The organism is Bacillus swezeyi, from assembly GCF_030908325.1.
Lineage (GTDB): Bacteria > Bacillota > Bacilli > Bacillales > Bacillaceae > Bacillus > Bacillus swezeyi.
Genome location: NZ_CP133085.1, coordinates 1,947,683 through 2,870,428 on the forward strand (window position 1 = coordinate 1,947,683; position 922,746 = coordinate 2,870,428).

Annotated in this window: 845 protein-coding genes, 1 tRNA gene, 2 other RNA genes, 37 pseudogenes, 3 riboswitches and 1 other annotated feature (2 of these 889 only partly in view); of the genes and pseudogenes, 330 read left to right on the forward strand and 555 right to left on the reverse strand. The window is 43.9% G+C overall.

Features of this window, described 5'->3' with window-relative positions:
* The 68 genes from flhF to mutL form a co-directional block, all read left to right on the forward strand.
* Positions 1–20: the 3' portion of a flagellar biosynthesis GTPase FlhF gene (gene flhF / locus RBH91_RS09710; RefSeq protein ID WP_076760533.1), read on the forward strand. The gene continues 1,090 nt to the left of window position 1, outside the view; only the last 20 of its 1,110 coding nucleotides appear in the window; its start codon lies off the left edge, out of view; its stop codon occupies positions 18–20.
* 2 nt (positions 21–22) lie between these two features.
* Positions 23–907: a MinD/ParA family protein gene (locus tag RBH91_RS09715; RefSeq protein WP_307894390.1), complete on the forward strand. Its 885-nt coding sequence runs from the start codon at positions 23–25 to the stop codon at positions 905–907.
* A complete protein-coding gene (locus tag RBH91_RS09720; RefSeq protein WP_307894391.1) occupies positions 904–1,974 on the forward strand; it encodes a protein-glutamate methylesterase/protein-glutamine glutaminase in 1,071 nt (356 codons plus the stop codon). Before RBH91_RS09715 ends, RBH91_RS09720 begins: the two co-directional genes overlap by 4 nt.
* 5 nt (positions 1,975–1,979) lie before the next feature.
* Positions 1,980–4,004 carry a chemotaxis protein CheW gene (locus tag RBH91_RS09725; RefSeq protein WP_307894392.1) on the forward strand — a complete coding sequence of 675 codons (2,025 nt, stop codon included), beginning with the start codon at positions 1,980–1,982 and terminating at the stop codon, positions 4,002–4,004.
* Positions 4,005–4,027: 23 nt separating this feature from the next.
* A complete protein-coding gene (locus RBH91_RS09730) occupies positions 4,028–4,504 on the forward strand; it encodes a chemotaxis protein CheW (protein ID WP_076760537.1) in 477 nt (158 codons plus the stop codon).
* An 11-nt stretch (positions 4,505–4,515) separates the two neighbouring features.
* Positions 4,516–5,145, forward strand: a complete 630-nt coding sequence (locus tag RBH91_RS09735) for a chemotaxis protein CheC (RefSeq protein WP_076760538.1) — start codon at positions 4,516–4,518, stop codon at positions 5,143–5,145.
* On the forward strand, positions 5,142–5,648 hold the full coding sequence (locus tag RBH91_RS09740; RefSeq protein ID WP_076760539.1) for a chemotaxis protein CheD: 507 nt from the start codon (positions 5,142–5,144) through the stop codon (positions 5,646–5,648). The genes RBH91_RS09735 and RBH91_RS09740 overlap by 4 nt, the downstream gene beginning before the upstream one ends.
* Positions 5,649–5,670: 22 nt before the next feature.
* On the forward strand, positions 5,671–6,435 hold the full coding sequence (locus tag RBH91_RS09745) for a FliA/WhiG family RNA polymerase sigma factor (protein WP_076760540.1): 765 nt from the start codon (positions 5,671–5,673) through the stop codon (positions 6,433–6,435).
* Between the two features lie 103 nt (positions 6,436–6,538).
* Positions 6,539–7,063: a DUF6115 domain-containing protein gene (locus RBH91_RS09750; protein WP_307894395.1), complete on the forward strand. Its 525-nt coding sequence runs from the start codon at positions 6,539–6,541 to the stop codon at positions 7,061–7,063.
* A gap of 151 nt (positions 7,064–7,214) precedes the next feature.
* Positions 7,215–7,955, forward strand: a complete 741-nt coding sequence (rpsB, locus tag RBH91_RS09755; RefSeq protein ID WP_076760542.1) for a 30S ribosomal protein S2 — start codon at positions 7,215–7,217, stop codon at positions 7,953–7,955.
* A 100-nt stretch (positions 7,956–8,055) separates the two neighbouring features.
* Positions 8,056–8,937, forward strand: a complete 882-nt coding sequence (gene tsf / locus RBH91_RS09760; protein WP_076760543.1) for a translation elongation factor Ts — start codon at positions 8,056–8,058, stop codon at positions 8,935–8,937.
* Between the two features lie 146 nt (positions 8,938–9,083).
* A complete protein-coding gene (gene pyrH / locus RBH91_RS09765; protein WP_307894397.1) occupies positions 9,084–9,806 on the forward strand; it encodes a UMP kinase in 723 nt (240 codons plus the stop codon).
* 16 nt (positions 9,807–9,822) lie between these two features.
* Complete coding sequence (gene frr / locus RBH91_RS09770; RefSeq protein WP_404802504.1) at positions 9,823–10,365, forward strand: ribosome recycling factor; 543 nt, start codon at positions 9,823–9,825, stop codon at positions 10,363–10,365.
* A 129-nt stretch (positions 10,366–10,494) separates the two neighbouring features.
* Complete coding sequence (locus tag RBH91_RS09775; RefSeq protein WP_307894399.1) at positions 10,495–11,277, forward strand: undecaprenyl pyrophosphate synthase; 783 nt, start codon at positions 10,495–10,497, stop codon at positions 11,275–11,277.
* 12 nt (positions 11,278–11,289) lie between these two features.
* On the forward strand, positions 11,290–12,093 hold the full coding sequence (locus RBH91_RS09780) for a phosphatidate cytidylyltransferase (protein WP_307894400.1): 804 nt from the start codon (positions 11,290–11,292) through the stop codon (positions 12,091–12,093).
* A 46-nt stretch (positions 12,094–12,139) separates the two neighbouring features.
* Positions 12,140–13,291 carry a 1-deoxy-D-xylulose-5-phosphate reductoisomerase gene (gene dxr, locus RBH91_RS09785; protein ID WP_307894401.1) on the forward strand — a complete coding sequence of 384 codons (1,152 nt, stop codon included), beginning with the start codon at positions 12,140–12,142 and terminating at the stop codon, positions 13,289–13,291.
* A 6-nt stretch (positions 13,292–13,297) separates the two neighbouring features.
* Positions 13,298–14,563 (forward strand): RIP metalloprotease RseP, encoded by a 1,266-nt coding sequence (rseP, locus tag RBH91_RS09790; protein ID WP_094777304.1) that lies wholly within the window; start codon positions 13,298–13,300, stop codon positions 14,561–14,563.
* 108 nt (positions 14,564–14,671) lie between these two features.
* Entirely contained in the window at positions 14,672–16,390 is a 1,719-nt protein-coding gene (locus RBH91_RS09795; RefSeq protein WP_307894402.1) for a proline--tRNA ligase, read from the forward strand.
* A gap of 88 nt (positions 16,391–16,478) precedes the next feature.
* Entirely contained in the window at positions 16,479–20,795 is a 4,317-nt protein-coding gene (locus tag RBH91_RS09800) for a PolC-type DNA polymerase III (protein WP_076760551.1), read from the forward strand.
* Between the two features lie 555 nt (positions 20,796–21,350).
* Positions 21,351–23,252 (forward strand): glycoside hydrolase family 9 protein, encoded by a 1,902-nt coding sequence (locus RBH91_RS09805; RefSeq protein ID WP_404802505.1) that lies wholly within the window; start codon positions 21,351–21,353, stop codon positions 23,250–23,252.
* 73 nt (positions 23,253–23,325) lie between these two features.
* Positions 23,326–25,440, forward strand: coding sequence for a glycoside hydrolase family 48 protein (locus tag RBH91_RS09810; protein ID WP_307894404.1), 2,115 nt, complete (start codon positions 23,326–23,328; stop codon positions 25,438–25,440).
* Between the two features lie 194 nt (positions 25,441–25,634).
* Positions 25,635–27,317, forward strand: coding sequence for a cellulase family glycosylhydrolase (locus RBH91_RS09815; protein WP_307894405.1), 1,683 nt, complete (start codon positions 25,635–25,637; stop codon positions 27,315–27,317).
* A gap of 123 nt (positions 27,318–27,440) precedes the next feature.
* Positions 27,441–28,610, forward strand: a complete 1,170-nt coding sequence (locus RBH91_RS09820; RefSeq protein WP_404802506.1) for a glycoside hydrolase 5 family protein — start codon at positions 27,441–27,443, stop codon at positions 28,608–28,610.
* Positions 28,611–28,802: 192 nt separating this feature from the next.
* A complete protein-coding gene (gene rimP, locus RBH91_RS09825) occupies positions 28,803–29,276 on the forward strand; it encodes a ribosome maturation factor RimP (protein WP_307894407.1) in 474 nt (157 codons plus the stop codon).
* 31 nt (positions 29,277–29,307) lie between these two features.
* Positions 29,308–30,429 carry a transcription termination factor NusA gene (gene nusA / locus RBH91_RS09830; protein ID WP_076760556.1) on the forward strand — a complete coding sequence of 374 codons (1,122 nt, stop codon included), beginning with the start codon at positions 29,308–29,310 and terminating at the stop codon, positions 30,427–30,429.
* A 13-nt stretch (positions 30,430–30,442) separates the two neighbouring features.
* Complete coding sequence (rnpM, locus tag RBH91_RS09835) at positions 30,443–30,718, forward strand: RNase P modulator RnpM (RefSeq protein WP_076760557.1); 276 nt, start codon at positions 30,443–30,445, stop codon at positions 30,716–30,718.
* Positions 30,719–31,021, forward strand: a complete 303-nt coding sequence (locus RBH91_RS09840) for a YlxQ family RNA-binding protein (protein WP_307894409.1) — start codon at positions 30,719–30,721, stop codon at positions 31,019–31,021.
* A gap of 19 nt (positions 31,022–31,040) precedes the next feature.
* Positions 31,041–33,221, forward strand: coding sequence for a translation initiation factor IF-2 (gene infB, locus RBH91_RS09845; protein WP_076760559.1), 2,181 nt, complete (start codon positions 31,041–31,043; stop codon positions 33,219–33,221).
* Positions 33,218–33,496 (forward strand): DUF503 domain-containing protein, encoded by a 279-nt coding sequence (locus tag RBH91_RS09850; RefSeq protein WP_076760560.1) that lies wholly within the window; start codon positions 33,218–33,220, stop codon positions 33,494–33,496. The genes infB and RBH91_RS09850 overlap by 4 nt, the downstream gene beginning before the upstream one ends.
* An 18-nt stretch (positions 33,497–33,514) precedes the next feature.
* Positions 33,515–33,865 carry a 30S ribosome-binding factor RbfA gene (gene rbfA / locus RBH91_RS09855; RefSeq protein ID WP_076760561.1) on the forward strand — a complete coding sequence of 117 codons (351 nt, stop codon included), beginning with the start codon at positions 33,515–33,517 and terminating at the stop codon, positions 33,863–33,865.
* A gap of 71 nt (positions 33,866–33,936) precedes the next feature.
* A complete protein-coding gene (gene truB, locus RBH91_RS09860; RefSeq protein ID WP_307894411.1) occupies positions 33,937–34,866 on the forward strand; it encodes a tRNA pseudouridine(55) synthase TruB in 930 nt (309 codons plus the stop codon).
* A gap of 16 nt (positions 34,867–34,882) precedes the next feature.
* Complete coding sequence (gene ribF / locus RBH91_RS09865; RefSeq protein ID WP_307894412.1) at positions 34,883–35,857, forward strand: bifunctional riboflavin kinase/FAD synthetase; 975 nt, start codon at positions 34,883–34,885, stop codon at positions 35,855–35,857.
* A gap of 164 nt (positions 35,858–36,021) precedes the next feature.
* On the forward strand, positions 36,022–36,291 hold the full coding sequence (gene rpsO, locus RBH91_RS09870) for a 30S ribosomal protein S15 (protein WP_003220957.1): 270 nt from the start codon (positions 36,022–36,024) through the stop codon (positions 36,289–36,291).
* A gap of 200 nt (positions 36,292–36,491) precedes the next feature.
* On the forward strand, positions 36,492–38,609 hold the full coding sequence (gene pnp / locus RBH91_RS09875; RefSeq protein WP_307894413.1) for a polyribonucleotide nucleotidyltransferase: 2,118 nt from the start codon (positions 36,492–36,494) through the stop codon (positions 38,607–38,609).
* Between the two features lie 140 nt (positions 38,610–38,749).
* Positions 38,750–39,712, forward strand: coding sequence for a polysaccharide deacetylase family protein (locus RBH91_RS09880; protein WP_307894414.1), 963 nt, complete (start codon positions 38,750–38,752; stop codon positions 39,710–39,712).
* 36 nt (positions 39,713–39,748) lie between these two features.
* Complete coding sequence (locus tag RBH91_RS09885) at positions 39,749–40,978, forward strand: M16 family metallopeptidase (protein ID WP_307894416.1); 1,230 nt, start codon at positions 39,749–39,751, stop codon at positions 40,976–40,978.
* Between the two features lie 79 nt (positions 40,979–41,057).
* Entirely contained in the window at positions 41,058–41,318 is a 261-nt protein-coding gene (locus tag RBH91_RS09890; RefSeq protein WP_148955571.1) for a YlmC/YmxH family sporulation protein, read from the forward strand.
* Positions 41,319–41,495: 177 nt separating this feature from the next.
* Positions 41,496–42,395: a dipicolinic acid synthetase subunit A gene (dpaA, locus tag RBH91_RS09895; protein WP_307894417.1), complete on the forward strand. Its 900-nt coding sequence runs from the start codon at positions 41,496–41,498 to the stop codon at positions 42,393–42,395.
* Positions 42,392–42,985: a dipicolinate synthase subunit B gene (gene dpaB, locus RBH91_RS09900; protein ID WP_094777305.1), complete on the forward strand. Its 594-nt coding sequence runs from the start codon at positions 42,392–42,394 to the stop codon at positions 42,983–42,985. Before dpaA ends, dpaB begins: the two co-directional genes overlap by 4 nt.
* A gap of 125 nt (positions 42,986–43,110) precedes the next feature.
* Positions 43,111–44,151, forward strand: coding sequence for an aspartate-semialdehyde dehydrogenase (gene asd, locus RBH91_RS09905; RefSeq protein WP_076760570.1), 1,041 nt, complete (start codon positions 43,111–43,113; stop codon positions 44,149–44,151).
* 100 nt (positions 44,152–44,251) lie between these two features.
* Complete coding sequence (dapG, locus tag RBH91_RS09910) at positions 44,252–45,466, forward strand: aspartate kinase (protein WP_307894418.1); 1,215 nt, start codon at positions 44,252–44,254, stop codon at positions 45,464–45,466.
* 30 nt (positions 45,467–45,496) lie between these two features.
* Positions 45,497–46,366 (forward strand): 4-hydroxy-tetrahydrodipicolinate synthase, encoded by an 870-nt coding sequence (dapA, locus tag RBH91_RS09915; RefSeq protein ID WP_307894419.1) that lies wholly within the window; start codon positions 45,497–45,499, stop codon positions 46,364–46,366.
* A 147-nt stretch (positions 46,367–46,513) separates the two neighbouring features.
* On the forward strand, positions 46,514–48,178 hold the full coding sequence (gene rnjB / locus RBH91_RS09920; protein ID WP_307894420.1) for a ribonuclease J2: 1,665 nt from the start codon (positions 46,514–46,516) through the stop codon (positions 48,176–48,178).
* 257 nt (positions 48,179–48,435) lie between these two features.
* Complete coding sequence (locus tag RBH91_RS09925) at positions 48,436–49,182, forward strand: ClpP family protease (RefSeq protein ID WP_076760574.1); 747 nt, start codon at positions 48,436–48,438, stop codon at positions 49,180–49,182.
* On the forward strand, positions 49,179–49,394 hold the full coding sequence (locus tag RBH91_RS09930; RefSeq protein ID WP_076760575.1) for a YlzJ-like family protein: 216 nt from the start codon (positions 49,179–49,181) through the stop codon (positions 49,392–49,394). Before RBH91_RS09925 ends, RBH91_RS09930 begins: the two co-directional genes overlap by 4 nt.
* 120 nt (positions 49,395–49,514) lie before the next feature.
* Positions 49,515–51,854 carry a DNA translocase FtsK gene (locus RBH91_RS09935; protein WP_307894421.1) on the forward strand — a complete coding sequence of 780 codons (2,340 nt, stop codon included), beginning with the start codon at positions 49,515–49,517 and terminating at the stop codon, positions 51,852–51,854.
* Between the two features lie 143 nt (positions 51,855–51,997).
* A complete protein-coding gene (locus tag RBH91_RS09940) occupies positions 51,998–52,726 on the forward strand; it encodes a GntR family transcriptional regulator (RefSeq protein WP_076760577.1) in 729 nt (242 codons plus the stop codon).
* 107 nt (positions 52,727–52,833) lie between these two features.
* Positions 52,834–54,057, forward strand: a complete 1,224-nt coding sequence (locus RBH91_RS09945; RefSeq protein WP_307894422.1) for a bacillibactin exporter BcbE — start codon at positions 52,834–52,836, stop codon at positions 54,055–54,057.
* Between the two features lie 142 nt (positions 54,058–54,199).
* Positions 54,200–55,480 (forward strand): EF-P 5-aminopentanol modification-associated protein YfmF, encoded by a 1,281-nt coding sequence (gene yfmF, locus RBH91_RS09950; protein ID WP_307894423.1) that lies wholly within the window; start codon positions 54,200–54,202, stop codon positions 55,478–55,480.
* Positions 55,477–56,763, forward strand: a complete 1,287-nt coding sequence (gene yfmH / locus RBH91_RS09955; protein ID WP_307894424.1) for an EF-P 5-aminopentanol modification-associated protein YfmH — start codon at positions 55,477–55,479, stop codon at positions 56,761–56,763. Before yfmF ends, yfmH begins: the two co-directional genes overlap by 4 nt.
* A 71-nt stretch (positions 56,764–56,834) precedes the next feature.
* The gene (gene ymfI / locus RBH91_RS09960) at positions 56,835–57,566 is read left to right on the forward strand and encodes an elongation factor P 5-aminopentanone reductase (protein WP_307894425.1); all 732 of its coding nucleotides are present in this window, start codon (positions 56,835–56,837) and stop codon (positions 57,564–57,566) included.
* Between the two features lie 70 nt (positions 57,567–57,636).
* Entirely contained in the window at positions 57,637–57,894 is a 258-nt protein-coding gene (locus RBH91_RS09965; RefSeq protein WP_076760582.1) for a DUF3243 domain-containing protein, read from the forward strand.
* Positions 57,895–58,162: 268 nt separating this feature from the next.
* On the forward strand, positions 58,163–58,954 hold the full coding sequence (locus RBH91_RS09970; RefSeq protein WP_076760583.1) for a YmfK family protein: 792 nt from the start codon (positions 58,163–58,165) through the stop codon (positions 58,952–58,954).
* A 17-nt stretch (positions 58,955–58,971) separates the two neighbouring features.
* Positions 58,972–59,877 (forward strand): helix-turn-helix domain-containing protein, encoded by a 906-nt coding sequence (locus RBH91_RS09975; protein ID WP_307894426.1) that lies wholly within the window; start codon positions 58,972–58,974, stop codon positions 59,875–59,877.
* Positions 59,878–59,938: 61 nt separating this feature from the next.
* A complete protein-coding gene (gene pgsA, locus RBH91_RS09980; RefSeq protein WP_307894427.1) occupies positions 59,939–60,520 on the forward strand; it encodes a CDP-diacylglycerol--glycerol-3-phosphate 3-phosphatidyltransferase in 582 nt (193 codons plus the stop codon).
* Between the two features lie 21 nt (positions 60,521–60,541).
* Positions 60,542–61,792, forward strand: a complete 1,251-nt coding sequence (locus tag RBH91_RS09985; protein ID WP_307894428.1) for a competence/damage-inducible protein A — start codon at positions 60,542–60,544, stop codon at positions 61,790–61,792.
* A 170-nt stretch (positions 61,793–61,962) separates the two neighbouring features.
* Positions 61,963–63,006 (forward strand): recombinase RecA, encoded by a 1,044-nt coding sequence (recA, locus tag RBH91_RS09990; RefSeq protein ID WP_076760587.1) that lies wholly within the window; start codon positions 61,963–61,965, stop codon positions 63,004–63,006.
* 359 nt (positions 63,007–63,365) lie between these two features.
* Positions 63,366–64,925 (forward strand): ribonuclease Y, encoded by a 1,560-nt coding sequence (gene rny / locus RBH91_RS09995; RefSeq protein ID WP_076760588.1) that lies wholly within the window; start codon positions 63,366–63,368, stop codon positions 64,923–64,925.
* Positions 64,926–65,011: 86 nt separating this feature from the next.
* Positions 65,012–65,809 (forward strand): TIGR00282 family metallophosphoesterase, encoded by a 798-nt coding sequence (locus RBH91_RS10000; protein ID WP_307894429.1) that lies wholly within the window; start codon positions 65,012–65,014, stop codon positions 65,807–65,809.
* 201 nt (positions 65,810–66,010) lie between these two features.
* Positions 66,011–66,271, forward strand: coding sequence for a stage V sporulation protein SpoVS (gene spoVS / locus RBH91_RS10005; RefSeq protein ID WP_003181955.1), 261 nt, complete (start codon positions 66,011–66,013; stop codon positions 66,269–66,271).
* Positions 66,272–66,378: 107 nt separating this feature from the next.
* Positions 66,379–67,299 carry a dipeptidase gene (locus tag RBH91_RS10010; protein ID WP_307894430.1) on the forward strand — a complete coding sequence of 307 codons (921 nt, stop codon included), beginning with the start codon at positions 66,379–66,381 and terminating at the stop codon, positions 67,297–67,299.
* 118 nt (positions 67,300–67,417) lie between these two features.
* Positions 67,418–68,467: an L-threonine 3-dehydrogenase gene (tdh, locus tag RBH91_RS10015; RefSeq protein WP_307894431.1), complete on the forward strand. Its 1,050-nt coding sequence runs from the start codon at positions 67,418–67,420 to the stop codon at positions 68,465–68,467.
* A 15-nt stretch (positions 68,468–68,482) separates the two neighbouring features.
* Entirely contained in the window at positions 68,483–69,658 is a 1,176-nt protein-coding gene (locus tag RBH91_RS10020; protein WP_307894432.1) for a glycine C-acetyltransferase, read from the forward strand.
* Between the two features lie 142 nt (positions 69,659–69,800).
* A complete protein-coding gene (gene miaB, locus RBH91_RS10025) occupies positions 69,801–71,330 on the forward strand; it encodes a tRNA (N6-isopentenyl adenosine(37)-C2)-methylthiotransferase MiaB (RefSeq protein WP_076760593.1) in 1,530 nt (509 codons plus the stop codon).
* A 1-nt stretch (position 71,331) separates the two neighbouring features.
* Complete coding sequence (locus tag RBH91_RS10030) at positions 71,332–71,763, forward strand: regulatory iron-sulfur-containing complex subunit RicA (RefSeq protein ID WP_076760594.1); 432 nt, start codon at positions 71,332–71,334, stop codon at positions 71,761–71,763.
* 238 nt (positions 71,764–72,001) lie between these two features.
* Positions 72,002–72,550, forward strand: a complete 549-nt coding sequence (gene cotE, locus RBH91_RS10035) for an outer spore coat protein CotE (RefSeq protein WP_076760595.1) — start codon at positions 72,002–72,004, stop codon at positions 72,548–72,550.
* A gap of 108 nt (positions 72,551–72,658) precedes the next feature.
* The gene (gene mutS, locus RBH91_RS10040; RefSeq protein WP_076760596.1) at positions 72,659–75,268 is read left to right on the forward strand and encodes a DNA mismatch repair protein MutS; all 2,610 of its coding nucleotides are present in this window, start codon (positions 72,659–72,661) and stop codon (positions 75,266–75,268) included.
* Positions 75,269–75,284: 16 nt separating this feature from the next.
* Positions 75,285–77,171 carry a DNA mismatch repair endonuclease MutL gene (gene mutL / locus RBH91_RS10045; RefSeq protein WP_307894433.1) on the forward strand — a complete coding sequence of 629 codons (1,887 nt, stop codon included), beginning with the start codon at positions 75,285–75,287 and terminating at the stop codon, positions 77,169–77,171.
* A gap of 77 nt (positions 77,172–77,248) precedes the next feature.
* On the opposite strand, the gene RBH91_RS10050 is transcribed toward mutL, so the two are convergent.
* Positions 77,249–77,677 carry a tyrosine-type recombinase/integrase gene (locus RBH91_RS10050; protein WP_307894434.1) on the reverse strand — a complete coding sequence of 143 codons (429 nt, stop codon included), beginning with the start codon at positions 77,675–77,677 and terminating at the stop codon, positions 77,249–77,251.
* Between the two features lie 53 nt (positions 77,678–77,730).
* On the opposite strand from RBH91_RS10050, the pseudogene RBH91_RS10055 reads away from it, so the two are divergent.
* Positions 77,731–78,073, forward strand: a pseudogene (locus tag RBH91_RS10055) (hypothetical protein); the annotation flags it as partial.
* 64 nt (positions 78,074–78,137) lie between these two features.
* On the opposite strand, the gene RBH91_RS10060 reads toward RBH91_RS10055, so the two are convergent.
* The 4 genes and pseudogenes from RBH91_RS10060 to RBH91_RS22665 form a co-directional block, all read right to left on the reverse strand.
* Positions 78,138–78,404: an LCI fold-containing protein gene (locus RBH91_RS10060; RefSeq protein WP_307894435.1), complete on the reverse strand. Its 267-nt coding sequence runs from the start codon at positions 78,402–78,404 to the stop codon at positions 78,138–78,140.
* 751 nt (positions 78,405–79,155) lie between these two features.
* Positions 79,156–79,560, reverse strand: coding sequence for a VOC family protein (locus RBH91_RS10065; protein WP_307894436.1), 405 nt, complete (start codon positions 79,558–79,560; stop codon positions 79,156–79,158).
* A 283-nt stretch (positions 79,561–79,843) separates the two neighbouring features.
* Positions 79,844–80,788 carry a helix-turn-helix transcriptional regulator gene (locus RBH91_RS10070; RefSeq protein WP_307894437.1) on the reverse strand — a complete coding sequence of 315 codons (945 nt, stop codon included), beginning with the start codon at positions 80,786–80,788 and terminating at the stop codon, positions 79,844–79,846.
* A 1,137-nt stretch (positions 80,789–81,925) separates the two neighbouring features.
* A pseudogene (locus RBH91_RS22665) lies at positions 81,926–82,069 on the reverse strand (site-specific integrase); the annotation flags it as partial.
* Positions 82,070–82,196: 127 nt separating this feature from the next.
* Here RBH91_RS22665 and RBH91_RS10075 point away from each other — a divergent pair.
* From RBH91_RS10075 to RBH91_RS10130, 12 genes are all read left to right on the forward strand, one after another.
* Positions 82,197–82,862: a flagellar brake protein gene (locus RBH91_RS10075; RefSeq protein ID WP_307894438.1), complete on the forward strand. Its 666-nt coding sequence runs from the start codon at positions 82,197–82,199 to the stop codon at positions 82,860–82,862.
* A 1,196-nt stretch (positions 82,863–84,058) separates the two neighbouring features.
* Positions 84,059–84,451 carry a YwqH-like family protein gene (locus tag RBH91_RS10080; RefSeq protein ID WP_307894439.1) on the forward strand — a complete coding sequence of 131 codons (393 nt, stop codon included), beginning with the start codon at positions 84,059–84,061 and terminating at the stop codon, positions 84,449–84,451.
* A 7-nt stretch (positions 84,452–84,458) separates the two neighbouring features.
* Complete coding sequence (locus RBH91_RS10085; protein WP_307894440.1) at positions 84,459–84,737, forward strand: YwqI/YxiC family protein; 279 nt, start codon at positions 84,459–84,461, stop codon at positions 84,735–84,737.
* 11 nt (positions 84,738–84,748) lie between these two features.
* Entirely contained in the window at positions 84,749–86,623 is a 1,875-nt protein-coding gene (locus RBH91_RS10090; RefSeq protein WP_307894441.1) for a T7SS effector LXG polymorphic toxin, read from the forward strand.
* Positions 86,624–86,638: 15 nt separating this feature from the next.
* The gene (locus RBH91_RS10095; protein WP_307894442.1) at positions 86,639–87,094 is read left to right on the forward strand and encodes a YrhA family protein; all 456 of its coding nucleotides are present in this window, start codon (positions 86,639–86,641) and stop codon (positions 87,092–87,094) included.
* A gap of 681 nt (positions 87,095–87,775) precedes the next feature.
* Positions 87,776–89,125 carry an amidohydrolase family protein gene (locus tag RBH91_RS10100; RefSeq protein ID WP_307894443.1) on the forward strand — a complete coding sequence of 450 codons (1,350 nt, stop codon included), beginning with the start codon at positions 87,776–87,778 and terminating at the stop codon, positions 89,123–89,125.
* 813 nt (positions 89,126–89,938) lie between these two features.
* On the forward strand, positions 89,939–90,616 hold the full coding sequence (locus RBH91_RS10105) for a YoaK family protein (RefSeq protein WP_307894444.1): 678 nt from the start codon (positions 89,939–89,941) through the stop codon (positions 90,614–90,616).
* Between the two features lie 146 nt (positions 90,617–90,762).
* Positions 90,763–92,232, forward strand: a complete 1,470-nt coding sequence (locus tag RBH91_RS10110) for a potassium/proton antiporter (RefSeq protein ID WP_307894445.1) — start codon at positions 90,763–90,765, stop codon at positions 92,230–92,232.
* A 474-nt stretch (positions 92,233–92,706) separates the two neighbouring features.
* Positions 92,707–93,567, forward strand: a complete 861-nt coding sequence (locus RBH91_RS10115; RefSeq protein WP_307894446.1) for an alpha/beta fold hydrolase — start codon at positions 92,707–92,709, stop codon at positions 93,565–93,567.
* 101 nt (positions 93,568–93,668) lie between these two features.
* Positions 93,669–93,905, forward strand: coding sequence for a hypothetical protein (locus RBH91_RS10120; protein ID WP_307894447.1), 237 nt, complete (start codon positions 93,669–93,671; stop codon positions 93,903–93,905).
* A 311-nt stretch (positions 93,906–94,216) separates the two neighbouring features.
* Positions 94,217–95,464, forward strand: coding sequence for a DUF418 domain-containing protein (locus RBH91_RS10125; RefSeq protein ID WP_307894448.1), 1,248 nt, complete (start codon positions 94,217–94,219; stop codon positions 95,462–95,464).
* Positions 95,465–95,588: 124 nt separating this feature from the next.
* Complete coding sequence (locus RBH91_RS10130; RefSeq protein ID WP_307894449.1) at positions 95,589–95,900, forward strand: YbjQ family protein; 312 nt, start codon at positions 95,589–95,591, stop codon at positions 95,898–95,900.
* 68 nt (positions 95,901–95,968) lie between these two features.
* Here the strand turns inward: RBH91_RS10130 and RBH91_RS10135 are convergent, their stop codons facing one another.
* Positions 95,969–96,619: a TVP38/TMEM64 family protein gene (locus RBH91_RS10135; protein ID WP_076760612.1), complete on the reverse strand. Its 651-nt coding sequence runs from the start codon at positions 96,617–96,619 to the stop codon at positions 95,969–95,971.
* 38 nt (positions 96,620–96,657) lie between these two features.
* Positions 96,658–97,674: a serine hydrolase domain-containing protein gene (locus RBH91_RS10140; RefSeq protein ID WP_307894450.1), complete on the reverse strand. Its 1,017-nt coding sequence runs from the start codon at positions 97,672–97,674 to the stop codon at positions 96,658–96,660.
* A 472-nt stretch (positions 97,675–98,146) separates the two neighbouring features.
* Between RBH91_RS10140 and RBH91_RS10145 the strand changes: the two genes are divergently transcribed.
* The gene (locus RBH91_RS10145) at positions 98,147–99,340 is read left to right on the forward strand and encodes a macrolide family glycosyltransferase (RefSeq protein WP_307894451.1); all 1,194 of its coding nucleotides are present in this window, start codon (positions 98,147–98,149) and stop codon (positions 99,338–99,340) included.
* A 161-nt stretch (positions 99,341–99,501) separates the two neighbouring features.
* Positions 99,502–101,082: an APC family permease gene (locus RBH91_RS10150; protein WP_307894452.1), complete on the forward strand. Its 1,581-nt coding sequence runs from the start codon at positions 99,502–99,504 to the stop codon at positions 101,080–101,082.
* A gap of 212 nt (positions 101,083–101,294) precedes the next feature.
* On the opposite strand, the gene RBH91_RS10155 is transcribed toward RBH91_RS10150, so the two are convergent.
* The 3 genes from RBH91_RS10155 to RBH91_RS10165 all read right to left on the reverse strand — a co-directional run bounded on the left by RBH91_RS10155 (position 101,295) and on the right by RBH91_RS10165 (position 103,158).
* Positions 101,295–101,594, reverse strand: coding sequence for a spore coat protein (locus RBH91_RS10155; protein ID WP_307894453.1), 300 nt, complete (start codon positions 101,592–101,594; stop codon positions 101,295–101,297).
* Entirely contained in the window at positions 101,591–101,791 is a 201-nt protein-coding gene (locus RBH91_RS10160; RefSeq protein WP_148955527.1) for a hypothetical protein, read from the reverse strand. Before RBH91_RS10160 ends, RBH91_RS10155 begins: the two co-directional genes overlap by 4 nt.
* A gap of 107 nt (positions 101,792–101,898) precedes the next feature.
* Complete coding sequence (locus RBH91_RS10165; protein ID WP_307894454.1) at positions 101,899–103,158, reverse strand: glycosyl hydrolase family 18 protein; 1,260 nt, start codon at positions 103,156–103,158, stop codon at positions 101,899–101,901.
* 182 nt (positions 103,159–103,340) lie between these two features.
* Here RBH91_RS10165 and RBH91_RS10170 point away from each other — a divergent pair.
* Positions 103,341–103,520 (forward strand): annotated as a pseudogene (locus RBH91_RS10170) (TetR/AcrR family transcriptional regulator); the annotation flags it as partial.
* A gap of 67 nt (positions 103,521–103,587) precedes the next feature.
* Here RBH91_RS10170 and RBH91_RS10175 read toward each other — a convergent pair.
* Positions 103,588–103,902 (reverse strand): hypothetical protein, encoded by a 315-nt coding sequence (locus tag RBH91_RS10175; RefSeq protein WP_076760620.1) that lies wholly within the window; start codon positions 103,900–103,902, stop codon positions 103,588–103,590.
* A 164-nt stretch (positions 103,903–104,066) separates the two neighbouring features.
* On the opposite strand from RBH91_RS10175, the gene RBH91_RS10180 reads away from it, so the two are divergent.
* The gene (locus RBH91_RS10180; RefSeq protein ID WP_307894455.1) at positions 104,067–104,525 is read left to right on the forward strand and encodes an OsmC family protein; all 459 of its coding nucleotides are present in this window, start codon (positions 104,067–104,069) and stop codon (positions 104,523–104,525) included.
* 40 nt (positions 104,526–104,565) lie between these two features.
* Here the strand turns inward: RBH91_RS10180 and erbB are convergent, their stop codons facing one another.
* The 4 genes from erbB to RBH91_RS10200 all read right to left on the reverse strand — a co-directional run bounded on the left by erbB (position 104,566) and on the right by RBH91_RS10200 (position 106,138).
* Positions 104,566–104,925: an SMR family multidrug efflux transporter EbrB gene (erbB, locus tag RBH91_RS10185; RefSeq protein WP_076760622.1), complete on the reverse strand. Its 360-nt coding sequence runs from the start codon at positions 104,923–104,925 to the stop codon at positions 104,566–104,568.
* A 13-nt stretch (positions 104,926–104,938) separates the two neighbouring features.
* Positions 104,939–105,256, reverse strand: a complete 318-nt coding sequence (erbA, locus tag RBH91_RS10190; RefSeq protein ID WP_076760623.1) for an SMR family multidrug efflux transporter EbrA — start codon at positions 105,254–105,256, stop codon at positions 104,939–104,941.
* A complete protein-coding gene (locus RBH91_RS10195) occupies positions 105,253–105,795 on the reverse strand; it encodes a TetR/AcrR family transcriptional regulator (RefSeq protein WP_076760624.1) in 543 nt (180 codons plus the stop codon). Before RBH91_RS10195 ends, erbA begins: the two co-directional genes overlap by 4 nt.
* 112 nt (positions 105,796–105,907) lie before the next feature.
* Positions 105,908–106,138 (reverse strand): inner spore coat protein YmaG, encoded by a 231-nt coding sequence (locus RBH91_RS10200; RefSeq protein WP_076760625.1) that lies wholly within the window; start codon positions 106,136–106,138, stop codon positions 105,908–105,910.
* Positions 106,139–106,257: 119 nt separating this feature from the next.
* Between RBH91_RS10200 and RBH91_RS10205 the strand changes: the two genes are divergently transcribed.
* The 8 genes from RBH91_RS10205 to RBH91_RS10240 all read left to right on the forward strand — a co-directional run bounded on the left by RBH91_RS10205 (position 106,258) and on the right by RBH91_RS10240 (position 112,944).
* Positions 106,258–106,659 carry a YmaF family protein gene (locus tag RBH91_RS10205; protein WP_076760626.1) on the forward strand — a complete coding sequence of 134 codons (402 nt, stop codon included), beginning with the start codon at positions 106,258–106,260 and terminating at the stop codon, positions 106,657–106,659.
* A 102-nt stretch (positions 106,660–106,761) separates the two neighbouring features.
* Positions 106,762–107,706 (forward strand): tRNA (adenosine(37)-N6)-dimethylallyltransferase MiaA, encoded by a 945-nt coding sequence (gene miaA, locus RBH91_RS10210; RefSeq protein ID WP_307894456.1) that lies wholly within the window; start codon positions 106,762–106,764, stop codon positions 107,704–107,706.
* A 41-nt stretch (positions 107,707–107,747) separates the two neighbouring features.
* Positions 107,748–107,969, forward strand: coding sequence for an RNA chaperone Hfq (gene hfq, locus RBH91_RS10215; protein WP_003182047.1), 222 nt, complete (start codon positions 107,748–107,750; stop codon positions 107,967–107,969).
* A gap of 308 nt (positions 107,970–108,277) precedes the next feature.
* Positions 108,278–108,490 (forward strand): hypothetical protein, encoded by a 213-nt coding sequence (locus RBH91_RS10220; RefSeq protein WP_076760628.1) that lies wholly within the window; start codon positions 108,278–108,280, stop codon positions 108,488–108,490.
* Between the two features lie 251 nt (positions 108,491–108,741).
* Positions 108,742–109,137 carry a class Ib ribonucleoside-diphosphate reductase assembly flavoprotein NrdI gene (gene nrdI, locus RBH91_RS10225; protein ID WP_076760929.1) on the forward strand — a complete coding sequence of 132 codons (396 nt, stop codon included), beginning with the start codon at positions 108,742–108,744 and terminating at the stop codon, positions 109,135–109,137.
* Entirely contained in the window at positions 109,094–111,196 is a 2,103-nt protein-coding gene (gene nrdE / locus RBH91_RS10230; protein WP_307894457.1) for a class 1b ribonucleoside-diphosphate reductase subunit alpha, read from the forward strand. The genes nrdI and nrdE overlap by 44 nt, the downstream gene beginning before the upstream one ends.
* Positions 111,197–111,216: 20 nt before the next feature.
* Positions 111,217–112,194 (forward strand): class 1b ribonucleoside-diphosphate reductase subunit beta, encoded by a 978-nt coding sequence (nrdF, locus tag RBH91_RS10235; protein ID WP_307894708.1) that lies wholly within the window; start codon positions 111,217–111,219, stop codon positions 112,192–112,194.
* A 132-nt stretch (positions 112,195–112,326) separates the two neighbouring features.
* Positions 112,327–112,944 (forward strand): hypothetical protein, encoded by a 618-nt coding sequence (locus RBH91_RS10240; protein ID WP_307894458.1) that lies wholly within the window; start codon positions 112,327–112,329, stop codon positions 112,942–112,944.
* Between the two features lie 45 nt (positions 112,945–112,989).
* On the opposite strand, the gene RBH91_RS10245 is transcribed toward RBH91_RS10240, so the two are convergent.
* Positions 112,990–113,790 (reverse strand): MBL fold metallo-hydrolase, encoded by an 801-nt coding sequence (locus tag RBH91_RS10245; protein ID WP_307894459.1) that lies wholly within the window; start codon positions 113,788–113,790, stop codon positions 112,990–112,992.
* 330 nt (positions 113,791–114,120) lie between these two features.
* Between RBH91_RS10245 and sufU the strand changes: the two genes are divergently transcribed.
* The 4 genes from sufU to RBH91_RS10265 all read left to right on the forward strand — a co-directional run bounded on the left by sufU (position 114,121) and on the right by RBH91_RS10265 (position 116,871).
* Positions 114,121–114,567: a Fe-S cluster assembly sulfur transfer protein SufU gene (gene sufU / locus RBH91_RS10250; protein ID WP_307894460.1), complete on the forward strand. Its 447-nt coding sequence runs from the start codon at positions 114,121–114,123 to the stop codon at positions 114,565–114,567.
* Positions 114,568–114,729: 162 nt separating this feature from the next.
* Positions 114,730–115,158: a Fur family transcriptional regulator gene (locus tag RBH91_RS10255; protein WP_076760633.1), complete on the forward strand. Its 429-nt coding sequence runs from the start codon at positions 114,730–114,732 to the stop codon at positions 115,156–115,158.
* 72 nt (positions 115,159–115,230) lie between these two features.
* Positions 115,231–115,896, forward strand: coding sequence for a GntR family transcriptional regulator (locus RBH91_RS10260; RefSeq protein ID WP_307894461.1), 666 nt, complete (start codon positions 115,231–115,233; stop codon positions 115,894–115,896).
* A 6-nt stretch (positions 115,897–115,902) separates the two neighbouring features.
* Entirely contained in the window at positions 115,903–116,871 is a 969-nt protein-coding gene (locus tag RBH91_RS10265) for a DMT family transporter (protein ID WP_307894462.1), read from the forward strand.
* A gap of 51 nt (positions 116,872–116,922) precedes the next feature.
* On the opposite strand, the gene RBH91_RS10270 is transcribed toward RBH91_RS10265, so the two are convergent.
* The gene (locus RBH91_RS10270) at positions 116,923–117,684 is read right to left on the reverse strand and encodes an N-acetylmuramoyl-L-alanine amidase (RefSeq protein WP_307894463.1); all 762 of its coding nucleotides are present in this window, start codon (positions 117,682–117,684) and stop codon (positions 116,923–116,925) included.
* A 150-nt stretch (positions 117,685–117,834) separates the two neighbouring features.
* Here RBH91_RS10270 and ssrS point away from each other — a divergent pair.
* The 7 genes from ssrS to glnA all read left to right on the forward strand — a co-directional run bounded on the left by ssrS (position 117,835) and on the right by glnA (position 124,373).
* Positions 117,835–118,018, forward strand: a non-coding RNA gene (gene ssrS / locus RBH91_RS10275) — 6S RNA.
* A 213-nt stretch (positions 118,019–118,231) separates the two neighbouring features.
* Positions 118,232–118,666: a DUF2243 domain-containing protein gene (locus tag RBH91_RS10280; RefSeq protein ID WP_076760637.1), complete on the forward strand. Its 435-nt coding sequence runs from the start codon at positions 118,232–118,234 to the stop codon at positions 118,664–118,666.
* 192 nt (positions 118,667–118,858) lie between these two features.
* A complete protein-coding gene (gene spoVK / locus RBH91_RS10285) occupies positions 118,859–119,824 on the forward strand; it encodes a stage V sporulation protein K (RefSeq protein WP_307894709.1) in 966 nt (321 codons plus the stop codon).
* Positions 119,825–119,924: 100 nt separating this feature from the next.
* The gene (gene hflX / locus RBH91_RS10290) at positions 119,925–121,187 is read left to right on the forward strand and encodes a GTPase HflX (protein ID WP_307894464.1); all 1,263 of its coding nucleotides are present in this window, start codon (positions 119,925–119,927) and stop codon (positions 121,185–121,187) included.
* Positions 121,188–121,206: 19 nt separating this feature from the next.
* Positions 121,207–122,472, forward strand: coding sequence for a methionine gamma-lyase family protein (locus tag RBH91_RS10295; protein WP_307894465.1), 1,266 nt, complete (start codon positions 121,207–121,209; stop codon positions 122,470–122,472).
* 102 nt (positions 122,473–122,574) lie between these two features.
* On the forward strand, positions 122,575–122,982 hold the full coding sequence (locus RBH91_RS10300) for a MerR family transcriptional regulator (protein ID WP_076760641.1): 408 nt from the start codon (positions 122,575–122,577) through the stop codon (positions 122,980–122,982).
* A gap of 56 nt (positions 122,983–123,038) precedes the next feature.
* Complete coding sequence (glnA, locus tag RBH91_RS10305) at positions 123,039–124,373, forward strand: type I glutamate--ammonia ligase (protein WP_307894466.1); 1,335 nt, start codon at positions 123,039–123,041, stop codon at positions 124,371–124,373.
* Between the two features lie 116 nt (positions 124,374–124,489).
* Here the strand turns inward: glnA and RBH91_RS10310 are convergent.
* Positions 124,490–124,843: pseudogene (locus RBH91_RS10310) on the reverse strand (tyrosine-type recombinase/integrase); the annotation flags it as partial.
* A gap of 328 nt (positions 124,844–125,171) precedes the next feature.
* On the opposite strand from RBH91_RS10310, the gene RBH91_RS10315 reads away from it, so the two are divergent.
* The 5 genes from RBH91_RS10315 (at position 125,172) to RBH91_RS10335 (ending at position 128,048) form a co-directional block, all read left to right on the forward strand.
* Complete coding sequence (locus RBH91_RS10315; protein WP_307894468.1) at positions 125,172–126,266, forward strand: response regulator aspartate phosphatase; 1,095 nt, start codon at positions 125,172–125,174, stop codon at positions 126,264–126,266.
* Positions 126,267–126,404 (forward strand): hypothetical protein, encoded by a 138-nt coding sequence (locus RBH91_RS10320; RefSeq protein WP_164470273.1) that lies wholly within the window; start codon positions 126,267–126,269, stop codon positions 126,402–126,404.
* A 223-nt stretch (positions 126,405–126,627) separates the two neighbouring features.
* Positions 126,628–126,909 carry a hypothetical protein gene (locus RBH91_RS10325; RefSeq protein WP_307894469.1) on the forward strand — a complete coding sequence of 94 codons (282 nt, stop codon included), beginning with the start codon at positions 126,628–126,630 and terminating at the stop codon, positions 126,907–126,909.
* A gap of 7 nt (positions 126,910–126,916) precedes the next feature.
* Positions 126,917–127,486 carry a pre-toxin TG domain-containing protein gene (locus tag RBH91_RS10330; RefSeq protein WP_307894470.1) on the forward strand — a complete coding sequence of 190 codons (570 nt, stop codon included), beginning with the start codon at positions 126,917–126,919 and terminating at the stop codon, positions 127,484–127,486.
* Between the two features lie 16 nt (positions 127,487–127,502).
* Positions 127,503–128,048: a hypothetical protein gene (locus RBH91_RS10335; RefSeq protein ID WP_307894471.1), complete on the forward strand. Its 546-nt coding sequence runs from the start codon at positions 127,503–127,505 to the stop codon at positions 128,046–128,048.
* Between the two features lie 120 nt (positions 128,049–128,168).
* Here the strand turns inward: RBH91_RS10335 and RBH91_RS10340 are convergent, their stop codons facing one another.
* The 5 genes and pseudogenes from RBH91_RS10340 to RBH91_RS22775 form a co-directional block, all read right to left on the reverse strand.
* Positions 128,169–128,423 carry a phage holin gene (locus tag RBH91_RS10340; protein ID WP_307894472.1) on the reverse strand — a complete coding sequence of 85 codons (255 nt, stop codon included), beginning with the start codon at positions 128,421–128,423 and terminating at the stop codon, positions 128,169–128,171.
* A gap of 19 nt (positions 128,424–128,442) precedes the next feature.
* Positions 128,443–128,829: a hypothetical protein gene (locus RBH91_RS10345; protein ID WP_307894473.1), complete on the reverse strand. Its 387-nt coding sequence runs from the start codon at positions 128,827–128,829 to the stop codon at positions 128,443–128,445.
* Between the two features lie 128 nt (positions 128,830–128,957).
* Positions 128,958–129,850: pseudogene (locus RBH91_RS22765) on the reverse strand (peptidoglycan-binding domain-containing protein).
* Between the two features lie 33 nt (positions 129,851–129,883).
* A pseudogene (locus RBH91_RS22770) lies at positions 129,884–130,021 on the reverse strand (N-acetylmuramoyl-L-alanine amidase family protein); the annotation flags it as partial.
* Positions 130,015–130,278, reverse strand: a complete 264-nt coding sequence (locus RBH91_RS22775; RefSeq protein ID WP_449727722.1) for an N-acetylmuramoyl-L-alanine amidase — start codon at positions 130,276–130,278, stop codon at positions 130,015–130,017. The pseudogene RBH91_RS22770 and the gene RBH91_RS22775, both read right to left, overlap by 7 nt.
* A 644-nt stretch (positions 130,279–130,922) precedes the next feature.
* On the opposite strand from RBH91_RS22775, the gene RBH91_RS10360 reads away from it, so the two are divergent.
* The 3 genes from RBH91_RS10360 (at position 130,923) to RBH91_RS10370 (ending at position 132,361) form a co-directional block, all read left to right on the forward strand.
* Positions 130,923–131,189, forward strand: coding sequence for a hypothetical protein (locus RBH91_RS10360; protein WP_307894474.1), 267 nt, complete (start codon positions 130,923–130,925; stop codon positions 131,187–131,189).
* Positions 131,190–131,461: 272 nt separating this feature from the next.
* Positions 131,462–132,073 (forward strand): hypothetical protein, encoded by a 612-nt coding sequence (locus RBH91_RS10365; protein WP_307894475.1) that lies wholly within the window; start codon positions 131,462–131,464, stop codon positions 132,071–132,073.
* Positions 132,074–132,088: 15 nt separating this feature from the next.
* Positions 132,089–132,361, forward strand: coding sequence for a DUF3986 family protein (locus tag RBH91_RS10370; protein WP_307894476.1), 273 nt, complete (start codon positions 132,089–132,091; stop codon positions 132,359–132,361).
* 485 nt (positions 132,362–132,846) lie between these two features.
* Here the strand turns inward: RBH91_RS10370 and RBH91_RS10375 are convergent, their stop codons facing one another.
* The gene (locus RBH91_RS10375; RefSeq protein WP_307894841.1) at positions 132,847–133,212 is read right to left on the reverse strand and encodes a hypothetical protein; all 366 of its coding nucleotides are present in this window, start codon (positions 133,210–133,212) and stop codon (positions 132,847–132,849) included.
* A 17-nt stretch (positions 133,213–133,229) separates the two neighbouring features.
* Positions 133,230–133,727, reverse strand: a pseudogene (locus RBH91_RS10380) (ribonuclease YeeF family protein); the annotation flags it as partial.
* Positions 133,728–134,210: 483 nt separating this feature from the next.
* Between RBH91_RS10380 and RBH91_RS10385 the strand changes: the two are divergent.
* Positions 134,211–134,936: an NPP1 family protein gene (locus RBH91_RS10385; protein WP_307894478.1), complete on the forward strand. Its 726-nt coding sequence runs from the start codon at positions 134,211–134,213 to the stop codon at positions 134,934–134,936.
* A gap of 168 nt (positions 134,937–135,104) precedes the next feature.
* Here RBH91_RS10385 and RBH91_RS10390 read toward each other — a convergent pair whose 3' ends face one another.
* From RBH91_RS10390 to RBH91_RS10400, 3 genes are all read right to left on the reverse strand, one after another.
* Positions 135,105–135,398 (reverse strand): RNA polymerase alpha subunit C-terminal domain-containing protein, encoded by a 294-nt coding sequence (locus RBH91_RS10390; protein WP_307892571.1) that lies wholly within the window; start codon positions 135,396–135,398, stop codon positions 135,105–135,107.
* A 156-nt stretch (positions 135,399–135,554) separates the two neighbouring features.
* Entirely contained in the window at positions 135,555–135,923 is a 369-nt protein-coding gene (locus RBH91_RS10395; protein WP_307892570.1) for a YolD-like family protein, read from the reverse strand.
* A gap of 94 nt (positions 135,924–136,017) precedes the next feature.
* The gene (locus RBH91_RS10400) at positions 136,018–136,638 is read right to left on the reverse strand and encodes a hypothetical protein (RefSeq protein ID WP_307894479.1); all 621 of its coding nucleotides are present in this window, start codon (positions 136,636–136,638) and stop codon (positions 136,018–136,020) included.
* A 661-nt stretch (positions 136,639–137,299) separates the two neighbouring features.
* Between RBH91_RS10400 and RBH91_RS10405 the strand changes: the two are divergent.
* Positions 137,300–137,590, forward strand: a pseudogene (locus RBH91_RS10405) (hypothetical protein); the annotation flags it as partial.
* A 69-nt stretch (positions 137,591–137,659) separates the two neighbouring features.
* Here RBH91_RS10405 and RBH91_RS10410 read toward each other — a convergent pair.
* A complete protein-coding gene (locus RBH91_RS10410) occupies positions 137,660–138,040 on the reverse strand; it encodes a hypothetical protein (RefSeq protein ID WP_307894480.1) in 381 nt (126 codons plus the stop codon).
* Between the two features lie 104 nt (positions 138,041–138,144).
* Between RBH91_RS10410 and RBH91_RS10415 the strand changes: the two genes are divergently transcribed.
* Both RBH91_RS10415 and RBH91_RS10420 read left to right on the forward strand, forming a co-directional pair.
* Positions 138,145–139,089, forward strand: a complete 945-nt coding sequence (locus RBH91_RS10415; RefSeq protein WP_307894481.1) for a FadR/GntR family transcriptional regulator — start codon at positions 138,145–138,147, stop codon at positions 139,087–139,089.
* A 9-nt stretch (positions 139,090–139,098) separates the two neighbouring features.
* Positions 139,099–140,352 carry a CynX/NimT family MFS transporter gene (locus RBH91_RS10420; protein ID WP_307894482.1) on the forward strand — a complete coding sequence of 418 codons (1,254 nt, stop codon included), beginning with the start codon at positions 139,099–139,101 and terminating at the stop codon, positions 140,350–140,352.
* 439 nt (positions 140,353–140,791) lie between these two features.
* Here RBH91_RS10420 and RBH91_RS10425 read toward each other — a convergent pair whose 3' ends face one another.
* From RBH91_RS10425 to RBH91_RS10440, 4 genes and pseudogenes are all read right to left on the reverse strand, one after another.
* Positions 140,792–141,310, reverse strand: coding sequence for an SDR family oxidoreductase (locus tag RBH91_RS10425; protein ID WP_307894483.1), 519 nt, complete (start codon positions 141,308–141,310; stop codon positions 140,792–140,794).
* A 315-nt stretch (positions 141,311–141,625) separates the two neighbouring features.
* Positions 141,626–141,898 (reverse strand): annotated as a pseudogene (locus RBH91_RS10430) (tyrosine-type recombinase/integrase); the annotation flags it as partial.
* Positions 141,898–142,173, reverse strand: coding sequence for a tyrosine-type recombinase/integrase (locus tag RBH91_RS10435; protein WP_307894485.1), 276 nt, complete (start codon positions 142,171–142,173; stop codon positions 141,898–141,900). The pseudogene RBH91_RS10430 and the gene RBH91_RS10435, both read right to left, overlap by 1 nt.
* A 658-nt stretch (positions 142,174–142,831) precedes the next feature.
* Entirely contained in the window at positions 142,832–143,614 is a 783-nt protein-coding gene (locus RBH91_RS10440) for a (S)-acetoin forming diacetyl reductase (protein WP_307894486.1), read from the reverse strand.
* A gap of 335 nt (positions 143,615–143,949) precedes the next feature.
* On the opposite strand from RBH91_RS10440, the gene RBH91_RS10445 reads away from it, so the two are divergent.
* Together RBH91_RS10445 and RBH91_RS10450 are read left to right on the forward strand one after the other, a co-directional pair.
* A complete protein-coding gene (locus tag RBH91_RS10445) occupies positions 143,950–144,270 on the forward strand; it encodes a Tn3 family transposase (protein WP_404802485.1) in 321 nt (106 codons plus the stop codon).
* Between the two features lie 3 nt (positions 144,271–144,273).
* Positions 144,274–144,540: pseudogene (locus RBH91_RS10450) on the forward strand (transposase); the annotation flags it as partial.
* Between the two features lie 74 nt (positions 144,541–144,614).
* Here the strand turns inward: RBH91_RS10450 and RBH91_RS10455 are convergent.
* Complete coding sequence (locus tag RBH91_RS10455; protein ID WP_307894488.1) at positions 144,615–144,980, reverse strand: hypothetical protein; 366 nt, start codon at positions 144,978–144,980, stop codon at positions 144,615–144,617.
* Between the two features lie 1,191 nt (positions 144,981–146,171).
* Between RBH91_RS10455 and RBH91_RS10460 the strand changes: the two genes are divergently transcribed.
* The 20 genes and pseudogenes from RBH91_RS10460 (at position 146,172) to RBH91_RS10550 (ending at position 161,584) form a co-directional block, all read left to right on the forward strand.
* Positions 146,172–146,657, forward strand: a complete 486-nt coding sequence (locus RBH91_RS10460; protein ID WP_307894489.1) for a hypothetical protein — start codon at positions 146,172–146,174, stop codon at positions 146,655–146,657.
* Positions 146,658–146,750: 93 nt separating this feature from the next.
* Entirely contained in the window at positions 146,751–147,470 is a 720-nt protein-coding gene (locus tag RBH91_RS10465; protein WP_307894490.1) for a DUF6060 domain-containing protein, read from the forward strand.
* 317 nt (positions 147,471–147,787) lie between these two features.
* Positions 147,788–148,339, forward strand: a pseudogene (locus RBH91_RS10470) (SMI1/KNR4 family protein).
* 247 nt (positions 148,340–148,586) lie between these two features.
* A complete protein-coding gene (locus tag RBH91_RS10475) occupies positions 148,587–149,555 on the forward strand; it encodes an alpha/beta hydrolase family protein (RefSeq protein ID WP_307894491.1) in 969 nt (322 codons plus the stop codon).
* A 470-nt stretch (positions 149,556–150,025) separates the two neighbouring features.
* Positions 150,026–150,685, forward strand: coding sequence for a hypothetical protein (locus RBH91_RS10480; RefSeq protein WP_307894492.1), 660 nt, complete (start codon positions 150,026–150,028; stop codon positions 150,683–150,685).
* Between the two features lie 342 nt (positions 150,686–151,027).
* Positions 151,028–151,618 (forward strand): annotated as a pseudogene (locus RBH91_RS22670) (T7SS effector LXG polymorphic toxin); the annotation flags it as partial.
* Between the two features lie 861 nt (positions 151,619–152,479).
* A pseudogene (locus RBH91_RS22675) lies at positions 152,480–152,905 on the forward strand (T7SS effector LXG polymorphic toxin); the annotation flags it as partial.
* Position 152,906: 1 nt separating this feature from the next.
* Positions 152,907–153,341 (forward strand): SMI1/KNR4 family protein, encoded by a 435-nt coding sequence (locus tag RBH91_RS10490; RefSeq protein ID WP_307894494.1) that lies wholly within the window; start codon positions 152,907–152,909, stop codon positions 153,339–153,341.
* Positions 153,342–153,632: 291 nt separating this feature from the next.
* Positions 153,633–153,869: a hypothetical protein gene (locus RBH91_RS10495; RefSeq protein WP_307894495.1), complete on the forward strand. Its 237-nt coding sequence runs from the start codon at positions 153,633–153,635 to the stop codon at positions 153,867–153,869.
* A gap of 8 nt (positions 153,870–153,877) precedes the next feature.
* On the forward strand, positions 153,878–154,267 hold the full coding sequence (locus tag RBH91_RS10500; protein ID WP_307894496.1) for an immunity 22 family protein: 390 nt from the start codon (positions 153,878–153,880) through the stop codon (positions 154,265–154,267).
* A 171-nt stretch (positions 154,268–154,438) separates the two neighbouring features.
* The gene (locus RBH91_RS10505) at positions 154,439–154,861 is read left to right on the forward strand and encodes an SMI1/KNR4 family protein (RefSeq protein ID WP_307894497.1); all 423 of its coding nucleotides are present in this window, start codon (positions 154,439–154,441) and stop codon (positions 154,859–154,861) included.
* An 11-nt stretch (positions 154,862–154,872) separates the two neighbouring features.
* A pseudogene (locus RBH91_RS10510) lies at positions 154,873–155,282 on the forward strand (SMI1/KNR4 family protein).
* On the forward strand, positions 155,272–155,439 hold the full coding sequence (locus RBH91_RS10515) for an HNH endonuclease (protein WP_239693640.1): 168 nt from the start codon (positions 155,272–155,274) through the stop codon (positions 155,437–155,439). Before RBH91_RS10510 ends, RBH91_RS10515 begins: the two are co-directional and overlap by 11 nt.
* Position 155,440: 1 nt before the next feature.
* A complete protein-coding gene (locus tag RBH91_RS10520; RefSeq protein ID WP_307894498.1) occupies positions 155,441–155,908 on the forward strand; it encodes an SMI1/KNR4 family protein in 468 nt (155 codons plus the stop codon).
* A 446-nt stretch (positions 155,909–156,354) separates the two neighbouring features.
* Complete coding sequence (locus tag RBH91_RS10525) at positions 156,355–156,555, forward strand: hypothetical protein (RefSeq protein WP_307894499.1); 201 nt, start codon at positions 156,355–156,357, stop codon at positions 156,553–156,555.
* A 129-nt stretch (positions 156,556–156,684) separates the two neighbouring features.
* Positions 156,685–157,941: an MFS transporter gene (locus tag RBH91_RS10530; protein WP_307894500.1), complete on the forward strand. Its 1,257-nt coding sequence runs from the start codon at positions 156,685–156,687 to the stop codon at positions 157,939–157,941.
* A gap of 168 nt (positions 157,942–158,109) precedes the next feature.
* Entirely contained in the window at positions 158,110–159,240 is a 1,131-nt protein-coding gene (locus tag RBH91_RS10535; RefSeq protein ID WP_307894502.1) for a response regulator aspartate phosphatase, read from the forward strand.
* Between the two features lie 1,123 nt (positions 159,241–160,363).
* Positions 160,364–160,615: a LacI family transcriptional regulator gene (locus RBH91_RS10540; protein ID WP_148957869.1), complete on the forward strand. Its 252-nt coding sequence runs from the start codon at positions 160,364–160,366 to the stop codon at positions 160,613–160,615.
* Positions 160,616–160,968: 353 nt separating this feature from the next.
* Positions 160,969–161,141: pseudogene (locus RBH91_RS10545) on the forward strand (SAR2788 family putative toxin); the annotation flags it as partial.
* The gene (locus tag RBH91_RS10550) at positions 161,117–161,584 is read left to right on the forward strand and encodes a DUF7878 domain-containing protein (protein ID WP_307894503.1); all 468 of its coding nucleotides are present in this window, start codon (positions 161,117–161,119) and stop codon (positions 161,582–161,584) included. The pseudogene RBH91_RS10545 and the gene RBH91_RS10550, both read left to right, overlap by 25 nt.
* A 451-nt stretch (positions 161,585–162,035) precedes the next feature.
* On the opposite strand, the gene RBH91_RS10555 is transcribed toward RBH91_RS10550, so the two are convergent.
* The gene (locus tag RBH91_RS10555; protein WP_307894504.1) at positions 162,036–162,620 is read right to left on the reverse strand and encodes a TetR/AcrR family transcriptional regulator; all 585 of its coding nucleotides are present in this window, start codon (positions 162,618–162,620) and stop codon (positions 162,036–162,038) included.
* Positions 162,621–162,846: 226 nt separating this feature from the next.
* On the opposite strand from RBH91_RS10555, the gene RBH91_RS10560 reads away from it, so the two are divergent.
* From RBH91_RS10560 to RBH91_RS10575, 4 genes are all read left to right on the forward strand, one after another.
* On the forward strand, positions 162,847–163,446 hold the full coding sequence (locus RBH91_RS10560; protein ID WP_076760658.1) for an HD domain-containing protein: 600 nt from the start codon (positions 162,847–162,849) through the stop codon (positions 163,444–163,446).
* Positions 163,447–164,008: 562 nt separating this feature from the next.
* Positions 164,009–164,101: a hypothetical protein gene (locus tag RBH91_RS10565; RefSeq protein WP_307894710.1), complete on the forward strand. Its 93-nt coding sequence runs from the start codon at positions 164,009–164,011 to the stop codon at positions 164,099–164,101.
* Positions 164,102–164,190: 89 nt separating this feature from the next.
* Complete coding sequence (locus RBH91_RS10570; RefSeq protein WP_307894507.1) at positions 164,191–164,550, forward strand: hypothetical protein; 360 nt, start codon at positions 164,191–164,193, stop codon at positions 164,548–164,550.
* Positions 164,551–164,584: 34 nt separating this feature from the next.
* Entirely contained in the window at positions 164,585–164,737 is a 153-nt protein-coding gene (locus RBH91_RS10575; protein ID WP_307894508.1) for a hypothetical protein, read from the forward strand.
* Between the two features lie 388 nt (positions 164,738–165,125).
* Here the strand turns inward: RBH91_RS10575 and RBH91_RS10580 are convergent, their stop codons facing one another.
* Positions 165,126–165,485 carry a YxeA family protein gene (locus RBH91_RS10580; protein WP_307894509.1) on the reverse strand — a complete coding sequence of 120 codons (360 nt, stop codon included), beginning with the start codon at positions 165,483–165,485 and terminating at the stop codon, positions 165,126–165,128.
* A gap of 953 nt (positions 165,486–166,438) precedes the next feature.
* Here RBH91_RS10580 and RBH91_RS10585 point away from each other — a divergent pair.
* On the forward strand, positions 166,439–167,785 hold the full coding sequence (locus tag RBH91_RS10585) for an FAD-dependent oxidoreductase (protein ID WP_307894510.1): 1,347 nt from the start codon (positions 166,439–166,441) through the stop codon (positions 167,783–167,785).
* Between the two features lie 113 nt (positions 167,786–167,898).
* Here RBH91_RS10585 and alr read toward each other — a convergent pair whose 3' ends face one another.
* Positions 167,899–169,080, reverse strand: coding sequence for an alanine racemase (alr, locus tag RBH91_RS10590; RefSeq protein WP_307894511.1), 1,182 nt, complete (start codon positions 169,078–169,080; stop codon positions 167,899–167,901).
* Positions 169,081–169,834: 754 nt separating this feature from the next.
* Here alr and RBH91_RS10595 point away from each other — a divergent pair.
* Positions 169,835–170,245 (forward strand): DUF4275 family protein, encoded by a 411-nt coding sequence (locus RBH91_RS10595; protein WP_076760662.1) that lies wholly within the window; start codon positions 169,835–169,837, stop codon positions 170,243–170,245.
* 246 nt (positions 170,246–170,491) lie between these two features.
* On the opposite strand, the gene RBH91_RS10600 is transcribed toward RBH91_RS10595, so the two are convergent.
* On the reverse strand, positions 170,492–171,148 hold the full coding sequence (locus RBH91_RS10600; protein ID WP_307894512.1) for an NAD(P)H-binding protein: 657 nt from the start codon (positions 171,146–171,148) through the stop codon (positions 170,492–170,494).
* Positions 171,149–171,578: 430 nt separating this feature from the next.
* Between RBH91_RS10600 and RBH91_RS22780 the strand changes: the two are divergent.
* From RBH91_RS22780 to RBH91_RS10625, 3 genes and pseudogenes are all read left to right on the forward strand, one after another.
* Positions 171,579–172,440: pseudogene (locus RBH91_RS22780) on the forward strand (transposase); the annotation flags it as partial.
* A 229-nt stretch (positions 172,441–172,669) separates the two neighbouring features.
* Positions 172,670–172,996 (forward strand): DUF4306 domain-containing protein, encoded by a 327-nt coding sequence (locus tag RBH91_RS10620; RefSeq protein ID WP_307894515.1) that lies wholly within the window; start codon positions 172,670–172,672, stop codon positions 172,994–172,996.
* A 529-nt stretch (positions 172,997–173,525) separates the two neighbouring features.
* Positions 173,526–174,122 (forward strand): class I SAM-dependent methyltransferase, encoded by a 597-nt coding sequence (locus RBH91_RS10625; RefSeq protein WP_307894516.1) that lies wholly within the window; start codon positions 173,526–173,528, stop codon positions 174,120–174,122.
* Positions 174,123–174,825: 703 nt separating this feature from the next.
* Here RBH91_RS10625 and RBH91_RS10630 read toward each other — a convergent pair.
* Entirely contained in the window at positions 174,826–174,999 is a 174-nt protein-coding gene (locus RBH91_RS10630; RefSeq protein WP_307894517.1) for a hypothetical protein, read from the reverse strand.
* A 231-nt stretch (positions 175,000–175,230) separates the two neighbouring features.
* On the opposite strand from RBH91_RS10630, the gene RBH91_RS10635 reads away from it, so the two are divergent.
* Complete coding sequence (locus RBH91_RS10635) at positions 175,231–175,788, forward strand: GNAT family N-acetyltransferase (protein ID WP_076760670.1); 558 nt, start codon at positions 175,231–175,233, stop codon at positions 175,786–175,788.
* Between the two features lie 298 nt (positions 175,789–176,086).
* Here RBH91_RS10635 and RBH91_RS10640 read toward each other — a convergent pair whose 3' ends face one another.
* Positions 176,087–177,118, reverse strand: coding sequence for a YdcF family protein (locus RBH91_RS10640; protein ID WP_307894518.1), 1,032 nt, complete (start codon positions 177,116–177,118; stop codon positions 176,087–176,089).
* A gap of 393 nt (positions 177,119–177,511) precedes the next feature.
* Here RBH91_RS10640 and RBH91_RS10645 point away from each other — a divergent pair, with 393 nt between their 5' ends.
* The 3 genes from RBH91_RS10645 (at position 177,512) to RBH91_RS10655 (ending at position 180,074) form a co-directional block, all read left to right on the forward strand.
* Positions 177,512–177,655, forward strand: coding sequence for a hypothetical protein (locus RBH91_RS10645; RefSeq protein ID WP_307894519.1), 144 nt, complete (start codon positions 177,512–177,514; stop codon positions 177,653–177,655).
* Positions 177,656–177,774: 119 nt separating this feature from the next.
* Positions 177,775–178,212 carry a GNAT family N-acetyltransferase gene (locus RBH91_RS10650; protein ID WP_076760673.1) on the forward strand — a complete coding sequence of 146 codons (438 nt, stop codon included), beginning with the start codon at positions 177,775–177,777 and terminating at the stop codon, positions 178,210–178,212.
* Between the two features lie 425 nt (positions 178,213–178,637).
* The gene (locus RBH91_RS10655; protein ID WP_404802507.1) at positions 178,638–180,074 is read left to right on the forward strand and encodes a flavin monoamine oxidase family protein; all 1,437 of its coding nucleotides are present in this window, start codon (positions 178,638–178,640) and stop codon (positions 180,072–180,074) included.
* 226 nt (positions 180,075–180,300) lie between these two features.
* Here RBH91_RS10655 and RBH91_RS10660 read toward each other — a convergent pair whose 3' ends face one another.
* From RBH91_RS10660 to RBH91_RS10670, 3 genes are read right to left on the reverse strand one after another with little or no spacing between them, the layout of a single operon-like run.
* A complete protein-coding gene (locus RBH91_RS10660; protein ID WP_307894521.1) occupies positions 180,301–180,507 on the reverse strand; it encodes a hypothetical protein in 207 nt (68 codons plus the stop codon).
* Positions 180,508–180,518: 11 nt separating this feature from the next.
* The gene (locus tag RBH91_RS10665) at positions 180,519–180,965 is read right to left on the reverse strand and encodes a YrvL family regulatory protein (RefSeq protein ID WP_076760676.1); all 447 of its coding nucleotides are present in this window, start codon (positions 180,963–180,965) and stop codon (positions 180,519–180,521) included.
* Complete coding sequence (locus RBH91_RS10670; RefSeq protein WP_307894523.1) at positions 180,965–181,342, reverse strand: YoqO family protein; 378 nt, start codon at positions 181,340–181,342, stop codon at positions 180,965–180,967. Before RBH91_RS10670 ends, RBH91_RS10665 begins: the two co-directional genes overlap by 1 nt.
* 297 nt (positions 181,343–181,639) lie before the next feature.
* On the opposite strand from RBH91_RS10670, the gene RBH91_RS10675 reads away from it, so the two are divergent.
* From RBH91_RS10675 to speG, 4 genes are all read left to right on the forward strand, one after another.
* Positions 181,640–182,224 carry a TetR/AcrR family transcriptional regulator gene (locus RBH91_RS10675; RefSeq protein ID WP_076760678.1) on the forward strand — a complete coding sequence of 195 codons (585 nt, stop codon included), beginning with the start codon at positions 181,640–181,642 and terminating at the stop codon, positions 182,222–182,224.
* A gap of 80 nt (positions 182,225–182,304) precedes the next feature.
* Positions 182,305–182,640: a DMT family transporter gene (locus tag RBH91_RS10680; protein ID WP_076760679.1), complete on the forward strand. Its 336-nt coding sequence runs from the start codon at positions 182,305–182,307 to the stop codon at positions 182,638–182,640.
* The gene (locus RBH91_RS10685) at positions 182,640–182,954 is read left to right on the forward strand and encodes a DMT family transporter (protein WP_076760680.1); all 315 of its coding nucleotides are present in this window, start codon (positions 182,640–182,642) and stop codon (positions 182,952–182,954) included. The genes RBH91_RS10680 and RBH91_RS10685 overlap by 1 nt, the downstream gene beginning before the upstream one ends.
* A gap of 29 nt (positions 182,955–182,983) precedes the next feature.
* The gene (gene speG, locus RBH91_RS10690) at positions 182,984–183,529 is read left to right on the forward strand and encodes a spermidine N1-acetyltransferase (RefSeq protein ID WP_307894525.1); all 546 of its coding nucleotides are present in this window, start codon (positions 182,984–182,986) and stop codon (positions 183,527–183,529) included.
* 17 nt (positions 183,530–183,546) lie between these two features.
* On the opposite strand, the gene RBH91_RS10695 is transcribed toward speG, so the two are convergent.
* A complete protein-coding gene (locus tag RBH91_RS10695) occupies positions 183,547–183,882 on the reverse strand; it encodes a YxeA family protein (protein WP_307894712.1) in 336 nt (111 codons plus the stop codon).
* 208 nt (positions 183,883–184,090) lie between these two features.
* On the opposite strand from RBH91_RS10695, the gene RBH91_RS10700 reads away from it, so the two are divergent.
* Positions 184,091–184,507 carry a hypothetical protein gene (locus RBH91_RS10700; protein ID WP_404802508.1) on the forward strand — a complete coding sequence of 139 codons (417 nt, stop codon included), beginning with the start codon at positions 184,091–184,093 and terminating at the stop codon, positions 184,505–184,507.
* A gap of 138 nt (positions 184,508–184,645) precedes the next feature.
* Here the strand turns inward: RBH91_RS10700 and RBH91_RS10705 are convergent, their stop codons facing one another.
* Positions 184,646–184,831, reverse strand: coding sequence for a DUF4177 domain-containing protein (locus RBH91_RS10705; protein WP_076760683.1), 186 nt, complete (start codon positions 184,829–184,831; stop codon positions 184,646–184,648).
* Between the two features lie 161 nt (positions 184,832–184,992).
* Here RBH91_RS10705 and resA (RBH91_RS10710) point away from each other — a divergent pair, with 161 nt between their 5' ends.
* The 6 genes from resA (RBH91_RS10710) (at position 184,993) to RBH91_RS10735 (ending at position 189,234) form a co-directional block, all read left to right on the forward strand.
* Positions 184,993–185,532 carry a thiol-disulfide oxidoreductase ResA gene (gene resA, locus RBH91_RS10710; RefSeq protein ID WP_307894527.1) on the forward strand — a complete coding sequence of 180 codons (540 nt, stop codon included), beginning with the start codon at positions 184,993–184,995 and terminating at the stop codon, positions 185,530–185,532.
* Between the two features lie 147 nt (positions 185,533–185,679).
* Positions 185,680–186,543 (forward strand): manganese catalase, encoded by an 864-nt coding sequence (locus RBH91_RS10715; protein ID WP_307894528.1) that lies wholly within the window; start codon positions 185,680–185,682, stop codon positions 186,541–186,543.
* An 86-nt stretch (positions 186,544–186,629) separates the two neighbouring features.
* Positions 186,630–187,430 carry a DUF2935 domain-containing protein gene (locus RBH91_RS10720; protein WP_076760686.1) on the forward strand — a complete coding sequence of 267 codons (801 nt, stop codon included), beginning with the start codon at positions 186,630–186,632 and terminating at the stop codon, positions 187,428–187,430.
* A gap of 185 nt (positions 187,431–187,615) precedes the next feature.
* A complete protein-coding gene (locus RBH91_RS10725) occupies positions 187,616–187,768 on the forward strand; it encodes a hypothetical protein (RefSeq protein ID WP_239693644.1) in 153 nt (50 codons plus the stop codon).
* A 224-nt stretch (positions 187,769–187,992) separates the two neighbouring features.
* Entirely contained in the window at positions 187,993–188,295 is a 303-nt protein-coding gene (locus RBH91_RS10730; RefSeq protein WP_307894529.1) for a hypothetical protein, read from the forward strand.
* A gap of 333 nt (positions 188,296–188,628) precedes the next feature.
* Positions 188,629–189,234 carry a TetR/AcrR family transcriptional regulator gene (locus RBH91_RS10735; protein ID WP_307894530.1) on the forward strand — a complete coding sequence of 202 codons (606 nt, stop codon included), beginning with the start codon at positions 188,629–188,631 and terminating at the stop codon, positions 189,232–189,234.
* A gap of 247 nt (positions 189,235–189,481) precedes the next feature.
* On the opposite strand, the gene RBH91_RS10740 is transcribed toward RBH91_RS10735, so the two are convergent.
* Complete coding sequence (locus RBH91_RS10740; protein ID WP_083696924.1) at positions 189,482–190,018, reverse strand: AAA family ATPase; 537 nt, start codon at positions 190,016–190,018, stop codon at positions 189,482–189,484.
* A gap of 219 nt (positions 190,019–190,237) precedes the next feature.
* Here RBH91_RS10740 and RBH91_RS10745 point away from each other — a divergent pair, with 219 nt between their 5' ends.
* The 9 genes and pseudogenes from RBH91_RS10745 (at position 190,238) to RBH91_RS10785 (ending at position 199,099) form a co-directional block, all read left to right on the forward strand.
* Positions 190,238–190,378: a DUF8570 family protein gene (locus RBH91_RS10745; protein ID WP_164470222.1), complete on the forward strand. Its 141-nt coding sequence runs from the start codon at positions 190,238–190,240 to the stop codon at positions 190,376–190,378.
* Positions 190,371–191,204 carry a prohibitin family protein gene (locus RBH91_RS10750; protein WP_076760690.1) on the forward strand — a complete coding sequence of 278 codons (834 nt, stop codon included), beginning with the start codon at positions 190,371–190,373 and terminating at the stop codon, positions 191,202–191,204. Before RBH91_RS10745 ends, RBH91_RS10750 begins: the two co-directional genes overlap by 8 nt.
* A gap of 89 nt (positions 191,205–191,293) precedes the next feature.
* Positions 191,294–192,052 (forward strand): hypothetical protein, encoded by a 759-nt coding sequence (locus RBH91_RS10755; protein WP_307894532.1) that lies wholly within the window; start codon positions 191,294–191,296, stop codon positions 192,050–192,052.
* A 76-nt stretch (positions 192,053–192,128) separates the two neighbouring features.
* Positions 192,129–192,968 (forward strand): thymidylate synthase, encoded by an 840-nt coding sequence (locus RBH91_RS10760; RefSeq protein ID WP_307894534.1) that lies wholly within the window; start codon positions 192,129–192,131, stop codon positions 192,966–192,968.
* 47 nt (positions 192,969–193,015) lie between these two features.
* Positions 193,016–193,708 carry a hypothetical protein gene (locus tag RBH91_RS10765; RefSeq protein ID WP_307894713.1) on the forward strand — a complete coding sequence of 231 codons (693 nt, stop codon included), beginning with the start codon at positions 193,016–193,018 and terminating at the stop codon, positions 193,706–193,708.
* A gap of 201 nt (positions 193,709–193,909) precedes the next feature.
* A complete protein-coding gene (locus RBH91_RS10770) occupies positions 193,910–196,354 on the forward strand; it encodes a peptidase G2 autoproteolytic cleavage domain-containing protein (protein WP_307894535.1) in 2,445 nt (814 codons plus the stop codon).
* A gap of 94 nt (positions 196,355–196,448) precedes the next feature.
* Positions 196,449–197,264: a class D beta-lactamase gene (gene blaOXA / locus RBH91_RS10775; RefSeq protein ID WP_307894536.1), complete on the forward strand. Its 816-nt coding sequence runs from the start codon at positions 196,449–196,451 to the stop codon at positions 197,262–197,264.
* A 121-nt stretch (positions 197,265–197,385) separates the two neighbouring features.
* Complete coding sequence (locus RBH91_RS10780) at positions 197,386–197,814, forward strand: NucA/NucB deoxyribonuclease domain-containing protein (protein WP_307894537.1); 429 nt, start codon at positions 197,386–197,388, stop codon at positions 197,812–197,814.
* Positions 197,815–198,070: 256 nt separating this feature from the next.
* Positions 198,071–199,099: pseudogene (locus tag RBH91_RS10785) on the forward strand (IS1595 family transposase).
* 364 nt (positions 199,100–199,463) lie between these two features.
* Here RBH91_RS10785 and lexA read toward each other — a convergent pair.
* Positions 199,464–200,087, reverse strand: coding sequence for a transcriptional repressor LexA (lexA, locus tag RBH91_RS10790; RefSeq protein ID WP_307894538.1), 624 nt, complete (start codon positions 200,085–200,087; stop codon positions 199,464–199,466).
* Between the two features lie 156 nt (positions 200,088–200,243).
* Here lexA and yneA point away from each other — a divergent pair, with 156 nt between their 5' ends.
* From yneA to RBH91_RS10820, 6 genes are all read left to right on the forward strand, one after another.
* Positions 200,244–200,555, forward strand: coding sequence for a cell division suppressor protein YneA (gene yneA / locus RBH91_RS10795; RefSeq protein ID WP_076760697.1), 312 nt, complete (start codon positions 200,244–200,246; stop codon positions 200,553–200,555).
* A gap of 19 nt (positions 200,556–200,574) precedes the next feature.
* Positions 200,575–201,249, forward strand: coding sequence for a YneB family resolvase-like protein (locus tag RBH91_RS10800; protein ID WP_307894539.1), 675 nt, complete (start codon positions 200,575–200,577; stop codon positions 201,247–201,249).
* Positions 201,250–201,284: 35 nt separating this feature from the next.
* Positions 201,285–201,515, forward strand: a complete 231-nt coding sequence (locus RBH91_RS10805; RefSeq protein WP_076760699.1) for a DUF896 domain-containing protein — start codon at positions 201,285–201,287, stop codon at positions 201,513–201,515.
* A gap of 172 nt (positions 201,516–201,687) precedes the next feature.
* Positions 201,688–203,691 carry a transketolase gene (gene tkt, locus RBH91_RS10810; protein WP_307894540.1) on the forward strand — a complete coding sequence of 668 codons (2,004 nt, stop codon included), beginning with the start codon at positions 201,688–201,690 and terminating at the stop codon, positions 203,689–203,691.
* Positions 203,692–203,859: 168 nt separating this feature from the next.
* Positions 203,860–204,300: a sporulation inhibitor of replication protein SirA gene (gene sirA / locus RBH91_RS10815; RefSeq protein ID WP_076763966.1), complete on the forward strand. Its 441-nt coding sequence runs from the start codon at positions 203,860–203,862 to the stop codon at positions 204,298–204,300.
* Between the two features lie 84 nt (positions 204,301–204,384).
* Positions 204,385–204,603 (forward strand): YneF family protein, encoded by a 219-nt coding sequence (locus tag RBH91_RS10820; protein ID WP_003182236.1) that lies wholly within the window; start codon positions 204,385–204,387, stop codon positions 204,601–204,603.
* Between the two features lie 82 nt (positions 204,604–204,685).
* On the opposite strand, the gene RBH91_RS10825 is transcribed toward RBH91_RS10820, so the two are convergent.
* Positions 204,686–204,850: an aspartyl-phosphate phosphatase Spo0E family protein gene (locus RBH91_RS10825; RefSeq protein ID WP_275667377.1), complete on the reverse strand. Its 165-nt coding sequence runs from the start codon at positions 204,848–204,850 to the stop codon at positions 204,686–204,688.
* Positions 204,851–205,093: 243 nt separating this feature from the next.
* On the opposite strand from RBH91_RS10825, the gene RBH91_RS10830 reads away from it, so the two are divergent.
* From RBH91_RS10830 to RBH91_RS10840, 3 genes are all read left to right on the forward strand, one after another.
* Complete coding sequence (locus tag RBH91_RS10830; protein WP_076764228.1) at positions 205,094–205,801, forward strand: cytochrome c biogenesis protein CcdA; 708 nt, start codon at positions 205,094–205,096, stop codon at positions 205,799–205,801.
* Positions 205,802–205,884: 83 nt separating this feature from the next.
* Positions 205,885–206,250, forward strand: coding sequence for a response regulator (locus RBH91_RS10835; RefSeq protein WP_076764226.1), 366 nt, complete (start codon positions 205,885–205,887; stop codon positions 206,248–206,250).
* Positions 206,251–206,326: 76 nt separating this feature from the next.
* A complete protein-coding gene (locus tag RBH91_RS10840; RefSeq protein ID WP_094777381.1) occupies positions 206,327–206,821 on the forward strand; it encodes a CcdC family protein in 495 nt (164 codons plus the stop codon).
* A 32-nt stretch (positions 206,822–206,853) separates the two neighbouring features.
* Here RBH91_RS10840 and RBH91_RS10845 read toward each other — a convergent pair whose 3' ends face one another.
* The 4 genes from RBH91_RS10845 to sspO form a co-directional block, all read right to left on the reverse strand.
* Positions 206,854–207,282 (reverse strand): DUF2621 family protein, encoded by a 429-nt coding sequence (locus RBH91_RS10845; RefSeq protein ID WP_307894541.1) that lies wholly within the window; start codon positions 207,280–207,282, stop codon positions 206,854–206,856.
* 242 nt (positions 207,283–207,524) lie between these two features.
* On the reverse strand, positions 207,525–207,896 hold the full coding sequence (locus RBH91_RS10850) for an Hsp20/alpha crystallin family protein (protein WP_307894542.1): 372 nt from the start codon (positions 207,894–207,896) through the stop codon (positions 207,525–207,527).
* Positions 207,897–208,075: 179 nt separating this feature from the next.
* Positions 208,076–208,222 (reverse strand): small acid-soluble spore protein P, encoded by a 147-nt coding sequence (locus tag RBH91_RS10855; RefSeq protein ID WP_006637035.1) that lies wholly within the window; start codon positions 208,220–208,222, stop codon positions 208,076–208,078.
* A 34-nt stretch (positions 208,223–208,256) separates the two neighbouring features.
* Positions 208,257–208,403, reverse strand: coding sequence for a small acid-soluble spore protein SspO (sspO, locus tag RBH91_RS10860; protein ID WP_020451603.1), 147 nt, complete (start codon positions 208,401–208,403; stop codon positions 208,257–208,259).
* A 233-nt stretch (positions 208,404–208,636) separates the two neighbouring features.
* On the opposite strand from sspO, the gene acnA reads away from it, so the two are divergent.
* The 7 genes from acnA (at position 208,637) to RBH91_RS10895 (ending at position 213,461) form a co-directional block, all read left to right on the forward strand.
* On the forward strand, positions 208,637–211,363 hold the full coding sequence (gene acnA, locus RBH91_RS10865) for an aconitate hydratase AcnA (RefSeq protein WP_307894543.1): 2,727 nt from the start codon (positions 208,637–208,639) through the stop codon (positions 211,361–211,363).
* A 76-nt stretch (positions 211,364–211,439) separates the two neighbouring features.
* Complete coding sequence (locus tag RBH91_RS10870; RefSeq protein ID WP_307894545.1) at positions 211,440–211,946, forward strand: redoxin domain-containing protein; 507 nt, start codon at positions 211,440–211,442, stop codon at positions 211,944–211,946.
* A gap of 70 nt (positions 211,947–212,016) precedes the next feature.
* Complete coding sequence (locus tag RBH91_RS10875; RefSeq protein ID WP_076764129.1) at positions 212,017–212,142, forward strand: FbpB family small basic protein; 126 nt, start codon at positions 212,017–212,019, stop codon at positions 212,140–212,142.
* Between the two features lie 69 nt (positions 212,143–212,211).
* Positions 212,212–212,355 carry an acid-soluble spore protein N gene (locus RBH91_RS10880; protein ID WP_006637039.1) on the forward strand — a complete coding sequence of 48 codons (144 nt, stop codon included), beginning with the start codon at positions 212,212–212,214 and terminating at the stop codon, positions 212,353–212,355.
* Positions 212,356–212,379: 24 nt separating this feature from the next.
* Entirely contained in the window at positions 212,380–212,619 is a 240-nt protein-coding gene (gene tlp / locus RBH91_RS10885; RefSeq protein ID WP_076764127.1) for a small acid-soluble spore protein Tlp, read from the forward strand.
* Between the two features lie 116 nt (positions 212,620–212,735).
* The gene (locus RBH91_RS10890; protein ID WP_076764125.1) at positions 212,736–213,152 is read left to right on the forward strand and encodes a YbgC/FadM family acyl-CoA thioesterase; all 417 of its coding nucleotides are present in this window, start codon (positions 212,736–212,738) and stop codon (positions 213,150–213,152) included.
* Positions 213,153–213,461 (forward strand): hypothetical protein, encoded by a 309-nt coding sequence (locus tag RBH91_RS10895; RefSeq protein WP_076764123.1) that lies wholly within the window; start codon positions 213,153–213,155, stop codon positions 213,459–213,461.
* Positions 213,462–213,514: 53 nt separating this feature from the next.
* Here the strand turns inward: RBH91_RS10895 and RBH91_RS10900 are convergent, their stop codons facing one another.
* Together RBH91_RS10900 and plsY are read right to left on the reverse strand one after the other, a co-directional pair.
* Entirely contained in the window at positions 213,515–213,802 is a 288-nt protein-coding gene (locus RBH91_RS10900) for a HesB/YadR/YfhF family protein (RefSeq protein ID WP_076764121.1), read from the reverse strand.
* A 120-nt stretch (positions 213,803–213,922) separates the two neighbouring features.
* Positions 213,923–214,516 carry a glycerol-3-phosphate 1-O-acyltransferase PlsY gene (plsY, locus tag RBH91_RS10905; RefSeq protein WP_076764118.1) on the reverse strand — a complete coding sequence of 198 codons (594 nt, stop codon included), beginning with the start codon at positions 214,514–214,516 and terminating at the stop codon, positions 213,923–213,925.
* A gap of 178 nt (positions 214,517–214,694) precedes the next feature.
* Between plsY and RBH91_RS10910 the strand changes: the two genes are divergently transcribed.
* The 3 genes from RBH91_RS10910 to parC all read left to right on the forward strand — a co-directional run bounded on the left by RBH91_RS10910 (position 214,695) and on the right by parC (position 219,824).
* Positions 214,695–215,108: a CoA-binding protein gene (locus RBH91_RS10910; RefSeq protein ID WP_076764116.1), complete on the forward strand. Its 414-nt coding sequence runs from the start codon at positions 214,695–214,697 to the stop codon at positions 215,106–215,108.
* Between the two features lie 320 nt (positions 215,109–215,428).
* Positions 215,429–217,396 (forward strand): DNA topoisomerase IV subunit B, encoded by a 1,968-nt coding sequence (gene parE, locus RBH91_RS10915; protein ID WP_307894547.1) that lies wholly within the window; start codon positions 215,429–215,431, stop codon positions 217,394–217,396.
* A gap of 4 nt (positions 217,397–217,400) precedes the next feature.
* Positions 217,401–219,824 carry a DNA topoisomerase IV subunit A gene (gene parC, locus RBH91_RS10920; RefSeq protein ID WP_307894548.1) on the forward strand — a complete coding sequence of 808 codons (2,424 nt, stop codon included), beginning with the start codon at positions 217,401–217,403 and terminating at the stop codon, positions 219,822–219,824.
* Between the two features lie 44 nt (positions 219,825–219,868).
* On the opposite strand, the gene RBH91_RS10925 is transcribed toward parC, so the two are convergent.
* Together RBH91_RS10925 and RBH91_RS10930 are read right to left on the reverse strand one after the other, a co-directional pair.
* A complete protein-coding gene (locus RBH91_RS10925; protein ID WP_263315928.1) occupies positions 219,869–219,994 on the reverse strand; it encodes a hypothetical protein in 126 nt (41 codons plus the stop codon).
* 28 nt (positions 219,995–220,022) lie between these two features.
* Positions 220,023–220,367, reverse strand: a complete 345-nt coding sequence (locus tag RBH91_RS10930; protein WP_307894550.1) for a hypothetical protein — start codon at positions 220,365–220,367, stop codon at positions 220,023–220,025.
* Between the two features lie 322 nt (positions 220,368–220,689).
* Between RBH91_RS10930 and RBH91_RS10935 the strand changes: the two genes are divergently transcribed.
* The gene (locus tag RBH91_RS10935; RefSeq protein WP_307894552.1) at positions 220,690–222,102 is read left to right on the forward strand and encodes an alanine/glycine:cation symporter family protein; all 1,413 of its coding nucleotides are present in this window, start codon (positions 220,690–220,692) and stop codon (positions 222,100–222,102) included.
* Between the two features lie 38 nt (positions 222,103–222,140).
* Here RBH91_RS10935 and RBH91_RS10940 read toward each other — a convergent pair whose 3' ends face one another.
* The 9 genes from RBH91_RS10940 to RBH91_RS10980 all read right to left on the reverse strand — a co-directional run bounded on the left by RBH91_RS10940 (position 222,141) and on the right by RBH91_RS10980 (position 232,404).
* Positions 222,141–222,482, reverse strand: a complete 342-nt coding sequence (locus RBH91_RS10940; RefSeq protein WP_307894553.1) for a transporter — start codon at positions 222,480–222,482, stop codon at positions 222,141–222,143.
* Positions 222,483–222,592: 110 nt separating this feature from the next.
* Complete coding sequence (gene narI, locus RBH91_RS10945; RefSeq protein ID WP_076760953.1) at positions 222,593–223,279, reverse strand: respiratory nitrate reductase subunit gamma; 687 nt, start codon at positions 223,277–223,279, stop codon at positions 222,593–222,595.
* Complete coding sequence (gene narJ, locus RBH91_RS10950; protein ID WP_076760954.1) at positions 223,276–223,818, reverse strand: nitrate reductase molybdenum cofactor assembly chaperone; 543 nt, start codon at positions 223,816–223,818, stop codon at positions 223,276–223,278. Before narJ (RBH91_RS10950) ends, narI (RBH91_RS10945) begins: the two co-directional genes overlap by 4 nt.
* A 16-nt stretch (positions 223,819–223,834) precedes the next feature.
* On the reverse strand, positions 223,835–225,304 hold the full coding sequence (narH, locus tag RBH91_RS10955) for a nitrate reductase subunit beta (RefSeq protein WP_076760955.1): 1,470 nt from the start codon (positions 225,302–225,304) through the stop codon (positions 223,835–223,837).
* Positions 225,294–228,980, reverse strand: a complete 3,687-nt coding sequence (locus tag RBH91_RS10960) for a nitrate reductase subunit alpha (RefSeq protein ID WP_307894556.1) — start codon at positions 228,978–228,980, stop codon at positions 225,294–225,296. The genes narH (RBH91_RS10955) and RBH91_RS10960 overlap by 11 nt, the downstream gene beginning before the upstream one ends.
* A 171-nt stretch (positions 228,981–229,151) precedes the next feature.
* A complete protein-coding gene (locus RBH91_RS10965) occupies positions 229,152–230,393 on the reverse strand; it encodes a DUF438 domain-containing protein (RefSeq protein WP_307894557.1) in 1,242 nt (413 codons plus the stop codon).
* A complete protein-coding gene (locus RBH91_RS10970; protein WP_076760958.1) occupies positions 230,390–230,632 on the reverse strand; it encodes a DUF1858 domain-containing protein in 243 nt (80 codons plus the stop codon). Before RBH91_RS10970 ends, RBH91_RS10965 begins: the two co-directional genes overlap by 4 nt.
* A 91-nt stretch (positions 230,633–230,723) precedes the next feature.
* Positions 230,724–231,827 (reverse strand): TIGR04053 family radical SAM/SPASM domain-containing protein, encoded by a 1,104-nt coding sequence (locus tag RBH91_RS10975; protein ID WP_076760959.1) that lies wholly within the window; start codon positions 231,825–231,827, stop codon positions 230,724–230,726.
* A 109-nt stretch (positions 231,828–231,936) separates the two neighbouring features.
* Positions 231,937–232,404 carry a cyclic nucleotide-binding domain-containing protein gene (locus RBH91_RS10980; RefSeq protein WP_307894559.1) on the reverse strand — a complete coding sequence of 156 codons (468 nt, stop codon included), beginning with the start codon at positions 232,402–232,404 and terminating at the stop codon, positions 231,937–231,939.
* A gap of 149 nt (positions 232,405–232,553) precedes the next feature.
* Between RBH91_RS10980 and RBH91_RS10985 the strand changes: the two genes are divergently transcribed.
* Complete coding sequence (locus tag RBH91_RS10985; protein ID WP_076760961.1) at positions 232,554–233,276, forward strand: YwiC-like family protein; 723 nt, start codon at positions 232,554–232,556, stop codon at positions 233,274–233,276.
* A 33-nt stretch (positions 233,277–233,309) separates the two neighbouring features.
* On the opposite strand, the gene RBH91_RS10990 is transcribed toward RBH91_RS10985, so the two are convergent.
* Both RBH91_RS10990 and RBH91_RS10995 read right to left on the reverse strand, forming a co-directional pair.
* Positions 233,310–234,023 carry a fumarate/nitrate reduction transcriptional regulator Fnr gene (locus tag RBH91_RS10990; RefSeq protein ID WP_076760962.1) on the reverse strand — a complete coding sequence of 238 codons (714 nt, stop codon included), beginning with the start codon at positions 234,021–234,023 and terminating at the stop codon, positions 233,310–233,312.
* A 145-nt stretch (positions 234,024–234,168) separates the two neighbouring features.
* Complete coding sequence (locus RBH91_RS10995) at positions 234,169–235,353, reverse strand: nitrate/nitrite transporter (protein ID WP_307894560.1); 1,185 nt, start codon at positions 235,351–235,353, stop codon at positions 234,169–234,171.
* Between the two features lie 219 nt (positions 235,354–235,572).
* Here RBH91_RS10995 and RBH91_RS11000 point away from each other — a divergent pair, with 219 nt between their 5' ends.
* The 5 genes from RBH91_RS11000 (at position 235,573) to RBH91_RS11020 (ending at position 240,606) form a co-directional block, all read left to right on the forward strand.
* Positions 235,573–235,812: a DUF2164 domain-containing protein gene (locus RBH91_RS11000; RefSeq protein ID WP_307894562.1), complete on the forward strand. Its 240-nt coding sequence runs from the start codon at positions 235,573–235,575 to the stop codon at positions 235,810–235,812.
* A gap of 52 nt (positions 235,813–235,864) precedes the next feature.
* A complete protein-coding gene (locus RBH91_RS11005; RefSeq protein ID WP_307894564.1) occupies positions 235,865–236,533 on the forward strand; it encodes a Crp/Fnr family transcriptional regulator in 669 nt (222 codons plus the stop codon).
* A gap of 159 nt (positions 236,534–236,692) precedes the next feature.
* Positions 236,693–239,047 (forward strand): nitric-oxide reductase large subunit, encoded by a 2,355-nt coding sequence (locus RBH91_RS11010; protein ID WP_307894716.1) that lies wholly within the window; start codon positions 236,693–236,695, stop codon positions 239,045–239,047.
* A gap of 90 nt (positions 239,048–239,137) precedes the next feature.
* Positions 239,138–239,278, forward strand: a complete 141-nt coding sequence (locus RBH91_RS11015) for a hypothetical protein (protein ID WP_307894566.1) — start codon at positions 239,138–239,140, stop codon at positions 239,276–239,278.
* 242 nt (positions 239,279–239,520) lie between these two features.
* On the forward strand, positions 239,521–240,606 hold the full coding sequence (locus tag RBH91_RS11020) for a GerAB/ArcD/ProY family transporter (protein ID WP_307894568.1): 1,086 nt from the start codon (positions 239,521–239,523) through the stop codon (positions 240,604–240,606).
* A 259-nt stretch (positions 240,607–240,865) separates the two neighbouring features.
* Here RBH91_RS11020 and ric read toward each other — a convergent pair whose 3' ends face one another.
* Positions 240,866–241,579, reverse strand: a complete 714-nt coding sequence (ric, locus tag RBH91_RS11025; protein WP_307894569.1) for an iron-sulfur cluster repair di-iron protein — start codon at positions 241,577–241,579, stop codon at positions 240,866–240,868.
* A gap of 165 nt (positions 241,580–241,744) precedes the next feature.
* Between ric and RBH91_RS11030 the strand changes: the two genes are divergently transcribed.
* The 4 genes from RBH91_RS11030 (at position 241,745) to RBH91_RS11045 (ending at position 244,992) form a co-directional block, all read left to right on the forward strand.
* A complete protein-coding gene (locus RBH91_RS11030; protein WP_076760969.1) occupies positions 241,745–242,116 on the forward strand; it encodes a DUF1360 domain-containing protein in 372 nt (123 codons plus the stop codon).
* A 440-nt stretch (positions 242,117–242,556) separates the two neighbouring features.
* On the forward strand, positions 242,557–244,098 hold the full coding sequence (locus RBH91_RS11035; protein ID WP_307894717.1) for a cellulase family glycosylhydrolase: 1,542 nt from the start codon (positions 242,557–242,559) through the stop codon (positions 244,096–244,098).
* A 107-nt stretch (positions 244,099–244,205) separates the two neighbouring features.
* Entirely contained in the window at positions 244,206–244,463 is a 258-nt protein-coding gene (locus RBH91_RS11040) for a YnfE family protein (RefSeq protein ID WP_076760970.1), read from the forward strand.
* A 22-nt stretch (positions 244,464–244,485) separates the two neighbouring features.
* Positions 244,486–244,992: a GNAT family N-acetyltransferase gene (locus RBH91_RS11045; protein WP_307894571.1), complete on the forward strand. Its 507-nt coding sequence runs from the start codon at positions 244,486–244,488 to the stop codon at positions 244,990–244,992.
* Between the two features lie 846 nt (positions 244,993–245,838).
* Here RBH91_RS11045 and RBH91_RS11050 read toward each other — a convergent pair.
* The 12 genes from RBH91_RS11050 to fabD form a co-directional block, all read right to left on the reverse strand.
* A complete protein-coding gene (locus tag RBH91_RS11050; RefSeq protein WP_307894572.1) occupies positions 245,839–247,602 on the reverse strand; it encodes an ATP-dependent helicase in 1,764 nt (587 codons plus the stop codon).
* Positions 247,592–249,475: an ATP-dependent nuclease gene (locus RBH91_RS11055; protein ID WP_229147427.1), complete on the reverse strand. Its 1,884-nt coding sequence runs from the start codon at positions 249,473–249,475 to the stop codon at positions 247,592–247,594. The genes RBH91_RS11050 and RBH91_RS11055 overlap by 11 nt, the downstream gene beginning before the upstream one ends.
* A gap of 27 nt (positions 249,476–249,502) precedes the next feature.
* Entirely contained in the window at positions 249,503–250,780 is a 1,278-nt protein-coding gene (locus tag RBH91_RS11060; protein ID WP_307894575.1) for a hypothetical protein, read from the reverse strand.
* A 12-nt stretch (positions 250,781–250,792) separates the two neighbouring features.
* Entirely contained in the window at positions 250,793–251,137 is a 345-nt protein-coding gene (locus RBH91_RS11065; RefSeq protein ID WP_229147424.1) for a helix-turn-helix domain-containing protein, read from the reverse strand.
* The gene (locus tag RBH91_RS11070) at positions 251,130–252,272 is read right to left on the reverse strand and encodes a tyrosine-type recombinase/integrase (protein ID WP_229147423.1); all 1,143 of its coding nucleotides are present in this window, start codon (positions 252,270–252,272) and stop codon (positions 251,130–251,132) included. The genes RBH91_RS11065 and RBH91_RS11070 overlap by 8 nt, the downstream gene beginning before the upstream one ends.
* 354 nt (positions 252,273–252,626) lie before the next feature.
* Positions 252,627–253,184, reverse strand: coding sequence for a TetR/AcrR family transcriptional regulator (locus RBH91_RS11075; RefSeq protein ID WP_307894576.1), 558 nt, complete (start codon positions 253,182–253,184; stop codon positions 252,627–252,629).
* Positions 253,185–253,204: 20 nt separating this feature from the next.
* Positions 253,205–254,338 carry an MFS transporter gene (locus tag RBH91_RS11080; RefSeq protein WP_307894578.1) on the reverse strand — a complete coding sequence of 378 codons (1,134 nt, stop codon included), beginning with the start codon at positions 254,336–254,338 and terminating at the stop codon, positions 253,205–253,207.
* A gap of 526 nt (positions 254,339–254,864) precedes the next feature.
* Entirely contained in the window at positions 254,865–257,471 is a 2,607-nt protein-coding gene (gene ppsA, locus RBH91_RS11085; protein WP_307894580.1) for a phosphoenolpyruvate synthase, read from the reverse strand.
* A gap of 260 nt (positions 257,472–257,731) precedes the next feature.
* Entirely contained in the window at positions 257,732–265,543 is a 7,812-nt protein-coding gene (locus RBH91_RS11090) for a non-ribosomal peptide synthetase (RefSeq protein WP_307894581.1), read from the reverse strand.
* Between the two features lie 97 nt (positions 265,544–265,640).
* The gene (locus tag RBH91_RS11095; RefSeq protein WP_307894583.1) at positions 265,641–281,744 is read right to left on the reverse strand and encodes a non-ribosomal peptide synthase/polyketide synthase; all 16,104 of its coding nucleotides are present in this window, start codon (positions 281,742–281,744) and stop codon (positions 265,641–265,643) included.
* Positions 281,745–281,801: 57 nt separating this feature from the next.
* Positions 281,802–293,735 carry a non-ribosomal peptide synthetase/type I polyketide synthase gene (locus tag RBH91_RS11100; protein WP_307894584.1) on the reverse strand — a complete coding sequence of 3,978 codons (11,934 nt, stop codon included), beginning with the start codon at positions 293,733–293,735 and terminating at the stop codon, positions 281,802–281,804.
* Positions 293,736–293,760: 25 nt separating this feature from the next.
* A complete protein-coding gene (gene fabD / locus RBH91_RS11105; protein WP_307894585.1) occupies positions 293,761–294,963 on the reverse strand; it encodes an ACP S-malonyltransferase in 1,203 nt (400 codons plus the stop codon).
* Positions 294,964–295,718: 755 nt separating this feature from the next.
* Between fabD and RBH91_RS11110 the strand changes: the two genes are divergently transcribed.
* Positions 295,719–296,138: a hemerythrin domain-containing protein gene (locus RBH91_RS11110; RefSeq protein WP_076760981.1), complete on the forward strand. Its 420-nt coding sequence runs from the start codon at positions 295,719–295,721 to the stop codon at positions 296,136–296,138.
* Between the two features lie 84 nt (positions 296,139–296,222).
* Here RBH91_RS11110 and narI (RBH91_RS11115) read toward each other — a convergent pair whose 3' ends face one another.
* From narI (RBH91_RS11115) to RBH91_RS11205, 19 genes are all read right to left on the reverse strand, one after another.
* Positions 296,223–296,948 carry a respiratory nitrate reductase subunit gamma gene (narI, locus tag RBH91_RS11115; protein ID WP_076760982.1) on the reverse strand — a complete coding sequence of 242 codons (726 nt, stop codon included), beginning with the start codon at positions 296,946–296,948 and terminating at the stop codon, positions 296,223–296,225.
* Positions 296,949–296,968: 20 nt separating this feature from the next.
* A complete protein-coding gene (narJ, locus tag RBH91_RS11120; protein WP_083696954.1) occupies positions 296,969–297,532 on the reverse strand; it encodes a nitrate reductase molybdenum cofactor assembly chaperone in 564 nt (187 codons plus the stop codon).
* On the reverse strand, positions 297,504–299,054 hold the full coding sequence (narH, locus tag RBH91_RS11125; protein WP_307894587.1) for a nitrate reductase subunit beta: 1,551 nt from the start codon (positions 299,052–299,054) through the stop codon (positions 297,504–297,506). The genes narJ (RBH91_RS11120) and narH (RBH91_RS11125) overlap by 29 nt, the downstream gene beginning before the upstream one ends.
* Positions 299,044–302,727 carry a nitrate reductase subunit alpha gene (locus tag RBH91_RS11130; RefSeq protein ID WP_076760984.1) on the reverse strand — a complete coding sequence of 1,228 codons (3,684 nt, stop codon included), beginning with the start codon at positions 302,725–302,727 and terminating at the stop codon, positions 299,044–299,046. The genes narH (RBH91_RS11125) and RBH91_RS11130 overlap by 11 nt, the downstream gene beginning before the upstream one ends.
* A 75-nt stretch (positions 302,728–302,802) precedes the next feature.
* Entirely contained in the window at positions 302,803–304,299 is a 1,497-nt protein-coding gene (locus tag RBH91_RS11135) for a nitrate/nitrite transporter (RefSeq protein WP_307894590.1), read from the reverse strand.
* Positions 304,300–305,022: 723 nt separating this feature from the next.
* Complete coding sequence (locus RBH91_RS11140) at positions 305,023–306,081, reverse strand: mannan endo-1,4-beta-mannosidase (protein ID WP_404802509.1); 1,059 nt, start codon at positions 306,079–306,081, stop codon at positions 305,023–305,025.
* Positions 306,082–306,626: 545 nt separating this feature from the next.
* On the reverse strand, positions 306,627–307,085 hold the full coding sequence (locus RBH91_RS11145) for an AraC family transcriptional regulator (protein ID WP_307894592.1): 459 nt from the start codon (positions 307,083–307,085) through the stop codon (positions 306,627–306,629).
* Positions 307,086–307,381: 296 nt separating this feature from the next.
* The gene (locus tag RBH91_RS11150) at positions 307,382–308,440 is read right to left on the reverse strand and encodes an enoyl-CoA hydratase/isomerase family protein (RefSeq protein WP_307894593.1); all 1,059 of its coding nucleotides are present in this window, start codon (positions 308,438–308,440) and stop codon (positions 307,382–307,384) included.
* Between the two features lie 15 nt (positions 308,441–308,455).
* A complete protein-coding gene (locus tag RBH91_RS11155; protein WP_307894594.1) occupies positions 308,456–309,241 on the reverse strand; it encodes an enoyl-CoA hydratase-related protein in 786 nt (261 codons plus the stop codon).
* 101 nt (positions 309,242–309,342) lie between these two features.
* Positions 309,343–310,797, reverse strand: a complete 1,455-nt coding sequence (locus RBH91_RS11160) for a CoA-acylating methylmalonate-semialdehyde dehydrogenase (protein ID WP_307894595.1) — start codon at positions 310,795–310,797, stop codon at positions 309,343–309,345.
* Between the two features lie 21 nt (positions 310,798–310,818).
* A complete protein-coding gene (locus RBH91_RS11165; protein WP_307894596.1) occupies positions 310,819–311,703 on the reverse strand; it encodes an NAD(P)-dependent oxidoreductase in 885 nt (294 codons plus the stop codon).
* A gap of 15 nt (positions 311,704–311,718) precedes the next feature.
* Positions 311,719–313,434, reverse strand: coding sequence for an acyl-CoA dehydrogenase FadE (locus RBH91_RS11170; RefSeq protein ID WP_307894598.1), 1,716 nt, complete (start codon positions 313,432–313,434; stop codon positions 311,719–311,721).
* Positions 313,435–314,752: 1,318 nt separating this feature from the next.
* On the reverse strand, positions 314,753–315,700 hold the full coding sequence (manA, locus tag RBH91_RS11175; RefSeq protein ID WP_307894600.1) for a mannose-6-phosphate isomerase, class I: 948 nt from the start codon (positions 315,698–315,700) through the stop codon (positions 314,753–314,755).
* A 14-nt stretch (positions 315,701–315,714) separates the two neighbouring features.
* The gene (locus RBH91_RS11180) at positions 315,715–317,655 is read right to left on the reverse strand and encodes a fructose-specific PTS transporter subunit EIIC (RefSeq protein WP_307894602.1); all 1,941 of its coding nucleotides are present in this window, start codon (positions 317,653–317,655) and stop codon (positions 315,715–315,717) included.
* Between the two features lie 149 nt (positions 317,656–317,804).
* Positions 317,805–319,757, reverse strand: coding sequence for a mannose transport/utilization transcriptional regulator ManR (locus tag RBH91_RS11185; protein WP_307891623.1), 1,953 nt, complete (start codon positions 319,755–319,757; stop codon positions 317,805–317,807).
* A gap of 450 nt (positions 319,758–320,207) precedes the next feature.
* Positions 320,208–320,414: a hypothetical protein gene (locus tag RBH91_RS11190; RefSeq protein ID WP_307891624.1), complete on the reverse strand. Its 207-nt coding sequence runs from the start codon at positions 320,412–320,414 to the stop codon at positions 320,208–320,210.
* Between the two features lie 331 nt (positions 320,415–320,745).
* On the reverse strand, positions 320,746–321,402 hold the full coding sequence (locus RBH91_RS11195; protein ID WP_307891625.1) for an ABC-2 transporter permease: 657 nt from the start codon (positions 321,400–321,402) through the stop codon (positions 320,746–320,748).
* Positions 321,386–322,255, reverse strand: coding sequence for an ABC transporter ATP-binding protein (locus RBH91_RS11200; protein ID WP_307894719.1), 870 nt, complete (start codon positions 322,253–322,255; stop codon positions 321,386–321,388). The genes RBH91_RS11195 and RBH91_RS11200 overlap by 17 nt, the downstream gene beginning before the upstream one ends.
* An 11-nt stretch (positions 322,256–322,266) precedes the next feature.
* Positions 322,267–322,641 carry a GntR family transcriptional regulator gene (locus tag RBH91_RS11205; protein WP_076797471.1) on the reverse strand — a complete coding sequence of 125 codons (375 nt, stop codon included), beginning with the start codon at positions 322,639–322,641 and terminating at the stop codon, positions 322,267–322,269.
* Between the two features lie 186 nt (positions 322,642–322,827).
* On the opposite strand from RBH91_RS11205, the gene RBH91_RS11210 reads away from it, so the two are divergent.
* Positions 322,828–322,962: a hypothetical protein gene (locus RBH91_RS11210; RefSeq protein WP_307891626.1), complete on the forward strand. Its 135-nt coding sequence runs from the start codon at positions 322,828–322,830 to the stop codon at positions 322,960–322,962.
* Positions 322,910–323,122 carry a ferritin-like domain-containing protein gene (locus RBH91_RS22680; RefSeq protein ID WP_404802510.1) on the forward strand — a complete coding sequence of 71 codons (213 nt, stop codon included), beginning with the start codon at positions 322,910–322,912 and terminating at the stop codon, positions 323,120–323,122. Before RBH91_RS11210 ends, RBH91_RS22680 begins: the two co-directional genes overlap by 53 nt.
* A 111-nt stretch (positions 323,123–323,233) precedes the next feature.
* Here RBH91_RS22680 and RBH91_RS11215 read toward each other — a convergent pair whose 3' ends face one another.
* Entirely contained in the window at positions 323,234–324,214 is a 981-nt protein-coding gene (locus tag RBH91_RS11215) for an amidohydrolase family protein (RefSeq protein WP_307891627.1), read from the reverse strand.
* A gap of 204 nt (positions 324,215–324,418) precedes the next feature.
* On the opposite strand from RBH91_RS11215, the gene RBH91_RS11220 reads away from it, so the two are divergent.
* Positions 324,419–325,036, forward strand: a complete 618-nt coding sequence (locus RBH91_RS11220) for a TetR/AcrR family transcriptional regulator (protein WP_307891628.1) — start codon at positions 324,419–324,421, stop codon at positions 325,034–325,036.
* Between the two features lie 426 nt (positions 325,037–325,462).
* On the opposite strand, the pseudogene RBH91_RS11225 reads toward RBH91_RS11220, so the two are convergent.
* Positions 325,463–325,732 (reverse strand): annotated as a pseudogene (locus RBH91_RS11225) (DsrE/DsrF/DrsH-like family protein); the annotation flags it as partial.
* Between the two features lie 101 nt (positions 325,733–325,833).
* On the opposite strand from RBH91_RS11225, the gene RBH91_RS11230 reads away from it, so the two are divergent.
* The gene (locus RBH91_RS11230) at positions 325,834–326,559 is read left to right on the forward strand and encodes an endonuclease/exonuclease/phosphatase family protein (protein WP_307891629.1); all 726 of its coding nucleotides are present in this window, start codon (positions 325,834–325,836) and stop codon (positions 326,557–326,559) included.
* Between the two features lie 22 nt (positions 326,560–326,581).
* Here the strand turns inward: RBH91_RS11230 and RBH91_RS11235 are convergent, their stop codons facing one another.
* From RBH91_RS11235 to dacB, 7 genes are all read right to left on the reverse strand, one after another.
* Positions 326,582–327,439 carry a RhaT/GlcU family sugar-proton symporter gene (locus RBH91_RS11235; protein ID WP_307891630.1) on the reverse strand — a complete coding sequence of 286 codons (858 nt, stop codon included), beginning with the start codon at positions 327,437–327,439 and terminating at the stop codon, positions 326,582–326,584.
* Positions 327,440–327,593: 154 nt separating this feature from the next.
* Entirely contained in the window at positions 327,594–328,802 is a 1,209-nt protein-coding gene (locus tag RBH91_RS11240) for a glycoside hydrolase family 10-like protein (RefSeq protein ID WP_307891631.1), read from the reverse strand.
* Positions 328,803–328,898: 96 nt separating this feature from the next.
* The gene (locus tag RBH91_RS11245) at positions 328,899–330,101 is read right to left on the reverse strand and encodes a DHH family phosphoesterase (RefSeq protein ID WP_307891632.1); all 1,203 of its coding nucleotides are present in this window, start codon (positions 330,099–330,101) and stop codon (positions 328,899–328,901) included.
* 193 nt (positions 330,102–330,294) lie between these two features.
* Positions 330,295–331,029, reverse strand: coding sequence for a pyruvate formate-lyase-activating protein (gene pflA, locus RBH91_RS11250; RefSeq protein WP_307891633.1), 735 nt, complete (start codon positions 331,027–331,029; stop codon positions 330,295–330,297).
* 57 nt (positions 331,030–331,086) lie between these two features.
* Positions 331,087–333,312 carry a formate C-acetyltransferase gene (gene pflB / locus RBH91_RS11255; protein ID WP_307891634.1) on the reverse strand — a complete coding sequence of 742 codons (2,226 nt, stop codon included), beginning with the start codon at positions 333,310–333,312 and terminating at the stop codon, positions 331,087–331,089.
* A 302-nt stretch (positions 333,313–333,614) separates the two neighbouring features.
* Positions 333,615–335,111 carry a glycosyltransferase gene (locus RBH91_RS11260; RefSeq protein ID WP_307891635.1) on the reverse strand — a complete coding sequence of 499 codons (1,497 nt, stop codon included), beginning with the start codon at positions 335,109–335,111 and terminating at the stop codon, positions 333,615–333,617.
* Positions 335,112–335,254: 143 nt separating this feature from the next.
* The gene (gene dacB, locus RBH91_RS11265; RefSeq protein ID WP_307891636.1) at positions 335,255–336,739 is read right to left on the reverse strand and encodes a D-alanyl-D-alanine carboxypeptidase/D-alanyl-D-alanine endopeptidase; all 1,485 of its coding nucleotides are present in this window, start codon (positions 336,737–336,739) and stop codon (positions 335,255–335,257) included.
* 465 nt (positions 336,740–337,204) lie between these two features.
* Here dacB and RBH91_RS11270 point away from each other — a divergent pair, with 465 nt between their 5' ends.
* Positions 337,205–338,071, forward strand: coding sequence for an AraC family transcriptional regulator (locus tag RBH91_RS11270; protein ID WP_307891637.1), 867 nt, complete (start codon positions 337,205–337,207; stop codon positions 338,069–338,071).
* Between the two features lie 403 nt (positions 338,072–338,474).
* Here the strand turns inward: RBH91_RS11270 and RBH91_RS11275 are convergent, their stop codons facing one another.
* From RBH91_RS11275 to RBH91_RS11285, 3 genes are all read right to left on the reverse strand, one after another.
* On the reverse strand, positions 338,475–339,653 hold the full coding sequence (locus RBH91_RS11275) for an NAD(P)/FAD-dependent oxidoreductase (RefSeq protein WP_076764245.1): 1,179 nt from the start codon (positions 339,651–339,653) through the stop codon (positions 338,475–338,477).
* A 43-nt stretch (positions 339,654–339,696) separates the two neighbouring features.
* Complete coding sequence (locus RBH91_RS11280; protein WP_307891638.1) at positions 339,697–340,119, reverse strand: DUF1641 domain-containing protein; 423 nt, start codon at positions 340,117–340,119, stop codon at positions 339,697–339,699.
* Between the two features lie 402 nt (positions 340,120–340,521).
* Positions 340,522–340,752 (reverse strand): excisionase family DNA-binding protein, encoded by a 231-nt coding sequence (locus RBH91_RS11285; protein ID WP_076763859.1) that lies wholly within the window; start codon positions 340,750–340,752, stop codon positions 340,522–340,524.
* Between the two features lie 96 nt (positions 340,753–340,848).
* Between RBH91_RS11285 and RBH91_RS11290 the strand changes: the two genes are divergently transcribed.
* Positions 340,849–341,076, forward strand: a complete 228-nt coding sequence (locus tag RBH91_RS11290) for a hypothetical protein (RefSeq protein WP_307891639.1) — start codon at positions 340,849–340,851, stop codon at positions 341,074–341,076.
* Between the two features lie 72 nt (positions 341,077–341,148).
* Here the strand turns inward: RBH91_RS11290 and RBH91_RS11295 are convergent, their stop codons facing one another.
* From RBH91_RS11295 to RBH91_RS11400, 22 genes and pseudogenes are all read right to left on the reverse strand, one after another.
* Complete coding sequence (locus RBH91_RS11295) at positions 341,149–343,098, reverse strand: AMP-binding protein (protein WP_307891640.1); 1,950 nt, start codon at positions 343,096–343,098, stop codon at positions 341,149–341,151.
* A 29-nt stretch (positions 343,099–343,127) separates the two neighbouring features.
* Positions 343,128–344,657 (reverse strand): acyl-CoA carboxylase subunit beta, encoded by a 1,530-nt coding sequence (locus tag RBH91_RS11300; protein ID WP_307891641.1) that lies wholly within the window; start codon positions 344,655–344,657, stop codon positions 343,128–343,130.
* Between the two features lie 21 nt (positions 344,658–344,678).
* Positions 344,679–345,461 carry an enoyl-CoA hydratase gene (locus RBH91_RS11305; RefSeq protein WP_307891642.1) on the reverse strand — a complete coding sequence of 261 codons (783 nt, stop codon included), beginning with the start codon at positions 345,459–345,461 and terminating at the stop codon, positions 344,679–344,681.
* Positions 345,462–345,477: 16 nt separating this feature from the next.
* Positions 345,478–346,389 (reverse strand): hydroxymethylglutaryl-CoA lyase, encoded by a 912-nt coding sequence (locus RBH91_RS11310; protein ID WP_307891643.1) that lies wholly within the window; start codon positions 346,387–346,389, stop codon positions 345,478–345,480.
* A gap of 17 nt (positions 346,390–346,406) precedes the next feature.
* Positions 346,407–346,619 carry an acetyl-CoA carboxylase biotin carboxyl carrier protein subunit gene (locus RBH91_RS11315; protein WP_076764198.1) on the reverse strand — a complete coding sequence of 71 codons (213 nt, stop codon included), beginning with the start codon at positions 346,617–346,619 and terminating at the stop codon, positions 346,407–346,409.
* A gap of 17 nt (positions 346,620–346,636) precedes the next feature.
* Entirely contained in the window at positions 346,637–347,977 is a 1,341-nt protein-coding gene (locus RBH91_RS11320) for an acetyl-CoA carboxylase biotin carboxylase subunit (RefSeq protein ID WP_307891644.1), read from the reverse strand.
* A 42-nt stretch (positions 347,978–348,019) separates the two neighbouring features.
* On the reverse strand, positions 348,020–349,639 hold the full coding sequence (locus RBH91_RS11325) for an AMP-binding protein (RefSeq protein ID WP_404802511.1): 1,620 nt from the start codon (positions 349,637–349,639) through the stop codon (positions 348,020–348,022).
* A 146-nt stretch (positions 349,640–349,785) separates the two neighbouring features.
* Positions 349,786–349,890: pseudogene (locus RBH91_RS11330) on the reverse strand (biotin carboxylase N-terminal domain-containing protein); the annotation flags it as partial.
* A 222-nt stretch (positions 349,891–350,112) separates the two neighbouring features.
* Positions 350,113–353,919: a non-ribosomal peptide synthetase gene (locus RBH91_RS11335; protein WP_307891646.1), complete on the reverse strand. Its 3,807-nt coding sequence runs from the start codon at positions 353,917–353,919 to the stop codon at positions 350,113–350,115.
* 17 nt (positions 353,920–353,936) lie between these two features.
* A complete protein-coding gene (locus RBH91_RS11340; RefSeq protein ID WP_307891647.1) occupies positions 353,937–364,730 on the reverse strand; it encodes a non-ribosomal peptide synthetase in 10,794 nt (3,597 codons plus the stop codon).
* 22 nt (positions 364,731–364,752) lie between these two features.
* Positions 364,753–372,393, reverse strand: coding sequence for a non-ribosomal peptide synthetase (locus tag RBH91_RS11345; RefSeq protein ID WP_307891648.1), 7,641 nt, complete (start codon positions 372,391–372,393; stop codon positions 364,753–364,755).
* Between the two features lie 16 nt (positions 372,394–372,409).
* The gene (locus tag RBH91_RS11350) at positions 372,410–380,110 is read right to left on the reverse strand and encodes a non-ribosomal peptide synthetase (protein ID WP_307891649.1); all 7,701 of its coding nucleotides are present in this window, start codon (positions 380,108–380,110) and stop codon (positions 372,410–372,412) included.
* Positions 380,111–380,136: 26 nt separating this feature from the next.
* Positions 380,137–387,798 (reverse strand): non-ribosomal peptide synthetase, encoded by a 7,662-nt coding sequence (locus RBH91_RS11355; RefSeq protein WP_307891650.1) that lies wholly within the window; start codon positions 387,796–387,798, stop codon positions 380,137–380,139.
* Positions 387,799–388,306: 508 nt separating this feature from the next.
* Complete coding sequence (locus tag RBH91_RS11360) at positions 388,307–389,461, reverse strand: acyl-CoA dehydrogenase family protein (protein WP_307891651.1); 1,155 nt, start codon at positions 389,459–389,461, stop codon at positions 388,307–388,309.
* 255 nt (positions 389,462–389,716) lie between these two features.
* Positions 389,717–390,985 carry a glutamate-5-semialdehyde dehydrogenase gene (locus RBH91_RS11365; protein ID WP_307891652.1) on the reverse strand — a complete coding sequence of 423 codons (1,269 nt, stop codon included), beginning with the start codon at positions 390,983–390,985 and terminating at the stop codon, positions 389,717–389,719.
* Between the two features lie 27 nt (positions 390,986–391,012).
* Positions 391,013–392,134 (reverse strand): glutamate 5-kinase, encoded by a 1,122-nt coding sequence (gene proB / locus RBH91_RS11370; RefSeq protein ID WP_307891653.1) that lies wholly within the window; start codon positions 392,132–392,134, stop codon positions 391,013–391,015.
* Positions 392,135–392,173: 39 nt separating this feature from the next.
* The gene (gene proC / locus RBH91_RS11375) at positions 392,174–393,025 is read right to left on the reverse strand and encodes a pyrroline-5-carboxylate reductase (RefSeq protein ID WP_307891654.1); all 852 of its coding nucleotides are present in this window, start codon (positions 393,023–393,025) and stop codon (positions 392,174–392,176) included.
* Positions 393,026–393,378: 353 nt separating this feature from the next.
* Positions 393,379–394,056 carry a DUF421 domain-containing protein gene (locus tag RBH91_RS11380; RefSeq protein WP_307891655.1) on the reverse strand — a complete coding sequence of 226 codons (678 nt, stop codon included), beginning with the start codon at positions 394,054–394,056 and terminating at the stop codon, positions 393,379–393,381.
* A gap of 132 nt (positions 394,057–394,188) precedes the next feature.
* Positions 394,189–394,782, reverse strand: coding sequence for an adenylyl-sulfate kinase (gene cysC / locus RBH91_RS11385; RefSeq protein WP_307891656.1), 594 nt, complete (start codon positions 394,780–394,782; stop codon positions 394,189–394,191).
* Positions 394,779–395,942, reverse strand: coding sequence for a sulfate adenylyltransferase (gene sat / locus RBH91_RS11390; protein WP_307891657.1), 1,164 nt, complete (start codon positions 395,940–395,942; stop codon positions 394,779–394,781). Before sat ends, cysC begins: the two co-directional genes overlap by 4 nt.
* Positions 395,905–397,044 (reverse strand): sulfate permease, encoded by a 1,140-nt coding sequence (locus RBH91_RS11395; protein ID WP_307891658.1) that lies wholly within the window; start codon positions 397,042–397,044, stop codon positions 395,905–395,907. The genes sat and RBH91_RS11395 overlap by 38 nt, the downstream gene beginning before the upstream one ends.
* A gap of 14 nt (positions 397,045–397,058) precedes the next feature.
* Positions 397,059–397,769, reverse strand: coding sequence for a phosphoadenylyl-sulfate reductase (locus RBH91_RS11400; protein ID WP_307891659.1), 711 nt, complete (start codon positions 397,767–397,769; stop codon positions 397,059–397,061).
* A gap of 914 nt (positions 397,770–398,683) precedes the next feature.
* On the opposite strand from RBH91_RS11400, the gene RBH91_RS11405 reads away from it, so the two are divergent.
* Positions 398,684–399,448, forward strand: coding sequence for a phosphosulfolactate synthase (locus RBH91_RS11405; protein WP_076758376.1), 765 nt, complete (start codon positions 398,684–398,686; stop codon positions 399,446–399,448).
* 17 nt (positions 399,449–399,465) lie between these two features.
* Here the strand turns inward: RBH91_RS11405 and RBH91_RS11410 are convergent, their stop codons facing one another.
* From RBH91_RS11410 to gltB, 8 genes and pseudogenes are all read right to left on the reverse strand, one after another.
* Complete coding sequence (locus RBH91_RS11410) at positions 399,466–400,089, reverse strand: YitT family protein (RefSeq protein WP_307891660.1); 624 nt, start codon at positions 400,087–400,089, stop codon at positions 399,466–399,468.
* A gap of 84 nt (positions 400,090–400,173) precedes the next feature.
* Positions 400,174–401,280, reverse strand: a complete 1,107-nt coding sequence (locus tag RBH91_RS11415) for a mandelate racemase/muconate lactonizing enzyme family protein (protein ID WP_307891661.1) — start codon at positions 401,278–401,280, stop codon at positions 400,174–400,176.
* A 13-nt stretch (positions 401,281–401,293) separates the two neighbouring features.
* On the reverse strand, positions 401,294–402,547 hold the full coding sequence (locus RBH91_RS11420; RefSeq protein ID WP_404802439.1) for an MFS transporter: 1,254 nt from the start codon (positions 402,545–402,547) through the stop codon (positions 401,294–401,296).
* 92 nt (positions 402,548–402,639) lie between these two features.
* Positions 402,640–403,656: a glycosyltransferase family 2 protein gene (locus tag RBH91_RS11425; protein WP_307891663.1), complete on the reverse strand. Its 1,017-nt coding sequence runs from the start codon at positions 403,654–403,656 to the stop codon at positions 402,640–402,642.
* A 24-nt stretch (positions 403,657–403,680) separates the two neighbouring features.
* A complete protein-coding gene (locus tag RBH91_RS11430) occupies positions 403,681–405,381 on the reverse strand; it encodes a DUF6044 family protein (RefSeq protein ID WP_307891664.1) in 1,701 nt (566 codons plus the stop codon).
* Positions 405,382–405,580: 199 nt separating this feature from the next.
* Positions 405,581–405,661: pseudogene (locus RBH91_RS22690) on the reverse strand (hypothetical protein); the annotation flags it as partial.
* A 365-nt stretch (positions 405,662–406,026) separates the two neighbouring features.
* Positions 406,027–407,508 (reverse strand): glutamate synthase small subunit, encoded by a 1,482-nt coding sequence (gene gltD / locus RBH91_RS11435; protein WP_307891665.1) that lies wholly within the window; start codon positions 407,506–407,508, stop codon positions 406,027–406,029.
* A gap of 16 nt (positions 407,509–407,524) precedes the next feature.
* The gene (gene gltB / locus RBH91_RS11440; protein WP_307891666.1) at positions 407,525–412,084 is read right to left on the reverse strand and encodes a glutamate synthase large subunit; all 4,560 of its coding nucleotides are present in this window, start codon (positions 412,082–412,084) and stop codon (positions 407,525–407,527) included.
* A 147-nt stretch (positions 412,085–412,231) separates the two neighbouring features.
* On the opposite strand from gltB, the gene RBH91_RS11445 reads away from it, so the two are divergent.
* Together RBH91_RS11445 and RBH91_RS11450 are read left to right on the forward strand one after the other, a co-directional pair.
* The gene (locus RBH91_RS11445; protein ID WP_076758391.1) at positions 412,232–413,134 is read left to right on the forward strand and encodes a glutamate biosynthesis transcriptional regulator GltC; all 903 of its coding nucleotides are present in this window, start codon (positions 412,232–412,234) and stop codon (positions 413,132–413,134) included.
* A gap of 240 nt (positions 413,135–413,374) precedes the next feature.
* A complete protein-coding gene (locus RBH91_RS11450) occupies positions 413,375–415,006 on the forward strand; it encodes a PhoX family protein (RefSeq protein WP_307891667.1) in 1,632 nt (543 codons plus the stop codon).
* A gap of 79 nt (positions 415,007–415,085) precedes the next feature.
* Here the strand turns inward: RBH91_RS11450 and RBH91_RS11455 are convergent, their stop codons facing one another.
* Positions 415,086–417,011, reverse strand: a complete 1,926-nt coding sequence (locus RBH91_RS11455; protein ID WP_307891668.1) for an electron transport protein — start codon at positions 417,009–417,011, stop codon at positions 415,086–415,088.
* 157 nt (positions 417,012–417,168) lie between these two features.
* Here RBH91_RS11455 and RBH91_RS11460 point away from each other — a divergent pair, with 157 nt between their 5' ends.
* The 4 genes from RBH91_RS11460 (at position 417,169) to RBH91_RS11475 (ending at position 422,905) form a co-directional block, all read left to right on the forward strand.
* Positions 417,169–418,740: an alkaline phosphatase family protein gene (locus tag RBH91_RS11460; RefSeq protein WP_307891669.1), complete on the forward strand. Its 1,572-nt coding sequence runs from the start codon at positions 417,169–417,171 to the stop codon at positions 418,738–418,740.
* Between the two features lie 141 nt (positions 418,741–418,881).
* Positions 418,882–419,358 (forward strand): MarR family winged helix-turn-helix transcriptional regulator, encoded by a 477-nt coding sequence (locus RBH91_RS11465; protein ID WP_307891670.1) that lies wholly within the window; start codon positions 418,882–418,884, stop codon positions 419,356–419,358.
* Positions 419,355–421,082, forward strand: a complete 1,728-nt coding sequence (locus RBH91_RS11470; RefSeq protein ID WP_307891671.1) for an ABC transporter ATP-binding protein — start codon at positions 419,355–419,357, stop codon at positions 421,080–421,082. Before RBH91_RS11465 ends, RBH91_RS11470 begins: the two co-directional genes overlap by 4 nt.
* Positions 421,079–422,905 carry an ABC transporter ATP-binding protein gene (locus RBH91_RS11475; protein WP_307891672.1) on the forward strand — a complete coding sequence of 609 codons (1,827 nt, stop codon included), beginning with the start codon at positions 421,079–421,081 and terminating at the stop codon, positions 422,903–422,905. Before RBH91_RS11470 ends, RBH91_RS11475 begins: the two co-directional genes overlap by 4 nt.
* Before the next feature lie 54 nt (positions 422,906–422,959).
* Here the strand turns inward: RBH91_RS11475 and RBH91_RS11480 are convergent, their stop codons facing one another.
* Positions 422,960–424,525, reverse strand: a complete 1,566-nt coding sequence (locus RBH91_RS11480; protein WP_307891673.1) for an alkaline phosphatase D family protein — start codon at positions 424,523–424,525, stop codon at positions 422,960–422,962.
* 385 nt (positions 424,526–424,910) lie between these two features.
* Between RBH91_RS11480 and RBH91_RS11485 the strand changes: the two genes are divergently transcribed.
* On the forward strand, positions 424,911–426,104 hold the full coding sequence (locus tag RBH91_RS11485; protein WP_307894720.1) for a cytochrome P450: 1,194 nt from the start codon (positions 424,911–424,913) through the stop codon (positions 426,102–426,104).
* A 43-nt stretch (positions 426,105–426,147) separates the two neighbouring features.
* Here the strand turns inward: RBH91_RS11485 and RBH91_RS11490 are convergent, their stop codons facing one another.
* Positions 426,148–426,864, reverse strand: coding sequence for a 3-ketoacyl-ACP reductase (locus RBH91_RS11490; protein ID WP_307891674.1), 717 nt, complete (start codon positions 426,862–426,864; stop codon positions 426,148–426,150).
* A gap of 631 nt (positions 426,865–427,495) precedes the next feature.
* On the opposite strand from RBH91_RS11490, the gene RBH91_RS11495 reads away from it, so the two are divergent.
* Positions 427,496–428,926: an MDR family MFS transporter gene (locus RBH91_RS11495; protein WP_307891675.1), complete on the forward strand. Its 1,431-nt coding sequence runs from the start codon at positions 427,496–427,498 to the stop codon at positions 428,924–428,926.
* A gap of 353 nt (positions 428,927–429,279) precedes the next feature.
* Positions 429,280–431,319 carry a molybdopterin-containing oxidoreductase family protein gene (locus RBH91_RS11500; protein ID WP_307891676.1) on the forward strand — a complete coding sequence of 680 codons (2,040 nt, stop codon included), beginning with the start codon at positions 429,280–429,282 and terminating at the stop codon, positions 431,317–431,319.
* Between the two features lie 56 nt (positions 431,320–431,375).
* Here the strand turns inward: RBH91_RS11500 and RBH91_RS11505 are convergent, their stop codons facing one another.
* Positions 431,376–431,855, reverse strand: a complete 480-nt coding sequence (locus RBH91_RS11505; RefSeq protein ID WP_307891677.1) for a MarR family winged helix-turn-helix transcriptional regulator — start codon at positions 431,853–431,855, stop codon at positions 431,376–431,378.
* 201 nt (positions 431,856–432,056) lie between these two features.
* Between RBH91_RS11505 and RBH91_RS11510 the strand changes: the two genes are divergently transcribed.
* Positions 432,057–433,499 carry an MDR family MFS transporter gene (locus RBH91_RS11510; RefSeq protein WP_307894721.1) on the forward strand — a complete coding sequence of 481 codons (1,443 nt, stop codon included), beginning with the start codon at positions 432,057–432,059 and terminating at the stop codon, positions 433,497–433,499.
* An 11-nt stretch (positions 433,500–433,510) separates the two neighbouring features.
* On the opposite strand, the gene RBH91_RS11515 is transcribed toward RBH91_RS11510, so the two are convergent.
* The 9 genes from RBH91_RS11515 to RBH91_RS11555 all read right to left on the reverse strand — a co-directional run bounded on the left by RBH91_RS11515 (position 433,511) and on the right by RBH91_RS11555 (position 445,090).
* Positions 433,511–434,608 (reverse strand): spore germination protein, encoded by a 1,098-nt coding sequence (locus tag RBH91_RS11515; RefSeq protein WP_307891678.1) that lies wholly within the window; start codon positions 434,606–434,608, stop codon positions 433,511–433,513.
* Between the two features lie 39 nt (positions 434,609–434,647).
* Positions 434,648–435,850: a Ger(x)C family spore germination protein gene (locus RBH91_RS11520; protein ID WP_307891679.1), complete on the reverse strand. Its 1,203-nt coding sequence runs from the start codon at positions 435,848–435,850 to the stop codon at positions 434,648–434,650.
* Positions 435,834–436,937: a spore germination protein gene (locus tag RBH91_RS11525; RefSeq protein ID WP_307891680.1), complete on the reverse strand. Its 1,104-nt coding sequence runs from the start codon at positions 436,935–436,937 to the stop codon at positions 435,834–435,836. Before RBH91_RS11525 ends, RBH91_RS11520 begins: the two co-directional genes overlap by 17 nt.
* A 52-nt stretch (positions 436,938–436,989) precedes the next feature.
* Positions 436,990–438,093 (reverse strand): spore germination protein, encoded by a 1,104-nt coding sequence (locus tag RBH91_RS11530; protein WP_307891681.1) that lies wholly within the window; start codon positions 438,091–438,093, stop codon positions 436,990–436,992.
* 22 nt (positions 438,094–438,115) lie between these two features.
* A complete protein-coding gene (locus RBH91_RS11535; protein ID WP_307891682.1) occupies positions 438,116–439,684 on the reverse strand; it encodes a spore germination protein in 1,569 nt (522 codons plus the stop codon).
* A gap of 284 nt (positions 439,685–439,968) precedes the next feature.
* A complete protein-coding gene (gene abc-f, locus RBH91_RS11540) occupies positions 439,969–441,678 on the reverse strand; it encodes a ribosomal protection-like ABC-F family protein (RefSeq protein WP_307894722.1) in 1,710 nt (569 codons plus the stop codon).
* Positions 441,679–442,001: 323 nt separating this feature from the next.
* On the reverse strand, positions 442,002–443,201 hold the full coding sequence (locus RBH91_RS11545) for a Ger(x)C family spore germination protein (protein ID WP_307891683.1): 1,200 nt from the start codon (positions 443,199–443,201) through the stop codon (positions 442,002–442,004).
* Positions 443,202–443,235: 34 nt separating this feature from the next.
* Entirely contained in the window at positions 443,236–443,469 is a 234-nt protein-coding gene (locus RBH91_RS11550; protein WP_307891684.1) for a hypothetical protein, read from the reverse strand.
* Between the two features lie 43 nt (positions 443,470–443,512).
* Positions 443,513–445,090 (reverse strand): spore germination protein, encoded by a 1,578-nt coding sequence (locus RBH91_RS11555; RefSeq protein WP_307891685.1) that lies wholly within the window; start codon positions 445,088–445,090, stop codon positions 443,513–443,515.
* A gap of 156 nt (positions 445,091–445,246) precedes the next feature.
* On the opposite strand from RBH91_RS11555, the gene RBH91_RS11560 reads away from it, so the two are divergent.
* The 3 genes and pseudogenes from RBH91_RS11560 (at position 445,247) to tlpB (ending at position 449,532) form a co-directional block, all read left to right on the forward strand.
* Positions 445,247–446,347, forward strand: a complete 1,101-nt coding sequence (locus RBH91_RS11560; protein WP_307891686.1) for a GerAB/ArcD/ProY family transporter — start codon at positions 445,247–445,249, stop codon at positions 446,345–446,347.
* A 228-nt stretch (positions 446,348–446,575) separates the two neighbouring features.
* A pseudogene (locus RBH91_RS11565) lies at positions 446,576–447,406 on the forward strand (GerAB/ArcD/ProY family transporter).
* Positions 447,407–447,546: 140 nt separating this feature from the next.
* Complete coding sequence (gene tlpB, locus RBH91_RS22785; RefSeq protein WP_307891687.1) at positions 447,547–449,532, forward strand: methyl-accepting chemotaxis protein; 1,986 nt, start codon at positions 447,547–447,549, stop codon at positions 449,530–449,532.
* 187 nt (positions 449,533–449,719) lie between these two features.
* On the opposite strand, the gene csaA is transcribed toward tlpB, so the two are convergent.
* A complete protein-coding gene (gene csaA, locus RBH91_RS11575; RefSeq protein WP_076758441.1) occupies positions 449,720–450,052 on the reverse strand; it encodes a chaperone CsaA in 333 nt (110 codons plus the stop codon).
* 263 nt (positions 450,053–450,315) lie between these two features.
* Between csaA and RBH91_RS11580 the strand changes: the two genes are divergently transcribed.
* Positions 450,316–451,644 carry a serine protease AprX gene (locus tag RBH91_RS11580; RefSeq protein WP_307891688.1) on the forward strand — a complete coding sequence of 443 codons (1,329 nt, stop codon included), beginning with the start codon at positions 450,316–450,318 and terminating at the stop codon, positions 451,642–451,644.
* A gap of 73 nt (positions 451,645–451,717) precedes the next feature.
* On the opposite strand, the gene RBH91_RS11585 is transcribed toward RBH91_RS11580, so the two are convergent.
* From RBH91_RS11585 to RBH91_RS11595, 3 genes are all read right to left on the reverse strand, one after another.
* The gene (locus tag RBH91_RS11585) at positions 451,718–452,119 is read right to left on the reverse strand and encodes a DUF5367 family protein (protein ID WP_076758446.1); all 402 of its coding nucleotides are present in this window, start codon (positions 452,117–452,119) and stop codon (positions 451,718–451,720) included.
* A gap of 12 nt (positions 452,120–452,131) precedes the next feature.
* Complete coding sequence (locus RBH91_RS11590; RefSeq protein ID WP_307891689.1) at positions 452,132–452,737, reverse strand: TetR/AcrR family transcriptional regulator; 606 nt, start codon at positions 452,735–452,737, stop codon at positions 452,132–452,134.
* Positions 452,738–452,888: 151 nt separating this feature from the next.
* The gene (locus tag RBH91_RS11595) at positions 452,889–453,380 is read right to left on the reverse strand and encodes a MarR family transcriptional regulator (RefSeq protein WP_307891690.1); all 492 of its coding nucleotides are present in this window, start codon (positions 453,378–453,380) and stop codon (positions 452,889–452,891) included.
* Positions 453,381–453,530: 150 nt separating this feature from the next.
* Between RBH91_RS11595 and yqeK the strand changes: the two genes are divergently transcribed.
* A complete protein-coding gene (gene yqeK, locus RBH91_RS11600) occupies positions 453,531–454,148 on the forward strand; it encodes a bis(5'-nucleosyl)-tetraphosphatase (symmetrical) YqeK (RefSeq protein ID WP_307891691.1) in 618 nt (205 codons plus the stop codon).
* A gap of 138 nt (positions 454,149–454,286) precedes the next feature.
* On the opposite strand, the gene RBH91_RS11605 is transcribed toward yqeK, so the two are convergent.
* The 7 genes from RBH91_RS11605 to RBH91_RS11635 form a co-directional block, all read right to left on the reverse strand.
* The gene (locus RBH91_RS11605) at positions 454,287–454,772 is read right to left on the reverse strand and encodes a DinB family protein (protein ID WP_307891692.1); all 486 of its coding nucleotides are present in this window, start codon (positions 454,770–454,772) and stop codon (positions 454,287–454,289) included.
* A 58-nt stretch (positions 454,773–454,830) separates the two neighbouring features.
* Positions 454,831–456,450: a YndJ family protein gene (locus tag RBH91_RS11610; RefSeq protein ID WP_307891693.1), complete on the reverse strand. Its 1,620-nt coding sequence runs from the start codon at positions 456,448–456,450 to the stop codon at positions 454,831–454,833.
* Positions 456,443–457,063, reverse strand: coding sequence for a DUF4166 domain-containing protein (locus RBH91_RS11615; protein ID WP_307894723.1), 621 nt, complete (start codon positions 457,061–457,063; stop codon positions 456,443–456,445). Before RBH91_RS11615 ends, RBH91_RS11610 begins: the two co-directional genes overlap by 8 nt.
* Complete coding sequence (locus RBH91_RS11620) at positions 457,060–457,965, reverse strand: DoxX-like family protein (protein ID WP_307891694.1); 906 nt, start codon at positions 457,963–457,965, stop codon at positions 457,060–457,062. The genes RBH91_RS11615 and RBH91_RS11620 overlap by 4 nt, the downstream gene beginning before the upstream one ends.
* A 595-nt stretch (positions 457,966–458,560) precedes the next feature.
* The gene (locus tag RBH91_RS11625) at positions 458,561–459,031 is read right to left on the reverse strand and encodes a GyrI-like domain-containing protein (RefSeq protein WP_307891695.1); all 471 of its coding nucleotides are present in this window, start codon (positions 459,029–459,031) and stop codon (positions 458,561–458,563) included.
* On the reverse strand, positions 459,028–459,300 hold the full coding sequence (locus RBH91_RS11630; protein WP_307891696.1) for a zinc ribbon domain-containing protein: 273 nt from the start codon (positions 459,298–459,300) through the stop codon (positions 459,028–459,030). Before RBH91_RS11630 ends, RBH91_RS11625 begins: the two co-directional genes overlap by 4 nt.
* Before the next feature lie 53 nt (positions 459,301–459,353).
* A complete protein-coding gene (locus RBH91_RS11635) occupies positions 459,354–460,289 on the reverse strand; it encodes a helix-turn-helix transcriptional regulator (protein ID WP_307891697.1) in 936 nt (311 codons plus the stop codon).
* A gap of 270 nt (positions 460,290–460,559) precedes the next feature.
* On the opposite strand from RBH91_RS11635, the gene RBH91_RS11640 reads away from it, so the two are divergent.
* On the forward strand, positions 460,560–460,973 hold the full coding sequence (locus tag RBH91_RS11640; protein WP_239693602.1) for a CcdC protein domain-containing protein: 414 nt from the start codon (positions 460,560–460,562) through the stop codon (positions 460,971–460,973).
* Positions 460,974–461,010: 37 nt separating this feature from the next.
* On the opposite strand, the gene czrA is transcribed toward RBH91_RS11640, so the two are convergent.
* From czrA to RBH91_RS11655, 3 genes are all read right to left on the reverse strand, one after another.
* Positions 461,011–461,343, reverse strand: coding sequence for a Zn(II)-responsive metalloregulatory transcriptional repressor CzrA (czrA, locus tag RBH91_RS11645; protein WP_307891698.1), 333 nt, complete (start codon positions 461,341–461,343; stop codon positions 461,011–461,013).
* Between the two features lie 91 nt (positions 461,344–461,434).
* Entirely contained in the window at positions 461,435–462,259 is an 825-nt protein-coding gene (locus RBH91_RS11650; protein WP_307891699.1) for an MBL fold metallo-hydrolase, read from the reverse strand.
* 309 nt (positions 462,260–462,568) lie between these two features.
* Positions 462,569–462,829, reverse strand: coding sequence for a YnfE family protein (locus RBH91_RS11655; protein ID WP_307891700.1), 261 nt, complete (start codon positions 462,827–462,829; stop codon positions 462,569–462,571).
* Positions 462,830–462,982: 153 nt separating this feature from the next.
* On the opposite strand from RBH91_RS11655, the gene RBH91_RS11660 reads away from it, so the two are divergent.
* Both RBH91_RS11660 and RBH91_RS11665 read left to right on the forward strand, forming a co-directional pair.
* Positions 462,983–464,329: an APC family permease gene (locus RBH91_RS11660; protein WP_307891701.1), complete on the forward strand. Its 1,347-nt coding sequence runs from the start codon at positions 462,983–462,985 to the stop codon at positions 464,327–464,329.
* Positions 464,330–464,416: 87 nt separating this feature from the next.
* A complete protein-coding gene (locus RBH91_RS11665) occupies positions 464,417–465,067 on the forward strand; it encodes a lysozyme family protein (RefSeq protein WP_076758473.1) in 651 nt (216 codons plus the stop codon).
* A gap of 118 nt (positions 465,068–465,185) precedes the next feature.
* On the opposite strand, the gene RBH91_RS11670 is transcribed toward RBH91_RS11665, so the two are convergent.
* From RBH91_RS11670 to RBH91_RS11695, 6 genes are all read right to left on the reverse strand, one after another.
* Positions 465,186–466,172, reverse strand: coding sequence for a polysaccharide biosynthesis protein (locus tag RBH91_RS11670; RefSeq protein ID WP_307891702.1), 987 nt, complete (start codon positions 466,170–466,172; stop codon positions 465,186–465,188).
* Between the two features lie 41 nt (positions 466,173–466,213).
* The gene (locus tag RBH91_RS11675) at positions 466,214–466,852 is read right to left on the reverse strand and encodes a DUF1796 family putative cysteine peptidase (protein ID WP_307891703.1); all 639 of its coding nucleotides are present in this window, start codon (positions 466,850–466,852) and stop codon (positions 466,214–466,216) included.
* Between the two features lie 224 nt (positions 466,853–467,076).
* Positions 467,077–467,583 (reverse strand): hypothetical protein, encoded by a 507-nt coding sequence (locus tag RBH91_RS11680; protein WP_307891704.1) that lies wholly within the window; start codon positions 467,581–467,583, stop codon positions 467,077–467,079.
* A gap of 13 nt (positions 467,584–467,596) precedes the next feature.
* Entirely contained in the window at positions 467,597–468,802 is a 1,206-nt protein-coding gene (locus tag RBH91_RS11685; protein WP_307891705.1) for a glycosyltransferase family 4 protein, read from the reverse strand.
* A 178-nt stretch (positions 468,803–468,980) separates the two neighbouring features.
* Complete coding sequence (locus RBH91_RS11690) at positions 468,981–469,514, reverse strand: DUF420 domain-containing protein (protein WP_076758485.1); 534 nt, start codon at positions 469,512–469,514, stop codon at positions 468,981–468,983.
* A gap of 153 nt (positions 469,515–469,667) precedes the next feature.
* Positions 469,668–470,648 (reverse strand): hypothetical protein, encoded by a 981-nt coding sequence (locus RBH91_RS11695; protein ID WP_076758487.1) that lies wholly within the window; start codon positions 470,646–470,648, stop codon positions 469,668–469,670.
* Positions 470,649–470,880: 232 nt separating this feature from the next.
* On the opposite strand from RBH91_RS11695, the gene RBH91_RS11700 reads away from it, so the two are divergent.
* Together RBH91_RS11700 and RBH91_RS11705 are read left to right on the forward strand one after the other, a co-directional pair.
* Entirely contained in the window at positions 470,881–471,390 is a 510-nt protein-coding gene (locus RBH91_RS11700; RefSeq protein ID WP_076758489.1) for a GNAT family protein, read from the forward strand.
* A gap of 57 nt (positions 471,391–471,447) precedes the next feature.
* Positions 471,448–472,345 (forward strand): annotated as a pseudogene (locus RBH91_RS11705) (S66 family peptidase).
* A gap of 32 nt (positions 472,346–472,377) precedes the next feature.
* Here the strand turns inward: RBH91_RS11705 and RBH91_RS11710 are convergent.
* The 4 genes from RBH91_RS11710 to RBH91_RS11725 all read right to left on the reverse strand — a co-directional run bounded on the left by RBH91_RS11710 (position 472,378) and on the right by RBH91_RS11725 (position 477,568).
* Positions 472,378–473,967 carry a solute:sodium symporter family transporter gene (locus RBH91_RS11710; RefSeq protein WP_307891706.1) on the reverse strand — a complete coding sequence of 530 codons (1,590 nt, stop codon included), beginning with the start codon at positions 473,965–473,967 and terminating at the stop codon, positions 472,378–472,380.
* A gap of 150 nt (positions 473,968–474,117) precedes the next feature.
* Positions 474,118–474,912, reverse strand: a complete 795-nt coding sequence (locus tag RBH91_RS11715; RefSeq protein WP_307891707.1) for a LysM peptidoglycan-binding and 3D domain-containing protein — start codon at positions 474,910–474,912, stop codon at positions 474,118–474,120.
* Positions 474,913–475,160: 248 nt separating this feature from the next.
* Positions 475,161–476,942, reverse strand: coding sequence for a DNA helicase RecQ (recQ, locus tag RBH91_RS11720; RefSeq protein ID WP_307891708.1), 1,782 nt, complete (start codon positions 476,940–476,942; stop codon positions 475,161–475,163).
* Between the two features lie 116 nt (positions 476,943–477,058).
* Positions 477,059–477,568 carry a hypothetical protein gene (locus RBH91_RS11725; protein ID WP_307891709.1) on the reverse strand — a complete coding sequence of 170 codons (510 nt, stop codon included), beginning with the start codon at positions 477,566–477,568 and terminating at the stop codon, positions 477,059–477,061.
* 277 nt (positions 477,569–477,845) lie between these two features.
* On the opposite strand from RBH91_RS11725, the gene RBH91_RS11730 reads away from it, so the two are divergent.
* Positions 477,846–478,091, forward strand: a complete 246-nt coding sequence (locus RBH91_RS11730) for a hypothetical protein (protein WP_307891710.1) — start codon at positions 477,846–477,848, stop codon at positions 478,089–478,091.
* A 135-nt stretch (positions 478,092–478,226) separates the two neighbouring features.
* On the opposite strand, the gene RBH91_RS11735 is transcribed toward RBH91_RS11730, so the two are convergent.
* Positions 478,227–478,373: a hypothetical protein gene (locus tag RBH91_RS11735; RefSeq protein WP_307891711.1), complete on the reverse strand. Its 147-nt coding sequence runs from the start codon at positions 478,371–478,373 to the stop codon at positions 478,227–478,229.
* A 115-nt stretch (positions 478,374–478,488) separates the two neighbouring features.
* Between RBH91_RS11735 and RBH91_RS11740 the strand changes: the two genes are divergently transcribed.
* Together RBH91_RS11740 and RBH91_RS11745 are read left to right on the forward strand one after the other, a co-directional pair.
* On the forward strand, positions 478,489–478,671 hold the full coding sequence (locus RBH91_RS11740; RefSeq protein WP_404802440.1) for a YjfB family protein: 183 nt from the start codon (positions 478,489–478,491) through the stop codon (positions 478,669–478,671).
* Positions 478,672–478,780: 109 nt separating this feature from the next.
* Positions 478,781–478,854, forward strand: a tRNA-Arg gene (locus RBH91_RS11745).
* Between the two features lie 845 nt (positions 478,855–479,699).
* Here the strand turns inward: RBH91_RS11745 and RBH91_RS11750 are convergent.
* Positions 479,700–479,894, reverse strand: coding sequence for a hypothetical protein (locus tag RBH91_RS11750; RefSeq protein ID WP_307891712.1), 195 nt, complete (start codon positions 479,892–479,894; stop codon positions 479,700–479,702).
* 65 nt (positions 479,895–479,959) lie between these two features.
* Between RBH91_RS11750 and RBH91_RS11755 the strand changes: the two genes are divergently transcribed.
* Entirely contained in the window at positions 479,960–480,223 is a 264-nt protein-coding gene (locus tag RBH91_RS11755) for a hypothetical protein (protein WP_307891713.1), read from the forward strand.
* A gap of 68 nt (positions 480,224–480,291) precedes the next feature.
* Here RBH91_RS11755 and RBH91_RS11760 read toward each other — a convergent pair.
* From RBH91_RS11760 to RBH91_RS11770, 3 genes and pseudogenes are all read right to left on the reverse strand, one after another.
* Positions 480,292–480,405, reverse strand: a pseudogene (locus tag RBH91_RS11760) (peptidoglycan-binding domain-containing protein); the annotation flags it as partial.
* A 128-nt stretch (positions 480,406–480,533) separates the two neighbouring features.
* On the reverse strand, positions 480,534–480,980 hold the full coding sequence (locus tag RBH91_RS11765) for an SMI1/KNR4 family protein (protein WP_307891714.1): 447 nt from the start codon (positions 480,978–480,980) through the stop codon (positions 480,534–480,536).
* A gap of 17 nt (positions 480,981–480,997) precedes the next feature.
* A complete protein-coding gene (locus tag RBH91_RS11770; RefSeq protein WP_307891715.1) occupies positions 480,998–481,486 on the reverse strand; it encodes an HNH endonuclease in 489 nt (162 codons plus the stop codon).
* A gap of 330 nt (positions 481,487–481,816) precedes the next feature.
* Between RBH91_RS11770 and RBH91_RS11775 the strand changes: the two genes are divergently transcribed.
* A complete protein-coding gene (locus RBH91_RS11775; RefSeq protein WP_307891716.1) occupies positions 481,817–482,110 on the forward strand; it encodes a YozQ family protein in 294 nt (97 codons plus the stop codon).
* 182 nt (positions 482,111–482,292) lie between these two features.
* Positions 482,293–482,521 (forward strand): annotated as a pseudogene (gene tnpA / locus RBH91_RS11780) (IS200/IS605 family transposase); the annotation flags it as partial.
* Positions 482,522–482,772: 251 nt separating this feature from the next.
* On the opposite strand, the gene RBH91_RS11785 reads toward tnpA, so the two are convergent.
* On the reverse strand, positions 482,773–483,156 hold the full coding sequence (locus tag RBH91_RS11785; protein WP_076797488.1) for an ArpU family phage packaging/lysis transcriptional regulator: 384 nt from the start codon (positions 483,154–483,156) through the stop codon (positions 482,773–482,775).
* Positions 483,157–483,908: 752 nt separating this feature from the next.
* On the opposite strand from RBH91_RS11785, the gene RBH91_RS11790 reads away from it, so the two are divergent.
* On the forward strand, positions 483,909–484,178 hold the full coding sequence (locus RBH91_RS11790; RefSeq protein ID WP_307891717.1) for a hypothetical protein: 270 nt from the start codon (positions 483,909–483,911) through the stop codon (positions 484,176–484,178).
* A 170-nt stretch (positions 484,179–484,348) separates the two neighbouring features.
* On the opposite strand, the gene RBH91_RS11795 is transcribed toward RBH91_RS11790, so the two are convergent.
* The 5 genes and pseudogenes from RBH91_RS11795 to RBH91_RS11810 form a co-directional block, all read right to left on the reverse strand.
* Entirely contained in the window at positions 484,349–484,576 is a 228-nt protein-coding gene (locus RBH91_RS11795; protein ID WP_307891718.1) for a hypothetical protein, read from the reverse strand.
* A 442-nt stretch (positions 484,577–485,018) separates the two neighbouring features.
* Positions 485,019–485,093: pseudogene (locus RBH91_RS22705) on the reverse strand (XtrA/YqaO family protein); the annotation flags it as partial.
* Between the two features lie 296 nt (positions 485,094–485,389).
* Entirely contained in the window at positions 485,390–485,521 is a 132-nt protein-coding gene (locus RBH91_RS11800; protein WP_307891719.1) for a hypothetical protein, read from the reverse strand.
* 217 nt (positions 485,522–485,738) lie between these two features.
* Positions 485,739–485,996 (reverse strand): immunity 22 family protein, encoded by a 258-nt coding sequence (locus tag RBH91_RS11805; RefSeq protein WP_307894724.1) that lies wholly within the window; start codon positions 485,994–485,996, stop codon positions 485,739–485,741.
* Positions 485,989–486,123: an immunity 22 family protein gene (locus tag RBH91_RS11810; protein WP_275667418.1), complete on the reverse strand. Its 135-nt coding sequence runs from the start codon at positions 486,121–486,123 to the stop codon at positions 485,989–485,991. Before RBH91_RS11810 ends, RBH91_RS11805 begins: the two co-directional genes overlap by 8 nt.
* 316 nt (positions 486,124–486,439) lie before the next feature.
* Here RBH91_RS11810 and RBH91_RS11815 point away from each other — a divergent pair, with 316 nt between their 5' ends.
* Positions 486,440–487,066: a hypothetical protein gene (locus RBH91_RS11815; protein WP_307891721.1), complete on the forward strand. Its 627-nt coding sequence runs from the start codon at positions 486,440–486,442 to the stop codon at positions 487,064–487,066.
* Positions 487,067–487,168: 102 nt separating this feature from the next.
* On the opposite strand, the gene RBH91_RS11820 is transcribed toward RBH91_RS11815, so the two are convergent.
* The gene (locus RBH91_RS11820; RefSeq protein ID WP_307891722.1) at positions 487,169–487,582 is read right to left on the reverse strand and encodes a hypothetical protein; all 414 of its coding nucleotides are present in this window, start codon (positions 487,580–487,582) and stop codon (positions 487,169–487,171) included.
* Positions 487,583–488,081: 499 nt separating this feature from the next.
* Here RBH91_RS11820 and RBH91_RS11825 point away from each other — a divergent pair, with 499 nt between their 5' ends.
* On the forward strand, positions 488,082–488,198 hold the full coding sequence (locus RBH91_RS11825; RefSeq protein WP_307891723.1) for a YjcZ family sporulation protein: 117 nt from the start codon (positions 488,082–488,084) through the stop codon (positions 488,196–488,198).
* A gap of 395 nt (positions 488,199–488,593) precedes the next feature.
* Here the strand turns inward: RBH91_RS11825 and RBH91_RS11830 are convergent, their stop codons facing one another.
* Positions 488,594–488,872 (reverse strand): hypothetical protein, encoded by a 279-nt coding sequence (locus tag RBH91_RS11830; RefSeq protein ID WP_307891724.1) that lies wholly within the window; start codon positions 488,870–488,872, stop codon positions 488,594–488,596.
* Positions 488,873–489,068: 196 nt separating this feature from the next.
* On the opposite strand from RBH91_RS11830, the gene RBH91_RS11835 reads away from it, so the two are divergent.
* Complete coding sequence (locus RBH91_RS11835; protein ID WP_307891725.1) at positions 489,069–489,743, forward strand: DUF421 domain-containing protein; 675 nt, start codon at positions 489,069–489,071, stop codon at positions 489,741–489,743.
* Between the two features lie 6 nt (positions 489,744–489,749).
* On the opposite strand, the gene RBH91_RS11840 is transcribed toward RBH91_RS11835, so the two are convergent.
* The 8 genes from RBH91_RS11840 to RBH91_RS11875 all read right to left on the reverse strand — a co-directional run bounded on the left by RBH91_RS11840 (position 489,750) and on the right by RBH91_RS11875 (position 494,467).
* A complete protein-coding gene (locus tag RBH91_RS11840) occupies positions 489,750–490,610 on the reverse strand; it encodes a DUF421 domain-containing protein (RefSeq protein ID WP_307891726.1) in 861 nt (286 codons plus the stop codon).
* 34 nt (positions 490,611–490,644) lie between these two features.
* Positions 490,645–490,851, reverse strand: coding sequence for a DUF1657 domain-containing protein (locus RBH91_RS11845; protein WP_076764157.1), 207 nt, complete (start codon positions 490,849–490,851; stop codon positions 490,645–490,647).
* A gap of 13 nt (positions 490,852–490,864) precedes the next feature.
* Entirely contained in the window at positions 490,865–491,215 is a 351-nt protein-coding gene (gene spoVAE / locus RBH91_RS11850; protein WP_307891727.1) for a stage V sporulation protein AE, read from the reverse strand.
* The gene (spoVAD, locus tag RBH91_RS11855) at positions 491,212–492,228 is read right to left on the reverse strand and encodes a stage V sporulation protein AD (protein ID WP_307891728.1); all 1,017 of its coding nucleotides are present in this window, start codon (positions 492,226–492,228) and stop codon (positions 491,212–491,214) included. The genes spoVAE (RBH91_RS11850) and spoVAD (RBH91_RS11855) overlap by 4 nt, the downstream gene beginning before the upstream one ends.
* Positions 492,228–492,707, reverse strand: a complete 480-nt coding sequence (spoVAC, locus tag RBH91_RS11860; RefSeq protein WP_307891729.1) for a stage V sporulation protein AC — start codon at positions 492,705–492,707, stop codon at positions 492,228–492,230. The genes spoVAD (RBH91_RS11855) and spoVAC (RBH91_RS11860) overlap by 1 nt, the downstream gene beginning before the upstream one ends.
* A gap of 11 nt (positions 492,708–492,718) precedes the next feature.
* Complete coding sequence (locus tag RBH91_RS11865) at positions 492,719–493,192, reverse strand: YhcN/YlaJ family sporulation lipoprotein (protein WP_307891730.1); 474 nt, start codon at positions 493,190–493,192, stop codon at positions 492,719–492,721.
* Between the two features lie 61 nt (positions 493,193–493,253).
* Positions 493,254–493,460 (reverse strand): DUF1657 domain-containing protein, encoded by a 207-nt coding sequence (locus tag RBH91_RS11870; protein ID WP_148957680.1) that lies wholly within the window; start codon positions 493,458–493,460, stop codon positions 493,254–493,256.
* Positions 493,461–494,044: 584 nt separating this feature from the next.
* Positions 494,045–494,467, reverse strand: a complete 423-nt coding sequence (locus tag RBH91_RS11875; RefSeq protein ID WP_307891731.1) for a hypothetical protein — start codon at positions 494,465–494,467, stop codon at positions 494,045–494,047.
* A 216-nt stretch (positions 494,468–494,683) separates the two neighbouring features.
* Here RBH91_RS11875 and RBH91_RS11880 point away from each other — a divergent pair, with 216 nt between their 5' ends.
* Positions 494,684–494,785, forward strand: a complete 102-nt coding sequence (locus tag RBH91_RS11880) for a YjcZ family sporulation protein (RefSeq protein WP_307891732.1) — start codon at positions 494,684–494,686, stop codon at positions 494,783–494,785.
* A gap of 344 nt (positions 494,786–495,129) precedes the next feature.
* Here RBH91_RS11880 and RBH91_RS11885 read toward each other — a convergent pair whose 3' ends face one another.
* On the reverse strand, positions 495,130–495,912 hold the full coding sequence (locus RBH91_RS11885) for an alpha/beta fold hydrolase (protein ID WP_307891733.1): 783 nt from the start codon (positions 495,910–495,912) through the stop codon (positions 495,130–495,132).
* 264 nt (positions 495,913–496,176) lie between these two features.
* A complete protein-coding gene (locus RBH91_RS11890) occupies positions 496,177–496,401 on the reverse strand; it encodes a CotD family spore coat protein (RefSeq protein WP_076764141.1) in 225 nt (74 codons plus the stop codon).
* A 183-nt stretch (positions 496,402–496,584) separates the two neighbouring features.
* On the opposite strand from RBH91_RS11890, the gene RBH91_RS11895 reads away from it, so the two are divergent.
* Positions 496,585–497,208 carry a LysE family translocator gene (locus RBH91_RS11895; protein ID WP_307891734.1) on the forward strand — a complete coding sequence of 208 codons (624 nt, stop codon included), beginning with the start codon at positions 496,585–496,587 and terminating at the stop codon, positions 497,206–497,208.
* 53 nt (positions 497,209–497,261) lie between these two features.
* Here RBH91_RS11895 and RBH91_RS11900 read toward each other — a convergent pair.
* Positions 497,262–497,559: pseudogene (locus RBH91_RS11900) on the reverse strand (stress response protein YvgO); the annotation flags it as partial.
* 634 nt (positions 497,560–498,193) lie between these two features.
* Here RBH91_RS11900 and RBH91_RS11905 point away from each other — a divergent pair.
* The gene (locus RBH91_RS11905) at positions 498,194–498,379 is read left to right on the forward strand and encodes a type Z 30S ribosomal protein S14 (RefSeq protein WP_026587450.1); all 186 of its coding nucleotides are present in this window, start codon (positions 498,194–498,196) and stop codon (positions 498,377–498,379) included.
* Positions 498,380–498,697: 318 nt separating this feature from the next.
* Here RBH91_RS11905 and RBH91_RS11910 read toward each other — a convergent pair whose 3' ends face one another.
* A complete protein-coding gene (locus RBH91_RS11910) occupies positions 498,698–501,364 on the reverse strand; it encodes a phosphoenolpyruvate synthase (RefSeq protein ID WP_307891735.1) in 2,667 nt (888 codons plus the stop codon).
* On the reverse strand, positions 501,361–502,563 hold the full coding sequence (locus tag RBH91_RS11915) for a YhgE/Pip domain-containing protein (protein WP_307891736.1): 1,203 nt from the start codon (positions 502,561–502,563) through the stop codon (positions 501,361–501,363). The genes RBH91_RS11910 and RBH91_RS11915 overlap by 4 nt, the downstream gene beginning before the upstream one ends.
* 180 nt (positions 502,564–502,743) lie before the next feature.
* Here RBH91_RS11915 and RBH91_RS11920 point away from each other — a divergent pair, with 180 nt between their 5' ends.
* The 3 genes from RBH91_RS11920 to RBH91_RS11930 all read left to right on the forward strand — a co-directional run bounded on the left by RBH91_RS11920 (position 502,744) and on the right by RBH91_RS11930 (position 504,045).
* On the forward strand, positions 502,744–503,346 hold the full coding sequence (locus tag RBH91_RS11920) for a TetR/AcrR family transcriptional regulator (protein ID WP_307891737.1): 603 nt from the start codon (positions 502,744–502,746) through the stop codon (positions 503,344–503,346).
* A 93-nt stretch (positions 503,347–503,439) separates the two neighbouring features.
* The gene (locus RBH91_RS11925) at positions 503,440–503,565 is read left to right on the forward strand and encodes a biofilm-forming protein (protein WP_076763713.1); all 126 of its coding nucleotides are present in this window, start codon (positions 503,440–503,442) and stop codon (positions 503,563–503,565) included.
* A 24-nt stretch (positions 503,566–503,589) separates the two neighbouring features.
* Complete coding sequence (locus tag RBH91_RS11930; protein ID WP_076763711.1) at positions 503,590–504,045, forward strand: YndM family protein; 456 nt, start codon at positions 503,590–503,592, stop codon at positions 504,043–504,045.
* 87 nt (positions 504,046–504,132) lie between these two features.
* Here the strand turns inward: RBH91_RS11930 and RBH91_RS11935 are convergent, their stop codons facing one another.
* Entirely contained in the window at positions 504,133–504,315 is a 183-nt protein-coding gene (locus tag RBH91_RS11935) for a hypothetical protein (RefSeq protein ID WP_307891738.1), read from the reverse strand.
* 114 nt (positions 504,316–504,429) lie between these two features.
* On the opposite strand from RBH91_RS11935, the gene RBH91_RS11940 reads away from it, so the two are divergent.
* Positions 504,430–504,948 carry a DinB family protein gene (locus RBH91_RS11940; protein ID WP_307891739.1) on the forward strand — a complete coding sequence of 173 codons (519 nt, stop codon included), beginning with the start codon at positions 504,430–504,432 and terminating at the stop codon, positions 504,946–504,948.
* Positions 504,949–504,990: 42 nt separating this feature from the next.
* On the opposite strand, the gene RBH91_RS11945 is transcribed toward RBH91_RS11940, so the two are convergent.
* From RBH91_RS11945 to RBH91_RS11965, 5 genes are all read right to left on the reverse strand, one after another.
* Positions 504,991–505,617 (reverse strand): FMN-dependent NADH-azoreductase, encoded by a 627-nt coding sequence (locus RBH91_RS11945; protein WP_076763707.1) that lies wholly within the window; start codon positions 505,615–505,617, stop codon positions 504,991–504,993.
* Positions 505,618–505,754: 137 nt separating this feature from the next.
* On the reverse strand, positions 505,755–506,243 hold the full coding sequence (locus RBH91_RS11950; protein WP_307891740.1) for a TraR/DksA C4-type zinc finger protein: 489 nt from the start codon (positions 506,241–506,243) through the stop codon (positions 505,755–505,757).
* Between the two features lie 112 nt (positions 506,244–506,355).
* Positions 506,356–506,700 (reverse strand): PH domain-containing protein, encoded by a 345-nt coding sequence (locus RBH91_RS11955; protein ID WP_307891741.1) that lies wholly within the window; start codon positions 506,698–506,700, stop codon positions 506,356–506,358.
* Between the two features lie 297 nt (positions 506,701–506,997).
* Positions 506,998–507,147, reverse strand: coding sequence for a YozQ family protein (locus tag RBH91_RS11960; RefSeq protein ID WP_307891742.1), 150 nt, complete (start codon positions 507,145–507,147; stop codon positions 506,998–507,000).
* 45 nt (positions 507,148–507,192) lie between these two features.
* A complete protein-coding gene (locus RBH91_RS11965) occupies positions 507,193–507,405 on the reverse strand; it encodes a DUF6501 family protein (protein ID WP_076763694.1) in 213 nt (70 codons plus the stop codon).
* Positions 507,406–507,678: 273 nt separating this feature from the next.
* Between RBH91_RS11965 and RBH91_RS11970 the strand changes: the two genes are divergently transcribed.
* Positions 507,679–509,166: an aldehyde dehydrogenase family protein gene (locus RBH91_RS11970; protein WP_307891743.1), complete on the forward strand. Its 1,488-nt coding sequence runs from the start codon at positions 507,679–507,681 to the stop codon at positions 509,164–509,166.
* Between the two features lie 350 nt (positions 509,167–509,516).
* Here the strand turns inward: RBH91_RS11970 and RBH91_RS11975 are convergent, their stop codons facing one another.
* The 4 genes from RBH91_RS11975 to RBH91_RS11990 all read right to left on the reverse strand — a co-directional run bounded on the left by RBH91_RS11975 (position 509,517) and on the right by RBH91_RS11990 (position 512,474).
* On the reverse strand, positions 509,517–510,050 hold the full coding sequence (locus RBH91_RS11975) for a GNAT family N-acetyltransferase (RefSeq protein WP_307891744.1): 534 nt from the start codon (positions 510,048–510,050) through the stop codon (positions 509,517–509,519).
* A 17-nt stretch (positions 510,051–510,067) separates the two neighbouring features.
* A complete protein-coding gene (locus RBH91_RS11980) occupies positions 510,068–510,478 on the reverse strand; it encodes a cytidine deaminase (RefSeq protein ID WP_307891745.1) in 411 nt (136 codons plus the stop codon).
* A gap of 125 nt (positions 510,479–510,603) precedes the next feature.
* Entirely contained in the window at positions 510,604–511,077 is a 474-nt protein-coding gene (locus tag RBH91_RS11985) for a FixH family protein (RefSeq protein ID WP_307891746.1), read from the reverse strand.
* 14 nt (positions 511,078–511,091) lie between these two features.
* Positions 511,092–512,474 carry a PepSY-associated TM helix domain-containing protein gene (locus RBH91_RS11990; RefSeq protein ID WP_307891747.1) on the reverse strand — a complete coding sequence of 461 codons (1,383 nt, stop codon included), beginning with the start codon at positions 512,472–512,474 and terminating at the stop codon, positions 511,092–511,094.
* Positions 512,475–512,691: 217 nt separating this feature from the next.
* Here RBH91_RS11990 and RBH91_RS11995 point away from each other — a divergent pair, with 217 nt between their 5' ends.
* Positions 512,692–514,578 (forward strand): terpene cyclase/mutase family protein, encoded by a 1,887-nt coding sequence (locus RBH91_RS11995; protein WP_307891748.1) that lies wholly within the window; start codon positions 512,692–512,694, stop codon positions 514,576–514,578.
* Complete coding sequence (locus tag RBH91_RS12000) at positions 514,575–515,414, forward strand: superoxide dismutase (protein WP_307891749.1); 840 nt, start codon at positions 514,575–514,577, stop codon at positions 515,412–515,414. Before RBH91_RS11995 ends, RBH91_RS12000 begins: the two co-directional genes overlap by 4 nt.
* A 72-nt stretch (positions 515,415–515,486) precedes the next feature.
* Here the strand turns inward: RBH91_RS12000 and RBH91_RS12005 are convergent, their stop codons facing one another.
* Both RBH91_RS12005 and RBH91_RS12010 read right to left on the reverse strand, forming a co-directional pair.
* Entirely contained in the window at positions 515,487–516,017 is a 531-nt protein-coding gene (locus tag RBH91_RS12005; protein WP_307891750.1) for a dihydrofolate reductase family protein, read from the reverse strand.
* A gap of 205 nt (positions 516,018–516,222) precedes the next feature.
* Complete coding sequence (locus RBH91_RS12010; protein ID WP_307891751.1) at positions 516,223–517,569, reverse strand: sodium-dependent transporter; 1,347 nt, start codon at positions 517,567–517,569, stop codon at positions 516,223–516,225.
* A gap of 215 nt (positions 517,570–517,784) precedes the next feature.
* Here RBH91_RS12010 and RBH91_RS12015 point away from each other — a divergent pair, with 215 nt between their 5' ends.
* Entirely contained in the window at positions 517,785–518,765 is a 981-nt protein-coding gene (locus RBH91_RS12015) for a bile acid:sodium symporter family protein (RefSeq protein WP_076764212.1), read from the forward strand.
* A 28-nt stretch (positions 518,766–518,793) separates the two neighbouring features.
* Here the strand turns inward: RBH91_RS12015 and odhB are convergent, their stop codons facing one another.
* The 6 genes from odhB to RBH91_RS12045 all read right to left on the reverse strand — a co-directional run bounded on the left by odhB (position 518,794) and on the right by RBH91_RS12045 (position 528,257).
* Positions 518,794–520,056, reverse strand: a complete 1,263-nt coding sequence (gene odhB / locus RBH91_RS12020; RefSeq protein ID WP_307891752.1) for a 2-oxoglutarate dehydrogenase complex dihydrolipoyllysine-residue succinyltransferase — start codon at positions 520,054–520,056, stop codon at positions 518,794–518,796.
* Between the two features lie 14 nt (positions 520,057–520,070).
* Positions 520,071–522,905 carry a 2-oxoglutarate dehydrogenase E1 component gene (gene sucA, locus RBH91_RS12025; protein WP_076764208.1) on the reverse strand — a complete coding sequence of 945 codons (2,835 nt, stop codon included), beginning with the start codon at positions 522,903–522,905 and terminating at the stop codon, positions 520,071–520,073.
* A gap of 414 nt (positions 522,906–523,319) precedes the next feature.
* Positions 523,320–525,233 (reverse strand): vWA domain-containing protein, encoded by a 1,914-nt coding sequence (locus RBH91_RS12030; protein WP_307891753.1) that lies wholly within the window; start codon positions 525,231–525,233, stop codon positions 523,320–523,322.
* A gap of 10 nt (positions 525,234–525,243) precedes the next feature.
* Positions 525,244–526,134, reverse strand: a complete 891-nt coding sequence (locus RBH91_RS12035) for an ATP-binding protein (RefSeq protein WP_307891754.1) — start codon at positions 526,132–526,134, stop codon at positions 525,244–525,246.
* A 104-nt stretch (positions 526,135–526,238) separates the two neighbouring features.
* Complete coding sequence (locus RBH91_RS12040; protein ID WP_307891755.1) at positions 526,239–526,832, reverse strand: superoxide dismutase family protein; 594 nt, start codon at positions 526,830–526,832, stop codon at positions 526,239–526,241.
* A gap of 120 nt (positions 526,833–526,952) precedes the next feature.
* Positions 526,953–528,257: a C40 family peptidase gene (locus tag RBH91_RS12045; protein ID WP_307891756.1), complete on the reverse strand. Its 1,305-nt coding sequence runs from the start codon at positions 528,255–528,257 to the stop codon at positions 526,953–526,955.
* Positions 528,258–529,375: 1,118 nt separating this feature from the next.
* On the opposite strand from RBH91_RS12045, the gene RBH91_RS12050 reads away from it, so the two are divergent.
* Entirely contained in the window at positions 529,376–530,734 is a 1,359-nt protein-coding gene (locus tag RBH91_RS12050) for an MATE family efflux transporter (RefSeq protein ID WP_307891757.1), read from the forward strand.
* A gap of 251 nt (positions 530,735–530,985) precedes the next feature.
* On the opposite strand, the gene bshB2 is transcribed toward RBH91_RS12050, so the two are convergent.
* The 4 genes from bshB2 to rarD form a co-directional block, all read right to left on the reverse strand.
* Complete coding sequence (gene bshB2, locus RBH91_RS12055; protein ID WP_148957647.1) at positions 530,986–531,651, reverse strand: bacillithiol biosynthesis deacetylase BshB2; 666 nt, start codon at positions 531,649–531,651, stop codon at positions 530,986–530,988.
* A 16-nt stretch (positions 531,652–531,667) separates the two neighbouring features.
* A complete protein-coding gene (locus RBH91_RS12060) occupies positions 531,668–532,018 on the reverse strand; it encodes a YojF family protein (RefSeq protein WP_076763901.1) in 351 nt (116 codons plus the stop codon).
* Between the two features lies 1 nt (position 532,019).
* Positions 532,020–532,295 carry a hypothetical protein gene (locus tag RBH91_RS12065; RefSeq protein ID WP_307891758.1) on the reverse strand — a complete coding sequence of 92 codons (276 nt, stop codon included), beginning with the start codon at positions 532,293–532,295 and terminating at the stop codon, positions 532,020–532,022.
* A gap of 74 nt (positions 532,296–532,369) precedes the next feature.
* Positions 532,370–533,302 (reverse strand): EamA family transporter RarD, encoded by a 933-nt coding sequence (gene rarD / locus RBH91_RS12070; RefSeq protein WP_307891759.1) that lies wholly within the window; start codon positions 533,300–533,302, stop codon positions 532,370–532,372.
* A gap of 80 nt (positions 533,303–533,382) precedes the next feature.
* On the opposite strand from rarD, the gene RBH91_RS12075 reads away from it, so the two are divergent.
* Both RBH91_RS12075 and RBH91_RS12080 read left to right on the forward strand, forming a co-directional pair.
* Complete coding sequence (locus RBH91_RS12075) at positions 533,383–533,835, forward strand: Hsp20/alpha crystallin family protein (protein WP_076763905.1); 453 nt, start codon at positions 533,383–533,385, stop codon at positions 533,833–533,835.
* A gap of 256 nt (positions 533,836–534,091) precedes the next feature.
* The gene (locus RBH91_RS12080; protein WP_076763907.1) at positions 534,092–534,790 is read left to right on the forward strand and encodes an expansin ExlX; all 699 of its coding nucleotides are present in this window, start codon (positions 534,092–534,094) and stop codon (positions 534,788–534,790) included.
* 121 nt (positions 534,791–534,911) lie between these two features.
* Here the strand turns inward: RBH91_RS12080 and RBH91_RS12085 are convergent, their stop codons facing one another.
* The 3 genes from RBH91_RS12085 to RBH91_RS12095 form a co-directional block, all read right to left on the reverse strand.
* The gene (locus RBH91_RS12085) at positions 534,912–535,205 is read right to left on the reverse strand and encodes a hypothetical protein (protein ID WP_307891760.1); all 294 of its coding nucleotides are present in this window, start codon (positions 535,203–535,205) and stop codon (positions 534,912–534,914) included.
* 65 nt (positions 535,206–535,270) lie between these two features.
* Positions 535,271–536,014, reverse strand: a complete 744-nt coding sequence (locus tag RBH91_RS12090; protein ID WP_307891761.1) for an SDR family oxidoreductase — start codon at positions 536,012–536,014, stop codon at positions 535,271–535,273.
* A 5-nt stretch (positions 536,015–536,019) separates the two neighbouring features.
* Positions 536,020–536,343, reverse strand: coding sequence for a transcriptional regulator YodB (locus RBH91_RS12095; protein ID WP_307891762.1), 324 nt, complete (start codon positions 536,341–536,343; stop codon positions 536,020–536,022).
* Positions 536,344–536,477: 134 nt separating this feature from the next.
* On the opposite strand from RBH91_RS12095, the gene RBH91_RS12100 reads away from it, so the two are divergent.
* Positions 536,478–537,098, forward strand: a complete 621-nt coding sequence (locus RBH91_RS12100; RefSeq protein WP_076763914.1) for a nitroreductase family protein — start codon at positions 536,478–536,480, stop codon at positions 537,096–537,098.
* A 45-nt stretch (positions 537,099–537,143) separates the two neighbouring features.
* On the opposite strand, the gene RBH91_RS12105 is transcribed toward RBH91_RS12100, so the two are convergent.
* Together RBH91_RS12105 and RBH91_RS12110 are read right to left on the reverse strand one after the other, a co-directional pair.
* Positions 537,144–537,749 (reverse strand): alpha/beta hydrolase, encoded by a 606-nt coding sequence (locus RBH91_RS12105; protein ID WP_076763916.1) that lies wholly within the window; start codon positions 537,747–537,749, stop codon positions 537,144–537,146.
* A 6-nt stretch (positions 537,750–537,755) separates the two neighbouring features.
* Positions 537,756–538,676, reverse strand: a complete 921-nt coding sequence (locus RBH91_RS12110; protein ID WP_307891763.1) for a ring-cleaving dioxygenase — start codon at positions 538,674–538,676, stop codon at positions 537,756–537,758.
* A 162-nt stretch (positions 538,677–538,838) separates the two neighbouring features.
* Here RBH91_RS12110 and RBH91_RS12115 point away from each other — a divergent pair, with 162 nt between their 5' ends.
* Together RBH91_RS12115 and RBH91_RS12120 are read left to right on the forward strand one after the other, a co-directional pair.
* Positions 538,839–539,063, forward strand: coding sequence for a DUF3311 domain-containing protein (locus RBH91_RS12115; RefSeq protein WP_404802441.1), 225 nt, complete (start codon positions 538,839–538,841; stop codon positions 539,061–539,063).
* On the forward strand, positions 539,063–540,544 hold the full coding sequence (locus tag RBH91_RS12120; protein ID WP_307894725.1) for a sodium:solute symporter family protein: 1,482 nt from the start codon (positions 539,063–539,065) through the stop codon (positions 540,542–540,544). Before RBH91_RS12115 ends, RBH91_RS12120 begins: the two co-directional genes overlap by 1 nt.
* A gap of 49 nt (positions 540,545–540,593) precedes the next feature.
* Here the strand turns inward: RBH91_RS12120 and RBH91_RS12125 are convergent, their stop codons facing one another.
* Complete coding sequence (locus RBH91_RS12125) at positions 540,594–541,991, reverse strand: S41 family peptidase (protein ID WP_307891764.1); 1,398 nt, start codon at positions 541,989–541,991, stop codon at positions 540,594–540,596.
* A gap of 158 nt (positions 541,992–542,149) precedes the next feature.
* Here RBH91_RS12125 and RBH91_RS12130 point away from each other — a divergent pair, with 158 nt between their 5' ends.
* Both RBH91_RS12130 and RBH91_RS12135 read left to right on the forward strand, forming a co-directional pair.
* Positions 542,150–542,860, forward strand: coding sequence for a class I SAM-dependent methyltransferase (locus tag RBH91_RS12130; protein ID WP_307891765.1), 711 nt, complete (start codon positions 542,150–542,152; stop codon positions 542,858–542,860).
* A 92-nt stretch (positions 542,861–542,952) separates the two neighbouring features.
* Positions 542,953–543,213, forward strand: a complete 261-nt coding sequence (locus RBH91_RS12135; protein ID WP_076763926.1) for a hypothetical protein — start codon at positions 542,953–542,955, stop codon at positions 543,211–543,213.
* Between the two features lie 176 nt (positions 543,214–543,389).
* Here the strand turns inward: RBH91_RS12135 and RBH91_RS12140 are convergent, their stop codons facing one another.
* The gene (locus tag RBH91_RS12140; protein WP_076763960.1) at positions 543,390–544,205 is read right to left on the reverse strand and encodes a M15 family metallopeptidase; all 816 of its coding nucleotides are present in this window, start codon (positions 544,203–544,205) and stop codon (positions 543,390–543,392) included.
* A gap of 45 nt (positions 544,206–544,250) precedes the next feature.
* On the reverse strand, positions 544,251–544,949 hold the full coding sequence (gene deoD, locus RBH91_RS12145) for a purine-nucleoside phosphorylase (RefSeq protein WP_307891766.1): 699 nt from the start codon (positions 544,947–544,949) through the stop codon (positions 544,251–544,253).
* Between the two features lie 193 nt (positions 544,950–545,142).
* On the opposite strand from deoD, the gene RBH91_RS12150 reads away from it, so the two are divergent.
* The 3 genes from RBH91_RS12150 to RBH91_RS12160 all read left to right on the forward strand — a co-directional run bounded on the left by RBH91_RS12150 (position 545,143) and on the right by RBH91_RS12160 (position 547,229).
* The gene (locus RBH91_RS12150; protein WP_307891767.1) at positions 545,143–546,144 is read left to right on the forward strand and encodes a permease; all 1,002 of its coding nucleotides are present in this window, start codon (positions 545,143–545,145) and stop codon (positions 546,142–546,144) included.
* Positions 546,145–546,160: 16 nt separating this feature from the next.
* A complete protein-coding gene (locus RBH91_RS12155; protein WP_307891768.1) occupies positions 546,161–547,030 on the forward strand; it encodes a TIGR03943 family putative permease subunit in 870 nt (289 codons plus the stop codon).
* Positions 547,031–547,097: 67 nt separating this feature from the next.
* Complete coding sequence (locus tag RBH91_RS12160; RefSeq protein ID WP_094777372.1) at positions 547,098–547,229, forward strand: hypothetical protein; 132 nt, start codon at positions 547,098–547,100, stop codon at positions 547,227–547,229.
* 35 nt (positions 547,230–547,264) lie between these two features.
* Here RBH91_RS12160 and RBH91_RS12165 read toward each other — a convergent pair whose 3' ends face one another.
* The 3 genes from RBH91_RS12165 to RBH91_RS12175 all read right to left on the reverse strand — a co-directional run bounded on the left by RBH91_RS12165 (position 547,265) and on the right by RBH91_RS12175 (position 548,533).
* Positions 547,265–547,576 carry a YodL domain-containing protein gene (locus RBH91_RS12165; RefSeq protein ID WP_187444673.1) on the reverse strand — a complete coding sequence of 104 codons (312 nt, stop codon included), beginning with the start codon at positions 547,574–547,576 and terminating at the stop codon, positions 547,265–547,267.
* Between the two features lie 63 nt (positions 547,577–547,639).
* The gene (locus RBH91_RS12170; protein WP_076763937.1) at positions 547,640–548,251 is read right to left on the reverse strand and encodes a phosphatase PAP2 family protein; all 612 of its coding nucleotides are present in this window, start codon (positions 548,249–548,251) and stop codon (positions 547,640–547,642) included.
* Between the two features lie 111 nt (positions 548,252–548,362).
* Entirely contained in the window at positions 548,363–548,533 is a 171-nt protein-coding gene (locus RBH91_RS12175; RefSeq protein WP_076763939.1) for a YozD family protein, read from the reverse strand.
* A 121-nt stretch (positions 548,534–548,654) separates the two neighbouring features.
* Here RBH91_RS12175 and RBH91_RS12180 point away from each other — a divergent pair, with 121 nt between their 5' ends.
* Positions 548,655–548,789: a hypothetical protein gene (locus RBH91_RS12180; RefSeq protein WP_094777373.1), complete on the forward strand. Its 135-nt coding sequence runs from the start codon at positions 548,655–548,657 to the stop codon at positions 548,787–548,789.
* Here RBH91_RS12180 and RBH91_RS12185 read toward each other — a convergent pair.
* The 4 genes and pseudogenes from RBH91_RS12185 to RBH91_RS12200 form a co-directional block, all read right to left on the reverse strand.
* Positions 548,782–549,462 (reverse strand): germination protein YodN, encoded by a 681-nt coding sequence (locus RBH91_RS12185; RefSeq protein ID WP_076763941.1) that lies wholly within the window; start codon positions 549,460–549,462, stop codon positions 548,782–548,784. The two genes, RBH91_RS12180 and RBH91_RS12185, sit on opposite strands and share 8 nt — an antisense overlap.
* A 170-nt stretch (positions 549,463–549,632) precedes the next feature.
* Positions 549,633–549,854, reverse strand: coding sequence for a YozE family protein (locus RBH91_RS12190; protein ID WP_076763962.1), 222 nt, complete (start codon positions 549,852–549,854; stop codon positions 549,633–549,635).
* Between the two features lie 103 nt (positions 549,855–549,957).
* On the reverse strand, positions 549,958–550,239 hold the full coding sequence (locus RBH91_RS12195; protein WP_307891769.1) for a YokU family protein: 282 nt from the start codon (positions 550,237–550,239) through the stop codon (positions 549,958–549,960).
* Positions 550,236–550,667: pseudogene (locus RBH91_RS12200) on the reverse strand (lysine 2,3-aminomutase); the annotation flags it as partial. The gene RBH91_RS12195 and the pseudogene RBH91_RS12200, both read right to left, overlap by 4 nt.
* Before the next feature lie 205 nt (positions 550,668–550,872).
* Here RBH91_RS12200 and RBH91_RS12205 point away from each other — a divergent pair.
* Positions 550,873–551,385: a DUF3231 family protein gene (locus tag RBH91_RS12205; RefSeq protein WP_307894726.1), complete on the forward strand. Its 513-nt coding sequence runs from the start codon at positions 550,873–550,875 to the stop codon at positions 551,383–551,385.
* Between the two features lie 181 nt (positions 551,386–551,566).
* Here the strand turns inward: RBH91_RS12205 and RBH91_RS12210 are convergent.
* The 6 genes and pseudogenes from RBH91_RS12210 to RBH91_RS12235 form a co-directional block, all read right to left on the reverse strand.
* Positions 551,567–552,153, reverse strand: a pseudogene (locus RBH91_RS12210) (hypothetical protein).
* Positions 552,154–552,164: 11 nt separating this feature from the next.
* Positions 552,165–552,743: pseudogene (locus RBH91_RS12215) on the reverse strand (thymidylate synthase).
* Between the two features lie 46 nt (positions 552,744–552,789).
* Positions 552,790–552,921 (reverse strand): hypothetical protein, encoded by a 132-nt coding sequence (locus RBH91_RS12220; protein WP_307891770.1) that lies wholly within the window; start codon positions 552,919–552,921, stop codon positions 552,790–552,792.
* A 587-nt stretch (positions 552,922–553,508) separates the two neighbouring features.
* A complete protein-coding gene (locus RBH91_RS12225) occupies positions 553,509–553,943 on the reverse strand; it encodes a dUTP diphosphatase (protein WP_307891771.1) in 435 nt (144 codons plus the stop codon).
* A gap of 34 nt (positions 553,944–553,977) precedes the next feature.
* Positions 553,978–554,163, reverse strand: a pseudogene (locus RBH91_RS12230) (AAA family ATPase); the annotation flags it as partial.
* Between the two features lie 54 nt (positions 554,164–554,217).
* Positions 554,218–554,910, reverse strand: a pseudogene (locus RBH91_RS12235) (hypothetical protein); the annotation flags it as partial.
* Positions 554,911–554,933: 23 nt separating this feature from the next.
* Between RBH91_RS12235 and RBH91_RS12240 the strand changes: the two are divergent.
* The 3 genes and pseudogenes from RBH91_RS12240 (at position 554,934) to RBH91_RS12250 (ending at position 556,929) form a co-directional block, all read left to right on the forward strand.
* Positions 554,934–555,608 carry a S8 family serine peptidase gene (locus tag RBH91_RS12240; RefSeq protein ID WP_307891772.1) on the forward strand — a complete coding sequence of 225 codons (675 nt, stop codon included), beginning with the start codon at positions 554,934–554,936 and terminating at the stop codon, positions 555,606–555,608.
* Positions 555,609–555,640: 32 nt separating this feature from the next.
* Positions 555,641–556,539, forward strand: a pseudogene (locus RBH91_RS12245) (SAR2788 family putative toxin).
* A 27-nt stretch (positions 556,540–556,566) separates the two neighbouring features.
* A complete protein-coding gene (locus tag RBH91_RS12250; RefSeq protein ID WP_307891773.1) occupies positions 556,567–556,929 on the forward strand; it encodes a hypothetical protein in 363 nt (120 codons plus the stop codon).
* Between the two features lie 782 nt (positions 556,930–557,711).
* Here RBH91_RS12250 and RBH91_RS12255 read toward each other — a convergent pair.
* The 8 genes from RBH91_RS12255 to RBH91_RS12290 form a co-directional block, all read right to left on the reverse strand.
* The gene (locus RBH91_RS12255; protein WP_307891774.1) at positions 557,712–558,845 is read right to left on the reverse strand and encodes a response regulator aspartate phosphatase; all 1,134 of its coding nucleotides are present in this window, start codon (positions 558,843–558,845) and stop codon (positions 557,712–557,714) included.
* Between the two features lie 85 nt (positions 558,846–558,930).
* Complete coding sequence (locus RBH91_RS12260; protein WP_307891775.1) at positions 558,931–560,184, reverse strand: MFS transporter; 1,254 nt, start codon at positions 560,182–560,184, stop codon at positions 558,931–558,933.
* Between the two features lie 103 nt (positions 560,185–560,287).
* On the reverse strand, positions 560,288–560,593 hold the full coding sequence (locus tag RBH91_RS12265; protein WP_307891776.1) for a hypothetical protein: 306 nt from the start codon (positions 560,591–560,593) through the stop codon (positions 560,288–560,290).
* Positions 560,594–560,738: 145 nt separating this feature from the next.
* Complete coding sequence (locus RBH91_RS12270) at positions 560,739–561,248, reverse strand: Rok-like winged helix domain-containing protein (protein WP_307891777.1); 510 nt, start codon at positions 561,246–561,248, stop codon at positions 560,739–560,741.
* Between the two features lie 163 nt (positions 561,249–561,411).
* Complete coding sequence (locus RBH91_RS12275) at positions 561,412–561,861, reverse strand: SMI1/KNR4 family protein (protein WP_307891778.1); 450 nt, start codon at positions 561,859–561,861, stop codon at positions 561,412–561,414.
* Between the two features lie 119 nt (positions 561,862–561,980).
* Positions 561,981–562,436: a DUF4274 domain-containing protein gene (locus RBH91_RS12280; RefSeq protein ID WP_307894727.1), complete on the reverse strand. Its 456-nt coding sequence runs from the start codon at positions 562,434–562,436 to the stop codon at positions 561,981–561,983.
* Positions 562,437–562,532: 96 nt separating this feature from the next.
* Positions 562,533–562,868 (reverse strand): tRNA-Val4, encoded by a 336-nt coding sequence (locus RBH91_RS12285; RefSeq protein ID WP_307891779.1) that lies wholly within the window; start codon positions 562,866–562,868, stop codon positions 562,533–562,535.
* Positions 562,869–562,891: 23 nt separating this feature from the next.
* Complete coding sequence (locus RBH91_RS12290) at positions 562,892–563,119, reverse strand: EndoU domain-containing protein (RefSeq protein WP_307891780.1); 228 nt, start codon at positions 563,117–563,119, stop codon at positions 562,892–562,894.
* Positions 563,120–563,331: 212 nt separating this feature from the next.
* Between RBH91_RS12290 and RBH91_RS12295 the strand changes: the two genes are divergently transcribed.
* Entirely contained in the window at positions 563,332–563,796 is a 465-nt protein-coding gene (locus RBH91_RS12295; protein ID WP_307891781.1) for a hypothetical protein, read from the forward strand.
* Between the two features lie 104 nt (positions 563,797–563,900).
* On the opposite strand, the gene RBH91_RS12300 is transcribed toward RBH91_RS12295, so the two are convergent.
* Positions 563,901–564,335, reverse strand: a complete 435-nt coding sequence (locus RBH91_RS12300; RefSeq protein ID WP_307894728.1) for an SMI1/KNR4 family protein — start codon at positions 564,333–564,335, stop codon at positions 563,901–563,903.
* 187 nt (positions 564,336–564,522) lie between these two features.
* A pseudogene (locus tag RBH91_RS12305) lies at positions 564,523–564,774 on the reverse strand (SunI/YnzG family protein).
* Positions 564,775–565,071: 297 nt separating this feature from the next.
* On the opposite strand from RBH91_RS12305, the gene RBH91_RS12310 reads away from it, so the two are divergent.
* The gene (locus RBH91_RS12310) at positions 565,072–565,323 is read left to right on the forward strand and encodes a hypothetical protein (RefSeq protein ID WP_307891782.1); all 252 of its coding nucleotides are present in this window, start codon (positions 565,072–565,074) and stop codon (positions 565,321–565,323) included.
* 567 nt (positions 565,324–565,890) lie between these two features.
* On the opposite strand, the gene RBH91_RS12315 is transcribed toward RBH91_RS12310, so the two are convergent.
* The 14 genes and pseudogenes from RBH91_RS12315 to msrA form a co-directional block, all read right to left on the reverse strand.
* Positions 565,891–567,459, reverse strand: coding sequence for a recombinase family protein (locus RBH91_RS12315; RefSeq protein WP_307891783.1), 1,569 nt, complete (start codon positions 567,457–567,459; stop codon positions 565,891–565,893).
* A gap of 61 nt (positions 567,460–567,520) precedes the next feature.
* Positions 567,521–568,525: pseudogene (kamA, locus tag RBH91_RS12320) on the reverse strand (lysine 2,3-aminomutase); the annotation flags it as partial.
* Positions 568,526–568,616: 91 nt separating this feature from the next.
* The gene (gene ablB / locus RBH91_RS12325; RefSeq protein ID WP_307891784.1) at positions 568,617–569,456 is read right to left on the reverse strand and encodes a putative beta-lysine N-acetyltransferase; all 840 of its coding nucleotides are present in this window, start codon (positions 569,454–569,456) and stop codon (positions 568,617–568,619) included.
* 28 nt (positions 569,457–569,484) lie between these two features.
* Positions 569,485–570,753: a peptidase gene (locus RBH91_RS12330; RefSeq protein WP_307891785.1), complete on the reverse strand. Its 1,269-nt coding sequence runs from the start codon at positions 570,751–570,753 to the stop codon at positions 569,485–569,487.
* A 13-nt stretch (positions 570,754–570,766) separates the two neighbouring features.
* Complete coding sequence (locus RBH91_RS12335) at positions 570,767–571,420, reverse strand: 3-oxoacid CoA-transferase subunit B (protein WP_307894730.1); 654 nt, start codon at positions 571,418–571,420, stop codon at positions 570,767–570,769.
* The gene (locus RBH91_RS12340) at positions 571,405–572,094 is read right to left on the reverse strand and encodes a CoA transferase subunit A (RefSeq protein WP_307891786.1); all 690 of its coding nucleotides are present in this window, start codon (positions 572,092–572,094) and stop codon (positions 571,405–571,407) included. Before RBH91_RS12340 ends, RBH91_RS12335 begins: the two co-directional genes overlap by 16 nt.
* The gene (locus RBH91_RS12345; protein WP_307891787.1) at positions 572,078–573,436 is read right to left on the reverse strand and encodes an aspartate aminotransferase family protein; all 1,359 of its coding nucleotides are present in this window, start codon (positions 573,434–573,436) and stop codon (positions 572,078–572,080) included. The genes RBH91_RS12340 and RBH91_RS12345 overlap by 17 nt, the downstream gene beginning before the upstream one ends.
* Positions 573,437–574,005: 569 nt before the next feature.
* Entirely contained in the window at positions 574,006–574,200 is a 195-nt protein-coding gene (locus RBH91_RS12350) for a hypothetical protein (protein ID WP_307891788.1), read from the reverse strand.
* Entirely contained in the window at positions 574,200–574,769 is a 570-nt protein-coding gene (locus RBH91_RS12355; protein WP_307894732.1) for an MFS transporter, read from the reverse strand. Before RBH91_RS12355 ends, RBH91_RS12350 begins: the two co-directional genes overlap by 1 nt.
* Positions 574,766–575,062 (reverse strand): MFS transporter, encoded by a 297-nt coding sequence (locus tag RBH91_RS12360; protein WP_307891789.1) that lies wholly within the window; start codon positions 575,060–575,062, stop codon positions 574,766–574,768. The genes RBH91_RS12355 and RBH91_RS12360 overlap by 4 nt, the downstream gene beginning before the upstream one ends.
* 186 nt (positions 575,063–575,248) lie before the next feature.
* Positions 575,249–575,377 carry a YjcZ family sporulation protein gene (locus RBH91_RS12365; RefSeq protein WP_076762863.1) on the reverse strand — a complete coding sequence of 43 codons (129 nt, stop codon included), beginning with the start codon at positions 575,375–575,377 and terminating at the stop codon, positions 575,249–575,251.
* Between the two features lie 81 nt (positions 575,378–575,458).
* Positions 575,459–576,229: a GNAT family N-acetyltransferase gene (locus tag RBH91_RS12370; protein WP_307891790.1), complete on the reverse strand. Its 771-nt coding sequence runs from the start codon at positions 576,227–576,229 to the stop codon at positions 575,459–575,461.
* 123 nt (positions 576,230–576,352) lie between these two features.
* Positions 576,353–576,805 (reverse strand): peptide-methionine (R)-S-oxide reductase MsrB, encoded by a 453-nt coding sequence (gene msrB / locus RBH91_RS12375; RefSeq protein WP_076762868.1) that lies wholly within the window; start codon positions 576,803–576,805, stop codon positions 576,353–576,355.
* Positions 576,802–577,338: a peptide-methionine (S)-S-oxide reductase MsrA gene (gene msrA / locus RBH91_RS12380; RefSeq protein WP_307891791.1), complete on the reverse strand. Its 537-nt coding sequence runs from the start codon at positions 577,336–577,338 to the stop codon at positions 576,802–576,804. Before msrA ends, msrB begins: the two co-directional genes overlap by 4 nt.
* Before the next feature lie 368 nt (positions 577,339–577,706).
* On the opposite strand from msrA, the gene RBH91_RS12385 reads away from it, so the two are divergent.
* Together RBH91_RS12385 and RBH91_RS12390 are read left to right on the forward strand one after the other, a co-directional pair.
* On the forward strand, positions 577,707–578,141 hold the full coding sequence (locus RBH91_RS12385) for a MarR family transcriptional regulator (protein ID WP_307891792.1): 435 nt from the start codon (positions 577,707–577,709) through the stop codon (positions 578,139–578,141).
* A gap of 71 nt (positions 578,142–578,212) precedes the next feature.
* The gene (locus tag RBH91_RS12390) at positions 578,213–578,461 is read left to right on the forward strand and encodes a DNA alkylation repair protein (protein ID WP_076762936.1); all 249 of its coding nucleotides are present in this window, start codon (positions 578,213–578,215) and stop codon (positions 578,459–578,461) included.
* A 12-nt stretch (positions 578,462–578,473) separates the two neighbouring features.
* On the opposite strand, the pseudogene RBH91_RS12395 reads toward RBH91_RS12390, so the two are convergent.
* Positions 578,474–579,819 (reverse strand): annotated as a pseudogene (locus RBH91_RS12395) (MATE family efflux transporter).
* A gap of 100 nt (positions 579,820–579,919) precedes the next feature.
* Between RBH91_RS12395 and RBH91_RS12400 the strand changes: the two are divergent.
* Positions 579,920–580,600, forward strand: coding sequence for a DUF4397 domain-containing protein (locus RBH91_RS12400; RefSeq protein WP_307891793.1), 681 nt, complete (start codon positions 579,920–579,922; stop codon positions 580,598–580,600).
* Between the two features lie 38 nt (positions 580,601–580,638).
* Here the strand turns inward: RBH91_RS12400 and ypmT are convergent, their stop codons facing one another.
* The 7 genes from ypmT to ilvA form a co-directional block, all read right to left on the reverse strand.
* The gene (ypmT, locus tag RBH91_RS12405; RefSeq protein ID WP_076762883.1) at positions 580,639–580,839 is read right to left on the reverse strand and encodes a protein YpmT; all 201 of its coding nucleotides are present in this window, start codon (positions 580,837–580,839) and stop codon (positions 580,639–580,641) included.
* Between the two features lie 74 nt (positions 580,840–580,913).
* Positions 580,914–581,489 (reverse strand): YpmS family protein, encoded by a 576-nt coding sequence (locus tag RBH91_RS12410; RefSeq protein WP_307891794.1) that lies wholly within the window; start codon positions 581,487–581,489, stop codon positions 580,914–580,916.
* 9 nt (positions 581,490–581,498) lie between these two features.
* Positions 581,499–582,251, reverse strand: coding sequence for an SGNH/GDSL hydrolase family protein (locus RBH91_RS12415; protein WP_307891795.1), 753 nt, complete (start codon positions 582,249–582,251; stop codon positions 581,499–581,501).
* Positions 582,252–582,392: 141 nt separating this feature from the next.
* The gene (locus RBH91_RS12420; RefSeq protein WP_076762890.1) at positions 582,393–582,974 is read right to left on the reverse strand and encodes an SCO family protein; all 582 of its coding nucleotides are present in this window, start codon (positions 582,972–582,974) and stop codon (positions 582,393–582,395) included.
* 18 nt (positions 582,975–582,992) lie between these two features.
* On the reverse strand, positions 582,993–583,835 hold the full coding sequence (locus RBH91_RS12425) for a DegV family protein (protein ID WP_307891796.1): 843 nt from the start codon (positions 583,833–583,835) through the stop codon (positions 582,993–582,995).
* Positions 583,836–583,979: 144 nt separating this feature from the next.
* Entirely contained in the window at positions 583,980–584,231 is a 252-nt protein-coding gene (locus RBH91_RS12430; protein ID WP_307891797.1) for a YpmP family protein, read from the reverse strand.
* A 90-nt stretch (positions 584,232–584,321) separates the two neighbouring features.
* Positions 584,322–585,590 (reverse strand): threonine ammonia-lyase IlvA, encoded by a 1,269-nt coding sequence (ilvA, locus tag RBH91_RS12435; RefSeq protein ID WP_148957610.1) that lies wholly within the window; start codon positions 585,588–585,590, stop codon positions 584,322–584,324.
* A gap of 235 nt (positions 585,591–585,825) precedes the next feature.
* Between ilvA and RBH91_RS12440 the strand changes: the two genes are divergently transcribed.
* The gene (locus RBH91_RS12440; protein ID WP_307891798.1) at positions 585,826–586,827 is read left to right on the forward strand and encodes a sigma 54-interacting transcriptional regulator; all 1,002 of its coding nucleotides are present in this window, start codon (positions 585,826–585,828) and stop codon (positions 586,825–586,827) included.
* Positions 586,828–586,842: 15 nt separating this feature from the next.
* A complete protein-coding gene (trhA, locus tag RBH91_RS12445) occupies positions 586,843–587,466 on the forward strand; it encodes a PAQR family membrane homeostasis protein TrhA (protein WP_076762902.1) in 624 nt (207 codons plus the stop codon).
* Between the two features lie 61 nt (positions 587,467–587,527).
* Here the strand turns inward: trhA and RBH91_RS12450 are convergent, their stop codons facing one another.
* The 11 genes from RBH91_RS12450 to RBH91_RS12500 form a co-directional block, all read right to left on the reverse strand.
* A complete protein-coding gene (locus tag RBH91_RS12450) occupies positions 587,528–588,151 on the reverse strand; it encodes a 1-acyl-sn-glycerol-3-phosphate acyltransferase (RefSeq protein ID WP_307891799.1) in 624 nt (207 codons plus the stop codon).
* A 15-nt stretch (positions 588,152–588,166) separates the two neighbouring features.
* A complete protein-coding gene (locus tag RBH91_RS12455; RefSeq protein WP_307891800.1) occupies positions 588,167–588,655 on the reverse strand; it encodes a dihydrofolate reductase in 489 nt (162 codons plus the stop codon).
* Between the two features lie 367 nt (positions 588,656–589,022).
* Positions 589,023–589,565 carry a phosphatidylglycerophosphatase A family protein gene (locus RBH91_RS12460; protein ID WP_307891801.1) on the reverse strand — a complete coding sequence of 181 codons (543 nt, stop codon included), beginning with the start codon at positions 589,563–589,565 and terminating at the stop codon, positions 589,023–589,025.
* Between the two features lie 16 nt (positions 589,566–589,581).
* The gene (locus tag RBH91_RS12465) at positions 589,582–590,184 is read right to left on the reverse strand and encodes a YpjP family protein (RefSeq protein ID WP_307891802.1); all 603 of its coding nucleotides are present in this window, start codon (positions 590,182–590,184) and stop codon (positions 589,582–589,584) included.
* Between the two features lie 256 nt (positions 590,185–590,440).
* Positions 590,441–591,238 carry a class I SAM-dependent methyltransferase gene (locus RBH91_RS12470; RefSeq protein WP_307891803.1) on the reverse strand — a complete coding sequence of 266 codons (798 nt, stop codon included), beginning with the start codon at positions 591,236–591,238 and terminating at the stop codon, positions 590,441–590,443.
* A gap of 37 nt (positions 591,239–591,275) precedes the next feature.
* Positions 591,276–591,710, reverse strand: coding sequence for a BrxA/BrxB family bacilliredoxin (locus RBH91_RS12475; RefSeq protein WP_076762918.1), 435 nt, complete (start codon positions 591,708–591,710; stop codon positions 591,276–591,278).
* 87 nt (positions 591,711–591,797) lie between these two features.
* Positions 591,798–593,474: a dihydroxy-acid dehydratase gene (gene ilvD / locus RBH91_RS12480; protein WP_076762920.1), complete on the reverse strand. Its 1,677-nt coding sequence runs from the start codon at positions 593,472–593,474 to the stop codon at positions 591,798–591,800.
* A gap of 368 nt (positions 593,475–593,842) precedes the next feature.
* On the reverse strand, positions 593,843–594,982 hold the full coding sequence (locus tag RBH91_RS12485; RefSeq protein ID WP_307891804.1) for a conserved virulence factor C family protein: 1,140 nt from the start codon (positions 594,980–594,982) through the stop codon (positions 593,843–593,845).
* 59 nt (positions 594,983–595,041) lie between these two features.
* A complete protein-coding gene (locus RBH91_RS12490) occupies positions 595,042–595,683 on the reverse strand; it encodes an HD domain-containing protein (RefSeq protein ID WP_307894733.1) in 642 nt (213 codons plus the stop codon).
* Complete coding sequence (locus RBH91_RS12495) at positions 595,680–596,159, reverse strand: glutathione peroxidase (RefSeq protein ID WP_307891805.1); 480 nt, start codon at positions 596,157–596,159, stop codon at positions 595,680–595,682. Before RBH91_RS12495 ends, RBH91_RS12490 begins: the two co-directional genes overlap by 4 nt.
* A 14-nt stretch (positions 596,160–596,173) precedes the next feature.
* Positions 596,174–597,853 (reverse strand): formate--tetrahydrofolate ligase, encoded by a 1,680-nt coding sequence (locus RBH91_RS12500; RefSeq protein WP_307891806.1) that lies wholly within the window; start codon positions 597,851–597,853, stop codon positions 596,174–596,176.
* A 150-nt stretch (positions 597,854–598,003) separates the two neighbouring features.
* Here RBH91_RS12500 and metA point away from each other — a divergent pair, with 150 nt between their 5' ends.
* Positions 598,004–598,912, forward strand: coding sequence for a homoserine O-acetyltransferase MetA (gene metA, locus RBH91_RS12505; RefSeq protein ID WP_076762932.1), 909 nt, complete (start codon positions 598,004–598,006; stop codon positions 598,910–598,912).
* Between the two features lie 293 nt (positions 598,913–599,205).
* Complete coding sequence (locus tag RBH91_RS12510; RefSeq protein WP_307891807.1) at positions 599,206–600,357, forward strand: diglucosyl diacylglycerol synthase; 1,152 nt, start codon at positions 599,206–599,208, stop codon at positions 600,355–600,357.
* 53 nt (positions 600,358–600,410) lie between these two features.
* Here the strand turns inward: RBH91_RS12510 and RBH91_RS12515 are convergent, their stop codons facing one another.
* Entirely contained in the window at positions 600,411–601,100 is a 690-nt protein-coding gene (locus RBH91_RS12515; RefSeq protein ID WP_076764054.1) for an AIM24 family protein, read from the reverse strand.
* 286 nt (positions 601,101–601,386) lie between these two features.
* Between RBH91_RS12515 and cspD the strand changes: the two genes are divergently transcribed.
* The gene (gene cspD, locus RBH91_RS12520) at positions 601,387–601,587 is read left to right on the forward strand and encodes a cold-shock protein CspD (protein WP_076764051.1); all 201 of its coding nucleotides are present in this window, start codon (positions 601,387–601,389) and stop codon (positions 601,585–601,587) included.
* A 55-nt stretch (positions 601,588–601,642) separates the two neighbouring features.
* Here cspD and RBH91_RS12525 read toward each other — a convergent pair whose 3' ends face one another.
* Positions 601,643–601,825 (reverse strand): hypothetical protein, encoded by a 183-nt coding sequence (locus RBH91_RS12525; protein WP_003182837.1) that lies wholly within the window; start codon positions 601,823–601,825, stop codon positions 601,643–601,645.
* Positions 601,826–601,984: 159 nt separating this feature from the next.
* Here RBH91_RS12525 and RBH91_RS12530 point away from each other — a divergent pair, with 159 nt between their 5' ends.
* On the forward strand, positions 601,985–602,251 hold the full coding sequence (locus RBH91_RS12530; protein ID WP_076764049.1) for a DUF2564 family protein: 267 nt from the start codon (positions 601,985–601,987) through the stop codon (positions 602,249–602,251).
* 36 nt (positions 602,252–602,287) lie between these two features.
* On the opposite strand, the gene RBH91_RS12535 is transcribed toward RBH91_RS12530, so the two are convergent.
* The gene (locus tag RBH91_RS12535) at positions 602,288–602,473 is read right to left on the reverse strand and encodes a zinc-finger domain-containing protein (protein ID WP_307891808.1); all 186 of its coding nucleotides are present in this window, start codon (positions 602,471–602,473) and stop codon (positions 602,288–602,290) included.
* A pseudogene (locus tag RBH91_RS12540) lies at positions 602,466–603,147 on the reverse strand (reverse transcriptase-like protein). Before RBH91_RS12540 ends, RBH91_RS12535 begins: the two are co-directional and overlap by 8 nt.
* A gap of 75 nt (positions 603,148–603,222) precedes the next feature.
* On the opposite strand from RBH91_RS12540, the gene RBH91_RS12545 reads away from it, so the two are divergent.
* The 3 genes from RBH91_RS12545 to sspL are packed head-to-tail and all read left to right on the forward strand — an operon-like array spanning position 603,223 to position 604,492.
* Positions 603,223–603,924 carry a queuosine precursor transporter gene (locus RBH91_RS12545; RefSeq protein WP_307891809.1) on the forward strand — a complete coding sequence of 234 codons (702 nt, stop codon included), beginning with the start codon at positions 603,223–603,225 and terminating at the stop codon, positions 603,922–603,924.
* Positions 603,914–604,312, forward strand: coding sequence for a reverse transcriptase-like protein (locus tag RBH91_RS12550; protein ID WP_307891810.1), 399 nt, complete (start codon positions 603,914–603,916; stop codon positions 604,310–604,312). Before RBH91_RS12545 ends, RBH91_RS12550 begins: the two co-directional genes overlap by 11 nt.
* A 42-nt stretch (positions 604,313–604,354) precedes the next feature.
* On the forward strand, positions 604,355–604,492 hold the full coding sequence (gene sspL / locus RBH91_RS12555; protein WP_006636336.1) for a small, acid-soluble spore protein L: 138 nt from the start codon (positions 604,355–604,357) through the stop codon (positions 604,490–604,492).
* 12 nt (positions 604,493–604,504) lie between these two features.
* Here sspL and RBH91_RS12560 read toward each other — a convergent pair whose 3' ends face one another.
* The 13 genes from RBH91_RS12560 to RBH91_RS12620 all read right to left on the reverse strand — a co-directional run bounded on the left by RBH91_RS12560 (position 604,505) and on the right by RBH91_RS12620 (position 618,270).
* Positions 604,505–605,392 carry a 5'-3' exonuclease gene (locus RBH91_RS12560; RefSeq protein ID WP_307891811.1) on the reverse strand — a complete coding sequence of 296 codons (888 nt, stop codon included), beginning with the start codon at positions 605,390–605,392 and terminating at the stop codon, positions 604,505–604,507.
* Positions 605,393–605,485: 93 nt separating this feature from the next.
* Positions 605,486–605,635, reverse strand: coding sequence for a hypothetical protein (locus tag RBH91_RS12565; RefSeq protein ID WP_094777376.1), 150 nt, complete (start codon positions 605,633–605,635; stop codon positions 605,486–605,488).
* A 78-nt stretch (positions 605,636–605,713) separates the two neighbouring features.
* Complete coding sequence (locus tag RBH91_RS12570; protein ID WP_307891812.1) at positions 605,714–605,983, reverse strand: YpbS family protein; 270 nt, start codon at positions 605,981–605,983, stop codon at positions 605,714–605,716.
* A gap of 62 nt (positions 605,984–606,045) precedes the next feature.
* On the reverse strand, positions 606,046–609,615 hold the full coding sequence (locus RBH91_RS12575; protein WP_307891813.1) for a dynamin GTPase: 3,570 nt from the start codon (positions 609,613–609,615) through the stop codon (positions 606,046–606,048).
* A 143-nt stretch (positions 609,616–609,758) separates the two neighbouring features.
* Positions 609,759–609,848, reverse strand: coding sequence for a Fur-regulated basic protein FbpC (gene fbpC, locus RBH91_RS12580; protein WP_076764032.1), 90 nt, complete (start codon positions 609,846–609,848; stop codon positions 609,759–609,761).
* A 65-nt stretch (positions 609,849–609,913) separates the two neighbouring features.
* Positions 609,914–610,417: an isoprenylcysteine carboxyl methyltransferase family protein gene (locus tag RBH91_RS12585; protein ID WP_307891814.1), complete on the reverse strand. Its 504-nt coding sequence runs from the start codon at positions 610,415–610,417 to the stop codon at positions 609,914–609,916.
* Between the two features lies 1 nt (position 610,418).
* The gene (locus tag RBH91_RS12590; RefSeq protein WP_307891815.1) at positions 610,419–611,522 is read right to left on the reverse strand and encodes a type III polyketide synthase; all 1,104 of its coding nucleotides are present in this window, start codon (positions 611,520–611,522) and stop codon (positions 610,419–610,421) included.
* 40 nt (positions 611,523–611,562) lie between these two features.
* Positions 611,563–612,114 (reverse strand): GNAT family N-acetyltransferase, encoded by a 552-nt coding sequence (locus RBH91_RS12595; protein WP_307891816.1) that lies wholly within the window; start codon positions 612,112–612,114, stop codon positions 611,563–611,565.
* A gap of 88 nt (positions 612,115–612,202) precedes the next feature.
* Positions 612,203–613,519 (reverse strand): nucleobase:cation symporter-2 family protein, encoded by a 1,317-nt coding sequence (locus RBH91_RS12600; RefSeq protein ID WP_307891817.1) that lies wholly within the window; start codon positions 613,517–613,519, stop codon positions 612,203–612,205.
* Complete coding sequence (gene xpt / locus RBH91_RS12605) at positions 613,516–614,100, reverse strand: xanthine phosphoribosyltransferase (protein WP_307891818.1); 585 nt, start codon at positions 614,098–614,100, stop codon at positions 613,516–613,518. Before xpt ends, RBH91_RS12600 begins: the two co-directional genes overlap by 4 nt.
* 120 nt (positions 614,101–614,220) lie before the next feature.
* A riboswitch (purine riboswitch) is annotated at positions 614,221–614,320 on the reverse strand.
* A gap of 139 nt (positions 614,321–614,459) precedes the next feature.
* Positions 614,460–615,962, reverse strand: a complete 1,503-nt coding sequence (locus RBH91_RS12610) for a carboxypeptidase M32 (RefSeq protein ID WP_307891819.1) — start codon at positions 615,960–615,962, stop codon at positions 614,460–614,462.
* A gap of 113 nt (positions 615,963–616,075) precedes the next feature.
* Positions 616,076–617,989 (reverse strand): ATP-dependent DNA helicase, encoded by a 1,914-nt coding sequence (locus tag RBH91_RS12615; RefSeq protein WP_307891820.1) that lies wholly within the window; start codon positions 617,987–617,989, stop codon positions 616,076–616,078.
* A 104-nt stretch (positions 617,990–618,093) separates the two neighbouring features.
* On the reverse strand, positions 618,094–618,270 hold the full coding sequence (locus tag RBH91_RS12620) for a hypothetical protein (protein WP_307891821.1): 177 nt from the start codon (positions 618,268–618,270) through the stop codon (positions 618,094–618,096).
* Between the two features lie 176 nt (positions 618,271–618,446).
* Between RBH91_RS12620 and RBH91_RS12625 the strand changes: the two genes are divergently transcribed.
* Both RBH91_RS12625 and RBH91_RS12630 read left to right on the forward strand, forming a co-directional pair.
* Positions 618,447–618,752 carry a hypothetical protein gene (locus RBH91_RS12625; RefSeq protein WP_307891822.1) on the forward strand — a complete coding sequence of 102 codons (306 nt, stop codon included), beginning with the start codon at positions 618,447–618,449 and terminating at the stop codon, positions 618,750–618,752.
* A 157-nt stretch (positions 618,753–618,909) separates the two neighbouring features.
* Positions 618,910–619,308: a hypothetical protein gene (locus RBH91_RS12630; protein WP_307891823.1), complete on the forward strand. Its 399-nt coding sequence runs from the start codon at positions 618,910–618,912 to the stop codon at positions 619,306–619,308.
* A gap of 132 nt (positions 619,309–619,440) precedes the next feature.
* Here RBH91_RS12630 and RBH91_RS12635 read toward each other — a convergent pair whose 3' ends face one another.
* The 8 genes from RBH91_RS12635 to RBH91_RS12670 all read right to left on the reverse strand — a co-directional run bounded on the left by RBH91_RS12635 (position 619,441) and on the right by RBH91_RS12670 (position 626,910).
* Positions 619,441–620,598 carry a THUMP domain-containing class I SAM-dependent RNA methyltransferase gene (locus RBH91_RS12635; protein ID WP_307891824.1) on the reverse strand — a complete coding sequence of 386 codons (1,158 nt, stop codon included), beginning with the start codon at positions 620,596–620,598 and terminating at the stop codon, positions 619,441–619,443.
* A 98-nt stretch (positions 620,599–620,696) separates the two neighbouring features.
* Positions 620,697–621,084, reverse strand: an RNA gene (gene rnpB, locus RBH91_RS12640) — RNase P RNA component class B.
* A gap of 52 nt (positions 621,085–621,136) precedes the next feature.
* Complete coding sequence (gene gpsB, locus RBH91_RS12645; protein WP_076763994.1) at positions 621,137–621,433, reverse strand: cell division regulator GpsB; 297 nt, start codon at positions 621,431–621,433, stop codon at positions 621,137–621,139.
* 80 nt (positions 621,434–621,513) lie between these two features.
* Positions 621,514–622,065, reverse strand: coding sequence for an SLOG family protein (locus RBH91_RS12650; RefSeq protein ID WP_076763992.1), 552 nt, complete (start codon positions 622,063–622,065; stop codon positions 621,514–621,516).
* Between the two features lie 117 nt (positions 622,066–622,182).
* Positions 622,183–622,458, reverse strand: a complete 276-nt coding sequence (locus RBH91_RS12655) for a CotD family spore coat protein (protein WP_076763991.1) — start codon at positions 622,456–622,458, stop codon at positions 622,183–622,185.
* Positions 622,459–622,694: 236 nt separating this feature from the next.
* Positions 622,695–624,020, reverse strand: a complete 1,326-nt coding sequence (locus RBH91_RS12660) for a ribonuclease H-like domain-containing protein (RefSeq protein ID WP_307891825.1) — start codon at positions 624,018–624,020, stop codon at positions 622,695–622,697.
* Positions 624,021–624,027: 7 nt separating this feature from the next.
* On the reverse strand, positions 624,028–626,271 hold the full coding sequence (locus RBH91_RS12665; protein ID WP_076763998.1) for a DEAD/DEAH box helicase: 2,244 nt from the start codon (positions 626,269–626,271) through the stop codon (positions 624,028–624,030).
* Between the two features lie 132 nt (positions 626,272–626,403).
* Positions 626,404–626,910, reverse strand: coding sequence for a PTS sugar transporter subunit IIA (locus RBH91_RS12670; protein WP_076763986.1), 507 nt, complete (start codon positions 626,908–626,910; stop codon positions 626,404–626,406).
* Positions 626,911–627,086: 176 nt separating this feature from the next.
* Here RBH91_RS12670 and RBH91_RS12675 point away from each other — a divergent pair, with 176 nt between their 5' ends.
* A complete protein-coding gene (locus RBH91_RS12675) occupies positions 627,087–627,503 on the forward strand; it encodes an Hsp20/alpha crystallin family protein (protein WP_307891826.1) in 417 nt (138 codons plus the stop codon).
* 23 nt (positions 627,504–627,526) lie between these two features.
* On the opposite strand, the gene RBH91_RS12680 is transcribed toward RBH91_RS12675, so the two are convergent.
* Positions 627,527–627,958, reverse strand: coding sequence for a YppG family protein (locus tag RBH91_RS12680; protein WP_307891827.1), 432 nt, complete (start codon positions 627,956–627,958; stop codon positions 627,527–627,529).
* Positions 627,959–628,139: 181 nt separating this feature from the next.
* On the opposite strand from RBH91_RS12680, the gene RBH91_RS12685 reads away from it, so the two are divergent.
* Positions 628,140–628,340, forward strand: a complete 201-nt coding sequence (locus RBH91_RS12685) for a YppF family protein (RefSeq protein ID WP_076758974.1) — start codon at positions 628,140–628,142, stop codon at positions 628,338–628,340.
* Between the two features lie 28 nt (positions 628,341–628,368).
* Here the strand turns inward: RBH91_RS12685 and RBH91_RS12690 are convergent, their stop codons facing one another.
* Both RBH91_RS12690 and RBH91_RS12695 read right to left on the reverse strand, forming a co-directional pair.
* Entirely contained in the window at positions 628,369–628,743 is a 375-nt protein-coding gene (locus RBH91_RS12690) for a YppE family protein (RefSeq protein ID WP_076758972.1), read from the reverse strand.
* A gap of 54 nt (positions 628,744–628,797) precedes the next feature.
* Positions 628,798–629,025, reverse strand: a complete 228-nt coding sequence (locus RBH91_RS12695; RefSeq protein ID WP_307891828.1) for a DUF5446 family protein — start codon at positions 629,023–629,025, stop codon at positions 628,798–628,800.
* 201 nt (positions 629,026–629,226) lie between these two features.
* Between RBH91_RS12695 and sspM the strand changes: the two genes are divergently transcribed.
* Entirely contained in the window at positions 629,227–629,331 is a 105-nt protein-coding gene (sspM, locus tag RBH91_RS12700) for an acid-soluble spore protein SspM (protein WP_076758967.1), read from the forward strand.
* 32 nt (positions 629,332–629,363) lie between these two features.
* Here the strand turns inward: sspM and RBH91_RS12705 are convergent, their stop codons facing one another.
* Entirely contained in the window at positions 629,364–630,323 is a 960-nt protein-coding gene (locus RBH91_RS12705; RefSeq protein WP_404802442.1) for a DUF2515 domain-containing protein, read from the reverse strand.
* A gap of 51 nt (positions 630,324–630,374) precedes the next feature.
* Here RBH91_RS12705 and recU point away from each other — a divergent pair, with 51 nt between their 5' ends.
* Positions 630,375–630,974, forward strand: a complete 600-nt coding sequence (recU, locus tag RBH91_RS12710; protein WP_076758965.1) for a Holliday junction resolvase RecU — start codon at positions 630,375–630,377, stop codon at positions 630,972–630,974.
* Between the two features lie 58 nt (positions 630,975–631,032).
* Complete coding sequence (locus RBH91_RS12715) at positions 631,033–633,687, forward strand: PBP1A family penicillin-binding protein (protein WP_307891829.1); 2,655 nt, start codon at positions 631,033–631,035, stop codon at positions 633,685–633,687.
* 20 nt (positions 633,688–633,707) lie between these two features.
* Here the strand turns inward: RBH91_RS12715 and RBH91_RS12720 are convergent, their stop codons facing one another.
* From RBH91_RS12720 to RBH91_RS12805, 18 genes are all read right to left on the reverse strand, one after another.
* On the reverse strand, positions 633,708–634,211 hold the full coding sequence (locus RBH91_RS12720) for a YpoC family protein (protein ID WP_307891830.1): 504 nt from the start codon (positions 634,209–634,211) through the stop codon (positions 633,708–633,710).
* Positions 634,208–634,870 carry an endonuclease III gene (gene nth / locus RBH91_RS12725; RefSeq protein ID WP_307891831.1) on the reverse strand — a complete coding sequence of 221 codons (663 nt, stop codon included), beginning with the start codon at positions 634,868–634,870 and terminating at the stop codon, positions 634,208–634,210. Before nth ends, RBH91_RS12720 begins: the two co-directional genes overlap by 4 nt.
* Positions 634,871–634,887: 17 nt before the next feature.
* Positions 634,888–635,583 (reverse strand): DnaD domain-containing protein, encoded by a 696-nt coding sequence (locus RBH91_RS12730; RefSeq protein ID WP_307891832.1) that lies wholly within the window; start codon positions 635,581–635,583, stop codon positions 634,888–634,890.
* A 76-nt stretch (positions 635,584–635,659) separates the two neighbouring features.
* Positions 635,660–636,952, reverse strand: coding sequence for an asparagine--tRNA ligase (gene asnS, locus RBH91_RS12735; protein WP_307891833.1), 1,293 nt, complete (start codon positions 636,950–636,952; stop codon positions 635,660–635,662).
* A 163-nt stretch (positions 636,953–637,115) separates the two neighbouring features.
* Entirely contained in the window at positions 637,116–638,300 is a 1,185-nt protein-coding gene (locus RBH91_RS12740) for a pyridoxal phosphate-dependent aminotransferase (RefSeq protein ID WP_307891834.1), read from the reverse strand.
* Positions 638,301–638,322: 22 nt separating this feature from the next.
* Positions 638,323–638,808, reverse strand: coding sequence for a cell wall elongation/penicillin-binding protein regulator TseB (gene tseB, locus RBH91_RS12745; RefSeq protein ID WP_307891835.1), 486 nt, complete (start codon positions 638,806–638,808; stop codon positions 638,323–638,325).
* Positions 638,809–638,817: 9 nt separating this feature from the next.
* Positions 638,818–638,988, reverse strand: coding sequence for a YpmA family protein (locus RBH91_RS12750; RefSeq protein ID WP_076758946.1), 171 nt, complete (start codon positions 638,986–638,988; stop codon positions 638,818–638,820).
* Between the two features lie 140 nt (positions 638,989–639,128).
* A complete protein-coding gene (gene dinG, locus RBH91_RS12755) occupies positions 639,129–641,936 on the reverse strand; it encodes an ATP-dependent DNA helicase DinG (protein ID WP_307891836.1) in 2,808 nt (935 codons plus the stop codon).
* A gap of 143 nt (positions 641,937–642,079) precedes the next feature.
* Positions 642,080–642,463 carry an aspartate 1-decarboxylase gene (panD, locus tag RBH91_RS12760; RefSeq protein WP_076758941.1) on the reverse strand — a complete coding sequence of 128 codons (384 nt, stop codon included), beginning with the start codon at positions 642,461–642,463 and terminating at the stop codon, positions 642,080–642,082.
* A complete protein-coding gene (gene panC / locus RBH91_RS12765) occupies positions 642,463–643,329 on the reverse strand; it encodes a pantoate--beta-alanine ligase (RefSeq protein WP_307891837.1) in 867 nt (288 codons plus the stop codon). The genes panD and panC overlap by 1 nt, the downstream gene beginning before the upstream one ends.
* A gap of 2 nt (positions 643,330–643,331) precedes the next feature.
* The gene (gene panB / locus RBH91_RS12770) at positions 643,332–644,165 is read right to left on the reverse strand and encodes a 3-methyl-2-oxobutanoate hydroxymethyltransferase (protein ID WP_307891838.1); all 834 of its coding nucleotides are present in this window, start codon (positions 644,163–644,165) and stop codon (positions 643,332–643,334) included.
* A 256-nt stretch (positions 644,166–644,421) separates the two neighbouring features.
* Positions 644,422–645,405 (reverse strand): biotin--[acetyl-CoA-carboxylase] ligase, encoded by a 984-nt coding sequence (locus RBH91_RS12775; RefSeq protein WP_307891839.1) that lies wholly within the window; start codon positions 645,403–645,405, stop codon positions 644,422–644,424.
* Positions 645,390–646,583 carry a CCA tRNA nucleotidyltransferase gene (locus RBH91_RS12780; RefSeq protein WP_307891840.1) on the reverse strand — a complete coding sequence of 398 codons (1,194 nt, stop codon included), beginning with the start codon at positions 646,581–646,583 and terminating at the stop codon, positions 645,390–645,392. The genes RBH91_RS12775 and RBH91_RS12780 overlap by 16 nt, the downstream gene beginning before the upstream one ends.
* A complete protein-coding gene (gene bshA / locus RBH91_RS12785) occupies positions 646,543–647,721 on the reverse strand; it encodes an N-acetyl-alpha-D-glucosaminyl L-malate synthase BshA (RefSeq protein ID WP_307891841.1) in 1,179 nt (392 codons plus the stop codon). The genes RBH91_RS12780 and bshA overlap by 41 nt, the downstream gene beginning before the upstream one ends.
* Positions 647,721–648,422 carry a bacillithiol biosynthesis deacetylase BshB1 gene (gene bshB1, locus RBH91_RS12790; RefSeq protein ID WP_404802513.1) on the reverse strand — a complete coding sequence of 234 codons (702 nt, stop codon included), beginning with the start codon at positions 648,420–648,422 and terminating at the stop codon, positions 647,721–647,723. The genes bshA and bshB1 overlap by 1 nt, the downstream gene beginning before the upstream one ends.
* Positions 648,415–648,828, reverse strand: a complete 414-nt coding sequence (mgsA, locus tag RBH91_RS12795) for a methylglyoxal synthase (RefSeq protein WP_307891842.1) — start codon at positions 648,826–648,828, stop codon at positions 648,415–648,417. Before mgsA ends, bshB1 begins: the two co-directional genes overlap by 8 nt.
* Before the next feature lie 22 nt (positions 648,829–648,850).
* Positions 648,851–649,654, reverse strand: a complete 804-nt coding sequence (gene dapB / locus RBH91_RS12800; RefSeq protein WP_307891843.1) for a 4-hydroxy-tetrahydrodipicolinate reductase — start codon at positions 649,652–649,654, stop codon at positions 648,851–648,853.
* Between the two features lie 11 nt (positions 649,655–649,665).
* Positions 649,666–650,004 carry a nucleotide pyrophosphohydrolase gene (locus RBH91_RS12805; RefSeq protein ID WP_076758919.1) on the reverse strand — a complete coding sequence of 113 codons (339 nt, stop codon included), beginning with the start codon at positions 650,002–650,004 and terminating at the stop codon, positions 649,666–649,668.
* A gap of 136 nt (positions 650,005–650,140) precedes the next feature.
* Here RBH91_RS12805 and RBH91_RS12810 point away from each other — a divergent pair, with 136 nt between their 5' ends.
* Complete coding sequence (locus RBH91_RS12810; RefSeq protein ID WP_076758917.1) at positions 650,141–651,013, forward strand: YitT family protein; 873 nt, start codon at positions 650,141–650,143, stop codon at positions 651,011–651,013.
* A 40-nt stretch (positions 651,014–651,053) separates the two neighbouring features.
* On the opposite strand, the gene ypjB is transcribed toward RBH91_RS12810, so the two are convergent.
* The 36 genes from ypjB to RBH91_RS12990 form a co-directional block, all read right to left on the reverse strand.
* Positions 651,054–651,854 (reverse strand): sporulation protein YpjB, encoded by an 801-nt coding sequence (ypjB, locus tag RBH91_RS12815; RefSeq protein ID WP_307891844.1) that lies wholly within the window; start codon positions 651,852–651,854, stop codon positions 651,054–651,056.
* A gap of 76 nt (positions 651,855–651,930) precedes the next feature.
* Positions 651,931–652,479: a lipoprotein heptaprenylglyceryl N-acetyltransferase LhaT gene (locus RBH91_RS12820; RefSeq protein WP_162274718.1), complete on the reverse strand. Its 549-nt coding sequence runs from the start codon at positions 652,477–652,479 to the stop codon at positions 651,931–651,933.
* A 266-nt stretch (positions 652,480–652,745) separates the two neighbouring features.
* Positions 652,746–653,513: a menaquinol-cytochrome c reductase cytochrome b/c subunit gene (locus RBH91_RS12825; protein ID WP_076758912.1), complete on the reverse strand. Its 768-nt coding sequence runs from the start codon at positions 653,511–653,513 to the stop codon at positions 652,746–652,748.
* A 31-nt stretch (positions 653,514–653,544) separates the two neighbouring features.
* Complete coding sequence (gene qcrB / locus RBH91_RS12830; RefSeq protein ID WP_006636390.1) at positions 653,545–654,219, reverse strand: menaquinol-cytochrome c reductase cytochrome b subunit; 675 nt, start codon at positions 654,217–654,219, stop codon at positions 653,545–653,547.
* A 2-nt stretch (positions 654,220–654,221) separates the two neighbouring features.
* Entirely contained in the window at positions 654,222–654,728 is a 507-nt protein-coding gene (locus RBH91_RS12835) for a QcrA and Rieske domain-containing protein (RefSeq protein ID WP_076758910.1), read from the reverse strand.
* Positions 654,729–654,874: 146 nt separating this feature from the next.
* The gene (locus RBH91_RS12840) at positions 654,875–655,321 is read right to left on the reverse strand and encodes a YpiF family protein (RefSeq protein WP_076758908.1); all 447 of its coding nucleotides are present in this window, start codon (positions 655,319–655,321) and stop codon (positions 654,875–654,877) included.
* Between the two features lie 81 nt (positions 655,322–655,402).
* Positions 655,403–655,942 (reverse strand): ReoY family proteolytic degradation factor, encoded by a 540-nt coding sequence (locus tag RBH91_RS12845; protein ID WP_026587605.1) that lies wholly within the window; start codon positions 655,940–655,942, stop codon positions 655,403–655,405.
* Positions 655,943–656,010: 68 nt separating this feature from the next.
* Complete coding sequence (locus RBH91_RS12850; protein ID WP_307891845.1) at positions 656,011–657,285, reverse strand: tetratricopeptide repeat protein; 1,275 nt, start codon at positions 657,283–657,285, stop codon at positions 656,011–656,013.
* 238 nt (positions 657,286–657,523) lie between these two features.
* On the reverse strand, positions 657,524–658,810 hold the full coding sequence (gene aroA / locus RBH91_RS12855) for a 3-phosphoshikimate 1-carboxyvinyltransferase (protein ID WP_307891846.1): 1,287 nt from the start codon (positions 658,808–658,810) through the stop codon (positions 657,524–657,526).
* A gap of 10 nt (positions 658,811–658,820) precedes the next feature.
* A complete protein-coding gene (locus tag RBH91_RS12860) occupies positions 658,821–659,936 on the reverse strand; it encodes a prephenate dehydrogenase (RefSeq protein ID WP_307891847.1) in 1,116 nt (371 codons plus the stop codon).
* 49 nt (positions 659,937–659,985) lie between these two features.
* The gene (gene hisC / locus RBH91_RS12865) at positions 659,986–661,068 is read right to left on the reverse strand and encodes a histidinol-phosphate transaminase (RefSeq protein WP_076759003.1); all 1,083 of its coding nucleotides are present in this window, start codon (positions 661,066–661,068) and stop codon (positions 659,986–659,988) included.
* 12 nt (positions 661,069–661,080) lie between these two features.
* Positions 661,081–661,884, reverse strand: a complete 804-nt coding sequence (gene trpA, locus RBH91_RS12870; protein WP_307891848.1) for a tryptophan synthase subunit alpha — start codon at positions 661,882–661,884, stop codon at positions 661,081–661,083.
* Positions 661,853–663,079 (reverse strand): tryptophan synthase subunit beta, encoded by a 1,227-nt coding sequence (gene trpB, locus RBH91_RS12875; RefSeq protein ID WP_150194288.1) that lies wholly within the window; start codon positions 663,077–663,079, stop codon positions 661,853–661,855. Before trpB ends, trpA begins: the two co-directional genes overlap by 32 nt.
* Positions 663,060–663,716 (reverse strand): phosphoribosylanthranilate isomerase, encoded by a 657-nt coding sequence (locus RBH91_RS12880; RefSeq protein WP_076758890.1) that lies wholly within the window; start codon positions 663,714–663,716, stop codon positions 663,060–663,062. The genes trpB and RBH91_RS12880 overlap by 20 nt, the downstream gene beginning before the upstream one ends.
* Positions 663,709–664,473, reverse strand: coding sequence for an indole-3-glycerol phosphate synthase TrpC (gene trpC, locus RBH91_RS12885; RefSeq protein ID WP_076758888.1), 765 nt, complete (start codon positions 664,471–664,473; stop codon positions 663,709–663,711). Before trpC ends, RBH91_RS12880 begins: the two co-directional genes overlap by 8 nt.
* A complete protein-coding gene (trpD, locus tag RBH91_RS12890) occupies positions 664,466–665,482 on the reverse strand; it encodes an anthranilate phosphoribosyltransferase (RefSeq protein ID WP_307891849.1) in 1,017 nt (338 codons plus the stop codon). The genes trpC and trpD overlap by 8 nt, the downstream gene beginning before the upstream one ends.
* Positions 665,454–667,001: an anthranilate synthase component I gene (trpE, locus tag RBH91_RS12895; RefSeq protein WP_307891850.1), complete on the reverse strand. Its 1,548-nt coding sequence runs from the start codon at positions 666,999–667,001 to the stop codon at positions 665,454–665,456. Before trpE ends, trpD begins: the two co-directional genes overlap by 29 nt.
* A gap of 253 nt (positions 667,002–667,254) precedes the next feature.
* Positions 667,255–667,638, reverse strand: coding sequence for a chorismate mutase (gene aroH / locus RBH91_RS12900; protein WP_076758878.1), 384 nt, complete (start codon positions 667,636–667,638; stop codon positions 667,255–667,257).
* Complete coding sequence (gene aroB / locus RBH91_RS12905) at positions 667,635–668,723, reverse strand: 3-dehydroquinate synthase (protein WP_307891851.1); 1,089 nt, start codon at positions 668,721–668,723, stop codon at positions 667,635–667,637. The genes aroH and aroB overlap by 4 nt, the downstream gene beginning before the upstream one ends.
* Positions 668,723–669,895: a chorismate synthase gene (gene aroC, locus RBH91_RS12910; protein WP_307891853.1), complete on the reverse strand. Its 1,173-nt coding sequence runs from the start codon at positions 669,893–669,895 to the stop codon at positions 668,723–668,725. Before aroC ends, aroB begins: the two co-directional genes overlap by 1 nt.
* A gap of 71 nt (positions 669,896–669,966) precedes the next feature.
* Positions 669,967–670,734: a CheR family methyltransferase gene (locus RBH91_RS12915; protein WP_307891854.1), complete on the reverse strand. Its 768-nt coding sequence runs from the start codon at positions 670,732–670,734 to the stop codon at positions 669,967–669,969.
* A gap of 152 nt (positions 670,735–670,886) precedes the next feature.
* Positions 670,887–671,333: a nucleoside-diphosphate kinase gene (ndk, locus tag RBH91_RS12920; protein ID WP_307891855.1), complete on the reverse strand. Its 447-nt coding sequence runs from the start codon at positions 671,331–671,333 to the stop codon at positions 670,887–670,889.
* Positions 671,334–671,451: 118 nt separating this feature from the next.
* On the reverse strand, positions 671,452–672,414 hold the full coding sequence (hepT, locus tag RBH91_RS12925) for a heptaprenyl diphosphate synthase component II (RefSeq protein ID WP_307891856.1): 963 nt from the start codon (positions 672,412–672,414) through the stop codon (positions 671,452–671,454).
* A gap of 29 nt (positions 672,415–672,443) precedes the next feature.
* Positions 672,444–673,145: a demethylmenaquinone methyltransferase gene (locus tag RBH91_RS12930; RefSeq protein WP_307891857.1), complete on the reverse strand. Its 702-nt coding sequence runs from the start codon at positions 673,143–673,145 to the stop codon at positions 672,444–672,446.
* A gap of 5 nt (positions 673,146–673,150) precedes the next feature.
* Complete coding sequence (locus RBH91_RS12935; protein WP_307891858.1) at positions 673,151–673,927, reverse strand: heptaprenyl diphosphate synthase component 1; 777 nt, start codon at positions 673,925–673,927, stop codon at positions 673,151–673,153.
* 140 nt (positions 673,928–674,067) lie between these two features.
* Complete coding sequence (gene mtrB, locus RBH91_RS12940; protein WP_076758850.1) at positions 674,068–674,298, reverse strand: trp RNA-binding attenuation protein MtrB; 231 nt, start codon at positions 674,296–674,298, stop codon at positions 674,068–674,070.
* 23 nt (positions 674,299–674,321) lie between these two features.
* Positions 674,322–674,894 carry a GTP cyclohydrolase I FolE gene (gene folE, locus RBH91_RS12945; protein ID WP_307891859.1) on the reverse strand — a complete coding sequence of 191 codons (573 nt, stop codon included), beginning with the start codon at positions 674,892–674,894 and terminating at the stop codon, positions 674,322–674,324.
* 205 nt (positions 674,895–675,099) lie between these two features.
* Positions 675,100–675,378 (reverse strand): non-specific DNA-binding protein Hbs, encoded by a 279-nt coding sequence (gene hbs, locus RBH91_RS12950; RefSeq protein ID WP_003183006.1) that lies wholly within the window; start codon positions 675,376–675,378, stop codon positions 675,100–675,102.
* A gap of 425 nt (positions 675,379–675,803) precedes the next feature.
* Positions 675,804–677,282 (reverse strand): stage IV sporulation protein A, encoded by a 1,479-nt coding sequence (spoIVA, locus tag RBH91_RS12955; RefSeq protein WP_076758843.1) that lies wholly within the window; start codon positions 677,280–677,282, stop codon positions 675,804–675,806.
* A 191-nt stretch (positions 677,283–677,473) separates the two neighbouring features.
* Positions 677,474–678,190, reverse strand: a complete 717-nt coding sequence (locus tag RBH91_RS12960) for an LptM family lipoprotein (RefSeq protein WP_307891860.1) — start codon at positions 678,188–678,190, stop codon at positions 677,474–677,476.
* A 22-nt stretch (positions 678,191–678,212) separates the two neighbouring features.
* A complete protein-coding gene (locus RBH91_RS12965; RefSeq protein ID WP_076758838.1) occupies positions 678,213–678,416 on the reverse strand; it encodes a DUF2768 domain-containing protein in 204 nt (67 codons plus the stop codon).
* A 326-nt stretch (positions 678,417–678,742) separates the two neighbouring features.
* On the reverse strand, positions 678,743–679,780 hold the full coding sequence (locus RBH91_RS12970; protein ID WP_076758836.1) for an NAD(P)H-dependent glycerol-3-phosphate dehydrogenase: 1,038 nt from the start codon (positions 679,778–679,780) through the stop codon (positions 678,743–678,745).
* Positions 679,781–679,794: 14 nt separating this feature from the next.
* Positions 679,795–681,105, reverse strand: a complete 1,311-nt coding sequence (gene der / locus RBH91_RS12975) for a ribosome biogenesis GTPase Der (RefSeq protein ID WP_076759000.1) — start codon at positions 681,103–681,105, stop codon at positions 679,795–679,797.
* Positions 681,106–681,270: 165 nt separating this feature from the next.
* Complete coding sequence (locus RBH91_RS12980; protein ID WP_076758834.1) at positions 681,271–681,465, reverse strand: capping complex subunit for YIEGIA; 195 nt, start codon at positions 681,463–681,465, stop codon at positions 681,271–681,273.
* Positions 681,458–682,363, reverse strand: a complete 906-nt coding sequence (locus RBH91_RS12985; RefSeq protein ID WP_307891861.1) for a YIEGIA family protein — start codon at positions 682,361–682,363, stop codon at positions 681,458–681,460. Before RBH91_RS12985 ends, RBH91_RS12980 begins: the two co-directional genes overlap by 8 nt.
* Positions 682,360–682,962, reverse strand: a complete 603-nt coding sequence (locus RBH91_RS12990) for a YphA family membrane protein (RefSeq protein WP_076758827.1) — start codon at positions 682,960–682,962, stop codon at positions 682,360–682,362. The genes RBH91_RS12985 and RBH91_RS12990 overlap by 4 nt, the downstream gene beginning before the upstream one ends.
* A 72-nt stretch (positions 682,963–683,034) precedes the next feature.
* Here RBH91_RS12990 and RBH91_RS12995 point away from each other — a divergent pair, with 72 nt between their 5' ends.
* Entirely contained in the window at positions 683,035–683,166 is a 132-nt protein-coding gene (locus tag RBH91_RS12995; protein WP_076758823.1) for a YpzI family protein, read from the forward strand.
* A 30-nt stretch (positions 683,167–683,196) separates the two neighbouring features.
* On the opposite strand, the gene fni is transcribed toward RBH91_RS12995, so the two are convergent.
* The 17 genes from fni to RBH91_RS13080 all read right to left on the reverse strand — a co-directional run bounded on the left by fni (position 683,197) and on the right by RBH91_RS13080 (position 699,539).
* The gene (gene fni / locus RBH91_RS13000; protein WP_307891862.1) at positions 683,197–684,246 is read right to left on the reverse strand and encodes a type 2 isopentenyl-diphosphate Delta-isomerase; all 1,050 of its coding nucleotides are present in this window, start codon (positions 684,244–684,246) and stop codon (positions 683,197–683,199) included.
* 13 nt (positions 684,247–684,259) lie between these two features.
* Positions 684,260–685,408: a 30S ribosomal protein S1 gene (gene rpsA, locus RBH91_RS13005; protein ID WP_307891863.1), complete on the reverse strand. Its 1,149-nt coding sequence runs from the start codon at positions 685,406–685,408 to the stop codon at positions 684,260–684,262.
* 217 nt (positions 685,409–685,625) lie between these two features.
* Positions 685,626–686,306, reverse strand: coding sequence for a (d)CMP kinase (gene cmk / locus RBH91_RS13010; RefSeq protein ID WP_307891864.1), 681 nt, complete (start codon positions 686,304–686,306; stop codon positions 685,626–685,628).
* A gap of 79 nt (positions 686,307–686,385) precedes the next feature.
* The gene (locus RBH91_RS13015; RefSeq protein ID WP_307891865.1) at positions 686,386–686,562 is read right to left on the reverse strand and encodes a YpfB family protein; all 177 of its coding nucleotides are present in this window, start codon (positions 686,560–686,562) and stop codon (positions 686,386–686,388) included.
* Positions 686,563–686,723: 161 nt separating this feature from the next.
* On the reverse strand, positions 686,724–688,076 hold the full coding sequence (gene ypeB / locus RBH91_RS13020) for a germination protein YpeB (RefSeq protein ID WP_307891866.1): 1,353 nt from the start codon (positions 688,074–688,076) through the stop codon (positions 686,724–686,726).
* A 16-nt stretch (positions 688,077–688,092) separates the two neighbouring features.
* Positions 688,093–689,031, reverse strand: coding sequence for a spore cortex-lytic enzyme (gene sleB / locus RBH91_RS13025; protein ID WP_076758812.1), 939 nt, complete (start codon positions 689,029–689,031; stop codon positions 688,093–688,095).
* A gap of 155 nt (positions 689,032–689,186) precedes the next feature.
* A complete protein-coding gene (gene prsW, locus RBH91_RS13030) occupies positions 689,187–689,855 on the reverse strand; it encodes a glutamic-type intramembrane protease PrsW (protein WP_076758809.1) in 669 nt (222 codons plus the stop codon).
* 84 nt (positions 689,856–689,939) lie between these two features.
* On the reverse strand, positions 689,940–690,908 hold the full coding sequence (locus tag RBH91_RS13035; RefSeq protein WP_307891867.1) for an asparaginase: 969 nt from the start codon (positions 690,906–690,908) through the stop codon (positions 689,940–689,942).
* A gap of 109 nt (positions 690,909–691,017) precedes the next feature.
* Positions 691,018–691,983, reverse strand: a complete 966-nt coding sequence (locus tag RBH91_RS13040; RefSeq protein ID WP_307891868.1) for a YpdA family putative bacillithiol disulfide reductase — start codon at positions 691,981–691,983, stop codon at positions 691,018–691,020.
* Between the two features lie 88 nt (positions 691,984–692,071).
* Positions 692,072–693,346 (reverse strand): Glu/Leu/Phe/Val family dehydrogenase, encoded by a 1,275-nt coding sequence (locus RBH91_RS13045; RefSeq protein WP_307891869.1) that lies wholly within the window; start codon positions 693,344–693,346, stop codon positions 692,072–692,074.
* A gap of 194 nt (positions 693,347–693,540) precedes the next feature.
* Positions 693,541–694,125 (reverse strand): genetic competence negative regulator, encoded by a 585-nt coding sequence (locus RBH91_RS13050; RefSeq protein ID WP_076758798.1) that lies wholly within the window; start codon positions 694,123–694,125, stop codon positions 693,541–693,543.
* A gap of 154 nt (positions 694,126–694,279) precedes the next feature.
* The gene (locus RBH91_RS13055; RefSeq protein ID WP_307894738.1) at positions 694,280–695,056 is read right to left on the reverse strand and encodes a metallophosphoesterase; all 777 of its coding nucleotides are present in this window, start codon (positions 695,054–695,056) and stop codon (positions 694,280–694,282) included.
* 85 nt (positions 695,057–695,141) lie between these two features.
* Positions 695,142–695,585, reverse strand: coding sequence for a YpbF family protein (locus RBH91_RS13060; RefSeq protein WP_076758795.1), 444 nt, complete (start codon positions 695,583–695,585; stop codon positions 695,142–695,144).
* Positions 695,586–695,653: 68 nt separating this feature from the next.
* Positions 695,654–696,412, reverse strand: a complete 759-nt coding sequence (locus RBH91_RS13065; protein WP_307891870.1) for a LysM peptidoglycan-binding domain-containing protein — start codon at positions 696,410–696,412, stop codon at positions 695,654–695,656.
* Positions 696,348–696,998 carry a CPBP family intramembrane glutamic endopeptidase gene (locus RBH91_RS13070; RefSeq protein ID WP_307891871.1) on the reverse strand — a complete coding sequence of 217 codons (651 nt, stop codon included), beginning with the start codon at positions 696,996–696,998 and terminating at the stop codon, positions 696,348–696,350. Before RBH91_RS13070 ends, RBH91_RS13065 begins: the two co-directional genes overlap by 65 nt.
* Complete coding sequence (locus tag RBH91_RS13075; RefSeq protein ID WP_307891872.1) at positions 696,992–698,488, reverse strand: RecQ family ATP-dependent DNA helicase; 1,497 nt, start codon at positions 698,486–698,488, stop codon at positions 696,992–696,994. Before RBH91_RS13075 ends, RBH91_RS13070 begins: the two co-directional genes overlap by 7 nt.
* Positions 698,481–699,539: a YpbB family protein gene (locus RBH91_RS13080; protein WP_307891873.1), complete on the reverse strand. Its 1,059-nt coding sequence runs from the start codon at positions 699,537–699,539 to the stop codon at positions 698,481–698,483. Before RBH91_RS13080 ends, RBH91_RS13075 begins: the two co-directional genes overlap by 8 nt.
* Positions 699,540–699,805: 266 nt before the next feature.
* On the opposite strand from RBH91_RS13080, the gene RBH91_RS13085 reads away from it, so the two are divergent.
* A complete protein-coding gene (locus tag RBH91_RS13085; RefSeq protein ID WP_003183064.1) occupies positions 699,806–700,054 on the forward strand; it encodes a ferredoxin in 249 nt (82 codons plus the stop codon).
* An 82-nt stretch (positions 700,055–700,136) separates the two neighbouring features.
* Here the strand turns inward: RBH91_RS13085 and RBH91_RS13090 are convergent, their stop codons facing one another.
* Complete coding sequence (locus RBH91_RS13090) at positions 700,137–700,721, reverse strand: ECF transporter S component (protein WP_076758781.1); 585 nt, start codon at positions 700,719–700,721, stop codon at positions 700,137–700,139.
* A gap of 153 nt (positions 700,722–700,874) precedes the next feature.
* A riboswitch (FMN riboswitch) is annotated at positions 700,875–701,009 on the reverse strand.
* Between the two features lie 252 nt (positions 701,010–701,261).
* Here RBH91_RS13090 and serA point away from each other — a divergent pair.
* Positions 701,262–702,839, forward strand: coding sequence for a phosphoglycerate dehydrogenase (serA, locus tag RBH91_RS13095; RefSeq protein WP_307891874.1), 1,578 nt, complete (start codon positions 701,262–701,264; stop codon positions 702,837–702,839).
* Positions 702,840–702,888: 49 nt separating this feature from the next.
* Here the strand turns inward: serA and RBH91_RS13100 are convergent, their stop codons facing one another.
* From RBH91_RS13100 to RBH91_RS13195, 20 genes are all read right to left on the reverse strand, one after another.
* Positions 702,889–703,725 (reverse strand): M23 family metallopeptidase, encoded by an 837-nt coding sequence (locus tag RBH91_RS13100; protein WP_307891875.1) that lies wholly within the window; start codon positions 703,723–703,725, stop codon positions 702,889–702,891.
* A 125-nt stretch (positions 703,726–703,850) separates the two neighbouring features.
* Complete coding sequence (locus RBH91_RS13105) at positions 703,851–704,972, reverse strand: RsiX protein (RefSeq protein WP_307891876.1); 1,122 nt, start codon at positions 704,970–704,972, stop codon at positions 703,851–703,853.
* On the reverse strand, positions 704,908–705,492 hold the full coding sequence (gene sigX, locus RBH91_RS13110) for an RNA polymerase sigma factor SigX (RefSeq protein WP_076758772.1): 585 nt from the start codon (positions 705,490–705,492) through the stop codon (positions 704,908–704,910). Before sigX ends, RBH91_RS13105 begins: the two co-directional genes overlap by 65 nt.
* Before the next feature lie 305 nt (positions 705,493–705,797).
* Positions 705,798–706,715 (reverse strand): LCP family glycopolymer transferase, encoded by a 918-nt coding sequence (locus tag RBH91_RS13115; RefSeq protein ID WP_404802514.1) that lies wholly within the window; start codon positions 706,713–706,715, stop codon positions 705,798–705,800.
* Positions 706,716–706,774: 59 nt separating this feature from the next.
* On the reverse strand, positions 706,775–707,605 hold the full coding sequence (locus RBH91_RS13120) for a polysaccharide deacetylase family protein (RefSeq protein WP_076758769.1): 831 nt from the start codon (positions 707,603–707,605) through the stop codon (positions 706,775–706,777).
* Between the two features lie 341 nt (positions 707,606–707,946).
* A complete protein-coding gene (locus RBH91_RS13125) occupies positions 707,947–709,080 on the reverse strand; it encodes a WD40 repeat domain-containing protein (RefSeq protein ID WP_307891877.1) in 1,134 nt (377 codons plus the stop codon).
* Positions 709,077–710,528: a HAMP domain-containing sensor histidine kinase gene (locus RBH91_RS13130; protein ID WP_307891878.1), complete on the reverse strand. Its 1,452-nt coding sequence runs from the start codon at positions 710,526–710,528 to the stop codon at positions 709,077–709,079. Before RBH91_RS13130 ends, RBH91_RS13125 begins: the two co-directional genes overlap by 4 nt.
* Positions 710,529–710,531: 3 nt before the next feature.
* Positions 710,532–711,233, reverse strand: coding sequence for a winged helix-turn-helix domain-containing protein (locus RBH91_RS13135; protein ID WP_307891879.1), 702 nt, complete (start codon positions 711,231–711,233; stop codon positions 710,532–710,534).
* Between the two features lie 612 nt (positions 711,234–711,845).
* Positions 711,846–713,627, reverse strand: a complete 1,782-nt coding sequence (locus RBH91_RS13140) for an ATP-binding protein (RefSeq protein ID WP_307891880.1) — start codon at positions 713,625–713,627, stop codon at positions 711,846–711,848.
* Positions 713,624–714,346, reverse strand: coding sequence for a response regulator transcription factor (locus tag RBH91_RS13145; RefSeq protein ID WP_076758757.1), 723 nt, complete (start codon positions 714,344–714,346; stop codon positions 713,624–713,626). Before RBH91_RS13145 ends, RBH91_RS13140 begins: the two co-directional genes overlap by 4 nt.
* Before the next feature lie 144 nt (positions 714,347–714,490).
* On the reverse strand, positions 714,491–715,666 hold the full coding sequence (gene ccsB / locus RBH91_RS13150) for a c-type cytochrome biogenesis protein CcsB (protein ID WP_076758754.1): 1,176 nt from the start codon (positions 715,664–715,666) through the stop codon (positions 714,491–714,493).
* 24 nt (positions 715,667–715,690) lie between these two features.
* Positions 715,691–717,319 carry a cytochrome c biogenesis protein ResB gene (resB, locus tag RBH91_RS13155; RefSeq protein ID WP_307891881.1) on the reverse strand — a complete coding sequence of 543 codons (1,629 nt, stop codon included), beginning with the start codon at positions 717,317–717,319 and terminating at the stop codon, positions 715,691–715,693.
* The gene (resA, locus tag RBH91_RS13160; protein WP_076758749.1) at positions 717,319–717,852 is read right to left on the reverse strand and encodes a thiol-disulfide oxidoreductase ResA; all 534 of its coding nucleotides are present in this window, start codon (positions 717,850–717,852) and stop codon (positions 717,319–717,321) included. The genes resB and resA (RBH91_RS13160) overlap by 1 nt, the downstream gene beginning before the upstream one ends.
* Before the next feature lie 88 nt (positions 717,853–717,940).
* The gene (gene rluB / locus RBH91_RS13165; RefSeq protein ID WP_076758746.1) at positions 717,941–718,675 is read right to left on the reverse strand and encodes a 23S rRNA pseudouridine(2605) synthase RluB; all 735 of its coding nucleotides are present in this window, start codon (positions 718,673–718,675) and stop codon (positions 717,941–717,943) included.
* A gap of 155 nt (positions 718,676–718,830) precedes the next feature.
* Positions 718,831–719,367, reverse strand: a complete 537-nt coding sequence (locus RBH91_RS13170) for a spore maturation protein (RefSeq protein WP_076758742.1) — start codon at positions 719,365–719,367, stop codon at positions 718,831–718,833.
* A 4-nt stretch (positions 719,368–719,371) separates the two neighbouring features.
* A complete protein-coding gene (locus RBH91_RS13175) occupies positions 719,372–719,959 on the reverse strand; it encodes a nucleoside recognition domain-containing protein (RefSeq protein WP_076758739.1) in 588 nt (195 codons plus the stop codon).
* Complete coding sequence (locus tag RBH91_RS13180; protein ID WP_307891882.1) at positions 719,947–721,098, reverse strand: D-alanyl-D-alanine carboxypeptidase family protein; 1,152 nt, start codon at positions 721,096–721,098, stop codon at positions 719,947–719,949. Before RBH91_RS13180 ends, RBH91_RS13175 begins: the two co-directional genes overlap by 13 nt.
* Before the next feature lie 132 nt (positions 721,099–721,230).
* Entirely contained in the window at positions 721,231–721,719 is a 489-nt protein-coding gene (locus RBH91_RS13185; protein WP_076758732.1) for a YpuI family protein, read from the reverse strand.
* A gap of 114 nt (positions 721,720–721,833) precedes the next feature.
* Positions 721,834–722,427 (reverse strand): SMC-Scp complex subunit ScpB, encoded by a 594-nt coding sequence (gene scpB / locus RBH91_RS13190; RefSeq protein WP_076758729.1) that lies wholly within the window; start codon positions 722,425–722,427, stop codon positions 721,834–721,836.
* Positions 722,417–723,175 carry a segregation/condensation protein A gene (locus RBH91_RS13195; protein WP_094777277.1) on the reverse strand — a complete coding sequence of 253 codons (759 nt, stop codon included), beginning with the start codon at positions 723,173–723,175 and terminating at the stop codon, positions 722,417–722,419. The genes scpB and RBH91_RS13195 overlap by 11 nt, the downstream gene beginning before the upstream one ends.
* A 181-nt stretch (positions 723,176–723,356) precedes the next feature.
* On the opposite strand from RBH91_RS13195, the gene RBH91_RS13200 reads away from it, so the two are divergent.
* Both RBH91_RS13200 and RBH91_RS13205 read left to right on the forward strand, forming a co-directional pair.
* On the forward strand, positions 723,357–723,452 hold the full coding sequence (locus RBH91_RS13200) for a YjcZ family sporulation protein (RefSeq protein ID WP_076758722.1): 96 nt from the start codon (positions 723,357–723,359) through the stop codon (positions 723,450–723,452).
* A 156-nt stretch (positions 723,453–723,608) separates the two neighbouring features.
* Positions 723,609–724,133: a DUF309 domain-containing protein gene (locus tag RBH91_RS13205; protein ID WP_307891883.1), complete on the forward strand. Its 525-nt coding sequence runs from the start codon at positions 723,609–723,611 to the stop codon at positions 724,131–724,133.
* A gap of 13 nt (positions 724,134–724,146) precedes the next feature.
* On the opposite strand, the gene RBH91_RS13210 is transcribed toward RBH91_RS13205, so the two are convergent.
* The 12 genes from RBH91_RS13210 to RBH91_RS13265 all read right to left on the reverse strand — a co-directional run bounded on the left by RBH91_RS13210 (position 724,147) and on the right by RBH91_RS13265 (position 732,784).
* The gene (locus RBH91_RS13210; protein ID WP_076758714.1) at positions 724,147–724,521 is read right to left on the reverse strand and encodes a GNAT family N-acetyltransferase; all 375 of its coding nucleotides are present in this window, start codon (positions 724,519–724,521) and stop codon (positions 724,147–724,149) included.
* A 102-nt stretch (positions 724,522–724,623) separates the two neighbouring features.
* Positions 724,624–725,088 carry a 6,7-dimethyl-8-ribityllumazine synthase gene (ribH, locus tag RBH91_RS13215; protein ID WP_076758988.1) on the reverse strand — a complete coding sequence of 155 codons (465 nt, stop codon included), beginning with the start codon at positions 725,086–725,088 and terminating at the stop codon, positions 724,624–724,626.
* 34 nt (positions 725,089–725,122) lie between these two features.
* Positions 725,123–726,319 carry a bifunctional 3,4-dihydroxy-2-butanone-4-phosphate synthase/GTP cyclohydrolase II gene (locus RBH91_RS13220; protein ID WP_076758710.1) on the reverse strand — a complete coding sequence of 399 codons (1,197 nt, stop codon included), beginning with the start codon at positions 726,317–726,319 and terminating at the stop codon, positions 725,123–725,125.
* Between the two features lie 21 nt (positions 726,320–726,340).
* On the reverse strand, positions 726,341–726,988 hold the full coding sequence (gene ribE / locus RBH91_RS13225; RefSeq protein ID WP_307891884.1) for a riboflavin synthase: 648 nt from the start codon (positions 726,986–726,988) through the stop codon (positions 726,341–726,343).
* 11 nt (positions 726,989–726,999) lie between these two features.
* The gene (gene ribD / locus RBH91_RS13230; protein ID WP_307891885.1) at positions 727,000–728,088 is read right to left on the reverse strand and encodes a bifunctional diaminohydroxyphosphoribosylaminopyrimidine deaminase/5-amino-6-(5-phosphoribosylamino)uracil reductase RibD; all 1,089 of its coding nucleotides are present in this window, start codon (positions 728,086–728,088) and stop codon (positions 727,000–727,002) included.
* A 120-nt stretch (positions 728,089–728,208) separates the two neighbouring features.
* Positions 728,209–728,358, reverse strand: a riboswitch (FMN riboswitch).
* A gap of 101 nt (positions 728,359–728,459) precedes the next feature.
* A complete protein-coding gene (locus tag RBH91_RS13235; protein ID WP_076758701.1) occupies positions 728,460–728,804 on the reverse strand; it encodes a hypothetical protein in 345 nt (114 codons plus the stop codon).
* Positions 728,805–729,391: 587 nt separating this feature from the next.
* Entirely contained in the window at positions 729,392–729,766 is a 375-nt protein-coding gene (locus tag RBH91_RS13240; RefSeq protein WP_307891886.1) for a hypothetical protein, read from the reverse strand.
* A 10-nt stretch (positions 729,767–729,776) separates the two neighbouring features.
* A complete protein-coding gene (locus RBH91_RS13245) occupies positions 729,777–729,971 on the reverse strand; it encodes a helix-turn-helix transcriptional regulator (protein ID WP_076758695.1) in 195 nt (64 codons plus the stop codon).
* A 156-nt stretch (positions 729,972–730,127) separates the two neighbouring features.
* Positions 730,128–730,565, reverse strand: coding sequence for an Hsp20/alpha crystallin family protein (locus tag RBH91_RS13250; RefSeq protein WP_307891887.1), 438 nt, complete (start codon positions 730,563–730,565; stop codon positions 730,128–730,130).
* A gap of 231 nt (positions 730,566–730,796) precedes the next feature.
* Positions 730,797–731,009: a hypothetical protein gene (locus RBH91_RS13255; RefSeq protein WP_307891888.1), complete on the reverse strand. Its 213-nt coding sequence runs from the start codon at positions 731,007–731,009 to the stop codon at positions 730,797–730,799.
* Positions 730,999–732,129 carry a response regulator aspartate phosphatase gene (locus tag RBH91_RS13260; protein WP_307891889.1) on the reverse strand — a complete coding sequence of 377 codons (1,131 nt, stop codon included), beginning with the start codon at positions 732,127–732,129 and terminating at the stop codon, positions 730,999–731,001. The genes RBH91_RS13255 and RBH91_RS13260 overlap by 11 nt, the downstream gene beginning before the upstream one ends.
* A gap of 217 nt (positions 732,130–732,346) precedes the next feature.
* Positions 732,347–732,784: a peptidylprolyl isomerase gene (locus tag RBH91_RS13265; protein ID WP_307891890.1), complete on the reverse strand. Its 438-nt coding sequence runs from the start codon at positions 732,782–732,784 to the stop codon at positions 732,347–732,349.
* A gap of 594 nt (positions 732,785–733,378) precedes the next feature.
* Between RBH91_RS13265 and RBH91_RS13270 the strand changes: the two genes are divergently transcribed.
* Positions 733,379–734,275: a DUF1002 domain-containing protein gene (locus RBH91_RS13270; protein ID WP_307891891.1), complete on the forward strand. Its 897-nt coding sequence runs from the start codon at positions 733,379–733,381 to the stop codon at positions 734,273–734,275.
* A gap of 2 nt (positions 734,276–734,277) precedes the next feature.
* Here RBH91_RS13270 and RBH91_RS13275 read toward each other — a convergent pair whose 3' ends face one another.
* A complete protein-coding gene (locus RBH91_RS13275) occupies positions 734,278–735,132 on the reverse strand; it encodes a poly-gamma-glutamate hydrolase family protein (RefSeq protein ID WP_307891892.1) in 855 nt (284 codons plus the stop codon).
* A 225-nt stretch (positions 735,133–735,357) separates the two neighbouring features.
* The gene (lysA, locus tag RBH91_RS13280; protein WP_307891893.1) at positions 735,358–736,680 is read right to left on the reverse strand and encodes a diaminopimelate decarboxylase; all 1,323 of its coding nucleotides are present in this window, start codon (positions 736,678–736,680) and stop codon (positions 735,358–735,360) included.
* A gap of 393 nt (positions 736,681–737,073) precedes the next feature.
* On the opposite strand from lysA, the gene RBH91_RS13285 reads away from it, so the two are divergent.
* Positions 737,074–737,385 (forward strand): hypothetical protein, encoded by a 312-nt coding sequence (locus tag RBH91_RS13285; RefSeq protein ID WP_076758674.1) that lies wholly within the window; start codon positions 737,074–737,076, stop codon positions 737,383–737,385.
* A 47-nt stretch (positions 737,386–737,432) separates the two neighbouring features.
* Here the strand turns inward: RBH91_RS13285 and RBH91_RS13290 are convergent, their stop codons facing one another.
* The 19 genes from RBH91_RS13290 to RBH91_RS13380 form a co-directional block, all read right to left on the reverse strand.
* A complete protein-coding gene (locus RBH91_RS13290) occupies positions 737,433–738,920 on the reverse strand; it encodes a spore germination protein (RefSeq protein ID WP_076758672.1) in 1,488 nt (495 codons plus the stop codon).
* Positions 738,874–739,482: a stage V sporulation protein SpoVABEA gene (locus RBH91_RS13295; RefSeq protein WP_307891894.1), complete on the reverse strand. Its 609-nt coding sequence runs from the start codon at positions 739,480–739,482 to the stop codon at positions 738,874–738,876. Before RBH91_RS13295 ends, RBH91_RS13290 begins: the two co-directional genes overlap by 47 nt.
* Positions 739,483–739,488: 6 nt before the next feature.
* Complete coding sequence (gene spoVAE, locus RBH91_RS13300) at positions 739,489–739,839, reverse strand: stage V sporulation protein AE (protein WP_307891895.1); 351 nt, start codon at positions 739,837–739,839, stop codon at positions 739,489–739,491.
* 1 nt (position 739,840) lies between these two features.
* Positions 739,841–740,860, reverse strand: coding sequence for a stage V sporulation protein AD (spoVAD, locus tag RBH91_RS13305; RefSeq protein WP_307891896.1), 1,020 nt, complete (start codon positions 740,858–740,860; stop codon positions 739,841–739,843).
* Positions 740,861–740,872: 12 nt separating this feature from the next.
* Positions 740,873–741,322: a stage V sporulation protein AC gene (spoVAC, locus tag RBH91_RS13310; RefSeq protein ID WP_076758660.1), complete on the reverse strand. Its 450-nt coding sequence runs from the start codon at positions 741,320–741,322 to the stop codon at positions 740,873–740,875.
* Between the two features lie 13 nt (positions 741,323–741,335).
* Positions 741,336–741,761, reverse strand: coding sequence for a stage V sporulation protein AB (locus tag RBH91_RS13315; RefSeq protein WP_076758657.1), 426 nt, complete (start codon positions 741,759–741,761; stop codon positions 741,336–741,338).
* Positions 741,751–742,371, reverse strand: coding sequence for a stage V sporulation protein AA (locus RBH91_RS13320; RefSeq protein ID WP_148957461.1), 621 nt, complete (start codon positions 742,369–742,371; stop codon positions 741,751–741,753). The genes RBH91_RS13315 and RBH91_RS13320 overlap by 11 nt, the downstream gene beginning before the upstream one ends.
* 176 nt (positions 742,372–742,547) lie before the next feature.
* Positions 742,548–743,315: an RNA polymerase sporulation sigma factor SigF gene (sigF, locus tag RBH91_RS13325; RefSeq protein ID WP_076758652.1), complete on the reverse strand. Its 768-nt coding sequence runs from the start codon at positions 743,313–743,315 to the stop codon at positions 742,548–742,550.
* Between the two features lie 12 nt (positions 743,316–743,327).
* Positions 743,328–743,768, reverse strand: coding sequence for an anti-sigma F factor (gene spoIIAB / locus RBH91_RS13330; protein ID WP_076758650.1), 441 nt, complete (start codon positions 743,766–743,768; stop codon positions 743,328–743,330).
* Positions 743,765–744,118: an anti-sigma F factor antagonist gene (gene spoIIAA / locus RBH91_RS13335; protein WP_076758647.1), complete on the reverse strand. Its 354-nt coding sequence runs from the start codon at positions 744,116–744,118 to the stop codon at positions 743,765–743,767. The genes spoIIAB and spoIIAA overlap by 4 nt, the downstream gene beginning before the upstream one ends.
* 93 nt (positions 744,119–744,211) lie before the next feature.
* Positions 744,212–745,384, reverse strand: a complete 1,173-nt coding sequence (locus tag RBH91_RS13340; protein WP_307891897.1) for a D-alanyl-D-alanine carboxypeptidase family protein — start codon at positions 745,382–745,384, stop codon at positions 744,212–744,214.
* 156 nt (positions 745,385–745,540) lie between these two features.
* Complete coding sequence (locus tag RBH91_RS13345) at positions 745,541–746,347, reverse strand: purine-nucleoside phosphorylase (protein WP_307894740.1); 807 nt, start codon at positions 746,345–746,347, stop codon at positions 745,541–745,543.
* Positions 746,348–746,367: 20 nt separating this feature from the next.
* Complete coding sequence (gene deoB / locus RBH91_RS13350) at positions 746,368–747,552, reverse strand: phosphopentomutase (RefSeq protein ID WP_076758640.1); 1,185 nt, start codon at positions 747,550–747,552, stop codon at positions 746,368–746,370.
* Between the two features lie 208 nt (positions 747,553–747,760).
* Positions 747,761–748,651 (reverse strand): site-specific tyrosine recombinase XerD, encoded by an 891-nt coding sequence (gene xerD / locus RBH91_RS13355; protein WP_307891898.1) that lies wholly within the window; start codon positions 748,649–748,651, stop codon positions 747,761–747,763.
* A 6-nt stretch (positions 748,652–748,657) separates the two neighbouring features.
* Positions 748,658–748,885, reverse strand: a complete 228-nt coding sequence (locus RBH91_RS13360) for a YqzK family protein (RefSeq protein ID WP_223831562.1) — start codon at positions 748,883–748,885, stop codon at positions 748,658–748,660.
* Between the two features lie 121 nt (positions 748,886–749,006).
* Complete coding sequence (gene fur, locus RBH91_RS13365; protein ID WP_076758635.1) at positions 749,007–749,456, reverse strand: ferric iron uptake transcriptional regulator; 450 nt, start codon at positions 749,454–749,456, stop codon at positions 749,007–749,009.
* Between the two features lie 118 nt (positions 749,457–749,574).
* A complete protein-coding gene (gene spoIIM / locus RBH91_RS13370) occupies positions 749,575–750,231 on the reverse strand; it encodes a stage II sporulation protein M (protein WP_076758631.1) in 657 nt (218 codons plus the stop codon).
* Between the two features lie 115 nt (positions 750,232–750,346).
* A complete protein-coding gene (locus RBH91_RS13375; protein WP_307894741.1) occupies positions 750,347–751,678 on the reverse strand; it encodes a PTS sugar transporter subunit IIC in 1,332 nt (443 codons plus the stop codon).
* Positions 751,679–751,706: 28 nt separating this feature from the next.
* Complete coding sequence (locus RBH91_RS13380) at positions 751,707–752,006, reverse strand: PTS sugar transporter subunit IIB (RefSeq protein ID WP_076758628.1); 300 nt, start codon at positions 752,004–752,006, stop codon at positions 751,707–751,709.
* A 276-nt stretch (positions 752,007–752,282) separates the two neighbouring features.
* On the opposite strand from RBH91_RS13380, the gene RBH91_RS22710 reads away from it, so the two are divergent.
* The 4 genes from RBH91_RS22710 to RBH91_RS13395 all read left to right on the forward strand — a co-directional run bounded on the left by RBH91_RS22710 (position 752,283) and on the right by RBH91_RS13395 (position 754,163).
* Entirely contained in the window at positions 752,283–752,546 is a 264-nt protein-coding gene (locus tag RBH91_RS22710; RefSeq protein WP_404802515.1) for a cytosine permease, read from the forward strand.
* Positions 752,512–752,694: a hypothetical protein gene (locus tag RBH91_RS22715; protein ID WP_404802443.1), complete on the forward strand. Its 183-nt coding sequence runs from the start codon at positions 752,512–752,514 to the stop codon at positions 752,692–752,694. Before RBH91_RS22710 ends, RBH91_RS22715 begins: the two co-directional genes overlap by 35 nt.
* A gap of 345 nt (positions 752,695–753,039) precedes the next feature.
* Positions 753,040–753,576, forward strand: a complete 537-nt coding sequence (locus RBH91_RS13390; protein WP_404802444.1) for a GNAT family N-acetyltransferase — start codon at positions 753,040–753,042, stop codon at positions 753,574–753,576.
* Between the two features lie 149 nt (positions 753,577–753,725).
* Positions 753,726–754,163 (forward strand): GNAT family N-acetyltransferase, encoded by a 438-nt coding sequence (locus tag RBH91_RS13395; protein ID WP_307891900.1) that lies wholly within the window; start codon positions 753,726–753,728, stop codon positions 754,161–754,163.
* An 18-nt stretch (positions 754,164–754,181) separates the two neighbouring features.
* Here RBH91_RS13395 and RBH91_RS13400 read toward each other — a convergent pair whose 3' ends face one another.
* From RBH91_RS13400 to RBH91_RS13415, 4 genes are all read right to left on the reverse strand, one after another.
* Positions 754,182–754,988 (reverse strand): TylF/MycF family methyltransferase, encoded by an 807-nt coding sequence (locus RBH91_RS13400; RefSeq protein ID WP_307891901.1) that lies wholly within the window; start codon positions 754,986–754,988, stop codon positions 754,182–754,184.
* A gap of 129 nt (positions 754,989–755,117) precedes the next feature.
* Positions 755,118–755,561: a GNAT family N-acetyltransferase gene (locus RBH91_RS13405; RefSeq protein ID WP_307891903.1), complete on the reverse strand. Its 444-nt coding sequence runs from the start codon at positions 755,559–755,561 to the stop codon at positions 755,118–755,120.
* Between the two features lie 19 nt (positions 755,562–755,580).
* Positions 755,581–756,744 (reverse strand): TIGR00375 family protein, encoded by a 1,164-nt coding sequence (locus RBH91_RS13410; RefSeq protein ID WP_307891904.1) that lies wholly within the window; start codon positions 756,742–756,744, stop codon positions 755,581–755,583.
* Positions 756,741–757,298 (reverse strand): NUDIX domain-containing protein, encoded by a 558-nt coding sequence (locus RBH91_RS13415; protein WP_307894743.1) that lies wholly within the window; start codon positions 757,296–757,298, stop codon positions 756,741–756,743. Before RBH91_RS13415 ends, RBH91_RS13410 begins: the two co-directional genes overlap by 4 nt.
* 77 nt (positions 757,299–757,375) lie before the next feature.
* Between RBH91_RS13415 and mciZ the strand changes: the two genes are divergently transcribed.
* The 4 genes from mciZ (at position 757,376) to RBH91_RS13435 (ending at position 759,643) form a co-directional block, all read left to right on the forward strand.
* Positions 757,376–757,498, forward strand: a complete 123-nt coding sequence (mciZ, locus tag RBH91_RS13420; protein ID WP_076758611.1) for a Z-ring formation inhibitor MciZ — start codon at positions 757,376–757,378, stop codon at positions 757,496–757,498.
* A gap of 114 nt (positions 757,499–757,612) precedes the next feature.
* Positions 757,613–758,245 (forward strand): TetR/AcrR family transcriptional regulator, encoded by a 633-nt coding sequence (locus RBH91_RS13425; RefSeq protein WP_307894744.1) that lies wholly within the window; start codon positions 757,613–757,615, stop codon positions 758,243–758,245.
* A 6-nt stretch (positions 758,246–758,251) separates the two neighbouring features.
* Positions 758,252–758,602: a DoxX family protein gene (locus RBH91_RS13430; RefSeq protein WP_307891905.1), complete on the forward strand. Its 351-nt coding sequence runs from the start codon at positions 758,252–758,254 to the stop codon at positions 758,600–758,602.
* Positions 758,603–758,722: 120 nt separating this feature from the next.
* The gene (locus tag RBH91_RS13435; protein ID WP_076758603.1) at positions 758,723–759,643 is read left to right on the forward strand and encodes an aldo/keto reductase; all 921 of its coding nucleotides are present in this window, start codon (positions 758,723–758,725) and stop codon (positions 759,641–759,643) included.
* 38 nt (positions 759,644–759,681) lie between these two features.
* On the opposite strand, the gene RBH91_RS13440 is transcribed toward RBH91_RS13435, so the two are convergent.
* The gene (locus RBH91_RS13440) at positions 759,682–759,912 is read right to left on the reverse strand and encodes a YqkE family protein (protein WP_076758600.1); all 231 of its coding nucleotides are present in this window, start codon (positions 759,910–759,912) and stop codon (positions 759,682–759,684) included.
* Positions 759,913–760,065: 153 nt separating this feature from the next.
* Between RBH91_RS13440 and RBH91_RS13445 the strand changes: the two genes are divergently transcribed.
* Positions 760,066–760,995: an alpha/beta hydrolase gene (locus RBH91_RS13445; protein WP_307891906.1), complete on the forward strand. Its 930-nt coding sequence runs from the start codon at positions 760,066–760,068 to the stop codon at positions 760,993–760,995.
* A 19-nt stretch (positions 760,996–761,014) separates the two neighbouring features.
* On the opposite strand, the gene RBH91_RS13450 is transcribed toward RBH91_RS13445, so the two are convergent.
* Positions 761,015–761,254, reverse strand: a complete 240-nt coding sequence (locus tag RBH91_RS13450; RefSeq protein WP_076758596.1) for a YqkC family protein — start codon at positions 761,252–761,254, stop codon at positions 761,015–761,017.
* A 13-nt stretch (positions 761,255–761,267) separates the two neighbouring features.
* On the reverse strand, positions 761,268–761,591 hold the full coding sequence (locus RBH91_RS13455; protein ID WP_307891907.1) for an iron-sulfur cluster biosynthesis family protein: 324 nt from the start codon (positions 761,589–761,591) through the stop codon (positions 761,268–761,270).
* A 112-nt stretch (positions 761,592–761,703) separates the two neighbouring features.
* On the opposite strand from RBH91_RS13455, the gene RBH91_RS13460 reads away from it, so the two are divergent.
* Complete coding sequence (locus tag RBH91_RS13460; protein WP_076758589.1) at positions 761,704–761,901, forward strand: CDGSH iron-sulfur domain-containing protein; 198 nt, start codon at positions 761,704–761,706, stop codon at positions 761,899–761,901.
* Between the two features lie 364 nt (positions 761,902–762,265).
* Here RBH91_RS13460 and RBH91_RS13465 read toward each other — a convergent pair whose 3' ends face one another.
* The 4 genes from RBH91_RS13465 to bla all read right to left on the reverse strand — a co-directional run bounded on the left by RBH91_RS13465 (position 762,266) and on the right by bla (position 764,568).
* Positions 762,266–762,721, reverse strand: coding sequence for a GNAT family N-acetyltransferase (locus tag RBH91_RS13465; protein ID WP_307891908.1), 456 nt, complete (start codon positions 762,719–762,721; stop codon positions 762,266–762,268).
* The gene (locus tag RBH91_RS13470; protein WP_307891909.1) at positions 762,718–763,092 is read right to left on the reverse strand and encodes an antibiotic biosynthesis monooxygenase family protein; all 375 of its coding nucleotides are present in this window, start codon (positions 763,090–763,092) and stop codon (positions 762,718–762,720) included. Before RBH91_RS13470 ends, RBH91_RS13465 begins: the two co-directional genes overlap by 4 nt.
* An 11-nt stretch (positions 763,093–763,103) precedes the next feature.
* Complete coding sequence (locus RBH91_RS13475; protein WP_307891910.1) at positions 763,104–763,574, reverse strand: GNAT family N-acetyltransferase; 471 nt, start codon at positions 763,572–763,574, stop codon at positions 763,104–763,106.
* Positions 763,575–763,653: 79 nt separating this feature from the next.
* On the reverse strand, positions 763,654–764,568 hold the full coding sequence (gene bla, locus RBH91_RS13480) for a class A beta-lactamase (RefSeq protein WP_307891911.1): 915 nt from the start codon (positions 764,566–764,568) through the stop codon (positions 763,654–763,656).
* Between the two features lie 400 nt (positions 764,569–764,968).
* On the opposite strand from bla, the gene RBH91_RS13485 reads away from it, so the two are divergent.
* Positions 764,969–765,601, forward strand: a complete 633-nt coding sequence (locus RBH91_RS13485) for an esterase/lipase family protein (protein ID WP_076758581.1) — start codon at positions 764,969–764,971, stop codon at positions 765,599–765,601.
* A gap of 170 nt (positions 765,602–765,771) precedes the next feature.
* Here RBH91_RS13485 and RBH91_RS13490 read toward each other — a convergent pair whose 3' ends face one another.
* Positions 765,772–765,984 carry a hypothetical protein gene (locus RBH91_RS13490; protein WP_076758579.1) on the reverse strand — a complete coding sequence of 71 codons (213 nt, stop codon included), beginning with the start codon at positions 765,982–765,984 and terminating at the stop codon, positions 765,772–765,774.
* 938 nt (positions 765,985–766,922) lie between these two features.
* Here RBH91_RS13490 and nikA point away from each other — a divergent pair.
* The 6 genes from nikA to RBH91_RS13520 are packed head-to-tail and all read left to right on the forward strand — an operon-like array spanning position 766,923 to position 773,205.
* Complete coding sequence (nikA, locus tag RBH91_RS13495; RefSeq protein ID WP_307891912.1) at positions 766,923–768,464, forward strand: nickel ABC transporter substrate-binding protein; 1,542 nt, start codon at positions 766,923–766,925, stop codon at positions 768,462–768,464.
* A complete protein-coding gene (gene nikB / locus RBH91_RS13500) occupies positions 768,461–769,402 on the forward strand; it encodes a nickel ABC transporter permease (protein WP_307891913.1) in 942 nt (313 codons plus the stop codon). The genes nikA and nikB overlap by 4 nt, the downstream gene beginning before the upstream one ends.
* Positions 769,399–770,235 (forward strand): nickel transporter permease, encoded by an 837-nt coding sequence (nikC, locus tag RBH91_RS13505; RefSeq protein WP_404802445.1) that lies wholly within the window; start codon positions 769,399–769,401, stop codon positions 770,233–770,235. The genes nikB and nikC overlap by 4 nt, the downstream gene beginning before the upstream one ends.
* A gap of 1 nt (position 770,236) precedes the next feature.
* Positions 770,237–771,076, forward strand: coding sequence for an ATP-binding cassette domain-containing protein (locus RBH91_RS13510; protein WP_076758569.1), 840 nt, complete (start codon positions 770,237–770,239; stop codon positions 771,074–771,076).
* A complete protein-coding gene (locus RBH91_RS13515; RefSeq protein WP_076758567.1) occupies positions 771,073–771,858 on the forward strand; it encodes an ABC transporter ATP-binding protein in 786 nt (261 codons plus the stop codon). Before RBH91_RS13510 ends, RBH91_RS13515 begins: the two co-directional genes overlap by 4 nt.
* A gap of 12 nt (positions 771,859–771,870) precedes the next feature.
* Positions 771,871–773,205, forward strand: a complete 1,335-nt coding sequence (locus RBH91_RS13520) for an MATE family efflux transporter (protein ID WP_307891914.1) — start codon at positions 771,871–771,873, stop codon at positions 773,203–773,205.
* 33 nt (positions 773,206–773,238) lie between these two features.
* On the opposite strand, the gene RBH91_RS13525 is transcribed toward RBH91_RS13520, so the two are convergent.
* From RBH91_RS13525 to RBH91_RS13540, 4 genes are all read right to left on the reverse strand, one after another.
* Positions 773,239–773,901, reverse strand: a complete 663-nt coding sequence (locus RBH91_RS13525; protein ID WP_307891915.1) for a FusB/FusC family EF-G-binding protein — start codon at positions 773,899–773,901, stop codon at positions 773,239–773,241.
* Positions 773,902–774,106: 205 nt separating this feature from the next.
* Positions 774,107–774,445 carry a YolD-like family protein gene (locus tag RBH91_RS13530; RefSeq protein ID WP_076758563.1) on the reverse strand — a complete coding sequence of 113 codons (339 nt, stop codon included), beginning with the start codon at positions 774,443–774,445 and terminating at the stop codon, positions 774,107–774,109.
* A gap of 16 nt (positions 774,446–774,461) precedes the next feature.
* A complete protein-coding gene (locus RBH91_RS13535; protein WP_083696931.1) occupies positions 774,462–775,724 on the reverse strand; it encodes a Y-family DNA polymerase in 1,263 nt (420 codons plus the stop codon).
* A gap of 249 nt (positions 775,725–775,973) precedes the next feature.
* On the reverse strand, positions 775,974–776,420 hold the full coding sequence (locus tag RBH91_RS13540; RefSeq protein ID WP_076758978.1) for a DUF6376 family protein: 447 nt from the start codon (positions 776,418–776,420) through the stop codon (positions 775,974–775,976).
* Positions 776,421–777,147: 727 nt separating this feature from the next.
* Here RBH91_RS13540 and RBH91_RS13545 point away from each other — a divergent pair.
* Positions 777,148–777,357, forward strand: a complete 210-nt coding sequence (locus RBH91_RS13545) for a YqzH family protein (protein WP_076758555.1) — start codon at positions 777,148–777,150, stop codon at positions 777,355–777,357.
* 143 nt (positions 777,358–777,500) lie between these two features.
* Positions 777,501–778,742 (forward strand): MDR family MFS transporter, encoded by a 1,242-nt coding sequence (locus RBH91_RS13550; protein WP_307891916.1) that lies wholly within the window; start codon positions 777,501–777,503, stop codon positions 778,740–778,742.
* Between the two features lie 46 nt (positions 778,743–778,788).
* Here the strand turns inward: RBH91_RS13550 and RBH91_RS13555 are convergent, their stop codons facing one another.
* From RBH91_RS13555 to RBH91_RS13570, 4 genes are all read right to left on the reverse strand, one after another.
* Positions 778,789–779,190, reverse strand: coding sequence for a VOC family protein (locus tag RBH91_RS13555; RefSeq protein ID WP_307894746.1), 402 nt, complete (start codon positions 779,188–779,190; stop codon positions 778,789–778,791).
* 35 nt (positions 779,191–779,225) lie between these two features.
* Entirely contained in the window at positions 779,226–780,185 is a 960-nt protein-coding gene (gene coaA / locus RBH91_RS13560; RefSeq protein WP_307891917.1) for a type I pantothenate kinase, read from the reverse strand.
* Between the two features lie 140 nt (positions 780,186–780,325).
* Entirely contained in the window at positions 780,326–780,856 is a 531-nt protein-coding gene (locus RBH91_RS13565) for a GrpB family protein (protein WP_076758543.1), read from the reverse strand.
* Positions 780,857–781,161: 305 nt separating this feature from the next.
* Entirely contained in the window at positions 781,162–782,421 is a 1,260-nt protein-coding gene (locus RBH91_RS13570) for an MFS transporter (protein ID WP_307891918.1), read from the reverse strand.
* Between the two features lie 415 nt (positions 782,422–782,836).
* Between RBH91_RS13570 and RBH91_RS13575 the strand changes: the two genes are divergently transcribed.
* Both RBH91_RS13575 and RBH91_RS13580 read left to right on the forward strand, forming a co-directional pair.
* The gene (locus RBH91_RS13575; protein ID WP_307891919.1) at positions 782,837–783,940 is read left to right on the forward strand and encodes a response regulator aspartate phosphatase; all 1,104 of its coding nucleotides are present in this window, start codon (positions 782,837–782,839) and stop codon (positions 783,938–783,940) included.
* Positions 783,937–784,062, forward strand: coding sequence for a hypothetical protein (locus tag RBH91_RS13580; RefSeq protein WP_275667265.1), 126 nt, complete (start codon positions 783,937–783,939; stop codon positions 784,060–784,062). The genes RBH91_RS13575 and RBH91_RS13580 overlap by 4 nt, the downstream gene beginning before the upstream one ends.
* A 192-nt stretch (positions 784,063–784,254) precedes the next feature.
* On the opposite strand, the gene RBH91_RS13585 is transcribed toward RBH91_RS13580, so the two are convergent.
* From RBH91_RS13585 to RBH91_RS13595, 3 genes are all read right to left on the reverse strand, one after another.
* Entirely contained in the window at positions 784,255–785,220 is a 966-nt protein-coding gene (locus RBH91_RS13585; protein WP_307891920.1) for an ABC transporter permease, read from the reverse strand.
* A complete protein-coding gene (locus RBH91_RS13590; RefSeq protein WP_076758531.1) occupies positions 785,198–785,860 on the reverse strand; it encodes an ATP-binding cassette domain-containing protein in 663 nt (220 codons plus the stop codon). Before RBH91_RS13590 ends, RBH91_RS13585 begins: the two co-directional genes overlap by 23 nt.
* 115 nt (positions 785,861–785,975) lie before the next feature.
* Positions 785,976–786,464 (reverse strand): hypothetical protein, encoded by a 489-nt coding sequence (locus tag RBH91_RS13595; RefSeq protein ID WP_076758529.1) that lies wholly within the window; start codon positions 786,462–786,464, stop codon positions 785,976–785,978.
* Between the two features lie 345 nt (positions 786,465–786,809).
* On the opposite strand from RBH91_RS13595, the pseudogene RBH91_RS13600 reads away from it, so the two are divergent.
* A pseudogene (locus RBH91_RS13600) lies at positions 786,810–787,249 on the forward strand (SMI1/KNR4 family protein); the annotation flags it as partial.
* Positions 787,250–787,326: 77 nt separating this feature from the next.
* On the opposite strand, the gene RBH91_RS13605 reads toward RBH91_RS13600, so the two are convergent.
* The 14 genes from RBH91_RS13605 to RBH91_RS13670 form a co-directional block, all read right to left on the reverse strand.
* Positions 787,327–787,938 (reverse strand): undecaprenyl-diphosphatase, encoded by a 612-nt coding sequence (locus tag RBH91_RS13605; protein ID WP_307891921.1) that lies wholly within the window; start codon positions 787,936–787,938, stop codon positions 787,327–787,329.
* 179 nt (positions 787,939–788,117) lie between these two features.
* Positions 788,118–788,852, reverse strand: coding sequence for an ABC transporter permease (locus tag RBH91_RS13610; RefSeq protein ID WP_307891922.1), 735 nt, complete (start codon positions 788,850–788,852; stop codon positions 788,118–788,120).
* Positions 788,845–789,765 (reverse strand): bacitracin resistance ABC transporter ATP-binding subunit BcrA, encoded by a 921-nt coding sequence (gene bcrA / locus RBH91_RS13615; RefSeq protein WP_125921371.1) that lies wholly within the window; start codon positions 789,763–789,765, stop codon positions 788,845–788,847. The genes RBH91_RS13610 and bcrA overlap by 8 nt, the downstream gene beginning before the upstream one ends.
* A 77-nt stretch (positions 789,766–789,842) precedes the next feature.
* Positions 789,843–790,871 (reverse strand): sensor histidine kinase, encoded by a 1,029-nt coding sequence (locus RBH91_RS13620; RefSeq protein WP_076758522.1) that lies wholly within the window; start codon positions 790,869–790,871, stop codon positions 789,843–789,845.
* Positions 790,861–791,574 carry a response regulator transcription factor gene (locus tag RBH91_RS13625; protein ID WP_307891923.1) on the reverse strand — a complete coding sequence of 238 codons (714 nt, stop codon included), beginning with the start codon at positions 791,572–791,574 and terminating at the stop codon, positions 790,861–790,863. The genes RBH91_RS13620 and RBH91_RS13625 overlap by 11 nt, the downstream gene beginning before the upstream one ends.
* A gap of 196 nt (positions 791,575–791,770) precedes the next feature.
* Positions 791,771–810,889 carry a non-ribosomal peptide synthetase gene (locus RBH91_RS13630; protein WP_307891924.1) on the reverse strand — a complete coding sequence of 6,373 codons (19,119 nt, stop codon included), beginning with the start codon at positions 810,887–810,889 and terminating at the stop codon, positions 791,771–791,773.
* A 157-nt stretch (positions 810,890–811,046) separates the two neighbouring features.
* A complete protein-coding gene (locus RBH91_RS13635) occupies positions 811,047–818,873 on the reverse strand; it encodes a non-ribosomal peptide synthetase (protein WP_307891925.1) in 7,827 nt (2,608 codons plus the stop codon).
* A 196-nt stretch (positions 818,874–819,069) separates the two neighbouring features.
* Positions 819,070–834,849 carry a non-ribosomal peptide synthetase gene (locus tag RBH91_RS13640; RefSeq protein WP_307891926.1) on the reverse strand — a complete coding sequence of 5,260 codons (15,780 nt, stop codon included), beginning with the start codon at positions 834,847–834,849 and terminating at the stop codon, positions 819,070–819,072.
* Between the two features lie 353 nt (positions 834,850–835,202).
* Entirely contained in the window at positions 835,203–835,919 is a 717-nt protein-coding gene (locus tag RBH91_RS13645) for a thioesterase II family protein (RefSeq protein ID WP_307891927.1), read from the reverse strand.
* 68 nt (positions 835,920–835,987) lie between these two features.
* Positions 835,988–837,253, reverse strand: a complete 1,266-nt coding sequence (locus tag RBH91_RS13650; RefSeq protein ID WP_307891928.1) for an MFS transporter — start codon at positions 837,251–837,253, stop codon at positions 835,988–835,990.
* A 509-nt stretch (positions 837,254–837,762) separates the two neighbouring features.
* Positions 837,763–838,281 carry a DUF3189 family protein gene (locus tag RBH91_RS13655; RefSeq protein WP_307894747.1) on the reverse strand — a complete coding sequence of 173 codons (519 nt, stop codon included), beginning with the start codon at positions 838,279–838,281 and terminating at the stop codon, positions 837,763–837,765.
* A gap of 55 nt (positions 838,282–838,336) precedes the next feature.
* The gene (locus RBH91_RS13660) at positions 838,337–839,062 is read right to left on the reverse strand and encodes a poly-gamma-glutamate hydrolase family protein (RefSeq protein WP_307891929.1); all 726 of its coding nucleotides are present in this window, start codon (positions 839,060–839,062) and stop codon (positions 838,337–838,339) included.
* Between the two features lie 483 nt (positions 839,063–839,545).
* Positions 839,546–840,328 carry an SDR family NAD(P)-dependent oxidoreductase gene (locus tag RBH91_RS13665; protein ID WP_307891930.1) on the reverse strand — a complete coding sequence of 261 codons (783 nt, stop codon included), beginning with the start codon at positions 840,326–840,328 and terminating at the stop codon, positions 839,546–839,548.
* A gap of 9 nt (positions 840,329–840,337) precedes the next feature.
* Entirely contained in the window at positions 840,338–841,291 is a 954-nt protein-coding gene (locus RBH91_RS13670; RefSeq protein WP_307894749.1) for an MBL fold metallo-hydrolase, read from the reverse strand.
* Positions 841,292–841,439: 148 nt separating this feature from the next.
* Positions 841,440–841,642 (forward strand) — a binding site (T-box leader).
* 42 nt (positions 841,643–841,684) lie between these two features.
* Between RBH91_RS13670 and proC (RBH91_RS13675) the strand changes: the two genes are divergently transcribed.
* Positions 841,685–842,506, forward strand: coding sequence for a pyrroline-5-carboxylate reductase (proC, locus tag RBH91_RS13675; RefSeq protein ID WP_307891931.1), 822 nt, complete (start codon positions 841,685–841,687; stop codon positions 842,504–842,506).
* Positions 842,507–842,577: 71 nt separating this feature from the next.
* Here the strand turns inward: proC (RBH91_RS13675) and RBH91_RS13680 are convergent, their stop codons facing one another.
* A complete protein-coding gene (locus RBH91_RS13680) occupies positions 842,578–844,185 on the reverse strand; it encodes a M20/M25/M40 family metallo-hydrolase (RefSeq protein ID WP_307891932.1) in 1,608 nt (535 codons plus the stop codon).
* A 128-nt stretch (positions 844,186–844,313) separates the two neighbouring features.
* Between RBH91_RS13680 and namA the strand changes: the two genes are divergently transcribed.
* Both namA and RBH91_RS13690 read left to right on the forward strand, forming a co-directional pair.
* Positions 844,314–845,384, forward strand: a complete 1,071-nt coding sequence (namA, locus tag RBH91_RS13685; RefSeq protein ID WP_307894750.1) for an NADPH dehydrogenase NamA — start codon at positions 844,314–844,316, stop codon at positions 845,382–845,384.
* A gap of 124 nt (positions 845,385–845,508) precedes the next feature.
* Positions 845,509–846,276: an alpha/beta fold hydrolase gene (locus tag RBH91_RS13690; RefSeq protein WP_307891933.1), complete on the forward strand. Its 768-nt coding sequence runs from the start codon at positions 845,509–845,511 to the stop codon at positions 846,274–846,276.
* A 41-nt stretch (positions 846,277–846,317) separates the two neighbouring features.
* Here the strand turns inward: RBH91_RS13690 and rpmG are convergent, their stop codons facing one another.
* Together rpmG and rnz are read right to left on the reverse strand one after the other, a co-directional pair.
* On the reverse strand, positions 846,318–846,467 hold the full coding sequence (gene rpmG / locus RBH91_RS13695) for a 50S ribosomal protein L33 (RefSeq protein ID WP_046132377.1): 150 nt from the start codon (positions 846,465–846,467) through the stop codon (positions 846,318–846,320).
* 117 nt (positions 846,468–846,584) lie between these two features.
* Entirely contained in the window at positions 846,585–847,508 is a 924-nt protein-coding gene (gene rnz / locus RBH91_RS13700; protein WP_307891934.1) for a ribonuclease Z, read from the reverse strand.
* Between the two features lie 247 nt (positions 847,509–847,755).
* Between rnz and zwf the strand changes: the two genes are divergently transcribed.
* Complete coding sequence (zwf, locus tag RBH91_RS13705) at positions 847,756–849,219, forward strand: glucose-6-phosphate dehydrogenase (protein WP_076761949.1); 1,464 nt, start codon at positions 847,756–847,758, stop codon at positions 849,217–849,219.
* 46 nt (positions 849,220–849,265) lie between these two features.
* Here the strand turns inward: zwf and RBH91_RS13710 are convergent, their stop codons facing one another.
* From RBH91_RS13710 to brnQ, 9 genes are all read right to left on the reverse strand, one after another.
* Positions 849,266–851,248 (reverse strand): TRAP transporter permease, encoded by a 1,983-nt coding sequence (locus tag RBH91_RS13710; RefSeq protein WP_307891935.1) that lies wholly within the window; start codon positions 851,246–851,248, stop codon positions 849,266–849,268.
* Positions 851,241–851,759, reverse strand: a complete 519-nt coding sequence (locus RBH91_RS13715) for a DUF1850 domain-containing protein (protein WP_307891936.1) — start codon at positions 851,757–851,759, stop codon at positions 851,241–851,243. Before RBH91_RS13715 ends, RBH91_RS13710 begins: the two co-directional genes overlap by 8 nt.
* Positions 851,760–851,860: 101 nt before the next feature.
* Complete coding sequence (locus tag RBH91_RS13720) at positions 851,861–852,850, reverse strand: TAXI family TRAP transporter solute-binding subunit (protein WP_307891937.1); 990 nt, start codon at positions 852,848–852,850, stop codon at positions 851,861–851,863.
* Positions 852,851–853,519: 669 nt separating this feature from the next.
* The gene (locus RBH91_RS13725) at positions 853,520–854,497 is read right to left on the reverse strand and encodes an ornithine cyclodeaminase family protein (RefSeq protein WP_307891938.1); all 978 of its coding nucleotides are present in this window, start codon (positions 854,495–854,497) and stop codon (positions 853,520–853,522) included.
* Between the two features lie 119 nt (positions 854,498–854,616).
* Positions 854,617–855,798 (reverse strand): NAD(P)/FAD-dependent oxidoreductase, encoded by a 1,182-nt coding sequence (locus RBH91_RS13730; RefSeq protein WP_307891939.1) that lies wholly within the window; start codon positions 855,796–855,798, stop codon positions 854,617–854,619.
* A gap of 23 nt (positions 855,799–855,821) precedes the next feature.
* Complete coding sequence (locus RBH91_RS13735; RefSeq protein WP_307891940.1) at positions 855,822–857,042, reverse strand: NAD(P)/FAD-dependent oxidoreductase; 1,221 nt, start codon at positions 857,040–857,042, stop codon at positions 855,822–855,824.
* Positions 857,035–857,376 carry a (2Fe-2S)-binding protein gene (locus tag RBH91_RS13740; protein WP_076761774.1) on the reverse strand — a complete coding sequence of 114 codons (342 nt, stop codon included), beginning with the start codon at positions 857,374–857,376 and terminating at the stop codon, positions 857,035–857,037. The genes RBH91_RS13735 and RBH91_RS13740 overlap by 8 nt, the downstream gene beginning before the upstream one ends.
* The gene (locus RBH91_RS13745) at positions 857,373–857,627 is read right to left on the reverse strand and encodes a (2Fe-2S)-binding protein (protein ID WP_307894751.1); all 255 of its coding nucleotides are present in this window, start codon (positions 857,625–857,627) and stop codon (positions 857,373–857,375) included. The genes RBH91_RS13740 and RBH91_RS13745 overlap by 4 nt, the downstream gene beginning before the upstream one ends.
* A 98-nt stretch (positions 857,628–857,725) precedes the next feature.
* On the reverse strand, positions 857,726–859,081 hold the full coding sequence (brnQ, locus tag RBH91_RS13750) for a branched-chain amino acid transport system II carrier protein (RefSeq protein WP_307891941.1): 1,356 nt from the start codon (positions 859,079–859,081) through the stop codon (positions 857,726–857,728).
* Positions 859,082–859,752: 671 nt separating this feature from the next.
* On the opposite strand from brnQ, the gene RBH91_RS13755 reads away from it, so the two are divergent.
* Positions 859,753–860,301, forward strand: coding sequence for a helix-turn-helix domain-containing protein (locus tag RBH91_RS13755; protein WP_307891942.1), 549 nt, complete (start codon positions 859,753–859,755; stop codon positions 860,299–860,301).
* 146 nt (positions 860,302–860,447) lie between these two features.
* On the opposite strand, the gene RBH91_RS13760 is transcribed toward RBH91_RS13755, so the two are convergent.
* From RBH91_RS13760 to RBH91_RS13800, 9 genes are all read right to left on the reverse strand, one after another.
* On the reverse strand, positions 860,448–861,161 hold the full coding sequence (locus RBH91_RS13760) for a GntR family transcriptional regulator (RefSeq protein WP_076761777.1): 714 nt from the start codon (positions 861,159–861,161) through the stop codon (positions 860,448–860,450).
* Positions 861,162–861,305: 144 nt separating this feature from the next.
* Complete coding sequence (locus RBH91_RS13765; protein WP_307891943.1) at positions 861,306–862,721, reverse strand: glycoside hydrolase family 1 protein; 1,416 nt, start codon at positions 862,719–862,721, stop codon at positions 861,306–861,308.
* 15 nt (positions 862,722–862,736) lie between these two features.
* Positions 862,737–864,053: a PTS cellobiose transporter subunit IIC gene (gene celB, locus RBH91_RS13770; RefSeq protein ID WP_076761779.1), complete on the reverse strand. Its 1,317-nt coding sequence runs from the start codon at positions 864,051–864,053 to the stop codon at positions 862,737–862,739.
* A gap of 37 nt (positions 864,054–864,090) precedes the next feature.
* Positions 864,091–864,423, reverse strand: coding sequence for a PTS sugar transporter subunit IIA (locus RBH91_RS13775; protein ID WP_076761951.1), 333 nt, complete (start codon positions 864,421–864,423; stop codon positions 864,091–864,093).
* 5 nt (positions 864,424–864,428) lie between these two features.
* Positions 864,429–864,737 carry a PTS sugar transporter subunit IIB gene (locus tag RBH91_RS13780; protein ID WP_076761952.1) on the reverse strand — a complete coding sequence of 103 codons (309 nt, stop codon included), beginning with the start codon at positions 864,735–864,737 and terminating at the stop codon, positions 864,429–864,431.
* 151 nt (positions 864,738–864,888) lie between these two features.
* Entirely contained in the window at positions 864,889–866,550 is a 1,662-nt protein-coding gene (locus RBH91_RS13785; protein WP_307891944.1) for an alkaline phosphatase, read from the reverse strand.
* A 142-nt stretch (positions 866,551–866,692) separates the two neighbouring features.
* Positions 866,693–867,478, reverse strand: coding sequence for a glucose 1-dehydrogenase (locus RBH91_RS13790; RefSeq protein ID WP_307891945.1), 786 nt, complete (start codon positions 867,476–867,478; stop codon positions 866,693–866,695).
* Between the two features lie 174 nt (positions 867,479–867,652).
* Positions 867,653–869,062, reverse strand: a complete 1,410-nt coding sequence (gndA, locus tag RBH91_RS13795) for an NADP-dependent phosphogluconate dehydrogenase (protein WP_076761782.1) — start codon at positions 869,060–869,062, stop codon at positions 867,653–867,655.
* 86 nt (positions 869,063–869,148) lie between these two features.
* Positions 869,149–870,405: a DNA polymerase IV gene (locus RBH91_RS13800; RefSeq protein WP_307891946.1), complete on the reverse strand. Its 1,257-nt coding sequence runs from the start codon at positions 870,403–870,405 to the stop codon at positions 869,149–869,151.
* A 78-nt stretch (positions 870,406–870,483) separates the two neighbouring features.
* Between RBH91_RS13800 and RBH91_RS13805 the strand changes: the two genes are divergently transcribed.
* Positions 870,484–870,771 (forward strand): hypothetical protein, encoded by a 288-nt coding sequence (locus RBH91_RS13805; protein ID WP_307891947.1) that lies wholly within the window; start codon positions 870,484–870,486, stop codon positions 870,769–870,771.
* Positions 870,772–870,862: 91 nt separating this feature from the next.
* Complete coding sequence (locus RBH91_RS13810; RefSeq protein ID WP_307894752.1) at positions 870,863–871,654, forward strand: membrane protein insertase YidC; 792 nt, start codon at positions 870,863–870,865, stop codon at positions 871,652–871,654.
* Positions 871,655–871,694: 40 nt separating this feature from the next.
* On the opposite strand, the gene RBH91_RS13815 is transcribed toward RBH91_RS13810, so the two are convergent.
* From RBH91_RS13815 to RBH91_RS13825, 3 genes are read right to left on the reverse strand one after another with little or no spacing between them, the layout of a single operon-like run.
* Positions 871,695–872,159 (reverse strand): chemotaxis protein CheW, encoded by a 465-nt coding sequence (locus tag RBH91_RS13815; protein WP_307891948.1) that lies wholly within the window; start codon positions 872,157–872,159, stop codon positions 871,695–871,697.
* 15 nt (positions 872,160–872,174) lie between these two features.
* Positions 872,175–873,293 carry a tripeptidase T gene (locus RBH91_RS13820; protein ID WP_307891949.1) on the reverse strand — a complete coding sequence of 373 codons (1,119 nt, stop codon included), beginning with the start codon at positions 873,291–873,293 and terminating at the stop codon, positions 872,175–872,177.
* Positions 873,294–873,311: 18 nt separating this feature from the next.
* Entirely contained in the window at positions 873,312–874,841 is a 1,530-nt protein-coding gene (locus tag RBH91_RS13825; RefSeq protein WP_307891950.1) for an acyl-CoA carboxylase subunit beta, read from the reverse strand.
* A gap of 94 nt (positions 874,842–874,935) precedes the next feature.
* Between RBH91_RS13825 and prli42 the strand changes: the two genes are divergently transcribed.
* Entirely contained in the window at positions 874,936–875,037 is a 102-nt protein-coding gene (prli42, locus tag RBH91_RS13830) for a stressosome-associated protein Prli42 (RefSeq protein WP_239693691.1), read from the forward strand.
* Between the two features lie 33 nt (positions 875,038–875,070).
* Here the strand turns inward: prli42 and RBH91_RS13835 are convergent, their stop codons facing one another.
* From RBH91_RS13835 to RBH91_RS13860, 6 genes are all read right to left on the reverse strand, one after another.
* Complete coding sequence (locus RBH91_RS13835; RefSeq protein WP_307891951.1) at positions 875,071–875,598, reverse strand: L,D-transpeptidase; 528 nt, start codon at positions 875,596–875,598, stop codon at positions 875,071–875,073.
* Positions 875,599–875,649: 51 nt separating this feature from the next.
* On the reverse strand, positions 875,650–876,609 hold the full coding sequence (locus RBH91_RS13840; protein WP_307891952.1) for an aromatic acid exporter family protein: 960 nt from the start codon (positions 876,607–876,609) through the stop codon (positions 875,650–875,652).
* A 74-nt stretch (positions 876,610–876,683) separates the two neighbouring features.
* Positions 876,684–877,406: an arginine ABC transporter ATP-binding protein ArtM gene (locus tag RBH91_RS13845; protein ID WP_076761791.1), complete on the reverse strand. Its 723-nt coding sequence runs from the start codon at positions 877,404–877,406 to the stop codon at positions 876,684–876,686.
* The gene (locus RBH91_RS13850) at positions 877,399–878,061 is read right to left on the reverse strand and encodes an arginine ABC transporter permease ArtQ (RefSeq protein ID WP_076761792.1); all 663 of its coding nucleotides are present in this window, start codon (positions 878,059–878,061) and stop codon (positions 877,399–877,401) included. The genes RBH91_RS13845 and RBH91_RS13850 overlap by 8 nt, the downstream gene beginning before the upstream one ends.
* Positions 878,062–878,151: 90 nt before the next feature.
* Positions 878,152–878,916: an arginine ABC transporter substrate-binding protein ArtP gene (locus tag RBH91_RS13855; protein WP_307891953.1), complete on the reverse strand. Its 765-nt coding sequence runs from the start codon at positions 878,914–878,916 to the stop codon at positions 878,152–878,154.
* Positions 878,917–879,153: 237 nt separating this feature from the next.
* Positions 879,154–879,591: a BrxA/BrxB family bacilliredoxin gene (locus tag RBH91_RS13860; protein WP_307891954.1), complete on the reverse strand. Its 438-nt coding sequence runs from the start codon at positions 879,589–879,591 to the stop codon at positions 879,154–879,156.
* A gap of 185 nt (positions 879,592–879,776) precedes the next feature.
* On the opposite strand from RBH91_RS13860, the gene RBH91_RS13865 reads away from it, so the two are divergent.
* Complete coding sequence (locus tag RBH91_RS13865; RefSeq protein ID WP_307891955.1) at positions 879,777–880,679, forward strand: YegS/Rv2252/BmrU family lipid kinase; 903 nt, start codon at positions 879,777–879,779, stop codon at positions 880,677–880,679.
* Between the two features lie 27 nt (positions 880,680–880,706).
* On the opposite strand, the gene RBH91_RS13870 is transcribed toward RBH91_RS13865, so the two are convergent.
* The 8 genes from RBH91_RS13870 to RBH91_RS13905 form a co-directional block, all read right to left on the reverse strand.
* Positions 880,707–881,978, reverse strand: a complete 1,272-nt coding sequence (locus RBH91_RS13870; RefSeq protein WP_307891956.1) for a dihydrolipoamide acetyltransferase family protein — start codon at positions 881,976–881,978, stop codon at positions 880,707–880,709.
* 21 nt (positions 881,979–881,999) lie between these two features.
* Entirely contained in the window at positions 882,000–882,983 is a 984-nt protein-coding gene (locus RBH91_RS13875) for an alpha-ketoacid dehydrogenase subunit beta (RefSeq protein ID WP_307891957.1), read from the reverse strand.
* Between the two features lie 12 nt (positions 882,984–882,995).
* Complete coding sequence (locus tag RBH91_RS13880; protein ID WP_307891958.1) at positions 882,996–883,988, reverse strand: thiamine pyrophosphate-dependent dehydrogenase E1 component subunit alpha; 993 nt, start codon at positions 883,986–883,988, stop codon at positions 882,996–882,998.
* Positions 883,989–884,010: 22 nt separating this feature from the next.
* Positions 884,011–885,432, reverse strand: a complete 1,422-nt coding sequence (gene lpdA, locus RBH91_RS13885) for a dihydrolipoyl dehydrogenase (protein WP_307891959.1) — start codon at positions 885,430–885,432, stop codon at positions 884,011–884,013.
* A gap of 13 nt (positions 885,433–885,445) precedes the next feature.
* A complete protein-coding gene (gene buk, locus RBH91_RS13890; protein ID WP_307891960.1) occupies positions 885,446–886,528 on the reverse strand; it encodes a butyrate kinase in 1,083 nt (360 codons plus the stop codon).
* A 36-nt stretch (positions 886,529–886,564) separates the two neighbouring features.
* Positions 886,565–887,659: a branched-chain amino acid dehydrogenase gene (gene bcd, locus RBH91_RS13895; RefSeq protein WP_307891961.1), complete on the reverse strand. Its 1,095-nt coding sequence runs from the start codon at positions 887,657–887,659 to the stop codon at positions 886,565–886,567.
* A gap of 3 nt (positions 887,660–887,662) precedes the next feature.
* The gene (gene yqiS / locus RBH91_RS13900) at positions 887,663–888,574 is read right to left on the reverse strand and encodes a phosphate butyryltransferase (protein WP_307891962.1); all 912 of its coding nucleotides are present in this window, start codon (positions 888,572–888,574) and stop codon (positions 887,663–887,665) included.
* 126 nt (positions 888,575–888,700) lie between these two features.
* Positions 888,701–890,767: a sigma-54 interaction domain-containing protein gene (locus RBH91_RS13905; RefSeq protein ID WP_076761954.1), complete on the reverse strand. Its 2,067-nt coding sequence runs from the start codon at positions 890,765–890,767 to the stop codon at positions 888,701–888,703.
* A 153-nt stretch (positions 890,768–890,920) separates the two neighbouring features.
* Here RBH91_RS13905 and RBH91_RS13910 point away from each other — a divergent pair, with 153 nt between their 5' ends.
* On the forward strand, positions 890,921–891,175 hold the full coding sequence (locus RBH91_RS13910) for a DUF2627 domain-containing protein (protein WP_076761802.1): 255 nt from the start codon (positions 890,921–890,923) through the stop codon (positions 891,173–891,175).
* Positions 891,176–891,220: 45 nt separating this feature from the next.
* Here RBH91_RS13910 and RBH91_RS13915 read toward each other — a convergent pair whose 3' ends face one another.
* The 4 genes from RBH91_RS13915 to RBH91_RS13930 all read right to left on the reverse strand — a co-directional run bounded on the left by RBH91_RS13915 (position 891,221) and on the right by RBH91_RS13930 (position 894,512).
* Entirely contained in the window at positions 891,221–891,949 is a 729-nt protein-coding gene (locus RBH91_RS13915; RefSeq protein ID WP_307891963.1) for a glycerophosphodiester phosphodiesterase, read from the reverse strand.
* A 144-nt stretch (positions 891,950–892,093) separates the two neighbouring features.
* Positions 892,094–892,714: an N-acetylmuramoyl-L-alanine amidase family protein gene (locus RBH91_RS13920; RefSeq protein ID WP_307891964.1), complete on the reverse strand. Its 621-nt coding sequence runs from the start codon at positions 892,712–892,714 to the stop codon at positions 892,094–892,096.
* Positions 892,715–892,749: 35 nt separating this feature from the next.
* Positions 892,750–893,052, reverse strand: coding sequence for a hypothetical protein (locus RBH91_RS13925; protein ID WP_307894753.1), 303 nt, complete (start codon positions 893,050–893,052; stop codon positions 892,750–892,752).
* Positions 893,053–893,498: 446 nt separating this feature from the next.
* A complete protein-coding gene (locus RBH91_RS13930; protein ID WP_307891965.1) occupies positions 893,499–894,512 on the reverse strand; it encodes a S66 family peptidase in 1,014 nt (337 codons plus the stop codon).
* Between the two features lie 201 nt (positions 894,513–894,713).
* On the opposite strand from RBH91_RS13930, the gene RBH91_RS13935 reads away from it, so the two are divergent.
* A complete protein-coding gene (locus tag RBH91_RS13935) occupies positions 894,714–894,983 on the forward strand; it encodes an LCI fold-containing protein (RefSeq protein WP_307891966.1) in 270 nt (89 codons plus the stop codon).
* A gap of 100 nt (positions 894,984–895,083) precedes the next feature.
* Here the strand turns inward: RBH91_RS13935 and RBH91_RS13940 are convergent, their stop codons facing one another.
* The 31 genes from RBH91_RS13940 to RBH91_RS14090 form a co-directional block, all read right to left on the reverse strand.
* On the reverse strand, positions 895,084–895,482 hold the full coding sequence (locus tag RBH91_RS13940) for a tyrosine-type recombinase/integrase (RefSeq protein WP_307891967.1): 399 nt from the start codon (positions 895,480–895,482) through the stop codon (positions 895,084–895,086).
* Between the two features lie 29 nt (positions 895,483–895,511).
* Complete coding sequence (locus RBH91_RS13945; RefSeq protein ID WP_307891968.1) at positions 895,512–895,748, reverse strand: hypothetical protein; 237 nt, start codon at positions 895,746–895,748, stop codon at positions 895,512–895,514.
* A gap of 531 nt (positions 895,749–896,279) precedes the next feature.
* Complete coding sequence (locus RBH91_RS13950; protein ID WP_307891969.1) at positions 896,280–896,714, reverse strand: tyrosine-type recombinase/integrase; 435 nt, start codon at positions 896,712–896,714, stop codon at positions 896,280–896,282.
* 83 nt (positions 896,715–896,797) lie between these two features.
* Positions 896,798–897,100 carry a phage integrase SAM-like domain-containing protein gene (locus RBH91_RS13955; protein ID WP_307891970.1) on the reverse strand — a complete coding sequence of 101 codons (303 nt, stop codon included), beginning with the start codon at positions 897,098–897,100 and terminating at the stop codon, positions 896,798–896,800.
* 541 nt (positions 897,101–897,641) lie between these two features.
* Positions 897,642–898,442 carry a sporulation transcription factor Spo0A gene (spo0A, locus tag RBH91_RS13960; RefSeq protein ID WP_307891971.1) on the reverse strand — a complete coding sequence of 267 codons (801 nt, stop codon included), beginning with the start codon at positions 898,440–898,442 and terminating at the stop codon, positions 897,642–897,644.
* A gap of 291 nt (positions 898,443–898,733) precedes the next feature.
* Positions 898,734–900,017, reverse strand: a complete 1,284-nt coding sequence (gene spoIVB, locus RBH91_RS13965) for a SpoIVB peptidase (RefSeq protein WP_239693694.1) — start codon at positions 900,015–900,017, stop codon at positions 898,734–898,736.
* Between the two features lie 180 nt (positions 900,018–900,197).
* The gene (recN, locus tag RBH91_RS13970) at positions 900,198–901,928 is read right to left on the reverse strand and encodes a DNA repair protein RecN (RefSeq protein ID WP_307891972.1); all 1,731 of its coding nucleotides are present in this window, start codon (positions 901,926–901,928) and stop codon (positions 900,198–900,200) included.
* 32 nt (positions 901,929–901,960) lie between these two features.
* The gene (gene ahrC / locus RBH91_RS13975) at positions 901,961–902,410 is read right to left on the reverse strand and encodes a transcriptional regulator AhrC/ArgR (RefSeq protein ID WP_076761811.1); all 450 of its coding nucleotides are present in this window, start codon (positions 902,408–902,410) and stop codon (positions 901,961–901,963) included.
* Between the two features lie 106 nt (positions 902,411–902,516).
* Complete coding sequence (locus RBH91_RS13980; protein ID WP_307891973.1) at positions 902,517–903,362, reverse strand: TlyA family RNA methyltransferase; 846 nt, start codon at positions 903,360–903,362, stop codon at positions 902,517–902,519.
* Positions 903,359–905,260: a 1-deoxy-D-xylulose-5-phosphate synthase gene (gene dxs, locus RBH91_RS13985; RefSeq protein ID WP_076761956.1), complete on the reverse strand. Its 1,902-nt coding sequence runs from the start codon at positions 905,258–905,260 to the stop codon at positions 903,359–903,361. Before dxs ends, RBH91_RS13980 begins: the two co-directional genes overlap by 4 nt.
* Before the next feature lie 264 nt (positions 905,261–905,524).
* Positions 905,525–906,415: a polyprenyl synthetase family protein gene (locus RBH91_RS13990; protein ID WP_307891974.1), complete on the reverse strand. Its 891-nt coding sequence runs from the start codon at positions 906,413–906,415 to the stop codon at positions 905,525–905,527.
* Positions 906,405–906,665, reverse strand: coding sequence for an exodeoxyribonuclease VII small subunit (locus RBH91_RS13995; protein ID WP_076761814.1), 261 nt, complete (start codon positions 906,663–906,665; stop codon positions 906,405–906,407). The genes RBH91_RS13990 and RBH91_RS13995 overlap by 11 nt, the downstream gene beginning before the upstream one ends.
* Positions 906,658–908,007, reverse strand: a complete 1,350-nt coding sequence (gene xseA / locus RBH91_RS14000) for an exodeoxyribonuclease VII large subunit (RefSeq protein WP_307891975.1) — start codon at positions 908,005–908,007, stop codon at positions 906,658–906,660. The genes RBH91_RS13995 and xseA overlap by 8 nt, the downstream gene beginning before the upstream one ends.
* A 78-nt stretch (positions 908,008–908,085) precedes the next feature.
* Positions 908,086–908,934 (reverse strand): bifunctional methylenetetrahydrofolate dehydrogenase/methenyltetrahydrofolate cyclohydrolase FolD, encoded by an 849-nt coding sequence (gene folD, locus RBH91_RS14005; RefSeq protein ID WP_307891976.1) that lies wholly within the window; start codon positions 908,932–908,934, stop codon positions 908,086–908,088.
* Between the two features lie 16 nt (positions 908,935–908,950).
* Positions 908,951–909,340 (reverse strand): transcription antitermination factor NusB, encoded by a 390-nt coding sequence (gene nusB / locus RBH91_RS14010; protein WP_076761817.1) that lies wholly within the window; start codon positions 909,338–909,340, stop codon positions 908,951–908,953.
* A 284-nt stretch (positions 909,341–909,624) separates the two neighbouring features.
* Positions 909,625–910,008: an Asp23/Gls24 family envelope stress response protein gene (locus RBH91_RS14015; RefSeq protein ID WP_076761957.1), complete on the reverse strand. Its 384-nt coding sequence runs from the start codon at positions 910,006–910,008 to the stop codon at positions 909,625–909,627.
* 47 nt (positions 910,009–910,055) lie between these two features.
* Positions 910,056–911,408: an acetyl-CoA carboxylase biotin carboxylase subunit gene (gene accC / locus RBH91_RS14020; RefSeq protein WP_307891977.1), complete on the reverse strand. Its 1,353-nt coding sequence runs from the start codon at positions 911,406–911,408 to the stop codon at positions 910,056–910,058.
* An 11-nt stretch (positions 911,409–911,419) separates the two neighbouring features.
* Positions 911,420–911,905 carry an acetyl-CoA carboxylase biotin carboxyl carrier protein gene (gene accB / locus RBH91_RS14025; protein WP_307891978.1) on the reverse strand — a complete coding sequence of 162 codons (486 nt, stop codon included), beginning with the start codon at positions 911,903–911,905 and terminating at the stop codon, positions 911,420–911,422.
* Between the two features lie 176 nt (positions 911,906–912,081).
* Positions 912,082–912,732: a SpoIIIAH-like family protein gene (locus RBH91_RS14030; RefSeq protein WP_307894754.1), complete on the reverse strand. Its 651-nt coding sequence runs from the start codon at positions 912,730–912,732 to the stop codon at positions 912,082–912,084.
* A 4-nt stretch (positions 912,733–912,736) separates the two neighbouring features.
* On the reverse strand, positions 912,737–913,423 hold the full coding sequence (gene spoIIIAG, locus RBH91_RS14035; protein ID WP_076761820.1) for a stage III sporulation protein AG: 687 nt from the start codon (positions 913,421–913,423) through the stop codon (positions 912,737–912,739).
* Complete coding sequence (spoIIIAF, locus tag RBH91_RS14040; protein WP_148957350.1) at positions 913,416–914,045, reverse strand: stage III sporulation protein AF; 630 nt, start codon at positions 914,043–914,045, stop codon at positions 913,416–913,418. The genes spoIIIAG and spoIIIAF overlap by 8 nt, the downstream gene beginning before the upstream one ends.
* Positions 914,046–914,058: 13 nt before the next feature.
* Positions 914,059–915,270 (reverse strand): stage III sporulation protein AE, encoded by a 1,212-nt coding sequence (gene spoIIIAE / locus RBH91_RS14045; RefSeq protein WP_307891979.1) that lies wholly within the window; start codon positions 915,268–915,270, stop codon positions 914,059–914,061.
* Positions 915,271–915,293: 23 nt separating this feature from the next.
* Positions 915,294–915,689 carry a stage III sporulation protein AD gene (spoIIIAD, locus tag RBH91_RS14050; RefSeq protein WP_254926369.1) on the reverse strand — a complete coding sequence of 132 codons (396 nt, stop codon included), beginning with the start codon at positions 915,687–915,689 and terminating at the stop codon, positions 915,294–915,296.
* A gap of 12 nt (positions 915,690–915,701) precedes the next feature.
* Positions 915,702–915,908, reverse strand: a complete 207-nt coding sequence (gene spoIIIAC, locus RBH91_RS14055; RefSeq protein ID WP_003183409.1) for a stage III sporulation protein AC — start codon at positions 915,906–915,908, stop codon at positions 915,702–915,704.
* A gap of 22 nt (positions 915,909–915,930) precedes the next feature.
* The gene (gene spoIIIAB / locus RBH91_RS14060; RefSeq protein WP_076761823.1) at positions 915,931–916,446 is read right to left on the reverse strand and encodes a stage III sporulation protein SpoIIIAB; all 516 of its coding nucleotides are present in this window, start codon (positions 916,444–916,446) and stop codon (positions 915,931–915,933) included.
* Positions 916,440–917,363, reverse strand: a complete 924-nt coding sequence (spoIIIAA, locus tag RBH91_RS14065; protein ID WP_307891980.1) for a stage III sporulation protein AA — start codon at positions 917,361–917,363, stop codon at positions 916,440–916,442. The genes spoIIIAB and spoIIIAA overlap by 7 nt, the downstream gene beginning before the upstream one ends.
* 93 nt (positions 917,364–917,456) lie before the next feature.
* Complete coding sequence (locus RBH91_RS14070; protein WP_307894755.1) at positions 917,457–917,738, reverse strand: YqhV family protein; 282 nt, start codon at positions 917,736–917,738, stop codon at positions 917,457–917,459.
* Between the two features lie 161 nt (positions 917,739–917,899).
* Positions 917,900–918,457 (reverse strand): elongation factor P, encoded by a 558-nt coding sequence (efp, locus tag RBH91_RS14075; protein WP_076761825.1) that lies wholly within the window; start codon positions 918,455–918,457, stop codon positions 917,900–917,902.
* A gap of 30 nt (positions 918,458–918,487) precedes the next feature.
* Positions 918,488–919,549 carry a M24 family metallopeptidase gene (locus RBH91_RS14080; RefSeq protein ID WP_307891981.1) on the reverse strand — a complete coding sequence of 354 codons (1,062 nt, stop codon included), beginning with the start codon at positions 919,547–919,549 and terminating at the stop codon, positions 918,488–918,490.
* A gap of 14 nt (positions 919,550–919,563) precedes the next feature.
* Positions 919,564–919,998, reverse strand: a complete 435-nt coding sequence (aroQ, locus tag RBH91_RS14085) for a type II 3-dehydroquinate dehydratase (protein WP_076761827.1) — start codon at positions 919,996–919,998, stop codon at positions 919,564–919,566.
* Between the two features lie 92 nt (positions 919,999–920,090).
* Positions 920,091–920,627: a YqhR family membrane protein gene (locus RBH91_RS14090; RefSeq protein WP_076761828.1), complete on the reverse strand. Its 537-nt coding sequence runs from the start codon at positions 920,625–920,627 to the stop codon at positions 920,091–920,093.
* A gap of 251 nt (positions 920,628–920,878) precedes the next feature.
* Here RBH91_RS14090 and RBH91_RS14095 point away from each other — a divergent pair, with 251 nt between their 5' ends.
* Positions 920,879–921,832, forward strand: a complete 954-nt coding sequence (locus RBH91_RS14095) for a DUF1385 domain-containing protein (RefSeq protein ID WP_307891982.1) — start codon at positions 920,879–920,881, stop codon at positions 921,830–921,832.
* 40 nt (positions 921,833–921,872) lie between these two features.
* Positions 921,873–922,259, forward strand: a complete 387-nt coding sequence (locus RBH91_RS14100; protein WP_307891983.1) for an SA1362 family protein — start codon at positions 921,873–921,875, stop codon at positions 922,257–922,259.
* On the opposite strand, the gene RBH91_RS14105 is transcribed toward RBH91_RS14100, so the two are convergent.
* A protein-coding gene (locus RBH91_RS14105) for a patatin-like phospholipase family protein (protein ID WP_307891984.1) crosses the window boundary here: on the reverse strand, positions 922,256–922,746 show its 3' portion. Its footprint extends 385 nt past the window's final position; 491 of the gene's 876 nt are visible here — the last part of the coding sequence; its start codon lies off the right edge, out of view; the stop codon is at positions 922,256–922,258. The two genes, RBH91_RS14100 and RBH91_RS14105, sit on opposite strands and share 4 nt — an antisense overlap.

A 922,746-nucleotide genomic window follows, 5' to 3' on the forward strand; every position in this document is an offset into this window, starting at 1 on the left:
GACTGCTTACGGGGTGTTGAACATGGATCAGGCAGAAAGCTTACGAAAACGAATGGAGCTTCGGCTTACCGAACCGCCCGCCGTCTACCAAAAAAAAGCGAAAACGCTGGCGGTGATAAGCGGCAAGGGCGGTGTCGGAAAATCCAACCTGTCGCTGAATACGGCTCTTGCGCTTTCAAAAAAAGGGAAAAACGTACTTTTGATCGATCTTGATGTCGGAATGGGTAATATTGACATTCTGATCGGCCGTCAGACGCTCCATACCATGGTGGATGTGCTGAATCAAAAATTGCCTTTTGACCGCGCTGTGTCAACAGGTCCGGAAGGCATTCAATATATCTCCGGAGGGACGGGGCTGAACGCGATGTTCGAATTGAACAGAGAGAACTGGTCGTTTTTTCTCAAAGAACTGGCATCTGTTCTGGGGAACTTTGATTATGTACTGTTTGACATGGGAGCAGGGCTGTCAAAAAATCAGCTGCCTTTCGCCCTTTCAGCGGATGAAATCCTGGTTGTCACCACTCCGGAACCGACATCGATTATGGATGCTTACAGTGCGATTAAGCATTTAGCTTTGACCGGACAGAAGCTGAAGATCAAGGTCATTGTCAACCGCTGCACAAACCAAAAAGACGGAATATCCGCCTTTATGCGCCTTTCCGGCACGGTAAACGCTTTTTTGCAGCAAAAGCTGGCATATGCAGGGCCGGTTCCTGAAGACCCTTTAGTATCAAAAGCTGTTGTTGAACAGCAGCCGTTTCTCCTTAAGTATCCGCGCTCAAAACTGAGCAGGGCGGTTTACCTTTTGGCAGATTCACTGCTTGAAGACGGCAGGGCACACAGCGATGAAAATCGATCGTTTATCGATAAATTATCTTCATTTTTGAGGAGGGGCAATACATTATGATTCGTGTTCTTGTCGTTGACGACTCTGCTTTTATGAGAAAAATGATCACCAAGTTTTTAACCTCCAATCATGAGATTGCTGTAGCAGGAACGGCGAGAAACGGAGAGGAAGCGCTCCAAAAAATCAAGGAACTCCGTCCGGATGTGGTCACATTAGACATGGAAATGCCTGTGATGAACGGAAAAGAAACATTAAAAAGGATCATGGCCACAGATCCTCTTCCCGTGGTCATGGTTTCGAGCCTGACGCAGCAGGGAGCGGAGATCACCATTGAGTGTCTGGAGCACGGAGCGGTTGATTTTGTCGCGAAGCCTTCAGGTTCCATTTCCATCGACCTGTACAAAGTAAGGGACATCATGATTGAAAAGGTTTTGACAGCCGGACGGGCGAAAGTGAAGGCCCGTCCTGCACCGGAGCCAAAGCCTGCATCAGATAAAAAACCAGTTTTGATGAGCGGCAGCCGGCCCGTCCGTTCGCCAGCTGCAAAACAGCTTGTTTGCATCGGTACATCAACAGGGGGACCGAGAGCGCTGCAAAGAGTGCTCCCTAAGCTTCCCAAAACCCTAAAGGCGCCTGTTTTTGTTGTTCAGCATATGCCCGCAGGGTTTACGGCCTCATTGGCAAACAGGCTGAACCACCTCTCAGAAGTAACCGTGAAGGAGGCTGAAAACGGTGAGAGAGCTCGGGACGGCTGGGTCTATATTGCACCCGGAGGAAAAAACATGGCAGTGCATCTTGAGCAGGGCGAACTGGTGATTTCACTCGATGACCGCGACACAGCCAGCCGCCATAAACCATCTGTCGACTACTTGTTCAGCTCGCTCGCATCTCTCAGAGATTTTGAAAAAATCGCCGTCATTATGACAGGAATGGGAAGCGACGGGACTGAAGGCGTCAAAGGCCTTTTAACACATGCGGGCGGCAAGGTTATCGCCGAATCTGCCGAATCATCCGTCGTATTCGGGATGCCCAAGGCGGTCATAAACACCGGACTTGCAAATGAGATCAGACATGTTGATGAGATTGCTGCAGCTATTATGACGTATATGAAAAAAGAAAGGGCGTGACTCATATGGATATGAATCAATATTTAGACGTCTTTATTGAAGAAAGTAAAGAACATTTGCAAACCTGTAATGAAAAATTGCTCGAACTCGAAAAAAATCCAACAGATCTTCAGCTTGTCCATGATATTTTCAGAGCGGCTCACACCTTAAAAGGCATGAGCGCAACAATGGGCTATGAAGATATGGCTCATTTAACACACACCCTTGAAAATGTGCTGGATGCCATCCGCAATGAGGAGATGACGATTACTCCCGAATGGATGGATATCATGTTTGAAGCGCTTGATGACCTGGAAGCGATCGTCCTTTCGATCATTGAGGGAGGCGACGGCAAGCGGGATGTCTCCGAAGTCTGCGCCAAGCTCGATGTAACCGGTGCAAGCAAAGAAACTGCAGCAGCAGAAACAGCTGAAGCATCTTCGGAAACGAAATGGTCGTATGACGAATTCCAAAGAACGGTCATTGCCGAAGCGGAGGAGCAAGGCTTTAAATGCTATGAAATTTCCGTTTCTCTTAAAGAGGACTGCCTATTAAAAGGCGTTCGGGTCTACATGGTTTTCGAACAGCTGAACGATATCGGCGAGGTCGTCAAAACCATCCCGGACACGGAAGTGCTTGAGGCGGAGGATTTTGATTCGGAGTTTGTCATTTGCTTTTTAAGCAAACTTACGGAAGAGGAGATTTTCAATAAAATAAACAGCGTTTCTGAAATCGAGAAAATAAATGTAACTGAGCTGAAAAACGACTTTTCAGCGGCGGCCGAACCAGAAAAGCCGGCCCCTGAAAAAGAAGCAGCTCCAACAGAAAAGGAGAAAAAGCCGGAAAAACCGGCAAAGCAGGCGAATGGCAAAAATGAAGCTGCAAAACCGGCAGCAGGCGGAGGAACGAAAACGATCCGCGTCAACATCGACCGCCTCGATTCTCTCATGAACCTCTTTGAAGAGCTTGTCATTGACAGGGGACGTTTGGAACAAATTGCCAAAGAACTTGAGCACAGTGAATTAACGGAAACCGTCGAGCGAATGACAAGGATTTCCGGAGATTTGCAATCGATCATCCTGAATATGAGAATGGTGCCGGTTGAGACTGTCTTCAACCGCTTCCCGCGCATGGTCCGCCAGCTGACGAAGGAATTAAATAAAAAGATTGAACTTTCCATATTCGGAGCGGATACAGAACTTGACAGGACGGTCATCGACGAAATCGGCGATCCGCTCGTCCATCTATTAAGAAACAGCCTTGACCACGGTGTTGAAGCACCTGAAATCAGGGTTAAAAACGGAAAGCCTGAAACAGGTCAAGTCCGCCTGAAAGCATATCACAGCGGAAACCATGTCTTTATCGAGGTTGAGGATGACGGAGCGGGGATCAACCGCAAAAAAGTGCTCGAAAAAGCGCTCGAACGAAACGTCATTACTGAACGGGATGCGGAAACAATTGAAGATCATGAGATCGATGCGCTGATTTTTGCACCGGGATTTTCAACCGCTGATCAAATTTCAGATATTTCCGGGCGCGGCGTCGGCTTGGATGTTGTCAAAAGCAAGCTCGAATCATTGGGCGGATCTGTCAGCATTAAATCAAGCGAAGGTGAAGGATCGCTCTTTTCGATCCAGCTGCCGCTGACACTTTCGATCATTTCCGTGCTTTTAGTCAAACTTGAAAAAGAAACATTCGCGATCCCGATTTCTTCTATTATAGAAACGGCTGTCGTTGAAAAGAAAGATATCCTACAGACACATGACCGCGAAGTGATTGATTTCAGGGGCCATATCGTACCGGTTGTTTACCTGAAAGAACAGTTTAAAGTTGAGGATTCTTCAGATGACCTTGACCAGCTTCATGTCATCGTCGTGAAAAAAGGAGACAAGCTGACTGCATTTGTCGTCGATTCCTTTATCGGACAGCAGGAAGTCGTATTAAAATCATTAGGTGATTATTTAACAAATGTCTTTGCCATTTCTGGAGCGACGATTTTGGGAGACGGACAAGTTGCGCTGATCATTGATTGCAACGCCCTTATTAAATAGAAAGCGAAAGGAGAGCGATCCTCTTGACCATACAGACAACCACCGGTGAAAAAATGATCGTATTCAAAGTGAATCATAAAGAGTATGCCATATCTGTTTCAGAAGTCATGTCCATTGAAAAATGGCAGCATCCTACAAGGGTGCCCGGAGTCGAACCATATATCTGCGGCGTCATTAATTTAAGAGGTGTTGTCACACCTGTCATCGATTTGAGAAAGCGGATTGAGGCGCCGGGAGACACAATTACGGATGAAACAAGAATCATCATCATCACCCATCAGGACATTGAAGTCGGCTGGGTGGTAGATGAGGCGAACGACGTCATTACCGTCGAAGAAGAGGAGATTGAATCAGCTCCTGAAACGGTTGGGAAAGACGGCAGACAATGGATTAAAGGCATTGTAAAACAGGGCTCCAGACTACTCAACCTGATCGACTCTGAAGCTGTTTTAAATAGGAAGTCAAGCCTTGTTGCAGCTTCCGAAAGTGCTAAGAAATAAGGAGCCTCGAGATGAGCATTTTTAACGGAATTAAAGAAGAGCATCTTGATATTTTAAGGGAAGTCGGCAATATAGGAGCGGGCCACTCCGCTTCTGCCTTGGCAAATTTGCTGAACAGAAAAATCGAAATGGAAGTGCCGTTTGTCAAGCTCATGTCGTTTGATGAGCTCGTCAACCTTTTCGGCGGTGCAGACCTTCCCGTCGCCAGCATCTTTCTGCGCATGGAAGGGGATTTTCCGGGCTCGATGTTTGTTATTATGCCTTTTTCAGAGGCTGAACAATTGATCAGAGAGCTTGTCTGCAACCCCGAATTTGAAATCGAAAGCATGACCCCTGACGATATAGGGGCCTCCGCCCTGCACGAGCTGGGGAATATAATGGCTGGCTCATATTTGACCGCGTTAGCTGATTTGACAAACCGGCAAATGTACCCGAGCGTCCCGGAACTGACGCTCGATATGTTTGGAGCTGTCATCAGCGAGGGGCTGATCGAGCTCAGCCAAGTCGGAGACCAGGTCATCGTCATTGACAACTCGATTTTTGATGAAGAGCACAACCGGAAGGTAAAAGCGCATTTATTCCTTTTGCCCGACTACGATTCTTTTGAAAAGCTCTTCCATTCATTGGGTGCAGCCCTATGAAAATCATAGAAAAAGAGACATCTGTTGTCAGAGTCGGCATTGCCGATGTAAAAATAGTCCGTACTCCCGATCGAATCCGAACATCAGGACTCGGTTCTTGCGTTGGGCTTGTGCTTTATGATCTGGAAGCAAAAACGGCAGGGCTCGTCCATGTCATGCTTCCCGATTCTTCCCTTTCAAAGACGCCGGATATCAATCTGGCAAAATACGCAGACACCGCTGTGGCGGCAACGGTCAACATGCTGCTTGAAGCAGGCTGCCGAAAATTCGCCTTGAAAGCGAAAATGGCCGGGGGAGCCGAAATGTTTAAGTTTAAGATGACAAATGATTTGATGAAAGTCGGGCCAAGAAATGTGCTTGCGATTAAAAAACATCTATCTCTCTTGAATATTCCGATTGTAAGCGAGGATACAGGCGGAAACAGCGGAAGGACCATCGAGTTTGATCCGCAATCAGCTGAGCTTGTCATCCGGACAGTTAAACAAGGTGTAACGACGATTTAATATGCAATTTAGGGGGATAAAGATGCAATCCTTGAACTATGAAGATCAGATGCTTTGGTCGCGATGGAAAGAATGGAAAGATCCTCAGGCTGGCGATGATTTAATCCGCCGCTATATGCCGCTTGTCACATATCATGTCGGCCGGATAGCCGTCGGCTTGCCCAAGTCCGTTCACAAAGATGATTTGGTAAGCCTCGGCATGCTGGGTTTGTACGATGCCCTTGAAAAATTTGATCCGGGAAGGGATTTGAAGTTTGATACATACGCTTCATTCAGAATCAGAGGCGCTATTATCGACGGCCTTCGAAAAGAAGATTGGCTTCCGAGAACCTCCCGGGAAAAAACAAAAAAAGTCGAAGCTGCGATTGAAAAGCTTGAACAGCGCTATTTAAGAAATGTATCGCCGAGCGAAATCGCAGAGGAATTGGGAATGACGGAGCAAGACGTCGTGACGACAATTAATGAAGGTTTTTTTGCAAACCTCCTTTCAATTGATGAAAAGCTTCACGACCATGAAGACGGTGAGAATGTCCAAGTGATGATAAGGGATGACAAAACGACCACACCTGAAGAAAAAATGCTCAAAGACGAGCTGATTTCCCAGCTTGCCGAAAAAATAAACGAGCTTTCCGAAAAAGAACAGCTTGTTATCAGCTTATTTTATAAAGAAGAGCTGACGCTGACGGAAATCGGCCAGGTTCTGAACTTATCGACCTCGCGCATTTCCCAGATTCACTCCAAGGCGCTTTTTAAATTGAAGCATCTTCTTGATAAAGTGGTACAATAATATGTAAGCTGCTGGCTTTTCGCCGGCAGCATTTTTTAGGCTGTTTTCAGGGAACATCTTTTGAAAAGACATTTTAAAAATTCATGGTTAGCGAGTGAAAAATATGTCAACAATATTATGGCTTGTGAGCTTTACGCTCCACGGTATACTGATCTATTTTGTCATCATTCTGAATGCGAGGCTCAGCGCTTTTAAGGCCGCAGAGAAAGAGCAAAAACAGCTTCTGGAAGAAACCGAGAATACATTGACCGCTTTTCTGATGGAGCTGAAAGACGAAAATGAAAAACTCGTCAGGGAGTTTCAGCAGGATGCCGAACGCGAGCCTCAAAAAGAAAAACATCAGACCCATCAGTCGGAGACTCCTGCCGAATCCGGCTCCGTCTTCCCTAAAACGGAAGAAACCGCCGGCCTGCCACTTCATATTGAATCGATGATCGATGAAGTTGAAAGAAAAGAGGATGAGCTGCATCAGCAGGAACATGAAGACTCCGCCTCGTTTGAAGAAAAAGCTTCGGCTTTATATGAAGAGGGCCTTTCTCCTGAAGACATTGCAAGACAATTAAAAACCGGCAAAACAGAGGTTGAGCTTTTCTTAAAATTTCGCGGAAAGATGAAAAACGATTCTTGATTGTCGGGAAAGCTTATGGTATATTAATTCTTGGTGTTAATTACACACGCTTAACGATTTATGCAAGCGGTGCTGTGCGAGGCTCGTGCAGTCCTGCATAAAAATGACCTAAGCGGAGGAAAAAAACCATTATATTAGGAGGAAATAACACATGTCAGTCATTTCTATGAAGCAATTGCTTGAAGCTGGTGTTCACTTCGGCCACCAAACACGCCGCTGGAACCCAAAAATGAAACGTTACATCTTCACAGAGCGTAACGGAATCTACATCATCGATCTTCAAAAAACAGTCAAAAAAGTTGAGGAAGCCTACAACTTTACAAAAAATCTTGCAGCTGACGGAGGGAAAATCCTTTTCGTCGGTACGAAAAAGCAAGCTCAAGACTCTGTTAGAGAAGAAGCGGAACGTTCTGGAATGTACTTTGTCAACCAACGCTGGCTTGGCGGTACATTAACAAACTTTGAAACAATTCAAAAGCGTATCAAACGCCTTAAAGATATCGAAAAAATGCAAGAAAACGGCACATTTGACGTACTTCCTAAAAAAGAAGTCGTTCAATTGAAAAAAGAATTAGAGCGTCTTGAAAAATTCCTAGGCGGAATCAAAGACATGAAAGAGCTTCCTGATGCACTGTTCATCATCGATCCTCGTAAAGAGCGCATCGCTGTTGCAGAAGCGCGCAAGCTGAACATTCCGATCATCGGAATCGTTGACACAAACTGTGATCCGGATGAAATCGACGTTGTTATCCCTGCGAACGATGACGCGATCCGCGCTGTTAAATTGCTTACTTCTAAAATGGCAGATGCAATTCTGGAAGCAAAACAAGGTGAAGAAACAGCTGAAACAGAAGAAAAAGAAGCAGAAACAACTGAAACAACAACTGCTTAACCTGATCAAAAGGTGATAAGGGGGAACTGCCTTTTATCACCTTTTTTTTCACCAGATAAAAACTTACATATTTTGTTTGGATTATAAGGAGGAAATCAAAATGGCAATTAGTGCACAAATGGTAAAAGAGCTTCGCCAAAAAACCGGTGCGGGCATGATGGACTGCAAGAAAGCGTTAACTGAAACTGACGGAAACATGGAAAAAGCAATCGAGCTTCTAAGAGAAAAAGGCATTGCAAAAGCTGCTAAAAAAGCTGACCGCATCGCTGCTGAAGGATTGACTTTAATTAAAACTGACGGCAACGCAGGCGTCATTTTAGAAGTGAACTCTGAAACGGACTTCGTTGCGAAAAACGAAGGGTTTAAAGAGCTTTTAAACGACTTGGCTGAACATATTCTTGCCGAAAGACCGGAAAGCGTTGAAGCCGCTCTTGAACAAAAAATGGCAAACGGTTCAACTGTTGAAGAATATATCACTAGCGCTGTTGCTAAAATCGGAGAAAAAATCACGCTTCGCCGCTTCGCAGTCTTGACAAAAGGCGATGACGCTGCATTTGGCTCATACCTGCATATGGGCGGGCGCATCGGCGTACTTACTGTGCTAAACGGTACAACTGATGAAGAAACAGCAAGAGACATCGCAATGCACGTTGCAGCTGTCAACCCTCGCTTCATTTCCCGTGACCAAGTGTCTGAGGAAGAAGCGAACCGTGAGCGCGAAATTCTGACTCAGCAGGCGCTTCAAGAAGGAAAGCCTGAAAACATCGTGGCTAAAATGGTTGAAGGCCGTCTGAACAAATATTTCGAAGAAATCTGCCTGCTTGATCAAGCATTCGTTAAAAACCCGGATGAAAAAGTGAAGCAAGTCGTTGCTGCGAAAAACGCAACAGTTGAAACATTTATCCGCTACGAAGTTGGAGAAGGAATCGAAAAACGCCAAGAAAACTTTGCTGAAGAAGTTATGAACCAAGTGAAAAAATAAGATTGAAAAGCCGCTTGCTGAAAACACGGCAGGATCTTTTCAAGGAAAATAGGGGACACAATTTGTGTCCCTATTTTTAAAACAGTTTACAAACCTTTTTTTCTCTTGCATAATAAATAACGGCAAGCATGCACTTGGAGGTTATTATGGAAAAACCAAAGTATGATCGTATCGTATTAAAGCTTAGCGGAGAAGCGCTTGCGGGCGAACAGGGCAACGGCATCAACCCGACCGTGATCCAGTCCATCGCCAAGCAGGTGAAAGAAATTGCCGAGCTTGATGTTGAAGTGGCAGTTGTCGTCGGAGGCGGCAACCTGTGGCGCGGAAAGACAGGCAGTGATCTCGGAATGGACCGCGCGACAGCGGACTACATGGGAATGCTTGCAACGGTCATGAATTCCCTTGCCCTTCAGGACAGCCTTGAAACACTCGGAATTCAGTCAAGAGTTCAGACATCGATTGAAATGCGGCAGGTCGCTGAGCCATACATAAGAAGAAAAGCGATTCGCCACCTTGAAAAAAAGCGCGTCGTCATCTTCGCTGCCGGTACAGGCAATCCATATTTCTCAACGGACACGACAGCAGCGCTCAGAGCGGCTGAAATTGAGGCCGATGTCATCTTAATGGCCAAAAATAATGTCGACGGTGTATACAATGCCGATCCTAGAACGGACGAAAATGCCGTAAAATATGAAAAATTGTCTTATCTCGACGTATTAAAAGACGGTTTGGCCGTCATGGACTCAACCGCTTCATCTCTATGCATGGATAACGACATCCCGCTGATCGTCTTTTCCATCATGGAAGAAGGAAACATTAAAAGAGCCGTTATCGGCGAACCAATCGGAACAATTGTAAGGGGGAAATAACGTGTCAAATCAAGTGATGAATGAAACAAAAGAACGGATGGAAAAAGCCGCATCCGCGTATCAGCGCGAATTGGCCACCGTCCGTGCAGGACGTGCGAATCCATCGCTCTTGGATAAAGTAACAGTTGAATACTACGGAGCGCAGACGCCATTGAATCAGCTTACGTCCATCAACGTACCTGAAGCGCGCATGCTCGTCATCACACCCTATGATAAAACAGCACTCGGAGACATCGAAAAAGCGATTCAAAAAGCCGATTTAGGCGTCACTCCGACAAACGACGGAAGCATTATCCGGATTACCATTCCTCCATTAACAGAGGAGCGGAGAAAAGAGCTTGTCAAGCTTGTGAAAAAATACTCTGAAGAAGCTAAAGTAGCTGTCCGTAACATCCGCCGCGATGCAAACGACGACCTGAAAAAATTAGAGAAAAATGGTGAAATGACTGAGGATGAATTGCGCTCTTCAACGGAAGACGTGCAAAAGCTGACAGATGAATATGTGTCAAAAATTGATGAGATCACAAAAGATAAAGAGAAAGAAATCATGGAAGTTTAATGAAAAACTCTGTACAATAGATAATAGTGAAAAGACCCTCTCATGTTTACAGGGGGTTTTTTTGTTAATACTGTTGTTATCTAGCGGGATATAACAGGAAAGCAACCTTTTGGGTGATGGAGGAATCTCATGCTCAATATACTCAAAAATTGGAAGAATCAGCATTCAGCGGCTTCCAACATGGAAAGTTACACAAAAGAAAATATTTTAAAGGGAAAAATTCCTGAACATATCGCCATTATCATGGATGGAAACGGCCGTTGGGCAAAAAAACGTGCGATGCCCCGCATTGCGGGTCATCATGAAGGTATGAAGGTGGTCAGAGCGACAACAAAGCTTGCAAATGAACTGGGTGTCAAAGCATTGACTTTGTACGCTTTCTCTACCGAAAATTGGAAACGGCCAAAGCTTGAGGTTGATTTTCTGATGAAGCTGCCTGAAGAGTTTCTCAACACGTATCTGCCTGAACTGATTGAAGAGAATGTTCAGGTGCGCATTACCGGTGATAAGGAAGGCCTGCCTTCCCACACGATCCGTGCGGTTGAAAAAGCCATCCGCGATACGGAAAACAATGACGGACTTATTCTTAATTTTGCATTGAACTATGGGGGACGTGCAGAAATCGCCAGAGCTGCAAAGAAAATTGCCGAAGAAGCAAAAAATGGCGCATTAAATATTGAAGAGATCGATGAAAAGCTTTTTTCTGATTATTTAATGACAGAAACTTTGCAGGACCCCGATTTGCTGATTCGAACAAGCGGTGAGATCAGACTGAGCAATTTTATGCTTTGGCAGCTTGCCTACAGTGAATTTTTATTTACTGATGTATTATGGCCTGATTTTAAAGAGGTTCATTTTCTTCAGGCCATCGGAGAATATCAGCGTCGCGGGAGAAGGTTTGGCGGAATTTAGAGGATGGTGCAGATGAAACAGAGAATATTGACGGGTGTTATAGCGGCAGCGATTTTTTTACCGCTCGTAATTTTAGGCGAGCTGCCGTTCACCGTACTAGTCTATGCAATGGGCATACTCGCTCTTTTTGAACTTTTAAGAATGAAAGGCATGAAGCTTTTAAGCGTTCCGGGCGTCATAAGCCTCTTGCTTTTAGGGATTTTGCTATATCCGAACCAGCTTGGCGAAGCCGTGAATCTGGGCATTTCCAAAGGAGAGACCGTGTTTTTGGCAGTTCTTCTCCTTTTGGCCTTTACGGTACTCAGCAAAAACTCATTTTCTTTTGATGAGGCGGCGTTTGTTACGTTGGCTGCAATCTATATCGGATTTGGCTTTTATTATTTTATCGAAATCAGAAACATCGGCCTCAGCTATGTCTTTTTTGCCATCGGGGTCGTCTGGTCGACGGATTCCGGCGCTTATTTTATCGGGAAGGCATTTGGAAAACGAAAGCTCTGGCCTGAAATCAGCCCCAACAAAACAGTCGAAGGTTTTTGGGGCGGGATTTTGACAGCGGTCATTTTTTCGGCCATCTATCAGGCCGCCACAGATTTTCCGCACGCCTATCTGTTTGTACTGCTGATTACCGTGCTGCTGTCGATCGTCGGACAGATCGGCGATTTGGCGGAATCAGCGTTTAAGCGGCATTACCAAGTGAAGGACTCGGGCCGGATCCTCCCCGGGCACGGCGGGATGCTGGACCGCTTTGACAGCTTTTTATTTGTCATGCCAGTTTTATACTTCTTGCTTGTTCTTTTTCAGCCGTTCGGGCTATGATATAGAAGTGTACTGATAGCTAGAAAGAAACAGAGGTGCGGCAATATTGAAGAACATATGTCTATTGGGAGCGACAGGCTCCATCGGAGAACAGACGCTTGAAGTGATCAAAGCGCATGGCGATCAATTTCGGCTCACAGCCATGACATTCGGCAAAAATGCGGAAAAAGCGGCTGAAATCATTGAAACATTTAAACCGCAGTATGTAGCCGTCGGAGATGAGCATACATATGAAACATTCAAACAGTATTCTTTTTCCCATTCATTCCAAACGGGAATAGGGGAGGAAGCTTTAATCGAGGCGGCCGTTATCCCCGAAGCGGATATCGTCGTCAACGCTCTTGTCGGAAGCGTCGGCCTTCTTCCGACGCTAAAGGCGATCGAGCATAAAAAAACGATTGCACTCGCAAATAAGGAAACTCTCGTAACAGCCGGTCATATAGTGAAAGAACACGCGAAAAAATATCATGTTCCAATACTGCCTGTCGACAGTGAACATTCTGCGATTTTTCAAGCTCTTCAAGGAGAAAATCCGAAACATATCAAACGGCTGATCGTGACGGCTTCCGGCGGCAGCTTCAGGGACAGAACGAGAAAAGAGCTTGAAGGCGTGACAGTGGAGGAGGCTCTCAATCACCCGAATTGGTCGATGGGTGCAAAAATTACGATCGATTCGGCTACAATGATGAATAAAGGGCTTGAGGTTATTGAAGCGCATTGGCTTTTTGATCTGCCTTACGATCAGATTGATGTGCTGCTCCACAAAGAAAGCATCATCCATTCGATGGTTGAATTCCATGACAGAAGCGTCATCGCCCAGCTTGGCACCCCTGATATGAGAGTGCCGATCCAATATGCGCTGAGCTATCCTGACCGCCTGCCGTTTGAGGAGGCAAAGTCCCTCGACCTCTGGGAAATCGGCCAGCTGAATTTTGCCCAAGCTGATTTTGAAAGGTTCCGCTGCTTACAATTCGCTTATGAATCAGGTAAAATAGGCGGTACAATGCCGACTGTTTTAAATGCGGCCAATGAAGAAGCCGTTGCGGCATTTTTGGCAGGCAAGATTACTTTTCTCGGAATCGAAGACATCATCGAAAAAGCTTTGGAACGTCATCAGGTCATTTTAAAGCCAAGCCTTCAGGAGATCCGTGAAGTGGACAAAGAGGCCAGAAAGTTTGTCCAAACATTACTCACATAAGGTGGTATGTTCGTGAATACTGTGATAGCGTTTATTCTTATTTTTGGAACGCTCGTTTTTTTCCATGAGCTGGGACATTTGATCCTTGCTCAAAGAGCTGGAATACTGTGCCGGGAGTTTGCCATCGGCTTCGGTCCGAAAATCTTTTCATTCAAGAAAAATGAGACCGTTTATACCATCAGACTGCTGCCGATCGGCGGCTTTGTCAGAATGGCTGGGGAAGATCCCGAAATGATTGAAGTCAAGCCCGGTTATACGGTTGGACTTTTATTTAACAAAGAAAACAAAGTCGAAAAGATCATTTTGAACCAAAAAGAAAAATATCCTGATGCATTGGTCATTGAAGTCGAACAGGCTGATTTGGAGCATCAGATGAGAATCACGGGCTATGAGCAAGGCAATGAAGATCATCTTGCTTCATTTTCTGTCAGTGAGACTTCCTTTTTCATTGTAGACGGTGAAGAAGTGCAGATTGCCCCTTACAACCGCCAATTTCATTCAAAAACGGTTTGGCAGCGCATTAAAGCGATTGCGGCAGGCCCGCTCATGAACTTCATATTAGCTTATGTGATACTCGTCCTTTTGGGGTTGATTCAAGGCGTACCGTCAGACGAGCCTGTACTCGGCAAACTGATTGACAACGGACGGGCCGTTGAAGCCGGGCTTCAAGAAGGCGACCGCATTCAGAACATCAACGGAGAGAAGACGAATTCATGGACGGATATTGTCAACACGGTCCGGGCAAACCCCGAAAAGGAATTGAAGGTCGTCCTGATGCGCGACAATGTCAAACTGACGAAATATGTGACCCCGGAAGCGGTTAAATCGGGAGACGAGACCATCGGCCGCTTCGGCGCTTACAATCCCGTGCAGAAAGGCATTTTCACATCGATTTCTTACGGTGCGACCGAAACTGTGACCGTGGCGCAAAATATCTTTACCAACCTCGGTAAACTTGTAACGGGACAATTTTCAATTGACATGCTGGCAGGTCCTGTCGGAATATATGATATGACAGATCAAGTGGCGAAAACAGGCGTCATCAACCTGCTGAAGCTGGCAGCATTTTTAAGCATCAACCTCGGAATTGTCAACCTTTTGCCAATTCCTGCTTTGGACGGCGGAAGACTTTTGTTTCTGTTTATTGAAGCGATCCGCGGAAAGCCGATCAACCGCGAAAAAGAAGCGTTTGTCGTCTTTATCGGCGTGGCATTTTTGATGCTCTTGATGCTTGTCGTCACTTGGAACGATATCCAGCGCTTATTCTTATAATATCCATTGCCTTTTTAAAGAGCAGTCAAGCCTTTTAAAAGGCTCTTTTTTAGGGAAGCCACTCCCGACTGAAAAAGTAACCAACTGAATAAATGAGGTGCGAACGAAATGAGACAGAGCAGGACGCTAATTCCTACGCTCCGGGAAGTGCCGGCTGATGCGGAAGCAAAAAGCCATCAGCTTCTTCTCAGAGCAGGGTTTATCAGACAAAATACGAGCGGCGTATACAGTTATATGCCTCTTGCCAATAAAGTCATCCAAAAGATCCAGGGCATTGTCCGTCAAGAAATGGAAAACATAAATGCTGTTGAAATGATGATGCCGGCACTGCAGCAGGCGGAAACATGGCAGGAATCAGGAAGATGGTATACGTACGGTCCTGAATTGATGAGGCTGAAAGACCGCCACGGCCGTGAATTTGCACTCGGCGCCACACACGAAGAGGTCATGACGAGCATTGTGAGAGACGAAGTGAAATCGTATAAACGGCTTCCGCTGACCCTCTATCAGATTCAATCCAAATTCCGCGATGAGAAGCGCCCCCGCTTCGGATTGCTGAGAGGCCGCGAATTTATCATGAAAGATGCGTATTCGTTCCATGCTTCTGCCGAAAGCCTTGATGAGACATACAAAGACATGTATCAGGCCTATACGAATGTATTTACGCGCTGCGGCTTGAATTTCAGACCGGTTATCGCAGATTCCGGCGCGATGGGCGGAAAAGACACCCATGAATTCATGGCGCTGGCTGATATCGGTGAAGATACGATTGCTTATTCTGACCAGTCTTCATACGCCGCCAATATCGAAATGGCTGAAATAGCGGAAACGGTTGAGGCGCAAAATGCGGAAATGGAAGAATTGCAGGAAGTTCACACACCTTCCGTGAAGACGATAGAAGAGCTGGCCGCATTCTTAAGCGTCTCTCCGTCAAACTGCATTAAATCTATCCTGCTCAAGGCAGACGGCCGGTTTGTGCTCGTTTTGACAAGAGGGGATCATGAAGTCAACGATATTAAAGTGAAAAATCTGCTTCATGCGGAAACGATTGAGTTCGCAAACCCTGAAGAAGTGGCGGAGATCACCGGTACAGAACCGGGATTTGTCGGACCGGTCGGCTTGAACACTGAAATCGAAATATACGCTGATTTTGCCGTGAAGGCGATGGCAAATGCCGTGGCAGGAGCGAATAAAACCGATCACCATTATCAAAATGTCAATGTCAGCCGTGATGCCGACCATGTGACTTACGCTGATCTCCGCTTAATTCAGGAGGGAGACCCGTCGCCTGACGGCAAAGGAACGATTCGTTTTGCAAAAGGGATCGAAGTCGGGCAGGTCTTTAAGCTCGGCACCCGCTATTCAGAGGCGATGGATGCGACTTATCTGGATGAAAACGGACGCGCCAAACCGATGCTGATGGGCTGCTACGGAATCGGAATTTCACGGACCCTTTCAGCCATCGTCGAACAGCATCATGATGATAAAGGCTTGATTTGGCCGCTGGCCGTAAGTCCGTATGATCTTCACATTCTGGCGCTCAACATGAAAAACGATGCACAAGTTCAGCTTGCGGAAAAACTGTATGAAGATTTTCAAGCGAAAGGCTTTGATGTTTTATTTGATGACCGTGCTGAGCGGGCCGGCGTTAAATTTGCCGACTCTGACTTAATCGGGCTGCCGATTCGCATTACAGTCGGAAAAAGAGCTGATGAAGGAGTAGTGGAAGTGAAAATCCGCCAAAACGGTGAATCCTTTGAAATCGCTTGTGACGAGCTGTTTGGCTTTATCGAAGAGCAAGTCAAGAGCTTATCTTCTCACTCATAAACATGTTAAACTAGGGTAAAGGAAGGTACCTCGGAAGTTCCCTCTGAGGTACCTTCAATTATGATTTTCTTTTAGGGAGGAATCTGTCTTGGAAGACCAGCTTTCTGTCAACAGAAGACAGTTTCAAATTCTTCTGCAGCAGCTGAATTTAACGGAAGATACATTGATCCGCCATCTTGAAGGCGGACAAATCATGAAGCTGACCGTTCATAAGCACAAGAAGACATGGCATTTTCACTTTAGATTAAAAGCAGTGCTGCCTTATCAGATCTTCGAGCGGTTTCACCTTCAGCTGACACGCACCTTTTCCCATATCGCACAAGTCACCTGCTCAATTGAAGCTGAGGACCAATCGGTGGACGAACAGCTTGTCCAAGACTACTGGACGCGCTGTATTCAAGAATTGGACGGCATTTCTCCGCCGATTTTAACGCTATTGAATGAGCAAAAACCAAAGCTTGCAGGAAACAAAATACTGCTGAAAACGAAAACAGATACAGAAGCTTCCGCTTTAAAGAAAAAATACGGCTCATTCATTCAGTCAAGCTATCGGACATTCGGTTTTCCAGAGTTTCAGCTTGATACTGAAATTTTTGTCTCAGATCAAGAGATTCAGAAATTCAGAGAGCAAAAACAGGCTGAAGATCAGGAAAGAGCTCTCCAGGCTTTGATCGAAATGGAGAAGCAGGATAAAGAAGCTCAAGATGATGAAACACCGTCAGGCCCGCTTCAGATCGGCTATCAGATTAAAGACTCGGAGGAAATCAGAACGCTTGACAGCATCATGGATGAAGAGCGGAGAATCACGGTTCAAGGCTATGTGTTCGATGCTGAAACAAGGGAGCTGAAAAGCGGCAGAACGCTTTGCATCTTTAAAATTACCGATTATACAAACAGCATTCTCATCAAAATGTTTGCCAGAGAAAAAGAAGATGCGACCTTGATGAAATCCTTGAAAAAAGGCATGTGGGTGAAAGCGAGAGGAAGCATCCAGAACGATACGTTCGTCCGTGATTTAGTGATGATTGCCAATGATGTCAATGAAATAAAAGCGAAAACGCGTGAGGATACAGCTCCGGATGAAGAAAAACGCATCGAGCTCCACCTTCATTCGCCGATGAGTCAGATGGACGCCGTTTCAGGCATTGGCAAGCTTGTCGAACAGGCAAAAAAATGGGGGCACCCTGCTATCGCTCTCACAGACCATGCTGTCGTACAGTCGTTTCCAGATGCTTATGCGGCAAGCAAAAAGCATGGTGTGAAAATGCTCTACGGACTTGAGGCCAACCTTGTCGATGACGGCGTGCCAATCGCCTACAATCCCGTACACCGCCTTCTGGAAGAGGAAACCTATGTCGTATTTGACGTCGAAACGACGGGCCTGTCGGCTGTCTACGATACGATCATCGAATTGGCCGCGGTAAAAGTAAAAGGCGGGGAAATCATTGAGCGATTTGAACGGTTTGCGAATCCGCACCGCCCTTTATCAGCTACGATTATTGAGCTGACGGGAATTACGGATGACATGCTGAAAGATGCGCCTGAAGTTGAAGAGGTCATCAGAGATTTTAAGGAATGGATCGGGGATCACACGCTTGTTGCGCACAATGCAAGCTTTGACATAGGATTCATCAATGTGGCCTATAAGCGGCTGCTGAAAACGGAAAAAGTGCAGAACCCTGTCATTGACACTCTCGAACTGGGGCGTTTTCTCTATCCGGAGTTTAAAAACCACAGGCTGAATACGCTCTGTAAAAAGTTCGATATTGATCTCACACAGCACCACAGGGCGATATATGATACTGAAGCGACGGGCTATCTTCTCGTGAAAATGCTGAAAGACGCGGCTGAAAAAAATATTCTGTATCATGACCAGCTCAATGAAAATATGGGGCAGTCCAATGCTTATCAGCGTTCAAGACCTTATCACGCGACCCTTCTGGCAGTAAACGAAACAGGGCTGAAAAACCTTTTTAAACTCGTCTCACTGTCACACATCCATTATTTCTACAGGGTGCCGAGAATTCCGAGATCACAGCTTGAAAAGCACAGGGAAGGCATTTTAATTGGTTCGGCGTGTGACAAGGGCGAAGTATTTGAAGGCATGATGCAAAAATCGCCGGAAGAAGTAGAAGAGATCGCTTCATTTTATGACTACTTTGAAGTGATGCCGCCGGAGGTCTACCGCCATCTGCTCCAGCTTGAACTGGTCAGGGATGAAAAAGCGCTGAAAGAAATCATCACAAATATAACAAAGCTTGGCGACAAACTGGATATACCTGTTGTGGCAACGGGAAATGTCCACTATTTGAATCCCGAGGATAAGATCTACAGGAAGATCTTGATTGCTTCGCAAGGCGGCGCAAATCCGCTCAACAGACACGAGCTGCCGAATGTTCACTTCCGCACAACAAATGAGATGCTTGATGCCTTTTCATTTTTGGGCGAGGAAAAAGCGAAAGAAATTGTTGTCGCCAACACCCGGAAGATCAGCGGGCAGATCGAAGAAATCAAACCGATCAAAGATGATCTTTATACACCGAAAATCGACGGAGCGGACGAAGAAATCCGCCGCATGAGTTATGAGAAAGCGAGAAGCATCTATGGCGACGACCTTCCCGAAATTGTGGAAGAGCGGATTGAAAAAGAGCTGAAAAGCATTATCGGCCACGGATTTGCCGTTATTTACCTGATCTCTCATAAACTCGTAAAACGGTCTCTCGATGATGGCTATCTCGTCGGATCAAGGGGATCTGTCGGTTCTTCACTGGTCGCAACATTGACGGAAATTACCGAGGTCAATCCGCTGGCACCGCACTATGTCTGCCCGGATTGCCGCCATTCAGAGTTTTTCAACGATGGTTCTGTCGGATCAGGGTTTGACCTTCCTGATAAAGACTGTCCGAAATGCGGAGCCGCCTATAAAAAAGACGGCCACGATATTCCGTTTGAAACGTTCCTCGGCTTTAAAGGGGACAAGGTTCCGGATATCGACTTGAACTTCTCGGGAGAATACCAGCCGCACGCCCATAACTATACGAAAGTATTATTCGGGGAAGATAACGTCTACCGTGCGGGAACGATCGGCACGGTTGCTGAAAAGACGGCCTACGGATATGTTAAAGGATATGCAAACGACAACAACTTGCATATGCGCGGTGCGGAAATCGACCGCCTCGTACAGGGCTGCACAGGCGTCAAGCGGACGACGGGCCAGCACCCGGGCGGAATTATCGTTGTTCCCGATTACATGGATATTTATGACTTTTCACCGATTCAGTTCCCGGCAGATGCCACAGGTTCGGAATGGAAAACGACACACTTTGATTTCCACTCCATTCATGACAACCTGCTGAAGCTGGATATCCTCGGACACGATGATCCGACGGTGATCCGCATGCTCCAGGATTTAAGCGGAATTGATCCAAAAACGATTCCGACGGACGATCCAGAGGTGATGAAAATATTTCAGGGAACGGAGTCTTTAGGCGTGACTGAAGAACAGATCGGCTGTAAAACAGGAACGCTTGGCATCCCTGAATTCGGAACCCGTTTTGTCAGGCAGATGCTTGAGGATACAAAACCGACGACATTTTCCGAGCTCGTTCAGATTTCCGGTCTCTCACACGGGACGGACGTCTGGCTCGGCAACGCACAAGAGCTGATTCACAATAAAATTTGCGAGCTGAGCGAAGTCATCGGCTGCCGTGACGATATTATGGTGTACTTAATCTATCAGGGGCTTGAGCCTTCCCTCGCCTTTAAGATCATGGAATTCGTCAGAAAAGGAAAGGGATTAACACCTGAGTGGGAAGAAGAAATGAAAAATAACAATGTTCCGGACTGGTATATTGATTCTTGTAAAAAGATCAAGTACATGTTCCCGAAAGCCCACGCCACGGCATATGTGCTGATGGCCGTCCGGATCGCCTACTTCAAAGTCCATCATCCTTTGCTTTATTACGCAGCCTACTTTACAGTGCGTGCGGATGATTTTGACATTGATACGATGATCAAAGGCTCCACCGCGATCAAAGCCGTCATGGATGACATCAACAGCAAAGGGCTTGACGCTTCTCCGAAAGAGAAGAGTTTGCTCACCGTACTTGAATTGGCGCTTGAAATGTGTGAAAGAGGCTTCTCTTTGCAAAAAGTCGATCTTTACCGTTCGAGTGCATCTGAATTCATCATTGACGGAAACAGCCTGATTCCTCCTTTTAATTCTATCCCGGGCCTTGGGACAAACGCCGCCTTGAATATTGTCAATGCAAGGAAAGAAGGCGAATTTCTTTCAAAAGAGGATTTACAAAAAAGAGGAAAGGTTTCAAAAACGATTATGGAATATCTGGATCGTCACGGCTGTTTAGAGTCGCTTCCAGATCAAAACCAGCTTTCTTTATTCTAAATTCTAAAGACTGCCGACTGTTTTCGGCAGTCTCTTTTTATACTGAATAAAGGCTGAAGATCATCTAACGGATAACGAAGGCGGATGTCACATCCGCCATAAAGGGCTGTCAGATCCATTGACAATTAATATACAGTAATGTTAATATTTTCAAAGTAATGTCAGATCGATAAGCAGAGCCCGCTGTTATATCTCACAAGTTAGTTTCTTGCATGAACAAACTAAGTCTTCAATCGTACAGCCTGCAAAGGTTTACCTCTTCTTAAACCTAAAAATTTATATTGAGCGGCTGTCAATCCTCAAAAATAAACCATTTCATTTATTCAAAATCAACTACTCTATTTTCTCTAAAAGCTGTTTTAAAGTTACATTCAGGCCATATCTCCATTTAACGGCAGACACCATGCGTTTTTCACTAAAAGGGGGTGAGTGTGATGTAAACAGTTGGCTGTTTCATGAGGAAAACATCGGTGAGGAGGAAGGAGTCAGTTGAAACAGAACGCTTATTTAAAAATGAAAACGTTTTTCTTCGGATTACTGCTTGTGTTTGGCATGATGATGCCGGCTGCTGACAGATCCGGTGCGGTATATGCGGAAGGGAACCCGCAAAATTATGCCGAACTGCTGCAAAAATCGATTTTATTCTATGAGGCACAGCGCTCTGGAAAGCTTTCGGAAAATAGTCGGCTGAATTGGAGAGGAGACTCGGCTCTTGAGGATGGAAAAGATGTCGGTCATGATTTGACAGGAGGATGGTATGATGCCGGAGACCATGTGAAGTTTGGCCTGCCAATGGCTTATTCTGCGGCTGTCCTATCCTGGTCTGTCTATGAATACCGTGATGCATATGAAGAGGCAGGACAGCTTGATGCGATATTAAACAATATAAAATGGGCAACAGACTATTTTATGAAGGCGCATACAGCCCCTAACGAATTATGGGGCCAGGTCGGCAATGGAGCACAAGATCATGCCTGGTGGGGACCGGCTGAAGTGATGCCGATGAAGCGGCCGGCCTATAAGATTGATGCAAGCTGCCCGGGTTCAGACCTGGCCGGCAGTACAGCTGCAGCGCTTGCTTCAGCATCGATCATCTTCAAGCCGACAGATTCCTCTTATTCAACTAAACTATTATCACATGCCAAAGAGCTGTACGATTTTGCCGACCGCTACCGCGGCAAATATTCAGACTGCATTACCGACGCACAGCAATACTATAATTCGTGGAGCGGATATCAAGATGAACTGACATGGGGAGCCGTCTGGCTGTATTTGGCAACTGATGAACAAAAATATTTGGATAAAGCGCTGGTCTCGGTCTCTGACTGGGGTGCACCCTCAAGCTGGCCTTACCGCTGGACGCTTTCATGGGATGACGTCACATACGGGGCACAGCTGTTATTGGCACGTCTGACGAATGATTCCCGTTTTACCGCATCTGTCGAACGCAACCTTGACTATTGGTCGACAGGTTACAGCCAAAATGGAAGCACAGAGCGAATCACTTATACGCCGGGCGGGCTGGCCTGGCTGGAGCAGTGGGGAGCGCTGCGCTATGCTTCAAATGCCGCTTTTCTCGCATTTGTTTATTCCGATTGGGTAAAAGATGCCGATAAAGCAAACAGGTATCGGGATTTTGCGGTTCAGCAAATCAACTATATGCTCGGAGATAACCCTCATAACCGCAGCTTTGTTGTCGGATACGGAACCAATCCGCCGAAGCACCCGCATCACCGTACAGCACATGGTTCGTGGGCAGATCAAATGAATGTGCCTGAACACCATCGCCATACCCTTTACGGCGCATTAGTAGGCGGACCGGGAAGAGATGATTCGTACCGGGATGAAATATCTGATTATGTGTCAAACGAAGTTGCGATCGATTACAATGCCGCATTTACCGGTAATATAGCGAAAATGTTCCAGCTGTATGGCGCTGGACAAACGCCTCTTCCTCATTTTCCGGAAAAGGAAACACCTGAAGATGAGTTTTTTGCAGAGGCATCCATCAACAGTTCGGGAGACAGCTATTCAGAAATCAGGGTGCAGCTCAATAACCGGTCAGGGTGGCCGGCAAGGAAAACCGATAAACTGTCTTTCCGTTATTACGTTGACTTGACCGAAGCGGCGAAGGCCGGATATTCTCCCGAACATATAAAGGTCGAAATCGGAGGATACAACGAAGGGGCTACAGTGTCCCAGCTGAAGCCTCACCATAGCGGCAAACATGTTTATTATACGGAAATCAGCTTCAGCGGGGTAATGATTTATCCCGGCGGTCAATCGGCCCATAAAAAAGAAGTTCAGTTCCGCATGTCGGCCCCGACTGGAACAACCTTTTGGAATCCGGAAAATGACTACTCTTATCAGGGGCTTTCACATTCGCTTGCGAAAACCCGATATATGCCTGTTTATGATGAAGGACGGCTTGTTTTCGGAAAAGAACCCGACTCATAAAAGCCGGTCATTACATGCCCGGCGTTCCAAACATTGAAACGGAAGCTCTCAGCTTCAAAAGGGAGGACATATCGTGGACAATCAAACACGCTTTATGCAATTGTATGAACAAATAAAAAGTCCGAAAAACGGTTATTTTTCACCTGAAGGTATTCCTTATCACGCTGTTGAAACGCTTATATGTGAAGCGCCTGACTATGGTCATATGACGACATCAGAAGCATACAGCTATTGGCTGTGGCTTGAAGCGATGTATGGCCGCTACACGCAAGACTGGTCAAGGCTTGAAGCCGCTTGGGACAATATGGAGAAATATATCATCCCGGTCAATGAAGGCGATGGAAAAGAAGAACAGCCGACGATGAGCTACTACAACCCCTCAAGTCCTGCCACATATGCCGCCGAACATCCCTACCCAGACCTTTATCCTTCAGCGCTGACCGGACAATACCCAGCCGGAAACGATCCGCTTGACGGAGAGCTTAGATCCGCTTACGGAAGCAATGAAACGTATTTAATGCACTGGCTGCTGGATGTTGACAACTGGTATGAATTCGGAAATCTGCTGAATCCACCGCATACAGCCGTTTATGTCAACACTTATCAGCGCGGTGAACAGGAGTCGGTTTGGGAAACGGTTCCGCACCCGTCTCAGGATAATCAGACATTCGGAAAACCGAATGAAGGATTTATGAGTCTGTTTACAAAAGAAAATCAGGCCCCTGCACCGCAATGGCGCTATACGAACGCGACAGACGCCGATGCCCGCGCCGTTCAGGCGATGTACTGGGCCAAACAATGGGGCTACAGCAATACAAAGTATTTAGATAAAGCCAAAAAGATGGGGGATTTTCTCCGCTACGGCATGTATGATAAATACTTTCAAGAAATTGGAAGCGCTGCCGACGGCTCTCCTTCCCGCGGTTCTGGAAAGAATGCCTGTCATTATTTAATGGCTTGGTACACCGCTTGGGGGGGCGGACTGGGGCAGTATGCGAACTGGGCGTGGCGGATCGGCGCGAGCCATGTGCATCAAGGCTATCAGAACCCTGTTGCCTCGTATGCGCTGTCTTCGGCTGAAGGGGGGCTGATTCCAAATTCACCTTCAGCGCGCAGCGATTGGGAAACGACGCTGAAAAGGCAGCTTGAACTCTACACATGGCTGCTTTCTTCAGAAGGGGCGGTTGCAGGAGGCGCCACAAACAGCTGGAACGGCAACTACAGTGCATACCCGCAGAATATCAGCACGTTTTACGGCATGGCATACACCGAAGCGCCTGTATATCATGATCCGCCTTCTAACAATTGGTTCGGAATGCAAGTCTGGCAGATAGAAAGGGTGGCGGAACTGTATTATATTTTTGCGCAGAAAGGCGACAAATCGTCAGAAAACTTTAAAATGGCAAAACACGTAATTGAAAAATGGGTCGCATATTCAATGGATTATGTATTTGTCAACGAACGGCCGATGTCTGATGAAGAAGGCTACTATTTAAACGAAGCAGGAGAACGCGTCCTTGGCGGCAAAAACCCGCAGATTGCCACACAATCTGACCCGGGCGAATTCTGGGTTCCTGCGAACCTTGAATGGAACGGCCAGCCTGATCCGTGGAAGGGCTTTGATTCATTTACAGGAAATCCGGATCTGCGTGTCACGACTAAGAACCCGTCTCAGGATGTCGGCGTTCTCGGCAGCTATATCAAAACGCTCGTCTTCTTTGCAGCCGGAACAAAAGCTGAAACCGCAAGCTTTACTGATCTCGGAAACCAAGCTAAAGACCTGGCAAAAGAACTGCTTGATACGGCGTGGAATAAAAATGACGGAATCGGAATCGCAGCAGAAGAAGAACATGAAGATTATATCCGCTACTTTACGAAGGAGATCTACTTTCCGAATGGCTGGAGCGGAAGAAATGGCCAGGGCAACACCATTCCGGGGCCGAATACTGTGCCGTCTGATCCGGCAAAAGGCGGAAACGGCGTCTATATCAGTCATACGGATCTACGTCCGAAAATAAAAAACGATCCAATGTGGGCTTATTTAGAAAATAAATACCAAACCTCATGGAATCCGAATACGGGCAAATGGGAAAATGGCCTGCCAACTTTTGTTTATCACCGTTTCTGGTCTCAGGTTGATATGGCGACAGCTTATGCTGAATATGACCGTTTAATCGGAGATGCTTAATAAAAGAATGTTGGAGATATAAGAGAATGAACCAGGTCTTTGGCTTCAGAAAGCGTCAATAGAACTTGTAGGGCGGCGTTTTAGGCAGGGCGCCTGAAATCAGCCGCCTTTATGATGAAATCAGCAACAGACAGCTGCGGAGAAAAATGTAAACGTTTTCCGTGCGTGAATCCTCTAAAAAGGAGATTGAAAGATTGAGAAAAAAGCGCTTAACCTTATGTGTAAAATCGATCATTCTATTATTTTTGATCATGGGAACGGCCTTTTCAGCCGCAGTTCCGAACGCTTTTGGAACAAGCGGGGAAGTGAAGGCAAACAAGCAGGGCCTCAGTTCGCCGGCAGACCTTTTGGAAAACATGAGTCCGGGATGGAACCTTGGCAACACGCTTGACGCCGTCCCGACAGAAGGCTCTTGGAACAATCCGCCGGTCAAAGAGCATACGTTTGATGATATTCGAGATGCGGGATTTAGAAGCGTCCGCATTCCTGTGACATGGGATTCGCACATCGGCAGCGCTCCCGATTATACGATTGACCCCGCTTGGATGAACCGGGTGGAAGAAGTGACGGACTGGGCATTAGAAAGAAATTTTTACGTCGTATTAAATATTCATCACGATTCGTGGCTTTGGATCAGCCGCATGGGAAACAGCCAGCAGGAGACTTTAGATAAACTGGGGAAAGTCTGGGGGCAGATTGCCGAGCGTTTTCAACATAAAAGTGAGCGACTGCTGTTTGAAATTGTCAATGAACCGACTGGAATGAGCGCCTATCAATTGAACCTGCTTAACAGGGAGATGTTGAACATCATCCGTTCGACCGGCGGCAAAAATGATCGGCGGCTCGTGATTGTCGGCGGACTTGAAGATAACAAAGATGAATTGCTCAATTCGTTTGAGCCGCCTGATGATGACCGGATCGTTCTCACCTATCACTACTATTCGCCGTGGGACTATGTGTCAAACTGGTGGGGCCGGACGACTTGGGGGGCAGCAAAAGAAATCGCAGAGATGGAACAGGACATCAGGCCGGTCTATGAGACCTTTGTAAACAAAGGATACCCGGTCATCATCGGTGAGTACGGCACCCTCGGCGCCAATGAAAATCATTCAAAGCGGCTGTATCATGATACGGTTGTCCGTCTCGCCCATAAATATCAAATGATCCCGATGTGGTGGGACAACGGGAATGACCAGTTTGACCGGATGGCGAGAAAATGGCGCGATCCTGTCGTAAAAGACATGGTCATTCAGGCAGGGCGCGGCGTCCCCAACGCGATCATCCAACCGGCGGATCTTTTTATAAAGAAGGGGCAAAGCATTGGCGATCAGACGACAGACATTCAGCAGAACGGAAATACGCTGACCGGCATCTACCGGCAATCTGAGCAGCTGCAGGAAGGAAGCGACTATACGGTTACTGATGACGGAAAAACAGTCAAGATCAAAGCATCCTTTCTGAAAAAGCTGATTGCCGGGTCGGAACAGCCGGGTACAAAAGCACAGCTCACTTTTACGTTTGATAAAGGTGCAAACCAGGTCATGGATGTCATTCTTTATGATGCGCCAAAGCTTGAAAAAAGCGAATTTACAATCAGTCAATCGGCAGTGGACGGCGATCTCAAAATCCCGGCGTCATTAAACGGAACGAAGCTGGCTACGGTTAAAGGAGTCGTCGACTCTACGGGAAGGCCGGTTCTTGAAGACGTATGGTCATGGACGCCGTATTTAAACTATGACGAAGATTTTTACGAAAAAGACGGAGATCTGTATTTGAGAGAGCGTGTTTTAAAGTATTTGAAAAGCGATTCCACTTTCACTTTTGAAATGTGGCCGAAAGGCGTCGAGGCAGTCGTGAAAGTAAAAGTAACGCCTTGAATTTGAGGCTCTACATTTGCCTGGACAAAGGACGGCGGCTCATATTTTGAATGCCGCCGTCCTCTAATATTTTCTTGAAGAAAGCGGGGAAAAGCGATGAGAAAAGGTTTTTTGAAATGGCTGATGCTGTTTTTGCTGGCGCTCTCCGCCATTCAGTCCGGATACTCCCGGCAGATTCTTGCTGCATCTCCTTTTGTTGAGAAATCTGGAACGAGATTCGTTTTAAACGGAAAAGACTTTTATTTTGCCGGGACCAATAACTATTATTTTCATTATAAATCTAAAAAAATGGTTGATGATGTGTTTGCAGATATGAAAGCGATGAATTTGAAAGTGATTCGCATCTGGGGATTTCTCGACGGCCAGCCGCAGGAAAACACCGTGATGCAGCCAAGACCGGGCGAATATGATGAATCAGGCTTTTCAAAGCTTGACTACGCCATTTATAAGGCGGGGCAAACAGGAATCAAACTTGTCATCCCCTTTGTGAACAACTGGGATGATTTTGGCGGAATGAATCAGTATGTCAGATGGTTTCAGGCGGATGGACATGACACATTTTACACACATCCGGGCATTAAGCAGGCATATAAAGACTATGTGTCCTATATGCTGAATCGGGTCAACACTTATACAGGCGTCAAGTATAAAGACGATCCTGCGATCATGGCATGGGAGCTCGCCAACGAGCCGAGGGTGCAGTCAGACAGGAGCGGAAATACGCTCGTTCAATGGGCTGACGAGATGAGTGCGTTTATCAAATCCATTGACAAAAACCATCTTGTCGCAGTTGGAGATGAAGGGTTTTATCATATAGAAGGACATCCCGACTGGCAGTATGGCGGGGGAGAAGGCGTTGATTGGAAAAGGCTTGCCGCGCTTCCCCACATTGACTACGGCACATACCACCTTTATCCAGACCATTGGGGCAAAACCGCTGAATGGGGGAATCAGTGGATCAAAGACCATATTAACGATGGAAAAGAAATCGGCAAACCCGTTGTTTTAGAGGAGTACGGCTACCAGGATCAAACAAGGCGGAATGACGTCTACAGAACATGGCTTGATCTCATTGAAAAGCAAGGCGGGGCGGGAAGCCAATTTTGGATTTTGACCGGCATTCAGGATGACGGCACTCTCTACCCGGATTATGACGGCTTTCGAATCGTTTATCCAAGTTCTGCCGCTTCCGTCATTTCCGAACACGCCAAACGGATGAACGAAAAAACGGGCACGTCCCATCAGCAGTGCGCAGGCAAAAGCCTAACTGAACACTGTCATGATTTGCATTAAAAAAATGGTTATGGTATAGTTTTATTGGAAATGCTAACGATAGCCGAGGCGAAGAGTGGGGAAACCCGCTCTTTTGTATTGAACAGGCAATTTTGTCTCGACATGTTCATCGTTTTTTCTATAATCCCTGCTTATGAAGCAGGGTTTTTACGAGAGAGCTGATGAATTGGAGCCTGCACAAGGAGGAAAAGAATGAGTACCAAAGTGATCGATACCGCTAGCGAAATGGTCCAGCCTATACTAGACAATCTTCAGCTTGAACTCGTTGACATCGAATTTGTCAAGGAAGGTCCAAACTGGTTCCTTCGCGTGTTTATTGATTCTGAAGACGGCGTTGACATCGAAGAATGTGCCAAGGTTAGCGAAGCTCTTAGTGAAAAGCTTGACGAGGCTGATCCAATCAAGCAAAATTACTTTCTTGAAGTATCATCTCCCGGAGCTGAACGGCCTTTAAAGAAAGAAGCCGATTTCATGAAAGCGCTCGGAAAAAACGTATATATTAAAACGTATGAACCTATTGAAGGCAATAAAGAGTTTGAAGGTAAGCTTTCTGCATTTGACGGTGAAATCGCGGAGATTACAGTCACGATCAAAACACGGCAGAAAAAAATCAATATTCCATATGAAAAAATAGCCAAAGCAAGGCTGGCTGTTACGTTCAATTAATTTTTGACTGTTTAAGGGGGAAACCATAAACATGAGTAGTGAGTTGTTAGATGCCCTGACTGTTCTTGAAAAAGAAAAGGGAATCAGTAAGGACATTATTATTGAAGCGATTGAAGCTGCGCTCATCTCCGCCTACAAGCGGAACTTTAACCAGGCGCAGAACGTCAGGGTAGACTTGAATCGCGACACAGGTTCAATCCGCGTTTTCGCCCGCAAAGACGTCGTGGATGAAGTCTATGATCCGCGGCTGGAAATCTCGATTGAAGACGCGAGAAGCATCAACCCGAACTATATTGTCGGAGATGTCGTGGAAATAGAAGTGACACCGAAGGACTTCGGACGCATCGCCGCCCAAACAGCCAAGCAGGTGGTCACTCAGCGCGTCCGTGAAGCGGAGCGCGGCGTCATCTATTCAGAATTTATCGACCGTGAAGAAGATATCATGACAGGTATCGTCCAGCGGATCGACAGTAAGTTCATCTATGTATCTTTGGGCAAAATCGAGGCGCTTCTGCCGGCCTCAGAACAAATGCCAAATGAAGTCTACAAACCTCATGACCGAATCAAAGTGTTTATCACAAAAGTGGAAAAAACCACGAAGGGTCCGCAGATTTATGTTTCAAGAACTCATCCAGGCTTATTAAAACGGCTCTTTGAAATCGAAGTCCCTGAAATTTACGATGGAACGGTCGAGCTTAAATCTGTGGCGAGAGAAGCGGGAGACCGCTCCAAAATTTCCGTCCGGACAGATGATCAAGATATCGATCCGGTCGGTGCCTGTGTCGGACCTAAGGGCCAGCGCGTCCAAGCGATCGTCAATGAACTGAAAGGCGAGAAAATCGACATTGTTCATTGGTCAAACGATCCGGTGGAATTTGTCGCCAATGCGTTAAGCCCGTCTAAAGTGCTTGATGTCATCGTCAATGAGGAAGACAAGGCGACAACGGTCGTCGTTCCTGATTACCAGCTTTCACTGGCGATCGGCAAAAGGGGTCAAAATGCCCGCCTAGCGGCAAAGCTGACAAGCTGGAAAATCGATATTAAAAGCGAAACAGATGCAAGAGAACTTGGTATTTATCCAAGGGAGCTTGAAGAAGAGCCTGAAGAGCTTTTCCTGGAAAGTGAAACTCCAGAATCGGATGAAGATGAATAAGAGGTGACCTTTGGTGAAAAGCCGAAAGAAGATCCCGCTTAGAAAGTGCGTCGTAACAGGGGAAATGAAGCCTAAAAAGGAGCTTATCCGCGTCGTCCGTTCGAAAGAAGGGGAAGTTTCCGTAGACCCGACTGGCAAAAAGAACGGCCGGGGAGCTTACCTTACGCTTGAGAAAGACGTCATTTTAACTGCAAAAAAGAAAAACAGCTTAGCAAATCAGCTTCAAGCACAAATTGATGATCAGATTTTTGATGAATTGCTGGAACTGGCGGAAAAGGAGAACAGATAAATGTCGGAGTTAGAATGGTTTTCCTTGCTGGGTCTGGCGAATCGAGCTCGAAAGGTCGTGTCCGGAGAAGACCTGGTTGTGAAAGAAATCAGGCATTCACGCGCAAAGCTTGTTTTGCTTGCAGACGACGCTTCGGCTAACACGGAGAAAAAAGTAACAGACAAATGCAAACACTACGATGTGCCTGTCAGAAAAATCGCAGATCGTACGCTGCTGGGCCGTTCAATCGGCAAAGACTCCCGTGTGGTTGTCGCCGTAACTGATCAAGGTTTTGCGAATACGTTGCTCCGAAAGCTCGATTAATTTTTTTGGGGGTGAACGAATGGCTAAAATGAGAGTTTATGAATATGCAAAAGCCATAAATGTTTCAAGTAAGGATATTATAGCGGCACTAAAAGGTATGAATATTGAAGTCAATAACCATATGGCGATGATTGAAGAAAATGCAATCAGACAGCTTGACCAAAAATTCAAAAAAGGCGGCCAGCCTGCAGCAAATAAGCAGGCCGGAAACAAAAGGAACGCCGATCAAAGCGGCCAAAAACAGCCGCAGCAAGAAGCCGCAAAACAGAATGCCGGAACTAAACCAAACAAAAATCGAGATGGAAAGAAGAATAACGTGCAGAATACTCAATTTAACAATAAAAACAAAAAGAAAAACAACAACAACAAAAACAACAACAAAAAGAACAAGCGCAATAAAAACCATCAGTCTCCGCAGGAGAAACAGTTCAAGCCGAAAAAAGAGCTGCCTGAAAAAATTGAATTTACGAATTCGATGTCGGTCGGCGCTCTTGCTGAAGAGCTCGGAAAAGAGCCGTCAGAAATCATTAAAAAACTGATGCTGCTCGGCGTCATGGCGACGATCAACCAGGATCTTGACAAAGATACGGTAGAACTGATCGCTTCAGAATACGGTGTTGAAGTGGAAGAAGTGATCGTCCATGAAGAGACCGAATTTGAAAAATACGAAGAGCCGGATCAAGAGGAAAATCTTGAAATCCGCCCTCCTGTCGTTACGATCATGGGCCACGTAGACCATGGGAAAACAACGCTTCTCGACAGCATCAGAAAAACGAAAGTTGTTGAAGGTGAAGCGGGAGGCATCACACAGCACATCGGCGCTTATCAAATTGAAGAAAACGGGAAGAAAATTACATTCCTCGATACACCGGGGCACGCTGCATTTACAACAATGCGCGCCCGCGGAGCGGAAGTTACCGATATTACGATTCTCGTTGTAGCGGCAGATGACGGAGTTATGCCTCAAACTGTTGAAGCGATTAACCATGCTAAAGCGGCTGAGGTGCCGATTATCGTCGCCGTCAACAAAATCGACAAACCGGCGGCCAATCCGGACCGCGTCATGCAAGAACTGACAGAGCACGGCCTTGTTCCTGAAGCATGGGGGGGCGAGACGATTTTCGTTCCGCTTTCAGCACTTTCAGGAGAAGGAATCGACGGACTCATTGAAATGATCCTGCTTGTCAGTGAAGTCGAGGAGCTCAAAGCGAATTCAAACCGCAGAGCGAAAGGAACGGTCATCGAAGCCGAGCTTGATAAAGGAAAAGGTTCTGTGGCGACATTGCTCGTTCAAAACGGAACGCTGCAGGTCGGTGATCCGATCGTTGTTGGAAATACATTCGGCCGCGTGCGCGCGATGGTCAACGATCTCGGCAGACGCGTGAAATCAGCTGGCCCGTCAACTCCTGTAGAAATTACAGGGCTAAACGAAGTTCCGAATGCAGGGGACCAGTTCCTTGTGTTCAAAGATGAAAAAACAGCCCGTTCAGTCGGAGAAGCGCGCGCTTCGAAACAGCTCGAAGAACAGCGCAGCGATAAAGCGAAGCTCAGCCTTGACGATTTATTTGAACAGATCAAACAAGGCGATGTCAAAGACATTAATCTCGTTGTCAAAGCCGATGTTCAAGGCTCTGCTGAAGCCCTTGCCGCAGCATTGCAAAAAATCGAAGTCGAAGGCGTCAGAGTAAAAATCATTCATACAGGCGTAGGTGCGATTACCGAATCAGATATTATTTTAGCTTCTGCATCAAATGCAATTGTCATCGGGTTTAATGTCAGACCTGACGGAAATGCTAAGAGTACCGCCGAAGCCGAAAATGTGGATATCCGCCTTCACCGTATCATTTATAAAGTCATCGATGAGATTGAAGCGGCCATGAAAGGCATGCTTGATCCCGAGTATGAAGAAAAAGTAATCGGGATGGTTGAAGTCCGTCAAACATTCAAAGTCTCCAAAATCGGTACGATTGCCGGAGGCTATGTGACGGAAGGAACGATCACGCGTGACAGCGGAATCCGCTTAATTCGCGACGGCGTCGTCATCTTTGAAGGAGAAGTTGATGTTCTCAAACGCTTTAAAGACGATGTAAAAGAAGTTTCACAAGGGTATGAATGTGGTATCACCATTAAGAAATACAATGATATACGTGAAGGCGACATGATTGAAGCGTATGTTATGCAAGAAATTGAAAGAAAGTGATCGGTTTCGTTGAATGCGAGTGCATCATATATGATGCATCATCACTCAAGGAAAAACGGGCGGTGCTGAAGCGGATCATCACAAGAGTCCGCGCGAAGTTTAACGTTTCTGTTTCAGAAATTGACTACCAGGATACTTGGCAGCACACAAGCTTCGGAATCGCCGCCGTTTCTTCCTCTCGCGTTCAAACGGAAAAAGAGCTGCAGCGGGTTCTAGCCTTTATCGACTCTTTTCCGGAAATTGAACGGACGATCACGAGAACAGAGTGGTTTTAACGTAGAGGTGGTATGATCATGACGATGAGAGCTACCCGTGTGGGGGAGCAGATGAAAAAAGAACTTGGCGACATTATCGGAAGAAAGCTGAAAGATCCGAGAATCGGATTTTTAACAGTAACAGATGTCAGAGTCTCAGGTGACCTGCAAATTGCCAAAGTGTATATTTCCGTTCTTGGCGATGAAAAGAAAAGGGAAGAGACACTGCATGGCTTGGCAAAAGCGAAGGGCTTCATTCGTTCTGAATTGGGGAATAGAATCAGGCTTCGCAAAACACCTGAAATCCAGTTTGAATTCGATGAATCCATCGATTACGGAAACCGTATCGAAACATTGATTCACGAGCTGAATTCAAACAAAGAAGAATAAGAAGCTAATCTAGGATAGGCGGTCGACTGCCTGTCCTTTTTAGCTGACATCAGAAAGGGGCGAAAAACGGCATGTACAACGGAGTCCTGCTTTTACATAAACCGGTCGGCATGACATCCCATGACTGTGTCATGAAGATCCGCAAACTGTTAAAAACAAAAAAAGTCGGTCATACAGGGACACTGGACCCTGAAGTGTCAGGTGTTCTTCCCATCTGTATCGGGAGGGCAACCAAAATTGTCGAGTACCTGACTGAAAAATCAAAAACATATGATGCCGAGATTACCCTCGGCTTTTCAACGACGACAGAGGATCAGACGGGAGAGATCACGGAAAAGACACCTGTCGGCACACCGCCTGATGAAAAGACCGTTGAGAGCGTCCTCAAAAGTCTTGAAGGAACGATCGAACAAGTCCCGCCGATGTATTCTGCAGTTAAGGTCAACGGAAAAAAACTGTATGAGTACGCAAGAGCGGGAATCGAGGTTGAAAGACCTAAGCGGATCATCACCATCCATCATATTGAACTGGCCTCAGCGATCAGCCGCGAACATGATACAGCCCGCTTCCGGTTTCGCGTGACGTGTTCAAAAGGAACCTATGTCAGGACATTGGCGGTCACGATAGGGCAAAAGCTCGGGCTTCCCGCCCATATGTCCCACTTGATCAGAACGGCATCAGGCCCATTCTCGCTTGATGAATGTCTGACCTTTGAACAGATTAAAGAATGTATTGAAAACGGCACATTGTCTGAACAGCTCGTTGCAGTAGAGCGTGCGCTTGATCATTTGCCGAAATGGATAATTAGTGATACATTAGCTAAGAAAGTGGAAAATGGAGCTGTGCTGGAAACACCTGAGAGCTTTTCTGACTTGACAAGCGATGACCGTCTTGCAGTCTTGACAGAAGCGGGCCGGTGTACAGCCATCTATTATCCGCATCCGACAAAACCCGGCCTGTTGAAGCCGGCAAAAGTACTTGTGCAAAAAAGCGAACAATAAGAAAAGGTGACCGTTCTTGAAGACGATACATATTTCCCACCCCCACGATCTGAAGCGTGAGGATTTTCCAAAATCAGTTATGGCATTAGGCTATTTTGACGGTGTTCACCTGGGACATCAGCAAGTGATTCTTACGGCCAAAAACACGGCGGGCAGAGAAGGCGTCAAAACGTCTGTGATGACCTTTCATCCTCATCCCTCAGCCGTTCTGAAAAAAGGCCGGGAGCCGAAAGACTTAATTACGCCTTTGAGCGAAAAAGTAAATATCATCGAAGAGTTAGGAGCCGATTTTTTATACATCGTGGAATTCAGCCCTGAATTTGCTTCCCTCGCACCGGAGGACTTTATCGATCAGTATATACTCGGGTTCAATGTATCCCATGTCGTCGCAGGCTTTGATTTTACCTTCGGGAAATTTGGAAAAGGCACAATGGGAAACTTCCAGGAGTATGCAAAAGGCCGTGTCAAAAGCACGGCTGTCGAAAAATATTCAGATCAGGATCAAAAGGTCAGCTCCACAAGGATCCGCTCCGTTCTCGGAGCCGGCGATGTCGAATATGCTGCTGAATTGCTCGGCAGACCGTACTATGTGAAAGGCGTTGTCATCCACGGTGATAAAAGAGGGCGTACGATCGGATTCCCGACGGCCAACATCGGCCTTTCAGGTACATACATTGTGCCGCCTACAGGCGTGTACGCCGTCAAAGCGGAAATAGCCGGATCATCATTCAATGGCGTCTGCAATGTCGGATACAAGCCGACTTTTTACGAAAAACGCCCCGGCCAGCCTTCAATTGAAGTGAACTTATTTGATTTTAATCGAGAAATATACGGAAGCGAAATGAAGATCGAATGGTATAAACGGCTGCGAAGCGAGAAAAAATTCGGGAGTGTCGATGAGCTGGTTGAACAGATCTCAAAAGACAAAGCAGAAGCGATCCGCTTTTTTAAAGAGCGGAAGGCTGCTGAATATTTCAAAAATATGTATTGAAAAGCAAATACTCGTCAACAATGAAGAGTGAATAATAAATAGTTGCATAAAGGCTGTCTTTCTAGTATCATATTGTCTGTAGCTTTAAAACCGCTCACTTGGCAAATCGAATCACCGGCGTTTGCTAGGTAACCGGGGCTAATATTATATGGAGGTGAAACAGGATGGCAATTACTCAAGAGCGTAAAAACCAACTCATCAATGAGTTCAAAACACACGAATCTGACACGGGATCACCGGAAGTTCAGATCGCTATCCTAACAGATTCAATCAACAATCTGAACGAGCATTTACGCACTCACAAGAAAGACCATCACTCACGTCGCGGTCTTCTTAAAATGGTAGGTAAACGTCGTAATCTTCTTACGTATCTTCGTAACAAAGACGTAACTCGTTACCGTGAGTTGATCAACAAACTTGGATTACGTCGATAATCGTAAAAAGCGGGAGGATTCCCGCTTTTTTATCGTATAAGAACGAATATCCGGCAATTCCAAAATACGTTGTTCATATAAATGATCATAAATGACATGATTCAATCTTTACATAGCACTTTGCCATTGATATGTTCAATTCATTTCGTTCATAATAGGAGTAACCTAAAAACTATCCGAAGAGAGGAGTTCATATAAGAATGGGACAAGAGAAACACGTCTTTTCCATAGATTGGGCCGGACGAAAGCTGACTGTTGAAACCGGCCAGCTTGCCAAACAAGCAAACGGAGCCGTTATGGTGCGTTATGGAGATACTGCGGTACTCAGCACAGCCACGGCTTCAAAAGAACCTAAAACCGTTGATTTCTTCCCTTTAACCGTGAACTATGAAGAAAGGCTTTACGCCGTCGGCAAAATTCCGGGCGGATTTATTAAAAGAGAGGGGAGACCAAGCGAAAAAGCGATTCTCGCCAGCCGTTTAATCGATCGGCCGATTCGCCCGCTGTTCGCAGACGGTTTCCGAAATGAAGTTCAAGTTGTCAGCATTGTCATGAGTGTTGATCAGGATTGTTCGTCAGAAATGGCGGCGATGTTCGGTTCATCCCTTGCACTTTGCGTGTCAGACATTCCGTTTGAAGGACCGATTGCCGGTGTGACAGTCGGCCGGGTTGACAACGAATTTATCATCAATCCGACGCTTGAGCAGCTCGAAAAAAGCGATATCCATTTAGTCGTAGCCGGAACGAAGGACGCCATCAACATGGTGGAAGCGGGCGCAGAGGAAGTTCCCGAACAGATCATGCTTGAAGCCATCATGTTCGGACATGAAGAAATTAAGCGTTTAATCGCCTTCCAGGAAGAAATCGTCGCGGCTGTCGGAAAAGAAAAATCAGAAATCACCTTGTATGAGATCGATTCCGAGCTGAAAGACAAAGTGAAGGCAATGGCTGAAAGCGATCTTTTAAAAGCCATTCAGGTTCACGAAAAGCATGCGCGCGAAGACGCGATCAGCGAAGTGAAAAAAGCAGTCTTGGCCAAATTTGAGGAAGAAGAGCATGATGAAGACACACTGAAACAAGTAAAGGACATTTTGTCACAGCTTGTTAAAAACGAAGTGCGCCGCCTGATCACCGAAGACAAGGTACGCCCTGACGGCCGTGGTGTCGATGTGATCAGACCGCTTTCTTCAGAAGTCGGACTGCTTCCGAGAACGCACGGATCAGGACTCTTTACAAGGGGACAGACTCAGGCGCTCAGCATCTGTACGCTCGGTGCGCTCGGTGATGTTCAGATTCTGGACGGTCTCGGCGTTGAAGAATCAAAACGCTTTATGCACCACTACAACTTTCCGCAGTTCAGCGTCGGGGAAACAGGACCGATGCGCGGACCGGGACGCCGCGAAATCGGGCACGGTGCACTGGGAGAACGTGCGCTTGAACCGATTATCCCGTCTGAAAAAGACTTCCCGTACACAGTTCGGCTTGTCTCTGAAGTACTTGAGTCAAACGGTTCGACTTCCCAAGCGAGCATTTGTGCAAGCACGCTTGCCATGATGGATGCCGGGGTGCCGATTAAAGCGCCGGTTGCCGGAATTGCAATGGGCCTTGTCAAATCAGGCAAAAACTATACGGTCCTGACGGATATTCAGGGAATGGAAGATGCCCTTGGAGACATGGACTTTAAAGTAGCGGGAACTGCAAAAGGCGTAACCGCCCTGCAAATGGATATTAAAATTGCCGGCTTGTCAAGAGAAATTTTGGAAGAAGCCCTTCAGCAGGCGAAAAAAGGCAGAATGGAGATCCTTGACAGCATGATGAGCACATTGGCTGAATCAAGAAAAGAGCTGTCTCCGTATGCTCCGAAAATCTTGACAATGGCGATTAATCCGGATAAAATCCGCGATGTCATCGGGCCGAGCGGAAAACAAATTAATAAGATCATTGAAGACACAGGCGTTAAAATCGACATCGAACAAGACGGCACGATCTTTATTTCTTCCACTGATGAAAGCATGAACCAAAAAGCGAAGAAAATCATTGAAGACCTTGTCAGAGAAGTTGAAGTCGGACAGCTTTACTTAGGTAAAGTCAAACGGATTGAAAAATTCGGCGCTTTCGTTGAACTGTTCAGCGGAAAAGACGGTTTAGTCCATATTTCAGAGCTTGCGCTTGAACGTGTCGGCAAAGTTGAAGATGTCGTCAAGATAGGCGACGAACTCCTTGTAAAAGTAACGGAAATCGATAAACAGGGACGCGTCAACTTATCTAGAAAAGCTGTCTTGCGCGAACAGAAGGAAAAAGAAGAACAAAATTCGTAGTCTGTCTTTCTTCTGTCATAGTCATCAAAACAACAAAGAAGCCTGGGTGACCTGGCTTCTTTGTTTTAAGGCCTAAAAACGGATCGGTTCTATCTTGTCCTTTTCGCACATATTTTTGTGGGGAAGGGAGGAGAGGGCAATTGAAAAGAACGATTGTTCGGTTTGCTGCTTTTATCTTTCTTATGGTGATGTCTTATCAGATGATGAAACATCCATACTCACCAAATTACATAGATGCGATGAGAAAAGACGCGGTCACTGTTGCCGCCCAAAAGGACGATCTATACCAGGAGCTGCTGCAAAAAGCGCCTGAATACGAAGTGAAAGCGCAAAACGCAAAAATCGATAAGATTTGGAAAGCGATGCCAGGCTATAATGGTGTAAAAGTGAACATCGAAAAATCATACAAAAAAATGAAACGGGCCGGCGCATTTCATGAAAAGCTTCTTGTCTACGACCAAGTCAGACCTGAAGTCCATTTATCGTCCCTGAAGCCCGAACCGGTCTACCGCGGGCATCCTGATAAACCGATGGTATCGTTTCTCATCAATGTCGCCTGGGGAAATGAATATTTGGAAAAAATGCTTCCCGTTTTTAAAAAACATCATGTGAAAGCTACTTTCTTTCTGGAAGGCAAATGGGTGAAGAATCATCCGGACTTGGCGAAATCCGTCTTAAGCGGCGGGCATGAAATCGGAAACCATTCATACAATCATCCGGATATGAGCAAACTGACGAGAGAACGAATCTCAGAGCAGCTAAGGATGACAAATGAGCAAATTAAAGACACCCTCGGGATAAAACCGAAGTGGTTTGCACCCCCGAGCGGCAGTTTTCGCAAAGAGGTCGTCGATCAGGCCCATTCAATGGGAATGGGAACGGTGATGTGGACAGTTGATACGATCGATTGGCAGAAACCGCATCCGGCCGTCTTGCAGCAGCGGGTATTAAGCAAAGTACATAACGGCGCCATGATATTAATGCATCCGACAGATCCAACTGCCGAAAGCCTTGATGTTTTAATTCAAAACCTGCATGAAAAAGGCTATCGAATCGGAACTGTCTCACAGCTTCTCAATGAAGAAAGGCTTGTTGAAGAATAGGATGTGCGGCCCGTTCTTTGAATAGGAGGAACAGATTTGATTAAACGGTATACTTGTCAAAATGGGGTAAGAATCGTATTCGAAAACAATCCTACAGTCCGGTCGGTGGCTATCGGAGTTTGGATTGGAACGGGATCAAGACATGAAACACCGGAGATTAACGGCATTTCGCATTTTCTGGAGCATATGTTTTTCAAAGGCACAAAAACGCGCACGGCCAGAGATATCGCGGAGTCTTTTGACAGAATAGGCGGTCAGGTCAATGCGTTTACCTCAAAGGAGTATACGTGCTATTATGCCAAAGTTCTTGATGAGCATGCGGACTATGCTTTGGAAGTGCTCTCAGACATGTTCTTTCATTCAACATTTGACGAGGAAGAATTGAAAAAAGAAAAAAACGTCGTCTATGAAGAGATTAAAATGTATGAGGACACACCTGATGACATCGTCCACGATCTGCTCAGCAAAGCATCATACGGAAGCCATTCCCTCGGCTATCCGATTCTCGGCACGGAAGAAACGCTTGCTGAATTTGACGGTGATGCCTTAAGAAAATATATGGACGAATATTACACGCCGGACCGCGTCGTCATTTCGATTGCCGGCAATGTTCCTGAGTGCTTTATTCAGGAAGCTGAAAAGCATTTCGGCTCCTATGAAGCAAAAGGAAAAAGAACGGGAATGTCAAAACCTGATTTTCATCATGAAAAAATGACGCGCAAAAAAGAAACCGAACAAGCCCACCTCTGCCTCGGCTTCGATGGATTGGAGGCCGGGCACCCTGACATTTATGACTTGATCGTGCTCAATAATATTTTGGGAGGAAGCATGAGCAGCCGGCTCTTCCAAGATGTCCGTGAAGATAAAGGACTCGCTTATTCCGTGTTCAGCTATCACAGTTCATTTGAAGACAGCGGTATGATGACGATATATGCGGGAACCGGCGCCGGCCAGCTTCAGGTTCTTTCAGAAACGATTCACGAAACGCTTCGCGTGTTAAAAAGAGAAGGTATCACACCGAAAGAACTTGAAAACAGCAAAGAGCAGATGAAAGGCAGCTTAATGCTCAGCCTTGAAAGCACAAACAGCAAAATGAGCCGAAACGGGAAAAACGAGCTGCTGCTTGGAAAACACCGGACGCTGGATGAGATTATCGAAAAATTGAACGGCGTGAATCTCGAGCGGGTCAACAGCCTTGCAAACCGGATTTTTACGGACGATTATTCTTCGGCTTTGATCAGTCCGACGGGGGAACTTCCAAAATAAACATGAAAACATGCTTGTCTTTTTAGGCAGGCATGTTTTTTGCTGTTCGTACATACATCATACAAAAGGGGGTTTTTTCATGAGGCTGAGCGAACTTTCGGGAAAAGAAATCGTAGATATCAAGCGGGCTGAGCGCCTTGGCGTGCTGGGGCAGACAGATCTCGAGATCAACGAACAAGACGGGCAGATTACGGCCCTCATCATCCCTTCGGTTAAATGGTTCGGTCTTGGCAGAAAACAGGGAAATGATATCAGGGTGCCCTGGACGCAGATTCAAAAAATCGGATCGGACATGATCATTCTCGATGTTCCTGAAGACAGCGGAATAAAAGACGAATAAGCCGGCGGCAGCCGGTTTTTTTATATTCTTGGATTCCCCGCCCGCCTCAAGAGCGGGCTTTTTGATTTTTCCTTCTGATAAATTTTATTTCAATTCACCGCTATTTCCTTTTTGTCATATGATGAAATTAGCTTATGGAATTAGATCCTTGTCAAAAAGAAGGTGAATGTTAGAGCCATGTTAACCGGATTGACGATTGCAATCATCGGCGGTGATGCGAGGCAGCTTGAAATCATCCGCAAGCTGACGGAACAGGACGCGAACGTTTTTTTGGTCGGTTTTGATCAGCTTGACCACGGATTTACCGGAGCTACAAAATTAAAGTTACATGAACTGGACTTTGGAACAGTAGACAGCTTGATTCTGCCTGTATCAGGCACATCCGCAGAAGGTGCGGTTGCGACTGTTTTCTCCAATGAAGAAGTGAAGTTAAAACAGGAGCATTTGGAAAAAACCCAGCCTCACTGCACCATCTATACAGGGATTTCAAATCAATATTTAGACGGAATGGCAAAAGGGGCAAACCGCCGGCTTATCAAGCTTTTTGAAAGAGACGATATTGCGATTTACAACTCGATACCTACAGTTGAAGGGGCCATCATGATGGCCATACAGCATACTGATTATACGATTCACGGCTCAAATGTCATGGTTCTCGGGCTCGGGCGGACAGGAATGAGCATCAGCCGGACTTTTTCGGCTCTCGGAGCGCGTGTTAAAGTCGGCGCCCGCGATTCCGCCCACCTCGCCAGAATTATGGAAATGGGCCTCACTCCTTTCCATACAAACGAACTTGGAGAACATGTTGAAGATACTGATATTTGCATCAATACCATTCCAAGCCTCATTCTCGATAAAAACGTCCTCTCACGAATGACACCCAGAACCCTGATTCTTGATTTAGCGACCCGTCCAGGAGGGACTGATTTTGACTTTGCCGAGAAACAGGGCATTAAAGCGCTGCTCGCTCCAGGACTTCCCGGCATTGTCGCGCCTAAAACGGCAGGTCAGATCATCGCCAATGTTTTGTGTAACCTTCTGTCACAATCAACAACCGACCGAAAGGGGCTGTCATAATGTCGATCAAAGGGAAAAGAATCGGATTTGGCCTTACAGGCTCACATTGCACGTATGATGCCGTATTTCCGCAAATTGAAGAGCTTGTAAGTAAAGGGGCGGAAGTCAGACCGATCGTGACGCATACTGTAAAATCGACGGACACACGCTTTGGAGAAGGGGCAGAGTGGGTGAAGAAAATTGAAGAGCTGACAGGTTTTGAAGTGATTGATTCCATTCCGAAAGCGGAGCCTCTCGGGCCGAAAACACCGCTTGACTGTATGGTGATTGCGCCTTTGACGGGAAACTCAATGAGCAAGCTTGCGAACGCGATGACGGACTCTCCGGTTCTCATGGCGGCCAAGGCGACGATTCGAAACTCCCGGCCGGTCGTCCTGGGCATATCAACAAATGATGCGCTCGGTCTTAACGGTGTCAACCTGATGAGACTGATGACGACAAAAAACATCTTCTTCATTCCGTTCGGTCAGGATGACCCTTATCAAAAGCCGAATTCACTCGTCGCCAAAATGGACCTTTTGCTGCCGGCGGTCGAAGAAGCGCTTTCCTATAAACAAATCCAGCCCGTTCTGATAAACAATGATCAATAAATCTTTCTAAAAATAAAGATGTAACAAAAAATATCAATCACCCGGCTCACTTCTATGTTAAAATAAAATGTAAAATGCATAGTCAACCAATCGTCACGACGATTAAGGTGGAAGGAGTTTTACAATTGGGCAGAGGATTACATGTAGCAGTAGTTGGTGCGACAGGCGCTGTAGGACAGCAAATGTTAAAAACACTAGAAGACAGAAATTTTGAACTGGATAAACTGACTTTATTATCCTCAAAGCGTTCAGCAGGTACGAAGCTTACATTTAAAGGTAAAGAGTATACTGTGCAGGAAGCTCGTCCAGAAAGCTTTGAAGGCGTAAACATCGCGCTGTTCAGCGCTGGAGGCAGCGTTTCACAGGCGCTTGCTCATGAAGCTGTCAAACGCGGTGCGATCGTCATTGACAATACGAGCGCATTTCGGATGGATCAAAACACTCCGCTCGTCGTTCCTGAGGTCAATGAGGGAGATTTGCATCAGCATAACGGCATTATTGCAAACCCGAACTGTTCAACCATTCAAATGGTTGTTGCGCTTGAGCCGATCCGCAAGGCTTTCGGTTTAAATAAAATCATCGTGTCGACCTACCAAGCGGTATCAGGAGCCGGAAATGAAGCTGTTGAAGAGCTCTACGGCCAAACGGAAGCCATTTTAAACGACAAGCCGTTCGAGCCTGAGATCATGCCGGTGAAGAGCGATGAAAAACACTATCAAATCGCATTTAACGCTGTTCCTCAAATTGATAAATTCCAGGATAACGGGTTTACGTTTGAGGAAATGAAAATGATAAATGAAACAAAAAAAATCATGCACATGCCTGAACTTCAAGTATCAGCGACATGTGTCAGACTGCCGATTGCAACAGGGCATTCAGAGTCCGTCTACATTGAAACAGACCGTGACGATGTAACTGCAGAAGACATACAAAACCTGTTAAAAGAAGCTCCTGGCGTCATCCTGCAAGATGATCCGGCCGAACAGGTATATCCGATGCCTGCCGATGCAGTAGGGAAAAAAGATGTGTTTGTCGGACGGGTGCGCAAAGATCTCGACCGTCCGAACGGCTTTCATCTTTGGATTGTTTCCGATAACCTGCTGAAAGGGGCGGCATGGAATTCCGTTCAAATCGCAGAAAGCTTAAAAGCTTTAAACTTAGTTTAAATATGTTAAGATTTCTAACGGGAGATGTGAGAAGAGAGTAAGGCTTAAAATCAGCCTGCTCTCTTCTATTACGTCCGAAATGAACTTGGAGTGAAATAAATTGAAAATCATCGTTCAAAAATTTGGCGGAACGTCTGTAAAAGATGACCGCGGCCGACAACTGGCCTTAAGTCACATTCAAGAAGCGGTCAATGAAGGGTACAAAGCGGTTGTTGTCGTATCAGCCATGGGCCGCAAGGGAGACCCTTACGCAACCGATTCATTGCTTGATCTGCTTTACGGCGGACAGGATGCGATCACTGAACGGGAGCAGGATTTGCTGCTGTCATGCGGTGAAACGATTTCTTCAGTTGTATTTGCAAGCATGCTTTTGGAAAATGGAATGAAAGCTACGGCTTTGACGGGCGCACAGGCCGGCTTTTTAACAGATAACCAGCATACGAACGCAAAAATTCTTGAAATGAAACCGGAACGTCTTGTCAGCATGCTGGCCGAACATGATGCGGTTGTCGTCGCCGGTTTTCAAGGCGCCACGGCTAAAGGGGACATCACAACGATCGGCAGGGGCGGAAGCGACACATCGGCCGCTGCCCTTGGAGCCGCGTTGGACGCAGAATTTATAGATATTTTCACAGATGTAGAAGGCGTCATGACCGCAGATCCGAGAATCGTTGAAAAAGCAAAGCCGCTGCCCGTGATCACCTATACGGAAATCTGCAATTTAGCCTATCAAGGTGCAAAGGTAATCCATCCGAGAGCGGTGGAGATTGCCATGCAGGCGAAGGTGCCGATTCGGGTTCGGTCAACATATTCAAAGGAAACCGGAACGCTTGTGACAAGTCACCACACTTCAAAGGCCGGAAGCGACGTGTTTGAGCGGCTCATCACAGGGATTGCCCATGTAAAAGACGTGACCCAGTTTAAAGTTCCGGCAAAAGAAGGACAATACAATGTACAGACCGAAGTGTTTAAAGCGATGGCCAATGCCGGCATCAGCGTTGATTTCTTTAATATTACCCCAAGTGAAATTGTATACACGGTCTCCGGAAACATGACAGACCGTGCGCTCGGGATACTGAAAGAATTGGGGTATGAACCCGCCATAACGAGAAATTGTGCGAAGGTGTCAGCCGTCGGTGCGGGCATTATGGGCGTACCGGGTGTCACCTCTAAAATCGTTACCGCCCTATCGGAAAAAGGCATTCCGATTCTTCAGTCGGCAGACAGCCATACGACGATTTGGGTGCTTGTTCACGAGGAAAATATGGCGACGGCCGTAAACGCGCTGCATGAAGTGTTTGAACTATCAAAATAAATGTGATTGAATCATGATGAGGTGAAAAAAATGAATTTCGGAAATATTGCAACTGCAATGGTTACACCCTTTGACAAAAATGAAAATATCGATTTTCATAAATTGTCAAAGCTGATTGATTATTTGTTGAACAATGGAACGGATTCCCTCGTTGTTGCCGGAACAACCGGGGAATCGCCGACACTGTCAGAAGAAGAAAAAATAGCGCTCATTCAATACTCCGTCAAGGAAGCGGCCGGCCGTGCGCCAATTATCGCCGGCACAGGAAGCAACAACACGAAGGCGTCGATCAAACTGACAAAAAAAGCTGAAGAAGCCGGAGCAGACGCCGTGATGCTCGTGACGCCGTATTATAACAAGCCTTCTCAAGAAGGGATGTACTGCCACTTCAGAGCGATTGCAGAAGAAACATCGCTGCCGGTCATGCTTTATAACGTGCCTGGCAGGACGGCGGCTTCGCTTGCTCCTGAAACGACGATACGTCTGGCGGAAATTCCTAACATCGTTGCGATTAAAGAAGCGAGCGGCGATCTCGACGCCATCACGAAAATCGTTGCTGAAACACCTGATGATTTTGCCGTGTATTCAGGCGATGACAGCCTCACCCTGCCTGCTTTGTCTGTCGGAGGCAGAGGAATCGTTTCCGTTGCATCACACATCATCGGTCCGGAAATGCAGGAGATGATCAAACATTATATCGACGGGAATACGGCACAAGCAGCCTTGATCCATCAGAAGCTTCTCCCGCTGATGAAAGGCCTTTTCGCAGCTCCGAATCCGTCTCCTTTAAAGACGGCTCTTCAGCTGAAGGGTCTTGACGTCGGATCTGTCCGACTCCCTTTGATTCCGCTAAATGAAGATGAACGACTCCGTTTAAGCAGCCTGATCAACGGCTTGTAAAAACCAATACGGACGAAAACGGTCATTCTCTTTTGGAGGGGATGGCCGTTTGTTATATACATAATGGTTCTTGTTTTCTAAAATTAGATTCAGGTATAATAGGGACAAGTGATGATGGACGGGTACTTAGATTAGGAGGATTACAATTTGAAAAAAAATACAGAAAATATTAGAATCATCGCCTTAGGAGGCGTCGGGGAGATCGGAAAAAACCTTTATGTCATTGAAATCGACTCTGACATATTCGTGGTTGATGCCGGACTCATGCATCCAGAAAATGAAATGTTGGGAATCGATGTCGTTATCCCTGACATTTCCTATTTAATCGAACGATCTGACCGCGTAAAGGCGATCTTTCTGACACACGGACATGAAGAAAACATCGGAGGCGTTTTTTACTGCCTGAACAAACTATCCGTGCCTGTTTACGGAACAAAACTGACGCTTGCCCTTTTAAAAGAAACGCTGAAGCAGTACGGTTCAAATAAAAAAGTTGATTTAAGAGAGATCCATTCCAAGTCCGTTATTACATTTGAGTCAACAAAAGTGTCATTTTTCAGAACAAACCACAGCATCCCTGATTCCGTCGGTGTCAGCTTTAAAACTTCCCTTGGATCCATCGTTAGCACAGGCGATTTCAAATTTGACCAAACACCAGTTTTAAACCAGACGAGCGACATCGGCGAAATCGCCAAAATCGGCAACAGCGGTGTACTTTGTCTGCTTTCTGACAGCGCCAACGCTGAAAAGCCGGGCTATACGCCGTCAGAAGCCGTTGTGGGCGGTGAAATTTCCGATGTGATGTATAACGCGGAAAACCGTGTGATCGTTGCTGCATTCGCTTCAAACTTTAACCGGATTCAGCAGGTGATTGATGCCGCTCTTCAAAACGGCAGAAAACTTGCGGTTTCAGGAAAAAATATCTCCGCCATCCTGCAGCTCGCCATTAAGCTTGGCTATGTAACGGCAGACGAGGATATGTTCATCCCTGTCCAGGAAGTCAAAAAGCACCCGAAAAAAGAAGTTGCCATTTTGACCGGGGACAATCATGGAGAGCCGCTGGCTGCTTTGACAAGAATCGCAAAACAAGGGCATAAGCAGATTGATATTGAAGAAGGGGATACCGTTTTGATCGCATCCTCTCCAGTACCGGGCCAGGAATTGGTGTATTCCAAAGCCGTCGATCTTTTGACAAGAGCGGGTGCCCACGTTGTATTCGCACAAAAACGCGTCCATGTTTCAGGGCACGGCTGCCAGGAGGAGCTGAAGCTGATGCTGAATCTTCTGAAGCCGAAGTATTTAATTCCTGTAAACGGCGAATACAGAATGCAAAAAGCGCATTCCAAGCTTGCTGAAGAAATCGGAATGAAGCGGAGCGACATTTTTCTTGTTGAAAAAGGCGATGTCGTTGAGTTTCGCGGCCAAAACGTCAAAATCGGTGATAAGGTGCAGTCAGGCAACATTCTGATTGACGGGCTCGGTGTGGGCGATATCGGCAACATCGTACTCAGAGATCGGCGTCTCCTTTCCCAGGACGGAATCTTAATCGTTGTCATTACCCTTGATAAAAAGAAAAAATATCTTGTATCAGGACCCGAAATTATCACGAGAGGTTTTGTCTATGTCAGGGAATCTGAACAGCTGATCGTTGAAGCGACAGAGCGTGTCAGAGATATCGTCAAAGAAAGCACAGAAAACGCAGTCGTCGAATGGTCCGCCTTAAAACAAACCATGCGCGACGCCTTGAATCAATTCTTATATGAAAAAACAAAACGAAAACCAATGATCATCCCAATCATCATGGAAGTATAAAGAAAAACCAAGAGGATCCCTCTTGGTTTTTTACCTTAAAGCCCAGCTTGGCTTGAAAACGCTTGAAGTCTAGGAACGGCGAGCATCGGAGCGGAGCGTATGACTGATACGTGAGCACCGAAGCGCAGCCGTGACGACGAATGCAAGCGTTTGTCAACAAGCTGAAACCAAGAGGATCCCTCTTGGTTTTTTTATATTGTATGAAAAAAACACCATTGTCCATAATACAAAAGAAACTCGAGAAAGAGGTGAGCCAGATGGATTCAAACCGGATACAAAACGGGGACGGACAAGGAGGGCAGCCGGACAAGCAGGACGGTAAAGACAATCTTGTCAACAAAATTCAGCAGCTTGGCCAAACGACGCTTCCCCAAATGGGGCAGGACTCAAACATTCACTGTCTGACCATCATCGGGCAAATTGAAGGGCATGTACAGCTTCCGCCCCAAAATAAAACGACAAAGTACGAACACGTGATTCCGCAGATTGTCGCAGTAGAACAAAATCCTAAAATCGAAGGGCTGCTCATTATATTGAATACAGTGGGCGGCGATGTTGAAGCAGGACTGGCGATAGCTGAAATGCTGGCGTCGCTGTCAAAACCGACGGTTTCAATCGTGCTCGGAGGCGGCCATTCAATCGGTGTTCCAATTGCCGTTTCCTGTGACCACAGCTATATCGCCGAAACCGCGACAATGACGATTCATCCGGTTAGACTGACAGGGCTTGTTATCGGTGTGCCGCAAACATTTGAATACCTTGACAAAATGCAGGAAAGAGTTATTAACTTCGTGACAAGCCATTCAAACATTTCGGAAGACAAATTTAAAGAGCTGATGTTTTCAAAAGGGAATCTGACCCGTGACATCGGAACGAATGTCGTCGGAAAGGATGCGGTCAAGGATGGTTTAATCGATGAGACGGGCGGAGTCGGCCAAGCGATCAATAAGCTCAATGAATTGATTGAACAGAACCGCGGCGGTGAAGAAAGGATGATTCAATGATTCTGTATACGACCATGCCGCAGGAAATCGTTTTCGCCGGGCAGTCAGAAGGAACGAACTTGAGACAAATCGATGTAAACGGCGTCCCGCTCCTGGTTGAAATGAATGGAGAAGAAGCCAGAGTGGTTCAGGTTCTCAGCACAAATCCAATGGATTTCTTAAAACAGGAGACAGCCCCAGGGCAGACGCTGAAACTGACATTTTATAAATAGCTGAAGTGTCACAAGGATAAATATGCTATAATAGGGGAATCCAGAGGAAAAATTGCAGCCGGAAGCAGGCTGCTTTCTCTTTGTTTTTATATTTTTTATTATGCAGTAAGGTGATGGAACATGGCAAAAAGAAAAAGAAAATCGAAAAAGAAACAAAAACAGGTCAAACGGATTAATCTTAAATTTGAATTGTACGGTTTAATTTGTATCGCCATATCGATCATTGCAGTTTTACAGCTTGGTGTTGCAGGTCAAACGTTCATTTACATGTTCCGTTTTTTTGCAGGAGAATGGTTTATCCTGTGTCTGCTAGCTCTCTTTTTAACTGGTGTATCGCTGTTTTGGAAGAAAAAAACGCCCAGCTTTCTGACGAGAAGAAAAGCGGGGCTTTATTGCATCATTGCAAGCATTCTGCTCCTGTCTCATGTTCAGCTGTTTCAGCACTTGGCAGACAGGGGAATGATCCAGTCTCCTAGCGTGATACAAAATACGTGGGAGCTGTTTATGATGGACTTGAAAGGCAAGACGGACTCGCCTGATCTTGGCGGCGGAATGATTGGAGCGGTGCTGTTTGCGGCATCATATTTCCTGTTCGCCTCTGCCGGATCTAAAATTATTGCCATTTTTCTGATTCTGATCGGCCTCCTGCTGATCACTGACCGTTCGCTTCAGGAGACGCTGATTAAATGGACGGCTCCGGTTGCGTCTTTCATCAAAGATCAATGGCATGCGTTTCTTGCCGATCTCAAGCAATTGAAAAACAATACGCCAAAAAAGAAATCAGGAAAAAAACGCAAAACGCAGCGGAAACCCACCGCTGCTGAAGACCCTGTACAGGAGCCGGAACCCGATCAGGAACCGGATCCGGTTATTCAATCCGAACCGATAATCTCAAGTTTTTCCGACCGTGACGAAACATCTGATGTACAAGCTTATGAAACGCCAGAGCCGGCTGAAACAGCTCCCGAACCCGAAGTGGATGGGGACCTGCAAACTGCTCCGGAAATTACGTTTACAGAGCTTGAAAATAAGGACTATCAGCTCCCATCCATCAATTTATTAGATGATCCGAAGCATACGGGACAGCAGACCGACAAAAAAAATATTTATGATAATGCGAGAAAGCTTGAGAGAACATTCCAAAGCTTCGGGGTCAAGGCGAAAGTGACCCAGGTCCACCTCGGTCCGGCAGTGACGAAATATGAAGTCTATCCTGATGTAGGCGTCAAAGTGAGCAAGATTGTCAATTTGAGCGATGACTTGGCGCTGGCCCTTGCTGCCAAGGATATCCGCATCGAGGCGCCGATACCCGGGAAATCGGCGATCGGCATCGAAGTGCCGAATGCAGAGGTTGCGATGGTTTCCCTGAAAGAAGTGCTCGAATCCAAGCTGAATGACCGGCCAGATGCAAAGCTGATGATTGGACTTGGCCGGAATATTTCCGGAGAAGCGGTTTTGGCTGAATTAAACAAAATGCCCCATCTTCTTGTCGCAGGTGCGACGGGAAGCGGAAAAAGCGTCTGTGTCAACGGTATTATCACAAGTGTTTTAATGAGGGCAAAACCGCATGAAGTCAAAATGATGATGATCGATCCAAAAATGGTCGAACTGAACGTTTATAACGGGATTCCTCATTTGCTTGCTCCTGTTGTGACTGATCCGAAAAAGGCGTCACAGGCCTTAAAAAAAGTCGTCAATGAAATGGAGCGTCGCTATGAATTGTTTTCACACACGGGGACGAGAAATATCGAAGGGTATAATGATTACATTAAACGGATGAATGCATCAGAAGAAGCAAAGCAGCCCGAGCTTCCGTATATTATCGTGATTGTGGACGAGCTTGCCGATTTAATGATGGTCGCTTCTTCAGATGTTGAAGATTCGATCACAAGGCTATCGCAAATGGCCCGTGCAGCCGGAATCCATCTGATCATCGCAACGCAGCGCCCGTCAGTCGATGTCATCACTGGTGTGATCAAAGCCAATATTCCTTCAAGGATTGCTTTCAGTGTATCTTCACAGACAGATTCCAGAACCATTCTCGATATGGGAGGCGCTGAAAAGCTTCTTGGAAGAGGGGACATGCTGTTTCTGCCTGTCGGAGCCAACAAGCCGCTCCGCGTTCAAGGAGCCTTTTTATCAGATGAAGAGGTTGAAAAAGTCGTTGACCATGTCATTACTCAGCAAAAGGCCCAGTATCAAGAGGAAATGATTCCTGAGGAAACGACGGAAACGCTCAGTGAAGTGACAGATGATCTTTACGATGAAGCGGTCGGACTTGTCGTCAACATGCAGACGGCTTCCGTTTCCATGCTGCAAAGAAGGTTCCGCATCGGCTACACGCGGGCGGCCCGGCTGATCGATGCGATGGAAGAACGGGGCGTCGTCGGTCCTTATGAAGGATCAAAGCCCCGCGAAGTTCTGATGTCAAAAGAACAATATGAAGAGCTCTCTTCTTAAGAGAAGAGAGCTCAGTTTCCTATAAAAATATTATGTAAACTGTTCGTGTGAAAAAGCGTCTATTTATTTATTTGACAAAACATGATATAGTTATCCTCAATTAAAGGTAATTTGAATCTGATCTGGTCAGACGGAGGGAGAACATGTCGATAAAAGCTGACAATCAACGTTTATGTCTTAAAGTGATTGATCGGATAAAAGATGATATACAAAACGGAGTCTATCGTGAAAATGAGCAGCTCCCCTCTGAATTCGAGCTGTCAAAAATGATGGGCGTCAGCAGAACGGCTTTGCGGGAAGCGCTCAGCATATTGCAAGAAGAAAATGTCATCGTCAGAAGGCATGGCGTCGGAACTTTTGTAAACCCAAAGCCTTTATTCCTGTCAGGTATTGAGCAGCTGAACAGCGTCACGAAAATGATTGAACAGGCAAGCATGACCCCGGGAACCATTTTTATGTCTTCACAGGTGACCCATCCGACTGAAGACGACATGCTCCGCTTTCAGCTTACAGAAGACAGTGAAATCTTCCTGCTGGAGCGGGTGAGAACGGCAAATGGGACACCTGTTGTCTATTGCCTTGATAAAATACCGATGGCGATTCTGCCCAAAGGGTTTTCACATGAGCAGGAATCGATGTTTGGATGGCTGGAGAATAAGTCAGGTGCGGTCATCAGCTATGCGGTTGCAGACATCGTGCCAATCGGCTATCATGATACGGTCTCTCAAATTCTTGAGTGTGATCCGGAGACCGCTCTCTTGCTATTAAAGCAGATCCATTATGATCAAAATGACAGGCCAGTATTATATTCATTAAACTATTTTCGGGCTGATAAATTCAGGTTTCATGTCGTCAGAAAACGTTTTGAATAAAGGCGGGCGCTCAGAACGAGCGGCTGTTTTTTTGCATGTCATACATAAATACACCCACACTAAGCCACAATAATGGATGGAAATATGAATGAATTGGGTGAAAAAAGTTGAGCAGAAAAAAAGGCGTTAAAAGCATTATCGCGCTGTCTTCGGTCCCGCTTGTCATGACGCTTGGCAACTCGATGCTGATTCCCGTTTTGCCGGTGATTGAAAAAACATTAAACATTTCTTCCTTTCAAGTTTCTTTGATCATTACGGTTTACTCGGTTGTTGCGATTATATGCATTCCGATTACCGGCTATATGTCCGACCAGTTTGGAAGAAAAAAGGTCATGCTTCCATGTTTGGTGATTGCCGGAGCCGGAGGCGCTCTCGCAGGCTTTGCCTCATCTTTTTTCAAAGAGCCGTATGCCATGATTTTAGCGGGACGGGTTCTTCAAGGCATCGGTTCAGCGGGGGCTGCTCCGATCGTCATGCCGTTTATAGGGGATCTGTTTCAAAACGATGAAGAGATCAGTGCAGGTCTCGGAGACATTGAGACGGCAAATACTGCCGGAAAAGTATTAAGCCCAATCTTAGGGGCTTTTTTAGCATCATGGGTTTGGTTCATGCCGTTCTGGTTTATTCCGATTGTGTCTCTGGCCAGCTTTTTTCTCGTGTTGTTTTTTGTGCCGAAGCCGAAGGAGAAAAGTGATGAGAAGAGATCGTTCAAAGATTTTACGAAAAATGTGAGAAAGGTATTTAAAAGGGAAGGACGCTGGCTGGTGTCCATCTTTATGATCGGCGGCATTATTATGTTTCTTTTATTCGGGGTGCTGTTTTACCTGTCAGATAACCTGGAGAAAGAGTACCAGATTGAAGGGATTGTAAAAGGGGCGCTGCTCAGCATTCCGCTGCTTTTTCTATCCGTTAGTTCATACCTCGCCGGCAAGCTGATCGGCAACAATAAAATCAGAATGAAAATTTGTGTGCTCATCGGGATGATCCTGCTTGCTTTGTCTTTCGGAGGATTATGGTGGAACCACAGCTTCTATCCATTATTTTTGTTTATGAGTATCGGCGGCATCGGAATCGGGATATCCCTTCCTTCACTTGATGCTCTGATTACAGAGGGAATCGAAAAAGAAGAACGCGGAACGATATCGTCATTTTACAACAGCATGCGGTTTATCGGAGTAGCCCTCGGCCCGCCGGTCTTTGCCTACATGATGACTAATGCGGGCTGGCTGATTTTCATCGTGTCGCTTCTGTGCAGTTTGGCCGCTTTGGCGCTTGTATTGTTTAATATTGATCCAAAGGAAAATGATCATGAAACGGTAAAGACGGTGTGAATCTGCACCGTTCTTTTTTTCACAAGGGTTTTAGTTTCCTTAAATCCCCTCCAGTTGATATAATTACAACCAAACAGCTCAGAAGCATATGCTTCAATCGGGTCATAATACATAATATAAACAAGGACGAAGGAGGTTCTTTATGACATATCTTAATGAAATAAAAGGAGAACATCGCGGGATAACGAGCCATATCGTGAAAACGGAAAAGTTCAAAACCGTTTCCATTATTTTTAAAATGCTTGCCCCTTTAACAAAAGCAGATGTGACAAACAGGTCTCTTTTTCCGCATGTGCTTTTGCGCGGCACAAGCACGCACCCCAAAACGGCTGAGCTTAGAACGTACCTTGATGAGCTCTATGGCACTTCTGTATCCACAGATCTCTCTAAAAAAGGGGAGCAGCATATCATTTCGTTCCGGCTGGATATCGCCAATGAAAAATACTTAAAAGATCAGACTCCGCTTTTGGAAAAAGGACTTGAGCTTCTTTCTGAGATTATTTTTTCGCCGGCGCTTGAAGAAGGGGCATTTCAGCCGTTGTATGTTTCTCAGGAAAAACGAACTTTAAAGCAAAGAATTCAAGCTGTATACAATGATAAAATGCGATATTCCAATCTGAGGCTCATTCAAGAAATGTGCAAAGATGAGCCCTACGCCCTCCATGTGAACGGTGAGCTTGAGGATGTGGAAGACATCACACCTCAGAGCCTGTACGAAGCTTACACAAAAGCGATCAATGAAGATCAGCTGGATATTTACGTCGTAGGCGATGTTGATGAACAACAGGTGGAAGCATACATTTCCAGCTATTTCAACACGAAAGAGCGGGAGGCCGGGCCGGCTCCCCAGATTCAGCGCAATTACAGCCCCGAACCTCAAGAAGTCGTTGAAGATTCAGATGTCAAGCAAGGCAAACTGAACATGGGCTTTCGGACAAATACGCATTTCACAGATGAGGATTATCCGGCTTTACAGCTTTTCAACGGACTATTCGGCGGCTTTTCCCACTCAAAGCTGTTCATCAATGTCAGGGAAAAAGCAAGCCTTGCCTATTACGCTGCATCCAGGATCGAAAGCTTCAAAGGGCTTTTAATGGTCATGTCGGGTATTGAAGTCGGCAATTATCAAAAGGCGGTCGACATTATCAAGGAGCAGTTTCAGGAGATGAAAAAAGGCAGCTTTACGGAAGAGGCGATCAGTCAGACGAAAGCGGTCATTAAGAACCAGATTCTTGAAACCATTGATACACCATACGGCTTGATCGAATTCATTTATCAGCAGGCTGCCGCCCAAACCGAATTTTCTTTGGAAGAGTGGCTTCAGCGCATTGACGATGTCACTAGAGAAGACATTATTGAAGTTGGAAAGAAAATCGAATTGGATACAACGTACTTTCTGAAAGGGACGGAGGGAGCATCTTGACGAAAACGATCGAATTTGAACAGCTGAAGGAAACGCTATATTATGAAAAAATGCCCGGCGGGCTCGATGTTTATGTCCTTCCGAAAGAAGGATTCAACAAGACATATGCCGTATTTACGACAAAATACGGATCTATTGACAATCAGTTTGTCCCGCTCGGAAAAGAAGAAATGGTCCGCGTGCCTGACGGTATCGCCCACTTTCTGGAGCATAAGCTGTTTGAAAAAGAAGACGGGGATGTCTTTCAGCATTTCAGCAGACAGGGGGCTTCGGCCAACGCCTTTACCTCCTTCACAAGAACGGCGTATCTTTTTTCAAGCACATCAAAAGTAGAAGAAAATCTTGAAACGCTCGTCAATTTTGTGCAGGACCCTTATTTTACAGAAAAGACGGTTGAGAAAGAAAAAGGCATCATCGGACAGGAAATCAATATGTACGACGACAACCCTGATTGGCGCCTTTTCTTCGGCTTGATTGAAAACATGTACAAAGAGCATCCCGTCCGGATTGATATCGCAGGGACGATTGAAAGCATTTCACATATTACAAAGGATCTTTTGTATGAATGCTATGAAACGTTTTATCACCCAAGCAATATGCTGCTGTTTGTCGTCGGACCGGTAGACCCGGAAGCGATGATCAGCCAGGTGCGCAAAAATCAGGAGAAAAAGCCGTATACGGATCAGCCTGAAATCGTCCGCAAAGAGGTAGAGGAGCCTGCCGCTGTATACCGAAAAGAACAGGAAATCAAAATGAATGTTCAAAGCTCGAAATGCCTGGTCGGCTTAAAAAGCGTCAACCCTAAAAATACAGGAAACGATATGCTAAAACATGAACTGACCATGAACATTATTCTCGAGTGTCTGTTTGGCAAAAGCTCCGCCGATTATGAAAAAATTTATGAAAAAGGCTACATTGACGAGACATTCAGCTATGATTACACAGAAGAACACGGCTTTGGCTTCGCATCTGTCGGAGGTGACACGCCTGAACCCGATCAGCTTGCCGAGGAACTGAAGCAGGTGCTCTTTAAGGCAAAAGAGACGATCACAGCTGAAAAATTGAATTTGGCGAGAAAGAAAAAAATCGGCACGTTTTTAAAATCGATGAACTCACCTGAATACATTGCCAATCAATTCACGCGATACGCATTTTTGGAGACGAGTCTGTTCGATATTGTCACCGTTCTTGAGTCCATTACACTTGAAGACGTTCACAGGGCCATTGAAGAAGAAATTGAAGAAGACAGGATCACCGTCTGCAAAGTCGTTCCAAAATCATAAAAAAAACAAGAAGTTCAGCGTGGGCAGAATCCATGCTGAACCTTTCTTTTTTGCGAAAAAGGGTGGGAAATATGTCAAAACTGGCTCTTGTAACCGGCGCAAGCGGCGGAATCGGTCAAAGCATAAGTGAAAAGCTTGCGCAAAGCGGCTTCGATTTGCTCCTTCATTACAATGCAAACAAAAAAGAGGCCGTTTCCTTAGGCGGCAGGCTGGCTGATACATACGGCATTCAAACGGAAATCATTCACAGCGATCTGTCCGGCCCGGACGGTGTTGAGACCGTCTCCGCCTCCATTGGCGGGCGGGCGCTTGACGCCATCGTGCTAAACAGCGGACAAAGCTTTCACGGTCTTATAACCGATATGCCAGACACTGCTGTTCAAGAAATGGTTCAGCTTCACGTATCAAGCCCGTTTCTGTTAACGAGAAACCTGCTTCCGGCCATGCTTCGGAAAAAATCGGGCGCAATCGTCGCCATTAGCTCGATTTGGGGCGAAACCGGTGCATCGTGCGAGGTTTTATACAGCATGACAAAAGGAGCGCAAAACCTGTTTGTCAAAGCCCTTGCAAAAGAGCTTGCACCAAGCGGCATCAGAGTAAACGCCGTTTCCCCGGGAGCGGTCAAAACGAAGATGATGGGGGCGTTCTCAAAAGAGGAGGAGGAGATGATCACAGAAGACATTCCGATGGGCAGGCTCGCAAAAGCCGAAGAGGTCGCTGACGCCGTCGAGTTCTTGCTTTCAGAAAAAGCCTCATATATCACAGGCCAGATATTATCTGTAAATGGCGGCTGGCATTGTTAAAAAAATGTATAGTTAATGATCCCTCCGAGAATAATAAAACTGTAACTTTAAGAGATTGGAGGGGCCTGATATGTCCGTACTGGATAATTGGGATCAATGGAAAAACTTTTTGGGCGACCGCCTCAACTACGCCCATGAAAGAGGAATGTCAAACGAAACCATCTCAGATCTTGCATATGAGATCGGTGATTATTTAGCCGGTGAGGTAGATTCAAAAAACCATCAGGAAAGAGTGCTCGCTGATCTTTGGAGCGTTGCTTCAGAAGAAGAGCAGCACGCCATTGCGAACGTGATGGTCAAGCTTGTTGAAAACAACAGCTCACATTAAGGAGAGAGTGGTTCACTCTCTCTTTTTTGTAGGTTTTATGCCTCGGTATTTGCCATCATTTGATACAAGATGCGCACTTCGGGCGTTTTCTTTTCAGGCAGAAAGGGTAAAAAGGATTCAGTACACGATGCAGCCCGTTTTTTCCCGAATTTGGGAAACGGACGTTTTTCTTATTTAATCACAACATTCTGCTTTCTAATTAAGGCAAAATGCTTTATGATAAAGGAAGGTAAATTTTTGCCACGATGATGGATAGGGAGGTTATCATTTGGCAAAGCTCGAATGGTACTTAGAATATGAAATCCAAGTCAACCGTCCCGGACTTCTGGGAGATATATCCTCTTTGCTGGGGATGCTTTCAATCAATATTGTCACAATTAACGGGGTTGATACTTCAAGAAGAGGCCTTTTGTTAAAATGCCGTCATATAGATCAGATTAAACGCCTGGAATCCATTTTAAACACGATGGAAACGATAAAAGTTACGAAGCTGAGAGAGCCGAAATTAAGAGACCGTCTCGCTGTCAGACACGGCCGCTATATTCAGCGGGATGCAGATGACAAAAAAACGTTCCGTTTTGAACGCTCCGAGCTCGGCCTGCTTGTCGATTTTATGGCCGAACTGTTTAAAAAAGACGGACATAAGCTGATCGGAATCCGTGGAATGCCCCGCGTCGGCAAGACGGAATCAATCGTCGCTTCAAGCGTATGTGCAAGCAAAAGATGGCTTTTTGTGTCTTCGACGCTTTTGAAACAAACGATCAGAAGCCAGCTGATTGCCGACGAATACAGCCCGGAGAATGTTTTTATTTTGGACGGCATCGTATCGACAAGAAGAGGATCTGAGCGCCATTTGCAGCTCGTCAGTGAAATTATGCGGCTGCCCGCGACCAAAGTTGTCGAGCATCCGGATATTTTTGTGCAAAATACGGAATATACGATGGATGATTTTGATTACATTATCGAATTGCGTAACAGCCCTGATGAGGTTATTACATATGAACATGCCGAGGAACCGCAAATGTTTGACCATTCTGGTTTTTCCGGTTTTGATTTTTAAAATGGAAGGTGTTTGTTGTGACTGAACTAGGAAATCGGCTGAAAGAAGCCAGAGAGGAAAAAGGGATGTCATTGGACGATCTTCAGGCGGCTACGAAAATTCAAAAAAGATACTTAACAGCCCTTGAAGAAGGAAACTATGACATTATTCCGGGAAAGTTTTATGTGAGAGCTTTTATTAAACAGTACGCGGAAGCTGTCGGACTGAACTCAGAGCTCTTATTTGAAGAATTTAAAAAAGATATCCCCAATTCCTACAATGATGAGGTTTCTGATAAACTTTCTTCAATCAAGCCGCAGAGGGAGCTTCCCAAGTCAGCGTCAAAAGCGCTCGAACTTCTGCCCACCTTGCTTGTCGTAGCCGGCGTCATTGTCGTGGTTGCGATCATTTACGTCATTATTCAAGCCGTAAACGGCGGAGGGAATCAGCAGTCGGCCGAGCAGCCTAAAACAGAAGAGTCGCAAAGCAAGTATGACGTCTCAAAGGATTCACCGCTGACAAAGGAAAATCAGAAAGATGCGAATGCTGATAAAAACAGCGGCGCTGATGACAAAGAAAAAGATGATCAGCAGTCTGATGAGAAGGAAAAGCTGAGCATTAAAGCCGTCAGCAGTGAAGGCACCTCCACAACCTATGAAATTTCAGGAGCCGACAAGCTTGAGCTTGAGGTGAAAGCATCGGCAGACTCTTGGGTGAGGGTGAGGGATGAGAAAGGGAGTTCTCTTAAAGAAGGCATGATGAAAAAAGGAGAAACCTTTCAAAAGAATATAACCGAGCAAGAACAGATTGACTTGCGGATTGGCTATGCGCCCGGTGTGGAAATTAAAATCAACGGAGAAGCTCTTTCCTATGAACTAGATCCTAAGAATGTGATGACACAAAACATAACGATTCAAAATAAAAAGGAGGAAAAGTCATCTTAAATGCCAGATGACTTTTTCTTGCGTTCATCATTCGTAAAACGATACATATGGAGGAACCTTTATGTTTAACTTACCAAATAAAATCACGCTTTCAAGAATTGCATTAATTCCTATTTTCATGATCATCATGCTTGTTCCATTTCAATGGGGATCCTTATCTTTTGGAAGCGAGTCGATTCCAGTCGCCCATTTAATCGGCGCTCTTTTGTTCATCTTTGCTTCTGTTACCGATTGGGTTGACGGCTATTACGCGAGAAAGCTGAACCTTGTGACGAACTTTGGAAAGTTCCTTGACCCGCTTGCCGACAAGCTGCTCGTATCATCGGCATTGATTATTTTGGTTCATTACCATCTTGCACCGGCATGGATGGCGATTGTCATTATCAGCCGTGAATTTGCCGTGACAGGGCTTCGTCTCGTATTGGCAGGGACAGGGGAAGTCGTGGCAGCGAACATGCTTGGAAAAGTGAAAACATGGGCTCAGATCATTGCCATCTCAGCTCTCTTGCTTCACAACCTTCCATTCGAGCTTGTCTCGTTCCCATTCGGCTCACTTGCTTTATGGGTGGCTGTCTTTTTCACCGTCGTATCAGGCTGGGATTATTTCGCTAAAAACTGGGATGCTTTAAAAACATCGAACTAAACGCGTGAGGAAGTGGAAAGAATGAAATTGGAAAGAAAAGCGGAAATTATCGCTGTCGGATCAGAGCTGCTGCTCGGACAAATCGCCAATACGAATGCGCAGTTTATCAGCAAACAATTGGCCGAAATCGGAATGAACGTCTTTTATCATACAGCGGTCGGAGACAACCCCGAACGTCTCAAACAAGTGATTCAAACCGCACAGAAAAGGTCTGATTTCATCATCTTTTCAGGAGGGCTCGGACCGACGAAAGACGATTTGACCAAAGAAACAATCGCCGAGGTTGTCGGGCGTCCCCTTGAGCTTGATGCGGATGCTTTTCAATCGATCGAGGATTATTTCAAAAAAACAAACCGCACGATGTCGCCGAACAATCGTAAACAGGCGCTGATCCTTGAAGGATCGGATGTCCTGCCAAACCGGTTCGGCATGGCTCCGGGCATGTTCCTGGAACATGAATCGCGTTTCTATATGCTTCTTCCCGGGCCGCCGAAAGAGCTTGAACCGATGTTTGAAAATGAAGCGAAGCCGCTGATTCTAGAAAAGCTCGGCTCAAAGGAAAAGATCGTGTCAAGGGTGCTGCGGTTTTTTGGCATCGGAGAATCCCAGCTTGAAACGGATTTGGAAGACCTTATTGATGCGCAGACGAATCCGACGATCGCTCCTTTGGCGGCAGATGGGGAAGTCACCCTCAGGCTGACGGCCAAGCACGCTGATCCGGATGAAACAAGCCGTCTGCTGAAAGAAACGGAAGACCGCATTTTGGAGCGCGTCGGAGAGTACTTTTACGGATATGATGATACATCGCTTGTGGAAGAGCTTGCGAAGGCATGCACCCGAAAAGGGATCACCCTGTCTGCTGCGGAAAGTTTTACAGGGGGCCTTTTCTCAAGCTGGCTGACAGAAATCAGCGGGGCTTCCCAATATTTTAAAGGCGGCGCTGTCTGCTATACGAACGAATTGAAGGTTTCAGCCGCCGGTGTCTCCGAAGATACGCTGAACCGCTTTGGCGCAGTCAGCGGGCAATGCGCAAAAGAGCTTGCCAAAGGCATCAGAGACAAAACGGGAAGCGACATCGGCATCAGCTTTACGGGAGTCGCGGGGCCGAATACCCAGGAAGGCCACCCGGCCGGAAAAGTATTAATCGGCATCTCTGTAAAGGGCAGAGATGAAGAGTCGTTTGAATTCATGTTCGCCGGATCCAGATCCGGCATCCGGAAGAGGTCCGCCAAATACGGCTGCCATCTGCTGCTGAAAATACTAGAAAAATAAGCGATAACAGCTTTTTCGGAAGATCTTCCTTTTAAAAAAGAACCTTCCGCTTGCAGGAATCATTTTTTATCTTTCAAAAAAATCGAATATGCGTTCGCTTTTTTCTTGGCAAATTCGCGCAAACAAGGTATAGTAGATATAGCGGAAGTGATAAAGGAGGAAAAAATAGAATGAGTGATCGTCAGGCAGCCTTAGATATGGCGCTTAAACAAATAGAAAAACAGTTTGGTAAAGGTTCGATTATGAAGCTCGGCGAACAAACTGAAACAAGAATTTCAACCGTTCCGAGCGGTTCTTTAGCGCTCGATACAGCCCTTGGAGTGGGCGGATATCCGCGCGGCCGGATTATTGAAGTATACGGACCGGAAAGTTCCGGTAAAACGACGGTGGCGCTTCATGCGATTGCCGAAGTTCAGCAGCAGGGAGGACAGGCGGCATTCATAGATGCCGAACATGCGCTTGATCCGGTTTACGCCCAAAAGCTCGGCGTCAACATTGACGAGCTGCTGCTGTCACAGCCTGACACAGGAGAACAGGCGCTTGAAATTGCGGAAGCCCTTGTCAGAAGCGGAGCAGTGGATATCGTTGTCATCGACTCGGTAGCGGCCCTTGTCCCGAAAGCGGAAATCGAAGGAGACATGGGAGACTCCCATGTCGGCTTGCAGGCCAGACTGATGTCCCAGGCGCTTCGGAAGCTTTCCGGAGCGATCAATAAATCGAAGACCATCGCGATTTTCATTAACCAAATTCGTGAAAAAGTCGGGGTCATGTTTGGCAATCCGGAGACGACTCCAGGCGGAAGAGCGCTGAAATTCTACTCTTCTGTGCGCCTTGAAGTGCGCCGTGCCGAACAGCTGAAACAAGGCAATGAGGTCATGGGGAACAAGACGAGAATTAAAGTCGTGAAAAACAAAGTGGCGCCTCCTTTCCGGACAGCTGAAGTGGACATTATGTACGGTGAAGGGATTTCAAAAGAAGGAGAAATCATTGACCTTGGAACAGAGCTTGACATCGTGCAAAAAAGCGGATCATGGTACTCTTATCAGGAGGAACGTCTTGGGCAGGGCCGTGAAAACGCAAAGCAGTTTCTAAAAGAAAACAAAGATATCCTGTTGATGATTCAAGAGCAAATCCGGGAGCACTACGGTTTGGATACGGGCGGCAGTCCCGCTTCTCAACCGGAAGAAGAAGCCCAGGAAGAACTCGAATTTTAATCACAAACATCTATAAGGCTGCTGACCCCGGGTCGGCAGCCTTTCGCTTTCTTTTGCCGATCCTCAGCAAGCAAGCCCCGCTTCACAATCCTAAAGGAATCCCAAGTGAATAGGTTTGAAAAAAGCGAATATCTTGTAAACGTTAAGACAGCAAGCTTGACAAGTATTTCCCACACAATTACAATGAAATTGTATCACTTGTTTTTCTTAACATGATTGATAAACATTTAAACTTGACAAGGGCAGTGAAGCTTCTTCATTCCCTGTGAAGGTTCTGTATGTTGAGAAGAAAGTACAATGTACATGCCGACACTTACTTTTAGCAAGAAACAAGTTCATAGCAAGAGGAGGTGAAAGTTATGAGTCCTTTAGCAATTCTCATCTCCATTTTGCTGAGCCTATTCTGTTTAGTTGTTGGCTACTATGTTCGTAAAATCATTGCCGAAGCAAAAATTTCAGGTGCGCGTCATGCAGCCGAACAAATTCTTGGAGACGCGAAGCGGGATGCTGAAGCGTTGAAAAAAGAAGCCCTTCTTGAAGCAAAAGACGAGATTCACACGCTTCGGATAGAAGCTGAACAAGAAGTTCGTGAAAGACGAAATGAGCTTCAAAAACAAGAAAACCGTTTACTTCAAAAGGAAGAGAACCTTGACCGAAAAGATGAATCATTAGATAAACGGGAAGCGATGTTGGAGAAGAAAGATCATTCTCTGAATGAACGACAACAACATATTGAAGAGATGGAAAGCAAAGTGGATGAAATGATTCGTATGCAGCAGTCAGAATTGGAGCGTATTTCAAGTCTGACTCGTGATGAAGCGAAGCAAATCATTCTGGAACGAGTTGAAAATGAGCTTTCCCATGACATCGCGATCATGATGAAAGAAACTGAAAATCGTGCGAAAGAAGAGGCTGATAAAAAAGCAAAAAATATTCTTTCACTGGCTTTACAGCGCTGTGCCGCTGATCATGTGGCCGAGACAACGGTTTCAGTTGTCAATCTTCCAAATGATGAGATGAAAGGCCGTATTATCGGACGTGAAGGACGAAATATCCGTACGCTGGAAACATTGACGGGGATCGATCTTATCATTGATGATACGCCGGAAGCTGTTATCCTTTCAGGATTTGACCCGATCAGGCGCGAGACAGCCAGGATCGCTCTTGATAAACTCGTTCAGGATGGCCGTATTCATCCTGCCAGAATCGAAGAAATGGTTGAGAAATCCCGACGTGAAGTGGATGATTATATTCGCGAAATGGGTGAACAGACGACGTTTGAAGTTGGAGTCCACGGTCTCCATCCCGATTTAATCAAAATTCTCGGCCGTTTGAAGTTCAGAACAAGCTATGGACAGAATGTGCTTAAACATTCAATGGAAGTGGCGTTTCTGACAGGTCTTATGGCTTCAGAACTCGGAGAAGACGTTACACTTGCCAAAAGAGCAGGACTTCTTCATGATATCGGGAAAGCGATCGACCATGAGGTGGAGGGAAGCCATGTTGAGATCGGCGTGGAGCTGGCCACCAAGTATAAAGAGCACCCAGTCGTCATCAACAGTATCGCATCACACCACGGAGATCAGGAACCGACTTCCATCATCGCGGTGCTTGTAGCCGCAGCTGATGCATTGTCAGCCGCAAGACCTGGCGCTAGAAGCGAAACTCTCGAGAACTATATTCGCAGGCTCGAGAAATTGGAAGAAATCTCTGAATCGTACGAAGGTGTTGAAAAGTCATTTGCGATACAGGCCGGACGAGAAGTGCGGATCATGGTCAAACCAGACTCAATCAACGATCTTGAAGCCCATCGTTTGGCGCGGGATATTCGAAAACGAATTGAGGACGAGCTTGACTACCCTGGACATATTAAAGTAACCGTGATCAGGGAAACGAGAGCCGTTGAATACGCAAAATAAAGTGATGCGAATGCATCACTTTATTTTTTTGTTTCCTTGTGTAACACTATTAGAGAATCCTATTTTAAAAAAGAAAGGGTCAAATTATGCGAATTTTATTTATTGGAGATATCGTCGGTTCACCCGGCAGAGAGATGATCAAAAATTACTTGCCGAAACTGAAGCTGAAATATAAACCGCATGCCGTCATCGTTAACGGAGAAAACGCCGCGCATGGAAAGGGCATCACCGAAAAAATATATCATGAGCTCATTCAAGCGGGAGCCGATGTTCTCACAATGGGAAACCACACATGGGATAAAAGGGAAATTTTTGATTTTATTGATGAAGCCCCTCAAATGATCAGACCCGCCAATTTTCCTGAAGGCACCCCCGGTAAAGGTATTACATACATAAAAACGAACGGCAGCAAAGAGCTGGCTGTGATCAATCTGCAGGGAAGGACATTTCTTCCTCCGATCGACTGCCCGTTCCGAAAAGCGGATGAATTGATTGAAGAGGCGTCTAAAAGAACGCCGTTTATCTTTATCGATTTCCACGCTGAAGCGACGAGTGAAAAGCAGGCGATCGGCTGGTATACGGACGGACGGGTTTCAGCCGTTGTTGGGACGCATACACATGTACAGACAGCGGACAACCGCGTGCTCCCCAAAGGTACCGCATATATCACTGATGTCGGCATGACAGGCCCATATGACGGAGTTCTCGGGGTCAATCGAGAGACGATTATCAAACGGTTCAAAACTAGTCTGCCTGTCCGCTTTGAGATTGCAGAAGGCCGGACAACCTTAAGCGGAGTCGTTATTGACATTGATGACCAAAGCAAAAAGGCCGTAAAAATTGAGCGGATATTAATCAATGACGACCACATGTTTTTTGAATAACTGAACAGAAAATCATTTTAGAAAAATATTAAAAAGAAAGCAGGAATATCCCGGTCTTTTAGTGAATATAGTAAAAATGGAAGGTACCCTGCTATTTTTGAAAAGCAATTAAAAGGGGATGGCTTTGAAAATAGCAACATCTAATAATGATTGTTCTAATGAACACTCACTTATCCATTGTAAACTTAAGGGGGAGCAGGAATGGAAATATTAAAGGTTTCAGCAAAATCAAATCCAAACTCGGTCGCAGGTGCGCTCGCAGGAGTCTTGAGAGAACGAGGTGCTGCAGAAATTCAAGCAATCGGAGCCGGAGCTTTGAATCAAGCTGTTAAAGCGGTCGCGATTGCCAGAGGGTTTGTAGCGCCAAGCGGAGTTGATCTGATTTGCATTCCGGCGTTTACGGACATCCAAATTGACGGTGAAGAACGAACAGCGATTAAATTGATTGTAGAACCTCGCTGATAGAAAAAGAACATCATATTTAGCATGCTTCAACCTGCTTACTTCATGTAAGCAGGTTGTTTTTGGTTTGTTTGGCTTTGAAAACATGCAGCTGGGAGAGGATGAACTTGAATATTTTTGATGCCCATTCCGACCTGCTTTTCAAGCTCTGGAAAAATCCAAAGCTTGATGAATATCATGATCCTTCATTACAAACACCGCTCAAAGCGCTTTTAAACGGTAAGGCGAAAGTGCAGTGTCTGGCGATTTTTCTGCCCGATTCCGTTCCTGCCAATATGCGCCTTGAAATGGCGCTTGTTCAAATCCAGTTGTTTCAAGAAAAAATTTCCAAATATGAACGGATTAAACGGATCACAAGCAAAACAGACATCGATTCGTTAAAGAGTGATGAAACAGGCATTATTTTAACGATGGAAGGCTGTGAGCCGATTTCAAAAAACCTAAGGCTGTTTGATGTCTTTTTTCAGCTGGGAGTCAGAAGCTTCGGCCTGACATGGAACTGGGCGAACGCGTTTGCTGACGGCGCTTTAGAAAAAAGGAATGCCGGCCTGACGTCTTGGGGGAAAAAATTAATCCGAATCGCCAACAAAAACCGGGCTTGGACAGATGTCTCCCATTTGTCGGAAAACAGCTTTTGGGATGTGATTGCGGCTGCGAAGTATCCGATCGCTTCCCATTCGAATGCATACAGCCTTTGTCCCCATCCAAGGAATTTAAAGGATGATCAAATCAAAGCGCTCATTGACAAAGACGGTGTCATCGGCCTGACATTTGTTCCTGAATTTGTGAAACACGGGGGAACGCCGAGGATTAAAGATATACTCTCACATATTGATCATGTCTGTTCTTTAGGCGGTGAACGGCATATCGGCTTCGGGTCGGATTTTGACGGCATCGACCGGGTGATTCCGGATCTGGAATCCCACAAGGATTATGAGAACCTGATCGAAGCATTGGAACGCTCGTTTACATCAAGACAAGTGAAACGATTTCTCTTTGAAAATTTCGTCAGCCGAATCCCTTTTTAAAAAATATCCGTTATTTTTCAGAGGGCGCTCAAATGTCCTTTTCATACGGACAGTGGTATTTACCGAGATGTGAAATCGTGCTACAATCCTTTTGTAAAGCGATTTCTTGAAAAGGGGGATGTTCGTCGTGAACGGAAATATGAAAGCGCTTATCAAGAAGCCGGGGGAGCCTGGCGCCAGCTGTGAGCTCGTTCCGATTCCGAAAATCGATCAACATGAAGTGCTTATCAAGGTCAAAGCGGCATCGATTTGCGGAACCGATGTTCATATTTATAATTGGGATGAATGGGCGAAAAACAGAGTAAAACCGCCCTATGTTTTTGGCCACGAATTTTCCGGTGAAGTCGCTCTAGTCGGGGAGAATGTCACTTCAGTAAAAGTGGGAGAGTATGTATCAGCCGAAACGCATATCGTCTGCGGCAAGTGCGTGCCCTGTCTGACGGGAAAAGAACATGTTTGCAGAAATACTCAGATTCTCGGCGTTGATATAGAAGGCTGTTTCGCCGAGTATGTCAAGGTTCCGGCGGAAAACATTTGGAAAAATCCGCTTGGCATGCCTGAGGATCTTGCTTCCATCCAAGAACCGCTCGGAAATGCCGTTCATACAGTGCTGACGGGTATTACGGCAGGAGTGAAAGTGGCCGTTGTCGGCTGCGGGCCGATTGGACTGATGGCTGTGGCGGTGGCAAAAGCATCCGGCGCTTCTCAAGTGATCGCGATCGATAAAAACGAGTACAGACTTGACTTGGCTGTACAAATGGGTGCGACCGAAACCATCTCCATTGCAAAAGAAGATCCGCTTAAAAATGTAAGCGCTTTAACGAACGGAGAGGGTGTCGATCTGGTTTGTGAGATGTCCGGCCATCCGACAGCCATCCGGCAAAGCTTAAAAATGGCGGCAAACGGGGGAAGGGTTCATATTTTAAGTTTGCCGGAGCATCCCGTATGCATCGACATGACGAATGACATTGTCTTTAAAGGACTTACGGTTCAAGGAATTACCGGCCGGAAGATGTTTGAAACATGGAGACAGGTCAGTGAACTGCTGCACGCCGGTACAATTCAGATCAAACCTGTCATCACCCATCATTTTTCACTTGAAGAATATGAAAAAGGCTTTGAGCTGATGAAGGAAGGGCAGTGCGGAAAAGTTATATTGATACCTTAGAAAGGAGAGATTAATATGAAGGAATTTACTTTTTTAGCTTCAGAGCTTGAAACAATGAAAGAAAACGGCACATTTCAAGAGCTGCCGATTATAGAATCGCTTCAAGGATCAACTGTCAAAATGAAAGGAAAAGATATCATTCAGCTTTCTTCCAATAATTATTTGGGACTGACCTCACACCCGCGGCTTCAAAAAGCGGCAAGAGACGCGGTGGAGCAATATGGGGCGGGAACCGGTTCGGTCCGCACCATCGCCGGGACTTTCACAATGCATGCCGAACTTGAGAAAAAGCTCGCCTCATTCAAAAAAACGGAAGCGGCGCTCGTATTTCAGTCCGGCTTTACAGCAAATCAGGGCATTCTTTCAAGCATTCTCACAAAAGATGACATCGTGATATCTGATGAATTAAACCACGCCTCCATCATAGACGGGATCAGGCTTACCAAAGCGGGCAGAAAAGTATATGAACATGCGAATATGGAAGACTTAGAAAAGATTTTGAAAAAGTCGATGAATTATAGAACACGGCTTATCGTTACAGACGGTGTGTTTTCGATGGATGGCGACATCGCGCCGCTTCCTGACATTGTCCGGCTTGCAGAGCAGTATGATGCATTTGTCATGGTCGACGATGCGCACGCTTCCGGCGTTCTCGGCGAAAACGGGCGCGGAACGGTTCATCATTTCGGTCTGGATGGAAAGGTACACATTCAAGTCGGCACCCTCAGCAAAGCGATCGGCGTCTTAGGAGGATATGCCGCAGGATCAAAAGTGCTGATCGACTATTTAAAACATAAAGGCCGTCCGTTTCTGTTCAGCACCTCTCATCCGCCGGCCGTTACCGCAGCTTGCATTGAAGCGCTCAATGTGCTGATGGAGGAACCTTCATTCATCAAAAAGCTTTGGGATAATTCGGCCTATTTCAAAAAAGGGCTTGAAAACATCGGGCTTCCGCTGATCAAGAGCGAGACGCCGATCACACCGATTTTAATCGGTGATGAAGCGGAGACATGCCGCTTTTCCCATATGCTTTTTGAGCTGGGCGTATTTGCACAGGCCATTGTATTTCCGACAGTTCCGAAAGGAAGAGCAAGAATCAGAACCATGATGACCGCACAGCATACGAAAGAAGAGCTTGACAAAGCGCTTGAGATCATCGAAACCGGTGCTCGCAAAGCGGGTCTTCTTTAAGATGAAGGTTTTCTTTTTAAACAGAGCAAATTACCATTGATAATCATTTTCATTTAGTGTACAATAATGGGTTCTCGGTTGTGCTGACAGCTAAGAACCTTTATACTGAAGAGTGGAGCTTTGTTTGAAAGGAGAAAAAAACATGAATGAAAAACAGCGAACTGAAAGCGGACAGGTCAATCCATCGGACAAAAAATCCGAGAAGGATTACAGCAAGTACTTTGAAGCTGTTTATGTTCCGCCTTCATTAAAGGATGCAAAAAAACGCGGCAAAGAAGCCGTTAAATACCATAGCGATTTTAAAATATCTGAGCAGTACAAAGGCATTGGAGAGGGGCGGAAGTTTTATATCCGCACATACGGATGCCAGATGAATGAGCATGATACAGAAGTCATGGCCGGCATTTTCATGACGCTCGGCTATGAGCCGACCGATTCGACAGAAGACGCCAACGTCATTCTGTTAAACACATGCGCTATTCGTGAAAATGCGGAAAACAAAGTGTTCGGTGAAATCGGCCATTTAAAGGCTTTGAAAAAAGATAATCCAGATTTGATCCTCGGTGTCTGCGGTTGTATGTCCCAGGAAGAATCAGTCGTCAACCGGATTTTAAAGAAACATCCGTTCATCGATTTGATTTTCGGTACACACAATATCCACCGTCTCCCGGAACTCTTGTCAGAAGCCTATCTGTCAAAAGAAATGGTCATCGAAGTATGGTCCAAAGAAGGAGACGTCATTGAAAACCTGCCGAAAGTCCGCCACGGCAAAATTAAAGGCTGGGTAAACATCATGTACGGCTGTGACAAGTTCTGCACGTACTGCATCGTGCCGTACACAAGAGGAAAAGAACGCAGCAGACGGCCGGAGGAAATCATTCAGGAAGTCAGAAGACTTGCGGCTGAAGGCTATAAAGAAATCACGCTTCTCGGGCAGAACGTCAATGCCTACGGTAAAGACTTTGATGACATGGAATACGGTCTCGGCCACCTGATGGATGAACTCCACAAAATCGATATTCCGCGAATCCGCTTTACAACAAGCCATCCGCGCGACTTTGACGACCATCTGATCGAGGTGCTTGCAAAAGGCGGCAACCTGCTGGATCACATCCATCTGCCTGTTCAGTCTGGAAGCTCTGAAGTACTGAAGCTGATGGCGCGCAAATATGACCGTGAACGCTACCTCGAGCTTGTCGGCAAAATTAAAAAAGCGATGCCAAACGCTTCTTTAACAACAGACATCATCGTCGGCTTCCCTAATGAAACGGATGAACAATTTGAAGAAACGCTTTCTTTATACAGGGAAGTTGAATTCGACAGCGCCTATACGTTCATCTACTCGCCTCGTGAAGGAACGCCTGCAGCAAAAATGAAAGACAATGTTCCGATGAGGGTGAAAAAAGAACGTCTTCAGCGTTTGAATGAAGTTGTCAACGAAATTTCTGCCAAGAAAATGAAGGAATACGAGGGGCAGGTTGTCGAAGTATTAGTAGAGGGTGAAAGTAAAAACAATCCTGATATTCTTGCCGGCTACACACGGAAAAACAAGCTTGTGAACTTCAAAGGACCAAAAGAAGCGATCGGTCAGCTTGTCAACGTGAAAATCCATCAGGCGAAAACGTGGTCGCTTGACGGAGAAATGGTAGGAGAAGCAATCGAGGTGAAATAAGATGACTCTTTACACGAAAAAAGATATTGTTACAAAAGCGCGCGAGCTTGCCAAAATGATTGCAGAAACAGAAGAAGTCGACTTCTTCAAAAAGGCTGAGGCGCAGATTAATGAAAATGCCAAGATTACGAGCATCATTAATCAGATCAAAGCTCTGCAAAAGCAAGCCGTCAACTTTAAACATTATGAAAAGCATGAAGCGCTGAAACAGACGGAAGCGAAAATCGATGCCCTTCAGGCAGAGCTTGACGAGATTCCGATCATCCAGGAGTTCAGAGACTCCCAAATGGAAGTCAACGATCTTCTCCAGCTTGTCGCCCATACAATATCAAACAAAGTCACAAATGAGATCATAACATCGACCGGGGGAGACCTGCTGACAGGCGAGACCGGTTCAAAACTCAAAAATTCATCACCGAGCTGTTCATTATAATTCGGCGCCTTTCTAGGCGCCGTTTTTTTATTTAAATGTCCGCCGCTCGACGGCTTATTTAAAAGATTCGGCGTTCGGTCTGTCTTTTCTTTAATGATTTAAGTCAAGTTTATCCGCTCATCTGCATACACTTAAACAGATTCATTAAATGGGAATTTATTTTGATTTCTCCAGGAACGCACATTAGACGAATGCCCAGCATAAGATAATACGAGGAAAAACAAGGAGGCATGACCGAATGTCTGAATACAGGGAAATTATTACAAAAGCGGTAGTCGCGAAAGGCCGGAAATTCACCCAGTGCACCCATACAATCTCCCCTTCGCAAAAGCCAACCAGTATTTTGGGCGGTTGGATTATCAATCATAAGTATGATGCCGAAAAAGTCGGCAAAACGGTTGAAATTGAAGGGACATATGATATTAATGTTTGGTACTCCTATGCCGACAACACAAAAACCGAGGTTGTGACAGAACGGGTCTCTTATGTTGATGTCATTAAGCTCCGCTACCGCGACAAAAATTACTTAGATGATGAACATGAAGTGATTGCGAAGGTGCTTCAGCAGCCGAACTGCCTGGAAGTGACCATTTCTCCCAACGGAAACAAAGTGGTGGTTCAAGCCGAAAGGGAATTTTTATCAGAAGTGGTCGGCGAAACGAAAATCGTCGTCGAGGTCAATTCCGAATGGACAGAAAGCGATGATGAAGAAGCATGGGAAGAAGAGCTGGACGAAGAACTGGAAGACATCAATCCTGAGTTTTTGGTCGGAGATCCAGAAGAGTAAAAGGAAGCTAGGGAAACACCGCCCTAGTTTCTTTTTTTTAGCGGAAATCTTTATGGTATAATGAATGATGGAATCAATAGAAACGTTATGACATAGTGAGGGATTAATATGGCTGGCTACACGCCAATGATACAGCAATATTTAAAGATTAAGGCAGAGTATCAGGATGCCTTTTTATTTTTTCGTCTAGGAGATTTTTATGAGATGTTTTTTGAAGATGCGAAAAAAGCATCTCAGGAGCTGGAAATCACGTTAACTAGCAGAGACGGCGGATCGAGCGAAAGAATCCCCATGTGCGGGGTTCCCTATCATTCGTGCGCTTCTTATATTGAACAGTTGATCAAAAAAGGCTATAAAGTAGCGATCTGTGAACAGGTGGAAGATCCTAAATCAGCCAAAGGAGTTGTCAAAAGGGAAGTCGTTCAGCTGATCACACCCGGCACCGTCATGGACGGAAAGGGCATTCATGAAAATGAAAATAACTTTATCGCCTCTGTCAGCGGTTTTCAGCATACATACGGACTCGCCTTTTCAGATTTAACGACGGGCGAAAATTTAGTGACGACAATCGAAAGGCTGGATGATGTCGTTTCTGAGATTTATTCAGTCGGTGCGCGTGAAATCGTCGTCAGCCGAAATCTGAGCGAGAAGGACATCACAATTTTAAAAGAGCGGTGCGGAGCGACGATCTCCTTCGAAGACGAACAAGCAGATGAGAGGCCTGACATTGTAAAAGACCTGCCGTCTCAAGAGCTTGTTGATACGTTTTTAAAGCTTTACACCTATTTACAACGCACCCAGAAAAGAAACCTTGACCACCTTCAGCATGTGCAGCCTTATGAATTGGAAGAAGCGATGAAAATCGACCTGTACTCCAAGCGCAATCTTGAACTGACTGAAACAATCCGTTCCAAAAATAAAAAAGGCTCGCTTCTCTGGCTCTTGGATGAAACCAAAACGGCAATGGGCGGACGCCTGTTAAAACAATGGATTGACAGACCACTGATCAGGAAAGGCCAGATCAAAGAGCGCCAGGAAATCGTTGAAACGCTGATTGCCCATTTGTTTGAACGCGAAGATTTGCGCGAGCGGCTGAAGGAAGTGTACGATCTTGAGCGGCTTGCCGGCCGGGTCGCCTACGGCAACGTGAATGCGAGGGATTTGATCCAGCTGAAGGAGTCGTTGAAACAAGTCCCGGCAATTAAACAGCTTGTCACTTCTCTCAATCACCCGAAAGCGAAAGAGCGCGCTGCAAGAATCGACCCTTGCGGCGATCTGCTAAAGCTTTTAGAAGACGCGCTCTATGAGAATCCGCCGCTTTCTTTAAAAGAAGGAAACTTAATAAAAGACGGCTATCATGCGAAACTTGATGAATACAGGGATGCAAGCAAGAACGGAAAAGACTGGATTGCAAGGCTTGAAAAGCAGGAGCGGGAATACACCGGCATCCGCTCTTTAAAAGTCGGCTTCAATAAAGTTTTCGGCTACTATATTGAAGTGACGAAAGCGAACATCCACCTGCTTGAAGAAGGCCGATATGAAAGAAAGCAGACTTTAACGAATGCTGAACGCTATATCACACCTGAACTCAAAGAAAAAGAAACTTTGATTCTTGAAGCGGAAGACAATATAAGCGAGCTGGAATACGAGCTGTTCTCAGAACTGCGCGATCAGGTGAAGCAATATATCCCTCGTCTGCAGCAGCTGGCGAAAATGATGAGTGAGCTTGATGTTCTGCAATGCTTTGCAACCATCAGCGAAAATCGCCATTACGTGAAGCCGGAGTTTTCTGATGACATTGTTCAAGTTGTCGACGGGCGGCATCCGGTCGTTGAAAAAGTAATGGACAGCCAGTCATATGTGCCGAACAGCTGTGAAATGGGCGGCGGAAGACAGATGCTGTTGATCACAGGGCCGAATATGTCCGGTAAAAGTACGTATATGAGACAGATGGCGCTGCTCTCGATTTTGGCGCAAATCGGCTGTTTTGTTCCAGCTCAAAAAGCGGTTCTGCCAATCTTTGATCAGATTTTTACGAGAATCGGCGCCGCCGATGATCTGATATCAGGCCAAAGCACCTTTATGGTGGAAATGCTTGAAGCCAAAAATGCGATCGTCCATGCGACCAAAAACAGCTTGATTTTATTTGATGAGATCGGCCGCGGCACATCCACATACGACGGAATGGCGCTTGCACAGGCGATCATCGAATACGTTCATAACCATATCGGCGCAAAAACGCTGTTCTCCACCCACTATCATGAACTGACAGCGCTTGAAGAAAAGCTCGCCGACTTGAAAAATGTCCACGTCCGTGCAGAAGAATACGAAGGAAAAGTCGTTTTCCTCCATCAAATCAAAGAAGGGGCCGCAGACAAAAGCTATGGGATACATGTCGCCCAGCTTGCTGAACTTCCGGACGGTTTAATCAGCCGGGCGAAAACGATTTTGAAAGAGCTTGAAGCTGGTGCAAAGGAATCGGCTGTTTCAACAGCTCCGGAAGCTGTAAAAGAGACTCCTGAGGAAATCCCGGCGCCGCCGGCCAAGGAGACCGCCCAGCTGTCTTTCTTTGAAACGGACAAGCCTAAGGAAAAGCAAGTGAAGCTGTCTAAGAAAGAACAGGGCGTTTTGGAGGAATTTAAAACTATGAACCTGTTGGATATGACGCCATTACAAGTCATGAATGAATTGTACAAGCTGCAAAAGAAACTAAGATAAAGAGAGGTGACCCAACTTGGCAAGAATTATCCAGCTTCCCGATGATTTATCAAATAAAATCGCGGCGGGTGAAGTTGTGGAAAGACCGGCATCGGTCGTTAAAGAACTTGTCGAGAATGCGATCGATGCAAACAGCTCGGTCATTGAAATCGATGTCGAAGAGGCCGGACTTTCTTCCATTAAAGTTCTTGATGATGGCGAAGGGATGGATGCGGAGGACTGCAAAACGGCTTTTTTGCGCCATGCGACAAGCAAAATCAAAGATGAAAACGATCTGTTCCGCGTCAGAACGCTCGGATTCCGCGGAGAAGCTTTGCCAAGTATCGCATCTGTCTCACATTTAACCATTAAAACAAGCACCGGAGAAGGAGCGGGAACCCATCTGACGCTTCAGGGAGGAAGAATCATTTCCGAGCAAAAATCGTCCAGCCGGAGAGGAACGGAAATGACGGTATCGAATTTGTTTTTCAATACGCCGGCGCGGCTGAAGTATATGAAAACGATCCATACCGAGCTCGGCAACATCACAGATGTGGTCAACAGAATCGCCTTGGCCCATCCGGAAGTATCGATCAGGCTGCGCCACCAAGGGAAAACCTTGCTGCAGACAAACGGGAACGGGGATGTCCGCCATGTGCTGGCAGCGATTTATGGAACGGCGGTTGCGAGAAAAATGCTTCCGCTTCACGCCAGTTCCCTTGATTTTGAAGTGAAGGGCTATATCGCGCTCCCTGAAATCACCCGGGCGTCGCGAAATTACATGTCATCTGTCGTCAACGGCAGATACATTAAAAATTTCCCGCTCGTTAAAGCGATTCACGAGGGCTACCACACACTGCTTCCGATCGGCCGCCATCCGATCACTTTTATTGAAATCAATATGGATCCGCTCCTTGTCGACGTCAATGTGCATCCGTCCAAGCTTGAGGTCAGGCTGAGCAAAGAGACCGAGCTCCACGAATTGATTCGCGATGCGATCAAAGACGTATTCAAAAAGCAACAGCTCATCCCGAGCGCGCAAATTCCGAAAAAGACGGCGCCACCGCTTGTGAAGCCCGAGCAGCAAAAATTGAATTTCGACAATACACCTGTGCCGAAGGTTGAGACTGAAACAGAGCCAAAACAAGCGCCTTCTTTTTCAGCGATGAAACTAAGTTCGGTTGTAAAGGAAGCGCCGCTCCCGCCGGAGGAAGAGAAGGAAGCCCCTCTGCGAGACGTACAGCCCGAAGCGCCGGCTGTGGAAGAGCAGATGCTGGATGAGCAGGAGGAAGCGCCTCCGCAAAACGAGCCGGAGCTGAACGAAGAAGCGGTGCCAAAAGAAAGGGTGCCGATCATGTATCCGATCGGCCAGATGCACGGCACCTACATTCTCGCGCAAAATGAAAACGGACTGTATATCATTGACCAGCACGCCGCACAGGAGCGGATTAAATATGAATACTTCCGCGAAAAAGTCGGTGAAGTCGAACCGAATGTTCAGGATCTTCTTGTTCCACTGACATTCCATTATTCAAAAAATGAAGCGATGATCATCGAAGATCACTTGGAAGACCTGGCCAAGGTCGGCGTTTTTCTCGAGGCTTTCGGCGCGGGCAGCTATATCGTCCGTTGCCATCCGACATGGTTTCCAAAGGGCGAGGAAATGATGATCATTGAAGACATCATCCAGCAAGTCCTTGATAACCGAAACATCGACATCAAAAAACTGCGCGAAGAGGCGGCGATCATGATGAGCTGCAAGGGATCAATCAAAGCCAACCACCACCTGCGCGACGACGAAATCAGCGCCCTGCTCGACGAACTGCGCCGGACGGCCGACCCCTTCACATGCCCGCACGGCCGCCCGATTATTATTCATTATTCGACGTATGAGATGGAGAAGATGTTTAAGCGGGTGATGTAATTTCTAATCGCTCATAACCCTTGATACATCAACGGTTATGAGCGATTAGTATGTTTTTTGACCACATTATGACCACATTAATTATCAAATTGGTCTGTTCTAAGTGCTTTTGAATAATTTTCTGCAGAGGATTTTTGTAAGTTCTTTGTTACGTGACTGTACTTATCTAGAGTTATAGAGGTATTTGCATGGCCTAACCGTTCAGATACAACTTTTGAATTTTCTCCAATTTCAAGCATTATTGTTGCATGGGTATGTAGTAAATCATGAAATCGTATCCGTTTAACACCAGCAGGTTTAATGTCATATAAAAATTGTTTGTGAATTGTATATGGATTTACCAGTTCACCGCCAAACGCGGAAATTACAAAGTGATTTCCTGTAAGGTTCATTCCTACTTTTAAGAGCTGTTCTTGCTTCTTGATTTTGTACGCTTTTAATTCTTCAATATCTTCTTTGGTGATGGCTATGTTTCTATTTCCGCTTTTCGTTTTAGTAGATTGCAACACAAATCCTTGACCAGAAATATAATACAGAGAATTGCGTACATATATTCTATCATACAGCGCGTATATTCACTGACGACACCTTATTACTATTCAGGAGCGAAAACGGTTGACTGGCGGGCTGAAAAGAAAGGATCAGGAAGACTTTATTATACGGCAGGCGTCTACAAAAACCGCTCGGGCGGCGGCTTGACTGATACAAACCTTGTGCAGCGGGGATACTTCAACCATTCAACGCCATTGAAGTCTTTCAGCGTCAGCGAGATACGCAAGCGCACCGGAAAAGGGACTTATGTCATCCAGTTTGACTGTTACACAAATTCAGCTAAAAACAAATACATCGGCACTTTCGAATCTAAAAAGTTTTATATTAAACGACCTGTGACGGGAAGGTGAGGTAATATGGATAACCTAACGATAAAAAAGCTGTCGAGATAATCTCGACAGCAAATTTTAAAATTTAATCCACGGATTTATAGTGACCAATCCAAATATTTCTATTATAGTCGTACTCTCTGTATTTGAAAATGTATTTAACACCATTTAACGTAAAGGATTCTGCAAAAATTCCAGTTTTACTTTCAAACTGTTTCCAAGTTTGAATCGTAAAATCTTCAGTAGAAGAACTTTGAGGATTCGGATTTGGACTAGCCGCGAAAGCTGGAGCTGCAGAAACAAGTAAAGCAAGTGATAAAGCTGAACCAGTTAATACTTTTTTCAATTTCATTTTAAACACCCCTTTTTTAGATTTAATACACTTAATGAATTCTGCATTTGTAAGAAAAAACCTTGTAAAAAAATGTTAATTATTTGTGAACACTTAAGTAAACGAACGTAACCTTTGAATACGTCCAAGACGGAGAGCCTGCGGACACTGATCTTTTGCACACGGATGTTGTGCAGCTGATTGGTGGCCGCTTTTTTATTGGCCAGAATGGGAGACGCACCTTTCCCTTATCAAGTGTGTACCCGGACGTATCGAATGATGATGAAGGTCGTCAGCTTCACAGGAGGAGCGGCTGGAGTCTATGCAGGATTGTGCGCGATAGTCACGGGGAACGCAAACGGTGAGATCCCGTTTGCAAAGGAAGTCATTTTTACATGGCTCCCTATAATCTTTGCGTCCTCCTGGAGATTTGCCGGAGCCATTTTTATATCAAAAAAGCGAATAGCGCAAGGTGGTGTTTATTCGGTAAGGAGAAATGAGTATGAAATTAAGAGATTTTTTGTCTGTAAATGATAAAAAGAAACTTCATTTATGGTGCAAAAACGAAAGCTAAACTTGAAGCATTATTGAAGTGATAAAAGGGCCCCATCTATTGTGAGAGGGGCCTTTTTTGTTCAAAGCTTCTTAGTGGTTTGTCTAACGATGAAAGATGTTATCACCAGACAAATGTTATAGGTACGTTTGCTAAAATTCCATATATTTTACATACTGTTAGAGTACCCCGAATTGAGGCCTCATTCAAACGTTTCTCTCAACCCCTTCGGCTAAACCGTTTGATAGCCGCCTCGGTTACTGGCTCGAAGAGGTTAATTAGGTTTCCGTCGGGATCACGGAATAACATAGCACGGTTCCCCCACGGCATCGTGGTCGGTTCCTTTACCCACTCGTCTACAAACGGTTTCAAGCGCTCGTATTCGGCATCGATATTATAGACGCGAAACTCAATAATGACGGAGTGATTGTCGGCCGCCACTGCAGAACCAGTACCGAACAGTGGCACCGTCTGCGAGTGGCCGATCGCAAGAGTACACGATGGTACAACAAGTTCGGCAAAGACAGGCGCAGGGTGTTCAGCCGAAACACCCAAGACTTTTTCATAGAATTTGACAAGACGATCCACGTCTTCAGTAATGATACGAACAGAAGCAAAATTCACAAATACCATCCTTCCTATAATAAATGATACAATATCTCATCCTATCAATTTGGGTCAGAACACTCGAAGCTCCCTAAAAGGTCCGATTAATTAGAAACTGAACCATTTGGTCCTCGACCACGCTTGATGCCTGGCTGTTTTTCAATTAATCCAAATGAAATAAATTAATTCACCTCAATGTTAATTGTCAGTGTCCTCCTACTGATGCAAGATTTGCATTTATCTCTCACCCCTTTATGTTTACTTACTCCGATTATAAAATGACGCTACTGACACCAGTATGTCAGTAGCGTTTTAAGATTTTTTGGGCTTCTTCACGAATCCGATTCTGGAATGATTTAGGCTCCAAAACAATCGCATCAGCTCCCCAACCAAGGACCCATTGCAAAACTTCGTCCAAGTGACGAACACGTAAGACCACATGAAATCCATCTTGATGATCTTCCATATCCTCTATGTAATGATAGTTTGATTCCTTCACCTTATCAGCGATTTCATGGTTGAACCGAATTCGGACAAGTAGGTGTCGATCATCCAGTGGGGTATACTTACTTAGTTTAAAATGCATCGGTAATTCGAATCGTTCCCTCAAATCTATCAATTCTGTCATTCGGGACAAGCGGAAATGACGAATTTCTTGACGCAGATCACACTGGGCTACAAGCATCCATGATCCTTCAACTAGCACCAACCCATAGGGAGCAACAGTACGAACACTATACCGTTTCCCCTCCGAATCTGCATATTTTTTCAAATAATGAAAGCCGATCTTTCTCTCTTCTAATATCGCTCGACGGATCTTTTCTAGATATTCTTTTTCTTTTAACTGATGATCTTTATCAGAATTGAGCAAACGCATAACCTTGCGTACACGAGATGTTTCAATGAGTACACTCTCCGGTAGAATGGCCTCTATTTTGTAGCGGGCATCTTGAGCATTGACACGATAATCATCATCAAATTGTTGTTCGATAAAGTCCATTCCAATCAGCAAACTCACTGCTTCTTGAACCGTGAAACTAATTGGGGGTAGGAAATAGCCTTCCATTAAGGAATATCCTGTCCCAGGTGCCCCTATTATCGGTACACCTACTTCACACAGTGCTTGGATGTCGCGGTAGATCGTTCGTACGCTAGTTTCAAATTGGGTCGCTAAATCTCCGGCCCGTATAACGTCTTTACGTTGTAACTCGAGCACGATGGCTAACAAACGGTCTGTTTTATTCATTAAGTTCGCCCCCTTAAATGTTTATTGTAAAATTAACATAACATAACTTAACGGAGAAGATGGTTTAGTGAATCTAGAGTTTTTAGTCGTTGAAGTGTATTTACATCTATGTGGGAATCACTTTCAAGATGCTCTTCCAAGGTAAGGAAGAGGTCATTGGTCGAGTTTATTTGGAAACCTTAAACATAATTGATGAAACGATGTAGCAAAATGGAATGTTGTTGGCGAATTGTTGTCCAACTCCGCCAACAATCATCATTTTCAATCAGAAGTCATCAGATGTACTATTAAATAGCCCTTGAGATAAAAGGAATGGTCAGAATCGAAAAAACTTGTTCAGAAGGCATCATCTACTCTGACAGTGTAGCGCTGACAACATACTTAAACGTGACCACCAAAATGACCACAAATTTTTCAAAACACGTTGAAAAAACATGAACATAACAAGAAACGGCGTTTATAAAAAATCTTATGTGGTTCAAAAATTGAATGGAAACGATTGTTAACGAAATGCCGTTTTTAAACGGGTGATGTAATTTTCAACCGCTCATAATCCCTTATATATCAACGATTAAATTTTCTCCAATTTCAAACATTATTGTTGCATGGGTATGTCGTAAATCATGAAATCGTATCCATTTAACACCAGCCAATTTAATGTCATATAAAAATTGTTTGTGAATTGTATTTGGGTTTACTGGTTCACCGCCAAATGCAGAAATTGCAAAGTGATTTCCTGTAAGGTTCATTCCTACTTTTAAGAGCTGTTCTTGATTTTGTACGCTTTTAATTCTTCAATATCTTCTTTGGTGATGGCTATGTTTCTATTTCCGCTTTTCGTTTTAGTAGATTGCAAGACAAGTCCTTGACCAGATATATAATACAGAGAATTCACGTACATATATCCTTTTGTCTGGAAAATCAATGTCTTGCCACTTTAACCCCAAAATTTCACCTCGTCCCATACCGGTATAGAGTGCTAAATAGTAAAGCATAAAAATGTGGTCCTTTTGCTGCCTCATTCTGCTTAGAAACGTATTACATTCTTCAATTGACCAAGTCTCCACATTTTTTTAGTACGCCTTGGCGCTTTAACATGATCCATAAAGTTATTTTTTATATACTTCCATTCCACAGCTACCCTAGATGATGTTTGAGGATAGAGTGTATATATTGAATGTACTCTGGTGTCAATCCTTCACTTAAAAGATCATTATAATATTTTGTTATGAGGTGGGGAGTAAGGCTTTTGAGTTTCATATGTCCAAACCTTTTTATTAACCGTTTATTGACTACTTAAATTTTAAGATAAAAGAAAAGACTCTCAATGTCACCCCCTTTCTTTTCTTTAATTTATGTGTCATAGTACCGATATAATGATTAAGTAGAATTGAAAGAGTGATGCCCATTGTTATCCTTAGGAGATATCATAACAATAGAGTTCGAAAACGAAAATCAAGAAAATATCATTGCGAAAAGCAAAGTGTCATCCATTGAAGAAAATGTTTTAAGAGTACATTATCCTGTTGATGTAGAAACGGGAAGAACTGTTATTATTCCAACAAATACAATTGTCACGATTCACTTCGTGAATAAGCAACAAGTCCTATATAAATTTACTAGTGTAATACAAGGACGAGAGATCCATCGCTATATACCTATATTAAATGTGTATTTACCTGAAGAAGATCAAATGACAAAAATTCAAAGGCGGCAATTTTTTAGAGTAAATACAACGATTCCTGTCACTGTTCGTCCATATGGATCTGGCTCAATGTATAAAACATATACAACAAATATCAGTGCTGGAGGCGCTGCATTAATCATTGAAGAGACGCAAAAACACAAACCAGAAGAGGATTTGAATTTAAGTATCTCTCTACCAAATGAGGGGCATGATGAAACTGTGATTGACGTTCATGCTCAAGTCAAACGCACTTACCTTGATCGTAGAACAAACAAACAGATCATGACAGTTGAATTTATCAGGATGAATGAGCATGATAAACAAACACTTATACAATATTGCATAAAATGCCAATTGATAGAAAGAAGAAAACTTAAATCTGAATAAAAATATAACTAGTTTTTAGATGGCATAGCTTACAGTGTGTAGGTAGACGGTAATAAAATCGTCAAGATAGAGTAGTTAACCCTCCAAAAGTTGAGGAAGACAGTGATCTGCCCCGGCCCCCCTTAATTTAAGGGGGGATTTTTCTTCTCCACCATATGCAGTTATATGGAAGACTGTAGGCGAATTGTTGTCCAACTCTGCCAACAATCATCATTTTCATTCAGAAGTCATCAGATGTACAATCCAATAGCCATTGAAATAAAAGGGGGGATCAGAATTGAATATACAATATATTTGTTCAGAAGGCATTATCTACACTGGCAGTGTAGAGCTTTATTGACCACAATTTAAGCGTGACCACCAAAATGACCACAAATTTTTCAAAACATCTTGAAAAAACTTGAAAATAAGAAGAGATGATGTTTGTACAAACTTAAGAATTGTTTAGCTATCGAAAGGAAACGAATGTTCACGAAATGCTGTTTTTAAACGGGTGATGTAATGATCAACCGCTCATAATCCCTGATACATCAACGGTTATGAGCGGTTAATACGTTTTTTGACCACATTAAATTCTAAGTGCTTTTGAATTTCCAGCATTATTGTTGCCTGGGTATGTCGTAGACTTAAATGTTGGAACGACTCCTCATCTGTTTTACTAACATGCTTTTTGATTAAATGATCGCCTTTTTTCCTTTTAAATAGATGCTAAAAGAAGTACCTGAAGCTAAAGAACAAACTGCATCTCAAGCGATCGACTCTGCGGAGTATGTTAGCTCCAGAATGTTGTACACTTTAGGTCTTATAAAGCATTCATGCACTTGGAAAGAAACACGAAAGCATCAAAAAAGCATGTAAGATAACAGGTCACTGGTAAAAAATAAGAGTGCAGGTGAAAACTGCACTCTTATTTTTTGATTAGTTTTAAACCTTCAAGTTCTTTGAGGGCTTACTTTTTACACCAAAACCATCCTCATTTAAAAAAGGCAGCGGCATAAAGACTGAAAATTGTGATCGATTTCCTTTTTTGGAATTTTGAAAAGGCTATCATTTTGAAATGGGTTTTTTGACCTGATCAATAAGATTCATTTTCATGGATCATCAGGATTTATTCACCAATTCCTTTCCGTATAGTGGTAAACTCTATACTGGCTATTACTTTTGTCATGCATTTTTCGGGAAGCGAGGTGTTGAAAATGATCGGTTCTATCCTGGGAGAAACGCTGGCTTTGGATATCATGAAAGTCGATTTATCGATGAAAAAAGAATTTTTGGCAGAGTTGAAAGCTTGCCGCACAGCACTGAAAAACGACAAAACAGAGTTCTCTGATTCCAAAAAAATGATCACAGAACCCGAGCTTGCGTCTCACACATGGCAAGGCAGCCTTGCCGAATCATTTGAACGTATTAGAAAGGATATGAAGGCATCCTTTCATGATATTAAAGGCAAGCAGCTTTCAGACGTTCTGGAAAAAATCGATGAACGAATCAAAGCGTTAAACGGAGAGATTCACTCACTCGGACAAGAAATCCACTCACTAGAGAAAAAGATTGAAAGAGAGAAAAAAGAAACTCGGAACAAGGAGTAAATGAAAAATGGGTCAAGAAATTAAAGTAAAGACCGGTGAAGTCAAAGAAGCAGTTTCTAAATTGAAGCATTCAAGCGATTCAATGAAAGCGTCGGTTCCGACGGATGTCAAAGGTCAGAATCATTTAGATACGGCGAAAAAGATAGAGGAATTAAATCAGTCGATCAATAAGATCGCTGCATCTTATGCCTCTGCTTTTTCAAAACAAATCGCCCAAACTGAATCAGCCGTTGAAGCAATCAAGGATACCGACAAACAGCTGGCTTCATCGATGAAAACAAAATAGAGGAGAATGCCATGAAAACTCTGGATGTTCACGCATTGCACCAAGCAATTGATCAAACGCTGGAACAATTAAAACATCAATCAGACGAAATTGCCAAAGTCAAAAAAGCTGTTGAGGGCATCACATCACTTGATGATGCCTTAAAAGGAAAAGGCGGTGACGCCATTCGTGCTTTCTATGAAGAATGCCACACCCCGTTTTTGCGGTTCTATGAATCTTTCATCGAGGAATACCAGTCAGCTTTAAAAAAAATGAAAAATGCACTGAACTCCCTTGAACCCAATCACAACGGATATATTTCGCAAGCCTTTCTCGAACACGATCTGGAACAAGGCTTAAACGCAGCTGATCGGACCACGAAGCATTTGGTCTCAAAAGCCAACGCAACGATCGCTAAAGTCGGTCATATTGTCGATTTGCCTGATTTGAATGACAACGATTTTCACGAGCAGAATCAGAAAGCCTTAAAGGAAATCAATCAGACAATTGAAAAGTTGCACGCTTTTGACCGCGAACAGACCAACGCTCTCAAAACCGCTGAAAGTGACCTTGAGACCATGCAAAGATACATAACCAGGCTTGAAAAAATGTATACAGGCCCTAAAATTGAAATCGCCGGCTATCAAAAAGGCTCGATTTTAAAGCCGGATGAGATGGATGCTTTGCGCGGGAATCAAGAGACAGCGATGGGCGTCATGTTGGATAAGCTTGATAAGAGATCAAAGCTCGAAAAAGAGATTAGCGAAGTTAGTGAACATGATGTTAAAATGTACAAGTTAAAGAAGAAACTCGATAAGACAATTGACAATGGTGAATATATTAAAATTGCTGATGAGATCGGATATGACAATCTGACAACTGAACAGAAAGTAATTTACAATCTGTCTAAATTTAATAAAATGGGTACTGATATTCAAGACGGCATTGTTGGCGGTGCAATGGATCTTGGAAAGGATTTTATTGAGGGCGGATTACAGCTGGGTTGGAATGTTGGATGGACAATCGACCATTTACATAAAGACCCGAAAGTCGTTTTAGACACAGTTCTTGGATACGATTATAAAGGCGCCTTTCAAAGTATGGTTGATACCTTAGTTGAACAGTGGGATGAAAAAGTAGTAAATGGGGACGCGTATTCAAGGGCGCACTATTTCACTTACTTGATTGGTAGTCTTTGGGGCTTGAAAGACGGACCTTCTTCAGCTTCAACGGGATCGAAAGACCTTGTCAAGGCTGGGAAAACCGCGGTTAGCAAGGTGAAGAAAGCCGATAAGTCCGTAAAACAATTTGTAAAGCCGCCTACTAATCGATACACTCCCGCATTGGAAGGGATTCTTCAGGATGCGCCGAATTCTATTAATGTGAAGAATACGCCGCCTATATTAAAAGAATTGGCCGAGGATAAAAAGAAAAGTGTGCTTTATAAATCGATCGATAAGAATGGCGATTTTGTTGGTTTATTAAAAGGAGAAAAGGTCCATCTGAAAAATGTAAAACTTAAAGAAATAAGCTACACTAAAAGAGATCCTGCAGAGACTAAAAAACTTAGAAATACCTTTAATAGCTCAGTGAAAAAGCAATTCTTAAAAGGTTTGGTTAATGATCCTCAAAAATTGAAACAACTTAAGAACGCTGGTTTGTCTGATTCAGATATAGCCAGAATGAAGGATGGATTAAATCCAAAAGGTTGGCAAGTGCATCATAAGCTTCCATTAGATGATGGAGGTACAAATTCAATGGATAACTTAATTTTAATGAGAAACGATCCTTACCATAAAGCAATTACTAATGAACAAAATGCTTTAACAAGAGGATTAGCACCTGGGCAGACTAAGAAAATAGATTGGCCAATACCGAATGGGGAAATCTATCCTACTGAAAAATAAAAGGAGGGAAACTTAATGTGGAAAGCACATATAGAAGAGATCCGGAAAATAGAGAGAAAATATGGCGATGATCTCAATAAACCAGTCTCTATTGATGTCATAAAAGAACTGGAACAAAGTGTTCAAGAAAAATTTGATGGTACAGTGCTACCTGAGGAATATAAACAGTTCCTCAAAACTGTCAATGGACTTGATTTTAATGGGTTGGTGATTTATGGGGTAGACAGTTCTATAAGAGAAGATGAAGTAGATGAAGAAATACATGGATTTATAGAGACAAATGAAATTTGGCATGAGAATGATTGGCAAAAAAAATATCTTTTCTTCGGAGATTCAGATGTCTCATTGTACTGTCTAGACACTACCGAAGGGAAATATTTAGAATTAGATAAGCCTTCAGGAACCATAATGAGCGAATACGAAAATTTTAATTCAATGTTAGAAGAGGCATTAAGTACAAGTCTTTCCTAAGCAAATTCATGCCTTCTTCCACGTTAAGAATTTAATTAGCGTATTCTCCATGCCTTAAGAAGAAATTTTATTTAGCACTTAATCTCTGATTGAGTGCTATTTTTGTGTTCAAATCCGAGAAAAATCTGAAAAAAAAGGAGGATAAAACGGGGGACTTTTTATATGCCATTTTATCATAATATAAAGACAAGAAAAACGAACATGAATACCTAAGTCCAAGACGGAGAGCCTGCGGACGCTGATCTTTTGCACACTGATGTTGTGCAGCTGATTGGTGGCCGCTTTTTTAATTAAAACTGGAGACGCGCATCTCTCGTGTACCCGGATGTATCGAATGATGATGTTTGCCGTCAGCTTCACAGAAGGATCGGCTGGAGTCTATGCAGTATTGCGTACGATAGTCACGGGGAACGCGAGCGGTGAGCCCCTGCTTGCACGGAAAAGCAATTCCTCCCAGGATGAAGCCTGAATGTGTCATGCTCAATCGGTCAGCCGATCATGATCTTTCACAACCATCATATCGACCCTTTATGGCTGGCCCGCTTAGTTCAGAATGAATTACTCGTGAGCTTATTTATATGATTGCTATCTATTTTATTTTAAAATGGTATATAAGTGGTAAAACTTGCTGGATTTGAGAATACTGTGCACTGTTTTGTCACTTAAGAAAGGAGAATCGCCATGCGAAAAACACTTTTTCGAAATGCAACGATACTTACCCTTGATCCGAAGCTTAAACATATCGAAAAAGGAGACATGCTGATTGAGGGTTCAACGATTTTGGATGTTGCCGGGTCTATTGAAGCTTCAGACGCAGAAGTTGTTGATGCCTCTGATATGGTGATCATGCCGGGGCTTGTTGATACGCATCGTCATGTATGGGAGTCCGTCATTCGAGGAGTCGGTGCGGACTGGTCGCTGCAAACCTATTTGAACCGGATTTACTATGGGAATTATGGTGCGATGCGCAGGCCTGAGGATGATTGGATTGCAAACTATTTAGGAGCGCTTGAGGCGCTGGATGCAGGCGTGACCACCTTGCTGGACTGGACGATGATCGAATCTCCTGATCATACCGATCAGCTGATTTCCGGTCTCCAACAAGCAGGGATTCGCGCAGTATTTGCCTTTGGAACATCAGGCGATGCCGCCTATTGGGACAGAGAAAGCACCCTTTCCAATATGGATGAAGCGAAAAGGGTGAAAAAAGCTTACTTTCAGTCAAAAGACCAGCTTCTGACGATGGGGCTTGCGATTCGCGGTCCTGAGTTTTCATCATGGGATACGTCGGTCTTTGAAATCAAGACAGCCCGGGAACTCGATGCCTTATGCAGCATGCATATTGCGTTTGGCAATTGGGGGGCGAAAGACCGTTCAATTGAAAAACTGCATCAAGCCGGGCTGCTCGGTCCCGATTTGAATATGGTGCATGTCAATGCCATTAGTGAAGAGGAAATGAAGATGCTGGCGGCGCATGGAAGCTCGATTTCTGTTACACCGGAAATTGAGATGATGATGGGGCATGGCTACCCTGTCACAGGACTTGCCCTCGAACACGGGGTGCGTCCTACGCTTGGTGTGGATGTTGTCACATCAACGGGGGGAGATCTATTTGCGCAAATGAAATTTGCCCTTCAGGCAGAACGGGCAAAACAAAATGAAGCACTTCTCAAAGAAGGCGTCATGCCGGGTCCTGAATTGGGTATATTCGCCGAACAAATCCTCGAAGCGGCTACGATTGACGGCGCGCGTGCTTTAATGCTGGATGACAAAATCGGTTCGCTTTCGCCTGGCAAAGAAGCTGATTTTATCATGGTGAAAACCGACAGTCTCAATTTGCTTCCTTTTTCTGATCCGGTAGGGGCTATCGTTCAGTGCACTCATCCCGGTAATGTAGACTCCGTATATGTTGCGGGAAAAGCGCTGAAGCAGAATGGCAAATTGGTTGATGTGGATCTTGATGATGTGAGGAAAAGAGCAGTCGAGGCAAGAGATCATATCTTATCCCGCTCAACAGAAGCCGCTTTTTAAACATAATGAATCAGCTCATTTTCTCTTTGTGATTTTAAGTCAAGAAATGTTCAACAGTTTGACTTCAAGCTTTCAGCTTGAAGGTTTTTTATGTAAAGGGAGGAAACATCGTTCAAAAGACATCATGATGTGCACTCTGTCAACAAGTCCCGGATGGCCCGGATGATTTTTGATTTTCGCTTAGAGGAAGTCAGCTGGTGCCATATAATTGAATAATCAAGCTTTTAAAAATATAAATGGCATCTTCTATATGCAGGAGTATTGCGGCATGAGAATTTATAGCTGCAATCTACAATCCACCTATAAAAATGCCGGCTACGAGTCTTATACAAAACAGATATAGAGCAGGAGCCACCTTTCGAATGTTGTCCTATCATCACCACTCTCTAAAGAGGTGAGCCGCTTTGCATAAAAATATTTACCATACACTTTCAATCACCGAGCGTGTTTTTTCTTTCCTAAACAAAATGAAAAGAGATTCCGAAAAACCCCATTTCAAGGGCAAGCTTCATTATAAAAAGTTTTAAAGTTTATGATACAATAAAGTGGAGAATGCAAAGGGTAGGATGAGAAAAATGGATGTGAAAAGATATAAGATCCGTTTTTACATTCTGCTTGAACCTGAAGTGCCCCGCCATTTAAAACCTTTACATACCAACGTATTCGTTTGATCTCATTTTAATTTGATTGATACATGAGACGGAAAAGGGTGATACATCAAGATCGCAAGCTGGTTTCCGCTCCCCCGATGACATACTGGATGGAATCTATGGAATCCCCAGGACAGAATAGCAAGAAAGGATTTGAATCACATTGAAAGCGGCTCAATATCGAAACACCATGATTTTGCTTCTATGTCTGACAGCTGGCATTGTCGATGTGATTGGATACTTAAGTATCGGTCACGTATTTACCGCTAATATGACCGGGAACATCGTCCTTTTAGGATTAGCCATCGGCAACTCTCTCCAAAAGACAGTCATGTATTCACTGACCGCATTGCTTGGGTTTATCATTGGCGTGATCATTGCATCGGCAATTTTCGCAAAACAGGAAAAATCCTTCTGGCCTTCCGGCGTCACGGTCACACTTGTGGTTGAGGCATTCGTTTTACTGCTTTTTGCATGTCTGTCTCTGTTTCGAGGTTCAGCACACTTTCTGATCATCCTGCTCAGCATTGCGATGGGTCTTCAGACAACTGCCGCCAGAAAGCTCGATATAGCAGGTATTTCCACGACCGTTTTAACAGGTACGCTCGCCACCTTTTTTGAAGATGTCACAAAACGGACCCTCAGCATAAACACCAAAAAAATCCTTCATACAGATGCGTTGCTCCGCGCCTTAACGATTGTATTATACTGCCTCGGCGCCGTGATTGCCGCGATTGCCGAACCGGTATGTCCATTCGCTGTGATTTGGCTTCCGATCGTGATGATCATCGGAATCATCGTTTTTGCCATCACCCGCTTTCATGGCAAAAACGCAAGTTGAAACGAATCCAAAACGATGAAAGCTAAACGCATCCGCGCCATGGTTGAAATGACGTTTTAAAGAAACGGATTCACGGGTAAAAGAACAAGTGAGGTTTTTTTGCCAAACAAAGCATATCGACACGGTTATTCTTGGGAGGAGGATATATGGAACATATTAATATGGAACATTTTATTTTGCTTACGGCATTATTGCTCATAATAGGTGTATTGACAACGAAGTTTTCTACGCGGTTAGGGGTGCCTGCCCTTGTGCTGTTCTTGCTTGTCGGGATGATCATGGGGAGTGACGGGCTCGGGATCATTTATTTTAATAATCCTGAGCTGGCACAGCTAATTGGAATTATTGCTTTGGTTATCATCCTTTTTGAAGGGGGACTGCAAACGAAATGGTCACCGGTTAAAGCTGTGGCAGCTCCTTCATTATCGCTCGCAACAGTTGGCGTGTTGCTGACTACAATCGTGATTGCTGTTGCCGCGAAGCTGATCTTTAATGTGTCTTGGATGGAAGGTTTTTTATTTGGAGCCATTGTCGGTTCCACAGATGCTGCGGCTATATTTGCCGTATTAAAGGGCCAGAACATCCGCGACAGGCTTAGCGCTACACTTGAAGCAGAGTCAGGTACGAACGACCCGATGGCAATGTTTTTAACCTTATCGTTTATTGAATTGATAACGGCCAAAAACTCAAGCATTTTTGTGCTGATCGGTTCGTTTTTTTGGCAGATGGGAATCGGACTATTGCTGGGATTTCTACTAGGCCGTTTTGCCAGCTTTGCTATCAATAAAATCAATTTAGATTCGAGCGGTCTTTATCCGATCTTTACGCTTGCATTCGCGCTCCTTACATACAGCCTTACAGATTTAATCGGGGCGAGCGGCCTGCTTGCTGTATATATTGCAGCGCTTGTCATTGGGAATAAAGATTTAACATACCGCCATTCCATTTTCAGATTTAATGAAGGCTTCGCATGGATGATGCAGATTCTGATGTTCATCATCCTCGGTTTATTGGTGTTCCCCGCCCAATTTTTATCCTTCGGCATCATTTTCAAAGGGTTCTTGCTTTCTCTTATCTTAATTTTCCTTGCCCGGCCTGTCGCTGTATTTCTTTCGACGATTAAAATGGGGTTTCATTTGAAGGAAAAGATCTTTTTATCCTGGGCAGGATTAAAAGGGGCGGTCCCAATCGTACTTGCTACGTTTCCGATGACGATGGGACTTGAAAACAGCCAATTGTTCTTCAATGTCGTGTTCTTTGTCGTGTTGACATCCGCTTTAATCCAAGGTTCAACCATTTCGTTCGTAGCCGAAACATTAGGTTTGAATGGTCCGAAGAAAGTAGAAGCCCCTCATTCTTTAGAACTCGTTTCCATCGGAAAGGCAAATGCCGAGATCATCGAGTTTGAAGTTGATGATACAACCGTCATCAGAGGGCAGAAACTGAAAGAAATCAGCTTTCCGAAAGACGCCTTGATTAGTGCGATCATCCGGAACGGCGACCTGGTCACACCGCATGGAGAAACGACAATTAAATCAGGAGACATTCTTTATATTCTCGTAAAAAAGAAAAGAAAAAGAGAATTGAAAAAATATTTGAATAGGGAATTTGGGTAATCTGCTGGAACACTTCAAGCCAGGCTTGCTCAGCACATCACTTACACCTTTTAGAGACCAATTAAGGTTACTGAATCAGTATTCTTAATTGGTCTTTTGTAATGAATGGAAAACCGGACAGGAATAATGGTCGATCTCTACGTTGTGCTACCAATTTGGAAAAAGGTTTTAGGCGAAAAATAGAGGAATTGATAGATGCTTTGAGTGGCTGCACCTATTTTGTTTGTCGTCTAGATGAAAAGAAAAACAGTTTTAAGATATCATGTATGCATCCTAAGGCCGCCGCCTGTTCAATATGTTGTTCTGGATCGATGGGGAAGGCAAAGCTTCATTTGAAGAAAAAATAAAGACATCCTGTATGTTTGGCAGTCGGGACGGACAGCCCAGCCGCTTTTTGGCTGACATTTCTTTAAAATTGAAACATATTAAGGTGAAAAACGTATATCATGAAAGCTTCTTGAGAGGAGAAAAGTCATGGAGAGAAAAATCGGTATCTTTGAAATGGACGGAATGACAATTGAGTATTCGCTGATAGGTGAAGGCAAGCCTATCCTTGTGATGCACGGGGGGCACTCAAATTGTCACGAAGAGTTTGGCTATCAAAGCCTTTATGAAAACGGCTTTTCCATCATCACTCCGACTCGTGCAGGCTATGGCCGGACATCCAAAGAAATCGGGGCTGAATTGGAGCTTGCCTGTTATTATTATATGAAACTGCTTGATGAACTAAAAGTGGAAAAGGTTCATGTGCTTGCCATGTCTGCCGGCGGCCCCAGCGGAATTTATTTTGCAGCAAAATATCCTGACAGAGTGGAATCTTTGATTTTACAAAGTGCTGTCACAAAAGAGTGGCTGACACCGAAAGATATTGAATATAAAGTCGGAAACATCATGTTTCGTCCGCCTGTTGAAAAGGCGGTATGGAAATTGATTTCTGCGCTGAACAACAGATTTCCGCAGTGGATTTTTAAGAAAATGATATCGTCCTTCACGACGCTTTCAGTCGATCAGGCCATGCTGAAAATAAATGAGGGGGATATTGAAGAAATGAGAAAAATGAATAACAGACAGCGTTCAGGCCGCGGGTTTCTGATCGATTTAAAAAACATTGACGAAATATCGATCCGTCACTTAGGCATGATTTCTTGTCCGGTGTTAATCATGTATTGTCAGCATGACCGCCTTGTTCCGAACGAACATGCTTACCATGCACAAGAACATATCCCTTCATCAGAGCTGTATGAGGCGGATGCATGGGGCCATTTAATATGGCTTGGAAAAGAAGCTGATACAGTTTCTCGCAAGGTCATAAGCTTTTTACAGCGGTCATCATGAATAATGATGACAAAAAGGTATTAGTTAATGGTGTATATGATATGGAACTTGATAAATCATAGCGTTGTGTGATTTGCAGGATAAACCAGAAGCGTTATATTATGATGATGAGAATCGGCCGGCCCACAGCAAAATGGACAGAGAGTGACGATGATGAAATTCGTGAACGATTTGTCTGTGCTGCTGATAACTTCACAATTCGGCTTTCAGAGATTACTGGTTTAGCAGTGATAAAAGTTCATCACTTGAAGTTCTTCCGGGACATCCATTATAAATGGAAACCCCAGACGGCTTCAGATGAAGATTGGTTTCTTTGGCAAATAGATCAGGCGTGTTAACTCCTCCGGCTCGCAAGAAAAGCGGGGGATCATGGACCGGAGGAAACGGATTTCATTCGCCTTACTTTTGAAAAAATAAGATTTGTCTTGTTGTGCGGCTGATTGATTCAGCGGCACTTTTTTTATGGTTCAAATGCATCGGCAGTTCGGTTTCTCTATGAATCGTTGGCCCGGCTGCACCCACATCTAAGGCTTTCAATGAATATCGTACAAGACTTGCAAATATGATGAATGAGAAGTCCTCCCTGGCTTGCGGCACTTAAGGGGAGCTTATTTGATGAAATCAACACCAATAGGAGGTACAGACACGAGTGAATAACCAATCGTTGATAGCGCCGGTATCCCAGGGAGAAAGAGTACGTGAGCTTGATATCATACGCGGTTTTGCTTTGTTCGGCATCCTGCTGGCAAATATGGCTTATTTTGCAGCACCTTCTGTCTATATGGTCATGACGAAAACGGAGTGGTGGCCGGAACTGTGGCATCAAACGGCTGAAGTGCTGATTCTGTTCTTTGCTTCCGGTAAATTTTTTACAATGTTTTCTTTCTTATTCGGTCTAGGGTTCATCATTTTTTTGCAGAGGGTCGAGCAAAAAACCAGCCGGCCGCGTACAATATTTTTTAGAAGGCTTGTCATCTTGTTTGGGATCGGTCTGATTCACGCATTCGGCCTTTGGTATGGAGATATTTTAATTGTCTATTCGGTGATAGGCGTTTTGCTGTTTTTATTCAGCAGAAGAAAAGCTAAAACGGTGCTGAAATGGGCTTATCTTGTATTATTGATTCCCGTGGCAGCGGTTCTGTTTTTCGTTCTGGTCCTCTCGGCTCAAGGAGGCGCAGCCGTTTCTGGAGCGGAAAGCGCTGCATTTGCAGAAGAAAGAATAAGCGGATCGCTGGCTGCATACGGATCAGGCACCTTTACTGAGATTATGGGGCAGCGGGCTGCTGATTATTCCCTTATGCTGACCAATTATGCATTCATGGTTCCGATCATTTTAAGCATGTTTTTGTTTGGGGTGTATATCGCGAAAACCGGCCGCTTTCAGCAGATTTCAGCCCAGCTTCCTTTTTACAAAAAAATTTGGCTGATCACCTTGGCGATTGGTTTGCCATTTAATATCCTCGCTGTGTACAGCTATGTTCAGCTGGATTCCGTCGGATCGGGATTGTGGATGGCATACTATGCCGGCATGGCGGTAGGGGGGGCGGCGCTCTGCTTTTTTTATATGACGTCAATCATTCTGCTGTGTCAAAAAAAGGTCTGGAACCGAATCTTGTCTCCTTTGCAGGCAGTTGGAAGACTTGCATTAAGCAACTACTTGATTCAGTCTGTCGTTTGTACGACGATTTTTTACAATTACGGTTTCGGCTTATACGGCAAACTCGGCCCGCTTTTTTGGGTCATCATCACACTTGTGCTCTTTGCGCTGCAAATATGGGGGAGCGGCCTTTGGCTTAAAACATTTCAATTCGGACCTGCCGAATGGCTGTGGCGCAGTTTGACATATGGAAGGCGCCAGCCGCTTGTGAAACGTGCAAATAAAAATCAGGCGCCTTGATCAAAATAACGGCAAGAAAAACTTAACATTTATACAAAATGGCCGATATCATGGATAGATTGAATGCCGCTTAAGCGGCGATGTGGTATGATAGCCGGTAAGATGATGAATTGGAGGATATTTTATGCTCATCGTAACAACAGATGCAATTGCAAATCAAAACATTGCAGAGGTAAAAGGAATCGTCACAAGCAGTATCGTTCAGTCGCGGAACATCGGAAAGGATATCCTTTCTGGACTGAAGTCGGTCATTGGCGGAGAATTGAAAAATTATACGCAAATGCTTGAAGACTCGAAAAAAGCCGTCAAGGAACGCTTGGTGGAGCAAGCGGAAGCGCAAGGAGCAAACGCTATCGTCGGATTGAGATTTGAACTTGCTGCAGGACAGGGCACGTCAGAATTAATCGGCTATGGGACGGCTGTCTTAATCGATTAGCGGCTCTTCGTTTTTTGGAACATGAGTAGATACGGCGGCAGCCTGTGCAACGCGGCCGCCTTTACATGTTAAGGCATTTTCTCCTGATGGCTTGTTTCCTTATGTTTACTGATCAGATGAGGGTATTTTCTATAGATCATCAATACAATGATCAGCATGTATACTCCATAGATGCCGAAAGATATCAGCTTATTTTGGCTGAAATTGGCGCCGGCGATCGATATGACGAGAACATTCGGGATTTTTCCGAGCGTTGAAGCCGTAAAAAAGACCGCCCATCTGACTTTGCTTAAACCGCAGACGATGTTCATGACAACGGAAGGAACGACTGGTATCAGCCTGCCTAAAAGCACGGCAGTGAAGGCATTCCGGTTAAAATAAGCTTCATATTCATGTATTCTCGGGTATTTCGTTAATTTCATCCTCGCCCAATCTCTAAATCCATAACGGGCAAGGAAAAACAGCAGCATCGTGCCGAGCATTGACCCTGACAATGTAATCAATACACCGTTTATGATTCCGAATAAGGCTCCGTTCAGACCGGCGATAATCGCAAATGGAACGATCGGAAAAAACACGCAGGCCGCCACAAAGAGTACGCTGAACAAAACAGAATAGATGCCTCCCGCTTTGATCAAGTCAAGCCAGGAATCTTTATGGGTCAATCCAATTGCCATGATGGCGATGACCGCGATCATACTGAACAGCTTTTTCATCATACCGCATCCGCTGCCTTTCTATACATTAATTTCTGAATCTATATTTGTAACAAAGCCTGCTCTAAATAAGCCAAGATCTCGTCTGTTTTTGACAGATTGCAGTTGCTGAGCATGATGAGGACCTTCTTCTGATCCATGTATCGGTTGATAGAGCTGAAGAACCCGTGAATTTCCCCATCATGCCATATTTTATACTTGTTTTCTTTATTAATAAACCATCCATATCCTATCGAATTATTTTGAATGAGCGCCGGAGAAGGGCCTTCCGTTGGAAAAGCAGGCTTCTTCACACAGCTGTAAAGGGCTTCTTTCAGCGCGCTTTTTGTGACCAGTTTCTCAGTGTAAAGCGCCCTGTCCCATAAATACAAGTCCTCGACAGTCGAGTAGAGGCCGCTTTCTCCATAGCCGTATACGTTGGGCGCCTTGATCATTTCCCGATTAAGGCTTAAATATCCAACGGTTGGAGAAATATCTGACGGAGAAGTGAAAAAACCGGAGTTTTTCATCCCTAAAGGTTCAAATATCAACTTTTGAATGGTGTTCGCATAAGAATCATTCATGACCGTTTCAATGATTTTGGCAAGCAGTATGTATCCAGAATTGCTGTAATTAAATCTTTGGCCTGGATTAAATTCGAGCGGCCTATCGATAAAACGGGAGATAAATTGATCCAGCGGCGCTAGTTCCAATTCAATATCGAGCAATTCTTCCTCTAAAAAATCCGGAATTCCCGAAGTATGGCTTAATAAGTGTTTAATGGTGATCCTGTCTCCGTTTGGATAGTTGTTTAAATAGTTTTGAATGGGATCGGCTGTATTGAGCAGCCCTTTTTCGTGCAGCTGCATGATCGCAATTGCTGTAAACTGCTTTGTCAAGGAAGCGATCTGATACCGCGAAGCCGGTTCATTTTTGTGTTTTTCTTTATAATTGGCGTATCCATATCCTTTGGATAAAATTATTCCATTACGGTCTGCCAGCAGGATGCTGCCGTGGAAATGATTTTTGGATGCCTGTTCCATTAAGTAAGTATCGAGATGTTCATCTGTATGTACCAATAAAACCAGTCCTCTCATATCTAGTATTGTTGGATGGAATCGCAAACGATATGTTGTGAAAGGAATATCGACAAAATAACATTATAAAAATTTTCTTATGTTTACCATCATTTACAGTATAATTTAAACTAAATTTAAAATAAGACAAATTTATGACATCGGATAGGTCACTAGTTTTCCGGTGTCTTTTTTTATAGAAAACTATTGAAATATAAGTCTGCTGTATTGAAATGAGGACAAAAGTCAAGGTGCATCTTAAAGTTAGGGCAAAAGATCTGAGAGTTGTCATGAAGAAAAGGACTATATTAGTATTTTTCAATTTTAGTTTAATTTTAAAAGCTTTTTCCTTTATTATCTATAATATGTTCATTAATATGTATGGAAGGGATTACGTAAAAAAGGAGGCCATGTCAAACCGGCAACTCACATGCTTCGAAAATTCCCTGAAAAAATAATGGGAGGTTTTTAAAAAATGGAACAAAAACATATCGCTATCTTGAATATCCCGGCTCACGGACATATCAACCCCACGCTTGCTTTAACGGCGAATCTCGTCAATCGCGGTTACAGGGTGACATACCCGGTAACAGATGAATTTGTTAAGGCGATTGAAGAAACGGGTGCAGAGCCGCTCCGCTACCGCTCAACATTAAATATGGATCCCCGCCAAATCAGAGAACTCATGAAAAATAAAAAAGACATGTCACAAGCTCCGATGATGTTTATGAAAGAGGTTCAAGAAGTGATGCCGCAGTTTGAAGAGATGTATGAGAATGACAAGCCCGATCTCATCATTTTTGACTTTATGGCGATGACGGGCAAAATGTTGGCGGAAAAGCTTGGAATAAAAGCGGTTCGGCTGTGCTCGACATATGCGCAAAACGATCATTTCCAATTCAGCGATTTTTCTAAAGAAGACTTTCAGGTAGAACTGACGTCTGAACAAGAGGCCGCTTTGAAAAATGCGAATCTTCCGTCGTTTAGCTTTGAAGACGCATTTAAGCCGGCAAAACTGAACATCGTCTTTATGCCGCGTGCTTTTCAACCCTATGGCGATACGTTTGATGAACGGTTCTCTTTTGTCGGACCTTCTCTTGCTAAACGCAAATTTCAAGAAAAAGACACAGAGCTGCTGAACGACAACGGTCGTCCTGTTATGCTGATTTCGTTGGGGACGGCATTCAATGCCTGGCCAGAGTTTTATCAGATGTGCATTGAGGCGTTTCGCGGTACAAAATGGCAAGTCGTGATGGCGGTCGGCACCACGATTGATCCTGATAGCTTTGAAGACATACCTGAAAATTTTTCAATTCATCAGCACGTTCCACAGCTTGAAATCCTTGAAAAAGCCCAGCTGTTTATCACCCACGGGGGAATGAACAGTACAATGGAAGGTTTGAATGCAGGTGTTCCTCTGGTTGCCGTTCCGCAAATGCCTGAACAGGAAATCACTGCGCGCCGCGTTGAAGAGCTTGGATTAGGAACGCATCTTGAAACTGAAGAAACAACTGTTGCTTCGCTACGGGAAGCCGTTTGCCAAGTAGATGGCGATTTGGAAGTGATCAAACGGGTAAAAGACATGCAGAAGAACATAAAAGATGCCGGAGGCGCAGAAAGAGCCGCCGATGAAATTGAGGCGTTTTTAGCGCTGGCTGCTGTAAAGTGAATGTTGTAAGAGGCTTTAGCCCGGGGAACTGTCAAAGTTCTTCGGGTTTTTTATATTGGGAGACAAAGGGAGCTAATAAGTATACAGTATCGCGTTTTGAGCATACTACCTTCTATTCATAGGTGAATTTTTAAGAACGCAGGTGACTAGGAGGAAGTACAATGGAAAAACAGGGGAATTTCAAAAAAACGATTTCACTGCTGGATCTGATCTTGATCGGGATGGGTGCGATATTCGGGTCCGCCTGGCTTTTTGCCGTCAGCAATGTCGCTTCAAAAGCAGGCCCCGCCGGAAGCTTTTCATGGATCATCGGAGGCGTGATTATTCTTTTAATCGGACTCGTTTATGCTGAACTCGGCGCTGCTCTGCCCCGTACGGGAGGGATTATTCGCTATCCGGTCTATACGCATGGCCATCTTGTCGGCTACTTAATTTCTTTTATTACGATCGTTGCGTATACGAGTTTGATTTCAATTGAAGTCACGGCGGTCCGGCAATATGTGGCCTATTGGTTTCCCGGTTTGACGATCGAAGGGTCTGAATCACCGACGATCATCGGCTGGCTTTTGCAGTTTGCTTTATTGTGTCTGTTCTTTTTGCTGAATTATTGGAGTGTGAAAGCATTTGCCAAATCCAATTTGATTATTTCCGTTTTTAAATATGTTGTTCCGTTGACCATCATCGTTGTCCTCATGTTTCATTTTAAGGCGGCGAATTTTGCAGTGGGGGAGTTTTCGCCGTTTGGCTTTGCCGGTGTTCAGGCATCCATATCAACGGGAGGGGTGATGTTCGCATATCTTGGGCTTCACCCGATTGTTTCGGTTGCCGGAGAAGTTAAAAATCCGCAGCGGAACATCCCGATTGCCTTGATGATTTGCATCATCGTTTCAGCTTGTATTTATACGATTCTGCAAGTCGTGTTTATCGGGGCGATTCCGACAAATATGCTTGAGGATGGCTGGCGGGCGATTGGAAGGGAATTTTCTCTGCCGTTTAAAGATATCGCCGTTTTGCTTGGTATGGGCTGGCTTGCAGCTTTGGTTGTGCTGGACGCGATTTTGTCTCCGGGCGGGAACGGAAATATCTTCATGAATACGACTTCCCGTTTGGTTTATGCATGGGCGCGGAACGGCACTTTGTTTCATGTATTTACAAAGGTGAATAAGCCGACTGGCATTCCCCGCCCGTCTTTATGGCTGTCATTTGCGCTCTCCGTTTTCTGGACGCTTCCTTTTCCGTCTTGGGATGCGCTCGTCAATGTGTGTTCGGTTGCCTTGATACTTTCGTATGCGATTGCTCCTGTATCAGCAGCGGCTTTAAATCTCAATGCCAAACATTTAAAAAAACCGCTGCGCATTAAAGGAATGGCGGTTATTGCGCCGATTTCATTCGTTTTTGCCTCATACATTGTCTACTGGTCGGGCTGGAATACGGTGTCATGGCTGCTCGGATCACAGCTGGTGATGTTTGCGATTTACTGGGCCTGTAAAAAATTTGTTCCGACGGACGATGTTCCGTTCGCTCAGCAGCTTAAATCAAGCTGGTGGCTCGTCGGCTACTACATCATGCTTTTGATTTTGTCTTACCTCGGGTCTTTCGGAAACGGGTTGGGCCTGTTAGGGACACCGTTTGATCTGATAGTGATCGCCGCGGGCTCAATCGGTATATTTTATTGGGCGAAATATACGGCCTTGCCAAAAGCCGCTATCGATTATGATGAGAAAAAAGAAGAAACGGTTTAATGGAGAAAGAACCTGCTGTTTACAGGTTCTTTAGGCTGTCGGGAAAATCTCGGCAGCCGTTTTTACATTTTAAGTACACTCATATAGAATGAATCAGAAATACAATACCCGGAGCTTGTGAAATAGAAAAGGTGAGGGCTTTTCTGACAGATGTCAGTACCCTCACTTTCTCTGGAGAATCTGCTGTAAAATAGGTTCCTTCATGCGTTTTTTTAAATTTGAGGCAAATCTTTAGCCGTTTCTGCAGTTTGTGTATCCAAATGAAGCTGTTCGGCCAAATTGTCCGGATGATAGTAGCCTTTGGATATCATGTAATTCGTGATTTGCTCATGTGTATCAATCGCATCATTTAAATACTGTTTCAGTGTTTCCCGCACTTCAGGGGAAGAGGTTTCTGTAATGGCTGTGGCGATGTTTTTAACACCTGTTTTCGCCGTAATCAAAAAATCGGTGGCGATGACCTGTTCAGTCATTGCGCCCATTCCCGTCATGTTTTGGATCAATTCATTCATATTGTTTCACTCCTCATTGACAAAAGCCCCTGTAAATGCTCAATCTGGTGTTTCGTTTGCGAGGCATCCCGCTCCAATATATCCCGAAGCTCCTGATCCTTCACCAGTCCGGTCATGGTTGAAGACTTCGTCAGACAAAGGTTTTTAAACATCAGAAGCTCATGGAGCTCCAGTGTCTCATGGATTGCATTGTTCATAAGTAAACATTCCTTTCAAACATTTTTTGTTGTTCGTGATTTATTATCAATATATCTTTTCAGATTATCCGTTTTATCATTTTGTAATTCATTACATTTTTAATGGGTTAGACTTTTCTGACGCGAAAGAATTTGGTCAACAGCCATGTTCCTTGGGGAAAACTCAAGGTTAGCTGCCATACACCTCCGCCGTCAAGGTCATACTCGCGCATAAGCAGCAGTTTTTTTCCAATGCTTCGCGCGTCTTCAAACCATACGATATGCCTTTTGCCTTGTTCATCTGTATATTTAAAAAATGGGGATTCATATTGTTTTTCGTATTGAATGGGGGCCTGGTGTTTCATGGCGAGCTGAACAGCATCCTGGTTTGCAATTCCCGGGTAGACGGTCCCGGGCTCGTAAGGAAGCGTCCAGTTATAACCGTAAAGCGGGAAACCAAGAATGATCTTTTGCTTTGGGACTTGGCCGAGGGCAAATTGAATGGTTTGCCGCACTTCATTGATCGGTGCAACAGGCCCCGGCTCGCTTGTCCCGTGGTGCCAATCATAGGCCATGATAAATATCAGATCACTGGCCGAACCGATTCCGCCGTAATCATAACCTTTTAGCCAGGCGATATTTTCGTTTGTTTTTGGCGGGACGGCAACCGTTAATACATAACCGGACGGCTGAAGGCGCTCTTTCAGCTGCCGCAGAAAACCCGAAAATAAATCTCTGTCTTCTTCCATAATCTGTTCGAAATCAATATTGACACCTGCGTACCCTTTTCTTGAAATCGTGAGGAAAATATTTTCTATCAGATTTTTTCTGGCGTCAGGCTGATTTAACACTTGGTGCGCCAGAGAGGGGCTAAAGCCTGTTTCTGTTAAATTGGTGACAGTCATGAGAGGCGGGACCCGGCGCCTCCATGCCGTTTGTACTCCCGTCAGATCATTGAGCTCGCTTAACGATCCATCGCTTGAAAAGTGATATTCAAAAAATGCCAAATAGGTGGCATAGGGAGCAAAATCATTGATCAGTTCCTGATCCAACTGAGGATTTCTCAATGTGTAATAACCTAAAGCAGTAATCGGTTTTTTCGGCAGTTCAGGAATGGTCATTTTCATACCGGGTCTCATATTGCCAGGTGTTATGGCCGGGTTTGCCCTTTGCAGGCTTTCTGCGGATACAAATGCCTGACGGGCAATGGAATAAAAACTGTCTCCAGGTTGAACGGTGTATGTATACAGCGGAATGAGAAGAGCCTGTCCGGAGACAATATTCGTTTCGACCAACCCATTCGCCATTCGGATCTGATCAATCGAAATCCCAAACTTGGCACCGATGACAAACAATGAATCTCCAGGCTGAACCGTATAAATAAACAACTGTCACACTTCCTTTATTCCTCTGATTTTGACCGTGGGATCTTACGCTATGTCTATGTCTGGCGCGGAAAGATCATGCTCTGATTTTTCTGAAGTAGGGGCGTCGGCCGGTCCCTTGAGAGAAACGGGGAATTTTTCTTGACTGTTTTGTCTTCTTCATCTTAATGGAAGTGATGTGCGAATTGGGAAGGAGCAAAGAATTTGATGCCGCCCTTGCCCTGCGCAAGGCGATGGAGGTATTTGGACAGTATGGCTATGAAGGAGCGGCGCTTTAGGATTCACTCAGTCATTTGGGCATAGCACATCAGAGCCTGTATAATACGTTTGGTACAAAGCGGGACTTATTTTTAGTGGCCCTTAAAGGTTGCGGTTTTCATGCTTGGACTGAACGGTCGTTTCTTCTTTTTTGACCGTTCAGTCTCGAATTTTTCAATAAAACTTTTCATTGATCTCCCAAGATTCAACTGTACAGTAAGCCGTGTGAGGATCCATTCCCATCCCCATTAAATATGCCATCGCTGCCACTTCTTCCATTGCATGGTGGTAGGAAGTCGCTTGCGCTTCATTTAGCCCATAATGAACAAAGGGTGCGACTGTGCATAGTGTGACCGGTTTAAGGTGAGGAAATAATGGACATTTGATGTGATGTGCTAAAGCTTCGGACTGCGGATATTGCGGAAATTGTACGTTCGGTTGAGGCTGGGGCGCGGGCCCCATCATATGCATATTTTCTTTGTTTTCCATCACTTTCGTCCTTTCTCGCTAGGATTCGTTGTATCGTATGCTCCGCTAATGTCCTGCGTGTTAGACGCGTGTCACGATTTAGGATATTCACCAAGCAAATAAAAGGACATGAAGGCGCAGCATTAGTAGACTAAAAGAGAAATCAAAGAAGGAGTGTGTTTAAGATGGCCAAACATCATTTTTATTTACAGGCCGACTGGCCTGGAAACAGAAACGGAGTCGGAAGGATTGAGAGCGGAAATTTAAAAACCGACATATCCATACCGAAGGAAATGGACGGCCCGGGGGCAGGAACAAATCCGGATGAGATGCTGCTTGGCGCGGCTGCGACATGCTATATCATCACACTTGCTGCCATGATGGAAAGAAGCGGGCTTGAAAAAGAAGAGCTGACGATGGAATCTGAAGCTGTTGTCGATGTGACAGGGGGCGTATTTACATATGAAAAAATCATTCACAGACCCCTGATCCGCCTGCAAAAAGACGCTTCCGAAAAAGAGGTTCAACTTGCTGAAAAACTGGCTGGAAAAGCGGAGTCATCATGTATGATCTCAAGGGCTGTTCAAGGAAATGTGGCCATTGAACTTAAGCCTGAGATTATCACTGGAAAGACGATGCGGTAACCATCCTCAAACGGTCATTCCCGTGACCGTTTGATCGGCCTTACATTTCGATGCTGAGGCTGGGCTCTGTATCCGCTGAGTCAGCATGCTTTGAATTGAGCAAAAAGACGCCGCCTATGATCAGGATAAGTCCAAACAACGTTTTCATGCTGAATGGTTCATTGAACATAAAATATCCGATAGCCGCCGTCAAGGCAGTCCCTGTTCCGGCCCATGTCGCATAGGCTGAAGACAAGGACATCGTTTTTAAAGAAAAGCTCAGGAACGTAAAAGACGCCGCAAAGCCTGCCACGACTCCAGCTGCGGGGCCAGGAGCGCTGAAACCTTCTGAAAGCTTCAGCATCGTACTTCCGAATACTTCTGAAAGAATGGCTGCCGCCAAAAATATAATGCCTTTCATGGGAATCTCCTCCTTATGTCAGATTGATCAGGACAACACCTGAAACAAGACAGATGATGCCGGCGATCGCCCGTCGGCTCAGTTTTTCTTTAAACCACATGACGCCGATGATGGCCGTTAATACAGTGCCCGCTCCGCTCCATGTCGCATATGAGAGGCTGAGCGGAATGAATTTCAATGTCAAAGACATCATGTAGAAGGCGAGGCCGTAGCCCATCACAACGAGAATTCCCGGCTGCCAGCGTGCAAATCCGTCAGACGCTTTCAGCATGGCTGCCGCTGCCGCTTCTGACAGGATGGCAATAAGAAGAAAAATGTAGCCTGCCATCATATAAAATCCTCCTCTATCAATTTCATGACATGATTCAAAAGGAGAGCTTTCTCTTCATGATCCAGCGGTTCCAATTGAAACATTTCTGAAAACCAGATGCCGTCGCATGCCAGCCTGATCAGATGAGCCAAGGCCGGATTGGACAGCTCTTTTAGAGCTCTTTTTTTGAACTCCGCATAAAATTCCCGCCATGGTTTAAGAAGCCCTTCATCATAAGCTGCCGTAGCAAGGACGCTTGTACATAGCTGAATCGTATTTTTCATTCTGAAATCGTCAAGCGTAGCCAACATAAACGATTTTACGTATGCTCCCCGGCATGGCCCCAGTTTCGCCTGGTATTGCTGAAGGAGAGAACGGAAGCTGGAAATGGCATTTTGATTCATTTCCCTGATCAGTTCTTCTTTGCTTGAAAAATGATAAAGAAGACCGGCTTTCGTCATGTTCGCTTCTTTTGCGACCGAATTTAGAGTCAGGTGTTTAAGACCTTTTTCCGTAATCGTTTTAGAGGCCGCTTCAAAAATTTCATCTTTTTTAGACATAAAAAAAACCCCCGCTTTACTAACCGGTTGGTAAAGTCCATCATAAGTGATCCTAAAGTTCTAAGTCAAGAAAAAAGTTATGTAAAAAGGCCCCTTGAAGAGCCTTTATTTATTAGTAGTACGGATAGTAAGGATACGGCGGATAAGGGTATGCCGCCGGACTGAGCAGCGCTCCCGCTGTAAGGCCGCCGAGAAATCCTCCAAAAAACGGGCCTGGTCCGAAAAACGGGCGTCCGAAAGGTCCGCCAAAGAAAGGTCTGCCAAAAGGCCCCCCGAAGAAAGGTCTGCCGATGATTCGCTGATCTTCCCCGCCATATATATGATTGTGGCTGAAATGATTCATAAAAAAACCCCTCCATTAATAAAATGAAACCTGACTAACACCAATGTATTCTGCCCAGCTGATTTTGCTTGGGCAGACGGCCCGCTTTTAAAAGCCGCCCTTGAAAGGAGGGAGCAGACATGCCGCTGTATCAGTCGGATTGGGCAAAAGCGCCCGCTCATGCGCATGCGTACAGGGCGAGAACAACCACAGCCAATGGCCATTACCATTTGATTGAAGGATTTTCACAGCCCGCGAATGGGAGCAATACAGATCAGCACGTTCATTTTTATTCCGGAATCACTTCATTTGATAACGGCCATTACCACAGATACTACGGGATTACCGGCCCCGCGATTCCGCGGGCTGACGGGGCTCACTACCATGAGATCGAAGGCGCCACTTATTTGGCGTACTCAGCCGCCCCCCCGATCAGATACGGAGGGGTTGTTTATGTAAGCGACGGCTTCAAGGAAAGGCACAGACATTCATATAAAGGAATCACAAGAGAGATCGTCGGAAATGAGCCGCTCGGCTGGTGAGGGAATGTTTACCATTCTATAAAAACGGGTAAAATGAAATGGATGTTTTTGATCGTGAAAATGGTATAATGGGAGGAGCTTGTTTAAAGAGAGTGATTATCAGTGAATAAAAAAAAGCCGCCGGTCATCGTCTTGATCGGACCGACCGCTGTCGGAAAAACACAATTAAGCATTATGCTGGCCGCGAGTTTGAACGCTGAAATTATCAGCGGCGATTCGATGCAGATCTATAAAAGAATGGATATCGGCACAGCCAAAATCAAAGACGAGGAAATGAATGGAATACCGCATCATCTTCTTGATATAAAAGAGCCGACGGAGTCTTTCTCTGTCGCTGAATATCAGGAGATTGTAAGAGGGAAAATGGCCGAAATTGAAAGCCGCGGAAAGCTTCCGATGATCGTCGGAGGAACCGGACTTTATATCCAGTCCGTCCTTTATGACTACTCCTTTACAGAGGAAGCGGGCGACCCCGGATTTCGGACGGAGATGGAGGCGCTGTCTTTGAAGAAGGGCTCTGATTATATCCATGGCCTTCTGAAAGAACGCGATCCCGAAGCGGCAAAATCCATCCACCCAAACAATATGCGCAGAGTCATCAGGGCGCTCGAAATTTTACATACGACCGGAAAAACCATGTCTGATCATATGGAAATACAGCAAAAAGAACTTTTGTACAACACGGCCCTTGTCGGTTTGACGATGGATCGCGATGTGCTGTATGACAGAATTAACAAGCGTGTGGACCACATGATGGATGAGGGGCTTTTGGAAGAAGTGAAACAGCTCTATGATGAAAAAGTAAGAAACTGCCAGTCTGTTCAGGCGATCGGATATAAAGAGCTTTATGCGTATCTTGAAGGCAAGGCATCGCTGCCAGAGGCAGTCGAGACGCTCAAGCGAAACTCAAGGCGCTACGCCAAACGGCAGCTGACATGGTTCAGGAATAAAATGGATGTCGCCTGGTTTGATATGACGCCCCCTGTCAAAATCGAGCAGAAAAAACAGGAAATTTTCAGTTGTATAGCAGGAAAGCTCGAACTTTAATCGAAACAATATGATATAGAGAAACAAGGAGGACCAGAATTATGAAATCGATAAATATTCAAGATCAGTTTTTGAATCAGATTCGTAAAGAAAATACATTTGTCACGGTCTTTTTACTTAATGGATTTCAGCTGCGCGGTCAAGTAAAAGGATTTGACAACTTCACAGTATTGATTGAATCGGAAGGAAAGCAGCAGCTTATATACAAACATGCCATTTCGACATTCGCCCCGCAAAAAAACGTTCAGCTCGAACTCGAATAGCGATTCACAGACGAAAGACCATGCCTTGCATGGTCTTTTTTAGATTGCCTGACAAAATCCTAAAACGGTTTAAAGTTTTGGGATTTTTGGTATTTTCAAGGTGACCTTAAAAGCATTGCAGTCGTTGTCGAGCCTGCCGAGTCGGTGTTAATAACGGCGGCTAACTGCTCAGACGTCCTGTCTGAACGCCGCCGTCATCACGATCTGTGAAATCCCGATGCTTTCAAATTTACAAAGCGGCAACTAACCGCTAAACTAAGTATTGTTTACTTCAAATCAGTTTTAAAATGCAAAGGAATGAGTGAGCGATGAAACCTAAAATTGTCATTAACCACTGGGAAGAAACCTGTGAAGATGAGTCGTGCTTTGAATACGGCACAAGTATTCTCGTTAACGGAAAAGAACTTGTCAGAGAAGCGTCAATCCTGACCGCCGTTCAATCCGTCCTTAAGGAACTCGGCATTGAAGCCGATATTAAAGAAGTATGTGAGAACAAGTGTTGCGACACTTACAAAAAATAAGCGAAAAAGTCTAGTCTACTAACACAATTTTTTTCATGTTATGATAGATTTCGGTTTAATGAGTAGGGTGAGCGAACGGCTCTCATTCTACTCATATTTCTTTGGCATTTAGGCCCCCTAACTGAAACAAATTGTGAACTTTCTCAACTTGCGTATCAATATATTGTGTTTTTTTGAATGATGGTATACTATATATTGTGAAAGGGTCGAGTTGAGAGACTCGGGAACAATTTTAATAGGTCGTGATAATGATGATTCAGATCGTATTTGATTCAAAAACGGGAAACGTTCAGCGCTTTGTGGAGAAAACGCCTTTTCGAAATAAACGGAAGGTCAGCACAGAGGAATATCTAGACGAACCGTTTGTTTTAATCACGTACACGACAGGTTTTGGGGAAGTTCCGAAAACAACTGAGATGTTTCTTGAGAAAAACGCCCACCTTTTAATAGGAGTGGCGGCAAGCGGAAACAAGGTTTGGGGAGATAATTATGCGAAGAGCGCAGAAAAAATATCGAAACAGTATCAAGTTCCGATTCTCCGCAAATTCGAGCTTAGCGGGACGGCCAAAGATGTTGAACTGTTTACTCAGGAGGTAGAAAGAGTTGTCACAAAATCAGGTGCCAAAATGGATCCAGTTAAACAATGAGATCATGATTCAAAAAGACGGGAAATTCCAGTTTGATAAAGATAAAGAAGCTGTACATAGTTATTTTGTAGACTATATCAACCAAAATACGGTTTTTTTCCATGATCTGAAAGAAAAAATCGATTACTTAATAAAGAATGACTACTATGAAGAAGAGTTTTTAAGCCTCTACACCTTTGCAGAAATCAAGGAAGTCTTCAAAGAGGCTTATGCAAAAAAATTCAGATTCCCGTCTTTTATGAGCGCTTTTAAGTTTTACAATGACTACGCGCTCAAAACAAACGACAAGAAAAAAATTCTTGAGCGCTATGAAGACCGGATCTCTATCGTTGCTTTATTTTTTGCAAACGGAGATAAGGAGAAGGCGAAGGAATTTGTCAGAATGATGATCAACCAGGAATATCAGCCGAGCACGCCAACTTTCTTAAATGCCGGACGCAAGCGCCGGGGCGAACTGGTCAGCTGCTTCCTGCTGGAAGTCAATGATTCCTTAAACGATATCTCCAGAGCGGTTGACATTTCGATGCAGCTTTCCAAGCTGGGCGGCGGCGTGTCGCTGAACCTGTCAAAACTGCGTGCGAAGGGCGAAGCGATCAAAGACGTCGAAAATGCCACAAAAGGCGTCGTCGGCGTGATGAAACTTCTAGACAACGCGTTCCGCTATGCTGATCAGATGGGGCAGAGACAAGGCTCCGGAGCAGCCTATTTAAACATTTTTCACCGCGATATCAATGATTTTCTTGATACAAAGAAAATATCTGCTGATGAGGATGTCAGGGTGAAAACCTTGTCAATCGGGGTTGTGATTCCCGACAAATTCATCGAGCTTGCGAGAGAGGATAAAGCGGCTTATGTATTCTATCCTCACACCGTTTATAAAGCGTACGGCGAGCATTTGGATGAAATGGACATGAACGAGATGTACGACCGTCTGGTGGAAGACCCAAGGGTCAAGAAAGAAAAAGTAAGCCCGCGGAAAATGCTTGAAAAGCTTGCGGTATTAAGATCTGAATCCGGGTACCCGTACATCATGTTCCAGGACAACGTCAATAAAGCCCATGCGCTTAATCATGTTTCAAAGGTCAAATTTTCAAACCTTTGTTCGGAAGTTCTTCAGGCTTCCCAAGCATCATCGTATACCGACTACGGCGAGGAAGATGAAATCGGGCTGGATATCTCCTGCAACCTGGGTTCTTTGAATATCCTGAATGTGATGAAAAACAAATCGCTGGAGCAGACGGTGAAGCTTGCGACAGACTCGCTGACGCACGTATCGGAAACAACAAACATCACGAACGCGCCGGCTGTCAGAAAGGCAAACAAAGCGATGAAGTCAATCGGTCTCGGAGCGATGAACCTTCACGGATATTTGGCGCAAAACAATATCGCTTATGAAAGCGAAGAAGCAAGAGACTTCGCGAACACTTTCTTTATGATGATGAACTTCTACTCCATTGAACGGTCGGCAGAGATCGCCAAACAAAAAGGGGAGACGTTCCATCAGTTTGAAGGTTCAGCTTATGCGACAGGAGAATACTTTGAAAAGTATGTTACAAAAGATTTTTCGCCTCAATCCGAAAAGGTTGCAGCACTTTTTGAAGGCATGCACATCCCGACAACAGAAGACTGGCAGCGATTGAAAGAGTTTGTCGCAGAGCACGGGCTGTACCACAGCTACAGACTGTGCATCGCACCGACAGGATCTATTTCATATGTGCAGTCAAGCACCGCATCGGTGATGCCGATTATGGAGCGGATTGAAGAAAGAACATACGGCAATTCGAAAACATACTATCCAATGCCTGGTCTGGCGCCAAGCAACTGGTTCTTCTACAAAGAAGCGTATGATATGGACATGTTTAGAGTCGTCGATATGATCGCAACGATCCAGCAGCATGTTGACCAAGGCATAAGCTTTACATTGTTCCTGAAAGATACAATGACGACACGCGATCTGAACCGGATCGATCTTTATGCCCACCATAAAGGGATTAAAACACTTTACTATGCAAGAACGAAGGATACAGGGCAAGAAGGCTGCCTTTCTTGTGTCGTTTGATTAAAGGAGAGTATGCGAAAGTGACGAAAATATATGATGCAGCAAACTGGTCAAAGCATGAAGATGATTTTACCCAGATGTTTTACAATCAAAATGTAAAGCAGTTTTGGCTTCCGGAGGAAATCGCCTTGAACGGCGATCTCCTCACATGGAAGTACTTGGGCAAAAATGAACAGGACACATACATGAAAGTGCTCGCAGGGCTGACCCTTCTTGATACAGAACAGGGCAACACCGGAATGCCGCTCGTTGCAGAGCATATTGAAGGCCATCAGCGCAAAGCGGTGCTGAACTTCATGGCGATGATGGAAAATGCGGTTCACGCCAAATCCTATTCAAACATTTTCATGACGCTGGCCCCGACAGAGACGATCAATGAGGTCTTTGAATGGGTCAAACAAAATAAATACTTGCAAAAGAAAGCTCGAATCATCGTTGGGCTCTATGAAAAAATCCGCCGGGGCGACAAAATATCGCTGTTTAAAGCGATGGTCGCGTCCGTTTACTTGGAAAGCTTCCTGTTTTACAGCGGTTTTTACTATCCGCTTTATTTTTACGGACAGGGAAAGCTCATGCAGAGCGGTGAAATCATCAACCTGATCCTGCGGGACGAAGCGATCCACGGCGTCTATGTCGGTCTGCTCGCTCAGGAAATATACAACCAGCAGACACCGGAGATGAAAGAGGAGCTCTATTCGTTTGCAATTGATCTATTGAAAGAGCTTTATGAAAACGAGCTTGAGTACACAGAAGATTTGTATGATCAAGTCGGCCTTTCACACGATGTGAAAAAGTTCATTCGCTACAATGCAAACAAAGCGCTGATGAATCTCGGCTTTGAAGCATATTTCGAAGAAGAAGAGATCAACCCGATCGTATTGAACGGGTTAAATACGAAAACGAAATCGCACGACTTCTTCTCCATGAAAGGAAACGGCTATAAAAAAGCAACCGTTGAACCGTTAAAAGACGACGATTTTTATTTTGACGAAAAGTAAGGCGGTGTCGGGGCATCCTAAGCGCGCCCCAAGCCGCCGGCCTTTCGGCGGAAACAAAAGGATAGAAAAATAGGCACGGCAAAATGAGAGCAGAACAGATCTGCTCTTTTATCTTGAGGAGGAAACGAAACGATGGGAAAAATGGATGAAATGATTCTCGTGGCGCCGCGGGAAGACGTATTTGCAAATGAAACGCTGACCTTTCAAGGCGTCAATAGCGACCAAGAATCGATTCAGAAGATCATGACACATATTGAGCGCCATTTCAGCGAAATGAGAAGAGGCGACGCTGAAGAGAACCCTTCTTTTAAACAGCCGATCCCTTATGTTGTCATTAAAAGAGATGATGAAATATTCGTTTATGAACGGCTTGCAGGCGGCGGGGAAGCGCGGCTTCACAACAAGCTTTCACTCGGCTTCGGCGGACATATGAACTTTGCGGAAGGCCTTGGCTTTTCCGATATGCTGAAATTGAATACAGACCGGGAGCTTGATGAAGAACTTTTGATCGAGGAATCGGATAAAGAAAAAATGGTGACACTCGGGCTGATTAACGATGACGAAAACAACGTCGGCAAAGTACATATCGGCATTCTCTCCGCACTTGAACTGAAGCCGGGCGCACATGTTGAAGTGAAAGAAAAGGATCAAATTGCCGGCCGCTGGATGAAAGCGTCTGACCTTAAAGAGAAAAGCGTCTATGACAGACTTGAATCATGGTCACAGTTTGTCGTTGATATTGTAGTTTAATTGAAAATGGGGGATAACCCCGGCAGACAAAGAAAACTCGCTGATTCAGCGAGTTTTCTTTTCATATTGCACCGGCCGCCATTGAAAAGCCGAATTCGGCTTTTCAATGATGCCGAAGCCGGGATAGGGAAAATGACAGGCATGAAGAAGAACACCTTCTTCATAAGCCCGCTGAGTCAGCTGTTTCCTCGTTTTTTCTCCATGCGCGGGATCGTTCTCCAGTGACACCCGCACCTCCGGATTGGAAATGCTTTCTGGGATATGAAATACATCATTGACGATCAGACAGACGCCGTCTTTTGTCTGCATTTCAACCGTCAGATGGCCCGGTGTGTGACCGGGTGTATGGATGAGTCTCAGCCCTGGCAATAGTTCAGTGTCCTCTGTAAGAAGCTTGAAAAGCGGCTGAATGGCGGACAACATTTGCAATTGTTTGGAACCCGGGGTTTGTTTTGCGTACTGCCACTCTTTTTCGCTCATGAGATGAACCGCGTTTGGGAAAGCGGGTTTTTCGTTTTTCATGAGGCCTCCCATATGGTCTAAATGGCTGTGCGACACAATGACATAGTCTATCAATTCAGGCCGGATTCCCGCTTGCTTTAGGTGTTGAATCAAATGGCCTGATTCTTGTCCGCCTGTTTCTCCAAATCCCGCGTCAATTAAAATTCGTTTGCCGTCTGTCTCCAAGCAGACGAAGTTCAGAGCTGCTTCAAACTGTTCAGGGTAGCGCTCTTTTTCCCGGGGGCTTGCCCCCGCCAGAAAAAAAGACTTTTCAACCGGGAATACTCCATCAGATAAAACCGTGATATGAAAAGAATCAAGCTGAATATGGCATGGCTGCTTCACCTGCTATTCCTCCTTGTTATATGCTTTGCTGACGTGCTGAACAATCCCCTTTGATAAATAGTCCGGTGCTGCTTCCAATCTGGAATGCCGCTTTTAAGCTAAGTTCGTTTAGTCTCGTTTTGAACGGGTCCAGCGAAACAGATAAGCGCCGTGCATTTATTTCTTCCTGAACGCAGACCGGATTCATCAAATGGATGGCTTCATGATTTGCACCAAGCTCCTCAATCGGTTATTATTAAATCGTAATAATTACGATTTATAATGGAATTATAAACAAATCCGCTTTTCTTTTCAATCAAAAGTTAGAGCGGGAGGAAAGGAGTATCAATCATGCTCATGCTGAAGGATCTATATCGATCCGTGATCATGGACCATTCAAAATACAGGCGGAATTTTCGACAAATCGATCAAACTTCTGCTTCGTCTGTTCATTATAAAAATCCGACATGCGGTGATGTGATCACGTTGTTTATTGATATAAGGGACGGGAAGATAAAGGATGCAGCTTTCATCGGAGAAGGCTGCAGCATCAGCATGGCTTCTTCATCGATCATGACTGAACTGTTAAAAGGTAAAACCGTAAAAGAGGCCGATGACATGCGCAAAGCGATGGAAGACATGATCAGAAAAGGGGAAGAACCGGAGGAGGACCTTTTAGGAGATGCGATTTCCCTTATCGGAGTTCATCCGCTCAGGGCGCGACATAACTGCGCTCTCATGCCGTGGCAGGCTTTCGATCGAATAAGAGAAAGGACAAGTAATGGAACGAAAGACTAGAACGGGGTTCTGTATTTTTTCGGATCCAGAAGGAGGAGAATGTGATCGTTGGACAGAACGATATGTGTATGAGCCTAGCAACCAAATACATCAAAAAAACATCAACACAAAGATCTTCCGTTCAGGCCGCCCAGGTATGAGGAATTCAAAGGAGTATAGTCTGTGGTGAAACAAGAAGCGTTGAAACAGCTGAAACGAAAAGGAATTCGGGTTACACCCCAGCGGCTGGCCATCTATCATGTTTTCTTGGCGAACAGGAATCATCCGACCGCAGCTGACATCTATCAGTCATTAAAAGCGGAATTTCCGGCCGCCAGCGCGGCAACCGTATATAATACGGTCCGCTATTTTAAACAAGAAGGCCTCATAAAAGAAATGGGATTTCATGAGCCGGCCCGCTTTGACTTAGCTGAAGATGAGCATGACCATGTCATATGTGAATCTTGCGGAAAAATCGTCGATTTTTATGATCCGTACATACATCAAGTAAAGGAGTTTGTCTCGCAAATGACAGGGTTTAAAGTGACACATCATCGCTTGGAGTTATATGGCATCTGCAAGGATTGTCTAGAGAGAAAGAAAAACAAGTAAGCAGGAGGTTTGGCTGAAAGCTGGATCTCTTTTTTTATTGATTGAAAAACCAAAATGCGATATATTGGTTTTATGATGAAAAAAAACATTAAACCAATTAAACGGATCTCGTTTCGCGAAGAAGTGTACCAGACGCTTAAACGCGCGATCGTCCATTTGGAATTGCAGCCTGGCCAGCGCCTTCATGATCAGGAGCTTGCAGAGCAGTTCGGCATCAGCCGCACACCGGTCAGAGAGGCGCTTAAACGGCTTGAGGATGAAGGGCTTGTCGAAGCAGTTCCGGGGTCGGCGACGCGCGTAGCACCGCTTAATCCGGAGGAGGCCAAGCATGCATTTCCCGTGACGGCGGCTTTGCATGCTTTGGCGGTTCGGATTTCAATCCCCTTCATAACAGAGACGAACATAAAAGAATTGGAGAACCACAATAAAAGTTTGGAAAATGCGCTTGAAAAGGGGGACATTATCGAGGCAATTGAATCAGATGAGGCATTTCACCGCGTGTTTTTAAACGCTTCCAAAAATCCGGAAATCATTCGCGCATTGGAAAGAATCGCCTCAAAGATTTACCGGCTTGAAATGTCTCAGTTTTCTTCCATTAGCAGCAGCCAATCAGTTGAACAGCACGTGAGAATCATCGAAGCGTGCAAGCAGGGAAACGCTGAAACGGCAGCCAGGCTTGCAGAGGAAAACTGGCTGAGCCTTGGAGAACGATTGGCCGGACATCAGGAAAAGGAGTGAGGTAAAGTGAGGCCGATTATTTTGGGCATTTGCGCCGCTTTCTTTTTTGCCTTTACATTCGTTCTCAACAGGGCGATGGAGCTTGAGGGAGGAAGCTGGATCTGGAGCGCTTCTCTTCGGTTCATTCTAATGGTGCCGCTCCTCATGATCATCGTTTGGGCCAGAGGAAATGTAGGGCAGGTCTTTCGGGAGATCAAAAAAGCGCCGCTCGACTGGCTGAAATGGAGCATCATCGGGTTCGGCTTTTTTTATGCCCCGCTGTGTTTCGCTGCAGCTTACGGTCCGGGCTGGTTGATAGCGGGAACATGGCAAGTGACGATCATATCAGGCTCCCTTTTGGCCCCGTTTTTTTATGAAACGGTACAAACAAAAGCCGGGCCTGTACATATAAGAGGGAAAATTCCTTACAAGGGACTGCTGATGTCTCTCATTATTTTAGCGGGAGTTGTGCTGATGCAGGCGGAACATGCGGCACAGCTTTCTTTACATGAGATGGTGCTGTGTGTTGTCCCAGTACTCTTCGCTTCATTTGCATATCCGCTTGGAAACCGACAAATGATGGAGATTTGCAAAGGGCGTCTGGATGCTTATCAGCGGGTATTAGGGATGACGCTGGCAAGCCTTCCGTTTTGGCTGATCCTCTCGCTGTACGGGCTTGCGACAGCGGGCCCGCCAAGCGGCGGGCAAGTGCTTCAATCCGGCTTAGTGGCTGTTTTTTCGGGAATCTGCGCCACCATTCTATTTTTTGCCGCAACAGATCTTGTCAAAGGGGATATGCGCAGGTTAGCGGCAGTCGAAGCGACACAATCATTTGAAGTCCTATTTGCCGCAGCGGGAGAAATCGCCATCCTTTCAAGCCCGCTGCCCGGCGCCATATCCTGGGCCGGAATCACCCTTGTCGTGATCGGGATGATGCTGAACAGCTATGTATCGAATAAAAAAACGACGTTCAAAAGTGAAGGCGTAAAAGCATAAAAAAAGCCTGCAATCTCATGGAAAGGTTGCAGGCTTTTCGGATGATTGTCCTTAATCCTGATAAATAAAAGCATCAAATCCCGCATTTTTTGCTTGCTGAGCAAGAGCTTCAGCATTCGCTTTAGAGGAAAAAGCGCCGATTTGTACTTTATAAAGGCTGTCTCTGTACATGACGATGGCGTCAAAACCTTTGGTAATCGCCTGGGCGGCAAGAGAATCGGCATGCGCCTTCTCTGCAAAAGCGCCAATCTGGACTTTATAAAGAACTGCCGCTTTTTTTGAAAGGTTCAATGCCCTCGCGATGCCATTTGCATGGCCTCTGACGATTGATTGTATAAAAGTGGACGATTTCAGTTTATTGGCATCGCTTGTATTGTCTACAAAACCATTTTCAGTGAGCAGCGCCGGCATCACCGTCTCGCGCAGCACATGAAAATTGGCGGTTTTTTTTCCGCGGTCCCTGAAATCGACGACTTTTAAAATCTCTTCATGAATGACATTCCGGTAGGTGCTGGTAGGAGCACCGACACCTGAATAAATATAGTCTTCATACCCTGTTCCGCCTCCGGCATTCACGTGAATCGAAAGATAAAAATCAGCACCCCAGCTGTTTGCGGCGTTCGTCCTTTGCGTCAGGCTGACGGTCTGGTCGCTTGTCCTGCTCAACTGCACAGAAACATTTTGATATTCATCAAGCAAAATGTTTCTTAGCGCCAAGGCGATTTGCAATGTTAGATGCTTTTCTTGCAAACCATTGCCGGATGCACCAGGATCTGTGCCGCCATGACCAGGATCGATGAAAATTTTAACCACAAGACATCACCTCAATAAACAGTCTATGAAAAGCCTGTACGTAAGGGTTGTACGCTTGTCACTGGATGACAGAATTTTGTCAATATTCAGCTTTTTATTGACCCTCGTCAATCAATGGTTGCTTTTTTTCTTTATTTATACTATAATTTAAATACGCTGCATTGTACGTAATGATAATTAAGTTTTAACCTTTAAGCTGTAATAGGGAGTTTTATATCGAATCTGGAATGCCAAGCCTTCTTCGAAAGGACGGCAGGAAAGTTTCTGCAGACACCCACTTTGAGGAGTGTGGTTTAAAACTTTCTTACTTGCATACGGCAATTGCAGCCCCTAAGTCATTTTGATAAAAATGGCTTTTTTTATTTGCTGAAAATTAATTGATTATAATAATATTATGTAAACTATACATCTGTCCCATCATTTTGATGGGCTTTTTTATAAGATGAAAAAAGAGGTAAATAACCGCAGGGAAAGAAATGTAAATATGTGGTTTTTTTCATTGTGCAACAGGGTACAAAACATATAAACAATTTAAAGGAGGATATGTATGAAAAACAGCAAACACTTCTGGGGGCCATTTCTGTTTGGCGCCGGAATCATCGCCATGATCGACGGCATCGTTTTTCATCAAGTGCTTCAATGGCACAGCGTATACATGAATACGGACCGCCCCCATCAAATCGTGAGCGATGGACTTTTCCATCTGTTTTCCCTCGTCATCCTTTTCATCGGGGGAATCTTGCTGTGGAACAGGGGAGAGCTTAATAATCTCCGTCCGCAGCATATATTCTGGGGAGCCTTTTTGCTTGGAGCGGGCTGGTTTAATTTTGCGGAAGGCATCATCAACCATCATCTTCTCCAAATTCATCACGTCAACCCGGTCAGCCCGAACCGGCTCTTCTTTGACCTCGCTTATGATGCATCAGGACTCTTGATGATTTTGATCGGATGGCTGATCTATCGGAAAGGCAAACAAAATTAAAGAAAAAAATTGGTTTGTCCGCACAGCTTACCTGAATACAATAAGAAATAAAGTATTTCTCGGGAAAGCGCAGATTTCAACAAGACCAGCCCCGATCTTGTCAGAAAACATCGGAATGTGTATATCGCCTGGGCGGCTGTCACGGCGCAGCGCTCTATGAATAGGATATAAAGAGAGAATGGTGAGGTGAGTGTGTTGGAGAGGGCTGTTACTTATAAGAACAACGGACAAATCAATATCATATTGAACGGCCAGAAGCAGGTTCTGGCCAATTCTGAGGCGGAAGCTGAATATCAAGCGGCACTGCAGAAAAATGAAGCCAAACACAGCATCCTGAAAGAAATTGAAAGGGAAATGAACACGCTTGTCGGCATGGAGGAGATGAAGCGCAATATAAAAGAAATATATGCTTGGATTTTCGTCAATAAAAAGCGGGAAGAGCAAGGTCTTAAAGCCGGAAAACAAGCGCTTCACATGATGTTTAAAGGAAATCCCGGAACCGGAAAAACGACCGTCGCAAGGCTGATCGGCAGGCTTTTCTACGAAATGAATGTTCTTTCAAAAGGCCATTTGATCGAAGCGGAGCGGGCCGATCTTGTCGGTGAATACATCGGACACACGGCTCAGAAAACGAGGGATTTAATCAAAAAAGCGATGGGCGGCATTCTGTTCATTGATGAGGCATACTCCCTTGCAAGAGGGGGAGAGAAAGATTTCGGGAAAGAAGCAATTGACACACTAGTCAAACATATGGAAGATAAGAGGAATGAATTTATCCTCATTCTTGCCGGCTATTCACGGGAAATGGATCATTTTCTTTCATTAAATCCGGGTCTCCAATCCAGGTTTCCGATCAGCATTGATTTCCCTGATTATTCCGTCAGCCAGCTGATGGATATTGCCAAACGAATGATGGCTGAGAGAGAATATCAATTCAGCTCTGAGGCGGAATGGAAGCTGAAAGACCATCTGATGGCGGTCAAAAGCACGGTTAGCCCGGCAAAATTCAGCAACGGCCGCTTCGTCCGCAACTTGATCGAAAAATCAATACGGACTCAGGCCATGAGGCTGTTGATGGGAGACTGCTATTTGAAGAATGATTTGATGACCATTAAAAGCCAGGATCTTGACATAAAAGAAGACGCGCCGCACGTATGATGGCGCGTCTTTTTTATTTTCATTGATTTCTGGCAACCTATCCCTTCGTTTGTTATGATAGTACTGCTTGTTGACTTTGTTTAGAAAGGAACATGATCATTTGAATGAACAGGAAGTCATAAAAGAAAAAGCTATACTAGTCGGATGCCAGCTGCCGCATGTTTCTGATGAGCGTTTTTCATACTCGATGGAAGAGCTCGCCGCTTTAACGAAAACGGCTGAGGGAACGGTTGTTTCCACAGTGACACAGAAGCGGAATCGCGCGGATGCTGCTACATATATCGGAAAAGGAAAAGTGGATGAACTGGCAGTGCTCTGTGAAGAACTGTCGCCTGATGTATTGATTTTCAATGACGAATTGTCGCCGAGCCAGCTTAAAGCGCTTGTCACATATCTTGACGTCAAAATCATAGACAGAACGCAGCTGATCCTCGACATTTTTGCCAAACGGGCGAGGACAAGGGAAGGAAAGCTGCAAATTGAGCTCGCCCAGCTGCAATATGCGCTCCCGCGGTTAAGCGGACAGGGGATCAACTTGTCAAGACAAGGAGGCGGAATCGGAACGAGAGGCCCCGGAGAGACAAAGCTTGAAACCGACCGGCGCCACATTAGAAACCGGATTCATGAAATCAATGTGCAGCTTTCGACCGTTATCCGCCATAGAAGCAGATACAGAGAAAGAAGGAAGAAAAACGGCGTTCTGCAAATCGCCCTTGTCGGCTATACAAATGCCGGAAAATCCACATGGTTCAATCGACTGACAGATGCAGACAGTTTTGAAGAAAACCTGCTGTTTGCCACACTTGACCCGATGACCCGCAAAATGACGCTGCCGAGCGGCTACAGTGTGTTGTTATCAGATACGGTCGGATTCATTCAGGATCTGCCGACAACGTTGATTGCCGCTTTTAGATCGACTTTGGAAGAAGTGAAAGAAGCTGATCTGATCCTTCATATGATCGACTCTTCGCATGAAGACTATGAAGGACACGAAGCGACGGTCAAGCGCCTTCTCGGAGAGCTGGAAGCCGATGATATTCCGGTTATAACGGTTTACAATAAGAGAGACCAAAAAAGGCCCGACTTCATCCCTTCATCGGGAAGGGGCCATATGATGACGAGCGCCAAAATAGACGGAGACCTGCCTTTGTTTAAGCAGGCCGTTGAAGAATATATTAAAAAAGAGCTGCTCGTCCCGTATAACGTGATGATTCCAGCTTCAGAGGGCAGACTTTTATCCAGAATCAAGTCTGAAACGATGGCGAACAGCACCGCTTTTCACGAAGACCGTGAAGTATATGAAGTGGAAGGATACATTCTGCCTGAACAGAACATATTGGGAGAACTGAAGAAGTTTATGTAAGAAAGGACACTTGCAGAAAATGTTTGAGACATTAAAACATGGAGATTTATTAAAGAAAGCAGCATTGGAGTCAGAAAATGAAATCGCGGACTTCCATCGAAACATCGATGAAATCAGTGAACGAAATGAATGGAGGGTGCTTGAAAGCTACAGAAAGCATAAAGTATCAGACACTCATTTTACACCTTCGACAGGCTATGGCTACGATGACATCGGCCGGGATACGCTCGAGGCGATTTATGCCGATGTCTTCGGAGGGGAAGCCGGGCTTGTCAGACCGCAGATCATCTCAGGTACACATGCGATTTCAATCGCTTTATTCGGTGTTCTCCGTCCAGGCGACGAACTTCTCTATATCACGGGAAAGCCGTACGACACACTCGAAGAAATCGTCGGTGTCAGAGGAGAAGAAAACGCCGGCTCTTTGAAGGATTTCAATATCGGGTACAGCGATGTCGAGCTGACTGAAGAAGGAACAGTTGACTATGACCGGGTTGCGGCTTCTATCACGCCGCGGACAAAGGTGGTCGGGATCCAGCGCTCGAAGGGGTATGCCAACCGTCCTTCTTTTACAATAGATGAGATTGAGAAAATGATTCGATTTGTCAAGGACATCAATGAAAACATCATTGTTTTCGTAGACAACTGCTACGGAGAATTTGTAGAAGAGCGCGAGCCTTGCCATGTCGGCGCCGACCTGATGGCGGGGTCGCTCATTAAAAACCCTGGCGGCGGACTGGCAAAAACGGGCGGCTATATCGTCGGAAAGGAAGAATGGGTAAAAGCCTGCTCCTATCGAATGACATCTCCGGGAATCGGCAGGGAAGCCGGGGCGTCGCTCTACTCGCTGCAAGAGATGTATCAAGGCTTTTTTCTGGCGCCGCATGTCGTCTCCCAAGCGTTAAAAGGAGCTGTGTTTACCGCTCGATTTCTTGAAAAGCTGGGATTTCGCTCAAACCCTTCATGGGACAGCAAACGAACCGATTTGATTCAGTCTGTCGAATTTACCAGCTCAGAGCAGATGATCTCCTTTTGCCAAGCGATTCAGTACGCTTCACCGGTGAATGCCCATGTTACGCCTTACCCAAGCTATATGCCGGGCTATGAAGACGATGTCATTATGGCTGCCGGTACATTTGTGCAGGGTGCGAGCATTGAATTATCCGCTGACGGCCCTATAAGGCCGCCCTATGTGGCCTATGTCCAAGGCGGACTGACCTATGCCCATGTCAAAAATGCGATATGCAGTGCAGCAGATGCGCTGATGAAGCAGCAATTAATATAAAAAACAAACGAATAAATTTGATGTAAAGAATCCTAACATCGTGTTGACACATTTTATAACATCACATATAATAAATTTATATAAGAAAAGGAGGAAATTGAGATGAGTGATAACATTCGCCGCTCAATGCCCTTATTCCCAATAGGAATCGTCATGCAGCTGACCGAGTTATCAGCAAGGCAAATCCGGTATTATGAGGAAAATGGACTGGTATTTCCTGCAAGAAGCGAAGGGAACAGACGTTTATTTTCATTCCATGATGTAGATAAGCTGCTTGAGATTAAAGATTTAATCGAACAAGGCGTAAACATGGCGGGAATCAAACAAATTTTCGCCAAATCCGAACACGAACAAAAAGATGAGAAACAAGACAAGCCGAAAAAGGCGGAGAAACACAACTTGTCAGATGAAGAACTGAGAAAACTGTTGAAAAACGAGCTTATTCAAGCAGGCCGTTTCCAAAGAGGGACAACATTCCGCCAGGGAGACATGTCCAGGTTTTTTCATTAATTTGTTAGCAACTGCATTGCTATATACATTTACCTTTTAGAGGAGGAGTTTTACGAATGGCAAAGTATACAAGAGACGACATTTTTAAATTAGTAAACGAGGAGAATGTAAAATATATTCGCCTTCAGTTTACAGACATTCTTGGAACGATTAAAAACGTTGAAATTCCTGTAAGCCAGTTGGAAAAAGCACTTGATAATAAAGTCATGTTTGACGGCTCTTCAATCGAAGGCTTCGTCCGCATTGAAGAATCAGATATGTACTTATACCCTGACTTAGATACATTTGTCATTTTCCCATGGACAGCCGAAAAAGGTAAAGTAGCCCGTTTCATCTGTGACATCTATAATCCGGACGGCACGCCGTTTGAAGGTGATCCGCGCAATAACTTGAAACGCATCTTAAAAGAAATGGAAGACATGGGCTTCTCCGATTTCAATCTTGGACCTGAACCTGAATTCTTCCTGTTCAAGCTTGATGAAAAAGGCGAGCCGACGCTTGAACTGAACGACAAAGGCGGATACTTCGATTTAGCTCCGACAGACCTTGGCGAAAACTGCCGCCGCGACATCGTTCTTGAACTGGAAGAAATGGGATTTGAAATTGAAGCGTCTCACCATGAAGTAGCTCCTGGCCAGCACGAAATCGACTTTAAATATGCCGGCGCCATCCGCGCTTGCGATGACATCCAGACATTTAAGCTCGTTGTCAAAACAATCGCGCGCAAACACGGTCTGCACGCGACATTCATGCCAAAACCGTTGTTCGGCGTCAACGGCTCAGGTATGCACTGCAATCTATCACTCTTTCAAAACGGCGTCAACGCCTTCTTTGACAAAGACGCTGATCTTCAGCTGAGTGAAACAGCGAAGCATTTTATCGCAGGCATCGTGAAACACGCAACAAGCTTTACAGCCGTGACGAACCCGACGGTAAACTCTTACAAACGTCTTGTCCCAGGCTATGAAGCACCTTGCTATGTTGCATGGAGCGCGCAAAACAGAAGCCCGTTAATCCGCATCCCTGCTTCCCGCGGCATCAGCACACGCGTAGAAGTAAGAAGCGTTGACCCTTCTGCAAACCCGTACCTTGCACTAAGCGTACTGCTTGCAGCTGGCCTTGACGGCATCAAAAACAAATTGGAAGCACCGGCTCCAATCGACCGCAACATCTATGTCATGAGCAAAGAAGAGCGCCTCGAAAACGGAATCGTCGATCTTCCGGCAACTCTTGCAGACGCATTGGAAGAATTCGAATCAAACGAAGTCATGGTCAAAGCCCTCGGCGGCCACCTCTTCGAACACTTCATCGAAGCAAAAGAAATCGAATGGGATATGTTCCGCACACAAGTCCACCCTTGGGAGCGCGAGCAGTATATGTCTCAGTATTAAGTTAAGAAACGTTGATTTAACGGGATTTTAGAAAAAAATTTGGTGGTCAAATCGAATGGTGACACCTTAATTGATAGGATTGACCACTTTTTGACCACCAAAATTCATAAAAAAATTTAAGTCATGATTGACTTTAAATAACTCTCATAACTGTCCACTGATGTGTTTTCGAGTTTCTCTGAAATGTGAGAATAAACATCAGACGTGATGGTTATATTTTTATGTCCAAGTCTTTCTTGGATAAACTTCATACTTGCACCTGATTCTAATAATAAAACAGTATGTGTATGCCGTAATCCATGAACAGGTATTCTCTCCAAACCTGCCTTGTCTAAAATTCGATTCAATGCATTGAAGAGGGTAGACTTAGGTAAGGGCTCTCCTTTTTCTCTACAGAAAACCAAGTCAAGATCATGTTCGTAAATCTCATTAAATACTATTTTATTATCATTAATCCACTTCATATGTGACGACATGTTTGTTGAGTATCCTTATTATATAAGAACTAAAGAAGGAGGAATTAAAGAGGGGAGTTCGAGGTATTGGACAGCTGCTTTAAAACTTCATATGAAAAGAAAGCTGGAAGAATTATGATAAAGAGTTGATCCTAATCAAAGTATCGGTTGGAAATTCATTTGTTGTTACGATAGAGAGGGAAGATCGGGGCTTTTTAACCCAACTTTCTTGAAAACACTTAAAAAAGTAAGATATACATGGGAATTCCTTTGCAAAAATTAGTAACATTCTGTAAAATATTATCATAGTGTTAGAGGCAAGTATTGTATTAGGAGGGAAGTTATGAAAAAGATAGCCTCAGTGGATGTTGCCAACCTTATAAATACATGGTATGTCCACATTAAAAAAAGAGATGTTTCTAAAGCTATAGAGCTTAGAGACAGGATAATGAGTCTTTTTGGTAGTATGGAAGAAGATCAAGATGTTTTGCTTTATTTTAATCTGCTGGACTATAGGTTTAGAGTTTTAATGGAAGATATAGCAGGAGAGCCTAAACTTCCTCCCAACGCTGAAGACAAGGCTAAAACTGATGGAATGTTAAGGTATTATTATTTCCTGTTTAAAGGAATGTATGAGAGTGCAAAGAATAACTACTCTAAAGCACTTACACTTTTTAGAGTTGCTGAGAGACAATTAGACAATGTGGAGGATGAGATTGAGAAGGCTGAATTTCATTATAAGCTTGGGAACCTCTACTACTTTACTAAAACAACCCTACTCTCTTTTCATCACCTCTCAATAGCTAAAAGCATCTATCAAGCATACGCAGACTATAAGACACAATCCCTTAATTGTACTGTGCTGTTGGCTCTGAACTACATAGATGATGGCAGGCTTTTAAGGGCAGAGACTATGCTAAAAGGCTGTGCAGAAAGACTTATTAAAGTGGGTGACAACCATTTATTAGCCGCGGTTTATTATGATCTAGGTTTTTTGAAAATCCAAGAGGATAAACATGAGGAAGCTCTTGAGTATTTTAACCTGTCCTTTGAAACCAATGATCTGAAAAGAAATGCACCTATCATGTACATGCAATGCATTTATGAGTCAGCCAGATCAACATATAAGATAGGGGAAGTGGACAAAGCAATAAAGTGGGTACAGCTGGGCTTTGAATTTTCACAAAAAACAAATAATATAAACTTTGCCCTTAAATTTTCAGTTCTCAATATATGCTATACTGCCCCCCTTGAAGGTATAGAACAAGTCAAAGACTTTATTAACAGGCTAGAGGAAAGAGAGGCTTATGTAGACATTGAGGCGCTTGCTGAGGATGTAGCAAAGGTCTACAGTTCCTTAAATAATTACAAATATTCCACATACTTCTTGGAAAAAGCCATAAAATCAAGTAAACTTACAGGTAAGGAGGTTCTTTAAATGAAAAAACTTATTGTAACTGCTTTCATTACTGCGTCGCTAGGGCTTGTTTTGTCTAGTACTACAAACTTCATTTTAGAAACTGCTCAAGCAGATAGCACAGCTACTTTACTTGCTTCAAGAGGGGCAGGCTCCTAAACAATTTTTTAAAAGAACACAGAGGGGCTTATACAGTCTCTCTGTAGTCCTCTGTGTCTGTATTCACTTCTACAAGTATCCAATTTGCCTCCAGGGACTTCAATCTTCTTCACCTTACTTTGGAGTAGGTACCCCATCTTTCTCGTCCTCAGAAACAAGTAGAACCCCTCCTTGGACTTCCTTAGCCACTGCCTTAGATATCATGATAGAAACAACGAATGAAATGACAAAAGAGGTTAACGATGCAACCGCTAATGCGAACCAAATGATTAGGGGCATTAACCAGGCCAATAAGGGTATGGAGCAATTAAATAAGTCAACTGACAAACTTAATAAAGCTATTAAAAAAACCAATAGAGCTTTTGATAATTATGATAAAAAATCAAATAAAGTTAAAAATAAAAAGATTACAAAGAAGCAAGCAAAGAAAATAAAAAAGCAAAAAGAACAGTTAAAAGAGCCCAAAACAAAGTTGATAATGCTAAAAAAATTTAAAGAAGAATGAGAAGACTTTGAATGAGGGAGCTCTTGGTTTATCAATTTTACTTGATTTAACCCCAGTGGTATCTAATATAAAAGGTGGGGCGGAGTTTGTTTTTGGAGAAGACCTAGTTACTCATGAACGCCTCTCTGGTTACGAAAGAACACTTGCTGGAATAAGTGTGCTTACATCAGGAACTTTCAAGCTTGCAGGTAAGGCAATGGGCATGTCTTCAAAAACTGCTAAGACTGCAAAAATTGTTGAGGATGGTGCTAAAAGCGGAAAAGCAGGTTTTGATGTAGCTTCCTTTGAAAAAAAGATAGCTAAAATGAATTTAAATGAAAAAATTCCATTGGTTAGAACGACTGCTGCTGATTTTGCTAAGCAAAGAAATTGGAAAAAGGATTCGAAATTAACTAAAATTAATAAAAGAGATGTGTATTTGGATTCGAAAACAGGCAAATATTATGCAGTAGATACCCAACATGGTAGATTTGAAGTTGTTAATAAAAGAGGAAAGCATCAAGGAGAAGTGGACTTTAACTTAAACGAAACTAAACCAGCTGACAAATCGGGACGTCATGATTTAAAAATGAAATAAGGAAGTGAAAATTAGAATGAATGATCTAGTTAACGAAACTATAGATAAATACTACAGAAACAAGAACGAATCAGATTATCTTACTAAATGCCGCGATCAGTTTTTAATACCAGAAGTAATAAAGAAATTTTCCGACAATAATAATATGATAATCACAAATGTAAATTTTGGTGAAATATGGCCGTCGTCAAAATTAATATTTGAGTATGAAGACTACATAAAAGGAGAATTTGAAGTTACTTATAGTACCACTTTAATGCTATCTAAGCTTGCTCCTTTATTTTATCTTCAGCACGAATTTCAAGTTGAAAACAGAGATGCGAATAGAACTGTCCCAACTCTTGAGGGTTTTGATACTCAACCTTATAATACTAAACAACAAGAATTTGAAGATTGTGTGAAAGAATATTTTTCAAAGAAAGAGTTCATTGAATTATCCTATTCGGAGATGAACGAAGTTGTATGCGGGCTGGATTTTAAAAAAGATGTCACGTTTTTTGGATCACAAGTTACAGTGGAGAATGCATTGTTTTTTGATCTACTAGAAATTTGTCCAGACTAAAATACAGCTAACTTGTGTTATTCGAGATAAATAAGTAAAAGTTAAAGGTGAATAAAATAGAGTAATGAAAGAGGGGGGATCCCCCTCTTTCATATAGATAGGCTCCATCAAAGTGGAGGATTATTTTTGTGGTTTCTCATATTCCATCGCATGATCGCTGTCAGAAATGCCTTTATTAGTTGGGTCAACAACAACTCCCACTGCAACTAAAAGTGTTAGCAGAGCATTAAATTTTTCCGTCAATTCATTCCCGAAAACTGTCAGATCATATCCAAAAGCAGCAGCGATTGATTGAACAAACAATAGAGTTGCTGAGAAAAGTGCTACCAAGAATGTTTTCTTTTTAAGTCTTACTTTCCAGTTAATTTTAGTCATTTATATCAGTCTCCTTTTCTTATTTAAGTCCAAAATGTATGAGTAACCATGCGCCGACTAACGTTGCAATCACGGTCGGTAAAACTTTGTACATCAAATCTTTACCGAACTGACCTGGGTCAATTTTTCGATTGGAATCTGATTGTTCAAGAATGCCTACTCGATTATCAAGTTTTTCATAAGATTTGCTTAAATTTTTTAGGCTGTTATTCATTTCAGTTAGTGTCACAAACTGTTCCCGTGATTGTTTTTGAGCATCTTTATTGATTTCAATTTGTTGTTCCATAAGAGTTGTCAATCGACTCATGTCTTCAGTTTTTGCTTCTAAATTTGAAATTCTTCCTTGATGATTTTTTGTTTTTTCTTCTAGAGCACTTATTCTTGTATTTACATCTTGTTCAGCCACAATTCAAACCGTCCTTTAACGTTATTGAAGGAGGTGTACGTAATTCACGTTAATCACCTCCAAAAAGAAATGGATATTCATTGACCAATTAAAACCAATGAATATCCATAAAGATATTAAAAAATCAGTTAGACTCTTGAGCCAAACTGACCTGAAATATATCCACGTTTACCCTTGTAGATAACTTCCCAATAGCCTTTTGAGTTATTTTTTCCTTTAACTGATCCAGAAATGTCAATCTTACTGCCAAGTTTAACTGTACCGATATTCTTAGAGTTATTACGGTCAGGCTTGTCCATTACAATTGCAGCATTTGACACGCCAACAATTTTAATTTTCCCTACAGATTTAATTGAAGAAGAGCCAGAGCTGGATTTTGATGCTGTTGATTTAGAAGGGGAGGAGGAGGTCTTTACTTTGCCTGAAACTTCAACGTATTTATCAGATGCAGTGATGTAATAAGTTGCTCCTTTAGAGTTTTTAACTTTGTATTGATAAGCACTTCCCACTTTTACTTTTTCAACGACAGTAGGGAAGCCAATGCCTTTGTTTACAGTACCAACGACATCTTTATCTTCCCAAGAAGGCTTAGAATAGAAACGAAGTCCGTTTACTTTTATTTAAGAGACCCGCTGGCAGCAGAAGAGGAAGATGAGGAATTTTTCTTGCTTAGAGCTGCATTGATTTTAGCACGAGTATCCTTGCCTACAATTCCATCAACAGAGATTCCTTGATCTTTTTGGAATGCTTTAACTGCAGCTACAGTTTCATCGCCGAAGTGACTGTCTGCACAATACTTAGCTAACTTATATCCAAGTTTGAGTAGGTTGTTTTGAAGTTCTTTTACTTCTGTACCTTTATCTCCTTTTTTTAGAAGGGAAGATGAGGAAGAGCCCTGACTTGAAGAAGCAGTGGAGTTTGAAACAGTTTTATTACCGAGTAACCCGTCAACTTTTTTACAAAACGCAGCAAGCTTGCTGGAGTCACTTACCCAAGGAGCAGGGCAGTTTTTATTCGTCACATCATAATGACGAACGATTTTGCCAGTAGACAATTTGAATCTTTTGCACAGGTCAGCAACCAATTCAGCAGCATTCTGAACTGTTTCATCATGAATTGTACCGTTTTTCTCTACACACATTTCAACACTAATCGCTTTTTGATTGGCATTAGGCTTAAGGAAGCTTACCATCGATTTCTGTCATGTGCATGATAGGCCATTTCATTTTCTGGGATAATGTATTGTGCTTCATTACGGTCTACAAAATAATGAGCAGACGCATATCGTTTATCAGCAATACAAGTGCCGTTAAAATAATCTCGTTCATTCAGCGCCGGTGCACCCGGTGTTGCCGTCCAATGCATCACAATTCCTTTTACCCCAGAAAGTTTAATTCCTGGACGAGTGTATTGATTGACTTTTACAAAATTCTTCACAACTTTAACCAAATTAAATCACTCCTAATTATTTTTTGAGCACAAACAAGAGAGACTGGTTAATTGCCAATCTCTCTTGTTCTCACTTTTGCTCTTGTTTTCTCTGTTTTTCTGTTATGTAATTGAAATAAAATCTAAGTTTTATTTAGAACACAATCACCTCCTTTAAGTTTTGCTCTTTAATTTTGCAACTTCATTCTCTAAAGTTTTTAATTTCTCAAAGAGTTCAGTTGCAGTAAGAATTACTTTTCCATCTGTAATCGCAACGGTATGTATGTCTTCCCACTTGTTAACTCCCCTTCAGGATCGCTTGAACAGCAAGAAAAAGAAGTGTTGATTTACTTTGTCGACAATCCTGTTCCTAGAGATGGAATTGACTATGATGAGCTAAAGCGAGTAGATGAATTTAAAAAGAAATATACCGGACTATACAGTTCTTATGACAAGTATAAAGTTATTGATCATCTACATAAGAAAGTAATTGATTATAAAAGAAACAATCTAGAAAGTGCCTTTCCTCAAAGGGAATCAACAAAGAAAAAGATCGAAAAAGTCAACCTTAAAAATCTAATTCATTCTGGCAGTCTAACTGTAATGAATTTTTGTTGCTCGGTTACATATTGGAGACAGGGAATCGCTCTTTTGGAGTTAGGTGGATGGCGAATGATACGAAGAACATGATTTTAAAATGGGAGGATCAAAGATCTTTAGGTAAGAGTAATTTAATAGATAATTATGAATCTTTTTTAGAAAATTTTCTAGATAGAGGTTTAATTGAGCCGAAAGATTATACGGAATATGGTAATGTAAAGTTATATAAAATGCCTTTGCCAATATTTGATGAACTTCGCAATTTAGCCCCTATTGTTAAACAAGAAATATATAATGTTGTAAATTCACATTATTTAGAGTTGCCTTTTTAGGCAGTTTTTAAGGTAACACCATTTGAAGAGAGTGGATGCCACTCTCTTTATTGAGCAGGAGGGAAGGAGAAGAGATGGTCGTATTAATTAACTTTTTCCCTTCTAATCTTAATCTTGTTCTAGTAAGCTTTTTAAATTGTTTTTTAAACGACCATATCACAATAGCATTTCAAGGTGATTATCGACAACTAATTATAGTGAAATCACACTATTGATTTCCATACCATATATTCATATAATTGGAATGTAACCAATTTCTTAGGAGGTTAGATATGGCGAAAAAGTCTATTAAAACTATTGTTTCATTGTTGATCTTTGTGTTGTTTATGAATGTGTTGAGTCCATTATCTCAAGCAGTTGAAGGTGGAAAAGAGGATAGAGGCGTTAATTTGAATTCAACCTTCAATACATTGAATGAAATTGTCTCAAAAAACTTTGGCACAATTTCATCCCTCAATAAAAAAGATATTCAAAGTTTGAATAATGAAGAGTTTGAAAAAGAATTTGATTTTTTAATAGAAGACCCAGTATTTCAGCAACTAGAACAAACATTAGCTAAACAAGAAGTTAAGGAAGCAGAGATAAAACCGATGTGGATACCAATAGTTGCTGCTGCCTTAAGGGTCTTAATTAGCAAAGTTGGCAGATCTGGAATGAAAAAAGGTTGGGCGATTGCGAGGCCATATGTCCAAAAAGCTTTGAAAGCGCCTAGTAAATATAAGATCGATGGCCCCGGTGGTGGTGGAAGAATTATTCAGGTTCGTTTAAAATCTAGTGGAAAACCAATTTTCAGATTAGATTATTATCCAGTTAAGACAGGAGGCCCTTATAAACTTCATTACCACGTGCCGCCTAACATGAAAAAACATCATATCATTTTCTAAAGGGAGGGTTTCCTAATGAATTATGATGAAACGCAACATCTACATATTAGTTACAACAAAAAGGGATTAGATCTTGAAGCAGTAGGATTAAAGCGACTAGATGTTGATGTTTGGGACGTTTATTTTAACTTTCAGGATCATACCATAAATGAGCCAACTATGAGGTTTTCAAAAATCGATCCATTCGGTTGTAAGATATTTTCAATAACAAGTAAAGATTTAAGTGAAGATGAGGCTTCCCAACACTTCGAACTTTGGATTAAACATGAGTTAAATAAAGCTCTCTAATTTCTAGCTCCCTCACTGAAAAAGCGGGGGAGTTTTATAGTACATGCAGATTGTTTAGAAAGAATAAACACAGCACAATTTTCTTTCTCAGGAATGTTTATCTTGAGCAGAAGGAAAGGGTGTCGATTAAACTACACCCTTAAATGTAAGGTGGTATTCTTACCTACAAACTGAATTTCTCCTTTACTGCACCTTTTCAACTTTTAATACCGTCATTTTAAATGAAAGTATTCTTTGCATCTTCACCTACAAGAAATCGATTATCAGGAAGGGGAGAGGCTCGTCAATTCGCCTGCATTGCCTCAATAAAACTCTTCCTAAACATTTTCTCTTTTCTTTCAAGTTCATCACAATCTTCACCACATTGGTTTATGAGAGTCGATTCAGCGAAAAACCATTCCTCAAGAACGTCCTCAAATATTTCTAAGACTTTGTTTTAATTCATGGGTTTTTCACCTTCAATTTCAAAATAAAAAAGACATCCATCAGGACGCCTTTTCTTTCTCTTTTTCAGCTTTTGTTTGTTCAAGCAGCGATTTGAAATAGGTGGCGGTTGTTACTCTATTTTTGTCAAGCGACAATGCTTTCATCAGACCAACAATAAATATAAGTATTAGAAGACCATAAATTATATTGACAGTTCGGGATGCTATATCTTTGAAATCATTAAGATCAATACCAAGAGTAGATCCAATACTTAATTTTAAAGCTTCAAGCATTAAGTTTGCGATCAATACAAGGAAGACGCCGATTTTTGAATTATCAAAGTTTGTTTCAAGTCTAGTCATTCGTGCGATTCCTGAAGATAAATCATAATGACTCAGCTGTTTAATCACTTGATATTTTGCCATTGAATCAGAATAGCTGTGTCCATCATCAGGGACTTTTCAAGGGTAGTGCTGATTTCCTTTAATGCTTTCTGATTCTGTTCATGAAAATCGCTGTCATTCAAATCCGGTAAATCAACGATATGGCTGACTTTTGCGATCGTGGCGTTGGCCTTAGAAACCAAATGTTCCGTTGTGCGATCGGCTGCATTTAAGCCATTCTCCAGTTCGTGTTCGAGAAAGGACTGTGAAATAAATCCGTTATGGTTTGGTTCCAGGGAATTCAGCGCACTTTTCATTTTCTTCAGCGTGGAACTGTATTCTTCTATGAAAGTGTCATAGAACCGCAAAAAAGGGGTGTGGCATTCCTCGTAAAAGGCGCGGATCGCGTCGCCCCCTTTTCCCTTTAAAGCATCATCAAGAGATGTGATACCGTCAACGGCCTTTTTGACTTTGGCGAATTCATCTGATTGCTTTTTTAATTGTTCCAGCGTTTGGTCAATTGCATTGTGCAGCGCCTGAACATCCAGAGTCTTCATGGCATTCTCCTCTAATCCTTTTGGTTACAATCAGTATAGAGTTTACCACTTTACGGAAAGGGATTGGTGAATAAATCCTGTTCATCCATGAAAATAAATTATAAGATTTATGAAAAAATACCTTTAAGCAAAGAAAAAGAGGAAGACCGTTAAAAGAACGACAATTAATCGAATCGGCTGAAGCGGTGATCAATGAGTTCCAACTGATGCACATGATGTCTGCTGATTGCATTTACGGGCAAAAACGAAAGCCCAGCTGAAAAAGCTACTATAATGACAAAAAGCTCGGTTCTTAACGGATGGGATTTTTTGCATATTTGTGAAACGTTTTAGAGTGAATGTTATTTACCTAAATGAGAGCCATGAGAAAAATTCAAATAATACTTTTGTAGCTAAATATTAAAATTTTGTAAAATTATGTTGAATTTACCTCGAATTCGTGTTAAATAATAAATGTCAATATTATTAAAAGGAGCTGGAATAATGAACAAATTTTTCTTGGTTCTGTTTTTATCTGTATTCACTTCTATCAGCATTGTTTCAACAGCAAATGCAGCTGTACTCGATCATGACAAAGTTGTCGGCTTTAGAGAGGTTACGCCTACCACTGTTACTCAAAAAGCGGCGAAACGTTTTCAGCCGTATTTAAAGGTTGCCAGCGGATGTGTGCCCTTTCCTGCAGTAGACGCGCAGGGCAACACGAGCGGGGGATTAGAGCCTACCGGAGCGCCGGAAGGTCACTGCAGCAAAAGCATCGGACAAGTATATTCGCGATCTGCGTGGTATAACGGGGTATGGGCCATTATGTATGCTTGGTATTTCCCAAAAGATTCACCTATAGCCTTAAAAGCATTTGGTCACCGCCATGACTGGGAAGGAATCGTCGTATGGATTGACAATCCGGCAAATCCAAATCCGAAGGTTCTGTCAATCGCCTATTCTCAACACGGAAAATTTCAAAAAACAGCTCCAAACAGTCATATCATGGATGGCGATCATCCTAAGATCAGATATGATGCTCCTCAATCACCGATCAATCACAGCTTATACGTTGACAGCGCAAAAGGCGGAATGCAGCCTTTAATCGGCTGGGATGATTTAACTCCTGCCGCAAGGAATGCATTAAATACAACATATTTCGGTAAAGCAAACGTTCCTTTTAATGATGCGAATTACAACAATAATTTGAAGAAAGCTTTGTTTAGATAAAATTTCAATATTTTTAGAGATTAAAAGCCCTTCCATTTGAGAGAAGGGCCTTTTTTCATTTCCACACCGACAACATCCTCAAATTTAATGAGATTAGTGTCTCCTTTTGAATCCACGATATGGAGAACGTTGCGGATCTGATTTATGTAATGAATTTGTTTTTAGTGTTTAATTTTTAAATGATAACCCATTTTCCTTTAAAGCAGCTCTTAATTTAGGCAAAGACGCTGGTCCCATACCGTGAATTTTCAAAAACTCTTTTTCGCTATAGTTTGATAGCTGTTGCAAGGAAGTTATTCCATTGTGTTCTAATGCTCGTCTTGCTGGTGCCGAGAGTAATGAAAGAAATCCTTTGTCAGGTTTGCGTTCTTGCTCACAAATCGGGCAGGTAGGACAATTACTACTTTTATAATACTGGTGTCCTTTGTCGCAAGTCCTTAAATTTTTTTTTGAAGTTGTCATTTTTACATATCTCCCTTTCTCGAGTATTATTTTCAACCCTTTCTACACTATACATGTTGTATTTCCTCTTTTTAAGTCCTGCCCGTTTGTTGAATAAACCATTTTCGTGGGCATAAATTTATATGGACGCTGCTTGACAGTGACGGCTTCGAACCTTTATTTCATTTCTACACCAACAACATCCTCAAATTTAATGAGGTTTGTGTCTCCTTTTGAATCTACAACATGAAACAGCTTGCGTAGTTGATTTATATAATGGATATGGCCCTCTATTTGAACGATCTCCCCGGTTTCCGGTCCGTTAAGCATTGGCAGCGGCTTAAATACAGAGAATTGGGCTGGATTATTAAGTTCCATTGCTTCACTTATGATCATTTCCATTTCTTCGATCTGGGACATGTCAAGAACCGGCCTTTTCACTTTGTTCTGGTTGCTTTCTAATTCGCGGAGCAGGCCGACATGCTCCGGCAGCATCATGGCCGTCCATTTGATTGATCCCCGATCTTTCAAGTTGTCATCTTTCATGGTGTTCATCTCCTTGAGATGATTACAAGGGAACATTTGTTCTATTCTCAACAAGAAAAATAATCCTTCAAAAAAACTTCTTTAAGAGAAGGGCTTATTTCGGTTCGATTTTTATTATTATTGCCGTTTCTGGAATTTTAGCTAGATGAACAGAGTAATTCCCACCATCTACATCAAGCATATCCTGATCACTTTCTAAAAGATCATTTAAATGTCCAATATCAATTCCTAGAGTTTGAAAAACCGCAAATGTATAAAATAGGGTCATATCGGATGCCATATTATCTGAACCAAAAGTGGATAAATTGAAGCCGTTTAGATTTCGATCGTTGTCATACCATGCTTCCAAAATAAAAATTCCACCGGAGTCATCAGTTTCATTTATTAGCTCTCTTGTGTAGGCTGTACCGTCTTTGACTTCAGCAAGTTTAAACTCACCAATGTCTTCAATATTAATCCGTTTAAGGATAGGAGCTTTCATCTCTTCATCGTTTTCAAAGTCTTGCGCTACTTTATTGTATGCCTGAACAAATTCTTCAAGGCTGAAATTAAATGCTATCTGGGTATTCTCAACGTCATTTTTCTCAATTTTATTATCGTCACTCTCAGCGTCATTTGTCTCTTTTTCTTCTGAAGCGGTGTTTTCACTGCTGCACGCCGTGGATAGAGTGAAGAATAAAAGAAAAATGGATAATAAAAAAATAAACTTTTTCATAAAAAATGATCCCCCTCTTGTTTAAAACGAACATTTACATTTTAAAACAAGTGAGGGGGATGTTGCTATGGAATTTTAATATCACTGTTGCTTACAGTACAAGTTTTAAATTCCTTGACCAAAATTTGACCAAAAAATATTGAGGTTCATACAGAATTTACTTCAGATTTAAAATAATAAAGCACCGAAAAAGTCTTTGTTTATAAGGATTTTCAGTGCTATACATAGTCTATTTCAATTCGAAATTATGTTCCGCACACAAGTTCACCCTTGGGAGCGCGAGCAGTATATGTCTCAGTATTAATCTATCGATCCCTTGGCACCAGTGGTGTCAGGGGGTTTTTATTTTTGTAGAGTATTTTTAATAGATTAGGATAAAATATTAGTCACCCACAAAACGCCCACGTAAATTACTTCATTATCGTGAAGATATACTTTTCATATCCATTCATTAAATCCAGATCTTTTATTGACATTTTAGTAAACACGGGGACGAACTTTACATTAAATATCCTGAGCTTAAGAAATTTGTTGTTACATAAAAACAGTTCTCAATGTTTAAAAGGTTTACTCAGAGCAGGATTATAAAGTCAAACAGACATCATCAAATACTTTATAGGCATAGATTCAAGAAATGAATCCAAGATAGACGACTGGCTCAGACCGGTCCTGCTTTAAAAATGAACTGATCCGCGCCTCAAAATATCCCTTCACTCTTATTGTGGAAGATCTGAAGGGATCAAAAAATATTGAACGGGAAATACCGCACACAGTATAAGCCGCAGTCGTTGCTTGGCAGCTTAAAAACGTTTGAAGTCCGTTACAATTTTCAACCATATTTATAAGCCCGAGCGCCAACGGATACTATACCTTTCATCATTTTCATTACATGATTCGGGAGCTTTTAAAGGGGGGCTTATGTGAAATAATTAACCAGCGAACAACGACTTAATTGGCTGAGAAAGAGTGATCGGCAGGAGTAGAGAAAAAATTAAACCATCCCTAAAAAATGGTTTAGTATTTAACTTTTAAATCTTTCAAGAGTAGCGGACACAAAGCTCTTTACAGAAGATATCTTTTTCTGTCTTTCTTGTTGATGAATTTTTTCATCGAGTATTAATTCGATTGCAAGTTCCAACTTAGGAAATAGTTCAAGACATTCTTTTTCAGTTAGCTCATGTATACCTTTACTTAAAATTGCATATAGCTTTCTATTTTCAATAAGGTAGTCCGGCAAATAATCTTTAAGTAGTTTGATTTTATGATCCATTTTTGACCCTTCAAAGGTGCTGTTATTCCATTTAGGATCTTGTGATGCTGCTTCTTGTCTGGTTTTTTCAATTAATTTTTCAAAGATTCTACGAGGATAGACAAATGAACCAGCGCCGATGTGTCCTTCCATTATCGATATTTAGACTAAATAAATAAAGAATAGCCAAAGAAAAAATAAATCCAAATGTGACTGAAAAAAAGTATGCTTTTCATACGCAAATAAGAAATTATTATGTGAATCAAGAATTTCAAGAGTTTGTAGCCTTTGATATTGATTTTGAAGATGTAGACATTGCCCTGCGTATAGCTGGTCTGTTAGGAAAACATGCTATGAACTTTACTATAACTAATTTCCTTTTCCCTGACACCCAAAAGATAGATTATATTCAATTTATGGTCTTTAAAATTAATGACCCATTTACACCCCTGTTCCGCTATGTTAATATATCCAATATGCCAATCATCCTACAAATTTATGGAGGGACGAAAATGATCCGAAAAACAAATCGCAAGTCGCTTGTAGAGCAGGTTGTTGAACAGATAGAGCAATTAATTGAGCAGAGGCACTGGACGGTAGGGGAAAAACTTCCGCCGGAAATGGAGCTGATGGAAGAATTTGATGTCAGCCGCAATACATTAAGAGAAGCAATCCGAGCTTTAGTACACGCCGGCTTATTAGAGACAAAACAAGGAAGCGGAACGATCGTACGCTCGACAAGTGCCCTTGACGCCGCACTGAAGCGTCATGTCAAAAAATCCACGATGTTGGAAACACTAGAAGTACGTTTAGCTTTGGAAAAACAAGCGGCTCAGATGGCTTCCGAACGCAGAACAGAAACAGATTTAAAACAACTGGAAGCATGTATCCGCAGCTGTAAAGATGCCTCAGCAAATAATGAATTAGACCAATTTATTTCTTCCGATATTCAATTCCATAAAACCGTTGTGCAGGCCTCCAGTAATCAGCTGCTGATTGATTTATATGAACATATGACAGAGATATTGTATTCTTTTGTTCATGATTTCATGACTATGGAACCTCCCTTTCAGTTTGAACAAGAGTTTCATCTCGAACTATTTGAAGCAATCCAGAAGCAGGATAAAGAATCTGCGGCAGCGCATGTTGAGAATGATATGGAAGTATTAAAGGAAAATATAATTAAGATAATGGAGGAATAGAGGAATAGTATGGATAAACAAACAGGAGCATTAACAGACAAAAACAGTACAAAAGCCGGCTGGTTATTACTTATCGGCGTCATTTTAGTTGGATCGAACTTAAGAGTACCTATAACATCAGTCGGAGCGCTTATTTCTTTTATCCGTGATGATCTTGGTATCAGCAATGCTGTCGCCGGGTTGGTAACGACATTACCTTTGCTTGCATTTGCTTTGCTTTCCCCGTTTGCACCGAAAATAGCAAACCGGATCGGAATGGAATGGACCATTGCACTATCATTAGCATTACTTATCACCGGCATTATAATACGATCACTCACAGGAATCGTTTTCCTATTTACAGGAACACTTTTCGTCGGACTGGCTATTGCCGTTGGCAACGTCTTAATCCCGGGAATTATCAAAATGAGTTTTCCCTTGAAAATAGGTATCATGACCGGTGTATATGCTGTTTTCATGAATATATTCGGTGCTTTAGGATCCGGCCTGAGTGTTCCGATTGCTTCTGTCGGCAATATGGGTTGGCAGGGTGCGCTGGGTATCTGGGGATTGCTCGCAGTCATCTCATTGCTAGCCTGGATTCCGCAGTTGCGCAAACAGCGTGATGAATCACCTAAAGCAGATGTGGAAAAAAACAAGAAAACCAATTTATGGCGTTCACCGATTGCTTGGAATGTGACCTTATTTATGGGGGGACAGTCTCTTGCTTTTTATACATTGATTGCCTGGATGCCGGACATTCTGCGCTCTATCGGTTATAACGCAAATACTGCCGGATGGATGGTTTTCCTGATGCAAGTTGCATTGATTCCCACTACTTTTGTTATTCCGGTTATCGCCGAAAAACTGAAAAATCAGAGCGGCTTAGCTATTGGAACTGCCGCATTATTTATTATCGGGTTTGCAGGCTTGCTGCATGGAAGTATGATGCTTGTCCCGCTATGGGCAATCTTGCTTGGAATTGCCGGCGGAAGTGGCTTTAGTCTCTCCATGATGTTCTTTACAATCAGAACCAGAGACGGGAAAGAAGCAGCTGAACTCTCAGGCATGGCACAATCATTTGGCTACCTTTTAGCTGCTGTTGGTCCTGTGCTTGTCGGTACCTTGCATGACATAAGCAATGGATGGGCAATTCCTATCATATTCTTAATTATCATTTCTGTTATCATTCTGATATCAGGTATCGTATCAGGCAAGGAAGGTACGGTATCAGATCAATCTAAAAAACAAATTAAAAAAGAGCCAGTAGAGCTAATTCATTGAAATGCAAGAAGGTACAATCCTTATGAATAGGTCTGTACCTAGGAATAGGGGGGGAGGTTTTGCATTTGGTTTATCCATGATTTTTTTTTTTGGTTGCGTACAGAGAATGCTGGGAAGGAGTCTGGGATGGCTCAATTCGTAGGGTACCTACATGCACATTGAGGTGACAAGTGATTCAAAAGTCATGTCTTAACGGGGGATTCCGTATGAATGAATTTATGAAAATGTTTTATGTATAAAAAAGAAGATTCAAAAATGTGGTGGCAAGACACATATCCTCTGATGTTCCTGTATGTATCTTGCCCCATCCCTGATTCTTTATTGCTTATTTCTATCATTCTTGATGACGACTTCTTCAACTAAAATGTTTTTTCTCGGTTTGATATTTTCCAAGATAATATCCGCAACATCGTCTGGCTCCATAAATGTTTCTTCTGTACTAGCTCCCCCCCCATAATTCAGTTTTCATATTCCCCATGTAAGCTCCGAATACCTTAACAGCCGTAGGTTCAAGTTCTAGCGCTAAGCTTTCAGTAAATCCTCTTACACCAAATTTACTTGCGCTATAAACCGATTCTGTAACTTTTCCTCTTTTTCCTGAAAGGGAGATAATGTTGACGATATAACCTTGATTTCTCTTTTTCATGTCATCTAATACTTCTTGTGTACAAAAGATTGTGCCTTTTAAGTTAATATCAATCATTTGATGAATAGATTCTTCACTTAAATTTTCCGTCACATCAAAGGTTCCCACTCCTGCATTATTGATTAATACATCAATTGTTCCCATTTCTTTCTTAATTAATTGCATAACTTTCGCTACATCCTTTTTAGATGAAATATCTACTTCATAAATAGAATAATTATTTGTTAATGCTTCGGCTGTTCGAATAAGTTTTGTCTGAGTGCGTCCGAGCAAACATACATGATAACCTAAATTAGAATACTTTTTTTCCAAAGACGCTCCTAATCCACTTCCAGCCCCATGTAATAACAACATTCATATCCATGTAAATTCCTCCTTTTTTTAATATAAGATTGACCCCTTGGTGAACAAATAAGGATTATTTCAAATACAATTTAAAATGACATATATAAATATTACGTTACTGCTTGAAAATCCCTTTAATAGAAAGCAAAAAAAAAATTAGTAATTGATATTGATTGAGATTTTAAAATAGGAAGAAGGGAAACGAGTTTGTGCTTTTTCTTTTTTCACGACAACGAGCATGCAATCTCCTAAAAAAACAATGAGAGGATACCTACATTAAAACCTAAATTTCAAGAAACTCTGATATCTAATGAAATCGCGTTTGCTGATTTTGTATAATTTCTTTCCATTCAGAGAATTATGTACCCACCAAAAGAATTGTCGTAGGGAGGAGGCATACTGTCTTCTTGTCTTTTTGCGGAATGAGTGAGCATCCAAAAACTCCTCTGTTAAATTCCTATGCTCTTCATCAACTTGAGACCACATTTCATCTGTAACTTCAGGCAGTTTCTTAGCTCGCGGCCGCATCATATTCTGCTTTATTTCTTTCGCCATTAATCCTCGTAATCTTTGATTCTATTTTGGTCGAGCTTCTTACTGATATGGGAATAAACATCAGCTGTTACCACCATACTTTTATGACCTAAGCGCTTCTGGATATATTTCATGTCTGCGCCTGACTCCAAGAGCAAGACAGCGTGTGTATGACGCAATGCGCTCTCGATATCTGCCCGTTTTAAAATGCGATTAAAAGCATTGTTGGGCAAGATATCTCCGTCAACTCGACAAAAGACTAAATTCAAATCATGTTTATAACCGTCCTGTAGCATTTGTTTATTTTCAAACTGCCACTTTTTATGTTTTTGTAAAGCAGAAGAAAGGGAAGGACCGATTGAAATTCTTTGTTTTGAGAGAGCTTTGTGAGGAAACCTATGGCCAATAGCTGATTACACCACTAGATACATTTATAAGAAGACTTTAAACATAAATTGTGTCAAGATTCTATATGGTTTATGCTTGAAGCACATTTTAATAATCCATAAATGCTTTTGTCATTAGTTCATTGCTATATGTCACTGGGAATTGCCTTATTGAAGGCAAATTAATTAACCCAATAACTTTATAAGTTGAGGATTTTTTGAGACTTATAAAACAAAAACCCCCTAAAATTGAACTGCACCCCAATTGTTAGACACCATCTAGGGGTATCACCAGTAAAACGCGGATTTACAACGATAAGGAGTCTGGATATAAAAAATAGCCGATTTTCACCACGTTAGAGTATAAAATATCGTGTGCCATAGAGAGAATTGTACAAAAAAGAAAGAGGTTGTCTCAAAAGAAGAATTTGCAACCTCTTTACGTATAGATTTCATTCTTTAAACTTTATGATTTATAAATCTAGAAGGACGATTAGAAAGAAAATCTTGTTTAGAAGGGTTTTTGAAAACTTTCGATCAATCTTTTTTTCAGCAGCTTATTTTAAACTTAATTAAATACCATTCCACCATCGATGATAAGAGCTTGACCAGTCATATAATCTGAATCTGGTCCTGCAAGGTAGGAAACGCATGCTGCTACATCTTCTGGCTCGGATAAGCGTTTTAATGCAATATTTTTAGAGAATTGCTCCATTCCCCATTCAAATGGCTTGCCTGCTTCATCAGCGGTTTGCTGTGCAATATCCATCATCATAGGAGTTTTTACGATACCCGGACAAAAGGCGTTTACAGTAATACCTAATTCAGCTAGATCTTTTGCTGCAGTTTGGGTAATACCACGAACAGCGAACTTTGTTCCACCGTAAACTGCTAAGCCTGGATTACCGACTTGACCGGCTTGAGAAGAAGCATTAATTATTTTTCCACCGTGCCCAAGTTCTTTGAAGGCTTTTACGGCTGCTTGTATTCCCCAATAAGTACCGCCGACGTTAACATCATAAACTTTTCGATAATCTTCATAAGTAATACTTTCAATAGGGGTGGTTGGCCCAAGACCTGCATTATTTATAACCACATCAAGTCCACCAAGACTTTTTACTGTTTCATCGACAGCTTTAAAAACATCATCACGATCAGCAACATTTACTTTAACCGCAATTGCTTTACCATTAGATTGGTTAATTTCCTCAGCAACTTTTTTTGCAGTTTCTTCATTATAATCAGCAACTGCAACAGCGAATCCATCTTCTGCTAAGCGGCTACAGATTGCTTTACCAATTCCTTGTCCACCGCCAGTAACAAAGGCAATTTTTCCAGATACTTTACTCATATGAACATCTTCTTTCTATATGTAATTGGTATTTATTTGGTACAGTAAATATTATACTATGTATTTGTAAATTTGAAATAAAGTCGCGATGTTTGTAAAAAAGATGTGATATTTAAAGTAAAAGTTGCGATATTTTGAAGAAAGTTTAACCATTATAGAAGGGGTACAGGCAGCAAAAACGGAAAAATTGTACGTTAAGGCTATCAACATTGATATAAAAGGAATGTTCCACTAACGTTCTCTCGTTTATGATAATGTCACATTTAAACTAAATCCAGGTTAAATAATAGAACCAAAAGGCGTTCAAAAAACAAAGTATCAGCTACACCCCACGTATGGCACATTCTATTCGAGAGGGTAAGCTTGGCTTCTATACTCGGCAGAACAAGCCTTGCCATGGCACTCAGAGAGATGGGATGAATAGAAAAGTCGATCTTCATCCTAGACTATATCTCAAGCGAGTCGATGCGCGCCGCCGTATTCAAAGTGTTTTAAACAAAGAAAAAGCAATGAATGCTCTGGCACGAGCCATTTTCTTCAGGAAACATGGAGAACTAAGAGAACGTGCTTTACAGGATCAATTACAGCTTAAGGCAAAATTAAAAGGCATGAGCCCGGTACAATACGGATTCATGCCAGAACTGCCTAAGAAATAATCTGTCTACGACTACGGCAGTGCCCTCCGTAAAATGATGTACACGACAAATGCGGTTGAAAGCGTCAATTCAAGTTTCCGTAAGGTAACAAAAAAGGGCGCATTCCCTAATGAAAACGCACTCCTTAAACTCCTGTATTTACGTGTTTGTGAGCTTCAAGACAAGTGGAATGGTGGACATATCCGTGACTGGTCGTTGGTTCTAAATCAGCTGATGGTCAACGAAAAACTCACCAAACGCATTCAGAAATACAGTCTCTATTTGCCTTAATCATCTTCTGGAAATAAGAAGGTATCCCCAAAAAAGATGGAGAGTTTCTGAAATACTCTATTTAGTTAGATAAGTTATTCATTGGAAAGATCGTCAATCGCTTGAACAGCTAGTTCCAATGCTTTAATTCTTTTTTCTAAAAGCGTTCGTTGAGGACTACCTGTTTTTAACTTAGCATAAGTGTTCTCAATTGATGGGAATAAACCAGTAAGAACATTGCGAGCTTCTGCTAAATCTTCGTGGGTGTAATGATGGGGGCTTTGATTCCAAACGCTTTCTAGCATGGCTAAGCCAATGTAAAGAGCTTTGAGTCGTTTCTTTAATAAGGTAGTATTTGCGCCTTTCTGAGTCATCTGAGCCAAGGCATTTTCGGATTTACTGATTGTCGATTGGAAGGATTTTATTGATTCGAATTTATCTACATTTGATACGTTTTCCATGTTAGTGCTGTCCTCTCTGAATTATTTTGTTTGATACTTGATAAAATCATTAAGAACCTGATTTCACTCGCTCTTTAACCCCTAACCATAGTCAGAGAGTATTAGCAGAGGAATTTTATGGACAAGCAATTTCAATCATGAATAACATTTTACGTTACTTAGAAGGATTGACCAAGTTTTTATCCGCTATCAAAAAGACGATAGTTTCCTTCCAAAAGAATCACTAGTGCACACCTAGGATTAGCATTCTTCTTTCTATCAACACAGGCGTGCTGGGTCTGGCGTCATAATCCTATCTCTAATTTTGGACTACCAAACTTTATTTGACAATCCCGCCCCTTCTTAGAAGAACGGTTATTTTATATAAATTCAACGTCTGTAACATCTTCAAATTTAATAAGGTTCGCGTCTCATTTTGAACTCACGACATGGAAAAGCTTGCGCCGCTGGTTTATGTATTGGATATGCCCAACAATTTGAATGATCCTCTCCGGTTTCTTGCCCATTCAAAAAAGCAACGGCTTGCACACTGAAATCAATTTTATGGCCAAAATTTGACCGAAAAATATTGAGAAATATATAGAATTTATTTCAGCTTTAAAATAACAAAGCGCTGAAAAAGCATTTGTTTATAAGGTTTTTCAGTGCTGTACATAGTCTATTTCAATTCGAAATTTGTTCCGTACACAAGTCAACCCATGGGACCGCGCGACCAGTATATGTCTCAGTTTTAAGCTCTCAACCCTTTGGCACCAGTGGCGTCAGGGGGTTTTGTTTTTTGTGGGTATTTTTAATATTTTAAGACAAAACAATAATCACCGACAAAAAATCATTCGAAGTTCAATAAACGGATGTCGGTGAAGATCTCTTTCTTGATTGATTCGATTTATTTTCGGGTACAGAGTCGAGTCCTATCGGTCTATTAAAAAAACTCCATCTTGGAGAGATTTCAGAATTATTACACAGAAATTAAAAATGAATTGGAACACTGCGGTGGAATATAAAGAAATAACAGGCAGGAAATATGATAAGCCCGCTGTCAGTGTGGGTTTAGGTATGACCATCGCCCAATAAGGGTGTTTTTATTAACCACACTCGGTCTCCTAAAAAGATTCTGATCGAAAAAAGGAGCTTAAAAATGTTTAGCGAATAATATAATGGTTATAAACCAAAGGATAATGGAGGTGCCGTATGAAGCAATTAAAGGTCTTATTTTTTTCACTTCTCCTGCTCACGGGATGTTCGATGGCTAAAGAAAACAATAAGGAAGACAAATGGTTTAATAGTGAACAGGAGGCTATTGAGGATGGTATTAAGTATGAAAACATAACTAAAAATGATATTTTAGACAAAATTAATTTGAATGGTGAAAAAGTAATTGTTTTTCGTTTCTCTGAATCGGACGGAAAAGGGATTTGTATCGCTTACATCAATCATAAAAATAACAAATATCAATGGTATCGAGACTTAAATTATGTGATTTTGAAATCGGATAATCCCAACATTGGCAATTTAAACGCCTCTACAGAATTCAAAACTCCTAAGGGTGAAAGCTACAAGTTATACATAGGGGTTGCTGATAAATCGAATTTTAAATTAAAAACTGATATAGGGCATAAAGTCACGCCGAACATCGATGAAAAAACGGGCATGTATTATTATATAATGTCGGAATAGTCGAAATTCGGTTTTCTTGTCGAGGAAAAAAGATAGACACCCCTCCTTTTCGCTGTTAATATGGATTTAAAAGGAAAAGAAGGATACTTTTGAATGAATTTTTTTGTGAAAGGTCTGATAGCTTCTAGCACATTTGTATTGGGACTAGCTTTCTCTATTCCGGCTTTTGCAGAAGAGGTTAAGGAACCAGAGCGTTTTTATGACAAGGAATTTGATTCTGAAATCACTGCCTACAAAAACACTGAACATGGCCTTGTTCCTCTTTCAGAAGAAGAATATAAAGGCTTTACTGAAGTGAAAATAGAAGAACTAGGATATCCAGATCTAGCAACAACTCTTAATTCTTTGGCAGCATCCTCTAATGATTTTACTACACAAGACTATCGAGAATATTGGAAATATTCCGAATCTAAAGTTACTACATATACAGGTAATCCCATTCAAGTTACTTCAACAATTAACTGTAATACAAAAGGAGGGTGCAGTATTTCCAAAATTGTGTCATCAACAGTATCAGCTTCCTTTAGCGTAGACACCCAAGCTGAAAAAAATGCAATTAAAGCCGGGGTCTCTTATACGTGGGTGAGCAGTGCCTCTGATTCAAGTAGGTATACATACAACCTACAAAAAGGTGAAGCTGGTTATATTGCATTTAAACCTAGTAAAAGAAAGTCCTCTGGAAAACTTAAAAGATACTCTAACTGGGACGGATATTTATTTAGCAAATCAGCTTACTGCAGAAATCCTATAAAATTGAAAAACGGAGAAGCAAAGGGAGTTTACACGTTCGTTTTCACAAAAAGAGCTAAATAAAGCAGGCCTCTGACCTGTTTTATTTGATTGTTTAATTTTTAATGACGAGATACAGACCAGCAGGCATAACTTTTTCCACTATTCATCAAGTGTGAAAACAACAACGACTAAAACAATTATTGTTACAGTATAGGAAATTCTTTGACGGTCAACATTAATAGTCCGCTTAAAGCTCCAAACTCATAAGTCCTTTCATTGAAAAAAATCAAGTCTTTCCCAAGAGATAGAATCTTAGTTTTTTCATAATGAACCCCCTTGTTCAGAACATCGTAAGGTTGTCACATCTTAGCGAAGCGGCTATTAGTGAGGTGATGCCTTTGACTACTTTTGTAGACAAAACTGTAAATGGCTTGAAGAGTCTTTTAGATCACAATGGAACAATTAAATTGTTTGGTTCAGGAGGAGATATCACCGAATCTCAAGTTATCTTTCCTGATTACGGAGCATCGGAGGATGAAATTCAAAATTTTGAATCCAAACACTGCATATCTTTCGCTGTGGATTGCAAAAAATTTTTGATGCAACATAATGGTGCTCGAATTTTTGACATTGTTTCTGATGGAGAAAATATAGGCGGGTGATTGCAACTTTTCAGTATTGAGGAGATTGAAGAAGAATTAGGATATGAGGAATTGTTTGAAAACGTAAACGGTATCCCGATAGGTTATCTGTTGGAAGAATGCCATTTAATGATTGACAGGGATAAGCTTAATAAAGGAGATCCCAATTACCTCTTTTTATTTGAAGATGGACTAGACTATAAACCGCTGAACCTGAATTTCGAGATATTTTTTAATCGTTATATTATGTGTCAAGGCGAAGCATTTTGGGAATGGAGCTATCGGACAGCAGAGAATTATTATAGATAAGATGATGAAGACAGTCAGTACTTGACTGTCTTTTTAGGTTGGTTGACCTGTGATTATTGATTCGTTTTCAAGGATGAACGGATTTATCCACCAATCCATTTTCGTGAAGTGATAAAATAACAACTGATGATGAAGGTTTGATGAATGAAGGTCTATGATTCTAAAACTTTAAATGAACATAAGAGGTTTATTATGTGAAATAGACTGATTTCACACCACAACTTATTGTAATCCAGGAGGGCATAAGGTGTTTTTTTCAAAAATCATAGATCGTTTGGCTTTATATGATTTACATAGAAAGAAAAGTAAGGGTCAACATTTTTCTACTTTTTCATTGGGTACAATTGCTAGAGATGAATTCTATAAATCAAATGTAGCGGATGTCTCAATTATTCTGAATAAATCAAGAAAAAATAATATGGTTGGAACATTCAGCTATGAATCCTTAATTCCATCCGGGGATCTCGTCAATGATACTTTAAAAGGGGAGGTTTTTTTAAACAAAAATGATATAGATAAACCCAATGTTATCTTTGTACACGGCTGGCGCATGGATTCATACGATCGAATAAAAAATATATTTCATCACCGCATAATGAATGATTTAGGATGGAACATGTACTACTATTCTCTTCCCTATCATTTTGAAAGAGAGCCGGAACATTCACTTTATAGTGGAGAATTGATGATAAGTGCGAATATTGATCGTACAGTTGAATCGACGAGACAAGCTATTGTAGATTTACGAGCATTCATTCACTGGATAAAAGCAAATAAAACAGGCCCTGTTATCTTAGTGGGTGTAAGTTTAGGCGGGTGGATTACTAATCTAATGGCTACCCTTGAATCTCAAATTGATGTAGTGGTATCAATATTTTATGCCAATCGCCTTTCTTATTCGATATGGAACACAGTTCCGGGTAAATTCATAAGGGAAGAACTAGAACAACATGGTGTGACTTATGAAGATTTAATAAGATATTGGGAAATCACAGATCCTAGCCAAGCCATGCCGAAAGTGAACAAAGATAACATTCTGCTCATTTCTGCTAAACATGATCAATATATTCACATAGAAGATGCTGATTGTTTGTGGGAAAGGTGGGGGAAACCAAAAAGATATCTCTACAATTGCGGCCATGCGGGGATTGTTCTTTGTCGCAAAAAGCTAGCATTAGACACGCTTTCTTTTATCCAAGAAAAATTAAAAAGGTAAAATAAGAAGTTTATACCCACTGCGTTACTTTGGTTGATGAGTTCTATTCTTTTTCTCACAAACCCAGATGATAGAAAAAACTAGATGCAGGAATAGAAGTTCATTGGAACCATGTGAAAATTTATCTTACAAAAACTGATGTAAAGGATATTTAAAGGTCAGCTTAGACTCTTAAGCCAAACTGATCTGAGATGTAACCACGTTTACCTTTGTAGATAACTTCCCTAGCTTTACCAAAGCTCTGAATTGCAAAGTCACGAAGTTATATACTCGGATACTTAATCCATGTTAATATCGTGTTTTTTAACTCCACAGCATTGACTAGTATAAAAGGAGAGTAATAAGGAAAAACTCTAGAAGCTGAAATTAAGGCTTATGTCGGGCTCAAGGATACACTCTTTTTACGGTTTTTGCTGCTTGACATGAAATACCAGTATGATATGTTGTGGTAGAATGAAAGGAATGATTGAATGAAAAAACTAGCAAAGGTTTTTTATTGTAATGTTGCTCTGCTATTTTTCGTTCTATTGCTCGCAGGGTGTACAGGCGGTACGAGCCAAGAATCAAAAACAGCCCCTGCCGAGAATGACTCCGCTTCAGAATCTCAAAAAGTAACGAACGAGACACAAGAAAGCAACCGAACAGACGAAAAGAAAGATGAATCGGTGTCCACAACGGGATCAGAAGAAACAAAAAACGAGGAGTCAAATCATCCATCTGAAAGCGAAGAAGATGATACATTGTCTGGATATTCTTCTGAGGAAATCGAATACGCTAGAGTTTGGTTGCAACTTGGACCAAATCAAGAGATAGATGAATTGAATGTTCGACAGATTTCGGCTGGCGAACCAATCAATCCTAATGATGACACCAGTGCTAGCTATCCAGAAGATGTTATCCAGTTAGCAGGTTCTCGATTAGTAGATGGATCAGTAACTTATAGTAGTAATGGGGATGGCACGATTAATGTATACAATGTTCCTTTACGTTGGGATAGTTCTCCTGATGTAGACAAAAACTTCATGCATGAATACACAGAAGGCATTATTAAAAAAACAGAGCTAGTTCACGTTGACCCCGGCAATGATAAAGAAATCATAAAGTTCATTGATATAATGAATATTCATTAATCAGAAATCGCTATTCAATGATTGAATTTCAGACAACATCATTCCGAATCGTCGTGAAATACCTCCTAAATATCACCTGATTTAATAGTATATGTAGTAGTTTGACGGGTCGAATTATTTTCCAGTATCACTTTTGAGCTATCGGACAGCAGAGAATGACTATAGATAGGATGATGAAGACAGTCAGTATTTGACTGTCTTTTGCTTTTCTATTGAAATTTAGGTTGATTGACCTATGATTATTGATTCATTTTCATGGGTGATCAGGATTTATTCACCAAATCATTTCCGTACAGTGCTAAACTCATTTACAGAGTTAAGACTTTGGAAAGGGTTGTATCCATGAAGATATATGAAGCAAAAACACTAATATCATCAATGGAAGCTCGATCAGATGAATATAAGAAAACGAGAGAACAGTTTGTTAATCTGAAAAAAGCTTTTCAAGGGATGGCAGACTTGGGGAATGATTTTCAGGGAGAAGGCGCTGACAACATCAAGAACTTTTATAAAGAACATGCCAGGAATGTTGATGAGTGGCTTGATATGATTGATATGCAGATTGCGTTCTTAGATAGCATTGCAGCAGCGTTAGAAGAAGCCGATCTATCAGGCAGCACATTCGTCGATACTTCTTTTTTGGAAAACGAATTAGAGATTGCTTATAAAAAGTCTAATGCAGTGGTGGCCGAACAAAAGCAAGCACTGAAAACGATCTTAGAGGACATTAAAGATATCGTTGCATTAGAAGTTTTTTCAACTGCCGACTTCAAACAGCATATCAGCGATTCAAAAGTAAAGCGGGAAAACACGGTTGACAAAGTGAATGAAATGGATTTTAAATTAAAAAAAGAATACGAGAAATCCGAAGAGAATCAGGACTACATCGAAGCAAGAAGCAAGGCGCTGATAGATGCAACAGGAAAAGGGAAGAACGCTACACCGGTTCATTTCAATGCAAAAGCATATTATGATACTAAAGTGTTCAAGCAAAGAGATAAAATACATAAGAAGACGCAAGAATATCTTACAATAAAAAAAGAAGAAGCTGAACAGCATAGGGTTAAAGAGTTGAAAGAAAAGCTCGCAAAGGTGTCTGATCCTGATGAATATCTTGAAATTGCAAAAGAAATAGGATATGAGAATTTAACTCCAGATCAGAAACAATATGTACTGCAGCTCGAGCAGTTCAAGCAGCAAGAGGATATTGTAAAAGGAATAGGCGTGGGGCTGAAAGACGTTGCAGTCGATACTGCTACAGGCATTTGGGACACAGTAACCCACCCTATAGAAACACTTGAGGGCATTGGTCATACCATTATGCATCCTGTAGACACATTCAATGTGATGAAAAAAGGGATCGAAGAGTCTTATGAGCGAGATGTGGTTAATGGCGATTCCTACAGCAGAAGCAGATGGTTTACATATGCTATCGGGATGGTCGGCACATCGATAGTAGGCACAAAAGGTGCAGATAAAGTAAGCAAAGTATCAAAAGCTGGGAAAGTCGGACAGGCAACAGCCAAAGCGAATAAAGCTTCTAAAAAAGTAGCGGGCAAAACAGTTAAAGCATCGAAAGAAGCTGTGGAAAAAAGCGTTGCATCTTTCAAGAAATCGATGCAAAGGGTCGCTTCAAAAATAAAAGGAATTCAAATACATAACCCTTTTGAGCCGCAAGTTCAGTTGGCTGGTGGGGGAAAAGTTCCTTATCATGCTATTGATGGTGAAAATTTTAAAAAGACGCTTATTCAGCGTATTGAGAAAGTTTTCGGGGATGAGAAAGGTGCTATATTTGATTCTGACTTAATAAAAAAATATATTAGAGATATAGAAGGACGTACAGGGAGAGAGTTACCTAAAAATCAAATCGAAAAGTTGAAGGAGGCATTGAGAAATAAGAGGTACCAAAAATTAACTCCTTCTGAAACCAGAAAACATCGACGAACATTCAACAAAGTTAAAGATAAATTGATTGAGGAGTGGGAGAGAAAAACCGGTCAGAAATGGCCGACGTACTCAAAAGACGTAATTTCGGAGAAGACAGGAGAGCCAGTTAGAAGAAAAGGTGATAAGTATGATGCACACCATATAATTGAAAACAGCTTTCGTGGAGAACATGAGTGGTGGAATATACATCCTGCTAAATTTCCAAATGAACATCAATCTGGTATCCATGGTACAGGATCACCTGCGAATAAATTATTTAAAGGGGGTAAATAAAATGAAATACGATTTTATTAAAGATTATCAAGAAAATCAATTTTATCCGGTAAGTGAGGATGAAATTCAAGATCTAGAAGAAATATTGGGATTAAAGTTGCCTTTTGAATTACGGAAGTTTCTATTGGAAGTTGGGTATGGTTTTCTAAAAAGATCAGAATATAATATCAATCGGATCATGGGGCCATCTTCAATACGAGACGCAAGATTGAAAACTAATGATTTTGAATTTTATCCTGACATCGAAGTATACGAGGATCTTGAAGAAGATAAATTAATATTTTTTGAGGCGAATGAAAGTGCGCTATTATTAATTGAATTAAGCGAAGAGCAAAATAATCCAATTTATTATGATGATATAAAGATAGCAGATTCATTGGAAGAATTTCTAATTAAAATTATGGATGACGACAAATATTATATTGACTTAGCCTAACGAAAAAAGCAGAGAATAAACTTTTGATAGCTATTATCTTTTTATGGTTTCCGTGGAACAAACCTTTTTAAAAATAGTGGATTAAATTTCTTTCTTTTTAGAGTTACCTTGATCGGCATCGCCTTTCAAGGTTTTTTGTTTGAATCCGAGAAAAATCCGACAAAAAGGGGGATAAAAAAATGTGGGCAGACCCAAAATTAAGAGAATCAATAAAAGACAGGTTACGTCCCCCTGGAGGATTGCATGAGTGGCACTTAGTTTCTCGTACGGATACTTTTAAATACTGGGGGCGTGACAGCAGAACAAATCAAAGAAATGCGAACCTTGATTAGTGAAACAAAATTTGTAAATCCAACTGGAAAACATGGTGGTAAAGGATCAACAAAAGCACATAACGAGCTCTTACAAATAATTGATATATCTAAAGACTACAACATGTTTAAAAGGCGATTGCAAAACTGGGCTGATTATCGTTTTGAGGGTGGCTCTGATGCATTGCCTGATGGATTAAAACCAACAAGGAGGTAGTTTGTTTTATGCAAAAAGAAGAATTTGTATCACTTTGGGTAGGTAATATCAATTCCCCAGATGAACTAGATAAGATTCTTAAAACTTCTTATACTGAAGATGGTGATTTCATTCCTTCAATATTTGCTCGTAGCTTTGATATTGAAAGGTACGACGATGCTGTTCGTGAAGCAGATTTTTATGAAGAGCCTAGTAACTCATTAAGTCGACTATTAGAAGGTTTCTCCTACGATGATGTGATTATCCCAGAATTCATATCAATGTACGGAGGAGACGTTTTGACTAAAAATTACAACGCAGTTGTTCTCTTATATAATTTCAGCTATGAAGGTACCAAGAAGATGATATCCATTAGTGATACCGAGTTTGAATTTTTAGGTTCAGTTAAATATATGTAACAAAAGCATATCTAAGCTTTAGTCGGCTTTACCTTTCAGTTTTTCACAATAACCATAAAAAAAGAAGTGGGCACAAGAAATCGAAAAGGGAAGAAACGTTGAGGTTCAAATAAAGCCCGTTTATAAAGGAGATTCACAAAGGCTGACAAGCTTATTGAGGTGATGGTAGTTATGAATGAGAAAATCTCAAAGATGATAAATGATTATATAGAAAAAGGCGATTTTGTCGGAGCAGTAGCCGATGAAGATATCACAAAGGCTGAAAACAAATTAGGATGCAAATTTCCACAAGAATATAAAGAATTTATTAAATCTTATGGTTCTGGAGGTATATGTGGGGTTGAAGTTTTAGGTGTGGAAGGAAATGATTATGCTTCAGTGGTTGATGCTACAGAAAGATTTAGAAAATTTGGTTTACCTGAGAAATACTTAGTTATTGAAAATGTAGATGAATTTGTCTACTGCCTAAATACAGAAGCAGATCATAGTGTCATAAGGTGGGACGACATGAGCAAAAATGAAATTAAAAGATATTCAAGTTTTGATGAATATTTACTAGATAGCTTCCAAGAAGCAATAGACAATTGGGAGTAGACATATGTAAAATGAATTATTCAAAGGTGGAAAAATTCATAAAAGAAAATGCCGGAGAAAAAGATTTCACAGGTGGAATTGACGAAGAGAAAATTTCAAAAATAGAACAGAACCTTCAAGTTTCTCTTCCTGAGAGTTATAAGTGGTTTTTAAGAAAAATGGTTCAGGTGGTTCTTTTGGAATCGAAATATTAGGTCAAGGACTTGTATCTCCTGAAGTCGTAGAGTTTACAAAAGACTATAGGGAACTCTATGATTTACCAAATCATATTGTCGTTATCGTCGATGTGGATGTATTCGCCTATTGTCTAGATATACAAAAAATGGATAGTGGAGAAAGTCCTGTAGTTACATGGGTTTATCAAAGTGGTTATGATCATCAAAAGGCTTCAAAAGGTATACGAAAAGATTATGGAGGTTAAAGGATTCCGTACTAAGACAGAAGCAAAAGATTGGTTAAAGGAGAAAGGATTGACACCTCATCATTTAGATGATGTTACAATTCAACTTGTACCAACCGATCTTCATGGTAATATCCCACACATCGGTTCTGCATCCGATCTAAGAGGAGGTCATTAAAATGAACTTTAAAAGTATTGAGCAAAAAATGAGTCAATTTAAAATTAAGTCATATGTTCAAAAAGTACATGATGAAAATGAAGTAGAGGAAATTGAAAAGTCCTTAAGTATTGATTTATCAGGTGATTATAAAGAATTCCTCTTAAAATATGGTGAGTGCATGATCATGGAAGATGATCTAGTCTTTCCGGTATTAGAAGACACTCCACTTACTGATGAAGGCCACTTACCATTAGGTTTTTTTTACGGGCTAGAGAAAAACAGATACGATATTAGGAACGTTAGAGATATTTATTTTGATCAGATGCCTGAATGGGTTCTTCCTATTGCTGATGCTGAAGGAGGCGATCAAATTTGTATAGCAGTGAAAGGGGAGAAAAAAGGGAAAATATATTTTTGGGATCATGAACTTAGAGACAGACAACAAGACCTTTTCTTAATTGCCGGTTCTTTTAATGATTTTATTTAAAGTCTGTTTGTTAAAGAGACACCAAAAAAGGATGAAAATAATGGGATTATTTCAATTGAACTTGATGAAGATTTATTAAATGATTAAGGGTGAAAATAGATAATAGTGAAGTCTTACCAAATAATTGTACCTTTGCCCAGTTATACTTTGGGATAACCAAGATGGAATAGTCGAACTTGTAGCTGATAATTTTCTTGAGTGAAGAGCTTGAGGGGACTAAAGAATAATTATAACAACCTCATCCTTTTATGGGTGGGGTTTTTCTTTAGGAAATTGTGAGAGAGGCTTTTTTATTTGGAAACTGTTTTGTTGATATATAATAAGCGGGAACGTATATTCGATTTTAAGGTGATGGGAAGATGAAACCTGTTATTTCAGACGAACTGACAAATGCTATCCACGAAAAAATCATTATTGATCTTTGTATTTAAGCAATAGAGACAAGGATGAAGAAAGTTGAATCAGATAAAAGCACAGAGCTTGTTGAATATTATGAGGCTAAGTTAAAGAAGGTTTTTTCATTAAGAAAACAACTCAAAGACTATTTGAAACAGGAAAACACAAAAATTCAAGAAGTTGTCGTATATGTGATGAAATGCTGCTTTAAAACTTCATATCAAGCCGGAAGGATTGTGAGTAAGAGTTGATCCCTTGCTTACCTTAATATTTCTTAAACTATTCCTTTTCAACATTGACCCAGAAACCAAAAATAGGATATGCTGATTAAATAGAGATTGTAAAAATGAGGGATTTTTGCAAGGGGGGTTTTTTGGGAAATGAATAGTGATACCACTGTGTGGCAAAGAAACTTCACCTTTCTTTTTGGCTCTAAGATGGTGAAGGTAACCGCGGATACTTTAGCATTTAACACTATTCTGTGGTTTTTAATCTTGGACGGCAAAGGAGCTATTGGTACTGCTTTTTTGATTGCTGTAACCTTCCTGCCCCAAGCGATTTTGGGACCTATCATCACTCCACTAATGAAAAAAAACACGTTGAAATTCTGGATGTTTTTTTCCGATATCACTAGAGCTTCAATAATGTTAATCATTCCAATATGTTATTTTAACGGATTTTCTCCATTATGGTTCATTATTTCATTAATGCTGATTCATTCTGCTACAGGAGCTTCTTATGATCCTGCTTCTGTTTCGTTAATTCCGAAAATTATGAAAGAGGATTTTATTCAAAAGGCGAATGCAACTATACAGTCTTCAGGTCAAGCAGTAAAGCTGGGAGCAGTGACACTTTGTGGTGTAATGATTGTTACGATTGGTGCAGCTCCTACAATGCTATTCATACTGCCACTCTATATCGCGTCAGCCATTTTGCTCCTATTCATCAAATATAGAACTAATGAGGATAACATAAATAAAACAACCAAATCACGAGAACCTTATTTAAAGAAGCTAAAAAGAGGATTTATGCTTGTAAGGCATCATCATATTTTATTTCCTTTGGCTATTTTCTGCGTATTTTTAAATTTAGGATCTGCACCATGGGAAGCACTGGCGGCAGTCTATATAGCGGAGGATTTAAATCAGGGGGCTATTATACATTCCATCGTAAGATTATTAACAACTTCCGGTGCATTTTTGATGGGCTTTATTTTAACTAGAGTCAGAGTGAATCGTTATGGGTTATTGTTTGTTGCTGCTGGAATTATAGAAGGAACAGCCTTTTTCATTACGGGTATGAATTCACTTTTATTATTAGTGTTTGTTGCTGCCTTTGTGCTAGGAGCGACGATTAGTGCAATAAACGTCCCAGAGCATACAATAATTCAAACATCCGTTGATGATGAGGATCAACCCCAAGTATATGCTGTTATCAGCATGATTTCGTATGTGATGATTCCTCTAGGTGCTTTAATAGCTGGGTATGCTGCTACTGTTTATGGGGCAGGTAAAGTAATTGCTTTTGGAGGGGTAGTCGAAATACTCGCAGGAGTCGGTGTATTCACTTTTACAAAACTTTGTAAGTCTCAGCGGTCAGACTTGTCGAAGGCAAAAGAAGAAAGTTTAAAATTGTAAACTTCATTGATTCTTAATATTCCGACAATGTGGTACAAAGAAGTATATTTTATTATTTGTTAGAATTTTCAGACTTTAAAGAAGGCAAATGCAGATTGTTCTTATAAAGAAATAAAATAGCAAAGATGACATATTTAATGACCTTTGCTTATGAGAGGGGTTTGAAAAGTGTCTACTGAAAGTGTCATTCCTTATGATCTGGTAGCTACAAAAATGAATTATTGGTATAACTGTATAAAGAATAATAGGAGAACTGCGGCTGAAAAGGCAAAAGCTGAAGTTGAGCAAGAAATAAAAATAATGGAAGAAAATCAAGATGTTCTTGTATATTTTTCGTTATTAGAGTTCCGTCATCAGCTTATGTTGGAAGAACTTTATCCAAATGCTGGTGCAAAAATCGTTAAGCAATATGAAAAGTTGAAGGAAACACGAGGGAATCAAGACCTCAATGGAATGCTTGAATATTATTATCATTTTTTTATGGGGATGTACTACTTCAGACAAAAAGAACTTGTATTCTCATTGAATTGTTACAGAAAGGCTGAACTAGAGATAGAATCAATCGAAGGTGAAGAAGCAGAGAGGGCTGAATTTTATTTTAAAATGGCTGAAGTTTATTATCACATGAAACAGACATACTTCTCGATGAATTATGCTAAACGTGCTTATGCCATATATCGAAATCAACCCACATATGGCAACAGGCGTGTACATTGTCAGCTTGTTATCACAGGTAATTGGCTGGACAACATGCAAACTGCAAAGGCATTGAAACACGCTAATCAAGCGTTAGAGGATGCTGAGAAATTTGGGGAAAGTTATTTGATAAGAAAAGCGCTTTTTAACATCGGCCTATGTTATACTCATCTTGAAGAACTTGATAAAGCATCCAAATTTTATTTGAAAGCACTTAATGTAACGGAACCAAAAAACTCTAATTTTGAAGCGAAGACATTATGTGTTTTAGCATTTGTGAAAGCAAAGACAAACGATTTAACATCATCAAGAGTTTTTTATGAAAAATCATTGGGAATTGCCAAGAAAAACAATATAAGAGACATTTTTGAAACACTGAAGATCATTAAGGGAATATATCTAAAATATGATTTGGAAATTGTAAGGGACGCTTTTGAGTTCTTCGAGGAAAAAAAGATGTATCCCGATATGGAGTGGTATGGAATTTCTATTGGTGACTCGCTGAGTCAAAGAGAGGAAATCTTGGCCGCTAATGAATTTTATCGTAAGGCAATTGAGGCACGGAAACAAATTCAAAGGGGAGAGATTCTAGATGAAAACTAAACTTTTAATTTGTGGAGTTTTATTGTTGGGGCTTACAGGAGTGGCTGGTGTTTCTTTTTCATATCAGGAAAATGACAACTATAATGTTGCTATAAGAGCTGAAACTTGATAAACAATGCCTTTTATAAAGCATTGCCATCTAAAAATATAAAAAGTATTACGCTTGATTTATAGACTTATCTCTTTGGTACGAATACTAAAGAGTTAGTCTATTTTTTATTCTGAGACAGAGAAAATGCATGACAATCTTTCTTGAATTTATCTAAAACATCGCCAGCAACGAAGACTCAATTGACCAAAAGTATACTGTTGATTATAGTTAGATGAATTCATTCAAGCTCAGCCACTTGGATAATGATGATATCACTGCTGAGGATATAAATAGCAGCGTTGAAAAAGCAAATAACCTCAATCCGTATTAATGGTTTTATATGTTCAGATAGATGGGGAGTCCCACCCTTGGGAATAAACTTTCAAGAGTTTATTGACACATATATGGGGTTTACAGCAGTGGGGACGCCACTACATCGTCTGAAAAAACAACAAAGAGTAAGGTTGAGTACAGCAGGATTGAGCAGAACGACCAAATTGGAGGTTAAGCATTGCTGAACTTTGATCCCGAAAAATTCAGGAAATTCCTTCATTCTGTGTCAAACCATCAAACCTAAAGGATACAAAAAAATTATGACTTGAATCATGAGTATCAAGAATTTGCAGCCTTTGATATTGATTTTGAAAATGTGGATATTGCTCTGCGTATCGCTGGATTGTTAGGGAAACATGCCTTTTGATATAACCAGTTTCCTTTTCCCTGACACAAAAAAGATAGATTATTTTCAATTCATGGTTGTTGAAATTAATGATCCACAACTTTTAACATTCTTAGATGCACTATAGATAGTAAACCCACTGAAAAGTGGGTTTTTTTTGCGCTTCGGTTAAGGAAGAGAAGCTGATCAAAAAAAGAGAACACTCATTATTAATATAATGTAAATATATGTATTATTTTTGAATTATTTTTCATTTCTACATGAATTGACAATTTTTTCATTCTTGATGTGTTAAGATCAAGGTGTCTATTAAATGGACAAGCAGGAAAACAAAATGAAAAGGGGATGTGTTTATGTTTAAAAGCAAATTCAAAAAAGTGATGGGAGCGGTTGCAGTTGCTGGGGCTTTGTTAGTATCTGGATCACCGGCAAGTGCGGCACCGGATTTAACTCCGATTCGAGACAAATATCCAGATGCATATCAATTCCAATGGAATGGCGACAATACTGTAACTGTTTTCTTTAGAGACAGTGAAGGTAAATCTTATCACAGAACATATACATGTGTAACAGTTCTCGACGGAACTTGTTACGTATATAAGTAATTAAATCGTAATTCTTAAATTCTGTCTCAATCGGTTTCTTTTGAGACAGAATTTTTTCATGTCTTCATAAGTACACTTTTCCATTTTTTCTTCACGCATCCATTTCATTTCTTTAAGCGGCTGTTCCGAGATTGAGAGGGGAAGACGCTCCCGGGCCAATTAATTTTTCCTTTGTGCTCTTCTACTTCCATTCAGCACCTTTTCCTGTTCTATTGAAACAGCAGCTGAGCCAGGGCTTACCTCGTGAGCTCGATTTCTTGGTGTTATTCCATTAAGGTAAAGGCATGGCATAGTACAATAAAAGGTTTTTCCACAATTAGCATATGATGGAGTACGCATAAAAGTAAGGTGAAAAGTGGATGAAAGAAGCTTTACAATCAAAAAGTATTTCTTTTAGTATAAATAATAACAAAAAATTATCGTTTGTAATCACGGCCAATCTTAGAAAAAAATCGGAACAAAAGGTGAAATAAAAATAGTAATAGGATGGGACGGTAAGATATGGACGGCGTATCCAATAAAGTAGAATTTCATTATCAGTTTACTTCCGATGAATCAGATATCCCAAAGAAAATGAGAAAAGACCCTTCAGTAGCGCTGAAAGTTGAAGGAGAATTTGAAATCGAAATAAATGGGAACACATATTTCAAAGAAAATCTCGCCCTATTAGAATTTTATGTTTCTTTGAATGAGTGGAATAAAAAAATTAAGAAAAAAAACAAAGTTACAGAGTATAGATATTACACCATGGAGTATGAGGAGGAGGAGCCCATTATTTCATTGATACCATTTGATAATAAGGCTCGACTAACGACCATTTGGGAAACTCAACAATTATATAATGTATTTGACCTTCATTACATCATTGAACAAATGAGGATCTTGAAGGAAAAATTAAAACGGGACATCGAACTCCATTATAAGATTTCAGTGCAACATTTCATTGGTCAGATCCCACTAAGAAAATAATAAATTTTCAAAGAATCTCTAGTTTTACTTCTAGGGGTTCTTTTACGAGCCAATATGCGAAAGGTCTGTGGGGTATTTAATATGTAAAGAAGCAGTGTATTGGGAATAAAATACGAATTTTAATAAAACGAATTAAAAGAATCAATTGAATGTTGATAAATGTTGTGCTGTTATTAATATATATTAAAAGGAGAAACGTGGTGGAAGAATGGGAGCTGAAAAGATGATTAAAAAATAAGTGTGAAGAAGAGCGGGGACGGGAAAAAGAGCTTGCTTAAATGGCTGAATAATTCATCAGGGTTTCATCATTTTATTTGGGAAGGAAGTAACTCTCATCCTCACTTGGGGTAGTGAAAGGGGAAAGAGCATAAAATGGGTGTTTGATCATTTAACAAATCACCCATACTTAATTTTATTCAAATTAAAACAAACATCAAAACCCTCTGTGAATTTATAAAATAAGTAAATAACGTAGTACCTGATGCTTACTGTAAGAAACGTACTTATTATCTCTTTCTAGTTTACTAATCATAATACTCCCCTCAAAAGTTGCAACAATAAAGGAAGCCGCTATCTTTGTATCAATGTCAGGATTTAACTCTCTGTTTTGAATACCTTCTTCTATAATCTCTTCAACCATGTTCAGAAATGTATGGAAAACTATAAGCGCTTTTTTCCTTAAACGTGGATTCGTATCATCACTGTCTACAGCAGTATTTAGTAATGGACATCCCCCTTTTACTGGTGGATTATTGACCACATCTTCATATACATCAAACAAAGAACTAATTTTTTCTAATGCTGTATTAGCATGAAGGATCGCTTCAGAAAAGTGTTTAGATACAGAATCAATGGCGTAATCAAATGCCTCTAAAGCAATCTCATCTTTACTTTTAAAATTGCGGTAAATTCCACCCTTTTGTAGACCTGTGGCCGCCATAATGTCATTCATTGAACAGCCGGCATACCCCTTTTGATTAAACAATTCTGCAGATTTTAGGACAATGTGTTTCCGAGTTTGCTCACCTTTTCGCATAATATCCTCCATTATTGTTGTTGAAAAATTGTAACATGTTTTAGTAGTACACTAACATATAATGAGTTACCTTAAAAGAGACCGAATGGTCTTTTTTAAGAAAAAAAGACACTAATAAGGAGGTGTTGTGAAAATTCTATTTGATTAGCATGTAACATCTTTATTATGTCATTAAACCCGTTATGAAATCAATCTGAAGAAAATTAATTAAACAAGGAGAAAAAATATGTATAACATTATTATTCCTGATAGTAAGGTAGCAAAAGAAGCAACTCAATTAGTTTACGAGATTTCTCCGGAATTTCTTTATAATCATTGTTTACGAACTTATGCTTTTGGTGATGCGTTGGGAAAAAAATATGGATTCAAATATGATCAGGAGTTATTCTATCTCGCTTCTGTCTTACATGATATTGGTCTTACAGAGCAAGTTTGTTGTAAACATTCATTTGAATATGAAGGTGCTGATCATGCCGAGAAGTTCCTTCGCTCTCACAGTTTTTCACAAGACAAAATTGATGTGGTACGCGAAGCGATTATTCTGCATACATCAGAAATTGCTGAAGAAAAACAACCAGAAATTGCTTTAGTTCATTTCGGAGCAGGAATGGATGTAATTGGGTTGCGTATAGAAGATATTTCGGAGGAAACCTTTAATTTCATAATTGAAACCTATCCTCGATTAGGTTTCAAAAAATCTATGATTGAACTCATTAAATATGATTCTAATCTTAAAAATGCTCAGCAACAACCAAATAATTTGAGTTCTTCTATGCTTCGTATGGGTTTTGTAGATTGGGTTATGAATGCTCCTTTTAAAGAATAGAGAAAAAGCAGCCCCAGATATACAAGATATTCTGGGGTTCTTAAACTCTTATAATATTCCATTGTTGTACCGGAGCTTCGCAAGATTCAAAAGAACTTGCGTGGGCTGCGTTATTGTTGCTTTCGTAAAAAACGAAATGTTCAAGAGCAAGCGTTACTTACAGCAGCTTGCCAGAACATGAAAGAAGATTATTACACCTAGCTAATATAAGCTAGATATAAGAGAGTCTTTTTCATATTTTAGTTTCAAGATTAAGCATGGTGATTCCTTCAGATTTCAGCATCGCTATAAAACCCTGAAAGGCTTCCAGAGCAGGAGACTGTTCCTGTGAACAATGTGAATTCTATTCGGAATATAAGACTGCAGATGTGCAGCAAAATTGCATAAAGATGAACTCCGAGATACGGAGAAATGTAAACTTTTTCAATCGAGAGGGGGATTTCCAACATTTACTGACGCCGCGGCACATTACTTCACAACAAAAGGAGAAGGTTATTTGAAGCATAATAAAACATTTGTACTCAGCGACATACATGGTGAATATGAAAAGTTTGAGGAGTTAATGAAGCATTGGAATTCGGAAACGATGAACCTTGCTATACTTGGGGATATGATTGATCGAGGTGAGAATTCATTAAAGGGGTTCAAAAGATAATGCAGTTTAAGAAGAAATATCAAGACCAGGTTTGTGTCCTAAAAGGCAACCATGAAGACATGCTTTTGTATTCTTAGAAGCGAAAGACTATGAAACAGGAGATTGGTATTTTAACAACGGTGCCAAACGGCTTCGTGGATGATGAATTTGGTGATGTTTTATTTGTTCATATGGGGATAATTTCACTATTGGATGACTGGAAGAGGTCATCTAGGAATGATTTTATCTGGCATAGGGGTTCGTGGAATCATAAAAACAACACAGATAAAACAATTGTTTTTGGCCATACCATTACACAACTTCTTCATGAAGATAGGAGAAATGATATTTGGATCAGTAAGTGTGGAACCTATATTGATATTGATGGCGGAGCAGTTTTTGGTGGACAGTTGAATGCAATAGTCATGAATGGCAAGGGGGAGATCCTCGAAAAGCTTAAGGCAGCATAAATAAGCTAATTAAAAATAAAAGGGAGATGTAAGGATGTCAGTAGAGCAACTATGCGGCGGACAATGTACAGAAGAAACAATAGGCTTGGTTAGAAAACAATTACTTCAGCAACAAAGTGTCTTACTCACTCAAAGAGCAAACATTGAGGCTGAAACGACTTACAGACAGATTACAATTAGCCAATGACAAACTTGAAAAGGTTAAATGTGAATTAGCAAAGGTTCAGTGTGAACTTGATTGTTTGAGAAAGCATTGTAAGAAGAGGAGTTCTAGATAAAAAGGTATGTTCAGTGTATACGATAGGATCTGAGAGAAATAACATGGATAATAAAATAAGACAGATTCAGTGCGTTTAGAAATTTTAATACCTTTAAGAATTTATATTCTGGCTACGATTAGATTTTTTTGGGAAAACACATTCCAATAAGAGAAAAAATAAAGTTAACCCCAATGATAATGAATGAGACATTAATCACCCGCAAAAATCCGTTCACTGTTAAATCAACAGATGACGATGGCATCTTATTTTCACCAAAGAAGCCCCTAAAACTTTCGCATTTTAGGGGAGAAACGATTAATTTATATTGTTTAATTTCTCTAGAATATTCTTATCTAGTTGCTGCTCGCTTACTTTTTCTTTGCTTGATATGATCTCCCTTCTATTTTCCCAATGAATAATATAATATTGACCGATCTGCATTTTGTCTTGAGAAGAGAGTTTTAGCTTTCTGGGTTTCCCTTTTTGATCATAACCTGTCACATCATAGTTATAATTAATATCTGTATATCCATCACTTGCTTTTTCTGTAACTACTTTGGGGTCTTTTGTTATTTTGACATAATAGTCTTCCGTTGAATAATATCCGGCGTATAAAAAGTAGCCGCCACCCAAAATAATCAATCCTATAATTAAAATTCCCAAAAACCATTTCATCAATTATCACCTCGAATAAATAATACTTAGAATTGTTCAATTGAACTATTGATTCACCTTACATTTACATTACACTTTTGTAAGTATTAAAAATAATTAGTTGGTCTAAGTGAGACTAAAACAATGGCGGTAAGTCTAATACTGTTTTAATCTGCTGCAGCTTATATGGCAAAAGCCACGCAAATGAAGCATATACTCAAGAAGCAGAAGAATTTATTTTAGACTCATCGGGCTGAAGAGAGCTACTGATCCCTTGCTTTTCTTACTACTTACAAAAATGGAGAAAAAAGAATATCCAGTACACCCACTAGTAAGCTTAACCGCCCACAAAACTTGATCACCTCAGCGTTTTCTTTCGAATTTTTTTGTTGAACAATGGTTTCATCCGACCTATGATCGTGAAAACATGGAAAATTTAAAAGTGGGAGAGGGAAATGGGTACTGAATCCCTCAATTTCTTTTTAAACCATGATAAAATAACAAACATCAGTTCTTTTTGTCGTTAAATAAAAGTTAGTGAGAAAGGGGAAATAACGAGGTTTTGTTTTACATATTTTTGATATTTTATATAATTGCAGTGTTGTTTCTTAATTCTGTATACGGTTTAAGTAATGTAATATTGACTGTTTTATATACGATATTTGTTGGTGTTCTAGTGATTCATCGTATTATTAAACGAAATAAAAAGTAAAAGAACTCCCTACTGAAAAATGGGGAAGTGTAGTTCTGTAATTCGGTTGGAGAGGCATGTTGATCTTGAAGGTTATTTACAAAGAGTGAACGAAGGACGTGATTGAGGAAGTCTTTTAGAGAATTGTTTTGCTGAAATAGCTCTTTTAGGACATATGAGTTTCATTTTTAGATCAGTTCAAAAAATAAGAGCGTCCCTTAAAAAGGGCAACACAGTAAATGCTTCAATCATGCCTATACAAAATAAAAATGGAGGGAGTCATATGCGGGAAAAAGCTGTAGTCATTGGTGGTGGGATTGCCGGTAAATTAGCTGCTAAAGCGCTGTCTCATTTTTTTCAGCAAGTCACCATTGTAGAAGCGGATCAAGAATATAAAGAAAAAGTTCCTAGAAAAAGAGTTCCTCAGAGTGACCACCCTCACGTTTTATTGAAAAGAGGAGAAGAAGCGATTGAGATGTTGTTTCCGGAGATCGTGTCTCAATTAATAGAGGATGGCAGCATCGTCACTAATTTTACAAAAGATCTGAAGTGGCACCATTTTGGTTATTGGAAAAAACGGTTTTCTGGAGAGTTTACCATGGTACAGCAAAGCCGGCCTATGCTTGAATGGCATTTGCAAAGACGGGTTGAGGAAGTTCCTCATATTACGACTCGATATGAAACAAAAACAGAACAGCTGTTAGTAAGCAAGCATGATCATACCGTTCGAGGAGTCCGGATTCGTTCCTTGAAGACGGGTCTTACAGAGGAACTGGATGCCAGTTTTGTAGTTGATGCCAGCGGTTCTGCCTCTAAGAGTATAGATTGGCTGCAAGCACTTGATGTAAAAGTGAAGGAAGAAAAAGTGAAGATTCAATTGTTTTATGCAACACGTCTTTACTCTCTTAAAAAACAAGAATATCCCGAATGGCAAAACCTCCTTATATCACCGAGCTTTCCCGATAACCCTTACGGTGCCTATATTCAAACTCTTGAAGAAAACCGATTTTCTGTCACGTTCAGCGGTTATGCTAATGCACATGCACCGCAAACAGATGAGGCGTTTATCTCATACGCAAAAAAACTTCCTGTTCCTGATGTTCTTCAGTTTCTTGAGGGAGCAGAGCCTCTTTCCGATATTAAAATACATCGAGTTCCTTATCAATTGCGGCGCCGTTTTGATCAAGCGAAAAACATTCCGGAAGGTTTCATAATCATTGGTGATGCTCATTGCCGTTTTGATCCTCTTTTCGGACAGGGCATTTCGGTTGCAGCAGTGCAAGCTTTAGAGCTGCAATCTTCCCTTTTTCAAACGAAGAGGACTGACAAGGGATTTGGTGAAAGATTTCATAAGAAGATTTCTAGGGTTATCGACGTTCCTTGGGAAATGGCAACAACCGAGGCTCTTCGTCATCCCGATATTAAAGGGGAACGAACTTTTGTTCAGCCATACAAGCAGTGGTACTGCAAAAGGGTATATGAACTTTCAGCTTCTGATCCGGAAATATATATCCGATTAGTCAGAGTGATGAATCTTATCCGAGGCCCACTCCATCTGTTTCATCCAAAAGTATTATTTCCGATTATCACCAATAAGCGGCAAAAGGATGGAACGATGATGGATATCTAAATACTTCAGTAAAAGAATCCATTTTGAAAAAAGATTGATCAAAATGGATTTTTTCTCTCCGTATTGATCACATCACTTAGTATTCTTTAATCGAAAAGGTCAGAAATAAAAATCTACACGTATAATACCGGAGCCGACACCTTCAAAATCTCGCCGTCTCTTATAAATACACGCGGGACGCGGCGGCTTATTGTAGATACAACTTCATAGTTAATCGTATCAAGCATTTCGGCAACTTCATCAACAGAAATCTCAGCTCCTTTTTGCCGTCCGTAAATCACGACTTCATCTCCCTGTTTACCTTTACCCTCTCCTAAACTAACCATTATCATATCCATTGTCACCCTTCCCGCCACAGGCACCCGTTTTCCGCGATGAAGAACAAACCCGCGATTGGACAGTTCACGGGAATAACCGTCAGCATAGCCGACCGGGAGTGTAGCAATGACTTCCTCGGGGTCCGCGATGTATGTTGCACCATAACTGATAGTCCGGGGTTCTGTCCGCATGGTTTTCACATAAGCTATACGCGCTTTTAAACTTAATGCAGGTGCAAGCTTAACGAGATTTAGCTGCTTTATATATGCTGAAGGATATAATCCATACATACCTATACCTAAACGAATCATATCAGCGCTAAATTCCGGGAAAGCGATAGCTGCAGCCGTGTTATTCATATGCACGGTGGGAAGTTCAATGCCTTGATCTTTTAGAAAGCGAAGAAAGCTGATAAACTTATCGTGCTGCAGTCTGGTTAGTGTAGTATCCGGTTCATCAGCTGTTGAGAAATGTGTAAAGATTCCTTCCCATCTAAGGAATTTGCTTGCCGTTAGTGCTTTTACTATTTCTAAAAGCTTTTCTTTTGTCCGTACACCTAACCGTCCCATACCAGTATCTACATTAATATGGATAGCCAACCGGTTAGTCTCCGCTTCTTTTTCCAATATCTCGTTCGCTTCTTGAATCCAATCAACCTGAAATGCTGATAACGTTATTTTCCAAGCTGCTGACTCTTTCACACATCTAAGGGGTGTAAAGCCAAGCACAAGGATAGGTGCTGTAATCCCCGCTTTTCGTAAAACGATTCCTTCCTCCACGCTGGCAACAGCGAGCTCACTCGCCCCATGTTCCAGTGCATGGCGTGCCACTTCTACAGACCCGTGACCATAAGCGTTCGCTTTTACGACAGCCATAATTTTACTCTTGTTTGGAATATGGTGGCGGATCGCTCGTAAATTTTTTTTGATGGCATCAAGATCGACTTCTACCCAAACTTCTCGGCAAAGCTTTTTCATCAACGCTTCCTTCCTTCTTATAGAATAGTATCAACCGGATTGAGCCGTTCGATAAATTCCCTCACATCAATGGTTGGGTGCTTTCCATCTCATTTTTATTCAACTTTAACTGAAATCATTCAACAGTAAACCTCAGTTCTTTCGTTTAAGTTCATTTTTTCACAATCTGCACCGACATTCTTTGCACTAAATGACTCAATTCAAAGAGGCACTTACTCAAGAAGTGCGCCCTTAGCAGAATAGGTTATATTTTTATGTCCGAGTATTTCTTGAATCAATTTCATGCTTTGCTCGAGATTCTAAAAGAACAGCATGTGTGCCACGGAAACCATGAACAGGCATTCTGTCCAAACCGGCTTTATCTAATATTCTGTTCAAAGGATTGTAGGCAATGGCTCTCCTTTTTTTCTACAGAAAACCAAATATAGATCTTTTTATTAGAGTTTTTGACCTTTAAGGAGCTCTTTAGCTCATGAGTTCTTTCATAAACTAGAAGGGGTATACATCGTAAACATCAGACTCAACATGCTTTTGATCAGTTTTGATTAACGTATGCTTAGTGCTGCTATTTGATTGTTGGATGGCTTTAAAGCTTCTGGCGAGATCTTTATCAGTCGCCATGTAGCTGTCCTCTTGAGTAAGCTCTTCAACTTTTCAAGGAGAAAATACGATGAAATCGTTGCATTTTAATCTATAATGAAAGAACAAGTTGCCTTAGTTAAGGAAAAGGGTAGTTCAAGGAGAATAGACTGATATGAACTTTAGAAAAGAATTGAAGGTTATAGAAATCCCTAAATGGGGAGGGTATTTGCGCAAATCGTGGGAAAATATATTCGCAAATCACTTATCAAAAGAAGATAAAGAGAAGATTAATTTAGACCATTTTTTATGGCATTTATGTAGTTGGGATGCTGTAAATTGCGTTATTGAAGGAGAAGCTATAAAACTTTTCAATCAACACAAAAAGAGAAAATGTACGATTTTTTATCAGTATATAGATGAAGCATATTTGGTGGAAAACGCTAAAAATTTAAGGATTCAAGATTTGCCGTACGACCCTTTACATATGTTTTATGGCGATATTTATGTAATGGATTGGGAACAAAAATGGACATTTATTATGACTCATGAAGAAAAATGCGGACCTTATTTTATTAGTCATTAATATTACTTGGGAACGATCTTACTTATTTATCACTTGAAACAAAACTCGCCTTTATAAGAATAGCAAATTTTGAAACTCAAATACAATTCTAATTAAAAAACGAATGAGGATAAATATCATATTGAAGGTTGGAAAGATATTTAACCATATGGGTCTTTTAGGTGCGGGATTGGCCGGAAGCATATTATTTGTTGCTGGTTCCGACCAATAATTCTTTCCTTATTAATGCGCGTACGTAGCAGCGGTCTAACGCCGACGAATGTTAGCTTTGACGGCGTCTCTGATCGGGGTGGATCCGGTATTGAGTTCGAGAATCTGCTGGCCGATGCGGGGTTCGTGAAGCAACTCGGCGAGAGTTTCAGCGACATCGGCGCGAGCTATCTGGTCGTGGAACTCGGCTGGCCCGAGTGAAACGGTGCCAGTTCCGGGATCGTCGACAAGCAATGACGGACGAAGAATTAGCCAATCTAGATCGCTACGACTAAGCGCGATGTCTGCTTTCTTCTTCACAGCAAAGTAATACTCGACCTCGTCGCCGAGGTTACGCTCCCGCCAAGACTCTGGGAGTACCGAAACAAGCGCGAAACGGTTGATTCCTGCTCGGCGAGCCGCCTCGATCGCTTTCGTGACGCCGTCGCCATCGATCGCCTTTGTGACCTCCATCTTGCCGCCGTTGGACCCTGCGCTGAACACGATGGCGTCAACGTTGCCGAAGGCCGCCGCTAGCTCTTCCACGGACATGGTGGCGAGATCCCCGACTACTGCATTGACGCCTCGTGCTGCAAGGTCTGCCCGCTGTTCATCCCGGCGCACGAGCCCGTGAACGGTATCTCCATTGGAGACGAGCTTCTGCGCAAGCAGACCGCCGATGTTGCCCGTGATCCCAATGATGAATACATCCATCTTGAAAGCTCCGCTCGTTTCCGCACGTTGAGGCGATTGCAAGCTTCCCCGCCCCGGATGCGCCTGTCGTAAGCCTCCAACATCTCGATCGCCACCAACATTCCGTATAAACGACCCTCTAGATGCCAGGCGCAAAAAGGTTCCCAAGTGCCCGTAAGCCGGCCTCTCACCGGGACACCCGAACCTCGCCGCGTGTGCCACATTGCGGCGCATGAATCCGGACCGACCGGATTCCCGTAAGACCCGCCCGCGAAAATGCCCGGTGAAGTCGGCCATTTCCTCCAACGTCTTGAAAAAAATATTCCTTTTCTTCTTCACCTTCAAAGACTCCTTTACCGCATTGCGGTTTGATTTGCATTTACTATTCCAAAAGAAGCCTCTCCTTAGCAAAATGGAAGTGTCGAGCAACCATCTAAAAGGAGGGCTTCTTTTGTACATTCAATATACCATGGACCAACTCTGTCTGCCAATGGATTTGGAAGAAGATATTCCAGAAAAATACTTTTTTCGTGTTGTGAACGAGGCCGTGAATCGGATCGACGACCAGATTTTTGCAGCTGCCTACAAAGGCGGGGGCCGCAACAGCTACAACCCCAAAATGCTTACGAATCGGAGCGAATGAAAGGCGTGTTGGAAACGATTTTCACGATGGTTCTGCAATTTCTGGTAGAAGAGAAGTACGTCCAGCTTGAGCATTACTTTCTCGACGGCACCAAGATCGAAGCAAATGCGAACCGCTACACGTTTGTTTGGGGAAAGCTGTAGTCCAGTACAAAGCCAAGCTGCAAGAAAAAGTACATACCCTGTTTGAGGCGATTGAGGAAACCGAAAGGCAAGAGAATGGGGAACAAGGCGGGCGGGATCTCACAGAACTGGGCGAAACAGCGGGTACGAGTTCTTCGCAAGGACCTCCTCCCCGCCTGCAAAGGTATGAGTCCCAACTGGAACCGAAAGCTTGTATTTTACAAAAAGAGTAGGACCAAGACCGAAAGCGGTTATGAGGTTACCAAACGGCATTACCAGAGTGAAAGTTGTAAGGTGATGCCCGCTCAAAGCTTCGTGCACGAGAGCAGCCGGAAACCGTAAAATTCAGGTTAGTCTGCCGTACCTGAAATATAAGGCAAAAGCTGTCCAGTGAAGAAGGGTACCTCTTGAGTGTCCAGCGGATGTACGAGCCTGTATTTGGACAAATCAAAAACAACAGGGGGTTCCGGCGCTTCCTGCTTCGATGCTTACAAAAAGTAAGTTTAGAGGTCGGGTGGCTTTCACTTGCCCACAATCTGACGAAAAAGCATAAAATGGGCGAAAAAGTAACCGGACCGGGCAAGAATGAGTACTTTGCCCGGTCCGTTTTTTTGATTTTTGATTCCGCAGACCGTCCTTTTTCTACAAAAAAGCTACTTATGGGACAGTCTCTTTCAGCTAGCCACAGAAAGAAACCAAATTAACTCCGTTTACGTCTGTTTATTTCAGCGGAGTCAACCAATTAAGAATAACTTATGATTTTTTTGGAGGTTTTCTATGAAAAGCATTCTTTTAACCGCCCAATTGGGCATTTCTGTAATTGGTTTTATGTTTTTGGTGCTTGTTAATTGGTATCAAGGGAGTGAACTGGTATCTGATATTTTCGAATGGAAATATACAGCTAAATTTTCGGAATTTTTCAATGGTGGTGAACTTATTACAAGTTCAGATCAAATATCTCAACTCGACTTCTTTATATACTCTGCAAAACATCATCCATTAACTACTGGATTAATGTTTGCTGCATTTCTTTATGTACTTCTATCATTCTTTTTTCTTTTTCAATCGTTTAAAAAAGATAAGGTGCAAAGAGATCAGATATAAAAAAACAAGAAAGCAGTGCTAGCAGCAGTCATATCGTAATGAAAGAAATTTGCTAGCAAAGGAAACTGCTCTTTTTCCTTTTCCTCTATAAATCCGAAGAACAATGAACCAAATGTACATTTTGATAAGAAAGTTTAAAAAGCTATTACGAAAAAAATCTTTCAGCATCTTTTCCTGTTAAACTGGGCTTTAAATCTCAGCGTAAAAATGATGGACGACATCGCAAGCCTACTCTGCACCATAGCCTAATTGATTGTCGAGAATGAACGGACGAAGGTAGGCATTGATTCTTTGTTCAAGAGCTGACTCAGTTCCAGGCGCCATCATTTGATTGTTTTTCACACAATGCGCCTGTATTATAGAGGATAAAGGCAGCCTTTAGATTGCCGAGTGTTTTGATATGCATGAAAAAAAGAAGTGGGTATATATTTACCTGAGTACAGCTTTATTCTAATTAAGGAAACTTGCTGATGTTGGATGATAAGAGCTCTTAAGTGAAAGAATTTAGTATCAAAGGAGAATAAGGGTCATGAATTTTTGGAATAACCGTTTTCAAGGTGAGGATTATGTATATGGAACTGAACCGAATATATTTTTATCAGATTCTCAGAAAAAACTTCAATTATCAGGCAGCGCTTTAGCAATTGCAGAAGGTGAAGGACGTAATGCAGTTTTTTTGGCGGAACAAGGAATGAACGTAACTTCATGGGATTATGCGGAATCCGGCTTGAGAAAAACGAAAAAGCTTGCTGAAGCCCGAGATGTAGTAGTTAAAACTGAACTTACTGATTTAAATGAAGCGTCATGGAAAAAAGATCAGTGGGACGAGGTTGTATGTATTTTTGGACATTTCCCAAAAGAATTACGCCAAAAAACACTTCTGGGAATTAAAGAGGCAGTAAAACCAGGTGGATTTTTTGTTACAGAGGTATATTCAATTCATCAAATTCCCTATAAAAGTGGTGGGCCGCAAGATTCGGAACTTTTATATACTCCGGAAGAGTTTTTACAAACGTACTCAGATTGGCGGATTGTTCACTTTTTCATGGGCGAAGTAGTTCGTCATGAAGGGGATTTCCATAATGGCTTGTCTCATGTCATTCAATTTATAGGACAAAAACGATAAATATTAATGCAAAAATCAAAAAGCAACACACAAAAAATTAGGGGCTTTGAATACGTATGCTTTCTAAGGAGATGCATGGAGGGTCTTTGGAATTAAACTCTAAAGTATTCTCCTTCGCTCAGAACGGATAGGCGTAATAGGGAATGATGATGTTTTCGGTTCGGATTTACTGAATGGTTCTTTTATGTAAATCATAAGAAATACCCCTGCCTTTAAAACTAAGTAAGTTCATCGTTTTCCCTATTGTGGAAAAACTTCAGTTATATATCCGAATTTTGGTGATTATATGATGTAACTATATCATCCTTATAAAGGAAATATAATATACCAGGCAGGGCTTTATTTTATTTCGACTCCAACAACAAGATATTTAAATTTGATAAGGTTGGTGTCTCCTTTTGAAAATACGACACGAATAATCGCTTTCTCAAAATCAATTAGATTTTTGTTTTTTAAACGCTCTTACAATCGCATATACAATACCGATTATAATTAAAGTAGAAACTATTGCAGGTCCTAAGGGCATTTCATAACCTCCCGCACGAAAAATTCCCTTTTTAGGTATTATTTTAAAACATTTAACACAAATGTAAACCCGTTTATCACCTTTATTTCAATTTTCCATCCATCATTCCTCCAAGCCTACTTTTTCTATGAAGATATTTCTTTCCTCCCATCCGTTCATAAAAAACCAAGCCCGGATTTATTTCTTGCCTTTAAAATATTTGGCAATAGCAGAATAATCCACCATCAACATTTTCATCAATAACAGTGCTTTTGCCTGATGTAAAGCCTGCGATGGAGGGGAGTACCCGCAATTGATGAGATAAAAGCCAACACCTTCCTTGAGTCGATCGGTAATAGGTAAGGAGTTCATTTATTGCGGCTGTCTCTCCTGCGAATCCCCGCCATCTAGATTGGATTCAAACCCAATCTTCAAGCTGAAGCTAGGGATTACCTTGTATAACAGTAGAGGTCGATCCCGGCGTGCATAGCTCAGGATCGAACTAATTTTTGCAGGAAGGTCTCACTTTTCATGTGAAAGTATGTAAAATAAAGATAAAAAATATAAAGCTGGCCGCCTGAGGTTAGCTAAGGAGTGCTTTGTGTGTATAACATTGAGATCAGAAGACCGCGAATTGATGACAATGAAGAGCTGTATCAGTTTTTTTGTACAGTCATCAAGGATACATTTGCCAGAGAAGGATTAGCTCATCTGTTTCATGATATAGAAAATGAAATCGAAAGTAAGAAACAATACTTGAAAGATGACTTTGACAGCAATGGAAAGAGCCGGTATTTTTTGATCGCTTCAGATAAAAAGTGTCATAAGATGATCGGTACGATTGAATATGGTCCAGCTAGTGAGCTGATTCAGATTTGCACTGATGGAGAATTGAAAGATTTGTATGAGGTAGGGACAGTTTTTGTACATCCAGATTATCAAAGACGTGGATTAGGTACGTTGCTGTTAAACGTAATGTTTCTTACCTTTCTGAATAGGGGAATTAAAGAGTTTTGTTTGGATAGCGGATATAACAGTGCACAGAAGATATGGAAAAAGAAATTTGGAGAGCCCGATTATTTGTTGAAGGATTACTGGGGAAAGGGGCAAGATCATATGATTTGGAGGAGATGTACGGATGATATGCCCATCATCCTTTAATATAGCTTCGCAAGATATTTCCAAATGAGATAGTTTTCATTTGATAAAAATATCGCTTTTCTTTTGCAATCTCATAAAACGCTGAAGCTGTAGCAAGATCGTAATCTTCAAGCTATATTGTGATGTACTGAAAATAATCTGCTAAGTAAAGGACACCTTTTCTGTTAGAGATGTCCTTTGACCCGTTTGAAATCGTTTTGGCGTTAAAAAGATATTTGAAACATCTTTACATCCTTGTTGGGGGCGGCTGTAAAGGCATGCATACAATTCAAAATTCACAGGTGCATTTTTAAAAGTTTTAATCGATAAAAAATTGAAATGCGGTCAGAAGTATAGAAAATCCTAAAATCGTTCCGACGACAATGCTATGACGTTTGCGATTCATCACAATAATGGCGATATATTCCCGGATCATTGCATTCGGCCAATAATAAAAAGCGGTTTTAGAACCGATCCCCTGGCTCTTTAAACCTGCTCGTTTTGCATATAGGCTGGCACGGAACAGATGGAAATTGTTTGTTGTGAAGATGCTGTTGTATTTGCCGTCTGTTATTGAATCCATCAGTTGTTTTGAGAAAAGCATATTTTGATATGTATTTACAGAACGGTCTTCTTTCAAAGTGTGTTTCTGGGGTATCCCTTTTTTCAAAGCATATATTTGCATGGCTTCAGCTTCAGAAAGGTTTTCATCAGGTCCTTGTCCTCCAGAGAAAATCATTTTCGGAGGAGGAGCAACAGCTGCTTGTTTCCAATAAAAATCGATAGCCTTATTAATCCTGCTTGCTAAGAGCGGGGGGACTGTATCGTTAATTAATCCGCTCCCGAGAACGATGATGAAATCCTGATTACGTTTTGGTCTGTTAAATTGATAGAGAAAATAAGCGGTTAAGAAATTTGTTAAATGAAAAAAGAAATAGACCACAATAAGTGATGATCCTGCGAACATTGGCTGGAAATTTGGTGATAAAAAACGAGCGGGATCAATCATTGAGAATAGGAAAAACAATATGAGGCATATCCCGGAAATTAAAGTTAAACAATTAGACAATCGTTGTCCTTCTCTTTTGATAAGAATTCTCGCATTAAGAAATAATCCGATACATAAAGCAAATAAACCGAACGTTAATATAAAGAAAAAGATCAGCAGCGGTATAATGACGAACAGTTTGAAAAAACCGATTTCAGCGATGAATGCTAGATAATAGGAAAAAACAAGGAATGAACAAAAAAACATGTTGAATAAAAAACCATTGATGATCCTTCTTTGATCTGTTATATAGAAGGCCAGAAAAATCGCTAGAAAAATAAAGGTTATAACACCGTAAACCATGTCCTAAACACCTCCAGATGAATCACTCTGCTTATTATAATATAAAAGACGAGAAAATCCTTGCCGTTTTATTTTAGACGAACTGTATTTTAGATATTCAGGATTTATCCTCACAGCAGTTATTTGTGTTGCTGCCTCGTATATGCCGTCCTGCATTATTCATTGCGGGGGCGATGTTAGCCTACTGACAAGCGGGAATGAACAAAAAAAAGACGGTGTCTTTTTTTATATGAAGTAACTTTTTAACCCGTATGTTCTACTATTCGTAATGGAAAGCGAGAGGGATTATGAAAAGCAATCAATTTCTCAGGAGGCTGTTTGTTATCCTTGCTGTTTTACTCTTAATGAGTGTGATTTTTGTTATCGTATTGATGTCAGGAAGCAAAGTGAAGTATGAAGGTAGTGGGAATAGCGGCCTTTGGTGTTTCTTCAATTGGGCCCAATTATTTTTTGAATTTATATTGGGAAGGCAGCAAAGAAGATGAGAATAGTTCATTTGGTCAGGCCAATGATTTGGAGCACTTTCAGATCGAATGAAAGGGATATATTGTAGAACCAGTCTTGTACAGAAAGAACCGCACTGAGTTTCATACACCTCTTGTAAACAGATTCTGCCTTTTGCAGAAGGAAAACAAAAAAATAGTGGAGGCTTGATCATGGAATTTAAACTTTTTGACGAAAGTGACCTGTTAAAATGCGCTGAAACATTTATTGATGTCTTCAATAAGGAGCCTTGGAACGATGAGTGGACATTAGAAAAAGCCAAACAGTATTTGTTTCATTTTTATCAAACACCAGGATTTAAAGGGATTTTGGCAGCAGAAGGCGAAGCGATTATCGGATTTATTTTTGGTATTCACAGAGTATGGTGGAGAGGAGATGAATTTTTCATTCATGAAATGTGCGTAATGGCAGACTGCCAGAAAAAAGGGGTTGGAAAAGCACTGTTACATTATTTGATAGAAGAGATGAAAGAAAGTGATATAACCAATATTTCACTTCTGACTGATAGGGGAATACCTGCTGAAGAATTTTATAAGAAAAACGGGTTTGAAGAAATTGAAAGGCTCGTGTTCTTAAGTCGAGCGATTTGAGATTTGACGCCGACATTTAAAGTCTCGAAATAAAAGGGGATTTCATGCTGCTGGTAATAATATTGTTATCTAAGGTGATTGAAGGGTTCTATTGTGACCATGACAGCTAGTTATTGTTGTTCTTTTTATAATTTACGAGCGTTTTTTGGGTCCAGAGTGTGAATCGCTGATCGGTTTAAGTTGGAGTCATATCATGAAAATAGACATACAAAAAATATAGTGGACAGAAATGATGTATAGAACATCCTTTCTGAGAAAGCAGCCGCATCACCTTGCGTCCGGGATCTGCAAAGTGAAAAGCCCCTAATAAAGAGAGATATTGGAAACCTGCTAAAAATTCATTTAATCGTGATAGGCACCCTTTTCACTGAATATAATGCAAAAAATCGAAAAAGAGGGTGCCTGATAAAGTGAATTCTCAATTAATGAATAACGATATGGTGGGGATCATTAGAAACGGCCTTGCCGCATCACAGCATCCGAAACATATTATTGTGGTTGGCGCTGGGTTGGCAGGGCTTGTTGCAGCATCTTTATTAAAGGATGCCGGGCACAAAGTGACGATTCTGGAAGCGAATGACAGAGTGGGGGGACGCGTTTACACGTTGCGGTCCCCCTTTAGCGACGGGTTGTATTTCAACGCCGGACCGATGCGGATTCCAGATATCCACACTTTAACTATGGAATATATAAAAAAATTTAAGCTGCCTACAAATATATTTATCAATCGAACGCCGATGGACATCATTTACGCTAATGGCGTGAAAACGCGCCTTCATGTTTTTGAAGAAAATCCGGGTATTTTAAGATATCCTGTTGCTCCACATGAGCAGGGGAAAACGGCTGAAGAGCTGATGTTTTCCGTTTTGCAGCCCATCCTCGATTTTATCGACCAAAATCCGGAGAGAAATTGGCGCATTGTTGAAAAACAGTACAGGAAGCATTCGTTAGGTTCCTTCTTAAACTCTTATTTTTCAAGCGGCGCCATCGATATGATCGGTGTACTGCTGGATATGGAAGCGTATATGGGGATGTCCCTTATTGAAGTATTGCGAGAATCGATATTTTTTACATCGCCGGCTCGTTTCTACGAGATAACAGGCGGGATGGACCGGCTGCCGCACGCATTTCTTCCGCAACTAAAAGAAAACATTCTGTTGCACCTAAAAATGGTGAAGATTTCTCAATATCAAAACAGTGTAACGATCCATTGCATTCATCAACAGTCAGGAGAGCATATAGGGCTGACAGGTGACCTTGCGATCGTGACCGTCCCTTTTACAGCCTTGCGATTTGTGAAAGTTGAACCGTACGATTCATTTTCTTACTATAAATGGAGGGCGATCCGCGAACTCAACTATATAGCCGCAACAAAAATCGCTATTGAGTTTAAGAGCCGATTTTGGGAAAATGCAGGACAGCGCGGCGGCAAATCCATCACTGATCTGCCCATTAGATTTTCGTATTACCCGAGCCGCGGCATTGGATCGAGTGGACATGCCGTCGTTTTAGCGAGCTATACGTGGGCGGATGAGGCGCTGACATGGGACAGTCTGTCTGAAGGAGAGCGCCTCAGATATACGTTAAGCAATTTATCAGAAATCTACGGAAATATCGTGTATGCTGAATTTGTGTCCGGCGCTTCTTTCAGCTGGAGCCAGAACCCTTTTTCTGCCGGGGGTTTTACAGCTTTTGAACCAGGGCAGGAATTAGAGCTGTATCCTTATATTCCTGTTCCGGAGGGAAGAATACATTTCGGCGGAGAGCATACCTCACTCACTCATGCGTGGATGGAAGGAGCGATTGAATCTGGAATACGAACGGCGTATGAAGTGAATAATGTAACGAAATCATTACACTAGAGCTGTGGATGATAAACTTTGATGTACTTGATGATTTACAAAGCGGCAGCCGGTATCGCAGTGTTCTTGTTTTATCTGATTGACGATCTGTCATATACAGGGTATGCGGTTTGAATCATGCGTTTCTACATGAGGAGTATTGCTGCGGCTGCGGTTTATTGATTTTGGGATTCCATCATATTGTTGCTTGGAAAAAAGTAAACGTATCCAAATGGAGGGGGTGTGATTATTTTTTTGGGTGGTTACCGAATGGGTTAGAGCTTGAAAAAGTACCGATAAGCATGCAGACAAGCATGTAAATAATAAACCCTTGCATCGCTCCAAAAAATCCGTCAAATGTGCCGCCTGCTGTTATGAAAAGTACGGCAATGGATATATCAGCTGTGACAGCATATTTTTCTTTCGTTTTTATAGCATCTTTTAACTTGCTCATATTTTGCACCTCTAACTGAAGCTTTTTTTCTCATCAAACACCACTTCAATGACAGCGATTAAGGCTGCGGCAATGAAAAGGACATTTGAAGGGATGAAAACACTGTCCATGAACTGATCGACAATGTGGAATGTGACCAGGTTCATTGCAAAGTCGATCATAAACTTTAAAGATCGATATGTGGTTTTGTCCTCAACCGTTAGAGCGGCCATGGCGATTAAGATTTTTCCAATGAACTCAAAAACCCCTCCGATGATAAAACAAAGCACGATGAAAAGCAATATCGATGTATGCGATTCATACGAAACGCCAAACAGCTTAAAAAATCCCGCTACACCAAAGAAAATGAGTAAAGCAAAAATTGCTAAAGCCGCAAAAAGAATGATAGCGATCCCTATTATTGCGCCTAATTTTGACTTTAAATCCAGCTTTCTAAAGGGCAGATATTTCTTGCTCATCAGCCGCACGCCTCTTCACTGTCATGCTTTTTCTCCAACCGCTTCATCAAACATGTCATTACGCGCCCACCGGTATAAATAGCGATGCCGACCGTGAAAATGCCGATCAGCAAAGTGATCCCCCTATTTACATCCATATCAAAAATATAGTGCTTGGCGATCAACATGAGGCAGAATAAAGCTGCAACCAGGACTGAGTAGACAATGACCAAAGTGGCCAAAGATTTTTTCGTATACTCTCTCAGCTCATCAAGATGGCAAATGCCAGCACAAACAAACATACAAATCGAAGCGCTGTTTTCCAGTAAATCATTATCAGCAATTGCTTGAACAAAAAAACAGACAAAAATCCCAGTGAGACCTATTGTTTTATTCAATCTGACCACCCGTCTAATATTCTTTTTTGCCATTGGCTAGCTCGAGTTTTTCCTTTTGAAAAATAATGCAGAGACGGAACCAATGATTTCATGTACATTCAACTCCATTTATGTCAGGGCGTATTATTACAAGTATAAAAGAGGATGATTTTCAATGACAGCAAACACGTATGATTTTAAAGAAATTTTAAACGGACTCGAAACATTTCATCATCATTGAAGCGATATGGTTGACATGATACACTTCATCCGCTAAAATGACTGATAGTCATTCATTTTTTAGAGGAGGTCTTCTATTTGCCAAAACAAACATCAGGGAAATATGAAAAAATATTGCATGCGGCCATCGAAGTCATTTCTGAAAAAGGGTTGGATAAGGCCTCCATTTCGGATATCGTGAAAAGAGCCGGGACTGCCCAGGGGACTTTCTATTTATATTTCTCATCAAAAAATGCGCTGATTCCGGCGATAGCGGAGAACCTTCTGACACATACGCTGGATCAAATCAAAAGCAAAATCGAAGGATACGAGCCTTTCTGGACAGTCATGGACATTTTAATTGATGAGACATTCAACATTACAAACCTTCATAAAGACATTATCGTACTTTGTTATTCAGGGCTTGCCATCGACCATTCATTGGAAAAATGGGAAGCCATCTATCAGCCGTATTATTCATGGCTTGAGACAATCATCGAAAAAGCCGCAGAAAACGGCGAAGTTATTCGGGATATAAATGTAAGATGGACGGCCAGAACGATCATCAATTTTGTTGAAAATACAGCTGAGCGGTATTATATCGGAGCTGAAAAAGATGAAGACATCGAAGTGTTCAAGAAGGAAATATTCACATTCTTAAAAAGAAGCTTAGGCGCAAGGTAAAAAATGACGGGCAGAAGCCGTTCATTTTTTATTTCTCTAAAAATGACTGACATTCATTCATATTTGAAAGGGTGCTGCATATGAATTGGCTCTTTGTTTTGATTGCAGGATTTTTGGAAGTGGTTTGGGCCACGGCGCTTAAAGGCGCAGAGACATTGTTAGACTGGACGGTCATCTTTATATTGATTGCCGTCAGCTTCATTTTACTCATTCGTTCATACCGGAAAATTCCGATGGCGTCAGCTTACACTGTATTTGTCGGTATCGGAACCGTCGGCACTTATGTTACCGGAATGGTTTTGGGGGAACCCTTTTCAGGAGGGCAAATTTTCTTTTTAACCTTGCTGTTAGCCGGAATTATTGGCATGAAGCTTTTCACAAAAGAACACGATACACAGTCAAGAGGTGAACATTGATGGCATGGTTTTTGCTTGTTGTTTCAGGAATTGAAGAAATGATCGCCGCCATCGCGATGAAATATGTAGACGGCACGAAAAAGAAATGGCCGATCATTGTAATGGTTGTTGGATTTGCTTTGTCATTTTACTGCCTTTCAAAAGCAATGCAGGTTCTCTCCGCCGGAGTCGCTTATGCAGTCTGGACCGGGATAGGGATCATCGGCATTACGGCCGTCAGCTTTTTTTGGTTTAAAGAACGGTTACAACTTCCGCAGCTGCTGTCGCTTTTATTGATCATTGTCGGGGTCGTCGGCCTGCGGCTTACATCTTAATATTTTGATTTACATTGGAGGATGTTTACATGTCTAATCAGCTGAAATTACGTCCGTTGGAAAGAGAAGATTTGCCATTTGTCCACCGTCTCAACAACGATGCGAAAATCATGTCTTATTGGTTTGAGGAGCCTTACGAAACGTTTGTGGAATTGCAGGATTTATTTGATAAACATATTCATGATCAAAGTGAACGTCGATTTATTGTGGAGAAAGAGACAGAGATGATCGGATTGGTTGAGTTGGTCGAAATTGATTATATTCACCGCAGAGCGGAGTTTCAAATCATTATTGATCCGGAGCATCAAGGCAATGGCTATTCATCCGTCGCGACTTATTTGGCAATGAACTATGCGTTTTCTGTATTAAATTTGCACAAACTGTATTTAATCGTGGATGAACAAAACAAAAAGGCCATGCACCTTTATAAAAAATCCGGTTTTTTCATCGAGAGCGAGCTCCAGGATGAGTTTTTCGTCGACGGTTTTTACCATAACGCCATCAGAATGTGCATTTTTCAGAAGAAGTTTTTAAAAATGAAACAATCGCAAGGGGGTATGGATGTGAAAGAATAGAGATGGCAAGGCCATCTCTAGTTTTTTACACCTAACTTGTCTTTCGCATTCTTCGGAATGTCGTCTTTCTCTACCTCTTCCCAAGACTTCACGCCTTTTTTATTTGAATAATATACACGTAAAAATGCATCTTTTCGAAGGTTTTTGTCCGCAGTAAATTCCATTGTTTTTTCATGGCCATCCTCGTCAAAACCGGCTAGCTTATAATTGAACATTTTATATTCTTTGCCGTCATCAGTTTTTGAAACATCTTCTTTCCCATCAGATGTAATTTGAACATAATATTGATCTGCTCCGAGCCGGTTCAGGTTGCATCCTGATAACACTGCTGCAAATGCGATATGCCGTTTCATATTCTTCACCTCATTTATTTGTTCTTTCACGATTGTAAGCCTCTTTCTTCAAAGAAAAAATTGAATCATATGACAAGAACATTACACTTTTGTAAGGTTAGCTGGCGGACATCGCGGTAACATTGAATGACAAATAATAATTTCCTTTTTATTGAAGTGGGTTTATAATGTGGAAAAAGGAGGGATCTTGATGAAGAAAATGATGGTGATGCTGACGTTTGTCCTTTTGGCAGCCTGGAATTTGAATGCCCAGCACACGCTGGCAAAAATCACAAAAGACGAAACAAAAGTGAGCTTTACAATGACTGAGGATAACAAAGGGTTTTTTATGGCGGACGGTACAAACAGCAAGTACTATCCAACATGGCCATACTACAAATTTACGATATTTGATGCGGAAGGCTGTACACTCAACATCAAACTGCAGAGGATCACTTTATCCGGAAATGCGATAACGTTAAGTGAAAAAGAGTTCACGGGAAATCATTTGAATTTAAGTGCGGCAGGTAAAGTAAGCGGAACACCATACCGAAATCATTATTTAGACATCACAAAGGTATCCGGCTGCGGTGACGTTGTCATCAAAGGCTTTTACGGCTTTGAGCATGAAGTGCCGGACGATTAAAATGACTTCTGCTAGAGTCCTTTTTTTCAAGGCTATTCATTTCGTTTGAAGCGATGTTAAGATCTTCATAAAATCGATAAGGAAACGAAACCGTCAAAGGGGCAGAGCCCCTCTTTTTTAGTGTGTTTTGAGAAATGATCAGGCATCTCTTTCAAATATCAGCTCAAAATAAGCCGCTGTCCCATATCCGGAAGTCCCTGGTGCGAAAATTTGAACGAATTTCCATCCTTCTTGGGCGTAATCATGGATGATTTGCTGATAATCTTCTTTTGGTTTTTTATTGAACGAGCTTAATTCTACTTTTACAAATTGATATTCTTTCATTTCAAAATCCCTCCTTTTCATGTTTATACGGTGAAAATACGAATAGGTTTCTTTTGGATGGAGCAGGCCTTGAGATCATTACTGAAAAAGAAGGGGTGAATACCAGAGTGAACTAAGTATATGTGTGTATTTCTTAAGTACTTACATAAGGGAGAAAACAAATGAAAAAACAGCACAGGCTATTGTTTAGTGCCATTATTCTACTCATTTTATGCTCTGCCGCCTGTTACGCTCTTTATCAGCATGTCGCAAAAGAGGCGGAACAGAAGGGAGGGGCAGTGCTTCGCCAGCCAGCTGCAAATTTTAGGCTGCCGGCAGTAAACGGTGGTGAAATAGAGCTGAAAAACCTTCAAGGAAAGGCTGTTCTTGTGAACTTTTGGGGGTCTTTCTGCGAACCTTGCAAAAGGGAAATGCCTGCCATTCAAAAAGCCTATGACCGTTATAAAGAAGCCGGTTTTGAAGTGGTTGCTGTCAATGTTCAGGAATCAAAGGCTGCGGTCAAACATTTTTTGGATCATCACGGTTTGTCCTTTCCGGCGGCATTGGATCAAACGGCTGAAGTCTACCGCTCATGGGAGATTTTCTATTTGCCTGCTTCTATATTTATTAATCCGGACGGTGTTATCGAGCGTATGTATGTTGGAGAAATGTCAGCCCGGCAGCTGGATCAATGGATAAACGAGCTGTTGAAAAACACTTGAGAGGGGAATTGCCTGCGTCCTTTTGAAATAGCAGCCGCTTTTTAACTGCCTCTTTTCCGGACCGGATTCATTTCAAATTCAAGTATAGACAAACACCTATTTCTCTTTTCTGTCATAAGGTAGCTCTGGAAAGGAGGAGCGGTACAGATGTTTTTTCATATTAAAGAATTGCAGTATCATGCAAAACCCGAAAAGCCTGATGCCTTATTTGCGAAAAAGCTGCAGGAAATACTAGGGGGGCAGTTTGGAGAAATCTCAGTTGCCTTGCAATATCTTTTTCAAGGCTGGAATGTCCGGGGAAATGGCAAGTACAAGGATTTGCTAATGGATACAGGGGCGGAGGAACTGGCCCATATTGAAATGCTGGCGACGATGATTGCGCGCTTGTTGGACGGAGCGCCTGTAGGCGATCTTGAAAAAGCGGCAAAAGATCCAGTTATCGGTGCCATTCTTGGAGGGATGAATCCGCAGCATGCGATTGTATCAGGGCTCGGAGCTATGCCGGCAGACAGTGTTGGGAACCGCTGGACCGCTGATTATATTATTGCTAGCGGCAATTTGCTCGCCGACTTTCGGGCAAATTTAAACGCTGAATCACAAGGACGCCTCCAGGCTGTTAGGCTCTACGAAACAACAACAGACCGCGGCGTCAAGGATATGCTGTCCTGGCTGATTGCGAGAGATACGATGCATCAAAATCAATGGATTGCGGCCATCAAGGAGCTGGAGGCAAAAGAAAATGTCGTCGTTCCAAGCACCTTCCCGAGGCGTCTCGAAAAAAGAGAAGTGTCCCACGTCTTATTTAATTTCTCGAGAGGAAATGAGAGCGCCGCCGGCAGATGGGCACATGGAACGAGCATGGATGGAGAAGGTGTGTTTCAATATGTTGAACAGCCGCAGCCGCTCGCAAAAAAGCCGATACTACAACCAGCCCCTTCTTATATACATGATACACCGCCTTCGGTCATTAAAAATCATGGGGCTGAAGCGCCGCCTCCACATCTGTATTGACAAATTGCCTGCATCCCCTTAGGTCATAATTCGGATCAAAGGAGAATAGCTATATTGAAGAATGGCTTTTTAAAGGGGGCGCGAGATTGAAAACATATAAGGAAACGGCGGTCTTTGAACATAAGTTTTGGCTTCAGGTCATGGGGGATCACGCCCGTTTTATTTTGGATTCTTTAGCTGAAAAAGAAAAGGAAGATATTCAGCAGGCGAAACGGTTTAAACAAACATTTGATGTATTGCTTAAAAAAGTGAATACTTCGGCTGATTTGTATTCCTTGACTCTGGAAGCAGAAGACTATGTCCTTCAGTTTAGGAAATTCAAACTGTCTATCATTAAAAGGCATTTAACAGGAGATATTAAAATTCATCTTTCCCCGACTTTCATCAATCATATGGTAAATGAGCTTGAAGAATATCTGCTGATCATGAAATATCTGAAAAAGCGGGAAGCACCGCCCGTTTTTCATGAGCTTCACCATCATATGCTATGGCTGATGGATGCGGCCGGACATGCCGGAGCGATCGCCGATGAACTTGATGCGGTTGAAAAGCGGCTGAAAGAAAAGAGCCAAGGGTTTGTAAAACATTTTGAGCAGTTTTATATAAAATCCGTGGAATTAACCGGCTACCTGAGAGCCAATGTGGAATCCTTTCCGGCTCTCAGAAAAATGAACAAAGATGTGAAGCTTGAAATAGAATTATTCAGAACATTTTTAAATGAAGTAGAAGAATTAGAATTGACAGAGCAGATGCTCGGGACATTTTCAGCGCTCATGGCCGACCATATGATGAGGGAAGAATGCTATTATTTAATGAAAATCGCAGAATCGACAAATGCGCAAAAACCTGCGTGTGATCCAGCAAAACCAAGACTTCAGGAAAAGTAAAACCATCGGTTTTGCTTTATTTTTTTGCGCGGAAACAGGGCATCTAACAATTCATACATCTGATGATACAGCCTGATATATGTTAAGATGGCAAATAGCATCATTTTTTTGTTGTTATATTCAGAATACATAAACAGTCCCGTCCGCGTTCTTTTTTTGACTTCAGAAAGAACGGAGGATTTTGATTGAAGATCAGGAAAATCAAAATATCAGATGGAGAAAACGTTCTCAAGCTGTGTCAAAGATTAGATCAAGAATCCGAGTTCATGATGTATGAACCGGGAGAACGCCAAATAGAACAGGTTGTCAGCCAGCTCGTCTCAGATCTTTGTATGTGAGCGGAACGGGAGATGAATCGGATATATAACGGCGATCAGAGGACAAGCTAATAGAACACGGCATCGTGCCCATATTGTAATAGGCATTCTTCAAGCGTATACAGGACAGGGAATAGGTATCCGCCTCTTTATCGAAGGGAGAAAGCATTCGATGATGGTGAATGGAACATATGTTGATGAGTATTTCATGGCCGAATTCATATAAAAGGGAATGGAGGTTTCTTATGAAGGACGAGCACCGCAATATCATGTCCGCTGTCAGCTATTATAAAACCGAGCGTACCATTGATGGCAATCAGCAGCATTATACGAAAAAACAGTATGATATTTACTTATATGAAGACAAAATTTTAACAGGGAACCGCCATTTTTCTTTGGAGCATGTCAATGATGTATCATACAGGCCTATTTCGGATGCTGGTTTGCTTTACCTTCATACAAATCAAGGGGTATTTGCATTTGAAGTGGATGTTGATCCGGCGCATTTTATCAAATCTTATAAAAAACTGAAAAATTCAATTAAATAAATTACAATATATATGCAGTTTTTAGCAGTAAATGCTAGAATGAATGTTGGGATTTTTGCGGAAGGGTGTACGCGTGCCGTCAGAAAGTACTTTTAAGCAGAAATTTACATACCGTTTGGCCTTGTTGAATTCATTATAGTTACCAGGCTTATGTCACTTGGCGCTGTTTGCTTTTCACTGCTATGCTTGAAAAGAGCGCCCATTCAGTCTGTTGGTGCAGGTTTTAAGTGCCTTTTCCAATTTTCTTTAAAAATAATAGTCCTTGGCGTTTACAGATTTTCTAAATCCATACCGATTCATTTTCAATTAGAGAAGAGAGGACAGGACAGCTTAATGAAAAAGAACACACAGAATACGATTCAAAAAATCGTAGATGCCGGATATCATCTGTTTGCTCAAAATGGATATTCGGCAACATCTGTAGATGAGATCATGAAAGAAGCCGGATACTCCAAAGCTACATTTTATTTATATTTCAAATCTAAGGAGACGCTGTTTCTACATATTATGAATGAGCAGATGGAAGAGCGGTTTCAAACCAGTATGAGATGTTTTCAGAAAAAGAATTTGAGGGGACTGCTGACAGGAATTGAACACTTGATTCAAACGACAAATAAGGAGCATTCGACAGCTTTGTTTTTGGAATTTATGGCAAACAGCCACAGATACCCTGAAATTCAGAGGAAAATGTCTTTGTTATATGAACGGTGGAGAGAGTTTTTTGTCGTTTTGATTGAGCAGCTTCAGGATGAAGGGATCGTTCAAAACCAGCTTCATCCAAGAGTGATGGCAACAACATTGATTTCGATTTTTAACGGCTATAACAACCAACATTATGCAGACCCCTCGATTAATAAACAGGAACAGCTCCAATCCATCATTTTTTTGCTCAACCCAAAAATATATTCCCAAATTAAACAAAAAATAATGAATATATAGCAGGATGCTAAAATAGCTGCCGGCTCGGCCGGCGGCTTCAGGGTGTCGCTAAACCCTCACATTTGTTGTCAGGCCTGCTGGGTCCGTGCTCACGAATAAGAAAGGAACGGCTGCTACAGCTCTGCCGCCTTGTCTGAACGCCGCATTCTGTGAAAGTCAGCTCTGTGTCCGTCCTTCCTGAACTGCAATGTTCTGAATCACGCTTTAAAAAGCATGGCAAAATCCGCCGGAATACAGCTCATTCTGCCTATGCGAGGCGTGCCTCCGACTCTGCCCTTTTTATAATTTCAGCCGCTGTTTCTTCTGGGGTCAAATCAGATGAATCGATCCAAAGTCCTGATTTTGGATTTTCATTTTTCAGGATGTTATAAAGAGGTTCGATTTCCCAATTGGAATAGCCTGTTTTGTTTCGCAGCTTTTCTCTCTCCATAATAGCTTTGACATTCGGGTTTAGCGTAATAAAGTAAAGAGGCTTTGCTGCAAAGCTTTCAAGAAAGGAATGAACCGCTTTTCCCAAATAGATGTCCTGTAAAACGACGGCGAACCCTTCTTTGTAATACATTTCTGCAACTTTTGCCGCGATAGTGTAGCGAAGCTTCAACTGTTCTGCCGCACCTTGCGGATCATCTGGTGACATGTCAATGCTTCCTTTCACAATCATCTTTCGAAATAGATCTCCCCGGACATGAACACTTTGTTCAAATTGTTCGGACAGCAATTGAGCAATCGTCGATTTTCCCGAGGCCATGATCCCGGTGACAATATAAATTCCCTTATTTAACATCTTCATCACTCCCGCCCAGAATAAAGAGCCTCCTGAAACCATATAAGTTGATGATGAAACATTTTAATGTTCTTCTCTCAGCTGCGGTCAAATTCCTTCTGAATCATCACAGCTCTTATAAAAAAAATGAAACTTTAAGTTCATATGAACGTAAACATAAGTGGAATGATTTTAAAGTCATACGAATTAATCAACAGCAGGTAAAAGGGGTGAACAAAAGTGAAAGTCATGATCGGCTCCATCATACTTCTTTTTATTATCGGGTTTGGAGTATGGCTTATGTTAAGCCCGCTTTTTAAAAAAGTCGGGAGCGGAGCAAGCAAAATCAAGAAAACGCTGGAGGATGACCGAGATGAATGAAAAACAAACCAAAAAGAACAAAAACAAAGCATTACTTGGCGGAATTATTGTCGCCGCCGCTTTAATTGTGGCGGGATTTACGGCTTCCCTTTTCATAGAGAAAATCCCGAACGGCTATGTCGGGGTCGTCTATTCCCCAAATGGCGGTGTGAAATCAGAAACGCTTGATCAGGGATGGCACTTTGTCGGACTGTTTGACAAAGTCACAAAATATCCGGTTCGGATGCAGACTGTAAACAATCAGGATATTCAAGTGGCAACCTCAGACGGAAAAAACATTTCGATGGATATTGCCTATAACTATGTCGTACAGCCTGATAAAGTCGTAGAATTGTTTAATAAATTCGGAGCGGTCGATATTGGATCGATAGAAAACAGCTATCTGAAAACGAGATTATGGGATGCTGCAAGAAAGTCAATTTCAAAATACTCCGTGATTGATACCTACGGAGAAAAGTCATCCGATGCGGCCGCAGAAGTGCAAAAAACATTTGCCGATGATATGAAGAGGCTCGGGTTTGTGATTGATGACTTAACCCTTGGGGTTCCAAAGCCGGATAAAGCAACACAAGAAGCGATTGACGCGCGCGTGAAGTCTTCGCAAGAGCTCGAAAGAACGCAGACAGAGCTTAAGATCGCCGAAGCGGAAGCGAAAAAGAAAAAAATTGAAGCTGAAGGTATCGCCGAGTACAATGAAATTATTAAAAAATCAATGTCAGATGAAATGATTCAATATCAGTGGATCCAAAAATGGGACGGAAAAATGCCGAAAGCCACGGGCTCCAATTCGTTAATTCAGCTGCCGAAAGATGACGCCGGCAAATAAAGCGTAAAAAACCCCTTATTTTTAAGGGGTTTTTTAAAGCTGATATAAAATAAAGAATAGTGAGGAACACATTCAGAAAGGGGGAATAAATGGTGTTGGCTCCAAATGACATCCTTGCTACATGGAGAAAGTTCGACCGATTTCCTATGGAAACGCTGACGAAGGCGTGGTTTTATCATCAGGCGGGTGATCGGAAACAGCGGGATTTATCTCTAATGAAAGAGCACCACCAGCAATACGGCATTTCCGGCAATTGTTTTGATCTGGCGATTTGGCTGCTTGATGAATTGAAAAATGACGGAGTAAAAGCGTATCCGATCGGCCATCATCTCAAAACAGACAGGGCGCATGCTGCGGTGATCGCATTGGATGAGAAGGGGCGGCGCTTTTTATGTGATTTAGGTGACCAATGGCTGAATCCGATCTTGATAGATTTCGAGTCTGAAGATTTTACAGATGAAAAGTTAAGCGGTTTTTTTCCCGCCGCACAAGTTCAAATCAAATCAGCAGCATACCGCATTAAAGTCATTTATCACAGGCCGAATGGAAAAAGCTCGAAACAAGTCTATGATCCGGAACCTGTAGACATGAAGCTTTTTTTAGAAGCGGCGGAATATTCGCAGAATACATTCAAACCGGAGCCTTTGTTAGAATGCAGAATCCCATATCAAGATGAAACTGCACACTGGGAATTCAGCGGCTGGAACAGTCGGCTGAGCACAAGCAGCGGTTTATTTCAGGAAGCAAAGCCGAATTCAATCGAAGGGTGGGCGGAAAAAATCCATCAAATGACCGGCTTCGACAAGAATGTTTTGATCAGCGCATTAGATGTATATCATTCCGCTTGAAGAAATATCTTCTCGTTTCTATTGAAAAAAACTCATTTTATACATATCATTTGGAAAGAGGATAGGAGAGGATAACATGAGCCACTATGATCAACAATACAACGAAATCATTCAAAAAATCATTGAATCCGGGATTTCTGATGAAGAATATCAAGTGCGGACGAGATGGGATTCAGACGGCACACCTGCTCACACATTGAGCATCATGAGTCAAAACATGCGTTTTGATAATTCCGAGGTGCCGATTTTGACCACCAAAAAAGTAGCCTGGAAGACAGCTATAAAAGAGCTGTTGTGGATTTGGCAGCTGAAGTCCAATGATGTACAAACCCTTAACGATATGGGCGTGCATATTTGGGATCAATGGAGACTGGAAGATGGCACGATCGGTTCAGCATACGGCTATCAATTAGGAAAGAAAAACAGAACGGTCAACGGCCAAAAAGTCGACCAGGTGGATTATTTGCTCCACCAATTAAAGCATAACCCGTCATCCCGCAGGCATTTGACAATGCTGTGGAATCCCGATGATTTGGATGACATGGCGCTGACGCCATGCGTATATGAGACGCAGTGGTATGTCAAAGAAGGAAAACTGTCTCTGGAAGTAAGGGCAAGAAGCAATGATATGGCATTGGGCAACCCGTTCAATGTGTTTCAATATAATGTCCTCCAGCGCATGATTGCCCAAGTTCTTGGTTATGAGCTTGGCGAATATATCTTCAATATCGGCGACTGCCATATATACACGCGCCACATCGACAATTTAAACATTCAGATGAAACGGGAGCAGTATGCGGCTCCAAAGCTTTGGATCAACCCGGATATTAAAGATTTTTACGACTTTACGATCGATGATTTTAAACTCGTTGATTATAAACACGGGGACAAGCTGGCATTTGAAGTGGCAGTGTGATGATAACAGGCGGGGGAACCGCCTGTTTTTTCATAAATGAAGGAGGAATCGAATTGGCGAAAAGGCTGGCTTGTCTTCATGCCCATCACTCGAATATTGGATATGCAGAACGTGTGTTTTCTCAATATAATATAGAGCTTGTCCACTTTGTCGATCCAGGTTTGCTGCATCAATTAACGGCAGATCAAACCTTCAATGCTGCACAAAAAGCAAGAGAGCAAATCGAATGGATGGCATCATGCCGTGCAGACGCAATTTTGATCACTTGCACAAATTATATTGCGGTTTTACAGGAGGCGGAATTTTCCATTCTCGTGCCGGTTATAAACATTGATGAACCGTTCTTTGAACAAATCTGCCAAACCGAGAAGCGGCAATTGATGCTTTTTTCTAATCCCGCAACTGTTGCAGGGACAATGGAACGTCTGAATGAATACGCGCGTCAGCGGAAAAAATCCCCGGATGTGGAGTGTATAATTCTTGAACATACTTTCGATCTCATCATGCGTGGATATAAAGAAATGTACGATGCTGAGATCGAGAAACATATAAAGCAAATCGCAAATAACGAAAACAGGCTGCTCTCCGTTGCTCAGTTATCCATGGTTGATGCCGCTAAAGCGGCGGAAAATTCATCATCTGAGATGATCATCAATCCGCTCGATCCGCTAAAACATCATGTGGCAGGTTTACTGAAATTAGAGAGACGGCAGGGGATCGCAGAAAATGAAAAGCTATAATAGCCGCTTTTAAAGGATGGGGGATCGAAAAAACTGATCATCCGTCCTTTTTTTACATGTTTTAGAGGGATTACAGGCATTCACATCCAATTTATAACATAGAAGTAAACTGGATGGTTTGCCCGCTTTATTTTCGAGATGCAGACAAGCCTTCCCGTCCACACTTCAGCGCTCACATTAAAAGAAAGAGGTGTACTTAGAATGGTTCATTCACAAAAACCTTCTGATGTGTCTCTAAATCCCGAATTGAGGTCCCGTGCCAAAGCTGATTTTTTAAAGCATCACAACCGTTTGACGGAAATTGAACATCTGAAAGCAAGGATGCAAAATCTCATTCAGCATGTCGAAACCTCTCAAAGCGTTGAGGTGACAGATGCAAGGGTGACGGCCGAAGGAGAGGCGACTGCACTGTTGAAAGAGCGGCTTGACAAGGAATATCATAAACTGCTTGGCAAAATCACCCGCGAAGTTAATGTTGAAGATTTCGGGGCTGTTCCTGATGGAAGGGATAATACGGAAGCTTTCCGCAATGCAATCGGGAATGGACGAGTTAGAGTGAACATTCCGGCGGGCGAATATCTTGTTCAAGGAATCAAGCTCCCGTCTTGGACATATCTTGTCGGACAAGGCAAAGGTGTCACAATCATTAAACTTCATGAGGACACCCCGGCACATGAATGGGTCATCACGAATGATGATTATGAAAATGGAAACCGTAATATTTTTGTCCAGGGGATGACTTTAGACTGGAATCCGGACAGACAATGCGGAGTGAGAAACCCTGGAGGACAGTTTTCCAGCTGCTTAACGTTTGCAAAAGTCGAATTTGGCTGGATTAAAGATATTGAAGCCGTCAATGCAGGTCTTCACGGAATTGATATCACATCTCCGACATATGATCATTTGCCTGATACGGACTGGACAAAGGACGGCTCCAAGTATATCTGGATCGATAACTGTGTCACATATGGCGCGGGCGATGACGGCATAACTACGCATTACAGCGAATACATCTTTATTTCAAACTGCCATTCTGGAGACCCGCGCGGCACAGAGCACGCCGAAGGCATGTCCAACTCCAACGGTATCGAGATTGATGATGGGTCAAAGCATGTCTGGCTTTTAAATAACGTGACAAGCGGAAACATTCGCGGGGTGGAGGTGAAAGCCCACGAAATGTGGCCGGCTTCCCAAAACGTCCATATTATCGGCCACATATCCTACCGGGATGTCCGCGCTTTTGACCTCCGGCATATCGGCCACCACCAGGCATCAGATCCGGAAAGCACCACAGCATACGATGTAACGCTCATTGATTGTACAGCGGTTGAGCCTGTCTTCAATTCCCTGTATGAGAATGTTACTCCGAGAGCGCTCGTTGTTTCAGCCTATAAGAATATTTATGTAAGCGGATTCACGGCGATCGGAAATCCGGATTACGACTATGGCGGCTATCCTGTTGTGGCATTGCAGTACCGAAGTCAAAACATTACGATCAATGGGATTAAGATTCGCGGATTTAAAAAGGCCGGTGTCGATATTAATTTATCGGGAGGGGCAAATAAAACCGATCATGTCAAAATATCAAACTTTGATTTTTACCATTCCGCTCCTATAGGAATATCGATCGGAGGCGGACTCTATTACGTCAATATTATGAACGGAACAATGATAACAGAAGGCGGGACGGCAGGCATCCAATCGCCGAACAGTCAGGCCGTCATCATCGGGGTTCTGGCGGAGGGGTACAGTGCTGCTGCATCCATTAAAGGTCAAACCTATCAGCAGATGCCCGTCAGTTTAAAGGGCGGCGCCCAGATTGCAACCACCTCCGGTTTTGCCTTTAATCAAACAAGCGCCGTCATTGCCGGAACCGGAGATATTACGGCAAAAGGTGAAAGAAATGCGGTCATCGGAGCTTCGGGCGGTTCAAGCACAGAGGGCTCCCGTGCATTTATCACAGCTTCAAACAATTCCCATATTACAGGCAACAGTGTTTCCAGAACGATTCTGTCCTCTGAAAGCATTACACTGGAAGAGCCGTACACAGTGGCTGGAGGTCACCAGTCAATCAAATGGCTTCTTGACTCCCGCTATGGAAATGGAGCATTTGCGGGGGCAATAACCTCTTCATTAACCGGCTATGGAGAATATTTTGAAAGTGAAAGCGGGCAGTTGATCGATACAGGCACAATCGTCGCCCTAAAAGGAGAAAAAATGGCCCCCGCACAAAGCGGAGATGATTTGCTTGGGGTTGTATCGGAAACAGCCGCTTTTGTTTCGGGGGCATCTAGCTTCACCTGGCAGAGCCGCTATTTGACAAACGAGTTTGGCGGATTGATTTATGAGGAAGTAACCGATATCGAAACAGGAGAGCTGATTCGCCTGCCGAAACAAAATCCAGACTATAACAAGGCTTTGGAAGACGGATACCTTTCACGTGATGCCAGAGATGAATGGCATGTAGTCGGGCTTTTGGGCAGGCATTATGTACGTATTGACGGCACAGTGCGTCAAGGAGATTATTTAGGAGCGCTTAACGGCATAGGGACAAAAGCAGCCGAAGGTTCTTGGAAGGTGATCAAAATAACCGCTCCTTACACTCCTGAAAAAGGATACGGAATCGCTCTCGCCTTAATCAAATAACGTGCGGCATAAAGATGGTCAGAAGAAAAAATATCCATTTTGAAGTGCTCATCCATAAAATGAAGATGTATGACAAAATCAAAGGAGTGATCGAATGAAAAAGCTGATGTACATGTTTTCCGCATTGCTTCTGACCGGAGCCATTTTTACTGTTAAAGCCGATGCCAAAAAAACCGCATCCCGTTCTTCCGATGAACAGCTCAACATGAAACAGCTAAAGGTCAAAGAATATTTTAATGGATATGACGGAACGTTTATTTTGCGAAACATCAAAAACGGTCAAACCTTTGTCTATAACAAAGAAAGGGCTTATAAAAGGCTGACGCCTGAATCCACTTTCAAAGTGGCAAATGCGCTGATCGGATTGCAGACGGGGGCAGTCAGAGACGAATATGATGTCAAGCGCTGGGACGGCATTGTAAGGGAGTTTGATTCTTGGAACCGTGATCATACCCTGGGATCGGGGATGCGCGAATCCGTCATTTGGTATTATCAGGCGATGGCCAGAGACATCGGCAGGGAGCACATGGAAGATTGGCTTCGAAAGATTTCTTACGGAAACCAGGATATAAGCGGCGGAATCGATCAGTTTTGGCTCGACAGCACGCTGAAAATTTCTCCGCTGGAACAGGCGGATTTTATGGAAAAGCTTTATGAAGAATCGCTTCCATTTAACAAGTCCGTGATGAAAACGGTAAAGCGGATGATGATTCAAGAAGAAACAGACAGCTACATACTTTACGGCAAAACAGGCACAAGGCTGTCCGATATGAAGCTGGGCTGGTTTACAGGGGTCATTAAAAACGGCGGCAGAACTTATGTATTCGCCACAAACATAAATGGCATAGGTTCAAATGCAAAAGCCATTACGCACAGCATATTAAAGAAATACCGATTAATAGACGAATAAAAATGTTGAGATGAAATGTCGATCTTTTACACAATCTAAACGTCTTTTACACAAAAAAACCGAAAAGCGTAAACAATCCTCCCTTAACCTGGTGATAAAACCAGGTTAAGGGAGTTTTTTTATGTTGAAGAGATGGACGATTCGATTACTGCTTATTGCGGCTGTGCTGCCAGGGCTTTCTGGAGGTGCTGCATCGTCAACGCAGCATGCAAAAGGAGCTGCAAGATATGATGATGTTTTGTATTTCCCGAAATCACGCTATCCTCAAACAGGGGCGCATATCAGCGATGCCATTAAAGCCGGTCATTCCGATGTCTGTACAATCGAAAGAGAAGGAGCGGATAAGCGGCGCCAGGAGTCTTTAAAAGGGATTCCGACGAAACCGGGATATGATCGTGATGAATGGCCGATGGCGATGTGTGAGGAAGGAGGAAAGGGGGCATCAGTGAGATATGTCGCTTCAACAGATAACCGGGGGGCAGGCTCCTGGGTCGGCAGCAGGCTGAGCGGATATGCCGATGGAACAAAAATTTTGTTTATTGTTCAGTGAAAGCAAAAAAAATGTATTGCTTTAATTTTTTTTCCCTTAGGAAACTTTTTTGTTGACAGTAACTGTAAAGTTAGAGATAATAAGTGTGTAAGCATATTATGAATTCCTCTTTTTCAGGTTCGCCACCCAAACAATGGGCATGGTCTCGAACCTGATTTTTTTGATCAATGCTATGTTAATCAACTATGTTGTTTTTTGATAAAAACAAACAAATATTCTATATTATGATAAAAGACATCTGTTTGGAGGGATTATAATGACGTTAAGAGAACTGATTGAAGAAATTAAAAAGTTAAATTCAGCAGAACAACACCGCTTAAAAGAATTCTTTATCAATTCTCTATCATCCTTTTCAAACAGTGGACCTGTTTTTCAAGAAGTAACAGAACGGAAAAATAAAAATGGCTATAATTGTGTACGTTGCTCTTCTAAGCAAGTTGTGCGTTTCGGTAAGTATAAAGTGAAAATGGGACTAAAAGAAGTTGAACGCCAACGATACCTTGTAAAAATTGCAAAAAGACATTTACTGATGTAATGTCTACTACGCTATACCGTACTCATAAGCCAGATAGATGGTTAGACTTCATTAAATGTATGTTAGAAGGTTATTCTCTTCGAAAATCAGCAGACCTTATTGGTAATGTTCATTATGTCACTCTATTTTATTGGAGACACAAAGTATTGTCTGCTATTAAACAAATGGACTTTGATACATTTTCAGGGATTGTAGAGATGGATAAAACATATTTCCTTTACTCTGAAAAAGGTAAAAGAAACATAGAAGGACGCAAACCTCGTAAGCGTGGAGGTTCATCTAAGTTTCGTGGTATTAGCCACGAACAAGTTTGTGTTTTAATCGCAAGAGACTGCCAAAAAGCCGCTTATTCCGGGGTGCTTGGAAAAGGCCGGATTGTCAAATCTCAATTAGATAAGGCTATTGGCTCTAAATTAACTTTTGACAACACGCTTTGCGCTGGAGGGTTTTTTCTGCCTATGCCAAAAGCAAAGGATTAGAACATTATCGGTTTAAATCGGATAGAACGGAGCGTGTCAAGGGTCTTTATCACATCCAAAATGTTAATAATTACCACAGTCGTTTAGAAGGTTGGATACAACGATTTAATGGTGTGGCAACAAAATACCTTGACCATTATTTGAGTTGGTTTCAATTCTTAGATATTGTTAGTCATCGAAATGATAATGCATCTACTACTAAATGCTTGTAGATTGTTGTTTAATTCCGATTAATAAAACTTATTATTCTTTGAGAACGTATGAATTATAAAATAACAAGCGAGAAAAGAGATGGTACCACTTTGGATAAAAAAAATATAATATTTCACCTTATAGGAGCGTTGGTTTGTTTTATGTTGTTTGTTTTAGGGATGATATTCTCAGACCAATTCCCTCTAATGATTTTAATAGGGATATTAGGGTTTTCTGGATTTTCTTACTTAATATTCAGGATATTTATGAATATAAAAACAGGAACAAATCACAATAGTTGAACATAATTAGTTAAATGTTGTAGTTATAGCAGGGTTTTTCATAAAAATCCTGCTATATATTTAAAATCAACATTATTAGTTAACATAGCTTTGATCAAAAAAAGCCGCCGGTTTCCCGGCGGTTCTGAGTAAGCCCCATGATTAATGAACGGTTCGGAAAACGCCGATCACCTTGCCGAGAATGATCACATTCTGCAGGATAATGGGCTCCATCGTCGGATTTTCCGGCTGGAGGCGGATATGGGTCTCTTCTTTGAAAAACCGCTTGACTGTCGCTTCGTCATCTTCGGTCATGGCCACGACGATATCTCCATTGATTGCGGTACTCTGCTGCTTTACAATTACATAATCTTTATCCAGTATCCCTGCATCAATCATGCTTTCCCCCATAATCTCGAGCATGAAAACATGTTCATCCGGCGGAGCCAGGCGGTCAGGGAGCGGAAAGTACTCCTCGATATTTTCGACGGCAGTAATCGGCATCCCGGCCGTTACCTTTCCAATGACGGGAACGTTGACAACCTGGTTTTTCGGAATGTGAATCTCTTCTTCGGTATCCAGGATTTCGATCGCTCTCGGCTTCGTCGGGTCTCTTCTGATCAGCCCCTTTGTCTCAAGTCTTGCCAAGTGGCCGTGTACGGTAGAACTTGATGCCAGGCCGACCGCTTCGCCGATTTCCCTGACGGAAGGCGGGTAGCCTTTGCGCTTCACTTCTTCTTTAATGAAACGCAATATATCAAGTTGTCTTTTTGATAGCTTCGTCATGATCTGCACCTCAAAACGTCGATTTTAGGTAGATTATAGCATGTTTTTCCTCGAAGTACAAACATAGGTTCGAAAAAAACAATTGACAGAAACATTTGTTCGTATGTATACTGAAAGCACAAAAAGCGAACAAATATTCTGTTTGGGGTGATAGATTTGAATAGGGAATCATTGATTTTCGTCAGTCTGTTTACTGCTGTGATCAGCTTCTGTGTTCTGTTTTTGTCTTTTGCCGGAAAGATGGAGGAAAGCAAGCAATATGTTAAAATAGAAGTTCAAGAAGGAGATACTTTATGGGAGATTGCCGACCACATCGAGGGCGGCAAGTCCGCTGACAAGCAAAAATTCATTGAGTGGGTTGCCGACAAAAACGATCTGCCGACATCTGTCATCAAACCCGGCGATGTTCTGATTCTGCCGGTAACAAAGCAGCATTCTGACCGATATCAGCTTGCAGAAGTAGAGTAAGAAGGATGAGGGGATTTCCATGAACGCGATTATATACACCAGGGTGAGCACGACGAAGGAGCAGCAGGAAACCTCCTTAAAACGGCAGGAAGAGGAGCTTGCATCACTTGCAGCCGAACACGGCATGACCGTTGTAAAAGTCATTTCCGAACAGGCGAGCGGATATGAAATGGACCGGGACGGTGTATTCGATTTGCTTGATGAAATAAAAAGATCAGAAGTGGATGCTGTATTGATCCAGGATGATACAAGGCTTGGAAGAGGAAACGCCAAAATAGCCCTCCTTCACTGCTTATATAAAGAAGGGGTTCGAATTTATACACTCGCACACAGGGGACAGCTGGAACTTTCCGAGGCCGACTCAATGGTTTTGGAAATCGTCGGCATCGTGGAAGAATACCAGCGGAAAATACATAATCTTAAGATTAAAAGAGGGATGAAGAAAGCGGTCGAAAACGGCTACCGCCCGGAAAGGAATCTAAAAAACCAACATGAAGGAAACGGGAGGGAGCGGATTGAAGCCCCGCTTTCAGAAATCATTCGGCTCAGGGAAAACAAGCTGACGTTTGCAGAGATTGCAGCCGTTTTAAGGGGCTTTGGCTACAGCATATCGAAAGCTACCGTACACCGCCGCTATCAGGAGTATAAGAGCAGCCAGCCGGATTCATTTGTTGTCAAACGAGAGCGAATTTAGTAGTATGAATGATAAACAAATCAAAGGAGCATATTATGATTTCCAAAGAAAAAATAGCCAGAATCAATGAGCTTGCGAAAAAATCAAAAACCGGCTCTTTGACGGAGGAAGAAAAAGCAGAACAGCAGAAGCTGCGCCAGGAATATTTGAATGGTGTCCGCGCATCTATGAAAAACACGCTGAAAAATGTGACAATCGTAGATCCGGAAGGCAATGATGTGACGCCGGAAAAGCTCAAAAAGGAAAAAAACCGCCGCCTTCATTAATTTTAGGGAATACGTCAATATCGTATTCCCTTTTTGTGTATAATATTGAAATAAAAGGAGCATAACGAGATCAACCACCATTTTTCAGACGCTTTCTGAGCTGAAATGGTTGTGAAAACTGATGGGTAGATTTATGATAAGAAAGTAGAGTACATACAGGAAGGGGATAAAAATGAAAACGATTGAATTAAAATCTGTCGCAACGATACGGACACTATCCATAGACGCCATTGAAAAGGCAAAATCCGGCCACCCAGGCATGCCGATGGGGGCTGCTCCGATGGCTTATTCGCTTTGGACAAAAATGATGAATGTAAACCCTGAAAACCCAAGCTGGTTTAACAGAGACCGATTTGTGTTATCTGCCGGACATGGTTCAATGCTGCTGTACAGCATGCTTCATTTAAGCGGGTATGATGTATCGATGGAAGATCTAAAGAATTTCCGCCAATGGGGCAGCAAAACACCAGGTCATCCTGAATTCGGACATACTCCTGGCGTTGATGCGACGACAGGCCCGCTCGGTCAAGGAATCGGAATGGCTGTCGGAATGGCGCTTGCAGAACGCCATCTTGCAGAAACTTACAATCGCAGCGAATATCGTGTCGTTGACCATTATACATACAGTATTTGCGGTGACGGGGATTTAATGGAAGGAATCTCATCGGAAGCGGCTTCACTTGCAGGCCACCTAAACCTCGGCCGTTTAATCGTGCTTTATGATTCCAATGATATTTCCCTTGACGGAGATTTAGACCGCTCTTTCTCTGAAAACGTGAAGCAGCGCTTTGAAGCAATGAACTGGGAAGTGCTCTATGTAGAAGACGGGAATAACATCACTGAAATTACAGCAGCGCTTGAAAAAGCGAAGCAGAATGAAAACCAGCCGACATTAATTGAAGTGAAAACAACGATCGGTTTCGGATCTCCAAACCGTGCGGGAACTTCAGGCGTTCACGGCGCTCCTCTCGGTGCAGAAGAGGCTGAGCTGACAAAAGAAGCGTATGAGTGGACATATGAAGAAGATTTCCATGTTCCTTCTGAAGTATACGATCACTTCAACGAAACGGTGAAAGAGGCTGGCAAGCGCAAGGAACAGGAATGGAATGAACTGTTCTCCGCATACAAAAAAGCTCACCCGGAGCTTGCAGAACAACTTGAATTGGGCATCAAAGGAGAGCTTCCTGCTGACTGGGAAAAGGAAATTCCTGTTTATGAGAAAGGAAGCAGCCTGGCTTCACGCGCATCTTCCGGAGAAGTGCTGAACGGAATCGCGAAACAAGTGCCGTTTTTCTTTGGCGGCTCTGCCGATCTGGCTGGTTCCAATAAGACGGCGATCAAAAACGGCGGCGATTTTTCAGCAAAAGACTATGCCGGCAGAAACATCTGGTTCGGCGTCCGCGAATTTGCCATGGGTGCAGCTTTAAACGGAATGGCTCTTCATGGCGGTCTCCGGGTGTTTGCCGGAACATTCTTCGTCTTTTCAGACTATTTGAGACCTGCGATTCGTCTTGCCGCTTTAATGGGGCTTCCGGTCACATATGTATTTACACATGACAGCATCGCAGTGGGAGAAGACGGTCCGACGCATGAACCGATTGAACAGCTTGCATCTCTCCGCGCCCTTCCAAATCTGTCTGTCATGAGACCTGCTGACGGAAACGAAACAGCTGCGGCATGGAAGCTTGCACTTCAATCAGACAACCAGCCGACTGCGCTTGTCCTTACTCGTCAAAACTTGCCGACGATCGACCAGTCTGCCGAAACGGCATATGAAGGTGTTGAAAAAGGAGCTTATGTCGTGTCTAAGAGTCAAAATGAAAAGCCAGCTGCCATTCTGCTTGCAAGCGGCTCAGAGGTCGGACTTGCGATTGACGCACAAAGCGAACTGCTGAAAGAAGGCATTGATGTATCAGTTGTCAGCGTGCCGTCTTGGGACCGCTTTGAGAAGCAGTCAGCTGAGTATAAAAACGCTGTCCTTCCTTCTGATGTGACGAAACGTCTTGCAATTGAAATGGGATCGCCGCTCGGATGGGACAGATATACAGGTACTGAAGGCGATATTCTCGCCATTGACCAATTCGGCGCATCCGCTCCTGGGGAAACGATTTTGAAGGAATACGGCTTCACTCCAGCGAATGTTGCAGACCGCGTGAAAAAGCTTTTAAATCAATAATGACATCGCATGGGAAAGAGAATGATCTCCGAATCATTCTCTTTTCTTTTGTTTCGACAAAATTAGTCGCTTCTTTTATCATCATCAGACAATTATTTCTAATCTCCTTTTGTATAATAGAAAGCATATATTCATCAGAATCGCAATACTAAGGGGGATTAGACAGTGATGGAACGCCATTATTATACGTATCTGATAGAAGAGGAATTTGCCAGTCACTATTTTGGAAGAGAATCTGTCATGTACAAGCTTTTTTATGATTACCATTGGACAAGCCCCGAAAATAAACAATCTCAATTAGCTGCCAGACAAATCGAATATATTACAAAGCCGATACCGGTTTCCCATATACATAAGAGGCTGAAAATGAACCTGAGCCGGGAAGATTATACACAGGTTGACTGTATTTACAGATTGCTCGTTCCAAAGGGGAGCGCTTCGTTCATTATGAAAGATCGCTATATTGAAATTTTAGCTAACGGCCAATTTGATGCAGAAACCGTTTTCTTTGAAGTGTTGCGGAAAGTGAGTCCGTGTTTTCTAGCAATGGACTTTAGCATGGAACGATACGGCTGGCTGAATCCTGTGAAAGAAAGAAATTTTGTATAAAAAAAAGAATTTGGACTGTAAATGTTGTATAATAGCATTTGGTTTAGTAAACTTTATACGAGACAACATGAAGGAGGAAATTACATGGATTTATGGGTTGTCATCCTAGTGGGCGTTTTAGCATTGCTCGCAGGTGTTGCACTCGGATTTTTTATTGCTCGTAAATATATGATGAACTATTTGAAAAAGAATCCGCCAATTAATGAACAAATGCTGCGCATGATGATGATGCAGATGGGTATGAAACCATCCCAAAAGAAAATCAATCAAATGATGAAAGCCATGGAAAATCAAACGAAATAATACGAATGCGATTATGACATAGAAGGAACATGGTTATAAAATAAAAAACCCATTTTTCTGGGTTTTTTATTTTGATCTATGATTATTGTGTGTTGCTGCCGAGAGATCGTTTTTGGTATTCCAAGAGAAGGATATCTAGCTGCTGGCTGTGCTGTATAGTAATATGGGAAGTCATGCCGTTTGTCATGACGATTTTCAGCAGCTCTTTTCTTTTTTCCTCAATTTCATGAAGCAGGTTTTCTTTCATCACAGGAATTGATCCTTTCTTCTGTAAAAATCATCTTTTTGTTGCCTACTAAATGCTATTATATCCATATATAGGTTTCTTTTCAATTCTGAAGGTGATAAGGGTAAATGGCCAAAATTGATTATATAGAGAAATTCGGGAAATGAACATGTTTTTTGGTGATATGTAAGGAAATTGAAATGTCATTGTCATAACCAATGATTTTATTTCATATCATTCCAAGAAATAGAAGGGAGAAAGAGAATGACAGATATTAATTATGTTCTGGCTTTCGGCGCCGGATTTTTATCTTTTATTTCGCCTTGCTGTCTTCCGCTGTATCCTGCTTTTTTATCCTATATTACAGGTGTCAGTATGAGTGAGATCAATTCGGACAGACTTCTTTTTCAAAAAAGAAGCCTGATCCATACGGTTTTTTTCCTGATCGGCTTTTCGATCATCTTTGTCGCCCTGGGCTACAGCACATCTCTTGTCGGTTCTTTTTTTAAGGATTACCATCATCTCATCAGACAGCTCGGAGCGATTTTCATTATCTTTTTCGGATTTGTCACATTGGGTGTCTTTAAACCTGAATTTTTAATGAAGGAAAGGCGGCTGCAATTAAAAAACAGACCGGGCGGTTTGCTGGGATCTGTCGGCATCGGGATGGCATTTGCAGCCGGCTGGACGCCCTGCACCGGACCGATTTTGGCGGCCGTTATTGCGCTGGCGGGAACCAATCCAATGTCGGCTGTGCCGTATATGCTGCTGTATGCGCTCGGTTTCAGCCTGCCGTTTCTGCTGCTGTCTTTCTTCATTTCAAAGATGAAATGGCTCCGGAAGCATCAGCTGCTGATGATGAAAATCGGCGGCATTGCCATGATTTTGGTCGGGATCCTCTTGTTCTTTGACTGGATGACGAAAATCATTATTGTTCTGTCAGGGCTGTTTGGCGATTTCAAAGGTTTTTAGAATCTTTTATCGGCTCTGCTTCATTTTTTGTTAAAATAGAACTTATTCACAGCTAAATTGAAATTGTGGTGTTGGAGGGGAGTATGACAAGGGTTTTAATTGTTGATGATGCAAAATTTATGAGAGATAAAATAAGAGAAATACTTGAAACGGAAAATGTTGATGTTGCAGGGGAAGCTGAAAATGGCGAAGAAGCTGTTTTCTTGTACCAAAAACTGAAACCGGACTTAGTGATCATGGATATTACAATGCCTGTGAAAAACGGGATTGAAGCGCTAAAGGAAATGATCCATATTGATCCTAAAGTAAAAGTGATCATGTGCACGGCCATGCGCCAAAAGCGGATCGTCGTTGAGGCGATCGAAGCCGGAGCCAAGGACTTTATCGTTAAGCCTTTTGAGGAAGCAAAGGTGATTGAAGCTATTCGGCTCGTACTCGGAAACGCATAAGCAGGCAAACTTTGCGATTGGTTTTTTTTCTCGTTTTGGCGTATAGTAACAAGTAGAGAATTTGAAGAATAAAGGGATGATACGTATGATGATTGTGGTTTCATCTATACTAGCCGTCGTGATGGCCGTCATTGTCATGGCTGTCAGAATCAAGTCATCTGAAAAACCGGCTACGGCCAAAAAAATAATATTGCCTCCGATCTTTATGAGCACAGGGGCTTTAATGTTTTTATTTCCAATGTTCCGTGTGACCGGAGCTGAATTTTTAGAAGCCATAACAGTAGGCATGATCTTTTCAATTTTCTTGATTAAAACATCTAAATTTGAAATTAAAGATGATAAAATTTACATTAAACGGTCAAAATCTTTTGTGTTTATTTTAATCGCTCTTCTCATCATTCGAATCGTCATGAAAAGCATATTAAGCACAACGATTGACTATGGGGCTTTAAGCGGAATGTTTTGGATTCTGGCTTTTGGGATGATTGTTCCTTGGCGAATCGCCATGTATTTATCCTTCAGAAAGCTTTCACATCAGCTTGAAGCATCAAATCACATCCAGTTGAATTAAAACAAAACCTTTCCATGATGCGGAAAGGTTTTTTATTTAAAGAGCTCCTGATATGGAGTGTGATCAATATTTTTTTGTCTTAAGCGCTTGAGCAGAAATTTGTGATCTTTTTTCGGCGTGGCCATAATATAGCCTTTGACAATAAGATCTTGATTGATTGCACGGGCTTTTTCTTGTAAAGCCAGCTCACCGATCTTTCCTGCGATTTTTGCTTTGGCTATATCGCGAAACAGCTCGGGCACGGGAGAAACAAGCTCTTCAAGCAATTCTTTTTCTTCCTCTTTCCATAAATGCCTTGTTTGTTCAATATAATAGTCCTGCCAGTCAAGTTCTGACTTTCCATCTTCCTTAGGAAGGCGCTTCAAAAATTTGCGAAACATGAAAAATCCGCCGATTGATAAGAGGACGATCATTGTGATGATCCAAGCGAGCATCAGCCATAAAAACCATCCTTCCAGCATCTCTCATCACTCCTTTGTCTACAGACTATTGTACATGAAGCCGTTTTAGAAGAACATAGAAAAAATAATATAAACAATTGCGGCAAACATCTAGTCAAAAGAGATGCTAGAACATAATCTATCGTATAGCAATTCTCTATTCGGCCATGGAGAATTGCTAGGGGATATTTGACGAACGAACGGAAAAAGACCCGGGCAGGAGCTTATGTCATAAGCTTTTGTCCGGGTTTCTCTCTTTAACATTATAAAAAAGGAATACTGAAAGAAACAGAAGCTTCATCTTTGTTCGCTTCCTTGTTTATTTTAACCGAAAGAATTTTATTTTGGCATTCGGTTTCGATTTGTTTATCATTCAGAAAAAAAGGAAGCACCATCGTTTTTTCATAAAGCTGTTCATCGGTTTTGACTTCAAGCTTAAAATCATGACCCGAAAATGTCATGTGAAGATGCTGGGCGTTCAAATGGTTTAAATCTGCTTCAATTATATAATCGGTACTCGTCTCGTACAGATCAATCGGTACTGTTTCGTCATACAGGGCAAAAGGATCATCAAAAAGCAGCTTCATCCATTCCTCGTCAAATTCCGGGGAATCGAACCGTTTGGCATTTGTCATTGAAGCATTCCTCCATACCTAGCCTTACCAATAAGCTATGCACGGTTTTGAATACGTGTGAAGGGATTTCCTTTTGGCGGCGTTCAAATGATCGGCAGGAGGTGAGGGCGAGCTGTTGAAAGAGCCCGCTAATCCGTCATAATATAACCTGCGTCAAGGCTGACGCAGGCGTATAACAGCTACATATCGTGATGTGAGTTGTGTTTTTGTCTTGTATGGTTTCGATTTTTCACTTTTTTGCTCCCGCTCAGCGGTTCAGGCTGACCCGGCTGAGCTCCCTTCGGCGCGTTTTTGCGCATATCTTTGCCATCGTTTTTGTTTGTCAATGTTTGCGCCCTCCTTAGCAGCTCATTTAAGGATTTACTGATTCGTTTTGCGTTTTTTGTTGTTTTGGCGTTCCGCTTCAGTTAGAATGTGCTGGTCATCTTCGATATAACCTGCTCCATTTCCTTGGCGTTTGGCATTGTTCATTCCGTTGATCACATGATTTGCTTTTCGTTTTGCCAATGCTATCACCTCAGACTGTAGTATATCCCTTGTCAGCGCTTCGTATAAAAAAATGTATTTCCAGTAAAATAAACTTTTTTGCATACATAAGCCATGCTTATTGAATTTAATAAAAACATTGATATTTACTTATGTTTAAAATTGTTTTAAGATTAAATTGTGAGAAAATTGTGGTGAAATATGCCGATTTTTCTGGCATATGATCTTGATCTTTAAAGGGGGATTTTGGAGAAATGGCGAAACAGCAACAAGTCGCAAAAAAAGACGCTTTTCAATCTAGAAAATCGTTTACTGTACAAGGTAAAACATACAGCTATTATTCTTTAAAAGCATTAGAGGATCAAGGGATTGGAAAAGTGTCTAAACTGCCTTATTCCATTAAAGTCCTGCTGGAATCCGTGCTTCGTCAAGTAGACGGAAGAGTCATTACAGAGGAGCATGTTAAAAATTTAGCAAAATGGGGCACTGCTGAATTAGAAGACCTTGATGTTCCTTTTAAACCTTCCCGTGTTATTTTGCAGGATTTCACCGGTGTTCCTGCCGTTGTAGATCTTGCTTCGTTAAGAAAAGCGATGGATTCAGTCGGCGGAGATCCTGATAAAATTAATCCTGAAATTCCGGTTGACCTTGTCATCGACCACTCTGTACAGGTTGATAAAGCCGGAACTGAAGATGCATTGACCATTAATATGGATCTTGAATTTGAAAGAAACGCAGAGCGTTATAAATTTTTAAGCTGGGCAAAGAAAGCGTTTAATAACTACCAGGCTGTTCCTCCTGCTACGGGAATTGTTCACCAGGTTAACCTTGAGTATTTGGCAAATGTCGTTCATGCTGTCGAAGAGGACGGCGAAATCGTCACATATCCGGATACACTCGTCGGAACAGATTCTCATACAACGATGATCAACGGCATCGGTGTTCTCGGATGGGGTGTCGGAGGAATTGAAGCTGAAGCAGGAATGCTTGGACAGCCTTCTTATTTCCCTGTACCTGAAGTCATCGGCGCTAAGCTCGTCGGAAAGCTGCCAAACGGAACAACAGCGACAGACCTTGCGCTGAAAGTGACGCAGGTGCTTCGTGAAAAAGGCGTTGTCGGCAAATTTGTTGAATTCTTTGGACCGGGTGTAGCCGAGCTTCCGCTTGCCGACAGGGCGACAATTGCCAACATGGCTCCGGAGTACGGCGCGACTTGCGGATTCTTCCCGGTAGATGGAGAAGCATTGGAATACATGCGCCTAACAGGCCGTGATGAAGAGCAAATCGCAGTTGTGGAAGAATATTGCCGCCAAAACGGATTGTTCTACACACCTGATCAGCAAGACCCTGTATTTACCGACGTCGTTGAAATTGACTTGTCGGCAGTTGAAGCGAATCTTTCAGGTCCGAAGCGTCCTCAGGATTTAATTCCGCTGACTGATATGAAAGAAACGTTCCACAAGCATTTGGCCAGCCCTGCCGGAAACCAGGGATTTGGCGCGGATGCGGCTGAAGCCGACAAAGAAATCAAGTTTACACTTGAAAACGGTGAAGAAGCCGTCATGAAAACGGGTGCGATTGCCATTGCGGCGATTACAAGCTGTACGAATACGTCAAATCCGTATGTCCTGATCGGAGCCGGCCTTGTCGCCAAAAAAGCAGTGGAATTAGGCTTAAAAGTGCCAAATTACGTGAAAACATCCCTTGCACCGGGTTCTAAAGTCGTAACGGGCTACTTGGTCAATTCAGGTCTGCTTCCATACATGCGCGATCTTGGATTTAACATCGTTGGGTACGGCTGTACAACTTGTATCGGAAACTCCGGCCCGCTCGCTCCGGAAATCGAAAAAGCGGTCGCGGAAAACGATCTGCTGATTACGTCTGTCCTTTCCGGAAACCGCAACTTTGAAGGCCGGATTCACCCGCTTGTCAAAGGAAATTACCTGGCGTCTCCGCCGCTTGTCGTCGCGTATGCATTGGCAGGTACGGTTGACATTGATTTGAAAAATGAACCGATCGGTGTCGATAAAGACGGACAAAACGTTTACTTCAGCGATATTTGGCCGACGATGGACGAAATCAACTCTGTCGTGAAGCAAACTGTAACACCTGAGCTGTTCAGAAAAGAATATGAACGCGTATTTGATGACAATGAACGCTGGAATGCGATTGAAACAACAGATGAAGCCCTTTATAAATGGGATGAAGAGTCTACTTACATCCAAAACCCGCCATTCTTTGAGAACTTGTCAGTTGAGCCTGGTACGGTTGAACCGTTGAAAGGCTTGCGCGTTGTCGGCAAATTCGGAGATTCTGTCACAACAGACCATATTTCTCCGGCGGGAGCGATCGGCAAAGATACACCGGCCGGAAAATATCTGCAGGAAAAAGGCGTTTCACCTAGAGACTTCAACTCATATGGTTCAAGACGCGGAAACCATGAAGTGATGATGAGAGGAACCTTCGCCAATATCAGAATCAAAAACCAGATCGCGCCTGGTACAGAAGGCGGATATACCACTTACTGGCCGACCGGAGAGGTCATGTCCATTTATGATGCCTGCATGAAGTACAAGGAAGAAGGCACAGGTCTGATCGTCGTTGCAGGAAAAGATTACGGAATGGGATCTTCACGCGACTGGGCGGCCAAAGGAACAAACCTGCTCGGCATTAAAACAGTCATCGCCGAAAGCTTTGAAAGAATCCACAGAAGCAACCTTGTCTTAATGGGCGTTCTTCCGCTGCAATTTAAAGAAGGAGAAAACGCTGAAACGCTCGGATTGACTGGAAAAGAAACGATTGAAGTGGACGTTAATGAAACGGTTCGCCCTCGCGATCTTGTTCAAGTAAGAGCGATTGCTGAAGACGGTACGGTGAAATCATTTGAAGCTGTTGTTCGGTTTGACAGTGAAGTGGAAATTGATTATTACCGCCACGGCGGAATCCTGCAAATGGTGCTCCGCAATAAAATGAAACAGTAGCCGGATGAGGAAGAGAGAGCAGCTTAGAGCTTTCTCTTCTTTTTGTCAGCATAATTCCTGAATGTGGAGGATGTCGATGATGAAAAAAATGCTGGCTGCAGCCTTCCTGCTTTTCCTGGTCGGTGTTGCGGTCTGGAATTTTGCAGTGCAAAAGGAAGCTGAAATCGGTATTGAAAAAGGGGACAAAGCGCCGGATTTTACGCTTTCATCACTAAAAAGCGGAAAAGACGTCTCATTGTCCGACTTTAAAGGCAGGAAAGTGCTGCTGAATTTTTGGGCGACATGGTGCAAACCTTGCCAAATCGAAATGCCTGCGATGGAAGAGCTTCAAAACGAACATCAAGATATCACCGTTTTAGCCGTTAATTTCACCTCATCTGAGAAAAATCAGCAGGCGGTGGAAACATTCGCCGAAAGGCATGGCCTAACTTTTCCAATCGTTCTCGATCAAGAAGGCATTAATGCAAAGTATGAAATTTTTTCTTATCCGACGACATATGTGATTGATGAAAACGGCATCATTGAAGACATCGTTTTAGGAACCATGACCAAAAAAGATATGGAAGAAAAGCTGGGATTGTAAAAAATCCCGGCTTTTTGCTTATATTGTCCAAAAAATGGCGAAAATGAAAACAAGCTGGAGGTGATTCGAAATGAAAAAAGCAAAACGGCGTACATTTGAAGAACTGGTCTCAGAAAATAAGAAAGAACTTTTGACCAATCAGGAGTTCCTTGATCAGCTTGAGGATAAGCTTGAAGAGAAATTTAAACTGAAGTGACTTTTGAAAAAATCGATTCATGTTTACGCCTCTTTTTGAGAATCCTAATTCTTAAAAGGAGGGATGGACATGCCGAGAGAGCATGACAAACAAGCGAAATTTGCCCCGAGCCATCTTGGGACTAAGCCGGTTGAATATAAGCGGAACAAAGGCAAAAAAATGCATGATAAATCAGGAGAAACACCGATTATTATGCAGACAAAAGGCGAATAATATTTGAAAAGGAGGCAGATTCAGTTGACAGAAAAGCAGCAGCATCATCCGGATGACAGGTCTGACAACGTTGAAAAGCTTCAGGATATGGTTCAGAATACAATCGAAAACATCGAGGAATCTGAAGAACAGCTGTCATTTGCAAGCGATGCAGAACAGCAGCAAATCCGGGAAAAAAATGAACACCGGAATGAAAGCATTGAAGCAATGCGCAGTGAAATTCATGACGAGGCAGAAGCAAGAAAAAGAGGATATGATCAATAAACCAGGGCAACCTGGTTTTTTTGCATCGTCTTTCCTCCTGAAGCTCCCTGCCGTGTTTTTGCCTAGGGCTTGTGCTAAAATGGAATATACATTTTGTAAAAGGGAGTAGAGGGAATTTGTACGTTTCAAAAAAAGAAATAGAAGTTCGCTACGCTGAAACAGATCAAATGGGTGTTGTCTATCATGCAAATTACCTGATTTGGATGGAGGTAGGCCGAACGGCTTTAATTAAAGAGCTCGGTTTTTCCTACGCTGAAATGGAAAAAGACGGTGTGCTTTCGCCTGTGGTAGATGTCAATGTCCGCTACGTCAAACCGCTGCGCTATGGAGAAACAGCGATGGTACATACATGGATCGAAGATTACAATGGATTTAAAACAGTCTACGGTTATGAAATCTTAAATTCCGCCGGAGAAACGGCTGTAAAAGGTACAACCTCCCATATTTGCGTTGACCAGGACAGCTTTAAACCGCTTCAATTTCGGAAGCTTTATCCAAAGTGGCATCAGGCGTATGAAGAGGCCAAAAAGTAAATGGCCTTTGGAATTAACAGGAAAGAGTTGGAGGAATGGAAACAGGCCGTTTTAAACGGGGACATTGCATTTCTCACGCACTATTGGATCGATGACAGGTTTCCGGATGCCCGAACCGTGACAAAAGCAGGCTGTCAAAACATTGAAAAGCTTGCAGCTTGGGGAAAAAAGCATGGTTTAAAAGAAGAATGGATTCATAAAAGAAGCAAGTTTCCCCATTTTGATTTAATGGGGAAAAAGCAAGTCGAGATTTTAAAAGAAGAAAAGGTCTTTAGTCATATCAAACGGTTTCGGCTTGAACAGAAATAAAGACATGAAATCAGGCAAAAAAAAGAACGCTTTGGCCGCGTTCTTTTTTTATTTTACTGATATTCAAAAGCCGGTTCTTCAGATGATTCATTGTAAGTGACACGCAAATCATGGCCATCAAAATACCAAATATCGCTTTCTTCGACAAAAAACGTGATGCCGTCTGCTTCTGCACTCGCCCCGATTTGCTGAGGCTCATCTTTTGAAACGCCAAGGGAGAAGCCTTTTTGAACATTGCTGCATCCGCCATAACGGACAAAGAAGCGAACCTGATCTCCTTTTTTCAAATCAAGCTCATCTTTGTACCAATTAAGCGCCTCTTCATTAATTTTCAAATTCACGAGCAAGCACTCTCCTTTATCATTCATTTCACATATGCTGCTTTCTATCATAGTATATAATGATTTGGGCGATTCATGAAAATATAATGTTCCGGGTTCAGGACATCTGCGTGTGAGTTTTTAGTTTTTGCCTGACATCCATTTTATTTTAGGTTCGGTTTTATTGATAATTCGCTTAATGTTCGTTCTGTGTCTGTATACGACAAACGCCGTCAGAACGACAACGACTGCCACCAAAAAGATGTCTTTTGTGAACAGGCTGTAAATCGTTGTATACAGGCCGGTTAAAATGGAAGAAAGCGATACATACTTTGTGATATACAGAAACAGAAAAAACACTGCGATCATCGTGACAAACAATAGAGGCTGATAGCACAATAATATGCCTCCAGAGGTAGCGACAGCTTTTCCGCCTTTAAATTTTGCAAAAACAGGGAACATGTGCCCGACGACTGCGGCCACACCGGCCAATAGCGGGTGAACGCCGATGTGCAGAATAATGGGCAGAAAGGCGGCAAGCGTCCCTTTTAAAATATCGGCAGCAATGACGATTGAGCCCGCCTTTACGCCAAGTATCCGGAATGCGTTGGTGGCACCCAGATTGCCGCTGCCGTGTTCTCTGATATCGATTCCTTTGGCTGCCTTTCCGACAATTAAGCCAGACGGAATGCTGCCGAGTAGATAGGCTAAAATAAATAATAAAGCAATTAACATTTCATTTCTCCTTTTTGAATGATCCCCTCTCTTTATTTTAACATGAGAGGAACTTTTCATGAGGGCTTTTGTTTTTATGTACCGTATATATCATACAAGATAATGCGCTGCAATCATATTAAAATTTTGATTCTCACGTCTGTTTTCATGTAAACTGAACATAAAAGGAGTGAGCGGCATGGAAAATCCATCTAAACAGGAAATCAAAAACATACTTGAGAACAGCAAACGAATAGCGGTGGTCGGCCTTTCCGACAATCCTGAGAGAACGTCTTATATGGTATCAAAGGCGATGCAGGAGGCAGGATATGAAATCATCCCGGTCAATCCGACGATCGATGAAGTGCTCGGAGTAAAGGCTGTGGCTTCATTAAAGGATATTGAGGGGCATGTCGATATTGTCAATGTGTTTAGAAGATCTGAGCATCTTTTGGATGTGGCAAAGGAATTTTTAGATATAGACGCTGACGTATTTTGGGCGCAGCAGGGGCTCGTCAATGAGGATGCTTATCAGCTTCTGCATGAAAAGGGCTTTACAGTGGTGATGGATTTGTGCATAAAAGTGGCCCATGCATTAACCAAATCGGCATAAAAAAGACAAAAATCCTTGAAAAAACAAGGGTTTTTGTCTTTTTTATGCGAGAATATGTTTGCGATTTATTGTGAAACAGATACAATAAGTCATGGACAGTTTTTTTAAGAATGATTTTCCAAATACATTTAGACAATCTTGTGTTGTATCGATTCATTCGTGTAAAATAACGTCTGTGCTTAAATCGGTACGGATTTTACTATTTTCTGACAATGCTTGATGAGATCTAAAGAAAAGAAGCGGATACACTTTGATTTACATGTCAGAGTGTGTATTATTCTTTATAAGCAATGTTTGATTTTTGAAAGGGGTTTATGCATTTGGTTAAAAAACAGCAGGTTGACTATAATGATGATTCCATACAGGTGCTCGAAGGCCTTGAAGCGGTCAGAAAACGCCCTGGCATGTACATCGGCTCAACAGACAGCCGCGGCTTGCACCATCTCGTTTATGAAATCGTCGATAATTCCGTCGATGAAGTCCTGGCGGGCCATGGAGATCACATTATAGTAAAAATACATAAAGATAACAGCATATCGGTGCAAGACAGAGGCCGGGGAATGCCTACAGGAATGCATAAGCTCGGCAAACCGACTCCTGAAATTATTTTGACTGTCCTCCACGCGGGAGGTAAGTTCGGCCAAGGCGGCTATAAAACGAGCGGAGGCCTTCATGGAGTCGGAGCATCCGTTGTCAACGCCTTGTCTGAATGGCTGACGGTCACGATCGAACGGGATGGCAATGTCTACAAGCAGCGTTTTGAAAACGGCGGTAAACCGGTGACATCCCTTGATAAAATCGGAACGACAAAAAAAACCGGCACCCTGATTCATTTCAAGCCGGATCGAAAGATGTTCAGCACGACGACCTATAACTTTGAAACGCTTTCAGAACGACTGAGAGAATCAGCCTTTTTATTAAAAGGATTAAAAATTGAATTGATTGACGAACGCCATCAAACGAAAGAAACGTTTTACTATGAAAATGGGATCGAAGCTTTCGTCGCTTATTTGAATGAAGAAAAAGACGCCTTTTGTGAAGTGGTTTCATTTGAAGGCGAACACAACGGGATCGAAGTTGATTTCGCGTTTCAATTTAATGACGGCTACTCTGAAAACATTCTGTCCTTCGTCAACAATGTCAGAACGAAAGACGGGGGGACTCATGAGTCCGGCGCCAAAACGGCGATGACGAGAGCATTCAATGAGTATGCGAGAAAAGTTGCCCTTTTAAAAGAAAAGGACAAAAACTTAGAGGGCACTGATATCAGGGAAGGGCTGTCAGCGATTGTATCTGTGCGCATCCCGGAAGAGCTTCTGCAGTTTGAAGGACAGACAAAAGGCAAGCTCGGAACAAGCGAAGCTAGATCAGCAGTTGACGCCATCGTCTCTGAGAAGCTCGCTTATTTCCTTGAAGAAAACAGGGAAACCGCGACACTGCTCGTTAAAAAGGCAATCAAAGCTTCACAGGCAAGGGAAGCCGCCCGAAAAGCGAGAGAAGAAGCGAGAAGCGGAAAAAAGAGAAAGAAATCGGAAGCGACTCTAAGCGGCAAACTGACGCCGGCACAGTCGAGAAACCCGGCCAAAAACGAATTGTACCTAGTTGAGGGGGATTCTGCCGGCGGTTCGGCGAAACAGGGAAGGGACCGGAAATTCCAGGCCGTCCTGCCGCTCCGCGGAAAGGTCATCAATACAGAAAAAGCGAAACTTGCCGACATCTTTAAAAATGAAGAAATCAACACGATCATTCATGCGATCGGCGGAGGGGTCGGCGTTGATTTTGACATCGAAGACATCAACTATGACAAAGTGATCATCATGACGGATGCCGATACAGACGGCGCCCATATCCAAGTGCTTCTGCTGACCTTTTTCTACCGCTACATGAAGCCGCTGATCGAGCACGGAAAAGTGTTTATCGCACTTCCGCCGCTTTATAAAGTGAGCAAAGGATCAGGCAAAAAAGAAATCATCGAATATGCATGGTCTGATGAAGAAATGGACGATGTTTTGAAAAAAGTCGGAAAAGGATATACGATACAGCGCTATAAAGGTCTCGGAGAAATGAACGCGGATCAGCTTTGGGAAACGACAATGAATCCGGAATCAAGGACGCTCGTCAGGGTTAAAATTGATGATGCGGCCCGCGTCGAACGGCGTGTCACGACATTAATGGGAGACAAAGTTGAACCGCGAAGAAAATGGATTGAGAAAAATGTCGCTTTCGGGCTTGATGAAGAAAGCAACATTTTAGAAAACGAGAACCTATCGGTCGCTGAGGAGGTTTAAATAAATGGCACAGCCAGAGATTTATCATGATTTACCATTGGAAGACGTGATCGGCGACCGTTTCGGCCGATACAGCAAATACATCATTCAGGAACGGGCGCTTCCCGATGCACGGGACGGGCTGAAGCCGGTGCAGAGGCGGATTTTATACGCGATGCATGCGGAAGGAAACACACATGATAAAAACTTCCGCAAAGCCGCAAAAACGGTCGGTAATGTGATCGGGAACTATCACCCGCACGGGGACAGTTCGGTCTACGAGGCGATGGTGAGGATGAGCCAAGACTGGAAGGTCCGCAACGTCTTGATCGAAATGCACGGAAACAACGGCAGCATTGACGGCGATCCGCCGGCCGCGATGCGTTATACGGAAGCGAGACTCGCACCGATCGCTTCAGAGCTTTTGCGCGATATCGATAAAGAGACGGTTGAGTTTGTTCCGAACTTTGATGATACAAGCAAGGAACCGGTCGTCCTACCAGCGATGTTTCCGAATCTGCTTGTAAACGGATCGACGGGGATTTCTGCCGGATATGCGACAGATATCCCGCCGCACCATCTAGGAGAAGTCATCGACGCCGTCATCAAGCGGATCGATTCGCCGAACTGCAGTGTTGATGATCTCATGGAGCTGATGAAAGGCCCCGATTTTCCAACGGGAGGCATCATCCAGGGGAAAGAAGGCATTAAAAAAGCCTATGAAACCGGAAAAGGAAAAATCATCATCAGAGGTAAAGCCGAGACTGAAACGATCAGAGGCGGCCGCCAGCAAATTGTCATCACTGAAATTCCGTTTGAGGTCAACAAAGCAAATTTGGTCAAAAAAATGGATGAATACAGGATTGAACGCAAAGTTGAAGGGATTGCCGAAGTTCGCGATGAGACGGACCGCACAGGTCTCAGAATCGTGATTGAACTCAAAAAAGAAGCAGATGCGCAAGGCATTTTGAATTTCTTATATAAAAACACCGATCTGCAAATTCCGTATAATTTTAATATGGTGGCGATTCATAACAGAAGACCGATGCTGATGAACCTCACCTCTATTTTAGATGCCTATATCGGGCATCAGAAAGAAGTAATCACCAATCGTTCTCAGTATGAGCTGAAAAAAGCGAAGGAAAGACACCATATTGTAGAAGGATTAATAAAGGCGCTGTCCATCCTGGATGAAGTCATTTCAACGATCCGCTCTTCAAACGATAAGCGGGACGCCAAAAATAACCTGATCGACAAATTTGCATTCACAGAACCGCAGGCTGAAGCGATTGTTTCATTGCAGCTGTACAGATTGACAAACACTGATATTACGGCTTTGCAGGAAGAGGCAAAAGAGCTTGATCGAAAAATACAAGAGCTTGAAGCGATCCTGTCCAATGATCAGAAGCTTTTGAAGGTCATCAAGGACAACCTGAAAAAGCTCAAAAAAACCTATGCAGGCCAGAGGCGGTCTGTGATCGAAGCGAAAATCGAGGAAATCAAAATCAATCTTGAAGTCATGGTGGCTTCAGAAGATGTTTATGTAACCGTCACAAAAGACGGCTATATCAAACGAACAAGCCAGAGGTCATTCGCTGCTTCAAACGGTCAGGACTTCGGCATGAAGGATACAGACCGTTTGCTCTGCCAATTGGAGATGAATACGACAGACGTGTTGCTGCTGTTTACGAATAAAGGAAGCTATGTGTATTGTCCTGTCCACCAGCTGCCGGATATCAGATGGAAAGATCTGGGACAGCATGTTACGAACATCATTTCGATTGACAGTGACGAGTCCATTATAAAAGCGATTCCTGTCAAGGAATTTACAGAGTCCGAATATCTTCTGTTTTTCACGAAGAACGGAATGGCGAAAAGATCCCAGCTTCTTCAGTATAAAGCACAGCGCTATTCAAAAGCTTTAGTCGCGCTCAATTTAAAAGGCGATGATGAAGTGGTCGATGTACATGTCACAGACGGAACAAAAGACATTTTTATCGCAACACATTCTGGCTATGGCCTATGGTTCTCTGAGGAAGAAGTCAGCGTCGTCGGAGCCAGGGCGGCCGGTGTTAAAGGCGTGAATTTAAAAGACGGCGATTTTGTCGCCTCAGGCCAGATTTTAGAAGAATCAGATGTGATCGTCCTTGTCACGCAGCGAGGATCTGTAAAACGAATGAACCGTACGGAATTTGAAAAAACATCAAGGGCAAAACGAGGCGTTCTGATGCTGAGGGAGCTGAAGAAAAAACCTCACCGCATCGCCGGGCTGCTTGCCTGCTCATACCATGCGCAAATCATGATCCAGACTGAAAAAGGCATCACAGAAGAGATGCTCATCAAGAAGATCAAACTGCATGACCGATACAGCAACGGCTCATTTATTATTGATGAAGATGAAGCCGGAGAAGTAACGGATGTATGGCTTTTGAAAAATGATCAAGAGTAAAAAAACACCCGCCTTTCGAAAATGAAAAGGCGGGTGTTTTTTATTCAGCTGTCCTGGCGATTAAAAAGATCACTAATCGCATGCATGACTTCAATTCCTTGAAAAACAAACAAATTCAACGCTGTCAATGAAAAGAGCCCGATAATCACCATTCTTATGATATATAACATGCCTAAAAACCTCCCGTTTTTAATATGGTTATGGTTTTAAAACATGCGCTTTATCGAAATAAGAAGAGTGATAGAAAACAGCGAGCATAAATGCCTTCAGATGCTCTTTCCGCCGGTTCAGGATGTAAACTTGAGCAGAAGCGGCAGCTAAGATTAAGAGCAGAATGAATTCAGCTCTTAAACCGAGTGAATTCCATAAAGATTTAGCCTTTTCATCACCATGTTTGCCGACTGTCAGCTCATGAAGTTCATCACCTGAAACAGCGGCTTTTTGTATATGATGATTCGCCGGCATCTGGGGCATTGAGAACGAATGAAGGCTCGCAATGACTAAAAAGAACATAGACAATTGCAGTAACAATGTCTTTTTCATTAGATCTCATCCCCTTAATGTCTCATCATCTTAGCATATTTTATTATATAATAAAAGATGATTTTTCTGTGACAGTTTTATAATATTTATTGACAAATCTCTTATTTTTTCTCCGACTCTCTCATGAAAACGCTTTTTTGTGTATGATGACAGCGAAATCTTTGTTATAATGTGAAATGGGACTAAAGTAGTGAGGGCGTCAGAAGGCGATAAGAAGAAAAAACAGAAAATTCTATCTTGTTTTGCTTGTGTCATTATTATGATATAATCCTATCATGTTAGGAAACTTAACATTAAAATCAGTTTGTTTCAGGAGGGTGCTATGGAAGAAATTTTAAGCGAAATCATCAACGTCCCGAGCGGTTTTATTTGGACTTATTTAGTCTATATATTAATAGGCATAGGACTGTACTTTACTTTTAAATTGAGATTTGTCCAATTTCGTTATTTTATTGAGATGTTTAGAATCGTCGGTCAAAAGGAAGAGAAAGGTAAAGGCGTATCGTCTTTGCAGGCTTTCTTTATTTCCGCTGCTTCACGGGTAGGAACGGGAAACCTGACCGGTGTGGCGCTGGCCGTTGCAACCGGAGGACCCGGAGCGGTCTTTTGGATGTGGGTCGTTGCTCTTGTCGGGATGGCCTCAAGCTTTGTCGAGAGTACATTGGCTCAAGTCTACAAAGTAAAGGACGGCGACCATTTTCGCGGCGGCCCGGCTTATTACATGGAAAAAGCGCTTGGCGCCAGATGGATGGGTATCATCTTTGCCGTTTTAATTACGATTACATTCGGTTTGATCTTTAATGCGGTACAAGCCAATACGATTGTCGGTTCTATGCAGGGGGCTTTCAATCTTGATCAAACAACAGTAGGAATCGTTTTAGCGGTATTAACCGGATTTATCATTTTCGGCGGCTTAAGACGGATCGTGACGGTAACGCAATTAATCGTTCCCGTCATGGCAATCATTTATCTTGCTCTTGCTCTATATGTCGTATTGACGAATATTTCGCAGCTGCCGGCTGTTTTTTCAATGATTGTTAAAGATGCGTTTGGCATTGAGCAGATCGCAGGGGGTACATTGGGATCGCTCATTATTATCGGTGCGAAGCGCGGTTTGTTTTCAAATGAAGCCGGAATGGGAAGCGCGCCGAACGCAGCGGCGACGGCGAATGTGTCTCACCCGGCCAAACAGGGCTTTATACAGACGCTCGGCGTATTCTTTGACACGATGGTGATCTGCAGTGCGACAGCCTTTATGATCCTTTTGTTCAATTTAACACCAGGAAAAGAGCTTGACGGCATTCAGATTACACAAGCAGCTATGCAGCATCATGTCGGAAACTGGGCGCCTGGATTTGTCGCTGTGGCGATTTTCCTGTTCGCTTTCAGCTCAATCGTCGGAAACTACTATTATGGTGAAACCAATATTGAATTTATTAAAAAAAGCAAAACGGCGCTTGCTGTTTATCGGACAGCCGTTGTCGCAATGGTGATTTTCGGATCTGTATCCGGTTTTCAGCTCGTATGGGACATGGCCGATTTGTTCATGGGAGTAATGGCGATTATTAACCTGATTGCGATTCTGCTCCTTTCAGGAATCGCCGCGAAAGTGCTGAAAGATTATGCGGTTCAGCGCAAAGAAGGGAAGAACCCGGTCTTTAAGGCAAGCTCCATTCAAGGTCTGAAAAATACAGAGGCTTGGGGAGATGAAAAGGAAACATTGCAGTCGAAATAAAGCATAGAAAAAGGCGTCCTTTTGATGACGCCTTTTTTTTATTGACAGCTGAAAGAAGTGATTTCGTTCAAGTCAATGCCGAAGTAGACCCAGCGGTACTGGCGCGGCCTCCAGCGGTAGCCTGCAATTGAACGGCGCCCGACAAAAACCGGATAGAACCAGAAACGCCTGCCATTCCTTAACCGGATGTACGTATATTTAAACAAACATCTTCTGATTCCTCCCGGGTCAACCGCATAAATCGAAACGCCGTCATCTTGAGGAAACTGGCTTGGGGGAGGAGGCAAGATCTGCTGCTGTCCTCCCGCTCCAGGAGGCGGTCCGGGCGGGAACTGCTGGCGATACGGATCATATATACCAAAATAATCGTATGGATACAATAAAAACGCTCCTTTCTGATCGTTTGCTTTATCGTATGATTTGCGGAGAAGATGGTAGCTTGCCTATAGAGAAAAAAATCCCTAAAGCCAAGACAGCTTTAGGGAGAAGATTAAATGCTTTTGCGGGGCGCCCGCTTCCGATAAATGACATAGCTTCTTGTCAAATATTTGAGCGGCATGCTGAAGACATGGACAAGCCGTGTAAACGGCCAGACGATGAATATCACATAGCCCATGACGATGTGAACTTTAAACCAGAGGGGCACGCTCGCCATAAGGGAAGCATCCGGTTTGAACAGGAAGATGTTGCGGAACCACGGTCCGATCGTTGTCCGGTAGTCGAATCCCTTTGAATCGATGTTTAAAAAAGTGGCTGCAAGACCCGTTATCATCATGAACAATAAGGCCGCTAACGTGACAAGGTCGCTGACAGAGCTCGTTTTTCGGATTCGTTTATCTGCTACTCTCCGGTAAGCGAGAATGATGAGTCCTGTCAGTGAGGCAATCCCCGCAGGAAGACCGAAGCCTATGGCGACTTTATGATAGACATGCTCTGAGACGCCGATTGCCTGATAAAAGCTTTCCGGTATTAAAATCCCCATCACGTGTCCGCCGATGACAAAAAAGATTCCCCAATGAAAGAGGCTGCTGCCAAGCGCCAGTTTCTTCTTTTCGAGCATTTCGCTTGATTTGGCTGTCCAGCCAAACTGATCATGGTGATAGCGGTAAATATGCCCCCCGATAAAAATCGTGATGACGATGTAGGGGAGAATCACCCATAGGATTTGTTCGCTCATGGCTGTACAGTCCTTTCAACACCGATTTCTTCCAATCCAATGAATAATCCGTCCAATACCCTTGTGTAAATGCTATTATTTTCAAGAAGCTGTAATTTCAGCTCCTCCAGATTCGCTCTATATTTCTGAAAAACAGCCGCTGCCTGTTCATGGTCAGCCACTGCCGCGAATTCGAGCATGAGCGGCAGGTAATCGGGAAGCTCCTTGTCTGTCGGCTCAAAACCCGATTGCTGATAAAGGTCTTTCAGCTGCAATAATTCGATTCCGCGCTCCCGCTGTTCACCGGAGTTGAAGTAGGTGACATATAGATTCGTTTTTTTGCCGAAATCAAACGTGTATACATATGTTTCTATCAATTCTTCCGGAGAATAGGCAGCCGAGTCTTTCATAAATGCGAGCAAATGCTCCTTCAATGGCTGATGCTGAATGTGACTGATGATGTCTTGCCATTCAGAAAATTCTCCTCTCCAATCTTCATCAGGATAGGAGAGGAGGTAGGAAAGAGCGGCGAAAACGGCTTGTTTATCTGTTGCATCCATTGTGCTTCACTCCAGTTTATAGGTTTTGACAAGAGCCGGGTCCTCCGGCAAATGATAACCCGCAGCTTCCTTGTTCCATATATAAATCTGCTACTTCTTCGCGATGGGCGTTTGGAATAACGAAGCGGTCATCATATTTTGCGATCGCCAGCAGACGGTACATGTCTTCAATCTGCTTCTCGGTTAAGCCTGTATTTGCAATGAGATCAGGGTCCACCGATTTATTCGTCTGGTTTGCCCTCATATACATGCGCATCACAGACATTTTCTTTAATGTGGTTTTAATATGGTGTGTATCTCCTGCTGTCAGCAGATTCGCCAAATATTCAATCGGAATCCGCATTTGATCAATGGCAGGGAAGATATCTTCCGCAGATTGAGCCGTTCCTTTTCCTTCAAACATGTTCATAATCGGGCTGAGCGGCGGAATATACCATACCATCGGCAAAGTCCGGTATTCCGGATGAAGGGGCAGGGCGATCTTCCAATCGATGATCATTTTGTAGATCGGTGATTTTTGCGCTGCTTCAATCCACTCTGCCGGAATGCCTTGCGCTTTGGCTTCTTCTGCGACAAGGGGATCATTTGGATCAAGGAAAATCTCCAGCTGTGAGTGATACAAATCTTTTTCATTTTCCACTGATGCCGCTTCCTCCACTTTATCGGCATCATAAAGCATGACACCGAGATAGCGGATTCGGCCGACACATGTCTCAGAACAGATTGTCGGCAGCCCGGCCTCTAAACGAGGGAAGCATAATGTGCATTTTTCCGCTTTATTTGTCTGCCAATTGAAATACACTTTTTTATAGGGACAGGATGAAACACAGTGTCTCCATGAGCGGCATGCATTCTGGTCAACCAGTACGATCCCGTCTTCTTCGCGTTTATACATTGCTCCTGATGGACAGGAAGAGACACATGACGGATTGATGCAGTGTTCACAGATACGCGGAAGGTACATCATAAAAACGTCTTCGAATTCGGTCTTAATCGATTCTTCCATTTTTTTGACGTTCGGATCTTCAAGTCCTGTAATATGCCCCCCGGCAAGGTCGTCTTCCCAGTTCGGGCCCCATTCAAGGTTCATGAAGTCTCCCGTAATGGAAGACTTCGGCCTTGCAACAGGCTGGTGCTTTTTCTCAGGGCTGTTTGTCAGCGTTTCATAATCATAGTTCCAAGGTTCATAATAGTCATCTATCGTCGGCTGATAGGGGTTGTAAAATAGATTCATGAGCCGGGTTGCTTTGGCGCCTGATTTCAGCTGCAGCTTGCCTTTTTTAAGCTCCCAGCCGCCTCTGTATTTATCTTGGTCCTCCCATTGTTTAGGGTAGCCGATGCCCGGTTTTGTTTCGACATTGTTAAAGTACATATATTCTGCACCGGCCCGATTTGTCCAAGTGTTTTTGCATGTGACGCTGCAAGTGTGGCAGCCGATGCATTTGTCAAGGTTCATCACCATCCCGATCTGCGCTTTAATCTTCAAGCCAATCGACCTCCTTCAATTTTCTGATCACGACATTGAGGTCGCGCTGATTTCCTGTCGGCCCGTAATAGTTGAAGCCGTAGCTGAGCTGTCCATAGCCGCCGATCATTTGCGTCGGTTTGACATGGATGCGGGTCGGGCTGTTATGAGTGCCGCCGCGGTTGTTTGTCAGCTTTGTGCCGGGAACGTTGATATGCCGGTCCTGGGCATGGTGCATAAATGCCATTCCTTGCGGGATCCGGTGTGATACGACGGCCCTTGCGACAACGACACCGTTTCGGTTGAAGCATTCAATCCAGTCGTTATCTTTAATGTCGGTTTCCTCTGCATCGTCTTTGTTCATCCAGACTGTCGGCCCGCCTCTGAAAAGGGTGAGCATCGGCAGGGAATCAAAGTACATGCTGTGCACCGACCATTTATTATGCGGTGTTAAATAGTTCAAGACGATTTCTTTTCCTTCTTGCTCAGGACGTTTATTCGAGAAAGGGCGGTGAATCAGAATCGGTTTGAATGTCGCCATATTTTCGCCGAATTCGGTCATCATTTCATGGTCGAGATAATAAGACTGCCGGCCTGTCAGTGTTCTCCACGGAATCAGCTTTTCAACATTTGTCGTAAATGGAGAATAGCGTCTGCCGCCTTTTTCGGAACCGCTGAAAGCAGGGGAGGTGATCACAGTTTTCGGCTGGGCCGATATTTGTTCAAATGTGAAATGTTCCTCTTCACGTTCTTCAGCTAAGTCTTTCAATTCAAGGTTCGTGATTTTCTCAAGTGATTCCCACGCTTTGACCGCTACTTTACCATTTGAAGTAGAAGAGAGGCTCAAGACCGCTTCCGCCGCCTGTTTTGCATCGTTGATGACAGGGCAGCCTTTTGCAATCGTGTCTTCTGTTACGACTCCGAGCGTTTTTTTAAGGGCGTTGTATTCCGCTTCAACGGACCAGTTCATTCCTTTTGTGCCAAAAGGCTGTTTGACTACATTTGGCCCGAGAGCTGTCATCTTATTGAAAACTTGCTTGTAATCTCGTTCAACAACATGGATCTGCGGCATTGTTTTGCCCGGAATGGCAGGACAGTCGCCTTTGCTCCAATCTTTGATTTTCCCCAAAGGCTGTGCCAGTTCCTGAGGCGTATCATGAAGCAGGGGAGTGGCAACCGCTTCTTTTATCGGTTCCATGTCAACTTCTTCAGCCAAATTGGAAACCGCTTTTGCCAATGCTTTAAAGATGTCCCAATCAGATTTAGACTCCCATGGCGCAGATATCGCCGGGTTAAACGGATGGATGAACGGATGCATATCCGTGCTGCTGAGATCGTGTTTTTCATACCAGGTTGCCGCAGGCAGCACAATGTCGGAGTACAGTGCGGTACCGGCCATCCGGAAATCAAGATTGATCAATAAGTCGAGTTTTCCTTCCGGCGCTTTGTCGCGCCATTTGATTTCTTCCGGACGGATGCTGTCATCGTCTTCATTCATCAGCCCGTTCGTTGTGCCGAGCAAATGCTTTAGAAAATATTCGTGGCCTTTTCCCGAGCTTGAGATCAAGTTGGCTCTCCAGACAAACAGATTTCTCGGGAAGTTCTTTTCATTGTCAGGATCTTCAATCGCAAATTGAAGCTTTTTCTCCTCCAGCTGTTTCGCGATGTAAGTCCCGACTTCTTTGACGTTCTCGGCGCCTGCCTGTTCCGCTTCTTTGTACAGGTCAATTCCGTTTTTTTCGAAAGTCGGATAGGAAGGAAGCCAGCCGAGTCTCGCCGCCAATACATTATAATCAGCATGGTGCTTGTAGCGGGACGTTTCCGCGATTGGAGAAGCGAGTCCGCTGATCTCCTGGTCCTCGTAGCGCCACTGGTCGGTGGCGAAATAGAAGAATGAAGTTCCGTTTTGCAATTTGGCCGGTCCGCCCCAGTCTTTGGCCGTGGCGATCGTCTGCCATCCTTCGGCCGGGCGGAGCTTTTCCTGGCCGACATAGTGAGCCCAGCCGCCTCCATTAACGCCTTGTGCGCCGACGAGAAGAACGAGATTCAATACAGCCCGGTAAATGGTGTCGGAATTAAACCAATGGTTAATACCGGCGCCGACGATGATCATTGAGCGTCCATCTGTATCAATCGCATTTTGCGCAAACTCTCTCGCTATTTTGATGACCATCTCGCGCTTGATTCCTGTAATCGGTTCCTGCCAAGCCGGTGTAAACGGTACAGGGTCCTCAAAGGATTTGGCGGCCTGTCCGCCGATTCCGCGGTTGACGCCATAGTTGGCGAGAATCATGTCAAATACGGTTGAAACGAAAACTTCTTCGCCGTTCAGCTCGATTTTTTTAATCGGAAGGGGCCTTTCAAGCACTTTGTTCCCATCATGTGAGAAATAAGGAATTTTGACCGTGCCGATCATATCTTCATTGCCCAGCATGGAAAGACGAGGCGAGATCGGCTTTTCTGTTTCTTCATCGATCATGCGCAAATTCCATTTTCCTTTGCCGTCCCAGCGGGAGCCCATGGTCCCTTGCGGTATCGCAAAGCCATCTGTGTCTTCATCCCAGACGGCCGGTTTCCACTCATCATGTTCTGTAGTGCGGCCGATATCTTTTGCATGCAGAAAACGGCCGGTGGTGAATTGTCCGCCTTCTTGCTTCAATGTCACCAAAAACGGGAAATCTGTGTATTGTTTTGCATAATCAAAAAAGCGCTCTGTCTTTTGATTGACATAAAATTCTTGAAGAATGACATGGCCCATGGCCATCGCAAGTGCGCCGTCCGTTCCTTGTCTGATGCTCAGCCAGTCATCAGAGAACTTGGAGGATTCAGCAAAATCAGGGCTGATCGAAATAACCTTTGCCCCTTTATAACGGGCTTCCGCCAAAAAGTGGGCATCAGGCGTTCTTGTCAGCGGCACATTTGAACCCCATGTCATAATGTAGCCGGAATTGTACCAGTCACTGCTTTCCGGAACATCAGTTTGATCTCCCCAAATTTGCGGTGATGCAGGAGGAAGATCGGCATACCAGTCATAGAAGCTGAGCATCGGCCCGCCGATCAGCGACATAAAGCGAGAGCCTGCCGCATGGCTGAGCATTGACATAGCAGGAATCGGCGAGAAGCCGACATTGCGGTCAGGTCCGTATTTTGTGACGGTATACAGAAGGGAGGCGGAGATCAGTTTTAATACTTCGCTCCATTCAGCACGGACAAAACCGCCTTTTCCGCGCGCCTGTTTATAGGCTTTTGCTTTTTCAGGATTTTCGACAATCGATTTCCAAGCTTCCAAAGGGTTTTTGCTTGTCTTTAGCGCCTCGCGCCACATTTGGATCAGCACGCCGCGGACATATGGATATTTGACACGGAGCGGGCTGTAAATATACCAGGAAAAGCTGGCTCCGCGCGGACAGCCGCGGGGCTCAAAGTCAGGCATATCAGGACCTGTTGAAGGGTAGTCAAGGCGCTGTCCTTCCCAAGTGACGATCCCGTTTTTGACGTAGATATTCCAGCTGCAAGACCCGGTACAGTTCACCCCGTGAGTTGAACGGATCACTTTATCATGCTGCCATCTATTTCTGTATACGTTTTCCCAATCACGGTCTTCATAAGTGGTTTGGCTGTGTTGGTTAGAATGATGTTCAATAGGAGAGAAATAGTTTAATCTCCTGAAAATCGGACTCGTGTTCTTTTTTTTCATTGCTGTTTCACTCCTTTTGTCAATGCTGCTACCCTCACTATATACGGAGGAGAAACAGGACCTTGTTAACTTTGTCACAATCTCGGCTTATTTCACTAATTTGTCACATTTTCGGGGAAGCGGATAAAAAAACAGCCTGCTCTTTTAAAAGAAAGCAGGCTGCCGCTCGTTTCATTCACTGGAATTTAAAATCCTTTTTTCCCCGGCAATCTCCTGGATCGGGGCGATATTCTGGGTGAATTCCAATGTGCCGATGTAATGGCTGTCTTCATCGCGCACAGCAAAGTAGCGGATGAAAACATATTTATCTTTGAACTTGATCCAAAAATCCTCGACATCTTTTTTACCCGATTTAAAATCCTCGAGAAGTTTGTTGACGATATGAACGCTTGCCGGCGGATGGCAGTTTTGGACGGTGCGGCCGATCACGGCTTTTGTTCTCGCGAAAATCCGTTCTTTGCCGTGGGAGAAGTAGCGCACAACATCGTTTTCATCAATGAAGGTGATGTCAACGGGAAGATGATTCAACATTTGTTCAAGCTGTGATACAGATAGAATTCCGGTAGGGAGCTTGATATATCCGTGAGCCGTCTCTTCATTTGTTTTGAGATGAAGGCGTTCCGGTTGCCAGACGGCTTCAGGCGCTGTCAGGCAATATCCGATTTCATCGCTTTCAGCTGCTATTTTCAGCCATTCATCTTCAGTCAATGTGCGGAGGGCCATCGGCAGGAGAATATTCTCTTCCTTGTAGATCATCTCTGTGCCTTCCTTAATGATAAAGCCGAGCTCGCGAATGACTTCATCTTTTTTGTCAGGTGTGTAATCTTCTAATAAACGCTTGACTTCTTTGATGCTTTTGCGGATAAAATCGTCAACTGCCCACATCACCTGGCTGGGCCCTGTGATTCCGTACTTTTCCAAGTAGGGAAAGAGGAGATTCTCTTTTCTGCTGTAATGCTTGTCAACATCTGCAAGCAAATTTAAATCTCCGATCAGCTTAAGAATGTTTTCTGTATCGTCTTCCTTTACAAAGCGATCGAGATGAAGCTGAATTTTAAAGTTTAAAAGGAGATCAATCTCTTTATTTTCTTTTATGAACGTATGAACCGGGTGGCCGGGCTGCTGATCAGCTTCAGTTCGGTGAATGTCTTCAATCGAACCTTTGAAGACGGATGCATGAACAGTGCAAAGCTTTTGGATTTCTTCAGGTGTGATGCCCTCTTCCTGCATTAAAGCTTGTTCCAATTGGGCGATTTCCTCGGCATTGACAGAACCAAAACCTTGTTTGAAGCGCTTTTTTACCTCATCGAGAGATTTTCCTTTATGGAGGTCGATGATGATCTCTTTCAGCTGCTGTTTTCGTTCGTTTGACATGTCTTGATGTACTTCCCGGTTGTTGATGAATTCGCTCATTGTTTGTCTCCTTTCCAAACGGGGTCAAATCCGTGCTTTTTTAATATGTCTAACACAAGCGTCAATTCAATTTGCTTCATCCTCGCGCCTTTTGGTATTGTCATGATGCGCCCGGCTGTTTCAAGCATGCCGGGCTTTGTAATGTTTTCAAAGCCGATGTCCTTCATCAAGGTTTTTAATTCAGGATGCAATGTGCAAAGTTCGTAAACAGAATCGTTCAAATCTAGTTTTTTATTCAGAAGGGATCACATCCTTTGAAATTGATGATCATTCTCATGTTTAACAATACGACAGGTGCGGTCGGAAAATTGTGATACAGATCACAATGCTCTAGCGCAAAGCTTTCGGAATATAGATGCAGCTTGGATCGCTGGCCAAATAATCGCCTGTCAGAGCATAGGCCCGTGAGCGTGATCCCCCGCAGACATGGCGGAATTCGCAGACACCGCATTTTCCTTTGAATCCGTCCGGGTTTCGCAAATCCTTGAAAATCGGCGACTCACGGTAAATTTCTGCCAGTGGCTGATCACGGATGTTTCCTACTTTAACAGGCAGCAGCCCGCTTGGATACACATCACCGATGTGGGAGATAAACATAAATCCATTTCCGTCATTGACGCCTTTCGGTGCGCGGCCCAATCCGCCGATCGCATCAATTTTGCCTTTTTGTAAAGCGTGCTCATAGCGGATTTGCATGTGGGGTTCTTTCGTTTCCCGCATTTTTTGCTGGATGACGACCCGTCTATAGTGCTGGGCTGCAGTTGTTTTGATATCAAAGGGCGCCTCTTTGGCTAAGCGGCTGAGCCAAAGAAATGTTTTTTCATGATCTACAGGGGAAATCATGTCGTCTCGTTTGGCGCGGCCGGTCGGAACGAGGAAAAACACACTCCACAGCACACAATTTAATTGTTCAATCAGCTTGGCCATTTCATCCAAATAATCGATATTGTAAGTTGAGATGACGGTGTTGATCTGCAGGGGCAAATTGAACTCATGGATATATCGAATCGCTTTCATCGTTAAATCAAAAGAGCCGTCTGTTCCTCTAAAATGATCATGGATCTCGCGGTTCGGTCCGTCTAAGCTGAAAGCCCAGCGCGATAAGCCGATATCTTTGGCGGTTTTGATGGCTTCCTTCGTCACATTCGGGGTTGCACTCGGCGTCATTGATACCCGAACGCCTTTTTGGACGGCATACTCAATGATTTCGAACACGTCTTCTCTCATTAATGGATCGCCTCCGGTCAGCACCAAGAGGGGGTTGTTCATTGAATAAATTTGATCGATTAAAGCTTTCCCTTCTTTAAGCGAGAGCTCCCGCGGGTCTCGAGTGTTTTGAGCTGATGCCCGGCAGTGAAGGCATTTCAGTTCACACGCCCTTGTCAGTTCCCAAATGACGATAAATGGAGCTTCCTGAAAATCACACTGTATCATGTTTGATCTGTCCTTTCCTTAAGCAATTATGTGTATCATATCGGAAATGAAGATGAAAAAAAGTTAAGTAGATCACATTTGAAATGGGGGAGAAGGGAAGGGACCCTTCTCAATCTTCGTTTTCTGAGGAGGAATGGAGATAACGTAAAAATAGCTGATAGGAAAAATATAAATTTTGCTGGAGAAGAATGAGAAAATTCAACTGCAATTGCTCATTGTAGGTCATCATTTTTTTAAATATGTTAAATGGAATTTCAAGAACGGCTGTTTCTGCGGCAGTTTTTACTGAAATAAACGGAGATAAAAACGGTTCTCCCTTTTGGTCAATGGGAAAAACATCGCCTTTTTCCCATTCGGCGATGGTGCGTGATTCTTCTGGAAGCCTTCTATCTGTAAAATGCACTTCACCTTTCAAAACAAAATAAACGGCTTGTGAATGAAGAAACGACCGAGGAGGGTGCGATGAGACGATATCAATCACCTTTCCGTTTTTCAGCAGCTTTTTAATGATGGGAAGGGGCACCCCAAGAAACATCGGAAGATTTTTCAGAAATAATAAATAGTCAAACCGATTCATAGAACTTCCTCCTTCTTATATGTTAGCTCCAGTATAGAGTGATAGGCTATAAATGGCAGTGATAAAATTCACATCTCGCTATGCAAAATGTCACTTGGTAATCGAGATAAAATTTTTATAATGTAATAGAAAAGAAGGGAGGATGTGTGATGAAAGTGTTGATACCGAAACAGCACGGCGCTTGGGCGATGCTTGTGATTCCTTTTCTGCTCGGTATGGTCGGCGGGGGAGCGCATTTGCGGCATATTCCGCTGTTTGTCGGCTGGCTGTTTCTTTACCTTGCGGCTTTTCCTTTGACGATGATCGCGAAAAAGAAAAATATCGCATATTATCAAAAATGGGCAGTGGCCTACAGCATTCCGGCCGTCTCCTTGTTGCTTGCCTCCGTTCTGATGGAGCCCGGGCTCGTGTTGCTCGGATTGTCGCTGTTTCCGATGTTTCTCATCAATCTTTATTATGCAAGGAAAAATAACGACAGGGCGCTGTTGAATGATATCGCGGCGATCATCGTGTTCAGTGCGGGCGGGCTTGCCAGCTATTGGACAGGGGCCGGAACGCTGGACGGCTGGGCATGGTTCGTTTTTACTCAATCCATCCTGTTTTTCGTCGGCAGCGCCTTTTATGTGAAATCGATGATCCGTGAAAAGAAAAATAAGCGGTTTAAATGGTATTCATGGGGCTATCATGTGATTTTGCCGTTTTTATCAGTGGTGTTTGGGGCCGGATGGGCGGTTCTCGGTTTTATTCCGAGCAGCATCAGGGCGCTGCTTTTATACGGGAGGAAACTGTCGGTGAAGAAAATAGGCATCCTTGAATTGGTGAATGCCTGTGTCTTTATGGCGGTGGTCAGCGTGTTTTTGCTTACAATATAAAAACAAGGACAATGTTCACTGTCCTTGTTTGTTTTAGTCAATGTTGCATATGATGACCGGACAATTTTCACAGTCAATCTCCCGTTTTAAATAGCTGAGCTGATGGATCACGATTTTTCCGGAATCCTCAATCGAAATCACACCGTTTTTCCGGAGATCGCTCAGCATGCGGTTGATGCTCTCTCTTGCGGCAGCACAAAATTTCGCCAGATCCTGATTGGTCAGAACAATATTAATAAGTATCCCGTCGCTTCGCGCAACGCCGTAGCTGTTTGCAAGGCGGATCAGGGTGGAGTAGAGCGCCCCCTTTTTCCCATTGAGAAGAAGGTCGCGGATTTTTGATTGGATCTTTCGTAAATGAGTGCTTATCCATTTCATGAATTCAAAGGTTAAGGCTCCATTTTGAATCAGTTCTTTTTCGAGTTTTTCTTTATTGATAACTAACACTTCGCCATCTGAGAGGACTTTAGCGCTCAGCATATATTTCGCTTCATCAGAAAAAAGCGTCAGCTCTCCGACAATATCATTTTTTTTGCACATTCTAAGCGTCAGTTCTTTTCCATCCGACGTTAATTTTCCGATTTGGACGAGTCCTGACTGAATGAGATAAAGTTCCTCTGCATCCATACCTTCTTGAAATAGGTAAGTATCCTGCCGGATTTTTCTTTTGGTGCTGATCGATTCCAACAAATGATGCAGATCGACTGAGAGCAGATCTGTGTCAGATTTTCGAACAGGCATATTCATTGAGCGTCACCCCTTTTGCAGTTCTATTGTAACGTTAAATAAGCCTGAGTGATCTTTCAAAAATAACAATCTTGTGAACGAATGACAAAAGACCTAAAAATAACCTGAGATCATTGATCTCAGGTCATTTTGCTGCTGGACGGTTTTATAAATTGCGGGCATTTGTTTTCGATGCTGTTTTGCTCATTTCCTGAAAATACATCCAGACGACAATGACAAAGCTGGCAAGCGCTGCTTCCGAAAGCGCCATAAACCCAATCGCATAATGGCCTGTCGTCTGATAAACGCTTGATAAGATCAGAGGCGGGAAGAAACCGCCTAAACCGCCCATTGCTGAAACGATCCCATTGACAATGCCAGCCTGTTTTGAGAAATAAAGCGGCACAAGCTTAAAGACGACACCATTTCCGATTCCGGCGCATACGGCAACCGTCAAAACGCCGAATCCGTAAAGAGTGAGGCTTGGAGAAAAGGCCAATAAAATGCCTGATAATGTGCACCCCGCAAATACATACATTAAGAGCTTCAGCGGATTGAACTTATCCGCGAGCCAGCCGCCGACAGGTCTGAGAAATGTGGCAACAGCGATGAAGCCGGCGGTTCTGAGCCCTGAATCAACGGGATCGAGCCCGAAGTGATTCACAAGAAAGTTCGGAAGATAGACTGTGAAAGCTACAAAAGAGCCGAATGTGATAAAGTAAAATAAACTTAAAAACCATAGTTTTTGATTTTGATAGACGGCTTTGATTTGATCTTTTACAGAAATTGCAACCCTTGTTTCTTTCTTATCTCCAAATAAAAAGTTCAGCAAAAAAAATACGGCGACTAAGATCAGATACATCCGGACCGTATTCGCCCATCCTGCGGTTTTGGCGATCACGGGAGCGGCAAAAGTGGTAATCGCCGTTCCGATGTTTCCGGCTCCATAAATACCATTGACAAAACCATGTTTTTCTTTAGGGTAATACTTTGGCAGTGATGTCACCCCGATGGAAAAGACCGCTCCGCTGATCCCGAGGAAAAATCCGCCGACGACTAAATCGGATAATGAATCAGCCGTGCTGATCCAAAAAATCGGGAACAGGAGTAACAAAAAACTGATCATAAACGTCATTCTTGCCCCAAATTTGTTCGTATAGTACCCAAGCGGAATCCGAAGCAGTGATCCAAGGATGACCGGGATAGCAGTAACAAGGGAAATCTCACTTTCGGTCAGGGAGATATCCTGCTTAATATGAGGCATTAAAGATGAAACCAGCACCCAAACCATAAATCCTGCCACTAAACTGAATGATTGTAGTGGTAATTGCATTTTTTGACGATTTACCATTACGGCTTTGCTCCTTTCAAAGGGAAAAATAAAATGATCAATCAGCACGTTTATCTTACAAAAAGTCTTTTAAAAACATTGTGAACAACATCACACGGTAATCGGGCTGATTCATGTTTAATAGCGGTAATGTAAAGAAAATGTTAGACCCATAAAAAAATATATCGTCCATTTATGAGCATTTTCGTTTATCATAAAAATAAAAAGGGAGTGCGTTTCGTGCTTTTACAGCTGACACAGGAAGAAAAACAGGCCGTCATGAGCGAGATCAAACGCTTTTATCTTGAAGAGAGGGGAGAAGAGGTCGGAGATATTGCGGCGATTCAGACGTTTGAATTTATAAAGGAAAAGCTCGGCCCTTACTTTTACAATCAGGCGCTAAAAGACAGCCGCAAGGTGGTAGAAGAAAAAGCGGCAGCTATTGAAGAGGAGCTTTTTGCCCTTGAAAGGCGTCTTTGACAGGCTGGCCGCCTAAAAAACAGTCTTTTTGCCGAAGGGATTGAAGGTTTAGATGGAATTTCTGAAACAGTTTCTGATTTTCAGCAGCTTGAATGATGAAGAGTTTAAACAAATTGAAGAGATCGCGATAAAGCGGAGATACCAGCCCAGAATGTTTGTGTTTATGGAAGGGGAAGAGCGGGAGGCTGTATTTTTCATCAAATCCGGGCTTGTGAAGGCGTATAAGATTGATGAAGACGGCAATGAACAAGTCATTTCTCTTCTGCAAAGCGGAGACATGTTTCCGCATGTCGGCTTTTTTGACGGCTCCCCATACCCGGCAACAGCTGAAGCGGTTCAGGAAACCGAATTAATCGTCATCCGCGTTGACGACTTTAATGAACTGCTCATGACATATCCGGAAATGACGATTAAAGTGATGAAAATCATGGGAAAAAAAATCCTTGATCTGCAAGAGCGTATTCAAGGGTTTATTTCAAAAGACGTCCAGCACCGGCTGACCCACGCTTTAAGGAAACTGGCGGCTGAACACGGGGTTCAAAAAGGAACAGGCGTCTATATTAACCTTCCCATTACCAATCAGGACTTTGCGAATATGGTCGGAACGTCAAGGGAAACGATCAACCGCACGCTAAATGAAATGAAAAAGAAAAAACTGCTTACAGCCGACAGGAGCGGTATTTTAATCCATGATGCGGATTGGCTGAACGGCTGCAATTGAGCGCCTTCCGCCAGTATATCAGGCTTTCCATTGAAAGAGGGGAGCCTGATTTTTTTATTGAATTCACAAATCTGCCATCTTTAAAGTGATCTGGTTCACAACTGCTGTACTGCATATCCAGTATCTTAGGACATGCAAATAAGAAAGGAGTGAACCATGATGGAAGTTCAAAGGGAGACGGTACCAGAGAAGAAGACGACAAAGAATGGCTTCTTGAAATCTGTTCTTGTCTTTACGCTGATTGCAAGTTTTTCGGTGCTGTTATTAGGGGGCTATTGGATTTTTAAGGGACTTGCGCCAAGACCGCTTGAAGTGTCAGATCCAAACGGCGAAGTGCTGATGACAAAATCGTCAATCAAGGGCGGACAGGCAGTCTTTCAAAAATATGCCTTAATGGATTACGGGACTATTTTGGGCCACGGATCTTACATGGGGCCTGATTATACAGCAGAAGCGCTGAAAGTCTATACAGAGGGGATGCAGAGCTTTAAAGCGGACAAGCAGTATGGCGAAAGCTTTAATAACCTTTCGGAAGAAAAGCAAAATGTGATCCGGAATCAAGTGATTCGCGAAATGAGAAAAAACCGTTATGATAAAGGGTCGGACAAACTGCAACTGACACAGGCCCAGGTATATGGCTTACATCAAGTCCGCGCCCATTACCGCGAAGTGTTTACAAAGGGAGACGGATGGGGGCTTGAACCGGGGCTGATCAAGGAAAGCCATATGCCTGACCATAACAGGGCATGGGTCACGAACGAGGACCAGATCACACAGGTTTCTGACTTCATCTTTTGGACGGCATGGCTGTCCAGCACGTTAAGACCTGGGGATGACATTACCTATACAAACAACTGGCCGTATGATGAAGAGGCCGGCAATACAATGTCATTTGCCGCGGTTTGGTGGAGCGGCGCCAGCGTCACGATTCTCATTTTGTTTGTCGGCATTATATTATTCGTGTTTTACCGCTACAAGCTGGGAATGAAGGAGGCTTATGAAGACGGGAAGTTTCCGGTATTTAATTTGGAGAAGCAGCCGCTGACGGCGTCTCAAGTTAAAACGGGAAAATATTTCGCCGTTGTTTCGCTGCTGTTCTTTGTTCAGGCCATGCTCGGGGCTCTGCTCGCCCACTATTATATCGAACCCGACAGCTTTTTTGGAATCGATTGGATCAGGGACCTGCTTCCTTTTAGCATTGCAAAAGGATACCACCTGCAGCTTGCGATCTTTTGGATTGCGACGTCATGGCTCGGCATGGGAATTTTTGCGGCGCCGCTCGTCGGAGGCAGGGAGCCGAAAAAACAAGGCTTGTTCGTCGATATTCTCTTCTGGGCGCTGATCTTTCTTGTCGGAGGCTCGATCGCCGGCGAATGGCTCGGTGCAAAAGGATATTTAGGGAACAATTGGTTTTTATTCGGTCATCAAGGAATGGAATATATTGAACTCGGCCGCTTCTGGCAGATCATTCTTGCGCTGGGTATGCTGATTTGGCTGTTTATCGTATTCAGGGGCATTAAACGCGGCCTCAAAAAAGAAACCGATAAAGGCGGTTTAATTCATTTGCTGTTTTATTCATCCATCGCCATTCCGCTGTTTTACGGAGCCGCCTTTATGTTCAACCCTGGTACAAGCATCACGATGTCCGATTTTTGGCGGTGGTGGATCATCCACTTATGGGTGGAGGGGATCTTTGAAGTGTTTGCCGTCGTTGTTATCGGCTTTTTATTGGTGCAAATGAATTTAGTGACGAAAAAATCGACCGTCAGAGCGCTCTATTTTCAGCTGATATTGCTTTTGGGAAGCGGTGTGATCGGAATCGGCCACCATTACTATTATAATGGATCATCTGAAATATGGATCGGGCTCGGTTCGGTTTTCTCCTGTCTTGAAGTTATTCCGCTAACCCTGCTTGTGCTGGAAGCATATGAACAATACAAGATGATGAGGGATGGGGGACATTACTTCCCATATAAATCAACATTTTGGTTTTTGATTTCAACGGCCATTTGGAATCTTGTCGGTGCAGGCGTATTGGGCTTTTTAATCAACTTGCCTGCTGTCAGCTATTTTGAGCACGGCCAGTTTTTAACGCCTGCCCATGGCCACGGAGCGATGATGGGGGTTTACGGCATGTTCGCCATTGCCGTATGGCTGTACACATTGCGCAATATCGTCAAGCCTCGCGCTTGGAATGACAAATTGCTGAAAATAGCATGCTGGACGCTGAATATCGGCTTGTTTGGAATGGTCTTTATCAACTTGCTTCCAGTCGGTTTTCTTCAATTGAAAAAAGCGTTTGAAGAGGGCTATTGGAGCTCAAGGGCGCCTGAATTTTTGCAGCAGGATGTGGTCCAGTCGCTGCTTACATGGCGGGCTGTTCCCGATACCATCTTTTTAGTTGGCATTGTGCTGCTGTTGATTTTCAGCATCAAGGCATTGTTCCATCTCCGCAAACCGACGCATAAAGAAGGAGAAGCGCTGCCTGTCAAAGATATTGCTTTAGACGATTAGATGAAAAAGGACAGGGGATTTAGAAAGTCCTCTGTCTTTATAGTGGTGGAAGAAAAGGCAGCGGCGACTATGACATGACATAAGGATGAAGTGACGTTTCTGAAGCAATTTATGATTTTCAGCGAGCTGAATGATGATGAGTTCAAACAACGCGTCTATCAGCCGAGAATGTTTGTATTTATGGAAGGAGAAGAACGTGAACCCGCATTTTTTATTAAATTCGGCCGTTAAGTATTTAAGGATAGATGAAAACTGATTACCCGGCAGCGAGTGAAGCTGGAAACCGGGTTATTCGTGCCCTCCTTTGCTGATTTTGATCATGTCCCCTCGGTATTCATATTCAAAAAAAGGCTTAATAAAAACGGAAATCTATGTTGCGTTTTTTTCACTTAGGGTAGTAATGTTTATTAATTAATTGATTAGCTAATACTATTAGGTGAATAGGGAAGGGATTTACTGGATGAGGTGTAAGGATGCTTGAAAATGGTATGATATCAGCAAGGCAATTTCAGATATTTGTTTTCATATTTACCATAGGCAGTTCTGTCCTTTACATTCCTGCGTCACTTGCTGCTGAAGCGAAACAGGATGCTTGGATTGCTTCAGGATTTGGATTAGGAATTGGTTTATTGATTGTTAAGCTTGTTACTTCGGTTGCAAAGCTTTATCCTGACTTGAATTTTGCTCAATATATCGAAGTTATTTTAGGAAAATGGGCAGGGACGATAGTTAATTTAGCATTTTTCTTTAATTTTTTCATGGTTTCTGCCTTTGTTCTTCGGGATGTGGGTGACTTCTTATTAACGGTTATTATGCCAGAAACCCCTTTACAATCTATCTTAATAATTTTTATTCTTGTTGTGATCATGGGGGTTCGTTTAGGATTGGAGACGTTGGCCCGTTCAGCCGAGATATTTTATCCATTGTTAATCATTTTGATGTTATTGCTGTTGATCGCACTTATTCCTCAATTTCAATTTTCAAATATACAACCTCTTTTTGAGAGCAGACTAAAAACCATCACTCTCGCAAGTTTTCCATTTATCGCCGTTCCTTTTTTTCAGTTTTCTGTTTTTCTTATGATTATGCCTTATGTTCATAAGAAGAAAGAGGTAGAAAAAAATTTCTTTTCAGGGACAATTAAAGCAGGAATGTTATTAATTCTATTTACAGCTGTTTCAATATTGGTTCTTGGTGTAGATATGACAGCTAGGCAATTTTTTCCGACGTATACTCTTTCAAGAAAAATTAATATAGGAGATTTTCTGCAGCGCCTTGAACCGATAATGGCGGGTATTTGGTTCATTTCCATATTCATTAAATTAGCGATTTGCTACTATGCGTCTGCTTTATCCCTGGCTCATACTTTGAAGCTAAAGGATTATAGGGTCTTGACTTTCCCTTTAGGGATGATATTGGTTGTTCTCTCCATAATTATTTACCCAAATATTGTATACACCGGTGAGTTTATTAAATGGATGTTTTTTTATTTTGGAACGATGGGTTTAGTAGTTCCGATTTTAGTATTAGGAGTATCGAAATTAAAAAGTCATAAATAAACGTAAAAAAGCATTTGAAGACGGGGAGTTCAAGAGGCACGCGAATTTTTGCAGCAGGATGCGGTGTGAACGCTGCTTACTTGGAGGGCTTTTACGAATACGGTCTTTTTAGCCGGTATGGTGATCCTGATGATTTTCAGCATTAAGAGCTATTCCAATCTCCGCAAACTGACGTATCAAGAAGGAGAAAAAGACATTTGCTTTAGCCGATTAAATAAAAAAGGACAGGGGATTTTGAAAATCCTCTGTCCTTTTTGCTTTACCGATTTGCTTCCGCTTCCAGGCGCGGAAACAAAATATTATTTTCTAAATGAATGTGCTGAAAAAGGTCTGTTTCCAATTCATCGAGTTTTAAGTAAGTCAGTGTATACGTCGTGCAAGCTCCTTCTGGAAGGGCATAATCATTCGTCACTTTTCTCAGTTCCTTCAATATGTTGCCGCAAGCTTCATGCTCTTGTTCCAGCACGTCGATCGCTTGGACGGCTTCGGTTAAGCTGGCTTCTGAATTTGTCTGTTCATAAGCGGCGATCTTCGGAAAAATCTGTTCTTCCTCTTGGATCAAATGGTGCTCCAATTCCGCTTTCAGCTGGTGAAACAATTGATGAACCTGGCCAAGCTCCGGATGATGGATGCCATGAACACGGTACACTTTTGTGACAAAGCCGGACAGTTCAGGCAGCACGTCATACAGATAGGCATGATGTGTCTGGATGACGTAGTCAATCAGCCGAGAATAGGGGGCTTCGTTCCAGTTCGTTTCTTTTTCATTTAACGCTTTTGTTTCTTGGTATAGTGTGTTGATTTTCGATAAAATTTCTTCTTCATTTAATTTTTGTTCTTCTATAGCTTCACCAATCGGGCGGTTCCCGCCGCAGCAAAAATCGATACGGTATTCCTTGAGAAGCTGGCTTGCTCTAGGAAAACGTGTCACAATATCACCGGTTTTTGTGCTTTGATCAAATACTGTATCCATCCAAAAAACCTCCTGATGTTCATATTGATGTTATGGGTTAAATGTAACGCGTTTGCGGGCGGCGAATCGTGATCTACATCACATTTAGAAAAAATCGCACGAAAAGCAATAAGTCAGCGAGAATCGGGAATACCTAACAATAACTTTTGTATTTGGAGGCCCAAGATGGAGGACATATCCTGGCTTACGTTTGCTATGCTGATTCTCGCCAGCTATCGGCTGACTCATTTAATTGTCTTTGATAAAATCACGGAGTTTATCCGGAAACCATTCATGAAGAAAAAGAAAACCATTGATGAACAAGGTCATGTGGACACGAAAAAAGTGCCGAAATCAAACTTCGGCTATTTGTTGAATTGCTATTGGTGCGCCGGTATTTGGTGTGCCATCATTATCGGACTCGGGTATTTATTCATTCCAGACGCCAGCATTCCGGTTATTTTGATTTTGTCGATAGCGGGAGCACAGGCGATCCTTGAAACGTTTGTTGGTGTCGGTACAAAGCTCGTCGGTTTTTTATCTGATTTGAAAAAATAAACCATTCCTTTTCTTTAAGAAAAGCGGGTGGTTTTATTTTTTTGAACAAAGCGACACAAATAACCGGGTGAATCGTGGCGAATTTGCGAACTTTTTCTAGCGCATTTTTCCTAAAGCATCTTTTTTCATAAGAGGTATCTGCATAATATTTTAATTATTTCGATTCTTAAAATTGTAAATTCAAAGAAAATAAATGCATAAAGTCCTGGATCATCGTCTTTCATCAATGGCTGTCATTAGCATTCCGGCCACCCAATACATACGAAAAGAGGAAATAGATAGATTTTTAAAGGCGCTAAAAACAAGAAATATGGTTGATAGACAATTATTTAAGAGTTTCTTTACAATCGGTTCGTGTGAAAAGCGAGAAAGAGGTGAGAAACAACCGGTAAAAAAAGTATATTTCAAAATATCATAATGGAGGAAAAAGAATGTCATCTATTAAACGTACAGTTTCTGTCTTGATCACATGTTTCATGACGGCGGCTCTTGTTATCGGCGGCGCATTCGTGCCAGCGGCATCAGCAGCTTCGAAAACACCTGTCTCAGCAAACGGACAGCTTAAGCTAAAAGGAACACAGCTTGTCAATCAAAACGGAAACGCGATTCAGCTGAAAGGCATCAGTTCCCACGGTTTGCAGTGGTTTGGCGATTACGTCAATAAAGACAGTCTAAAATGGCTGAGAGACGACTGGGGTATCAATGTTTTCCGCGCGGCAATGTATACGGGTGAGGGCGGCTATGTTGATAATCCGTCTGTAAAAAATAAAGTCAAAGAAGCAGTTGAAGCGGCAAAAGAGCTCGGAATATATGTGATCATTGACTGGCATATTTTAAGCGACGGCAATCCGAACCAAAACAAAGCCAAGGCAAAAGAATTTTTTAAGGAAATGTCAAATTTATACGGAAACACGCCGAACGTCATTTATGAAATCGCCAATGAACCGAACGGCGATGTGAACTGGAACCGTGATATCAAACCTTACGCGGAAGAAGTGTTGTCAGTCATCCGCAAGAATGACCCGGATAACATCGTGATCGTCGGCACCGGTACTTGGAGCCAGGATGTCAATGATGCAGCCAACAATCAGCTGAAGGACGACAATGTCATGTACGCGCTCCATTTTTATGCAGGTACACACGGCCAGTTTTTAAGGGACAAAGCAAATGACGCACTCAGCAAAGGAGCGCCGATTTTCGTTACTGAATGGGGAACAAGCGATGCTTCCGGAAACGGCGGGGTATTCCTTGATCAGTCCCGCGAATGGCTAAAATTTTTGGACAGCAAGAAGATCAGCTGGGTGAACTGGAACCTCTCGGATAAACAGGAGTCATCAGCCTCTTTAAATCCGGGCGCATCTAAAACGGGAGGCTGGTCACAATCAGATTTATCCGAATCCGGAAAGTTTGTAAGGGAGAATATCCGCGGCTCCAAAAACTCATCTGGAGACAACAATTCTGATTCGGATTCAAAAGATTCTGATCAGAAAAATCCAGGCAAAGATAAGTCCGATCAAGACAACAGCACCCAGAAAAAAGCAATAGCCGTACAATACAGAGCAGGTGACGGCAATGTAAACGGCAACCAAATCCGTCCGCAGCTCAATATTAAAAACAACAGCAACAAAACCGTATCACTAAACAAATTGACCGTCCGCTACTGGTATAAAGCAAACAACAAAGGACAAAACTTCGATTGTGACTATGCGCAGATCGGATGCAGCAGCTTAACACACAAATTCGTGAAATTAAATAAATCCGTAAAAGGCGCGAACACTTATCTTGAACTCGGCTTTAAAAATGGAACGCTGTCTCCAGGGTCAAGCACCGGGGAAATCCAGATTCGCCTGCACAACGATGACTGGAGCAATTACGCGCAAAGCGGCGATTATTCCTTTTTAAATTCAAACACGTTTAAAGATACGAAAAAGATCACATTGTATGAAAACGGAAAACTGATTTGGGGAACAGAACCCAAATAGTTCTCTGTCATTTTGACGGACACCAAGATTGGTGTCCGTTTTCATGATATACTATAATGACAGAGAGAGGAAGATTTTTGAAATGTATTGAAAAGGGGGGTGAATACATGGATGGAATTGTGAAACAGTATATGATGCTGGTCAAAGAAAACAGCGATATGATCAATGGCCCTGACTACCCGGGGAAACAGCGCGACATTCAGAAGCAAAAAGAAACAATCAAATCATACGCCCAAAAGCTGCAGCAAGGCTTTTCTACTGATGATGACTACGATGAGTTTGCGGACGCCGTGATTAAATGTGCATACGGAGATATAACAATGGAGGAATTAGAAACGGTTTATCATGAACTAACCTCGCGATAAGCTTCCTCAGGAGAGGAGAAATATGAAACAAATCATTTTGAGTACGGAACGGCTCATTCTGCGAAAAATGACGCGCGGTGATGCCGAAAACTTGCTGGAGATCTTTTCAGACCCGAAAGCAATGGAATACTACCCGTCAACAAAAGATAAACAACAGACATTCGCATGGATCGACTGGACTTTAGAAAACTATGAAAAGCACGAAGTCGGCCTTTGGGTTGCAGAAGATAAACAAACAGGCGAGTTTTTAGGCCAATGCGGAATCATTCCCCAGGAAGTAGAAGGATCAAGTGAAATGGAAATCGGCTATTTGTTTAAAAGGCGCGTCTGGGGCAACGGCTATGCAACCGAAGCAGCCGCGGCATGCAAACGCTACGGATTTGAAGAATTGCGGCATGCAAAGCTCATTTCTTTAATAGACGTAAATAACACGCCTTCCAGGAAAGTCGCTGAACGAATCGGCATGACGCTGGAAAAGAACATCTATAAGTGGGGAAAAGAAATTGATGTGTATGCGGTTCATCAATAAATGTTGAAAGGGATTTCAATTGAGGCAGCACTGTATACTTGCTGGCCATAACAAAGGCCGCATGTATGCTGATGATCTGGAGCACTCTAACTGTGCACTTGTCTGGGCAGAACAGGAAATTTTTTATCTAATAGGCGATCCTCAGTGCCATTTTGCTGCATGGACACAGGTTGTTGAGGAAGATTTGAAAATGTTTTTCCCGAAACCATTTTTACATTTGAAACTGAGCTTTACAGCAAATTATCGCAGCCAGTGTCATCCTCTGATGCAAAAATGAAGCGTATGGCGTTAGATATGCTGTCAGAGACAAGAGATGACGATATAATGAACAGTTGACAGAAGAAAACAAATATATGAAACAAGCCCTTAGATGAATGGAATTATTTTCTGCTTAGCATGCGGCTATTCATTATCTGGCAGGCCTGAGCAGTCATTAGAGATTTGAAGCAAGGCTGGTATGACACTCTGATATATACACTGCACAGTAGACTTGGTGAATCTGCGAAAGACGGAGAAAGGAAAGAGTTTGAAAAACGCTTGAGATTAAGTCGTTCCAGATAAAAGAAAGCAGGATTAAATTCTGTGGCCAAAAATACACGATGATTAAATGGAATCTTAATATTTTTTTATTTTGTCTCAATACCTAAGTATACTTTAATTTTTGAGACAAGAAAATTCTGTTGTGATCTTGAGGCGTTGTTTTTCAGCAATCTTTTTCAACTTCCGAGAATATATATTATGTAAACTAAAAAAGCCCAAGTTTAAGTTTTGGTTGTATTGAAAATCACTATTACTTGGGCTGTTTTGTTGTTTAAGGTTTAGAAAAAGCTCTAAACCTTAAACCTATTATATAAACTGAACATTATCAAATCTTTCAAATTCAGTTTCTTTTAAGTTTGGAGACCATATACATAGTAGCTTTCTTGCTCGAGTGAATGCTACATAGCCTACTCTTGCTTCTTCAGACGTATTATTATGGTTCAGCCATTCTTTTATTTGTTTTGTTGTTTCGGCTATTACCAATACACATTCAGCTTCCATACCTTTTGCTGAGTGAATACTATAAATGTTTTCTTGATGCTTTGAAAGTTCATGTTCATTCACAATATCATTTATTAAATCGCTAATTTTTATTTTTGAGACCGTTCTTTTCTGGCCATTCCAGTCATAATCTAACATTTTTAACTTTCTTCCTATTCTCAATTTAAATACTTCAATAGATTGGTTGAGTAAAAATGTTTTTAGAGTTTCAAATAAATTATTAGGATTTAAATTCTCTATCTCAGGATTAGTTAAAAAATGCAAAACAAAAACATGTAATTTTTTCCACATAAAAGCATCATACTTAATTTCAGATAAGCTTACATATGCTGGATGTGAATTAAACATAAGGTAGCTTAAACTTTCCGAAATATGATCCATAGCTTTATTTAAGTCATGTCTTTTTTTATAAGCTATGGCTATCAACAAATTCTTAAGGATTAAGTAGCGTCTATAATGATTTTTCTTTAATTTTTCTAAAAATGAATTCCCTTCTATATTATTTTTGTCTTGGACTATCTGTTTAATTTCCTTTAAATTTTTGTTATATCTAGTAAGTATTAAATAAGGCTTGTACTGTTGATTAGTTGTAATTTTCAGCCTTTCCTGTTGAAACATACGAATTGCTCCGTCAAAATCCTTAATGTCTTTAAAAAAGACAACTGCCTTATCTGTTGAAGTATAGGTGTTAAAAACATTTTGAATAAGATCTGATTTTAAATTTGAAAACTCAACTATATTGCGTGTACTGCGGAAATTATTTAATAAGTCGTATTTCTTGAATTTTTTATTGTTCTTATTCGAATTGAATATTTTGGGTTCTGCCCCAGTAAAACTAAAAATCGATTGATTATAATCACCTACACAAAAAAATGAAGTGGATTCTAATGATTCAAATATTTTCTCTTGAAAATAAGTAACATCTTGATATTCATCGATTAACATATTTGGGAAGCGAGAGCTAAACGCTTTCTTTATATGCTCAAATTCATTTAAAATTTTGTAAGATAGATAAATGACATCTTGTTGGTCAATTAACCCTTTCTCATGCAAAATACTTTTCCATTTCGAAGCATTTTGAGCAGATACTCTACTTCTATAGCAGCACGGCTTTCCATTTTCATCATAACCTAGACTCTCAAAATTTCGGAAATCACCTTCTGATAATTTAAATGGAGATCTATTTAAAATACTCGCTATTTCGTTTTTTAAGCCTCTTGCGAAACCATTAGTAGTTACTCTAAAAGGTTGGTTAGTTCGATTGATTAAGTGAGAGTAGGGCTTTATTAAGTTTTCATGCAAAAAAGAATGTATGGTGCCAATAAATAACTCTTTTGGTTGTATATAATTTTCTTTTTGTAGCCTTGTGATAATCTCATCTTTTGCTACATTTGTATAAGTGATGCATGCGATACCACTATGAGAGTGTCTACGATTTTCAATTATATATTTTAATCTTTCGACCAGTAACGTTGTTTTTCCACTTCCGGGTCCTGCTTGCACAATTATGGAGGTATCTAAAGCGCTTTGTGCAATTTTTTTTCTGTAGGTATCGTTATCAATTATCATCAGTTTCGTCCTCCTTCATGAGAAATTCAAATGCACTCTCAATATAAGAAGGGATATTTAAGTGTTTTCCATTATTTAATTCATCAAGAATATACTGAGCAAATTGCCCCTTCTCTTTGGAGATAATATCATAAGCAACTTTAGCAAATTCTTTAAGGTTTAAATTTGTTATTTGAGCACGTTCTTCACTTGTCCCTATTTGATATTGTTCAATCAAATCAAGAAAAAATTGTTTATTATCTTCCAAAATTAAATCATACTCAAATGTTTTAAGGTTGTAAGAAATATATACATTTTTGTTTTCCGTAAAGTCCTCTTTTAATTTTTCCGTTCTAGAACATAATGTTCTTTCTTTTTCACTTGAAGGATAAACACTTATTTTAATCGTTTTTCCGTCCTTATCCTTAACTTCCTCGCCTTTATCATTTGTTAATGGGACTGCCTCAGGATCACTATCTGTTAAGACAGCGCATTTCATATTAAGACCGTTAGTATTAAATAATTGCAAAAAAGGACGAAAGGTCACGCCGTCTACAGATATAACAGAGATACCTTCACTCTCTAGTGTATTCTCCCACTCTAAATTATCAGCCTTTTCACTATAAATCATAGAGAAAAACTTTGGTATTAACAATCTTTCTGCAATTCCTTCGACTAATAAAACCTTTTTACCGAAGAAAATATCAGATTTAGTAGCATCTAACCAACGTTTCAAGTGCAGTTTGTATTCTTTTTCCTTTTTGATATTTGTATCAAATAGTGTACCTACACGCTTGGATAAATTACGTCCAGAAGATTTATAAAATACGACTAAACTGTCTAAGTCCGCATGTGAACTTACATGGGTAGAGTGTGTGGTCATAAATACCTGACCAACAACCTCTTGTTCAAAAAAATACTTAGATAAAAATTTTTGTAAATGTGTATGGAGATGAGCTTCTGGTTCTTCTACAATTAATATAGGAAATTGATAGTCGTAACTTTTGTTTAATTCTTTTATATTAGAGAATTTAGTTAGAAGTAAACTTATGTATAACAAATTATTATAGCCTAATCCATTAATATTAACCGAGTGTGGATTTTCTCCAATTGATCCTATTAGTACTTTTAAGTCTTTAAGTAGTGAATTATAATCATTTTCCCCCATCAATATTTTAATTTCTTGTCTAGTAGTGCCGGTCAATCTTTCTAGGTAATTATTGATACTTTTTTGTATTTTTTGAATTCCTTTGCCCTTAATAATTACTTCATTGAGATCTTCTAATTTTTTAGAGATTTGCGATGCTTCTTTTTCGGAGATGTCAGATTTCTTCAATATTTGTTGTAACTGACCGGAAGATTTTTTTAATTCCAGTGTGGCATCTCTAAGAGCCCCAACATATTCAATTCCAAATTTAGATAGCATATTAAAATCAAAAGCATCTGCAGTTTCTATCTCACCACCGTAAATAACCCATTCGTATTCTTCCAAGGGGAGTCTAAGTTGATTAACCGATTTAGCTTGTTGAGGTGGATTTTCTGAGATATTTGCTTTTGGTCTATATTTATAAGTGAGTTTTGCTTCACCTGGGTTCCTTGTTAACCATTTACTTGTTACACTAAGTTCGTTTTCTGACTCAATTCCTTGTAAGATAACTTCTATTTTTATTTCTGGCCATCTCTTCTCAATAATTAAGCCACTCCAAAAATCCTCTTGCTGAAGTATCCTTTTTGATAATGAGTAATTCCGATTAAAAATCAGATTTATGCACTCTAAAAAATTTGATTTTCCAACATTATTCTCCCCTATTATTATGGAAAGACCTTTGTTTAAATCGACTGTAAAATCGCTGAAATTCCTGAAATTTTCAATGTGAACTTTAGATATATACATGATTATCCTCCAATTAAATATATTTAATCAATTATTGATCTCGTCATTTATCATTATTTTGTGTGATGCAAATTTTAGGTAAGGTCTTGTTCCTTCATAAGATAGCCCTAACCCTTCAAGAATTTTGACATTTCCTGTTTGAGCGATATTAATTAATCTAGTTGCTCTAAGTGCTCTAGTGCTGATGTTATAGGAATGAAGTTTGCTTAAAATAAATGCAGAGCTAACGGGTTTATTTAATTTGTATGAGCGCCTTGTTACAAATAGATAATCACAGTTGGCCCCTTTAATAGAGTATTCTCTCCATTCTAAGTATCGGTTTAGAACTGTAGTGATTTTAACAGGAATTTCAATTTGAATAGAACGATTGGAAAAATTAATTTGGTTTGAACTTAAATCTTCTAATTTTATTCTGGAGATTTCTAAAGGTGAACATGCATAAACTAATGCTAATAAACCAATAGAAGCTTCTAAGGGGTCGCAATCAGGATGTAACCACTGTGAAATCAATTTCTTTTGATCTTCAGTCGTTAATGCCTCAGATGTCTGGTGGAAGTAATTTATATTTAAGTTATTCATAGGGTTGAAGAATACTTTTTTATTGTCGTATGCCCACTTAAAAAAAGAATCTAATTCTCGGGAGCGTGTATAAACGGTTTTTTGCGAATTTTTCTGTTTGAGGTAAGTTAAATATTCAATAGTATGGGTTCGTTGAATTTGGATAAGGCTTGAAACATCTATTTCATGAATAAATACAAAAAAATACTTTAAGTTAAAACATATTTGATATCTTGTCCAATATTTTAATTTCCTTTTCTCTTTTAAGAAGTATAAGTAATCGCGTGTGATGTTTTTAAATTTTGCAGGGATTTCTTCAACTGTTTTTAAAATTAGAGTCTCGTTCCACTCGTCTTTTAATTGAAACTCTTCTTTTAAGAATTCTATAAGGTGGTATATTGCTGTTCTCTTGGCTGCGGATAAAGGCTGTCTATAAATATCAAGTTCCACGAGGTCGCTTAATTTCCAGGTATTTTTTAGTTTTAGCGGATTTTCTTCATCTTTCAAACAACTTTGAATCGATTGTATTCTAGTCGCTATTTCACGCTTTTGGTAACCATAAACTGAATCTAGGTATAACATGAACTTATACAGGAAAGAATGTTGTGGATTTGTAGAGGCTGCGAACCTTTCTTTGAAAAGGCTGTATTTCTTTATCATTAGTTTGTCTGTTTCGCAGGTTCTGCAAAGTCTACCATAGCGTTTTAAACTTTTTCCACAAATAATGCAATTTAAGCACTTACTCATCCATTTCTCCTCCTAAAAATCCTCTTCTGGATATAGATTATTTTTGGATGTTTCATCTGTTTTTGACTTTCTAGCATAAGGTCTGATAGCACCAGAACTTCCTCCTGCAACTTGTTCATCTTGTTTGCTTTGTTGATTTGGTTTGTATTCAATTAAATCCCAAGGATTACAGTCTAATGCTTCGCATAAAGCATCTAGCGTTTGAAAGCGTATAGCTTTAGGTTTTTGCTTTATTAACTGCATGGCTGCAGTATGTGAAATTATTATTCCTGCTTTTTTTTCTAGAGCATTCAAAAGCTCTTGACCTGTCCATATACCTTTCTCTGCCATGACTTGTCTTAGGTGCCATTTAATCATTGTTGATATCTCCTATTATTTTATTGAAATTCCCATTAGTAACTTCATCAAGCTGTTCTTTCAGAAATTCTTTGCTTGGTTTTAAATAACGTTGTGTAGTTCCTAGAAGCGAGTGTCCAAGTATGTGCCTAATGGCTTCTATCTTAGTCGGATTTTCCTCGTAAAAATGTGTTGCAAATGCTCTTCTAAAATCATGACAAGTAAAGTGAGGGATAAATACTTTTTCTTGTTCACATTTTTGTAGAGCTTCAATAAGTCTATTTTTGATGGTAGTCGTACTAATGCGTTTTCCATGTTCGGATAAAAAGAGAGCTTTCTCTTTTTCTGCATTTAAGAAATGGGGTCTTACTTGTTTTAAATAAATCGAAAGAACACTTTCAAGACTATATAAAGAACCCGGTACCCACCTCTCTCTTTTGCCAGAACCGTTAGAGCCCTTTCCGTAGCGAACATGTATAGTTCCTCTTTCAAAACTAATGTCTTTAATATCAAGCATCATTAGTTCGCTTAATCGAAGTCCAGTGTGGTACATCAATCGAAACATTGCATAATCTCTATTAATAACAAGAGGTTTGACAGAATTGGATGCACTATTTCGTAAAGTTTTAAAAAAATTACGCATGTTATCTTTGGAGGGAATTGAAGTTTTCACTGCTATATCATCGGTTACATGTTTTTGAACAAACCACTTGTCTACAGGATGTATGAGTTTAACATTATACTTAATGTCAGCTCTTTCAAGTGGTTTTCCAGCTTGTAGTTCAAGAGAATTTTGTGGAATCTCTGGATGATCGATAAAGAAGTTGTAGAAATTAGTAATGTTATTAAGATAACCTCTTCTTGTAGAGTGAGAAAGACCAGCATCAATTAAGCCACTATGATAGTCATTTACATCCGTAATTGTTATTTCCCAGCAAGGTTTTCCGACTATATCAAAGAACCTTCTAAGTACACTTAACGAACCTTTAATCGTTGTTGGAGAGTGGTTTCTGAGCTTCTTTGAAATTAAGTAATGTTCAATAATTCTTTTATGGTCTCCTATCACCTCTGAATAGTCTATTATATTTTTATTCTCTGAATTTTGAGGTCGGCTAGAAGTAGAACTAATAAGTTTAAACGAGCTACTTTTACTCATAATAGCTTTTCCTCCATAATCAAACTTTTAATTGGATTATACAATCAAAAGTTTGATTATGCAATTGAATGCTGTTTCTTTCCGACAAAAAAAGACTTATGTCGATAAAATGACATGAGCCCCTTCCAGCAGAAAAAGAGCAAGAAAAAAGGAGTGCTCTTAGCACCCCATGTACATATAATTCTGTCAATCATACATCAAGTACATATAATTGTGTCGTTACACACCTTGTCAACCTATATGATTCCGGCAGCCCCTTATGTCTTATGTTGTGAAATCCCAAAGCATTTTTTAATTTTAATCTGTCTGACTTTCAACCTTGAATTCCAGCTCTCTAAATTAAGTCAGATAAACCTATAACAGTCCGCACCAAAAAATATCAAATGATAGTTCTAACGACCGTTCAAATGATTGTTTATTTTCGTAAACCAGTTGAATGTTAAGCCCGTCAAAAAGAGTAATAAAGCCTATCGTACACTTCTCAGGTGGACAGTTCATACCCGATTCCTTAAAAACAAGCGCAATCCGTTCTTTTAAAGTATGCAGATATAAAAGATATTGGGCTGAAATAAAATCACTTACTTCAGCAGGCGCCTTAAAGGACATCGCCTGCAAAAAAGCTACATTTGGCAATGCATGAAAACGGACCTGGGTTTCTTTTAAAAAGTCATATATTTGATTCTTAGCAGGCATATGTTTTCGAGAATCGAAAAATTCATTGATAAATGAAATTTCCTCTTCTACAATCTCGGGGTATATTTCCATCAGCAACTCTTTTTTTGATGAAAAATGATAAGCGAGAGATTGTTTTCTGATTCCCAATTCTTTTGCAATATGCGACATTTTGACTCCTTCAAAGCCCAATTCATTAAATTGGCGAACCGCTGTACGTTTTATATTCTCTCTGGTCAATATACTGTCCTCCCCCATTTTCAGGCTGTTTTTCTCTGCAAGCAGATATATAAAATATATAATAAAACAAACAGCAGGTACATGAAAATGGCAGTAATATAGATCTCCCGATAGGAATAAACCGTCGCAACCAAACCTAATAACAACGAGCCTCCGCCAATCCCCATGTCGAAGAAGTTAAAGAATGTTCCCATTGCATCCTCATGTTCATGCTCTTCCACAAGATTTATACACCATGTTTGGATGGCGGGAAATATTGAACCGAACCCAAACCCGTAGCATATAGCCGCTGTAAAAAACATTGCACTTGTTTGTGCGAAATATAATATTGACAGTCCTGCTATTGAAAATAACGAGGCAGGAATAAGGATGGCAGCCACTCCGTATCGGTCAAATACCCTGCCAGAAATAAGCCGTATAAAAAAACTGGCTCCTGCAATCAAAAAGAAAAACATTCCGACACTATGAAACCCCTTTTCAATTGCATAGAGCGAAAAAAAAGACATAATTCCAGATGCAGCAATACCAACGAATAAAATAAGAATTGAAGGAAACAGTACACGTTTTTCCAATACTTTCAACTTTACAGTTCCCTTTCCGCCAGTGCCTGCTGTTTCCGGCTGTCTGCGCACGAAAACAGCCATAAGTGCCGCCAGCAAAAGAACGGACATTCCGCCTAAAAAAAGCCTTTGAAAATCATAAAGCTCCAGAGCCGCGATACCGATCATAGGTCCAACGGAAACAGCAATTGTCTCACCTACTCCAAAATATCCAATTCCTTCACCCCTGCGCTCTTTAGGAACAATTTCGGCTGCAATTGTCGCAAAATAGGTAGTCGCCAATCCAAACCCGGCACCATGTATTAATCGAATGAGTAATAAAACGCTGACATCAGACGCCAGGTAATATGCGCCTGTTGAGAAAGCGCTGATTACAATTCCAAAAATGAGCAAATATTTTTTATTGAACCGTAAAGCCAATGCCCCTGCAAAAGGACGAACAGCAATTGCAGAGATCATAAAAATACCTGTAACAAGCCCGACTTGTTTTGCCCCTCCTCCAATAGCAGTTACAAACAAAGGCAAAGTCGGCAATAACATTTCAAATACCATAAACAAGAAAGCATTTGAGAACGTCACAAAAACAAATGACAATCACCACATTTTTGCAGTATGTATTTTTTCTACATTCAATTCCATTTGGCTACCTCTCGATGTTTTTATTTTCTTCTCACGCATTCACTTTAACTGACACCGGTCAGTTTGTAAACACAATTTTATAAGAATTTAAGCTAATATGAAGCGGAAATTAAAAAATAGCACTTGGTTAAACTGACTGTTGACAGATTGAAGTTAAATAATTCAAAGCTTGTTTTCTATACGAAAAAAAGAGACAAAATGGGAAGCCCGCTTTGACTCTTTTTTTATCGATTCTGAATTGATATCCGCGCTTGAATTATGATTCAATATCATTGTATTTTGTGGTTTTTCAGCTGCTCAACTTTCAAATAACTCATTCTTTTCAATTGTCTCTGCTAGTGTGAATTCCTTTTTAATGTTACCAACTGCATGATGTTCGTTGACTATCGTCTTTCGTTTGTTGAATAAGGCTATTGATGATTTCAACGTACTTTAGTGTTGCTCAGGCTCTCGTTTTCCTTTATGTGCAATAGACAAGCAATTACAATATTTCGATATACCCTTCTGTTCCATGCACGCGAATTCGTTGCCCATCTTTTATCAGTTGGGTAGCATTCTCCACTCCGACAACTGCCGGTAAGCCATATTCGCGTGCGATAACTGCTCCATGGGTCATCAGTCCGCCAACTTCGGTGACCAGGCCTTTTATGGATACAAACAATGGCGTCCAGCTAGGGTCGGTAAAGGAGGTGACTAATATATCTCCATCTTCTAGATCAGCCTCTTCCAGTTTTAATATGACACGCGCCCGTCCTTCTATCACTCCGGAAGAAACAGGAAGACCTGCAATCGCTTCGGCCGGGAGGTTCTCTCGTTTGTATTTTCCTGCAATGATTTCACCATCTGACGTGATAACGCGCGGGGGAGTAAGTTTTTCATAAAATTTGTACTCGTCTTTTCGTTTGCTGATGATCTTGTAATCTAGTTTTTTTGTGCGTACAACTTCGTGAAGTTCTTCAAAAGTGAGGTAGTATATATCTTCTTTTTCAGGAATAATGCCCGCTTGTACGAGTTGTTCGGCTTCCTTTAGTATAGCTTGCTTATAAACGAAGTAACGATTCACCATGCCGTATTTGGGATATTCCCTAAAACCGCTGAAATTCCGGATGAAGTCGATCATTCGTTTTGTTTCTTTGGCTTTTTGTTCACCGTTCGGCAATTGCTTCAAGCGATCTAATAACGCTTGTTCTTTTTTCAAAGCTTCCTGCCGTCCTTGCTCGAATTTACGTTTGCTGGCATTAGGAGCAAAGTTTTTGATGTTGCCCAGAATCAACGGGACAAGTGTAATGGGTTTTTCACTCCAACGAGTTCTAGTTATATCGATTTCTCCGGCACAGCGCATTCCGTATTTGTCAAGATAAGCATAGATAGCGTCTTGTGTTTCCTGTCCGCCATCAAACTGAGTCAGCTCATCCAAAAAGTTATCATCTTTCACATGTTGTAAATAATCAATGATTTCCGGATAAGGACGAATCACATCTGCGACATCCAATAGCGCCAGACCCATTTCCGAAGTAATATTGTTTGGTACAGATTGAGAAAGCGTATCTGCTGTATTTTTTTCACCTAACCACTTGTTCATGTTTTCATTGATCCATGTTGAAGCATCCATAGCTGCAATAATCACACTTGAACTTTGCGGGTCAAATAAAATCTTCTTTAATTGCTGGAGATCTTCCAGGATAAAATCAAATAAATCCGATCCTGATTTCGTTTGGATGTTTTGTCGTAACTCTTCTATCGATGTTTGACTGCGCTTCATCAAATCAGAAACGATGGTCGGATCGTTTTCGATTTGTGCTTGAGAACTCGGAGATTTATTGCTTTTACCTGGATTCTGTTCTTTTTGATCATTATTTGGTAATAATTTTATAAAATCTCGCTCTATTATGGTCATAAGTGCGTCTTTTAAGAGCGGATCGTGTTGTCCCATGCCATTTAATAAAAATTCTCTGCTGTCAGGTGATGCCAGATTATGTGTGACATCAACAAATAACCTTCCACCAGCTTTACGCATGGGTGCAGAAGTCGTCAACAGAAAAAAAGACAATCCCAGTGGTTTTATGGGATCCGTCATCATTTGTTGATGACCAACAGAGATATAGACGTGATTTTCTTGATCGCTCGCTTTAGGGATCGGGAAAAGAGTAGTGATTGGCCGACTCTGGACAATATAAAATGTATCGTGGGCCAAACACCATTCGATATCTTGCGGCTGGCCGAAATAAGCTTCGATCTGTCTTCCGATACGCGCCAGTTGTAAAATTTGTTGGTCAGTCAATGTTTGCGTCTGTTGCTGATCAGGACCGATCTGCTTTGTCTCTGTTCCGCCTTCTTTTCGTCCATAGATCGCCAATTTTTTGGTTGCTATCCTCTTATCGACGATTTCCCCTTCCTGTACTTGATAACAATCGGCAGATACCAAGCCAGAGACCAGCGCTTCTCCAAGTCCAAAACTGGCATCGATTGATAGCAGCTTTCGGTTGGAAGTCATCGGATCTGCGGTAAATAAAATCCCTGAAGCCTGCGGGAAAACCATCCTTTGAACGATGACGGCTAAATAAACTTGATTGTGGTCAAATCCATTTTGCATACGGTAGATGACCGCGCGATCCGTAAATAGGGAAGCCCAACATTTGCTGATATGCTGCAAGATTGCTTCTTTTCCGATGATATTTAAATAGGTGTCTTGTTGACCAGCAAAAGAGGCATGTGGTAAATCTTCAGCAGTCGCACTAGAACGCACGGCATAAGCATGTTCATCGCCAAACTGGGAGAGATAGTGCGCAACTGCTTTCACAACATCGGAAGGAATTTCTGCTTCCATAATGATTTGTCGAATCTTCCTGCTAATTTCACCAATTTGATCTCGATCTTCTACTTTTAGCATGGTCAGTTGATCCAACAACGCTTGGAACGTTTCGTTTTGTTCGATGGCTTTTTGATATCCTACTGTTGTGACACAAAATCCTTCTGGTACTTGTATTCCTTGAATTTTTGATAATTCCCCTAAATTTAACCCTTTTCCCCCAACGAGCAAAAGCTGTGTTTTTTCCATTTCGTGAAATCCGAGAACCAAAGAACTCATTCAACATCTCTCCTTCGAAAAAAAATTTGACGAGAGCTTTTCGGCATGGTATAATTAAAATATAAGATGGGATATCTATGACATTTTAACCGTAAGCAGACGTAATCTGATTATATCATCGTGTCTGTTTTTGTGCAATATAAAAAGAACCTGGGCAGTTTGACCAGGTTCTTTCTTCATTTCCCGCTACCATTGAGCCGACTCCGTTCCTGCATCATCACCTTTATGGATCGGATTCTCAGTCCATTCCCTGCTAACAATTAAAGATCAGAATCTGTGTCTCTCGCAGACGATACCAATGAAAGTTGTTCATGAAGTACAAGTTCATCATGATGTCGCTCTTCAATACTTTTTACAATAGACCGAATCGTAATTACGTTCTCTTCAATATATTGAGGATCAAAGATCGTAACATGGTCTCCCTTTAATTCATATTCCATGTAATTTTGTGCAGTTGATTGCCTCCACCCTCTTTCGGTCAAATCGCCGCATAACAAATGATGAATGTTAGCGTTGATGGCACCGGAATTGATCAGTTGATTATGATACGCAAGATAGCCTCTAATTTTATCCTTAATCGAAGGAATAGTTAATATTTCTTTGTAATAACCCGGAATAATATCGAGATTCAGATAGACGATCTCTTCGATTTCCTTTTCCGATAAATGAGTCACCGAAGTGGTGATTTGAGAATCCAACATCATAACATCGGATACGGCGCGTCCTCGCTGTTCCAAAGCTTTGGCAACCTCAAAAGCCAAATTCGATCCTGAAGAATAACCAAGCAAAACAAAAGGTCCTTGTTCTTGAATGCTGATCATGCTTTCTACATACCGGTCGATGATCGGTTTCTCATGTGACGGCTCTTCTATAAAATCAGCGGCATAGACGACGCAGTCGCCATCAAGTCTGTTCGCCATTTCATTATAAACCAACCCATACCCAATTAAAGGAGGGAAACAGAACACAGGGATCGAACCATTCTGATTCAACTTGACGAATACGCTGTCCGTCTTGCCCTCTAAGGCCGCGGCTTGAATGGCGCTTGCCATTGTTTCGATGGTAGGGGAATCATAAACAGCGTGATAATGCAATTTGATTCCCATGACCGCGTTAATTTGATGAATTAATTGCAATACTTTCAGCGAGTGGCCGCCAACGTCAAAGAAGTTATCTTTTATCCCCAGGTTAGAATGAGCTAAAACGTCCTTCCATATCTCGGACAACTGCTTTTCAATCAACGTTTCGGGTGCCGCATATTCGGTTCCGGTCGGCATATTTCCATCAGGAGCAGGTAAAGCTTTTCGATTGATTTTACCATTAGCTGTTAATGGCATCTCCTCTACCCGTACAAAATAGGCCGGAATCATATACGCAGGCAGTTTGTTCAGCAATTGCTGCTTGAGCTGCAGCGTTTTTAATGATTCGTCTCCTACCAAGTAAGCACACAACTGCTTGGAGCCCTCTTCTTCGAGTGCGATGACGACCGCTTCTTTGACGGATTCCACTTGCAATAAAGCCGCTTCGATCTCGCCCATTTCAATGCGGTAGCCTCGAATTTTTACCTGATGATCGATTCGTCCCAAATACTCCATATGTCCATCCGGCAACCACCGGGCGACATCTCCCGTTTTGTACATTTTTTCGCCTGCGGCAAACGGATGTTCAACAAATTTCTCAGCCGTTAATTCAGGACGGTTCAAATATCCTCTGGCTACGCCGGCCCCGCTGATATATATTTCTCCAGGGACGCCGATCGGCACCGGCTTCATACCCGCATCAAGCAGATAAATGTTCATATTGGCCGCGGCCGTACCGATTGGCACCGATTCGCGTCTGTCTTTCTGCGGATTGTAGGAATAAATCATACATCCGACGACTGTTTCCGTCGGCCCGTATTCGTTAAAGATTTCGATTTGATTTTGAAATTGTTCGCTGATGCCCTGGGCCAGCCGTGTGCTTAACTTGTCGCCGCCTACAATCATTTTCCGGATCCTGCACTCATCGGGAATGTTCATTTCGTTTAATAACTGCAAATGAGCCGGGGTCAGCTTGATAATATCCACCCTGGGATCCTGTACAATAGATGAAACCAAGGTTGCCCTGTCTTCTCCTCCATAGACAATGATGGCATTGCCGCTGATAAGCGGTGTAAAAATAGACGTTACCGTTAAGTCGAAAGCGATGGACGAATATAGTGGAAAGGTGGTTTTCTCCCCCTTCACGTAGACTCTGACAGCCCACCAAATATAATTGGTTAAGCCTTGATGTTCAATTAATACACCTTTGGGCTTGCCTGTGGAGCCCGATGTATAGATCACATACGCTAAATGGTTCGCATGACTGAGCGGTTCAAGGTTAGAGGCATCTTCGTGATAAGAACTTTCCTCATCTAATTGAACGATCATGCCTGCATGGGCCAACCGCTGCTGAAGATGGCTCTGTGTCAAAACAATCTCCGCGTTGGAGTCGTCTAATATATACTGTATGCGATGCTCAGAATAATCCGGATCAATTGGCACGTAAGCGCCGCCGGCTTTTAATACGGCCAATATTCCCACTACCAACTCGATGTTATGTTTGCTGATGATGGCTGTGAGCCGATCCGCTCGCACGCCCTTGGCTCTTAACGTTCGAGCCAATTGATTGGCCTGTTCATTGAGCTGCCGATACGTCAGCTTCTTATCCTCAAAAACAATCGCTACCTGCTCAGGCGTTCGTTCCGCTTGTTCCTCAAACAATTGATGAATCGTTTTTTCCTTTGGATACTCGGCCAAAGTATCGTTAAATGTCTCTATGAGGAGCGATCGTTCATCCGCCGCAAGCATATCCAGTTCTTGGACGCCAATTGCCGGATCGTTCACCATTTGCTTGATGATTTGCATAAAATGCGCTTGCATCCGCTCGACACTTGCTTGATCATAAACATTGGCATTGTACACAAAATGAATTTCAGTTTCCCCAGCCGGCATCACAATGAAATTAAAATCGTAATGGGTATGTTCTTCCAAATGAAAATCGATAATGTCTAATGCGGTGTGATTCTGCTTCATATGCTCCATTTGTTCCTCGACCGGGTAATTCTCAAATACCATAATATGACTGATCAACTGCTGCTTTTGCTCGGTTTGAGTCTGAATTTCATACAATGGATATGTTTCGTATGGTTGAGAAGCAAGCGCCCGTTCCTGATTCGTTTTCAATACTTGTGCGACTGTCATTTCAGGTTGAGTATCAATACGTACGGGGATGGTATTGATAAATAAACCGACCATGGATTCAATACCCTGAATGTCTGCCGGCCGACCGGATACGACCGTGCCGAAAACGACATCCTGACTGCCGTTATATCTTTGCAGCAACAAGCCCCATGCGGTTTGTATCCATGTATTGACGGTGACTTGATGTCGGCTTGCGGCCCGTTTGATCTCCTCTGTGAGCTGCTTTCCTAAACGAAACGCATGCTCTCCTTTTTCGTACCCTTTGGCCTGATTGGAAGGCTGTTCTTTCAATAAAACGGTTTGTCCTTCATAGCCGTCCAAATAATCCCGCCAATAGGCTGCTGCTTGCTTGTGATCTTGTTCATCCAGCCATTCGATATATCGGCTGTACGGAGTAACGGCTCCCCGCTTCGGTTTCCTCCGCTCAAGAATCGCATAATAGGTTTCAAACACTTCTTTCGTAATAAGAGGCAAACACCAGCCATCCATTAAAATGTGATGAAAGCTCCATATCAATCGCGCTTGATCTTCCTCTGTTTGCAGGATCGATACGCGCATTAAAGCATCTCGGGTAAGGTCGAACCCTCGTGCCTTATCTTTTTGTACAAAAGCGGCAATGAACTCGCTGCGTTGCTGCTTGTTCATGCTGCGAATATCTTCAACGATCGTTTCAATCCGCTTGGAGCGGAATACGATCTGCAAAGGCTGATCTTTCCATTCGGTATAAAAATGAGTTCGAAGAATGTCATGTCTTTCGGCCAGCTGCGACAAACTCATCGTAAATGCCTCGATATCCAAGAGACCTTTCAGATCAAAAGCGGCTTGTTCAAAGTAAGCTCCGGAAGCCGAATCGATCAAGCTATGGAACAACATTCCCTTCTGCATAGGGGTTAAAGGGTATATATTTTCAATTTCGCCAAGATGCTGTGTTTGTTGGACAAATCGATCTAATTCGTCGATGGTCATTTCTTTTAGCGAAATATCGCTGGGCGTCAGCAGAATTTGCTCTTGATCTGCACAATGTTCGATGACTTGTTGCAAACTGCTTTTTAAGAGATCTGCGCATGTTTCGATTGTTTCTCTTTGATATTGTTTACCAGAATAACTGATTGCCAGTGACAATTGGCCGTTTGAAATCATACCGTTGATATCAAGTGCATAGGTCATGGGGTGCTTGTCGCTGGCTATTTTCCCGCTGGAGTAAGGAGATACCTCGATCCTCCCATTCTGGAAATCTTGATCAAATTGACCAAGATAATTGAAACTAATTTCCGGATGTCCGGTCAATTCCAGAGTCATCGGGTGATCGGACAAATACTTGATGAGGCCATAACCTATTCCTTTTTCAGGGATCTGACGCAAATTTTCTTTCACCGTTTTAATTCGCTGTGAGATATCTTGGTCTGCCTTGATTTGCAGCAAAACCGGGTATTGGCTTGTGAACCAGCCCACAGTACGAGAAATATCGAGGTCTGAAAAATGAGACTCTCTGCCGTGTCCTTCGAGATGGATGAGAATGTCTTCATATCCAGTCCAACGATGCATAGCGATGCCAAGTCCGGTCAGCAATAAATCGTTCATTTCAGTCGTATAAGCCCGGTTTGATTTTTTTAATAAACGCTCGGTTTCCTCGACCGTCCATTGGACGATGACCGTTTCCCGGTCTTCGGCCAGACCAAGCTCCTGCTCATGATCCTTTGGCAATACATTTGCTGGAATATGTTTATGCCCGAACCAGTATTGATTTTTCATTTCAAATTCCGGACTTCCTGCATAACGTTTCAACTGTTCAGCCCATAACAGGTAGGAGTCCGTTTTCTTCGGAAGCCGGATCGTTTCTCCGTTTTGAAGCTGCTCATAAGCAGCCGCTATATCCTCGATTAATATTCTCCATGAAACGCCATCGATGACCAAATGATGGATCACAATCAGCAAATGATCCCCCTCTTGACACTGAAACAATCCCAGTTTCATGAGCGGGCCTTCAGCTAGATGAATAGACTGCTGAATCTCATTGGATATCGTTTCTATCGCTTGGGCAACATTGTTTTCTTCCAATAAAGAGATTACTTCAAGGCTGAATAGATCTCCTTCATCGATCCCCCGATTTCGAGCTTCGTATCCATGTTCAGTTGGAACATAGACCATGCGCAAAGCATCGTGATGCTCGACAATCTTCTTCATGACTTCCCGAAGCTTCGATTCATTCAATCTTTCTTTCCAATAAAGCATAACCGCTTGATTATAATGGTGTAAATCGGGGTATTTCTGTGCAAAAAACCAATGCTGAATCGGGGTCAGCAGCGCCTGACCTTTGATTTCTCCTTGTTCTGCGATTCGGGTTACCGACTCTACGTAGGGAACAAGTTCGGAGATCGTTGGGTACTTGAACAAGTGTTTGATTTCAAGTTTATACCCGGCTTGGTATAAACTTGAGGTCACTTGAATGGACTTAATCGAATCCCCTCCTAATTCGAAGAAATGATCCGAGACTCCGACCCGTTCTACGCCTAATACCGACTCCCATATTCCGGCTAGTATTTTTTCCAGTTCTGTGCGTGGAGCTGCATAGTTCATGCCTGTGAGATTCCTACTTGGAGAAGGCAGCGCCTGACGATCTATTTTTCCATTGGAAGTGAGCGGCATCGCTTTCAACTGAACGAAATAAGCAGGTACCATATAGGCAGGAAGCTGCCGGGTTAGTTGTTCCCGGAGCTCGCCTGCGGTTAAAGCATGGTGTGCGGTATAATAGGCACACAAGGAAGTTTCTCCGTTGATTTCTTGTGCCATAACGATGGCTTCTTGAATCGACGGTATATGGAAAAAGGCGGCTTCGACTTCGCCAATTTCAATGCGATAGCCTCGGATTTTCACCTGATGATCGATTCTTCCGAGATACTCGATGTTCCCATCCGGCAGCCACCTGGCCAAATCTCCCGTTCTGTACATTTTCGTTCCGGGCACGAAGGGATGCTTGACGAACTTCTCTGCCGTTAATTCAGAGCGGTTCAAATATCCTCTGGCAACACCGGCCCCGCTGATATACATTTCTCCGGGGACGCCGATCGGCACCGGCTTCATATCGGTATCCAGCAGATAAATGTTCATATTGGCGGCGGCCGTACCGATTGGCACCGATTCGCGGCTGTCTTTGGCGGCATCGTAACGATAAAGCATGCATCCGACAACGGTTTCCGTCGGCCCGTACTCGTTAAAAATTTCAATTTGATCTTGAAATTGCTCGCTGATGCCCCGGGCCAGGCGTGTGCTTAACTTGTCTCCGCCTACAATCATTTTCCGGACCGTGCACTCATGGGAAATGTTCATTTCTTTCAATAACTGCAAATGAGCCGGAGTCAGCTTGATAATATCCACCCTGCAATCCTGTACAATGGATGAAACCAATGTCGCCTTGTTTTCTCCTCCATAGACAATGATGGTATTACCGCTGATGAGCGGCGTAAAAATAGACGTTACCGTTAAGTCGAAAGCGATGGACGAATATAGTGGAAAGGTGGTTTTCTCCCCTTTCACATATACCCTGACAGCCCAGCAAATATAATTGGTTAAGCCTTGATGCTCAATGAGTACGCCTTTGGGCTTGCCTGTGGAGCCCGATGTATAGATCACATACGCTAAATCCTTCGTATCGCTGTTCCGCTCAAGATTAGAGTGCTCTTCATGATAAGAACTTTCCTCATCCAATAGCACGATCGTGCCTGCATGGGTCAACCGCTGCTGAAGATGGCTCTGCGTCAGGACGATCTCCGCGTTGGAGTCGTCTAATATATACTGTATGCGATCCCCCGGATAATCCGGATCAATTGGCACGTAGGCGCCGCCGGCTTTTAATACGGCCAGTATTCCTAGTACCAGCTCGATGTTATGTTCGCTGATGATGGCTGTGAGCCGATCCGCCCGCACGCCCTTGGCCCTTAACGTTCGAGCCAATTGATTGGCCCGTTCATTGAGCTGCCGATACGTAAACTGCTTATCCCCATAGATGATGGCAACTTGATCCGGTGTCCGTTCTGTCTGTTCTTCAAATAACTGATGAATCGTCTTATTCCTCGGATATTCAGCTACCGTATGATTATAGTCAACGAGGAGTTGATTTGTTTCCGTGTCGGACAAAATATCAATCTGGCGGAGTGTGAGGTCGGGTTGAAATAACATGATCGAGAAAAGACGATTTAAATGTTCGATCACTTGCATCATATACTGACGATCATAAGCTTGTTCATTATAAATTAGCTTTAAATGAATAGAGTCATCCCCCATGTCAAATTGAAATAAAGCATCCGAAGCAACTGTTTCTTTGAAACGATCGGGGTGAATTTGATCTATTGATACGATCGTATGGATCATTGGCAAATGATTCGCATCGTAGTTCAGACGCAGCTGCCCGACCATCTTATCGAAGGGAACATGCTGATTCAAGATCGCTTCGCCCAGCGTATGTTTCAATTCATGAAAGATGGATTTAAACGTACTGTTCGCATTGATATGTTGTTTAATTAACATGAGTTGATCCAAACGAAGGTCCTCATCGGTTTCGTCTTCAAAGGTTGGAACACCTACAATAACGCCTTCTTCCCCCGTATATTTGTACAGAAGGCACTCGATTCCGATCAAAAGAACCAGATAGACGGCCATTGGCGATTGATTCGTCATGGTCATGATGCGCAGGGATACATCAGATCTCAATGAACTGTGAATACAATTAGGAGCACTAGACGCATCATGCTCTAATGTTGAGTCTGACATTTGAAACGCAGGGAATGCAATGGGGCGATCTTCCGCATCGAACATGCTGCTCCAGAACAACTCCTGTTGTTTAAATTCTGACATTGATATCCCTCCAGTAAGTTTAAATTTCTGCTTCGAAGGCGGCTGACGGCTGTCCCCAGATGAAAATCATGCCGGTGACAGCCGATATCAACCGTTTTTAGAAATCCAATTCGATTGCGCTTGTGAAGTGTTTACTTTTGTTTACTTTCTCGCTTAATTGGATATCTTTTAAAGGAATCGATGGGTTTTGTATCATCGCCGACAGGATCAAAACGTAATCCTTGGCCAATGTAGCGATGGTTTTCTTTTTAAATAGCTTCGTGCAGTAGTCAAAGCTGCCTTGAATCTCGTGTTGGTTCATCACGAAGGTCAACTGCAGATCAAATTTGGCCACCGTATTCGTTTGTTCATAAGGTCTGACGGCGAGAGAATCCACCTCAATATCCGTTTTTTCCGTATTTTGCAGCACGAACATCGTATCGAACAACGGATTGCGGCTTAAATCTCGTTTCACTCCCAGCTTCTCAACTAATTCTTCAAAAGGATACTCTTGGTTTTCATAAGCTTTTAGCATCGTTTCTTTGGTTTCTGTTACATAATCCATAAAGGTCTTTTCTCCAACTGGAGCGGTACGAATGGCTAATGTATTCACAAACATCCCGATGATATTTTGTAAATCTTCATGCATCCTACCCGCAATGGGCGTACCGACGACGATATCTTCTTGACCGCTATATTTGGCCAGCAGTATGGTATAGGCTGCGAACAAGATCATATAAGTGGTCGATCCGGTCAATTCTTCCATCTGTTTTATACTTTGGATCACAGGCTCATCGAGTACGAAGTTGTATCGCTTCCCATCAAAGCTTCGAACGGGCGGTCTGGCAAAATCTTTCGGCAACTCAAATGGCGGAAGCTCCTCATGAAATACAGCCAACCAATAGTCTTCCTGCCTCTTGATTCGTTCCCTCTGCCCCGCCTGCTGCTGCCATGCAGCGAAGTCTTTGTATTGAATCCGGAGCGGGGCTAATTCTTTGCCGTCATACAGTTGAATCAGTTCTTCGACAAAAATATTCATGGAAGCGCCGTCCGTAATGATATGGTGCATGTCATACATGAAAACATGCTTGTCTTGTTCCAATTCAATGAGTCCGACTCGAAGCAATGGGGCCTGGCTGAGATCGAACCTTCGCACGAAGGCACGGAACAGCTCCTCTACCTCCTCAGCCGCTGCCTTGTACCTTTCTATAGAGAACTCCACCTGGGGCTTGATCACCTGCATCGGTTCTCCGCGGATCATGTCAAATCCGGTGCGCAGCGATTCGTGACGTTGAATCAGTCTATGGAACGCGGCTTGTAAACGATCCATGTCGATCCTTCCCTCCAACGTCAAAATTCCCGGCATGTTGTAACTTAGTTCTCCGCCTTCAATTTGTGTAGACAGGTAAACCATCTTTTGTACGGAAGATACAGGATAAACATCTTTGACTTCTGCAACAGGGATATCATCAGGTCCGCAGGTTTCCGCGCCTGCAATGACCTTCGCCATTTCTTCAATCGTCTGTGCTTGAAAAACTTCTCTTAACGAAATACTTTTGTTTAATTGCTTATGAATTTTGGCGACGAGCGTCATCCCCCGTAACGAATGTCCGCCCAGATCGAAAAAGTTGTCTTTCACGCCTACTTGTTCTAACTTCAATACTTCTTTCCAGATGTGAACTAACTGTTCTTCCAGTCTCGTCCGGGGAGCAACGTATTCGATCCCGGTTTGCAAGCCTGTTTCGGGTAGAGGCAATGCGCCGCGATTCACTTTTCCATTGGCGGTTAACGGCATTTGCTCCAGTTGCATCATGTATGAGGGAATCATGTAGCCTGGTATTTGATTAGCAAGCTTTTCTTTCAGTTGACTGATCGGCAGGGCTTGCTCCGCTACAAAATAGGCATACAAATCGCTTTGCCCCTCTGCATGATCTTTGGCCAGAACAACCGCTTCACGCACATACTCGATGTTGAGAAGAGCGGCTTCAACCTCGCCAAGTTCGATCCGGTAACCGCGAATTTTGACTTGATCGTCCATTCTCCCAACATATTCAATGTTTCCGTCAGGAAGGTAACGGGCAAGATCGCCTGTTTTATACATCCGTTGATTCGTATCATAGGGATGCGGAACAAATTTTTCGAGCGTCAAAGATTCGCGGTTATGATAACCTCTAGCCAAGCTGATTCCGGAAATACAAAGCTCACCAATGATACCGATCGGCTGAAGCGTCCCGGCTTCATTCAGAATGAAAATTTCCGTATTCGAAATCGGTTTACCGATAGGTTGTTGAAGCTCCTGATGGATTTCCGGATTAACGGTATACATGGTCACGACATGCGTTTCCGACGGACCGTAATGATTATGCAGTGTGAAATGGTGACGCGCCAGCATGTCGCGCATGATATTCGTCACAATAAGCTGTTCTCCCGCGGCGATCATATGATCCACGCATTCGGCAAACGGTTCGAAATATTGTTTCTCCGATGCAAGGAGCTTAAGGAACGCGGTAGGAAGAAATACCGTTTGAATCCTGTTTGTCTTGACAAAATCGTTGAGCTGACGAATTTCCTGTTTTGCCTCATTGCCGATGATATAGAGTGTCCCGCCGCTTAAGATCGTGGAGAAAATCTCTTGATAGCAAACATCGAAGCTCATCGCGGCAAATTGCAGCACTCTGTCAAAACGCAGCTGCGTATGTTCCTGCTCATAAGCGAGCAGATTCAACATGGTTTTATGCTCTAATTGAACCCCTTTAGGCTTTCCTGTTGAACCTGATGTGTAAATGACGTACAATAAGTGATTTTCCGCATAGGAAAGGTTAAGATTGCTTGCCTCGCCCTGATATACCAACGGGTCGTCAAGCAGAACCACTGCACCTTCAAAAGAAGGCGGAACGGTATGACCGGTACAAGTCACAAGTACATCGGCGCCGCTGTCTTTCACTAAAAAAGCACGTCGTTCATCAGGAAGCTCAGGATCTATGGGAAGAAACGCCCCGCCGGCCTTTAATATCGCTAGTATCCCGATTACCATATTTGCCGAGCGTTCCGTGAGAACAGCAACCACCTGATCGGCGCCTACGCCTTGATTCCGAAGTACGCGCGCCAGTTGGTTGGAGCGTTCATTCAACTGGTGATAGGTCCAGGTTTGATTTTCAAACATAACGGCGACATGGTCAGGGGTATGCTCAGCCTGCTGTTCGAATCGCTGGTGAATCGTTGTTGGGATCCGTTCATTGTTTACTGCAGTATCGTTAAAGAGTTCCCAAATTTCGCTTTTCTCTTGCGGTGTCATCATGTCTAAAGAAGCCAGCCTGTCCTCAGGATGTTCGATGATCGCATCGATCAGTTGCACAAAATGCCGCATCATGCGTTCGATCGTTTCCGGCTTGAACAGTGTTGTCAAGTACTCCATCGTGCAATGAATACACGTCTCTTCTTCCACAGCCGTTAAGGTTAAGTCGAATTTAGCCATCGTATGTTCGCTAGGATAAGGGCTAAATGTCAAGTCGTTCATCACTAATTGTTCTTGCTCGGTGTTCTGCAGCACAAACATGGTGTCGAACAACGGATTGCGGCTTAAATCTCTGGCGATGTCCAATTGGTCGACCAGCGCTTCAAACGGATAATCTTGATGCTCGTAAGCTTTTAATGCATTCTCCTTCACTTCGGCCAAATACTGAGAGAACGTCTTCTCTTTGGCAGGGTAATTACGCATCGCCAGCGTGTTGACGAACATACCGATGATGGAATCCAAATCCGCATGCTGTCTTCCCGCTATAGGACTGCCCACAATAATGTCTTCCTGGCCGCTGTATTTGGACAGCAATAAGGTATAGGACGCAAGAAGCACCATATATAAAGTGGATTCGGTTTTGGATGCCAGGTGCTTTAATCCAGCACTTCTTTGCTCATCAATCGTAAAATGTAGTGTGGCTCCCGTAAAATCCCGTGTGGAAGGCCGTATATAATCGGTTGGCAGATGAAGGATGGGAATTTCACCGCCGTACAGATCCAACCAATAGGCTTCTTGCTTTTGTACTTGCTTTAATCGCGCTTCTCCGGTTTGCCACACTGCGTAGTCTTTGTACTGGATTCGCAGAGGCGGTAATGCCTCTCCTTCATACATCCGCACAAATTCTTTGATCAGTATGCTCATCGATGTTCCGTCAGAGATAATATGGTGCATATCAAATAACAGTATTCCGCGATTAGGTTGAAGTTCAATCAGCCCGACACGAAGCAGCGGAGGCTCATCCAGTTGGAATGGACGAACAAATTGACGGATATAAAGGTCCGCTTCATCTTCCCTGGCCTGATACAACTCTACTGCAAATTCAACGTGATCCAAGACATACTGAACAGGTTCTCCGTCCACCATTTTAAAGCCGGTACGCAAAGATTCATGGCGCTGTATTAGTTCGGCAAAGGACTGCTGTAACTTATCCCGATCCAGCTTCCCTTCGACAGACATAAGGCCCAGCATGTTGTAACTAAGCTCTCCGCCTTCCAAATGGTTGAGAATGTACAATCTTTTTTGTGCAGACGATACCGGATAATAGGGCCTCTTTTCGATCGCTGGAATAGAAGCATACCCGGTTTGCTCCATCATCGTGATCGCCTGCGCGAGCTGTTCAATGGTTGGGAACTGGAACACGTTTCGCAAAGGGATTTGAACATGCAATTGCTTTTGAATCTTTGCAACTAGTGTCGTCGCTCGCAGGGAGTGTCCCCCGACATCAAAAAAGTTATCTCGAATCCCCACCTGCTCTAATCCGAGAACATCCTGCCAAATCTTCGCAAGCTGAATTTCTGTCGACGTTCGCGGTGACACGTATTCCGTGCCTACGTATCGCTTTCCGTCCGGCGCCGGCAATAATTGACGATTCAACTTTCCGTTCGGCGTTAACGGCATCTGATCCAGTTGTACAAAATAAGCCGGCATCATATATCCGGGTAAATGTCGAGCCAGACCATCCCGAAGTTCGCTAATCGGGAATGGCTCATCCGCCACATAGTACCCGCACAAATAATGCTCACCCTCTGCATCTTCAAAGGCAGTAACGACGGCTTCTTGAATCTCCGGAACGTTCAGCATCACCGATTCGATTTCACCGAGTTCAATCCTAAAACCATGAATTTTCACCTGATGATCGATTCGCCCAATAAATTCTATATTTCCATCCGGCAGAAGGCGGGCCAGATCGCCGGTTCTATACATTCGGCTTGATGGGACAAACGGATCGTCAACGAATTTTTCATTCGTCAATTCCGGCAAGTTCAAGTATCCGCGCCCTACGCCGTCCCCGGCAATGTACAACTCGCCCTGAACGCCCACTGGCTGTAATCGTTGCAGCGAATCGAGAATGTACATGCGATTGTTGCCTAGCGGCTTGCCTATAGGGGCGTGAATTTGACTGCGAGTCCAATCATCGGCAGAAACGTCGATGTTGAACAGGGACGCATCTACGCAAGTCTCGGTAGGGCCATATACATTAGTGATGACAGGTGCTGCGCCATGAACGGTAAATAAGTGCATGAACTTGGTTACCGTCGTTTTGGAAAGCGCCTCTCCGCCGATTAAGAGATGACGAAGCGGTACTCCTTGTCTATCATCTGCAGCTATCAGCAGCTTTAAGTGAGCAGGCGTTCCGTCGGTTATGTCAATACGGTGCTGTCGATAGTAAGCGCATAATGCTGCACCATCGGACACCGCCTCTTTAGGAACGATAAACAAGGTATGTCCTAACAACAAGGAAGCATACATTTGCTGGACCGAAGCATCGAAATAATATGGAGCGAGCATCGCCACATGCAAACCCGCCTCATAGGCAGAGTAAACCTGACGACGCAGCCCTTCGATAAGGTGAATCACCTGGCGATGTTCAATCAACGTGCCTTTGGGCGTACCCGTCGTCCCGGAAGTATAAATGGCATAGGCCAGTTGATTGGATCGGCATGGCAGCGCCAGGTTGGCATCTGTTTCATGATAGGCATGTTCCTCCAGTATATCGATACATGTCTCGGAAAAGACGATGTTATCTGGAAGTTTCCCGCGTAAAAGCAATACGTTAATGCCCGAATCTCTTACAATATAATGGATGCGTTCCGAAGGAGAATAAGGGTCTATTGGCAAATACGCCCCGCCTGCTTTTAAAATCGCCAAGATCCCTACAATCATCTCAAGAGAACGTTCAACCATAATGCCGACGATTTGCTCCGCTTGCACTCCTTCGGCTCTCAAGGTTCGCGCAAGCTGATTGGCACGCCGGTTCAGTTCCCCATAGGTTAACTGCGCTCCCTCGAATACAACGGCTAAACGGTCCGGTGTACGGCGCGCTTGTTCCTCGAACCACTGATGAATCGTTTGTTCACGTGAGTAATGCATGTCGTTAGACTGGAAACGGTTGAGCAGGTGTTCTTTTTCTTGCAGACTCAAAAGTTCCAATTCTTCTATTTTGATGTCCGGATGCTGCAATACTTGATGCGTGAGCTGTTCAAAATGCCCGCAAACCCGCTCCACTTCTGATTGTTCATATTCGTTTTGGTTAAAACCAAAATGAACGGCCAGTTGTTCGCCAGGGATGACAACCAGATTAAAATCGTAATGGGAATGTTCTTCCATATGAAAATTCTTGATGTCTAGTTCAAGAGCGCCATGATCTGCTTGCTCGACTTGTTGTCCTATCGGATAGTTTTCAAAGATCATAATATGATCAATTAAGTTATGTTTTTGTTCCGTTTGTGCCTGGATTTCGTATAAAGGATAGGTATCGTACGCTTGGGAAGTCAATGCCTTTTCTTGAACCATTTGCATCGCTTCGGCGAAAGAGCTATCCTCATCGCAACGGATTCGAACCGGAATGGTATTGATGAACAGACCGATCATCTGTTCTACACCGGGGATTTCCGCCGGTCTTCCGGACACGACACTGCCAAAGACAACATCCCCGGTCCCGCTATATTTCTGTAATAAGATTCCCCACACCGTTTGGATCAACGTGTTTAACGTGACTTGATGCTGGTTTGCGATCTGCTGTAATTGTTTTGTCTGTTCTTGATCTAATTGGCAGGTCACATTGGCATATGCATATGCTTTTGGTTCATGCTGCGGTCTTTTATGAAGAATCCGGGTTTCACCTTTGTAGCCTTCAAGATACTCGCTCCAATACCGTTTGGCCTCTTCATGATTTTGTTGATCAAGCCATTCGATATAGTTGCTATAAGGAGCTGTATAAACGGGTTCTGTTTCCCTGCCTTCTTGCAAGGCGATATAATGTTCAAACACTTCATTTGTCAAAAGATGCAAGCACCAGCCATCCATGACAATATGATGGAAGCTCCAAATCAAATGATATTTGCGATCTTCCATACGGAAAATCGCTATGCGCATCAACTGATCTTGGGCCAAGTCAAATCCTTTCGCTTGATCCTCTCTTCGGTAGGATCGGATTTCGTCCTCACACCGGTTCTTATCCATGTCACGCAAATCTGCAAAATGAACTTTCGGTCTTTTCGTTTTATAGACAATTTGTAAGGGTACATTGTTCCAACCGCTATAAAAACGGGTCCGCAGCACCGCGTATTTTTCAAATAAGCGTTCCAAGCATGCTGTAAACCTGTCGATCTTTAACTCTCCCTGCAAATCAAACGATGCTTGTTCAAAATAAGAACTTGAGTCCTCATCCAGCAAGCTGTGAAACAGCATCCCCTTCTGCATCGGAGTTAGCGGATACACGTTTTCGATCTCACCTGCTTGCGGCAGTTGAATAAGGAGCCGGTCCAATTCGTTAATGGTCATGCCTTTTAACAAAATATCGCTTGGTGTCAGTTCAGATTGTTCTTTATGAACGCAATGCTCAATGATTGTCCGAAGATCGCTTTGAATAAATGCCGATAATCGATTGATCGTTTCTCTTGCGTACTGTTTATTGCTATAGCTAATCGTCAGCACCAATCGACCCTTGGCAATCATCCCGTTCATATTCAATACATACGGGCTGACTTGATTTTCGCTCGAGTCTGAACCGCAGGAGTAAGAAGATAATTGAATCGCATGATGCTGCAAATCTTGATCAAACTGCCCCAGGTAGTTAAAACTAATTTCTGGACACTTTTTCGCTGGCGGTAACGGTGTTGCACCGCTTAAATACCTTGCTATTCCATACCCGATCCCTTTACGCGGAATTTGGCGCAACCCTTCTTTAGTCGTCTTGATGTAATGAGATATGTTTTTGCCCGGCTGCATGTGAAGCACGACTGGAAACAGACTTGTAAACCAGCCTACCGTGCGAGAGATATCTATATCAGGGACTACTTGTTCTCTTCCGTGTCCCTCTAAATGAAACGCAATCTGTTCAAGTCCTGACCAATGTGATATAGAAAGTCCCAAGGAGGTTAACAGCAGATCGTTTATTTCAGTGTTATAAGCGCGATTGGCTTGTTTTAATAACTGCTCCGTCTCTTCTTTGGTCCATTCCACGGTTACTGTTTCACTGTCTTTTGAGAACGTATGTGTTTCATGAAAATCTTTAGGCAACGGTTTCACGTCGGTTTGTTCAATCTCTGTCCAATATTCCTGTTCTTCCTTTATGGTCGCACTCTGCGCGTACTCCGACAGCCTCTCGGCCCATAGCCGGAAAGAGTCTGTTTTTTGCGGCAATTGGATCACTTGCCCATTCTCGGCTTGCTTGTAGCCGCTCACGATATCTTCCAGTAAAATGCGCCATGAAACCCCGTCAACAATTAAATGATGGATGGCAATGAGCAAATGATCGCCGTCAGCACATTGAAATAAACCGGCTTTCAGTAATGGCCCGTCACTTAAACACATACTGCCTTGTATCTGGTTAGCTTTGGCTTCAATCGCCGAACCCGGGTCGGCTTCCGTTTTCAGATTCATGACTTCAAGATGGTACAGTTCGCTTTGGACGATCTCTGCATTCCAAGCTTCGTATCCATTTTCCGTCGCCCGGAACGTCATGCGGAGCGCATCGTGATGCTCCCCAAGCTTTTGCAGTGTTTTGCGAAGTGATGATTCTTGAAAGCCTTGCGGCGCATGCAGCATGACAGCTTGGTTATAATAATGCGGATCTATCGTTGTTTGGTCAAAGAACCAATGCTGAATGGGAGTCAGGCTTACCTCCCCTTTGACTTCTCCTTGATCGGGTATATGCAGGTTCTGCTCGATATGCGGACTCAATTCGGCAATCGTCGGATATTGAAACAAGTGTTTGATTTCCATTTTGTATCCCAGTTGATTTAATCTGGAAGACACTTGAATCGATTTAATAGAATCTCCGCCAAGATCAAAGAAATGATCCAGAATGCCAACCTTTTCAGCGCCTAATACCGATTCCCAAGTGGAAACCAATACTTCTTCCACTCTTGTTCGGGGCGGGTTGTACGCTGCTCTGTCCTGCAGCCGTAAATCCGGGACCGGCAGCCCTTTCCGATTGATTTTCCCATTGGAAGTCAAGGGCATTTTCTCCAGCTGGATGAAATAGGTCGGAACCATATAGCCAGGCAGGGCATAAGACAATTGTTCCCTGATCCGGGATACCGTTACTGGTTGGCCGCTCACGTAATACGCACACAATTGCTTAAATCCATGTACATCTTCTCTAGCTATGACGACGGCTTCTTTGATCGCTTCTACTCGCTGCATTGCCGTCTCGATTTCGCCTAATTCGATGCGATAGCCTCTGATTTTGACTTGTTCATCGATTCGGCCCGAGTATTCGATGTTCCCATCCGGCAGCCACTTCGCCAAATCCCCGGTCTTATACATCCTGGCTCCGTTTACAAACGGGTTTTCAACGAATTTCTCTGCTGTTAATTCCGGTCGGTTCAAATATCCTCTGGCTACACCGGCTCCACTTATATACATTTCTCCGGGGACACCGATCGGCACCGGTTTCATCCCCTCATCAAGCACATAAATGCTCATGTTTGCCGCCGCCGTACCGATCGGCACCGATTCTCGTCTGTCTTTGACGGGATCGTAACGATAAAGCATGCATCCGACAACGGTTTCTGTCGGCCCGTATTCGTTATATATTTCAATTTGGCCTTCGAATTGCTCATGAATACTTTGGGCTAACCGGGTGCTTAGATTTTCTCCCCCCACGATCATTTTTCGAATAGCTGTTTTATTGGCGATGTTCATGGCTTTCAATACATGCAAATGGGCCGGGGTCAATTTAATGATATCTATCCTTGGGTCCTGCACAATCGATGAAAGCAAAGCGGTTTTGTCGTCTCCGTCATAGACGATGATCGTATTGCCTGTGACCAATGGTGTGAAAATGGAAGTCACTGTTAAATCAAAAGAGATCGACGAGTATAACGGAAAGTTGGTTTTCTCGCCCTTCACATAGACCTCTTTCGCCCACCAAATATAGTTGGTCAAGCCCCGGTGCTCGATTAATACGCCTTTGGGCTTGCCCGTAGAACCTGACGTGTAGATTACATACGCCAAATGGTTCGCATTACTGAGCGGTTCAAGGTTAGAGGCATCTTCGTGATAAGAGCTTTCCTCATCCAATAAAACCGCGACGCCTTCATAAGTGAGCTGCTGCCGGACATCATGCTGCATTAAGACAATCCCGGCTTTGGAATCTTCCAGCATGTACTGGATGCGATCTTGCGGATATTCCGGATCTATGGGGACGTAGGCGCCTCCGGCTTTTAGAATGGCAAGTATCCCAACCACCAATTCGACACTGTTCCTGCTGATGATGGCCACGGGTTGGTCCGCTTGCACGCCCTTCGCTCTTAACGTTCGCGCCAGCTGGTTTGCCCGCTCGTTGAGCTGCCGGTATGTGAGCTGTTCGTCCTTATCGATAACGGCTGCTTGATCGGGCGTTTGCTGCGACTGCGCTTCAAACTGTTGATAAACCGTTGTCTGTGGGTATGGCGCAGCTGTATCATTAAGCGTCTGAAGAAGCTGCCTTTTTTCGCCTTCCGTCAACAATTCCAATTCTTCCACCTGGATATCCGCATCTTTAACGACTTGATGCAAGATTTGTAAGAGGTGTCCGCGAATCCGCTCCACGCTTGCCTGATCATACACCTTAGCGTTATATTCAAAATGGATATTGATGACTTCACCCGGTATAACGGTTAAATTAAAATCATAGTTGGTTTGTTCTTCCATTTGTACGTTGGAGATTGTGATAGACGATTCGTTATGTTGACCTATGCTTTCCATATACTGATCGGCAGGGTAATTTTCAAATATCATTAAATGCGTAATTAAATTTTGCCTTTGGGTCGTATGGGATTGAATATCGTACAACGGATACGTCTCATACATTTGCGAGGCTACGGCTCTTTCCTGTGTCTGTTTCATTTGCTCAGCAAAAGTCGTCCCATCTTCACATTGAATTCGCACAGGAATCGTGTTGATGAATAAGCCGATCATGGTTTCCACGTTGGGAATCTCCGCCGGTCTTCCGGACACGACACTTCCAAAAACAACGTCCCGGCTGCGATTGTATGTCTGCAGCAAAATCCCCCATGCCGTTTGCAACAGCGTGTTCAGTGTGACATGGTGCTTGCTGGCCGTCTGCTTCATTTTCAATGTGAGATCGGCGTCTATGGCACATGTCACTTTCTCCGGAAGGTAATGTTCAGCTTCCGCTTGGTGATTGTCCTTGGGGAGGACGGTTTGCTCTTCATAACCTTCCAAATACTGATCCCAATAACGCTTAGCCTCTTCCGCATCTTGCCGATCAAGCCATTCAATATATTGGCTATACGGAGTAATCGTCGCTCGTTCGGGCTGCTTTTGCTGAAGCAAAGCAAAGTAATGTTCGAATATTTCTTTCGTAATAAGCGGCAAGCACCAACCGTCCATCAAAATATGGTGAAAACTCCAGATAAAACGATATGTCTTTTCATCCGTACGAAAGACAAATAACCGCATTAACACGTCTTTTGCTAAGTCGAATCCCCGTACCTTATCTTCCCTGGCATATGCACAAATCCGCTCTTCTTGCAGCGTTTTATTCATCTCACGCAAATCGATGAACTCAAAACCGATCTTTTTGGTTTTAAATATGATTTGCAGCGGCTGGTCTTTTCCTTTGTAAAAATTCGTGCGGAATATATCATATCGTTGCGATAAACCATCCAAGCTTTTTGAAAATGAATCGATATCCAAATCTCCATGCAAATCAAACGTCGTTTGTTGAAAATAAGCTCCTGAACTTGGATCAAACAAGCTGTGAAACAGCATGCCTTTCTGCATCGGTGTTAAAGGATATATATTTTCCACTTCCCCGAATTCACGCGTTTGCTCGAGAAGCTGTTCCAATTCTTCTATCTTGATGTCCTTTAAAAAAATGTCGCTTGGCGTCAATGACGTCTGCTGCTGACTTACGCAATGCACAATGATTTCATTTAGACTTTCTTTCAAACTTCGGGCAAATTGCTCCATGGTCGATCTTTCGTATTGTTTATTGCTGTAGCTGAGTGTCAGCGATAATTTCCCCTCTGCAATCATGCCGTTCAAATCAAGTACGGCTGTTCTCGCTTGGTTTTCATTCATCGATAACCCTGTGGAATAAGGTGATGCCTGTAAAGCATGCTGCTGCAGATCTTGGTCAAACTGGCCCAAGTAATTAAACCGAATTTCGGGATGGAGCTGCAGGCGATCAGCTTCTGCACGGCCGGATAAATATTGGATAACACTATAATTCATTCCTTTATTGGGGATCTGGCGCAGCCCTTCTTTCACGGTCTTGATGCGCTGTGACAGCTCTTTTCCTGCTTCCATCTTCAGGATGACGGGATACTGGCTTGTAAACCATCCTACCGTGCGAGTGATATCCACATCCGGAATAACCTGTTCCCTTCCATGACCCTCCAAGTTCACGGAAACTTCTTCCATGCCAGTCCACTTGTGAACAGCCAGTCCTAACGAAGTCAGCAGCAGGTCATTGATTTCCGTGTTGTAGGCGCGATTTGCTTGTTTTAATAATTGCTGCGTTTCTTCTTCTGTCCATTGGATCGTGATGACATCGCTGTCTTTCAATAATGATCCTTCGCAAATGTGATCCTTAGGCAATGGTTCCAGCTCCAGCCTTGAAAGCTCGGTCCAATAAACAAGCTCCTGCTCCATATCGGTTTCCTGCGCATACTTGGCCAACTGCTCCGCCCAGAATGGAAACGAGTCTGTTTTTTGCGGAAGCCGGACCGTTTGTCCGCGCTCCGCTTGCTCATAGCCGCTGGCGATATCCTCAAGTAAGATTCGCCAGGATACCCCGTCGATAACCAAGTGATGAATCGCAATAAGCAAATGATCTCCGTCCGGACATTGGAACAAACCAAGCTTCATCAAAGGCCCTTGGCTTAATTCCATGCTGCTTTGAATCTGACTCGCTTTATTGGCAACAGATTGGGCTGGATCGGCATCCCCTTTACAATTCATCACTTCCAGATGGTACAATTCACTTTCGTCTGTTCCCGCAATTCGAGCATCATATCCGTTCGGCGTTTCTTCAAAAACCATCCGCAACGCATCGTGATGCACAGCGACGCGTTCCATCGCCTGGCGAAGCGGAGCCTCTTTAAATCCTTGCGCCGAATATAACATCACGGCCTGATTATAATGGTGTGTATGCGGCATCTTTTGTTCGAAAAACCAATGTTGAATCGGGGTCAGACTTGTCCTTCCCTGCACTTCCCCTTGATCGGCCATTCTGCTTACCAGTTCTACAAATGGACTTAGCTCAGCAATCGTGGGATATTTAAACAAATGCTTCATGTCAATCTTGTATCCGGCTTGATACAACCTGGAAGAAACCTGAATTGATTTGATCGAATCTCCGCCAAAATCAAAGAAATGATCCAGAATTCCGATATGCTCAGCGCCTAATACCTCTTGCCAAATCGACGCCAGCAGTTCTTCTATAGCGTTTCGCGGAGCTATGTATTCGTTTTCCGTCCGCGTTTTTTCTTCGGTAACAGGCAAAGCCTTCAGATCAATTTTTCCATTGGGAGTAAGCGGTATGCGTTCCAAATGGAAAAAGTAAGAGGGAATCATATAATCCGGCAGTTCACGGGCCAATATGGCTCTGAACTGCCCGGCGGTCAAAGAAGGCTCTCCGACATAATAGGCATACAATTGCTTGGCTCCGTTTTCGCCCTCTCGCGCAACGACTGCCGCCTCGTGCACCGCTTCCAGGTTGGACAGGGCCGCCTCCACCTCGCCAAGCTCGATACGGTATCCGCGAATTTTCACTTGATGGTCGATTCTTCCTAAATATTCGATCCTTCCATCGGGCAGCCATCTAGCGAGATCTCCCGTTTTATACATCTTTTGGCCGGGGAGAAGCAAATGTTGAACAAACTTTTCTTCCGTTAATTCAGGTTGATTGCGGTAGCCGCGGGCCACTCCCGCTCCTCCGACATACAGCTCTCCCGGTATGCCGATCGGCTGGATTTGCTGGTGCGCTCCTAAAATATAGGCTTGGTGATTGGCCACAGGCTTGCCAATCGTAATCTGTTCATCAGCAGAATAAACAGGTTGAAACGTAGATATCACGCTATTTTCCGTCGGACCGTATTCATTGTTTAGGCGAATCTGGGGTTGCAGGGAAAACAGACTCTCCACCGTATCGGGTTCGAGTTGTTCTCCGCCTACAACGACATGTTGAACGTGAAGAAAGTCCTCTGCGTTCATCTGTTCGATCATAGCTTGTAACAGACGGGGAGCAGTCGTGAATTGGGTAATCTTTTCCTGTTTCACAACGTTTTGAATCACGAAAAGATCTTTGTTGTCTTGATTAGGCAACAGATACAGTGTTGCCCCCGAGATCAGCGGACCGAAGACATTTAAAATAAACGCATCGAACGCATAGGGAAACAAAACAAGTACGCGGTCCTCTGCGGAATACTTGAAAAATGCTTTCTTCCACTGAAGCGAGTTCACAATCCCGTTGTGTTCCACCATAACCCCTTTCGGTTTCCCCGTTGTCCCCGAAGTATAGATGACATAGGCTAAATGGTTGTGTTCTGCAACTGGCGGTAACAATGAATGATCGGCATGGTAAGATGTTTCATCATTCAGATCGATCGTCGGGCCGTCAAAGACGAGGCTGTTTTTGAACTGACGCTGAACAACGAGTACGGCAACATTCGCATCATTCAGCAAATATTGAAGCCGCTCTTCCGGATATTCGGGGTCCAGGGGCACATAAGCGCCCCCCGCTTTCCAAATCGCAATGATGGACACAATCATTTCCAACGAACGCTCAGCCATAATGGCGACGACTGTATCGACTTGCACCCCGCAGTTTCGTAATGTTCTTGCCAAACGATTGGATTTCTCGTTTAATTCGCTGTACGTCAGCTGGTTGTTTTCGAACTTGACGGCTATATGATCAGGCGTTCTTTCCGCTTGCTCTTCGAACAATTGAAATGCAGTTTTGCTTCCAGGGTAATTGACGGCGGTGTCATTAAAATCAAACAAAATTTGCTGTTTTTCCGCTTCGGGTATGATGTCTACCGTATCGATTGCAGCTTGGGGTTGGAACAAGATCACCGACAACAGGTGATCGAGATGGGACACGATTTGGTCCATATAGCGCTCATCATAAAGATTGCCGTTGTAAAAAAGCTGCAAATGAATCCCGTTATTCTCCAAATTAAAGTGAAACAACGTATCGGTTGCAACGTCTTCCTTAAATTGCAACGAATGAATTTCATTGAACGAAACGACGGTGTGGATCAACGGAATGCGCTCATCGTCGTATTGCACATTTAAATGCTGGACGATTTTTCGAAACGGCAGGTTTTGATTTTTCAGTGAATCATTAACCGCTTCTTTTAGTTGTTCGAACACGGTTTTAAACGTACTATGGCAGCTAAGCGTATTTTTCAACGGGACAATGGTATTGACAGCCGAAGGGCTGCTTTTTTGCTTGGATTCCGTTGGAATGCCCAGAATCAGGTTCGTCCGATCCGTATATTTATACAACAAGCATTCAATGCCTGACAATAAAATCAAATAGATGGCCATTTCGGAATGATTAGCCATTGTCATCATTCTTTGAGATACTTCCGGAGATAAGGAACGACAGATGCATTTTTCCTGATAGCCGGCACGGGTGAATGACGCTTTTTCCGCTGTTTTAAAGTAAGGGAATACGCTTAGACCATCCTCTTCATCAAACAGGTTATCCCAGTACGTTTCTTGATTTTTAAACACGGACATTGGAGCACCTCATTTTGTATAGTTTAAAGAAAATAATGTATGCTTTCCCCTTGCTTCCTAAAAGTTCAATTCAATAGAATGGATCGTGTTGTCTTCTTCCGCATTGCTGCCGCTCAATTCGATATGTTCGATTTGAATGGTTGGATGTTGACTAATCACGGATAAAATGTGTAAATAATCGTTTGATAAAGCCTCGATTCTGCTTTTCTTAAATAGTTTCTTCGAGTATTCGAACAGACCGTGATGTTTGTCTTGATCCGCCTGGATCGACAAGGTCAGATCGAATTTGGCAACCGGATGATAAAGCTTATAAGGCGTGAATCGAAGGGAATCCAGTTTCAATTCAGCTTGATCGAGATTTTGCAGCACAAACATCGTATCGAACAAAGGATTTCGGCTTGAATCTTTTGGAAGATGTAAATGTTGGATCAATTTTTCCAATGGATAGTCTTGATTTTGATAAGCATTTAGCATGTTTTCCTTTACTTCGTTTAAGTAAGCATCGAATGTTTTACGGCCTGCCGGGTGATTGCGAATGACTAAAGTATTAACGAACATTCCCACAACAGGCTCTACATCCATATGAGTTCGGCCGGCGGTTGGCGTCCCTACGACAATATCCTCTTGTCCGCTGTATTTAGATAGAAGAATCGTATAGGCTGCCAATAAAATCATATACAGTGTTGCTCCTGTACTTTCTTCCATCTGACATAAGCGCTGTTTCAATTGTGTCGGTATAAGAAATTCAAACGATTCGCCTTCGTAATTGCGTATAGAAGGTCTTTCGTAATCCGTAGGCATATCAAGTGCAGGAATGTCATCATGAAACTGATTCAGCCAATACGCTTCCTGGTTCTTGATGTTCTGTCTCTGAACTTCCGTTTGCTGCCAAACCGCAAAATCTTTATATTGAATGGACAGCGGCTCCGGTTCGTTCCCCTCATAGAATTGACTTAAATCTTTCATCAGAATGTTCATAGACACGCCATCGGAAATGATGTGATGCATATCGACCAGCAGCACATGTTTTACAGGTTCAATTTCAATCAGTCCGACTCGCATCAACGGCGGCTTGGTTAAATCAAACGCTTTGATAAAATCAAGCACACGATCTTCCACTTCTTCTTCACTCGCTTGAATCCGTTCTATTGAAAATTCGACGCTCGGATGAATACGTTGTGCCGGTTCGCCGCCGTATAGTTCAAAGCTGGTCCGCAAAGCTTCATGACGCTCAATTAATTTTTGGAAAGCAGCGTTTAATCGGACCAGATCAACGGCCCCTTCTACACTCATGGCACCCGTCATATTGTAAGTCAGCTCGCCGCCTTCTGCATGGCTTAACAGATACATCCGTCTCTGAGCCGAAGAAACTGGATAATAGGGCATTTCCTTTGCAGCCGGAATCGGTGCATATCGATGTTTTTCCATGCGTAACACCATGTTTGCCAGCTGTTCAATGGTAGGAAACTTAAATATTTCTTTGAGAGACAGATTCACATCCAGCTCTTTGTGGATTCTGGCAGCTAAGGCCGTCGCTCGAATGGAATTTCCTCCAAGGTGAAAGAAATTATGCTTGATCCCCACATGGCTTATGCCGAGCAACTCTTGCCATATGGCTGTTAGCCTGGATTCAACCTCATTGCCTGGCGGGACATACTCGGCTATCTGTTGCAAACTTGTCTCTGGCGCAGGCAGTGCTTTACGATTTATTTTCCCGTTGGACGTTAACGGCATATGCTCCAGTTGGACAAAATAGGATGGAACCATGTAGTCTGGCAGCTCCAGTGACAATTGTTCTCTAAGCTGCGCAATTGTTATAGGTTGATCGCTCACATAATACGCACACAATTGTGTTAAGCCGTCCTCTTCTTCTCTGGCTACAACTGCGGCCTTTTGCACCGCTTCCACTTTATGCATCGCAGCTTCGATTTCACCAAGTTCGATTCGATGTCCTCTGATTTTGACTTGTTCATCGATTCGGCCCAAATAGACAAGATTTCCATCCCGCAAGCGTTTAGCCAAGTCGCCTGTCTTGTACATCTTCGTTCCCGGGGCAAACGGGTTATCAACGAACTTCTCTGCTGTTAAATCCGGGCGCTTCCAATATCCTCTGGCCACACCGGCTCCACTGATATATATTTCACCAGGTACCCCGATCGGCACCAGATTCCTGCTGGCATCCGCCACATAAATATTCGTATTGGCGGCCGCAGTGCCTATTGGTACGAATTCTCGTCTATCCCGTTTAGCGTCGTAACAGTAAATCATACAACCGACGACCGCTTCCGTCGGTCCGTATTCATTGAATATGTCCAGTTGGCCTTTAAACTGCTCGCTGACACTTTGGGCCAGCCGGGTGCTTAAATTTTCTCCGCCCACGATCATTTTCCGAATTGTCGTTCCATCGGCTATATTCATTTCTTTGAGTACATGCAAATGAGCCGGGGTCAGTTTGATCATATCTATTCTTGGGTCCTGCATAATCGTTGAAAGCACCGCGCTTTTGTCATCTCCATCATAGACAATGACGGTATTTCCCGTGACCAACGGTGTGAAAATCGAAGTCACCGTTAAATCGAAAGAGACGGACGAATACAAGGGGAAGTTTGTTTTCTCGCCCTTCACATAAACCTCTTTCGCCCACCAAATATAATTGGCTAATCCTCGGTGCTCAATGAGTACGCCTTTCGGATTCCCCGTGGAACCCGACGTATAGATCATGTAGGCCAAATCATGCGCATCGCTGATCGATTCAAGATTCGAGCGATCCTCATGATAAGAGCTTTCCTCATCCAAAAGGACAATGTCACCGTCAGGCGTTAATTGTTTATGCAGATGGAGCTGTGTCAAAACAATCTCTGCCTCTGAATCTTTCAGCATATATTTTATCCGATCCTCCGGATACTCCGGATCAATGGGCACGTATGCGCCGCCGGCTTTTAGAACAGCCAAAATTCCAACAATCAGCTCGATTCGATGCGGGCAGATGATGGCAACGAACTGATCCGCTTGTACGCCCTTCGTTCTTAACGTTCGCGCCAATTGGTTTGCCCGTTCATTGAGCTGCCTGTACGTGTACCGCTCATTGCCAAATATAACGGCTTCATGATCAGGCCGCTGTTCGGCTTGCTTTTCAAACCACTGACAGACTGTTTCATCGTGCGGAAACGGCGTCTTCGTGTCATTAAACTCCATCAGAAGTTGATGCCGTTCGGTATCAGATAGCATAGGAACGGAAGACAAGGATTTCTCCGGCTCCTTGACAAGGCTATCCAAAATGCGGGTATAGTGCCCTGCTATCTGTTCAATGGTTTCTTGTTCAAACAGCTTTGGATTAAAATCGAAATGCATCTCCAACTGTTGCCCGGCATCTTCGATCGTTAGCATCAAATCATATAAAGAGACTCCGGGATTTCGTTCTTTCACCCTAAACGTACATCCGTTTTGCTGGATTTCATGAAATTCAATATTTTGAAACACAAACATCGTGTTAAACAGCGACTTTCCTGTTGTTTCCCGGTGTACATTTAATTTCTCCACCAACCAGTCAAATGGATAGTCCTGGTTTTCGAAAGCGTCAAGCGTCTGCCGCTTGACTTCTTCCAAGTAATCCGCAAATCTTTTATTGGCGTGTGGCTTGGTACGAATCCCAATGGTTTGAATGAAAAGACCGATCATGCTTTCAATATTCGGATGATTTCTTCCGGAAACAGGCGTGCCTACGACGATATCTTCTTGGCCCGTATATTTGTGAAGCAGCACTTTGTATGCAGCCAAAAGCAGCATATACAGAGTCGTGCCCGCCTTTTGCGACATTTCTTGAAGCGAACGGATTAAACTTGACTGCAAGGAGCATGTCACACGCTGCCCTTCAAAAGACCATTCCATCACGCTTGAACCGTCTGTCGGCAGTTGGGTGATGGGGACTTCTTCCTTGAATTGCTCCAGCCAGTATTTCTCCTGCTGCTCCATGGTCCCTCCATTCAACCACTCGTTTTGCCATTCTACGAAATCTTTATATTCAAATTCAATTTCCGGCAATGGCTTACCATGATATAAAGCGAATAATTCATTTGTAAGTATGTTGGTGGAATAACCGTCCGAAATGATATGATGCATATCGATGAGCAGCTCCGCCTGTTCGCTATCGATCTTGATCAGCTCCGCGCGAACCAAAGGAGCTCGTTCAAGGCGGAAAGGTTTTACAAACTGATCTGCATAGGCTTCAAATTCGTTCCGATCCATCGAACGGACACGAATGTTAAAATCAAGCCCGCTTGCAATCTGCTGCACAATTTCGCCATCTATGATGTGAAAAGAAGTGCGAAAAGCTTCATGCCGCTGCATGACTTGTTGTAGGGATGCGATCAAGGCTTGCTCATTGTACTGCCCCCTAATCGATATTTGGCCAAACATATTTTGCGACACTTGATTCGGTTCCATTTGATGCAGGAAATATACTCTTTGTTGCGCTGGCGATGTCCGGTAAAAGGCTTTCTGCTCAACAGCCTTCATCGGGGGCGATATGACTTTCTTTTCACTCCGGATGAAACTCGCCAACTCCTTAACGGTCTGATGGTTGAAAAATTGTCCTATGGAAACTTTTTGATTCAATGTTTTCTGAACTTTGGAAAGCATAAGCGTCGCTTTTAGCGAGTTTCCTCCCAGAGCCAGGAAGTGATCCGATCTGCCCACCCGCTCAAGGCCTAAAAGTTCCTCCCAGATCTGTGCCAGCTGCCGTTCCGTTTCATTTTCCGGCTCTTCGTAGACGGCAGCACGATCCGCCGTATTGCTTAATGTTGAAGAGACTCGCAGCTGATGATCGGCATACAGCTCATGCAAAGCTTGTTGATCTTCATCGGAAAACATCGTCAAAGAATCGAGAGGGACAGAGTCCCCCTCAACCATTTTTTGCAGCAATTTCGCAAAGCCCGCTCCCCACTTTTCCATGATCTCCGGACTGATGACGTTCGTATTAAAATCGAAATCAAGAACATATTCTTGACCCGAGTCCGTTACGTTAAGAAATAAATCGTATGAAGTGCATTTTATAGGGTACGCCATAAGGTCAGCCTCGACCTTTCCGAAATGCAGTTTTCGAAAAGGTCTGTCCAAATTAAAAATAATCCGCATATCCGGCACTTGATCGTGCGGAAGCTGTCTGGCCACCAGTGTCATCGGAACGGCTTGATGCCGCATGACTTGATTCATGGTTTCCTTCATATGGCCCAGGTAACCGGATAAGGTGCTTTCTGAAGAAGCCGTGTTCTTCACCGGAACCATATTGACGCAATTTCCAATCAGCACATCGTGTTTCATATGCGATTGACCTGCGGTTGGAATCCCGATTACAAGACCGGACTGCTTGGTAAGCTGATGCAGAAACAGATGAAATGCGCCCAGCACCGTTACAAATACGCTGTTTTTCATCCGAATGCTTAATGACTTTAAAGCCTCGCTTAATGGCCGGCCCAGTGTAACTGTATACCGTTCCCCCTCATAACCATGCGGATAACTGGAAGAAGCCATGCTGGGCAAGAATGCCTGCGGTACTGGTTCAGAGAGGTGCTGCAGCCAATAACGAACACTTTCTGAATAATGACCGTTCTTTATCTGCGCTTGCTGCCAGTCTAAATATTGGCGAAACGGAGTAACCTCATCCGACGGAAGCGGTTTTCCTTGTGCAACTGCGGTGTAAGTGCTCTCCAGCTCTTGTACAAAAACAGCGATCGACCAACCATCGGTGATGATATGATGGAATGTAAGCACAATCAGATGTTCGTCTTGGTTCGATTTAAGCACATGAACTCTAAACAAGGGCTTCTGTTCGTGAAAATGAAACGGCCGCTTGGCGTCTTCTGTCAGCCATTTCTGAATTTCCGCTTCTCGATGCTCATCCGGGTGACCGGTAAAATCGATGAAAGGAATGTCCACATTCATCTGTGTCTGCACTTGCTGAACTTCGTCATCGACATGAATGACCGTACGTAAAGCGTCATGGCGGTTGACAATATGCTGCACCGCTTGTTTTAACAGCGTATGCTGCACTGCTCCCTTCACTTTTAGCATAATGGATTGGTTCAAAGCCGCAGAAGCTTCATTCCCATAATGGGATACCATAACCAATTGTTTTTGTTCAGGAGAAAGCTCATACGTTTCGGGTTCTTTATGTCCCCCGTCATCAGGGGAATCCGGACCTTCCGGAATAAATCCGCCTCGGCGAAGATCTTTCACCGTTTCTTGAACGGCTTGAATGATATAAGCAATATCATCCGAGGTATGAGCCGTAGACAGGAAGCAGTTGCGTCCTTCCCAAACATAGACCCCTTTATAATTGAGATGATAAAAGAACAAATCATTATCAACCGATGAGACAAATCGGAATAAGGAACCGAATTGAACCATCCGAATCGGTACTTGCGATTGTTCAAAATAGCGATTCAATTGATCGACCAAGTAGGTCGTCTTTTGATTTAACCGCTCATACAGATGTTCTCCTTCGGATTGAAGGTGCCGAAGCACGGCTAATGACATTCTCATGGTAAGCGGATGAGTATTGAAAGTGCCGGCCACAAACGTGCGTTTCGCCTCGTCCGTTGGATAGGAGTCGTCTCCATACTGCCAGACTCCGCCATCGATCGCATTCATGAACTCAGCTTTTCCGGCAACAATACCTAACGGTTGCCCGCCGCCGATGATTTTCCCGTAGGTTACCAAATCGGCTTGAATGCCGAACCATTCCTGCGCGCCGCCGAGTCCGATCCGAAAGCCCGTAATAATTTCATCCATAATCAGGGCTGTCCCGGATTGTTGCGTGATCGCCCGCAGTTCTTTCAAAAATGATTCCGGCTGCAAATCCGGCCTGCGGCTTTGCACCGGTTCCACCAATACGGCTGCCAATTCATTTCCAAGGCTGCGAATAACGTCCAACGAATCCGGATGATTGTAATGCAAAATAATCAAATCATTCATAAAGTTTTGCAGTATGCCCGGAGCCAGCGGATTGGCAGGCTCAGCCCCGCCTTTCGTATTGGCTGCCCCTAATACGCCGTCAAACGTACCGTGATAAGACCCCGAGAACACCACAACTTTCTTTCTGCCTGTTGCCGCCCTCGCCAAACGGAGGGCAACCATGACCGCCTCTGTTCCGGAATTATAGAAAGCGACCCTTTCTACCCCTGTGCATGAGCGGATTCGCTCTGCAACTTCTCCGGCGACATTCGACATCGGACCAAGCGGCGGCAATGCCGAATGCGTTGAATCAAGGAGGACTTGCGTAGTAAAGGACGGATGATGTCCAAAAAGGTTGACCCCGAAGCCCATGGTGATATCGATATATTCGTTTCCATCAACATCCCACATCTTGGAACCGTTCGAACGTTCGGCGACGATCGGATACACCATTTCTTTCCAATATGAACGGAAGCTGGACAAGTTGCGGTTATTTGCATGAGCAAATCGGGTTTCGTCCGTGTATTGCTTGGAACCTTTCGTTTTGTCTACGTACTTCTCGATAAAAGCTTCTAAATATTGTTTTTGCTGTGCAGTATAGTTGCCCTGCTCATGCAAGCGTTGAGACTGAAAAGGAATATAAGGCTTCGCTTCTTGAGTCAATTTCTTTTCTACAGAGACAGCCGGAGGCCCCTGTTTGGAAGAAGGGATCGATTTTTCTTGCTGCATAGCGTATTCTTCCACTGCAGAATGATGACGGTTGTTTCTCAACGAATTAAAGCTGTTCAATTGAGCTTGTAAGGTGTGCTCGATTAATTGATTTTGAGAAGCAATAATTTTCTCCAACATATGCTCTTGATGATCTTCCGATTCGGGCTGTGCTTCTGATGTAACAAGCTCTTCTTGCGTCGTAACATTCTCTTGAGGCGGAGTGGATGCAGACGATGGAGCAGCGTCTGCCAAGTAATCTACGACACTTTGAATGTTGTTCATCGTATCAAAAAATCGTTCCATGGGGATGTCCACATCAAATTCATCTGCGATGGCTTTTTTGACCTGGGCCAGCATGATGGAATCCATTCCGAACCCGATAAAATGGGCATTCAAATCGATCTCATCTGCTTCGATTCCCGAAACATTGCTAATCACAGTCTTCAAGAAGGATTCAATGTGCGCCTTCGTATGATTCATATCCAATGCTGCTTCCCCTCCCTCTTTGCTTTCCTTAGCGTGCAAATGGTCAGCTTCAACCCAACATCGATTCCGTTCAAACGGATACAATGGCAATGGAGTTTTTTGTACAACTTCATTGGAATATAACGCGCGCCAATCAATCACGGCTCTTTGCACAAATAATTCAGCGACACGATTCAACCATTTGATTCGTTCATCCTTTGTGTAGGGACGATGTTGCATCAGATGAGAGACTTGTTTATTCAGATGGTCTTTGTCGGCAGGCAGCATTTCCTTCATGTTCTTGTCACCAAAGTATACTTGGTGAAGATCTTTTTCGCCTTGAATCAAGCAGGCCAGCTTATCCATTAATTCTTGCTTACTGGATACAATCATGGCTATACAATGATCTAAATGAGCCCTTCCTGTACTGGCCGTATAGCAAATGGACTTCAGTGAAGCTTGACTGTCATCAGAGATATATTGCCGATACCGATGAGCCAGTTCGTAGAGTGCGGTTTCAGTATGGGCGGATAAAACAAATAGGTACGGCTCGTTCCCTGCCGCCGGTGCATACTCACCTTCAGGAGTATGTTCTTCCAGAACCATATGCGCATTCGTTCCGCTAAAACCGAACGAGCTGATTCCACATCGCATCGGTCGGTCAGCAGCTGTGAAATCCATAACTTCTTGATTCACATAAAATGGGGAAGATTGAAAATGCATTAACGGATTCGGTTTATTAAAGTGCGCTAATGGCGGGATTTTTTTGTGATTCAACATGAGGACAGATTTTATCAGTCCAACGATGCCTGCCGCTTCAAACAAATGTCCGATGTTCGCTTTAACGGAGCCAATCGCACAAAATTGTTTCTTTTCCGTATACTTCTCAAACGCTTTACAAAGCCCGTTAAATTCAACCGGATCACCTAACTTGGTACCGGTGCCATGCGCTTCGATGAAAGACAGCGATTCAGGAGCAATGCCCGCATCTTTCCAGGCCGTCTCAATGACCTCGGTCTGAGCTACCGGATTCGGTGCGGTGATTCCAACGGTTGTCCCGTCTTGATTCATCGCGCTTCCCTTGATCACGCCATAAATATGATCTCCGTCGCGAATCGCAGCCTGCAAAGGTTTCAACAGGACTGCCGCCACGCCTTCGCCAGCGCCTGTGCCGTCTGAATCTTCGCTGAACGTTTTGGTGAACCCGTCTGAAGATTCCATATCGAGTCCGATACGCATCGGCAATAGCGATGTTCGAATACCTCCGGCGAGCGCCATTTCACAATCGCCTGTAAGCAAAGATTTGCATGCCATATGAACAGCAACAAGCGATGAAGAGCAAGCCGTATCCACGGTGACCGCCGGTCCTTTTAAATTTAAAAAGTAAGCGATTCGACTCGCTAACACGGAAGGAAGATTGCCCGCAATATAATGATGAAGTTCCTCCGGATAATTCGCAGAGAGAAGACGTTCGTAATCGTAGCCCACCTTCGAGTATCCTACATAAACCCCGACCTGACGTCCGCTAATGGTGTCGCCGGCATAGCCTGCATCTTCAATCGCATGCCATGCGGATTGCAAAAACAGCCTTTGATTGGGGTCCATGAACTGCGCGGTTTTGGGAGCTAAACCAAAGAACGAATAATCAAATCGGTCGATTTCATCTAAATAGCCGCCCTTAATAAACTGACTTTCATTGAAATCGCTTCGAATGGACCGTAAATAATCCATCGCATCTTTGACTCTTGGTGCAGGAAATTGTCGAATGCCATGCTCTCCTCTTTCAAGCAGATGCCAAAAATCACTCTTATCCGCTGCGCCTGGAACATTGAGCGACATCCCGATAATGGCGATGTCTTTCGACGAAAAATGGCTTGGCTTCTCTGTGTCGGCTTGCTTGATTTCAGCATGGCTTTCAGCAAGAAATGCCGCTAAATCTGCGATAGAAGGATATGTAAAGAGATCGTCAACCGCAAGCTCGCGACCAAACCTTTGTTCTATGCGTTCGGCAATTTGTGATAACTGTATTGAAGTTGCGCCTATGTCAAAATAACGATCGTTTAGGTGAATCTTTTTCCCGGCCAGCACTTCGGAAAAGATAGACAGCAATTCCGTTTCTATCTCATGAATGGGAGTCTGAACCGGTTCCTTCGGATTGCTCTCCAGACATTCCTTGATTTTGGCTGACTCTATCGAAAATGTCCCTGACTCATACTGCTCAGCCAATTCATATCGCTTAACCTTTCCGCTTGTCGTTTTTGGCAGCTTTCGGATCGGAAGGACTTCTTTAATGCTCCATCCACCTCGTTGGTACAAATGCTTTTTAATGTCTTTGACAAGTGGAGCAAACTGGTCGGGGGATTTTTTGAAAACGACAAACAGCACGATTTCACTGCTTCGTGTCTCTTGATCATATATACCGCAGGCTGCAACTCTTCCTAAATCAACCCCCTCCATTTCCATGGCGACTCGTTCAATATCATGAGGATACACATTTTTTCCGTTCACAAAAATAATGTCTTTTTCCCTTCCGGTTACGACTAAGTTACCTTCTCTAATGAAACCAAGGTCTCCCGTTTTCATCCATCCATCGGGAGTCAGCGCTCTGTTCGTACTTTCGGGGTTGTTATAATACCCTTGGGTCACATTTTCCCCCTTGATCTGGATATGCCCGATAAATCCGTCTTCCAATCTTTCGTTTGCTTCATCGCAGATTCGAATTTGACAGTAATCAATAGGCTGTCCCACTTCAACGAAAGAAGCGCAATTTTGATCCTCTTTGCTTACTTCAACTGCTCTTTCACCGAGATTTAAATGATCGCGATGCAAATAAACAGCAACAAATTCTTCTCCTGTTTTAGAGGACGCTGCACCAACCGAAGCTTCCGCTAAACCGTAAACATTCAAAATGGCAGATCTTTTCATATTGAACACTGCGCATCTTTTCAAAAATTCGTCACATAGCTCTGGCAATATGGGTTCCGCGCCGTTTGCAATGACCCTGATATGGGATAAATCCCAGTCGAAACTTTTGTCTTTCAGAAATTTAAGGAAGTAATTGTATCCAAAATTAGGAGATGATAGAATGCTAGCTTTATGTTCATGGGCCTTTTTCATCCAAAGAATGGGTCTGCGGATAAATAATTCTGTCGGCATTAAATTTTGATTGATTCCGACCAAGATGGGAGCAAGGTGGAAAGCAATGAGCCCCATATCATGGGTTAAAGGCATCCAAGATAAAAAAGCATCTTTCGAGTCAAGAGCCAGAGCACTCTGAATGGCGCACGTATTATGGATTAAGTTATGATGGGTTAACATGACCCCTTTCGGGTCCCCTGTCGATCCGGAAGAAAATTGAATAAAGGCCAGTTCATCCGCACCAGGTTCATATAATGAAGCGGGCTGATTGTAGATTCGATCTTGAATGATGTCGGATTTCTCGCTTAATTGATGATGGAAATCCTGCATATCGTGTTCTGCAGCGTACTTTTTTATTTTTTCCAATGCCTTTTCAGAGGCAATCAGAAACGGATTGTTTAATATATTCCAAATGCGCCATACCTTTAGCTTATGGTCATCATCTTCTCCGATACTGACCGGTACCGGGATCATTCCTCCTAATAAACAAGCCCAAAAAGCGATGACAAATGATTTGTTTTCTTGGATTTGAAACACAACTTCTTGCTTCGGTTGAATGCCGATATGTTGTAAGTAACCGAGAAATCCTTGCGCCTCTTCAAACAATTGGCGATAAGATATAAAATTCTCGGTTTTATCGGATTCGATAAAACGGATCCCGTGATCCGTTTGATTGCTTCTTTCCCGAATGACATCGACTAAAGTTTGAAATTGATTGGTAAACATAGGTCAGATCCCCTCCAGGGCAGCTTTATTTTAAGATCCGCAATTGTTCCCAAGTCGGAAGCTGTTTAGCCTCGAAAATTAATTGACATAAATGGAGCGAATGCTCGAGTTCTTCTTCTGAAAGTTCATTTTCATTTCTTTCCATTTTTTCTTTGAGCGGTTGTAATTGCGCAAATAATGGTGTCGCCAGATTGGAATAAGCTGATGCATCTTTGTTATAATTTCGCGCAATGATGGATTGAATCATCATTTTATGCAGTTGTTTCTTGCGTAAATGGACAACATTTTTATTTCTTTCCACCGAATTGGACAGTAAATGAAGGTCAGTTGTTTGACCTAAAGAGTAAGCTGCAATATGACTCGTTGTTTTTTTCAATAGACTGACCAAGACGTTCTTGGGACCCATTTCGATGACTTCCGTGACTCCGTGCAAAAGCAAGTAATGCATCGATTCTGCCCATCTTACCGGCATCGTCATGTGCTGACGCAAATGTTCCCTGACCAAATGTCCATTATGGTACGGAACCGCTGTGAGATTCGAAATGATCGGCCATGCAGCATCCTGGAAGGTATACTGATTTAATGCAGCCTGGAATTGTTCGGCCGCTGATCGCATCATCGAACTATGAAAAGGAGCGCTGACGTTCAAATAAGTGTGCTTAGCCCCCATTTCCTCCGCTTTCTTAATGACAAATTCCACAGCTTGCCGATGTCCGGAGATGACATGCTGTTGATCCGAATTCATGCAAGCCACGCCTACCGGGCGGTCTGCCGTCGAAATTCCCGCACACAGCTCTTGCAATGGTTGGATATGGATCTGAGTGATGGCGGCCATCGTTCCCAGCTGCTGGGGATCCGCATCTTGCATGAGAACCCCTCGTTGCCTGACAAGCTTAATGGCATCCTGAAAAGAAAGGGCGCCTGCACAGACAAGCGCTGAATATTCTCCCAAGCTATGACCTGCCAGAAAGTGCGGTTTAACCCCTATTTCCTGCATATACACTTGATAGGCAATGACACTAACCGTTAAAATGGCAGGCTGTGCATTCATTGTCCTTGTCAACTCGTTCATATCTGCGTCAAAGCACAGTTTTTTGACATCCATGGAGATGGCATCGCTTGCCTCTTCAAATAATCTTTTCGCAAGCGCAAAATCATTCCAAAAACTTTTACCCATCCCTATAAATTGGGAACCTTGTCCAGGAAATAAAAAGGCAAGACTGTTCATTAGCTCCCTCCAATCTAATCGACAAATTATCCATAATAATACATAATGTGACTTTATCTAGCACTATAGCATAATCATAACAATCTGTATAGGATATTTATGGAAGGGTCATACTTTATTCATAAATCAACACGGCACCAAAACTGAAAAAACGGTATGCCTGATGGATTTTGTTAAGAGTTTGTAAAATAAAATCGTATGATGAGGTTGACCAGCTAAATCAGGTTAACCTCTTGTGTGTTCATGTCCGAGGAAAATAAAGGGTTAGACCTCCATACCGCTGTTTATTGGGCTATCGATTTAACAACTGATATCAGTCGTGTTTAATTGTTCCAGTTTAAGTGAAAAGTTCTTTCCATGATTTTTTCATTTTAGGATTCGTTTCAACAAGTATTCCAAAATCATATTCTAAAACACTATATAAACAATCCTTTTACCCTTGGTCTGTAGGCTTCTCAATAGTTATTTGCGTCTGTTAAACGAAACCTAACTAGAACAGGCTTTTCGATTTCTTCATCAGTTAGTAGTTCATAAAAGGTCATCTCCAGAGATTTTTGCTGGCATACAGTAAGTACAACGTCCTTAATTTGTTTTCTTGCTTTTCTGTTCTTCCCTTCAGTATCTATCAATCGTTTTAAATTGATATCCTGCTGTGAGATAAACATGCAAAACTTGTTTGAAAATTATAATATCTGTTCATACTGAATATGAAATGCTGCAAAAACATCTTGAAATTTGAAAAGGAGGATTACTTTATGTCAGGCCCATCTTTAAATAAATTAGATGCTCATAGATCCATCCATGATGGTGCCGTAACTGAAGGAAGAGATTTAATGGAAGTATTAGAACGGGTATACGGTGAAAAACATAAAAAACACGCCATTATTGCAGCTCGTGCTCTCCTGGATCATTGGGAAACTCGTACAATTTCACATGCGGACTCAGAAGAAGAGGGTTTATACAAAAGAAAGCTCGAAGAAAATCCGGATATCTCACATACACTGAGTATGCTTAAACGCGACCATGACTTGCTTCGAATTCTTGTAAAAGAGATTAAAGAACGGCTAGATGAACAAGGAGTAAATGATGATGTGATCGATCGGTTTAAAGCGATATATGTTCTGGTTCAAATACATAATCGGGATGAAGAATCCTACTTGCTAGATCATCATTAACCATTTTGGGGACCGTTATATCAGATGGGGACTACATTCAATTCAGCCACTCTGGATTCACGCCGAAGTGGCTTTTTGAGATGATCATGATTCATTTTTCCGTTCCATGTATTTCAGCCCTTTTTTCGGATTCATTTTTCTATAAACGATATACTTTCGTGACAGGTATTCCAAAGGCAAACTCCATACATGAACTAACCTCGTATAAGGCCAAACAGCAAATAATACAAACGCTGACAAAATATGAAGTTGAAACCCCGGCGGTGCATTCATCACTAAATATGGAGAGGGCTGAAAGCTTAAAATTCCTCTGAACCACGGACCTATGGTTGCCCGATAATCAAATTCTCCTCCTGTGGCTGTAAAGCCGACAGTATTGGTAAATCCAACGACGGTCACAACACCGATTAACAGCAATACATAAAGATCTTTCTTTGAGCTGTTTCTCCTTACCCTTTTGCTTTTAAGGCGGCGCACTGTCAACAATGCACCTCCAACAACCATCATGACTCCGGCAGCTCCTCCGAACCATATTGCGCCAAAATGATACATATGTTCAGTTACTCCGATAACATCATAAAATCCTTTAGGTATCAGCACCCCTGCCACATGTCCGAAAAACACAAAAATGACGCCGTAATGAAACAGTGTACTCCCCCACTTCAATAATTGATCTTTTTGGATAAATTCGCTTGATTGGGCAGACCATCCGAATTGATCTGTATTATAACGATGGATATGGCCGACAACAAAAATAGTCAACGATAAATAAGGGATGATCACCCATAAGAAATAATCTAATTCTGTCATAACGATCCCTCCAAATTGATTTAACCCGCATGATGATTCAGGTCGTTTTCATGAGGCGGCAAATATGTTGCAAAGGCTGCTAAACAAGCTTTTAATAAAAAGCCATACGGATTATCCTCTTTTTCAAGCTCTGTCAGTAATTGATCAATTGCTTTTTTGTGAATGAAAAACACTTTTTGAACAAAGTCTTTATCAGCCATAGATGCAAACTCTAAGATAAGCGGTAAGTAGTCCGGCAGTTCATCATTTTTAATGTAGAATCCGGCTTTTGCAAACTCCATTTTTAATTTAACAAAAGCTAATCCGCGCTCCCTGTTCTCTCCAAACCTTCCATGAGTTAAATAAAGCGTTTTTGGTTCACTGAAGTCAAACCACTGAACATAATTCTCACACAATACTTTATAAGCGTTTTCATTCACATAGGTCATAAACTGCCGGAGACAATGATTCATTCCTTTGTTCTCAATGGCATTAACCATTTGATTCACTTCTTCTGATTCGGTCCATTCTTTATCTGGATATCTCAAGAATAAGGAACAAAGTTTAAACACTAGTCTATCTTCTTCCATCCATTGCTTTTCCATTTAGATCACTCCAATATTCTTCACTGAATGCGTATAAGTCTTCATATTTTTCAGTGCCCAAACTGCAGCCTGAGCAGCCTTCCATAAACTCGTAACCCGCAGAGCCTTGGCCGGCATACATATTCCCAGCCTCTTCCCGATGAGCTTTCGGAATGACGTAACGATCATTATATTTAGCTATGGCGGATAATTCATACAATTCTACAGCTGTTTCTTCAGTTAAACCGGCATCTTTGAGTATGGTGTTATTAAACGGTTGCTTAAGGTTTACACTTCTCATATAACTTCTCATGGCAACCATCTTCTTTAACACCCGTTCAATTACTTTTGTATCACCGGCTGTCATCAGGTTTGCAAGGTACTGGATTGGAATTCTAAATTGCTTGATTGTCGGAAAGATGATACCAGGGTCTAATGTATCAATTTGACCGCTGAACGTGTTGGTGATAGGGCTTAATGGCGGAATGTACCATACCATTGGCAAGGTTCTGTATTCCGGATGTAAAGGAAGTGCAACCTTATGTTCCACGGCAAGCTTATATACGGGTGATGCTTGGGCTGCTTCTATCCAATCTTCCGGAATTCCATCTTTTTTTGCCTGTCTTACGACTTCTGGATCATGTGGATTTAAAAAAATATTCAAGTGTGATTCATATAAATCCTGTGGATTTTTAACAGATGCCGCCTCTTCTATTTTATCTGCGTCATATAGGACGATACCGATGTAGCGCAAACGGCCGACGCAAGTCTCAGAGCAAACCGTTGGCTGGCCATTTTCAATACGCGGAAAGCAAAACGTGCACTTTTCAGCTTTATTCGTCTTCCAGTTAAAATAAACTTTTTTATACGGACAGCCTGACATGCAAAAACGCCAGCTTCGACATGCGTCCTCATCAACAAGAACGATACCGTCTTCATCACGTTTGTAAATGGCACCAGATGGACAAGAAGAAAGACATGACGGATTGATGCAGTGTTCACAAATTCTTGGTAAATACATCATAAAGGCTTGTTCATACTCTTGAATGACCTGTTCATCAACATTGTGCATATTCGGGTCTTTTTGACCTGTTTCATAAACACCTGCAAGATCGTCTTCCCAGTTTGGCCCCCATTTTAAATCGATGTATTCACCAGTAAGCTGGGAGATAGGCCTTGCCACAGGCTGATGTTTTTTCTGGGGACTCTTTATTAAATTTTCGTAATCATAGGTCCAAGGCTCATAATAATCATCAATATGAGTTAAATCAGGGTTGTAAAAGATATTGAACAGCTTTTTGGCGCGACCGCCGGCTTTCAGTTCGATTTTCCCGTTTTTTAACGCCCAGCCTCCTCGGTGGGTGTCTTGATTTTCCCATTCCCTCGGGTATCCGACACCCGGTTTTGTTTCAACGTTGTTCCACCACATATACTCGGCACCTGTACGATTCGTCCATGTATTATTACAGGTCACGCTGCATGTGTGGCAGCCAATACATTTATCAAGGTTCATCACCATTCCAAATTGCGCTTTAATCTTCAAGCCAATCCACCTCGTTTCGTTCTAATTTACGAATGACGACTTGTTCATCTCTTTGGTTGCCTGTTGGTCCATAGTAATTAAATCCGTAGCTAAGCTGGGCGTATCCTCCAATCATTTGTGTCGGCTTGACGTGAATTCTTGTCGGACTATTAAAAGTCCCCCCGCGATCGTTTGTAATTGTTGAGCCCGGAACATTAATCGTTCTGTCCTGCACATGATACATAAAAGCTACGCCTCTCGGTAATCGATGACTGACAACAGCCCTTGCGACAACAACCCCATTGCGGTTGTACATTTCAAGCCAGTCATTATCTCGTATGCCCACAGTCTCCGCATCTTTGTTATTCATCCATACATGCGGTCCGCCCCGGAACAGCGTAAGCATTGGCAATGTGTCATAATATGTGCTGTGGTAAGACCATTTAAAATGCGGCGTTAAATAGCGCAGTTTTATTTCTTGTTTTGTTGATGCAGGCTGACCATCCTTATCATAGAAAGCAGCTTTTCTTAAAGGGGCTTTAAATGTCGGCAGATCTTCCCCAAATTCCTGCATGATTTCATGGTCGAGGAAAAAATGCTGCCTGCCCGTTAAGGTTCGAAATGGAATAAGCCGCTCTATATTTGTCGTAAAAGGTGAGTAACGGCGATTACCGGTTTCCGTCCCGCTATAAACCGGAGATGATAAAACCTTTCTAGGCTGAGCTGAAATTTCGTCAAAGGAAATATGCTCTTCAGCCCGTTCGATGGCCAGGTCTTTTAATTTCTGCCCTGTTTTCTTTTCCAATGTATCCCAAGCTTTCATCGCAAGTGAACCGTTTGTTGTACTGGATAACGTTAAAATAGCCTCCGCGGCATTTCGGTCTGCTGAGATGTCGGGACAATCTTTATATTCCTTTGTACTTTTTGCCGTGCCTAATATATCTTTTAATTCGTCATACTCCTCTTTAGCATCCCAGCTTAGTCCCTTCGCTCCGATTTTTTCTCTTATATTCGGTCCCAGCGCAATGAATTTATCGTATACTTTGGTAAACTCCCTTTCTACGACATGAATGAGCGGGAAATTCTCTCCGGGAACAGGTTCGCTTCCATCCTTTTTCCAATCGGGAATCAATCCCAACGCCTGCGACGTCTCATCTGAAGTATCATGAAGAAGCGGCGTAGCCACAATATCTTTTATTGTCTCTGGAAGATACTTTTCCGCTAAAGTTTGAAATGTTTTGGCCAATTTTTTGAATGTGTCCCAATCAGACCGGCTTTCCCACGGCGGTGTAATCGCTGGATTGAAAGGATGAATAAAAGGGTGCATATCGGTCGAGCTGATATCATACTTTTCATACCAAGTTGCAGCAGGCAAGACAATATCTGAGTACAATCCTGTACCGGACATCCTGAAATCCATATTAATTAATAAATCGAGCTTGCCTTCTTGTGCATCCGATTTTGCATCAACCTCTTCTGTGCTTAAGGAATGATCTTGATCTCCTAGAATGCCGGAATGTGTACCGAGCAGGTGTTTTAGGAAATATTCATGACCTTTTGCTGAACTTCCAATTAAATTGGCCCGCCATACAAATAAGGTTTTCGGAAAATTAACCGGATTACTTGGCTCTTCAATCGCAAATTTCATTTGCCCATTCTTGATTTGATCAACAACATACTTCACGGCTTCATCGGGATTAGCTGCTTTCGCCTCCTCGTATAAGGTAATCGAATTTTTATTAAACTGCGGATAGGAAGGCAGCCATCCTAATCTTGCGGCCAGTACATTGTAATCTCCAAGGTGATGATATCGAGGTTTTTCTACCAGCGGTGAAATTAAGTCTGAAGATTTTTGGTCTTCATACCGCCACTGCTCTGTCACGAAATAAAAGAAAGATGTTCCATTTTGTAAACGCGGCGGACCTCCCCAGTCACGGGCCATCGCGATCGTTTGCCATCCTTCAAGGGGCCGTACTTTTTCCTGCCCGACGTAATGCGCCCAGCCCCCGCCGTTTACTCCCTGTGAGCCAGTTAATAAAACCAGATTAAGAATCGCCCGGTAAATGGTGTCAGAATGATACCAATGATTAATGCCCGAACCCATTATGATCATCGACCGGCCTTTGCTATCAACCGCATTTTGAGCGAATTCTCTTGCAATTTGAGCGACTAGCTTGCGGTCAACACCTGTCATTTGTTCTTGCCACGCAGGTGTGTATGGTTTTGGATCATCATAATCTTTTGGATAATCGCCAGGTAAACCGCGATTCACGCCTGTTTGCGCCAGCATGAGATCAAATACGGTTGTGACATAAACGGATTCACCATTTTGCCCAATTTCTTTAACAGGTACTCCCCGTGCAATAATTTGCTTTTGCTCTTGGCCAAAGTAAGGAAACTGCAGCAATAAAGTTTTGTCTTCTATTCCTAGAAAAGAGAGGGCAGGATCAAGATCTCCTAGCTGATTTTCTGTATCCTTCAAGTGCAGATTCCACTCTCCTCCTTCTGACCAGCGATGGCCGATGGTTCCATTAGGTGCGGCGTATTGATTAGAATTTTGGTCGAACACGACGGTTTTCCATTCCGCCTTGTTTACATTCATTCCCAGATCGCTCGCACGCAAAAATCGGTCTGTTTTGTAGTGGCTGCCATGCTTCTTTAATGTAATGAGAAAAGGCAAATCAGTATATTTCTTGACGTAATCTTCGAAATAGGGCGTTTTTTGATCGACATAAAATTCTTTGAGAACGACATGGGTCATCGCCATCGCCAACGCAGAATCCATGCCGGGACTGACGTTTAACCAATGATCGGCAAACTTAACAAACTCAGCATAATCCGGACTAATAGAAACCACCTTCGTTCCGTTATATCTGGCCTCTACGTAGAAATGTGCATCAGGTGTTCTCGTTTGCGGCAAATTAGAACCCCATACTAATATGTAGCTGGAGTTATACCAATCAGAGCTTTCAGGAACATCTGTCTGTTCGCCCCATACCTGCGGTGATGCCGGCGGAAGGTCGGCATACCAATCATAAAAGCTGAGTAATGGCGCGCCGATTAAGTTTAGAAACCTGGCACCGCCCGCATAACTGACCATGGACATTGCCGGAATAGGGGAAAAACCTACAATACGATCCGGACCATACTTTTTAATAGTAAAAATCAATTGAGAAGCAATCATCATGTTGACTTCGTCCCAGTTTGCCCTGACAAATCCGCCTTTACCTCGAGCTGATTTATATGTCTTTTGCATGTCTGGGTTCTCAGAAATCATTTGCCATGCGTCAACGGGGTCGTTCGTTTTTCGCATGGCTTCCTTCCATACCTTTAACAGCGCACTTCTCACATATGGATAACGAACACGTATAGGGCTGTATGTATACCATGAAAAACTTGCACCGCGCGGACATCCTCTCGGCTCATATTCAGGCATATTCGGACCGGTCGTCGGATAGTCGGTTTGTTGTGTTTCCCATGTAATAATGCCGTCTTTTACATGGACTTTCCAGCTGCAAGAACCGGTGCAATTCACGCCATGAGTGGTGCGAACTACTTTATCATGCTGCCATCTTCTGCGGTAGTATTTTTCAGACTCGCGGTCTGCAGCGGATAACGTGCTATGATTGTTTAAATCAGCGGTACGTCCAAAAAAAGTCATCTTTTTGAGTAATGGGGATATTTTTTTCTTCATGGCTATACTCCCTTTCAGATTGCTTTGCTTTTTTGGTAATGTCTGATTGAAGTCCTATGAAAAACAATGCTTGTTTTACGTTTTTTGTGAAACATCGCTAAAGATTGCTGCATAATACATGACTTCGCCGGCATCACTCTTGACTGCACTGATTGTTAACCATTCGCGGTATTCTTCGCCGTTTTTACGCTTGTTCCAAATTTCGCCCTGCCAATATCCGTTTTTCTCGAGCTCATCCCACATCGCTTTGTAAAAACTGTTGTCATGTTTTCCAGACCTTAAGAGCCGCGGGGTTTTGCCGACAGCTTCTTCTTTTTTAAATCCTGTGACGGCAGTAAATGCAGGATTTACTTTTTGGATAACGCCTTTAGTATCCGTAACCATTACCCCTTGGCCGGTGCTTTCAACGATGTTGTCCGCCAGCCTGAGTTTGTCCGAATAAAACATCCAGATCACGATAATTAAGCTTGCTAAAGCAAATTCAGATAACGCCATGAAACCAATCGCATAATGACCTGTCAGCTGATTGACCATTGTTAAAATAAGAGGCGGAAAAAAACCTCCCAATCCTCCCATGGCGGCAACAATTCCGTTCACAATGCCTCCTTGTTTTGAAAAATAAAGAGGCACCAGTTTGAACACGGTTCCATTCCCGATTCCCGAACACACCGCTACTGTTAAAACGCCCACGGTGTATAATGCGATCGTTGGAGAAAAAGACAGGAGTACACCAGAAAACGTTAAACCTGAAAATACAATGATCAGAACTTTAAACGGATTGAATTTATCCCCGAGCCACCCGCCCAAAGGGCGAAATAATGTGCAAATCGTGATAAACCCCGCTGTACGCAGCCCCGCATCTACTTCGCTAAGCTTAAATTGAGTCACTAAAAAATTAGGAAGATATACGGTAAACGCAACAAATGAACCGAATGTTATAAAATAAAAAAGACTAAGAAACCATAGCTTTTCCTCTCGATAAACATCGATGATTTGTTCCTTTAAAGCTGTTTTCACTTTCGACTCATGTTTATCTCCTAATAAGAAATTAAGAGCAGCCAATATGATAAGCGGAATGAGAAAAAGTCTGACAGTAGCTTCCCACCCAAATTGATTTGCAAGAATGGGCGCGCCAAATGAAGTCAGCGCTGTTCCAATATTTCCGGCTCCATATATCCCATTGACAAATCCATGCCGATCTTTTGGGTAATACTTTGGCAAAGAAGTAACACCGACTGAAAAAATGGCTCCGCCGATACCTAAAAAAAGTCCGGCTATTAATAAGTCGGCAAAAGAATCGGCAAGGCTTAAATAATAGACGGGCAGTATCAAAAATAAGAGGCTTATGAGAAAAATCCGCCTGGCACCGAACCGATTCGTCCAGTAACCTATCGGAACACGAAGAACAGACCCCAATATGACCGGAATTGCAGTCACCCATGATAATTGCCCTGACGAAAGCGAGATATCTTGTTTGATATAAGTCATTAATGATGAAATCATGACCCATACCATAAACCCCACAATTAAGCTGAATGTTTGAAGAGGCAGCTGAATTTTTGTTGGCTTCATTTCGGAGGCCCTTTCTTAAAATTTTCACGTTACCTCCATCATCCCCAAATCATTGCCAGTTATGCATTTTTTCTGCATGCTTGTCAGTTTATTCTTCTTCTAAAATAGCGATCGGGTTAAACACTTCATAATGAATGTTGTTTTTCGGAACACCCCATTTTTTCAGCGCATTGTTAATAGCTTTCATAAAGGAAATCGGACCGCAAAAATAAAAATCAGCATCCTTGTCTGGGTTCTAGTTTAATGCCGATTGCCCGATGTTTTTGAGTGATTCTTTTGATGACGGGATTTAAAGCTTCTAAATGATCAATATGTTCACCGGCGGCATAAACGGAATATGCCAGAGCTTCCTGTTGAATGCCGCGATTTTGATTGGGTTAATTAAATAAATGAAGCAATTCAGGGGCTTTTGAAAATCATAATTTGTAAAAATGTTTACCGATTTAGATAACTGTGATCCTTTAAAATGAGGGCAGTCGATTTCACAATTTGGATTGTTTTCTCATCAAGCACAATATTCCCTCCTTTTTTTGTTTAGGGTGATTTTTTAAATTCGATTTATGCAGAGCATGACAAAATCCTAAAACGGTTTGAAGAGAAACGGGGTAATGCAAGCGTGTAGCGCGCCCTCTCATAAAGTAAGAAGCAGAAACCGCAAGATACTTATTGCGGTTTCTGCTTGATTGCTGGATGGATATAAAGTTTCTGTTTCAACCACTTTGTTTATTCCACAATCGGCGTTAATGAATCACCGTTCCATATTTCGCCCTTATTCAGCGTCCAGCTATTATGATAGAGGTTATATGCTCCCTTGTTCGCGGCAGGGCTCCACCCTTCATCCCAGGCCAGGAAGTAAGTGGTTTTCGGATATTTTTGTATAATGGCATTGATAAATGAAGAGTAGTCTAAACTTCCGTTTGTCGTTTGCGGTCCGACTTCGGTGAAAGCAAACGGTTTATTTAATGATGTTAATTGGTCGTACCCCTGAATGGAATACGGGTCATTAAAGTAGGCGTCCAATCCGACAATATCAACATATGAAGAGCCCGGATAAAAATCGGTTTTAAAGTCTCGGTTGGCATCCGGTGCGTACACCCATAACAAATTGTCCAATCCTCTTGTATGTGTCATATAGTGATAGATTTTTGTGTAAAGCTGTTTGTATAAACTGATCCTCTGGCTGTCTTTTTGATTATATTCTGTGAGTCCCCACCAGAACCATTCCCCATTCATTTCGTGAAGAGGTCTGAAAAGAACGGGAACACCTTCGTTCTCCAGCTGTTCCAGTCCGTCAGCGACTTTGCTCAGCATGGCTTCGAGCCGTTTACCTTCTGCTGTCGATGAATTTAATATATTTTGATATTGGCTGTTTGAAATCGGTGTTTTAAAATGGCCTGTTGTGTATGCGGGGTTTGCCAGATGTAAACTGATTTGAGGTATCCCGCCGTTCTTCCAGTATGAAATTAAATCACTGTTGCAGCTATAGTCAATGGTATCGGCTATATTTGCCGGTTCAAGCCATCCTCTTGCATAATCACAGCCGTAAATCGCAGGCAGCTGTCCCGTTGCATTTTTGATTCTGTCGGCTTCTGTCATTGAAAATGTATCAAGGCTGTATCCTCCGAATGCGCCTGACATCACTCGGTTTTCCGACCTGTTTGGCAGATGGGCGAGCCAGTTCATGACGGCTTTTGTTGTAGGCTGGGCTTTAGGATTGACCGGAGATACAGTATGCGCGTAGATGGTCTGTGAGCCGGAAAAAATAAACAGCAATGCAAACATGAAGCAGACTGTACTTTTTTTCACTTTGATAAAACCTCCTGTTTGAAAAACGTTGAGCAGCATAAAAAATGAATAGGACATTGCTTAACGGTCGCTTTTTTGTGCATCACCTCCTTTAGGGGCATTCTTACCGTTATGGCGCCTTTATTGCTGCATCATTAAATCATTGGAAAAACAGGCGCCCTAAAATAAAGCGTTTACATTTAAAATTGAAAGTATAGACATTTAAATTTATTCTTCATAACATATAAAAACCCTTTTAAGAAACTCTTAAAAGGGCCTAATCGCTCAACAAAGAGTTTTGCGACTGATGCTAATATACCAATCGTGAAACAAAAAGGATCTGACTTCACTATCTGTTTCGATGTAAAAAGCGGATAAGCTCTCTTTAACACTTCATCTTAAAATCGGTCATGTTTCTCTTCAATCTGTGAATGATAGATTAATTTTTATTTCATGCGCTTAGTTTATTAACTGGTCATACTTCTTTTAGAGCATCATTTTACCTGATGAACCGAAGTGAGGAAACTTGCCCTACCTTACTCTTACGATAAAGGTTTTACAGGTACACATATTTCGCAATAATCGCTGGAAATCATATCACCTGTGTATCTTTCCAAAATCGGTTTGTTATCAATGTGGTATCCGCTGTTTTGCAAATCCAGAAAAATGTCAGTCCAGGCTTTTTGAATATCTTCTGCTGTATGTTTGACTTTGTGAATGACATATTTTCCACCAGAAAGTTCGCTTTCGCAAATTGAATGATCAATTTGATATTCGTTTGAAATGACAATACAAGCATCATACCGACAGTTTTCAGGAAGTGTCGTTTCCGGGTTATCTTGCGGAATTCCAAGTATGATTGCCGATTCAGCAAGTAGATGATTCTGCTCAGCCCATTTCTTTAATGTTTCCATTGCTTGAATGTTTCCAGGACCATAAGGACCAACTTGTCGCACATATGCGAGACGATAGTTTGGAAGAGTTTCGACTTTCATATTCATATCTTCTTTTTCCTTTCTGGATGATATTTGATACATTTCGAATACTATCATGATATAAAAATATCATCATTTGTTTTTTTAAAAATGCTAAAATCCCTTCACTGTTTGCTGCCTTCTCAACTAATAGGCAACTTTAGTTAAAGAAGTCAACCTAAAAAAGCCGAATTCCTGTAAGAGAAGGAATCGACTTAAATTTACAATTTGCTTTGTCAATTTAACAACATTCAATAAACACGCATTTTAAATAAGCGCTTCCGCAAAAAAGAGCCGACGTCTAAGGTCAGCTCTCCTTTTGATCACCGGGCAGATTCAGAAGGGTGAAAGAACTGATTCACCACTTCATCTGTTACATCTGAAACGTGTTGATACTCATAGTTCGGTGATTGATCACGATCGATAAGGACGGACCGCACGCCTTCAAAGAAATCATGATGTTTCAAAAAGTTCTTGGCAAGCATCAGATCTGTAGCAAAGCATTCTTCCATCGTTTTTTGTTTGCCGCCCGCCAGTTGTTTTAATGTGATCTTCAATGAAAATGGAGACTTTGAAAGAAGCCGTTTCTTCACATCCACGCTAAAATCGCTTCCCTCGCTTTCGAGCGACTGAAGGATCTCTTCCAACGTATCAAACCTAAAATGATGATCAATCGCTTTTTGATAAGGAGCAAGCTTGCTCTCTTGCGAAGGCTCAGTCCGACATTCTTCGATCATCTGATCAAGCTTTTCCTCAACTTTTACATGGTTCCAGTTCGTATGTTCCACTTTTTGAATCAATCGCGCTAAATCGTCACTCTCCATGTAGATGTCTGCGCCGTTCATATACAGCACATCAGCTGCATGTATAACAGACGCCGTTAAGCCGAGATAGCGCCCTAAGTGCCCGGGCGCTTTGTTTAAAAAATAGGCTGCGCCGACATCCGGAAAGAAGCCGATATTCATTTCGGGCATCGACCATTTCGTCCTCTCCGTCACAATCCGATGACTGGCCCCATACGTCAGGCCGACCCCTCCGCCCATCACGATGCCGTCCAAGCAGGCGATGATCGGCTTTGGAAATTGATAGACTGCCATGTCGACCTCATACTCTTTTTCAAAAAACCGCTCTGCATCTTGCAAAGCTGATGTTGACGAACGAGCTTCATAGAGTGTTTTAATATCACCGCCGGCACAAAGCCCTTTTGAACCTGCGCCTTTTATGACCACGACAGAAATGTTATCGGCTGTCTTCCATTCTTTTAACTTTTCGTCAATCTGACGGACCATTTCATAAGTGAGTGAGTTGAGCGCTTTCGGACGGTTCAGAACAATGGCTGCGGTGCCATTTTGATTGACGGAAAACAACACTTCATCGGACATCTTGATCAACTCCTTTTATGAATGATGAAAATTTGGTTTGCGTTTCTCAACGAATGCGTGAATTCCTTCTTTGGCATCGGAAGTCAGGAACAGCTCGGCAAATCTTTTTCGTTCCCTTTCCAGCCCTTGTTCCATGCTCTCGCTGCTGCCTTGTATGATGCATTCCACTGCACGCATGACACTGGTCATGCTTTTGCCTTCTACAAATGACGCCGCGACAGCAGTTGCCGTCTTCAACAGTATCTCTTCTTTCACCGCCAGCTGCGCGATCTTAAGCTCTACCGCCTCATGAGCTGAAAGTGTTCGGCTCGTCAGGATGAGATCAAGTGCAGTGGCTGTATCCGTGATTTTGCGAAGCCGCTGCGTGCCTCCAAACGCGGGAATCAGACCGAGCTTTAATTCTGGCAGACCTACTGTCGCCTGATCTGAAACGATTCTGAAGTGGCAGCTCATCGCCAGTTCAAGACCTCCGCCAAGAGCTGGTCCGTTTATCGCGGCAATGACGGGTTTTTTAAGAGCTTCGATTTCATCACAGAGCGCTTGGCCTCCTTCAGCGAGCGCCAACCCTTGTTCCTGATCCCCTAATTTTGAAACGAATTCTTTTATGTCCGCTCCTGCCGCAAAGAAGCGGCCTGCTCCTGTGATGATAACGGCTCTTGTGTCATCATCCCGGGCCAGTTCCTGAAAAAGGGATCGCATCTCGGCGATACAGGAAGAAGATAGCGTATTTGCTGGGGGATTGTTCAATGTGACGGTCGTGATACCATTTTCCTTTTCAAGCGTTACGTATGTGTAGTTCAACATTTATCCCTCCTGATTGAAGATAGCTGTTCAATAGAAAAGACCCCTCTAAAAAGTGTTTATCCTGCAATTAGAGGGATCCTATTTTAGAGATTCTCAGGTTAAAACCAGCGTTCGGTGACGACTTTTTTACGTGTGTAAAACTGGACGCCGTCTTTTCCGTTTGTTCCAAGATCCCCATAGAAAGAGGCTTTGTTCCCTGCGAAGGAGAAAAACGCCATTGGGGCTGGTACATTGACATTCACGCCGATCATGCCGGCATCAATTTTGGCGCGGAACTGCTGCACGCTTTTGCCGCTCGATGTGTAAATAACAGCACCGTTGGCAAATTTGGAATGATTGGCGAGTTCGATTCCCTCATCAAGGTCTTTTACTCGCACGACACTCAATACCGGCGCGAAAATTTCGTCCTGCCATATTTTCATGTCCGGTTTCACATGATCGAAAATCGTAGCTCCCACATAGTATCCTTCCTGAACATCGGGATCGCGTCCGTCTACCGCTAATGCGGCTCCTTCTTTTACACCGCTGTCAATATAATCAAGGACGCGGTTTTTGTGGACTTCACGGATCAGCGGGCCAACAAAGTGATCCTCGGATCTGCCGTCTCCTGTTTTCAGCTTTCGCGTTTCAGAAATGAGCAATTCCATAAATTCATCGGCGATCTCATCAACGACCGCCGCCACGGAGCAGGCCATACAGCGTTCCCCGCTGCTGCCGAACGCCGCTCCAATGATGCCTTGAACTGTTTTTTCAAGATGGCAATCCGCCAGGACAATCGCATGGTTTTTAGCGCCGGCAAGCGCCTGAACACGTTTTCCGTTCGCTGTCCCCGTTTGATACACATGCCTTGCTACCGGCTCTGACCCAACAAAGGAAATGGCTTTGATATCTTCATTCTCCAATAAACCGTTCACGACGTCTTTCCCGCCATGGACAAGGCTCAGGACACCTTTAGGAAAACCTGATTCATAGAACAGTTCTACAAGTTTCTCTGCAAGAATAGGTGTTCGTTCTGAAGCTTTTAGGACGAACGTGTTTCCGCACGCGATGGCGAGTGGAAACATCCACAGGGGAACCATCATTGGAAAGTTAAAAGGCGTAATACCGGCAACGACTCCTAGCGGATAGCGCCAGATCGATCCATCGATGCCGTCTGCTATGGCGGGCAGAGATTCTCCCATCATTAAAGTAGGTGCCGCGGTCGCAAGCTCTACGACTTCGATTCCTCGCTGCACTTCTCCGCGGGCATCCTTTAAGGTTTTGCCGTTTTCCATCGTAATGATGTCTGCCAACTGTTCTTTTTGCTCTTGTAGAAGCTGCAGGTATTTGTATAAAAGTCTTGCCCGGTTGGGCACAGGCACCAATGACCAAGTCTGATAAGCATGTTGAGCGGCCTGTACGGCGCGATCCACATCCGTTCTTGTAGATAGAGGCACATAGGCGATTATTTTTCCGTTTGCAGGATTGACCACTTCTTCGACTTCGGCACCTGTAGAATGAACCCATTCTCCATTGATATTGTTCTGCATTTTTTTAATATTGGTTGTCAACATCTGCTTGATCACCTTTCCTTATCAAATAGTCGTCGTCTGCTCACTTATTTTTTTGTATAAGACAGACATATCTTTCTCGCCATATCCGTTCTTTTCGGCTTCTTCATAAAGGTCAAAGAGGATGTTGCTCACCGGCAGTTCGACCTTGTTCTTTTCAGCTAAATCCAGTGCAAAGCCAAGGTCTTTGAGCAGGAGCTTCAAAGAAAAGCCGGGTTCATAGTGATCATCTGCTATGAAACTTTTATAGTTGCGCTCATAGATGCGGCTCTGCCCATAACTAACGTTCAGCATCTCAAACAATTGATCAAGATCCAAATTGCTGTTTTTCGCAAGATGCAGAGCTTCGCTCACACCGGCTGTATAAAATCCAATCAAGAGGTTGTTGATCAACTTCGTGTTCGTCCCGCTGTCGATGTTCTCATTTACATGAAAAATATTCTCGCCCATTGCGTTAAAAACAGGCACTGCCTGATCAAAAGCGTACTTCGCACCTCCTGCCATAAAGGTAAGTGACCGGTTAATCGCCCCGATCACACCGCCGCTGACAGGCGCCGCGAGAAAATCAACGCCTTTACTCTCTGCTGCCTCTGCAATCCGTTGATTCAGTTCAGGAGCGACCGTACTCGTATCGATCAGCAGGATGCCGGGGTCAGCCAGTTTTACAAGTCCCTTTTCCCCTAGAAAAACCTCTTCTACGGCGTTTGATGAAGGAAGGCTTGTCAGGATGACGTCACAAAGTTCAACCATCTTTTCAACCGAAAGGCCGATCGTTCCTCCTGCTTGATGAAAGGACATCTCAGCATCTTTGTTGAGATCCATTCCATACACCATAAAGTTTGCCAGAAGCAAATTTTTCGCCATTGGAAGACCCATGTTGCCCAAACCGATAAACCCGATTTTTTTCACAAGACTTCACTCCGTTCACACAATATATTTTTCATGATCGGCTATTCTTTCTGCGATTTTACGCTTTAGAGTAAACAGGTTGCTGAAGAGGGGTAAAGGAAGGCTGCGAATCTCTTTCAATACGAGTTTTCTTTCGGCTTCATCTGGTTCTATCCCTGATAAGAAGGTCACCGCCATCTCTTCGATTCTCCGGAAGCCTTCTTCACAAATGATGTTCGTCATCATCTCTTTCAATCGCTCTTTTTCTTTCCCGCTCCGTTGTATCGCTTTTTCCGTCCGAATGACAACAGATTCCATCACATAGATTTCTTTTTTCATGTCGGCGGCGAGCCGTGAGTATTCCTGCTCCTGCTGAATGTTAATGTTAGTGCGTGTCAGCGCGTTTAAAGATTTGTTGAGAAGCCGGTGAGACAGGTGAATGAATTGCTGGTTTCGGTTTCCTTCCTTGTTGAATTGATTTTCAAACCTTGTGCTGACGTTTTGCTGCGCCTCTTTCATCAAAAGTTTGGCGATTGTCAGTCGGTTGATTTCGTTTGTACCTTCGAAAATCCGGCTGATCCGCGCATCTCGGTACAACCGTTCCACTTCATACTCCTGCATGTATCCGTATCCGCCATGAATCTGTACGGCTTCGTCTGCGATCCGGCCGAGTACTTCGGAACAGTTTACTTTATTGATCGCACATTCGGATGCATAGGCTGCCAGTTCTCTCAATCTATCGTCTAATGGATCAGCACAATCAAAAACATTGTCTAAGCTGTCTGCCGTCCTGTAGGCGGCGCTTTCCGCTCCGTAAATCGAAATCGCCATATCCGCAATCTTTTCTTGAATCATGGAAAAACTGATGACCGGTCTGTTAAACTGTTTACGCTGTTTAGCGTAGCTTACGGAAAGCCTCAATGCTTGTTTTGATGTCCCGATGTTCGAAAACGCCAGCTTTAATCGCGCCATGTTTAGAATGTTCAAGGCCACGTGATGCCCTTTTCCGACTTTTCCTAAAACATTCCCGATAGGTACTGTGACCTCTTCCAAGATTAAGGTTGCTGTCGAAGACCCTTTGATCCCCATCTTTTTTTCTTCAGGTCCGATCGAAACCCCTTCGAACGACCGCTCGACGATAAATGCGGTCATGCCCTCAGCCGTTTTCGCAAAGACAACATATACATCAGCCACTTGTGCGTTTGTAATCCACTGTTTTTCACCATTTAAAATCCAGGCTGTTCCTTCCTCATTCAAGACGGCCGTCGTTTTTGCGTTTAAAGCGTCTGATCCTGCGCTGGGCTCTGTTAGGGCATATGCTCCGATCCATTCTCCCGCAGCGAGCTTTGGAAGGTATTTTTGTTTTTGTTCTTCTGTTCCATAATAAACGTATGGCAATGTCCCGACACCCGCATGAATATTAAAGGAAACGCTGAACGACCCGCCCGCTCCCATCTTCTCGGCTACAAGCCCTGACAGCTTCTTGTTGAGAGAGAGGCCGCCGTATTGCTCCGGCACTTCGATACCGAGCAGGCCGAGCGCTCCCGCTTCTTGAAACAATTTTTTAACGTTCCCGTGGTCATGCTGATCAATCGATTCAAGAAGGGGCATGACTTCGTTTCTGACAAATAATTCTGTCGTTTTTGAAATGAGTTGATCTTCCTCAGTAAAATCTTCCGGCGTAAATCTTCCAGCTGTCGATTCATGATGAGAAATAAAGGGTTCATCCCATCGAATTTTTGCTTTGCCCATCACGTTCCTCCTCGCTTTCACTCATGAATTTAGCGATGATAAAAACAAAATGAATCCGCTTACATTTATTTCGTGATACGAGTTATAGACTCCTTTTCTTATTGTGTGTTTTTAAGCTGAAATATTCGTATATAGGCGCCCGCAAGGATATCGGATAGATGATCAGAAAGCCAAAATCCTGAAATACTTCTTCGGATTTGAGTGCCCAGGAGAAGATCGTATCTGCTCTTTCGATAACCCTCTCCTATCTTTCACCGCCCCCGGGCATCCGTCCGGGGCGACGATGATGACTGGATGAGCCGTCTCTTTGATCAACCTGATTTTTTGAACCATCTCTTCTTTTGTTTCGAGTGATTTGCCATTTTAGGCAACTGCTGATCGGCTAATGGAACGGATGCCGCTATGTGCAGATATCTCTTAAATCCGATATCGATATCTGCCGAAGCCTGCAAATTAGTGGCACACACAAAGTCTCTGGCTGTTTATGAAAATATGAAAGCATCCTCACACCATCTAGTCCATGAAAAAACGTCTCTTTAGCTTCTAATCGTTTCTTCCTCCCATCTCCCAATAGCTCTTTATATATTTTTCGTAAGCCCTTTCATGATTGTTCAAAAAACTTCTTTTTCCATACTCTTTCCTATCCGGATGAGGAAGCCTGCGAATGTGACTTTTCACCACTTAAGTTGCATGATGCACGTTTGAAAGCAATCAGTCTCATACTCTACTGTTCCAAACAAAAAAGCCCTCCTCGAACCTTCCCGTTTTATGTTGCTGAGACTAAGTCTTACGAAACGCTCCCAAATACAGCTGCGGGACAGCATTGGGCTTTAACCGAGCTTCCCCTTTTAAGCTGATTCATATTTGGTTTTCAAACTAAGCATATCAAATAAATGGAAAATTTCCAAATGTTTTTGCGGTTGTATTCATTTTACTTCTAAAAGCTTGGTTATATTCCCAAATCAACAGGATGGCCAATCTTTTCTAGCGGCTGATGATCTTGTTATTTTTTATGATCGAATCTGCACTTGCCCAAAAGTAAGAGCTTCCTGTCCCTTCAACCTTAGATGAAACGTGCAACAATCGCCGCTTCAGAACCATCCATGCCTTTCATGTCATAGATACGGCTCTGCCCATAACTAAGGCCAATATCATATTACGAAAATGTGCAGTAATGATGAAGATCGCTTATCAAATGTAAACCTGTTTTAATCAATTATTTTGTGCTATTACAGAAAGAAAAAATCATTTTGAAAAAGAGCTGATCTTCTCATCCTCATAAAAAACCGGTTCCTTCGAATAAAGGAACCGGTTTTATTTACAGGCTTGAAACAATACATTGGGTATGTCCTGAAAGTTCGAACTCTCCAAACCCGTATGGCAGTAAAATTTGATCTCCTTTTTTGAAGACATATTCATTTTCGCCGGATATAATGCAGCCTTCTCCTTCGATGACACTGACAAGAAGGAATGGTTTTTCCTGTTTTAAACTGGCTGCTCCTTTTACATCCCACTTTTTCACTGAAAAATAGGGGCACTCGATAAATGTAGTGACGCGCAGATCCTCCGTTTGTTCAACATAAATGGCCGGCTGATTTGGCGCAGACGAAACGTCTATCACGTCAATGCTTTTTTCCAAATGGAGTTCGCGCAGGTTTCCTGCTGCATCTTTTCTGTCATAATCGTATAATCTGTAGGTAGTATCGGAATTCTGCTGCGTTTCTAAAATCTGAATGCCTTTTCCGATCGCATGAACGGTGCCGCTTGGCACATAGAAGAAATCCCCCGGCTTCACTTTCACGCGGCGCAATAGCTTGTCCCATTCTCCAAGCTCGATCATCGATATCAGTTCTTCCTTTGTTTTTGCGTGATGGCCGTAAATGATCTCCGCATCTTCTTTGCAATCAATGATATACCAGCATTCCGTTTTTCCAAGTTCTCCGTTTTCGTGTGTCATTGCATACTCATCATTTGGATGGACTTGAACGGATAAGTCTTGATCTGCGTCTAACATTTTTGTGAGAAGAGGGAAACGGTCTCCCTCCATATGTCCAAATAAATGCCGGTGCTTGTCCCATAATTCACCGAGAGAAAGACCATTATACATGCCGTTTTGAACAATGCTCTGTCCATTTTGATGTGCGGCAAAAGCCCAGCACTCTCCCGTTTGTTCTGACGGAATATTATAGCCGAAAGCGGCTAAAGCCGTGCCGCCCCATATTCTTTCTTTGAAAACAGGCTTGAAAAATAATGGTTCAGTCGTCACGAAAATCCCCCGCTTTATATGATTTCATCGAGGAGCTTGTATGCTTCCTCTTTTGTCTGCACTGAGAGCAGTCTTTCCCTATAGCTGTCATCCATCAGTTTTCGGGACAGCATTTGTAAAAGCTTCAGATGCTGATTCCCTTCGCTTTCTTTCGGTACGGCGATCATAAAGATTAATTTCGCCTTTGATCCGTCAAGGCTGTTCCAGTCAACTCCTGCTCGTTTAATACCGAAGGCCACGCTCGGTTTCTTAACAGCAGCCGACTTTCCGTGCGGAATCGCGATATTCATGCCAATCGCCGTTGTCCCCTCTTGTTCGCGATTCATAATCGCTTGTTTAAATTCGCTTTCCGAATGCAATACATCTGTGCGGGACAATTTTTGAATCAATTCATCGATAATGTCATCCCGGGTTTCTCCTGTTAATGATGGTTCGATCAGCTCTGTATCAATGATGTCTGTCAGCTTTTTGATGTCCGGAATTTCAGCCGGCTGGCTTTCCGTTTGAGGTTCCGGCTGCGGCCTGTCTTCCTCCACTGCTGCGGCTTCACTCGGTTTAGCGTCTCTTCCGCTGATATCTTTTTTGAGCACATTGACTAAAAATGCAGTGACGAGAGATCCGGCAATAACCGCAATAAAAAACATCAATACATGATCAACTGCTCCAAGCACCGCGACAATTGGCCCGCCGTGCGCCACTCTGTCTCCGACGTTTGCAATCATGGCGATCACAGACCCTGTCATAGACCCTGCCATAATGCTCGGGATCACGCGCAGCGGATCTTGCGCTGCAAATGGGATGGCCCCTTCAGTGATGCCGAATAACCCCATCGTAAATGACGCTTTACCCATTTCTCTTTCTGACGCTTGGAATTTTCTTTTACCTAAAAACGTAGCAATCCCCAGGCCGATTGGCGGAATACAAATCGCTACGGCAATCGGACCCATGATTTCATAGTTTCCTTCTCCGATCATAGCCGAGCCAAACAGGAATGCTACCTTGTTTACGGGACCGCCCATATCAAATGAAATCATGGCGCCTAAAATCAATGCCAGAAGGATGGAACTCGACCCTTTCATACCTGCCAGCCAAACGGTTAAAGATTCAAAAATCTGAGCTACAGGCGCACCGATCAAAAATACGAATGCCAAACCTACAATAAGTGACGCAAACACCGGAATCACAATGATTGGCATGATCGGCTGAATCGCTTTTGGTACTTTTAATTTTTTGATGGCCAGCGCCGCATATCCCGCTAAAAAGCCTGCGATAATCCCGCCGAGGAAACCTGCGCCGCTCACACTGCCGTAAAAGCTTCCAGTCGCCGCAATATAGCCGCCGATCATACCTGGAACAAGCCCCGGTTTATCAGCGATGCTGTAGGCGATATATCCGGCCAAAATCGGGATCATGAATGAGAAGGAAGCGCTGCCGATCTGCTCAATCGTTTTCCAGAACGAATCATCCGGAATGACCAGGCCTTTCGGTGTTTTTTCGCCGCCAAGCGTCAAGGCAACCGCTATCAACAGCCCTCCGACGACAATGAATGGAACCATAAAAGAGACACCGTTCATTAAATGACGATAAATCGGATTTTGTTTTTTCTCCTGTTGATTGGCGGCTTGCGCTTTTGAAGCTGAATGATAAACCGGTATATCACCTTCAGCCGCTTTTTGAATCAATTCTTCCGGTTTGCGTATGCCTTCCTGCACCCCGACAGACAGAAGCTTTTTTCCTATAAAACGGTCTTTGTTTACCGACCGGTCTGCAGCAATAATAATCGCGTCTGCTTCGCGAATCTCCTGTTCGGTCAACTCATTTTCTACTCCGATGCCGCCTTGGGTTTCAACTTTCATTTGAACCCCTAATTTTTCTGCCGCTTTTTGCAGATTTTCTGCCGCCATATACGTATGGGCAATTCCGTTCGGACATGATGTAATCGCTAACAGTTTCATGCGAATCCCCCTTCAAAGTAAAGTATTTAGTAGGCCTTGTCACTACTGTATATCAAAATCATGCAGATAAAAGCGCTGTTTTTTACCGTTAATTCCGGAAAAATCGGCTTTTTTCTCTAAAATAAAAAAAGGACCTTGATGGCCCGCTTTTAATAATCCAAATAAGATAAGAATTTCATGACATTTGTTTCTTTCGTCAGCTTTTGGATGAAAGCCGGCTGCTCACTAAGATAGGACAGCTCGTGAAACAACTGCCTTGTCATGTTTTGATCCTCATGTTTGACAGCCAGCATAAAGACGAGCGACACTTTTTCAGCACCCCAATCAAGCGGCTCTTTTAATGTGGCAATCGCAATGGCTGATTGTTTGATCAATCTAGCGTTTGCGTGAGGAATGGCAATGCCTGCTCCGATATTTGTCGCCGACATTTTTTCGCGCATCACGGCATGAGCGCCATAATCTTTTTCTACATATCCTTTTTCATATAAAGCCGTTGCTAAATGCTCAATTAATTTATAGCGGTGTTCTGACTCCTGCTGCAGAAAAACTAAAAACGGAGTCGTATCGTTTAGCATTGTAAATGTTTTTTGTCTTTTGCTGGACGATTCATCAAGCTGATCCATAAAAACGCCCAGCCTTTTCTCATCAGCGGACTCTAACAGCGGTGATACAACAATATGAGGAACTTTTACATCTTCAAGGGATACTGTAGAGATGACAAGCTCTACATCTTCATGCTTTGCTGAATAATCCGCCAAATCGGCTTTTGCAATACAGTCCATCACAGCGATTTGAGGAAATTTTCGTTCAATCTTTGTCCGCAATAATTGAGACATCCCAATGCCCATGTGACATACAATAATGGCCTTTTTATGCATCTGGCTGCCGCGGTTTGAACGTTCGATCGCCGCTTGAAAATGCAATGTCAGATATGCGGCTTCTTCCTCTGGAATAGAAAGAGCAAACGTTTGGTTCATGTCTTCAAGCACATCAATGATGATATGAAACAGATATGGATACATTTTTTTTATGTCATGAAGCATCGGATTGGATACAGAAAGATCATAGCTCAGCCTGTTTAGCACTGTATTGAGATGAATGTTCAACCCGTTGATCAAAACTTGATCCTTGCTGAAATCCAGCGCTTTCCGTTCAGATACGCGATCGATTAAATGACGAACGACCTTAGGAAGCAAGGGATTTTCCAGGCCGCTGTTCCCTTTTTCCCCCAATGGATAACGAACTTTCCCGCCTAATATGTGCAATGTCAAATAGACGGCTTCTTCTTTAGGAAAGCGGACAGAAAAAACCGCTTCCAGTTTTTTTAAAAAAGCAAATGTCCATTGATATTCTTTCTTCTCTTCTACAATGGCGATTTCTCTTTGGGAAATGGAAATCGGCTGTTTCATTTTAATTCGGCGGATCATCAACAGTGTATGCATGAGTAAATTTTCGAACGTTTCATCTGTAAAATATAAAGAGTGACGCTGCTGTAATGATTTGAATTCCTTCTTTACAAAATCTATTTCATGACTTAAAAACTTGCTTTTGATAAATTGACTTGTAAATTCCGGATTGTCTATCAAATCTGATATTCGAGCCAATGCTCTTCTTTTATTTTTTTCATTTCCTTCAATCTTTAAACCGAGACGCTGCTTTGAAACCAATGTGAGATCAAAACGCTTCAGCCATTCTTCTATTTTATTTAAATCCCTTTTGATCGCGGACTTATTTAAAAAATGCTGAGCGGCAATGTCTTTAGCGGAAACTGGCTCTGCGTTCATTAATAAGCGATAAGCGATTTGCAGCATTCTTTCCTCATCGGTTTGATGTGCTGCACCATTGTCTTCAATGTATAATTGATGACTTAACCGGACCCTTTCATGCTCTTCTATGTTTAAATAAACGCCTAACCCTGGTTTGCGAATGAGTTGAGCATGAGAATGTTCATTTAAATAGTCTTCAATCGTTTTAAGGTCATTTCGGATCGTTTTTTCAGAACACTTCACCTTGTCTGCAAAATCTTGCACGATTAAATAGTTATCAGGTTCAGATAACAACAGATTCAAAATGTCTTTTTGCCTCGTATTCATGTATTTCATCTGTTTTTTCTATCCTTCCTGTAAGTTTCAGCTTTTGTTGAAATGATAGTATAAGTATACTATAAACGAAACCGTTTACATTATACAGCGAAATAAAAGAGGCAAAAGTTTGATTTTTTACCGAAACTTCCGGAAAAAATGTTTTTATCAGTTGAAGAAGACAAAAAAAGAACCGTCTGTTTGACGGTTCTTTTTCTGTTTGATCTATTTAATAATGAGGATGATCGCACAAGCATCAGTGTGTTGAAAGAGCGGCAGTGTAAAGATAAAGCATAAAAAACTGTCCCGTATCCAATGACGACACCAAGGCTTGGCAATAATGTTTTAAATCCATCTGCGGCTTTCAGCATTGAACTGTTAAAACATTTCACCTGTAATGGCAAGTGATATAAGCATTTATATTTACTGCTCTCTTTTAGTCATATTGACCAGGTTCTGGAACACTTCTTTTTACATTCCCTCTTTTACCGGCGCTTTATTTAACATTTGAGAGTCATAGAGGCCATCTGCATCTATTGCTAGGCGGATGATGGTGACGGTTACAGGAATCCTTCCAATTTGGTCCAGAGTGGATTGATAGCTTGTATCCTCGTTTAATCGGGAAGACGCTAAAACGCCTACACGCATGATGTTCAAAGTCCAATCTGGTAGCTTCAATAAGGGCGAGCTTCCATTTTTTTCAGCTGGACCGATCTCTCCCGATTTTGTTAAATGTCAGGGGTGTTTCTCCGAAAATCTATTGTGCCAGCCCCTTTATCAGAGATTCTTGAAGTGAAACAGCTGCAGCAATCCCTTTTGCTAATGCCGGTCTTTTGAGCAGCCTAAAGCATTAAAATCGTGATTTGCGTCGCTGTATATAAATAAGCCGGCGTTTTTCATTAGATTTTGATTCCATTTCAATCACCCTTTAGCCGGTTGATTGATTTTACTTATACCGTCTGAACGGTTTATATATGGAAAAAAGGATCAGATGGAGCCATCCTCAAGATTAAAACTCTCTCTTTTTATAGAAGCTGAGAGAAATACCATATGAACAAATGATGATGATGAGCAGTCCAGCGATCAATAGTATAAAGCTGCCCATGTTTGACATTTTGCCGAGAAATGCGATTAATTTCTGGTTGAGAGCAACATTTTCATCCTGGTCCAAAAATTTAAAAACTGCCGATCCTCCAAATATAAAGGTGAAAAAAATAATGAGGTTCGCCATTTTGGATTTCAAATAGCCGTACTTAAAAATCAACGGAAATGAGACGGAACTAAATAAAGTGACTGCCACGACAGCACCCATGGCTCCTGCAAATGTTAATGGAAAATCAAGCGGCAGGTGCAGGAAATTTCCGATCATATTAATCAAAAAGTAGACAAGAATGGCGTAAGCCGTATACACATAGATTGATACATATTTTGACAAAACAATGATATTTCTTTTTATGGGGAGGCTGATTAAGATTTTATCACTGTTGTTTTTATCTTCCAACGAGCTTGCGCCTAATGCCAGTTGATAAGTGACGGCCAAAACGGCGACCGTATAACCGACAAGTTCTAGCTGAGAGAAGGTGAAAGTAAAAAAAACCATCAATAACAGCGATAATTTTATTGCTCTCTTCTGCATCAAAATATCCTTTTTAATAAGATGATACACGATGATCACTCCTGTTGGTTGAAAATACCATAATATCTTCCAAAGTAGGTTTTTCTATCATGACGGAATCCCCGAATTGCTGAACGACTTCTTGCTTATGTCTGGACAGCGCTTCAAAACCAAAGCTGTTTTTCTTAAGGCCGATCAAGATGTCTTCATACCCTCGATGCAGCGTGTCATTGTTTCCTTTGACAATGCAGTACTCCTCTAAAAGTTCATCCTTTGTCTTGCTTAAAATGACTCGTCCGTTATCGAGTAAAGTAATAAAATCGGCGACTTTCTCTAAGTCGGATGTAATATGAGTCGAAAAGAAAATCGATTTGTTTTCGTCCTGCAAAAGGGTTTGCAATACATCCAGCAGTTCCGACCTGACGAGAGGGTCCAAACCGGAGGTCGGTTCATCCATGATCAGAAGCTCGGCATGATGGGAAAGGGCGAGCGCCAGCGAGAACTTCATTTTCATCCCTTTTGACAAGTGTTTGATCTGTTTTTTCAAAGGTAGCTGAAAATCTTTTGCATACCGCTGAAAAACCGCTTCATCCCACTTGTTGTAAAATGGGCTGATGATGTCCTTCATTTCGCTGAGCGTCAGCTCTTCATAAAAATGGTTTTCATCATAAACGAAGCCGATTCTCTGTTTAATGTCAATGTTGTGTTTTTCGTTATCCATGCCGAAAATGCTAATTTCACCTTCATCTTTTTTGATCAAGTTCATGATCAGCTTGATTGTCGTGCTTTTCCCGGCTCCGTTCGGACCGATAAACCCCATGATGTATCCTTTTTCAAGCGAGAAGCTTATATTTTTTAATGAGAAATCTTGATAGTGCTTTGATAGGTTATTGATTTCCAGTATATTGCTCATCTTTACCACCCCTCATATATCAGCTTGAGCATCTCTTGGAGCTCTTCAAATGTTAAGCCGACAAGCTTTGCTTCGCTGATGGCTTCTGCCATTTTTTCTTCAATCATGTTTATTTTGGTTTCGCGCAGCATGTCTTTGTTAATGGCTGCGACATATGAGCCTTTTCCGGCAACGGTGACGATGAATCCTTCTTTCTCCAGCTCGTCATAGGCTCTTTTCGTTGTAATGACGCTGATTTTCAGCTCTTTGGCAAGGTTTCTGATCGATGGGAGCGGCTCTGATTCTGAGAGCACTCCCTTGACGATATGCTCCTTTAATTGATTGACGATCTGTAAATAAATCGGTTCGTCGGAAGAGTTTGAAATGATAATATTCAAAGCATGACATCCCTCAATTCGTTATAACTGTATATATACACTATAAACAGTTATAACAATGATGTCAACAATGCTCACCATTCATTCATCAAAGCCGATGGTGACACTGAAACATCATGTCAGATTGTTTTTTCAGCTCCGTACAATATGAGGTAAACATCCATATCAGGTTTGGAGGTGTTGATGATGGTGATAAGCAAGCGAATGAAGCAGCTGATCAATCACTTGATTCAAGTTGAATTTCCAGTCCGCATACTTATATTTGGCGATGGCAAACGACTTTTATCGCTTAAACTTGACGGGTATCGGTCGCTGGTTTAGGCTTCAACATGATGAAGAGCGCGGCCATGCACTAAAGTTGATTGACGACTTAACAGACTGCAATGGGATCGTTAAAATCAAAAGCACCTCAGAACGCCGATTCATTTCGGGAATGCGGCAGAAGCTTTTTCAAAAAGTGTTGAATATGAGCAATATGTGACGGAAAACTGCAGAAAAGCGTATAACTGAGCGCACCCTTATTTCCAGCATTCAATACTTTCCTGAGAACGCCAAAAGACCTCCGCTTTAGTGGAGGTCTCTTTTATTGATGTCATTTAGAATTGAATAATTGAGCCGCATTTTTGCGGCCGATCTTTTGCCTGTCCGTTTCGCTGATTGGACATTGATCAAACCATGACGAGATTTCTTCCATAGATTCGTATGGATAGTCGACCGAAAATAAAATTCTGTCTGAGCCGACTTCCAGAATGGTATCGATTAAAGCCTGTGTACGGAAAACGCCGCTTGTGGTCAAATAGAAATTTTGGCGAAGGTACTCGGTAACAGGCTTTTGATGGTTACCGTGCGTTTCGGGCCGCTGGTGGCGAAGCCGGTGTTCCACACGCGGCAGTGTAAACGGCAATCCTTCTCCGAGATGGCCGAGGATAATGGTCAAGTTTGGGTATCGATCAAACAGTCCGCTTAACATCAGCCGTAATGCATGTGTGGCCGTTTCGACTCCAAATCCCCAAGCTGAGCCAAGCAGTCCCTCATAGCCTTGATATATTCTTTGCTGATGAGGCAGCGGAATGCGGGGATGAAGGTAGACGGGAACGCCCAGTTTTTCGACTTCTTCCCAAAATGGCCAAACTTGGGGTTCGTCAAGGTATTGGGCTCTGTTTTCATCACCGATATTGCTGTAGCCGTTGATCAGTGCACCGACAAAACCAAGGTCTTGCACCGCCCGTTTCAGCTCTTTTGCTGCCGCCTTTGGATCCTGCAGCGGAAGCGCTGCGAAAGCTTGAAAACGGTCAGGGTGTTTAGCAAGGAAATACTGTGAAACATGGTCATTCATCTGCCGCGCCAGTTCGATGGCCTTTTGCGGATCGGTAATACCTTCAATCCCCGGCTGTGTCAACGATAATATTGATGTCTGAATTCCGTTTTTATCCATATCCTCGATGCGTTTTTCATATTCCTGTAATCGCTGTTGGACTTTTGCAAAATAGTCTGTGTCTGTGAAATCATGGCTGCCCGTCGCTGGAAAATCGGGTGACTCCCAGTGTTCTTCTAAAACGATTTTACCTCTCATGATAAAAGCTCCTTTCGATGGAAAATCGACTCGAGATTGACGGACCGTCATTGTTTTCGAAATAATCATATACGCAGCTGCTATATTAAATTTTATCACTTGGCATGATTTGGTCAATCAACAGTTCCTTTCCAAATGTCGAATACTTTACATATGCCCGTCATTTGTTAAAAAACGGCGCAATGTTATACAAGGAGGATGAAAATGTCTAATCAACAAAGTGTTGACCGGCGGGTTAAAAGAACGTCTAAATGTTTAAGAAATGCTTTCGTTCAGCTTTTAAAAGAAAAAGATGTGCATTCGATTACTGTACAAGAAATTGCCGATAGAGCCGATTTGACGCGCGCAACATTTTATCTTCATTACAAAAATAAGCAGGATTTTATTTTGCGAAGTATGGAAGACATGCTCAATGATCTAATTGAGCATGTCAAACCGGTATTTTCAAAAGCAGACCGGGTGTATCCGCCGCCATCTTTTCTAAGTCTGTTTGAGTTTATTTACGAACACGCCGAATATTTTGAAGTGATGTTAAGCGACCGGGGGCTTCCCCAGTTTAGAAGCTATCTCTTGAAGATTGTGCAAAAGCGGATTTATGGAGAGTTAATATCGTCGATTGAGGAATCCGAAGAACAGCTGATGATTCCAAAAGATCTTCTCATCCATTATATTACGTCAGCAAATATAGGCGTTATTTCCTCGTGGCTGGAAAGCGGAATGAAATTCAGCCCCGTTTATATGGCTGAGCAATTGACCCGCTTAACTATACTCGGGCCGATTCGGGTCGCAGGCTTTGAAAATAAAATAAAACACCCCTTTTAAATGATTCGTGAACAAGAAACCCGCGGCGTTAAAAAAAGCCGACGGTCCGTCACTGGAATCGGCTTTTCTATCATTGCTTTATTCCCCGTTCTTTGCAAAACGCTTGATCCGTTCCCCGATTTCATGGCGCACCCGCTGGAAGAACCCCCGGATTTTCTTACCGGCACAAGGTCCAAATCCGCCAAACCTGTGCTGCTACTTTTATGTTCCTGTCATCTGTGTGCACGTGACCGTGTGAACTAAAAATGAAACACCACGAGCTGCGGGCTCGCGGTGTTTTGACCGCTTTTAGCGGCTCTTCACCAAAAGATTCACCGCTTCTTCGACCATTTTTTGCGTATCTCCGCCAGAAGCCATTTCTTCCTTCAGACATTTTTTATTTTAGATTCAGTTTTTCCGGTCCAATCCTCCATGTCATGCGATATATTAACGACATGCCAAAAGCCGTGGTCCTCCAATATTTGCGCCGCCAATGCGCTTCTCTGCCGGAATGGCAAATGATATAAAGGCAGCTCCCCCTCCCAGTGCTGCCCCTTCTTCCTTTTTAATTCCGTGCAAATCCATTGTCATCATACATGGAACAAGCTGAACCCCCTGCTCCTTTGCAAGATCGATTTACTGCGGCAATGGCATTGCATTGTGCTTCTTGATGACATGTTTGATCATGTTCGGCCACATCTCAAGCATATTTATTTTTTCAGCGGATTTGGCGATTTTCCTTTAATCCATGCTTTGAAAAATATTTTATTCCTTCCTGAGGCAAAATATCGTTAACATTCAGGATAGGCGGGATTTTAATGGAGATTACCATCATGACCTTTAACATACATCACGGAAAAGGCGCCGATAAGCGCCTCGATTTGCAAAGGATTGCAGATGTTATCACTGAAAGCGATGCCGATATTATCGGACTCAATGAAGTGGACAAACATTTTTCAAAAAGGAGCGATTATGAAGATCAAGTCGCCTGGCTTGCGTCGCAATTGCAAATGTACCATGCTTACAGTCCTTCGCTTTCATTAAGCTCTGGACAAGCCTCCCCTGAAAGGCAGTATGGCAATGCCCTTTTAAGTCGTTTTCCCATTGTTGAAGAAAAGCATCATTTGTTCAACTTTGTCACAGGGCTTATTGAAGGAAGGTCGCTGCTTGAAACAACCGTTAGGATCGATCAAAAGCTCTTCCGCCTCTTTGTGACGCATTTCAGTTTAAATCCTTTTCTTCATAGAAAACAAACGGATTTCTTGTTGGAAAGAATTCTAAAGCTTGAGGAGCCGGCGGTTGTCATGGGGGATTTCAATATGAAACCTCACTCGAAAGGTTGGCAAAAAGTCGCTGGGGCGCTCTATGATACTTGGAAGGAAGCCGGAGAAGGCCCGGGTTTCACATATCCGTCACATCGTCCGAAAAAACGTTTGGACTACGTTTTCACTAGCCCGTCTCTTCATGTCTCAAAAGCTGAAGTTGTAACCATAGACCCGAGCGCTTCTGACCATTTGCCGCTTAAGGCTGTAATGATGTGTTAAAGGACGGCTTTAAATGCCGTCCTCAAGCTTTTGCAATTCCTAAAAATACGCCGGCTGTCACAATCAAAATAATCCCGATGCCAATGCCGATCAGCTGCCGTTTCGTTTTCTTTTCACCAAGCAAAATAATGCCGCCGAGCGTTGAAATGACAATTCCCATTTGTGACAATGAAAAACTGGTAGCGACACCGACCCTCGGCTGAGAGATGAATAAAAACATGTTTCCCGCGGCCCAGATTAAGCCGGGGATAATATTTTTGATGACATAGAAATTAAATGGCTTATGCCTGAATGTTAAAATCAAACCGCCGGCAACCATTCCGATGGCCTGAGGAAAAAGCGCCGACCAGCCGCTGACATCAAAGAACCGGACCACAACGACATACACGAGGTAACCTAAAGTAGAAATGAGCAAAATGATAATTCCTTTTTTCATGTTGCCCTTAGTTTCTTCCGTTTTTTGGCGGCGGTCTTCAAGTGAGGTCAAGACGATCCCTACGATGATGAAGATAAGCGCCAAGACGCCGAGAATAATGGAGACCGTTGTCGCCCACTCGTGAAAAACGAGGACGCCGAACAACGAGGTGGATACGAGTTGCATACCGGTTGAGATCGGCATCGTTTTTGATACGCCGATCAGCTTAATGCTTTTCAGCTGGTTGGTTTGTCCAAGCGCCCAAAACAGCCCTGAAACAATCCCTACCGCAAAGATGCGCGGCGATAACTCAGGCTGGACGACAAAGTAGATGCCGATTGAAAAGATTAAGGCTCCGATTGTCGTTCCAAGTACTTGGCTGTAAGGCCCGCCCCCTAGCTTTACATTAAAGAGGACGATGCTCCCCCAGAAAATGGCTGGTAAAATCGCTAAGAAAATGTCCATTTGATTTAAACCTTTCTTTTTTGTCTTTATCTATTAAAGTGTACTATACATGCGGTTTTTAAAACAAAAAATGATATGGTAAAGGATAGTGAAATAAAAAATCCATTTTGACCAGCATGATCAAAATGGATGAACACATGTATGTGACGTTACATTAGCATTTTTCATCGTTTTGCTGAAGTGAGCCTGCAGGAGCTGCCAGCCAAGGCATCTCGGGAATAAAAGCGGGATTATGGTATAGATCATTGATCAGCCGGTCTTTTATGCCGAGCGGGTTTCGGTTTACATCTTTCAAGCTGAAATGAATGCTTCCCATCACACTTGATGAGCGGTTTAATGCAATTTGCCTTGGATATTCTTCAGGATCTGACCAGGCAGGATCGGCGTTCTGATTGATTTTATAGGCTGCTTGTCCAATATATAAATGAACCGGGCGCCCTTCTGTTTCATTTTTCCACCAGTCGACTAAAATGTCATAGGCGGCGGGGGCAAAACCGATGCTCCAGTAGATTTGCGGAGCGATATAATCAAGATACCCCTGCTGTATCCACTCCCGCGTGTCTGCATAAAGGTCATCATAGTTTGTCATTCCGGCTGTCGTATTCGATCCAGTCGGATCATCTGCCTTGTTGCGCCACACACCGAATGGGCTGATTCCAAATTTGACATGCGGCTTTTCTTTTTTTATGGCGGTATTGATCTGTTTGACGAGCTTGTTGACATTGTCCCTCCGCCAATCGTCGATATTTTCAAAACTGTTTTTGCCGTATTGTTCGTACGTATCCAGATCGGGAAATTCAACGCCTGCTATTTTATACGGATAAAAATAGTCATCCATATGAACGGCGTCAATGTCATAGTTTTTGACGGCTTCCTCAATTCCTTTCACGATAAAATCCTGTACTGCGGGAATACCTGGGTTATAGTACAGCTGTCTGCCATAGGCGGCAACCCAATCCGGGTGTCTTCTTGCCGGGTGATCTTCTGAAAGCCTGTTCAAATCCGTATGATTCATCGTAATCCGGTAAGGGTTGAACCATGCATGGAATTCAAGCTTTCTTCGATGTGTTTCTTCGAGCAGAAAGCACAGCGGATCATATCCTGGGTCTTTTCCTTGGACGCCTGTTAAATACTCCGACCATGGTCCGTATGATGAAGGATAAAAAGCATCGGCTGTCGGCTTGATTTGAACAACGACAGCATTCATTCCCATTTCTGTCACGTCATTCAGCAGTTTAATGTACTCTTCTTTTTGTTGTTTCACGGTAAGTCCTTTTTTTGAAGGCCAGTCAATGTTTGTGACGGTGGCGATCCATACCGCCCGCAATTCGCTTGTTTTGTCTTTACCGCACATCTTATTCATAAACACGTCCTCCTTATTGGAAAATTCGGAACCTTCTGTTATTATATGCCGGACGGCTCGTTTTGTATATGAAAACAGGCTAAGACATCATCAGTCTCAGCCTGTAATATGCTTGATTTGTTTTACCTGCTGCATCAGAAATTGGACGAATGCCTCATCTCTGACAAGCCATGCTGCATGATTTCGTTTAATAAACCGCTCCGCCTCTTCGAAAGAAGCGAATGTTTCGTTTTGTGTCACCCCGTTTAATTGAATGTTCCAGCCTTGATCGGACGGGAAAAGATAAAGTTGATCCTCTTCCCGATTGGCGTAAAGGGTGCCGTATTCAGACTCTTTCAGGTTATAAATGTTTTTGAAAGCGTCCGCTTTCAGCGGTTCGAGCGGGAACGGCTCTGTAACATACAATCTGAATACGTCGTCAGTCAAAGGACATCCGGAAGCTTTTGCATGGCCGCCCCCGCCAAAACTGGCGGCGATTTCTGATACATCTGTTTCATCGTGAATCGTGCGGAGGCTCACTTTTTTTCCGCCCATATTCAATATGGCGATGTAGTCAAGATGTGGATAGGCTTTGCCAAGTTCATTTCCGACTTCGGAGTGGTATGCCTCGGCATGAACGATACCGACACAATGCGCATTGATGAAAGTCTGTACGATTTCCCGCTTTTTCCGGCGAATATACCGTTCGATTTTCTCTTCTTCCATATCTAGAATTTTTTCCTCGAATTCGTCAAAAGAAAACTCATCGCTTTCCTTCAGGCGCCGCACCATTTTTTCTTCGAATTCATCAATGGACACCATAAAAAACAAATCATTCAGGCGCTTTGCCTGAAGTGCGCCCGCCTGCTCCCACTCCCAGGTGTCATATTGGCGGACAAGCTCGACAAATTGATCCATAGCCTTCGATTTTGGAATAAGGCCATTGTCTATTAAATATTCATAAAAAAGCGATGTGGCTGAAGCAAGCCTTCCGTCTTCATATTGAACTTTTACCATTCCCCAAGGGTGTTCATTCAAATGGAGTGCTGTTTTATGGTGGTCAATCAGTTTGACCTTTCCTCCCGCTTCTGCATATTCGTTCAGCCTTTCTTCATTTCCTTGATGAACAGATAAATCCGTGATCAATAAACCATCCTGATATTTCCCTTTATCTTTCGCTCTTTGTAAAAACCTTTCGACCTGCATATCCAGCCCGGTGACAGAGTTGTAGCGAACTTCCACCTGTTCGCCAAATGCCACCTTCGCGATAATTCCGCAGCCGACTCCGTCCAAATCATTATGAGAATACAAATGATACATGCTGCCGCCCACCTTGCTTTTTTTATTTTCGGCCCAGAGCTCCTAACATGGAGACAGGCGTCTTTTTTCTCAGCTGACATCTGTTTTACTATTGTAAAAATGCGGCGGTTTTATGCAAATGTCCATGTTTCTTTCTGAAGACAAAAAGGACAGCTTCTTTTCAGATAAAGTCTGTCCCTTTTGCCCTGCCCTGTCATGCCATATTTCGCGTCAGGAGCCTGTATGCATGTTCAACCCGTTCAGCGCTCGGCGGCTCGACCCCTTTCAAAGGGTATTCTATTCCGAGCGCCTCCCATTTATAAACACCCAGCTTATGATACGGGAGCACCTCTACCTTTTGTACATTCGCCAGTGTTCCAATAAACTCTCCAAGCGTGATTAAATCGGCATCAATGTCTGAGATGCCGGGAACCAATACGTGGCGAATCCAGACGGGGACTTGCTGTTCGTTTAAGAAACCGGCAAAGTCCAAAATATGATCGTTTGGCATCCCGGTGAGCTTGATGTGTTTTTGGCGATTGATATGTTTAATGTCAAGCAAAACGAGATCGGTGTATTTGATCAATTCTGTGATCTGTTTTTGGAATGAGCGCGCACGTGAATAGCATCCGCCGGAAGAATCAAGGGCCGTATGGATGCCGAGCTTTTTGCACGCTTTAAACAGCTCAATTACAAATGGAAGCTGCAGGAGCGGTTCGCCTCCGCTGACCGTTATCCCGCCGCCTGAGGATTGAATAAACGGGAGATAAGATTGGACATCATGAACGATTTCGGAAACTGACACTTGTTTTCCGACTCCGATCTCCCAAGTATCGGCATTATGACAAAATTGGCAGCGCAAGAGACACCCTTGTGTAAAGATGACATATCGAATTCCGGGTCCATCAACCGTCCCAAAGGTCTCGATAGAATGAATGTTTCCGTTCATGATGAAGATCACCTCTTTTAATGGAAGCGAAGCGTGAGAACGCTCCGCTCCATTTGATTACATAGACTCGTGGAAAGTCCTGCTGATCACGTCTAACTGCTGTTCTTTTGTCAGTTTAATAAAGTTGACCGCATAGCCTGATACGCGAATGGTCAGCTGCGGATATTCTTCAGGGTGTTCCATTGCATCCAATAATGTGTCTCTGTTGAATACGTTCACATTTAAGTGATGGCCTGTTTTGGCAGCATAACCGTCAAGTATGCTGGATAAATTGGCAGCGCGGTTTTCTTCATCTTTGCCGAGTGCTTTCGGGACGATGGAAAATGTATTGGATATTCCGTCCATCGCATAGCTGTAAGGCAGTTTTGCCACGGAAGACAGGGAAGCAAGCGTACCTTTTGTATCACGCCCGTGCATCGGATTTGCTCCCGGAGCAAATGGCTCCCCTCCCCGACGGCCATCCGGTGTGTTTCCTGTTTTCTTGCCGTAAACGACGTTTGATGTAATTGTTAAAATGGACATCGTATGAAGCGACCTGCGATATGTTGGGTGTTTGCGCAGCTTCTTCATAAAGCGCTCAACAATATCAACAGCAATGCTGTCCACGCGGTCATCATTGTTTCCGTATTTAGGGAAATCGCCTTCTGTTTCAAAGTCGACGGCCATGCCATTTTCATCGCGAATCACTTTTACTTTGGCATATTTGATAGCGCTTAACGAGTCGGCCACAACGCTTAATCCGGCGATGCCCGTTGCCATCGTCCGCAGAATGTGAGTGTCGTGAAGAGCCATTTCAATTCTTTCATAGCTATACTTGTCATGCATGTAATGGATGATGTTCAGCGTATTGATGTACAGTCCTGCCAGCCATTCCATCGTCTGGTCAAACTTATGCATGACTTCATCATAGTCCAGCACATCAGACGCGACAGGAGGCATTTCCGGTCCGACTTGGATGTTGTGCTTTTCATCTTTCCCGCCGTTAATCGCGTAAAGAAGCGCTTTCGCCAAGTTCGCTCGTGCGCCGAAAAATTGCATTTGCTTGCCGATTTCCATGGCTGATACACAGCATGCGATACCGTAGTCATCACCATATTCAGGGCGCATGATATCGTCATTTTCATATTGAATGGAGCTTGTTTTAATGGACATTTTCGAACAGTAATTTTTGAAGCTTTGCGGTAGCCTCACAGACCAAAGCACGGTCAAATTCGGTTCAGGTGCAGGACCCAAATTATCAAGCGTATGAAGGAAACGGAACGAGTTCTTCGTCACAAGAGCACGCCCGTCTTGAGCCATCCCGCCGATTGATTCTGTCACCCAAGTCGGATCGCCGCTGAACAATTCATTGTAATCAGGTGTGCGCGAGAATTTTACTAAACGCAGCTTCATGACGAAGTGGTCGACAAGCTCTTGGGCTTCGTGTTCTGTCAGCACGCCTTCCTGCAAGTCCCTTTCAATATAAATATCCAGGAAAGTGGAGACGCGGCCCAGGCTCATTGCAGCTCCATTCTGTTCTTTGATGGCTGCCAAATAAGCGAAGTAAAGCCATTGAAAGGCTTCTTTTGCATTTGCGGCAGGCTGAGAAATATCGAAGCCGTAGCTTAAGGCCATTTCTTTTAATTCATTCAAGGCGCGGATCTGCTCTGACAGCTCTTCACGGAGCTGGATATTTTCTTCCGCCATCACAGCGCTTGTTCCGCTGAGGTCCTTTTTCTTTTCATTGATTAAAAAGTCCACGCCGTAAAGGGCGACCCGGCGGTAATCGCCGATGATGCGTCCGCGGCCGTAGGCGTCCGGCAGACCTGTGATGATTCCGACTTTTCGGGCGAGCTTCATTTCATCTGTATAAGCGTCAAAAACGCCTTGGTTATGGGTTTTGCGATAATCCGTAAAGATTCTTTCCACTTCAGCATCTAATTCAAATCCGTAACATTCACAGGCCTGTTTTGCCATGCGGATGCCGCCAAAAGGCTGAAGCGAGCGCTTGAACGGTGCATCAGTTTGGACACCGACTACCTCTTCAAGATCTTTGTTCAAAAATCCCGGGCCGTGCGATGTGATCGTAGATACGATTTCCGTATCCATATCAAGGACTCCGCCGTTTTCGCGCTCTTTTTTGGTTAAATCCATGACTTGGTTCCATAATGTTGATGTGGCTTCGGTTGGAGGCTCAAGAAACGATTCGTCACCTTGATACGGCTCGAAGTTTTTGAGGATAAAATCACTGACGTTTACTTCTTTTTGCCACACATTTGTGGTGAAACCTTTCCATTGTTCCATTTTCATCCACCTCTTTTTTTGAGATTTTATATAACAGTTGTTGCAGTTATATCTTATGCTCAATATAACAGCTTTGAATGTGAAAAAGATCACACAATCATGTGAAATACTTAACAAGTTTGAGAAAGTTCTTTGAACATACACAATTTAAGAATTTAACCATTACCAGCTGTTGCTTGTCCATTCATCTGTAATACAACATATAGACGATTTTGTTAATCTGTTATATAGAAATACAGTTCGAATCAGCACGATGAAGCCGGCATTAACGGCCGGCTTCATCTGCACTATTTCTATTTGTTTTAACTGCGTCCGACATAAATCGTTTGGTTGCCGAACGACTCAAGAGTGCTCTTCAATACGTAGCTTCCGGCGGGGAGGTGATGAAACTCATAAGCTCCCTCGGGGCCGAGTGCTTTTGTTTGCAGCAAAACACCTGACAAATCATATACATGGATGTAATGTTTCTGTCTCCCCAGCTGGTTTCTAAGGTGCGGCGGAATTTCTCCCGCTAGGATAAAACCGGTATCATCCGCCATCCCCGGGTCGATTTGATTGAGGATCTCCAGATCAGGACCGGTACTGGATGAAAGAGGATGGGATGGGCGGTTTTGTCCTTTGCACCGCTCATACAGCCGTTCTAACGATGCCATGTGAAAGCTGATGTCCCAATGTTTGATTGCCTTATCCAGCGCTCGCTTTCCCAATTGTAAACGGATGGCTTCATCGTCCAGCAAAAGGCGCAGTTTTTCTGCGAGCGCTTCACTGTCAGCCGAGGGAACGAGCATTCCGTCAGCACCGTCGCTGATGATTTCTTTAATACCGCCTGCATTTGCGGCAAGGATCGGTTTTGCGGAAAACTGTCCTTCCAGGAGGACGAGCGGAAAAGTATCGTGGAGTGAAGGCAAAACAATGATATCACTGTCATTCATTAATTGAGGGATGTCATGTCGTTTTCCGAGAAAAGAAATAGCTGAAGCGGCTCCGAGCTTATCGGTTAATTGCTGCAATGTGTGGAGTTCCGGCCCTTCTCCTGCCATAAGACAGTGAAAATCGTCTCTGTCCCGGTGCAGTTCAGAGAGTGCTTCGATCAGATAGCGGTGCCCTTTTACAGGTACCAGCCGGGCGGGGCATAAGATGATTTTTTTACCTTGGTGCTGCCCTTGTTTTGCCGGCTTTTTTTTGTTTTGGGTATAAGGCTCTTTTACGATTCCATATGGAATGACTTCGATTTTGGATGGTGTCACACCCATTTGAATCAGCTGATTTTTCAGCCATTTACATGGTACGGCAACCAAGTCGCCCGACATAGCGCCCAAGTATTCTTCAATTTTCATATACTGCTGTTCACGTCTCGTTTTCTCATCAAATTCCCCTGTTACTTTTGTTTCATGAAACTTGAAATTATGAAGCGATACAATCAGCGGAGTACGAAGGGATTTGGAACGGGCCATCGCTCTTGCCGTCATAAAATCGTGGCAGTGAATCAAATCGTACCCATTTAAATCAAGCTGCCTCACCGCTTGCTCCAAACTGTATCGCTCCATTTCCCTCCAATAGATCCACAGCGGATATTTTGCTGTATAGGATGTTTGAAAGCGGTGGATCAGCTCGCATTTCAAGCGGTGTTTATCAGCTGTCTGCTGATTGGCGATTTGAATGTTCAGCCACTTTTGATCATGGGACAACAAATCGACAGTATGCCCTTTATTTTCCAAACTTTTTCGCAGTGTATCAATATAGGTGGACGGGCCGTTTGTGTGTGGAGAGTATCGATAATAAGCCAGCAATATTTTCATATGCTTCCCCCTACCTGTTGTTAAACTTATAGGAATTCAATCTCTTAGCATTATATGGCGGGGTATGAAAAAAGTACGCGCGACATAAACGGAAGAATCTTTAAAAGCAGCCAACACCCATTGCCTGATGAACATGGTTGTTGTTATGAGGCTGCTAAAATTTCAGCGATCCTGTCTTCGATATCTTTTCCTTTTTCATCATCCAGCAGCTGGTTTAAGAGGATGGAAAAAATCAATGTTTCTCCGCTTGTTGTGTCGACATAGCCGGATAATGAACTCACCGTTGAAAGCGATCCTGTTTTTGCTCTGACTTTGCCTTTGACAGGAGGATTTTTCATTCGATTTCGCAATGTCCCGCCGACCATTCTGTCGCTGGCTCCGGCAACAGGCAGTGAACGGACATAGGACGAAAACCAATTTTCATCCTGAATAGAATACAGCAGTTTTGTGATCTGATGAGCAGAAATGAAATTGATATGAGAGATTCCTGAACCGTCTCTGAGAAGCAAGCCGTCTGGATCAATCCCAAATGTATCAAGCTCCGTTTTCAATACGTCAAGGCCTTTGTCCCAGCTGCCTTCTTTCTTGATCGTCTTCCCCATTTCCTTTACCAATGTTTCGGCATGGCCGTTGTTGCTAAGCTTCATAAAAGGGATCATCAGCTCTGAAAGCGGCATGGATTGATGAACTGTAAGGCGCTGCGCTTTCGCGGGAGTTTGGCCGGTCTTTTCTTTTCCGAGGATTTTAATGCCTTGGCGATGGAGAGCCTGCTTCAATAAATCGAGCGCATAGCGGGAAGGTTCCCATACTGCAACCCATTGTCTGACTTTGGATGTTTCCAGGGGAATGGTTCCTTTGATTTGAATCGTGTTTGTGCCGTGATTCCTTTTCACCTCGATGTCTTTCTTTCCGTCAGCGGGAACGGTTTCGGCGTGATTTTTGATCTTGACATAGTTAGTTTTCGGTGTAATATCCACCTTGGGTTTTTCTCCGGTTTTACTGCCTGGGTTCACTTCAAGAATAACTGTTCCGGCGTCATAGTCTTCATTTGGCGAGGCGGTTAAAGCAGAGACTTGGGCGCCGTAATATGCATCTTCATCACTCCAGGATAAATCCTGTGAATAGCGGACATCATCATACCAGGAGTCATCTCCGATGAGATGCCCGCGGATCGTTGTGATTCCTTTTTTGCGAATGCTTTCTGCCAGCTGATCAAAATCTGTCGGTAAGAGCGTCGGATCGCCTTTTCCTTTTAAATAAAGGCTGCCCATCAATGTTTTGCCGCGCTGTTGTCCGTCAGACAAAACCTCCGTCTGAAATGAATAGTCTTCTCCCAGTACGTTGAGAGCCGCAGCAGCAGTTAAAAGCTTCATGTTTGATGCCGGTCTTAAGCGGACATCACCCATATGGCCGTACAAGATTTCGCCGGTTGACAGAGACCTGACGCTGACCCCTGCGAGCGCTCCTTTTAGATTCGGATCATGTTTTAAAAGCCGCTCAATTTCATGATGCATTCCGCCCTTTTCTTCTGCGGCAAGGACGGCGGGTTCTTCCCCGCGAATATGGGAAGAAAGCGTCAATATCAAAATCATCGCGATACATAAACAAAGCTTCATGTTTTTTTTCATTTCATCCCGCCTTCCCGGTATGTTTTAATACTTTATTGCAAAAATGGGCGGGATATACTTCTGTTGATCTGTTTTCAGCAAAAACCTTATGTAGGGGTAGTACCAGCGAAGCTGACACCACCCGCAATAAGGAAATGTCAAGGTAATAATAAGTTTTGTTTAAGTTAAATACTTCCAACACACAACCCCCGTCCTGTTTTGGATGGGGGTAAATAAAGTTTTATTCAACAATCGCTCCCTCTTCTGGAACACTAAAATAATGATTGTTGCCTTCCAATAATCATATTCGTTTAAGACAGTTGAGTACGTTTAATAGCTATTAACGGAATGGATGACTAATAAAGAATGTTATGAAATGATTATTTAAGTAATAATGAAAGATAAGTTCCGATAAACTCCGTATATAAAATATCGAGTAAAAAATGAATTTCACCGATATTATGTATTTGTAAAGGAGGGAAATGAATGTTACAGAAATTCAATAATTTGATGGATTATATTGAAGCACATTTGACGGAAGAAATCTCTGGAAAAGATATATCAAAAATTGTAGGAATATCTGATTATCACTTTAAAAGAATGTTCTCGTATATGGCTGGAATGTCATTGAATGATTATATCAAAAACAGGAGATTGTCCGTTGCAAATGTTGAATTAATTAAAGGAGCAAGAGTGACAGATATTGCCTATAAATACGGTTTTCAATCTATAGAAGGATTCTCGAGAGCCTTTCGTGAATGGAGTGGTTTTTTACCTTCAAAAGTAACTAAAAACAAAATTCAAAAATCATTTCCCAAATTTTCATTTTTTATAGATATAAAAGGAGGAAAATCGATGGAATTTAAAATTGAAAAGAAAGCGAAGTTTAATATAGTAGGTGTATCGAAAAGAGTGCCAATCCAATTCGAAGGTGAAAATAATGCAATCTTAGAACTAGCCCAGTCAATTACCGAACAACAAAGAAATGAAATGCATCAGCTAGCTGATTTATACCCTCATCAAGTCCTGAATGTATCTTATAATTTTGACGATGGCTACTTGGAAGAAAAAGGCGACCTAACTCATATGATTGGTTTTGCAACTACAAAAGAAAATCCTTTCGATGATTTAGAACAACTGTCCATTGAAGAAAGTTTATGGGCGATTTTTCCGAATGAAGGACCATTTCCTTCTACGCTTCAAGAAACTACCGCTAAAATTTATTCTGAATGGTTGCCTTCTTCAGATTATGAAGTAGCAGATATACCTGGGATTTCTTTTACAAACCACAATGGTACTTCGGAAAATGTATATAGCGAAATTTGGATGCCAGTAAAAGAAAAAAATAGTTAGCGATAAACTTTGATTATTCCGTTAAATCTCCATTTACCATATTAGACCAGTCAGCTAAGAAGATATTGACTGGTCTTTTTGATTTATACATTGCTCTTCTGTATGACTTTTACAAATCGTTTTTATTACACAATATGGCCCGATTGCGGAATAGAAATATAAAGATTTGTTATATATACGGCGAAAATACATTGAATTCGCTTGCTGGTGGTACTCCTAATGGGTGAACACCAAATAGATTTTTTATGGCGCTTCTGCCACTAAACAAAAAAATCACCTTAGTTTTGATAATGCCAAATGCATTTTGCTCAAAATTTTTCATCATATTTTCATTTACCCGTCAAATTTAAAGCGAAAAAAAGCGCCACTTATAGTTTAAACTATAAGTAGCGCTTCATTAGAATTAGTAAGCCAGGCTGAACAGACCTTTAATATGGCTCAGGTAGCGGACATTGCTCGCTTCTTTCATCAAGGAAGCAGGCACCCCTTTAAGAGATGTGCTGTTTGCGCCGATGACGGCAACTGCGTCTTTGCGGCCAAGGCTTGCCAGTGTTCCTGAGTTTACAGGGCTGAATGTATCCAATGTTTTGTTTTCTAAGTATGCATATAAGTTGTAGCCGATCAGTTCGCCCATTTGCCATGCAATTTGCGCTGTCGGCGGATAAGGGCGGCCTTCCGGACCAAAGACAACGGCGCTGTCTCCTGCAACAAACACATCTTCATGAGATGTGGATTGAAGGAAGTCGTTTACAGTCGCGCGTCCGCGGTTCACTTCCAGTCCTGATTCGCCGATAAGCGGATTTCCTTGTACACCGCCAGTCCAGACAAATGTATTTGTAACGATTTTTTGACCGTCTTTCAGATCAACAACGTTTCCTTCTACATTTGTGACAGGCAGCCCGGTTAAGAATTCAACGCCGCGTTTTTCAAGGCTTGCTGTCGCGCGTTCGATCAGTTCATCCGGAAGCACCGGCAGGATCTTCGGACCGGCTTCTACCAATTTCAGCTTGATTTCTTTAGGATCTACACCATAGCTTTTAGCAAGGTTAGGCATGATGTCAGCGAGTTCGCCGACAAGCTCAACACCGGTTAGTCCGCCGCCGCCGATTAAGATTGTGGCATCAGCTTCATTTTTAGTTTGAGCGTATTCGCGCACACGTTCTTCAACATGCTTAAAGATTTTGTTTGCATCATTTGCAGATTTAAGCACCATGCTGTTTTCTTCGAGCCCTGGAATGCCGAAGTAGGCTGTGACAGAACCAAGACCGACAACAAGCGCATCATACGTTAAAGTAGATCCGTCAGAAAGAGCCACCTCTTTGTTGTCGACTGAGAAAGAGTTCACTTTCGCAATTTTAAGATCGATGTCTTTTCCTTTGAAAAGCTTAGCAAGCGGCATAGCGATCGCTTGTTCTGACACGTTGCCCGCTGCAAGGCGATGCAGTTCTGTGATGATTTGGTGTGTTGGATATTGGTTTACCACTGTTACTTTTGCTTCTTCTTTGCTGTAATGTTTGCGAACTGTTAAAGCAGACAGCAGTCCGCCGTAACCAGCGCCTAAAATGACAATATGTTTTGACATCGTGTATCCTCCGTCCTTATTCTAAATATATTTCTGAAGGTCCTTATTTTTGGTTTTCGCGTTCTGACATGATTTGCAGGTAGCTTTGAACAAAGCGGAACAGCTTCTGAGCCTGAGGATCTTTAAGCATTCTCAGAAGACCGAACAGTCCGATGACTTCCTTGCTTTCGTCAGCGCGGTCTTTTGCTTCAATCGCTGTCGCTGCAACTTCTTTCGCCGTATCTTTGACAGGCTCTAAAATTTCTGTAATTGCACCTACAGTGTCGCTTTTTAATACTTCATCAGTAGCCACGGATTGTGCGAAATCGTAAGACTTCGTCAAAACGTTGACCAGTTCTGTCAGCTTTGGAAGCTGGTCGACTAGAACAGTCAAAGATTCCTGTACTTCAGGTTTTAACAGCTGATCAATCAGATCGCGTTGGCTTTGACTTACAGATTCGTTTGTTTGATCGATTGTTTCCGGCATAACCAATTCTCCTTTACAATAAGCAATGTGCTGTTTTTTGAAGGAAGACTTCCCCATTAAGTTTGTGAATTTATGCACAAACAAGTCCGCAGAGAGGTTCTCCCTAATGTGTTTATTTTGCTGTTTTCTGCAGCATGCTGCCTAAAAACTTGCAATCTCAAAACACGATGTATTTTTTACTATTAAATGATAACATTTTTTGAACAAAAAATGAACGTGATTGTTTCCGAAATGAAATAAAATCATAGAAAACTTGATTTGAAAGGGTTTTCCTGTTCCTTTTATTTCCTATATTGTGTCTTTTTTAACCAATCCCCCATTCATCTGCCGTCCTGAGACAAAAGATTCAGAAGCAGAAACGTGGATATAGTAAATGATTTTGTTTACATAATGTTTTTATTGTCAATCTTCATCTTTTACATCCGGATCTTCAGGAATTGGTTCGTTAAGAATGGCTTCAACCATTTCCTTATACTTTTCCATCTGCTCCAAATGGGTGTTGAACTGCTCTTTATTGATTACATATTGCTGTCCGTCATGGATCACCCGAATTTTCCTTTGTCTGATGAGCTCCTCAATATAGGCTTCTGAAAGCGATAAATATTCTGCCGTTTCTTTTATCGTTAAATACATGTTTTCATTCCCTTTCGTCCCGATTTAGGCGAACGCTGCCTTTTTGCAGATCATATGATATGGTATATCAGTTTAAATGATGGAGGCACATTCCCTATGTATTCAAAATGGAATTCTGAAACGCTCTACCAGCCTGCTGCCTCACAGATGCCGCCGGGTCAGCATTCTTCTCAGCAAATGACGCAAAGATTAAAAAATCTGGAGGATCAGATGGAACTGCTGATCAAGCTGATGGAATGTAACAATCAGCTGCTGCGCTCCATTGAAGAACAGCAAAACCGAGTTTGCACGGCCGGCGGCGGTTCGGTTATTGTAAGGATGTAAACCGAAAGATCTTTAAAATAAAAAGAGGAAGGAATTGATCCTTCTTCTTTATTTTTTACCTTTATCAGTATACTACAGATTTTTCGGCGCTTGAAGCCGGGCAATTTCATTGTACACCTCAGGATTTTCCAAGGCCGATAAATCGCCTGGCGGTTCGTGTAAATAAGCAGCCCGCAATAGTCTTCTCATCACTTTTGCATTTCTGGTCTTTGGCAGGCCGCTGACGAAATACACCGATTTTGGCTTGATTGATTTTCCTAATGCTTCACTGGCGCGCTTCAGCAAATCGTCTTTCAATTTGTCCGAAGGCCGGGCTTTAGTGAGAACGGCGAAACAAACAACAGCCTCCCCTTTTATCTCATCGGGAACACCGATCACCCCGGCTTCCGCCACTGCCGGATGGCTGACCAAAACGGATTCGATTTCTGCAGGACCGATCCTTTTTCCGGCCGCATTGATGACATCATCTGAACGACCGCTGATCGTCCAGTAGCCTTTTTCATCTTTTTTTGCCCAGTCGCCGTGCACCCAAACATCTGTCCAGCGGCTCCAATACGTGTTTTCATACCTGTCCGGCTCTTTCCAAAAACCGCTGGTCATGCCGACCCACGGTTTTGTGAGGACAAGCTCTCCGACTTCGTTTATGATTTCGGCCCCTTCTTCATTGTAGACATTGGCGGCCATTCCCGGCAGAGGGGAATTAAAGGTCATCGGCGATATCGGCCGAAGGAGGACATTGCCCAAAATGCCGCCTGCGATTTCCGTTCCGCCCGAATAATTAAAAATAGGCACCTTGCCTTTCCCCGCATGGCGAAACAGCCACATCCACGGATCGTAATTCCACGGTTCACCCGTCGAGCCGATGACCCGCAGGCTGGAAAGATCGTATTTTTGCTGAAAATCGTCCCCATGCTGCATCATCGAACGAATGAGCGTCGGGGAGATGCCGAGATGTGTGACCCCGTGACGGCTGATAAGCTCCCAAAGCCGGTCTGGCCCGGGATAGTCGGGGGCTCCGTCATATAATAAAATGGCTGCTCCATTGATTAAGCCGCCAAATAATAAAAGCGGCCCCATCATCCAGCCCATGTCCGTATACCAGAAAAAGGTGTCGCCTTGTTTGACATCCATGCCAAACCCGGCATCAAACGCGGCTTTAAGCGGAAAACCGGCATGTGTATGAACAGCGCCCTTTGGCTGGCCGGTCGTCCCTGAGGTATAAAGAAGCATGATCGGATCAGAGCTTTCCATCTCTTCGGTTTTCTGAAGTGGTTCATGCTTGATTAGTTCATCCCAAGCTATGTCCCTCGTTTCGTTCCAGCTTGTGTCTGAATCGCGAAGCCGGCAGACGGCGACTTTTTGAACGAATGGGGATTGGTCTGCGGCCTTATCCGCTTCTTTTTTCATGCAGATCACTTTTCCCCTTCTGAGAAATGCGTCTGCGGTGACGAGCATTTTTGCTCCGGAGGCGCGCAATCTTGCGGCTGCCGCGTGAGCACCATAGCCTGAAAAAATCGGAGAAAAAACGGCTCCGATTTTGGCCGCTGCAAGCATGGCGATAACGGTTTCAGGAATCATCGGCATGTAAATCGCAATCACATCGCCTTTTGAGATCCCATGCTTTTTAAAGCCTGCCGCTGCACGGGATATGCTTTGGTTTAATGAAGAAAATGAGATATACTCCGTTTTTCCGTCTTCACTTTCCCAAATGATGGCCGTATTGTCGGCGGTTTCTTTTTGGACAGACCATTTTTCGATGGCATTATAAACGGCATTTAAGCGGCCGCCTTCAAACCATTTCGGCCACTTGATGCCTTGATTTACATTTAATGTAGTGCTGTATCGCTTGTACCAGCTGATGCCGAGCGCTTTTTCGGCTTCTTCCCAAAACCAGGCGATATCGTCTGTCGTGGCTTTCAGAAAATCGTCATAATCGGAAAAGCCGAGTGTCTTCATCCATTGATACAGCCGGGTGGTCTTGACGAATTCCGGGTCAGGCCGCCAAACCGCTTTTTCAGACATGCTTCTTCTCTCCTTTCCGTTTTTTGACGTCAGACAGGGTAGACAGGGTGTTTTCGCTCGGTAAACGTCATGTATTTTGTCATGTAGGCCTGAAACCGTTTGATGAGCTCTGTCCGCAAAAAATCAGGGGGAATGATGCCGTCGATGATCATTTCTGATGCGAGCCGGTAAATATCGATGTCTTTTTGATACTCTTCACGTTTTTTGGCAATGAATGCGGCCCGATCTTCTTCCGGAAGCTCCGCAATTTTATTGGCATAGACGGCGTTTACCGCGGCCTCGGGCCCCATCACGGCAATTTGCGCCGTCGGCAGCGCCAGACAGCAGTCAGGTTCAAAGGCAGGCCCTGCCATCGCGTACAATCCGGCGCCGTACGCTTTTCTGATGATGACGGATATTTTCGGAACGGTTGCTTCTGCCATCGCCGAGATCATTTTGGCCCCGTGTCTGATAATGCCCGCCCGTTCGACTTTTGTTCCGATCATAAACCCCGGTATATCAGCCAAAAAAAGCAGCGGGATGTTATAGGCATCACATAAATTAATGAATTTTGCCGCTTTATCCGCGGAATCGTGGAACAGGACGCCTCCTTTCATCCGCGGCTGATTGGCGATGATGCCGACAGGCTGTCCGTGAAGCCTCGCAAGCCCGGTAATGAGCTCGGGAGCGAACATTTTTTTAATTTCAAAAAACGAGTCCTCATCAATGATCCGGGAAATCAAATCCATCATTTGAAAGGGAGCATTTTGGTTTTGCGGAATGATGTCTTCCAATGTTTTGTCAAATTCCTGTGCGGGCTTTGCTGCACCGACAGGCGCTTTTTCGGCATAGCTGGCCGGAAAGTATGACAGATACCTGCGAGCCGAGAGAATCGCCTCTTCTTCCGTCTCGGCAAGGATATCTCCGCAGCCTGATACAGAACAGTGCATTCTCGCTCCGCCCATTTCCTCGAGAGACACTTTCTCTCCGATCACCATTTCCGCCATGCGCGGCGAGCCTAGATACATCGATGCGTTTCCATCAACCATGATGACGATATCGCAAAAAGCTGGAATGTAGGCGCCCCCTGCCGCAGAAGGACCGAACAGCAGGCAGATTTGCGGGATGCGGCCGGACAGCTTGACTTGATGATAAAAAATCCGCCCCGCTCCTCTTCTCCCTGGGAACATTTCGACTTGATCGGTTATCCTTGCTCCGGCGGAGTCCACCAAATAAAAGAGCGGACAATTTAACTTTTCGGCTGTTTCCTGGATGCGGATGATTTTTTCGACGGTTCTCGCTCCCCATGAGCCCGCTTTAACGGTTGAATCATTGGCCATGACACAAACGGTTTGTCCGCCGATTTTGCCGATTCCTGTAACGACTCCGTCAGCCGGAAGTCCATCAACCATACAATTGGCAAAAAAAGCGTCTTCAAGATCGAGGTCTTCGTCAAGCAGCAGCTTCAAACGGTCTCTGACAAACAATTTGCCTTTTTTTTCATTGGCATCATGATATTTTTGCGCTCCGCCCTTCTTGATTTGACGGATGCGTTCATTCAGTTCTTTTTCGGCCGGCATCGGCTGTCCCTCCGTTTCGGTTTATTCTCCTGTATAATAGGGCGTTCGTTTTTCTGCAAAAGCTGTCAGTCCTTCCGTTCTGTCTTTCGTCGGAATCGTCAGTTCATATGCTTTTTGTTCAATAGAAAGCCCTGTTTCAATGTTTGTCTCTAGCCCATGATGAATGGCAAACTTCGCCTGCCTGACGGCAACCGGGCCGTTTGCTGCGATTTTCAGTGCGATGTTTTCGGCTTTTTCCTTTAACGATGATAAAGGAACGACATGTTCGATAAGGCCGATGTCTTTCGCTTTTTGCGCGCTGATGCGGCAGCCGGTATAGATCATTTCTTTCGCTTTTCCGGGCCCGATTAGGCGGGGCAGCCGCTGAGTCCCCCCCGCTCCGGGAATGATCGCGAGCGTTGTTTCAGGCAATCCGAGTTCAATATGATCGGCCGCGATTCTGATATCGCACGCTAATGCAAGTTCCAGTCCGCCCCCTAAGGCGCTGCCGTTAAGAGAGGCGATCACCGGCTGCGGCAGCTTTTCCATTTCATGAAATACGCTTTGGATCAAAGATACCGCTTGCTTCGCTTCTGAACGGTTCATCCGTGCTCTTTCTTTTAAATCAGCGCCGGCGCAAAATGTTTTATCTCCTTTTCCGGTGATGATGACACAGCGGATGGCCGGATTGGCTTTTATATCGCGGAGAATGTGCTGAAGCTCTTCTAATAGCGCGAGCGATAAGGCGTTTGCCGCCCGCGGCCTGTTCAGTGTTACAATGGCGATTGATTGTTGATGGATGGAACATAAGACATTGGACTCCACCTTTCTCCCTCCTTTTTCATGAAAAACAGTCCAATGATTTAGCTGTCTGCAAATTTCGGCTTGGCAGTTGTCTCCCTGCTTTTTCTTCGATCCATTTGGCTGCCAAAAGAAGTTTTCCGAGGTCAACTCCTGTTTCAATTCCCATCTGGGCACACATATAGATGAGATCATCTGTTGCGGCATTTCCGGAGGAACCCGGTGCATAAGGACAGCCGCCCAATCCGCCGCATGCTCCGTCAAATGTAGTGATGCCCATGTCCATGGCCGCGATCATGTTGGCGAGCGCCATCCCTCTCGTATCGTGAAAATGAAGGGCGATTTTTTCTTTCGGAAAGCGTTTCAGAAGCGCTTCAAGTACAACCTGGACCTGAACGGGGTTTGCGGCTCCGATCGTATCTCCGAAAGAAAGCTCATCGATCTCCATGTCGAACAGTGTCTCAGAGATGCGGATGATTTGTTCCAAAGGAACATCGTTTTCATAAGGACAGCCAAAAACAGTAGACAGATAGGCTCTTGTGGTGAGGTTGGCTTTAGCAGCTTCAGATGTGACTGCTTTTAGAATGGGAAGCGTTTCACTGATTGATTTGTTGATATTTTTTCGGTTGTGTGTTTCACTTGCGGACATAAACACGGATGCTTCATCAATTCGTCCTTCAAGCGCCCGTTCAAGCCCTTTTTGATTCGGTACGAGCGCTGCATAGGTGACACCGGGCTTCCGCTCGATGCTTTTGGCAACAGCAAGGGCATCAGAAAGCGCCGGAATCCATTTAGGGTGAACGAATGATGTAATTTCAATATAGGAAAGCCTTGTCATGGAGAGCATGTTGATCCAAGTGATTTTATCGCTCGTGCTGAGCCTGGCCTTCTCATTTTGCAGACCATCGCGCGGTCCGACTTCTTTGATGCTGATTTTTTTGGGCACGTTCATTTGTTCTCCCCCAGACACTATTGAAGCTCTAATAATACTTCTCCTTCATCGGCAAAATCACCCTCGTTTTTTTTCACCTCTTTTACGATTCCATCCGTTTCTGCAACAATCGGAATTTCCATTTTCATCGATTCTAAAATGGCGACCTCCTGGCCTTTTTCGATTCTGTCCCCTGATTTTACGAGGATTTTCCATACGTTTCCCGCCATGTTGGTGGCAACAGTATTCATGACACGCCTCCTTATTTTTATGTCAATAGATGCCGGCTGATAAAATCGGTGTGGACTCCGCCTTGGTGAAATGCGTCGGAGCGAGCGATGTCTTGAAGCAGCGGAATGTTGGTTTTGATTCCTTCCACCTTATATTGTGAGAGCGCATCCGTTAAGATTTGGATGGCTTCGCTTCTGTTTTTCCCTTTGACAATCATTTTGGCAATCATCGGATCGTAAAACGGGGTGACGTTCATATTGGCTGATACGGCGCATTCATGCCGGACATTCGGATGGTCCGGCAATTTGAGATCGGTGATCCGTCCAGGCGACGGAAAAAAAGTTTTCGGATCTTCGGCATAGATTCGGACTTCGATCGCATGGCCGTCCCGCCTGACATCTTTCTGTGAAAAAGCAAGGGGCTTGCCTGAGGCGATGTTTAGCTGTTCTTGTACTAGGTCAAGCCCTGTGATTTCTTCTGTGATAGGGTGTTCGACTTGCAGGCGGGTGTTCATCTCCAGAAAATAAAAACGGTTCTCTTGATCGACTAAAAACTCGACCGTCCCTGCATTGGCATAGCCGATGGACAGTGCGGCTTTCACTGCGGCATCGCCGAGCTTTTTCCGCAGCATTTCATCCAGCAGTGGAGCCGGAGCTTCTTCAATGATTTTTTGCTGCCGTCTTTGAATCGAACAGTCGCGCTCCCAAAGGTAGACAGCATTTCCGTATTCATCTGTTAAAATTTGAATCTCGATATGGCGGGCATGTTCAATACATTTTTCAATGTACATGGCACCGTCCCCGAAAAAATCGGCGGCCCGTTTTTGATTTCCTTCATATGCTTTTTTCAATTCCTGCTCATTTCGGATAAGCTGCATGCCGATGCCTCCTCCTCCAAGAGAGGCTTTCAGCATGACGGGATAGCCGATGGATGAGGCAAGGCCGAGCGCTTCTTCCAGACCGGACAAGCTTTTCGTTACCCCCGGGACGACCGGGATCTGTGCGTTTTCCATCGCTTTTCTCGCTTCAATTTTGCTCCCCATTTTGGCGATTACATTGGCTGATGGGCCGATAAAAGTGATGTTTTCCTCCTGGCACCTTTCGGCAAAACGGCTGTTTTCCGAAAGCAGGCCATATCCGGGGTGAATCGCATCAGCCCCTGCTTGTTTAGCAGTTTCGATGATTTTTTCGATATTTAAATAGCTTTCACTGACCCGCGGTTTGCCGATCAGCCAAGCTTCATCGGCTAGTTTTACATGCAGAGCCTCCTCATCGGCTTCAGAATAAACGGCCGCTGTTTGAATACCGAGCCGTTTGCATGTTCGGATGACCCGGAGGGCAATTTCACCGCGGTTGGCAATCAGCAGTTTTTTAAACAAAAAAGCTCCCCCTTTCATGTTAGTCGCATGCAGAAGATAAAATTACAATTGAAAATGCTTCGATGCCTGTTCTCTTAATTTGAATTTTTGCACCTTTCCCGATGCCGTCATCGGAAATTCATCAACAAAAGCGATATAACGCGGGATTTTGTAGCGGGCGATTTTTCCTTTACAATATTCCTGAAGCTCTTGTGCTGTCAAAGATTCTCCGTTTTTCAGCTTAATCCAGGCTGACACCTCCTCACCGTATGTCTTATCAGGGATGCCGACAACTTGGACATCAAGTATTTTGGGATGTTGATATAAAAATTCTTCTATTTCCCGCGGGTAAATATTTTCTCCCCCTCTGATCACCATGTCTTTTAATCTCCCGGTGATCCGGCAGTAGCCACCTTCGTCCATGACGGCCAAATCGCCTGTATGGAGAAATCCGTCCTCATCAATAGCCGCGGCTGTTGCCTCCGGGTTTTTATAATAGCCTTTCATCACATGGTAGCCTTTGGTGCAAAGCTCCCCTTGAGTTCCTCTTTCCACTTCCCTGTTTGTACCTGGTTCGGTGATTTTCACTTCGATATTCGGCAGTGCGCGTCCCACGGTTTCAACCCTTCGCCTGAGGGAATCATCGACCCTTGTCTGGGTAATGACAGGTGAAGCCTCCGTCTGGCCGTAAGCAATCGTAATTTCGGAGATTCCCATTTTTTCAATGACAGCTTTCATAATCTCAACCGGACAGTTTGATCCCGCCATGATTCCCGTTCTTAATGAAGACATGTCGTATGATTCGAAATCTTCCTCATTCAATTCGGCGATAAACATGGTCGGGACTCCGTGAAGTGCGGTGCATTTTTCTTTTTCTACAGCCTGAAGGACTTTTTTCGGGCTGAATTCCTCGACCGGAACCATTGTGGCGCCGACAGTGACACACGCCAAATTTCCGAGCACACAGCCAAAGCAGTGAAAAAAGGGAACGGGAATACACAATCGGTCTCTTGCCGTTAAATTCATGCATTCCGCAATATTGAATGCATTGTTGATCAAATTGAAATGAGTGAGCATGACGCCTTTAGGGAAACCTGTCGTTCCTGATGTATACTGCATGTTGATGACATCATGTTCATTGAGGCTTTCCATTCTTGTATCAAGCTCTTGTTCACTCACAAATCCGGCTAGTTCAGAAAGATCGTCCCAAAGATACATGCCGGGGTGCCTGGTGCTTCCGAGCACAATAATATGTTTCAAAAAAGGCAGCCTCCCAGAAGTGAGCATGCCGGGTTCGGCCTGTTTTAATTCAGGGATCAGATCGTATAGGATATCGATATAGGAGGTGCCCCTGTAAGATTCCATTAAAATGAGTGTCGTTGAATCCGATTGTTTAAGCGCATATTCAAGCTCTTGTAATTGGTAGTTTGTATTGATGGTGACAAGCACCGCTCCGATTTTGGCAGCTGCAAACTGCGCTGTGAGCCATTCCGGTGTATTTGAGGCCCAGATTGCAACATGTTCGCCTTTTTTAATGTCGAGCTTCAGCAATCCTTTTGCCGTCTTTCTGCTCAATTGATCAAATTCCTGGTACGTATGGCGAAGACCGCGGTCGGGATAGACTACGGCCTCGTGATCGGGCGTGTTTTCTGCTGTTTTTTCCAACAGATTCCCAATTGTCATATGGAGACGCTCTGCCAATCACTTCTCTCTCCTTTCTTAGAAAGCGGTTTCATTTATACGCCTGTTTTCTCATGCCGAGTTGTCTTGCAATCACTAGCCGCTGGACCTCTGAGGTTCCTTCACCGATCTCCAGATGTTGTCCTCCAGGCATCTTTCGGCAAAGCGGCTGTCTGAATACCGAGCCGTTTACAAGTGCGGATGATTCGGAGCGCAATCTCGCCGCGATTGGCGATAAGCAATTTTTGGAACAAAAAAGCTCCCCCTTTCAATTTTCGAAAACGCCTTCATTGATGTCCGCATGTTTTGCGGCGAATTCGCAAGTCAGTCAGCGGTTTCTCCTGTTTCCCATCTGAGGGATAGCCGAGTCTTGTCTGTTCTTTACAGCTTATGAGTGTCCGAAAGAAAAAAGTCCTAAAGCTGAAGAAATCGCTTTAGAACTCTTAATGTTGGCTCATATCTATTGGTTCCGGCTTTTACCGCTTATGTTCTACATGTTTGTCGCTGTTTGTGATGATGTGTTGAATGATCTCGGTGTTTTTTGACAAAAAGGCGGTTTCGAACATATCCTGATGCGGCCCGGCTCCCTTATACGCTTGATAGCTTCGAGTTGTGGCGTCAGCCCATTTTTGCAATGCGATTGTTCCGCCTTGCTCTGTTTGAATACCGGCTCCAATAAAGTGAATGTTGGCGTCGACTTGGCCGTCATTGATTAATTGTGTCCAATATTTTTGATAGTTTGTCGTTTTTTTGATGACTGCTTCCCTGAGGTGAGCGGGAACGGTTTCTGCCGAGGCGCTGCTTGGCTGAGGTGGTAATACTTGCTTTTTTTGATACGCATCGACAATGATGAGATCACTTACCTCTAATCCGTATTCTTCCATTTTTTTCACAACCTCAAATGCTGTGTTGCCTCCCGCTGAATATCCCAGCAGAATATAAGGGCCTTGAGGCTGGATTTCAATGATGTTGTTCATGTACTGTTCCATTCGGCTGTCTTCTTCAATAAAGTTAAATCCGTACACGGTCGCTTTGCCGTTTAGCTTTGCAGCGAGATCTTTATAAAATATGCCGAAACCTGAAATGGGAGGAAAACAGAAAAGGTTCATTCCGGCAGGCGGGTTCAGTCTGCTGACATGCTGCACGGCTGATACGCTAAGCTCATGTGAAAACAGCTTTTCAGCTAATTGTTCAATTGTCGGATTCTCGAATAATAATTCAATCGGAATATCGATCCCCTGGCTGTTTTTCAGCTGGTGAATGACTTGCAGAGCCTTTAGCGAATGACCGCCAAGTTCGAAAAAGTCATCTTCAATACCGAGCTCCTCCACGCCGAGGATAGGCTTCCAAATATCAATCAGCTCCCTTTCGACCCAGTTTCTCGGCGGAACGATCTGTTTCAAAGCCGCTTTTTGAAGAGGTGCGGGAAGCGAGCGGCGGTCGATTTTGCCGTTTGCCGTAAGAGGCATTCTGTCCAGTTTAACCCAATCATGAGGAATCATATAGTCGGGAAGCAGTCTTGATAATAATGAACGTATCGTTTTTTCCTCTGTTTGGTCATCGCTCACGTAATATGCGGTAAGGAACGCTTCTTCGTTTTTTTCTTCAATGGTGACAGCTGCTTCTTGAATGCCTTCAATCTCGATGAGCCGCGCTTCAATTTCAGCCGGTTCTGTTCGTTTGCCGCGAATTTTGATTTGCCGGTCCATCCGGCTGATATATTCTAAGTTGCCGTCTGGCAGCCAGCGTGCCAGATCGCCGGTTTTGTACATTTTTTTCCCTGGTTGAAACGGATGTTGTACAAATGCTTCACTCGTCAAATCAGGTCTGTGCAAATATCCTTTTGCAACCCCATCGCCGCCGACGCAAAGTTCGCCGGGAACGCCAATCGGTGCGAGCAGTCCGCTCTCATCAACTGTAAAGGCTGTTGAATTGCTGATCGGTTTCCCGATGGGAATCGCTTGAGAAAAATCTTGTTTGATTTCATAAAATGTAGAGAATGTTGTATTTTCCGTCGGACCATATATGTTATAAAGCTTCAGGTTCGGGCACAGGTGTCTGACCGTATTCATCAGTGCAGGCGTCAAAGCTTCTCCGCCGACATATAAAGTGGACAGTCCTGAGAACATGTCCGGCTGGGCTTGTGCCAGCTGATGAAAGAGCGCCGTTGTTAAAAACAGCACTGTGATATCATGTTTAAGCAAATAGCTGCCAAAACGGACAGGTGTCAACATCGTCGAGCGGTCAATCACATGGAGGCACGCTCCATTCAGAAGCGCTCCGAATATTTCAAAAGTGATGGCGTCAAAGCCGAGTGAACCGGTTAGGATCAAGCGGTCATTTGTATTGGCTGATGTGTAATTGCTGTTTGAGATAAGCGATACGACATTGCGGTGCGAGATCATTACGCCTTTTGGTTTGCCTGTCGAACCTGATGTATACATGATATAGGCCAAATCATCCGGGCGGGTATCTATGTTAATATCGCGGCCGGATGCCAATTGCGCTTTCTTAGACATCAACACTTTTTTAGGAAAATCAATGTCAGTCTTGAGTCCTTTCTGAACGGCCAAAACGTCTGCTCCGCTTTCTTTCAGCATATAGCTGATCCGTTCAGGAGGCAGTTCGGCATCAAGCGGGAGATAGACGCCTCCCGCTTTTAAAACAGCGAGAACACCGATGATGAATTCAAAGGAGTGCTCTGCTAAAATTCCGGCAATTCCGTTTTTCTTTAAGCCTTGTTCTTGGAAGATGCGGGCCCAGGAAGTGGACGATTGATCCAGCTCCCGGTATGTCATCGTCAAGCCGCCGGCATGAAGAGCGATGTGCTCCGGCGTTTTCTCAACTTGACTGGAAAACAAATCAACGATTGTTTTGTTTGTGTCGTATTCAGTTTTTGTATCGTTGAACTCCCCGATGATCCGGGCTTTCTCGTCAGGCGCGAGCAGCGGCAGCCTGGAGGCGGGGATATCGGTGTCCTCCGCCGTTCTACGCAAGGCTTCTAACAGATGGCCCTTCACACAGTTGATCCATGATTCATCATAAACGTTTGCATTGTAGCTGAATTTGATGATGAGTTCATCACCCGGTGCAATCACAATGTTGAAGTTGTAGCCTGATTGCTCCGACACTTTTACATTTTCGATCTGAAGCGGTGATTCGGTGCGGTCTGCCGAGTCTTGCATTTGCTGCTGCAAAGGGTAGTTTTCAAAAACGAAAATATGGTCGATGACATTCTGCTTGAACGCGGTATGCGACTGAATGTCAGCCAATGGATAAAAGCTGAACATGTCTTGAGCCAGCCTTTCTTTTTGGGAGCGGCTAAGCAGCTCTGAAAAAGTTTCACTTTCACTCTCGGTCTTGATTCGCACCGGAACAGTATTGATAAATAAACCGATGATCTTTTCAACTCCCGGAATCACGGAAGGACGGCCTGAAACGACAGAGCCGAAGACGACATCATCTGTCCGGTTGTAGCGCTGAAGCATCAAGCCCCACACGGTTTGCATGAGAGTGGCGAGAGTGGCGCCGTGCTGTTTGGCGATTGTGCTGAGCCGCTTCGTCAGCTCCCGGTCTAATGAAAACGTCAGTTCTTTCTGCCGATATCCCTTTTCCACAGGGCTTGTAGACACTCTGGGAAGTCCGGTGGGCGCATTGCAGTCTGTCAAGTAGTTCTCCCAGTATTCCCTGGCTGCGGCTTTGTCCTGATCAGACAACCAGGAAATATATGCGCTGTATGGCTGAACAGGTTCTAAAGATACAGGTTCTCCTGAATAGATGGACTCGTAAAATTGCATAAATTCTTGCAGCACGATCCCGAGACACCAGCCGTCCATTAAGATATGGTGATGGCTCCATACACACACATGTTTTTCCGGCGCCGTTTTGAAGAGAGAGATCCGCATCAGCATATCCTTTTGCAGATCAAAGCCTTTCCGTCTGTCCCTTCCTTTAAACTGGCTGATATATTCGGTTTGATCAGCTTCCGGCATTTCGGTCAGGTCTTCAGCATGCAAATGAAAGGGTCGATCGCGTAAAACGACTTGGCGCGGCTCTTTCAGCTGAGCAACATGAGGCAAAAAAACGGTTCTGAAAATGTCGTGGCGGTCGATGACCGATTGTACACTTTGTTGGAACCAGTCTAAATGAAGCTTGCCCCTTATTGTGAAAACGGACTGCTCAATATATGCGTCCCCCTCGTCTTGCAGGAAAGAATGAAAAAGCATTCCTTCCTGCATGTGGCTTAAAGGATAAATGTTTTGGATTTGTTGTGTATGATCCATTGTTTTCCCCCGCTCTTTTAATGGAATCCGAGTAAGTCGGTGATACTTTTTAAAGCTTCCTCGGTCAGCTCGCGATCATCAAAGTCGCTGACGGTTTTTTCTGTTTCAGTCTTGCTGAGGCAGTGGTTCATCAGCTTTCTGAGATAGTACTGGCAATCTTGAGAAAGCCGTTCAATGGTTTCTTTCTGAAAACGATCTGTTTCATATGTCATGTTTACGGTCAACCTGCCTTCGGCTATGAGTGCGCTGATGTCCAGCGACTGTTCACGCTTCCAGGTGCTGGTGATATCCTCACCGCCTCCCAAAGGCGAAAATGTAAACGCATCATGCTGTTCTTTTTCGGTTTGCGCCTGATCTGCGATGTCAAATTGCCCAAGATAATTAAAACAGATATCCGGTGCTTTGCCGAATTTGATCTTTGCTTTTTCGGGCGGTGTCATATATTTGAGTACGCCGTATCCAAATCCTTTGTCAGGTATCCGTCTTAACGTGTCTTTTATTATTTTTAATGTGCGGATCATATATTCTTCATGATGCTCAGCCCATGTATTGGGTTCAAGTTGAAGCAAGACTGGATATATGGCGGTAAACCACCCTACGGTTCGGCTGATATCGTGATGTGCCGCCTCTGATTGACGGCCGTGCCCTTCGAGCGCGATTTTTAGCGCTTTTTGCGGCGCCCATTGCTGAATGGCCAGTACGGCTGAAGCCAAAAGCAGGTCTTGAGTATTCGTATTGTAAGCATTGTGCACATCTTTAAGGAGAGCAACTGTTTCTTGTTGAGCTAAAGTAAATGATAGGGTGTCTCGTTTTTTCAAAGCGGTTTTATCGATATATGTCTGCTCTTTTGGCAGTGCATCTGTTTTGTGTCGTTCGATGGCGCGCCAATAGTCTGCTTGCTGTAATAGTCGCCGGCTTTCAGCATATTTGGCTAATTGTTCGGTATATGTTTGGAATGATGCTGTTTTTGGCGGGAGTGCTATGTCGTCTCCGCAAACCGCCTGCTCATAGGCGGATGCCAAGTCTTCCAGGATAATCCGCCATGATATGCCGTCGACGGCCAGGTGATGGATAGAAAGAAACAAGTCATCACCTTCGCCTGAGCGGAAGAGTCCAGCTTGCACTAGCGGTCCGTTTTCCAAGTCCATTGCTTTTTGCAGCTCACGAACTTGTTGTTTGATGAAGTGTTCATTGTCTTTTGGTGTGCCAGTCAAATTGATGATTCGCAGGTTGTAAAGCTGATCCTCCCCTATGTTCGCTGGACGATTGTACAGGCGCGAGTCCCCTCGTTCATCTTTAGCACATATCAGTCGCAGTGCATCGTGATGGATGGTTATCGCTTTTAGCGTTTTCCTCAATGCATCTTCATCTAACGGATTTGTCCGATGCAGCATGACAGACTGATTAAAATGGTGCGCTTCTTTCATATCTTGAGACAGGAACCATCTTAGCACCGGTGACCACATGACCTCACCTTCTACAGATGCTTGGCTGATCGGCTGTTGAGATGAACGGACATAGGGCGCCAATTCTTGGATTGTCGGATGGCTAAAGATATCTTTTACGGCTAGTTGTTTTCCTGATTGATGCAATCTCGCTGATACTTGCAATGCCTTGATGGAATCTCCGCCAAGCTCAAAAAATGATTCGTCAATTCCGATCTTGTCCACGCCGAGCACCCCGCACCAGATGGCGGCCAATTCTTTTTCAATATCAGTGGACGGAGCCGTAAATGTTTGTCTAGTTCGCTCCTTGTGCGGTACCTTTGCAAGTGCATGCTTATCTAGCTTCCCGTTTGGCCTTATTGGCAATGTATCAAGCGTTTGGAGAAACGCCGGAACCATGTAAGCTGGCACTTTTTTGGCCAACGCTTTGCGCACCGTGTCACAATCTGCGCCGCCTTCAACAACGATATAAGCGCACAATTCCTTATGACCCGCTGCGGTAACGGAATCCATCACTGCCGCTTCTTTTACTCCGGCAAGGCTGGAGAGTGCCGCCTCCACTTCTTTAATCTCGATCCGGTAGCCTCTGATTTTGACTTGTTCATCCATCCTGCCGACGTATTGCAGTGTGCCGTCCGGCAGCCATTTGGCCAAATCCCCCGTCCGATACATACGCCGATCTGGGTGGAACGGATCTTGAACGAAAGCTTGAGCCGTTTGCCCAGGAAGATTGATATAGCCTCTTGCAAGCCCCGGACCTGTAATGCAAAGTTCTCCGGTGACACCTATAGGCTGTAAGTGATCCCCTTTTAAAATATAAACATGTGTATGATCGATCGGCCGGCCGATCGTGACGTTTTCCTGTCGTTTTAACCGTCTGGCTGCAGTGGTCGTGATGCTGGTTTCTGTCGGTCCGTATTCATTGGCAAGTTCTGTGTCAGGGCAGAGCGAGAAACTTCGATCCAGCAAATTCCGGTCAACCGCTTCGCCTCCTAATGCGACAACTCGCAGTGTTTGTGTATCTTCTGGCTGCAATACGTCAAGCAATGTCCGGTACAGAATCGGAACGAGATTCATATGCGTAATGCCGTAATGGGCCAGGTATTGTTTAATGGCGAGAATGTCTTTCGCCTCTTCTTCAGTCGGGATGACGATTTTTGCTCCTGATATAAGCGGTGCAAACATACTTGTGACAAATGCGTCAAAGGAAAAAGAGGAAAGCTGAAGTGCGGTCTCATTGTCATTAAATTCATAAAAAGCGCTTCGCCACTGGAGTGTATGAGCGACTCCCCTGTGTTCCACCATGACGCCTTTCGGCTCGCCCGTCGTACCTGATGTATAGATGATATAGGCCAAATGATCAGGTCTAGAAGCAGATTGAATGGGGGCGGTGTCCTGTTCCCGAACATCTTCAATCATCAGCACTTCGCCTTTAAAACCATCAGGTACTTGATGAAATGCCTTGCGATCGGTGATCAGCAGTTTTGCTCCGCTGTCGGCCAATACATATTGTTTGCGTTCGTCCGGATATGCAAGGTCAATTGGGACATAGGCGCCCCCTGCTTTCCAAGTCCCGAGGACGGCTGCGATTAAGCCTGTTGATTTGGGAATCATGATACCTACAGTAAGATCCGGACCAATCCCGCGATCTTGCAATGTTCTCGCTATTTTGTTTGACCATTCGTCTAATTCTTGATAAGTGAGCACACCTTCCCGAGTGATGAGAGCTGTTGCACTCGGCGATTTTGCCGCCTGGCGGGCGAACAATTCATGAACGGTTGTGTCAGGGCGGTGTTGTTCCGTTATCCTGTTGAAGCTTGTCATCAGCAGCTGTTGTTCTTCAGCTGTCAGCATGCTGATGGCTTGCAGCGCTGTCTGCGGCGCATGGACAATGTGCTGAAGCATTGTCATGAAATGGGATGTCCAGCGTTCGATCGTTTCTTGTTTAAACAAGGATGATGCATATTCAAACTGAAAATGAATGCGGCCATCCCCTTCAGAAACTTGCAGTGTCAGATCAAACTTCGCCACGGTCTGAGACATATCGGCAGGCTGAATATGCAGTCCATCCAGGAAAAGCTCTTGGCGCTCCATATTTTGTACGACAAGCATGGCGTCAAACAGCGGATTGCGGCTCATATCACGGACGACATCGAGCCGGTCGACAAGCTCCTCAAACGGATAATCCTGATGCTCGAATGCCTCAAGCGCCGTTTGGCGCACCTCCCTTAAGAAATCAGTGAAACGTTTGTTTTCTGTCGGATGCGTTCTCATCGCCAATGTGTTGACAAACATACCGATGACAGGCTCTAAGTCTTTGTGCGGCCGCCCGGCGATCGGCGAACCGATGATAATGTCTTCCTGTCCGCTGAGGCGGGCAAGAAGTGTGCTGTATGCGGCGAGAAGAACCATATAAAGGGTACAGCCATTGTCGCGGGCGATCTGGTAAAGGCCTGCTGAAGTGTCCGCATCAAGTGAAAAGGACACCTGATTCCCGGCAAAGCTCCGCACCGCCGGGCGGACGTTGTCGGCCGGGAGCTCCAGCACCGGCAGCTCGCCATCGAGCTGCTTCAGCCAATAGGCCTCTTCGCTTTGATACCTCTCCCCTTGTTTGAATGCCCGCTGCCAGACAGCGTAGTCTTTATATTGAATCCGCAGCGGGGCCAGCCTCCGGTTTGCGTACAGCTCACAGAACTCGCGGATGAGCGTGTTCACAGATACCCCGTCGGAAATAATGTGATGCATGTCCACGAATAACAAGTGACGCTCCTCCGCTTCCTGCACAAGAGCGGCGCGGAAAAGCGGCGCTTCTTGAAGCTGGAACGGACGGACAAAGTCTTCAGCCGCCGCTACCTCTATGAGCTGAAACGGGACATCGTCATGGATGCGCTGGACAGGCTCGCCGTCTGCCCCGGTTTCAAACGACGTCCTGAGTGACTCGTGGCGGCGGATCAGCTCCCGAAAAACCGCATCAAGCCGCGCGCGGTCGAGCGGACCCGTCAGCTTAAGCGCCGCCGGCATATTGTAGCCCGTGCTGTCTTCGTCAAGCTGCTGGAGCACATACATCCGCTTTTGCGCCGAGGACACCGGGTACGCATCCCTTTTTTCCGCCGGTTCAATCGCCGCATAAGGGCTCTCATCCAATTCCTGAATCACGTCTGCGAGCTCTTTCAGTGTCGGTTTGGCGAAAATCTCCTTCAGCGGCACCTGCACACCAAACTCTTTGGCAATGCGGGAGACGAGCGCTGTCGCCTTCAGCGAGTGACCGCCTTGTTCGAAAAAGTGATCGTCGATACCAGCAGGGCCGTTTTTCAGCACCTCTTCCCAAAGCTTGGCAAGCTTCATTTCCGTGATGTTTCGCGGCGCGGTATAAGCACGGCGCTCAGCCGCTTCGTCGGGGGCGGGCAGCGCCTTGCGGTCGAGTTTTCCGCTCGGTGTGACAGGCCACTCTTTCAGCTCGATGAAGGATGAAGGCATCATATAGGCCGGCAGGCGCTTGGCCAGTTCTGCCCTTACAGTCCGTTGGTCTTGACCTTCAATATAAGCATAAAGCTCGGTTTCCTCTCCTTCTGTCCGGGCGACAACCGCCGCTTCCCGCACCCCGTCGATCTGTCGAAGCGCCGCTTCGACTTCTCCCGGTTCGATCCGGTAGCCGCGAATTTTCACTTGACCGTCAATGCGGCCCAGCCATTCAACAGTGCCGTCCGGAAGCCATCTGGCCAGATCACCTGTCTGATACATGCGTTCCCCTGGATAAAACGGATCATCGAGAAACCGTTCTTCTGTCAGTTCCGGACGATTTAAGTAGCCCCTGGCGACACCCGCGCCTGCGATATACAGTTCTCCTCGACAGCCGAACGGCAGAAGCTGCCGCTTTTTATTTAAAATATAGAGTCTCATATTGTGTCCTGATCGGCCGATCGGGACATGGTGCAGTGTTTTCCTTTTAGGGACATCAAAGTATGCCGCTTCTACCGTCGCTTCCGTTGGTCCATATGAATTTGTCAATTCCGCCCCCGGCAGAAGCTCATGAAAACGGGAGACGAGGTGCGCCCCTAGCTGCTCGCCGCCTGCAAAAACTCTTTTTAAATGTCTGATGTTGGCCGGTTTTTTTCTGTTATTGATATATTCCAAGAATGAGTGAAGCATAGAAGGGACAAAATGAGCCGCTGTAACTCCCTTTTCCTCCAGCGCTTTCAAAATGATATCAGGATCTTTTTCCCCTCCTTGAGGAAGCAGATAGACAGAAGCCCCGGCAAAAGGCCACCAGAACAGCTCCCATATTGAAGCATCAAATGAGTAAGACGTTTTATGCAGAATGATGTCCGAGTCGTTAAGCGAGTAGCGGGTTTGCAGCGAATATAAAAAGTTGACCGCGGATCGGTGTTCAACCTGCACGCCTTTTGGGCGTCCTGTTGAACCGGATGTATAGATGATATAGGCTAACGCATCAGGCGGCACCGGCAGATTCGGATTGGATGCGGCTTCCCCGTGTTCCTCACGGCCGTCATCTAGCGTTAAAATGGTTCCCTCAAACATCGATGCTTCGGCAAGATCAGATTCCGCAAGCAGGATCTTTGCGCCGCTGTCCTTCATTAAAAAACGGATCCGTTCTGTAGGGTAGTCCGGGTCGATCGGCAAATAAGCAGCTCCCGCTTTTAAAATGCCATAAATCCCAATCAGAATGTCTGGTGAACGTCTGCCCATCACGGCAATCACATCTTCCTGTTGAATGCCGCGGCCAATTAGCTTCCAAGCAATTTGATTGGCTCGTTCATTCAATTCTCTATAGGTGATAGAGATGCCATCCGCCAAAACGGCCGGGCGATCAGGCGTCTTTTCCGCCTGCTGTTCGAGCTGATCATGAAGCAGCTGATCCAGTGGGAAATCGTTTTTTTTCATCGGGCTGAAATTTTGCAAAAGTGCGATTTCTTCCTTTTTCGAAAGTATTGACAAATGGTCCAGCTCAGGATGATGTGCAGCGTTTTTGGCCAAAGTTTTAAAAAAATCGGCCCATTTTTGAATCGTTTCCCGTTCAAACAAATCTGTACTGTATTCAAACTGACAGTATAATTGTCCGCCGTTTTCGGTCATGTACAGTGACAGGTCGAATTTAGAAATCGGGTGGCTGATATCTTTCTGCCGAAGTTCAAGGCCCTCCATCACCAGCTCTTGCCGCTCCATATTTTGCAGCGCAAACGTTGTGTCAAAGAGCGGGTTTCGGCTCATCTCCCGCTGAACACCGAGACGGTCAACCAGCTCCTCTAACGGATAGTCCTGATGTTCATAGGCTTCAAGCGCTGTTTCTCGAATGTCCTGCAAGTATTTTTTGAAAGATATTCCGCTCATCGGACGTGTTCGCAGAGCCAATGTATTCACAAACATTCCGAGCACGGATTCAAGATCAGCATGCGGCCTGCCCGCGATCGGCGAACCGACGATGATCTCTTCCTGCCCGCTTAGCCGCGACAATAAAACGGTGTATATCCCAAGAAGCGTCATATACAGTGTGCACCTGTTTTCTCCTGCGAGCTGTTGTAAACGTGATGTAAGCTCTTGGCTGATCACAAACGGAACCCTGTCACCTGCAAAGCTTTTTGCCGCGGGACGCGGTTTGTCTGCCGGTAATTCGAGCACTGGCAGCTCACCGTCCAGCTGTTTGAGCCAATACGATGCTTGCCGCTTGTATGTGTCGCTTGTTTTGAAAGTTTCTTGCCATGCGGCATAGTCTTTGTATTGAATGCGTAACGGCGCCAGTTCGTGTCCTTTATACAGCTCGCTGAATTCCTGCATGAGCAAATGAATGGAGACTCCGTCTGAAATAATATGGTGCATGTCCACTAAAAGCAGATACCGTCCTTTTTCAACTGTCACAAAGCCTGCCCTGAAAAGCGGAGCCTTTCCAAGATCAAACGGACGAATAAATGATTTAGATGAAGATTCGCTCGAAAAAGCAAACGGGACCTTTTCATGAATCCGCTGCACCGGCTCACCGTCTTCTCTTGTTTCGAATGTTGTCCTAAGGGGTTCATGCCGGCGGATCAGTTCTCGAAATACAGCTTCCACCCGCTGTCGGTCGAGCTCGCCTGTTAGCTCCAAAACGGCCGGAATGTTGTAGCTGATGCCTCCGCTATCAAGCTGGTGCAGAACATACATCCGTTTTTGCGCGGAAGAAACCGGATATGTCTCCTTCGTCTGTACTCGCTGAATCGATGCAAACGGGTTTTCCTCTGCTTCACTGATGACAGCTGCCAATCCTTCTACGGTCGGATGGGCAAAGACGTCGCTTAATGGAATCTGAACGTTCCATTCTTTGGCGATGCGAGAGATGAGCGATGTTGCTTTTAATGAATGGCCCCCCAGTTCAAAAAAGTTGTCGCGGATGCCGACAGGACCCCTTTTCAGTACATCTTCCCACAGCTGTGAAAGCTTGAGCTCGTTCAAATTGCGCGGTGCGGCGTATGGCTGATGTGAAGCAGCTGATATTGGCTCAGGAAGGGCGCTTTTGTCGACTTTTCCATTTGTGGTAAGCGGAATCGTTTGCACAACAGCCCATTTTACAGGCATCATGTAGTCAGGGATGACGTCGGCCAAATCGTGACGTAATACAGAAGGATCGATAGATTTTCGTGTGCTGTAGTATGCCCATAATTCGTGTTCCCCTTCACTGTCTTCCTGAATAAGAACAACCGCTTCCTTAACGGCATGGTGATTCGCCAATGTCACCTCAATTTCCTTCGGTTCGACCCGGTAGCCCCTGATTTTCACTTGATCATCAGTCCGGCCGATATAGTCCATTTGTCCGTCTGCGCGAAACCTTGCTATATCTCCTGTTCGATACATGACGGCCCCCGCTCTAAACGGGTCGGGCAAAAACTTCTCTTTTGTCAAGGCTGGATTGTTGACATATCCTCTCCCGACGCTCGAGCCGGATATGTAAAGCTCCCCCGCTACGCCGCGGGGCTGAAGCCGTTTGTTTCTGTCAAGGATATACATGGCATTATGGCTGATCGGTTTACCGATCGGCGGAGAATCCGGGATGTCGTCCTCGGGATGAATGGTGTTTGTCGAGACGACATGGGTTTCTGCCGGACCGTAATGATTATGCAAGTGCATGCCGTGCCGCTTTAACAATGCCTTAAAAATATGCGAGACCGTCAATTGCTCTCCTGCTGTGATGACATGCTTCACACAGCTTGGAAAATTGTTCGCATAGTGTTCCTCGTTAAAAAGCATTTTCACAAAAGCCGTCGGAAAAAAGACGACTTCTGTTTGCTGCGTAGTGATAAACAAAAACAACTGAGCTGCGTCACGCTTGATTGATTCAGGCGCGATGCAAAGCGTGCCGCCGCTAAGCAAGGTTGTAAACAGTTCTTGGTAGCAGACGTCAAACGCACAAGATGCATACTGCAGCACATTTGTTTTGAAATCAATACATGAGTTTTCAAATTGGTCATCAAGCAAATTGGCCATATTTCGATGTTCAAATAAAACACCCTTCGGTTTCCCCGTTGTCCCTGATGTATACATGATGTAAAGCAAATCCTCCGCTATGTTGACCATCTCGACATTACTTCCGTCTCTTTCCGTATCTGCTTCCTCCATGAATGTCACACATCGCTCTGTTTCGACTGACTTTGTAACAGCCGCCAAATTGCGCTGTGATACAATGTGCTGACAGCCGCTGTTTTCTATACAATAGCGAATGCGTTCGACAGGATGGCTCAGGTCAATCGGAACAAAAGCCGCGCCCGCTTTTAAAATGCCGAGGACTCCCGCCGCTAAAGCCGGGGACCGTTCGACAATGATCGCCACCGGCTCCTGGCGTTTGACACCCCGTTTGCGGAGAATGCGCGCAAGTTTATTGGCCGTTTCATTCAGCTCTTTATAGGTGGTGGACTGTCCTTCATAGTGAATCGCTTTTGCATCAGGCGTTTGTGCTGCTTGGCGTTCGAACAACGACTGGATTGTTTCATATTTGCGTTGCTTTGTCTCCATTTTCAACGTGCTGAGCAGGTCTTCTTGTTCCTGCGGTGTCGTGATCGTCAAATCCTCCGGGGTCAAATTCGGATTTTGCAGCACTTGTGCGATGATATGCTGCAAGTGGCCTTTGACGCTTTCGATGAAAGAACGTTCATGGATGCCGGAATCAAATCTCATTTTGAGATGAATGTCTTCCCCTGGTGCCACCATCAGATAAAAGCTGTAGTTGGTCTCGTCCTCCATGTTGAAATCATGAATGTGAAAGAGATCTTCTGCATCTTTTCCGTTGTTCAGCATCGCGATTTCTTTTTCGACAGGATAATTTTCAAAAACAAGAATATGGTCGATTAAACCTTGTTTTACGGCAGATCCCGCCTGTATCTCATAGAGTGGGTGGTAGCTGTACGGCTGCCCTTTGAGAGCATCTTTTTGCACTTGTTTGATCAGTTGCACAAAAGGGGTTTTTGTGCCGGTAACCCGCACCGGCACCGTGTTAATGAAAAGGCCGATCATCCGCTCTATCTCTGCAATTTCAGACGGCCTTCCGGAAATAACCGAACCGAAAACGGCATCATCCGTCTGGTTATATGCTTGCAGCAAAATTCCCCAAAGCGTGTGAAATATGGTGCTCAGTGTGACCTCTTCCTTTGCGGCTAGCTCTTTCAGCTTGGCCGTATCTGTTTTAGAAAGAGAAAAGGCGACGTCTTCTTGTCTGTTTTTAGCGCCTGCTTTTTTTTGCTTCGGCAGCCCGCTTTGCTGGTCAAATCCTTCAAGATAACGCTCCCAGTATCGGGCGGCTGCTTCTTTGTCCTGCTCCATCAGCCATTGAATATAAGTCCCGTAAGGCACAGCAGGCTCAAGCTTTAATGGCGCTCGTCGCAAAAGGGAAGCATATATATGGAAAAACTCCTTCAGGACAATCCCGAGGCACCAGCCGTCCATGATGATGTGGTGGAAGCTCCATATGCATGTAAATTCGCGTTCTCCTGTTTTGAGAAGAATGACGCGCATCAGACCATCTTTTTGCAGATGAAATCCTTTGGCTCTGTCTGTTTTTTTGACATCATCGATCAATGCGAGCTGGCTGGATCGGTCAAAATGAGTCAGATCTTTTTCTTCTACGGTGATCGTCCGTTCTTTTAAGACGACCTGCTGTGGAACGGATACATTTTGGCTGACAAAAATCGTTCTGAAAATATCGTGCCGGGCGCAAAGAACATCAATGCTTTTCTGAAAAATGTCTGTGTCAACCTTTCCTGTCATTGAAAATGAGGCCTGTTCGACGTATGCCTGTGAATCCTTTTTGAAAAGGGTGTGAAATAGCATGCCTTCCTGCATATAAGAAAGCGGATAAATATCCTGAATCTCATGCTTTTTTGTCATATTTTCTCCCTGCCTCCTGTTTCTACAGTTCTTCGACAAAGCCCGCAATACTGTCCAAATCTTCTGCTGTTAACGATTTGCTGCTAAAATCGCTGACTGTTTTTTCTGTTTCTTGCTTACCGGCGCAATGATTGATGATTTGGTGCAAATATTGTTTCAACGTGTGCAGCAGCTGTTTCATTGTTGTTGTTTGGAAGCGGCTTGGCGGATAGCTCAAATTGAAATACAGCTGATTTTGCGTCACCATGGCGCTCATTTCCAGCGTTTGCTCGCGCTGCCATGTGGGCGTGATGTCTTTTCCGCTTGCAAGCCCTGAAAAGCTGAACATTTGTTGGTGTTCTGTATCATTGAATTGCCCTAAATAGTTAAAACCGATCTCAGGCGCTTTGCCAAACTGGATCGTTTTCCGTTCCGAGTCTGTTAAATATTTCAAAATTCCATATCCAATTCCTTTATCCGGTATTTTGCCAAGCGTGTCTTTGACTGTTTTCACCGCCATCCCCAGCTCGCCTTCAGCTGCATGTAAATCAATTAACACAGGATACATTGAGGTGAACCAGCCGACCGTCCGGCTGATATCCAATTCAGGAAGGATGTGTTCCCTCCCGTGTCCTTCCATCGCAATGCGCAGTTTCCTCTCCCCCGTCCAATCGCACAATGCTAACGATGCGGCCGTCAGCAGAATATCCTGGGTGTCTGTGCTGTAGGCTTTGTTGACCTTGTGGATTAAAACGTGTGTGTCTTCTTCTGAAAGTGTGAAGCTCACCGTTTTCCGAATGTTGTCCGCAGCGCTTTGCGGTTTTTCGCAAGGAAGTAAAGCAGCTTTTTCTTCTTCAACAGTACGCCAATACGATTCTTCGCGAATGATCTTGCTGCTCTCTGCGTATTCCGCAAGCCGGTTTGCGAAGTATTGGTATGAGTCCGTTTTCCGTGGAAGCTGGACCGGTTGTCCTGTGGCTGCCTGACTGTATGCTGTTGATAAATCCTCAAGCAAAATCCGCCATGACACCCCGTCGACGACCAAATGATGAATGGTGAGAAATAAATAAGCTCCCGACATTGTGTTGTACAAGCCTGCTTTTAGTAAAGGGCCTTTTTGCAAATGGATACTGCGCTGTAAATCAGCGACTTCGTTTTCAATCATGTTCTCCCATTGTGCTGCTTTAGAAAGGTCTGCTATGTTCAGGCTGTAAAGTTCGCCATGAATTCCCCGGTTGATTTGTTTCAGCTGTCCGCCTTCATTGCTGACTGTCATGCGGAGGGCATCATGATGGACAACAAGATGCTGTAAAGCCGTCCGCAGCGGTTGTTCCTGAAATCCTTCTGAGCTGTGAAGCATGACAGATTGGTTGAAATGATGCCGCTCTTCGATATGCTGCGCGAGGAACCAGCGCTGAACGGGCGTCCAAGAAACTTCCCCTTCAATCGGCCGCTGATCGATGATCCTCTCAGTCTTGCGGATGAGAGGTGCGGCTTCTTTGATGGTTGGATGGCGGAATAAGTCGCTTGCCGTGATTTTTAAGTCAAAACGTCCAAGGCGTGCAGATACTTGGAGGGCTTTAATCGAATCGCCTCCCAGTTCAAAAAACGAATCCTCAATGCCGACTTTTTCAACGCCGAGAACCTCTTGCCAGATCACGGCAAGCCGTTCCTCCAACTGATTACGCGGAGGTGTATATGCTGTGTTGATCGTTGTGATCTCCGGTTCAGGCAGCACTCTTCTGTCGAGTTTTCCGTTAGATGTCAGCGGCAAGGCGGCAAGCTCAACCATATGCGCCGGGACCATAAACCCAGGCAATTGCTGAGAAAGAAGAGATCTGACTTTTTCGGTGTCCATTTCCGCTTGCAGGCTCATATAGGCAAGCAGTTCTTTATGTCCCGAGGAGCCGGTTCGCGCGATGACGGCTGCTTCTTTGACACCGTCAATCTGCCGCAATGCCGCTTCAATTTCTCCCAGCTCAATCCGGTAGCCGCGAATTTTTACTTGATCGTCCATCCGTCCGATATACTCAATCGTCCCATCCGGCAGCCAGCGGGCCAAATCACCGGTCCGGTACATTCGTTCACCAGGTGCGAAGGGATTCGGCACAAATTTTTCTTTCGTCAGTTCAGGTCTTCCGATGTAGCCTCTGGCTAGCCCATCCCCGCCTACGCATAATTCTCCGATGACGCCAATGGGTTGCAATGTCCTGCGGCTGTTGACAATATAAGCGGTAGAATTAGCGATTGGGCGGCCGATCGGTATTGAATGGCTGTACGCGCGTTCGATCTGAAAGCAGGTTGAGAACGTTGTATTTTCAGTTGGACCATAGCCATTCCATAGCAGCAGGTCTGGCGCCGCGTTGTGAACGCGGTTGATATGGTTTGGCGACAGTGCTTCTCCGCCGATAATCAATCTGGACAGGTCAGAAAATGTTCGTTCATTTTGTTCTGATAATTGATTAAATAAAGATGATGTCAGCCATAATGCCGTGATTCCGTTATGCTGTATGAATGTCTTGAGCTGATCGGAATCTAAATAAGTTTCTTTGTCACTGATGTATAAACGAGCGCCGTTTAATAGCGGTCCGAATATTTCAAATGTCATCGCGTCAAATCCCAATGACGCTGTCAATAAGAGCCTGTCCTCAGGTGTAAACGCCATATCATTGTTTTTCACGAGGCGGACGACGCCGCGCTGTTCAACCATTGCGCCTTTTGGCGTGCCCGTTGATCCGGATGTATAGATGATATAAGCGAGAGAATCAGGTGCGCCCCGCTGTTCGGGATTGCTAGCGGGGATTTCGGCCTCAAGCTGGATGTCTTCTATGAATAACCGTTTTCCAGTAATATGACATTCTAATTGATCTGATTGGAGGAGAATATCAGCTTTGCTGTCAGACAGCATCCATTCCAACCGTTCTGTCGGCATGTCTTCAGCGATGGGAAGATAGGCTCCGCCGGCTTTTAAAATGCCGAGAATTCCGACTGCAAGTTCAGGCGTGCGATTTGCTAATAACGCGACAACACTTTCTGAACCGACGCCATTTGCTCGCAGCGCAGCGGCTATTCTGTTGGCCCGTTCGTTTAGTTCCCGGTAAGTCAAGGTTTGTCTATCATGTATAACAGCCAGGGCGTGAGGTGTTTTGGCAGCTTGATGTTCAAATAAACGGCTGATTGTTTCGTGTTTCGGGTAGTCTTGTTTTGTCTGATTAAATTTGTGAATCAATGAGTTTGTCTCATGTTCATCCAATACATGGATATCTCCGAGATGAATGTTCTGATGTCCGATCACATGATTGAGAATATGAATATAGTAGGAAATCCATTTCTTGATCGTCTGTTTTTGATAGATGTCTGTGTTGAATTCAACATCAAAGCGGATTGTCCCTTGATCTTCTTCAGCTGCATAAAGGGTCATATCAAACTTTGAGACTTTATGGACGTTATGAGCTGCAGCCGCCAAATGCAAGTCATGTAGAGTCATTGATTCCCGTTCCATATTTTGCAGAACGAACATGACGTCAAACAGCGGATTGCGGCTCATATCACGGACGACACCGAGCTTGTCGACAAGCTCCTCAAACGGATAATCCTGATGCTCGAATGCCTCAAGCGCCGTTTGGCGCACTTCTCTTAATAAATCGCTGAAACGTTTGTTTTCTGTCGGATGCGTTCTCATCGCCAATGTGTTGACAAACATGCCGATGACAGGCTCTAAGTCTTTGTGCGGCCGTCCGGCGATCGGCGAACCGATGATGATGTCTTCCTGTCCGCTGAGGCGCGCAAGAAGTGTGCTGTATGCGGCGAGAAGGACCATATAAAGGGTACAGCCATTGTCGCGGGCAATCTTGTAAAGATCGGCTGAAGTGTCCGCATCAAGTGAAAAGGACACCTGATCCCCGGCAAAGCTTCGTACCGCAGGACGGGCGTTGTCGGCCGGGAGCTCCAGCACCGGCAGCTCGCCTGAGAGCTGCTTCAGCCAATAGGCTTCTTCGCTTTGATACCTTTCCCCTTGTTTGAATGTCTGTTGCCAGACGGCGTAGTCTTTATATTGGATCCGCAGCGGAGCCAGCGTCCGGTTTGCGTACAGCTCGCCGAACTCGCGGATCAAGGTGTTCACGGACACCCCGTCGGAAATAATGTGATGCATGTCCACCAATAGAAGGTGGCGGTCATCCGACTCTTTGACGAGAGCAGCGCGGAACAGCGGCGCTTCTTGAAGCTGGAACGGACGGACAAAATCTTCAGCCGCCGCTATCTCCATGAGCTGAAATGGGGCATCATCATGGATGCGCTGGACAGGCTCACCGTCTGTCCCGGTTTCAAACGACGTCCTGAGCGACTCGTGGCGCTTGATCAACTCCCTGAAAACTGTATCAAGCCGCACGCGATCGAGCGGACCCGTCAACTCGAGCGCCGCCGGCATATTGTAGCCGACACCGCCGTCTTCCAGCTGCTGGAGCACGTACATCCGCTTTTGCGCCGATGACACCGGGTACGTGTCCCTTTTTTCCGTCGGTTCAATCCCCGCATAAGGGCTCTCATCCAATTCCTGAATGACGGCTGCGAGCTCTTTTAGTGTCGGCTTGGCGAAGATCTCCTTCAGCGGCACCTGCACGCCAAACACTTTGGCAATGCGGGAGACGAGCGCTGTCGCCTTCAGCGAGTGGCCGCCTCGTTCGAAAAAGTGATCGTGAGTGCCGACAGGGCCGTTTTTCAGCACCTCTTCCCAAAGCTGGGCGAGCTTCATTTCCGTGATGTTTCGCGGCGCGGTGTAAGCGCCGCGCTCAACCGCTCCGTCTGGAGCGGGCAGCGCTTTGCGGTCGAGCTTTCCGCTCGGTGTGACAGGCCACTCCTTCATCTCGATGAAGGAAGAAGGCATCATGTAGGCCGGCAGGCGCTTGGCCAGCTCTGCCCGAACAGTCTGTTGGTCTTGACCTTCAATATAGGCATAAAGTGCGGTTTCCTCTCCTTCTGTCCGTACGGCAACCGCCGCTTCCCGCACCCCGTCGATCTGTCGAAGCACCGCTTCGACTTCTCCCGGTTCGATCCGGTAGCCGCGGATTTTCACTTGACCATCCGTGCGGCCCAGCCATTCAACAGTGCCGTCTGGGAGCCATCTCGCTAGGTCCCCTGTTTGATACATGCGTTCTCCTGGATAAAACGGATCATCGAGAAACCGTTCTTTTGTCAGCTCCGGCCGATTCAAGTAGCACCTGGCGACACCCGCGCCTGCGATATACAGTTCTCCGGCCACCCCTGCTGGCTGGACGGCTTTCTCACTGTCTAAAATATAAAGGCGCGCCCCTGGTACAGGTTTTCCGATCGGAAGCCGCATCCGTTCTCTGTCTTTTTGGTCGTCGTACAGATAAAATGCGGCATCCACGGTAGCTTCTGTCGGCCCATAGCCGTGAATGACCGCAGTCTCCGGCAAAGTGCGGGCAAACCGCGCGGCTGTCTGGGGAGCGAGCGCTTCACCTCCGGCGAATACGCGCTTGAGGGTTTTCGCAAGGCTTGTCCTTTTCTCCTCTGTATCCATCTCCACCTGGTCTAAAAAGCTGTTGGCCATCGCCGGGATAAAATGCGCCGTCGTCACACCTTCATTGGCGAAAGCTTCTGTCATCAAAGCAGGATCCTTCTCCCAGCCCGGCGGAAGCAAATACACGGAGGCGCCGGGAATCATCCACCAAAACAACTGCCAGATCGAAGCATCGAATGAAAAGGATGACTTCAGCACGATGACATCGTCTTCGCTTAATGGGAACTGCCGCTGCATCCCGGACAAAAAGGCGACAGCCTGGCGGTGCTCAACCGCGACCCCCTTCGGTGTCCCGGTTGAACCGGATGTATAGATGACATAGGCGAGTGAGCCGCCATCTGTATGGGCGCAAACCGATTCTGTCTCTGCTGGTTCTGTTTGAAGTGATGACAGGTTGACCTCAAGCGTTTCCCCGGAAAAGCTTGAGACGGATAAACCCGGCCCTGTGATGAGAAGCTTGGCGCCGCTGTCGCTCAGCATGTAGTGAAGCCGTTCTTCAGGATAGCTTGGATCAAGCGGCACGTAAGCGCCGCCGGCTTTCAAAACAGCCAGCACGGCGATCACCATCTCCGGTGAACGCTCGGCGAGCACGCCGATCACACTTTCTTTGGTGACACCTTTCTTCTTCAGCCGGAGGGCGAGTTGATTTGTATACTGATCAAGCTCTCGGTACGTTAATATACCGCCGGAAAAACGAACCGCCGGCATGTGCGGTGAGAGAGCCGCGCGGCGGGTGAATAAACCATTCAGCGTCGACGCCAAAGGAATAGCGGGCTCTGTTTGATTGAATTCGTACAGCATCTCTCTGACAGTTTCTTCGCCAAGCAATGAAATTTGCGCTATTTGTCGATTGGGATCAGCGATGACAGAATCGATGATATGCCGCAAATACAGTTCGATTTTTTTCATCATGGCTGGATCATACTGCCCGATATCAAAATTTATGCGAATATAAAGAGAGCTTCCCGGAATGATTTTAATGCTGCATCCGTAGTTGGTTACCTCTTCCATCGCGAAGTCCTCGACTGTGAAATCGAACGCACCGGCTTGATTCAGTCCTTCAATTTCGCGCTGGGTCGGTATGTTTTCAAATACGATAATATGGTCAAACAGCTCCTGTTTCAGCGTGCTCTGTGCCTGAATATCATATAAAGGATAATAACTGTACGCTTCCGCTTTCAATGTCTCCTGCTGTAAATGACTGACCAATTCCGAAAACGAATATGTCCCGCTTTTGACCCGGACGGGAATGGTGTTAATAAAAAGCCCGACCATTTTTTCTACGTCATCAAGATCAGACGGCCTCCCGGAAATAACTGAGCCGAAGACTGCGTCATCACAGCGATTGACCTTTTGCAGAACAATTCCCCATAATGCCTGAAAAACCGTGTTCAGCGTCGCACCTGCGTTCAAGGCTAATTTTTGCAGCCCTTCAGTCTGTTCTTTAGATATTGTAAATTCAATCTGCTCAAGACCTCTTCTTGAGGATGTCGATGTTTTGGGCAGTGATGTGGTTTGTTTGACATTGACAAGCCTTGTTTTCCAGAAGTTTTTAGCTTCCTTTCGATCTTGGCGCATCAGCCATTGAATATACTTGCTGAACGGCTGAACCGGTTCAAGATCAGGAAGCTGTCCTTTGCCTAAAGATTTGTAAATCGTCAGAAATTCTTTCATCACAATACCAAAGCACCAGCCATCCATTAAAATATGGTGATGGCTCCAAATACAGTCGTATTGTTCGTGTTCCCTTTTTAAGATGGATACTCTCATAAGGGGATCTGTTTGCAAATCAAATCCTTTTTTCTTGTCATCTTGTTTGAATTGATCGACAAATGCTTCTTTAGCCGCCACATCTAAATGAGAAATGTCCACAAATTGAAGGCGGATGGGCCGTCTTTTCAGCACGACTTGGCGCGGTTTTGCTACGTTTTTGTGTACAAACGTCGTGCGGAAAATATCATAGCGCTCAATGATCGCATCTAAACTTTTTTGAAACCGTTCTGTATCAAGCGGACCGTTTATCGTAAATGATGCCTGTTCAAAGTAGGCCCTCGACTCCTGATCCAACAGTGAATGAAACAGCATGCCCTCCTGCATAAAAGATAACAGATATATATCTTGTATTTCCGGTTGCTGCACCATCAGCGACTCTCCTTTTCTATAGTTTATGGACGGCTCCCATAATGTCGCTCAGATCCTCCAATGTTAAATCTTCATCAGTGAAGTCAGTTGCACTTCTTTCTTGGTTTTCTTTATCTGTGCAATGCTTGATGATATGTTCAAGAAAAAATTGAACATGGTCTGCCAGAGCTTGTACTGTTTCTTTTTTATATTGAAGCCGGTTATAGACAAAGTGCATGACGAGACATTCTGAAGATACGGCGCCGCTGATATCGAGAAGATAAGGCCGCTCCCAATCCGGACTGACCTCATGCCCCGCTTTGACCGGGGAAATGTGAAACCCGCTCGACTTGATATCTTCGTCAAACTGTCCCAAATAGTTAAAGCTGATGTCAGGACACTGGGAATCTGCAGGTTCCCACATGTCACTGATGTATTTCAGCACCCCGTAGCCGACGCCCTTATACGGAATACGGCGCAACATGTCTTTTGTCCGTTTGATATGGTAGCCGATCCGCTCATGATCATCTGTGTAATCCGGAAGGCTTGCATCGAGTAAAACAGGATAAATCGAGGTAAACCAGCCGATCGTCCGGCTGATATCGATATGCTCCAAATGCGCTTCTCTTCCATGGCCTTCCAAGCTGATTTTGAATCGATCATTGCCGGTCCACTTGTGAAGCGCAAGACCTAACGCGGCAAGTAATATGTCATTTGTATCTGTCGTATACGGCTTGTTTACGGTGGTTAACAGATGCTCTGTTTCTTGTTTTGTCAGCCGAATATCTATGGCGTCTGTATCTTTAAGCAGATTCGCAGGAACTACGGCATCTTTCGGAAGCGGTTTAACTATCGTTTTTTCCCTCTCAGTCCAGTAATCTATTTCCCGTAATAGCTGTTGACTTGTTGCGTAATCAGTCAGCTGCTTGGCGTAGGTTTGATAGGAATCCGTCTTTTCCGGAAACACGATTTCTTTTCCTTCCAGCGCCTGTTTGTATCCGGTGGTCAAATCTTCAAAGAGGATGCGCCATGATACTCCGTCGATGACAAGATGATGAATCACAAGCAGCAAATGGTCGCCGTCCGATCCGCGAAAAACCCCGGCTGAAACAAGCGGCCCTGTCTGAAGCTGAATCGACTTCTGGATATGCTCCGCCGCTTTTCCAATCATCACATGTTCTTGAGCTAATGCACCTGCCTCTCTTACATCAAGCAGTTCAAACGAAAACAGCTCCTCTTTGGCAAGATCTTCGGCTCTGTTGTACTGTACTAAACCTCCGTCTTGATATCCGCACACCATCCGCAGTGCGTCATGATGGATCACGATATGGGTCAGCGCTTTTTGCAGAGCCGTTTCATCAAATCGTGCCGCGCTGTACAGCATGACAGATTGATGAAAGTGATCATGTGACAAAGATTGTGAGAAAAACCATTGCTGCACAGGCGTCAGCGGCACTTCGCCGCTGATGGGAGCTTGATCAATCACGCGCCGGACTTTCGTTACCCGCTTTGACAGCTCGCCAAGCGTCTGATGCGTAAACAGATCGCGAACTGTTGTTTCATAGCCCCGCTGCTTTAGCCTTGCGCATACTTGCAGCGCTTTAATAGAATCTCCGCCAAGGTTAAAGAAATGAGCGTTCACACCGAGCTCATCCGTTCCTAAGAGCTCCCCCCAAATCTCAGCCATCATCTGTTCAATATCGTTTCTTGGGCTTAGATCTTCGCCGGTGCTCTCATTCGCCGCCGGTTCTGGCAGCGCTTTTTCATCAAGCTTGCCGTTAGCCGACAGCGGCAGTTCGTCAACCTGGATGATTCGCGCGGGTATCATATATTCTGGAAGGATCATTCTGAGAGAGGCGCGAATGTCGGTTTCATTCAGGTTTTGCGCCGCTTTCACTACCGCATATCCATAGATCGATTGCCGCCCGTCTTTGTCATATCTTGTTATGACTGCTGCTTCTTTGACTGGAGGGAGATCTTGAAGGGCGCTCCTGATTTCTCCCAATTCAATCCGGTATCCTCTGATTTTCACTTGGGCATCTTTTCTGCCGACATATTCCAGTTCGCCGTTTGGCAGCCTTTTGACGATGTCTCCCGTACGATAAAGGCGTTGTCCCTGAACATACGGATTTCTGATGAATCGGGAACCGGTCAGTTCATCCCTGTTGATATACCCTCTTGCGACTCCTTCGCCTGCGATATACAGTTCCCCCGGTACACCGACGGGCTGCAGGTTCATATAGGCGTCCGTGACATAGGCTTGAAGGGTTGCCAGCGGTTTTCCGATATTGCTTTTATTGTGTTGAATGTCGGTTCGAGTTAACTTTTTAAACGTTGCGTGCACCGTTGTTTCGGTAATGCCGTACATATTGATGAGATCCGTTTCTGGATACTTCTCATTCCAGTTCATCAACATCCCGGGCTGCAAGGCTTCCCCGCCGAAGATGACATAGCGGAGCTGCAAGCGGTCCGAATGCCGTGATTCTTCATCGATAAGCCCGCGAAAAGCTGTAGGTGTTTGGTTTAGCACAGTTACGCCTTCTTTTTGTAAAAGCAGCCGATAGACATGGGGATCACGGGCGGTTTCTTTTGGCACAATGACAATCTTTCCGCCGTGTAAAAGTGCGCCGAATATTTCCCAGACCGAGAAATCGAAACAGTAGGAATGGAACAGCGTCCAGACGTCCTGAGGCCCGAATGAAAAAGGCAGATCGTTATGTTTGATCAGGCTGACCACATTGCGGTGTTCAACCATTACACCTTTCGGCTTTCCTGTTGTTCCCGATGTGTATATCACATATGCCGGCTGTTCGGCGGATATAGGCTGGCGCAGTCTTTCCCCTGCGGCTTTCTTTGCCTCGCCAATATATAAAATAGGCATGTCAATGGTTTCGTCCCATTGTTGTCCTGAGTGGGTCAGCAGTAATTGCGCCCCGCTGTCATCCAGCATAAAGCGGATCCGCTCAGCTGGATAATCAGGGTCGATCGGCAAATAGGCGCCTCCCGCTTTTAAAATGCCGAGAATGCCAACCAGCATATCCAGCGAGCGTTCTGTCATCAAACCGACCACTTGCCCTGAACCGATACCATGTTCATTCAGCATGGCCGCTGTCCGTTCGGCCTTTTCATTAAGTTCCCGGTAAGTCAGCTGCCGATCATCGATCACGGCGGCTACTCGATTCGGAATGGCCGCTGCCTGTTTTTCAAATAGACTCGCGATGTTCTCGTGTCTCGGATATTCAGCCGTCTGCCCGGCAGGACTTACTAGCATGTCCTTTTCTTTAGCGGTCAGCATTTGCATGTCGGACAGCTTCATGTCATGATTGGCCGACATGCTGCCGATGAGTTCTTTAAAATGATCAGACCACCGTGAAATCGTTGCTTTTTCAAATAAGGCGGTACTGTACTCAAAATGGCAGCTGATCGTGCCGTCATCATGTTCTTCGGCATACAAAGTCAAATCAAATTTTGATATGTGATGCGGAATTTTATGTGAAAAAAGCGTCAGCTCCGGTAATTCCATCTTGAAATCATCGCTGTTTTCAAGCACCAGCATGGCGTCAAAAAGCGGGTTGCGGTTCACTTCTCGAGGGACATCAAGATGTTGGACGAGCTCCTCAAACGGATAATATTGGTTGTCAACAGCCTCTAGAGTCAGTGTTTTGATCTCCTCCAAATATGTACGGACTGTTTTATTTCCTTCAGGCTTGCTTCGCATGGCCATTGTATTCACAAACATGCCAATAACCCCGTTAAGTTCAGCGCGGCCTCTCCCAAGCGCCGGAGAGCCGATAACAAGATCCTCTTGCCCGCTCAGTTTAGAAAGAAATATCGAGAAACCAGCCAAAAACACCATATATAATGTGGAACCGGTCTCGTCCATTAGCTGATGCAGCTTGTCCGCCGTTTCCCGGTCAAGGGATGTGGTCAAAGTGTCACCGCTAAAATCGGGAAGAAGCGGCCGTTTATGATCAAGCGGCAAATCCAGTACAGGCGATGTTCCCTTCAGCATGTCCAGCCAATAATTTTTTTGGCTGCTGAATGCTTCAGCGGAAAATTGTTCATTTTGCCATACGGCGAAATCCTTATATTGCAGTGTTAATGGAGGCAGCTCTTTGCCGCTGTAAATGTCGACAAACTCTTGAATGAATGTGCCCATAGACGCTCCGTCAGCGATGATATGATGCATATCAAGAAGGAAATAATGCCGGTCTTCGCTAAGCGCGGCCAAGCTGACTCTGATCAGCGGAGCTTTTTCAAGATCAAACGGCTGAACGAACGACTCCATCATGTCATTGAGCGAACCCTCGGATTGGATTTGCAGCTCTGTCCATTTCACTTCTGCAGCTGAAACGATTCTTTGCATCGGCTCCCCGTCGTGTAAAACAAACGAAGTACGCAATGCTTCATGTCTGTTGACTAATGTTGCGAAAGCTTCTTTCAAGCGCTTCCGGTTCAGTGTTCCGCGCAGCTCTAAGCAAGCGGGCATGTTGTAGCTTGTACTGTCTTTTGCCAGCTGATGAAGGGCATAAATCCTTTTTTGTGTGAAAGATAAAGGGTACAGATCTTTTTCCGGCGCTGGCTGTATCTCTGGGCAGATATCCCTTGTCATCTGCTCTATTGCACCAGCCATGCTTTCAATCGTCGGATGTGAAAAGACATCGCGAATCGGCAGCTGAACATGCAGCCGCTGATAGATTTTTGAGACAAGCGCCGCCGCTTTAAGAGACTGTCCGCCCAATTGAAAGAAATCATCTCGTATGCCGACCCGCTCCCGTTTCAACACTTCCTGCCAAATCGAAACAAGCTCTGTTTCAAGCAATGTGCGGGGAGCTTTCGACATGATGTCTGCTCCGCCTGAATGTGCCGGCTCTGGAAGACCGGAGCGATCAAGCTTTCCGCTCGTTGTAAGCGGCATGTTGGGCAGTATTGTAAAGCTGTCCGGCATCATATAGGCCGGCAATTTTCCGGTCAGTGCTGCATGCAGGTCCAAGCGCCCTGTTTCCTTTTGCAATACAACATAAGCCGCAAGCTCCTGTTCTCCATCGGCTGTGGTGCGTACGATTGCCGCCGCGTCTTTCACACCAGAAATGCTGCGGAGCGCAGATTCAATTTCTCCTAGTTCTATTCTGAATCCTCTGACTTTCACTTGGTGATCCAAGCGTCCAAGGTATTCGATCGTTCCATCCGGCAAAAAGCGCGCCTTATCCCCTGTCCTGTACAGCCGTTCTCCTTCATGAAAGGGGTGGGTGGTAAAGGCTTGATCTGTCAATTCCTTTTGCTGAAAGTACCCTTCAGCCAGACCTTTTCCTGAAATGCATAATTCACCGGCTGCTCCGATCGGCTGAAGCAGGCTGCCGTGCATGATATAGACAGATGTATTGGCAATCGGCCGGCCGATTGTCAATCGCTCACTTTTCTGAAGATCCCGAAGCACCGTCGTCGACACGCTGTTTTCTGTCGGTCCGTATTCGTTTATCAGTTCGGAGTTGCTGCAAATGTCGCGGCTTAAGGTGATTAAATCAGGTGTCACGGCTTCCCCGGCGAATGTCACAACCCGGAGTGTTTCCGCGTCTTTTTTTGTCAAGGTCTCCAGCAGTACGCGGTATAAGGAAGGAACGATGAGCAGATGGCTGACGCCGTGCCGGGCGATGATTTGTTGAATCGCCAGGGCATCTTTTGCATCATCTTCATCTGTCAGCAAGACGCAGGCACCTGACAGAAGCGGTGTGAACAGACTTGTTACGGACCCGTCAAACACATATGAAAAGAGATGGAGCGCGATATCACGGTCTGTCATGTTGTATTCTTCCCGTCTCCATTGCAATGTATTGGAAATGCTTTCATGGCTGACGAGCACACCTTTCGGCTGCCCGGTTGTCCCCGATGTATAAATGATGTAAGCCCAATGTCCGCTGCCCGGCTGTATGGAAAGAGAAGCTGTTGGTTGAACAGCTGTTTCTTCAATTGTGACAATCCTCCCCTTGTAATCCACAGGAACGAACGGGAGCAGTTCTTGTTCCGTAACCAGCAAAGAGGATTGGCTGTCATGTAAGAGAAATGAAAGCCGCTCAGGCGGATGATCCGGATCAAGCGGCAGATACGCACTGCCGGACTTCCAGATACCGAGAATAGCTGCGACTGTCTCTTTTGACCGACGCAACATCACAGCGGCAACTTGATTGGGACGGCTGCCTTGATCCCTTAGCGCATGAGCGATTTGATTTGCCCGTTCATCTAATACACGGTAGCTCCAGCTTGTTTCATTCAATCTCAGCGCCTCTTGTTCCGGTAATTTGGCCGCTTGCTCTTCAAACAGTTCATAAACCGTTTGGTCCGGGTAAAAACGCTGTTTGCCGTGAAAAGCATGAATCTGTTTTTCTTCTTCAAATGGCACGAGATTAATACTTGTGATCAATCGATCGGGATCTGACAGTACACATTTGATCACTTCATTTACATGACCTTGAACCCGAAGTATGTCTTTTGTATCATAGACCTCGGCGTTGTAGCTGAATTTCATATAGAACGTCTCACCCGGAACAATGACGACGTTCAAGTCGTAATTGGTTTCCTCTGACATGGAAAAATGGTCAAGATCAAGCGCGTTTTTCTCCGATTCCTGCCAGCAGTTTACCGCTTTCTGCATTTGGACGGGATAATTCTCAAATACAAGGATATGATTGATCAGGTCTTTGTTTAAGCCGCTTTCGTTTTGAATCTCATAGAGTGGATAATAGCCGTGATCTTCACAAGTCAGGATGTCTTTTTGCACCTGTTTGGCGAGCGAAGAAAATGACATGCCTGCGGAAGAACGAATCCGGACAGGCACCGTGTTAATGAACAGTCCGGCCATTGATTCGATTCCGTCAATGGCTGAAGGCCTTCCTGAAACAACCGCGCCAAATACAGCGTCATCAGTCGCATTGTAGCGGTGCAAAAGCAAGCCCCACATACTTGTAAACAACGTGTTTAACGTCACACCCAATCGCCTTGCTAAATCGGAAAGTTTTTCAACGGTTTCCGGCTTCAGTGAAAATTGAAGGTGCTTCGGCGTATAAACGCCTTCTGTTGTTTTGCTTTTTGTGCCGGGGACTGAGACAGACTCCCCATATCCATTCAGATAATCGGACCAGAAGGCTGCTGTTTTTTCTCTATTCTGACTGTGGAGCCATGTCATGTATGTGCTGTAAGGCGCCGGCTTTCCAAGACGGATAGCCCGGCTGTTTCTTATAGCGTAGTACATGTGGAAAAAATCTTGCAGCACAATACCTAAGCTCCATCCATCCATCATGATGTGGTGGTGGGTCCAGACGCATGTGTGTCGGTTTTCTCCTGTTTGATAAAGGGTCAGTCGCATTAATGGGCCTTTTTGCAGGTCGAATCCTCGGAGCCGATCTGCTTGTTTGCGGCTCTTTATCAAAGTTTGCTGCTGTTCAGTCGTCAAGGCAGAAATATCCTCCGTCTGAACCGGTACTTTTCGGTGTGATAGAACGACTTGCTGCGGCCCGTCCAGATCAGGCACCTCTTTTATATAAATCGTTCTGAAAATGTCATAGCGGTCAATCAATAGATCCAGACTCTTCTGAAATGAATCCAGACACAAATCACCACTAATGGTGAAGGAAATTTGTTCAACATAGGCGTTTGAATCAGGATGAAGCAGTGAATGAAACAGCATTCCTTCCTGCATATACGACAATGGATAGATATCTTGAATTTCTGTCTCTTGCGCCATGAATTTCACACACCTTTCCGGCGAAATTAAAGATCTTTTACGAGATTGGCAATGCTTGATAATGAAGCGGAAGTCAATTGTTTATTGCTGAAATCGCTCAAAGTTTTTTCACGTTTTTTCTTAGCGGAACAATGCTCGATCACCTCACAAAGGCGGTCATGGAAGCTGTCCATAAATGTTTCAATCGTACGCCGGGAAAAGACGTCGGTATAGACAGCTTGAATATCAAGCTGATGATTGATGACCATGGCATTGATGTCCAAATCAAATTCTCTGGGCCGCTCTTCTGCAATGTTATGGCGCGGCTGATAAGGAGACATCCGCATCATTCCCTCAAGACCGTCGAACTGTCCGAGATAATTAAAGCAGACTTCAGGGTCACGATGCTGAATACGTTGGGACGATTGCAAGAGCCCGTATCCTGTTCCATGGTTCGGCACGCGTCTCATCATGTCTTTCACGGTTTTTATACGACAAGCGGTTTTTTCGCTTGAATCCCCCGACGCGCTCATATTCAGAAGAACCGGATAAATCGAGGTGAACCATCCTACAGTTCTGGAAATATCGATGTCTGGAACATGTCCTTCCCTTCCATGCCCCTCAACACTGACAAGGACTTGCTCATGTTTCGTCCAATCGGTAAGCGCCATGCCCAAGGCTGCCAGCATCAGTTCATTCACCTCTGTGCCATATGCCTGTTTTGTTTCAAACAGCAGCTGGTTTGTCAGCTTCACGCTTAACATGCGAGAGTCGGTGAGCGCCTTTTTTTGCAGCCTTTCCGCATTCCTGTGACCGTCTTTTGGCAATGCGGCCGTTTCAAAAGACATCACATGTTCCCAATATGCCGCTTCCTCAAGCAGCTCTTTGCTTGTTGCCAATGGATATAGGCTGTTTGCATATGTTACGTAAGAGTCGCTCTTCTGCGGCAATTTGATTTTTCTGTCTGCTAAAGCTTGCTGATAAGCTGTCTGTAGATCCTCAAGCAAAATTCTCCATGACACACCATCCACAATCAGATGATGAACCGCGATCAGCAGATGATCTGCATCCCGCAATCTAAACAAACCGATGTGAAAAAGGGGCCCTTTGTCCAAACGCATAGACTGCTGTATTCGTTTTTCCTCTGCTTCTATGCGTTCGGCAATCTGCGTCTCGTCGGTGAGGTCTACGGTCTTAAGCGTAAATCCGTCCCCATCCGTTTGGCTGATTCCGCGGTTATATTGAAGGACGCGTCCGCTATCGTCTTTCTTAAACATCATCCGCAGTGCGTCATGATGCTTGATTAAGGCGGAAACGGCCCGGCGCAGTGCGGTCTCGTTCAATCTTTCCTCACTCGTGAGCATGACTGCATGATTGTAATGGTGTTCAAAAGCGCCAGGGTAGGCAAAAAACCTTTGCTGGACAGGTGTTAACCTGGCATTTCCTTCAACAGGTCCCTGGTCGGCGATGGATGCCGCCGGAGTCAGATGACTTGCCAGTTCTTCAATGGTTGGAAATTGAAATAAATCCCGAATCGTCATATCCCATCCTTCAGCGGCAAGACGAGCCGATACTTGCAGCGCTTTAATAGAGTCTCCCCCCAGCTGAAAGAAGGAGTCCGTAATGCCGGCTTGCCGGACATGGAGCACATCCTCCCAAATCCGGCATAACAATGCTTGTTTTTCATTGTTCGGAGCATGGTAGGTTTGCGATCGCTGAACAGGTGCAGCTGGCAAAGCGTCTTTATCCAGTTTTCCGTTAAATGTCAGCGGCATTTTTTCTAAACCGACAAAATGAGCCGGAATCATGTAAGCCGGAAGCTCTTTCGCCAAGGCTAGACGCAGATCATGGATGTCGGCTTCTTTAGGAACGATGTATGCTGCCAAATAGGCTTTCCCGTCGATATCTTTTTGAACCGCGACTGCCGCTTCTTTGACTTGTTCGTTCTTCAAAAGCACATTTTCGATTTCTTCAGGCTCAATTCTGTATCCCTTTATTTTGACTTGTTGATCAAGACGCCCATAAAGACGAAGGGTGCCGTCTGGAAGCCAGCAGGCCTGATCTCCGGTTTGATACAGCGGCCGTCCTAGCGCTAAAGGATCGTTGAATTTGGCTTTTGATAACTCAGCTTTTCCCCAATAACCTTTGGCGACGCCTTCTCCCCCAATAAAGAGTTCCCCTGGGACGCCGATGGGTTGAACTTGTTTATCCTTGTTGAGAACGTACATTTGTACATTTGGGAGCGGAATGCCAATCGGTACAAAATCTTGATGAGGCTCTTTGCTCATCGTGATTTCATAATAGCTTGAATCAATGGTTGCCTCTGTTACACCATAGCTGTTGATGATCCGCATCTTTTGTCCGAATCGTTCATTGAGTGTATAAAAATCTTGTGCGCTGACGATATCTGAACCGAGAATAAGCACCTTTAAGCTTGGTAATGGGCATTTCCGGCGATAAACATATTCCATAAAGGGAACAATGAGGGCTGGTGTTGATTCCATTAATGTAATCTGCTGTTGATTCATTAGCTCACATAGCTGTTCAGGCTCAATTCGGACTTCATCCGGGCAAATCACAAGCGTTCCTCCGTTTAAGAATGCCCGGGCCATGTCTCCTGCAAAGACATCAAACGAGAAACTGGCCATTTGCAGCACTCGCGCTGGTATGTGGTCAAGCTCATATATGCTGCGCCAAGCAAGCGCTGCATGTGTGAAATTGCGATGTCTGACTTCGACTCCTTTTGGTGTTCCTGTTGTTCCTGAAGTATAGATGACATAGGCAGTATCTTCAGGAGTTGCTGTTGAAACAATATGTCCCCCGTATTCGTCATCATCCTGTTCATGGTCAAGATGAATGTAAGGCATGCTGCCATCTGTCAGAAGTGAAGCGAGATCTATATATTCAGACTGGACTAGAAGCACAGATGCTTCGCTGTCTTTTAATAAAAACCGAATTCTTTCCTCTGGATAATGAGAATCTATCGGGATATACGCCCCTCCCGCTTTCATCACGGCCAAAACACCTATGATGGCTTCAATCGAACGATTGGCCAAAATCGCCGCTCGTTTTCCAGGACCGATTCCGGCTGTTTGAAGCATCCGCGCCAGCCGATTGGCTCGATCATTCAGCTGGTGATAGCTGATCTGTTTCGCGCCTTCAATGATGGCGATTTGCTGAGGGTTTTCAGCTGTTTTTCTTTCAAACAGCTCGTGAAACACCCCATTTCGTTCTGGAATATGAAGGTGTGTGTGATTAAATTCCACAAGAATTTGCTGTTGATCTGCATCGTTCAGCATATTGATGCGCGAAAGATTTGTCTCGGGCTGATTGGCGATATGGCGCAAAAGTTTAAGCAAATGTTTCATCCAGCGCTCGATAGTTGGTTTGAAGAAAAGATCGGTGCTGAATTCCATTTCGAAATGGATGTTTCCATCAGATTCGCAAGCGGTCAATGTAAGGTCAAAAATAGATACTTGGTGGGCAAATGTTTGGACGCGCTTGACTTGAACCCCGGATAATTCCATTTCGCTCTGTTCCATATTTTGCAAAATAAACATGGCGTCAAACAGCGGATTGCGGCTCATATCACGGACGACGCCGAGCCTGTCGACAAGCTCCTCAAACGGATAATCCTGATGCTCGAATGCCTCGAGAGCCGTTTGGCGGACCTCTTTTAAGAAATCAGTGAAACGTTTGTTTTTTGCCGGATGCGTTCTAAGCGCCAATGTGTTGACAAACATGCCGATGACAGGCTCTAAGTCTTTGTACGGCCGCCCGGCGATCGGTGAACCGATGATGATGTCTTCCTGTCCGCTGAGGCGCGCAAGGAGCGTGCTGTATGCGGCGAGAAGAACCATATAAAGGGTGCAGCCGTTTTCGCGGGCGATCTGGTAAAGGCCTGCTGAAGTGTCCGCATCAAGTGAAAAGGACACATGATCTCCGGCAAAGCTTCGCACCGCAGGACGGGCGTTGTCGGCCGGAAGCTCCAGCACCGGCAGTTCGCCGTCGAGCTGCTTCAGCCAATAGGTCTCCTCGCTTTGATACCTTTCCCCTTGTTTGAATGCCCGCTGCCAGACAGCGTAGTCTTTATACTGAATCCGAAGCGGGGCCAGCGTCCGGTTGGCGTACAGTTCGCCAAATTCGCGGATCAGTGTGTTTACAGACACCCCATCGGAAATAATGTGATGCATGTCCACCAATAGAAGGTGGTGCTCCTCCGCTTCCTTCACAAGAGCGGCGCGGAAAAGCGGCACTTCTTGAAGCTGGAACGGACGGACAAAGCCTTCAGCCGTCACCAACTCCATGAGCTGAAATGGGACATCATCATGGATGCGCTGGACAGGCTCGCCGTCTCGGCCTGTTTCAAAAGAGGTCCTGAGTGATTCGTGGCGCCTGATCAGCTCCCTGAAAACCGCATCAAGACGCGCGCGGTCGAGCGGACCTGTCAGCTTAAGCGCCGCCGGCATATTGTAGCCGACACCGCCGTCTTCCAGCTGCTGGAGCACATACATCCGCTTTTGCGCCGAGGACACCGGGTACGCCTCCCTTTTTTCCGCCGGTTCAATCGCCGCATAAGAACTCTCATCCAATTCCTGAATCACGGCTGCGAGCTCTTCCAGGGTCGGCCTAGCGAAGATCTCCTTCAACGGCACCTGCACGCCAAACACTTTGGCAATGCGGGAGACGAGCGCTGTCGCTTTCAGCGAGTGGCCGCCCCGTTCGAAAAAGTGATCGTGAATGCCGGCAGGGCCGTTTTTCAGCACCTCTTCCCAAAGCTTGGCAAGCTTCATTTCCGTGATGTTTCGAGGTGCGGTGTAAACGCGGCGTTCAGCCGCTTCACCGGGAGCCGGCAGCGCCTTGCGGTCGAGCTTTCCGCTCGGTGTGACAGGCCACTCTTTCATCTCAATGAATGATGAAGGGATCATGTAGGCCGGCAGGCGCTTGGTCAGCTCTGCCCTTACAGTCTGTTGATCTTGACCTTCAATATAGGCATAAAGCTCGGTTTCTGCACCTTCTGTCCGGGTGACAACCGCCGCTTCCCGCACCCCGTCGATCTGTCGAAGCACCGCTTCGACTTCTCCCGGTTCGATCCGGTAGCCGCGAATTTTCACTTGACCATCCGTGCGGCCCAGCCATTCAACAGTACCGTCCGGAAGCCATCTGGCCAGATCACCTGTCTGATACATGCGTTCCCCTGGATAAAACGGATCATCGAGAAACCGTTCTTCTGTCAGCTCCGGACGATTCAAGTAGCCCCTGGCGACACCCGCGCCTGCGATATACAGTTCTCCGGCCACTCCTGCTGGCTGGACGGCTTTCTCACTGTCTAAAATATAAAGGCGCGCCCCTGGTACAGGTTTTCCGATCGGAAGCCGCATCCGTTCCCTGTCTTTTTGGTCGTCGTACAGATAAAATGCGGCATCCACGGTAGCTTCTGTCGGCCCATAGCCGTGAATGACCGCAGTCTCCGGCAAAGTGCGGGCAAACCGCGCGGCTGTCTGGGGAGCGAGCGCTTCACCTCCGGCGAATACGCGCTTGAGGGTTTTCGCAAGGCTTGTCCTTTTCTCCTCTGTATCCATCTCCACCTGGTCTAAAAAGCTGTTGGCCATCGCCGGGATAAAATGCGCCGTCGTCACACCTTCATTGGCGAAAGCTTCTGTCATCAAAGCAGGATCCTTCTCCCAGCCCGGCGGAAGCAAATACACGGAGGCGCCGGGAATCATCCACCAAAACAACTGCCAGATCGAAGCATCGAATGAAAAGGATGACTTCAGCACGATGACATCGTCTTCGCTTAATGGGAACTGCCGCTGCATCCCGGACAAAAAGGCGACAGCCTGGCGGTGCTCAACCGCGACCCCCTTCGGTGTCCCGGTTGAACCGGATGTATAGATGACATAGGCGAGTGAGCCGCCATCTGTATGGGCGCAAACCGATTCTGTCTCTGCTGGTTCTGTTTGAAGTGATGACAGGTTGACCTCAAGCGTTTCCCCGGAAAAGCTTGAGACGGATAAACCCGGCCCTGTGATGAGAAGCTTGGCGCCGCTGTCGCTTAGCATGTAGTGAAGCCGTTCTTCAGGATAGCTTGGATCAAGCGGCACGTAAGCGCCGCCGGCTTTCAAAACAGCCAGCACGGCGATCACCATCTCCGGTGAACGCTCGGCCAGGACGCCGACCACGCTTTCTTTGGTGACACCTTTTTTCTTCAGTCGGACAGCGAGCTGATTGGTATACTGATCAAGCTCTCGGTACGTTAACATGCCACCGGAAAAACGAAGCGCCGGCATGTGCGGTGAAAGAGCCGCGCGGTGGGTGAATAACCCATGCAGCGTCGGCGCCAAAGGTTTAACAGAATCTGTTTGGTTAAACGTAAACAAAATTCTCTCCTTCTCGTCGGACTCGATCATATCAATGTTTTTAATCAGCTGATCCGGCTTCGCAAGCGCCTTTTCCACAACGGTTAAAAGATGGGATTGAATCCGTTTGATGTCATGTTTAGTAAACAAAGCCGTTTGATAATCAAAATTTAACTGAATGGTACCGGTGTCAAGGCGCTCTTTAATCGAAACAGACAGCTGATTGGCAGTGTGCCCGCTGAAATACATGGCCGTTTCATATTCGAAGCCATCCGCTTGTTGCCATTGCAGCGGCTGATACTGTATGGAAGTGACGATTAAATTTTGCAGATCATTATGCTGCTGTCTTAATTCGTTCATCAGCAGATTGTAGGGATATTTTTGATGGCGCATGACGGAAAGCTGTTCTTTCCCGATATTGGAGACAAAGGAAATAAAATCACAATCAGGATCAACCGCCATTCTGATTGGCAGTGTGCTGACAAACATACCGAGCATGCCTTTTTCCAGCCTGGAGGCGCGGTTTCCATAATAGGTCCCGATCACAATATCCTTGCTGGATGTCAGCCTGCTGATGCATATGTAAAACGAAGCCATAAACAGAGAAAGAATGCTGAGATGATGCTTTTCACAAAAGCGGCGAATCGATTCTGTCAAGGGATGGGCAAGAGTAAGTGTTTCTCTTATAGCCGTGGTGCTTTGTTGTTGAGTTACGGCTTTTTCTGTTAGTGAATAATGTGCTGGAATGGTTTGGTAGGTGTTTTTCCAAAATGAGCGGTCTTTTTCAAAACGGGAAGATTGCAAGTATTGCTGCTCTTTTTCGATATAAGTGAGATAGGAAGGTTCATGATGTTGAGGCAAGGGGTCATCCCGAATCATTTTTTGATAGATCTCAATCAGCTGATTGCCAAGCAGATTAAGAGAAATGCCATCCATTATCAGATGGTGGAATTTTGCATAGAGCCAAACTTCTTTGTCTGAAATCGCAAGCAGTGTGAATTGATAAAGCGGTGAATGAAACAGCTTAAACGGAATCGAAGTTTGATCGTCAATCCACTTGTCCCGTTCAGCCTTGCTGACTTCCGTAAAATCAATGGTCTCTATGGAAAGCGGGCGATGTTCAGCGAGATACAGCTCAGGCTCCGCTCCCTTCCCTTCTGTCAGCTGAAAATGAAGCGAATCATGGCAGGAAACTGAAAAGTCCAAAGCCCGCCGCAGCACATCTAGGTCGATAGCGCCCCTGAATTTGACACAGGCTGCGAGATTGCAGATGCTTGTCCCCGGATCTAGCAACTCGGTAAACCATACTCTCCTTTGAGCATGGGTCAAAGCGTAAGTTGTGTTTGTCAATGGAACCCCTCCATTTCAAATATAAGAGGATAAAGAAGTAAAATAGTTGCAGGTTTTATGACAATATATGACTGAATTATACGTATGGGATCATTGTAATACAAAATCGACAAAACACAACGATTTTAACAATAAATTCAATAATTTTTTAGAAAATGGTTATTTTATCTCTCAGGCAGTCTCCTTATCTCTACTGTTCATATCATGTAAAAAGCTCTCAGGATGAAGAACTAGTTCAAATAGAACAGGTGTACAGACGAGTGTATTAGGTCTTTTATATCATTTTATTCAAGAAGCAGTGGTAAAGATCTAATACACTTCAGTAATGAGTGAAAAGAAAATGAATTGTCATCAGTTATTCGAAAAAAAGAAGCTATCGGCTCATGTATTTTTGGAAAAATAACATCAAAAAAACTGCATCTTTACCAATCAAGATACAGTTTTTTGCTTGATTTTCAGAAGAGTAGTCTGAGTATGACATCCGGACCAATTGGTAAACGCTTACATTTTATTTCGTACTGCTGATCCCGACCTGTCTGGCGATGACCAGACGCTGGATTTCTGAGGTTCCTTCGCCGATTTCCATCAGCTTCGCATCTCGCAGCATGCGTTCCACTCCATACTCTCTCATATACCCGTATCCTCCGTGAATTTGAATGGCTTGATTGCACGCCCTGACGGCCATTTCTGAAGCAAACAGCTTGGCAAAAGCGGCTTCTTTTGTGAACGGACGGGCTTGATCTTTCAGCCAGGCAGCTTTCATCACCATATTGCGGGCCAGTTCAATTTCCAGCGCCATATCTGCAAGCTTGAACTGAATCGCTTGAAATGACGAAATCGTCCGGCCGAATTGCTTCCGCTCCTTTGCATAAGCCAATGAAGCGTCAAAGGCGCCTTGAGCAATGCCAACGGCAAGCGCAGCAATTGATATCCGGCCGCCGTCTAATGTCTTGAGAAATTGCTTGAATCCTTTTTCCGGACTGCCCAAAAGGTTTGTTTTCGGAACGCGAACGTTGTCCAATATCACCTGGGATGTATTGGAACCGCGTACACCCATTTTGTCATACTCGCTTTTAATGGTGAGCCCGTCTGCATCGGTCGGGACGATGATCGCCGATACGATATTTTTTCCGCTGCCGTCTTTTCCGATGACAGCGGTGACAATGACGGTTCGGGCGTAACCTGCATTTGTAATCCAGCATTTTTCACCGTTGATGATATAAAAATCCCCGTCCGGACGGGCTTTTGTTTGAGTTCCTCCTGCGTCAGACCCCGCATTCGGTTCGGTCAAACCGAAAGCTCCAAGTGCTTGGCCAGTAGCGAGTGGTACAAGGTGCTCCTGTTTTTGTTCTTCCGTGCCGAAATAATAAATCGGGGCGGCGCCGAGCGACACGGCGGCGGCATAGCTCAGCCCCGTGCTGCCGCATACTCTGCCGATTTCTTCGACTGCCAGGGCGTAAGAAATCGTATCACCGCCTGAGCCGCCATACCTTTCCGGAAATGGGATGCCTAAAAGCCCGAGCTTCCCCATTTTTTTGAATGTTTCAATTGGAAATTCCCCCGTTTTGTCAACGCATTCAGCATGCGGTGCGACTTCGCGTTTCGCAAAATCTCTGGCAAGGTCGCGGACCATTTGCTGTTCTTGTGTCAGTTCAAAATTCATAAGATACCTCCCACCATGATTTTGAAGCAGCTAAACTTTCTATCATCATATTAGAGTCACTCACACTTCATGCTAAGAGGATTTTAGAATTCCAATTGGAGATCGCATCGAGGATTTCAAGCGAGAGCTTGTCCAAACGGCAAAAACGAATGAGGCAAGCTGTATTTCCGCTTCCCTTTTCCCATTTGGCCTGTAAATGCAGTCATAAAAAAAACTGCACCCCCAACCTGAGAGGGTGCAGTTTTTAAACAATGATTATCTGATGTGGCCGTTGCCTTTCATGATAAATTTGCAAGTCGTCAGTTCTTTCAGTCCCATCGGTCCGCGCGCATGAAGCTTTTGTGTAGAAATGCCGATTTCCGCTCCGAAGCCGAGCGCCCCGCCGTCTGTAAACCGGGTGGACGCGTTGTGGTAAAGGGCCGCTGCGTCAACGGTATTGAGAAAAGTTTCGGCTGTCTCCGGATTCTCCGTTACGATCGCTTCCGAGTGCTTCGTTCCGTATGTTTCGATATGGTCGCAGGCTTCTTCAACACCGTGTACGACTTTAACAGCGATATCAAGGCTTAAATATTCATTCCGCCAGTCGGATTCATCCGCCGGTTTCGCTCCGGGAATGTGCCGGAGCGCCTTTTCGTCTCCGTGGACTTGAATGCCGTGGTCTTGCAAAGCGGTGATGAGCGCCGCACTGTTTTCTTGAAGCCATTGTTCATGGACAAGCAATGTCTCAAGCGCGTTGCAGACAGCCGGGCGATCCGTTTTTGCATTGATCATAATGCTGAGCGCTTTTTTTGTATCGGCGTCTTTGTCGATATACAGGTGGCAGTTGCCCACTCCGGTTTCCAAAACGGGGACCGTCGCGTTTTCTACGACCTCTTGAATGAGGGAGCCTCCTCCCCGTGGAATTAATACATCGATATGTTCTTTCATCTTAAACAGCTCTTTTGTGGCGCTGCGGTCGGTGCTCTCGATAAATTGAACGGCATCCTGCGGAATGGCTGTTTCCGCCAATGCGTCGTGCATGCAAGAGACGATCGCTTTGTTGGAGTGGATCGCTGATGATCCGCCTTTTAAAACAACTGCATTTCCGGATTTAAGAGCAAGCCCTGCTGCATCGACTGTCACGTTTGGCCTTGCTTCATAGATCATGCCGATGACGCCGAGAGGAACGCGGACTTTTTCCGCTTTTAACCCGTTGTCTAGCGTCCAGCTTGATAGCGTTTCACCGACCGGATCTTCCAGGCTGGCTACATCTTTAAGACCTTTCGCGAAATCGAGAATCCTGTCTTCATTAAGGGAGAGGCGGTCAATGTATGCCGCATCATAGCCTTTACTGCGTCCGGCCTCTATATCCTTTTCATTTTCATCGAGAATATATTGCATGTTTGTCACTAAATGCTCCGCCAATGTGAAGAGCGCTTCGTTCTTTTCTTTTTCCGTTGTCAGCCTTAATCGTTTTGCCGCCTTTTTTGCTTTTATCGCTTTTTCCTCAATACGTGCCGGGATGCTCTCTCTGGTCGCAGTCATATCAATTCCTCCTTCTGATTCATTTTTTTAAAGCGGGACGGATAGCTCTAAATGACAGACAAACGCTTCTCTGTCAACGACAGCCTGTGAGGAAGCTGCTGTTTCCTGATTCGTATCCTTCTTCCATTTACGAAGCTGGGACGAAGAAAAATTAACGACTCCAAGGCCGATTTCTTCTCTATCCTGGTCAAGGATTCGAACGACGGAACCGTTGCTGAAACGGCCGTTTATTTCGTAAATACTAGAAGGATACAGGCTTTTTTTACGGTCGATGATAAACTCTTTGCTTTCATTGCTGACGATAATATCTCCTTCTGGTCCAGAGTTGAAAGCTATCCATTGTTTTTTATGATTAAGGGTGTGTGATTCTGCATTCGGTTCAAAATAAGTTCCCCGCGCAGTCCCGCTGATCGCTTCGCGCAAAATATCGGGAGTGTCGGCCCGGCCTAAGAACCCTTTGATTCCTGAAGCCATTGTGATTTTAAAAGCATCCAGTTTTGATTTCATTCCGCCTGTTCCGACATCGCTTCCTGCATCCCCGGCTGAAGCTTCGATCTCCGGTGTGATTTCATTCACTTCTTTCACAAGGTCGGCGTCCGGCGTTTTCCTCGGGTTGGCGTTATAAAGGCCGTCAATATCAGAGAGAATCGTCAGCAGGTCGGCGTCAATCAGCCCGGCCACCTTTGCTGAAAGCGTATCATTGTCTCCGAATTTGAGCCGGTTGACGGTTACCGTGTCATTTTCATTGATAATCGGGATAATGCCGCGTTTCAGAAGGACGTTCATCGTGTTTCGCACATTGTTGTACCGTTTTTCATCTGAAAAATCGCTTCTTGTGATTAAAATTTGCGAAGCAATGTAGCCATGGGATAAAAAGAGCTTGGAGTATGACTCTATTAATAAGCCTTGCCCGACTGAAGCAGATGCCTGTTTTTCCGGCAATGTATCCGGTCGGCTGATAAATCCGAGCTTCCGATATCCGGCAGCAACAGCGCCGGATGAGACGAGGAGGACCTCATGTCCTTCATCTTTGAGGCGGACGATCTGCTCGACAAGCTTTTCGAGCTTTTTGCTGCTGATCTCCCCATGAAGACTTGTTAAAGAGCTGCTTCCAACTTTGACAACTACCCTCTTTTGATTAGAGGTCATTTTATCACTCCTGTAGTATTTTTTCCTTTGTATGGGCGTTTACCTTGTTGTGACTAATTGTTTTAGTTCCTGGCTGATGGTTTTTGATCGCTTTGCGGCATGTTTGACCGCCTGTTCGATCGCTTCGCCCCCGCCGCTTTCTTCCAAAGCTTTTAAGCCGGCGGCAGTCGTACCGTTAGGAGAGGTGATGTTGTCTTTGAGAACAGTGGTGTCTTCCGGGCTTTCCAATAGCATTTTTGCGGCGCCTAATAGTGTTTGTGCACCGATTTCCCTCGTTAATTTTTGGCTTAATCCGGCCTCGGCTCCCGCTTTTTCAATGTGCTCCATTAAAAAATAAAAATAAGCAGGCCCGCTTCCGGCAATTCCTGTGAAAATATCCATTTTGTTTTCTTCGATGGCGTACACTTCACCCATGCATCGAAGCAGCTGTTTTGCTGTTTCTGACTGATCGGCTGTTACGCTGCTTCCTTCAGACATTGCGGTTGCTGAAGCGCCGATCGTGCTTGAGGTATTAGGCATGATTCTGATAACGGGCTGATTTTCGTGCAGCGCGTTTTCAATAAATGAGATTGATATGCCAGCTAAGACTGACAGTATGAGCTGATGAGGCTGAATATGCGGTTTCAAGGATACGAGCGCAGCTTCGGCATCCTTTGGCTTCATCGCCAAGATGAAGCAATCGATGTTCTGATAGTCAAGCGCTTCTTTTTTGATGCCCTGTATCCCGTATTTCTTCTGGAGTTCTTTTAAACGCTGGTGATTCGTGTGGTTTGTAACATGGATTTGGCTGGCGGGCAGTTTTTTAGACTGAAGGATGCCTGAAATCATCCCTTCGGCCATTGATCCAGCCCCTATAAATGCTACGTTTTTTTGATTAAAGATCTTTAACATCTCCCTTTGTTCGCATTTCTGTTCGTATTTTTTCGAACACGGTTAGTATATTAACACTTTAGATATTTATGTCAAGTTTGCGTGTTTTGACTGGACGGCAATCAAGACGTGAAAAATGGAGGATTTTGCAGAATAAAGGAAAAGTTAAGCGATTTAAAAAAGGAATTTTGATTTTGCGGTGCATCTTTCGTCGTTTACAATCATTTTGAATTGAAGGTATTTTGTATGAATTAGCGCTATGCTCTAGAGAAAGAAAGCCTTTTAGCCCGGTATAAAAGTATGATTTCCCGAGGGATAGCTGTTCAGCGAAAAAAGCGCGGGCTCGAAAGATGTCGATCCCGCTTTCATCCCCGTCAATATTTTGTAATGTAGAGCTGCCCTTCATCACCGCGCCATTCTGCGTATAGCACGTCGCTGTACTGATTGATGTTTTGGCTTGATAATTGATTTTGCAGCCAAAGTTCATCAAAGCCGGCTTCATGCAGGTTATCCTTTTCCAGCTGGCCGTCAAGGATTAAGGAAACAGGAAGCTGAACCGGTTTATAAGGGATGTTTAAATCCTGTTTTGTCGTCATTCCGTATTGGTGTTTAGGGAGGACGCTCAGTGTGCCGTCTGTTTCCAATATAGCAAAGTCAATTTCGTTAAGGGAAAAACAGCCTTTTTCGCGCGCTAAAGTTTGCAGCTGGTTCAAATCCAGTTTGTTTTTTTTAAGAGCGTTGTAGTCGATTTTTCCTTTTTTGATGATGAGGCTTGGACGTCCTTCCAGAAAGCCTCTCATGGCTTGAACTTTTTGAGACAAAACTTCGATTGAATAGATGAGAATCCCCCAAACGATAATAGCAAAGAGGATTTTCCAAATGGTGACTGCTTCATCAAAAATTGCGTTTCCAACCATCTCCCCTAAAATTAAAGCGGAAATAAAATCGAATGGGGTGATTTGGGCGAATTGGGTTTTGCCCAATATCTTCGTCATGAGAAATAATGCTGCAAATCCGACTGTCAGTTCAACTACCAAATGTATATAGTCCATCAAGGTTCCCTCCCGAATCTCTCTCTTCATTGTTTACATTCGGGATGCAGTTTAAACCAGCGGAAATTTTTCCCTGACAGGCAAAGAAAAAGCTTATCTGCTGTTTCAGCGACAAGCCTTCATATCAAACGATTAAATCCATTTGTTTTCTTTTAAATAGGCGATGATCATATCTGCTGATTCATCTGCCGTATACCGGTTTGTATCAATGATCAGTTCCGGGCGGACAGGTGGTTCATAAGGAGACTGTATACCGGTGAAATCCTTGATCTCCCCTTTTCTTGCTTTTTGATAAAGTCCTTTCGGATCTCGCTGTTCACATATATCAACCGGACAGCTGACATGAATCTCGATAAATTCGTCTTCAGAAAAGAGCTTTCTGATTTGGGCGCGGTCTTTGAGATATGGAGAAACGAATGCCGTGAGGACGATTTGGCCGCTGTCAACGAAAAGCTTCGCCACCTCTCCGATTCTTCTTAAATTTTCGGTCCGGTCTTCTTTGCTGAACCCAAGGCCTTTGTTCAAACCGTGCCGAATATTATCCCCATCCAATACATAGCTTCTGATTTTTAACTGATAGAGCCGCCTATCAACTGTGTTGGCCAGCGTTGATTTCCCTGAACCGGGCAGTCCGGTAAACCAAAGCACACCGCTTTTATGCTGATTTAACCGCTGCCTGTCGGCTTTGTCCATAGCCGGCTGATGCCAGACGATGTGATGAGTCATGTGTTCTGGCTCACCTCTTTCTCATTCTGTTTGCATATGCCATTGATCAATACTTCACTAACCTCAGGCCTCGTAAATTCCTCCGGCGGCTTTTGCCCGTTTACAAGCATCGCTCTTACCTTTGTGCCTGACAAATGCATATGGTCTTCCTTATCATGCGGACATGTTTTAAGAGATCCCATGTTTCCGCATGCTTTGCAATAAAAACAATGCTCAAAAAACAGCGGTGTTATGCCGATTTCTTCATCTGAAAAATGGCTGAAAATATGCTGTGCATCATAGGTGCCGTAAAAGCTCCCGACTCCAGCATGATCGCGTCCTACAATAAAGTGGGTGCATCCGTAGTTTTTGCGGACAAGCGCGTGGAAAATCGCTTCACGAGGGCCCGCATAGCGCATCGCCGCAGGAAATACGGATAAACAGACGCGGTCTTGCGGATAATAGTTTTCCAACAGAACCTGGTAGCTTTCCATTCTGACATCAGCCGGAATGTCATCTGACTTTGTCTGGCCGACGAGCGGATGAAGAAGCAAGCCGTCAACCATCTCCAAAGCCGATTTTTGAATGTATTCGTGAGCACGGTGCACAGGATTTCGGGTCTGAAAGCCCACGACCGTTTTCCAGCCGCGTTTTTTAAACAGGTCCCTTGCTGCTTTGGGGTCTAAATAAAAGCGGCCGAATTTTTCCCGCTGCGGGCGGCGGATCATCGTGATAGGCCCGGCCATATAAACGCTCGGACGTTCAAACAGTTTTTTGACCCCTGGATGGCGAAGGTCGGCTGTTCTGTATACATGTACAGCTTCCTTTAGTTTATCCGCCGGATATAGATCGGTGACAGTCAAAACGCCGTAGACTGTTTTGTCTTTGACAAGTTTGACAGAATCGCCGATATCGATGCGGGTGAGCGCATTTTTTTCAACGGGAAGCGTAATCGGAATGCTCCACGGAATCCCGTTGGAAAGGCGCATCTCTTCGACGACAGACTGATAATCCTGTTCATTTAAAAAACCGGTTAATGGGCTGTATCCCCCTGTTGCAATGAGCTCCAAGTCGCTTAGCGCCATATCATCGAGTTCGACTTCATGCCTGGTTTGTTCTGCCTGGTGGCAGACATCAAACCGGTTAACTAAAATCTCTCCATGCGGCTGGTTCTCTTTCATGGTTTCTCCCTCCAACGATCGATTTAATATTGTCCCTTCTTTGACCCCTCTTTCGCTGTGGTTTTCCGGCCTGCTTCATAAGGCTGACAGAACCGAGGGTGGCCAGAAATACACATAAAACAACAGAAACAGAATATAGATCAAAATCAAGAAAGATCTTCACGAGACTATAAGAGATGACAAGCGAAAAAACAGGGGAAACAACCCACACTTTCATGAGTTTAACGATCACACTTTTACGAAAGATGGCTTTCCCCTTCTCAGACAGTCCGATCCCGATAATGCTGCATGTCGTAATCTGGGTTTGCGGAACGGGAATGCCAAAGAGTGATGCACCGATGACCAGGACAGCTCCGAGCCCGGAAACGGCTGATCCCTGCAAAAGGTTAAGGTTCGTTATTTTTTTTCCGTTTGTTTCAATGACTCTGCTTCCAAGACAAATCGCTCCGATTGCGACAAATAGACCGCCTAAAAATGTTCCGCTGTCGATCGATAACAGTCCCGCCCCTACAAGCGGGCCCACCGAATTGGCGACATTATTCATCCCAGCTGAAAAAGCCTCCAAAAACCCGGTCAAAATCACCAGCACAATAAGTACGCGCGACCACTTCTTCTTTTTCAGCCATTTCAGCTTTCGTTCTGTTCCTTTAATCAGCTGGCCGATGAGAAAAGCGAGAAAAAAAGCAATGATCGGGATGATCAGCCAATACACCACGATCAGCATCAGTTTATCCGTAAATACGACCTGAAAGGCGACCCCCACTCCGACAATCGAGCCGACCGTGACTTCGCTTGTTGAAAGCGGAATGCCCGCCATATTGGCGATAAAAAGTGATACTGCCGCCGCCCCGAGGATGATCACGACGATATTTACATTGAGAATCGACGAAGGAATGATGCCTGAACCGATTGTTTTTACGACTTCCCCGCCGCCTATCACGGCGCCCAGAAACACGCCGATGCCGCTGATCCACAAGGCAATCCGCCTTTTTCGGACGGCGCCTGAGCCGTAGGCAATCCCCATTGTTGCTGCTGCGCCGCTCGCTCCTATGTTCATGGCAAAAAATAAAGCGATTATAAATGCTAAAACTGTAATCGTCATCTTCTATCCAGCTCCTACCGGAATTGATGCAGCCCGCATTCTGTTTTTTCGCGCTGGGCCCACCTTCCCGCTCTTAAATTGCCTCCGTCTGTCACTGGAAGTGTACACATCTCACAGCCGATGCTTGGATATTGCTGGTCATGCAGCTTGTGGTATGTCAGCTGGTTTAATCTGATGTAGCTCCATACATCACCCCACGTCCAGTGAATCAGGGGGCAGATTTTGACCAGTTTAAATTTGTCGTCTTTGTTGATATAGCGGACATGCCTCCTCGTTTCCGACTGTTCCCGCCTAAGCCCGGTAATCCAAGCGTCCATGCCTGAGAGGTGTTCTTTGAGCGGTTCGATTTTGCGGAGGCTGCAGCAAAGGTCGGGCTGACGCTGCCAAAGTTCCTTTCCATACTTCTCTTCCTGCTCTTCCAATGTGAGAGCCGGCTTCAAGAAACGGATCGAAAGGCCGGGATACTTGTGTTCTATTTCCTTGATGAGGTCATAGGTTTCTTGAAAGTGAAGCCCAGTATCCAAAAAAACGATGTCAGCATCTTTTTTAATCTTTGAAATTAAATCGATTAAAACGATCCCTTCGGCCCCGAAACTGCATGCATAAACGATTTTCCCGTAAGTGCTGTAAGCCCATTTCAAAACATCCATTTCACCGCTAAAGCCATCCATAACTGCTTTTGCATCTTCATCATTCCATGTGTTATACGTTAAACCACCGTTCATCTATTTTCCCCCACTTTAATGCATCATAAAGGTTTACTTGCTTTACCCTCCCAACAAAACAAACTGAACTGAAAGAACATATAGGCAGATTATTCACTTTTTGAGCAAATGTGATCTGGAAAAAACTTTTATCCGCCCACTTTTGTGAATGTTTGAAAAAACGCCGACAATTTTTTCAGGCAGCTGAAACAAACCGGGATCCCGAAGCTTCAGCTATTTTTTATACAGCTCAAGGGAAATGGACCGCTCTAAGTTGATCATGGCCGGCCGTATCCTCGAGGTGTTGGCTGCCAAAAAAGGAATTCCCAAAATACGGAATCATGATAGCATACCTTTCTTAAGCGAAACAATCCAATGAATTTATGTATATGATTTACATGTTTGCAAATGATTTTAATGTTATTTCAGAATATCAAAATACTACACTGGGTCTGCTGTATCTTTGTAAAATAAGATATTTAATTTTATTTCAATCTAAACAATCCAGATTTTAATATATTGAAATATCTTTAAATGTTAAAAAATGGTGAACTTTTTATCGAGTTCGCAAATCTGTCACAAGCTTCCTCTTTTATCTGAATTGCGGCTCCTTGATGACGGATAAAGAATGGAACCTTATAAAAGGACGGCGAATATACTTACTTTGACTTCACAATATGGATAAATACCTATCTTCAAAACGCAAAAAAGCGATGTCAGCCGAACGCTGCGACTGCCGCGAAGTCTGGTCTTTTGCGTTTGCTGGAAAATACGCTGCCCATGAGGAGGTGAATTAGATAACTCCTTGCCAAATCGAAAAACATATTTGAAAAAACAGAGAAAGGTCAATCTTTTAGAACGGCAGCTGAAATTGGTTGTATAGAGGCATTTTTCCGAGGTGTGAATGATATAGTTAAAGATTGTGAGGGGTAATCATGATTTCTTCTGAATTAAAACTGCCCGTGCGGCAGCTTAAACCGAGAACGAAAGGGATCACTATTCTGATTGATAATGGAGTTCCCTTAAACTTGTTTAAAGACACGATTAACGGGGCAGCCGATTATATAGACTTTGTGAAGTTTGGCTGGGGGACGTCTTTAGTTACAAAATATTTGGAGGAAAAGATCGATTGCTTAAAGCAAAATGATGTTCAATTCTTTTTCGGCGGCACACTGTTTGAGAAGTTTTTAAGCCAGGATAAGATTGAAGACTATTACCGCTATTGTAAAACATACGGATGTCAGTATGTGGAAATATCAAATGGTACGATCCTTTTGTCCAACAGAGAAAAAGCGAGCTTTATCTCTGATTTTGCAAAAGAGTTTCACGTGTTCAGCGAGGTTGGCAGCAAAGACAGTGCGATCAGCAATGAGCAGCAGTCATCAGATTGGATTGACTATATTCTCGAAGATCTTGAAGCAGGGGCAGAGAAAGTGATCACAGAAACGAGAGAAGGCGGAACGAGCGGTTTGTGCAAAAGCGATGGGGAGATGCGTTCCCTGCTGATTGAGGACATTCTTAGATCAGGCATCAAGCCTGACGATTTAATCTTTGAAGCGCCGACTAAAAAAATGCAAACGTGTTTTATTGAAAAAATCGGATCTGATGTCAATATGGCAAACATTCCGTTTCAAGATGCCATTCCTTTGGAAACATTGCGGCTTGGCCTTCGCTCAGATACATTTTATTTATTCGAATAGGTTCGCCGGGCGGCGGACTATTTTTTGTTGCGATAGCCGGCAAGGGGCAGCAAAAACGGACGCAGCCGAATTTGATAAATGGCATCAATAATCCTGGTGGAAATCCATTGGCAGATTAGGGCCTGGATGACGATGCCCCATGCGATGACAGAAGCCGTCAGAAGAAAAATAAAAGCATTCATTAAAAATAAGGCCGTCCCCGGCTTTCCGCCGCGATATATTGAAATCATCAAAGCCAAGGCGCCGAATCCTCCGTTTGAAATGTTGTATTTATATAATATCCCGACACCGGTTCCTAAAAGGACGGCGCCGTAAAATAAATCCAGCCATATGTTGTTCGTCGTCATAACAGGCAAACAGGTTTCGAAAATCTGCACTGAAACAGACGTCATGGTGATGGCGCCCATCGTTCCGATTACCGTGATCGGCTCAAGCCATTTGACAGCCGTCAGAAGCAATGAAAAGTTTACGGCCCAGACCGTTAATCCGTGCGGAACCTGAAACCAAAAATTGAGCAAGACGGCAATCCCGGCCGCCCCTCCTGAAGGAATATGGTTTGGAAATAAAAAGAGCGCCATACCGAGTCCCTGTAATACGCTGCCCAAAAAAATAGCTTGTACAATTTTGAATGTTCTCCCCATATGGATATAATCCCCTTTAAATGAAAACTTGTCCTCTATCTACTATATGAAAGGGGAAATGAAAAATATCACATCTTTTGCTTATTACCTGTAGCTTGTTCCGTCCCACAGGTGTGCTTTCACCAAATCTGTATCAACTTCGATTTTCTCAGGCACATGGAGCTGCCCGTCCTTTACCTGAACATGTACAATTTGTGTGAACGGATTTTCCATCGCATCCCATTCGAGAGGTTCGATATCTTCCCCATCCATTTTCGTCCAAGGTGATAAACAGGCTTGGCCGAAAGCGGCGTACAATCTTGAAAGTGTTCCGTCATAGCTGTGCGGGGAAACCCGTTTCCCAAAATGCCGGGCGAGCTGCAGTACGCTCTGAAAGTCGTCGGTTCCATAGCCATGCATGACATCGGGCTGAATAATATCGAGGGCGTGTTCAAGAAGGAGCGGCAAAAATTGTTTTGCGCCTTTCATGTTTTCTCCCCCGGCAATTGGAGCGGAAAAAACCGAGCGCAGCCTGCGATATTCCGCCAAGTCATCAAATGGCATAGGCTCTTCAAACCAAAGCAGATTGCACCAGTCATGAGCGAAGCGCTCCCATCTGCGGGCGGCTGCCAAGTCATAGCTTTGGTTGGCATCCATAATAAAGCGGATGTTTTGCTCTGACATCTTCTGAAAAGCCTGAATATGTGCCAAGTCTTCTGAAAACGGTCTTCCTCCAACTTTCAGCTTTACGGTGTCAAATCCATTACGTACGCTTTTCTCGATCAACTGAATGGAATGATTGATCCAGTCTGTTCTGTCCGAATAGGATTGAAATGAAGCATAAACCGGTATACACTCCCTCAGCTTTCCTCCCCATAAATCACATACAGAAAGGCCGGACTTTTTGGCCGTGATTTCTGTTAAAGCCATGCTGACAGCAGCAGCGGCGCGCTGATGCCACTTTTTAATGACGCCGGCAAGCCGCAAGCGGTCAGTCGCTTGTTTTCCAATTAAATAAGGGATGATCCGTTTCTTGAAGCCCGCATCCAACAGGGGCAGCCAGTCCATACATTCGCCCCACCCCGTCAGGCCGGATGCGGTCGTCACCCGAATCAAATAGCATGTTCTGTAGCTTTTGAACCCGTTCGCATCTCCATAAGGGGCGGAAAGCTTATAAAACAGCGGAAATGTATCAATTCTTTCAATGCGCATGTTTTTCTCCCTTTCACCTTGCATCAGCAGTTTGCAGCCCTTTTGGCCCTTTCTCCCCTTTTTTTGTCGGGCCTTCATCTTTGGCGTGGATCAATGTCAGAACGAGGATGCCGACAACGAGAGTAAGTCCGGCGATGGTCATAAACATGCCGATTTTTGACCATTCCATCAGCCTCCCGAAAATCGGCGGTCCGATGGCAACTCCCAAAAAACGGACCGAGCCGTACAGCGATGTCACAAAGCCCCGTCTCTCTTTGCCGACAGCGCCTGTTATAAAACTGTTGACACACGGCAATACAAACCCTGTGCCAATGCTGCTGATAACAAGAATCGAGATAAAAGGAATGAGCGCGGAGAAAAATGACAGTGTCCCATATGAAATCGTAATAAATGCGAGTCCGATGACCATCATTTTTTTCATAAGCCGCTGATTTTGCCCGATTTTACTGCCTGTTATGTAGGAAGTCGTACACATGACAAGCAGCGGGATCGCTAAAATCAACCCTTTTTTCACCCCATCCGTATGAAAGTCTTTTTCCAAAATGTCAGATAAGTAAAAGAGAATGCCAAACAATGTAAACAAACAGACAGCACCTGCCAAATATGCTGTGAAAAGCCATCTGCCCTCATGTTTAAAAACGCTGACTAACCCTTTTGCATATTTTCCAAAGGGCGGAGGATCTTTCTTTTTGTCTTTTTCTTTAATAAAAAACCAAGTCAGTACGATAGGAGCAATACAGAAAGCCGGAAAAGCAAAAAATACCCAGAACCAAGCGATCAATGCAATCAGGGAACCTAATATAGGCGACAACACTTTTCCGAAACCGTTGGAAGCTTCGACAAGTCCAAGCACCCGGCTTTCATCAGACCCTTTAAAAAGATCTCCTGTAAGCGCCATAGCAATCGGCGCCGTTCCGGCTGCGCCGAGCCCTTGCAGCCCCCTGCCGAAAAGAACCCACGGAAATGCATTTTCAAATGTCGTAGCAGCGAATCCCGCAAGAATTCCCCCTGCTCCGTAAAGAACCAGGCACGGGATAATAATCACTTTTCGTGAAAATCGGTCTGCCAGATATCCGAGCAGCGGAATAAAGAGTGCCGCCGTTATGGAAAACACGGTGATCACAAGACTGACTTGAAATTGAGACAAATTGAGTTCAGATTTCATTTTCGGCAAAATCGGAATCAGCATGGAATTTCCCAATGTCATGATCAGCGGAATCGAACCGATGGCCACTACGGTCAGACCCGAGCTTTGTTTTTCTGCCATAAGCTTGAACATCCTTCCTTGTACTTAATAAACTTGAGATTATAGATTAGATTGTCCGCTACGGCTGAATGCTATTCCCTCAAGCATCCGCCTTAACTTAGCCTTGTACCGTGTATGTTTTCTGGCTCGCGCCGCTCCGCCCGGCCCAGCCGTTCAGTATACAAATCGATATCAACCGCATATCTCGGCCGCTTTTTCACTTCGGTGAAGATTGTGCCGATGTATTCGCCAATAATGCCGATTCCCATTAAGTGCAGGCCTCCCAAAAACCAGATGGAAATCATCAAAGACGCCCAGCCCGCATTCGTATAGCCGAGCAGCTTTTGAATCATCGCATAGATGCCTGCAATGCCGCTTAAGAAAAATAAGAAAAAGCCGATAAAGGTAAAAAAACGAATGGGTGCCACACTAAAAGACGTAATGCCGTGAAAAGCAAAAGACAGCATTTTTTTCAGCGGATATTTTGTCTCTCCCGCATGCCTCTCCTTCCTGTCATAGAGCACTTTTGCCGATCGAAGACCGATCAGCGGCACTAGCCCGCGCAAAAAAACATTGGCTTCGGCATAACGGCTGAGCTCGTCAAGCGCCCTTTTATTTAAAAGCCGAAAATCGGCATGGTTATCAATTAATTGAATGCCGAGCTTGTTCATTAAGCGGTAAAACCATGATGCTGTCGTCCGCTTAAATAAAGTGTCGGTTTTTCGGCTCCGGCGCACACCGTAGACGATCTCATATCCTTCATGATACTTCTCAATGAACTTGCGGATCGCTGAAATATCATCCTGAAGATCGGCATCGATTGATATGACGCAGTCTGACTTTTGTTTTGCTTTTTCCAGTCCTGCTAAAAGCGCTTTTTGATGTCCTGAATTGTGAGCCAATTTTAAGCCTGTAACATAATGGTTTCTTGTGCTTTCCATAACAATCAGCGGCCATGTACGGTCTGTCGATCCGTCATCTACGAATAAGAGCTTGCTGTCGGATGAAATCAGGTTGTCTTCTGTCAGATCTTTCAATACAGCAGTCAGCTGTTTGGCGGTTTCAGAAAAAACCTCCTCTTCGTTGTAACAGGGAACAACGATCGTCAATAAAGGCTGTGAATGATTCAATTTGTCTCCTCCTCTTTAGCGAACTTATTTTGCTTCATATAAATAGATGTTCCAGGCGGACTGCGAATGGCTGAATCGCTTTAAAAACGTCAGTTTATTTTGTTGGGCGTTCATAATCGGTACTGAAGAAAAAATGTAACGCCCGCCCATTTCTTTGAATGCTTCAGTATTTAATTCCAGGTTGGTAATTTTTTTCTTCGAGTTCTTTTTAAAGGCGTAATGTTTTCCGAGCTCATCGACAAACAGGTAACAGCGGCTCCCCCATTCGTCAAAATAGCGCTTTAAGACGGCATTTTTCTCAAGTTCTTTGGCGATGATTTTTCGAAATTGATACTTGTATTTAAGCGGATAAATATTAGCGTACGTATCCAGCGTGTAAAAACCGTTGTACTGTGCAATCGCCGGATGCAGTCCGATGCTCGCCACCCGATATGATCGCTCAGGCCGTCTGATGAATTGTTTGATCTCTTTAAATTGTTCAGACGCATAAAACTCCCGGAATGTCGGCGCTTTATAATAAGCGCCATAGGTCAGTTCTTCCTGAAATGGGATGAGAACGATCAGCTGTGCGAGAAGCGCCGCATAGACAAACCGCCGCCATCTTTTGCCGATCCGCCACAAGATATAGCATGCCACTGCAAAGCTTACATAGATCACAAGCGGCCGCAAAAAATGAAACCGTGCAAAATTGAATGCCGACAGGAAGCTGATTTTTTCCTTCGGCAGCGCCCATAGTTTGTTAAACCAAAACGCATACCATAATGAAAGTGCATAATTTAAAATCATCAAAAAAATAAATAGCTTTTCTTCTTTCGGGCGCCTTTGTTTTTGCCTGCCGATGACGATCATAAACGTCAGCAGGACCACAGGAAGGATCACGGCTGTATGAACGGTCATCACATGGTTATGGCCGAGGACGAAATTTTTAAAAGACAGGCGGAAAGAATGCAGTATATCATGCCTTGATGATATAAATTCAACACGGTGCATCGTTTCGCCTGACGCGAAAACCGAATAAACGAGCCTGTATTCTATGGCGAGAAAAACCCCTGTCATAAGAGCGATGCTCCCCAGAAAAGGAAGGTTCCAATCGCGCTTGACAATCAAATCGTAAAGCCAAAGCAGGGAAACAGCGGCAAGAAAAAAGAAAAAACCGAGCACAAAGCTTGAATAAAGCGGCAAAAGGGCAAGCGTAAGCCACTCTTTCCAGGAAAAATTCCGCGCTCTTATGTTTAAAAAAGCCCATAATGCAAGCGGATGTCCAAGTGTGCTCAGCATGCCGGAAGGCCAGAACGGTGTGAGGGCAAAGGCGAGAGAGACGCCGATTCTGATCAAATATGCTTTTTCATCGCGGATCACATGTGCTTTCAGCAGGACGTACATGCCGATGAAGGCGAAAACCCTTGTCATCGTTTGACTTACAGCATACGCGGTCATTGACGGAAACAAGGCGTGAAGCCAAACAATTCCGCTCCACTCCGTTCCGTAAGCATCACGAGGCAGGCCGTTGATAATCTGGGGAATCACAGCTTTCACACCGCCGAGCAGCTGTCCGCTTTCCGCGAGCACCTTGTACCAGGCGATATTGGAATCCAGGTTGTCGTGAACGCGGATATGGGCATTTTCATTTAATATGTAAAGCGGTAAAACATACAATAAGATGACGGTGAAAGCGATAAAGAGAAACACTTTCTCCCGGCTGATCTTTTTGACGGGCAACAACATAAAAACAACACATCCATTTTTGTTCTGGTTGAAAAAAGAAGAAATATATGGAGCCGCTGTTACTTTGTTGTTATTATTGCTGGAAGCCTTTTGAAAAATTCATCAAAATAAAAAAAGGTCCCCCGAGATCACTATGGATTTGATCATGCCGAAAAAGAGCTGTCCGGACACCCAGACAGCCCCGTTTTTACCATGAGTAAGGATAGAAAGGATAAAAAGGGAAGAAAAACGGATAATAGAATGGATAAGGATAAAACGGCGGTCTTGGTCTTGGTCTCGGTCTCGGCCTTGGTCTCGGATATGGATAGGGATAAGAATAGGAATAAGGCTGCTGCCTTTCATCGTAACCATGGTTAATATGATAGATTTCCTCCAACATCATAGCCTCCTTTCGGTGGTTTGAATACTCTTAGGCTATGCCGATCCCCATAAAATGGAGTATGTACACGCGAAATATTGAAGCTGTCAATTGTACATTAACAGGAAGATCCGCGTTCAATAAAAAACAATTCATTTCGGCAAATCTCAGGGCGCAAAGGACCTGTCACTTTGTGAAGCAGCCGCCGGACAGAAAAACAGCCTGCCCCATCAACCTAAAGGCAGGCCGTGAGACAGGCTGTGATTTATATAATGATACCCCTTTGTTTACGGTAATACAGAACTCCCCATCAAATACTTGTCAACTTCACGGGCGGCTTCGCGTCCTTCGTGAATGGCCCAAACGATTAAGCTTTGGCCTCTTCTCGCATCCCCTGCGGCGAAAACTCCCTCGACATTTGTTGTAAATTCCCCGTATGCTGCGTCAACTTTATTTCTGACCGTTTCGACCCCGAATTGCTTCAAGAGCGGCTGTTCTGTGCCTTCAAAGCCGATGGCGATAAAGACGAACTGGGCAGGCCAGACTTTTTCCGTTCCCGGAATTTCGTGAAATTCAAACTTCCCTTGTTCGTTTTTCACTTTTTTCATTTGAATCGTATGCAGTTCTTTTAAGTTGCCGTTTTTATCTGCGACCAGTTTCTTTGTTTGGATGGAATATGCTCTCGGGTCGCTGCCGAATTTCGCCTGTGCTTCTTCATAAGCATAATCAAGCGAATAGACGTGCGGCTGTTCAGGCCACATGTTTTCAGCCGTCCGTATGTCAGGAAGCTTCGGGTGTTTGCCGAACTGGACGACACTCCGCGCTTTTTGGCGCAAAGCCGTCGCAACACAGTCAGCCCCGGTGTCACCGCCGCCGATGACGATGACATCCTTGTTTTTGGTATTGATGAATTGTTTATCTTTAAAGTTTGAATCCAGCATGCTTTTGATTGTGCCTGTTAAATAGTCCATTGCGAAGTGAACGCCTTTTGCTTCACGGCCTTCAATCAAAAGATCGCGCTGCTTTTGCGCCCCCGTGCAAAGAATAACCGCATCATATTGTCTTTTAAGTTCTTCTGCTGTAATGTCTTTGCCGATCTCCGTATTGGTAACAAAATCGATGCCTTCTTGCCTCAATAATTTGATGCGGCGTTCCACGACGCTTTTTTCAAGCTTCATATTCGGAATTCCGTAAGTTAAGAGGCCGCCAGGGCGGTCGGCGCGTTCATATACGGTAACAGAGTGCCCGGCCTGATTCAGCTGGTCTGCGCTTGCAAGACCTGCCGGCCCTGAGCCGACAATTGCAATTTTCTTGCCGGTTCGTTCTTTCGGAATCCTCGGCTGAATCCATCCGTTTTCAAAGCCTTTGTCAATAATCGTCCGTTCAATGCCTTTGATCGATACAGCAGGATCAGATATCGCCACCGTACAAGAGCCTTCACAAGGCGCCGGACAGACGCGTCCGGTGAATTCAGGAAAGTTGTTCGTTTTGAGGAGGCGCTCAAGCGCTTCTTTCCATCTTCCCCGATAGACGAGATCATTCCATTCAGGAATCAAATTATGAATCGGACATCCTGATGTATATCCGCCGATATCCATGCCGATTTGGCAAAAAGGTGTGCCGCAGTCCATGCAGCGCGCTCCTTGTCTTTTTGAAACTTCCTCAGAAAATGGAGACGAATATTCGTTCCAGTCATTTATCCGCGTGAGAGGATCGCGTTCAGCAGGCTTTTCCCGCTTGAATTCCATAAATCCTGTTGTTTTGCCCATTTTCCCCTCCCCTTTCTTACTGTGCCACTGCTTCTTTTGACGAGGCAGCCGCAGAAGTTTGAATCTTTTGCTTCGTTCCGGCTTCAAATGCGTACATCATCGCTTCTTCATCTGATAAACCGGCTTCTTTTTGTTCTTTTATCCGCTCGATCATTTGCTTGAAGTCTTTCGGAATCACTTTGACAAACCGAGTGACCGCTGCTTCCCAATCATCCAGTATGGACGCAGCTTTAGCGCTGTCTGTGTATCGGTAATGATTTTCGACCATCGCTTTCAGCTCTGCTATTTCTTCCGGCGCTTCAAGCGTTTCAAACTCAATCATTTCATGGTTGCATTTTCGTTTAAATGCTTTTTTGTTTTCAGCATAGACATAAGCGATGCCGCCGGACATTCCTGCCGCAAAGTTTTTGCCGACATCCCCCAGAACGGCGACCCGTCCTCCTGTCATATACTCTAGTCCATGGTCTCCGATTCCTTCGACCACAACGTTTACCCCGCTGTTTCTGACCGCAAACCGCTCTCCGGCAAGACCGTTGATATAGGCTTCACCGCTTGTCGCACCGTAAAACGCAACATTGCCGACGATGACATTTTCACGGAAAGCAGGATTGAATTCGCGAGGAGCTTTGACGGCGATTTTTCCGCCGGACAAGCCCTTGCCGATATAGTCATTGGCATCTCCCGTCAAGTAAAGCGACATCCCCTTCGGCACAAACGCCCCGAAGCTTTGGCCGGCTGAGCCTGTAAAGCGCAGTTTGATCGTATCGTCAGGCAGTCCTTCTTCACCGTAGCGCTTGGAAATTTCGCTTCCGGTAATGGCGCCTGTCACACGGTTGATGTTGCGGATCTCAAATGATGCCTCCGTCGGAATGCCGTCTTCAATCGCTGTTTTGACTGCCGGTAAAATCTCGGTGACATCAAGAGATTCATCGATTTTATGATTTTGCGGCGTCCGGAATGTACGTGCGCCTTTTGCCTGATGAAGCAGGTTGGATAAATCCAATTGACTCGCTTTCCAATGTGCTTTGGCGCGTTCGCTGACGCGGAGGACATCGGTGCGTCCCACCATTTCATCAACTGTTCTGAAGCCGAGCTGCGCCATCAGCTCGCGCACTTCTTCGGCGACAAAGCGCATATAATGGACGATATGGTCAGGGTCGCCCATAAACTTTTTGCGAAGTTCAGGGTTTTGCGTCGCCACCCCGACAGGGCATGTATCCAAATGGCATGCCCTCATCATGACGCATCCAAGGACGACGAGCGGCGCTGTAGCAAAACCGAATTCTTCGGCGCCTAAAAGCGCGGCCATGACGACATCTCTGCCGGTCATTAATTTGCCGTCTGTCTCCAATACAACGCGCTGGCGCAAACCGTTCAGCATCAACGTTTGGTGTGCTTCAGCAAGACCGAGCTCCCAAGGAAGTCCGGTATGCTTAATACTCGTTTTCGGAGATGCTCCGGTTCCGCCGTCATATCCGCTGATGACGATGACATCAGCCGTCGCTTTTGCAACACCGGCTGCGATCGTGCCGACGCCTGCTTTTGAAACGAGCTTAACACTGATCCGTGCATCGCGGTTAGCGTTTTTCAAATCATGAATCAGCTGGGCCAAGTCTTCAATCGAGTAGATATCATGGTGCGGCGGCGGTGAAATCAAACCGACGCCGGGCGTTGAACCGCGAACATTGGCAACCCATGGGTACACTTTATTTCCGGGAAGCTGTCCGCCTTCTCCAGGTTTGGCTCCTTGAGCCATTTTAATTTGCAGTTCATCAGCATTGACAAGGTAGTGGCTTTTGACACCGAAGCGGCCTGATGCGATCTGCTTAATGGCGCTGCGGCGGTTGTCACCGCTCGCATCTGGAATAAAGCGCCGCGGGTCTTCTCCGCCTTCCCCGCTGTTGCTTTTTCCGCCTAGACGGTTCATTGCAATCGCCAGCGCTTCATGAGCTTCCTTGCTTAAAGAACCGAATGACATGGCGCCGGTTTTAAAACGGCGCACAATCGATTCAACCGATTCGACTTCTTCAAGCGGCAGCGGCTTCCTCTTTTCATCAAATGAAAAGAGATTGCGCAAAAATCCGATTCTTTCTTCATCCGCCGCTTTTGAATATTGCTTAAACAGGCTGTAATCACCTTTGCGGCACGCCCATTGCAGGGTATGGATCGTTTTTGGATTAAAAGCGTGATGTTCGCCGCCTTTCCTCCATTGGAAATCACTTCCTGAATCAAGCGTTTCGCTGAATGTGTCTCTGTACGCTTCCCGGTGGCGGCGCTGCGCTTCTTCAGCGATCGTGTCCAATCCGATGCCGCCGAGCTGTGAGGCCGTTCCGGTAAAGTATTGATCGATTACGTCCCTGCTGATGCCGACCGCTTCGAAAATTTGCGCGCCGCGGTAACTTTGCACAGTCGAAATGCCCATTTTGGACATAACTTTAACGACGCCTTCGGTTACGCTTTTGCTGTATTTTGTCACGGCTTCTTCATAGCTGATTGAAAGAGCTCCGTCTTCAATCGCCTGCTTGTAAGTCGCATATGTCAAATACGGATGGATCGCATCTGCGCCATAACCGATTAACGCGGCAAAATGATGGACTTCCCTTGCTTCGCCTGATTGGGCGATGATGCTGACTTTCGTGCGTTTTCCTGCACGAACCAAATATTGATGCAGAGCACTCACAGCAAGAAGTGCAGGAATCGGCGTTTTTTGTCCGTCCATCTTGCGGTCGGATAAAATAAGCAGTGTTACACCTTCAGCAATCGCTCTGTCGGCCTCTTTAAACATATCTTCAAGTCCGTTTTTCAAGTCATCTGTAAAAAGCGTGTGAATCGTTTTGCTTTTAAAGTTCTGGTGCACGAGCCCCCTCAGGGAGTTGAACTGTGCATTTGTTAATACAGGTGTATACAGTTTAATCCTGCGGCAGCTGCTTTCATTCGGATGAAGAATATCGCCTTCCGCTCCGAGCCATGTCAAAGTTGATGTGACGATCTGCTCGCGGATCGCATCAATCGGCGGGTTGGTGACTTGGGCAAAGAGCTGTTTGAAATAATTAAACAGCGATTGCGGCCGGTCAGATAAAACCGCAAGAGGGACATCATTACCCATTGAACCGAGCGGATCTTTTCCTTCTGTAATGACAGGAATTAAATATTTATGAATATCCTCATACGTGTAGCCGAACGCTTTTTGGCGCGTTAAAAGGTCTGGCACCGGTTTTTCTTCCTGAATGTCATTGCTGACATGGACCAGCTCTTTGCTGAGCCATTCCTGGTATGGAAATTCTCCGGCGATTTCGGATTTGACCTCTTCATCAGAGATAATTCGTCCTTCTTCAAGATCAACGAGGAGCATTTTTCCCGGATCAAGGCGGTCTTTATATAAAACATTTTCCTGTTCAACGTCAATGACGCCGACCTCAGAAGAAAAAATGATGTAATCGTCTTTTGTCACATAATAACGGGCAGGTCTGAGTCCGTTCCGGTCAAGAATCGCTCCGATCTGCTTTCCATTTGTAAACGAGATCGCTGTAGGACCGTCCCATGGCTCCATTAAAGAGCTGTGGTATTCGTAAAATGCTTTCTTTTCTTTTGACATATAAGGATTTTCGTTCCACGGCTCAGGAATCAGCATCATGGCTGCATGAGCCGGTTTTCTCCCGGCCAATACAAAGAATTCAAAAGCGTTATCCAATATGGAAGAATCGCTTCCGTTTTCATCAAGGATCGGAAGAACTTTCGGCAGGTCGTCTCCGAACGCTTCAGATACAAATTGCTGTTCTCTCGCTTTCATCCAGTTCATATTGCCGCGGAGCGTATTGATTTCTCCGTTGTGGATGAGATAGCGGTTTGGGTGAGCCCGTTCCCAGCTCGGAAACGTGTTTGTGCTGAAACGGGAATGAACAAGTGCAAACGCTGAGACGAAGGCTTCATCCTGCAAATCTTCATAAAATGCATCAACCTGCTCAGGTGTCAGGAGCCCTTTATAGACGATCGTATTGCTGGAAAGGCTGACAACATAAAATGACTTTTCTCGTTCATGCGCCCAGTTTTCCGCTTGTTTGCGGATGATATACAATTTGCGTTCGAACGCCAAATTGTCTTTGATCTGTTCGCCTGCACCGATAAAAACCTGACGGACGACAGGTGCGCTTTCCTGTGCGACTGTTCCGATTTTTCCGACATTTATTGGTACAGTTCGCCATCCGAGCACTGACTGTCCTTCTTGTTCGATCAGCTGATTCATGTGTGCTTCAATTTGCCCGCGCTCGCCGTCATCTTTTGAAAAGAAGACCATGCCTACGCCGTAGCGCCCTTTTTCAGGCAAGTGAAAATCAGAACAAGCTTTTTTGAAAAAAGCATCAGGAATCTGCATCATGATCCCTGCTCCGTCTCCGGTATGCGGATCACTGCCCTGACCGCCCCGGTGGTCTAGCTGACAAAGCATTTGCAATCCTTTTTTGACAATATCATGAGTAGGAAGGCCTTTTAAGTGAGCATAAAGACCAATTCCGCATGCATCATGTTCAAATTCAGGACGGTAGAGACCTTGTGCTTTCGGTAGTTGATTATAAGTCATAGTTCCTCTCCCCCGTTCATTTTTCCCGTTTTATCCCCGGTCTAAAATCTTACAAACTCTAATCCCATTGTAGGTTTTCAAATCTATACAAACAATATATAATTTAGATTAAAACAATCTCATTTTGAGATAAGCAGGTGAAACACGATGGAATTACGCCAATTACATTACTTTATGGAAGTTGCAGAAAGAGAGCACGTATCAGAAGCCGCCATGCATCTTCACGTCGCTCAGTCGGCGATCAGCAGGCAGATTGCCAACCTGGAAGAAGAGCTCGGCGTCGATTTATTTGAGCGCGAAGGCCGCAATGTCAAATTGACCCCGATCGGAAAGCAGTTTTTGGATCACATTAAAACCGCGATGAAAGCGATCGATTTTGCGAAGGAACAAATCGATGAGTATTTAGATCCTGACAGAGGAACCGTCAAAATCGGCTTTCCGACTAGCCTTGCAAGTCAGTTTCTCCCGACCGTCATTTCCGCGTTTAAAGAGGAGCATCCAAATGTCGCTTTTCTTCTAAGACAAGGATCATATAAATTTTTAATTGAAGCGGTAAAAACCAGGGATATTGATTTAGCCTTTCTCGGTCCTGTTCCGACGAACAATCCTGACATTAAAGGAGACATTTTGTTTACGGAAAGCCTTTTTGCCCTCGTTCCGGTCAATCATCCGCTTTCGGGACAAAAAAGCCTGCATCTGGGCGATCTCAGAAATGATCAATATGTGCTGTTTCCGGATGGGTTCATCCTTCGCAAAATGGCTGTTGACGCGTGCAAACAAGTGGGGTATACACCGAAAATTTCGTCTGAGGGAGAAGACTTGGATGCGATCAAAGGGCTGGTTTCAGCAGATATGGGAGTCACGCTTTTGCCGGAAACCGCCTTTAATGAGACGACTCCCCGTTTCACAAGGAAAATTCCGATTGATTATCCTCAAGTGAAGCGGACAGTCGGAATCATTGCACCAAAAAACAGAGAGCTTTCCCCTTCTGCAAAAGATTTTTATCAGTTTGTAAAGAAATTCTTCTCACGGCTTCAGCAATATCAATAGAGGGGTTTGCATCAGCCGGGCGGATAGCTTGGCTGATTTTATTTTATCATGAAACAAATTTAATGTCAGAATTTCAGTCTTTCTTCTTCTTCACATTCCTTCTAATAGACGCATCTTAAATGTATATGATTCATTTAAAGATATGATGCTGAATTTTCAAACACTTCATATTCCATTAAATTAAGCTTAACACTTTTCCTTTACCATAGAAGCAAATCTATTAGAATGAGGTGTTTACATATGTCTCCTGTATTAAACCGCCGCAAGTTTTTAACCTATCTCGGAACAGGAACAGCCGCATTGGCCGCAGCCGGGACCGGACTTGACGGATTGGTCAAAACAGCTGAAGCAAAAGGAATGTTCCATCAGTCCAATCGATTGAAAAAACCAAAATACGGTCCTTTAAAATTTACGCCGATTGAGCCTTCGACAAAGGACGAGCTGGTGCTTCCAAAAGGATACCGTTACGATGTCATCGCCTCATACGGCGACAAAATCAATCCGAAAGGCGATACTTTCGGGTATAACAATGACTATACGCTCTTTTTCCCGATGGAAAACAAAAAAGACCGCGGACTTTTATGGGTCAACCATGAGTATATTTCAGACCTGTTCATCTTCGGAAAAACGATAGAGAACGGCTACACAGCGGAACAAATCAATACATTGCTGTATAATCAAGGCGGTTCTGTCATTGAAGTACACCGGGAAAAAGGCCGCTGGAAAATGGATCCTGCTTCGAAATATGCCCGCCGCGTCACTGGGCTGACGCCAATTGCGCTGACAGGTCCTGCAAAAGGAAGCGCTGCCGTGAATGGCGCTGTGAAGGTTCAGGGGACTTTTGCCAATTGTTCAGGCGGAAGGACATTGTGGAATACATTGTTGACCTGTGAAGAAAACTTCGAATCGACTTCAAAGGCAGCCAAACTGGATCAAACACACTACGGCTGGGTCGTAGAAGTCGATCCATTTCATCCGGATTTTCAAATCCGCAAACACACAGCGCTCGGCAGATTCAACCATGAAAATACGTGTATGGGCCTTGCCAAGGACGGCCGTGTCGTTGTGTATATGGGCGATGACAAAAAAGATGCCTGCGTGTACAAGTTCATCAGCAAAGAAAAGTATGATCAAAAGGCCGGAAAAAAGAATGCAAAGCTATTGGAAGAAGGCACATTATATGCTGCAAACTTTGCCAAAGGCCAATGGGTGCCGCTGACGATTGAAGCTGTGCGGAATAAAGCCGGGGGAAACAGCGCCCTGCTTGAAAAATTTAAAACGCAGGCAGATGTTGTTGTCAATTGCCACGAGGCGGCGATTTTGCTTGGCGGAACACCGACTGACCGTCCTGAAGATGTAGAGATCAGTCCTTTTGACGGAACAATTTTCATCGCTCATACGAACAATGACAAGCATGGCAACTTTCATGGCCATATTACGAGGTTTTATGAGAAAGATGATGACCACGGAGCAATGGAATTCCAGTTTGCAATCTTTGCTGCCGGCGGCATTCAAAACGGTTTCAGTGCGCCGGATAACTTGACGTTTGATGAGGATGGCAACCTTTGGACAGTCACAGACATTTCAAGCAGCAGTATCAATACCGCCATCTGGAAGCCTTTTGGGAACAATGGCGTGTTTGTCATTCCGACAGACGGCAAACAGGAAGGCGAAGCTTTTCAATTTGCTTCGGCGCCTGTGGATGCCGAATTAACCGGACCTTGCTTTACGCCAGACGAAAAAACGCTGTTTCTTTCAGTTCAGCACCCTGGTGAAGAAACTGCCAACCTTGCCAATCCGACAAGCATGTGGCCTCACCGCAAAGATGACCATATGCCGCGGCCGAGCGTTGTTGCGATTAGCGGATTTTAAAAAAAGCCGCCTTAAAGAATGACAAAATCCTAAAACAGTTTAAAGTTTTAGGATTTTGTTTCAATCAATCTCGGCTCTCTCATTTATTTTCCGGCTTGTCGACACTCAATAAATAGTCGATTAAAGCTTTTTGTTCCTTTTCAGAAAAGCCATTTTTGTCATCGACCCAGAATTCATGCCCTTTTCCTGTCACTCTGACGGTTTGTAAATCCCGGGAAGCTGAATTGCTTTCGATCACCCGCTGTCTTAAATCCCTGTCGATCATGGACAGCAAGCTGTTGTAGGGATCGGCCGGTTTTCCTTTAGCCAGCGTCTCGGGTATGCCTGCTTCCTTCAATGAGCTTCCAACGGCAGCACCCCCGTCATGCATGTACGGTGCGCTCCAATACAGTCCGATGAGGCTTGGAACCTTATAGCCGCCCGGTGATCCGTCCTTTGCCCAGGCCAGTTTGATTTGCTCTCGATCGAATTTGTTCGTCGGCACCTTCAACACTTTTGCCTTTTCTCTGATTGGCACCTCTGTATTCGGTGCATATATGCGGCTTTTGCCAAATATCTTTTCCGTTTTTTTGAAAGATTGCGCTCTTGTCGGTTCAGTTCCGATTTCTTTGGCTGAAATGATTTTGTTGTTTGTCAAATAGCGCCCAGCATGGCAAGAGATACAGCCTGCTTTCTCAAAAACGCCTCTTCCTTGTTTGACGGTCTGACTGTCGGCGTTTTTGGGCGGTGCGGGCGGTTCCAGTGTATTTTGCCAAGCGGAAACCGCGTTGTTTTCTTCATTCGCTTTTCGGTCAGGCGATCCGACATGCACGCCGTCCGGGGCGGCCAGGGTGATCTTCGGAAAGCTTGGCGGTTTGATCATTTGATTGACGCCAGGAACGCCGGGCGTAGGATCGGCTTTTTCAAAAAAAGCGCCAGGATTCTCACCTTTTTTTGGATCGTATCGATATTTTTGATCTGCAGCGCGCTGAAGAATGGTCCCCACGTAAACGTCTTCGCTCATTCCAAAGAGCGCTCGGCTTCCCGGAGACTGTGAAAGGCTGTCTGAATTCTGTGCATGAACATTATTGCTGAACACACTCAGTCCTTTAAACGGACCGGCCATTGCGGCTCCGCTCCAGCTGTATGGGTGATCCCCCAATGTAAATGCATCCGGTATTTGCGTTGGATTGCTTTTCATATCGATCGTTGAATCGAAAAATCCCCTCGGCCATTTGAGAAACACCCGATCGACTGCATCTTCAAGCTGATCAGGATCAGGGAGGCGTTCTTTTTTTCCGTTTGCTCGAGTGATCACAGGGCTCTTGTCATGAATATATTGTTTAATGCTTGCCATTTCAGCATGTGTAAAATAAGCGGCTGAGTTTGTCGCGAGCGCAAGCATCAGTCCGGTGTTTAAATCCGGGTTCGTCACCCCTTCGATCACCTTCATCGTTTTTGGATCTGTTGTGGCATGGCAGGCGGCGCAGCTGATGCCGACTTTTACTTTTCCGCCGGCATATTTCACAGGCATGCCTAAAGGTGCGTAGGCCCCTTTTGGCACATCGATTCCGGTATCAATCTTCTCGCCCTTTTTAAACGTCTTTCCCCCGACGGTCGCCGTTTTTGCCAGTTCGACCTGTAAGTTTGTCGTCCCTTTTCCTTTTAACGCTGCAATGGCTTTTGTCATATTTGCAACCGTAATCGGACCGTCAGTCAGTCCGAGGATGTCGGTTAAAAATACTTCATTGCCGAACGTTTCTTTATAAAAGGTTTCCCGTCCCAAATCAAGAAGCTGATCATCAACCTTTACAGCACCTTCAGAAGGCCGCATCCCTTCTGCCTCTTCATTCGAAACAAATCGTCCCCAAAAGTCATATCCGTATACGCGTTTTTCTTTTGACATCACTTTTTCTTTCGGCGGCATGTATGCGTATTCAGGTTCAAGATATCTGATTGTGATAAAGCCAATTGCCGCTACAATCGCAATGATCGCCAGTGCGGCCAGCCATTTCTGTTTTCTCACGTTGATCCTCCTTCTAAATCAAAAGGCTTCCCCTTTTTAACTATAGGTTGTATCAAAGAAGCCCAAAAAGATTTAGAACCTATTACCAGCTATATATTTCATGCGCTTATGACAAAATATGTGTTCAGTATTTCTTGAAATAAAGGAATGAAGCCGTTTGAAAAAACTCATCATCATTCTCATCGTTTTCGTATGTGCGCTTACTTTATTTGTCATATGGCTCAATGCCGGTGATGAAAAACTGGGACTGACCAATGAAGAAAGCTCGGCTGTCAAGCCTTCAGAAAAGCCCGTCATCGTGTTGATCATTGATTCTTTAATGGATAAGCCTTTGAAAAAAGCCGTCAAAGAAGGCCGCACCCCGGCACTGCAATTTTTTCTTGAAAATGGCCGGTATGAACCTGAAGTCGTCAGCGCCTATCCGACGATGTCTGTGACAATTGACAGCACCCTCCTGACAGGAACCTATCCGCACGTCCACCGCATCCCCGGTCTTGTTTGGTATAATGAGAAGGAAAATCGGCTCGTCAATTACGGCAGCGACAAGAAAGAAATCGCTGCGCTCGGTGTGAAGCAAACGATCAAGGATGGCATGTATTTGTTAAATCATAAACATTTAAATGAGCGCGCGGCAACGATCCATGAAAATCTAGAAAAGAAAGGAAAACAGTCAGCCTCAATAAATGGACTTATTTACCGCGGCGATGATCAACATGACTTAAACATTCCGCCTCCGCTCAGACGTCTTGGGCTGATGCCTGAAAACATGAGTATCAATGGTCCGGCGCTCTTTTCCTTCGGCAGGTTTGCCCAGCTGAATTCGCATAACCGCTACAATCATATTTGGCAGAGCTATGGTGTAAATGACAAGTTTACGGCAGAGGAGCTGTCTTATTTGATTAAAAAGCGCAAGCTCCCGGCACTGACGGTAGCCTATTTGCCAGACTTTGACCGTGATGCTCATAAAAAAGGACCAAGCGACATGAAAGGGCTTGAAAAAATGGATAAAGCGCTTCAGCGGATGTTAAACACTTATGATTCTTGGAGTGCCGCTTATGAACAAGCGGTCTGGGTGATTATGGGCGACAGCGGCCAGGCGGTGATCGGTCGTGATAAAGACAAGGCCGTTATCCGACTTCATTCATTATTTAAAAATTACCGGACCGCAAAAATAGAAGGTCCACGACAAAAGGACCAGCTGCTGTTTGGCGTCAACGATCGAATGGCCTTTATCTATGTTTTGGATCAAAACGTGTCTGTCAAAGAGACGGTTAAAGAATTGAAAAAAGACGGCCGGATCGGCTTCACCGCTTGGAAAGAAAACGGCTGGGTGTATGCCGATTCGAAACAGGCTGCAAAACCGCTCCGTTTCCGTCCGAATGGAGACTATACAGATATTTACGGACAATCTTGGACGATCAGCGGGGATCTCTCTGTATTGGATCTTTCAGCAAACAGGACTTCCCTCTGGTATGGGAATTACCCTGATGCCCTTGCACGGCTTTACAGCGTCCTTCATTCCCACAGCGGTCGATATGTTGTCGCTGATGCGAAACCGGGTTATCAATTTGCCGCTGAAAAATCCCCTCTCCACCTCGGCGGAGGCGGACACGGCTCCCTCTATAAAACGGATAGTTTAGCGCCGATGATCATTGTCGGCTCTGAGAAAACCCCAAGACATCTTCGCCACATTGACCTAAAGGATTTTTTCATTCAATTGACTGAGTAGCCTGATCTGAATGTAGAAACGATCAGGTTTCTTCCTTTTACAAGGGTTCTTCGTTGACATTTTTTTGTTGTTCTTTGTAATATGTTGATAGTCATTTAGTTTACTTACTTACTTAATTAAATTCGAAAAGCAGGTGCAGTTATGAAAAAGGATGAAATCAGCCGTGATACGGTTGAGCAATTAATTCATGCGTTTAACAGGCTGCGATACACGGAAATGAAACTCTCTTTCCCTTCTCAAGATTGGAAAAAGAACGAGGGCAAAGCATTGATGTTTCTGGACGACAATGCCGGAGGCGAAGGAAAAATGGTATCGGAAATCAGCCAGGCTCTGCATGTCACCTCACCTTTTGCGACACAGCTTTTAAACAGACTTGATAAAAAAGGGCTGATTTATCGGCGCATGGATCAGGATGACCGGCGGATTGTCCGCATCTTTTTGACCGATGAAGGAAAAAAAACAGCAAACGAAGTGAAGAAAGGGCTAAATCAATGGTTCTTTCAGCTTGCCGCTTATCTTGGCGGAGCTGAAAGCACTCAGTTCGCCGGTTTGATCCATAAAGTGTCCGACTTTTTAGAGCTTGGTGAAAAAAAAGATGAAAAGAAGGTTGAAAAATGATTTCTCTCTTAAAATATTTAAAGCCCTATAAGCTGCAGGTGATTCTAGTTGCAGTGTTTACGCTGTTCAGCAGTGTGCTTGAGCTTTATTTGCCTACATTGATGGCAGATGTTGTCGATGTCGGAATTGTCAACTCTGATATGGCATTTATCCTGAAAACCGGTGTATGGATGATTGTTTGTTCCCTCCTTGCCATCATCATGACTGTGGGAAAAGCTTTATTCGCATCCAAAACGGCTCTTGGCTTTGGGAGGGATGTACGGCGCAGGCTGTTTGTTAAAGTTGAACATTACTCAATGGAGGAGTTTGGGAAAGTCGGGTCCGCCTCCCTTATCACCCGAACCACAAACGATGTCAAACAAGTGCAAGATGTGCTCAATATGATGCTTTCGATGATGACGAGAGCGCCGTTGATGCTGATCGGCGGTATTGTGCTGGCCGTATCCCGGGACGCCAAGCTGTCCATCATCTTTTTGGCGGCTCTTCCGATACTGGCTGGACTGATTTTTTTGATCACAAAAAAGGCCGTCCCCCTGTTTGGCGTCCTGCAAAAAAAGACGGACCGCCTCAATCTTGTGCTTCGTGAAGGATTGACAGGCGTCCGTGTGATCCGCGCCTTTAATCGTGTCGATGAAGAAAAAACGCGCTTCCAGCAAGCGAACAAAGAATTTCGGGATACAGGGATTGCCGTCAACAAAATCATGGCGTTCCTCTTCCCTGTGATGATGATCATGATGAACTTTACAAACATCGCTATCATTTGGTTTGGCGGCATTCGGGTTGATGAAGGCAGCATGCAGGTCGGCAACTTAATGGCTTTTCTCCAATATGCGTCAATGATCTTGATCGCTTTGATCATGCTGGCGATGACATTCGTGATGATTCCGAGGGCTCAAGCGTCGGCCAGCCGCATTAATGAACTGCTGATGATCGATCCTCAAATTACAGATCCCAAGCAGCCCGCAGAAGAAAACGGCTTGCACGGCTATATTGAATTCAAAGATGTCACATTCCGTTATGCCGGAGCTGAGAAACCCGTTCTTGAAGACATTTCTTTTCAAGTAAAACCAGGTGAAACCACGGCGATTATCGGAAGCACAGGCGCGGGGAAAACTACTATTCTTCAATTGATTCCGAGGTTTTTTGATATAGAAAAAGGCGCCGTTCTTGTCAATGGAATCGATGTGAGAAACATGCCGCAGCAAGAGCTTCGCAAAAAAATCGGCTATGTGCCGCAAAAAGCTTCATTATTCAGCGGAACCATCAAAGACAATATCCGCTTTGGTAAGGAAGATGCGGCAGACGAAGACATTTTGGAAGCACTTGAAACCGCCCAGGCTTCCGAGTTTATAGCAGGCAAAGAAAACGGAATCGACTCCTATATTGAGCAAGCCGGCGCTAACCTTTCAGGCGGACAAAAGCAGCGGCTTTCGATCGCCCGAACGTTGGTCAGAAAACCGGAAATCTATTTGTTTGACGACAGTTTTTCAGCGCTTGATTATAAAACAGATCAAAAGCTTAGAAAAGCGTTGGAGAAAACAACTGTCGACGCCGCTGTTATCATTGTCGCCCAAAGGGTAAGCACGATTACGGAAGCTGATCAAATCATCGTCTTAAATGAAGGAAAAATAGCCGGAATCGGCACACACCAACAATTGCTTGCAGAAAACAAGATTTATCAAGAAATCGTCGCATCCCAGCAAGCTGAGGAGGAGAGCGCATGACTAAAAAAGAACAAAAACACCCAGGCTCTTTGCCCGCAGGCATGCGGCAGGAAAAACCGAAGGAATTTAAGAAAACGCTCTTGCGGCTGGCCGGCTACTTAAAGCCGCGGACTTCTCAGCTGGTGCTGGTGATCATCGCAGCGATTTTAGCCACCTTATTTAATGTCATCAGTCCAAAGCTTCTTGGGGATGCGACATCTTCCCTTTTTGCGAGCTTTACTGAGGGAACAGGAGTTCAGTTTGATTTTCTCGGCCGGATTACGTTGATACTGGCTGGGCTTTATCTCCTTTCGGCTTTCTTTACATTTTTGCAGCAGTACATCATGGCCGGAGTCGCGCAAAAAACGATATTTGAAATGCGCCAGGAAGTCAATGAGAAACTGGCGCGCCTCCCTTTAAAATACTATGACAGACATTCGCACGGAGACACACTCAGCCGTGCAGTGAACGATATTGATAACATTAACACATCGCTTCAGCAGGCGCTGACGCAAATGATCACATCCGTGATTACCATTGTCGGAATCATTATGATGATGCTGTTCATCAGTCCAGTGCTGACGCTTGTCGTATGTATCACCATTCCGCTCAGCATGCTGGCCGTCAGACTGATCGCATCCTTCTCGCAAAAACATTTCAGCGCACAGCAAAATGAGCTTGGCGCAATTAACGGCCATGTTGAGGAAATGTTTACGGGGCATCAGGAAGTGAAAGCGTTCGGGCATGAGGAAAAAGCGATTCAGCAATTTGATGAAGTGAATGAGCGCTTATATCAATCTGGCTGGAAAGCGCAGTTCATTTCCGGACTGATGATGCCGATGATGACATTCATCGGAAACCTAGGTTATGTTTTTGTCAGCATTACGGGCGGAATTTTTGTCTTAAACGGCACCCTGCTGATCGGGGGCGTTCAGGCTTTTATTCAATACACACAGCAGTTTTCCCAGCCGCTTGTCCAGGCTGCCGGAATCGCAAACACAATCCAATCTGCGATCGCTTCGGCAGAACGGGTTTTCAGCCTTTTGGATGAAGAAGAGGAAAAACAAGAATCCCCTGCCGATGTCGATACTGAAGCATTAAAAGGTGATGTTTCATTTGAACATGTTGCATTTGGCTATGATGAAAATGTGCCGGTTATCCGCGATTTAAATCTTGATGTCAATGAGGGCCGAACGATTGCGATCGTCGGACCGACCGGTGCAGGGAAGACGACGATTATCAACTTGCTGATGCGATTTTACGAATTGAACAGAGGCAGTATCAAGGTTGGCGGCATGGACCTTAATGAACTGTCACGCGAGCAAGCAAGAAGCATGTTTGCGATGGTTCTTCAGGACACTTGGCTTTTCAACGGCACAATTCGCGATAATATCGCTTATGGACGGGAAAGCGCGACAGACGAGGACATCATTCAGGCGGCAAAAGGAGCCTATGCCGACGACTTTATCCGCACTCTGCCGGACGGTTATGACACGATATTGAGCGAGGATGCGCAAAATATTTCACAAGGTCAAAGGCAGCTGCTGACGATCGCACGGGCCATATTGGCCGATCCGAAGATTTTAATTTTGGATGAAGCGACAAGCAGCGTTGATACGCGCACCGAAATGAATATCCAGAAAGCAATGAACAAGCTGATGGATAACCGCACAAGTTTCGTGATCGCCCACCGCCTCTCGACCATTAAAGACGCTGATCTGATTCTCGTCATGAATAACGGGGACATTATTGAAAAAGGAAATCATGAAGAGCTTCTTCGGCAGAACGGTTTTTATGCTGACTTGTATAACAGCCAGTTTTCCCGGGAAGAAGCCGTCAGTTAAGAAAAAGGCTGTGCCGTAAGCGTTCAAAACGCTTTTCGGCACAGCCTTTTTGCATTACACATTTTCAGACACGCGGCGGATGCCCGGCCGTCCATTTTCACAAATAAATGAAGCGGCAGTAGTAATCGGCGCGCCCGGTCTTGATACATAATCGAGCAGCCGATAATCGCTCCGCCAATATTGCGGAGTAACCGTACAGCGTACATAGCCGCGCTGATCATTAAAAAATTTCAAATGAGGATTTTCGATGTAAAGGATGTCAGGATGTAACGAACTCGCACGGTCTCCCCCCGAGCTTATAGAAGTTCCGGCGAATTCAGCGCCCACCGTTGTGGAATTTGGGTTATCAAAGTCGCTTTTGATGTCAAATACCCAATTGGTATGCACATCACCGGTAAGGACGATCGGATTGGAGATATGCTGTTTCTGTAAAAACTCGACAACCTCGTTTCGTTCAGCGGAATATCCGTCCCACCCATCCATCGGCAAAATTTTCACTTCGCCTGCTTGATGGTCGACTTGTGAAAAAAAGACTTGCTGGGCGAGCACATTCCAAATCGACTGTGAGCGGCGCAGCCCGTCATAAAGCCATCTTTTCTGCTCTTGTCCTAAAATGGTTCTTGAAGGGTCTGTTGAATCAAAACTCGGGGGCTTATTGCCGTCATTATTGGCCTGGTCGTCGCGGTATTGCCGCGTGTCGAGGATATGAAACTCGGCTAAATCGCCATATGTGACTCGGCGATACATGCTCATCTCCGCGCCTCTTGGAATCGACGATTGTCTGAGCGGCATATGTTCAAAATAGGCTTGGTACGCACTTGCACGGCGCAGGGTAAAGCGATCAGGAGATTGATTTTTTTCGGGGATGAGTCCGGCATAATTGTTTTCCACGTCATGGTCGTCCCATGTCACAATCCACGGAAACAGCGCGCGGGCCCGCTGGTAGTCGGCATCATATAAATATTGAGCGTGACGCGTTCTGTAGTCTTCAAGCGTCAAGGTCTCCGCGCCTTTATGAAGCCGGACATTCTTAGCGGCAGTCCCGGGCCCATATTCATAAATCGCATCGCCTAAATGCAAAACAAAGTCCAGGCTTTCTTCGGCGAGCCGGCGGTACGCGGTGTAATATCCTTCTTCAAAATGCTGGCAGGAAACAAATGCAAATGCAAGGTGATCCATTTTGGCAGATGGCAGAGGAAGCGTTTTTGTGCGGCCGATTTGACTGGTTTCATACCCGGCATGAAAACGATAATAATAAATGCTGTCAGGTTCAAGCCCTTCTACTTCAACGTGAACAGAATGGGCATACTCCCGCTTGGCGACCTTCTCTCCCTGTTTGACGATTTCCCGAAAGCCGCTGTCGCGGGCGACTTCCCATTTTACCGTCACATCTTCCGGAGGCATGCCTCCCTGCGGTCCAAGCGGTTCAGGAACGAGACGGGTCCAAAGCACAACACCGTCAGGAAGAGGTTCGCCGGATGAGACGCCCAATGCAAATGGATTTGCGGTAAACTTCGGCACTTTCTCAGCGGCCGCTCTCCGTTCTGTTGTTACCGATGTACCTCCTGCGGTTCTCTCGTTAAAAGACTCTGAATACCTCTTTGAAACATTTGTTTTCATTACTATCGTCTCCTTTAACTATTCATAATGAAAAACAGTCCGAGGCTTTCTTTACGGATCTACTTTGCTATCAATTTGTAAGCGCTATCATTCCTTTCATCTCTCAAAGTGTGATGCTGTTTTAAATGTAGCAGCTATCTCTCGAAATGTAAATAGATTCCATGTATGATCTGTCACTTTCCCTTACTTAAAAAGTCTTATTTGCATATAGCAGTCTCTGCTTTTTCTCCCTTTTTCAAAAGGCTACTTCCGTCCAATTGACAATTTTTTCATAATATGTCCGTTGAACATAATATAAAAATAGTGATAACGTAATTTTATGAACCGGTTCATGGAATTCTATCCAGTATAAATACAAAAAGGAGATTTGACCATGACAAAATCAATGCAAAGCGGAAATCGTTACGCCAATTGGATTCCAATGAAGGAAATAAGTTCTGCCGAAGATCAGCTGTTTCCGTTTTCGGTTTATCATCGGCTCCGGAAGACAAATCCGGTGCGCTATGATGATGATCGAGAGTGCTGGGATATATTTTCCTACGAAGATGTTCAATATGTGCTGAAAACGCCCAAGCTTTTTTCTTCAAAACGCGGCGGGGATATGAAGGGAAAGAGCATGCTCACGATGGACCCGCCGAAGCACACGAAAATGAGGGCGATCGTCAATAAGGCTTTCACGCCAAAAGCGGTGAAGCAGCTTGAACCGCATATCGAAGAAGTGACTGCCTTTCTGCTTGACGAAGCCAAAGACAAAGATTCATTTGACATGGTCGACGATTTGGCCGGCCCGCTTCCGGTGATTATCATCGCTGAACTGCTTGGTGTCCCGGCGGAAGATCGCCGCATTTTTAAACATTACTCTGATATGATGGTCTCTGGAGCTAAAGACAGTTCCGATGAAGCCGTCAAGCAGATGAACAAACAGCGCGAGGAAGGCGGCGAATTTTTAAACGGCTACTTTAAAAACATCATCGATGAACGAAAAAACGAACCGAAAGAAGATTTAATTTCCCTTTTGATAAAAGCCGAAGTGGACGGTGAAAAATTGACGGAAGCCGAACTGCTTAGCTTTTGCACGCTCCTGTTAGTTGCAGGCAATGAAACGACAACCAATTTAATCGCCAATGCGGCCCGCTATTTAACGGAAGATGAAAAGGTGCAGGAAACCGTCAGAAACGACCTGTCACTCGTCCCTCAGCTCGTTGAAGAAACGCTTCGTTATTATCCGCCTGTACAGGCGATCGGACGTGTTGCAGCTGAAGACATTGAAATCAGAGGCGTCCCGATTGCAAAAGGCTCTACTGTGATCAGCTGGGTCGCTTCAGCTAACCGGGATGAAACGAAATTTGACGACCCTGATACGTTTAAGCTTGACCGCAAATCAAATCCACACATGAGCTTCGGCTTTGGCATTCATTTTTGCCTTGGGGCCCCTCTCGCTCGTCTGGAAGCGAAGGTCGCACTGTCATATCTGCTGCGGCATTTTCGGATTGAAAGAGAGCAATCAGAGGAGCTCGTAGCGATTCAAAGCCCTTTTGTATTCGGCGTTCGCCGCCTGCCAGTCCAGCTTTTATCATAGCAAAAAAGGGACGAGCTATAGATGCCCGTCCCTTCTGTGTGACTTAAGGATTTGTAGACCACATGCCTGCGGATTTAATGAAAATGCGCGGGTGCAATTTAAGCTGAGCGACCATGTATTCGGCAAGATCTTCAGGCTGCATAACCCGTTCCGGATTGCCGTCTGTTAATTTGGAATCGATGGCCAAATCTGTCGCGACAGTGCTTGGCGTAAGTGCGCTTACACGGATGTTATGCTTTCTGACTTCCTGCATTAACGATTCGGTCAGTCCAAGAACGGCGAATTTAGATGCGCTGTAGGCACTCGTTCCGGCTGCTCCTCTTTGGCCCGCTGTTGACGAAATATTAATGATATCCCCTGCTTGCCGCTCCATCATATCAGGCAGAACGGCACGGGTCACATTGTATACGCCCATCAGGTTGACTTGGATAATGTTCTCCCACTCTTCAGGGGACTGCTCAAGGAAGCCTGCAAATCCGCCAATACCTGCATTATTAATGAGAATATCAATCTGTCCGAGCTCCTCTTGAACAAACTGAACTGCGCTTTCTACCGCTTTTAAATCTTTTACATCTGCTGCGGCAACAGACACTTTCACGCCGAAAGCCTTCAATTCTTCAGCCGCTTTTTCAAGATTGGCTGCTGTACGTCCGACCAGACCGATATGAACGCCTTCTTTTGCAAGGGCAATTGCAGTGGCACGGCCAATTCCCCTGCCCCCTCCTGTAATAAGAGCTGTTTTGTTTTGTAAAGATTGCATCTGAAAAACTTCCTTTCTGTATGTATAGCACCTTTAAATTATAGAGAACTAAAATGCTCGTTTGCAAATGTAACGACTTGCAGTTAGATCGTCATTGGCTGCGGCTTTCCTCCTTTCCCTTCTAAATCCTCATCTTTCAATATGCGAGAGGAAAAAGGAGGCGCGGCAGAGAATTTATTTTTTGTTTACCGGATAACTAAAAATCCGGCCTTTTTGTGGTCTATTTTTTGATTTGAAAGCCGGCGTGGAACCTTTTCAGTTCCGATTCGCCGGCTGTTTTATATTTATTGGGCGCCTCGAATGACATTTGTGATCATAACTTCTTGTCTTAAAAAATTGCTTATATGACATTTGGCCTTAATACTTCATGCATTCACCAATGTAAAAAAAAGCAAGTTGACAAAATTATTGTAAATATGGGAAAGACCGAGTATACTCATATAGTTGCCAATCATAAGGAAAAAATATATAAATGGCGGTGGAGACACGTAAACAGATAAGATAGAAACCACAAAAATAAATGAGGAACCTGAATTCATCTTTAGCAAACGTTGATTTTCAGGATGTCCTGCATATGATCAATATTTAATTCTTGGTTTTTTGGGTAAATTGTCATTACAGGAGGTTTGATATGGAAAAAAAGTTTAATTCCAAGGCGATACTTATCACCTTTATGATTGGTGCATTTTTTGCAATATTAAACGAAACCTTGCTGAATATCGCTTTAACAGAGTTAATGACGGTATTTGGCGTTGATGCCCCGACAGTTCAATGGTTAGCTACCGGGTTTATGCTTGTCATGGGTATTTTAATGCCTGTTTCTGCATTATTGATTCAATGGTTTACGACAAGACAAATGTTTATCGGTGTCATGACGGTGTTTTTATTCGGGACAGTGATTGCTGCTTGTGCGGTGAATTTTCCGATGCTTTTGACCGGACGCATGATACAGGCTGTCGGTACAGGGCTGTTAATCCCTATCATTATGAATGCTTTGCTTTTACTTTATCGGCCGGAAGTCCGAGGGAAAATTATGGGAACGTTCGGGCTTGTGATCATGTTTGCCCCTGCTATCGGCCCTACTTTATCAGGCGTCATTGTTGATCTTCTCGGCTGGCGCTGGCTATTCATCATTGTAATCCCTTTTGCGATATTTTCAATCCTCTTTGCGATGAAATATTTGCAAAATGTCGGTGAAGTGACACGCCCGCGTGCGGATTTTTTATCGATCATTCTCTCAACCATTGGGATCGGGGGAATCGTATACGGATTTAGCAGTGCGGGAGAAGATCCGGACGGATTTGCTTCTGCCAAGATCATTGCTGTGATTGCCATCAGCCTGATCAGCTCGGTATTATTCGTGCTTCGTCAGCTAAAGCTGGATGAACCGCTATTGGATGTCCGTGTGTTTGCCTATAAAAATTATACCCGCGGGGTCGTCATTTTTGTTATTGTCATTATGGCGATGTTCGCTTCTGAAATCGTAATGCCGATGTATTTGCAAGGACCGCTCGGCTTTACTGCGAAAACTGCAGGTTTATTGCTTTTGCCTGGTGCATTGTTAAACGGCCTTATGTCGCCTGCTATGGGCGCTTTATTCGACAAATTCGGGCCGAGAAAACTGATCATTCCGGGCACAATCGTATTAATCGGCGTTATGGTTTTCTTTAGCAGAATTAATCCATCGGTGCCGATGTGGTCGTTCATCATTGTTTATATCATCTTGATGCTGTCCATCTCAGCGATCATGATGCCTGCGCAAACGAATGCATTAAATGAATTGCCAAAGCACTTATATCCTCATGGAACGGCGATTTCCAATACATTACAGCCTGTTGCGGGTGCACTGGGTGTTTCGGTTTTTGTGAGCATCATGAACCAAGGCCAGAAAAGTTTTCTGGCTGAACATAAAGGGGCTGCTGCCGGCGAGCAGCTCATGAATGAAGCGATGACACATGGGGTTCATCATGCCTATTGGTTTGCACTGGCCTTAAGCTGCATTGCTTTCTTGGCCGCGATATTTATTAAAAAGGCGGTTTCGCCTGATTTTGACAAAGAATAATTTTTTCCAGTCCTCGATGTTTCGTTAAAGAAGCTCGAGGGCTTGTTTTTTTCATGACTGGTATATCTTCACTCCAAACAGCTCTCTCAGTTCATCGCGCCCTTTTTCCCAGAAGGCGCTGTTGACACCCTCCCTTTTCAAAGATGCCAAGCCAACTCAGCGAGTTTTTGCAGTCATCCTTGCTTACGCTTACCTATCTTTCAAGCGATACTCCCTCCGTTTATCAAATGGTCGAAAAAAACGAGATTTTTCATTAAACCTCATGCCGATCATATTTTTTCAGAATTGACGAGATTTTGTGACATGATATAATGCTAGAATCATATTCATTTTATCGGAAAGGAACGTTTTCCATGGAGCCTTATGTTGATCAAAAAGACGGCATTTTCAAATCCGTATGTTCGCTTGACTGCCCTGACCAATGCGGGCTGCTGATTCAAAAAAAAGACGGTAAAATCGTTAAAATTCAAGGTGATCCGGAGCATCCTGTCACACAGGGCAACATCTGCAACAAAGTGCGCAATATGACAGAGCGCATTTATGATCCCAAACGGCTAAAGACTCCGCTGAAACGGACGGGTGCAAAAGGAGAAGAAGCATTCGAACCGATCAGCTGGGATGAAGCGATTGAAACGATTCGCTCCCGCTGGCAGGAGCTCATTGAAAAAGAGGGGGCTGAAAGTATTCTGCCATACAGCTTCTACGGCAACATGGGAAACTTGACGGCCGAGGGAATGGACAGGCGCTTCTTCCACCGCCTCGGATCCAGCCAGCTTGACCGGGCGATCTGCACGCCTGCGGGTTCAACAGGCTATAAATACACGATGGGTGGAAGCATCGGCACTGATCCGGAAGATACAACAGAGACAAAACTGTTCATTTTTTGGGGGATCAATGCGGTCTCAACGAACATGCATCAAATCACCATCGCCCAAAAAGCGCGGAAAAACGGCGCGAAAATCGTTGTGATCGATGTACATAAAAATCAAACCGGCAGAATGGCTGACTGGTTCATCCCAATCCGCCCCGGAACGGACAGCGCACTTGCCCTCGGGATCATGCACGTATTATTCAAGGAGAAAATGGCTGATGAAGCATTTCTCCGCGAATATACAGTCGGACATGAAGAGCTGCGCCGCCATGTTCTGCAATATGATCCGGATACGGCGGCGGAAGTGACCGGCGTTCCGCGGGAAGATATCGTTGAACTCGCCCGTTTGTATGGTCAAACCTCCCCTTCCTTGATCCGCATCGGCAACGGTCTGCAGCATCATGACAATGGCGGCATGATCGTCCGAACCATTGCTTGTCTGCCCGCCATTACGGGGCAATGGACGGTAAAAGGGGGGGGCGCGATTAAAGGGAACACCGCTTTTTTAGCCTACAATACGAAGGCATTGCAGCGCCCAGATTTGTTAAATGGCAGAACACCCCGGGTGATCAATATGAATCAGCTCGGTAAAGCCCTCTTGGAAGCCGATCCGCCGATCAGGTCATTGTTTGTGTACGGCAGCAATCCGGCCGTTGTCGCACCTGAAGCGAACAAAGTCAGAAAAGGGCTTGAGCGTGAAGATTTGTTTACTGTTGTGCATGATTTATTTCTGACAGAAACCGCGCGGTATGCCGATATCGTTCTGCCGGCCTCTTCAGCTTTTGAAAATACAGATTTCTATACATCATATTGGCACCATTATACCCAAATTCAAAAGCCGGTTATTCAGAAGTATGGCGAGAGCAAATCGAATACCGAAGTGTTCCGTCTTCTTGCTGAGGCGATGGGCTTTGATGATAAACCGCTCAAAGACTCTGATGAAGATATGATCAGACAGGCTCTTGAATATCCAGACAATCCATGGCTTGAAGGAATTGATTACGATAACCTGTCTGAAAAGCATTTTGTGAAAGCAAAAAGAGAGACTGTTTTTCCCGACAGGCTGCCGACGCCTAGCGGAAAAATCGAATTGTATTCGAAAAAGATGGAACAAGACGGCTATCCAGCCCTGCCGACCCATACCCCGCTTGCAGAGAAAAGCGATTATCCGTTTTTATTCGTACCTGGGCCGAATCATAATTTTTTAAACTCGACATTTTCAAATAATGAAAAGCATAAAAAATTAGAAAAGGAGCCTAAGCTTCATTTGAACATAAAAGACGCTGAAGAAAAAGGCATTGAAAATGGAGATATGGTAAGGGTTTGGAATGACCGCGGCGAATGTGTCCTGCCTGCGGCCATCGGAGAAAACGTCCTCCCTGGCGTAGCCGTAAGCCAAGGATTGTGGGCTGATGCGAAAGGCAAACATTATTTGGTGAATGCTTTGACTCCTGATCGTTTAGCCGATATGGGCGGCGGTGCAACCTTCTTTTCAGGAAAAGTTCAAATCGAAAAAGCTTAGGCGCTAAACAGACCGGTCTGCTTCACCGGTCTGTTTTAATGGAGAGGAGCTCCGCTCTATTTTTTTCTTCTCGTTATCGTTTTGACATAGCCGGAAGTGAAATCTGCACTGTCTTTGATAAATCTTGTGATGATATGAAGCTCCTGATCGGTATATTGACTGAGAAACATGGCGGATTCTTGAGCCAAATCTTCAAATAATGTATAGATTTCCTCCATGTTTTCCGGAATCAGTTCAATCAAAAGCCGCCTTCTGTCTGCCAAATCTCTGCTTCTTCTGACGTATCCCGCTTTTTCAAGACGATCGATCACCCCGGTGATGGCGCCGGTTGTCAGGCCGCTCTTTTCCGCCAATTCCCCTGCTGTTATTTTTCCATCTCGCGAGATGATCTCCAGACACTTATGATCGGTTCCGTTCAATCCGATTTTTTCGCCGATAGCCTGATGCATGAAAACCGTAGCGGTGCTCTGAAATCTCAGCTGCTGAATCAGCTCCCTGATCAGCTCTTCCCTTTCTTTCTGATTTGTTCTTGACATCGGTAACACCCTTCTATAAAATCATTATATCTTAGAAGCTAAGATATTTATTTACTAATATAAAATCATGATAACAGGATGAAGCTCTCATGCCAAACCTTGCTGAGGCCGAATCTGATAAAAGGAGAATAGATTTATTTGGCAAATACTCAAAACAAAAAATTAGGATTCATTGTAGCGGGATTGCTGCTGGCCATTCTCATGGCCTCTATGGACAACACCATTGTCGTCACGGCTATGGGCACGATCGTCGGCGATCTTGGCGGTCTTGACAGCTTTGTCTGGGTCGTATCCGCTTTTATGGTTGCAGAAATGGCCGGAATGCCGATTTTCGGCAAACTATCTGATATGTACGGAAGAAAGCGTTTTTTTCTGTTTGGCAGCTTTGTTTTTATGGCCGGCTCTGCATTGTGCGGAACGGCTTCGACTATTGAACAGCTCAGCATCTACCGTGCTATTCAGGGAATTGGCGGAGGGGCGCTGATTCCAATTGCCTTTACAATTATTTTTGACATCTTTCCGCTTGAAAAACGCGGCAAGATAACGGGTCTGTTTGGAGCCGTTTTTGGGTTATCCAGTATTTTTGGACCGCTGATCGGTGCATACATTACAGATTACATCAGCTGGCACTGGGTTTTTTACATTAATCTTCCGCTTGGTCTCATTTCTTTCATATTGATTCTTCTGTTTTATAAAGAAACGAAGCGGCATGAAAAGCATCATATTGATTGGCTGGGCGCCATTACGCTTGTAGGCGCTGTCGTATGTCTCATGTTCGCGCTCGAGCTTGGCGGCGAAAAATACGCTTGGGATTCAAGTATGATCCTCCTGCTTTTTGGAAGTGCAGCAATTTTATTTATATGCTTCTTCATCATTGAACACAGGGTGAGAGAACCGATTGTTTCCCTTGATATGTTTAAAAATCGGCTGTTTGCCGGAAGCACGCTTGTCGCCCTATTCTACGGGGGAACTTTTATTTCGGCGACGATCCAGATTCCCATCTTTGTCCAAGGCGTATACGGAGAATCAGCGACAAACTCAGGGCTTGTTCTTTTGCCGATGATGCTCGGCTCCGTCATCTCGGCCCAGCTCGGTGGTTTCTTAACGACGAAAATGAGCTACCGGAATATTATGCTGATCTCAGGATTGATATTGGTCACCGGGTTTTCTTTATTAAGCACGCTGAATATTGACACTCCCCGGATTTTATTAACCGCTTGTATGGTCGTCGTCGGCTTGGGGGTAGGTTTTTCTTTCTCCGTTTTAAGCATGGCGGCCATACATCATTTTGGCCCAGAACAGCGAGGGTCAGCGACTTCGACGAGCAATTTTATGCGTTCGCTCGGAATGACAGTCGGTGCCAGCATATTTGGCATGATTCAAAAAAACAGCTTTTCTGACCAAATGACAGGTCTTTTTCAAGAGGCAGAGACGCCTGGTGTTTCCTCTCCGCATGATACCGATCAAATACTGTCAAGCGCGAGAGCTGAGATTCCGCCGGAGGTTCTAAATCGCATCACTGAAGCATTGTCAAGCTCGATTGTCCATACGTTTACATGGGCGATTTTGCCTGCATCGGCTGCTTTTCTATTGGTTTTCTTCATGCCGAAAGACCGTGTTAAAGTGAATGTAAAAAGCAAGTGAACGAAACGATTCTAGCTCCCCAACGCTTTCTTTTTTCTGTTTTTTGAGATCAGTAAGAGCGGAATCGGCACTATGCCGAATAAAACGGCCGCAATATAGCCGATTATGTCACCTAGAGAAAATACCTCGTTGACACTTTTGGGAGTCATCGCAATCAAATATATCACCGGAAGCAGACCGTACATCATCGGTCTGCTCTTATTTTTGAAGATCTGTGAAAGTCCCAGCGATGCAGCGTAAAACGAAATGGAAAATGTCGCAAACAGCTGCATAATCCAAATGACCAGCAGCAATGATTCAAACCGTTCAAATATCAAGCCTGAGACTTCGTAGCTGCGGATCAGGTCAAGCGTCGGCCATGTCATCGCGGTCACTCCGTCAACTGACAGCGCGCCGATCACGAATACGACCGTCGTTAAATAAAAGAGCATAGCTATAGTTATCCCCATCACAACAACTTTGACACCTTTTTCCGGCTTTTTCATAAACGCCAAAAGAAAGACCATAACTTCGGCGCTGATAAAAGAAAGGGTTGTTGCTTTTGTCCCCTTTAACACCGGCATGACGCCTTTTCCAAGTACAGGACGCAGGTTATCCAGTTCAAATAGTCCAAAGCTCATCAAAACAACTGTTAAAAAGATTATGATTGTAATCGGAAAGATAATTTCAAATAAACGGGCAAGCGATCCCATCCCATCTTTTATTGAATAAAATCCGACCCACATCATCGTCATGATGATCGCCCAAAGGGGTGTTTCCTCCAGCAAAAAAAAGTTGATGACCTCAGCCATGATTCTTACTTCAAAAGCCGCAATCGTCACAAAATGCTCAATAAAGAACAGACCGATCAAAGCACCAAGCCATTTTCCGACAATGTCTCCGCCGTATTGAAAAAATGTTTGTCCCGGATAATCCTGGCTTAAATTTGTCATGATCACACCGGCGGCTGTTGTGATGAGCCCGCCTAAAAGGACAGATATCCACACATCCGGTGTACCCGCCTCTTCTACGGCGGTTCTCGGCAAACTGAGAATGCCTGCCGCCATAGTATAACTGACAAAGACAACAATAGCCTGAAAAGTCGTTATTTTATCTTCGGAACGGATCATTGCGTGCTTCTCCGCCTTTCGTGATTAGACATTCTGCTGTTACTGATCACCCACGGTACCGTAATCTTTAATATTGATTTGAACATGATATTTGATCGGTATTTCGGTAAATCTCTGATCCCAATTTTTCTTCAGCTTTTCCCATAGCCGGGGATGCTTGATTCTCAGCTCGTTTCCGAAACCGGCGATGTCTGCTTTGTATACGTTCTGCATTTTTTCTGTAATTTGCTTCATTGATTTCTTCACCGTTTGTGCGGTTTGTTTTTCAACTTTTTCTAAGAATTTGTTGTCAAACGCTTTTTCGGTTGTCATCCAGTTTTCGGCGAGGTGGCCTTCTGACTCAATGTTTACTTCAAATGAGAGGCGGTTCCCTTTGACAATGGGCTTGATGTCACTTTTGATTGATTCCACTGCAAATGCGTTCAACTTTTTTGCTTTTGAATCATAGTTTTTGACCACACCGCCCTGTCCCTGTCCTGTAATCCACATAATCCCCTCTAGATCGTGTTCATCCAAATAGCCGATCAGCTTATTGTTTTTTCCATTGATTGCAGCGGCGCCCGCATATTTGACTTCTCCTTCAGCGCCGACCACATTTTGAAGCAGAAAGCTTGCTCCAGACCTCATTTTACCTGTCAGTTTGGCAAGTGTTACAGGAGGCAGAATTTTTTTCGCCTTATACTCATTTTCAAGGATTTTGCGTAGGCGAAACGCCGGCATTTCCCCGGTTTCCTTTAGTTCAAGCGTGTCTCTCGCTCTGCCTCTTGTCACGAGAACGAGGCTGCTTGGCCTGATCTCATTATCGCGGAGAGGTTGATCGAGCAGTTCTTCCAGTGAATAAGTTCGAAGAAGCTCGGCCGCGATAACGATAACCTTTAAATGGGGACTGAATATCGGCCTGTCTTTTCTCAACGCCACCTCAGCGTTGATCTGCTGGAGTGAATCCCCTGTTTCATAAATGTTGATGTAAGCTTTTTGATCGGACCCTCCTCCCCCGCTCGCCTTTGAACCAGCTGTCTGTTGGTTTACATATTGATAGATCATGGTGATCCGGTCCTTTTTCGGATATTCTCCCCCTATGTCATCAAACTTTTTTTCAAGTTCGGTTTCCTTGCCTTTGTCGATCCCAATGGCAAATGTTAAGCCAAGCTCTTCAATTTCACGACTGCTCCAGCATCCGGTTAATAAAGACAAGAGTAAAAAAACCGATAGGAAACGGATAATGTCAATTATTTTTTTCATATCTTCTCCTCCTCACTTTTGAGATCACCAGAAGCAGCACAGGGAGCAAGCCGACTAAATATAAGGCGCTGTTTCCGATCAGATCTCCGACTTGAAATTGATGGTTGATGCTTTTCGGTGTCATCGCAATCATATAAATCACCGGGAGCAAGCCAAACAAAACCGATTTCATATTTTTTTTAAAAAGCTGAGACAGCCCCAATGCGGCAGCATAGTAACTAATGGTGAAATTGGAAAAGATCTGCATAATCCAGATGACCAGTAAAAATGATTCAAAGCGTTCAAATACCAAACCGGTAATTTCAAAGCTTCGCATCAAGTCGATCGTCGGCCATGTTCTTGTGACAACTCCGTCAATCGACAGCGCTCCGATCACCAAGATGACGGTGATCACGTAAAAGATGATCGGGAAAGATATCCCGATTAATGCGGCCTTGAACGCTTTTTCCGGCCGCTTCATAAAAGGGACGATGATCAGCATGACTTCAATGCCGGTATAAGCGAAAGCCGTCGTCTTCACCCCTTGCAATGTCGGCATGAGTCCTTTTCCTAGGACAGGGCGGAGATTATCCGCTTCAAATATGCCTGCGCTCATAAAAACAACCAGTAAAAAAATGAGAACTGTAATCGGAAAAATGATTTCATAAAGCCTGGCGATCGGATTAATACCGCCGACTAAAAGGTAGATCCCGCACCATAAAAAAACCATCGCTGTCGCCCAAAGCGGTGTGTCTTCCAGCAAAAAAAACTGCATGACCTCAGTTACTGAACGAACTTGGAATCCAGATGTTGTAAGAAAATAACAAATCAGCAGCAGGCTGACAAGTCCGCCCGTCCACTTTCCAATAATGTCCCGGCTGTATTGATAAAAGGTTTTGTCGGGGTATTCCCTGCTTAATTTCACGATGACGAAACCCGCCATGATCGCAACCAGTCCTCCGAATATAACGGACAGCCAGACATCCGGCGTTTTGACTGCTTCTACAGATGTCCGCGGCAGTATCAATATTCCTGTTCCCAGAAGAAAATTCGTGACGATAATGACGGTTTGTGAAACGGTAATTTTGTCTTGTTGACTGATTACCATGGGTAGGGCCCCCTTTCCTTTTCAATTGTCAGCCGGTATGAGATCATCATTTTTAATGATTGGTCCTATGTTTTCTCCTTTTGATCCTTGAAATCACCAGTAGCAAAATCGGTATCAAGCCGCCTAAATAAACGCCGCTGTTTCCAATCAAGTCTCCAAATGCAAACATGTTGTTGATATTGTTCGGACCCATTGCAATGAGATAAATCACCGGAAGCAAAACGAACATTACCTTTTGAATATTTGTTTTGAAGAGCTGGGACAGCCCCAATGCCGCACCATAAAAAGAGATGGCAAACGTGTTGAAAAGCTGCATGATCCAGATGACCAAAAGCAATGATTCGAACCGTTCAAATATGAGCCCCGGCTGTTCAAAGCTTCGCATCAAATCAATTGTCGGCCATGTTCGTGCAACCACCCCGTCTATGGACAGTGCGCCGATGACCATTACGACGGTGATCATATAGAAAAGCAAGGGGATGGCCGTTCCGATGACAACCGTTTGAACGGCTTTATGCGGCTGGTTCATAAAAGGCATCAGAATCAGGACGATTTCAATCCCCGAAAAGGAGAGGGCTGTTACTTTTATTCCTTTTAATACAGGCCCAATCCCTTGCCCTAGCACAGGACGCAAATTGTCCATTTCAAAAATTCCTGAACTCATCAAAACGACCAGCAGAAAAAGGATGACTGTAATAGGGAAAACGATTTCAAACAGACGGGCAATCGAGCTTAAGCCGCCGATGATCAAATATAGCCCCACCCACAAAAAAATCATTGCGGTTGCCCAGCGGGGTGTTCCTTCCAGTAAAAAAAAGTGGATAATCTCCAGCATTGAGCGAACCTGAAAACCGGAATGGGCCAACAGATAACAAGCGAAAAACAGGCCGATCAACCCGCCGATCCATTTGCCGATGATATCCTGGGTGTATTCATAAAAGGTTTTTTCAGGATACTGATGGTTCAGCTTCACCATGATGATCGCTGCTGCCAGTGCGATCATCCCCCCTAAAACGAGCGTGATCCAGACATCAGGTGTCTTGACTTCATCGACAGATGTTCGCGGCAGCGTCAAAATCCCTGTCCCAAGCAGGAAATTGGTGATGATGACTGCTGTTTGTAAAGTGGTGATGCGCTCATTCGCCCCGATCATCATGAATGTTTTCCTCCTCTCTATGCTATTGGCGTGTCGAATCGTCTGTTTTTATCATTTTCGGCCGCTTTTTCATCATCAGTATCGGCATGCGGACGATGAAATCTTTCCAATCGCCTAAACGATAAGGGACGGCTGGACTGGCATATGGAACACCAAAACTTTTCAGCTTCACCGCGTGGCTGGCAAGCATGAGAAAAAACATAATCACACCGTACAATCCAAATACAGCTGCGCAAAACATCGCCGCAAACCTCAGCATACGCAGTGATATTCCGGCGCTGTATTGCGGAATCGCAAATGAAGAAATGGCGGTGACCGCAACGACGATGACCATGATCGGACTGACGATGCCTGCCTGTACGGCAGCCTCTCCGATGATGATACCGCCGACGATCCCCATCGCCGGACCAATCGGTTTTGGCAGCCGCAGGCCGGCCTCACGCAAAATTTCGATCGCTACTTCCATAATGAGCGCCTCTATCAGGGATGGAAAAGGCACCCCTACCCTCGTCCCGGTGATGGAGATCGCCAGCTCGCTCGGAATCAGCCCGGGATGAAACGAGATAAAAGAAATATATAAAGCGGGTCCCAGCAAAGAAATCATGGCTGCGCCTACCCGCAAAATGCGGATCAGTGAACTTGGAAGCCATCGTTCATAATAATCCTCAGGCGATTGCAGCAGCATGCTGAATGTAACCGGAACGATTAAAACAAAAGGCGTCCCGTCCAGTAAAATGGCCACCCTGCCTTCCATTAAAGCGCTCATCACCCTGTCGGGACGCTCGGTGCTTTGCACCTGCGGAAACGGACTGAGATAATTGTCTTCGATCAGCTGTTCGACATAGCCGGATTCAAGGACATCATCGATATTAATCCTTTTGACTCTTTTCTTGACTTCCTCCACCAGCCCCGGTTCGGCTACATCTTTGATATAGGCCACGACAAGATTTTTGACGACTCTTTTTCCCACTTGAAACTGACTCATGGACAAGCTTTGATTTTTCCCATGCTGCCTCAAAAGCGCGGTATTTGTTCCCAAAGTTTCTGTAAAGCCTACCCGCGCTCCTCTAACCAAAGCTTCTGATACAGGCTCTTCAATGCTTCTCGTGTTTTTCTTGATGGTGCCCAGCAATAAGACTTCCGCTGAACCATCGATCAACAGCATGGTCGAACCCATCAAAACTTCCGGCACCACTTCGCTTACATGCTTTACCGCTGACACTTCACTAATTGATAAAATCTGCTTTTTAATCAATTCAGGCGCATTGTTGTTTAATGAAGAGGGATCAATTTTATATTCCTCGGCAAAATCGGCCATCAGCGACCTCATAATATGTTTGTCGATAAGATCTTTATCGGAAAGCGCATCAATAAACATAATTGCCGCACTGATGCCGGTGCGCCCTAAGTTGAATTGGCGAAAATTAACATCTGAGTTATTCTCCATAGCTGTTTTGACCATTTTCAGATCATGATTGAAATCACCGGTAAAGTAACCGGTTGACTCCAAAGACGGCACTTCTTTCTTAGGCGTATCGCGCTTATTGGACGGCTGCGTCATTCTCCGCGTTTTCGATTTCCACCATCTCATTTACTCACTCACCCTCTGCCGCGCGAATCCAAAGAAAAAATTTTGAAATGGCATAGGGAATAAAAAATACAAAAAAAGCCTGCAACAAGATCGGCCAGTCCGGAAAATAAGAAACAATGGTTTTCCACATGTTTATCACCCTTTTTCATTGCTTTAGTAAGTCCATCTTTTTTATCCTATTATTGCCTTGGATGACATCTATAATTTGTGGTAATTTAAACCACATGCTCCTTTAGCAAATAAAACAAAGCCACCTGTGTTTGACACAGATGGCTTTGTTTTATTTATTCTTTTTCTAAAAGCGCTTGTTTACGCTTCAGCAGATCTGAGAACTCCTGATCGAGTTCATGATATCTCTGCTCTTCAGGAGAAAGCCCGGCCAGCTCTCCGAGCACCGCGGTCATTCGGTTTTCGATCTTCAGCCGCTCCTCTTCACCGCTTTTGGCATGGATCTGTTTCTTCCTGTTCCGGTAGTCTTTCAGTCCGGTTTCGATCCGGGTGATGCGCTGTTGTTCAAAAACAAGAAGCTTATCACACAATTTTTCCGTAAAGTACATGTCATGCGAAACAATGATGATCGTTCCCTGAAATTCCAGCAATGTCTGCTCGAGCTGCTCCCTGCTCGGTAAATCAAGGTGGTTGGTCGGTTCGTCTAAAATCAACAGATCGTAATCTTTTAAAATCATACCGGCCAATTTGATCCGTGTCCGCTCCCCGAGGCTGAACGTCCCAATCTCCTGATGAAAGCGGTCTTCTTTGATGCCCATATTGTCCAAAATTGTCCGCGCATTTGCAATATCGTCCCTGTCAGACAAGTTCAGCGCTTCTGCCACTGTTTGGTCAGCTCTTAAGTCACTGACATCCTGGCTCAAATACGCGGTTTTGACAGAGCGGCTTTTCCATAGCGTTCCGTCAGTCACAGGTTCTATCCCTAACATCATTTTGACAAGTGTCGTTTTGCCGCATCCATTGTCTCCGACCAGCGCCATTCTCTCCCCGTATTTGATGTAAAAATGGCTGTCCTTAAACAAAGTTCGTCCGTGAAATGATTTTGTCAGGTCCTGCGCTTCGATTATTCGTTTTCCCCTTCTTTCTGCTGAAGAAAATTGGAACCTGACTGCTCCTTCTTCTTTTGGCTTTTCCGCTTTGTTTTTTTCAAGCTCCTGTTCAAGGCGCTTTCGTTTTGATTTGACTTGATTATCGAGCTTTTTGGCTTTTACCCTGTGGTATTCTTTATAGCCCGTCGTTCCTTCTTTTGTAGAGTCGCGATGGGCTTTTTGCGACCAATGTCTGAGACCTGCAATCTGTGATTCGATTCTTTCTTTATGTTTCTGCTGGACTTCGTATTGATGCATGCGGGCTTCATTTAACCGTTTTTTCTCCTGGCGATATGCAGTATAGTTTCCTTGATAAGTGTGCAATTCTCCATCTTCAATCTCCAATATTTTGGAAACCGATTGATCCAAAAAGTAACGGTCATGGGAAATGATGAATACGGCCCCTTGATATTTTTCCAGCTCTTCAAGGAGCCAGTTGATCCCTTTTACATCCAAATGATTTGTCGGCTCATCCAGGATGAGGACATCGGGCATCGTTTTCCAGACGTGTGCCAGTGCAAGCTTCAGTTTTTCCCCGCCGCTCATATGGCTTAGCCGTTCGGCATTCCAGCTTTGCACCTTTGACAAGCCCATCCGGCTCGTCAGCTGATATAATGTCCCGCTCTCATCCCCGGTGAAAATGCTGCTGAAATCGTTGAGGGAATACTCAATCGATTGAAGAAGGTATCCGATTTTAAGCGTCCGTTCTGTTTGCACTGTGCCTTGATCTGCTTCGGTGTGACCGGACAAAATATTTGCAAGGGTTGTTTTCCCCGCGCCGTTATATCCGACTAAACCGATTCGCTCTTGATTTGATATGTCAAATTCGATATTTTTTAAAACCGTTTGCTCACCAAAGCTTTTTTGTAAGCCTCTTATTTTCATTAGAATCGTCATACCGCTCACCTCTGTTTTGTTTTTGGCTGACAACAAAAAACCTCTCACGGAAACCCGGAGAGGATATCATGCCAAAACGTGCATCGTGAAAGCAGTATGAACTGGCCTCTTATGATTTGCACTGCAAATAAACGTGCAAATCATAAGAGATGATGCAAGGTATAAAAGGGCAGACTGATCCTATTCTCCAAGTTTCCGTTTTTCATATTTAAAAAACGACGGAAAATAAGATTACTGCTTCATGTCCCCTATACCTGTTCCTTTCACTGTATTTATCAAACAGTATATGAAACGGAGGAGTGCTTTGTCAATATGCAAGCCATTTACTTCAAACCTTCAAGCGGCGATTTTCCGATTGTGCCGACACGCCGAATTTGTACGTCTGTTTTAATGTCGATTGGCATCGTCGTGAATGTCTCGTCCCAATTTTTCCTGACTTTCTTCCAATAGTAGGGGTTTGAACGGTGAAGCACCTCGCCAAAGCCGAAAAAATCGACTTTGTATTCTTCCTGAGCCGTTTTGAGCGCCTTTTCCATGAGCCTTTTTACCTGTTTATTCGCCTCCTTTTCCAGCTCGGCGATCGTTTTGGATTTCATCAAATCGAGCTTGCACTGTACTTCACCGACATTGGCTTCCACATTGATCTGAACGCTTCCCTTCGGAGAGCCGTTTTTGACGTCGACCGCCAGTTCCGATTTTGTGCGAACGACCTCTATTGCCGCTTTTCCTTTGCCGTCTGGACAAGACACTTCACCGATCGTGCTTCTGACATTTCCCAACGCATAATTAACCGCTTTACTATCCCTTTCATTCAGCCAGCCGATCAGTTTATCGCTTTTAAAAACCGCCAACCCGCTGTATTTCAGTTTGACATCTGGATCAATTTCCTGAACATTTTCTTTACTCTCACCTTTTTTTCCATCCCCTAACAGCCGGAGTCCTGTCAAATGGGGCTGTATCCCCTCACTGACGATATCGGAGATGAGTTTGTCCAATGTGACGGTCATCAAAGGAGCCCACGCCTTCTCCGATGTTTCAAGCGACGTAAACAGTTTGTTTGCGGGAATGTCTTCTAGTCCCGTCATCACTTTGAGTACGTTTTCCGCCTTGGTATCTTTGGCGACAACGATGAAAAAATCGGGCCGCAACTCATGATCCCTTGATAAAAAATCAAGCGTGTCGCCGATTCCTTCTTTAGCCACTTCCTCACCTATGACGAGTACACGCAAATGGGAAAAATAAAGTTTTCTGGCTGTCAAGGTTGTCATTCTTCTGATCGCTTCAAAGACCGTGTCTCCCTTTTCCTGATATGTGATAACCGGTGCTTCCTGGCCTTTGCCCTGCTTGGCTGCAACCTGCCCGGGATCGATGACTTGAGTGGTTATAACCTGCTTACCATCCGACTTGTCGAACGCCATTGCGCCCACGATGGCCAACTCATTTAATTCCCGCCGATTCCAGCATCCTGATAACACAATAACGGTAAGGAAGAGAACAGCAAACAAACCGATGTGTTTCCGCAAGTCTTAACCTCCTTTCTTCGCTCTCTCTTCCTGCTCACTTCAATAAAGACATGATTGCATCACTGAGCGGTTTATAAATGACAGCGAGCCAATCGAGGGGGTTTGGAACCTCAACACCAAGCCCCTCCGTAATGTTTAGCGCAACGCCAAATGCGAGCAGCAGCGAAAAGACCCATATCTCTTTTTTCTGTTTTTTCTTCCATAGCGTCGGCAGCTCCAGAAGGATGATCAAACCCGATATGAGAAGAATTCCTGCGACAACCTGCATATCAGACAGCTCCTTGCTTTTCCCGGATTCTGTTGAACCGGAATTATTTTCTCGAATTCGGCGGCTTTGGCGAAGCGGTGTCTTCGCGCTCGACGTTTTTTTGGCTGATTAAACGCGGACGAGAAAATAATCTCCACCGCGGCATCCGAAGAATCGCATCTTTTTGATCTTCGGCAATGAAGGGGCCGAACGGAGACATATACGGCACTCCAAACGACCGCAGACTGCATAAATGAAGAGTGAGAGCGATCAAGCCGACGATTATTCCGAATAATCCGAACGAAGCTGCCAGTCCCATAAAAATAAACCGAAGCATTCTCACGGAAATCGATAGATTAAACGAGCTGACGATAAAGCTTGAAATCGCCGTTATCGCGACGACGATAACCATGGCAGCGGAAACGATTCCGGCATCAACCGCCGCCGTCCCAATGACAAGCGTCCCCACAATCGAAACCGCCTGTCCGATCGTTTTCGGCATTCGGACACCGGCTTCGCGAAGAATTTCAAAAGTGACCTCCATTAAAAGAGCTTCAACAAAAGCTGGAAAAGGCACGCCCTCGCGCTGTGCTGCCAGATTAAGGAGCAGCGGCGTCGGCAGCATTTCCTGGTGAAACGTCGTGATGGCGATATACAGCGATGGTCCGAGCAGCGCGATAAAAAAGCCGACAAAACGGAGAAAGCGGAGCAGAGTTGTGATATCCGCGCGCTGATAATAGTCATCAGCGGTTTGAAAAAACTGAACAAACAGGGACGGAACCAGCAGAGCATTTGGACTTCCATCAACAAAAATAGCGACCCGCCCCTCCAGCAGATTCGCCGCCGTGACGTCAGGGCGTTCTGTATGAAAGATGGTGGGGAATGGCGTGTAGGTTTCATCTTGAATCAGCTCTTCGACATAGCCGGTTTCTAGAATGCTGTCAATTTCAATACGATCAAGCCGTTTTCGAACTTCCTCGACCACTTTGTTATTGACGATTCCTTTTATGTAAGCAATTGATACATTCGTTTTTGTAACGGTGCCGAGCTTCTTTGTTTCAAACCAGAGATTTTGGTCGTTGATAATGCGCCGGAGCAGCGCCGTGTTCGTCCGCAGACTTTCCGAGTAAGCCTCTTTTGGACCGCGCACTGTGTTTTCAACTGTCGCTTCGGTTACGCCGCGGTCTTTGCCGCCTTTCATTCCAAGAGCTAATCCCTGAGGATAGCCGTCCAGCAAAAAAATGACGTTCCCACTTAAGAGCGAGCTGAAAAGCGTGCTGTAATCGGAAAATTCTTTTAAGTCGGCAACAGTCAAAACAGAGTCTTTTAACCGGCTGAATGAGCTTTCTTCAGCAGACATGTCGCCTTTCTGAATATGAAACATTAAAGATTCAAGTATAAAATTTTGAACCGATGACTCATCGATTAAGCCGTCCGTATAAATGATCGCCGTCTTCAAATCCCCGTCTTTTCCGATTCGAAACTCCCGGACGATAATATCATCGCTGTCCCCGAGCATTTCTTTGACTTTTTGGACATTCTCTTTAAGGTTTGCTTTCAGCCCATCCTCCTCATCAGAAACTCGATCTTCGGAATGCTTTCCTGATAAGGATTGATAGTATCGATTTTTAAAAAATCTCATAACTTCCCCCTGCCATTGTTCATAGAGGTTTCCTGTATTTGGTTTTAATTTGCCTTGATTCAATTTTTTTATACCTTGAGGATGGTGTTTATAATGAATCTCTTTTGTTAATGACTAAGTATGTTTTTACAAAAGTTGGTTTTTGGAGGCAGAAAAATGGAGAAAGCCAAAATCAGCCCTCACCAGCTATTTTCTTTGATCGTATTATTCGAGTTTGGAACCGCGCTGATTGTTCCATTGGGAGTAGAAGCGAAACAGGACGCATGGCTGGCAGAATTGCTTGGTTTAACAGGTGGTATCGTATTATTGCTCCACTACTATTTTCTATACAGGCAATACCCGAATATGCTATTGACTCGTTATATACAAAATATATTAGGAAGATCCATTGGTTATTTAATAGGTCTTTTATATATTGCATTTTTTATCTATGGAGCATCAAGAGATCTTCGTGACGCCAGCGAACTTTTATTACTTCAATATGGTCAAACCCCGATGTTTATCCTGAGCGGGGTCTTAATGGTTATTGTTTGCTATGCTCTTTATCAAGGAATAGAGACGTTGGCAAGAACTGGAGAAATTATTTTTGGACTGGTATTTATCATGATCCTAGTGACTTTTTTCTCCATAATCGGTTCAAATGTTATCCGTCTTGAAAATTTGCTCCCAGTCTTAGAAAATGGGTGGAAGCCTGTTATCACAACCGCTTTTCCTGAACGTGTTTTTTTCCCTTACGGTGAATTAATATGCTTCACTACGATATTACCTTACTTAAATCAACAGAAAATGGGGATGGCATTTGGGCTGGCTGCCACCATTTTTAGCGGTTTGGTTTTAACGGTGACAATAATCATGGAAATCGCGGTATTAGGTGTTCATGGATGGTCAACTTCTGCCTTCCCATTTTTGAAATTTGTGGAAAAGATAAATTTTGGCGGATTTATACAAGGGTTACAAGGAGTTGCAATGATCGCACTCATTGTGGGGGATTTTGTTAAGGTGACAGTCTTTTCCTATGCAGCAGTGGCTTGTTCAGCAGATTTATTTCATGTTAAAAATTCCAGTAAATTTATCCTGCCGATCGGGCTGGTGATCCTAGCTCTCTCAATGATCATTGCTGGCAGCTATGCAGCACATATTGAACAGGGAAAAGCTGCACTATATTCGATCTTTCCCCTGTTTGCATTTATTATCCCATTGCTGTTAGTCACGGTCGCTTTTGTTCGGAAGCGTATCGGCGGCGGCAATCAGCACTAGCTCTTCTGGGGCTATGGTTCAAATCCGGTTACACTGCCAATACTTCGCGATTTTGAGGTGAAAGGCATTACTGATGTTAAAATCAATTACAGTCAATTTCTGACTTTAGTGATTTTATTTACGGTTGGAACAAGTATTTTAGAGATACCGGCGGGATTGGCCCGCGGAGGCAAAACAGGATGTCTGGATTGCAGCGAAAATGGGGATTGGAATCGGGGTATGCGTCATATGGCTGTTTATCGCCTTATCCCGTCCGTTTCCCCGGCTTACCTTTGTCGAAATCAACTGTTTGGCAAATGGATAGGCAAGACGGTTTCTCTTCTATTTGTGACCATGCCGCTCATTGATACAGCCGATCTCTTGTATTCAGCGGGGAATGTTGTCAAGACGGAAATGATGCCGGAAACACCGATCACACCCCTTAAGATTTTAATGGCGGTCATTTTGCTGCTGGACGTGCGGGTCAGATTTGAGAAGATCAGCCGCGCCGTTGAAATCTTCGTCGTCTTGTTCATCGCGCTGTTTATCATTTTTATGGTTTTGAACACACCGGAAATCGACTTTAACAACATTCAGCCCATTTTTGAAACAGATCTGAAAACCATACTGTGGGCTTCCATGGACATGGTGCCCTACGTCTTCTATCCATTCCGTTGTGTTATTAATGATTTACCCAGTTTTTCTCAATGAGCCTGAAAAAGCTCGAAATCTTTTTATCATTGGGAGTGTCATTGGCGGGGTGATTGTTTTAATCAAGACCTTTCTCAGTATTTTGCAGACGCTACAGCCAGACTGCTGTATCCGAGTGATGCGTTAGCCGAGAAGATTCAGATCGGCAACTTTTTGACGAGAATCGAAGTGATCATGACCAGCATGTGGATGATGACTATCTATACGAAGATGGCGCTTTATTTTTACGCTTCGGCAAATTATAAATTTGAAAAGCGGCCGTCCTCTTACGTTGCCATTAGGTATGATCGCCCTCACCTTTCGACATTCATTTTTCCAGATGCGGCCTATGAAAAAATCGGACGGCCATCGCCTATACCGTCTCGATGAGGCTGCTTACCCCTTATCATGCGGGAGCGGCCGCCTTTTATCCTGTTATTTTATTTCGAAGCCAAAATTCTAAAAATTAATGCAAAAATATGATAATTGTCCGATATTAATGTCGTAAACTAGAAAAAGGAGTTTTGGCCATGAAAAAAATATTGGACTGGATCAAGCGTCCGTCTCTTTCAAAAAAATTAACGATCTCATTTTTATTGATTTTAACTGTGCCCATACTCACCCTTTCAATTGCTTCTGTCTATCAGGCCAGCAGTTCGCTGGAAGATGAAATCATGAGAAGCGCAAGAAACAGTGTCGACCAATTAAATGAAATGATTGATCAAAACGTCGAAAAAAAGGCAGATGCAATTACATATTTTAGCGAAGTGATTCACGAAAAGACGTACAAGGAAAAAGGCCGGACTTCATTAAGAGAAAAATTTGAACAATACGCAAAACAAAACAAAGATGTAGAAGCGATCTTCACGGGGTCAAAAGACAGCGTATATGTCCAGCACCCTTATACCAAAATGCCGGATGACTACGATCCGGTTGAAAGAGGCTGGTATCAAGAGGCCGCTGAGAAAAAAGGCGAAGTGATTGTTACAGAACCGTATGAATCTGCCGCGACAGGCAATACGGTCATCACAATCGCCAGACAAAATGATGACGGATCAGGAGTTGCCGCACTCAGCTTGAACATTGACGAGCTGATTAAAGCAACCAACGATGTCAAAATCGGAAAAAGCGGGTTCGCGTTCATTTCAAGCGCTGATAAAAAATATATTGCACACCCAACGATTAAAGCCGGTACTGAAGGAGAAGGCGACTGGGTCGAGCAAGTCTACAGCAAAGAAAAAGGCGAGTACAAGTATACGTTTCAAGGGAAAGACAGGCAAATAACTTTTGCGACAAACAAACTGACCGGCTGGAAAATCGCCGGAACGATGTTTGCAGATGAAATCACAAATGCAGCAAAGCCGGCCTTTCATATGGCTCTTATCGTATTTGCAGGAGCGGTTGTGCTTGGCGGAATTCTTATTTATTTTATTATTCGTACGATCAGCAAACCGTTGACTCAGCTTGTTTCATCTGCTAAGAGCATCAGCAGCGGAGATCTGACACAGCAAATCGAAGTGCAGTCAAACGATGAGTTTGGACAGCTCGGTAAAAGCTTTAACGATATGTCCGAATCGCTCCGCACCCTGATCGGCACGATTCAAGAATCGGTTGATAATGTCGCCGCTTCTTCCGAACAGCTGACTGCAAGCGCAGATCAGACGAGCAAAGCGACAGAACACATCACTTCAGCGATCGAGCAATTTTCAAGCGGTGCTGAAAGCCAGAGTGAGAAAGTCGAAACAAGCTCTCATCAGCTCAGTCAAATGAATGACAGGCTGAGTGAAATGACTGAGGTATCAAAATCGATCACAACATCATCAATCAAATCGACAGAAGTCGCTGAGACAGGCGGCGAGCTTGTTCAAAAAACCGTCGGCCAAATGAATTCGATCGATCAATCGGTCAAACAAGCTGAAGGTGTTGTCAAAGGACTTGAAGCCAAATCAAAAGACATTACTTCGATCCTCCGCGTCATTAACGGAATTGCCGACCAAACAAATTTGCTGGCACTGAATGCCGCAATCGAGGCTGCGCGCGCCGGAGAGTCGGGCAGAGGTTTTTCCGTCGTCGCTGAAGAAGTCCGGAAACTGGCCGCCCAATCAGCGGACTCAGCAAAAGAAATCGAAACGTTGATTCAGGAAATCGTCAAAGAAATCGAGCACTCACTCAACATGTTTAAATCGGTCAATCATGAAGTGCAGTCCGGTCTGAAAATTACCGAGAAAACGGATGAGAGCTTTAACCAGATCAGCGACATGACAAATGAGATTGCCGGGAAACTGCAAACGCTGAACACAGCCGTCGAGCAGCTGTCAAAAGGCTCGCATGAAGTCTCTGGAGCTGTTGAAGACATTGCCGAAGTTTCAAGAGAAAGCACTGCGGGTATACAGGATATTGCCGCATCGGCAGAAGAACAGCTGGCATCAATGGAAGAAATCAGCTCATCTTCTGCCACACTTGAACAAATGGCTGAAGATCTGCGTGAGTTGACGAAAAAATTTAAGGTCAATTAAAAAAAGAGAGGCTCCTGTTGAATAGGAGCCTCTCTCAGATTTTGTCACCACTTTTAGACGTGATTGAGGGCGGCGTTCAGGCAGGACGCCTGAGCGATTAGCCGCCGTTCCTTCTTGAACGTGAGCACCGGCTCAGCAGGCCTGACAAAGAACGCGAGGATTTGTCGATACGCTGCCCTTTTATGTATTACCCAATCTTCGTTCCATTTGGCGCTTCTTCATCAGGCCTTAATAAAATCACATCGCCTTTTTCCGGAACACCGCCAAGAACGAGAACCTCTGATTTAAATCCGGCAATCCGCCGCGGCGGAAAATTGACCACTGCTGTTACCTGCCGGCCTTCAAGCTTTTCAGGCGTATAGCGCTTTGTGATTTGTGCGCTCGACCGCTTGACACCGATTTCATCTCCGAAATCGATCTCCAGCTTCATCGCCGGGACCCTCGCTTCCGCAAAGATTTCCGCTTTCAAAATCGTTCCAATCCGAATATCGAGCTTTAAAAAGTCTTCAATTACTGCCATGTTTTTCTCCTCCTTCATCATGACCTTTTCTCCCTGTTTCCCCAGTATACATGAACAAGAATAGAATACCATGTCTCCCCCCTTCGTTTAAACAGACATTTCTTCTTTGCACGCGAGTCAGAAGGACTCTGGCATCAATCTATCAGCCGCTTTTCAATAGTGAACCGGCCCCTTTTGCCAGCTGTTCAGGACAACCAACTTTACGGGATCTACCTTTCCTTCATAGATTATCAGAAAGTATAACTTAAAAGAGGTGGATCTCGATGTTCGGTTCCTACATGGTTCAAATGGTTCGGGCCAACGCCCATAAATTAGACCGTCCCCTGAGAGAAAGCGTGTTGAAGCTCTATAAACCTTTCAAATGGACGCCATGTTTTCTGCACGGCCTTTTTGAAAAGTTCCTTTTGAAAAACAAAAAAATATCTATCATTATTGAGTTCGAAAAAGACTGTCATGATAAAGGCTATCAGATTGTAAAAGAGATGGCCGCGAATCAAAGACGGAACAGAATAAAGCATCATTTCACCAAAATCAACTGCTGCAGCGCCGAAGTTACCCCTTCTGTTTTGCAATCGTTTCTATCACAGTGCAGCGACATCCGAAAAATTTATTTAAATCGGACTGTTAAAGCGCTTCTCGATGTTGCGGTCGAATCAAGCAATGCTAAGGAAGTCGTCAGAAACAATCAGACATTGACAGGAAAAGGTGTTACGGTAGCTGTCGTGGATACCGGAATATATCCGCATTCAGACCTCGAAGGAAGGATCAGAGCTTTTGCCGACTTTGTCAACCAAAGAGCTGAACCATATGATGACAATGGGCATGGCACCCATTGCGCCGGCGATGTTGCAGGGAATGGAGCCGCTTCTTCCGGAGAATACCGCGGCCCCGCTCCTGAAGCCGAGCTGATTGGTGTGAAAGTGTTGGACAAAATGGGGTCCGGCTCGCTCGAAACTGTGATTCAAGGGATAGACTGGTGTATACAGTTTAATGAAGAACATCCGGACGGTCCGATCGATATTATCTCAATGTCGCTTGGTTCAGATGCTCTTTCCTATGAAAATGAAGAGGAAGACCCTGTCGTCAAAGCCGTTAATGCAGCTTGGGACGCGGGAATTGTCGTCTGCGCCGCCGCTGGAAATTCAGGACCTGATGCCCAAACGATCGCCAGCCCGGGTGTCAGCCGTAAGATCATTACAGTCGGAGCTTTGGATGACCGCAATACCGTCAGCCGGGATGACGATGATGTCGCTTCATATTCAAGCAGAGGGCCGACCATTTATGGCCAGGTCAAACCAGACCTTTTAGCACCGGGAACCAATATTACTTCACTGCGCTCACCTGGATCTTTTCTTGATAAACTGCAAAAAGCCAACCGGGTCGGCACAGATTATATGACATTGTCTGGAACGTCAATGGCTACGCCGATTTGTGCAGGCATTGCCGCACTCCTTCTCCAGCAAGCCCCTGACGTTCCACCCGATGAAGTCAAAAGGCTTTTAATGGACGGAGCCGATTTGTGGAAAGATAGAGACCCAAATATTTACGGTGCAGGTTACATTAATGCTGAAATTTCCATTCCCCTAGACTGACTGGCATCTAAAATCTGAACAACGCTTTCGCCCGTTTTCATTCTATGTTAAACGGGCGAATATACATCAATATTCAAGCGGCTTTTTTTCTTGTCAGCATCAGCGGAATCATCAAATACATGGCATAGGCGCATACCATCCAAATCGCAAATGAAATCACTTGCCCCTCGGAAAATGCAGGGAAAATCAGCGGATGGTTCCATACCGAAAAAGTGTCAAGGAACAAACCGACCGCCGATCCCCAAATCCCGAGTTTTAAGGCCGCAAACGGTGATTTATCAAGTTGTTGATAAAACAGCAATACTGTATACAAAACAACAAATGTTCCTGTTTCCAAAAGCAAAAAATGAATCCAAAAAGTATGTTGTCCAGGTTCGGCAAGAACTGAATCGCCAAACAGCACAAAAAACATGGTTGCCCCCAGCCAGACAAGGAAAGAAAAAAGAAGAGTCAAACCTAATTTTTGCGTAAACATTGCCAATCCCCCTTACTGATCCGCCTTTTCATGCTGCTTTAAAGCGTCTTCCGTCAGCTTCTGCAGCACAAGCTCCAGTTCTTGATAGATTTCATCAGAAGAAAACTCAGATGAAATAAAAGACTGCAGGGCAAGGCCGTCGATCAGTGCATTGAGAAGTATGCCCCACGTTTTAAGTGAGACCCCTTCAACAGGAGATCGCTTCCATAACGCAGAAAGCTGATCTGCTAAAAACGTATTTTCATCGTCCAAAAGCTCCCCCAATTGTTTGTTTATCCTCTCATTTCGAAAACCAAAGACGACCAATTCTAAAAATAGCTGATGATAATATGCACCTTCCTGAGTTCTTGCCTTTGCAGAAGCTAATCCATCCTTCATTTTTTCAGCCACAGGCTTTTGATTTGCCCTTAAACTCTCCCAAGACGTGGAGCAAACATCCCGAACCACTTCAAAAACAAGCTGCTCTTTTGTGCGAAAATGATAGTAAACAGTTCCCTGTGTCACATTTGCATCTTCTGCAACCGCCTTTAACGTCAGATTTTCCAACCCGCGCTCTGCAATGCGTCGTTTAGCTGCTTCAATCAGCATCTCTTTTGATGTCACATTTGGCCTTGCCATTCATTCACCTTCTCAGTTATTCAGATAACTAACTTATTTGATTAAATTTTAATATGGAAATCATTGCGTGTCAATCCTCAAATTTCATACTATTAGTTTACATAATATCATTATGATAAATCATTGACTCAACATCTCTTTTTTCCGCTTTTTATTTATTCACGTCTTGTTTTTTTCCTGCCATGACCGTCAATCCTTGAAGAAATTTCAAAATGGCGCTCTGTTCCGGCTCTGAAAAAGAATCGAGAAACTGGTCAAACGTTTCCGCTTTTTTCTGATGGAGCTTTTCATGTAGCTCAAATACTTGCTTCCCGCTTGGCGTCAGCCGGAAATAGACTTCTTTTTTGTTGTCTGTCAGTTGAAAACGTTTGATCAACCCCTCCTTTAAGAGCCTTGAACTGATTTTTGTAATATTTGCTTTAGATAAATTCATTTTCTTTGCAATTCCGGTATTATTGATCGGTTCACTATGACCGATGCAGCTGATGACATGAATGGTTGTCATATTCCCGGGCAGCCGCTTGACTTCAGCCTCATCCGCCTGCTTCAGAAGCGCTTTGAGATCTGTATCCGCTTTTTGTTCATTAAGGTGCAGCAGTTTGACATACATATCATAGATCAGCTGTTTTGTCAGTTCAGACATTGTCCATCGACATTCCTTTCTTTTTCTTTTCCAGTTAACAAAATATTTTAATTCCATTTATCAGGGCTTGTCAACCTTATGGTAAGCTAATCATGCAAAAGAAAATTGTTTTTGTTTATGATTAAACATCATAAAGAGGGAGAGGTGCTGATGAACGTTTATGAACAAGATTTGCAGAAGGGCATTCGCTTCACCGGCAGTGTATATACAGATGCTTTAGAATTTTTTTATCACCACCATCAAGATAGAACGGCAGAACATTCAATAAGGGTCAAAAAAGCGGCTGAAACATTGGCCAAATCGTTTCATGTTCCTGTGCGAAAAGCCGCAATAGCCGGGATTTTGCATGACATCAGCGCCGTCATTCCAAATGAGAAAAGGATCGCTGCTGCTGAAGCGCTCGGCATTGATATCCTGCCCGAAGAACGGGTATTTCCGATGATCATCCATCAAAAGCTGTCAAAAGTGCTGGCCCGGGATTTGTTTCATACACAAGATCAAGATATTTTAAATGCAATAGAATGTCATACAACACTTAAAGCCAATCCCTCTCCCCTCGACCTTGTGGTATTTGCAGCAGATAAAATAGAATGGGATCAGTCCGGGAGGCCGCCTTACATCAAAGAACTTCAGGAAGCGCTGGAGATTTCCTTGGAGCATGGAGCTTTTCAATATATTCAATATTTGTGGAATGAAAGAGACAAACTGAAGGTTGTCCATCCTTGGCTGAGAGATGCCTACCACAATCTGAAAGAAAAAATCGGTTAGGGCAGCGGCACATGCTCCCGCCGAACGATAGGAAAGAAAAGGATCGCTTACATGCCAATCTGTCAAATGACTTGGTGCAGGCGGCCGGGCAAAAGCGCCCTTAACCGCCATAGTGCCTCACGCGGAGCTGGGCGGACGCTAGTTCACGCCTTTTGATGGATCCCAGCTTTTCTGCTGCTTTCTCATATGGACGATTTGTCCCAAGTGATAGGCATTATGGAGAATCAGGCAGGATAAAATGTCCGCCCATGTAGCGTTTGGATCGTGCTCTGCCGGCTGTGTCAGCACCGATTCTTCACATGCTGCAATCGTATGGATCCAATCGGAATAGATGCGGTCCAGCTCCTGGCTGCTTTCTTTCCAGCCAAGGCCGCTCTTGTTGACAAACGTGTCATCGATCGTATAATCAAATGCCGGGACGGGAATCCCTTTAAACCGCTTTAAATACCGCTCATTATAGAAAATTAAATGATTGACAATTTCTAAAATCGAATTTTCCGCACCTTCTCCTTTTTGCCTTGCCTGGCTTTCGGTAAGATCTGCGGCAGCCGTTTGAAAACAAACAAACCAAGTCGTTTCGTTATAGCACGCTTTAAACTGTTCAAGTAAGACATTTTTCAGCATAAATACCCTCCAGTTCGATTCGATTTGTGTCCTCTTTTTCATTTGCTAACTTCGCTCTTCATGATGCGGAATCCTTTTTTTCAATATCATATTGAATATCGAGGAACCGTATACCAAATAACCACATGCGATGAAACGCAAAGAGCCTGTCCTGCCCCGCTGCTTTAATTTTAAAACGTTCTGCAAGAGGCAGTTTAAATGTTCCAGCCCTTGTGGAAAGGAAAATGCCTTCATCACCTCGAGCAGACTGCGGCTCCCTGCTGGTCAAGATGAGACAGCCGTCCTCTGCCTTCGGTTTTAAAATCCCTGTCATATGAGAAAAAGGGAGCGGCAGGGCAATGTTCATGTATGTGGTCTTCTCATGGGTATGAACGGAATAGAGCGCCACAAAAATGGTCTCCCCTTCCTCATTTGTTCTAACCCAGGCGCGCACATTCTCCCTTCCGTCTTTGTCTGAATCGACGCCGATAATCGAGCCGTTCATATCCTGCCAGCCCGATTTCATCCCCAGGTGGATTTGGCCTAACCTGGCTGAGATCATTTGGTAGATAAAAGCAAACGGCTTAAACCATGGCCGCCAGGCGATCTCCGCTTTTAAAACATAATCGGCCGTATTTTCGTAGAAATCGATCATCAGAGGAGGAAGCATTTCAGGCCTGAACTCGCTTGTCCGGAAAATACCCATGTCATCGGCAAGCCCTTGATAAGATGCCCTGCTTTTCAGGCGCTGTCTGTTTAAAAAATCAGCTCCGATTCTCCATGTTCCAAAAATGCGGCTCAGCCGTTTGCCATTATGCTTTTCCCTTGCCGGTTCAGGACGTTCAAGGTGCCAGCCGATAAGCGCCGGGATGATGACGGCAATGGCGTTTACAAGCCCGTGGAACCAAATCATCTCCTGAATCGTAAAAGTCGGACGGCCGCGAAACACGCCGTAAGAATAAATAAGGGAACATGCAATCGTGAGCATGAGCATCAAAGATGAAAAGATCACAAACCGGCGCGCGATTTTGTTTTTGAAGGATGTACGCCACAACAGGAAGCCGCCGCAATAAATGGCAGCCAAATACAGCGAAACGGCTATTAAATCGATGATTTTAGAAAACGATATTCCGATTGCGATCAAAAGCGGAGACATCATGATGATCCATGTGACCGTCTTATACAGGCGGTTTTTCCTTTTCAGCTTCCTTCCGAGCATTCCATTAAAAATTGGAAGGAAGACCGCTGAATAATGAAAGTGCACCGCTGTCAGCAGGACAATAAGCAGACCAAAATTCATCACTTCAAGATTCAGTGTATAGGCAAAAAGCCAAAAACCTCCGAAAGGAAGATAAAGCAGGCCGCAATCGATTGACACCTCCTCAAGGCGGCGGCCTCCCCTTTCCCAGATGCGGAGCGCGCCGAACAAAGCGATCATTCCCGTATAGCAAAGCCAAATCAACGAAAAAAACGGCGAATGAAATATTAGAGAAAACAAAGCTGAACATGCGGCAATAGGAAACATGCGGATGATCAGCTGTGAGAAACCATTTTCATGCCGAATGAGCCGGATTGCAATCGGTATGAAAAACAAGGCCGATAATAAAAGAAGCGCCTCTGCAGGCGGTATATCCGGCGCCTTGGCGAGGATGAAAGCCGCATAACAAAGTGCGCTGACAAGCCAATGAAATCTAGTCATTTTCCTCACCTGCTTCTTGAAATGTCCCTTTGTATAAAAAAAGCGTTCCGGCTATTTGATTTTTCACATGGACATCAATCGTAAAACAGCCTTTCTTCTCATCATACGATTCGTTCACAACAGAAAAACCGTAAAAACACTTTGGCAGCGGAATCTTTTTTCCGAATAAAGGAAACCATTGTTTGACAGAGATAATCGATAATGAACCGTTTACTTCCGCTTTAAAATAGAGGCTTGAAATCAGGATCGGTGGATGTCCGAAAAAATCGATAATTTCTCCTCTTTTTTCATCATAGATCATGACGGCATCAAAATGCCTTCGTTTATCAGGAAAAAAGAAAGTCCTGTTCCATTCGGCTACGGGTGTATTTTTTTTCGTCAGCCGGATTTTATTTTCAATGGTAAACGGAATATCTCTTCCTCTTTCGGGGAAAAAACAGCGGAATATCGTCCCGGCTCTACATAACAGCCTTGTCACAAATGAGCCGCCTGAAATTTCCGACATTACCCCTTTTCCTCTAAATGCGTTTTCCGGAGTGATCCGATACCGCTGCTTGAGTTTCGGATGGAGAAGGTGAAAATCTTCTATCACATTTTCATAAATCGACATCAGCCTTTACGCCTCTTTCTGATCGTATTTCTTGCACTTGGAATATCGTCAGCGCTCAAATAGCCGATCAAGGACAAAACGATAAGTGCAGCATTGAGTGTGACAGGGTTAAAGGGGTGTGCAAACGCTGCGGTATCGGCCATTCCCGCACAGACGGAAAGCAGCACAAGCAGCCCGATGTGCGGAAGAAACCACTTCTTTTTATGAAAAGGAAACAGCCATAAAACACCGATCATCACCTCGGCCAAGCCGATCAGCTTCAGCGCGGCTTCCGGATGAAAACGGCCGCCTAAAAGAGAGGCAAGCATGCTGATTTCCAGAGGATGCGAGACTGCAATTTTCGGGACAAGCCCTTGATACACCCAAACGAAAAAAAGCAACAGGCATACGAGCCAGTAAATCGCCGTTTTTTGAAAAAGGAGCTTTGGATGAAGCCCTTTTTCAAGCCAAAGTCTGAGTGCATCAAAACTCCAAGCCGTCGCCCAGCCGAGCAGCGGCCTGAATGCAACATCAGCGAGGCGTCCCAGCCGGCCGTGATTTGTCTCATAATCGTATTGCGTAATAAAGGCAACCCCATCTTCTTTCTCACTGTATTTCCAATAGCCTCGCCCTTCGCGAATGAGGGAAAGCGCATTTTTTGTACCGAATTTCAGTGATGAGACTCTTTCTCCCGTTTCTTTAGAGATGTTTCCGACAGACGCTCCTGTGCCGGAAATTTTTAAGCCAAAGCCGATTCTCGTTTCGTATAAGAATCTTTGCGGGTCTTCGGCTTCGCTGTTTAAATAGGTAATGTCTGTAAACCGCAAATCCCATAGTTCATGGAGCTTAGGATCTTGAGTAAAACGCCATAAACGCTCAATGTCAGCATGGATGAAAATTTCTACGTAAATCGGAGTTTTTTTCATAGCGCCCGCCTTTTTGTGAATATTTTCACATTGCAAGAATAACATGGAACTCTTTTGCTGTGAACCACTTTTTGACATAGGACGCTCATTTTTTTCGGCAGCAAAAAAATCCTTGGCTGAAAGAGCCAAGGCAAGAAGTGGCTGGTTAAGCCTAATACCTATGACTCAAAAATTGCTGGAGCCATAATGATATGATACTAAAATTTCAGAAAAATGTAAACAATTGTGAGAAATTATCTTTCTTTCCATTTCGGCTGATAGATAGCAAGTCCCATTCAAAAAACGCACGCCTTCATTTCGAGATGTTCGTCTATTTGATAAAGCATTGCTTTGCCTGAGTACTGCACATCCATGCAGGATGGGACAGCATAAATGGCTGAACCTTCTCTGAAACCTGAGAGCACAAGGCTGACCTTTTTCCCGCCCGCTTCCTCAGGTTCGTTTGTGTTGATCAGACTCTGGAATAAAGGTCGCTCATAAAACCCGGGCCTATTTTTATGCTGCTGACGGCTTGAACCGCTGAGGCCATTATCTCTTAAAGGCTTGTAAGCCTAAAAACTGCAAGTTTTTTGCAAATCTTCGTTTTTTAAGACATTTAGATTCCGCGCTTCACAGCTACATATATGGCGACTTGAGCATTGTCCCGGTCAGCTGTTTTTTCATCATACACCTCAAAATCTCCGGTATATGTACGAAGCGCTTTCTGATCCCACTCCCAAATTTCCCGCCATGTTTCAATGACTACTTCTTCTATCCGGCCCCGCCGCGAGATGAAGACGGCATATTCAGAGGCCGGAAGCGTCATGACATTGAAAACGTCCTGTTCTTGTTCAATAAAAGTTCCGATTGAAAATGTATATGTGCCATGTTCATCTGTTTCATAATCGGAATAGAGCGCGATGATATCACGCGGGATTTGAAATGAGGGCAGCGGCTTTTCTTTCTGGAACAATTCCCACATTGAAGGAATTTTGCCCTTTTCAGAAGCTTCTTCTTCATTGCTCGTTACAGTCGATATCCCTGTAAATAACTTTGCATTCAATTTTTCAAAATGGGAGAAGCTCATCCTGCATGCTCCCCTGTTGCTATCCATCGTTTTAAATGCGGGAGCGTGCTTTCAAGCAGCGCTCTCGCTTCCGCTTCTGTTTTGCCCTCCTCTTTTAGATAAGGCACACATATCTCAATCATCTCTTCAAGGGTGGCATCAGGCTGCTTAAACTCTCCATTTTCATAGCAGTACATGCAGTAGTCGCGGTTTTTGCTTCCATCCTTTTCTGTTCCAAGCAGGGCGCTAGTCATCAGCATCCCGCAGCTTTGACAATATAATGTTTCCATTGCTCATTCCTCCTTTATCAAAAGCATACAAAAAGAAACCTGACAGCACTGTGTCAAGTTTCATATAAATCAACAATTTGCTTCGCCAATGTTTTTACTTTTTGACGGACATGAGGGGGATCAACGATTTCGATATGGGTTCCGAATTGAAGCAAAAACCCATAGAGCCACTGATCATCGGGATAGGATATAGAGGCGGTGCATCTGCCGTTTTCATATGTAAGGGCTTCAGAGCCAAACCATTCTCTCGCCAAAAGCTCTCCTGACGGATGGATAAGAAGGGTGATCTTTGTCATGTTTTCCGGCTTATGCCATGCTGTCTCCCAAGGAAGAGCGGCCAAATTGACCTCCCTCCTTTGAAACTGTCCGGGCAGAATGTTGATGTCTTTCATTCGAACCAGCTTAAAAAAACGAAACGCTTGTCTTTGAAGGCAATAAGCATACAGATACCAATGCCGCGCCTTTAAAACGAGTGTGTGAGGTTCTGTGAGACGTTCTCCTGTTTGTCCGTCCCTTTTTACATATGTGAAAGATACGATATTCAAGCTGTCCGCTGCTTGATGCAAAAGTCTGATCTTTTCCTTTATTCCCGTGCTTTCCCCCCAGGATGAGATATCGATAAACCACTTTTGCGTTTTTTCGCGGAACGCAGGCATTTCTTCCTCTGAGACGAGAAGGCGGATCTTTTCCAGCGCGCTTCCCTGCTGAAATGCCTCATAGGTCGCTGAAACGCTTTCCAGCGCCGTGGTGATCGCCGCCAGCTCATCTGCTGAAAGAAGCTTGTTTTCCAGGCGAAACTGCTCCATGATGCTGATTCCCCCGCCTGCTCCCTGTGAGGTGACAATCGGGATGCCGGCCTGATTGATCGCTTCAATGTCCCGGTAGATCGTTCTGACCGAAACTTCGAAGATATCAGCAAGCTCTTTAGCCTGTACGCGCCGTTTTCTGACTAATAAAATAACGATCGCCAGCAGCCGGTCAATTTTCATAAATAAACCCTCTCTATCCATGCGTTTTTATTCTTTTACTTTAGCACAACTGGTGATGCTTAAAATAACAAAAAAGAGGATCTCCGTCCTATTTCTCTTCAAAACTAAACTTTAAGGTTACGATTGAAACAGTTTGGACATATACTCCTCTAGAAAGGAGGTTTTAAAAAAATTACACTTTACTTTGCCCAGTTCTTCGCCATTGTTTTGATCGTCTACTTAAGATTAAAACGGTCCATCGGTTTTCAGCCATTAAAGCCTGTGCGCATGATGTTCAGAATCGTTATTTTTTCCGGTATTTTCCTGTTCCTCCTGACGATGAGCGCCCTTCATCCTTTATCATACCTTTACGATTTGATTGGCATCATACTCGGACTCATGCTGACAGCGTATGCGCTTAAAAATGTATCCATTGAAAATCGCGATGGCGTAATTTATTTTCGGACACATTTATGGGTTGAACTGCTTGTACTTTGCTTGTTTTTATACAGGTTTCTCTCCCGAATCATCGAAATCAATGTGCAGCAAGGTGATTTAATAAACGGCGGTTCAGCAGCATACGGGGCGTTTTTTGCACAAGATCCGGCGACAATGATCGGTTTTTTTGTACTGGCTGTTTATTATGTCGGTTTCTCTTTTTTTGTTTTAAAAAAGGGGAAAATAGAGGATAACCGCTCAGTATAAAAGGCAAACTCTTGTGCCGAGTTTGCCTTTTATATGATCAGTCATGCTGTGTGTGATGGATCATTTGCTGAAGGACATCCAGGACATGCTGATCCTCAGGGGAATAAAAAATCGAAGTCCCCGCTCTTCTTGATTTCACAAGGCGCAAGTTTTTCAAAAATCTGAGCTGATGAGAAACGGTCGACTGAAGAAGACCCAGCCTCTCTGCGATTTCATTTACCGAATGCTCGCCTTGAGACAGCAAATGAAGGATTTTAATTCTCGTTGGGTCTGAGAGCGCTTTAAACGTCTGTGAGACAAGAAATAGGGTTTCTTCATCCAGCTCAGCCCGCTCTTGTTCTTCTGTTGTTTCTTGTTTGTGCTCGTCCATGTACTCACCTTTTCCGCGCGACATTTACCTTCATATCATATACTAAAACATACCGGATTGAAAAGTTATCCGCTATGCTTCAATGTTTCGGTTATGTAGAGAACAGCGTCCCATCAACGGCTTTTATATATCGTTCGGCAGACTGCTGAACACGTTCTCCTGCGCTTTTTTTCACTGCCCGGTGAAAAGCATTGTACAGCCTGTTAAACGGGATGTCCTTCACTTGATCAGCCATTTGCTTCACTTTGCGGGCCGGCAGCGGTATCAGGTTGGGGTAGCTGTACATAAAGCTGACCCACTCCTGATCTTGCACGACTTGGATGATATCCCCCGTGAGCAGGATTCCGTTCCCGCCATCTCCGTTTTTCCAATGACACACGGCTCCGCCTTTAAAATGACCGCCCAGCCGATGCAAAGTAAGCCCCTCAGATAGTTCAAGAGATTCACCGGACCAAAACACGATTCGCTCACTCGGCCTTTGCACCCATTCCTTATCATCCTCATGAATATAGATCGGCGCATCAAAGGCTTCAGCCCATTCTGCCTGAGTTGAATAGTAATGAGGATGTGACAGAGCAATCGCTTGAATGCCGCCCAGTTTTTTAATATCTTCAAGTGTTTTTTGATCTAAATATGTTATACAGTCCCATAGCAAATGAAAGCCGGATTCCTGAATCAAATAGGCTGTTTGGCCGATGCTAAGCCTCGGTTTTGTCGTCAGGCTGTACAAATACTCCTCTTCAAAACAGATTTCATTTTGAAATGCGCGGCTTTGCTTCAACTCTTCAAGTGTTGTCCATGCTTGACCGTCGGGGTTGACATATTGCCTTTCTTCATTGCAGATGATGCATTCCGCAGGCGGTGAGGTGCTTAGATCATATTGTACACCGCAAGTTGTACAAATATAGTTTTTCAAATTTCTCCTCCCCTTTCTATCTTAGATTACCATATTCCAATCAAGCTATTTTGAATTTTTAGTCATTTCGGTTGATATTCTTTCCAATTCGCGAATCTAGCTGCACCTCCCTACGGAGTAAGCTTTGGCATTTCAAGCTAAAACAGAAGCTGCTAGAAACGGCGAATAAAATGATGTGCGGTCCATCAGGTGCATTTCCCCGTCCCTTTTTGCATTATCCTGATTAAAAGAGAGATCATCTTGAAATCTATCAGCTCTATCTCCGTATTAGCATAATAGACTCATTTATAACCAAAACAGCACCCGATCTTACGGACGCTGTTTGCTTGCTTGCTGATAGACATGCTCCAGCTGGGAAAATGTAATGTCGCCAGCCGCACAATCTACAGCCGCGTCAACAATTTGATCAAAGCCTTCGGCTGAGATGCTTTTCTCTTTGATCTGTCTTTCATAGTTTTCGATCTCTTCCTGCTGTTTGCTTAAATCTTCTTCTTTTCCATCGTAATCAGATGCGGTCATCGTCTCCATATTTCGTTTTACAGCTTCTAGATAGCCTTCTAGATCATCCATGTGACATTCTCCTTGCTTTTTTTAAAAGCTTTTGCCAAACATGATGTTTTTATACTGCTAAAAAAGGGTTTTTACACGCTTGCTAGCGCATCAAAAAACATTTAAAATATGTTTAATTTACATCATCTGAACCATAAGGAGTTTTAGAAATCATTGAAAAACGAAAGTGCACTTAAACGAAGCCTTACACTCGGTCCGCTTGTCGTGATCGGGCTTGCTTACATGGATCCGCTCGTTGTGTTTGATTCATACGGTGTGGTCGCCCAGATGACAAAAGGACATGTTCCGGCGGCATATCTATTCACGGTCGCCGCTTTACTGCTGACGGCTTTAAGCTACGGCAGCATGGTCAAAGCCTATCCAAAAGCCGGATCAGTTTATACATATGCATATGAAAGCATACATCCCTATGCCGGATTTTTAGCAGGCTGGACGATTATGCTCGACTATTTATTTTTGCCGATGGTGAATTTTGCGATCGGCAGCGCTTATCTGTCAGCGGCTTTTCCGGACATCCCCCACGGTCTGTGGGTGGTCTTGCTCGCTTTATCAATAACGGCTGTCAATATGATCGGCATTCAATTAACAGCAAACATTACGGCGCTGTTTGTCGCCTTTCAAGTGATCGTTGCACTGACCTTTGCCGGGTTTATGATCGCAGGTCTTGCCAGCGGACTTGGCACTGGGAAGCTGATTTCAGCCGATCCTTTTTATCATCCTGATTTAAAGCCATCTCTCATTGTGTCAGGAGCAACGATTTTGTGTTTTTCCTTTTTAGGCTTTGATGCCATTTCCACGATGTCGGAAGAAACGATTCACCCGAAAAAGAATATTCCTCTGGCGATCTTTTTAACGGTTGCAGTCGGCGGAACGCTGTTCACTGTGATGTCCTATTTGATGCAGCAGGTATATCCATTTTATGATCGCTTCCAGCATGCCGACTCAGCATCTTTGGAGATCGCCCTTTATACCGGCGGCGCTTTTCTGCGGTCTTTCTTTTTAGCGGGGACGATGGTGGCTGTGATTTCCTCCTCCCTATCCTCACATGCGAGCGCTTCACGGCTGCTGTATGCAATGGGACGCGACAATTCATTGCCGAAGCGCTTTTTCGGCTATATTCATCCGACATTGAAAACCCCGGTTTTAAACATTATATTCATCGGGCTGATTTCACTGACGGCGATGATTGGCGAATTAGAGGTCATCTATTCGTTCATCAGCTTCGGCGCTTTAATCGGGTTTATATTTGTGCATCTGTCCGTCATCGGCCACTACTACATCCGCCGGCGGGAAAAAGGAATATTACATGTGATGCGCTATTTGATTCTGCCTTTTTTGGGAGCCTTGTTTTGCGGATGGCTGCTGTTAAGCCTCAGCAAAAATGCTTTAATCATAGGAGCCGTTTGGCTGATTGCAGGCTTTTTATACTTTTGGTTCAGGGTGCGGTCCCTCCCGGATGTCACTTTTGGATTTGATCAAAATTATCAACAGAAGCGCTGATGATATCGCTTGGTCTCATGATTAATCTGTGTCATAATAAATGGGTTGTATACTGTTTTGCACTAGGGCGTTACAGAGGTGAAACCATTGAAGAGAAAGAAATCGGGATGTTTAGCCGGAGCAGGCTGCTTGTCTGTTTTTTTGTTTGTTCCCTTGATCATATTCTTTGCCCTCTCCGGCCAGGAACAATTGAAATGGCTTCCTCTCGATACTGAAACGAATATTATCGAGAGATTAACAGACTACAAGCCTTTTGTAGAAGAAGAACTCGAAGAGAAGGGGCTGCCGCAATACACTTCTCTCTTATTGGGAATGATGTATCAAGAATCAAAAGGCAGAGGCAATGATCCTTTACAGTCCTCGGAATCTCTCGGTATGAAGCGAAATGAAATCGATGATCCGAAAGCCAGTATTAAACAAGGTGTGCGCCATTTTGCAGATATGTATCAAAAGGGACAGAAAAAAGGAGTCGATTTAGAAACGATCATTCAAAGCTATAATATGGGATCAGGCTATATCGATTATGTCTCTCAGCACGGCGGGAAACACACGGAAAAACTGGCAAAGGAATTTTCCGAAGAACAAGTGAAAAAGAATCCCGATCTATATAACTGCGGAGGAGATAAGAACAATTTCCGCTACCCTTATTGCTACGGTGATTTCTCGTATACGGAAAAAGTAATGGAACGGACAAAGAAGGTAGAAGAACATATTGAAGGTTTAACGCTGGAGCATTAACCGGCTGACGTGCTGGGCCTCCGCCCGGTTCGTCAGGTTAAACCGCAGCGAACATAAGCATCGCCTGCTGATCGCATGCCATGCTTTTGATCTGTCCGCAAATATCCATCCCTTGACATTAATCTAAAAAACCGCCCGCTTTCATCATCTCTTTCACTTCATCTTTTGAAATTAATAGGTCTTTTGAGCTTAACTTTTCAGTTTTTAAAGGCTCACACCCGGCGTAATGTGCGTATAGTTCCGGAATATTGACCGTAGGAAGCACAACTGAAAGATCCTCCGTAAATGAAACAGCATGCTGGCGCTCATGAGACGAAATCAGCAGTTCATGAAGTTTTTCACCCGGTCTTACTCCGCTTTCCATGATAGAAGTGCCGCTGTTTCCGTATATGTCAATCAGAACCTCGGCCATGTCTAATATTTTGCAAGCCGGTGAATTCATGATGAAAATTTCTCCGCCTTTTCCATGAACCGCAGCTTTTAATAGCAACTGAATCGTTTTTTCCTTTGTTAAAAAGAAGCGGGTCATTCTCTTATCCGTGATGGTCACTTGGTTCTTTTGGCTGATTTGATCTTTAAAAAGCTGGAGAACGCTTCCGCTGCTTCCAAGCACATTTCCTCCTCTTACACAAATAAAGGCCGTTTCTCCATACAGCTGGTTCGCATAAACGATCAGCTTTTCACCGATCGCCTTTGTCATTCCGTAAAAATTAACAGGGTCTGCCGCTTTGTCAGTCGATACGTTGATCACTTTTTGCACATTATTTTCGATGGCTGCTTCGATAACGTTTTCTGTCCCTGCTACATTGGTTTTCAAGGCTTCAAGCGGCTGTTCCTCACAAACCGGTACATGTTTCAGCGCGGCTAAATGAAATACGTAATCGACTCCTTTAAGCCCTGAATTAAGGGCTTTTCGATCGCGGATATCACCGATGAAAAATGTGAGCCTCGGATCTTCAATCTCCCTTCTCATTTGAACCTGTCTTTCTTCATTCCTGGAAAACACCGTGATTTTTTTAGGGTTTAAGGATAGCAGCTGAAGGATGAGTTCATGGCCCCAAGATCCTGTTCCCCCAGTAATAAAAATTGTTTTATTCTCAAACATCCCTTTTCCTCCTTCAGTAAACATCGGATGGAAATATATTGCTATCCGATTTTGACTCCTTCAAGCATCGATGTCCACAAATCATTATTTGATTCCCATATTTCTTTATCAGGTAATTCAACAGCGCAAACTTTCTGCAAAGGCCAATTCTTTTCGACAATGCCCGTGACGTTAGAATGCCGCACCAGAAGGACATGGAAGTCATGCTGAACCAAATCTGATAAAATGCGTTCAAGTTCCTGCGCTTCTTCTAAACTGCCTTCTGTTCTGACAAATAACAGTCGGCTGCCTGTTGACATTTTTTCTAAAAAACGATTAATTCTTCTGTTGAATTTCTCCATTACAGCAGGATAAGTTGCCAAATGGTCAAGTGTATTTTCTTCTGCATCAAAATCATGGACGGAGCCAATGTTATAAAAGTCGTCCACTACATAAATAGTAGAACCCTCTTTTTTTTCTCCAGTATTATAGCCGATTATTCTGAGGTTTTTCGGATCCATAAAACCTGCAAACCTATTTTGAAGAAGCCGGTTAAGATCTGTGAGGGAATGAATACTCACCCAGTCGAGAGGACCTGCAAACGGCCTTAAATTATTTTTTCTCAGTTGTATGGCCGCCAAACAAAGATGTCCTAAGCTGAAAACGGCATCATAATGGCCTTCTATGACTTTTAAATTCATGTTCCTAACACCCCGTTATCCCTCCTATTAAAACTAGCTTTGATTCCGTTAATAGGGAAATTTGAAGCAAAGCTCTACTTTTTAGTATTGTATGCCGCATGCGCGGGAAAGGTAAAAGACAGCCACCTATTCCTTCATGATTTGAAAGAGAAATAGCGGAAAATGAGAATAATAGGATAAAATAAAAGCCTTCGATTTTCGAAGGCTTATCATAACTTAATGTTTTAAATGTTTTGGTGTTCCTCTCTATTGCCCTCTGCTGCTTGCAGAATTTTTACTGTTTCAGTATTGGCAAGAGTATGATCTTCAGGTAATGATTCTTTAAGCGTCTTTAAAACATCTTGATTTAAACTTTGATTAATTTTCGTTTCTTCAGATTTGGTTAAAACGGCATCTGTAGGCAATGATGCTATGATTTCTTCTAAATCTTCACGATCCATATTACCTGAGGCTGCTGCTGTTTGAATATCCTTTAAAATCCTCTCATTACTCTCCAAAAGAACACTGTTCATATCATTAAAGATGGAAGATAAATCTGTCAATAAAGGCTTAATGCTGTCGTCAACATCTCCTAAATCCGGTTCTTCCGTGGAAACCAAAGAGCTGTCCTGTGGTTGCTTTACCCTTTCTTCAGCCAATTCGAAAAGCATTTCCAAATACTTCGCCCACCAATCTGCATCCATTTCTTTATTTAAAGTCTCGAGCAAATGATTGATAATTTGATTTTTCATTTGACCTCACTCCTTAATACTTATTCGTATTTTGATAAACATCGAGGACATTTCTGACAGCTTGATCCATATCCCAATGTTTCTTGGCAAACTCACTGGCGTTTGCTCCTAATGTTGTTCTATAATCATCATCTTCCAGTAAGCGGCCTAGCAAATGTGCTAAAGCATTCTCATCCCCTTTAGGCGCGATAAGACCAGTCACTTCATGATTCACCATTTCAGGCAGGCCTCCGGCATCACTAACAATAACAGGAACCCCGGCAATTTGTGCTTCAATTACAGATAAAGGCTGATTATCCAATAGACTCGGAAGAACATACATATCGGCAAGGGACAGTAGATAAGGTACATCATCACGATTTTTCAGAAAGACGACGTCATCTGAAAGACCAAGCTGGTCACTTAGAATTCTAAGCCCTGCGAGCTTCTCCCCTTCCCCTACAATCCAGCATACCCAGTCATTCCGAGTGTTTTTTAACTGGCCCAGCGCTGACAGTAAATGATGAACACCCTTGTTTTCAATAAGCCTTCCGGTAAATAGAATGACTTTTTTGTCTGTCTGAGGCACTTCCGCTGTTTTTGTGTTCATCCGTTTTATAAAACCTTCAATATCATATCCGTACTGCATGACGCGGACTTGCCGCTTAGGAACCGAAAACTCTCCCGTTAAAATGTTCTTTAGCCAATTGTTGGCGACAATTGTCGTATCCGCTGATGTGGCACCCTTTTGTTCAAGATGGTCAAAATATGCTCTTGCCATATGAGGTGTGGAGGATTTGTGGATCGTTTTAAGCTGGTCCCTGATTTCGTAAGCGACATTACCGTGAAGTGTTGTGACAAGTGCCGTATTTTTGGGAAGCACCCTTTTGAGGCTTGTGCTAGAGATGACATCTTGCGCATGAATCAGATCATATTTTTCTAAGCCTAAATAAGCGGCTGCCAGCTCATAAACACAACGCTGAATCTCGGTATAATTGACCAATTGATTTACTTGAATTTCTGGAATATCCTTCATGATTGTATTTACCAAAGGAAGGAGCTGATCTGTTTCTATGCTGCGATTTTCATTCACAATATGAACAATGCTGTTGTCGTCCCCAAATCCGAGTAAATCTACTTCATGTCCTAATGACTCAAGTTTTTCTTTCAGTTGGACCATATATGTCCATACACCACCTACATGGGGTATATTCCAATAAGTGGCAAGAAGTATTTTCATATGCATCTCCCTTTTTCATTTCTTTTAAAATGCTCTAATTATGTATATTTACTATCTCTATATCTTGTGTAGACGATTATCTATTTTTAAGCGCAATATTTTTTAAGGAAGAAAATGTTTTGCAGATGAGAAGGCAAAAAAAAAGCCGGCGACGTTTTTCGCGCGGCTTTTTCATTTTTTAATAGTAAGGCGAAATCATCATATAAACGAGAACACCTGTCAGGCTGACATACAGCCATAGCGGCATCGTCCAGCGGGCAATCTTGCGGTGGCGTTCAACCTGCATGCTCAAGCCCCGGAACAAAGTAAATAATGCGAGCGGAACGATCAAAGCCGACAGCACAATGTGTGTGATCAGGATAAAAAAGTAGATCGGCCTTATGATCCCTTCCCCTCCAAAATGAGTGTCAGGCATCAGCGAATGATACGTCAGGTATGAAACAAGAAAGATTGTAGTCGTGGTAAAAGCGGCAAAAATAAATCGTTTGTGCGCTTTAATATTTTTTTGCTTGATCATGATCAGCGCTGCCACTAAAAAAATGAATGTAAAACTATTGCAGACTGCGTTGAGCAGAGGCAAAAAAGTCAAATCCAAGTGGGCGAACTTGTCGCTTTTCGGCATGAAAAACAGCAGCGCGATGACGCCGTTGATGATGAGCGTCAAAGCAACAACGATGCCTGTATAGTTTTTATTTTTTTCTGTATGACTCATAGTGAATAATCTCTCCTATTGTGCAAGCTATCCAAATCGTATGCAAATTTAAGAGGAATGTCAACGTTTTCGCTCTGTTCGTCAGAATTTAGACATAGAATAGACAAAAATCCCCTCCAAGTAAAAACCTGGAGAGGATCAAGGGTCAAAATCCTAGAAATTCATTGCGTCAGCTGCCATCAGGCTCTGTAATTCATCTTCTGTCACAATATCTTCTTTTTTCGGTTTGTGATCGAATGTCACGTCACCATCAATATTTTTGTAAGTCGTTGATGTCGTGATGCCGAATGATTGAGGGGCTTTTTCACTGTCAACTCCTATTGAGATATCCGCATTTTCAGTCAAAAGGTTTTCTTTGTCATCAATTGTTGATGTCACATCAAATTTCTTGAACGTGATATCTTTCAATCCATCTTTAATCTTGTCGAGCTCTTGTTTCGGAACCGCTTCTCCTGTAGCATCCCCGGCGATCTCGATGAACTTGACAACCGCTGCTTTGATTTCTTTGTCGCTAAAGCTGAATGCGACTTTCTGTTTAGCGCCCTGCTCTTTCTCTTTATCTGTCAAGTCTGCCTTTTCAAATTTATCTGCCGGCAGGTTGTCCGCAGCTTTTTGAATGGACTCCATCACTTGTTTTTGAATTTCTTCCGTATCTTTTGAAGAAGATTTGTCTTCATCAAGCGGGAATTCAAGATATTTTCCTTTCACACTGTCAAAATTCATGCCGGCTGTTCCAAGGAAAATACCGAAGCTGTCTAGCACACTGTCAATTTTGATATAGCCGACTTGTTTCTTTTCGTCCATATAAACTGGAATGTCAAAATCAAACGACATATTTTGAACTTTGAGCTGAGCTTTAATCACAGCTTCTGACTGTTTTGTTTTCGCATCTGTTTTTCCGCTGATTGTGATGTTGGCATTGTTTAGCATGTCAGCGATTTGCTTATCCTCAGCTCCCAGATTGGAAGCATCTACTTTCAATCCGATATCACTCGAAAATTCGTATGAATCCGCAGCAAGAAGCTTTTTATAAGCAGCTGCGTATGATCCTTTTGGATCAGCCTGCTGACACGCAGCCAATGCTAGAACAAAAGCTGACAGCAGCAAAAATAGAAACCAATTTTTTTTCTTCAAAATGAAACGCTCCTTTTGTCATATTTTTTTCTGGGTTTAAGAGGATATAAAGTCATGTATCCTAGTGATTTTCACCAGAAGTCATAAGCATTCTATCATAAAAAAAATAATAGAATGTGAAAATTTTGCTTAAAATTACATTAAAATTTATTTTTAGAGATCGATTTGCAAATTCATATTGTTTCTACTATAATCGAAAACTGTATGTTTTTTATGGAAAGGAGCATGTTTTATGTTAACAGAAGAAGAATTGCAGAAAGACAGCTCCGACTTGCAGAAGGAATTGAATGACCTGCAATTTCAGCTGTTTCGGATGCGAGAAAATATGAAGGATATTTCAAAAGATTCGCGGGTGCTCGGCATTGATCAATCGAAAGATGATGAATGGATGATCGTCCATTCGATTGATGATGGCCGGACATGCAAGATCATGCTCAGCGACTGCCAGTCGCCATATCGCGGCAGATGCGATTTTTCGCTCGTGGCCTCCTACAGCGCAGAAGAACGGGCGATTCATATTGGGGATATTAAAGGACCGGCAGGCTATGGCTACGGTTCCATCTGTATGAAGTATTTAAAAGAAAAAGCCCGTGAACATAACATCCCGGTCATTACCGGAGACATCGCCGAACGGGATTGGGATCATGTAAACCGCTTAATTCATTTTTATGAAAAGCATCATTTTGATGTCACGATTGATCCTGATGCCAAATCAGGAGAAATTCAATGGTATGATGTTTAAATGATGGCCGATTTATGATGAAATGGAAGGAAACAGACAAGCCCCCCTTCAAGAAGCATGTCCCTTTTAAAGACAGAGCAAATAGAACAAGCAAAAATGGTTCTCGAACGTCTTGGGTTTCATGTCTCATTTTCAGCCCATGCAGAAGAGATTGATGCGTTTGCCTCTTCCAGCATTGAATCCAGAGTCAACGATCTTCATGAAGCATTTTCAGACCCGGAAGTCAAAGCGATTTTGAGTGTCCTTGGCGGTTATAACAGCAATCAGCTTCTGACCCATTTGGATTACAGGCTGATCAAGTCCAACCCTAAGATCTTCTGCGGTTTTTCGGATATGACCGCCCTCGCCTCGGCAATAGACAGGCCTTGTCACCTATTCAGGCCCTCATTTTTCCAGTTTTTCAATGAAACAGGGCTTGAACTATACGAAAGATTATTTTTTAAAGTGTATCTGTTCAGACAGTCCGTTCGAAATTGAACCATCTGAATGGCGGTGCGATGAAATCTGGACAGAAGAACAGCCGCAGCTCAATGACGGCCCGATTGTGATCAATGTAGGTGCAGCAGACGGCAAGATCCTCGGAGGAAATTTATGTACACTCAACCTTCTTCAAGGAACGGAATATTTCCCTGATTTAAAAGACACTGTTTTGTTTGTGGAAGATGACTGGGAATCTTCGGCGGCTTTTTTTGACCGGGATTTGCAGTCATTGCTTCAGCTTCACGATTTTTCTTTTGTTAAAGCAGTTGTCATTGGCCGCTTTCAGCAAGCATCCGGCGTGTCGATCGGCCTGCTCAAAAAAATCATTCAAACCAAAAAAGAACTTTCTTCAATACCAGTCATCGCAAATATCGATTTTGGCCACACAATTCCGTTTTTTACATTTCCAATCGGAGGACGTTGTCGGATCGTTGCACGAAAAGGCAAAGTCTGCCTTCATATCACGAAACATTAAAGGCAGAGGCTTTAGTCCTCTGCCTTTCTTCTTTATTGAGCAAGCCCCCATGGAGAAAATAAAAGATAAATACCGGCCATTAGGCAAATGACCAAAATTGAGGCCAGTTTTGCATGCTTCCACGGCTGCAGATCAACACGGGCTTTTCTTTCAAGCTTAAACTCCCGGGCCCGCGGCCGAATCTTGCCGATGAATAGCATAAGCAGCACCGAAAACGGAAATAAAACGGCTAAAATATATAAGAAATGGATATGGCCAAAGAAAACTTTTGAAACGGTATATAGAGCAATATGTGCGGGAATGGCCCATTTCACGGCTACTGCCGGCACTTTTTTTGAGCAGAATCCGACGACGACGGCCGCTAAAACTGGCACATTGAAAAACCCGAACATCTCCTGCAGATAATTATAAAGCCCTGACGGCGCAAACAAAATAAAAGGCGCGATGATAATAGATACGGCCGCGAGCACAACGACAAATACCCTGCCTGTTGTGACAAGCTCTTCATCTTTCGCATCCGGCTTATAAATCGGCTTGTATAAGTCCAATGTGAACAATGTAATCGTACTGTTGAGCGCCCCGTTAAACGAGCTGAGAATTGCGCCGAATAAAATAGCGGCAAAAACTCCGACAAGTGCGGTCGGCAGCAAATCTACAATCAGCTTGGGATAGACGGTATCGGGATTGGCTATATTTCCCCCATATAGGTGGAAAGCGATAACACCCGGAAGGACGAGATAAAACACGCCAATCGTCTTAAAAACCCCGGCCAGCAAAGCCCCTTTTTGCCCTTCCGCCAAATTCTTGGCTCCGAGCGCCCGCTGAACGATCGACTGATTGACTGCCCAATAAAACAAATTGTTAACCAAGAGACCGGTCAAAATCGCCGGCCAGGGAACTTCTGCAGAGTTGTCCGCTGTTATGGCATTCAGCTTTTCTTTATGGACACTGGTCAGCTCCGTATAGCCGTTCAGCAGACTGCCGTCCCCTATTGCCATGAGCCCAAGCACAAATATGAACAGCCCGCCGAGAATTAAACCGATGCCATATATGGCATCAGCGGATGCCGCAGCTTTAAGTCCGCCGAAAAATATGTAACAGCAGCTGGCAGAACCGATGAACAGCGAAATCAAAAATACTGTTGTAAACGTATTAGTTCCAAGCACGGAAGATATGCCGAATACTTGATCCAAAACGAGGGCTCCAGAGTATAAGACAGTCGGCAGAAAAGATGTCGCATAGCCTAATAATAAGAGGATTGAGACAATTTGCCGCGTCCTTTGATCATATCGTTTTTCAAGAAAGTCGGGTATTGTCGAAACCCCGGAGCTGAGATATCGCGGCAAAAACACGAACGCCAGCATGATGAGCGCAATCGGAGCTGTGACCTCCCAGGCCATCGCACTCATCGTTCCAGAATAGCTTTGCCCGTTTAATCCAACCATTTGTTCTGTCGATAAATTGGTCAATAGCAAAGAGCTTCCGATATAAAGAGCGGTCAAACTGCGGCCGCCGAGAAAATATCCGTCTGAGGTTTTCAAATTAATATCTTTCGTCCTCAGACAAGAAAAAATAAAGATTCCTGCATTGATCAGTAAGAAAGTGATGACAATCCACAGCAAAACTTCTACATCTCCTTTGATCAGCTTTTGATGGGTTTATCTATTCAACTACCCATTTGCCAATCTGAAAAAACATAACAAGTGTGCTGCATAATAAAAAAAGACACTGGCCATGTCCTATGCTCAGTGTCCTTGCAAATCATCAATCTATTATTTTAAAACTTTTACTTTGACGGTTTTAACGCCCCAATTTTTTGCAGCGGATTTACTAGGAACAAATACATCGATTTTGTTCCCTTTAATAGCGCCGCCCGTATCTGCAGCAGTCGCTTCTCCGTAGCCTTCTACATGCACTTTAGAACCGAGCGGAATCACACTTGGATCAACCGCGATCACTTTGGCGTTCTTATTGGCTTTTAAATCAATTCCTGTCGCGGTGACGCCGGACATTCCGCCATCATTAGCGGTATATGCTGTCGCGGTAACCGTCAGTTCTTTTGCCGCACTTTGAGATGTATTTGAACGGGATACCGTCTCTTTTTCTTGCTTAGGAGCAGGTGCAGGCTGTTCGGTTTTCGCTTCGTTTTGAACGGAAGCTGTTGTTTCCGCAGGCTTCGCTGCTGCCTGAATTGTCGCCTGTCCGTCGACAGCTATTGATGTATTTGGGTAAATAATATCTGATTTTATGTTGTTCCAACTTTTGAGATCATTCACTGTAACGCCGTATTTTTGGGCGATTTTCCAGAGAGTGTCCCCTTTTTTGATGGTATATTGTTTCTTTTCTGTCTGTTTTTCAGAAACGTTCAGCTTTTGTCCAGGAATAATGACATTTGAAGAAAGCTGATTCCATTCTTTCAAATCCTGCAGGTTAACACCTTGTTTTTGCGAGATCGCCCAAAGTGTATCACCTTTTTGGACTGTTACTTCTTTTGCAGAGGCACTCGCTCCGAATGCAGTTGTCGACAATGCTGCAGCTGCAACAACCGACACAAACGTCTTCTTCATAAGTAAATCCTCCCTTGTTAGCTTTTTATTGTCCGGCTAACAGGAGCAATCGTAACATATGAAAATGTCAATTCAATAACAAAACAATTTGTTTTTGATTACAGTTATTTTACAAGAAAGATTTTTCACCCATGGTAAAATCTTCATGACAAGCTTTAAACACAGTCATATCAAGAGTTCTTTCATGATCATATTCTTAAAAAAGAGATTTACTAAAAAAATTTTTACATATCATAAAATCGGGTTTTTTATGCTTCTTTTTCAGTTTTATAGGCTTTAAGCTCCTGTAGAAACATTGCACCGTATTTTGCTCTCTTTTGTTCTCCCACTCCTTTGACAGACATGAGCTCCTCTTCTGTCTGGGGCATTTTGCCGCTCATCTCCTTTAATGTTTCGTCTGAAAAGACGACGAAAGGAGGTACGCCCTGCTCATGGGCAAGCTTTTTGCGCAGCAATCTTAACCGTTCAAATAATTCATCATCTTTTACGATTTGAGCGGTGTTCATTTTTTCTTTGCGGGCCACCGCAGTTCGTCCAAGCAAAACATTTCGGCCTTTATTTGTCACAAACAAAATCGGATATGTGCCGTCTGACATCTGTATGTACTCATCCGCTATTAAAAATTCTATAAAATCGCTGATTTCGGGAACCGACTGGTGCTTTAAGATACCGTAAGTCGATAATTGCTGAAAGCGGTTTTCGATCACTTTTTTATTTTTGGAACCGGCCAGTACCTGTGCAATCATCGTTTTTCCGAACCGTTCCCCCATTCGGATGATGCACGATAATACCATCTGCGCTTCCTTCGTAACATCTGTCGACGTTCTCGTATCAAGACAGCTTCCGCATCTTCCACAGTCTTCTGTCTGTTCTTCGCCAAAATAAGAGAGAATAAACCGCTCAAGACAGCCTTCAGTATGACAAAAGTCTACCATTTGCCTCAGCTTTTTCACATCCTGCGCCTGAATATCTTCATCCTCTGTCGATTGCTCAATTAAAAAACGCTGAAGCCGTATGTCCTGAGGGGAAAACAAGAGGATGCACTCACTGTCAAGGCCGTCGCGCCCTGCCCGTCCCGCTTCCTGATAGTAGCTCTCCATGTTCTTTGGGATTTGATAGTGTATAACGTAGCGGATATTGGATTTATTGATACCCATTCCGAAAGCGGATGTCGCGGTCATCACGCTCATGCCGTCATTCAAAAAGAGATCCTGCTGCCGCCCTCTTTCTTCGTCATGCATTCCGCCGTGATAACATCCGGCCGCTATCCCCTGTTTAGAGAGGTTGTCCGCTATTCTTTCGGCCTCGCGCCTTGTTGCCGTATAGATAATCCCTGCCTCGGAACGGTTTTTTTCAATATATGACGCGATAAAACGGTCTCTGTTTTCGCCTTTGAGAATTTTAAATGTCAAATTGTCTCTTGCAAAGCCGGTGAAAATGGTATTTTCTTTTTTAATGCTGAGCTGGGCGCAAATATCTTCATGGACTTCAGGTGTTGCGGTAGCCGTCAGGGCCAGTACGACCGGACGGGTGCCGAGTTCGTCTAAAAAACCTTCGATATGTCTGTAGCTCGGCCTGAAATCATGCCCCCACTGTGAAATACAATGGGCTTCATCAATCGCTGTGAGCGGAATATGAATATCGGAGATCACGCGAATAAATTCAGGAGAGGTTAAACGCTCCGGTGTGACGTAAAACAGCTTATAGCCGCCTTTCTTTAAAGTGGAAAGACGTTCAGCAGTTTGGTTATAGTCAAGGGAGCTGTTCACATAGGAAGCGCTGATTCCAAGCTGATTCAAAGCATCCACTTGATCCTTCATCAGTGAAATTAAAGGAGAGATAACGAGGGTCGTTCCTTCCATAAGCAGCGCGGGAATCTGATAACAGATCGATTTGCCCCCGCCAGTCGGCATAATGCACGCTGTATCAAGCTTTTCTGAAACAACAGATTGAATGGCTTTTCGCTGTCCCGGCCGCAGTGATGGGTAGCCAAAATATTGCTTTAATAATGCTTCGGCTTTCTCTAGCATAAAAATGAAAACCTCTCTTTAGTTATTCTTCTTTCTGTTCCTCCATCATACCATATTTAAGCCGACAGACCATCACCCTGACAAAAACAGCGAAATGAATCCTGAAAAAGCATTTTTCAAAACGCTGTCTGTTTTTCAGCCATCGAGCGAATTTTCTCCGCCTCCTCCCTGCAAAGCTTTTTGTATGCCAAAGCACCCTCGAAGCTCGCTTCGTTTAAAACGGCATGCCTTTTTAAATTCGAAAGTTCCGATAACATAAACACCGTTTCTTTTGTTAAAGCTCCTTGCTCATGAAGCATTTGAATCAAAAGTTGAACCTCTTGATGCTCACCCCTTGCATCAAGCTTTTTTGCAGCTTGGCGCAAGGCCTCTTCGACCTCAAACCATGCGTTTTCAATCACGGCTCCCGCTGTGCCCGCGGCCATGACAGCGGGAGTTTTTTTCCGCGCGGAAGCTAGCGCCTGAATCTTTTGATCAAATTCCAACTCGAAGTCTTTATATTTCAATTTAATTAATTCCTTCATTCGTTCAGATAAAGGCTCCTTCAGCAGCAAAACGAACATAATCAATGTGACAGGCCATGCCAATGACTGGATGATCGCGGATACAAATTCAAACCAATTCATAAAAATCAGCCTCCATTTCAAATTTAAAAAGCTGCCGGTTTGCTGTTGCCATATTGAATCCAGGGTGATATATTGCAGCCATAAGAAAAATTTTCAAATCAAGAGGTGCATCTGCAATGTGGATCATGACCGTGCTGCTGTTGGTTTTGATTGGGTTTACCGGAAATATGATTGCACTCCTTAGAACACTCGTAAAACAGAATGATAGAATCATCGGGCTGCTGGAAGAGGAATCTAATAAAAAACGTTAGAACGACGTGAAAGGGATTCTGAAAAAATGGCGGATACAAACAGCATCAAAAGGTATTGGCCGGAATTGCAGACTGTCTTCTCTGCTTCAACTCAATCAGAAAACATCTCAAATAACAGTAAACCCGATCAAGATCTCGATGCCATTTTAGAAGAATACACTGTGAAAGCAGCGGGCCAAACCGTTATTGATAAGGATAAAATGACAGCCGCATACGTGAAGGAGCAAACGAAGACGCTTTTGAACTTGGCAAGAATGTCTAAACTGTACTAACTTGAAGTCCGCAAATGCGGGCTTTTAGATTGTTGACAAAATCCTAAAACGATTTAAAATTTTAGGATTTTGTCATCCTTTTCAGCGTGATTGAAAACCTTTGCAGTCTAGGAAGGGCGAGCATCGGAGCGACTTTCACAGGATGTGATGACGGCGGCGTTCAGGCAGGATGCCTGAGCGATTAGCCGCCGTTCCTTGAGCACCGACGCGCAGGTCTGACAACGAATGCGAAGGTTTGTCGACACGCTGGAAGTCCGCAAATGCGGACTTTTTCTTGCTCATTGAGCCACTGCCCGTTGTACAATTATATTAGCAAACCGATGGAATCATTTGAATATTCAGATTAAAAACAGGAATAAAGACATCCCTTATTCATCCGATATTAGATGATAAGGAGGTGGTTATTTTGGATATTGCTGCTCTATCTGTAGCATTGAGTCAATCCGCACTTGCTCAAAACGTTCACATGTCGCTGACAAAGACGGCTTTAGACACCGCTGAGCAAAGTGCGGGACAGTTGATCGACATGATGCAAGCGCCTCACCCTGTTTCAGGCCACAATATTGACCTGAAAGGCTAGAAATCAAACATGCATTCAGAACCTGGATGCATGTTTTTCCATTCAGGCACAAAAAAAGATGCCGTCCCCCTTTATTTTTTCAGTGTTTTATACTATAATATTGTTCTGTGTCCCAGTAGCTCAGGTGGATAGAGCAACAGCCTCCTAAGCTGTGTGTCGGGAGTTCGAATCTCTCCTGGGACGTTTCAAATGTGAAGAGGCAAACCCTTGGTAAGTAAGGGTTTACCTCTTTTTTTGTTTATCGTGTTTGATCGGCTTATCATGTATCTCTGATCATTTTGGTGGCGGATTGGTGGCGGATTTATTTAAAATGCAACCTCTATTTGGAAAGGAATTAAATCACTCTTTTAAAAGCGTCATTTCGTGAACGTTCGTTTCCTTTCGATTTTTTTACCCCATAAGTTTTTTTATAAACGCTTTTTCTTTTTATTTCTATGTTTTTTCAACATATGTTAGGAAATTTGTGGTCATTTTGGTGGTCATGCTTAAATATGTGGTCAAAAAAGAAATCTACACTGCCAGTGTAGATGATGCCTTCTGAATAAGTATATTCGAGTCTGATAACCCCTTGTATTTCATGGGCCTTTGAATTGTACATCTGATGATTTCTGAATGAAAATGATGATTGTTGGCAGGGTTGGACAACAATTCGCCAACATTTTTCAATTTTATTACATCGAATAAACCTCTTCATATCAGCTTTGAATTTAAGACTTCCAAACAAACTCAAACAGTTGACCTCTTCCTTACCACGGAAGAGGTCATTAAAAATTTTTTCACTGAAAGGCCAACACTGTTTAGACAAATCGAAAAGGGGAAAAATAATCGTGTTTTTCCAAACTGTTTCCATTAACCAGTTGAAAGTAGCCATTAACCTTAAGCGTTTTTTCAAAAAGATTATTATCCAGCAAGGCTTTTGGTTTTTAATAAAAAGATTGATCCTCCTTTTTAGAAAGAGTTTGTTGTTTATTTTGTCATATACCGCCGTGGCTGTTGTTTGTCCATTGTTTAAACTGACTTCTCTTTTATTATTTTCCTAACAATTGTGTAGTATAGGTGGTGCCTTCATGTGTAAATGTGCCAAAATCTTGATTGAGTAGTGTTGTTTCAGAAGTTCCTTGTGAAATTTCTGCTGTTTTTTCTGTGCTCCCGTCACTTGTGTAGGCAAGGCATGGTATGAAAATGATTGTTGCCAAACCTGATGAATAAAGCCATTTCTTCAAAATAAATATCCCCTCTAGTAATATTGATTACAGTATTATTTAAAATAATTATGGGAGGTTTTCTTGTGGGAGAGTACTCATCAAAAGTAAAGGAGCCAGCAATTGTTAAAGTGATTCATTATGTTACTCTTATAGGGATTATATTATTAATCATTCCAGCTGGTTTAAATCCAATGTATTTTAATATAGGTTTTGTATTATTTGGTATTAACTTAGCCGTTCGTTCAACAGTTCTTTTGAAGTCAAATAAAAAAGGTGAATTCACCTTTACTTTAATTGCTTGTTTATTCCTTATCGGATTTGGTTTATTTAGGTTGTTTTTAGCTTAATGTACAAACACAAAACAGCTTGCCGTTTAAGGCCGTTTTTTTCGCCTTTCTCGACAAGCTGTTTTGTGTTACTTCAATAACGCTTCAATTTTTGCTTTTGTCTTCGGTCCGTAAATGCCGTCAGCAGATAATCCGTTCATTAGTTGGAAGCGTCTGAACGCATCCTTTGTCCTTGGCCCATAATAGCTTGTCTCTATCGTATGACAAAATGGAATATAAAAAGTCCCCCTTTTTGTCGGAGTTTTCTCGGATTTGAACATAAAAAAACCTTGATAGGCATTGCCAATCAAGGTTCTAAAATTACATTTTATTATTCCTCATCTTCACAAAGGTTGTCCAAAAATTCATTGATGTTATCAGCTAAGAAATACATATTGCTCATGTCATCAGGATTCTCTGACTCTTCTTCATGATCCCAAAAGTAGATTTTTTCATAATAAGGTTCGTTGGTTCCTAAGCAGATAACATTTCCTGCGGGATCTTCTGCAATAGGAATAAACCCTTCAGGCAAACGGTCTTCCATTATGTCCAAGAAATCCTCTAAATTATCATACATATCACCAATTCCATAAAAAACATTTAAGACACTGGAACCTTGTTCATCTGAAAGTTTAAATATATTTGGTCTTGCTTTACCGCCATTCCATTTTAATAAAAATTCTTTATAAAGCTCCGACAGCTTAACACTATTTTCTGATTCAAATTGTTCTATTTGTTCCAATGAAAGTGGATGGTGTGAATTAATAATTTGCGCCATCTTACCTTTCCTCCTCTTTATTTACCGTTAACAGTATTAACCCCACCAACGTGAGTAAATTCTCTATGCACTTTTTTATCAACCAACATCATTGTTTTTCCATCTTCGTGATGATGCCAGGTATATCCTTCTGGTGGCTCGTTTAAAGCAGCTACCGGCGGATCAGAGTCCTTATTTAAGCCAGCCTTTAAATTTGCCTGTTTGAAGTCTGCTGAACGATTGGTTGGTTTTGCAACCTCAATCTCTATAGGTTTTACAGTAGGATGCATATATGGGGTGAAGTCCGGATAACCTCCAGTATATCTAACCGTTTTTCCTTTTTTATTTGTATATACCCAAGTACCATCTTTATCTATCTCTACTTTTCCGCCTTTTTTCTCCCATTTTTCTGGAACAGGGGAATTTTTAGGCTTAGTTGCCAATTGTTCTTTTGTAAACCTTTTTATCGTTTCTTTTTCACCTTTAGTAACAGCATTTACTTTTCCCTTAGCTGAATTAAAAAGCACACTTTTCTTTTTATCCTCGGCAAATGAAAGGTATCAAAATGACCTTGATATGGGTTCTAATACGCTAGCTTGAAACTACTCTCTTGCCTAATGGGAAAGAGTCAACGAAAAAAAGCGAATGAATACCATCTCAACTGACAGAATAAGAAGAGTTGATATTTCAACACATTTCGTAAAGGAGTGAAACCATTGAGTAAAAAGGAATTCAAATAGAAATGACCGTGAGACTGAAACAGCTTTCAAAGCAAATGATCCTAAAAGAACAAAATAAATAAGTTTTTGTCTTAATCCCATCTGACAAAGTAAAATTTCAAATATGGAGTGAGTAACGTGACTCAAAAAAATGGAGCAGACAGACCGGATGATTACAAAAGATTTTCTTCATTAGACAAGGATGATGATTTTCAGCAATCTTTAGATAGCAGCGCTAAGACAGAGAATGTAAACACTGACACACAAACTCATAACAAAGAAAACATAAATGACACCACTGATGTGGCTGGGAAACATTTCAACGCCTCGGATTATAAAGGAACCACGCAATTGGAAAAAGGATTGGCAGAAACTCATGAACAGGTCAGTGATGACTATTTTGAAGGGACTATCGATCAAAATTTGGACTAGTCATTCTAACGGAACTAACTTTGAAAGAGTAAGTTAGTTCCGTTTTTGATTATGAAAAAGAAAACCCTAGGTTAGTCCTAGGGTTCCAAAAAGCTTTCAGCGTGGTATTAAGAAAAACTCCCCCTGGGTGCTAAAATATTTTTGGTTCGCCAACCAAAATATCAGCATACGGAGGAGTTTTTATGTCAAAAGACACTAATAGTTTAGCACACAACTTGGAATTGTAAGTATCACATCGTATTTACGCCGAAGTACAGAAGACAAGTTATTTATGGGGAAATTAAAAAGGACATTGGAGAAATACTACGTACATTATGTGAAAGAAAAGGTGTGGAGATTATCGAAGCGACAGCGTGTAAAGATCATGTACATATGTTGGTAAGTATTCCGCCTAAATTAAGTGTTTCTTCATTGAATTTCTGAGTGTAATGATACCACTCAGTTATTTTCATCCCCACTTCTGCAGATGAGATTCCATCCAACCTCTTCACCCTTCCATTAAGCATGCTAAATATGTAAATTTTTAACTATATTCCACCGTTTGAAAAAGGTATTGGGCCACCGCAATAGCAAATTGATAAGGGATTGAAAATCATTGATTTAAAGAAGATGATTTTAGACTACTAAAGTAAATGGTATTGCGGCTTTTGAAGAGTCTTAGCTCAGATAATCCCGAGAGCTGTCGCCAGATTATCAATGGCCTGCCGTTTGATCTGATAATATTTGTCCTTTTTCAACCCCATCTCCATATAAATTTCAATATCCTTGATTTTCTTTGAAGAAAGATACTTGGCCTTTATGATCTTCAATTCATCATCATCAAGACTTTGTTTGAGCGCCCTATCTATTTGACAAACTTTCAATTCATTTATACAGTGCTGATCCCTCAGCCTTGGGAAAAGACCAGTCATCCCAGCTGCTTCCCGCTCCTTCCTGTTTTCAAGCTGAACCTTCAAAGCCTTATATCTTTTGAGCTCCTTTATGATCGCATTTCTGACTTCCTTTTCGTCTATAGGCGGCAGAAAAGCCAATTGTGTAGCTGACATAACAAATCTCCTCCTAAAACAAAAAGGACATCAAACAAACGCTTCATGACGTTGATTTGGTGTCCTCAGGCTCTCCGTCTTGGACCTATTGAGATTTAAAAAGTTTCTTTTCGGTTTATCAAAACAAAGTATTTTTTTCTTTAAAAATTACAAGCCTTCTATTTTATTATAGACTCAATTTTTGTTTCTCTCAAATAATTTCATTTAAAAGAAAAATAATGATAATAATCCTTTTTTTTCTTTTAAACAAGTTATAATACATAGGTAAACAACAAAATAAGGAGAGAGACAATGAAAAAACTTCATCTATTGCAGCTGCTGTAGAGAACCAAGAAAAAATGGTGAGTGTGGCGAGATTCAGATTTCCTAAACCGAAGCCTAAAAAACCAAAGATCACCAAAAATGTCCCTTATAAAAAGAACGGTGAAACAATAAAAAAAGATTTTATTAGTGAACACGCTTATAAAAGACATAAGTATGATCCTAGTCGAAAGTCAACTAGTAACAACAGAACACAGTATGGAAAAAACGTGGATGTTGCTAAATTAAGAAAATTAACAATGTCTCAACCTGACCAGGCTTGGTCGCATCGTGATAAAGATGGTCCATGGCGAACTTTTTACAGAAAACAATTTATAAAAACATAAGCACAAAAGATACTCCGACAACACATCATCGTGTTATTATTGCAAGAATACTCAATTTCCTTTGTCATTTAAAAAATAGAATACGATCAATCAGGGAGATATCATATGATTGAAAAATACACAACTGAAGTTAATTTGGATTTTTTTAATGGAGATAAAAATGAATTACAAAAAACAATTGAAGAAATCCGGGCTTTCGCAAAAACTTATGAAAATGATAAAATTATGGTTTTAAATGTTACTGAAAGTGTTTCCTCAAATGGGAAACAAAACTATAAGATTCTATTACAACATGAAAGAGACACTAATAATCTTGGTCGAAAATATGAATACGACGAAGAGAAATTGTTTGGTTTCTTTGAAGACGAAGAATAGTTTACAACATTTTCGGATTTGAAAACCCACTTGTTTAAGCGGGTTCTTTTTACATTTTTTTGATAAGAGATAAATCACCTACACATTTATGTTTAACTTGGCTAATTAAAAAATGAAGACGTAACGACCAGTGCTTCACGATTATCCTCGATTCCTGACAATGTTTTCATTCATGTCTTATCCGTCTTCAGACCCCAGTGGACAATGACATCACCCGAATGAATATGTAGCTCTGCTTTCGTATCAAAGTGGACAACAAAGCCACTAATCAATCCAAAAAACTTGTTTTTTTCTGTAATCTTCATAACGGTAGCACCATCTTTAAATCCTGGCGGGTGGCATGGTTCACCCACAATATAGGTATTTGAATTAACGGTGATTGATTTTATTGACTTCATATCATTCCCTCTCAATCCAGAGGGGCAGAAACCCTCTTACTTAAATATCTTCCATAATTCGGATTTTTTTTGAATCCTTATAACAGAACACCCGGACATATAGATTTCGCTGCCTAATTTTCTTCTTACAGACGGCACACTAAATTTTTTAATGGGGGGTGGAAGATTTAAAGGACCCCGCCGCCCTTCCTCACTATATAAACCGCTGCTTGTCTATTTATAGATATGGTCAGTATAGTAAAGCTATGAACCACCCTTCTTCTGAATCTTCAAAGTCGACGGAAGAAGCCCTTAAAGTGTACGTGCTCGCATCCGGATAGACTCGGGCAGTATATTGATTTCTAGTGTGCCGGCTGTTCCTATTGATGCAAAGAGTCCTGTGGCCCTTATTCCGACAACCACCCCTGACATCATTATTTTTCTCAATCTTGATCTCTCCATTTTAAAAAAGTTCGTAATCATCAAATCTGACCCTGAAAATCTTACCTTTTATTGTTTCGACAACAGTAGAACCATGTTCTACAGCATCATATTTTTCACCTTGTCATTTTGTCTATCAAGCACAAGGAGAGTCACTTTTCCTTAAAGTTAGAACGTTTACTTCTTTCCCTCTTCTAACCAAGCAGGTCGCCCCCTGTAAATAAATATGTTGGGATTTACTTATTGACCGTGGCAATTTGCTTCGGCTTTTTTATTGGCTAATTTCAGAGTCATAGAGGTGGACGGCTTATCCATCCTTTATGCGAAACCACAATTGCCACGGTTTTGGGTCATGCAGCGCCATGTTCCTCATCTTCCTGGTCATCCTGACTGTCATTTTTCGCCGAGAGATTCTTCTTCAGCCGTCGCCTCGGTTTCTTGCTTTTCCAGCAGCACCGCTTCTGCGTCTTGATCTTGCTTCCAGTCCCACCATACATCCGCAAGCGGCGCAACATCAATGTGCAAAAGATCAGTGTCCGTAGACTCTCCGTCTTGGACTCGATATTAATGTTCGTCTTTCTTGTCTCTATCTTATGACAAAATGGAATATAAAAACTCCCCTATTTTATCCCCCTTTTTGTCGAATTTTTCTCGGGTTTTAAACATAAAAAAGCACTCAATCAGAGATTAAGTGCTAAGTGTTAAAACGAGTAATTGATCATTATATTGTTAGATATTATTTTCAAACATATGGAACAGATCCTACAAATTTAAAAGTATAACCATTGTTAACAAATTCGTTTCTTTTTCCTTCATAATCAAAGTTATAAAGTAAAATAACAGCGTTTATATTTTTCAGGAGTCGTTTTCCTTGAATCGCTTCAAAACGAGATAAAATGATTTCACCATAAGAGCAACCACCTATTAATTCGGGCAGAAATTCTTTATTTTGGTCATGAACAACCTTTTCGATAAAATCTTCATCTAAATCATCAAAAATCTTTTAAAAACGGAGATGGAAGGAAATCACCTTCTTCTTCATCGTAAGGTAATTCAACGTATTCATTTAATTTATCAACAGTTTGAATACTACCAATCCATAATGATACATCATTTTCTCGTTCCATTTTAAATCCTCCTATTTTGTTATCCTAAGCCCTTCAGGCAGAGCTTCAATTTTGATCACTGCAAAAATAATCAAGTTTGAAATGGAAGGGCCTATTGGATAAAACCTTTGTATATCAAGGGTTTGAGGAATTATTATAAGTGTAAAATTGACGGCCATGCCGATTTGATTTTATCTTTTAGTGACTGCCAATTGAATATTCGTTTTGAAAATTTAATCTTTTTTTGCAAAAAAAAGACATCATTTTTATTCTATTCATGCTATTATCTTTCCATCCTATTGAATAATAGGAAAATGAAGAGAGGAAGTGTTGTCATATGTTTAAAATAAAGTTCAAAAAAACAATAGGGATGGGTATCGTTGCAGCAGCCTGTTTGATGTCTGGATTGCCGGCAAGCGCTGCATCAACAAATGTAAGCGATGGCAAGCCGAATGATTATACGATCAAATCGTTTCACTATGTAACTGTGGATGGAAAAGATATGAATTCTCAGACCAAAGTAAATAACAAATCCAACAAAAGCATAAAAGTAACGATGGTTCTGCCTAAACAGAATAATAAGGGCGATTTGTTGGCGTATGGTTTTACGAGCAAGGTGACTTTAGAGGCATTTATCGAAAAAGATAAACAGAGACTTCAAAACAAATTCACGCCGATGGCCAGCGGTCCTTGCTGCACCGATTTCTATGAGTATAAAAATAAAGGCGGGCAGTATATTTATTGGAGAGACGGGTTTAAAAACCTGCCTTCCAGCTGGAATGACAGAATTTCCTCCTTAAGTACGGCGTCACCTTCTTCAAGCTATTCGACGACGTTGTGGGAGCATACTTCATCACAAGGGTATGGCAAAGGAGTCTTGTTTAGACATTCCGACTGGTATGGTAAAACTGCTAATATGGCTTCGGATTGGGACAACAAGGCTTCGGCGATCGAAATCAAGTAACGGGAGATTGCCAAAGACCAGGTGAAAAAGTATCAAAATCACTATTTTCTCATTCCTTCTTGAGAAAATAGTGATTTTTTGCAACTGCCAGCCTGCTGTGCCCTAATCCTGAACTTTCACTTGCACGGAGTCACGTCCAGTTTCAGAATCGATTTTCGCATTAAATTCTGCTTTTTTATTTGAGCCGTCAATCCAGCTGTTTAAGTTGGTCCATGTGGCACAGCCGCCTGGTGCAGCAATGTATTTTCTGTTTCCTACACGATCTAAAGGCAACTCGGGATCACTTTCGTAAAGACTTACCGTCATTGTATTTCCACTTCTAATATGAAAAACACATATCCTATAATTGCCTCCGTCTGATTTGTAATCTCCAGTCATGTTTCCCTCTTTTGAAATAGTCTGTTGATCATCTGCAAGTGTTTTCCATCCAAATGACTGCACCTCGGCTGCGAATGCTGAAGTGGCCGGAAACATGCTTGCAGCAATCATCCCTAAAAAAATGATTTTTCTTTTCATCATTCTACCTCTCTCTTTTGCGCAATTGTTTTCACCAGCAGCTGGATCAGCCGGTGTTCCTTTTGTATCTTTTGCAGTCCGCAATTTCCATTACCAGGGAACTTGAATGGTTTTCTTATAAAAAAGTATAGCAAAATCGCAAAAGCATGGGAATGTCATCGTTTTGATTGAGCGTATAAAACAATCTCCCTGCAAAAGCAATGGCCAGCGCAATTGCATGATGAAAAATTTCAATTCCCGGCATGTACACATTCATATGGCACGCCAGCAAGCTTCTTACAGGGATGGGCTCAGGTTTTGCAGAGCATTTTCCATCCGAAATCAAATCAGCGCCTTAGGAGACCTTACCGGCCGCTTTTTTAATGAGCACGGTTTTTCAATGCCTCGATCGTCATGGATTGGTTATCCAACCATTTCCGGAGAATCTCAATCAATCATCTATACTAAACCTATTATTTGACATAGGATAAACCATGTCTCTTTTAGGGAGGTGAACTGCATGAGCGGAGGTTACGGAACAGGGTTTGCTTTAATTGTTGTTCTGTTCATTCTTTTAATTATTATTGGCGCTAGCTGGGCTGGCGGATATGGTGGTGGTTTTGGAGGCGGTTTTTAATTAGAGAAGTACAGGAGCGGCATTCCTTATACCTTGTTAAATGATGTAAGCGCACCCTCCATTCTTCCATAACCTATTTTGACCTCCTCCCCATGTTATGATTGCATAATAAAAAGGCCTTTTTTTAAAAAAGAGCCTTTTTCTTTTAAATGTGTTGATTCAGCTCATTCAACTATAATTTGTCGGACTTTAGAAGATGTGCAATTCATCAAACCTTCCCAACGGACGAAATAAATTTTCACTGAAACTGGCGAGCTAAAATCAGCCCGATCACCGATTTCCTGACAGTTGGAGGTGGATTGTGGGAAAATGTCTCTTTTCATCCCCTTTCTAAAGATCGGGTAAGAGAAAGAGCCCCTTTTTTAAAGGCGGCTCTTGTTGTAATTCCGCTTCCGTTAGTTCTTCTTGTTGTTAAACGCATTTTGGTTCGGTGTTAATTCATTTGAAAATTCATTAACGAGCGAAGAAGCAACATTTGGTGAATTTGTTTTTTGGTTAAAGTTTTTCATTATATTTTGCACGGGGTTGTTTTTGTTTCCATTCCTTCTGAACAGAAATGCAGCTAGACTAATTCCCAGGCCTAATAAAGTCATCCACATGGTTCCCCTGTTTCTTCTTCTGCCAAATAGAAGATCTCTATTTCTAAACAGAGCCGTCATCCACTGAAAATTCAATTTTCCTCACTTCCTTAACATAAAAGATTCACTTCACCATTTAATTTTCACCAAATACGCATTGTTATGTTGGTATGTTTCAGTACATATTTCCAAAAATCGTCGTCTTTGTAAAAGTTTATTGAAAAACTGATTTTTTTCTTTTATTCATCCCACAATGAGGGCATATTTAGTACTGTTGAAATGAGGTGTTAAAGTGTTTGTTTTTAAGTTAATTCTTTTATTTTTAGTGTTTATTTTGGCGGTTAAGCTTTTGGGGAAATCTGCACTGGCACAGCTCACCCCTTACGATTTCGGAGCTATTATCTTTTTAGCTTATTTAGCTTTTGGCCCGATTAAAATTGATGGAGTGAAAGAAGGCATCGTTGGTATGGTTGTCATAACAAGCGTTCATCTTCTGATTTCAAGATTAAGCTTATTCAATTGGCTTAACAGCTTTATTATCGGGCGGCCGACGATTCTGGTTAAACACAGCAAAATTATATATCATAATCTAAAGAAGAGCAGGTATTCATTAGCTGAACTATTGTCAAATCTAAGGGCTTCTGGATACCCCGATATTAAGGATATTGAATATGCAATATTAGAGGCAAATGGGGAAATCAGCATTTTACCTAAGAAAGAGCTGGTTCCGGTTACGCGTAAGGATTTACATATCAAAACCGAATACAGCGGACTGCCGATTGCTGTCGTGATTGAAGGAAAAGTCCAAAGACAAAATTTAAAATTATTGAACAAGGACGAAAAATGGTTAAAAAACGAACTAAAGGCAAAGGGATATGGTCGAATCCAAGATGTATTTTACGCTTCTGTCAGAGATACCGATCATTCGTTCACCATCAACACAAAAGATGTCGATGATCAGAACTAGCAGCCATTAATCATGTAAAACAGGCTCAAGTTTTTGCAGCATATCGTTTAGTTTGCTTGCGTTTTGGGCATACATCGCTTTAGCCGCTTTTGAGTCAGTGGCGAGAGCAAACAGTTCCAAATCGGCCTGGCATTTTTTAATCGTTGCCAATAATAACGGTTTTTCCTGAGGCGTCGGAACTTTTATTTGATCATCGTACAGATCCACGGTTAATTGCCCATCTGAGTCCACTTGGCCAAGAAACACGTTTTCCTTTGTAACGCCTAACTTGTCAAGCTCTTCGTGCAGCCAGCGGCGATTCAATCCGGCTAGCGATAGCGGTTCGTCCAAAATTTCTCCGTCCATGATCACGGTTTGCGGCTCTTTCTCTGATTGGTAAGACATCTGCAGATCCTTCAGTGTAACCGGTCTGTGTTCTTTTTTAAGCAGCACATTCAAATCACCGCTTTGTTCAAGGATGGCAAATTGCACATCAGAAACATTAAAAACATTCTTTTTTCGCAAAAGCTCCAACAGCTCATCTGCCGAGTATTTCTCTTTTTTTAAATTTTCTTCCATGATTTTTCCGTCTTTAATAAAAACCGTACCCGTTCCTTCAAGAAAATCACGCATTTTTTTATTTTTTAATGAGATCCACTCCACCAAAAAAGGAACGGATGAAAAAATAACGATAGCGAGAATAGCGTTAATAATGCTTCTTTCAAGCCCCATGACAACCTCGGATGTAATGCCCCCGATGGTAATTCCCGCGATATATTCAAAAACTGAAAGCTCTGCCAATTGTCTTTTTCCCAGCATTTTCGTCATGACGAACAGAACGGTCACAAAAATAATAGAGCGTACGACAACTTCCAGCCAATCAGGCACATTGATCCCTCCTGCCATAAAAATAAATTCCAAATCAGAACCCTTTGTATTGGTATTCCTCTCGTTCAAGCTCGCCGACCCGTTTTTTGAGATCTAAAATGACTTCTTCGCTCATCATCATGGTTTCATGAAAAAGGCGTTTTGCTTCTTCATCCTTGGATTTCAGTGCTAAAGTCGATAGGCCTGCTTCTATACTTTTAAGACTGGCTAGACATTGTTTCACCTGAGCGCCAACTGTCATTTTTAAAACCTCCTTATCCTTTTGGCTTAAATAGAAGGGCTCCAATCAGCCCAAAAATAACCGCAGCCGAAATACCGGAACTCGTGACTTTAAACATGCCGGTGATGACTCCGATTAGGCCGTATTGGTTTGCTTCTTCCATCGCCCCATGAAAAAGCTGATTCCCAAAACTGACGATCGGTACAGTTGCTCCGGCTCCTGCAAAATCAATAAATGGTTCATAAAGTCCAAACGCATCCAACAAAGCTCCAATGACAACGAGAGTCGACAGCGTGTGGGCAGGCGTAAGCTTAAACACATCAAACATAATTTGGCCGACGACACATATGAGTCCCCCGACAACAAATGCCCAAAAAAAGATCACCTATCTTCACCTCCGAGCTCAATTGAAACAGCATGGGCAATACAAGGTATCGTCTCTTTTTGCTGATATGATAATGGTGATAATAACGCTCCAGTTGCAACGACAAGAAGACGCTTGAATTCACCTTTTTTCATCCGGTTCAATAAATGCCCGTATGTAACAGCTGCTGAGCATCCCGCTCCGCTTCCCCCGGCAAGTACAGGCTGCCCTTCCCTATAAATCATTAAGCCGCAATCCTGAAATTGTGTTTCACTAATTGATGTCTCGTGTTTTTTGAATAAATCCAAGGCAATTTCCCTTCCGATGTGTCCGAGATCGCCTGTTGCGATGACATCATAATAGGAAGGATCGACACCGCGTTCTTTTAAATGAGTTTCAATCGTATCTACGGCAGCTGGCGCCATCGCACCGCCCATATTAAAAGGATCTGTCAAGCCCATATCGATAATTCTGCCGATCGTTGCAGAGGTCACCACAGGACCGTCTCCTTTATTCTTTAACAGTGCGACACCGGCAGCTGTAACGGTCCATTGCGAGGTAGGCGGCTTTTGCGAGCCATATTCTGTTGGATAGCGGAATTGTTTTTCAACTGCCGCATTATGACTAACAGCCCCAGTCAACAAACAGTCTGCTCCCTTATGGTTCACAAGAAAGGCGCCCAAAGCCAAACCTTCCATGGAAGTCGAACACGCTCCAAACAGCCCGATATAAGGGGCCCCCAGCGTTTTTGCAGCAAAGCTTGTCGGAGTGATTTGATTAATCAAATCCCCGCCGAGAAAAAACTGCACCTGATCTTTTTGGATGTTCGCCTTTTTGATCACCGTTTCACAGGCATCTTCCAACAGAACCTGCTGGGCTTTTTCAAAAGAATCTTGATTCAGCCAGATATCATTGTGCAAAAGGTCGAAGTCATCCGGGATTTTGCCGTTCCCTTCAAACGGCCCCCCTACTGTTCCGGTTGCGACAATAACCGGTCGATGGTCAAAAATCCATGTACGGTGCCCTGAAAGCATCACAGTCCCCCCCATTGGATGAGGATGGTTTTGATCGTAGCGAACACAAATGCCGAGAAGACACCAAACATAATGACAGACCCGGCCAGCTTGAACATATTTCCGCCTACGCCTAGTACAAATCCTTCAGTGCGATGTTCAATCGCTGCAGAAATCACCGCGTTTCCAAACCCAGTTACAGGTACGGCTGATCCAGCTCCTCCAAATTGTGCGATGCGGTCATAAATCCCAAACCCGGTTAGCAGCATGGAGATAAAGATCATCGTTGCAACCGTTGGATTACCGGCCGTCAAGGTTGTGAAATTAAAGTAATACATATAAAACGTTTGAATCGCTTGTCCGACTAAACAAATGATTCCGCCTGTTATAAAAGCATTCAAACAATTTTTCAAAACAGGCCGCTTGACTTCCCGCTCTTTTGCAAATTGTTGGTATTCCTGCATAACCGGCGTTAATTCTTTCTTTTTTTGATCAGCCATTTGACCACCTCTTAAGGCTTTTCTTTCATCAATTTTTTTATTTTCCCCAGCTTTTTCTTCAGTTTTTTGTCACTGATTTTTTTGTTTTCAAGCTGTTTTTCTAATTTGTCTAACTCCCAAAAGATTTTTTGATCTGTCGAAATGTCAATGCTGTGATCGGGAAAATCTTTTTTTAGCGCTGCTTTGGTCTGTTTTTCAATGTTTTTCAGCCGAAAACGATCAAATTGTTCGACCTGAACGGCAAGGACTAAATCCTTTTCACTGTTGGCTCCTCTGACTTCCGTAACTTCCTCTTTTTTCAACAATTGATCCTTTGCTTTATTGGCTGCTGTTTGATTGGTTTTCTCATTTTGAACATGAACATGCCGAACCGCCATCGGCTTGTTTTGATTGCCGTTTTCATTTGCTTGCTGACAACCATGGGTTATGGTATTGATAACAATTAAAAACACTGCTATAGGGAGATATTTGTAAAGAATCTTCATCCACATCACCGTCCTTTCAGGAAAAAGGCTGGTTCAGTTTCACCAACCTTTTTTAAAATGCCTACTGTTGTTTATATTGCGGTTCTTCTTGTTCAATTTGCTGTACGCGCGGTTCAATTGAATCAACAATAGTCTGAGTTTGTTGAGCAGCTTGTTGATAAAGTTGCTTAGCTTCCTGGTTATCAGTGCTTAAAGAAAATGTTTCTAGGCTGGCCTGGGCACTTTTCAGACTAGCTAAGGCTTGTTTGACCTGATTGATGACAGTCATGTTATCTTCCTCCTTGATTTACAAATACTGTATCTAATTGTAGAGTGAATTACTTTTCAAATCTTATCCATCCCATTTTTTTCAAGTCACTGATCTGAAGATAGTATTTTACATCACCCATTGGATTCGAAAATCCTATATTGATGGTGAAAACAGCTTAGGACTTTCTTTTTCATTGCTTGACACACCCTATTTAAAAACACACGAAAAAAAAGAGCCGATCGATTTGGGCTCTCTTCGAAATGCTTCTTTTTGTGATCTTGCTTTTATGATACTTATTCAGGCCTATCAGGTCGGTATTTTTCACATATGGACAGCCTGACGACGGGAGAAAAGTGTGATAAATGGCGAAAAATCTACTTGGCAACATAATACCAACTACGAGAAGGGAAAATTGCTGAAAAAGTTGAAATCGTGGAAGCGATTGATCGACTGGAATGTGAGTCAGAAGGAGAGCTAAACATGAAATAGAAGCCATTTAGCCCTTTTTCACACGGATTTTTTGCCCAGCGTAAATCTTAGCCGTTTTGTATGAAAAGTCATTTGCATGGTCAAAAAAAGTACTATATCAATTGCCGATGAGTTTATCTGCTTTGTTTTGTTGGATCGTTATGGTGAAGGTTTAGGAATGTGATCGCACTTTCTTTTTTATCAGTTGCCAAAATGAATGGGTTCACTCTGAAAGTTATGGTATCTGTTTCTGACATCTTTGAGCGTTTTGAATGAGGCAGCACAGTGAATTTGATTATGTAGTCCCCTTTGCTGTCTTCTGATAACTCAACACCATTTTGAATGGTAACGGACATTGTATTATCTTTATAATACCCCCTAACATTTTCTAATATTTCTTTACTAAAAAGCTGATGCATAAAACGATCAAAGATTTGTTGGGAAACTTTTGTCTCGTCGTGTTGTTTTTGTCCGGCATCTGCTACTGATATTGCACTTAGTGAAAAACAGAAAAACACCATTAAAATGATTTTTTCCCAATGATCATCTCCTTTCACTTTAACCTTTGTATTTTTTTCATTTTTTAATACAAAGGAAATGATCAAAGACAATGGTGTTTAAATAACAGAAAATCAAGGTTATTAGCTTTTGTTAAAGCATCCAGCACAGTTTGATTATCCAACTATTTCCTGAGAATCTCAATCAATCATCCATACCAAACCCTCTCATTTGACATAGAATGAACCATGTCTCTTTTAGGGAGGTGAAACTGCATGAGCGGAGGTTACGGAACAAGCTTTGCATTAATTGTTGTTTTGTTCATTCTTTTAATCATTATCGGCGCTAGCTGGGCTGGCGGATATGGCGGCTATTAATGAATACTTTGCGAAACCTATCTTCTTTTGAGAAGTGCAGAAGAGCAAGACGTATGATCCCAACACTCTCGGAAAAACAATATGGAGAGAACATAACATATGACTCCTCCGTTATATGTTTTATTAAAATGACGATCCTCCCCCATGTTGTTGAATACGTAGAAAGGGCCCTTAAAAAGGCCTTTTTCTTTGGGGTTATCTCGATTACAGCACTGAATTTTTTGGAGACTATCCTTTTTGAGAAAGCCATTTACATCACAAAAGGCCCCTCTTGTAAACAAATAAAAAAGCACTAAATCAGTGCTTAAAACGATTCCTGCAAACCTTTTTCATGTACAGAATGATCAACCAACAAATTGTGTCAAAATCCGGTTGAACTTTTCACGTTCTTCCCAAAATAGACCGTGGCCGCTGTATTGAAATGGAACAAGCTGTGAGTTTTTGATTTTTTGATTGAGCTCCTGAGCTTGTGCAAATGGAATCACTTGATCATGAATGCCGTGCACGATTAAAGCAGGAGCAGATATTTTTGGCAGATCATGATACAGCTTTTCATCTCTCAGCATCATGATAACGGACTTGGTCGACCAGCCTGCTGCCTGCAATCCCAATTGAACAAACCAATCTGAAAATGGTTCTGTTATATACTGAAAGAAAAAGGTGTCGGTTACATCACGCATCATTTTCGGACGGTCATTTGATGCTTCATGGAGCAATTGATCAGCTGTCTCTTCTGTAAAGCCAATGGGAGCTGCAGCATCTACCAGAATAAGTTTAGATACTCCATAGCCATTGTGTCGGGACATATACCGAATCGCGATGGCTCCGCCTGTGGAATGGCCGACGAGTGTAAAGTTATCTAATTGAAGCGCACCAACTGCAGCACGGATATCATCCGCCAGCCGGTTATAATAATAGCCGTTCATCGGTTTATCCGAATTGCCGAATCCTCTCCAGTCAATTCCTATGCATCGGTATCCTTTTGCCGGAAGAACATTAAACTGATACTCAAACTGTTTATGGCTTAACGGCCAGCCATGTAAAAAAACGATGGCCTTGCTGCTTTCAGGATTGATATCCTCCACATATAATTTGACTCCTGTTTCGACATGAACAAAATATCCCATCTCGTTTCCTCCATAAAGAGTCTTTAACACTAAGATACGCAAGCTGATACACATAGGTGAATGTCTATTTAATGTTTTGCCCGGCATGGCAGCGGCCCGCAGTCAATCAGGACGGCTCAAAACATAGATCCTTTCATTCATCATAGGGCGGCGGTTTATCCTAAGGAAGATGCTCCAATTAAAAAAAGCCACTAAAAGCTCCGTAAAGGACAACTTTTGATGGCCTTTTATCAAAGAAAGGTCATGCTTAAACGATGACTGTATTTATCTGCAGCAAGGTTTTCCGCAATAAGAATGGTCATGTGAAACCGGTTTATAGCTCGAATAAGTGTGCGGATAGTAATGAACGTGCTCATACTTATGGTGGTCCACTTTTTTTGTATGCTGCGGGTGAATATGAGGAACGATTGTTTTAGAGAATCTATGGTCCTCACAGTACCTGGTAGGGTGCACAATTGGCTGGAGCACACGTGGTTTGCAATCATACATAAATAAGTTCTCCCTTCCTTTGGTTTCTTTCTTCACTATTAATCTATGCTGAATCATGGAAACTTGTACTAATGCAAAAAACTAAAATTATGCATTGAGCGCCCTTTCTTCCGTCCTATTTCGGAATGATCGCTCATGTTATAATGGCACAAAACGCAAGGTATTAGAAATGGAGTGACGATGGTGGATTTTACAGCGATCATTACTTTTTTGGGTGCGTCCATATTGCTTACCCTCATGCCCGGGCCGGATAATCTTTTCGTTTTGGCGCAAAGCATGTCAAAGGGCAAATATGCGGGGATATCAACGGCTTGCGGGCTTTGTACAGGGTTAATTGTTCACATTGCGGCTGCAGCAGGCGGGATTTCAGCAGTTATTTATCAATCAGCCCTGGCGTTTGCTTTCGTTAAGTATGCTGGAGCAGCTTATTTACTGTTTTTGGCTTATAAGTCTTTTCGGGAAAAAAGTTCAGGATTTGATCTCGGTGATCAACCTGCATTAAGCTGCACATTGCTATATCAAAAAGGCGTTATAATGAATCTTTTAAATCCAAAGGTTTCTTTATTTTTTCTTGCCTTCCTTCCGCAATTTGTTGATGATGGAGCTGGTCAAGCAGCGAAGCAAATGCTCATTTACGGCATGTTATTTTTGATTCAAGCGCTGGCCATCTTTATCATCATCAGCATTTTTGCAGAAAAAGTGGGGAATGTTTTGCGCAAGAGTTCCGCCATCTCTCAAAAGATTCACTTGATTCAAGGATCTCTATTTGCACTGATCGGACTGAAAATCGCACTCAGCCAAAAGTAAGCGGATCTCTATCGATTAGAAAAGGCGTGCAGCCAGGTGAGACTGCACGCTTTTCACATCATCTTAAGGCTGATATCCCAACCATCGTCTCCTTTATTTGTAAATTCACGCTTTCAAATACCAAGATGCCGTAAACCACTCCGTTCAGAACGGCAGAACCGTAAAATTTGACGCCATCAAAACGATCTCTAGTTTTGCTTAGATTAAAAACGATGACATGATATCTCTGTCCTGCAGAATAAAAGATCGATTCCATCATATTTTTAACAAATTCGCTTCGATTCGCGTTTCATCCCTTATGGAGTTGGCAATGCCGAGCACGTCAACATGAACGTTGAGGCTGACAGCCGCCGCATTTACGGCTCGATGGTTTAAGTCAAAGCGGGTGAAGCTGAAACAGAGCTTGAACAAAAGGCGGAAGAGCAGACGATCCGATCATGAAAGAAATGAAAAGTGTAATCGTTTTCTTCTTCCTCTAGTTCCTCCTCATATCATTTAGTCAAACAGAGTGTCAGAATGAATAGACAAAAAACGGTACGGAGTCGAATCAAGTTTCCTCTTGCTCCCCCCTTTCTCCACAAGTTAAGTATACAAATTTTTCTTCATATCATAATGATGCAAACCATTTATTTTCTGATCAATCGAAATCATCACAATCAAAGCGAGACAATATATTGGATGGTATAGATTGATCATCAAGACAAGGAAAATAGGTCTTTTTTGATAGATTTGGATACTGATAAGGGGATTTCTTGGCGGACATGGTCGACTCTTACGTTTTTCGGTCTTATTCATTCAGACATTTTTGCCGGATAAAAAACGATTTCAGTCTAACAAAGAAAAGTCGGTCTGCCAAATATTTTATGCAGCCGGACAGTTTCTTCAATATATTTACAAAAACAAACAAGTCTGTTATAATAAATTGTTTAAAGAAATCAAATACCTTTATTGATATAAATTAAAACCATAAAAGGAGGAAAAAACAATGGCTAAAACCGCAATGATCGTCAAACAAAAACGAGATCAAAAGTTTAAAGTGCGCGAATACACACGCTGTGAACGCTGCGGCAGACCGCATTCTGTAATTCGCAAGTTTAAGCTTTGCCGGATTTGCTTCCGCGAACTTGCCTATAAAGGCCAGATTCCCGGCGTGAAAAAAGCAAGCTGGTAATACAAGATTTAAGTCAGCCTGATTTTTGAGGCTGGCTTTTTTAGTTAGCCGAACTTTGTACTGCAGACCGGCAAACAGCCCCAAAACGGCATTCGCGGCGAGAAACAAATGGACGAGTCCATTTCTCCGCATCAAAGACATCAGGACAGGGATCACGGCCGCCGCAGCTTGGCCGCTGGAATCAAGGTTTTTCTAAGATAGCTGACCACAGAGCTCTAGGAAAGCTTCCCGCGGATTGCAGACAACCTGTGGGAAATGGCTGGGAACCGGGGATTGCACCATCGTATTGGCGGCCAACGCCGAAAAAGTCCTTTATACTCAGGTTCCATCGACTTCTAGAATTTGGACAAAACCATTCGTTCCATCCACTCTTATATAAGCGCCTTCCTTGATGATTTCAGTAGCTTTTTCAATTCCGACAACTGCCGGAATGCCATACTCCCTGGCGACAACCGAACCGTGGGTCATCATTCCGCCCACTTCCGTAATCAGCCCGACCGCTGACGTAAAGAGCGGCGTCCATCCGGGATCTGTATAAGGCGCCACTAAAATGTCACCCGGATTCAGCTTTGCATCCTCCAGTCTGGTGATGACTCTTGCTTTTCCTTCGATAACTCCTGCAGAAACCGGTGTACCTAAGAGCGCCCCTTCAGGACTTTTCGCATTGTGAAGTTTCCCTGTGATAACCTCCCCTTTACTCGTCATCACACGAGGGGATTTTAGTTTTTGATTTAGCTCATGCTGCCGTTTTCTTGTTTCTAAAATGGCTTGAATACATCCGATTTCACGGCTTTCTAACAATGCGATGAGTTCCTCCAAGGTAAAATAAAATACATCTGCCTCATCTTCTAGGATTCCTTTTTGAACAAGGCTCCGGGCTTCTTTTAAAATGGCTTTTTTATAGAGAAACATAAGCTGTACCAATGTGAACTTATGATGCTCGCGCATTCCCATTAGGCTGCGGTAGACGCGGACGAGCCGTGAAATGTATCTTTTTTGCGGGAAAGAAAATTGAGAAACGATCTCTCTTTCCGCCTGCTCCGCCTCCCTTTCACCTTGTTTGTATTTTTTTCTGTGGTCTCCCGCGCCGGCTGTTTGAATGTTGCTGAGGATCAAAGGTGCGAGCTGGGCGGGGTCTTCAGACCATCTCGGCTTTGTGATATCGATTTCTCCGACGCACCGCATCCCGTATCGTCCCATAAAATGGTCCAGCTTTTGTTTGAACGATGCACCTCCTGGAATCTCCGTCAGCCCTTCGGCAAAACCCGTGCTGTCTGCCTGCTGCAAATAGCGGATCACCTCAGGATGCCGCCTTGCCTGATCAGAGAGATCGCCCAGCGCCAGCCCCATTTCGGTTGTCACATTGTGAGGCAAAGATTTATACAATTTGCTTAGCAAAACCGTACTTTGTTCATCACCAACCTTGTTTTTTAGCTTTTTTTCGAGATATCCAGATGAAACCACTCCGGTTAAAAAATACACTGCAACTTTAAAAACCACATGAGGAAGCATATTTCCCATGTCTTGCTGAATCAGGCGAATCGTCTCTGCACCGGAAGTCTCCTTGAGTTTTTCGGCTGTTTCCCTGACGGTTCGTTCAATGAAGTACCCGGCTTGTTTTTCGGCTTTTCCCGGATCTTTGATATATAGGTTCCCGGCAACTTTTAAAGCTGCCGGAATGAAAATCGGCGCCAATGTTTTGGCTATGCCTAACACCTTCGGTTTCCGCATGGTTTGATGTATGAACTCTTCACGTTTCACGGCTTCAGACACAGCGGTTGCCATCAATTGATCCATACCATGTAATACCTTCAGCACCCTTTTTTGAATGGGTTTGATTGCAAGAGCGCCGGTAATATCAATAAAGGCCCTTCCCCCTGCCTCACGTGTAATGGACGGGTCTGTCGGGTCTTTCTTTAAAAAGTCGGGGATGCGGCTTAAAACGGATATGCCCAAAGGCTTCATCGAATCGGTCATCATTTGGATATAGCCGAGATTAATCAATACATGCAGCTTATCATCAGAGATAGATGGCACCGGATATAAAGATGTAATCGGCCGGCTTTGAAGAATATAAAGCCGGCCGTCGGCAAAAGCCCATTCAATGTCTTGCTCTTGCCCGTAATGGGCCTCGATTTTTTGGCCCAGCTTCGCCAGCTCGCAAATTTGTTCATCCGGCAGAGCCTGTAATTCTTGTTTTTCGTGAGGGAGTTCTTTCGTGACGGTGCCGCCTTCGGGTAAAGAATATATTGCCGCTTCTTTCTTTGAAATTTGTTTATGGATGATGTCCCCTGCCTGAATCTGATACAGATCAGCCGTGACCAATCCGGATACCAGGGCTTCTCCCAATCCGAAGCTGGCGTCGATGGAAATGGTTTTGCGGTGCCCTGTGATCGGATCGGCCGTGAACATAATACCGGAAACGTCGGGAAATACCATTTCTTGAACAACAACCGCAAGAAAAACGGTGCGATGGTCAAAACCGTTTTTCATCCGGTAGGAAATCGCCCTGTCAGTAAATAATGATGCCCAGCAATTTTGGACGGCTTTGAGAAGCTGCTCCGGTCCGCAGACATTCAAATAGGTATCCTGCTGTCCGGCAAATGAAGCCGTCGGCAAGTCCTCAGCCGTCGCACTGGAGCGGACGGCATAAGCTTTATCTTTGCCTGTTTGATTAAGAGCCTTTAAAATCGCCGCTTGAATTTCCTCAGGCATCGACATGAAAGCAAGATGTTCCCGAATGCGTTTCCCTATTAATCGAATCTGTTCTAAATCATCATATTTAAGAGAATCAAGCTGATCGAAGAGGCGGTCCATCTCCCTGCTGTTTTTGATAAACATACGGTAAGCAAATGTTGACACGCAAAAGCCATGGGGAACGGGCAAGCCCGCTTTTGTCATTTCCCCGAGATTTGCCCCTTTTCCACCGGCTTCAGACAATTGGTCTTTGTCAATTTCATGAAAGTTCAAGACATATTTTTTCATCTTGCTCCCCCCTCATATGAAATCCTTTCTCCTGCTTTCTTAGAGAGATTCCGGCGTTTCAAAACGGAAGCCAGCAGGACCAAAAAACTCACAGACGCGATCGACAGCAAAACTGTAACAGGCTGATTCATGCTCAAACCTTTATCAAAGAACAGCAGATCCCTGAGCCCTTCTGAGGCAAACCGCATCGGCAGCCAAGAGTAGAGCCAGTCGCGATATAAAGCCGGCATCAATTCAGGGGCCATTGTTAATAGCGGGGTTCCAAAGAAGAAAAGAAGACCGAACATTCCGGCTCCGGAAAATCCCACCCAAGCTGTTACGGCAGCAACCATTAAATAGAAACAGAAATAACAGACCGTGATAAACAATGCCGTATCATGAAATTGCGGAATGTTCATACCTACCCATTCACTGGCGATCCACACAAGGCCATAGCCGGCAGTGAACGCAAGCACGGCACCGATCAGTACTTGCAGCAGTCGAGACAAGAGCGCTTCGGTCCGGTTTGAGACTTGTATTTTTCTTACAGCTGTGAACATAAGCAGAGCACCTGCTATACTCGCCATCCAAAGCGGCTGAACCAATGAGACCGGTGCATTTCCATTTGAACTGTACGCTCCGGTTTCATTCACATTTTCTGTCTTTTTGCTGATGGGGGACGCCAATGCACCTGCCTGCTGCACATTGAGTGCCGCACCTTGCTTTTCAAGTGCTGCCAACGTATCTTCCCTGACACGTTGATTGATGTTTTCAACGATTTGATTCAACATTTGTCCTGCTGTATTCGCTGCCATTGTGTTTGCACCTTGGTTGATCAAGACCTTCACCTCAGCTCCAGCCGGGTGCGCTGTTAGAAATGATGATTGTTTTCGGCTGAAATTTTTTGGAATGATCAGTGCAGCATAATACTTTCGCTCGTTGAGCTCTTCACGCACGTTTTTCTCATTTTTGACTTCTATCCACTTGACCGCTGACTCTTCAGCTTGTTGGGAATTCTTTATTTGAAGAACAATGTCGGCTCCCACATTTATTTTTCCCTGTCCTGGCAATTCCACCCCCTGATCTTCATTTACGATGGCAATCGGCAGATTTTTCGGCGTTGGGTGAACGGATGGAATCAACGTAAGTGAAAAAACCATAGTCACCAGCAATACGATAAGCGGTGCCAGTATGACAAGTTTTTCTTTTCGTAATTTCATAAGACAAATCTCCTTCGCTGAATATAAATGAACATCGTGTTGATTAATGTTCGTTGTGTTTATTATAATGGAATAAAAGCAAAACTCAATGAACAAGAAATGAGGAAATGTTAATTACTCAACATCAAGATGAACATTGTTTATTTTTTAGGGAAATAACTGAATGGAAGGCTGATAAAAATGACAAAACAGACGGACAGAAGAATTAACCGTACAAAAAGGATGATCAGAGACGCTTTATCTGGGCTTATGGAAGAAAAAACGTTCGAGGAGATTACCGTCACAGATATTTCTCAGAAGGCGGATATCAACCGGGGCACATTTTATTTGCACTATCAAGATAAATACGATTTATTAGAACAAAGCGAAAGCGAAATCATCAAGGACATAAGGAACATCTCAAAACAATCGCTTCAATCCGTGAAAATATTGAATGGCTCTATCATCGATAAACCGCTTCCATTTGTAGTGAATATTTTTGAATACTTTAAAGAAAATGCAGTTTTTATGAAGGCGATTTTAGGTCCAAAAGGAACGGGTTCATTTCCGATTAAGTTCAAATCCGTTTTATCCGAAAACTTAAAGCGCATCAAAAAGACAATCAGGGCGGATACACTGGTGCCTGAAGAGTACCTGATCTCCTATATTGTAGGAGCCCATGTAAGCGTTCTTCAGCGGTGGCTGGCCAGCGGCATGAAAGAAACGCCTCATGAAATGGCGCTTATTTTATCAAAAATGACTGGAATGGGCCCTGCATATGCGGCTGGATTAAGAAAAAAATGAAAGGGGGATTTGATGCCCCCTTTTTCTTTTTGCAGTTATTTCGTATAAGAAATCAAAAACAATCCAAAATATAGTGAAAAAGGTGGTGAGATCATGCAGAAGAAAGGCATCCAAAACAGCAGTATCGAACAGCTTAAAAATGACCATGAAACAGAAAGCGCATTCCAGCAGAAACAAAAAAACAGCAAACAGGAGAAAAACGACAGGAATCTAAAATAAAGCTAAAAAGGTGGATTAAACTTTATGAAGCATGTTAGAGCATTGTGTTTCAAGTTCATTGTCAGCCTTGTTCTTTTATATGTCATTCTAACTCTGTTTTTTGGCGTTCCATTTGGCGATATGTTTGTCCTTACTTTATTCTTGGGAGTCATTTCCTACCTGATCGGTGACCTATTGCTGCTTCCGAGAACGAACAACACGACCGCGACAATGGGTGATTTCGGCCTTTCCCTTGTATTGATTTGGGCGATTCTTGCCATGCAGAATAATCCTCCCTATGCTTCGTTAGCTCTGGCTTCGATCATTTCAGCAGCAGGCGTCACGGTGTTCGAATTTTTCTTCCACCGCTATATGGCAGCCAATGTTTTGGGCGATACGGCAAACGAAAAACGGGAAAACACGGGTGCGTTACAATATCAAAACGAAGCATCAGAAGAACTTTATCCGGTTACCCCTTCAAAAAAACGCGACAAAGAATAAAGCAAAGAACCTGCCGCGAAAGGCAGGTTCTTTGTTTTACCACGCGGCAATGTCCTCGCTTCAGTTCCGCCTGCCAGGACGCCGTTTTCATGGCGGATGAATCACCTGCCCCCTTCCAAATGATCCGGAATCAAGCGCCCATTCGACCTGATGCCCCTTTTCTGACAGCGCACGGGCAATATGCTGGGGAACGGATGTTTCAAGCAGCACGCTTCTCCCTCCCTGCCATTGCCAGCGCGGATATGGGCAATGCAGCGGATAATATCTCATGTCTCCTCTCTTCCTGACATAACAGGTTCTCAATAAATGCAAATAAATTCTTCCTGTTAAAGGAAAACGAAGGTGTTTGGACGAACCTATTGTAAAAAAGGAGGAGGATAAAACATGAGGCACGATACACTAAAACATTTTGAATACCATAAATGGGCAAACCAAAAGGTGTTTGAACATCTTAAAAACCTGCCTGAAGAGCTGTTCACACAAGAGATCAAGAGCGTTTTTTCTTCTATTTCTGAAGTCGTCATTCATATGTGTGTCGCTGACGCGATGTGGCTAAAGGTTCTTTCCGGAGGCAGCTTCGAGCAATCAAAAAATTTAGCGATCCAGCTGAATCAAGAATTGAGAGGAAAAGGCATCGAAGGAATCACCGCTTTTTTTGAAGATACTGCGATTCAGTATCAAACATTTTTTGAAAGCCTTGAAGATCTCGATGCGGATTTTACGGTAGAACACCCTTCCTTCGGCCGGATGAAGACAAGCTACAGCGAGTTGATGAACCATGTGATCAACCACGGCACATATCATAGGGGCAACATTTCAGCAATGCTTAGACAATTGGGGCACGCCAGCGTTCCGACCGATTATGTCTTTTATTTATTAAACCTGAATGAGACGACTTCATAAAAAAACCCCCTGTTCTATCGATTTAGAACAGGGGGTTCCCTCTTAAAATTCAGCTGCTAGCTTTTTAGCTTCTGCTAAGCCGTTTTCAATGATTTTTTGCGCTTCGTCCGGAACAGCGTTGTGTCCTTCGATGACAACGGTATGCAAGTCTTGAACGCCGAAGAAGCCCATAACGGTTTTCATGTAGTTCAGCGACATTTCCATTGATGCCATCGGTCCTTCAGAATAGAAGCCTCCTCTTGCATTTAAAAGAGCAACCTTCTTATCTCCCATTAGCCCTTTAGGTCCTTCAGGAGTGTATGTAAACGTAACTCCTGCGCGTGACAAGTAGTCGATATAAGTGTGAAGCACCGCTGGAACCGCAAAGTTCCACAAAGGGAATGCAAAAACAACTTTATCGGCTTTGACAAACTCGTCTAAGTAACGGTCAGCAACAGATGCAGCTGCTTTCTCATCCTCGGTTAATTCCATGCCTTTTCCTGCTTTAAATGTGCCGTTAATGGCGTTTCTGCCCATGTACGGCGGGTTTTCATTGTAAAGATCAAGCTCTGCGATTTCATCATTTGGATGATTTTCTTTATAGCTGTTAAGAAATGCATCATATAGTTTGACAGATACGGCTTCTTCAGCTGTACGGTCATTTGCTTTAACAAATAATACTTTAGACATTTTGTTTTCCTCCCGTGCTAACGTTTTATTATTTACTTACAAATAGTATGTTACTTTCTTTTAAATAGAAAGTCAACTAATTTATTTTATCCCAAACTATTTTTCTATCATAAAAAAGCACCCTATTGTAAGGGTGCTTATGTTGAATCCTGCTCCTCATCAAGCCGCTCATAAGTATATGAGCGCTTTTGGTCCATGGTTTCGCTGTTTGTCAAATCCTGCATCTGCCGAGTAAATTGCTTGTCGTATCTTTCTGCATCTTCATTCCTTTTTTCTGTTTCAGCTTGAGCCTCTGCCGTTTTTCTTGCATATGGAAGAGCTTCAAGCCGCTCATAAGGTATTTCTTTGCCTGTTGCTTCACATATGCCATATGTGCCGTCCTCCATCCGCTTGAGGGCGTCTTCCACTTCTTCCAATCGATTCTTGTCCGTTTGCCGGAAGGTCTGATCTCTCATTCGTTCGGTATATACACCGGCGTGATCAGCCTGGTGATTGTCAACTCCGTTTGACAGTTCGCCTGATTCTTCCCTCATCGGCTGATCTGTTCCTCCCGTGCTAGACATGCTATGTTTTAAGTCGATTAATTGATGATAGAGCCGCTTTTTTTGTTCGTTTGTCAATGGCATGGCAGATCCTCCTCCTTTCTTTTTTCTTTCCCGATTTCTCCGGAGAAAAACCCGCCATTCCAAAATAAAAAGACCGTTCATTCGCGAGCAAGCGGTGAACAGCCTTTAATGTTTATGCACATAAGTATTTTGATAAAAGCGCTTGGATTTCAAGCATATCGGTATCCTTGGTAAATTCGAGGTCAAAGATTTTGCTGCTTGTCATCAGTGAAAGAGAGCTGTCGGGATTGAACATGCTGATTTCCCTGATCGCAAAGCCTTCAATTGATTTGTAAGGAAGAAAGACGCGGACTTTCTTTTTTGTAAACAATTTATTGTCGAAAAAAATAACCCGCTTATTGGTAAAACAAATTTGATCAATTCTTAACCTGCATACAGATTCAATTTTTTCTCCTTCAATCAGCAGCGGTTCAAATTTTTTTCCGTCTGCAGTCTTGCTAGCTGAAAAAACGCCCAATCAAAACCCCTCTTTCTACATGTCCAAATTTATGTTTATGCACAAGGCAAAGTATGCTGTCAGCTACTAATAAGAATACGACAACCCTGTTTGATAAACAATTACGAGCAGATTACATTTCTTTAACTCTCTATGTTTGTTTTTTCTATTCATTTATACGCTCGCTGGACAAGATAAGTTTCATCTTTTTATCTGTTTTTTCGGATATTTTCGATAAACTTCACGTTTTTAAGAAATCGTTTTCATATAAAATGATAAAAAACACCCGCAGAAAGATTTCTCCTCCTGCGGGCCTTTTTACCGGTCTTCGTCTTCTATCGTGCCTTCCATATACGTGTCAGACGCCTGCTCTTCTGCCACAGCGATTCCTTCCGATTTGGTCATCCGGCTTTCTTCGCCTTGAAGATGTCCTTCATGAGAGCCTCGGTTTTTTTCACCTGCATTCACCATCTCCTTCGTGATCATCTTTATTATTGATGATCTTTGGGAGAATCATTTAGCATTTGTTTCTTCAAAGTATTCTTTGTAATAGCCGCCCACTTTATTTGTATTATCGATGATGAACAAAAACTCTTCCGTCTCATTTTTGACTTCATATGTTTTTCCGACGGTCAGTGCCCTGTTGACAATGTATTTTTTCGCATCGGTATGAACGCATTTTACTTTTTTTATGGTTTGATTGCTCTGCCATTTTTCATGAATCATGTTGATGTCCCCTTTTCAAAAAACGATGTATAGTTTCCATTGTAGCGTTTTTTGGCTGGAATGCAATGTCAGTTGTCAGTTTGCCGCCCGGCCGAAATGCAAATGAATATTGATTTCATTTCATCCCCTGTTATAGAATGATGGTGTATGGTTCCAAAATCAGAAATATATCCCTCTTCTGTCAGCGCAATGAACAAACCACAAGATAAACCACCAGCAAGAAAAACTCACAAGAAGACAGACCAAAATTTTGAAGGAGGTTTGTTTAAAAACATGAGTTCTTTAACAATGCAGGTCAGTAAGAAGCTGGAGTCATTTTTGCAGGGAACGAAAAAGCTTTACATTAACGGGGAATTTGTGGCAAGTGCTTCGAACAAAACGTTTGACACCCCGAACCCGGCTACGGGAGCAACACTTGCGACATTGTATGAAGCAGGTCCCGAAGATGTCGACAAAGCTGTAAAAGCTGCAAGAGAAGCCTTTGATCACGGGGCATGGCGGACCATGAATCCGGCCGAAAGAAGCAGGGTCATGTACAAACTCGCCGATCTGATGGAGGAACATAAACATGAGCTGGCTCAGCTTGAAACGCTTGATAACGGAAAACCGATCAGTGAAACGACTGCCGGGGACATTCCGTTGTCGATAGAACATATGCGTTATTACGCAGGCTGGGCGACGAAAATAACCGGACAAACAATTCCTGTCAACGGACCTTATTTTAATTATACCCGGCATGAGCCTGTTGGAGTTGTCGGTCAAATCATCCCTTGGAACTTTCCGCTCTTAATGGCGATGTGGAAAATGGGCGCTGCCCTGGCGGCCGGATGTACGATCGTCTTAAAGCCAGCTGAACAGACTCCTCTTTCCGCACTGTATTTGGCAGAGCTGATCGATGAGGCAGGTTTTCCGAAAGGCGTCATTAACATCATCCCGGGCTTCGGTGAAACCGCGGGAGAAGCTCTTACTGATCATGACCTTGTAGACAAACTGGCATTTACAGGATCTACTGAAATCGGCAAAAAAATTATGGAGAAAGCGTCAAAAACCGTGAAACGGGTCACCCTTGAACTCGGCGGAAAATCGCCGAACATCATACTGCCTGATGCCGACCTAAAGAAAGCGATTCCGGGAGCATTAACCGGCGTCATGTTTAATCAGGGGCAGGTATGCTCTGCCGGTTCGCGCGTCTTCATCCATAAAGACCATTACGACAAAGTGGTAGATGAAATGGTCTCTTACTCCAAATCCCTTCGCCAAGGTGCAGGGCTTCATGAAGGGACACAAATGGGACCGCTCGTCAGCAAAGACCAGCATGAACGGGTGCTTTCCTATATTGAGAAAGGGCGCCAGGAAGGAGCAAAAGTCGCCGCCGGCGGAACATGTCCTTATGAAGAGGGATACTTTGTCTCTCCGACCGTGTTTACAAATGTCGAAGATGACATGACGATTGCACAAGAAGAGATTTTCGGCCCTGTCTTGGCAGCGATCCCTTATGAAACGGTTGACGAAGTCATTGAACGCGCCAACCGGACGGAATATGGGCTTGCCGCTGGTGTTTGGACGGAAAACCTGAAAAACGCCCATTATATCGCTGACCGGCTTCAAGCAGGCACCGTTTGGGTCAACTGCTACAACGCCTTTGACGCTGCATCTCCATTCGGCGGTTATAAACAGTCAGGCCTCGGCCGCGAGATGGGCTCATACGCTTTGGATAATTATACAGAAGTGAAAAGCGTCTGGATTCATGTCGGCCAGTAATTTAATACAGTGATTTGAGAAAGCTCCAGACTGCAAGCTGACGACGATATTCAAGCGGCGTCAGCTTGTTTCGTTTTCTTCTCGCTTTCTCGTCGTTATCAAGACAAGTTCTCCAATCATTGAGAGGGTCAGCTGATTTGCTCCGATACGAATTGCTTATAACCCATGGGATGTTATCTGATAACGCCATCACAGAAATGATCGACGATATTTTTTTACCGCTTGTCCGTTAACTATCATCGCACTACTTAAAAGAACCTCTTCTTCATTCCTCATCCGCAGGAAAACACTGTTCCCAAATTTACAGTTCTTTAGCATCCGTGTTTTCTGCATCCTCCTAAACCAATCACTTATGTTCCGGGCTCTTCATATTCGTGTTTCAGCATCCCCATGATGATTTCATCTGAATATCGACCGTTCATATGAAGAGCCTGTCTCAGCGTTCCTTCCTTTTTAAAGCCGGCTTTTTCGTATACTTTCACGGCGCGGATATTATGCGAAAACACTTCGAGCTGGAGCCGGTTTAATTGTAGCTCCTCAAAAACAAACCGCTGGACCAGTTGTACGGCTTCAGTGCCGTATCCCTTGTTGAAATGGTCTGTGCTGTGCAGCGCAATTCTGAATCCTGCTTTCCGGTTGAACCGGTCAATTTCCAAAATCGACAAATCGCCGATCAGCTCATCGCGGTCCAGCAAACAAATCGCGAAATCAAACCGTGTATCATCACTGGTGATCCGCTCGTAATGTTCATATAATTCGTCCATCGTAAAGACACGTTTTGTTCCGGTCATATACCTGATATCTTCATCGTGGACAGCCTTGTAAAAGCTCTCCATATCTTCTTTCCTGACGGGTCTTAAGTAAACGGTGCGACCTTTTTGCATATGCCCCCTTCCTTTCATCACGATTCAGTTTCCTGATATGCAGCAGACCAATGAAACGGCTGAATGTCTTTCAATGCTTTAAAGACAAGGCCGCCGGCTGGGGCGGTAACAGCCGCTTTCACCTCAGGCCCCCAGTAAAAAAGTCTTTCCTGACATACCCCGCATGGCGTTAGCACTTTATATACTGAATGTTCATCATCTCTTACGACGCAAATGGAATGCGTGATCCTCGTATCCAGCTTGTGCGCCTCTAAGATGGCGCCTGTTTCAATGCATAATTCTGTTGAAGCGTTGATAACTTCCGGTGCAACGCTCGTCAGAATTCTTTCATCTTCCGTATACATCGCGGCCGCTCCGCCCCATCCGGATGGATACCGCTTTTTTATCAATTCGACAGCAGCGTTATAAAGCTTCTTTTCAATCTTCATTCTGACACATCCCCTGGCAAATGCTTAATTTGAATCTTCCTTTTTACGATACCCCATTTTTGGGATGAAGGTAAATGACGATTTTCATAGAAAACAGCCCCCGGACATTACTCCGTGCGCCTGATTTAATGATGATGCTCGCGGCCGCTTTCATCATCTTTTTTGTGTCCATCAAGGGATTCGATTTCTTGATGAGATACATCTCCCACAATCACCCGTTTAATCGGCATCACACGCATATCGCCTGCTTTTGCATGGACTTGAATATCATAAACGCCATTTTCATGAAATATTGTTTCGGCGCTGTAGATGCCCTTTCCTTCGTGTTTGGCCGCGATTTCGCCAATCTGTTCGCCGCTGGCTGCTTTTGATATGGCAAATACGGCTTGATCCGCGCTTTTCAAAGCCTTGCTTCCTTGCGCCAGCTTAATCTTCAAGGTTGTTTTATGATGGGGATCAATCTCCTTAGGCAGGAGAAATTCAGTGCTGATCACTCTCGGCGGAACTTCTTCTTGATAGGATTTGCTTTGTGTAGCCGAGCAGGCAGACAATAAAAACACCAGAACCAGGCTCAGAACCCCCGCAAAACTCTTATTCATTTCTTCACCTCCCGTTACGCGCTGAAAAAGGACTTCAAGGCGGATACCCGCCTGATGACGAAGTGTTCCAACAGCCAGACCACGATCAGCGAAAGGCCGACCAGCGGAAAGAACAGGCCAAAAAAGAGCATGCTCCCGGCCAGGTACTTCATTGATTTTTTGTTTTTGGGAGCTGGCGGCGCTCCCAGTCCGCTTTTTGGTTTTCGTTTACGCCACAATATGAAGCCGCTCACTGAGACTCCGACGATGCCGATACAAATTGCCAAACCGATTAGCTGATTGATGAAGCCGAATTGGCTTCCTTTATGCAAAGTGATCCCCATCGCGATGATTTTCCCTAAAGCCCCGTAATCCTGGAAACGATAATCGGCCAATACACCGCCTGTATACTGGTCAATATGAACAGTAGCTTCATCCTGAGCGCGCGGAGAAAATACCGACAGTGAATAAACACCCTTTGCATCCTGTGGAAAAAAGACATTGTAGCCCGGGTGCACATTTCTTTCCTCTGCAATTCTGACAGCATCATCAATTGATATTTTCATATCTTTTTGCCGCCGGGATTCGGGAACCGCCATATGTTCAGCTGCCCAAGGAACATCGGCCACTTCTTTTGCCGTTACATCTGAAACAGGCTTTTCCCCTATCCAAATCGAAGGGGGATACCCGATTCCTGAATTTGTGGCGAGGTGCTGGACAGTATTTCCCCACAAGCCCGACCACGGCAGTCCCGTGATAATGAGAAAAAACATCCCGGCTGACAGCCAGAAAGCAGGAACAGCATGCAGGTCCCTCCATAATATTTTCTTTCCCTTTGAAAGGCGCGACAGCAAAATTCCGCGCAGCTTTCCGCTTTTTCTCGGCCACCATAAATAGATCCCCGTGATGATAAGAATTATGGACCAGCATGCCGCTAATTCAACAATTCTGTCGCCGATCACACCCGCCATTAACTCTCCGTGAAGCGCTTCAAGCTGATTCATGAACTTTTCATTATCGTCGAGCTTCCCCATCACTTTTCCAGAGTAGGGGTTCACATATACGGTATAAGTCGAATCACCGGCTGCAATTCCGACTTCGGAAGAACGGGAAGCATGTTCTCCCGGTCTGTACCTGACAACTTTTCCATCAGGGTAGCTGGTTGCGGCCACGGCCGTTTGCTGCTCTGGAGACAGCTTCTCCTTCTGCGGTTTCACATGATAGTAATCATGATAAATCAGTTCTTCGATCTGAGGTTTAAATAGATAGATTCCCCCTGTGACGGCCAGCAAGACCAAAAAAGGTGCAATGATTAAACCGGCGTAAAAATGCCACCTCCATAAAGTTTGGTAGATTGTTGGATTAAAACGCTTACCCGCGTCGGCTGATGATGGCGGTTTGCTGTTAGCTTCATTCATCCAGACCGTTCCTCCTTATAAGCATCTCATTACATATAAGGATAGCGGGTTTTTAAAGCAGGAAGCAATATCACAGTGTTGTAAATTGTGAAATTATGATGAATTATCACACCTTCTCTCACCACTCTCCAGTTTCTTAAAATCCCCTTGCAGCATTGTCCCGTATGCATGATACATATTTCCGCCGAATACATTGGTACGAAGGAGATGAAAAGGAATGCATTCTTTGCTGGAGGATGTCAAAGCTTTCAGGCAAAAGGTGGTGGCAGAGCTTCAAAACAGACAGAAGCCGGACGGATCTTGGCGATTTTGTTTTGAAGGACCGGTGATGACAAACAGCTTTTTCATTCTTTTGCTGACTTCTCTCAGAGATCATGACTCCTCGCTTATCACAAGTCTTGCCAAACGAATCCGGTCAAAGCAAAACGAAGATGGAACGTTTCGGAATTATCCTGATGAAGCGAAGGGCAATTTAACCGCGACTGTACAGGGCTACACCGGGATGCTCGCTTCAGGGCTATACAGCCGAAACGACCCGCATATGCAGAAAGCAGCAGCTTTCATCAGATCCGAAGGCGGATTAAAACATGTCCACTTTATGACAAAATGGATGCTTGCCGCAAATGGACTTTATCCTTGGCCGAGGCTGTATATTCCGCTCTCATTTTTAATGATCCCTCCCTATTTCCCGCTGCATTTTTACCATTTTAGTGCTTATGCAAGAATTCATTTTGTCCCGATGGCCATCACGTTAAATCGAAAATTCGCCTTAAAAAACAAACAGGTCGGTTCACTTCACCACTTGGATGAAAACATGTCGAAAAACCCTTTAGAGTGGCTCAGCATCGATTCCTTAAATGAAAGAAACTTTTATTCTATCAATCTGCAATGGAAAGAACTCTTAAGATGGCCGGCTTATCTTCATCAGCTCGGGTTCGAGGCGGGGAGGAAATATATGCTGGACCGGATTGAAGAGGACGGAACACTGTACAGCTATGCAAGTGCGACGATATTCATGATTTACAGCCTGCTGGCAATGGGAATTTCAAAAAACGCTCCTGTCATCAGAAAAGCAATTACAGGCATTAAACACCTGATTACTCCATGCGGCGGTGACGGCCTTTATTTAGAAAATTCAACGTCAACCGTCTGGGATACGGCATTGTTGAGCTATGCGATGCAAGAAGCAGGGCTTTCGAAAAAAAGCTCGGCTATCTCAGCCGCATCTGACTACTTACAAAAACGACAGCATATAAAAAAGGCGGACTGGGCCGTCTTCAATCCTCATGCAAGGCCTGGCGGCTGGGGTTTTTCACATATGAATACAAACAATCCCGATTTAGACGATACGGCCGCTGCATTAAAAGCGATTCCGTCCCAAAACCGTCCTGCCGACTGGAAGCGCGGGCTCTCCTGGCTTTTATCGATGCAAAACAGAGATGGAGGATTTGCAGCCTTTGAAAAAAACGTCAACCACCCTTTCATTCGATACCTGCCGATCGAATCAGCGGCTGAAGCAGCGGTTGATCCGTCAACAGCAGATCTGACCGGCCGCGTTCTTCATCTGCTCGGAATCAAAGCGGGGTTTACAGAAGATCATCCGGCTGTCAAACGCGCCCTCGGATGGCTTTTCCGCAGCCAGGAAGAGAACGGGGCATGGTACGGCCGCTGGGGCGTCTGCTATATATACGGAACATGGGCGGCGCTGACCGGAATGAAAGCGGTCGGCGTCCGCAGGGAACACCCAGCTGTAAAAAAAGCAATTGCATGGCTTCAATCCATTCAGCTTGATGATGGAAGCTGGGGAGAATCATGTAAAAGCTGTGAGTTGAAAACCTTTGCACCTCTTGCTTATGGAACCGCAGTTCAAACAGCATGGGCTCTTGAGGCTTTGCTGCAATATGAAGCTCCTGACGAACAGCTGATTCAAAAAGGGTTCCGTTTTCTCATCGATGACCGCCATCAGTCTAAACACTTTGATTATCCGACAGGCATCGGACTTCCAAAACAATTTTATATTCGCTATCACAGTTATCCTTTTGTGTTTTCATTGCTTGCTTCAAGCGCCTTTATTAAAAAAATGGAAATGAGGGAGAAACATTGAATCGAGAAGTATATAAAGAAGAATTAGCATCCTGGGCCAAGGACATAAAAAATCAGGTAAAACACGACGCTTCTTTAGAAAGCCGTTTAGAAGAACTCTTTCGTTCATTAGATGATCCTGATGCCAGTGAACAGGAGTGGTATGAACAAGCGGAAGCCGTGTATCAAGAAATTGGACGCCGTGCATCTCCAGACCATCAGCAGTACAGGATAGTGCCGATCGGGGGCCATCGTCTGCCAAAGCTGCCCTACTCATACTCGGCCCTTGAACCTTATATTTCAAAAGAAATTATGTTTCTGCACCATACAAAACATCACCAAAGCTATGTCGACGGTCTGAATAAAGCTGAGCGGGAGCTGCAAAAGGCGCGGCAGACAAAACAGTTTCAGCTTGTGAATCATTGGGAAAGAGAGCTTGCATTCCACGGAGCCGGACACTATTTGCACACGATTTTTTGGTATGCGATGCACCCCAAAGGCAAAAGAAGACCGACAGGTGAACTGCTGGAGATGATCAACCGCTCTTTCGGCAGCTATTCTGCATTTAAAGAACAGTTTTCTGAAGCAGCAAAAAATGTGGAAGGCGTCGGCTGGGCCATTCTTGTCTGGGCCCCTCGTTCACACCGTTTGGAAATCCTGATCGCCGAAAAGCATCAGCTCATGAGCCAGTGGGACGTGATCCCTCTTCTTCCGCTCGACGTATGGGAACATGCTTACTATCTTCAATATAAAAATGAAAAAGCCAAATATGTTGATAATTGGTGGAATGTCGTTGACTGGAGAGAGCCGGAAAGACGCTTTGCTGCAGCAAAGCGCGTTCAATGGGAGCCTTTCTAAGCAAAAAGAGTATGGTTGAATAAGCGGACTTCAACATGTTGAAGTCCTGTTCTGTTTCAATGGGCGGAGGACTTATCTTAATTGATAGTGCAATTCAGCAAATTGTTGATAACGTCGAACATCAACCAGCTTTAATTTATTCTCCAAATCCCCTGATATAAATAATGGGATTCCCCGCCCGATAATCGATGGTGCAATTTGAATCACAAACTCATCAACAAGCTTTTCCTGAAGAAGCGGATGGAGCACTTCCCCTCCGCCTACAACCCAAATCCGCTTCCCCTCTTTTCCTTTCAAGGATTTACTGAAATCGGCAATATCCCCGTTGATGAAATTTACATATTCAGTAGATCCTGTCAATGTACGCGAAAAAACATAACACTGCTTATCCTGATACGGAAATTCTTGCGGCGAGAGAATCAAGATTTGATCGTAAGTCTTTCTGCCCATTAGTATAGTATCCACCGATTCATAGAAGTCTGAATAACCCGTGTCTTCTTCGCCTTCAGTCCCAATTAACCAATCCAATGAATGATTCTCACGCGCAATGTAGCCATCTACACTTATCGCTCCGTAAAATGTCAGTTTTCTCTGATGACTCATATCTCCATCCTCCACAATATAAAATTTTCATTGCTTTAAGACGTTCCTGCTTAATGGGCCAATAGATGTTAAGGGTATTAGCTGATGGCAAAGAGAACTGGCAGACACTGCATCAGCGCTTTCAATACGATTATAGAACATTCGTTCGCATTTATCAACTATCATAATGAAAAAACCCCTAAACCTTTTGTTTAGGGGTTTTTTCTTAATGTTTGAATACACCAATTACATCTAAAAAGACGACGATAATGACGATCGGCGCGACGTAGCGAATCAAGATAAGCCAGGCGGCAAACCATTTTCTGCTGATCTTGGAGCCCTCTTTCAGTTCTGCGAACAAGTCGTCTTTCGGTATTTTCAGCGGAACAAAAACGGCGATTAACAAGGCTCCGAGCGGCATTAAAATATTGCTGACGAGATAATCGGCTGCATCAAAGATGGACAGATTGAAAATCATCACATTTTGAAGCACGCCGTATGACAGCGCTGATGGAATGCCGAATAGGAAAATCGCAATTCCGCCGATCCATGCGAAAACCTGTCTTTTTTTAGCATCTCCTTTTGATAAGGCAGAAACCAGAATTTCAAGCATTGAAAAAGCTGAAGTCAATGTAGCAAATAAAAATAACAAAAGGAAAGCCAATAAAAAGACAATTCCTAAAGGCATCTGATGAAAAACAGATGGCAGCACATTAAATAAAAGCATCGGCCCCGCATCCGGAGATAAGCCGAATGAAAAAACGGCCGGAAAAATCGCGATTCCCGCAAGAATAGCAACAGATACGTTTAGCAATGTAACTGAAAGAGCCGATTGCGCCAGGTTTTCCTTTTTAGACAAATAAGAGCTGTACGTCACCATAACGGAAACTCCAACGCTCAATGAGAAAAATGACTGTCCCATCGCAAACAGAATCGTCTCGGTTTTGATATGGGAAAGGTCAGGCTTTAAGAAAAACGTTAACCCTTCCATTGAACCAGGAAGTGTAACCGAGCGGACAATCAAGAGCAGGAAAATAATAAAGAGAGCCGGCATCATAAACTTGCTCGCTTTTTCAATTCCGCTTCTGACCCCTTTTGCAACAACCAGGATCGTCATGATGATGAAGATCAGCTGACTGCCTAAAACGAGGTAAGGATTTGCAATCGTTTCTCCGAAGATGTTCGCATAATCCGTACTTCTTGACAATTCACCCGTTAATCCTTTGAAAATATAAATGATGATCCAGCCGCCGACAACACTGTAGAAAGACAGCAGAATAAAGCATGTGATAATACCGAGCCTGCCGATCCAATGCCAAAGCGAACCGGGTGCAAGCTCCTTATAGGATTCAACGGCATCTTTTTGTGTCTTTCTGCCGATAATAAATTCCGCTAATAATAAAGGAAGCCCCACTAATAAAGTAAAAAGAATAAAAATAAGTAAAAACGCTCCGCCGCCGCTTGTCCCGGCAACATAAGGAAACTTCCATATCGCACCTAGCCCGATTGCCGAGCCGGCCGAAGCTAAAATAAATCCAAGCTTTGATGACCATATATTTTGTTTATTTTCCACTAAAGCACCTCTTCTTCTCAGGTCTAATTGCACATTAGGCTACAAATTATCATTTTAAAAAGCATAAACGAATTCGTCAAGGTTTTCAAACATTTCTTTCAGTTTACATAATATTATTATTGTCTATATAATTATTTTTTCTTCATGTTGAATTATTCAGAATATTAATTATAATAGGAGAATGTTAGATTTTCTACTAGTGAGGAGCTGGATATATGAGTCATTTCATCAAAATCAGTCAATTTGCAGGAAAAACCTTTGCCATCTGGGTGATCTTATTTGCAGTGCTTGGTTTTGCATTTCCTACGTCCTTTACTTGGATCAGCCCATATATCACTATCCTGCTCGGTGTGATCATGTTTGGCATGGGACTGACTCTGACGGCAGATGATTTTAGAGAGTTGTTGAGAAATCCGCTGCACGTACTGATCGGCGTATTCGTTCAATATACCGTCATGCCTTTAATCGCATTTGGACTGGCCTATGGACTCGGCCTGCCTTCTGAAATTGCAGTCGGTGTCATTTTAGTCGGATGCTGTCCAGGGGGAACAGCGTCAAATGTCATGACATTTTTAGCAAAAGGCAACACGGCACTGTCTGTCGCCATTACGACGGTCTCCACTTTGCTCGCGCCTTTTTTGACGCCGTTTCTTATTTTATTTTTTGCGAAGGAATGGCTTCCCGTATCTCCGGGATCATTATTTGTGTCGATTTTGCAAGCGGTGCTTATACCGATTATTGCAGGGCTGATCGTCAGGTTTTTCTTTAAAAAACAGGTCGAAAAAACGGTGCAAATACTGCCGCTTGTGTCAGTGATCGGGATTGTCGCCATCGTCTCCGCCGTTGTCGGGGGCAACCGGGAAAATATCATACAGTCAGGGCTGATGATTTTTGCCGTTGTCATTCTCCATAATGGCCTCGGTTTGTTTCTCGGATTTGTGTTAGCCAAGTGCTTTAAAATGGATTATGCATCACAAAAAGCCGTTGCGATTGAAGTGGGGATGCAAAATTCGGGACTCGGGGCCGCGCTTGCCACCGCCCATTTTTCTCCGCTTTCCGCAGTTCCAAGCGCTGTATTCAGCGTCTGGCATAACCTGTCAGGCTCATGGCTTGCGACATACTGGTCCAAAAAAATAAAAAAACAGGAGAATGACGAACATTCTCCCGTCCCGCAGATCATGGACAAAAAGCTTTGACCGCGTAAAACGGTCAAAGCTTTTTTATTTATCCTTCTAATAGAAGCTGTTCTGGATCTTCCAGCAGGTTTTTAATTGTGACTAAAAAGCCTACCGCCTCTTTGCCATCGACAATCCGGTGGTCATAAGAGAGCGCGAGGTACATCATTGGACGGTTTTCGAAGCGCTCTTCGTCAATTGCGACAGGACGCAGCTGGATTTTATGCATTCCCAAAATACCGACTTGCGGACTGTTTAAAATCGGAGTTGATAAAAGCGATCCAAATGTTCCTCCGTTCGTAATCGTGAATGATCCTCCTTGCAGTTCGCTGAGCGTGAGCTTGTTGTTTCTCGCTTTTTTCGCAAGCTCTCCGATATCTTTTTCAATATCGGCAAAGGTTTTGCGGTCTGCATCGCGAACCACAGGAACGACGAGACCATCAGGAGCGGCAACCGCGATCCCGACATCATAAAACTTCTTGATGACAAGTTCATCGCCTTGAATTTCCGCATTGAGGAGCGGATATTTTTTCAGGGCAGCGACGACGGCTTTTGTAAAGAAAGACATGAAACCAAGCTTTACATCATGCTGCTCAAGGAATTGGTCTTTCCGGCGCTTTCTGAGATTCATGACGGCCGTCATATCCACTTCGTTAAATGTCGTCAGCATAGCGGCGGTGTGCTGAACTTCAACGAGGCGCTTGGCAATCGTCTGTCTCCGGCGCGACATTCTTTGCCGTTCAACCGGTTTCGCTGCGTCTTCAGTTTGTTTGGCGGCCGGAGCCTGCACTTCACGTTTTGGCTCAGCCTGAGCTTTTGGCGGCTGCTCATTTTGTTGGTAGGATTCCACATCCTGCTTTCTGACCCTTCCCAGCGGATCGCCAGTCGGAATTTCTGATAAATCAATGCCTTTTTCACGGGCGAGCTTTCTGGCAGCCGGAGAAGCGACCGGTCTTGCTTTTGCTGTCTCGGTTTGATCAGTCGCGTCTGCTGCAGGCTCATCTTTCTTCTCCGGTGCTGCCGGTTTTTCTTCCGAAGCCTCAGCCTGAGGAGCTGAGGCTTTGCCTCCTTCTCCCTCGCCTTCTGAAATCGTGCCGATAATTTCGCCAACCTGAACAGTGTCTCCGGACTCTTTCAGCACTTCCTGAAGAACGCCGGATTGTTCTGCCGTTAATTCGACATTGACTTTATCCGTTTCCAGCTCAAGCAGGAATTCCCCTTGTTCCACATAATCTCCCGGTTGTTTCAGCCATTGGGCTATCGTTCCTTCTGAAATTGATTCCGCTAATTCAGGTACTTTAATTTCCGCCATTTTTCAGTTCCCCCTTAATTTTTGCGAGTCAAGCTATCAGATACAATGCGTTCCTGTTCCTTTTTATGAACGGTCGGATCCCCTTCTGCCGGACTTGAACGCCTTCTTCTGCCAATATAGCGCACTTTAATGTCTTTTGGAGCGATTTCTCTTAAATATGGCTCAATATAGTTCCAGGCTCCCATATTTTGCGGTTCTTCCTGAACCCAGACGATCTCTTCCAAATTCGGCAGCTTGCCGAAGAACGCCTTGATATGTTTTGCCGGGAATGGATAAAGCTCTTCGACCCGTGCAATGTGGAGCCAATCTTTTTCGGTTTCCATCTTATTAAAGTAATCGCTGATATCGATCGAAACTTTACCGCTTGAAAGGACAAGGCGCGTCACTTTTTCATATTGATGGGACAGACCGGACATTTCGTAAACCGGCTTAAAGTTGCTGTCGCTCAGTTCCTGCACTTCCGAGACGGTATTCGGATTCCTCAGCAGGCTTTTCGGCGTCATGATGATCAGCGGCCGGATTTCCTCGCGAAGCAGCATCTTCGCCTGCCTTCTTAACACATGAAAATACTGAGCTGCACTTGTCAGATTGGCAACGGTCCAGTTATTTTCTGCTGCAAGCTGCAAGAAGCGCTCCGTTCTGCCGCTCGAATGTTCAGGCCCCTGACCTTCATACCCGTGAGGCAGCAGGACGACAAGCCCTGATTTTTGCCCCCATTTCGCCCTTCCTGCGGAGATAAACTGATCAAAGTAAACCTGTGCTGCGTTTGCAAAATCTCCAAACTGTGCTTCCCAGATCACCATCGTTTCCGGCGAAGAAACGTTATATCCGTATTCGAAGCCGAGAACAGATCCTTCAGAAAGCGGGCTGTTGTGAACCGCAAATGACGCTTTCGTATCTGCAAGGCGATGCAGAGCGATGAATTCGTCCCCTGTCTTGCTGTCGTGAAGAACAAGGTTGCGATGTGCAAACGTGCCGCGTTCTGAATCCTGGCCGGTCATCCTTACAGGTGTGCCGTCTTTCAAAATAGATGCAAACGCCAGCGCTTCTGCAAGCGACCAATCGACTTTACGGTCATCATCAAACGCTTTTGCGCGACGTTCAAGAATCCTTTTCAGCTTGCCGAAAACATTGAAGTCTTCCGGCCATGAAACCAGTTCTTCATTTATCTTGCGCAGGACGTCAAATTCAACAGATGTATCAACCTCTGGAAAGCCGTTGGAAACCGGTTCCGGAAGAACGATTTCATGCGTCATGTCTTCCTTCTTGGCCGGGACTTTACGATAGGCTTCCTCTAAACGCTTCACGACGGATTCCTGAATCTTATCAACGGTTTCTTTTTCAATCGTGCCGTTTGTGATCAGCTTTTCTGCAAAAATGTTCTTAACCGTCGGATGTTTTCTTACCGCATCATAAAGCATCGGCTGTGTCGCCGACGGCTCATCCATTTCATTGTGTCCGAAACGGCGGTAGCCGATCAGATCGATCAAAAAGTCCTTATTGAAGGTCTCGCGGTATTCGATGGCAAGCTGAACCGCTGAAAGGCAGGCCTCCGGATCATCGGCATTCACATGCACAATCGGAATTTCAAAGCCTTTCGCAAGGTCGCTCGCATACTTCGTTGATCTCGATTCATTGCTTTCGGTTGTAAAACCGATCATATTGTTGGCGATGATGTGAATCGCTCCGCCAACCTGATAGCCCTTCAGCTGGCTCAGGTTCAGCGTTTCAGAGACAATTCCTTCTCCTGGGAATGCCGCATCACCGTGGATCAGGATCGCCAAAGATTTTTTGACGTCTTGAACCGGGTAGCCGCTCTCTGTTCTCGTTTCCTGGGCGGCCCTTGTAGAGCCCTCTACGATCGGATCGATGAACTCAAGGTGGCTCGGGTTGTTCGCCAGCGTGATGCGCGCCGCTTTTGTCTGTTCATCCTGAATCTGCCGGTCTGCACCAAGGTGGTATTTTACATCACCTGTCCAGCCGTAATTGATCCCGATTGAACCTTCTGACGGGACAAGATCTTTGTTCGGGGCATGCTGAAATTCGGAAAAAATGATTTCATAAGGCTTTCCGAGCACATGCGCCAAAACGTTCAGGCGGCCTCTGTGCGCCATTCCGATATTAATGCTTGTCGTTCCCGAAGAAACCGATTCGGCGATAATATCATCCAGCATTGGCACAAGCGCATCAAGACCTTCAATTGAAAAGCGTTTTTGTCCGACAAACGTTTTGTGGAGAAACTGTTCAAGGCCTTCAACTTCTGTCAGCCTTCTTAAAACCTCTATTAATTTCTCTTTTGATTTTGGGGTGAATAATTCTCCCGACTCGATCTTTTTCATCAGCCAGTTGCGCTCTTCAAAGATATGCACATGGTCAAACTCAAAAGAAATCGATTTTTTGTATGTGTTCTTTAAGTACTGGATGGCTTCTAAACCGTTTGTTACATCTTTAGGGGCATCTTTGCATAAGACCGATGCCGGAATTTTTTCCACATCCTGCTTGGTTAAACCGTACTCAGCAAGCGGAAAAAGCTCTTGTTTTTCCTGTGTTTTTCTTAATGGATTGACGGAAGCGTTTAGATGGCCATAGGTTCTAATATCTTCTGCAAGTTTTATCGCCGATGCGATTTTTTCAATGGATTCAGCCGTGAAATTTGCCTCTCCTTGTGTTTCAGAGGCGGCCCTCATTTCGCCCGGGGGAGCTCCGAGATCGTCAAACATCCCTTTCAAGTCAGGATCTAAGCTCTCTGGATCCTTGACATACTGATCATAAAGCTCCAGCACGTAGCCGAGGTTCGGACCGTGAAATTCTTCCCAAGTCATTCTTTGTTTCATATTATTTTGAAACATTTGAACATTACCCCCAACCTAATAATCAAGTGAACAATTCACTATCTTAATATATCTTCTGAACCCTTTGCCCAGAAATATGTAATAAAAACGCTTCCACGTACATTTTACCACTGATTTTCATTTGTTTCTACACAGATTGTTCAAATAAAATTAAAAAATCATCTTGAAAAATAAAAAATTCTATAATTTTGAACATTCAGACCAATCACCCTTGTCAGCAGCTTTATATATTCACTATATTTCCCCTTCTTGGCTATTTTTTAACAGATAGAATATAACTGAATGTGCTGTATACTCCAAATCTCAATTTTTAAAAATTAAAGTTGATAAAGATAATAAAAATTGGCTTATCTCATCCTTCTGCTTCTATTAAAAACAGATGGCCGCGAGTTGTGCAGCCACCTGTCATCACTATCTTATACTTTTGTTCAAGAGCTTTTTTAAGAGCGGATACAGCACATCTGGAAGCTGGTCAACGTCAGGGACGAAGAGGCTGTACTTTCCGTACATATCCTGTATCGTTTTGATTTGCGACTCCTCGATTTCACTGTTTGATAAAAACACATTAATCACTTCAATGTTTCTTTTTCTCGCTTCCATCACCGCTTCATGCGTATCGACGATTCCGTTTTGTTCATAATTAAAGGCGGCCGGCTCCCCGTCTGAAAAGACAATCAAAAATTTTTGCGCTTCACTTCTTTGGACGAGCATTTTCGTCATTTGTCTGATCGCATAACCGTCCCTGTTGTCCTCCTCGGGTTCAAGCTGCATAATGTGCGGCCCGGCGCCTTCTTTTAAGGAATCTGAGAAAGAGACAGCCGTATGAAAATAGTTGGGCTGGCTCGTCTCTGTCGCATCATTCGTATCCTCCCAAAAACCGACGATTTGATGAGGGACTGATACCGATTTGAGCGCTTCATGAAACAGGACGATGCCTCTTTTCGTCTCCGCCATTTTATCATGCATGCTTGCTGAACAGTCGACGAGCAATGTAAAGACAGCGTCGATTTCAGTCGACGGTTCTTGCTTTTTGTAAAAGAGCCGCGGATTCCGCTCAGTAAAATACCTTAACAGCTTATTGTTCAGCCTTCCGGCGTGCAAATCTGTTCTGGGCAGTGTTTTTTTATGCTCCAATGTTTTGTGAATCATCTGTTTCAGCCGCTTCTGATACGCTTCGATTGTCTTTGCCTGGCTCTGGTATTCCAAGACGTCTTCATTTGAAGGTTGATCAGGCGTCTTAAAAATGGAAAAAGCGTAGCGGTTTTCTTTGCCGCCGTTGGTCCCGCCGGTGTTCGGTTCATTTTGGACAGATTCAAGCGATTCCAGCTTCGAATAGTCTTTCCTTTTCGTCTGTTTCGCCGTTCCCTGCACTGTACCGAGCGCTTGGTCGCCATCTTCTCCTTCTCTTAAAGCGCCTCCCGTTATATCCGTTTTTGCGCCGTGCTCCAGGTCAAATTGCAAAAAGCTCTTGGCTGGGGCTTCCGTTTCCCTGTGCCATGTCGGCATTTCTTCTTCATGAACTTCTTCATCCCCCGAGCTTTTCTCTTCCAATGTCAAATCTTCGCTCAGCTTTGGCTTTGCTTTTAAATCATCAAAAAGAGATTCTTCATCAACATGTTCGTAATCCAGTTCAGGAAAAAAGAAGTACGTATTCAGCATATCTTTTTGAAGAACCTCTTCAAAGCCTTCCATTAAATGTTTCACAATTGAAACGACATCTCCGGTCGAATGTGCTTCATATACACGGTTCAGCTGAGCTTCAATAAATCCTTTGAGCGGATCAATCGATTCATGAATAACAGGAATGTCTTCAAGCGGCGACTCGGCCGTCAGTTTGACATAGATTGCGCAAAACAGTGCATCCGTAAAAATGCTCCGCTCCAAATTCAGGGTCAGCTGGGTCTTAAAATGTTTTCGATACATGCTTCTGCGGCTTGAAAACACCGCTTTTGTTCCCGGCCGCTCTTTTTTGATGGACTCTTCGATTCTGATATCCTCAAAAAGCATAAACAGCTGCTTTGCTAGACTCTTAAACTGAAAATGCCGGACGGCATCCAGCATACTTGCACATTCGTTCATCGAGCTGTAGCGGGTGCCGATGGACCGCAGGTAGACATCGCTTTTCAGGCCGGCTACCATGTCCCGATAGGCTCGGTCTTTCCAAAAGTGGCTCATATAGACCTTTTTCTCAAACGGATTGTAATACGACTGAACGCCATACTCCACTTCAACCTGATCGCTTTTCGCCAGCGTTTTTGCCAAATCCGTCAGCTCCATAAACAGAAGAGAGTCGATCTTACTGTCATTGAATTTAATAAATTTCATGAAAGAACCCTCATTCAAACAAAGTTTGGGCGATATTGCGGACGGCCGCTTTTTCCCGTTCATCGTCAAGCTTTTCCACAATGCCCCGCTCGATTGCGCGAAGCGGCGGAATGTATGACGCCAGATCGCAAGTATCCAGCAGCGCCCTGATCGAAGCAGCCTCTTCAGACACTTGTCCGTTGTGCGCCTGTGTCATTAAATCTGAAGACAGGGTCACAAACTGGCTGAGCAGCTTCTCGTCTTTTAATTCAGATTGTGTCTCAAGCACGCGCCTTAACAGATCACCTTTAATATATGGAACATCAATAATGACAAAACGGTTTTTTAATGCCTCGTTTAACGGAACGGTTCCGACATATCCTTCATTGATGGCTGCAATGACGCCGAATCCGTCTTGTGCTTTTACGACTTCGCCTGTAAACGGATTTGTCATCATTTTCCGATAATCCAGCACCCCGTTTAAGATAGGCAGGGTTTCCGGTTTCGCCATGTTGATTTCATCAATATATAGAAAGTGGCCGTGGTTCATCGCTTTTGTAACAGGCCCCTCAATAAATTCAATGGAGGCGTTTCCGTCTGTATTTTCGATCGTTTTATAGCCGACAAGCGCCTCCGCATCAAGGTCGACAGAACAGTTGACACTGTGCATCGGTTTTTGAAAATAAGCGGACAGCGTTTCGGCAAGCTTTGTCTTACCAGAGCCTGTAGGGCCTTTTAATAAAACATTTTTTCCGAGCGCCAGCGCGATCAACGCATCGTAAAGAACGGCCCTGTCCTCGGCTTCATAGCCGGGCGTTCCGATCAATGATTGAAACTCCTCGCCGGCCGGTTTGGCGGCAGACTGAATCAGCCGCTCTTTCATTTTCTCAGGCAGCTCTAGTTCGTGCAGATCATATTTCATATGTTGTAAGTTCCTTTCTAAAAAGCGTCTTCTATGAAGAGTATACTAAACATCAGACGATTTCCTCAATATATATGACTGCTGCCTTTCCCCGCCGAACCGGTTTATTCCCTGCCGCTGTTTGTAAGAGCGCCGCAAACCATTCGATCACCGGAGTTTCCGGACGGATTCGTCAAATCATCATCCTGGTGCTCATGAATAATAAAAGCGCTCCCATCCTGATCAAGCAGGCTGAATTTGCTTGACTTGTCCAAGGTGACATCCGGTGCATTCACAACGACATCCACTTTGCCGTCCGCACCGACTTCAATATTCGGCAGGTCGCCGGCATGGTGTCCTTTTGGATTGTTAAAACCGTGCTCCTTTTGCGAAGGATTAAAATGTGCACCAGCGCTTTCAAAGTCAGGCTTTCTGCACTCACCGGTTTCATGGATATGAAAAGCAAGCAATCCCGGCGGCAGATCATATGCGGCAACTCGAATATCAAGCCCTTCAGACGCTGATTCAGAAACTTCAATAAAGCCCGTTTCAGTACCGTCGCGTTTAATGAGCGGCACTTTCAAAGGCTGTGTCACCGGTTCAAATGTTTCTGTATGCTCTTGTTCCGCATTCTTTTGCTCAAGCTCTTTCTGCTGTGTGCATGCTGATGCCGAACAAACGAAAATTCCCGCCAACAGCACTTTGAATGAACGATTCAACTAGTGATCCCCCCTTATCTTTTTTCACTTAGTTTAGACAAGGGAAGGATCTGATAAACCTTTCCTTCAAGCAGCATGCTCGGACAATCTGCAACAAAAAAAGCCATATAAAATGGCTTTTTAAAAAGAATATCGTTTAGCACCGAGGTAGCGCTGCTTCCAATAGGAATTGTTCATATCGCTGACGCTGACTCCGGAATCGTTAGCATTGATGAATGTTCCGTTGCCTAGATAAATCCCTACGTGTGAAGGGCCTGCTTTATATGTTGAGAAGAAGACAAAATCTCCTCTTGAAGGCTGGCTGACAGGTGTCATGGTATTCCAGTATCCGGCCGCACTCAGTCTTGAAACAGATGTGACTTTGTTCAGGGCATAATAAATGAAGCCGCTGCAATCAAAGCCTGATGGATTGTTGCCTCCCCATCTGTACGGAACACCTATATGTTTTTCCGCTTCCGCAATCATGCGCTCGACTTTGGCGCTTGTCGAAGTGCCGCTTGAAACAGAAGAGTTCGATGAGTTGGATGAAGAGCTTCCCGGAGATGCTGCATTTGATGCACCGGAGATCTTCAGTTTCTGCCCGACTTGTATCACATCAGTTTTCAAATTGTTGTTTTCTCTGATGCTCTGTACCGTCACGTTCAGCGAGTGTGCGATTTTCCACAAAGAATCGCCTGCCTTAACAGTGTAAGTCGTCGTTTTGGAGCTGCTGCTTGAGCTCGTTTTTTTAGAACTCGAAGACGAACCCGAAGATGATTGACTTCCGCTGGAAACCTTCCCTTTTACTTTAAGGACTTGGTTCGGGTAAATGGTGTCCGATTTCAAGCTGTTCAGCATTTTGATCTCAGCAACTGTCATATTCAAACCATTGGCGATTTTCCATAAAGAATCGCCCAGCTTGACTTTGTAGGTGCTGCTAGAACTGCTAGAAGCGCTTGAACTTTTTGAGCTTGAAGATGAACTGGAGCTTGAAGTCTTCGAACTGCTGCTTGAACTGCTGCTTTTTGAACTTCCTTTGACAGTCAGCTTTTGGCCGGGATAAATCATGTCACTGCTTAAACCGTTTAAGCTTTTGATTTCCTGCACGCTCGTCTTATAGTCTTTAGCGATCAGCCACAAAGAATCTCCCAATTTGACCGTGTAGGTTGTCCGTGCAGAACTTGAACTGGAGCGCTCGCTTTTCTTTTTTGTGCTGCTTTTTGATGTACTGCCTGGAACTTCCAGGGTTTGTCCGATATAAATGACTGTAGATGAAAGGTCATTGGCTTTTTGCAGAGCAGAAACACTTGTCTTGTACTCAGCTGAAAGTTTCCATAACGAGTCACCGTTTTTCACCTTGATGGTCTGGGCTTCTACCGGTGATGCAGCCAATGAAGTTCCAACTACCGCAGAGGCCGCCAAACCTGCTGCTATCTTCTTCTTCATAACCTTTTAACCTCCTCTTTCATTTTCATTCTCTCTATGTATGCCATTACATTTGCCGCTGCTTAAGATCACCCAATCAACACATGCTGGTGATCTGATCACCGTATGTTTGTCCTTGGCTGATTCCCCCTTTTATACTCTTAAGCACAAATGCAATTCACGATTTGTATCGGCTGATTTTAAAATTTTTTAATAGTTTTTTACAAATTCTATATTCAAAATACAGACTGATAGACACATTGACAAAAATCAACACCATTCAACAAACTTTCTATTTCCGGATGATCGAACGGCAGACACCAGCTTTTCATCTCAACTCCAAAAATCAATGACTCAGCAGAAAATCCCGCGTGAAAAACGGATTTCAAGGGGCGGAAGAAATGATTCATGAGACGGATCACGCTGAAGAAACGCTTTATACCGCGGTTTTTCGACGAGTTTCAGATCAAATGTCTTTCTAGAATCATGCGGCTGTCAGAAAGGCAAGGCGAACCTGAAAAGGTAAGAACGTTTTCATTCCCTTTTTCAAACGCCTGTTCATCTTCATCTGCGTCCAAGTGACAAACTTCCGAAGATGCTTATCCATACATTTCTATTTTTCAGCACAGAACTCCTTCATAAAACCATAAATTGACTATATCATACATTTTTTTTGCCAACATCCGGAATTCGGAGTGTCTTTTTTTTAGATCAAACGACGTTTTATCATTTTGGGATTCAGTTCTTAAAACCTATCTTAATAAAATAATAAATAGAAAAGTATATCTTAATGCTTAGAACTTTTTTCGTTTTATTAGACTTAATTACCTATTCATCATCAATCGAATGATAGAACATCATGAAAATGTGAAATTTGTCCGGCGCATTCTTTTTAGCGGCTGCTATGTATTCTTCCTGCTTTCATGTCGCATCTTAATGATATGGAGGTGATGTCATGACCATTCAAAAAATATGTCAGTATTTATGTTCCTTCCTGGGTGTCATATCTCTTTCCTTTATTTACGTACAGATGTTTAAAAAAACAAAACAGACAAAGAAAGATTAAGCAGACATTTATTGCATTTTATACATAACGTGTTATAATTTCTCTCGTTATCCAAAAGAAACGGGGAACATATATGAGGGAAACAAAGAATTTGCAGGAAAAAACGAAGCAATTTTTAACGATATTGATTCCGATTCTGATCACACAGGTAGGATTATCTTTGATCACGTTTCTTGACACGGTGATGTCCGGCAAAGTCAGTGCCGCCGATCTCGCCGGTGTCGCGATCGGGTCGAGTTTGTGGGTACCTGTTTATACAGGGCTGGCCGGCATTTTGACGGCTGTCACGCCCATTGTTGCACAGCTGATGGGAGCCAAGCAGCAAAAGGACGTTCCCTACACTGTGATTCAATCGATTTATGTGGCTGGTATACTCAGCATTCTTATCGTGACTTCCGGTTTTTTTCTGATTGATCCAATCTTGGAGAAGCTCCAGCTTGAGCAAAAAGTGTCTCTCATTGCGAAGCAATATTTGTCTTATCTCGGGTTCGGCATTTTGCCGCTGTTTGTGTACAACGTGATGCGCTGTTTTATTGATTCTCTCGGGAAAACAAGAGTAACAATGCTAATCACACTATGTTCTTTGCCAATCAATTTTGCATTAAATTATCTATTTATCTTCGGAAATTTCGGATTTCCCAAATTGGGAGGAGCCGGAGCAGGCTTGGCTTCCGCTTTAACCTATTGGTGCATTTGTCTGATTTCCTTATACATCGTTCATAGGAAAACTCCTTTTTATCAGTTTAGGGTTTTCGAATCATTCTACCCGTATTCGTTTGCCGAAAGTTTGAAACTCTTGAAAATCGGTCTTCCCATCGGGTTTGCAATCTTCTTTGAGACGAGTATTTTTGCGGCCGTCACCTTGCTGATGAGCCACTTTGACACCGTCACGATTGCGTCCCATCAAGCAGCAATGAACTTCGCTTCGCTTCTTTATATGCTGCCGCTCAGCGTCTCAATGACATTGACGATTGTCGTCGGATTTGAAGCCGGGGCAAAACGCTTTAAAGATTCGAGGGCTTACAGCTACCTTGGCATCTCGATTGCGGTTGGTTTTTCATTATTCACCGCGCTTATTATTTTATTGTTCAGACAGCAAATTGCCGGGATGTACGCAGCAGACCCTGAGGTATTGCTCCTGACAAAACACTTTTTGCTGTATGCATTGTTTTTTCAGCTTTCAGATGCAATCGCCGCACCGATTCAAGGAGCGCTCAGGGGGTATAAAGATGTCAACTATACCCTTGTCACAGCTTTGATTTCTTACTGGATCATCGGGCTTCCGGTCGGGTTTTTCATCGGCACATATACGCCGTTTGGAGCGTACGGATATTGGATCGGACTCATTGCGGGGCTTGCCGCAGGTGCGATCGGGCTTTTCTTCAGGCTCAAGCTTATCCAAAACCGCTTCATTCGCTACCACGGCACTTAAAAAAGGTATAGAGCATTTCGCTCTATACCTTCAGCGTGTCGACAAACCCTCGCATTCGTTGTCAGGCCTGCGCGTCGGTGCTCACGAATTCCAACATTCGCTCCGCTCCGATGCTCGCCCTTCCTAGACTGCAAAGGTTTTCGGGTCACGCTGAAAGGATGACAAAATCCTAAAACTTTAAACCGTTTTAGGATTTTGTCAACAATAAAAAGGTATAGAGCATTCCGCTCTATACCTTTTTATTTTGAATGTCAATCATTCCACTGATAGGTCCAAAATGTTTCTTTTTCAAACCACGTTTCTACGACAGGCTCGCCATTTGCCAATTTTTTCTCGATTTCTTTCAGCATGCCACCTGTCTGGGATTTGTGCGCTTTTAAAGCGTTCATTTTAACATCGGCTGCTTCTTTGATATCAAGAACGACATCAGGCTTGCCAAGCACCTCTTCCCTGTGGTGAGTGATCGCCATGCATAAAACGCGCGGCCGGTCTTCTTTCTTTTTGCGAGATAATGCACGGATGACCGCAGCGCCGCATGCATCATGATCGGGATGAACGCCGTGGCCGGGATAAAATGTTACAATCAGGCTCGGATCTACATCATCGATGACGGCCTCTATTTGATCGGCCAATTTTTCTTCATCTTCAAATTCGAGTGTTTTATCGCGAAAACCGAGCATGCGCAGATCTTGAACATCCATTGCACGGCAAGCATCGATCAATTCCTGCTTTCTGAGAAGAGGAAGAGTTTCCCGATTGGCAAAAAGCGGGTCCCCCATATTTCTCCCCATTTCCCCCAGCGTCAGACACGCATATGTCACAGGTATTCCTTCTTTGCGGTTTAAGGCCATCAAGCCGGCCACTCCGAATGATTCATCATCAGGATGCGGCAGGACTACTAGTAAATGTTTTTCCATCTATAACACCTTCTTTTTAGACTGCAAATGGCTTTTTGCTGATTTGAAGCGAAATGGCTAGCTTGCCGCCTGGCAAATAACCGGCAAGAAGCAGCCGTCCTTCATCATCAATTGTATAATCGGTGAGGCCCTCTGCGTAAATCCAGCCGTCTTCTGTTTTTAAGCCTGTACGATAGGGCCCGTTTCCCGTTATTTTTGCCCGGGAGCAGGCGACCTTCGCATTTCTGATGTATGCAACAACCGTCATGTTCTGCTCATCTTTATGGGCAGAATAAGATCCGGTTGTTGTCTCCAAATGAATGTAGACAGGCTGATGTAAAAACGTGTCTAATGAAGCCTGTACATCTTCCTTGTTGATTGCTTTCATGTTACTCCCTGCTTTCTCCATTTGATAATAGCTGCAAGCGTTCTGTATGCAGCTCAATCAGGTTTAGCTTTATATCTGTTTCTAAGGCGGAATTTAAAATACGCTGAACGGATTGAACATATTTTTCATACCTCGTCTTTCTGAGCCTTGGGTGTGTTCTGAGGTCATTCAGTTCATCATCAATCGCCTGATAAAGGGTCAGCTTCCCCTCTCCGTTCATCGTTCTGTTCTTCCAGAGGGTCAGATATGCCTTGAAAAGTTCAGGTTCGTTTGCCATACCAAATCGACCTCCGAATCCTCTCAATCATGTTTAATTATACATGACCGGCGCTTCTTGAAAAGAAAAAGGGCCTATGAGTGGTATGTTTTTTTTCTTTTAAGAAAAACCTTCGACTGCTTTTTCCATTTAAACTGTGAAAGAGTAAACAATACCAATGCAGCCCATATACAGGAAAAAGTAAAAGCTTTGGCGCTGCTAAAGGGTTCATGATAGACGAAAACCCCTAAACATAATGTAATGGTCGGAGCGATATACTGCAAAATTCCGACTTGGTAGAGCGGAAGCTTTTTGGCTCCTTCTGCAAAGAAAAGCAGCGGGATGGCTGTTAAAACACCGGCCAAAAACAGCAGCAGCATCGTGCCTATACTGGTTGATGCCGCCTGTGAATGCTCAGGGTGGCGGAAGAACAATAGATAGATGACGGCGACCGGCGCGATGATCATCGTTTCAAGGGTCAGCCCGATGGCACTCGTCAGCGCCGTCCTTTTTTTGGCTAATCCATAGAGCCCGAAGCTGAAAGCGAGCATAAGGGCAATGTACGGAACAGAACCGTATTGAACAGCGGAAATAAGGACGCCGGCTGCGGCAAGCAGAACTGCGGCTGTCTGCATCCGCGACAGCTTCTCTTTTAAAAATATGATTCCGAGCACGATAGAAACAAGCGGATTGATATAGTATCCGAGGCTTGCTTCAAGAATATAGCCGTGATTAACGGCCCATATGTAGACATACCAATTAACCGAAATCAATACAGAAGAAAACATAAGCGGAACAAGGGCCTTTCGATTGCCCCAAAGGGACTGGAACACTTTAACCCCGTTTTTCCATTGCCGCAGAACGAGGAGCACGCCGCACATAAAAACAAACGACCAAATGATGCGATGCGCGAGTATATCAAGGGCGGCTGTCTGATCAAGAACTTTCCAATACAATGGAAGCAGCCCCCATAGTAAATAAGAAGATGCTGTGTAAAAAATGCCTTTCATTTGAGATGAGTGATTCATGAGTGATTCTTTCCTTTCTTCATCACTTTGCGCGCTTTTTTGCATATACTGTACCGTCTATGTGAAAGGAAGTGTGACCCGTGTTTGATTGGCAACGCTTTTTTCCTTTTCAGCAATTTTCTAAGGACGGCTTAAAAAACGCTGACCCGAAAGATGTTGAACATTATATCCACCAAATGATGAAAAGCGTCTTTGGACCTGGCTATGCCGTTCAATTTCCTTTCCGCGACCCTCTCTCAAAAGAATCGCCGGCGGAAGACGAATCTGATCCAATTGACATCTTTGAAACGACTAGTCATGTGTTTGTCAAAATTCCGCTCACAAAAGAACAGCTTAACCTATTGAAAATTAAACATACTTCACAAGCCCTGATCATCGAAAACTACCCTGAAAATGGACGGGAAAAAAAAGTCATTCTGCCCTCTCTTGTACGCAGAAAAGGCACCAAAGCCGTCTTTAAGGACGGCATATTAGAAGTGATGTTTTTAAAAAACGAAGACTTCAACATGTCTGAAATCGACATTACTTTTTAAAAACGGCCGCGCTTGGCAAAAGCAGGCTGTTTTTCTTTCCATCTGCAAAAAATCTCCCTCCGATACATATTAACACTTGCCCTGAACGTCTATCATCTTATTTGCCTCGACCATGCGGCCTGTGCCATTTGAATTGTTATTTTAGTATATCTGGATCAAAAAATCTATGTATCTATTTCCTCTTTCGGCGGAAGTCAAATGACCTTTATAATGATAATGATTCTCATTTGAAAATATAAAACACAGGAGGATTTATATGAAAAAGAAGATGAGCATGTTTTTCACCGCAATGATTTTGACGATCCTTTGTTTTTCACCGCAGGCTTCGGCTGCATACAATGACTTGCACAAGGGGTATGCCACCTATACAGGATCAGGTTATTCAGGCGGAGCGTTACTCCTTGACCCCATTCCATCCAATATGGAGATTACCGCTTTAAATCCGACAGATTTAAATTATCGCGGCGTAAAAGCGGCGCTCGCCGGGGCTTATCTTGAAGTTGAAGGCCCTAAAGGAAAAACGACGGTTTATGTGACCGATCTATATCCGGAAGGCGCTCCGGGGGCCCTTGACCTTTCGCCCAACGCTTTTCGCAAGATCGGCGATATGAAAGACGGGAAAATCAATATAAAATGGCATGTTGTCAAAGCGCCGATCAAAGGAAATTTCACATATCGGATCAAAGAAGGCAGCAGCCAGTGGTGGGCGGCGATCCAAGTCAGAAATCACAAATATCCCGTTATGAAAATGGAGTACTATAAAGACGGAAAGTGGATCAACATGGAGAAAATGGATTACAACCATTTTGTCAGCACCAATTTGGGTACAAGCCCTCTTAAGGTCAGAATCACGGATATCCGCGGAAAAGTCGTAAAAGACACGATTCCAAAACTTCCAGAGAACGGAACATCCAGTGCATACACCGTCCCTGGGAAAGTGCAGTTCCCTGATTAATCAGCAAGTGCAAAACCGAAAATGATGAGACGGCGGCCAAATGCGGAAATCCGCAGCTTTGACCGCCGTTTCGTCTTGTATCATATCAAGTTTCATCTGATCAAGCTTCCAATCCGCTTTATCAATAGCCGGGTCCTGCCCCTCCGTACGGAGCTCCGCCCGGAACACCTCCATAAGGGACTCCTCCCGGGGCGCCTCCGTAATATGGACCCGCACCAGGTACGCCTCCGTAGTATGGTCCTTGATAAGGCGGCGGGTAAGCGTACGGCCTTGGATAGTTAAAAATCGCGCTTCCGAGAAATCCGCCCAGCAATCCGCCGACCAGCGGCGCTCCAAAACCCCAGAATAACGGGAATCTAGCCGGGTATCCGGCAGGACCTGATCTCGAATATCCATAAAGCATATGAGGGTTCATTGGCATTTATCCTCCTTTATGTCTGCCTATAGTCAAGGTATTCATAAAGTCGGGAAACGTTTGGGCTATTCTTCATAAATCATTTTTTTCGTCATTCCGCCGTCTACTGTTATGTTCGTCCCGTTAACAAACCTGTTGTCAGGATCGGTTAAATAAAAGCATGCCTTTACGATATCAAGCGGATGGCCGACTCTGTTGGAAAAATGCTGCTCATGATCTTTCGGTTTCAGGGAATCATCATGCTCCGTTTCGATCCATCCTGGAGAAATGCTGTTTACGACGATCGAATATTGGCTCAGCGATGCTGCTAAAGCGTGTGTTAAGGCGATGATGCCGCCTTTTGAAGCCGCATAAGCTTCAGCGTTCGCTTCAGACATAAACGCCCTTGTCGAAGCAATATTGACAATAGCCCCGCCTGTTTCTTCCTTCATTTTTATAGCCGCTTCTCTTGAGCAAAGGAAAACGCTTTTCAAATTGGTGTTCAGAACATCGTCCCATTCTTCTGAAGTCAGATCGAGCGGCGGCTTCCAGATTGATTTGCCCGCATTATTAATGAGCGCTGAAATGGCACGGCCGTTTTTTACAGCCTCATCCATCAGACGCTTCACGTCTTCTTCGTCAGTAACATCGGCATGTACAAACTGCACCTGGCATCCGGAAGCGGCCAGCTCTTTTTCCAGCTGTTCGCCTGTTTGTTTTAATACATCGGCAAACAGCACGGCATAACCTTTTTCGGCATATGCCTGCACAAGCTCTTTTCCGATTCCTTTTGCTCCGCCTGTGATGACGACTGCTTCTTTACCGTTCATCCCCCTCACACGCTTCCTTCTGCATCACAGTGGTGTTCGGCCCAGTTTTGTATCTCCTTCAGCACAGGCTTCAGCGCTATTCCTTTATCTGTTAATTGATAGATCACTTTCACCGGTGTTTCCGGCAGAACCTGGCGTTCGACTATCTCACCCTGTTCGAGTTCTTTCAATCGTTCAGCCAGCATTTTTTGGCTGATCATCGGTATCATCTCGGTCAAATCTTTAAACCGTTTAGGGCCATCCAATAAAACATGGATAATCAGTCCATTCCATCGTTTGCCGAGCAAAGAAAAGGCGGCTTCCATTTTAGGACACATTGTAAACCCCAATTCTCTCACCCCTCCATATCCAGTTGACAAATATAATGTGTACCATTAGAATACTCTTTGAAGTTACAAAAAGTAAGTTTCTAACTTTTTATCTAGCTCTATCATAACACGTTTATTCTAAAGGAGGAAGTCACATGACTTTATCGGACAACACTACGCTTAATTTATTGCAAGAGCGTTCATCAATTAAAGAATATGACACAAGCGTTTCCATTTCAAAAGAGGAACTGACAGAGCTGTTGAACATCACAACAAAAGCACCGTCAGCCTGGAACTTACAGCACTGGCATTTCACTGTATTTCACAGCCAGGAATCAAAAGACAGGCTTCTCCCGATTGCCTACAGCCAAAAACAAGTCAGCCAGGCATCTGCGGTGGTCGCTGTCTTGGGAGACTTGCAAGCAAACTTGAACGGTGAAGCCGTCTACGGTCCTTTAACAGAAGCCGGTTTTATGACGGAAGAAATCAAGCATACGCTGCTCGGACAAATTAACGGCGCCTATCAAAACAGTGCATTTGCCAGAGATGCCGCTTTTACAAACGCATCGCTTGCAGCTATGCAGCTGATGATTGCCGCAAAAGCCATGGGCTATGATACGTGCGCAATGGGCGGCTTTGACAAGGAGGCGTTTGTGAAAGAATTCAACATTGATGAACGCTATGTACCGGTCATGCTGATCTCAATCGGAAAACCGGCAAAACCGGCTCATAAAAGCAGCCGTTTCGATGTTTCCGAAGTCTCAACATGGCTGTAAACATGTGAAAAGCCTTAGTCCTGAAAAAAGGACTAAGGCTTATTTTTATGCTTTTAAATGTGTTTCATACCAAATTTTCGCCTCTTCAATTTCATGATGCGTGAGCTGGTGTCCCCCGTCTTCCCAATGAAGGAACACGTCTGCTGCGGCGTTTTTGAAATAGCCGGCCAGCTCGTTTGACTCTTGGGGCGGACAGAGCGGATCTGTTTTTCCAGCTCCAATAAAAATCGGGATTCCCGTCATGTCAGGCAGTTTTTGATTTCTTAAGGGCACCATCGGATGATGCAAAACAGCGCCTTTCAGTGCGTGTTCATAGAGAAACAGCAAGCTTCCGGCTATATTGGCGCCGTTTGAATATCCGACCGCCACCACCTGGCGCCTGTCGAATTCCAGTTCTTTTGCCGCTTGATCGAGAAAAGCATTCAATTCTTCCGTTCTTTTCATCAAATCTTTCTCATCAAATACACCTTCTTTTAAGCGCTTAAAAAAACGGGGCATGCCGTTTTCCAAAACATTTCCTCTGATACCGAGCAAATTGGCATTCGGATCTATCATCCTGCCGATCGGCAAAAGGTCGTGTTCATTCCCCCCGGTACCGTGCAATAGCAAAAGCGTGACATCAGATTGCCCTCTTTCAAAAATATGGTTCACTTAAAATCACTCCTTGTCCCATTTTGGAAGTATGCCTTCAATTTGACTGCGATGCTGTTCAAGCCATTTCGGCAACTTTAGCGATGTGCCGAGGCCTTCCAGTGTTTCATCAGCCAAAAAACCCGGCTCATCCGTAGCCATTTCAAATAGTATTCCGCCTTTTTCCCTGAAATAGATTGAAGTGAAATATTGGCGGTCAAGAATATCCGATGCGGAAAATCCGTTTTTTAAAAGCCGCTTTTTCCATTCCTTTTGTTCTTCTCCGTTCGTCCTGAAAGCAATGTGGTGAATCGTGCCGTATCCGCCGATGCCTCTTGGGCTTTCGCTGATTTTGACATCCAGCCGATTTCCGATTGTCGCGCCGGACTCCAGCCGGATAAACTCCCCTTCCTCTTCTTTTCTCTGATAGCCGAACGTTTCTTCTAAAAAGCGAATCGTCTCCTCAGGTCTGTAGCTGTTTAATGTGACGCCTTTTATCCCAGTGACCGCATAAACGGGAGAAATCTCCTCGGTTCCCCATGAACTTTGTCCGCTTTCCTCATCTTCCACGATGGCCAGCTGAAGCTCTTCAGCATCTTGAAAAAGAAGTACTTTTTCTTTAAAAAGCACGGTTTCCTGAACATCGATGCCAAGACGTTCCAGCCTCATCTTCCAGAATGGAAGCGCACCTTTTGGCACCGATAAATAAATTCTGCCCGCCTGCCCGTTTCCAACGGTACCCCGCATGCTTCCCTGAAAGGGGAAAAAAGTTAAAATCGTGCCGGGATCACCGGTCTTGTTTCCGAAGTAAAAATGATATGTGCCGGGATCATCAAAGTTAACGGTTGTTTTAACAAGCCTCATCCCCAATACGTCTGTATAAAATCTCAAATTCACCTTCGGGTCTTTCGCAAATGCAGTAACATGGTGAAGTCCTTCCGTTTTCATCATCATTCTCCTTTTATCTCGAATTCAAGATATTAATTATTGTAATGTTATGTTTCGCTTGATGCAAGACAGAAGTATTATTTAAAAAGTTTAAAAAATCATTTTTTTCTAATAATTATCTTGTGATTGAATCTGACACCTGCTATGATAATGAACATTAAAATGGCTAAAGGAGGAAAAAAGGTGAACAAACAGCTTTTCATATTGATTCTTTTTATCATCCCTTTTATCGGACAGCTCGTCTTGCTGCCGTACGTAAACCGGATTCATCCGATTATTTTCGGACTTCCGTTTTTCCATTTTTGGCTCGTGCTATGGATCGTGCTGACACCGCTGATTACATTGATGATTTACAAGATGGAGAAAAAAAACGGAGGTTATGAATGATGCAGGGAAATTTAACAGCGCTTTTGATAACGGCGGGTATTATTCTGACCGTTGTCTGCATTGGATTTCTTGCCGGCAGCAATAAGCAGTCCCGCAAATCGGTTGAAGAATGGTCTGTCGGCGGAAGACGATTCGGCGGGCTTCTCGTCTGGTTTCTCGTCGGCGCCGATTTATATACGGCCTATACGTTTTTAGGACTGACAAGTACGGCATTTACAAGCGGAAGCGTCGCTTTTTTTGCGATTCCTTATTCTGTGCTGGCCTATTTTATCGCCTACTTTTTTCTGCCGAAAATTTGGCATGTTGCAAAAGAACATAAACTGACGACTCTGGCTGATTATGCGAGGGAACGCTTCAGCAGCAAATTGCTGTCATCTCTCGTGGCAATTGTCGGCGTCCTGATGCTGATTCCATATATTTGCCTGCAGCTCAGCGGAATTCAAGATACGCTTCAGGTAGCCGGAACAGGTTACATTAACGTCAATGTCGTCGTGATCATCTCATTCATTCTTGTCGCGCTTTACACTTTTTTCAGCGGCATCAAAGGCCCTACATATACTGCCATTATTAAAGACATTTTAGTTTGGGTGATGATGCTGTTTATGGTCGTCTCTTTGCCGCTCATCCATTTTAACGGCTGGACGCCGATGATTGACAAATTGACAAGTGAAGCGCCGCACATGCTGACAATCCCTTCAGAAGGGCCGCGGGGAATCGCTTGGTTTATTACGGCTTCGATCGTTTCCGCCCTTGCCTTATTCATGTGGGCTCATGCGGCAACAGGAGTATTTACGGCGAACAGTGCGGATGCCCTCAGGAAAAACAGCATGTTTCTCCCGCTGTATAATATCGTGCTGATTTTAGTGATCTTTCTTGGGTTTATTGCGTTTCTCATTCTTCCTGATGACATTAACCCAAGGCTTGCTTTACTTTATTTGATACAGAACTCCTACGGGGGCGTCACACAAGGATTTGCCTATTCAACGATCGCATTGGCGAGTCTTATTCCATGTTCGATTATGGCGATCGGGGCTTCAAATCTGTTTGCCAATAATTTATACCGCGACTTGGTCAACCCCCGTGTTTCAGGAAATAAACTGACCTTGATCACCCGCTCAATGGTATTTGTGGTGATCGGGCTCGCGCTGTTATTCGGAATGCTGTTCCCGGCGGCGCTTGTGACGCTGCAGCTTCTTGGCGTATCCGGAATGGTGCAGATTTTCCCGGCCATCGTCATCAGCTTGTTCTGGAAAAATCAGACGAAGGAAGCGACGATCATCGGCCTGTTAATCGGACTGGCTGTAACGTTTACGGTCTATGTGACGAAATCATCATTCGGCATTTATGAGGGGTTCTGGGGGCTTGCGGCCAATCTCGTGTCTGTCGTGCTGCTGAATCCGTTCTTTGTGAAAAATGTAAAAGCAAACTCTGTCATCAGCTATTTGTTTGACGGAAAGAAAAGCGTGAAAAAAAGCGCATGATCACATAGCAAAACCCCTTACGACTGTATTAGCCGTAAGGGGTTTTTGATTATTTTTCTTTTTTTAGAATCTCGATCGCTTTATCTAACTGGGTATCATTGTCGGAAAGCTTTTTCTGCAGCTTGGTTGTCATGCTGATTGTCGTCTCTCCTGTTATGATTCCGGTTGTTTTCAGCTTTTGATCTTTTTGAAAAGCCTTAACAGCCGCTGCTGTCTGATTATCGAATGAGCCTGTCGGCTTCACATCGTAGCCGAGCGCTTTAAGCATTTGCTGGGCGGCTTTCACTTCGTCTCCGGTGCTGCCAGACTTATACTCTTTCTTCGAGTCGAGGTATGGCAGTTTGGCATAGCTTGGTAGCTCAGCCTTGTATTGAGGCTTGATCCCTTTTTCATGAATCCAGTCTCCGTTCGGTGTCAGCCATTTGGCAATCGTCAGTTTGACAGTCGATCCGTCAGAAAAGTTTTCCGCATTTTGAACCGTTCCTTTCCCGAACGTTTTTTCGCCGACGATCGGAATGCCGGATGACTGATGCAGGGCGCTGGCCATAATTTCAGCGGCGCTCGCCGTTCCTCCGTTTACGAGGACAACGGTCGGCTTGTTCACTTTGCGCTCATTCTCAGCTTTGTAAACTTCCTTCTTGCCGCTTTTTGATTCGACTTGCATAATCGTTTTGCCTTTATCGACAAACAGGTTGCTCATTGTAATCGCCTGGTCCATTAAACCTCCAGGATTGCCTCTCAAGTCTAAAACAAACCGTTCCGCACCTTTTTCGGACAATTCATCAATGGCTTTTGTCAATTCTTTTGCCGTGCTTTCGGAGAAAGACGTAATTTGGATTTCTCCAATATTGCCGTCGATCATTTTTGAATAAACCGTTTCAATCGGAATCGTATCCCGTTTAATCGTGACATCGATTTGACCGACGCCTTCCCTGTTCAGCATCAGCTTGACATCTGTACCTTTTTTTCCTCGGATCATTGCGGTCGCTTCATTGACGGTTTTGCCTTTTACGCTTTTGCCGTCCACCTTCTGAATTTCATCATGCGGCTTAAGGCCCGCTTTTTCAGCCGGTGAGCCCTTTATAGGCGCAACGATTAAGATTTGTCCATTTTTTTCTTCTACTTGGGCGCCGATTCCTTCAAAAGAAGAGGTAATGCTTTCTTCAAAGCTTTTCGCTTCTTTTTTGTCCATGTATGTAGAATACGGATCATCCAAAGCCTCAAGCATTCCTTTAATCGCGCCATCTGTCAGCTTTTCATCGTCTGTGTTTTGATAATAGTCACTCTTGATTTTGTCGTATGCCGCCATCAGCTTTGCAAATTTGTCGCCCTCTGAAGCGGAATATACCGAACCGTCGTTTCCTTTCCCCACGATAAAAAGTGTGAGTGCCGATGCTGCGACGGCCGTAATTAATATTGCCAAAAAGAGTTTTAACTGCTGTTTCAAACGAACACCACCTTTTCTTCTTACCATATTATCACGGACGAATCTTTATTCGTCAACTCGCATCACTTCAAAACAGATTTTACTGATGCTGTTTGCCATGGAATCTTAAACGATTTTTCGCTTCTCGCATATGCATACACAAAAGGAGGGATCTTATTTTGAGCGATTATTTAGACATGCTCGCCAGTTTCGGCGTCTCAGGCGCCCATCCTGGCGGGATGGGACTGACAAAAGCGGTACTCGCCAAAGCTGATATCGATCCGGAGCTTCCGATTCTTGACGCAGGCTGCGGAACCGGGCAGACTGCCGCCTACTTGAGCCACCTGCTGTTTCCTGTGTCCGCCCTTGATTCGGATGCGGTCATGATTGATAAGGCAATAAAAAGATTTGAAAAAGAACGGTTATCCATACCTGCTTTTCACGCTTATATCGAAGAAATGCCTTTTCAGAACGAAAGCTTCGCCTGTGTATTAACAGAATCAGTCTTGAGTTTCACACAACTCGAATCAGCTTTGAAAGAAATCCGCCGAGTGCTGAGGCCTGGCGGCATGCTGATCGGCATTGAAGTTTCTCTTGCAAACGGCGAACTGACAGACGAGGAGAAAAAAGAAATTATGGATTTTTACGGGTTCACTCGTTTATATGATCAAAAAGACTGGGTGCGGACACTGCGCAAAGAGGGTTTTTCACAGGTTGAAATCATTCCTGCCGTCTTAGAGGACATCGCTGATCTTGAAGAAGCAGCTGCAGAGATGGATCTGTCGCCTGACATTTCTGAAAAAGCCTATCAAACGATGGAACGGCACGAGCTGCTGCTGGCAAAATATCAGCAATCTCTTGATCATATTATTTTTATCTGCCGTCTATAAATCGTCATTTACCCTCCTTCTTTCGTCCAACCTTTTCTATTCATTCCGTCATATGCTGAATAGGAATACTAGATGATGGAAGGAGCATTCAAGTGGAGCGTTACTACAGATTTTGCCAGCAGAATGTTGGCAGGGTTGCCAGAATCACCGACAGGGGCGGCCGCGTCCATGTCGGCAGAATTGTCCGTGTATCGCCAAATAAAGTCTTCATTGCCCCGATGGTCAGAAGAGGGCGCCCCGGCTTCGGATATGGATATGGCTATTACGGAGGCTGGTGGGGATGGGGTCCGGTTTACGGGCTTGGCCTTGGTTTAATCGCAGGCGTGGCGCTTGCAGGGTTGTTTTTTTGGTAAAGGGAAAGGCCGATATTCATCGGCCTTTCATTTCGCTTCTATTTCTCGGCACAGCCCTAGCTTCGTGCTCATGGCCGACGGGTAGAACGCTCTGATACTGGCCGTTCTTGATGGCTTGCAGCCCTGTCATTTTATAAATAAGAAAGCTTCCGCACGGATGCGAAAGCCCTCCCCCTTTATACCTTTTTCACTTGTTTAAAATATTCTTCAAGCGTCAGGTCGTGTTCCTTTATAACCTTCGCGGCTTTTTTGCCGACATACCGCAGGTGCCAAGGCTCATACTTATATTTCGTAATATGTTCCTTGTTTTTCGGATAGCGGATAATATAGCCGAATTTATCGGCGTTATCTTCCACCCATTTTCCGTCTTTCGTATTGCCAAATTCCTGGGAAAGAGCAAAGCCGTTGCTTCTGCTGGAAATGTCCATCGCAAGCCCTGTCTGATGCTCGCTTTGCCCCGGATAAGCCACAGCTTCTTTCGCCTTTTCTTCTCCCTTTTGGGTTACTTCATTATCATAGATCGTTTTTTGTCTGTCATAAGATCGATAGCCGGAAACAGCAACAAGATCAAGTCCTTCTTTCTCCGCAGCAGTGAACATCTCTTGCAGCGCTTCGGCGGCTTCTTTTCTGATATAGCGCTTATCGATATCCTCTGTAAATGAAAATGCGACGTCAGGCACAGTCAGATCTGATGGTGCATAATCTCCCGGAAGCGCAAATTCTTTATTGACAAGCGCCAGTATATTGTCGGGATTTTGAATCGTCGGCATGCCGGTTACTTCTTTAATTTGATTAAAGTACTTGCTTTCAAGCACAAAATCTTGATCTTCCAGATCGCTTTTTTGATCATTCGCATCCTCGCCTGCGTTTGCAGTGTTTTGCGTTTGAGCGGAGTCTGTCTGCTTCTGTTCGGTCATGGAGCATCCCGTGCCAAGCAGGACCGCGGCACTCAGCAAAGAAGCGATCGATACGTATTTGTACTTACTGTTCATCATGATCCATCCTTTTTTCCAGCGGTTAATCATCTGCTTTCCCTGTTATAGAGCCGTATCCAGCGCCAGCAGAATCATATCATTAAAAGTTGTCTGCCTTTCTTCAGCAGTCGTCTCTTCGCCTGTCAACACATGATCGCTGACCGTTAAAATCGACAGAGCTTTCCGGTCGAATTTGGCCGCTAACGTGTAGAGCGCCGTCGTTTCCATTTCGATTGCCAGCACACCGTGTTTCGCAAGCTTTTCGATTTGGCTGTCATCATTGTAAAATTGATCAGCCGTAAACACATTCCCTGCCGTAACCGGGATATTTCGTTCCTTTGCAGCATCATAAGCCGCTTTTAAAAGTTTGAAATCTGCACAAGGGGCAAAGTCGATTGATCCAAACGCCACCCTATTGATTTGTGAATCAGTGGAAGAGGTCATCGCGAGAATGACGTCTCTCACATTGACATCTTTTCTGATTGCACCGCAGGAACCGACGCGAATCAAGTTTTTGACATCATAGCTTCTGATTAATTCATTGACATAAATAGAAATGGAAGGAACGCCCATGCCCGTCCCCTGTACGGAAACGCGTTTTCCTTTATAGGTGCCGGTAAAACCGTACATACCCCGAACTTCATTATAGCACTCGACATTTTCCAAATATGTATCTGCGATGTATTTTGCACGCAGCGGGTCTCCGGGCAGCAGCACCGTTTCGGCAATTTGCCCTTTTTCCGCGCCAATATGTACGCTCATGATTATTCCTCCTGCCTTTTTCAAGCTGATTGGTGATGTTGTTGTGTAACCATCCACTCGCATTATGTATTATAAACCAACATGGTAGAAAAAGAAAATAAAGCCTCTGCAGAAAACTTGTCATGTTTAAAAAAGGACAAGCATATTTTAAAAAAGAATCATTCCGATTAAAGATCAGGATGGAGGAAAAAATATGTTTCGGTCCCTCAACAGTTATATCATAGATTTTACAGGTATTCTTGTAATCGGGATTTTAATATGCTTTGTTTCAATCGGCGGATCGCTGACGGCCGGGCTTTCTTTTCATGTGCCGGCTTCCATTCAGCAGTTAAATACGATTTTCATCAGCATTTTGATTGAGGCGCTTCCGTTTGTTTTGATCGGTGTTTTCATCGCAGGGTTCATTCAAATTTTTATTACTGAAGAACATATTCGCGCCCTAATGCCAAAAAACAAGTTTTCAGCAGTGATCGTCAGCTGTTTGCTCGGTGCATGTTTCCCGGCTTGTGAGTGCGGCATCGTCCCGATCGTCAGAAGGCTTGTTGCTAAAGGCGTTCCAATCTATGCCGGTGTCGGCTTTCTTCTGACCGGTCCGCTGATCAATCCGATTGTCATCCTGTCGACATATATGGCATTTGGCAATGATGTCCGAATGGCGGTATTAAGAGTCTCGGCCGGTTTTGCCGCCGCGGTCTTGATCGCTTTGGTCATCAGCTTTCTATTTAAGTCCAATCAACTGAAAACAGAAAGCATCGGACATCGGCATGATACGGGCCATACGAAAGCCCCTTTTTCAGAACGGCTTTTTGGTATGCTGAAACATGCGATTGATGAATTTTTTGATATGGGAAGATATTTGATTATTGGGGCTTTAGTCGCCGCTCTTGTCCAAACATACCTTCCTTTAAAATCTTTGTTCCTCATCGGAGGGGGTATGGTCGACTCCGCCTTGGTGATGATGGGGCTGGCTTACTTTTTATCGCTTTGTTCAGAAGCGGACGCATTTATCGGGGCTTCCTTCACCAGCTTGTTCCCCGCTTCCTCCATCCTTGGATTTTTGGTGTACGGACCTATGCTCGACTTGAAAAACACGATTATGATGCTGCATGTTTTCAAACCAAAATTTGTGATTTGTTTATCATTTTTGATCACGTTGATCGTCTATATTTGTGTAAAAGCCGTCAGCTTGCTATAGAGAGGAGGTTTTTGATATGGTTTTTCAGCCTCAGCAATTCTTGCGCGCGCTAATTTTAGCTGCGTTTTCGGGCTTTATTTTCAAACTCCACCATACAGGGGAAATCAACAGGCTGATCAATCCGAAATATGAATACACGAGCATGATTGCCGCGGGCGCATTCGCTTTTCTGTTTGTCATTCAGCTGTCAAGGATCTGGATCACCCGGCACGACAAGCACGAAAACTGCGGCTGTGATCATGACCATGGCCAGTCCAAGCCTTTCTTCATTAAAATGATCCATTATGCGGTGATCGCACTGCCGCTCATTACTGGTTTTACCTTTGCACCGGCCGTGCTGAATTCATCTGTTGCCGCGAACAAAGGAACAATGCTGACCAAAACGGAGCTCAATCAAGATGCTGAGAATAGCGGACATGTGACAACACCGGAGATCCAAAAAGAAAGGTCTGAATCCACTATACCGAAAACGGCCTATGACCGAAAAATGGCTCAATTTAAACAACAGAATCCCGTTGTGATGAAGGACGATATGTTTGCTGACTATTATGATGAAATCAGTGATCATCTGGATCGGTATATCGGAAAACAAGTCAAGGTCAAAGGCTTTGTCCATAAAGAAGCCGGCCTGAAAGAGCACCAGCTTGTCGTCTCCCGCTTTTTGATCACGCACTGCATTGCTGATGCAAGCCTGATCGGCTTTCTTGCCGAGTGGGACGGAGCCGAAGACTTGAAGCGCGACACATGGATTGAGATAGAAGGAATCCTCGGCAAAGCCTCATATCATGGAACCGTCATTCCGATCATTCAGGCAAAACAGCGGAAAGTGATCAAGGAGCCGAAGCATCCTTATGTTTACCCGTCGTCTATCAATATGACAGAGTAAAGATTTCCCCGGGATAAATGATGAGCTGTTTAGTCATCCTATTTTTTAGGAAGGAGGTTATCGCACAATGGGCAAAAAACAGCGAAACAGAGTAACCGGGCTGAAAAAAAACAATCACATCCCTGCAAAAGATGTGATTGCAGCGGAGGAAGCGCACGAAAAAGAGTTCAGCGCCAGAAAGCGAAAAGATACAACGTAAAAAACTGCGGACAGTGCTTCCGCAGTTTTTTGCGTTTAGGATGATTGCAGCAAAATCCGGTTGATTTTGCTCCATCCCGTTGAAAGCAGTTTATAATAAGTTTTTCCCTTTCTTCCTTCATCAATTAAAACGATATCGCCTGTAGCAAGAAATCTGGCTTTATAGTCATTCGGCACCGTGTCATATACATTAAAGGTAGAAAACGTCCGTTCCAGTGCATCTTCATGGGTTCTGCCGTTTATTTCTGTTCTGTAAACCATCTCATATCCCTTATCTTCACCAAAGCAAGGCGTTTGAAAAATCGTCACGTCATAAGCTGTCAGCTTCTTTTTAAACATTTGAAACATTAACGGCAATACGATCCCTCCCTTTTTTTATACTATTGGCGTTTTGCCAGACAAACCCTTTGACTAGTTTTGTCGAACAAGCGGGGAGTTTTCGTCAATTTTCTTGAATATGAAAAACAGCGCCAAACCGAGAGAAAATCCTGCTATAACATCAGTTGTGTAATGGACGCCGAGATAAATGCGGCTGGCTCCGATGAGTCCGGTGAAAAGGCCTGTCCAAATCAAGACTGCCGTCCTGTGCGTTTTGAAAAAAGGAACGTGCATCAAAAGGATGTATGCGATAAATGGGTACATGCTCGCCGCATTCATCGAATGTCCGCTCGGAAAGCTGAAAGACGGTTCATGTACGAGCGGATCAACCGCCGGCCGCTGCCTGGAAATCCATTCTTTTAAGGCTTCATTGACCATTCTTTCAACAAAAAAGAGCAGATAGACGTACATTGATACCGCCGCTTTTTTGCGAACGGCAAGTATCAGGGTCAAAACCAGCAGGAGCACAAGCAGGAAGGCGCTTGATCCCAAATGAGTCATCACTTTAAAAAACGGGGTGAAAAAAGGCTGCCTGACAGCCGCAACAGCCTGAGAGATGCTGACGTCGATCATTTGCACCGATTGAAAACGGATAAGGACAGCCATGATCATAAAAACCGCGGCTGAAATGATTGTTTTGTTCATGAAAAGCCTGCGCCTCCTTGAATTGTCTCGTAAAACATTGTACACCCCGACTCTCGCGCAGGGCAATATATGATAAAAGACCGAAGGCAAGCAGCCCTCGGTCCTTATCGCTTAATCCTCTATATGCTCATCTATCATACATTTTGCAATCAAATAATCAAAGGTGATATCGGCAATTTCGAACAGTTCATCACCGCTCGGTATGTAGCCTCTTCTTGTCAGCTCAAGATAAAAAAAATCAGCGATTTCTTCTGTATCTATCATTAATTCAATTTCTTTCATTTTGATCGCCTCCTTATTCTGATGTATGAGCTGGCCGTCAGATTTATAACCGGTTTGTCATAATGTTTGTCCCTGGTCATATACATGTTGTAACAAAACAAAGCCGGAAGGGGTAGAGAAAATGATCCAAAAAGTGATCGAAGCACTTGACGGGGACGGTTTCGACCTGATGTTGGAAAGGGTCTTGAAAGCGATGTTCGGAATCATTTTGTTCGGCTGTTTTCCTTACTTTTTATACTTGGTGTTTTTCAGCTGAAATATTCTTTCAGACTGTTTAAAACAAATTCCATCATTTCCTTATATTCCGCATCGTGAAACATTTCATATAATACTTTGTAATCGTTATAGATATCCAGCAGTTCATCCACCACAGCAACTGCCACTTCACGCTCATGTTCTTGTTCCTCTGGATCGCCTGCAAATGGCAGAAATACCTTTTCTGTAATCGGTTCATCAAGTTCCTGTCCAGCTTCGCCGACATAATGGACAAAGAGAAGCTGATGAACAAACTGATCCATTTCGTATGTTCTGAGCACAAGGGTCAAATCTTCTTCTTCTGTCTCAAGCCATTCTCCGTCTTTCAAACGGGTCAGTTCATAAATGATGTCTTCCCAGCCGTCATCTACATATCTCCAGATTTCCGTTCTGTGTCCGGTGATCTTAAACAATTCTTTGCCGTAATCTTTTACATACACGACATCCCCGATTAAAAATTCATATTCGATATCAAGCTTTTCCGTATCGACGATAACCCCATCATAATCTTTATAAAGCTCTAAAGAAGACTCAAAATAAAGAACTTCATTTTGATTCACTTCATAAAGAAAATGCTTATCGATTTTATGAACTTTCGTAATCGTTCCGACCGTTCCGTACATGACGACGACGACAACATCCCCGACTTTATATTTAGGCGCATTTGGCTTCATTTTGATTCCCCCTTGCCTTAACACTTCCGTCTTACGCTTATCGTATGCACTAGGCTGTCAATTCGCATGGGCAAGGATACAGCGCATTGGTGAGTTTTCCGAAAAACCTAGAAGTGCGAGGGGCGCGCAGCTCAAGTAAGAAAGCCGCAGCTCTTATGTCTGCGGCTTTCTTATTGCTTTGTTTCCGATATATATTTTTCCCAAGCCTCATCAAATGTCGTCATTGACGATAAATAATCTCCATTGAGTTCAAGATACGAACTGATTTCATCGTAATGATTTGATGTTTTCGGAAATCCGTGATCAAGATAGGCGTGATTGGCAAATTCGTTGATCGCGTCTTTCGGCTTTGGATGGCGGTGTTTCATTAAATAATGATAAAAAGATTTCACGGTTTCCCCTCCTGTCCTCTTTTGATGTATTATTATACAGCCCGCCGGGAAAATTACAAACAAAATCGCTTTGCCCATGCAAAAAGCCGGCCAAAAGCCGGCTTCATGAAGAGAAATCAAAGTAATTGCGCTTGAGGATCCGCTCTGTTTTCATCAGGGTGTCGAACGATACAGACAACGGCAGTTTTTTCGTATCGATCAGAAGGAGCTGGTTTTCAATCTCTTCGATGACGGCGTCTTTCTGATACACCATCCCGCAGCTACGGCATTTGACTGCGGGAGTATGGGTAATTTCAATCGCTTTCATTCCGTCAGGAAGCTCCCAATAAACGGTTGTCTGATCGTGCTCAGCTTTTACTTCCTCGCACCAGTCGCACCTGTTCATTGCGTTTGCCCCTCAGCTTCGCTGTCTTTTTTCTGCTGAGCGAGAAATTTCTTTTCTTTTAATTCATCCCGCTTGGCCCGCCGGCTTTTCAATGTTTCATGATCAGGTCTGTCGGAATAGCTTTCCCTTCTTTTTAAGCGGGCTAAGCCTTCAGGTGTATAGGACGTGCTTTGATCTTCAAATATCGCTGAGATTCCGATCTGCTCTTTTTCTTTCATCACTTCAGGATAGATTTCGGCGAAATAATCATCGGCTCTGCCCGGCACATAGTTCTCAGGCTCGGGATATGACGAAATGACGCCTTCAAAATTGCGGAGCACGACTTTATCAGGACTTTGCGAAATCAGATAGTTTGGCTGAATGGCGATTTTCCCGCCCCCGCCAGGCGCGTCAACGACAAAGGTCGGTACAGCGTTTTTTATTTCATGTAAAAGATGTGTTTACCATCTGTAAGCTATTTTAATAATATACAACTTTATCTGTATGGGGAAAATTGTATGTTTCTTTTGAGTGTTTACCTTTTTCTTTCTAAATGAGAATAAGACTTACTTCCTTTGCAAATACTTTGCTTGTTACTTAATTTCAAGGAGAAAGTATTTTATGTATTTTACAAAAGCGATAAGGAGTGTTTTAATGGGAATCTTAAGTGGAAATCCAACTGATGAACCGATGCACTATGGTGAAGTTTTTGGTGCATGGTCATTTCTTACAACTGCTAAAGGAATGGTTGCATGTTATCAAACACAGTTGAATCATGCTGGTGATGGAGACCTGCAAAAATTACTTGAAGAAGCCATTCAGGGAGGACAGCAAGAAATTAAACAAATTGAAACTTTATTAAAACAAAATGGTATCGGTTTACCCCCAACTCCTCCTGAACGGCCTAAAGCATGTTTAGACGATATTCCAACTGGAGCACGTTTTCAAGACCCAGAAATATCAGCTTCTTTGTCTAAAGACATCGCTACAGGATTAGTTTCATGTAGTCAGATTATGGGTCAATCAATTCGAGAAGATATAGCTATGATGTTCGGGCAATTTCATGTTCAAAAAGCAGCGCTTGGAGCAAAAGTTCTTCGACTTAATAAAGAAAAAGGATGGTTAATCCCGCCACCATTACACCATAGTAAAGCTGAAGATTGTTAAATTGCCTCCCAATTTTTAAAGGAACAATGGATTTAATCCACTGTTCCTTTCAGTTTAAGTCTATAATATAAATTTATAAAAGCCTCGGCCATGAGATCATAGTTGGGTTCATTTTTAAAACTTAGAATGCAATTTGGGCTGCTTTCTCTTTCAAGTTCATACTTTACTCCAGGGACATATTTCAATAAGCATCACCACCCTTTTTCAAAAGGGTATGCGATCTCAAACTTGTCTCATTACTATGTCGTTTTATAAGCTCATCACAGAGCTTGTTCAAATAATATGTATAATTGACTTTTTTCTTCATCCATCTGACTTCGGTTCCAATCTCTTCACAAATCTTGATCGGTATACTTGATTTATTCACTTTGTTCTTATATGTATGTTTTAACTGATTTTCAGCTATGTTTTATATGTAAGGAAATCATCAATATGTACAAAAAAAACTTTGTTTTCAGGTTCCCTGAACTGAAACAGAAACCCAGGCATCACATAATCGAATTTGGATGCTTCTTTTAGGTATTTGATTTGTTGACTCTTTATAATTTTCTCGCTAAAAGAGAAGGACTTATTCTTTGTTGATTTCAACTCAACAGGAAACAGGAACCCTTTATAATGTAAGAAGCAATCATATTTATTCTTGGATACTGCCGCCCCTTTCTTCAAAGACATGGGGTTGACATCTTTTATTCTGTAGAAGAAGATCCTTTGGTCTTTTGCTGATTTTTCTACGTTTACTTCAAATACTTTACCTTGATTGCTTGCCAATCAACCACTCCTCATACTTGTGCAATCATATGTTGCAGCAGTGCATATTGAGTTACATTGATGTTCCCTGCCACAAGATAATCTGAAGAACGTTGAACAAGAGTCATATTTAAATATTCGCCACCATAATCCCACATTGTCAAAAAAGCACACGGATACAGTGTCATTCCATGAAGATCTTGGTGATTATACAAATTGGTGATCATTCGTCTGCTATATGGGTTGTTTTTTAGATCCCAAATCAACCTGTCAATCTGATTGAAGTATCCTTCTTTGTATTGATGTTCATACTTCATTTGTCTTCCATAAGCTAAACCAAGATTCCCATCTTCATTAGCTCAGCTACGCCAATACTTAACTCCGTATTTTTCTTCTAGCAACTGTACATCGTTAGATTAATCTTGATAAATCCAAAGAATTTCTTTCAGTCCTGATTTGAAAGCTGTTGGCCGTAAAGTCGCAATAGGAAATTCTTCTTGCAAATCATACTCATTTAGAACCCCAAAGCATTTTAAAGTATATGCTGGCGTTTCGTCCGACCACTTAGTGCGAATTTTTTGCCCCTTATCTGATTTTCCTTCAAACAGCACTTTGTCTAAATTAGATTTCAAAACTGAATCTGCAGCATTTATGATGTTAGGCCTCTCCCTTCAACTCATTTATTAGTTCATTCATCTGCTCCCTAACACCATTCGTAACAGCCTCAGGAAGTTTTTTAATTCGATCATTGATCGTTTTGTTTCCTACATTGCGTATTTGTTCAGTCAAGTCTTTATAAGCCTCCAAAGCCAAGTCGCCTATTTCATTAAACTCCTCCTGGTTTTTTGTAAGACATCGATATGCAGCTCATCTGACTCCTCAATACAGTAAGTGTTTGTTCGAGTTTCTCAATCTTCTCTAAATGGTGCTTAATTTGCTTCGTTTTATTCATTTTGCACCTCCTCAATAATAGCGATAAAAGTCTTCTTTTATAGAGATGCTTATTTCATCGACATGTCAAGCCTTAATATGGTAAAATCGGTGACAATGTTAAAACTATAAAAATATAAGAAGGGGAGGATTAAAATGTATATGAGTATTATTATTTTAGCATCCATGCTTTTATGGGGCGCATTAACCCATGAACTAAGTAAACCTTCAAAAAAGCAAAACAACCGAAAAATTGCATCTTTGATATCTTTAGGCTCTTTATCAACTTTAGTTATTACTATTTCGCTTTTTCAAAACCTCTCGTTTTAAAATTTGTTTATAACTAAATCCTCCGTATTAAATTATTCATTTTTGAATACGATAAGTTATACCTTGGCCAACCTCCATGATTAATTTCCTTCAGAAAATCAGCCAAGGTTCTTTATTTACTTAGTCCCAGTTGAGCCGTGTCCCCCACGGTTTTCATTGCCTAAATGATCAACTTCAACTAATTCAATTGTAGGCATCTTCTTCATGATTCTAAATTGGCAAATCCGATCCCCCTTCTCAATTTCAGTGTCTCTCAACGCATAAGCCGGGAAGAACCAGAAATCGTCATCTCCTTTGTATGACTCGTCAATCACGCCCATTGAATTTGTCTGAATGACACCGAAATTTTTATATGTACTTGAACGAGGAACAACATGAGCTTCATACCCTTCAGGCAATTCCATCGCCACTCCGAGGGGAATTAATTTAAACTCATTCTTTGGAATAGATACATCTTCCGCAGCTCTCAGATCAACCCAATCACCCTGTTCGATTTTTGAAATTCGTGCTTGTGTTTCATCTACATATTTGATTTTGATTTGAAGTGTCATTTTTTCGATCTCCTTTTGTTTAGGTGTTTTTTTTAATTGGCATGAAAGGAACTCCAGCAATTGCGTTCAGCCCTTTTTCAAATGGAAGATAAAGTGGTTTCTTCATTCTGGTGCTTTGTTTTGTTTTTCCTAAGTTGTTAGATCCGTACATCGTAATAACTTTTCCCTCAAGCCCTTTTGCTACTACAGAAATCTGAGGATTAAAAATGTTTAAAACCATTAACATAACTCCTTTTAAATAGTTTAATAGTGTTTTCTTAACTGCAATTAATTATTAGAATGGCAGATCATCTTTAGAGATTTGTTTAGAAGGACTTGTACTTGCTTTTCCTCCAAATCCCGTTTTCTTCTCATTTTTATTATTTTTTTTGCTGTCGCTCTTCGTTTTCTCTAATTGAAGCTCTCTCTCAGTCAATGCTGCTTTAACTGCTTCAGCGTCATAAGCTGCTTTATCGTCTTCGTCATATGGCTCAAAGCCACCTGTAATTAAGAATTCGCGCTTTGTATTATATGTAATGTTTTCTTTGTCTTTCCCAAATGCCGATTCTTGAACTGTCACTTTCATTTCTTTAAAATTGATGATATTTCCGAATACCTTAACAGTGTTCCCCTTTTCATAATTGTTTTCTACATAGTCAGACCCCTCTTTTGTTACCGTGAATGTAAAGGAAATAATCTTTCCTCCATATAGAGGTACGTACCCTTCCAATAAAACTCTTCCCGTTTCTTCCCCTTTCACTTTTTCTTCTTTAACCCCTTTTACGAATAATTCAACTTCAAATTCTGCTCTCGGATTGTATTCTTCATCTGATTTTAGGCGGTTAACAAAGTTAGTGGACAATTGCGGGAACGACTTTAAATTGTCTTGGACATAGTATTCATTCAATCCAATTTTCCCTTGTGTTACTCTAACTTTGTCAGCTTCTTCTTTATCATGAGTAGCTGCAGACTTATAGGGTTGCATTATTGGACAGTGGAGTCAGTAGTTCTTTGTCAATTTTTAAGAATAGTTCAATAATTTCATATGATGCTATAAATAACAAACCTACTACTACAGATTCTTTAGGTCATGGCACAGCCTTAGCCAGTATCTTAATAGCTCCTGCTAATAAGCAAACAGTTCATGGAGTATCACCTAAAGTGAAATTATTTGATGTTAAGGTACTTAACGATAAAGGAGGTGGTGACGTTGATGATGTAATTAACGGAATCAATTGGAGTATTAAGCAGGATGTTGACATTATTAATCTTAGCTTTGGTTTTCAAAAATATGACAAAAGGTTAAAACATGCTATTGACAAAGCAATCGAGAATAATATTGTAGTTATCGCTTCTGCTGGTAATACATTGGGTCTTTCAACAGATTATCCTGCAAAATATCAAAATGTCATATCTGTTTCTTCTGTTGATAAAAACCTAAAAAGAGATAAATTTGCAGCTAAAGGTAAAGTTGATTTTGTTGTACCTGGCGTTCAGGTTCCTGTTTTAACTCCTTTAGGTAAATTAGAAACTGTTAATGGTACATCATTTGCAACAGCTTATGTCACAGGTATAGTATCAAATATCCTATCTAAAAATCCAAAGTTAGAAAGACAAGATGTCTTAAAAATTTTAAAGAGCACAGCAAGAGATTTGGTTAAGATGAGGAGTATGGTTACGGGTTAACGCAATATAACTAAGAAAAAGGAGAATCAAGATTGAAGTATTTTATTAGCTTCTTGTTAGCTGTTTTTGTATTTTATAACGTAGGAACAAGTTTTGCCTCTGCAACAACAAATCAAACACAAGACAATAATGAGGAAGATGAAGACCTAATTAATAGTGAGGAAATAGAATCTGAAACAGAAGATTTTTTTGGTGAGTCTGTCGATGATGATAATGTTAGCATAGAAAGCCAAGTCGATGGTGATGAAGCAAATATTGAAACAAAGATTGAAACAGATGATTTATCGGTTGACGGTGAACTAGAATTAAATTTAGAAACTAGTGAGATGATAGTTTCCGCAGAAGCAGAAGATGATAACGGTACACTTTTCCAGGGCGATTTTGAAGTGGAATTACAAGATGTAAATGATGACGGAGATTTTATTGCAACTTTAACCGATACTGAAACAGGAGAAGAATTTAAAGTAAATACTGCTGAAGTTCAAGCCTCCTGGTATCCTTTAGTTGTAATTGCTATTACTGTTGCACGTATTGGCATTAAACAAGCTATTAAGAAATTTGGAAAATCCAGTGTTAGCAAAGCAACGAAAAAGTATGGTAAAAAAACCTCCGCGTCTAAAGCCGTAAGAAAAGTAAGTATGTCGAAATTAGATTCTCATTACAAAAAGCACAAAAAAGAGTTTGGCAATATTTCCAAATCTCATATTTGAATAAAGCACGAACTTTTTTAGGGAAAGCTACTAGCAAAACAGTTCTCCAAAAAAGAAGTAAGAAAAAATTCAATGGAAAATATCGTTATTATAAGTATAATAAAAAGACCAATGAGTTTTTAGCAGTAGAACGACAAAAGGATAAGGATGTGATTATTACATATTTCAAGCCAAAACATCCAAATAAAAAAGCTGGTTATGAATATTATAAACGTCAATAATGTAGATAATAAATAAATGGGGGATCAATGTTGGAAAAAGAATTATATTCCTGTCTAGTATGCGGATATAAAGGATTAAATGAAAATCTTTTATGTAATGGCGAATATCAAAAAACATTTGATATTTGTCCATGTTGCAATTTTGAATTTGGCTACAGTGAAGATCATGATGTGAGTTTAGGCTTTATTGTAACTCCAGATCATTTAATTGAAGCTGCATTTCAATTGTATCGTAAACAATGGATAGAGGCTGGAATGAAAATAGCACATCCTGAAGATATTCCAGAAGAATTAAAAAATGGCGAGTGCTTAAAATTTGAAGTTTTATTAAAACAATTGAAAAGCCTGAATCTTGACATAGAAAACCTGGATATTGACGGCTTTAATTAATATCAAAACAACTTAGAAAAAGCCCTTAGGGGCTTTTTCTTATCTACATCAAAATACTCTGTAACTGGTATCATTCAAATATCTTTACGGATATTAAAAAGGATATGGGATACTCTCGTGAATCACTCCCCCACCGTTAGTTCACTTCCAATTCTATTAAAATGACAGTTTTAATTTAATAGCTCTGTCGGATGACAGAGCTATTAATACACTATTGAGTGTGCGCAAATGCAATAAAATCTCTGAAAGGCTTTGTCATCTTGGGACCACCGTTCACATCACCATACCAGGCATTATGTACGCCAATTATTTGACCGCTTGTATTAAATAATGCTGAACCTGATTGTCCATTGTACGTATCAATTGTATAATATGCTACATTTTTTGATTCGGAAGCGACTTTTCCTGCCATTCTGTATTGTGATACTGCACCATCTCTATCATTAAGATCTCCTGGATAACCAGTAATACTAAAGTATACTTTTCGTCAATTGCGTCTTTGTTGCTGGCTGTGTCTCTGGACTTTATTTCTATGTCAAAATAAAATGTAATGTATTACATCCAAATGATGAAAAAGACCAACCATAAACTCATGGACTGGTCTATTTTAATTGTTCTTAAATACTCTAATAAAGTTTAGCTGAGCTTTATATTTTAACATTCGGTCTCAATTTTAAATTGCTACTCTGTCAGCAACATAATATGCTGTATTTATTGATTGGACATAGGAAGACCCCACCACACCAACTGCACCTAATAACAGAATAGAACAAATCAATAACTTAGCTTTCATGCACTATCCCACTCCTTTGTATTTGTCTTCTCGCCTCAACTACCCTGCGATAAAACTCAAGTGAATCGTGTAGCATATCTTTCCCCTGTAGAAATTCAGCCACGATGACTCCGTACTCTTCTATGTCGGCGTACATCCCTTTCTTATTGAAGAACTCAAAGGATTCTCGAACTGCATCAAGGTCAAATGATAAGTACATTCCGTAAATCATCTTCAGCTTTGCAAGGAATTCTTGATCCCCAAACTTTTGAGCCCACTCCTTACCTTCGAAGTACTGATCTTCTGCTTCAATCCACTTCTCTTGCTTAGCTTTAACATGTGAAATGTTAAACAGGGCTTTTGGTAAAAAGCTGTGCTTTTCATTTTTATAAAGTTCTGCAGCCTTTTGAAAATGATTTTCTGCTTTGTAAAGTTCTTCAAGTTGATTATAACATATTCCAATATTTAAATGTGAAGAACCGATTAAATAATCTACTTTCAGCTCCTCTGCATCTGCCAGAGCTTTATTAGTATGATTCAGGGCTTTCTCAGGATTCATTTTATCTAACCAGTTACCAGTCATCAAAAATTGACATTGTACCCTACGCTGACCATATGTAGGCTGTTTCAAATAAAGTTTATATGCATGATTAGCATAATACATTGAAAAATATGTTTGTTTCATATAGTAATAAATTTCTGACAATTTGAAATAAAATTCAGCCTTCTCAACTTCATCGCTTTCAAATGAATTCAACTGATTTTCAGCATTCTGATAGTAACCCAAAGCATGGAGCAGTTCCTTTTGTCTGAAATGGTACATTCCTGTGAAGAAATAATAATAATATTCGAGCATTCCATTTAAGTTTTTTCCACCCTTAGTTTTTTCCCTTAACTCTTCATAATGAACCTCTATATCTCTTGCTGCATCTGGACAAAGGTAATCAAGCATCAATTTATGACGGAATTCTAGCAATGAAAAATAGATAAGAACATCCTGGTTTTCTTCCATTATAGCTATCTCTTGTTTGACCTCAGATTTCATTTTTTCAGCTTCATCAACCCAATTATTTTTAAGGGCAACATACCAATAATTCATTTTCGTTGCGACTAAGTCATATGGTATTACACTTTTATCGACCAAAATAAAAACCCCTTTCTTCTCTATTTTTTAACTTATTTCATTGCCTATGTTTTTGAAATATTCGGTATTTAAAATGTGAATTTTCTTACAATTTTAAACTTTCCTCTTTACCCCTCATCAATTCTGAGCGCTTGGTTTTGCTCAGTTTCGTAAGGGTTAAAATAGCGATACCAGCAAGAATTTCAATCAGTCCGCCAAAAGCGATGACTTTTCCCGCACCAAAAGCAGTAGCTGCATATCCGCTGATTAAAGCTCCTAATGGAACCATCACATGGGAAATCATTCTAATGACAGCAAATACTTGCGGCTGATCTTCATCTGCAACTGAGGTTTGAATAATGGTATGTTCGGGTACATTTATAGCACTGATTGTTGCCCCCAAAACAAATGCTGCGAGAAGAAGTAATAGCAATAGTGAATTCATGCCTGTAATGAAAAAAGCAGTTCCTTCTACAATCCCAGCAGTTACAAACAATAGCCCATATCGGTTCACCCTTACTTTCGTTAAGATGAACCCCATTAAAAAGGCTCCTGATGCTGTTGCAACTCTTATGAAAGAATGAATGACTGATCCACCGTCTAAATCTTCTGAAAGATAGATCGCCGAGAGCGCCTCCCAAGGAGCAGAACCTAGATTCAAAAAAATACAGTATACAGCTAATGGAAGCAAAATATGATGATTTCGAACAAGTATGAAGCCTTTTTTTAGCTTTTTCAAATATGTACCTTTTGGTTTTGGTTCATGAGAACTGTCATCTTTTAAGCTGTATTTAATAAAGAGAACTAAACAAGCTGAAAAAATGTAAAATGGAAATATAATAAGCATTGTATAAGCCGCCCCAATTACGGCAATCAATATGCCGCAAATCATTAACGAGATCAATTTTACAATTTGGGCTGAAGATTCTATGGTGGCGTTGGCTTTTTGAATAAGATCACTCTTAACAATTTGCGGAATCATGGAGACAGATGCAGGATCATAAGAAGCCCCAGTTGCCGAATGTATCAGCATTAATGAAATAATGAACCATAATGGTGAAAATCCGTTAAAATAAAAAATTGGAATGATGAGCATCAGTGAAGCTCTAGTCATATCTGCAGAGAACATCCAGAACTTAAGAGTTTTTGTTCTCATTAAAGGTGAAATTAATGGTGCTATCAAAGCTTGTGGAAGAAGGGTGACAGCTATTAACATACCTGTTCCGACAGCCCCTTTTCCATCTAAAATGAGAAACCACAAAATAGAAGTAAAAGCAAAGCTGTCTGCGATTATTTTCACCATTTTAGAGCCAAAAAGAAAGGTGAAATTCTTTTTCCAAACACTGTTATCACTATTCATTTCCCAAAAAATCCCCCCTTACAAAAATCCCTCATTTTTACAATCTCTATTTCATGAGCATATCCTATTTTTGGTTTTTGGGTCAAGGTTGAAGAGAAATAATTTAAGAAATATTAAGGTAAGCAAGGGATCGCCCTTTCTCACAATCCTTCATCATATAAAGTTTTAAAGCCTCTTTCCAATACCTCGAACGCCCCTCTTTGATCCCCCCTTCTTCAGTTTTAATATAGTAATGATATTCAACAAACATGTCATCACTTGTGACAGTTTCTTGGATCTTTGTGTTTTGTTTTCTCAAATAATCATTGGTTTGTTTCCTTAGCAGCATCAACTTTTTTAATTTGCCCTCATAGTAATCAATGAGCCCATTGTTTTGATTAGATTCTGCTTTAGAAATTCTTGTTTCCATAGCGGAATGCATAAATCAATTATGATTTTCTCATGGATTGCATCAGCAAGTTCATCGAAAATAATTGGTCTCATAGCCTCATCACCTTGAAATCGAATTTACGTTCTCATTATACACTAATTTATTTCATCAAAACAAAAAGCCCTTATTCAAAGGACTTTTCATTCTGAATGGCATATTGACCACGATATGGTTTTTTCACTTCAGGATGGTGTTTCATAAGACCGCCCATGAAAGTAGTCATATTTTTAATTTTCATACCAGTTTCTTTTTCAATTTCTGTCCGGAGTCTTGCTCCTCTAATACCCTCTTCTTGCTTATTCAATATTTTTAATGCTTCCTCTCGCTGTATAGAAGTTTTAGACCTATGAAGTGTTTGTGTTGCTGAGTTTAACGGAGATACGTTATTTGTTGGAAGAGATTGCTGATTTGAATATTTGGTTTGTTTCAATTTTTGGGCTGTAGCACCAGCCAAATTGATTAATGAAAGCTTTTTGTTAATTGTAGGATATTCAACGTCTTTTCCATCCAAGTCGCGTAGCTTAGAATAGATGTTATCACGTTCTTTTTGGATTTCTTGCATGACAGTAATCTCTTTATCATTAAGCTGTTCCAGTCTCAAACGTAAAGCTTCCCTTTCCATTTCATTGAACATAATCTCACCTCCTAAAACAATTATTTAATTTTAGTTTATAGGACTTTTTTAACTTTAACAATTGATTTTTAATTTATTTTTACAAAAAAGCCCGTCTCATAATTTCCCAAAGAAAACCCCACCCTAATATAGGATGAGGGTTTTTTAATCACTCTTCATCGTCCTAATCTTCGTCTTCTTCCCAAATTTCTTTTTTCTCTTTTAGCCTTTCAAAAAGAAAAGTTAAGAAATCTTGTTCAACAGTTCTTCCATAACCTGCTTGAGTTGCCCAAACAACAACAGGACATTCTCCATCAACCATTTTATTCGTATCAAGGCAGTAGGCAAAGATATCGACATCCTCTATCACTACTAATCCTTCATTTAGGTTGTAAAGCTCTCTATACTCTTTAGTTTTTTCAACTACAGATGCACTTACCAGATCGTAGCCCAAAATGTTAGCAGCATAGACACCTCCCGAACCATGCTTTTTTAAAAACCATCTATAACTCTCTGGAAGGTTGACATTAAGTTCATTTTCAATAAATTTAACCTTTTCTTCAGAGACTCCTCCTGTAATAGTTGCATGGTCTTTGTTTTCATCAATTAATTTTTCTACTTTTTCGTAAGTCAATACATAACACCTCTAGTCCCTATTTTCATATTGCTTAGCTCTCCATTTCCAGTACCTGTTTCGGATTTGAATAATAAAAACCTTGATAGCAACTGCCTTTCAAGGTTTTTTGAAATGCATTAAATTTTTGGAATATCAACCATACTTCCTGGTGACTTATCAAGTAAAATATCGGGAATATTCGGGTTATTTTTTTTCAACTTAAACTTTTGAACCTTTGTTAATTCAGGGTCGAATGAAATATTCTGAGATTTAAACTGCAAATTTATAAGCCTATTATAAATTTGGACTAAAAAATCCTTCCACTCTTCTAAAGTAGATGTTTTAACATCGTCTGGATTTTCCAACATACGATAACCATCTGCACAATGAAACATTAATAACCCTGTCCCAAAATCGCAATTCTCATTTTCAAGGATTGCTTTTGGAGTATCAAAGCCGCTATTCCAATTATAATTTGCTGCATAAACATGAAGAATCAAAGGGTTTGCAATGTTACTTATCTGGCTTATTGCACTGTCTTTCTCTGTATTGTAAAGCAACTCTTTGAGAAATTTAATCTTTCTCTTTTTCATCAAAACTTTTTCTCCCAGACCATTTTTCATTCCTAATTATCCACATCAGTTTATGGGTTTAAAACCTCGAATGATCTGCCACTCAAGGTTTTATAATTAATCTTTGAATCTGTCAGGAATTTTATTTCGCCATATTAATAGCAACTCTCTAAATTGATCGGTTTCTATTGAGTTTTTATAAGGTTCTTCAATCATAAAAGGATTTTCAACAATTGTCACATCTTTTTTTATGAATACACTTATAGCATTTAACTGAATTTCAAAATTTTCATATGTTCCTTTTAAAACCTTATCAATGCATTCTATATACTCATTAGCCTGTTCTTCCCTTGCAATATTTTCAATGAAGTCAGAAAAAAGACTAATTTCTGCCGGCAAAACTATTCGCAAATATCCTAACGGATCTCTTTTAAATTCGTATAAATATTTCATTAGTTTTTCATCCTCTTTGGAAATTATTTTATATATAACGGATATGCTGTAGCAATTGAGCCGTCTTTATTCAAATACATCTCTATATCAATCCCTGATGAACTTTTACCTACATATTTATTTCGGCCAATTTGTTTCTTAGACTGATATGCTTCATTAATTGCTTTTAATACATCAGCGCGGTTCCACTCTCTTGGGAAGAAACTTGATTCTGCTAATTTTTCAACACCGTCAACCTCAACCTTCGCCATAAAAACCCCATTTTTATCAGATTTGGTTTCAGTTCCAGGTATAATTTACCACCCATCATACTTTCATGATGATAATAACCTACAGCTTTTCCACGCCTATTTATTTCTCCATGATAAATGTGTTTCATGGTACCTGAAGTGTATTTGTCGTTACCTTTAGTTAAATCTGGCACGGAGTCGAAATTTCTAAAGTAGTGGGAATATAAGTAGAGGTGCTACAAACCTTATGCAAGAGTGGTTACTATAACAAACAGTTTACTTGTCCCCATGTTATAAGAAAAACCTTTATTGGGTCTCAAGTCAAAAAGGGCTCGGAAGTTCATCAATTCATCAACGTAAATACAACAACCTTTTGGAAATACTCAGGAAGTGCCATCGCTACATGGGCTGGAAAAAAGCCAACTATTAGAACGTTAACTTGGACTGAAGGATTATACCTAACAAATATGAAGGGTATGTTTTTCCCCTCCAACTACACAGATAAGCAATCAGGATTAAATATATTAGCCCCACCTAATGCGTTTATTAAATGGGTGCCAAAAGAATGTGGAACTAAAGAACGCGAAGCGTATAGGGATTGGTATGATAAAAAATATGGAAAAAAACTTGGACAAAATTTGAGATTCATCATCAACTACCTAGGGAGTATGGCGGAGGTAATCAGACAAGCAATTTAATTCCAATCGATGCGAATTTTCATAGGAAAGAAGTAAATCCATGGTGGGCTTCTTATTCAAAAAAGAAGTAAAACTGTAGATGAAGACTCCTTTTTGGAGTCTTCTTATTCTGAAACCAGTTTATAATACTCTTGGATATTCGGACTCACTTCCCAATATTTCGTCCCGTTAGAAGACACTAACATATCAAACCATATCTCAAAATTAGAATCTAAGTTAACCGCATCTTCTATAGCATCAATGGAATCTAGATATAACATATAACCTAATCCGTTTCTTGATTTGTTTGTGTCTATGACATATCTTCCGTCAAAATGATATCCAATTAGGACGTATCCCTCGGGGAAATCTTGAACTTCGTTATATTCAATGATTCCTTCTATGTTAAGTATTTCAACGCCATCAAACATTTCCATCCCATTGTGTTGCAACAAAAACTCTTTATAATCATTAGGAAAAGTAACACCTAACTTCTTTTCTAAGTCGCTAATTGCTTGAGGACTTGCTGGATCTTCGAAATGAAAAGTAGCATCTTCCATGACATACCCCCCATGATGGAACATAGGGAATGTACCATATTTAGAAACTGCTTTCTTAATACCATTTAGAGTCATTTGAACTAACTTTCCTTCTTCCATAAAAGCTCCTCCTTTGTAAAGGATCTCACTAAATTTTACCACGCAAAAACATTTAATAGCGAAATTTTAAATGGACACCAGTTTTTTATTAAGACACGATCTTATTCATAATAGAAGCAGCATCAGTGGTGAACAAAATATAAGTGTTATTTGCTGTTTTTATCACTACTCTATCCGTAGATCCATAAGGAAACCCAATCCTTACTGCGCTTTTCTCCTCTCCCCCATAGTTCGGGTAAAAAAACACATCGTTTATTTCTTTTATTGGAATTTCAATTTTGGATAACTACCAACTGATAATTAAGTTTTCATTTGATTTTTCAACTTTAATCCCTAACATCATCACATTCCCCTTTTGGCTATGGATTCAGTAAAATTTAACATACCATGAAAAGTTCTTAAACTGAGATGCAAAGATATTAAAGAATAATTAAATTCACAATAATTGGATACAGAATACTTTATATTTAAGATGTATTCAAGCTGCTTTCAGGTTTAATAAAATGAGGATTTTATCGGGAATACACAAGCATCTCACATTCCTCTGTTTTATGTATCATGCATAAATGAAGCTTAAGTGTTAAAAACTAAAATTTAATAAGAGATATATCAAAAAACATCTAGAGGAGGCTAGTCAATGGAAAGGGAATTAATAAACGTCTATCTTTTTAGAACAGGTGAGGCATATCCAATATCAATTAAGCACATGACTTTCTCGGACTTTAAAACTTTTCATCAGTACATAGAACAGTATGGCTTAAATTATGATGTCCCCGATTCTGACGAAAGGGAAAAATACACCATAAAAGAAGTCGATTTTACTTTAGTCAAAAAAGATGTCAAGACTAAAGTGTTTGAGGTATACATGACCTTTAAAAAGAGGGAATAGTATGTAGATGTTTTATTTTAGGTGTGGTTGAAAAGGGAAAAGAGGACTTTTTGAAAAAAGAAGCTTGTCTACATTTTGAAGCGCACCTACGGTTGTAGGTGCTTGACATTAAATGCATGTCATACAGGGTTTGCATTTACCTATTGGCGTTACACACCCTGGAACATCAGGGTCATCAGGGTAACAGCCGTCCTGACAGAAACAGATTCCCCAATAACAGTATTTGAAATAATTTTTTACCCTTCGACTACCAGGCGGACATTGTTCACATGGATTTAGGTAGTTAAAAGAACTGTAAGCGTGGTTATTATACATGATACCCCCCTTTTCTTTTTATTTTATTCGGGGTATTTGTCCTTGTATTGCACTCTTGCCTATTGTTTTAGATTTTGACTTTATAAATTAATGTATACAAGACACCTATGTTTACGCATTATCCCCTTCTCCTTTGTAGCGTATAAATAATCCCTGCCTCAGAACGGTTTTCAACATATTACTCTATAAATAAGGATTTAAAAAGAAAAACCCTTCTTACTCAAAGTTTTTTCTTAAAAGTTATTTTAGCCTTCATTCAATAAATTCAATTTCAATTTCAAATGGATATTCTTTTCTTTCTATGTTTCGGGTTGATTTTTTAAGCAGCTCTGGAGGTAAAACCCTGGTGTATACTATCTTCTGAATAAACGTTTTTAATGAATTATTTACTTCTTCAGTGTCCATATTAGGAAGTTTCTCAATAAGTCCGATAATACTCATAAGGCTATTTATTTGGTCGTCTACATCAATATTGTTGATTTTTTCTTTCTGAGAAGTAATCGTTGACTCAGTATGGTTAATCTCATCGATTAGCTCCTGTTTTTTGTTTCGTAACTCCTCATCATTGAAGATGCCTTTTAACGCTAAGTCTATTAATTTGTCTTGCTGCTCATTTAAATCTTTTAATTTCTTTTCTTGTTGTTTTATTTTCCGCTTGATATCTGTTTCTACTCCGGCTTCTTTTTCTTGCTTAAGCCTTTCCACACTTTTCTCAAGCCTTTTCTTAAAATTGGGGAGCGCTTTTGCGACTTCTTCTTCGACTAATTCAAGTTTGATTCCGCGGTTAGGGCACTTTTCTCCGTTATATAAATGATAACACCGCTGTATCACATAGCCTGTACTGCTTCTGTCGTCAAAAAATATCCTCATTTTCCTTCCGCAAACTCCGCAATAGACCAAATCTTTAAGCATGGTAGTTCCTGTTGTGGTAGCAGGTTTTTCCCGTATTATAGCTGCTTGTTTGGCTCGGTTTACACGTTCTCTGTTTGCCCTATCCCATTCAGCTGGAGGGATTATTGCTGGATGAGCGTTCTCTACCTGAATTGTTTCTACGGGCTCGTAAACAAACTTGCCATTCTTTTTAATTTTTTTACGATCATTAAAAACAATTGTACCCTTATACGTAGGATTTTTTATTATCCTTTTAATTGTTGGAAGTTCAAATGCTTTTCCTGTAGCTGATTTATACCCTTCGGAGTTTAAAATGTCCCTGATCTTAAAGCTTCCCAAGCCTTCTGAGTGAAGTTTGAAAATGTACCTCACCACTTTAGCTTCTTCCTCATAAATTTCAAGTTTTTTTGTTTCATTGTTTCTTCTGTATCCAAAAGGAACATTCCCGCTGACATGTAATCCAGCCTTAGACATTTGTTTTTTGTTGGCCTTGCTTCTTTTACCGATAGTCCCATGTTCATGACTGGAAATCATACTTCCAACATCATAAAGAAGTCTGTCTGTTTCTGAATTTGAAAGGTCGTATGTTTGGTATGGGGTCAAAATAGGCTTGTCATAATCAATGCAATATTGTTTGACAGTCTGACTGATCAAACCATTACGTGAAATTCTTGTTAATTCAAAACAAAGTATAGCGTCAAATTTCTCAATGTCTTCAAGTAGCCTCTGTAATTCTTTCCTTTGTTCAATTTCAGATTTTCCTCCGCTAATGACCTCTCCATATTCTTTATACGTATAGCCGTTTTCGTCACACAACTCAAAAAGAATTTGACGGTGGTTCTCAAGAGTTTCGATATTTTCTCCCCTTTTTTCCTGACTTATCCTTAGGTAAATTGCAACATGTTTTATGTGATCGAATGTTCGTTTCATAAAATTGTTCCCTTTCCTCGAAGGCGATGCTATTTTATCCTTAACATGAAATAAAAAATGCAGTCGGAACTGCGTATCCGCTCGTATGCCCCCTTAAGCCTTCAATGATTTCAAGACCTTTTGACACCGGCGCTCGGAAGTGACCGATTCCTTCTGATAAATCACATTGATAGATATAATACGGGCGGACTCTGATTTTTACCAAATCATGCATCAGCTTTTTCATAATGGAAACGCTGTCGTTTATGCCCGCCAAAATAACCGCCTGATTGCCGACCGGAACACCGGCATTGACAAGCTTTTCACAGGCTTCCTTTGCTTCTTCCGTTATTTCGATGCTCGTGTTGAAATGCGTATTCAGCCAGACGGGATGATACTTTTTTAAGATATCGCAAAGCTTGTCGGTAATCCGCTGCGGGAACACGACCGGCGCCCTTGTGCCGATCCGGATGATGTCCACATGCGGGATGGCGCGCAGGTTTTTTAAAATATATTCAAGAATCTGGTCGTTAATCAGAAGTCCGTCTCCTCCTGAAATCAAGACGTCCCTGACATCAGGCGTATCGCGAATATATCCGATCGCATGGTCAAGCTGCTTTTTCGGCACGCCCATGCCGATCTGCCCGGAAAACCGCCGTCTTGTACAGTATCTGCAATACATCGAGCATTGATTTGTCACGAGAAACAATACGCGGTCCGGATAGCGGTGGGTTAAACCGGGTACGGGTGAATCTTCATCTTCGTGGAGGGGATCTTCCAGGTCATATTTTGTTTTATGCATTTCTTCAGACAGCGGAACCGACTGCATCCTGATCGGACAGCGGGGATCATCGGGATTCATGAGCGATGCGTAATAAGGTGTAATATTTAAAGGGATTGTCTTTGTTGACATTCTGACTCCCTCTTCTTCCTCTTTTGTCAGATTGACTATCTTTTTTAAATCGTCAAGCGTTCTGACCGTATGGGTCAGCTGCCATATCCAATCATTCCATTTTTCTTCGGGAACATCTTTCCAAAGCTCAATTTCCTTCCAATGTCTTTTCGGCTTGAACAGGCCGTTTGCCATATTACATCCCCCTATCAGCATTTTCCCTATTACTTTCCAACTTATGTGGTCGGCAGGGATATTGCCTCTTCATTTTTGAAATAAACTGCCGTCATCCCGGGAACTTGCTTAAATCCTTGCACCAAATGTTCATGTTTTCAATGCTTTTGTAGATGAGACAGTTGTTGATGAGCCGCCCTCTGTATCGGTAAGATAAATGATAAAGGCTTGCGTTCATCCCAAAGGATTCCGCCCTGGCAATTGAAAACACATAAAATATGCCCGCTTTTTTCAGATCGGCTTCAAGTGCGGAGATGAGACGCTTTGTTAAAGAAAAGCCCCGGTATGATGGCAGAACGGCGCAATCCGTCATTTCCGCATGCCCCAAAGCGGGATTGACATCTGCGCATGCCGCCGCAGCGAGTTTTGTTTGGTCAAAAGCGAGATAGTACACGCTGCCTTCGTCCATTACCTTTTCTAGGTATGCACGGTCGGAAACCGGCGCCGGATAAACCGGAAATACGTTCTTATAGAGCTGTGCCAATAAAGGAGCATCTTCTCTTACAGCCCGCCTGATCGTAAATGAACACTGTTTTTTATGATGTTCGGTCGGTAATTGGAACAACTTTTCCAGCATTTGATCCTGTTTCATCCAGTCATCGGTTTTTCGTCTGCTTTCTTTTAAATATTTCACAAGCACTTCTGCATCTTGGCCGTTAAAATATCCGTCGATCTGTCCTTCTGGTTCAAACAGCTGCTCCAGCAAAGCGGTACTGTCACATTTTTTCGCAAACATGATGATTTTTTCAATATCATGCGCTTTTGCGGTTTCCAGCACGTCATATAAAAAAGTACACACATCCCCTTCATAATGAATGATTCTGATTCTTTTATTCAGCACATCAAGATCGATCTCAAGCCTGCAACTGTCATTGCTCCATTTTTCCGCCATGGCTTCCCCTCCAAAACGGCTGGTCTTTTCACCTTTCATAATCACACCAATTCATAATAAAAAGACTGATGATTTTCGCCGATTTGATGAGAGCGTCCTTTTCGATGTATTCATTGGTTTGATGGGCCATTTTCGTTTCCCCGGGGCCGAAGACGATGACGGGTGTCTTTCCCGCGTGTGAGAGGACGCCTCCGTCTGTCGCCCATGGAGAAGCTTCTATGACAGGCTGTTCATCGGTGATTTTTTGATAGGCTTTTGTCAGGACAGCCGTTAATTCATGATTCTCAGCTAAGTCATTGGGCATCCATCTGGCGCCAAACCATTCGATTTCAGTCGGATAATGTTTGAACCATTCATCATGATATTCGAGATCTTTGAGCCAGCTCTCCATTTCAGACTGAACGGCTTCAGGGGATTCGTTCGGAGCGATGCCGCATCTTCCTTCAATCGCCACGGTGTCAGCAACTGATGAAGGCCATGTGCCTCCTTTGATCGTGCCGATGTTAATCGGTACCGGAACCGGGATATTTTCATATAATGAATCTGTTATTCTTTTATTCCTCACCCTTTCAAGCTGACGGATGGACTCGATGACGAGCATGCTTTTTTCAATGGCACTGACACCTTCATATCTTGTGCCTCCGTGTGCGGAAAGCCCTTTTACTGTGATCCTGAACCACATCGAACCCTGCTGTTTAATAAACATTTTCATGTTTGTCGGCTCCGGAATCAGAGCGCCGTCCGCCCGGTATCCCCTCATGACGGCGGCGAGAGTTCCCGCTCCTCCGCATTCTTCATCAACAACACTTTGAAAAATGAGATCCCCTTTCAATTTGACGCCGCATTGTTCAAGTGCTTCGATCGCCATTAAAAGCGCGGTATTCCCCCCTTTCATATCTGTGGTGCCCCGCCCGTAAATCCTTCCCTGCTTCATGATCGGCTGAAACGGCTCGGTGTCCCAGTCTTTTCGGTTTCCTTCAGGCACGACATCGATGTGTCCGTTCAGAATCAGTGATTTCCCCCCTCCTGATCCTCGTTTTACGGCAGCGATGTTCGGGCTTTCTTTGAAGCTGGTTCTGTCGGATTTAAACAGCGGATGCTGTTCCAACTGTTTGATGCTCGGCTCCCACACATCAACTTCAGCATCAAACTGCCGCAATTTTTCCAACACGACGGCTTGGGCGTGAAACTCGTCTCCCTTTGTGCTTTTTTCACCGACGAGCTTTTTCAAAAGGCGAACCGCTTTTTTTTCATGCGAATCGATCCAGTCGCATACTTTTCTCTCTATGTTCTCCATCCAATTCCTCCTCTTACGAAAGCGGCTGATCGATCTTGATCTTTCCGTCTGTCAGCCGCAGCACATCTTCAAGATCCGCTTCATTCATCAGCTCTTTTAAAACAAAACCATCGTTTTCAATAGTGATCACGGCTTTATCGGTTATTACCATATCAACACATCCTTTGGCCGTTAAAGGAAGGGTGCAGTTTTTAACGAGCTTTGGTGCTCCGCTTTTATCAGTATGGCTCATGACAACGATCACTTTTTTCGCTTTTTGGGCAAGTTCCATCGCACCTCCCATTCCAGGAACTTTTTTGCCAGGCACAATCCAATTGGCAAGATCTCCTGACTGGCTGACCTGCAGGGAACCGAGGATCGTCAAATCGATGCAGCCTTTTCGGATCATGCCGAATGACAGGGCAGAATCAAAATAAGAAGCGCCTTTTACAACGGTGACTGGGTAGCCTGCCGCATTGCAAAGATTCTCATCCTCCCTTCCTTCCTCAGGCGATTCCCCGATGCCGAGCACCCCGTTTTCCGACTGAACCATGACGGAGACACCGGGATCTATAAAATTCGGAACTAAAGAGGGAATGCCTATTCCCAAGTTGACAACCATCCCGTTTTTCACTTCTTCAGCCGCCCTTTTCGCGATTTGTTCCCGCACCATTACTCCCAAACCCATTTCCAATTCACCCCTCCCGTTTCAGCCACTCCCGCAACAAAAACACCGGGTGTCACGATTTTCTCTTCATCAAGCTCCCCGGCCGAAACAACCTGCTCAACCTCCGCATATGTTTTGTCAGCGGCCATCGCCATCAGCGGATTCATGTTGCGGGCCGTTTTGTCATATGTGAGATTTCCGAACTCATCCGCCGTTTTCCCGAAAATAAATGCAAATTCAGCAGTCAACGCTTCTTCGGCAAGATATGAGCGGCCATTGAAGGAAACGCGTTTTTTTCCTTCCAGCACCATCTCATTATCAATCCCGATGTCGGACAAAATCCCGCCAAGACCCATGCCACCTGCGCGTATTCTTTCGGCAAGTATGCCCTGCGGCGAAAATTCAACTTCAAGAATGCCGTCTGTCATTTGTTTTCCTGCGACAGGGTTTGATCCGATATGTGAAGCAACCAGCTTTTTTACTCGTTTATTGACGATCAATGGACCGATGCCGATATTAGGAAATCCCGCATCATTACAAATGACCGTTAAATTTTTCACACCTTTTTCCAAAATGGCGCTGATCAATGACGGCGGTGATCCAACCCCGCCGAACCCGCCAAACATGACGGTCGATTCATCCTTTAATCCGGCAACCGCATCTTCAACTGACATACATTTATTGAACAGCATCATCCGCCCGTATCACCTTTTCCGCTTGTTTTTCAATCATATCTACAGCCTCTTTGAATAGTTGAACAAGTTCATCCAACTCCGTTTCCGAAATTGTCAGCGGCGGCGCAATGATCACGGCATCTCCTCCTCCGCCATCAATCCCTGCTTGTGCCGGATAGATGAGCAGGCCTCTCCTTTTCGCTTCTGCAATGATTCGTGCTGACACCGACATTGTTGAAGGAAAAATCTTTTTGCTTTTTTGATCGGCGACAAATTCAACACCCAAAAGCATCCCTTTGCCGCGAATGTCTCCGATGATATTTGATTGTTTCATTGCCTCTCTTAACTTTGTCTTTAGCTTTATCCCTTTTGTCTCAGCTTGTCTTGGCAAGTCATGCTTTACGATATAGCGTAGAACTGAAAGCGCGGCAGCTGCTGAAAAAGGGTTTGCGCTGTACGTATGGCCGCTCATGATCACTCCCGAGCCATTTTTGATTGTATTCATGATTCTATCCGTTATCACAGCAGCGGCAATCGGGGAGTATCCTGCGCTCATTCCCTTGCCGAGAACGGCAATGTCCGGGGTGACGCCCCAGTGTTCGACCGCCAGCATCTTCCCCGTTCTGCCCGCGCCGCTCATCACCTCATCTGCTATAAAAAGAACCTCGTTTTCTTCACAAATTTCTTTGACTCTTTTGTAGTATCCATCAGGGGGTGTCATCGCGGCTCCTGCGGCTCCGATCACCGGTTCTGCCACAAAGCCAGCAATAAATGATTTGCCGATTCTTTTAACCGCAAGCTCAACCTCCTTTACACATGCAGCTTCACATGCCGGCGCTGACAGTTTATACGGACATCTGTAGCAGTTTGGTGCAGATGCCGCTGGGTATTTGTGGAGCATCTGTGTAAACCGATACCGGCGTTCATAAAACCCTGACAGTGACAGGGCTCCATTTGTAATTCCGTGATAGCTGTTCCACCTCGAAAGAAAAATCGTTTTATCGTTTTGCCCTTTTTCCTGCCAATATTGAACGGCGATCTTCATCGCGGTTTCTACCGCTTCTGACCCGCTGTTTACAAAGAAAGACCAATTTAGATCAGCCGGCAGAACCTCAGCCAGAAGCTCAGCAAGCTGTTCAGCCGGTTCGCTTGTAAACTGGGAACGATATACAAAAGAAACAGCCTCCAGCTGTTCTTTAAGAGGGGCTATGACCTCTGATGCGCCGTGGCCGAGGCTGCAAGTGACAGCACCTGAGCAGCCATCAAGATATCGTTTTCCGGACTGGTCAAAGATATAGCTTCCTTTCGCATACTGAACGACCGGATAGCTTTCATGAAAATCCGGCTTAATCAAAAATGACATGCAAATATCCCCCCTTCCCAATGAAAAGGTTTTTCTTTACATTGTATGAAGCGGGAAAAGGCGGCATTCTTTTTTCATAGCGGCAATGAGCAGAAATTGTTTATAGTGAAAATTCGAACGATCCTTCTATATTCATAACAGGTTCGCCAGTCAGAATGATTTAGAACGGCGAACTTGCCATATTGAAAACCAGGCCGCTACAAGAAAAGCGCTGGAATTCCGATTCGGTTTTACTTTACGGAAGAGGAATTCGGTTCATTGAACCTGTCTCCTGAGAAGTCTTCAGTCACTTCGCTTTTAATGAAATAGATGCGGATACTTTGGGCGGCCATTGTGAAAGAATTGGAAGAAGTGTAACGATGTTTGTCCAATTAGAAATGGGTTTTTCTTACATTGAAGCTTTTTTTTCAGAGGTGAACTTGCCCCCTGACTGTTGTTCCCATAAAGAAAAGGATCTCAGCATACTGAATGCGGCAAGCGGAGCGGGCAAAGCAACAGAACAATCAGAAATAAATATGTCGGGCTGACTGCCTCTGACAAAGTGCCGGCCACCGCATAACCGAGCGGCATCAATGCGCTGTTCGCCGCAAAGAAGGCGCCCAAGGAGCGTCCCCTGTTTCACCCTCAGTCAATCTTTGTAAATATCCTTCAATATAAATATTGACAACCCCGCTGATCATTCCAGTCAAGAGGAGAATGGCGACGGCGAGTATGGCATTGTCTATCCAGCCGAGCGGAAATAAAAGCAGGCCAAATATCAGCATCAGTGCGGGTAAAGCTGCTTTCGCATGCTCCGGCTTCGCAATAAATGATAAAAACAGCGCCGCTCTGAGCGTTCCGCAGGCCCAAACAGATTGAAAAGCGCCTCCCACCAGGCCTGATCTTTTAATAACATTGAGGACCAAATCAGGATATAGATCGGAAAGCCGCTGAACACCAGCTGCTGTATGCTTGTCCCATACAATAAATATTTGAGCGGCTTGTTTTGAAAAAGGCTGGAAAAACCGCTGAACAGCTGTTTATTTGTGAATAAAATATGCTGCTGATTCCCCCTGTTGTCTTTGATTCTCCACTCTAAAAAAATCGACAAGAATAAGAGGCTTCCGCAGATCATCCAAATCCAGCCAAAATGCAAAAACGAAAACAGCACACCGGCCAAAAGAGGCACAAGCACTTGTATAACCTGAGTCATGACCTCCTGAAAAGCGACTCCCTTTTCAATCTGTTCTTGCTGAAGCGTATCAGGCAGCAGGGATCTTGCGGCCGGTTCAATCGCGGTCAGACAAGTGGAAACCAACACTCTTGCAACTGCCAGTAAAAGAAGCGGATTCACTCCCTGAGGGGCCAAAATCCCGATAGCAAAAAAATGACCGATATGAGCATATCTGAGGCGGCAATCAGCTTCCCTCTGTGAAACCTGTCAGACAGCCATCCGGTAAACGATGAAACCACAACAGACACGGCCAGCCCGATTCCGATCAGAACACCTCCCTGAAGCCCGTTGCCGGTTTCATATAAAGACCACCACATCAATGAATAATAAAAAAGAACGGAACTTAAAAGAGACAAAAATGTCCCAGACCATAATCTGAAAAAATCGCCTTTTACGACCCATGCATATTGCAATCGAATCCCCCTTGCTTGTTCGGAATACGTATGCCTCCGTTTGATGCAGGAATAGCAAACGGATCATTTTACAAACAAATGTAATATTTAACAGGCGAGGCAGGTATCCGTTTTGACTTCACGGCAAAAAACCTTCCAAATGGAAGGTTTTGCGAGCATGTCAAGTACCGGTATTTGATTGATTGCTTAGCAAATAAAAGCGGCTCCAACGATGATGAGTAAAATGAAGAGTACGACGATTAATACGAAAGTACTTCTTCCCTGAAATCCATAGCCATATCCGCCAACAGGGCAGCAATAATGGGAGTGGTGCACAGGCCAATCATCCTTTCTTATAAAGTCTACACCCCAGCCTATGCAGGCCAAGTCGTCATTGGTTTGTGCACCTGCCTACATTCACCCAAACAAATATTTAAAAATCGTTGTGAGATGTTCCGTCTCCTGAAAACCGATCTTTTCATAAAACCATTTCGCCTGATCGCTGCCAGATGTGACGAGATAGCTCGACTCCATCCCCGACTGTTTGGATGCGGCAAGCATACCATGAATGAGCTGTGTTCCATAACCTTTACGCTGATAAGGCTCTAAAATGGCAACCTCTTCGATTTTAGAGATTTTCTCTCTGTGATCGAGATAAAGCTCAGCACAGCCGACAGGGGTCCCCTCATCTGAATAGCTGACAAACAGCTGGATGGTGCCTTGTTCATAAAAAGGATACTTGCGGCGCAGCTTTTCTTTTGCAAATGCTTCATCTATGCTTAAAGAATCGTAAATCAGCATCACCTTGCAGGCATCGCGGAGCGATTTTTCCGTCCCCCATTCTATTCGCCGGGCGACGGGAGGTTCTTTCCAATCAGATAGATTGATGCTGTAAAACAGCTCTTCATCAAGAACATACCCAAAGTCAAAGAGAGCTTTTTTCATAGAATAGGGGATGTCCGTTCCAAATGAACTTTTCACATGAATATAATTTCTTTTTAATATGACAGGAACTCGAACCAATAACGAGTATAAATCTGCGAGCCGATAAGCGTCTTGCAATTGTATGAAATGAAAAGCGAACATTTGCGGCAGCTGATCGTCAGTATATACATCATAGAATGGTTTAGTTTGTTTGCTGCATGTCAATAACAGATAGTTTTCTTCCGCTTTTGAAATGGATTTCATGATGGCAGCCTCTTTTCGTCAATTTCTCCACCTATTTTTTTCGCCATCAAGAGGAAGACCTCCTGTTAGAAAAGTCAAGAAAAAAGATGATCCTTCACGGAGAAGGATCATCTTCCTGAGCCCTCAGTCTTCTTCCTTCGAGTTCTTCTTAAACCATTCGGCGTATTCTCCGTAGCCTTCTTTCTCAAGCTCTTCCTTCGGAATAAAACGAAGCGCGGCTGAGTTAATGCAATAACGCAGACCGTTTGGTCCGGGGCCGTCGGGAAAAACATGGCCGAGATGGGAATCCGCCGTCTTGCTTCTGACTTCGGTCCGAATCATGCCGTGGGACGTGTCAAGCTTTTCTTCAACTTCGACGGAATGGATCGGTTTCGTAAAGCTTGGCCAGCCGCAATGGGCATCAAATTTATCAAGGGAGGAAAACAGCGGTTTCCCGGAAACAATATCGACATAGATGCCCTCTTCCTTATGGGCCCAGTATTCGTTTTGAAACGGCGGTTCTGTTCCGTTTTTCTGCGTTACCTCATACTGCACCCGATTCAGCTGTTTCAACCGTTCTTCTTTATTGACTGTCATGCCTTATGCCCCCAATGCTCATAAAGAAACCCTTCCCGGCCGCTGCCGACACGGTATCTCTTATAGCGCTCCGGATGTTTTTTGTGATAATCCTGATGATGCTCCTCCGCCGGATAAAACGGCCCGGCCTCAAGGATGTCGGTAGCGATCTGATCTTTAAAAATGCCGCTTTCTTCAAGCTTTTTCTTTGATTCTTCGGCAAGCCTCCGCTGCTCGTCATGATGATAAAAAATCGCCGTCCGATAAGACTCGCCGCGGTCTGCAAACTGCCCCCCATTGTCTGTAGGATCAATCTGCTGCCAATACAGTTCAAGCAGTTTTTCATATGGAAATACATCCGGATTAAATGTAATCTGAACCGCTTCCCTATGTCCTGTCGTATTGCTGCAAACCTCTTCATATGTCGGCTTTTCCGTACGGCCGCCAGTATAACCGGATTCAACTTTTATAATGCCCGGCTGTTCGTCGAAAGGCTTGACCATACACCAAAAACAGCCTCCGGCAAATGTAGCGAGTTCCCGTTTTTCAGCCATCTCGTTTCTGCCTCCTTCTATTCGAACTGATGGGTATTATTATATCATAGCCGCTATATTTCCCGCTTTCTGCTGCTCATAGCGTGAAACAGCTCGTCATGGTGATGACAGCAAAACTGTGACAAAAATTTGTCCTTTAATATCCCCGCCTTTGAAAGAAAACAGCAGATTTCCCGGCATGTTCACTTTTTACCTTCATTCAATTGATGGTCAAATGAACTAAAAATCTTCTTAAACATTCACTTGAAAGGCAAAAATTATGGTATCATATTGATATCATGTTCATGAAAAATAAAATTCATGCTGATTCGGTCATTCCTTTAAAAACGAAAGCTGAAATTTGCTAATTAATATGGAGGGGCGAAATTTTGAAAGCTAGAGAACAGATGATGTATGATATGGAAGCGTTGCTTCGCACAGTATTTAAACAGATACGTGATGAAATAAATGAACTGCTCGAAAAAGAGATGTCCCGCAATGAATTTATGATCCTCCGCCTGCTCAGTGAACAAGGTCCAAAAAAAGTGACAGAGTTTGCAACGATCTTGGGGGTTTCTGCGAGCCACATCACCGCTGTAACCGATGCATTGGTTGAAAAAGGATGGATTACAAGAGTCCGATCCAAAGAAGACAGACGAATTATCAAAATCCACCTGACAGATGCAGGTAAACAAATTATCAGATATTTCGAAGAAAAGAAAACGGAATATTATTTTAAACGATTCAGCAGCTTCAGCGATGAAGAGCTGAAAACATTAATCGATTTGTTCAGCAAGCTGGACAAAAAAAGAGAACAGCGTTAAAACCAAAAAAGGTTTTCACATAAAATGAGCTCATCTATCGCATCATAATATCAAAAAGGGGTGCAAAGATGATGACAGCTCCTTATCTCTGTCCAAACTGCAAAACAAACCGCACGCGGTTTAATTTAATTGAACAGTCGCCAACCTCCGTCAAACTTGACCCATCAACGGGGGAAATTATGGAAACGTATTCAGAAGGCGAGCGCTCTCCTTTCCACCTTCCGTACAGCGGCCCTGCTATGAAAGTACAGTGCGGAGCTTGCGGATTAATCGAGGATGAAAAGACATTCGTCAAACTTGCGGAATTCGATAAACGCTAAAAAGCACATCACCTAAGCAGATGTGCTTTTTTGTTTTTCAAAAAGAACTAGCTGCTTCCATTTTCCGTAGCGGTAATACAAAAACGCTGTCAGGCTGCTTAACAGAAAGCTCATTCCGATTCCAAGCGCAATGCCGTTTTCTCCGATCCATTGCGAAAACATGTATGTAAACGGATAGCGTAAAACCCAGAAAGATATCACATTCAGAACTAAAATTTGGAACATCGCACCTGATGCCCTCACCACCCCGTTCAACACAAAATTAATACCGATAAATGGATAGAAAAAAGCGATTGTTTTTAAATACTGTTCCCCAAACGCCGCCGATTCCGCTTCAGAAATAAACAGCCTTACCGCATGATACCCTGTCAAGAAAATGATGGCGCTGATCGCCAGCATGCATATCATGACATAAAGTACACCATCATTTGCAATTTTTTTCGTACGCCCTATATCACCGCTTCCGATTGTCTGACCCGCCATACTGTTGACAGCTGTACCGATCGCCATCGCCGGCAGAATGAGAAGACTGTCAATGCGCTGGATTGCTCCAAACCCGGAAACAACGCTTTCTCCGAATGAATTAACAACGCTCATAATCGCCATGGAACCTCCGGAAATCACCATCATTTGCAGTCCTGCCGGAACCCCGAGCCGCAAAATGACGGACGTCTCACTAAACGAAGGAAGCGCCGGCATTGTAAAAGGAACAAGTCTTTTTTTGACCGTATAGAAGATCCCGTATAAAAAAGCGATCCCTTGCGAAATGACGGTTGCATAAGCCGCACCGGAAATTCCCAGCTTAAACACGGAAATCAATAGCGGATCCATAAAAACGTTTAAGATGACAGCAAGCAGGATAAACCGCAGCGGTGTTTGACTGTCTCCGACAGCCCGTAACACGGTGCTGATAAAATTATAACCAAATAAAAAAATAATCCCGATAAAGTGAATTTTTAAATAGCCGGCAGCTAAGTCGATCATATTGTCGGGCGTCTGCAAGAGAGCAAGCAGCGGTTCTGTGAACACATAGCCGACTACGCCGAGCAGCAGACTCATCACCGTCATCAGAACGACGAACGCATTGACATATGAGGCAAGTTCTCCTTGATCGCCCTTCCCTTTCTGCTGCGCGAGAATCGTCAGAGCTGCATTATTGACCCCCAATACAAATGACAATACCGTAAAGAACACCGTCCCGGATACGGCTGTGGCTCCAAGCGCTTGGGCGCCGAGCAGGTTTCCGACCCACATGCTGTCGATAAATTGAAAAGAGATTTGCAATAGATTGGCTAAAATGGCGCTGAGAAAAATATCAGCTGTTTCAATACATTTCCATATGTAAAATCCATTTTCATTTGTTTCTCCTTTTTCTTCTCCCGGCTTTTTAAGCGAAGTGACAGATGACCTGCAGGCTTCATATGATGACAGAAAGAATGTAAAGGGGCGTTTTAGAAGATGATCTGTACAATACAAGATGCCCGGCTGGCAGAAGACTTCGAAGACAGGCATCATCATCGGCATGTCGAAAACTTAATGGCGTCCCCCGTTTTTGCAAGCGGCAGAGGAGCCGTCATGCTCAGACTGCTCCATGCCGCTCCCCACACGGAAAATATTGATGTGGCCGTCAACGGGATGATGATTTTTCGAAATGTATCGTACAGAGAGTTGTCTTCTTATGTTCGGCTCCCCGGCGGCTCTCTTCAAATCGCCATTTTTAAAACAGGCAGTTTCCGCCGTCCCCTCTTCACAGCTTATGTTCATGTGATGCCTGGCGAATATTATACGATCGCCGCCGCAGGCACAGCGAGACAGCTGTTTCCGGTCAGCGTATCTGACCATAAAGCGGCCGATCCGGACATTCGCAGCATGAGATTCGTCCACCTCTCCCCGGACGCTCCGGCTCTCGATCTTGCAGTCAGAAACGGACCTGTTCTTTTCGCAGACATCCCCTTTGCAAAGGCCAGCCGGCACGTTGCGCTTGCATCGCAAAAAATCGACCTGGACATAAGGGCAGCCGGCACAAACACCGTCTTGCTGAACGTGCCGAAACTCCAGCTCGAGGCCGGCCGGCACGTCACTTTGTTTTGCCTCGGCTTTGCCAACGGTGCTCCTTCACTTAAAGTGAAGGAAGCTTAAATACAAGCGAAAAAAAAGAGACTCTCATGTCTCTTTTTTTATTGATTGGTCCGGTCTGTTTTTTTGTGTTTTTTCACATCAAGTGTAAAGATCATAATGCTTAAAAATAAAGCGCAGTAGCCGATATTTAAATACAACTTATCCATGTTTTCATCGAAAAAACTGAAAGCGGCAAGGCTGCCGAAGTACAGTGAAAATAACAGCGACAGCAAGCTGAAATATCCGTAGATGCGTTCCATATGTTCACCCCTGTATTTAAAAAGAACAGATCAATTGTTTATTATTTTCGTTCATTTTACAGCTTTCGTCAACCTTATGAATCTGACGATACAGCCGGCTGATAATAGATAAATTCGATTTGATCTTTTTCTAAATCAATGTTTTTTGCTTTAATATACATCCCGTTTTTAAGCGGCATCTCTGACAGACGGACTTGAATTTCTTTAGCCCCTGACCGGACATGCACAAAATCCGGAAGATCATAAAACTGATCCATGTAATTTAATACAACGGAAATGGGAACATTTAATTTGCCTATCGAAAACCGCGTCACTTCAAGGACCACATCCCCGTTCTTTTCTACCGTCGGCCGGAAGGAAACCTTTGCATCGACCGTTGAGGAAAAGGCGCGGATCGCACCGACAATGTGGAACTCATCATCAATTTCTATCTTGTAGTCAAGATCTGGCGAAGATTCCTTTTCTAAATACGTATTAATGAATGCCGCCAAAGACTCTTTCGTGCTGGTCACATTTAATTCATACTCGCTTGGAGTCGGTTTGGCTTGTTCCTTTTGAGCGCCGGGAAGGAATATGAGAATCAAAACCCCGATGATTATGATCACGTTGACTACTGCTAAAATAAAAAATAAGCCTTTCCATTTCTTCATCTTATCACCTTATTCTGCTGGGAGGTCTTCTTTTTTAATCTGGTCGTACACCCGCTTTGCTATTAATGAATACCCATACTGATTGGGATGAAATTCATCATCTGCAATCTTTTTTTCATCGCTGTATTCTTCAAATATATCAGCGATATCCACCATCTTTGCATCCGGAACTTTTTTGAGTTTTTTTTCAGCCCCTTGATTCCATTCCTCTACGACTTGATCAACTTCCCTCAGTTCAGACAGTGTGAACTTAAACGGATTGTACATGCTGACATATATCAATTTGGCACTGCCGTTTTGTTTTCTGATATCTGCCAAAATATTCGCAAACCGCTTCTCAAAAACTTTCTGTTCGCTGCGAAAGGGTTTCAGCGTTAAATGTGCAAAGTTTTGCCGGACCACCTTCATCAGGTCATTGCCCCCGATTGTAAACAGGATATAGTCTGCATCCTTCAATCCCTGCTGAACCTCTTGATCTTGCAGTTTTTCAAGCAGCTGATCAGTCCGATAGCCTTTAACGGCATAGTTTTTAATCGTGACCGATTTTACATCGCTTCGGCTTTCCAGCTGTTCGGCAACCATGCCGATATAGCCTTTTTCTTCTTGATCGCCTACGCCCTCTGTCATCGAATCGCCCAATGCGGCAATGACAATATTGCGCTTAGGTGCTGCCGATGTTTTTTCGGCTCCAGTGCCGCCTTTTACACAGGCTGAGAGCAGACAGATAAGGGCCATCATGAGTGATATATACCGTATGTTCAATAACGATGCCCCTTCCTTCTTGATGACCTAAAAAAAAGTGTACCATGTTTTGATTCTTTTGAAAATCGTTTGCAAGGTGTAAAAAAAAGCCTGTTTTCCGTGTTTACGAAACAGGCTTAATTGCCGGTGCCCCCGCCCTCATCAACGGTTTTCCAGCGTCTTAATATCAGCGATAATATCGGTGTACGGCGTATCCTTCACACCATCATAATCTTTAACAACTTTCCCTTCCTGGTCGATTAAATAAAATGATGTTTGATGGATCACCTGATCATCATTTTCAGGCTTCTTTACGATTGCCTTAAAACTTTTCAGCGCAAATTTTTCGATCTCAGCCTGTGAATACCCGGTTAAAAAGTCCCAGTTTTCAAAGGTGAGCGGATAGTTAGCCGCAAATTTCTTTAATTTTTCAGGAGTGTCATTTTCGGGATCAACACTAAATGAGACAATCCTGGCTTGTACATTCTCTTGTTTCATTTGCTTTTGCAGTTCTGCCATATGCGAGGTCATCGGCGGGCAGACCGTTTCACAGTTTGTAAAAATAAAATCCGCCACCCAAACTTCCCCTTTTAAACTTTCTAGCGACACCGTTTTTTTCTCTTGATTTTGAAAAGAAAACGATTCAACATCATAATTCAAAGGGTCTTTTATTTTGCTGTTTCCGCAAGCGCATAAGATGACGATGAGCACGCCTGCAAAAAATATGGTGAAAACGTTTTTCAAATCCTCCCATCCCCTTTATCAATCGGTATAAAAGGTAAAGCCGATCGCTCCTTTGCCCGTATGAACCGAGATGATCGGCGTCGTATAGGAAACATCAATATCGATCCCGGGTATATGCTCAAGCAAAGAAGCTTTCAGTTTATTTGCCAGATCCAATGCATCGGCATGGGCGATTCCGATCGCCTGCACAGTTCTGCCTTTGACAGCTGAAAGAAATTGGCCTGTTAAATAACGGATAAGCTGGCTGGTGCTGCGGACATTTTTCTCAGGTGTATAGATGCCATCCTCAAGCCTTGCAATCGGCTTCACTTTGAGCAGTGAACCGAGCAGCGCTTTTCCCCTCCCGATGCGCCCGCCTTTTATTAAGTTTTCAAAATTGTCGATTGTCACATACAAGGAAATGCGGTCTCTTAAATCTTCAAGATCTTTTATAATCGCATCGGCCGTCCAGCCTTGCTGGGCAAGCGCGGCCGCCCTGACAACCTGAAAACCCAAACCTTTTGAGATGTACATGGAATCGATTACCGTAATGCTGGCGTCGACCATGTTCGAAGCGCTTACAGCCGTTTGGAACGTACCGCTCAATTCACTTGAAAGATGGATGCTGATCAGTTCGCTCCCGTCTGCCGCAAGCTTTTCATACAGCTCAATAAAAGCGCCCAAAGGAGGCTGCGAGCTTTTCGGAAGTTCTTTCGCGGACTCCATTTTTTCAATAAATTCGTCTGATTGAATATCCAGTTGATCTCTGTATACAATTCCGTCAATCGCGATGGAAAGCGGCAGTACGGAAATGTTGTATTTGCGCAGTGTTTCCTCGCCTAAATCAGCTGTGGAATCCGTTATAATTTTAATGCTTGTCAATTCCCTTCACATCCTGTCAGTCTCAAATGATGTCATACATGGTGCCGGCCAAAAACCGCATGAAAAATTCTTTGCCGGCCATAAGCCACCCGCCGCCTTTTCAAGCGGCTTTCCTTGTTAGCCGGCAAAGAATGCTTTTACATATTATGCATTATGTTTCAGTTCTTCGTGTTGATAAATGGCCAGATAATCCTGCCATTTCAACGCTCTTTTTAAGTATTCCCTGAAGGAGTAGACGCTCCTTTTCCGCTTCGAGCCATAAAGCTCTTTTAAATACGCTTCAAGCCTCAGATTCGCCATGAAAAAATGCGGGTCGTCCTCCTTTAACAAAGGTATTTCCGTCACCTTCACCTGCTGTCCATCCGATCGTTTGAACTCTAGGCTTTTAAGTAACAAGCTATCAATCCTCATTTTTGATATTTTCTTTATTATACATAATCTGAGGAGCCGTTGTCTTTGAATGATGCACGTTTTCAAAAAAAGTTCTTAAATCAGCAGATTGAACAGCCCTTCGTCTTTATTGACTTCAACATACCGGAATCCCTTTCTGTCCATTCTCTCAATCAGCGGATCGTAGTCTTCCCGCTGCTTCAGTTCGATGCCGACAAGGGCTGGCCCGCTGCTTTTATTGTTTTTCTTTGTATATTCAAACCTTGTAATATCATCATTAGGCCCGAGCACCTCATCCAAAAATTCACGCAGAGCTCCGGCCCTTTGCGGAAAATTCACAATGAAATAATGCTGAAGCCCTTCGTACATCATCGATCTGTCTTTGATTTCCTGCATTCTGCCGATATCATTATTTCCTCCGCTGATGACGCACACGACATTTTTCCCTTTAAGCTCATCCTTATACAGATCTAAAGCGGCAATCGGCAAGGCTCCGGCCGGTTCAGCGACAATCGCGCACTGGTTATACAATTCAAGAATGGCGGTGCATACCTTGCCTTCCGGAACAAGCAAAATATCATCCACGACGGTTTCAAGCGTTTTAAAGGTCTGCTCGCCGATTTTTTGCACGGCTGCTCCGTCAACGAACTTATCGATCTTTTCAAGCGTGACAACTTCGCCTTTTTTGTTGGATTCAAAAAGTGCAGGCGCTCCTTTAGGCTCAACCGCGATCAGCTTTGTCTCAGGAGAAACGTTTTTCATGTAGGTTCCTACCCCTGACAGAAGACCGCCTCCCCCCACACTTGCAAATAAATAATGGGGCTCTGTTTCGATATCGTTTAATATTTCAACAGCGACCGTTCCCTGGCCGGCCATGACCGCAGGATCATCAAACGGATGGATAAATGCGCGCTCTTCTTTCTCACAGCAGGCGACGGCGCTCTGGTATGCGTCATCAAATGTATCTCCGGTCAGAATGATCTCGACATATTCCTTCCCGAACAGTTCGACTTGGGAAATTTTTTGTCGCGGGGTTGTCGAAGGCATGAAAATCTTGCCGTGAATGCCGAGATGCTTGCACGAAAAAGCAACTCCCTGTGCATGATTTCCGGCACTCGCGCAGACAACGCCGTTTTTCGTCGTTTCTTTTGAAAGCTGCTTCATTTTATAGTAAGCGCCTCTCAGCTTGAATGAGCGGACAACCTGCAAATCTTCCCTTTTTAAGTAAACGTTGCAATCGTACCTCTCAGACAGCCTCTCATTTTTTTGAAGAGGGGTATGAATAACAACATCTTTTACATTTTGGTGGGCTTTTAAAATATCTTTGACTTGGATGAGAGAGTTTTCTTTAAGCAACGGTTTCATGTATAGGATCCTTTCTTTATAAAGCTTTATTTAATACGCCATTATATCATGAATATTCAAAATTTAAAGGGCGATTCTTTGTTATTTACTGAATATTATACACTTTTCTATATATACGATAACCACAAATGTTTCATGCACTATGACAGCGAGCCGAATCTTTTTTCAAAAAAGTCTTTATTTGTTCCAATTGGGTGTTATAATATAACCAATTGGAACCAAAAGGAGCATAGTTATGATACAAAGCAAACATCCTTCTTCTGCAGTCGCCGAGCTTATCGGGGAAAGCGATTCTTTTTTACTGGCGAAAAACCGAGCAAAAAAATTTGCACAGTCTGCTCACCCGGTTCTCATCCATGGAGAAACCGGAACGGGCAAAGGGCTGTTTGCGAAGGCCATTCATGATGAATCATCTTTCAGAGAGGGTCCTTTCGTGCAGGTCAGCTGCAGTACGCTGCATGAAGAAGATCCGGCAGAAGAGCTATTACGCAATCCCGAAAATGAGCCTGGCACCTTGTTTCTCGATGAGGTGTGGGGTCTTTCTCTACCCCTTCAGGGAAAGCTCTTGGCAGCAATTGAAAAAGGCGTGCACAAAAGAGTGATTTCATCTTCAAGTATCCCTCTTATTGAGCGGATTGAAACAAATCAGTTCCGCAAGGATCTGTATTACAGACTCAATGTGCTTGATCTGCGGCTGCCTTCTCTTGAAGAACGAAGAAGCGATATTCCTCTTCTCGTACATCATTTTCTTAAAAGCGGAGATCATGATATATATGTCGAACCTATCGTTTGGAAGGCGTTGGAGCAGTACGATTTCAAAGGCAATGTCAGAGAGCTGAAAAACATGACGGAATACATGAAAACCGTCTCAGACCAAAAAACCATTCAGCTTTATGACACACCCCCGGTTTTAAGAGAACAGGTTGAAAAGAACAAGACCAAAGATAAAAAAGCGGTTGCAAAATCGCTCACATTAATGGAAAAAGAGGAATTTGCCTACCTTCTGGAAACGATTAAGCAATTAAATGAAAAAGGGGAGCCGGCCAGCCGGAGGGTGCTGTCTGAACAAAGCAAAAGCGGAAAATCAGAGCTCACACCTCAGCAGGTGCGCAGCAGACTGGATTATTTGGAAAAAAGGGAGTATGTCACAAAAGGCCGCGGAAGAGCCGGAACAAAAATTACACTTGAAGGCCTGCGTTTTTTAAGCTCGTTAAAAAATCACATTATCCAAGAGTAGAAAGGGTGACTCGTTTTGTACACAATCAAAGAGGAAATCGCCAATGCCATTACACATGGAATCGGCGTCTTGCTGTCGATTCCCGCCATTGTATTTTTAGTGATATTTGCGGTGCGCTACGGAAATCCGCTGGACATTGTCAGCTTTTCGATTTTCGGAGCTTCAATGCTGTTTCTCTATTTAAGCTCTACACTTCTGCACAGCATTCAGCACAAAAAAACGAAAGATATCCTGGAGATCATTGACCATTCAGCCATTTATGTTTTGATTGCGGGTACCTATACACCGCTTCTTCTCAGCTCGCTTCAAGGCGCGCTAGGCTATACGATGCTTGCAATCGTCTGGGGGCTTGCCCTTTGCGGCATCGTTTTTAAAATCTTTTTTGTCAAACGTTTTATCGTCGTCAGTACATTGATGTATCTATTGATGGGCTGGATGGCGATCATCGCCATCAAACCGCTCTATACGGCTTTAACAGGAGAAGGCTTTGCCCTGCTTCTTTTAGGAGGCATTTTGTACTCTGTTGGAACGATCTTCTACCTATGGAGAAAGATCCCCTACCACCACGCGATTTGGCATACTTTCGTACTCGGAGGCAGCGCCTCAATGTTTTTCTGTGTGCTCTTTTACGTCGCATAATATAAAAAACCAGGCTCCTTTTTAAAGCCTGGTTTTTTGTTTGAATCTGACACCTTCTGCACTAAGCTTGAAGCTGCTCTTTTTCGGAAATGACATAGGCCGGATGGATCGTCAAATCGATATCAACAGGCTTGAGCCTTTTGAAAAACACACCTTTTTTCATATCAGCGATACCGGCTGTCTCGATCGGAACGATCGGAACGCCAAGCCGCTTTGACAAGGATTGGTAATCGACTCCATCATCTTCTGAAAGAATGAAGCTTTGGCCTTTACGCACGATTTCTTCCATTTCTTCAACTGCTGCTGTTTTGTCCGCGCCTTTTTTAACCACAGCCATTTTATTCAGCCACTGCCTGATCAGCGGATAACGAAATGCGCGCGGATCTGCAAAAAATGAGGCGGTTTTGTCGAGGTGGCCGAGCAGGAGAGCCAGCTCCGCCAGATTAAGCTTCGGATGGACATAAAGTACAGGACCCGCCGGCGTTTTTCCGAACTGATGAATGGATACGGTTGAACCGGTGAGGCCGATGCATCCTCTCATAAAGGCTTTCGGTTTATCATAAACCGCCTTCATCTGATTGGCGTAGGAAAGGCGCGGATCAAGCGTCTGAAGCTCATTTAACAGCCTGATATGCTTCATGAGCATATATGCCGCATAAATCAACAGAAAACCATAGCGAATCAAGAAAATCCCTCCTCTCTATCCTTTTCTTTGATAAACGAGGAATTCGTAGTCATAAGGGTTTTTGTCATCTTTTATACCTTTTTGCCTTGAGACGACGTCCCATTCATCTTCGCCGAATGCCGGAAAGTAGCGGTCTCCCTCAAAGGTTTCATCGATTCTTGTCACATACAGTTTATCCGCAAAAGGAAGGAGCTCTGTATATAGTTTTGAACCGCCGATGACAAAACATTCTTCATCTCTGTTTTTTGCATACTGTACCGCTTCCTCTGCCGAATGCAGCACTTCGCAGCCCGGTATATCCAACCCTTTATCAGTTGTGACGACAATGTTTTTCCGGTTCGGCAGCGGCCTTCCGATTGATTCAAATGTTTTTCTTCCCATGATGACGGCATGACCGTTTGTGACCTCTTTAAAGTATTTCAAATCTTGCGGCAGATGCCATGGTAAATCATTGTTTTTACCGATGAGACGGTTTCGGTCCATTGCAGTGATGAACGAGATCATGTGCTCACAGCTCCTTATCTATAATATGTAAATACTGGGCAATAACGGATCATGCAATTGTCTTCTTTTTATGATCATCAATGAACAGTAATGCAGAAGATGGAGTTGTGTTAATCAAGGCAAGCCTACAGGAGGCTGATCCGACCAGGCAGCCGAACGCACTGTTGAATTCCCCGTTCTTGTTGAATGCTTTTTTGTTCCCCGTGATCTAAACATATGACGGCATAAATCCCGATTTTGTTTCATTTTTTTTATCCTTTTGTAGTGTATCTCGATTAGCCTTTGGAAAACAAGACATTTTTCAGAAAACCATCATAAAATATGCCCACATAAAAAACCCGCCGAATGGCGGGTTTTGTTATTGTCATCAGCTTTTTATGGTGGGCTGCTCGTTTTTCTCTTCCTGCTCTTCATCTTCAAGATCCTGATGCGTGTGGGCGATGCGGCTTGCAGCAGCGGCGGCCAGCGCTGCCACGATATCGTCAAGGAACGTATGAACCTCGTCCTCAGGACAATCATCAAGCTCCTTAATGATTCCAAACTTCTCTTTATCTAAATAGCCAAAGTTTGTAAGACCGATCGAACCATATACGTTTACGATAGAAAGAGGAATGATTTCATCTATTCCATAAAGCGGTTCATCCGTTTCCACCAAATATTGAAGCGGTTCAGGCAGCAGCTTCTTCTCAGCGAGCTGGTCAAGCGCGATACCCGTTAAAACGGCATGAACGATTTCCCTTTTGTTCAACACTTTCTCGACATTTTCAATACATACACTGAGCGGCAGGTCGGGGTGATATTTTTCCTGAAGCTTTTGAACGATGAGCCCGATATCTTCAATCTTGACTCCACGCTCATTCAGCATGTTTTTTGTCAGATGGACCATTTCATTCATCGTGTATTTCTTCATCTGCAATCAATCTCCTTTAGTGACTCATCCAGTTAGGCGGTGTATTGCGATCCCAGTAAATGCTGCCAAGATCATGATGTTTTTGAAACCCGTCTTCTGCGGTGTGGTAATGAAAATTAAACCAGTAGCCTTTATGCGGGGGCTTGTCCCTGCGCACATGAAATCTCAAGACATCTTCACCGGTCTTCCGGTTATACACATGGAAGATTTTCTCTGATTTTCCCGCTGCCGGCCTTTTGGAAATCACCAGATCCTGGTAGTCATCATTGTCCTTTAGTGTCATGAGATGGCTGACGATGGTCTCTTCAATCTTTGGAAGGACTTCTTCCCTGTACTCCTCTTCGATTACAGGCGAAATCCGGTCTCCAAATTTGATAAATGATTGGTCTTCTGCATCATTCAGCAGTTCATTCTTGTAGAGGTTAAAAGAAGATTTAGACTCCTGTTCCCCGCTGGGCTGTGATTCTTCCTGCTTTTGATAGACAGCCGTATATCCGGTTTGTTTGATATTCTGATGTTCAGTCGGCTTGTCCGCCATTAAGGCGGCAGGAGGAGACACAAGACCGAACGTCGCAATTGTAAACAAGGCTACAAGAGATTTTCTCATCCACATCTTCATGACTGATTAATTCCCTTCTGATTACATTCATTTTCTCTTATTCTATCATATGTTGAATTTTCAGTCATTCAATAAACAATGGACATGAAAAGCAAAAGCGCCTTTTCTTTTTTCGCTAAAACGTTTACAATCAAAGATGAAAATTCCAAAACTGGGAGTGATCCTTTATGGTAGAAGGGCTTTTAATCACAGCTTCATTAATAACCCTCGCTTATTTTATTGTCATGGAAATCGCAGACTAAAAAAACCCAAGGGTTTAACACCTTGAGCTTTCATCGTTCGGCTTAGCTTCCAAAACCCCGTAATGAAACAGGGCGGTTTTTCGTTTTTGCACGCGAAAACCGTATCTCTCAAATCGCGCACTCTTCCAGTGGTCTTTCAGGACCACTCTTTTTCTGGCTACCCGAAGGGCTTCTTTCAAACTTGCGGAAAGCGTAAAATCAGAGTGCGCCAGTTTTCTTAAAGGAGCGATGCCGTCAGATTCTTTGATTCCTTCATCAAACATCGGATCAAAATAGACGACATCTGCTGAATCATCATCAAGCTGATTGAGGTATTCAAAACTGTCCTCAGACAGCACCTGAATCCTTTTCATGGCTTCATTCATAGGTACAAGATCCGTTTCCCATGTCTGGAGCCCTGTTTTAACAAGGAAGGCCAGGAGCGGGCTTTTTTCAATTCCGCGGACTGTTCCCTCATCACCGGCGGCCAAACTCGCAATGATCGCATCTGAGCCGAGCCCGAGTGTACAATCAAGCACCTTGTCGCCCGGCTCAATTTGAGCCGCTTCGATAAACGGATCTGCTTCCCCTTTTAAAAACCGCTTGGCGCGAAACATCGCCGAGTTGGGATGAAAGAAAAACTTTTCTCCATCCGTGAAATAAAGCTCAAAACGCTCTTTCCCGACCACGAGAACCTGATCTTGTTCAATCTGCTGAATTTGATAGATCGGCCGTTTTCTCCGTTCGGAAAAACGGCCATTAAGCGTCCGGCTGATGTTTTTTGCTGTGAATACGGTCTCCTCTGAGGGTCTGTAGCTTGTTGTGATAATCATATTTTTCTCCGTAAAAAATGCCCTTCCAGAGGGCATGTTAACAATGTTTTTCAAAAGCGTCCGTGATGTTTTTCATAATCTCTGTCATCTCACGGCCTTCAATTTCTTCACGCGGGATGAAATGAACGACTTCTTTTCCTTTCAGCAAAGCCATGGAAGGAGAAGAAGGTTCAAATCCTTCAAAATATTCCCTCATCTTTGCCGTCGCTTCCCGGTCCTGCCCCGCGAATACGGTAACGGTCTGATCAGGTCCGTTCTCGCTCCCTGAGACAGCCTGAACGGCGGCAGGTCTTGCCAGTCCAGCGGCACATCCGCAGACTGAATTGACAACGACGAACGTTGTGCCTTCGGAAGCTTCCATGAAATTCTCCACTTCTTCTTCGGTTGTTAACTCCATAAAGCCGGCCTGCACCAATTCCTGACGCATTGGAGCAACGAGCTGGCGCATGTATTCTTCATAAGCTGTTGACATATAAAAGCCCCCTCTATAAACCTTTGACTACTGATGTCAAGGATACTATAGAGGGGACGGAATTTCAAACGTCCTAAAGAAAAAGCCTTAAATCTTCATGATGCCGCCTGTATTGGCAGAAGTGACGAGTTTGGAATAGCGGGCAAGGTAGCCTGTTTTCACTTTAGGCTCAAAACCCGGCCAGTTTGCTTTTCTTTTTTCCCATTCGTCATCAGAAATCTCAATATTCAAGATCCGTTTTTCGATATCCACCACAATATGGTCGCCGTTTTCTACAAATGCAAGCGGACCGCCTTCGGCTGCTTCTGGGGAGGTGTGGCCGATGGAAAGGCCGCGGGAAGCTCCTGAGAAACGGCCGTCTGTAATCAAAGCGACCTTAGGACCGAGTCCCATTCCGACGATCTGTGAAGTCGGCGCAAGCATTTCAGGCATACCAGGCCCGCCTTTAGGACCTTCATAACGGATGATGACAACATCTCCTGCTTTGACTTTGCGATTGATGATGCCATCGAGCGCCTCTTCCTGAGAATCAAAGACAACAGCGGGACCTTCGTGCCGGGTAATGCCGTCCTGGACGCCTCCCGTTTTAATGATCGCTCCGTCAGGCGCCAGGTTGCCGAATAATACGGCAAGCCCGCCCTGCTCTGAAAACGGCTCATCGATTGGATGAATGACCCCTGAGTCTTTCACTTCGTGGCCGGCAATGTTTTCTCCGAGCGTCTTTCCCGTAACCGTCAGCGTATCTAAATGAAGCGCGCCTTCTTTTTTCGACAGTTCGTTTAAGACCGCTGATACGCCGCCTGCTTCATGCAAATCTTCGATATACACATCAGATGCAGGCGCGAGTTTTGATAAATGCGGAACCCTTGCCGCAACATCATTAATCCGTTCAAGCGAATAGTCGACACCTGCTTCATTGGCGATCGCAAGCGTATGAAGAATCGTATTCGTCGATCCGCCAAGCGCCATGTCCAGAGCAAACGCGTTGTCAATCGCTTTTTCTGTAACAATATCGCGCGGTTTTACATCTGAGCGGATCAATTCCATCAGCTGACGTGCCGATTGTTTGGCAAACTCTTTTCTTTCCGGAGCCGTCGCTAAAATGGTGCCGTTGCCTGGAAGTGCGATTCCCAGGGCTTCAGAAAGGCAGTTCATCGAGTTGGCCGTGAACATTCCTGAGCAAGATCCGCAGGTTGGACATCCAAACTGTTCAAGCTCCTGCAGCCCCTCTTCATCGATTTTGCCAGATTGATAGGCGCCTACACCTTCAAATACAGAAGAAAGCGAGATTTTCCGCCCGTCGCTAGTTCTTCCCGCTTCCATCGGTCCTCCGCTGACAAAAACGGTCGGAATGTTGACCCGCATCGCCGCCATGATCATGCCCGGCGTGATTTTGTCACAGTTTGGAATACATACCATCCCGTCAAACCAATGCGCTGAGACAACTGTTTCAACGGAATCTGCGATGATTTCACGGCTTGGAAGGGAATACCTCATGCCGATATGCCCCATTGCAATTCCGTCATCGACTCCGATCGTGTTAAATTCAAACGGCACGCCGCCGGCTTCCCTGATCGCCTCTTTGACAATTTTTCCAAACTCCTGCAAATGGACATGACCCGGTACGATATCAATATATGAGTTGCAAACGGCGATAAATGGTTTGCCGAAGTCCTCTTCTTTTACCCCTGCCGCACGTAACAAACTGCGGTGCGGCGCTCTGTCGATTCCTTTTTTAATCATGTCACTGCGTAAACCTGTCATGGTGATCCTCCTAAACCTTCGTTTTTACATTCTATATTTTCTGAATATTCAGTTTTAAAAACTGTCTATCAACCGCTTCTTGGACTGACATTCAAGATGGCAGCTGTTATGACATCCATTTGCCAATCATTCCCCATTTATCAGAACCTCCACATTCCATATGATTGCTAACTACTATATATATTTTCAGACTGTTTTTCAACAATATTCGAAATATTTTTATAGAAAAAGTGATATTTTATAACAAGACACTGGTTTTTTTCAGAGATCATCCAATAGCCATTGCCCGTGTTTAACGATTGATGGGGAATGCTTCCAAAATCTCTTCTGAATCCATAAAAAAGACGCTGTTTCCAGCGTCTTTGTTTTTAACCGTTTTCTTTCATGCGGCTTTCCGTCATTTGCTTCCAAACGGATCCTTTCGCTTCTTCACCATGTTCAATCCGTTCAATCGCCATTTTGATCTGCAGGCTGACTTCGAATTCCGGATCATTTTCAGCCTCTTTTAAAGCGGGAAGTGCACTTTCATCGCCGACTTCGTATAAAAACATGGCTGCCCTCCAGCGGACGAGCTTGCTCGGATCTTTCAAAGCTTTGATCATTGCCGGGATGGCTTCGGGATTTCCGATATCTGACAGACAATCCCCCGCCGTTCTTCTGACGGTAATCGTTTTGTCTTCCAGCGCTTTATATAGGAGCGGAAGAACGTCAGGCGTTTCGATCATGCCTAAATAAACGACGGCCTGTCTTCTGATGGATGTTTTCGGATCATCGAGCGCTTTTTGAAGCACAGGAATGTCCTCCTCCTTCGGATCCATTTGTTCCAAATGAGCATAGCGCTTTTGCCAATCTTCCTCATCAAGCATACTAAGCGTCACTTTGTAAGATGTTCGCTGCACGGTATGCCTTTTCGCTTCCGTATCCTGTGAGGCGGCAGATTCCGTTAGTTTTCGCAGCCGTTCGTCATCATAAGCGGCTTGGAGTTCTTCTGTCACTTCACGGCCGATTTCGGAAAAATCGCCGAATCTGACTCCCTGTTCCTTCCAAGAACGCTCAAGCACGACATTGGAAGATGCCGTTTTGAGCTTTAGAATCGCCTCCTGAAACCGCTCAGGCATGCCAAAACGCTCCTCGCGCTCACCGTCAGTCAATTTGACCTGCATCGGAATGCCGCTGAACATTTGCACAAATACCTTGACCTCACCGAATGATTCTTTTTCTTCGGAAGCTGCACCGCTTTCCTCCCCATCATCCATTCCGAATGCAGAACGAACCGCCGGAAGGATGTCTTTCCAGTCGAATCTGGCATTTCGTTCTACAGCCAAGAAGTCTGCCACATGGTAGACGCCTTTTACCCCATCTATGTTTAAAACCTGCTGAATGACGGGAGGCGCACCTTCAGCCTGGTCTTTTTTGTAGTTATTGCTTTTTCCGCCGGGCAGTTCTTCGGTCAAAATTACCTTCATCGTATTTGGACTTGGCGTCGGTTCTATTGATTTAATTTTCATGATTGTCCCCCTCTGTTAAAAGATCAGGGTCTTATTCTACCATAACCCCTACTCTTGATCTATAAAGGCGGTTTGCCCGTCATAGAGCACTCATTTTTCAGTTCATTCAGGAAAGTAAGCATCAGATCATGCCTTTTTTCAGCGAGCGTTCTGCCGGTTTGAGTATTCATCAGATTTTTTAAATGAAGAAGTTTCTCATCAAAATGGCTCGCCGCAGAAGGAATGTTTTTTTCAGAAGCCTCCTCATCATACAGCAAATGGCCTTTGGCGCCCGCATACATGAATGCCCTGGCAATTCCGACGGCACCGATCGCATCAAGCCGGTCTGCGTCCTGTACAGCCATTCCTTCTTTTGAAAGCTCTGTATCTTTATATTTTTCTCTATCTCTGAAGGACATTCTCGTAATGATGCCGAGGATTTTCTCGGCAGCCTCTCTCTCTACATTCCATTCTGAAAAGCGGCTGGCCAGTTCCCTGAGCGGAACCCGGTGCTTTTCGGACAGTTTCTCATCAATCAAATCGTGTACAAGAGCGGCTGCTTCTGTAATAAACAGGTCTGCGCCTTCCTCTTTTGCAATCACAAGGCTCAAGGAGCGGACCCTTGAAATGTGGAGCCAATCATGTCCTGTGCCTTCATGTGCGAGCTTTTCCTTTACCCACTTTGCCATCCGGCTGATCTGTTGCTCTTTTTGCCGATTCATCCCAGCCATTTTTGTATCGTCTCTTCCATTTCTTTAGGATTGGTCTGCGGAGAAAAGCGCACAACGGTCTCTCCTTTTTGATCGACGAGAAACTTTGTAAAATTCCATTTGACCGTTTTGATTCCGAGCATCCCTTTTGCCCGGTTTGTTAAATGCCGAAACAGCGGATGTATCCCACTCCCTTTGACATCGACTTTGGCAAACATCGGAAAAGTCACTCCGTAATTCAAACTGCAGAATTCCTCGATGTTTTTTTCATCGCCAGGTTCCTGATTCATGAATTGATTGGATGGAAAGCCCAAGACCACAAGCCCCTGGTCTTGATATGTATCATACAGATCTTGGAGCTGTTTATACTGCGGCGTGAACCCGCATTTGCTGGCTGTGTTGACGATCAGAAGAACCTTCCCTTTATAAGGCTTAAGCGTCGTTTCCTCGCCTTTTATCGTTTTGACGCTGATATCATAAATCGACATGCCGATCCCTCCTATTAGAATAACCCTTTTGCCCTGCCGTTTTCATCCACATCCATTTGAAGTGCGGCTGGACGCTTGGGCAGTCCCGGCATCGTTAAAATGCTGCCGGTCAGGGCCACGATAAAGCCGGCGCCTGCAGACGGTTTTAATTCGCGGACGGTAATGAAAAAATCTTTCGGCCTTCCGGTTTTCTCCGGATCATCTGATAATGAATATTGGGTTTTCGCAACACATACAGGCAAATCTCCTAAACCGTTCTTTTTAATCTCCTGAAGCTGCTTTTTCGCCTTTTCTGTAAGCTTTACTCCTTCAGCTCCGTAAACGATGCGTGAAACCTTTGCTAATTTGTCCTCGACCGAGTCGGTTAATTCGTATAAATAAGAAAACTGATGATCTTTATTCTCCAGTACATGGATGACTTCCTTGGCAAGATCCAGCCCGCCTTTTCCGCCCTCTTCCCACACATTGCACAAGGCAGCGGGGTGGCCGTGGTCCCTGCACCAGCCAAGCACGGTTTCAAGCTCTTTTTCCGTATCATGGACAAACCGGTTGACGGCTACAACATATGGGAGGCCGAAGGCGGAAATCGTTTCGATATGTTTTTCAAGGTTTTCGATTCCTTTTTTCAGTGGCTCTAACCCTTCTTTTTTCAAATCTTCAGCTGATGCTCCGCCGTGCATCTTCAGGGCTCTTGCCGTGGCCACAATCACGACCGCTCCCGGCGTAAATCCGCCCGCTCTCGTTTTGATATGCATGAATTTTTCAGCCCCTAAATCAGCGCCGAAACCCGCTTCAGTGACGACATAATCAGCAAGCTTCGCAGCCATTTTCGTCGCGATCAGGCTGTTTGCCCCGTGGGCGATGTTTGCAAACGGCCCGCCGTGAACGAGCGCAGGCGTTCCTTCAATCGTCTGGACGAGATTCGGCTTGATCGCGTCTTTTAGGAGCAGGGCGAGTGCGCCTTGCACCCCGAGCATCTCGACTGTTACCGGTTTTTGATCAGCAGTGTAGGCGACGATCATCGCTGCCAGGCGTTTTTTTAAATCATCCAAGTCTGTGGCAAGGCATAAAACGGCCATGATTTCAGAGGCCACCGTAATGTCAAAGCCGTCTTCACGTGGAAATCCGTTCGCTTTGCCGCCCAGGGCGATGACGGTTTCACGGAGCGCCCTGTCATTAAGGTCAAGGGTTCTTTTCCAGACAATTTTTCTGATATCAATGTTTAATTCATTTCCTTGGTGAATATGATTGTCAATAAAAGCGGCTAAAGCGTTGTTCGCGGATGTAATCGCATGCATATCACCGGTAAAGTGAAGGTTGATGTCATCCATCGGAAGAACCTGTGCATAGCCTCCTCCTGCTGCACCGCCTTTTAAACCCATAGTCGGTCCGAGAGACGGTTCTCTCAGCGCAACAATCGATTGCCTGCCAGCCTGCCAGAGCGCCTGGCTCAGCCCGACGGTGACGGTTGATTTCCCTTCACCGGCCGGAGTCGGGTTGATGGACGTCACCAAAATCACTTTTCCGTCAGGTTTATCTTTTAAGCGCTCAAATATTTTTAAAGAAATTTTCGCTTTCGTGCAACCAAAACACTCTAATTCTTCGTCATCTATAGAGAGTTGCCGAGCCACTTCAGCAATCGGTTTTAAATCAGTGCTTTGAGCGATTTCAATGTCTGATAAGCGGGATTTCATAAAAAAGAGAAGCCTCCTTTTGGATATCACATGATGGGTTTCCATATTTTTCACATACTTCTTTCATTGTAACACAATTCACACATTGAAATATCGCCAAAAAGTTCCTATAATGAAGAAAAATCAGCGGAGAAAACCGGAGGTGGCGTGTTGCCTATCAACATACCTATTGATTTGCCAGCAAAGCAGATTCTTGAAAGTGAAAATATTTTCGTCATGGATGAAAAACGGGCTTTCCATCAGGACATCAGACCTTTGAACATCGTGATTCTCAATCTGATGCCGCAGAAAATCAAAACGGAGACACAGCTTCTCAGGATGCTCGGAAATTCTCCTTTGCAGGTATATTTCACTTTTTTAATACCGTCTACACACACGCCAAAACATACACCAAGGCAGCATTTGGAACAGTTTTATACAACTTTTTCTTCGATCAAGGACAAAAAATTCGACGGTATGATCATTACAGGGGCACCGATCGAACATCTGGCGTATGAAGAAGTGTCCTATTGGAAAGAGCTTCAGGAAATCTTGGACTGGAGCAAAACAAATGTCACATCAACGCTTCACATCTGCTGGGGGGCGCAAGCGGGGCTGTATCATCATTACGGCATCCGCAAAACCAGGCTGCCAAAAAAGGCATTTGGCGTTTTTGAACACAGAATCTTAGAAAAGAACGAAAGATTGGTCAGAGGGTTTGAAGAATTCTACTATGTCCCGCATTCCAGGCATACAGATATAAATATGGATGATTTAAAAGCCGTTCCCGATTTAAAGGTGCTCAGCATATCTGATGAAGCAGGCGTTTGTTTAATTGCTTCAAAAGATGAAAAACAGGTTTTTTTGACTGGACATCCTGAGTATGATACCGATACTCTTAAAGAAGAGTATGAAAGAGACCTATCCAGAAACTTAAAAATCGATCCGCCTGTTCACTATTTTAACGAAGGAGCGAACGGCACAGTGCCCGTCAATCGCTGGAAAGCCCATGCTGCTCTTTTGTTCATGAATTGGCTGAACTATTACGTCTACCAGGAAACACCGTATGAGTGGAAATGAAATTCTCATGCTCTGGTCTGATGCAAGATATACAAAATGTGATAAAATACAGTTGGGTTAAGATTCCATAAAAAGTTTTGGACAGCGTCCATTTTGTTTCGGACGAATTTCCCCGGAACAAGGAAAGTTCCAGCATCCATTGTTTTCCTGTCGATCCAAACTTTAAAAATACCTTAATTTTTGTTCATCATTTATAATTAAAATAATAATTATGGTATGGTATGATTGGACATTGACTCCTGTTATTTTACTATTATAGCTCTTGTTGTTTGAATTAATTGAGGTGAATATGTTTGAATACCAACAAAAATATATTAATTTTGACTGCAAATTACGGAAATGGCCATGTTCAAGTAGCCAAAACGCTCTACAAAGAGTGTGAAAGGCTCGGTTTTAAGAATGTAACTGTTTCGAATTTGTATCAAGAATCAAATCCGATTGTGTCTGATATTACCCAATATCTTTACCTGAAAAGTTTTTCAATCGGAAAGCAGTTTTATCGCCTTTTTTACTATGGTGTCGATAAAATTTACAATAAAAGAAAATTTAATATTTATTTTAAGATGGGAAACAAGCGGCTTGACCAGCTGGTTAAAAAACATCAGCCCGATATCATCATCAATACGTTTCCGATGATCGTCGTGCCTGAATATAGAAGAAGAATGGGTAAAGTAATACCGACATTTAACGTCATGACTGATTTCTGCCTTCATAAAATTTGGGTTCACGAACACATCGATAAATACTATGTGGCGACTGATTATGTGAAGGAAAAACTGCTGGAAATCGGAACTCACCCAAGTCATGTCAAAATCACAGGCATCCCGATCCGCCGGCAGTTTGAAGAAGAAATGGACAAAGAAAAGATCTATGCTAAGTATCAGCTTTCTTCAGATAAAAAGATCTTGCTGATCATGGCGGGCGCCCACGGAGTTCTTAAAAATGTAAAGGAACTGTGTGAATCCCTCGTGACGAAAGAAAACGTCCAAGTCGTAGTCATTTGCGGAAAAAACACGCTGTTAAAAACTTCATTGGAAGAGATTGAAGCCATGCATCCTGAAAAACTGAAAACGCTCGGATATATCGAAAGAATTGACGAGCTGTTCAGGGTCGCAGACTGCATGATCACAAAACCAGGCGGAATCACACTTACAGAAGCAACCGCAATCGGCGTACCTGTCATCTTGTACAGACCGGTGCCCGGACAGGAGAAAGAAAATGCCTTGTTCTTCGAAGACAGAGGCGCTGCCATCGTCGTAAACCGTCATGAGGAGATCCTTGAATCCGTCTCTTCCCTTTTGGCAGACGAACAGAGATTAAACGAAATGAAAAAGAATATTAAAAGTCTGCACTTATCCAATTCATCTGAAGTCATCTTAAACGATATTGTTGAGCAGTCTGAGATCATCATGAATAAAAAGCAGGCTGTAAGGGCTCTATCCTAAGCGCCCGCTAAGAAAAAAACACTTGTTTCGGCAAGTGTTTTTTTCTATTGGATTTAAGACTCCGCATAATACACTTCTTCATATGGCTGAACAACCACAAATCCGGTTCCTGAAAACTTCATTTGGATCGATTCGCCGCTTCCCCTGCCGATGAAAGTCTTGAACGAAACATCTGTGACGAATTCAGGCTGAAGACCACCCGACCAGGCCACAGTAGCGTTTGGATCAGTATAAACTGGACTGCCCGGCGAAACAATCAGGGTGAGCGGTTCATAATGGCTTGTGATCGCCGCCATCCCCGTACCTTCAAGTTTGATGTTAAAAAGGCCGCCGGCAAGCATGCCTGAGATTTTTTTCATGAGCTTGATGTCCCACTTGATAGCCGGCTCAAATGCCAAAAGATCATTTCCATTCACAAAAATGGCATCATCATTCAGATTTAAAATGGATATCTTTTTCCCCTGGTCAGCGAGGTACAATTTCCCGTCCCCTTCTGCCTTCATCAGTGAAGCGCCTTCCCCGCTGAATACTTTTTTCATCATGCGTCCAAGCCCATGCTCAAACACGCCTTCACGTTCAAATTTGATTTTCCCCCTGTAGGAAATCATTGAACCGGCTTTTGCCCATACTTTCCCATCAAGATTGACTTCAAGCAGGCGCGGTGTTTCAAGTTCAAACAACCCTTCCCCTTTATCTTCCTGCTTGGTTTTTTCGACAAATTCATTAATCGAATAACGATTCATGGTTATCACTCCTATTCCTCTTCATAAATTTACGGTTTTCTTATATACGGATGGACGCATTTGTTTGTTTCGTTTGAATACGGGGAAAATGAGCATGAATAGCCATAAAATTGAAAACGATTTCAACAAAATTCCTAAAAACAGCATAAAAGTTCATTTTTTTCTCTTGACAGCTTGACGCGTCCTTGTAGATAGTGTATAGTGAAACCATCATTTAGCAGAACACGCTAGATGATGAAAATTTTTTTTAGCACTTTGTGCTACAGTACTAGGAGGATTAAGCAATATGCAAAATGGTAAAGTAAAATGGTTTAACAATGAAAAAGGCTTCGGCTTCATCGAAGTTGAAGGCGGAGACGATGTATTCGTTCACTTCACTGCAATCGAAGGTGATGGATACAAGTCTTTAGAAGAAGGACAAGAAGTTTCTTTCGAAATTGTTGAAGGTAATCGTGGACCTCAAGCATCTAACGTTGTAAAGATTTAACAGACTGAAGACAAAATGAGACTTCAAAATAAGAGGAGAGGCATTTATGCCTCTCCTATTTAATTTTCAGCTGAATTTCAATGGCCAGAATATTTTGCTTCAGCCTTTGTTCGATTTCCTCAATATTCTTCTCCAAAGAGGGGCGGCCCTTTTTCGCAATATCAACAAGCTGTTCTAGATCTTTATATACCTCCACAAATGTCTTGTGAAGGACGGTTTGCAATTCATTGCTTTCCACTGTCACAGGCTCCTTTTTTATAAGATACCTAAAATAGTAATATTGACTTATATTTTTCAGGTTCAATAGTTATATCGGATTAATTTTATTATATTTGTTCTTTTTTTGCACATAATATTGCCTGTTTTTATAAAAAATAATCACTGGAGGTGTATGATCATGAATTCAGAACATCGCGGGGACATCAAAACGGGGTTTAATCAGCGAAAGCAGCTTGAATTAGCCGTTGAAACCGCCCAAAAAACGACGGGCATGGCGACAAGACAAAACAGCTCCACCTTGCTGAAATCGGCTTATCAATCGATTGAAGACGCCAGACAGCTCTCACAGGCTGAAGAATTATCCGCATTGGATGAAGCCTTTTTAAATCAGCAGCTGGCGATATTGAATGATTGTCAGCACCAGCTTGATGAAGCACAGCATTAAAAGCAAAAAAACCGCATTTAAGCGGTTTTTTGTCTGTCAGTTTTTATTTGTCAGCACTTCTCCATACGTGCGGAGCTTTTCTCCGACTGTGCATGTTGAAATGCAAAATGCATGGGCATACGTTTTTCCGTATTCTTTTCTAAAATGTTTTTTGATAAAACACCCTTCACAATAGGTATCCTGCAAATTTGTCAGTTCCTTAAAGATCTCCTTCTTATCCAAGGTTTTCATCTCCGTTATTTGTCTAGTTTCATGCGGCTTTCCACAATGGTATGCTCAAGCATCTTTTTCGCAAGCTGATCCGCTTCCTTATTGTCTTTGCGGCTGATTTGGATATAGGTCGGCGTGAGCTTTAATTTATGGAGCTGCTTTTCGATTTTGTCCAGCCATTTCGAGTGAACCGGGTCATAACACGGCCAGTTTCCTTCGAGCTGGTTCAATACGACAAGCGAATCTCCTTTAATGACGACAGAATTTCTGCTGGCGCCGAGGTCTCTCAGCTCGTTTACAGCTTCATAAAGAGCAGCATATTCCGCTTCGTTGTTCGTCGTCAGACGAAAGCTTTTATTCTTTCTTAACCGATACATTTCCCCGCCGAGAGAATAATAAATCACGATGCCCAAACCGGCAAGCTGGCTTTCTTTATCATAGCTCCCGTCAAAAAACACCGTGATTTCATCAGGTTCATGCGCCAGTTCTTCTTTTAATTTTTCAAGTTCTTTCAATGTCCAGAAGCTTCCCTTCTCATCCTCAAACTCAAGCTCTGTGACATATGGATTTTGAGAAAACTGACGGCCGAAAACCACGGCATCTTTTACTTCTATCCAATCGTCAGCCGTAAAAGAAACGGATGCAGATGCCTTCATTTTTATTTTCATGCATGCTCTAAGTTTCACAAAATCACCTTTATTCAAATGATGGCTTGATATGCTATAATCTAAACAGTTTATTCAGAAAGGAAGTACCTGTTCTTGTTTAATGAGATATTATGGATTAGTTTTGCGATCATTAATTTTATCATTGTTCTCTTCTTTTTTAAACGATTTGGCAAAACCGGTTTATTTGTCTGGATCGGATTTGCCACAGTCGCAGCCAATATTGAAGTCGCGAAAACAGTCGAGCTGTTCGGCCTGACCTCAACACTCGGCAATATCATGTACGGCAGCGTATTTTTCGCGACCGATATCATCAATGAAAGATACGGCAAAAAAGAAGCGAAAAAAGCCGTTTCTCTTGGTTTTTTCATCCTCATCAGCCTGACTGCCGTCATGCAGGGAGCACTCCTCTTTGAGCCGAACCCGGAAGACATCGCACAGCCGGCGCTTGAGACGATATTCGGATTTTTGCCGCGCGTTGCGCTCGGGAGCCTGCTTGCCTATATCATCAGCCAAACACTTGATGTTTATGTATATTCGGGGATCAGAAGGTTATTTCCTTCCGATCGTGCATTATGGCTGCGCAACAGCGGCAGCACAGCTGTCAGCCAGCTTCTCGATACATTCATTTTTACAAGCGTCGCCTTTATCGGCACATATCCGTTTGATGTATGGGTGGAGATTTTTATCACCACTTACGCGTTAAAATTTGTCGTTGCTCTTTTCGCAGCACCTTATGCTTATGCTGCCAAAAAGATCACCCCTTTGGATGAAAGGAGTGAAAAAAATGCCTGTTGAAGTGTATGTTGATGGAGCAAGCGCCGGTGATCCAGGCCTTTCCGGACTGGGCATCTTTATCAAAAATGGCGGGAAATCTGAATCGTTTTCCCTTCCCGCCGGCCGCTTAAGCAATCACGAAGCTGAATTTATGGCGCTGATCGAAGGGATGAAGCTCTGTGCTGAAAGACAGTATCGGATTGTTTCGTTTCGTACCGATTCTCAGATCGTTGAACGAGCGGCAGATTTGGAATTCGTTAAAAACGAGGCGTTCAAGCCTTATCTTGCTGACATTCTCCGCTTAAAATCCCATTTTGATTTGTTTTTTATTAAGTGGGTCCCTTCAAAAGCAAACCAGACAGCGGACAAGCTGGCAAAAAAAGCGATTTTGCTGAATCAATCCGAGTAAAAGCTTCTCCCTTTGAGCATGATAAGTCTTGAGGTGGTTAATGTGGAAAAGCAGAAGCCTGCCGGGAAAGGGCGTCTGACCGGCGGTGTCACTCCGCAGGGAGACATTGAAATGAACCGGCACACCGATCCAAAAACCGAGCTTGAAAACCGTGCGAAAAAAAGCAATACAAAACATTAGAGAGATCGATTTTTAGCCGATCTCTCTTTTTTCCATTTTCGCAAGCAGCGGCTCAATTCCTCTGATCTGATGCAGCCTCAGCATGTTTCTGGCCCTGTCATGCGATAACGTAAAATCCGCTTCTTCCAATGAGCAGGAAAGCGGAACATCACATTTGATTTCAGCAAGTATTCTTGACAGTTTCAGGTCTTCGAGATTTTCTGTTATTTTCGTTTGCTGGCCTTTAGTCAGCCGGCTTACGTTTTCAAGCAGCTGTTCAATGGTCGAATATTCCCTGATCAGTTTGTAGGCCGTTTTTTCGCCGATCCCTTTAACACCTGGATAATTATCGCTCGGATCCCCCATCAGCGCTTTAATATCGATCAAAGCCAGCGGCTCGATGCCGGTTTCCTCCATAAAGGTTTCTTTCGTATACACTTTGTAGTTGCCGATGCCTTTTTGCATCAATGCCACTTTGACAGTCCCTTCCAAAAGCTGAAGCAGATCTTTATCTCCTGTGACGATTGTAATGTCCGCTTCTTCACGGAACAGCGCTGACAGCGTACCGATGCAGTCATCCGCTTCAAATCCTGCGAGGCCGATATTCAAAACGCCCAGCTCTTCTGCGGCTTCTTTTGCCATGTCAAATTGCGGAATTAATTCAAGCGGCGGCTCGCCGCGGTTTGCTTTATAATCCTTAAATAAATCATTTCGGTATGTTTTGCTTCCCATATCCCAGCAGCAGACGACATGACTCGGTTCAAACGCCGTCACTGCGGTCAGCAGATGTTTCAAAAAGCCGTGAACACCGTTTGTGGGAATTCCCTTGTCATTCATCATAAAATTGCGGTGAACCGCTGTCGCAAAGAATGACCGGAATAACAGCGCCATCCCGTCAACAAGCAGCAACTTCTTTTTCATCACGAAAACTTCCTTTCATCATACAATGCACCTATTGTACCACAGGAGCAAAAATGATGAAAACAGCGTCAAAGGACGCTGTTTTGAATGTCTTTATTTTTCATGTTTTTTCTTGTTTGAGATCATCTTTGCAGCTTCCATCTGCGCATAAGATTCGGTAGAAAACTCGGTATTAAAGCCGTTTTTCTTTTTGGCGTTGTTGTTTCGCTGCGCATTTGCATTGCCAAGCTTTGTTCTTCCCATTGTCCTTCACCTCCAGCGGGCGGTTCAGGTCTATTGTTTGCAAAAAGGCCCGAATCCACTCACGGAAGGATCAGCCAACTATTGGCCGGCGTTTTTTCGGCTGACGTATTCCTCGACCATTTCTTTAGAGACCAGCCGTCTTTTCGGGACGATTCCTTTCTTGGACAGCTCATTCATTTTCACTGTAATTTGATTGATGCGGTCTGTGGAAAATGGTTCTTTTCGTTCACACTTGGCAACGGCCTCGTCTATCGCTTTTTCACGTTCCTGTTCCAGGAGAACGAACTCGCTTATTTGCTGGTGCTGTTTTTTTGAATGTGCAGTAATCGCTTCATGAACGTTTGTCATCGTTTTAAATCCCTTCTTTTTTATTCAGTCTACCATGCTTTTGGTGCAGCCACCATCAATGGTTATGATTCAATCTCACGGAGCCATTTGTTTGCAGCGGTATATGCCTTTTCGATGTTATCCCTGTCACCGCTTTCCAAAGGCTCGTGAAAATACGTTTCTTTTTGCTCCTTGATCTGTTCCGCAGCTGTTTGAGATACGGACTTCTGCAAAAGTTCGGCGCTTTTTTGGCAGCGGCTGAAAAAGGCCTGTTTTTCATGTCGAATCCAGCCGGCCGTGATGTCGGAAAGCTTTGAAGCGAGCGATTCGATCAATCTCGCCTTTCCATTTTGCTGAAAAAATGCTTTTGGAGTTTTGAATTTTTTCAGCTCATCAGCAAATGCTCTTTCATCTGCTGCAGCCTCAGCCGTATCCCAGCTGTCTGTTTGAGGAGGCTCTGGTGCGATATGAACAGAAAAGTAAGCATTATCAGCCAGCTTTTGCCGGATTGTCCCTGCCCACTGTTCATCAGCATACTTAACCACCATGTTTTCAATCCGAATGTCGAGCGCTTTTAATTCCTGCAAAAATTCAAATTCATACTCTTTCAGACAGCTTTTCAAGGCTTTTTGCAGATTATCCTGCCAATTCCCGTTTTGCAGACCGGGATGAATGGCTGCTTTAAACAAATCGTGCGCATAATAAGAAAGACGCTGCCTCATATAATAAAATTGCTCTTCAATATCCTTTTCGGTCAGCTGAAAAATGGAAGATCCCTTATTTACCTCATCAATGGCGGAGCATGCTGCTTGAAAAGCTTTCTCGATTTGCTTTTTCTCCGCTTCCTCCTCTTTGACGGAACGGTGCAAAGAACGGCGGAGCTGAATCACTGTATCACAAAGCTTTTTGCCTTCATATAGCAGCTGATCGACAGCCGCTTTTGTCAAACCGTTTTCGATAAATTCATCGAGCTCTTTCTTAAGGCGGCTGAAATCATTGAAAGGCGATGATTTTCCGCTCAGTTCCTGTTTGCTAGAGACATGGTAAAAATGCGGGTTTTGAATCCCTTCTTTGAGCAGTTCTCCCCTTACGTAGGCTTCAACCGTTTCCAATTCGCCGGCACTTTCCGCAAGATCTGCCGCGTTTAGAATAAAAAACATTTTATCCATGCTGAAAGCGTCTTTGATTAATCCGAGCTTCCGCAAAAACGACCGGTCCGCTTTTGAAAACGCATGCTGATAGTAAGTTAAGTAAAGGAGGGCGTCAGCGTCTTTCATGTACTGAAAAGCGAGCTCAGTATGCCGTTTATTCATACTGCTGGCGCCCGGCGTATCGACGATTGTAATCCCTTTATTCGTGACAGGTGAATGTAAATAAACGGTTACTTCACGGACGGCGCAAGCCGTCTCCTCTTCGGCTACATATGGCTCAAGTTCGCCCGCGGATATTGTTAATATGTCCTGGTCTGCAATATATTGGCCGAAGCGTTCATATGCCTTTAGAAAGTTCTCTGTGATGATGCGTTCATCATGATGAAGCATGCCTTTTTGCAATAGTTTTTCGAGCTTCTCGACAAGAGTTTTGCCTTTTATTTCCGACATTTTCCCATCTAAAAGCTGATCCAGTTCGGCGGTGATCTCCGTTTCTGTTTTAAACGTCACATCAGCCGTCCCGTCTTGTTTTGTTCCCTGTGGTTTTGTGATTTTATTAATCGTCGCCGTCGTCGGTGTCGGAGATGACGGAAGGACTTTTCGTCCGCAAAGCGCGTTTGCAAAAGAAGATTTGCCAGAGCTGAAAGCCCCGAAAAGCGCCAATGTAAACTGTCTTGAATGAAGCCGCTCTGTTTTTGCCAAAAATGCTTCCCTCTGCTTGTTTAAGACCGGGATGCCCTCTAAATACCGGGCGAGATTCTCAAACAGTGCCATATATTCTGAAACGCTCTTTGCATCTCTTAATGTCTGCTCAGGCCTGTTTTGTTCATGAAGATTCATGCTGTCATCAGCCGTTTCGGTTTCAAGCGGTTTTTGCAGCGCTATTTTTTCGGCCGCATACCAGTCTTCCGCTTGACCGCCGTCATCCCTCCCGTTTTCCCATTGATCCCAGATCAGATTCGCTTTTTCATATGATAGGCGCTGCTCTGTCAGCCGTTCTTCCAATCCGGAGAGAGCCGCTTTCTCCTTTTCATACTCGGCTTTTGCCGACTCAAACTTGCGCTCTTCCTTTTCTGCTATGAGGCTTTTGAGCTGTTCAAGGAGCGGCTTGGCGCTGCCTTTCGCCTCTCTTCTGATGTTTTCGGCCAATTCCTTTGTATAGTTCAACACATATTCAGGCGTAAGTTCCGCTCCTTTTTTCAGTGAACGAAGCAAATGGGTTTCATCGATTTTTGTGCTGAATTGAAGGATGTGCTGCAGCAGTTGATCACTCTTTATTTCAAATCGGTTCATAAACGTTTTACACGCTTCAATGATATGCCAGTCGATTTCAGCCTGAACCCTTTTTTGGACGTCTGCAAGAAAAGCTTCTTTGCGCTTATCTTTTTCCTCAAGCGTTTTTGTTTTACTAAAAATAAATCCTTTTTTAAAGCCTTTTTCGCTTGATTCCAAATATGACTTCGCAAGCTCCCTCATATCAAACGGGGTCAAATTTGCATTTTTGATGATGGTCTGCACTTCTTTTTGAAATGATTCCCCCGTTCGTTTTTGTTGCTCTGCTGATTCGGCCAGCTGCTCTTCCAGCGACTGGACTTTTTCGGCCAAAGAAGCGGCTTCCTCAGATAAGGATGAATCCCCATCACTGATGAGCATCTCAACATGCTCATCAATCAACCGTGTCACTTTTTGCTCCGTGTATGTGAATAATTGCAGCTCCGTTTGATTTTGCAGGCGTTTCAGCAATTCACGCAGCCGGGTGAATTCATTAAGCGGATGATCTTTTTCTGTGACAGAGGTAAAAAAGAGATACTCTTCACTGATTCCCTCTTTTAGCAGCATATCAAGGACCTGTTTTTTATAGCCTTGAAAATCTGTTTCTGTTTCATCATGACGGTCAATTTGGTTGACGACGAAATAAATATTCGGAATTTTCCCTTTTATTAAACGAAGAAAATTCACATTTTCTTCAGAATGGACATGGTTATAATGCACAACATAAAACAGTGCATCTGCCTGGTGCAAAATAGATGATGCCGACAGAAAATGAGCATCATCTGTGGAATCGATTCCAGGTGTGTCGATCAGAACGGCTTGTGGCGCTATCCCGGAAAATGGCCCTTCGATTTCCACCATTTCGATTTGGCTCCCATCCTTACAGTACGCCTGCACTTTCTGTTTATCATAAGCGCCCTGCAACTCGGCGTATCTGCCGTCTGTCGTATGAAGCGCTGTTTTCAATTCTCCGCGGCGGACCATGACGAGATTCGCGCTCGTCGGAATCGGACTTGCCGGTAAAACGTCTTCCTGAAGAAGCGTGTTCAGCATAGAAGATTTTCCTGCTGAATAATGGCCGGTAAAAGCGATGTACACTTCTTTGTGCGTCCATTTTCGGATGATCCCCGCCAGCTGGGCTGCCCGCATTTCATCCCCGTTTTTCTTCAACTCGCTGAACACAGCTCCGGCTCTTTTCATGAGATCGTCTTTTGTGTTTATATGTGCCATGATTCCTACCCCTTTTAAGCGTTGTTTTATATATTCAGCCCCTTTCCCCCATTTTACACAACATTTGTGTATTTTTGTTCACAATTGAAAGAAAACATGAAAAAAGCTGCCTTCATAGCAGCTTGAATTCATCTCTATTTATTTTATGCGGAACGTTTTGCGATTCCTTTTAGCACAAATCCAATCAATACGCTGTATGTACAAACAGCTGCGAGCAGAAAAAACATCGTCATAAATGTTCACCATCCTATAATGAGAATGCTTTTCATTACCATTATACATAAAATGAGAATCATTTTCAATGACACCATTCTTTCAATGCCCGTTCTTCTACACGAATGCGGATCAAAATCAAGACGGCGTTGAAAACCGTAAATAAAATAGCCGTCAAATACGCCTGAAACAGCAGCGGAAGGAGAAATAATTCTAGCGCCACAGCCAAATAATTCGGATGCCTGATCCATTGATAAGGCCCTTTACGAATCAGATCGGTTTTGGGGATGACGAGAACTTTTGTATTCCAGCATCTCCCCAAAGAAAAGAGCGACCAGTAGCGCAGTCCCTGGGTAAGGACAAGCGCTGTCAAAACGAGTGCCGGAAAGGGTGTCATTCCGCGTTGAAAAACGGCTGTTTCCCAAATGAAAGAAATGAAAAAGAGCACGTGCATCGCTACGATGAACGGGTAGTGGCGTTTTCCATATTCGACGGCCCCCTGCTTGATCGCGTTTTTTTCATTCCGCTTGGCGACTCCGAGTTCAATAAGCCGCTGTGTGATAAATATGATCAAAATCGTCCAAAACATGTCAACCACTCGCTTTTTTGTTCCACTTCATTAAAAGAAGTTCTGATGAAAACCCGGGGCCAAGCGCTCCTAATAGGCCAAACCTCCCCGGCTGGGGACAGTTGTTTAGCATATCATCTTTTATGACATACATGACAGTCGCTGATGACATATTTCCGTGTTTCGCCAATATCCGCCGTGAACTTTCGAGATGTTTTTCTGAGAAGCCGAGACTTTCAATGTATGCATCAAGCACTTTTTTCCCTCCAGGATGGGCGAGAAAAACTTGAATATCTTCAAGCCTGACATGTTCCTTTTGAAGAAATGCTTCAGCGTCTTTTTTTAAATTTGTCCTGATCAATGACGGAATATCCCGCGAAAAAACCACTTGAAAACCGCTATTGTTGATCTCCCATCCCATCACATCTTCCGAGTGTTCTAATGTAGTCGATTGAGAGCTCACGACTTCCGGAAGAACTTGAAACCTTGAATCTGCGGTGTCCGCTTCCCTGCCGCACATTAAAACACAGGCAATCCCGTCACCGAATAAAGACGTTCCGATGAGATTGCTTTTCGTCTTGTCATGCTTTTGAAATGTTAAACTGCACAATTCTGCCGCGATCACGAGAACAAAAGCCTTCGGAAAAGCTTTGCAGTATTCAAAGGCCCGGGCGATGCCTGACGCTCCTCCCGCACACCCGAGGCCCCAAATGGGAATGCGCTTCGTCCGCTTTGAAAACGGAAGGATATTCATCAGTTTTGCGTCAATGCTCGGCGTTGAAATCCCGGTTGAAGACACAAAAAATATCGCTTCAATTTGTTCAAAAGGGATCTCTTTTTTTAGAAAGCGCTCATCTGCCAAACACTTTGACACAGCATCAGCGCTATGCTGGACAGCCATCTCAATATACGCCTGATTTTTTTCCTGAAAGCTCTTTTCTTCTTTATACCATTCCAAAGGCATGGCAAACTGCCTTGATTCAATCTCTCCATTTTTAAATGAAGCCAGCAGCCGGTCAATGTCTTTAAATGAATCTTTGAACATCTCTCGCGCAAACCCGGCGGCTTGCCATTGATTGACATGACAGCGGGGTACACTTGTTCCTGCCGATACGATATAGGCCATAACACCACCTCTATCTAAAGCGTCTCCAAAATTTGCACCTTTATGTAGAACGCTTAAAAAAGCAAGCCATCAGCACTTCATCTTCAAAAACTCCGTTTGAGAGCACCTGCTCCTTCTGAATGCCCTCGATAATAAACCCGTTTTTCTTGTACAGGGAAAGCGCCGCTTCGTTTGAAGAAAACACGGTCAGGCACAGTTTATGCAGCTGATGGAGCCTGCACCAGTTGAGGGTGTAAGACATGATTTCTTTACCGATGCCAAGGCCCTGCGCCCTCCTGTGAAGCCAGGTTCTAAAAAGCCCGGTATGCTTTTTCATCTGAAGCTCGCCGCGGATCACCCGCGCGATTCCATAAACCTTCCCATCGATTTCAACGGCGGCATACATATTGTCTTTTTCTCTCATCTCCTGAATAAAGGCCTGTTCTTCCTCAAACGTGCGCGGCCTCTCCTTTTGGATGTAAACACCCGTTTCAATCACGTCTTTGACCGCTTCTATAATGTCAGCAGCATCATCCTGCCTGACGGGGCGGATGACAGCCTCGCCGCCGTCCTTTGTGCTGATGTGTTCGACAAGCTCTTTCACTGTTTTCATCGGATATGCCTCCTCTTCTATACCGATAGTATGTCTTGTGCAGAAGGAGAAAACACACCAAATCAAAAAACCCCACGATCGTGAGGTTTTAAACAGCGGATTTTTCAGTTGGAACAGTTTCATGCCGTTCAGCCGCCCGGGAAAACGGATGGATGTGAAAAATCACATTCAATAAAATGGCGGTAAAGCTTCCTGCGACAATCCCGTTTTCTGTCAGAAGTTTGATGGCGTCAGGGAGATTTTGAAACATCTGCGGTACGACTGTCACACCTAAGCCGATTCCGACTGAGCAGGCAACAATTAAAAGGTTCTCCTGTTTTGCGAAATCAACCCGGCTTAACATTTTGATGCCGTAGGCAATGACCATGCCGAACATCGCCACCATAGCCCCGCCTAATACCGGTTTCGGAATAATCGTTGTCAGTGCGGCGGCTTTTGGAAAAAGCCCCAATAGAATCAGAAATCCTCCCGCAACAGCTATGACGCTGTTTTTTCTAACGCCTGTGAGCTGAACGAGGCCGACGTTTTGCGAATAAGCCGTATATGGGAAAGCATTGAATATGCCGCCGAATAATACGGCAATCCCCTCAGCGCGGTATCCTTTTGCTAAATCTTTCTCCGCCAGCTTTCGGTCTGTCAAATCGCCCAATGCAAAGTAAACGCCTGTGGACTCAACGAGGCTGACGATTAAAACAAGTGTCATCGTAATAATCGGTGTAATCTCGAATACTGGAGTTCCGAAATAAAAAGGATGGATCATCTGCACCCAGCTTGCATTTGCCACTTCAGTGAAATCAACCTTTCCCATCAGACTTGCGGCAGCCGTTCCGACTAGCAGTCCGATCAAAATGGAAATAGATTTCAAAAATCCCTTTGTAAAACGGTATAAAAGGACAATCACCAACAAAACTGAAAATGCCAAAGCAAGATTTGACAGCGCACCGAAATCACTGCTGTTTTCACCGCCTGCCATGTTGTTCATAGCGACCGGAATCAGCGTTATACCGATCACCGTCACAACAGATCCGGTGACGACCGGAGGGAAAAAACGGACGAGCTTTCCAAAGAAAAAGGAAAGAATGATGATGATGACACCGCCGGCTATAATGCTTCCATAAATGGCGGGTATTCCGTATTTTGATGCAATGGCAATCATCGGAGAAACTGCTGTAAACGTACATCCCAATACGACGGGCAAACCGATTCCGAAAAAGCGGTTTTTCCAGACTTGGAGCAATGTCGCGATCCCGCACATCAAGATATCCGCAGATACAAGATAAGTGAGCTGTGCCGGAGTCAATCCGAGAGCATCGCCGACAATAAGAGGAACAACGACGGCTCCCGCATACATCGCAAGGACATGCTGAATACTTAGTGAAACGGTTTTAGCGGCTGTGAGTTTCATGAACGAACCTCCTCTAAAAAGGTGACTTTGCCGCCGGCAAGAGATGCGATTCTTGCCAGGGATTCGACTCTGATTCCGAGTTCATCAAGCTCCTTTCGTCCGGACTGGAATGACTTTTCGATCACAATCCCAATGCCGCTGAGCTTTGCCCCGGCCTGTTCAATGATGGAGACGAGGCCCTTTGCGGCTTGTCCGTTCGCCAAAAAGTCATCGATAGCAAGAACCTTGTCATCCTTTGACAGGTGGCTTGCAGAAATGGCAATCGTACTTTCCGTTTTCTTCGTGAATGAGTATACAGAAGCCGTCAAAAGATTTTCCGTCAATGTGAGAGATTGGCGTTTTCTCGCAAAAATGACCGGCACGCCAAGCTTTAATCCGGCCATGACGGCAGGTGCAATTCCTGAAGATTCAATCGTGACAATCTTTGTAATGCCTTCGCTTTGAAAAAGAGAGGCGAACTCCTCTCCGACAGCCAGCATGAGCTCCGGATCAATTTGATGATTTAAAAAAGAATCAACCTTGAGCACTTCATCAGACAAAACAGTGCCATCCTCTGCAATTTTTCGTTTTAGCTGTTCCATGTATAACCCTCCGTTTATTCAGGTGCCCTTTAATAAAAAAAGCATTGCCCGCTCGTAGATCTCAATCGAGCGGGCAATGCTGAAAAAGACGAAAAGCCGTCTGCTGCTTAAAAGACGTTCGTTTTCCTTTTGCCCACTCATAGTCGGGCATTTACGGTACCCGGTAGAAACTTGCGTGCCATATCCACGCGATTATATGAGTGCTATAATGTATCAAATTATAGCAACTTTCAGGCGGATTGGGAAGACCAAAAACGAAAAATGACGAACTCCATGACTTATTTCTGAGAAAATCGTTCGTATTTAACAGAAAATTCAGATTCAAAAACACCCTCCCCGTTTTCGGGAGGGCTCTTGGATTACAAATACAAGCTTGTATATTTGTCCTCTAAATAGCGAATTAAATAACGTACATTTAACTCTTCACCTGTCGCTGACTTGATCATCTCCAGCGGCTTTTTTCTTTTGCCGTGGACATGGACGTGATCTGTCAGCCATTGTCTGATCGGCTGAAAATCACCGTTTTCAATCAGCCGGTCGAATTCCGGAAGGTCATTCAGCATGCTTGATTTCAGCTGGGCCGCATACATATAGCCGAGCGCGTATGAAGGAAAATAACCGAAATCACCGCCCGACCAGTGGACGTCCTGCAATATTCCCTTGGCATCGTCCGGCGGCGTAACGCCAAGATATGCCTCATATTTTTCATCCCACAGCTTCGGAAGATCCTCAACTGCCACTTCACCGCTGAAAATCGCTTTTTCAATTTCATAGCGAATCATAATGTGCAGCGGATATGTCAGCTCATCGGCATCAATTCGAATCAATGAAGGTTTTGATTCATTCACGGCTCTGTAAAAACCATCAGCTGTAACCCCTTCAAATTGTTCTGGACAGGACCCTTTCATTTTATGAAAATAACGTTTCCAGAACCCTTGATGTCTGCCGATAAAGTTTTCGTAAAACAGAGATTGAGATTCGTGGATTCCCATTGAAGCCCCTTCTGATAAATTGGTTCCGCTCAATGCTTCATCAATGTTTTGTTCATAAATGGCATGCCCGCACTCATGAATGGTTCCAAAGACAGCTGAGCGAAAATCGGATTCGTTAAAGGCCGTCGTCACCCGCGCGTCGCCCTGGCTGATCGTCACTTGAAAAGGATGAACCGTTTCATCAAGGCGGCCCGCATCAAAATCATAGCCGAGCTCCTTTAAAAAGAAATGGCATAATTCGCGCTGCTTTTCTTTCGGAAAATGCTCATGTACAAAGCTTGTATCCGGTTTTTTCTGACTTGCAGCGATCTTTTGGGCGAGCGGAACGATCGATTCGCGCAATTCGGCAAAAAGGCTGTCCAAAGTTTCTACCGTAACGCCTGGCTCATATAAATCCAAAAGCGCATTATAAGGATGTCCCTCATATCCCCAATATGTAATAAACCGTTTTTTGAAGTCGATGATTTTCTCCAGATAAGGGGAAAACAGCGAAAAATCAGATGCTTTTTTCGCTTTTTCCCAAACGGATTCGGCTTTGGATGTCAGTGTCGTATATTCTTTAAATTCTTCTTCGGGAATTTTGCTGTTTAAATCATATTCTTTTTTTGCTTCTTCGACCGCTTTCTGCGTATCATGCGGCAAGCTGTCTTTTTGTTCCCATAAATGGTCCAACAGCTCTTTCATCCGCTTTGATGTCCTCATTTGAAAGACGTCTGCGGATAATTGGCCGATCGCTTCAGCACGGTATTCTTCCCCATTTTTCGGAGCACCTGTCCTCATATCCCAGTACATCACATTAATCGCCTGCTCATATTGGCTGATTTTTTTCAATGTTTCTAAAAACTCTTTTTCATATGTATTGATGCTCATATCCTATCCTCCTCTTCCCACGAATTGTAATCAGACTAATGGAAATATTTACGAAAGTCAACTTTTTAGCCGGCAGATAACAAAAAAGAAAAGCGGAAAAAACCGCTTTTCTTTTAGACAGGCTGAACAGGAAGTACAGCCTCGACCTCTTCCATCACATTCCATTCTTTCATATCCGCTGCATAGATATGGATCGTGCCGCGGTCTTCATTGGACCTGATCAAACGTCCGATGCCTTGGCGCAGTCTTAACAGCATATAAGGAAGGTCGACTTCGCGAAAGGCGTTTTCGACACCGCTCCGTTTTGCTTCAAAGACCGGATCATGAGGCGGAAAAGGAAGCGACCAAATGATGACGTTTTGAAGCGAGGCGCCGGGAATATCAAGGCCTTCCCATAAGTGTACAGAGCATAGAACCGATTCTTCAATGGTTTGAAACTTTTCTACGATTGTACTGATTTCTTCGTCTCCTTCAAAATATACAGGAAACGGAAGGCTTTCCCCGCCGATCTGCTGTTTGAACGCCGCAAGCTCCTCAAAAGACGGAAACAGGATCAGCGTTCTTCCCCCGGAGTCTTTCATGCTGTTGACCGCCGCACGCCCTTTATCTACCGCTTCTTCCATGCGGTGGACATACACTTTCATCTGCTCTTCATAATCATAGGGGGAATCAACCGTAAACGATAAGTAGTCGCGAATGCCAAGACTGTTCGCCAAATAATCGAATGAGCCGTTTTCCGATAATGTCGCAGAAGAAAAAATGAACGGAATTTCTTTGGAAAACACTTTTTCTCCAAGAACTTCTGATACCGTCCTCGGCATGACCACAAATGTCGATTCAAGCTCTTTATGTTCAAGCCAGCTGATTGCATTTTTTCTGTAGAGTGAAAGAGAATAGGCCATTTGTTCAAGATATTCCTCGACGACTGTCAAAGCATACTGGTCAATCGTATACAATTCTCCTTCAAAAACGAGCGCTTCGCCGATTTTTTCCAGCAACTCGTAAAGTTCGCCGGCCGTTTTTTTCACTTCGGCATCATCCTTGATGCGCAGTCGGTCTGAACCTTCTGCTTTTTCAGCGTTCTCTGACAGCAAAGCGAAAAATTCATCATTGACGCGGAGCGCTTCTTCAACAAGCTCGGCAAACTCCTCTCTGATCTCATTTCCGAGGAGGCGTTCAAGAAACATCTCCAATGTGGATTGCTTCACTCTGTATGTCAGCGCTTTTTGCGCAGCAAATTCAAGCAGATGCCCTTCATCAAATACGACTGCACTGTGTTCAGGCAAAAGCGGAAGCTGCCCTTCCCGTTTTCTCGCTTCTTCTGTCCAGACATGCTCCATGTAGAAATCATGAGAACAGATAATAAAATCCGTTGATTTCCGGTAATGGTCTCTTGAGAGCGTCAGCCCGCAGCGGTGTCTCATATCACAAGTGAGACAGTCTTGAAATGAATCATACCCGATGTCGGCCCACTCATCATTTGACAGTGCCGAATATTCCTTTCGGTCACCGTATGGATAAAATGATTGCATGCCCTGTGATTCATGGACAAATGGCGGAAGCGCCTCATAAAGGTCAAGCCATTTCTCATCATCAGAGCGCTGCATCGTTTTTTCCAGTTTTTTCAGACATAAATATTGATCATGGGATTTGCTGAGCCGTGCATCTATCGTCAGGCCCAGATGCTCTGATATCTTATAAATGTCTCCTTCTTTTTTGACGAGCTGTTCAATCAGCGTCTCATCCGCGCAGGCAATAACCGCCGGCTTGCCCGTATATCTGGCATAGCTGAGCGCAAACAGCAGATAAACAAGCGTTTTCCCGGTTCCGACGCCTGCTTCGGCAAACATCACTTTCTTTTCTTTAAATGCCCGTTCTAACTGAAAAGCCATAAAGATTTGCTCATCCCGTAAATCAAAGCCCTTTTCAGGGAGAATATCGTAAAAGACATCACCGATCCAATTGTTTAGTTCTTCATAAAAGTTTTTTGTTTTTGTTAAAGAAAAAGGCAGACGAGATGCTGTCACCCTGCTCCAACCCCCAACTATCGAGATTTCAGAACTTCTATCCTATCACTATGGCTGCAAGAATTCAACAAGAAAGATTTGTGATGACGATCTGAGGATCTGGACTATTTCCGGTTAATCGAATACGTTAAAAAAGGATGATCTGTTGATTCCATATGGCTGATCGCGTTATGAAGATCTTCCTTTGCATATGTAAGACGCTCTTCGCCAAGGTTTTCCAGCCTGCTTGCTGACGCCTCCAGTGCCTTTTGAATCATGTGGATGTGTTCGCTGTTTAACATGAAATCACCTCTTTACAAATTGAATAATCCCGAGTATATGCAGGATCATCCCCTTTTATACAGGCTGATTTCACTTTTCCCTTCACATCAAAGCCGGGGAGAGCCGGCATGCATGATCCCCCTGTTTTCTCTAGCATTCAAATCACGATCATATCCAGAAAAAGGACGGTGCTATCATGAAAAACAAGCTTAAGGTAAAAGAAAGCCCTGCCATTTTTGATCCTGATCAACAGAAAACAGCCAAACAAGCTGCCGCTTTGCTGGTGATTTTCCTTGTTTGCGGCACCCCGTTTTATCCGGGATCAGTTTTTATCAAATGCCTTGTTCTTGGTTGTTTGATCTTCATTGTGACGGCTTTTACAGCCATCAGGCTGATCTTTTTTCCAAGCAAACTGACCAAAAAGAAAGATATATTCAACCTTATATTCGGCAGTGCCATATGGATTGTGCTTATCTGTGTTCAGCTTTTCTATAGAAACTGAACACACGCGTTTGATCAAGAACTCTCTCAATTTGATGTTCATAGAGGGCATTTTTACAGACAATGTGCTTTTGATCCAAAGCAACAACCCAATCTATTCCATTTTTTCATCATATCCTGTAGGGAAATTAAAAATTTATAGACTGAGGTGGAAATGTATGTATTATTACGTACCGGTTAAGAAAGATTATTGGGACTATGATTATGATCCTTATAAGAAGCATCATGATCATGAAAAGAAAGACTGCTTCTATTATGATCCTTGCAAGAAACATCATGATCACGAAAAGAAAGACTGCTTCTATCATGATCCTTGCAAGAAACATCATGACCATGGAAAGAAAGACTACTTCTATCATGATCCTTGCAAGAAACATCATGACCATGGAAAGAAAGACTGCTTCTATCATGATCCTTGCAAGAAACATCATGACCATGGAAAGAAAGACTGCTACTACTACGATCCTTGCAAAAAAGACTACGGCCATGACCATTGCAAAAAAGACTACTACTACCATGAGCCTTGCAAAAAGAAAAATGATTCATGGATTTATTAATGTTTCGTGTGTGTTCCTAAGGGGTCACATGCCTAAAACGGAACGCACGCATAAAAACCCCCGCTCTTTTAAGAGCGGGGGTTTTCATTTGGAACAAAAAGATCGTCGATGCTGCCGACAGCACAGCGACCATTACTTTGTATACTCTTTATTTGCTTTTGGCGGCCTTTTCCCCCAGTACTGATAATAGTCTGTTTTAATAAAGCCGTTAAAGAGCTTTCGTTTTTTTGTCGCTTTTTTTCCGTAGCATTCCTCAAATTGCTCATTTGAAGTCAGCATATAAACAGACCATGTATCAAGCCCTGAGAATGCTTTTCCCATGTCTTTGTACATGTTTTCAACCGCCTGTTTTTCGCCGAGGCGTTCGCCGTACGGCGGATTTCCAACAATCACGCCATATTCCTCTTTTGTCGTAAAATCCTTGACCTGCATTTGTTTAAAATGAATGATATCAGCGAGCCCCGCTTCTTCGGCATTTGCTTTTGAAATTTCAATCATGCGGTGGTCGAGATCATATCCGGAAATGGACAAAGGCTGATCATAATTCGCTTGTTCCTCCACTTCCATCCTCGCTTTATCCCAAAGTTCTTTTCCGATCCATTCCCATTTTTCAGAGGCAAAGTCCCTGTTGAATCCCGGCGCAATGTTTTGTCCGATCAGCGCCGCTTCGATCGGAATCGTTCCCGAACCGCAAAACGGATCAACAAACGGCCTGTCAGGGGTCCAGTTTGTCAGCAGAATAAGCGCAGCTGCAAGGGTTTCTTTCAACGGAGCTTCTCCCTGGCCTGTTCGATAACCCCGTTTATGCAGTCCGACCCCTGATGAATCAAGCGTAATCACTGCTTTATCTTTTAAAAGCGAGATTTCAATTTTGTATTCCGGACCTGTTTCCTCAAGCCACTCGTGTTGTTTTTGATATTGCGATTTCAGCTTGTCGGCAATCGCTTTTTTGACGATGCGCTGGCAGTCTGGTACGCTGGCCAGAACCGATTTCACTGATTTTCCCGCAACTGGAAATTTTGCATTTTCGGGAATAAAGGCACTCCAATCGATGGCTTTCGTTTTTTCAAACAATTCATCAAATGTTTTCGCCGTAAACTCGGCAACCTGTACTTTCACCCTGTCCGCTGTCCTCAGCCACAGATTGGCTCTGCAGATGGCGAGAGCATCCCCTTCAAAAACCACTTTTCCATTGTCAACGGTGCAGTCGTATCCGAGCTCCCGCACTTCTTTGGCGACGATCGCCTCGATTCCCATCGGCGCTGTTGCGATTAATTTAAAGGTTTTCATCATATCACCTGTTTTATGTATGTTTGTTTTTCACATGATAAAAGCTCTCCTATTGGCGGAGAGCTTATACATTGTCATCATAAATAGTGTGTGTAACGTTCTGTAAGCCATGTTTTGTTCCATCGTACTGCCATCGGCTTTTTCAGCCTCGTACTCAGGTGGTAATCATCTATCTACAGAGTCATCTCTGTCCTTCTTTCCGTTCATTTCCGTCCAGAAGGTTCCCCTACCAAAATTTGGGTTTCTCGCTCGAGGGGTTTACCGCGTTCCACTCCCACCATTTCTAGTGAGACTTCGTCACTGTGGCACTTTCAAGGATACTCAGCCATATCTGAAAAGACGTAGGCTTTTTTCCTGCCGTCAGCCTAAAAACAGGCTGCCCTAGCTTATGGTTTTGCTAGGCACGAACACTACGGGCATCTCAGCACCGTGCGAGCATGGACTTTCCTCTACAGATTCAAAGATCTGCAGCGATTACCCGAACGTTAAGACATCCACTATTATATCCTATATTTTTGTATAGGGCAAGGCTTTTTCATCAATCGTATAATTTACTACCAAACACATGTTTTTCCAAATTAGATAGTCGTTTCAAAATATCAAAATTGGTCGTATTGGATTGAGCAGGCTGTCTCTTGCTGGCTTCTTCCAGCTGTTTTTTCAAATGCAGGTTTTCCTGCTGCAATTCCTCGATTTCCTGATGGAAAGCTTCATAGTCTTTAATGACCATGTCCAGGAATTTGTCAACATCTTCCTGCTTGTAGCCTCTGACTCCTGTTTTAAATTCCTTTTCCAAAATTTCTTTAGCAGAAAGCTTCACTTTATCAGCAAGCATCTTTTTCACCTCATATCGTGAATCATCATCTTATATTTTTTCAGAAAACGTGTACGATGTCAAATTTTCTCTTCCACATTTTATTCTTCATAAAAGCTGTAATCTTCAACGGTCATTCTCAGATCATCCATCGTGATCATGTAGATCGGAAAATCGCGTTTTTCCCGGGCCTTTTTGGCCTCGTTCAGCATATAAACAGGCGAACCTTCCTTTTCTTCATCATAAAGAATCAGCAAGGCATCAGATTTTTCAATGAAAAACCGGTTTTTCTGCTTAAATTGAACCGGGCTTTCATAAGGCCTGTGCGTCAGGCTTTCTGTGTAATCGCTTTGGGCCAATACGGATTCATAATGTTCCTTATTCTGCTCATTCCACTTCTTTTCCTGCTCCAAAAAAGGCGTGATGACCGCTACTTTCAGATCCGGATATTCTTCCTGAAGGGAAAAAGCGACTTCCGCCGCCCATAATTCTGCCCCCAGCTGCCCTGAGATCAGAATCCATTCCAGCCCTTCATCAAGCAAAGCAAGAATCCGGTTTTCAATCGCTTTTTTTATGTAAAAAAGAGCTTGATCATCGTGTTTAAAAATCCCCATTTCAAACGGCTTGTACCCTGTGACAGCCAACACTTTCATTTTATCACCTGCTAAAAAAATGGGGCTTTGCTCCGCCCCATTTTTTTCAAGATATTCTGCTTGCTACACAAAACCGGCCTTGATACACCCTGACAAAACTTCCTTCGTCCGCTGCGATTAGTAAGGGCCCATTCCCATTCCAGGTCCTGGCATCGGTCCTGCTCCCGGTCCCTGCATTGGGCCGGGTCCTGGGCTGACAAAGTGCTGATGAGATGCTTCGTTGACAGATGATTGAGTCTGCGGATAGTAATGGACGTGCTGAAAATGCTGATGATTAATATTGGTTGCGTGCTGCGGATGAATGTGCGGTACAACAGTATTGCTTTGCGTATGGTTGTAGCAGCATTGAGTCGGATGAACAATCGGCTTCATCATGTGTGGTTTACAGTGCATGAACAAATCCCCTTTCTTAAAGCTTCTATATACACTATTAAACTATGAAGCAAGAGGGAAACATGTACTAATATAAAAACCTATTTTAAAAGTAAGCCATAAAGCTTTCCTTGAAATTAGTCAAAACAAATACAATAAACAGTACAACGATAAAAAACAAATAAAACAGCCCCTTATACATATCGACGCTCCCTTCAAACATTTCTAACGTTTATTCTACAAGAATTGATCAGTTTCTACAATTCAAAACGTTCTTTACATGTTTGCCGGCGAACATCGTCGCTTACTGCGCTTGCCCGGGGAATATTTTGCCCGTATTTCCGCAGCAGCCGCCGTTGGCGGAAATCAAGAGCGTCCGCTTCCCTTTCAGTCAGTACAAGCTCCCCAGTGCCGTATTGGCCATGAAGCTTGCGGGTTATTTCCAAAGCAGCCGGGATATCCCGTACTTGATGCTCAAAATATTTGGCCAGTTCGATGCCCGCTCGGAAGGCGGTTTTCCCGTCAGCTCCATTTTGCAGCTTCAGCCAGAGCCCGGCGGCTTTTTCCAGCATGCCTTGCTTTTTATATTGCATTGATAAATCGAAGGACGCCCGTTCAGACTGTTCAAAAGACTTGAGCTCAAGCTCTTTTAACTGCTCTGTCGCAAGCTCTGTTTCTTGATTGGCGATGAGCCACTTGGCCATCGCGTATTTTTCATTTGCTTCCGCCGTCTGATCAGGGGAAAGGATCTTCTTCGATATATGGATATAAAGCGTAATTAAAGAAAGCACATCAAGCTCATTGTGATGCAAAACGCCCTCGATGATTTCCGGCCGTTCTTCCTTTAAAAATTGAAAATAAATCATCGGTGCCAAATATCCCGGCGTATCCTCTGTTCTGATGACGCCCAGCTCCTCCTTTTCGACGGTGCTCAAAGAAACGCGATCGAGTTTATGCTTCCAGAGCCGGCGTGCCCCGTGAAGCAAGTCAAAGTGGCCGAAATCCGGCAATTCAGGAACCCTGTCTCGGATCAGCGTATGCCTCGTTTTGACCTGAGGCCAATCGAACGCTTTTCCGTTGTAGGTAACAAGTGATTGAATATCGACTTCACTCAGAAAACTGTGATAAAGGGCCGCTTCGTTTCCGGGTTTGGACAGCAGATGCTGTTTGACGACGACTCGATCATCATACACTCTGGCATGGCCGAGCAAAAAGATCGTATTGCCGGCTCCCCCACCGAGCCCTGTCGTTTCTGTATCAAAGAAAAAAAGCTGGCTCGGGTTGTACCCTTTGCTTGAAAGAACGTGTGAAACACCGCTCTCGTTCCATTTGCTGACTGTGTCGTGAAGCTCTGCAAACGAGTAGTTCCCGTGAACATGTGTCAGCGGATAAACCACTTCGCGGATCAGGCAGCAGCACTCTTCAAACACATATGGCCTGACGCCGAGTGCAGCCCATTCTTTGTCAAATGAAAGAGGCGGGGCTGATAACGTTTGAGAAGAAGAGCCGGCATCTTTCCCATCTCTTTTTTCTGTATTTCCCAGGTGATGTTTATAGCGGTTAAGCTTTCTTTTTAAAGACATCTATACCTCAACCTTTCCAGCCTTTTAAAAGACGCAAAGCATTGTCTTTTGTCTGATTGCTCTCACCGTGGACTCCGATGCATGACGGACATCCAAAACGACACGGACATTTGGCAATCAGCTGGTGCGCTTCACTGATAATTTGCGGCATTTGCTCATAAACCTTTTGGGACAAACCGACGCCTCCGGGATAACGGTCATATAAAAAGATCGTCGGCTTTTCATTATGAACCGCTTTAATTTGCGGAAAAACATGCAGATCAGACGGATCGCACATCACCTTGAGAGCGGCGACATAGCCGATAACATTTGCGGCCCCCAATAAAGCTTCTTCCAGTTTGATCTCGTTCCAATTTCGGCGTTCTTCATCATTGAGCTGCACCCAAGCCGCATTTGTGTGCAGCTCTTCTTCAGGCAGGTGGATCGGTCCGGAGCCGATATTTTCATGTGTTTCAAATTTTATTTTTTTGAAAATAGTCGCTTTTGCCTGGACTGTCACATCGCCAAAACCGAAAGCTGCGGCATCTGTTTGTCTCGTCTTGTCAATTTCAAGCACTTTCAGCAAAACGGCAAGATTTGCGTCTGTATAATAATCGGTTTTGACTTCGCGGACGAACGCTTTTTTCTCCTCCCAATCCAGCTTCTCAACCTGATACTGAACCCCTTGATGCAAATAGACCGCTTCATCGTGCAGCAGTGTCATCGCACTGAACCTGTCCATCTCGCCGATCACTTTCGCCTTCTCGCGGCTTGACTGGTCAATGATGACGACATTTTCCTGTGAAGCCGACCGCAGGCTGATGCCATGAGCCGGAAAAGCGTCATTCATCCAATGGTAGGTTTCCCCGCTTAAGTGAAGCACCCTTTCTTCAGTCAAATATTCTAGAATATCTTCGATCTCCGTCTCGCCGAATGTCTCGGTTCGCTTAAAAGGCAGTTCAAAAGCGGCGCATTTAATATGGTCAACGAGGATCACAAGGTTATCCGGATTAATGACAGCCGTCTCGGGATTTTGTTTAAAGAAATAGTCGGGATTTTGCACAATATACTGATCGAGCGGCGCTGAGCTTGCGACCATGACGATCAGCGCTTCATTATGCCTTCTTCCGGCCCGGCCCGCCTGCTGCCAGGCGCTTGAGATCGTCCCCGGATACCCCGTCATGATACAGGTTTGCAGCTGGCCGATATCAACGCCTAGTTCAAGTGCATTCGTACTGACAACGCCTTTGATTTCCCCGCTGCGAAGCCCTTTTTCAATGAGGCGCCGTTCGTTTGGGAGATATCCTCCTCTGTATCCTTGGATCGAGTGGGTGCCGACAATCGGCTTCATGACTTCCTGCAAGTACGTCAATATAATTTCTACGCGGACTCTGCTTCTCGCAAAAACAATCGTTTGAATCTGGTTTTGCAAAAATTCAGAGGCGAGCTTTCTGACTTCTAATGTGGCGCTTTTTCTAATGTTCAGGGAGCGGTTGACAATCGGCGGGTTGTAAAATAAAAAGTGTTTTCTTCCCGCGGGTGCACCGTTGTTTGCGATAAGGTGCATCGGCCGCCCTGTGAGCGTCTCAGCAAGCTCCAAAGGATTGGCGATTGTCGCCGATGTACAAATGAACTGGGGCTTCGACCCATAAAATTCGCAGATGCGCATCAGCCGTCTGATGACGTTGGCTACATGACTTCCGAAAACGCCGCGGTAAACGTGAAGCTCATCAATCACGATATATTTCAGGTTTTCAAACAATGATACCCATTTTGTATGATGGGGCAAAATCGCCGAATGAAGCATGTCCGGATTTGTGATGACGATATGGCCGGCTTTTCTGACCTTCTGCCTGATCGCAGGCGATGTATCTCCGTCGTACGTATAACAGTTGATGGATGCGCCGATCTCATCGATCAACTCATTAAGCTCGCTTTTTTGATCCTGTGACAAAGCCTTTGTAGGAAAAAGGTACAATGCCCGAGCATCTGGATCTTCTGTCATCCGCTGAACGACAGGCAGATTGTAGCAGAGGGTTTTTCCCGACGCTGTCGGCGTCACAAGCGTGACGTTTTTGCCGCTCTGACTGTGCGAGAACGCGTCAGCCTGATGGGAGTACAGCTTTTCAATCCCCCTTTTATGTAAAGCATGAACGATTTTTTCATGCAAATGCTCCGGAAAATCGCGGTCATCCGCTTCTTTTTCCTCGATTGTATGCCAATGAACAATTTGTTTGCTGAAAGCTTCGTCTTCTTTCAGAAACTGAATCATTTCGGTTAAATTTCGTTTTTGAAACAACGCTGTCACCTCTTCTCTTTTATTTTAGCGAATGTCAGTTCGTTCTGGAAGAGGTGAATATGAAGAAAAATAAAAAGCAGAGAAGCGCTCTCTGCCTTTTCTGATTCACTTGACTTTAAGCTCCATCAGCTTTGTCTCGCTTTTTTTCGCCTTTTCCTCTTCATGCTTTGTAATGCGCTCCAGCACATCGCCGTTCATAATGACGATCGGCGTAATCGTGCTGCTCGCTTTCTCCTTGATCAGCTCCAAGTCGCATGTCATGATAGGATCGCCGACTTTTACTTTGTCGCCTTCTTTGACATGGGCGGTAAAGCCTTCTCCTTCCATAGCAACGGTTTCCAGTCCGATGTGGATCAAGAGCTCCACTCCAGACAATGAGCGAATGCCGATGGCATGCTTTGTATGGAACAGCTGGATCACTTCACCGTCAACCGGTGATACGATCTCGCCGCTGGAAGGTTCGACTGCTATTCCGTCACCCATCATCTTTTGAGAAAAAACGGGATCCGGCACTTTCGAAAGTTCCAATACTTGTCCGTCAACGGGTGAAAAAACGGTTTCTTCTTTCACTTCATCCTGTTTTTGACCAATACCGAATAATTTTTTCAGCAATACAATTGGGCTCCTTTCAATATGCCTCTTTATGCTCGCTGTAAAAAGAGGGACAGATTGAATATTAATTCTTTAGATTCCCCACTATTTAACCACACTTTCCATTTCCCATCAATTGATAACCATATCAACTGCCCTTGCATAAGCTGAAAATAAAAAATCCGAGGTGATGGAGAATGGATTCCAAGGAAAACGACAGCCATTCACTCAGCAAAAAAGACGATTTTCAAGAAGCCGTAGAACAATTATTTTACGCCTCTCCTTTTCACGAAATATTGAATTCGTTCCAAAAGCTCATATCTGACCAGCTTGAGAATTCAAGCATTTCGATGAACATCAGAGACGAAAAAGGAGGGCTCTATGTCGATATTACCGTCCCTGAGTCATTTCAAAATGGCGACATCATGATCGAGGCGAAATCAAGGTATCTGCATGTCGCATTAAAAGAGGCGGCGCAAAACGGGGATTCGGCATCATTTACAAGCCTGTCAAGAACTGTTCTGCTTCCGTATCCTGTGCGTGAAGAAACGATGAAAACTGCGTGGAATCGCAACGTTCTCACCATATCATTTCCAGACGCAAAAAAAGCATGAATGATCTTCATCCATGCTTTTTTTCACTTAAAGAATCCGATAAAGCCTTTTGCCAGCGATCCCACCTGATTGACCGTACTCATCATTTGGCCTGCCGTATCCATCATTTTACTAAAATCAAGCTGGCCGTTCTTTTTCTTAAATTGCGACAGAAAGCTCTGAAATTGGGCAGGCTGATGGAGGTTTGGCCGTGGTGAAGGATATGGGTTCGGGTAAGGAAATGGATGAAACGGCTGCATGTGCTGCTGGACAGGTTGCTGGACAGGTTGCTGGTAAGCTGAGAACGGATCCACATTTTGCTCAAACGGCTGCTGATAAGCCGGCGGACGCTGGACAGGCGCCTGTTCCTGGCTGTAGTAGTGCTGAACAGGCTGGTTCATCTGGAACTCCGGATATGCAGGGTAGGACGCCTGCGGGCCTAAATAGGGATATCTGGCGGCTCTCCTCTCTTCCATCATTCATCTCTCCTTCTAGAGCCCCTTTTTTATAAGTGTATGACACGACAGCATTTCCCGTTCCAAAGCGAATGTCACAATTCTGTCAAAAAGTGTCGAAAGTTTTAATTTTTGAAAAACAGAAAAAAGTCGAATTGTTATGGTACTATATTATTAATAAGAACGAGAGGGGATGCACCATATGAACGTATCATACTTAAGAAATTGTTTTGCCGAGATGAAGCAGTACGAGACAGACTGTATGAATAAGCTGATGGATTTTGCCAAGTTTTTGTATATCCAGGGACATCTGACATTAAACGAATTTCGCACGAGTATGAAAGTTCTTGAAGCGAATGGAGCACAGCACCCTGCTTATGACATGAATTCAGACGCCAGCTGAATAAAGATTTAGAAAAGGAGACTGGGGATTATGCCCGGTCTCCTTTTAATATATCGTCTTCAATGTTTTTCAGTGTATAAAGCACAGATTCAGCAAGATCTTTAAAGCGCTTTTTGTGTATTTTGCAGAAATACGACTGCAAAACGATCTCATTCAGATTTTCTTCAACCGAATTCAGCTGTTCTTCATACATGTATTTTGGACGGTATTCCTTTATATATGAAAAGCTTTCCCGCAGCCAGCTTTTCACTGCCTGTTCACACCGCTCGACAGAAGGTTTGACAACGTTGAAAAAATCGTGTTCCCCGCCTTCCTCCCTGCCCTTTTTATAGCGTTCCTCCGCTTCTTTTGTCAGGGCGATTAATTCCTGTGTCTTTGCAAGAAAAGATTGTATATCCAACATGTTCACCTCGAAGGCTATCGTACCAAAGGAAAAGGTTCAACACAACGAATTCATTTAAGCGGACTCTCCATGAGGCTCTACTCCCATCAGCGTGCTGTTTAAGCATGATGAGAGCTCTGTCAGTTCTTTTTCGATAAGGTCAAGCCGTTCGTTCCAGGCGGTGCTTTTTTCATGTTTTAGCCTGTTTACGGCTTCGGTTAGCGCTGTTTCCGCAGAAGCGAGTTCTGTTTCCGTTTCCAAAAGCATTTGAAGGACCGAGTCTTTGCTTGCAAATTCGCTCATTTGCTTCCCTCCTTTTTTATGGCCATCTATGCATTCTCCCTCTCCTGCCGCCTCTCCTTCACAGTTGACAAAACTAGAAGGAAACCGCCAAAGAAATTCAATTTCCCTCAGGACGCTTCCGTTTCGACAAAACGGCTCCGCGAAAAATGGTATGAACGGCACTTTTTCTGCGAAATCTATAAAGGTAAGGAGGTGCCTGCTGTGGAAAACAACAAAAAGAAATCCCCTGCAAAAACCAAACCAGATACGAAACAGACAGATACATTGGATAAAAAATTAGGCGGACCAAACCGGCCGTCCACTTAAAAAGCAAGGAAATTCCTTGCTTTTTTTCTTTCCTATTTCTTTTTCAGCCAATGTTCCAGCGAAAAAACAGCTTGGAGCTGCCTTCTTTTTTGAAAATACCATTCCGTTAATTCGATGGTTTTCGGCAGCTTTTCATCTCGAAACATCCCCTCCCTGCTTCCCCCGCGAAACCAATCGCATTTTGATCCGTCTAATGAATGGGTGATGACGGGGTAGCAGGTTCTTAAAAATGGCGAGGACCTGGTGTTAACCCCAGCCCAGCGCTCCATATCAAAACGCGACCCGGTATGCGGCACACAGGATGTAAAATGGAAGAAAGCCGGAAAAAGCTCAGGCCTGAACAGCAGCTGGCTTAATTGCTTGCCAAGTTTGATCCTTTCTTTTAAACTTGAAAACCGTTTAACAGACACGCCGTAAAAAACGCCTTCAACCGTCGGGAAAATCACCGTGTTGAAATGAAGCCATTCACAAACCTGAAAAGGAATCGTGCGAAAAACATTCTTTTTGAACAGAGGATTTTGTATAATAGGAGTTTGGATAGTGTTTTGTTCATTTATAATGAGAGCATACATGAGCCTTTTTTGATCGTGCTCATGCCAAAATCGCTCCCACTCCGTTTTCATAAACGAAGAAACGCCAAAAGCGGGAAGCAAATGGAAAAGAGGCCGTCCGAGCAGTTTGGACCACTGATATAAAAGGAGCTGCGGGTATGCATCAGAAAAAATCAGCCAGTTCGCTCTTTCATACATGATAAACAGCCAATTCTGCTGAACATCCGTAAGACCGAGCTGAAAGAGGCGCCCTTTTAAATCAGTCATCGACCAGCCGGCATTGCGGGAAACAAATGAAGCCAAAAGCGACCACTTGATCTCCGGGTGGCGGTCAAAGTAGCTTTTGTATGCATTTGTCCGGGAAATATTATCTTTATTCAGTTTTCCGGTTTGCTCTTGTATGTGGCGCGTCAGTTCTGCTCCGGACATTGTGTTGCGCAAATTAAACACTTCCGTTTGTATCCAGATTTCTCTAAAAGGAGGATGAAGAAAGTGATTCGATATCCGAACGGCAAAACCTATCAGCCGAAACAAGCTGCCTCATCCTTAAATAAGAAGCCGTCGTCATATAGCAATCGCGGGATGACCCTCGAAGACGATCTAAATGAAACGAATATGTATTATCTGTCTCATTCGATTGCGGTGATTCATAAAAAACCGACACCTGTTCAGATTGTACAGGTCGATTACCCGAAACGAAGCGCCGCGGTCATAAAAGAAGCATATTTCAAGCAGTCGTCAACTACTGATTATAATGGGATTTATAAAGGGCGCTACATCGATTTTGAAGCAAAAGAAACGAAGAACCGAACATCTTTCCCCCTGCAGAATTTTCACGATCACCAGATCGAACACATGAAGCAGGTCGTAGCTCAAGACGGTATTTGTTTTGTTATTATATCCGCATTTGACGAAATTTATATTTTGGAAGCAGAAAAATTATTTTATTTCTGGGAGCGCAAGCAGAAAAACGGCAGAAAATCGATTCGAAAAGATGAACTGCAGGAAGCCGCTCACCCCATTTCGCTTGGATACTCGCCAAGAATTGATTATATTAAAGTTATTGACCAGTTGTATTTTTCGCCATCATAAATTATGATTTTAAAGTCATGTGAGCGGGAAAGGTTTAACTACGAAAGGTTGAGATGTTATGTCAGATCAATTTAACAGCCGCCAGGAACGGCGAAGAGCCCAGCAGGGCAAAAGCAGGTCTAATACTCATACTAAACCAAAGAAAAAAAAGAAAGCAGGACTCTTTAAGAAAATTCTTTTATCCATTTTAATCGTCGGTGTCATCGGCTTGATCGCCGGAGGCGTCACTTTTGCAGTCATGGTTGCTGACGCACCGTCCCTTGACGAAGCAAAACTGAAAACGCCGTACTCTTCCACCATTTATGATAAAAACGGAAAAGAAATAGCGGAAATCGGTTCGGAAAAACGGACATACGTGTCGATTAAAGACATACCCGATTCCGTGAAAAACGCATTTCTCGCGACCGAAGATGCCCGTTTCTACGATCACCACGGAGTGGATCCAATCCGGATCGGAGGAGCGCTTTTAGCCAACTTTGAAGGCGGATTCGGCTCTGAGGGCGGAAGTACGATCACACAGCAGGTCGTTAAAAACTCCCTTCTGTCACATGAAAAAACAGTGAAACGAAAAGTCCAGGAAGTATGGCTTTCATTCCAGCTTGAAAGAAAATATTCAAAAGACGAAATTCTTGAAATGTATTTAAACCGGATTTACTTCTCACCGCAGGCCTACGGCGTCGGTAAAGCCGCGGAACAGTTCTACGGGGTCAAAGATCTTAACGACTTGACGATTGAGCAGGCCGCAACACTAGCCGGCATGCCGCAAAGCCCGAACAACTATAACCCGATTAAACATCCGGAAAAAGCTGAGAAAAGGCGTAATGTAGTCCTAAGCCTGATGAATAAACACGGGTTTATATCTGACGCAGATTACAGCAAAGCGAAAAAAGTATCGGTCAAAAAAGGCCTTGTGTCTGCTAAGGAGTACGCTAAAACAACTTCCAACAAGTACAACGCATTTGTCGAAGAGGTCATCAATGAAGTCGAATCAAAAGCAAATGTTAATCCTAATACAGATGGACTAAAAATATATACGACGCTTGATACAGACGCACAGGATTATTTAAATGAACTGATGGACGGTGATACCGTTCAGCTCAGCGATAAAATGATGGCCGGCTTAACACTGCTTGATACAAAAACCGGTGAAGTCCGAGCGCTGGGCGGCAATATGACGCCAGGCGGCTACAATTACGCGACTGAAATAGAACGTCAGCCGGGTTCAACGATTAAACCGGTCCTTGACTACGGCCCTGTCATTGAAAATGAAAAATGGTCAACGTTTGAGCAGATTAAAGATGAAGCATATACGTATTCAACGGGTACGCCGATTCATAACTATGACCGCGGCTACAAAGGCTGGATGTCGATGAGACAGGCGCTTGCCGATTCAAGAAACATCCCGGCTTTAAAAGCGTTCCAGGCAGCCGGAAAAGATAACGTCGGCAAGTTTGCAAACAATCTCGGCCTCAAGATTGATTCAGATGAATTGGTTGAATCATATGCGATCGGCGGTTTCAAGAAAGGCGTATCACCTATACAAATGGCCGGTGCATACAGCGCCTTCGGAAATAATGGCTACTATAATGAACCGCATACCGTCACAGCGGTGGAATTCAATGACGGCACAAAGCTCGATCTAACACCTGAATCAAAAGCTGCAATGAGCGATTACACCGCATTTATGATGACAGATATGCTGAAAACAGCCGTTCAGACAGGAACTGGTACAGCCGCCCAAGTCCCTGGGGTCACTGTTGCAGGAAAAACCGGTACAACAAACTTTAACGAATCTGACATTAAAAAGCACGGTTTAAATCCAAAAGGAGCGAGAGATTCATGGTTTGTCGGCTACACGCCTCAATATACGGCCGCCGTCTGGACCGGAAAAGATGGATGGAATTCGCTGAATACGAGCGAACAGCAAATCGCCAAGCTCATGTTTAAAAAGCTGATCGCCAATGTTGACGACGGCAGCGGCTCATTTGAGAAGCCGGACAGCGTCGTCGAAGCGACCGTTCTAAAAGGGTCGAACCCGCCTGTACTCGCCAGCAGCAATACGCCTAGCGATAAAAAGGTCACTGAGTACTTTGTAAAAGGCACACAGCCGACGACCGTTTCGAAAAAATATGAAGAAAAAGATGCCGCTAAGCCTTCCGGGCTGAGTGCAGAATACGATGAAGCTTCAAAAAGCATCAAGCTGAAATGGTCATACTCAGGAGAAGATGACGATGCCGTCTCATTTAAAGTCAAACAGTCTGTTGACAGCGGAGAATACAGCGAGGTTCAAAACAGCAGCGCCAAAGAAGCGGTCATTCCGAATGCGAAAGAAGGATCTGTCTACAAATTCCAAGTAACAGCCGTTACCGAAGACAGTGAAAGTGATCCTGCTTCTGTCACGCTTCAAGTCAACACGCCTGATGATGAGTCAAAAACCGATGATGACGAGAAAAACAAGGATGATGAGAAACAGAAGGCTGATGAAGACAAGGATAAAGACAAACAAAATAACGGCAATCAAAATCAGCCGGGCGATCAAAACCCAGACAATACAGATCAGAACAATCAAAATCCAGGCAACAATAACAAGGGCCGAGATGAAGATGATACCGATGATCAAAACAAAAATAAAGATAAAGATAAGGACAACAAAGATAAGACAGATGATCAACCAACAGATTCCGGCGGCCAAACAGGCAGCACTTCAGATTAAATCTAAAAAGCCACTCACAGTCAGTGAGTGGCTTTTTTTTGCTTCATCGCAGCATATTTATAAAACTGTTTTTTCATTTCCGTAAATAATTCATCAAGCTGAATAAAGCAATGGTATTGGGTCGGCTTTAACAGGATGAATTCGAGGCGCTCCGCCCAATTGATCGGCTTTACGGGAAAATTTTTCTGAGTAAGCTTCTCCCAATTCAGCGTTTCGACCGGTTCCCCCATCGTCCAGTGGAAGCTTGCAATTAAACAGCATACCCCGCTTAGCATCTCTTCTTCACTGCATCTTGACTTCCTCGTTTGAAATACGGGTAGGAGCCTTTCTTTCGTATTCTCCCATATTTGAAAAAGGAGCGGCACCCATTCCAGTTCTTGCTCCCATGGTTTAAGGGCCCCCACTTTTCCGGCAAAATCAAAGTAAAGTGGATTTTCTGACAGAACGGCAAGCCTTTCTGAGCTTTCCGGCTTTCGCTCCCTCAAAGTTTTTTCAAATGCATCTAAAAGTGAAACGCTTGTCACGGCAGCTTCACCAGCCCTTTTTTATATCGTTTTTGCCCTTCCCTGCACAAAGAAAACAGAGGACATTCTTCACATTGCGGCCTTTGCGCCTTGCAGTGGTACCGTCCGAAAAAAATGAGCCGATGGTGGGTTACAGACCATTCGGATTCAGGGATTTTTTTCATTAATGTTTTTTCAACTTCCGTAACTGAATCCTTCCAGCGGCAAAAACCGAGCCTTTTGGAGACACGCTCCACATGGGTGTCCACGGCTATGGCCGGCACGCCAAAGGCAACCGAAACAACGACATTGGCGGTCTTTCTCCCTACGCCGGGAAGCTTCACCAGCTCATCTCTGTCCCGCGGCACTTCTCCCCCATATTCTTCAATCAGCATTTTACAGAGCTTTTGAATGTTTTTCGCTTTATTGCGGTATAAGCCGATCGATCTAATATCCTGCTGAAGCTCTTCCAGCGGGACAGCAAGATAATCTTCAGGCTTTTTATATTTTTGGAAGAGCGTTTTCGTTACTTTGTTTACCAAGGCATCTGTACATTGCGCGGATAAAGCGACAGCGATGACCAGTTCAAACGGATTGTCATGAACCAGTTCGCATTCTGCATCCGGAAACATCTCACCAATTGTTTCTAAACAAAACTCGATCTGCTTTTTCGTTAACATTTCTTCACCTTTTCACTTTAATGTTCAAGCCAATTGTAAAAAGGAACCTGTCTTGTATACTCCTTTTGCTCGCTTTGCCGTGGCGACTTCTGTCTGAATTTTTGGCTGTAGCTCGCGGCTTGTTCAATTGTTGTGATTCCATTTTTCTTCCATTCGAAAAGAATGCGGTCAATGTAGCGAAAATTCAATTTTCCTAACATGACAGCCTCTTTTAATGCCTGCTTGATCATCTGGACATCGTGGTGATCCTGGTCAAGCCAGATGCTGAGCGTCTCGCATTCCAACGGAGACAAAGGTCTCGCAAACTCTTCTTCAAAAATCGTATAAAGACTTTTTTGTTCGCCTTCATGCCGTTCATCCTGCTTTTTTTTCTCGGCCATTTCAAGATATTCAAACAGCTTGCCCCAAAGAGGCTCGAGCGAATATTTTTCAAACTTGATGCCGTGCTGGTCTTCGCATTCTTCTATATAGATAAAGCCTTTTTGTATGAACATTCTCAGCATATGCATACACTGTTCAGTCGCAATCGACATCGTTTTGCTTAATTCTTCGGGCGTTGGAAAAAAAGAGCCTCTTTCCACATGCATTTTAATGTTTAACAGCAGCATGAACTCTGTCTCATTAAGGCCAAGCTCCCGATAATTCACGAAGAGCAGATTTGGAACACTGACAGATCCCATTTCCTGCAACTTAATAAATTGCTGTTTTTTCATTCGATACACCTCTTACCTTTCAGTATATCATGGATGACTGTGAAAAAGTCTCCTGTTAAAAGCAGGAGACTTTTTTTTAAGGATATAAACGATTTAAGAGTCTTGGGAACGGAATCGTTTCCCGTACATGCGGCGCACCGCTGATCCAGGCCACAGTCCGCTCCAAACCGAGGCCGAAGCCGGAATGCGGAACTGATCCGTATTGTCTCAGCTCAGCGTACCATTGATATGTGTCTGATTCCAAACCGTGCTCTTTCAGGCGCGCTTCAAGAAGCTCAAGGTCATGGATGCGTTCTGATCCGCCGATAATTTCACCATAGCCTTCCGGCGCAATCAAATCGGCGCATAGGACAACGTCTTCCCTGTCAGGCGCAGGCTGCATATAAAACGGCTTTAAAGATGTCGGATAATGTGTGATGAACACAGGTTTGTCATAGCTTTCGGCAATCGCCGTTTCATGAGGCGCCCCAAAATCATCTCCCCATTCAATGTCATCAAAGCCTTTTTCTTTTAAGAACTGAATCGCTTCATCATAAGTAATCCGCGGGAACGGCGCTTTGATCTGTTCAAGTTTGGAAGTATCCCTTCCAAGCGTATTCAGCTCGATTTTGCAGTTTTCAAGTACGCTTTGAATGATAAATGAGACGTAATTTTCCTGTACTTCAAGGTTTTCATTGAATTCGACAAACGCCATTTCCGGCTCAATCATCCAAAATTCAATCAGATGGCGCTTCGTTTTTGATTTTTCAGCTCTGAAAGTCGGTCCGAATGAAAAGACTTTTCCTAGAGCCATCGCGGCGGCTTCCATATAGAGCTGTCCGCTTTGCGACAGATACGCGTCTTCATCAAAATACTTTGTCGCAAAAAGCTCTGTCGTTCCTTCAGGAGCACTGCCCGTCAAAATCGGAGGATCGACTTTGACAAAGCCTTCCTTATTGAAAAATTCGTATGTAGCACGAATGATTTCGTTGCGTATTTTCATTGTCGCATGCTGCCGCTTTGATCTGAGCCAAAGGTGTCTATGATCCATTAAAAACTCAGTTCCGTGCTCTTTCGGTGTGATCGGATAATCAGTCGCTTCATGGATGACTTCAAGCGAAGTCACGGCAAGCTCGTAGCCAAGCGGTGAACGCTCATCTTCTTTGACAATGCCTTTTACATATAAAGATGTTTCCTGTGTGACCGATTTAGCGGTTTGAAAGATTTCTTCATCCACTTCCGCTTTGACGACAACCCCTTGAATAAAGCCGGTACCGTCCCGAAGCTGTAAAAATGCGATTTTACCGCTTGAACGTTTGTTTGCGATCCAAGCACCGATTGTCACTTCTTTACCAACATGCTTGTACACTTGGTTTATTGTTGTTTTCACTGTTGTTTCCCTCCAAAACACGAAAGAAAAGGGGCATGCCCCATTTCTCTCTGACGTCCATAACGTATATTATACCTTTTTTCATCGGATAAGGTCAATGCAGTTCCCAAAGCGCGCCATCTGTCATCAAAAAAGCGTCCGGATGAGTGGACGCTTTTTTATCTCAGCTGCTGCGGCTGACCACAAAGCGGCGGATTCGTTTCACCGCTTCTTCTAAAAGTGACAACGACGTGGCATATGAGAGACGAATATTGTCCGGTGCGCCGAACCCTGATCCCGGAACAATCGCAACTTTCTCTTCTTCCAGAAGCGCCTCTGCGAATTCATCAACACTTCTAAAACCGCAGTTTGCCGCCGCTTTTTTCGCATTCGGGAATAAATAGAAAGCACCTTCAGGCTTCAAACATGTTAATCCCGGAATATCGACAAGCAGCTCATACACTTTGTTGAGCCGATCTTCAAAAGCCTTTCTCATTTCTTCAACAGGCTCGGACGGTCCGTTATATGCGGCAATGGCTCCGTATTGGGCGACAGATGTCGGATTAGATGTGCTGTGGCTGGCAAGGTTTGTCATCGCCTTGATCACGGTTGCGTTTCCTGCGGCATACCCGATTCTCCATCCGGTCATGCTGTGTGATTTTGACACACCATTAATGATGATCGTCTGATTTTTAAGCTCAGGAGAAAGCTGTGCAATCGACACATGTTTTCTGCCTCCATAAATCAGCTTTTCATAAATTTCATCGGAAACGATGAGAATATTGCGGCGAAGACATACTTCCCCAAGGGCTTTAAGCTCGTCTTCGGTATACATCATACCTGTCGGATTGCTTGGGGAATTGATGATGACCGCTTTTGTTTTTTCCGTCACGGCCTTTTCCAGCTGCTCCGGAGAAATCTTGAAGCTGTTTTCTTCAAGCCCTTCCACAAATACCGGCTTTCCTCCGGCAAGCTTAACCTGTTCAGGATAGCTGACCCAATATGGGGTCGGAATGATCACTTCGTCTTCTTCATCCAACAGCACTTGAAAAAGAGTGTAAAGAGCATGCTTTGCACCTGTACATACAATAATCTCCGACTGGCTGTATTCAATTCCCTGATCAAGCTTGAACTTTTCGCTGATGCTTTCTTTAAGCGCAGCAAGACCGCCGGACGGCGTGTATTTTGTGTGTCCTTCATTCATGGAACGGACAGCCGCCTCGATGATGTGCTCAGGCGTATTAAAATCCGGTTCTCCTGCGCCGAGGCCGATTACATCATGCCCTGCCGCTTTTAATTCCTTTGCTTTTGCAGTGATTGCCAATGTTGCAGACGGTGTTAACGCTGATACTCTTTTAGCTAGATTCAACTTGATTTCCCCCTGTTTCATCTTAAGGCGTAATATTTTTGTGAATTTTTCCATTTATAAAGTCGACATAACTTAAACTGTATTGTTCATCTTGATTTAAGTATGTAACTTCCCACAATAGTACATTGCCTTCCCTTGCCAAGTGCACCTCTTTAAGTGTTGACATAAGGCCTTCATCCTGCACCGCTCTCGCAGCCTGCCGGCTTGTGATGCCGTCCGCCGCCTTTTTAAAAATCGTTTTCTGCTTGTTGTCAGCCGGCACCCAAACGTACATTTTTTCACCTTTTTGGTTTTTCCCCGCCACAATGTACTGTTTTTCTTTGCCGACAAATGTTTCCACGCTGCCAACCTCTTTTAAGTCAGCTTCCTTCTTTGCAGTTTCAGCAGCCTGCTTGTGGCCGCTCTCTTTTTGATTCATTGCTGTCTGGTAGACATTCGCCCCCGCAAGAATGGCTGTTACAAAAATAATACCAAATATCAGTGTGAAAATTAATGTTTTTTTGCCCATTGTTTGCTCCTATGTACGATAAATCGTAAAAATTGCCTGTTTTTGATCTTCTTCATCAAGAGCGAGCCCAAACATTAAATCATCGCGTTTGAGCGTCCGGTTTAACAGATCGACGATTTTGTAAAGATCTTCTGAATGCTGCACACTTACTGTAGAAAGAATTTCGATTTTATTATCCATTTTCAAATACCTCCGCACGAAACAATAATTGTCATTCATACTCTGTCTGCCAAAAGCCATACTAGTTGTTACAACGGGAAAAACCGTTTAAATAGACAGCCAAAAAATAAAACCTTAATCCACACCATTCCAAGAGCCGCTTAATGCGGCTTTTTAACATTCAGTCCGGAAATATAGGCTTCCATCTCAAGGAATGTCGGTTCTTCGACAGGAGCCGGGGGGAGCGCCTTCATAAATACCCTGCCATAGGAAGAAGTTCGAATCCGGCGGTCAAGGATGACGACTGTCCCGCTGTCTTCCTCAGAACGCAGCAGCCTGCCGATGCCCTGTCTAAAAGCCAAAACAGCTTCAGGAAGAGAAACCGCTTGAAACGGGCTTTCTCCCCTTCTCTTCGCCCTTTCACACTTGGCTGATTCAACCGGATGGTCGGGCGGCCTGAAAGGGAGCCTTGCAATCACCAGCGTTGTCAGCTCATCACCGGGAAAGTCAACACCTTCCCAAAAATGATTTGTTCCGAGAAGGACAGCATGCTGATATGATTTAAACAATTTCATGACCTTGGCGGGACTTCCTCCTGAAACACCCTGAGCCAGCAGCTGACAAGGAAAATCAGCATCATTTTTCAATGCGTGATATACGGCGCGCAGCATGTCATGAGACGTAAACAAAACGAGCGCTTTAGCATTCTGCTGTTTGGCGAGCGACTTAATATACCGGGCAACATCATGAATATAATCTTCAGACTGATCGTTTTTAATCGGACTGATGTCTTTAGGAATCATGATTTTCATACGCTTATCATAAGAAAAAGGCGATTCAATCTGCAAGGTCCTCGGATAGAAGTCGCTTAAGCCGAGCTTTTTGATCATATAGCTGAATGAATTTTCAACCACAAGGGTTGCCGATGTCATCACAACGCTTTTTTTCTCGGTGAAAAACCGGTCAGCCAGCATTTCTCCTGCATCAAGCGGCTGAGCATAAACCGAGGCGGCATTTTTTGCTCCTTTGGCATCGATTTCAATCCAGACGACCTCATCCTCCACATGTTCGAAAAACAAACGGCCGAGCTTTTCGCCGTACTTTTTTAGATGGTTCATGCAGGACTGATATTCTTCTAAAAGAAACGCCTGGCGGCTTGTAAAAGACATGCTTTTTTCGTCGAGATTCTCCATTTGCTCGACAAACAGCTCATGCATATCAAACAGCATGGAGCACAGCCTTCTGGCCCCTTCCACAAGCCGGTTCCACGCTCTGTTTTCATTTTCAGGACCGACCTTATATAACAGACGATTTAGATCGTTTTTTGGTTTCCTCCGTTTCACAAAAGAATGGACAGCTGTAAAGAACATATCGCTTTCTTCAAAAAGAAGGCTGAGCCGCTCATCCATTTGAAAAAAAGAGTCGGCTGAGATGCCGGCAGAACGAAACAGACGCTCCGCTCTTTTTAAAAGCCCCTTCTGTTTCAGGGTGCCGAGCTGCATCAATTTTTTGTGCAGGGAAACGTAGTCGGCTCTCGTTCCATATTGTTCGCCCGCAACCCGTTCAAAGTGATGGGCTTCATCGATGATAAATGTATCCGCATCAACTGTGTGAACTCTTTGGCTGGCTTCACCCGTCAAAAGCAGGGCATGATTGGTAATGATCATATCGGCCTGTTTTGCCTTCGCTTTTGCCCGTTCATAAAAACACAATTCCCTTATTGGATGGGTTCGCGCAAACGACTGATGATCATAAGCTATTCTGTCCCAAAGCCGCTTGCCGCCTGAAGGAAGATTGATTTCAGACAAATCGCCTGTTTCTGTATCTGTGAGCCAAACGAGAATTTGCGCCTTTGCAAGGACGGCATCGTAATTATCATCATCCTCATGTAAAATATGCTCAAATTTGCGAATGCACAAATAATGGGAACGGCCTTTTAAAACGGCTGCCTTAACCGGAAACGGAAAGATCTTTTCCATAAGCGGAATATCCCGATTCAAGATCTGCTGCTGCAGCAATGTCGTAAATGTGCTGATGACGACCGGTTTTCCTGTTTGTTTGGCATGAACGGCTGCAGGCAATAAATATCCAAGCGTTTTGCCGATTCCTGTAGCAGCTTCGATTAGGGCATGCTCATGATTGTCAAAAGCGGTCCACACCTCTTTCATCATTTTTGTTTGCCCTTCCCTGTTTTCAAAATGCTTCTGCAAAGAAGAGAGGCCGCCGGCTTCTTCCCATATGAGCGTGTCTTTCTTGACGCTGCGGCCCTCTTCCTCAGGTTCTTCATGGGTGGACTCGGGCGCTTTAATCACAAATGAACCGACCTTTATATAGCCTGCTTCAAGATCGGTGCGGCTATCCTTTTCAATGATCAAACTGTCCAAAAGTTCCTGTGCGTCGCTGATCAAATGCCAAGATAAACGTCTGATCGCTTTCAGAACGGGAAGCGGGAGCTGCTTCAGCCTGTCTATCATATGTAAAAAAATGAAAGCGGTCACTTCTGCATCACTATCTGCCCTGTGCGGATTTTCATGTTCAAGCTTCAGCTCTTCGCTCAGCTCTGTCAGTTTGTATCCGTCAAAGCGGGGAAATACGATTCTCGCCAGCTCTACCGTATCAAGAACATCGCATTCAAGTTCACCGAAGCCGGCCCGCTTTAATTCATATTCGACAAATCCGAGATCAAAGTGGATATTATGGGCAATAAAACAGCTGTTATTGAGGAGTCTATATATATCTTCGGCAATAGCCGAAAACGGCTCTTCATGTTCAACCATTTCATTTGTGATTCCCGTCAGCTGCTCAATAAAAGCGGGAATAGGCTGATTTGGGTTAATATATTTGGAGAAACGTTCGGTAATTTGTCCATTTTCAATCACAACCGCTGCAATTTGAATGATTTTATCGCCTTTTTTCGGCGAATTCCCTGTCGTTTCCACATCAATAACTACATATCGTTGATTGTTCATTAAATGGACACCTCAATTTTGATACGTTCGACAAAAGTGTAACACGTTTTAGAAAGATTCGGGAGCGATGTCCCGAAAAAACAGGCTTCCGGCACTGAAATTTCTTTCTAAACGACATGAAAGCCCCCTAAAGGCAAAGGGGGCTACAGAATGGTACGGGCCGGCTCCTGACCCAGCATTTGCTCGATTTCGTTCTTTTCGTTCAAAACGGCAACCTTTGGCTTGTGCGTCTTTGCTTCTTCCTCAGACATCATCGCATATGAAACGATGATAACGATATCCCCTTCTTGAACGAGGCGGGCGGCCGCGCCATTTAAACAAATGACGCCGCTCCCTCTTTCACCAGGAATAATGTATGTTTCGAGCCGGGCTCCGTTATTATTATTTACAATTTGCACTTTTTCATTTACCATCATGCCGACAGCATCCAGTAGATCTTCATCTATTGTCACGCTGCCAACATAGTTTAAGTTGGCTTCCGTCACTCTCGCTCTGTGAAGCTTTCCGCTCATTAACGTACGGTACATCATAAATCCTCCTTTTGATCCAGCGGGATATTGACGATGATATTATCAATCAAGCGGGCTTTTGAGAATTGAACGGCAACCGCTATGATGATTTTTCCACTCAGAGTTTCCATCGTCTCCAGATCGGGGTACGAATAAATGTCTGCATAATCGATGACACCGCTCGTTTTTTCTAAAAGGGTGCGGATCTCTTTTTTAATCGCATCAGGGTTCCGCTCTCCTTCGCGAATGAGCCGGGCTCCTTGCTGAAGGGCCTGATAAAGAGCCGGTGCTTCACTACGCTCGCTCGCTGAAAGGTTGACATTTCGGGAGCTTTTCGCAAGCCCGTCGTCTTCCCGCATCGTATCAACCGGAATCAATTCGATATCCATGAAGAAATCATTGAGCAGTCCGTCGACAACAGCTACCTGCTGTGCGTCCTTCATCCCAAAATAAACCCTTGTCGGAGACGTGAGGTTGAATAATTTTGTCAGCACGGTTGCAACCCCGTCAAAATGCCCTTCCCTTGAACGGCCGCAGAGGACGTCCGTTCTTTTTTTGACATTTACGATGACCGTTGATTCCTGCTGATACATTTCTTCGGCGCCTGGTGTGAACAGCACATCCACCCCGCCTTCTTCCGCAAGCTTCCGGTCCCTTTCAAGATCTCTCGGATATGCGTCATAATCTTCTCCTGGACCGAATTGCATCGGATTGACAAAAATGCTCATGACCACAATGTCATTATCTTTGCGCGCTTTTTTCACAAGAGACATGTGACCTTCATGAAGAAATCCCATCGTCGGCACAAAACCGATTGTTTTTCCTTCTTTTCGATATTTTTTCGCTAGCTTTTGAATATCTTTTGCTGTATGGACTTCAATCATGTTTATTTTCCTCCGTATAACCCTTCAAGCACTTGCTGATCGATGTGGAAGGAATGGACATCTTCAGGGAAAAAGCGGTTTTTGACATCTTTGACATAACCAGAAAGCGCTTCTTCGATCGGCGGATCGATTTGAGCATACTGCTTCACAAATTTAGGCGTACGGCTGACCCCGTGCCCGACAACATCATGATAAACGAGAACCTGTCCGTCTGTGCCAGCGCCTGCTCCGATGCCGATGACAGGGATCGATAGCTCTTGCGAAATCCGTTCCGCAAGAGCCGCAGGGACGCATTCAAGTACGAGTGCTATAGCTCCCGCTTCTTCACAACGTCTGCTGTCGTCAATCAGTTTTTGGGCGCTTTCTTCATCTTTCCCCTGAACTTTATAGCCTCCCAGGACACCGACAGATTGAGGGGTCAGTCCTAAATGGCTGACCACGGGGATTCCGCCCCGGGTTAAAGCCGTAATCGTGTCAAACACGCCGTCGCCGCCTTCAAGCTTCAAGGCATCTGCCCCGCTTTCCTGAACGATTGACATGGCGTTTTTCAGCGCGCTTTCCTGAGAACAGTGATAGGACATAAAAGGCATGTCGGTCACGATAAATGTATCTTTAGCACCGCGTTTGACGGCCTTTGTGTGGTGGATCATGTCCGCGACCGTGACAGATACAGTCGAGTCAAGGCCGAGCACGACCATTCCGAGAGAATCTCCGACAAGGATCATGTCCACTCCCGCTTGTTCGGCAAGCTTTGCCGCCGGGTAATCATAGGCCGTCAACATGACGATAGGTTCCCCTTGCTGTTTCATTTTTAAAAAATCAAGCTTTGTCTTCAAGTTTTTTCTCCTCCTCTTATTCAGAGGAGATGAGCTGCCGTTTTTCATCATGCATCTTTTTCGGACAGTAAAAAAACCTTCCGCTAAGAAAGAAGGATTTTGATCGTCCTCAAGAGATCGGCAAGAATCATCCCTCTGTCCCAGTCCTTTTTGGATCAAGGCAGACTGTGTTTTTATCAGTAACATTTAATTCCAGGTGCAGCTCCTAAGGATACTGCCCAACCGAAGTATACCAAAAACCCCGCGTTCGTTCCAACTATGACGGACTGATTTCGATATCGGCGGAATATATTTTTTGAATGCCATCACTTGTTTCCAATAGCAAAACGCCCTCATCGTCTATGCCAAGCGCTTTGCCATGAAACGTTCCATTTAGCGTCCTCGCGGTCAAATTGCGGTGCAGAGTCAACGCATAACTCTCCCATAGAAGCTTGATCGGCTGAAAACCGTGTGCGATATAATCGCTGTATCTTTTTTCAAATGTTAGGAGAATCGTCTGAATCAAGGCTGCTCTATCGACCTTTTTTCCGCTCGCCAGGCGCAGGCTTGTAGCCGTCTCCTTTAATTCATCGGGAAAGTCGCCTTCCAGCTGATTGACATTGATGCCTGTTCCGACAATGACGGAGTGGACTTGGTCCGCTTCAGCCTGCAGTTCGGTCAGGATTCCGACCGTTTTTTGGCCGCCGATTAAAATATCGTTCGGCCATTTAATTTCCGCGCTTATCCCCGTTTGCTCCTCGATTGCCTGTACAATGGCGACAGCGGCTAAAAGAGTCAGCTGAGGGGTTTTTTGAACGGGAATTTCCGGCCTTAAGATGATGCTCATCCAAATTCCGTTGCCTTCCGGGGAGTGCCATGCTCTCGCCATTCTCCCCCTTCCTTCCGTCTGTTTGTCGGCAACGATGATCGTTCCTTCCTCCACCCCGTTGTTCGCAAGTTCATGAGCGATTTTCTGGGTCGAAGGCACGACATCTTGAAAATAAATGGTTTGTCCCATTTTTTTCGTTTTTAAGCCGAGCCTGATTTCGTTTTCACTGATTTTGTCAGGCTTTTTTTTCATCTTATAGCCGAGCTTCCTGACGGCTTCAAGTTCATAGCCTGATTTTCTTAAGTCCTCGATATGCTTCCAAACCGCCGTTCTGGAACATCCAAGCTCTTCGCTGATTTTCTGGCCCGAGATGAATTCACCGTCAGCCTCTGTAAACAATTGAATCAGTTTTTTTCTCAAATTTGATTGCATGAATCCAGCCACTCCTCTATGGCTTTTTTTTGATTGGCGAGTTCACCGTTTAAAACGGCCCGCTCAATTCGTTTTAAATCATCAGCTACCCATTTCCCAGGCGGCTTTTCCCTGACGCGCAGCAGATCGCCGCCGGTCACGGCCAAATCTTTCAAACTTTTGATCGGAAGCGCCTGATACGCCTTCCTCACTTCAGTCAAACGGCGTTCATCAACGGCTTGATCATCCTTCAGCATTTGAATCGTACATGCAGAAATCAGCGTTTCTTCTCCCGCCTCGTACATGGCAAGCACGTCCCATTGCTGGTCAATGCGGCCCGCAACCTGAGTCGCTTGCTTGATGACTTTTCCGGGAAGCTTCCACGCCTTTAAAAAATCGTGAGCTTCATCTGTACCGATCGACATCATGAAAATGAAGGCCGCCCAGACGTCCGCTCTTTTTTCCAGCTTAAAAAAAGGAAAGCCGCCGGCTGTCAGAATGCGCTCCTTTTTGTGCGCCAATCCCGGAAGCTCTGTGTAAAGTCCTGTCTCAGCCACTGCCTTAAGCGCCTGACCAGCTGCATTTCCTTTTAAAAGCTTTTCAAATTCAACCGTTTTACGCTCTGTGGAGATATGCGCCAGCAGATGGCCATTTTCACAAATCGCTTTTTTTGTACTTTGAGAAAGCGTAAATTCCAGCTGGCTCATAAAACGGAGCGCCCGCAGCATACGGAGCGCGTCTTCGTGAAAGCGCTCCGCCGGGTCGCCGACCGTTTCAATCAGCTTTTCTTTTATATGCTGCCGGCCTCCAAAATAATCGATCAGCCGGCCTTCCGCATCCATAGCCATGGCATTGATCGTCAGGTCGCGCCGCTTCAAATCTTCCTTCAGCGACTTAATAAACTGAACACCGCTCGGCCTTCTGAAATCCTCGTATTCAAGCTCTGCTCGAAACGTTGTCACCTCATAAGATTCACCGTCAAAGAGAACAATGATCGTTCCATGTTCTTTGCCGACATCGATCGTTTTCGGAAAAATGCTTTCAATCTCTTCCGGAGGTGCGTCAGTTGCGATATCCACATCACCTACAGGGCGGTTCATGTACGTGTCCCTTACCGCTCCGCCTACAAAGTAAGCCTGCCAGTCGTGTCTTTTCAGCTCATGAAGGAGAGGAAGAGCCTTTAAAAAGAGATCCTCCATTGTCACACTCCCAGTCTATTAATTGTTGATAAACATCTTCATACTGGCTGATGATGTGGCTTGAAGAAAAACGCTCTTTGATGTTTTTCAGCGCTGCTTCCGCAAAGCGGCGGTGCAGCCTGTCATCCGTCAGCAATTGAAGCGCCTTTTCGGCCGTATCTTCAACATCGCCTACATTCACCAGATAGCCGGACGTTCCGTCTTTTATCACTTCGGGAATGCCCCCGATGTTAGTGCCGATGCACGGAACGCCGCAGGCCATTGCTTCAAGCAAAACAAGGCCGAAGCTTTCTTTTTCAGATAAGAGAAGCTTTAAATCGCTGATGGCGTAAAGCTCTTCTACACTGTCTTGCTTGCCTAAGAACAGCACATCGTCTTTTATGCCGAGCTGCCTGACAAGCTGGCATATGACGGTTATTTCAGGCCCATCCCCGACCAGGATCAGCTTCGCTTTCATTTGTTTGACAATTCGGCTGAATACATGGATCACATCCTGTACACGCTTGACCTGTCTGAAATTCGAGACATGGATGACCACTTTTTCATCCGGGGCAATCCCGTACTGCTCTTTCAAGGAATGCTGTTCCTGTTTTAAATAAACCCGCTCATCGACAAAATTATAGATCGTTTCGATCTTTTTGTTCGGCTTGATTAAGTCATAGGTTTGAGCTGCGAGAGCAGATGAAACTGCTGTGACACGATCAGAGGATTCAATCGCAAACTTGATCAGATCCTTTAAAGACGGGTCATAGCCGAGAACTGTAATGTCTGTGCCGTGCAGTGTTGTAACTGTCTTAATGTTTCCGTCCAGCATTTGTTTTGCCAAAAAAGCGGAAATCGCGTGCGGCACCGCGTAATGGGCATGCAGAACATCAAGCTGCTCCCGCTTTGCCACCTCCGCCATTTTGCTGGCCAAAGCCAAATCATACGGCGGGTACTTAAACACAGCATATTGATTGACTTCGACTTCATGAAAATAGATGTTGGAATACACTTTATTAAGCCTGTACGGAACGCTTGATGTAATAAAATGAATTTCATGTCCTTTTTCCGCCAGCAGTTTACCGAGCTCTGTCGCGATGATTCCTGATCCGCCTACACTCGGATAACACGTGATTCCGATTTTTAATTTTTTCATCATCCGCCCCCAAATAAATCGTTGTTTAACAAAAGTATCCGCTTGGAGAAGAAACCTTCCGCGTATGTGACGCCGGCTTCTTTTCCAAGAAGCTTTTCCCGGGCTTCGACCGTTTCAATATAGCCGTTCGTCAGCGGGGTTTCCACCGACTGTTCCGAACGGCTGAACTGGCTTTGATATGCACCGAGACTCTCTTTTTTTTGAGCCATCGTCTCAGAAATATCGATGACAAATTCAGGTTTATGAAAGCCGTTGATCATATAGTAGTACATATTTTGCACTTTATGGGCCGGCTGTTTTTTTGCATCTTCATATTTATGTATTCCGGCGGAAAAAACCGCTTCTTCGACGATTTCCGCCGCATGTCCGTGATCCGGATGCCGGTCTTTTTGATATGGAACAAAGACAAGCTTTGGCTTATACATCCGGATGACGGAGACGGCTTCCATGACGGCTGCCTGGTTGAGGAACAGCCCCCTGTCAGGCAGGGCAAGGGAAATCCGCGGACTGGCGCCTAAAATTTCCGCGGCCAGCGCTGCTTCATTTTTTCTCGTTTCGACCGTTCCGTTTGAAGACAGTTCAGCCTGGGTTAAATCACAGATTCCAATTCGAAAGCCCTTCTTAGTATATTTGGCGATGGTTCCCCCCATGCCGATTTCTACATCATCGCTATGCGCGCCGAAAGCCAGTATATCAAGCATCTTGATCCCCGCCATGAACCATTTTTCTGAATTCAAATGCGCCTTCCTCAACAGATCGGATCAAAATTTCCGCCGTCCCCATATTGGTCGCAAGCGGGATTGCATATACGTCAGACAAACGAATTAATGCAGAGACATCCGGTTCATGCGGCTGAGCTGTCAGCGGATCTCTCAAAAAAATCACAAGATCGACTTCATTCTTTGCGATCAGTGCGCCGATCTGCTGGTCCCCGCCAAGCGGCCCGGATTGAAAACGCACGACCGGCAGTCCTGTCGCTTCGGTAATTTTTGTACCGGTCGTTCCCGTCGCAAACAATTCATGCTTATTTAAAATGTGTTTGTAAGCCGTTGTCAGCTGAATCATATCCTGCTTTTTTCGGTCATGGGCAATTAAGGCGATTTTCATTGCGATTTCCCCCTTTGTTTTGTTACTCTATTATATTTTCGAGGCCGTAGACAAGCTGATCGATTTTCATCACTTGTTCAACAGCCAGCTTCACACCGGACATAAAGGATGCTCGATTGTATGAATCATGACGAATTTTAAGGGTTTGTCCGTCTCCTCCAAACATTACTTCCTGGTGGGCGATCAATCCCGGCAGGCGGACGCTGTGCAGGCGGATTCCGTTTTGGTCTGCGCCCCTTGCCCCCGGCAAAATTTCTGTTTCATCCGGATGCCCCTGTTGTTTCGCTTCGCGGACAGCCGAAATCATTTCCGCTGTTTTCAAAGCTGTTCCGCTCGGCGCATCAAGCTTTTGATCATGGTGCTGTTCAATGATTTCGATATCGGCAAAATAGCTGGCAGCCATCTGCGAAAATTTCATCATGAGGACGGCTCCGAGCGCGAAGTTTGGCGCAATAATCGCACCGATTCCTTTTTCGTCCGTCAGCTCCATCAGTTCGCTCAAATCGCTTTCAGAAAAACCTGTCGTTCCTACTACAGGACGGACGCCGTGCTCCAAGGCGATTTTTGTATGAACTTTGCCGATTTCAGGCGTTGTCAGATCAATGAGCACATCTGGATTTGTTTCTGAAAAGCATTCGTGTATGTCCGTATAAATGACGGCATCTGAACGGCATGGTAAAACATCTGACAGTTTGTCACGGTTATATGTACGGTCTATTGCACCGGCAAGCTCGAAATGAGGGGTGTCTTCAACAAGCTTGACAGCCTCGCTTCCCATTCTTCCGCGCGGTCCGGCGATTACGATTTTGATGGTTTCCTTTGACATGTGAATCTCCTCTACTTTCCTTCTTCTTTTCTTGTCCAGCGGTTTTTGTCACGGGTGTTGAATTTCTCCATGACCATATCATGTGCTTCATCCAATGATATATGAAGCGAATTGGCTAAACAAACTAAAACAAACAGCACGTCGCCAATTTCTTCTTCCATCTTTTTTTCAGCTTCGGTGTTTTTCTTCGGTTTTTCACCGTAATGATGATTGACTTCCCTGGCGAGTTCGCCGAGTTCTTCTGTCAGCCTGGCCATCATTGCAAGCGGGCTGAAGTAGCCCTCTTTAAATTGGCCGATGTATTCATCAACCTCACGCTGTATATCTTTCATCGTTTTTTCTTTCGTCATACGGTAAAACCTCCTGTCATCTCTTACATGTTAGCGAATTCAAACAAGTTTGACAAATGATTAAAACGGGTTTGCTGTTTTGAAATGGATACACTATAATATTAACGCCAGCTTATGGAAGGAAAGGGGTTTTTTTATGTTCGGAGACATCAGAATGAAAAATGTCTTGTTTATATTAGCAGGAGCCGCTGTTTTTTCCTTTGGACTCGTTCATTTTAATATGCAGAACAACCTGTCAGAAGGCGGTTTTACCGGCATCACCCTGCTGCTTTATTTTCTGTTTCATATCGATCCTTCGATTTCCAATCTGGTGTTGAACATTCCGGTTTTTATTATCGGCTGGAAGCTCTTAGGGAGAACGGTTTTTATGTATACGATTCTAGGAACCGTCAGCCTGTCTATGTTTTTGTGGATTTTTCAGCGCTTCCAAATACATATGCCGCTTCAGCATGATCTCGCGCTGGCGGCGCTTTTTGCCGGCGTTTTTATCGGGACTGGATTGGGAATTATTTTCAAATACGGCGGAACGACAGGCGGCGTCGATATTATCGTACGGCTCATCAACAAATATTTTCAAGTGCCGATGGGAAAAGCCATGTTTGTCTTTGACGCCTGCGTGATTACACTGTCTCTAATTTTTTACCTTTCCTATAAAGAGGCGATGTACACGCTAGTTGCCGTATTTGTTGCTTCCAAAGTGATTGATTTCATGCAGGAAGGCGGATACGCAGCAAAAGGCGCCACCATTATCTCTGAAAAGAACGAGCAGATCCAGCAAAAAATCATCGAGGAAATGGAAAGAGGCGTGACCGTTTTAAAAGGCCAGGGATCTTATACAAAAACAGAGCGCGATGTTTTATACTGCGTCGTCCCGAAAAATGAAGTTTTTCTATTAAAAAATGTGATTACTTCCGTCGATCCCCATGCCTTTGTTGCTGTCAGCGATGTTCACGATGTATTGGGAGAAGGCTTTACACTAGACGAAAATAAAAATCCCATTTCCCGCTGATTCCATCAAGCAAAAAGAAGCTCGCGATCAGCAGAGCTTCTTATTTCGGCCAATCTTTTTCTCTTTTTTTGTGCCTGTCCCCTTCAGCTTTATACTTTCTGAATCCCACGTATGTCAGCGTGGAAAGGATGATGCTTCCGGTTGTCAGGATGACCCATAAAAGGGAGGGGTCTGCATCATCTTCTTCTACTTGATTAAACACATCTTCCAAGTCTTTTTCCAGCAGCGTCAGACGTTCAAGCTTGCTGCTTTCCGTCATTTGCTGAAAATCTCTGTGCTCGACAACTTCAATATGGTTGGAGACACTTCTCAATTGTTTTGGCGAAATATCAATCGTTAAACTCGGATAAATCGTATCATACAATGACAAAAAATGATTCCACTGTTCCCGAAACGTCAGATTGTCTTCTTTTTGAATATCAGCCTTCAGCGATCTAAAGGAATCCATAATCGGTTTTTTCAAAGAGCCCCAGAGCGGGTCATGATCGGATTCGATCGCGTCCATCAGCATTCTAAACTGTGCTGCGGCCTTAAACTTGACTTTTTTCTCCGTCTCTTCGCTTTCCAGGCTTTTCAGCATGTCGCGGTATGCCAAGCTGACCTGGCGAATCTCGGAACCTGTCATCACATCTTCTGCCCCGTCTCTCTCTGCTGCTTTCAGCCGCTCTTCAAAATAATGAAGAATCTGAACTGCTTCGTCATACTGAGACTGTCTTGTTAGCTGGAATACCGTATCAGACAGCTCGGTCAATTCCTGTAAAGCGGATGATTCTTCGGCTATCAAACCGTCCGCAGGAAACATAAGCGCAAGCAGTATGCAAAGGATCACCTTTCGTATCATTTACGGTCCCTCCTACTCCTTCTATTAAAGAATATGAAGAGAGGGACAAGGTTAGACCAAGATTGTTGACCGAAGCTTACAGCTTAAAAGCTTTCCGTGACAGCACAAAATAATATGCCAGACCGATCGATGCGATGCTGAGCCAAAACGTAAAATAGCCGATTTGCGGCATATACTGGGTAAGCATCGAATAATTTGGCATCATCCCGAACACATAATCAATGATGTCATTATGCAGTGTCCAAACTGCCGCAAGCGCCAAATGCCATCCTTTAAACCGGTAATGCGGCGCATACAGAACACCCTGGACAGCCATCGCAAAATGAGATGCGATCAGCATATATCCGGTCCAATGAAGGCTTCCTGTCGTCACAAGCACAAGAATATTCATGACAACGGCCCACAGCCCGTATTTGACAAGCGTGACAAGCGCAAGCGCTTCAAACAGAGAAGCATTTCTTTTGAATAAAAGACCGATCAAAACAAATAAAAAAAATAAGGTCGCTGTCGGGCTGTCCGGAACAAAGATCAGAAATTTTGCCGGTGTATCCATCAGCTGCGGAAGGTACCAATAATATCCGTATACCGTGCCGAAAAAATTAATGATCAAAAGCAGGGCAAGCATCGGTTTTTGTCCGAGTATGTAGGAAATCAATTTCACAGCAATCAACTCACAGTCTCTTTAAATAAAAAAAGCCGGCGCCGAGTTCGCTATTCTGACCTCAAACCACACGGCAGGATGCAGACGCCCTCCGGCTTCTGCACCTTCTTAGGAAGCGCAGCCAAATGTTAAGAGGCCATCGACATAGTCGACAGCCTCGAGAGGCTGACCAGGCGTCAGCTTCAGCTCTATCATGAGTATAGCCTGCCTTTATCATCTTGACAACACTTTTACTTCGCTGTTGTTTCCGAGATGAACTTAGACAGTTCTTCCAGCTCTTTATCAGAACCCTTAAAAACGTCGGCAGGCATTTCTCCTTTTCCTTCCTTGGCGATTTTCGCAATTTCTTCCGGAGACAAGCCGTTATCGACGAGAGACGGTCCGGCAGCTCCTCCCTGCATGTTATCTCCGTGACATGAGATACAGCCTTGCTCCTGATAAACTTTAAATCCTGCTGCACTTGTATCAATATCAGCCTCTTCCTTGATTTTGCCCTGCTCCTCAGCAGCGGCCCAATCGTGGGTGGCAACGGACTGCCATGTTAAGAAAACCGAAGCCGCCAGCGCCGAAAGCATTAGACCTACTGCAACCGGGCGTTTATACGGCCTTCTCTCAGGACCTCTGTCGAGAAACGGCGCCAGTAAGAGCGCGCCGAAAGCAATTGACGGAATAACAATGGCGCCGACCACCGTATATGGTCCAGCAGCATATTCATACTTGAGCAATTGGTACAGAAATAGAAAATACCAGTCCGGCAAAGGTATGTAACCGGTATCTGTCGGATCGGCCATCCGCTCCAGCGGAGGCTCATGAACGACGGTCAGCACAAGAAAACCGATCAGAAAAACCGCTCCTACGAGCCATTCTTTCAGCAGAAAGTTCGGCCAGAACGCTTCCGTTTTTCCCGGAAATTCCGAATAATCTTTTGGAATATTCGGTTTTCTTTCGGCCGGAATCCTTGAATCTCCGACAAACTTCATCCCTTTTCCCCTTTTCATGCCATCCCCTCCTTCTTTTTATGTCGTCATTTTACAGCGGGCCTGAAATACCTTGCTTGCGTATCATAATAAAGTGTGCAGCCATAAGGCCGAAAAGAGCGGCTGGCAGGAAAAAGACGTGTATGGCAAAAAAGCGCGTCAACGTCTGGGCGCCGACAATATCCGGATGACCGGCAAGCAGCGTTTTGATTTCCGGACCGATCAGCGGCGTCGCTTCAGCGATCTGCAAACCAACCTTCGTCGCAAACAGAGCTTTCATATCCCAAGGCAAAAGATAGCCTGTAAAACCTAAACCGAGCATGACAAAGAAGATCAGCACGCCGACAATCCAGTTCAGCTCCCTCGGTTTTTTATAAGCCCCCTGGAAGAAAACCCTCAGCGTATGAAGGAACATCATCACGATGACCAGGCTCGCCCCCCAATGGTGCATTCCCCTTACAATCTGTCCGAATGCTACTTCATTTTGCAGATAATAAACCGATTCCCAGGCATTTTTAATGTCCGGAACGTAATACATCGTCAAAAACATGCCGGAAAGCACCTGAATCACTGTTACAAAAAACGTCAGTCCCCCAAAGCAATATACAAAAGCTGAAAAATGGTGTGCGGGATTTACGTGTTCAGGAACTTCATGATCGGCAATATCCCGCCAAAGCGGCGTAATATCGAGTCGTTCGTCAACCCAGTCATAAATTTTGTTTAGCATGATCACCCATCCTTCCTCGGCATGGCTTTTCCTAAGTAAAGATAGCCGTCTTTAACCTCTTGCTCATAGTGGTCTAGAGGAGCAAGCGGCGGAGTTCCGGGTACATTGGTACCATCCTTTTCATAAAGCCCGTAATGGCACGGACAAAAGAACCTGTTCGGATTTTTAGGATCGCTGTTCCAGTTGACCGTACACCCCAAATGTTTACAAACCGGTGATAAAGCTACAATTTCTTCCCCATTTTTGAAAACCCACGCCGACCTCGATTCTTCAGACTCGTACCAAGCATCCACTTGCTTGATCTTGAAGTCGAAGCGCTGCGGTTCATTCGTCAGTTCATCAACGCTGACAACCTGAACCATGTCCTGATCCTCAGTCGGTCTTAAAACCGGATCGAGCGCGAAGCGAACCATAGGCATGAGCATTCCGGCCGCCATAAAACCGCCGACGCCAGTCAGCGTATAGTTTAAAAATTGACGTCTGGATACCCGATGTCTTTTTTCGCTCATCTTCATATCCCCCCTCAAGTCCCCAGCTACAATATAACTGAAATAGAAAAAAATTCATGAAACTAGGACACCCTCATAATATATCAATATTTTAGGAAGGTCAACATTCCCAAAATCATTATACAAAGGAAATGTAAGTGTTTTTATTAAGAGTTCCAATATTGTAACAAAATGTTCAATATTTGCTCTATTTGGTCTTCCAAAAGCTTTTGCTTTAAAGAATCTTTCATATGTTCGAGAGGAATCGCCGGAATCCAGAGCAGTTTTTGCTCATCTTTGAGGACTTGCTTCCACTGTTCATCAGTCGTTAAAAAAACGGTGTGCCGAAAATGCTTTTCCGACATTTCTTTTAAATCAGCAATATCCTTGACTGATTTCTCATCAGCCTGTAAGTATGTATAAGGCGGAAACAGATAGACGCGGCCTTTCAGCTGCCTCTCAAGTTCTTCTGCCAGTATAGACGTGAATTCTCCTTTTGATACGGCCGATTTAAACTGATCTCCCAATTGAACAGAAATCAGCGGAATGACGGCTGTATCGATATATTCTTTTGCATTCAGATAAACATCCGCATCTTGCGCATTCCATTTCACTCTTTTTCCTCCCCTTTTTGACAGCGCTTACTCCATAGCTGAACAAGCCTTGCATTATGCAAGGCTTGATTAGCGGCGGATCTATCGCAGCTGGTTCAGTTGTTTAGCTAGTTTTTCGAAGCTTTCTTTATCTTGGCGGTCAAGCGCTTCGTCTATTTCCCGCAGCAGTTTTTGTCTCTGAAAAGTGGAAATGGAGTGCTCCAAAATCTGTTCAGCGACAATTTTATCTTTTTCATTTTCGTAAAGGTCTTTCGGAATATGCGGATTGGCTTCCAAAACAGCCGCGTATTCCGGAGAGTTATAGGCTGAGCGGAAATTCAGCTGGATGAAAAGATCCTGCTGCTTATTCAGCCTGATATCATGAAATGATTTTTCTGCATCAGTTGTCATGACATTTTCTTTATAAAAACGAAAAGGCACTTCTTCAACGCAGTGGGTGGACATGATAATACCTCTTGGGCAAAATTCGGCCTGCTCGACAAAATGCACTTTCTCCATTAGCGAGTCATGGCTCATTAAATAATTGAGAATCCATACACATTCTCTTCGTTTTAGCTGATAGTGGTTTAAAAACCAGCGGATAAAATCTTTTTTTTCATTGACAGAAACAGGGGTCTGCATGTTATTCCCTCCTCTATCGCCTCTTGTGTATTACTTTAATAATTCCACACAAACCGATCATATCCTGCTTATTCAAAGGAATTTTCATCTTCTATTCGGAAAATCGTCTCTTGGACCTCCTCATTTGCGGGGTCAAGCTCAGCCAGTTTTTTCAGAAGCGGCAAAGCTTCTTTCCGTCTCCCTTCTTCCAGCAGAAACCCTGAATACTCGTAGAGAAAGTCTCCGTCCTCCTGAAAATGCAAAAACGCGTTCTCGTATTCCTGCCGGGCTTTCCCGTACTCTTCTTCCTGCGCGTAGGCTGAAGCCAGGAACCAGCTGAATTTAGGATCGTCCTCACCGTATTTGCGGACTTCATGAACAAGATCAATGATCGCCTCATGGTCTTCTTCTTCAAGAAAAAGAGCAAGCAGGGTGTGGACGGCTTCAATATATCCGGGATCAAGCGCCAGCGCTTCGCGAAGCAGATCTTTCGCGTCCGAATGCCTTTTCGTTTTTAAGGCTGCTTTCGCTGCAGAAAGATACAGCTCTTTATTGAATTCGTCTACGCCGATCCCTTCTTTGGCCGTTTCAAATGCCTCCTCGTAAAGCCCTTCTGCTTCATAGCTGTTCGCTAGAGGCTTATAAAGCGAAGAATAGGCCGGATCCATTTCTTTGAGCTCTGTTAATTGTTTGATCGCAGTTTTAGAATACCCCGCTTTTAAAGCGGTAAAACCAAATCCAAACAGTGTATTGGGCTCCGGGTTTTCCCGGACGGCTTTTTCATACCATTCGAGCGCTTCTTCAAACTCCCCTGACGAACTTAATGATTCGGCCAGCCTCTGATAAAGATTGACACCTCCGATGACAGCTTCTTCGCGGGCCGCTTTTTTGAATTGCTGCACCGCTTTTCCGTAGGCTCCCTGAGTAAAATACAGCTCTCCCAAAGCAAAGTCGATGACCGGTTCATCTGTCAAAATCGATTTCGCCTTCAGCAGTTTTTGCTCGCTGACTTCAAACAGCCCCTGCATCTGATACAGATCGGCCATCAAGAGCAGGCTTTCCGGATATGCCCGGTCTGTTTCCGGAATCGTTTCGAGAACGCTGAGCGCTTTCTCTTCCTGATCGGTTTCAATAAGGAGCTCGGCATAAAAACAAGTCAGTTCTGTTTCTTCCGGATAAAGTTCATGCAAATCATTCACAATGGCAATGGCCTTATCAACAATTCCCCATTCGTAGTACAGCTGGGCTGCTACCAGTTTGTCTTCATCATGAAGGTCAGGCTCGACATCAGCAAGTTTTTTCAATCCGCTTTCAGTATGGCCTGCTTCAACTAATTTTATGGCTTCTTGAATTGAAGTATTCAAATCTAAACGTCCCTTTCTTTCGTCAAATCGTCGCCTGCATCTTTCGCCGGCAAATCGCGGTGAGATATTTATTATCATAATTCACGGAAGTGCCTGCCGGCAAATATGTTGCCCTGACATTTTTTGAAGAAAGCGGATTTCAAGTCTGCTTAAGACAAGCTATGCCGCGAGCTTTGATTATATGTTAAAAACCGGGCCGCCCGGCGTTTGCAGGCAAAAAAGCCTGAAGCACAGGGCTTCAGACTTTTTGAGTCAGCTTTTCGATATGTTCAAAAAATGTCGGATACGATACGCTTACGGCTTCCGGGTGCGAAATGTCGATCGGATTCTCACAAATGCAGGCTGCAATTCCAAGCATCATCCCGATCCGGTGGTCGCCATGGCTTGAGACTTCCGCTCCTCCTGTCAATGGCGTCTTACCGTAAATCTTCATCCCATCTTCTGTCGGCTCGATGTGCGCACCGATTTTTTCCAGCTCTGAAGCAACGGTATCGATGCGGTTTGTTTCCTTCACCTTAAGTTCGGCGGCGTCTTTTATAACCGTTGTGCCTTCAGCCTGTGTAGCAAGCAGCGCGATAATCGGGATTTCATCGATGAGCCGCGGAATTAAGTCTCCTGAAATTTCGACAGCTTGTAGAGAAGCGGTTTTTATTTTCAGATCACCATACGGCTCAGCGCTTCCGGCGTCTTTTTTTTCAATTTCGAGATGTGCGCCCATTTTTTTAAGAACATCGATGATTCCGGTCCTCGTCGGATTCAGTCCGACATTGCGAAGGACGACCTCACTGTTCGGGACAAGCGAAGCGGCCGCCAGGAAAAATGCCGCCGATGAGATGTCTCCCGGGACAAAAACATCGGCCGATTTTAATGTCTGCCCTCCGGCAATTGAAACAGATGTTTCATCTTCATCAAGCTTAACGCCGAACATCGACAGCATCCGTTCGGTGTGATCCCTTGACTTGTGCGGCTCAGTCACTGTTGTAGTTCCTTTGGCCTGAAGCCCTGCAAGCAGGATGGCCGATTTAATTTGCGCGCTGGCAACCGGTGATTGAAAATCAATCCCTGCCAGGTTCCCGCCGCGGACAGAAAGCGGCGTATATTCTCCCCCTGCCCGGCCGTCGATTTTTGCCCCCATTTGCTTAAGGGGCTCTGTTACACGCTTCATCGGCCTTTTGGCGATGCTTTCATCCCCCGCTACTGAGCTGTGGAACGGGCGTCCGGCTAAAATGCCGAGCATCAGTCTGATCGTTGTTCCAGAATTCCCAACATCGAGGAGTTCTGCAGGCTCAGACAGCTGATCAAGCCCTTTGCCGTAAACCGTGACATCGCTTTTGTCCTGTTCGATTTCAACTCCCATTTTTTTAAAGCATGCAATTGTGCTTAAACAGTCTGCTCCCGGCAAAAAGTTTTTGATGACCGTTTTGCCTTCTGCAAGGGCGCCGAACATAACAGAACGGTGGGAGATCGATTTGTCCCCCGGGATATGAAGTTCTCCTTTTAGTGAACTGACTTTTCCTCTTTTCATCTATTCCACCTCAATCAGCGTAAAATGTTTCATATTTTGCGCGGGTTTGAATGCATTTTTCAGCCCGTTTGCGATCTTCATCAGATTGAAAACTGATCCTGAGAACACCGTTTATCTCTTCCCTTGTTTCGATAATCCGGATGTTCGTAATGCTGATGTGTTCATCGGCGAGAATCGCCGTAATTTCGGAGATGACCCCGGGATGGTCGGGGACATCGACATAAAGATCATAAAAAGATGGAATCGCGCCTTTTTGCCGCAAAGGCAGGCCATCGCGATATTCCTTTGCTTGCCGGAAAAATTCAAACAGCCCGTCTGCATCTTCATTTTTAACAAGAGACTGAATGTTGTCCAGTTCGTGTTTCCATTCGTCAAACCGCTCTAAAATTTTATCTTTGTTATGCAAAAGGATGTCCCGCCACATCGCCGGGCTGCTTGAGGCAATCCTCGTTATATCGCGGAATCCTCCCGCTGCAAAACGCTTAACGAGCGGAAATTGGTCTTCAAATTTGACTGTCTGGTGAACGAGGCTTGCCGCCACGATATGGGGAAAATGGCTGATGACGCTTGTGACCGCGTCATGCTCTTCCGGAGACATTTCTACAAATCTCGCATTTGTCCCTTTTAATAGTTCTTTTAAAGAGGCGACAGCATCAATGCTTGCGGAGCGGGAAGGTGTCAGGATATAAAATGCATTCTCAAACAACAGATCTTTAGCCGCAGCCACACCTGATTTATGAGAGCCCGCCATCGGATGGCCGCCGATAAACTGATAGTCTTTCGGCAGAACGTTTTCAGCATGGCTGACAACCTTTTGTTTTGTGCTGCCGACATCGGTAATCAATAGTTTTTTCTTGATGCCTGAAACGGCTAGTTCATCGAGCATGTGAAGTGTCTGCTCAACGGGCGCAGCTAAAATAACGGTCGATGCTTCTTTGATTCCTTCTAAAAAAGAAACGGCCGGGGCGTCAATCACGCCAAGCTTCTGTGCGGCTCTGGCCTGTTCGTCAGACACATCAAAGCCGATGACCCGTCTCCCCGGATGCTCCTTTTTAATCGCAAGAGCAATAGAACCGCCGATTAAGCCTAAGCCAGCCAAAAAAATCGTTTCATTCGATTGATTCATGATTATCACCTAGTTCAATAGACTAAAGAGGTGACTGAAGCATCACCTCTTACAACAAATCAGCTAAAGTTTTTAAACACCCTTCATTCTGCTCTTTCGTACCGATGGATATTCTGAGATGGGCCGGGAAGCCGAGCGCATTCCCAGATCTGACGATGTAGCCTTTTTTGAGCAGTTCGCCGAACAGGTCGTCTGCATCCCGTTTAAAATCGATCAGCACAAAATTTGTTTGTGAAGGATAATACTTCAGCCCGTGCTCAGAGCAGAAATCGCAGTACTGCTTAAGCCCTTCGTTGTTTTTTCTCACGCATTCTTCAATAAACGTCTGATCGCCGAGCGCGGCAAGTGCCGCAGCCTGCCCAAGCCGGTTTGTATTAAACGGCTGTCTCGCGGGTTCAATCGCCTGAATCAGCTGTTCTGGAGCTATGCCGTAGCCAACCCTTAAAGCCGCCAATCCGTATGCCTTTGAAAATGTTCTGAGAATCATCAGATTCGGAAAGCGTTTCAAAAGCGGAATGGTCTCAGGGTAGTCTTCTGCTGTTACATATTCATAATACGCTTCATCAACGACAGCGAGAACGTGTTCAGGCACCTCTTCAAGAAAACGGATCAGCTTTTGCTCCTGTTCATACGTTCCGGTCGGGTTATTCGGACTGCAGACCCAGACGACTTTTGTCTGTTCATCGATCGCCTCAAGCATGGAATCAAGGTCATGACAGCCGTTTTCAAGCAGGGCGACTTCCCGAACCTCAGCGCCTTCGATGACAGCATTGTGTTTGTACTGAGAAAATGTCGGATTCGCCATCACGGTATTTGTGCCCGCGCCTAGCAGTGAACGGGAAATAATTTGAATGACTTCATCTGTTCCGTTTCCTAGAATGATGTTTGTTTCATTTACGCCGAGATGTCCGGCAAGCTTTGTTCTAAGCGCCGCACTATAGCCGTCGGGATAAAGCGCCATTTGCTGAACTTCGGTCTGGAGAGCTTCTTTTGCCGCTTCAGAACAGCCGTACGGATTTTCGTTTGAAGCAAGCTTTACGACTGCATCCAGATTGAATTCTTTTTTGACTTCTTCAATGGGCTTGCCGGGCTGGTAAGGCTTTAACTGTTTTAATTGCTCTTTGATCTGCAACATTCTGTCACCTCATTTTACCATGTACGATACGCTGAATGTTTTAGCGTATTCTTCAAACGCTTTTAAGGCTTGCTCTCTTGTCTCAGAGCAGACGAGGTCATCTTTCAGCTCCTCGATCTTTCTGACAAGAGCGCTTCCTACGACAACGCCGTCCGCCAGTTCATTCATCATCTCCACTTGTTTGGAGCTGGAAATCCCAAATCCGACAGCAACAGGGACGGAGCTGATTCCCTTTACAGATCTGATGAATGAAGAAACAGAATCATCAAATTCATTGCGCACACCTGTCACGCCGAGCGAAGATACACAATACACAAACCCTTCCGCCTGCTGTGCAATTTTTTGAATGCGGCTTTCGCTTGTCGGCGCTACTAGGGAAATATATGTGATCCCTTGTTTTTTACACTCCTGCTGCAAATATACGCTTTCTTCAAAAGGCAGATCCGGTACTAAAAGTCCGTCTATTTCATTTTGTCGCAGTAAAGCGAAAAAGTGATCTGTATCTAATTGTAACACAGGATTGTAATACGTAAAGAGAATAATTGGGATGTGAACGCCGTTTTTTTTCATTTCACCGCCAAGCCTGATCGCTTTTACAATGTTCATATCATTTTCAAGCGCCCGTTTTGAAGCGCGCTGTATAACAGGCCCGTCTGCAAGCGGATCAGAATAAGGAACACCGAGTTCAAGAGCCGATGCGCCCGCCTCCTGAAGGGATTTTGCCAATTCGATCGAAACCTCCGGCAGCGGATCTCCCGCTGTAATAAACGGAACAAATAATTTATCGGACGGCTGATTTTTCAGATTGAACATCTTTATTCACCTCTTCTTCCAGCACCTTCATTAAGGTGTGGACGTCTTTGTCTCCCCTGCCTGAAAGGCAAACCAGAATACGTTTCTCTTTCGGCATGCCTTTTGCCATTTCAACTGCTTTTGCCAAAGCATGGGCCGATTCAATCGCCGGCAAAATACCTTCAGTTTGCGCCAGCTGTTTTAATGCCGCGACAGCCTCGTCGTCTGTTACAGATTCATAGCGGACGCGTCCGCTATGATGAAGATGGGCGTGCTCCGGACCGACTCCCGGATAGTCGAGTCCGGCCGAGATCGAATAAGGTTCAATGATCTGGCCGTATTCATCTTGAATCAAATAGGTCAAAGAACCGTGTATGACGCCTTTAGTGCCTTTTGTAATCGTAGCGGCGTGAAGGGACGTGTTGACGCCTTTCCCGGCGGCCTCAACGCCGATCAGCTCGACAGGCTCTTCAATAAATGAGCTGAACATCCCGATCGCATTGCTTCCGCCTCCGACACAGGCGATCACTTTATCAGGGAGAGATTGCTCCGCTTTATAAAACTGCGCTTTCGCTTCATCACCGATCATCCGTTGAAACTCCCGTACAATATATGGATACGGATGCGGCCCCACAACAGAACCAATCATGTAAAAATGATCTTGACAATGCTGAACCCAGTAGCGGATCGCTTCGTTTGTGGCGTCTTTCAGCGTGCCATTTCCGCTTGACACCGGTACGACTTCCGCCCCCAAAAGCTTCATCCGGAAAACGTTGAGCGACTGTCTTGCAACATCTTCTTCACCCATGAACACGACGCATGACAACCCGAATTTTGCGGCGACAGTCGCGGCGGCTACTCCATGCTGACCTGCACCGGTTTCAGCAATCAGCTTCGTTTTCCCCATTTTTTTGGCGAGCAGCGCCTGACCGAGGGCATTGTTGATTTTGTGGGCGCCGGTATGGTTTAAGTCTTCTCTTTTTAAATAGATTTTGGCCCCGCCGAGCTGCTTTGTCAGCTGGTCGGCAAAAGTCAGAGCCGTCGGGCGTCCTGAGTAGTCAAATAAAAGCTTTTGATATTCTTCTTGAAATGAAGGATCGTCTTTCAGTTCAAGAAACGCTTTTTCAATTTCTTCTAAAGGCTGCATGAGTGTTTCCGGAACAAATTTCCCTCCGAAATCTCCAAATCTGCCTTGCTCATTCGGATATGAATACATGATCGAACATCCTCTCTTCTAAAAGGTTCATCAGCTTTTCGCTTTTTTGGCCTTTTTCTTCAATTCCGCTTGCCAGATCAATTCCAGGCGGGCTCCACCGTAAAAGATCACCTATGCTTTTCGGGCTGACGCCGCCCGCGATAAACAGGCGCTTCCCTTCCCTGGCTGCCGCCTCTTTATATAACGGGACACTTTCCCATGAAAATGAAATACCTGTTCCTCCTCTCATGCCCTTGACGGAAGAGTCGATGACAAATCCGTCTATATAAGGTGCGATGGTTTTCATTTTCTGTACAGTTCCGCTTCCATGGTGGAGCGCCTTCCAAATCTCGCAATCTGTCATGCTTTTCAGCCGTTTAATGTCTTCGGCCGATTCATCCCCGTGAAGCTGAATCACGTCTAATTCCACATCTTCCGCGATTTGGGCGATCCGGCGAACATCCTCATTGACAAAAACGCCGACAAGCTGTTTTTCTTCCGTATCAATTTGCTCGCGCCAGCTTTTCACATCGGCGGGATCTGCGGCTCGTTTGCTTTCTGCGAAAATAAATCCGAGATAGTCCGCATTGGAGCGTGCAGTCACCTGCAAATCTGCCAAAGAATGAATTCCGCAATATTTCAAGCTTGGTTTATTCATCATTTGATTCTCCAAATAAAGCATGGACCGCGTTTAGCTGGGACGGTTCTCTCATGAGTGATTCCCCGACGAGAACAGCCTGCGCGCCGCAAGCTTTTGCAAATGACAAATCCTCTTTTCTGCCGATTCCGCTTTCGCTGACAAGAACGGTGCCGTCAGGAACCATTTTCGCGATCCGTTCCGTCTGGCTGATGGAAGTTTCAAAGGTTTTTAGATTTCGATTGTTCACGCCGATCATCTCAGGCGTAAAGACGTTCAAGATGCCTTCAAGCGTTTGTTCTCCATGAACTTCAACAAGCACATCCATTCCTTTTTGAACGGCTTCTTCATACAATTCAAAGAGCTCCCCTGGTTCAAGGGCCTCGCCTATCAGCAGGATCGCATCGGCGCCGATGCGGTTTGCTTCTTCAACCTGAATGGAATCGATGATAAAGTCCTTGCGCAGTACAGGGAGGGAAACCGTGCGCTTGACCGCTGACAAAAAATCATTCTTCCCTTGAAAAAAAGGAGTATCAGTCAGGACAGACAAGCAATCTGCTCCCGCCTGTTCATACTGTTTTGCGATGTTCTCAGGCTGAAAATCCGCTTGGATCACTCCTTTTGAAGGAGAAGCTTTTTTCACCTCAGCTATTAAAGCCACGAATCGATTCGGAGAAAGAAGAGCCTTTTTAAATGATCGCTTCGGCAGTTTCAGGTCCTCCGGCAGCACGATATTTAGCAGATCTTCCCGTTTTCTTTCGATAATTTGATTAAGCATACATTTCTTCCTCTTTCTGTTTTAATCGCTCGAGCTGGTTGAGCGCTTCACCTCTTTTGATGGTTTTCAATGCCATGTCAACCCCTTCTTTTAAACCGGACGCCTGGTCTGCGACATAAAGGGCAGCGCCTGCATTAAACGCAGCGATGTGAAGAGCTGATTCAGCACTCTGGTTTTTCAAAATATCCACAATAAGGCGGCCGCTTTCTTCAGGTGTCTGCACCTGGATGTCGCTCAGCCTGCCAAACGGCAGTCCAGCATCGGCCGGCTCGATCGTATATTCGATTCTTTTGCCGTCTCTCAGTTCAATCACATCTGTCGGTGATGTGATCGACAGCTCATCAAGTCCGTCCCGGCTTGAAACAAACAGAACGTGCTCAGGCTCAAAGGATTCTAAAGCACTGGCCATCAGCTTCGCTTTTTCAATTGAATAGACGCCGATCACCTGGCGTTTGGCCTTCATCGGGTTGCTGAGCGGACCAAGCAGGTTAAAGACGGTTCTAAACCCCAGATACTTTCTCGCGCCTGCCACATGCTTCATGGAGGAATGATAGCTTGGCGCATATAAGAAGCCCATGTTCCGCCGTTCAATACTGCGCTTTGTTTCCTCAGGTGTTGTCTGAATGGAAACGCCGAGGTATTCCAATACATCAGCACTCCCGCTTTTAGAAGAAACTGAACGATTACCATGCTTGGCAATTTGAGCGCCTGCCGCAGAGGCGATAATCGCTGCAGCGGTGGAGATGTTGAAAGTGGAAATGCCGTCGCCCCCCGTACCGCACGTATCGACAACATGTTCAGGGCCCTCCATTGTAAAAGCCTTCTCCCGCATCGCTCTGACAAAGCCTGTGACTTCCTCAACGGTCTCTCCCCGGTAGGCGAGAACGGAAAGCAGTCCTCCTATTTCAGCTGCGCTCAGTGTTCCGTTCATCATAAGATGCATGATCTCATTCGCTTCCGTTTCATTCATTGTTCGGCCATTAACGCATGATTTCAACAGTTTGTTCATTGCCGCCCTCCTCCTTTTCCAGAAACATTTCCTCTGCGATTTGGATCGTTTTAAGCAAAGCGCCGGCTTTATTGCATGTCTCTTCCCACTCCTTTTCAGGCACGGAGTCAGCTACAACCCCCGCACCGGCTTGGATGGACGCCACTCCGTTTTTCACGCTCATTGTGCGAATCGTAATGCAGGAATCGATATTGCCGTCAAAGCCGATATAAGCGATACATCCGCCATAAGTTTCCCTAGGGGCGGGTTCAAGCTCATTTAAGAGCTGCATCGCCCTGATTTTCGGAGCGCCTGTCAGCGTCCCGGCCGGAAATGCACTCATCAAGGCATCGGCCGGATGAACGCCGGCTTTTATTGAACCGGTTACGATTGAAATGATGTGCATGACATGGGAAAAAGAGACGATTTTTGTGAATTCGGGAACTTGAACAGATCCGTATTCAGCAACTCTGCCGATATCATTTCTCGCCAAATCGACGAGCATATAATGTTCTGCTTTTTCTTTCTCATCTGCCAACAGCTCTTTTTGAAGCCGTTCATCCTCAGCCTGGTCATGGCCTCTTTTTCTCGTTCCGGCGATCGGATGGATTTCAAGGTGGCCGTTCTGAACATGAATCAGGCGTTCAGGGGAGCTTCCGACAAGCTCTCGGTCAGGCAGCTTGATATAGTACATGTAAGGCGACGGATTGATCATTCTCAGCACTCTGTATAATGCAAAGGAACTGACTTTCACCGGAATATCAAACCTTTGGGAAAGCACCCCTTGAAATATGTCCCCCGCTTTAATGTACGCTTTCAAACGTTCAACATCGGCTAAAAACTGCGATTTCTCATAGGTGGATTGAACATTTTCAAAGCTTGGGGTCCCGTGCCGTCCTTGCGGGAGAAACAGCTCCTTCGCCGTTTTCCCGTCTGAGAGCCTCTGTGTAAGCTTCTTCAGCTCCCGCTTCGCCTGCTGAAAGTGCAGGGCTTTTTCTTCCTTTGTTTCACTCCCGTTCAGTCTCACATATTGAATGAAGTGCAGCTTTTTCAGCTCATGATCATAGGCGATCATTGTCCGGCAGACATACAGCAGACATTTTGCCATCTCTGTTTCTTTTTTGTGTTTTGCGATGGACGGTTCAAGAAGAGACATGAGATCATAGCTCAAATAGCCGACGGCCCCGCCGGTAAATGGTATATCCAGATTCGGCGCCTTAATGAAGCACGTATCCGACATCCATTGGAGAACTTCCTTCAACTGTGAAGCGGTGTAAAGCTTCTCCATTTCTTCTCCGCAGACATGAAATTGACCGCTCTCCTCTTTAATTGTCAAAAAAGGATTCAGTCCGATAAAAGAATATCTCGACCATGCGGATGTATCGTCTTTGCTTTCCAGCAAATACACGATATCGTCCTGCAGCGTTTCCACCATATGAACAGGGGTCAGCGTATCGACAGAAAAACTTTCAATAATAGGAATCGTTTTAAAATGTGAAGTATCCTCCATAAAAGAGGAAAAATCGGTTTGAAAACTCAATTTTTTTCTCACTCCTTATCAAGGCGGAGGAGAATGAGAAGAAAGCCTGAGAGGCAAATAAATTGATTTGACATGTGGGGTTAAAATAAACAAACCCAAAAGAACAGCGTCTTTTGGGTAGGAGTAATAAACGTTTTGTCTCAGCTCATCTAAACTCATTCTCAAACTACCCTAGTCTCATACTCAGCTTTCATTTTTAAAAACCTCATATACACACTCCTGTGTATTTCCAAGGTTGGTTTATACAATCGTATTACAATTCAGTCTTTTTTGTCAATGATAAATCGGGTCTGAGTATGACTGCATTTTCCAAATAGACGTGCCGGACTTCATCCTGCCGCTTTTCAGTCTGCACAGTCATCATCACCCTGATGCATTGCTTAAGGCCATGCTCAACATCCATTTCCTGCATGCACATCACCGGCACATGCTGCCAGCCGTCAATTGTTCTGACAACCTTTGCAGGAAAAGCCGCATGAATATCGGAAGTTGCCGAAATCAAAATCTGCACCACTTGCTCAGGTTCGATTTCATTTTCACTAATCATTTTTTCAATCAGCTGCTTCGTTTTTGCCGTAATGTCATTGTCTGTATCTTGTTCAACAGTGGTCGCCCCCCGAATCCCGCGCATCATCATTCGTCTCCCTCCAATCTCCACATATTCAGCCATCGTTCGATTTCTTCGGCTTTAAAGGAGTGCAGACGCACACTGCCAATCCGGTCTAGCAGGACAAACTGAATGACTCCTCCGCGCGTTTTTTTATCATTCATCATTCGGCTGATAAGCGCTTCTGTGGGAATCTCCTGTTTCACGCTTCCCGGATATCCGAGCTTTTGCAGCCAGTCTGAAATCGGCCTGCGGTCAAGCGGACAATTCAGAACCTTTTCGCTGACAAACAAAGCGAATTGCATGCCTAAGGCAACGGCGTCGCCATGGGTGATGTCTCCATAGCCGTATTCGGCTTCAACAGCATGGCCCAGCGTGTGGCCGAAATTTAAATAGGCTCTGATTCCTTCCTCCCGCTCATCTTTTGAAACGATCGCAGCCTTTATCGAAATGCCTTTATAAACCATTTCATTCAGCTGTTCATTTGTTACCGCTTCAATTGAATCGATCTTGAGAAGGTCGTGCACAAACGATTCATCATGAATAAAAGCATGTTTTATGACTTCCGCCATCCCTGACCTCATCTCTTTTTCAGGAAGAGTTGCCAGGCATTCCGTATCATAAATCACCGCTTTGGGCTGATGAAAAGCGCCGATTAAATTTTTGCCGAGCGGGTGATTAATGGCGACTTTGCCTCCGACTGCGCTGTCATGGGACAGCAGTGTCGTCGGAAATTGAACATAATCGATGCCTCTCATAAACGTCGAAGCTACGAATCCGGCAAGATCGCCGACGACACCTCCCCCAAGCGCCAAAATGCATGACGAACGGTCAAGCTGAAACTGGATGGCTTCCGTCTGCAGCTTCATATACATATCGATAGACTTGGCTTGTTCTCCGCTTGGCACAACTACTTTTTTTACAGGCCATCTCCCTTGGAGAAGATTGAACAGCTCTTCTCCATAGCGTTTATCTACTTCTTCGTCGGTAATCAAGAGCAGTTTCGTCATCGGAAGGTTTAAAGTCGACAAAAGCTCAGCCGCATTTTTTCTGATGCCTCCTCCGATCAAAACCGGATAAGACAAGGAAGCGGTCTCGATTTGAAGTGATCTCATTAAAACTCCCTCACAAGTTTTCTCATGTTCTCGACATTTTCAGCGATTCGATCCATTTGGTCAACGCCAAACTGTTCAACGATCGCATTTGCGATTTCCCATGCGACAACCGCTTCTGCCACAACGCTTGCAGCAGGCACTGCGCAGGAATCAGAACGTTCAATGCTTGCACTGAACGGCTCTTTCGTTTCGATATCAACGCTTTTCAGCGGTTTGTATAAAGTCGGGATCGGTTTCATGACGCCTCTGACAACAATCGGCATCCCAGTTGTCATTCCGCCTTCAAGCCCGCCGAGACGGTTCGTTGCCCGTGTATAGCCTTTTTCTTCATCCCAAATGATTTCGTCATGGACCTCACTGCCATTTTTTCTTGCCGCCTCAAAGCCGATGCCGAATTCAACACCTTTAAAGGCATTGATGCTTAATACAGCTGCCGCCAGCTTGCTGTCCAGCTTGCGGTCGTAGTGAACATAGCTGCCGACTCCGACAGGAACCCCTTCAACGACCACTTCGACAATTCCGCCGATAGAATCTCCGTTTGCTTTTGCTTCATCGATCGCAACCATCATCTTTTGGCCTGCTTCTTCGTCATAGCATCTGACAGGAGACTCTTCTGTTACTTTTTTCAAATCTTCAATAGACTCGTAATTTGTTTGTTCGGCTTTTACCCCGCCAATCTCCAGCACATGTCCGGCCACTTGAATGCCGAGCTGGGAGAGGATCCTTTTGGCAACAGCTCCTGCCGCGACCCGGACGGTTGTCTCCCTGGCAGAAGAACGCTCAAGCACATTGCGCATATCCCTGTGTCCATATTTGATCGCGCCGTTCAAATCGGCGTGCCCCGGTCTCGGTCTGGAAATCTGGCGCTTCATTTCGCTCTCTTCTTCTTCTGTAATCGGTTCTGAACCCATGATTTTTGTCCAATGTTTCCAGTCTTTGTTTTCCACGACAAGAGCAATCGGGGATCCAAGGGAACGCCCGTGCCTTACACCGCTTGTAATCTGCACCTGATCTGTTTCAATTTGCATCCGGCGTCCGCGGCCGTGTCCTTTTTGCCGCCTGAGAAGCTCGCGATTAATGTCTTCTTTTGTGAGATAAAGCCCTGACGGAACTCCTTCAATAATTGTTGTAAGCTGCGGGCCGTGAGATTCTCCGGCTGTTAAATACCTCATGCTTTCGTTCTCCCTTCATCACATTAACGCTTTTAAGTAAAACTATAACATAACCTTTCATAAAAAGTCAGCTAACTTTTTTGATAGAAAAAGGTATCCGTTGATTGAAAACCGTATTTTTCCGGATTGAAAATCTGCTCTGTGCTTCCCACAAACAAAACGCCGTTCGGCTTTAAACTTTGGCTGAACTTATGGTAGATCGTCTCTTTCGCATCCTCTGTGAAATAAATTAATACGTTGCGGCAGACGATAATATCAAAATCTTTCGCATAGGAATCAGCTAATAAATTGTGTTTTTGAAAGCGGATGTTTTTCCGTATTTCATCTTTGACGGTGAATCGGCTTCCGTTTTGGGTAAAATACAGTTCTTTCATTTCTTTCGGTACTTCCTGCAAGGATTTTTCCTGATACGTCCCTTCTTTTGCTTTGGCCAGCACTTTGTCATCGATATCTGTAGCGATAATCTGATAGTCTGCCAGGTTCTTCTGCCTGCTTAAAATCATGGATAATGTATACGGCTCTTCTCCCGTTGAGCACGCCGCACTCCAAACCTTAAGCGTTTTGGCGGGCTTTAGCAGCGGTAGAATCGTTTTTTCGAGCACATCCCATCTTTTATAGTTTCTGTAAAATTCAGAAACATTTATCGTCATCCTGTCTAAAGTCTCTTGAAGAAGACTGTCATTTTTTTCGAGGGCGAGCGCAAACTCCCGAAAGTCGCCAAAGCCCTTCTTCTCATAAAGAGACGTCAATCTTCTTTTCATCTGCGCCTCTTTATACAATGTCAAGTCAACACCAGTTATTTTTTTCCATTTATCAACGAAGAAGCTGTAATTGTCCATGTTTTCTCTCCTAATCCATCATGCTGATATGAGTACAATTATAGCCTGTTTTCTTGAGAATTTGTATGTTTAAAATAAAAAAACGCCCGCTTCTTAAAAAAGGGGGCAACGGCTGTTTAGCTCCATGTAAAAAATCAGCTTTTCAGCTGATTTTAATAGATCCATTGATTTATTAATTTTTCTGCTTTTACAAGTTCATCCTGTTTAAAAAACAAATTGATTTCGCGAAGTGCACTTTCAGGAGAATCTGAACCGTGAATGATGTTTTTTCCGACAAATATGCCGAAATCTCCGCGAATTGTACCCGGGAGAGCTTCCTTAGGGTTCGTTTTTCCGATCAGCTGTCTGGCGATTGCTATCGCGTCTTCACCTTCCCATACCATGGCAAAAACGGGACCGGATGTGATAAAGTCAACGAGCTCGCCAAAAAACGGCTTTTCTTTATGCTCTTTATAATGCTCGCCCGCTGTCTCCTCTGAGACCTTCATCAGCTTGGCTCCTGCCAATTGTAAGCCCTTACGTTCGAATCTTAATAAAATCTCGCCGATCAGCTGACGCTGAACGCCATCAGGTTTTACCATTACAAAGGTTTTTTCCATAGTCGATTCTCCACCCCACTGTTATGTATAGGCTTTCAACACTACATCGGAAATATAACATTTTTCAATCAAATAATCAATAAAGGGTGGAGAATATTCATACTTTTGACTTATTTCTCTAAAATTTTCGCTTTCCGATGTATTTCGCAATTTGCCCCAGAGCTGTTCTTGCGCGATTTTTCGGAAGCGTTTCAAGCAGGCGGAATGCCTTGTTCAAATACATTTCACTGACTTTGAACGACTGTTCAATGGCATCGGTTTTTTTCAGCTCTTCGATGACCGGTTTGATCTGTTCAGGGGTCGTTTCACTATTGATCAGTTTTAAACGGGCTTTTAATTCAGGCGATTTCAGCGAGTATAGAACAGGCAGCGTCACATTCCCCTGAAGCAAATCCCCGCCAACAGGTTTGCCCAGCTCTTCTTCACTGGCCGTAAAATCGAGGATGTCATCAATAATCTGATATGACATTCCGACATAATAGCCGAACCAATAAAGTGTTTTATGAACCTTTTCCCCTGCTCCCGCGGCAATGGCGCCAAGCTGGCAGCTCGCTGCAATCAGAAGCGCCGTCTTCCGCTTGATCCTTCTTAAATAGGTTCTGAGGTTTTGCTCCATATTATATTTATCTTTAATTTGCTCGATTTCTCCAAGGCATACTTCAACAAGGGCCTGCGACAGGATTTCGTGGGCTTTCGGCTCGTTTATTTTTGTCATGGATTCAAGTGAACGGGCAAACAAATAATCGCCTGTATACATTGCAATGCGATTATCCCACTTTGCTTTGATTGTCGGCTGTCCTCTTCTAAGCTCAGCATCATCAATGACATCATCATGGACGAGCGAAGCCATATGCATCAGTTCAAGAGAAACCGCGACATTTTTAATTTTGTTAATGTCATATTCCCCGAACATGCCGCAAAGCAGAACAAACACCGGACGGATCCGTTTGCCTCCGGCCTGCAGTAAATGAAGGCTTGCTTCACTCAGCAAAGGATAGTCGGAGTGCACGGTCTTTTCCAGCTCTTTTTCTATTAAATCAATATCGTTATTCAAAAAAGAATATAACGTTGTCAATTTCATTTTAATTCACCCGAGTATTTCAGTAGTCATCACCGCTTCTTCCAGCCGACATGTGTAGCTGCTACGCCGCCTGTGAATGGATGATATTGAACATTTTCTAGCCCAGCCTTTTCAAATAAGTCTGCAAGCTCTTTCATACCCGGAAATTCCCTGGCTGATTCTTGAAGCCAGGAATACTCTTTAAAGCTTTTCGCAAAGAGCTTTCCAAACACAGGCATAATAAAGCGGAAATAAAGAAAGTACAGCTGTTTAAACCCGAACATTTCCGGCTGGGACGTTTCAAGGCAGACAACTTGACCGCCGGGTTTCACCACGCGTGCCATCTCTTTTAAGGCCGTTAAATAATCAGGGACATTACGGAGTCCAAAGCCGATCGTGACATAGTCGAACGAATTGTCGGGAAAAGGCAGCTCCATCGCATTGCCGTGGATCAATTCAATCTGGGTGTATTGATCGGTTTTTTGTTCGGCAATGCTCAGCATATTTTTGCTGAAGTCAAGACCTTTGACCTCGCCCGTCTCTCCTGCAGCATCCGCGAGCGCGATCGTCCAGTCCGCCGTCCCGCAGCAGACATCAAGCGCCTTGGCTCCTTTTTGAACTTTCATGATCCGCATCGTTTTATCTCGCCATTTTTTATGCTGCTTAAAACTGATGACGGAATTCATCTGGTCATAATTTTTGTAGATTTTTTCAAACACGCCGTGTACGCGCTGTTCTTTTGACTGCTCCATGACGGTTACCCTTCTTCCACTTTCTGATGATAGGTTCGTTTTTCAGGCCTAATCGCTTGCAGGCGGTCCAAAAGCCATTTTTGAACGGCAGGCTTTTTGGCAAGGCATTGGTCAATCTGAAGCTTCGCTTTTTGATAAGCCGCACCGGCCAATTGCCCGCATGAAACCTGATTTTCCGGAAATTCTTCCTTTAAAATCGTCTCCAGCAAACGGGAGTCTGAAGCCTTTTCTTCGGCCGCAAGCCTTTTAAACACAAGAAAGTCGTTGGCGGCTGTTTTCCAGTGAGGCAGATAAAAGTGGTCGGCGAGATGGTGAAAAAGTGCAGCTTCCACTATGCTGACGCTTTTTTCCAGGCTGTTTAGGTCTTTTGCGGAATGATCATAAAGCCTTATCTTATGTTCATTAATTTCTTTAATGGCCGCAGCAAGCGTCCGAATCATATAGATATCCTTCATACCCGATAACAGGGAGTAGTACATGCCGCTGAAATAATCCCCGGCCAGAACCGTCAGCTGGCGGTTTTTATAGTCATCCTGCTTAATTGAAGCTGCGGTCGTGACTTCATCATGGGTATCAAGGGCTGTTTGAACAAGCATCGCCGTTAAAATGTAATTTTCTTTGTCAGCTTCTATTAATTCCGTTTCATCAAACAGAGCGTAAAACAGAAACAGCTTATCCTCATCAACTTTTGGCGCAGTTAAATGCTTAGCCAAATAAGGATGTGAAAGCTTTTTATTCAGCTTGATTTTCAAATAAGATAATTGTCCGTAGATGTCTTGCAAAGATATCACCCTTGTCCCAAAATTCGCAGTTTTTCTCTTGATTGATTATGAATCTTTTTGAAGCGGAGAAAGTTTAAGTATACCATAATATGATGAAAATGAACGGCTTATGCCATGAAAGGGGCCGAAAGATGGCTGCACTATTTTTTCGCTTCGCTTTTCATCTCGCCGTTGGCTGTTTGGATAAGAGCCTCGCCGCGGACTTTTATAGCGGAGGTATGCTCGGTAAACTGGCAGATCATCACTTCGCCTTTATCGAGCTTTTCAGAATGATGAAACCTCGTATCTGTTCCTCTTGTCAGGCCAATCACATTTACGCCGTCCTCAACGGCTTTAATCACCACAAAATCATTCGATTGATTATTGGTCATGTTTATCGCACACCTTCTCATTTTTAATCATGATGTTTAATAAGCTCCAATACTTCGGAACGAGCGGCTACATCTTGTCTGAACGTTCCTCTTACAGCAGAAGTGACGGTTTTTGCTCCGGGTTTTTTCACACCCCGCATCGTCATGCACATATGCTCCGCTTCAACGACCACCATTACACCGTGAGGCGTCAGCGTTTCAACGATGCTGTCTGCAATCGTTGAGGTAATCCGTTCCTGCAGCTGCGGGCGTTTTGCGACCGCTTCAACCGCTCTCGCCAGTTTGCTGAGTCCTGTGACTTTGCCGCCTTTAGGAATATATGCCACATGGGCTTTTCCGTAAAAAGGAACCAAATGATGTTCACACATTGAATAAAAAGGAATATCTTTAACAAGAACAAGCTCTTCATGGTCTTCGCCAAAAATTGTTTTAAAATGTTCCTTCGGGTCTTCGTTTAATCCTGCAAACACTTCAGCGTACATTTTCGCGACTCTTTTTGGTGTATCCAGAAGACCTTCACGGTTTGGATCTTCTCCGATTGCTTCTAAAATTTGCCGGACAGCTTGTTCAATTTGTTCTTTATTGATTTCTCTCATTGTTTTATATCCTCCAGAAACGCATACATTTAATTCAGATTCTAGCACACTTCAGCTTATAAAAGCAAAATGAAAGGTTTTAACCGGCAAAAAGAATTTCTTCTGAAAAGAGCTCTTAAATATGAAAAGCCCCTTTTAAAAGGGGCTTTCCTGTGAAGAAACAATACGGTATGTATAACTCGTAGAAAACGGCCTATACATACGATTATTTGCCTGCTACAGCATCTTTAAGCGCTTTACCTGGTTTGAAAGCAGGTACTTTGCTTGCAGGGATTTCGATTTCTTCACCTGTCTGAGGATTACGTCCTTTACGAGCTGAGCGCTCACGAACCTCAAAGTTACCAAAACCGATCAATTGAATTTTTTCACCGTTTTTTAGTGCATCTAAAATTGTATCAAAAACAGAATCAACTGCTTTAGTAGCGTCTTTTTTAGATAGTTCGCTTGCTTCTGCAACCGCATTGATTAGTTCTGTCTTGTTCATGCCTTTCACCTCCTCCCAAAAGGTAACAATCAATAGATTATCATCATTTCTTCACAGTTCAACCTGTTTCTATACCTGTTTGAACAGAAATTTCAAATAAATATAGAAAAGGCATTTCACAGCTTTCAATGAAAATTTCACGTTCAGAGGAACGATTGTCCAATAAAGTGAAGATTTTCTGTATGTAGATTAACACATATGAAAAGCCATATCAAGCATTTTAAAGCTATGATCCCTTATTCGTCAAGGTTTAAGCTGAATGCAACGAACAAATATTCCTATTTTTCCTTTTTTAATCATATTCTTTCCTATATTTCCAGCGCACACCGCCTTTGGATTTTCTATATCCTGGGATTCCACGCGACCTGTGAGCGAGTCTTAAACATACAAAAAAAGACCTCCCGTATGATAAGAGGCCTTACCTTTTATAAGATGATCGCAATCAAGCCGCCTGAGCCTTCATTAATGATGCGCTCCAAGGTCTCCTTCAGCTTATATCTTGCGTTTTCCGGCATGAGAGACAGCTTTGCCTGTATGCCTTCCCTGACGATCGAGCTGAGGCTTCTTCCGAAAATATCGGAATTCCAGATGGACAGCGGATCGTCTTCAAAGTCCTGCATTAAATACCTGACAAGCTCTTCGCTTTGTTTTTCTGTACCGATAATCGGAGCGAATTCGCTTTCTACATCGACTTTGATCATATGAATGGATGGCGCTACAGCTTTCAAGCGCACGCCGAATCTTGATCCCTGTCTGATGATTTCAGGCTCATCAAGACTCATGTCGGTCAATGCCGGCGCAGCAATTCCATAGCCGGTTTGTTTTACCATTTTCAGAGCATCTGACACCTGATCATATTCCGTCTTGGCGTGTGCAAAGTCCTGCATCAGCTGGAGCAGGTGGTCCTTTCCTCTGATTTCAACGCCGACGACTTCCCTTAAGATTTCATCGTACAGGTAATCTGGCGCATATAAATCGATTTCCGCGATTCCCTGCCCCATCTCAATTCCGGCGAGGCTCGCCCGCTCGATGAAATCAAATTCGCTGAAGTGGCCGACGACGCGATCGACATCTCTTAATCTTTTAATATCTTTGACGGTTTCTTTCACTGAATCCTGATAGTTTTCACGCAGCCAGTGGTTTTCTTTTAATACCATGACCCAGCTCGGAAGATTGACGTTTACTTCAAGAACAGGGAACTCGTAAAGCGCTTCTCTGAGAACGCTCATGACATCAGCTTCCCTCATGCTTTCCACACTCATCGCAAGCACTGGAATGTCGTACTTTTCCATCAGCTCATTTCGGAGCGCCTCTGTTTCAGGATGATATGGGCGTACAGAGTTGATCACCATGATAAACGGTTTTCCAACCTCTTTTAATTCATCGATCACCCGCTCTTCCGCCTCAATATAATCCTGTCTGGCGATTTCTCCAATCGTGCCGTCCGTCGTAATGACGACGCCGATGGTTGAATGCTCCTGTATGACTTTTCTCGTGCCGATTTCAGCAGCTTCATGAAATGGAATCGGTTCTTCGTACCAAGGCGTGTTAATCATCCTCGGGCCGTTTTCATCTTCATAGCCCTTTGCTCCAGGTACAGTGTAGCCGACACAGTCAACAAGTCTTATATTCACATCGAGTCCGTCACTGACATGAACTGACATCGCCTGATTCGGAACAAATTTCGGTTCGGTCGTCATGATGGTTTTGCCAGCGGCACTTTGGGGGAGCTCATCTTGCGCGCGCGCCCGGTCTGCTTCATTGTTGATATTCGGGAGCACCACTAGCTCCATAAATTTTTTAATGAACGTAGATTTTCCTGTGCGTACTGCTCCTACGACACCTAAGTATATATCGCCTCCTGTTCGTTCAGCGATATCCTTGAAAATATCGACCTTTTCCAAGTGATCCCCTCCCGGACTTCCAATCCTTTTCAATTTTTTACTTCTTCATCAATCATAAACAGGACATTACATTGTATGACGTTGTCCCATTTCAATATGACAGCTCAGGGAAATTTTTTCGCCATGCGTGAAAAAACCTTTCTCCTAATTGTATGCTGAGGAGAAAGGTTCATGACTAATTCGTGTATTTGCTATGGCAAAAAAACGGGTTCCTGTTTGTCGTTGACAGTATATTGAACCGAAAACGCCGGTACGAAAGGCGTTTTTTTCCACATTAAATCCTGGATTTCCTCGCCCGGTTTTAAGGCCGTTTTTGACTGTTTTGCCAGTTTGGCCAGATCCACCCGATAATCTACCTGGATGTCGCCTTTTTGATCGACGAGAAGCGGAAGCGAAGTGCCTGTTAGCGGACTTGTGACAGAAGGCGCCTCTTTAAGGCCCAGCTTTTGATAATCGAGCATAAATAAATTTTTGGCTACGACTTTTTCGTATGGCGGATACTTATGCTGCTCTTTATACATTTCGACTCGAAGTTTTAAATCTCTGATGGCTTCCGACATTTTCACGTCAATGAGCTTGACCGTCGGATTTTTTTCAACATCTACGAGAACATATAAATATTCTCCGCCATTTTCATAGGAGGTGCCAGGAGGCTCAGCCAAATACCGCGGAGACAGCCTGTTAAAATCAATAGGATATTTTTGATAGATTGGGACGGACATATCTTTTGTTTTAATCGGAAGAAGCCCCCCTGTCGCCTCCCGGAATTCATCAACTGCTGCCTGTACTTCATTCAGCTGATTTTGATAAGGCGCGCTGTTTTTCGCCTTTCTTTCCTCAGGGTATAAACATCCGCTTAAAAAGATTGCTGTGAACATGAGTGTGAGCAGTACGCTTATTTTTTTCATATGAATCTTCCTTTTAAAGACATTATTCATTGACAGGACCGCTGAAGACGACGAAAAAGACGATCACGCCCGAGATCAGCATGCATGTATAAGCCAGAGACGAAGTGATGATTTTGAGAAAACGATTCTGAAACTTATACCTGCTTATGTATATGGCGATCACCGCTATGAACATCAGGCCCATGGCCCCTAAGGCAAACCACATTTTTAACAGACCGAGATTCACACTAAAAGCCCTCCTTCTATCATTCTCTTATGATGTAAGCGTTATATTTCATTTTATATAAGAAAAACCAGAAGTTCAACAGGTTTTCCAATTTTTCGAAATGAAGAACAAGCGCAAAAAAAGCCTGAAGCAAAGAGGGGGACTTTGCTTCAGGCGATGTAAATGATGACTATAAAACCCAAATGATTAGATACAGCTCTTCCAGACTTCGATTCTATTTTATGCAAGTCTTCGGACAAATGTATCCTCTCTTGCCTAAGTCTCCAAAATGTTTCAGGTTTTTAAAAAAGAACCTAGAGGAGAGTGTCAAATCGAATTTGGGGTGGTCATTTCATTTGATTCTCGAACGTGTTCACAAGATCTTCCATCTCGTGTGTTTTGACTCTTGCCATCAATGATTCAACAGCTGTTTCAACTTTTTTGCCGTCAAATAAAACTTTATGCAGGGCTTCTGTGATCGGCATTTTGACATCATATTTCTGTGAAAGCTGATATGCCGCTTTTGTTGTGCGTACCCCCTCAACGACCATCCCCATTTCTTTAAGAACTTCTTCAAGTTTGAAGCCTTTACCCAGCATATTACCGGCGCGCCAATTTCGTGAATGGACGCTTGTGCAGGTGACGATCAGATCCCCGATTCCCGTAAGCCCTGAGAATGTCAGCGGATTTCCGCCCATTTTTGTGCCTAATCGGGCAATTTCCGCGAGGCCTCTTGTAATCAAAGCGGCTTTTGCATTATCTCCGTATCCCAAGCCGTCCGTGATTCCAGCGGCAAGTGCAATGATGTTTTTCAGCGCACCGCCGATCTCGACTCCGATAATATCGGGATTTGTATAGACGCGAAAATGCTGATTCATAAACATATCTTGAATCGCCTGAGCGGCTTCAATGTTTTTCGATGAAACCGTTACTGTCGTCGGGTGTCTTAACCCGACTTCCTCGGCATGGCTCGGACCGGAAAGAACGACGATATCCTCCCTTAATTCAGCAGGGATTTCCTCTTCCATCATCTCTGAGATTCTGAGCAGTGTATCAGGCTCTATTCCTTTTGACACATGTACAAAAATCGCCTTTTGCTTGATAAAGGAAACCGCCTCTTTGAGAACCTCCCGAATCGCTTTCGTCGGAACGGCGACAATGATCGTTTTAACATCAGCCAATGCACCTTGCAGGTCTGTTGTCGCGCGGACATTGTCAGGCAGTTTGACGCCGGGCAGATAATCTTTGTTTTCATGATGTTCATTGATTTGCTCAATCAGCTCTTCGCGGTGGCCCCATACGCAAACATCGTACTGGTTGTCCGCCAAAACAAGGGCCAATGCTGTTCCCCAGCTTCCGGCTCCTAAAATCGATACTTTAGTCATTCTGCTACACCTCTTTATTTTCTTGCTCTTGCGAAAATCTTAATCGGTGTTCCTTCAAATCCAAACGCATCGCGTATCCGGTTTTCCAAAAAGCGTTCATAAGAAAAGTGCATGAGCTCCGGATCATTGACAAACACGACAAAAGTCGGCGGCTTAACAGCCACCTGGGTCGTATAATAGATTTTCAAGCGGTTTCCGCTATGGGTCGGCGTCGGATTCATAGCCACCGCATCCATAATGATATCATTAAGGATGTTGGTCTGCACCCTCATCGAATGGTTTTCGCTTGCCGTCAGGATAGCCGGCATCAGCGTATGAATCCGCTTTTTAGTCAATGCGGACATGAACAGCACAGGCGCATAATCTAAAAATTGAAAGTGGTCTCTGATATTTTGCTCAAATTCTTTCATTGTCCGCTCGTCTTTGTCGACCGCATCCCATTTATTGACAACAATAACGACCGCTTTCCCTGCTTCATGCGCATAACCGGCGATCCGTTTATCCTGTTCAATAATACCTTCTTCGCCATCCAAAACGACGGCGACGACTTCCGAACGGTCGATCGCTTTCAAGGCTCTGAGCACACTGTATTTTTCAGTTGACTCGTAGACCTTTCCTTTTTTTCTCATCCCGGCTGTGTCGACGATGACAAAGTCCCGCTGATTATACGTAAACCTCGTGTCAATGGCATCCCGCGTCGTTCCGGCGATGTTGCTGACGATGACGCGCTCCTCTCCAAGCATGGCGTTCACGAGAGATGATTTTCCTACGTTCGGCCGGCCGATGAGACAAAATTGAACCACTTCATCTTCATATTTCGTCTCGGGTATGTTTTTAAAATGTTCGCTGACCGCATCAAGCAAATCGCCAAGCCCGAGCCCGTGCGTTCCTGAAATGGGATACGGCTCGCCAAATCCGAGTGAATAAAAATCGTAAACATTCGCTCTCATTTCCGGATTATCGAGTTTATTGACCGCCAGAACAACCGGTTTTTTTGTGCGGTATAAAATTTTTGCAACTTCTTCGTCGGCGGCTGTGACGCCTTCGCGGCCGTTCGTCATGAAAATGATCACATCGGCTTCTTCCATGGCGATCTCGGCCTGGTGGCGGATTTGCGCGAGAAACGGCTCATCACCAACTTCAATCCCGCCAGTGTCAATCAGGTTAAAATCATGGTTCAGCCATTCAGCAGAGCTGTATATCCGATCCCGTGTCACACCGGGTGTATCTTCCACAATCGAAATTCTTTCGCCTGCAATCCGGTTAAAGATTGTCGACTTTCCCACATTGGGTCTTCCAACTATGGCTACGACAGGTTTTCCCATAGTACCCTTCCTTTCAATTCTCTTCCAAGCATTCATTCCATTTTTAAATGAATGATCATAGTTTTTCATTTCAAAATTCATCGTGAAGAAAGAAACCCTTCTTTTTTCATGCAGAAGGGCTTAACTCATATATTATATCAATTTCTAAAGAGAGCACAACTCTAATTAAAAATGTTTCACAATCAAATACAGGTCATCCCCTATTCCGTGGGCAATTCCGTCAAGAATGGCTTCAAGATTTTTGGCATACGTATTCATCTCTTCCTGATTGTCGCAAAAAAATACAGATGTACCGCCGATAACCCGATCCCGCCTGGTCGTAACGACTGCCAGGATAAATTTTTCGATCGACTCACTCATTTTTTATCACCTTGCTGTGCCTTTCTTTAATAAACTCCATGGGTATACGGATTGCGTTCTCAAGTGTCGGCACGTCCCCGATCACCCTGATGGCCGTGTCCTTATCCTTGATGATCGGAAGGACAAATACGGCGACTCGTCCGTCATTTAGATCCCTTTTGGCCAAAGGGGTAAGCGACGGTTCGCCTGAATCCCGATAAACGCCGAGTACGTTTGACACATCGAATAATATCGCCTGCCTTTGGCCGAGATTGGCGATCGTCACCGCCGAATTGAAGTTTTTCGGTTTTAATATGAAGCCCATGCCGTGTTCGAGAATCAGTTTCTGCTTTTCAGGAATACCGATATTCATAATATAAATATTATCGACATAAAGGCCTGAACCTTCAAAGTGCGGTTTTTTGTACTCGATATCCACAATATGCTTCATAAAGCTTCCGGACATTAAGATTCTTCCGGCGATAAAACAAATGAGCACAACCGCAAGCCCGGCCCATATAGATGAAAAAAGAATATAGGCCAAAGTCGTTAAGAGCGACGTAAAAATGACAATGTAGTTCCGGCTTTCAAAAGCTATCGCAATTCCTTCAATATACGTGCTTCCTCTTGAAACGAGTTCATAGCCGTCTAGCTGTGTCAATGTTTCCCTTTCCATATTGCGGACATCCCTGAATTGGGTTGCGGCCAACGTTAAAAACGTGATGGCTGTATAATCGGATTTTAATATAGATGGAATGATGACCGCTCCGATGCTTGCAGCGATCATCGCCAGTGCGATATGTATCGTTTTCCCGTGAAGATAGGTCGGGTACTGGCGGTAATCGGTCCTTAGCATATACACTCTGACTCCAATACCGGCGATAATTCCCAAGAGAATCGGATAAGTATATTGACTCATGACATTTTGGTTGCTCCTTTATTCAATCGCTTCCATATTTGATGGATCTGATGTACAAGCCGCTCACATTGGGACATTCCATAAATCAGAACAATGCCGGCTGAACACATTGACAGCCAAGAGAAGCCACCGACAACAATGTCTCCATAAAGCTTTCTGATGATGAGCGAGTACAACAGCTCTCCCTGGCACATGCCAAGTACAAACAGCGCCAGGCGGCTGGCGAAGCTTTTTTCAAAAGCCGCCGTCATGATCACAAACAGCATGATGATCAGCCATTCAGGCTTTAGGATAAACCAAACCGGATCATATAATGCAAAAAGAAATAAAAAACCGTAAGCAAACACCATGGCAAGATGAAGCAATAAGCGCCTGACGCTTTTGTAGATCGAGAGATACCCGTTCAGCCAATATGCACCCGTATAGAACAGCAAATAAGCGGCATTAAAAAACAAGATGAACTGGAGCTGATACATACTTAAAATGATGTTGAGCAAAATAAATGCCGAGGCAAACAATCGGATTCTGTTTTTCTCAAGGATAAAAGTTGTCAAAACCCACAAAAACCACATTGACCAATAGTAATAAAATTCTTCCATATTTTTTCGTCCTCCATTTTTAGTATGGAGTGACTGATGGATTTTTAAACCTATGCGAAGGAGCGAACAACAATGGGAAAAGACAGGCAGGAAAAGAAACTAAAGAAAGAAAGGCGCACCGAATCAGACCGCGACCAAGCGATCAGCCATAACGGAGCTTCCTCTCTGGAGAGCGCTGAAGAAGCGCGAAAGCGTAATCCATAAAAAGAGCCGGCTTTTTGATAAGCCGGCTCTTTAACGCACGCTGTAAGCGGAAGGATCAATTCCCCTTGCTTTCAGCCAATGATAGGTATCCCCCTTTAATACAAGGGGGGCTTTTTTGAGTTCCTCAATTGTGTTGCAGCCCAATACAGTCATGATTCTTTTCAGATCTTCGATAAGGCTCGTCATCTCCTCGACCAAAGCGTCTTCGCCTGAGTCTGTCAGCACCTTGAGAAAATGGCCGGCCATCCCTGCGGCAGACGCTCCCAAAGCGATCGATTTTGCCAGATCAAGCGCATCCTGAATGCCGCCGGAGGCAATGACCGGACGATCGCTGAATGCGGAGCTGACCTCGGCTAAGCTCGCCGCGGTTGATATGCCCCATTGATTAAAAAACCCAACTGCTTTGTCCCTGCGCAAGTTTTCGATTTTTGAAAAATTCGTCCCGCCAAAGCCGCCGACATCAACTGCATGGACCCCCGCATGAAACAGCTGTGCAGCGGTGTTGCTGCTCATTCCGAAGCCCACTTCCTTGACAGAAACAGGGACACTGACTGTACGGCAGATATCCTCAATCCGGCGCAATCGCCCGATAAAGCAGCGATCGCCTTCAGGCATAACCATTTCCTGAATCACATTCAGATGAATCTGAAGCATATCCGCTTCGATCATATCGACTGCTCTCTGAGCCTGCTCAACCGTCGCTTCACTGCCTAAATTGGCGAACACAAGCCCCTTCGGGTTTTCTTTTCTGACAATCTCATAAGAAGGGCGCTCCTCAGGGTCTTTTATCGCGGACATTTGAGATCCTACAGCAACAGGGATGTTTGCTGCCGCTGCAGCTCGCGCTAAAGCTCTGTTAATCTCAAGTGTCGCCTGCCCTCCGCCGCCGGTCATTGCATTGATAAAAATAGGCGAACTTAAGAGCAGTTCGCCTATTTTGGTTGAAGTATCAACTTGTGACAATGCCGTTTCCGGAAGGCTGACGTGAACAAACGTGATATCATCAAACCCCGTCTGACGTTTTTGTCCTGTGGACAGGGCATGTTCAATGTGTTCTTTTTTTCTCTCGGCTCGCGTCACCATCATCACCAAATTACTTTAATTTATTCAGTTTATCTCCAATCATTTCGCCAAGCTGGAATCCGGAAGATTCTTCTTTCGCTTGGTACTGACGGTAATTTTCCTGTTCTGCTTTGTCATTGTTTTCTTCAAGCTCTTTCATGCTTAAAGAAATTCGCTCTTCCTCTTCATTGACATCGAGAACTTTGACTTTCACTTCCTGGCCTTCTTCAAGCACTTCGTGAGGCGTCCCGATGTGTTTATTTGAGATTTGAGAAATATGAACAAGTCCTTCTACTCCCGGAAGCACTTCAACAAATGCACCGAAGCTTACCAAGCGCTGAACTTTGCCGTCAAGGACGTCTCCCGGTTTCACTTTTTCACCGATATTGGCCCATGGTCCAGGAAGGGTTTCTTTGATCGACAGTGATATCCGTTCATTATCGCGGTCAACGGAAAGAACTTTCACTTTTACCTCCTGGCCTTCTTCGACAACGTCTGACGGTTTCTCAACATGTGAATGTGAAAGCTGGGAAATATGAACAAGTCCGTCGATACCGCCGATGTCAACGAAAGCACCGAAGTCTGTCAGGCGCTGAACTTTTCCTTCAAGAACCTGTCCCGCTTCCAATGTCTGCAGGAATCCTTGTTTTCTTTCGGTTTGTTCTTTTTCAACAACCGCACGGTGGGATAAGATCACCCGGTTTTTATCTCTGTCAAGCTCAACAACGATTAATGTAAGCGTCTTTCCTTTATAATCTGCAAAGTCTTCAACAAAATGTGCTTCGACAAGTGATGCAGGGATGAATCCGCGCACGCCTATATCGACTACAAGACCGCCTTTGACGACGTCTTTCACTTCGGCTTCAAACACTTCTTTCGACTCAAACTTTTCCTCTAGGTCTTCCCAAGCGCGGTCTGCATCAACAGCACGTTTTGATAAAATCAATGCATCGTCTTCCACTTTTGTTACTTTTAATTCAAGCTCATCGTCAACATTGACGACATCTGATGCTTTTTCAACATGGAGACTTGATAATTCACTGATTGGGATAATACCGGTTTGCTTGCAGTTGGGGATGTCAACATCGACATGCTTGTCCTCAACTTTCGTTACAATACCTTTCACCACATCTCCAACCTCTGGTACTTGAACATCAATTTGATTCATTTCCTCTGTCATTTCAATAACCTCCTTGGTCCAAACCTACACAGCTTTTGTGAAAACGGTTATTCCGAACTGAATGTCTAACAGTCCGAAAAGCCGATATGTATTAGAGAACCATTCAAAAATGGATATTTGAATGTTCTATAAAATGATTTATTATTACTAACTTCTAATAAAAGCCTGTGTTTGTCAAGTCAAAACATGCAGACAATAAGTAATTTGCCCGGATTTTTTATTTTTGAGCCATTTTGTCTACAACTTGCAAGATTTTCTCAGCCACTTCATCAATGGATAATGAAGTCGTATCGATTTCAAGCGCGTCATCCGCTTTTTTCAGAGGAGAAATCTCCCGCTCGGAATCAAGCTTGTCGCGGCGCCTGATTTCTTCTGCAAGCGTTTCATAATTTACATTGTACCCTTTTTTGACGTTTTCTTCAAAGCGGCGCTTTGCCCGCTCTTCTACTGATGCAAGCAGAAAAATTTTCACTTCCGCATTGGGAAGCACATGGGTGCCGATATCGCGGCCGTCCATGACGACCCCGCCCTTTTCGGCCAGCTGCTGCTGCCTTTTTGTCATTTCTTCGCGGATGCCTCCGTGCTTGGCGGCGATCGAAACCTGATTGCTTACTTCGTCCGTGCGGATCGCTTCTGTTACATCCTCGCCTGCGATATATACCTTCTGCTCCCCTTCTTCTGAAACAGAGAGATCGATGGCGGACTCTTTTAATAATGTCGTCAGTCCGGCTTCACCGGTCAGCTCAACGCCCTTTTTGAGCGCTAAATACGTAATGGCCCGATACATAGCGCCCGTGTCAATATAAATATAGCCCTTTTTTTTTGCCACGATTTTAGCCACTGTGCTCTTTCCTGCTGCGGCAGGGCCGTCGATTGCGATACATAATTTCTTTTCCATAATTCCTCTCCTTGCTCTCTGGTACTCCTTATAGGATTGTATCATGTTCGAAGCGAAAAAGGGGAGATTTTCACGTGATTTACGGCTTAAATGTCTCGATCCATTCGCCGATTTTCATTTTGTTTACTCCTTCATACTGCACGACCTTTGACAGATAAGGTTCAGCTTTTGAAAAATGAAACAGAAGCTGAACGCAAATTAAAATAACGCCCTGTACGACAAGAATTTTAAACAATAACCGCTCAATGGTTTTCATATGATTCCTCCGATGCCTGGCAGGCAAACGCCGGGTCAGGCCTTTTCAATTTCCGGGAACGTTAGATTCAAGCCCCATACATTCAGTATGGAAATGTTTAGGTCTGATTATTCCGCATACCAAAAAGGAAAAGGCCATTTTTAAGCCTTTTCCTTTCTCCATCACAGGTCTTTATATATCGGTTCTGCGCTTTTCATTTTCTCTATTTTCTCTTCACTGCCGTCATTGGCGTTGATAAACATGCGGAACGTATCGTTTTCAATCGTACCGAGTATTTCATAGCACAAGACTTCTTGAGAAAGCTCATTCGTAATCAGGGCGAGGCGCGTTTCCTGAACCTTTACATTCGAATTGAGGTTCGCTTTTGCTTTTTCCGGCGTCAATTTAGGCTTCGGCAGATCTCTTTGTTTATGTGAGGTCAAGAAATCCTTCGCATTAAAGCCGACAATTTCACCGTCGTCAAGGGCTACCTTGATCCGGATGCTGTCCGGATACAGCCACACATCGTTCTGAATAGGGACAAATGAGAAAACGCCGACCCCGTCATATTGCGAGCTTTCATCCATTTTAAGATCGTTTATGTTATAACCGTTCTTTTTCAAAAATTGAAGCGCCCGGTTTGATGCATCATTTAAACTTATTTTTTCTTTTTTAATTTTTTTGTTTTGGATCAGGTAAACGGGATATCCGCCTTTTTCTGTAATGTCCATGTAAATATCCGCTTTTTGGTCAGGGTCCTGCATGCTGATGCTGTAGACGTCCCTGTTCGTTTTCTTGCCGCTCTTCGCCACTTTGATATGATGATTTTTGTCTGGAGCGAACTTTTGAGCAATTTTGCGCGCCTCTTTTTCGGTTATTTTTTTGCCCTTTAAATGATCGTATCCCTGCTTCTCTTTTTTCATGCTCGTCATTGTCGCCGGGCCAAAATCGGTTTCCGAAAACGCTGTTGCGCTTTTTTCCACCGTTTTAAAGCCGTTGATTATCGTATTATCGCTTTGCTTTTGCCCTGAGGCAAGCGCAAGTTCCACATCCATCCATCTTAAATTATTGTCAAGGATCAGATGCTGAACATTCCGCAGTTCATTTTGTATATCTTTTGCATTTTCATAAAGCTTATTTAAAGAAGCGTACTCTTTTTTGTTGAGCGGTTCCTTATCAAGGTCCCGGACGGCTGCTTTATAGCTGAAATCCCCGACACTCGCCAAAAACTCTTCCGTTTTATTAAACGGCATTAAAGTAAGGGGGAGCTGGCTGACATTGTTGTGCGCTTCAGACGTCGTCTTCCAGACTTCCGCTAAAGCGGGGGACAGCGTTTTTTTGCTGTTCATGGCAAGCGTGCTGCCGATTTTATCATGAAGCTGATCCACCTGATAGGTTAAATCGTGAAACGCCCGCTGATAATTGTTTTCCGCATGCAATAAAACCGCGTCTTTCTCCTGATGCTCTTTATAACCCCAGTAGCTTGTTCCGACTATGGCGATACCTAAAATGGCGATTAAAATTCCTCTGATCATTTATAACACCTCGCTTTTATTCACAGAAAATGTGTTTGCCGATCCTTTTGATTTGAGGTCTTCCCCATATCCAAGAGCTTGTGGCCGTATCAGGGTTGAAATAGTACATAGCACTTTCTGAAGGGTCCCATCCATTAATGGCATCCAGAACGGCTTTCTTCGCTGTTTCATCCGGCGTCATATAAATTTGGCCGTCGGCTACAGCTGTAAATGCAAGCGGTTCAAATATGACGCCTGCAACCGTATTTGGGAAAGTCGAGCTGTTAATCCGGTTCAAAATGACGGCTGCAACCGCGACCTGGCCGTCATACGGCTCCCCACGCGCTTCGCCGTAAACGGCTTGCGCCAATAGATTGATGTCATTGTTTGAAAAGCCGCCCGGCATGTTTGCTGCAACTGCGTCCTGTTTTTTAGGCGCAGCAGCTTTCGGCTTTTCTTGTTTTTTAGGCTGCGCAGGAGCCTGCGGCTGTTTTTGGGCCGTATCCTGCTTTGGAGCGGGCTGCTGCTGTCTGGCTTCCGCTTTTTTTCTTGCCTGCTTTTGCACCTCTTTTGAAGGCTTCGTCTGATGTTTCAGCGGCAGGCCGCCGTAATGTGTAAATTTGTTTCCTTTTCTAAGCTGTCTGTGTACAAAATCGCTGTAATATTTCGAATGATTAATCAAAAATCGTTTTGTTTTCGGACCGACAAGGCCGTCTGTCTCTTTTAATCCAAACTGATGTTGAAAATTGCGGACAGCCCAATATGTAGCCCATCCATACACCCCGTCAATTTTGCCATTATAATAGCCGTTATATTGAAGCCTTGCCTGCAGTTCAATCACATCATTACCTGTTGCCCCCCGCTGTATCACCTGTTCAGAAAAGGCAGAGCTTTTTTGACTGAATGGAAGTGAAAGACTGGTTGCCATAATGGTACAAAGAATGACATTCAAACAAAAAGAACCTTTCGACTTCATGTTTTAAGCCTCCTCCAGCATTTTTGTAACCATATCTTTTGTAGCGAGGCAGATTTTATGCACGATTTCCTTTCTGTTTCATCTCAGGCAAAAAATCGGCTTTTACGTCCCATCCGCTTTTTCGGCCAATAAAAAACCGCCTTTAAAAAAGGCGGCTAATGATGGAGCGGCTGTTCTCCGGCTTTGACCGAGCGGGCTTTTTTTGCTTTCCGAAGGCCGAACCACCAGAGAAAAATCATAAACGGCGGCATAAAATAAATCCAATTTTTCAAGGCAAGCAGGATGTAATCGTAAAGGCCGTGCAGTACGACCGGTATAAAGAGCGAGAGCAAAAGCCATTTCAGCTTCGTTTTACTTGTGGAAAATCGAGCTTTGCCGATATAAAAGCCCATAATAACGCCGAATAAAGCATGGCTTGATACCGGAAGCAAAGCGCGCCCAAATGCGTATTCAACCCCGTTTCCGATGAGGTATAATATATTTTCCAGCGTGGCAAACCCCAATGAAATGCTTGTCCCGTATACGATTCCGTCATAGTGTTCATCAAAGTCAACATGCTGAAAAACGCTGACCATCAGCAGGAACCATTTTAAAAATTCTTCCAAAAACCCGGAAGATAAAAAAGAAACGAAGAAACTGCCTTCTGATATGTGTTCTTTTTCCAATACATACTGTATAAACATCGTCGGAAAGACGAGCAAAACCCCCAGTATAAAGAGGCGGACCACCATATGAATGGGCTCTGATTCATACTTTTCCTTTAAGTAAAAATACATTAACAATGCGATTCCGGGAGCTAAGCCTGCGGAGATAATTCCGAGCATGAGGAAACCTCTTTCTTTATCATCTCATTCTATCCTACCATGATTCTGATTGTTTTGAAATTGAAAAGATATGCTGCGATTCTCCTAGTAGCAGAACTTGTCCTTTATGCCGCTCTCATAGCTGGCGAGCAGAACAGCCAATTTCATCCTCGCTTTTTTGCTGTCGTAATCTTTTCCTAAAATGACGCCTTTTTTCACCAGATCGTAGCTGCTCCCGGCATAGTCATATGTCGTATAGACTTCGCCTTCTTCCGCGCTTGTCGTGATGACAATATAAACGCCTTGATTTAATGCATATTCGATATCGGCCATCATTTTCGGCGTCACCTGTCCCCTCCCGACACCCTCAAGCACGATCCCGGCGGCTCCTTCATGCACAGCGGCGCGCACGAACTTTCCGTCTGCGTCGAGATAGCATTTAATGATATCCACTTCTGGCAGAGCCTTTTTGAGCTGATGGACATCTCGTCTTAAGGGCTTTTGATAAACATACACTTGATCATTGTCAATGATGCCTAAGTAGCCAAAGCCAAATACGTCAAAGCCCTGCAGGTTGGAGGCATGGACTTTTTTAACATAGCGCGCATTAAATATTCTTTCGTTAAAAACGACAACTGTGCCCGCTCCCCTTATATCCCGGCTTGAGGCCGTATAAACCGCGTGTCTGATATTTGTATATGCATCACTGCCCTGCTGCTCCGGGGCGCGCTGCGAGCCTGTAACAACAACCGGTCTTTCATCCTGTATGGTTAAATCTAAGAAATAGGCCGTTTCTTCAAGTGAATCGGTTCCGTGCGTGACAACGGCCCCGTCATATGATTTGTCCTCAAAAACCTTTTCAATGGCCTTTTTCAGTTCCAATAAATCTTGAAATGTAATATGCATGCTCGGAAGCTGAAAAGTCGGATATACATCGATCTCAACATCTTCAGGAAGGTTGCAGATTTCGGCGAGTTCTGTCCCGCTGATGGCGCCCGCTGCCAGCCTTCCGCTTTCGGTTTTCCGGCTGGCGATCGTCCCTCCTGTGGTGATGAGAGCTACTTTGTTTTTCATCTTTACGATGCCCCTTTACGTCGTGATTTGTGTGCAGAAAAAAAGAGAGAGCACATCTATATATAGATATGCTCTCTTTTTCATGTAACAAATCATATCGTGGGAAATTTTAAATCCGTTTCGCGATTTCAGCTGCAATTAAACCGCCGTGAAAACGTCCGTTTTCAATAAAGATTTCATTCGCATTGTTCCCCGCGGCGATGACGCCTGCAATAAAAATGCCTTCTTCATTCGTCTCCATCGTTTCTTCGTGGAAGAATGGACGGCCTGTTTCAGCATCAATTTGAACGCCCATTTTTTGAAGGAAGCTGTGATCGGGATGATAGCCCGTCATCGCGAATACAAAATCATTCTTGATGCTGGTCTCTTGCCCGTCAACAGAAAAAATCAGCCGGTCTTCCGTGATTTCCTTGACGGCTGCACGGAATTCCATCCGTATTTTTCCGTTTTTGACAAGGGAGACGAATTCGGGAAGAATCCACGGTTTTATGCTTGAGGAATACTCTTTTCCCCTGTATAAAACCGTCACTCGCGCGCCTGCTTTGACAAGCTCCATAGCCGCGTCAACACTTGAATTTTTGCCGCCGATGACCGCAACATCTTTATCAAAATACGGATGGGCTTCTTTGAAATAATGGAACACCTTTGGAAGATCCTCGCCCGGTACATTCATATAATTCGGGTTGTCATAGTATCCCGTCGCAGCGACGCAAAATGAAGCCAGGTAGGTGTCCTTGGATGTTTCCACGATAAACTGATTCTTTTCGGTTTTCGTTACAGAATGAACCTTTTCAAAAGCATTGACTCTCAAATTTTTCCGTTTGGCGACTTCTCTGTAATAAGAAAGCGCCTGATTTCTGACCGGTTTGTGATGTTCAGTAATAAATGCCACATCACCGATTTCCAGCTTTTCGCTCGAACTAAAAAACGTTTGATGTGTAGGATATTGATAAATGCTGTTTACAATATTCCCTTTTTCGATGACGAGGGCATCTATTCCGATCTGCTGCATCGCAATAGCCGCCGAAAGCCCGCAGGGGCCGCCGCCGATAATGATGACTTTTTCTTCTTTCATGTTCCATTCATCTCCTGTCATATCCGAAAAACAAAAAATCTCCTATTTCATGATAGGAGATTTTTTTGCTTGTTGCAAATGCTAGAATCTATATCCAGCCTCTGAAGCGTGAAGCTTCCGCCATCTTGCGGACTCCCACCATGTAGGCGGCAAGCCGCATGTCAATTCTGCGGTTGTGGGACATCTCATAAATATTGTTAAATGATTTGACCATCATTTTTTCCAATCGATCTTCCACTTCTTCTTCTGTCCAGTAGAAGCCCTGATTGTTTTGCACCCATTCAAAATAAGATACCGTCACACCGCCTGCGCTCGCAAGCACATCCGGCACAAGCAGAATATCGCGGTCGGAAAGAATTTTCGTTGCTTCAAGCGTTGTCGGTCCATTGGCCGCTTCGACGACGATTTTCGCATTAATGTTATGTGCATTTTCCGCGGTAATTTGGTTTTCAATCGCAGCCGGCACTAAAATGTCGCATTCCAGCTCCAGCAGCTCCTGATTTGTAATCGTATCGTTGAACAGCTTGGTGACGGTTCCAAAGCTGTCGCGACGGTCGAGCAGATAATCGATGTCAAGGCCGTCCGGATCATATAAGCCGCCGTATGCATCAGAAATGCCGACAATCTTTGCACCTGCATCATGCATAAATTTCGCCAGGTAGCTTCCCGCATTTCCGAACCCCTGCACAACGACAGAAGCCCCTTCTATTTCGATGTCTTTTTTCTTCGCTGCTTCTTTAATACAGATTGTAACCCCTTTTGCTGTCGCAGATTCTCTGCCGTGAGAACCACCTAAAACGAGCGGTTTTCCGGTAATGAAACCCGGAGAGTTGAATTCATCAATTCTTGAATATTCGTCCATCATCCATGCCATAATTTGAGAATTAGTAAATACATCGGGAGCCGGCACGTCTTTTGTCGGTCCGACAATTTGGCTGATCGCCCTGACGTAGCCTCTGCTTAAACGTTCCAGTTCAGGAAAGGACATATCCCTTGGATCACAAATGATCCCGCCCTTTCCGCCTCCATATGGAAGGTCAATGATTCCGCATTTCAGACTCATCCAAATAGAAAGCGCTTTAACTTCTTTTTCTGTAACCCCCGGATGAAAACGGATGCCGCCTTTTGTCGGCCCTACTGCATCATTGTGCTGGGCGCGGTATCCCGTAAAGATTTTCACAGATCCATCATCCATGCGAACCGGAATTTTAACCGTTAGAAAACGAATCGGTTCTTTTAACAATTCATACACTTCTTCTGGATACCCCAATTTTTCAAGCGCCTTATGTATCACCGTTTGCGTTGATTTTAAAACGTCATGTGTATTTTCTTCAGTATGACCGGTGTTTTGATCGGCTACCATTATAAGTTAACCTCCTAAAGTCTTTCTGGCATGTTGTCCTTTCAGAGAATAGTATACACCCTTGCACCAATCATGCAAAGAACAAACAACCATTTTTCGTGAAAATATTCGAGAAAAATCTTTTTTGTTATATTCTTATTTTCGGCAGAAAAAAACTGCTGTTTAACACAGCAGAAAATCTTTTGCGATGCGGGTTACTTAAAGTATGTCTGAATCGTCTGAACGGCATTGTTATCCATGATTTTCTTTCCATATTCCTGAAGCCTGTAAATGGTTAAAGTCGTCGGGCTTCCGTATTCGGCCAAAATCGAAATCACGCCGTCAACAGAGTGGGAATCAAAGTCATCCAAACTTAAGAAATATCTGTCTCCATAATGATAGACTGTTCCGCCTTGAATGCCGATGCGGTCAAGATTTCTGGACAGCTCGATCAGATGTTCAAACGTTTGAAACTCATATACTATGTCAACACTTTCCCCAAGCTTGACTTGCATTTCTATATAATCCTCATCATACTCATTATCGTCTTCATCTGTTTCATGGTTTTTGGTGACAATGATAACCATTCCTTGCGCCTGAAGAGAATACACTTCCACAGCAATTGGGCCATTCGCTTCAAACCCGAGCTCTGTATTCGCTTCGTTCATCATGTCCTTAAACAGCTGCTGAACTTTAAATGAGTCTTTCCAAAGGTCTTCTTTCGTCAGCCCCCGGTCTGTCAGATCATCAAGTGTCAGAAAGATTTTGATCTTGTTATAATTTAGACGCTCAAGCCGCATAACGTTCCCTCCTGCCTCTTCTTGCACACATCATATATCTTAATTATATGGAGATGATGAGTCATAGGTTCTTAATTTTGATACCAGTTTACACTGTGTTTCACTGGAAGACAAGCACTATGCCGTCTTTTCGTTTCTTTTCAGAGGAAAAAGCTTAGTGCTGTTGCTTCGGAACGAGCTTGATCAGATGTGTTTCAGGCCGTGCCCCAAGCCTTAAAGGAAGTTTTGTCGTCCCGTAGCCGTTGCTGATCAGGTAGCATGCCTGATGAACCGTTCCCATCCCCCCTTTTTCATACAAGCCAAGCCTGCCGATGCGGATCTGCCCCCCGTGTGTATGTCCGCTGAATACGGCGTCAATTCCATCCGTCTCATGTATTTGATGATGAATCTCCGGATTATGTGAAACTAAAAGAGTCGGAGCATTGCTCTGGAGTCGGCGCACAGCTTCTCGGTAATCGTCCAATTCGAGTCTGATATCGTCGACTCCGCAAATATTGACGGCTTGTCCGTTATGTTCGTAAAGAACCGACTCATTGCGCAAGGCTGTCACGCCGTATTTCTTGAAAATGGCGGTCAATCTTTGCTGATCGACTTCATAATCATTGTTTCCCCATACAAAATACGTTTTTCCCAAACTTGCCAGCCTTTTTATATTTTCTTCAATCGTCGGAAACGGGACGCCGTGCTCCGCCAGGTCGCCTCCGATGACTACGAGGTGAACCCCGTGTTCTTTTACTTCTTGGATGATCTCTGTACTGACTGTCCTCCTGTGAATATCTGAAATAAAAAAGAGGTTCAGCGGTTCTTTGAGGCGTCCGACGGGAAACTCTGCACGCACCACCGTGTTTTCTTTAGCGATAGCAGACATTTTCCAAAGCAAGGCGAAAAAGCAAATCAAAGCTGCAAAAATGAGACTGAGCAAATAGATCATAATCATTCTCCAATCTTGTTTTCTTTCTTCATAAGACGGCTGACGAAAAAAGACGTTTCTTTTCACAAGAAAACGTCTTTTAACTTTATTTGCTTTCGAAATAAAGGTTGATGTCATATTGCTGTTTCATTAACTTAAAAACCGTTTCCCGTGATTTCCACATTTCAGGCTGAGGCCATAAATCCGTGCTTTTCTGAATAATCTCACATCTCAGCTTATGATATTCCCCTTCCGCTTTTTCTTCCTTCTTTTTAAAATAATAAGCGGTGCTGTAGGCGAAAGCGGCGGACAATATCCAAAACAGATAAATGGAGTCATTGAGCATTTCGGACAGAAAACCGCTTTGCCCCAGCCCTTTTGCCGCTATAAACAAACAAAACGAAGCCGCGCAAATGATGGCGGCTGCCTGCCATCTGAATGTCTGCCTAGCATAATTTTCATACTTCTGTTTTCTCTTAATTAAGCCGCGAAGCATTTGTCTTGTAGGTTCGTCGGCGAAACGGTCCAGCTGATTAAGCTCGCTCCCCACAGTCCTCACACCTTGTCCTAATTGTTAGTACAATGTATATGTAGATGCGGCCCAAATCATACCATGGGTTAATAAATAGGAATATCCAGCACCTGTCCCGCGTAGACATTGTTGCCGGATAATTGATTGTAATTGCGGATTTTTTCTTCTCCTGACCGGTCCTTATAATATTTCAGTGAGATCCTGAAAAGCGTTTCTTTTTCAGCAACTGTGTGCTTGAGCACCTTTTTCGGCTTCGGTTCGGCGGCTTTTTGCACCGGCGGCGTTGTTTCAGCTACCTTTTTCTTTGTTACAGCAGGCTTTTCCTCAGCTCTATTCGTTTCCTTTTCTTCTGGTTCTTTCTTTTTTTCAGTCTGCTTTTTTTCAGTCTTTTGCCGGGATTCATCCGCTTTTTTTTCCGATTTGCTGCTGTCTTCTTTCGGCTTTTCTTCTTCAAGGGCGGCGGCTGTATGCTGTGAATCTTTCTCTTCTTCAACGGACTGTTCACCGTCTTTTTTTTCATCGAGCATCCCTGTTTCATCCGACTTTTCATAAAACACGTCGTCATATTGTCCAGGGTTAGTATCAGCATCGTTTTGGTTCAGCATATACATGAACACAAGAAAAACGATGATCGGGATGAAAAAAAACATGACAGCAAGCGATGTAAACAAAGGGTTTCTGTTTTTATTCTTGCTGTTTTTCTTTTTTTCACGATATGACTGTCTGGAAGGGAGCTCATCTTCAGCCTGCTCCGGCTCTTTCGGAACCTCCCAGTCGAATTCAGCGCGGGCTTTCTCCTCCCCCTGCTCCTTTTTCTTCCTCTCTATCCTGGACATCTCCGCCATGTGAACTCCTCCTTACGTGTTGAAAACGAATCTGGCACGCGAATACCACATCAATCAAAAAATGAGCCGTGACAGGCACGAATAAATTATGAGTCTGCTGAAAGCTCAGTCCGAGCAGAAAACTGATCGAAACAACCATTGCAAAAAGCAGCCACTTTTTTAAATAACGAAAATGCAAAATCGCGAAAATGATGCTCGCAGTCCAAATGCCGAAATGGGTCTGGATGACGCCTCTAAACAATATTTCTTCGGTAAATGCTATAAAAAGGGTAAGGAACAGGATATGCGGGTATGACCGATTGCGAAATAGCTTTTCATTAATCCCTTCATCGTCATACATATGCCGGGGAACCCATTTCATCACTGCCAGATCAATCAAAATGACAAGAACCGATAACGGCACCCCATAAGTCAGGATGTTCGGATCGAACCCATTCCAAAGCGAGAAAAAACCGCCGATATCATCAAATAAAAAGATTCCCAACAGCAGCGCTAAAACGAGCATCAAAGCTTGTGAAGCATATAGCTGTTTCAACATTTCCCTGTCTGACAGCCGTTTAATGATTTCAGTTTGTTTTTTCAGCATAAACGATCACGGCCGGCGGCGAATATCGCATCCAATTCTTCTTCCCAGGCTGTCAATTCATTCATAAATGGGCGGTCTCCTTTAGTTTCGTATGCATCAAGATCTAAACCGCAATATGTACAGCAAGCTGCACCGCTGTTTTTTCGGGGCTTTAGCTCTTCATTAAAATAAGCCAGCAGGCCTCTGCGGAAGCATCCTTCGCTTTCGGTGATGGACGCGAAGCCGGCCATCTTTTTTAATTTCAGGTGTTTTCGGCTGTCCATTTCCCGATAGATGAGCTCTCTTCCGTCATCACCTAAATGATGAACCTTTAAGTAAAGGTGTACAAAATGGCGGGCCTGTGTTTCTGATAGGCCTGACTGCTGAAGAATGTCCCTTAAAGCGCGTTCATCCTTCACATCGGCAAGCTTTTCATATAAAAAGTCAATATCGTGTTGACTAAGGGCTTCCGTTTGAATCAGTTGCTCCTGAATGCCTTTATCTCCTGGAGCTTTCAGGAGGATGCTGATGCTCTGCTGTCCGTCCCGGCCTGCGCGGCCGATTTCCTGCATATAGGCCTCTGCGGTCTGCGGGAGGTTGAAATGAATCACATACCTGACATCCGGCTTATCGACCCCCATTCCAAAGGCATTTGTACAGCAGACCGCATCTAGCTGATTACGGATGAACTGCTGCTGGATCAGCATCCTGTCACCAGATTCCATCCCCCCGTGATAAAAGCCCGTTCTCAGCCTTGTCTCTTCGGCGAGCCTCTCAGCCAGCTCTTCAGTCCATTTTCTCGTCGGACAATAGATAAGGCCCGGCCCTTGGAGTTTGCGAACCAGTTCAATCAGCCTTTCCGTTTTTGCAGCTGTATCCTGGAGATTTTCAATATGAAGGGCGATATTCGGGCGATCAACAGAATAGATGAAATAACTGGCTTCCGCAAGCCCGAGCATTTGGGATATATCCTTTAATGTCGCTTCTGTTGCCGTCGCTGTAAGCGCCAGTGTGGGCGGATTGCCGAGAAGCGCTTTGATCTCGCCGAGCTTCGAATAATCGGGTCTGAAGTCATGTCCCCATTGCGAAATACAGTGGGCTTCATCAACGACAAAAAGGCTGACTTTAATCGTCTGAAGACGTTTGATGATCTGTTCAGACTGAAGTGCTTCAGGTGAAATATAAAGAAATTTAAGACGGTGAAGCTGTTTTAAAATATAGTCTCTTTCTTGATACGTCAAGACGCTGTTATACGCTGCCGTCCTTTTTTCGCCCCGCATCTTCAGCTGCTGCACCTGATCTTCCATTAAAGAAAGCAGCGGGGAAACAATCAAAACCGTTCCGTCTGTCAAAAATCCCGGAAGCTGGTAACATAATGATTTCCCCCCTCCTGTCGGAAGCATCGCCACCGTATCCTGCCCCTCAAGAACGCTTTTCATAATCGTTTCCTGACCTTTTTTAAACGAACTGTATCCGAAATGGCGGCGGAGGGCCTGATGAAGTTTATCCATGCCGGCTCACCGTTTTCGACAGGGCCAGACGGATCTTGAAATAGCTGTATCTATCCCCGAGGCCTTCTTTAATATGTCTGATTTTATTGGTTTGATTGGTTTTTGCATAATCGGCAATGATTTTCTGCTCCTCTTTTGAAACATATCTTTCAATGGAAAAAGCCGGCTCACGGATCGCGATTTCCACTATATGATCCTCGATCGTCGCCGTTTTCAGATTTCTGATTTCTGCAATCCGGTCAATTGATTTGCCATCTTTGATGAGAAGCAGCGTTTTTCTCGTCGATTGCGTCAGCGCATCTTGAAAAGACATATCATGAATCAGCGTTTGCAATATCGGACTCTCACCATTTTGGGCGGATTGAATAAAATAGTGCAGCACATCCCAAAACAACGCATATATGTACCATTCATCCCGATGCATTTTTTCCGCAAGCTGTTTAAATGTAAAGCCTGCTTTTCTGGCTGATGTCAGAGAATGTACAAAAACTGAAGCCTGTTCATCATCGTTCAATGCCGACAGCCTTTCTTTCAGTTCTTTGTGGAGGCGCGCAGCCATTTCTTCAGTATTCCGGCTTCTCAAGTAGTGTCTGACCCAGTTTTGAATCTGGTAATCTTTTGTGATCGGCAAATAAGCGCGCTCACGATATCGTCTGTTTGAGATCACCTGAAGCAAAAGAGACATCCTCCCCCACATGATTTTAGCGGCTGCCTGATAATATGCGCCGTGAAAGTGCTTGGGCCATGGATGCATACTGAAGCAGCGGGCCAGCTCTTGTTGACCGCTTTCAGTCACGGCATAAGCGTCAGTCCCCGTTTTTTCGGCAATAAAAGATTTCTGCTTCAACTTTTGAACACTGCTGTTCAATTGGTCTCTTGAAAGGGACGGACTAAAGCCGAAATACTTTGAGACAGCAAATAAACCGGCGTCTTGTATCGTCTGTGACGACCTTTTCCCTTTTAATAAATGGAACACGGCGCTCGGCGACCGCTCTCCTCTCATTGAAGAAAGGATGTCCAGCACAACGGCGTCAAAAAAATAAACCGACATAGCATCACCTGCATTCTTTTAGGCCAACATTCGATATTTTTCTTCTTTTTATTTTAACAGATTTTGCGGAGAAATCGATGTTTAAAGTCATTTAAAAGGGGTATGTTAGCAGTAGAACCCTTATGTGATAAGCATTCTCAATATTTTTGAGTTGAAATGTCAGATTAACACCATTACAATAAGGAATGGGAATAGGTTTCATATCGGATAGATAGAGGGTTAAACCATTTGTTCCAACGAAGAACAATCTGGGAGGTTTTTTATTCATGCCAAAATATACAATTGTAGACAAAGATACGTGCATCGCGTGCGGAGCTTGTGGTGCAGCGGCTCCTGATATTTACGACTATGACGACGAAGGAATCGCGTTTGTCACCCTTGATGACAATCAAGGTGTCGTCGAAGTTCCTGACGTCTTGGAAGAAGATATGATGGACGCGTTTGAAGGCTGTCCTACCGATTCGATTAAAGTTGCGGATGAGCCGTTCGAAGGCGACCCGCTTAAACACGAATAGAGAAAAGAAAAATCCGGCACATCGTCTGCCGGATTTTTTTACGGGAAAAGCCCGGCGAGAAAACGCCGGGCTTTCTTACTCTTTATATTTGTTTGGCCATGCGTACATTTTCTTTCAGCCATGGCTTCAGCTGCAGAAAAATCGGTGTGGACACCAAAGCGACAGCAAAGCCTTTGATAATATTAAATGGCAAGATTCCTGCCAGAATCGTCGTTTTCAGCGCGCCTGCCGATAAAGCCGGAGCATTTAAAAACCAGGTGTAAGCAGGGAGAAACAAAACATAATTGAGAATGCTCATTGAAATGGCCATCACAATCGTCCCTGCAAAAAGAGCTGTGACAAATCCTTTGACAGAATTTGATTTTTTCAGCAATAAAGCGGCCGGCAGGATAAACAAGGTTCCGGCGACAAAGTTCGCCGTCTGGTCGATCGGAACACCTGAAGCGCTTCCCGCAATGAAATAATTGAGCACATTTTTAACCGCTTCAACGGCAATTCCGGCTCCTGGGCCATACAATATAACTGCAATCAATGCAGGAATGTCGCTGAAGTCGATCTTTAGATATGGAAATGCGCCTAAAATCGGAAAACTTAGCATCATTAAAATAAATGCAATACTGCTCAGCATACTGATGGAGACGAGACGTCTCACTTTAGTGTGTTTCATTGTGTCACTCTCTCCTTTTCGATCACATCTCACGAAAAGAGGAATGGTTCTTCTCCCGTCCTAAACAAAAAGCCCGCTTTTTTACAAAGCGGGGCAGTTTAGCAGACAGGTCAAATAAACGCTTGAAAAATGCGATTTCAAAACGCAAGGAACCTCCATCTTCTCCCATCCAGACTATACTGTCGGCTTCGGAATCGCACCGAATCCTGCCGCGAAAAGCGGCTCGCGGGCTTAGAGCACAGGCTCATCACCGCCGGTAGGGAATTTCACCCTGCCCCGAAGATTGATCTTATATATTTAGATTTTGATATCATTATAAATGAATTGTGAAGAAATGTACAGATTCAAGCTCAGCCTGGCAATTTCAGCCGTTTCATTAAGGCGTTTTCTGAAAGCGCGTTTTTTCTCAATGCCAAAAACCGCACATTCACAGTTTTTTCATTTTTAATTTTCGTCTTTTGCGCAAAACTCATTGACACCTTTTATGGAATATGGTAAATTATCAGATATTTATGACGTCTATTTAGGAGGAAATCTTACATGTTTCGAGTATTGGTCTCAGATAAAATGTCAAGCGATGGCCTAAAACCATTAATGGAAGCAGATTTTATTGAAATTATTCAAAAAAATGTAACAGAAGTAGAGGATGAACTGCATACGTTCGATGCTCTCTTGGTAAGAAGCGCCACAAAAGTGACGGAAGAACTGTTTAATAAGATGACCTCATTGAAGATTGTCGCCAGAGCAGGCGTTGGCGTAGACAACATTGATATTGACGAGGCGACAAAACACGGCGTGATTGTCGTAAATGCGCCAAACGGAAATACAATTTCAACAGCTGAGCATACATTCGCGATGTTCTCAGCGTTAATGAGGCATATTCCGCAGGCGAATATCTCAGTCAAGTCAAGGGAATGGAATCGTTCGGCTTATGTCGGTTCAGAGCTTTACGGCAAAACGCTGGGCATTGTCGGAATGGGCCGCATCGGAGGCGAAATTGCTAACCGAGCAAAAGCGTTTGGAATGACGGTGCACGTATTTGATCCATTCCTGACCCAAGAAAGAGCGAACAAACTGGGCGTCAACGTCAACAGCCTTGAAGAAGTCCTTGCATGCGCGGATATCATTACCGTTCATACTCCGCTGACAAAAGAAACGAAGGGGCTTTTGAACAAGGAAACGATTGCAAAGACAAAAAAAGGCGTACGTCTCGTCAACTGTGCAAGAGGCGGAATCATAGATGAAGCGGCACTTCTTGATGCGCTTGAAAGCGGACATGTCGCAGGTGCGGCACTGGACGTTTTTGAAGTTGAGCCTCCAGTGGACTCAAAACTGATCGATCACCCGCTGGTCATCGCGACTCCGCATTTAGGAGCTTCGACTAAAGAAGCCCAGCTGAATGTAGCTGCACAGGTTTCTGAAGAAGTCCTTCAGTACGCACAAGGGAATCCGGTGATGTCTGCGATCAACCTTCCGGCCATGACAAAGGACTCTTTCCAAAAAATCCAGCCTTATCATCAGTTTGCCAATACGATCGGAAATCTTGTATCACAGTGCATGAATGAACCGGTTAAAGATGTGGCCATCGGTTATGAAGGCTCCATCGCAAAACTTGAAACATCATTTATTACGAAAAGCCTGTTAGCCGGATTCCTGAAGCCCCGGGTTGCGGCTACAGTTAATGAAGTAAACGCTGGAACCGTTGCAAAAGAACGCGGCATCAGCTTCAGCGAAAAGATTTCTTCCAATGAATCAGGATATGAAAATTGCATTTCCGTTAAAGTAACCGGAGACGTAACAACATTTTCTTTACGGGCAACCTATATTCCTCACTTCGGCGGACGGATTGTCGCTTTAAACGGCTTTGATATCGATTTTTATCCGGCCGGACATCTTGTCTATATCCACCACCAGGATAAACCTGGCGTCATCGGGCATGTGGGTGCGATCCTCGGAGATCACGACGTCAATATTGCAACGATGCAGGTGGGCCGAAAAGAAAAGGGCGGCGAAGCGATCATGATGCTTTCGTTTGACCGTCACCTGGAAGACGACATTGTAAATGAACTGAAAAATATCGCTGATATCGTATCAGTTAAAGTGATCGATCTTCCATAGAAAGCCGGCGGAACTCGAAGGGAAACACTCTCCTTTCGGGTTCCGTTTTTTATGTACTTCTTTCAGGCGCTTCCCTGATCTTCAATGACTGCTGAGGATAGATCTGCTCCCCTTTCAGACCGTTCCATGCTTGAATATGCTGAACGGTCACACCCATTTTTTCAGCAATTTGATAAAGTGTATCTCCTTTTTGCACAATATAAGTGCCTCGCTTCGCCTGACCGTCATGAAGACGCAAGGTTTGCCCAATGTAAAGATGTGAATCCGCCAATCCGTTCAGATCCATTATTCTTCTTACCGATACTCCGCTCTCTTTGCTGATTTTCCATAAGGTGTCCCCTTTTTTGACAGTTACCGAACGGCCTGTCTCAGCCTCTCCTTTATGAACATGAACTGAGTTTTGCTGAAACGCCTGTTCACTAAAAACCGTCAGCGGATTAATCGCATTTCTTTTATTCTTTGTCCATGAGCCTTCATGCATTTCAAAATGCAGATGGGTTCCGGTCGATATTCCGGTATTGCCGATGACTCCGATTTCTTCGCCTTTTTTAACTCGGTCATTCTCCTTTTTCAGACGTTTGCTTAAATGAGCATATACGGTTTCGTATCCATTATCATGCTTGATAAAAATCACTTCGCCGTAAGAATCGGATCTATATGATTTACTGACCGTTCCATCGGCTGCTGCCATAACGCTCTCTCCTTCAGGTGCAGCGATATCGAGCCCTCTATGCCTGCCTCCTCTTGTGCCAAACTGATCTGTAATCTCCCCTTTAATCGGCTCGGTCCATTCTGCGGCTGCCGCCTTCGGCACGTTTATCATGAAGGCCGGCGCCGCCATCCATATGATCACTAACAGGAAGTGTAGATGTCTAAGCTGTCTCAAGTTTTCCATATCCTCCTATTACATGCATCTTTGGTAAAAATGTCTCCTTTATGGAGACAGCTTAGTATTCTTCCAAATCAATACATTTTATACATCAAAAAAGACTCCTGCCCGGAGTCTTTTCTTCATCCTTTTATCGTCATCGGGTTCGGTGCATATGGAACCTGTACAGATTTTGACAAGTCATAGCTTCCGACCTTGTTGGTATTTGCATTTTTAAATTTAACCTTTGTGAAACCAAAGTCTTTGGCTGTCAAGAGCAGACCTTCGACCATTAATATATCTGCGGTTTGATTTTGGATATCCGCTGCGGAAGAAAATCGAATGGTCAGCTCTTTACCTTTCGCCTGAACATCTTGAATCGGCATGTCGCCGGTCATAATAGATTTTAAATGAGAGCCGCTTTCTTCATTTCGCATATCTTTGATCGCTTCTTGTATGTTTTCGTACGATTCGGTTGACGGGGCGAGAAATGGCCTGCCGTCTGAACTTTCATATAAAAAATAGCCTCTTTGTGTCTCATGTATAATCGCCATATCTGCAAGCATTCCGAATGAATCAAAGTCAACATCCTGCTCGCCTTCTTTTGAGACAAAAAATACAGAGTCGTAGGAATCCCATTTAAAGGTTTGATTGATGACTTCCTTGAGCAGTTCGAAGTCCTCGACCGACAGTCCGGGAATTTTCTCATTGACTTGAATCTTCACTTTTTTGCTTATTTTCTCTTCGTTGAGTTCAACCTGCTGAAGATAAGTGGTGTTGAATGATGTGAACTGGCCGACACCCAGGTCTGTGTAGACGCTGAGCGCGTCTTCAATATCCGTTATGCTGCCGTTTTTCTGAAGGCTGACCGGCACAACGACGGACTTGGATTCGTCGAGAAATGCGAAGGTGATATAGTTGTCTTTTTGCTCGGGCGAGACGACAAAAGTACTTGCTGGTTCTGATCTAGCTGCATCAGCCATCTCCATGCTGCCGCTTTCCAGTTTGCCGTCTGAAGAAATATTCGCATCAGTGCCGTTTTGGGATCTGATTTGTTCGATTAATTGAGGAGTCATCAGCATCAGAAGAAAGAGCACCAAAACCGTCGCAGCAAATGCGCCCGCCCGCTTTTTAGGTGATTTACTTTTTGGTTTTGTGAGAATCAGCTTTTGATAGACCTGATTTGCCGAACGGTTATCCTTAACCGTTGGAAGTTGGCTTAGTAACGCCTTCAGCCGATCTTCGTTCCATTCTGACTTCTTCATTCTTTAGATCCTCCTTCAAAAGCTCCATCTGTTTGCGAAGCACTTTCAGACCGCGGTGCTGAGTGGTTTTCACCTTGCTTTCAGAAAAATGTAAGGCTTTGGCCGTCTCTGTGATGGAGTAGCCTTGAATGAACCGCAAAACAATGACCGATCTTTGGTCAAGCGTACATTTATCAAGCGCCTCAAAGATTTCTTTCAGGTCTTCATGCTGCATCACAATGTCCTCAGGCAGAGGCTCACGGTCTTTTACTTCTTGCTTCTCCCAGTCAAACGTCCCCAAAACCCGCTGGCGGATCGTCTGCTGTTTTCTGAACCAGTCGATTGCAACATGCCGTGCAATCGAAAGCAGCCAGGTTTTTTCGCTGCTTCTGCCTTCAAAAGTTTCATATGAATGCAGAACGCGGATATATACTTCCTGCACCAAGTCCTCTGCCTGGCTTTTATCTTTCACCATGTAAAATAAAAATTGAAATAAATCCTGATGATACCGATCATATATTTTCTGAAAGGTTTCTTCCACCTGAAACCCCTCCGTTCAATTTATTGTCGTTTGTCAATCGTAAAAAGTTACATTACAACTATTACAACTATATTACGGTTATATGAAAATTGGAAGAGAATTTTCCTAAAGTTAAGGTTAAATTTAACTTTACCCTAGCGTAAAAGCACCTGTTCATTTAGAACAGGTGCCAAAGCTTGCAGAGAAACCAAAGTTTCATTACAAGCTATGCCTGAATTAGGCTTTTGTTGCTCTCGCGGACAGCATTGTTGATCTTGACAAGCAAATAAAGTTAATACTCCTGAGATTGACTGATTTCCATCGTGCTATGATTTTAAATTCAATTGCCGGCGAAGCTTTTTTGACAGCTTCTGTCTCTTTTCGTCAGTCACAACATGGTACCATAAGCCATCAATTTTTTTATCTTCACCTTGAATTTCTATTTGTTTAACATCCTTAACAGCTTCCTTATAAGAACTTTGAATATCGATCATTTTGTCCAGTGTCAAGTTCGTTTTTACGTTTTTTTCTAATGCCGTTAAAATCTTTTGATAGTTTGTTAATGATTTTAATTGTGCACCTTCATGAATCATTTCGTTGATGATCTCACGCTGACGCTGTTGACGTCCAAAATCACCACGAGGATCGTCTTTTCTCATCCGAGCATATGTAAGAGCAGTCTTACCATCAAGATGTTGTTTCCCTTTTGATAGATGCACACCTTCAAGAGTGAAATCAATACGATTATTCACCGTGACTCCGCCAACCGCATCTACGATATCTTTAAACCCTTCCATATTTATTTTGATATAATAATTGATGGGAATGTTCAACAATTGTTCTACCGTTTGAACGGTACCTTCAATTCCGCCATAGGTGTATGCCGAATTCATTTTAGAAAAGGTGTTCTTTGATCGGATAAATACCCTGGTATCACGCGGAATACTTGTCATTGTGGTTTTTTTTGTCTTCGGATTAACAGTTATCACAATCATAGAATCCGGGCGGCCTTTATCACCGGGGCGCTCGTCTATCCCTAATAAAAGAATGGATATAGGATCGTGTGAAGCAGCTGTATTCTGCTGCTCGGAATCACGATGAAGAGGTTCGTACATGTTATTTATTGATTTTGCCACGTTACGGTAAATGCCGTAAGAAGCCAAACCGCCACTAGTTATCAATAGAACTAGAACCAGCAATAAAATATTTTTCATTTTTAATTTTCTTTTTCTCATTTTCACTATCCCTTCCTTGTCGATGCTGCTAATATTGCTTTCGCAGTCGAACTCGTTATATTTTCTGATTAGTTCCATCTAAAATGAAGCGGCTTCATCGAATCATTAACTTCTTTCATTTCATATCCGTTTTCTTGAAAGTATTTTAGTAATTTTTCCAAATGCGCCGCCGTCGTCGGTTTTTCATGCATTAATACGACAAGCGGTTCAACTTCGGTAAGGTTATTGACTTGCTGAATCACATTATTGACGAATTGACCATTTGTATTTGCAGACTTCCAGTCCTCTGAATCAACAGTCCAATCCCAAAGATTAAAATGCTCGCGCTTAATAACTTCTTGAAATGGACCGGTAATGTAAGGCTTTGATCCATAAGGCGATCTGATCAAATTTGTGTTGACGTTGGTCGTTTCTTTGATCGTTTTAAGCGTATCGTTCATTTCCGCTGCAAAGCTTTCGGGAGATTGATAGATTTTCGATACTTGGTGCGTCACACCGTGAGACCCGACGGAGTGACCGCTCTCCACCATTTTCTTCACGATATCCGGATTTTGATCGATATGAGGTTTTAACATAAAAAACGTTGCTTTTGCATGATATTGACTGAGCAAACTTAAGATTTTTTCTGAAGCAGTCGGATTTGGCCCGTCATCAAAAGTCAAATAGACGACCTTTCCGATTTCCGGCGATGTTTGCTTACTTTCCTTTTTCTCTGCTGTATGTTTGCCCGCCAACATCTGCTCTGAAGTGGTGGTGTTTCCTTTTATTGATTCCTGCTTTGAACCTGCAAGTGCATTCCAAGAAATGCATAACAAAGTTACACCCAGGACAATCAACATACCCAACACTATTTTTCCTAGTCCGTTCAATTTATGAACTTTTCTTGGTGAATTTGACACTTTTTCCAACTCCTCAACTGTAGATATCATCACTAGGTTTCTTTTAAACTCCTCACACAAAAATGACAATTTTTCAGTTTTGATGTTTAAAAACAAAGTTCTATAAGAAGGATGCTCTTTTAATATAAAGTGAAGATATCGCAGAAGTTCGACCAACTTGTAAACAAAATGTCACAAAAACAAGGAAAACATCATTTTTCGGGGATCGCAAACAGGGACTTATTACCCTGTAATTCATACTGTGATAGGAATAAACAGAAGAAAATCACGAGGTATAAGAAAAAACCTTATTTCGGTATTTAACTGAAATAAGGTTTTTTCGCCTAAAAATGAACGATCGGTTATTTAAATGCTATGATATAAGCTTGATTATCAAAAAATCGCGCTGAAGCACTCTCCATAGAAGAATGCTGGTTTTGAGCATTAACGAGCAGGCTGTTGCCATCCGGACTCCAATATATTTCTGTTTCTGACGGTATGGTGCCGTGATATACCGGTTCTTCATACAGGATATTTTTTCCTTGAAGCTTACCAGCATAAAGACTGTCCTTATCATACAAAGAGTAAGCGATTTTCTTTCGGTCATTTGAGAATGTGAAAGTGGCTACTTTTTCGAGCAGAGCAGAAAGCTCTCCGTTTCGGCAATCGTATTCGTACAGTGTTTCCCCGATACCCAGGAATACAAATTGATCATTGTTTAACCAAACAGGCTCGCCAAGGCTGCTCTGGCGCTTGTCCTGAATATTGATGTGATTGCCGCTAATGGTTCCCATCAAGATGCTTTCTTTCTGCCAGGATTTCTGTAACACGGTAAGCAGCAATCCGCGTCCATTCTCAGAGATGTTAACTCCCGTAAGCGAACCTTTCTCGGCAAAATCCTCCAATGGATACGTTTTGAGCGTTCCGGAATCTGTATCGAAAACATGAATGGTAGCGTGACCATCTTTCGCAGCATCTATGACTAGATAACATACGTATCTGCTATTATTTGACCATGAAACATCTTGGACATAGACCTCAGTGCTGGAGGTGAAGCTTGCGATTTCCGTTTTTTTCCCGTTTGCCAACGAGATCAGCTTCATTGATGCCTTATTTGATGACACGGTTACCCCTGCGATACTCTTTCCATTTGGAGACATCTTTAGGTTCGACGTATTGCTTTCAATCCCTTTCAGATTTTCAGCTTTTTCATAGGGGGAAGATAGACGCTGAAGACGGTGCGTAGCACGTTCAGGTGTCTCATCTCCCTTAAAAAAACCAACTACGGAGTCCGATGAAGACCATCCAAGCAACTGATCTGCTTTTGGGAGGCGATATATTGTCTTTACTTGAAAAGGGCGGTTCTTCTGAACATTCTCTTCCCTGCTTGGTATTATAATGGTTTCCGAGCGTTTTCCCACATTATAACTGAACACGATCATAACGAGGAACAACAGCGCCCCTGCCCATATCATAAACGGTTTGTTCTTCATCATTTCTCAACCTTTGCGTAAGCTAATTCAACGTGAATCACTGTATAGTTTTCCTTGTAGAACATCTCGATTGTTCCTCCGTGTTCGTCAACAATTGTTTTCACAATGCTTAATCCCAAACCTACACTTCCCTCTTCCTTGATCTTTTGGTTTACCGAATAAAAAGGCTGGAACATCTTAGAATGTTGGGTATTTGCAAATGGAGCACTCGGATTCTTGAACGTAAAAAGAACTTTTTCTCCAACGATCCCGGCCTTAATGTTGATTTCCGAATGAGATAAGCTGTATTTGATCGTATTGTCAAGCAGATTGATAAAAAGTTGGCGCAGCCGGTTCACCTGACCGTGAACGTACAGGTCTTCTTCAATCTCACAGGTGATCCTTTTCTTATACCGTTCTGCCCGAAACTTCATCGATTCGCATACATCTTTTAAAATTTCTCCTGCGTCGATCCTGTCAAATTGATCATCCTTGGACGTTTCCCGGGATACTTCAAGAAGTTTGATCACCAAATTGTGCAGGCGTCGACTTTCTTCAACAATGTGATTCATTCCTTTATCAAAAAATGTCTGATCCGATTCCCCTTTTTCTTTGATGATTTCAGCATATCCTTGAATGGAAGTCAGAGGTGTTTTTAGCTCATGCGTCATATTGTCAAAAAATCGTTTTTCTTGTTCGTTAAGTTCCTTTAACCGATCCCGATCACTTTCGATGGTTGAAATTTGATCTCTAATTCTGTGAATCATATCATTGAAATTGACGGCAAGCTGACCGATCTCATCTTTTCTGCGAAAGTGGATCTCCACATCCAACTCGCCCTTTTTGACTTGTGAGGAGGCCTCTGTCAGCTTGATGAGCGGAATCGTGATATGTCTGGAGAGTATATAGGAGAAGAGGAACGCCGCCACAAATATGGCAAGTGCGATATAAAACACAATATCCAGAATCTCACCGCTTTGCTGATATAGCAGGTTAAAATCTTTAGAAAAACGTAATATGCCCACTTTTGTACCTTCAATGACAACTGGATATGAGAAAAACACCTCTGCCTTATTTCTATCATAGGTGATATGATAGGCAGTCTTTCCTTTGATAGCCTGTTTAAGATCATCGTCACTCCCTCCGGAAAACACCTTCTTATCAGAAGAAGACAGCAAAGCGCCATCCACGGTATAAACACTTACATTGCTTCCTGTGGAGTGATTTAAATTATCTACCATTTCATCGGCCATATCGCCGAAATAAAGCTCATTGTTTTTATAATGATTGATTAAAAATGCTTGGTTTACATACACGATACTGTTTTTTTTCAGTTCGTCTAAATCCGAGGTCACAATTTTTTCATTACTCGACCAAATGATGTTCTTTACCGTGTGATTGAGCACAAGGAAAGAGAGAGAAAAAATCAGAAAAAAGCCAACGATAAATTTACCCTTGATGGTTCGTAACACTCTCTACTCCTCCTGCTTCTCGAATTTATATCCGATACCAAAAACCGTTGTAATCAAATCGCTTGCATCAAGCTTTTTACGGAGTCTTTGAATATGGGTATCAACTGTACGGGTGTCACCGAAAAAATCGTATCCCCAGATGAATTCCAAAAGCTCTGAACGCGTAAAGATTTTCCCCCGATGGTCAATCAAAGTCATAAGGAGATCAAATTCTTTAGGAGTCAATTCGACGGTCATCCCATCTTTTTTTACCAGCCTTTCACCTGGAACAATCACAATATTTTTAAACCGGATAACATCCTCCTTTGCCGGTCCCCGCTCGTTCAAATGATGAGCTTGTTCCAGACGCCGAAGTATCGTGCGAATTCTAGCCACAACTTCGCGCAGATCAAATGGCTTTGTAATATAATCATCCGCCCCGAATTCCAATCCAAGTACTTTATCAGTGATATCTGACTTTGCTGTGATCATAAATATAGGAATATTATAGATCTCGGTCACCTTTTTACAAATATCCAATCCGCTGCAATCCGGCAGCATCCAATCAAGCAGCAGAAGATCGGGTTTGAATTGATCTAATTTACTCATTCCCAGAGCCCCGCTAGTCACAGTACATGTTTGAAAACCTTCCGCCGTAAGCCCGTATGAAAGCAAATCAGCAATTGGTTCATCATCTTCAATAATAAGTATTTTGGTTTTAGCCATAAAAAAATCACTCATTCCCTATTTCATGCTTATATTTATCTCGATACCTCTTCGGTTTCCCACTGTGGATTTGCTATAGAGACTATTCATAAATTCAGGTCACACAACACCCAACCTGCACGACCATAGTCTTTCGTTTGATGGCTTTCAAGCGATTCATTCACTCTCGTAAAATAAGGAAAGCAACTTTTTCATCAATAAGGGCATGGCTACCAAACGAGAAATTAGAATTCACATCGCATCATCACTTTAAAGACTATCACCGCTTAAAGGTTTAGAAACCCTAGTACCTTCTATAGCTTACCAGAATGAGAACAACCATTTCCATATCGCAGTTTTCACTATGATAAATTGCCGCGGTGACCCAACAGGCGTAAGTTTGCTGAACAATTCTCCATACATTTCCCCTTGATCTTTGAAGTTCATCCGATTCAATATCTTTTTTGAAAATTGACATCGTACTTCCCTGTTTCAACTCTTTTAACGGCAATTTAGGTCTAAACGTTTCAGGGGACAGCAAAATATTACAAATTGGTTGCATTTGCTCAAATGACTGAGCACCTGTTCTAAATGAACAGGTGCTCTCTGTTTCTTATGGAACAATATTCTTCGTCAAATTTGGCCAGCATCTTGCTTTTTTCTTGGAATATAGAACGTAAAGGTCGTCCCCTCATTCAATCTGCTGTGGACCGTAATCGAACCGTTATGCGCATCGACTATGTTTTTGACGATGGCAAGTCCGAGGCCTGTTCCGCCTTTCCCTCTAGTTCTTGCTTTGTCGGCTTTGTAAAAACGTTCAAAGATAAATGGAAGGTCTTCTTCCGGTATTCCGCTTCCAGAGTCTTTTACAGCGGCCTTCAATCCGCTTTCGGCAGACTGCACTTCAATATGAACGGTGCCTTTTGCATTTGTATGACGGATCGCGTTGTCAATCAGGTTGGTCAGAACCTGCTCCATCTTGTCGGGGTCAAACACAAATTGTGCTTCCTTTAGATCGAGGTTGTGCGAGAGTGTGATGTCTTTGTCTCCCGCCACTCCATAAAACTTTCTGAATACCCTTTCGAAAAATTCACGGAGCTCCACTGTTTCAACGTTTAAGGAAATATGACCGGCTTCCATTCTGGCAAGGTCGAGCAAATCGTTCACCAATCTGCCCATTCTTAATGATTCATCATAAATCACCTGGGCGATCTCCTTTTTTTCTTCCTCTGTGCTTGCGATATCGTCTATGATGGCTTCGCTGTATCCTTGGAGCATTGAAATCGGCGTTCTCAGCTCATGGCTGACATTCGCGATAAAATCTTTTCTCAGCTTATCGAGCCGCCTTTCTTCCGTCATATCCCTCAAGACGGCGACCGCTCCGCGAACGTGTGACTGATTGTAAAGAGGGCTCATCAAGAGCACCCAGGTTCTGCCCTGCAAAGTCATTTCAATTATCTGTTCTTTCTCTGTGCTGACAGTGTTTTGAAAAAGCTCCCTCGCTTCAGGCGGCAGTTCATTTCCCTCTTTTACATTCATGTTCTGCTCATAATACCACGCCTGTAAAAAACGTTCGGCAGGAGGGTTTGTCACAAGAATCGTGCCATCGATATTGATGGTGATGACACCGTCCGCCATACTGCTTAAAATATTTGATAAATGCTCTTTTTCCTGATTCAAAGCCGTAATATGAAACTTCAGCTGACGTCCCATTTGGTTGAAAGCAATCGCAAGCTCCCCGATCTCATCCTGGGTTAAAATCGGAATTTTCGTATCAAACTTTCCTTTCGCCAAATCTTGTGCCCCCTCCCGCATTTTTCTGAGCGGGTAGGTGATCCGGCTTGACAGGAAGAAAGCGAAGATCGTCGTTAAGACAATAGCGATGGCCGCAGCAAAGAGGATATACCTCGTCGTGTGCTGTGTCGTATCCTTGACGGCAAGAAGCGATTGGGAAATAAACACCATCCCCTTATCTTCGCCCTTTCCGTAAGGAACCCCGACAATCAGCTGATCGTTTTTTTGGTTTTTCAGAGCCGTCCTCTTTTGCACCTTTTCATGATTGGCCAGCGCTTCGTTCAAATCCGAATCCTGTTTGATTTCTTCTAAGGTGATGGAAGACAGCTTTTGATTCTGGTGCGGCGAATACCAGTATTCGTCGTCATTTTTAATAATGGCCATGGTCGTCAGCTCATCCGCAAGCTCCCATGTGATCGACCTGGCCACTTCCTGATCTTTGTGGTTTTCCACAATGACGGCCACTTTGTCGGCGAGCTTTGTCAAATCAGCCTCCGCTTCATCAACATGATAGTTTTCAATGAATTCAAGCAGGAAAACAGTCAGAATAAATAAAACAAATGAAACTAAGAGAAGAATGGTAAACCATAGTTTACCAACGACGCTCTTCCAAAACTTCATTCGTTTCCAACCTCAAATTTGTAACCGACACCCCAGACTGTTACGATTTTTTTCGCCGCTTTCGGAGAGACCTTGTTCAGTTTTTCACGTAAACGTTTGACATGAGTGTCGACCGTTCTTAAATCCCCGAAAAACTCGTATTGCCAAACTTCCTTGAGCAGCTTTTCGCGATCGTATACTTTATCAGGGGTTTTAGCCAAAAAGTAAAGAAGTTCGTATTCTTTCGGCGTCAGGCTGACCTCAGTTCCGTCTGCCATGACTCTGTGGGCATCATGATCAATTGATAAATGAGAAAAAACAAGGACGTTCTTTGCCGTTGTATCTGTATTCAAGTAAGAGGTTTGCGATGACCTTCTTAAGAGCGCCTTAACCCTCAGCACCACTTCCCTTGGACTGAAAGGCTTTACAATGTAGTCGTCTGTACCGACTTCAAATCCCTGCACCCGGTTCGCTTCTTCTCCTTTTGCCGTCAGCATAATGATCGGAGTGGCTTTTTTATCTCTTACTTGGCGGCACACTTCAACACCGTCCGTTCCCGGCATCATCAAATCAAGAAGGATCAAATCATAGTGATTGCCAAGAGCTTTATCAATGGCTTCATCTCCGTTCTCGGCTTCTTCAATCAAATAATTCTCTCTTTCAAGATACATTTTCAATAGACGTCTGATTCTTGCCTCATCATCTACTACTAATATTTTTGTCTCTTTTGTCTGTTCCATCGTAAACCTCCTGAATTGAATCTTCTTACATTCATTTTATTAGAAAAATTATCGTAATCCAAGCTGAGATTTCCCTTTCCGTTATTTAACATCTGAAAATCCGGAAGGCTCAGGAATCCGCCCTGAACCTTCCTTCCCAGGGGATCACGCATAGGAATGAAGCCCTGCGATCACAAGGTTTACAAAAATGAGATTGAACATAATAATGGCAAAGCCGATGACAGCAAGCCATGCCGATTTTTCACCGTGCCAGCCTCGTGAAAGCCTGAGATGCAGGTAGGCGGCGTAAAATAAAAAGGTAATCAGCGCCCATACTTCTTTCGGGTCCCAGCCCCAGAACCTCGTCCAGGCGAGCTGCGCCCAAATCATCGCAAAGATAAGCGCGCCCAGCGTGAATACCGGAAAGCCGATGGAAACAGAACGGTAGCCTATTTCATCGACAAGGTCGAGATTCACGTTTTTCACCAGCGGCTGCAACAGGGCGCTGACTCGCTTTCTGATGATCAATCTGATCATGCCGTAAAGCAAGACTCCGACAGCGAACGACCAAAGCACGGTATTTAATTTCCGGCCGGAAAAAACAGGCGGCACATTGAATAGCGGCTCCATTTTTCCCTCTGTCAAAAGTTCTCCTTTGTTCGGCCCGATGAGTGCGGGAAGCTCGTAAATCATGACATCTTCCTGGTCGTTTTTATCGATCCACTTGAACTGCGCCTCATAGCCGCCGATTCTGAACGCGGTGGTCACGAGAATAAAGGCAAGTGTTGTCACGAGCATAAACATGACAAATTCAAGCCAAAACGTTTTTTTGCCCGGTTTTGATTGATCCACATGCTTGAGCAGAAAGATAACCCCGGTGACAAAACTGATGGCGAGTATCGCCTGGCCGAGCGCTGCCGTTGTCACATGAATATACAGCCAGTTGCTTTGCAGCGATGGAATCAATGGTGAAATGTCGGTCGGAAACATGCTGGCATACGCGATTAAAAGCAGTACAACAGGCAGTGTAAACAGCCCCAGCGCGGACAGTTTGTAAATGAAATAGATGATGATGAACGCAAAAACGAGCATCATGCTGAATGCCGTTGTAAATTCAAAGAGATTGCTGACCGGAGCATGCCCTGATGCAATCCATCTCGCAATAAAGTATCCAATCTGGCAAACAAACCCGCAGACCGTGATCAAAACGGCGATCGACGCCCACCTGTTTTTCTTTTTGCGGTCTGAAACCCTGCCTCTGATTGAGCCGCCAAAAAAGAAAACCGCTGCGAGATACAAAAGAAATGCCGCGTACAATAAATTGCCGCTAAGCTCTGCCATGAAAACCCCTCCCTGTGATGGCGCTTATTTTTTTTCCTTCAACAGTTCTTTTTGATCGGCCGGTTCGGATATTCCCGTGTCCGCCAGTACTGTCTGCAAGTCTTTTTTCAGTCCATACCAGTTTTTGTTCGTATGCCCGGCAGCGAGCACATGACCGTCTTGAGACCTGAGCCAAATCCTTCTATGGTGCCAATACATTCCTTGGATGACCCCGATCATAAAAATGGCGCCGCCGACCATGAGCACCCACAACGTCAAATCTTTTCTGACTGTAAGCCCTGAGATGTTCTTCGTTTCAACATGATCAAACTTCATTTTGTACTTGTTGTTATCAGAGCCTTCTATCGTCTCCTGAATCGCCACAAAGCTTTTTTCCCCTTTAGGCTTGTCAGGTGCTGTTATCTGAAAAACAAAGGCCGGATTGTTTGGATTTCTCGTTTTCGTGCTCGGCTCTCCATCTTGATTAAAATAAAAATCCGGCAGGTAGCTTGCAAGATGAACCTTGTAACCGTTGCCAAGATCATAGTCCGATTTCGGCTCCAAAAGGTCGATCGACACCTTGCCGAACGATTTGCCGCCGTCTTTTTCGATCAGCTGAAACACCATCTTGTCGAGCTCGCCTTCCTTGTAACTCACCTGATAGAGCGTAAAGGAATTGAATTTCAGCGGATCATTGACTTTGATCGTGCTGTTTTCCACTTTCTTTAATTCAGGCGCTTCGCCGGGCAGGCTGTTGTTTTTTCTTTCATAAAGTTCAACATCTGTCTGAAACATTTTCGCAACCATTCCATCACCGGCTTTGTTGATGGCCTCTGAAAATACTTCTTTTTCATTTTCACTGTTATACATGTCCTTCTTGAACCGGTTGTTTTTCAAGTAGTAATGCCCGTCCGTCCCCGGAATGGGCGCGGTTTCCCCTTCCCTGATCCAAAGGGTTTCATCAACATACATACCCGGAACAAACCGGAGCATGACGCCGATCAGGAATATAATCAGCCCGATATGATTAACATAAGGGCCCCACCTCGAAAAACGGCCTTTTTCAGCAAACAGATGGCCGTTTTCTTCTTTTACGCGGTAGCGCTTTTTTTTCAGCCTTGCGATGATTTGTGTTCTGATGCCTTCAGGCATTTCCGTTTCCGTCCGGCTGAACAACCTCTGCCTCTCCAGAAAGTTCGGATTTCGGGTGACGCCCTGATTTTTCAGCGCCCTGTACAGCGGAACGACCCGGTCAAGGCTGCAAATCACCAGCGAGGCGCCGATTGAAGCAACCAGAATAATAAACCACCATGAACCGTAGAGATTGTGAAATCCAAGAGTATAATAGATTTGGCCCATCAGTCCGTATTGTTCTTTGTAATATGTATCAGCCTGCGCGCCCGGCGGCAGAAACATTTCCTGCGGAAAAATCGTGCCGAAAGCAGATGCTGTCAGCGTAATCACGATCAGCCAGACGCCGACCTTGACAGACGAGAAAAAGTTCCAGATTTTATCTATAATCGTTTTATTGTATGTTTGAGAGCGTCTTGCGCTTCCGTCATATCGCATATCAAGGAGTTTGGCGTCCTGTTTTTGCAGCGGCTTTCCGCAAGATTCGCACAGAACGGTTCCCGCCGGATTCGCATGTCCGCATTCGCATTTGATTTCTTTCATCATGACGACCCCTCAGGCTTGATCATCTTCATATAATCATGGATCATACGCTCCGTCATTGTCCCTGTAATCACTTTCACGATCTCGCCTTCTGAATTAATCAAAAACGTTGTCGGAAGCTGTATGGTATCATACGCATCCAGCACCTGCCTGTCTTTATCAAGCACCACCGGAAAATTGACGCCGTGCGCCTTCATAAAGTTGCGAACAGCGAGGTTTGATTCCCCGACATTGACAGCGACGATTTCAACTCCTTGATCCTTAAACTCCTTATATTGATTCGCCATATAAGGAAATTCCTTTTTGCATGGCTCACACCATGTCCCCCAAAAGTTTAAAAATACCCCTTTGCCTTTTAGTTCGTCCAGCTTGAGACGGTTTCCGTCAACATCCTCAAGCGAAAAATTGGGAGCTTTCTCTCCCACCGCTGCGCTTTCTGTGTTTTGAAATACTGCGCTGTAAAGCGTATAGCCAAGCGCCGCCAGCAAAACAAGGAGAATGCCTGTCCGAATGTAAAAACGCTTTTTCTTCATATTCCGCCCCCTCATTTAGACACTCAGTATTATTATAGCATCTTGAGAACAGCAGCCATTTTTCTTTTTTTGAAGGTTGTGTGAAAATTTAGAAAGCATGTTTGCCGTGTTCTGCCATAGCTCTGAGCCTTTTCACTTCATGCGGCGTCAGCTCTCTCTTTTCTCCCGTTTTCAGCCCCCCTAGGTTCAAAAAAGCATACTCTTCCCTTTTCAGTTTCAGCACTTCATGGCCGATCGCTTCAAACATTCTCCGCACTTGGCGGTTGCGTCCTTCATGAATGGTCATTTGCACGATGCTCGTTTGCTTTTTCTTATCCAGCGAGAGCAGTTTCACTTTTGCCGGAGCTGTTTTTCCTTCCTCAAGATGCAGGCCCCGCTCCAGTTTTTTTAAGCTTTCTTTTGCAGGAATGCCTTTTAGCTTTGCCACATACCTTTTGTCAATCTGATATTTCGGGTGCATCAGCTTATTGGCAAAATCCCCGTCATTCGTTAAAAGAAGCAGTCCGCTCGTATCATAGTCGAGCCGTCCGATCGGATAAATCCGCTGCGGAATCTCTTTAAAAAAGTCTGTGACCACTTTACGGCCTTTATCATCTTTTACTGCGGAAATCACGCCTCTCGGCTTATAAAGAAGAAAATAAACAGGTTCCTCGCTTTCAAGCTGGATTCCGTTTACTTCAATCCGGTCTGAGCTCGCCACTTTGACGCCCAGCTCTCTGACTGTTTTGCCATTGACCGTGACTTTTCCTTCTTTTATCAGCTCTTCCGCCTTTCTTCTCGATGCAATCCCTGCGTGGGCGATCACTTTTTGAAGTCGTTCCATTTCTTTCACCTCATGTATTATCTTACTTTTTTCCAAACCAACAAACAAGCATTCATACGGCCTGTATGTTTGAAAAGCAGAACTCCGCCCTTAAATGTATCCTTTCTTGCCCCAAAAGTAAAACAGTTTTAGCAGAAAAGCAAAAAAGCACCCTTTCAGGCGCTTCCAAACAATAATGTAACGATAATAACAGACGCGATAATCCCCGCTAAGTCGGCAAGCAGTCCCACCTTTAAAGCATCCCCCATTTTTTTAATTCCAACCGCCCCAAAATAGACGGTCAGAACATAAAGGGTCGTGTCTGTCGATCCCTGCATGACAGAAGCCAGCCGGCCGATAAAAGAATCCGGTCCGTAAACGGCGATCAAATCGGTCGTCATGCCGAGCGCAGCCGTTCCCGAAATCGGCCGGATCAGAGCAAGAGGAACAACTTCTGTCGGCAGGCCGATGGCTGAAAATGCCGGCTTTAAAAGATCCATAAAAAAATCGAGCGCTCCTGAGGACCGAAAGACTGTGATCGCCACGAGCATTCCGACTAAGTAGGGGATAATGGAAAACGCAATTTGAATTCCTTCTTTTCCACCCTCAACAAAAGCTTCGTAAGTCGGAACTTTTTTAAATGTGCCGTATAAAAGAATCGAGGCGATAATAAACGGGATAAGGGCTAAAGAAAGCCAATTGATGAATTCCAAATGCTCACCCCTTCTTTTTTCTTCTATAATAAAAATATCTGTCAATCAAGATGGCGAAGATTCCTGAGATCAGCGTCGCCAAAATCGTCGGCCCGACGATATCTGTGGGCGATTTTGCATCATATGTCATTCTGACCGCGATCACCGTTGTCGGAATAAGCGTGATGCTTGAAGTATTGACCGCTAAAAAGGTGATCATCGAACGGCTGGCCTCGGTACGGTTTTGATTGAGCGACTTCATTTGTTCCATCGCTTTAATGCCGAGCGGTGTCGCCGCATTTCCAAGCCCGAAAAAATTGGCCATTAAATTGGATAAGATGTACCCCATCGCCGGATGGTCAGGAGGAATCTCAGGGAACAGCCTCGATATGAACGGACGGCACATCCGGCTGAATTTGTCCAGCAGCCCGGACTGCTCGGCTATTTTCATCAGCCCAAGCCAAAACACAAGGACACTCATCAGTCCGATCGCGATCGTGACCGCCTCTTTCGCTCCTTTAAAAACAGCCTCGTTTACTTCCTGAACCGTTCCGTTAAAAAGCGCAAAAACAAGACCGATGACTGTTAAGGCAACCCAGATTATATTGACCATACTGAACCGCCCGACGCTTTTTTAAATACAGATTTAAAGGTCTCCAAAAACGATTTTTTCGGCTTTTTGTTTCGTTCATTTTCATAATACACCGGCAGATCGGCAATCGTTTTTCCGCCTAGCATCACCTTCAAGTTACCGATGATGTCCGGAATCGCTTTTTCGTTTTTCCGCCATGATTTCTTCGGCTTCAGAAGCTCTATGTCGATCTTCACCTCTTCTTTTTCCTCATCGTTTAATAAATAGGTGACATCCCGTTTAATAAAAGCTTTGCTTCCATAAAAAGAATCTTTCAATTTGGGGATGTCGCCTTTTTTGGCAATGACATAGGTTTTATAGTGTTCATATACATAATTGAACATATTGATGTGATCATTCCAATCGTCGGGAGCATTGATCGTGACCGCGATCAGATCTGTTCCGTCTTTAGATGAAGTAGACACGAGCGTACGCTTTGCAAGCTTTGTATATCCCGTCTTGCCCCCTGTACTGTACCGGTATAGGCCTGTTAAGAGCTTGTTTTTATTTTTCCAGATTCCCTGCATCGTTTCAGCTTTATAGCGCTTTGTTCCGGCAATTTTTCGATATGTCTGGTTTGTCATCGCATACTTCGTCAAAAGCGCCATGTCATATGCTGTTGAATAAAGTTCTTTATGGTCATCAAGGCCGTGGGGATTATGAAACACCGTGTTTTCCATGCCGAGATCGGCTGCTTTTTGATTCATCATATAAACAAAGCCTTCAAGGCTCCCGCCGACATGTTCGGCAATCGCCACAGCTGCATCATTTCCCGACCTTAGCATCAAACCGTATACAAGGTCTTTGAGCTTTACCTTTTGCCCGCTTTTCAAATAAACGGAAGATCCTTCGGTCCCTGCTGCCCTACCGCTGACCGTCACCGTCTCTTCCAATTTCCCCGATTCCACAGCCAAAATGGCCGTCATGATCTTCGTGATGCTTGCAATGCGCCGCTTTTCATGTTCATCCTTTGCAAATAAAACCCTGCCGGAATGGCCGTCAATGACGATCGCACTTCTTGCGCTGACACTGATAAAGGGCTCTGCTTTCACGATTTGAAAAGAAGAGAAGAAAAGAACAAAAATGATGATTACTGGTGCAGCTCGTTTTAGAAAGCGCATTTTCTCACGTCCTTGTTGTTGTTTGTACAAGTTTATGCGCTTGTCTTATCGTTATGAACATCAATTATGCCATTTCAGAAAAGCGATGCATAAAAAAACTCCCCCTCAAAAGGGAGAGCTTTTGTATAAGCATTATCTGGATTGAACCATCTTCATCCGATAATCCGTCCCATAGTATTCCAATTCTTCTCTCATCGATTGGTACCCTGATTCAAGTGAAGCCATCAGTTTTTTTAATGAAGCTGGTGCTGGTTCGTGAAAGCGAATGGCATGCCTCCCCGTGTAAGCTGCTCTGCTGTCTTCGTACCACGTATCTTTTTTCGGAGTAAAAAATTCCTCTATGCATCGATGATATATCTGATAGAGCGTCTTTTCGGCTGCAGTATCCTGAAAAGGCTCCTGCTGCAGCATGATTCGGCAGGCCGCAAGCCCTTCTTCACAGTAAACCGCCAGTTTTCTTAAGTTGCTGAGGACTTCCCTGTAATAAGCGCTTCGCCCAGGTTCCTCCGTTTCCAAGGATGACAGTGTCGTTTCATTTAAATAATCGCTCAGCGTCTGAACGGCCTGTGATAAAAATTCTCCCGCCTGCTCGGTTTGGGCTTTTGCCATAGATTTTTCCATTGGTGTCGGCACCCTCTCCTCATCGCTTTGTTACAATCGTATTCTTTCACTGATTAAATTAAACATGAAAAATACGATAATATATATTATCATACTTCAGTCCTTAAGGTGAATCTATTTTAAATCTTCAAACGTCTGATTGAAATTCTCGAAGAACAAATCTGCTTCTTCCTGCACCCCGTCTTCCTCGACGTTTTCAGGAAGAGGCGGAAGCTCTTCAAGCGCCTTTAATCCAAACTGTTCAAGAAACGTCTCAGTTGTTCCGTACAAAATCGCCCGGCCCGGACCATCCGCTCGTCCAACCTCGCACAGCAGCGCTTTTGCGACAAGGCTTTGGAGAATCCGTTCGGATTTAACCCCTCTGATATCTTCTACTTCCGCCCTTGTGATCGGCTGCTTATATGATACGATCGCCAAAACTTCAAGAGCCGCCTGGGAAAGTCCTTTTGAAGGTGCTTCAATCAGCTTTTTTAAATAGACGGCGAATTCTTTTTTTGTGGAAAGCATATAGTTGTCTGCGTATTCGACAAGCTCTATACCCCTGTCTTCTTGTTCATAGCTCTCTTTGATGTCGAGCATAATATCCTGAAGCTCTGTCTCTTCAATTTCCAAAACGGCTAATAGCTGTTTTTTGGTGAGGCCTTCGTCGCCCGCCGCATACAGCAATGCTTCAACAATGGCCTTCCAATTCACGATATCAAGCGTCATGAATCACTTCACTCCCTGTTATGTAAATATCAGAAAAATTGTGTTCCTGCTCAATGATAATCAGCTGGTTTTTCATCAGCTCCAAGACGGCTAAAAAGGTCACGACCAAATGCTCTTTTTGTTCGTACGGGAACAGTTCCATGAAGTGCATTCTTTTTTTGGCCGATTTCAAGCAGTCGACGATTTGGGTCATACGTTCTTCTATTGGTATTTCCTGTCTTGAAATTCTTGTTTCAGACGGACGGCTGATTTTTTTTCGGTTCAGCACCTTTTGAAAAGCGCCGAGCATATCATAAACCGTGACGGAAAGCTTTTGTTCGCTCAGTTTGATTTCCTTAGCATAGTCGCTTAAGTCGCTCGGCGGTTTGGCAAACGATTTTTGCCGTTCTTCTTCCCGTTCTTTTAAATTTTGCGCAGCATTCTTATATTTCCTGTACTCTATCAATTTTTCAATTAATTCTTCTCTCGGATCCTCTTCTTCTTCAAGAAACTCCTCGTCAAAAAGTTCTTCCTCTTGTTTCGGGAGGAGCATCCGGCTTTTGATGCTGAGCAGGGTTGCAGCCATCACCAAATACTCGCTTGCCACATCCAGCTCAAGCTCGCGCATCGTATGCACATATAATAAATATTGCTCAGTTATCTTCGCAACAGGGATGTCATAAATGTCTATTTCGAGCCGGTTGATTAAGTGCAAAAGCAAATCCAAAGGTCCTTCAAACGCCTCGATTTTCACCTGATATTCCATGATCATTTCTCACCATTTTCAAAATCGCTTCTTTGCCGGCCTAAACTGGCTACCCTTTAGTATAAATTACGCGTCTATCCGAAGTCCAATATAATTTAAGAAGTGTCGGCATCTGCCTATACAGATTGAGGCAGACGCACATAGAATACTGTGTAAAATTCTTATGAAAAGAGGAGGGAACAGCATGGGAGGTAAAGGCTTCGGCTACGGCGAAGGATTTGCTTTGATTGTGGTTCTGTTTATTTTACTGATTATTGTAGGAGCAGCATGGATCTATTAATATAAAAGGATTGAATGCCGTGAGCGTCCGTTTTGTCGGGCGCTCATTGTACTGTAAAGCGCGGGCGGGTGGTCGCTTCGGCTAAAAGGGAAGTCGTTTTTCCTCTGATCAACACTTATGATACACTTTAACGGAACGGGTAAAGGAGGATGTCAGATGTATCCCGAAGCATATATCGATTACCTGACCGAATTTCATGGGGCAAGGGATTATTTTGAGTGTCATGAAATTCTGGAGGAGCATTGGAAAAAGGATCCTCCGGGAGAACGGAAGCTGTACTGGGTCGGTTTGATTCAGCTGGCCGTGGCTCTCTATCATCAGCGGAGAAACAACTTCACCGGAGCAAAAAAATTAATGGCAAACAGCATCCGTATTCTGGAGGCTGAGAAAAACGCCATCGAATCACTTGGTTTGGATCACAGACGATTGGTCAGTCTGTTAAAACATACTTATCGAAAAATAGAGTCGCATTCTCCTTACGAAAGCATCATGCTTCCCATCGCAGATGAAGCGTTGATCCAATCCTGCCGAAAACAGTGCGGGCAAAAATCGTATCAATGGGGGCAGAACAGCCCCGCTTCAGACGCCTTCCTCATCCATAAACACCGGCTGAGAGACCGGACTGAAGTGCTGGCTGAAAGAGAAAAGGAAATGGCGCGGCGAAAAAAAAGCAGAGGCTAATCACAGCCTCTGCTCATTTGTTATATGTGATGTCTTCATTTTCTTGATCCTGACAGCGCTCAAAGAATCCTTTAGTTAATTCATTCGGAACCAGCGGTTTAGGTTCAAACATTTGGGAAATGGCTGACACCATTTTTTTGCCGATTCCTTGATGACGGTGAGACGGGTTTACACTGATATGCTTGATTTCAACTTCTTCTTCCCTTTTTTCGACTCCTACACAGCCGACGATATCCTCGCCTTCTTTCCATAGGAACAGCTGTCTTTCAGTGTCCGTTTCATAGTCTTTAATTGTCTGCTGAAGCTGCTTGACGTCCTTCTCATTCGGCATGAACGAAAGGAGACCCATCGCAATCTTTTCGAATGACTTTTTATAACGAATTAACATAAATACCCCTCAATATATCAAAATGTGGATCTTAACGAAGGCTAGTCGCTTCACATCACATTATAAACATTTTTATACCCTTTTTAAACTCTTTTTCGGTAATTATTGAAGCGACCGGGTCAGGTTCGCCATTTCAATCGCTGCTAGAGCAGCTTCGGCGCCCTTATTTCCGGCTTTTGTTCCGGCGCGTTCAATCGCCTGCTCGATCGTTTCTGTCGTCACGACTCCAAAAATGACCGGAACACCGGTTGACATGCTGCTCCCTGCGATTCCCTTCGCCGCTTCATTGCATACATAATCATAATGGCTTGTCGCTCCTCTGATGACCGTACCCAATGTGATCACGGCATCATACTTTTTGGTCTCTGCCATTTTTTTCGCAATCAATGGAAGTTCAAATGCACCGGGAACCCAGGCGACATCAATGTCATCAGATTTAACCCCATGTCTTATGAGCGTATCTTCTGCACCGCTTAACAGTTTGCTTGTAATAAAATCATTGAATCTTGAAACGACAATGCCGATTTTCAAATCTGTTCCAATTACATGGCCTTCTATTTTATTCATATGAATCCCGTCCTTTTTTGTGATTGTTTTCATATTAAAAATGAAGCATATGCCCCAATTTTGCTTTTTTTGTTTTTAAATAGTTTTCGTTGTCTTTGTTGAACTCCATCTGCAGCGGTATTCTATCGGCGATTGTCAGCCCGTAGCCCTCAAGCCCCGCGATTTTTCTTGGGTTGTTTGTCAAAAGCTTCATGTTTTTGACGCCGAGATCCCTTAAGATTTGCGCACCGATTCCGTAGTTGCGCAAGTCGGGAAGAAAACCGAGCTTTTCGTTGGCCTGCACCGTGTCATATCCTTCTTCCTGAAGTTTATAGGCCTTCAGTTTATTGATCAGGCCGATGCCTCTTCCTTCCTGTCTCAAATAGAGCAGCACACCTCTGCCCGCTTTTTCAATTTGCGCAAGGGCGGCGGCAAGCTGCGGGCCGCAATCACAGCGGTGAGACCCGAAAACATCCCCTGTCAGGCACTCTGAATGAACCCTGACAAGAACAGGCTCATCTCCAAAAGGAATATCCCCTTTGACCAGTGCGATATGTTCTTTATCATCAATGTCATTTGTGTAGCCGAAAACTTTGAAAGCGCCGAAATCTGACGGAAGTGTAATGTTCACTTCGCGATTGACCAGCGTTCCCTTGCTATAGCGGTATTCGATCAAATCTTTAATCGTAATCATTTTCAGGCCGTGCTGATCAGCAATCCGCTTCAGTTCCGGAACCCTTGCCATCGTGCCGTCTTCATTCATGATTTCACAGATAACGCCGGCGGGTGCAGAGCCGCATGCCGCAGCAAGATCAACAGCCGCCTCCGTATGCCCAGCCCTTTTTAATACTCCGCCTTTTTTCGCGATCAGCGGGAAAATGTGCCCCGGTCTTTTAAAGTCGAGCGGGACGGCGTTTTCATCGATAAGCGATTTGACGGTCAATGACCGCTCCTGAGCGCTGATTCCTGTTTTTGTATCGCGATGGTCCACACTGACCGTAAAGGCGGTATGATGAGAATCCGTATTTTCCTCCACCATCGGATGAAGATCAAGCCTTGATGCAATCTCTTCACCGAGCGGCGCACAGATCAAGCCTCTTCCGTGGGACGCCATGAAGTTGATCACCTCAGGTGTGGCATATTCCGCCAGCGCGACGAAGTCTCCTTCATTTTCCCTGTCTTCATCATCCACTACGATGATGACTTTCCCCTGCTTCAGGTCGTGCAGCGCTTCATCAATTGTATGAAACATAAGACCCGCGCCTCCTTTCGTCTAAAACCCGTTTTCTTTTAAAAACGCTTCGGTGATTGTTTTTGCCTGCTTTTCTTCTTTTGATTGATGAAGAAAACGATAAATGTATTTGCCGATCATGTCGCACTCAATGTTGACGATGTCACCGGTCTTTTTGACTGGAAAAATCGTCTCATCCAGTGTGTGCGGAATAAGCGAGACCGTGACTTGATCATCTGTCAGTCCGAAAATCGTCAGGCTTACGCCGTCTACGGCGATCGAGCCTTTCAGCACAAGCATTTGCGCCAGTGCAGGATCAAGCTTTAAATCATAGTATATGGCGTTTTCCGCTTTTTCTATCCGTACGATGGATGCAGTGCCGTCAACATGTCCTGACACCATGTGTCCGCCAAATCGGCCGTTTGCAGCCATCGCCCTTTCAAGGTTGACGAGGCTGCCTTTTTTTAAAGTGCCAAGCGATGTTGCTTTCATCGTTTCAAGCATGACATCCGCCGTAAACTGACCTTGTTTAAAATCATTGACGGTCAGACAGACTCCGTTGACTGCAATGCTGTCACCGAGCTTGACATCTTCCGTCACTTTGCTTGTTTGAATGACTAAAGACATGGCGTTTCCCGTCTTTTTCATGTCCAGAATCGTTCCGACTTCTTCAATAATGCCTGTGAACATGGGTCACCACCCTATTCTTTTATAGGTTTTGCCGCTAGTTTGAGATCGCGGCCGATTCTTGTAATGGTTGTGAATTGTAATAAGGGGACATCTTTCATCGATTGAAAGCCTTCACCGGAGATGATGCTGGGAGAATGCAGCCCTCCGATTAATTTTGGGGCAAGATAGAAGATCATTTGCTGATAAAGTCCTTCATTGACAAAACTCGCATGTACAGCGGACCCTCCTTCGACATAAACCGAGGTGATGCCGTTCTCAGCCAGGTGCTGCAGCACATCGCGCACCAAAATCGTCTCGGCATCGAGCACAGTTACCTGAACACCTTCGTTTTCCAGGTAGCGAACGGTTTCGGGATCAGCCTTGGAAGTCGTGTAAATCCAAGTGGGCGCTTCTTGATCATGAATCACTTTTGAATGAAGCGGAATCGTAAGCTTTGTATCCAGAACGACACGCACCGGCTGATTCACCTTTCCAGGCAGGCGGCATGTCAAACTTGGGTCATCTGCTTTTATTGTGCCCACACCGACTAAAATACTCTGGTGGTTTTTTCGATACTTGTGAGCATCCAGCCTTGCTTCATGAGAGGTAATCCATTTGCTGTCACCGGTATGGGTGGCCGTTTTGCCGTCAAGACTTGCAGCGGCTTTTAATGTGACATACGGCAGTCCCGTCCGCATAAAATGCATGAATTTTTCATTCAGCTCTTCCGCCTGCTCTTTCAAAACGCCTGTCGTCACCTCAATCCCCGCCCGTTTGATTATGCTGATGCCTCGTCCCGAGACAAGAGGATTCGGGTCTTCAGCTGCCACAACCACCCTTTTCAAACCGGAGCGGATGATCAGTTCTGCACAAGGCGGCGTTTTGCCGTAATGGCTGCAAGGTTCAAGCGTAACATAAATCACCGCACCTTCAGCATGGCGGCCGGCCATTTGAATGGCGTGCACTTCGGCATGCGCTTCACCGTATTTTAAATGGGCGCCCATTCCGACAACCTGTCCGTCTTTGACGACAACGGCTCCGACAAGCGGATTCGCGCCCGTCTGTCCCTCGCCCTGCTTTGCAAGCTCTAATGCGAGATTCATATAATGCTCGTCGGTCATATTCGTCCCTCCTTTCTTCTGCAGAATAAACGCAATAACCCCCGGAATGTTGTTCCGGGGGTTGGTTTTTTATGCATGAGAAATAAAACTATGCTAAAACGTTTTTTTCGACATAGTTTCTTCATCCTTCTCCCATCCAGACTTTCACTGTCGGCTTCAGCTTTTCACTGAATCCACCGCTTGCCAGAAGGCTCGCGGGTCACGGGCTCTAAAGCTCTTGCATGCTTTACTACCGCCGGTCGGGATTTTCACCCAGCCCCGAAGGATACAATCGATATTTTCTTGTCCTTATGCGTATTATAGCGGCCGGATATTGAAATTGCAATGAAAACCGCTTTGCATAGAAAAAACCCTCTGAAAACAGAGGGCCGCTAGTTTGTCACCTTGACGACTTTAATCAATCCGTCAATCCTGTTTGAATTGCTGAAATAAGCTTTTACTTTGTCTCCTTCTTTAATGTCGGACAGATCCTGGTCGAGTTTTTTCGCATCAAAAATGATTTTTGTTCCGTTGTCTGCCATTCCATGGTACTCTGTGCCGTCAATTTTGGTGATTTTATATTGATGAATCGTATAGTCCTTCTCCCCGGATGAAACCGTTTGGCTGAGCGCCGTCGAAGCATCCTGCATGTTTCCATTTTTTAAAAAGTAGTAGCCTCCTGCCAGCACGGCAGCCAAAACGAGTAAAACCGTGAGCTTGACTCTTATTTTCCCCATGATCAAAACCTCCAGAACACATTCTGAACTATTATATGTTTTTTCACTCTATTTGATGAAAGCAAACATCTTCGTTTCAGACGGAAAAATATGTGGTTTTTAAGTATAACGCATAATGAAGACAAATCGTTTCATATTCAAGCGAAATACTCCTTATAACCTACGAATGTACATTCTGTTTTAGGGGAGGATGAGAAAATAAGACCAAAAACAAGACTAAAGGACTATGACGCCGACTACATCACTTTACTCGAGTCGTTGCAAATTGCTGACAGAATGGCCTTCAGACGCTTCGGGAAGCTAAGGATGAGCTGCGGGGCTGAAACAAAACATTCGGATACGATACACGGGCTGATGTTTCAACTTCCAGTATGGATCGCAAAGAAGCTTTCACTTTGTCATAAAACCGGCAGAACCTTCAATCCGATGTCCTCCTCTTTAATAGATCGACGGGCCATTTGATGCAGGTTTGACAACATATCTCAAAAGATGCGGCAATTTTCTTATATTCGCTAGAAAGCCTCTTTCAATCCCATCTCAAGGAATATACGCATGCTTGTGATTTGTGTAATAAACACATCTGATGCTCAATACTTTTTTGACAAAATGATCCATGAAGAATATAACGTCATGATAGTAAGTGCTATCAGGAGGGTAATTATATCAAACGTCTTTAGCGTCATAATATGAAAATATGATCCGTACAAGATGATGACCATATAAATTAATAGCGCAATGAATGAGCACTTCATCCCTTTTTGCTTAATGAAGCTCGTTCTTTCGTCATTCTCTTTGAAGTGAGGAAAGATATAACCTCCGGCAAAGCAGATAAACGCGGCAGTTCCATACATCAAACATTCTATAAATGACAAGGTATTTGTTGCAATCCCGATAAACGTTCTGATCGCAAAAATCGTTAAAAACAAAACACCGATAAAATAAAAAGTTCTTCTTGAATTCATCATCATCCCCCTATTCTTCCAACTGAAAAATCTCTTCAACAATGGTATGAAACGTCTTGGCCATCTGCAATGCCAAGGGTAACGAAGGATTGTATTTGCCTTTTTCGATAGAAATAATCGTTTGTCTGCTTACATTCAGTATTTCTGCCAGTTTGTCTTGTGAATAGCCGTGCTTTTTTCTAAATTCCATCACCCTGTTTTTCAAAAGCATTCCTCCTTAGTCATTTATATTCTAACGTAAAGGTAACTTTACGTAAAGCCTCCTTTACACATTTTGAAAAATGAATTGCGGTTTTCTGTTTATTGACGGAAAAATAAAAAAGATCCCTGCCTAAGGATCCTTTTTATGTGTGCCATCGTCCTAGTGGAATTCTACATCTATTCTCTTTTTCTGCCCCTGTCTCTCCTTCGGCATTCTCACTTCAAGCACACCGTTTTTATAGGATGCCTTGATTCCCTCGTGAGAGACTGCACTCGGAAGCATGACGGACCTGTGAAACCGGCCGACAAACCGCTCCTTCCTGTGCATGTTTTCCTCTTTCACTTCATTTGCCCTGTTGATAGACCCGCTGATATGCAGCATGTTATTTTCAACATCAATCTGAACATCTTCCTTGCTTTCAAGGCCGGGAATATCGCAGGACGCTACGATTTCATTTTCGGTCTCGTGAACATCCACGCGAATATCCCCAAAACCGTGCTCACCTCCGAAATTTGCCGGAAAATCTGCAAAAACCCTGTCAAACTCCCTTCTGATCGTATTCAAATGTTTAAATGGTTCATAAGGTACGAGCGGCATTTTCTTTCCTCCTGGATGTTTTGATAGCCTTATGGTTTTCACGGTCTTTTTAAATTATGCATTTCAGAAGCGGAAAACGGTTTTTTCTGTGCAGCTGATCAACCTGTTTTCATGTGAAATGCTTAGAGACATTTTGTTGTTATGATGAGGATTGATTTAAAGCACAAATGAAAAAGCAGTGCTTATTACAAAGCACTGCTTTTTGCCGAAATGTTCTCGGCGATTCATACATTATGTCACATTTCTTTCCGCTATGTGGATCGGTTGTTTGGATGGAATGGATGTCACGTTTCTTTCTGCTATGTGGATCGATTGTTTGGATGGAATGGATGTCACATTTCTTTCTGCTATGTTCATATCCACTGTATTAGCTGTTAATGCAAGACTTGTTAAAGATAACCCAATGACTGAAGCAGCGGCAGTTAACAAAAGTTTAGACTTCATACGACCAGTCCCCTTTTTTCATTTGTTTTCGAGCACTGAATACCATTTGATAAAAATAAACCGAGTCACTGCAGCGCCCAATTTCATTATAATATTCAGCTGCTTCAAAAGCCAAGTCCTCTATGTCTGGATACATCTTTTTGGCCTCAAGCAAATGAAAAGTTTCCAATAATGAATCCACACCAGCTTCATCGATATACAAAGCTTTTAAAAAACGAAATTTTGCTATATATATGATATCGCTTGATTGCTCTGCTATTTCAACACCTTTGTTAACCATTTGATTAGCCTGTTCATTTTGCTTTTGCTTAAAGTAAACAAGTGCAAGACTGAAAAATGCTTTTGATAGTATGTCTGATTTCTCTTCATTATAAATAACAATAGCCTTGTTAAAGTATTCAGCTGCTTGATCAGTATTCCCCATCTTGTAATAACAATTTCCCAAATTGTAAAATGTGTGTCCTTCTAAAATACGCTGATCTTCTTCCTGAGCAAGCTTCAGTGCATTTTCAAGATGAGGCAATGCTTTTTCATGCGACTCCAAATCATCGTAATTTCCAGCAATCACAAATTCGCATTGAATTCTTCGCACCGTATAAGTCTCTTGCGCTTGGTAAGTTTCAACTGCTTGAAGCGCATAGTTCATAGACACATGACTCTGTTTCATTTGATAAAATATTTCAGCCATTTTAAAATGAAATTCCGCTCTCTCTATTTCATCTTGCACATGCAGCAGCTTCTTTTCCGCACGTCTGTAAAATGAGATCGCTTTAATGTAATCATGGTTTTGATATTCATACATTCCTCTGAAAAAATTAAAATAGTATTCCAGCAAACCTGTCAGCTTGTCCTGCTTATCTTCAATATCTTTTAATATTTCTGAAAAGTCAAGCGATGCTTCCCCTTCTTCCAGAGGTCTTATATAATCAAGCATCATTCTATGTCGAAACTCCATTAACGCATAATACAGCAGCAAGTCCTGGTCTTCTTCCATTTGAAAGATCTCGCGTTCAATTTCAGCCTTCAGCATTACCGCATCTGTTACATTGAACTTGCGGATTGCATTATACCACTCATTGATTTTAACCCCGACTGCAGCCGATGGGATTTTAACGCTCACCCCTTACGCCCCTTCCTTTACCGTTCTTTATCCAAGATTCCACTTGAATATATTTTACATAAAGGGTCATTTTTTTACAATTGTTTTTTGTTGAGAATTGTTTTTATTTGGCTTTTAGGGAATGGTGCGGGGAGGATTTCAGCTAAGATCCTTAGCGCCGATTCGACTGCATCAAAAAAACAGCCCGCATATACGGGCCGTTTCACACATGCGCTGTTTACGCATCAAATACTTCGACTTTTTCCATTCCTTGTCCTTGCTCCATTGAAGTAACATCTTCAAGGCCTGATGTGACTTTGCCAAATACAGTGTGAACACCGTTCAGGTGCGGCTGCGGCTCATGCACGATAAAAAATTGGCTGCCGCCTGTATCTTTTCCGGCATGTGCCATTGAGAGAGAACCGGCTTCATGTGTATGGGGATTTCCCTCTGTTTCACATTTGATCGTATAGCCAGGACCGCCTGTCCCAGTGCCGTGCGGGCAGCCGCCTTGGCTGACGAAGCCCGGAATGACGCGGTGGAATTTCAGGCCGTCATAGAATCCTTCGTTTGCAAGTTTTTCAAAGTTGGCGACAGTGCCGGGTGCCGCCTCCGGATATAATTCAAACTCGATTTTTTTGCCGTTTGTTAATTGTATGTATCCTTTTTTAGCCATCTTGATTCTCTCCTTTCATTATAACAAGGCTCATTATATCACAGAAGGGAATCACAGAGCCAATAGCACTCTTTAAAAAAAGAGCATGGGTACTTTGCAAAACCAAAAGAATAATTCAACGAACAAAATTATAATCGACTAAAAAGTTAACCTTAAAAAAACACCTATCATTCAAAACAAAAAACCTATTAAATCAATGATTACTACAGAAATATTGAATTAAATGTAGTTACTAGGTGGCAAAAAGCTACCGTATTTGTTGACACTAAGATTCGTGCAATTGTTGACCAAGATGAAAAAATTTTAAATTCTCTGAATGAAATCAAAAAGGAATTAAAAAATAGGTCTTAAAAGTAAGGGGAGGATAAAATCCTCCTTGTTTTGTGACTTTTCCTATATCATGATATTTTCTCAACAATTGTGTTTGTTAAAGTCGTAGAAGCAATGAAATCATACTCTCTGATTTTTATTTGAAACCTCCCCCGCTTTTGATCCGTCTATATTGTCGGAATGGCTAAATTTCGTTCCGGCAGGCTTCTTTACACATACAGCAATTTCTGCCTGAAGCCTGCATTTTTAAGGAGGGCATCGAGCTTGAAAAAAACGATACTTGGAATTTGCACAGCATTGTGTCTGCTCATCTTTCCGCAGGTCAGCTTTGCTGATGCCGCAGTGGGAGACGTGATTGTCACACTCGGCAAAGACCTATCAAGCCAAGACAGGCAAAAGGTTTTACAAGAAATGAATGCGCCTGAAAATGCAATGATCATTGAGGTGACAAATGATGAGGAGCACAAATATTTAGGAGATTATATACCGAAATCGCAAATCGGATCGAGAGCGATTTCATCTTCTTCGATTACCATCGCGAAAAAAGGCACCGGGTTGGAGGTGCAAACGAATAACATCAGCACGATTACAGATGAAATGTATTTAAATGCGCTGATGACGGCCGGAGTCAAGGATGCAAAAATTTATGTCACGGCGCCTTTTGAAGTATCCGGAACAGCCGCTTTAACCGGGCTGATGAAAGCCTATGAAACAACTTCCGGTGAAAAGATTTCCGAAGATGTCAAAAAGGTCGCCAATGAAGAGCTTGTCACCACTTCTAAACTCGGCGAGAAAATCGGCGGTGAAAACGCATCAGCATTGATGGCCAAAGTGAAAGAAGAAATCGCTAAAAACGGCGGTTCTCCATCACAGGAAGAACTGGAAAAAACGATTGACCAGGCCGCTTCTGATTTAGGCGTTACATTGACGGAAGATCAGAAAAAATCGCTTCTTTCTTTGTTTGATAACATGAAAAATATCAATATTGACTGGAATCAGGTCGGAGACCAGCTTGACAAAGCCAAAGATAAAATCACAAAATTTCTCGATTCTGAAGAAGGGCAAAACTTCATTCAAAAACTGATTGATTTCTTTGTCTCTCTATGGAACGCCATCGTTTCCATATTTACCGGAGGCGGGACATCAGAATCCACTGGTTGATTTCAGCCGCAAAACACCTCCTTTAACCATATAAGGAGGTGTTTTGTTATGCCGGAGGAGAATCCTCCTCCGGCTTCATAGTTTTCCTGAAGGAAATCTGATAAAAGCTTTGTAAACCGATAAAATGTTTCGTTTTGCGTTGACGCTCTGTCCTTTAATGTGAATTGATCAAATAAAGACTTCCGAAAGCCGGTGCTCATTTCAAGCTGGATGCTCAGTCCGGAAATGGACTTGTTGGCAATATTATCGGGATGGGTTCCGGCATATTTGTCATCGGTCTTCAGCATTTCAGCAGGAAATCCCGATTGCTTCAATTCTTGGACCAATCTATTGATTTTCACGCGGTCTGTACCGCCCACTTTAATGTTGCGATCTTCCTCATAATAGCCGTGCAGCGACATGATATATTGATGACTTGCGGCCATATCGAGCGCTATAGGTTCGTCAAAACGGGTGCTTGTAATGTGCAGATCGGTATTTCCCGAAGGTTTCAGCCCCTCAAACAGGTACATGGAATAGCTTTGGGACAGTTCATTTGCAATTTCACTTGTTCCCGGTTCAATACCGCCTCCATGGATCGCCATAATCAGCATTTGGCTGCCGGCCTGCTTTGTCGCAATTCGGTAATCTGAAGGATCTTCATTGTTTTTTAGTTCTTCAAAGCTTGTATATTTATCACCGGATTGAAATGTAATGCCGTGAGCCATTGCGAAAGATGGGAATGAAATCACAGCTGAAATTAATAAAATATTCACAAATCTGTTTATTGCTGTAAAATGGTTTGCTGTGTTACAATCAACACGTTGCTTCAAGCCATGGAGCATACGGTGGAGTAGGGATACTTTGGCCGGTTTCATCTACTCCGCCTCTAAATCCAAAACAACAGCTGCTGTCTTCCTTCGCAGTGGGGTCATACAGTGAACCATCTCCTTTGTTAAATTTTTGTTAAATTCCCAATATTATATACAGATGACCCACATGCCGTTCTATGTATGACATGTTCTTTTTAATAAAAAAACACTTCCCGGCATGCAGGAAGTGTACATACAACGTGAGATACCTGATAGGCACCTCCCGTTGTTTTATGATTGCTTCACTTTCGATTTCAGCGGTAAATCCAGTTTGACAATATCTTCATAAGATTCTCTCTGGATGACAAGCTGCGCTTCTCCGTCTTCAACAAAGACGACGGCCGGGCGCGGGATGCGGTTGTAATTGTTGGCCATGCTGTAGCCGTATGCACCGGTGCAAAAAACAGCGAGAACATCGCCATCGCGAACTTCCGGCACCTCTAAATCCCAAATCAGCATATCTCCGCTTTCACAGCATTTTCCGGCAATGGACACGGTGTCATCACGTCCAGCGTTCATTCTGTTGGCGACTGACGCTTCATATTTAGCTTCATAAAGCGCCGGTCTGATATTGTCGCTCATCCCCCCGTCAATCGCTACGTACTTGCGAATGCCGGGGACTTGTTTTTGCGAGCCGATCGTATACAGGGTCGTTCCCGCATCTCCAACCAAGGACCTGCCGGGTTCGATCCAGATTTCCGGGATGTCAAAGCCGAAATGTTCAGCATTCGCTTTGACCGCTTCAATAATTTTACCGACATAAACATCAGCGGGCAGCGGCTCATCCTCTTTTGTATAGCGGATGCCAAAACCTCCGCCAAGGTTCAGCACTGAAGGTATAAATGAGTAGGTTTCCCTCCACTCTGCGAGCTTTTCAAAAATTTTATCTGCTGCCAGAACAAATCCCGCCGTATCAAAGATTTGCGAACCGATATGACAGTGCACGCCAAGCAGCTCGAAAGCCTGCGACTGAAGAACCTGTTCGATAGCTTGTTCTACTTGCCCATTATGCAGATCAAAGCCGAATTTGGAATCTTCCTGTCCTGTCGTAATGTAATCGTGTGTGTGCGCTTCAACTCCCGGCGTGATTCTGAGCAAAACGTCCACAGTTTGTCCCGCTCGTTTGCAAAGCTCTTCGGTTATTGCAATCTCGTGGAAATTATCGAGCACAATACAGCCGATTTTATGCTGAAGAGCCATTTCGAGCTCTTCCGGACTCTTATTATTTCCGTGAAAATGAATCCGTTCAGGCGGAAACCCTGCTTTGATCGCAGTAAAGAGCTCTCCGCCTGATACCACGTCCAACGACAGCCCTTCTTCTTCGGCAAGCTGAATCATCGCTACCGATGAAAACGCCTTGCTCGCATACGCGACTTGCGCCTTCAAACCGGCTTCCTGAAAAGCTTTTTGGAATTTTCGGGCCCGTTCCCTTATCAAAGCGACATCGTATATATAAAGAGGAGTTCCATATCTTTCTGCCAATGATAGAACATCGATGCCGCCGATTTCGAGATGTCCTCTTTCATTTTGTCTGCTGGTACCATGTAAAAACAATTGTCATTCCCTCTTTCTCTATCTACAAAGGTGAAAGGGACAGTCCGGATCACTGCCCGATACATCTTCCGCTTTATGATAGTCAAATTTCTTATGTTGTATTATAACATTTCGCATAAAAATCTAAACCATCATTTGTCCAAATTTTCTTGATTTAAATTGAAAATGATTTCCATTCAGTATGGTCTCTATCATCTATAGAATAACAGAAAACAGCAATCGATAGAAATAGGCATTCAAACATCTATGGAATACCTGCAAAGTTTTGATAGAAAAAGGCGGGAGAAGCAGCCGGAAAAACTTTACACCTTGGGGATTTCGCCTATACAAATAGGCACTTACCTGAATATACACATAAACATAAAGCCAAGAAAAAATGAAAGAGGTTATCTTATGTACCCGAACTTTAACCCTTATCCTCCTGCTTCAAGTTATATACAAGAAGACATGCACGACCCTTACCGTCCGTACTATGAACAGAGAATTTATGAGCCTTATGAAGGCCAGATTATTACAGCTCCGGCGAATACGAGATTCTGGCGCAGAGGCACTGAGGTTTTCCTTCACTCATCAGCAATTGATCCTTCCGGCCGGGAAATGCTTTATATCGTCTATCCGATCAGACGGCAGAACAATGTCTGCAGCCTGCGGGCCGTAGCGATATCAGCCAATGAATACAGAGGCATGCAGAGACACGGATTTTAAAAAAGAGGCCTTTTCATTGATGATAAGCCTCTTTTAAACATGAATGGTTAAGAATTTTTTGGTTGCCTGATTCTGTTTTTCGGATGCACGATACTCGGCCTCACTTTCCCCCCCGGAACGGATGTGCGCACAAGAACATGCCAAAACGCTTTTCCGTTAAACGGGAGAAGCGGCCAAAGATACGGCGTTCTCAATGAACGGATGGAGGCCATCACAATGGTTAATATCGTTAGTCCGATGACAAACCCCTCCACCTTAAAGATGGCAACTAAAATGAGCATAAAGAGCTTTACCATTTTATTCGCCAAGCTCAGCTCATAGCTCGGGGTTGTATATGCACCGATTGCCGACAAGGAGACGTATAAAATGACTTCCGGGGAAAACAATCCGACATCGATGGCTATGTCACCGATCAACACGGCGGCTATCAAGCCCATGGCAGTGGAAAGCGCCGTCGGGGTATGAATAGCCGCCATTCTTAAAAATTCGACCCCGAGATCCGCCAAAAAGATTTGCATGATAATCGGTATATGGGTATCTTTGTTCAAGCCGATATATGAAAGATTTTTAGGCAGGAGCGACGGTTCAATGACAAACAGAAGCCAAAGCGGAAGCAAAAAGGTTGATGCAAAAATGCCGAAAAAGCGCACCCATCTTAAAAACGTGCCGACGGCCGGGGTCTGTCTGTATTCCTCGGCATGCTGAACGTGATGAAACAAAGTAGTCGGCGTGATAATAACGCTTGGCGATGTATCGACTATCACAATAACGTGACCTTCCAAAATGTGGCTCGCGGCAACATCGGCTCTTTCTGTAAACCTGACAAGCGGAAAAGGATTAAAGCCTTGGCCGACGAGAAATTCCTCAACTGATTTGTCAGACATCGGCAAACCGTCGATTTTCACGTTCTCAATTTCTTTTTTTAAGACCTCGACAAGACCCGAGTCTGCCACATCTTCCAAATAGCAAAGACAGATATCGGTTTTGGAGCGTTCTCCGATATGAAGCATTTTATAGCGCAGCCGTTCATCTCTGATACGCCTTCTGATAAGGGCAGTGTTGACAATAATGTTCTCTACAAACCCGTCTCTTGCCCCTCGTACGACTTTCTCGGTATCAGGCTCTTCCGGCGTTCTTCCAGGATAGCTTCTGACATCAACAATAAAAGCAAAATCCGATTCCTCTACGATGATGGCGACCAGTCCCGATAATACTTGATCAACCGCTTCATCAAGCGTTTTTGCTTTTGATACCTGCTGATTTAACAGCCTGTTTTCAACAATTTCTTCCGTGTCGCCCGTTTCTTTTTCTGCATCATTCAAGTGGACCAGTTCTCTTAAAAGGTGAATGATGTACTGTGTGTCACATAATCCGTTTACATAATAAAGCTGAACTTCACGGTCTAGGACAAAGACCTTGCGGACGCCTAGGTCAAAGCTTTCTCCCATGCCGACATACTTTTTGAAATACGCTTCATTCTTAGAAGGATCAAGGAATACTTTTGTCTTCTCTTTCTCGTTTGCCTGAGCACTCATGATACCCGCTCCTTTCTAAAATGAGCTCGACCGCTTTCATTGTGATCGGCGCACCTTTTTTCACATCGTCTTTCCTGCCCATTTTCCCGATGTCGCCGATGCCGACGACAATCGGGACATCCAGCTGATCAAGGCAATAGACTGTATCACCGCTCATGCGCTTGACATCAAATTCTTTGACACCGTGTTTATCGACTCCGTATTCTGTCAGCTCACCTTCAGCATCAATCGAGACATCGACTTTGGTCCACTCTGCGTAATGCGTCTTTGAGGCGACGGCGATGACGCCAAGGACTTCGACATCGGGATGCTGCGCCACATATTTCATCGCCGCCTCTCCCGGCCCTTCGCCTTGCAGACCGGAATCGTCGAACATCACAAACACGGGATCATAAGGCGTTTTTAAAATCATAGAGACTAGTTCTGAGCCGGTTTTGATGCTGGGATTCCCCTTTGATTGGGAAATGCAACGGCCGCCTGTCTTTTTTGCTGCATATTCAATTGCTTTGGCAGCATATACATCGCCGTCAGTGACCAAAATGACCTTGCGTTTTGCTGTCATCCTTCTTTATCCTTTCGGTTTAAAAATCACGGCAACAAGAAAAGCGAATAAAATGGCGGAAGAAATACCGGCAGATGTCAATTCAAATATTCCCATTCCGATTCCGATAAAGCCGTGTTTGTCAGCCTGATGCATTGCTCCGTGCAAAAGGGAGTGTCCGAAGCTGACGATCGGCACCGTTGCACCAGCCCCGGCAAAATCGATAAATCTGTCGTAGATGCCGAAGCCGTCCAGGATCGCTCCTGAAACGACAAAGGTGGACATAACGTGGCCCGGCGTCATTTTAAATACATCAAGCAGCAGCTGGCCGATAACACAAATTAAGCCGCCCGCAATAAATGCAATGACATACTCCATATTACCCGTTCCCCCTTTCGGATCGTTCAAACACGACGCCGTGCGCGATACATGGAATCGATTCATTTTGCTGTATGATGGTTGGGCTCAGAAGTGCTCCGGTCGCTACGACAAGCACCCTGTTGAGCCTTCCCGCTTCCATTTCTTTAAAGATATGGGCAAATGTAACGACAGCCGAACAAGCGCAGCCGCTTCCTCCTGCAAATACCTGCTGATCAGGGGTATAGATCATCAGCCCGCAATCATTATGTTTCGTCCCGATGTTGATCCCTTCTTCTTTTAAAAGGTCCTTGACAATCGGGCTGCCGACGCCCGAGAGATCTCCAGTCAAAATTAAATCATAATCATCAGGGGTGCGCCCCAGGTCTTGCAAATGCTGTTTAATCGTATCCGCAGCGGCAGGCGCCATTGCCGATCCCATGTCCTGTGAATCTGTGATTCCGAGATCAATGACTCTCCCGACTGTTGCGCTAGTGATTTGAATTCCGCTTGGCTGCTGGCTGAGCACAACCGCCCCGCTTCCGGTTACGGTCGAAGTCGCGGTGTCCGGTTTTTGCCCGCCGTATTCTGTCGGATAGCGAAATTGCCTTTCAGCCGTCGCATTATGGCTGCTTGTCGCCGCCAGCGCACGTTTTGCAAAGCCTCCGTCAATCAATGCCGAACTGATGGCGATCGATTCCATCGAAGTCGAGCATGCCCCAAACAAGCAAAGAAAAGGAATTTTTAAGTGCCTCGCCACATAATTGGCTGTGACATTTTGATTGAGCAGGTCGCCTGCTAAAAATATATCGATGTCTTCTTTTTTAAGATTTTGTTTGGACAATGCACTCTGAATCGCATCCTCCATCAATTTGCGCTCAGCCATCTCCCAGTTTTTCTGGTTGCAGTGCATTTCATCATATGTCTTATCAAATAAATGTCCTAAAGGACCTTGCTTTTCCTTGGGGCCGACCGCTGTTCCGCTCGAATTAACAAACAGCGGATTTTGGAACTCCCATGTTTGTTTTCCCTTAATTTTCATGATGTTTTCCTCCTAAAACAGCTTGTCAAAAGCATAGCGGATCATTCCTACAATATAAGCGGCCACGACACCGAAGACGATGACATTTCCGGCCAGCTTAAACATATTCGTTCCCACTCCGAGGACGTATCCTTCGCTTTTGTGCTCGAGCGCTGCACTCGTCATGCTATTGGCAAACCCTGTAACCGGTACGGCCGAACCCGCGCCTGCAAACTGTCCGATCCTGTCGTAGACGCCCAGCCCTGTCAAAAGAGCCGATAATAAGATAAGAGTGGCAACCGTAGGGTTTCCCGCCGTTTTTTCATCAAAATGAAATACGGCCATATAAAAATTTTGAAACGCCTGACCGATCGTGCAGATCAGCCCCCCGACAAGAAAAGCTTTTACACAATTGAGGAAGTAAGGCGGGGAAGGCTGGTACACCTTTACTTTTGACTGATAATTATCTTTTAAACCTGACATCATAATCCTCCTTTTATGACAGATGAACAAAAATAAGCCATTGAAACAGCGATCCGAGAATCTTTCCGAAAACGATGGCCATCAAAAGAATTAATATCCTGTCTCCCATGCCGATTCGCTTTGCCAAAATCGGCAATACATTCAGCACCTCTGTAAGCGCCGCCGCAAGCATTCCGATAAAGACGCCCGCCAGAAGACCGATTGGAATCAGCACCCATTTCGATAAAAAAAACCGGCTTAAATTCAGCGATTCCCATCCTCCGAAAACTGCGCCCAAAATGACAGCCCATTCGTACGCCTGGATAAACGCCCCCGTTTTGGTGAGCTGAGTCAGCCTCGGGATAATGCCAAGCACCGTGAGGAAAGCGACAAATCCCGATCCTACTGCGACGCCTCCTGCAAGGCCGAGAAAGATGATAAACAGCGTGCTAATGATCATGAATATCTTTTGTCGTTTCTTTATTTTCGTTCATGGCCACATATTGATCCAAATCGAGCTGATATTTGAACATCTCAACTTCAAGGGGGCTTGGTTCCTCGTTAAAGCGTTTTTTAAATAAGTGATTAAAAAACAAAATCATGCCCAGCCCCAGTCCAATGCTGTACGGAACTTGCAGAAGGTAAGGATAGCGGTTTACTTTTCCCGTCACCATTTCATAGAGCAGGATGTGCACTTCCCTCATGCTGACATCTTCATGAAAGTTCATCACGGCAAGACCTGCCCCGACAAACAAAAGCAGCCAGACAGAGATGAACAGAACAGGAGATAAGCCTCGTTTTGGATATTGGATCTCCACGATGGTTTCGGAACCGCCGACGGTCTGGACATCAAGGTCTGGAAACGATTTATGTATAGTTTCAATAACCTTCATTACATCCAATACGACCATGCTTTGATCCGATTTGCTTACCTGGTACACAGGCAGCTGTTCAAGCTTTTCTTTAAACCGGCGATCCCCCGCCACCTGTGCGAGATGTCCGAGTCTGATCAATTCATCTGGATCTGCCTCGAGCCGGTGGCGAAGTCTAATAAAAACTTGACGTTCCATCTGGATCACTTCCTATATGATGGTTATAGTTGTAGTATGAGGTTGATCTCATTTATCATTCAGCGAGCTGTGAAAGACCATAAATTACCACACGCGGAAAAAGCCGGCTCGTCAAGCGAGTCCGGCTTCAACCGATCAGCGGTATTTAGAAGCTGAGGCTGCCGTTTTTGGCAGTCTCAGTTTTCTGAATGGTCCATCTCGTTTTTGATCTGCTTTAAGATTTTTTTCTCAAGCCTTGAGACTTGGACTTGCGAGATGCCGAGTCGATCGGCTACTTCAGATTGCGTCTTGTCCTTGTAGTATCGTAAATAAACGATCAGCTTTTCCCGTTCATCCAGGTCTTTGATGGCTTCCTTCAGAGCGATTTTATCGAACCATTTGTCCTCAGACTGATCGGCGATCTGGTCGAGAAGTGTAATCGGATCTCCGTCGTTTTCATAAACGGTTTCATGAATGGACGAAGGAGAGCGAACCGCTTCCTGGGCCATCACGACCTCTTCAGAACTGATGTCCAGATGGTCGGCGATTTCCTGTATGGTCGGAATCCGCCCGTTTGACTTTGAAAGCTCGTCTTTTGCCCTTCTGATTTTATTGCCGAGTTCCTTTAGCGATCGGCTGACTTTAACTGTCCCGTCATCCCTGATAAACCGCTGAATTTCTCCGATGATCATCGGAACGGCATAGGTGGAAAATCGTACATCATAGGACAGATCGAATTTGTCAACCGATTTCAAGAGCCCGATGCAGCCGATTTGGAAAAGATCATCAGGTTCATAGCCCCTGTTCAAAAAACGCTGAACGACAGACCAAACAAGACGCATGTTTTTTTCTATGAGGAGGTCCCTTGCTCTTTGATCGCCGTTCTGGCTGTTTTTTATGAGTTCTTTAACCTCATGGTCTTTAAGCTGAGTGTTCTGGTTTTCTTTTTTAACCTCCACATCCATAACAAATCTCCCTTAATTGCAAAGCGCTTTGCTTTTTGATAAGTGCTTTGTTAAGTGTATTGTGGTTCCCATCTCAGGTGAGGAATCTATCGTGATATCATCCATGAAATTTTCCATAATTGTAAATCCCATTCCAGACCTTTCAAGTTCAGGCTTTGTCGTGAACAGCGGTTCGCGAGCCTCCTCCAAGTCCGTGATGCCGATTCCTTCATCACGAATCGTTAAAAAGACGATATGGTCTTCAAGGGTAACGGAAATATATACATTCCCTTCCCCGGAGTTTTCATAGCCGTGGATGATCGCGTTCGTCACCGCTTCTGACACAACCGTTTTAATTTCGGTCAATTCATCCATTGTCGGGTCTAGCTGTGCGATGAAAGCGGCAACTGTCACCCGGGCAAATGATTCATTTTGGCTGAGCGCTGAAAACTGAATGTTCATTTCATTTTTCATGACGCCACCCCCAGTGTTTCCAGAGCATGCTGCTCTGATTGTTCAAGACGGATGATTTTAAACAGACCCGACATATCAAATAGGCGTTTGACGGCAGGAGAAATCGCACAGACGATCATTTCTCCGCCCAGCTGCTTAATTTCCTTATATCTGCCCAGCACGACGCCAAGTCCTGAACTGTCCATAAACGAAAGGTCTTCAAGATTCAAGACAATGTGGCAAATGTCGTACTGTTCCAAATGATCACTGACTTGTTTTCTCAAGGTTTCAGCTGTATGGTGATCAAGTTCACCTGTTAACCGAACGCAAAGCACGGATTCTTTGACGTTAAAATCGATTCCGAGGCTCATCCTCATTCCTCCTTGATTTAAATCGGATAATGAGTGTTTCGATTTAAACTTTATAAATTCCTTCACCATGACAAAACTAGTGATCGTTCGGCATTATTCACTCCACTTTGTCCAATTTGTCATCGTCCGTTTAAACAATGTCCACATCCCCGCTTTATCCATGTCTTTTTCTGCGACAAGAGGGCTTTCATGCAGCACCTTCCCATCCTTTTTCAATACGAGCGTCCCGAGCTCGGTGCCTTTTTTGACAGGAGCATGGATATCTTCTTTCTGTTTGATCTCTTTTTTGACAGATTCCATATTTTCACCTTTTTTCGTCAAAAGAGAAATTGGTTCTGATGTCACGAGATTGATTTTCTGATGGCGGCCTTTATTGACCTTTAATTCTGAAATGACTTCATTACGCTTATACATCGGATGTGTTTCATATTGGCTGAACGCGTAATCAAGCATTTTGGTGATTTGCGTATTCCGTTCCTTCGGTGTGCTGGCGCCGAATACGACGGCGATCACGCGCATGTTTCCTTTTTTCGCCGAAGCCGTCAAACAGTACTTGGCTTCATTTGTAAATCCTGTTTTGACCCCGTCGACTCCCGGATAAAATTTGATCAGCCTGTTTGTATTGACAAGCCAGAATTTTTTATCGGTATTTTCTCTCAGATAGTCTTCATACGTTCCCGTAAACTTCGTGATTCTTTCATATTTTAAGAGCTCTTTCGCCATGAGGGCCATGTCGTAGGCTGTGCTGTAATGTCCTTCTTCAGGGAGCCCCGTCGTGTTTTTAAAGGATGTATCTTTCAGACCAAGCTCAGCTGCTTTTTCATTCATCCTTTTGACAAACTCCTCTTCAGATCCGGCAATGTGCTCTGCCATCGCAACAGAAGCATCGTTTCCAGATCCGATGGCGATCCCTTTTAACATCTCTTCAACGGTCATTTCTTCGCCTGGTTCAAGAAAGATCTGTGAACCGCCCATTGATGCAGCGTACTCGCTTGTTCTGACTTTATCTTTCATTTGAATCTTGCCTTTATCAAGGGCTTCCATGACAAGCAGCATGGTCATCACCTTTGTCATGCTGGCCGGGGGAAGCTTCTCATGGCTGTTTTTGTCATACATCACCTTTCCGGTGTCCCGCTCGATCAGAACGGCAGATTTCGCTTCATGAGCAAGCTCAGAGGATTTCTTTTCACTTTCTTTCGCAAACGCGGATGGCGCTGTCATAAGGATTATCGTAAAAATCAGCAATTTGGATAAATGACGTTTCATCACCCAGACCTCCATTTCGTAATCCTTTCTATTTTTTCCAAATTAAATGGATTTATACGGATCAATTGGAAAAAATTCCTCGTAAAACATAAAAGAAAAAGCCAATGTAAGCTCTGGCTTGAACTTACATTGGCTTATATTGGCGGTTTATCCGATTTAACCGATTTTCGCTACTGCTGATTTGACAAATCGCAAAAAGTCGGATTTCACTTTTTCGGTTACTTCCATGACTTCATCATGTGACAGCGGCTGATCCAAGATCCCGGCTGCCGCATTTGAAATGCAGGAGATGCCGAGCACCCGAAGCCCTGAATGCCTTGCGACAATCACTTCAGGAACGGTTGACATTCCGACGGCGTCAGTACCGATCGTTCTGAGAAAACGGACCTCTGCCGGTGTTTCATATGACGGACCGGAAACCGCTGTATACACGCCTTCTTGCACGCTGATGTTCAATTCTTCGGCCGTTTGTTTCGCCAGATGACGAAGTTCTTTATCATAAGCGGACGACATGTCTGGAAATCTGACGCCAAGCGCTGAATCATTCGGACCGATCAGCGGGTTTGTTCCCATATAGTTGATGTGATCTGAGATGACCATCAAGTCGCCGGGACGGAAAGACTCATTCACGCCCCCTGCAGCATTCGTGACGATTAAAGTCGAGACGCCAAGCTCTTTCATCACCCTGACAGGGAATGTAACCTTATCGAGCGAATAGCCTTCATAAAAATGAAAACGGCCTTGCATCGCAATGACTTGAACATTTTCAAGTCTGCCGATGACAAGCTGCCCGGCGTGGCCTTCGACAGTAGAGACCGGAAAGTCGGGGATATCTTCGTATTTAATGTGAACGGCTTCTTGAATTTCTTCAGCGAGCACACCGAGGCCTGACCCCAAAATCAAGCCGACTGCCGGTTTGTGTTCTGTCTTGCTTTTGACATATTGAGCGGCATTTGCAATCATCTGTTTCACGTCGTTTCCTCCTATTTAAGCAGGGATAAAAAGCTTTTTCCGTAATTCGGCATTTTCGTTTTAAAATTGTCGGCGATCGTCGCTCCGATATCCGCAAATGTATCAGCGAGCGGAAGTTCTGCCGCGTTTTCATGTTTTTTGCTGTAAACGAGGAGCGGAACATATTCCCTTGTATGATCCGTTCCGTGGTGAATAGGATCATTTCCATGATCGGCGGTGATGATGAGCAAATCATCCTCCCGCATTTTTTCAAATACCTCCGGAAGCCTTGCATCGAATTCTTCAAGCGCTTTCCCGTACCCTTCAGGATCGCGGCGGTGTCCGAACAGCGCGTCAAAATCAACGAGGTTCACAAAGCTGATGCCTGTAAAGTCCTGGTCAAGCGTTTGAATCAGTTTGTCCATCCCATCCATGTTCGATGTTGTTCTGAGCGATTCGGTAATTCCTTCGCCGTCGTAGATATCGGAGATTTTTCCGATGGCTATGACATCTAAGCTGTCATCTTTCAGTTCATTCATCACGGTTCTGTCAAACGGTTTTAGCGCGTAGTCATGCCGGTTCGGCGTCCGTTTAAATTCGCCCGGCTTTCCGACAAACGGCCGTGCAATGACGCGTCCGACCATATATTTTTCATCAAGGGTGAGCTCGCGCGCGATTTCACAGATCTTGTAGAGTTCTTCAAGAGGCACCACTTCTTCATGTGCAGCAATCTGCAAAACGGAGTCGGCTGACGTGTAGACGATAAGCGCACCGGTTTCCATATGTTCTGCTCCAAGTTCATCCAATATCGCTGTACCTGAAGCAGGCTTGTTTCCAATCACTTTTCTTCCTGATCTCTTTTCAAGCTCATTGATCAATTCGTCTGGAAAACCTTCGGGGAATACCCGGAATGGTTTGTCTATGTAAAGCCCCATGATTTCCCAATGGCCGGTCATCGTATCTTTTCCATTTGAGGCTTCTTTCATTTTGCCATAATAGGCAAGCGGCTGGTCTGTCTCTTGCACTCCTTTGATTTCACGGATGTTGCTGAGCCCGAGCTTCGCCATGTTCGGCAGGCTGATGCCCCCCATATGTTCGGCAATGTGGCCCAATGTATCCGCGCCTTTGTCATTAAACTTTTCAGCGTCGGGCGCTTCGCCGATACCGACAGAATCCATAACGATTAAAAACACGCGGTTGTAATGATATGCAGGCATTTGATGGCCTCCTTTTTTTCTTTCATATGATTGATCTTTAGGCTGTCACATTTGGCATAAAAAAACCAAAATACCGCTATTAGCCAAGTATAAACCGTTTACACAACGGTTGACAATACGAACGGAAATAGTGAGAAACTTCCCGCAATTTAAGCATGTCACATCTCTTTGCCGGCAAATGAAAAACCGCGCTTTGGCTTCGCGCGGCCTATGCCCGGGGATGATACTGCTTATAGACGTCTTTCAGCCTCGTTTTCGTCACATGTGTATAGATTTGCGTCGTCGAAATGTCGGCATGGCCGAGCATTTCCTGAACGGCCCGGAGATCGGCTCCGTTTTCCAAAAGATGCGTCGCAAATGAGTGCCTTAATGTATGGGGAGTCAGCTCTTTTTTGATCCCCGCTTCCAAGGCGATTTTCTTTAAGTTTTTCCAAAATCCCTGACGGCTGATCTGTCTGCCGTGGTGATTCAGAAACAGAGCGTCCTCTGTGTTTTTCTTAAGCAGCTTGGCCCTCGCCTTTGAGAGATATTCTCCGACCGCATGGGATGCCGCTTCGCCAAGCGGGACGATTCGCTCTTTTCTTCCCTTTCCGAAGCAGCGGATAAACCCCATGGACAAGTGGACGTCAGACAGCTTCAATTCGATCATCTCGCTGACGCGAATCCCCGTCGCATACAATAATTCCAGCATCGCTTTATCCCGGTAGCCGAACGGACTGGTCAGCTTCGGGGTGTCCAGAAGGGTTTCCACCTCCTGCAATGACAAAACTTTCGGAAGCGTCCGCTCCGTTTTTTGTGATTCAATATGGACGGACGGATCTTGAGCCGTCACTTTTTCTCTCAGCAGAAACTGGTGAAAGGCGCGGATGGAAGCAAGATGTCTGGCGATTGTTTTTCCGGATTTTCCGGCGTCTTTCAAATGCTTTAAAAACTGGATGATGTGCAGCCTCGTCACTTGATTGAGAGAATCCAGACCTTCTGTTTTCTCTAAATAGGCGGCATAGCTGTTCAAATCCCGTTCATAGCTCACAACCGTGTTATGGGACAGCCCCCGTTCAACAACGGCATAGTGGATAAAATCTTTAATATGAACTTTCACGCTATCCTACTCCCCGTTCAAATAAAAAAAGATTAACCGGTCAAACCAGCTGCCCTGTTCGTCCCCTTCCATCGAGGCGACCTTAAGGGCGGCTCCTTCAGGTTTATCATACCGATGATAGTCTTCATACTCAGAATTTATCCATATCATAGCATAATAAAACAAGACGGTAAAACCGGTAAACAGCACAAACACCTTGATCATATCGCCAGCCGTTTTCAGCATTTTCATCACTGTTTTCACCGTCCCTTCTTTTGATTCAATTACTAAAACTTATGCCAAATGAGACAAGTTTTATACGTGTGAATCAAAAAAGAACCCGCTCAAGCAATGAAAGGGTTCTCTCTAATCCGGTCTATTCCGCTTCTTTTTCCTGGCAGTTATGGCAGATGCCATGAAATGTCAGCCTGTGGTCTTTTATTTTAAATTTCCAATCCTTTTCAATGATATCTTCAACATCTTCAAGCAAGTCTTCTTCAATTTCAACGACTGATCCGCATTCCATGCACACTAAATGGTGATGGAAATGGGCAGCTCCTTCTTTGCGGAGGTCATATCTTGACACACCGTCGCCAAAGTTGATTTTATCCACTACTTTTAGTTCAGTTAACAATTCAAGAGTCCGATATACCGTTGCAAGACCAATCTCAGGAGATTTCTCTTTTACGAGGAGGTATACATCTTCTGCGCTTAAATGGTCTTCCTCATTCTCAAGCAGCACCCTTACAGTAGCCTCGCGCTGAGGGGTGAGTTTATAGCTGGAAGAATGCAATTGTTTTTTAATTCGATCAATACGGTTTTCCATTGGCTTTCCCTCCTACGCCGCATTACCTAGCTTATTATAACAAAACGAGCGCAGAGAGCCAACTATAATCATTATAAATTGATAAACAAAATGAATATCTTTTAATAATCATTTTAAATTAATGCTGTTTCGGCAATATATAATCTGTCAGTTTTTCCATAAACAGCGGTGAAAGATAAGCTTCTATGAAAGAGGATGCAAGAGCCATTGCGAGAATCAGGACGAGTACGAACGCATACCTTCCGAACCATTGTATCGGCGCTTCCGACAGGCTGCGTTTGACAAAGAGCTGGCGGATGAGCCTTAGTGAAAAAGCAATTGCACATGTGCCCATGATCAGGTAAGCCGGGATCAACAGGACATTCTGCGGGAGCACGGATACAAAAGACAGAAGAAAACCGTTGATTCCCATTTGATTGACTAAAAAACCGACTGTAAATCCGACGACGATCCCTTTTAAAAAGACCATGATAAAAATGACGGGCAGCCCGATGATCGAGATGCCGAGAATCCACATTAAACCTAAATATTTCATATTATGAAGAAAGCTCTGCCCAAACATTTCCTTTGAGCCTGCCGCTTTCCCCTCTGATAGCTGTCCAAAAAATCGGTTTAAATAATAAAATAAATCTTCTTTTTGGCTGATCGTCATACTGTTGACGATCACCGCGCCGAAAATCACACCCATTAAAAATAACACAGAAACAAATAAATAGATCGACAGATGGTCTTTCATATGCTGAAATATCAGTTCTTTCATTGTGGGCTTCCGCATGTACCTTCCTCCCAGGCGTGCTTTTGATTTTAATAGATTGTATGAGAGAAAAGAGAGCGGCATGACTTTTTTTAAAAAAAGGAAGGCGCCCGTAAAAAGCGCCTCCCTAACAGCTTCATGACTCTCTATTTTCCAAAGACTGTTCCTTGTCTATATTCGCCGTCTTATTGGCAGCCATCACAAACGGAAGATAGATTACCGTGGAAATGGCGAGACAGAGAAACCCGACAGCAAGCGCGATCCAGTTCCCTCCTGTGCCGAGAAACGGAATCAGCGGACCTGGAGTCGTCCACGGAACGGCATAGGCGATCGGCGGAATGATCTGAAATTTGATAAACAAATACCCGACGACCGTATTCACTGCCGGCACGATGATAAAGGGGATCATAAAGATGGGGTTCAACACGACCGGCAGCCCGAAAATGACGGGTTCATTAATATTAAATATGCCCGGACCGATCGAGAGCTTGCCGATGTCTTTATAATCGCGGCGCTTTGAAGCGATAAAGATCGCAATCAAGAGCCCAAGCGTCATACCTGAGCCCCCGTAATTCGCAAATGCGTCATTGAGGGCCCACGTTTCCGGGAAAGGAGCATTCCAGGCAGACCCCGTCTTCGCCACAAAAGCGAGATTTTCAAGGTTGGCTTCAGCAAAAATCGTCTCTCTGATGGCGGCTATCGTATTAGGGCCATGAATGCCGAACAGCCATAAAAAATTGGCGACGATGCCGAGAAAGACAACCGTAAAAATATTTGTCCCCATATCTCTTAAAGGCGCTTGCAAAACGGTATAAATCAGTTCATGAAGTCCATTTTTCGTCAAGGACATCAGCGCAAAGCTCAAAATGGCAAAGCCGATGGTGATGAAGATAATCGGGAACAGAACTTTAAACGTCCGGGCAACTGCTGGCGGCACCTGCGGTGGCATATGAATCTGCAGACGCTTCGCGTTTGAGAGCCTGCTGAACACTTCACCGACAATGATGCCGATGATTAAAGCGACAAACAGCCCTTGAGCCCCGAGCCATTTCATCGCTAAAAAGCTCTCGTTTTCGATCAGGCGATACGGCGAATAAATAATGAAGTAGCAGGAGACAGCCGTCAAACCTGCCAAAAGTTCGTCGGCTTTCATTGAGATGGCTAAATTGCGCGCAACAAGAAACACGACAAATATGGACATAATCTCAAGCGATCCCCGCAACACAGGAGTGAAGACCGCCTGATAATCGGCCAAATTCAGAAACAGTTTGTCAAGGAATAAGATGTTAGCGATAAACCCGTCCGGCGATAGGATGGCAAAGTTTAACAAGATGATGATAGATCCTGCCATAATAATCGGAAATGATAAAATAAAAGCATCTCTAATCGCACATATGTGCCGCTGTGAATTCAGCTTTGCCGCAACCGGAACTAAAAACCTCTCAACGGTCCGTTCAAATTTCTCCATGAATCCGCTCAAAACTGACCTCCCCCTTTTATTTTATAAGCTGCAAAGCTGTCTCCAGCACGGCTTCGCCGTTCATTGTTCCGTAGCTGCGCATATCGATCACTTCAACCGGAATGTCTCCCGCGATTGATTCAACCTGGGATTTTTGATACCTGACTTGCGGACCTAACAGAATGACATCCGCTTCAGAGGCGACACTTCCCGCTTCAGAAACAGGCAATGCGATGATTTCGACATCTTCCTTCATCACCTCTGCATGTTTTTTCATTCTGCTGACAAGCAGACTCGTCGACATACCTGCGGCACAAACCAATACTATTTTTTTCAATTTTCAAGTCCCTCCTCATGTTTTTAGCTGCCGGCTACCCACTTCAGAAAACGCTTTCATTATATTTCAGGAAAGCGTCATCCCGGTCTTTTATCCTATGAAGGAAATAGACAACTGTTTCATAAAAAGCTAATATTTTTGTTTCGGCTTTTTCACTGACCCTTCTGTCTTAGCCAGCCTCCATAAACGCCGAAAAAAATTGTTTAGTTTGTCTGAAAGTTATCATTGCTGGGAGCTGACATGAAAGGAGAAAATATACTCAGCAACAAAGATTTAATGCCTTTAGCGCCTAAGGAGCGCACCTGGCAAGCGAGCAATTTTGCATCGATTCGGACAGGTCACATCCATAATACCCCAGACTGTACAAAGGTAGGCGGGTTCATTCCGATCGGGCTCTCGCCATGGCAGATATTAGGCATTATCGCCGCCGCTTCACTCGTGCTCTGCATCACCCTTGCGCTAAAATGGCGATGTTTAGGCGAAATACGGCGTTCCTTTTCCCGGATTGATCAGATCTTCTTTCGCCATTTACGGGGCTAATATCCCGGCGTTTCTTCACGGTTTTGCCGCTGTCATGCGGTTTGGTTTGGCATTCAAACTTTTGCGGGAAGTACGGCGGATGAACATCCTGCTTTTAAATGTGTGGAGCGGCTTGAAAGACATAGGCGGGGAATTGGAACCTGTTTAGCCTTCATTTATCAGGCCTTTTATCATTTATTTTCTTTTGGGCACCTCCTCGTCCTTCACCCCGGCATGGAGCCGACTCGAAAACTTGAAGTCTGGGCTGGTCCCCTTGTTTATCTCGTCTTGGCGGCATGGTCTGGCGGGCGCTCGATATCGCAGGAGGCATCGGCCCGATTAATTCACATCCGGGAATTTTATCAGATGGAAATGGACAGCGAATCGAATGTTGATCGCTGTTCGTTATTTTTTCTATATAGATGGATGATGCGGAAGTTAAAGTATATGATAGACTCCTATTGGTGCCGCTTTTTTTGAATGAATATCACTATGAATGGAGTATACCCTGATAATGAAAAAACGCTTTTATGTAAAAGGAATGAGCTTCACTGTCAGACCCGCCCTTGAACAAGATGCAAAAGAATTGTCTGCTTTAAGATTGCAAATTGATGGCGAGACAGAACATTTAGATAGAGAAAAGGGAGAAGCTTTTATAGATGCAAAAGGTTTTGAAGAGCTGATTAAAAAAGACCGTGAACATCAAAGAAGCTTCTTTTTAGTAGCGGCTGTTCACGACCGGATTGTCGGATTTTCAAGATGTGAAGGCAATGAGTTAAAACGCACCTCTCATAAAATAGAGTTTGGCGTATGCGTATTAAAAGATGTTTGGGGATACAGCATTGGAAGAAACCTTTTAAAAGAATCTATTTTTTGGGCTGATTCCACCGGAATAAAAAAAATGACGCTGTGTGTTTTAGAAACAAATGAGAGAGCGATCAAACTGTATCAACAGCAAGGCTTTGAAATAGAAGGCATCTTAAAAAAAGACAAGCTCCTTTCTGACGGCAAGTACTATAACACGATTGTGATGGGAAGATGTCATGAATGAAGTCATATGATGATAGCCAAAATACCCGGAGGGAATCCGTATGAATCCGATACTGTTGGATTTTCCGGACAGCTTTAAAACCGAGCGTCTTTTTCTCCGCGGGCAGACGACGGAGCGGCCGTGATGATGCCATTCGAACATCTTTGCCTGTGCTTAAATCCTGGATGCTATTTGCCAGAGAGCTTCCAACGGCGGAAGAAACTGAAATCAACGCCAGACAGGCGCAGGCTGATTTTATTTTGCGGAAAGACCTGAGGATGCGTATCTTCCATAAAGAAACAGGGGAATGGATCGGGTGCACCGGCCTTCTCCGGATGAAATGGGAAGCGAAACGGTTTCAAATCGGCTATTGGTGCCATTTCGAATTTGCGGGACAGGGATATATGACAGAAGCGCTGCAAGGGCTTATTGATTTCGCCAGACGACATCTCAATACAAAACGGCTTGAAATATGCTGTGACAGCCTGAATCTGAAAAGCAGAAAAATGGCTGAGCGCCTCGGTTTTCAGCTCGAAGCGGTTTTACGGAATACAGGGATACTTGTATATACGCAGCCATTTTTTAGCCTGCCCGCACTTAACAGATGAAGGAGTGAATCTATTTTTTTATGGTTTTCGCCAATAGACTGAATAAGGGTCGATCGGAACAAGTACAGACTCATCAAGGTGATGTTCTTTAAGGAAATCAAGCACAGCCGCGCGGCATCCCTTTAGCGTGAAATCATCAATAATGACAAAACCGCCCTTTGATACTTTATCATATAAGTTTGAGAGGCTATCCATTGTTGATTCATACATATCGCCGTCAAGCCGTAAAATGGCGAGTTGATCAATAGGAGCGTCAGGCAGCGTGTCCTTAAACCAACCCTTCAAAAATTGAACGTTCTCATCGAGCAAATCGTACTTTTTAAAGTTATTTTGCACTTCCTCAAGTGACACTTTCAGAAAATCAACCTTATAGTGGCGGTCTCCTATGTCCTGAGGATATTTTTCGATGTTTGGCGCCGGCAGACCGTCGAATGAATCGGCCGCCCATACTGTGCGGTCATCGACTTCATGTACTTTCAAGAAGCCTTTCATAAAGATACAAGCACCGCCCCGCCATACACCTGTTTCAATAAAGTCTCCCGCGATGTTTTCTTTTAAAACCGTTTCCATACACATTTGCAAATTGTCCATGCGCACACGACCGATCATACTGTGTGCAATTGGCGGCTTATCTATTCCCGCTCTGCGGGACTCGGGATCAGGAATCACATAGCGGACGATTCTTAAATTGTTTAATCCGATTTGTTTTTGCAGTGACTCCGGGACCGGTGCAGAAATTGGGAAATATCTTTCATGCTCCTGCCAAATTTCAAACAGGATCGCTTTCTTTAATAACTCCAAATACATTTGCTTAGCCTGTTCCATATCATTAAAAGCCTCCTGTGCTCAACATTTTCTTTAGCATCTTATGAGCGATACGAATGACAGGTTCTGGTTATTCAATCCAAAAACCCCCTTTTATTCCAAAGGGGGTTTCTTATTTCAGTTTTCCGTTCAAGGAGTCTTGACCATGTCAACATGTGGAATGCCGTCTTCCAAATAGACTTCTGATACTTCCTTAAATCCGAATAAACCGTAAAAAGAGCGCAGATAGTCCTGGGCGCTGATCTTGACCGCCGTCTCTCCCCATTCGCTTTCCAAAAAGCCGAGCGCTTTTTCAAGAAGCGTCTTTGCCCAGCCCTTGCCTCTGTCCTGTTTGCGGACGATCACCCGGCCGATTGACGCCTCCTTACCAACCACACCGCTTGAAAACAGCCTGCAATACGCCGAGATTTCTCCTTCTTGATCTAAAAATAAATGATGCGCCTTTTCATCCATATCATCAAGCTCTTGATATGGACAGTTTTGTTCGACGATAAAGACGTCTATTCTCAGCTTTATGATTCGATATAGCTCTTCTTTAGATAATTCCTCATACGATTTCAGTTTCCACTCCATCCCTTTTCTTCAGCCCCTTTTACTTCTGTACTTTTCCGTAGGTCCCGCCTCCTCCGGCTTTTAATTGCATGTCTCCTTTTCTCGCCTTGATAAGGAGCTCTGCCGTTTGCGGCCGAAGCATGCCAAGAAGGTCGTCTTCCTTCACATGATGAAGAATGTTCATCTCAGTTCCAAATGCCTGCTTCAGCTTCTGAATCGTTTTCGGTCCGATGCCCGGTATCAGCTGAAGCGGCACCTGGTGGACGTATGGCGGCCGTTGGACAGGGCTTATGTCTTGATCGTAGAGCTCTTTTAAACGGGTGCTGACCCCTTTTGTAAATTTTGAGCTGCCGCACGTTTTGCATGTCGTGTCCTCATTTTCTTTCAGACGGCCGCATTTTTCACAAGCGGTCTGATAATACTTGCCCAGCAGCGGATTCATCCCATAATTGGCGGAAATGCCGCGGCCAGCTTCGCCTTTTAAAGCGAGCGAGAATTCTTTAAAGCTCGCATGCTTGAGCAGCAGTTGATTATATTCCCTGCCGATTTTCCCAAGAGAATGGGCGTCCGAATTGGTCAGAAAAGCGTAAGGATTCAGTTCTGCCACATGTGACGCCATATCCGTGTCACTGCTCAGCCCAAGTTCGACCGCGTCAATCATCGGCTCGTCAAACACCTCTTTCAAGGAAAACTTGACGCCTTTTCCATACAGGCTTTTATGCGGGGTGAAAATGTGGGCGGGAATAAATAGCCCTCCGAGTTCTTTGACTTTCTGCTGAAGCCGGATCCCCGTCTCATAGATGCGCTGTGAGCTGAGATGTATATTTGTCACTCTTTCGGAAAGCCATGCAGAGAATCGCTTCATTTTGTCGATCGTCGGCATAAATGCCAAGACGTGAATCGGACCCCGGCACCTGTCATCATAAATTTCCAATTCGGCCCCGCACAGCAGAACGGTTTCTTTATATTTGATTCCGCCGTCCTCAAGCTCTGTATAACGGCCTGTTGAGATCCCTTTTTCAATTTCGGCCAGCACCTCGGGCGAATGGCAGTCAATAATGCCGATCAGCCCCATCCCTTTGTGTTCGCTTGCTTCAATTAAAATCTCATCAAGCATCAATGTTTTCGCCGCCGTTATTTTAACAGGCCTTCCTGATTCGGTTTGCCCGATATGGATGTGCATGTCTGCGAATATTTCTTTCATTTCTTTGCTTGCATAGCTCTCTGCAGCTCCAGATACTGAATGGCATAAGCCGTCTTCGCATCATAAATATCCTGGCTTTCCATCAGCTTCAGTGCATCGGCAAGCGGCACCTCCATTACTTCTACAAATTCGTCCTCATCAAGTTCGCGCTTTTCATCAAGAGGGGTCAGCTGCTCCGCCAAATACAGATGCACCAATTCGTCGGCAAACCCCGGAGATGTATAAAAAGCGGTGATTTTTTTAAGCTCAGCCGCCGTATATCCAGTTTCTTCTTCAAGCTCCCGCAATGCAGTATATTCAGGCTTCTCCCCTTTTTCAAGCTTGCCTGCCGGAATTTCAACAATTGTCCGCTCAAGCGCCTTTCTATACTGTTTGACCAAGATGATGTTTTCGTCATCAGTCAGCGCCAGCACCGCCACAGCGCCGGGATGTTTCACAATTTCCCGCTTGCTTGTTTTACCGTTCGGGAGTTCGACATCTTCAAGGTAAAGATCAATTACCTTTCCTGAAAAGAGCTTTTCTTTTGATATGGTTTTCTCCTCTAAATGCTTCAGTTTGATCATCTCCTAAGTTCTGTTGCTGCTGTTTATCCCATACATTTTATCATACACCATGAGAGGGGGATGTCGCCATGAAGGTCTACCGTTTGCGAGACAGAATCGTGATATCGGGAAAGGCTTGGGAAATCCGCGCCAAGCTGAAGGAATACGGCCGAACATATCAATATGTGAAAGATTGGATTTCATATGAATGAAAATAAGAGCCTGCTGCTGCAAACATCCTCTCGCTTTTTCCTCAACTGTAGAAATAGCTTTGCGTTGACAAAAAATCGGACCATATCGGAATAATACTCGCGAGTAACATTACTATCGAGTATTATTTTTCAGGGGGCGATTCACTTTGGCCCGCAAAGGAAAGCCGAAAGCGATTGTTTGAAGCTGCCGCAAACGAGTTTGCGATTCGGGGATTTCACGACACCAAGGTCAGTACAATTATGAAAAGAGCAGGGCTGACACAGCCGTCCTTTTATCTTTATTTTTCAAGCAAGGATGCCATCTTCGAGGAATTGATAGCTGATTTTCACACTCATTTAAGAGAGCTGATCACATCATTCCGCTTAGAAAATGGCGACAAACGAAAAGATGTTTCAAAACGGGTATTGGCAACTGTGGAAACCGTCTTTCAGTTTCTGGCTGCGAATCCGGATTTAACCCGCATCGGTTTTTTTCTCAATCCAGAAGCTAAACAAATGAAAAGAGATGTTACGCTGGCGTTGAAGGAGAACTTAGAAGCAGAGCAGCGGTTGGGCTATTTTCGTTCCGAACTGGAAATGGAAACCGTTGCTGAATGTCTGATCGGCATGATCATACACCTTACAGATCTATACTTATTGCCCGGAATAAAAGATCCGGCCAATCTCTCAGCAGAAGTCGTTGACCTGTTGATCCATGGAATGCTGCCGAATCAGAGTATTCCCGGACAAGCCTCAGAAACGGAGTGAGATCAGATGATATCTATTTTCATGAAAGTGAGTTTGGCAGCTTTTATGTTGGCAGGAGGCGTTATAAAGGTTTTACACGTTCCATTTCAAGTAGAACACTGGCGTCATTATGACTATCCATTGTGGTTTCTTTCTGTTACAGGATGTCTCGAAATCGTTGGGGCGCTTGGCATGACAGCGGGAATTTGGAACCGGTATTTCGCTGTTGGATCAGGGGTATTGTTCTGTATTCTCATGATAGGAGCGATTCATGCCCACATGTTTCGAGCCGGCCAATCACTTTTTATGGCCGTCCCTGCTGCTTTCTGTTTCATATGCTCTATCGCCATCACGATGTGGGAGTTAATAAACTTCTAACGTATAAAGAAACAATCTTTTGGCCGGTCTTTGTTTCACAGCAAATGTCAAAGTGCCGATGAGTTGAAAACTTCGCTTCTTTGTATTACGTTCAATATACATAGAAGGAGGAGTGAGGATATGAATAAACGGACGCTTGGACAATCAGATTTAAAAGTGAGCGAAGTCGGCCTCGGCTGTATGTCTCTCGGCACGGAAAAACAGCACGCATTATCGATTGTGGATGAAGCGCTGGAGCTTGGCATCAATTATTTGGATACTGCCGACCTGTACGATTTTGGAACGAATGAAGAAATTGTCGGGGAAGCGATCAAATCGAGGCGCCATGAGATCATCCTCGCCACAAAAGCGGGAAACCGCTGGGAGGAAGGAAAGCCGGGCTGGTTTTGGGACCCTTCAAAAGCGTACATAAAGGAAGCTGTCAAGCGCAGCTTAAAGCGCCTGCAGACGGACTATATCGATCTTTACCAGCTTCACGGCGGAACGATCGAAGACAATATCGATGAAACGGTTGAAGCTTTTGAAGAATTAAAACAAGAAGGTGTCATCCGCTATTACGGAATTTCTTCGATTCGCCCGAATGTCATTAAAGAATATGCCAAAAAATCAAACATCATCACGGTGATGATGCAATACAGTCTCTTGGACCGCCGTCCCGAGGAATGGCTTTCCTCCCTTGAAGAGCGCGGGATCAGCGTGATTGCAAGGGGACCGCTCGCAAAAGGCCTTCTCACGGAAAGACCCGTCTCACAGGCGAACGCCAATATAAAGAAAAACGGCTATTTATCTTATTCTTATGACGAGCTCGTCAAGACAAAAGCGGATATCGAGAAAACGGCGCCTGATCTGACAGCAACCGAAACCGCGATGAAATACATCCTTTCCCAGCCGGCTGTCGGTGCAGTCATCCCTGGGGCGAGCAAAGTCTCTCAGCTTCGGGAAAATATCAAGTCAGTCAGCGGCCGCCGGCTGACAGAACAGGAAATCAAAGCGCTGCGTTTTTATACGAAACGCGATGTGTACACCGCCCATCGCGGCTAGGACAAAGGAAAGCACCGTCTCATTGAAACGGTGCTTTGTCATTTATATTGTCGCCAGTCGAGTCCGCTTTCATTAAGCAGTTCTTCAAAGCTTTTGTTTTTTTCCTTTTCTTTTCTCTGTTTGATGAAGCGCTCTTTCTCTCGCTCTTTTCTTTTTTCGTCTTCTTCCTTTAAGTCGCTTTTCATTTGCTGAAGCTTATGTTTCAAATCTTCGGCGAGCGCATCTTTCAACAGCTGTTTGTCCTCGTTTTTTGATTTTTTCCTTCCCACGGCACGGCCTCCGTTCTCCCTGTTTGTGATGATAGTTTATCAGGAATCGCCGGGTTCAGGCAAACCGAAGGCATGAAAGCTTTTTACGTGTTTTAAACTTTTTATGTGCTAAGATAGACTACAGAAGCTTTAGAGAAAGGAAGAAAACGAAGGATGTTCATTTGGCTTAGTGTGCTTGGAGCGGTATTGCTGTTTCTCTTTGCACTCGGAATCTTTTTTACGAATCAAATCATGTATATTAAACAGCGGACAAACCAATTCATTATTGAACGGGAAACGGCGGAAGGCCATTATGCGCAAGAGGCGTTTGAGGCTCTTCCAAAAGAAGAGATCTGCCTGCATTCTCCTTACGGATACGATATTAAAGGGTATTATGTTCACCCGCATCAGACGAAAAATACCATCATCATCTGCCACGGGGTCACAATGAATTTGCTGAATTCGATCAAATATATGAATCTATTTCTGGAGCTGGGCTGGAATGCCGTCATCTATGACCACCGAAGACACGGGATGAGCGGCGGAAAAACGACAAGCTATGGCTATTATGAAAAACATGACCTGAAAACCGTTGCGGACTGGCTGAGAGAAAAAAACGGAAAAGATGCGCTCATCGGCATTCACGGCGAATCAATGGGTGCCGTGACAACGCTCCTCTATGCGGGCATGCCGGGCGAAGACGCAGATTTTTATGTAGCTGACTGTCCGTTCGCCACATTTGAAGAACAGCTGATTTACCGCCTGAAAGAGGATTTCCGTCTTCCCGGAACATTGATTCTGCCGCTTGCTAATCTCTTTTTGAAATGGCGGGACGGCTACCGGATTCGCGATGTCTCTCCTCTGTCTGTCATCACCCGGATCAAGAAACCGGTGCTGTTCATCCACAGCAAATATGACGACTATATTCCGGCTGATTCCAGTGAAATGCTCTACGAGAAAAAGACCGGAAAGAAAAAACTGTATATCGCTGAAAAAGGGGCGCACGCAATGAGCTATACGCATAACCGGGAAGGGTATAAAAAAACGGTGCGGGACTTTCTTCAGGATATCACAGACCAGCATAAAGAAAGCGAACGGGGATAAGCCTCGTTCGCTTTTTTGATTACAGAACATCCGTAATATCGCTCATATTCTCGCCGATCCAGGCAATCGCCTTCTCAATCGTATCAAATTCCTTTGTTTCAAAGGTCATTTCATCCTGAAGAAGCCAAACATCCTTTTTGACGGATTCTGTTCCTCCGATAGACCAATGGAGAAGGCTGTATGGATGATTTTGATTTAAAAACGATACCCATGTTTTGTTTTGAGCGGTTTGTTTTAAAGATTTCACCTTTTGATTCAAAAAGAACGCCACCCTATTTTACTAAAATACTCATTCTGGGAGAAAGCATCTGGGCCGGGCTTTTCAGCATCAGCGCACCCGCTTTCTCATGATAGTCAATGGTCATCACTTCATCAAAAAAGACTTTTTGCGATGACTGGATATACATTGGAATCCCGTTTGTCTTAAGCGGTTCGCAATTCCCCGACAATTCGTCGGTCAGCCAAATGACAGGAACTCCGCTGACCGCGCACCCGCAACCCTCGGAATCATAGCGAAGCTGGATTTTTTTATCAGGATAAGCCTCTTTCGCTTGTTCAATGGCTTGTCTCGCTTGTTCGGTTATTTCAAGCTGCATGATATCATATCCTTCTTTTGTTTAGTTTACGGACATTGTATCACAGGATCAGCCGAAAGCGCATTGTTTCCCGCTTTTATACATACATATATAGAGATTCGGGGGTGGGATGATGTCTAAAAAAGTGCAGATTAAAGTGATGGACAATGGCGGATTCCGAGTCACAGGAGAAGTTGAACTGATGGATATGGAGGGAAATCCATTTCCTAAAAAAGCGGCTTTTTCGTTGTGCAGATGCGGACAATCGCTGAAAATGCCCTATTGTGACGGAAACCATAAAGGAACGTTTGACTCTTGTGTCAGGGCCTAAGAGACGCGAGCCGGGGATATCATCTATCCTCCCCGGTTTCGCCCCATTCCTCAGCCAGCCGTTCAGCCTCTTTTATTCAGTATCGACATAGCCCTTTATGATGAAGGGAAACATCTTCGCCAGCTTCATCTTCAGCTTTGCATATTCTTCCGCCCGTTTGGGATGGACATTAAATAGTCCCAAAACAGCAGATGCCGCCTGATATCACGCATTCTATCAATGATAGGTTTGGCGCTCATGCCCGGAATGGACGTGCTTCCCGATATGACGGACTTGAATGACTTCAGCTTAGTAAAGGATTTCAAGTTGTTTTTTCTTTGAAAAACTCGTCCCTCCACTCCGGCCGATAGGAGAAGACTTCAACCTATCTTGGTTCATGCAGCATAAACCTTGAGAGAACAACCCCTTTTTCAGGCTCGTATGTCTCAATCTCAGAAAACCCCAATTTTTGATACAGCGCTTTTGCCGGTTCATTGTGCGTTCCGGTCGTCACTTCAATCGATTCCGCTTCCTCTTCCATTAATACATAGTGAAGCAGGGCCATAGCAATCCCTTTTCGAAAATGAGCGGGATGAACGGCCAGCCTGCAGATTGTCAGTTTTTCGGCCGAATGTGTGAAAGAAGCGATTCCGGCTAATTCTTCCCCCTCAAACCAGCCAATAAACGTTTCGCGGGAATCCATTACATCAAAAACCGTTTCATTCAGCTGCGGGATACCCTTAAATTGAATGATTTCCGCTTCTCTTTTATAAGCCGGCTTTTGAACTTTTAAAATGCGGCGGGCCATGTGCAAATCTTTTTGATTTAATAAGTGAATCACGGCGCTTCCTCTTCGTTGACGCCATCAGACGTGATATGGCCGGTCCGCTCCGAAATCCGGGCGGCTTTTACCTTTGCAACGCGCACGGCAAAGTCAGAATACCATTCTTTTCGGCCTTTTTCCTTCGCCTGCTGGTGTTCGCTGTGAAACTTCCATTTTTCAATCGCTTCAAGGCTTTCCCAATAGGAAACCGTTATTCCGTTTCCGTTCTGGTCCCTCACGCTTTCGGCTCCTAAAAAACCGGGCTGTTCTGCGGCGAGCTTTAGCATTTTTTCAGCCGCCTTTTTATAGCCATTATCTCCGTATGTTCTGACAGATGTAAAAATCGCCGCATAATACGGCGGCTCCGGCGTTTTGGAAATCATTTTCATTCCCCTTTCCTTCACAGCTCTTTGACAAACAGCACACGATCTTGATTCAGCCCGTCATAATTCGAAAATACCGGAACGCCTTCAACAACTTTATCTCCCTTTTCAATTGAAAATCCCATTTTCCGATGGTAAGCGATCGATACTTTGTTGACAGGCGAGGTAATGCAGCGGACCGTCTTGCCCCCCGCCTTCTTCGCTTCGCGGTAAAAGGCTTCATAAAGCTTCTTGCCAACTTGGACTTTTCTGTAATCGGGATGGACGCCGACAAAATGAATATACGATTCAGCCGGATTGGTCTGCGATAAAAAGCCGGTGAGAAAACCGATCAAATTCTCGTCTGCCTCAGCTATAAAACTCGTATTTTGAAAATGTTTAAAAAACAGCCTCGGCAGCTTATCTTTCATTTGTCTTCCGCCCCACCAATCGTTAATAACCGGTGCAACTTTTTCATAATCTGAAGGTTCGGCATGACGAATGTTCATCCTTTGCAAACTCCCCTTTATCAGTGAATTTTCTCCGCGAGCCAAAAAACGTTTTGACAAACGCATAACATGTTTCCTTCTACTTATACCTCGCTTTAAAGGTTTCAATGACTTCCTTTGCTGCCTGTGCAATCAGCTTATCATTAGAATCGGCGTCTTTTTGGTCGCGGCTGGTAAGTATGGCAAGTACAATCGGGTCTCCTTTCGGCGGCCAAATAACAGCAATGTCATTTCGCGTTCCATATGAGCCTGATCCAGTTTTATCTGCTACTTCCCACCCTTTCGGCACTCCTGCACGAATTAATGTATCTCCGGTGGTGTTTCTCTTCAGCCAATCTATTAACATGCTGCGTTTCTCCTTTGGGAGTGCGTCTCCGATTGTGTAGGTCTGGAGGCTTTCGGCAAGCGCTCTCGGGGTGCTGGTATCATGGGTTTCTCCCGGTTTCACTTCATTCAGCTCCGGCTCAAACCGCTCCGGGTTGGTCACATTGTCACCAATCTCCCTGAGTGATTTTTTTAAGCCGGCAGGTCCGCCAAGCTGCTTAAGGATCAGATTCTCCGCAGTATTGTCGCTGTACCTTAGAGAAGCATCGCAAAGCTCTTTAAGAGTCATTCCTGTATCAACGTGCTTCTCTGTAATCGGATTATAGTTTACAAGGTCATCACGCGTATAGGTGATTCTTTTGTCTAAGTCTGCTATTGACTTCTTCTGCAGAAGGGCTCCGACAGCTAACGCTTTATGAGTAGACGCATAGGCAAAGCGTTCATCTGCTCGATAAGCAATAGTTTCGCTTGTGCCGGTATCCCATGCAAAGACGCCGAGTCTGGCATCAAATTGATCTTCAAGTTTGGCAAAATCACCCGTGTTTACAGTTTCTTGATTGTTTTGTGCAGCCGAATCGGAATGATCGTCTGAACAGCCGGCAAGCGCGGCAAATAAGAGCAGCATGACAATGGCAATGGTTTTACTAAAAATCTTGTTCAATGACGGCATGAATCTTCCTCCTCCTTTGTTTTTCTGATAAATGGTCCAAGAGGCTCTAATCGGGACGGATGACAGTCAATCAATATGCGAATCTTTCTGAGTGATCAATCTGAAATCTCACCCATTTTATTATTATACTTTTTTTGTTTTTCATCCACCATTTCACCACGGCAGTGAAGTAATAGGATAAAGTACATAGTTCTTATTCAATCAATCAAGTATTTTGCGATTTCGGAAAAAAGCTAAAGCGCCCTTGTTTGATAGGGGTTCGTTCGTATGCAAGGAAAAATCGCTGTTTCATATACTGCTCTCTTTTCGGGCAGAAAAATAGATAAATTTGCACTTCGTTTTCATATTTTCCTTTTATAGAATTATCGTTGTGAATTTATGATATGTAGGAGGAGAGATAATGCGTCATCATCAATTTTTATCGATTTTATTGATTGGCATGCTGTCTGTTGTTTCTGTGTTTGCCTTCCAGACTTCAACAGCTGCCGCTTCCCGAAACCCTGTTGTCATGGTGCATGGCATAGGTGGAGCCGATTACAATTTCATCGGAATTAAAACCTATTTGCAATCTAAAGGATGGTCAGGCAATGAGCTTTATACCATCAATTTTTTGGATAAAACCGGAAACAACAGAAACAACGGTCCTAAATTATCTGAATACGTCAAACAAGTATTAAAAGAAACGGGGGCAGAGAAAGTGGACATTGTCGCCCACAGTATGGGCGGCGCCAATACCCTCTATTATATTAAACATCTGGACGGCGGAGATAAGGTTGGAAATGTGGTGACGATCGGAGGGGCGAATCGTTTGGTTACAAACACCGCACTGCCGGGAACCGATCCGCATCAAAAGATTTTGTACACTTCCATCTACAGCACAAGTGATTTCATCGTCTTAAACAGCCTGTCCAAATTGGACGGCGCTAAAAATGTGCAAATTTCAGGTGTAAGCCATGTCGGCCTTCTGTTTAGCAGCAAAGTGGATACCCTGATCAAAGAGGGTCTTACCGGCGGCGGCCAAAATGCCAATTAAAGTGAAAAACCTTGGAGAGACAAGCCTCTTCAAGGTTTCACTTCCTTTTAGAGAGATGTTTTTTTGCACAGAGCCTGTCTCCCTGTTCATTGGCGTCATGTAAATAAAAAGGACTCTAAATAAACGCCTTTTGATCGTTCATTCAGTGTCCGTAGCCCCCCGGCATTTTATTATTCCACGATAATTTCGAATACGCGTTGTTCTAGGTTGTATTTCGCATCTTGAAAGGTAAATTTATAGTCATCTGTTTCGGCATCAGGTGAAAGCCAAGCTCCGTATTTTCTGATCGTCTGGACGATACTTTCAATTTCAGCGGGAGTGAAGTCACCTATGTCTGTGCCTTCGGTTTCAGCAGTATGGCGTATTTTTACTGTGATCATCATCACTTATGGCTCCTTTCACTTGCTGTTTCAACATCTTATTAACAGCATATTTTTTGTCTGAGTAAATCGTGCCATTAACTCCTTTGTTTCAAATTATTCGGGCTCTCTTTTTTACAGACCTATTTTATTTGGAAAAGCTTCAAGTGGCAGCTTTCCGGCTTCATGTTTATTCAAAATATGTTATAACCTTCAGATCTTCATAACCTGTATCACCTTCTGCAATGACCGTCACTTCATCGAATGGTTTGACCCCGTCCTTCATGATGAGACCCTTTCCTTGCATGCCAAGCTTTTCGATCCTGTTGAAATCAAACCCTCTCCCAGAACGCCGAAGGGTTCGATTAAGGCATTGACAAAAAGGCTTTTGCGCCTGCCTACGCCATTAGAGCTCCTGATTTAAATCCTTTAAAACCGGATTGCGGCTGACATTCAGAACCTTTGACATTTTTGAAGCCGTCACTCCTGTAATAAAGAAAAAACAGCTTCCTTTTAATGCGAAGATTCTCTTCTTGAGCTGCCGGAGGCGTTTTTCGGCCTGAAGGCGCTTCCTGTCCGAACATGTAAGCCAGATGCCCCGGTTTGGCTGGGAGACAGCTCGATTTTTTGGTTCAGCCAGTCTCTTACACCATTTCGATGGTTCTGGTGCTCGCTTTGAATTCGTCTGACAAATCCTTGATCAGAATGGTATTTTGCTGATCGAGCATTTTGTCTTTAACAAAGGCCTTACCACTCTTCTATGAACTGATTGTGCTATCATCTGAATTTTCAGTTATAGGACATTGACTATAAATCGTGCAATCAGCTTAAAAACGCATTCACAAAACCTTCTATTTATAGCAAGAGTTTTCCCCGCTCCAAAATTTCTGTTTACAAAGGAGGAAATATCTCATATGATAGTGAGGGCAAATCGTAACTATTACTTTTTGGAGGTGTCATATATGACTTACATAGCAAAACGCTTGATCATGCCGATTGTTTTCCTTTTATTTCTTGCTTCCTGCTCTTCCGGGAGCGGTGAATCCGCTGCTGAAAACCGGGGAGGTGATGATAAAAAACTCACCTTTCTTTTTAATATCCCAAGTCAGACGCTTGACCCTCATTTGGATGTCAACTACACGTCCGTCCGGGCGGGCATCAGCGAAACACTCGTAAAGATCAGCCCAGACCTCAAGATTGAGCCTTGGCTGGCAAAGGATTGGAAAAGTGAAGACGGACAAACCTGGGTATTCACAATAAAAGACAACATAACCTTTCAAAATGGCAAAAAAGCAGACGCCAAAGCCGTAAAGGCTTCTTTGGAAAGGACGATCCGCGACAGCGCGGCCATGAAGAACGCTTTAAAGATTAAAAACATCAAAGCGGATGGACAAACATTATCGATCACGACAAATGAGCCTTTTCCCGAATTTCCTTCTGAACTGGTTCATCCCAATACATCGATCATTGACGTCAATGAAACGAATTTCTCTCAAAAACCGGTCGGAACGGGACCTTTTCAAGTGTCTACATTTGAATCGGGAAATAAAATTGAACTGAAACGATATGAAGATTATTGGGATGGTAAGCCGAAGCTCGAGCGCGTCACTTTTTCATTTAACGAAGATGCAAACGCACGCGTCATGGCTTTACAGTCAAAAGATGCCGACATTATTTACAGGCCGAGTGTTGAGAATATTGACCATATTCAAAAAGATCCGTCAATCATTGTCGATTCGGTTCCAAGCCTGCGCGTTCACCAGCTGCTTTACAATACAGAAAAAGACAGTCTGGCCGATGTCCATCTTCGTCATGCGCTGGATGCTTTGCTGGATCGAAAAGAAATAGCGAAAAGCATCCTTGGCGGACATGCGCAAGCAGCTGACGGCCCGTTTTTAGCCGGCTTCCCGTTTGCTTCCGGCAAGGTCCAGAAACCGAGCGGACTAGAAGCGGCCAAAGCCGAACTGAAAAAAGCAGGCTATCAAATGCAAGATGGGAAAGCCGTGAAAAATGGAAAAGCTTTATCTTTTACTCTGTTAACTTATCAGTCACGTCCGGAATTGCCTTTAATCGCCCAAGTCCTGGAGTCGAATGCGAAAGAATTGGGGATATCCATCAAGATTCAGCAAGTGGAAAATATCGATGAGTATCTGTCTGAAAACGAGGATTGGGATTTGGCGACATACAGCGCAATGACCGCCCCAAGAGGAGATGCCGGCTATTTTCTGAATACCGCCTATATGCCGAATGGCGCTTTAAACTATAGCGGGATCCAACATCGAACATTGATCAAATGGATTGAGGAATTCAACCGCACCATTGATGAAGAAAAGCGAAACCGCCTCGCCAAAAAAGCGGCTGAGCTGATCGAGAAGGATGCATTGAACTCTTTCATTGTCACTCCGCAAAACATAACAGCTTACAGAGATCATGTTTTAAATTGGGAAACAAGCAAAAGCGAGTATTATATGCTGACAAAAGATTTGGATGTGAAAACAAAATGAAACAGATCAGTAAGCGGCTGTTTGAACTGATTTTGTTCCTATTCCTGCTTTCTTTCATCAGCTTTGTCTTTATGAAAGCGGCGCCCGGCGACCCGGTGAAACAAATGCTGCGGGTTGATGATGTCGCAGTGACGGACGAACAAATTGAGGAGTTTAGAGAAGAACTCGGGTTTAACAAGCCGATTTACATTCAATATTGGAACTGGTTCAAACGATTTTTCCAGTTTGATTTCGGACATTCCTATACAACCGGCGAACCCGTCATTGATGAACTCAGCCGAAAATTCCCGGCGACATTGCTGCTTACCGGCACATCGCTTCTCGTCATGCTTCTGATTTCGGTGCCGATCGGAACGCTTTCGGCTTTATATCAGGATCGGTGGATCGACCATATCGGCCGCTTGCTCGCTTTAATCGGAGCTGCACTTCCCAGCTTTTGGCTCGGTTTTATTCTGATTGATCTGTTTTCCGTCAGGCTGAAATGGCTGCCGTCAATGGGGGCGGGTACATTTAAGCATTTGATCCTCCCCTCTCTCACGCTTGGCATCGCCATGTCAGGCGTTTATGTACGCCTTGTGAGGTCGAGCCTGATTGAAAGCTTGGGACAGGATTTTGTCAGATCAGCCAGAGCCCGGGGCATCAGCGAAACGAGAATTTTTTTGTTTCATGCGTTTCGCCACTGCCTTGTCCCTGTCATCACGATTTTCGGGGTCAGTTTGGGAAGCTTGCTTGGGGGAACGGTGATTATTGAAGTTCTTTTTGCATACCCCGGCGTCGGCAAGTTCGTCATTGATGCGATTATTCAGCGGGATTACCCGATCATTCAGGGCTACATTTTATTCATGGGGGTCACCGTTGTGCTGATCAATCTTTTAGTTGACCTTTCCTATCAATATCTAAACCCGGAAATTCGCTTAAAGGAGGCTGGACGCCGTTGAAAAAAGCTGTCAAACAAGTGTTTCAGAACAAGGCCAGGCTGATCGGACTTGTGCTGGCGCTGTTTTTTTTGGCGCTGTTCTCAGCTCCTTTATTCGTGCCCTTTGATCCGCTTCGCACAGATATGGCAAACCGGCTGCAGCCGATAAGCCCCGATCATTTGCTTGGGACTGATCATTTGGGCAGAGATATCTTTTCCCGGATGATGGCGGGGGCGAAAGCGACAGTCGGCACAGCCTTGGCTGCGATTGCGATCTCCCTTTGTATAGGTGTTCCCATCGGACTGATCTCAGGCTTTTTCGGCGGACGGCTGGACCGGATCATGATGAGAATCGTTGATGCCGTTATGGCTTTTCCTGATTATATTGTCGCAATCGTTTTAAGCGGGCTGCTTGGCCCGGGGCTTATGAATTTAATCTTGGCGGTCGTCGCCGTCAAATGGGTCGGTTATGCACGGCTTGTCAGAAGCACTGTGTTTTCAGAAAAACAAAAAGATTATATTGCATTGGCCGAGCTGACCGGCCTGCATCCTGCGGCCATTCTTAAAAAGCATCTTCTTCCCCACGTGCTTGGGAATGTATCTGTGCTTGCGACACTTGATATCGGAAAAACGGTTTTAATGATCGCAGCTCTTTCTTATATCGGGCTGGGCGCTCAGCCGCCACATCCTGAATGGGGCGCCATGCTGAACGACGGCAAAAATTATTTCTTACACGCTCCCTGGCTGATGGTGATTCCCGGCTTGGCGATCATGCTTGTTGTCTTATTATCAAACCTTTACGGCGATTCCTTAAGAGACCGGTTTGATGTCAAAAACAAGAAAGGAGTTTCTTAAAATGCCGATTTTGTCCATCGAGAGCTTAACGATCAGCCGCCGGCAGCACGCGATTGTCAAAAACGTCTCTCTTTCGATCCATGAAGGAGAATGGTTTGCTCTATTAGGAGAAAGCGGGAGCGGAAAAAGCCTGACCGCTTCTGCTATCGCAGGGCTGCTTCCCGGCGGATTAGCGATTTCCGCCGGAAATGTACGATTTGGAGAGCATAGCATGCTCGAGGCAAGCCGCAAACAGCTCCGGGATATTCGCGGCAAAGACATTGCCTGCATTTTTCAAGACTGCCACGGCGCATTTACGCCGTTCATTCGCATCGGCAGACAAATCGATGAGATGGTCAAAGCGCACACCGACTGGCCTAGGAAAAAACGAAAAGAAGAGATTCTCCGCTCTTTTCAAGAGGTCTGCCTGCCGGAAAACAGAGTATATGACAGTTATCCGTTTCAATTGAGCGGCGGACAATTGCAAAGAGCAGCCATCGCTCAAGCCATGGTGCTCAAGCCGAAGCTCTTAATCGCCGACGAGCCTACAACGGCCTTAGACAGCATCACAGCAGCCGACGTTTTACAGCAGCTGGCCATGCTTCGCGATAAAACAAACTGCGCTGTCCTTTTTATCACGCATGATTTGCGGCTTGTCAAGAGATATGCCGATCAGGCAGCTGTCATGCAGAACGGAGCAATTGTTGAAAGCGGAGGAACCGCGAGCTTAATGAAGCATCCGCAACACGAGTATACAAAACGTTTATTTGCCGCAGTTCCCCCGCTGAAAAACCCACCTTTGCGGCTGATGGCCGCGTCAGAAAAGGACACGGCGCTCACAGGAACAGGAGGAGCTTCATGACCCGAAAAGAAGAGACCGTCCTTGCGGTCAGCAACCTGACAAAACATTATTCTTGCGGACACAAGGCCGTTGACAATGTATCCTTTTCCATTCGGAAAGGCGAGTGCCTCGGCCTGACCGGCGAGAGCGGCAGCGGGAAAAGTACGCTTGCCCGCTGCCTTTTGCTGCTGGAAAACATCGATCAGGGAGAGATTTGGCTTCATCAACACCCGCTTAGCAGCATAAACAAAAAAGACGCCCGTCTTTACCGCAGAAAGCTTCAGGCTGTTTTTCAAAATCCGGCCGCTTCATTAAATCCAAAGCTAAAAATGATTGATTCTGTAATGGAGCCTTTGGATGTCTCTAAAAAAGACGCCCCTTTATTTTTGCGGGGAATTTTAGCGAATCGCCGCCTTGCCGCTGAACATTTGTTTGCCATGGTCGGCCTCCCGCCGCACCTTCTTGACCGCTATCCGCATGAATTAAGCGGCGGACAGCGGCAGCGGGTTTTGATCGCCAGAGCCATCAGCATCGAGCCGTCTTTAATCATTTTTGACGAGCCGACCGCAAGCCTCGATGTCACCAGCCAGGCGAAAATTTTGGATCTCCTGAAGGATCTGCAGGACGAAATGGGCCTTTCTTACTTGTTTATCTCACATGATCTCGCCGCTGTTCATTTTATGAGCCATCACATCATGATCATGAAAGACGGGCAGATTGCAGATCAATTTGCAAAAGAAGAGCTGTTTTCCGAAAAAAGGCACCCCTATGCAAAAAAGCTGCTTCAGGTGTTTGAATCATAAGGGGGGTAAAACATGAACCACAGACATTATCTTGCGGTCGCCATTCCGCTGATCATTTCAACGATTACCACCCCGCTGCTCGGAGCGGTTGATACGGCGGTGGCCGGACAGCTTTCTTCCCCTGCTTACATTGGCGGTGTTGCAGTTGGAACGATCATTTTCAACACGATGTATTGGCTGTTTGGATTTTTGCGGGTAAGCACTTCAGGCTTCGCCGCTCAGTCGCTCGGCGCTCAAAACAGCTCAGAGAGCGTTTTGGCGCTCACACGGCCCGTTTGTATCGCGCTGTTTGCCGGATTGATCTTCATCATCTTGCAAAAACCGCTTGAATATTCAGCGCTGATGCTGATTCAGCCGGATGCGCATACGGCTGAATTTGCATCCCAGTATTTTTCATTGCGGATTTGGGGAGCCCCTTTCGCTTTAGTCAGCTACTGTATTCTCGGCTGGCTGATAGGAATGTCACTCATCAAAGTGACATTGTTTTTGCAAATTTCGATGAATGTCTTGAATATCGTCCTTGATGTCGTCTTTGTTTATGTCTTTCATATGGAAGTATACGGCATCGCCGCGGCTACCGTGATTTCTGAAATAACGGGCTGTCTGATCGGCTGCTGGCTTGTGAAAACAAATGCTGCCATACCGTTTAAACTGCCGCCTGTCAAACTTTTGCTCGATCCGAAGCCGTTAAAAAAAATGATGGCGGTCAACCGGGATTTATTGATCAGAACATTGTGCCTTCTGGCGGTTTTCAATTTGTTTACAGCTAAAGGCGCCGGTTTTGGTTCTGAAATTTTGGCCGCCAATGCCATCTTGATTCAAATTCATTATATGATGGCGTACTTTTTTGACGGATTTGCCAATGCATCAAGTATTTTTACCGGAAAAGCCGTAGGGAATTTGGATCGCGGCCTCTATTCCCGGACGCTTTCTCTTTCATTCCAGTGGTCGCTTATTTCGTCAGCGGTTCTTGCCGCCGGCTATTTTCTCTTGAAAGATGCGATCATTCCTTTATTTACACCGCTTGAAAGCGTCCTGGAAGCTGCCAAAACATACGATGTTTGGATCATGCTGTATCCTGTAACCGCAGGTTTTGGATTGATTTTCTACGGAATCTTTACGGGCGCCACTGAAATAGGCCCTGTCAGAAATTCGATGCTTTTGGCCGCCCTTGGTTTTTTGGCCGCCTTTTTCACCGCTGTACCCGCTTTCGGAAACCATGGGCTGTGGCTCGCTTTTACTTTATTCAGCCTCGGCCGCTCTGTGTTCTTATGTATGGCCGTGCCAGGGCTGGCCGCCCGGATTTTCGGGGAGCAGTACAGTGGAAGGCTTAAGGCCGAATCATAAAGAACCCGGCTGAGCTCAGCCGGGTTTTTTAGATCAGTATTTCGTTAATTGCACGACAAAATCGTTCAGATGATCTAATGTCATCATATTTTGGTTGCATTTTTCACTGTCATAGCAAATGTAATTGCCTCTGTCCGTATAGGTTTCTTTACCGCTTTTCACCCGGGCCATGAATAGTCCGATCGCTTCGGCCCTGTTGCATATCGAGCAGATCCCTTTTTTATGGCTGGGTTTGATCGTGCCGTGTATGCCTATCAGTCTTCCTCCGATATCCACAATCATGTATTTCCTGCCTGATCCCGCATCATTCCATCCCAAGTAGGAATATCCGCGGAAATCCATCTGCTCAAATTCGGGAGTCTTTAACTTTTTCACTTTAGAAAACAGTTTTTTAGCGACCTTTACTGTTACATGCTGAAATGGTATCACATCATGCTTTAACTCAGCTAAAAAGCGGATGGCTTCGCTGCTGTCTTCCACTTCAACCATCTGGCACAGCAAATTCTTTTGCTGATTGCTGAGATCAGGAAACAGGTTTAATACTTGATCCAACGCATTGGATTTCAAAGCGTCAAGCACGTTTCCGTCCTTGATGTTCGCATGTCCTTGGACAAGACTGTCCGTTTGAAACTTAATAAAATTATATTGATCATTTCTGATAAAAGGGTTCATATTCACTGTATTTACATTCTTCATTTCTGCCAGCTCCTTATTTATATATATGTGAAATAAGGTGCAAAGCCGTATGATCAGAAATGATACCTTGCTCTTCAGGCGATTTGTTTAAAACTCCACCTCATGCAAAGTATCGCCTTTTTAAGATAACAGGCTTTGCATGAGACGCTGCAGCTGGCAAATGAATGTCATTTACCATTTTATACACCTCCGAATACTTTCTTCATTATACACGACAATCATATTCAATCTCAATCATGTCATCCATCTTTAACATGCATATTTCATCCGCAGGGGTTACAATGCGCAGCTCCCGTTTCAGAGCGTCAACATAATGGATGCGGCCGACAAGCGTTTTGACCTCCCCCTGCCGGTAATAGGCAAATTGCAAAAGTCTGTTTTCCGCCATCGCTTCACAAATGATGTCATTGAATTCTTCATATTTTTGTTCATCCAAAATCGGTTTCTCGTGTTTTTGAAGGCTTTCATGATATTCCCTGAGCAATTCCACGTGCTCCGGCAGCATCATGGAAACCCATTTGATGTTGCCTCTGTCTTTTAACATCCGCAGATTCTCCTTTCTATGCCTGATGTCCGCCGACAAGCTTTGACCGCAGACGGGCGGTTCCGGCGTTTGTATAGGAAACGGCGCGCAAAAGCGCTGTTGAGCCGTGCCGTTCTCTGATGCCGTCCATCACATAGCCAAGCATCCGCTTTTTTTCCTGATCCGGACGAAAAAGGTCGAGCTGCATATGGGTGTCATCCTCAATGTTGGAAAGAGAAATGGAAACTTTCCGAACCGTTTTCCCCTCATAAAAGCGCTCGAACAATGCGAGGCATGTATGGTAAAGATCAAGTGTGACATTTGAAGGGCTTTCCATCGTGTTCGAACGATAAAATCCTCCGCCAAACTCATCGCGGCTGTATTCAATTCCGAGGCTGACGGTCCGCCCCGCCTGCTGATGGTCACGCGCCCTTTTGGCAACCTCTTCGCACATTTCAAGAATGACATGCTTGACTTCATCCGGGTTCGGATAATCGCGAAGCAGGATCTGGCTCTTTCCGTAGCTGACCTGCCCCGCCATGATCGGCGCTCCGATGGCTGAAAGATCAATGCCCCAAGCGTGATAGTAAAGCTGGTTTCCCATCAAACCGAATGTTTTCTCAAGCCGTTTGAGATCATAGTGTGCCAGCTGGCCGACTGTAAAAATCCCCATGCGGTTCAGCGTCTTTTCCAGCCTGGAGCCGATCCCCCACATCCGCCGCAGCGGGAACAAAGGCCAGAGCTTTGTTTCTACATCTTCATAATCCCAAACGGCCACCCCGTCTGCCGTTTTTTTCGCTTCAAGATCAAGGCAGAGCTTTGCCATCAACATGTTCGGCCCGATGCCGACGGTGCAGGGCAGCCCAAACTCCCTTGCCATGTCATCTTGAATTTTCGCGGCAATCGTCCGTGCATCTCCCCACATGTTCTTCACGCCGTCCACCTGGATAAAGCTTTCATCGACGCTGTATGTATGAACGGCATCATGCGGCACATAGCGGCAGAACAGCCGGGTGAGCTCTGTTGAAACACGGACGAATAGCCCCATCTTCGGATTGACAAGCCGAATGCGCGGGTCGTCTGGCAGCTGATACAGCCTTGTCCCCGTTTGAACGCCAAACTCTCTTTTGAGAGCCGGTGAGGCAGCCAGAACGATGCTGCCCTGCCGCTCTGTGTTTCCGACAACCGCTAAGAAGCAAGTCATCGGATCAAGCCCGAGCAAAACGGCGGCACAGCTGGCATAAAAACTCCGCATATCAACGCACAAAATCGAGCGCGCCGGATATTGACTATAGTCCATCATCTAACCCCCAAAAAGGAACTGACGTTCGCATCATTAGTGTATGAATACTATACTGCGAATATGCGTTCGATTTCCAGGCGTAAATTTATCCAAAGAAAATATTCCCTTTGACGTTCTGCCGTTTTCAACATGCCAATCGTTTCTTGCTGCTGGGAGGCAAAAGAGGTTTTTGACCGACCCTCGTCTGCGGTATGAGCTCGATTTTTGAGCAATCAGAAAAGCACCCCATTTTCGGGATGCTTTTTTCTATTCTGTCAATTTTTCAATCTGGCCCATCACATCACTGATCTGCTGAGCGCTTTGCACCAATTCTGACTGCTGCATCTTCTCGACTGTTAATTTTCCTTCCTCAACACTTTTCAAAACATCCTCAGCGCTTTTTTGCAGTGTTTCATTATGCTTCTCGATCGTGTCATGAATCTGGGCTGCAGCATCGGGCGGGGTTAATTCATTAAAATCGGCCGCAGCCTGCTGAATAGACTCAAGCTGTGTTTCCAGCTGTTCTTTTGCATCCGCATCGTTTACAGCCTGTTCAGCCAAGGAAGGCGCCTCCTCCGCAAATGTTTTCACTTTTTGGATATAGCCGGCCGCTTCATTTGTATAGTTCAATCCGTCATTCACCTGATCAAGCATTCCGCATCCGCTCGCTCCGAAAAGGCCGATTCCGGCCAGAACTGTGAGAATTCTTTTCATTGTTTGCCTCCTTATCGTTTTTTCCGCCCATGGCAGACCTTTCTTCGTCAATTCATGTCTGGACATCATCAGCTCCCCTCTCCCTTTTTGATAAAAATGAAAAAACTCCACCGATTTGGTGAAGTTGATAAACAAAAAGACCTTCACCAAATCAGATTTGGCAAAGGTCTCGCTAACAATTAGATTGCCAGCAAAGCCGAGGATTTAAGATATCCCGTAATGACGACTTTACTGTGACAGCTACTCCCCTTTGGAGTATTCATTTTTATTACTTTTATTTTAAAGCATCAGGCTTATCCGGTCAAATTCCTGCTGGCGGTTAAAGAACTGGCACGGGCCGCAAAAAACACCTTCTTGAAAGATGGCGATATGGTATAATACCCCATCTGGGAAAGGGGGTGGTGCGGATGACTGCATATGAAACAATCTCTTGTTGCATTGCCGTGTTGTCAAAAAAGGCAAACAGACCATCCCTTGAGCCCTGACAAGTTCGAGGAATGGTCTATTTTAACGAGACTCATAAAAAGCCGGAATGCTGCCTCATTCCGATTCTTTTTTATTTTAGCAGTTTTATTTAATCATGATATGTGCAAGACCATTCACAGCGATGAGCGTCCCTCGCGTTTTCTCATCAAAAAACTTTCACATCCGGAGTCCCGAAACCTGTTGAGAACATCGTTTTTTCCTAGTAAGATAAAAGAAAAATCGCTCCTAAAGGAGAAGGCAAATGGATGAAAAACTGATTGAAAAAATGCTCGGACAGGCACTCAGGCAATACGGCCGCAACATCGCAATCGACCCCCTCAGCCCCCATGAAAAACAAATCCTGAAGCTGGCTTTACAAGAAAGGCGGACGGAGGAGCCGGACGAGGGGCTGCATGCTCATATTGAGGATGTCGTCTATGATTATGTCACAAATCAAGGCTTGTTTTCATAATGCGATAAATGCTTCCCGGAGCGGCTTCCAAAGCCAGGAAGCTTTCCCCCGCCTTCGCCCCAAGATTTAGAAATTCCTCTATTCATCACCATCTGTTTCATGTATGATAATACAATAAAATATGATTATCTGGAGCGTTCATCATGAAACGAAAATGGCAAAATATCCACCCGCTCAGCTGGACCATTATTGTCGGAACGATTTTCGGACGGATGGGAACCACAATGAGCATTCCTTTTTTAGCGATTTATTTAACACAGGTCAAGGGGGCTTCAGCCGCTTTTGCGGGAGCCGTGATAGCGGCAAGCTCCCTGATTGGAATTGCGGCGAGCTTTTATGGGGGGTATTTATCAGACCGGTTCGGCCGGAAAAAGATCATGCTGCTCTCGATTTTTGGCTGGGTGCTCGTGTTTGCCGGCTTCGCACTCGCCGACCGCGTCTGGACCTTCTTTTTGATGAATGCCTTGAACGGATTGTGCCGCGCGCTTTTTGAACCGACTTCAAGAGCGCTGCTTTCCGATGTATCCAAACCTGAGACGCGCCTCTTTGTCTTCAATCTTAGATATACAGCGATCAACCTCGGCGTCGTCTTCGGTCCGCTTTTAGGCCTGTACCTCGGCTCTTCCAAAACGACGCTGCCGTTTTTCATCGCGGCTTTTATTTATTTCATTTACGGGGCCGTGCTGGCGGTTCAATTTCAAAATCACACTGTGCCGGTAAGGGAGACGAATAAGCGCATTAAAGTAAGAGATGCCTTGCAGGTGACAAGAACAGACCGGGTGTTTTCAATCACGCTGATCGGCTCGATTCTTTGTCTGTTCGGCTATTCCCACTTCACATCGACGCTTGCACAGTACATGTCGGCAAGTCCTTTCATTGCAGATGGGACGAAGATATTCGGGATGATGCTGACGTTAAATGCTGCGGTCGTGCTGGTCATACAGTACCCGATCGTCCATATCGCAAAACGGTTTTCACCGATTTTGTCGCTGATCACGGGAAATGTTTTGATTAGCATGAGCCTGTTCAGCCTCTCGTTTTTCCATGACCTTTTATCCATCATCTTCATTGTTGTATTGTTTACAACAGGAGAAGTTTTGTTATTTTCTATGATGGATCTATTGATTGACCAAATTGCACACCCTGAACTCAAAGGGACTTATTTCGGAGCGATGGGCTTTACCCAGCTGGGAAGCGTCATCGGTCCGTGGGCGGGCGGCATGCTGCTGGATGCTTTCGGAGCAGGGAAGCCTTTTTTCACCTTTTCCATCCTGGCCCTCGCGACCCTTTGCGGAGTGCCTTTTCTCATTGCGGCCTTCAGAAAAGTCAGAGTGATGGAAGCCGCAAAAGTGAACATGCATTCAGAAAACACATTGCAAAATTAAAAGAGCGCAAGAGCGAGACCCTTCCGTTCGGCGGAGGGCCTTCTGGTTAAATGGTCGGGCGGACGTCAGCCGGAGCCACAAGCTCAACCTTGATACGGTCGGGATCTTCCGCGTACAGCGCATAATGTCCGGCTCCGCCGGCGAACGGGTGTCTGTCTTCGTATAACATCCGATAGCCGCGTACAATCAGCTGCTCTGTCATTTCATCCACCTGGGCTCTTGAAGCCGCTTGAAAGGCGAGATGGTTTAAACCGACCCGGCATCTGTGGTAGCCTGCCTCTAAAAAGCGCGCTTCTGCCTGAACAAGGACGATGTAGGCGCCATTCGCTTTCCAGCTGATGCCCCCTTTCCACTGCTGATAAACCTCATAGCCGAGCTCTTTTAGAAACCACCCCCAAAAACGCTTTGATCTTTCTACATTTGAAACATATAGTTCAATATGATGAATCACGCTCTTATCCTCCCGCTTCTATCTCCTTGATGTCACACCCGTCTGACCAAAATCTCTTCGACTTTGTGGCCTTTTCCTTTTTTCAGGATGAAGTCCGACCGGAATTTTGTAGGCAGAATGTTTTCATACAAGTTCGGGCGGTTGACCGTCTCCCATATCGACTTCGCCAGCGAATCCGCTTCATCGTCTGTCAGATCTTTAAATTTATGAAAATAAGAAGTCGGGTCCTGAAACGCCGTCTCCCTGAGCATGCGGAACCGCTCGAGATACCATTTGATGATGAGATCTTCCTCGGCATCTACATAAATCGAAAAATCAAAGAAATCAGATACGAAAACACGCGGCTTTGTCCGGTCATCTTCAATCGTCGGCGTTTGCAGTACGTTGACGCCTTCAATAATGACAATATCCGCCTCTTTCACCGTTTCAAAGACACCTTCCATTCTGTCGTAAGTTAAATGGGAGTAGACAGGCGCCTTGACGCTTTCCTTTCCTGACTTTAATTCGTTTAAAAACTCAAGCAGCGCCTTGACATCATAACTCTCAGGAAAACCCTTCCGCGACATCATCTGTTTTTCTGCGAGAATTGCATTTGGATAAAGAAACCCGTCTGTTGTGATCAGGCTGACCTTCAGCCGTTCCTGCAAGCGGGAGAGTGCGGTTTGAATGATCCGGGCGGTTGTGCTTTTTCCGACCGCCACACTTCCGGCTATCCCGATGATAAACGGAATCTTCGCTGCATGGGGGTGATTCAGAAAACCGTTCACCCGGATGTTCCGCTCATACTGAGAAGTCCGATGCAAATAAAGAAGCCGTGCCAGCGGAACATAAATCGTTTCCACTTCCTCCAATGACAGATAATCATTTAAACCTTCAAGCTCTTTCGCTTCCTCTTCCGTGATTTGCACTGACATATGGCCGCCCAGTTGCGCCCAGGCATCACGGGTATGACTCGTATATAACGTTTGCAAATTTAAATCTTGATTCGCCACATTTCTCACCTGTCCCTCTGTCATACACTGTTTGACCAATTTTTTTGAAATTGATTCCAGACCGCCATTATATTATATAGAATTTTTTGAATATTGACGAGAGATCAAGATTTTTTAATATCTGCAGATAAAAAACCGCCTCATCTGAGACGGTTGCTGTGGTTCGCCTTCCAATCAAGCGCGCGCTGTTCCAATCGTTTGACAAACGTATCTTTGCCATCCATGTAAGCTTCAATGTTAAAAGGAAACTGTTCCGCAAGCCGCGCTTTGAAACGACCGTACATTTCGGCATCCTCGGGATGCGCCCTTAAATAATCCCTGACCGCCAAGTGCCGGTCAATCTCTTCACGGTTATCGAATTGAAACATATGGATCTGATGGGTCCGCTTGTCTCCGCCTTTTCGGTAATACCGCCTTCCCGGAATACCGAATTCCCCGAGCGGCTCATATCCGAACGCAATCATTTCTCTGTTGAAGATTTCAGCATTTTCGATATTTTTGACAACCGGCATCATATCAATGATCGGCTTGGCTTGAAGCCCCGGTACAGACGTGCTGCCGATATGATGAAAATCGATCAATTCACCGCCGAAAATGGCTTTCAATTTTTGCGCTTCTTCCTGAAACAGGCGGGGCCATTTTTCATTATAGGCCGTTACAATAACATTCATGTTTACCGCTCCTTTTTGCCATTTAAGTCTTCAATGAAATAATAGAATATCATTCCGCCTTTACAAAATAAAAAACGCGCCTTCTGCACTCTTTTATGCTTACGACAAATAGTCTGGTAATCTTGGAACCCCTTCGCTTCTCTCCGTCATCTCAACCGGCATATGCCCGTCCAAATTCGCTAAACTGTCTGTTTATGAAATTCCAGACCGTTTTGTTATGATATTTTAAATGCCTTCAAATTACTCCATTGCTGTTTCATCCACAAAAAAAGACAAATAAAGCGATCCTCAGTTTGATATGATCATTAAATCTTCAAGTCGAGTTCTTTTTCTTTTATCAGATCCGTTCGTTGAGCTTTCCCAAGCTTTGTAAACAAAAGAATGACTATGCCTGCAAGGATTTCAACAAGCCCCCCTACAGCAATCACTTTCCCCGCTCCAAAAAAAGTCGCTGCGTATCCTCCAAGCAAGGCACCGATTGGAATCATAACGTATGAGATCATGCTGATGACTGCATAAACCTGCGGTTGATCCTCATCTTCAACTGACATTTGAATAATGGTATGTTCCGGTACATTTATGGCGCTGACAGTAGCCCCTAGTGCAAATGCCGCGAGGAACACCAGTGGCAAGAACGCGTTCATGCCTGTAATGAAAAATGCAGCTCCTTCAATCATGCCGGCAGCAACAAACAATAGCCCATACCGATTCACCTTTACTTTAGCCAGCACATATCCGAGCAAAAATGCTCCGCCGGCCGTCGTGACTTTTAATAAAGAATGAACGATAGGCCCTCCGTTTAAGTCTTCTGATATATAGAATGCGGACAGTGCTTCCCAAGGAGCAGATGCAATATTTGAAAATACGCAATAAATCGCCAACGGATATAAAATATGATGCCGACGAACAAGTGCAAATCCCCTTTTTAATTTTTTGAAATATGTACCTTGTGTCGTTGATGTTTCACCTTCAACTCTATCGCTTTTCTTTGCATAATGAATGAACAAGACTAAACAGCCTGAAATGATATACAGTGAAAGCGGGATCAGCATTGTATATGACGCCCCGATCATAACGATCAAGACTCCGCAAAGTGTAACCGCAGCCAGTCTTATCATATGTTCAGATGACTGTATTATTGCGTTTGCTTTTTGGATAAGATCTTCTTTCACAACTTTCGGAATCAATGATACAGATGCAGGGTTGTAAGAAGCTCCTGTAGCTGAATGTATGAGCGTCATCAAAATAATAAACCACAGCGGTGAAAATCCATTGAAGTAGCATATTGGAATAACAAACATCAGCAATGCTCTGGTTAAGTCCGCAAAGAACATCCAAAACTTCAATGTGTTTGTTTTCATGAGCGGAGTGATCACTGGCCCTAATAAGGCTTGAGGAAGAAAAGATACAGCTATTAATAAAGCGGTTCCTATCGCCCCTTTTCCTTCAAAGATCAGAAACCACAGAATAGAATTAAATGCGAAACTGTCCGCAGTGATTTTTATCAGCTTTGAACAAAAAAGAAAAATAAAGTTTTTTTGCCAAACGCTGTTCTCTCTTTTCACTCTCCGTCCCCCCTCACTCAAATTTCCTATCATTATAAATAATGTTATTATATTACATTATCTTATTTGCAGCCAGCAAGTCAAATATATTCCCAGATAATCCCTCTTTCATCTCGTAAGGTTGAGATGAAATGTATCAGGATCAATTTCCAACTCACACGCTCCTGAAAAAGAACTTCACACCTTGAATGATTGCTCTTATTTTTATTGATGGATGAACGTATAAACTTTTATCAACCTCAAAATGAATCATATTGTTTAGGGCAAAGCCCCTTTTCCAACATCTTTCACAAAATAGAAAAAAGATAATGATTGTAAGTCTAAAGGCTTTTTTGTAAAATAATACATAAGGAAATGACATCCAGGATAAAAATTCAAAATATTATAAACAATCAGAAGGAAGGATGAATACCGCTTGGTCACAAAAATAGCATCTGAACAAATTGCCAAAATGCTGAATCAATGGTATGGCATGATTAAACGCCATCAAACGACAGAAGCAGCAGCCTTAAAAGAGGAAATCCGCAGCTTATTGCCGCATATGGATGAAGATCAGGATTTGCTCATATATTTTAATCTATTAGATTTTCGCTATAAGGTTTTGACTGAAGAAAAACTTGAGGATACTGATAAAGTTTATGATACCATCAAGGCAATTGGAGAAGAAAACACCGATAACATGATCGTTTATTATTCATTGTTCTTCTCAGGGGTATATGAATTTTACAAAAAAAATTATGTTGAAGCCATCAATTTTTATCAGCTGGCAGAAGCCAAACTCCGCAATGTCCCCGACCAAATAGAACACGCAGAATTTCATTATAAAATTAGCGAAGCCTATTATCAGATAGACCAGCATCTCATTTCGATAAGCCATGCCTTAAAAGCAAGAAGCATTTTTCGAGAATGGGAAGATTATAGGCATAGATCCATAAAGTGTGAGATGGTTCTCGGAGCCAATATGTATGATATGTATAGATTCACCTCGGCGGAAGAACATTATCAAAAAGCGCTGAATGAAGCTAAAGCCGCGGGATTCCCAAAGGAAGTCGGTATCGTATATCATAACCTCGGGTTAATTTATGACAGAAAAAATATTCCTAAACTTGCTGAAGAATATTTAAAAAAAGCGATTAACATTGCGGAACATATGGAATCAATTAATGGCATTAGAACTTTATATATGATGGCAAACGTTCTATACAGAAGTGACCGGACTGCCGAAGCAAGAAGCTGGTATGATAAAGGACTTGCATATGCCAAAACATTTCGAGAAGAGGAGTACGAAGCAAAGTTAAAGTTAATTCACTCTTTATATGATTGCCATAATGATTCTGTAATCAATGAATCCTTACAATTCCTTGAACAAAAAAATTTATGGCCGGATACCTCGGAACTTGATGAACAAATTGCAGAATATTATTTGAAACAAGGAAATTTATCCAGGTCTGTTGAATACTTTAAAAGAGCAATAAAAGCAAAAAATCAAATGATGAAAGTTATGGAGGCGTTAGCATGAAAAAACTTAGTATCATCGGAATATTAAGCATCCTGACAATCACTTTTGCTTTCAGTCCGCTTGAAAAAGCGATTACAGTCGAAGCACCGGGATTTCATGTAGCTGAGAAAGCCATTACGTGAAACATTTAAAGAGACAAGTGCTTAGAAATGAACGGGTCAGTATATCAAGGAGTTTACAGAATTTCTGGACAATCATGTAAGGAGCGGGTCCTTCGTTTTACACCCGCTCCTTTTTCAATTCAAAAAAATATCCTGGCCCCGTTTGAACAAAAGAGAGTGCGGGCCCGCACTCTCTTTCAAACAGCCTGCTATTCACACGACATACTTGCTTTGCCTGTGTGCCATATAATAGGTGACGGCGGACAGCAATCCGATAGACGCGGCCAGAATGATGATGATCGGAAACATGTCAACCTTCACCGGGGTGAACAGTCTGAAGTTGCCGTTGAAATTAAAAACCGCATGCCCCAGATTGGACAGCAGATTTTTCAGATCAAATTTGCCAAGTGCAGGAACGAGCAGGCTGTAAATGATGTACAGCAAAGCTGGTGTAATAAAACTTCTGAACAGGACGCCTAAATAAAACCCGATCGTTGCAAAAATAAAGCTGACGGTCAGAACGACAATAAATTGAAGAAGGATATTGGCTTTTGGAAGAGCAGATATTGAAAACTGATCAACCGGGATGACTCTGGATGCCAGGGAATAAAAAATGAAGCTTGACATATATGCCGTACATAAAACAGCTGCCATTGCCGCTAGCATCACCATATAAACCGAACACTGTTTGGCAAGCAAAACCGACTTCCAATCATGCTTAACCGCCTTGACTTTCACCGTCTTAAATCTCATATCATATGAGGAAATATAGATGGCATAAAGCGTGAAAGCCAAAGGAAAAACAATGAAGCCCATCCACTCCATCGTGATGATGACCGATTGTTTTGGCTGAAGATGGTGAAGGGACAATACGAACTGCTCATAATCATACCTTAAAATGTTTTCAACGATTTCTCCGTCGCCATCCTTGCTCTTCAGCTCTCCTTCTTTCACCTTGACGGGCGAGCCCAGCGCCTGCTTAATATCGATTCCGAGGCTTTCATATTCTGCTTCTGTCTTCTTAAACAACTGATAGCTGCTGACCGTATTCTTATACTGAAAATATATGTATCCTGATGAAATCAATAGAAGAGGAATGAATAAAATGAAGAGCATTTTGGAATAGGATTGATAAGCAAGCTCTTTCTTAAAAATGTTATAAATATTCTTTATAGACATCGCCCAATTCTGCTCCATTCGTTTTAAAATTTTCCACATGCAAAGCCGAACCGTCTTTTAGCACAAATAATTGATCGACGATCGATGAATAAAATTCAAATTGATGACCGGCAGCTACAATGGTCATTTCACTTGACCAGTTATTGATCATTTCCTGAAGCTCCATCATTGAACGGTAGTCCAGGCCGTTTGAAATCTCATCCAAAAACAAGTATGCCGGTTTGTTTAAGGCGGCGATCATTAAAGCAAGCTTTTTTCTTTGTCCATAGGAATAGGTTTTGACTTTCTTTTTCAAGAGCGCATGATCGAGAAACTTTTGCGAGATTTGTTCGAGCTCATCTTTTTCAACCCGTTTGTTCAATAATATGTTGATGTTTTGGTATCCCGTTAGATTGAAATAGAACGGAGAATCATCATAAATGACGTGCACCTGATCTCTGACCGCTTCAAGCGGCTCGCCGCTATATAAAATGTCGCCTTTGAAATGTTCAAGCTTAAGCAGGCATTTCAGCAAGGTCGTTTTCCCTGCGCCGTTTTCCCCCATCAGAAAGCTGATTTTGTTTTTTTCGATGTTCATATTGAGGCGATTGAAAACCGCCTTGTTCCCATATGCTTTTGTTAAATCGCTGATTTTGATCAATTTAAAAAATCCTTTCTTGCATCAGGATGTGTTGCAACATTCTTCATTATAAAACGCTGCCAGGATTTTCAAAATAGTCTTTTGGCAGCGTTTTATGCCCTTTTTTTATTTCAAATTAGTCTTTTCCATACTTGCCTTTTTTGTTGACCCATCTTCTGTCCGTAAATGTAGTGCTTGCAAGTTCCACATCTCCCCAAGGTGTAACGGTCCCGATGCTGTGTGTTTTTTTGGCTCTCCATTTGTGAAGCCCGGAAGATTTGTAATACCTTTTAATCCCTTTTGCTCTCACGACGTTCGGAAAAATATATCCCACATCTTGCGAGCCGCTGCTTTTGGACACTTTTTTGCCGTTGTAGTACCAGTCAATATAATCTTTTGACCAGGCGAGAAAGCTCCCTCTTTTAATCGTGAGCCTCTTTCCCGAATAAGCCGTCACATTGCTTTGAACAGATGCTTGTTTCGGAAGTGATTGGACATACTCTGTTTTGGCTTCAAGCAGTTCTTTCTGCTCATCTGTCAGCTGGCCGCCTTCCGCAGCCGCAGCAAATGAGGATGGAATCAAGAGTGCTGCTGACAAAGAAAATCCTAAAATCGCTTTTTTCATGTTACTCCCCCCGTATTTTAAAATATTCTTATGTATGTCTGAGCTGGAACCCATCATCATTTTCCATATACAAAAAACGGTTTAAGGTCGCGCATTCTATTATTTTAATCGATTAAAAGGTAGATTCCTAGCAGATCAGACCATTTAATCATTGCCTATTGGAAATTATCCCCTCCTCATTTATTGATATTATAACATATTTTACCTTATTATCAATTTAGTTTTCTTGTTTTTTCCATTATTATATTTACAAAAATATCATTTTCGACAAATACATTCCAAAAACATCATGCTCCATTTATAATAGAAATGGTTCAAAACAATGACAGAAAAGGATGGGAGAATATGTGGAAAACCGAAAGTGAAGACCCGTATGTTTTGCAGAAAATAAACGAGAAAGCCATTCTCAAAGCGGAAAAAGAACTTGGGGTCAATCTTCCTGAATCGTACAAAAAATTGGTGCTCCTGCAGAACGGAGGATTCATCAAATACAATGCCTTTCCGACAGACCGTCCGACATCCTGGGCGAAAGACCATATCCAGTTCGACTTCTGCTGGGGATAGGCAAAGAAGACGGTATTCTGGAAAGCGCTGATCTGATTGAAGAGTGGGAACTGCCTGACGGTCTCGTTCTCCTCCATGGAGACGGTCATACTTGGATCGCTCTTGACTACAGAGAAGTGAAAGAGAATCCGCCTGTCCATTACTTCGATTTGGAAGATGAGGAGGATTTCAGACTGGCCGATTCTTTTGATGAGTTCATCGCCAAGCTGTATATAGAGGAAATCTAGAACGGCGCATCCGCTCGGATACCATCTTGAAAAAGGAAAAGGCTGCCTGAGAAAACCGGGCAGCCTAATGCTTAAAAGTTTTTCGATTTATCATTGGATTTATTTTTGGAAGGAAATATCCGCTGTTCTCCCTTTTCATAAAGAGCAAGCAATTGGTTGATAAACGCCAGCTTTGGTGCTGTCCAGAATACAAACAGGGCTGATAAAACTCCTAAGAGAGCTCCGGCCGCCACATCGAAAGGATAGTGGACGCCTGACCAAATCCGGGAAACCCCTACGGCGAAAGCGAGTACAAGCCACAGCCATCCCGTCTTCTTGTAGAATAAGAAGAACAAAAAACAGATTGAAAAAAATAAAATCGTATGGTCGCTCGGAAACGAATTATCAATTTCATGTTCAATCAGCTGATTGACATGCGGAAGTTCTGCAAAGGGCTGGTAGTTCGAATAAATAGAGCCGGCGATTTTCCCGAGAATCTCAGCAATCACAAATGAGATGACTCCATAGATAACCATCAGTCTGTTTTTGGTGGTTCGGGTCAACCAATAAACCACAAGACCCAGCGCGAGAATATACATCATGTATTCCGCCAGAAAATAAACAGCTGGATTAAACATTGAATACTCTTTTCCTAAATCATTAATGGCACGAAAAACATCAATATTCAGCTCTGAAAAAGACATTTCCACATCTCCTTTTTTAAACTTTTATAGACAATATATCCATTTCAACTGCGCAGAAAGGCCACTGATCATTCACTCCCGCGCTTTATCGAATGTCATATATGTAAAACCGGAAAGTTACAGCAAGGCTGAAAGAGGAATTTGCAGGTCGCATCATTGCAAACTCCCTATACGCCATATCAATGAATATCGATCTTCTTAAAGTAAACGATCGTCGCGATTAATCCAAGAATAGCTGCAGCAGAAACACTGATAAAAGAATATTCCGGCGGATACTCCGGAAAGAAGGTACCGGCAGCTATCACCCATACTGCTGACCAAGGGAATAATGCACTGTATTCCGTACCATACACCATAATGCTGACCATTGAAATAATGATCGTAAATATAATAGTGGGCACATAATTTTTAAACAGCAGCGTGACAAATATAATCGGAGTGATCAGGAAAAAGAGAAGAGCGCCTCCGATGATAAATTGTATAAACGATTCTAGAAGAACCTGGAAGCTCAGCCCTTCAAACTGTCCGGCCAGTCCAAACAAAAAGGTCAGAACCCAAGCGATTAAAGTCAGCATCATGATCCAAATAAACAACAGAACCAATTTGCTGACAATGAGGCTGATTCTTGAAACAGGAATCGTTAATAGATTCTTCAGCGTGCTTTCAGTATATTCCCTATTGAATAAATACGAAGTAATAACGCCGTATAAAGGGACTCCGATCAGCAGGACAATATACAGGTTGGTATCGGAAAAAGTCTCGCTGAATCGAATGGGTACATCAGGGTACTTGGCTTTCTTGGCTAAAGACGATATAAAACAGATGAAAGGGGCTGCCGCCGCTCCCAGAATGCTGACTAAAAACATCTGTGAACGCTTAAGCTTCAGCAGTTCCGTGTATAGCAAATTAACCAATCGTCCCGCCCCCTATCAATTTCACGAAGTAGTCCTCAAGACTGTCCTCGCTCATCGTAATCTTCAATACTTCGATGCCGTTTTCGACAAACATTTTATTGAGCCTCCCCTGCTGACCCAAATGGGAATAGACCCGGATGATTCCGTCCTGGTGAACTTCATAGTCGTGAATATCAAAATGCTGTTCCATCAGAACGGCCGCTTTATTTTGATCGGATAATTGAAACTCAAGATATTTGCGGTTTTTTTCCCTAAGATGATCAAAAGGGGTTTCTTCAAGCAGCTTTCCTTCGTGAATGATCCCAACATGATCGACGAGCTGTTCGATTTCAGATAATATGTGGCTTGAAATGAAGATCGTGATGTTTCTTTCTTTGGCCAAGGAATGAATGAGCATTCTCATTTCCTTGATGCCGATCGGATCCAAGCCGTTTGTCGGTTCGTCTAATATCAGCAGCTCCGGATAGTGAAGCAGGGCTCTTGCAATCCCTAATCTTTGTTTCATTCCCAAGGAATATTTGCCGACGAGCTTTTTCGTTTCATTATGCAGCCCCACGATTTCCAATACTTCATCGATCGCATTTTTTTTGTGGACACCGATGATCTTCGCGTTGATCAATAGGTTTTCCCTCGCTGTCAAATTTGCATAAAAACCCGGGACTTCAACAATGGAGCCGATTCTCCTTAAAATGTCTTTTTTATTCTTGAAAAAGTTCTCTCCAAAAATCTCAATCTGCCCATGGGTGGGTTTGATCAATCCCAGCAGCATTCTGATTGTCGTTGTCTTGCCGGCGCCGTTTCGGCCTAAAAAACCGTATATATCTCCTTGTTTTACGTTTATATTAAGGTGATCTACAGATTTTTGCGACCCGTACATTTTCGTGAGATTCGTCGTTTTTATGATTGTGCTCAACTGGTTCACTCGCTTTCACTAACCTTATAGTTACATCATAAACAGAAGGATTTAATTCCTTCTTAACCAATTCTTAATTATTTCTTAAATGAATGGCGATGGTTTTGTTTAGGAAGTGAAAAACCAAAAGTCGTTTTTTTCCAAGGGACACTTTCCGCCCAGATGCTTCCGCGGTTTTTTTCGATTAGGGATTTGGCGATGGCAAGTCCTAAACCGCTGCCGTCATCAAGGCTTCTCGAGCGGTCTCTTCGATACATTCTTTCAAACACATGTTCAAGATCGCCTTCCGGAATTCCCGGTCCCTGATCCCAGATCAGAAGCTGATATTCATGCTCTGATTCTGTCAGCTCGATTCCCAGCACCTTCCCCTCTTTTCCATAATGGACGCCGTTTTTCACGATATTTTCTATCACGCGGATCAGACTCAGCCGATCCGCCATGACTAAACACTTTTTATCCGGAATCTGAACTTCCAATTCAATATCCTGTTTTTTCAGTTCAGGTAAAAAGTCTATCAGCGTTTCCCGAACGATTTCAGCAAAGTCAAAGGAATCGGTATTCAATTGGATTTCATTTGCATCCAGTTTTGCCATGTTAAAGATTTCGTCGATCAATTGCTTTAAGCTGTTGGATTTTTTAGAAATAATCTGAAGATATTCCTGCTTTTCTTCTTCAGAAGAAGCTACCCCGTCTTTTAAAGCATCTACATAGCCAATAATAGATGTAAGCGGCGTCCGGATATCGTGGGAAATGTTAGACAGCAGTCTTTTTCTCGCCGTTTCTGATTTGGCGGCGTTGATTTGTACTTTTTCAAGCTGTTCAATCAATTCATTCATCGAAAAAATGATTTCATTGAATAACCGGTTGTCTTTGGCAAGCAGCCTTCTACTTACATTCCCGTCTGCCACGCGCTTCAGCTCGGCATCAATCCATTTTAAATGGCTGATAAAACGAAGCCTTGAGACGAATAAAAGTGCGGTGCTCCCGAATAGAAAAATAAACAATATAACACTGAACATCCCGAAAGAGCCGGTATTAGTGAATAAAAGCGCGGCAGCCGCTGCAAATTGCAGGATGAGAAGGAGTATCTTTTTATCATTCAGCATCTTTCTCACCTACAAACTTATAGCCGATGCCCCACACAGTCTGAATAAACTGAGGATCAGAAGGGTCAGATTCTATTTTTTTTCTGAGCTTTCTGATATGCACCATGACAGTATTATCATCTTCTATGTATTGATTGCCCCAAGCGTTTCGAAACAGCTGCGTCTTCGTGAATACCTGGCCCGGATTTGCGGCGAAAAACTTCAGCAGTTCAAATTCCTTCGCTGTAAGCGAGATCTCTCGCCCTTCAGCCGTGACCGTATATGTTTTCAAATCAATGGTTAATCCTTTAAATTGAATCAGCGATTTTTCATCCGTGCGAGTCTCACTGCCGAGGACTAAAAAGCGCCTCAGCAGAGCTTTGATCCGTGCCAGAACTTCGTTCATGCTGAAAGGCTTTGTAATATAATCATCAGCACCCATCGACAGCCCTAATATTTTATCGCCTTCAAGGTCTTTGGCCGTCAGCATCAGAATCGGAACATTCGTATGACTCCTTATTCTTCTGCATACTTCTATTCCGTCGATCTTAGGCATCATCAAATCTAATATGATCAGGTGGTAATGGTTCTGTTCAAACAGCCTTAGGGCATCTTCCCCGTCTACTGCCGCATCTACCTCATACCACTCTCTTTTTAAATAGGTTTTCAATAAATCTCTGATTTCTTTTTCATCATCGGCTATGAGCACTCGTATGGCTTCCATGGTTTCACCCGCTTTATGTTTTGATTTCTTCGAATTCCATCTATATGTCTATCCTCTTTTGATCGATGTCATCATTTGCGGCACAGACCGCTGCTTGTTTTTTGAAGTATTTCCTCTCTTTTCTTTGCTTTCCATTATAGCAGAGAGTTGATTTGTTCGGGAAAAGCAAAGGCATCCCGGAAGGATGCCTTTTTGCTTAAATTCTGACAGTCTTATTGATGATATCATGAATTAATTTTGCGTTTTTTTCAAGAATTTCAGGATGGGATTTGGATATCATCTGCATGTGTTCTCCGGCTCCTTGCATGACTGTAAATGTCTTGGCCGCCGCTTTTTCCCACATCATGATCTGTTCATCCTGCCGGTCTTTCACCGATTTGATATAGCTTATATTTCCGTCAATTGTGCCGGTTGTCACCGCATTTTGGACATATAAATAAGACTTCATAATCAATTCAACTAAATAGTCGCTCATCAATTTCTCTAAATCTTCATATTTCTCAAGATCAAATGTTTGATAGATCTCCTTCCTGTACTCCTCCTCTGTGTACTGATGCTTCTCCGCTTCTGTACGGTATCTTGAATCGATGATGATCAAATCTTCAACTTCATATCCCTGCCGGTTCAATTCTTTTGCTACGTCAAATGCCAGTACTCCTCCCGACGAATATCCCATTAACGTATATGGCCCATCTCCTTGAATATGTTTGATGATGTCTGCATACTTTTCAATCCTATTTTCGGATTGGATGAAGTTGAAGCTGTAAACTGAATACTGTTCCAAATGTTTCGCCAAGCCCATGTAGGCGATGCCCATCGAAGCGGCCGGCGGGAAGCAGAACAGTTTTTTGCTGCCTTCTTCCGCACCGCTCAGCTGAATACAATCATCTGTATAGTCTTTTAGCAATTCTTGTGCATTTTTCAAAAAGCCAGACAGCTGTTTAATGGACGGCTTGGAGAAAATGTCCTTAAACGGGACTCTGAAGCCCAGATCTGCATATAGTCTTGAAACAAATGACATGACATGTAAAGAGTTGGCCCCGATATCGAATAAATTGGCATTGATGCTGATCGGTTTGATATTCAAAATGTCTTCCCAGATGCGGGCCATCTTTTCTTCGAGCGCATGTTTTGGAGGCTCGTATTCTATTGCCGCACCCAGATTTACATCAGGCTCAGGAAGTGCCTTCAAATCCACTTTACCGTTAGGCGTAAGCGGCAATTCATCAAGCTTCAGCACATGGGACGGCACCATATATTCCGGAAGCTCTTTTGCTAAAAACTCTTTTATTGCTGCATGTGTGATGTCTCTTTGTAAAACGACGTATGCACAAAGATATGGATCGTTGTTGTGATCTGTTTTTGCGGCAACTGCTGCATCTTCGATATCCAGGTGCCTTAATAATTGATTTTCTATTTCGCCAAGCTCGATGCGGTAGCCCCGTATCTTGACTTGGTGGTCGACCCGGCCTAAAAACTCTATATTCCCATCCGGTCTCAGCCTTGCGAGGTCTCCTGTCCGATACATCCTTTCACCAGGCAAAAACGGATTTGGCAGGAATTTTTCTGACGTGAGCTCCGGTTTGTTCAGATAGCCTTTTGCCACTCCATCTCCGCCAATATACAGCTCTCCGGCAATCCCGATCGGCTGCACTTCTTGCTGGGCGTCCAGAATGTAAAGCTGGACATTCTGACCCGGCTTGCCGATAGGAACAGATACATGGCGATCTCGTCCGGCGTCATATTGATAAATCATGCAGCCGACAACTGTTTCAGTAGGCCCGTATTCGTTATAAATCTCAATCTTGTGCTGGAATTTCTCAGTGATTTCTTTGGCCAATTCAGATTTTAAATCTTCTCCGCCCACGATCAGCCGCTTGATGCTGGAGCCGCGGCCATCTATATCTTTTACCAGGCTTAAATGCGACGGGGTTAATTTTACAATCCCGGCTTTTTTGTCTTGGAATACTTTTCTGATGATCGGTTCGCTATCATCGCTCTCTTGATAGACAATCACTTTATTGCCTGAGATTAAAGGTGTAAAGATAGATGTCACCGTCAAATCAAACGCAACTGATGAGTAGAGGGCAAAATCGAGCTTTTCACCCTGAACATATACTTGATCAGCCCACGCGATATAATTGACTAATCCTCTTTGCCTGATCATCGTCCCTTTCGGTTTGCCTGTAGATCCAGACGTGTAGATGATATAGGCGAGACTGTCGGCATCGCTGGCTGGTTCCAGCTGATCGGCAGGATAGGCGCTGAAGTCTCCGTCTAAATAGACGGCTTCTTGCCGTGGCCCGCTCAGGCCCTTCTCGTTGTCCAGAAGGATGATATCCGCACCGCTGTCTTCCAGCATATACTTGATTCGCTCTTTCGGATAATCAGGATCAATCGGCAGATAGGCTCCTCCGGCTTTTAAAATCCCCATAATCCCGATCATCATTTCCGGTGAGCGTTCTGCCTTGATGGCAACAATTGTGTCCGATTTGACCCCTTTTTCCCTCAGATGTCTTGCGAGCTGGTTTGATTTTTCATTTAGCTCACGATACGTCAGCTTGTCATTGTCAGACACAACCGCAGGAAGCTCAGGGGTTCTCTCGGCTTGTTCTTCAAATAGCTGGTGAATGGTCTTATCTTTCGGATAATCTCTCTTTGTCTCATTCAATTCGTACAGCAGCCTGTTTCTTTCTTTTTCCGAAAGGATCGTGATTTCGTTCAATGTTTGATTTTCATTCCGGACAACCTGTTCCATCACATGCTGGAGGTGTTCTTTGATGTTGTTGATGACTTGATCATGATATGCATTTCCGTCATAAGTGAATTTGATGACCAAACGGTCGCCTGGAACTGCCACAATATTGAATCCGTAATTTGTTTGTTCTTCAGTGTGTATTTCTTCAAAAACAAACTCCGGTCCGCCTTTTTCAACAGATTCAAAGGCGCTCTTATCAACCGCATAATTCTCGAAAATCATGACATGGTCCAGCAGATCTCTTTTTAATTCGCTGAGCGACTGCACTTCCGACAAGTTCATGTAGTTATATTTGCCGCTTTCTAAAGCTTCTTCTTGAACTTTCTTTATGATGTCCCTGAAGCTTTTATTTTTTTCCATTTTGATTCTTGTCGGTATTGTGTTGATGAAAAGCCCGACCATTTTTTCTATACCGGCTACATTCGCATCCCTGCCAGAGATGACGGTTCCGAATACCACGTCTTCCATTTGGTTGTATTTTGCCAGCAAAATGCCCCAAATGCTTTGCAGCACCGTATGGAAGGTTACACTGTTGCGATTTGCAAGCTGTGTGATTTGACTGGTCAATTCTGTTGAGAATTCAATTGCCGTTTCTTTTCTGTGATACTCACCATTTCCAGATTTGTTTTCCAAAACCGAAATTTGTGATTTTTCGGCAAAACCTGATAAATATTTTTTCCAATAGGCTTTTCCGGCTTCTTTGTCCTGTTCCTCCAGCCACCTAATATAATCGCTGTACGGTCTTGCCTCTTCAAGCTGATGCTGCTGGCCTGCTGCTTTTCTGTGATAAATGCGGAACAGCTCTCCAAGAATAATCCCCCGGCACCAGCCGTCAAGCAGGATGTGGTGGTTTGTCCATATGAATGTATAGCTGTCCTCTGAGGTTCTCATCAGCGCCGCTCTGATTAATGCTTCTCTGCTTAAATGAAAACCTTTCCCCCTGTCTGCTTTGAGATATTTTTGAATCGTCAGCTCGCGTTGACCGGGACTTTGATGTCTTAAATCAAGATAGTAAAGATTGATCTTTCTGTCCCTAATGACAATATTTCTTGGTTCTTCCGTTATTTCATACTCAAGCGAAGCCCTCAGGATTTCGTGTCTAGCCATGATGTCATTGAAGCTTTCTTCAAATATCTTTTCGTCTATATATCCTTTAATGTCTATTGCCATTTGTTCAAAATACGCTTTGGATTCCGCGTCTTCAAGCGCATGGAACAGCATGCCTCTCTGCATGTTTGCGAGCGGATATATTTTTTCGATTTCCATCCCTTTATATTTCAGCTTGATTTCCTCCAGCTGAGATATGCTGATGTTCTTATCTCCATAATCGGACGGCGTTTTTTCCGCTTCTTCTTGATAAACGCAGTGAGTGATCACCGTTTTAAGGGCTTCTTTATATTTTTCTGTAAAGGTTTTGACGATGTCTTCATTGTATGCTCTTGTATGATATGTCGTTTGAATGGTTAGCTGTCCATTCAACACGACTGCATTTATTTCCATCGGGTGTTCTCTTATGATGCCGTTTCCGATCACTTCTCCCGGTGACAGCAGCGAAGAAGAAAACGCTTTGCTGTTGATATCTTCATCAAGCTGTCCTAAATAATTAAACAAAATTGGAGATGCCGCACCTTTTATGATGTCTGGGTCTCTAGTTAAATATTTTAATATCCCGTATCCTATTCCTTTATTTGGCACTTTTCTCAAATGCTCTTTGACCATTTTGATATTTTTGGAAATATCTGTTTCTTCTCCTAAATCGATCAATACCGGATATTTTGATGTGAACCAGCCTACTGTTCTGCTGATATCGATGCCGTCTCCAACCTTTTCTCGTCCATGCCCTTCCATGCTGATTCTTAACTTGTTTTGACCTGTCATATCCCTTGCCGCAATCAAAAGCGCTGTGATCAAAATATCGTTGATTTCGGTATGGTAAGCTTGATTTGTTTCTCTTAAAAGCTGCCTTGTTTCTTCTTCCCCAAGTTGTGTATTTAATGTCTGGCTGTCCTCAAATTTGAAGATGCCGGCATCTTCATTCATTTCTAAGAATTCGATGTCTTCTTGCAATGACTGGCTCCAATAATTCTTTTCTTTCAGCAGCTTTTCAGTTTGCGAATACTTCGTCATTTGTCGTGCATATTCTTGATAGGAAGCTGTTTTTGGATAGAATTCGACTTTTCTTCCGTTTAATAATTGGCTGTACCCCAGCGCCAAATCTTCAAATAAAATTCTCCAGGAGATCCCGTCGATCACGAGATGATGGATGATGATCAAAAGATGGTCTCCTTCATTCGTTTTGAATATCGCCAGTTTCACTAGAGGGCCGCGTTTGATGTCGATGCTATGCTGGAGCTCTGTTGCCAATTGATGAACCTTTTGATAAAGCTCTTTTTCATGTGAGACATCATAGACGAATAAATCAAACTGATTGCTGTCCGGCCCTTGGTTATATTGCAGAACTTTTCCGTTTTCTTCTTTAAACACCATCCGCAGTGCATCGTGATGCTTTACGATTTCTCCAAATATACGTTTGACAATGTCCTCGTTGAATCCGCTTTTTCTAAACAGCATGACAGCGTGGTTATAGTGGTTTCTGTCCGTTTTGTTCCGTGTGAAGTATTCTTGTTGAATTGGCGTCAGCAGGACCTCGCCTTGAACCGTTTCATAGGATGCCGTCTTGCCTGTTTCGGCCTTGACATATTTGCTTAAAGACTTAATTTGCGGATTTGCAAATAAATCTTTCATTTCAAGTGCAATGCCTTCTCTTGATAATCTTGAAATAATCTGCAGCGCTTTGATGGAGTCGCCGCCCGCTGCAAAAAAGTGATGTGTGATCCCTAGATTTTCGACTCCCAGCACTTCTTTCCATACCATGACCAGCTGTTCTTCTGTAAGGTTCCGCGGTGCTTCATATTCGGCCTCTGTGCTCAGCTCCGGTTCAGGCAGTGCGGCCATGTCGATCTTTCCGTTGGCGGTCAGCGGCATGTGTTCAATCTGGACAAAATAGGACGGAATCATATAGTCAGGAAGCTCATTTTTCAGATAAGATCTGATGTCTTCGAATGTCACTCTCACATCTGCTGTAAAATAGGCGCAAAGCTGTCTGCTGCCTTCCTCAGCTTCTTTTACAGCGATGTAGGCTTCCCTTATCTTTTCATGTGTTAATAGCCTGTTTTTAATCTCTTCCGTTTCTATTCTGTAGCCCCTCACCTTCACTTGGGTGTCGATCCGGCCTGAAAGTTCGATGTTTCCATCGCTTAACCTTCTGGCCAGATCCCCTGTCCGGTACATTCTTTCATTTTGTTCAAACGGATTTTCGACAAATTTTTCAGCCGTTACATCAGGTCTGTTCACATAGCCGCCTGCCACTCCATCTCCTGTGATGCACAGCTCTCCGAATACACCTTCCGGAAGCAGTTTCATGTTTTGATCCAAGACATATGCCTTCGTATTATGAATCGGCGTGCCGATGACCGGAGACGCTTTGAAAGATTGAAGCCGCTCCGGGTCGATCACCTTAAAGACCGATCCGATTGTCGTTTCCGTAGGCCCGTAATGGTTCATGATCACACCATTTGGATATTGCTTGTAATACGCCTCTACATCCCGCGTATTGATCATTTCTCCGCCCAAAACAGCCAGCCTGAGTTTTTCGCAATGATTTTCGGCAGAGAAGCTCGGATCATTGACCAAAATATGAAACAGAGACGGCGTCAATTTCAGATAAGTGATCTCATTTTCTTTCATATATTTGAGTGCTCGATGGGCATTTGAATAAACTGCTTTTCTTGCGATGTGCAGTTCGCTTCCGCTTAAAAGAGCTGAGAATATGCCCGTATAGCCCAAATCAAATGCATAGGAAGACACAAGCAATGCTTTATCGTTTTCTTTCAGGCCCGCTTCCTTTATAAACCACGCTGTGTAGTTCACCACATTGTAATGTCTGACAAAAACCCCTTTTGGTTTTCCTGTGGAGCCTGATGTGTAAATGATATATGCATTGTTTTCAGCTGCACTGCATGCAGACAGGTTTGACGAATCCTTTGCATAGATGCTGCTGTCTTCAACATTGACGACTTCTCCATGGAAGATGACGTTCTCCATGACAGAGCCTTTGACCAGCCATATCTTCGCTGCACTATCTTGTAAAATCTCATTTGTCCGTTTGGACAGCTGCTCCGTATCTATTGGCAAATATGCCGCTCCGGCCTTCAGCACCGCCATCATGGACACGATCATCTCAAGCGATGGTTCAATCATGATGCCGACGGCTGCACCGGCTCCGGCTCCTTTTTCTCTCAAAAGTCTCGCCAATTGATTTGATCTTTCATTTAGTTCCCTATACGTGAGCTTTCTATCCTCAAACACGACTGCGGTTTTGTCAGGCGTTTGCTCAGCCTGTTCTTCAAATAGCTCATGAACGGTTTTATCCTTTGGATAATCAGCTTGTTTCCCGTGATGCTTAGTGAGAAGCGTATTCATTTCTTCTTCTGACAGCATATTGATCTCGTTTAATTGCATATCAGGACGGTTTGCTATTTCTTTTAGTATATGGATAAAGTGCTCTGCCATTCTTTTAATGGTTGTCCTCTTAAATAGTTTTGTGCAGTAATTGAGAACGCATTGAATATCTTCATCTGTTTCAGCAGCTGTGAGCGTTAAATCAAATTTTGATATTTGCATATCTGTTTGAAGCGGTTTAAATTTTAGGCCTTCTATGTCAAATTCATCACTGTCAAAGTTTTGCAGAACGAGCATTGTATCAAACAACGCGTTCCTGCTCATATCCCGTTTTACATCCAGTTTTTCAACCAGTTCGTCAAATTGATAGTCCTGATTTTCGTACGCTTTCAGCGCCGTTTCTTTTACCTCTTTTAAATAATCGGTAAATAGCATGCCGCCTTTTGGATAATTCCTCATCGCAAGTGTATTGATAAACATGCCGATGACATGTTTCAAATCGCTGTGGTGTCTTCCCGCAATCGGTGAGCCAACGATGATATCGTCTTGACCGGTATATTTAGAAAGCAGTGTTGTGTAGCCCGCTAAAAGCAGCATGTACATCGTGACGCCAGTTTCTTTCGCCAGCTTCTTTAGCTTCGCGGACGTTTCACCGTCTATTTCAAACTCAAAGATATCCCCTTCAAAATGGCGTTTTTGCGGCCTTTGATAATCGGTCGGCAAGTTCAGGACCGGCACTTCATCTTGAAAGACATTCAGCCAGTAGTCTTCCTGCTTTTTGATCTCATCCTTTTGGTAAAATTGCTTTTGCCATTCTGAAAAATCTTTGTACTGAATCGGCAACGGCGGCAGTTGTTTCCCCTCATATAACTCGGCCAGCTCTTGTGTGAAAACGGCCAGTGATACGCCGTCTGATATGATATGATGCATATCGAACATCATAATATGTTCGTTATCATTCACTTTTAATAGTTCCGTTCTTAGAAGCGGCGCTTTTTCGAGGTCAAACGGTCTGATGAACGATTTGATTTTCTCTTCCAGCCGCTCTGTTCCCAGTTGGCCGTACTTCACTTTAAAATCGATGTCTTTTTCGATCTTCTGCACAGGTTCGCCGTCTGCCATCAATATCGACGTCCTCAAGGCCTCATGTCTTTGAATCAATTGTTGAAATGCCTCTTCAAACCGATGCACATCAAAATGACCTTCAATTTTCATGACGAAAGGCATGTTGTAAGAAGTGCCGCCGCCTTCGATCTTATTGAGGATATACAGCCTTCTTTGTGACGATGACAAGCTGTAATATTCTTTATCTTCCGCTTTCGTTATGGACGCATAAGGGCTTTCTTTCGTTGAATCGATATATGCTCCGAGATCTTTTATTGTCGGTGTTTCGAATAGTTGTCGTAAAGGCACTTCAATCTTCAGTTCTTTATGCATTTTTGCAACCAAAGCCGCAGCTTTAAGAGAATGTCCGCCGAGCTCAAAGAAATTGTCGCTGATCCCGATTTTTTCGACCCCTAAAACGTCCTCCCAAATCGAGACAAGTTTTTCTTCCGCTGCATGTCTCGGCGCTTCATATACAGCTTGAGCACCCGCGCGGCCATCCGGCTCCGGCAGCGCTTTTCTGTCGATTTTCCCGTTGGCTGTAAGCGGCAGTTGATCAAGCTTAACAAAGTACTGCGGAACCATATATTCCGGAAGTTCTCTTAACAAAAATGTTCTGATATCTGAAATGCTTGATGCTTTCTCTAAAGCGATGTACGCACAAAGGTATTTGCCGCCGTCTTGATCTTCTCTTGCTATAACTGCGGCTTGCTGAATGCTTTCAAATGTAAGCAATCGGTTTTCTATTTCCCCAAGTTCGATTCTGTATCCGCGTATCTTGACTTGGTGATCGATTCTTCCTAAATATTCGATGCTCCCGTCAGGCAGAAACCTTGCAAGATCTCCCGTACGGTACATTCTTTCCCCCTGAACAAACGGGTTTGAAACAAATTTCTCAGCGGTGAGGTCAGGTTTGTTTACGTATCCGCGCGCCAGGCCTTCCCCTGCGATGTACAGCTCTCCGGGCGCTCCGATCGGCGCCAGTTTCCGCTGGCTATCAAAAATATAACAGGTCAGCGTCGGAATCGGACAGCCGATATTGCTCACATTCGCTTCAATATCTTGTTTTGTCATTTCTTTAAATGTAGCGTGCACGGTCGTCTCCGTAATGCCATACATATTAATCAGCCTTGTCTGCGGGTACTTATGACGCCACGGCTTCAGCATCGAAGGATTCAGCGCCTCTCCCCCGAAAATCACGTAGCGGATGTGAAGCTGCGCCTCCGGATGCCTGCATTCTTCGTTCACAAGCTTAGAGAAAGCGGTCGGAGTCTGGTTCAGCACCGTCACCATGTTTTCCCTTAGCAGCTTAAGGAAAGCCCTGCTGTCTTTCGCAGTATATTTCGGTACAACCACAACTTTTCCGCCATAAAGCAGAGCGCCATACATTTCCCATACCGAGAAGTCGAAGCAGTAGGAGTGGAACATCGTCCATACATCACGATCATTGAAGTCAAACTGCTGCTTTTCGTTCACCAGCAAGCGGACCACATTTCGGTGCTCGATCATACAGCCCTTCGGCTTGCCCGTCGTTCCTGACGTATAGATGATATAAGCGGTGTCTTCCGGCTGATTGACCGGTTTGGGATTTTTCGCATCTGCCGGCTCATCCGCGTTCAGATCATCTATGTCTAACAAGATTCCGGAGAAAGATTTCGGGCAAAACGTCTCCGAATGAATCAGCAAAATCCCCGTCCCGCTGTCTTCAAGCATGTACCGAATCCGTTCTTCCGGATAATCCGGATCGATTGGCAGATATGCGCCGCCTGCTTTTAGAGTGCCAAGCATAGCGACGATCATGCCGGCAGAACGTTCCATCATCACTCCTACAATATCATCAGGGCGGACACCTTTTTCCCGCAGGACATGCGCCAGCCGATTTGCTCTGGCATTCAGTTCTCTGTAAGTCAGCTTCTCTTCTTCAAATACAACCGCCATATGGCCAGGCGTCCGTTCTGCCTGTTCTTCAAACAATTGCTGGATCGTTTTATCTTTTGGATAAGCGGCGCTCGTATCATTAAAATCGTACAAGAGCGTCCTTCTTTCTTTTTCCGCCAGGATGTCTATTTCGCTTATTTTCGTATTTTCATTTGCCGCCACTTGCTCAACGACTCTTTTGATATGGTTTCCGATGTTATCGATGGTGTCCTCGTCATAGACATTTCCGTCATATGTTAATGCCAAAGTCAGCTCTTCACCAGGTGTTGCTGACATGCTAAAGCTGTAATTGCTTTGTTCTGCAGCGCTGATCGCTTTGACTTCAAAACCCGTCTCCATTTGGTTTTGCTCCAAAAGCTGATCATCCACTTCATAGTTCTCAAACACAAGAATATGGTCGATCAGATCTTTTTTCAAGCTGCTCAAAGCCTGGACTTCAGCAAGATTCATATAGTTGTAGCCATTGCTTTCGATCGCTTCTGCCTGCACTGTTTTGAGGACATCGTTAAATCCCGCATTTTGATTGAACCTGATTCTTGTCGGGATCGTGTTGATAAACAGTCCGATCATGTCTTCTATTCCGTCTACTTTTGCTTCCCTTCCCGATACGACTGTTCCAAACACTACATCTTCTATATTGTTATATTTCGTTAAAATAAGACCCCAGATCGTCTGAAGCACCGTATGAAGGGTTACGCTGTTTTTGCCGGCCAATTGCTTCATTTGATTTGTAAGCTGTTTTGAAAAGCTGATGACTTTTTCTTGTCTGTCATACGGGCTGTTCTTTTTCCCTTTCTTGAACTTTGGAATTTGCGCCTGTTCCTCATATCCTGCCAAATATTTTTGCCAGTATTGACGGGCCTCTTCTTTATCTTGTCTTTCCAGCCATTGAATATAATCGCTGTACGGCTTCGGTTCCTTTAACTGGAGGGCTTCGCCTTTGATCATTTTTTCGTAGACGGCAAACAGCTCGCCGATGATAATGCCCAGGCACCAGCCGTCCAATAAAATATGATGATGGCTCCATATCAGTTGGTATGATCCACGTTCTGTTTTAATCAAATAAACTCTCATGAGCACATCTTTGCTTAAGTCAAAGCCTTTATCCCGATCTTCATTGATATATTTTTCAATGACCACACCTTTTTGAGGAGAGGCGCTGTTCTCGATATCATAATAGTAAAAATCTATTTTCCGATTTTCAATGATAATTTGTCTCGGTTCCTCAACGATTTCATACTCATAGGAAGCCCTTAATATTTCATGTCTTTTCACGATCTCATTAAAGCTTTTCTCAAGGATGTCTGGATCAACATATCCCTCAATATCCATAACCGTCTGCTGAAAATATGCACTTGATGTTTGATCCTCGATGGCATGAAACAGCATTCCCTTTTGCATATTGGCCAGCGGATAGATTTTTTCAATTCGGGCTTCTTTGTATTTGCCCTTTATTTCTTCAAGTTCGTCTAAACTGATGTTTGTATCTCCGTAGTCAAACGGCGTCCTTTCACTTTCCGCTTGATTTGTGCAGTGGTCGATGATTTTTTCAAGGCTTTCTTTATATGTTTCATTCAGTAGGCTGATCGTATCTTTTGTGTATTCTAATGGATTAAAGGTTGTATGAATCACCAGCTCATGGTTGATGATGATGGAGTTGATTTCAATTGAATGGCTCCTTGAAATTTTCCCGCCGATGCTTTCGCCTTCAGAAAAGTTTGACCCTGAAAATTCGCCGCGATTAATGTCCGCATCGATTTCGCCTAAATAGTTGAAAGAAATCTTGGCTTTTTCTTCATTCATGAAATCTGGATCTTCGGCTAAATATTTTAATATTCCATAGCCTATTCCCTTATTCGGTATTTTTCGCAACGTTTCTTTGACCATTTTTATATGTTGAGAGAGTCCTTTTTCATCCCCCAAATCGAGGAGCACTGGATACATCGTCGTAAACCAGCCCACCGTTCTGCTGATATCAGCGCCTTCCAGAATGTCTTCCCTGCCGTGGCCTTCCATCATGACCTTTAGCTTGTTCTCGCCGGTGATGTCCCTGATTCCGGCTATTAATCCCGTCAACAAAATATCATTGATTTCAGTGTTGTAAGCTCTGTTCGTTTTTCTCAGCAGGCTCGCTGTCGTTTGTTTGTCCAGCGTGATGCTTAGTGTCGTGCTGTTGGCGAATATATCCCTCTTTAATGTTTGGTTTTGAGGCATGAATGGGACTTCAGCCTTTGCGATATTCCGCCAGTACTCCGCCTCATTCAGTAATCGGCGGCTGCCGGCATACGCCTTTAATCGGCGGGCGAAGTCCTGATAGGAATCCGTTTTGTATCCGACTTCGAGCGTTTCACCTTTTAATGCCTGGCTGTACAATATGTCGAAGTCCTCGAATAGAATTCTCCACGATACACCGTCAACGACAAGGTGGTGGATGACAATGAGCAGATGGTCGCCCTCATCTGTTTGAAAGATGGCGAGGTTAACCAGCTTCCCTTTTTCAATGGATGATTTTTTTTGAATGCTAGTCGCCAGTTCATGAATCTTTTCCGATTTATGCCCAAGCCCTCTCACATCATATACATTCAGATCGAAAAGGTTTTCCTGATAGTCTCTGTTATATTGAATGACGGTCCCGTTTTTTTCTTCATATATCATCCTTAACGCATCGTGGTGCTCCAATATTTTATTGAAGGCCATTCTTACGCAGTTTTCATCAAAGCCGTCTTTTCTAAAGAGTATAAAGGACTGGTTGAAGTGGTCGAGCTCTTCTTTGTTATTTGCAAAATACCATTTTTGAATCGGTGTTAACTCCGTTTGTCCTTCAACCATTTCATAAGCTTTTTGCCGCTTATTTTGCTTTTTGACATATTTGCTTAGATCCCTGATTTTAGGATTCGCAAACAAATCCTTCATTTCAAGCTTCAGGTCAAGTCTTGAGAGTCTTGATACGATTTGCAGCGCCTTAATCGAATCTCCCCCTGCTGCAAAGAAATGATGGTTGATGCCTATGTCCTCTGCGCCGAGCACATCCCTCCAAATGTCGACAAGCTTTGCCTCTATTTCATTCCGCGGCGGTTCATACTCCGCTCCTGTGCCGACATGCCTGGCAGGTTCAGGCAGTGCTTTTCGATCAACTTTATCGTTTGAGGTGAGCGGCAGCTGATCAAGTCTGACAAAATAAGCCGGAATCATATAATGAGGAAGCTCTCTTTCCAGCCATTCGCTAACCTCTGTTGCCGTCAATTCTTTTTTGGAGACGATATAAGCACACAAATAATGGTTATTGGCGTCGTCAGTCCTGGATATGACGGCCGCTTCTTCGATATTGTCATGCTTGAGCAATTGATTCTCGATCTCGCCGAGTTCAATCCGGTATCCGCGAATTTTCACCTGATGGTCTATTCTTCCTAAAAACTCGAGATTTCCATCAGGCAGCCATCTGGCCAGATCTCCTGTCCGGTACAGTCTTTCTTCCGATATCAATGGATTTGTAATAAACTTTTCAGCGGTCAGTTCAGGTTGATTTAAATATCCGCGGGCCAGACTGATTCCGCCGACACACAGCTCTCCCACAACGCCTGTCGGGACGGGCTGCTGATGTTGATCCAATACATATACTTTTGTATTTCCAATCGGACTGCCGATATGAGGGCGGCCGGTTCCTCTGTAAACCCCCGCCGTTGCACAAACAGTCGTTTCCGTTGGCCCGTAAGCATTGATAAACACTCTGCTGTCAGACCATCTTTTTGCAAGTTCTTCGCTGCAGGCAGAACCAGCGGATACGATGACTTGGAGATGCTCCAATTGAGATTCATCCAACACATTCAGAACCGTCGGCGGCAACGTAGCATGGGTGATCTCATGATGCCTTAAAAAGCTTGTTAACGGCTGTCCCGGCATCAGATCCTCTTGCCGGCCGAGAATCAAAGCCGCCCCGGCTGCAAGGGCTGGAAATATTTCAAATGCTGATGCATCAAATGAAAGAGAAGCAAATTGTATCGCTCTGCTTTCCGGTTTTAAATGCATCCATTCAATGACCGCCTGAACCAGATTGCACAACCCTTTTTGTTCGATTAATACACCCTTCGGTTTTCCGGTGGAGCCTGAAGTATAGATGATATAGGCCAGATCCCCGCTCTGATTGACAGGAAGCAAACGATCTGCGTCTTGCTTGGCAATTTGTTTGTCGTGAATGTCTATTTTAATAAAATCGGCATCTTTTATAGAAGTCCGTTCTTTTATGAGCTTATCCTGCGTCAGGAGAATCTTCGTTTGACTGTCTTCAAGGATGTACTTGATCCTGTCTTCGGGATATGCCGGGTCAAGCGGGAGATACGCGCCTCCGGCCTTCAGAATTCCCAGGATTCCAACGATCATTTCAGGAGAACGTTCGACCATGATGCCAACTGCCGAATTCGGTTTTACTCCTTTTTCTCTTAAAAACCGGGCCAATTGATTTGACCTTTCATTTAATTCACGATATGTCATTTTTTGTTCTTCAAACACGACCGCTGTATAGTCCGGCGTTTTCTCAGCACGCTCCTCAAATAACTGACAAATGGTTTGGTTTTTTGGGAAATCTGTCTTTGTATCGTTAAACTGATACAATAACGTGTTTCTTTCATTGCCTGACATCATCTCTATTTTGTGCAGCGGCATGTCTGTATGATTGGAGATTTCCTTTAAAACATGAACAAAGTGCTCGGACATTCTTTCAATCGTCTCTTTATTAAATAGCTTTGTGCAGTATTCCAAATCAAACTCTATGCCGGCGTCCTTTTCGATTGCCGATAATGTGAAGTCAAATTTGGAAATATGCACGTCGCTTTCATATGTTTCAAATGTCAGCCCTTTTATTTCGGCATCCGCATGATCAAGATTTTGCAGGACGAACATTGTATCAAACAGCGGGTTTCTGCTCATGTCTCTATTGACATCAAGCTGTTCAACAAGATCATCAAATTGATAATCTTGATGTTCATATGCTTTGAGCGCCGTCTCTTTTACTTCTTTTAAATATTCAGTGAATGTCTTTTCACCTTTTGGATAGTTTCTCATCGCAAGCGTATTGACAAACATCCCGATCACATGTTTCAGATCGTGGTGCTGTCTTCCTTGGATCGGTGATCCGACGATTAAATCTTCTTGTCCGGTATATTTTGAAAGCAGAACCGTATAGGCCGCCAGAAGAAGCATATACATTGTAACCCCGTTGTCTTTGGCGATTCGATGAAGGTTTTTCGTCAATTCGCTGTCTACATTAAAACTGATTCTGTCGCCTTCAACACTTTTCATTTGCGGTCTCGGGAAATCTGTCGGCATATTGAGAACCGGGATTTCGCCTTTAAAGACATTCAGCCAATAGTTTTTCTGTTTTTTTATTTCATCTTTTTGATAAAATGCTCTTTGCCATTCTGAATAATCTTTATATTGAATGTTGAGCGGCTCCAATTCTTTTCCATCATATAAATCACAAATTTCTTTTGTTAGAACGCCCATAGAAGCGCCGTCTGAAATGATATGGTGCATATCAAACAGCAGGATATGTTCTTTTTCATCGACCTTTACCACTTCCGCTCTAAAAAGCGGCGCTTTTTCCAAATCAAACGGCCTGACAAACGCTTTTATTTTTTCTGAAATGGATGAAGATCCTAATTCACTGTATTTGATGCTGAAATCAATATTTTTTTCAATCTTTTGAACAGGCTCTCCTTCTGCCATCAAAAAGGAGGTTCTAAATGCCTCATGTCTTCCCGTTATGTTTTTCAAAACGTTCTCAAAGCGGCGGATATCAAAGCCGCCCTTTACTTTCATTGTAAAAGGTATGTTATAGGACAATCCGCTGCCTTCGATTTTATTGAGAATGTATAATCTTTTTTGGGCAGAGGAAAGGTGATAGCTGTCTTTTTCCTCCACCTTTTGAATGGATGAATAAACCGTTTCTTTTGTTGACCGAATATATTTTCCCAGTCCTTTGATTGTAGGGGTTTTAAATATTTGTCTCAGAGGTGTTTCCGTCTTAAGCTCTTTCTGGATTTTTGATGCCATCGCGGCCGCTTTGAGAGAATGTCCTCCGATTTCGAAGAAGTGATCGTTGATGCCGATCTTCTCCATCCCTAAAATGTCTCGCCAAATCGCTGCCAGCTTTTCTTCTGTTTCATTTCGCGGCGCTTCATACTCCGTTTCCGCCCCTGCCGTTCTGTCAGGCTCCGGCAAGGCTTTTCTGTCCACTTTCCCGTTTTTGGTCAGCGGCAGCTTGTCCAGTTTGACAAAATAGGCGGGAATCATGTAATCCGGAAGCTTTTCTCCCAAAAATCCTCTCAGCTCTTCAACCGCCATCTCGCGGTTTGCGGTGATGTAGGCGCAAATGTACGGGCGGCTTTCCCCGTCTTCCCTGACGGTGACGATCGTCTCGTTTATGTCTTCGTGTTTTTCCAATTGGCTTTCGATTTCTCCGAGTTCAATCCGGAAGCCGCGGATTTTCACCTGATGGTCGATCCGCCCGATAAATTCGATGTTGCCGTCAGGCAGCCATTTCGCCAAATCGCCCGTCTTGTAAAGCCTTTCTCCCGGGATAAACGGATGCGGGATGAATGTTTCCGATGTGAGCTCATCCCGGTTTAAATATCCTTTGCTTAAGCCGTCTCCAGCGATGCACAGCTCACCGGGAACGCCGATTGGAAGAAGCTTGCCGTCTTCGTCCATGATCAATGCCGATGTATTCGCCAATGGCCTGCCGATCGGGATCGTTTCCGCTGCTTCATCAATCTCATTGATGAAGTAATATGTCGCATAAACCGTGCTTTCCGTCGGGCCGTATACATGGATCAGCTTGTCCTGGCCAACGCGGTCGAGCACTTTTTTCGCATGCGGAATCGAAATTCTTTCACCGCCAAACAGGATTTTTCGCAGATTGGCGAGAGAGTCGATATTGATGTCGGCGAGCGTATTGAACAGCGCCGTCGTCATGAACATTACGCTGACCTTTTCTTTCTCGATCACATCGGCCAGCTCATTGATATTCAATACCGTTTCTTTCTCAATCATGACGAGTGATGCGCCGTTTAAAAGAGCTCCGAATATATCGAATATCGATCCGTCGAACGAATAGTTGGACAGCTGGAGAATGACGTCGTCCGTTCGGATGTCAATATAGTTGGTATTCCGCACGACACGCACCGCACTGTAGTGCGGGGTGACCACGCCTTTCGGCATTCCTGTTGAACCGGATGTATAGATGATATAGGCGGCATCGCCGGAGTCATTGACAGCGTCCAGCCGCTCTTCGCTGAATCTGTCGAATGCCGTCTTGTCCAAATGAATGACCTCAGCCTCGCAATCGATTTCGTCTGCCGCTTCACCTTGCGTAAGCAGCACACCCGCCTCCGTGTCTTTCAGCATATAGGAGATTCTGTCTTTAGGCGTTTCAGGATCAATCGGCAAATATGCGCCTCCCGCTTTTAAAATCCCCATGATGCCGATGATCATCTCAAAAGAGCGGTCTAACAGGATCGCCGCAATCGAGCCGGCGCCTACGCCTTTTTCCCTGAGAAGCCTTGCCGTTTGGTTTGATTTTTCGTTCAGCTCTCTGTAGGTCATGTTTTGGCTGCCGAACACAACGGCTGTATGATCAGGCGTCTTTATCGCTTGTTCTTCAAAAAGCTGATGGATCGTCTTGTCTTTTGGATAATCAGTTTTTGTATCGTTGAATGCGTATAACAAGGTGTTTCTTTCTTCCTCTGATACGAGATCGATTTCACTTAATGTTTTTTCTTCATCTTCCGTCACCTGTTCTGCGACTGCGGTGATATGCTTTTCGATATGATTGATGATTGTCTCGTCATAAACATTTTCATCATAGATGATCAATAGCTTTAAATGATCGTCCAGTCCTGCGGAAATGCTGAAACTATAATTTGTCTGCTCTTCTCCGCTGACACTCTCCATTTCAAAACCGACATCATTTTTCTGTTCAAATGCTTTTTGATCAACGGCATAATTTTCAAAGACCATGACATGATCGATCAAATCGTTTTTCAATTCGCTCAGCGCTTGAACCTCCGCCAAATTCATGTAATTGTAGCGGTTGCTTTCCAAAGCATCGGATTGCGTTTTTCTTAAGACATCTTTAAAGCGCTTGTTTTTTTCAAGCCTGACTCTGGTCGGGATGGTGTTGATGAAGACGCCGACCATTTTTTCAATTCCTTCGACCTCCGCATCTCTTCCAGAGACAACCGTTCCAAAAACAACATCTTCACTGTTGTTGTATTTTGCTAAAATCACGCCCCAAATGCTTTGTAAAACGGTATTGATGGTCACATGATTTCGATTCGCCAGTTTTATGAGGCGATTTGTGAGTTCTTTGGAACATTCAATTGTTTTTTCTTTTCTTTTAAATAGAGCAGATGCAGAATGTGTGCGAAGCTTTGGAATCAGAGTCTTTTGGTCATAGCCGTTCAAATATTTACCCCAATATTCCTGAGCTTCATCTTTATCCTGGCTTTCCAGCCATTTGATATAGTCGCTGTACGGTCTCGGGTCTTCCAATTGAAGACCTTTGCCTTTTCGTTTCTTTTCGTAAATCGTAAACAGTTCATCCAGGATAATTCCAAGGCACCATCCGTCAAGCAATATGTGATGATACGTCCAGACAAATTGATAAGAATCCTCAGCCGTTCTAAAGAGACAGGCTCTCATCAGCGTTTCTTTAGCTAAGTCAAAACCCTTTTGCCTATCTTCATTTAAATAACTTTCCAAAACATCCTCTTGATCGTTTTGCTTGCGTATATCCCTGTGCTCAAACTTTACGTTTCGATCTTTCATAATGACATGCAGCGGCTCATCCAATCTGTAATGAAATGATGCTCTTAATATCTCATGTCTTTTCATGATTTCATTTAGGCTATCCTCAAACACCCGTTCATCTACATAACCTTTTAACTCAATGATTAATTGCTCAAAATATGCATTTGACGCTTCGTCCTCCATCGCATGAAAGAGCATTCCTTTTTGCATGTTTGATAACGGATATATTTTCTCAACTTTGGTTTTCATATCGTAATCTCATCTCCTAGAATTCCTTTAGTTTTCCGGAACCACATCATCCGACCATGTGGGCTGCCGCCAGTTAAACAGGGTTTTGGCAGCAGCGTTTTCCATAACTTCCCGGAGGCTTTACGGGTTGCAATAAAACTTTTTTTGTCAGGAGGTTCTAGCTGTCTACAGATTCATATTCATTCAATAATTCCTCAAGATCTTTTAATGAGATTTTGTCATAACCGTAGTCAGAGGACGTTTTTTCAGTTTCATTTTTACTCATGCAATGACTGATGACCTTCTGAAGAATTTCCTTGTACGTTTGATTAAAATCGCTGATCATCTGATCGGTGTACTCGTATTCGTTAAATGTCGTACTGATCATGAATTGTTGATCAACAACGACTGAGTCGATTTCGACGGAAGCATCTCTTGCACTTTTTGCTCCGATGCTTTGACCTGTAGAGAGCCTCGAAGATGAAAATTGTTCAGTCGTCATATCATGGTCGAGTTCACCTAGATAATTGAATAATATCGGTGGCTTTTCATCCTTGAAGAGCTTTTGGTCTTTTGTCAAATACTTCAGGATGCCATACCCTATGCCGTTATTCGGTATTTTTCTCAATGTTTCTTTCACTATCTTGATCGCCATGGTCAGCTCTGTTTCTTCTTCTAAATCGATGAATACCGGATACATCGAGGTAAACCAGCCTACCGTTCTGCTGATATCTACATCCTGCAAGATGTCTTCTCTTCCGTGGCCTTCCATGAGAATTTTCAGCTTGTTTTCCCCGGTTAACCGCCTGACTGCCATTAACAAAGCTGTTAACAGAATGTCGTTGATTTGCGTGTTGTATGCTTTATGCACCTCGCCCAGCAGCTGTTCCGTTTCCGTTTTACCGAGGGAAACCCTGAGTGTTCTGCTATTTTCATAGTTATCAAGTGCTGCCTTATAATGTTTAGGGATAAATTCCATCTTTCCTTTTGCTATCTCCCTCCAATATTCTTTTTCTTTCAACAACTTTTTGCTGTGGGCGTACTCTGCCAGTTTTTCTGAAAACGCCTTGTAAGAATCCGTTTTATAGCCGAGCTCAATTGTATTGCCTTGCAGTGCTTGGCTGTATGCGGCCGCAAAATCTTCGAATATGATTCTCCAAGACACTCCGTCTACCAAAAGGTGGTGAATCACGAACAGAAGATGGTCGCCCTCATCTGTTTGGAAAATGCAGAGTTTCATCATTTTTCCTTCTTGGATTGAAATCTCTTTTTGAATGGTTGTCGCTGTTTGATAAACGGCTTCCTCCGGGTTCTCTGCCGCTTTGACATCATAGACATACAGATCGAAGACGCTGCCTTCTAAACCGCGGTTATGCTGAATGATTTCACCGTTTTTCTCTTGATAGATCATCCTTAATGCATCATGCTGTTCGGTGAGCTTACGGACAACTCTTTCAACGATTTTTTCATCAAATCCATTTTCTCTATAGAGCATGAACGCCTGATTATAATGGTTTTGCTCTTCTTGATTTGCCGCAAAAAACGACCTTTGGATCGGAGTCAGCGGTACTTCCCCTTGAATGATTTCGTCTTTGCCGCGCATTTTCGTCTCTTTTTTCACATATTTACTGAGGTGTTTGATGGCCGGATTGGTAAACAGATCTTTAACCTGAAGTTTGAGATCGGCTCTTGATAATTTTGAAACGATCTGCAGAGCCTTGATTGAATCTCCCCCGACTTCAAAGAAATTATCATTGATTCCGATTTTGTCTCTGTCCAGCACTTCCTGCCAAACGGCAGCCAGCTTTTCTTCTGTTTCATTTCGGGGCGCTTCGTATTCGCTTGCTGCTGCCGCATCTTCGCCAGGTTCAGGGAGCGCTTTTCGATCGACCTTTCCGTTTGGTGTAAGAGGCATCTTGTTGATTTGAATAAAATAGGAAGGAATCATATAGTCCGGCAAATGGTTGGATAAATATTCCCTTAGTTCATTTGCAATGATTTGCTTTGGGCAAGCGATATAGGCGCACAGGTATTTATGGCCTTTGCTGTCTTCGCGATCAATGACAACGGCTTCGCTAATATCCTGCTTACCTCGCAGCCTGGTTTCAATTTCACCGATTTCGATTCTGAAACCGCGAATCTTGACCTGATGATCGATTCTGCCAAGGAATTCAACATTTCCATCTGGCAGCCATCTTGCCAAGTCCCCCGTTCTGTACATGTTTCCCCCGGGTTCAAAAAGATGCGGAACAAATTTTTCCTTGGTGAGTTCAGGATTGTTGAAGTATCCTCTTGCGATCCCCTCACCTCCGATATACAGCTCGCCATAAACCCCGATAGGCTGCGGGTTTAATGAAGAATCCAATATATAAAATGCTGTATTATCCAGCGGTTTTCCTATAGGGGTATTCGCAATATCCGGAATATGGTCCAACGCTTCCTCATAATAGCCGGAGTCAACAGATGCTTCAGTAACGCCGTAGCTGTTGATGATTCTCATGTTTTGTCCATACTGTTCAACGAGCCACTTATAATCTTTGATAGCGCAGTTATCAGAACCCATGATCAGCAGTTTCATGCTGGATATATCCAATTGGTGATGATGGACATATTTCATAAAAGGAATGATAAGGCTTGGCGTCGACTCAAAGATGTGGATGTCATGTTTTTTGATCATGTCATATAATAGATTCATTTCCAGTTTGACGTCGTTTGGCACAATATACATCGTTCCGCCGTTGAAGAGGCTTCTGCATAAATCTCCCGCAAATACATCAAAAGAAATGCTGGCGAGCTGAAGCAGGTTGACTTTAAATGATGCTAATCCATAGTGCTTTCTCCAATTGTAGTGAGCATGAATTAAATTGCGATGCTCCACCATAACGCCTTTTGGATTTCCTGTCGTACCCGATGTATAAATGACATATGCCAAATCACCGGAAGAATTGAGATGGTCCAAATTGCTTCCATCTGGATCATAAGCATCAGCTTGATCGATTTGCACGATTTCGCCGGCAAAGTTCATGTTGCCGATGAGATGGCGCTGGATAAGCAAAACATCGGCGGCGCTGTCCATCAGGATATATTCGATGCGCTCTTTCGGATAGTCCGGATCGATCGGCAGGTATGCCCCTCCGGCTTTGAGAATCGCCAATATGCCTGTCACCATATCCAATGACCGATCTGCCATGATTCCAACTATAGACTCTCGCTGAACACCTTTTTTCCGTAAAGTTCTTGCCAGTTGATTCGCTTTTTCATTTAATTCCCCGTAAGTCAATGTTTGTTCTTTAAAGACAATTGCCGGATGATTCGGTGATGTCTCAGCCTGTTTCTCAAACAGCTCCGGCAAAGTCCCTGTCGGATGTTCGGTCTTCGTATCATTAAACTGATACAGGATGGTGCTTCTTTCTTCTTCTGAAAGCATATTGATTTCGCTTAGCGTCTGTTGAGGATGATCAGCAATGTCTTCCAGTATATGAATGAAATGCTCCGCTATCGTTTCAGCGGTTTCTTTCTTAAATAATTTTGTGCAAAATTCCAGATGAAAAGTCATTGCACCTGCGGATTCTGCCGCTGCTAAAGACAAATCAAATTTTGAAATAGGAAACTCCATGCCGCATGTTTCTACATTCAATCCTTCGATATGCGGTTCTGCATCATCCAAAGCCTGCATATCAAACATCGTGTCGAACAATGCATTTCTGCTGATATCCCGTTCCAAATCTAATTTTTCAACAAGCTCATCGAATGGATAGTCTTGATGTTCATAGGCATTCAACGTATTGTCTTTCACTTCTTTTAAATACTCAATGAATGTCCTGCCGCCTTTTGGATAATTCCTCATCGCAAGCGTGTTAACAAACATTCCAATTGTGTTTTCCAAATCGGCCCGAGATCTTCCGGCAATCGGAGAACCTACGATTACATCTTCCTGTCCTGTATATTTTGAAAGCAGTGTTGTATATCCCGCCAACAGAAGCATATACATCGTAGCGCCGTTTTCATTGGCTATTCTTTTGAGCTTTTCTGTCAGCTCTCTGCCGATAGCAAATATGAGTCTGTCCCCTTCATAGCTTTGCATTTGCGGCCTTGGATAGTCTGTCGGCATGTTCAGAACCGGAATGTCATCGCGAAATACATTCAGCCAGTATTCTTCCTGCTTTTTCAAACTGTCTTTCTGATAGGATTCTCTTTGCCACTCCGAATAGTCTTTATATTGGATGGTTAACGGCGCGAGTTCCTTTTCTTCATATAGGGCAGCCCATTCCTTCATGAATATCCCTATTGACACCCCGTCTGAAATGATATGGTGCATATCAAACAGCAGGATATGTTCTTCCGCGTCCACCCTAAGAAGCTCTGTTCTTAGAAGGGGGGCTTTTTCCAAATCAAACGGTCTGATAAACTGATTCATTCGCTCCTTGAGGCTCCGGTTCCCCAAATCATCGTATTTGATTTCAAACCGGACATCCTCTTCTATTTTTTGAACAGGTTCGCCGTTGATTGTGACAAAGGATGTTCTAAACCCTTCATGTCTGTCGATTAATGTTTTGAAAGCATGCTCAAGCTTCACCGCTTGGAGCTCACCCTTTATTTTGATTGCAAATGGCATGTTGTAAGCGGTTTGGCCTTCTTCAATTTGATTGAGAATGTACAGTCTTTTTTGAGCGGATGAAAGAGGATAATACTCTTTCTTTTCCGCTTTTTTAATGTCTGAATGAACCATTTTATGTTTTTGTTGGACATAGGCTGCGATTTCTTTAATCGTCGGATGGCTGAATATTTCTTTTAACGTTACCTCTACATTTAGTTTTGATTGTATCTTAGCGGCCATTGAAAAAGCCTTTAATGACTGTCCGCCGATTTCAAAGAAATGATCGTTTATCCCAATCTTCTCCAGGCCTAATATGTCCTCCCAGATGGATAAAAGCGCTGCTTCCGTTTGATTGCTCGGGGCTTCATAGCCTGCTGCCACAGACTCCCTTACATCCGGCTCAGGCAATGCCCTGACATCCACCTTGCCATTGATCGTGCGCGGCATTTGATCCAGCATGACAAAGTGTGACGGAATCATGTACTCGGGGAGGTCCTTCGCCAGAAATTCTTTGATTTGATCAATGGCGGCACCTTTGTGATGTAAGGTGATATAGGCACATAGATATTTGTTGTTGTTCTCGCCTTCCTTTGCTATAACGACCGCTTCATTTATATTGCCGTTCTTTAATAGGCGGTGTTCAATTTCTTCAAGCTCAATCCGATAGCCGCGAATTTTGACTTGGTTATCGATTCTGCCTAAAAATTCGATGTTTCCATCAGGGAGCCATCTCGCCAAATCACCTGTACGATACACCCTCTCACCTGATTCATTCTGGACAAACGCGGCATCTGTTAATTTTTGATTATTCAGGTATCCTCTTGCAAGGCCGTCGCCGCCGATCATAAGCTCGCCCGGTATTCCAATCGGCAGGAGCCGTCCGTATTGATCAGCGATATACACCTTATAATTACGTAAAGGTCTGCCGATTGGAATGCTCGTTTTTTTCTGATCTTCGCTGCTTAATTTATAATAGGTTGCACAAACCGTTGCTTCCGTCGGGCCGTAGGAGTTATAAACATCGGCACCTTTTATGATATTTTCGATATACTCATATTTTAGAACATCCCCGCCGCTGATAAATTTCATATGCGGATGAAAGGTTAAATGTTTATGTTTATCGATTTCATTTAATAAAAGCGGGGAGCAGCTGACGAGCGTGACGCGGTGCTTTTTGATATTTTCCATCAGTTCATCGATGTTCATATCGCCGATTTTTTTGCTGATCACCAGACGCCCTGAGCAGGCTAAAATAGGATAAACCTCTTCAGTGAATGCATCAAATGAAAATGATACGACTTGCAGGATTGTATCGTTTTCACTTAAAGGAACCCTTTTAGTAAATGAATGAATATAATTGATGACATTCCGGTGAGTCGTCATCACACCTTTTGGTCTGCCTGAAGAGCCCGATGTGTAAATCACATATGCCAAATCAGAAGCGCCGTTTATCATTGGCGGATTTTTTTTATCACAACATTGAATCGCCTCATCATCAACTGTAATCAACCGGCCTCCGTCTATTCTGGACTTTAAATGCTCCTGAGCGACGATCACATCAGCTCCGCTGTCTCTCAGCATATACTTCACTCTGTCTGAGGGATAATCCGGATCAATCGGCAAATAGGCTCCCCCTGCTTTTAAAATGCCCAAGATCCCAATGATCATCTCAGGTGAACGTTCTGTCATGATGCCCACTATTGTATTGGGTGTTACTCCATTTTCTTTGAGGAGCCAGGCCAGCTGATTGGCTTTTCCGTTCAGCTCTCTGTATGTCAATCGCTTGTCTCCAAAAATAACGGCGGTGTGATCCGGCGTTATTTCCGCCCGTTCTTCAAACAGCCGGCTGACTGTTTTATTTTTCGGATCGTCTGTTTTCGCTTGATTGAATGTATGTAATACGATATCTTTCTCTTCCTCAGACATCATCCTGATCTCGCTTAATGTCTGTTCAGGATGATGAGCGGCATCTTTTAAAACATTCAAAAAGTGTCCGGCCATTCTTTCGATTGTTTCTTTTTTATACAGATTAGTGCAATATTGTAAATCGAACTTTATATGATCCCCATGATGATATGCGGTAAGGCTTATATCAAATTTCGAAACATCAAAGGCAAAGTCGTATGTCTCAAAGAGGGCTCCGCCGGCTTCAGGTGTGAAATCATCTGCATTTTGCATATCAAACATCGTGTCAAACAGCGGGTTTCTGCTCAAGTCTTTTTTCAAGCCCAATGTTTCTACCAATGCATCAAATTGATAATCTTGATTTTCGTATGCGTTTAATGTATTTTCTTTTACGATCTGCAAGTATTCCTTGAATGTCATGCCGCCTTTCGGATGATTTCTCATCGCAAGGGTGCCCACGAACATTCCGATTGTCCTGTTTAAATCGGCATGTGATCTTCCCGCAATTGGGGAGCCTACAATGATATCTTCTTGCCCGGTGTATTTTGAAAGCAGGATTGTGTAGCCCGCCAACAGAAGCATATACATCGTCACACCGTTTTCTCCGGCTATGCTTTTGAGTTTTTTCGTGATGTCCTGATCCAATTCAAAAACCGTTCTGTCTCCTTGAAAACTTCGGGTTTTTGGCCTTCTGTAATCAAGCGGCATATTCAAAACCGGAATTTCACCTTGGAAGGTATTCAGCCAATAATCTTCCTGCTTCTTTAAGCCGCCTGTTTTCTCGATTTCTCTCTGCCATTCCGAATAATCTTTATATTGCACCGCCACCGGAGACAATGGTCTACCTTCCAATAAATCAGCCAATTCCTTCATTAAAATTCCCATAGAGACACCGTCTGAGATGATATGGTGCATATCAACCATCATCATATGCTCAGCCTCATTGACTTTTACGATCTCGGCTCTTAAAAGCGGGGCTTTGTCTAAATGAAAAGGTTTGATGAACCCGCCGATTTTCTCCTGAATGCTTTCTTCTCCTAATTCGCTGTATCCTAATTGAAACTCGGCTTCCTGTGCGATTTTTTGCATCGGTTCGCCATCGACTGTTACAAAGGAAGTTCTTAATGCTTCATGCCTGGCGATTAACTGCCTCCAAGCATCTTTAAACTGACTGATTTGGACGCTGCCTCTTCGTTTCACCGCTAAAGGCATGTTGTATGCGGTTCCGCTCTCGTCAAGCTTATTTAGAACGAACATCCTCTTTTGTTCCCTTGATAAAGGGTAACATCCATTTTCCGACAGATCCGCTTTCGGAATACCGCGCTCGTTTTTCTCCTCGGCGCTTTTTAGAACAGCTATGATTTCTTGTTTATATCGCTTTATTTTTTGTTTTAACTCAGCTGTCAATAATTCCTGAGGCCCAATGATTTTAATTTTTCCTTGGTTATGATATAAGAAAATATTTTTCTTTTTTAAATCATTTATGAAGCCTATTATACTCATATCAATCATCACTCCATTTATCAGACTTGCGGCGCTAAAATAAGAATAGTTTGAGCGTAAAATAGGGCAGCTGTACAATCTATCTCCAGGAAATAGATTGTACAGTGCGGGTGATTGGAAAGGTTCTTACGGCCAAATTGAATATAATGACTCCATAAGCAAGCTCCATCAGTTGCTTATTCCATCTTTTTAAGGATTATATTTCCTCCTCGGCGTACTCAACCATGCCGTCTGATTCGGCTTCAGCATGTAATACGCAATGGGCTAAGTTTTTGGCAGTCGGATTCTCAAAGAATGTACTTACACCCATATTGATGCCAAAGGCTTTGTTAATTGAATTGACAGCTTGCATCGCTTTTAGTGAGTTCCCTCCTCTGTCGAAGAAACGGCAGGAGATGCCCATCCGTTCTGTCCCCAGCACTTCTTCCAATATGGAGATGATTTGTTTTTCCACAAAGTTCCTCGGCGCTTCATACTCAGCTTCCGCCCCTGCATTTCTGTCAGGCTCCGGCAAGGCTTTTCTGTCCACTTTTCCGTTTTTGGTCAGCGGCAGCTTGTCCAGTTTGACAAAATAGGCGGGAATCATGTAATCCGGAAGCTTTTCTCCCAAAAATCCTCTCAGCTCTTCAACCGGCATCTCGCGGTTTGCGGTGATGTAGGCGCAAATGTACGGGCGGCTTTCCCCGTCTTCCCTGACGGTGACGATCGTCTCGTTTATGTCTTCGTGTTTTTCCAATTGGCTTTCGATTTCTCCGAGTTCAATCCGGAAGCCGCGGATTTTCACCTGATGGTCGATCCGCCCGATAAATTCGATGTTGCCGTCAGGCAGCCATTTCGCCAAATCGCCCGTCTTGTAAAGCCTTTCTCCCGGGATAAACGGATGCGGGATGAATGTTTCCGATGTGAGCTCATCCCGGTTTAAATATCCTTTGCTTAAGCCGTCTCCAGCGATGCACAGCTCACCGGGAACGCCGATTGGAAGAAGCTTGCCGTCTTCGTCCATGATCAATGCCGATGTATTCGCCAATGGCCTGCCGATCGGGATCGTTTCCGCTGCTTCATCAATCTCATTGATGAAGTAATATGTCGCATAAACCGTGCTTTCCGTCGGGCCGTATACATGGATCAGCTTGTCCTGGCCAACGCGGTCGAGCACTTTTTTCGCATGCGGAATCGAAATTCTTTCACCGCCAAACAGGATTTTTCGCAGATTGGCGAGAGAGTCGATATTGATGTCGGCGAGCGTATTGAACAGCGCCGTCGTCATGAACATTACGCTGACCTTTTCTTTCTCGATCACATCGGCCAGCTCGCGGATATTCAATACCGTGTCTTTTTCAATCAGGACGAGCGCCGCACCGTTTAAGAGAGCACCGAAGATATCAAATACCGATCCGTCAAACGAATAGTTGGACAGCTGAAGAATGACGTCGTCCGTTCGGATGTCAATATAATTGGTGTTCCGCACGACACGCACCGCACTGTAGTGCGGGATGACCACGCCTTTTGGCGTTCCGGTAGAGCCGGACGTGTATACAATGTATGCTGTATCATTTGATCGACTAACAAGCGGAAGGTTTTCCCTGCTGATCATTTGCAAATCGTCTGAGCGCAGATCAACAGCTTCAATATCAAATGCTTCAAGCTGCGGTTCTTTGGTTAACACTACTTTTGCACCGCTATTCTCCAAAACATAATCGATTCTGTCCTTAGGCGTTTCAGGATCAATCGGCAAATATGCGCCTCCCGCTTTTAAAATCCCCATGATGCCGATGATCATCTCAAAGGAGCGGTCTAATAGGATCGCCGCAATCGAGCCGGCCCCTACGCCTTTTTCCCTGAGAAGCCTTGCCGCTTGGTTTGATTTTTCGTTCAGCTCTCTGTAGGTCATGTTTTGGCTACCGAACACAACGGCTGTATGATCAGGCGTCTTCACCGCCTGTTCCTCAAAAAGCTGATGGATCGTCTTGTCTTTTGGATAATCGGTTTTTGTATCGTTGAATGTGTATAACAGGGTGTTTCTTTCTTCCTCTGATACGAGATCGATTTCACTTAATGTTTTTTCTTCATCTTCCGTCACCTGTTCTGTGACTGCGATGATATGCTTTTCGATATGATTGATGATTGTCTCGTCATAAACATTTTCATCATATGTCATTTTAAGCGCGAGCTTTTCTTCTTCTAGAACACCAATCATATTAAAATCGTAGTTTGTCCTTTCTTTTCCATGTACGCCCTCGAGTTCAAAGCCGAGTTTACCAGTTTGGCGGCTGAACATCTGTTGATCAAACGCATAATTTTGAAAAACCATGACATGACTGATGAGCTCTCTCTTCAGTTCACTCAGTTCTTGAATTTCTGATAGATTCATATAACTGTACCGGCTGCTTTCAATGGACTCGGCTTGAGTATTTCTCAATGCTTCTTTGAAGCTCGCACCGCCTCCAAATCTGATCCTGGTCGGTATTGTATTAATAAACAGCCCAACCATTTCTTCAATACCGTCTACCTGGGCCTCCCGTCCTGATACAACGGTTCCGAATACAACCTCTTCTGCATTGTTATATTTAGCCAGAACAACGCCCCAAATGCTCTGGAGGATGGTATTGATGGTCACATGATTTCGATTTGCGATTTCGATGATTTTGTTTGTCAGTTCTTTTGGAAACGCAATGACTCTCTCTTTGTCGCCGTATTCACCAGCAGGTTTGCCGCTATTTAATTTTGGTATTTCGGCTCTAGTCTCATACCCCTCCAAATATGTCTTCCAATACGCTGCACCTTCGTCCTTGTCCTGTTTTTCCAGCCATTTGATATAGTCGCTATACGGCTTCGGCGCTTCTAATTGATAGGTTTCGCCTTTCATCCTTTTTTCATAGATGCTGAATAGCTCGCTTAAAATAATGCCCAAGCACCAGCCGTCCAGCAATATGTGATGATGGCTCCAAATGAGTTGATATGATTGATCATTCATTCTGATCAAACATGCTCTCATGAGAGATTCGCTTCCAAGGTCAAACCCTTTTTCTTTGTCTTCTTTTAAATATTTTTCCGTTAAGATTTCTTTTTGAACATTGTTGTGTTCCGTGAGATCAATAGATTTAAAAGCTATTTTTCGCTCTGCAGAAATGATCTGTCTCGGTTCCTCAACGACCTCATATTCAAATGATGCCCTCAATATCTCATGTCTCTTGATGATGTCATTAAAGCTTGCTTCTAAAATGTCTGCATGAATCTGTCCTTTTAAATCGATGACAATTTGCTGGAAGTATGCGCTGGATGTTTGATCCTTAATGGCATGAAACAGCATTCCCTTTTGCATATTGGCGAGCGGATAAATGTTCTCGATCTTTAATGAACCATGCTTGTTCTTGATTTTCTCCAGTTCCTCCAGACTGAGCGAAGCATCGCTGTAGTCAGACGGTGTCATTTCCACGCCGTCTTTTCCGGCGCAATGATCAATGATCTTTTCAAGGTTTTCCTTATATGATTGATTGAATTGCTGGATTGTGTTTGTGTGATATTGTTCTTGATTAAATGTGGTATAAATGGTCAATTCGCCGTTTGTCACGATAGCATTCATCTCAATGGCGCAATGCCGCAAGATTTTGCCTCCGACACTTTCGCCTGATGAAAATGGTGATTGGGAAAATCCCTTTCTGTTAATATCTTTGTTCATTTCCCCAAAATAATTAAAAGAAATTGGGGCCTGAACTTCGTTTAATTCATCCAGCTCCCGGGTCAGATATTTTAATACACCGTAGCCGATCCCTTTGTTCGGTACTTTTCTCAACGTTTCTTTAACCATTTTAATGTTTTGGGATATGTCTTTTGCTTCTCCCAAATCGATCAATACCGGGTAAACCGTCGTGAACCAGCCAACTGTTCTGCTGATGTCAACACCTTCCAGGATGTCTTCTCTGCCGTGGCCTTCCATCATGACCTTCAATTTGTGTTGTCCGGTGATGTCTCTGATTCCGGCTAATAATGCCGTTAATAAAATATCGTTGATTTCCGTGTTGTAAGCTCTGTTCGTTTTTCTCAAGAGGCTTTTAGTCGCCTCTTGATCCAATGTGATGCTTAGTGTCGTGCTGTCTTCAAATCGATCTCTTTTTTGCTGTTGATTTGCAGGAATGAATTGAACATCGGCATTTGCCGTCTCCCTCCAATACTCTGCTTCCTTTAACAGCCTGCGGCTGGCGGCATAATGTTTCATTTGGCGGGCGAATTCTTGATATGAATCGGTTTTATATCCGGTTTCGAGCGTTTCACCTTTTAATACCTGAATGTACAATGTTTCGAAATCCTCAAGGATGATTCTCCATGATACACCGTCAACGACTAGATGATGGATCGCAATGAGCAGATGATCTCCTTCATCTGTTTGAAAGATGCCGAGGTTAACCAGTTTGCCGTCTTTGATAGAGGATTTCATTTGAATGTCCGTCGCCAATTTGTGAATTCTTTGCGCTTTATCCTTCAATCCTTTCATCTGATGCACATCTAGACCGAAAAGGTTTTCCTGATAGTCTCTGTTATATTGAATGACAGCCCCGTCTTGCTCTTCATATGTCATCCTTAATGCATCATGCTGCTCCAATATTTTATTGAAGGCCATTCTTACGCAGTTTTCATCAAAACCTTCTTTTCTAAAGAGCATAAAGGACTGGTTGAAGTGGTCTGGCTCCTCCTTGTTTTTCGCAAAATATCTTTTCTGTATAGGAAGCAGCTCTGTTTCCCCTGTCACAGTTTCGTTATGTTTATACGCTCTTGTTTCTTCTTTGATATATTTGCTGAGATCTTTTATTTTAGGATTTGCAAACAGCTCCTTCATCTCAAGCTTCAGGTTCATCCTTGACAGCCTTGATACGATTTGGAGCGCCTTGATCGAATCTCCCCCTGCTGCAAAGAAATGGTGGTTGATGCCTATGTCATCTGCATCGAGAATCTCCCTCCAGATTTGCACCAGCTTTCGTTCGGTTTCATTCCGGGGAGGGTCATACCGAGTTCCTTCATTCATCATGTTGCTGTCCGGCTCCGGCAATGCGCTTCTGTCTATTTTGCCGCTTGATGTTCGAGGCAGCTGATCAAGCTTGACAAAATATGACGGGATCATATAATCCGGGATTTCTCTTTCAAGGAATTGTCTGACAACCTCTGCGGCCAGTTCCTTTTCAGACGTTATATAAGCGCACAAATAGCTGTTGCCGTGTTGATCTTTTCTGGCAATCACTGCTGCTTCTTTTATCTCTTCATGTCTTAGCAGCTGAATTTCCACTTCACCAAGCTCTATTCGATAGCCGCGAATTTTCACTTGATGATCGGCCCTTCCTAAAAACTCAATATTTCCATCCGGCAGCCACATGGCCAAATCTCCGGTTTTGTACATTTTTTTGCCTGGCTCAAATGGATGATCGATAAATTTCTCTGCTGTCAGCTCTGGTCTATTGAGATATCCCCTTGCCACACCCTCTCCAGCTATACACAGTTCTCCGGCAATTCCTATTGGCTGAGGATGATGTTCTTGGTCTACAATATATATTTTTGTATTTAAAAGCGGTCTGCCGATCGGAATGGACGGTGTTTGCGGCACTTTTCCACATTCAATTTGATGTGAAGCCGCATCTACACAACACTCTGTCGGACCGTATACGTTTGTGATATTGCACGTCAGATTAGGCAGTTTTTCGAATAGACCGGCTATTAAATCGGGTGTTAAGGCATCTCCGCCGACAATCAATTCGTTCATATCCAATTCCAGTTCCATTTTGTTGATATACGTCAACATGTTTAAATGAGCAGGCGTCATATCAGATACGTTTATTTTGTTCTTCGAATAGTAATCGATTAAACTCATGGCATCCCAGCTTGTTTCCCTTGGGACAAGGCAGAGGGTATGCCCAAGCAGCAGCGCTGCGAATATTTGTTTGACAGAGGCGTCAAATATATATGGCGCGACCAGTGCGACGTTTAATTGAGGGGCGAGTTGCTGATAAATTCTTTCATGAAGCCCCTGAACAAGATTAATCACACTGTGATGCTCTATCATCACGCCTTTTGGTTTTCCGGTAGATCCTGATGTATAAATGACATATGCCAAATTTTCCGGCTTAATGTGATGCTTTAAGTTGGCTGAATGGTCTTTTTGATGGAGTTGATCAAGTCTGACGATTTCTCCATTAAAAGCTTCACCTGGATGGACATCCCCTGTCACACATAACACATTGACACGGCTGTCTGTTAACATATAGCTTGTTCTTTCCTGCGGATACTCCGGATCGATTGGCAGATAGGCTCCTCCCGCTTTCAAGATTCCCATCATGCCGACAATCATGTCGATTGAGCGTTCTGTGATGATCCCTGTCACCGTGTCAGGGCCTACTCCTTTTTCACGCAGGATGAAAGCAAGGTGATTCGCTCTTTCATTTAGTTCTTTGTACGTGATCTTTTTATCCCCAAAGACAACCGCCGGATGATCAGGCGTCTTTTCCGCTTGTTCTTCAAACAGCTCCGGTATCGTTTTTTCTTTGCAGAATGCTCGGTCAGTGCGGTTAAATTCAGACAGAATCCGGTTTCTTTCAGACTCTGTTAATACATCTATTTGATTTAATTCAATGTCTGGATTTTCCGCTGCTTTTTGCAATACGCTGATCAGGTGTTCTGATAGTCTTTCTATTCTTTCTTTTTTGAATAACGCCGTGCAATATTCCACTTCCAATCTTAATCCAGCCAGTGCTTCACTCGCAGTCACTGTGAGGTCGAACTTAGAAATTCCGCGCTTGATCTCAAGCATCTTGCTTCTCAGCCCTTCTGCTTCAAACGGCTTCATATCTGTGTTATGGTACACCAGCATCGTATCAAACAGCGGGTTTCGCGAGATGTCCCTTTTGATATTGACCTTTTCTACAAGATCATCAAATTGATAATCTTGGTTTTCATAAGCCAGCAGTGTGTTTTCTTTTACTTCATGTAAATAGTTTCTGAATGTCTTTTTCCCTACCGGATGATTTCTTATCGCCAAAGTATTGATAAACATGCCGATAAGATGATGGACATCCTCATGTTTTCTTCCTGCAATCGGCGTGCCGACAATGACATCTTCTTGACCTGTATATTTGGAAAGCAGCGTTGTATAGCCGGCCAAAAGGAGCATGTACATGGTCACTCCGTTTTCCTTGGCCATTTGTTGAAGCTTACTGAATGTTTCCTTTTCGATTGTTACAGTTACGGTGTCCCCTTCAGCACTTTGGGCGAGCGGCCTTTTATAATCTGCCGGCATGTCAAGCACAGGAATGTCATCTTTAAACATATTCAGCCAGAATTCTTCCTGCTTGTTCAACTGATGATCCTGATCAATGCCTTTTTCCCATTCTGCGTAATCTTTATACTGAATGTTTAATGGAGGCAATGATTTTCCTTCATATAATACTGTCAGTTCTTTCATCAAGATGTCCATGGACACGCCGTCTGAAATGATATGATGCATATCGAACATCATCAGGTGCTCATTTTCATTCACTTTTACGATCTCCGCCCTTAAAAGCGGCGCATTTTTCAAATGAAACGGCCTGATGAAGCCTTTGATTTTTTCCTCAGCGCTTTCTTCACCGACATCACTGTATCCCACTTGAAAATCGATCTCTTTTTCAATCTTTTGCACAGGTTCGCCGTCGATCATGAAAAAGGAAGTTCGAAGTGATTCATGTCTTTCGATCATCTTGTTCAATGCATTCTCAAACCGGCGCACATCAAAATCGCCTTGAATTGTCATGGCAAAAGGCATGTTATAAGCAACTCCGCTGCCTTCGATTTGATTAAGGATATACAGCCTTTTCTGTGCTGAAGATAGACGGTAATATGCTTTTTCTTCCGTTTTCCTTATGGATGTAAAAGCACTTTCCTTTGTTGAGCCGATGAATTCTCTAAGCCCTTTAATCGTCGGTGTTTCGAATATTTGTCTTAAAGGCACCTTTACATTCAGCTCTTTATGAATGGTTGACAATAAAGCGGCTGCTTTGAGCGAATGTCCGCCTGCATCAAAGAAATTGCTGCTGATCCCGATTTTTTCGATGCCTAATGCATCCTCCCAAATTGAGACCAGTTTTTCTTCCGTCTCATCCCGCGGCGCTTCATAGCCATGCTCCATTTCAATGCTTCGCTCAGGAGCCGGCAGGCTTTTCTTATCCAATTTTCCATTCACAGTCAGCGGCAGTTGGTCAAGCATGACAAAGTGCGCAGGCACCATATAACTCGGAAGATTTTTCTTTAAGAACTCTCTGATCTCTTCCGGTTCAACTTCTTTTTTGGCCACTACATATGCGCAAAGATAATGGTCATGGTCGCTGTCTTCTCTTGCCATAACCGCTGCTTCATCGATATCTTCGTGCTTGAGCAGCTGAGTCTCTATTTCACCCGGTTCAATGCGGTAGCCGCGTATTTTCACTTGCTGGTCAACCCGCCCTAAAAACTGAATGTTTCCATCAGGCAAGATTTTGGCAAGATCCCCTGTCCGGTACATTCTTTCTCCGGGAACAAACGGATGTTGGATGAATTTTTCTGCGGTCAGATCAGGTCTGTTTAAATACCCGCGGGCCAAGCCCCCTCCGGCTATACAGAGCTCGCCGACAGCCCCAAGCGGGCAAAGCTGATTGTCTTGATTCAATATAAAAGTATTCACATTATCGATCGGTTTGCCTATCGGAATATTGTGATATGGCTTGTCTATCTTAAAACTTGTGGAAACGACTGTGTTTTCAGTCGGTCCGTAATTGTTTACGATTTGATAGTTGTTTTCTTTAAAAACATTTAATTTATCTCCGCCCGTTAACAGTGTCCTCAAAGAATGATTGTCAAGCAGCATAAACTGTTCGCAAACCGGTGTAGGCAAAAAGCTGATCGATATATGATGTTCATTAAAATATCGGTTTAATTGTTCGACATCCAACCGCGTCTCTTGATTTAAGACGTGAACGGCTGCTCCCGCCGTTAAATAAGGGAAGAGTTCCCAGACAAAAGCATCGAAGCTGACGCTTGCATAAATCGAGCTGTTATCGTTTGGGCTGATTTCAAAACGATATTGATGCCAGCAGCATAAATTAACCAAAGAATGATGTTCGATCATTACGCCTTTTGGCTTCCCGGTTGATCCCGAAGTGTAGATGACATATGCAAGATCACCGCTTTGATTGACATCTGCCACATCAGATGGGTCCTGCATATCAATCTTTTCATCCTCAATATCAATGAACTCGATCGATCCTGTCTCAAACCCTTTGCCAAACGGATCATCGGTGAGGATGACTTTGACCCCGCTGTCATCCATCATGTATTTGATCCGGTCAATAGGGTACTCAGGATCAATAGGCAAATAAGCGCCTCCTGATTTCAGGACACCCATAATCGCAGCGATCATATTGGCCGAACGCTCCATCATGATCCCGACAATCGTATCCGGCCGCACTCCTTTTTCCCTTAGCAGCCTTGCCCATTGATTTGCTTTTTCATTCAGCTCCCGGTAAGTCAGCTTCTGGTCTTCAAAAACAACTGCAGTTTGATCAGGTGTTCGTTTTGCCTGTTCTTCAAACAGCTGGTGGACCGTTTTCTCTTTTGAATAAGCGGCCTCCGTATTGTTAAATTCCTCTACAAGCATCCGTCTTTCTTCATGAGAAATCATGTCGATTTGATCTAAAGTGACATCAAGATTTGCCGAAATTTCTTCTAAAATCCTGATATAATTTTCCGCTATTCTTAAAGTCGTCTCTTCCTTAAGTAAGTTCGTCGAGTATTCAATGTTCAAGACGATCTGTTGTTCAAAGTCTAAAACATTAAAGATCATGTCAAATTTTGCATTGTCCAGTTCGAAGATGATCGGGCTAAGCTTGACATCGCCTTTCTGTTTGGTAAACATCCTTGCATCTTCCAGGACAAACATCGTGTCGAATAAAGGATTTCGATTAGGCTCCCGTACATTATGGAGTTTTCGGATCAAATCATCAAACGGATATTCAGAATGTTCAAAGGCCGCGATCGTACGGTCTTTTGTCTGATTCAAAAATTCTTTAAAACGCTTTGAAGTGTCAATCTCGTTTCGCAAAGCGAGTGTATTGACAAAAACGCCGAAAACATTTTGAAGATCTGGATGCAGCCTTCCCGCGGCAGCTGTTCCCACAACAATATCCGTATGATCTGTGTATTTATTTAAAAGTACATAATATGCACTCAACATCACCGTATAAAGGGTGGTTCCGGTTTTTTTAGCCAACATTCTTATATTTTGAGTCAGCTTCTGGTCCATCTCCACGTACACATTACTTCCTTCAAAAGTGTCGATGTTCTGCCTTTTATTATCATATGGAAAGTCCAGCTTTTCCGGTAGGTCACGATAGACATCCAGCCAGTATTTTTCTTGTTTTTTCATCGCGGCGGATTGATTAAAGGTATGATTCCATTCCGTATAATCCTTATATTGCACGTTCGCTTCAGGCAATGGAGTATGGCTGTACAGCTCCAATATTTCGTTCATCAGTATGCCTTGAGATACACCGTCACTAACGATGTGGTGAAAATTAATGACCAGTATGTGTTTGTGATCGCCGATTTTGATCAGCTTGGCCCTCATAAGGGGCGGCCGCCTTAAATCAAACGGTTTGATCGATTCTTTGCAATAAGCACTTGTTACCTTCATTAAAGTGTTTTGATCTGTAATGGGAGCGTCTAAGCACTCGTATTCCATTCGGAATTCAACATCATCATCAATTTTTTGTACGAGTTCATTGTTTTGGATCTCAAATCCGGTTCGCAAAATTTCATGTCTTTGCAAAAATGTCTTCAATGCACCTTCAAGTCGGCCGAGGTTCAATTGCCCTTCGACAAGAAGCGCCATCGGAATATGATATGCTCCCCTTTCATTCTCCATCATCGAAAGCATATACATTCTTTTTTGAGCAGGTGATGCCGCATAATATTCCTTAACGGCAGCCTTCTTAATCGGTTTTTCAATATGATGGTCTTCTCTATTTTTCAAATAGCGGTCCAAAGCGATAATCGTGTCATTTTTGAATATTTCACCTATCGGCATCTCAACATTCATTCGTTTATTGATTTCAGCAATAATCGATATCGCCTTGAGCGAGTCTCCGCCTATTTCATAATAGCTGACGTCTAGATTGATGCTATCCAGGCCGAATATATCTTTCCAAATCTCCAGGAGCATGGCTTGTGTTTCATTCTCCGGATGTATCAATCCGCCTGCTGTGCCTTCATCTATTGTTTGCTGTTCAGCCAATTCTTGCAAAATACGCTTATCAATTTTTCCGTTTACTGTTAACGGGATTTCATCAAGTTTCACAAACTTCACAGGAATCATATAGTCAGGCAGCGTTTTCTGCAAAAATCCCTTGAAGTCTTTTTGATTGATCTCTCTTTCTGTCACAACAAAAGCATATAAGTTTTTCATTCCATCCCGATTCGTATAATCAATAATGGTTGCTTTGCTGACATCTCTATGGTTCAGGAGGGTATTTTCAATTTCCCCTAATTCCACTCTATATCCTCTGATCTTTACCTGGCTGTCTTTTCTTCCGAGAAATTCGACATAGCCGTCCTCTTTTAATACGCCGTGATCACCCGTTTTATAAATGCAGCCTAGTTCTTGATGCCATATAAATGCATTGTTCGTTTTTTCTTTATCATTAATATATCCGCTGGCTACCCCCAAACCGCCTATGTACAGCTCTCCTTCTACACCGAGGGGGCATAATTGTTTTTGCTGGTTTAGGACGTATATTTTTTGGTTTGCCAACGGCATTCCATAAGGGATGCTTTTCCAGTTCTCCTCCACTTTTTGAATCGGATAGTAGATCGACCAGATTGATCCTTCCGTTGCGCCTCCCAAACTAATCACTTCGGCGTTTTTAAACGTTTTCTTTATTTTTGCAGGCAGCTGAAGCGGTATCCAGTCTCCGCTTAGCAGCACTAGTCTTAAATGATGATTGAGTTCGTGCTCCTGATATAAATCGACCGTCATTCCCATAATCGCCGGTACAGAGTTCCATATCGTGATTTGCTCTTTTTCCGCTATCTCTTTCAAACGGAATATATCCCTTTGATCATCAATAATGACCAGCGCGGCTCCGCTGCTTAAAGCGCCAAACACATCATAAACAGATAAATCAAAGCACAATGAGGAAATGCCCATGATTTTATCATTTTCTGAGACGCCGAACTTTTCATTGATGTCGAGAATAGTATTTGCTGCGGCTCCGTGAGTAATCTGAACGCCTTTTGGCTTGCCAGTGCTTCCGGATGTAAATATCGCATATGCCATATCCTCCAGATTGACTTTTATATCAACTGGTTCTGTAGAGAAGCGTTCCATATGTTCGTTTTGATGAATATCAGGGCTGATGAAGAATTTGCAGCTGCTCTTTGATTTGATGTACGCCTTCCTTTCTTCCGGGTAATCCGGATCAAGCGGAATGTATGCCGCCCCCGACTTTAATACAGCAAACAAATTGATAATCGTGCCTGGGCTTCTTTTGCCTATAACGCCTATATAGTCGCCTTTTTCAACACCTTTTTCGATTAAATATCTTGCGACTTGGTTGGATTTTTCATCCAGCTCCTGATAAGTCATCGATTCTTCATGATGTTTTACCGCGATACGATCAGGTCCTTGTTTCACTTGGTTGATCAATAATTCATGAAGTGGCAGCGGTTCGAAAGATTGATCTGTATCATTATAATCCTGTATGGCTTGACGGCTTTTTTCATCAATTTGGATATGTTCTACTTCCTCGCACGATACGACTTGATTGATGACATCGATGTACTGGTCAAACATCGATTCAATCACTTCATGTTCAAAAATCTGCTCAACATAGTCCCATGTGATATAGAGGCCGCCGTTTATTTCATAAACCTGATTATCAATGTACACTTGAGACGTTCTTGTACTAAAGAAATGAATCTTTTCAAAATCCACTAACTGGTCAAATGAATCTTCGGAATTTTCACTGAGTACGCTTGTGAATACGATAGGCATGACAGCCTTCTTATTCATGCCATTCTTTTTGGCGATGTTCCTTATCAAATCAACACCGTCATAATGTCTGTGTTCAAGTGCTTCCAAGAGCGTATCCTGAACGTTTAAAGCAAAGCTCCAAAAAGAGTTCAACTCATCTTCTGCGTTGATGTCCAACAACATTAATGTCGTGAAATCTCCGATCATTTTCTTCACATCTGGGTGAAACGGGATTCTGTTAAATACGGTTAAGTTAATAGCAAAATGATTTTGATGGCTCCAGTAAGCTAAAATATAGGCATAAGCGGCACAAAGGACGGATGTCGGCGTCAGATTTTTATTCCTTGCTTTCTTCTTTAATTCATTCCAGGTAGGCTCATCTAAAAATGTTGAAAATTTCTTGAATGCAGGCTTCTTCACATAAGCAGGATCATATTTGAAAGGGAGCTCAGGTGCACTAGGGAAATGGTCCAGTTTATCCATCCAATATGTTTTATCTTTTTTATATCTGTTCGTTTGTTTAAATTCAGTCGATGCCAAAACATAATCTCTGAAGCTGAATTCTAAGGAGGGAAGCTGAACATCAGGCTGTTCATAAAATCGTTTAAACTCTCTGATTAATATTTTCATACTGCTGTCATCGCAAATTAGCGGGTCTACATTGAGGAAAAAATATTTTTTCCCTTCCGGCAAAATAAACGTTTTGATTTCAAACAGCGGCCATACACTTGGATCTATTATTTTTGAAGTCATGTTCTCTCGCTGTTTTAAAATCTTTTCTTTCGTTTCTTCTGCTGTTAAATGTCTTAAATCCAAGGTTTCTATCGTATAATATGGTTCTTCTTCAATTATTTTTTGTGTTCCGTTTTCAAATACGATGGTCCGGAGAATCGGATGTCTGTGAATCAGTTTTTGCAATGCCAGTTGAAATCGATTCAAATCGACATCCGCTTCAAATTCAACAGTTAGATTTGTAGCCACTCCGCCGATTTCGAATGTTTCATCTCTTCCAACCAAATAAGCCAACTGAATGCCTGTAAGCGGAAAGGTTTCATGCATATTTTCCGGATCGGCTGCTCTTATTACATGATTGTCGTCCCTAGATTCTTCTTTATTTGATTCAATAAATGCACTTAATTCCTTTATGGTAGCCAGCTTAAATAATTGGTTTAACGGGATTTCAGTATTCATATTCTCTTTTATTTTCGCGATGAGCTCCATAGCATTTAACGAATGGCCGCCCATCATTGTAAAATGATCATTGATTCCCGCTTTTTCCACATGTAAAATCTCACACCAAATCGCCGCCAGCTTTTCTTCTGTTTCATTTCGCGGCGCTTCATACTCCGTTTCCGCCCCTGCCGTTCTGTCAGGCTCCGGCAAGGCTTTTCTGTCCACTTTTCCGTTTTTGGTCAGCGGCAGCTTGTCCAGTTTGACAAAATAGGCGGGAATCATGTAGTCCGGCAGCTTTTCTCCCAAAAATTCTCTCAGCTCTTCAACCGGCATCTCGCGGCTTGCGGTGATGTAGGCACAAATGTACGGGCTGCTTTCCCCGTCTTCCCTGACGGTGACGATTGTCTCGTTTATGTCTTCGTGTTTTTCCAATTGGCTTTCGATTTCTCCGAGTTCAATCCGGAAGCCGCGGATTTTCACCTGATGGTCGATCCGCCCGATAAATTCGATGTTGCCGTCAGGCAGCCATTTCGCCAAATCGCCCGTCTTGTAAAGCCTTTCTCCCGGGATAAACGGATGCGGGATGAATGTTTCCGATGTGAGCTCATCCCGGTTTAAATATCCTTTGCTTAAGCCGTCTCCAGCGATGCACAGCTCACCGGGAACGCCGATTGGAAGAAGCTTGCCGTCTTCGTCCATGATCAATGCCGATGTATTCGCCAATGGCCTGCCGATCGGGATCGTTTCCGCTGCTTCATCAATCTCATTGATGAAGTAATATGTCGCATAAACCGTGCTTTCCGTCGGGCCGTATACATGGATCAGCTTGTCCTGGCCAACGCGGTCGAGCACTTTTTTCGCATGCGGAATCGAAATTCTTTCACCGCCAAACAGGATTTTTCGCAGATTGGCGAGAGAGTCGATATTGATGTCGGCGAGCGTATTGAACAGCGCCGTCGTCATGAACATTACGCTGACCTTTTCTTTCTCGATCACATCGGCCAGCTCATTGATATTCAATACCGTTTCTTTCTCAATCATGACGAGTGATGCGCCGTTTAAAAGAGCTCCGAATATATCGAATATCGATCCGTCGAACGAATAGTTGGACAGCTGGAGAATGACGTCGTCCGTTCGGATGTCAATATAGTTGGTATTCCGCACGACACGCACCGCACTGTAGTGCGGGGTGACTACGCCTTTCGGCATTCCTGTTGAACCGGATGTGTAGATGATATAGGCGGCATCGCCGGAGTCATTGACAGCGTTCAGCCGCTCTTCGCTGAATCTGTCGAATGCCGTCTTGTCCAAATGAATGACCTCAGCCTCGCAATCGATTCCGTCTGCCGCTTCACCTTGTGTAAGCAGCACACCCGCCTCCGTGTCTTTCAGCATATAGGAGATTCTTTCTTTAGGCGTTTCAGGATCAATCGGCAAATACGCGCCTCCCGCTTTTAAAATCCCCATGATGCCGATGATCATCTCAAAAGAACGGTCTAACAGGAGCGCCGCAATCGAGCCGGCGCCTACACCTTTTTCCCTGAGAAGCCTTGCCACTTGGTTTGATTTTTCGTCCAGCTCTCTGTATGTCATATTTTGGCTGCCAAACACAACGGCTGTATGATCAGGCGTCTTCATCGCTTGTTCTTCAAAAAGTTGATGGATCGTCTTGTCTTTTGGATAATCGGTTTTCGTATTGTTAAAATGATTGAGTATCAATTCTTTTTCATTCTCTGTCATTTTGTTAAATACCCCATTTTTTAATGACTGATTAGCAACCATACTTAATTCTCCTTTTGATAAAATATTTTTCTTAATATTGGTCTGTAGTTGCTCTTTTGCCGATTTTTTAGCGAACCTCCGTCTTGTGAAAACAGATTATCAAAAAAATTGATTATTTTCCATGGGAATATTGTTTAATAATGGTTAATTTTTTATAAACTTGGATATTTAGTAGTTTACATTTGAAACAAAGATAAAAGAGTGAGAAACATGCATTTACAAGTCGGGCTGATCAATATCTGATCGAAAAGACCTAAAAATGAACTGTTTTGTTTATCATAAAAGCTTTTAGGAAAGTGTAGCAGGATCAACAATTGGACAAAGCTTTAACATGAATGATAGAAAAAATTCCCCTAATAAAATTGGTGGTGCTTCCGGCTTTCCGTCAATGTACGGTTGATGATGTTGATGATATTTTCAGCATGATGATTGATAAAGAAATGATTCCCTTCAAAATAATGAGCTTTAAAGTTTCCATCAGTATGTTTTTTCCAATCTGAGATATCTTGTTCATCCATTGAATCTTCCTTACCGTTGAGAACGGTTATGTCACATTCAATTTTGGCTGCTCTTTCTTGATAAATATAGTTTTCTACCATTTTGAAGTCGCTTTTCAGCAGAGGAATAAACAATTCAAACAGTTCTTCATTATTGATCAGCTCTTCCGGCGTTCCCCCAAGCTCTATGATTTTCTTCTTAAAAACATGATCTGGCAGGTCATGCAGCTTTACTTTTTTCCGTATTCGATTAGGCGCTCTATAGCCCGAGAAAAAAAGATGGGTCGGCATTTTTACATTCGCATTGCTCAATTGATAATAAAGTTCATACGCCAAAAGACTTCCCATGCTATGTCCGAAAACAGCATAATCATGATTTTTTACTGTGCCTTGGATCTGCTCAAAAATGTCTTGAACCGCTTCTTCCAAGCTTTCATAAAAAGGTTCATTAAAGCGTCTTCCCCGTCCTTTCAGCTGTATCGGATAAATGTCAATGTCCGGATGGACATCGTTTTTCCATGAATAAAATATCACTTCAGATCCTCCGGCATACGGCAAACAAAATAAGATCATTGTATCATTCACTCCATTTATATATGATTTAATGTGATATTTCAGTGCAGCGCTCACATATTCGACAATCAATCTATCGTGACGTCAGCTGTCTGTTTCAACTCTAAAAACTTCGGAAGGATGATCATGTAAAATACGCCGACAACAATGAGGCTGCCTCCGACGAGCCAATAAAGGCTTTCGAGTGCTATAAATGCGGGATAGAGCCCTGCAATGAAAAGGAGAGTCAGCGACTGTGACAGCATCATGAGCGGATTGACCCACCCCTGCACTCTTCCCATCATTTTCGGGTTTACGATACTTGGTATCCAACCGCCAATCGCAACATTGATACTGGGGAGTGAAAGGGCTATTAAGCATGAACTGACCATATACAGCCAAATATTGCTGACCAGGGCACCCGAAATCGTGGCGCTTCCGGAAACAATCAGCGCCAAAATCAAAAGGTGATGGAGCTTTAATTTTTGAGAAAGTATGGATGCAGCGATGCTGCCCAGCAAGAACCCTGCACCGAACACGATGCCGAGCAGGATGGACATTTCTTCATAGTTTCGGGGAGCAAGCTTGTATTTTAAAATAAACACCTGCATGACCGAAAGCCCCCCATTTACTACTCCGAAAAGGCTGAATCCTGAAACGAGGGCCAGCAGTAATTTATGATTTAAAATATAGCTGAGGCCAAGTTTAAAATCTTTCCATACACTTCCTACATTCAATTGTCTAATTGAATGTTTTCCATTCGGCATTCGAACTTCCTTGGTGATCCGGCAGGCTTGAATAAGCAGGCCGCTAACGACAAAACTGGCTGCATCAACCATGACGGCGCCTTCTACTCCAAGTGTCCAATAACAAAATACGCCAAGCCCATTGCCGAACAGCATAAATAAGCTGGCCACCATTTGATTCAATCCGACAGCCACCGAGTACTCGCCTTCAGATAATATTCCTTGTATGAGAGACGTTTGGGCGGGGGTGAAAAAGCTTTTCACAGCGTTTCTTAAAAATAACACTGCAAATGTAAACGGCAGCCATTCAATATATAAAGAGAACAGTAATAATATTGATAATGCTGCACAAATCCAGTCGCAATTCTTGGCGATTTTCTGCCGATCAAACTTATCGGCGAAAACACCGACAAGAAAAAATACAGCCAATGCAGGCAAAGATAGCATCAGCTCTGTTGTCGTGGCATATGCAGGCTGCTCTGAAAAGCGATCAAGGAGATAAAACAGAAGTGCAGTTAGTCCAATAATTCCTCCCATTTGCGAAGTGAAAGATGCTAAAAAAAGCAGCGCATAATTTTTATTTTGAAAAATGGAAAACAGTTTTTGCATAGGGACCCCCTTATTTGTTTTTCAACATGTTATGTAGACACCTTTTCAGACAAGCCGTTTCTGTTTGTTATTTCAAGAAAATGACGCCCGCTATTCTGTCACCTCCCCGCCTCTCATTTTTAATTTTTTCTGCTCCGCTTCTATTGTTTAATATTCGGCAGATGTCGTTTTTTACATGTAGAATCTTGTATGCCATGATGTTTTCTACACCTTATATTCCTCTTCAAAAATACAATTGTTCATCTAAAAAAGCGAAATTTACATATATCACCCCTCTAATTTACAATGTCTATAAAAAAATGAAAATAATTCTAAGGTTATAGGTTCGTTCTATTTCAACAATATCCTCTATTCATATTCAATTTTTTAGAAAATCTCCTTTCTCAAAAAGAAATATTATATAAATAAAATGAAATTTAAATAAAAAACGCTTCCTGTATGCATGTCTGCCCCATCAGGTGCAACTGACAATTCCGCATACGGGAAGCATTTGAATCATATTCAATCTCTCATTTCACAGACTGGCTCATAAAGCCGTTGTCGAGCACTTCAATCAAAGACGAGGTTGTTTTGGCATGAGCTTTCGTACGCTCAACCAGTTTGATGATGTCTTTATAGGCTTGCTGTGAACCTAAAACCAATAAAGGGACTCCAAGCGGATCGATTTTCAGCCTCCTGGAAAACAAGCCTCCAAAGGTCATGGCCAAAGGCACTGTGGGGGACGTGTTTGAAAAAATCACTCTCTCGTCCAGCATTTCATTTTTTTCAAACCGCTCAAGAACGCACCGCATTGCCGGAATGACAGCTTTTGACGAACCTCTGCCGATGGTATACACCTCGCTGCCTTCTTCATCAAGGCCGTGAAAGATTAATTTCCCCATTTCTTTCGGGGTTAATCGATTAAAACAATCCGTGTTTAAAATTTCGTTTTTGGTCGGCTTTCTGCCGAACGGAAGTTTTTTTAGATGATAAGCGGCGGCCAGGGCAGATGAATGGGTGCCGCCATAACAGTTATAAATATAGATCAACATGCTCACCCTCCGCTTGACGTCTTGCCTTTAATGTGACCCAAACATACATTTCTTATTTATATCTTTCTTCCAGCACTTCTTTAATCGCTGCGGCATAATCATAAAACAATTTATTATAGGAGCTTTCCCTCGTCCACAGTCCAAACCGCGAAAAAAAAGCCTCCCGTTGAGGAGTGCTGATCTCCAATTGAATGCTTAAACCTGTTTTGCATTTGTTATTCAGATTCTCCGGATCTGTTCCGGCAAATTTGTGGTTTTCCCCCACCAGTTCGACAGAAAAGCCATGTTCCTCCAACGCATCGGCAATTGCTTGGCCGCCCTCCCTGTCTGTTCCTCCTACAAGGGTATGCTCTTCTGTATCATCATATCCGTGAAAGGCTAAAACATAGCGGTGTTCACTGACTTTTTCCAATGCTGTCGGCTCATCGAAATGATTGCTCGTAACATGCAGATCCCAATTTTGCGCTGGTTTTATTCCTTCAAACAAATAGGTTGAATACTCATTGCTGAAGGCATGTACAAGTTCGCTGACTCCGCCTTCGATCCCGCCGCCGTGCGGGGATAAAATCAGCAGATCAGTTCCCATGTCTGTATACTCTATACGGTAATCCTCACCTTCTATTTCGTTTTCAGCAAGCTCTGCAAAGTTTGCGTACTTATCGAGAATTCGAGACGCTTGGCTATTCGTCGGGCATTGACAAATGACGGCTGTGCACACTCCCATTATCAACCATATGATGCATCGTTTTTTCATCAATTGGTTCCATTTTTCCTGCAACGTTAGAAACTCCTTCATTATTGTATTTTGTGCTGCGTTTTTCTTCCTCTCAATTCACCCTAAAACAGAGATACTTTCGAAAAATTGGTAAATATTTACTTATAATGTTCACTCATTTGCCATTTTATATAACGAGAACGACGGAATGAAAGCGACCTTTACCTTATTTTTCACGAGAGGTCCGTACGTGTTTCCTGAGGCACAGAATCTCTTTTGGAGCGCAGTTTTTATATCGATCGCCTTACACTGTCCAGGTGCCTTTAGATCACCGGGAGGATAAAGTTTGAAGAGGGCATTCGTTTCCTGTTTTCAAGGGGGATAAAGTCTTCCTGCTTTTATATGATATATTGCATCACCCATTTTAGCTGAACAGGGATAATCTTAATAAAAAAAACAGACTTGCCTCAGGCAAATCTGTTCCCTTAAAGTATAATCGGAGCTCCAGCTCTCAATAAACTGCCATTCTGCATTTTATCGACAACCCTATTTTTTATGAAAAGCGTTTCGGCCGGCTTTTTCAATGAGAGCCGGAAACAGCTGGTAGAGTTTGCTGATGCCGTTCATCCAGCCCGGCAGATTGATTTCGCGCTTGTTCGTCATCATAATCGAAACGATTTTCCCGGCCACTTGATCAGGGTCAAGCATCCACTTGCCGACGCTTTTCACGTACTCTCCTTTTTGATCAGCTCTTTTGAGAAACTCGGTTTTGATCGGTCCCGGATTCACCGTTGTCACGTAGACCCCTGTTTCTGAAAGCTCCATTCTGAGACTGTTGGAATAGCCGAGCACCGCATGTTTTGTCGCAGCGTAAAAGCTTGACTTTGGTGTTGCAATTTTACCGGCCTGTGAAGCGATGTTGATAATATGGCCGCTGTTTTGCGCGATCATATGAGGGAGCGCCATCTTCGTGCAAGCGATCAAGCCAAAGACATTGACTTCAAACATCGATTTCATATCTTCAAGAGACGCTTCGAGGGCAGGTTCGAAAATGCCGAAACCCGCATTATTGACAAGAATGTCAATCGGCCCGATCGTTTGAAACACCGCTTCAATTTCATCCGTCCTGCTGACATCTAAAACGATCGTTCGGCACTTTGCATCAAGTTCATCAGACATTCTTTGCTTTAATGCATCAAGGCGTTCTTCTCTGCGCGCCGCCAGAATCACTTCTGCTCCTTCCCTGGCGGAATAATAAGCGATCCGCTCACCAAGACCGCCAGAGGCGCCTGTAATCAGAATCCTTTTGTCTTTTAAACTTCTTCCCATCTTCTTCACCTACTTTGTACAATAATAAAGGATACCGTCTTTTTCATTGCTAGTCATGCGGCCGCGCGATTCCAAATCATCGAGCTGCCCGACCGTTTCAGACATTGTTAAAAACAGCTCTTTCTCATAGACGGCGGGAAACAGCTTTCGGCATAGTTCAAATGCGGTTTGCGGACTTTCAGCAAGCAGCCGGTACACCTCTTCCGCCCTGTTTTGCTGTTTTTCCAGCCGTCTTGCAATAAGCTCTTGAATAGCGGTTATTTTTTCGCCGTGCCCCGGAAACATAACCCGTACAGGGAGCTCAAGCAGCCGTTTAAGCGAGGCCACATAATCCAGGAGCGGAGCCTGACGTTTTTCACTTGTTTGGGGCATTTCCAATAAAGGGTTGGAAGAAGACGGCTTTAACAGCAAATCTCCGCCGATCATGCTTCCGTTTCCCTCATGAAAGAGGACAATATGGGAAGATGCATGACCTGGTGTTTCCAAGACCCGCCACCCTTCAAGCCCATCAATCTGAGACCCTTCTAAAATGGTTTCCGTCAATGACCGCTGACAGGAAAACCGGTATGATCGCTTCACTGTAAGACTTAGTAAACCCATGTCGACAGGTACGCCGAGCTGTTTAAATAAATATGTAAAAAAGGACTGCTGGTTTTCGATAAAAACGGGATTTTTGCTGATATACGGTTCATTGAACGGATGGCCGATAATCTTTACGCCGTCAGGAAATTCATCCAGCAGTCCGACGTGGTCTGCGTGATGATGGGTCAGGACCACCTGGTCGATGTCGCTTAATGTGAACCCCAGCCCGCTAAGCCTGTTCTTTAAAACATCGGCAGCTTCCTTTGTTTTCGGACCTGCATCAATCAATGTCAGCGCCTCTCCTTTTATCAAATAAATGTTGACGTCTCCGACTGCAAAAGGAGTCGGCAGCGAAATGGGTATGATCCTTTCATCTGTTATCATATTCTTCTCCTCATTCCTCGCAAATTGATGTTGATCATATTTTACCTTTTTCTCCCGCGTGTGTCATTTTTGCTTCAAATGCCTGTTGACATATGCTCTTCCCTCATAGCATAATGAACAACAAACATAGGATGCTAAAATGACAGAAGACGCAATGAAGAGGAATAGTAAACAGGCAATGGCTGAAAGAGAGTGAAATTCCCGGCTGAAAGATTTCACAGCCCGCTTTCCTGTTGAACCTGCCCTCAGAGCGCTTAGGCAAACCTAAACGTTTCCCGCGTTATGGGACAAGAGCTGAGCATGGATATGCTAATTTAGGTGGTACCGCGAAACCTTTTCGTCCTTTAAGAAGACGGAGAGGTTTTTTGTTTGGTAGAAGGAGGAAACAAGATGAAGCGAATTGGATTTATCGGAGCAGGTTCGATGACCGAAGCGATGATCAAAGGACTTGTCAAAAACGGTTCGGTTGAACCGGGACAGATTGCTGCTACAAATCATTCAAACAGCGCCCGGTTAGAGGAGCTTGAGAAGACATACGGGATTCGCGGCGAATCAGATACAGCAAAAGTCATCGATTTTTCGGATACAGTTGTTTTAGCAATGAAACCGAAGGATGCTGCAAACGGCATTGCCGGCATCAGGCCATACTTAAAAGAAGGACAGCTTTTGATCTCGATTCTTGCCGGCATTCCGATTCATACCATACAGCATTATGCAGGACAGGAACTGCCGATTGTCAGAGCGATGCCAAATACATCGGCATCCATTCAAAAATCAGCTACTGCTTTCGCAGTCAGTCCGCTCGTCTCAAAGGAACAGGTTCGGGAAGCAGCCGATCTTTTTGCAGCGATCGGCAGTGTGACAATCGTTGAAGAGGCCGCTCTCGATGCGGTAACAGCCATTGCAGGAAGCGGTCCGGCTTTTGTTTATCGTTTTGTTGAAGCAATGGAAGCAGCTGCGCGGGAATTGGACCTTGATGAACAGACAGCTAAAAAGCTTATCATCGATATGATGACAGGAGCGGCCAAAATGCTGGAAACCGGAAAAGACCCTTCTTTAATGCGAAGGGACATCACCAGCCCAGGGGGTACGACAGAAGCCGGCATTCGAATTCTTGATGAGCTTCAATTTGAAGAAACCGTGATATCATGCGTGAAAGAAGCGGCTCATCGCTCTGCTGAAATCAGGGAGCAGTTTGCGGTGAAAATATAAAAAAAGCCGGAACAATTTTGATCTTGTTCCGGTTTTTTATGTTCTTTTGGGATAAAGACATATTCGCCCGATCACTGCAGCAATTTGCGAATCGCAAGCTGGAGCAAATCAGGCAGCTGCCCGAATGAAAAAGACACATGGAGCCGCTCTGTCCATTTATGCGGATCTTTGCCGGCGGGGCCGATATTGATGACCGGCACAAACAGCGCGTTCTCCTGTCCGGAAGGCAGTGAATAGCCTTGATTAAACAGCGGCATGTTGGCTGTAAAGGCGTCAACCGACTGTTTTTGCAGCTGGAGATAGCTTAAATCCGAGAGTCCGGGAAAATATTGAACTTCTTTAAATTCAAGCCCGTACCGTTGAGCCGCATATTCTGCAACATCGCCGATCACCGCACGGATGAGCGGGTCATCTTTTGAAGAAACGGCAGGATAAAACGGCGGGCTGTAAAACAAAACGATCAACGGTGCATCTTCCTTGCAGAGCGAGGCCAGTTCAGAAACGATTTTCGTTGAAAAATCCCGGTCTCCAAGCTCCCCTCTGTTGGCGAATGCAAAATTAAGAATGCGCTCCGTCTCAGCCTTGCCGGCCTTTTTTTCGGCCCTGTTCCACAGCTCCTCAAATGTCAGCACAGTGACGCGGCGCTCAATTGGCGTAAATGAGTCAAACCGCTGATAATCGAGTGTTTTATGTTCAATATTCGTTTTGATGTTGATGGCCGCTTTTTTAGCGGTGTCCAACAACATCTTATGAAGCTCCCCAGGCGACCGTTTCATTGTCAGCACATTGAACAGCGACACAGCCGTATGCGGAGTCTGTACAGAGTAGGCCTCCTTCAAATCTTTTTGCATCAGATTGACCGGAGGAGGTGTAACTTCTCCGTCTGCTTCTTCGCAATATCCGGCATTTAATTCAAGAAGCCGGTTAATTTCAGATACCATTAAATTTGCATTTAATCCTGAAAACGGTTCGCCCACATGGGTTTCAATTCCTTTGCAGAAAAAACCGGCCAGCACTTTGCCGATGCTTCCTGAATATACGTACTGCTTCTGATCTCCCGGATATTTTTCAAACATCGGCTCGCAGTTTAAACAAGATGTATAGTGAAGCTCAAACTCTTTTTCCCATGCTTTCAGCACTGGCACCGCCTCAAGCATCCCCTGTGAATTGACCTCTTCATCGGGAACTGATATTAGAAGAAGATTTCCGTCAAATTCTCCGTTCATGGCCCGTTCAAGCATGGAAAACTGAACCGTAAGGCCGGCTTTCATGTCCATGCTTCCTCTTCCAAACAGCCAATCGCCGCTCTCCAAATCTTTTTTGGCTCGCTCTGGCAGCAATTCTTTTTTTTCAGCTAATGAATCCATTAACTCCACCGGCTTGCATGCCATATGTTTGAATTCCCCGTAGTCTGCCGTATCGACGACATCAAAATGGCTCAGTAAGAGCACTGTATTTTGTTTCGCCTCTTTTTTGACAAGAGCGGTCAAAAAAGAGCGGCCGTCTTTCATCGGATGAAGTTTTAAATGCTCAGGATGTTTTTGAAAGTAAGTACAATCCTTTAATAAATAGTACATATACTCCGCAAGCGCTACTTCCCCGACTGTACCTGATATGCTTTCATATTGAATGAGAGAAATTAACAGCTGCTTTAATTCTTCTTCTGTCTGCCACTTCACGAAGCAAGCCCCCCTCGTTCCCTGTGATGTATTCCATATCATATTTTGCCAAAAATAGAATATGAATGGTTTTATTGTACTGAAGATTCTTTCTTTTGAGAATGACTTGAGCAGTTTATATGACGAGAATGGTCATAATTGGTATAATCGATTCGAAAACTTACGGGAGGCGAAAGAGATTGAGCAATCGAAAACTATTTTCACCATGGAGTTTAAAAGGAGTTACACTAAAAAACCGGATCGTGATGTCGCCAATGTGTATGTATTCCTCCCACGAAAAGGATGGAAAAGTGCAGCCGTTCCATATGACGCACTACATATCACGCGCTATCGGACAAGTCGGGCTGATCATGGTTGAAGCCACCGCTGTCACGCCTGAAGGAAGAATTTCCGATCAGGATCTGGGGATCTGGGATGACGGACATATTGAAGGCCTGGCAGCTTTAACATCGCAAATTAAGCCTTACGGCAGCAAAACGGCGATTCAATTGGCCCACGCCGGAAGAAAAGCCGAAGTGAAAGGCGCAATCTACGGCCCTTCAGCAATTCCTTTTGACGAAAACGCGAGGACGCCAGTTGAAATGACATTAGAAGACATACAAGATACTGTTCAGGCATTCAAAAAAGGTGCTGAACGGGCGAAAAAAGCAGGCTTTGATATCATCGAAATTCACGGAGCGCATGGATATTTGATCAACGAATTTTTATCCCCGCTTTCCAACCGGCGCGAAGATGAATACGGCGGCTCACCGGAAAACCGCTACCGCCTGCTCCGCGAAGTGATCGACGCGGTAAAAGAAGTCTGGGACGGGCCTTTATTCGTACGGGTTTCAGCTTCTGACTATCAAACAAACGGCCTTGATGTTGCCGACTATGTCGGTTTCGGCAAATGGATGAAAGAACAAGGCGTTGATTTGATCGATGTCAGCTCCGGTGCAGTTGTGCCTGCAGACATCAATGTGTTCCCGGGATACCAAGTCGGCTTCGCCGATACGATCCGCGCACAAGCCGACATTCAAACAGGCGCGGTCGGATTAATCACGAACGGATTGCAGGCTGAAGAAATCCTTCAAAATGGACGGGCAGACCTCATATTTGTAGCAAGAGAGCTGCTAAGAGATCCGTATTGGCCAAAAACGGCCGCCAAACAGCTGAATACAGAAATCGAAGGGCCTGTTCAGTACAGCAGAGCCTGGTAGTTTTCCTTTTCAAATATCCCGTCTGTTGACGGGATATTTTCTTTTTTTATCTTGAGAGAAACGATTTGCCTTATTTATGCGTCTTCCCTAATAGAACACCATATACAGAGAGAGGATGACCTCCATGAATCCAGCTTTAATGGAAAGAACATATACAGTTGAAGGGTGTACATTTTATACAAAACATAGAAAAGGAAACAAGTGCGCAACGATTATCTTTGAAGCAGGCTATGGTTTCTCTTCAGATACGTGGCAGCCCATTTTACCTGATATAGACGAAGATCTCGGCCTTTTTGCATATGATCGTGCCGGGCTCGGAAACAGCGGGCCGAGCGGTGAAAAAAGAACGGCGGATCAAATGGTCAAGGAATTAAAAGCGCTCCTGGAAGCAGCTGACATAACCCCCCCTTACCTGTTTGTCGCCCATTCGTTCGGCGCCGTCATTGCAAGGCTGTTTGCAAGCCGATACCATGATGACATCATCGGCATGGTGCTGCTTGATCCCGCTTGTGAAGATCAGGAGCAGAAAGTGCTGCCGCTCCTGCCGGAAAAAGCGCAGGAGGATTATTACAAACAGTTTTCTCTCGAAGCTTCGCATGAAGAATTTAAGCAAAGCTTGAAAAGGCTGAAGCAAGAGGAGAAGCACCTAGGCGCCGCTCCTTTGCTTGTCCTCTCGGCAGGGAGACGGTCGGCAGCAATGAAAAACGCCCATCATGAATGGCTGAAGCTGCACAGCAGACTGCTGTCGCTTTCTCATCAAAGCGGCTGGATTCAGGCGAAAAACAGCTCACATTTGATCCACTTTGACGAACCTCATATCGTGCAGCTCGCGATTTATGATGTGTGGTATGCTGCACAGCAGCACGGGTTTGTCTATCAAACAGCCAACTAAAATAAAAAAAGCCAGCAGATTGTCGACTGCCGGCTTTTTTATTATTTGGTTTCACGATGAATCGTGTATTTTTTCAGACGCGGAGAATATTTTTTCAATTCAAGCCGGTCTGGGTTCGTGCGCTTATTCTTTGTCGTAATATAATTACGATCTCCTGTTTCAGTACATGCCAATGTAATTTTAACTCTCATGCTGATCCTCCTCAATAAAGCGTAATCATTACGTTTTATTATACAGGACCATGGCACATTGTCAACAAAAAAAGCTTCTTATATTCCTCAAACGGAACAAGAAGCTTCTTTCACCGCTTATCTTCTTTTCACTTCATACTCATAAAAATCATAGGCTGCCGTACTGTTTGGAAAAATCTCTTTTGCTTCATTGCTTAATTCATTCACGCTTTCTCCCTGGTACCTCGCACTGATATGAGTCAAAATCAGCTTTTGGACACAGGCTTCTTTAGCCGTTTCGGCCGCCTGCTCCGCTGTGCTGTGAAAATAATCGCCAGCAAGCTCCCGATCGCCCTTGGCAAATGTCGCTTCATGCACAAGGACATCTGCTTCTTCCGCCAGCACTTTGACATTCTCACATTGCTTCGTATCTCCGGAAAAGGCAACAACACGTCCCTTTTTCGGCGGACCGATAAAATCTGAACCGTTAATCGTCCGGCCGTCTTCCAATGTCACCGTTTCGCCGTCTTTCAGCTTTTGATAAACCGGGCCTGGAGAAACCCCAATCTCTTTTAGTGCATCAGCATAAAGAGCGCCGGGAATATCCTTTTCCTGCACCCGATAGCCAAAAGCCGATATTCCGTGTGACACGGGTTTAGCCGTTACGATAAACTGATCATCTTCAAAGACTGTTCCCTCTTCAATCTCCTCAATGGCCAATGGATAAGTGACATGTGTTCCCGTCAAATCAAGCGCCGTTTCAAGATATGTTTTGATTCCTTTCGGCCCATAGACGGTCAGACGGCTTTCCCCTCCTTGAAAAGAGCGGCTGCTGACCAGTCCCGGAAGCCCGTACACATGGTCGCCGTGAAGATGGGTGATGAAGATTTTCTCGATTTTCCTCGGTTTAATGGATGTATGTAATATTTGATGCTGTGTGGCTTCCCCGCAGTCAAACAGCCAAACAGACCGTCTTTCCTCTAAAAGTTTCAGTGCGACAGATGTAACATTCCTCGTTTTTGCAGGAATACCTGCCCCCGTTCCTAAAAATAATAATTCCAATATCCTTTCCTCCTGTAGCTGATCAAACATCTTACTACAAGCATACAGGAAGTCTGAAAAAAAAGAAATGCAGGCCTTTCAGAGCAGTATTCAATCCCAGCTTAAGTCAAATGCCCCGTCTATTTTCGGTAATCTTTTCATATGAAATAATCTCAAATGTTTGCTTTAAAGGACTATTAGCTTTAAAATGAAGAAAATAAACTTATGCTCGAATAAAGTGAGGTACGTTTAGTTGAGAAAAGATCAAATGGAACCAAAAGCAGTTATCGTTATATTTGGCGCAACAGGGGATTTGGCAAAACGAAAACTATATCCATCAATCCACAGGCTTTACGAAAATGATCAAATCGGCAATGAATTCGCTGTCGTCGGAGTGGGAAGACGGCCTTGGACAAATGAAGATTTTCGCGATACCGTCCAACAATCGATTTCAAAGTTTCCGTTAAACGAGAAGGATGTGGATGAGTTTACATCTCACTTTTACTACCATCCTTTCGATGTGACTAATCCAGGTTCTTATCAAGAATTGAACGGACTTTTGGAAAAACTTGAAAGTACATATCATATCCCGAATAATCGGATGTTTTATTTGGCGATGGCTCCTGAATTCTTCGGGACAATTGCTAAGTTTTTAAAGTCGGAAGGCGTCACTTCCACAAGCGGCTGGTCAAGGCTTGTCATTGAAAAGCCGTTCGGCCACGATCTGCCAAGTGCAAAGGCACTGAACCAAGAAATTCGCGAAGCCTTCACAGAAAATCAGATTTATCGAATTGACCACTACTTAGGCAAGCAAATGGTTCAAAACATCGAAGTCATCCGCTTTGCCAATGCGATTTTCGAGCCGCTTTGGACAAACCGCTATATCTCGAATATTCAAATTACATCAAGCGAAGATTTAGGTGTTGAAGACCGGGCGAGATACTATGAAAAATCAGGTGCGCTTAGGGACATGGTCCAAAACCATATCCTGCAGATGGTGGCGCTGCTTGCGATGGAGCCGCCGATCAAACTGAACACCGAAGAAATCCGCAGCGAAAAAGTAAAGGTGCTTAGAGCCCTCCGCCCTATTCAAAAGGATGAGGTTGACCAATATTTCGTGCGCGGACAGTACGATGCAGGGGTTATGGATGAAAAACAGGTTCCCGCCTATCGCGATGAACAAAATGTCGCCGAGGATTCAAATACGGAAACTTTTGTTGCCGGAAAGCTGCTGATTGACAACTTCCGTTGGGCAGGAGTGCCGTTCTATATCCGAACAGGAAAACGCATGAAGAAAAAATCAACGCAAATCGTCGTGCAGTTTAAAGACATTCCGATGAATCTCTACTACGGAAACGGTAATACGATGCATCCTAACCTTTTGGTGATTCATATCCAGCCGGATGAAGGTATCACTCTTCATTTAAATGCGAGAAAGCTTGGAGGCGGCACATTTGCTCAGCCGATTAAGCTGGACTACTGCCATAACTGCGGAGACGGAATCAACACGCCTGAAGCTTATGAAAAACTGATTTTGGACTGTTTGCACGGTGATGCAACGAACTTTGCACATTGGGATGAAGTCGCCCTCTCCTGGAGCTTTGTTGATGCGATTTCACAAAATTGGGAGCGGCATAAAACACTCTCCCCTAACTATGAAGCAGGTTCCATGGGGCCTAAAGCTTCTGACGATCTTCTTGCAAAAGACGGCTTTCAGTGGTGGCCGCTTTAATCTCAAAAACAGCCTTCAAAGAAATTTCTTTGAAGGCTGTTTTTATTTACGCTTTTAAAGCCGAGATTTCTTCCGGGCGGCTTCTGTCCCGCTTCCACATCAGCTGAAGCACGAACAGAAGAACGAACATCCCGAGTCCAATTATATCCGTGTATCCTTCAGGATAAATCAGCAAGAGACCGCTAAGAGCCGCCAGTATTCTTTCAAACCAAAACACTTTTCTCATCCAGAAACCGATCATCCCCGCCCCGATGGCGATCATTCCCGACAATGCGGTAAAGATCACCCAGATGATTTCGTACCAGTGCGCATCTATCATGAGCAGCTCCGGAGACAAAACGAAAATATACGGGATGATGAAGGCAGCAATGGCCAGCTTGGCAGAATTGATTCCCGTCCTGATCGGCTCTCCTCCTGCAACACCTGCAGCGGCAAAAGCAGCCAAGGCAACAGGCGGGGTGATATCTGCCACAATTCCAAAATAAAACACAAACAAGTGGGCCGAAAGATCCGGCACATTCAGCAAGATCAGCGCAGGCGCGGCAATCGTGGATGTGATGACATAGTTCGCCGTCGTCGGCGATCCCATTCCGAGAATCAGAGCGGCAATCATCGTCAAGAAAAGCGAAGGCAGTAAAGCGCCGCCCGCCAAATCCAACAGTCCGTTAGCCAGCTTAAGCCCGAGCCCTGTCTTTGTTACGACGCCGACGATGATGCCGGCCGCAGCGGTTGCCGCCGCAACCGAAAGCGCCATTCTCGCCCCTTCTGCCAAAGCGAGCACAATCCCTTTGAGCCCCAGTCTTGTTTCTTTGTTGAAAAAGCCGACAATAATGGCCAAAACGATGGAATACAGCGCGGCATGCATGACGATGACTCCCGACATTAACAGCAAAACGACTGAAATGATCGGAAGCAAAAGATAAATCTTTTTGAATACTTCCTTCCGATTCGGCATCTCTTCTTTCGAAAGTCCCCTTAATCCGAGACGCTTTGCTTCAAAATGCGTCATAATCCAGATTCCTGTAAAGTAAAGGACGGCCGGAATCATCGCCGCTTTTGCAATGTCCCAATACGTAATCCCGCCGCCGATGAATTCCACCATTAAAAAGGCGGCCGCACCCATAATCGGCGGCATCAGCTGTCCGCCTGTTGAAGCGGACGCTTCGACGGCACCGGCAAATTCCTTTTTATAGCCCAGTTTTTTCATCATCGGAATCGTAAACGATCCGGAAGTCACCACATTGGCAACAGAGCTGCCGCTGATCGTTCCTTGCAGAGCGCTGGAAAAGATCGCCACCTTTGCAGGCCCCCCGGTGCTCCGTCCTGCGATGGCAACGGCAAGATCATTAAAATATTGTCCCACACCGGTTCTCACAAGAAAAGCGCCGAACAAAATAAACAGAAAGATGAAGGTCGAGGAAACAGCAAGCGGCGTTCCCAAAATACCTTCTGTCGTAAAATACATCGTCTGCACGAGCCTTTCCAGTGAAAGGCCGTTGTGAGACAGAAAGCCGGGCAGATAAGCGCCGTATAGTCCATAAAGAAGGAACAAGCCGGCTATGATCGTAATCGGCAGGCCGACCGCTCTTCTTGTCGCTTCCAATACAAGCAGGACAGCCAGCAGACCGACATAAAAGTCATTAGTTGTAATCAGGCCGATCCCGCCTGCAATCGTTTCATAATTGATGACCCAGTAAGCGCCGACGCCAGCCCCTAAAACGGCTAATATCACATCATACCAGGCCACTTTAAACTTTCCGGTTTTTCGCAGGCTCTTTGTCGCCGGAAACAATAAAAAAATCAGACCGAGCGCAAATCCTAAATGAACGGACCTTTGGATTTGTGCTGGTAAAACTCCGAAAATGGCTGTATATAATTGAAACAATGAAAAAGCGAGCAGCCCTATAAACGCAATAACCCCGGCAAATCCCTTCAGCTTTCTCGCTCCTGCCTCTGGATCATATTTTTCCAGAAGCTCCTGCTGCTCTTTTTCCGAAAATTCGAGGCCGTGTTCCTTTTGCTCAGCCATCTATCTTCACTCCCCTCAATTGTTGCAAGACATTGATTTTTAGCACGGACATCCTTGTCCAAGACCCAGGGCGGATATACCGCTTTAATTCATATACGTCGCCGTTGTATCTGATTCGGTGGTTCGCCCTTACTCTTCCGATTCTCATATCGATATATGGAAACGTCCGCTTCATATTGAAAATGGTATATATACCATCTTTGATGACGAGCTGTTCCCCTTCTTCTGCGTTTGCCGGCATTCCGACTGCCGGATCATGGTAGCTCAGAGCCGTTTGCTTAATCATCTGATTTTCCCGCACGTACGATTCGATCACTTTTGTCTTATGGATAGAATGCGTATAGATCACATCAAAGTTTTTCTTCTTTTGGAGGGGAAGAAAAGCGATAACATCACCGCTGTCTTCTTTCATGAACACAACGGCCGGTTGATAAGGGATCAGACACGCCGCAAACAACATGATGATCAACACTAAAGCACACAGCCATTTCACCAGTTTAAATTTCCCCATTTTTTCCATATCCCCTGCCGAACAGAAAAACGATAGACCGAAGTTTTCTGGCAACGGTCTATCGATTTCCGGGCTTATTCATTAGTAAAACGGTCCACGGTTTACGATTTTTCTATCCCTTTTTCTTTGTAATACTTGGCGGCTCCCGGATGAATGTCGATATCGCCCAATCCTTCAAGAGCTGTTTCAGGTTTAATAAACTCGCCTTTTGCATGATTGATTTTATCAGCTTCAAACAGCCCTTTTGTCATCTTATAGACCGTGTCTTCATCCAGCTTGTCGGTTGCAACAAGCATCGCTTTTACCGCCACTGTGCTGATATCTTTGTCAATGCCGTAAGTTCCGCTTTTGATCGTATCCTGAGCGTAAAACGGGTACTTTTCCATCAGCTCTTTCTGTTTGTCTTCTTCAATGCTTAAGATCTTGATTTTATTTTGTGCAGAAAGCCCCTCAACAGCGCCAGTAGGCGTTCCGGCTGTAATGAAGGCAGCATCGATCGCACCTGATTGAATGCCGTCAGTTGATTCTTCAAACGATAGATTTTGCGGTTTGATGTCGTCAAAGCTGAGCCCGTGAACCTCCAAAATTTGCTTGGCATTGATATTAACCCCTGCTCCGGCAGCGCCCACGGAAACCGTTTTCCCTTTTAAATCTTCAATCGAGTTAATCCCGCTTTTTTCCGTTGTCACAATCTGCACCGTTTCAGGATACAAAGCGGCGATTGCCTTGATTCCGTCAATTTTTTCTTTGAACATCTCCTTGCCTTCGATGGCATAAGTTGCAATATCGGTCTGAGAAAAAGCGACTTCAGCTTCTCCTTTTTGAAGAGTGGCCATATTTTCGGCCGAAGCCCCGGTTGTCTGCGTCGTAAATTGGTCGCCTGTCGCATCTTCCCAAAGATTCGCAAACTGGCCGCCAAGCGGGTAATATGTACCGCCAGTTCCGCCTGTAAGCAGACTGTAGTTTCCTGATCCTTTTGACGCAGAACCGCCGTCCTTATCACTTGATGCATTGTTGCTTCCGCACGCAGCCATCCCCATGACGAGAGTCAGCATCAATGCCATCCCTGATAAGCCTTTCCACTTTTTCATTCATTTTCCCCCTTTTCTTGTTGGACAAATAACAATTCTATCGTACCATGAAAAATGTATGAATTGTCAATATATTCTTTTATTTCTAATTGTTTAGTTAATTTTATGTGTGTCCGGTTCTTAATATGCCATGCCCTCGGAAAATCCGTTCACCGGGCTATGCTCGTCCACCAGCTGCAAAGTCGATGATTGTAACACAAGGGGGACACGAAAAATGGCAATACGACGGGGATAAAAGGAGGAGTGAATTGAAGTCAACGCCTGCTGCTGCACGAGCTGGATCAACCGGACGTATACCAGCTGGTCCCCTCTCATAGTCGAATGTTAACTCACGCTGCGGGGTATATTGAGTGCTTTGTTACTCGGACGAAATGACATGACGAAGTATCCGATCATTGGCTTTAAAAAAGCTGCACCGTCTTGAAAAAAGTCGAAGTGGGAAATGACACGATTGTCAACAACTCAACATAAAGAAGCACGCCAAAAATGAGCATCCGCCTCCAAAAAAAGAGGAAGATGCTCATTCAGAACATGATCACTTTGAATGTGAAATAAATGAAAAGTGCAATAAAAATTTTTTTGCATTTCGCATGGTAAATAAAAAAAGTTTTTAATCTCACTCAAAAGAGAAATGAAAATATCAAACATTTTTCAAGAAAGGTAAATCACTTAAAAATGAATACTCGTCCCAACCTTATTTTCAATAGCCTTTTGGTAAAAATATTTAGCTACCACAATATCCACAACAGCTAATCCAACTGATTTAAACACAGTGATTTCTTGATCACTGACTCTTCCATTGCATTCTCCGCTTACAATTTGCCCAAGCTCTCCATAGATGTCGCTAGGCTTAAAAACGCCTTCGATTATCGGAACTTGTAAATCACCAGTCTCTTCTAATGCTGCTTCTCTGGATTCCACTACGACTTTATCGGCTAGAGACATGACATGAGATGGTAACTCTTGCATTGCTGGTCTAAATGAACCTACTGCATTGACATGGACCCCCTGTTTTAATGGCTCTGAAAAAACCGGTGTTGAAGAGTTTGTTGTCGTTACAATAATGTCAGCTTCGCGTACTGCTTCATTTGGATCTGAATAGACTCGTACTCGTTTATTAAATTTGTTTTTAATATATTCATTAAATTCTTGTGCTTTTTGTTCTGTTCGGTTATAAAGTGAAACCTCTTCAATGTCTCGAACAGAAAGTACAGCTTCAACCAGACCTTTTGCTTGCTCTCCTGTACCGATAATACATAACTTTTTTGAATCTTGACGGGATAAATATTTCGTTGCTACACCTGATAAGGCGCCTGTTCTCATCATCGTTAAATAAGAGCCTTCCAAAAGAGCGATTGGTTCTCCTGTTTTGAAGTCTGACAGCATCACAACACCATTTATGGTTTTCTTCCCTAAGTTCTTATTATGAGGAGCTACGGTTACTACTTTTAATCCAAGGGTCCCGAGCTCTTCAGCCACAGAAGGCATGACTAATGCAGTATTTTGACCACGATCAAACTGTAATGCGGCGCGAATCGGTGTAATTGTTCTCTCTTCTGAAAATTCTTTCAATGCGACAGCAGCGCATTCAATGATCTCATTCATATTGACTAAACTTTTTTGTTCATCAGTGTTTAAGATTAACATGCTTTTTCATCCTTTCCTGCAGACATCATAGATATAGGGGAATTGTGGAAGACTCATTCCCGTCACAACAGTTATTTTGTTTCTGGATTTTCCTAATATGTTTTGTGTATTCATTACGATCACTGCTTTACATTGAGATTGAATCTGTCATACCGGAGTGGTTCAATTGGAATCGATGTATCATGTTCATTGATCATTTCTGAAATTACTTTACCTGTAATCGCCGCTAAACTTATGCCATCCCCTTCATGTCCCGCTGCTATATAAAACCCCGGCACCTTTTCAACATGTGAAATGATGGGAAGGTGGTCAGCAGTCCACGGCCGTAATCCTGCGTATGTTCTTATCACCGTCATATCGGCAATTTTAGGGTAAAAACGCACAGCTCTTTTTGCGATACATTTCATTACTTCATGATTCACTTTTGTGTCATATCCATTAAATTGACGACTGCTGCCAATTAAAAAGTTTTGGCTTTCGGTAGGCTCGAAAACCAATGCAACTCCGTATTGATCAGTTAATGGATCTACTTTCCTCTCCCCGCCAAATTTTGAAATGAGGTAGCCAAATTCCATGACATTTCTTAATCCAACAGGCTGTTGTCTAGACGCAACAATGATCTGACCTTTACGCGGTTTTATTGGAATGTCTATATTTAACATCTCTCCAATAAACGGAGCCCATACCCCGCATGCATTGACAACCTTATTCGCTGTAAAGGTTCCGTTATTTGTCTCAATGACAAATTGATTGACTTGATTTTTATAAAGATGTCTCACTTCCGTATTCGTATGTATTTTCGCACCCAATTGTTTGGCACGATGAATCATCGAATATGTGAGCATATAGGGATTGACGATAGAATCAGTCCTGCACTCAAGCCCGCCTGGGAGATCGTCTGAAAAGTAAGCAGATTCATTGCGCAGGTCTTCCCGATCCAACATTCGAAAATCCAGGCCTGCATCTTGTTGTTGCTGGACCCATTTTTGTGCAGCTTCCATTTCCGTTTCGTTTTCACAAACTAAAACACTGCCAGGGTTCCGATATTCAAATGGGATATCAAGCTCCTGACTTAATTCATGCACCAATTGTTGGCTTTGCAGAGCCATTTGACTATCAAAACCTGGATCTTTATCCACTGCTAAAATATTTCCATCGCATTTAGAGGATGTTCCACTCGCCAATTCATGCTTTTCGAGAACCGTTATATCTAAACCGGATGTTGAGCAGTAGTAAGCGATCGATGAACCGATAATTCCCCCTCCGATGACAACAACATCGCGATGAAATGTGCTATTCATATTACTCCTCCTCGTATGTTCAATCAACTGGACTTTCTTTTATTAGATTGATAAGCTTCCCATTGCTGCAAGATTTTCTTTCTTCCTACCTCTATTTCCGGATGGAATTGTATATATGCGCTATTCCTGATCTGTTCGGTCATTTTAATAGAATCTTGAATCTTCATATCCAACCCTTTCATTCCGGAACGGCGCGCAATTGATAAACCTGCCGTTTTTCCCTGTGCAGCAGCAACCTTTGCTCCTTCAATACCCGTAATGTTTCCTGCAACATACAGTCCTTCTAGAGGGGTTTCCATCCGTTCATTATGTAAAGGAACATAGCCTCCCAATTCTTCCACTAAATAAAATGGACAGCCTGCAACTGCTGCTAATTCAGCTAATGGGTATAAACCTCCGGCAATACAAACGAAATCCACTTGAATCTGTTCCTCACTGCCATAAACGACTTCTCCATCAGCATTAATGGTTGCTAATGTAACGCCTTCCACTTCATTCTCACCATAAATTTCGATGACGGCTTTTCGCAGTTGAATGGGAATACCCCACATCTTCACTCCTTTTTTAGGGTATAACTGAACGCCCAGTTTTTTCATAAAATCATTCTTCATGAATTTGCTGCCATACCGAACAAATGGAGACGGAGCCATATGGGATACATGAAGAAGTGAATCCATTACTTCTCTTGGTTGACCAGCACCCTTTGTCATACGGTTCATCTTTGGTAAAGTAAGACAAGCTATTTCTACGCCAGCTAGTTGTAATTCCATCGCAATAGCAGCCGAGAGAACATTAACACCGATCATCACCCCACGTTCTCCGGGCTTGACCCGATGAACATTTGTCATGACCTGTGCGGCGCCAACCGACATAACGCCGGGTAATGTCCAACCAGGTACAGGTAGAGGAGATTCGGCAGCACCGGTTGCTAATATCAAATGATTGGTATAAAATGTTTGTTTTTCTGTATAAACAACCCATCGCCCATTTGATTTTTCGATATGATTTACCGCTATATTTAAATGAAACTTCACGCCAAGCTTCACTGCTTTTTCATATAATGTAGTTGATTCTTTAATCCCATTCCACCAGGATCCATTCGGTTCTTCATAAAGCTGTCCGAGCAACCTGCCGCCAGCTCTCATATATTCATCAATGACGACAACATCTATTCCATTTTCTGCACAAGCCACTGCCGCTGTTAAACCTGCAGGTCCGGCGCCTATAATAATCGCATTATCCATTTTCCAGTCCTCCATCTTCTTTACTGGCTGGTTGTAGTTGGCCGCTACTTTCGACAACCATTCCCTCTTTAAGAGGTGTAAGACATGCCCGTATACCCTGTTGACCATCTACCGACACTCTACACTCGTAACAATGGCCAATATTACAATAAATACCTCTTGGCGACCCGCTCTTTTCATGGTATCGAAGCGTGCGAATTCCATTGGCTAAAAGTGCCGCAGCCAATGATTCATTTTCCAGCCCTTTATAGACCTTATGATTAAATGTGAAGGAAACATAATGATCATCCTCAATTTTTCCGAGTATAGGGTGGTCTAAGATTCTGCGCGTCATTGATCTTTCCCTCCTAAATTTTTGAAGCTAATCGGTCGTATAGGCGGCTGATATTTCAATGATACACATGTCGGATTTGGCTCATTCGCTGCCGCCGCTATTTGATCTACAATATTCCGGCATGATCTTCCGCCACAATAGCCCATGCCTGCCCTAGTACGAAGCTTTAATTCCCGAGCCGAACATTTATACCTGGCAGCTGTATTCTCCAATTCCTTATAACTTACTTCTTCACACCTGCATATGATCATTTCATCTTCTTTCACTGGAAACACCTCAATTTCTACTTTATGAATACGGGATGAAACTGAAATGATAGTTAGACAGTTACAATGTTAAAGGAACCATATCAGGAAACTTCTTCATTCCCTATATCAAGCTTTCTTTCTTCTGATTTATTCAAAATAGCGATAATCATACCGATAACAGCTCCAATCAGTCCAGTCATGATCCATCCCGCCCCAATATTAAACAGTGGAATGAAGGAAAAAGAATGACTAATAAAATCTGCAAACACATTTGCTTCTTTTAAAGCATCTAACAGTGCGACAAATCCACTCCCAATAATTGAACCTATATATACGGATTGAAAACCTTTAAATAGATTATTGATAAAGGAAAGAATAATTAACGTAATCGCTATTGGATATAAAAGAAGCAGAATTGGCGACGCTAACTCAAGTATTGTATTCAAACCAAAATTGGTAATGATTAAACTAATAACAGCTAATAGTATGACCCATTTTTTATAAGAAATATTTGGATAGATTCTATTAAAATATTCTGCTACTGATGATAAGCACGCTATGTTTGTTGTGATTCCGGTTAAAAATATAACAGTACCTATCAAGAATATTCCGACATATCCAAATAAATGGATAGCACTTTTTCCTAACACTTCTCCGCCATTGCTCGCATATCCAATGGCATCAACACTCGATGCTCCTATCCAAGCTAAAGATAACTGCAAGAGCACCAAACCAACTACAGTTATCATTCCTGCTTTCATAAAAACAATGGATATTTCTTTTTTCCCTTCAACTCCCACATTTTTAATCGACTTAATAAAAATTCCTCCGAATGTAAACGCGGCAAGAACATCCATTGTATAATATCCTTGAACAAACCCCTTAAAAAACGTATCTTGTGTATACGGTTCTCTGGGTTCACCAAAGCTCCCCATTGGGGTCATAAATGACTTAACGATTAAGATCATTAAAAGCGTAACAAATATAGGCGTTATCATTTTACCCAACCTATCTACAAACTTACTTGGGTTAAGAGAAAGTACAACAGTCATTAGAATAAAGAGAAAAGAAAACAGAAATAAGAAAACATAATTTGACTGAGTCATCTCAGTGATGATTGGATCTACCGATATTTCATAAACGACTGATGTCGTTCTTGGAATGACGTAGATTGGTCCTAAAGTTAAAAAAAGGGCGATCGAAAATAACATACCGAACTTTGGATGTACTCTTGCAGCAAGGTTCTCTACCGTACCTCCCGATATGGCTAATGCGATAATGGCTAATAAGACAAGTCCGACACCTGTGACCAAAAATCCTGACATCGCAATCCACGTGTTCGTTCCTGCAAGTTGACCGACCATTGGTGCAAATATGGTGTTACCAGCCCCGAGAAACATCGCCAATAACATAAGACCGACAGCAATAAGTTTTCCTGCCGACAAAGTATTTTTCATTTAAAGTCCCCCTTATCATGTAAAGAACCTCTCTCTACGTATTCATCCGTTCTCCCTTTGTAATCGCTTTTAATTCGATGCAGATACTAAAATAAAAACGGTTAGCCACCCCAGTGATACCCTATCTGCGGTATTACAACATTTTGCAAACGCCTGAGCGAAAAAATCCAAGAATTGAATGGACACTGCAGTCAACATCTAAAAATTTAAGTGACAATTAAATTTTAGGCTAAAAATAAGATATATATATATAATGAAGAACTCTAATTAGATAACTTCACCTCCCTAGGGTACATATATTAAAACGAATTCAATATTTTAAGTGTCACTTAAATTTTAAGCGTTGATGTTATTATACTTTTCATTTTCTAAAAATTCAATCATTTTATGATTTTCTTAAAGCTGAACTTTGGTCCAGTCGTTTTTAAAAATGAGACAGCTTCACTTCCCCAGGTTAATATGTTAAAATTAAGAATAATTAAAAATTAATTCTTTTAAGTGAAACTTAAATTTTAAAATGAAACACATGATTTCATTTCATCACTAAACCCTTAACCATAAAGGTTTTTCAGAAGCCTTGTTTGATATAAGAGTCATTCATTTAACCCGGATCTTCTCTCATATTTAACATCAGCGTATTTCATATTATTTTTATTTTTTGGGGGTAAAAAATGGATTCAGATTTAGGAAATTTAATAAAAAGGCTCCGCAAAGAGAAAAAAATGACATTGAAGGAAGTCTCTGAAAAAACAGGCTTATCGATCAGCTTCTTGTCCCAAGTAGAACGTTCTCTTTGTTCCATTACGTTACTCTCCTTACGAAAAATATCTGAAGCTCTTGGGGTCAGTCCCAGTTATTTCTTTCCTGACACTATACAAATCGACAAAGACATGATTAGAAGAGCAACTGACAGACAAATTGAACATAAGACGTCCTTTACGTATTCAGATCTATCTGGCAATGTATCGAATCCCTTGTTTGTGCCCATTTTAGTTACCTTATTGCCAGGAGATAAAAAAGGCACACCTTTTTCTCATGAAGGACAGGAATTTATTTACGTCATCGAAGGCACTATGACCATCATTTTTGATGACGTAGAATACGATCTTTTCCCCGGGGACAGCATTCATATAGAATCAACCAAACCTCACAACTGGTTTAACAAAACAGACAAACCTGCTAATTTTTTATTTATTAGTGCAGCTGCCTCTCGTGATTGATTCCATATTTTAACAATCGTCTTATATAGAAGAGGCAGTACACAATAAAATGGAAAAGGATCGTTTTAAAAAAAGCGATCCTTTTCCATTTTAGACACACTTTCGGCTATGCAACACGCCTTTCGCCCTGCATTCTTGCAGGTTTTTCATTTCCGAATATGAACGCTTGAAAACACAAACTTATCATAGCGATGCCTTGCAAATGAATATTCAAACGGCTCTCCGGTATTAAAAAAAGCGACCTGTTCGACTTCAAGCACCGGGTCGTCAGCAGCACATTCCAAATACTTCCGGTCCAGCTCTGTCGGTTTATCCGCCCTGATTGTCCGGTGGGAGCCGGCGATTGTCAATTTTAACGTTTCCGTGATATGCCGATAGACAGAGCCATGGAGAACTTCTTCATTTAATTCTGAAATGACATTTGCAGGCATGTATGTTTCTTCAATGACATACGGTTCACCTTCGACTTTCCGAAGCCTGATGATGTGATACACTGGCACAGTCTTTTCAATCGATAATCGTTTTGCCACCTCATCTGGCGGAAATTCAACATCAAATTGAATGATATGGCTGTCGATTTGTTTGTTGGCGAGAAGCTTTGTCAGCCCAATGTTTTCGCGGTCCGTCACGCTGACGGGTACATTTTGAATGGACGACTTGACAATGAATGTGCCGTGTCCCCGTTTGCGGTACAGCATGCCTTCAGAAACGAGAATATCAAGGGCTCTTTTCATCGTCATTCTGCTGCATGAAAATTCTTTGGCGAGAGAAAGCTCATCAGGTATGGGCTGGTCTATCGGATAATATTCTCCCTGAATCCGCTTCCTCATTTCATTTGAAATATATTCGTATTTTCTCATGTTTTAACCACCATTACTAAGGATTCTGTTTTATGTCAGCACTTTCTTTACTATTATATCGGTTTCCAATGGGAAATAAAAAGATGGCCCATAAGACCATCTCTTTAACATGTATGTTGATTCTAAATCCCTAGCGGTGAAAGCTTAAAAACCGTTGTTTTCCGTCACACGCTTAAACCAATAGCCGCTCTTTTTGATGGTCCGCTCGCCATTTTGATCAAGATTGACAGACACAAACCCGTAGCGGTTTTTATAGGCGTTCGTCCATGACCAGTTGTCCATGAAAGTCCACAGATGATAGCCTTTAACATTTGAACCTTCCTGAATGGCCTTGTGCACCCATTTTAAATGCTCGCTAATAAACGCAATCCGGTAATCATCGTGGATCATGCCGTCCTCGCCGCGAAAACGCTCCTCTCCTTCAACCCCCATTCCGTTCTCAGAAATAAAGCATTCTATATTGCCGTAGTTGTTTTTGACATTCATCAAAATATCATAAATGCCTTTTTCATAAATCTCCCATCCGCGGTGGCGGTTCATTTTTCTGCCCGGCATTTCATAATCGTCAAAGAAACGCTCAGGCATAAAAGGCGCATCTGGATGCGGCAGATGTTCTTTTGCTTTTACCCGCCTCGGCTGGTAATAGTTGATCCCGAGAAGATCAACCGTATTCTCTTTGATCACCTCTAAGTCGTCCTGTTCCATGGCAGGCATGTATCCTTCGTCTTTTAAAATATCGGTTAAGAGTCGAGGAAACACCCCTTTCACGGCCGGGTCGAGGAATGATTTGTTAAAGAAAGCGTCCGCTATTTCGGAGGCTTTCACATCAGCCGGATGCTGGCTTCTCGGATAGGATGGCGTTAAATTTAGAATAATGCCGATTTTCCCGTTCCCGCCAAGCTTCCGATAGGCTTCGATTGCTTTGGCGTTTGATAAGATTTCGTGGTAGGCAACCTGCACAGCTTTTTGAAAATCCACTTCGTTCGGATAATGAAAATCGTATAAATAGCCGCCTTCTGCCGGAACGATCGGCTCATTATGGGTAAACCATTTTTTAACCCGATCTCCGTACAGACGGAAGCAGGCTTCAGCGTATGAAACAAAATGATCAACCACTTTCCGGTTTTCCCAGCCGCCGATTTCCTGAAGCGCCATCGGCATATCAAAATGATAAAGGTTAATAAAAGGCTCGATTCCAGCCGCCAGCAGCTCATCAATGACATGATTGTAAAATGACGCGCCTTCCTTGTTTAACTCATCATTTCCTTCCGGAAACAGCCTTGACCATGAAATTGAAAACCGGAAAGTATTGTGGCCAAGCTCCTTCATCAGCTGAATATCTTCTCTATAAGTCTCGTAAAAACGCGAAGTCTTCTCTGGGCCCACCCCGTCAAAAAACCGGTTTGGTTCTTTTTCATACCAGTGGTCCCAAATATTTTTTCCTTTTCCTCCTTCGTCCGCCGCCCCTTCGGTTTGAGTCGCGGAAGCTGCCGATCCCCACCAGAAGCTTTTTGGAAAGCAGTATTGAATCTGCTCAGTTTTCAGTTCTGTTTTTGTCATGTCATCAGTCTCCTTTTACAAACCTATCGTCGTCTTATTTTGTTCAGATGTATTGAGCTCCTGTTCTTTTTTCATATTCATGCGGTCGATGAATTTCAAAAACGGGAACCATATCGTAAAGACAACGGCTAAATTGAAAATCTGCAAGATTCCGCCGGCAAGCGAATTGGTGGCCATCATGCCGCTGATAAAAATCGGCACTGTCCATGGAATCGTGACACCGGTAGGCGGCGGGACGAGGCCGGAGGCCATGGCAAAATACGTGATCAGTGTGACGATCATCGGCGAGATGACCCACGGAATGAAAATCAGCGGATTCATAACGATCGGCAGCCCGAAGATAATCGGTTCGTTTACATTGAAAATGCCCGGAGCCGCACCAAGTTTCGCCACCTGCTTCATCTGCTTGCTTCTCATAAACAATAGGATCGCAACGATGACGGCCAGCGTCATCCCGGTGCCGCCCATTCCGACGGTGTAAACCTCCATAAACTGTTTATTGATGATGTGCGGCACTTCACCTGTTGCTGTATAGCTGTTCAAATTTTCAATAGACAGCGTATTCCAGATCGGGTCCATGACAGAGTTGATGATAATTTGCCCGTGCAGTCCGAAAAACCATAGCAGCTGTGTAAAGAATATCGCGACCAAAGTCGGAATAATACCGCTTCCAAGACCGACAAGCGGAGCCTGCACGAGGGTGTAGATCAAGTCATGCATATTTGTACTGAATACCTGGGTGATCAAGATGTTGATCATCAAGTAGACTGAGAGCGTCATCACCGCCGGAATCAGTGCGGCAAATGATTTTGAAACCGCAGGTGGAACACCCGCCGGCATTTTAATCGTATAATTTTTCTGGACAAAAAATCTGAATATCTCGGCCGATGTAAAGGCCGTCATCATTCCGAGAAACATCCCTTTCGCGCCGAGCCGGTCAATGGGAATGACATTTGAAACCACTTCCCCGCCTTCACCGTTTAAAACAAACGGTGTCAAAAGGAGGAATGATGCCAGCGCGACGACTCCTCCGAAAACCGCCTCGACTTTATAGTGTTTTGACAAATAATACCCAATCCCGAATACGACGAACACCGACATGATATTGATCGTGGCATTCGGCGCTATGCTTAAAATGGACTGAAAATTTTCAAGCGCCGATTTGCTCATCATTTTATTGAGAAACGGCAAATTTGTTAATACAACGATAATCGATCCAAAAATCGTCAGCGGAAATGCCAGCATAAACGCATCTCTAAGCACGCCTAAATACCGATTGTTATTCAGCTTTCCGGCAATCGGAACCAAAAGATTGCTCAGTTTTTCAAACATCGTCACTTATCCCCCTTCTATTCTGGCAATGCAGCCCTCATAGATTTTTCTCTTTGAAAATCCCCAATAATTCACATACGAGTTCCTTCATCGTAAGCGTTGACATGAGATGGTCTTCCGCATGCATCAGAAGCAAAGAAAAGTCGTTTTTCTCCCCGCCCGCTTCTTTTTGGATCATTTGAAAATGAATGTCGTGGGACTGCCGCAAGTCTTCTTCAGCCTGAACGAGCAGCTCCTCTGCTTTCTGTACACTGCCGGCCCGGTATTCCCTGAGGGACTGGATGACTTTGCTGCGGGCATTTCCGCTGTGGAGAATCAGCTGAAAACATACTTGTTCGCCTGTCAATTCACCAAACGCTGTTTTTTCCATCACAGTCAATCCCCCATCAGGCTTAATGCCTGCTCATATGCTTTCTTGCCGTCTGCCATTCCATATGCCACCATATCAATCACATCAACCTGAATTCCGTATTCTTGCGCTTCCTTTTGCATTTCGCTTTTCAAAAAGCTCATTTGCGGCCCTATTAACACCACATGCGCTTCTTCCATTTCTTTTTTGGCCTGGTCTTGTCCGACCGCCCAAATTTTCACCTCATCGCCAATCGATTTGGCGTATTCCTCCATTTTGGTAACAAGGAGGCTTGTCGACATTCCTGAACTGCATGCCAATAAAATTTTCTTCATGATGATGAAATCTCCTTTCTTTTTTAAAAGCGCTTTCAATAACTATTATTATATCTTTTTATTTTTAAATGTCTAGACATTTAAAAATAAATGTTTGTATTTATTTCGAACCATAAAAAAACCCTCTCATTTGAGAGGGGTTTTAAAAGAGTTAACGGGCATATTTTTTAAACAAACGGACTGCTTCTTTCGGCACATAAAATGTTCCGTTGCTTTCTACAATCACACTGTCTAATTCATAGTCTTTCCCTTTTATCTTGATGATGTTTTTATTGACCGGCATCTCTGCTTTTATGTTTTTGCGCGCTGCAACCAGCACTGGATTTGCAGGATCTTTTTTATCGATTGTCACACGGGCTCCGGCTTTTTGAAATGCCTTCTCTGCATCCATAAACAATTCGCTTGTTAATTTGTCTAGATGAAAGCCCATTGCCTTCGCCATCGTTTTGGCGATGTCGGTATTGTCAAGAAGTCCCTGCGGTTTTTTCGGTCCATAGGAGTAAAGGAAGACATCTTCCCCTGTATGGCCGCCTGTTGTAAAGCCTAGATTCGCCCGGTTAGCAAGCAGTTTGCTAAATACGGAAGCTGCCGCTTTTTTGTCTTTCACGTCTTTAAGCTGTTCCTTTTCTGATGCTGTTAAATGGTCAAGACCATAGAGCTGTGCGGCTTCTTCTATATTTGATAAATCATCTTTTAATTTGCCTGTTGCACCTTCCAGCGTCATTTTCGCTTTTTTAAGCGGATCAATATATGCCGATACAGGTGTTTGATCATATCCTTTTGTCGTATTGCTGTTGCCGATCGATATGCCGCTGTTGCCATGGTCAGCGACGGCAATGACCATTGTGTTTTTGTCTTTTTTGGCATATTCCAATGCCTCTTTCACCGCATCATCAAATGCCAGGACATCGCTAATGATGCCGATCGGATCATTTTGATGGGCTGCCCAATCCGGTTTGCTTCCTTCCACGAATAAGAAGAAACCGTCTTTATCCTTTGACAGCGTCTGAATCGATTTTTTCGTCATGTCTGCCAGTGTCGGCTGTTCGGGATTCGTCGTGCCGCGGTCCATATCATAAGCGAGATCGCGCTGAGAGAAAGCCCCCCAGATTTTTTTCGATTTTGACTGATTCAGATCGCGTTTTGTTTCAACGAAATCATATTTTTTGTCTTTAATCACTTTTACGAGGTCTTCATGATCTTTGCGGCTTTTTTCATTCGTTCCGGGCAGAAGCGATTCTTTTCCTCCGCCGAGCACAACATCCATGTTCTGATAAACCTGCTGTTCGCCCAGTACTTCAAAATTATTTCGATTCATATGATGGCCGGAATAGGCCGCAGGTGTCGCATGCTGAATTTCCGATGTTGCGATAAGCCCGGTCGCTCTGCCTGTCTGCTTCGCTCCCTCCAACACATTTGCGACAGGACGGAAATGATCTTCCTTGCTGACTGGATCTGCTCCCGGTGAATTGACCACTGATGGCAGTACACCGACATAAGATGAGTTCGATTTGCGTCCCGTTGCCATTGCCGTTCCGGCTGGCGCTGAATCTGTGATCGCCGATTCAGCCGAAAACGTTCTGACGCCCCCAGTGACAATCTGATCCAATGCAAGAGGTTCGCCTTTGTACCAGCGTGCCAAAGTTGTTGCCGTGGAGCTTGTTCCGTCCATCACCATCATGATCACGTTTTTGACTTTTTTATCTTCCTTTTTTTTCGCCGTCTCCATCGCTGCGCTGCCTGTTCCCACTGATCCTAATGCCACAGCGCCCGCCAAGGTAAAGCCGATGATCCTGTTGCGAATAAAACTCATCATGTACTCCCTCCAAAAACCTGCTTTTTTGTTGACAAGCCTACACTATCACTGCAATGTAAACAGGACTTTTACCGTCTATTAATCTTATGTAAATTTTTATGTCCTATGATGAAAAGAAGGCTTCACGCCTTCTTTACCATTACCCTTTTCCAGCTTGAAAGCCCGGATATTGTGTCATTCCGCCGTCCACATATAGTGTCAGCCCAGTAACATAGCTCGCTTCCTCCGAGGCCAGCCAGGCTGCACATGCTGCGACTTCTTCCGGTTTTCCGATATAGCCGATTGGAATCAGTTCAATCACGCCTTTTTTTAATTCGGGGTCCGCGAACTTTTCAGCGTTAATCGGCGTATCGATTGCACCAGGCCCGATGGCGTTTACCCGAATGCCTTTCGGAGCGTATTCAAGGGCTAGTGTTTCCGTCAATAATTTGGCGCCGCCTTTGCTTGCCGCATAATGGACAAAGTGAGGCCACGGAATCTCCTGATGAACGGATGACATATTGATCACAGATCCTTTTATGTCATGCTCAAGCATATAAGAAATCGCTTCCCGACAGCACAGAAACATACCGGTTAGATTTGTTGAAATGACACGGTTCCAATCTTCCAAGGATAAATCTTCCGAAGGGACTTCATTTTCTACGCCAGCATTATTGACCATGACATCAACTGAACCGAATGTATCAACCGCTTTGTCAATAAGCGCTTTCACATCCCCTTCCTTTGAAACGTCTCCTTGAATGGCAACCGCACGGGAACCGCCATTTTCTATTTCTTTAACCGTTTCCTCTGGATTTTCTTCTTCTTTAAAATAATTGATCACAACATTGGCTTTTTCCGCTCCGAAGCGCAGTGCCATCGCTTTTCCAAGACCTGTGCCCGCCCCTGTGATGACAACCGTTTTTCCCTCTAAATTTGGATACATCGTATTGATTCCTCCTTTTAACGCTTTTGCTTTGATAGGTTTCCACAGATTGGTTTAAAGCATGCATTCGGGAGAGCATCAAAAAAACCGCAGCCTTCTGGCTGCGGTTTTCGAGACTGTAGACAAAATCCTAAAACGGTTTAATGTTTTAGGATTTTGTCATCTTTTCATCGTTTATTTCATCCACTCAGTGTGGAAAATGCCTTCTTTGTCTGTGCGCTCATACGTATGCGCGCCAAAGTAATCGCGCTGGGCCTGAATTAAGTTGGCCGGCAGTGTTGCAGTGCGGTAGCTGTCAAAGTAAGCGAGAGCGCTTGAGAAGCAAGGTACAGGAATCCCTTGTTCAACGGCAAGGGAAATCGTTTTGCGAAGTGCTCCCTGATAGCTTTCAACGATATCCTTGAAATATGGATCAAGCAGCAAGTTATCGAGTTCCGGATCGCGGTCATACGCTTCCTTGATTTTTTGCAGGAAGGCCGCGCGAATGATGCATCCTCCGCGGAAAATCATTGCGATATCACCGTATTTCAAATCCCATCCGTATTCTTCTGAAGCGGCTTTCATTTGGGCAAAGCCTTGTGCATAAGAACAAATTTTGCTCATGAAGAGGGCTTTTCTGACCGCTTCAATCAATTCTTCTTTGTTCTCCGCAGTTGTTTTGGCTTCAGGACCTGCCAGAATCTTGCTTGCTTTGACGCGCTCTTCTTTCATGGAAGAGATGAAGCGGGCAAAAACGGATTCAGTAATGATCGGCAGCGGAACGCCCAGATCGAGTGCGCTTTGGCTCGTCCATTTTCCTGTTCCTTTTTGGCCGGCTTTGTCTAAAATCACGTCAACAAGCGGCTTGCCCGTTTCGTCGTCTTTTTTCGTAAAGATGTCTGCTGTGATTTCGATCAGGTAGCTGTCAAGCTCTCCTTTATTCCACTCTGAAAATACCTCGTGAAGCTCATCAGAGGATAAACCGACAAGGTGCTTAAGGATAAAGTAAGACTCTGAAATCAGCTGCATGTCGCCGTATTCGATGCCGTTATGGACCATTTTCACATAGTGGCCGGCACCGTCCGGTCCGATATATGTCGTACAAGGTTCTCCGTCCACTTTTGCGGAAATGGCTTCGAGTATCGGTTTGACAAGCTCATGAGCTTCCTTCTGTCCGCCGGGCATGATAGACGGGCCTTTGAGCGCGCCTTCTTCACCGCCGGAAACACCTGTTCCGATGAAATGAATGCCGCTTTCGGCAAGCTCTTTATTTCTTCTTTGTGTATCTTTATAATATGTATTTCCGCCGTCAATCAAAATATCGCCTTTCTCAAGATGAGGCAGAAGCGATTGAATCGTGGCATCAGTCGGTGTTCCGGCTTTGACCATCAGCAAAATCTTGCGCGGCTTTTCAAGAGATTCAACGAACTCTTCAATGCTGTATGTGCCGACAACTTGTTTCCCTTTCGCTTCTTCGAGAAATTCTTCTGTTTTCGCGCTTGATCTGTTGTAGACAGAAACCGAAAACCCGCGGCTTTCAATATTTAAAGCCAAATTTTTTCCCATAACTGCTAAACCAACTACACCAATTTGTTGTTTTGCCATGTCTAACGTCCCTTCTAAAGCGTTTAGCATCATAATTTAATTTTGATTTAAATTGAAATTACCACACTTTGACCTACCTTTTCAAGCTATTGATCTTTTCTCCCGTCCTGGAAAAAATCTTTGTTAAAGCTTGTTCCGCTCGTATTGCTCTCTTTTTTAACGATTTTGATCCCTTTTTGGATGAGGTCTGTTCCGTATTTTTCATTCAGTTCCTCCATCAGCTTCTGGATCGGTTCCTCTTTGGCATCCTCCTGAAATGAAAACAAATCAAGCTGTTTGACAGCTTCTTTCCGTTTGACAAGATCTGTTCCCGTTACCCCTAAAAGCCTGACGGCGTTTCCGCGCCAATGCCGTTTAAAAAGCGCTTTCGCTTCATTCGCAATCTCGTCTGCGGCATCGGACGGATTTAGAAGCGTCTTGCTTCTCGTTATGTTCGTCCAGTCTGCATAGCGGATCATGATAAAGATTTTTGAAGCCATGACTTCTTTGCGTTTCAGCCTGTTGCTGACTGAAACGGACAGTTTGTCGATAAGGCCGGTGAGCTCTCTTTCATCTGTGCTGTCATACGGAAGAGTCGAGGAATTGCCGACGCTTTTAAATTCATAAATCCTGTCGGGATCGACCTCGCCAAAGTCGATGCCGTTTGCCCGCCTTTTCAGCCTCGGGCCGTTGATGCCAAGAAGCTGCTTTAAAGCGTGCTCATCAGCGGCAGCCAAATCCCCGATTTTTTCAATTTGCAGCGTTTTAAGCTTTTCAGCGGTTTTTTGGCCGACTCCGTACATCTCGCTGATATCGAGGGGCCATAGCAATTGAGGTACTTCCCGCTTTCTTAGAATCGTAATCCCGAGCGGTTTTTTCATATCCGAAGCCATTTTCGCCAAAAATTTATTCGGCGCAATTCCGATGCTTGAGGGCAGCAAGAGTTCTTTTTGAAGGCGCTTTTGGATTTTCACGGCTGTTTCATATGCTTGATCTCGATAAGGCGTCTGTGTCAAGTCCATATATCCTTCATCAATCGAAACGGGCTCCACTAAGTCCGTGTACTCCCTGAGCACTTGAAACATTTCTTTTGAAGAGCTTCTGTAGCGGTCAAAATTCGGCGCCTTTACAATCAGTTCGGGGCAGATGCGCTTCGCCTCCCAAAGCGGCATCGGCGGCTTGACGCCGCGGGCTCTCGCCTCATAGCTGCATGTCACGACAATCCCTTTGCGCTCCTTCGCATTTCCCGCGATGGCAAGCGGCCTGCCGCTCAGCGAAGGGTCATACGCCATTTCAACAGATGCGTAAAAACTGTTCATATCGATATGAAAGATGACTCTTCCCTTTTGTTTTCCTGCAGTCAAAGCGGCTCCCTCCTGATGCTCTCATTAGACATACAAACGTTCATATAGTAAGATGTTATTGAAACGGAAGTGATAATGATGATTCTCGAATCTTTTAATGATGCTTTTTTTCTGTTTGAGTTTTTCACAATCATTCTTCCCGCACTGACCGCCATTGGCATCGCCCTTATCTTAAGGGATTGCAATACGGGTGAAGATTGGAAAACAAAACGGTTTGAAGAATATAAAGCGATTCATTTTATCTGCAAAATTGATTTTCTCGTTATCCTATATCATCGCATTACGGTATGGATAAGTAAAGTTATACGCATGAAGGCTTCATCGAATGATGATGAAGACCATCGTTCCCTTCTTCTTTCATTTTAAAACGTGCAAGGGGCCTCGGATGAAGAGCGCCTCATTGAAGAAGGAGGAGAACGTGTTGAACACGAAATTAAAGCGAATATTTACGACTGCAATGTTTTTGTTGATGACCATGATGATTGGGGAGCATGCCTCTGCTGCCACCGGAAATGCTTCGGCAGAGAGCGGCAACATATTCCAACAGTATGTGGTGGTTCCTTTTTCTGAGCTGATCAAGGGAATCGCGGGTTTTTTCCACGGAAGCTACGGACTGTCCATTATTGTTGTGACGATCATCGTTCGTTTTCTTGTCATGCCTCTGTTTGCCAACCAGTTTAAAAAACAGCGGGCGATGCAGGAAAAAATGGCATTGGTCAAGCCTGAAATGGACGCTATTCAAAGCAAATTAAAAAAGACGAAAGACCATGTGAAACAAAAGGAAATCCAGCAGGAAATGATGCAGCTATACCAAAAACACAACATCAATCCGCTGGCAATCGGCTGTCTTCCGATGCTGATTCAATTTCCGATTTTGATCGGTCTTTATTACGCCATTCGGTCAACGCCTGAAATTGCTTCCCATTCTTTCCTTTGGTTTAATTTGGGGCATTCGGATATGATTATGTCTTTATGCGCAGGCTTGATGTATTTCATCCAGTTTTATGTGTCGCAAAAGCTGAACGCGCAGTCATCTGCCCAATCAAATCCGGCGGCTCAGCAGTCTGCGAAGATTATGGGATTGTTTTTCCCGGTCATGATGACGATCTTTTCTCTCAACGTCCCGGCAGCTCTGCCGCTTTACTGGATGACAAGCGGGCTGCTCCTGACCGTTCAGTCCGTCGTCTTTCATCAAGTGTATCAAAAGAATAAAAAAGCGGTTCACACTGCTGAACCGGCATCAAAATAAAAAGGTTGCGCCTTTAACAAGGCGCAGCCTTTTTTTACTTTTATCCGGCCGCCGTTTCTTCAGCTTCAAACTGATCGGAAATATGCTCAAAACCTTCGATTTTTTGCACGATGACATCCGGGTTTAATTGAATGATCAGCTGTCCGTTTCGTTCAAGAACACCGCTGAATTCATCAGCCTGCAGATGAAAAGGTTTGATGTCGTCCTCATTGATCTCTATCATCTCTTTTGCTTCTGTTACCAGCAAGCCGGCCGGTCCTGTTTTTGATGAAAAAATCAGCAGCTTGCTTTTCTCGTCAATCGAAAGCGGTTGATGATGCAAAATGACGCCAGCGTCAATCACCGGGATCATTTCACCTCTAGTATTGGTGATTCCGCGGACTTCTTTCGGAAGTCCGCTGATCTCTTTTAGATTTCCCATCCGTTCAATCGCTTGAATATAACGGATGCCCACCCCGAATTCTTCCTGATTCACTTGAAAAAGAATGGCATGTTGATTTTCCATGTAAAACCCCTGCCTTTATGATGGATTTGCCACTTCCTCAATAATCGCAATGACCATTTCCGCTGTTTTCGCCAGCTCTTCAATCGGCATTTTTTCATTTTTGGTGTGGATCTGTTCGTATCCTACTGCAAGGTTGACGGTTGGAATGCCGTGGCCTGCGATGATATTGGCATCACTCCCTCCGCCGCTTGTCAGCAGCTCATATGGACGGCCGATGTTTTGGGCGGCTTTTTTTGCGACCTCAACAACGAGATCCCCGTCTTTGTATTTAAAGCCGGGATACATGACGTCTATCTCCACCTCGGCTCTGCCGCCCATTTCGGCGGCTGCCGTTTCAAACGCCTGCTTCATTTTCTCGGTTTGCTTTTCCATTTTCTCAGGGACGAGAGAGCGGGCTTCCGCCAAAATGTCAACCTGATCGCAAACGATATTCGTTTGTGTTCCGCCTTCAAAGCGGCCGATGTTTGCTGTCGTTTCCTCATCAATGCGGCCAAGCGGCATTTTGGCAATCGCTTTTGAAGCGATCGTGATCGCGGAGACTCCTTTTTCCGGTTCAACTCCGGCGTGGGCGGTTTTGCCGTAGACCGTTGCTTTAATTTTCGCCTGTGTCGGCGCAGCCACGATAATATTGCCGACTTTACCATCTGAATCAAGGGCATATCCATATTCCGCTTTGATCAGTGAACGGTCTAATGCTTTCGCGCCGACAAGCCCCGATTCTTCACCGACTGTAATGATAAATTGGATCGTTCCGTGCGGGATGTTCTTTTCTTTAAGCACCTTAACAGCTTCCAGCATGGCTGCAAGTCCTGTTTTGTCATCCGCTCCCAAAATCGTTGTGCCGTCTGTTTTGACATAGCCATCTTCAATAACAGGCTTTACGCCTTTGCCCGGCACTACCGTATCCATGTGCGACGTAAAGTAAATCGTGTCTGCCTCTTTTGTTCCGGGAAGCGTGCACACCAGGTTGCCGGCTCCGTGCCCGGTTGAAGGCGCACTGTCGTCTTCAACGACATCCATTCCAAGAGCCGTAAATTTTTCTTTCAGCACTTTACAGATGTCTGCTTCATGTTTAGTCTCAGAGTCGATTTGCACAAGTTCTAAAAACTCTTCCAGTAGGCGTTTTTCATTCATGCTTGTTCCCCTCCAGTTTTATAGCGGTATGTTGCCATGCTTTTTTTTCGGCCGATTTTCCTGCTTGCTCTTTAGCATCTCGAAAGTTTGAATCAGCTTTTTGCGCGTCTCTTTCGGGTCAATGATATCATCGACCATCCCGTGGCGGGCGGCGATAAAGGGACTTGCAGCCTGCATGCATTGCCGGACTTTCTGCTCCTTTGCCGCCTTCTGGTTTGCCGCGCTTTTTATTTCATTGGCAAACAGCATATCAGCGGCTTCCTCCGCTCCCATCACTGCGATCTCGGCATTCGGCCAGGCAAACACGGCGTCTGCTCCAAGCGCTTTGCTGTTTAAGGCCACATATGCTCCGCCGTACGCTTTTCTTAAAATGACCGTCACCTTGGCGGCGGTGGCTTCTGCATATGCATAAAGGATTTTTGCTCCATGCCTGATCACCCCGCCGTGCTCCTCCCGTATTCCCGGAAGAAAACCGGGAACATCCACCAATGTCAAAATGGGGATTTGGTAAGAATCGCAAAAACGGATGAATCGAGAAATTTTATCAGCAGCATCCATATTCAGGCTGCCGGCCAAATGTTTCGGCTGATTGGCGATGACTCCGGCCACTTCTCCGGCAATTCTTGCAAAACCGACCACGGCATTTTTGGCAAAATGCTGCTGCACTTCAAAAAATGTACCCTTGTCCGCGATTTCGAAAATGACGTTTTTCACATCATACGGCTGCCGGACGTCTTCAGGCAATACAGTCATCAGGGCAGGTCTCATATCATCATCTTTTTCAGGTCTCGCTTGAGCAGGAGGCTTTTCTTCGTGATTCTGGGGGATGTAGGATAACAGCTTCCGCACCTCCTTGAGGACGGCTTCGTCAGAAGCAGCGGAAAAATGTGCATTTCCGCTGCTTGAATTATGTATAGACGCGCCCCCCAATTCACAGGCGCTGACAGACTCTCCTGTTGCTGTTTTGATGACTTTCGGCCCGGTAATGAACATCTGCCCGGTCTTTTCGTTCATAAAGACAAAGTCGGTCAAAGCCGGAGAATACACAGCTCCTCCGGCACAAGGTCCAAGAATGACAGAGATTTGCGGAATGACGCCAGAGCAAAGGACATTTCGGTAAAAAATATGACCGTATCCATCTAATGATAGCACACCCTCTTGAATTCTCGCACCACCTGAGTCGTTCAGGCCAATGAAAGGGGTCTTATTTTTAAGGGCAAGATCCATGACGGCCGCAATTTTTTTGGCGTGCATTTCCCCAAGCGCTCCACCGGTCACAGTAAAATCCTGAGAAAATAAATAAACCGGCCGCCCGTGGATTTTTCCAAAACCCGTTACAACGCCGTCGCCTAAAGGGCCGCCTGACTGCCTGCTTCTCACAAAGGCGTTCAGTTCCATAAAGCTTCCCTGATCAAGCAGCAGCTCGATTCGTTCCCTGGCAGTCAGCTTCCCTTTTTGCTTCTGTCTGTCGATCTTTTCCTTTCCTCCCCCGAGAGATGCCATTCGGCGGCTGTTATATAAACCATCGACTCTTTCAAACATATCCATCATATTTGCTCCTTCTCTTAATAATGCTGCTCTCTCGCGAAACTTGTCCGATGAAGAAAAGCAGGATAAAATAGTGGAAGAATAAAAAACAGAGGTGAACAGCTTGTCTCAAAAATTCATTAAAATCATGGTTATTGTCATGATCAGTGTCATGGTGCTGACGAGCCTGCTTGCGGGAATCAGCATGATATTTTAATATGCATACATCCGGCTGAAAAAGCAGGCTTTCTTATGGAGAGGCCTGCTTTTTTGTCAAGGCGTGTTTTTCAGCGGCCATTTCGGCAAAAGGCCGTTTTTCTTTCGTGATCAGCACCTTTGTTCCAATCGGCAGCTGGTCAAATAAATGAATCACGTCTTTGTTATGCATGCGGATGCAGCCTGATGTCATATATTTGCCAATGGAATGCTCCCGGTTGGTGCCGTGTATCCCGTACATTCTGCCGTCTGTGCCGCCGGCATCAAAACCGATCCAGCGCGGCCCAAGCGGATTATCAGGCGAACCGCCTTCAATGTCTTTCTTTCGATAGTAAGGATTTCTGGCTTTCACAATAATCGAAAACTCACCTTCCGGGGTGAGATCAGCTGTTTTTCCCGTCGCCACTTCATACACGGCGGCCACTTTATTTTCATGAATAAAAGCCAGCCGGTTCGTCTCTTTATTGACGATGACATACGGATCCCCCGGAAGCGGATTTTGCCCGAGCGGCCAGATTGGCGACAGTCCGGCAATCAACAGTGCAAATAAAAAAGATCGCATAAGCTCCTCCTTTTTCATTAGATTGACCAATGAAGGAGAAACTCATGCGATTCAGGCAGGAGATTTAATTCCTTTAAAATAGCTTTTGATCACCAAATACTGTTCCATTTCCCCGAGAAAGTTGAAAAGAGCTGCTCGGGCTTCAAATTCCTCGCGTGTCGTGGGGAGTTCCATCTCTTCAAATTCCTCTCTCATCTTGACGAGGCGTTTTAAAAATTTATGAGCCGTATTTCCGGGATGGATAGCTCCTCTCAAGTCATGGATGAACGCTGCGATCATATGCCCCTGTTCTACCGTCATCGAAATCGAAGTGATCTTCGGCAGCACTCTTTCAATAATTTCAAACTGTTTTTCCCGCATTTCAAAATAGTGGTAATAAAGATTTTCATGACGCAGAAAATGATTTTCAACATCGCGGTATGCTAATGTTTTCGCTTCATCGATCAAACGGTGCGTCTCAGGGATTTCCTTTCCCGTCCAGTCCTGCTCCCCGGTCAGCAAGTAGCGTTCGATTTCTTCAAAGATTTTAGCGAAATTGTCCTCGATTTTCTGCTGATACTGCTTGAGGTGCTTGTCCATGCTCGGCATATACAAGTTCATGAGAAGGGCGACACCGATGCCGGTGATAATGATTAAACATTCATTCCAAATAAGGGAAAGGCTGATTCCCTCTGACATATAAAGATGAAGGACGATGACGGAACTTGTGACGATCCCTTCTTTTATTTTGAGAAAAACGGTTGTGGGAATAAAAAATAACAGCATGATCCCGATAACAATCGGATGATAGCCGATTAGTTCAAAGAAGCAGTATGAAAAAACAATCGCCAGACAGCATGCGGCAAAACGGGCCCATGACGCCTGAAGAGACCGCTTTTTCGTCACTTGAATACAGAGTATGGTGATAATGCCTGTTGAAACAAAATTGTGAAGGCCCAAGAGCTGCGCAATATAGATGGCCAATGCTGTTCCAAGCGCTGTTTTTAATGTGCGATAACCTATTTTAAACATCGTAAACCCCAATCTTTTCTTCTATAGTTGGCTAAAATGAAAAAGAAGAAGATCTTGATCTTCTTCAGCTTATTTTATAGTATTTTCTCTAAAAAGTCTTGAGCTCTTTTTGATTTCGGAGACGAAAAAAATGCTTTTGGATCTCCGTCTTCGACAATCGTCCCTTCATCCATAAACAGCACTCTGTCCGCGACTTCTTTTGCAAATCCCATTTCATGGGTTACAATCACCATCGTCATTCCGGTTTTCGCCAGATCCTGCATGACTTGAAGCACTTCCTTGACCATCTCAGGGTCAAGGGCTGACGTCGGCTCGTCAAACAGCATGATATCCGGATTCATCGCCAGCGCCCTCGCGATTGCGACACGCTGCTTTTGGCCGCCTGACAAACGGTTTGGATAATCGTCTTTTTTATCGAGAAGGCCGACTTTCTCAAGCAGTTCTTCCGCTTTTTTAGCCGCCGCCTGTTTGCTTTCTTTTTTTACATGAACAGGCGCATACGTAATGTTTTCAAGAACGGTTTTATGCGGAAATAAATGAAAATGCTGAAAGACCATTCCGATATTCTCTCTGACTTTCAGGACATTTGTTTTTGAGTTTGTAATCTCCGCATCCTGGATGTAAATGCTTCCTTTCGTCGGTTTTTCAAGCAGGTTCAGGCAGCGCAAAAATGTAGACTTGCCTGAACCCGATGGTCCGATGACTGCGGCGACCTCGCCTTTTTCAAAGGAAACAGAAATATTTTTAAGCACCTCGTGCTTTCCGAAAGATTTTGAGAGATGGCTAACGTTAATCATTGATATTCAGCTTCCTTTCAATCGCTTTACCGGCAAATGTCAGAATAAGAACGAGCACATAATAGATGAGTCCTGCGAACAGCATCGGTTCCAATGGGCTGTAAATAGCCGCTCCGGCCTGATAGCTCCGTCTCATAATATCGCCGAGCCCGATGACTGTGACAACCGCGGATTCCTTTGTCAGGGTAATCGATTCGTTGATCAGAGCGGGCATGATATTTTTAAAGGCCTGCGGAAGCAGAAGATCCTTCATCATTTTCGGATATGGCACTCCGAGAGCCATTGCCGCCTCTTTTTGGCCTTTGTCAATCGCATTGATTCCGGCTCTGATGATTTCTGATACATAGGCGGCTGAATTTAAGCCGAACGCAGTCACAGCCGCCCAATAGGCATCAATATCAAACCCCAGTACTTGAGGCAGTCCGTAATAAACAATCATCAACTGGAGAACGAGCGGTGTCCCCCGGAATATCGATGTGTAAAAATCCGCAATCCAGGCAAGGGGTTTAAACGGGCTGATTTTCATCAGCGTGATCAAAACCCCGAGCAAAAATCCAAATACCGCCGCAGCCGCGACTACTTTTAATGTAACGCCCAGGCCTTCCAGTATAAAAGGCATCTCAGGTATCGTACTTGAAAAATCAAGAAAATTCATGATGACTCTCCCTCTCCCGCCTCGATAACAAATGAGGCGTACAATCGCTTTAGAAAAAAAAGTTCAACAAAAAGTTGAACTTTTTTACGCTTACTTTTTTGTTTCTCCGCTGAACCATTTTTCTTTCAGCTTATCCAATTCTCCGTTTTTCTCCATTTCCTCAAGCGCTTTGTTGAACTTGTCCGTCAGTTCGCTTCCTTTTTTAAACGCGATCGCGGATCCGGCCTTTTCATCCGGTTCTTTCGGCAAGTTGTAGCCGACGAGTTCTTCGTTTTTTTGAATGTATTTTTCAGCCACGATGTCTTCAATAATGGCTGCATCAAATCGGCCCGCTTTGATTTCTTCTGTTAAATCCGAAATGCGGTTGCGGTTTTCAACTTTTAAATCGTAGTCAGACGTCAGTTCTTTCGCTTTTTCTTCCTGAATGGAGCCCAGCTGTACACCGACCGTTTTTCCTTTCAGGTCGTCAAGCGATTTGATACCGCTCGATTTTTTTGTGACGATCATGTTGTGAGCCGTATAGTAGACGTTTGAGAAATCGACTTGCTTTTTGCGCTTAGGAGTCGGCGTCATACCGGACAGCACAATGTCTGCTTTATTCGTTTTAAGAGCTGTTACAAGACCGTTGAAGTCCATGTCTTTGACTTCAATTTCATGGCCCGTTTTTTTGGCGAGCGCATTGGCCAGATCAACGTCAAAGCCGACGATCTTATCCCCGTCCTTCGATTCAAACGGCGGATAATCGGCAGAAGTTCCCATCACCAATGTTTTTTTATCGTCAGAACTGCTCGTCCCGCAAGCGGCCAAAGCAATTGTGACACAAGCTGTCACTAACAGTAAAATCCATTTTTTCATGTTGTATATCCCCCTGAATCTGTTTGAATATTTATTCGTTGTTATGTATTTTAAACATTTTCTCAGTCTGATGCAATACCCTTTTAAAAAATAATTAAAAACCTTTGTATAAAGCATCTATAAAACGGTGAAAGACTGTTGTCCCCATCTGCCCAATTGCATATATATAGCATTTTTATACATATAAAAAGCCTGCCGTATATGTTCGGCAGGCGGTGTTCTGTGTTCTCTTATATCTTATATTTCTTCACAATACTCTTCAAACAATCCCTGAAGCTTCGTTATGACAGCCATCGGCTCATATCCTTCTATTTCATGGCGCTCAACCATTTTTAAAATCTTGCCGTCCTTTAACAAAGCGAATGACGGGGAGGAAGGCGGGTATCCTTCAAAATATTCCCTTGCTCTTGCGGTAGCTTCTTTGTCCTGCCCCGCAAATACAGTCACAAGCTGATCAGGGCGCTTATCATAGTGGACTGCATGATGTGCGGCAGGTCTGGCGATTCCTCCTGCACAGCCGCAGACGGAGTTTACCATGACTAGTGTTGTCCCTTTTTTTGTCAGCGCTTCATCCACTTCTTCAGCCGTTGTCAGCTCAGTGTAGCCGCCAGCTGTGATTTCCTGTCTGGCCTGGCGTACGACGTCATTCATAAACAAATTAAAATCCATGTTCACTTTAAGACCTCTCCTTTTTAGCCGCTTGGCATTGTTTCAAGCCAAGTGCTGTTTGATCATCTTTTCTTATGATACTTTGAAACGGTTCATACCGCAAATCAGGCGTTTCAATTTCAATGGGGTTTACCTAATGAACCGATAGGGGAAAATAAAAAGAAAAAGCAATTCAGGTAAAGGAGAACCATATGAGCCGACGAAAAGCCATGTTGATTTACAACGGCAATGCCGGACAAAAAAACATCGAGAAAACGCTTGGAATGGCGGTGCCAATCCTTTCTCAAACAATAGATGAACTGATCATTAAACCGACAAAACGAAAGGATGATGCTTTTCATTTTTGCCGGCACATCGGAGAAGATATAGACCGGCTGTTTATTTTAGGCGGGGACGGTACGGTCCACGATTGCATAAACGGAATCAGCCAGCTGGATGAAAAGCCTGAGATCGGCATTCTCCCGGGCGGAACATGCAACGATTTTTCGAGGGCGCTCGAGATTCCGCAAAACATTGAAAAGGCGGCGGAAGCGCTTGTCAACGGGAAGACGGTCTCGGTCGATGTGCTGAAAACAGAGGATCATTACTGTTTAAACTTTTGGGGTATCGGGTTTATTACAGAAGCTTCGAGCGGCATCAAGCAGACGGAAAAAGCGGTGTTGGGGAGAATCAGCTATTTTACCAGTGCATTGCGGACGATCTCCAATCTCAAGCCTTTCCCTGTCAAGCTGTCGATCGACGGGGAAGATTTGACAGATGAAGCGGTAATGGTTTTGGTGCTGAACGGCCGGTTCATCGGAACCAACCGGATTCCGCTTCCGGCAGCAAGCATCCATGACGGCAAAGCAGATGTCCTGATCTGCCGGAACACGAATCTTGCAGCATTAAAAGAGCTCTTTGCCATGGATGATCCGGAACCTGAATCCTTTAAAGGAGAGCTTTCGTATTATCAGGGAAAGACAATCAAAGTGGAAACGGCTGAACAGATGGACGCCGATACTGACGGCGAAATTCGCACAAGAGCACCCGCTTCCATTGAAGTGCTGAACGGGCATCTCCGCATGCTTACCCCGGCAGATAGAGAAAAAAGCTGACCCTTATTGGGCCAGCTTTTTTTCTGTTTAATAAACAGATGTATTCTCATCAATATGTTCCAAAATCTCTTTCACACGAGCCAGGAATCTGCCGCAAATCAGGCCGTCAAGCACTCTGTGGTCGAGTGATAAGCATAGATTAACCATGTCCCTGACTGCGATCATTCCGTGTTCCATGACGACCGGACGCTTAACGATCGATTCAACCTGCAATATCGCCGCCTGTGGATGATTGATGATCCCCATCGACTGAACAGAGCCAAATGAACCGGTATTGTTCACTGTGAACGTGCCGCCCGTCATATCATCGCTTGTCAGCCTGCCCTTTCTCACCTTGTTCGCCAAGTCGGCAATTTCTCTGGCGATCCCTTTGATGGTTTTTTCATCGGCATGCTTAATGACAGGAACATATAAAGCATCTTCTGTCGCCACTGCAATGGAGATGTTAATGTCTTTTTTCTGAATGATTTTATCGCCGGCCCACATGCTGTTCATCTGCGGGAACTCTTTCAGCGCTTGTGCAACCGCTTTGACGAAGAAAGCAAAAAAGGTGAGATTGAAACCTTCTTTCTTCTTAAATTCGTCTTTGATGCCGTTGCGGTAGCTGACGAGGTTTGTTACATCCACTTCCATCATCGTCCAGGCATGAGGGATCTCATGCTTGCTTCTGACCATATTGGAAGCAATGGCATTGCGGATGCCAGTCACCGGAATTTCGATGTCGCCCGCTGCGCTTTGAGGAGACGGCGCTGCAGCTTTTTGGACAGGTTCTGAAGCCGGCTTTGCATGTTCAACAGGCTGTTTTTCCCGAGCTGTCTCTATTGCAGGAACGGCACCTGATTCGATGATGCGCTGAATATCTTTCCTGGTGATACGGCCGCCGGCTCCCGTTCCTTCCACCTGTTCCAAATCAATATTGTGTTCTCCTGCCAGTCTCAAAACGGCTGGTGAATAGCGTTTCTTATTGGATGTGTCTGCCGGTGCTGATTTCTGCGGTGCAGGTTCAGCCGCTATTTGATCTTCCTGAGGAGCAGGCTTACTATCTTGTTTTGATTCTTCATTTGTGTCGACTTTGCAGATGATGTCTCCAACCTGCAGTGTCTCCCCTTCTTTTCCGACAAGCTCGGTGATCGTTCCAGTAAATGAGGAAGGCACTTCAGCATTGACTTTATCTGTCATCACTTCAGCGATCGGGTCATATTTGTTGACATGATCTCCGGCACTGACGAGCCATTTGCTGATCGTTCCCTCGGTCACACTTTCTCCGAGCTGGGGCATTGTCATCTGTTCCACTGCCATACGATTGTCCTCCTTATATGTTTAAAACTCGGCCAGTTCTCTCATTGCCGCTTCTGTTTTATCTGGATTGACCATAAAATATTTTTCCATTGTCGGCGCATACGGCATGGCCGGTACATCAGGCCCCGCCAAACGCTTGATCGGCGCGTCCAAATCGAATAAGCAATGCTCTGAAATGATGGCAGCCACTTCGCTCATGACGCTGCCTTCTTTCGTATCCTCGGTGACGAGAAGAACTTTGCCCGTTTTGGATGCCGCTTCAATGATCGCTTCCTTATCAAGCGGATAGACCGTTCTCAAATCAAGGATATGGGCGGAAATACCGTCCTTTGCCAGTCTCTCTGCAGCCTGAAGCGCAAAGTGAACGCAAAGTCCGTAAGTAATGACGGTGATATCGTCGCCTTCCCGTTTAACATCAGCTTTTCCGATCGGCAATACATAATCATCATCCGGTACTTCGCCTTTGATCAGACGGTAGGCTCGTTTATGCTCAAAGAACAGAACCGGATCTTCATCGCGAATGGCCGCTTTTAAAAGCCCCTTCACATCATAAGGTGTCGAAGGCATTACAATTTTCAATCCGGGCTGGTTGGCAAACAACGCCTCTACCGACTGGGAATGGTACAGTGCTCCGTGAACGCCTCCGCCGTAAGGAGCGCGGATGACAATCGGACAATCCCAATCATTGTTTGAGCGATAGCGTATTTTTGCCGCTTCAGAAATAATCTGATTGATAGCGGGCATGATAAAATCGGCAAACTGCATTTCGGCAACCGGCCTCATTCCATACATCGCAGCGCCGATGCCGACTCCGGCAATCGCGGATTCAGCCAAAGGCGTATCCATCACCCGGTCTTCTCCAAACTGATCGTAAAGGCCGGCAGTCGCTTTGAATACTCCGCCTTTTTTTCCGACATCTTCGCCAAGCACAAAGACGCGGGGATCTCGTTCCATTTCTTCTTTCATAGCCAAAGTGACAGCATCTATATATGACATAACAGGCATTGTTTTTCCCCCTTACTCTGCATAAACATGCCGCAGCGTCTCTTCAGGATCAGCATATGGAGCATGTTCAGCATAATCTGTTGCTTCATTGACGATGTTTGTCAACTCATCTGAAATTTCTTTTTCAGATTGTTCATCAAGAAGTCCAGCTTCTTTTAAGTATTGTGCGAATTTGATGATCGGATCGTTTTTCTTCGCCTCCGCCACCTCTTCGCGTTCTCGGTAGCTTCGGTCATCATCATCACTCGAGTGCGGGGTCAGCCGGTATGAAATCGTTTCGATCAATGTCGGGCCTTCGCCTCTTCCGGCCCGTTCCCTTGCTTCTTTCACCGCCTTGTATACTTCAAGCGGGTCATTTCCGTCAACCGTCAGGCCGGGCATGCCGTAGCCAACGGCGCGGTCGGAAATATTTTCGCAGGCCACCTGTTTTTCGTAAGGAACCGAGATCGCGTATTTGTTATTTTCACACATGAAAATGACAGGAAGCTTATGAACCGCTGCAAAATTGGCCCCTTCATGAAAATCTCCCTGATTTGAAGACCCTTCTCCAAAGGTGACAAAGGTCGCGATATTTTTATTGTCGAGCCTTCCCGCAAGCGCTACACCGACAGCATGGGGCACTTGCGTCGTCACAGGAGAAGACCCTGTGACAATCCGGTTTTTCTTTTGGCCGAAATGGCTCGGCATCTGTTTGCCCCCTGAATTCGGATCCTCCGCTTTCGCGAAAGCTGACAGCATTAAATCTCTTGCGGTCATGCCGAAAGCGAGCACAACCCCCATATCTCTGTAATACGGAAGCACATAGTCATTGTCGCGGTCTAAAGCGAAAGCCGCGCCGACCTGTGCTGCTTCTTGCCCTTGACAGGAAATGACAAATGGGATTTTGCCGGAACGGTTTAAGAGCCACATCCGCTCATCGAGCTTTCTGGCTAAAAGCATGGTTTTGTACATTTCGATTGCTTGTTCATCTGTTAATCCCGCTGCTTCATGACGATTATTGCTCATTCTTTTCACTCCTTCATGCTTTTTAAAAATGAATCGCTTTTCCATCCACGGCAAGAGCGGCTTCTCCGATGGCTTCAGAAAGCGTCGGATGCGGATGGATCGTTTGACCGACTTCCCACGGCGTCGCATCAAGCACCTTAGCGAGCCCCGCCTCGGAAATCATATCCGTCACGTGCGGACCGATCATATGGACGCCGAGAATATCATCTGTCTCCTCGTCTGCGACTATCTTGACGAAACCGTCTGTTTCACCGTATACGAGCGCCTTGCCAATCGCCTGAAACGGAAATTTGCCCACCTTGATCTTGCGGCCTTCCGCCTTTGCTTCTTCCTCGGTCAAGCCGACTGACGCCGCCTCAGGGCTGGAATAGATGCATTTAGACACAAGCGAGTAGTCGATGGCAGGAGGCTCCCCGTCAGCGATATGCTCAACAGCGGTAATCCCTTCATGAGAAGCCGCATGAGCCAGCTGAAGCCCGCCAATAACATCGCCTATCGCATAGATGTGGGACTCCTTTGTCTGATACATGCTGTTTGTTGAGATAAAGCCTTTTTCCACCTGAATCTCTGTGTTTTCCAGGCCAATTCCCTCAACATTGGCCTGCCTTCCGACTGACAGCAGCATTTTTTCAGCGGTAAATTCTTGCGCTCCTCCGCCTTTTTCTGCTTGAATGCTGATCGTTTCTCCCTTTTTCAGGGTGTCTGCCAGCACTTTCGCACCGGTGATAATGTTGATGCCTTTTTTCGTCAGCTGGGTCTGCATTTCTTTAGAAATATCAGCATCCTCCGTCGGCAAAATGCGTTCCGCATATTCAATCACCGTCACATCAACGCCGAAATCATTGAGCATTGAAGCCCACTCTATTCCGATGACACCGCCGCCGACAATCAGGATGGAAGATGGAAGTTGCTCAAGTTCAAGCGCTTCATCTGATGAGAGAATGCTCTCCCCGTCAGGCTCAAGCCCGGGAAGCGCGCGGGGTCTTGAACCGGTTGCGATGATGACGTTTTTAGGAATGAGCATTTCGTTTTCATCTCCGCTTGCCATTTCAACGGACACCGTGCCGGGCATCGGAGAAAAAATCGACGGTCCGAGAATTCGCCCGATTCCTTCGTAAACATCGATTTTTCCTTTTTTCATCAAATGTTTGACACCGTTATAAAGCTGATCAATAATTTTTTGTTTTCTGCTTTGAACCTGAGAAAACCGCAGTTCGACTTCAGGAATGATCACTCCGAATTCTTCCGCTTTTTTCGCCGTCCGGTATACCTCGGCGCTTCTCAGCAGCGCCTTTGACGGGATGCAGCCTTTATGAAGGCATGTGCCGCCGAGTTTTCGTTTTTCCACGACGGCTGTTTTCAGCCCCAGCTGCGAAGCTCTGATTGCCGCAACATAGCCACCCGTTCCTCCACCTAGGATGACGAGATCATATTCAGTTGCCATGACTTTCCCTCCTCTAGTTCGGATATTGTTTTGCCTGTTCTTCTCCATTCAGCACGCGAAAAGCGCCTTCCGCCAAAGCTTGAAGCTCATTTTCGCCGGGGAATACGACAACATCCGAAATCCAGTCTATGTATTTTCTGATCGAGGAAATAAACGCTTTTCCATAAGCCAGGCCGCCCGTCAAAATGATCACGTCGACTTCTCCTTGTAAAACGGCGCTGGCCGCCCCGATTTCTTTGGCGAGTTGATAAGCCATCGCTTCATAGATGAGCGCTGCTTTTTGATCGCCTTCCTGAATCATTTTTTCAACCTTCACCGCATCGGTCGTTCCGAGATAGCCAGCAAGACCGCCTCCGCCGACAAGCATCTTCATGAGCTCGTCACGGGTATATTCGCCGGAAAAACACATATCGATGAGATCGCCAGCCGGAATGGTTCCGGCCCGCTCTGGACTGAGCGGACCTTCCCCATGGAGGCCATTGTTGACATCGATGACACGTCCTTTACAATGGACGCCGATCGTAATCCCGCCTCCCATATGGGTGATGATCATTTTCATATCTTCATAGCGCTTCCCAAACTGCCAGGCCGCTTTGCGGGCGACCGCTTTTTGGTTGAGAGCATGAAAAATGCTCCTTCTTTCAATGGCCGGTGTGCCGGAAATTTTTGCGATAGGAGACATTTCATCGACGACAACGGGGTCGACGATAAAAGCCGGAATATTTAATCCGGCGGCGATTTCCCTGGCGATGATTCCGCCGAGATTTGAGGCATGCTGCCCTGAATAGCCGTTTTTCAAATCCTCGATCATCGCGTCATTTACTTCATATGTGCCGCCTTCGATAGGGCGGAGAAGGCCCCCTCTCGCACACACGGCGTTCAGTTTTGATATATTGATTCCCTGTTCATGCAGCGTCTCCAATATAGCCTGCTTCCTGAACGAATATTGATCAATGATTGTTTGATATTGCTGAAGCTTTGTCTCGTCATGACGGATTGCTTTTTCGAATATTGAACGGTCATCGTGAAAAACGCCGATCTTTGTAGATGTTGATCCCGGATTGATGACGAGAATACGTTTTTCCATTACCTGCATTTGCTTTAAGCCTCCAGTATAAAAGGGTTGTGATGGTTAACGTCTGCTTAAAATGTGATGGCCGTTTTGCAAAAATTGACTTCTTGATTGGCGCATGCGCTCAATCCGCTCTTCGGCTAACCGATCCGCCGCCAAATATGCCGGAATTCGATCGCGTTTCGATATTTCAAGCACCCGTTCAATATTTCCGTAAATGCCTTCGACTTTTTTCAGCGCGCGTTCAGAATTATAGCCGTAAAGCTCATCGGCAACATTGATGACGCCGCCGGCATTGATGACATAATCCGGCGCATAGACGATGCCCATGTCATGGATCTGGTCTCCGTGATTGGTTTCTTTCAGCTGATTGTTGGCTGCACCCGCAATCACCTTCGCTTTCAGCTGCGGAATCGTATCATCATTGATCGTCGCTCCGAGCGCACACGGCGCATATATATCACAATCCTGCGAATAAATATCATCAGGGTCGACAGCACGTGCGCCAAATTCAGCAACAGCGCGTTCGACCGCTTCTTTATTGATGTCTGTGACGATCAGTTTTGCACCTTCTTCATGAAGATGGCGGCAAAGGTTGTACGCGACATTGCCAACGCCTTGGACCGCCACGGTTTTTCCTGCAAGCGAATCCGTACCGAACGCTTCTTTCGCCGCTGCTTTCATCCCTTTGTATACACCGTAGGCCGTGACAGGAGACGGATTGCCCGACGAACCGAAAGCCGGTGAAATCCCTGTTACAAAATCTGTCTCATCATGGATGATATCCATATCTTCAACAGTGGTGCCGACATCTTCGGCGGTGATGTACCTTCCGTTTAACCCTTGAATATAGCGGCCGAAAGCGCGGAACATTTCTTCATTTTTATCTTTGCGGGGATCTCCGATGATGACTGTTTTGCCTCCCCCGAGGTTTAATCCGGCTGCCGCGTTTTTATAGGTCATTCCCCGCGCAAGGCGGAGCGCATCTTCAATTGCGGCTTCTTCATTTTCATAAGTCCACATTCTCGTTCCGCCCAAAGCCGGTCCGAGTGTCGTATCATGAATCGCGATGATCGCTTTTAAACCGGACTGTTTGTCTTGGCAAAACACCAATTGTTCATAGTCATACTGCTCCATATATCGAAATAACTCCATTTTTTATTCCTCCTCATGTCGTACTTCTGACGTACATAGCGCCAAAGCAATCGAATACAGCTTGTTTTCAGCGGAATCGGCCCTGCTCGTCAAGGCGATGGGTGCTTTCGCTCCTGCTAAAATGGCCCCCACTTTTGCACCCGCAAAATGAATCAATGATTTGTAGAGCACATTACCCGTTTCAATTGAAGGAACAAGCAGAATATCAGCCTGACCCGCCACAATTCCAGAAATGTTTTTATGCCGGGCGGCAAGCTCTGATATCGCGTTATCTAAAGCAAGCGGACCGTCAACGATACAGTCCCTGATCTGCCCCCTGTGATTCATTTGCGTTAAAGCCGCTGCATTCAAAGTGGCTTCCATTGCGGGATTCACCGTTTCGACAGCGGCAAGACAAGCGGCTTTCGGCATTTTGACCCCGACTGCTCTTGCGACGCGCACGGCATTTTCTAAAATCTGTTTCAGCTCTTCAAGCTTCGGATTGATGTTCATTGCCGCATCTGTCACATAAATCAGCCTGTCAAACCCATTGACTTCGAATGCCGCAACATGTGACAGCACATGAGAGGAACGCAGCCCGTATTCTTTATTCAAAACGGCTTTTAAAAGCACGGCTGTCGGGACATTTCCTTTCATGAGAACATCCGCATTTCCGCTTTTTACAGCTTGAACAGCGATTCTTGCGGAGTCTGCGGGCGTTTCCGAATGAATGATATCGACATGCCGTTTGGAAATGTTCTGCTCTGTCATCATATATCTGATTTTTTCTCTGTGCCCAATCAACAAAAATCGGGCGAATTGTTTGTCAACCGCAAGTTTGACGGCTTGAAGCACTTCATCATCTTCTGCGTGTGCGACGGCGACCGTTTTATTTTCCAGCTCCGCCGCTTTTTGAAATAGTTGTGTCAGCTTCATAGTACCCACCTTTCTCAGCAAACATCCGCTCTCTTCATTATGCAAGTTTCGTGCCAGTATCATAAAAGCGGTTCGGTACTGTGAACCTGTTTACATTTTGCAAGATTCTGCACGAATGACTGCAAATTATTGCATGCTGTCTTTTGCAAGGTTGTATTTATCCATTTTGTAATAAAGATTGCGGATGCTGATTCCAAGCGCTTTTGCTGTTTTTGTTCTGTTATACTGATGCTTTTCAAGCGTCTCTTTAATAACATGAGCTTCAAACCGCTCAACGGCGGCTGAAAGCTTTTCATTTTCAATTTCAGGAAAAGCGAGCCCGACTTCAACCTTTTTCTTCGGGCGGTCTGCTTCAGGCAGATGTTCAAGATCAATCCATTCCATTTGCGGTTTTAAAAAGATCATGGCCCGCTCCAGGACATTTTCAAGCTCTCTGACATTCCCCGGCCATTTTCGCGCCGTCAATGATTTGAGCGCATGTTTCGTAAGTCCTTTTACATTGCGGCCGTACTCTTGATTGATTTTTGCGATTAAATGGCGGCTTAAGGCATCAATATCTTCTTTTCGCTGCCTGAGCGGCGGAATCGATATCGGATAACGGTTGATGCGGTAGTATAAATCTTCGCGGAACCTGCCTTCTGCCAGCGCTTTTTCAATATTGACGTTTGTTGCGGCGATAATCCTGACGTTCACAGGAATCGGTTTTGTCCCGCCGACCCTGACGATTTCTTTTTCTTGAAGAACGCGAAGCAGCTTCGCCTGCGTATTTTGCGAGAGCTCTCCGATCTCGTCCAAGAAAATGCTTCCGTTATTCGCCTCTTCAAAAAACCCTTTTTTTCCGCCGCGCCTCGCTCCGGAAAAAGCTCCCTCCTCATAGCCAAACAGCTCTGATTCCAGCAATGATTCCGAAATGGCCGCACAGTTTACCCGGACAAACTTATTATACTTTCGGTCACTTTCGTTATGTATAGCATGGGCAAAAAGCTCCTTTCCCGTTCCCGATTCGCCCCTCAGCAAAATCGTCGCAGGCGTTTTCGCCCCCAATTTCGCCTGTTCAAGCGCGACGAGCATCTGCTCGCTTGAACCAATAATGTCGGCAAATGTATATTTCGCTTCCAGCGTGCGGATAATCTGGCGCGCTCTGTTCAGCTCATTTGTCAGCGACTGAATTTCTGAAACGTCATGGATAACGCCGACACTGCCTTTTAAAATACCGTCGACGATAATCGGCGCGACATTGACGATGACTTCCTTCTTATTCGGACCGACCTTCATTCTGACGCCCCTGACAGGACGCCTCGTTTCAAGCACTTTCAAATGCATGCTTTCGCCTTCAGAAATGTCTGTGTTCGCGGGTTTTCCAATGACTTGGTCTTTCGTCAGACCTGTCATTTTCGTATACGCCCTGTTGATCATCATCCCGTTTCCGTTTTCGTCGACAACAGAAATAGCTTCATCGGAAGATTGAATGATCGCTTCAAGCATCGTCCTGATTTCCTTCAGGTTTGTCACCTCTTCGGCCAGCTCGACCGCATCGGTAATGTCTTTAAAAATACTGAGCGCACCTAAAAGCGTTCCCCCATCATCAATGATCGGTATTCTTGTCGTGACAATCTGCCTGTTTGGATGCAAAAACTGTTTTTGGTTGTATTCAGGCTCTCTCGTATTCAGTATGCGCGGAAGCTTCGTGGTCGGTATGACCTGTTGAATATGCTGGCCGATTGCTTCATGGCGCTTTGTTCCGGTCATTTCTTCGGCCATTTTATTAAATAAAATAATCTCTTCTTGAATATCGATAAAGATCATACCGTCATTCATAGAATGAAAGATGCGGTCATGTTTATAGGTTTGTTCTTTCAGCATTTGGATCAGCTGCTGCTTTTCATTCATCAGCTGAGAAATAATATAGGCGAGCGATCCCGGCACAACAATCGTTCTGTCATGTTTGTTCTGCATCAACTGCTTTAATACATCAGAATCTCCGGTCGTTTCAATGATGATGTCAATCTGTTTTGTTATGTATGGCGTCCAGTCCAGAGCCGTTTCGATATTGTTTTTTTGTGCGAACAACAGCCCCGGAGCCTTCGGGTTTTTATCAATGACGGCGGCAATATGCATCGTTTTTGTTTTCAGCAACAAATCTAAGAGAGCTGTTCCCCCTTTTCCAGCACCTACAATGAGTACTTTTTGTATCATCCCTTAACCCCTTTGTATGAAATTTTTTGCACACCATAACGTTCATTTGCAACAATTTGCACAACATCTATGTTATCACGTTTTCCTTTCTTGACAAACTTTTTTTTCAAATAGACAATAAAGGTAAATCTTTGGTAAGGGGATTCGTGTATGGGGAGACTGATCGCACTGCTGATTTTGCTGATTCCGGGATGTTTGGCGGCCGCCGGCATTAAATTGATGAGAGACACTGTTTTCGGGGTTTTAATCAATCCTTTTCAGATCCTTTGGCTTCAGGGACTGACAGGCATCATATTTTTTGCGGGCGGGCTTTATCTTTTAGGCGGATTTATTTTTTACAGAGATAGAAAAAGAAACCAGGTGAGCCCCCGTTTCAGAAAAAAACAGCGCGATCGCGGGGCATGAGCGCTTTATCAGACAGCAAAAAGCCGCAGAATTCTGCGGCTTTTTTCATGTCATCTCTTTCTTTATTTTCAGCGCTTTTTCGGGAAAATCGGTGAAAAAGCCGTCAACTCCCGCTTCAATCAGTTTTTTCATATCCTCCTCACGGTTGATGGTAAAAGGCCTGACGGCTTTTTGTTTCAGATGGGCGTTTTGAATCGTGTCTTCCGACATGGAGCGGCGATACGGATGAAAGCCGGAGGCGGGAATCATATCGATATATTGTTCAGGCTGATATAGAACATCCATAAAGAGCGCAGCCAATTCAATATCGGGATTGAGCCTGCTGCATAAAGCAAGGCTTTCATGATTAAAGGAAGAAAGAATGATCCGGTCTTGAAGATTGTACGCTTCAATGAGGGACATCACTTTTTCTTCCATCCCCTCGTAGCGGACAATGCTGTTTTTCAGCTCAACATTAAGAAGAAAATCGCCTTTTGCCGCCCAATCAAAAACTTCTTCGAGCGTCGGCACGGCGACAAAACCGGTCTTTTCAGAAAATCGGTAGCTTGCATCCCCCTGTTTCATATCTTCATATGTATAATCTTTAATATAGCCCTTCAGCGAGGTCGTCCTGTCAAGCTTTTCATCGTGAATCACGACAAGTCGGCCGTCTTTCGTCATTTGCACATCCAACTCGATGCCGTCGGCGCCTGCAGCGGCCGCATGTTCAAATGCAGTCATTGTATTTTCAGGGAGCGTCCCTGAAGCGCCTCTGTGTGCAAAAATTTTCGTCATGTATTGTTCACCCCTGAAAGAAATAAGTTATCCCTCATTATGAAGGCTTTATCATTTTCTTTCCACAGTTAAGGCTTTTCTTAACATAAATATAACGTTTTTCTTCAACATTAAAAACACCCCGGCGATGCCGGGGTTTTCGGTTTATTCATAATAAGAAACGACCGCTTCAGCGAGCGCCTCCGCTGCTTTTTTCTGAGATTCCGAGCTTCTGAGTTTATCGGCGTCTGCGTCATTCGTAATGAAGCCCAGCTCCACTAAAGCACTCGGCATCTTTGAATTTTTGATGACGTAAAACCCCGATTCTTTCACTCCCCTGTCTGTGGTGTCCAAAGCACCGGGAAGTCGTTCTTGAACCTCTGAAGCAAGCCGTTCGCTGTCAGCCGCTTTATAGGTGGAGTCAAAATACGTCTCTGTTCCTGACGCTTCAGGAACAGCAGAGTTTGCATGAATGCTGATGAAAAGGTCTGAACCGTTTGCGCTCGCCTTGGCCACACGCTCTTCAAGGGACAAAAACGCATCATCCGTTCTGGTCATGACCGTGTCAGCTCCCTCATCTTTCAGTTTTTCATTCAGCAAATTCGATACGTCGAGATTGACATCCTTCTCCAAAAGACCGTTTCCGACCGCACCGCTGTCTTCTCCTCCGTGCCCTGCATCGATATAAATCGTTTTTCCCGAAAGCGTCTCTGCCGCAAAAGCACCGGGAAGAATCATCACAAACGAAAACAGCAGTAAAAACAAGCTCTTCGCTAGCAATTTCACAGTTTCTTCCTCCTACATCTCCGTTTTATCATCTATCATTCTTTCTTTTTCATATCTTCAAGCTGTAATGTTCCGTCCTCTGCTTTCGTATACTCCACTTCCACCTTTGTGTATTCTTCGATTCCTTTATATTTGTCCCGTTTTTCGGGAGGGACCTGCAGCATGGTCTCTTTGCCGTCAATGTTGACAGCGACAGTATGCTGATCCGCCAATCCGACAAAGGTGCCTTCCTTTGTCAATGTTTCTGCGCCATTTCCTTCCTGGCCTTTTTGTTGCGATGTGCCGCAGCCTGCCAAAAGCAGCATAGCGAACAAAACTAGGATGACTCCCTTTTTCATGTCGATCACCTCATCCGCTGGATTTTTCTTCACCATGTACATTATCTTTCATCCTCCTCAGCTGTAAAGCTGCTTACACCATCTCCTATATCCGACATTCCACCGCCTAATGGCTCAGCGATTTCCGGTTGTTAGCAGCCATTCGCTCTGATCCGTCCATGAAAAACGATCTAACACAGGCGGAAATTGGATGTGAAATGGAAGGAATCAGATCTTTTTCATCATTTTTTTACAAGACATCGATGATCGATTTTTTTCTGAATAAAAAAAACGCCTTTTTCTTTTGGAAAAAGACGTTTCACATGCGGCTTCTCGCTTTATATAATTCAGTTTATGATAAGGACGAAATCCCGTAAGACAATCATCGAAATTTAGACAGATGCACAGCAAACTAAAAAGGAAACCCCATTCTGATAAGAATCTCCCTCTTATATGAGTTTGAATGTTCATCTCAAATGCTGCAAAACCGTTCCTTTCCCATGATTCGACTCTATTTCGGCATATGCTCCATTGATAAACGTCATTTGCGGGGGAACATGACCACAGTCAATATCAAATATAATCGGGATGTGAAGTTCCTCTGATAGCTCATGATAAACATCTTCAGCTGTGTAACCTTCAATAGAAGCATGAACAGGGCTTCGGCCAAACATAATGCCTGAACAATCCTCAAACCAGCCAGCTAATTTCATCTGGATGAGCGACCTGCGCAAATCAGTTGTTGACAGATCACAATTTTCGAAAAACCAAATCAGAGGATCTCCGTGAATAACATTTTCTTTAAAGTTCCGCACATCCCCATAAGGTGTTCCAACCAGATGCCTGACCGCGTCAATACAGCCGCCGAGCAGCCTTCCCTCTATCTTTACTTTATTGTTTATCGTTGTTTTCCAATCGGTCTCTTCGGTTAGATTAAAAATACAAGAGGTAGGTTGATCAAACTGCCATTCCTTCTGGTACTTTTCTGATGAGTGCTGAAGGATTGACTCACTTTCTTTTGTCGTTAAAACAGCTTGCCACATGACTGTCGTCTGATCAGAATACTCTCCTCTTAAATCGACCAAATTTGTTCCATGGGCAGTAGCTATACCCGTTTTCAATGTAATAGCCAAAAGCAGCAGACTAACATCAGAATAGCCCAGCACCCACTTATTCTTCATATTTTCAAAATCAATATATTCAAGCGTCTCAATCAGCAGTTCCCCGCCCCAAGGAGGAAAAATGAAATCAATATCCTCACAGCGCATCATACGGTTAAATTCTTCCGCCCGTTTTTTAGCAGGAGCTGATTTCGCCTTATTCTGACTCCAAACCGTATCGCCGCATATGACGCTAAAGCCCATCTTTTCCATACGTTCACACGCAGCCTTCAGCAATTCATGCAGCTCATGCGGCACTCCTGAAGATGGAGCAGTAACTCCAATCGTTGCACGCTCTTTTAAAAACGGATATCGTATCATAAAGAATCCCCCATACTTATGAATGATGTTGCATAAAAAAAGATTAAGTTTCGTTTTGGAAGTTATCATAAGAGGAAAAAAACCGGTTTAATGAGCATATCAATTTAATTCACAAAATGTTTACACATTTTTACAAGGTAAATACATCCATTCGTCGAATTAATATATTTGATCACCAAAAAATTTAAAGGAGTGTTTCAAATGTATGGTAAAAAAATTTTACTGTGCTCAGCTCTCTCTCTTTCCTTATTGACAGTTGGTGTTCCATCTTTTGCAAGTACCGGTCATGTTGAAACTCAAAGTGCTGCGATTCAATCTGATGCCTCTACACAAGAACTCGTTGATGACTACGTTTATAGTAGAGAGAATAAATTTGCTAACTCATTCACAAGAAATGGAATCACGTGGTATTTAAAAGACATTAAGTATTCTAACGGCTGGTACATTGGCCATTATCAAGCTAACATTTAAACTAAAATTCAGGATTCCTGGTGATCAATCCTGAACATGAATGTTATTGTCTATTTTTAAAGAATACCAAGTGGCCGTATGCAAAACCAATGTATATAGGTTAAATTTCAACATAGGGGGAAAACGCTTCATCATATCCCCCTTTTAATTGTGTAAAACTGTAGATGTACTTCACTTCTATAAGTAGGTGGTTAGTTTGAAATTTCATTACTATAAAAACCTTCGCAAAGCCCCTCCGTAAAGCGTGTGGATTTATATTCTTTAATCCGTACTCACGCGCATACCTGTTCAATCGTTTTTGAATATTGTTATTCGATGGCCCTGCCGCTATTTGATTACCGTACTTTGTTATAAAAACAAATGTATTATCCTTATTGTACGCTCGGCGGATTTCGCCGTTTTTCTTCAGCATTATGGAGAGAAGTTGAGCAAGAATGTCGTCAAAGGGTAATAGTAAAGGCTCGCGATTTTTAATGATGTCCCCGCTTAACCGAAGCAACTCCCCGCTAAAATCAATATGTTCTTCTTTTAAATTTGCAAGCGTCCCTCACGCATACCTGTTTTATACATGAGAAGCACTGCTGTCGCATCACGTAATTGGACAAAATCGGTTAAACCTAATACCGAAAGTAAAATTTTGATTTCAAGTTCCGTCGTACCTTCTTTAATCCGCCTGTCAACTTTGACCTTAACGTTCTTCCAAAACTTCGATTTGAACCATCCATTATCGAAACAGGGCGACAAAAACGTTTTAAAACATTTCAAACGTGTGAGCCTCGTTTGTGCGCTAACGTCCATTTTTTCAAGCCATGAATGAATTGACTCGTATGTTATTTCGTGCAGATATGTTAACTCTTCTGATTTCTTAAAATGAGACACATGAAGACGATAATCGCTAATCGTACGTTCCCTATTCCCGCCCACTTCCATCTGTCGGAGAATAACCGCAAGTGCCTGTTCGATTGTAATTCGCTTTGGTTTAGGTGATTCGGAGGAATTACTAAACATGTCGGAAAGATCAGGAAGGCTTTCTTCTACCGTGAAAATTTTTTTGAGTCATCCTAACGCCTACCTTCGTATTTTCTTTTTTGTCTTCCTTGATTTATTTAAGTCATCTATCACTCGATTTATTAACGAGTATTCATTCTGCTGCCTTGTAAGCGATTCTAACGACAGGTGAGTATAGCGCAACACCATTCGTAAATCTTTATGGCCGATGATCGCCTGAGATCTCCTCCAGCCTGCAAAAACATACTAGTGCAGTGTGTCTAAATAAATGCGGATGGACTCTTTTGTTTATTCCAGTCCGTTCAACGTAATCGCGAGTCGTTTTCTAAAATTGTCAGTCGTTAGTCTCGTCCCTTCTTCTAATATGAAGACGTACTTGCTAGGCTTAAATCGTGTATTCCTTAGCAACAATTTTTTTAATAACTTCATCGTATTTTTGTCTAAAGGTATCATACGACCTTTTCTTGTTTTGGTTTTTCGCGCATCAAGGATAATATAATTCAATTCAAAATTTATATTTTCGACTTCTAAGGTGACGATTTCCCCTATTCTGGCCATAGAATTAATTAAACACATCATAACCACGTAGTCTCTAAACTCTAAGAATTTTCGTTTGTTTGGTGTTTTTAAAAGCTTTTTCATCTCGTCCACAGATAGTATTTGAACCATATTCTCCGGTTGCTTAACTTTATTTACTTTTTGAAATGGATTTTCATTAACCATGTCTTCTTCAACACAAAAAGTAAAAATGGTTCTCAAAGTTTTCAGGTGGTCATTTGCATACGTCGGAGAACATCCTGGAGTTTTTACTCTATCCGGTTTATATCTGTGTCCTTTAAATGTTTTCTTCTCGCGCAGGATATAAAGGTCATATACTCCCTTGCAAAGCCAACATCAATAGACTCAATATTAGTGGACAGACCTTTAATTTTCGCAAATTCTTCAACGCTCTCACAAACCCGTCGGTAACGATCAATTGTTTCTTTCGTAAGCCCTTCCGACATCTTTACAATACATATCTGCTTACACACATCAGAGAGGGTCTTACTTTTGTATGTATTTTTCTTTTCGACATTTTGTTTAATCGTTGGCCTTTGTTTCCCCCGCATGTATACTCCATCCCCTCCTCAATGTCTGAATAGCTTAACTTTTTTCGCGATTCAAGCAAAAACCGAAATATAGTCTTTTTAACACAAGAAAAAACAAATAACACAATTAAAAACCGAACTATATAACGCAAATAGAGACAATATATTAACGAAAAACGGAACGATGAATAGACGGAGCTCCACGACGAACTAACGAACGAGGGCGTTAACGAGACGGGTAACGAATCGAATCTTGTCTCGTAACAGCCGGTCCAGCACGCCGTTGTAGTAGCCGGCAAGACCGCGTTCACAGCGAAAACCCCAATTATAAACTTGTAACAACCGATTGCAACATCGAAAAGAAAAAACCGCCCGATTACCGGCGGACGGCGAAAATTCTTGCGCTATTTCGTTTTTAGTAATACCCTTATCGCGTAAGAACTAGCGACAAATTCATCGCAATAAGGACGAAAAATTCATCGGAATTACGATAAACTTTTCGTTAGAAAAGCTACGTCAATTCAACGTATAAATCAGCGCCAAACCCGCGTTACATCAACGCTTAAGAAGCCTTATGCTCGAGCCGCAGTTTATCGGCAACCATCGCGATGAATTCGCTGTTGGTAGGCTTAGCTTTTGTCATGCTGACTGTATACCCGAACAACGAGGAAATGGAATCAATGTTTCCTCTGCTCCATGCGACTTCAATCGCATGGCGGATTGCTCTTTCTACACGGCTTGCGGTTGTGTTGAATTTTTTGGCGATGTCCGGATAGAGAACTTTTGTAATGCTGCCGAGCAATTCGATGTCATTGTATACCATTGAGATTGCTTCGCGCAGATAGAGATAGCCTTTAATATGTGCTGGGACGCCAATTTCATGGATGATGGTCGTGATGCTGGCATCTAAGTTTTTCTTTGGCGATTCCGGCTGCGGACGAAGCACACTGCTTTGCGCAGACGGCGCGCGGTGTGCCATTGGAGAACCGTTTCCGCTGACTTGACGGATATGACCGACTAGATTCTCCATATCAAATGGCTTAAGGATAAAATACGACGCACCCAAATCAACAGCTTTTTTCGTCACGTCTTCCTGGCCGAACGCCGTCAGCATAATGACGTTCGGCTGTTTTTTCAGCTGGGACTCCCGCAGCCTTTCAAGCACAGCCAAACCGTCAAGATGAGGCATAATAATATCCAGCACAAGCACATCAGGCTCCTTGTCTTTAAACAAAGAAAGGCATTCCTGTCCGTTATATGCCACACCGAGCACTTCCATGTCGGTTTGCCCCTCAATATATTCGCTTAATAGGCCGACAAGCTCCCTGTTATCATCAGCAACACATACTTTAATTTTCTCCACGTTTCTTCCTCCCCAATGTGTATGTTGATAAATTTCATCATTCTTTTTCTAATATGTTTAATTCGACAGCACCACTTTATTCCCTTTTTTTAAAAATGAATTTTCCAATATTAGTGGTATATCTCGTTTATTTTCAGTTTTTTTCTGATTTTCTCGATTTTTCGACTAGAAATGAGATTTGACAAACGGGAGAACGTGAATTTGTCGAAAAATCTTTCCATTTTTATTTTAACTCACAATGCTGAAGAATAAAAGGTGAAATCAGAAAACTGCCGGTGTCTCCGGCAGTTTTTAGCTCGCTTTATCCTTTTTGTAAATATCGATCCCCGCTTCTGACAGCATCCATTCAATGTGAACACCGTAGCCGCTCGTCGGATCGTTGACAAAAACGTGTGTGACCGCTCCAATGACCTTGCCATTTTGAATGATCGGACTGCCGCTCATCCCTTGAACGATGCCGCCTGTTTTATTCAACAGCTTAGGATCTGTGATTTTCAGCACCATTCCCTTTGTGGCAGGAAACTTTTGCGGGGTTGTACTGACGATCTGGATATCGAATTTTTCAACCTTATCGTTTTCAATGACTGTTAAAATTTGTGCCGGTCCTTCTTTGACTTCATTCGAAAATGCGATCGGAATCGCTTTGTCGGCAACACGGTTTTTGATGGATTCATGAAGCGTGCCGAAGATTCCAAAAGGACTGTTTCTGTTAATATCGCCGATCACTTTTCGTTCGGAAGCAAAGCGCGCCAGTTTTTCACCGGGGTTTCCGCCCTTTCCTTTTTCAATTGAGGTTACCGTCGATTTAACAATTTGGCCGTTTTCCACAACGATCGGCTTTTTCGTATCCATATCGGAAATCACGTGGCCGAGCGCCCCGTATTTTTTCGATTTCGGTTCATAAAAGGTCATCGTCCCGATTCCTGCGGCAGAGTCCCTGATATATAAGCCGATTCTGTATTTATCTTCAGCTTGGTCCTTTTTTGGAACAAGTTTTGTTTTGATTTCCTGTTTATCCCTCTTGATTAACAGATTTAAGGTCTCGCCTGTTTTCCCTGCTTTTTGAATGAAAGGCGTGATGTCATTCATTTTTTCAATTTTTGTGCCGTTGATTTCGGTGATAATGTCGCCTACCGCGATTCCGGCGGCTTCACCGGGCGATTTTTTGCCGTCAGCCGTATTGATTTGATGAAAACCGACAACCAATACGCCTACAGAGTGAAGTTTAACACCAATCGACTGCCCGCCTGGTACGACTTTTAAATCAGACAGAACATTTACTTTTGTTTTTTTAACCGGAAATCCGGCAAAATCATAAACGAGGTCTGCCTTTCCGTTTTTTTCGCCTTTGATTTCCACTTCATGTTGATTCTCTTTTAATGTGAATGCTTCTGATGATTCATCTTGGGGAGTACGGACGGATAAACTTGTTTCTATGGCTCGTGAACCCGTCTCAAAAATGTTCATGTTTTTTGGTATCTCAATGTATTCTTTGACCGGTTTGTAAAATCCTACACTTATTAAAGCAACAAGGAGAATTATACCCACAGCTTTTCTGATTTTTTCAACATCCACCTTTTCACTCTCCTCGCACCTAACCCACACCATGAAAATTTCTTTACGCTACATTCATTACTTTTGCCTTCCTGACAGTGATTTATAACTGTGAACGGAAGAAAATCATTGGATAAAATGATAAAGAAACGTGTGTATAAGAAAATGCCCATAAAAAATAAGCTGTTCACGATGAACAGCTTATCCGGTGGTTTTGACGAGGTTGGCTTGATGTAAAAGTTCTTTTGCATGGCGCTTTGTCAAATCTGTCACTTCAACGCCGGCAATCATCCGGCCGATTTCAGATATTTTTTCCTGTTTTGACAAAGGTGTAACGCTTGTCGTCGTTCTCCCGTCTTTCGATTGTTTCGTAATCAAAAGGTGGGTATCCGCCATCGCGGCCACTTGCGGCAAATGGGTAATGCACAAAACTTGAGAACCAATCGATACACGGTGAATTTTTTCGGCGATCGCCTGTGCGACTCTTCCGCTGACGCCTGTGTCCACTTCATCAAAAATGATCGAGGTGACATCCTGCTGCGCCGAAAAAATGCTTTTCATCGCCAGCATGATTCTTGACAATTCACCACCTGAAGCGACTTTTGACAAAGATTTGAGCGGTTCTCCCGTATTTGTTGAGATTAAAAAGCGAACGCTGTCAATACCTTGTTTTGTCAGCTGGACAGGAGTGCCGTTGACGATTGGCGCATCATCACGGGCATCCGCCGTTTTGATTTGAAATTCTGTATCAAATGTCGACTTCTCCATGTAAAGCTCATTTAATTCCTGCTTGATTTGCTTGGCGAGCTTTTTCGCCCAGGATTTCCGGATGTCTGATACATTGGCTGCCTCAATCGCGACATCTTTGCCGACCGACTCTAGCTCTGCTTGCAATGTTTGAAGGTGGCTGTCCCGATTTTGGATGCGGTCGATTTCTTCCTCAATTTGGGCCGAATAAGCTTGAATATCTTCGACAGTAGCGCCGTATTTACGTTTTAGCTGCTTGATTTCATTCAAGCGCGATTCAATGAAATCGAGCCGTTCAGGATCGTATTCCAATTCATCAAGCATGTTTCTGATCTGAAAGGTTGAATCCTCAAGAATATAGTATGCATTGGCAACTGATTCAGACATTTTTTTGAGTCCATCGTTAATGCCGGAGACATTCTCAAGCTCACTTGAAGCCATTCCGACCCAATCGAGCCCCGCCCGCTCATGGCGCAGCGCATTATAGGCATTTTGCAGCGCTTCATATATTTTCTCAAAATTTGAAATTTGCTGCCGTTCATCCTGTAAGAGCTCGTCCTCTTTCGGCTGGAGATTTGCGGATTCGATTTCATCGAGCTGGAATTGGATCAAATCGAGCCGATGCGCCATTTCCTGTTCGCTCTCAGAAAGCTGTTTAACCTTTTTCATGACATTCATGTAGCGGTTGTATACTTCTTGATACGCTTTTAATGCTTGATCAATGTCTTCGCCTGCATATCTGTCCAAAAGCTGCAGGTGCTGATCATCTTCCATGAGCAGCTGGTTGTCGTGCTGACCGTGGATGTCCAGCAGCAGTCTGCCGACTTCCCGAAGAGCGGCGATGGTTACAAGTTTTCCATTGACACGGCAGATACTCTTGCCGTTTGCGTTAATGTCTCTTCTCATGACGATCATTTCGTCTGAAGCTTCAACTCCGAGTTCGCCGCACAGATCAAAAACCGGATGTCCGCTGTCAAGCAGAAAAAGCCCCTCTAATTCGGCTCTTTTTTCTCCATACCTGACATATTCAGACGATCCCCTGCCTCCGACAAGCAATGATACGGCATCGATGATGATCGATTTTCCGGCGCCTGTTTCTCCGGTTAATACGGTCAGCCCTTTTTCAAATGAAATGGTTAATTCTTCAATAATGGCAAAGTTTTTGATCGATAATTCAGCTAACAAGGTTTTGTGACACCTCTTTTCAGACATTCATATTATAAAAGTTCCAAGATTTTTTTCTGAACCAAATCCGTATCTTGATTTGTCCGGCAGATGATCAAAATTGTATCATCGCCGCAGATGGTTCCCATGATTTCTTCCCAATCCAAATTGTCCATCAGCGCACCAATCGCCTGAGCGTTTCCAGGCATTGTCTTCAGGACGATCATATGACTTGCAGAATCAATTTTAACAAACGCATCCATTAATGATCTTTTTAATTTGGAGAGCGGGTTAAACCGCTGATCGGCAGGCAGGCTGTATTTATAGGAACCGTTGTTTGTCGGCACCTTCACGAGGTGAAGCTCTTTGATGTCGCGCGAGACGGTCGCCTGCGTGACATTATAGCCGTCCTTTTTTAAAATATCGACAAGTTCATCCTGTGTCTCAATCTCATTTGCAGTGATGATTTCCCTGATTTTAATATGCCTTTGACCTTTGTTCATTTTACACCTCTGTTTATACACCCATTGTGTATGTTTATACAATTATGTTATACGATTTTGACGAGAAAGTACATGTTTACAGTAAAAAAGGAATAATAGCCCACTATTATTCCTTTTCAACCGACTTTTTCGCTTTTAATGTCTTGTGAGCCTCTTCGACAATTTGATTGATCATATCCTCAGATATTGGTGTTCCGGGCTGATCTTGCCCGCTCCAATGCAAATGAAGAAGAAATTCAATATTTCCGTCGCCGCCGGTAATCGGAGAAAATGATGCGCTTTTGCAATGATAGCCTTCCCGGGCCGCAAACTGACTGATGTCATCCAGCACAGCCCTGTGAACGAGAGGATCTCGGACAATTCCTTTTTTTCCTACCGATTCCCGTCCGGCTTCAAACTGCGGTTTCACCAAAGCGATGCAGTCGCCGCCCGCCACTAAAATCGTTTTAAGCACAGGCAATATGATTTTAAGCGATATAAAAGAAACATCTATTGTTGCAAACTCCGGAAGCCCCGCCATAAAATCGGCAGGTGTGCAATACCGGAAATTGGTGCGTTCCATCACGATGACGCGTTCATCCTGCCTCAATTTCCAAGCAAGCTGATTATAGCCGACATCGACCGCATAAGAGCATGCAGCTCCGTTTTGCAGGGCGCAGTCTGTAAAGCCGCCTGTTGACGAGCCGATATCGATCATCATTTTGCCGCGGACGGAAAGCTGAAATTCCTTCAATGCTTTTTCAAGCTTTAGTCCGCCTCTTGAGACGTATTTTAACGGGTTTCCTTTAATGGTTAACGGAATGGTGCGGTCAACCTTTTCACCCGGCTTGTCCAGCCTGTTTTCATTCGTGTAGACAATGCCTGCCATGACCGCTCTTTTCGCTTTTTCCCGTGTTTCCATTAACCCTCTTTCTACTAATAAAACATCGAGCCGTTCTTTTTTAGCTGTCATGATCCAATTCCTTTATGAGTCTTTACGGGGGTCAGCATCTTTATTCGTCTGATGACATCTTCTTTCGTCATACCGATCTCTTCAAGAAGCTTTGCAACGCTTCCGTGTTCGATGAATTGATCAGGTATCCCCATCCTGTCAATCATTGGGCTGTATGACTGATGGTCATGGGCAAATTCTAGAATGGAGCTGCCGAATCCTCCTTGAAGCATAGCCTCTTCAATGGTTAAAATCGGAAGCCCTTCATGCAGAATATCCCCCAGCATTTTTTCATCAAGCGGTTTGATAAAACGGGCGTTGACCACTCTGACCGACCTTCCTTCTTTTTGAAGGTCTTCCGCAGCCGCAAGCGCCATTGGAATGGTGGTGCCGAACGTTAAAATCACAGCGTCTGTTCCAGGCCTCAACACTTCCCATGTACCGATCGGAACCGTTTTCAGCTCTTCATCCATCTTGACGCCCAGTCCGTTTCCGCGCGGGAAGCGCATAGCGATAGGGCCGTCATCGTATTTGACTGCCGTGTTGACCATGTGCTGGCCTTCATTTTCATCTTTCGGCATCATCAGAACCAAGTTTGGAATGTGTCTTAAAAAGGCAATATCAAATACGCCCTGGTGGGTTTCGCCATCCGCACCGACAAGCCCCGCTCTGTCAATTCCGATAAATACGTTTAAATTTTGCCGGCATATGTCATGGACAACCTGGTCATAAGCGCGCTGAAGGAAGGTGGAATAGATCGCCAAAAACGGCTTCATATCCTGTGTTGCAAGACCGGCGGCCATCGTGGCGGCGTGCTGTTCTGCAATGCCGACATCAAACATTCGCTCCGGAAATTCACTCGCAAAACCTTCAAGCTTTGAACCAACCGGCATGGCCGGGGTAATGGCTACGATCCGTTCATCTTCCCGGGCAAGCCTCCGGACCGTTTCACTCACAAGCGCACTCCATGACGGAGCAGCCGCTTTCGGCTTTACGAAGTCTCCCGTATCAATCTTATAAGGGCCTGTTCCGTGCCATGTACCGGTTTTGTCGGATTCGGCAGGCTTATACCCTTTTCCTTTCTTTGTAATGACGTGAAGAAGTACAGGGCCTTTTGTTTTCTTCGCATATTGCAGGTTTTCAAACAGCTCATCGTAGGAATGTCCGTCTACAGGCCCCAAATACGTAAAACCGAGCTCTTCAAAAAACATCCCTGATACCAAAAGGTATTTCAGGCTGTCTTTGATTCTCTCAGCTGTTGCAGCAAGCTTTCCGCCAACAGCGGGAATCCGTTTGAACAAATATTCGAGCTCGTCTTTCACCCATTGATATTTCCCGGCTGTACGAAGCCGTCCGAGCATGGAATGAATCGCTCCGACATTCGGAGCAATGCTCATCTCATTGTCATTTAAAATGACAATCATATCTTTTTGTTCGTGTCCGATATGGTTTAACGCTTCAAGTGCCATACCACCCGTGAGAGCGCCGTCTCCAATGATCGGGATGATATATTCGTTTGTTCCTTTTAAGTCCCTTGCAGCTGCCATTCCCATGGCTCCGGAAAGAGAGGTTGAGCTGTGGCCTGTTTCCCAGACATCGTGTTCGCTTTCATTCCGTTTCGGAAAGCCGCACAATCCTTTATGCTGACGCAGCGTCGCAAAATCCTTTCCACGGCCGGTCAAGAGCTTGTGTACATAAGATTGATGCCCGACATCCCATAAAAATTTATCTTTCGGGCTGTTAAATTCTTTATGCAAAGCAATGGTAAGCTCAACGACGCCAAGATTCGGACCGATGTGGCCCCCAGATTCAGAAAGCGTTTCAATTAAAAAACGGCGAATCTCAGCGCTCAAGCTTTCCAATTCTTGATTTGAAAGATGTTTTAAAAACGTAGGGTCTTTTATAGATAACAGATCCAATCGGATCAACTCACTTTCAGCATGATTTCTGCAAGTATGCGCCTTGCTCATTTTTAAAATTTATTTAAAAAGGATAGCTTCCATTTTGCCAGCTTGGATTATTATATGATGAACTCACCCTCGTGCGCAAACTTGCATATGCGGACGCTCCAGTCTGAAAAAACAGCCGCTAACACATCGTGATAACGGCGCGGCGTTTGATTGTTCAACTGTTTACAGTTTATCATAATCAGCCTTTAATGCTCAAATGGAAGCCCCGGTATTTCAATGATCCCGGCGGGCAATCATGTCGCAGAATTCATAAAGGAGCTCTTTTTCAAGGGATAGCTCTGAAATCAGCTGCTTGGCCTGTTCAATATGTTCGTCCAGCTTTTGTTTCGCTCCTTCTAACGAAAGGATTGCCGGATAGGTTGATTTTTCATTGGTTGTGTCAGACCCGATCCGTTTGCCGATTTTATCTTCGGATCCTTCCAGATCCAACATATCGTCTCTGATTTGAAAGCCGATTCCGATATGATGGCTGAATTCGCGAAGCTTTTCAATTTCTTCTTCAGGAGCATCCGCAAGCACAGCTCCAGCAATCACGCTGAAACTGAGAAGTTTGGCCGTTTTGCCTTCATGAATCGACTGCAGCTCTTGCAGGGAAATGGATCTTGATTCCGCTTCCATGTCTAGAATCTGACCGCCGACCATTCCTTCAGCTCCAGCGGCTAAAATAAGCTCATTTACAAGCCTGAGGCGTTTTTCAGCCGGCACTTCAGCCGGCATATGGGAGGTGATCAATTTAAAGCTCTCAGTCAATAATGCGTCTCCTGCAAGAACGGCCGTCGCTTCTCCAAACATTTTATGGTTTGTCGGTTTTCCCCTCCGTAAATCATCATCATCCATACAAGGCAGGTCGTCATGGATCAATGAATACGTATGGATCATTTCGACCGCACAGCCGACCGGAATTCCATTCTCTTCTTTTTTGCCGTAAGCATGAAGAAGCGCAAGCACCAAAATCGGTCTCAGCCTTTTTCCTCCTGCTTCCAAAGAATAAAGCATGGATTGTTTAAGGGTTGACGGCGCTTGCAAATCTTGAATATATAAAGGAAGGCGCTCTTCGATTAATGCTTTTCTTGTTTTTAAAAAACCATCCAGCTTAACTCTCACCTTTTTCCTCCTCCCGAACGCTGAAAGGAGCTAATTCCCCGTTTTCCCGCAAAATGTAGTCCATTTGTTTTTCGACATTCTGCAGTTTTTCGTGGCACATTTTCGAAAGAACCATGCCTTCCTGGAAATAGTCGATCGCTTTTTCCAAAGGCACGTCCCCTTCTTCGAGCTTTGATACGATCTTTTCAAGACCTTTCATGGCCTCTTCAAAGGTTAGATCTTCTTGGTTTTTCTTCTTATCTTCAGCCATTTGTTTCGCCTCTCTTTTGCTGTACTTCACAGGTCAGCGTCCCGTCGTTTAATTTAATCAGGAGTTCATCTTTTTCCTGAACCTGTTCAATACTTTTAATCAGTTCATTTTCTTTATATGTCAGACTGTACCCTCTTTCCATGACTTCGAGAGGGCTTAATGCATTCAGTTTACCAAGAACCGTTTGAAACTGCGAGTGAATCTGCTTGAGCTGCACATTCATGTTCCGTTTCAGCCGGTTTGTCTGTTCTACATGGTGCTTTTTCGCTTGTTTCAGCTGTTCTGCAGGATGAAGCATTTCCAATTTGTAAGTCTGTTCGTTCAGCTTCTGCTTTTTTCGATCTAGTGTCAGGGCAAGCTGTTTTTGAAAACGGTCAAATACGAGATCAAACTCCTGTTCCTTTTGCGCGTAAAGCCGTTTTGGATATCTGAAAGCATAAGAAGACTGAAGGTTTTTCACTCGTTCCTGCCGTTTTCTCAAATCTTGCTGCATCGTTTTCGTCATTCTTGCTTCCAGCGTTTTCAGGCGCTCCAACAAATCAAGCACATTAGGGACCGCAAGCTCTGCAGCTCCCGTCGGAGTAGCCGCGCGCAGATCAGCCGTAAAATCGCTGATTGTAAAATCCGTTTCATGCCCGACAGCGGAAATAATCGGTATGCCGGAAGAAAATATGGCTCTGGCGACAGCCTCTTCATTAAACGCCCACAGCTCTTCAATCGATCCTCCGCCGCGCCCGACAATTAATACATCGCATAATTGCCTGCGGTTGGCCTCTTCAATGCTGTTGACGATGGACTGGCTCGCATTTATTCCCTGGACGAGAGTTGGGAGGACGATGACTTTTACGAGGGGGTATCGTCTTTTAATGGTGGTGATGACATCCCGTACAGCCGCTCCTGTAGGAGAAGTGACAACACCGATGACAGATGGAAAGGCGGGGATGGTCTTTTTATGTTTTTCATCGAACAAACCTTCTTGTGAAAGCTTTTTCTTTAATTCTTCATAAGCCAGATGAAGCGCGCCGATGCCGTCGGGCTGAATTTCTTTTGCATAAAGCTGATAACTGCCGCTTGGTTCGTAGACCGAAATGCCGCCTCTTACCAACACCTTCATTCCACTTTCGGGAGTGAAGCTGAGGCTTTTGTTTTGTCTGGCAAACATGACGGCTTGGATGCGGGCATTGTCATCTTTGAGCGTAAAATAAATATGGCCTCTGCTATGTATTTTAACATTTGACAGCTCACCCTTGATCCACAGATCATCGAGATGGGGGTCGACGTCAAATTTGCGTTTAATATATTTTGTCAATGCCGTGACCGTGACAAATGATACTTCACTCATGGCACAGTCTCCTTTCTTATGCGGACACAATGAACGTTCATCCGCCAGATCAATTCTGGCGGGTGAACGGCTTTCGCGTTATTTAAAACGTTTCGCTGATTTAACCGTGTTATGGGCCAGCATTGTGATCGTCATCGGACCGACGCCGCCCGGTACAGGTGTAATATGGGAGGCTTTTTCTTTTGCCTCGTCAAACGCCACATCTCCGGCGAGTTTTCCGTTGTCAAGACGGTTGACGCCGACATCAATGACAACTGCTCCCTCTTTGATTTGATCCGCTGTGATAAAATTGGCTTTCCCCACAGCCACAATGAGAATATCGGCTTTCTTCGTGTGCGCCGTAATATCGGCCGTTCTTGAATGGCAATATGTGACGGTTGCGTTTTCGTTCAAAAGCAGCTGACCTACCGGTTTCCCGACGATATTGCTTCTGCCGACGACAACAACCTCTTTCCCTGACAGATCGATGCCGGTTTTCTTTAACAGCTCGACGATGCCCGCAGGTGTGCAAGGCAGGAATGTATCTTCGCCAAGCAGCATCTTCCCTACGTTCAACGGATGAAAACCGTCGACATCCTTATCAGGAGATATCCTTTCAATCACCGCTTGTTCGGAAATATGCTCCGGAAGAGGCAGCTGGACAAGAATTCCGTGAAAGTCGTCATTATTGTTGTATTGGTCAATGACCTCAAGAAGCTCCTGTTCAGAGAAGCTTGCGTCAAAATGATCCAATTGAAAACGCATCCCCATAGCCTCTGCTGCCTTTTTCTTTCCGCGTACATATGAAAGGGACGCCGGATCGTCACCAATTAAAATAACGGCCAGTCCCGGGGTAACTCCCTGTTTTTTTAGCTCTTCAACTTCCTTGGCCAGCTGCCCGCGCTTTTCTTTTGCTGTTTCTTTTCCGTCGATGATGGTTGCTGTCATTTGCTCTCCTCCTAAATTATTCAAGATCGGATTTAATGTTAGAAAGAACACCGTTTACAAACTTCGCCGACTTGTCATCCCCAAATTGTTTTGCCAGTTCGATCGCTTCGTTCATAGAGACATTGACAGGTATGTCGTTTAAAAACACCATTTCATAAGCAGATAAACGCAGAATCGCACGGTCCACATTGGCGAGCCTGTCAAGCTTCCAATTGACGAGATGGCGCGTGATCATCTCATCGATTTTTTCTCTGTTCTCTAAGACCCCGTAAACAAGCTGTTCGAAAAAAGCGTCGCTTTCCTGGCCATCAAGGGCATGCTGCATCGCTTCTATTGGTTCAATATCACTGACATCAATCTGGAATAGTGACTGCAAAGCCTTTTCTCTTGCTGTTCTTCTTTTCATTCTTACTTTTTCTCCTTTAATCCTCTTTGCTGCTGCCGCTTAAGCCACAAAGAGATCATATCATATTTTTGGTCTTTTCGCATGGAAAAATCACGGTTTTATCGGTTATAACCGAATAATAAATAAAAAATACTTTATATCATTCGTTTTTAAATCTTATTGCCATTTCTTTTATTGTTGATCGACACCGCCGGAATGATGCTTATGAAAATGATTTTTTAGAAACACGGAACATGAAAAAACCAAAGGGCCGTCATTCCCCTTGGTTCTCCCATTCAACCGCGCTACATCTCTTGATCAATTTCCACTTCTTGTGTTTTTGAATCAAATTGAATTCCAACGATGTGAATATTAATTTCATTAATCGAAAGAGCCGTCATATTGAGGAGTGTCTGGCGGATATTATCCTGGACAGCATTTGCAACTTTCGGAATGGAAACGCCGAATAACATCACACAGTATACATCAATCGTAATTCCGCCGTCAGACAGATCAACTTTGACGCCTTTTCCGTGATTCTTTTTGCCAAAGCGTTCTACAACGCCTGTTGCAAAATTGCCGCGCATCTCGGCCACGCCTTCGACTTCGGAAGCTGCGATTCCGGCAATCACCTCAATGACTTCCGGAGCGATCTCCACTTTCCCTAAATGATTTTCTTCATGGCTCATTTCCAATAAGCTGTTGTCGTCTTTCAATTTGCTCACCTCCGTAAAAATTACGACCCCATTACATCATATATTTCTAAAAACTTCGTATTGAATTCTCCGCTTACAAATGTCTCGTGCTCAAGCAGTTTCAAATGGAAAGGTATCGTCGTATGAACACCTTCGATCACAAATTCGCTCAAAGCCCTCTTCATTCTAGAAACAGCTTCTTCCCTCGTCTGTCCGTAGGTGATGACTTTCGCAATCATGCTGTCATAATAAGGGGGAATCGAGTAGCCCGGATAAGCCGCTGAGTCCACTCTGACGCCAAGGCCGCCAGGAGGCAGGTACATCTCGATTTTCCCCGGGGAAGGCATGAAGTTTTTCTCAGGGTTTTCCGCATTTATCCGGCATTCGATCGCCCATCCGTTAAAGGTAACTTCCGCTTGTGTAAGGCTTAATTTTTCGCCTGATGCCACTTTGATCTGCTCTTTGATCAAATCAACGCCTGTCACCATCTCTGTCACCGGATGCTCAACCTGAATCCGCGTATTCATTTCCATGAAGTAAAATTTTTGCTCACGGTAGTCATAAATAAATTCGACTGTTCCCGCACCCGTATACTGAACGGCTTCCGCCGCTTTGACGGCCGCTTGGCCCATCTGTTCCCTGATCCCTTCATCCAGCGCAGGTGAAGGGGTCTCTTCCAGCAGTTTTTGCAGCCTTCTTTGGATCGAGCAGTCACGTTCACCCAAATGAATCGTGTTTCCCTGTGTGTCGGCAAGTACTTGAATCTCAACGTGTCTGAAATCTTCTATATACTTCTCAATATACACACCTGGATTTCCAAATGCTGTTGCTGCTTCCTGCTGGGTGATTTTGATTCCGTTGATCAGCTCTTCTTCTGTTCGGGCAACCCTGATACCTTTTCCGCCGCCGCCGGCAGTTGCCTTTATAATCACAGGATACCCGATATCGCGTGCTAATGAAACCGCATCTTCAATTTCTTCAATAATTCCTTTAGATCCAGGTACGATCGGAACGCCGGCCTGCTGCATCGTTTCTCTTGCGACATCTTTTGTCCCCATCTTGGAGATCGCTTCCGACGTCGGCCCTACGAATGTTACGTTTACTTCTTCGCAAAGCTCGGCAAAATCCGCGTTTTCCGCCAGGAAGCCGTAGCCCGGATGAATCGCATCCGCTCCGGTCATCTTAGCAACGCTGACGATGTTGGTGATGTTTAAGTAGCTGTCTTTTGAAAGCTTCGGTCCGATGCAGAATGCTTCATCCGCCATCTGAACATGAAGCGCCTCTCTGTCGGCCTCTGAGAAGACGGCTACCGTATCGATCCCCATTTCTTTACAAGCTCTGATAATTCTGACAGCAATTTCTCCCCGATTCGCAATTAATAGCTTTTTGATCATCTTATTGCTCCTTACTCTGCTTTTACTAAAAATAAAGGTTGTCCATATTCAACAAGCTGGCCGTTTTCAGCCAAGACTTCAACGATTTCGCCCTTTACTTCCGCTTCAATCTCATTGAATAGCTTCATCGCTTCGACAATGCAGACAACAGAAGATTCCGCAACCTTTGAACCTACGGTTACATAAGGATCAGCTTCAGGCGTAGAAGACGCATAAAACGTTCCAACCATCGGAGACGTGATTTTATGAAGGTTTCCGTTATTTTGCGCAGCTTCTTCTTTGACCGGCGCCTCTTGGACAGGTGCTTGCTTTGCCTGAACGGCAGCTTCTGCAACCGGCGCCTGAACAGGAACAGCCGGCGCTTGCTGAATGGTCTGTACAGCATTGCTCTGTTTTTTCAGCTCAACCTTCGATCCTTCGCTTTCATATGTAAATTCATTTATCGAAGATTCATCAATTAATTTTATCAATTCTCTAATTTCATCAATTTTTAACATGCTATCGCACCCCTAATGAGAAATTTATCAATGGTTATTATCAGTTAGTACTAAAAGTACATACTATATTTATCTTACAGGAGAGGAATGGCGAATTCAACTACTATCATAAGAGCGCCTCATTAGTCGGTACTTAAGACATAAAAAAACCCGCTTTCCGCAAGCGGGAAATGTTCTTATTCTGCTGGCTCAAACGTAACGGCCACATCATTCAGGTTCTTTACTTCTTTTGCGACGAGGTCAATGATATCGGTAGCAGCAGCTTTGGAATGCTCTTTCGCCTTTACCGTAATGTTGACTTTGTCGCCGTCCGCATTAACCAAAGCGTCTTTGTACCCTTTTGTTTTGATCAAGGTTTCAAGCGTTTTTTCCGTTCCTTGCGCCTCGCTGAGCTCAGTCATTTTATCGTAGGCTTCGCTTTTTTCCTTTGCTGTCGCTTTGTCGCTTCTGACAATTTCGGTTAATTCCTCTCTTTCCCTGCTGCGCTGATCATCCATTTCCATGCGGTAGGTCGTAAATAAGTCTTCGCCCGAAGATTCTTCTGTTACAACCGCTCCATTCTCACCGCTTTGTTCGCTGGCTGACGTTTCTTTATCCTTTGTTTCTTTCCCCTCGGTTTTGCCTTTTTCGGACTCTGCACCTTTATCTTTTGCCGGCTCCTCTTTCATCGGTTTTTCTTCCATTGGTTTTTCCTTTTCTGCGGCGACTTGTCCTTCATCATCGACCGAGACGACATTCTCTCCTTCAGGCGACATGATGTAATAAACACTCAGCACAACGACAAGACTTAACATGGTTAAAAGCCAGACCGTTTGTTTTTTCAGCATCACTTTATGAATCCTCCTTCATTTTTTTAGGGGCAACAGCGACACGATGGCTCGGAACATCAAGAACCCTTGTCACTGCTTCAATAATGGTCTTTTTTATTTGAACGTTGTCGACTCCCTGAGCGGCAACGAGAACACCTCTGATATCGGGCTTTTTCGTCTGAACAACAACCGGTGTCTCTTCCTGGCCGTTTTTGATGATGACGATCTCTTCATCGGAAGAGATTTCAGACACGGTTCGTTTTCCTCCTTGTTTGTCTGTCTCACTTGTCGATGTCTCCTGCGTTTTCTTATTTTTCTCAAACACTTTCAATGATGTCGCATCAACATTGACGATGATCGACACATCTTCTACGCCGATAATCGTTTCCAAAATCTCTTTAAGCTGATTCTCGTATTCTTGTTCATAATCTTTGATAGAGTCCTTTGGTTTGTCATCACCAGCCGGTTTAAACACTTCCTTTTCCTGGCCCTGTCCGTTGTTTTCAGGCTGAGATTTCGATGATGATACTGGCTGATCCGCTTTATCTTGGGAAGGTTCGGAAGAAAAGATCTGGCTTACCAGCATGCAGGAAACACCGAGAACAAACAATAGCAGGAAATAGTGATATTTCGTAAGCTTTTTTCCTTCTTTCTCTTCTTTCGGGAGCAGATGCCCGATCAGCTTCTCGATCCAGTTTCTTTTATTCATCGCCGATTTGTTCTCCCCCTTCTATATGAACTGTAATCTTCTCGGGGTTCATTTCCCATATGCCTGCAAGCTGCTCTTGAATGTTCGCGGCCTCTTTCTTTTGTTCGCCGCGCTTGGACTCGTAGCTTTCCCCCGGGTTGATGTCAACTGGAGCGACGGCTTGGACCGTTTTTTCGGAAGCGGAGTTCATGAAGACTGAGACTTTCATATGTTCAGCGATGTCTTTCTCAGATTTCAAGTGTCCGTCTGAAGAGATTTTCACTTGTTCTATCATATATTTGTCATGATTGAACATCTCCTCTGCACGCTTTTTTAATTGGGCAGCCATCTGTTCTAAAATATATGCTTGTTGTGAGGCTTGTATTTCTTTTTTTTCTGAATTCAGCTGATTTTTTATTTCTCCTGATTGAACTTGTCCGTTTTTCGTCAGCTGTTCAAAGATGACGTCAGGATCTGTACGGAATAACGTGAAGATCGGATTCAGTATGACAACGATCAGCAGCAGGCTGATGACCATCTTCGCGTATTTTTGCATGCTGGAGTTCGGCAGAAGCATATCGATGACGATGGCAAGCAGAATAAATAAAATAATATTTGTGAGCCATTCCGTCAAAAATCCCACATCAGACCCTCCCCTACTTCATCATCATGGTCAGATTCCCGGCTGTAATAATGACGGTTAAGCTTAAGAAAAACATGAGAGACACAATAGCCATCGCCGCAAAAATGTAGATGACGCTTTTGCTGATGACATCAAGGCAGCTGATGACCGGGCCTCCCCCAAGCGGCTGCAAAACAGCAGCAGCTATTTTGTATATCAGCGCAAGCGAGAGGATTTTGATAGCAGGAAAAGCAGCGATGCAAATCAAGATCGCAACCCCGAGAATCCCGACGGTGTTTTTGAGCAGAAGAGAAGCGCTGATCACGGTATCTGTCGCTTCCGTAAACATGCGGCCCAATACGGGAATGAAGTTGCCGGTGATGAATTTCGCCGTCCTCAACGTGATCCCGTCCGTGACAGCAGCTGATGCGCCCTGAACCGATATGACCCCGAGAAATACGGTTAAAAAAGCGGCCAGCGTCCCGATTGCCACATTCCTTAAAAGCTGGGCGAGCTGTGTGACTTTGTATTGCTCTGTCATGGTACTGACAATGCTCAAAATCGCTGATAAAAACAAAAGCGGCAGGACGACAAATTGGATAAACAAACCGCTTGAGTTCATTAAAAAGAGAATCACAGGATGAAAAAAAGCGGCTGAAGCAGCCCCTCCCGAGGACGCCATAAGCGCGAGAAGCAGGGGAATGAGCGATAAGATGAAGCTTGTCATGGATTGGATCGCTTCATTCGCATATGTGACAGCGATCCGAAAGCTGTTCAGCGCAAGAATGATCAGAACCATGTAAACGATCGCATAGGCGACTTTGCTGACGGTGCTTTGCTGGAACGCATTTTGCAAAAGCTGAAGCAACACGCAGAAAATGGTTAAGAGGATCAAGGTTCCGAGCAGCTTGCCTCCTGCCAGCACTTCATGGAACATGTAGGAAAAAAGCGCCTTGACCCACTCTTCAGGCGAAAAATGCTTTTCTCCCTTGATAAATTCCAGTAAACTTCCTTTTTGACTTTCAGGAAGATGTCCGCCATAGTCTGTCATAATCTTGTTCCAAAACTCTCCGACCCGGTCGAGTTCCAGTGTTTCAGCCTGCTTTTCCGCCATCGCTTCGGCTGATTTCTCAGCTGCTCCCGCTTCAGCCTGCGGCTCTTCCCCGTCTTTTTGCACAGCTTGTACATCACGCGCTCCGAAACAGATGATTCCGATGACAAACAGCCAGAACAGAAAACGCTTCATACTCAGGAAATCCTCCTTTCTGACTATGACATGGAAGGGATCAGCCCGATGATGGTTTCGATAATAACGGTTAAAATGGGAACGGCCATGACTAAAATGAGGATTTTTCCCGCCAGTTCAATTTTCGAGGCAATCGCCCCCTGCCCGGCATCTTTTGTCAGCTGCGCGCCAAACTCCGCGATATAAGCAATTCCGATGATTTTTAAAATCGTTTCGACATACATCATATTGATATTTGCATTGGCGGCTATTTTTTCAATCATACGGATGATTTCGTAGACCTGGTCCACTAGAAATAAAAAGATCGTGCAGCCTGCAAAAACGACAATCAGAAAAGCAAATGTCGGTTTCTGCTCTTTAACAATCAAGCTGAGGAAGGTTGCAATCATTCCTAATCCTACGATTTGAACGATTTCAATGAGTGAGCCCCCCTATCCTTGAAATAGAAAGACAGCTTTTATCTTTTGGAACAGATCATCGACGACAGTAGCCACCATGAATAAAATATAAATAAATCCTAAAAGCGTGACCCATTGGGCATATTCTTTCTTCCCCATTTGATCCAGTATGGTGTGGAGAAATGCGACGACGATTCCGACGCCGGCTATCTGAAAAATAATATTTACGTCTACTCCCATTTCATGTATGCTCCCCTCTTCATTACATCAATAGAAGAATCAGCAGAAGTCCCGATAAAAACCCAAGACTTTTGACCATTTTTTCATTTTTTGCCTGGGCGAGATTTGCTTCAGTTTCTTCCGTTTCTAAATGGGTTAACGCCAGTTTGATATGCTTTTGCTGAGAAATCAGATCATGACGGCCAAGGGTTTCTCCAAATTGCCTTAAAATATCAAATTCTTTTTTCTTAAGAGACGTTTCAGGCCATACGGTCTGCAAACTCTCCTCCCAGGCTGCTCCGGCTGAAGCGCTGCCTTCTTCCAGTTTTTCTGAAAATGTTTCAAACAAGGAGGAAACGGGTTTCGACAGCTGTTCTGCGATATGTTTTGAAGCCATGCGGAGCGGTGTGTGTCCGTACATGATTTCAGCTTCCAATGACTGTAACGCGGCAAGAAGCTGACGGATTTGCTTCGGCCTTTCACTGAAAGGTTTGGCCATTTCAAATCCCGTCCATGTGGCAGCGGCCAAAATCAGCACGGCCCCCAAAAGCTTCAGCATGATAAAACCCTCTGATTCGTTTTGAGCGGCTCTCCGTCTCCGTTGTAGATGCGGCTTAAGCTGCCGGGTCCGTTCTTTCTGGAAAGCTCTACGATCCGCTGAAAAACACCGTATTCCCTGAGCAGTTTCAGCGAAGGCCGCTTTGCGATATCTGAATATGTGAATCCGTGGGCGGAGACGATGACCGAAACACCCGCATGCACCGCTTCTAAAAGCGCTTCGGCGTCTTCCATTCTGCCAATCTCATCTGCAATCACCACCTCCGGACTCATCGACCGGATCATCATCATCAGACCTTCCGCCTTTGGGCAGGCGTCAAGAATATCTACGCGGTCACCAAACCGATATTGGGGGATGCCGTTTACACACCCGCCAATCTCAGATCTTTCATCAATGATCGCGACTTTTTTGGCGGGGATGCTGCCGCTTCCCGTACTGATCAGTCTTGCAAGATCTCTGAGCAAGGTTGTTTTACCAGTTTGAGGCGGGCCGATGATCAGCGTATTCAGCCAGACGCTTTGAAATAAATGCGGCACATACGGCTTTGATATGCCGATTTTTTCTTTTGCAATGCGAATATTGAATGATGAAATTTCCCTGATTCCTTTTACAGCTCCATTTTCTACGACAACCCGCCCGGCAAGACCTACGCGGTGTCCGCCTCTGATGGTGACATATCCTTTTTTCAATTCCTCTTCAAGCGTATACATACTGTAATTGCCCAGCCTGTTCAAGAGCAGCGCTGCATCTTCAGATGTTGCCGCATAATTCAAAAAAAGCGGACTGCCTTTCTTGACCAGTTCGAGCGGACGACTTGTCCTAATCCGAATTTCTTCTATCTGATCAACTTCATGTTCTTTAATTCCGCTAAGCGCACGTTTAATCGTATCAGGGAGAATCTCTGTGATGTGATGCAAAAACACTCCCTCCTCTTTTTAGCTTGTCTTCTATAAAAATGTATGATCAAAGGAAGACTTTATGACAAGTCGGACTCTCTCAGCCTGCTTTCTTTATTTGTAGATGCCCGCAATAATGAAAACAACTCCCATAAAAATCAATATCAGCTTTGCATATGAAAGCTGCCCTGCAATTTGATATATTCCGATTGTCATCGTAATAATAAAGATCAGCGGTCCGACCATTGCAAGAACGCTGTTCACCGCCACGGCTTTACGGACATCGTTCGTCAAGAGCATCACAACAGCCGCCGTCAGCTCGATCAGGGAAGACACCACTCTTAAAGCCGCCATTGACAATACCGTCGGATTGACTTGTCCAAAGAAAAACTTCATCATCTTAAACCTCCAGTAACACTTCGGGCTTTTTTTACAATCTATGCTCTCTCTTTAAAAAGTAGTCTTCTGATTTTTCTATTGGGAGCTCTTATGCAAGATTCAGGCAGCAGAAAAAGAGCCGGCTTTATAAAAGCCGGCTCTTGTCTCTCTAATATGATTTATGCTCTTGATACGTAAGATCCGTCAGAAGTATTGACAACGAGCTTATCCCCTTCGTTAACGAAGAAAGGCACGTTGACAACCAGACCTGTTTCAGTTTTTGCTGGTTTTGTTCCGCCAGACGCTGTGTCGCCTTTAATGCCAGGTTCTGTTTCCACAACCTTCAGCTCGACTGTATTCGGAAGTTCGATTCCGAGTGTCTCCGTCTGATACATCACGATGTGAACGGACATGTTTTCAAGCAAGAATTTGAGCTCGTGTTCGATTTGCGACGCATTCAGCTCAAGCTGTTCGTAGCTGGTTGTATCCATAAAAACGTGCTGATCGCCGTTTGCATACAAATACTGCATCGTTTTTGTTTCAATTTGGGCGCGCGCCACTTTTTCCCCTGCACGGAATGTTTTTTCCTGAATCGCGCCTGTGCGGAGATTTCTCAGTTTTGAACGGACAAAGGCAGCACCTTTTCCAGGCTTGACGTGCTGGAAGTCAACAACGCGCCAGATGCCTCCGTCTACTTCAATTGTTAAACCTGTGCGAAAATCGTTTACTGAAATCATGATTATCCTCCTATTGCTCCAATCAACGGATTATAAAATAATTAAATCTTTTGCGGAATGGGTAAGGGACTCGTTCCCTCCGTCAGTGAGCACGATATCATCCTCTATTCTGACTCCACCTGTGCCAGGTATGTAGATTCCCGGTTCAACCGTTACGACCATGCCTTTTTCAAGAGGCTGATCTGAACGTGCTGAAAGCGCCGGACTTTCATGTACTTCCATGCCGAGGCCGTGGCCTGTTGAATGGCCGAAATAATCGCCGTAGCCCTTTGAAGAAATATAGTCCCTTGTATAAGCGTCAGCCTGTTTTCCGGTGATTCCCGGCTTGATATTCCGCATGCCGATAGCCTGCGCTTCAAATACGGTTTGATAAATGCTTTTCAGTTCGTCGCTCGGCTCGCCTACCGCGATCGTACGCGTAATGTCCGAGCAGTATCCTTTATAGTAGGCCCCAAAATCCAACGTCACAAGGTCGCCCTTCTCGACGGCTTTATCGCTTGCCACGCCGTGAGGCAGACTTGAGCGCAATCCTGAAGCAACGATCATATCGAATGAAGAATGATCCGCCCCCTGGCTTCGCATGTAAAATTCAAGCTCATTGGCGATTGCAATTTCTGCGATGCCGGGCTTGATAAACGTCAGAATATGGCTGAATGCATCATCTGCAATCTTTGCAGCTTCCTTTAATATCTTAATCTCTTCACTTGACTTAATCAAGCGCAACTTTTCCACCGATTGAGAAACCGGAACAAGCTCGGCCGCACCAAGCCTGTCTTTGTAGGAAGCATATGTCCCGTATGTCATCTTATCCTGCTCAAATCCGATTTTATTTAGTCCCATTTCTTTGATCACATCAGCGGTTTTTTGCACGATTCCGCCGGAATGCTGAACGATTTCAAAGCCGCTGGCTTGTTTTTTCGCCTGCTCCATATAACGGAAATCCGTAATAAAGACCGCTTTGTCTTCAGAAATGACCGCAAGACCTGAAGAGCCGGTGAACCCTGTTATGTACCGCAAATTGATGCTGCTCGTAACCAAAAGCCCTTCGATTCCAAGACCGCTGAAAAGCTCTCTCAATTTATTAAGTTTCATTGTCTTAAGTCCCCCTATTTGTTATTGTTCAAAAAATAACAGACGGCAAGCTTGTAGCCTTCAAAACCAAGTCCGGCGATCTGGCCTCTCGCGACAGGAGCAATGACTGACTGATGGCGAAACGCTTCTCTTGCCTGAGGATTTGAAAGATGAACTTCGACCACCGGTATGCTGATGGCAGCCACTGCATCGCGGATGGCATAGCTGTAATGCGAAAAAGCACCCGGGTTTAAAACAACGCCATCGTATTGCTCCTCTGCTTCATGAAGCGCATCAATGATATCTCCTTCATGATTCGATTGAAAAAAAGTCAGCTCAGCTTGAACGCCTTCAGCAAATTGAAAAAGCTTTTTTTCCAAATCGGTTAATGTGTCTTTCCCGTAAACTTCAGGTTCGCGCTTTCCCAATCGGTTTAAATTCGGACCGTTCAATATTAAAATATGCGGCAACTCTTTTCCTCCTTTTTTAATTCAAGAACTTCACGCCAAAAAAAATGTCCACTTACAGTGAACATTTTATCATATTGCTTTACTTATCAACACTATTCTCTTGATTCTCCAAGCGCCCGCGAAAGCTTTTCAGAATTCAATTCATTGTATTCAAATGAAATCGAATAGCCGACAAACAAACCGTACAGCAAGTAGATGCAAAGTGTCGTCACCACCGTTTCCCTCTTTAATTCAGGCACAGTCTGAACATCTGGAAACATCGGATTAAACAGATAGAACACAATGACCCACAAAACAGCTCCGAATACCACACCGCCCCATATGCCTTTTACTTGTTTCAGGCAGCCGAAGTAAATCAATGCCGCCCCGATGGAAATAACCCCGATCAAAAGAATGCTGATTACCGTTCCAAGAAATCCGTTTTTCCACTCACCGAGTACAAAAGGCTGGAGAATCATGTTCGGATTGACTTCTGAAAACTTAAAAAGATAGGCGAGCTCAGCTAAAGCGCTCCAGAGAACGCCGCCGACAAAACCCGTCGTGATCACCCGTCCTGTGAAGGACATAGGGGTTTCCCGCTTATTTTGCTCCAATTTTTCCGGCTGTTTCTGATTGTCTTCATTGCTCATACTGCTCTCGTTCACCTCCATCTCCAGTATGTCCAAAAACAGCGGCGCCAACATCATTTTGCCAAGTTTTTTAAACCGGCGTGTAAAAATAACGAAAAAGGGTATACTTTAATTAGATTTGACATTCGCAGGAGTTCGAAATTCTTAAATTTTTAGGCTCGTCAATCTAGAGGTTTCAGCATTTTTCCTGTACAATAGGTGTAAGGAAATGGTTAATTTAATCATAGATTGATACAGATAGGTTGATGCATATGTCAAATCAAAGTAAACGGCCCGCTTACGGAGGGCAGGCTGTCGTCGAAGGGGTTATGTTTGGCGGCAGACGCCATTATGTAACCGCGATCCGCAGGAAAGACCGGAGCATTGAATTTTTCAGGCTGCGCCGCAAAACAAACCCGACACTTGAAAAATTGAAGAAAATCCCTTTTCTCAGAGGGATCATCGCAATTGTTGAGGCCAGCGCAAACGGCACCCAGCATTTGAACTTTTCAAGTGAACGATATGACCGCGACCCTTCTTTAGATGATCAATTGCAAGAAGAGAAGCAGTCAAAACTAACGATGATCTTCGGCCTTGCCGCAGTCGGTGTGCTTTCATTCCTTTTCAGCAAATTTATCTTTACACTTGTTCCCGTTTTTCTAGCGGAGCTCACCCGGCCGGTCTTCCAGTCTGACGTCGCACAGATTATGATCGAGAGCTTTTTTAAGCTGATCCTTCTCTTAGGCTATATTTACGCGATATCGTGCACTCCTTTTATTAAAAGGGTTTTTCAATATCACGGAGCCGAACACAAGGTCATAAACTGTTACGAACAAAATTTGCCGATTACGGTTGAAAATGTTCAGCGCCAGTCAAGGCTTCATTACAGATGCGGAAGCAGCTTCATTTTATTTACCGTGATCGTGGGCATGTTTGTTTACTTGCTTGTTCCTGCTGACCCTCTCTGGGTCCGTATTTTGAATAGAATCGCGCTGATACCGGTTGTTCTCGGCATTTCCTTTGAAGTGCTGCAGCTGACAAACAAAGTGAGAAACATACCAGTGCTTAAGGTCTTGGGCTATCCAGGCCTCTGGCTGCAGCTTTTGACGACAAAAGAGCCGTCTGACGACCAGGTGGAAGTGGCAATCGAAAGCTTTAACGAACTTCTTCATATGGAGACCAAAGCAGAGGACGAACAGAAGGAACCTTCTAATATCGTAATTTAAATTCTAACGAATTGGTTAATTTTTTGGGAGGTGGACAGTTATGAAGCAACGCGTACATCCTGTCTCAGCTTTAGTTATTGCGCTTGGAATTTTTGGGTTTGTCTATTTCGCTATCACAAGTCCGGGCCGGCTGCTGCAATACCTGCTTGTATTTGCCGCGGTCGGCGCGATCATTTACTTTGTGATCAAACGCATTTCCAATCGCGATATAGGGAGTGAAGGAGCCGCTTTTAAGAAAGCAGCCAAACAATCCAACAGGCGTTTTCAGGATCATAAAAAGCGCTCCTTAAAAGGCCGGGTCAATCATCTTAGAAGCGTGCCGTCTATCAATAAATCCAAGCCCGTTTCGGTTAAGAAAAAAAGCCAGACTCAGCTGACGGTGATTGAAGGCAAAAAAAGCAAAAAGAAAAACAGGGCTTTCTTTTAATACGTCCACTGTTTCAAAAATAATTCTGTTCGTTTTTTTCCTAGCTCAATCAGAGCTAGTTTTTTTTCTGCCGAAATCGCAAATTCTGTCGACAGCACTTCTTCAACCGGCAAAAAAATAATGTTTCGTTCATGTTTAGTTGCGATATGTCTGGCATCATGGGCTTCCTTCATCGTCTCAAAAAGCGCTCCGAACAGCTCAAACGCATTACCGATCGTTTTCTTCGGTCTTTCTTTTTCATTGGGCATTAATGTAACACCTAAAACCGGCCGTTTTTTTTCGGCGGTAAACAGCCAGATCGGAAAATTGCTCAGCACCCCGCCGTCAACCACTGTGCAGATGCCGGAGGAAGATTTCAGTTTAACCGGTTCAAAAAAGTAAGGGATGCTGCAGCTCATCCGCACCGCCCTGGCGACGGAAAAACGCTCGGGGTTCAAGCCGTATCTGTTTAAATCATCAGGCAGAACAAGCATTTTGCCATTCGTTA

Excerpts from the sequence above, each read along its gene's own strand:
- RBH91_RS09715 (WP_307894390.1), top strand. The coding sequence starts at position 23 with ATGGATCAGGCAGAAAGCTTACGAAAACGAATGGAGCTTCGGCTTACC.
- RBH91_RS09720 (WP_307894391.1), top strand. The coding sequence starts at position 904 with ATGATTCGTGTTCTTGTCGTTGACGACTCTGCTTTTATGAGAAAAATG.
- RBH91_RS09725 (WP_307894392.1), top strand. The coding sequence starts at position 1,980 with ATGGATATGAATCAATATTTAGACGTCTTTATTGAAGAAAGTAAAGAA.
- RBH91_RS09735 (WP_076760538.1), top strand. The coding sequence starts at position 4,516 with ATGAGCATTTTTAACGGAATTAAAGAAGAGCATCTTGATATTTTAAGG.
- RBH91_RS09740 (WP_076760539.1), top strand. The coding sequence starts at position 5,142 with ATGAAAATCATAGAAAAAGAGACATCTGTTGTCAGAGTCGGCATTGCC.
- RBH91_RS09745 (WP_076760540.1), top strand. The coding sequence starts at position 5,671 with ATGCAATCCTTGAACTATGAAGATCAGATGCTTTGGTCGCGATGGAAA.
- RBH91_RS09750 (WP_307894395.1), top strand. The coding sequence starts at position 6,539 with ATGTCAACAATATTATGGCTTGTGAGCTTTACGCTCCACGGTATACTG.
- rpsB (WP_076760542.1), top strand. The coding sequence starts at position 7,215 with ATGTCAGTCATTTCTATGAAGCAATTGCTTGAAGCTGGTGTTCACTTC.
- tsf (WP_076760543.1), top strand. The coding sequence starts at position 8,056 with ATGGCAATTAGTGCACAAATGGTAAAAGAGCTTCGCCAAAAAACCGGT.
- pyrH (WP_307894397.1), top strand. The coding sequence starts at position 9,084 with ATGGAAAAACCAAAGTATGATCGTATCGTATTAAAGCTTAGCGGAGAA.
- frr (WP_404802504.1), top strand. The coding sequence starts at position 9,823 with ATGAATGAAACAAAAGAACGGATGGAAAAAGCCGCATCCGCGTATCAG.
- RBH91_RS09775 (WP_307894399.1), top strand. The coding sequence starts at position 10,495 with ATGCTCAATATACTCAAAAATTGGAAGAATCAGCATTCAGCGGCTTCC.
- RBH91_RS09780 (WP_307894400.1), top strand. The coding sequence starts at position 11,290 with ATGAAACAGAGAATATTGACGGGTGTTATAGCGGCAGCGATTTTTTTA.
- rseP (WP_094777304.1), top strand. The coding sequence starts at position 13,298 with ATGTTCGTGAATACTGTGATAGCGTTTATTCTTATTTTTGGAACGCTC.
- RBH91_RS09795 (WP_307894402.1), top strand. The coding sequence starts at position 14,672 with ATGAGACAGAGCAGGACGCTAATTCCTACGCTCCGGGAAGTGCCGGCT.
- RBH91_RS09805 (WP_404802505.1), top strand. The coding sequence starts at position 21,351 with ATGATGCCGGCTGCTGACAGATCCGGTGCGGTATATGCGGAAGGGAAC.
- RBH91_RS09820 (WP_404802506.1), top strand. The coding sequence starts at position 27,441 with ATGCTGTTTTTGCTGGCGCTCTCCGCCATTCAGTCCGGATACTCCCGG.
- rimP (WP_307894407.1), top strand. The coding sequence starts at position 28,803 with ATGAGTACCAAAGTGATCGATACCGCTAGCGAAATGGTCCAGCCTATA.
- nusA (WP_076760556.1), top strand. The coding sequence starts at position 29,308 with ATGAGTAGTGAGTTGTTAGATGCCCTGACTGTTCTTGAAAAAGAAAAG.
- RBH91_RS09840 (WP_307894409.1), top strand. The coding sequence starts at position 30,719 with ATGTCGGAGTTAGAATGGTTTTCCTTGCTGGGTCTGGCGAATCGAGCT.
- infB (WP_076760559.1), top strand. The coding sequence starts at position 31,041 with ATGGCTAAAATGAGAGTTTATGAATATGCAAAAGCCATAAATGTTTCA.
- rbfA (WP_076760561.1), top strand. The coding sequence starts at position 33,515 with ATGACGATGAGAGCTACCCGTGTGGGGGAGCAGATGAAAAAAGAACTT.
- truB (WP_307894411.1), top strand. The coding sequence starts at position 33,937 with ATGTACAACGGAGTCCTGCTTTTACATAAACCGGTCGGCATGACATCC.
- rpsO (WP_003220957.1), top strand. The coding sequence starts at position 36,022 with ATGGCAATTACTCAAGAGCGTAAAAACCAACTCATCAATGAGTTCAAA.
- pnp (WP_307894413.1), top strand. The coding sequence starts at position 36,492 with ATGGGACAAGAGAAACACGTCTTTTCCATAGATTGGGCCGGACGAAAG.
- RBH91_RS09890 (WP_148955571.1), top strand. The coding sequence starts at position 41,058 with ATGAGGCTGAGCGAACTTTCGGGAAAAGAAATCGTAGATATCAAGCGG.
- dpaA (WP_307894417.1), top strand. The coding sequence starts at position 41,496 with ATGTTAACCGGATTGACGATTGCAATCATCGGCGGTGATGCGAGGCAG.
- dapA (WP_307894419.1), top strand. The coding sequence starts at position 45,497 with ATGAATTTCGGAAATATTGCAACTGCAATGGTTACACCCTTTGACAAA.
- RBH91_RS09925 (WP_076760574.1), top strand. The coding sequence starts at position 48,436 with ATGGATTCAAACCGGATACAAAACGGGGACGGACAAGGAGGGCAGCCG.
- RBH91_RS09930 (WP_076760575.1), top strand. The coding sequence starts at position 49,179 with ATGATTCTGTATACGACCATGCCGCAGGAAATCGTTTTCGCCGGGCAG.
- RBH91_RS09935 (WP_307894421.1), top strand. The coding sequence starts at position 49,515 with ATGGCAAAAAGAAAAAGAAAATCGAAAAAGAAACAAAAACAGGTCAAA.
- RBH91_RS09940 (WP_076760577.1), top strand. The coding sequence starts at position 51,998 with ATGTCGATAAAAGCTGACAATCAACGTTTATGTCTTAAAGTGATTGAT.
- yfmF (WP_307894423.1), top strand. The coding sequence starts at position 54,200 with ATGACATATCTTAATGAAATAAAAGGAGAACATCGCGGGATAACGAGC.
- ymfI (WP_307894425.1), top strand. The coding sequence starts at position 56,835 with ATGTCAAAACTGGCTCTTGTAACCGGCGCAAGCGGCGGAATCGGTCAA.
- RBH91_RS09965 (WP_076760582.1), top strand. The coding sequence starts at position 57,637 with ATGTCCGTACTGGATAATTGGGATCAATGGAAAAACTTTTTGGGCGAC.
- pgsA (WP_307894427.1), top strand. The coding sequence starts at position 59,939 with ATGTTTAACTTACCAAATAAAATCACGCTTTCAAGAATTGCATTAATT.
- RBH91_RS09985 (WP_307894428.1), top strand. The coding sequence starts at position 60,542 with ATGAAATTGGAAAGAAAAGCGGAAATTATCGCTGTCGGATCAGAGCTG.
- recA (WP_076760587.1), top strand. The coding sequence starts at position 61,963 with ATGAGTGATCGTCAGGCAGCCTTAGATATGGCGCTTAAACAAATAGAA.
- rny (WP_076760588.1), top strand. The coding sequence starts at position 63,366 with ATGAGTCCTTTAGCAATTCTCATCTCCATTTTGCTGAGCCTATTCTGT.
- RBH91_RS10000 (WP_307894429.1), top strand. The coding sequence starts at position 65,012 with ATGCGAATTTTATTTATTGGAGATATCGTCGGTTCACCCGGCAGAGAG.
- spoVS (WP_003181955.1), top strand. The coding sequence starts at position 66,011 with ATGGAAATATTAAAGGTTTCAGCAAAATCAAATCCAAACTCGGTCGCA.
- tdh (WP_307894431.1), top strand. The coding sequence starts at position 67,418 with ATGTTCGTCGTGAACGGAAATATGAAAGCGCTTATCAAGAAGCCGGGG.
- RBH91_RS10020 (WP_307894432.1), top strand. The coding sequence starts at position 68,483 with ATGAAGGAATTTACTTTTTTAGCTTCAGAGCTTGAAACAATGAAAGAA.
- miaB (WP_076760593.1), top strand. The coding sequence starts at position 69,801 with ATGAATGAAAAACAGCGAACTGAAAGCGGACAGGTCAATCCATCGGAC.
- RBH91_RS10030 (WP_076760594.1), top strand. The coding sequence starts at position 71,332 with ATGACTCTTTACACGAAAAAAGATATTGTTACAAAAGCGCGCGAGCTT.
- cotE (WP_076760595.1), top strand. The coding sequence starts at position 72,002 with ATGTCTGAATACAGGGAAATTATTACAAAAGCGGTAGTCGCGAAAGGC.
- mutS (WP_076760596.1), top strand. The coding sequence starts at position 72,659 with ATGGCTGGCTACACGCCAATGATACAGCAATATTTAAAGATTAAGGCA.
- RBH91_RS10060 (WP_307894435.1), bottom strand. The coding sequence starts at position 78,404 with ATGAAATTGAAAAAAGTATTAACTGGTTCAGCTTTATCACTTGCTTTA.
- RBH91_RS10070 (WP_307894437.1), bottom strand. The coding sequence starts at position 80,788 with ATGAATAAAACAGACCGTTTGTTAGCCATCGTGCTCGAGTTACAACGT.
- RBH91_RS10080 (WP_307894439.1), top strand. The coding sequence starts at position 84,059 with ATGATCGGTTCTATCCTGGGAGAAACGCTGGCTTTGGATATCATGAAA.
- RBH91_RS10085 (WP_307894440.1), top strand. The coding sequence starts at position 84,459 with ATGGGTCAAGAAATTAAAGTAAAGACCGGTGAAGTCAAAGAAGCAGTT.
- RBH91_RS10090 (WP_307894441.1), top strand. The coding sequence starts at position 84,749 with ATGAAAACTCTGGATGTTCACGCATTGCACCAAGCAATTGATCAAACG.
- RBH91_RS10095 (WP_307894442.1), top strand. The coding sequence starts at position 86,639 with ATGTGGAAAGCACATATAGAAGAGATCCGGAAAATAGAGAGAAAATAT.
- RBH91_RS10100 (WP_307894443.1), top strand. The coding sequence starts at position 87,776 with ATGCGAAAAACACTTTTTCGAAATGCAACGATACTTACCCTTGATCCG.
- RBH91_RS10110 (WP_307894445.1), top strand. The coding sequence starts at position 90,763 with ATGGAACATATTAATATGGAACATTTTATTTTGCTTACGGCATTATTG.
- RBH91_RS10115 (WP_307894446.1), top strand. The coding sequence starts at position 92,707 with ATGGAGAGAAAAATCGGTATCTTTGAAATGGACGGAATGACAATTGAG.
- RBH91_RS10120 (WP_307894447.1), top strand. The coding sequence starts at position 93,669 with ATGATGATGAGAATCGGCCGGCCCACAGCAAAATGGACAGAGAGTGAC.
- RBH91_RS10130 (WP_307894449.1), top strand. The coding sequence starts at position 95,589 with ATGCTCATCGTAACAACAGATGCAATTGCAAATCAAAACATTGCAGAG.
- RBH91_RS10135 (WP_076760612.1), bottom strand. The coding sequence starts at position 96,619 with ATGATGAAAAAGCTGTTCAGTATGATCGCGGTCATCGCCATCATGGCA.
- RBH91_RS10145 (WP_307894451.1), top strand. The coding sequence starts at position 98,147 with ATGGAACAAAAACATATCGCTATCTTGAATATCCCGGCTCACGGACAT.
- RBH91_RS10150 (WP_307894452.1), top strand. The coding sequence starts at position 99,502 with ATGGAAAAACAGGGGAATTTCAAAAAAACGATTTCACTGCTGGATCTG.
- RBH91_RS10155 (WP_307894453.1), bottom strand. The coding sequence starts at position 101,594 with ATGAATGAATTGATCCAAAACATGACGGGAATGGGCGCAATGACTGAA.
- RBH91_RS10160 (WP_148955527.1), bottom strand. The coding sequence starts at position 101,791 with ATGAACAATGCAATCCATGAGACACTGGAGCTCCATGAGCTTCTGATG.
- RBH91_RS10175 (WP_076760620.1), bottom strand. The coding sequence starts at position 103,902 with ATGGAAAACAAAGAAAATATGCATATGATGGGGCCCGCGCCCCAGCCT.
- RBH91_RS10180 (WP_307894455.1), top strand. The coding sequence starts at position 104,067 with ATGGCCAAACATCATTTTTATTTACAGGCCGACTGGCCTGGAAACAGA.
- erbB (WP_076760622.1), bottom strand. The coding sequence starts at position 104,925 with ATGAAAGGCATTATATTTTTGGCGGCAGCCATTCTTTCAGAAGTATTC.
- erbA (WP_076760623.1), bottom strand. The coding sequence starts at position 105,256 with ATGATGGCAGGCTACATTTTTCTTCTTATTGCCATCCTGTCAGAAGCG.
- RBH91_RS10195 (WP_076760624.1), bottom strand. The coding sequence starts at position 105,795 with ATGTCTAAAAAAGATGAAATTTTTGAAGCGGCCTCTAAAACGATTACG.
- RBH91_RS10200 (WP_076760625.1), bottom strand. The coding sequence starts at position 106,138 with ATGAATCATTTCAGCCACAATCATATATATGGCGGGGAAGATCAGCGA.
- RBH91_RS10205 (WP_076760626.1), top strand. The coding sequence starts at position 106,258 with ATGCCGCTGTATCAGTCGGATTGGGCAAAAGCGCCCGCTCATGCGCAT.
- hfq (WP_003182047.1), top strand. The coding sequence starts at position 107,748 with ATGAAATCGATAAATATTCAAGATCAGTTTTTGAATCAGATTCGTAAA.
- RBH91_RS10220 (WP_076760628.1), top strand. The coding sequence starts at position 108,278 with ATGAAACCTAAAATTGTCATTAACCACTGGGAAGAAACCTGTGAAGAT.
- nrdI (WP_076760929.1), top strand. The coding sequence starts at position 108,742 with ATGATTCAGATCGTATTTGATTCAAAAACGGGAAACGTTCAGCGCTTT.
- RBH91_RS10240 (WP_307894458.1), top strand. The coding sequence starts at position 112,327 with ATGGGAAAAATGGATGAAATGATTCTCGTGGCGCCGCGGGAAGACGTA.
- sufU (WP_307894460.1), top strand. The coding sequence starts at position 114,121 with ATGCTCATGCTGAAGGATCTATATCGATCCGTGATCATGGACCATTCA.
- RBH91_RS10260 (WP_307894461.1), top strand. The coding sequence starts at position 115,231 with ATGATGAAAAAAAACATTAAACCAATTAAACGGATCTCGTTTCGCGAA.
- RBH91_RS10280 (WP_076760637.1), top strand. The coding sequence starts at position 118,232 with ATGAAAAACAGCAAACACTTCTGGGGGCCATTTCTGTTTGGCGCCGGA.
- RBH91_RS10295 (WP_307894465.1), top strand. The coding sequence starts at position 121,207 with ATGTTTGAGACATTAAAACATGGAGATTTATTAAAGAAAGCAGCATTG.
- RBH91_RS10300 (WP_076760641.1), top strand. The coding sequence starts at position 122,575 with ATGAGTGATAACATTCGCCGCTCAATGCCCTTATTCCCAATAGGAATC.
- glnA (WP_307894466.1), top strand. The coding sequence starts at position 123,039 with ATGGCAAAGTATACAAGAGACGACATTTTTAAATTAGTAAACGAGGAG.
- RBH91_RS10315 (WP_307894468.1), top strand. The coding sequence starts at position 125,172 with ATGAAAAAGATAGCCTCAGTGGATGTTGCCAACCTTATAAATACATGG.
- RBH91_RS10320 (WP_164470273.1), top strand. The coding sequence starts at position 126,267 with ATGAAAAAACTTATTGTAACTGCTTTCATTACTGCGTCGCTAGGGCTT.
- RBH91_RS10325 (WP_307894469.1), top strand. The coding sequence starts at position 126,628 with ATGACAAAAGAGGTTAACGATGCAACCGCTAATGCGAACCAAATGATT.
- RBH91_RS10335 (WP_307894471.1), top strand. The coding sequence starts at position 127,503 with ATGAATGATCTAGTTAACGAAACTATAGATAAATACTACAGAAACAAG.
- RBH91_RS10340 (WP_307894472.1), bottom strand. The coding sequence starts at position 128,423 with ATGACTAAAATTAACTGGAAAGTAAGACTTAAAAAGAAAACATTCTTG.
- RBH91_RS10360 (WP_307894474.1), top strand. The coding sequence starts at position 130,923 with ATGGCGAATGATACGAAGAACATGATTTTAAAATGGGAGGATCAAAGA.
- RBH91_RS10365 (WP_307894475.1), top strand. The coding sequence starts at position 131,462 with ATGGCGAAAAAGTCTATTAAAACTATTGTTTCATTGTTGATCTTTGTG.
- RBH91_RS10370 (WP_307894476.1), top strand. The coding sequence starts at position 132,089 with ATGAATTATGATGAAACGCAACATCTACATATTAGTTACAACAAAAAG.
- RBH91_RS10375 (WP_307894841.1), bottom strand. The coding sequence starts at position 133,212 with ATGGCAAAATATCAAGTGATTAAACAGCTGAGTCATTATGATTTATCT.
- RBH91_RS10385 (WP_307894478.1), top strand. The coding sequence starts at position 134,211 with ATGAACAAATTTTTCTTGGTTCTGTTTTTATCTGTATTCACTTCTATC.
- RBH91_RS10390 (WP_307892571.1), bottom strand. The coding sequence starts at position 135,398 with ATGACAACTTCAAAAAAAAATTTAAGGACTTGCGACAAAGGACACCAG.
- RBH91_RS10395 (WP_307892570.1), bottom strand. The coding sequence starts at position 135,923 with ATGAAAGATGACAACTTGAAAGATCGGGGATCAATCAAATGGACGGCC.
- RBH91_RS10400 (WP_307894479.1), bottom strand. The coding sequence starts at position 136,638 with ATGAAAAAGTTTATTTTTTTATTATCCATTTTTCTTTTATTCTTCACT.
- RBH91_RS10410 (WP_307894480.1), bottom strand. The coding sequence starts at position 138,040 with ATGGAAGGACACATCGGCGCTGGTTCATTTGTCTATCCTCGTAGAATC.
- RBH91_RS10420 (WP_307894482.1), top strand. The coding sequence starts at position 139,099 with ATGGATAAACAAACAGGAGCATTAACAGACAAAAACAGTACAAAAGCC.
- RBH91_RS10435 (WP_307894485.1), bottom strand. The coding sequence starts at position 142,173 with ATGCTACAGGACGGTTATAAACATGATTTGAATTTAGTCTTTTGTCGA.
- RBH91_RS10440 (WP_307894486.1), bottom strand. The coding sequence starts at position 143,614 with ATGAGTAAAGTATCTGGAAAAATTGCCTTTGTTACTGGCGGTGGACAA.
- RBH91_RS10445 (WP_404802485.1), top strand. The coding sequence starts at position 143,950 with ATGGCACATTCTATTCGAGAGGGTAAGCTTGGCTTCTATACTCGGCAG.
- RBH91_RS10455 (WP_307894488.1), bottom strand. The coding sequence starts at position 144,980 with ATGGAAAACGTATCAAATGTAGATAAATTCGAATCAATAAAATCCTTC.
- RBH91_RS10460 (WP_307894489.1), top strand. The coding sequence starts at position 146,172 with ATGAAGCAATTAAAGGTCTTATTTTTTTCACTTCTCCTGCTCACGGGA.
- RBH91_RS10465 (WP_307894490.1), top strand. The coding sequence starts at position 146,751 with ATGAATTTTTTTGTGAAAGGTCTGATAGCTTCTAGCACATTTGTATTG.
- RBH91_RS10480 (WP_307894492.1), top strand. The coding sequence starts at position 150,026 with ATGAAAAAACTAGCAAAGGTTTTTTATTGTAATGTTGCTCTGCTATTT.
- RBH91_RS10490 (WP_307894494.1), top strand. The coding sequence starts at position 152,907 with ATGAAATACGATTTTATTAAAGATTATCAAGAAAATCAATTTTATCCG.
- RBH91_RS10500 (WP_307894496.1), top strand. The coding sequence starts at position 153,878 with ATGCAAAAAGAAGAATTTGTATCACTTTGGGTAGGTAATATCAATTCC.
- RBH91_RS10505 (WP_307894497.1), top strand. The coding sequence starts at position 154,439 with ATGAATGAGAAAATCTCAAAGATGATAAATGATTATATAGAAAAAGGC.
- RBH91_RS10515 (WP_239693640.1), top strand. The coding sequence starts at position 155,272 with ATGGAGGTTAAAGGATTCCGTACTAAGACAGAAGCAAAAGATTGGTTA.
- RBH91_RS10520 (WP_307894498.1), top strand. The coding sequence starts at position 155,441 with ATGAACTTTAAAAGTATTGAGCAAAAAATGAGTCAATTTAAAATTAAG.
- RBH91_RS10525 (WP_307894499.1), top strand. The coding sequence starts at position 156,355 with ATGAAGAAAGTTGAATCAGATAAAAGCACAGAGCTTGTTGAATATTAT.
- RBH91_RS10530 (WP_307894500.1), top strand. The coding sequence starts at position 156,685 with ATGAATAGTGATACCACTGTGTGGCAAAGAAACTTCACCTTTCTTTTT.
- RBH91_RS10540 (WP_148957869.1), top strand. The coding sequence starts at position 160,364 with ATGTTTAAAAGCAAATTCAAAAAAGTGATGGGAGCGGTTGCAGTTGCT.
- RBH91_RS10550 (WP_307894503.1), top strand. The coding sequence starts at position 161,117 with ATGGACGGCGTATCCAATAAAGTAGAATTTCATTATCAGTTTACTTCC.
- RBH91_RS10555 (WP_307894504.1), bottom strand. The coding sequence starts at position 162,620 with ATGCGAAAAGGTGAGCAAACTCGGAAACACATTGTCCTAAAATCTGCA.
- RBH91_RS10560 (WP_076760658.1), top strand. The coding sequence starts at position 162,847 with ATGTATAACATTATTATTCCTGATAGTAAGGTAGCAAAAGAAGCAACT.
- RBH91_RS10565 (WP_307894710.1), top strand. The coding sequence starts at position 164,009 with ATGAAGCATTGGAATTCGGAAACGATGAACCTTGCTATACTTGGGGAT.
- RBH91_RS10570 (WP_307894507.1), top strand. The coding sequence starts at position 164,191 with ATGAAACAGGAGATTGGTATTTTAACAACGGTGCCAAACGGCTTCGTG.
- RBH91_RS10575 (WP_307894508.1), top strand. The coding sequence starts at position 164,585 with ATGTCAGTAGAGCAACTATGCGGCGGACAATGTACAGAAGAAACAATA.
- RBH91_RS10580 (WP_307894509.1), bottom strand. The coding sequence starts at position 165,485 with ATGAAATGGTTTTTGGGAATTTTAATTATAGGATTGATTATTTTGGGT.
- RBH91_RS10585 (WP_307894510.1), top strand. The coding sequence starts at position 166,439 with ATGCGGGAAAAAGCTGTAGTCATTGGTGGTGGGATTGCCGGTAAATTA.
- alr (WP_307894511.1), bottom strand. The coding sequence starts at position 169,080 with ATGAAAAAGCTTTGCCGAGAAGTTTGGGTAGAAGTCGATCTTGATGCC.
- RBH91_RS10595 (WP_076760662.1), top strand. The coding sequence starts at position 169,835 with ATGAACTTTAGAAAAGAATTGAAGGTTATAGAAATCCCTAAATGGGGA.
- RBH91_RS10600 (WP_307894512.1), bottom strand. The coding sequence starts at position 171,148 with ATGGATGTATTCATCATTGGGATCACGGGCAACATCGGCGGTCTGCTT.
- RBH91_RS10620 (WP_307894515.1), top strand. The coding sequence starts at position 172,670 with ATGAAAAGCATTCTTTTAACCGCCCAATTGGGCATTTCTGTAATTGGT.
- RBH91_RS10625 (WP_307894516.1), top strand. The coding sequence starts at position 173,526 with ATGAATTTTTGGAATAACCGTTTTCAAGGTGAGGATTATGTATATGGA.
- RBH91_RS10630 (WP_307894517.1), bottom strand. The coding sequence starts at position 174,999 with ATGAACTCCTTACCTATTACCGATCGACTCAAGGAAGGTGTTGGCTTT.
- RBH91_RS10640 (WP_307894518.1), bottom strand. The coding sequence starts at position 177,118 with ATGGTTTACGGTGTTATAACCTTTATTTTTCTAGCGATTTTTCTGGCC.
- RBH91_RS10645 (WP_307894519.1), top strand. The coding sequence starts at position 177,512 with ATGAAGGTAGTGGGAATAGCGGCCTTTGGTGTTTCTTCAATTGGGCCC.
- RBH91_RS10650 (WP_076760673.1), top strand. The coding sequence starts at position 177,775 with ATGGAATTTAAACTTTTTGACGAAAGTGACCTGTTAAAATGCGCTGAA.
- RBH91_RS10655 (WP_404802507.1), top strand. The coding sequence starts at position 178,638 with ATGAATAACGATATGGTGGGGATCATTAGAAACGGCCTTGCCGCATCA.
- RBH91_RS10660 (WP_307894521.1), bottom strand. The coding sequence starts at position 180,507 with ATGAGCAAGTTAAAAGATGCTATAAAAACGAAAGAAAAATATGCTGTC.
- RBH91_RS10665 (WP_076760676.1), bottom strand. The coding sequence starts at position 180,965 with ATGAGCAAGAAATATCTGCCCTTTAGAAAGCTGGATTTAAAGTCAAAA.
- RBH91_RS10680 (WP_076760679.1), top strand. The coding sequence starts at position 182,305 with ATGAATTGGCTCTTTGTTTTGATTGCAGGATTTTTGGAAGTGGTTTGG.
- RBH91_RS10685 (WP_076760680.1), top strand. The coding sequence starts at position 182,640 with ATGGCATGGTTTTTGCTTGTTGTTTCAGGAATTGAAGAAATGATCGCC.
- speG (WP_307894525.1), top strand. The coding sequence starts at position 182,984 with ATGTCTAATCAGCTGAAATTACGTCCGTTGGAAAGAGAAGATTTGCCA.
- RBH91_RS10695 (WP_307894712.1), bottom strand. The coding sequence starts at position 183,882 with ATGAAACGGCATATCGCATTTGCAGCAGTGTTATCAGGATGCAACCTG.
- RBH91_RS10700 (WP_404802508.1), top strand. The coding sequence starts at position 184,091 with ATGCTGACGTTTGTCCTTTTGGCAGCCTGGAATTTGAATGCCCAGCAC.
- RBH91_RS10705 (WP_076760683.1), bottom strand. The coding sequence starts at position 184,831 with ATGAAAGAATATCAATTTGTAAAAGTAGAATTAAGCTCGTTCAATAAA.
- resA (WP_307894527.1), top strand. The coding sequence starts at position 184,993 with ATGAAAAAACAGCACAGGCTATTGTTTAGTGCCATTATTCTACTCATT.
- RBH91_RS10715 (WP_307894528.1), top strand. The coding sequence starts at position 185,680 with ATGTTTTTTCATATTAAAGAATTGCAGTATCATGCAAAACCCGAAAAG.
- RBH91_RS10730 (WP_307894529.1), top strand. The coding sequence starts at position 187,993 with ATGAAGGACGAGCACCGCAATATCATGTCCGCTGTCAGCTATTATAAA.
- RBH91_RS10735 (WP_307894530.1), top strand. The coding sequence starts at position 188,629 with ATGAAAAAGAACACACAGAATACGATTCAAAAAATCGTAGATGCCGGA.
- RBH91_RS10740 (WP_083696924.1), bottom strand. The coding sequence starts at position 190,018 with ATGTTAAATAAGGGAATTTATATTGTCACCGGGATCATGGCCTCGGGA.
- RBH91_RS10750 (WP_076760690.1), top strand. The coding sequence starts at position 190,371 with ATGAATGAAAAACAAACCAAAAAGAACAAAAACAAAGCATTACTTGGC.
- RBH91_RS10755 (WP_307894532.1), top strand. The coding sequence starts at position 191,294 with ATGGTGTTGGCTCCAAATGACATCCTTGCTACATGGAGAAAGTTCGAC.
- RBH91_RS10760 (WP_307894534.1), top strand. The coding sequence starts at position 192,129 with ATGAGCCACTATGATCAACAATACAACGAAATCATTCAAAAAATCATT.
- RBH91_RS10770 (WP_307894535.1), top strand. The coding sequence starts at position 193,910 with ATGGTTCATTCACAAAAACCTTCTGATGTGTCTCTAAATCCCGAATTG.
- blaOXA (WP_307894536.1), top strand. The coding sequence starts at position 196,449 with ATGAAAAAGCTGATGTACATGTTTTCCGCATTGCTTCTGACCGGAGCC.
- RBH91_RS10780 (WP_307894537.1), top strand. The coding sequence starts at position 197,386 with ATGTTGAAGAGATGGACGATTCGATTACTGCTTATTGCGGCTGTGCTG.
- lexA (WP_307894538.1), bottom strand. The coding sequence starts at position 200,087 with ATGACGAAGCTATCAAAAAGACAACTTGATATATTGCGTTTCATTAAA.
- RBH91_RS10800 (WP_307894539.1), top strand. The coding sequence starts at position 200,575 with ATGAACGCGATTATATACACCAGGGTGAGCACGACGAAGGAGCAGCAG.
- RBH91_RS10805 (WP_076760699.1), top strand. The coding sequence starts at position 201,285 with ATGATTTCCAAAGAAAAAATAGCCAGAATCAATGAGCTTGCGAAAAAA.
- tkt (WP_307894540.1), top strand. The coding sequence starts at position 201,688 with ATGAAAACGATTGAATTAAAATCTGTCGCAACGATACGGACACTATCC.
- sirA (WP_076763966.1), top strand. The coding sequence starts at position 203,860 with ATGGAACGCCATTATTATACGTATCTGATAGAAGAGGAATTTGCCAGT.
- RBH91_RS10820 (WP_003182236.1), top strand. The coding sequence starts at position 204,385 with ATGGATTTATGGGTTGTCATCCTAGTGGGCGTTTTAGCATTGCTCGCA.
- RBH91_RS10825 (WP_275667377.1), bottom strand. The coding sequence starts at position 204,850 with ATGAAAGAAAACCTGCTTCATGAAATTGAGGAAAAAAGAAAAGAGCTG.
- RBH91_RS10830 (WP_076764228.1), top strand. The coding sequence starts at position 205,094 with ATGACAGATATTAATTATGTTCTGGCTTTCGGCGCCGGATTTTTATCT.
- RBH91_RS10835 (WP_076764226.1), top strand. The coding sequence starts at position 205,885 with ATGACAAGGGTTTTAATTGTTGATGATGCAAAATTTATGAGAGATAAA.
- RBH91_RS10840 (WP_094777381.1), top strand. The coding sequence starts at position 206,327 with ATGATACGTATGATGATTGTGGTTTCATCTATACTAGCCGTCGTGATG.
- RBH91_RS10845 (WP_307894541.1), bottom strand. The coding sequence starts at position 207,282 with ATGCTGGAAGGATGGTTTTTATGGCTGATGCTCGCTTGGATCATCACA.
- RBH91_RS10850 (WP_307894542.1), bottom strand. The coding sequence starts at position 207,896 with ATGACAAATGCCAAACGGTTCGATTCCCCGGAATTTGACGAGGAATGG.
- acnA (WP_307894543.1), top strand. The coding sequence starts at position 208,637 with ATGGCGAAACAGCAACAAGTCGCAAAAAAAGACGCTTTTCAATCTAGA.
- RBH91_RS10870 (WP_307894545.1), top strand. The coding sequence starts at position 211,440 with ATGATGAAAAAAATGCTGGCTGCAGCCTTCCTGCTTTTCCTGGTCGGT.
- RBH91_RS10875 (WP_076764129.1), top strand. The coding sequence starts at position 212,017 with ATGAAAAAAGCAAAACGGCGTACATTTGAAGAACTGGTCTCAGAAAAT.
- RBH91_RS10880 (WP_006637039.1), top strand. The coding sequence starts at position 212,212 with ATGCCGAGAGAGCATGACAAACAAGCGAAATTTGCCCCGAGCCATCTT.
- RBH91_RS10895 (WP_076764123.1), top strand. The coding sequence starts at position 213,153 with ATGGCCTTTGGAATTAACAGGAAAGAGTTGGAGGAATGGAAACAGGCC.
- plsY (WP_076764118.1), bottom strand. The coding sequence starts at position 214,516 with ATGTTAATTGCTTTATTATTTATTTTAGCCTATCTACTCGGCAGCATT.
- RBH91_RS10910 (WP_076764116.1), top strand. The coding sequence starts at position 214,695 with ATGGAAAATCCATCTAAACAGGAAATCAAAAACATACTTGAGAACAGC.
- parC (WP_307894548.1), top strand. The coding sequence starts at position 217,401 with ATGGCACAGCCAGAGATTTATCATGATTTACCATTGGAAGACGTGATC.
- RBH91_RS10925 (WP_263315928.1), bottom strand. The coding sequence starts at position 219,994 with ATGTTATATATCATAAGAATGGTGATTATCGGGCTCTTTTCATTGACA.
- RBH91_RS10930 (WP_307894550.1), bottom strand. The coding sequence starts at position 220,367 with ATGAAAAAGACATTGTTACTGCAATTGTCTATGTTCTTTTTAGTCATT.
- RBH91_RS10935 (WP_307894552.1), top strand. The coding sequence starts at position 220,690 with ATGGAAGAAATTTTAAGCGAAATCATCAACGTCCCGAGCGGTTTTATT.
- narI (WP_076760953.1), bottom strand. The coding sequence starts at position 223,279 with ATGAGCGAACAAATCCTATGGGTGATTCTCCCCTACATCGTCATCACG.
- narJ (WP_076760954.1), bottom strand. The coding sequence starts at position 223,818 with ATGGATGCAACAGATAAACAAGCCGTTTTCGCCGCTCTTTCCTACCTC.
- RBH91_RS10960 (WP_307894556.1), bottom strand. The coding sequence starts at position 228,980 with ATGAAAAAAAAGAACACGAGTCCGATTTTCAGGAGATTAAACTATTTC.
- RBH91_RS10965 (WP_307894557.1), bottom strand. The coding sequence starts at position 230,393 with ATGAGCGAATTCATCAACAACCGGGAAGTACATCAAGACATGTCAAAC.
- RBH91_RS10975 (WP_076760959.1), bottom strand. The coding sequence starts at position 231,827 with ATGATACAGTGTGATTTTCAGGAAGCTCCATTTATCGTCATTTGGGAA.
- RBH91_RS10980 (WP_307894559.1), bottom strand. The coding sequence starts at position 232,404 with ATGAATCGGTTTGACTATTTATTATTTCTGAAAAATCTTCCGATGTTT.
- RBH91_RS10985 (WP_076760961.1), top strand. The coding sequence starts at position 232,554 with ATGAAAGTGTTGATACCGAAACAGCACGGCGCTTGGGCGATGCTTGTG.
- RBH91_RS10990 (WP_076760962.1), bottom strand. The coding sequence starts at position 234,023 with ATGAATATGCCTGTTCGAAAATCTGACACAGATCTGCTCTCAGTCGAT.
- RBH91_RS10995 (WP_307894560.1), bottom strand. The coding sequence starts at position 235,353 with ATGGTAAATCGTCAAAAAATGCAATTACCACTACAATCATTCAGTTTA.
- RBH91_RS11005 (WP_307894564.1), top strand. The coding sequence starts at position 235,865 with ATGGAATTTCTGAAACAGTTTCTGATTTTCAGCAGCTTGAATGATGAA.
- RBH91_RS11010 (WP_307894716.1), top strand. The coding sequence starts at position 236,693 with ATGGAAGTTCAAAGGGAGACGGTACCAGAGAAGAAGACGACAAAGAAT.
- RBH91_RS11020 (WP_307894568.1), top strand. The coding sequence starts at position 239,521 with ATGCTTGAAAATGGTATGATATCAGCAAGGCAATTTCAGATATTTGTT.
- ric (WP_307894569.1), bottom strand. The coding sequence starts at position 241,579 with ATGGATACAGTATTTGATCAAAGCACAAAAACCGGTGATATTGTGACA.
- RBH91_RS11030 (WP_076760969.1), top strand. The coding sequence starts at position 241,745 with ATGGAGGACATATCCTGGCTTACGTTTGCTATGCTGATTCTCGCCAGC.
- RBH91_RS11040 (WP_076760970.1), top strand. The coding sequence starts at position 244,206 with ATGGATGGAATTGTGAAACAGTATATGATGCTGGTCAAAGAAAACAGC.
- RBH91_RS11045 (WP_307894571.1), top strand. The coding sequence starts at position 244,486 with ATGAAACAAATCATTTTGAGTACGGAACGGCTCATTCTGCGAAAAATG.
- RBH91_RS11050 (WP_307894572.1), bottom strand. The coding sequence starts at position 247,602 with ATGATAATTGATAACGATACCTACAGAAAAAAAATTGCACAAAGCGCT.
- RBH91_RS11055 (WP_229147427.1), bottom strand. The coding sequence starts at position 249,475 with ATGTATATATCTAAAGTTCACATTGAAAATTTCAGGAATTTCAGCGAT.
- RBH91_RS11060 (WP_307894575.1), bottom strand. The coding sequence starts at position 250,780 with ATGAGTAAGTGCTTAAATTGCATTATTTGTGGAAAAAGTTTAAAACGC.
- RBH91_RS11065 (WP_229147424.1), bottom strand. The coding sequence starts at position 251,137 with ATGATTAAATGGCACCTAAGACAAGTCATGGCAGAGAAAGGTATATGG.
- RBH91_RS11070 (WP_229147423.1), bottom strand. The coding sequence starts at position 252,272 with ATGAGTAAAAGTAGCTCGTTTAAACTTATTAGTTCTACTTCTAGCCGA.
- ppsA (WP_307894580.1), bottom strand. The coding sequence starts at position 257,471 with ATGAGTTCTTTGGTTCTCGGATTTCACGAAATGGAAAAAACACAGCTT.
- RBH91_RS11090 (WP_307894581.1), bottom strand. The coding sequence starts at position 265,543 with ATGTCAGAATTTAAACAACAGGAGTTGTTCTGGAGCAGCATGTTCGAT.
- RBH91_RS11095 (WP_307894583.1), bottom strand. The coding sequence starts at position 281,744 with ATGTCCGTGTTTAAAAATCAAGAAACGTACTGGGATAACCTGTTTGAT.
- RBH91_RS11100 (WP_307894584.1), bottom strand. The coding sequence starts at position 293,735 with ATGTTTACCAATCAATTTCAAACTTTAGTCGATGTCATTCGGGAAAGA.
- fabD (WP_307894585.1), bottom strand. The coding sequence starts at position 294,963 with ATGAACAGTCTTGCCTTTTTATTTCCTGGACAAGGTTCCCAATTTATA.
- RBH91_RS11110 (WP_076760981.1), top strand. The coding sequence starts at position 295,719 with ATGTCAGGCCCATCTTTAAATAAATTAGATGCTCATAGATCCATCCAT.
- narI (WP_076760982.1), bottom strand. The coding sequence starts at position 296,948 with ATGACAGAATTAGATTATTTCTTATGGGTGATCATCCCTTATTTATCG.
- narJ (WP_083696954.1), bottom strand. The coding sequence starts at position 297,532 with ATGGAAAAGCAATGGATGGAAGAAGATAGACTAGTGTTTAAACTTTGT.
- RBH91_RS11130 (WP_076760984.1), bottom strand. The coding sequence starts at position 302,727 with ATGAAGAAAAAAATATCCCCATTACTCAAAAAGATGACTTTTTTTGGA.
- RBH91_RS11135 (WP_307894590.1), bottom strand. The coding sequence starts at position 304,299 with ATGAAGCCAACAAAAATTCAGCTGCCTCTTCAAACATTCAGCTTAATT.
- RBH91_RS11140 (WP_404802509.1), bottom strand. The coding sequence starts at position 306,081 with ATGTTTGCATTGCTGTTTATTTTTTCCGGCTCACAGACCATCTACGCG.
- RBH91_RS11145 (WP_307894592.1), bottom strand. The coding sequence starts at position 307,085 with ATGAATATGAAAGTCGAAACTCTTCCAAACTATCGTCTCGCATATGTG.
- RBH91_RS11150 (WP_307894593.1), bottom strand. The coding sequence starts at position 308,440 with ATGTCCGATGAAGTGTTGTTTTCCGTCAATCAAAATGGCACCGCAGCC.
- RBH91_RS11160 (WP_307894595.1), bottom strand. The coding sequence starts at position 310,797 with ATGTTGACAACCAATATTAAAAAAATGCAGAACAATATCAATGGAGAA.
- RBH91_RS11170 (WP_307894598.1), bottom strand. The coding sequence starts at position 313,434 with ATGGGCAAAGCAAAAATTCGATGGGATGAACCCTTTATTTCTCATCAT.
- RBH91_RS11180 (WP_307894602.1), bottom strand. The coding sequence starts at position 317,655 with ATGAAACTGTTAGCGATTACATCATGTCCGAACGGAATTGCCCATACG.
- RBH91_RS11185 (WP_307891623.1), bottom strand. The coding sequence starts at position 319,757 with ATGAAATACATGAATACGAGGCAAAAAGACATTTTGAATCTGTTGTTA.
- RBH91_RS11210 (WP_307891626.1), top strand. The coding sequence starts at position 322,828 with ATGGTGATAAGCAAGCGAATGAAGCAGCTGATCAATCACTTGATTCAA.
- RBH91_RS22680 (WP_404802510.1), top strand. The coding sequence starts at position 322,910 with ATGGCAAACGACTTTTATCGCTTAAACTTGACGGGTATCGGTCGCTGG.
- RBH91_RS11215 (WP_307891627.1), bottom strand. The coding sequence starts at position 324,214 with ATGAGAGGTAAAATCGTTTTAGAAGAACACTGGGAGTCACCCGATTTT.
- RBH91_RS11220 (WP_307891628.1), top strand. The coding sequence starts at position 324,419 with ATGTCTAATCAACAAAGTGTTGACCGGCGGGTTAAAAGAACGTCTAAA.
- RBH91_RS11230 (WP_307891629.1), top strand. The coding sequence starts at position 325,834 with ATGGAGATTACCATCATGACCTTTAACATACATCACGGAAAAGGCGCC.
- RBH91_RS11235 (WP_307891630.1), bottom strand. The coding sequence starts at position 327,439 with ATGGACATTTTCTTAGCGATTTTACCAGCCATTTTCTGGGGGAGCATC.
- RBH91_RS11240 (WP_307891631.1), bottom strand. The coding sequence starts at position 328,802 with ATGAATAAGATGTGCGGTAAAGACAAAACAAGCGAATTGCGGGCGGTA.
- RBH91_RS11245 (WP_307891632.1), bottom strand. The coding sequence starts at position 330,101 with ATGTATCATTTGTATTCTCATAATGATTTGGACGGAGTCGGCTGCGGA.
- pflA (WP_307891633.1), bottom strand. The coding sequence starts at position 331,029 with ATGAACGGAAACATTCATTCTATCGAGACCTTTGGGACGGTTGATGGA.
- pflB (WP_307891634.1), bottom strand. The coding sequence starts at position 333,312 with ATGGAACAATGGAAAGGTTTCACCACAAATGTGTGGCAAAAAGAAGTA.
- RBH91_RS11260 (WP_307891635.1), bottom strand. The coding sequence starts at position 335,111 with ATGAAAATATTGCTGGCTTATTATCGATACTCTCCACACACAAACGGC.
- dacB (WP_307891636.1), bottom strand. The coding sequence starts at position 336,739 with ATGAAAAAAAACATGAAGCTTTGTTTATGTATCGCGATGATTTTGATA.
- RBH91_RS11270 (WP_307891637.1), top strand. The coding sequence starts at position 337,205 with ATGTTACAGAAATTCAATAATTTGATGGATTATATTGAAGCACATTTG.
- RBH91_RS11275 (WP_076764245.1), bottom strand. The coding sequence starts at position 339,653 with ATGTCAAAACATATTGTCATTTTAGGCGCTGGTTACGGCGGACTGCTG.
- RBH91_RS11280 (WP_307891638.1), bottom strand. The coding sequence starts at position 340,119 with ATGCCGGAAACAATCGATCAAACAAACGAATCTGTAAGTCAAAGCCAA.
- RBH91_RS11285 (WP_076763859.1), bottom strand. The coding sequence starts at position 340,752 with ATGTATTTAACGATAAAAGAAACGGCAGAATATTTATCGCTTTCAGAA.
- RBH91_RS11290 (WP_307891639.1), top strand. The coding sequence starts at position 340,849 with ATGTATTCAAAATGGAATTCTGAAACGCTCTACCAGCCTGCTGCCTCA.
- RBH91_RS11295 (WP_307891640.1), bottom strand. The coding sequence starts at position 343,098 with ATGTCTGAAAAAGCGGTTTGGCGGCCTGACCCGGAATTCGTCAAGACC.
- RBH91_RS11300 (WP_307891641.1), bottom strand. The coding sequence starts at position 344,657 with ATGCCGGCCGAAAAAGAACTGAATGAACGCATCCGTCAAATCAAGAAG.
- RBH91_RS11310 (WP_307891643.1), bottom strand. The coding sequence starts at position 346,389 with ATGAACGTGCCCAAAAAAATCAGCATCAAAGAAGTCGGACCGCGCGAT.
- RBH91_RS11315 (WP_076764198.1), bottom strand. The coding sequence starts at position 346,619 with ATGAATACTGTTGCCACCAACATGGCGGGAAACGTATGGAAAATCCTC.
- RBH91_RS11325 (WP_404802511.1), bottom strand. The coding sequence starts at position 349,639 with ATGACAATTGGGAATCTGTTGGAAAAAACAGCAGAAAACACGCCCGAT.
- RBH91_RS11335 (WP_307891646.1), bottom strand. The coding sequence starts at position 353,919 with ATGGATCATACACAACAAATCCAAAACATTTATCCTTTAAGCCACATG.
- RBH91_RS11340 (WP_307891647.1), bottom strand. The coding sequence starts at position 364,730 with ATGACAAAAAAGCATGAGATTCAGGATATTTATCCGCTTTCTTATATG.
- RBH91_RS11345 (WP_307891648.1), bottom strand. The coding sequence starts at position 372,393 with ATGGTGCAGCAACCGGAAATACAAGATATATATCTGTTATCTTTTATG.
- RBH91_RS11350 (WP_307891649.1), bottom strand. The coding sequence starts at position 380,110 with ATGGCGCAAGAGACAGAAATTCAAGATATCTATCCATTGTCGTATATG.
- RBH91_RS11360 (WP_307891651.1), bottom strand. The coding sequence starts at position 389,461 with ATGAATTTTGAACTGACACAAGAACAGCAAATGGTCCGCGACCTTGCC.
- RBH91_RS11365 (WP_307891652.1), bottom strand. The coding sequence starts at position 390,985 with ATGACTGCGACCAGAGAGAGCATCCCGGCACGTATTGAGGAAAAAGCG.
- proB (WP_307891653.1), bottom strand. The coding sequence starts at position 392,134 with ATGACCTCTAATCAAAAGAGGGTAGTTGTCAAAGTTGGAAGCAGCTCT.
- proC (WP_307891654.1), bottom strand. The coding sequence starts at position 393,025 with ATGTTAAAGATCTTTAATCAAAAAAACGTAGCATTTATAGGGGCTGGA.
- RBH91_RS11380 (WP_307891655.1), bottom strand. The coding sequence starts at position 394,056 with ATGGACTATATACATTTGGTAGTTGAACTGACAGTCGGATTTGCAGCA.
- cysC (WP_307891656.1), bottom strand. The coding sequence starts at position 394,782 with ATGACTCATCACATCGTCTGGCATCAGCCGGCTATGGACAAAGCCGAC.
- sat (WP_307891657.1), bottom strand. The coding sequence starts at position 395,942 with ATGAAAGAGAACCAGCCGCATGGAGAGATTTTAGTTAACCGGTTTGAT.
- RBH91_RS11395 (WP_307891658.1), bottom strand. The coding sequence starts at position 397,044 with ATGACGATTACAGTTTTAGCATTTATAATCGCTTTATTTTTTGCCATG.
- RBH91_RS11400 (WP_307891659.1), bottom strand. The coding sequence starts at position 397,769 with ATGAACGGTGGTTTAACGTATAACACATGGAATGATGAAGATGCAAAA.
- RBH91_RS11405 (WP_076758376.1), top strand. The coding sequence starts at position 398,684 with ATGATTTCTTCTGAATTAAAACTGCCCGTGCGGCAGCTTAAACCGAGA.
- RBH91_RS11410 (WP_307891660.1), bottom strand. The coding sequence starts at position 400,089 with ATGGGGAGAACATTCAAAATTGTACAAGCTATTTTTTTGGGCAGCGTA.
- RBH91_RS11415 (WP_307891661.1), bottom strand. The coding sequence starts at position 401,280 with ATGCGCATTGAAAGAATTGATACATTTCCGCTGTTTTATAAGCTTTCC.
- RBH91_RS11420 (WP_404802439.1), bottom strand. The coding sequence starts at position 402,547 with ATGGCAGAAAAACAAAGCTCGGGTCTGACCGTAGTGGCCATCGGTTCG.
- RBH91_RS11430 (WP_307891664.1), bottom strand. The coding sequence starts at position 405,381 with ATGTTGTTGCCCGTCAAAAAGATCAGCCGGGAGAAAGTGTTTCTCTTT.
- gltD (WP_307891665.1), bottom strand. The coding sequence starts at position 407,508 with ATGGGCAAAACAACAGGATTTATGGAATTCAAGCGGGAAAAGCCTGCT.
- gltB (WP_307891666.1), bottom strand. The coding sequence starts at position 412,084 with ATGACTTATAATCAACTACCGAAAGCACAAGGTCTCTACCGTCCTGAA.
- RBH91_RS11445 (WP_076758391.1), top strand. The coding sequence starts at position 412,232 with ATGGAATTACGCCAATTACATTACTTTATGGAAGTTGCAGAAAGAGAG.
- RBH91_RS11450 (WP_307891667.1), top strand. The coding sequence starts at position 413,375 with ATGTCTCCTGTATTAAACCGCCGCAAGTTTTTAACCTATCTCGGAACA.
- RBH91_RS11465 (WP_307891670.1), top strand. The coding sequence starts at position 418,882 with ATGAAAAAGGATGAAATCAGCCGTGATACGGTTGAGCAATTAATTCAT.
- RBH91_RS11470 (WP_307891671.1), top strand. The coding sequence starts at position 419,355 with ATGATTTCTCTCTTAAAATATTTAAAGCCCTATAAGCTGCAGGTGATT.
- RBH91_RS11475 (WP_307891672.1), top strand. The coding sequence starts at position 421,079 with ATGACTAAAAAAGAACAAAAACACCCAGGCTCTTTGCCCGCAGGCATG.
- RBH91_RS11480 (WP_307891673.1), bottom strand. The coding sequence starts at position 424,525 with ATGAAAACAAATGTTTCAAAGAGGTATTCAGAGTCTTTTAACGAGAGA.
- RBH91_RS11485 (WP_307894720.1), top strand. The coding sequence starts at position 424,911 with ATGCAAAGCGGAAATCGTTACGCCAATTGGATTCCAATGAAGGAAATA.
- RBH91_RS11490 (WP_307891674.1), bottom strand. The coding sequence starts at position 426,864 with ATGCAATCTTTACAAAACAAAACAGCTCTTATTACAGGAGGGGGCAGG.
- RBH91_RS11495 (WP_307891675.1), top strand. The coding sequence starts at position 427,496 with ATGGAAAAAAAGTTTAATTCCAAGGCGATACTTATCACCTTTATGATT.
- RBH91_RS11500 (WP_307891676.1), top strand. The coding sequence starts at position 429,280 with ATGGAGCCTTATGTTGATCAAAAAGACGGCATTTTCAAATCCGTATGT.
- RBH91_RS11505 (WP_307891677.1), bottom strand. The coding sequence starts at position 431,855 with ATGTCAAGAACAAATCAGAAAGAAAGGGAAGAGCTGATCAGGGAGCTG.
- RBH91_RS11510 (WP_307894721.1), top strand. The coding sequence starts at position 432,057 with ATGGCCTCTATGGACAACACCATTGTCGTCACGGCTATGGGCACGATC.
- RBH91_RS11515 (WP_307891678.1), bottom strand. The coding sequence starts at position 434,608 with ATGATCCGTTCCGAAGATAAAATAACGACTTTTCAGGCTATTGTTGTC.
- RBH91_RS11520 (WP_307891679.1), bottom strand. The coding sequence starts at position 435,850 with ATGAAAAAAATAATTGACATTATCCGTTTCCTATCGGTTTTTTTACTC.
- RBH91_RS11525 (WP_307891680.1), bottom strand. The coding sequence starts at position 436,937 with ATGGTAATCAGTCAACAAGACAAAATTACCGTTTCACAAACCGTCATT.
- RBH91_RS11530 (WP_307891681.1), bottom strand. The coding sequence starts at position 438,093 with ATGATGATCGGGGCGAATGAGCGCATCACCACTTTACAAACAGCAGTC.
- RBH91_RS11535 (WP_307891682.1), bottom strand. The coding sequence starts at position 439,684 with ATGAGATGGTGGAAATCGAAAACGCGGAGAATGACGCAGCCGTCCAAT.
- abc-f (WP_307894722.1), bottom strand. The coding sequence starts at position 441,678 with ATGACGATTCTAATGAAAATAAGAGGCTTACAAAAAAGCTTTGGTGAG.
- RBH91_RS11550 (WP_307891684.1), bottom strand. The coding sequence starts at position 443,469 with ATGCAGGTTGTCGCAGGAATTCTTCTCATATCGGGTTTGATCATCCTT.
- RBH91_RS11555 (WP_307891685.1), bottom strand. The coding sequence starts at position 445,090 with ATGAGATTTTTTAAAAATCGATACTATCAATCCTTATCAGGAAAGCAT.
- RBH91_RS11560 (WP_307891686.1), top strand. The coding sequence starts at position 445,247 with ATGGAGAAAGCCAAAATCAGCCCTCACCAGCTATTTTCTTTGATCGTA.
- tlpB (WP_307891687.1), top strand. The coding sequence starts at position 447,547 with ATGAAAAAAATATTGGACTGGATCAAGCGTCCGTCTCTTTCAAAAAAA.
- csaA (WP_076758441.1), bottom strand. The coding sequence starts at position 450,052 with ATGGCAGTAATTGAAGACTTTTTAAAGCTCGATATTCGGATTGGAACG.
- RBH91_RS11580 (WP_307891688.1), top strand. The coding sequence starts at position 450,316 with ATGTTCGGTTCCTACATGGTTCAAATGGTTCGGGCCAACGCCCATAAA.
- RBH91_RS11585 (WP_076758446.1), bottom strand. The coding sequence starts at position 452,119 with ATGTTTACGCAAAAATTAGGTTTGACTCTTCTTTTTTCTTTCCTTGTC.
- RBH91_RS11590 (WP_307891689.1), bottom strand. The coding sequence starts at position 452,737 with ATGGCAAGGCCAAATGTGACATCAAAAGAGATGCTGATTGAAGCAGCT.
- RBH91_RS11595 (WP_307891690.1), bottom strand. The coding sequence starts at position 453,380 with ATGTCTGAACTGACAAAACAGCTGATCTATGATATGTATGTCAAACTG.
- yqeK (WP_307891691.1), top strand. The coding sequence starts at position 453,531 with ATGAACGTTTATGAACAAGATTTGCAGAAGGGCATTCGCTTCACCGGC.
- RBH91_RS11605 (WP_307891692.1), bottom strand. The coding sequence starts at position 454,772 with ATGCTGAAAAATGTCTTACTTGAACAGTTTAAAGCGTGCTATAACGAA.
- RBH91_RS11610 (WP_307891693.1), bottom strand. The coding sequence starts at position 456,450 with ATGACTAGATTTCATTGGCTTGTCAGCGCACTTTGTTATGCGGCTTTC.
- RBH91_RS11620 (WP_307891694.1), bottom strand. The coding sequence starts at position 457,965 with ATGAAAAAAACTCCGATTTACGTAGAAATTTTCATCCATGCTGACATT.
- RBH91_RS11625 (WP_307891695.1), bottom strand. The coding sequence starts at position 459,031 with ATGAGCTTCTCCCATTTTGAAAAATTGAATGCAAAGTTATTTACAGGG.
- RBH91_RS11630 (WP_307891696.1), bottom strand. The coding sequence starts at position 459,300 with ATGGAAACATTATATTGTCAAAGCTGCGGGATGCTGATGACTAGCGCC.
- RBH91_RS11635 (WP_307891697.1), bottom strand. The coding sequence starts at position 460,289 with ATGAAAATTGACCGGCTGCTGGCGATCGTTATTTTATTAGTCAGAAAA.
- RBH91_RS11640 (WP_239693602.1), top strand. The coding sequence starts at position 460,560 with ATGTTCAGAATCGTTATTTTTTCCGGTATTTTCCTGTTCCTCCTGACG.
- czrA (WP_307891698.1), bottom strand. The coding sequence starts at position 461,343 with ATGGACGAGCACAAACAAGAAACAACAGAAGAACAAGAGCGGGCTGAG.
- RBH91_RS11655 (WP_307891700.1), bottom strand. The coding sequence starts at position 462,829 with ATGGATGATCTAGAAGGCTATCTAGAAGCTGTAAAACGAAATATGGAG.
- RBH91_RS11670 (WP_307891702.1), bottom strand. The coding sequence starts at position 466,172 with ATGTTTGAGAATAAAACAATTTTTATTACTGGGGGAACAGGATCTTGG.
- RBH91_RS11675 (WP_307891703.1), bottom strand. The coding sequence starts at position 466,852 with ATGAATTTAAAAGTCATAGAAGGCCATTATGATGCCGTTTTCAGCTTA.
- RBH91_RS11680 (WP_307891704.1), bottom strand. The coding sequence starts at position 467,583 with ATGAAAAATCAAATTATCAATCATTTGCTCGAGACTTTAAATAAAGAA.
- RBH91_RS11685 (WP_307891705.1), bottom strand. The coding sequence starts at position 468,802 with ATGAAAATACTTCTTGCCACTTATTGGAATATACCCCATGTAGGTGGT.
- RBH91_RS11690 (WP_076758485.1), bottom strand. The coding sequence starts at position 469,514 with ATGAGTCATACAGAAAAAAATAAAAACTATACAGGCATCGTTGTTGCT.
- RBH91_RS11700 (WP_076758489.1), top strand. The coding sequence starts at position 470,881 with ATGTTAACAGAAGAAGAATTGCAGAAAGACAGCTCCGACTTGCAGAAG.
- RBH91_RS11715 (WP_307891707.1), bottom strand. The coding sequence starts at position 474,912 with ATGAAGAAGACGTTTGTGTCGGTTGTTGCAGCTGCAGCATTGTCGACA.
- recQ (WP_307891708.1), bottom strand. The coding sequence starts at position 476,942 with ATGCTAGAGAAAGCCGAAGCATTATTAAAGCAATATTTTGGCTACCCA.
- RBH91_RS11725 (WP_307891709.1), bottom strand. The coding sequence starts at position 477,568 with ATGAATTGGTTTGAATTTGTATCCGCGATCATCCAGTCATTGGCATGG.
- RBH91_RS11730 (WP_307891710.1), top strand. The coding sequence starts at position 477,846 with ATGGCGGATACAAACAGCATCAAAAGGTATTGGCCGGAATTGCAGACT.
- RBH91_RS11735 (WP_307891711.1), bottom strand. The coding sequence starts at position 478,373 with ATGAGCAAGAAAAAGTCCGCATTTGCGGACTTCCAGCGTGTCGACAAA.
- RBH91_RS11765 (WP_307891714.1), bottom strand. The coding sequence starts at position 480,980 with ATGGCGCAAATTATTAATTCACACCATCCACTTTCATTGGAACAAATA.
- RBH91_RS11785 (WP_076797488.1), bottom strand. The coding sequence starts at position 483,156 with ATGTCAGCTACACAATTGGCTTTTCTGCCGCCTATAGACGAAAAGGAA.
- RBH91_RS11790 (WP_307891717.1), top strand. The coding sequence starts at position 483,909 with ATGATTGAAAAATACACAACTGAAGTTAATTTGGATTTTTTTAATGGA.
- RBH91_RS11795 (WP_307891718.1), bottom strand. The coding sequence starts at position 484,576 with ATGAAGTCAATAAAATCAATCACCGTTAATTCAAATACCTATATTGTG.
- RBH91_RS11810 (WP_275667418.1), bottom strand. The coding sequence starts at position 486,123 with ATGGAACGAGAAAATGATGTATCATTATGGATTGGTAGTATTCAAACT.
- RBH91_RS11815 (WP_307891721.1), top strand. The coding sequence starts at position 486,440 with ATGTTTAAAATAAAGTTCAAAAAAACAATAGGGATGGGTATCGTTGCA.
- RBH91_RS11820 (WP_307891722.1), bottom strand. The coding sequence starts at position 487,582 with ATGAAAAGAAAAATCATTTTTTTAGGGATGATTGCTGCAAGCATGTTT.
- RBH91_RS11825 (WP_307891723.1), top strand. The coding sequence starts at position 488,082 with ATGAGCGGAGGTTACGGAACAGGGTTTGCTTTAATTGTTGTTCTGTTC.
- RBH91_RS11845 (WP_076764157.1), bottom strand. The coding sequence starts at position 490,851 with ATGACAGTTGGCGCTCAGGTGAAACAATGTCTAGCCAGTCTTAAAAGT.
- spoVAD (WP_307891728.1), bottom strand. The coding sequence starts at position 492,228 with ATGCTTTCAGGGCACCGTACATGGATTTTTGACCATCGACCGGTTATT.
- spoVAC (WP_307891729.1), bottom strand. The coding sequence starts at position 492,707 with ATGGCTGATCAAAAAAAGAAAGAATTAACGCCGGTTATGCAGGAATAC.
- RBH91_RS11865 (WP_307891730.1), bottom strand. The coding sequence starts at position 493,192 with ATGAAGATTCTTTACAAATATCTCCCTATAGCAGTGTTTTTAATTGTT.
- RBH91_RS11870 (WP_148957680.1), bottom strand. The coding sequence starts at position 493,460 with ATGACTGTCATCAATCAGGTCAAACAAGCCTTAGCTAGTCTGAAAAGT.
- RBH91_RS11880 (WP_307891732.1), top strand. The coding sequence starts at position 494,684 with ATGAGCGGAGGTTACGGAACAAGCTTTGCATTAATTGTTGTTTTGTTC.
- RBH91_RS11885 (WP_307891733.1), bottom strand. The coding sequence starts at position 495,912 with ATGGGATATTTTGTTCATGTCGAAACAGGAGTCAAATTATATGTGGAG.
- RBH91_RS11890 (WP_076764141.1), bottom strand. The coding sequence starts at position 496,401 with ATGTATGATTGCAAACCACGTGTGCTCCAGCCAATTGTGCACCCTACC.
- RBH91_RS11905 (WP_026587450.1), top strand. The coding sequence starts at position 498,194 with ATGGCTAAAACCGCAATGATCGTCAAACAAAAACGAGATCAAAAGTTT.
- RBH91_RS11910 (WP_307891735.1), bottom strand. The coding sequence starts at position 501,364 with ATGAAAAAATATGTCTTGAACTTTCATGAAATTGACAAAGACCAATTG.
- RBH91_RS11915 (WP_307891736.1), bottom strand. The coding sequence starts at position 502,563 with ATGAAATTACGAAAAGAAAAACTTGTCATACTGGCACCGCTTATCGTA.
- RBH91_RS11920 (WP_307891737.1), top strand. The coding sequence starts at position 502,744 with ATGACAAAACAGACGGACAGAAGAATTAACCGTACAAAAAGGATGATC.
- RBH91_RS11925 (WP_076763713.1), top strand. The coding sequence starts at position 503,440 with ATGCAGAAGAAAGGCATCCAAAACAGCAGTATCGAACAGCTTAAAAAT.
- RBH91_RS11930 (WP_076763711.1), top strand. The coding sequence starts at position 503,590 with ATGAAGCATGTTAGAGCATTGTGTTTCAAGTTCATTGTCAGCCTTGTT.
- RBH91_RS11935 (WP_307891738.1), bottom strand. The coding sequence starts at position 504,315 with ATGAGATATTATCCGCTGCATTGCCCATATCCGCGCTGGCAATGGCAG.
- RBH91_RS11940 (WP_307891739.1), top strand. The coding sequence starts at position 504,430 with ATGAGGCACGATACACTAAAACATTTTGAATACCATAAATGGGCAAAC.
- RBH91_RS11945 (WP_076763707.1), bottom strand. The coding sequence starts at position 505,617 with ATGTCTAAAGTATTATTTGTTAAAGCAAATGACCGTACAGCTGAAGAA.
- RBH91_RS11950 (WP_307891740.1), bottom strand. The coding sequence starts at position 506,243 with ATGCCATTGACAAACGAACAAAAAAAGCGGCTCTATCATCAATTAATC.
- RBH91_RS11965 (WP_076763694.1), bottom strand. The coding sequence starts at position 507,405 with ATGATTCATGAAAAATGGCAGAGCAATCAAACCATAAAAAAAGTAAAA.
- RBH91_RS11970 (WP_307891743.1), top strand. The coding sequence starts at position 507,679 with ATGAGTTCTTTAACAATGCAGGTCAGTAAGAAGCTGGAGTCATTTTTG.
- RBH91_RS11975 (WP_307891744.1), bottom strand. The coding sequence starts at position 510,050 with ATGCAAAAAGGTCGCACCGTTTACTTAAGACCCGTCAGGAAAGAAGAT.
- RBH91_RS11980 (WP_307891745.1), bottom strand. The coding sequence starts at position 510,478 with ATGAAGATTGAAAAGAAGCTTTATAACGCTGCTGTCGAATTGATAAAA.
- RBH91_RS11985 (WP_307891746.1), bottom strand. The coding sequence starts at position 511,077 with ATGAATAAGAGTTTTGCGGGGGTTCTGAGCCTGGTTCTGGTGTTTTTA.
- RBH91_RS11990 (WP_307891747.1), bottom strand. The coding sequence starts at position 512,474 with ATGAATGAAGCTAACAGCAAACCGCCATCATCAGCCGACGCGGGTAAG.
- RBH91_RS11995 (WP_307891748.1), top strand. The coding sequence starts at position 512,692 with ATGCATTCTTTGCTGGAGGATGTCAAAGCTTTCAGGCAAAAGGTGGTG.
- RBH91_RS12005 (WP_307891750.1), bottom strand. The coding sequence starts at position 516,017 with ATGAGTCATCAGAGAAAACTGACATTTTACGGAGCGATAAGTGTAGAT.
- RBH91_RS12015 (WP_076764212.1), top strand. The coding sequence starts at position 517,785 with ATGAGTCATTTCATCAAAATCAGTCAATTTGCAGGAAAAACCTTTGCC.
- odhB (WP_307891752.1), bottom strand. The coding sequence starts at position 520,056 with ATGGCGGAAATTAAAGTACCTGAATTAGCGGAATCAATTTCAGAAGGA.
- sucA (WP_076764208.1), bottom strand. The coding sequence starts at position 522,905 with ATGTTTCAAAATAATATGAAACAAAGAATGACTTGGGAAGAATTTCAC.
- RBH91_RS12030 (WP_307891753.1), bottom strand. The coding sequence starts at position 525,233 with ATGAAATTTATTAAATTCAATGACAGTAAGATCGACTCTCTTCTGTTT.
- RBH91_RS12035 (WP_307891754.1), bottom strand. The coding sequence starts at position 526,134 with ATGAAATATGATCTGCACGAACTAGAGCTGCCTGAGAAAATGAAAGAG.
- RBH91_RS12045 (WP_307891756.1), bottom strand. The coding sequence starts at position 528,257 with ATGAAGAAGAAGATAGCAGCAGGTTTGGCGGCCTCTGCGGTAGTTGGA.
- RBH91_RS12050 (WP_307891757.1), top strand. The coding sequence starts at position 529,376 with ATGAGGGAAACAAAGAATTTGCAGGAAAAAACGAAGCAATTTTTAACG.
- bshB2 (WP_148957647.1), bottom strand. The coding sequence starts at position 531,651 with ATGGAAAAACATTTACTAGTAGTCCTGCCGCATCCTGATGATGAATCA.
- RBH91_RS12060 (WP_076763901.1), bottom strand. The coding sequence starts at position 532,018 with ATGAAAGCAATCAACAAGGAAGATGTACAGGCTTCATTAGACACGTTT.
- RBH91_RS12065 (WP_307891758.1), bottom strand. The coding sequence starts at position 532,295 with ATGGCAAACGAACCTGAACTTTTCAAGGCATATCTGACCCTCTGGAAG.
- rarD (WP_307891759.1), bottom strand. The coding sequence starts at position 533,302 with ATGAATCACTCATCTCAAATGAAAGGCATTTTTTACACAGCATCTTCT.
- RBH91_RS12080 (WP_076763907.1), top strand. The coding sequence starts at position 534,092 with ATGAAAAAGAAGATGAGCATGTTTTTCACCGCAATGATTTTGACGATC.
- RBH91_RS12085 (WP_307891760.1), bottom strand. The coding sequence starts at position 535,205 with ATGAACCCTCATATGCTTTATGGATATTCGAGATCAGGTCCTGCCGGA.
- RBH91_RS12090 (WP_307891761.1), bottom strand. The coding sequence starts at position 536,014 with ATGAACGGTAAAGAAGCAGTCGTCATCACAGGCGGAGCAAAAGGAATC.
- RBH91_RS12100 (WP_076763914.1), top strand. The coding sequence starts at position 536,478 with ATGACTTTATCGGACAACACTACGCTTAATTTATTGCAAGAGCGTTCA.
- RBH91_RS12110 (WP_307891763.1), bottom strand. The coding sequence starts at position 538,676 with ATGAAAACGGAAGGACTTCACCATGTTACTGCATTTGCGAAAGACCCG.
- RBH91_RS12115 (WP_404802441.1), top strand. The coding sequence starts at position 538,839 with ATGGCTAAAGGAGGAAAAAAGGTGAACAAACAGCTTTTCATATTGATT.
- RBH91_RS12120 (WP_307894725.1), top strand. The coding sequence starts at position 539,063 with ATGCAGGGAAATTTAACAGCGCTTTTGATAACGGCGGGTATTATTCTG.
- RBH91_RS12140 (WP_076763960.1), bottom strand. The coding sequence starts at position 544,205 with ATGAACAGTAAGTACAAATACGTATCGATCGCTTCTTTGCTGAGTGCC.
- deoD (WP_307891766.1), bottom strand. The coding sequence starts at position 544,949 with ATGAGCGTACATATTGGCGCGGAAAAAGGGCAAATTGCCGAAACGGTG.
- RBH91_RS12150 (WP_307891767.1), top strand. The coding sequence starts at position 545,143 with ATGTTTCGGTCCCTCAACAGTTATATCATAGATTTTACAGGTATTCTT.
- RBH91_RS12155 (WP_307891768.1), top strand. The coding sequence starts at position 546,161 with ATGGTTTTTCAGCCTCAGCAATTCTTGCGCGCGCTAATTTTAGCTGCG.
- RBH91_RS12160 (WP_094777372.1), top strand. The coding sequence starts at position 547,098 with ATGGGCAAAAAACAGCGAAACAGAGTAACCGGGCTGAAAAAAAACAAT.
- RBH91_RS12165 (WP_187444673.1), bottom strand. The coding sequence starts at position 547,576 with ATGTTTCAAATGTTTAAAAAGAAGCTGACAGCTTATGACGTGACGATT.
- RBH91_RS12170 (WP_076763937.1), bottom strand. The coding sequence starts at position 548,251 with ATGAACAAAACAATCATTTCAGCCGCGGTTTTTATGATCATGGCTGTC.
- RBH91_RS12175 (WP_076763939.1), bottom strand. The coding sequence starts at position 548,533 with ATGAAAGAAATTGAATTAATGATAGATACAGAAGAAATCGCTGATTTT.
- RBH91_RS12180 (WP_094777373.1), top strand. The coding sequence starts at position 548,655 with ATGATCCAAAAAGTGATCGAAGCACTTGACGGGGACGGTTTCGACCTG.
- RBH91_RS12185 (WP_076763941.1), bottom strand. The coding sequence starts at position 549,462 with ATGAAGCCAAATGCGCCTAAATATAAAGTCGGGGATGTTGTCGTCGTC.
- RBH91_RS12195 (WP_307891769.1), bottom strand. The coding sequence starts at position 550,239 with ATGAACAGGTGCGACTGGTGCGAGGAAGTAAAAGCTGAGCACGATCAG.
- RBH91_RS12205 (WP_307894726.1), top strand. The coding sequence starts at position 550,873 with ATGGGAATCTTAAGTGGAAATCCAACTGATGAACCGATGCACTATGGT.
- RBH91_RS12225 (WP_307891771.1), bottom strand. The coding sequence starts at position 553,943 with ATGACACTTCAAATCAAAATCAAATATGTAGATGAAACACAAGCACGA.
- RBH91_RS12250 (WP_307891773.1), top strand. The coding sequence starts at position 556,567 with ATGTTGGAAAAAGAATTATATTCCTGTCTAGTATGCGGATATAAAGGA.
- RBH91_RS12260 (WP_307891775.1), bottom strand. The coding sequence starts at position 560,184 with ATGAATAGTGATAACAGTGTTTGGAAAAAGAATTTCACCTTTCTTTTT.
- RBH91_RS12265 (WP_307891776.1), bottom strand. The coding sequence starts at position 560,593 with ATGGAAACAAGAATTTCTAAAGCAGAATCTAATCAAAACAATGGGCTC.
- RBH91_RS12270 (WP_307891777.1), bottom strand. The coding sequence starts at position 561,248 with ATGTTCAATGAAATGGAAAGGGAAGCTTTACGTTTGAGACTGGAACAG.
- RBH91_RS12280 (WP_307894727.1), bottom strand. The coding sequence starts at position 562,436 with ATGAAAAAGAGAAAGATTAAATTTCTCAAAGAGTTGCTTTACAATACA.
- RBH91_RS12285 (WP_307891779.1), bottom strand. The coding sequence starts at position 562,868 with ATGAAATATTTATACGAATTTAAAAGAGATCCGTTAGGATATTTGCGA.
- RBH91_RS12290 (WP_307891780.1), bottom strand. The coding sequence starts at position 563,119 with ATGGCGAAGGTTGAGGTTGACGGTGTTGAAAAATTAGCAGAATCAAGT.
- RBH91_RS12300 (WP_307894728.1), bottom strand. The coding sequence starts at position 564,335 with ATGGAAGATGCTACTTTTCATTTCGAAGATCCAGCAAGTCCTCAAGCA.
- RBH91_RS12310 (WP_307891782.1), top strand. The coding sequence starts at position 565,072 with ATGGAAAGGGAATTAATAAACGTCTATCTTTTTAGAACAGGTGAGGCA.
- RBH91_RS12315 (WP_307891783.1), bottom strand. The coding sequence starts at position 567,459 with ATGAAACGAACATTCGATCACATAAAACATGTTGCAATTTACCTAAGG.
- ablB (WP_307891784.1), bottom strand. The coding sequence starts at position 569,456 with ATGGCGGAAAAATGGAGCAATGACAGTTGCAGGCTTGAGATCGATCTT.
- RBH91_RS12330 (WP_307891785.1), bottom strand. The coding sequence starts at position 570,753 with ATGGAGAACATAGAGAGAAAAGTATGCGACTGGATCGATTCGCATGAA.
- RBH91_RS12335 (WP_307894730.1), bottom strand. The coding sequence starts at position 571,420 with ATGGGTTTGGGAGTAATGGTGCGGGAACAAATCGCGAAAAGGGCGGCT.
- RBH91_RS12340 (WP_307891786.1), bottom strand. The coding sequence starts at position 572,094 with ATGATGCTGTTCAATAAATGTATGTCAGTTGAAGATGCGGTTGCCGGA.
- RBH91_RS12345 (WP_307891787.1), bottom strand. The coding sequence starts at position 573,436 with ATGTCATTTTTGATTAAGCCGGATTTTCATGAAAGCTATCCGGTCGTT.
- RBH91_RS12350 (WP_307891788.1), bottom strand. The coding sequence starts at position 574,200 with ATGCTGATATTTGGCCTGCTTTTATTTCCGCTCGGCTGGATAGACAAT.
- RBH91_RS12370 (WP_307891790.1), bottom strand. The coding sequence starts at position 576,229 with ATGAAATCCATTTCAAAAGCGGAAGAAAACTATCTGTTATTGACATGC.
- msrB (WP_076762868.1), bottom strand. The coding sequence starts at position 576,805 with ATGACAGTCAATAAAGAAGAACGGTTGAAACAGCTGAATCGGGTGCAG.
- msrA (WP_307891791.1), bottom strand. The coding sequence starts at position 577,338 with ATGGCTGAAAAACGGGAACTCGCTACATTTGCCGGAGGCTGTTTTTGG.
- RBH91_RS12390 (WP_076762936.1), top strand. The coding sequence starts at position 578,213 with ATGACAGCTCCTTATCTCTGTCCAAACTGCAAAACAAACCGCACGCGG.
- RBH91_RS12400 (WP_307891793.1), top strand. The coding sequence starts at position 579,920 with ATGATCTGTACAATACAAGATGCCCGGCTGGCAGAAGACTTCGAAGAC.
- ypmT (WP_076762883.1), bottom strand. The coding sequence starts at position 580,839 with ATGGAACGCATCTACGGATATTTCAGCTTGCTGTCGCTGTTATTTTCA.
- RBH91_RS12410 (WP_307891794.1), bottom strand. The coding sequence starts at position 581,489 with ATGAAGAAATGGAAAGGCTTATTTTTTATTTTAGCAGTAGTCAACGTG.
- ilvA (WP_148957610.1), bottom strand. The coding sequence starts at position 585,590 with ATGAAACCGTTGCTTAAAGAAAACTCTCTCATCCAAGTCAAAGATATT.
- RBH91_RS12440 (WP_307891798.1), top strand. The coding sequence starts at position 585,826 with ATGATACAAAGCAAACATCCTTCTTCTGCAGTCGCCGAGCTTATCGGG.
- RBH91_RS12455 (WP_307891800.1), bottom strand. The coding sequence starts at position 588,655 with ATGATCTCGTTCATCACTGCAATGGACCGAAACCGTCTCATCGGTAAA.
- RBH91_RS12460 (WP_307891801.1), bottom strand. The coding sequence starts at position 589,565 with ATGAAGAAATACACGATGAATGAAATGGTCCATCTGACAAAAAACATG.
- RBH91_RS12465 (WP_307891802.1), bottom strand. The coding sequence starts at position 590,184 with ATGAAGATGTGGATGAGAAAATCTCTTGTAGCCTTGTTTACAATTGCG.
- RBH91_RS12470 (WP_307891803.1), bottom strand. The coding sequence starts at position 591,238 with ATGATTATCACAACAAGCTACAGACCCTCAGAGGAGACCGTATTCACA.
- RBH91_RS12475 (WP_076762918.1), bottom strand. The coding sequence starts at position 591,710 with ATGTCAACAGCTTATGAAGAATACATGCGCCAGCTCGTTGCTCCAATG.
- ilvD (WP_076762920.1), bottom strand. The coding sequence starts at position 593,474 with ATGACAGGTTTACGCAGTGACATGATTAAAAAAGGAATCGACAGAGCG.
- RBH91_RS12485 (WP_307891804.1), bottom strand. The coding sequence starts at position 594,982 with ATGAAAATTAAATCAATAGAACCGACGCCAAGTCCAAATACGATGAAG.
- RBH91_RS12490 (WP_307894733.1), bottom strand. The coding sequence starts at position 595,683 with ATGAATCGGCAAAAAGAGCAACAGATCAGCCGGATGGCAAAGTGGGTA.
- RBH91_RS12495 (WP_307891805.1), bottom strand. The coding sequence starts at position 596,159 with ATGTCGATTTATGATATCAGCGTCAAAACGATAAAAGGCGAGGAAACG.
- RBH91_RS12500 (WP_307891806.1), bottom strand. The coding sequence starts at position 597,853 with ATGAAATCCCGCTTATCAGACATTGAAATCGCTCAAAGCACTGATTTA.
- RBH91_RS12515 (WP_076764054.1), bottom strand. The coding sequence starts at position 601,100 with ATGAATCGTTATTCGATTAATGAATTTGTCGAAAAAACCAAGCAGGAA.
- cspD (WP_076764051.1), top strand. The coding sequence starts at position 601,387 with ATGCAAAATGGTAAAGTAAAATGGTTTAACAATGAAAAAGGCTTCGGC.
- RBH91_RS12530 (WP_076764049.1), top strand. The coding sequence starts at position 601,985 with ATGAATTCAGAACATCGCGGGGACATCAAAACGGGGTTTAATCAGCGA.
- RBH91_RS12550 (WP_307891810.1), top strand. The coding sequence starts at position 603,914 with ATGCCTGTTGAAGTGTATGTTGATGGAGCAAGCGCCGGTGATCCAGGC.
- RBH91_RS12560 (WP_307891811.1), bottom strand. The coding sequence starts at position 605,392 with ATGAAAAAGAAGTTGCTGCTTGTTGACGGGATGGCGCTGTTATTCCGG.
- RBH91_RS12565 (WP_094777376.1), bottom strand. The coding sequence starts at position 605,635 with ATGGGAAGAACAAAGCTTGGCAATGCAAATGCGCAGCGAAACAACAAC.
- RBH91_RS12570 (WP_307891812.1), bottom strand. The coding sequence starts at position 605,983 with ATGACAAACGTTCATGAAGCGATTACTGCACATTCAAAAAAACAGCAC.
- RBH91_RS12575 (WP_307891813.1), bottom strand. The coding sequence starts at position 609,615 with ATGGCACATATAAACACAAAAGACGATCTCATGAAAAGAGCCGGAGCT.
- fbpC (WP_076764032.1), bottom strand. The coding sequence starts at position 609,848 with ATGACGATGTTTTTTCTGCTCGCAGCTGTTTGTACATACAGCGTATTG.
- RBH91_RS12585 (WP_307891814.1), bottom strand. The coding sequence starts at position 610,417 with ATGTTTTGGACGATTTTGATCATATTTATCACACAGCGGCTTATTGAA.
- RBH91_RS12590 (WP_307891815.1), bottom strand. The coding sequence starts at position 611,522 with ATGGCCTATATCGTATCGGCAGGAACAAGTGTACCCCGCTGTCATGTC.
- RBH91_RS12595 (WP_307891816.1), bottom strand. The coding sequence starts at position 612,114 with ATGAAAACAGTGAAAGAGCTTGTCGAACACATCAGCACAAAGGACGGC.
- RBH91_RS12600 (WP_307891817.1), bottom strand. The coding sequence starts at position 613,519 with ATGAAACTCACAGCCGCTAAAACCGTTTCACTAAGTATTCAGCATGTC.
- xpt (WP_307891818.1), bottom strand. The coding sequence starts at position 614,100 with ATGGAACAGCTAAAACGAAAAATTGCAGAGGATGGCACTGTTTTGTCT.
- RBH91_RS12610 (WP_307891819.1), bottom strand. The coding sequence starts at position 615,962 with ATGAGCATCAATACATATGAAAAAGAGTTTTTAGAAACATTGAAAAAA.
- RBH91_RS12620 (WP_307891821.1), bottom strand. The coding sequence starts at position 618,270 with ATGTTAAACAGCGAACACATCCACATGATTCAAAAGGCACTGGAGGCG.
- RBH91_RS12625 (WP_307891822.1), top strand. The coding sequence starts at position 618,447 with ATGAAAAACAAGCTTAAGGTAAAAGAAAGCCCTGCCATTTTTGATCCT.
- RBH91_RS12630 (WP_307891823.1), top strand. The coding sequence starts at position 618,910 with ATGTATTATTACGTACCGGTTAAGAAAGATTATTGGGACTATGATTAT.
- RBH91_RS12635 (WP_307891824.1), bottom strand. The coding sequence starts at position 620,598 with ATGAAAACCTTTAAATTAATCGCAACAGCGCCGATGGGAATCGAGGCG.
- gpsB (WP_076763994.1), bottom strand. The coding sequence starts at position 621,433 with ATGCTTGCTGATAAAGTGAAGCTTTCTGCTAAAGAAATTTTGGAAAAG.
- RBH91_RS12650 (WP_076763992.1), bottom strand. The coding sequence starts at position 622,065 with ATGAAAGTGTTGGCTGTCACAGGGTACAAGCCGTTTGAAATGGGGATT.
- RBH91_RS12655 (WP_076763991.1), bottom strand. The coding sequence starts at position 622,458 with ATGCACTGTAAACCACACATGATGAAGCCGATTGTTCATCCGACTCAA.
- RBH91_RS12660 (WP_307891825.1), bottom strand. The coding sequence starts at position 624,020 with ATGTCTTTAAAAAGAAAGCTTAACCGCTATAAACATCACCTGGGAAAT.
- RBH91_RS12665 (WP_076763998.1), bottom strand. The coding sequence starts at position 626,271 with ATGATTCAGTTTCTGAAAGAAGACGAAGCTTTCAGCAAACAAATTGTT.
- RBH91_RS12675 (WP_307891826.1), top strand. The coding sequence starts at position 627,087 with ATGGATTCCAAGGAAAACGACAGCCATTCACTCAGCAAAAAAGACGAT.
- RBH91_RS12680 (WP_307891827.1), bottom strand. The coding sequence starts at position 627,958 with ATGGAAGAGAGGAGAGCCGCCAGATATCCCTATTTAGGCCCGCAGGCG.
- RBH91_RS12685 (WP_076758974.1), top strand. The coding sequence starts at position 628,140 with ATGAACGTATCATACTTAAGAAATTGTTTTGCCGAGATGAAGCAGTAC.
- RBH91_RS12690 (WP_076758972.1), bottom strand. The coding sequence starts at position 628,743 with ATGTTGGATATACAATCTTTTCTTGCAAAGACACAGGAATTAATCGCC.
- RBH91_RS12695 (WP_307891828.1), bottom strand. The coding sequence starts at position 629,025 with ATGAGCGAATTTGCAAGCAAAGACTCGGTCCTTCAAATGCTTTTGGAA.
- RBH91_RS12715 (WP_307891829.1), top strand. The coding sequence starts at position 631,033 with ATGTCAGATCAATTTAACAGCCGCCAGGAACGGCGAAGAGCCCAGCAG.
- nth (WP_307891831.1), bottom strand. The coding sequence starts at position 634,870 with ATGTTAACGAAAAAGCAGATCGAGTTTTGTTTAGAAACAATTGGTGAG.
- RBH91_RS12730 (WP_307891832.1), bottom strand. The coding sequence starts at position 635,583 with ATGAAAAAACAGCAATTTATTAAGTTGCAGGAAATGGGATCTGTCAGT.
- tseB (WP_307891835.1), bottom strand. The coding sequence starts at position 638,808 with ATGGGCAAAAAAACATTAATTTTCACACTGATATTTGGTATTATTTTT.
- RBH91_RS12750 (WP_076758946.1), bottom strand. The coding sequence starts at position 638,988 with ATGGATAATAAAATCGAAATTCTTTCTACAGTAAGTGTGCAGCATTCA.
- dinG (WP_307891836.1), bottom strand. The coding sequence starts at position 641,936 with ATGAACAATCAACGATATGTAGTTATTGATGTGGAAACGACAGGGAAT.
- panD (WP_076758941.1), bottom strand. The coding sequence starts at position 642,463 with ATGTACCGTACGTTAATGAGCGGAAAGCTTCACAGAGCGAGAGTGACG.
- panC (WP_307891837.1), bottom strand. The coding sequence starts at position 643,329 with ATGATTGAAGTCCATACAGCAAAAGATATTCAAAAGCTAGCGAAAAAA.
- RBH91_RS12775 (WP_307891839.1), bottom strand. The coding sequence starts at position 645,405 with ATGCAATCAAATTTGAGAAAAAAACTGATTCAATTGTTTACAGAGGCT.
- RBH91_RS12780 (WP_307891840.1), bottom strand. The coding sequence starts at position 646,583 with ATGGAGGATCTCTTTTTAAAGGCTCTTCCTCTCCTTCATGAGCTGAAA.
- bshA (WP_307891841.1), bottom strand. The coding sequence starts at position 647,721 with ATGAAAAAATTAAAAATCGGAATCACGTGTTATCCGAGTGTAGGCGGA.
- bshB1 (WP_404802513.1), bottom strand. The coding sequence starts at position 648,422 with ATGCTTGATATACTGGCTTTCGGCGCGCATAGCGATGATGTAGAAATC.
- mgsA (WP_307891842.1), bottom strand. The coding sequence starts at position 648,828 with ATGAAAATCGCCTTAATTGCCCATGACCGAAAAAAGCAGGATATGATT.
- dapB (WP_307891843.1), bottom strand. The coding sequence starts at position 649,654 with ATGTCAAAGGAAACCATCAAAATCGTAATCGCCGGACCGCGCGGAAGA.
- RBH91_RS12805 (WP_076758919.1), bottom strand. The coding sequence starts at position 650,004 with ATGACGAAAGAAAAAACGATGAAAGATATACAGCGTGAGGTTGATGAA.
- RBH91_RS12810 (WP_076758917.1), top strand. The coding sequence starts at position 650,141 with ATGTTCGGAGACATCAGAATGAAAAATGTCTTGTTTATATTAGCAGGA.
- ypjB (WP_307891844.1), bottom strand. The coding sequence starts at position 651,854 with ATGATACGAAAGGTGATCCTTTGCATACTGCTTGCGCTTATGTTTCCT.
- RBH91_RS12820 (WP_162274718.1), bottom strand. The coding sequence starts at position 652,479 with ATGCTTGCCCTGCTTTTGATCATTAATTTTTTCGGCACGGTATACGGA.
- RBH91_RS12825 (WP_076758912.1), bottom strand. The coding sequence starts at position 653,513 with ATGAAAAGGGGAAAAGGGATGAAGTTTGTCGGAGATTCAAGGATTCCG.
- qcrB (WP_006636390.1), bottom strand. The coding sequence starts at position 654,219 with ATGCTAAACAAAATTTATGACTGGGTTGACGAACGACTCGATATTACG.
- RBH91_RS12835 (WP_076758910.1), bottom strand. The coding sequence starts at position 654,728 with ATGAGCGAAAAAAGACATCGGGTATCCAGACGTCAATTTTTAAACTAT.
- RBH91_RS12845 (WP_026587605.1), bottom strand. The coding sequence starts at position 655,942 with ATGCAGACCCCTGTTTCTGTCAATGAAAAAAAAGATTTTATCCGCTGG.
- aroA (WP_307891846.1), bottom strand. The coding sequence starts at position 658,810 with ATGAAAAGAGGAAAAGTCAGTTCACTAAAAGGAGAACTTCATATCCCG.
- RBH91_RS12860 (WP_307891847.1), bottom strand. The coding sequence starts at position 659,936 with ATGAATCAATCGAATGAAACGATTTTTTTGGCTGGCTTAGGCTTAATC.
- trpA (WP_307891848.1), bottom strand. The coding sequence starts at position 661,884 with ATGTTCAATCTGAAAAATCAGCCGTCCGATAAATTATTTGTTCCGTTT.
- trpB (WP_150194288.1), bottom strand. The coding sequence starts at position 663,079 with ATGTATTCATATCCGAATGAGCAAGGCAGATTTGGAGATTTCGGAGGG.
- RBH91_RS12880 (WP_076758890.1), bottom strand. The coding sequence starts at position 663,716 with ATGAATAAACCAAGCTTGAAATATTGCGGAATTCATTCTTTGGCAGAT.
- trpC (WP_076758888.1), bottom strand. The coding sequence starts at position 664,473 with ATGCTTAATCAAATTATCGAAAGAAAACGGGAAGATCTGCTAAATATC.
- trpD (WP_307891849.1), bottom strand. The coding sequence starts at position 665,482 with ATGAACAAACTGTTGAAATCATGCGTTAATGGCCGAACAATGAATGAA.
- aroH (WP_076758878.1), bottom strand. The coding sequence starts at position 667,638 with ATGATGATGCGCGGGATTCGGGGGGCGACCACTGTTGAACAAGATACA.
- aroB (WP_307891851.1), bottom strand. The coding sequence starts at position 668,723 with ATGAGATCACTTCAAATCGAGACCGCTTCCTTGTCTTATCCGGTTTTG.
- aroC (WP_307891853.1), bottom strand. The coding sequence starts at position 669,895 with ATGAGGTATTTAACAGCCGGAGAATCTCACGGCCCGCAGCTTACAACA.
- RBH91_RS12915 (WP_307891854.1), bottom strand. The coding sequence starts at position 670,734 with ATGGACAATTACAGCTTCTTCGTTGATAAATGGAAAAAAATAACTGGT.
- ndk (WP_307891855.1), bottom strand. The coding sequence starts at position 671,333 with ATGGAAAAAACCTTTGTAATGGTAAAACCTGATGGCGTTCAGCGTCAG.
- hepT (WP_307891856.1), bottom strand. The coding sequence starts at position 672,414 with ATGAAATTGACAACGTTATATTCTTTTTTGAATAACGATATTGATTTA.
- RBH91_RS12930 (WP_307891857.1), bottom strand. The coding sequence starts at position 673,145 with ATGGAGCAGTCAAAAGAACAGCGCGTACACGGCGTGTTTGAAAAAATC.
- mtrB (WP_076758850.1), bottom strand. The coding sequence starts at position 674,298 with ATGACCAATAATCAATCGAATGATTTTGTGGTGATTAAAGCCGTTGAG.
- folE (WP_307891859.1), bottom strand. The coding sequence starts at position 674,894 with ATGAGAGAAATCAATAAAGAACAAATTGAACAAGCTGTCCGGCAAATT.
- hbs (WP_003183006.1), bottom strand. The coding sequence starts at position 675,378 with ATGAACAAGACAGAACTAATCAATGCGGTTGCAGAAGCAAGCGAACTA.
- RBH91_RS12960 (WP_307891860.1), bottom strand. The coding sequence starts at position 678,190 with ATGAAAAAAATAAGCGTACTGCTCACACTCATGTTCACAGCAATCTTT.
- RBH91_RS12970 (WP_076758836.1), bottom strand. The coding sequence starts at position 679,780 with ATGACTAAAGTATCGATTTTAGGAGCCGGAAGCTGGGGAACAGCATTG.
- der (WP_076759000.1), bottom strand. The coding sequence starts at position 681,105 with ATGGGAAAACCTGTCGTAGCCATAGTTGGAAGACCCAATGTGGGAAAG.
- RBH91_RS12980 (WP_076758834.1), bottom strand. The coding sequence starts at position 681,465 with ATGAGTGAGTCGATCGAAAAATTTATCCTGGCAGTCGTTACGACCAGG.
- RBH91_RS12985 (WP_307891861.1), bottom strand. The coding sequence starts at position 682,363 with ATGAGTCAATATACTTATCCGATTCTCTTGGGAATTATCGCCGGTATT.
- RBH91_RS12990 (WP_076758827.1), bottom strand. The coding sequence starts at position 682,962 with ATGGAAGAATTTTATTACTATTGGTCAATGTGGTTTTTGTGGGTTTTG.
- RBH91_RS12995 (WP_076758823.1), top strand. The coding sequence starts at position 683,035 with ATGGGAAAAGACAGGCAGGAAAAGAAACTAAAGAAAGAAAGGCGCACC.
- rpsA (WP_307891863.1), bottom strand. The coding sequence starts at position 685,408 with ATGACAGAGGAAATGAATCAAATTGATGTTCAAGTACCAGAGGTTGGA.
- cmk (WP_307891864.1), bottom strand. The coding sequence starts at position 686,306 with ATGGAAAAGAAATTATGTATCGCAATCGACGGCCCTGCCGCAGCAGGA.
- RBH91_RS13015 (WP_307891865.1), bottom strand. The coding sequence starts at position 686,562 with ATGAAAACCATTGAGCGGTTATTGTTTAAAATTCTTGTCGTACAGGGC.
- ypeB (WP_307891866.1), bottom strand. The coding sequence starts at position 688,076 with ATGATCAGAGGAATTTTAATCGCCATTTTAGGTATCGCCATAGTCGGA.
- sleB (WP_076758812.1), bottom strand. The coding sequence starts at position 689,031 with ATGAAGTCGAAAGGTTCTTTTTGTTTGAATGTCATTCTTTGTACCATT.
- prsW (WP_076758809.1), bottom strand. The coding sequence starts at position 689,855 with ATGCTCGGAATTATCTCCGCAGGCTTAGCTCCCGGAATCGCATTGTTA.
- RBH91_RS13035 (WP_307891867.1), bottom strand. The coding sequence starts at position 690,908 with ATGAAAAACAAAGTAGCTCTCATCACCACAGGAGGGACGATCGCCAGC.
- RBH91_RS13040 (WP_307891868.1), bottom strand. The coding sequence starts at position 691,983 with ATGAAAGAAGAAAAAGTCATCATTATCGGCGGCGGCCCCTGCGGGCTT.
- RBH91_RS13045 (WP_307891869.1), bottom strand. The coding sequence starts at position 693,346 with ATGGTAGCCGATCAAAACACCGGTCATACTGAAGAAAATACACATGAC.
- RBH91_RS13050 (WP_076758798.1), bottom strand. The coding sequence starts at position 694,125 with ATGCGGCTTGAGCGTCTAAATTATAACAAGATCAAAATCTTTCTGACA.
- RBH91_RS13055 (WP_307894738.1), bottom strand. The coding sequence starts at position 695,056 with ATGATCTATTTGCTCAGTCTCATTTTTGCAGCTTTGATTTGCTTTTTC.
- RBH91_RS13065 (WP_307891870.1), bottom strand. The coding sequence starts at position 696,412 with ATGGCGGAGATGTCCAGGATAGAGAGGAAGAAAAAGGAGCAGGGGGAG.
- RBH91_RS13070 (WP_307891871.1), bottom strand. The coding sequence starts at position 696,998 with ATGCTGAAAAAACAAACTGAAATCATTAAACGGCTGTCAGACAGGGAA.
- RBH91_RS13075 (WP_307891872.1), bottom strand. The coding sequence starts at position 698,488 with ATGGATAAACTTCATCAGGCCCTCCGCCGCCATTTCGGATACAGTTCG.
- RBH91_RS13080 (WP_307891873.1), bottom strand. The coding sequence starts at position 699,539 with ATGTCGGTTTATTTTTTTGACGCCGTTGTGCTGGACATCCTTTCTTCA.
- RBH91_RS13085 (WP_003183064.1), top strand. The coding sequence starts at position 699,806 with ATGCCAAAATATACAATTGTAGACAAAGATACGTGCATCGCGTGCGGA.
- RBH91_RS13090 (WP_076758781.1), bottom strand. The coding sequence starts at position 700,721 with ATGAAACACACTAAAGTGAGACGTCTCGTCTCCATCAGTATGCTGAGC.
- serA (WP_307891874.1), top strand. The coding sequence starts at position 701,262 with ATGTTTCGAGTATTGGTCTCAGATAAAATGTCAAGCGATGGCCTAAAA.
- RBH91_RS13105 (WP_307891876.1), bottom strand. The coding sequence starts at position 704,972 with ATGAAGAAGTCAGAATGGAACGAAGATCGGCTGAAGGCGTTACTAAGC.
- RBH91_RS13125 (WP_307891877.1), bottom strand. The coding sequence starts at position 709,080 with ATGATGAAGAACAAACCGTTTATGATATGGGCAGGGGCGCTGTTGTTC.
- RBH91_RS13135 (WP_307891879.1), bottom strand. The coding sequence starts at position 711,233 with ATGGCTAAAACCAAAATACTTATTATTGAAGATGATGAACCAATTGCT.
- RBH91_RS13140 (WP_307891880.1), bottom strand. The coding sequence starts at position 713,627 with ATGAAGTTTTGGAAGAGCGTCGTTGGTAAACTATGGTTTACCATTCTT.
- RBH91_RS13145 (WP_076758757.1), bottom strand. The coding sequence starts at position 714,346 with ATGGAACAGACAAAAGAGACAAAAATATTAGTAGTAGATGATGAGGCA.
- ccsB (WP_076758754.1), bottom strand. The coding sequence starts at position 715,666 with ATGGCAGAGCTTAGCGGCAATTTATTGTACGCGGCATTTCTTTTGTAT.
- resB (WP_307891881.1), bottom strand. The coding sequence starts at position 717,319 with ATGAAAGAAATCAAATGCGAATGCGGACATGCGAATCCGGCGGGAACC.
- resA (WP_076758749.1), bottom strand. The coding sequence starts at position 717,852 with ATGAAGAAAAAGCGTTTTTACATTCGGACAGGCATTCTCCTTGTTTTG.
- rluB (WP_076758746.1), bottom strand. The coding sequence starts at position 718,675 with ATGGAACGACTTCAAAAAGTGATCGCCCACGCAGGGATTGCATCGAGA.
- RBH91_RS13175 (WP_076758739.1), bottom strand. The coding sequence starts at position 719,959 with ATGGTCAATATAATCTGGGTTGCCTTAACAGTCATCGGTCTTGTTTTT.
- RBH91_RS13180 (WP_307891882.1), bottom strand. The coding sequence starts at position 721,098 with ATGCGCTTTCTAAAACGAGCTGCACCAGTAATCATCATTTTTGTTCTT.
- RBH91_RS13185 (WP_076758732.1), bottom strand. The coding sequence starts at position 721,719 with ATGGAAAAATCTATGGCAAAAGCCCAAACCGAGCAGGCGGGAGAATTT.
- scpB (WP_076758729.1), bottom strand. The coding sequence starts at position 722,427 with ATGACGCTTGATATCGTGAATTGGAAGGCCATTGTTGAAGCATTGCTG.
- RBH91_RS13200 (WP_076758722.1), top strand. The coding sequence starts at position 723,357 with ATGGGAGGTAAAGGCTTCGGCTACGGCGAAGGATTTGCTTTGATTGTG.
- RBH91_RS13205 (WP_307891883.1), top strand. The coding sequence starts at position 723,609 with ATGTATCCCGAAGCATATATCGATTACCTGACCGAATTTCATGGGGCA.
- RBH91_RS13210 (WP_076758714.1), bottom strand. The coding sequence starts at position 724,521 with ATGTTAATTCGTTATAAAAAGTCATTCGAAAAGATTGCGATGGGTCTC.
- ribH (WP_076758988.1), bottom strand. The coding sequence starts at position 725,088 with ATGAATAAAATAGAAGGCCATGTAATTGGAACAGATTTGAAAATCGGC.
- RBH91_RS13220 (WP_076758710.1), bottom strand. The coding sequence starts at position 726,319 with ATGTTTCATACAATTGATGAAGCGCTGCACGACCTGAAGCAGGGGAAA.
- ribE (WP_307891884.1), bottom strand. The coding sequence starts at position 726,988 with ATGTTCACAGGCATTATTGAAGAAGTCGGAACGATTCTGGACATGAAA.
- ribD (WP_307891885.1), bottom strand. The coding sequence starts at position 728,088 with ATGACCGACGAGCATTATATGAATCTCGCATTAGAGCTTGCAAAGCAG.
- RBH91_RS13235 (WP_076758701.1), bottom strand. The coding sequence starts at position 728,804 with ATGGGGAAAATAAGAGTCAAGCTCACGGTTTTACTCGTTTTGGCTGCC.
- RBH91_RS13240 (WP_307891886.1), bottom strand. The coding sequence starts at position 729,766 with ATGAATTCAAGAAGAACTTTTTATTTTATCGGTGTTTTGTTTTTAACG.
- RBH91_RS13250 (WP_307891887.1), bottom strand. The coding sequence starts at position 730,565 with ATGCCGCTCGTACCTTATGAACCATTTAAACATTTGAATACGATCAGA.
- RBH91_RS13255 (WP_307891888.1), bottom strand. The coding sequence starts at position 731,009 with ATGAAGTCTAAACTTTTGTTAACTGCCGCTGCTTCAGTCATTGGGTTA.
- RBH91_RS13265 (WP_307891890.1), bottom strand. The coding sequence starts at position 732,784 with ATGGCTAAAAAAGGATACATACAATTAACAAACGGCAAAAAAATCGAG.
- RBH91_RS13275 (WP_307891892.1), bottom strand. The coding sequence starts at position 735,132 with ATGAAACCGGCCAAAGTATCCCTACTCCACCGTATGCTCCATGGCTTG.
- RBH91_RS13285 (WP_076758674.1), top strand. The coding sequence starts at position 737,074 with ATGTACCCGAACTTTAACCCTTATCCTCCTGCTTCAAGTTATATACAA.
- RBH91_RS13290 (WP_076758672.1), bottom strand. The coding sequence starts at position 738,920 with ATGAGTGCTCAGGCAAACGAGAAAGAGAAGACAAAAGTATTCCTTGAT.
- RBH91_RS13295 (WP_307891894.1), bottom strand. The coding sequence starts at position 739,482 with ATGACAGCAAAACGCAAGGTCATTTTGGTCACTGACGGCGATGTATAT.
- spoVAE (WP_307891895.1), bottom strand. The coding sequence starts at position 739,839 with ATGGAGTATGTCATTGCATTTATTGCGGGCGGCTTAATTTGTGTTATC.
- spoVAD (WP_307891896.1), bottom strand. The coding sequence starts at position 740,860 with ATGAAAATTAAGGGAAAACAAACATGGGAGTTCCAAAATCCGCTGTTT.
- spoVAC (WP_076758660.1), bottom strand. The coding sequence starts at position 741,322 with ATGTCAGGTTTAAAAGATAATTATCAGTCAAAAGTAAAGGTGTACCAG.
- RBH91_RS13315 (WP_076758657.1), bottom strand. The coding sequence starts at position 741,761 with ATGATCATTAGCACGCTGTTTATCATCTTTCTCGGCCTTGCAGGAGGC.
- RBH91_RS13320 (WP_148957461.1), bottom strand. The coding sequence starts at position 742,371 with ATGGAACGTCAAGTTTTTATTAGACTTCGCCACCGGCTCGAGGCAGAT.
- sigF (WP_076758652.1), bottom strand. The coding sequence starts at position 743,315 with ATGGATGTGGAGGTTAAAAAAGAAAACCAGAACACTCAGCTTAAAGAC.
- spoIIAB (WP_076758650.1), bottom strand. The coding sequence starts at position 743,768 with ATGAAAAATGAAATGAACATTCAGTTTTCAGCGCTCAGCCAAAATGAA.
- spoIIAA (WP_076758647.1), bottom strand. The coding sequence starts at position 744,118 with ATGAGCCTCGGAATCGATTTTAACGTCAAAGAATCCGTGCTTTGCGTT.
- RBH91_RS13340 (WP_307891897.1), bottom strand. The coding sequence starts at position 745,384 with ATGAAACGTCATTTATCCAAATTGCTGATTTTTACGATAATCCTTATG.
- RBH91_RS13345 (WP_307894740.1), bottom strand. The coding sequence starts at position 746,347 with ATGATTGCAAATGCCGCTCAATATGTCAAAAGCAAGACAGAACACAAA.
- deoB (WP_076758640.1), bottom strand. The coding sequence starts at position 747,552 with ATGCCTGCATATCATTACAACCGCGTGTTTTTAATCGTTATGGATTCT.
- fur (WP_076758635.1), bottom strand. The coding sequence starts at position 749,456 with ATGGAAAACCGTATTGATCGAATTAAAAAACAATTGCATTCTTCCAGC.
- spoIIM (WP_076758631.1), bottom strand. The coding sequence starts at position 750,231 with ATGCGGAAGCCCACAATGAAAGAACTGATATTTCAGCATATGAAAGAC.
- RBH91_RS13375 (WP_307894741.1), bottom strand. The coding sequence starts at position 751,678 with ATGGAGAAATTTGAACGGACCGTTGAGAGGTTTTTAGTTCCGGTTGCG.
- RBH91_RS22710 (WP_404802515.1), top strand. The coding sequence starts at position 752,283 with ATGCCTTTAGCGCCTAAGGAGCGCACCTGGCAAGCGAGCAATTTTGCA.
- RBH91_RS13390 (WP_404802444.1), top strand. The coding sequence starts at position 753,040 with ATGAAAAAACGCTTTTATGTAAAAGGAATGAGCTTCACTGTCAGACCC.
- RBH91_RS13400 (WP_307891901.1), bottom strand. The coding sequence starts at position 754,988 with ATGGAACAGGCTAAGCAAATGTATTTGGAGTTATTAAAGAAAGCGATC.
- RBH91_RS13405 (WP_307891903.1), bottom strand. The coding sequence starts at position 755,561 with ATGGAGTGGAAACTGAAATCGTATGAGGAATTATCTAAAGAAGAGCTA.
- RBH91_RS13410 (WP_307891904.1), bottom strand. The coding sequence starts at position 756,744 with ATGAAAGAAATATTCGCAGACATGCACATCCATATCGGGCAAACCGAA.
- mciZ (WP_076758611.1), top strand. The coding sequence starts at position 757,376 with ATGAAGGTCTACCGTTTGCGAGACAGAATCGTGATATCGGGAAAGGCT.
- RBH91_RS13430 (WP_307891905.1), top strand. The coding sequence starts at position 758,252 with ATGATATCTATTTTCATGAAAGTGAGTTTGGCAGCTTTTATGTTGGCA.
- RBH91_RS13435 (WP_076758603.1), top strand. The coding sequence starts at position 758,723 with ATGAATAAACGGACGCTTGGACAATCAGATTTAAAAGTGAGCGAAGTC.
- RBH91_RS13445 (WP_307891906.1), top strand. The coding sequence starts at position 760,066 with ATGTTCATTTGGCTTAGTGTGCTTGGAGCGGTATTGCTGTTTCTCTTT.
- RBH91_RS13455 (WP_307891907.1), bottom strand. The coding sequence starts at position 761,591 with ATGCAGCTTGAAATAACCGAACAAGCGAGACAAGCCATTGAACAAGCG.
- RBH91_RS13460 (WP_076758589.1), top strand. The coding sequence starts at position 761,704 with ATGTCTAAAAAAGTGCAGATTAAAGTGATGGACAATGGCGGATTCCGA.
- RBH91_RS13470 (WP_307891909.1), bottom strand. The coding sequence starts at position 763,092 with ATGAAAATGATTTCCAAAACGCCGGAGCCGCCGTATTATGCGGCGATT.
- RBH91_RS13475 (WP_307891910.1), bottom strand. The coding sequence starts at position 763,574 with ATGAACATTCGTCATGCCGAACCTTCAGATTATGAAAAAGTTGCACCG.
- bla (WP_307891911.1), bottom strand. The coding sequence starts at position 764,568 with ATGCCGTCATTGAACAAGATTTTTAGTAAAACCATTGCCATTGTCATG.
- RBH91_RS13485 (WP_076758581.1), top strand. The coding sequence starts at position 764,969 with ATGCGTCATCATCAATTTTTATCGATTTTATTGATTGGCATGCTGTCT.
- RBH91_RS13490 (WP_076758579.1), bottom strand. The coding sequence starts at position 765,984 with ATGATGATCACAGTAAAAATACGCCATACTGCTGAAACCGAAGGCACA.
- nikA (WP_307891912.1), top strand. The coding sequence starts at position 766,923 with ATGACTTACATAGCAAAACGCTTGATCATGCCGATTGTTTTCCTTTTA.
- nikB (WP_307891913.1), top strand. The coding sequence starts at position 768,461 with ATGAAACAGATCAGTAAGCGGCTGTTTGAACTGATTTTGTTCCTATTC.
- RBH91_RS13510 (WP_076758569.1), top strand. The coding sequence starts at position 770,237 with ATGCCGATTTTGTCCATCGAGAGCTTAACGATCAGCCGCCGGCAGCAC.
- RBH91_RS13515 (WP_076758567.1), top strand. The coding sequence starts at position 771,073 with ATGACCCGAAAAGAAGAGACCGTCCTTGCGGTCAGCAACCTGACAAAA.
- RBH91_RS13520 (WP_307891914.1), top strand. The coding sequence starts at position 771,871 with ATGAACCACAGACATTATCTTGCGGTCGCCATTCCGCTGATCATTTCA.
- RBH91_RS13525 (WP_307891915.1), bottom strand. The coding sequence starts at position 773,901 with ATGAAGAATGTAAATACAGTGAATATGAACCCTTTTATCAGAAATGAT.
- RBH91_RS13530 (WP_076758563.1), bottom strand. The coding sequence starts at position 774,445 with ATGTTAAAAGACAGAGGCAACATCAAATGGGTTTCCATGATGCTGCCG.
- RBH91_RS13535 (WP_083696931.1), bottom strand. The coding sequence starts at position 775,724 with ATGGACTATAGTCAATATCCGGCGCGCTCGATTTTGTGCGTTGATATG.
- RBH91_RS13540 (WP_076758978.1), bottom strand. The coding sequence starts at position 776,420 with ATGAAAAGAATTCTCACAGTTCTGGCCGGAATCGGCCTTTTCGGAGCG.
- RBH91_RS13545 (WP_076758555.1), top strand. The coding sequence starts at position 777,148 with ATGGATGAAAAACTGATTGAAAAAATGCTCGGACAGGCACTCAGGCAA.
- RBH91_RS13550 (WP_307891916.1), top strand. The coding sequence starts at position 777,501 with ATGAAACGAAAATGGCAAAATATCCACCCGCTCAGCTGGACCATTATT.
- RBH91_RS13565 (WP_076758543.1), bottom strand. The coding sequence starts at position 780,856 with ATGAATGTTATTGTAACGGCCTATAATGAAAAATGGCCCCGCCTGTTT.
- RBH91_RS13580 (WP_275667265.1), top strand. The coding sequence starts at position 783,937 with ATGAAAAAACTTAGTATCATCGGAATATTAAGCATCCTGACAATCACT.
- RBH91_RS13585 (WP_307891920.1), bottom strand. The coding sequence starts at position 785,220 with ATGTCTATAAAGAATATTTATAACATTTTTAAGAAAGAGCTTGCTTAT.
- RBH91_RS13595 (WP_076758529.1), bottom strand. The coding sequence starts at position 786,464 with ATGAAAAAAGCGATTTTAGGATTTTCTTTGTCAGCAGCACTCTTGATT.
- RBH91_RS13605 (WP_307891921.1), bottom strand. The coding sequence starts at position 787,938 with ATGTCTTTTTCAGAGCTGAATATTGATGTTTTTCGTGCCATTAATGAT.
- RBH91_RS13620 (WP_076758522.1), bottom strand. The coding sequence starts at position 790,871 with ATGCTGAATGATAAAAAGATACTCCTTCTCATCCTGCAATTTGCAGCG.
- RBH91_RS13625 (WP_307891923.1), bottom strand. The coding sequence starts at position 791,574 with ATGGAAGCCATACGAGTGCTCATAGCCGATGATGAAAAAGAAATCAGA.
- RBH91_RS13630 (WP_307891924.1), bottom strand. The coding sequence starts at position 810,889 with ATGAAAACCAAAGTTGAGAAAATATATCCGTTATCAAACATGCAAAAA.
- RBH91_RS13635 (WP_307891925.1), bottom strand. The coding sequence starts at position 818,873 with ATGAGTATAATAGGCTTCATAAATGATTTAAAAAAGAAAAATATTTTC.
- RBH91_RS13640 (WP_307891926.1), bottom strand. The coding sequence starts at position 834,849 with ATGGTTGCTAATCAGTCATTAAAAAATGGGGTATTTAACAAAATGACA.
- RBH91_RS13645 (WP_307891927.1), bottom strand. The coding sequence starts at position 835,919 with ATGATCTTATTTTGTTTGCCGTATGCCGGAGGATCTGAAGTGATATTT.
- RBH91_RS13650 (WP_307891928.1), bottom strand. The coding sequence starts at position 837,253 with ATGCAAAAACTGTTTTCCATTTTTCAAAATAAAAATTATGCGCTGCTT.
- RBH91_RS13665 (WP_307891930.1), bottom strand. The coding sequence starts at position 840,328 with ATGGGAAGAAGTTTAAAAGACAAAAGGATTCTGATTACAGGCGCCTCT.
- proC (WP_307891931.1), top strand. The coding sequence starts at position 841,685 with ATGAAGCGAATTGGATTTATCGGAGCAGGTTCGATGACCGAAGCGATG.
- namA (WP_307894750.1), top strand. The coding sequence starts at position 844,314 with ATGGTCATAATTGGTATAATCGATTCGAAAACTTACGGGAGGCGAAAG.
- RBH91_RS13690 (WP_307891933.1), top strand. The coding sequence starts at position 845,509 with ATGAATCCAGCTTTAATGGAAAGAACATATACAGTTGAAGGGTGTACA.
- rpmG (WP_046132377.1), bottom strand. The coding sequence starts at position 846,467 with ATGAGAGTTAAAATTACATTGGCATGTACTGAAACAGGAGATCGTAAT.
- zwf (WP_076761949.1), top strand. The coding sequence starts at position 847,756 with ATGGAACCAAAAGCAGTTATCGTTATATTTGGCGCAACAGGGGATTTG.
- RBH91_RS13710 (WP_307891935.1), bottom strand. The coding sequence starts at position 851,248 with ATGGCTGAGCAAAAGGAACACGGCCTCGAATTTTCGGAAAAAGAGCAG.
- RBH91_RS13715 (WP_307891936.1), bottom strand. The coding sequence starts at position 851,759 with ATGGGGAAATTTAAACTGGTGAAATGGCTGTGTGCTTTAGTGTTGATC.
- RBH91_RS13720 (WP_307891937.1), bottom strand. The coding sequence starts at position 852,850 with ATGAAAAAGTGGAAAGGCTTATCAGGGATGGCATTGATGCTGACTCTC.
- RBH91_RS13725 (WP_307891938.1), bottom strand. The coding sequence starts at position 854,497 with ATGTTAATCTTAAACACTGATGAACAAAAAAGTTTAGTCAATATGAAT.
- RBH91_RS13730 (WP_307891939.1), bottom strand. The coding sequence starts at position 855,798 with ATGAATAGCACATTTCATCGCGATGTTGTTGTCATCGGAGGGGGAATT.
- RBH91_RS13735 (WP_307891940.1), bottom strand. The coding sequence starts at position 857,042 with ATGGATAATGCGATTATTATAGGCGCCGGACCTGCAGGTTTAACAGCG.
- RBH91_RS13740 (WP_076761774.1), bottom strand. The coding sequence starts at position 857,376 with ATGACGCGCAGAATCTTAGACCACCCTATACTCGGAAAAATTGAGGAT.
- RBH91_RS13745 (WP_307894751.1), bottom strand. The coding sequence starts at position 857,627 with ATGATCATATGCAGGTGTGAAGAAGTAAGTTATAAGGAATTGGAGAAT.
- brnQ (WP_307891941.1), bottom strand. The coding sequence starts at position 859,081 with ATGAAAAATACTTTGTCGGCAGGAAAACTTATTGCTGTCGGTCTTATG.
- RBH91_RS13755 (WP_307891942.1), top strand. The coding sequence starts at position 859,753 with ATGGATTCAGATTTAGGAAATTTAATAAAAAGGCTCCGCAAAGAGAAA.
- RBH91_RS13760 (WP_076761777.1), bottom strand. The coding sequence starts at position 861,161 with ATGAGAAAATACGAATATATTTCAAATGAAATGAGGAAGCGGATTCAG.
- RBH91_RS13765 (WP_307891943.1), bottom strand. The coding sequence starts at position 862,721 with ATGACAAAAACAGAACTGAAAACTGAGCAGATTCAATACTGCTTTCCA.
- celB (WP_076761779.1), bottom strand. The coding sequence starts at position 864,053 with ATGTTTGAAAAACTGAGCAATCTTTTGGTTCCGATTGCCGGAAAGCTG.
- RBH91_RS13775 (WP_076761951.1), bottom strand. The coding sequence starts at position 864,423 with ATGGAAAAAACAGCGTTTGGTGAATTGACAGGCGAACAAGTATGTTTT.
- RBH91_RS13780 (WP_076761952.1), bottom strand. The coding sequence starts at position 864,737 with ATGAAGAAAATTTTATTGGCATGCAGTTCAGGAATGTCGACAAGCCTC.
- RBH91_RS13785 (WP_307891944.1), bottom strand. The coding sequence starts at position 866,550 with ATGAGTTTTATTCGCAACAGGATCATCGGCTTTACCTTGGCGGGCGCT.
- RBH91_RS13790 (WP_307891945.1), bottom strand. The coding sequence starts at position 867,478 with ATGTATCCAAATTTAGAGGGAAAAACGGTTGTCATCACAGGGGCGGGC.
- gndA (WP_076761782.1), bottom strand. The coding sequence starts at position 869,062 with ATGGCAAAACAACAAATTGGTGTAGTTGGTTTAGCAGTTATGGGAAAA.
- RBH91_RS13805 (WP_307891947.1), top strand. The coding sequence starts at position 870,484 with ATGATTCTCGAATCTTTTAATGATGCTTTTTTTCTGTTTGAGTTTTTC.
- RBH91_RS13810 (WP_307894752.1), top strand. The coding sequence starts at position 870,863 with ATGTTTTTGTTGATGACCATGATGATTGGGGAGCATGCCTCTGCTGCC.
- RBH91_RS13815 (WP_307891948.1), bottom strand. The coding sequence starts at position 872,159 with ATGGAAAATCAACATGCCATTCTTTTTCAAGTGAATCAGGAAGAATTC.
- RBH91_RS13820 (WP_307891949.1), bottom strand. The coding sequence starts at position 873,293 with ATGAATGAAAAACGCCTACTGGAAGAGTTTTTAGAACTTGTGCAAATC.
- RBH91_RS13825 (WP_307891950.1), bottom strand. The coding sequence starts at position 874,841 with ATGGATATGTTTGAAAGAGTCGATGGTTTATATAACAGCCGCCGAATG.
- RBH91_RS13835 (WP_307891951.1), bottom strand. The coding sequence starts at position 875,598 with ATGCGATCTTTTTTATTTGCACTGTTGATTGCCGGACTGTCGCCAATC.
- RBH91_RS13840 (WP_307891952.1), bottom strand. The coding sequence starts at position 876,609 with ATGTTTAAAATAGGTTATCGCACATTAAAAACAGCGCTTGGAACAGCA.
- RBH91_RS13845 (WP_076761791.1), bottom strand. The coding sequence starts at position 877,406 with ATGATTAACGTTAGCCATCTCTCAAAATCTTTCGGAAAGCACGAGGTG.
- RBH91_RS13850 (WP_076761792.1), bottom strand. The coding sequence starts at position 878,061 with ATGAATTTTCTTGATTTTTCAAGTACGATACCTGAGATGCCTTTTATA.
- RBH91_RS13855 (WP_307891953.1), bottom strand. The coding sequence starts at position 878,916 with ATGAAAAAATGGATTTTACTGTTAGTGACAGCTTGTGTCACAATTGCT.
- RBH91_RS13865 (WP_307891955.1), top strand. The coding sequence starts at position 879,777 with ATGAGCCGACGAAAAGCCATGTTGATTTACAACGGCAATGCCGGACAA.
- RBH91_RS13870 (WP_307891956.1), bottom strand. The coding sequence starts at position 881,978 with ATGGCAGTGGAACAGATGACAATGCCCCAGCTCGGAGAAAGTGTGACC.
- RBH91_RS13875 (WP_307891957.1), bottom strand. The coding sequence starts at position 882,983 with ATGCCTGTTATGTCATATATAGATGCTGTCACTTTGGCTATGAAAGAA.
- RBH91_RS13880 (WP_307891958.1), bottom strand. The coding sequence starts at position 883,988 with ATGAGCAATAATCGTCATGAAGCAGCGGGATTAACAGATGAACAAGCA.
- lpdA (WP_307891959.1), bottom strand. The coding sequence starts at position 885,432 with ATGGCAACTGAATATGATCTCGTCATCCTAGGTGGAGGAACGGGTGGC.
- buk (WP_307891960.1), bottom strand. The coding sequence starts at position 886,528 with ATGCAGGTAATGGAAAAACGTATTCTCGTCATCAATCCGGGATCAACA.
- bcd (WP_307891961.1), bottom strand. The coding sequence starts at position 887,659 with ATGGAGTTATTTCGATATATGGAGCAGTATGACTATGAACAATTGGTG.
- yqiS (WP_307891962.1), bottom strand. The coding sequence starts at position 888,574 with ATGAAGCTGACACAACTATTTCAAAAAGCGGCGGAGCTGGAAAATAAA.
- RBH91_RS13910 (WP_076761802.1), top strand. The coding sequence starts at position 890,921 with ATGGGGAGACTGATCGCACTGCTGATTTTGCTGATTCCGGGATGTTTG.
- RBH91_RS13915 (WP_307891963.1), bottom strand. The coding sequence starts at position 891,949 with ATGACGAAAATTTTTGCACACAGAGGCGCTTCAGGGACGCTCCCTGAA.
- RBH91_RS13925 (WP_307894753.1), bottom strand. The coding sequence starts at position 893,052 with ATGAAAAAGGGAGTCATCCTAGTTTTGTTCGCTATGCTGCTTTTGGCA.
- RBH91_RS13930 (WP_307891965.1), bottom strand. The coding sequence starts at position 894,512 with ATGATACGATATCCGTTTTTAAAAGAGCGTGCAACGATTGGAGTTACT.
- RBH91_RS13935 (WP_307891966.1), top strand. The coding sequence starts at position 894,714 with ATGTATGGTAAAAAAATTTTACTGTGCTCAGCTCTCTCTCTTTCCTTA.
- RBH91_RS13950 (WP_307891969.1), bottom strand. The coding sequence starts at position 896,714 with ATGGTTAATGAAAATCCATTTCAAAAAGTAAATAAAGTTAAGCAACCG.
- RBH91_RS13955 (WP_307891970.1), bottom strand. The coding sequence starts at position 897,100 with ATGCGGGGGAAACAAAGGCCAACGATTAAACAAAATGTCGAAAAGAAA.
- ahrC (WP_076761811.1), bottom strand. The coding sequence starts at position 902,410 with ATGAACAAAGGTCAAAGGCATATTAAAATCAGGGAAATCATCACTGCA.
- RBH91_RS13980 (WP_307891973.1), bottom strand. The coding sequence starts at position 903,362 with ATGACAGCTAAAAAAGAACGGCTCGATGTTTTATTAGTAGAAAGAGGG.
- RBH91_RS13995 (WP_076761814.1), bottom strand. The coding sequence starts at position 906,665 with ATGGCTGAAGATAAGAAGAAAAACCAAGAAGATCTAACCTTTGAAGAG.
- xseA (WP_307891975.1), bottom strand. The coding sequence starts at position 908,007 with ATGAGTGAAGTATCATTTGTCACGGTCACGGCATTGACAAAATATATT.
- folD (WP_307891976.1), bottom strand. The coding sequence starts at position 908,934 with ATGACAGCAACCATCATCGACGGAAAAGAAACAGCAAAAGAAAAGCGC.
- nusB (WP_076761817.1), bottom strand. The coding sequence starts at position 909,340 with ATGAAAAGAAGAACAGCAAGAGAAAAGGCTTTGCAGTCACTATTCCAG.
- RBH91_RS14015 (WP_076761957.1), bottom strand. The coding sequence starts at position 910,008 with ATGAGCCATGAAGAAAATCATTTAGGGAAAGTGGAGATCGCTCCGGAA.
- accC (WP_307891977.1), bottom strand. The coding sequence starts at position 911,408 with ATGATCAAAAAGCTATTAATTGCGAATCGGGGAGAAATTGCTGTCAGA.
- accB (WP_307891978.1), bottom strand. The coding sequence starts at position 911,905 with ATGTTAAAAATTGATGAAATTAGAGAATTGATAAAATTAATTGATGAA.
- RBH91_RS14030 (WP_307894754.1), bottom strand. The coding sequence starts at position 912,732 with ATGCTGAAAAAACAAACGGTCTGGCTTTTAACCATGTTAAGTCTTGTC.
- spoIIIAG (WP_076761820.1), bottom strand. The coding sequence starts at position 913,423 with ATGAATAAAAGAAACTGGATCGAGAAGCTGATCGGGCATCTGCTCCCG.
- spoIIIAE (WP_307891979.1), bottom strand. The coding sequence starts at position 915,270 with ATGAAGCGTTTTCTGTTCTGGCTGTTTGTCATCGGAATCATCTGTTTC.
- spoIIIAC (WP_003183409.1), bottom strand. The coding sequence starts at position 915,908 with ATGGGAGTAGACGTAAATATTATTTTTCAGATAGCCGGCGTCGGAATC.
- spoIIIAB (WP_076761823.1), bottom strand. The coding sequence starts at position 916,446 with ATGCTGAAGCTTTTGGGGGCCGTGCTGATTTTGGCCGCTGCCACATGG.
- RBH91_RS14070 (WP_307894755.1), bottom strand. The coding sequence starts at position 917,738 with ATGAAGTTTTTCTTTGGACAAGTCAATCCGACGGTATTGTCAATGGCG.
- efp (WP_076761825.1), bottom strand. The coding sequence starts at position 918,457 with ATGATTTCAGTAAACGATTTTCGCACAGGTTTAACAATTGAAGTAGAC.
- RBH91_RS14080 (WP_307891981.1), bottom strand. The coding sequence starts at position 919,549 with ATGAAACTTAATAAATTGAGAGAGCTTTTCAGCGGTCTTGGAATCGAA.
- RBH91_RS14090 (WP_076761828.1), bottom strand. The coding sequence starts at position 920,627 with ATGAGCAATGAAGACAATCAGAAACAGCCGGAAAAATTGGAGCAAAAT.
- RBH91_RS14095 (WP_307891982.1), top strand. The coding sequence starts at position 920,879 with ATGTCAAATCAAAGTAAACGGCCCGCTTACGGAGGGCAGGCTGTCGTC.
- RBH91_RS14100 (WP_307891983.1), top strand. The coding sequence starts at position 921,873 with ATGAAGCAACGCGTACATCCTGTCTCAGCTTTAGTTATTGCGCTTGGA.